This window comes from Propionivibrio sp. (genome assembly GCF_047602565.1).
Lineage (GTDB): Bacteria > Pseudomonadota > Gammaproteobacteria > Burkholderiales > Rhodocyclaceae > Propionivibrio.
Map to the genome: position 1 here is coordinate 3,248,968 of NZ_JASGGX010000001.1, position 912,448 is coordinate 4,161,415.

Consider the following 912,448-nt stretch of genomic DNA (forward strand, 5'->3'; position numbering starts at 1 on the left):
GCGCGGCATGAAGCCGTCGGCCGCGCCGGAAGCCGAGAAATGCGCCGCGACGACCGGAGGCAGGGCTTGCGAGGAGCGCCAGACGAAGCCCGCCAGGGCGGCGAGCAGCAGGAACAGCGCGACGTCGCCCAAACGAAGTCTCATGGGGCGCCTCGGCGTGGCGGGAAAGGCGTGTTCATGGACGCATCGTGCCGTGAACCGGACGGAACATCAATTCCCGGTGAAGCCAGGCCTGTCGGCGAATTGCCGGGGCGTTTCATTGCCGCACGTCGTCTGCATGTCCGGTTTCCGGCGGAGGAGACTATGGTTCTGGTAACGTTTCCGGACGGATCGTTGGCCGAATGTGGGCTGGCGAAGCAAGCGGCTTCTGTCCAAAGAGAAAAGAGCTGCTGAAAATAGAAATTAACCTATTGATTTATATGTATTAAAAGTAATTCCGCAGAATATTTTCGAGGTGAATGAAGATTGTGTTGACAATCTGCTTCGCCTGAACTAAAGATTGAATCTGGAAACGTTACCGGAAAGGTTGCTCAAAAATGAATGGCACTATGGGTTCCGTGCAGTCTGCTTCCGCGGTTCGCGGTTTCAAGGGATTGACCATTTCCGATATCCAGGTGACCGCCATCCGCGCTCCCCTCGCCAGGGAATTCCGCGGCAGCTATTACCGGATGACGCATCGGGTCACCTTGCTCACCCGCATCCATACCACCGAGGGGATCGTCGGCGAGGCGTACGTGGGGGACGAGGACGCCGGGCTGCTGGAAATCGCCGGCATCGTGACGAAGGAAATCCGCCCGAAGCTGCTCGGCGAAGACGCCTTCGGCGTCGAGCGGTGCTGGCAATTGGCCTATCCGGCCACGTTCGACATTCTGCGCGACCGGCGCCTGGGGCTGGTCGCGCTGGCCGGCGTGGATTCGGCCATATGGGACGCGATCGGCAAGGCGCTGAACGTGCCGTTGTGGCGTTTGTGGGGCGGGTTCAGGCGCGAGATTCCGCTGGTCGCGATCGGCGGCTACTACGGCGAGCCGCTCGGCCCGATCGCCGACGAAATTGCTTTCTACAAGGAAGCCGGGCTGGCCGGCATGAAGTTCAAGATCGGCGGCGCGCGTCCGGAGGTGGATGTCGAGCGGGTCGCCGCGGCGCGGGAAGCGGCCGGCGACGATTTCATCATCACCGTGGATGCGAACCAGGGATATACGGTGCCGGACGCGCTGGAATTCGCCTGGCGGGCGGAAGGGCTCGATATCCGCTGGTTCGAGGAGCCGGTGCGCTGGCACAACGATCGGCGCGCCCTGCGCGACGTGCGCCAGCGCAGCCGCATCCCGGTGTGCGCGGGGCAGAGCGAATTCAGCGCGAGCGGATGCCGGGACCTGATGGAGGCGGCCGCGATCGACGTCTGCAATTTCGACGCTTCCTGGTCGGGCGGGCCGACGGCATGGCGCCGCGCCGCCGCCACGGCGATGACCTACGACGTGGAGATGGGGCACCACGAGGAGCCGCAGGTGTCCTCGCATCTGCTGGCCAGCCAGCCGCACGGCACGTACGCGGAGTGCTTCCATCCGGACCGCGATCCGTTCTGGTGGAACCTGATTTCGAATCCGCCGCCGCTGGTCAACGGCAAGCTGCAGCTGTCCGATGCGCCGGGCCTGGGCTGGGTGCTCGACGAAGACTACATCGCGCGCCATACCGTCGATTTGAACGATTGACCGGATGCCGATCGTGAGCGACAAGACTTCCACGCTGGCACCCGCCGAATCTCCCGCCCCGGCGCAGACGGACGATCTCCCGCGCCGCGTCGGCATCCGCGAGGTGGCCGATCACGCGGGGGTGGCCATCGCCTCCGTGTCGCGGGTTCTTTCGAATCATCCGGACGTCAGCGGCAAGATGCGCGACCGGGTTCTCGCCGCCATTTCGGAACTGGGTTATCAGCCGGATTTCCTGGCCAAGAGCCTGCGCACCGGCTCGACCATGATGGTCGGCATCGTGGTCACCGATATCTGCAATCCGATGATGGCGCAGATCGTCCACGCCGCCGAGGTCCGGCTGCGGCAGGGCGGATACACGTCCCTCGTGGTCAGCTCGCTGAACGATCCCGAGCTGGAGGTCGAACACCTCGAGATGCTGCGGCAGCGCCGCGTCAACGGCATCATGATTTCGGTTTCCAACGAGGAAAGCGCGGAATCGGCCCGGCGGCTGGGCATGTTCTCGGCGCCGGTCGTGCTGCTGGACCGGGACGTGCCCGGCATGGAAAAGGGCTGGGCGGTCAAGTTCGATCACGTCAGCGGATTGCTGCACGGCGTCGACTACCTGCTCGGCCTGGGGCACCGGAACATCGCGCTGATCAACGGCAATCCGCGGATTCGCCCGGCGCGGGAAAGGGTCATCGCCCTGTCCCGCGCGTGCGCCAAACGGCCCGACGTGAACGTCGAGGTCAGGGCCGGCGAATTCGCCACGGAGCACGGCTATCACACCACGATCGAACTGATGTCGGGGCTCAACCCGCCGACGGCGCTGATTTCCGGAAACAACCAGATTCTGGTCGGCGTCATGGAGGCGCTCCGGAAACTGCGGATTTCGGTGCCCGACGACGTCAGCCTGATCACCTGTGACGACGTGCCGATGGCCGCCTTCCTCAAGCCGAGGCTGGCGACCATCCGCCGCGACGTCGAGGAAATGGGCCGGCTGTCGGCGGACTTCATGCTGCGGGCCATGGCGAAGCAGAGCCCGCAGACCATCACGCTGTCCACGGTTTTCGACCCGGCGGAGAGCTGCGGCGTGCCGCGCGGCGGAAACCGATGAAATCGCCGTGACGCGGATTTGCCGGGGAAGCCTGGATGGACGGCTTGGCAAAGCGGAATCGAGGCCTTTCAACATCCCGAGAAAGAGAAATGACATGACACACACGAAATCGTTTATTGATGGGAAATCGGTCAACACGGAAAAAGCGTACGAGAACATCGACCCGTCGACCGGCCAGGCGATCGGCACGGTGGCGCGCGGTGGGGAAAAGGAAGTCGACCTCGCCGTGCAGGCCGCGGAACGCGCCCAGTCCGCGTGGGCGAACACGTTGCCGGCGAAGCGCGCGGAATTGTTGACCGGATATGCGTCGACCATCCTGGCGCATCGCGAGGAACTGGCGCGCATGGAGAGCGAGGACACCGGCAAGCCGCTCGGACAGGCGCGCGCGGACGTCGACGTCTGCGCCAGATACTTCCAGTTCTACGGCCACGCCATCGATACCTACTATGGCCAATCGATCCCGTTCAACCCCGGCTTCCAGGCCTTCACGACGCGCGAGCCGTTCGGCGTGACCGGCCACGTGGTCGCCTGGAACTACCCGATGCAGTTGCTGGCGCGGGGCGTCGCGCCGGCTATCGCCTCGGGCAACTGCTCGGTCGTCAAGCCGTCGAGCGAAACGCCGCGCACAGCGGTGCGGTTGGCGGAATTGTCGGTGGAAGCCGGCATTCCGGGCGGCGTTTTCAACGTCGTCACCGGCTATGGCTCCGAAGCGGGAAACGCGCTCAGCGCCCATCCCGGCATCCGGCAGATAGGCTTCGTCGGTTCGACGGAAGTCGGCTCGACCATCGCCATCGCCGCTGGCAAACGGGTCGTCCCGGTGACGCTCGAACTGGGCGGCAAGTCGGCGCACGTGGTCTTCCCGGACGCCGACCTGGACAGCGCGGCCTTGTACATCACCAAGGGCATTCTGCAAAACGCGGGACAGACGTGTTCGGCCGGCTCGCGCCTGGTGGTCCATCGCGACGTTCACGACGCCCTGCTCGACCGCCTGATGCAGAAGTTCGCGGCCACCTCCATCGGCCCGGGAAAGGCGGACAAGGATCTGGGGCCGCTGGTGTCCGTCAAGCAGCAGCAGCGCGTCGCCGATTTCGTCGCCGGCATAAAGCAGGGCAAGGTCGTGTTCGGCGGTGCGATTCCCGACAGCCGGGAATTGGCCGGCGGCTCCTATTACCTGCCAACCATCGTCGACGGCGTGGACCCGCATGCCCCGATCGCCCAACAGGAGATTTTCGGCCCGGTGCTGGCGGTGATTCCCTTCGAAAAGGAAGAGGACGCCGTGCGCATCGCCAACTGCACGGAATTCGCGCTGATGGGCGCCGTGTGGACCAGCGATCTGTCGCGCGCGCTGCGCGTGTCGCGGGCGGTCGTCGCGGGACAGGTGTACGTCAACGCCTTCGGGGCGGGCGGCGGCGTCGAACTGCCTTTCGGCGGCTTCCGCCAGTCCGGATACGGGCGGGAGAAGGGCATCGACGGACTCAATGCCTATACCCAGAGCAAGACCGTGATCATCAAGATCTGACCCCGGAAACGACCTGAAGGGAATTCATCATGACCGAGCAGACCTTGTCCCGGGATGTAGTGGCCGGTTCCCGGAACATGAGCAAAGAACGGGCACGCAGGTTGTCGGACGAGCAATTGCGGGACCTCGCCCGCGAGGCGCGATTCCTCGTATTGTCGACGGCCCACAACGCCAAGTCCGGACACATCGGCGGTTCGCTTTCCGCGATGGACATGCTGATCGCGCTGTTCTTCGATCGGCTGCGCATCGATCCGGAACGTCCGGACTGGCCGGAGCGCGATCGCTTCATCCTGTCGAAGGGGCACTGCGCGCTGGCCTTGTACACCGTCATGGCGATGCGCGGCTACTTCCCGCGCGAAGAGCTGAAGACGTTCGACAAGGGCGGCTCGCGGCTGCAGATGCATCCGGACATGCTCCTGCTGCCCGGCCTCGACATGTCCACCGGCTCGCTCGGGCAGGGGCTGTCGGCCGCCGTGGGCATGGCGCTGGGCGGCCGGCTGAAGGACTCGCCGACCCACGTCTGGGCGATGCTCGGCGACGGCGAATTGCAGGAGGGAATGGCCTGGGAATCGTTGCACGTCGCGCCGCGCTATCCCCTCGGCAATCTCTCCGTCATCATCGACCACAACGGCCTCCAGCAATACGGCTGGCCGGCGCGGGCCGAGGATCGCGGCGACCGCCGCGATCCCTGGGCGGGCGCCGATTTGCCGCAGGTCTTGTGCGGCTTCGGCTGGCGGGTCGTCGAGATCGACGGCCACGATATCGCGCAGATCCGCTCGGCCATGGACCTGGCGGTCGCCGACGAAAGCTCCGGCCACCCCACGGCGATTGTCGCGCGCACCATCAAGGGCAAGGGCGTTTCGTACACCGAGTCCACGATCAAATGGCATACGCGGCCGCCGACCGACGAGGAACTCGAAATCGCCCGGAGTGAACTGGGCATGGCGGGAGCACTGCAATGACGACGATGCGTGAAGCGTGGGCCAACACGCTGGTGAAATTGGCGGCAGACGATCAGCGGACCGTGGTTCTCGACGCCGATCTCGCCACCTCGACGCGGGCCGACCTGTTCGCCGTGGCGTACCCGGAAAGATTCTTCCAGATGGGAATCGCCGAACAGAACATGGTCGGCGCGGCGGCGGGCATTTCCACGATGGGTTTCGTCCCCTGGATCTCCAGTTTCGGCGTGTTTCTCTCCAACCGGGCGCTCGACGCCATCCGGATGCTGGTCGCCCAATGCAAGGCCAACGTGAAGATGGTCGGCTCCTATACGGGCGTCTGCTTCGGCATGGCGGGCAAGACGCACCACGATCACGCCGACCTGACGATCCTGCGCGCGATGCCGAACCTGGTGCTGCTGACCCCCGGCGACAACGCCGAATGCGTCGCCATGACCCGCTGGGCCAACGCCTACCAGGGGCCGGTCTACATGCGGATGATCCGCGAACAGCCCGCCGATCTTCCCGGCGAACCGATGGCGGAATTCTTCCCCGGACTGCCGCGTGTGCTGAGAGAAGGTGCCGACGTCACGCTGATTTCCACCGCCTCGCAAACCGCGCGGGTTCTCGACGCCGCTGAACGGCTCGCCGCCGGCGGCATCGCGGCGAAGGTGATCCACATCCCCTGCATCAAGCCGCTGGATACGGCCAAACTGCTGGCGGCGTGCGAGGGGGCGCCGCTGGTGATCACCGTCGAGGACCAATCCATCTACGGCGGCCTCGGCGGCATGGTCGCCGAAATACTCGCCGAGTCCGACAACACCGTTCGCGTCAAGCGCATCGGGCTGCAGGACACCTGGGTTGGTTGTGGTTCGAACGACTACCTGCTGGATCATTACGGATTGTCTCCCGATGCCGTCGCGGAGAAGGTCCGTCAATGGGTCCGCGGCCTGCCTGCTCGCTGAAGCGGTTCTCCGGCTGAGGGCGGACGATCATGATCCACGGCACCCCATTTTCGCTGAGCGGCAGGACGGCGCTGATCACCGGCGCCGGCAGCGGGCTGGGGCTGGCCATGGCCGAATGCATGATCGCCAGCGGCGCGCGCGTCATCGTCGCCGATCTCGACGAGGGCCGGGCGAAAGGCGCCGCCGAGGCGCTGGGCGAACGGGCGTCCTGGTCGAGGTTCGACGTGCGCCGCACGGACGAAACCGGCCGGTGGGCGGCGGACATGATCGACCGGCATCAGCGGATCGACATCCTGGTCAACAACGCCGGGAATCACTGCAAGAAGCCCGTCGAGGAAATGACCCTGTCCGATTTCCAGGCGGTCATGGAAGTGCACGTGACCGGCGCCTTCGCGCTCACGCAGGCGCTGGTTCCACACATGAAGCAGCGGGGCGGCGGCTCCGTGTTGTTCACCGCGTCGATGGCTTCATTCATGGGGATTCCCGGCGTGTCGGCGTATTCGGCCGCCAAATCCGCCCTCGTCGGGCTGGTGCGCAGCCTGGCCGTGGAACTCGGTCCTTTCGGCATCCGCGCCAACGGCATCGCGCCCGGCTGGATCGATACGCCGATGGTGCGCAAAGCGATGGAGGGGGATGACGAACGCAAGAACAGGATACTCGGCAGAACGCCGATGAAATCCTTCGGTACGCCGGCAGACGTCGGCTGGGCGGCAGTGTTCCTGTCCAGCGATGCGGCGCGCTTTGTCAATGGACACATTCTCGTGGTGGATGGTGGCGTATTGATCGGTTTCTGAAATTCAGCTTTCACTTGCAACCAACAACTGTGGCGGCCTGCCCGGCCAGTCCCGCAGGATTCGATAAGGAGAGTCACGATGAAAAAAGGGTTCGCTTTTCTCGCTTTGGTGGCTGCAACTGGAGTGGCTTTCAGCCAGGCCAAGGACCCTGCGGGGGGTGTGGTGAAAATCGGCGTCAGCGCCGCGCTGTCGGGCGATGCCGCCGTCTATAGCAAGCCCTTCGTCAACACGGTCGTGTATATGGCCGACCGGTTCAACAAGGAAGGCGGGATTCTCGGCAAGAAGGTCGAAGTGGTCTACTACGACGACAAGGGGTCGCCGTCGACCGCGCTGGACGTCGTCAAGAAGCTCGTATACGACGACAAGGTTTCGATCATCCAGCCGGGGTCCACCAGCGGCGCGATCCTCACGGCGATGCCGGTCGGCAAGAAGGAACGCCTGATCCAGTTCGGCTACGGCCTGTCGGACGACTACATCAAGCAGGGCGAAGGCATGATCTTCCGCGCGGCGCCGACCAATCAGGTCCTGCTGGGCGGCCTGGCGCGCTATGCGGCTGAGGAGCTGAATTTGAAGACGATCGGCATCATCCATCTCGATTCCAGCTTCGGCGAGAACCAGCGCGACGTCTTCACCTCGATCTTCCAGCAGTACGGCGGAAAAATCCTGCTCTCCAAGGCCTACCAGGAAGGCGAGCGCGACTTCAACGCCATCGGCTCCGAAGTCGTTGCCGCCAAGCCCGACGGCATCGTGATCTTCGCGCAGGCCGGCTCCGCCGCCGCCGGCGTCAAGCAGCTGGCGAGCATCATGCCCAAGACCATGAAACTCCTGGGCCACAACGAATGGGCCAATCCGACGACGCGCAAACTGGCCGGAGAGGCCGCTGCGCGCCTGGATGCCTACTGCAGCCCGGTCGCCGTCGCCATCAATCCCGATCCAAAGGTCCAGGAATGGGTCAAGCGCATCGAAACCGACATGAAGACGCCGGTCGTCGAGGAAATGATGCGCGGCATCGTCGGCATGCAGATCATCAAGATCGCCGTCGAGAAGGCTGGATCGTTCGACGGCTTGAAAGTGATGCGCGAGATTCACAAGCTCAAGGACGTCGACACGGTCATGGGGAACTTCTCCTACGACATTCGCGACGGCGAGGCGATCAAGGACGCCTTGATCGTCAAGCCGAACAATGCCGACCCGAGGGGTGACACGGTGATCAAGCGCGTCCGTTCCGACGTCGCCCTCTATCCGACGCCCCCGAATTACGCCACCTATTTCGGAGCCAATTACTACCAGGAAATGTCCGCGAAGTAGCGCCCGCAAGCCTGTCCAGAGTCCTCGAGGCGGGGCCCGCCTGCGGCCCCGCCCGATTCCGATCGTCACGGGAAGATCATCATGAATTTCGAACTGCTGCTTAATCAGGTCATCTGGGGGATTCTGGTCGGCGTCAGCTATTCGCTGCTGGCAATCGGCTTCAGCGTCATCTACTCGACCAGCGACGCGGTCAATTTCGCCCAGGGCGAATACGCCATGCTGGGGGCGTATTTCTGCTTCACCTTCATGAATTCATTCAACTTCATGTTTCTCCTGGCCGCGGCGGCGTCGCTGGTCTGCATCTTCGTCTTCGGGCGGGTCATCGAGCGGATCGTCTTCCGCCGGCTCTACAAGCTGGACCCGCTGTTCATCGTCATTTGCACGATCGGCCTGTCCACGATGCTCAAGAACCTGGTGCTGATCTTCTGGGGGCCGGAATCGCAGACCCTGCCCTTCGAAATCGAGATCGAGCCGTTTACCTTGCTCGGCGCCACGATGCATCCGAAGAACCTGATCCTGCTGGCCATCGGGATTCTCGTGATGGTCGTTTTCCACGTATTCATGACCCGCACGAAGATGGGCATGTCGATGCGTGCCGTGGCGCAGAACAAGGGCGTCGCCAGCCTGATGGGCATCAACGTGACGAAATCGATCAACCTGACGTGGGGACTGGGGGCGCTCATCGCCGGCGTGGGCGGCATCCTGATCGGCCTCGCCTACGACATCTCCATCGAGATGGGCGGCCTGGTGAGCATGAAAGGGTTCGCCGCCGCGATCATCGGCGGGTTCGGCAACGTGATCGGCGCCATGTTCGGCGGCGTCATCCTCGGCGTCGTCGAAAGCATCGGCGGCTTCGTCGTTTCGTCGTACTACAAGGACGTCATCACGTTCGCGATCATCATTCTGATTCTGCTGATCAAGCCGTCAGGACTGCTGATCAGGAAAAACACGATCCGGAGGGTCTGAAAATGACTGGCCTCAACACTGAGAGAAACGCGGCGATCTGCCGAAAACTCGCCCAGGACAGCGTGCCAGGCAACGGACCCTACTACGTGCTTTTCCTGATCGTGGCCGCCTTGCCGGCCGTGTTCAGCTCGCAGATCTTCGTCCTGCACCTGATCAATATGATGCTGCACAACGTCATCGTGCTGATCGGCTTCATCATCATCCTCGGCTTCTCCAAGCAGTTCTCGCTCGGGCAGGTCGCCTTCTACGGCATAGGCGCCTACGCCCTGGCGTATTTCACCAAGACGCTCGGCATGTCCTTCCTGCCCGCCCTTGTGCTTTCCAGCGGTTTCGCGGCGCTGCTGAGCCTCCTGGTGGCGATCCCGGGCACCCGCTTCTCCGGCCCGTGGCTGGCGCTGGTGACCTATGCGTTCGCCGAAATCGCCCGGATTCTCTTCAGCCGCCTCAAGCCGATCACCGGAGGGTTTGCCGGTTTCAGTGATATCCCCAAGCCGCAGCTGTTCGGCATCGTCTTCGACAACGAATTCGCCTATTTCTATCTTTTTCTCGCGGTGACGGTCATCGCGGTGATATTCGCCCGGCGGCTGCGGATCATTTCCATAGGCAAACGCTGGATTGCCATCGGCGACAACGAGAATCTGGCGAAGAGCATCGGCATCAATCCCTTCACCCAGAAGATCTTCGCCTTCATGGCCGGTTCCTTCTTCGCCGGGATTTCCGGCGCGCTCTACGCGGGCTACGTGGGCTACATCAGCCCCGAGATGTTCACCATCAACTACACGTTGTTCTTCCTGACCATCCTGGTCGTCGGTGGGCTGGAAAGCATCGAGGGCGGCATCATCGCCACGCTCATTTTCACGTTTTCACAGAACTACCTGCGCAGCCTTTATCCCTGGGACATGGTTTTCTATGGCCTGATCATCGTCGTGTTCATCAATTTCATCCCGCAAGGCATCGGCGAAGTCCTGAAATCCGGCGTGATGAGGCTGCTGAAAAGCAGAAGGGAAAATCCGGAAAACCCATCGGTAGCGAGGACGGCGCAATGATACTTTCAGTCGAAGGCGTATCGATCAGCTTCGGAGGCGTCCAGGCCCTGAGCGGCGTCTCCATGGAAATAGAGCAGGGGATGGTGCGCGGCCTGATCGGCCCCAATGGGTCAGGAAAAACGTCGCTCTTCAACGTGATCTCCGGTTTTTATACTCCGTCATCCGGCAGCGTGCTGTTCAACGAAAAGAACATCACGCCCGACAGCCCCAGCTCGCGTGCCCGCAAGGGCATGTCGCGCACCTTCCAGGGCACCATCCTCTTCGAAGAGCGCACGGTCTTCGAAAACATCCTGATCGCCACCTACGCCCGGCAAAAATGGAGCTGGGCGAACTGCTTTCTGCCGCGTAACGTGATCGTCCGGCACGAAACGAGAAACGTGGAAAAGGCGTACGAAGTGCTTGAGCTGATCAAGCTCGAAAAATACCGCGACGAGAAAGTGAAGAACGTGCCGTTCGGCATTCGCCACTTTCTCGAAATCGGCCGCTGCCTGGCGATGGAACCGTCGCTGCTCCTGCTCGACGAGCCGACCACCGGACTCAATCCCGCGGAGCAGTCCGAAATCATAGAACTCATCGGCAAACTCAAGGCGCGCGGGATGAGCGTGCTCATCGTCGAACACAACATGAAGGTAGTGATGAATGCGTGCGATCGGATCACCGTGATCGACATGGGCAAGTTCCTGGCCGAAGGAACGGTCCAGGAGATACGGAATGACCCCAACGTGATCAAGTCCTACCTCGGAAAAAGGGGACACGCATGCTGACGCTGCAGAACGTCAAAACCTACTACGGCCAGGTGAAGGCGCTTGAAATCGAAGAGATGCACGTCGATGTGGGCGAGATCGTGGCGCTGATCGGCGCGAATGGCGCCGGCAAAAGCACCTTGCTGAAAACCGTGTCGGCGCAGGTCGCGGCCCGGGAAGGCGAGATCAGATTCAAGGGCGAACGCATCGACAGGTTGCCGCCCGAAAAGATCGTGGCCAAGGGGATAGTGCAAGTGCCCGAAGGCCGCCAGGTTTTTCCGGCGATGACGATCCACGAAAACCTGCTGATGGGGGCATTCCTTTGCGAGGACAAGCAGCTCATCGAGCAGAACATGGAAAAGGTCTTCGGTATTTTCCCGATCCTGAAGAAGCGGTTCAAGAACTACGCGCAGACCATGAGCGGCGGCGAGCAGCAGATGCTGGCGTTGGGGCGTGCGCTGATGGCCAATCCGGCCGTGCTGATGCTCGATGAACCTTCGCTGGGGATCGCGCCGATAATCGTCGAAGAAATCTTCGAGATCATCAAGGAACTCAACAAGACCGGACTTTCGATCCTGCTGGTCGAACAGAACGTACCCCTCTCGCTGGAAATCGCCGATCGGGGCTACGTCATGGAGCGGGGAAAAATAGTGCTCGAAGACACCAGTGCGAATCTTCTGAGCAACAAGGAGATCGAAAAGGCCTACTTGGGTATTTGAAGTGATCGGAAAGCGCGCTTGAACGGCGAGGCTATTTCAGAACTGCGCCTATGTACTCGTTCAAGGCCACGGCATTGTTCTTTTCCGGCTCTTTTGACGAGTAAAGAAACGTCACCTTTCCTTTTTTGACGTACCCGGCAAGCTCGTTCACCGCATCCTGGCTGGCAGCGAGTTCGGCAAAATACCGTTTCTTGAACTCGGCCCATTTTTCGGGATCGTGATGGTACCAGTTGCGGAGCTCATTGGACGGAGCGATCGTTTTCAACCAGACGTTAACCCCGGCTTCTTCCTTTGATAATCCCCTGGGCCAAAGCCGGTCGACCAATATCCTCGTTCCATCGTCCGGACCCGGCTTCTCATACACTCGCTTGACTGAAATTTTCATGGGCGGGCTCTCCAATACCGGTCATCGCCATGCGATGCCTCGCCTGGCAGGCAAAACACGACTTGCTTCGGCTTATACAACGCGAAGGGTATTTGGTTCGAATCGCCGCGGATCGCTTCTCATGCGAGCGCCGGTGGTACCCGAGGGCCGTCCGTGCGCCCAAGAGGAAAGCCGCATTGGGGAAAAGCGCAGGCGGCGGCGCCCCTATCGACCATCCGCCGCCCGGTCCGCCTCGATCTATTTGAGCAGCTGGCCTTCCTTCGCGCCCAGCTTATAGTGCAGCTGCGACGGCACGAACACGCCCTTGTTGTCGTCGCGCCCCTGCAGCAGGAACTTGGCGTCGGGTCGCCGGTAGGTTTCCGTGGCGATCCTGGAGAATTTCCCGATATCGGTTTTTCCGTCGCGCAGCCGGTTGATGATCAGCACCAGCTTCGTGTCCGCGAAATCCTTCATCATGTTCTGATCGCCTTCGCTGTCGCCGGCAATGAAGATCGGTCCATAGCCATAGCGCGAGACCAGGAATCGCTTGATCGTTTCGGTTTTCCCGGCGCCCTGCGTCTGCGCATAGCCCGCGCGGAATCGGTTCTGTATCACGCCGTTGGCGTCGCGCTCGAGTTCCATGGCGTAAGCGCGTTCGGCCGGATTGTTGTAACCGAAGGCCGGGTTGGACGAGACTTCCCTGATCACGTCGATGTACGAGGCGGAGCAGACGTAGACGTCGAAACCGGCGTTGCGCAGCTTGGCGTACAGATCCTGCATTTCAGGCACGACGCGCAAGCCGTTCTTCCAGGAGATCGATACCACGCCCGCTTCGCCCGGCAGTTCGGCCGGGCTTTGCCATTTCACCGATTCGACCGGCTGGCCGTGCTGCCACAGCATGGTTTCGGCGGCCAGCGCCCGGACCTGCGGCTCCGTCATGCCGGTGAACAGATAGGTGACCCAGGGATAGGACGTGGCATGGTCGAAAGTATCGCCGATGGCCTCGTAGAGAAAGCGGACCTTGGCGATGAAATCTTTGTACTGGGGCGTCTGCCTGATTGCCTGCAACGGCCTGTCGCCCTTCATTCCGACATAGTTCTGGTAGAGCCACGTATAGCTGCGGGTGATGTCGTTGGCGATCCTGTCGATGTTTATCGCTTGTCCCGCGGCGTTGCGGAAATTCTGCGTGAAATCCTTGGCCGGGATATTGGTGCGGATGGCCTTGTCGAGTTGTTCCGGCGTGGCGCCGAAACGCAGGTTTTCCAGTTGATAGATCAGCGCCGCTTCCTCGATGTCCAGGAAGATCGTCGTGTTGTCCCAGTCGAAGACGACATAGGGCGGTCTGGCCGGATTGTAGTTCGGCCCGAATTTGCCGTACGTGGCAATCATCCTGTCGAGCTGCTCGCGGTTGAATGCATCCCAGTTTCCTTCCGCCAGCCTGACTTGCGACAGCCGCGTGGTCTCCGCGGCGGCCTGGGTTGCGACGGATGTCGGCGCGGTGGTGCATGCGCCGATGGAGAATGCCGCGGCGATGACGGTGGCGAGAACGGACAAGCGAACGCGAGTTGTCTTCATGAGAACCTCCCTGAAAGAAACCGATTTCGACTAAAGGAGCGCTTCCACCAGCTGCCGGTGAGGTCTGGGAATTATCGTGTGCTGCACCAGCAATCCCTTATCGCCGGCCACGCCCGCACCGGTATTGACTGCCGTGTTCACGTCGTTAACGTCGCCCGTCAGCACGTAGTAACACTTGCCGCCGATGCCGAAGGCAAGGTGCGTGCGAATGGGAACGACATTGGCGGCCTTGACCGCAGCATCCGCCGATTCGATGCAGGCGCCGACGCTGTAGGTTTCCACGACGCCGACGGCGCGCATTTCGTCGATGGGCGTGACGCCGCTGATCGACGGCAGGATGGACGCATGGATGTTAGCGATGACGAATTGGTCGACCAGAACGTGTTCGGCCAGACCCGCTCCCGCGGCGACGGACCGCTGCACCGCCGCGACGTCGCCGCCGACCATCACGATGTATTTCCCGGGACAGATGGTTTTGGCGACCAGCAGCGTGACTTCGGCCGTTTTCAGCATGGCGTCACCCGCCTCGATGCCCTTGGCGATGCTGTTCAATTCGATCAGGCCGATAGCATGGTGCACGATTCACCTCTCGATCACGATCGCGTCGCCGGTCACGCTGGTCACCGTGCCGTCGATGCTGGCATGCACCGGCGCACCCAATGCGTCGGCCGGAGGCGTGCCGATGCACTGGCCGCACTGGACGGTGTCGCCCGTTGCTACGCTGGCTGCGGCGGGAGCGCCGATATGTTGACGTAACTTGATGGCGACCCGTTTCGGCACGTAATGGTGCGGCGCCAGAGGCGCCTTGTGGTTGTACTGGGCGACGCCGATGCGGGCCAGCAGGCGCGAAATGGGGATCAGGCGGCCTTCGATCATCGGGTCGGCCGAGCGGAGCGCTCCCTGATAACGCGCGCCTTCGGCCCTGAATTTGGCCTTGAGCTCCTGATTGATGCGCATCGGAGAGATTTCCACCGGACAGGCGTAGGCCTCGCAGATGGCGCATTCCGAACAGGTCAGCGCGGACAGCAGAACGGAAGGCTGCGCGACATGGTTGTAGTTGACCGAACGGACGATCAGATGCGGCGGCAGTTCATGGCCGATCAGGTGCCGCGGGCAGAGTTCGGTGCAGAGCAGGCATTGCTCGCATACCGTCCGCGCCATGTTGAGGATGGAGCGCATGTCGCTGCGGCGGCGCCGGATCAGCAGATGATCCGCGGGCAGCGCGATGATGCCGCCGGTGGTCTTGGTAATGGGAATGTCCAGCGATTCAAGCAGCCTGCCCATCATCGGGCCGCCGTCGATGTAGGCTGTCTGGCTCTCTTCGATGCTCGGCCCGCCCGCCAGGGCCACGGCCTCGCGCATCGAGGTACCGATCGGCAGGGTGACCGTCACCGGCTGCCTGACTGCTCCTGCGACGGTCAGCGTGCGATGCGTCACGGGGATTTCGCCATCAACGGCGCGCGCCACATTGATCAACGTCTGGACGTTGCTGACGACGACGCCGATATCGAGCGGAATGCCTCCCGGCGGGACCCGTCTGCCCGTGGTCATCCAGATGGTTATGACTTCGTCCCCAGAAGGGTAGACGTCCTGGAGAATGCCGATACGCATGTTCGGATGCAGCAGCGGTTCCAGGGCGGCGATGGCTTCGGCATATTTGGCCTTGAGTGCGATGATGCCTTCCCGCGCCCCGGTGGTCTGCATGCCGAGTGCCAGCCCACGGACCAGCAGGGCGGCTTCCTGCACGGCCAGTTGCTGGTCCACCTTCAACAGCGGCTCGCATTCGGCGCCGTTGACCAGATAGATTTCAGCCTTGGCGCGAAACTTGACGTGCGTGGGGAAACCCGCGCCACCGGCGCCCACGACGCCGGCCTGGAAAACCCGGTGAACGATGTCGTCCCGTGCGCTCGCGGTCATTTCCTTATCCTCTGCGGCGCTCTATTTCAGCGGCTTGAGGTAGCGATTGCCTGCCTTGCGCAGCCTTCCTTGCCTGACCATCTCCTCCAGAATGTGCTTGTCGCCGGCATGCTCAGGAAAGCGCCGGATGATTTCCATCCAGTTCCTTCCTTTTGCGCTGGACGTGATGTAAGCGAGCATGGCCTTGCGCGGGATGTCGGGATCGGCCGTATCGCTTTGCTCCGACAGTGGCTCGTCGGCCACGGCAGGCGTCGCCGCAGCATCTGGCTGGGGCGCGGGAGCGTGCGCCGGAGAAGCCGTCTCGCCGCGCGAGGCCGCGCCGTCGCGGTCGGAACGGGAAATCAGCGACAGGACCATCCGTTCGGTGTCGTCGTCCGGCCGCCCGATCTCAAGACGGCTGACGACTTCGCCGAGCCGGGCGGCCGCCGCGGCCCCCGCGTCGACCGCCGCGCGGCATGCGGCGAGGTCGCCTTCGACGATCAGGGTGATCAACCCTGGATTGGTCTGCTGCTGCCGGATCAGTCTCACGTTGGCCGATTTCAGCATGGCATCGGCGGCCTCGACAGCCGTGACCAATCCGCGCACTTCGATCAGTCCGAACGCATTAATTTTCATTGGACCCACCACGACTCCAATGTCCTCCGGCAGACAGCCGTTTCACCGACATCATCCGCGCCGGATGGGGTTGCGTCCGATTTCCAGCACCGCCTCCGTGAATGCATTGCAGGCAGCCTTGCAAGCGGCCTGCGTGCCGGTCAGGAAGGCGCCGGAATAGTTCGTCTCCGAGGGCGGCGGCACGTACATGGCCAGCGTGACGTCCGCCGCCTTGATCGCCGCGTCCAGACCGTAGGTGGCTTCCAGCGGCGGGGCGATCAGATACGCGATGGGGTTGCCCGCCGGAATGCTGGCGAGCCCCGACAGGTAGGTGCCGGTGCGCGAAACCAGATGAGCCAGGAAGGCGGTGGTCTGCGCCTCATCGGCCCAGCGGAAGGCCGGTCCGTCCTCGATGGTGGCGATCATGGCGTCCAGGCCGGCCTGAACTTCCGCCGGCGACGGGCCGCCAAGCATGATGATGACTTCGCCCGCGGTGGGCGAGGAACTGTGCGCGGCGCCGGCATAGAGCGAACGGCCATAGACGACGTCCACTTGCGCCTGCTTCGTGGCTTCGTCGGCGGCAATGTAGGTGACGTCGTCGGAATCCGCCGTCAGCAGGCCCACGCTGTTCATGTGCGCGGGCAGCTTGAGCTGCTGCTTCATGTCCGGAGCGATCGAGGCGATCAATCGTACCGCTTTCACGCTGGGTTTGATGATGTCGAGGACAGCCATGAGATTATCTCCAGTAAGCCAATACGATCATTTATTCAGGGCGATGCCGGAAGCCTTCTGCTCCAGCATGCGCTTGGCCAGATCCACGATGACGGCGGCGGCCTCCACCGGCGGGGTGCCGCCGTGGTGGATGTTGGATATGCAGGTACGGTCGGCCTCGACCGTCTCGGCTGTCGGGCTGTAAACCATGTAGCACGACAGGCTCTCTGATTGCCCCAGGCCAGGGCGTTCGCCGATCAACAGAATGACGACCTTGGCGCCGATCAATTCCCCGATCTGGTCCTCCAGCTTGACGCGCCCGTAGCGGACGAAGAACGGGGTGCCGACGTCGAGGCGCGCGCTTTCCAGACCTTTGAGCAGCGGCGGAAGAATCTCGTCATAGTTGGCGGTGATCGCATCCGTGGACAAACCATCGGAAACGACGACCTGGACCTGCGGATTCCTTTTGCACTGCGCGTTGATCGTGTCGATGGCGGCCTTGGACAGGCGGCGGCCGCGATCCGGCCGGGTCAGATACTCGTCCTTGTCCGTGATCTCGCTATGCACTTCGAGCAGCCCGGTTTTCTGCAGCCATTCTCCGGGAACGTCCTGCAGCACCGTATCCTTGGAGCGCGAGTGATCCGCCAGAAAACGCAGGAGAGACGTCGTGCGCGGACGGGCTCCGATACGGCCGCTGCACACCCGGGATGCCGTGCTTTTTCTCAGCTCCTGCAGGACTTCCTCATGCTTCGGTTTTTGCACGCCGATCCAGTTTTTCACGCTGTCGCTCCCCAGGTCGGGAAGCGCCCCGCCGTCTTCCGACGAGGCGGGCACGCCGCCCGGGGCTTTCGCCTGTCCGGAAGCGCCACCGCCGCCGATCTTTTCCATGACAGTGCGCACAATGTCTTCGATTTGCCGTTGATCCATGATTAATCGCTCCCCCGCTCAGAAGAAGAAAGAGGCGTCGCCCGCAGCGGCGGTCAGTTTTCCGTTTTCCATCAAACCCTGTTTTTCCAGCCAGCGCTCGAATTCCGGCGCCGGGCGGTAATTGAACAACTGCCGCAGGGTCGCCGTGTCGTGGAACGCGCTGGTCTGGTAGTTGAGCATGATGTCATCGCCGAGCGGCATGCCCATGATGTAGTTGCAGCCCGCGGCGGCGAGCAAGACCATCAGGTTCTCATTGGAGTTCTGATCGGCTTCCGCGTGGTTGGTGTAGCACGTGTCGCAGCCCATAGAGATGCCGGATAATTTACCCATGAAATGGTCTTCCAGTCCGGCACGGATGATCTGGCGGTCGTTGTAGAGATATTCGGGACCGATGAAGCCGACCACGGTATTGACCAGCATCGGATCGTAATGGCGGGCCAGGCCGTAATTCCTGGCTTCCATGGTGACCTGATCGGTCCCGTGATGCGCCCCGGCGGACAGGGCGGAGCCTTGCCCCGTTTCGAAATACATGCAGTTCGGCCCGGCGAGCCGGTTGCGCGTGCGGCCGATCTCGACGGCCTCGTCGAGCATGTCGAGCGTGACGCCGAATTCCTTCAGACCTTTCTCGCTGCCGCAGATGCTCTGGAAAATGAGCCCGCCCGGCGCGCCCTGCTTGATGGCCGCGATCTGCGTCGTCACATGGGCCAGCACGCACCCTTGGGAGGGAATGTTGTATTTGTCGATGATCTCGTAAATGGTGTCGAGCAGGCGGCGAACATTCTCGACATTGTCGGTCACCGGGTTGATGCCGATGACCGCGTCGCCGACGCCGTACGACAAACCTTCAAAAATCTGCGCGCGGATGCTCTCGATGTTGTCGCGCGTATCGTTTGGCTGCAGGCGGGCCGAGATGCGCCCCGGCAGACCGATGGTGGTGTTGGCCTTCTTGACGATCGGCATTTTCTTGGCGCCGTAGATCAGATCGGCATTGGAGCAGATCTTGGCGACGGCGGCGACCATCTCGGAGGTCAGTCCCTTGCGCAGGAAAGCGATATTGGCGTCGCTGGTGGCGTCGCAGAGAATGTGTTCGCGCAGTTCGCTGACCGACCAGTTCTTGATCCGGTCGTAGGCCGTTTCGTTGATGTCGTCCTGAATGATGCGCGTGACGCAATCCTCTTCGTAAGGGACGGCGGGGTTGTTGCGCAGATCGGCCAGCGTCAGCTCGGAGAGCACGTATTTGGCCGCCACGCGCTCGCGGGCGCTTTGCGGGGCGACGCCCGCCAACACGTCCCCGGAACGCGGCTCGTTCGCCTTGGCGAGAACCTCCTTGACGTCCTTGAAGGAATAAACCTGTCCAAACAACTGAGCCTTGAGTTTCATAGGTGAGTTACCTCAAGAAAATACGTCGCTGGCAACGCCGCAAGATGCCGGCGGCTTCGCCGTCGCCATTACGGAATGAAGAGGAACGGATGTCGGGGAAAGCGCATCATTACAGGCTGGTCTTTTAAGAATGGCTGCAACAACAAGACGCATTTCGACACTGCGATGAATAAGCATCGAAGAGTCGCCGTAAAAATGGTACGCCGCACTTTTTCAGCGGCGATAACAAAAATCGGCAAGTTTGCGGTTTCTTCGGGCCGATCTATTCTTTTTTAAAAAATATTGGGCTACTGTTAAAAAAGGGAAGAGCCTGGTATTGCGTCAACGCACCTCCAACTTATACATCAAGAATTTTATTTATGCTCGAAAGTCATATGCATATGACACAATGTCTGGCCTGATCCGTTCTTGTGAGGAGGGTTTTATGCATAACTCTTCATATTCTCCGGTAGTCCGGAGTGCGACGGCTGCGCATGAGGCTCCGATGGGCGGGGCCATACCGAGCAGCGAGAGCGATTCAAAGAACATACTGCTGGGCGATTCGCCTGGTCAGCTGCGTGTTCGCGAAGTCTGCGATGCGGACGAGCAGGCGGCGAATATCACGGCGTGGTACCAGGAATACGATCAGATCAGCGCTGGGCAGTTTTATGGCGCGACCAGCGAAATCTGGCTGGGGCGGACGCAATTCTTTCTCGAGAGCACCAACCGGGCGCTTCGGCAGACGTGCATTGTCTGGCCCGAGGCCTTCTGGTTCGGATTGCCTCGTTACGATAGTGCGGACGCGTATATCGACATTTATCCATTGCGCAGCGATGCGATCTCCGTGCGGCCGGGAAGCGTGGATTTCGAGTTGTTGACGCCGAATGACTACGACATTTTGGGTATCGTGGTCGACGAATCCGTTCTCAACCGGTACGCGATGATTTCCGATCATCCCGATCTGATGGAAGTTCTGCGAAAAGGGGAGGTGTTCCCCATTTCACGCGAGCGCAAAATGGATTTCTGGCGCTATCTGGTGCGCACGCTCGAGGAACTGCGGCAGTTCAGCGGTACCGGCGGCATCTCGCCCACCGCCTGCTGCCTGATGGAGGAAGAAGTCGTTTCAAGATTGCTTGATCTGCTCGCCGATTCCGCGCAGGCGGACATGCCGCGCCGCAGCCGCCAGAACTACCGGAAGGTCGTTTCACGTGCGCGAGAGTATGTGCTGTCGCATCCCAATCAGGTGATTTCCATCGTCGATCTTTGCGAAAAGCTCCATGTCAGCCGTCGCACGCTGCAGAACTGCTTCCACGAGGTTCTTGGCATCTGCCCGGTGACTTATCTCAAGGCGCTGCGGTTGAACGTCGTCCGGCGAGTGTTGAAGGGCGGCGCCTCGCATGCGCAAACCGTGCAGGACGTGGCGGCCACGTGGGGGTTCTGGCACATGAGCCAGTTCGCGGCGGACTATCGCAATCTGTTTCATGAATTGCCTTCGGAAACCTTGCGCCACAGCAGGCGTTAGGTTCCTTCCAGCGGAAAAACTCCAATTCATTCTCCGGCGGACAGCGGCCTAGCCGCCTGTCCGAGGCTTCCATTTTCCTGCTCGGCCGGTCGCTGCCGCCGGAATCTGAAACTTGCCGATTTTTGTTAGCGGCACAAAAAAACGCGGCGCTACTATACCGGCAGACGGCGGGCATGCCTGTCGGAAATCGGGCGTCGGAGTGGCGATCTCTCCGGTGAAGCGGTGGTAGTTCTGGGGCCCTGCGTCGTGCGGGCAGTGCCGGTGATACGGATATGCTGGATTTTCACGATGACATGAAGCCTGCGGGCAAGGAACGCATCATTCAGGAGTTCGTTCCTGGCAAGCAGGTGACTCTGGCGCATCTGATCGCCCACCCGTCCGAAGATCTGGCGAAAAAGATCGGCGTGCCGGGAACCGAGGCCATCGGCATATTGACCCTGACGCCAGGGGAGACGGCCATCATCGCCGGCGACGTGGCGACCAAGGCGGCCTCGATCCATATCGGATTCCTGGACCGGTTTTCCGGGGCGCTCGTGATCTGTGGTTCGGTAGGTGCGGTCGAAGAGTCCCTGGTTCAGACGTTGAAGGTGCTGCAAAGCTTGCTGGATTACGCGGTTTGTCCTTTGACGAAAACATGATTGATGGATACAAGCCATCGCTTTGTATTGCTGGGTGCCGTTGAGGCGGGAAAAACGACGTTGTTCAATGCGTTGACGGGGAGTCGGGAGACTGTCTTGAAGACTCAGGCCATGAACTATGAGGGCGGTATGGTGGACACGCCGGGCGAATTTTTCAGCCACCCGCGCCTGTATCACGCCCTGATCACTACCGCCGCCGAGGCGGATACGCTGGTCTATGTGCACGCCTGCAACGATCCGGAATTCCGCCTGCCGCCGGGATTGCTTGAAATCAATGCCGGGAAGCGGGTGGTGGGGGTGATTACGAAGATCGATTTGCCGGATGCCGATCCCGATGGGGCGGAAGCCTTGCTGCGTCGACATGGGTTCCATGAACGGATTTTCAGGGTTTCCACCTATATGCCCGAGACCTTGGCGGCTTTCAGGAATTATTTGTACGGATTGGAAGAACAGGGGAAATCATGAAACGACTCGTCACCGCAGGCGTGGTCCGCGCGGAACACGCGGCAGGGAAAAAGCGCATTTCCGTGACGCGCAGCGAATGCATCGTCACGCCGGAGGCACGCTCGGTCGCCGAGCAGTTGGGCGTCGCCATTGCCGAGGATGCCTCGTGCGCTTTGGATGCGTCTGATTGCTGCGGCGGCGCGGCGTCGCAGCAAGAGACTGGAGTAAACGGTGACCTGGCCCGGATTCGCGCAGCCGTGCTGGCCCAATTGCCGCAAGGGACGGTAAGCGCGGATGCGGTGGATCAACTGGTCCAGAAAGTGGTTGCGGAGCAGAACGGAAAGAAACCCGGGTCGGGGCAGGAGCGGGACGATCGCACGCCAAATTCTCCAACGTACGACGCGGACCGGATCGCTGGCGGCATCAAACGGATCAGCGGGGCCTCCGTCCGCCTGGGCAGGTTCGAAGGCGCCGGCGAGGACAAGCAGGTCGGCATCGCCGACGTGGTGACCGCGGAAGACGGCAGCGCCATCGCGGCGGGTTTCATGAAGTGGGAGAAGTGTTTCTTCCCGTGGACGCTCAATTACGACGAGGTCGACTACGTGATCGACGGCGAGTTGCACATCCGCAGCGAAGGGCAATGCGTGGTCGGAAAACCGGGGGATGTGATTTTCATCCCCAAGGGATCGCGCATCGAGTTCGGCACGCCGAGCCGGGTGCACTTTCTGTACGTCGCCTATCCGGCGAACTGGTCGGAGTGCTGAAGTCCCGCACATAGGGCGATGGCATGAAAAACTACATCACCGAAACCTGGCTGCGCGAGCACGGCGCCATGACCGAAGGGGTGGAACTCTGTCTGCCCGCGGGGTCCTGCCTGACGCCCGCCGCCCGTTCGCTGATTTCGGACCGTCGCCTGCAGATCAAGTACGCCGGTGAGAAACAATCCTCCTCACCCGATGGCGCGGCGGTCGATCTTTCTGTTCGTCCTGCCATCCATCCGCTGACCGGACGCAACCGGGGCGAAGGGCGCCATGCGATGCAATGCGCGCTGTGCCACCAGAACGTGGAAAGAAAGCCCGACGTTCTGACGCACCTGGATGCCAATACGCTGGTGGCAAAGAATGATTTGCGCATCAAATTCCGCGGCCACCTGGATTCTGCGATAGCGTGGGCCGTATTGACGCAGGCCGAATGGGCGAAACAGGCCGTAGCGGATGCGTTAGGTATTTCCGGACACCTCGAACACGGGCTGGCGGACGTGCGTTCCTGCCTTGGCAACGTGCTGCGCGCGGAAGTGACCGGTGACCCGCTGGCTCCGATCCACATGGGGCCGCACGACGCGGAGGCGATCCATCGGCTTTCGCATGATCCATGGAAGCATCTGGGCCATGATCACCTCGTTCCCGAGGTCGCGCACGGATTACCGGCCGCGCAGTTGAATCTGCTGCGTGCGGCGATCCGGGAGGCGGAAGTGATGGCCGCCGAAATCTATATCGACCGCGACTTCGCCGTGTCGCGGCCCGACATCATGCAGGGGCTCAACCGGCTGAGCAGCGCCGTCTATGTGCTGATGATCATGGCGGCCATGCGGGAGCTGGGCGTGGCGCTCAAGGAGGGGGCATGGAACTGATGCGCCTCTGCAAGGAGCGGGCCCGGCGGAATCCCCGCCGCGTGGTGTTCCCTGATTCCCTGGACGAGCGGGCGATCCTGGCGGTGCGGGAATTGTCCACGCAGGGGTATGCCAGACCGGTTTTGCTGGCCAATCCGTTCGAGATGCGCGCTTTCTGCTGGCAGAAGCAGCTGGGGATGGCCGGAGTGCCGGTTATCGATCCCATGCGTTCAGTGAACCGCTGGCGCTATGCCGAGCATCTCCGGCAACGCATGCCGAAGGCTTCCGCCGAGGAGATCGACGCGCGCCTTTCCGAGCCGCTGTGGTTCGCCGCCGCCATGCTGGCCTGCGGCGACGTCGATCTGTGTATCGGCGGCAATCTGTCTTCGACGGCCAACGTGCTGCGTGCCGCGATTCACGCGGTCGGCCTGGCCGAAGGCAATAAAACGGTTTCGTCGATTTTCTTCATGCTGCCGCCGGAAAGCCCATGCGGCCAGGCGCGGCAGCAGATGCTGATCTTTACCGATTGCGGCGTCGTGCCGCAGCCGACCCCGGAGCAATTGGCGGACATCGCGATCGGCGCGGCGGCCAACTACCGGCGCGTGACAGGGCGCGAGGCGCGGGTGGCATTCCTGTCGTTCTCCAGCCATGGCAGCGCTCACCATCCCGCCGTCAACGCCGTCCGTCAGGCAGTGGATATCGTCCGTTCCCGAGCTCCGCAGTTGACCGTGGATGGAGATCTGCAACTGGATGCGGCGATCGTGCCGCAGATCGCGGCGCAGAAAGCGCCGGGCAGCCCCGTCGGCGGGAATGCGAACGTGCTGGTTTTCCCCTCGCTGGAGGCCGGGAACATCGGTTACAAGATCGCCCAGCGGCTGGGCGGCTATACGGCGCTGGGACCCATGATCCAGGGACTGGCTCGACCGATGCACGATTTGTCCCGCGGCTGCAGCACGGAGGAGATGGTCGAAGTGACGTTGCTGGCCATGCTGATGGCCGACGGGGCTCCGCTGGAAGCCGGCGAGGCGGAGGGAGTTTCTGGCCGCGTGGATGACACGATGTTGCGTACAGCCTAGCGGTGTTTTGAGCAGGACCGTGTGGATGGGCCATTCAGTCGTTTGATCGTTTTCCCCCCAAGGGGCTTTAGTCGAGGAGAGGTATAAATGGAAGCATTAGGCATGATTGAAACCAAGGGACTGGTTGCTTTGATCGAAGCCTCCGATGCCATGGTCAAGGCGGCCCGCGTCAAGCTGGTCGGCGTCAAGCAGATCGGCGGCGGGCTGGTGACGGCGATGGTGCGCGGCGACGTGGCCGCCTGCAAGGCCGCGACGGATGCCGGCGCGGCGGCGGCGCAGCGTGTCGGCGAGCTGGTTTCCGTGCACGTGATTCCGCGTCCGCATGGCGATCTGGAGGAGGTTTTCCCCATCAAGATGGAGAAGAGCCTCGATTGATCGATTGTTGCGCGGACCGGTTGGGCGAAGGGTTCAACCGGCTCCGGCAATGATCGCCGCAGGGCAGCGCTTCTGTGGCGCGGCGTTTTCGCTGCATGGATATCTCGGCTTCGCTTCCTCGAAGCGGGGAGCGGCGCGTCCACATGGCGATGAGCAATGACGGAGAGGCAGGCTACGCGCCCTTTCCCGTCGAGCCGATGCGTTGCCGCCGCGCCTCGAATTGGGGAGCGCCGTCATATGGAAAAAACCGGACGAGGCTGAACATGAGACTGGCAATCGTTTTGGGGCAGGTGGTCTCGACCGTCAAGCATCCTGGATTCGAGCAGAGCCGCCTGCTGCTGGTCAACTTCATCGATCCCGAGGGTAAGGCGGCGGGTCAGCCGTATGTCGCCGCCGACAGCATCGGCGCGGGAGACGGTGAATGGGTGCTGGTCGTGCAGGGAAGTTCGGCGCGCCAGACGATCGCCAACGACGTGCCGATCGACATGAGCGTCATCGGCATCGTCGATGAAGTCGTCACGGGCGGAAAGGTGACTTTTCACAAATGAAAACGCCACCGCCGCCCATCGGTTGCAGGCCGGACAGGGTTTTCGAGTCACAAAAGGAGTGAGTCATGGCCGCAAATACTCAGGATATTGAACAGATCGTACGGGTCGTGCTCGCCTCCATGTCGGCGCAAGCCGACCAGACCTGTTCCGCCGGGCGCATCGCGCCGGGAGTTTTTGCCGAGCTGGACGATGCGGTGGCTGAGGCCACCAAGGCGCAAAAGGCCTTGCGCACCGTTTCCATGCGCTCGCGCGTGGTGCAGGCAATCCGCGCCATTGCCGTGGAGCATGCACGGGAGCTGGCGGAGCTCGCCGTGGCCGAAACCGGCATGGGGCGCGTCGAGGACAAGATCACCAAGAACATCTCCCAGGCGCAATTGACGCCGGGTCCGGAATGCCTCTCGCCCGTGGCGCTGACCGGCGATCAGGGGCTGACGCTGATCGAAAACGCGGCCTGGGGAGTCATCGCCTCGGTAACGCCATCGACCAATCCCGTGGCGACCATCATCAACAATTCGATCAGCATGATATCGGCGGGGAACTCCGTGGTGTTCGCGCCGCATCCGGCGGCCAAGCGCGTTTCGCAGCGCATGGTGTCGCTGATCAACGAGGCGTCCGTGACGGCGGGCGGCCCCGACAACGTCGTGGTGACGGTGGCGAATCCCGATATCGAGACCGCGCAGCGGCTGTTCAGCTATCCCGGCATCCACCTGCTGGTGGTCACCGGCGGCGAGGCCGTGGTGCATGCGGCGCGCAAGAGCACCGACAAGCGGTTGATCGCCGCCGGCGCCGGGAATCCGCCGGTGGTGGTGGACGAGACGGCCGACATCGCCAAGGCGGCGAAGAGCATCGTCTGGGGCGCTTCGTTCGACAACAACATCATTTGCGTCGACGAAAAGGAAGTCGTGGTGGTCGACCGCGTGTGCGACAGCCTGAAAGCAGAGATGGCACGCCATAAGGCGGTGGAATTGTCACCCGCGCAGGCGCGGCAACTGCAGGATGTGCTGCTGACCCAGGTCGGCGCCGACAACCGTGGCACCGTCAGCCGCGACTGGGTGGGGCGCGACTCGGCAAAGATCGCCGCGGCCATCGGCCTGAAAGTCCCGGAGGACACGCGCCTGCTGTACGCCGAGACGGACGCGGATCATCCGTTCGCGCTGACCGAGCTGATGATGCCCGTCATCCCGGTGATCCGTGTTCCGGACGTGGATCGCGCGATCGACCTGGCCATCCGGCTGGAAGGCAACTGCCGGCATACGGCGGCCATGCATTCGCGCAATCTGGAGGCGCTGCATCGCATGGCGAACGAGATCAACACCAGCATCTTCGTCAAGAACGGCCCGTGTCTGGCCGGACTGGGGTTCGGCGGCGAAGGCTGGACGACGATGACCATTTCGACGCCGACCGGCGAAGGAGTGACCAGCGCGCGCACGTTCGTCCGCCTGCGTCGCTGCGTCCTGGTCGACTATTTCCGGATCGTGTAGGCGTTTGTCCATGACCGCCCACGGCCTCACGGACTGGCTCGAACCGCGCCTGGCGTCGGCGGCGGCGCTTGCCCGCCGGAAGCAGGCCGCCGCTCCCGGCGTCGTGGACCGGATGGCGCTGGGGATCGATCTGGGAACCAGCGACGTGGTTTCGATGCTGGTGGACGCCGAGGCGCGTCCGCTGGCCGTCCGTCTCGACTGGGCGGACGTCGTGCGCGACGGCATCGTGTGGGACTTTTTCGGCGCGGTACGGATCGTCCGGCAGCAACTGGATGCGCTGAAGGCCTGGGCCGGCGGTGAACTGCCCAAGGCTGCCGTGACCTCGTTTCCCCCCGGCACCGACCCGCGGATTTCGATCAACGTCGTCGAGGCCGCCGGCCTGGACGTCGCCGGGGTGATCGACGAGCCCTCGGCCGTCGCCGCCATGCTGCGCCTGGACCGGGCGGCCGTGGTGGATATCGGCGGCGGAACGACCGGCATCGCCGTCGTGGACGGCGGCAAAGTCGTGTACTCGGGGGACGAGCCCACGGGCGGCCATCACGTCTCGCTGGCGCTGGCCGGCCACCACCGTATCCCGCTCGAAGAGGCCGAGGCGCTCAAGCGGGACGAGCGCGTCCGGCGGGATACCGAGGTCTGGCCGGTCGTGCGGCCGGTGTTCGAGAAAATGGCGGCGATCGTGCAGGAGCATCTGCGCGGGCCGGCGCGCGGCCATCCCGTCGATACGCTGTACCTGGCCGGCGGTTCCTGCGCGCTGCCGGGCGTCGAATCGCTGTTCGCGCAAATGTTTCGCGACATGCGGGTCGTCCTGCCCCGGCATCCGCTGTTCCTGACGCCGCTGGCCATCGCCGCGCACGGCATCTCGCAAGGGGGAACGGCATGAACGAGCAGGATGTCAGCGGAATCGTCCATCAGACCGTCGACCTCATGAATTCGCGGGCGGTGCGGTCGTTCTCCGTGCCGCCGGACACGCTCATCGGGCCCGGTGCGATCGCGCGCATCGGCGAGTCCATCGCGGCACGCCGGATCGCCCGCGTCTTCGTGGTGATCGACGCGATGCTCGATCAGGCCGGGCTGGCCGAAGGGATGTACCGCTCGCTGCGGCGGCATGGAATCGACTGCGTCGTATTCCGGCAGGAACCGGGCGAGCCCGAAACGACGACGGTCGAAATGATCGCAAGCAGCCTGGCGGAAGCGCGGTGCGATGGTGCCGTGGCATTCGGCGGCGGTTCCACGCTCGATGCCGCGAAGGCCGCCATCGTGCTGGCCGCCAACCCGGAGCTTCGGATCGGCGAGATGGCCGCCTTTCTCGCGCGTTCGTTGACCGATCCGTCTCTCGTCGTCCGGCGCAGGATGCCGTTCATCGCGGTGCCGACGACGGCGGGCACCGGCTCCGAGGCGACCAATGTCACGGTGATTACCGATCCGGCCGATCACGTCAAGCACCTGATCGCCCATCCGGACATGATTCCCGATCTGGCCGTCATCGACGCCTGCCTCACGTTGGGGGTGCCGCCCCATTTCACGGCGGCGACCGGAGTTGAACGCGCTGACCCACGCCATCGAAGCCTACGTGGCGACCCGCGCCACGCCGCTGACGAAGGCGCTGGCCTATCGCGCCATCACCCTGATCGGCGAAGCCCTGCCGGTCGCGGTGGGGCAGGGGAGCGACGTGCAGGCGCGCGAATCGATGATGCTGGCCTCCTACATGGCGGGCATCGCGTTCTCCAACGCCGGCTTGGGCCTGTCGCACGCCATGGCCCATCGGATTGGTCCGGCCTACGGCATCCCGCACGGCGTGGCCAACGCGATCATGCTGCCGTCGGTCATGCACTTCAACCGCCTGGTCTGCAAGCGCGCCTTTGCCGAAATCGGCCACGCGCTGAGCGGCAGCCTGCTGGACCCGCAGCAGGCGATCGAGCACGTGCAGCGGCTCATCGTCGAAATCGGGCTGCCGGCAAATTTGCGCGAGATGGGAGGCAAAGCCAACGATTTCTCGGATTTCGCCCATGCCGCGCTGGAGGACCCCAGTCTGGAGACCAATCCGCGCACCGCGTCCCAGGCACAGATCATGGAGGTGTTCCGGCACGCCTATGAAAGATGAGCGGACGACGGAGCGTCGGCTTGGCGGGAAAGGGCTGGATCGAGCGTTCTGTTGTTGCAGGTGGTGCGATGGCGCAGAGAGAAAGCCGGGGAGCGCCTGTCGTTGTTCGGGTTTTGGAAAACTAGCGATATAAGGAGGAAACATGGACAATATCAACGTCATCATCATGTGGATCATGATGATATTCATGGGGCTCGCGGCGCTGGATCGCGTCTTCGATCAATTCGGCGGCACCGAGGAAGTCCTGGGCAAGGTCGGCCTGGGCTTCATCGGCCGCGCCATCGGCGGTTCCGGCAAGCAGTTCGAGGAAGGCTTCATGGCGATGGGAGCCCTGGGCCTCGCGATGGTCGGCGTGATCGCCCTGGCGCCCGTTCTCGCCAACATCCTGCGGCCGGTCGTCGTGCCGATCTACACGGCGCTCGGCGCCAGTCCCGCGATGTTCGCCACCACGCTGCTGGCCAACGACATGGGCGGCTATTTCCTCGCCAAGGAACTGGCCGGCGGTGACGTCGCCGCCTGGCTCTACGCCGGCCTCATCCTGGGCGCGATGATGGGCCCGACCATCGTCTTCTCCATCCCGGTGGGGCTCGGCATCATCGACAAGGAGGATCGCCGCTTCCTGGCCATGGGGATTCTCGCCGGCATCGTCACCATTCCGCTGGGGTGCATCGCGGGCGGACTGGTGGCCATGGCGTCGAACATCGTGGTTGACGGTCAGCCGGTCGCCTTTTCGCTCGACATGATCCTGATGAACCTGATTCCGGTCATCGTGATCTCGGTGCTGATCGCCATCGGCTTGAAGCTCGTTCCCGAAAAAATGATTTCGGGGTTCCAGATCTTCGCCAAGTTCCTGGTGGCGTTGATCACCGTCGGACTGGCCTGCGCCGTCTTCCAGACCACGCTCGGCGTGACCGTCATTCCGGGGATGGACCCGATCTTCATGACGGGCGACGACAAGCCCGGCGCCATCCTGCGGGCCATCGAGACGATCGGCTATATCGCCTGCGTCCTGCTCGGCGCCTACCCGATGGTGTTCCTCATCACGCGCTGGTTCGGCGATCAACTGATGAAAGTCGGCTCGGTACTGAAGATGAACGACGCCGCAGCCGCCGGCATGGTCGCCACGCTGGCGAACAACATCCCGATGTTCGGCATGATGAACAAAATGGACGACCGCGGCAAAGTCATCAACGTGGCGTTCTGCGTGTCGGCGGCGTTCACCTTTGGCGATCATCTGGGCTTCACCGCCGCGAACATGCCGCCGATGATCTTCCCCGTGATCGTCGGCAAACTCGTCGGCGGCGTGACGGCCGTTTTCGTGGCGATGATGGTCGCGCCCAAGCCGACCGTCGGCACGGTTGGAGAAAAGCAGCTCCGGGCCGCCTGATCCGCATCGGCCTGCGCGCATTGAAGAACGATGAGCGGTCCGCCGCCAACCACGGCGGATCGCCCCTTGAATGACCCGATGGCGACTTCCTGGCAAATCCATAGCGTCGGTATCGATATCGGCACGACGACGTCGCAGGTGATCTTTTCATGCCTGAACGTCGTGAACCGCGCGTCGGTATCGCAAGTCCCGCTCTATGAGTTTTCCCGGCGCGAGATCCTCTATGTCAGCCCGACGATCCGGACGCCTCTGGACGACGCCGGACACGTCCGGGAAAACGAACTGCGCGAGTTCATTCTCCAGCAATACGCGGCAGCGGGATTCAGCACCGGGCAGATCACCTCGGGCGCCATCATCATCACCGGCGAAACGTCGAAGGCGCGCAACGCGCGGACCGCGGTCATGGGACTGGCCGAGCAGCTCGGCGACTTCATCGTCGCGACCGCCGGGCCGCACCTGGAATCGGTCATCGCCGGCAGGGGCTCGGGCGCCGCGGAAATGTCGCGCCAGGCCAACAGCCGCGTGCTGAACGTCGACATCGGCGGCGGCACGTCGAACTACGCGGTATTCGAAGCCGGGCGCGTCGTCGATACCGCCTGCCTGAACGTGGGCGGACATCTGATCGAACTGGAGAGCGACGGCCGGGTGCGCCGCGTACACGCGCCGGCAGCCATCGTCTGCGACGAACTGTTCGGCACGGGCTTTCCGGAGCGTGCCTTCGACATGCAAAAAATCGAGCGCGTGGCGCAGCGCATGGCCGAGCTGATTCACGAAACATGCATCGGCCAGCCGTCCGAACTGGCCCGGAAACTGCTCATGACGCCCTGCCTGCGCCAGGGACACCGGTACGACGCCGTTTATATCTCGGGCGGCGTCGGCGCGTGCTATTACCATCCGGAAGAAGTGTCCCCGCTCCTCGTCTTCGGAGATATCGGTCCGATCCTGGCGAGAGCGCTGCGGCGGCATGCCGGCATGCAGGCGCTGCCGTTGGCCGAGCCAAAACACACCCTGCGGGCCACGGTAATCGGCGCGGGCGCCTACAGCCTGTCCCTGTCCGGCAGCACCATCTGGCTGGATAGCGGCAAATTGCCGATACGCAACGTGCCGATCGCGCATCCTGCGTGTTCATGGCGCGAGTGTACGTCCGCCAACGGCGAGGCGATACTGGCGGACGCCTGGGCCCTGGCGCTGCAGAGAATGGACATCTCGTCCGATTCCGATCTTTACGCCTTGGCGCTGCCGGCGGACATGCCGGTCTCGTATCGGGACATCGATCGCTGCGTGGAGGCGCTGGCGCGGTTCGCAGGCAACCATTCCGGTGCGTCGTATCCGCTCATCATCGTGTCGCGCCAGGATGTCGGCAAGGTGCTCGGCATGCTGCTGCAGCCGCGTCTGCCCGGACGTGAAATCGCGGCGATCGACGAAGTGCAGACGAGCGAAGGCGATTACATCGATATCGGCAAACCGTTCCTCGGCGGCGATATCGTGCCGTTGACGATCAAGTCGCTGGCCTTCCCGTCATAAGAATCCTGACAGGATGGCGCGATCAATCCACGCCACTTACTTAGCTGGATTCCCTTCCGGAAGTCTCTCCAAGCTTCAACGTTCGACATGAGGCCGGCCGAAACTGCGAAGCAGTGGAAGGGAGCGAAAAGCACAGCTCTGGGGTCGTCCTCGACGATGGAGTCATTTATCGATCATTGTGCGCACAGTGGACATATTCCCCGATAGCATAAAAAAACGGCTCGCAGCCCGTCTTTCGGAATCGTCCTAACGACAATACCGGTGTTCGAAGCAACAATACCGCCTACGCTTTCCCGGTTCATTGATCGCCCTTGATTCCCCGGCAGTCGTTGCACCGAAGTAAGTCGAACTTCCCCTGCTGGTTTCGTTCCGCGCCTCAACTGATGGGCGGCGGTAAAGAATTGACCTTTGAGTATGCTTAAACCTATGACAGAACTCTCCAGGGCTCAGGGCTCAGGGCTCAGGGCTCAGGGCTCAGGGCTCAGGGCTCAGGGCTCAGGGCTTCACGCTTATTGAGGTACTGATCACCCTTGCGGTGGCGGCCATCCTGCTCGCGGTGGCCGTGCCGTCCATGGCCGCGTTCATCAAGAACAACCGGCTGACCGTGGCCACCAACGACTTCGTGTCCGATCTGATCTATGCGCGTGCCGAGGCCGTGCGGAGAGGGCAGCGCGTCGTCCTCTGCGCCAGCAACGCCGGCGGGAATGCATGCGCTCCTTCCGGCGGCAACTGGGGCAGCGGACGGATCGTCTTCCCTGCGGAGGCGGAGGGTTCCATCGGCACGGATTCGACTCTCATCCTGCGTGCCAGCCTGCTGGACGTGAATGGCAACATTGCCATCGCTCCTTCCGGCTTTCAGCAAAGCCTCCGCATACCGTTCAGACCGGACGGCACGCCGGTGCTGGCGGGGTCGACCGCTTCATTCACCGTCTGCGACGATCGCGACGGCGCCTTCGGCCGGAAAATCGAAATACTCAGAACCGGCCGGGTCCTGGTGACCTCCGGAACGCAGAACTGCTCATCATGACTCCCCGCCAGAGAAATTTCGGTAAATCCCGGCAGCGAGGATTTTCGCTGATCGAAGTCCTGGTCTCCATGGTCATCGCCTCCGTCGGTCTGATGGGAATGCTTTCGCTGATGCTCAAGGGCTTGCAGGCCAACGCCAGTTCCGGGTGGCGCACCATTGCCGTCCAGTCCGCCTACGACATGGCCGACCGCATGCGCGCCGACAAGGCGAACGTGGGCGCGAACAAATACAAGAACATCGTTACGCCGGGCTCCGCTTCGAGTTGCGCCAACGACGGTTCGGTAAACACTGCGCATGTAAAACCGCCGGCCACTTCGACGACATGTGGAGGCACCACATCCAGCGCGTGCGACTGGTTCAGTACCACGGCGAAGCTGCTGCCCAAAGGGGCCAGCGCCGTCTGCGAAAAAGACGGCGTCTATGCCGTCCACGTTTCCTGGGACGACGGCAAGGCCGGGACGACCGACAAGACATTCTCGCTGAGATTCGTACCTTGAAGCTCCGTTTCTCCCCGGCCGCAAACCGGCAGGCCGGGCTTTCCATGATCGAATTGATGGTCGCGCTGGCCATCGGCCTGTTCATGACCGCCGCCATCGGCGGGCTGTACGTCACCATGCGCGGAGGGTATCGCTACCAGGACGACTACGCGCGCCTGCAGGAAGCGGGGCGCTTCGCGATCGGCATGATCGGGAACGACATCCGCCTGGCCGGTTTCCGGGGCAGCGACGGCGACGAAGCGGCGAGTTTCATCAACGCGATCAGCGGTACGGACGTGCGCCGCGATTTCGCCAATCCGCTTCGCGGCTACAACGATGGCGGACTCGACGGCGGCTTGAAGACCGCCATCCAGAGCGCGGGCGGACCCGCCGCCGCCAATATCTCGTCCAGCTCGGACGCGCTCCTCCTGCTCGGCGTCGATCCCCTGGGCGAACTCATCGTCAAGGAGCACGACGCCGGCACCAAGACGTTCAAGGTGGCGACCGCGCCCTCCGCGCTGCGGGCGGGAGACTACCTGCTCGCCACCACCTATGCCCGCGCCGTCGCGTTCGAGGCGGCGAGCGTCGACTCCACCGGCAAACAGATAACGTACCCGGTGGATTTGGTCGGGACGTCATACCCTTCCGGCGCATCGCTGCATCGCCTCTTCTCTAGGCTCTACTTCATCGCGCCTTCGCCGGCGGGGACCGGGGTGAACTCGCTGTGGTCCATGGAACGCTCCGGCAACGCCTTCTCGGTCGCGGAGGTCGTGCATGGCGTCGATCAGATGCAACTCACCTACGGCATCGACAACAACGGCGACCAGTCGGTCAACGAATTCACCGCTACGCCGTCCGATTGGTCGCAGGTCATCGCGGTGAAGATCGCCATCCTGGCCGTGACGCCGAACGACAACATCAGCGCCGCCCCACAGACCTACGAGTTCAACGGCACCTCGATCACCGCCACGGATCGCCGTGTGCGCAAGGTCTTTACCGAACTCGTCACCCTGCGCAACCGGGCTCTCTGATCATGACGACGAGCCGCCTTCCCCGACCCGCGCCGCGCGCAGAACGCGGTTTCGTCCTCGTCACCGCCATGCTGTTCCTCATCGTGCTGACCATGCTGGTGTTCGCGCTCATGCGGACCAGCATCCTCGAAGAAAAAATGGTCGGCGCTTCACGCGACTGGAACATCGCTTTCCAGGCCGCCGAGGCGGCGTTGCGCGGCGCGGAAAAAGAGCTCGACGACGGAAAGATCATGGGCAAGACCGGTTTTGTCGAGGGGTGCAGCACAGGCAGCAAGGCCGGCCTGTGTCTGCCCAACGAGTGCAAGAAAAGCGACGAGACCGATTGCACGCCGGTCTGGATCGTGCTGGAACAGGATGCGGAGCAGAAAAAATGCTGGGTCAAGGGCAATTGCAGCGGCGCGGGCCAGAAAAGCGCCGCCTATGGCACGCCCCTGCCGGGCGTGGCCGCCCAGCCCCGCTACATCATCGAGGCGCTGAACCTGCCCGGTGTTCAGCTCTATTACCGGATAACCGCCGTCGGCTTCGGCGCCACGGCCGCAACGCGCGTCCGGCTGCAATCGACGTTCGTTCTGAAAGAAGACGAGAAGTAATCCGGCCGTTCGCCCCGTTTTTTTGGAGAAGCCCATGAACGCACGCCCCTCTTTCGCATGGACCAAAAGGCTGACGCTGGTCGGCGCGGGCATCCTGGGGTGCGCCAGCGCCATCATGCCGGCCAACGCGCTCAACCTGGCCCAGTCGCCGTTGTCGATCAAGGCCGCGCCGCCGCCGTTGATCATGCTCACCCTGGGGCGGGACCACAAGCTTTACCACGAAGCCTACGACGACTACAGCGACCTGGACGGGGACGGCAAGATCGACACGGGGTATATAGCGAATTCCCAGTTCAAGTATGCCGGCTACTTCGATTCCGAGAAATGCTACGACTACGCGAACGGCGTGTTCACCCCGGTCAGGATGGCCACGGACAAGAAATGCCAGGGCACGGGCGCGGGCCAATGGAGCGGGGACTTCCTCAACTACGTCACCACCTCCCGCCTGGATGCCATCCGCAAGGTGCTCTATGGTGGCAAGCGCAGCACCGATACCGCCGGCAAAACCATCCTCGAACGCGCCCACATTCCCCAGGACGCGCACACCTGGGGCAAGGAGTACAACCCCAACCGCGACAGCTACGACATCACGGACTACACCCCGCTGGATAAGCCGAAACTGGGCACCCGGCATTTGTTCGCCAACGTATCGTTGATCACCGACAACGGCACGCCGCTGATGCGCGTGCTGCCCGACAGCCAGTACCGCATCTGGGATTGGGTCACCATCCAGGCCCCGGTGGCAGGCGACCGCTGCCTCGGCGGCAAGAACCCGGGTAATGGCCAGAATAAAGGGCCTCTCTGCACCAGCAGAGACAAACAGAGCTGGGCCATCGTCCCGTCGAGCCGCACCCATGGACTGAGCGATCTGAAGATGACCACGTACAGAGTGGCTCCCTGGGAGGACGTTGTACCAACCTACTTTGCCGGCATCGTCACAGGCAACAACAGTGTCAACAAGATTCCGACTAGTAATGCCGAATTCGATGTAGAGGAAAACGAAACCATAAAGTGGGGATCACTATGCGGCAAGGTATCGGCTCCCAACATCGACGGCAAAGGAAACCCCATGGCGTGGCCTGTGGGTGGTCCCGGTCTTGGTTCCAAGTTCAACGACACCACCGTATACAAGGAGCCCGAATACTGGAACATTCCATCGCATTGCACGCAGGAAAATTTCTTCGCCATTTTCGAAGGAAAAATCAACGTCGAGGAAGCTGGAACCTACCGCTTCGGCCTGGAAGCCGACGATGCGGCGGAACTCATCATCGGCGGCAAGTCGGTTGCCGTGATAGCGGGGGAGGTCTGCGGTTTGTTCTCGTGTTGGCTGGAAGGCGGGCGCGAGGAAAAAACGCTGCTGCAGCATTTCCAGAAGGATTCGGAGCCCGCGAGCGGAACAATCACGCTGGCGAAAGGCCAGCACACGATCAAGTACAGATACCGCAACGGCCTTGGGGATCAAGCCTATCGCCTCTACTGGAAGCTCGAAAACCTCTCGCAGACGGCGATCAAGGACTACGCCGTGCGCGTCGAGGTCTGCAAGGCGGTGGACGCCAATGCGGAGTACCAGGGCAGGGAAAGCAATTGCCGGGATTACGGCACGGAGCCCGCCGTCGTTTACAAGCCGACCGGGCTGCTGCATCAGTACGGGCAGGCCAACGGCATGCTTTTCGGGCTGATCACCGGCTCGTACGACCAGAACTTAGACGGCGGCGTCCTGCGCAAGGCGTTCGGCTCGATCACGGACGAGATCGAGACCGCCACCGGCATCTTCAAGGACTCGGGTACGACTTGCGGCGATGCGGGAAATGCTCCGTGCACGAAGGGCATCATCGGCAGCATCGACCGCCTGAGAACCCGGATGGAGGCGTTCAAGGCAAACTACGACCTCCTCAATTACGACAATGCCGACAATGGCAGCAAGTCGTGCGATTTCCTGACCAAGCCGGAGAACTTGCAAAACGGGCAGTGCGAAATGTGGGGCAATCCGCTCGCCGAAATGATGTACGAAGGATTGCGCTACTTCGCCGGCGAAACGCAGCCAACGCCGGCGTTCGTCACGTCAAGGAAGAAGGATGACGCGATCGGCCTTCCCCGCGCCGCGTGGAGCAATCCCTACGCCCAATTTCCCCGCTGCTCGCAGCCGTACTTCATGCTGATGAGCGATGTCTATCCTTCGTTCGATGCGGACAGGCTGCCCGGCAGCGCGTTCGGTTCCACGCCCGCGCAGTCGATCAACGGCTACCCGCTCGATTTCGAAACGTTGGGCGGAGCACTCTGGAACACCGAATTCAAAGGCACGAGGTCCGTTTTCATCGGGCAGGTCAAAGGCGTGGTTACCGACAGCGCCGACAAGGCGCCGACGGTCAAACCGGGGGTGATGGACTTTTCCGTCATTCGCGGCCTCGTCCCGAGCGATCCGAGCCGGCAGGGGAGCTACTATTCCAGCCTCCTGGCCTATTTCGCGCACAGCTACGACATCAATTCCGCGAAAGACAGGCAATCGGTGACCACATACGCCATTGCGCTGTCCGCGCCGATTCCCCGGATCGTGATTCCGGTGGGAACGAACAAGAAGATGACCTTCGTGCCGTTCGCGAAATCGGTCGGATATAACAGCGGCAACTACACGACGATCGGCACCGGCCCCGGCCAGTGGACCCCTTCGGCCCAGATCGTCGATTTCTACGTCGAAACCATCAGGAACGCCAACGGGACCGACGATCCCGCGACCAACGGCGGCCGGCCGTACTACAAGTTCCGCGTCAACTTCGAAGACGCGGAGCAAGGCGGTGACTATGACATGGACGTCATGGCCGTCTACGAAATCTGGGTCGACGAGAAGGGCGACGTGCTCGTCGCTGTGAGTTCCGAACAGGCCGAGGGGGGCATCATCCAGCACATCGGATACGTCGTCTCGGGCACGAAGGACAAGGACGGCGCCCGCCTCGTCGTGCGCGACCGGGATACGTCGAGAGAAGAGGACGACGTGATCTCGTATCCCCTCGACAAACGGGGCCTAAGCACCAAGGGTCTGCCGATTTACGACGTCCAGCGGTTCGAGTTAAAAGAGAAGAGCTGGGTGCAGCAGCTCACCGACGACGTGTTGCTGGAGAATCCGCTGTGGTACGCGGCCAAGTTCGGCGCCTTCAAGGACAGCAACGGCAACAAACTGCCCGACCTGCCCAGCGAGTGGGATGCGGACGGCGACGGCGTTCCCGACACCTATTTCCCGGTGACCAGCCCGCACAGGCTGTACAGCCAGATCGACAAGGCGCTCGCCAGCATCGCCCGCAACGCCGCCGGGTCCGTGGCCCAGGCCGCGGCCAGTTCGACGTCGCTCCAGACCGACGCGCACGTCTTCATCGCCGGCCTCAACAGCGACGGCTGGAAAGGAGAACTCAACGCCTACAAGGTGACCGAGTCCGGGCTCTCCGGCCCCACGTGGCGGGCGCATGAAAAGCTCGCCGACCTTAGCGGCGAGAACCGGACGATCCTGACCTTCGATCCTCAAAAGTCCAGCGGCACCGGCATTCCCTTCCGCTGGTCCGCGATGACGGCCGGCGGGGTCTTGCAGAGCACGCTCAACAAGCAGGCCAACGGCACCACGGACTCGCTCGGCGAGAGGCGGCTCAAGAATCTGCGCGGCCTGAACGTCACCAACATGCGCATCACCGCCGACAACAAGCTGGGCGACATCGTCAATTCGGCGCCGATGTACGTGGGGCCGCCCAAGCTGGGACACCAGGATGCCTCGTACAAGAGTTTCGCCGAAGACAAGGCCGGCCGCACGCCCATGGTGTACGTCGGCGCCAACGACGGCATGCTGCACGGCTTCCGGGCGGACACCGGGGAGGAGAAACTGGCCTACGTGCCCAGCGAACTGTACCGCGCGCGTCGCGGCGAGCAGCCGTTGAGCAAACTGACCCAGCCGGGCTACGGTTCGTCCGGGAATCAGCACCAGTACTACGTTGAACGGCTCGCCGGTCATGGGCGACATCTGCACGGGGAGCTGCACGGCGAAGACGGACTGGAAAACCATCCTCGTCGGCGGACTCAATGCCGGCGGTCAGGGCGTCTACGCGCTCGACATCACCGATCCCGGCGCCTTCGGCGAGAGCAAGCCCGGCACCGTGAAGTGGGAATTCCTCGACGACGATTTCAGCGGCAACACCAGTTCGCCGAGCGGCGACGCGGATCTCGGCTACACCTTCGGCCGGCCCGCCATCGTCCGGCTATGCACGGCGGCACGCGCCTCGGTCTCCGTCCCCTGTACGCAGAGCAAGTGGTACGTCGTCTTCGGCAACGGCTACGACAGCACCGAGGCCGACGGCCACGGCGGCACCGGACATGCGGCCCTGTTCGTACTGGACGCCGACACCGGCCGGCGAGTCGGCAAGATCACGTTGCCCGACGGCGCCGGCGTGGGCGACCCGAACGGTCTGTCCGAAGTGACGCCGAGAGACATCGACGGCGACGGGGTGGTGGACTACGTCTACGCCGGCGACCTGAAAGGCAACGTGTGGCGCATCGATTTCGCCACCAAGGACGGGCAGCTCGTCCTGAACGGCGGGACCGGCCTGCTTTATACGGCCAAGAACGTCGCAGGCAATGTCCAACCGATCACCACGGCGCCCGAAGTCGTCGTCCATCCGCATGGCGGCATGCTGGTCATCTTCGGCACCGGCCGGTACATCTACGACGGCGATCAATCCTTGACCCAGACGCAGACGCTCTACGGTATCTGGGACAAACAGGACGGCAGTACCCCCGCCGCCACCAGCGGCCGCGGCAAGCTGCTGGAGCAGACGGTGGGGAACGCGGTCACCGAGGCCGGCCAGACGTACTTCGAGTCGTCCAGCAAAACGGTCGATTGGTCGACGCAGATCGGCTGGTACATCGATCTGGCCCAGAGCGAGCGCATCATCTATAACCCGCGGGCGGTCAGACGCCGGCTGCTCCAGGTCGTCGGCACGAGTCCGTCGTCGTCCAGCGACCCGTGTGAACTGAGCGGCGGCACGACGCGCTTCTTCTACCTCAACCCGGTGACGGGCGCCCGGCCGGAGTGGAACGTCTTCGACGCCATGTCGGAGAGCAGCGACAAGTTCGTCAACATTCTCCAGGTCGCGGGCATCGCCGCGCCGGGAACGCTCATCACTATCAGACCCGGAAAGGCCATTTCAATATCCGGCGCCCCGATCAACAACAGCACGGGCCCCGTGCTTCCACTGACCAATACGGGCAGCTCCAAGGGCCGCCGGATTTCCTGGAAACAACTCCTCGATGACTGACGAAGCGATGAACGGCAAGGCCCCGCGCGGTTTCACCCTGATCGAGCTGATGATCACCGTGGCGATCGTCGCCATCCTCGCGGCGGTCGCCTATCCCAGCTACACGGAGTACGTGCGCAAGGCCCGCCGCGCCGACGCGCGGGCGGCCCTGCTCGCGACGGCGCAAGCGATGGAGCGTTTCTACACCGAGAACATGACCTATAAAGGCCCGGCGCTGAGCGCCACCTCCACGATCGGAAAAGGCACATCGCCAGACGGGTTTTACACCATCGCCTTCGATTCCGCGCCGACCGGCAGCAGCGTATGCGCCGGGATGGCCGCAAGCAATGAAGCCACGGCCGCCTACCGTCTCTGCGCCAAACCTACAGGAAATCAAGCCAGCGACAAATGCGGCGTGCTCTCCCTGAATCAGCAAGGCATCAGGAAGCCGGACACCGGCGGGTGCTGGTAGTAAGTCCGAGCGGTCTGGCTGTCTGCTGGTTGGGGGCTTGCCAACTCGCGGGACCACGGCCAGGGATAATCTGCTCCAAGTGAGCTCAACGGGACTTGCTGTCGATCCAAATGCGGAAGCAGGTTTCCGTGCCAAGGGGCCTGTCGTTTGAATTCACCCGACCTGAGCGGTTTCTCGCGTCACGGATTTCCTTTCAGATATTCTTCCGTGGTATGCGGAAGCCAACGCCAAAGTAGAAGTCGGCTTCCGGAGGTGGCGGGAACGTCGCCGGTTGGATGCTGGCCTCAAGGCAAGAAGCGAACGGAGTCTGCTCCTTCCAATAGATTGGGCCGACCTTTCCCGAAGTGGTTACTACGAACACGAGATCAACCCGAGCCGGGCGTTCGAGAGAGGGTTGATTAAGACATTGCCCCATTGCTTGCCCCACGACTCCGCGAAAGGCAGGTTGCATCCTGGTTTGATACCACTCGATCAACGCGGGATTTGACGATGCGGCCTCTGATTTTCTTTCTGCCTCCACGTAGTTCTCGGCAAAACAAACCGATGACGTAAAGACGGCTGCGACAAACAAGATTTTATGAAACCGGGTCAACATGGGATTGAGCTCTGGACAAATGTTTTAACCGAGGGGCCGCCGGAGCGGCGAAGTCGCGGGGGGAACCCGACAGCCGAGCGAAGCGCCGCTGTCGGACTGTCCGGTCGTCGGAGGGGTCAGACGGCTGCTTCATCTTCGGCGCTCTTGTCTTGGAAAACTCTTTCCATGACCTCCAGGGCAAACCGGACATGGGCCGTGGCCGGGCCGCCGCCCATTTCAATGCCTACTTCAAGCGCTTCGAGGATTTCTTTTTTCGTTGCGCCGGTTTGCGCAGCCTGACTGATGTGCCATTCCATGCACGATTCGCAATTGATGACAACGGAGATTCCAACCGCTACGAGTTCCTTGTGTTTCTTGGACAACACGCCGTCGGAGTAGGCAGCCTGCTCCATTTTCAGAAAGGCCGCGTACACCGGCGACTTCAGGTCTTGGAGTCGCTTGTGCGCCTTCTTTCTCTTTCTTCTCAGATCATCGATTTTGTCCATTCTGCAGTCTCCGGCAGGGATGCATGAAAGGCTGTCTGGCGGCGGCAGTAAGGCCGCCGGCCCGTCCGGGCTGGCCGCGTCTTGACCGGCCCGGGCGGGTATTGTTTATTTTGCTTCCTCAATGCGCTTGCATTCGTTAACGCCGGCTTGTCCCACAGGCTCATCGACCAACTGCAGAGCGGAGCGAGGGGAGAACATTCCCATTTTTATTTCTTGCCACACAAAGTAATTTTTCCCAGGCACGGTTGTCAGCGGCAGCACGGAATCACTCTCGCTCTTGGAGACGAGGGTATGGTTTCCGGGAGCGACTTCCAACATCAGGTAGGTCTTGGCAGCCGTATCTCCAACCGCCTTCCCGTCTAGAACGATCGGCAATTTGACGGCGGCGCCCAACGACTCGTTTCGATAGACATAAATATTCGACTTGTCAGGTTTCGCAGTAAAGGACTTTGCAGCCGTGTCTCGTTCCGTGCTTGCCATAGGCACAGACGCACATCCGCCTAAGGACAAGGTAGCCACGATGAAAGCTACACCCAAGAGTTTCTTCGACATTTTTTTATCTCCCTGGATATTGGAATAGAACAACAGGAAACACCACTTGCCATGAACACCTAATGCCCGAATTTAGCGGCGCACGTAGCGCGTCCGCTGAAATGAGTTGTCAGACCGCTTTACGGTCCGCTGGGTGGTTGACCCCGTCACTGGTCGGAACCTCCGGAATGTCGAAAGGATTGACACCCTCAAGGCAGCCGACGTTGTAGCCGTACTGCTCGGGGTCGGAACGCCGCTGATGATGCGTATGAATGCCGCAGACGGAGCAAAAATAATGCTTGGCTGTGTGCGTATTGAATTCGTAAACCTTGAGTTGTTCGGCGCCCTTGATGATGTGAAGCCCGCTTATCGGCACGAAAGCCACGATGGTGCCTCTGCGTCGGCAATATGAACAGTTGCAACGCCGCGGGTTGACCACTCCATCCGGTAGATCCAGAAGCAATTCCACCGCGCCACAGTGGCAGGTGGCTCGATGCTTGGCACGTATGACCGTGCCACCAATTGTTTTGAGGCCCATTTTGCGGCTCCTTACGTTTGAGTTCTGCGGAAGGCGGAAGCGCAGCTTTTGGTGGTTCAGTTGACATATTTGTCATGCATGGTACGACTGTGCCAATGCAATGGCGGCCTGGATTGCTGCACGAGCTTGCGGACTGTTCTTCCAGCAATTGGAGCCGACGATAGCCGAGGCTTGGGAGACGATATCCAGTGCATTGGCTTTGCTCAGATGAGACAGTGATTCAAACCCCATTTGTTCAAGGCGAGCCACCACCGTAGGGCCAACTCCCTTCACACTTAGCAAGGCTTTACGCTCTTCCAGGGGGAATGGCATGGATATCCTCCATTAATGCATAACGCTCGACGTAAGGGGCGTCCGCAAGCGGGCGAAGCCCGCTTGCGGACGCCCCCTTGACGGAGGGATTAGGCGCTATCGCTTGCATCAGAGCAGTTCCTTGATGGTGATGGCAAGAAGTAGCAAGGCAAGAACTGGAAGTACAAACCAGCTTTGCCGTACTAGCCAGGCACTTCGGAAGAGTGACGATAGTCCTCGACCATTGGAATCAGGAGCACGCCGACCTGAGATCAGGTCTTGCCAAGCCACTACTGCACCCCATGCGAAGAACAAGGCGAACAGGAGATAGATGGCCAGATGCGACGAGTAGCAGAGAGTGTTGATATCCAACCGACAGACTGCAGCCTTGGAGTGGACGACTTCACTCGACACAGCGGCGAGCGACAATTTGAGCATTGCCCATACACCGACGTGATATACAACGCAACCGGCAAGCGTGTACAGCAAGTACCTAAGTTCCGCGCTAAGCATTCTGTAGCGCCTAACGTTTGAATTCACCGGACTAGCGCGGCTTACCGCGACAGGCCCAGTGGGATGATGGGTTGGACGACTTATTGAAGTTGAGCATTATTGGTGTGGTTCTCACGACTGATATTCCAAGAAGTGAATAGCTAGGCCTTTGGCTTCGGCAGACGCGAGGTAGTGCATAGAGGCTGCACGCATTGCATTAAGAAGTTGCAAGCGCTCCCCATCAGTCTTTGCTCCGTTGATCATTGCGTTAAGCATCCCAATAGAGTGGCCCGTCGGTTTCCTCAAAAGAGACTCAAAAAGTAATTTCTTATAACTTCCATAGGGAAGGCTTTCGGCAAAGTGAACAAGAGGCCCAGGATTTCCAATGTCCGTAGTTTCGTGGCCCTCTAAGAACAGAAATATTCCTTCTACAATATTGGTCTTCTCAAATTGCGCGAACTCCCACCGTTCTATCGCCTCATAGGCAAAGCTAACGAAGTGAGGTGAAGCAGTGAGTCCGGCTAATTCTTCGGCAAACCGGGACGGATTGATGCTCACGACGATCTCCTAAATCGCCCAACGTTTGAGGTAAGGGGCGCGCCGCTTGTGGCGTGTCCCAGTGATCGAAGGGAGCGCCTTGACCGGGATGTTAGGCATTGTGCATCACATACTCATCAAGTGTGGTGAACATGTAGTTACCGACTGGCGTGAAAGTGAGGGGCGCCGCGCGGGACAGTGAGCTTGGAGAGTCGCCGCTTGACCGACGCCCCTCTCGACTGCCGGGTTAATCCTGTTTGGTGAGTGCAAGGCGAACTCCAAGGTAGATAAAGACTGCGCCAACGCTCCTCCCAAGCCAAGTAGCTGCATGCAATGATGGGTTAACCCTTGAACTCGCCGAAAAATGTTTCGTCGATTTCATATGTGGTTACTGGCTTGAGGCCGAGTTCCAGATGCTCAAGCATGTCAACAAGCTTTTCTCCGTCGATGAGTTCAATCGGTGGAACTCCGTCTCGGGATGCCTCGCGGCGTGCTTCGGTGGTGAAGGTTCCAGTTGTGATGATGATGCCCTTGTCGGCACGGCCGGCCATTGCGCCACGGAAGTCTCGGACATGCGATGGGGAGACGGACTTCGTGTATCGCTTGCATTGGAACAGAACCTTGAAGGAAACCAGCGGATTGATTTGCAGCGTGCCATAGCCATCTATGCCGCCATCACCGCTGCTGCCGGTGACGACAACCTGGGTAAAGCCTGCCTCACGTAGCAGGCGCTGAGACAAGCGCTCGAAACCTGAGGGCGGCAACCTCAGCAGCAGATCTATGACTTCACCTCGATAGTCATTCGGTGTTGCGCCGGTTCCTTCCGCGACTTGCTCTGCCACAGGCTCGGGCGTTTGCGCTTTCGTTTTCCGTTGTTCTTGGAAGATACGAACCCACTTGAGAAAGACTTCACGGGCTTGTTCGGGAGAAAGGTTGGTTCCTCGCCCACGTTCGGTAAGGCTCCAGACCCCGCGTTTCGATGAATCTAGGAGACCTTCGCGGACGAGATAGAAACGAGCCCACGCGACTTGGTTTCGATACCGAGCTTCGCCGGACGGCAGAAGTTCGTTTTGTATTTCATCGGAGAGGCCGAGGTCATGAGCAATGCGCTCGACAACTTCATCCGGAGTACCAGAGCCACCGAGGCCACGCAGTGCATCGAGGAGCGGACCGAAGTAGCGAACGAACTGGGAACCTTCCTCTTTCTTCTTTCGCGTCATAGCGATTGGCTCAAGTGTGGTACTGGAAAAGATTAACGTTGAAAGCGAGCGATGCGGCGCAGGCGGGCAAAAATCCCTTGCGGAGCGTCCCTCTCGACTGTGATGTTAGGCGACAGATGCATGGCTAATGCAAGGCCCTGAACTTCAAAAAACCAAAGAGTACGAATGCAGTGCCAACGCTTGAATAGAGAACTATGTCTCCGCTGGAGCCAAACATACCGAAGAATATTGCATGCAACCATCCCCAGCGTCCGGTGTGCCTGGGCTGTGACGGCCACAAGAAGTCGGATAAGGCTAAAAGATAGAAGCAGGTGCCAATGCCGAGCCATACGCGTACTTGCTCGTTGTCAGAGGGCTTCCAATTCCAATTGTCGGGTTGGCCACGCCAGAGTTTCATGTGTTCTCCTCCCGTCTGAATTCACCGGCCCGCGCGGTTTTTCGCACAGGTCCGGTGGAATGACGGGTTGGGCGGCTCATCAGTGAGAGACGGCCTTGGAGAACAGATTGAGAACGACGACGCCAGTCACGATGAGCAGCATGCCTATGATTGCAGGAAGGTCGAGGGCTTGCCCATAGAGAACCCATGCAATCAATGCAATTAGAACGATGCCGATGCCGGACCAGATTGCGTAAGCCACCCCGACCGGGATCGTTTTGAGTGTGAGGGAGAGGAAGTAAAAGGCCGACGCGTAGCCAATGATGACGATAACCGAAGGCCATAGACGCGAGAAACCTTCGGATGCCTTCAGGGCCGATGTGCCGATGACCTCGCTGACAATTGCTACGGCTAGAAATATCCAGTGCATTTGCGGTGGTCCTCGCTGCCGAGACGCCCAACTATCGAGTAAGTCCCCAAAACGGAGGGATAAAAGACGTTTTGTCGTTAAAAGATCATTGAAAACATTTGGATAGGCTAAAATTGGGTCCTTCCAACCGCCGCCGAATGCATCAATGGCTTTGCAGTTCCGCAACGTCTCGGCCGTCTCTGCCAGCGCATCCCTTACGAGCGCTACAGTTTAGGGACCGGAAAGTCCTATGTCCAGCGGATAGGGCGGTTCGTCCGTTTCCTTGGAAAACGTCGTCCTTCGGGGATGAGGGGCGTTGGAAGTCGAGGCATTTCTGGCGTCGTTGGCGTCCAGGGAGAATGTGGCGGCGTCTGCGCGGTGAAGGAGCCGCCCGGCCATGAAAACGTCCGGACGACGATGATTTACACCCATGTTTGAACAGGGGCGGGCGCGGAGTTGCGAGCCCGTTCGATCAGTGATTGATGAGCGATATTTCTTCTCGAACCGAAAAAGCCGAACCACGTACAGCAAGCAAGAAAGGCGGGCAGGAGCGCCGGCCGGTGGCTGACGACGTGCTCGCCGTCGATTCGCGCCGTCTCGCTTCGATGAAGCGCGACCTGCGCCATCTCTATGGCAAGAAACAGGAGGCGCTGCAGGCCGAATACGACAGGCTGCTCGAAAAATCCCGGGCGATCGTCGCCGCGCGCCGGGAGAACCTGCCGCAGCCGAAATTCCCGGCCGAACTGCCGGTCAACGAGCGCCGCGCCGAGATCGCCGAACTGATTGCCAGGCACCAGGTGGTCATCGTCTGCGGCGAAACCGGTTCGGGCAAGACGACGCAGTTGCCGAAGATCTGCCTCGAACTCGGGCGCGGCACGACGGGGCTGATCGGCCACACGCAGCCGCGCCGCATCGCCGCGCGCGCGACGGCGACGCGCATCGCACAGGAGTTGGAGAGCGAGCTCGGCCGGCATGTCGGCTACAAGATCCGCTTCACCGACCGCACGTCGCCGCAGTCCTACGTCAAGCTGATGACCGACGGCATCCTGCTGGCCGAGACGCAGGGCGATCCCTGGCTCGCGCAGTACGACACGCTGATCATCGACGAGGCGCACGAGCGCAGCCTGAACATCGATTTCCTACTCGGCTACCTGAAGCAGCTGCTGCCGAAGCGCCCGGACCTGAAAGTCCTCATCACCTCGGCGACGATCGACGCCCAGCGGTTTTCGGAGCACTTCGCGGCCAACGGCAAGGCCGCGCCGGTGATCGAGGTCTCCGGCCGCCTGTACCCGGTCGAGGTCCGCTATCGCCCCGTGCAGACGGAAGAGGCGGCGGCGGACGACGAGCGCGACCTCTACGACGCGATCGTCGACGCCTGCGACGAGCTCAACCGCATCGGTCCCGGCGACATCCTCGTCTTCCTGCCCGGCGAACGGGAAATCCGCGAGGCCGCCGAAGCCTTGCGCAAGCACACCTTCGGGCGCGGTGGCGCGGCCACCGAAATCCTGCCGCTCTTCGCCCGCCTCTCGGCCGAGGAGCAGTCGCGCATTTTCAGGCCGCACCAGGGGCGGCGCATCGTGCTGGCGACCAACGTCGCCGAGACCTCGCTGACCGTGCCGGGCATCCGCTACGTCGTCGATACGGGCCTCGCGCGCGTCAAGCGTTATTCGTACCGCAACAAGGTCGAGCAGCTGCAGGTCGAGAAGATCGCGCAGGCCTCGGCCAATCAGCGCGCCGGGCGCTGCGGCCGGGTGTCGGCCGGCGTGTGCGTCCGCCTGTACGACGAGGAGGATTTCGCCCGGCGGCCGGCGTATTCCGACCCGGAAATCCTGCGTTCGTCGCTGGCCGGCGTGATCCTGCGCATGAAGTCGCTGCGCCTGGGCGACGTCGAATCCTTCCCGTTCCTCGAAGCGCCGCCGCCCAAGGCGATCAACGACGGCTATCAGCTGCTCCACGAACTGGGCGCGGTCACGGAAGAGCGGGCGCTCACCCCGGTCGGGCAGGAACTGGCCAAGCTGCCGCTCGACCCGCGCGTCGCGCGCATGATCGTCGCGGCGCGCGACGAGGGCTGTCTCAAGGAAATGCTGGTCATCGCCGCCGCGCTGACCGTGCAGGACCCGCGCGAGCGTCCGCAGGAAAAGCAGGGCACGGCCGACGCGGCGCACCGGAAGTTCGCCGACGAGAAATCGGAATTCCTGTCCTGGCTCAAGCTCTGGCAGTGGTACGAGGGCGAGCTGGAACACAAGAAGTCGAACCGCAAGCTGGTGCAGGCCTGCCACGACAATTTCCTGTCGGCGCTGCGCATGCGCGAGTGGCACGACGTGCACAATCAGCTTCATGCGCTGGCGACGGAGCACGGGTGGGTCAAGGGCAGGAGCGGCGATCCTCGCTCCCTCCCCTTCAAGGGGAGGGATGGGGATGGGATGGGGTCGGACCTGGCGGCGGATGACCCCATCCCCCTCCTGGCCTCCCCCTTGAAGGGGGAGGGACGGGGTGCGGGCGGTGGCGGGATGAATCAGGTGCCGGCCGGTTATGACGCGATCCATCGCGCGCTGCTTTCCGGCCTGCTCGGCAACGTCGGCTGCAAGTCGGAGGAGTCCGGGTATTACCTCGGCGCGCGCGGCATCAAGTTCCTGATCCATCCGGGGTCGCCGCTGAACAAGAAGGCCGGCAAGTGGATCGCCGCGGCCGAGATCACCGAGACGACCAGGCTCTTCGCGCGCTGCGTCGCCCGCATCGAGCCGGAGTGGCTGGAGCAAGCGGGTGCTCACCTGATCAAGCGCAGCACCTTCGATCCGCATTGGGAAAAGAAGGCCATGCAGGCGATCGCCTTCGAGCGTTCGACGCTCTACGGCATCGTCGTCAATCCGCGGAAGCGCGTGAACTACGGCCCGCTGAATCCGGCCGAGGCGCGCGAGCTGTTCATCCGCCAAGGCCTGGTTGGCGGCGAGATCGCCGAGGAGTACGCGCGGCGCTGGGCGTTCTACAAGCACAACCACCAGCTGATGCTCGACATCGAGACGCTCGAACACAAGTCGCGGCGGCCCGACGTGCTGGTCGACGACGAACTGATCGTCGCCTTCTACGACCGGCTGCTTCCGGAGAACGTCGCCAACGGCGCCGATTTCGACAAATGGCGCAAGGAGGCCGAGCGCGAAGACCCGAAGCTCCTGCACTTGAAGCGCGAAGACCTGATGCGCCACGAGGCGGCCGGCGTGACCACGGAGGCCTTCCCGCCCCGGATCAGGCTCGGCGGCGTCGACTTCGAGCTGGCCTACCACTTCGAACCCGGCTCGCCGAAGGACGGCGTGACGGTCACCGTGCCGCTCGCGCAGCTGAACCAAATTCCGGCGGGGCGCTGCGAATGGCTGGTGCCGGGGCTGCTCAGGGAAAAGGTCGTGCAGCTCGTCAAGACGCTGCCGCAGAAGATCCGCGCCAAGCTGGTGCCGGTGCCGGAGTTCGCCGCCGGGTTCGTCGAGGCGGTGCCGCCTGCCGACAAGGGGCTGATTCCGGCGCTGATCCACTACATCCTGCAGACGCGCGGCCTCAACGCGCGCGGCTGGGAGATCACGCCGGACGCCTTCCGCCCCGACGCCATTCCGGCGCACTTCTCGTTCAACTTCCGGCTGATCGACGAGCACGGCCGGCAGCTCGGCATGAGCCGCAACCTCGCCGAACTGCGCGCCGAGTGGGGCGGCCAGGCGCGGCAGGAATTCTCCGAGGCGCACGAAACGCCCGCCGAGTACGCCGGCATGACCGACTGGAGCTTCGGCGAACTGCCCGAGCTCATGGAGGTCGACGTCGGCGGCCAGCGCGTGCTCGGCTATCCGGGCCTGCATGACGACGGCGATTCGGTGTCGCTGTGCGTCTTCGACACGCAGGAGGAGGCACAAGCCGCGCATGCCGGCGGGCTGCTGCGGCTGTTCCGCCTGCAGTTCAGGGAGCAGCTCAAGTACTTCGAGAAGAATCTGCCCGGCTTCACCCAGATGGCCATGCAATACATGGCGCTCGGCTCGCAGGACGAACTGCGCAACCAGCTGCTCGACGTGACGCTGCGCCGCGCCTGCCTCGCCGAGCCGTGGCCGGCCGACGCGGAGGCTTTCCGCCGGCGCTGCGCCGAGGCCAAGCCGCGCCTGGGCCTGCTGGCGCAGGAAATCTGCCGGTTGGTCGGCACGGTGCTGGCCGAATGGCAGGCCGTGCAGAAGAAGCTGCCGGCGTTCAAGGCGCACGCGGCGGCGGTGCAGGACATCGAGAAGCAGCTCGGCCGGCTGGTCGGCAAGCGCTTCGTCGCCGACACGCCGTTCGAGCGGCTGCAGCACTTCCCGCGCTACCTGAAAGCCGTCGCCATGCGCCTCGACAAGCTCAAGGCCAACCCGTCGCGCGACGCGCAGCTGATGGCCGAGTACGCGCCGTTGTGGACCAACTACGAGCGCCGCGCCGTCCTGCTCGCCCGGCAGGGCGTCGAGAATCCCCAGGTCGAGCAGTTCCGCTGGCTGCTCGAAGAACTGCGCGTGCAGCTCTTCGCCCAGGAGCTGCGCACGCCCGCGCCGGTGTCGGTGAAGCGGCTGCAGAAGATGTGGGAAAGCCTCTGATCCGTGCCGCGTCGCGGGAACCAAGCGCCTTGCCGACGTGTCCGTCATCCGCGACAATTCGCATGGTCTTTGTGTTTTGATCCGTTTATCGTTTGCGTGGGCCTTACATGGTAAATACTCAGATGATGATGAAAGCGATTTTCTGCGCCACGGCGCTTCTCGCCTCCTCGATCGGCATCGCGGCGGATGCCGGCAATGCAATCTTCGTTCAGGTGGGACATACCCAGGACCCGCAGCCCGGCAAGTCGATCAACCAGTTTGCCGCCGGCGCCGGTTTCGGCCTGCCCTGGTCCTTCAGCGAAGGCCGCGTTTCGTCCCGGCTCGACGCTTCGCTGGGCTACGTCGATACGAAGAAGGGCGGAGTGGCGCAAACGACGGTCATGCCGGTGCTGCGCTATCAGCCCGACGCGGTCGGTTATTTCCTCGAAGCCGGCCTGGGGCTGGGTTACGTCTCGCGGCAGCGCTGGTCGAACAGCCACGATCTGGGCGGCAATCTGCATTTCGCCAGCCGCCTCGGCGGCGGCTACGATTTCGGCAAGTATGCGCTGGGCCTGAATCTCACGCATATATCGAACGCCGGCCTCTACGACGACAACGACGGCGCCAACCTGATCGATATCCGGGTGTCCTGGAAATTCTGACGCGGAACTGCGTCCGGCCCGGACCGGCCGGACGCTTCCGTCCGGAGACGAAGCGGGACAACTCCTGATCCGCGTCCCGCGCGCCTGCGCGGCTATGCGGACGAAGCGGCATCCGGCCGTGGCGGCGCGGGGACTTCGGTATGCGGCCGCAGCAACTCCACAATCCAGTCCTGGAAGGCCCGCACGCGGCGGGGCAGGTGCCGGCGGTGCGGGTAGGCGAGGTGCACCGGCATCGGCGCGGCGCGGGCCTGCGGCAGCACCTCCACGAGCTCGCCGGCCCGCAGGTGGTGCAGCACGTCGTAGCGCGGAATCTGGATGAGGCCCAGCCCGGCCAGCGCGCAGGCGATGTAGGTCTCGGCATTGTCGGTGCTCACCCGGCAGTCCGGGCGCAGGCTGCGCGGCACCCCGTCCTCCAGCCATTCCCATGCCGCCGCGTGGCCGCCGGCGCGCGGCACGTAGCCGACGATGCGGTGCCGCGGCAGATCGTCCGGCCGCAGCGGCGTGCCGTGGCGCGCGAGGTAGGCGGGGCTGGCGCAGTTGATCAGGGGAAAGGCGCCGAGCGGCCGCGCCACCAGGCTGCCGGGCAGCGAACCGCCCACACGCAGCGCGCAATCGACGCCTTCCTGGACGAGGTCGATCGAACGGTCGCTCGACCCGAGTTCAAGTTCGATGCCGGGGTGGCGGTCGAGGAAGTCCGGCAGCGCCGGGGCGATGATCCGCCGCGCGATGCGGCTCGGCACGTCGACGCGCAGCCGGCCGGCGATCGCGCCCGCGGCCGGACGGAAGCGCTGCTCCAGATCCTCCATGTCGGCGACCAGCGCGCGTGCTCCTTCGCGCAGGGCCTCGCCGTCCGCCGTCAGGCCGACGCGGCGCGTGGTGCGGTGCAGCAGGCGCACCCCCAGCGCCGCTTCGAGCTGGCGGACGGCCATGGAAACCGTGGCGCGCGGCAGCTGCAGCTGCTCGGCGGCGTGCGTGAAGCTGCCGCTGTCGGCGACGCGCAGGAAGACGCGGAATAGCTCGATGCGGTCCATTGTTCGCGATTCCTGGATGGATAAAACAAATTCTACGGCTTTATCCGGGATTCGCGATCAATAAGATGGGAGCTTTCCCCCACGAAGGAGCGCAACGATGTCCGACAAACACAGCATTTGCGACAAGGTCGTCCTCATCGCCGGCGGCGCCAAGAATCTCGGCGGCCTGCTCGCCCGCGACCTGGCCGGGCACGGCGCCCGCGCCGTGGCGATCCATTACAACAGCGCCGCCACGCGCGACGCCGCCGAGGCCACGGCCGCCGCGGTGCGGGCGCTCGGCGCGCGGGCCGTCACCCTGCAGGGCGACCTCACCCGCGCGGCGGCGGTGGCAAAGCTCTTCGCCGAGGCCGTGGCGGCGGTCGGCCGCCCGGACATCGCCATCAACACCGTCGGCAAGGTGCTGAAAAAGCCGATCGCCGAGATCAGCGAGGCGGAGTACGACGAGATGAGCGCGGTCAACGCCAAGTCGGCCTTCTTCTTCCTCAAGGAAGCCGGCTGCGCCGTCAATGACCACGGCAAGATCGTCACGCTGGTCTCCTCGCTGCTCGGCGCCTTCACGCCGTTCTACGCCGCCTACGCCGGGACCAAGGCGCCGGTCGAGCATTTCACGCGGGCGGCGGCCAAGGAGTTCGGCGCGCGCGGCATCTCGGTGACGGCAGTCGGGCCGGGGCCGATGGACACGCCTTTCTTCTACGGCCAGGAGGGCGCCGACGCGGTGGCGTACCACAAGACGGCGGCGGCGCTCTCGGCCCATTCGAAGACCGGACTGACCGACATCGAGGACGTGGTGCCCTTCATCCGCCACTTGGTGAGCGACGGCTGGTGGATCACCGGCCAGACGATCCTGATCAACGGCGGCTACACGACGAAGTGATCGCACCGGGCCAGCGTCTCTCATGCACTGGAAGGAGGTGGCAATGCACGTAATCCTGGTTGTCGGCGGCGGCGCTGGCCTGCTGCGGTAGTTTCCCGGCCCGCGGCATGATCCGGGAACCAACCGTTTCCCGTCTCAGTCTCTCGCAGACCACAAACCCAACCGGGTAAAACAAGCGGAGGCGGTCATGAGCGAATTGTCAGGCGAAGTCTTCTATCCCGATCCCGAGGCCGCGGCGGCGGCGCACGTTCCCGACGACGCGGCGCTGCGCGCGGCCGCCGCGGCCGATCCGCTGGGCTTCTGGGCCGAGCGGGCGGCCGAGCTGGAGTGGTACAAGCCCTGGGACAAGGTGCTCGACGACGCCAATCCGCCGTTCTACAAGTGGTTCACCGGGGCGCGCACGAACATCGTGCACAACTGCATCGACCGCCACCTCTCCGGGCCGTACAAGAACAAGCTGGCGCTGATCTGGGTCGGCGAGAACGGCACCGACCACCAGACCTACTCGTACTTCAGCCTCAACCGCGAAGTCACCAAGATGGCCAACGTGATCAAGGCCATGGGCGTCGGCAAGGGCGACAAGGTGACGATCTATCTGCCGCGCATTCCCGAGGTCATTTTCGCCATGCTGGCCTGCGCCAAGCTCGGGGCGATCCATTCGGTGATCTTCGCCGGCTTCTCGTCCGACGCGCTGCAGGACCGCATCGGCGATTCCGAATCCAAGCTGGTGATCACCGCCGATGGCTCGTGGGTCAACGGCGGCATCTTCAAATTGAAGGAGATCGTCGACGAGGCGCTGCGCTTCAGCCCGACCGTGGAAAACGTCATCGTCGTCCGGCGCACCGGGCAGGAGGTGGCGATGGACCCGCTGCGCGACCACTGGTACCACGACCTCACCGCGTTGCCGATCGCCAAGGGGCCGTGCGCCACCGAGCCGATGGACGCGGAGGACACGCTGTTCATCCTGTACACCTCGGGCTCGACGGGCAAGCCGAAGGCGATCCTGCACACGCACGGCGGCTACATGGTCGGCACCTACGCGACGCTGAAATACGTGTTCGACATCCGCGACGAGGACCGCTGGTGGTGCACCGCCGATCCGGGCTGGGTCACCGGGCATTCGTACGTCGTCTACGGCCCGCTGCTGACCGGCGCCACGGTCTTCATGTTCGAGGGCGGGCCGACCTACCCGTATCCGAACCGCTGGTGGCAGCTCATCGAGTACTACGGCGTCACCACCTTCTACACCGCGCCGACGGCGATCCGCTCGCTGATGCGCTTCGGCGAGGCCTGGCCGAACCGGCACGACCTGTCCAGCCTGCGCCTGCTCGGTTCGGTCGGCGAACCGATCAACCCGGAGGCGTGGCACTGGTTCCACCGGGTCATCGGCAAGGGCAGGTGCCCGATCATGGACACCTGGTGGCAGACCGAGACCGGCATCTTCCAGATCTGCCCGACGCCGTCGATGCCGCTCAAGCCGGGCTCGGGCGGCAAGCCCTTCTTCGGGCAGGAGGCGGAAATCCTCGACGAGGCGGGCCGGCCGGTGCCGGACGGCGAGGAGGGCTTCCTGGTGCTCAAGAACCCGTGGCCGGCCATGCTGCGCACGCTGTACAAGGACGACGAGCGCTACGTGCAGACCTACTGGAGCAAGTATCCCGGCAAGTACCTCGCCGGCGATTCCGCGCGGCGCGACAAGGACGGCTATTTCTGGATCATCGGCCGCACCGACGACGTGATCAAGGTTTCCGGCCACCGCCTGGGCACGGCCGAGGTCGAATCGGCGCTGGTCTCGCACCCGGCGGTCGCCGAGGCGGCGGCGGTCGGCCTGCCGCACGAGGTCAAGGGGCAGGCCATCCACGCCTTCGTCGTCCTGCGCCTCGGCCACGAGCCCAGTCCGGCGCTGGCCGAGGAGCTGCGCCGGCACGTGTCGCAGCACCTCAGCCCGATCGCCAAGCCGGACTGGATCGACTTCCCCGAAAAGCTGCCCAAGACCCGCTCGGGCAAGATCATGCGCCGCGTGCTGCGGGCGCGGGCGCTCGGGCAGGACGAAGGCGACGTGACCACGCTGGAGGAGTGAGCGGGCCGGCGGCGGATCAGGCGGCCGCGATCGCCGCCTCCCGGCGGCGGACCACGGCGGCGATGGCGCAGTCGACGTCCGCTGCGCAGGTCCGGTGGTTGGTGATGGCGGCGCGGATGACCGTTCGCCCGCCGATCCTGGTGGTCGAGAAGACCACCTCGCCGGCCAGCTGCAGCGCGTGCGTGATGCCCGTGTTCAGCGCGTCCTGCGCCGCGCCGTCCCAGTCCTCGGGCGCGGCGGAGAAGCAGCAGACGTTGAGCCGCACCGGCTGCGCCAGCCGCAGGCCGGGCGTGGCCTCGACGAGACGCCCCATGCGCGCCGCCAGTTCGCAGTTGCGCGTGATCGCGCGCCCGAGCGCGTCGCGGCCGTAGGCGCGCAGTGCGGACCACACCTTCAGCGCCCGGAAGCCGCGCGAGAGGTCGGTGCCGTAGTCGCAATACCACGGCTCGCCGCCGCCAATTCCCTGGTCCTGCTTGGCGAGATAGGCCGGCCGCGCGGCGAAGGCGGCGCGGTGGATATCCTCGTCGCGAATGAGCACCGCGCCGCAGTCGTACTGCACGTACATCCACTTGTGGAAGTCGAAGGCCAGCGAATCGGCGCGCTCGATGCCGCGCGCGAGATCCCGCCACGGCGCGTCGGCCAGCCGCGCCCAGGCCCCGAAGGCGCCGTCGACGTGCAGCCAGAGCTGCTCGCGGGCGCAGAAGTCGGCCAGCGCGTCGAGGTCGTCGAACAGCCCGAGATCGACCGAGCCGGCGGTGCCGACCACGCAGAACGGCTGCCGGCCGGCCGCCCGGTCGGCGGCCACGGCCTCGGCGAGCCGCGCCATGTCCATGCGTCCGTCCGCGCCGGCGGCGATCGTGCGCAGCGCCGACGCGCCCAGGCCGAGCAGTTCGAGCGCCTTGACCGTGGCGTTGTGCACGCCCTTCACCGCGTAGGCGGTCAGTTTCGGCAGGCCCTGGATGCCGTCCTGCCGGGACGCCTTGCCGAGCGCCCGCGTGCGTGCGGCGGTGAAGGCCACCACCGTGGCCTGCGAGGTGCCGGAAACGAGCAGGCCGCTGGCGCTTTCCGGAAAGCCGAAGCAGCGCCGGCACCAGTCGATCACTTCGCGTTCGACGTACACCGCGCCGTGGTCGCGGCCGCCGCAGTTGCTGTTCATCGTCGCGGCGACTATTTCCGAGAGCAGGCCGCTGGCCAGGCCCGTGCCGTGTACCCAGCCGAAAAAGCGCGGATGGATGTTGCCGGTGGCGAACGGCAGCACCTTGCGCGCGAGCTCGTCGGCCAGCGCTGCGGTGCCGAGGCCCGCGTCCGCGTCGCCCAGGGCCAGGGCGGCGCGGTCCGCTTCGCCGAGCGGCCGCCACGGATGTGCGCGGGCCGTGGCCAGATGGTCGATGCAGGCGTCGAGCAGGCGGTGCGCCTCGGCGCGGAAGGCCGGCCAGTCGGCGGGGTCGAGCGGCGAGGGCGTGAAATCGGGGGGTGAATCCTGTGGCGTGGTCATGACGGAACTTTGTGGAATGAATAAAGAAGCAGGCGCGTTCAGCTGAACATGAAGCCGCCGGAAACCAGCAGCACGCCGTAGACGAGTTGCGAGAAATACTTGTCCTGGATGTGCCGGTGCGCCCAGTTGCCGGCCAGCGCGCCGCCGAGCAGGAAGGGCAGGCAGACGGCGATGATTTCCCAGATCTGCGCGGTCATGCGGCCGGAGACGACGTTCTGGGCCAGCATCACGGAGTTGAGCGACAGCCAGAGCATGCTGATGGTCGCGCGGAAGCTGCTCTTGTCCAGCAGCACCTTTTTGGCGTAGATCACCACCAGCGGGCCGCCGGAGGAGAACACGCCGTGGATGAATCCGCCGGCGACGAGCAGCCCGTTCAGCACCCAGCCGGGCAGGCGGTTCTCGTTGAGCCTGACGACGTAGCTTAGCAGGCCGCGCGCGGCGACGGCGATCATGAACACGCCGAGGATGTATTTCAGCGCGGTCTCGTTCAGGTGCCCGAAGGCGAAGATGCCGACGGGCAGGCCCAGCCCGACGAAGCACACGATCTTGAGGAACTCCTTCCAGACGATCCGCTTCCAGTCGATTGCCACGATGTAGGCCGCCAGCAGCAGGGCGAGGAACAGCAGCACGGGCACCGCCTGCTTGGTGCCGACCAGCAGGATGGCGAACGGCAGCGCCAGCACGGTGCAGCCGAAGCCGGTGATGCCTTCGAGGAAATGGGTGATCAGCACGACCCAGCCCAGCAGAAAGTACGAACTCATTACATGCTTCTTTCGGAAATGTCGGAGGCGGGGAGCGGCCTACATGGCGGCCACCCGCCGGGCGAACGCCTCGACCCGCGTCCAGTCGGTGAACTCGACGACCGCGGCCGGGTCCGTCGGCCCGCCGGTCAGCCACATGATGCAGCGGATGACCAGCCGGTCGAGCGGCCGGCAGCGCGGGTAGTCGAGCCGCCCGGCGAAGACGTCGAGCAGCTGCGGCCGCCAGCGCGTCCGGCGCAGGAAGGCGCGCAGGTAGGGATTGGTCTCCGGGCGGTTCTTCTCCGGCTTCCGGGCGACGATGTTGACGGTGAAAAAGGCGTTCGGCCGGCGTTCGAGCACGGACCGGTTGGCCTCGACGAACTCGAACACCGACGGGCGGTGCCGGCCGCAGCGGACGCTCGCGCCGATGACGATCCGGTCGTACGCCGTCAGATCGATGCCGCCGGCGTCCTCGATCCGCGCCAGGGTGACGTCGTGGCCCGCCGCTGCGAGCGTCCGCCCGATCCGCTCGCAGATCGTCCGCGTGTGGCCGTCGACGGTGGAGTAGAGGATGAGGATGGCGGACATGGCCGGGCGGTGAGGCGAAGACGAAGCGTGCGGAGGGACGGGCGCGGGAGACCCGCAATTCTACGGCAAACGCGCGCCACCGTTCGCCGCTTCAGGGCGATCGCAGGAATGCGGAACGCATCGACTCCTCCCCCTTCAAGGGGGAGGCCGGGAGGGGGATGGGGTATTGGGTGCGGAACCCCGGTGGTTCGCCGGCGCGTTTTGCGCTATAACCGTCTTCGCCTGGAACATCGGGAGCGTTCATGATCGAAATGGTGACGGCGCTGCGGCGCAGCGTGTCCTCGCTCGGACAGGGCAAGGTGTGGCTCTACATCCTCGGGCCGGGGCTGGCGGCCGTGCTGTTCATGGTGGGCGTGTCGATCACCTTTCTCGACTACCTGATCACCAGCTTCGTCGAGCAGCCGCCGATGAGCTGGATCGCCGAATGGGGCGCGGCGTGGCTGGCCAAGGCCCTGGCCGCGCTGGGCGGCTGGCTGGTGATCCTGTCGGCCAGCTACCTGGTGGCGATGCTGCTCACCGCCGTGCTGGTGCTGCCGCTGCTGCTCGGCCGCGTGGCCGGGACCGACTATCCGGACCTGGCGAAGCTGGGCAAGGACAGCGTCGTGGCCTCGACCTGGAACAGCCTGTGGGCCGCCGTGCTGTTCGTCCTCGGCTGGCTGGTCACGCTGCCCCTGTGGCTGATTCCCGGCCTGGGGATCTTCCTGCCGCTGTTCTGGATGGGCTGGCTCAACCGGCGTACCTTCGCCTACGACGTGCTGTCGGTGCATGCCACCGCCGGCGAGTGGCGCGAGCTGCGCGAGCGGCAGGCCGCGCCGCTGCTCGGCCTCGGCCTGCTCATGGCGGCGCTGACGCACGTGCCTTTCGTCGGCCTGCTCGCGCCGTCGCTGTCGGCGCTGGCGTACGTCCATTTCTGCCTGGAGGCGCTGCGCCGCCTGCGCCAGGGCGCGGTGGTGAGCGTGCAATCGATCACGGAGAAAAAAGCATGAACTTTGGCGCATTGATCATCGGCGACGAAATCCTCTCGGGCAAGCGCACCGACCAGCATTTCGCCAGACTGGCCGGCCTGCTCGGGGCGCGCGGGCTGCGCCTGGCGTGGGTCGAATACCTGGGCGACGAGCGCGCGCGCATCGCCGCGACCTTGCGGCGCACCTTCGCCTCGGGCGACGCGGTGTTCTGCTTCGGCGGCATCGGCAACACGCCGGACGACCACACGCGCCAGGCGGCGGCCGAGGCGCTGAACGTCGAGCTGGTGCTGCATCCGGACGCCGAGCGCGAGATCCGCGCCCGCTTCGGCGACGACGTCACCCCGCAGCGCCTGCTGCTCGGCACCTTCCCGCGCGGCGTGGCGATCGTGCCCAACCCGTTCAACCGCATCGCCGGGTTCCACGTGCGCGACCATTATTTCCTGCCCGGTTTTCCGCAGATGGCGCATCCGATGGCCGAGTGGGCGCTGGACACCTTCTACCCGCATCTGTTCAACCGCCGGCCGCCGGTGGACAAGGCTTTCCTGCTGACCGGCCCGAACGCCTATGAGAGCGCGCTGCTCGGGCTGATGGAGCGCATCGTCGCCGACTACCCGGACCTGCGCCTGTTCAGCCTGCCCTCGATCGGGCCGGACGGGCAGCGCCGGCACCTGGAGCTGGGCGTGGAAGGCGACGCGGCGCGCGTCGACCGGGCGCTCGACGAAATCCGGCAGGAAATCGAGCGGCGCGGGATCGCGTGGACGTGGCGGGAGTGAGCGCGGTCAGCGCGGCGTGACCGCGGGCGCCGGCTTGAGCGCCGGCGCATCGGTCTTGTCCTCGGCGGGCGCCGCCTTGTTCTTGGGCTGGATGATCGCGCGCACCCGGGCCTGCGGCTCGCCGGTGGCCGACTTGGTGCCGCCGTTCGTGTTGGTGACCAGATATTTCTCGGTCGGCGCCTCGTACGAGATGTAGGCGCCCTTGACCTCGTCCTGCCCGCTCTTGACCCAGGCGCGGACGAAGAACTCGGTCTTCTCGCTGCGCGCGTCGTGCACGATCCTTTCCGCCTCGCCCTCGATGTACTCGTCCTTGCCGTCGCGCTTCTGCCGGAAATAGGCCAGCCCGTTCTGGCCACCGGTGGCCACGCCCTTCTGGAAGCCGTCGGCGTCCTGGGTCACCACCAGCTTGCTGGTGCGCAGCACGATGGTGCCCTGGGTCATCACCACGTTGCCTTCGAAGACCTGGACCTTGTTGATGTCGTCCATGCTGACCCGGTCGGCTTCCAGGTTGATCGGCTTTTCCCGGTCGCCCTTTTCGGCGAACGCCGGGAACGACAGCAGGACGGCCAGGGCGGCGACGGCGGCGGCAGGACGGATCGGCCTCATGAGTTCTTTTTCCTTGTGTGCTTGCTTTCCATGAATCCGACGGCCTGGGATTCGATGACGTAGGTCTGCGCCCGGTTGTTGACCTGCATGCCGACGCCCTTCACCCAGGACTTGCCCTGCGTGATCAGCACCGGGCTCTTGGTGAAGGCGGTTTCGTCGTCGGGGAAGGCGGTCAGCTCGTTCATGGTGGCGGTGAGCTCCTCGTCCTTGCCGAACGGCGGCCGGTAGATCCGCACGTTGCCGGCCAGGTCGACCCGGTCGTTGTCGTTGCTGAGCCGGCCGTGATCGGCGCTGATCGTGACCGGCGGCTTGCCGTCCTTGCGGTTCTGGTGCACCAGGTTGGGGCTGACGAGGTCGGTCGTGTCGTCGTCCGGGTAGTGGCGGACGTCAACGGCGCGCAGCGTGTATTTGAGCTGGCCGTTCTCGTCGAGCTTGCGCAGGACGATGTCGGACAGGATGTAGTCCGGGTCGTGCCGGTTCTTGCCGTCGCGGTTCGGCTCGCCCAGCTCGGTGGCGTAGCGCAGCCAGAAGGTCAGGAGCGTGAGCACCAGCAGGAGGCTCAAGGGAAAAAGCGCGCTGCCCCAGTGCTTCATTTGGCGTCCGTTAACGGCGAGGGCAGGTAGCGGGCGAGCACGGCGTCGAGCTTGCCCTGGGCCGCCAGGATGAAGTCGCAGACCTCGCGCACGGCGCCGCGCCCGCCCGCATGGCCGGCGAGGTAGTCGGCGTGCTGCCGGTTCAGCTCATGGCAGTCGGCCGGGGCGGCCGAGAAGCCGCAGGCCGCCATGACCTGCAGGTCGATCACGTCGTCGCCCATGAAGCCCGCTTCGTGGGCCTGCACGCCGACCTTGGCGAGCAGGCTGTGGAAGGTCGTCAGCTTGTGCCCGATACCCTGGTAGACGTGCTCGATGCCGAGGTTCTTCATGCGCCAGGTGACGCAGGCGGCGTCCCGGCCGGTGATGATCGCCAGCGTCACGCCCGCGTTCTGCAGCATGCGCATGCCCTGGCCGTCGCGCGTGTTGAAGGCCTTGATCTCGGTGCCGGCGTCGGTGAAGTACAGCGAACCGTCGGTGAGCACGCCGTCGACGTCGAAGACCATCAGCTTGAGGCGGGCGGCGCGCGCCCGGCATTCTTCGAGCGGTCTCATCAGATGGCCTTGGCCTGGAACAGGTCGTGCATGTTGAGGGCGCCGATCAGGCAACCTTCGCCGTCAACCACCGGGATCTGGTTGATCTTGTGCTTTTCCATCATTTCGACGGCCTCGGCGGCCAGCTTGTCCGGCCCGGTCACGCGCGGGCCGCGCGTCATCACGTCGCCGACGGTGATGTCCCGCAGGCTGGGGTGCCTGAGCACGGCGCGGCGCAGGTCGCCGTCGGTGAAGATGCCCAGCACCTTGCGCTCCGGCGAGACCACGACGGTCATGCCGATGCCGCCGCGGGTGATCTCCCGGATCGCCTCGGCGATGCCGGCTGCCGGCGTCACGACGGGAATCGCCTCGCCGGTGCGCATCACGTCGCGCATGCGCGTCAGCAGGCGGCGGCCGAGCGCGCCGCCGGGGTGCGAGCGGGCGAAATCCTCGGCGCCGAAGCCGCGCGCGTCGAGCAGGGCCACGGCCAGCGCGTCGCCGAGCGCCAGCGCGGCGGTGGTGCTGGCCGTCGGCGCGAGGTTGAGCGGACAGGCTTCCTGGGCCACGCCGGCGTCGAGGTGCGCGTCGGCGTCGCGCGAGAGCGTCGAATTCTCGTTGCCGGTCATGGCGATCAGCCGCGCGCCCTGGCGCTTGATCGACGGCACGATGTTCAGCAGTTCGGCGCTCTCACCTGAGTTGGAGATGCCGATCACCACGTCCTCGGCGGTGATCATGCCCAGGTCGCCGTGGCTGGCCTCGGCGGGGTGCACGAAGAAGGCCGGCGTCCCGGTGCTGGCCAGCGTCGCCGCGATCTTGCGCCCGATGTGCCCCGACTTGCCGATGCCGCTGACGATGACCCGGCCCCGGCAGTTGAGGATCAGCGCCAGGGCCTGCAGGAAGGCGCCGTTGATGCGCGCGGCGAGCGCCAGGACGGCCTCGCCCTCGATGCGCAGCACCTGGCGGGCCAGGTCGAGCGCCTGCGGCGACGGCTGGATGGACGGGATTTGGCTCATGGAGGCATAGCGGTTATGATTGCGCGAGTATAGCAGAAGCCCGGTCGGTCCTGGCTTTGCGCCCGTTCCGTATCCACCCCCGACGCAGAAAAACATGCATACCCTCCCGCTCATCCTGATGCTGCTCGGTGCCTGCGTGGTGTCCGTCATCATTTTCCGCCGCCTCGCCCTCCCACCCATCCTCGGCTATCTGCTGGTCGGCACGCTGGTCGGGCCGCACGCGCTCAACGTCGTGCCCGACGTGGCCGACGTCGGCCACCTGGCCGAATTCGGCATCGTCTTCATGATGTTCTCCATCGGGCTCGAATTCTCGCTGCCCAAGCTGTTCGCCATGAAGCGCATCGTCTTCGGCCTGGGCGCGGCGCAGGTGCTGGGGACGCTGCTGGCGGTGGCCGGCATCGCCATGCTGGCGGGGCTCTCCTGGCAGGCCGGCGTGTCCGTCGGCGGGGCGCTGGCCATGTCGTCCACGGCGCTGCTGGTCAAACTGCTTGGCGAGCGGCTGGAGCTCGATTCGCCGCACGGCCGCGAGGTGATCGGCGTGCTGCTCTTCCAGGATCTGGCCGTGGTGCCGCTGCTCATCCTGATCCCGTCCTTTTCGCAGGCGCCCGAGACCATGGCCTGGCTGATGGGCGTCGCCGTGCTCAAGGCGGCGGTCGTGCTGATGGTGGTGCTGCACTTCGGCAAGCGGGGATTGAGCCGCTGGTTCGTCGTCGTGGCGCGCGGCAAGTCGGCCGAGCTGTTCATGCTCAACGTGCTGCTGGTCACGCTCGGCCTCGCCTACCTGACCGAGATGGCCGGGCTGTCGATGGCCCTCGGCGCGTTCATCGCCGGCATGCTGATCTCGGAAACCGAGTTCCGGCACGAGGTGGCGGAGGACATCAAGCCCTTTCGCGACGTGCTGATGGGCCTGTTCTTCGTCACGGTCGGCATGATGCTCGACCTGCCGCTGGTGCTCGAGCATCTGGCCGTGGTGCTGGCGATCCTGGTCGGGCTGCTGGTGGTCAAGTTCGCGGTGGTGCTGGCCGCCTCGCGGCTGTTCGGCGCCTCGCCGGGCGGCGCCATGCGCAGCGGGCTGTGGCTGTGCGCCGGCGGCGAGTTCGGCCTGGTGCTGCTGTCGCTGATCCGCCAGACCGGCGTGGCGCCGCCGGCGGTGGTGCAGGCGGTGCTCGCGGCGCTGGTCGTTTCGCTGCTGTGCGCGCCGTTCATCGTCCATTACAGCGAGCGCCTGGTGATGCGCTTCGTCTCCAGCGAATGGATGCTGCGCTCGATGCAGCTGACCCGGCTGGCGGCCAAGGCCATGCGCACCGAAAAGCACGCGGTGATCTGCGGCTTCGGGCGCAACGGCCAGCAGCTGGCGCGCTTCATGGCGCACGAAGGGGTTTCCTATCTGGCGCTGGACCTCGATCCGGACCGGGTCGCCGACGCGGCGGCGGCGGGCGAGAACGTCGTGTACGGCGACGCCACCCGGCGCGAGACGCTGGCCGCGGCCGGCGTCGGCCGCGCCAGCGTGCTGGTCATCTCCTTCGCCGACACCCGGGCGGCCGAGCGCGTCATGCATCACGCCCGCGAACTCGCGCCGGGACTGCCGATCGTGGTGCGCACCACCGACGAGAAGGATTTCGACGCCCTGCAGCGCGCCGGCGCCGCCGAGATCGTGCCGGAGACGCTGGAGCTGGCGATGATGCTGGCGTCGCATGCGCTGATCCAGTCCGGAGTGCCGATCGGCCGGGTGCTGAAGCGCATCCGCCAGACCCGCGCGGCGCGCTACCGTTCGCTGCGCGGTTTCTTCCACGGCGGCCACGACCTCGGCGAGGACGACCGCGACCACGAGGAAACCCGCCTCGGCTCGGTGTCCCTCGAAGAAGGCGCCTTCGCCGTCGGCAAGACCGTCGACGAGCTGGCTCTCGACCGGACCGGCGCCGAAGTGACGGCGGTCCGCCGGCGCGACATCAGGACGCAGGAACCGTCCGCCGACATGCGCCTCGAAGCCGGCGACGTCGTCGTGCTGCTCGGCGTGCCGGAGGCGCTGGCGCTGGCCGAGGAACGCCTGCTCAAGGGGTGAGCCCGGCCGGCCGCCGCGTGGGCGCGCCACCGGAGTAAACTTGTCCGTCACGTTTCTTTCAGGAGAACGACCATGTCTCATGCCATCCGTTTCCATCAGACCGGCGGTCCCGAAGTGCTGCGCTGGGAAGAGGTCGCCGTCGGCGATCCCGCGCCGGGCGAAGTCCGCGTGCGCCACCGGGCCGTCGGCGTCAATTTCATCGATACCTATCACCGCGGCGGGCTGTATCCGCTGCCGCTGCCGTCCGGCCTGGGGCGCGAGGGCGCGGGCGTGGTCGAGGCGGTCGGCGCGGGCGTCGCCGATTTCCGGCCGGGCGACCGCGTCGCCTACGGCAGCAGCCCGGTCGGCGCCTACAGCGAGGTGCGCTGCCTGCCGGCGGACCGCCTGCTCAAGCTGCCGGACGCGCTGGGCTTCGAGACCGGCGCGGCGATGATGCTCAAGGGGCTGACCGCGGCCTACCTGCTGCTGCACACCTACCCGGTGCGGCCGGGCGACGCCGTGCTGATCCACGCCGCCGCCGGCGGGGTCGGGCTGATCGCCTGCCAGTGGGCCAAGGCGCTCGGCGCCACGGTGATCGGCACGGTGTCCACCGAGGCCAAGGCCGAACTGGCCAAAAAACACGGCTGCGACCACGTCATCCTCTACACGCGCGAGGACGTGGCGCAGCGCGTGCGCGAGATCACCGGCGAAGGCGTCGCCGCGGTGTACGACGGCGTCGGCAAGGACACCTTCATGGCCTCGCTCGACAGCCTGCGCCCGCGCGGCGTGCTGGCCACCTTCGGCAACGCCTCCGGCGCCGTGCCGCCGTTCGATCCGCTGCTGCTGTCGCGCAAAGGATCGCTCTTCGTTACCCGGCCGGTGCTCGACCACTACACCCGGACGCGCGAGGAAACCGAGGCGCTGGGCGCCGCGCTGTTCGACGTGGTGCTCTCCGGCAAGGTGAAGATCGAGATCGAGCAGACCTACGCCCTGGCCGACGCCGCGCAGGCGCACCGCGACCTGGAAACGCGCAGGACCACGGGTTCGACGGTCCTCCTGCCCTGACGGGACGCGCGATGGCCGTCAAGTCGTTCCTGATCGCCAACCCCAAGGGCGGCGCGGGCAAATCGACGCTGGCCACCAACCTGGCCGGCTATTTCGCGCAATCCGGCCGTCAGGTCATGCTCGGCGACACCGACCGCCAGCAGTCGGCGCGCGAGTGGCTGAAGATCCGCCCCGCCGTCCTGCCGCCGATCAGCGGCTGGAGCGTCGAGAAGGACCAGCCGCTCCGCCCGCCGAGAAACGCCACGCACGTGGTGCTGGACACGCCGGCGGGCCTGCACGGCAAGGCGCTGGAAAAGGTGCTGCGGCAGGTCGGGCGGGTGATCGTGCCGGTCCAGCCGTCGCTGTTCGACATCCTGGCGACGCGCGACTTCCTCGATGCGCTGCTCGCCGAGAAGGCCGTGCGCAAGGAGCGCGCCTTCGTCGCCGTGGTCGGCATGCGCGTCGATCCGCGCACGCGCGCGGCGCACGAGCTGGAGCGCTTCCTGGCCTCCTGCGGGCTGCCGGTGCTCAGCCACCTGCGCGACAGCCAGCTGTACGTCCAACTGGCCGCCAACGGCATGACGGTGTTCGACCTGCCGCCCGAGCGCGTCGAGCGCGACCTGGAGCAATGGCAGCCGATCCTGGACTGGGCGGAATCCTGACCCCGGCTGCCGCTATCCGGCTCGTCTTACGCGTGGACTCCTAGCGCCAGCGCCCGTCCGGACGATGGCGATGATCGTACCGCCAGTGCGGCGGAGGCGGCGGCACGCGGACGACGGCCCGAGGCGCGGGGTAGTATGCCGGCGCGGGCACGTAGACCGGCGGCGGGGCATACACGGGCACCGGGGCGTAAACCGGCGCCGGCGCATAGACAGGCGCGGGTGCGTAGACCCGCACCGGAGGCGGCGGCGCATAGTAGTACGCGCCGCGGCGATGCCGGTGGCCGTCGTCGGTGGCGATGATCGCGCCGGTGGCGGCGCCGACGGCGCCGCCGACCACCGCGCCGTCGCGGCCGCCGACCTGATTGCCGACGACCGCGCCCAGCCCGCCTCCGACGATGGCGCCGAGCACCGCGTCGCCGGCGTGGGCGGCACCGGCGGAAAGCAGACCCAGGGAAAGAAGGACGATGCCAAAACGGGTTTTCATGATGCGCTCCTTGTGCGTGACGCGAGCAGAATATCGTTTCCCTCCCCGGGGTGTATGGCCCGGCGGTAAGGATGTGTAAAGGATTGTTTCCCGGCCGCCGGGGCGCGGGTCTCCATCCGCGCCGCGCCGGCGGAGCCAGGGGGTAAAATAGCGGGATGCCCGACCCGCGCTTCGTCCATCTCCGCCTGCACAGCGAATACTCCGTCACCGACGGCATCGTGCGCATCGACGCCGCCGTGGCGCGCGCGGCGGCGTACGGGATGCCGGCGCTGGGGCTCACCGATCTGGCCAACCTGTTCGGCCTCGTCAAGTTCTATCTGGCCGCGCGCGGCAAGGGGATCAAGCCGATCCTCGGCTGCGACATCCACCTGGCCAACGAGACCGATCCCGACCGGCCGTACCGGATGCTGCTGCTGTGCCGTTCGCGGCAGGGCTACCTGCAGCTGTGCGAGCTGCTGACGCGCGCCTACCTGCAGCCGCGCGTGCGCGGCCGCGCCGAGATCACGCGGGCGATGCTGGAGGAGGTCGGCGTCAACGGGCTGATCGCCCTCTCCGGGGCGGCGCAGGGCGACGTCGGCGAGGCCCTGCTGCAGGGCAATCCGGAGCAGGCGAACGCGCGCGCGGCGTACTGGGCCGGGCTGTTTCCGCAGGCCTTCTACCTCGAAGTGCAGCGCCCGCATCCGCGCGGGCAGGCGCAGCAGGAAACGCTGGTGGCCGCCACCGCGCAGCTGGCGGCCGGGATGGGGCTGCCGCTGGTCGCCACGCATCCGGTCCAGTTCCTGGAGCGCGGCGACTTCCTGGCGCACGAGGCGCGCGTGTGCATCGCCGAGGGCTACATGCTCGGCGACACCCGGCGGCCCCGGTTGTATACCGAGGAGCAGTATTTCAAGTCGCCCGAGGAAATGGCGGCGCTGTTCCAGGACCTGCCCGAGGCGCTGGAAAACTCGGTCGAGATCGCCAAGCGCTGTAACCTGCAGATCGGCCTGTACAAGAACTATCTGCCGAATTTCCCGACGCCGGACGGCGTTTCGCTCGACGAGTTCCTGGCCGCCGAGGCCGAGCGCGGCCTGGAGCGCCGCCTGCAGCAGCTGTATCCGGACGAGGCCGAGCGCGAGAAGCAGCGCCCGAGGTACGCGGAGCGCCTGAAGACCGAGACCCGCACCATCATCCAGATGGGCTTCCCCGGCTACTTCCTGATCGTGGCCGACTTCATCAACTGGGCCAAGCGCAACGGCGTGCCGGTCGGGCCGGGGCGCGGCTCGGGCGCCGGGTCGCTGGTCGCCTTCTCGCTCGGCATCACCGACCTCGATCCGCTGGAATACGCCCTGCTGTTCGAGCGCTTCCTCAACCCGGAACGGGTGTCGATGCCCGACTTCGACATCGACTTCTGCCAGGACAACCGCTGGCGGGTGATCGAGTACGTGCGCGACAAGTACGGGCACGACGCGGTGTCGCAGATCGCCACCTTCGGCACCATGTCGTCGAAGGCGGTCATCCGCGACGTCGGGCGTGTGCTCGACATGCCGTACACCTTCTGCGACCAGCTCTCCAAGCTGATTCCGCTCGAACAGAACAAGCCGCTGTCGCTGGACCGGGCGATCGAGGCCGAGCCGCAGCTGAAGCAGCGCATCGGCGAGGAAGAGGAGGTCAAGGAGCTGTTCGACCTGGCCGGCCGGCTGGAGGACCTGACGCGCAACGTCGGCATGCATGCCGGCGGCGTGCTGATCGCGCCGGGCAAGCTCACCGATTTCTGCCCGCTGTACTCCGCCGACGCCGGCGCCTCGGTCGTTTCCCAGTACGACAAGGACGACGTCGAGAAAGTGGGCCTGGTGAAGTTCGACTTCCTCGGCCTGCGCAACCTGACCATCATCCGGCTGGCGGTCGATTACGTCGAGCAGCTGACCGGCTCCCGGCCGGACCTCGACGCGCTGACCTTCGACGATCCACGGGCCTACCAGGTGCTCAAGGACGCCAACACCACGGCGATCTTCCAGGTGGAATCGGAGGGCATGAAGAAGCTGCTCAAGAAGCTGCAGCCGGACCGCTTCGAAGACATCATCGCCGTGCTCGCCCTCTACCGTCCCGGCCCGCTCGGCTCGGGCATGGTGGACGACTTCATCCTGCGCAAGAAGGGCCAGCAGAAGATCGACTATTTCCACGACGATCTGAAGGCCTGCCTGGAACCGACCTACGGGGTCATCGTGTACCAGGAACAGGTGATGCAGATCTCGCAGATCATCGGCGGCTACACGCTCGGCGGCGCCGACATGCTGCGCCGGGCGATGGGCAAGAAGAAGCCCGAGGAGATGGCCAAGCACCGCGAGACGATCGCCGCGGGCGCGCAGCAGAAGGGCTACGATCCGGAGCTGGCCGGGCAGCTGTTCGACCTGATGACCAAGTTCGCCGAGTACGGCTTCAACAAGTCGCACACGGCGGCCTACGCGGTGGTCACCTACCAGACGGCGTGGCTGAAGGCGCACCATTGCGCGGCGTTCATGGCGGCGACGCTGTCGTCGGACATGGACAACACCGACACGGTGAAGATCTTCTACGACGACTGCCTGCTCAACAAGCTGACCGTGCTCGGGCCGGACGTGAACGCCTCCGAGTACCGCTTCGTGCCGGTCGACCGCCAGACCATCCGCTACGGCCTGGGCGCGGTGAAGGGCACCGGCGAACAGGCGGTCAACGTGATCCTCAAGGCGCGCGAGTCGGGCGGGCCGTTCAAGGACCTGTTCGACTTCTGCGAGCGCGTTGACAAGCGCATGGTCAACCGCCGCACCATCGAGGCGCTGATCCGCGCCGGCGCCTTCGACTCGATCGACGACCACCGCGCGCGGCTGATGGCCTCGGTCGGCGTGGCCATCGAGGCGGCCGAGCAGGCCGAGCGCAACGCCATGCAGGTCAGCCTGTTCGACGTCTTCGACGGCGCCGCGGCGGAGGAGCACAAGCCGCAGTACTGCGAGTCGGCGCGCTGGGTGGAGCGGCAGAAGCTGGCCGAGGAGAAGCTGGCGCTCGGCTTCTTCTTCTCCGGGCATCCGTTCAACGAGGTGCGGCAGGAAGTGTCGCGCTTCGCGCGCCGGCCGCTGTCGTCGCTGGAGCCGAGGAAGGAACCGCAGCTGCTCGCCGGCCTGGTGACCGGCGTGCGCACCAAGATCACCTCGCGCGGCAAGATGGCCTTCGTGCAGCTCGACGACGGCACCACGTCGCTGGAAATCTCGGTGTTCAACGAAACCTTCGAGACCGAGCGCGGCAAGATCCGCGAGGACGAGGTGCTGATCGTCGAAGGCAAGGTGCAGCGCGACGATTTCGCCGGCGAGGGCCGGGTGCGGGTCGTCGCCGAACGCCTGCTGACGCTGGCCGAGGCGCGCGGGCGCTTCGCCCGCTACCTGCGCCTGTCGCTCAACGGCCAGGCCAGCGGCGCCGGCGCGGCGGACGCGGCGCGGCGCCTGCAGGCCATGCTGACGCCTTACACGCCGGGCAATTGCCCGGTGCGGCTGGCCTACCGCAACGCCCAGGCGGCGTGCGAGCTGGCCCTCGGCGAGAGCTGCCGCGTGCGGCTGGAAGACGAACTGCTCACGGCGCTCGGCGACTGGCTGCGCAGCGAGAACGTGCGGATCGAGTACGGCTGATGCCGCTTCGCCCGCCCGGCGGTTCAGTTCTTCGCCGGCGGATCGAGGACCAGCTTGCCGTCCTTGACCGGGATCTGCTGGCCCGGATCGAAGGCCATGCGCACCACGTCCTGCCTGCCGTCGAGGCGGTAGGTCACGTCGTAGCCGAGATGCTTGACCGAGGTGTCGTACACGGTCTTGCAGCGCCGTTCGGTGGTGGTCTGCACGTCCTTTTCCTGCAGGTTCTTCTGCACCCGGTTGCCCGCGTAGCCGCCGGCCGCCGCGCCGGCCACCGTGGCCACCTTCTTGCCCGTACCGCCGCCGATGGCGCTGCCGAGCAGGCCGCCGGCGACCGCGCCGACGACCGTGCCGGCGATGCGGTGCTCGTCCTTGACCGGCGCCTGGTGCTGGACGGCCACGTCCTCGCATTCCTCGCGCGGCGTCTTGACCGTTTCCTTGACTTCCTTGGCGGCCACGACTTCGGCGAACACCGGCTTGGTCATCACCTTGTAGCCCACCCCGCCGGCGGCCAGCGCGGTGACCGCGACGGCGCCGACGACGATTCCCTTGACCATCGATTTGTCCATGAGAGGCTCCTTATCCCGGAAACACATCCGGATCTTTTTGAAAAACGGCCGTTCCCCGCGATGGTTGACGGGCGGTCGGCACTCTTTTTGACCGGCCTGACGTCCGCCACGTTCAGTCGCCCGGCGGCGTGTCGATGAGCATTCGGCGCGCTTCCCTCTCGGAGAGCCGCTGGTGGTTGGCGCAGTAGACACCGCTGGCGATGAGGATGCCGATGCCGATCAGCGACCAGCGGTCGGGGAACTGGCCGAAGACCAGCAGCCCGGACAGCGTGACCCAGATCAGCTGGGAGTAGCTGAACGGGGCGAGGCGCGAGGCGGGGGCGAGTTCGAACGCCTTGATCAGGATCAGGTGGCTGACCACGCCCAGGATGCCGGCCACGCCGAGGAGCGCCAGGTGCTGGAGACTGGCGGGCGGCGCCCAGGCGTACGGCAGGGTGAAGGAGTACAGGATCAGGCCGACCAGCCCGGGATAGAAGATCATCGCATACGGGCTTTCCAGCCCGGACAAGCGGCGCGTCAGAACCTGGTAGCCGGCGAAGAACGCGGCGTTGATCAGCGGCAGCAGCGCGGCCCAGGTGAACACGTCGCTGCCGGGGCGGATGATCACCAGCACGCCGCCGAAGGCGCAGGCGATCGCCACCCAGCGGCCGGTTTCCACCTTTTCCTTGAGGCAGAAGACGGCCAGCACGGTGACCAGGATGGGGGCCACGAAGGCGATGGCCGTGGCCTCCGCCAGCGGCATGTGGGCGATCGCCGTGACGAAGCAGAAGGCCGCGGCGGACAGCAGGACGCCGCGCAGCACCTGCAGCGCCGGCCGCTGCGTGCCGATGCCGGAGAGTCCGCGGCGCGGCAGGACGAGGGCGAGCAGGAGGGCGACGTGCACCAGGTAGCGCGCCCACAGGACCATGTTCACCGGGTAATAGCGCGTCAGGTGCTTGGTGAGGGTGTCCATGGCGGTGAACAGCATCACCGCCGACAGCATCAGCAGCATGCCCCGGCGGGGGCGGGAAGGGGAAGCGGAATCCTGGTCCACGATAGGTGCTCGAAGGGCGGGCGGCGGGCCGCCGGCGCCGCGGAAGTGAGTTCTAGAGGGTCGGCCGTCGCTTGAATCCGTCGGCGGCGTCGCCCGGACCGCCGGGTTCGTCCTGCCAGGTGACGCGGTCGACCCGCGCCTGCGGCGGTCCGCGATGGGCCCAGCCGGTCAGGGCGTCGATGGCTTCGGCCGGGCCGCTGATCAGGGCTTCGACGCTGCCGTCGCTGCGGTTGCGCACCCAGCCGTCGAGGCCGAGTTCGCGCGCCTGCTCCATGAACGACCAGCGGAAGCCGACGCCCTGGACGCGGCCTTCGATGAGCAGGCGGCGGGTGACGGCGGTCATGCTTCGTCTTTCCCCGCCGTCTCCGGGGCGATGGCCGCCAGGATGCCCTGCATCAGCTGCAGCGGCGTGGGCGGGCAGCCGGGCACGCTGACGTTGACCGGGATGACGTTGGCCACGCGCCCGCAACTGGCGTAGCTCTCGCCGAAGATGCCGCCCGTGCATCCGCAATCGCCGACGGCGACGACCAGCTTGGGCTCGGGCGTGGCGTCGTAGGCGCGCTTCAGGGCGACTTCCATGTTCCTGGCCACCGGGCCGGTGACCAGTAGCAGGTCGGCGTGGCGCGGGCTGGCGGCGAACCTGATGCCGAGCGCCTCCAGGTTGTAGTACGGATTGCCGAGCGCGTGGATTTCCAGTTCGCAGCCGTTGCACGAGCCGGCGTCCACGTGGCGGATGACCAGCGCGCGCCCGAGCCGCCGCAGCATGGCCTCGGACAGGCGCTGCGCGGTGCCGCGCAGCGCGTCGTCGGCCTCCGGGGCGGGCTCGCTGACGATGCCGGTGCGGAGGATCTGGCGGAGCATCGGGAACATGGGCGGCGTCCTAAAGGTCCGGTCCGGCGTAGGACAGGTTGAACGATTTGTTGATCAGCGGGAAGTCGGGGACGATGTTGTCGATCACCGCGTGTTCGAGCGCCGGCCAGTTCTGCCAGGACGGGTCGTGGCAGTGGCAGCGGCGAATCTTGCCGTCGCCGCCGGTTGCGAGCGCGACCAGCACGTCGCCGCGCCAGCCCTCGATCCAGCCGAAGCCGCGCCGGTCCGGCGCGCTGCGCACGTCGCGGCGGATCTCGCCGGCCGGCAGGTCGCGCAGGATGCGGCGCAGCAGGTGGAGCGACTCGCGGATTTCGCCGAAGCGCACCAGCGCCCGGGCGGCCACGTCGCCGTTGCGTTCCACGCACAGGCGCGGCTCCAGCCGGTCGTACGGCGCGCAGGGGTGGTTGCAGCGCAGGTCCCAAAGTTGTCCGCTGGCGCGTCCGGCCAGGCCGATGACGCCCAGCGTCGCAGCCAGCTGCGGGGTGATCCGGCCGGTGGTCAGGAAGCGGTCCTGCAGGCCGGCGTGCTCGTCGTAGATGCCCTTCAGCGTGCGCAGCTCGCCTTCGAGCGCGTCGCACTGCGCGGCGATGGCGCGGCTGCCGTCGTCGTCGAGGTCCACGGCCACGCCGCCGGGAACGATGCGGTCCATCAGCAAGCGGTGGCCGAACAGGCGGGCGTTGAGCCGCACCCAGTCTTCCTTGAGGCGCATGAACTGCATCAGTCCGAAGGGCAGGGCCACGTCGTTGCCGAGGTAGCCGAGGTCGCCGAGATGATTGACGATGCGCTCGCGTTCGAGCAGCAGCGCGCGCAGCCACAGCGCGCGCTGCGGCGGTTCGGCCGCGCCGATGGCTTCCGCGGCCTGGCAGTAGGCCCAGGCGTAGGCCACCGTCGAATCGCCGGAAACCCGCCCGGCCAGCCGCGCGCCGTCGGAGAGGCCCATGCCGGCGAAGCGCCGCTCGATGCCCTTGTGCTTCCAGCCGAATCGCTGTTCGAGGCGCAGCACGCTCTCGCCGGTCACCGAGAAGCGGAAATGGCCCGGTTCGATGATCCCCGCGTGAATCGGGCCGACGGCGATCTCGTGCACGCCGTCGCCCTCGACGCGCACGAAGGGGTAGTCCTCGTTCTGCGTTTCAAATTGCACATCCCCGGCGTCGCCGCGCAGCGGCAGATAGTCGGCCGGCCAGTTGGCGTGGCGTAGCCAGGGGCGCCGGTCGGCGTCGCCTTCCGGCACGGCGCCGATCATGTCCATCACCGCGCGCTGCATGCGGTTGGCGGCGGGGAAGATGGGCGCGATATCGGGAAACGCGGGGTTCTCGGCCGCCAGCGGCAGGGTCAGGCAGGCCAGCCCGTCGGGCAGATCGAATGCCGCGTGCAGGGCGAAGCCGCCGCCACTTTTCTGGCGGTCGCGCTCGTCGCTGCCCCACAGCGCCACCAGCCGCCGCTCCGCCTTGCGCGCGGCGGCGCAGAAGGCCAGCCATTCGCCCGCGCCGGCGCGCGCCGCCCAGGTCGCCACGGGATGGCCGTCCAGCGGCTCGAAATCGATGGCTTGATCGAAGAACTGCATGCGCGCTCCGTTTCCCCTGGCGTGATTCATCCGACCATGCGCGCCGCCTGGCGGAACCACTCGCTCAGGTAGGGCGGAATCCACAGGCCGAGCATCAGCACCAGGCCGAGGTGCAGGAAGACCGGCAGCAGCGCCGGGTTGTGCGCCAGCGGCTTGACCGTCGGCTCGCCGAAGGCCATGGCCTGGACCTTGGCGAACATCGAGGCGAAAGCCACGCCGAGCGCCACGAGCAGGATCGGCGTGGCCCACGGATGGTGCTTGATGGCCGTGGTGAGGATCATGAATTCGCTGGTGAACACGCCGAACGGCGGCATCCCGAGGATGGCCAGCGAACCGAGCATCAGCCCCCAGCCGATGGTCGGCGAGCGCTTGATCAGGCCCTTGATGTCGTCGATGACCTGGGTGCCGGCCATCTGCGCGGCGTGGCCGACGGCGAAGAAGATCGCCGACTTGGTCAGCGAATGCACGGTCATGTGCAGCAGCCCGGCGAAGGCGGCGACGCCGCCGCCCATGCCGAAGGCGAAGGTGATCAGCCCCATGTGCTCGATCGAGGAGAAGCCGAACAGCCGTTTCACGTCCTTCTGGCGCGACAGGTAGAAGGCCGGCACGACCACGGTGAGCAGGCCGAAGCCCATCATCAGGTGGCCGGCGAACGGCGTGCCCAGCGCGCCGTTGACCAGCGCCTTGCAGCGGATGATGGCGTACAGCGCGACGTTGAGCAGCAGCCCGGAAAGCACCGCCGAGACCGGCGTCGGGCCTTCGGCGTGCGCGTCCGGCAGCCAGTTGTGCAGCGGCACCAGGCCGGTCTTGGTGCCGTAGCCGACGATCATGAAGACGAAGGCCAGCGACAGCACGGTCGGCTCCAGCTCGGTGCGGTAGGCGTAGAGGTGTGTCCACAGCATCGCCCCCGGCGCGTGGCCGAAGACCTGTTCCGCCGCGAAGTAGATCAGGATGGTGCCGAACAGCGCCTGGGCGATGCCGACGCCGCACAGGATGAAGTACTTCCAGGCCGCCTCCAGGCTTTCCGGCGTGCGGTAAAGGGCGACCAGGAGGACGGTGGTCAGCGTGGCCGCCTCCATGGCCACCCACAGGATGCCGATGTTGTTGGTCGACAGCGCCACCAGCATGGTGCACATGAACATCTGGAACATGCTGTGGTACAGCCGCAGCCGGCCGGCCGAGAGCCGGCCGTGGTCGTGCTCGACGCGCATGTACGGACGCGAGAAGACCGAGGTGGTGAAGCCGACCAGCGCGGTCAGCGCGATCAGGAAGACGTTGAGCGGATCGACGAAGAACTGTTCGTCGAGCAGGGTCAGCGGCCCGTCGCGGATCACCCGCACGGTCAGCGCGGCGGCCGCGAGCAGGGTGAGCAGGCTGCCGGCGATGTTGATCTCGGCGGCGCGGGGCCGGTGCCCGACCACGGCGAGCAGCGCCGAAGTGGCGAGCGGCACGGCCAGCACGAGGACGAGTTCGTTCATTCCTCCTTCACCCTTTCCATGTGCCGGATGTCCAGGCTGTCGAACTGCTGCCGGATCTGGAAGAAGAACACGCCGAAGATGACCATGCCGACCATCACGTCGAGCGCGATGCCCAGCTCGACGACCATCGGCATGCCGTAGGTGGCGCTGGTGGCGGCGAAGAACAGGCCGTTCTCCATGGCCAGGAAGGCGATCACCTGCGGCACCGCCTTGCTGCGCGTGATCATCATCAGGAAGGACAGCAGCACGCAGGCCAGGGCGATGCCGATGGTGGCGCGCATGATCGTGCCCGACAGCGCCGAGATCGGCTGCGCCACGTTGAAGGCGATGACCACCAGCGCGATGCCGCAGAGCATGGTGGTCGGGATGTTGATGATCGTCTCCACGTCCCACTTGACCGACAGCTTGCGGATCAGCCGGTGCAGAATCCACGGCAGGGCGACGACCTTGAGTATCAGGGTCAGCGCGGCGGACCAGTACAGGTGGCTCTGGCGGGTGCCGTAGGCGACGATCAGCGTGGACGCGACGAGCACCATCCCCTGCAACATGAACAGGTTGATCAGCGACAGGATGCGCCGCTGCGCCAGCATGGCGAAGCCGAGCAGCAGCATGATCGCGGCGCAGAGGTTGACGAACTGGCCGATCAGCGAGGCGGAAAGGTCGAGCGGGAAATTCACTTGCCCACCTCCAGCAGCAGATGCACCAGCATGGCCAGCACCGCCAGCAGGAAGGCCGTGCCGAGGAATTCGGGGGCGCGGAAGATGCGCATCTTGGCGTTCAGCGTCTCGATCAGCGCCAGGGCGAAGCCGCCGATCGCCAGCTTGAGCAGCATGAAGCCCGCCGCGACCAGCAGCGGCGCCGGCCCGGCCGTCGCCGAGATGCCGAAGGGGACGAACAGGGCGATGCCCAGGCAGGAATAGGCGAACAGCTTGAGCGCCGAGGCCCATTCGATGAGCGCCAGGTGCCGGCCGGAGTATTCGAGGATCATCGCCTCGTGGATCATGGTCAGTTCCAGGTGCGTGGTCGGGTTGTCCACCGGCACGCGCGCGTTCTCGGCCAGCGAGACCATGACGAAGGCCGTACCGGCGAAGGCCAGACTCGGGTAGATGACGAATTCGGTGCCGGCCAGCGTCTCGACGATCGACGACAGCGAGGTCGAATGCGAGATCAGCGAGGCGGTGAAGAAGATCATCAGCAGCGCCGGCTCGGCGAGGAAGCCGATCAGCATTTCCCGGCGCGAGCCGAGCGAGCCGAAGGCGGTGCCCACATCCATGGCGGCCAGCGCGATGAACACGCGGGCCAGCGCGAACAGGCCGACGAAGGCGATGGCGTCGGCCGCCGGCGCCAGGATCAGCGTGGTGGACAGCGTCGGCACGATGGCCGAGGCCAGCGCCATGCAGGCGAAGATCGCGTAGGGCGCGGCGCGGAACAGCGGCGAGGCGTTGTGCGCCAGCAGCACGTCCTTGTGGAACAGCTTGTGCAGCGTGTAGTAGGTCTGCAAGAGCGGCGGCGCCGAGCGGTTCTGCAGCCAGGCGCGGCACTGGTTCACCCAGCCGACCAGCAGCGGCGCGAGCAGCAGCGCCGTGACCAGCTCGATCAGTTGGGCGAGGAAGGCGTAGAGGTTCATCCGCGGGTCAGCACCAGGAGGATGATCAGCGTGGCGAAGCTGTACAGCAGGTACACCGCGATGCGCCCGCGCTGCAGGAAGTTGACCACCCGCGTACAGCGTTCGACGATCCAGGCCACCGGCAGGTAGAGCCAGTACCACAGCGGGTCCTCGACGATCGAGAGGTAGCGCGGCCGGGCGTCGAACGGCGACGGATGCTGGCGCGTGCGTTTGAAGATCGGCGAGAAGATGCGCCGGATCGGCTGGCTGTAGCCTTCCGAGGTGTCCTGCATGCGCCCGGTCTGCAGCGGGAAGCCGCAATCCCACGGCGGCACGCGCGCGGCGCGGCCGTGGTAGCGGCGGCGCACGATGAGCCAGGCGGCGAGCGTCAGCACGGCGATGCCGCCGAAGAAGATCAGCGGGCTGTAGCTGGCGCGCTCGGCCGAGAACGGCGCCAGGAACAGCCAGTTCACGGCGCCCGCCTCCGGCAGGGCGGCGCCGATCAGCAAGCGCACCACGGGTTCGATGAGCGCGATGACCGCGTTGGGCACCAGGCCGAGCAGCACGCAGCCGGCGGCCAGCCAGAGCAGGCCGAGGCGCGACAGGCGCGAGGCGTCGTGCGCCTGGGCCAGCTTTTCCTCGCGCGGCTGGCCGAGAAAGATGATGCCGAAGAACTTGACCATGGTGAATCCGGCCAGCGCGGCGACCAGCGCGATGGCCCCGGCGAACACCGGCAGCAGCATGTTCAGGTAGCCGTGCGGCACCTCGGGCGTGAACAGGAAGCTCTGCAGCAGCAGCCATTCCGAGACGAAGCCGTTGAGCGGCGGCAGGCCGGCCGAGGCCAGCACGCCGATCAGCGCCAGCCACGCCACCCACGGCATCTGGTGGATCAGGCCGCCGAGCTTGCCCAGGTTGCGCTCGCCGGTGGCGTGCAGCACCGAGCCGGTGGCCAGGAACAGCAGGCTCTTGAAGAAGGCGTGGTTGAGACAGTGGTAGAGCAGCGCGGTGAGCGCCAGCGCCGCGAAGCCGCCCATGCCGAAGGCACTGAAGATCAGCGCCAGCCCCATGGCCAGCACGATCAGGCCGACGTTCTCGATCGACGAATAGGCGAGCAGGCGCTTCATGTCGGTCTGCACCGCCGAGAAGGCCACGCCGAACAGCGCCGAGGCCAGCCCGACCAGGAGCAGCAGCAGGCCCCACCACCAGGCGTGCGCCTGCAGCAGGTCGAAGCCGACGCGCAGCAGGCCGTAGATCGCCGTCTTCAGCATCACCCCGCTCATCATCGCCGAGACGGGCGAGGGCGCCGCCGGGTGCGCCTCCGGCAGCCAGGCGTGCAGCGGCAGCAGGCCGGCCTTGGCGCCGAAGCCGACCAGGGCGAGCAGGAAGGCGGCGGTCTCCCAGAACTCGCCGCCGTCGAAGCCGCGCATGGCGTCGAAGGTGTAGTCGCCGGCGCTGCCGGCCATCACCCCGAAGGAGAGCAGGATGGCGACCGCGCCGATGTGCGCGAGCAGCAGGTAGAGGTAGCCGGCGCGCCGGATCTCGGCGTGGCGGTGCTCGGAGGTGACCAGGAAGAACGAGGACAGCGCCATCGTCTCCCAGGCCACCATGAAGGCGTAGCCGTCGTTGGCCAGCATGACCAGGACCATGCTGGCCAGGAAGACGTGGTAGAGCAGGCACTGCAGCCCGAGCGCGCTGCCCTCGGCCTTGCGGAAATAGCCGGCGGCGTAGATCGAGATGCCGGCCGAGGCGGCGCCGAGCAGGAACAGGAAGAAGGACGACAGCGCGTCGAGGCGCAGGTGGAAGGGCAGGCCCGGCAGGCCGATCGGCAGGATCAGCTCCTGCGTGCCGGAGCCGAGCGCGGCCAGCGCCAGGAGCGCCATGGCCAGGCCGTTGAGCGCGCCGAGCGGAAACAGCCGGCGGCTGACCAGCACGAAGTGCTGCGCGAGGAAGATGCCGACGACGCCGATGACCAACCAGACCAGGGCGGAGATCACCACCCCATCGATCAGCGCCGGAGCGTCCATTATCTTCCGGGCCTCCCGTCCTTGCCGCCGGGGCGGCTGAGGAACAGGACGCGCAGGATGCGCGCCGCCGACCAGATCATCAGCAGGAGTCCGCCCACGAGGGCGACGCCGGCTTCGAACACGCTGGTCGGGTAGCTGGAAATGAACAGCGTCCTGCCCTGCGCGAACCACAGGACGCCGGAGGCGAACAGCACCATGCCGACGAGATCGAGCGCCAGGTACAGCAGGACGGCGGGTTTCAGGCGCGGGCGAGGGGGGCGCGGGTTCATGACGCTTTATTTTACGCGCATGCCGGGGCAGGCTCCAGCATCCGGGGCGAGCAGGAAGATGCCGGGCGTCTTGCCGTCCGCGTCCGAGGCGGCGAGGATCATGCCTTCGGAGAGGCCGAACTTCATCTTGCGCGGCGCCAGATTGGCGACCATCACCGTCAGGCGGCCGATCAGCTGCGCCGGATCGTAGGCCGACTTGATGCCGGCGAAGACCTGGCGCGGCTTCTCTTCGCCGATGTCGAGCGACAGGCGGATCAGCTTCTCGGCGCCTTCGACGTGGCCGGCGTTGACGATCCTCGCCACCTTCAATTCGATCTTCATGAAGTCATCGATCGAGATGTGCGGACCGGCGACGCCGCCGACTTCGGCCGCGGCCTTGGCGACTTCCGCGGCCTTCTCCTGCTTCTCGGCGTGCTTTTGCGGCGCGGCTTCGGGGACGGGCGCCAGGGACACCTTGTTGGCCTCGACCAGCGCGGCGACGAGCTTGGGATCGATGCGGGTCATCAGGTGGCTGTAGGCGTTGATCGCGTGTCCGGCCGGCAGCGGCGTCGCCGCGTCGTTCCAGGCGAGCGGGGCGATGCCGAGGAAGGCTTCCACCGCTTCGGCGACCTTCGGCAGCACCGGCTTGAGGTACAGCGTGAGCAGGCGGAACGCTTCGATGGCTTGCGAACAGGCGGCATGCAGTTCGGCTTCCCGGCCTTCCTGCTTGGCCAGTTCCCACGGTTTTTTGTCATTGACGAAGACGTTGGCCGCATCCGCCAGCGCCATGATCTCGCGCAGGGCGCGGCCGAACTCGCGCTCCTCGTAGGCCTGGGCGATGCCGGCGGCGGCGTCGCGCAGAGGCTTCTGCCAGTCGGCCTCCGTCGCCGCGAGCCTGCCGCCGAAACGCTTGCCGATGAAGCCGGCGCAGCGGCTGGCGATGTTGACGTACTTGCCGACCAGGTCGGAATTGACGCGGGCGACGAAGTCCTCCAGGTTGAGGTCGATGTCCTCCATCGTGCTGTTCAACTTGGCGGCGTAGTAGTAGCGCAGCCATTCGGGATTGAGCCCGGTCTGCAGGTAGCTCTCGGCGGTGATGAAGGTGCCGCGCGACTTGCTCATCTTGGCGCCGTTGACGGTCAGGAAGCCGTGCGCGAAGATGCCGCTCGGCGTGCGGTAGCCGGCATGCTCCAGCTCGGCCGGCCAGAACAGCGCGTGGAAGTAGAGGATGTCCTTGCCGATGAAGTGGTACAGCTCGGCCGCCGTGTCGGGCGTGAAGTAGGCGTCGAAATCGATGCCCCGCCGGTCGCACAGGTTCTTGAACGAGCCCATGTAACCGATCGGCGCGTCGAGCCAGACGTAGAAGTACTTGCCCGGCGCGTCGGGAATCTCGAAGCCGAAGTACGGCGCGTCGCGCGAGATGTCCCAGTCGGTCAGCTTGTTCTCGCCCTCGGCGCCGAGCCATTCCTGCATCTTGTTGGCCGCTTCCGGCTGCAGCCGGCCGGGCTCGCGCGTCCAGCGGCGCAGGAAGCTCTGGCAGCGTTCGTCCGAGAGCTTGAAGAAGTAATGGTCGGAATGGCGCAGTTCGGGTTTGGCGCCGGAGATCGCCGAGTAGGGGTTCTTCAGGTCGTTCGGCGTGTAGGCCGCGCCGCAGGATTCGCAGTTGTCGCCGTACTGGTCGTGCGCGCCGCATTTCGGGCATTCACCCTTGATGAAGCGGTCGGGCAGGAACATCTGCTTGGCCGGGTCGTAGTACTGCTCGATGGTGCGCCGCTCGATCAGCCCGGCCTGCTGCAGGCGGGCGTAGATGACGTTGGCGCATTCCTGCGTTTCCGGCGAGTGCGTGCTGTAGAAGTTGTCGAAAGCAACGTGGAAGCCGGCGAAGTCCCGGGCATGCTCGCCGTGCACCCGCTCGATCAGCGCCTCGGGCGTGATGCCGTCCTTCTCGGCGCGCAGCATGATCGGCGTGCCGTGCGTGTCGTCGGCGCAGACGTACCAGCATTCGGCCACCTTGTCCTGCGGCTGCATCTTCTGGAAGCGGACCCAGATGTCGGTCTGGATGTATTCGACGAGGTGGCCGAGGTGGATGGCGCCGTTGGCGTAGGGCAGGGCGGAGGTGACGAGGATTTTGCGGGACATGGAGGGCGATCCTAGGTTTTGTTCGTTCTGGGGCGCGGCAAAACGGGCATTCTAGCAAAGCGGACGCTGCCTTTGCAGCGCGCGCGGCGCTGTGCCGTTATCGCCGGGGCGGCGGTGCGGCCGGTGCGTTTTTAATGCCGATTCGTCGGGCGAAAGAGCCGATCGATACGTTAAACTCGGATTTATGGAGCTTTTCCTGATCGTCCTGTTGCCTTTCCTGGGCAGCCTCTGCGCGGCATTTCTGCGCTCGAACGCGCGCAATGCGGAAGCATGGCTGGCGGGGCTGGTCGCGCTCGCCGTCTCGGTGCTGGTCGCCTGCCTGTATCCGCAGGTGGCCGCCGAGGGCGTGGTGCGCGCCAGCGTGCCCTGGGCGCCGGTGCTCGGGTTGGATTTCCAGCTGCGCATGGACGGCTTCGCCTGGCTGTTCGCCATGCTGGTCGCCGGCATGGGCACGCTGGTCGTGCTGTACGCCCGCTACTACATGTCGCCGGACGATCCGGTGCCGCGCTTCTTCTCGTTCTTCCTCGCCTTCATGGGCGCCATGCTCGGCATCGTGCTCTCGGGCAACCTGATCCAGCTGGCGATGTTCTGGGAACTCACCAGCCTGTCCTCGTTCATGCTGATCGCCTACTGGCACCACCGTGGCGAGGCCCGGCGCGGCGCGCGCATGGCCTTCATCATCACCGGCGCGGGCGGGCTGGCGCTGTTCGGCGGCGTGCTGCTGCTCGGCCAGATGGCCGGCGGCTACGACCTGGACACCGTGCTGGCCGCGGGCGGTTCGCTGGTCGATCACCCGGGCTACCCGGCGGCGCTGGCGCTGATCGCCCTCGGCGCGCTGACCAAGAGCGCCCAGTTCCCTTTCCATTTCTGGCTGCCGCACGCGATGGCCGCGCCGACGCCCGTGTCGGCCTACCTGCATTCGGCGACCATGGTCAAGGCGGGGGTGTTCCTGCTGGCCCGGCTGTGGCCCGTGCTGGCCGGCAGCGAGGCGTGGTTCTGGATCGTCGGCGGGGCGGGGTTGTGCTCGCTGCTGCTCGGCGGCTACCTGGCGATCTTCCAGCAGGACATGAAGGGCGTGCTGGCGTATTCGACGATCAGCCACCTCGGGCTGATCACCCTGCTGCTCGGCATGAACAGTCCGCTGGCGCTGGTCGCGGCGGTGTTCCACATCGTCAACCACGCGACCTTCAAGGCCACCCTGTTCATGGCCGCCGGCATCGTTGACCACGAGACCGGCACGCGCAACCTGCAGCGCCTGTCCGGCATCTACCGGGCCATGCCGATCACCGCCACGCTGGCCATGGTGGCGGCCGCGGCGATGGCCGGCGTGCCCTTGCTCAACGGCTTCCTGTCGAAGGAGATGTTCTTCGCCGAGACCGTCTTCCTCGACCGCCCGGACTGGCAGCGGATCGCCCTGCCGCTGGCGGCGACGGTCGCCGGCATGTTCAGCGTGGCGTATTCGCTGCGCTTCATCCACCAGGTCTTCTTCGGCCCGCCGACGCAGGATCTGCCGCGCGCGCCGCACGAGCCGACGCGCTGGATGCTGCTGCCGAGCGCCCTGCTGGTGCTGGCGTGCGTGTTGGTCGGCATCTTCCCGGCGTTGACCGTCGGCCCCTTTCTCGGCCTGGCGGCGCACGCCATCCTGGGCGCCGCGCTGCCGGCCTACGACCTGGCCGTCTGGCACGGCTTCAATCTGCCGCTGTACATGAGCCTGCTGGCGCTCGGCGGCGGCACGCTGCTGTACCGCGCATTCCTCTGGCGCACCGGCGACACGGTGCCGCTGCTCGAACGCATCGACGGCAAGCGCCTGTTCGAGTCCTTCCTGCTGCTGCTCAGCCGGGGCGCCGACGCGGTGCTGCGGCGCATCTCATCCCGGCGCCTGCAGATGCAGCTGCTGGTCGTCTTCGGGGTGGCCCTGGGCGCGGCATTGTTCACGGCGCTGGCCGGGACCACGGCGTGGGGCGGCCGCGCGCTCCTGCCCGTCGACCCGGCGTTCGCGCTGCTGTGGACGGTCGGCGCCGCCTGCGCGCTGGCCGTCGCCTGGCAGGCCAAGTTCCACCGCTTCGCGGCGCTGATCCTGTCCGGCGGCGCCGGGCTGGCGACCTGCCTGACCTTCGTCTGGTTTGCCGCCCCCGACCTGGCCTTGACCCAGTTGACCGTCGAGGTGGTGACGGTGGTGCTCATCCTGCTCGGCCTGCGCTGGCTGCCGCGCCGCGACGAGCATTACGGCAAGGGGCGCGGGCCGGCGCCGACGACGCGCCTGCGCCGGCTGCGCGACGCGCTGCTGGCCGCGGCCTGCGGCACCGGCCTGGCGGCCCTGGCCTACGCCGTGCTGAGCCGCCCGGACGTGGACGGCATCTCGCCGTTCTTCATCGAGCAGGCGCTGCCGCTGGGCGAAGGGCTCAACGTGGTCAACGTCATCCTGGTCGATTTCCGGGGCTTCGACACCTTCGGCGAAATCACCGTGCTGGGCATCGTCGCGCTGAGCGTGTTCGCGCTGCTGCGCCGCTTCCGCCCGGCGCCGGAGAGCGTGCCGCTGCCGCGCCAGCAAAGCGAACAGGACGAGCCGGCCGGGCCGGAGGCGTTCGACCCGACGGCCGAACTGCCCGACGGCTACCTGATGCTGCCGGCCGTGCTGGTCCGCCTGCTGCTGCCGGTGGCGATGCTGGCGTCGCTGTTCTTTTTCCTGCGCGGCCACAACGCCCCCGGCGGCGGCTTCGTCGGCGGGCTGATGCTGGCCGCGGCGATCATCCTGCAGTACCTGGTGGGCGGCACCTTGTGGGTCGAGTGGCATCTGCGCATCCATCCGGTCGTCTGCATCGCCCTCGGGCTGCTCTGCGCGGCCGCGGCGGGAGTCCTGGCCTGGAGCGCCGGCGCCACGTTCCTGACCAGCCAGTCCTGGCACGGCGTGCTGCCGCTGCTCGGCGAGGTGCACCTGTCGAGCGTGCTGCTCTTCGATTTCGGGGTCTACCTGCTGGTGCTCGGCGCGACGGTGCTCATGCTGGTGGCCATCGCCCACCAATCCCTGCGCGGCGTGCCGCGCAAGACGAACGGAGCGCCCTGATGGAAATCGTACTGGCCGCGGCCATCGGCATCCTCGGCGGATCGGGCGTGTACCTGTTGCTGCGGCCGCGCACCTTCCAGGTCATCATGGGGCTGTCGCTGCTGTCCTATGCGGTCAACCTGTTCATCTTCGCCATGGGGCGCCTGCGCCTCGACGCCATGCCGCTGATCGATCCGCGGCAAGGCGCCGATCCGGCCCTGTACACCGACCCGGTGCCGCAGGCGCTGGTGCTCACCGCCATCGTCATCGGCTTCGCCACCACGGCGCTGTTTCTCGTCGTATTGCTGGCCTCGCGCGGCCTGAACGGCACCGACCACGTGGACGGGCGGGAACCCGAGGAGGATTGATGACGCGCCGCTCCGCAATGATCGCCCCGCGCATCGGCTCCTCCCTCTTCAAGGGGAGGGCGCCATGAGCGGCTGGCAGCTCCATTGGCCGATCCTGCCGGTGCTGATCCCCCTGTGCGCGGGCGCGGTGCTGCTGCCGTTCCGCGACAGCCGGCCGGGAGTGCGCGCCACCCTGGCGGTCGGCGCGACGCTGGCCCAGCTGCTCGTCGCCTGCGTCCTGCTGGCCATGACCGACGGCCGCATGGCGGCGCCGTGGCCGGGCGACGCCGGCGTCTATGCGCTCGGCGGCTGGGCGGCGCCGTTCGGCATCGTGCTGGTGGTGGACCGGCTGGCGGCCGTCATGCTGGCGCTGACCGCCTTTCTCGGCCTGGCCGCGCTGGTCTATTCCTTCGCCCGCTGGGAACGCGCGGGCAGCCACTACCTGTCGCTGTTCCAGTTCCTGCTGATGGGATTGAACGGCGCCTTCCTGACCGGCGACCTGTTCAACCTGTTCGTCTTCTTCGAGGTGCTGCTGGCCGCGTCCTACGGCCTCGCGCTGCACGGCTCGGGGCCGCTGCGGGTCAAGTCCGCCATGCATTACATCGTGGTCAACCTGGTCGCCTCGTCGCTGTTCCTGGTGGCCGCCGCGCTGATCTACGGGGTGGCCGGCACGCTCAACATGGCCGAACTGGCGCAGCGCGCGGCGCGCCTCGACGCGGCCGACCGCAGCCTGTTCGACCTGGGCGCGGCGCTGCTGGGCATCGTCTTCCTGGTCAAGGCCGGCGCCTGGCCGCTGAATTTCTGGCTGCCGGCCGCCTACGGCTCGGCGACGCCGCCGGTGGCCGGCGTGTTCGCCGTGCTCACCAAGGTCGGCGTTTACGCGCTGCTGCGCTTTTCCGTCCTGTTGCAGGAAGTCGGCGCCCCGGCGCCTTTCGAGGGCGACTGGCTGTTCTACTGCGGGCTGGCGACCATGGCCGCCGGGTCGTGCGGCGTGCTCGCCGCCCAGAAGCTCGACCGGCTGGCCGGCTACCTGGTGATCGTCTCCTCGGGCACCCTGCTGGCCGCCTTCGGCTTCGTCGGCACCACGCTGACCGGGCCGGCGCTGTATTACCTGGTCAGCTCGGTGCTCGGCAGCGGCGCCTTCTTCCTGCTGGCCGAACTGGCCGAACGCAACCGTTCCGCCGCCGCGGACCTGCTCGCCATCAGCTTCGAGGCCTTCGGCCTGCAGGATCGGTACGACGCGGAGAACACCTACGAAATGGCCGGCGTGGCCGTGCCGGCGGCGATGGCGTTTCTCGGGCTGGCGTTCTTCTCCTGCGCGCTGCTGCTCACCGGCCTGCCGCCGCTGTCCGGGTTCGTCGGCAAGTTCGCGCTGATTTCGGCGGCCATCGCCGCGCAGCCGTACGCGCCGGTCTGGCACGTCGTGCTGTTCGTGGCGGCGCTGCTGCTGTCCGGGCTGGCGGGGCTGATCGCCCTGTCGCGCCTGGGCATCCGCATGTTCTGGGAGGGCGAGCGGCCGACGCCGCGCCTGCAGCTGATCGAGGCCGCGCCGGTCGGCGCGCTGATCCTGCTGTGCGCCGTGCTGACCTTCGCGGCGGGGCCGGCCATGACCTTCTTCAACGTCACCGCGCAATCGCTGCACGACGCGCCGGCCTACGCGCGCTCGGTGCTGCCGGCCGCGACGGAGACCGCGGGGAGGATGCCGCGATGAAGCGCCGCCCGGTCGTGCCGCTGCTGCCGCTGTCCCTGCTGCTGACGTGGCTGCTGCTCACCGGGGAGCTGTCCTTCGGCAACGTCCTGCTCGGGCTGTTCTTCGCCGTGCTGATCACCGCCGCCGTGGCCTCGCTGCGCCCGCTGCGCGCCCGGCCGCATCGCCTGCTCACGGCGCTTGCGCTGTGCTGGCACGTCTTCGTGGACATCGTGCATTCCAACCTGGCGGTCGCGCGGATCATCCTGAGCGGGGTGCGGCAGCCGCCGCGCATCGGTTTCGTGAAGATTCCGCTCGACCTGCGCGACCCGCACGGGCTGGCGATGCTGAGCATCATCATCACCGGCACGCCCGGCACCGTGTGGGCGGGGCACGACGCCCGCAGCAACGAGCTGACCCTGCACGTGCTCGACCTGCAGGACGAAGCGGCCTGGGTGCGCACGGTCAAGCAACGCTATGAACGTCCCCTGATGGAGATCTTCGAATGAACGCCGTCCTGCCGTGGGCCGTGCATTTCGCACTGGCGTGCTTCGCCCTCGCCATGTTCCTCGCCTTCCTGCGCCTGCTGCGCGGCCCGGCCGCCGAGGACCGCATCCTGGCACTCGACGCGCTGTACATCAACGGCATGCTGATCATGCTGGTGCTGGGCATCGGCTTCGGTTCCTCAGCGTATTTCGACATCGCCCTGGTGATCGCCCTGTTCGGCTTCGTCGGTTCCGCGGCGATGGCCAAGTTCCTGCTGCGCGGCGAGGTGATCGAGCCATGAGCGCCGCGGGAGTGCCTCTCTGGGCGGCGCTGCCGGCGGCGCTGCTCATCGTCGGCGGCGGCCTGCTCTCGCTGATCGGCGCGTTCGGGCTGTTCCGGCTGGAGCCGTTCTACGCGCGCATCCACGCCCCCACGCTGTGCGCCTCCATGGGGACGTTCTGCGTCCTGCTGGCGTCGATGCTCGTCGCGTCGGCCCTGGCGGAGCGCCCGGTCGTCCATGAAGTGCTGATCGTCGTGTTCATCCTCATGACCTCGCCGGTGACCACGATGCTGCTGATGCGCGCGGCGATCTTCCGCAGCCGCGGCTGACGCCCGCTGTTCCGATACACTCGAACCATGCCTACAATATTGAAAATTCCGGGCTTCCGGTTTTTCTTCTTCAGCGGAGAAGGCGCGGAACCTCCCCGCATTCATGTGGAGCATGGCGACTAGGTGGCAAAGTACTGGCTGAACCCCGTCAACCTCGCCATGTCTGAGGGATTCAGAAGCTATGAACTGACGAAGGTCCGGGCCCTGGTGATCGAGCACCGCGCCTTGTTCGTGGAGAAATGGAATGAGCACTTTGGCGGTTAAACTGGATGCGCACGCCGTCGATGTTGCGGTCGACGATGCCGCGCTGCGCTTCGTCCTCGCCGACGGCCGGGAGATTTCCGCCCCCTTGGAATGGTTTCCGCGCCTGCGCGATGCGTCGGCGTCGCAGCGGAAGAACTGGAGATTGATCGGCCAGGGCATCGGCGTGCACTGGCCCGAGATCGACGAAGACATCGCCGTCAGCACGCTCATGACGAACCGGTAGGCGCATGGGCGGTTTCGCAAAAGCCCGGTTGTCCGGGCTTTTGCATTTCAGAATCAGTCGGGTATTTCAACAAGGAGTTCGACCCATGGCAGTCACACAGGAAGCCGTCCAGGCGGCGCTCAGGAATTTCATCGATCCGAACACGCAGAAGGACTACGTTTCGACCCGCGCGCTGAAGAACCTCAAGATCGAGGGCGGCCAGGTGTCCTTCGACGTCGAACTGGGCTATCCCGCCAAGACGCAGCTGGAAACGATCCGCGCGGCGCTGGTCGACGCCGTGCGGGCCGTCCCCGGCGTGGCCGGCGTCACGGCCAACATGGCGGTGAAGATCGTGGCGCACGCCGTGCAGCGCAACCTGAAGCCGCTGCCGGGGGTGAAGAACATCATCGCCGTGGCGTCCGGCAAGGGCGGCGTCGGCAAGAGCACGACGGCGGTCAATCTGGCGCTGGCGCTGTCGGCCGAGGGCGCCAGCGTCGGCCTGCTCGACGCGGACATCTACGGTCCGTCGGTGCCGCAGATGCTGGGCCTGACCGGCCAGCAGCCGGAATCGGAGGACGGCAAGACGATGGAGCCCCTGCGCGCCTTCGGCCTGCAGGCCATGTCGATCGGCTTCATGGTCGACATCGATTCGCCGATGGTCTGGCGCGGCCCGATGGTGACGCAGGCGCTGGAGCAGCTGCTCAACCAGACGCGCTGGCAGGACCTCGACTACCTCGTCGTCGACATGCCGCCCGGCACCGGCGACACGCAGCTCACGCTGGCGCAGAAGGTGCCGGTGACCGGCGCGGTGATCGTCACCACGCCGCAGGACATCGCGCTGATCGACGCGCGCAAGGGACTGAAGATGTTCGAGAAGGTCGGCATCCCGATCCTCGGCCTGGTCGAGAACATGAGCATCCACATCTGCTCGAAGTGCGGCCACGAGGAGCACATCTTCGGCACCGGCGGAGCAGAGCGCATGGCGCAGGACTATGGCGCCGAACTGCTCGGCGCCCTGCCGCTGGAACTGGAAATCCGCGAACTGACCGACGCCGGCAAGCCGACCGTGGTCGGCGCGCCCTTCTCGCGCGCGGCCGACATCTACCGGGCGATCGCCCGCCGCGTCGGCGTGAAGATCGCCGAGCGGGCCAAGGACATGAGCGGCAAGTTCCCGAACATCGTGGTGCAGAACACCTGACCCTCGGCCCGTTTAGGGTGTGAAGCAATATAGGCTACAATCGGAGCATTTAAGACTACATTGGCCTTTTCGTGCTTCTCGATCTTCTTTTCGGAACCTACCGGCAGCGGGTGCTGGCGCAGCTGCTCTTGCATCCCGAGAGCAGCTACCACGTCCGTGAACTGGCGCGGCTGACCGGCACCACGCCCGGCACTCTGCACAAGGAGCTGTCCCGGCTGGCCGCGGTCGGCCTCCTGCGGCGGGAAAAGCAGGGGAACCAGGTACGTTACCAGGCCAACCGGGAATGCCCGGTATTCGCCGAACTGGCCGGCCTGTTCCGCAAGACCAGCGGCCTTGTCGACGTGCTGGCCGAAGCGCTGCGCCAGCTGCGCCCCGCGCCCGAACTGGCGCTGGTCTTCGGTTCGCTCGCCCGCGGCGAGGAAAACGCCCGCAGCGACGTCAACCTGCTGCTGATCGCCGACTGCGGTTTCGGCGAGGCCATCAAGGCGCTGCATCCGGCCCAGGCCGTCCTGCAACGCGAAATCAACCCGGTGCTCTACACCGCCGCCGAGTTCGCGCGGCGCATCGAAGCCGGCGATGGTTTCGCCCTGAACATTCTCGCCAACCCCAAGCTTTTCGTGATCGGAACGGCCGATGACCTTGGAAAATTTGCTGGCGATCCATCGCCTGCAGGCGTTTGAAGCGACATCGGGCGGCGTGCTGCGCCTGCTGGCCGCGGCCGAGCGCAACCTGGCCGACGCCCGTCTGAACGGACTGAGCAACGACAACCGCTTCGACGCCGCCTACAAAGCCATCATGCAGTGCGCCATGATCGGACTGTGGGCGCACGGCTATCGTCCCGTCACCAGCCAGCCCGGCCACCATCAGACCGCGCTGCAGACCCTGCCCAAGACGTTGGGGCTCGCCGCGGACGACGTCATCGTCCTCGACGCACTGCGGCGGCAGCGCAATCTCAACGACTACGAAGGCGATCCCGTCACCGACGCCGCCGTCCGCGAATGCCGGACCCAGGCCGAAGCGCTGCTCGTCCATACCCGCCAATGGCTGGAAAGCCATCGTCCCGGCCTGCTTGCGGAGAATTCCTGACGGCGCGGCGCTTCCCCCGGCATGCCTACAGCTCGTCGTCCTCCCGTATCTTGTGCGTTTCGAGCGGCGTGCCACGCGGCGCGTCGCGTTGCAGCTGGAGGAAAATGCCGGTGGCGAAGGCCGCCATCAGGCCGACGCACAGGTAGGTCTTGCGGAAGGCCGCGAGGATCGCAACCGGGTCCGGCAGGTGGCGCAGATCGATGAACGCGCCGAGCACGGCGGCGGCGGAGGCCACGCCCAGGCTGATCGACAGCTGCATGACCACCGACAGCAGGCCGTTGCCGCCGGCCGCCGTGTCGTTGTCCAGGTCGATCAGCGTCAGCGCGTTCATGGTGGTGAACTGCAGCGAGTTGATGCCGCCGAACAGCGCCAGATAGGCGTAGAGCAGCGGGCGCGGCGTGGCGTGCGAGATCAGGGCGAAGCCCGCGATCATCACGCCGAGCAGCAGCGTGTTGGACACCAGCACCCGGCGGAAGCCGAAACGGTCGATCAGGCGGGTGGCGGCGGGCTTGGCCGCGATGCTGGCGAGCGCCAGCGGAATCATCGACATGCCGGCCTCGGCCGGCGAATAGCCGAGCGCCACCTGCAGCAGCAGCGGCGTCAGGAACGGCATGGCGCCCATGCCCAGGCGGGCGAACAGGTTGCCGGCGATGCCGACGGCGAACGTGTGGATGGCGAACAGCCGCGGGCTGAACAGCGGCGCGGCGTGGCGCCGGGCGTGCAGGTAATAGGCGGTCAGGCTGGCCAGTCCGCCGGCCAGCAGGAGCAGGACGCCGGGCGCCGAGAGGCCGAGTTCGCCCATGCCTTCGAAGGCCATCGAGACGAGCGCCGTGGCCGCGGCGAACAGGATGAAGCCCATCCAGTCGAACGCCTCGTCGCGCGGCCCGCGCAGGTCGGGCATGAAGCGCAGCGAGGCCAGGCAGCCGACCAGCCCGACCGGAACGTTGATCAGGAAGATCCAGTGCCAGGAGGCGTACTGCACCAGCCAGCCGCTCAGCGTCGGCCCGAGCAGCGGGCCGAGCAGGCCGGGGATGGTGACGAAGCTGAGCACGCGCACCAGCTCCGAGCGCGGGAAGCTGCGCAGCACGGTGAGCCGCCCGACCGGCATCATCAGCGCGCCGCCGACGCCCTGCACGACGCGCGCGGCGACCAGCCAGCCGAGCGTGGTGGACAGGGCGCAGCACAGCGAGCCGAGCGCGAACAGCACGATGGCCGCGACGAACACCCGCCGCGAGCCGAGGCGGTCGGACAGCCAGCCCGAGGCGGGGATGAGCAGGGCCATGGTCAGCAGGTAGGCGATGATGGTCGACTGCATGCGCAGCGGACTTTCGTGCAGCGACTGCGCCATGGCCGGCAGCGCGGTGTTCAGGATGCTGCCGTCGAGCGTCTGCATGAACAGCGCGGCGGCGACGATCCAGGGGATGAAGCGGGTGTCGCCGGGGGCGGTCGCGGGTGAGCGTTCCATGGTGAGTGCGGTGGCGCGCGGGTCGGGGAGCGGGGTGCGAAAGCAGGATTTTAAAGAGAAAAAGCGGGAAAAAACGCGGCGCAAGGTATTTCCCCACGCGGCGCCGGAAACCGTAAAATACCCGCCTTCTTTCAATGCATTCCAGAGTGTTCGCGATGTCCATCAAGTCCGACAAGTGGATCCGCCGCATGGCGTGGGAGCACGGCATGATCGAGCCGTTCGAGCCCGGGCTGGTGCGCGAGGCCGACGGCCACAAGATCGTCTCCTACGGCACGTCGAGCTACGGCTACGATATCCGCTGCGCGGACGAATTCCGGGTGTTCACCAACATCAATTCGACGATCGTCGATCCGAAGGCCTTCGATCCGCAGTCCTTCGTCGAGGTCTCGGGCAAGGGGCATTGCGTGATTCCGCCGAATTCCTTCGCCCTGGCGCGCACCGTCGAGTATTTCCGCATCCCGCGCAGCGTGCTCACCGTGTGCCTGGGCAAGAGCACCTATGCGCGCTGCGGGATCATCGTCAACGTCACGCCGTTCGAACCCGAGTGGGAAGGCTTCGTGACGCTGGAATTTTCCAACACCACGCCGCTGCCGGCGAAGATCTACGCGGGCGAGGGCTGCGCGCAGGTGCTGTTCTTCGAGTCCGACGAAATCTGCGAGACCTCGTACAAGGACCGCGGCGGCAAGTACCAGGGCCAGGTCGGCGTGACGCTGCCGAAGATCTGATCTCGTCAATCCGGCCGCGCGGCGGCGGGACCCGGAGGCGCAGGCAGGCGAGGAAATCCCGCATGGATTTCCCGCCAGGCCCGGACGCCGCCCGGCATCCGTCCCGTCGAAAGCGGCCCCTTCATCTTTTCCAGAGGGTTCCATGCGTTTCAACTTCCCGGTCATCATCATCGACGAGGACTTCCGCTCGGAGAACGCCAGCGGCCTCGGCATCCGCGCCCTGGCCGCCGCCATCGAGAAGGAAGGGATGGAGGTGCTCGGCGTCACCAGCTACGGCGACCTGACCTCCTTCGCCCAGCAGCAGTCGCGGGCCTCCGCCTTCATCCTGTCGATCGACGACGAGGAGCTGGCGCTGGAGCCGGAGGAGACGCTGGCCGAGCTGCGCGCCTTCGTCGCCGAGATCCGCCACCGCAACCGCGATATCCCGATCTTCCTGCACGGCGAGACGCGCACCTCGCGGCACATCCCGAACGACGTGCTGCGCGAGCTGCACGGCTTCATCCACATGTACGAGGACACGCCCGAGTTCATCGCCCGCAACATCAAGCGCGAGGCCAAGGCCTACCTCGATTCGCTGCCGCCGCCGTTCTTCCGCGCGCTGACGCACTACGCGGCGGACGGCTCGTATTCCTGGCACTGCCCCGGCCACTCCGGCGGCGTGGCTTTCCTGAAATCGCCGGTCGGCCAGATGTTCCACCAGTTCTTCGGCGAGAACATGCTGCGCGCCGACGTGTGCAACGCCGTCGAGGAACTCGGCCAGCTGCTCGACCACACCGGCCCGGTGGCCGCCTCCGAGCGCAACGCCGCGCGCATCTTCAACTGCGACCACCTGTACTTCGTGACCAACGGCACGTTGACCTCGAACAAGATCGTCTGGCACTCGACCGTCGCGCCGGGCGACATCGTCGTCGTCGACCGCAACTGCCACAAGTCGGTGCTGCACTCGATCATCATGACCGGCGCCGTGCCGGTGTTCCTGATGCCGACGCGCAACAACTACGGCATCATCGGCCCGATCCCGAAGTCCGAGTTCGCCTGGGAGAACATCCAGAAGAAGATCGCCGCCAACCCTTTCGCCAAGGACAAGGACGCCCGGCCGCGCGTGCTGACCATCACCCAGTTCGACCTACGACGGCATCCTCTACAACGTCGAGGACATCAAGGAGGAGCTGGACGGCAAGATCGACACGCTGCACTTCGACGAAGCCTGGCTGCCGCACGCCGCCTTCCACGACTTCTACGGCGACTACCACGCCATCGGCGCCGACCGCCCGCGTTGCAAGGAGTCGATGGTCTTCGCCACGCAGTTGACGCACAAGCTGCTGGCCGGCCTCTCGCAGGCCTCGCAGATCCTGGTGCAGAACTCGGAGGAGCGCGAACTCGACCGCAGCGTGTTCAACGAGGCCTACCTGATGCACACCTCGACCTCGCCGCAGTACGCCATCATCGCCTCGTGCGACGTGGCGGCGGCGATGATGGAGGAGCCTTCCGGCACGGCGCTGGTCGAGGAGTCGATCGCCGAGGCGCTCGATTTCCGCCGCGCCATGCGCAAGATCGACGAAGAGTGGGGCGCCGACTGGTGGTTCAAGGTGTGGGGGCCGGACGACCTGTCCGAGGAAGGCATCGAGGAGCGCGAGGCGTGGATGTTGAAGCCCGGCGAACGCTGGCACGGCTTCCAGCAGCTCTCGGACGGCTTCAACATGCTCGACCCGATCAAGGCCACGGTGATCACCCCGGGGCTGGACGTTGACGGCGCCTTCTCCGAGCGCGGCATCCCGGCGGCGATCGTCACCAAGTACCTCGCCGAGCACGGCGTCATCGTCGAGAAATGCGGGCTGTACAGCTTCTTCATCATGTTCACCATCGGCATCACCAAGGGCCGCTGGAACACCATGGTCACCGAGCTGCAGCAGTTCAAGGACGACTTCGACAAGAACCAGCCGCTGTGGAAGGTGCTGCCCGAATTCGTGCAGAAGCATCCGTGCTACGAGCGCATCGGCCTGAAGGATTTGTGCCACCTGATCCACGGCGTGTACGCGATCAACGACGTGGCGCGCCTGACCACCGAGATGTACCTCTCCGACATGGTGCCGGCGATGAAGCCGACCGAAGCCTTCGCCAAGATGGCGCACCGCGAGATCGACCGCGTGCCGATCGACGAGCTGGAAGGGCGCGTCACCAGCATGCTGCTGACGCCGTATCCGCCCGGCATTCCGCTGCTGATTCCGGGCGAGCGCTTCAACGCCACGATCGTCCGCTACCTGAAGTTCGCCCGCCACTTCAACGAGCAGTTCCCCGGCTTCGAGACGGACATCCACGGCCTCGTCAAGGAGGTCGTGAACGGCAAGGCCCAGTACTACGTGGATTGCGTGCGCTGATAGACGGCGAAGGCGTAGGCCAGCCCATTTTCCTCGACGGGCCGGCTGCGCGAGACTTGCGGCCATTCATCCGGATCGATTTCGGGAAAGCGGGCGTCGCCGTTGAAATCGGCGGCGATCTCCGTGAGATACAGCCGCCCGGCGAGCGGCAGCGCCTGGCGGTACAGATCGGCGCCGCCGATGACGAAGATTTCACCCTCGTTACCGGCCTTGCCGAGGGCGTCGGCCAGCGATCCGGCCAGCACGGCGCCGGGCGCCGCATAGTCCGGATTCCGGCTGACCACCACGTTCAGCCGCCCCGGCAGCGGCCGGAACTTCTCCGGCAGCGACTCCCACGTCCGGCGGCCCATGATCACCGGCCGGCCGCGCGTCGTCTCGCGGAAATGGCGCATGTCGCCCGGCAGGTGCCAGGGCATCTGGTTGTCCTGGCCGATGACCCCGTTGCGGGCGACGGCGGCGATCAGCGACAGCATCGGCATGCCTAGACCGCCACCGGCGCCGCGATGTGCGGGTGCGGGTCGTAGCCTTCCAGCGTGAAGTCCTCGAAGCGGAAGGCGAAGATGTCCTTGACTTCGGGATTGATGCGCACCGTCGGCAGCGGGCGGGGTTCGCGCGCGAGCTGCAGCTTTGCCTGCTCGAAATGGTTGCTGTACAGGTGCGCGTCGCCGAAGGTGTGCACGAAGTCGCCGGGCCGGTAGCCGCAGACCTGCGCCAGCATCATCGTGAGCAGGGCGTAGGAGGCGATGTTGAACGGCACACCGAGGAAGATGTCGGCGCTGCGCTGATACAACTGGCACGAGAGCCGGCCGTCGGCGACGTAGAACTGGAACAGCGCGTGGCACGGCGGCAGCGCCATGCGGTCCACGTCGGCCGGGTTCCAGGCGGTGACGAGGTGGCGGCGGGAATCGGGATTCCTTTTCAGGCCCTCGACGAGCTGCGCGATCTGGTCGATCTCGCGCCCGTCCGGCGTCTGCCAGTGCCGCCACTGGTGGCCGTAGACCGGGCCGAGGTCGCCGTTTTCGTCGGCCCATTCGTCCCAGATGCGCACGCCGTTTTCCTTGAGATAGCGGATGTTGGTGTCGCCCTGCAGGAACCACAGCAGTTCGTGCACGATCGAGCGCAGGTGCAGCTTCTTGGTGGTGAGCAGCGGAAAGCCGGCGCCGAGGTCGAAGCGCATCTGCCAGCCGAACACCGAACGGGTGCCGGTGCCGGTGCGGTCGGACTTGGGCGTGCCATGTTCGAGGACATGGCGCATCAGGTCGAGGTAGGGTTTCATGGGCGCGCCAAGGGAAGAAGCCGAGCGCGCATTGTAATGGATTCGCGCCGCCCCCGGACCCGTGCGCCGGGATTGCGCCAGGGCGATCCCATGTTCTTGCCAATCGTCTTAACCACGGCGACACGGCGGGCACGGCGAAAAGCGATTCAACTCCTCCCCCTTTCAAGGGGGAGGCCGGGTGGGGGATGGGGTAGTTCATGCGGCGGGGCGGGTCGAGCGTGACGCGGCGACGATCCGGCACAGGCGCTCCGCGCCGGCCTCGATTACCGCTGTCCTGCCGTCGCCGAGGACTCCCACGGGGTGCACAGCCTTTCGCCGAGCGGCCCGGTGCCCCACGCCGCGCGAATCTCCCCGCCGGCCGCGGCGACCATCGACGCGACGGTCCTTTCGCCACCGTCGGCGATCGGAATTTTGCGCACGGCGGCCTGGGGAAAGACGCCGAGAATGCCGCGTTCCAGCGTCTCGGCGACGCCGGTGGCCGGGACGCTGCCCTTGCACGAATCGGGTGCGCCGACGATATGCATGATGGTTTCCCTGTGTTTAGGGCATTATAATGACATTGAATCCATATGGCATTGTTTGATTGCACAAAAAAGACTTTTTAAAACAGTTGGCATTGTGCATTTTTACCATTTTCTTTCCGGAGGGGTGATGATCAGTCTCGAACCGTCGCTGGCACAGGAGATCGTCGAACGGACGATGCAGGTCATCCCGTTCAACGTCAATGTAATGGACGCGCACGGGATCATCCTCGGCAGCGGGGACCCGGAACGCCTCGGCGAACAGCACACCGGCGCGCGCCTGGCGCTGGCCGAAGGCAAGGCCGTCGAATTCGACGCGGCCACGGCGCGGACCCTGCGCGGCGTGAAGCCGGGCGTCAATCTGCCGCTCAACGTGCGCGGGAAGGTCCGCGGCGTGATCGGCATCACCGGCGACCCGGAGAAGGTGCGGCGCTTCGGGGAACTGGTGCGCGTGATGGCGGAGATGATCCTGGAGCAGGCGCGCCTGGTCAGCGAGCTGCAGCACGAGAAACGCTACCGGGAAGAGTTCGTCGATCAGCTCATCCGGCGCGGCGGCACCCCGCGCGACGACCTGGAACTCTGGGGCAACCGGCTGGGCGTGGATTTCCGCATGCCGCACTCGGCGCTGGTCCTGGAACTGATCGAGGAGGGCGTTGCACCGGATCGCGCGCTGGTGGAGTTGCAGGCCTGCCAGCAGCGGCTGGCGCGGCACGACGCCAGATTGCTGATGGCGGTGATCTCGCCGCGGGAGCTGGTGATCCTCAAGGCGCTCGATGTGGCCGGCAAGGAAACGGACCTGTCCGAGCTGGCCCGCGAGCAGCTGACCACGCTTTACGAGGTGGCCGCGCAGGGCGCGGCGGTGCCGTCGGCGATGGCCCTGGGCGTGGCGCTGGCCTGCATCGAAGGCGCCCACCTGTCCTACCTGTGCGCCAGGCGCACGCTGGCGGTGGGGCGGCGGCGCGATCCTTCGGAACGGCTGTTCTCGTTCTACGACCTGAGCTTTCCGGTGCTCCTCTCCGAACTCGGGTCGGGCTGGCAGGCGCAGCATCTCGCCCGTCCGCTCCGGCTGCTGGCGCAGCGCGACCGGAGCCGCCTGCTGCGCAAGAGCCTCAAGGCCTGGTTCGACGAGGACTGCCTGGTGGACCGGGCCGCGCGCCGGCTGGCGGTCCACCGCAATACGCTCGATTACCGCCTGCGCAAGGTGAACCAGATCACCCGCCTGGATCTGGCGCGCATCGACGACCGCCTGATGCTCTACGCGGCCCTGCAGATGGAGGAGTGAGGCCGGCGCTGCCTACGAGGCGCCGAACACCTCGTTCAGCTGCTGCGTGACGCGCACGAAGGTGGTGCGCTTGGAAAGCTCCTTCAGCCGCCGCGCGCCGACGTAGGTGCACGCCGAGCGCACGCCGCCGAGGATGTCCTGCAGCGTGTTCTCGACCGGGCCGCGGTAGTCGAGCAGCACTTCCTTGCCCTCCGAGGCGCGGTAGCCGGCGACCCCGCCGGAATACTTGTTCATCGCCTCGCGCGAGCTCATGCCGTAGAAGCGCATCTTGCGCTCGCCGTCGACCTCGACCACATCCGAGCCGCACTCGTCGTGGCCGGCGAGCATGCCGCCGAGCATCACGAAGTCGGCGCCGGCGCCGAAGGCCTTGGCCAGGTCGCCCGGCGAGGTGCAGCCGCCGTCGGCGCAGATCAGCCCGCGCAGGCCGTGCGCGGCGTCGGCGCATTCGATGATCGCCGAGAGCTGCGGATAGCCGACGCCGGCCATCTTGCGCGTGGTGCACACCGAGCCGGGGCCGATGCCGACCTTGACGATGTCCACCCCGTCGAGGATCAGCTCCTCGGTCATCTCGCCGGTGACCACGTTGCCGGCCATGATGGTGACCGCCGGGAACTCCCGGCGCAGCTTGTGGATGAAGCTGATGAAGGCCTTGGTGTAGCCGTTGGCGACGTCGACGCAGACATACTCGATGGTGCCGTTGGCCTTGTCCATGACGCGGCGGAATTTCTCGAAGTCCGGCGTGGTGATGCCCATCGAGTAGAAGGCCGCGCCGCCGGCGGGCTGCGCGGCGAAGAAGGCGAGCAGCTCGTCCTCGCCGTAATGCTTGTGCAGGGCGGCGCCCAGCTTGTGCCGCGCCAGCGCGCGCGCCATCTCGAAGGTGCCGGTGGCGTCCATGTTGGCGGCGATGATCGGGATGCCGTGATAGGACTTCTGCGAGTGCAGGAAGACGAAGTCACGGGAAATGTCGACTTCCGAGCGCGAGGTCAGGGTCGAACGCTTGGGGCGGATGAGCACGTCCTTGAAGTCGAGCTTGATGTCTTGTTCGATGCGCATGGGTGTTCCTTTCGAAAATCCTGGCCGGAGAAGGTCAGGCGAGGGTGGGCAGCGAGCCGGAGAGTCTTTTCAGCGCGTCGCGCGCGTCGCGGTGCTCGGGAAAGTACCGTTCGACGATCGCCCAGAAGCGCGCGCCGTGGTTCATTTCCGTCAGATGCGCCAGTTCGTGCACGATCACGTAGTCGATCAGGCGCGGTTCGCCGTGGATCAGGCGCCAGTTCAGGCGGATGCCGGATTTCAGGCTGCAGCTGCCCCAGCGCGTGCGCGCCGACGAGAGCGCCAGCCGGGGCGCGACGATGCCGAAGCGCGCGGCCTGCGCCGCCAGGCGTTCGCCGAACACGGCCAGCGCCCGGCGGCGCAGCACCTTGCCGAGCACGGCGCCGGCGTCGTCCGGCGAGCGCGGCAGCAGGGTCAGCACGCCGTCCGCCGCCCAGCAGGCCTGGCCGCTGCCCTGTCCGAGGCGGATTTCCAGCCAGCCGCCGAGGTAGGGCAGGCGCGCCCCGTCGGCCAGCGGCTGCGGCGCGGGGCGCCGCCGGGCCCGCCATTCGTCGAGCTTCTGCGCCACCCAGTCCGCATGCTTGCGGATCATGTTCTCGATCTCGGCGAGCGAGGTCCGGTACGGCGCGCCGACGCGCAGGCCGCGGTGGTCGATGGTCAGCCCCAGGGTGCGGCGGCGGGCGCGGCGCAGGGTGTAGGGCACGATGCGGTCGGCGAGCGCGATGGTCCGCGACGTCTCTCCTGCCGCGGGCCGGTCCAGCGCGAACGGAAGTTCAGCCTGCAACGGCATGGGCTTCCGCCGGGTAGCGATGCGGCGAGATTTTCCGCATTTCCGCGTCGATCCATTGCTCGGCCAGGGCATTCACCTCCTCGGCCGTCTTGCCCCGGGGATCGATCGCCGGGCCGATGCTGACGGTGATCAGCCCCGGCTGCTTGACGAAGGCGTTCCTCGCCCAGAATTCGCCGGCGTTGTGCGCCACCGGCACGGCGGGCACGCCGGCCGAGACCGCCAGCAGCGCGCCGCCGGTCTTGAAGCGCCGGCGTTCGCCCGGCGCGGTGCGCGTGCCCTCGGGAAAGACGATCACCCAATAGCCGGCGCGCAGGCGCTCGATCCCTTGCTTTTCCACCTGCTTCAGCGCGTTCTTGCCGGCCTTGCGGTCGATCGAGATCATCTTGACGGCAGCGAAGGCCCAGCCCAGGAACGGGATCAGCAGCAGCGAGCGCTTCAGCACGAACACCTGCGGCGGAAAGATGTCCTGCAGGCCGACCGTCTCCCACGCCGACTGGTGCTTGGACAGCACGACCGAGGGCACGGCGGGGATGTGCTCGCGGCCGATCACCCGGTAGCGCAGTCCCAGCACGCGCGCGCACAGCCCCATGAACAGCACGCGCCACGCCGCGATGATGCGGAAGCGCCAGCGCATCGGCAGCACCACGGCGAGCGTGACGAGCAGTCCCGTGGGCGCGGTGATCAGGACGGCAAGAAGCAGGAACAGGGCGGACCGGAACAGCGCGATCATGACTTCAGGATGTGCTCGACGGTCGCCGCGAGGTCGTCGAAGACCAGCGTTCCCTCGGGAATCTCGTTGTCCTTCTGCGTGTTCCTGCCCTTGCCCGAGAGGACCAGCACCGGCCGCGCGCCGGCCGCGACGGCCGCCTGCAGGTCGCGCAGCGAGTCGCCGACGGCGTAGGTGCCGGCGAGGCCGGTGTTGAAGCAGCCGGCGATCCGCTCGAACATGCCGGGCTTGGGCTTGCGGCAGTTGCAGTTGGAGTCGGCGGAGTGGGGGCAGTAGAAGATCGCGTCGATGCGTCCTCCGGCGGCGCGGACGGCGCGGTGCATCTTGTCGTGGATGGTGTTCAGCGTGTCCATGTCGAAGAGGCCGCGGTCGATCCCCGACTGGTTCGAGGCGACCACCACCCGGTAGCCCGCCTGGGTCAGGCGGGCGATCGCTTCCAGGCTGCCGGGAATGGGTTTCCATTCCGCCGGCGACTTGATGAAGTGGTCCGAGTCGAAGTTGATGACGCCGTCGCGGTCGAGGATGACGAGTTTCATACGCCCAGTTTCGAAATGTCGGCGACCGCGTTGAGCTGGCCGAACAGGGTCTTGAGCAGCCCCAGCCGGTTGGCGCGGAGCATCGGCTCCTCGACGTTGACCATCACTTCGTCGAAGAAGAGGTCGACCGCGCTGCGCACCGAGGCGAGCACCTTCAGCGCGTCGGCGTAGTCCTCGTTGGCGACGTGCGACTTGATCAGCGGGGCGAGCAGCACGACGCGCTCGAACAGCGCCTTCTCGGCCGGCTCGCGCAGCAGCGCGACGTCGGGTTCGGGCAGCTCGCCTTCGGCCTTCTTGAGGATGTTGCCGATGCGCTTGTTGGCCGCGGCCAGCGCCAGGGCTTCCGGCAGGCGCAGGAAATCGCGCACGGCGGCGAGCCGGGACGGGACCAGGTCGATGCGCGTCGGCCGCTGGGCCAGCACCGCCTCGACGATGTCCTGGGCGTGGCCGGCGTCCCTGAGCAGGCCGCGCAGGCGTTCGAGCATGAAGTCGAGCAGCGGTCCGGCGACCGGCTGGCCGAGCACGCCTTCGGCGAAGCTGGCCTGCGCTTCGGCGATCAGTTCGGCCAGATCGAGCGGCAGCGGCTTTTCCATCAGGATGCGCAGCACGCCGAGCGCGGCGCGGCGCAGGCCGAAGGGGTCCTTGTCGCCGGTCGGGATCTGGCCGATGCCAAAGAAGCCGACCAGCGCGTCGATCTTGTCGGCGAGCGCCACCGCGCACGCGACGTTGCCCTCCGGCAGCACGTCGCCGGCGAAGCGCGGGCGATAGTGCTGCTCCATGGCGTTGCACATTTCGGGCCCGGCGCCTTCGTGCTGCATGTAGTAGCGCCCCATGGTGCCCTGCAGCTCGGGGAACTCGCCGACCATGTCGGTGAGCAGGTCGACCTTGCACAGCAGGCCGGCGTTGCGGGCCAGCAGGCTTTCGGCGCCGAGCTTGTCGGCGACGAAGGCGGCGATGGCGCTGAGGCGGTTGGCGCGGTCGCCGAGCGAGCCGAGCTTGTTGTGGTAGACCACCGAGGCGAGCTTCATGGCGCGCGCGACGAAGCCGTTCTTCAGGTCCTGGTTGTAGAAGAAGCGGGCGTCGGCGAGGCGCGGCCGCACCACGCGGGCGTTGCCGCCGACGATGTGCTGCGGGTCGTCGACCTCCATGTTGGAGACGATCAGGAACTTGTTGAGCAGCTTCTTCGACCCGTCGAGCAGCGGGAAATACTTCTGGTTCTGCTGCATGGTCAGGATCAGGCATTCCTGCGGCACTTCGAGGTATTCGGACTCGAATTCACCGACGTACACCGCCGGCCATTCGACCAGCGCGGTGACTTCGTCGAGCAGGCCGTCGGCGGGGTTGATCGTGGCGTTCAGCTCCCTGGCCCTGGCGTCGAGCTGCGTGGCGATGGCGGCGCGGCGCTCGGCGAAGCCGGCGATGACCTTGCCCTGCGCGCGCAGCGCGTCGGCGTAGGCGTCGGCGTGTTCAAGCACGATGTCGCCGCCGGACAGGAAGCGGTGGCCGCGCGTGACCCTGCCGCTGGCCAGCCCGAGCACCTCGCCGGGCACCACGCGGTCGCCGTGCAGCATCACCAGGCCGTGGACCGGGCGCACGAACTGGTGGTCGGAGTCGCCCCAGCGCATCACCTTCGGGATCGGCAGCTTCTTCAGCGCGTCGGCGACCACGCCGGCGAGCACGTCGTCGAGCCGCGCGCCCTTGACGGCGGCCTTGTAGAAGAAGGTCTCGGACTTGCCGTCCAGGCGCCGTTCGAACTGCGCGACGGCGTCGAGCGGGATGCCCTTGGCCTCCAGCTTCTTCTTCAGCGCGGGCGTCGGCTGGCCGGCGGCGTCGAGGGCCACGGCGACCGGCATGATCTTCTCGAAGGCGGTGGCGTCCGGCGCCACGGCGAGCACGCCCGGCACCCGCACGGCCAGGCGGCGCGGCGTGGCGAACCATGCGCAGGCGCCGTCCGCCGGGACGAGGGCGTGGCCGGACAGGCCGGCGTGGACTTGTTGGGCGAAGGTCTCGCCGAGGCGGGAGAGCGCCTTCGGCGGCAGTTCCTCGGTCAGCAGTTCGATGAGCAGGGTGGCGTTCATGTCAGTTCGCTCCCGCCGTGTCGCGCTTGCACATCGGGAAGCCGAGCGCCTCGCGGGAGTTGTAGTAGGACTGCGCCACTTCGCGCGCCAGCACGCGCACGCGGCCGATGTAGGCGGCGCGCTCGGTGACCGAGATGGCGCCGTGCGCGTCGAGGAGGTTGAAGCAGTGCGAGCACTTCATCACCTGTTCGAAGGCCGGCAGCGCGAGGTTCAGGCCCATCAGGCGCTTGGCTTCCGATTCGTGGTCCGCGAAGTGGCGGAAGAGGATTTCGACGTTCGAGTGCTCGAAGTTGTACTTCGACTGCTCGACTTCGTTCTGGTGATAGACGTCGCCGTAGGTCAGGCGTCGGCCGTTGGCTTCGGTCCACACCAGGTCGAAGACGTTCTCCACGCCCTGCAGGTACATCGCCAGCCGTTCGAGGCCGTAGGTGATCTCGCCGAGCACCGGCTTGCAGGTCAGCGAGCCGACTTCCTGGAAGTAGGTGAACTGGGTGACTTCCATGCCGTCGAGCCACACTTCCCAGCCGAGGCCCCAGGCACCGAGCGTCGGCGATTCCCAGTCGTCCTCGACGAAGCGGACGTCGTGTTCCTTGAGATTGATGCCGAGCGCCTCCAGCGACTGCAGGTAGAGCTCCTGGATATTGTCGGGCGAGGGCTTGAGCACCACCTGGTACTGGTAGTAGTGCTGCAGGCGGTTCGGGTTCTCGCCGTAGCGGCCGTCCTTGGGGCGGCGCGAGGGCTGCACGTAGGCGGCGCTCCACGGCTCCGGGCCGATGGCGCGCAGGAACGTGGCGGTGTGGAAGGTGCCGGCGCCGACTTCGATGTCGTACGGCTGCAGCAGCGCGCACCCTTGTTTGTCCCAGAAACTCTGGAGACGCAGAATGACTTCCTGAAATGTGGGCATGTGAGGCTTGGGAAAGACGTGGAAAAGACGTGGCAACGGGGCATTTTACTTGCTTTTGCGGCCGACAAGAAGGCGCCGGCCGTCCCGCGGCGCGGGCGGGAAGGGTTTGTTTTATTTAACAGTTCGACGACCGGCTCCGCGCCGGCGCCGTGCGCCATAATCGTTTTCCCTCCTGAACCCAACGCGAAAGGGGCTTCTCATGGACATGCAGTCGCTGCAACTCTTCCTGAGCGCGACGCTCGGCGAACTGGCGATCAAGGTCGCGGCCGCGCTCGCCTTCTGGATCGTCGGCCGCTGGCTGATCGGCAAGGTGATCTCGCTGATCCAGGGGGCGATGAACCGCAACCACGTCGATCCCACGCTGACCAAGTACCTCGGCTCGGTGGTGGCCATCGCGCTGAACATCGCCCTGGTCCTCGGCATCCTCGGCTACTTCGGCATCCAGACGACCTCGTTCGCGGCGCTGCTGGCCGGCGCGGGCGTGGCCATCGGCGCGGCCTGGAGCGGGCTGCTGGGCAACTTCGCGGCCGGCGCCTTCATCCTGATTCTGCGGCCGTTCAAGGTCGGCGATTTCGTCAACATCGGCGGCGTGACCGGCACGGTGCGCGAGCTGGGGCTGTTCGGCACGTCGATCGTGACGCCGGACAACGTGCTGACCATCGTCGGCAACGGCAAGGTCTTCGGCGAGAGCATCCAGAATTATTCGAGCCTGCCGCTGCGCCGCGTCGAGCGCACGGCGCAGCTGGCGGTGGGCGTCGATCCGCTGGAGGCGATCGAGCGCTTCAAGGCGGCGGTCGCGGCGATCCCCAACGTAGCGGAGGAGATGCCGCCGGAGATCAACCTGCTCGACATCCGGCTGGAAGGGCCGGTGATCGCCGTGCGCCCCTATACCCACACGGACAATTACTGGCAGGTCTACTTCGACACCAATGAGGCCATCGTGCGCGTGTGCAAGGACGCCGGCTGGCCGGCGCCCTCGGCCCTGCACCAGTTCAAGCAGGTGGCCTGAGCGGGCGGGCCGGCGTCAGCCGGCGATGCGCATCCAGGCGCGGTAGCTGCCGCCGGGCGGCAGGCTGACGGCGTGGTCCGCCACGTCGCCGCGCTCGACGCACAGGTAGCCGACGTGGTTGCCTTCGCCGAGGTCGGGAATGTTCCGGTCGTTGTGCCAGGCGTTCCAGACCACGGCGCAGCGGGCTTCCGATTCGATGTCGATGCGGCCGGCGCCGGCGGCGATGGTCTGGCGCCGCGGGACGTCGAGATAGACGCGGTCGGTCGGGCCGGCGATGGTCACTTCGCCGGCCTGCGTCTTGCGCGCGAAGTTGTCGGTCTTGTCGATGTAGACCGTGCCGTCGAGGCCGGAGACGCGCGCCGTGGCGACGTCCGGGACGGCGAAATAGGTGTGGAAGGCGAAGGCCAGCGGCGCGGCCTCGGCGCCGGGGTTGCGCGCGTCGAGGGTCATCTTCAGCGTCGTGCCGACTTCGATTTCCAGGCGGAAGGCGAAGGCGTGCGGCCACAGCGCGCTGGTCGCCGCGTCGCCTGCCAGTTCCAGGACCAGGCGCGTGCCGCCGTCGGCCAGGCGCTCGGCCGCGGCCACCGTCCACGGCTTGACCCGGGCGAAGCCGTGCATGGCCTTGCCGTCCGGCCCCGGGCCGAACCAGGGCAGGCACAGCGGGATGCCGCCGCGGATCGGCACGCCGTCCTGCAGCGCGGTCAGCGGCGAAACCCACAGCAGTTCGTCCTTGCCGGCCGGCTGGAAGGCCATGATGTGCGCGCCCTGCAGGGCGACGACGGCGCGCCCGAGCGGGTTTTCCACGAGCAGCATCGGCAGCCCGGCATCGTCCGGCCGGTGCTGCGCCGGATAGAGTTGTCTGGAATCGACCGTGCGGATGCCGGCGGCGAGAAGTTGTTGTTCGGTCATGGCGATACCCGTCGTTGGTGGAAAAGCGGATCAGGATAGCGTGTTGCGCCGCCGGGCGAAAGCCAGCAGCAGGCACGCGGCGATCACCGCCGGAACGTTGCCCCAGCGCACGAACGGCGTGCTGCCGGCATAGGCCTGCACGTCGCCGGTCAGCGCGGCGCGGGTGAACGGGGGCAGCGCCGCCTGCACTACGCCGTCCGGGCCGATGATCGCGGTCATGCCGGTGTTGGTGGCGCGCAGCATGGTGCGGCCGGTCTCCAGCGCGCGCATGCGGGCGATCTGCAGATGCTGCGCCGGGGCCAGCGAATCGCCGAACCAGGCGACATTGGAAATGTTGAGCAGCAGCGTGGCGGCCGGCAGCGCGCGGATGATCTCCTCGCCGAAGGCGTCCTCGTAGCAGATGTTCGACGGCGATCTGCTGCGCGCCGAGGCGCAGCGGCGGCTGCGCGTCCCCGCCCGGCGTGAAGGCAGACATCGGCATGTCGGCCATGGCCATGAACCAGGCGAAGCCCGGCGGGATGAATTCGCCAAAGGGCACCAGGTGCGCCTTGTCGTAGCGCTGCCGGCCCGAGGCGCCGAGGCTGACGGCGCTGTTGGCGTACCGCGCGAGGTCGCCGGTGACGATGCCGAACAGCAGGTCGCCGTCGCTGCGCGCGGCGAGCTGCTTCATCGCGTCGAGGTAGTCTTCCGGCACTTCGCCGTAGAACACCGGCAGCGCGGTTTCGGGCAGCACCGTGAGCCGCGCCGGGTGGTCGCGCATCAGCTCGTAGTAGGTGCGCAGCGATTCCTCGAATTTTTCCGGCCGCCATTTGACGTCCTGGGCGATGTTGCCCTGCAGCAGCGCGACGCGCAGCGGTTCGCCCTGGGGCACCGTCCACGCGCGGCCGGACAGCGCCGCGCCCGCCAGCAGGACGGCGGCGAGGGCGGCGCCGGCGGCGATGCGCGCGCGCTGCCGGCCTCTGGCGATTTCCACCAGCGAGGCCCCGGCGAACGCGGTGAGCAGGGACACCCCATAGACGCCGACGATCGGGGCGAAGCCGGCCAGCGGGCTGGGCGGCGTCTGCGAATAGCCGGCGGCGAGCCACGGAAAACCGGTGAGCACCCAGCCGCGCAGCCATTCGGCGAGCGTCCATAGCGCGGCGAAGCACAGCGCGCGCCGCAGGCCGGCCGGCGGCGCCAGGCGCACGAACAGCGCGCCGACCAGCGCCGGGTAGAGCGCCATGGCCGCGCAGAAGAGCAGCGTGGCGAGCGCCGCGACCGCCGCCGGCATGCCGCCGAAGGTACCCAGGCTGACGTAGATCCAGGACACGCCGGCGAGAAAAACGCCCAGTCCGAACAGCCAGCCGAGGCGGGCGCCCGCGCGGGCGGGGCGGCATTCGTCCGCCAGCGGCCCGAGCAGCGCGTACAGGCCGCCGAGCGTCAGCCAGGCGAGGGGAAACCAGCCGAGCGGGGCGAAGGCGGCCACGCCCGCCGCGCCGAGCAGCGGAACGGCGACGAGGTACCGCCGTGCAGCGGATTCAGCCGGCCGCATGCGGCGTCGGCGCGCGGGTGACGAGCAGGGTGTACAGGCGCCGCCGGTCGGCGCGCAGGACCACGAAATGCAGGCCGTCGATGTCGAGCTCCTCCTTGCGCTGCGGCACCCGGCCGAGGCGGTTGAGGAGCAGGCCGCCGACGGTGTCGCAGTCGTCGTCGCTGAAGCGGGTGCCGAACTGGGCGTTGAAGTCCTCGATCGCCGTCTGCGCCTTGACGCGGTAGCGGCCGAACTGGTCCTGGCGGATGTTGTCCTCGGCCTCGTCGAAATCGTATTCGTCCTCGATGTCGCCGACGATCTGTTCGAGCACGTCCTCGATGGTCACCAGCCCGCTCACGCCGGCGTACTCGTCGATGACGATGGCCATGTGGTTGTGCGAGACGCGGAATTCGCGCAGCAGCACGTTCAGCCGCTTCGATTCGGGGATGAAGACCGCCGGGCGCAGCCAGTCGCGCAGCCTGACCGGCCGGTCGTGGCGGATGCGCAGCAGGTCCTTGGCCAGCAGGATGCCGATCACGTTGTCGCGGTTTTCCTCGATGACCGGGAAGCGCGAGTGGGCGGTGCGGTTGACCTGCTCGATGATCGATTCCAGCGAATCCTCGATGTCGACGACTTCCATTTTGGCCCGCGGCACCATCACGTCGCGCACCACGATTTCCGAGGCGGCCAGCGCGCCCTCGGTGATCGACAGGGCGTCGGCGTCGAGCAGGTCGCGCTCGTGGGCGGAATGCAGTAGCTGGATCAGTTGCTCGCGGTCTTCCGGCTCGCGCAGGAGCAGCGAGGAGAGGCGTTCGAAGAATGTCGGCGGTTCGGGTTCCATGTTCTTGTGGGACGGGCGGCGCTATTTGCCGTCGTCGCGGTATGGATCGGCGAAGCCCAATGATGCCAGGATCGCGCGTTCCTTGTCTTCCATCGTTCGCGCGTCGTCCTCGCCGGTCTCGTGGTCGTAGCCCTGCAGGTGCAGCACGCCGTGCACGACGAGGTGGGCGTAATGCGCGGCCAGCGCCTTGCCCTGCTCGCCGGCCTCGCGGGCGACCACCGGGGCGCAGATGACGAGGTCGCCCTGTACCCGAGGTTCGGTTTCGTAGACGAAAGAAAGCACGTTGGTCGGATAGTCCTTGCCGCGATAGTCGCGGTTGAGCGTCCGGCCCTCGTCGGCGTCGACGAAGCGCAGGGTGATCTGGCCGCCGCGCCGGCCGTCGGCGTCCAGCGCCGCGCGGGCCCAGGCGCGCAGCGGCGCGCGTTCGGGCAGCCCGTCGGCCGCGCAGGCGTACTGGACGCTGAGGTTCAGGCGCCTACTTGTCGCCGCGTTCATTCTTCTCTTCCTGCGCGGCGTGCGCCTCGTAGGCCGAAACGATGCGCGCCACCAGCGGATGGCGCACCACGTCTTCCTTCTGGAACTCGGTGAAGGCGATGCCGCGCACGTCCTTCAGGATCTTGCGCGCCTCGATCAGGCCGCTCTTCTGGCCGCGCTGCAGGTCGATCTGGGTGACGTCGCCGGTGACCACGGCCTTGGCGCCGATGCCGATGCGGGTGAGGAACATCTTCATCTGCTCGGGCGTGGTGTTCTGCGCCTCGTCGAGGATGATGAAGGCGTGGTTGAGCGTGCGCCCGCGCATGTAGGCCAGCGGGGCGATCTCGATGGCGCCGCGCTCGAACAGGCGGCCGACCTTGTCGAAGCCCATCAGGTCGTACAGCGCGTCGTAGAGCGGGCGCAGGTAGGGATCGACCTTCTGCGCCAGGTCGCCGGGCAGGAAGCCGAGCCGCTCGCCGGCTTCCACCGCCGGGCGGGTGAGCACGATGCGCTGCACCAGCTCGCGCTCGAACGCATCGACGGCCGAGGCGACGGCGAGGTAGGTCTTGCCGGTGCCGGCCGGGCCGGTGCCGAAGGTGATGTCGTGCTCCTGGATATGCCGGAGATACTCGACCTGGCGCGGCGTGCGGCCATGCAGCTCGGTCTTGCGCGTCATCAGCGCCGGCGTGTCGTCGCCCGGCTGGCGCGCCTCGCGGCGCGCCGGACGGTTGGTGATCTCGATCAGGCCGAGCTGGATCTCGTCGACCGAAAGCGCGTTCTTCGCGCGGGCGTAGAACATCTGCAAGGCTTCCGACGCCCTGGCGATCTGTTCCCGCTCGCCGCGCAGCGTGAAGCGTTCGCCGCGCCGGGCGATGGACACGTCGAAGGCCGTTTCGATCTGGCGCAGGTTCTCGTCGAGCGCGCCGCAGAGGTTGGCCAGCTGGCTGTTGTTGACCGGCGCGAGCAGCAGCTCGACGGCGCGCGGCTTGGCTTTGGCGGACGATGCCGCGGCGGCTTTCGGGGGCATGGCTACGACTCCCGGGTCAGGATCTCGCCGCGCAGCGAATGCGGCATGGCCGCCGTGATGCGCACGTTGACGAAGCGGTTCGACCAGGCGGGCATGGCCCTCGAAATTGACGATGCGGTTGTTGTCGGTGCGTCCGGCGAGCTCGTTCTCGTCCTTCTTCGAGCGGCCCTCGACGAGCACGCGCTGCACCGTGCCGACCATCGACTGCGAGACGGTCTGCGCCAACTCCTCGATGCGCTGCTGCAGGCGCATCAGGCGTTCGAGGTGCACCTCGCGCGGCGTGTCGTCGGTGAGCTCGGCGGCCGGCGTGCCGGGGCGGGGGCTGTACAGGAAGGAGAACGAGGCGTCGAAGCCGACGTCGTCGATCAGTTTCATCGTCTTCTCGAAATCCTCGGCCGTCTCGCCGGGGAAGCCGACGATGAAGTCGGAGGACAGCGAAATGTCGGGCCGGGCGGCGCGCAGCTTGCGCACCAGGCTCTTGTATTCGAGCGCCGTGTAGCCGCGCTTCATCGCCGCCAGCACGCGGTCCGAACCCGACTGCACCGGCAGGTGCAGGTGCGAGACCAGCTTCGGCACGCGGGCGTAGACGTCGATCAGGCGCTGCGTCACCTCGCGCGGATGCGAGGTGGTGTAGCGGATGCGCTCGATGCCCGGAATCTCGGCGATGTACTCGATGAGCAGCGCGAGATCGGCCTTCTCGTCGCTATCGGCCATCGCGCCGCGGTAGGCGTTCACGTTCTGGCCGAGCAGCGTGACCTCGCCGACGCCCTGGGCGGCGAGGCCGGCCACTTCGGTCAGCACGTCGTCGAACGGGCGCGAGACTTCCTCGCCGCGCGTGTAGGGCACGATGCAGTAGGTGCAGAACTTGCTGCAGCCTTCCATGATCGAGACGAAGGCGGCGGCGCCCTCGACCTTGGCCGGCGGCAGGTTGTCGAACTTCTCGATCTCCGGGAAGGAGATGTCGACCTGCGACCTGCCGGAGCGCCGGCGGTCGGCGATCAGCTGCGGCAGGCGGTGCAGCGTCTGCGGCCCGAACACCACGTCCACGTACGGCGCGCGGGCGACGATGGCGTCGCCCTCCTGGCTGGCGACGCAGCCGCCGACGCCGATGATCAGGTCCGGCCGGTCCTTTTTCAGCAGGCGCACGCGGCCGAGATCGTGGAACACGCGCTCCTGCGCCTTCTCGCGCACCGAGCAGGTGTTGAAGAGGATGATGTCGGCGTCCTCGGGACGGTCGGTCTTGACGACGTCTTCAGAAGCGGCGAGCACGTCGGCCATCTTGTCCGAATCGTACTCGTTCATCTGGCACCCGAAGGTGCGGATGAACAGTCTTTTCACCATTGGAACCCGGTCAATTCTTTTTGATGGAGTCAGCCTCGGCCTGGCTGATCAGCCAGATGCGATATACCGAGCCGAAGGTATCGTTGAGGTAGATCACGTTGGAAACCTGCTGCACCGCCATGGGCATCACGATCAGGTTCTGCCGGTTGCGGAACTGCGCGACCGGCGACAGCGTCAGCGCGTGGCCGTCGATGACGATGGACCCGTCGCCGGCGGGCGGCTGCATGAGCCCGACCTTCGCCTCGGGCGGCAGGACGCGCTGCGCGACGTACGTCTCGTACTGCGCGGTCGAGATGGTCGAGGATTGCGAGAGCGTCTCGATGACGGTGCTGACGATCGACGCGATGAGAGGAGCTGGTAACGGCATCGGCGCATTATAAACAAGCTTTTATCGCTTGTGGTGCCATGCAGTTGACCGTCGGACGGCCACAACTTTATAATTCCGCGCCCTGCATGGTGATGTAGCTCAGACGGTTAGAGCGATGGATTCATAACCCATAGGTCGGCAGTTCGATTCTGCCCATCACCACCAATGAATTCAAAGAGATAGGCCAATCCTTCGGGATTGGCCTTTTTCTTGGGGTGGCGCCGGAAGCACGTTGCCCGCCATTTGCTCGCGCCTTTGAACGCCAGGCGTTGAACACCGGCTCAAGGAAAACGGCTCTCGGAGACGGCGGTTTCCTGGAGAATCCAGTTCTCGAACGCCAGCACGCGCTCTTCCGTCTGCCGCTCGGGGTGCGCGGCGAGGTAGTAGGCGCGCGGCGTGCGCACGTTGATGCCGAGCGGCGCGACGAGGCGGCCCGTGCGCAGGTCGTCTTCGACGAAGGCATATTGGGCGATCATTACGCCGAGTTCGTCGATCGCCGCCTGGTAGGCGAGCGCCGCATTCTCGAATTTCAGCCCGCTGTTGCCGTTGACGTCGAGCCCCGGCGTCGCGGCAAGCCAGCTCGGCCAGTCGAGCGGCCGGTTGAGCGAGCAGAGCAGCACGTGCCGCGCGAGGTCCGTGGGCAGCGCGAGCGGCGGGCCGTTCTCCAGCAGGCCGGGCGCGCAGACTGGCAGCAACACCTCGCCGAACAGACGGCGATAGTTCGGCCCGACCGGCGGTTCGCTCCAGGAGTAAATGCTGATGTCGACGTCTTCGCGATCGAAGTCGGCCGGTTCGTGCGAAGTCGTGATCTGCACGTCGATTTTCGGTTCTTCGGCATGGAAGCGGGCGAGGCGCGGCACCAGCCACCGCATCGCGAACGTCGGTGGCAGCTTCAGGCGCAGGCGCCGCTCGTCGGGACTCTGCTTGAGCTGCCGCGCGCCGGCCTCGATCTGGTCGAGCGCGCTCTTGACCTGGCGAAAGTAGGTACTGCCCTGCGCGGTCAGCTCGATGCCGCGGTGCACGCGGCGGAAGAGTTTGACGTTGAGCCATTCCTCCAGACATGCGACATGGCGGCTGACCGCGCCTTGGGAGACGCACAGTTCCTGCGCCGCACTCGTAAAGCTCGCATTGCGCGCCGAGGCTTCGAAGGCGCGCACGGCATTCAAGGGAGGGAGTCGTCTGGCCATGGCTTCTGCCATCTAATTTACTCATGGCAAGCATGACCTAATTGTCCTTGCGGAGCAAGCACGGCTATCGCATTCTCTCCCCCACTTAACCACGGAGGACAACACAATGGATAAGACCCAGGGGCTCAAACGCTTTTGTCTGACGGTTGCCCTGCTCGCCTGCGCCGGCGTCGCCCAGGCGCAGAACTACCCGAACAAGCCGATCCGCATGATCGTGCCCTGGCCGGCCGGCGGCGGCGTCGATACGGCGGCGCGCATCATCTCGCAACCCCTGTCGGAGCGCCTCGGCCAGCCGATCGTCATCGAGAACCGTCCGGGCGCCGGCGGCAACATCGGCACCGCGCTCGTCACGCAGGAGAAGCCCGACGGCTACACCCTGCTGATGGGCTCCCTGTCGCCGAACGCGGTCAATCCCCACCTGTACGCCAAGCTCGGCTTCGATCCGATCAAGGACTTCGCGCCGGTCGCCCTCGTTTATACGGTGCCGAGCTTCCTCGTCGTGCCCGCCTCGTCGCCGGCCAACTCGGCGAAGGAACTGGTGGCGCTGGCCAAGGCCAACCCGGGCAAGTTCAATTTCGGTTCCGGCGGCGTCGGCTCGTCGCAGCACCTCTTCGGCGTCATGTTCAAGGCGTCAACCGACATCGACATCGTGCACGTCGCCTACAAGGGCACGAGCCCGGCCGAAACCGCCCTGATCGCCGGACAGGTCGACCTGCTGCTCGATCCGCCGACCTGCCTGCCCTTCGTCGCCGCCGGCAAGCTGAAGGCGCTCGCCGTCGCTTCGCCGGAGCGCAACCCGGCGATGCCCGATCTGCCGACGCTCGATGAAGTCGGCATCCCGAACGTGCACACGCTGACCTTCTACGGCGTCATGGCTCCGGCCAACACGCCGAAGGAAATCGTCAATCGCCTGAACGCCGAAATCAACGCGATCCTCGCTACCCCAGAAATGCGGGAACGCCTGACCAAGCTCGCCGCCCAGCCGGGCAACGGCAGTCCGGAGGACTTCGCGCGCTTCGTCCAGGGCGAGCTCAAGCGCTATGGCGAAATCGTCCGGCTCTCCGGCGCCAAGCAGATCGACTGAGCGCAACGTTCCCGACTCTCGTGCAGGCGCGGCTGGCCGCGCCTGCAACGGAGACATCCCATTCCGCAGACTTCGACCGGATTCCGGCTTTCACGCCGGAACGGGGACGGCCGACCTTATCAAACGTTGCACAACACCGACATAGGGCGCGAACCAGCGCATGAAGAGGTAGAAAAAAATGGAAAGCAGTAAGGCAGCGCAGACGATGTTCGAAAAAATCTGGGCGCGGCATCGCGTGATCACCCGCGCCGACGGCCAGGATCTGATGTATGTCGACTTGCACCTGCTCCAGGACGTTTCGGCGCCGGCCTTCACGATGCTGCGCGAGCGCGGCCTCACGCCGCGGGTCGCCGGGCGCGCCGTCGCGACGCAGGACCACTATATTCCGACCGACAGCCGCGACCTGGCGCGCGTCGCCGACGCCGAAAAGCGCGAGATGGCGAACGCGCTGCAACGCGACGCCGCCGCGGCCGGCATCCGCTTTTTCGGGCTCGACGACCCCCGCCAGGGAATCGTGCACGTCGTCGGCCCCGAGCAGGGGCTGAGCCAGCCGGGAATGCTGATCGTCTGCGGCGACAGCCATACGTGAACGCACGGTGCGCTGGGCGCCCTGGCCTTCGGCATCGGCGCTTCCGAAGTCGCGCACGTGCTGGCGACCCAGACCATCTGGCAGCGCCGGCCGGCGACGCTGCGCATCCGCGTCGACGGCCCGCTCGCGGCGGGCGTCGCGGCGAAGGACATCATCCTGGCGATCATCGCGCGCATCGGCGCCGCCGGGGCGATCGGCCACGCCATCGAATACGCCGGATCGACGATCGGCAGCCTGTCGATGGAAGGCCGGCTGACCGTCTGCAACATGTCGATCGAAGCCGGCGCGCGCGCCGGCATGATCGCCCCCGACGACACCACGTTCAACTGGCTCGCCGGCCGCCCGTGCGCGCCGCGGGGCGAGCGCTGGGACGCCGCGCTGGCGCGCTGGCGGGCGCTGCCGAGCGACGGCGGCGCGGCCTTCGACCGCGAGATTGGCATCGACGGCAGCGCCCTGGCGCCGATGGTGACCTGGGGCAACAGCCCCGAGGACGCGCTGCCGATCGGCGGCCGCGTCCCCGACCCGGCGCAGGTGGCCGACCGGGAGCGCCGCGCGGCCATGGAGAAAACGCTGGCCTATATGGGGCTCTCGTCCGGCATGGTGCTCACCGATATCGTCATCGACCACGTCTTCATCGGCTCGTGCACGAACGGGCGCATCGAGGATCTGCGCGCCGCCGCCGCCATCGTCGAGGGTGGCCACGTCGCCCAGGGCGTGCAGGCCTGGGCCGTGCCGGGGTCGACGCAGGTCAAGCTGCAAGCCGAAGCCGAGGGCCTCGACCGCGTTTTCACGAGCGCTGGCTTCGAGTGGCGCCACGCCGGCTGCTCGATGTGCCTGAGCACCAACGGCGACCGGGTCGCGCCCGGCAAACGGTGCGCGTCGACGTCGAACCGCAACTTCGTCGGCCGCCAGGGGCCGGGCTCGCGCACCCATCTGATGAGCCCGCAAATGGCCGCGGCGGCGGCGCTGACCGGCCGCCTGACCGACGTTCGCCAACTGCTTGCCCGGAGATGATGATGGAAGCGTATGAAAAGTTCGAAGCCGTGGCGCTGCCGCTGGAGCAGGCCAACGTCGACACCGACCAGATCCTGCCGGCGCGCTATCTGCAAAAGCCGCGCTCGGCGCCGTTCGGCGAATTCCTGTTCCGCGACCTGCGCTTTCTGAAGGACGGCGGCGAGAACCCGCACTTCGTGCTGAACCAGGACGCCTACCGCGGCGCGCGCGTCATCGTCGCCGGCAGCAACTTCGCCTGCGGCTCGTCGCGCGAGCATGCGGTGTGGGCGCTCTACGACTACGGTTTCCGCGCCGCGATCGCTCCGAGCTTCGGCGACATTTTCTTTTCGAACGCGCTGAAGAACGGCTTCCTGCCCATCGTGCTGCCGGCCGAAGTCGTCGCCGGGCTGATCCGGCAGGCGCAGGACCGGCCCGGCGCAACGCTCGGCATCGATCTGGAAGCGCAGACGGTCAGCGCGCCCGGCGGCGGCGTCCATCGCTTCGCCGTCGATCCCTTCGCCAAGCACTGCCTGCTCAACGGCCTCGACGAGATCGACTACACCCTGAGCCAGATCGACCACATCACCGCGTTCGAGCGCGCGCTCGGCGCGCCGTGAGCGCGCCCTTGCATCCTTTCATCCACCATCCACCGAAGGACGATTCATGAAAATAGCAATCCTGCCCGGCGACGGGGTCGGCAAAGAAGTCACGGCGCAAGCCGTCAAGGTGCTCAAGGCCGTGATGGGCAAGCACGCGGCGATGGAACTCGCCGAGGCGCCGATCGGCGGCGCCGGCGTCGAGGCGGCGGGCGACCCGCTGCCGGCGGCGACGCTCGACGTCGCGCGCCGGGCCGAAGCGATCCTGTTCGGCGCCGCCGGCGTGCCCGGCGACGAGAACATTCCCTACGCGATGCGTCCGGGCGCGAGCCTCCTGCGCCTGCGCAAGGATCTCGGCCTGTTCGCCAACTTCCGCCCGGTCTTCATGTTCCCCGAACTGATCGGCGCCTCGACCCTGAAGCCCGAAATCGTCGAGGGCCTGGATATCGTGATCCTGCGCGAGCTGACCGGCGACGTCTATTTCGGCGAGCCGCGCGGCCATCGCGCCACGGCGAGCGGCGAGCGCGAAGGCTACAACACGATGCGCTACAGCGAAAGCGAAGTCGAGCGCATCGCCCACGTCGCCTTCCAGACGGCGCGCGGGCGCCGCGGCAAGGTCTGTTCGGTCGACAAGGCCAACGTGCTGGAAACGAGCCAGCTCTGGCGCGACGTGATGACGCGCGTCGGCAAGGAATACCCCGATGTCGAGCTGAGCCACGTCTTCGTGGACGCCGCGGCGATGATGCTGATGCGCGCGCCGAAGCAGTTCGACGTGATGGTGACCGGCAATATCTTCGGCGACATCCTCTCCGACTGCGCGGCGATGCTGACCGGCTCGATCGGCATGCTGCCGTCGGCGTCGCTGGCGCTCGACAAGAAGGGGCTGTACGAACCCGTGCATGGCTCGGCGCCCGACATCGCGGGCAGGAACATCGCCAATCCGATGGCGGCGATCCTGTCGATGGCGATGATGCTACGCTACTCGTTCGACCTGGCCGACAAGGCCGATCGCGTGCAGCGCGCGGTGGCCGGCGTGCTGGCCGAGGGGTATCGCACGCCGGATATCTTCCAGCCCGGCATGAAGCGTGTCGGAACGAGCGAAATGGGCGACGCGATCGTCGCCGCGCTGGCCCGCATGCCGGCCTGAAACCCGTGTCACCCGGCCGGCGGGCGTGAAGGGCGGTGCGCTCTTCGCGCCCGCCGCCGGCAGGTTCAGTTGTCGTTCATAAGAGGCGCGGACAACCGCGCCCGTACAAGGAGGCGCCATGCAACTGATTCGTAACCCCAAGGACTTTTACGCCGGGCTGTTGTTCATCGCCTTCGGCGTCGCCGCGCTGATCCTCTCCCGCGACTATGCCGTCGGCAGCGCGGCGCGCATGGGGGCCGGCTATTTCCCGCGCGCGCTCGGCATCCTGCTCGTCGCGCTCGGCGCCCTGCTCAGCTTCGGCGGTTTCCGCGCGAGCGAGGAAGCGCAGCCGGTCTGGCACTGGCGGCCGCTCTTCATCGTGCTTTTCTCGATCGGCGTTTTCGTTTTCGCCGCCCAATGGCTCGGACTAGTCCTCGCCGGACTGATCCTGGTCTTCATGTCTTCGACCGCGAGCGGGGAGTTCAACTGGAAAGAGGCGCTCGTCAGCGGCGTCATCCAGGGCATCGTCGCGGTCGCGATCTTCGTCTATGGCCTGGCCATGCCCCTGCCGGTGTGGCCCCTCTTCATCAGCGGAGCTCAATAAATGGACCTTTTAAGCAACCTGGCGCTCGGCTTCGGCGTCGCCGTCACGCCGGCCAATATGCTCTATGCGTTCATCGGCACGCTGATCGGCACGCTGATCGGCGTCCTGCCCGGCATCGGCCCCGTGGCGACCATCGCGATGCTGCTGCCGGTGACCTACGGCCTGCCGCCGGTCACCGCGCTGATCATGCTCGCGGGCATCTACTACGGCGCTTCCTACGGCGGTTCGACGACCGCCATCCTGGTCAACCTGCCCGGCGAGATGTCATCGGTCGTCACCGTCCTGGACGGCTACCAGATGGCCAAGCAGGGCCGCGCCGGCGCCGCGCTCTGCATCGCCGCGCTCGGCTCCCTGTTCGCCGGCTGCGTCGCGACGCTGGTGATCGCCGCCTTCGCGCCGCCGCTGGCCGAGCTCGCGCTCCAGTTCGACGCCGCCGAATATTTCTCGCTGATGGTCATGGGCCTCGTCTCGGCGATCGCGCTGGCGCACGGCTCGGTGCTCAAGGCCGTGCTGATGACGATCCTCGGCCTGCTCCTCGGTAGCATCGGCACCGACGTCAATACCGGCACGGCGCGCTTCTCGTTCGAAATTCCCGAACTGATCGACGGCATCGGCTTCGTCGCCATGACCATGGGCCTCTTCGCCTTCGCCGAAATCGCCGGCAACCTCGAACGCAGCGAGACCCGCAGCGTGGTGACCGAGCGCATCAGCAGCCTGTGGATCAAATGGGCCGAGTTCAAGCAGGCCTTCCCGGCGGTGCTGCGCGGCACGGCGATCGGCTCGCTGCTCGGCATCCTGCCCGGCGGCGGCGCCACGCTCTCGTCCTTCGCCTCCTACACGGTCGAAAAACGCATGGCCGACGATCCCTCGCGCTTCGGCAAGGGGGCGATCGAAGGCGTCGCCGGCCCCGAGTCGGCGAACAACGCCGGCGCGCAGACTTCGTTCATCCCGATGCTGACGCTCGGCATTCCGTCGAACGCGGTGATGGCGCTGATGGTGGGCGCACTGATCATCCACGACATCCAGCCCGGCCCGGAGGTCATGAGCAACAATCCCGAGCTGTTCTGGGGGCTGGTCGTCAGCATGTGGGTCGGCAACGTGATGCTGGTCGTGCTCAACCTGCCGCTGATCGGCGTCTGGATCAAGCTGCTGCGCGTCCCGTACCGCCTGCTTTACCCGATGATCCTGCTGGTCTGCACGATCGGCGCGTTCAGCACCAACAACAACATGTTCGACGTCTGGGTGGCGATGGCCTTCGGCCTGCTCGGCTACGTCTTCGCCAAGCTCGGCTGCGAGCCGGCGCCGCTGCTGCTCGGCTACATCCTGGGACCGATGCTGGAGGAAAACCTGCGCCGCGCGCTGGTGCTCTCGCGGGGCGATTTCTCGGTCTTCGTGACGCGGCCGATCTCGCTCGCCATGCTGGCGGTCGCCGCCGTGCTCCTCGCCGCCATCCTGGCGCCCGCGGTGCGCAGGAAACGCGACATCGTCTTTACCGAGGAAGCCTGACCCAACGCATCCAGCACCTATCGAGGAGAACGGATTTGGCAAGCAGACAGGTAGTGATGGTCGCCGATTGCGATCATGGGGCGATCGACATCGAACGGGAGGTATTGCGGGACGTGTGCCCGGACATCGCCTGGTTCCAATGCCGGCGCGAGGACGAAGTCGTCGCGCGGTGCGCGGGCGCCGACGGGCTCCTGATCATGTACGCGCCGCTGACGCGGCGCGTGCTCGAACAGCTGCCGCGCTGCAGGGTCATCGTGCGCTACGGCGTCGGCGTGGACACGATCGACCTCGCGGCGGCGGCCGAACTCGGCATCATCGTCAGCAACGTGCCCGACTACGGCACGTTCGAGGTCGCCGACCACGCGCTGGCGCTGCTGCTCGCGCTGACGCGCAAGGTCGGGGCGGCAAGCGGTCTCGTCAAAAGCGGCCAGTGGGACTTCCGCCTGTCGCGGCCGATCCACCGCCACCAGGGACAGACCGCCGGCCTCATCGGCCTGGGCCGCATCGGCCGCGCGATGGCCGAGCGGACGCGCGCGCTCGGCATGCAGGTCGTCGCCCACGACACGCGACTCGCGCGCGAACGATTCCCCGACTTCGTGACGCCGGTCGGGCTCGAAGAACTGCTCGCGCAGTCCGACGTCGTTTCGGTGCATTGCCCCTTGAACGAATCGACGCGCATGCTGCTTGACCACTACCGGCTAAGCCTGATGAAGCCGACCGCGTATCTCATCAATACGGCACGCGGCCGGATCGTCGACGAGACGGCGCTCGCGGCGATGCTCGGCGAAGGACGGCTGGCCGGCGCGGCGATGGACGTTTTCGCGTCCGAACCGGCGGCGCCCGACCATCCCCTGTTCAGGTACGAGAACTTCCTCGCCTCGCCCCATATGGCCTGGTATTCGGAAGAATCGGCGCAGGAACTCAAGCGCAAGGCGGCCGAGGAAGTCCGGCGCGTGCTGCGCGGCGAGGCGCCGCTGTACCAGGTCAACAACTTTTGAGGTGACCCCGCCGCGCGCCCGCGCCCCGGCCTCGCCGCGCGTCAGCCCCGGCGGGCGCGGCGCCGAACCCAGGCCGAAAGCCGATGCCCCGACTTTTCTTGCGAAACGCCTCGCGCTGGCTGCTCCTCGTCGCGGCCTCGCTGCCGCTCGCCTGGCTGCTGCGGAGGCAGGGGCTGCCGGCCGCGTTTCTGCTCGGGCCGATGCTCTGCGGCATCGCCGCGAGCCTGCTCGGCGCCCGATTGGCGCTGCCGCGCAAGGGATTCCTCGCCGCGCAGGCGCTGATCGGCTGCGCGGTCGCCGAGAGCATCAGCGCGTCGATCGTCGTCATGATCGTGCGCGACTGGCCGGTCATGTGCCTGGTCGTCGCCAGCACCATCGCCGCCGGCGCGGTCGTGGGCTGGACGCTGGTCAAGTTCCGCACGCTGCCCGGCACGACGGCGGCCTGGGGCCTGATCCCGGGCGGCGCCTCGGCGATGGTCGCGATGGCCGAGGAATACGGCGCCGATGCGCGCCTCGTCGCCCTGATGCAATACCTGCGCATGCTGATCGTCGTGCTGACCGCATCGACGGTCGCCCACCTGCTGTTGGGCAGCGGCGCCGCGGCGGCACCGGCGGCCACGGTGCCGGCCTTCGCCTTCGGCAGCTGGCCGGCCGTCTTCGCCACGCTTGCCGTCGCGCTCGCGGGCGCGCTGCTGGCGCACGTGCTGCGTATCCCGGCCGGCACGATCCTCGTCCCCATCGTGCTCGGCGGCATCCTGCATGCAACCGGCGTGCTCAGCGTCAGACAGCCGTTCTGGATGCAGGCCGGCGCCTCGGCGCTGCTCGGCTGGTACGTCGGCCTGAACTTCAACCGCGGCATCCTGATGCACGCCTTGCGGCTGTTGCCGCGCCTCGTTTTCTCGGCGCTTTTCCTGATCGCGCTGTGCGCCCTGTCGGCCTGGCTGCTCGTCGCGCTGCTCGGCATCGACCCGCTCACCGCCTATCTGTCCACCAGTCCGGGCGGGCTCGATTCGATGATCCTGATCGCGATGGGCAGCCGGTCCGACGTGCCTTTCGTCGTCGCCGTGCAAACGCTGCGCCTTTTCGTCGTCATTCTGGTCGGCCCAACGATCGCCCGCTGGATTTGTCAAAACGCCTGAAACCCGCCAGGGTTCCGTCCTGAACCTCAATCAAGGAGAAACGAAATGCGCTATCGATTGCTCGGCCGCACCGGCCTTTATGTCTCCGAGCTCTGCCTCGGCACGATGACTTTCGGTCACGGCGAAGGCTTCTGGAAACCGATCAGCGGCGTCGGACAGGAGGGCGCGACCGCGCTCCTCAAGCAGGCCGTCGACGCCGGCGTCAATTTCATCGATACGGCCAACGTCTATTCGCTCGGCCAGGCCGAGACCATGACCGGCAATGCCATCAGAAGCCTGGGCCTGACGCGTGACGAACTGGTCGTCGCGACCAAGGCGACCGGCGTCATGGACGAGGCGCAGATCAATGCGCGCGGGCAATCGCGCTACCACCTGATGGCCCAGGTTGACGCCAGCCTCAAGCGCCTGCAGCTCGATCACATCGACCTCTACCAGCTGCACGGTTTCGATCCGCTGACGCCGCTCGACGAAGCGCTGTCGACCCTGAACGACCTCGTGCGCTCGGGCAAGGTCCGCTACATCGGCCTGTGCAACATGGCCGCCTGGCAGATCATGAAAGGGCTCGCGATCTCCGAGCAACACGGCTGGAGCCGCTTCGAGAGCGTGCAGGCCTACTACACGATCGCCGGCCGCGATCTTGAGCGCGAAGTGGTGCCGCTGCTCGCCGACCAGCAGCTCGGCCTGATGGTCTGGAGTCCGCTCGCCGGCGGCCTGCTTTCCGGAAAAGTGGGTTCCGACGGCCGGAGTCCGGCCGGAACGCGGCGCGCGAGCTTCGATTTTCCGATCGTCGACATGGAGCGCGCCTTCGCCTGCATCGAGGCGATGCGGCCGATCGCCGAGCGCCACGCGGTTTCCGTCGCGCGCGTCGCGCTGGCCTGGCTATTGAGCCGGCCGCAGGTGACGAGCGTCATCGTCGGCGCCAAGACGCCCGAGCAGCTCGCCGACAATCTCGGCGCCAGCGGCTGCACGCTGGCCGCCGAGGAGCTCGCCGCGCTCGAAGCGGCAAGCGCGCTGCCGCCGGAATACCCGGGCTGGATGATCGCCCGGCAAGGCCAGAATCGCGCCAGGCCGCTCGACAAGGGCTAGCGCGGGCCGGGCAACGGCCGGGTTCACGCCCCGCGATGGAAGCCGAAGCGTCTGGCGATGCCGCGCAGCCGCGTCGCCAGCGAGCGCGCCAGCGAAGACTCCGCTTCGCCGGAGGTTGCCACGCGCTGGCGCAGGGACAGGACCGGGTCGGTCCGGTAGCGGCGGTGATGCATCATCGCCGCCCTGATGGCGAGGTCGATGGCGCCGCGCTTGACCGGCTTGAAGGAGAGCCGGCAGACCTGCGCCTGATTGATCAGTTTCATGACCGCGTCGGCATCGGCGTAGGCGGTGAGCATCACCGTCATCACCTGCGGGTACTGCTGCTTGAGTATCCGCAGGAACTCGAAGGTGTTTTCGCCACCCACCTTGGTATCCGTGACCACGACGCCCACGTCGTTCTGCTCCAATACGTGCAGCGCCTCGTCGATGCTGTGGGCGGTGAAGGCGTGGTAGTCGGCCCGGAAATGCTCCTTGAACCAGTCGTTGTTGGCGACGTCCCGATCCAGGATCAGGATTCCGGCGCCGGTGCCGACGGATTCGTCAAGCGCGTCGGGCGCCGCGAGCACGGTCGAATTGGCGGTCGAGACCGCCGCTTCGGCGGCCTCGCGGATGATCGACCGGATTTCATCGTTGTTCCACGGCTTGTTGATGAAGCGGTAGATCTCGCCCTCGTTGATCGAACCGACCATCGCGGCCAGGTCCGAATAGCCGGTCAGCAGAATGCGCATGGTGCGCGGAGACCGCGCCTTGACCTTGCCGAGCAGCTCCGTGCCGAGCATGCCGGGCATGCGCTGGTCGCTGACGATCACGTCGATCTGCCGCGCCTGGACGATCTCCAGGGCCGCGTCTCCCGAGGTGGCGGTGAACACTTCGTAGTCGTTGCGGAACATGATCTTGAGCAGATTGACGATGTGTACTTCGTCGTCCACGAAAAGAACGCTTGCTTTGTGGCTCATGTGTGTTTCTTTCTGTTATTGGGGCGAGGCCGGTCAGACCGCCAGCAGGGCGGCTTCCTCTTCGAAGCCGCTGTCGGAAGCCTGCTCCGGCGGAGCGACCGGCAGTTCGATCGAAAAGACGGTGCCGACCTCTTGTTCGGTATCCACGCTGATGGTGCCGCCATGTTCGGCGATGATCTTGTAGGAGATCGACAGGCCCATGCCCGTGCCTTTGCCGATCTCCTTGGTGGTGAAGAAGGGATCGAAGATCTTGGGCAGGACCTCCGCCGGAATGCCCGTGCCGTTGTCCTGGATCTCGATGCACACGAAATCGTCGCCCTTGGGGAAGGTGCGCAGCGTCAGCACCCCCTGGCGGCCTTCCGGAATGGCCTGGGCCGCGTTGGAAATGAGGTTGAGGAAAACCTGGTTGATCTGCGAAGGGGAGCAGGTGATGTGCGGGATCTCCTCGAATTCCTTTTCGATCTTCACCTTGTTCTTCAGCACGTTGTGCGCGATCAGCAAGGTGCTGTCGAGTCCCTCCTGGACGTTGAATTCGCTGACCTTGGCCCGGTCCAGGCGGCTGAAGTTCTTCAGCGTGAGAATGATCTCCCCGATGCGCCCGACGCCCTGCGAACTGTCCTGCAGCAGCGCGCTCATGGAGTCCATCACGCCGCGCTCGGCGGTTTGCCGGGCCATCTGCTCCAACTGGACGAACTGTTGCCGGATGGCCGTCTTGTCGCGCTGCTCGCGCATCACCTGGCTGAACCGGTCGGCGACGTTGACCAGCTGCGCCAGGTGGGCGATTTCTTCGAGCAGCAGATCGACGGTGCCTTTCACGTAGGCCAGCGGCGTGTTGATTTCGTGCGCGATGCCCGCCACCATCTGCCCGAGGGCGGACATCTTTTCCGCCTGGATCATGTAGGACTGCGACTCCTTCAGGTCGTCGTGCGCCTTCCTGAGATCGGCGTTGCGCCGGCGCAGCATCCGGTAGCTCTTGACCAGGCGGGTCGCCAGCCAGGCCAGGACGCCGAGCAGGAGCACCGAGTAGGCGATCAGGATCTGTCCGTAGTGCTGCCGGGTAAGCAGGCGGTGATCGTGCCAGCGGTTGAGCGCATCGGTCAGCCAGTCGATCTTCTGCGCCGTGGGCAGGGCGGTCAATTGGCGCAGCAGCTCCTCGCCGGCGTCCTGCTGGCGGACCACCGTTGCCACGTGCGTGCCGAACATTTCGACCTGTTCCTGCAGCGTCGCGGGAAATTTTTCGGCGAGCTGGCGCAGCGCGGCCTGTTTTTCCGCGATGCTTCCGCCTAGGGCCGCGTCCGAGGTCAGGATATAGGTCGTCAACTGCGTCGCCAGCTCGTTGACCAGGGTTTCGGCCAGCGTCCGCGTCGCGCCGTCCCGGATGTTTTCGTGCAGCTCCGCCGACAGGTCGTGCGCGGCCAGCGGCAGGTAGCGCGACGAGTTCCGCAGGATTGCGTTCTGCGATTTGAAGCGCTCGATCAGCGTGATTTTCTGCCCCATGACCGCCTTGTAATCGGCCAGCGCGGCCGAGAACTTCTGGAAATCCTCGCCGTCGGCGTCGCTCAGCCCGGCCGTCTGCGCCTGTACCGACGCTTCGAGCCTGGCGATCAGGGGCAGCGGATCGGCCACGGGGTCGTAGCTGCTGTTGAAGCCCGTCTTCGAGCGCAGGACGTCGGTGTTCCAGTTGGCATCGACCTGCTTCAGGTCGCGCAATTCGCCGATGATCGTGTTGTACGCCTCCAGATCGACGCTGCGCATCATGATGACCAGGAAAGCCAGCACGCCGATGAGGACCGCGGCACCGGCAACGATGTAGATACGGGTACGGTTCATGATGGACGTTCCAGTCAGCGTGCCGCGGCGAGAGGCTTGCCGTTGTGTTCGCCGTTCAGCGAACGCAGAAACTTGACGATCAGCTCCTTGTCCCCGGCCGGCGCGGTGCGGCCGAGCTGGTAGCGGAACATCACGTCGACCGCGTCCTCCAGTCTGGCGGCGGAGCCGTCATGGAAATACGGCGCCGTCAGGGCGACGTTGCGCAGGCTGGGGACCTTGAACACGTGCCTGTCCGCCTCGGCCTTGGTGACGTTGTAGCGCCCGAGGTCAGCCGTGGTGACGCCGCCCCGTTTCTTGAAGTAGTCTCCGATGACGCCGAAGACCTGGAACATGTTGCCGCCCACGTTCACGCCCTGATGGCAGGCGACGCAGCCGTAGCTCTTGAAGAGCTGGTATCCCTGCAGTTCGTCGGCGGTGATCGCCGTCTTGTCGCCGCGCAGATAAGCGTCGAAGCGCGAAGGCGTCACCAGCGAGCGTTCGTAGGTGGCGATGGCGTCCTGGATGTTCTTCGGCTGCAGTCCGTCGGCGTAGGCGGCCTTCATTTCGGCGGCCAGCGCCTGATCCCGGCCGAGTTTTCCCAGCACTTCCGGCCAGGTGGTCCCCATTTCCTTGGGGTCGTGGATCGGGCCGGCCGCCTGTTCTTCGAGCGAGGCGGCGCGGCCGTCCCAGAACTGGCGGAAATTGAAGCCGCTGTTGAACACCGTCGGCGCGTTGATCGCCCCCTTGGCGCCGCCGATGCCGGTCGACACCCGTTCGCGGTCGACGCCGCCCGTGCCGAGGTCGTGGCAGCTGACGCAGGCCAGCGTGTCGTCCCTGGAAAGCCGCTTGTCGTTGAACAGTTTTTCGCCGAGCGCGACGCGCTTCGCGTCCAGCTTGACGGCGAGCGGCAGCGGCTGGATGGGCTCGTTGGTCTGGGCCAGCGCCGGAATGGCGCCGGCCAGCGCGATCGGCAGCGAGATTCGCGCGACCATGGCGGCGAACCGGACCATGGCCTGCTTTTCATTCATGACGAGGTGAGCGAGGTGAGTTCTGGATGGCATGTTCAGAGCATTTTTCTGTTGTCGTTGTTGTGGCTGTTTATGATCTTTTGCTATTTTGGTCCGGGTGTCTGCAAGCGAAGTGCCAACTAATTCACGCTAAATTGTTAGGAATTGAAAACTCTCGGCCGGGGGCGGATACGTCCTTCGCATGGCGGCGATGGCCGGCCGCCGAGGCCTCTGCGTCATCATTGGTTTTGCCGGGAGCGCCGTCGTCGGCGGCAAGTCAAGCCAGGCCGCATGAACCGCCTGACCCACCCGTTCCGTTGCCGTTGCCGGACTCGGCAGCCGGTGCTTCGTTCCGGCCGGTGAGGTTTTTAATGCTCCGTGATTATATCGAAATAACATTAAGTTGCAAATCGCATTGTCCTTGATGCAGCCGGAGAGGTCGCTGCGAGCGCTGTGGCCGGCGTCCGGGCCGTGCGCATGCCGAGGTTCGGGTCCGTTGCCGCTTTTGCGTGTTGGGCCGCGATCTGGATAATTGTGGTTTCGTCCGTTTGCCCGGTCGTGCTTCGGCCGTCGCCGTTCGTTTGCAGGGAGAAAAATGTTCACTTTTCACCGTGTCGCCGGAATTGCCTCCGCAGCCGTGTTTTGCGCTGCGCTGAGCGCGCCCGCCAGGGCGGCGGACCTGAGCCAGTGCGCCGCCATCGACCAGGATATGGAGCGGCTGGCCTGCTACGACCGCGCCAGCGGCCGCCCGCTGCCGGAGGCCGGCGCCGGCGCGCCGGCCGAGCCGATGGTCCGGCCGGCTCCGGAGCCGGGCGGCGGCGGGCTGGCGCTGACCCCGATGCAGAAGGCCTGGGATCTCGGCGATACCCCGTCCCCGAACTTCGAGGTGCGGCCGCACCACGCCGTCTACCTGCTGCCGGTGTTCGCCACGTCCAGCGTCAACTCGTCGCCCGCCACGCCGACGCACCAGTCGGTGGGGTTCGACGGCATCCGCGCCACGGAGGCCAAGTTCCAGATCAGCTTCAAGACCAAGGTGGCGACGCAATTGTTCGGCGACAACGGCGATCTCTGGCTCGGCTATACCCAGTCGTCGCGTTGGCAAATGTATTCGGACGACGTTTCGCGCCCGTTCCGCGAGACGAATTACGAGCCGGAGGCGATCTTCACCTGGAAGACCAAGCTCAATCTGGCCGGCATCGACCTGCGCTACGTCGGCCTCGGCTTCAACCATCAGTCGAACGGCCGGGGCTCCGATCTTTCGCGGAGCTGGAACCGGGTGATCGCGCAGGCGGGCTTCGAATGGGGCGATTGGGCCGCGACGGTGCGCGGCTGGCACCGGGTCAGGGAAGGCGGTTCGGACGACGACAATCCGGACATCACAAAATACCTGGGCCGGGGCGAGCTCGAACTGGCCCGCAAGATGGGCGATCATCTGCTGGTGGCGCAGGCGCGCTATCCGGCGATCGGATCGAGCGACGGCAAGGGCTCGCTGCGGCTGGACTGGGCGTTTCCGATTTCCCGGAACCTGCGCGGGCATCTGCAGTGGTTCTCCGGGTATGGCGAGAGCCTGATCGACTACAACCACAAGGCCAACTACATCGGCCTGGGCGTCTCGCTGGTGGAACCGTTCTGAACTTCTGGAGGAAGGCATGAACTCTCGTCGATCGGTCTGGCGCCCGGCCTTGCCGGCGGCGCTCTTCCTGGCGCTGGCCGCCGTTTTTGCCGCTGACGTCCGCGCGGCGTCGATGCCGGCCGTCGAGGCGAAAAACGGCATGGTGGTGACGTCGCAGCGCCTGGCGTCGAAGGTGGGCGTGGACATCCTCAGGATGGGCGGCAACGCGGTCGATGCGGCGGTGGCCGTGGGTTACGCGCAGGCGGTGGTCAATCCCTGCTGCGGCAACATCGGCGGGGGCGGCTTCATGACCATCCACCTCGCCGACGGGCGCGACGTGTTCCTCGATTTTCGCGAGAAGGCGCCGGCCGCGGCGACCGCCGACATGTACCTCGACGCCTCCGGCAACGTGGTCAAGGACGCCAGCCTGTACGGCTACCTCGCCGCCGGCGTGCCGGGCACGGTGCTCGGGCTCGACACCGCGCTGCGCAAGTACGGCCGGCTGAGCCGTGCGCAGGTGATGCAGCCGGCGATCCGGCTGGCGCGCGAAGGCTTCGTCCTCGAGCGCGCCGACACCGACATCCTCGACACCACCGTCGAGCGCTTCAGGAACGATGCGGAGGCCGCGCGCCTCTTCCTGCGCCGGGACGGCACGCCGCTGCGGCCGGGCGACCGGCTGGTGCAGAAGGATCTGGCGCGCACGCTGGAGGCGATCGCCAAACGCGGCCCCGACGCCTTCTACAAGGGCCGGATCGCGCAGGCCGTCGAGGCGGCGGCCAAGATGGGCGGCGGCGTGCTGACCGCCGCCGACTTCGCCGATTACGCGGTCGGCGAAAGCAGTCCGGTGCGCTGCGCGTACCGCGGCTACGTCTTCCTCTCCGCGCCGCCGCCCAGTTCCGGCGGCACGACGATGTGCCAGATCCTCAACATCCTCGAAGGCTACGACCTGCAGGCCATGGGCTTCAACTCGGCGGCCACGGTGCACGTGATGGCCGAGGCCATGCGCCACGCCTACATGGACCGCAACACCTTCCTCGGCGACCCGGCGTTCGTCGCCAATCCGCTCGACCGCCTGCTCGCCAAGGACTACGCGGCGGCCATCCGCGACAAGATCGGCGAGCGCGCGACGCCGTCATCCGAAGTGCAGCCCGGCGCGGCGCCGCACGAGAAGACCGAGACCACGCACTACTCGATCGTCGACCGGGACGGCAACGCGGTGTCCACCACCTATACGGTCAACGGCCGCTTCGGCGCCGTGGTCATCGCGCCGGGCACCGGCTTCTTCCTGAACGACGAGATGGACGATTTCACCGTCAAGCCGGGCGTGAAGAATCTCTACGGCCTGGTGCAGGGCGCAACCAACGCCATCGCGCCGGGGAAGCGGCCGCTGTCCTCCATGTCGCCGACGCTGGTCACCCGGGACGGCAAGACCTTCATGGTGCTCGGCTCGCCGGGCGGCTCGCGCATCATCAGCATCACGCTGCAGACCGCGCTCAACGTCATCGACCACGGCATGGCGCCGCAGGAGGCGGTCGACGCGCCGCGCATCCACCACCAGTGGCTGCCGGACGAGGTGTATTACGAAACGCGGGGCCTTTCGGCGGACACGCTGAAGATCCTCGCCGAAAAGGGCCACAAGATGGTCGAGCAGGCGCCGTGGGGCGCCGCCGAGGTGATCCTCTACGGTCTGCCCGGCGCCGCCGGCACGGCGGCCGCGAGCTCGGGCAACGACGCCGCGGTGTCCGGCCGGGTGCGGCCGGGCTTCATCTACGGCGCCAACGATCCGCGCCGGCCGGCGGGCGCGGCGCTGGGGTACTGAGCCGCGCGCCGTCCGCGGGCGTACCGGCACGCCTCCGGAGCGGCGCCCTGTGTACCGGCCGCCACGGTCGGGGCCGCCAATAACCCTTTTTTTAGCATGGATCAAAGTTTCGGCCTGGCATGACGGGTAGATTGCATGTTTGTCGTCTGCCTCCCAAAGTCATGGACCCGTCCCGTCGCCGTCTTTTCGGCCGTTCGCCGTGCAGCGCGCCTTTCCGTCCGCCGTGGAGCGTGCCGGAATCGATGTTCGCCGACGCCTGCACGCGCTGCGGCGACTGCGTGAAGGCGTGTCCGACCGGACTGCTCCGGCCGGGCGACGGAGGCTTTCCGGCGGCGGACTTCTCGGCGGCGGCCTGCACCTTCTGCGGCGAGTGCGCGAACGCCTGCGGCAGCGGCGCGATCGCGCGCGACCGGCCCGGCGCGCCCTGGTCGTACACCGTCGCCATCGGCGACGCCTGTCTGGCGCGCCGGCGCGTCGAATGCCGCGTCTGCGGCGAAGCCTGCCAGGCGCACGATGCTTGCGCCCTTCGCTTCCGGCCGGCCGTCGGCGGCGTGTACCTGCCCGAAGTCGACGAGGCCGCCTGCACCGGCTGCGGCGCCTGCCTCGCCTTGTGCCCAACCGGCGCCATCATGCGCGTGGCCCGCGTCGCGCGCGCGCCTCTTGCCCTTTGCGGGGAGTCTTCATGAACATCGCCAGTCTGGTGCTGCGCATCCATCCGTCCACGCGCGCCGAGGCCGAGGCTGCCTTGCAGGCGCTGCCCGGCGTCGAATGCCACCACATGTCGGACGACGGGCGCCTGATCGTCACCGTCGAGGACGCGCCCGGCGCGGCCATGTCCGACACCCTGATCGCCATCCATCGCGTACCGCAGGTGCTGGCCGCCACGCTCGCCTACGAGCATGCCGAGCCCGACCCCGCTCCGTCCCTTTCCCTTTCGCCGAGTTCCCCCTGCCAGGAGGTTCAGCCATGACCATGAATCGCCGTGATTTCATCAAGACCCAGGCCATCGCCGCCGCCGCGGCCAGCGCCGGCATCGCGCTGCCGGCGGCCGCCGCGCCGAAGGATGCCGGTGCCAGCGCCGCGGTGCGCTGGGACAAGAGCGTTTGCCGCTTCTGCGGCACCGGCTGCGCGGTGCTGGTCGGCGTGCAGAACGGGCGCGTGGTGGCCACGCAGGGCGATCCGGATTCGGAAGTGAACCGCGGCCTCAACTGCATCAAGGGCTACTTCCTGTCGAAGATCATGTACGGCGAGGACCGCCTGACCCAGCCGCTGCTGCGCATGAAGGACGGCAAGTACGACAAGAACGGCGAGTTCACCCCGATCAGCTGGGACCAGGCGTTCGACGTGATGGCCCAGAAGTGGAAGGAGGCGCTGAAGTCCGACGGCCCGGCCGGCGTCGGCATGTTCGGCTCCGGGCAATGGACGATCTGGGAGGGCTACGCCGCGGCCAAGCTGTTCAAGGCCGGCTTCCGCTCCAACAACATCGACCCCAACGCGCGCCACTGCATGGCCTCGGCCGTGACCGGCTTCATGCGCACCTTCGGCATCGACGAGCCGATGGGCTGCTACGACGACATCGAGCAGGCCGAGGCCTTCGTGCTGTGGGGCTCGAACATGGCCGAGATGCACCCGATCCTGTGGACGCGCATCACCGACCGCCGCCTGACCAAGACCGACGTGCAGGTGCACGTGCTGTCGACCTTCGAGCACCGCAGCTTCGAACTGGCCGACAACGGCATGATCTTCGTGCCGCAGACCGACCTGGCGATCCTCAACTACATCTGCAACCACATCATCCAGAGCGGCAAGGTCAACCAGGAGTTCGTCAAGCGCAACGTGAACTTCAAGATCGGCGAGACCGATATCGGTTTCGGCCTGCGGCCGGGGCACGCGCTGGAGAAGGACGCCAAGTTCAACGGCTATCCCGGCGCCGACGGCAAACCGAAGAACAACCCCAACGATGCGCGGCCGGGCAGCTTCGAGGAATTCAAGAAGTTCGTCAGCGAGTACACGCTGGAAAAGGTGTCGAAGCTCTCCGGCGTGCCGCAGGAAAAGCTTAAGCGCCTGGCCGAGCTGTACGCCGACCCGAAGAAGAAGGTCGTCAGCTACTGGACCATGGGCTTCAACCAGCACACGCGCGGGACGTGGGTCAACAACATGATCTACAACGTGCACCTGCTGGTCGGCAAGATTTCCGAGCCGGGCAACGGGCCGTTCTCGCTGACCGGCCAGCCGTCGGCCTGCGGTACCGCGCGCGAGGTCGGCACCTTCGCCCACCGCCTGCCGGCCGACATGGTGGTGACCAACCCCGAGCACCGCAAGCACGCGGAAGAGCTCTGGCAGCTGCCGGAAGGCACGATCAGCGACAAGATCGGCCTGCACGCCGTGGCGCAGAGCCGCGCGCTCAAGGACGGCAAGCTCAAGTGCTACTGGACGAGCACCACCAACAACATGCAGGCCGGGCCGAACGTCAATGGCGAGATCTACCCCGGCTGGCGCAACCCGGCGGCCTTCGTCGTCGTCTCCGACGCCTATCCGACCGTCTCCGCGCTGGCCGCCGACCTCGTGCTGCCGACGGCCATGTGGACGGAAAAGGAAGGCGCCTACGGCAACGCCGAGCGGCGCACCCAGTTCTGGCGCCAGCAGGTCAAGGCGCCGGGCGAGTCGCGCTCCGACCTGTGGCAGTACATCGAGTTCTCCAAGCGCTTCAAGGTCGAGGAGGTATGGCCGGCCGAACTGCTGGCCAAGAAGCCGGAGTACAAGGGCAAGACCCTGTACGACGTGCTGTACGCCAACAAGGTGGTGAACAAGTTCCCCAAGAGCGAGGCGGCCAAGGTCAACGAGCACGCCATCAAGGGCTACACCAACGACGAGACCGAGGACTTCGGCTTCTACGTGCAGAAGGGGCTGTTCGAGGAATACGCCCAGTTCGGCCGCGGCCACGCGCACGACCTGGCGCCGTTCGACCTGTACCACAAGGCGCGCGGCCTGCGCTGGCCGGTGGTCGACGGCAAGGAGACGCTGTGGCGCTTCCGCGAGGGCTACGACCCGTACGTCAAGGCCGGCGAGGGCGTCAGGTTCTACGGCAACAAGGACGGCAAGGCCAACATCTACGCGCTGCCGTACCAGGACCCGCCGGAGATGCCGGACAAGGAGTACGACCTGTGGCTGTGCACCGGCCGCGTGCTGGAGCACTGGCACACCGGCTCGATGACGCGGCGCGTGCCGGAACTGCACAAGGCGGTGCCCGAGGCGCAGGTGTTCATGCATCCGGATGACGCCAAGAAGCGCGGGCTGCTGCGCGGCATGCTGGTCAAGGTCGCCTCGCGGCGCGGCGAGATGGTCGGGCGCATCGAGACCAAGGGCCGCAACAAGCCGCCGGTCGGCCTCATCTTCGTGCCGTTCTTCGACGAGTCGCGCCTGGTGAACAAGCTGACGCTGGACGCCACCTGTCCGATCTCGAAAGAAACCGACTTCAAGAAATGCGCAGTGAAGGTGGTGCGCGCCTGAGGCCGCCAGCCGGGAAGACGACACCGTGGTCCAGGGAGATAAAAGCGTCGGGCGCACCAGCGCCGCCGCATCGCCGGCGTCGCAGGCGCGGCGCAGGTTCCTCAACGGCGTGGCCGCCGCCGCGGGCGGCGGCTGCCTGCTGGCGCTCGGCGCGGGGCTCTACGCGCGGCAGGCGTCCGCCCTGCCGGCGCAGGCCATCCGGCCGCCCGGCGCGCTGGCCGAGGCGGACTTCCTGGCGGCCTGCGTGCGTTGCGGCCTGTGCGTGCGCGACTGCCCGTACGACACGCTGAAGCTGGCCGATCTCGGCGAGCCGGTGGCGACCGGCACGCCGTACTTCACCGCGCGCGCCATTCCCTGCGAGATGTGCGAGGACATTCCCTGCGTCAAGGCCTGCCCGACCGGCGCGCTGGACCGCGAACTGACCGACATCACGCAGGCGCGCATGGGGCTCGCGGCGCTGGTCGACCAGGAAAACTGCCTCAATTTCCTCGGCCTGCGCTGCGACGTCTGCTACCGCGTCTGCCCGGTGATCGACCAGGCGATCACCCTGGAGACGCGGCACAACCCGCGCTCGGACCGGCACGCGCTACTGCTGCCGACGGTGCACTCGGACGCCTGCACCGGCTGCGGCAAGTGCGAGAAATCCTGCGTGCTGCCCGAACCGGCGATCAAGGTTTTCCCGCGCAAGCTGGCGCAGGGCGCGCTGCCGGCGCACTACCGCAAGGGCTGGGAGGAGAAGGCGCGCCAGGGCGAATCGCTGATCGGCGAGCAGATCAAGCTGCCGGTGCGCGGCTTCGAAGGCTCGACGGCCGGGCGTTCGGCGACCGAGACGGTGGTCGCCCCGGCCACGCCAGCCGCGCCGATCACGCCGCCCACCGCCGCGCCGGTTCCGGCGCCCGGCAAGGCCGGCGGCCTCGATTCAAGGTGGAAGCCATGAACGCGCGCCGCGCCGATCGCGCCGCGCCGTCCCGCCCGTGGCTCGTCCGCCAGCGCTGGCTGCTGCTGCGCCGCGCCAGCCAGCTGGCGATCCTGGCGCTGTTCGTCGCCGGGCCGTGGCTGGGCGTGTGGGTGCTGAAGGGCAACCTGTCCGCGTCGCTGATCTTCGACACGGTGCCGCTGACCGATCCGCTGCTCGCCCTGCAATCCATGCTCGCCGGGCATTGGCCCTACGTCACCGCGCTGACCGGCGCGGCGATCGTCCTCGTCTTCTACCTGCTGGTTGGCGGCCGCGTCTTCTGCAGCTGGGTCTGCCCGGTGAACCTGGTCGCCGACGCCGCCGCGTGGCTGCGCCGCCGGCTGGGCATCAAGACCGGCCGCGCGCCCGACGCCGACACCCGCCTCTGGCTGCTCGCCGGCGTGCTCGCGGCGGCCGCCGTCTCCGGCACGCTGGTCTGGGAGTGGGTGAATCCCGTCTCGCTGCTGCACCGCGCGCTGATTTTCGGCTTGTGGGGCTCGCTGCTGCCGATCGCCGGCATCTTCCTGTACGACCTGCTGATCGCCAACCACGGCTGGTGCGGCCACGTCTGCCCGGTCGGCGCCTTCTACGGCCTGCTCGGGCGCCTGGCGCTGATCCGCGTCTCCGCCGCCCGGCGCGACGCCTGCGACGACTGCATGGATTGCTTCGTCGTCTGCCCGGAACCGCAGGTGATCCGGCCGGCGCTCAAGCAGGCGGGCCAGTCCCACCCGCTGATTCTTGCCGGAGACTGCACCAATTGCGGCCGTTGCATCGACGTGTGCGACCGCCAGGTATTCAAGATGACTCACCGATTCGACCAGAGGAGCGCGTGATGAAACAGCCCGTCCTTCGTTTTGCCCGCACCGTCGCCCTGCTCGGGGCCGTTGCCGCAAGCCTGTGCCTGGCGTCGCCCGGCGCCGTGGCGGCGGAGAAATTCCAGCCGGTCCGGCTGCAGACCTTGCGCGGCGTGGAGATCAACGCCAGCGACCCGGCCGGCGAGGGGGCGCGCTTCGGGCCGGACAGCGCGCCGCTGCCGCGCGATTTCGTGCAGCAGCCGCCGCTGATCCCGCACACCACCGAAAGCTACCTGGTGAGCAAGGAATTCAACAAGTGCATGGATTGCCACGCCTGGTCGCGCGCCCGCGAGGCCAACGCGACCAAGATCTCGATCACCCACTTCAAGTCGCGCGAGGGGGCGGAGATGTCCAGCGTGTCGCCGAACCGCTACTTCTGCAACCAGTGCCACGTGCCGCAGACCGACGCCAAGCCGCTGGTGGGCAACGTCTTCAAACCGGGCGCCGGGTTGCGCTGAGCCGGCGAAAACGGAGGGAGGACAATGAACATCGATAAGCTCAAGGGCCTGGCCGCCGGGGCGCTGCGGCGCATCCACGCCACCGGCTGGATCGGCGTGGCGGTGCTGTTCGTCGCCGGCATTTTTTCCTGGATAGGCTTCAACTACGCGCTGGAGACAACCAACACCGAGGAATTCTGCATCTCCTGCCACGAGATGAAGGACAACTCGTACGCGGAGTATCGCCTGACCACGCACGCATCGAGCCGCTCCGGCGTGCGCGCCAGCTGCCCGGACTGCCACGTGCCCAAGTCCTTCGGGCCGAAGATGGTGGCCAAGATGCGTGCCTCCAAGGACGTCTATCACAACATCCTCGGCACCATCGACACGCCGGAGAAGTTCAACGCCCGGCGCCTGCACATGGCCGAGGCGGTATGGGAGCGGATGAAAGCCACCGACTCGCGCGAGTGCCGCGGTTGCCACGACGACCGCAGCTTCGATTACGTCAAGCAGAGCCGCCGCTCGGCGCAGATGCACCAGGAGGGCCTGAACGCCGGGCAGACCTGCATCGACTGCCACAAGGGCGTCGCCCACCGCCTGCCCAACGTCGAGCAGGCCATCGGCGCGGAGAAGGGCGGGGCGCCGCAGGAGATCTTCCACCCCGCGCCGCCGTCGGGCGGAGCGGCGGGCACGTAGGGAACCGGAGGCGCCGCGGCCGGTCGATGCTATCGTACGCGGCGCTTCCCCCTGCCGAATCGTCTCCTGGAGCATCTTGTGACCGAAGCGCATCCCGCGACGCCCTCCGCGCCGCCATCCCTCGTCGACGCCCTGCAGCGCCCCTTGCGCGACCTGCGCATTTCGGTGACCGACCGCTGCAACCTGCGCTGTACCTACTGCATGCCGCGCGAGGTGTTCGGCAAGTCGTTCGTCTTCCTGCAGCGGGCGGAGTTGCTGAGCTTCGAGGAAATCACGCGGGTGGCGCGCCTGTTCGTCGACCTGGGCGTGCGCAAGATCCGGCTCTCGGGCGGCGAGCCGCTGCTGCGGCACGGCGTCGAGCGGCTGGTCGAACAGCTGGCCGGCGTGCGGGACGCCGACGGCCGGCCGGTCGAACTGGCGATGACCACCAACGGCACGCTGCTCGCGGCCAGGGCGCGGTCCTTGAAGGACGCCGGCCTGACGCGCCTGACGGTCAGCCTCGACGCCCTGGACGACGGCGTCTTCCGCAGCATCAGCGATTCCGGCGCGGCGGTCGGCAAGGTGCTCGAAGGCATCGCGGCGGCGCAGGCGGCGGGCCTGGCGCCGCTCAAGGTCAACACGGTGGTCAAGCGCGGCGTCAACGAGGGCGAGATCCTGCCGCTGGTGCGCCATTTCAGGCATACCGGCATCGTCCTGCGCTTCATCGAGTTCATGGACGTCGGCAGCACCAACGGCTGGCGCCTCGACGACGTGGTCAGCGCGCAGGGAATCCTGGAGCGCATCGACCGCGAATACCCGCTGCGTCCGCTCGAACCCAACTACCCCGGCGAGGTGGCGCGGCGCTGGGAATTCGCCGACGGCGGCGGCGAGATCGGCGTGATCGCCTCGGTGACGCAGGCCTTCTGCCACGAATGCAGCCGCCTGCGCCTGTCGACCGACGGCAAGCTCTACACCTGCCTGTTCGCCGCCGAGGGGACCGACCTGCGCGCCCCGTTGCGCGCCGGGGAGGACGACGCGCAACTGCGGCGGCGCATCGCCGATCTCTGGGCCGGGCGGACCGACCGCTACTCGCAACTGCGCCGCGCCGCCACCGAGCTGCCGGTCAGGAAGATCGAGATGTCGTATATTGGCGGCTGATTTTCGCCAGACAGAGGCCTGCTTGAACGAACCGAATGAGTTGACGCATTTCTCCGCCGAAGGGCGGGCGCGCATGGTCGATGTGTCGGAGAAGGCCGATACGCGCCGGGAGGCGGTGGCCAGCGGCGTGATCCGCATGCGTCCGGCGACGCTGGAGCGCATCCGCGCCGGCGCCGTCGCCAAGGGCAACGTCCTGGCGGTCGCCGACGTCGCCGCGGTGATGGCCGCCAAGCGCACGCCCGAGACGATTCCGATGTGCCACGCGCTGGCGCTGTCCGGCGTCGAGACGGCCTTTGCCGAGATCACGGAACCCGACGGCGAGGGCTGCGTCGGCATCGCGGCGACGGTGACCGCCCGGTGCGTCGGGCCGACCGGCGTGGAAATGGAAGCCCTGTGCGCGGTGAGCGCCGCGCTGCTGACCATCTACGACATGTGCAAGGCGATCGACCGCGGCATGCGCATCGAGGCCGTCCAACTGGACGAGAAGCGGGGCGGCAAGAGCGGCGCATGGCGGCGCGGGGGAGGGCAATGATCAAGGTGCTGTTCTTCGGCCCGGTGGCCGACCGCGTGGGCGCGCGGCAGATCGACGTGCCGTTCCGCGCCGGCCTGCGCTGGCAGGACGTGCGCGACGAGCTGCGGCCGCGCTATCCGGAGGCGTTCGCGCTGGTCTCCATCGTCGCCGTCAACGGCGAGCGCGTGCGGGAGGCGGACGGGCAGGCGCTGCCGGACGGCGCGGAGATCGTCTTCATGTCGCGCTTCTCGGGAGGCTGAGGTGAGCGAACCGGTCCGGCTGCAACTGGAGGACTTCTCGCAGGACGAGGAAGTCGGCGCGCTGCGCGCCGTCTCGCGGCGCATCGGCGGGATCGCCACCTTTCTCGGCTGCGCGCGCGATTTCTCGGAGGGGCGCGAGGTCGGCGAGATCGGTTTCGACGCCTACGCGCCGATGGCGCTGGCCGAACTGCGGCGGCTGCGCGCCGAGGCGATCGAGCGCTTCGGCCTGATCGACGCGCGCATCGTGCACCGCCTCGGCACGGTCCGCGCCGGTGACAACATCGTCTTCATCGCCGCCGGCGCCGAGCACCGCACTCCGGCGCTGGAGGCCTGCCGCTGGCTGATCGACGAACTCAAGGAGCGCGTGCCGATCTGGAAGAAGGAAATCACCCCGACCGGCGATTCGTGGGTGACGCCGCATCCATGAACCGCATCTCAAGTTAAAAAAAAGTCTTTGCCTTTTCGCCGTGTCCGCCGTGTCGCCGTGGTTATCTTTCTTTCATTCCAGACTTTCTAAATGACCCCTCCCGTCTTCATCTTCGTCGGCCATTCCAACGCGGGCAAGACGACTTTCGTCGAGAAGCTGATCCCGGAACTCACCCGGCGCGGCCGGCGCGTGGCGACGATCAAGCATGCGCATCACAAGGTCGAGCTCGATACCGAGGGCAAGGACAGCTGGCGCTACAAGCGGGCCGGCGCGGCGATGAGCATGCTGGTGACCACCTCGGCGCTGCAGCTGGTGGCCGACGCGGCCGAGCGCCGCGAGCCGTCGCAGCTGGCCGGGCGTTTCCTGGGCGAGGCGGACGTGGTGCTGGCCGAGGGCTTCTCGCATGCCGAAGGCCCCAAGATCGAGGTGCTGCGCCGCGCCAGCGGCAAGCCGCCGCGCTGCGCGGTCGGGGACGGCCTGATCGCCATCGTCACCGACTGCGACGAGGTCTATCCCGAACTGCCGCATTTCGCGCTGGACGACGCGGCGGGCGTCGCCGACTTCCTGCTGCGCCGGACGCCATGATCGAGGACTGCACCGGCCTGATCCTGGCCGGCGGCGACTCGCGCCGCATGGGACGCGACAAGACGCTGCTCGAAATCGACGGCAAGACGCTGCTGCAGCGGGCCGTCGATGCGCTGCGCAAGGTCTTCCCGCAGGTGCTGGTCAGCGTGCGCCGGCGGCGCGGCGACGTCAACGCGCCGCAGGTCCTCGACGAAATCCCCGACGCCGGGCCGCTGGCCGGGGTGTGCGCCGGCCTGGCGCGGGCCGGCACGCCCTGGGTGTTCGCGGCGGCGGCCGACATGCCTTTCCTCGACGCCGCGCCGATCCGGGCGCTGGCCGCCCGGCGGGGCGACTTCGAGGCCGTGGTGCCGGTCGTCCAGGGCCATCCGCAGCCGCTGGCCGCCTTCTACGCGGCGCGCGCCCTGCCGGCGCTGCGCGACGTCCTGGCCCAACCCGGCCGGCGCGGCCTGCGGGCGGCCCTGGAACGACTGGACGTTTGCCTGGTCCATGAGGATGACATCCGGCCGGCCGATCCCTCGCTGCGCGGCTTCATCGACCTGGATACGCCGGGCGACGTGGCCGCGGCGCTGGGGGATGCGGCGCGGACGAATCCGTAGGCCGGGCCGCACAGCGCCGCCCCGGCCGCCATTGAAAACCATCTGAAAGGTGAGGCAGTGAGCAAGAACAGCAATTTGTCCGTGGGGGACGCCCAGGCCTGCGTGCTGCGGTACGCGGCCCCCGGCGCCGTCGAGGAAGTGCCGATCGAGCGCGCGCTCGGGCGGGTGCTGGCGGAGGACGTGCACGCCAACCGCGACCAGCCGCCCTGCGACGTGTCGGCGATGGACGGCTTCGCCGTGCGCGCCGCCGATCTGGCGGCCGGCGGCGCGGTGTTGACCATCGTCGAGGACATCAAGGCCGGCGATCGTCCGCGCCATGCCGTCGCCAGCGGCGAGTGCGCGCGCATCATGACCGGCGCGCCGGTGCCCGCCGGCGCTGACGCGGTGATCCGGGTCGAGGATACCGCGCAGCTGACCGACGACACCGTCGAGATCGCGCTGCCGGTGAAGCCGGGCAACGACATCCGCGTGCGCGGCGAGAGCATGCGCCACGGCGAGGTGGTGCTGACGCGCGGCACGGAAATCACGCCGGGCGTGATCGGCGTGCTGGCCACCGCCAAGCGTGCCCGCCTGCCGGTGTATGGCCGTCCGCGCGTGGCCATCCTGTCGAACGGGCGACGAACTGGAAGCCATGGAAGATCCCTTCGACGCCGAGCGGATTCCCGAGTCGAACAGCTACGCGCTGATGGCGCAGATTCAGGCGCTCGGCATCGAGCCGGTGCGCCTGGGCATCGCCCGCGACGACCCGGATGAACTGGCCCGTTGCCTGCGGCAGGGACTGGAATATGACGTGCTGCTGGTGTCCGGCGGCTCGTCGGTCGGCGTACACGACCACGTGCGGCCGACGCTGGCAGCGCTCGACGTGGAGATGCATTTCTGGCGCGTCGAGATGAAACCGGGGCACCCGCTGGCCTTCGGCACGCGCGGCGGGCGGCTGGTCTTCGGCCTGCCGGGCAATCCGGTATCGAGCATGGTCTGCTTCGAGCAGTTCGTGCTGCCGGCGCTGCGCCGGCGCATGGGCCACGCGAAGCTGTTCCGGCGCGCCGTCGTGGCGACGCTGGCGCAGCCCGTCAGGCATCAGCCGGGGCGGGCCGAGTTCGTGCGCGTCACGCTGTCGGCGGACGCCGCGGGCCGCCTCCACGCGCGCGCCACCGGCCCGCAGAGTAGCGGCAACCTGGTGTCGATGGCGCGCGCCGACGGCCTGCTGGTCGTGCCGCAGGACAGCGAGGGGCTGGCGGCGGGCGCGGCGGTGCAGGTCCAGCTGTTCGACGCGAGCATGTTCCAGGAGGTGTCGGGCTTCATGGAGGTGGCGTCATGAGCGGCGGTGGCGCGCGGCCAGTCGTGCGCGTCGGTATCGTCACGGTTTCCGACCGGGCGAGCCAGGGCGTTTACGAGGACAAGGGTGGGCCGGCGATCCGCGATTGGCTGGCGCGCGCGCTGGTCGGCCCGTGGGAGACCGTGGCGCGGGTCATCCCCGACGAGCAGGCGCGGATCGAGGCGACCCTGATCGAGCTGGCCGATGCCGAGGGCTGCAGCCTGGTGGTGACCACCGGCGGCACCGGGCCGGCGTTGCGCGACGTGACGCCGGAGGCGACCGAGGCGGTGTGCACCAAGATGCTGCCGGGTTTCGGCGAGCTGATGCGCATGGCATCGCTGAAGTTCGTGCCGACGGCGATCCTCTCGCGGCAGACGGCCGGCATCCGCGGCAGCTGCCTGATCGTCAACCTGCCCGGCAAGCCGTCGGCCATCGACGATTGCCTGCAGGCGGTCTTTCCCGCCATCCCGTACTGCGTCGATCTGATCGAGGGCGCGTACATCGAGACCGACGCCGCGTTCTGCAAGGCGTTCCGTCCGGCGCACGCGGCCAGGAAATAGCGGCGCGGAGGCGGCATGCGGCTCTTCTTCGCCCTGTGGCCGCCGGAATCCGTGGCCGAAACGCTGGCCGCCGAGGCGCACGCCCTGGCGCATCGTTTCGGCGGCAAGGCGACGCGGCGGGAAACCATCCACCTGACCCTGGCCTTTCTCGGCGAGGTGGACGACGCGCGGCTGCCGCAGGTGATCGAAGCGGCGCGCGGGGTCCGGGCCAGGCCGTTCGAACTGCGCATCGACCGCCTGGGCTACTGGCGCCACAACCGGCTGATCTGGGCGGGATGCTCGGCGGAGGCGCCGCCGTTGCGGGAACTGGCCGACGCGCTGCGCGAACGGCTGCGCGCGGCGGGGACGCCCGGCGACGAAGCGCAGGGCTTCGTGCCGCATCTGACGCTGGTGCGCAATGCGCGCGTCGCGGCGCCGGCGGAGCTACCGGCCCTGGCACCGCTGGTGTGGCGCTGCGAGGGGTTCGTGCTGGTCCGCTCGCGGCGGACGGAGGCAGGGTCTGGCTACCTCGCCGTCGCTGAATTTCCCCGCGGCGACGGGTAGGCGGAAAGCGGGCGCCTCAGCGGCGCCGCGGCGTGCGGGCCGCCACCGGCGGCCGGCCTTCGATGTGCCGGAAGGTGATGCGGCCCTTGCTCATGTCGTAGGGCGAGATTTCCAGCGACACCTTGTCGCCCGCCAGAATACGGATGTGATGCTTGCGCATCTTGCCCGCCGTGTAGGCGACCAGGCTGTGCCCATTGTCCAGCAGGACGAGGTAGCGGGCGTCGGGCAGGTTTTCCACGACGACGCCTTGCATTTCGAGCAGTTCTTCTTTGGCCATGAACGCGCCTCCTTGAAAAGTGAAAACCCGGCGCGGAGCCGGGTTCCATCAGGGCGCAGAGAGGCGGGCGGCGTCCGCCCGCCAAAATGAGCCGCAATGCGGTTCAGTCTGCGGTTCAGTCGGCGACGCGGATGTTCGAGGCCTGCTTGCCCTTGGGGCCCTGGGTGATGTCGAAGGTCACGCGCTGGCCTTCGGCCAGGCTCTTGAAACCGTTCGATTGAATGGCGGAAAAGTGCGCGAACACGTCTTCGCCGCCGTTGTCCTGCGAGATGAAGCCGAAGCCCTTGGAGTCGTTAAACCACTTGACGGTACCTGTTGCCATAATCTGAATATCCAAAAAAATTTGAAAAGGGGACCGGCCCCTTGCTTGAGGGCGAGGATCAAGAAAGCGAGATGACCAACGGGGAAGTGGTCTGCGGAACGCAGAGGAGCTAACCAGGGAACAGCTGCACGGACTTGAAGATCGCTGCCCGACACTATGCGCCAAATTGCGGAAAAATACAACAACTTTTTGATTTTTATTGAAAAAAATCAATTCGCATCGGCTTGCGCGACGGCGCCGGTCCCCCGGCGGCTCAGCGCAGCCGGCGCATCAGCGTCTCGAACTCGTCGATCGGCAGCGGGCGGCTGGCCAGGTAGCCCTGGTAGATGTCGCAGCCCTTCTTCCTGAGGAAGGCCAGCTGTTCGGCCGTCTCGACGCCTTCGGCCACCACGCGGAAACCCAGCGTGTGCCCCATCTGGATGATCGCCGTGACGATCTCGCGGTCGTCCTTGCGCTGCGCGAGGTGCAGGACGAAGCTGCTGTCGATCTTGAGCACGTCCAGCGGAAAGCGCTTCAGGTAGGCGAGCGAGGAGTAGCCGGTGCCGAAGTCGTCGACCGCGATGCGAATGTCGTTGGCGCGCAGTTTCTGCAGCTGCGGCACGACCTGTTCCGGACTGGACATCAGCGACGACTCGGTGATCTCGATCTCCAGCAGCGCGGGCGGAAAGCCGGTTTCGGCCAGGGTGGCGAGGACTTCGTCGGCGAAGCCGGGGGCGTGCAGCTGCTTGGCCGAGACGTTGACCGCGAGCATCAGCGGCGGATGCCCGGCGTCGATCCAGCCGCGCCCGATGCGGCAGGTCTCGCGCAGCACCCGGCGCCCGAGCGAGAAGATCAGGCCGGTATCCTCGGCCAGCGGGATGAAGCGGTTCGAGGTGATCGTGCCGGATTCCTGCGAATCCCAGCTGACCAGCGCCTCGGCGCCGACGATCAGGCCGCTGCCGATGTCGATCTGCGGCTGGAAGCGCATCTGCAGTTCGCCTTCGTCGATGGCGTGGCGCAGCCGGCTTTCCATGGCGATGCGCTGGCGCGCGTCGTCGGTGAGGTTCTCGGAGAAGAACCGGTAGCTCGAACGCCCCTCCTTCTTGGCGCTGTACATCGCCGCGTCGGCCTGCTGCAGCAGTTCCTCCGGCGTGGTCGCCGGCCCCGGGTAGAGGGCGATGCCGATGCTGGCCGCGACGCGCACCTCGGCGTCGTTGGGCAGGTACCACGGCGCTTCGAGCAGGGCCAGGATGTCGCCGGCGATCTGGCCGGCATCCTCGGGGCGCGCGATGCGGTCGAGCCAGACCGCGAATTCGTCGCCGCCCAGCCGCGCCAGCATCTCGTTGTCGCGGCGGCGCGTCTTCAGCCGCTGGGCGACCTGCACCAGCAGGTTGTCGCCGATCAGGTGGCCGAAGCTGTCGTTGATGTCCTTGAAGCGGTCGAGGTCGATCAGCAGCAGGGCGCACAGCCCTTTCTCCCGCCGCGTCTTGGTCATGGCGTGTTCGAGGCGCGAGAACAGCATCGGGCGGTTGGGTAGGTGCGTCAGCGGATCGTGCTGGGTGAGGAATTCCAGCCGCTCCTGCGAGGCGCGGATCGAGGAGACGTCGGTGAACACGGCGACGTAGTGGGCGACTTCGCCGTTGTCGTCCTTGACCGCGTTGATCGTGGTCAGCTGCGGGTAGGCCTCGCCGTTCTTGCGCCGGCTCCACAGCTCGCCCTGCCAGTAGCCGCTGGCGCGCAGCCGGGCGCGGATGTCGCTGAAGAAGCTGGTGCGCTGCCGCCCCGGCAGCATCAGCGTCGGCACCTTGCCGCGGACTTCGTCCGGGGTGTAGCCGGAAATCAGCGTGAAGGCGCGGTTGACCGACAGGATGCGCGCCTCGGCGTCGGTGATCACCACGCCTTCCCGGGTGTTCTCGAAGACGATCGCCGCTTGGTGCAGCACCCGCTCGGTCTCCTTGCGCGCCATGATGTCGGTGAACGTTCCGGACATCATGGCGGGCCGGCCGTCGGCCTCGCGCTCGACGATGCGCCCGCGGGTCAGCATCCAGCGCCACTCGCCGGCTTTCGTCCGAAAGCGCACTTCGACCTCATGCACGGGCGACTGCCCGGCGAAGTGCTGGTCGATCGACGCCTTGGCCTTGATCAGGTCGTCCGGGTGGATGTATTCGCCCCATTTTTCCACGGCGGCGTCCATCTCGCCCTGCGCGTAGCCCAGCATCGCCTCGAAGCCGGGGCTGACGGCGAAGGTGCCGGTGCGCAGGTCCCAGTCCCAGAAGCCCTGCTCCGAGCCTTCGATGACGCGGTTTAGGCGCCGTTCGCGCTCGATCAGCGCGGCCTCGGTCCGCTTGCGTTCGGTGATGTCGTCGAGGGTGGCGAGGAAATCCCCGGCGCGCGGGCAATAGACCGAGATCGAAAACCAGGTGCGCCGCGCGGCGAGGTGGTACTCGAAACGCTCGGGCCCGCCGCCGCCGGCGACGCGGCCGCAGATCCGCAGCAGTTTCCCGTCGTTTTCGCGCAATCCCGGGATGATCTCCGACGCCGCCCGTCCGGCCGCGTCGGCGAGTCCGGTCTGCTTGGCGAACGCCGGGTTGACGCCGAGAATGCGGAAGTCAACAGGCGCGCCGTCTTCCAGGATCATCCGGCAGTACGCCACGCCGCTGAGCGAGTCCTCGAACAGGGCGCGACAGGCGGTTCTGTCCATTTTCCAGTCGTTCATCGGGGGTCGGGTCATGCGCGGCGTGTGTGTCCGGAGTTGCCTGTCCGAGGCGGGTGGATGTCGATAGTAGCAATCCGGCGCCGTGTTGTGTCGTTCCGCGTCGATCGGATGAACCGGACGAAACGCCGCGCTGTCAATACGGGTGCGCGTCCCGTCCGGGCGTCGCCGGCCGTATCCATGCATGCCAAACCGGGAGGAAGTCCTTTGATTACGTTTTCCGAAGATGCCCTGGCCCTCGTCGGGGAAAAACAATCGCCTGTGTTCATCGACGTTCCTTACACGCTGCGCGGTTGCTGTTTCGATATGACCGAATGTCCGGCGGTGCGTTTCGGCGAACCGGTGAATTCCTCCGGCTACGTCCGCCAGGACGCCCAGGGCGTGACGCTCTACGTGCCCAGCTGCCTGTCCGGCAACGACTCGCTGACCATCCGCATGCGCAGCCTGCTCGGCTTCCGCAGCCTGGTCATCGACGGCTGGAAATTGACCTGACCGCGCGGCCGGTTCCGGCGTTGCCGCGGGTTGCGCCGGACCGCGAAATTCCGGCGGCACGCGGCGGGCCGCGCATGGCGCGGCGTCCTCGCCGGATGCCGCGGGCAAAAAGGCGGTAAAGTACGCCTTGCCGCCCGCTTCGCGCCGTCCCCGCTTTCCGGCCTGCCGGGAAAAGCCGGCGCGGCCGCGGCAAGTCGTTGCGCATTTTCCCTTTTCGTTTCGAGCGTCGGCCGCACGTTACCGGGTATCTTTTTCGTCGTGAATATCAAGCATCTTTCCGGTTTCCTCCTGTTTCCCTTTGCCCTGCTGATTTTTGCGGTATCCGACGCGACGGCGAAATACATGTCGGTCTATTTCGCGGTGCCCCTGCTGGCGTGGGCGCGCTACATCACGCACCTCGCCTTCATGCTGGTGACCGTGGCGCCCAGGATGGGGCGCGACCTGGTGGCCACCTCGCGGCCCTGGCTGATGATGTTCCGCGGGTTCACGCAGGTCGCCAGCACCCTGTTCGTCCTGATGGCCTTCCGCACCCTGCCGCTGGCCGAGACCACCGCGCTGGTGTTCGTCACGCCGGTGCTGGTAGCGCTGCTGGCCGGCCCGATGCTCGGCGAGAAAATCCGCCTGCGCAGCTGGCTGGCGACGGTCGCCGGGTTCTGCGGCGTGCTGCTGATCGCCCGGCCGGGCGGCTACATGGACGGCGCGGGCGTAGCCTACGCGCTGGCCTCGGCGCTGTGCTACTCGCTGTACCAGATCCTCACGCGCAAGCTGGCCGCCAGCGAGCCGCCGGTCCGCCAGCTGTTCTACATCGCGCTGGTCGGCTCGCTGGTCATGTCGCCCTTCCTGCCCGCCTTCTGGAGCGATACGCTGCCGACGCCCGGCCAGGCGGCGCTGATCCTTTCGCTGGGGCTGTACGGCGGCGTGGGGCATTTCCTGCTCATCCGCGCCTTCCACGAATCCCCCGCCTCGCGCCTGGCGCCGCTGCTGTACATCCAGATCGTCTGGGCGACGCTGCTCGGCTGGCTGGTCTTCGGGCATTTCCCCGACCGCCTCGCGACCCTCGGCATGCTCGTCATCGGCGCCGCCGGGCTGACCCTCGTCCTCGGCAACCGCGCCTCGCGCTGAGGCGCGGGGCTCAAGCCGATTCCTTCTTTCCCAAGTCGCGGGACGTCCCGTCCCCGTCCTTCCCGCGGCCGCCGTGCGCCCATGTCCCGGGGATTTTCCGGCCATTGCCCCAATCTGGAAAATATTTCCTGGTTAACTTGGAAAACCTTTCTCGTTTGAATTAAACTCGCGCCAGCATCGTTTTCCGACTGCCGGAAAAATAAAGAATGAGAATCCGGAGTGCCATCCGGGTGGGTCCGCGAGGGAAGCCTCGCATTGGCGGCGAGAGGGTATGGCTAACATCAGTGTTTCGTCCGTAGAGCGCGGCCTGGCGATACTGGAGCTGCTGGTCGAACGCAGCGAAGGTCTGCAGATCAGCGAGATCGCCCGCCATCTGTCCCTGCCTTTGAGCGCCGCGCACCGGCTGCTGCAGGCTTTGGTCGGCGCCCATTACGTCAAGCAGGAGGCGCTGAGCGATCGCTACGTGTTGACGCTGAAGCTCGGCGCGATCGGCCTGCGCCACCTGTCCGGCATGAACCTGACCGAAGCCGCCCAGCCCATCCTGGACGATCTGGCGAAAAAAACCGGCGAACTGGTGCGTCTGGCGGTGGTGGAAGACGACGAGATGATCTGGGTGGCCAAGGCCCAGGGCGCGACCGGCGCCATCCGCTGCGATCCGATCAGCGGCCGCCACGTGCCCTTGCACACGACGGGCATGGGCAAGGCGTGGCTGGCCAGCATGCCCGAGAAGGAAGCCATCGAGAAGGTCGTGGCGCGCGGCTTCGACGCCGAGCTGCTGGGTCCGAACGCCATCCGCACCGTGGCCGAACTGCGCCGCGAAATCCGCAAGACGCGCGCCATGGGCTTCGCGTTCAACGACCAGGAATCGGAGCTCGGACTTTCGGCGATCGCCATGCTGGTCACGGACAGGAGCAAGGCGAACCGCGTCGTCGGCGCGGTTTCCATCGGCGGGCCGACGTTCCGTCTCGGCCGGGAGAAACTGGCGTCCTTCGCCGAACCGCTGCACCAGGCGATCAGCCAGCTCGAGCAGATATGGCCGGCGCGCGCTCATGCGAACGCCAGGGGGTCTTGAGCCACGGCATGAATTCCGCGCGGCCGCCGCGCGTCCCAAGGAGAAATGATGCAGGTCGAGAAGCAAAAGATGCGGGAGATCCTGGCATGCGTGCCAGTGATGCCGGTACTGACGGTTCATGACGCGGGCGTGGCGGCGGATCTGGCGCGCGCGCTGGTGGAGGGAGGCATCTCCGTCTTCGAAGTGCTGATGCGGACGCCCGCGGCGGCGGAGGCCATCCGCGCCATGGTCCGCGCGGCGCCGGAGGCGCGGATCGGCGCGGGAACCCTGCTGCGCCCCGACGACGTGGCGCGCGCCGTCGACGCCGGCGCGGCGTTCGGCGTGGCGCCCGGGCTGACCGAGACGCTGGCGCGCGCGGTCAACGCCGCCGGGCTGCCGTTCCTGCCCGGCGTGTCTACCGCCAGCGAAGTCATAGCCGCGATGGAGCAGGGCTTTTTCGAGCAGAAGCTGTTTCCCGCGCACGGCGGTGCCGGCATCACGTGGCTGCAGAGCATGGCCGGCGTTTTCCCGGCGGTGACCTTCTGCCCCACCGGCGGCATCAAGGTGGCGGACGTGCCGGGCTATCTCGCCCTGCCCAACTGCGGGACCATTGGCTGTTCCTGGGTGGCGCCCGCCGACCTCGTGCAGGCGCGCGACTGGCCGGCGATCGCCGGGCTGGCGCGCCAGGCGGCGGCCATGACGGGGGCGCGCGCGTGAGCATGGCGGCCGCGCGCCGGCGGATGTTCGCCGCCGGCGCGATCTGCAATTCGAGCATCTACCGGGTCGACGAGGTGCCGCCGCTGCCGTCCAAGGTGCTGGCGTCCGAGATGTGCCAGGTGGTCGACGGCATGGCGCTGTCGGCGGCCTACGCCTTCGTCCGGCTGGGCGGCAGCGCCCAGATCTGCGCGCGCGTCGGCGACGACGACCTCGGCGTCTCGATGCGGCGCACCCTGGCCGCGGAGGGGCTCGATACGTCCGGTCTGCACAGCGTGCCGGGCACCGTGACCTCGCAGGCCACGGTGATCGTCGACCGGCGCGGCGACCGGCTGGTGGTGCCCTACCACGATCATCGCGTGGACAAGTCGCCGGACTGGCTGCCGCTGCACGATATCGCGCGGGCCGACATCGTGCATTGCGATGCGCGCTGGGTCGAGGGCGCCGAGGCGGTCCTGCGCGCGGCCCGCGCGATGCGGGTCCCGAGCATGATCGACGGCGACGTCGCGCCGCGAGACGTGCTGGAACGCCTCGTGCCGCTGGCGACGTATGCGGTGTTCTCCGATGCCGGGCTGCTCATCTACGCGGGCTGCGACGACGTCGAAGCGGCCCTGATGAAAGTGGGCGCCGCGCATCGGGGACACGTGGGCGCCAGTTGCGGCGGCGACGGCTATTACTGGTACGAGGACGGCCGCATCCGCCACGTGGGCGCGCCGCGCATCGAGGTGGTGGACACCCTGTCCGCCGGCGACATCTTCCACGGCGCGCTGGCCTTGGCGCTCATGGAAGGGCGGGCGATCGCCGATGCCGCGCGTTTCGCCTGCGCCGCGGCGTCGCTGAAATGCACGCGCTTTGGCGGGCGGCTCGGGTGCCCGACGCGCGGCGAGGTCGAACGCGGCCGTGGCAGCCACCTACGGGCAGGATATGCCGGTGAATTGAACGAAGTCAGGGAGCACGCAAAAGAGGACGATGCAATGCAAACAGAAACGAAAGAAACCGGCGGCAAGACGTTTTCCGGCTGGGTGAAGCGGCAGAACGCCGGATTCTGGTTCGGGCTCTGCTTCCTGGCGTTTTCCATCCTGTTCTTCCGGATGTCCTTCGACCTGCCGTACCAGTCGAAACTGGGCGCCGGGCCGGGCATGTATCCGCGCTGGCTCTCCGGACTCTCGATCGGCGTGGCGCTGCTCTACATCTGGCAGTCCTGCACCGTGCAGGTGTTCCGGGTTGGCGACTGCTTCCCCGGACGGCGGGCGCTGAGCAACGTGGCCGAGGTGTTCATCTCGTGCGTCGTCTTCCTGCTGCTGCTCAACACCGTCGGCTTCATCGTCGCCGGCTCGCTGCTGCTGTTCATCATGTTCGTGCGCCATTACCGGCTGGTGCACGCCGTGGCTTTGTCGATCGGCATCACCCTGATCTGCTACCTGATCTTCAAGGTCTGTTTTTCCGTGCCGCTGCCATGAGCGCCGGCGCCCAGTTCGCTGCAGGAGTGAGCCGATGGATTCGTTGATGGGGTTGTTGTCCGGTTTCGCGGTCGCCATGACCTGGCAGAACCTGCTGTATTGCCTGATCGGCGTGACCGTCGGCCAGCTGGTCGGCGTGCTGCCGGGCATCGGGCCGACCACTGCGACGGCGCTGCTGATTCCGCTGACCTACGGCATGTCGCCCGTGTCGGCCATCATCATGCTCTCGGGCATCTACTACGGCGGCATGTACGGCGGGACGATCACCTCGGTGCTGATCAACACGCCCGGCGAGGCGGCCTCGGTGATCACCTGCCTGGACGGCCATGAGATGGCCAAGCAGGGGCGGGCCGGCGTGGCGCTCGGGGTGGCCGCCATCGGCTCGTTCATCGGCGGCATCGCGTCGATCGTCGGCCTGGTGCTGATCGGGCCGCCGCTGGCGGATTTCGCCCTGCGCTTCGGGCCGACCGAGATGTTCTCGCTGATGCTGTTCGGCCTGACCATGGTCGTCGGCCTGATGGGCGCGTCGATCGTGCGCGGGCTGGTGGCCATGTTCCTCGGCCTGTCCCTGTCGATCATCGGCATGGACCCGATTTCCGGCGTGCTGCGCTACACCTTCAACCAGCCGTTCCTGATCAACGGCCTGGATCTCGTCACCATTGCCATGGGATTGTTCGGGCTCTCCGAAATCTTCCTCGGCATGGAAAACCTGTCGGCGGTCGGCAAGCCGGAAAAGCTGACCAGCCTTTTCCCCCGGAAGGACGAGCTCAAATCGACGAGCGGCGCCATCCTGCGCGGCACCGGCCTGGGCTTCCTGATCGGCCTGATTCCCGGCACCAATTCGGCCATCCCGGCGCTGCTCTCCTATTCGATGGAGAAAAAGCTGTCGAAGACGCCTGGCAAGTTCGGCAAGGGGGCGATCGAAGGCGTGGCCGGGCCGGAAACCGCGAACAATTCGTACTGCGGCGGCGCCATGATCCCGCTGCTCACCCTGGGCATCCCGAGTTCGCCGACCATCGCCATCCTGCTCGGGGCCTTCATCATGCACGGCCTGACGCCGGGGCCGATCCTGTTCGCGCAGAACCCGACCTTCGTCTGGGGCGTCATCGCCAGCATGTTCATCGGCAACGCCATGCTGCTGGTCATGAACCTGCCGCTGGCCGGCTGGTGGGCGAGGATCGCCCTGATTCCGGCCAAGCTCTTGTATCCGATCGTCCTGATCATCTCCATCGTCGGCGCCTACACGGTGTCGAACGACCTGTGGGACGTCGGCGTGATGCTGGTGTTCGGCGTGATCGGCTACGTGATGAAGAAGATCGACATCCCGATGGCGCCGATCGTCCTGACCTACGTGCTCGGCACCATGATGGAGAAGGCGCTGCTGCAGTCCGTGAAGATGAACAACGGCAGCCTGATCGGCCTGGTGCAGAGCCCGATCTCGCTGGCCATGCTGATTCTCGCGGCGGTCGTGCTGAGCGGCAGCGTGTATGCGGAAATCAAGAACAAGAAGTCGGTCATCGCCGGGGAAGTGGATTGAGCCGCCGGCATGGAGAGGATGATCGTTTGAGCGCGCGGCGCGCGTTCCTCGCGCGGCGGCGGTTTCGTGGAGTGAAGGAAGCAGTCATCAACCAAGGAGGGAAGAGATGAAAAAGCTAAGCATGTTGTCCGCGGCGGTCTCGGCGTTTGCCCTGTTGGCGGGAGGCGCCACGCCGGCGCTGGCGCAGGGAAGTTTCCCGCAGCGCGAAGTCACCATCGTCGTGCCGTTCAACCCGGGCGGCGCGTCGGACATGACCGCGCGCATCATCGCCAAGGGCATGGAACCGGAGCTCGGCAAACCGGTCGTGGTGGTGAACAAGGCGGGCGGTTCCGGCGGCGTCGGCATGTCGCAGGTCGCGCGCAGCGCGCCGGACGGCTACACCCTGAGTTACATCCCCGTCGAGCTGGTCATGCACAAGGCGCTCAAGCTGTCCGACCTCGAACCGAGTTCCTTCGAGTTCATCGGCCAGACGACGATGGTGCCGTCGGCGGTGACCGTGCCGGCCGATGCGCCGTACAACACCATCGAGGATTTCATCAAGTACGCCAAGGCCAATCCGGGCAAGGTGCGCGTCGGCAATTCGGGCGCGGGGTCGATCTGGCACATCGCCGCGTCGGCGCTGGAAGGCAACCAGAAAGTGACCTTCAACCACATCCCGTTCGAAGGCGCCGCGCCGGCCGTGACGGCGTTGATGGGCAAGCACATCGAGGCGGTGACGGTCAACGCCGGCGAGGTCAAGGCGGGTGTGGATGCCGGCAAGCTGAAGATCCTGGCGATCATGACGCCGGAACGCGATCCGGCCTTCCCGAAGGTGCCGACGCTGATCGAAAGCGGGATCAATCTGGAGTTCGTCGGCTGGGGCGGTTTCGCCGTGCCGAAGGGAACGCCGAAGCCCGTGGTGGACAAGCTCGCCGCGGCCCTGCAGAAGGCGGCCAGCACCGAGGAGTTCAAGAACTTCATCACCTCCCGGGGCATGATCGTCAAGTACAGGAATCCCGAGGATTGCCGCAAGTTCGTTGATAGCCAGTACGTGTTCTTCAACGATCTGCTGTCGAAGATGGAACTCGGCAAGTGATGTCGCGCCGCCGCCGGGTTCCGGCCGGGCGGCGGCATCGGCGCATGCTGCGATGCGCGGTTTTTTTCAAGCAGACGTCGTTGAAACGGTAAAGCACATGACTTCCAAGATTACACTGAAAGAGCGTTTCGCTGCGGCGGTCGCCGCGCTGCCCCTGGTGGCGGTTCTGCGGGGAATCCGTCCGGAGGAAAGCGAAGGGATCGGCCGTATTCTTTATGACGCGGGCTTTCGCCTGATCGAAGTGCCGCTCAATTCGCCCGAGCCGTTCGCCAGCATCGCCCGGTTCCGCAAGGCGCTGCCGGACGATGCCCTGGTCGGCGCCGGGACCGTGACGAGCACCGGGCAGGTCCCCCAGCTGCGGGAATGCGGCGGCGAGATGGTGTTCATGCCGCACGCCGACCTGGACGTCGTGCGGGCGGCCAAATCCCTCGGCCTGCTGTGCGTTCCGGGCGTGGCGACGCCGACCGAAGCGTTCGCCGCATTGGCCGCCGGAGCCGATGCGCTGAAGCTGTTCCCGGGGGAGATGATCACGCCCAAGGTGGTCAAGGCGATCCGCGCCGTGCTGCCGAAAGAAACCCTGCTCCTGCCGTTCGGCGGCATCACGCCGGAATCGATGCGCTCCTACATGGAGGCGGGCGCCGGCGCGTTCGGGCTGGGTTCGGGGCTCTACAAGCCGGGCATGCGCGGGGACGAGGTGGCGGCGCGGGCGCATGCCTTCGTCGAGGCGTGGAACGGCCTGACGGCGAACGCCGCATGAGCCGGCCAGCGCGCGGATTTTTCCGCCGGACGGCGAGGGGCGCGGCGTGAGCGGTCCGGCCAGCGTGCCGCCCGGCAAGCGTAAGCGGATGATCGCCGTCGGCGCGGTCTGCTCGGCCACCATCTTCCGCGTCGACCACGTGCCTCCGCTGCCGGCCAAGGTCCTGCCGAGCGAGCGATTCCAACTGGTCGACGGAATGGCCGTATCCGCCGCGTTCGCCTTCGCGCGGCTCGGCGGCAGCGCGCAGGTCTGGTCGCGCATCGGCGACGACTGGCTCGGCCGCATGGCGCGCCAGAGCCTGATCGACGAAGGCTTCGACGTCACCGGCGTGCATGTCGTGCCGGGCGCGGCGACGGCGCAGGTGGCGGTGATCGTGGATCGGCGGGGCGACCGGCTGGTCGTTCCCTTCCACGATGCCAACGCCGACCCGACCCCCGACTGGCTGCCGCTCGGCGAACTCGACGCCGCCGACTTCCTGCATTGCGAGGCGCGCTGGGTCGAGGGTGCTGAAGCAGCGCTCAGGGCCGCGCGGGCGAAAGGAGTGCCGTGCATGGTCGACGGCGAAGTGGCGCCGGCGGAAACGCTGCGCCGGCTGATCCCGCTCGCCGACTACGCCGTCTTTTCCGACGCCGGGCTGCTGGTTTACGCCGGCGGCGGGGACGTCGAACAGGCCCTGCTGCAGGTCGGCGCCGCGCACCACGGCCACGTCGGCGCGAGCTGCGGCGCCGACGGCTACGCCTGGTACGAGAACGGACGCATCCGGCGCGTGCGCGCGCCGCGGATCGAGGTGGTCGATACGCTCGCCGCCGGCGACGTCTTCCATGGCGCGTTTGCCCTGGCGCTGCTCGAAGGCCGGGGCATCGAAGGCGCGGCGCGCTTCGCCTGCGCCGCCGCCTCGCTCAAATGCACGCGCTTCGGCGGCCGCCTGGGGTGCCCGTCGCGCGCTGAAGTCGATGCCTTCCTGGCATCTTCAACCGACGCCGGTACGGCGGCCTGAGCCACCCGCCGGGAGCGGCGCCGTGTTTCCATAACAGTCACAGGTCATCAAATTCAGGGAGTGCGGTCATGTTGATTTCCTATGCGTTACCCGTTTCCGCCCGGGACGGCTTGAACAAACCCTTTCTCTCCGGCCGCAAGGCCATCGTCACCGGATCGACGGCCGGGGTCGGCCTGGCCATCGCGCGGGCGCTCGTCCGCGCCGGCGCCGAGGTGGTGGTGAACGGGCGCAAGGCGGAGGCCGTCGAGCGCGCCGTCGCCGGCCTGTCCACCGAGCCCGGCGCGGCGGCGGTGCATGGCGTCGCCTGCGACGTCGGCACGGCGGCGGGCTGCGCCGCGCTGGTCGACGCGCATCCGGCGGCCGACATCCTGGTCAACAACGTCGGGGTTTACGGCGTCCGGGATTTCTTCGAGATCGACGACGCCGAATGGGAACGGTACATGAACGTCAACGTCATGTCGGGCGTGCGGCTCTCGCGCGCCTACATCCCGGGCATGCTCGAACGCTACTGGGGGCGCGTGGTGTTCATGTCGTCCGAATGGTGCCTCGACGTGCCGTCGGAGATGATCCACTACGGCCTGACCAAGGCGGCGGTCCTGTCGGTGACGCATGGCCTCGCCAAGCGCGTGGTGTGCTCCGGCGTGACCGTCAATGCCATCGTGCCGGGACCGATCCTGCCCGATCCCGTCTCGGCGGAGAGCGGCGGGGCCGACGTCTGCCTGACGATGGAGGAACGGCTGTTCGTCCTCCAGGAGAAGCAGCGGCCGGCGTCGATCGTGCAGCGCGCCACGTCGGTCGACGAAATCGCCCGGCTCGTGCTGTACCTCGCCTCGCCCGAGGGCGCGGGCACCAACGGCGCCAGCCTGCGGGTGGATGCCGGGGAACTGGAAGCCGTCGCCGGATAGTCCGCGCGGCGCCGGGAACTGGCAAAGCGAAACGGGCGCCCGCGGGCGCCCGTTTCATGACCGTGCCGGGTCGGGGTCAACGCTGCCGGTTATCGTTCGCGTCGTCCTGCGCCTCCAGCCACATGGCGTTGACGATGGCCAGCAGGACGGCGAAGCCGAGGCCGAGAATCCAGGTGAAGTACCACATGCGAGTTTTCCTTTCGAATGATCAGTAGGCGGTCTTGTCGTTCTTGACGATGAAGTCGCGCGTGACCTTGCCGGACATCACGCGGTAGGCCCAGCCGGTGTAGGCGACGACGAGGGGGGTGAAGATCAGCGCCACCCACAGCATCACGTTCAGCGTGAAATGGCTCGACGTCGCGTCCCAGGCGGTCAGGCTGGCCTTCGGCATTTCCGACGACGGCAGGATGAAGGGAAACAGCGCGACGCCGCCGGTGAGGATCACCGAGACGCAGGCCAGCGACGAGCCGACGAAGGCCAGCAGCGTCCGGCCAGCGCGCAGGGCGAGCAGCACGACGAGGCCGCCGAGGTAGGCCAGCGCGGGAATGAGCCACAGCGCCGGATGGTTCGCGTAGTTGGCGAACCACGCGCCGGGGACGCGGGCGACTTCCTTCATCAGCGGGTTGATCGGCGCGCCGACGTCGGCGATCGACTGGATGACGTAGCCGTCGATGCGCGCGACCCACCAGCCGGCCAGCGAAAAGGCCGCGAGCAGGACCACGACGCCGATGACGGCCGCCTTCCTGGCGCGCGCCTGCACGTCGCCGTCGGTGCGGTGCGACAGGAAGGTCGCGCCCTGCAGCATGAGCAGCGACAGGCTGACCACGCCGAAGAGCAGGGCGAACGGGTTGAGCAGCGCCCAGAACGAGCCCGAGTAGAACGAACGCATGGTGTCGTCGAGCCGGAACGGCACGCCGAGGAACAGGTTGCCGAAGGCCACGCCGAAGACCAGCGCCGGGATCGCGCTGCCGGCGAACAGGCCCCAGTCCCAGGCCTTGCGCCACGTGGGGTCGGGCAGCTTGGAGCGGTATTCGAAGCCGACCGGGCGGAAGAACAGGGCGAACAGCACCAGCAGCAGCGCCCAGTACAGGCCGGAGAAGGCGGTGGCGTAGACGAACGGCCAGGCGGCGAAGACGGCGCCGCCGGCGGTGATGAACCACACCTGGTTGCCATCCCAGTGCGGGGCGATGGTGTTGATCATCACGCGGCGTTCGGTGTCGTCCTGGCCGACGACCGGCAGCAGCATGCCGACGCCCATGTCGTGGCCGTCCATGATGGCGAAGCCGATCAGCAGCACGCCGACGAGCAGCCACCAGATCAGTTTCAGGGTCGCGTAGTCGAGCATTTGGCGTTCTCCTCAGGCGTGGTCCGGTTGCAGGGCGGCGGGGCCGAGACGGGCGTACTTGAACATCAGGTACATCTCGACGATCAGCAGCAGCGTGTAGAAGCCGACGAAGCCGGCGATCGACCCCCACAGGTTGGCAGCGGACAGGCTCGACGCCGACAGGTGGGTCGGCAGCATGCCGAACACCGTCCACGGCTGGCGGCCGTACTCGGCGACGAACCAGCCGCACAGGCAGGCGATCCACGGCGCCGGCAGGCTCCACAGGAAAGCCTTCATCAGCAGCGGGTGTTTGTGGTGCGTGTTGTGGATCGACAGCCAGATGGCCGCGACGAACAGCCCGAGCATCAGGAAGCCGAGGCCGACCATGATGCGGAAGCTCCAGAACAGCGGCGTGACCTTGGGCACGGAATCCATCGCCGCCTGCTCGATGACTTCCGGCGTGGCCTGGCGCACGTCCTCGACGTGGCGCCGGACCAGCAGGCCGTAGCCCATGTCGGCCGCATGCTGCTCGAATCTTTCCCGCGCCGCCCGGTCGTCCGGGTTCTTGCGCATGTCCTCGAGCGCGGCGACGGCCTGCACGCCGGAGGCGATGCGCTCCTTGTTCTTCTCGCGGATCTCGCGGATGCCCGGCAGCACCTTGTCGGTGGAACGGGTGGCGATCAGGCCGAGCATGTAGGGCACGCGGATCGCCCAGTCGTTGGCCTGCTGCTCCTCGTTGACCCAGGCGACGAGGTTGAAGCCGGCCGGCGCCGGTTCGGTCTCCCACATGGCCTCGATGGCCGCCAGCTTGGACTTCTGCGATTCGGAGACGGAGTAGCCGGATTCGTCGCCGAGCACGATCACCGACAGCGTGCCGGCCAGGCCGAACGCCGCCGCGATGCGGAACGAGCGGCGCGCGAATTCGACGTGCATGCCCTTGAGCAGGTACCACGCCGAGATGCTGAGCACGAACAGCGAACCGGTCACGTAGCCGGCGGCCACGGTGTGCACGAACTTGGCCTGGGCCACGGGGTTGAACACCAGCGCCGCGAAATCGGTCAGCTCCATGCGCATGGTCACCGGGTTGAAGGCCGAGCCGACCGGGTCCTGCATCCAGGCGTTGGCGATCAGGATCAGCACCGCCGACAGGTTGGAGCCCAACGCCAGCAGCGCGGTGACGGCCAGGTGGCCGCGCTTCGACAGGCGGTTCCAGCCGAAGAAGAACAGGCCGAACATGGTCGATTCGAGGAAGAAGGCCATCAGCCCCTCGATGGCCAGCGGCGCGCCGAAGATGTCGCCGACGTAGTGCGAGTAGTAGGCCCAGTTGGTCCCGAACTGGAATTCCAGGGTGATGCCGGTGGTGACGCCGAGCGCGAAGTTGATGCCGAACAGTTTGCCCCAGAACTGGGTCATCTCCTTGTAGATCGGCTTTCCGGTCATCACGTACACCGACTCCATGATCACCAGAATCCACGACAGGCCGAGCGTCAGGGGTACGAAGATGAAGTGGTACATCGCCGTCGCCGCGAATTGCAGGCGCGACAGGTCAACGACCGTCGAGTCGATCATTTGCTATCTCCTGGGGAGGTTGGAATGGAAGAGGTGATGGATGGCCTGCCGGCGGCGATGCGGTCGCCCATGGCGTCCTCGTCGACCTTGACCTTGTACGGCTTGATGAAGACGTGCCAGAGCAGCGTGAGCAGGATGATCTTGACGACCAGCACGACGGCCAGATGCAGGACCAGCCGCGAGCGATGCGGGCGGGATGGAGGCGGGCTGGGGTCGGTGGCGGGTTTCATGGCGATGGCGTGGTCGATAGGCGGCCGCGGGCGCTTGAGTGCCCTCGCGGCGATGGTTCGGACTCCCTTTGGCGCGGGCTTGATGCGGCCGTCGAAATCAGGCCGGCAGTCCCGTCATGCGCCCCGACGGAATGATTTGCTTGCAGGCTAGACGCTGGTCCGGGAGCCGTCAACTCGCGGCCGGCCGGGAGCGGGCCATGACGCCGCCGATGCGAGGCGATTACCCGGCGGCGTGTCGTTCGATCTGAATCGTATTTGATATGGATCAATTAATCAAGCCGGGCGGCTGCTGCTGAGTTCCTGTAAATGACATTAAGATCAGGTTAGTCAATGGGTTGTGTCGATGCGGCGGAAAACGCCGTTCGTGTCGTGACGAATGGATTTGAGATGAATCAATCCTGACCCGGCGCCGGAACGCGCCTCCGTCGCCTCTTCTGTCGGCGATGCGCGCGGGCGCCGAAAATAGGCGCAGCGCTCTTTCGGGCCGCGCGGGCCGGTGGTATGTTTCCTTCTCCGCACACGAACGGTGCCAACCGGGCCGGTCGCCGACCCGGAAGGGTGCGGAAAGGCCGCGCGCCGCCTCGAACGGTTCGTCCAACCGGCTGTTTTTACTGGGCTTTCAATGGCTGGCGCGTGAAATGCTTGCGGGTCCCGGCGAGCTTCCCACACACCACGTGCGAGGAGCCCCTGCTTCGTGGCCGGGCGGCACGCGGGATTCTCCGGATGATTCGGACAACACTTACAAAGGAGTTCCATCGATGAAGAAAATCCTCCTCGCCGGCTGCGGGCTGCTGGCCGTGCTGGGCACGGCGGCGCACGCCGACCACCTCGTCGCCATCGCCGGTCCGATGACCGGACAATACGCCTCGGCGGGCGACCAGATCCGCAAGGGCGCCGAAATGGCCATCGCCGACATCAATGCCAAGGGCGGCGTGCTCGGCCAGAAGCTCAAGCTCGAAGTCGGCGACGACGCCTGCGATCCGAAGCAGGCCGTCTCGGTCGCCAATACCATGGTCAACCGCAAGATCGTGTTCATGCACGGCCACTGGTGCTCCAGCTCGACCATCCCGGCGTCCGACGTGTATAACGAATCGCAGATTCCGATGGCCACCGTGTCAACCAATCCGCAGGTCACCGAGCGCGGCCTGAAGAACATCTTCCGCATCATGGGCCGCGACGACCAGCAGGGGCTGGTGGCCGGCGGCTACCTGGCCGACAACTTCAAGGGCAAGAAGATCGCCGTGGTCAACGACAAGAGCGCCTACGGCAAGGGCCTCGCCGACGAGATCGCCAAGGCCATGCAGGCCAAGGGCGCCAAGCCCGCGCTGCGCGAATCGATCACCGCCGGCGAGAAGGACTACTCGGGCCTGATCAGCAAGCTGAAGTCGGCCGGCGTCGAGGTGATGGCCTACGGCGGCTATCACACCGAAGTCGCGCTGATCCTGCGCCAGGCGCAGCAGGCCGGCCTCAAGCTGACGGTAATGGGCGGCGACACGATGACCAACACCGAACTGGTGACCGCCGCCGGCCCGGCCGCCGACAACGTGCTGTTCACCTTCTCGCCCGACCCGCGCAAGAATCCCGGCGCGGCGGACGTGGTCAAGAGGTTCCGCGACGCCAAGGTCGAGCCGGAGGGCTACGTGATGTACGCCTACGCGGCGATGCAGCTCTTCGCCCAGGCCGCCGAGCAGGCCAAGAGCGTGAAGTACGCCGACCTCGAAAAGACCCTGCGCGGCGGCAGCTTCGACACGGTGATCGGCAAGCTGTCCTTCGACGCCAAGGGCGACAACAAGCTGCCCGGCTTCATGGTCTATCAGTGGAAGGGCGGCAAGTACGACTACGTGGGCAAGTGATCGCCTGAGGGACCCCGTTCCTCCCCCTTCAAGGGGGAGGTCAGGAGGGGGATGGGGTTCCGGATTTACGGCCAGACCCCATCCCCACCCCAACCCTCCCCTTGAAGGGGAGGGAGCAAGAAGTCAAGCCGCCTCTTTAGGACACGGCCATGAGCCAGACATATGGCGACACGCTGCGCGATGCGCTGCGGGCGGCGCATCGCGCCGATGAAATGGAAATCGTCAACGCGCTGATCGAACGGGCGCGGTTCACGCCGGAGGAACGGCAGCGCATCTTCGCGCGCGCCAGGCCGCTGGTCGAGGCGGTGCGCGGCAAGCGCCTGAAGAGCACCGGCATCGATGCCTTCCTCAACACCTATGACCTGTCCTCGCGCGAGGGCGTGGTGCTGATGTGCCTGGCCGAGGCGCTGCTGCGCATCCCGGACACCGCGACGGTCAACCGGCTGATCCGCGACAAGATCGGCAACACCGAATGGGCCAACCGGCTCGGCGCGTCGCACAGCACCTTCGTCAACGCCGGCACCTGGGCGTTGATGCTGACCGGGCGCATCGTCCACCTCGACGGCGCCGAGAAGAACCTCGGCGGCACGCTGAAACGCCTGATCTCGCGGGTCGGCGAGCCGGTCATCCGGCAGGCGGTGAGCACGGCGATGCGCATCCTCGGCCGGCAGTTCGTCATGGGGCGCACCATCGAGGAGGCGCTCGAACGCGCCGCCGGCGCCGGGAAGCACGGCTACCGCCACACCTTCGACATGCTCGGCGAGGCGGCGCGCACCGCCGCCGACGCGGCCCGCTACGCCGGGCTGTACGGCCGGGCCATCGACGCCATCGGCGCCGCCGGGGGCGGCCGGCCGGCGCTGGAAGCGCCGTCGGTGTCGATCAAGCTTTCCGCGCTGCATCCGCGCTACGAGGTCGCCAACGAGGAGGGCGTGCGCCGGGAGCTCTGGCCGGTGGTCAAGGCGCTGGCGCTCAAGGCCAAGGAGCACGGCGTCGGCTTCACCATCGACGCCGAGGAGGCGGACCGCCTGGAGCTTTCGCTCGACCTGATCGAGTGCCTCGCGCTCGACCCGGACCTGGCCGGCTGGGACGGGCTGGGCATGGCGGTGCAGGCGTACCAGAAGCGCGCCTACGGCGTCGTCGAATGGCTGGCCGAACTGGCGCGCCGCTCCGGCCACCGCTTCGGCCTGCGCCTGGTCAAGGGCGCCTACTGGGACGCCGAGATCAAGGCCACGCAGGAGCGCGGGCTGTCCGGCTACCCGGTGTTCACCCGCAAGGTGAACACGGACGTCGCGTACCTGGCCTGCGCGCGGCGGATGTTCGCCGACCCGGCGGCCTTCTACCCGGCCTTCGCCACGCACAACGCGCACACCCTGGCGGCCGTCGCCGAGCTCGCGGGAAGCCGTACCGACTGGGAATACCAGCGCCTGCACGGCATGGGCGAGGAGCTCTATGACGAAGTGGTCGGCCCGGACAAATGGGGGGCCGCCTGCCGCATCTACGCGCCGGTCGGCAGCCACGAGGAACTGCTGGCCTACCTGGTGCGCCGCCTGCTGGAAAACGGCGCCAACTCCTCCTTCGTCAACCGCATCGCCGACGCGCGCCTGCCGGTCGGGCAACTGGTCGCCGATCCGGTGGAACAGGCGGCCACGCTCGCCGCCAAGCCGCATCCCGGAATTCCCCCGCCGCGCCGCCTGTTCGGCGCCGCGCGCGCCAACAGCGAAGGAGTGGACATGCACGACAAAGCCGCGCTCGCCGATCTGCGCCGGGCCATCGAGCGCAGCGCCGCGGAACGCCACGAAGCGGCGCCGCTGATCGGCGGCCGGCCGGTAGCGGGCAAGCGCAGCAAGGTCTGCGCGCCGGCCGATCGGCGCGAGGTCGTCGGCCACGTCACCGAAGCGACGGGCGAGGACGCGGCGGCGGCCATGGCCCGCGCGGCGGCGGCCTTCCCGGCGTGGTCCGGCACCGGCGCCGTCGAACGCGCGGCGGTCCTCGACCGCGCGGCCGAGATGATGCAGCGGCGCCTGCCGGAACTGGCCGCGCTGATCGTGCGCGAAGGCGGGCGGACGCAGGGCGACGCCGTCGCGGAGGTGCGCGAGGCGATCGACTTCTGCCGCTACTACGCCGCGCAGGCGCGCGAGAAGTTCGCCGAGCCGATCGTCCTGCCGGGGCCGACCGGCGAGAGCAACACGCTGTCGCTGCACGGGCGCGGCGTGTTCGTGTGCATCAGCCCCTGGAATTTCCCGCTGGCCATCTTCACCGGCCAGGTCGCCGCCGCGCTGGCCGCCGGCAACACCGTCGCCGCCAAGCCGGCCGAGCAGACGCCGCTGGTCGCCGCGCAGGCCGTGCGCCTGCTGCACGAGGCGGGCGTGCCGGCCGACGCGCTGGCCTTCCTGCCGGGCGGCGGCCGCATCGGCGCGGCGCTGGTGGCCGATCCGCGCTGCGCCGGCGTGGCCTTCACCGGCTCGACCGAGGTGGCGCGCGCGATCGCCCAGGCGCTGGCCGCCCGGCCCGGCCCGCTGGTGCCGCTGATCGCCGAGACCGGCGGGCAGAACGCGATGATCGTCAACTCGTCGGCGCTGGCCGAGCAGGTGGTGCGCGACGTCATCGCCTCGGCCTTCGATTCCGCCGGCCAGCGCTGCTCGGCGCTGCGCGTGCTGTTCCTGCAGGAGGACATCGCCGACAAGGTGACGGCGATGCTGCGCGGCGCCATGCAGACGCTGCGCATCGGCGATCCGGCCGACATCCGCACCGACGTCGGCCCGGTCATCGACGACGACGCGCGCTACATGCTCGAACGCCACAGCCGCAAGCTGGACGGCTTCGCCACGCCGATCCACGTCTGCGAGCTCGACGCCGAGGCGACCGCGCACGGCAGCTTCTTCGCCCCGCGCGCCTACGAGATCGACGACCTCGCGCGGCTGGAGCACGAAGTGTTCGGGCCGATCCTGCACGTCGTGCGCTGGCGCGCGGAGGATCTGGACGCGGTCTGCGATGCGATCGCCGCCACCGGCTTCGGCCTCACGCTCGGCATCCACAGCCGCATCGACGAGACCGTCGGGCGCATCGTCCGGCGCCTGGGCGTCGGCAACACCTACGTCAACCGCAACATCATCGGCGCGGTGGTCGGCGTGCAGCCGTTCGGCGGCGAGGGGCTCTCCGGCACCGGGCCGAAGGCCGGCGGGCCGCACTACCTGTACCGCTTCGCCTGCGAGCGGACGCTCTCGGTCGATACCACGGCGTCGGGCGGGAACGCCGTGCTGATGTCGCTGGACGAGGGGGAGGGGTGATCGCCGATCCACGGTGCGATTGCACTACGTCACCCTCCCCTTCAAGGGGAGGGCCGGGGTGGGGATGGGGTAACAGCCTCGCCCTGCCGTATGAATTACCCCATCCCCCACCCGGCCCCCCCCTTGAAGGGGGAGGAGAGGGGCTGAAACGCCCGTGCCATGGCCCCACCCGTTCGGGTAAACTGCGGGCCTCGTCAAAACCGGCGGCCCCCACGCTTTAGGAACCATTATTTATGGCGCTTGCCTTGCAGCAACTCATCAACGGGCTGACGCTCGGCGCCGTGTACGGGCTGATCGCCATCGGCTACACGATGGTGTACGGCATCATCGGCATGATCAACTTCGCGCACGGCGACATCTACATGGTCAGCGCCTTCATCGCGATCACCGGCTTCACGCTGCTGACGGCCTTCGGCGTGGAGTCGGTGGCCTTCGCGCTGCTGGTGGTGCTGGCGGTGGCGGTGCTGTTCACCTCGGTGTACGGCTGGGCGGTCGAGCGGCTGGCCTACCGGCCGCTGCGCGGGGCGACCCGGCTGGCGCCGCTGATCTCGGCGATCGGCATGTCGATCTTCCTGCAGAACATGGTGCAGCTCACGCAGGGCGCGCGGGTCAAGCCGATCCCGCCGATGATCACCGGCGGCGTGGATCTGCTGACCGTCGACGGCTTCACCGCGCGGCTCTCCTATTCGCAGGTGCTCATCGTGCTGGTCACGGTGGCGCTGCTCGCCGGCTTCACCTGGCTGATCACGCGCACCTCGTTCGGACGCCAGCAGCGCGCCTGCGAGCAGGACCGCACGATGACCGCGCTGCTCGGCATCGACGTCGACCGCACCATCTCGCTGACCTTCATGCTCGGCGCGGCGCTGGCCGCCGTGGCCGGCGTCATGGTCACCATGTACTACGGCGTGGTCAACTTCTACATCGGCTTCGTCGCCGGCATCAAGGCGTTCACCGCGGCGGTGCTCGGCGGCATCGGCTCGCTGCCGGGCGCCATGCTCGGCGGGCTGCTCATCGGCCTGATCGAGGCCTTCTGGTCCAACTACCTGTCGGCCGAATACAAGGACGTGGCGACCTTCAGCATCCTGATCCTGGTCCTGCTGTTCCGTCCGTCCGGCCTGCTGGGCCGGCCCGAAGTGGAGAAGGTCTGATGCCGCCCTTCGTTTCCGCCAGCGACGCGCCGACCCTGGCCGAACGCGGCAAGGACGCGGCGGGCATCGCCCTGATCGCCCTGCTGCTCGGCATCCCGATGATCGGCCTGACCACCGCCGACCAGGGCGGCGCCCTGCAGGTGCTGACGCGCTGGCCGCTGCTCGGCGCCTTCGTCGCCGCCGCGTTCTGCGGCCGCCTGGTCCTGCGCTACGCGCTCGACGCGCTGAAGGCGCGCCGCCAGGCGCACGGCCGGCGGGCCGTGGCCGGGGACGCGCGGCGCGGGGGGCGCGTGCTGCAGGCGATCGGCTGGCTCGCCTTCGGCTGCGCCCTGGCGCTGCCCGCCGCCTTCTCCGACAACCGCTACGTCGTCAACACGGCGACCACGGTGCTGATCTACGTGATGCTCGGCTGGGGGCTGAACGTGGTGGTCGGGCTGGCCGGCCTGCTCGACCTCGGCCACGCCGCGTTCTACGCGGTCGGGGCCTACGCCTACGCGCTGTTGTCGAACGCAGTTCGGCTGGGGCTTCTGGGTGGCGCTGCCGGTCGCCGGGCTGATCGCCACCGTGTTCGGGCTGGCGCTCGGCTGGCCGAGCCTGCGCCTGCGCGGCGACTACCTGGCGATCGTCACGCTCGGCTTCGGCGAGATCATCCGCGTGGTGCTGATCAACTGGGCCGAGCTGTCGGGCGGGCCGAACGGCATTTCCTCGATCCCGCGCCCGTCCTTCTTCGGCCTGCCTTTCCTGCCGCCGGGCGAGACGCCGACCTTCGCCGCGTTCTTCGGGCTGGAGTTCTCGCCGATGCACCGCATCATCTTCCTCTACTACGTGATCCTGGCGCTCTCGCTGCTCACCAACGTGCTGGTCAAGCGCCTGCGCCGGCTGCCGATCGGCCGCGCCTGGGAGGCCATGCGCGAGGACGAGATCGCCTGCAAGGCGCTGGGCATCGACGTGACCAACGTCAAGCTCTCGGCCTTCGCGCTCGGCGCCATGCTCGGCGGCGTCGCCGGTGTGTTCTTCGCCGCGCGGCAGGGCTTCATCTCGCCCGAATCCTTCACCTTCAACGAATCGGCGATCATCCTGGCGATCGTCGTGCTCGGCGGCATGGGCAGCCAGCTCGGCGTGGTGCTGGCCTCGCTGGTGCTGGTGCTGATCCCGGAGGTCGGGCGCGACTTCGCCGAGTACCGCATGCTGCTGTTCGGCGCGGCGATGATCCTGATCATGGTCTGGCGGCCCGGCGGCATCCTCTCGCACCGCGAGCCGACGCTGCGCCATGCTCCCACGGGAGGCGGCCATGCCTGAGATGGGGACGCCGCTCCTGTCCGTCGAACGCCTGACCATGCGCTTCGGCGGCCTGGCCGCCATCGATGACCTGTCGCTGGACGTGCCGGCCGGCCGGATCACCGGCGTGATCGGCCCGAACGGCGCGGGCAAGACCACCTTCTTCAACTGCCTGACCGGCTTCTACAAGCCGACCGCCGGCAGCGTCCGCCTCCACCACCCGGTGCGCGGCGCGCTGCGCCTGGAGTCGCTGCCCAGCCATCAGGTGGCGCACGTGGCGCAGGTGGTGCGCACCTTCCAGAACATCCGCCTGTTCCCGAAGATGACCGTGCTGGAAAACCTCATCGTCGCGCAGCACAACGCCTTGCAGCGGGCCTCGCGCTTCTCGCTGGCCGGCATCTTCGGCCTGCCGGCGTACCGCCGCGCCGAGGAACGGGCGCTGGACAAGGCGGTGGACTGGCTCCGGCGCCTCGACCTGCTCGACAAGGCCGACCTGCCGGCCGGCGGCCTGCCCTACGGCACGCAGCGGCGGGTGGAGATCGCCCGCGCCCTGTGCGTCGATCCGCTGCTACTGTGCCTCGACGAGCCGGCGGCGGGGCTCAACCCGCGCGAATCGGGCGAACTCAACGAACTGCTGCTGCGCCTGGTCGCCGAGGAGCGGCTGACCCTGCTGCTCATCGAGCACGACATGAGCGTGGTGATGAATGTGTGCGACCACATCTGCGTGCTCAACTACGGGCGCAAGATCGCCGAGGGCACGCCGGCGGAAATCCAGAACGACCCGCAGGTGATCAAGGCCTATCTCGGCGAGGAGGACGGCGGCGACGCCCGCGCCGAAACGCCGGCAAAGGCGGAGGAGGCGCGCGCATGATGCTGCAATTGACCGGCGTGCACGCCCATTACGGCCACATCCATGCGCTGCGCGGCATCGACCTGTCGGTGCAGGTCGGCGAGGTGGTCACCCTGATCGGCGCCAACGGCGCGGGCAAGTCGACGCTGCTGATGTCGCTGTTCGGCCAGCCGCGCGCCTCGGCCGGGCGCATCGTCTTCGACGGCGAGGACATCACCCGCCTGCCGACGCACGTCATCGCCCGGCGCGACATTTCGCTGGTGCCCGAGGGGCGGCGCATCTTCCCGCGCATGACGGTCATGGAGAACCTGCTGATGGGCGCGGTGATGGCCGACCCGCGCAACCTGGAGGTCAACCTGAAGCGCATGTACGCGCTGTTCCCGATCCTGGAGGAACGCCTGGAGCAGCGCGCCGGCACGCTGTCCGGCGGCGAGCAGCAGATGCTGGCCATCGCCCGCGCGCTGATGGCCCGGCCCAAGCTGCTGCTGCTCGACGAACCTTCGCTCGGCCTGGCGCCGCTGTACATCAAGAAGATCTTCCAGACCCTGCGCGAGCTCAACCAGGACCATGGCGTGACCATCCTGCTGATCGAGCAGAACGCCCACCACGCCCTGCGCGTGGCGCACCGCGGCTACGTCCTGCAGCACGGCCAGATCGTCATGACCGGCTCGGGCCGTGACCTGCTGGCCAGCGCCGAGGTGCGCGCGGCCTACCTGGAAGGCGGCGGCGGGGCGGCGGCGTAGAATTCCGTTTATCGACCGCGGAGAAAATCCGAAATTTTCAACCACGGCGACACGGTGGGCACGGCGGAAAAGCAAAAACGCGACTTTTCGCCGTGTCGCCGTGGTTAACTCTTCTTCCTACCCGGAACCGCCCCATGCCTGACCACCACCCGCCCCGCTGGATGCCGTTCGTCGTGCTCGGCATCGGCCTGCTGGCGATCTCCTTCGGCGCGATTTTCGCGCGCTTCGCGCAGGGCTACGGCCTGCCTTCGCTGGCGGTCGCGGCGCTGCGCCTGGGGCTGGCGGCGCTGATCGTGACGCCGCTCGCCTGGTGGCAGTCGCGGCGCGCGCTGCGCGCGCTGGACCGGCGCCAGTTGATGCTGGCGGCCGGCGCGGGCTTTTTCCTGGCGCTGCATTTCGCCACCTGGATCAGTTCGCTCGAATACACCTCGGTCGCCAGCAGCACGGCGCTGGTGACGACCAACCCGGTGTGGATCAGCCTGGCCTCGCTCGCCCTGTTCGGCGAAAAGCCGAGCCGCATGACCCTGGCCGGCATCGCCGTGTCGCTCTCAGGCAGCCTGCTGATCTTCTGGAGCGACAGCCGCGGCGGCGGAGGCGGCAGCGACGCGCTGCTCGGCAACGGGCTGGCGCTGGCCGGCAGCTGGTGCTTCTCGGCCTACCTGCTGGTCGGCCGCCGCCTGCGCGCGGGCATGCCGCTGCCGGCCTACATCTGGCTGGCCTACGGTGCCGCCGCGCTGTTCCTGCTGCTGGCGTGCCGCGCGGGCGGCGTGCCGGTGGCGGGCTACGCGGTGCCGGCGTACGTCGCGGCGCTGGCGCTGGCCCTGGTGCCGCAACTGCTCGGCCACACCGCCTACAACTGGTCGCTGCGCTACGTATCGCCCACCTTCGTCGCCGTGGTCACGCTCGGCGAACCGGTGGGCAGCGCGCTCCTGGCCTGGCTGTTCTTCGGCGAGTCGTTCGCGCCGGTGCAGGCCGCCGGCTTCCTGCTGCTGCTGGGGGGCATCTATCTGGCGGCGGTGGGGGAGACGCGCCGTTGAACGGCGTTCTTTTACCACGGCGACACGGCGGACACGGCGAAAAGACAAAACCTTGTTTTGCGTTGTGCCCGTTGTGTCGTTGTGGTTAAAAAGCCCTTGCCTTCGCCGTGCCCGCCGTGTCGCCGTGTTTAAATGGTTTTTTCTCCGAGCCCTCCGTGGCTGACGAGGTTTTCAAATGAAGCATCGGTTGTTTTTCCTGTTCGCCTGCCTGTTTTTCGCCGCTTCCCGGGCCTTTGCGCTCGAAGTCGTCTCGGCGGAGTTCGGCGTGTTCGACGCCAGCGATCCGCAGCGGATCGTGTTCGTCCCGGCGGACGTGGTGCCGCGCCGCGCGGGACAGCGCTACGGCTGGATGATCGAACTGCGCGGCGCCGGGCGCTCGGTCAGCGTGCGCGAGGAATACCTGCTGCCGAGCCGGGCGGTCGAGGGGCGCACGGAATCGGCCGAGGGGACGAAGCTGGTGATCCCGCTGGAGCGGCGCAGCCAGGTCAGCCAGCGGCAGCTCGTGCCGGTCGACGGGCGCATCTACGGGGAATGGTCGGTCGGGCCGCAGGAGCCGGCCGGGCCGCGCCGGCTGGAGGTCGTCGTCGAAGGGCAGGTGGCGGCCAGCTTCGCGTTCGAGGTGAAGTAGGGCGGCGCTGCGAAGAACGGCCGATCGCCGCTAGAATCGATGCTGCGCGGGCTCGTCGCAGGAACTGGCGTCCGCCAGGAAGGCAGGGCGACCGCCGCCAAACCGGAGTGAATGCCGCATGAAAACCGTTGCGCTCAATTTCGAATACCCCCGCGTATTGTCCATCGCCGGTTCCGACAGCGGCGGCGGCGCGGGCATCCAGGCCGACCTGAAGGCCATCGCCGCGCTGGGCTGCTACGGCATGACCGCGATCACCGCGCTGACCGCGCAGAATACGCGCGGCGTGCGCTCCATCCACGGCGTGCCGCCGCCGATGCTGCGCGACCAGATCGACGCCGTGATCGAGGACATCGGCGCGCACGCCGTCAAAATCGGCATGCTGCACGCGCCCGAGATCGTCGAGGTGGTGGCCGCGGCGATCGATCGGCACGCCCTGCGCAACGTGGTGCTTGATCCGGTGATGGTGGCCACCAGCGGCGCCACGCTGATCGAGACGCCGGCCATCGCCGCGCTGGTGCGCGAGCTCTTTCCGCGCGTCGAGCTCGTCACGCCCAATCTCGACGAGGCATCGCTGCTGGTCGGCCGCTCCTTGCGCACGTCGGAGGACATGGAGGCCGCCGCCCTGGCCCTGCTCGGCCACGGCGCGCGCGCCGTGCTGCTCAAGGGCGGGCACCTGCCGGGCGAGGTGGTGATTGATCTGCTGGTCACCGCGGCCGGCGAGAAATACCGGATGGAGGCGCCGCGCATCGATAGCGCCAATACGCACGGCACGGGCTGCACGCTGTCCAGCGCCATCGCGGCGCATCTGGCCCTCGGCGCGCCGCTGCCGGAGGCGGTGCTGCGCGCCCGGGCCTACGTGCGGCAGGCCTTGCGCGCCGGTGCGCCGGTGCGCACCGGCGCGGGCGGCGGGCCGCTCGACCACGCGCATTCGCCGGCCAGCATGCGCCTACTGCCGCTGGCGGACGGCTGAGCGGGCCGCCGCCCGCGCCGTTTCCGGTGCCGGGAACGCTTGTCGCGGCCGGGCGGTCAAGATAGACTCCAGCACAATCCATTGATCGCTTCCCGTCCATTGTCCGCTTCGATCCTCCGTTTCCGCTGGCTGGCCGCCTTGCTGGTGGCCCTCTCGCTGATCATGCCGCACCTCTCGGGCGGAGCCTCGCTGCCGTCCCTGCCGGTCGCCGGCGTGGAAGTCGGCCTGGCGGACGACGCGCGCGCCATCCCTGACGGCGACGTCGAGAACGACGCCGAAAACGGCAGCGAAAGCGATCCGTATGCGCGCGACTACCCCTACGAGATCGACAAGATCCTCGCGCTGTCCTCCCTGCCCTGGGGCGCGGTGACGGTTGCATGGGGCGGCGGCTACCTCGCCGGCCCGGCGCCCGATCCGGTGTTCTCCTTCGAACGGCCTCCCAAGCCGCGGATCGCCTGATCCGGCGCGGCGGACGGCGAATCCCGGAAACGCGGTTTCCGGTGCGCATCGTCCGCCGGCGTCTCCCCCTCATCCAGCAAGTTTGCTTTGCCCGCCTTGGGGTCCATCCCACAGGCGGATTTCGCGCAACGGAGTGAAAATGAAAAAGATTCTGATGGCTTTGTTTCTATCGTTCGTGGCCCTCGGCCTGAGCGTCGGCGATGCCGAGGCCAGGCGACTGGGCGGCGGCAAGTCGGTGGGCATGCAGCGGCAGGCGGTGACGCCGCCGCCGGCCCGGCCCGCGCAGCAGCAGGCGGCGCCGGGCGCTCCCGCCGGGGCGCCGGCCGCGGCGGCCGCCCCGCGGAACAGCTGGCTCGGCCCGATCGCCGGGCTGGCCGCCGGCATCGGGCTGGCGGCCCTGTTCTCGCATCTCGGCCTGGGCGAAGGCCTGGCCAACGTGGTGATGATCGCGCTCCTGGCCATGGCGGCGCTGGTCGTCTTCCGCCTGCTGTTCCGCCGCCACGCGCCGGCCGCGCAGCCGATGCAGTACGCCGGCGGGCCGGCGCAGGGCGGCGTCATGACGCCGGTACCGGAGGCGGCCGGTTCGGCGGCGGGTTCCGTGCCGGCGGACTTCGACGTGCCGGCCTTCCTGCGCGTCGCCAAGCTCAATTTCGTCCGCCTGCAGGCGTCGAACGACGCGCGGAATCTCGACGACATCCGGGAGTTCACGACGCCCGAGATGTTCGCCGAGATCAAGCTGCAGATGGACGAGCGCGGCGCGGCGGCGCAGCAGACCGACGTGGTGCAGCTCGACGCCGAGCTGATCGAGGCGGTCACCGAAGGCCGGCAGCACGTGGCCAGCGTGCGCTTCAGCGGCCTCATCCGCGAGGAGGCCGGTGCCGCCGCGGCGCCGTTCGACGAGGTCTGGGTGCTCACCAAGCCCGCTGCCGGCGACGGCGGCTGGGTCATCGCCGGCATCCAGCAGGTCGGCTGAACCGGCCGGACGGGCGAGGGGGTTGCCGCCGGGCGGCAGCCCCTTTTTTGCGTGCCGGGCGGGCGGGAAACGGATTGCCGTTGAGGTAAGCTACGCCTTCCAGCGATACGGAAGAAAAGGCAAGTCTGTTGGCGTACCTGATGGCACGTGCACGCCGCGTGGCGAGAGACGGAGCGCGAGAATGAGCGAGAATGGCGCGCGCCTTTCGCTGTCCGGAGTGCTCCGCGTGCTGGCCAACGACGCGAGCCGCGAGCGGATTTCCATCCGCGACCTCGTCGAGGCGCTGGGGGATCGCGCGCTGGCCGCGCTGATGCTGGTCTTCGCGCTGCCCAACGTGATTCCCACGCCGCCCGGCACCTCGTCCGTGCTGGGCGCGCCCCTGATCTTCCTCACCGCGCAGCTCGCCCTCGGCCGCAAGCCCTGGCTGCCCGATTTCATCTGCGACCGGTCGCTGTCGTTCCACGACTTCCGTGTCCTGGTCCGCCGCATCGCGCCGTGGCTGGAGCGGGCGGAAAGGTTGCTGCGTCCCCGCGCGACCCGGCTCGCCGCGCCGCCGATGGAGTACTTCGTGGGACTGGTCTGCTTCGTCCTGTCGGTGATCCTGGCGCTGCCGATCCCGCTCGGCAACATCCCGCCGGCCCTGGCCATCTGCCTCATGGCGCTGGGCATCCTGGAGCGGGACGGCGGCTGGATCGTGGCGGGACTGATCGCCGCCGCGATCAGCGTTGCCATCGTCTTCGGCGTGCTCTTCGCGATGTTCGAGACGGCGCTGTTCGTCGGGCATCGCGTCTTCTGAGTCCCGGCCGGCGCGAGGCCGGCATACGCGCGGATATCCCGCCGTCCCGCGCCGCATGGCGCCCGCCTGTTCCCCTGGCCGGAGTAGCCGACGTTCGCCGCCCCGCTTTCCGCCGGAGGCGCATTGATCCCCTCGTGCCCCCGGCAGCTATCCAATACCGGGCTCTCGTTAGCCAACGATCTTGTGTAGTAGTATTACTATGACGTTGTACGAAACGGTCGCGCTACGGCTTTGTGCGTCTCCGGATTTCGGGCCGTGACCGGCTTAGGGTAAAGGGGCTGGCCTGCGTATCTCTAGTGTTTGTCGTGGTTCCCCTGGGTTTTGGATTCCTTGGGAGCAAGAGCAAGAAAACTGTTTACATGTTTTAAATTTGTAGTAGTATTACAAAAAAGCGATGGCCACATATCGCGGATGTCAGGGTTTCCAGTTACAAACCAGAAAAATCGGGGGCGGCATTGAAAGCTGAAAGCAAAGGAATTTTCCGCGCCTTCGACTACGTATTGGTCTTGGGTTTGGCCTCTATGGTAGCGATGGTGTTCGGGAATGTTGTGTTGCGGTACGTCTTCAATTCCGGGCTTGAATTCTCGGAAGAAGTCTCTCGTTTCGTCTTCGTCTGGCTGACCTTCATCGGGAGCGTCGTCGCCCTGCGGGAAGGGCTGCATCTCGGCATGGACACCGTGGTCAAGCGTTTTTCGCGCCAGGGGAAGCTGGCCTGCTACTGCGTCAGCCACCTGCTGATGTTGTGGTGCTGCGTGCTGCTCTTCAAAGGCAGCCTGGAGCAGGCCAGAGTGAATCTGAACAACTTCGCGCCGGTATCGAAGCTGCCGATCGCGGTGGTGTACAGCGTGGGGTTGTTCGCCGCGACGTTCATGGGCGGGATTCTCCTGCATGGCCTCTGGCGGGCGGTCAGGGGACGGCTCAGCGACGAGGAACTCGTTGAGGTGAAGGAGAGCGAGGACTCTTCCGCCGAGATCGGCACGGAGAAATGAAATGACAATACTTGTCTTCATCGGGTCCCTGATCGGCGCCATGGCCCTGGGCATGCCCATAGCGTACGCGCTGCTGTCGTGCGGGATCGCCCTGATGTACCACCTCGGCGCGACCGACGCGCAGATACTGGCGCAAAAGCTGATCGACGGGACGGACAACTATCCGCTGATGGCCGTCCCGTTCTTCCTGCTGGCCGGCGAATTCATGAACGTCGGCGGGCTCTCGAAGCGCATCGTCAACGTGGCCATGGCCTTGCTCGGCCACATTCGCGGGGGCCTGGGCTATGTCGTCATCGCCTCGGCGATGCTGCTGGCGAGCCTGTCGGGGTCGGCCATCGCCGATACCGCGGCGCTCTCCGTCCTGCTGCTGCCGCTGATGCGCCAGGGCGGATACGACCTCAAGCGTTCCGTCGGCCTGATCGCCACGGCGGGGATCATCGCGCCGGTCATTCCGCCGTCCATCGGCCTGGTCGTGTTCGGCGTGACCGCTGGCGTGTCGATCACGAAACTGTTCTTCGCCGGCATTGCCCCGGGCTTCATGATGGCGGCGGCGCTCGTCGCGACGTGGTGGTGGCTCGCGCGGCGGGAGGCGTTCGAACTGCCCGAAAAGAAGAGCATGGCGGAGATCGTCAGAGCGATCGTCGATGCGATCTGGGCGTTCTTCTTGCCGGTGATCATTTTCGTCGGTCTGAAAATGGGCGTGTTCACCCCCACCGAAGCCGGCGTCATCGCTGCGGTGTACGCGCTGGTCGTCAGCCTGTGCGTCTATCGGGAAATCTCCGTCGGGCAGGTGTTCGAGGCCTTCCTCGCGGCGGCCAAGACGTCCGCCGTCATCATGATCATCGTGGCGGCGTCGCTGGTCACCGCCTGGCTGATCACCATCGCCAATATCCCGGATCAGATCATCGACATTCTCGAACCGTTCATGGGGAACAAGTTTGCCCTCATGTGCATGGTCATGATCCTGGTATTCGCCGTCGGCACCGCGCTCGACTTCACTCCGACGATCCTGATCCTGACGCCGGTGCTGATGCCGGTGCTCAAGAACGCCGGGATCGACCCTGTGTACTTCGGCATCCTGTTCATCATGAACAACGCCATCGGGCTGATCACGCCGCCCGTGGGGACGGTGCTCAACGTGGTGTGCGGCATCGGCCGGGTGAACATGGACGACGCGATCAAGGGCGTCATGCCGTTCATGCTGGTCGAGCTCCTCGTGATGTTCCTGCTGGTTGCTTTCCCGTCGCTGGTGACGGTTCCCGCTTCATTCTTCCGATAATCGACTTCTTGGAGATGAATATGAAATTGCTCAAGCCGCTGCTCGTTCTCACGGGATTCCTGTTCTGCGCGGCCCACGCCGGCGCCGAAGAACTGAAGGTCAAGTTCGGCTATGGTTCGACGGAGCAGCACCCGCAAGGCGTGGCGGCGAAATTGTTCGCCGACTTGGTCAAGACCAAGTCGAAAGGGCAGATCGTCGTAAACACCTATTCGAGCGGCAAGCTCGGTTCGGACCCGCAGATGCAGTCCTCATTGCAGGGCGGCACGCTGGAAATGATGGTGGGGCCGACCTCGAATCTCGTGGGGCTCGTCCAGGAACTGGGGCTGTTCGATCTGCCTTTCCTGTTTTCCAGCAACAAGGAAGCCGACGCGGTCATGGACGGGGCCACCGGCAAGGCGCTCGCCGAGAAACTCGAACCCCATGGATTGATCGGCCTGGCGTACTGGGAAAACGGCTTCCGCCATGTCACGAACTCGAAACGCCACATCAAACGCCCGGAAGACATTCACGGCCTGAAGATCAGGGTGATGCAGAACCCCGTCTTCAACGACACGTTCAAGGCGCTCGGAGCCAACACGGTGCCGCTCGCCTTCACCGAACTGTATACGGCGCTCGACATGAAGGCGGTGGACGCCCAGGAAAATCCGCTGGGGCTGTTCGAGTCGACCAAATTCTACGAGGTCCAGAAATACATCACGCTGAGCGCGCACGTGTATGCGCCGTTCATCGTCCTGGCGAGCAAGAAATGGTGGGACACGCTGAGCGATGCCAACAGGAAGATCATTCGTGAAGCCGCGCTGGAGTCCGCCGTTGCCCAGCGGAAGCTGGCGCGCGACATGGCGGAGCAGACGGAGAAACGCCTCAAGGAGCTGGGCATGGAAGTGACGGTGATGTCGCCGGAGGAACGCAATCGCATGCGCGAAGCGGTCAAGCCCGTGTTCCAGAAATACGCCCAGACGATCGGCGAAGACCTCGTCAACCAGGCGCTGGCCGACATCAGGAAAGCCAACCCGTAGGAACGAAGAAGTCCGATCGAATTCAGCGCGCTGCAAAGCGATGACACCTGACCACCAGATAGGGAATCACCGGGTAGTTGGCGATGAGTGAAAAATCCAGTCGAGTCCTTGCCGTAGACATCGGCACCTCCTCCGTCCGCGCGATGGTCTACGACGCGGCCGGGACCATCCACGCCCGCGCGCAGATCGCCTATGCGACGGTGCGTCCGGCGCCGTACTTCGAAGAGCAGGACCCGGACCTGGTGCGCGGCGAGGTCTACCGCGCCATCGCGCTCTGCCTAGCGCAGCCGGGCGCCGAGCCGGCGCGGATCGCGGCGATCGGCTTTTCCTCGCAGATGTACGGGGTGATCGCGCTGGATGCGGCGGACCGGCCATTGACGCGCAACATCCTGTGGTCCGACGGACGCGCCGAGGCGCAGGCCGAGGCGGCCAGGCAGGAATTCGGCGCCCGCTGGCTCTATCCGGAAACGGGCTGCCCGATGAATTCGATCTTCCCCTTCGCCAAGCTTGCCTGGCTGCGCGACGAGGCGCCGGAGATCTTTGCCGCGGCCGGGCGTTTCGTGTCGATCAAGGAATACGTAACCTATCCGCTGATCGGAGAATGGGCGGTCGACTACTCGATGGCCTCCGCGACGGGGATGCTGGACATCCGGGAACACCGCTGGAGCGAGAAGGCGACCGGCCATCTCGGCGTCGGCCCGGAACGGCTGTCGGCGCCCGTCTCGGGAATCCATCCTTTCGCCTTGCGGCCCGACTCGCCGCTGGCCGGGCTGGGCCTGCCCGAAAACGTCGCTGTCTTCCTCGGCGGCGGCGACGGCCCGCTCGCCAACCTCGGCGCGGGCGCCGCGGCGCCGGGAACGATCAACATCGACCTCGGCACCTCGGGCGCCGCCCGCTGCCTGATGCCGGCGCCCACCGTCGACGACGGCGCCAGCCTGTGGTGCTTCTGCCTGACGGACGCGCTGTGGGCGTCGGGCGGCATCGTCACCAACGTCGGCAATGCCTACCAATGGTTCGCAGCGAAAGTGCTCGGCGCGGCGGGGCTTGCGGAGAGCGACGCCTACGGAGTGATGGACCGAGCCGCCGCGGCGGTCGGGCCGGGTTCTGACGGCCTGTATTTCCTGCCCTACCTGCGCAAGGCGCGGTCCCCGTACTGGGACGGCCGGCTGAAGGGCACGATGTACGGGCTGACCGCCGGGCACACCGCCGGCCACATGGCGCGCGCTCTGCTGGAGGCGATCGCCTTCGACCTGCGCACGATCGCCGGCATCCTGCAACGGAACGTGGCGCTGGCCTCGCACGTCGTGCTGACCGGCGGGCTGGCGCGCTCGCCGATCGTGCCGCAGCTCCTGGCGGACGTGCTGGACCGGGAAGTGCGCGTCCCCGCCGACGGCGAGGGCTCGATCGCCGGCGCGGCGATCCTCGCGCTGCGCGGACTCGGCGCCATCGACGAACTGGCCTTTGCCGGCGGCCCCCGCGCCAGCGCGTCCTTCGCGCCGGACCCCGAAAACTCAAGACGCTATGCGCGGATTCACCAGGGCTACGCCCGGCTGGTCGAGGCACTGCGCGAAATCGACCTGCAGGAAAGGAACCCGTCGTGAGAGTCCTCGTCACCTCCAAGTCGTTCGGGCACGCAGCCCCGGAGGCGCTGGACCTGCTGGCGGCCAACGGCATCGAAGTCGTGCGCGGTTCCCGGCCGTCGCTGAGCGCCGCCGAGATCGCCGCCGAAATCCCCGGCTTCGACGCGCTCGTCGTCGGCAACGATCCGGTGGACGCCGGCGTGCTGGCGGCCGGCGACCGCCTGCGCCTGGTGCACATGCACGGCACCGGGCTCGACGCGATCGACATTCCCGCGGCCACGGCGCGCGGCGTGCTGGTGGCCAACGCGCCGGGCGCCAACCGCAACGCGGTCGCCGAACTGACCGTGGCGCTGATGCTGGTGGCGGCGCGCTCGATCGACCGGCACATCGACATCCTCAGGTCCGGCCGCTGGGAGCGGACGCCAGGCCATGAAATCTCGGGAAAAACCGTCGGCATCCTCGGACTCGGCCAGATCGGCCGGCGCATCGTCGAACTGCTGTCCGGCTTCGGCGTGCGCACCGTGGCGTTCGACGTCGCGCCGGACCGCGACTGGGCGGCGCGCAATGGAGTGACGCTGGCCGCCGGCGCCGACGAGGTCTGCGCGGAAGCCGATTTCGTGGTCCTCGCGCTGTCGCTCAACGCCCAGACCCGCAGCTTCATCGGCGCGCGCCGGCTGGGCCTGATGAAGCGCGGCAGCTATCTCATCAACACGGCGCGCGGCGGCCTGGTGGACGAGGCGGCGCTGTGCGCCGCGCTGCGCGACAAGGCCATCGCCGGAGCGGCCATCGACGTGTTCGATCCCGAACCGCTGCCGCCGGATTCTCCGCTCCGGCATTCGGGCGCGACGCTGACGCCGCATCTCGCGGCCACTTCGGTCGAATCCGCCGGCAACGTCTCCAGGATCGTGGCCCGCAACGTCGTCGACGTGCTCCTGCACGGCCGCGCGGCATGCGCCGTGAATCCGCAGGCCCTGGCGCGGCGCCTGGAAGAAACATGATCTAGCCAGATCACCCCTCCCCACAACTCAACTTCTGAAAGGATGAATCATGACGATCCGGGGTTCGCTCGTCCCTAACATCACCATTTTCGACGCCTCCGGGCGGATCGATGCCGCGAAGACGCGCTGGCACATGGACTGGATCTTCGCCAAGGGCGTCGACGGCCTGTTCCTCACCGGCTCCTACGGCGCCGGGCCGCTGATGACCACCGCGGAGCGCATCGCCGTCTTCGAACTGGCGCGCCAATCGGCTGACGGCTTCCAGGGCAAGGTGCTGCTGCCGCACGTCGGCTGCATCGACACCGCCAACGCGGTCGAGCTGGCCAGGGCCGCCGAACGGATCGGCGTCGACGCGGTCGGCGCCGTGCCGCCGTTCTACTACAAGCACACCGACGAAGCGGTGGTCGAGTACTACAAGGCGATCATCGACGCGGTGAAGCTGCCGGTCTACGCCTACAACAACCCCGAGACCTCGCGCTACACCTTCAACCTCAAGACCATCAGGACGCTGCAGGACCACGGCCTGGCGGGCATGAAGGACAGCCCGCTGGCCATCGGCCTGATCTCGCAGGTGGCCTACGGCGCGCAGCAGGCGGGCAAGGACTTCCAGCTGATCATCGGTACCTCGACCGGCTGGCTGCCGCTGGTGCACATGGGCGTGCAGGCCGCCATCGCCGGCATCAACAACTGGGCGCCGGAAATCATGACCGAGCTGGTGCGCGCCACCTTCGCCGGCGAGTGGGAGCGCGCGCGCCAGGCCTACCTGGTGATGATGGACCTCTCCGCCAAGCTGCACTTCACCGATTCGACGATCGCCTCGCACATGGCCCTCTACGCCCGCGGCTTCGATGCCGGCTTCCCGCGCCAGCCGATGATCCTGCCCGGCTTCGACCACCCGAAGTACCGCGAGCTGCGCGGCATCCTGGAGAAGGACTTCGCCGAGCTGGGCCTGCCGTTCGAGACCGGCTCCTTCAAGCTGCCGGGCCAGTGATCCGCCGCCGGCGCGGAGCCCGGCTGGTGGCTCCGCGCCGGATCGGGGATAATGGCGGCCATGGTCGATGAAGTGAATTTCATATCGCAGAAGTACCCGGACCTTCGCAAGTCGGAGATGAAGGTCGCCGACTACGTCCTCAAGAAGGCCGAGGACGTCATCCACTTCTCGGTGAGCCAGCTGGCCGAACAGGCGCGCGTCAGCGATCCGACCGTGATCCGCTTCTGCCGCGCGCTGGGCTTCAAGGGCTTCCAGGACTTCAAGATCCATCTGGCGCGCAACGTCATCCCGCCCGTGCGCACCATCCATGAGTCGATGAACGAGCGGGAGGAAGCCCCGGAGCTGGTGCGCAAGGTCTTCGCCGCCAACCAGGAGGCGATCCAGAGCACGCTGGGGACCCTCGATTTCGCGGTCGTCCAGAACGCCATCGAGGACCTGCGCCGCGCCGAGAAGATCATTTTCCACGGGCTGGCCGGCTCGGCCGCGGTGGCCATGGACGCGCACCACAAGTTCTTCCGCATCGGCATCCCGTGCGAGTGGTACAGCGATCCGCACATGGCCATCATGGCCGCGGCGATGATGAAGCCGGGCCAGGTCTTCGTGGCCATTTCGCATTCCGGCTCGACCCACGACGTCATCGAATCGGTCCAGGCGGCCAAGGGCGCCGGGGCGACGACGATCGGCATCGTCAGCTACGGGAAATCGCCGCTGTCCAAGGTGGTCAAGCACACCCTGCTGGTCGGCTCGTCGGAGACCGGCTTCCGCTTCGAGCCGATGGCCTCGCGCATCGCCCAGCTGTGCGTGATCGACGTGCTTTCCGTCGGCGTCTCCCTGCTGCGCAGCGACGAGGTGCTGTCGAACCTGACCAAATCCCGCGACGCGATCGCCAACAAGCGCTACTAGGCGCCGCGGCTCCCCCGTTTTCTCCTGAATTCCCCATGCACAAAGATATCCGAGCCGTGATTTTCGACAGCGACGGCACGCTGGTCGACAGCGAAGTGCCCGCCATGGACGTGCTGTACGAAATGGCCCGCGCCGCCGGCGTCGACATGACCCGCGCCGAAGCGCACGCGCGCTTCCGCGGCGCCCGCATGTCCGAGATCGCCGCGTGGATCGGCGCGCGGGTCGCGGACAAGCCGGCGGATTTCGAAACCGAATTCACCCGCCGCTACCGCGCCACCTGCACGCGGCACTTCCGCGAAAACCTGCGCGAGATTCCCGGCGCGTTCGGCTTGCTCAGCCGGCTGCACATCCCGTTCGCGGTGGCCACCAACGGGCCGCGCGAGAAGGTGCTGCTCACCCTGGAGGTGACCGGCCTGCTGCCGCTGGTCGGCGACCGCATCTTCAGCGCCTACGACGACGGCCTGTTCAAGCCCGACCCCGGCCTGTTCCTGACCGCGGCCAGGGCCCTGGGCTGCGAGCCGCGCCATTGCGCGGTGGTGGAGGACAGCCTGCCGGGGCTCACCGCCGGCGTCGCCGCCGGCATGCACGTGTTCTCGCTGCATGCGCTGGACGGGCTGCCCGAGCACATCGCCGAGCGGGTGTGCTTCATCGCCTCGCTGGCGGACCTCGAAGCCCACCTTTGACGCCGCCGCCGGCAACGCCCGGCTAGCGCATCTCGAACAGTTCGCGGTGGAAATTCGCCGCCGGGAAGCGATGCGCGAGGAAATCCTCGCGCAGTGAGCGGGCGAAGCCCGCCGGGCCGCAGAACCAGATGCTCGCCGCCGCCCAGTCGGGAACCAGGTAGCGGATGCGCTTGCCTTCCAGGCGGCCGTCCTTGCGGCTGTCGATCAGGTGCAGGCGGATACCGGCGGCCCGCGCATCCGTTTGCAGGCGTTCGATGGCGGCCGGGTCCAGCGTGGCGGTCGAATGGAACAGATCGACGGGCCGCCCGTCCGGCGCGGCGGCGAGCTGTTGCATGCGGGCGATGAACGGCGTGATGCCGATGCCCGCGCCGATCCAGATCTGCCGCGGCTGCCGGTCGGCGAAATCGAAGCAGCCGTAGGGGCCTTCCACAGTTACCGGCATCCCGGGTTCGAGTTCCGCCGCCAGGCGCCCGGTGTGGTCGCCGAGGGCCTTGGTGACGAAGGCGATGCGCCGCTCGCCGGGGTTCCAGGCCGAGGCGATGGTGTAGGGATGCGCCTCGGCCGCGTGGGCGAAGGTGACGAAGGCGAACTGCCCGGCGGCGTGGCCGGGCCAGCCGTCCGCCAGGACGACGGCGGTTTCCAGCGCCCGCGCGTCCGGGTAGGCGCGCAGCGCCTCGACCGTGCCGCGCACCTTGCGGCGGGCGCCGATCTTCCCGAGCAGCGTCAGCACGGCGGCATAGCTGCCGCCGGCGAGCAGCAGCGCCACGGCCCAGCCCACCGGCTGGCGCCAGTAGTCGAACTTGACCAGCACGAGGGCGTGATAGACCAGCGCCAGGTAGGCGGCGGCCAGCCATTTGTGCGTCTTCTGGAAGAGGCGGTAGGGGAAGCGCTTGACCAGGGCCAGCACCATCAGCAGCAGCGCGAGGTAGAACGCCCATTCGCCGACGGCTTCGGCGAAGCCGCGCTGGCCGCGCAGCCAGCCTTCGAGCGGCCCGAGGTCGGCGAGGTCGGGCCGCGGCCCGCGCGGGGAGCGGGTCAGCCAGCCCCATTGCGTCATCCACTTGGTGCCCTGGCCCCACCACCAGTGCAGCAGCGAGACGGCGAGCGCGCCGACGCCCAGCCATTTGTGCAGGCGGTAGGCCTTGTCCAGCCCGCCCAGGTGCGGCTCCAGCCACTTCGGGCGCAAGGCCAGCATCATCGCGGCGCTCATCAGCCCGATGCCGATGATGCCGCTGTACTGCATGAAAACCGTGCGGAAGGCGCGGTAGGTGAACGGTTCGGGCAGGAACGTGTCGGCCAGCAGCCACAATGCGGTCAAGGCGGCCAGGAAGAGCGCGAGCGAGAGTTTTATGCGTTTCATGGGCTATTCGCCTCCCAGGGTCTTGAACAGGGTCATGCGATTGCTCTGCTCGGTGAGCTGCAGGGCGATCAGGCTTTTCTGCGCCGAGTACAGCGAGCGCTGCGAGTCGAGCACGCTCAGGTAGCTGTCGGCGCCGGAGCGGTAGCGCTCGGTGGACAGGCGCAGGCTCGTCGCGTAGGCGTCGACCTCGGCCTGCTGCGCGTCCATGCGCTCCTTCAGCGTGCGGCGCTCGGCGAGCGCGTCGGCGACCTCGCTGAAGGCGGTCTGCACCGTCTTCTCGTAGGTGGCGAGCTGGATGTCGCGGGACGTCTCGGCGACCGACAGCGAGGCGCTTAGCCTGCCGGCGTCGAAGATCGGCAGGCTAAGCGCGGGGGCGAAGGCCCACGCCCGGGTCGCAGCGTCGAACAGGCCGCTCAGGCTGGAACTGGCCGTGCCGAGGCTGCCGGTCAGGGTGATCGTCGGGAAGAAGGCGGCGCGCGCGGCGCCGATGTCGGCATAGGCGCCGATCAGCGCGTGCTCCGCCGAGACGATGTCGGGGCGGCGCAGCAGCACGGTGGAGGAGAGCCCGGCGGGAACCTCCACCAGCGCCAGCGCGCCCGCGCCGAGGCCGTTCCGCGGCGCGGGCAGGCAATCGTCCGGCACGGCCGCGCCGGCCAGCAGGTTCAGGGCGTTGCGCGACTGGTCGACCAGGCTCAGGTAGTTCGCCACGTCGCCGCGCGCCGCTTCGGTGGACGACCGCGCCTGCGCCACGGACAGCTGCGAGGTACCGCCGAGCGCCTGCTGCCGGCGCGTCAGTTCCAGCGTGGTGGTCCGGCTGGCGAGCGTTTCCCGCGCGAGCTTGAGCAGATCCTGGTTGGCGGCCAGCGTCAGCCAGGCGTTCGCCACTTCGGCGATGAGGCTGGCGCGCACGCTGCGCTGCGTGGCCGCAGTGGACAGGTAGCTTTGCAGCGCGGCTTCCCTGAGGTTGGCGATCCGGCCAAAGAGATCGAGTTCGTAGGCCGTGACGCCGACGCCGACGCTGTACTTGCGGGTGACCGTCCCCTCGCTGCGAGACGAATTGCCGTCGGCCGTGGCGTCGACGGCCGGGAAGCGCGCGGCGCTCTCGATCCGGTACTGCGCGCGCGCCTTCTCGATGTTCAGCACGGCGATGCGCAGGTCGCGGTTGTTGGCCAGCGCCAGTTCCACCGTGTTTTTCAGGCGCTCGTCGGTGATCACCTGCCGCCATTCGAGGTCGCCGAGCGTTGGCGCGGCCGCCGCGCCGGCGCCGTTGACGGTCGCCGGGACGGGGAGTTGCGGCCGGGCGTAGTCGGGGGCAAGGTTCGCGCAGCCGGCGAGCAGGGCCGCGCAGAATAGGGAAGAAAAGAAGGACGCGGCGCGCATCAGGCTTCTCCCCGGACGTCGGCGGCGGGCGTCGCGCCCGCTCCGGCAGCGCGGCGGCGCTCGAAGAAGCGGCAGATCAGGACGAAGAACAGCGGCACGAAGACCAGTTCCAGCACCGTCGCGCTGGCCATGCCGCCGAGCACGCCGGTGCCGATGGCGCGCCGGCTGGCCGAGCCGGCGCCGCTGCTGAAGGCCAGCGGCAGCACGCCGAACATGAAGGCCAGCGAGGTCATCAGGATCGGGCGCAGGCGCAGGTGCGCCGCTTCGAGCGTCGCCTCGACGAGCGTCCTGCCCTGTTCCCGCAGCGCCTTGGCGAACTCGACGATGAGGATCGCGTTCTTCGCCGACAGGCCGACGGTGGTGAGCAGGCCGATCTGGAAGTACACGTCGTTCTCCAGCCCGGCCAGCCCGGTCGCCAGCACCGCGCCGACGACGCCGAGCGGCACCACGAGCAGCACCGAGAAGGGAATCGTCCAGCTTTCGTACAGCGCCGCCAGGCACAGGAAGACGAAAAGGATCGACAGCGCATAGAGCGCCGGCGCCTGCGAGCCCGCCAGGCGCTCCTGGTACGACTGCCCGGCCCATTCGTAGCCGATCCCCGCGGGCAGCTGCGCGATGATCTCCTCGACGGCCGCCATCGCGTCGCCCGAACTGACGCCTTCGGCCGGCGAGCCGACGATCTCGTACGAGGACATGCCGCTGTAGCGTTCGAGCCGCGGCGAGCCGAAGGTCCAGTCCGTCCTGGCGAAGGTGGCGAGGGACACCATCTCGCCGTCGCCGTTGCGCACGTACCAGCGCCCGATGTCCTCGGGCTTCATGCGGAAGTCGGTGTCGCCCTGCACATACACCTTCTTGACCCGCGACTTGTCGATGAAGTCGTTGACGTAGGTTCCGCCCAGCGCCGTCGACAGCGTGCTGTTGATGTCGCTGGTCGACAACTGCATCGCCGAGGCCTTGCGGTCGTCGATCTTGACCGAGAACTCGGCCACGTCGTCCAGGCCGCTGGCGCGTACCTGGGAAAGCCGCTTGTCCTGGCGCGCCAGCCGCAGGAATTCGTCGCGCGCCTTGACCAGCGCCGCGTGGCCGTTGCCCGCGAAATCCTGCAGCTCGACCGTGAAGCCGGCGCTCGAACCGAGCCCGCGGATGGCCGTGGGCAGATACACGAAGATGCGCGCGTCGCGGATGCTGCCCAGGTCGGCGGTCATCCGCCGGGCCAGCGACGCCGCGTCCTGCCCCTTGCCCTTGCGCTCGCTCCAGTCCTTGAGATTGATGAACGAGCTGGCCGACGCCTGGTCGCCGCTGATGCCGATGATCGCCGTGTGGTTGGCGACGTCCGGGTGTTTCGCCAGGTAGGCCTCGAACTCGCGCAGCACGGCGTCGGTGCGGGCGTAGGAGGCGCCCGGCGGCATCTGGATCAGCGCCATCAGGCGCCCCTGGTCCTCGTCGGGCAGGAAGGAGGTCGGCAGCCGCGCGAACGACACCCCGAGCACGCCGAGGATCAGCGCGTAGATGAGCATGAACCGCCTGCCGCGCCGCAGGACGCCGCCGACGCCGTCCCGGTAGCGCACGCTGCCGCTGGCGAAGGCGCGGTTGAAGGCGGCGAAGAAGCGGCCCAGCGGGCCGCGCGGCGCGCCGTCCTGGTGATGATCGACGTCGGCGAGGCGGAGCAGGGACGCGCAGAGCGCCGGGCTGAGCGTCATCGCCACGAGCACCGAGAGGAGCATCGAGGAGACGACGGTGATCGAGAACTGCCGGTAGATGACGCCCGTCGAGCCGCCGAAGAAGGCCATCGGGATGAACACCGCCGACAGCACCAGCGCGATGCCGACCAGCGCGCCGGTGATCTCCCGCATCGATTCGCGCGTCGCCTCGCGCGCCGGCAGGCCGCGTTCGGTCATCAGCCGCTCGACGTTCTCGACGACCACGATGGCGTCGTCGACCAGCAGGCCGATGGCCAGCACCATGCCGAACATGGTCAGCGTGTTGATCGAATAGCCGAACGCCGCCAGCACGCCGAAGGTGCCGAGCAGCACCACCGGCACGGTGATCGCGGGAATCAGCGTGGCGCGCAGGTTCTGCATGAACAGGTACATGATGCCGACGACCAGCGCCACCGCTTCGAGCAGGGTGATGACCACTTCCTCGATCGAGATCTTGACGAACGGGGTCGTGTCGTACGCGATCTCCGCGCGCATCTGGTCGGGGAAGTAGGGCGCCAGCGCGGCGATCCTGGCCCGCACCTTCTCGGCCACTTCGAGTGCGTTGGCGCCCGGCGCGAGCTTGACGCCCATGCCGGTCATCGGCTTGCCGTCGAAGCGGCCCTGGATCGTGTAGCTGTCGCTGCCGAGCTCGACGCGCGCGACGTCGGCCAGGCGCACCACGGTGCCGTCGCTGGCCGACTTGACTACCACGTCGTTGAACTCCGCCACCGTCTGCAGGCGGCTGCGCGCGGAGATCGTCGCGTTGATCAGCTGCCCCGGCGCGGCGGGCAGCGCGCCGAGCTGGCCGGCGGAGACCTGCGTGTTCTGCGCCGTCAGCGCGGCGGTGATGTCGGAAGGCATCAGCGCATACTTTTCCAGCTTGCCCGGGTCGAGCCAGATGCGCATCGCGTAGCCGGCGCCGAGCGTCTGCACCTCGCCGACGCCATCGATGCGGCTGATCACGTTGACCAAGTTCGACACCACGTAGTCGCCGATGTTGACGGCCGTGACCGACGGGTTGTCCGACACCAGGGTGACGATCAGCAGGAAGTCGGTGCCCGACTTGGTCACCGTCACCCCCTGGTTCTGCACCGACTGCGGCAGCCGGGACATGGCCTGCTGCACCTTGTTCTGCACCTGCATCAGCGCCACGTCCGAATTGGCGCCGGCGGTGAACGCCAGCGTCACGCGCGCAGTGCCGTTCGAGGCGCTGGTCGAGGACATCGACTGCAGGCGGTCGAGCCCCTTCATGTTCTGCTCGATGACCTGCGTCACCGAATCCTCGACGGTCTTGGCCGAGGCGCCGGTATAGGTGGCGGAGACGGAAATCTGGGGCGGCGCGATGTCGGGGTACTGCTCCAGCGCCAGCCGGTGGATCGACAGCGCGCCGCCGAGCATGATCACGATGGCGATGACCCAGGCGAAGATCGGTCGGTCGATGAAGAAACGGGCCACGGCGCTCTCCTCAGTCCGCCGCCGCGGCGTTTTTCGCCGGCGTGCCGCGCGTGGCCTGACCGGCGGCGGCCCGCGGATCGACGGCCACCGCCTGCACGGTCTGGCCCGGCGTGACCTTGGTCGACCCTTCGACGATCACCTTCTCGCCGGCGGCGAGCCCGCCCGTCACGCGCCAGTTCTGCCCGACGACTTCGGCGACCGTCACGTTCCGTTTTTCCACCTTGCCGTCGGCCAGGACCACCAGCGCCGTCGGGCGGCCCGCGTTGTCGCGCCCGATGCCCTGCTGCGGGACGAGCAGCGCGGCGGGATCGGTGCCCTTCTCCAGCCGCGCGCGCACGTACATGCCCGGCAGCAGGAGCCGCTCGGGGTTGGGCACCAGCGCGCGCAGCGTCACCGCGCCGGTGCCCGTGTTGACCGTGACGCCGCTGAACTGCAGCTTGCCCTCGTGCGGGTAGACGCTGTCGTCCTCGAGGATGAGCCGGATGCGCGCGGCATTGTCCGCGTCGCTCTGCAGCGTGCCTGCGGCCAGCGCCTTGCGCAGCTGCAGCACCTCGGCGCTCGACTGCGGGATGTCGACGTAGATCGGATCGAGCTGCTGCACGGTGGTCAGCGCGGTTTCCTGGTTGGCGGTGACGAGCGCCCCCGGCGTGACCGAGGACGCCTCGATGCGCCCGCCGATCGGCGAGGTGATGCGCGTGCGCTCCAGGTCGATGCTCGCCGTCGCCAGCGCCGCCCTGGCCGACGCGAGGTCGGCTTCGGCCTGCTGCAGGCTGGCCTGGGCGTCTTCCTCGTCCTGCTTGCTGATCGCCTCGATCGCCAGCAGTTCGGCCTGGCGCCGCGCCTTCAGCCGCGCGGCGTTCAGCGTGGCCTCGGCGCGCGCCACGCTGGCCTTGGCGCTGGCGTGGGCGGCCCGGTAGCTCGCCGGATCGATCTGGTAGAGGAGCTCGCCGGCCTTGACCAGGGCGCCTTCGGTAAAGGCGCGCTGCTGGATGATGCCGCCGACCTGCGGCCGGATCTGCGCCACCATGTACGCGCTGGTGCGTCCGGAGAGTTCGGTGCTGAGGGCCAGGGGCTGCGTCGCCAGCGTGACCACGCCGACCTCGGGGGGCTTGGCCGCGTCGTTGACCGCCGAGCGGCTTTCGTCGCATCCGGCAAGGACGCTGGCGCCGAGGGCGAGGCTCAGCGTGGCGATCCGCGCGAGGGGGAGAATGCTGAGTGATGATGTTCCGACGGCAGGCGTCAACGTGCGCTCCTTGCTGGGGTGAGCCGGGAGAGGACGGGCCGCAGGGAACGAAAACGTTCAAACCGCATGCGGCGCGTGAACCCCTCACGGCGCTCGATCTTCGAATCGGCGGAAAGCCGGGGCATTCCACGGAATGGCAGCCGCCATGCGCTGCGCTGGCGTCCGGTGGGGGTATTGTCCGCAGAAGATGATGCAGAGAGATTTCACGCGGGGCGGAACCGATTACAAACCATTTCAAGCCGGCCGCCGGAGCGCGCAAAAAAAACGGGGCCCGAAGGCCCCGTTGGAGAGGGGAAAGGTGAAACGAATCAGTACACTGGTGCGCCCTTGATGAGTGTGGGAATCCAGAGGGAGAACCAGGGGACGTAGGTGACGACGGCCATGACGGCGAAGAGGGCGCCGTAGAAGGGGAGGATGCTCTTCATGACCTGCTCGACGGAGACTTCGCCGATGGCGCACCCCACGAACTGGGTGGTGCCGACCGGCGGGGTGTTGAGGCCCAGGGCGCAGTTGAGCAGCATGACCATGCCGAACTGCACCGGCCCCATGCCCATCTGCAGGGCGAGCGGCAGGAACAGCGGGGTGCAGATCAGGATGGTCGAGGCCATGTCCATGAAGGTGCCGAGCAGGAACAGGATCATGTTGATCAGGAAGAACATCACGTACGGATTGGTGGTCGCCGAGAGCAGCGCGTTGGCGGTCTTGTCCGGGATCTCCAGGATGGCCATGATGTACTGGAACATGGTCGACACGCCGATCAGCAGGAGCACCACGCCGGTGGTCTTGGCCGCCTTGGCGGCGGCCTTCATCAGCTTGGCCCAGTTCATGGTGCGGTAGCCGACGAAGGTGAGAAACAGCGAATAGGTGACGGCGATGCCGGCGGCCTCGGTGGCGGTGGTCACCCCCATGATGATGCAGGTCAGGATGATGATGACCACGAACATGCCGGGGATGGCGGCGATGAAGGAGGTGAGCACGGCGTGCCAGCCGGCGAACGGATCGAGCCGGTCGGAGCCGTCGGGACGGCGCGGATAGCCTTCCTTCTTGGCCACCCAGTAGGCGGCGATCAGCATGCAGACCATCAGCACGACGACCGGCAGCAGGCCGGCGAACATCAGCTCGCCGATCGAGGCGCCCTTGACCATCACGTTCGGGCCGGCCAGCATGCCGGCCGTGCTCGACGCGGCGAAGGCGTAGATGATCATGTTGTGCGAGGTCGGCATCAGCGCGCCGCAGAGCGCGGCGTGGGTGGTGACGTTGACCGCGTAGTCGGCGCTGTAGCCCTCCTTCTTCATCATCGGGATCATCACCCCGCCCATGGCCGAGACGTCGGCCACCGGGGAGCCGGAGACGCCGCCGAACAGGGTGCAGGCGACCACGTTGGCCATGCCCAGGCCGCCGCGCCAGTGGCCGACCACGTTGCGGGCGAAATTGACGATCTTGTCGGCGATGCCGCCGTGCAGCATCAGTTCGCCGGAAAAGACGAAGAAGGGAATGGCCAGGAAGGAGAAGACGTTCATCCCGGAGATCATGTTCTGGAAGGCCAGTTCCAGGGGGAAGCCCTCGACCCAGTAGGTGGCCAGACAGCTCAGGGCGATCGAGAAGGCGACCGGCACTCCGAGCAGGAGGAAAATCGTGAAGCTGATGCAGAGTACGGTCAGTGCCATGATGGGACCACTTCCTTGTCAGAGAACATAGCGATCATGTGCTCGACGGAGAACATGATGATCAGGACGCCCGAGACGACGCAGGGGATGTAGCGCCAGGCCTCGGAGATGCCGAGGGTGGGGATGGCGTTGGACCACACCGAGTGGGCCATCATGGAGCAGCCCCAGACCAGGGCGACGCCGAAGGTGATCGAGAAGAGGCCGACGACGTTGCCGATCCAGAACTGGAAGTTCTTGGGCAGCAGGCCGACCAGGGACTCCATGCCGATGTGGCCTTCGTCGCGCACACCGGCGGCGGCGCCGAACATGGCGACGTTGATCACCAGCAGCAGCGCCACCTGCTCCGACCAGGCCGGCGCGTCGTTCAGAATGTACCGCCAGATCACCGACCCGACGACCACCGCCACGATCCCGAGCAGGCCCGCAACGGCAATGTACAGCGCCCAGCGCGACAGCCGGGCATTGAGGTTCGTGAACCAATCCATTGCTTTTTTCCAGAAAAACGGCCCGAAGGCGCTGAAAGATCTTGAGCGGCTTCGGGCCTGAGGTGAAGTGCGCCGAACGGGCGTACTACTTGGTGTTGACGATGTCCTGCACCAGCTTCTTCAGTTCGGGCGTGGTGGCGAACTTGTCCCAGACCGGCTTGACCGCGGTGACGAACTCGGCGCGGTTGACGTTCGTGATGTACTTCGCGCCAGCCTTGATCGTCAGGTCCTTGGACGCCTGTTCCTTCTTGGCCCACAGGTCGACGTAGTACGGGATGGCTTCCTTGACCGAGTCACGGATGATCTTCTGCTCTTCCTTGGTCAGCGTGTCCCAGGTCTTCTTCGAGAAGACCAGCACCTCGGGCAGCATCACGTGCTCGGTTTCGCTGAAGATCGGCGCCGCTTCGTAGTGCTTGGAGGTTTCATACGACGGATAGTTGTTTTCCGCCGCGTTGACCAGGCCGGTCTTCAGCGCGGTGTAGACCTCGGCGTAGGGAATCGGCGTCGGGTTGGCGCCGATGGCCTGCACCAGGCTGATCATCAGGTCGGACGGCTGCACGCGGATCTTCATGCCCTTGACGTCGGCCAGGGTGCGGATTTCCTTCTTCGAGTAGATCGACCGCGAACCGGATTCCAGCAGGGCCAGGCCGATGAAGCCTTCCTTCTCGAAGGCGGCCAGGATCTGGTCGCCTTGCGGGCCGTACATGGTCTTACGGAAATGCTCGAGGTTGCGGAAGATGAACGGGAAGGCCGGCACCAGCGATTCGGGGATGACGCCGTGGAAGGTCGCGGTGCTCACGCGCACCATGTCGATGGCGCCGATCTTGACCTGCTGCATGGTGTCCGTCTCGGAACCGAGCGAGCTGTTGCCGAAGACCTTGATGTTGTATTTGCCGCTGGTCTTCTGATTGACGATGTCGCCGACCTTCTTGACGAACATCACCGTCGGGTAGTCGAGCGGGTGCACGTCGGCCGAACGGAAATCGCGCGCCTGGGCGCCGCCGGTGACGAAAACGGAAGCGAGTACTGCGCCGAGAATGGTCTTCAACTTGATCTGCATGGTTTCCTCCTTGAAAAACACGTTAAAGATATTTTTATTACTCTTACCGGGCGAAGGGTAGGCCCACGCCAAGCTAACTGCAATATACGACAACAATAATGCCTGTTCAAGATTTTTTGGAACGTCATTCCATTTTTGTCTTTCCGGATGGACAGATGTTCGTTCCGCACACCTGCTCCATCCCCGTCCGCGCCGCCAACGCGCCGGATCAGCCGTGCAGCGCCCCCCGGATGCGATCGAGAACGCGCATGTTGCGCAAGGACTCGTCGAGCGTGAGACGCGGTGTGCGTTTTTCCTGTATGGCCGTGCTGAAATCGCGGATTTCCTCGCCGTAGCGGTCGGATTTCGGCACCGCGATCTGCCGGGTTTCGGTGCCGGTGAGCAGGGTGAGCTGGCCGGCGTCGTCGAGGAAGGTGTCGGGCACGAGCAGCGCGCCGTCCGTGCCGACGATTTCGCTGTAGTTGCGGCCGAAGGCGTCGAACCCGCAGTGCAGGGTGGCGACCAGCCCGTCCGCGTAGCGCAGGACGGCGGAGAGGTTGACGTTGACGCCGTGGCGGCGGGTGCATTCGACGGCGACGGCTTCCGGCTCGGCGCCCGCCACCAGTCCGATCAGGTTGAGCGGATAGCAGCCCACGTCGTACAGGGCGCCGCCGCCGAGTCCGGGCTGTTCCTTGATGGTGTTCACGCGGTCGAGGAAGAAGCGGAACGTCGAGTTGACGCTGCGGATCGGGCCGAGCACGCCGCTGGCCAGGATTTCCTCGACCTTGGCCAGGCGCTCGGTGTAGCGGTACATGAACGCTTCCATGAGCAGCACGCCGCATTCGCGCGCCGTGCGAATCATTTCCTCGGCCTCGCCGGCGTCGAGCGCCAGGGGTTTTTCGCAGAGCACGTGCTTGCCCGCGCGCATTGCGCGGATGGCCCAGGCGCAGTGCAGGGAATTGGGTAGCGGCAGGTAGACGGCGTCGATCGAGGGATCGTCGAGCAGGGCCTCGTAGCTGGCATGCCCGGTGAACTCGCCGAACAGCGAGCGGAACTCGGCCAGCCGGGCGGGATCGCGCGAAGCCACGGCGCCGAGCCGGGCCCGGTCGCAGCGCAGAATGGCCGGGACGACCTGCAGGCGTGCGATGCGGGCGCAACCCAGAATCCCCCAACGTACTTCGTGGCTCACTTCATATCCCTTCCCGGTGGGTCGCCTCGCGCGGCAACCGTTCTTTCAAGCGTTGCGGATTATGTGGAATAAGCCATGCCGCTTCAAATGCTATTTCCGAATGAGGGCCATACATTCTCGGTATGAGCGCGGCGCGAGCATCGCCATCAAGGCATCGGCGCCGCGCGGGGAGTCACGCCTCGCCGCCGTCGATCCCCTGGTGGGTGTACGCGCGCACGCATTCGAGCAGTTCGTCGAGCAGCGGCGATTCCTCGTCCTTGCGATAGGCGAAATGCAGGTCGATCAGGCATTCGACCTCGGCGGCCAGCGGCCGGTAGACGACGTTGGGCAACCGCAGGTTGAGGATCGATTCGGGCAGCAGGGTGGTGCCGAAGCCGCCGGAGACCATGATCGTGGCGGCAATGAGGTCGGCCGCCTTCTGCGTGACCTGGAGTTCGAAATCGTGGCGTTTGAACAGCTCGCGGCAGGCGATGGAGATGCTCGGGTCCTGTTCGTCGATCATCGGCTCGTGGCGCAGATCCTCCAGGCTGATGCGCTCCAGGTCGGCGAGCGGGTTGCTGCAATGCACGGCGACCCAGATCGATTCCCGGCAGACGAGTTCGGAGCGGATGTTCGGGAACTCGGGCAGGTAGCGGTCGAAGGAGGCGAGGATGCGCCCTTGATGCAGGGCGTTGATCTGCCGTTCCTTGGGCATGTTGTGCAGCACGATCTTCACCTCCGGGTGGGTGGAGGAGAAGGCGCGCAGCAGGCGCGGAATGATGTTGATCATCGCCGAGCCGAACACGCCGATGTCGATCCGCCCCGCCTGGCCGGCGGCGACGCGGCGGATCTGCTCGGTGGCCAGTTCGATGTGCGCGCTGATGTTGTGCGCGTGCTTGAGCAGCGCCGTGCCCGCCTGGGTCAGTTCGACGCCCCAGCTGGTGCGGTTGAACAGCAGCACGCCGAGTTCCTCTTCCAGCGACTGGATGTGCCGGGTCAGCGGGGGCTGCGTGATGTGCAGCCGTTCGGCGGCGCGGCTGATACTGCGCTCCTCGGCGGTCACGATGAAATACTTCAGGCGGCGTACGTCCATGATTTCCCCCGGCAGTGCAACACGCGCTTCAATATACCAATATACCAAGGGAAGTTTCGCACATATACCGTTTTTGTATGGGGGTACTGCCTTTATAGCATTGGCCCGGAATCTTCTTCTTCCGCATAATCGTCGAAAAAAATGGCTGGCCGTACGCGCGGGCCGCGAGTCGGGAAGGCAGCGAAGCATCGAAAGCCCCTGGGCAACAGCGCGCATCTATTCTGTTCAAACACGGAGAATGCAAATGAAACCTTTCATGAACGCCGATTTCCTGCTGCCGGACGCGTGTTCGCAACGGCTGTTCCACGACTACGCGGCGCAGATGCCGATCATCGACTACCACTGCCACCTGCCGCCGGCGGACATCGCCGGCAATGCGTGCTTCCGCGACCTGGCGCACGCCTGGCTCGGCGGCGACCATTACAAGTGGCGGGCGATGCGCGCCAACGGCGTGGCGGAGGAGGACATCACCGGGCATCCGGCTGACTACCGCACCTTCCTGGCGTGGGCGCGGACCGTGCCGAAGCTGGTCGGCAACCCGCTCTACCACTGGACGCACCTCGAACTGCAGCGCTACTTCGGCATCGACGCGCCGCTGTCCGAAAAGACCGCGCCGATGGTCTGGGAAGCGTGCAACGCGCTGCTGGTCAAGCCCGAATTCGGCGCCCGCTCGCTGCTGCAGAAGATGAAGGTCAAGGCCGTCGGCACCACCGACGATCCGGCCGACACGCTCGAACACCACATCGCCTACGCCAAGGCGCGCCAGCCCGGCGAGCCGGTGATGGTGCCCAGCTACCGGCCGGACAAGGCGCTGGCCGTCGAGGACCCGGTGGCCTGGAAAGCCTATCTCGGCAAGCTCGGCGCCGCCGCCGGCATGGACATCGGCTCGTACCAGGAGCTGGTCGCCGCGCTGAAGAAGCGCCACGACGCCTTCCATGAGCTCGGCTGCCGCGCCTCCGACCATGCGCTGATCGCGCCGATCGCGGCCTTCGTTTCCGGGCAGGCGCTGGAAGCGCTGTTTGCCAAGTTCATCGCCGGCACCGTGCCTTCCCTGGAAGAGGCCGAGGCGTTCAAGACCGGCCTGCTGCTCGAAGTCGGGCGGATGAACGCGCGCCGCGGCTGGGCCATGCAGCTGCACCTGGCGGCGATCCGCAACCTCAACACCAGCATGTTCGGCAAGCTCGGCCCCGACACCGGCTACGATGCCGCCGCCGACCGGCCGATCGCCGAGAAGCTGGCGCTGTTCCTCAACGCGCTGCAGGTCGACAACCTGCTGCCGAAGACCATCCTCTACTCGCTCAACCCGAACGACCTGGAAGTGCTGGCGACGGTCATGGGCTGCTTCCAGGACGGCTCGGTGCCCGGCAAGCTGCAGAGCGGTTCGGCCTGGTGGTTCAACGACCACATCGAGGGCATGCGCCGGCAGATGGTCAGCCTGGCCAACATCGGCCTGCTCTCGCGCTTCGTCGGCATGCTCACCGACTCGCGCAGCTTCCTGTCCTTCCCGCGCCACGAATACTTCCGCCGCATCCTGTGCGCGCTGGTCGGCGGCTGGATGGAGTCCGGCGAGATCCCGGCCGACTTCGACACCTTCGGCGCCATGGTGCAGGACATCTGCTACAACAACGCGAAGAACTATTTCGCGATCCCCGGAGTGGAGGACTGAGTACAACGCAGGGCTGACCCGGCCGTCCGCCGGCGCGGTTCTCCCCGCGCCGCGGCGGCCGGAAAACAAATCGATCCGCTAGCGAAAGGACAAGCGATGGACCCTCGAGCAGACATAGCCCTGATCGGCCTGGCCGTGATGGGGCAGAACCTGATTCTGAACATGGACGATCACGGTTTCACGGTGGTCGCGTACAACCGCTCGACCGACAAGGTGGACCAGTTTCTGGCCAACGAAGCCAAGGGGACCAAGGTGCTCGGCGCGCACTCCATCGCCGAGATGGTGGCGCAGCTCAAGAAGCCGCGGCGGGTGATGATGCTGGTCAAGGCCGGTAAGCCGGTGGACGACTTCATCGAACAGCTCATTCCGCACCTGGAAGCGGGGGACATCATCATCGACGGCGGCAACTCGCTGTTCGACGACACCAACCGCCGGCAGAAGTACGTCGAAAGCAAGGGCCTGCTGTACATCGGCACCGGCGTCAGTGGCGGCGAGGAAGGCGCCCGCCACGGCCCGAGCATCATGCCCGGCGGCTCGCCGGCGGCGTGGCCGTTCGTGAAAGACATCTTCCAGGCCGTCTCGGCCAAGGTCGAAGGCAACGTGCCGTGCTGCGAATGGGTCGGCGAAATGGGCGCCGGGCACTACGTCAAGATGGTGCACAACGGTATCGAATACGGCGACATGCAGCTCATCTGCGAAGCCTACAACATCATGAAGACCGGGCTCGGCCTGAGCGCCGGCGAGATGCATGAAGTGTTCAAGGACTGGAACGCCGGCGAGCTCGACAGCTACCTCATCGAAATCACCCGCGACATCCTGGCCAAGCAGGATGAGGACGGCCAGCCGCTGGTGGACAAGATCCTCGACACCGCCGGCCAGAAAGGCACCGGCAAATGGACGGTGATCAACTCCCAGGAGCTCGGCATCCCGATCACCCTGATGGCCGAAGCCGTCTATGCGCGCTGCGTCTCGGCGCTCAAAGAGGAGCGCGTGCAGGCCGCCGCCAGGCTCACCGGCCCGGCGCCGGCCTTGAGCGAGATCGCCGCCGACCCGGCGAAAAAGCAGGCCTTCATCGCCGCCATCAAGAGCGCGCTGTACGCCTCCAAGATCGTCAGCTACGCGCAGGGCTACATGCTGATGCGGGCGGCGGCCAAGGAATACGGCTGGCACCTCAACTACGGCGGGATTGCGCTGATGTGGCGGGGCGGGTGCATCATCCGCTCGCGTTTCCTGGGCCAGATCAAGGCCGCGTTCGACCGGAATGCGGAGCTGTCCAACCTGCTGCTCGACGACTACTTCCTGGGCGAGATCGACAAGGCGCAGGCGGGGTGGCGGGAAGTGGTGGCGACGGCGGCGCTGAAGGGCATCCCGGTGCCGGCGTTCAGCACGGCGCTGGCGTTCTTCGACCAGTACCGCAGCGCGGTGCTGCCGGCGAACCTGCTGCAGGCGCAACGGGACTACTTCGGGGCGCACACCTACGAACGGATCGACCGGCCGCGCGGCGAGTTCTTCCACACCAACTGGACCGGCAAGGGCGGCACCACCGCCTCCGGCACGTATAACGTGTAGGCGCGATCAGGGCAGCCAATGAAAATCGGGGCGCGGATTTCCGCGCCCCGATCGTTTTTTGCCCGGCTGCGCCGCTACGCCCTGAATTTCGCGATCCGGGACGTCGCCAGCTCGATCCGCTCGTTGGCGATGACTCCGGGGAAGCCGTTCTCGACGAACACCCGGCACATGTCGTCCACCATGGTCTGGCCCATGCCGCGCAGCGACACCACCGAATAGCCGCCGAGGTGCGGGGTGACGATGACGTTGCGCGTGCGCAGCAGGACGTGATCCGCGCCGATCGGCTCGCCCTCGACGACGTCGGTGGCATAGCCGCCGATCTTGCCGGATTCGAGCGCGGCGATGAGATCGGCCTGGTTGAAGATCTCGCCGCGGCAGGTGTTGACCAGGATGGTGCCGTCGTTCATGGCCGCCAGCTGCTTGGCGCTGAACATGCGCGAGGTCTCGCCGGTCAGCGGGCAGTGCAGGGAAATGATCGCGCTTTGCGCCAGCAGCTCGTCGAACCCGACCTTGGTGGCGTGGCGGGCGGCGATCTCCTCGGCGCTGACGTAGGGGTCGTAGGCGATCACCTTGGCCTGGAAGCCCACGGTCAGGATTCTCGCCACCGTCTTGCCGATGGCGCCGATGCCCACCAGCCCGATGGTGGCGCCCTTGAAGTTAACGCCGAGCGCCAGCTTGGCGCGCCTGCTCCATTCCCCGGCCTGCACGATCGCGGCGCCTTCGACGATGCGCCGCGCCGAGGCGTTCATCAGGCCGATGGCCATCTGCGCCACGGATTCCCGCTCGACTTCCGGCCCGACCTTGGACACCGCGATGCCCAGTTCCACGCAGGTATCCAGATCGACGTTGTCGCAGCCGACGCCGTGGCGGGCCAGCAGCCGGAGCTTCGGCAGCCCGAGCAGGACTTCGCGGGTGTATACGGGCGTCACGCTGGCAATGATTCCGTCGGCATCGCGCAGTTTGTCGTGGAAGACGGAGGCGGGCGCATCGTTGGGGATGTCCACCCGGATCAACTCGGCAAACTCCTCCAGCTTGCGCAGGTGCTCGGGATAGGAAATGCCGAACGAACTCGAATTGACGATTGCAATGACCAGTTTCTTGTTTGCCATGAGCTTGCCTCGAATGATCAGGGTCGGTTGATGAGTGTGGGTGAGGTGTTTTCCGCGTCCGCCTACCAGCCTTCGCGCACGAGCGGCAGGGGCTTGACCACCGGCTTGGCCTTCTGGCGCCGGGCCGGCCCCAGCCCGCGGCGGGCCAGCAGCGGTTCGCGCAGGGAGTCGCGCACGCTGAAGTAGCGGTCGGCGATTTCCTCGTAGATGTGCACGTTCTTTTCGATGGGTTCGATGACGCGGGCCTCCTTCATGATCATACGCGAACACGCCAGCAGGTCCTCGCCTTCGCCGTGGCGGGCCAGGCATGCCGCGCCGATGATGCCCATTTCCGGATTCTGCGTCAGCACGATGGGCAGGTTCAGCGCGTCGGCCATGATCTGCATCCACGGCAGGTTGGCCGTGCCGCCGCCGCCGAGGCGGAATTCCTTGATCCGGTCGTCCGGGTCGAGCCGGTTCTTGACCAGGAGGTAGGAAAACGCCACGCCCTCCAGGAAGGAGCGCGCGAGGTCGTCGCGCGTGCTGGCCACGCCGAGGCCGAAGACCATGCCGGTGCCGATGTTGCCGATGACCTTGTCGCGTTCCCCGGTGAAATAGGGGAAGGTCATGATGCCGTGCGACCCCGGGTCGGACAGTTCCCGGCCCCGCAGATAGTCGAGGTCCAGGCCCAGGATGTTCAGCAGCATGTTGGTGGCGATGGTGCAGTTGTTGATCCCCGAGCCGGTGAAGAAGCGGCCGGGGCGCAGCAGGCAGCTCTGGATCAGCCCGCCTTCGAGGTCTTCGACGGGCGCCGGCGTCGGCACGCGGAACATGCCGGAGGTACCGAAATTGCCGACCCCGATGCCGTCCGCGAAGCCGGTCATCGACGCCGCCAGCGCGGCGCCGTCGTAGAGGCCGGCGGAGATCGGCGTGCCTTCCCTGACGCCGATTTCACGGCAGACGGACGGCGCCAGCCGGACCTTGTCCCTGAATCCGTCGAGCACGCGCGGGAAGTGCTCGACGGCGAAGCCGGACGCCTTGATGATCGCCTCGTCCCACCGGCCGTCGATGTCGAGGCAGCCGAGCGAGTTGGCCGTGCTGTAGTCGGTGAAATACTCGCCGGTCAGCAGGTGCATCAGAAAGGCTTTCGAGTCGAGGACGTGCGCCGTCCGGCCGGCGATCTCCGGCTGCGTCGCGGCGATGTGGTGCAGGCGATTGACCGGATACTGGAAGATCGGCGGGCAGCCGGTGCGCAGGTACATCCGGTCGACGTCGCCGATGGCCCGCAGAAAGTGCGGATGGTGCGACTGCGCGGTGGTGTCGACGAAGGTCGATATCTTGGTCAGCGGGACGCCGTCCTTGTCCAGCAGGACCAGGCCGAACTGATAGGAAGTCAGGGAAAGCAGTTCGACGTCCGCGCCCCAGTCGCCGACGGCGAGCCTGCATACGTCGAGCAGCGCGGCGTGCAGCTTCTGCGGGTCGTGCTCGGCCCGCCCGGTGGCGTCGCCTTCTATCTTCGTGCCGATGTTCGTGGCTTCGCCGCACAGGCGCCCGTCCTCGTCGACGAGCGCCGCCTTGATGTTCGTAGTCCCGACATCGATAGAAAGTATCAAGCCCATGGCATTGCTCCATCAGTACGGCAAGCGAGAAATGAGTCACCCGAACGGCTTCACTGCTGGCGCCTGTCTCTGTCCGGTTTTTACCGATTCTTTTCTGTTTTCAGGCGATGGCCGATTATGGTGTTGTTTTGGCGACCGGGACAGCCCCCGTTCGCCAGTGCCATGGGCGTAATTTAATACCGGAAACGGCGCGGATGTATGCGAATTAAGCATGCCGCCATGCCGCGCGGAACGGCCGGCCGTGCCGCCGCGGGTCATGGCGGCCGCGGCGTTTTCTTCCCGTTCGGTTCGCTCGCCGGAGCGCGGGCGCGTCCGCACCCGGCCCGGACGGCGCGTGGCCATCCGGCCGGGGCGGGCTTCATGCCTGCGCGTCGCTGGACGCGGTGGAAGCTTTGTCCAGCACGGCCACGTCGTCCACGGTCAGCCGCAGCGCCAGGGCTCTGGCGAAGCTTTCCACCTGGGCGCGGCTGGTGGCGCTGGCGATCGGCGCGGTCACGCCGGGACGGACCAGCAGCCAGGCCAGCGCCGTTTCGGCCGGCGCGGCGCCGTGCCGGCCGGCCACGGCGTGCAGCGCGTCCAGGACGCGCAGGCCGCGCGCGTCGAGGTACTTGGCGATGCCGGCGCCGCGCTTGCTCTGGCCCAGGTCGTCCCGGCTGCGGTACTTCCCGGAGAGGAAGCCCGACGCCAGGCTGTAGTAGGTCACCACGCCGATGCCCCGCTGGATGCACAGCTCCTGCAGCGCGCCCTCGAAGCCGTTGCGGTCGTACAGGTTGTAGCAGGGCTGCAGCACCTGGTAGGCCGGCAGATGGCCTTGCCCGGCGGCGGCCAGCGCGTCGCCCAGCTGCCGGGCGTCGAGGTTGGAGGCGCCGATGGAGCGGATCTTGCCGGCCCGCAGGAGCTTGTCGTAGGCCCCGAGCGTTTCGGCGTAGGGTGTGTCGTCCGGCCAGTGCGAGAAATACAGGTCGATGCGGTCGGTTCCCAGGCGCGCGAGCGAGTCCTCCACGGCCTGCAGAATCCATTTTTCCGACAGCCCCTTGTGGCCGGGAACGCCCATGTCCGAGCCGACCTTGGTGAAGATATTGACCTTGTCGCGCATGCCGGGCCGCGCCTTGAGCCAGCGGCCGATGATGGTTTCCGATTCGCCGCCCTGGTTGCCGGGCGCCCAGCGGGAATAGGCGTCGGCGGTGTCGATGGCGTCGAAGCCGTGGTCGACGAAGGCGTCGAGCACGTCGAAGCTGGTCTTCTCGTCGATGGTCCAGCCGAAGACGTTGCCGCCGAAGACGAGGGGAGTGATGTGCAGGCCGGTACGGCCGAGCGGTCGTTTGTACATTGCGGGTGCTCCTTGATGAGAAAAAAATCGAGATTCAGACGATGTCGTCGACCACGCCGCCGTCCACGCGCAGGGCCGCGCCGGAGGTGGCGGACGCCTGCGGCGAGCAGACGTAGACCACCATGTTCGCCACCTCGTCCACGCTGGCCGCGCGCCGGATCACCGAGCTGGGCCGCTGGGCCATGACGAACTCGCCGGCCAGCCGCTCCAGCGTCTTGCCGGTGCGCGCCGCCTCGTCCTTGAGCATTTCGGCGAAGCCGTCGGAGAGCGTCGGCCCCGGCAGCACGCAGTTCGACGGTGACGCCGCTGCCGGCCACGCGCTTGGCCAGCCCGCGCGACAGCGCCAGCTGCGCGGTCTTGGTGACGCCGTAGTGGATCATGTCGGCCGGGATGTTGCGCGCCGACTCGGACGAGATGAACACCACCCGGCCCCAGCCCCGGTCGATCATGGCCGGCAGCAGCGCCCGCGCCAGGCGCATGCCGGACATCACGTTGGTCTGCCAGTAGGCGTCCCAGGTCGCGTCGTCGGTCGCGAAGAAGTCGCGCGGGCCGTAGATGCCGACGTTGTTGACCAGCACGTTGACGGGCGGCAGCGCGGCCAGCAGCGCGTCCGCGCCGGCGGCGTCGCCCAGGTCGGCGGCCACGCCCTGCGCGCGCGCCTGGGGCAGGGCGGTCCGCAGCCGCTGCAGGGCGCGGGTCACCGAGGCCTCGCCGCGGCCGTTGAGGACGACGGCGGCGCCGCTTCTCGCCAGGCCCTCGGCGATGGCGTAGCCGATGCCGCCGGTGGAGGCGGTGACCAGGGCGGTCTTGCCGGAAAGATCGATGTTCATGAGGCGTTTCTCCTGCGATGAATGAAATGGAGGCGGGCCGGGAATTGGCCGCCGCAACGGCTCATGCCGGCGCCGCGAAGCGGTCCGTGCCCCGGTCCTTCGCGTCCTGTGCTTCCCTCTCGCGCCGGCGCTGCGCGCGGCCCAGCCCCAGGCCGATCGCCGCCCACGCCACGGCCAGCGCGGCGCCGATGAACAGCGCCAGCGACGGCTGTTCGGCCAGCAGATCGAGGCCGCGCTTGACCCAGCCGCTGACCGCGTCGCCGCCGCGGTAGACCACGGTGTCGATGAAGCTCTTGGCCTTGTACTTCTGTTCGGCGGGCATGACGGTGTACAGCATCTCCCGGCCCGGCCGCACCAGCGCGTATTCGCCGGCGCGGCGCGCCACCATGACCACCACGAAGACGGCGAACACCGGCGCCAGCGCCAGCCACAGGAAGCCGGCGGCCACCACCAGCGGCACCGCCACCAGCAGCACGCCCACGCCCAGCTTCTGGGTGATGCGGCCGGTCAGGAACACCTGGGTCAGGATGGCCAGCGTCTGCACCACGGTGTCGATCAGGCCGAACACCTGCGTCTGCCGCACGCGGTCGGGGAAATGCTCGGCGACCATCCGCGCCTGCTCGAAGTACAGGAAGGTGTTGGTGCTGGCCAGCAGGATGACGAACAGCGCGATGCCCGTCAGGTACGGCGAGCGCAGCACGGCAGTGGCGCCGGCGAAGGGGCTGCCGCCGAGGGCCTGGCGCCGCGCGCCGCCGGTTTCGGCCGGCGCCGGGTGGCGCTCGCCCCAGCGCTGCAGCCACGTCGCGGCCGCCGCGCTGCCCACCAGCAGCGCCGCCGAGAGCGCCAGCAGGCCCGCGTGTCCGAGCGGCGCCACCAGCAGCGTGCCCAGCACCGGCCCGGCCAGGCCGCCCAGGCTGGCGCCGCCGGCCATCAGGGCGAACAGCCGCTTCGCCTGGTCGCTGGCGAAGACGTCGGCCAGCGTGCTCCAGGCCAGCGAAATGCTGAACATGTTGAACACCGACAGCCACACGTAGAACACGCGCCCCACCCACGCATCGTCCGGGCGGCTCAGCAGGCCGGCGGCGAAAGCCAGCAGGTTGAGCGCGAAGAATCCGTAGGTCCACGGCAGGATGCGCCGCCGCTGCACCCTGGACGCCAGCCAGCCGAACAGCGGCAGGCCCGCCAGCGTGGCGACGAAGGTGGCGGTGAACAGCCATTGCAGCTTGTCCACGCCGCCCGCCACGCCCATGGTCTCGCGCACCGGGCGCAGCATGAAATAGCCGGTGAACAGCAGGAAGAAGAGCAGCAGTCCGGCCGTCACAGCCGGGGCTTCCCCCGGCCGCACGTTGAACAGTCCGGCCAGCCGGGCGCGGAGCGAAGGTTCCGCCATGGCGCGCAAGCGGCCTCAGCCGACCGTCTCGATCAGCGACTGGCGCTGCTGCGCGGTCAGCATCGGTCCCTGGCCCGCCTTGAGGTTGTCGCTTTGCCGGTCCGGCTTGCCGGTGGCCGGGATGACCACGGTCACCGCCGGGTGGCTGAGCGCGAAGCGCAGGAAGGCCTGTGCCCACGAGCCGATGCCGGCCTCCGCGGCCCACGGCGGCAGCGGCTTGTCCTTGACCCGGGCGAACAGCCGGCCGTCGTCGAAGGCGCGGTTCACCAGCACCGCCACGCCCAGCTCCCGCGCCAGCGGAAACACCGCCGATTCGGCGCCGCGCGAGATCACCGAGTAATTCACCTGCAGGAAGTCGGGGCGGGCGGCGCGCACCACCCGCGCCAGTTCGTCGTGGCCGCTTTCCGTATAGTGCGTCACGCCGCTGTAGCGGGTCTTGCCCTGCGCCTTGAGTTCGTTGATCAGCGCCAGCTGCGTCTGCCAGTCCACCAGGTTGTGCACCTGCAGCAGCTCCACCTTGTCGGTGCGCAGCAGGCGCAGCGAGCGTTGGAACTGCTCCAGGCCGGCCGCGCGGCCGCTGGCGCCGATCTTGGTGGCGATGAAGGCGCGCGGGCGCAGGTTCAGTTCGGCCAGCAGGTCGCCGATCACCGCCTCGGCGCGGCCGTAGCTCGGCGCGGTGTCGATCAGCGCGGCGCCGCCCGCGAAGAAGCGGCGCATCACCTCGCGCAGCGGCTCGCGGTCCTCGGGGCCGTCGCCCACGTTGAAACTGTCCGCGGTGCCCATGCCGATCACCGGCAGGCGCTCGCCGCTGGCGGGCACCGGCCGGGTCTGCATTTCGTCGGCGGCGAACGCGGCGCGGGAAGGAGCGAGGGCCAGGCCGGCAAGAGACCAGGCCAAGCTGGAAATCACATGGCGACGAGTCGGCATGAGCGTTCTCCTGTGCGGGTCGGGGAACGCCGGCGAGTCCTGCATGGCGTTCCGGTCATTGCCGGGCAGCGGCGGAAACCTGTGGTCCGAACCCCGCCGTCCCGGCGTCGGGGACGGGCGCCGGAGGCCCGTCCCGCTGCGCGGGGTTCGTGCCGGTCAGAGCGTTTTCTTCTCGATCAGTTCAATCTTGTAGCCGTCGGGGTCTTCGACGAAGGCGATGACCGTCGTGCCGTGCTTCATCGGGCCGGCCTCGCGCGTGACCTTGCCGCCTTTCGCCTTGACCTGGGCGCAGGCGGCGTAGGCGTCGTTGACCGCCAGCGCGACGTGCCCGAAGCCGTTGCCGAGCTCGTAGGACGCGGTGTCCCAGTTGTGCGTCAGCTCGATCGCCGCGCCCTCGCTTTCGTCGCAGTAACCGACGAAGGCCAGCGTGAAGCGGCCTTCCGGGTAGTCCTGTTTGCGCAGCAGGCGCATGCCGAGCACTTCGGTATAGAAGGCCAGCGACCGTTCGAGGTTGCCGACGCGGATCATGGTGTGCAGGATTCTCATGGGGACTCCTTGTGTTCGATGAGGGAGGGCGAGCGAAGTATCGAACGGTTATTTTATAGCGCGCCGTCGGCGATACGGGCAGCCGCCGGTTTCCTGCCTGATCTGGCAAGGCGGATCGCATTGTTCCGATCGCGTGCTTTTACGGCGATTTCCGGTGGATAAAATTTTTTTGGAAAACGCTTGCGTGGCGCGGATAAAAGATTTATGATCGCCGCAAATCTGTAGAGGTTAGACAACATAATATCTACCGGCGGCGCCGGGCTTGCACACCTTATGCTGATAAACAAGACGAACGCATGCGATCAGATTGTCGAGCGGATCAAGCAATCGATCATCAGCGGAGAGTTCAAGATCGGGGAGCGGCTGCCCACGGAACTGCAACTCACCGAAATGTTCGGCGTCAGCCGGGTGCCCGTGCGCGAGGCCCTGCGCACGCTCCGGCAGGCGGGTTTCCTGGTGACGAAGCACGGCGTGGGGACGTTCGTGAATATCGTCAGTCCCGACATCATGGGCAATGAGTTCGGTGCGTTCATGTTTCTCCAGGACAAGTCAATCATCGAGATGCTGCAGTTGCGCCGGCTCCTCGAGGTGGAATCGGCCCGGCTGGCGGCCATGAACGCCACGGCGATGGACGTAAAGAAAATAAAGGAATTCGAGGCGCTGGCGAGGGAGGAGATACTCAAGCTCCGCGCGGGCAAGGACAATTCGTTCTATGCGGCCGACCTGGGGTTCCATGTGGCCATCGCCGAGGCTTCGCACAACGGGATTTACGTGCGTTTCATCAACTCGATCCACGAAACGCTGCATTTCCATCAGTTCCTGAGCCTCAGGGAAACCACGGACCATGACGAGGTGATTCAGTATCACCAGGGCGTTTGCGCGGCGATCGTGGAACGCAACCCGGAAAAGGCGTCGTCGATGATGGACGGACATATCAAGCGGGTGGAAAAGCTGATTTCGGTTGCCGTGCAGAAGGCGAAGGTCGGCCAGGGGAAAAACAAGCAGTAGATCGTCTCGCTTGCGCGATCGGGCGGCGAGGCAAAGGGCAACAGCGTCTGAAAATAGCGACAGTCATTAGACATCCTGTTGTCTCTTCTTCGGAAAGTTCGCAGGAGTTTTGCCGGCAAAGCAATCGAAGTTGTTAGACATCTTGATGTCATCTCTAGTGTGAGATCGAAAGGACGCAAAGCAATGAAGGCAATGATCGAACGCGCGAAGCTGGATTTCATCGCGGCCGCCGGCCGGGCGTACACGTCGGGCATGCAATCGGGAAATGGCGGGAACATCAGCGTGCGCGTGGGGGATTCGCCGTTGATGGCGATCAAGGCGAGCGGCGTCGGTTTCGGCGAATCGTCGATCGATTCCATCGTCGTGACGGATCTCGATGGAAAACTGGTCGAGGGCGATCGCAAGCCGACACGCGAGATCGTCCTGCACGGGGCGTTGTACCGCCGCTTTCCCGAGATCGGCGCGGTGGTGCACACCCACACGCCTTATTCGATCGCGTGGTCGTTCACCGGCCGGGACATCCCGCTGATCACCTGGCATGCGCGCTTGAAGATGCCTGGTCCCATTCCGGTCCTGGCGATCGACAGCCCCGAGGTCACCGCCGGGCATATTCCGCTGGTTTATTCGCTGCTTGAAGGGCAGCGCGCGCTGCGGGCCTTCGTGCTGCAAGGGCACGGCATCGTCGCGTTCGAGAAAAGCGCCGTCCTGGCCGAGCAGGTGGCGGAACTGGTCGAGGAGACGGCGAAAATCGCCTGGCTGCATGCCGTCGGCCAGCGCAACGGCATCATCAATTCGTGAGTCTCGCTTCGTTCAACAAACTGTTTTTTCAAGGAAAAAAGATGAGCTTTTATACGATCAGGCCGATTGTCACCGGGTATACGCACACGCACAAGGGGACCTACATCTACCATCACAGCACGCACGGCTTCTATGACGCCGAAGGCTATGCCGAGCTGCCGGTGACGGTCTTCCTGGTGGAAGGCAACGGGAGAAAGATTCTCGTCGATACGGGCATGAGCTGCACGGAAATCGCGCACAAGTACCACCATCCCGGTTCCTATCAGCCGGCAGGCCACGCGATCCACGAGCAGCTGGAAAAACTCGGCGTCAGCCCCGAGGAAATCGACATCGTGGTGCTGACGCATCTGCACTGGGACCATGTCTATCACCTCGGCAAGTTCACCAACGCCAGGTTTTACGTTCAGCGGACCGAGCATGCGTTCGCGGTCGATCCGATCCCGCTGTATTACAAGTCCTACGAGTTCCCGGCGCTCGGGCTCGAACCGCAGTTCAAGGGCATCGACTTCGAATTGCTCGACGGCGAGGCGACGATCGTCGACGGCATCCGCGTGTACCCGACGCCCGGCCATTCGGTCGGACACCAGACCGTCGTCGTGGACACGGAGATCGGCGAATTCCATTGCTGCGGGGATGCGCTGTTCACGTACGACAACCTCAAGGAAATTCCGAAGATCCACTACACGATCACGCCGCCGGCGCGATTCGAAAACATCACCGCATCCTGGAAGAGCATCGAGGAAATAAAGCGCCGGGCCAAGGACACGTCATTCATCCTGCCGACGCACGAGCCGTCGATGGCCGATCTGTGCAGGAACAATGTCGTGCTCGGCAAGAAGAGCAGCTAGCCCGGCCGGCGCCATGAAGAGAATCGCCATCATCGCCACCCTGGACACCAAGAGCGTCGAGGTGGCCTTCGCCAGATCGCTCATCGAGAAGGGCGGGCATCGTGCCGTGCTCATCGACATCGGCGTCTTCGGCGAACCCGGCATCGCTCCCGACGTGACCCGGGAGGAAATCCTCCGCGGCCACGGCGTGGCCTGGTCCGAGGTCGCCCGGTGCGGCAAGGGCCGGCGCATCGAGCTGATGGCGCAGGCGGTCGCTCCCTTCGTGGCGAGGCTGTACGCGCAGGGGCGGTTCGACGCCGTCTTCGCCATGGGTGGCATCCAGAACACCCTGATGGCGGCGAACGCCATGCGCGCGCTGCCGGTCGGGGTTCCCAAGCTGATCCTGTCGACCATGGCCAGCGGCATGCGCCTGTTCGGGCCCTTCGTCGGCACGAAGGACATCGCGGTCATGCATTCCGTGGCCGATATCTCGGGCATCAACATGGTCACCGGGAACGTCATGGCGACCGCCGTGGCGGCCATCGTCGGCATGGCCGAGAACGGTCCGGGGCCGCTCGGCGCGCCGGCCGGCACGATCGTCGGGGTGACCATGCTCGGCGTGACCGGCGGCGGGGCGACCGCGGCCGCGCGGACGGTGCGGGACGCCGGTTTCGAGACGATTTCGTTCCACGCGACCGGCGTCGGCGGCGCCGCCATGGAGAAGTTCATCGCCCAGGGAACGATCGGCGCGGCGCTGGACATGACCTTGCACGAAATCACCGGGGAAGTGTTCGGCGGCTATTGCTCCGGCGCGGTCGGACGGTTGTCGGCGGCGGCCGCCGCCGGCATTCCCCAGGTGGTCGTTCCGGGGGCGGTCGACATGCTCAGTTGCTGCGCCGATTTCGGTACGGAGGGCTTTCCCGCCGACTGGCAGACGCGGAAAAAAATCCAGCACAACGCGAATCTCTTCCACGTCAAGCTGAACCGCGAGGAAATCGAACGGGTCGCCGCGCTGATCGCCACGCGCCTGAACGCGGCCGCCGGGCCGGTGACGGTGCTCATTCCGGCGCGCGGTTTCTGCGAGGCCGGGGCGCCGGGCGGCGACCTGCATGATCCGGAGATCGACCGCTCGTTCGTCGCCCGGCTGCGGCAGGAACTCAAGCCGCGCATCAAGTTCGCCGAGGTGGAGCTGAACATCTGCCAGCCCGAATTCGGCGAGTTGGCGGCGCGGGAACTGTTGAAGTACTTCGCGTGATTTTTCCGGGAGGTTTGCCAGGTACGAGCAGTCGCAGTCGATTCAAATCAATGGGAAGCGTCATACATCAGTCATAAATTCATCGGGGGGTCGATCATGGTAAAAATGAAATGGGTTCTGTTCCTCGCTTCACTGTTCGCCGCGTCAAACGTTCCCGCGCAATCGCAGCCGGAGTACCGGATCGGTTACATACCGACCTCGATCGGCCAGGCGCTCACCCAGGCCTGGAAGGCGGGCGCCGAGAAGTCGATCAAGGAATTTCCGAACGCGAGCCTGCTGGCCTACGATGCGCAGATGAAGGCCGAGATCCAGGTCACGCTGATGGACGACCTGATCAACCAGGGCTACCACGCCATCCTGCTGCAGCCGGCCGACGCCGCCGCGCTGACCGCCAGCGTCAAGAAAGCCGAGAGCAAGGGCATCCCGGTCATCACGCTCAACACCGACACCAAGATGCCGCATGCCGCCAACGTATCGATGGACGACTACGGGGCGGGTTACCTGATCGGCGAGAAGATCGGCGAATCCTTGAACGGCAAGGGCAACGTGGCGATTCTGCAATCGCCGCCGGGCGCGCAGGCCGGGGTCGAGCGCGAGAAGGGCTTCCGCGCCGCGCTCGCCAAGTCGTATCCGGGCATCAGGATCGTCGGCGCGCAGAACGCGCAGTGGATGAAGGACAAGGGCATCGAGGTGATGAACAGCTTCCTGCAGATCCACAAGGACCTGGACGCGGTCTTCGCGGTGAACGACAACATGGCCGAGGGCGCCATGATCGCCGCCGAATCGGCGGGCCGGCTCGACAAGATCCGCATCTGGGGTTTCAACGGCCAGAAGAGCACGCTGGCGCTGATCGAGCAGGGCAAGATCACCGGCACCGCGTACACCAACGCCTTCCAGCAAGGCGCGATGGCGGGCAAGTACGCGCTCGACCTGCTCTCCGGCGTGAAGAAGAAAGGCGACAAGACCGACCTCATCAAGGTGCCGCCGCTGGCCGCCACGAAAGACACGGTTTCCCAGATCAAGCCGGAAGACCGCTGGTAAGGACACCGCCGGACCCGGCCGGGCCGGCCGGGTCCCTTGATCGCCCGTCGCTCACGCAACCCTTAGCGGAGGTTCAACCGTGTCCATCAGCGCACTTCGCCGGATCATCCTGATCGGACTGATGCTGGCCGTTGCCGTTGCTCTGTCAATGGTCAACCCGACGTTTCTGACGGTGGACAATCTGATGACGCTGCTGCAGGAGGCGTCGTTGACGGGGATCATAGCGATCGGCTTTACGCTGGTGCTGATCACGGCGGGGATCGACATGTCGATCGGGGCGGTGGTGGCGATCACGGCGATGATCTGCGTGAATTTCATCTCGCACACGTCGCTGCCGGCGTATATCTACATTCCCATCGCCCTGGCGGCCGGCTGCGCGGTGGGCTGGGTCAACGGCCTCTTCATCACCCGCTTCAAGCTGCCCGAATTCATCGTCACCCTGGCCACCCGGGGCATCCTGGCCGGGCTGGCGCTGATCATCGCGGTCAAGGACGACCAGGGCTTCGTCAAGAACGTGTTCATCGAGGACAGCCTGTTCCTGGCGCTCGGCGAGACCGTCGGGCCGGTCTATCTCGTCACCATCGTCTTCTTCCTGCTCGCCGTGCTCACCCAGTTCTTCCTCAAGCGCACGCGCGCCGGCACCAACGTCTATGCCAGCGGCGCCAACCCCACCGCGGCGCGCCTGTCCGGCATCAACACCGACCGCACGCTGATCGGCGTGTACATGTTCTCCGGCTTCTGCGCCGCGCTCTCCTCGATCTTCCTGTCGGCGCGCATGATGACCGCCATGCCCGAATTCGGCATCGGCTCGGAGATGGACGTGATCGCCTCGGTGGTGATCGGCGGCACCCCCTTCACCGGCGGCGTCGGCGACATCTGGGGCACGGTCATCGGCACCCTGTTCCTGGCGCTGATCAAGAACGGCATCCTCAAGCTCGGGCTCTCGCCCTACATCCAGCCGATCGTCATCGGCGGCATCATCGTCGTGGTGGTCGTGGTCAACGTCTGGTACAAGGCCTTCGCCGAGAAGAAGGCCACCCGGGCCGCGCGCCGCAAGGCCCTGGCCGGCCAGGAGGCAAACGCATGAGTCTTCGAGACACCCCCGCCCGCGGCGGCGCCGGCGGCGACCTGCTGCTCGACTGCCGCGGCATCGACAAGAACTACAACGGCCCGCAGGTGCTGAGCCAGGTCGACTTCTCCCTGCGCCGCGGCGAGATCCACGCCCTGGTCGGCGAAAACGGCGCCGGCAAGTCGACGCTGATCAAGATCCTCACCGGCATCACCCCGCGCAACGCCGGCCGCATCGTCTTCAACGGGCAGGAGGTGCCGGTCGAGCACAGCAAGACCGCCTCGGAAAAGCTCGGCATCGCGGTCATCTACCAGGAACTGAGCCTGATCCACGGCATGACCGTGGCGCAGAACATCTTCCTGACCAAGGAACCCCTGCTGCCCGGCCTGCCCGTCATCGACGTGCGCAAGATGAACGCCCTGGCCCAGGCGATGATCGGGAAATACGGCTTCGACCTCAAGGCCACCGACGTCATCGACACCCTGCCGATCGCCCAGCGGCAGACCGTGGAAATCCTGAAAGCCCTGTCGAACCAAGCTGCGCTGATGATCATGGACGAGCCGACCAGCTCGCTGACCGCGACCGAGAGCGAACGGCTGTTCAAGATCATCCGCCTGCTCAAGAGCGAAGGCATCACCGTGGTGTACATCTCGCACCGCATGGAAGAGGTGTACGACCTCTCCGACCGGGTCACCGTGCTGCGCGACGGCAAACTGGTGGCGGTGCTCGAAGGCGAGGCCATCAGCCCGGCCGGGATCATCCGCCTGATGATCGGCCGCGAGCTCACCGCCGACGAATCGCACCATCAAATGGTGAACAAGAAGGACCGCGAGGTGGTCCTCGACGTCGCCGACCTGCGTTCCGCCGGCAAGCTCGACGGCATCTCCTTCACCCTGCACCGGGGCGAGGTGCTCGGCTTCGGCGGCCTGGTCGGCTCGGGCCGCACCGAACTGATGCGCGCCATCTACGGCATCGACCCGTTCGACAGCGGCCGCATCCGCTACCTCGGGCAGCCGTACGCGCCCACGGTGGAAAAGTCGATCGCCGGCGGCTTCGGCTTCGTGCCCGAGGAGCGGCGCCTGCAGGGCATCATGGGCGCCATCTCGATCACCGGTAACATCGGCGTGCCCAACCTCGACGCGATGGCCGGCGCGCTCGGCGTGGTCGACGGCGCCAAGGAGCTCGAACTCGCGCAGCGGGCCATCACCCTGCTCAACGTCCGGCCGGCCGACCCGGACGCGCCGGTCGGCACGCTCTCCGGCGGCAACCAGCAGAAGGTGGTGGTCGGCAAGTGGCTGATCCGCGACTTGAAGCTGCTGATCGTCGACGAGCCCACCGTGGGCATCGACATCGGCGCCAAGGAGGAGATGTACCAGACCATCGAGCGCCTCTCCCAGCAGGGCGTGGCGGTCATCGTGATCTCCTCCGACCTGCCCGAGCTGACCCGCCTGTCGGACCGCATCATCGTCCTGCGCAAGGGCCGCATCATCAAGGAATTCACGCACGGCGTGGTCACCGAGGAGGAGGTGCTGCGCGCCGCCTCGGGCCTCGTCGACGGGAGCGTTCAATGACCCCGACGTCCAGACTGAAGAACCTCGCCGGCGAGCTGCGCCTGTTCGGCGTGCTGCTGCTGCTCATGCTCATCCTGTCGCTGATCTCCGACCGCTTCCTGACGGTGGACAACCTGACCAACGTGCTGTGGTCGGTATGCCTGATCGGCATCATGTCCACCGGCGCGATCTACGCCCCGGTCACCGGCGGCATCGACCTGTCGGTCGGCTCGATGGCGGCGCTCGCCGGGATCATCGCCAACGTGCTGATGAACGGCTTCGGCCTGCACTGGGTGCTGGCGCTCGTGGTCACGCTGGGCTTCGGCGTGCTGATCGGCTGGGTCAACGGCATCGTCACCACCCGCTTCCTGGTGCCGGCCTTCATCGTCACCATGGCCGCCAAGACCTACCTGTTCGGCCTGGCCATGCTCATCTCCAACGGCGACCAGATCACCATCATGCAGCCGCAGCCCTTCCTGGCCATCGGCGTCGGCAAGCTGTTCGGCATCCCCATCCCGATCTACCTGATGGCCGCCCTGGCCATCCTCAGCCACGTCCTCCTGAAGCACACCGTGTTCGGCCGCCAGGCCATCGCCGTGGGCGCCAACGAGGTCGCCGCCCGGCTCTCCGGGGTCAATCCGGACCGCACCCGCATCTACGTCTATATCCTCTCCGCGCTCACCGCCACCGTCGCCGGCATCGTCATGGCCTCGCTCACCCAGCAGGCCTACGCCATGAACGCCTCCGGCTACGAGCTCGACGTGATCACCGCCATCGTCGTCGGCGGCACCAGCCTGATGGGCGGCAACGGCTCCGTCCTCGGCGCCCTCATCGGCGCCATCATGGTCGGCTTCATCAACAACGGCCTCAACCTCCTCGACATGCCCTCCGCCTTCCACCCCATCGCCACCGGCTGCGTCATCCTCCTCGCCCTCATCCTCAACCACGGCGTCTCCCTCCCCAAACTCTTCAGAAAGTGGGCGGCGCGTCCGCAGCCGGCCGAGGTTTCGCTTGGCGGCGATCGGTCCGGTTAACGCCCCGCAAAGGTAGATTTCATGAACGACGACAGAAACGCTTTCTTCGCCAGCGTCGAGACGCTGGACATGAGCGAATACGTGCTTCTCGACTACTTCTTCGAATCCTCGATCGATCCGGTGGATGCCGCGGCCCACCTCTGCCAGGAGCAATCGACGGCGCAGTGGTGCCGCGTGGGCGTCGACGAGGACCTGCGGCCGCTCCATGCGGCGAAGGTCGTCGACCTGGTCGTCGAGCGCAATCCCGAGCGGCCCTGCCTGCCTTTCCAGATCGACCATTGGGAGAAGCTCTGGGACTGCCGGGTCAAGATCGCCTATCCGATCCGGAATATCGGCGCGTCGATTCCGAATCTGCTGACCGCGGCCTGCGGCGAAGGGGCCTTTTACAGCCCCGGCATCCATGCGATCAAGCTGCACGACATCGGTTTTCCGGCCGGCTACCTCGAACAGTTCGCCGGGCCGAAATTCGGCATCACGGGAATCCGCGAGTGGACGGGCATCTACAACCGGCCGCTGTTCTTCGGGGTCATCAAGCCGAACATCGGCCTGCCTCCCGAGCCGTTCCGGGATCTGGCCTACGAGAGCTGGCTGGGCGGCCTCGACGTCGCCAAGGACGACGAGCTGATTTTCGACACCGAATGGTCGCCTTTCGCAAAACGCACGCGGCTGCTCGGCAACGCGCGCGCCGACGCGGAGCAGAAAACGGGCAAGAAATGCTGTTATCTGGCGAACATCACCGACGAAGTCGACCGCTTGATCGAGTTGCATGACATCGGCGTCAGGAACGGCGCGAACATGCTGATGATCAACGCCATGGCGACCGGCCTGAGCGCCGCCCGGATGGTCTCCAGGCACACGGAGGTGCCGCTCGTGGCGCATTTCGATTGCGTCGCTCCGCTGACCAAGACGCCGTACTACGGATTGCACTCGCGGGTGGTGACCAAGCTCCAGCGGCTCGCCGGTTTCGACGCCATCATCTTCGCCGGCATGGGGTCGCGGATGAAGACCTATCGCAGCGCCGTGCTGGACGACGTGCACGCCTGCCTCGGCTCGCCTTCGCTCGATCCCGGCGCCTCCCCCGGCGCCGGGGCCGGGCCCGCCATCAAACCGGCGCTGCCGATTCCCGGCGGGTCGCAATGGGCGGGGTCCCTGCAGCCGCTGTTCCAGGATATCGGCTCGACGGATTTCGCCATCGTGCCGGGGCGCGCGGTCTTCGGCCATCCCGACGGGCCGCGGGCGGGCGCCATGAGCCTGCACCAGGGGTGGGACGCGGTGCGCGCGGGGGTGCCGCTGCGGGAGTACGCCCGCCACCATCGGGAGCTGGAAGTCTCGATCAGGCAGAACGCGGGATAGCGCGCCGCCGCAGCGAAATCACCGGAGGAACGACACATGTCCACACTGCGCCGTGAATTGATCGAAGCCGCCCGCAAAACGGTGACGATGGGCCTGAACAACGGGATCGCCGGGAATGTCAGCGTGCGCGCCCGCGAGAACGGCGAAGCCGGCTTCCTGATCACGCCGACCGGCATCGCGTATGCGGCGCTGGCACCGGAAGACATCGTATTCATGCGCCTCGACGGTTCTTCCGTGGGCTGCCGCGCTCCTTCGTCCGAATGGCGGATACACCGCGACGTCTACGCCGCGCGCGCCGAAGCGCAGGCCGTCCTGCACGCGCATTCGCCTTGCGCCACCAGCCTGGCCTGCCTGCGGCGGGACATTCCGGCCTTCCATTACATGATCGCGCGCTTCGGCGGCGATACCGTGCGCTGCGCGGCCTATGCCACGTTCGGCACGCAGGAGCTTTCCGACGCCGCGCTGGCGGCCATGGCGCAGCGCAACGCCTGCCTGCTGGCCAATCACGGGATGCTCGTCTGCGGCCGCGATCCGGCCCACGCGCTCGATCTCGCCGTCGAACTCGAAACGCTTTGCGCGCAGTACGGCCGCGCCTGCCAGATCGGCCAGCCGGTCCTGCTCGGCGAACGCGAAATGGCCGTCGTGCTGGAAAAGTTTTCGTCGTACGGGCAGCAGGCCGCGCGGGCCTAGATTCCACCTCATCCGCCAAGGAGATACCGATGTTGAGCCTGTATTACTGGACCACGCCGAACGGCCACAAGATCACGATCTTTCTGGAGGAGGCCCAGCTGCCCTACGAAATCATCCCGGTCAACATCTCCAAGGGCGAGCAGTTCGATCCGGGATTCCTGCGGATTTCGCCGAACAACCGGATTCCCGCGCTGGTGGATCATGCTCCGGCCGACGGCGGCGCGCCCGTTCCGGTGTTCGAGTCGGGCGCGATCCTGCTCTACCTGGCGGAAAAAACGGGGCGGTTCATCCCGTCCGACGCGCGGGGAAGAACGGACGTCATGCAATGGCTGTTCTGGCAGATGGCGGGGCTCGGCCCGATGGCCGGGCAGAATCATCACTTCGCGCACTATGCGCCCGAGAAGATTCCGTACGCCATCGACCGCTACCTGAAAGAGACGAACAGGCTGTACGGCGTGCTGGACAAGCGGCTCGCCGGCCGCGAGTACATCGCCGGAGAGTATTCGATCGCGGACATGGCGTCCTATCCCTGGATCGTCCTGTGGCAGCGGCAGCAGCAGAATCTCGACGATTTTCCCAACCTGAAGCGCTGGTTCGAGCGCATCCAGTCCCGGCCGGCCGTCGTCAAGGCCTATGCCCTGGCCGCACGGATCAATACCGTCCCGACGGTGACCGAGGCGTCGAAGGCGCTGCTCTTCGGGCAGACCGCGGCGACGCAGTCGGTGGAATCCGCCAACCGCCGGGAGCGCTGACGTGCGCGTGCTGATACCATTCGCTTCCCATGCGAATCGATCAACTGCGCCGGCGCCTGCGCGAACTGGGCGCCAAGCCGTGCCACGAACGGCGGGTGCTGCGCGCCTGGCTGGGCGGGCAGCCGCTGGACGCCGGCGCGCGCCGCCAGCGGGCGGCGGATTTCCTGCCGCAGTCGCTGCGCGACGCCTTGCCGCAGCTGGCGGACGAGCTCGGCGGGCTGGCCCGGCTGCATGCCAGCCATCCTGACCGCCACGGCGCGGCGCGCCTGCTCGTCACCCTCAACGACGGCCAGACCGTGGAAAGCGTCCTGCTGCCGCGCGACGGCGTGTGCGTGTCGACGCAGCTCGGCTGCGCCGTCGGCTGCCTGTTCTGCATGACCGGGCAGGGCGGATTGCTGCGCCAGCTCGGCGGCGCCGAGATCGTCGCGCAGGTGGTATTGGCGCGCCGGCTGCGTCCGGTGAAGAAAGTCGTGTTCATGGGCATGGGCGAACCGGCGCACAACCTCGACAACGTGCTCGACGCCATCGAACTGCTCGGCGATGAGGGCCGCGTCGCGCACAAGAACCTGGTGTTCTCCACCGTGGGCGACCGCCGCGTCTTCGAGCGCCTGCCGCACGGGCGCGTCAAGCCGGCCCTGGCGCTGTCGCTGCACACCACCGACCCGGAGTTGCGCGCCCGCCTGCTGCCCAAGGCGCCGCGCATCCCGCCGGACGAACTGGTCGCGCTGGGCGAGCGCTACGCGCGCGCCACCGGCTACCCGATCCAGTACCAATGGACCCTGCTCGACGGAGTCAACGATTCGGATACGGAGATGGACCGCCTGGTCGAATTGCTGGCGGGCAAGTACGCGATGATGAATTTCATCCCCTTCAACGCCGTCGAGGGTGCCGGCTTCCGGCGCCCCGCCGCGCAACGGGCGCAGACGCTGATCGAGCGGCTGCGCCGGCACGGCATCGTCGCCTGCCTGCGTGACTCGGCCGGGCAGGAGGTTGACGGCGGCTGCGGGCAGCTGCGGGCGCGCAGCCTTGCCGTGGAGACGGCGCGCCCGGGATGAGGCGGAGCTCTTCCCGCCTTACCAAAACCACTTCATTGGCACGGTGACGAGCTGGGGGAAGAGGACGAGGAGGAACATGAGGGCGGTTTCGGCGAGGAGGAAGGGCCAGACGCCGATGATGACCTTGTCGAGGGATTCCTTGGAGACGCCGGCGACGACGTTGAGGACGGTGCCGACGGGCGGGGTGAGCAGCCCGAGGGCGTTGTTCATGATGAAGAGCACGCCGAAGTAGTAGGGATCGATGCCGGCCTGCTTGACCACGGGGACCAGGATCGGGCCGAGGATCAGCACGGTGGGCATCAGGTCGAGGGCGGTGCCGACGATGACCACCAGCACCATGATCACGAACATCAAGAGGATCGGGCTGTCCATGAACGGCTGCAGCATGGCGATGGCCTGGGCCGGGATGTTGGCGATGGTGATCAGCCAGGCCGAGACCATGGCGCAGGCGACCAGGAACATGATCGTGCTGGACGTTTTGAGGGCGGCGAGCATCAGGCTGGGGATCTTGCGATAGTCCAGCTCGCGGTAGATGAACAGGCCGGCGAAGGTGGAATAGAAGACCGCGACCACGGCCGCCTCGGTGGGGGTGAACACCCCGGCGCGCATGCCGCCGATGATCACGAAGGGCAGCACCAGCGCCCAGATGCCCTGGCGCAGGGACGCGAGCAGGCGGCCCAGGTCGAAGCGGTGATGGCTGGCGCCGCCCGGCTCCTTCTTGGACACGAACCACCAGGTGAGCGCCAGGGTCAGGGCGAACAGGACGCCCGGGAAGATGCCGGCCATGAACAGCTTGGTCACCGAGAGCTGGGTGGTCACCCCGAACACCACCAGGGGAATCGACGGCGGGATCACCGGGGCGATGCAGCCGGCGGTGGCGATGAGGCCGGCCGAGCGCGGCACGTCGTAGCCGCCGTTGCGCATCATCGGGATGAGCAGGGCGGCGACCGCGGCGGTGTCGGCGACCGCCGAGCCGGAGATGCTGGCCACCACCGCGGCGGTGATGATCGCCACGTAGCCGAGCCCGCCGCGCACGTGCCCGGCCAGGGCGTCGGCCACGGCGACGATGCGCTTGGAGAGCCCGCCGGCGTTCATCAGCTCGCCGGTGAGCATGAAGAAGGGCACGGCCATGAGCGGATAGTTGTTGGCGCCTTCGAGCAGATTCTGGGCGATGATCTGGGTGTCGAAGTTGTCCATCTGGATCATCAGGGCGACGCCGCAGATGAGCAGGGCGAAGGCGATCGGGGCGCCAAGCGCCATGGCGCCGAGCAGCGAGAAGAGGAAGGTGGCGATGGTCATGAAGGTCTCCTGGCTTACTCGCCGACGCTGCCGCTGTAGGGCACCAGTTCGTCCTTGCCCATCCGGCCGGTGAGCTGGCGCCACAGGCCGTAAGCGAGCACCAGGGCCATGCCGACGCTGGAGATCAGGAGGGACGTCTGGATGATGCCCATGGGGATGCCGGTGACCGGGGCGTGGTCGTCCATGCCGATGATCACCTGCTTCCAGGTGCCGTGGGCGAGCAGCAGGCAGCAGACCAGGGTCAGGAGGTCGGCGGTGAAGCGGCAGACGCGCTGGCCGCGTTCGCCGAGGCGGTCGACCACGCTGCTCATGCCCAAATGCCCGTGGTCCTTCATCACGATCAGCGCCCCGATCAGCGTCAGCCACATGAACATGAAGCGCGACGCCTCCTCCGAGAACACGATCCCCGAATTGAACCCGTACCGCAGCACCACGTTCCCGAACACCAGTACCGCCATGATCCCGAACATCACGATCAGCACCACTTCCACACCCTTGATTATCTTGCCAAGAAAATTCATGGCACCCCCCACGTCAAAACCCGAATTGTTATTTGCGGACGGGCCGGAACGCCGTGCGGCGCCCGGCCCGAACCGGGAAAGAAGACAGCCTGTTTCTGGAGATCAGCCGCCGCGCGCCGCCGCGATTTCCTTCTGCGCCTGCTCGACGATGTCCGCGCCGATTTCGTGCGTATAGCGCTCGACGATCGGCTTGAGCTTTTCCCTCATCTTGTTGGTTTCGGCCGGAGAAATGGCGGTCACGGTCATGCCGCCCTTCTTGAGCGTTTCGATCAGCTCGGCGGTCATCTTGCGATTCAGGTTGCGCTGGTAGGTGCGTCCTTCATAGCAACCCTCGCGCAGCTGGTCGCGTTCCTTGCCGTCGAGCTTGTCCCAGAACGCCTTGCTGACCAGGACGATATAGGGCGCATAGGCGTGGTTGGTCAGGCTGAGGTACTTTTGCACCTCGAAGAACTTGCTGGCGTAGATGATCGGCACGGGGTTCTCTTCCGCGTCGATGGCCTTGGTTTCCATGGCCGAATAAAGCTCGGTGAAAGGCATCGGGATGGCATTGGCTCCCAGCGCCTTGAACGAGTCGATATAGACCGGATTCTGCATGACGCGCAGCTTGAGCCCCGCCATTTCCTCCAGCGTGCCGACCGGCCGCTTGCTGTTGGTCACCTGGCGGAAGCCGTTCTCCCAGTAGCACAGCCCGATCATGTTCTTCGGCGTGGCCAGGTCGAGCAGCCGCTGCCCGAGCTTGCCGTCGAGCACCGCGTTGACTTCCTTCTCATTCTGGAAAAGGAAGGGGAGGTCGAACAATTGGAATTCCTTGATGATGGTGGCCACCGGTGCCGAGGCGACGATGGCGATTTCCTGCACGCCGCCGCGCACGGCGGCGATCATCTGCGTCTCCGAGCCGAGCTGGGTGGCCGGATAGACCTTGATCTTGATCTTGCCGCCGCTCAGGCGATCCATGATTTCCGCATACTTCACGGCGGCCACGCCCAGCGGATGCTCCGCCGCGATGCCATGCCCCAGGCGCACGTTGCGCTCCGGCGCGTTCTGCGCGTGCGAGACAGGACCATAGCTCGCCAGAACCGCCGTCGCCAGAGCCATGAATTTGATTGCATATGACATGTCGAACCCCCTTATGGATTATCAACCGCTGTTGTGCTACGAAAAATGGGAGGCGCCGGAAACGCCTCCTGTCCCTTCGCCTCCCGCGGACCGGAAACGCTCAGCGCGGCAGGATGGTGCGCAGGTAATCGCGGTTCATGGCGCAGACGGAGAGGCCGTCGCCGCCGTAGTGTTCGCAGAGGAAGGCGCTCTGGAAGCCGCAGGCGAGGACCTTCTGGATGGCCAGGCGGTAATTGATGACGCCCAGGGCCAGCGAGGTCGGATACGCGCAGATCAGCTTCTGCACCGGGTCCTCGATGCGCATGTAGTTCTTGACGTGCCAGTACTTGGCGTAGGGCGCGATCTTGTCGATCATCGCGGCCCAGTGCTCGACCGGCCGGTGCAGGCGCACCAGGTTGCCGATGTCGGCATTGATGCCGACCGCCGGCACATCGACGTCGTTGACGAATTTCACCGCGCCGTCGGCCGTGCCGATGTAGGTATCCTCGTACATCTCCAGCGAGACTTCGAGGCCCACTTCCGCGGCGTGCCGGCCGAGTTCGCGGATGCGGGTCACGGCCTTCTGGTAGATCGCCGGGTCGTCCGGGTTCTTGACGCCGTCGGCGGTCCAGAACCAGAGGTGCTTCTTCTGCTCCTCGGACAGCTCGCCGAACAGGCCGAAGGAAACGGCCTGGGCGCCGATCTCGGCGGCGGCGTCGATGACGCGGTGGTTGTAGGCGAGATACTCGTCGGCATGGACGGGGTCGATGACGCTGCTCGTGCGCGTCGTGGAAATGGCCGGAATGGTCAGCCCCAGGGTCTTGACGAGGTACATGAACTCGCGCCGGCGGCTCGGCGAGAGGTCCGCCACGCGCAGCCAGCTGTCGCTGGGGTCGAATTCGGTGAAGCCGGCGTCGACCACCTGCTGCAGGGTCGCCGCCCATTGATCGACCGACTGGTCCTGCACCCGGCTGCCGTCCGGCAGCACGCCCGGAAAGCCGTTCATCGCCGCCGCGATCGGCCAGGTGTCACGATTGAAACGCACGTTATTGCTCATCTTTTCTCCGATCCTTCTCGTTGCGAAATCTTTGCCGCCGGCTAGAGGCGGATCGCCTGATCGGCGATGTAGTCGCGGATGATCGATTCGATCCCGGCATCCGCCACGAAGCCCAGGCTCTCGGCGCGCTCGGTGCGGAAGCGCACCGGCAGGCTGTCGATGAACGCCTGGATGTCCGCGTCCGGCTGCCACTCGACCAGACCGGCCACGGCCGGCCCGGCGATCCTGGCGAGCGCATCCACGGCCTCGCCGGCGGTCACCGTCGTGCCGGGCAGGTTGAGCACGCGGTTGACGCCCCAGGCCGCGGCGGGAAGCTCGCAGGCATGGATCAGCGCGTCGACGACCTTGCCCGGCGAAAGAATCCAGATCCCCGTATCGCGGCTGACCGGGCAGCGCGCCGCCACGCCGTTGAGCGGTTCGCGGATGATGCCGCTGGCGTAGGATGATTTCGCCAGGTTGGGCTTGCCGGGACGCACCACGATGGTCGGCAGGCGCAGCGCCCGCCCGTCGAGAAAGCCGCGCCGGCTGTAGTCGTTGATCAGGTATTCGCAGCACACCTTCTGCGCGCCGTAGGAGTTCAGCGGCAGCGCGACCACGCGATCGTCGACGACCGGCGGGAAGCCGTGGCCGAAGGCGGCGACCGAACTCGAAAAGACGAAGCGGGGCGTCCGCGCTCGCTTCCGGCAGGCGTCCATCAGCGCGCGCGTGCCGTCCAGGTTGACGCGCATGCCCAGTTCGAAATCGGCCTCGGCGCCGCCGCTGACGACCGATGCCAGATGGAATACGGCCGCCGTCTCTTCCCCGACGATCTCCTCAAGCAAGCGGGCGTCGGTCAGGTCGCCCTGCACGTAGGTCAGGGCCTGCTCTTTACGCTCGGGAAAGTTGATGTCGAGCAGGGTGATCCGCGAGATCTCTACCGTCTTGCCCGCCGCATCCGTCAGGCAGCCTCTCCTGAGCAGTTCGCGCGCCAGCCGGCCGCCCAGGAATCCTCCACCTCCCGTCACAAGAACTTGCATGTCATTCCCCCTATCGGTTCAGGCTCCGTGCCGGACCACTTCCGGCCACGGTTAACACTGTTTCCACCCTGCAGCATGAAGGCGTCCCGCGAGGCCCGGGTGCGCAGGCGCACGCCTCGTGAATTTCGGAAAAATCCTACGCCCCGATATTTGTGATGTATATTTAAACTATTTAATATATCGATAAGCGGAAGTGAACGATAAATGCCATCCCGGCCCCCCGGTTCCACGACCCAGCTGTTGAACCGCCTGCGCATGCGGCAGGTGGCCCTGATCCTGGCGATCGATGAAGCGCGGACGCTGCGCGGGGCGGCCGAGTCGCTGGGCATGACGCAATCGGCGGCCAGCCAGATGCTGCACGAACTGGAGGAGACGCTGGGCGAGCCGCTGTTCGACCGCGTCGGGCGCGGACTGCAGCTGAACCCCGCCGGCCAGGTGGTGCTGCACAGTTTTCGCAACCTGCGCAACAACATGGCGGCCCTGACGCATGAATTGCACGAGTTGCAGCTGGGCGGTTCGGGCAAGCTGCTGGTGGGATGCATCATGGTGGCGGTGCCCACCCATCTGTGCACGGCCATCGTCAATCTGAAGAAAGCCTATCCGCTACTGTCGATCGAAATCGTCGTCGATACCAGCGACCGGCTGGTCAGGATGCTGCGCGACGGGACGCTCGACGTGGTCATCGGCAGGATGCCGGTAGCCAACGGTTCGCTGGAACAGGACTGCCTCTTCCACTCCATCGGCGGCGAGGTGATTGTCATGGTCGCCGCGGCCGACCATCCGCTGCTGCGCCCGGCGAAGAAGCAGATAAGCTTCAAGGCCCTGCTGTCGTACCCGTGGATATTGCAGCCGCGCGGCAGCCCGTCGCGCGAAGTGATCGAGCAGGAACTGCTCGCCCACCATGCCGCGCCGCCGCTCGGCCTGGTCGAAACGACCTCGATCCTGGTCGCCGCCAACCTGCTGGCGTTCGAAAACATGATCGCCGCCATTCCCCTGTCGATCGCCCGGCCGTACGAACAGCACGGCATCCTGAAAATTCTCCCGTATGCCTTCAAGCACACGCTGACCGACTGGGGATGCATCGTCCACCGCGATCGGACCGTCGGCCCGACCACGCAGGAGTTTCTCCGGCTGATGAGTTCCCGCTGCTGAAACGCGCGGCAACCGGCGGACGCGCCGGCGGGGAGGGCGCGGCGGCGGCTCCTGGCCGGGACCTCCCCGCTCAGCCCACCCCGGAAATCTCCGCTCCGACCAGCTCCCGCGAGACCAGCCAGCCGTTGCGATAGTGGGCGCGCAGCATTTCGCGCAGCAGCGGCCCGTTGCGTTCCTTGAGGAAGCGCAGGATCAGCTCGTGTTCGGCGACAGCGCTGTCCCAGCGTTCGCGCCGCAGGTTGCCGGCGAACCGGTAGCGCCGGATGCGCGCGCACTCGGCGGCGTAGATCCGCGACAGCGCCCGGTTGCGCGCCGCGTTGACGATGCGCTGGTGAATGGCCTGGTTGAGTTCGAAATAGTCCATGAGCTGCCCGGCCTCGTAGGCCTCCAGCATGCGGCGGTGCAAGGCGTCGATCTCGTCGATCTCCGGCGGCGTGATGTGCCGGCAGGCGGACTCCGCCGCCAGCCCTTCCAGCCCGACGAGCACCTCGATGGTCCCCTCGACGTCGTCCATCGACATCGCGGTCACGATTGCGCCCCGGTTGGGCACGATGGTCACCAGCCCCTCTCCGGCCAGGATCTTGAACGCCTCGCGCAGCGGCGTGCGCGACAGTCCGGGAATCTGCTCGCCGATCTCCCGTTCGGAAATCCGCTGGCCGGGCATCAGTTCGCCGGCGACGATCATCTGCCGCATCCGGTCGGCGGCCTCCTGCGTGCGCTTGCCGTGGCTGCCACTCATCGTTCGTTCCATTCGCTCGACTCTATCCAATACGGTCATGGATCAACATTAAATACAATAATCTACAAAAGACGGAAAAATAGGCGTATAAACACGCCAATATAAAGTAAATTACATACAATAATAAAAACCAGCCGTGGCCGGCATCGCCGTGCCAACGACTGCGGGCAGCCCCTGTTTCAACCCGCAGCACGATACATGACGTGACATCCGTTGCCAAACCAGCCCTTTCAAGGAGGCCATCATGCAAGGAATTCATCGCCCGCTGCTTCTCGCCACGCTCTGTGCGACGCTCCTGCCCGGAGCGGCCGTCGCCGAATGGAAACCGACCCGGCCCGTCGAATTCGTCGTTTCCGCCGGGCCGGGCGGAGGGACCGACCAGTTCGCCCGGGTCGTGCAGCTGGCCATCCAGAAGCACCATCTGATGCCGGTGTCGGTCATCGTCTCGAACAAAAGCGGCGGCGCCGGCTCCGAAGCCTTCGTCCACGTCAAGACCAACGCGGGCGACCCGCACAAGGTACTGTTCTCCACCAATCTCGCCTACCTGACGCCGATGATCGTGAAGGCCGGCTACAAGGCCGAGGACATTCGTCCGGTGGCCATCATGGCGGCCGACGAATTCTTGCTGTGGACGCACGCCAACGCGCCCTACAAGACGGCCAGGGACCTCATCGCGGCGGCGCGTGCCAAGGAGGGCGCGCTGCGCATGGGCGGCGGGCATTCGAAGGACACCGACCACATCCTGACCCGGCAGATCGAAAAGGCCACCGGGGTCAAGCTGACCTACATTCCGTTCAAATCCGGGAACGAAGCGGCCATCCAGCTGGCGGGCGCGCACATCGATGCCAACACCAACAACCCGAACGAGAACATTTCCCAGTGGAAAGCCGGCAACCTGCGGCCGCTCTGCGTATTCGCGCCGCAGCGGCTGAGCGCCTACACCGACAAGGTCACGGCGAACGCTTCCTTTGGCGACGTGCCCCTGTGCAAGGACGAAGGCATTCCGATCGAGCAGTTCAACATGCCGCGCACCGTATGGCTGCCCAGCGGGACGAGCGACGAGCAGGCCCAATACTATATCGGCGTGCTCGCCAAGGTGCGCGAAACCCCCGAATGGAAGGAGTGGCTGCGCACCGGCATGCAGTCCGATTTCTTCCTGACCGGCAAGAAGCTCGACGCCTACGTGGAGGCCGACATGGCGAAGCACCGCAAGCAGTTCGCCGAGGACGGCTGGCTGATCGCCGAGTGAGCGGGGCCGGCGCGGCGCCGGGGGCGGGAGCGGCCGTGGCGCCGCGCTCCCGCAACGCGGGCGGGCGGCGTAGAATCCAAGGCTTTTTGAGCGCCCACCCATGCAGTTCTCCATCCGCCCGGTCGGCCATGAGCTCGACGCCGCGCTGCAACACAAGATCGACAACAAGACCAAGCCGCTCGGCTCGCTTGGCCAACTGGAAAGGATCGCGCTCAAGGTCGGGCGCATCCAGAACACGCTCTCGCCGCGATTCACCCAACCGCACATGCTGATCTTCGCCGGCGACCACGGCGCGGCGAAGGCGGGCATCTCGGCCTACCCGCAGGACGTGAGCTGGCAGATGGTGGAGAACTACCTGCGCGGCGGCGCGGGCGCCAACGTGTTCTCCCGCCTGAACGGCATGGCCATGGTGGTGATCGACGCCGGCGTCGCGCACGACTTCGGCGAGCGCGACGGCCTGATCGATGCCAAGATCGCGCCGCGCGGCACGCGCAACTACCTCGTCGAACCCGCGATGACGCGCGAGCAGTGCGCCACCGCGCTGGCCCGCGGCGCCGGTTTCGCGCGCGAAGCGATCGCCCGAGGCTGCAACGTCATGGGGCTGGGCGAAAAGGGGATCGGCAACACCGGTTCGGCGTCGCTGATCACGCACCTGCTGACCGAGACGCCGCTCGCCGAATGTGTCGGCCGCGGCACCGGACTTGACGACGCCGGCCTCGCGCACAAGCGCGCGCTGATGCAGCAGGCGATCGATCGCGCGCAGCTCCCGCCCGACGCCGACGTGATGGCCATCCTGACCGAATTCGGCGGCTTCGAGATCGTGATGATGGTCGGCGCCTACCTCGCCGCGGCGGAGGCCGGCATCACCCTGCTCGGCGACGGCGTCATCGCCACCTCGGCGCTGCTTGCCGCCGCGCGCATCGAACCGCGCGTGCTCGACTACGTGGTCTTCTGCCACAAGTCTGCCGAGGCGGGCCACGCCGTGCAGTTGCGCGCGCTCGACGCCGACCCGCTGCTCGACCTCGGCATGCGTCTCGGCGAGGGCACCGGCGCGATGGTGGCCTATCCGATCCTGTGCGCCGCGCTGGCCTTCATGAACGAGATGGCCAGCTTCGAATCGGCGGGCGTGAGCAAGAGCGTCCGCTAGCCGAAGCGCAACGGCCGGGCTGAATCCGAAGCCGGGCGGCAGGCCCGGGCTGCGCTTGCCGGACCGGCGGCCGCGCCTGCCGGGCCTTTGATAAAAACCCTAGGCCGCCGGCGGGCGCACGGCCCCGGCGGCATTCACGAAGATGGCGTACAGGGAGGTCGTTCCGCAGATGAACAGGCGGTTGCGCCGCACGCCGCCGAAACAGACGTTGGCCACCACCTCCGGAACGCGGATTTTTCCGATCAGGCTGCCGTCCGGCGCGATGCAATGCACGCCGTCGCCGGCGCCGACCCAGAGATTGCCCTCGCTGTCGACCCGGAAACCGTCGTACAGGTCCTCGGTGCATTCGGCGAATATCTCGCCTCCCGCGAGCGAGGCGCCGTCCTTCCCCACCGCGAAGCGGCGGATGTGCCGCCTGCCGTCCGGCGAATGGGTACGGCCGGTATCGGCGACGTACAGCAATTTCTCGTCGGGCGAAAAAGCCAGCCCGTTCGGCATCTGGAAGTCGGTCGCCACCGCCTTCAGCGCGCCGGACGCCGGATCGAACCGCCACACGTGGCAGCCGTCGACCTCGTGCGGCGCCGGATAGCCCTCGTACGCCGTATCGATCCCGTAGCTGGGGTCGGAGAACCAGACGCTGCCGTCCGACTTGACCACCACGTCGTTCGGCGAGTTGAACCGCCAGCCCGGACCGCCGCCGCACAGCACGGTGCGCGAGCCGTCATGCTCATAGCGCGAGACGCAGCGCCCGCTGTGTTCGCACGCGATCAACCGCCCCTCGCGGTCAACGGTATGGCCGTTGGCATGGAACGAAGGCGACTGGAACACGGACACCGACCCGTCCGTCTCGTCCCAGCGCATCACGCGATTGTTCGGGATGTCGGACCACACCAGGTAACGCCCGGCGGCGAGATACGCCGGCCCCTCGCACCAGCGGCAGCCCGAGTGGAGCTTTTCGAGATGCACGTTGCCCAGCGCGAGCCGGCGGAAACGCTCATCGATGATTTCGATGCAGTCGGTGAACATGGAAAACTCCTTTCAATGGGAATGCTCAGCGTGTCGTCCGGCGGGCCATCAGGCGCTCGATGAGGACCGCGCCGATGATGATGCTGCCGATGGCCGCGCCCTGCCAGAACGGTGAAATCCCCAGCAGATTCATGCCGTTGCGGATCATGACCATGATGAATACGCCCATCAGCGTGCCGAGCACCGAGCCGCGCCCGCCGAACAGGCTGGCCCCGCCGATGACCACGGCGGCAATGGCGTCCAGTTCCATGCCGTTCCCGGCCAGCGGGTCGATCGAGAGCAACTGCCCCGCGATCAGCGCGACCGAAAGCGTTGAACAAGGCGCCGCAGACGACATAGACGAGAATCCTGTAGCGCGTCGCCGCCAGGCCGGCGATGCGCGCCGCTTCGAGGTTCGAGCCGATCGCATAGATGGTCCGCCCGCCCTTTGCCCAGGTCAGGTACGCCCAGGCCACGGCATAGCAGGACAGCAGGATGACCACGTTCATCGGCACGCCCAGCGTGCTGCTGTCGACCAGCCGGCCGAGCGATTCGGGCACGTCGGAGATCGACTGCTGCCCGGAAACGACGTACGCCAGGCTGCGGCAGATGGCCATCATGCCCAGCGTCACCACGAACGGGGCCAGCCCGAAGACGGCGACCAGGACGCCGGAAAGCAGGCCGATCGCCGCGCCGCAGGCGATCGCCAGGAACAGCGCGGCGGGAATCGGCATCTCGCGCATGGCGAGGCCGAGAATGATGCCGGTAAGTCCGGCGACCGAGCCGACCGACAGATCGATGCCTCCGGTCAGGATGACGAAGGTCATGCCGATCGCCACCACGCCGATCACGACCGACTGGTCGAGCAGGTTGAGCAGATTGTTGGCGGTCAGGAAATGTTCCGAAGACAGCGCCAGGATCAGCCCCAGGACGAGCGCGAGGCCCAGCATGCGGACTTCGATGGTGCGTGCCAGGCGGGCGGCCGGGGAAAGCGGGGTCGGAGTTGGCATGGGCGGCGAGCGATACTCAAAGGGTCAGAAGAATGCTTTCGTTGTCCTGTCCGGCGACGGCTTCGGCGATCTCGGCGCGCAAGGCGGCCAGCCGCGCGGGGGAAACGCCGGCGGCCAGGGACAGGCCGATCACGCCGAGATCGTGCCCCCGCGCGTTGCGCACGCCGAGCAGGCAGGTCGCCGTGCCGTCCGCCTCGACGATCGTGCCGCGCGCATCGGCCCGGCCGAGCGCGCGCGGTACCCGGCTCTGCGCGATCGGGCAGACCGCTCCGGAAGAAAAGCCCAGCGCGTCCTGGGCATTCGGCGACGCGGCAAGGCAGATCAGCACATCGCGCTCGACGATGGCCCAGAAGCCCGCGGCGCCGTGTTCGGCCGCCATGCGGTCGATCCAGGCGCGCTGCGCCGCCATCGAACTGCGCGGCGCCGCCAGCATCAGCAGCTTCTCCTCGTCGAGCAGTTCCGCCGGCACCGACCCGATCGAACGGCCGTCGCTGACCGGCACGATCCGGTTGCAGAGGTCGATGAGTTCCTGGAAATCCGACGAGACGACGAGCACCGCCACGCCCTCGGCGGCGACGGCGCGCAGCAGCGCGTAGATGGCCGCGCGGGCGCCGACGTCGATGCCCTTGGTCGGCTCGTCGAGCAGCAGGATGGCGGGCTCCAGCAGCAGCCAGCGCATCAGCAGGATCTTCTGCTGCATGCCGCCGGAGAAACTGGACATGCTGTCGTCGTCGAGCCGGTGCGGCGGCAGGTCGAGCCTGGCGGCCAGCTCCGCCGCGCGCCGCCGGAAACGCTGGTAGCGGATCAGCGGCGAGCGCTGCGCCGAAAGCGCCGCCACCAGCAGGTTCTCGCGCACCGAAAGGTCCGGCAGGATGCTTTGCGCGCGGCGGTCCTCGGCCAGATAGCCGAACCCGGCGCGGATGGCGTCCAGCGGCCGCCTGGGGCGGAACGGCTCGCCGCGCAGGCGGATGCTGCCGTCCTGCAGGGCGCGCAGTCCGAAAATCGCCTCGAGCGTCTCCGAGCGCCCGGCGCCGACGAGTCCGCCCAGGCCGAGGATTTCCCCGCGCCGCAAGGTGAAACTCATGTCGCGCAACAAGGGACCGGCGCGCAGGCGCTCCACCTGCAGCAGCGGCGGGCCGGACGGGGCGATTTCCCGCGACGGATCGCGCCGCACGGGTTCGAGGTCGCGCCCGATCATCAGGCGGATCAGTTCGCCCTGCGTCAGGTCCGCGGTGGGAATCCCGCGCGCGGCGACCTTGCCGTCGCGCAGCACGGTCACCCGGTCGGTGATGGCGAACAATTCCTCCAGCCTGTGCGAGACGAAAACCATCGCGCATCCTTCGGCCCGCAGGCGATCCATGACGGCGAACAGCCTGGCGGTTTCCGCAGGGCTGAGCGAGGTGGTCGGCTCGTCGAAAATGATGACGCGGGCGTTCAACGCCAGCGCCCGCGCGATCTCGACGAGCTGCCGGTGGGCGGCGGCAAGGTCGCCGGTGCGCGCCTGCGGATCGATCTCCGCCGCGACGCCCAGTTGTTCGAGCAGTTCGACGGTCCGGCGGCGCATGTCGGCGAAACGGCAGCGGCCCGCGCCGCCGTAACGCGGCAGGAAGACGTTTTCGAACACCGGCAGATCCGGCGCCAGGCTGGTTTCCTGCATCACCATCGCGATGCCGGCTTCGAGCGCCTCGCGCGGAGAGCGGAAGCGGCAGGGGTCGCCGGCCAGCAGCATCCGCCCCGCATTGGGCTGCAGATGGCCGGCGATCAGCCGGGACAGCGTCGACTTGCCCGCGCCGTTGGCGCCGAACAGCGCGTGCACCTCGCCGGCGGACAATTCGAAATCGATCGCCTCGAGCACCGTCACGGCGCCGAAGCGCTTGGTCAGGCCCTGCGTCGTCAGCATGGGGGCGAGGCCGCCATGCCGGCCGGCGATCGCCGCCGGCATGCGGATTTCCGGCATTACGGGTTGTTGGCGAAAACGTTGAGCCGGATCTGGTCGGCCTTCGACTCGGCCGTTTCCCTGGTCACCGTCATGATCTCGACCATTTCCTCCTTGGGCGGCGTGTCGCCGGACAGCTTCGCGGTCAGCAGCTTGGCCGCGGTGGCTCCCATCAGGTACGGCTGCTGCATGCCGGAGCCGACGATGGCGCCGTCCTTGATCGCCTGCAGCAGTTCCGGCGTGCCGTCGAACGCCGCCACCAGGACCTGTCCTTCGCGCCGCGCCGCCTTGACCGCCCTCGCCACGCCGATCGCCTGCTGGTCGGACTGGACGAAGATGAGGCGCAGGCCGGGATTGGCCGTCAGCATGTCCTGGGCGAAACGGAAGGACTCGTCCGCGGTGAAGGTCTTCATTTGCTGCATCGGCACTTCCTTGACGATGCCGGCCGCCTTCATCGCCTCGCGAAAGCCCTGGGTGCGCAACTGCCCGTTCTTCCGGGTCTGCGGGATGGCGATGATGCCGTACGCGCCGTTGGTCCAGCCCTTGGCCTTGAGCGCCGCGGCGGCCGCGTCGCCGATGCCGCGCGCGCCGGCCAGGTTGTCCGAGGCGACGAAGCTGACGTAGTTGCCGCGCGAGGTGCCGATGTCGCAGATCACCACCGGCACCCCCGCCTTCTCGGCGAGATCGAGCACGCTGGGCGCCGTCGAACTGTCCGTCGGCGAAATGACGATGCCGGCGGCCCCCTTGGCCAGCGCGTCCTGCGCGTTCTTCAACTGCGTGCCGCCGTCGTTGTTCGAGTCCAGCGTCGTCAGCGTGTAGCCGGCCACCTTGGCGTTCGCCTCGACGCCGGCGGCGACGTAGCGCCAGAAGGAAACGTTCAGGGACGGCGTGATATAGACCAGATTCCTGCTCTGCGCCATGGCCGGCCCCGCCGCCAGCCCCATGGCGACGATCGCCCAGCCCGCCAGGACCCTCAACGGGGTATGAAACAGCGTCTTCCTCATAGTTGCCTCCATGAATTAACCCATCGATTCATCACCGGACAGCCGTTTCTTCCGGACACGCACGCCAACGCCTGCCCATCCCATGCCGGCGCATTTCCGCGACGTTCGTTCCCCCGCCACCGTTTCTTTTTCTTGTCGCCCGACAGGCGAACTATCACACGGCCGGCGGCGTGCGCTTAAGCGTCATGCGCGAAAAAATTTTGCGGGTTCCCGCAAGAAAATCCCGGCTTCCCTGCTGGCGCATGGCACACTGCTCGCCGATAGTGCACGAAAACCTGCGCTGCCATGCCAAACGCCGTCACCGCCATCGACCTCGGGAAAATCCTGTCCATCCAGCGAGCCATCGCCGGCCAGCTCGATTTTCGCGCGGTGATTCGCGCGGTATCCAACGAAATCAGCGGGCTCCTGCCGCACGATCACCTCGATGTCGCCGTGCTCAGCGGCGACAATGCGCAGGTCGCCGCCTACGAGACGGGCCTGCACACCGAGTGGGACGCGGAGACGAGCGCCTTCAAGCCGGTCGCCGAAAGCCCGATCCGCGACCTGCTGCGGGGCCGCGTGGGCCACATCGTGACCGACGACGCGCAGACGGACCCGCGCTTCCATTTCGCCGGCGCGTTCTCGCAACCGATCTTCGCGGCGGGATTGCACAGCCGCCTGCACGTTCCGCTCAAGGTCGAGGGGCGGGTCATCGGATCGCTTTCGTTCTCCACCCAGGAAATCGGCACCTACGGCGACGACGAGGTCGAAGCGGCAAAGGTCGTCGCCGACGTTCTTTCCTCGTACTTTTATTCGCTGCGGCAAAGCGAGCTGGCCCGCCAGCACGAACTGCAGCAGATGGAAGCGGAGGCCCGCGCCGAAGGGCTGCGCATCGGCGCATTGCACCTGACCGAGGAACTGGAAAACGCCCGCCAGGCGATCGGCATGGATCTGCACGACCAGACCCTGGCGGACCTGACCCGTATTTCGCGGAGCCTCAAGCGGCTGCTGGCGCGGGACGCCCTGCGTCCCGGAGATCTGCAGCCGCTGCTCGAGGAGGTCGAGCATTGCGTGCGGGAATTGCGGGTGATCATCGACAACGCGAAACCCTCGGTGCTGCAGTTCTTTGGCTTCGGCCAGGCCGTGGAGGCGCTGCTCGAACGCAGCGTGCGCGCCGATTCGTCGCTGCTCGACTACCGCCTCGTCGATGACGGCGATTCCGGCATCGAGGATTTGCCGGGCAACACGCTCGTCGCGCTTTACCGCATCGTGCAGGAGGCCATCAACAACACCATCCGTCATGCCAACGCCTCGCGCATCGACGTCGAAATCGGGCGGCGGGACGGATGCGTCCGCATCGTGGTGGCCGACGACGGCAGCGGGCTCTCCAGGACCTCCGGCCGGCGTTACGGAGGGCTGAGCAACATGCAGACGCGCGCCTCGCTGATCCAGGCGGCCTTGTCGGTCACGCCGCATCCGGACGGACGCGGGACCCGGCTGGAAATCGTCCTGCCGGACCCGCCGGCCGGCGGAACCCCGACCGCACCTGACAACCGCAAATGAACACCTACCTGATCGTCGAGGACGACACCCTGCATCGCAATTTCCTGCGCGAGGTGATGATCAATTCCGATCTCGAATGCACGCAGCTGGTCGAGGCGGCCGACGGCGACGAGGCGATCCGACTGGTTCAGGAGTACGGCCCGAAAGGGATCGTCATGGACTTGCAGATGCCGAAGAAAACGGGCGTGCAGGCGGCCAAGGCGATCTGGGCCGCGCAGCCGGACATGCCGATCGTTTTCTGGTCGAACTACGACGACGAAGCCTATGTGCGCGGCATCACGAAGATCGTGCCCGCCTGCGCGACCTACGGGTACATCCTGAAAACCTCGTCGAAGGAGCGGCTGCGCCGTTCCATCCGCTGCGTATTCCTCGAAGGGCAGAACGTCATCGACCGCGAGATCCGCGGGGTCCAGCAGCGCAGCCAGGGGCGCGCCGACGGGCTTACCGAGTCGGAATACGAGGTGCTGCTCGACATCACCATCGGCCTGACGGACCAGGCCATCGCCGAGCGGCGCAAGCTTTCCCTGCGCAGCGTCCAGGGACGCCTGCAGCAGCTATATGGAAAGCTCGGCGTCATCGAAATGCCCGCCCTGCGCAGCGGCGCCGCGCAATTCAACAGCCGCACGCGCGCGGTCGCGGTCGCCCTGATGTCGCGCCTCATCAACCAGAAATCGATCGAAATCGCCGAGCTCGATTTCCGGCGCACCCTCGGCCAGGACGAGTAATCCTTCGGCCCCATATTAGAATCCGGTTTGCCCGGGCGGATCGGCGTGAAATTCGATTTCGATCGAACGGCCTCGACAGGCATGCCGTCAAGCGGCTTGCATCGCTCCGTCGACCGGGCAATCTCCTTTTTCGATCCTGCGCTAGCCGCGACCCTGGAGCCGCACCATGCATGAGTTCATGAAAATCCTCTTCGCCTCCGGACAGAAGGGCTTCGAGCTGGCGTTCTTCGTCCTGATGCCGATCATGGTGTTCATGATGGCGGTGATGCGGGTGCTCGACCAGAAGGGCGTGCTGCGCCGCGTCGCCATCCTCGCCGCGCCGGTGCTGCTGATTTTCGGCATTCCGGGGCTTGGCGCCTTTGCCATCGTGCAGATCCTCTTCGTCAGCTTCGCCGCGCCGACGGCGACCTTCCGCATCATGGACCAGGACGCGGCGATCTCCGACCGCAAGATCGCCGCCGGATTCGCCGCCGTTCTCTGCATGTCGCAGGCCAACGCCACGTTTCCCTTGTCGGCCTTCGGCCTCAACCTGCCGGTGGTGATGGCCACCTCCGTGCTCGGCGGGCTGGTCTCCGCCTGGCTGACCTACCGGATTTTCGCCAAGCACCTGGCGGACGGCGCGGAACTCCCGGCCGCCGAGGAAATCCGCCCCGTCCGCGAGAAGCAGCGCCTGGTGCAGATGATCCTGGGCGGCGGCGAGGAAGGCTTCCAGCTGGCGCTCAAAGCCGTGCCGGTGCTGGTGCTGGCCGTGCTGCTGGTCAACGTGCTCAAGGCGGTCGGCGCGATCGGGCTGCTGGAAACGATCTGCGGGCCGGCCTTCGCCCTGGTCGGCGTCGCCCCCGCCGCGGTGCTGCCGATCGTCACCAAGTACATCGCCGGCGGGACGGCGATGATGGGCACCACGCTGCCGATGCTGCAGGATCAGACGATGACCGTGCTCGACCTGAACCGCATCGCCGGCTTCACCATCAACACGCTGGACCCGGTGGGCTTCGCCGTGCTGATGACCGCCGGCCCCCGTTTCGCCCGCTTCGCCATGCCCGCGGCCAAGGGCGCTTTGTTCGGCATCCTGGTGCGCGGGATCGCGCACCTCGTGATCTTCTAGTAAATCTCCGCGGCCACCGCGCGGATGTGCCGCAGCAGCAGGTTCGCGCCTTCGGACAGCACCTGATCGCGCGAGGTGATGATGCCGAAGCGCTCCATCCGGCACGGGATGTCGATCGGCAGGATCGCCAGTTCGCCGGTGGCGACGTAATAGCGCGCCACCTCGACCGGCATCACGTGCAGGAAGTCGGTCTGCTGCAGGAGGCTCATGGTCACCGACATGGCCGTCGTCTCGACGACGTTGGCCGGCATGTCCAGGTCGGCCCGGCGGAACATCATGTCGAAGCGGTTGCGCAGGATGCTGCCGCGCGCTGAGAGAATCCACTTGGCCTGCGCCAGCTCCTTCAGCGTCAGCTTCGGGTGCGCGACCAGCGGATGCGCCCGGCGCCCCACCACGCACACCACTTCCTCGGTCATGTCCTCGTAGAGCAGGCTCGGCTCGTCCTCCCGTTCCAGGATGCGGGCGATCAGGAAATCGAGGTGCTCCTGCTTGAGCTTGACGACCAGATCATTGCTGGTGCTGACCTCGACGCCGATGCACAGGTTGGGCGCCTCCTCCTTGGCGCGGGCGATCGCGCGCGGAATCAGGGTCAGCGCCGGCGCCACGATCACGCCGATGTTGACGTGCCCGGACAGGCCGGCGCGCAGCGTGGCGATCGACTGCTGCCCGTGCGCCAGGTGCGCCAGCGCCATGCGCACGTGGCGGATCATCGTCTCGCCGTAAACCGTCGGGCGCACGCCGCGCGGCAGCCGTTCGAACAGCGGCACGCCCAGGATGTCCTCGATGTCCTTGAGCATCTTCGAAACGCCGGGCTGCGTCATGTTCGCCGCCTCGGCCGCCTGATGCAGGTTGCGCGTTTCGTCGAGCGTGACCAGCAGGAGCATGTGCCGGGTCTTCAGGCGCGTGCGCATGCGGCCGGCGACGTCGTTCTCGTTCATGGTTTCCCCCGTCTTTGTTCTCGGTTCAACCCCGAACCGATACGAATAATGGTATCGCAAACTACAAATAATTCATTTGTTCTGCATTTTTTTAGTCATTAATCTTCGCCCACAAAAACAAAGACGCAACACCCGGTTTCATTTATCCGCGCAGTTTTCTTTCCGCGCGCACGATCGACGCAAAGCCCAAAAATCAAACACCTTCGGGAGGACTACATGACGTACGCTTTGAACTTTTCCACGCTCCTGGCCGCCGCCTTCGCCGCCGCCTGCATCCCCGCCTCCGCCGCGCAGGCGCAGGAACGCAACGTCCGCCTCGGCATCTGCATCGCCGAGGACCATCCCCTGGGACAGGGGTCCAACAAGTTCGCCCAGATCATGGAACAGCTCAGCGGCGGCAAGACGAAGGTCAAGACGTATCCGGCCTGCCAGTTGGGTTCCGAGACCCAGCAGATCGCCGCGGTGCGCGGCGGCGTGCAGGAGATGACGGTCGTTTCCTCCGCGCCGGTGGCCACGATCATCAAGGAGTTCATGCTCTTCGACCTGCCTTTCCTGTTCCAGAGCGACAGCGAGGCGGACACGGTGCTCGACGGCAAACTGGGCCAGCAGCTGCTCGACCTGGCCACGCCGAAGAACATGATCGGCCTGTGCTACTGGGAGAACGGTTTCCGCCAACTCTCCAACAGCAAGCGCCCGGTCGCCACCATGGACGACATCAGCGGGCTGAAGGTCCGCGTCATGCAGAACCCGGTGTACCTCGAATCCTTCAAGTCGATGGGCGCCAACGCGATCCCGATGCCGATGACCGAGCTGTACACGGCGCTGGAGACCAAGGCGGTTGACGCCCAGGAAAACCCGATCGCCAACATGCACGCGAGCAAGATGTATGAGGTGCAGAAGTACGTCAGCCTGACCAACCACGCCTACGCGCCGTACGTCGTCCTGGTCAGCAAGGCCTTCTGGGACAAGCTCGACAAGAAGGAGCGGGACGACATGTACAAGGCCTGCCACCAGACGCGCGACTACGAGCGGTCGCTGATCCGTAACCTGTCCGCCGGGCTGCTCGAGGACATGAGGAAGCGCGGCATGACCGTGACCAACGTCTCCGACGCCGAGATCGCCAAGATGCGCGAGCGCACCAAGCCGGTCGTCGAGCGCTTCACCGCGGAAATCGGCGCCCCCATCGTCACCCAGGCGCAGCAGGAAATCGCCGCGGTGCGCAAGAACGGTAAGTAAAACCCGAGGGGCGGCGGGCGTGCCGCCCCGTCTCTTCATGAATCACACAAGGAGAAGCGAGTGAAAGCGTTGTATTACGTCGGCGACAAGGCCATGGAGTTGCGCGACGTTCCGATGCCGCAGCCGGCGCCCGGCACGTATCTGGTCAAGGTCCGGTCCAACGGCATCTGCGGTTCCGACTTCGAGGGCTACCTGGGCAAGACCGGCCGGCGCCTGCCGCCGATGATCATGGGCCACGAGGTGTCCGGCGTGGTCGAAACGGCGCCCGAGGGCGGCAAGCTGCGCCAGGGCGACCGGGTGGTGATCTTCCCGAAGCCGTTCTGCGGCGAATGCGAGTTCTGCCGGAAGGGCATGGTCAACGTCTGCCCGTCCGGCATCTGCATGGGCGTCATGGACCACGACGGCAGCATGGCGGAGTACGTGGCGGTCGAGGAAAAGTACCTGATCCCCTTCGGCCCGTCGCTCTCCTTCAACGAGGCGGCGATGACCGAACCGCTGGCCGTGGCCTACCGCTCGGTGCAGAAGATCTCCGACCGGGAAATCGCCGAAGCGTCTTCCTGCATGGTCCTCGGCGCCGGCACCATCGGCCTGCTGGCGGTCGCCCTGCTCAAGCTGCGCGGTGCGAAGAACATCATCGTCTCGGACGCCACCGACTTCCGCCTCGGCGTCGCCCGGCAAATGGGCGCGGAGCACACGATCAATCCGCGCACGACGGACTTTCTCGCGGCGGTCGAGTCGATCACCGGCGGCCGGATGTGCGACTTCTCCATCGAGGCCGTGGGCATCGCGCCGACCGCCGCCAATTCGCTCGACTGCCTGCGCATCGGCGGCACCGCGGTGTGGATCGGCAACGCGCAGAAGATGGTCGAGGTGAACATGCAGAAGATCGTCACCACCGAACTGACGATCCGGGGCAATTACGTCTACGACTTCCAGGGCTTCGTCGACAGCCTGAGGCTGCTCGAAGAGAAGAAGATCGACATCGCGCCGCTGATGACCGACGCCTACCCGCTGAGCGACGGCGTGCGCGCCTTCAGGGACCAGGAAAACAACCAGGAAGGGAAGATGCTCAAGGTCTTCCTGGAAAGCTGAACCCTCCGAAGGAAACGCCATGAAAAAGATCGTCATCCTGCAGACCAGCATGGTCTCGTTCGACACCTTCAACCCGCTGTTCCGGGAAATCATCCCCGAGGCGCAGATTTCCAATCTGGTCGACGAGGATCTGCTGGACACCCTGAACCGCAACCGGGGTATCACCCCCTCGATCATCCAGCGCCTCGCCCAGTACTGCGTGGCGGCGGAGGCGGCCGGCGCCGACCTGATCTTCAGCCAGTGCTCTTCCACCCGCGAAGGCATCGAATGCGCGCGGAAGATGACCCGGATTCCGCTGGTGATGGTCGACGACGGCATGACCGAAAAGGCCGTCGCCCTGGGCACGCGCATCGGCGTCGCCGCCACCGCGGCCGCCACGCTCAAGCCGACCGCCGCGGCGCTCGCGCAGGTCGCCGCGCGGGCAGGCAAGACCGTCGAAATCAAGACCTATCTGGCCGACGGCGCCCTCGACGTGCTGATGAAGGAAAAGAACCGCGAGAAGCACGACCGGCTGGTGCTCGACCTGCTCAAGCAGGCAGAACGCGAGAACGACGTCATCGTACTGGCCCAGGGCAGCATGGTCACCCTCGAACCGTACCTGCCGGAGATCGCCATTCCCGTGCTGACCAGCCCGCGCCTCGGCGTCGAAAAGGCGCGCCGGGTGCTTTTCGAACGGGCCGCGGCCTGAATGCGCAACAAGGAGAACCACGCAATGAACGAAGCGAAACGCCGGGAGCTGCAAGCCGTCGCGCACCAGTTGCGCTGCAACGTCCTGGAAATGATCGGCATCGGCAAGGCCGGGCACTGGGGCGGATCGAGCTCGCTGGCCGAGACCCTGGCGGTGCTCTACTTCCACGCCATGCGCGTCGACCGCGCCGATCCGAAGAATCCGGAGCGCGACCGCCTGCTGCTATCCAAAGGCCACGCGGCGCTGATCCAGTACGCCGCGCTGTGCGAGCTCGGCTACTTCCCGCGCGAGGAGCTCAAGCGCGTCAAGAGCCTGGACGGCCTGCTGCAGGGCCACCCGGACCTGACCGTTCCCGGCATCGAGGCGGTCACCGGCTCGCTCGGCCAGGGCCTCTCCCTCGGCGTCGGCATGGCGCTGGCCCTGCGCCTGGACAAGAACCCGGCGCGCGTGTTCGTGATCATGGGCGACGGCGAGCAGTCGGAAGGCCAGCTCTGGGAAGCGGCGATGGCCGCCAGCAACTTCAAGCTGGACAACCTCACCGCCTTCCTCGACTGGAACAAGATCCAGGCCACCGGCCGCACCGAGGACATCTTCAGCATTCCCGCCCTCGACGCGAAATGGCGCGCCTTCGGCTGGGATGTGCTGACCGTTGACGGCCACGACGTCGCCGCCATTGCCGGCGGCATCGAGCAGGCCCGCGCGGTCAGGGGCCGGCCGGCGCTGGTCATCCTCGACACCGTCAAGGGCAAGGGCGTGTCCTTCGCCGAGGACGTCGCCACCTACCACAACGGCATCTTCGACGAAACCCGGTTCACTCAGGCCATGCAGGAGCTGGCCGCGCGGAAGGAGGCAGTCTGATCATGGAAAGGAAAAGTTTGCGCATGGCCTACGGCGAGGCGCTCGTCGAGGAAGGCAAGACCCATCCGGAGATCGTCGTGCTCGAAGCCGACCTCGGCAAATCGACCATGTCCTGCCTGTTCAAGGAGGCCTATCCCGAACGCTATTTCGAGATGGGCATCGCCGAGCAGAACATGGCCACCACCGCCGCCGGCCTGGCGCTCGCCGGCAAGGTCCCGTTCTACAGCACCTTCGCCGTGTTCGCCGTCGGCCGGGCCTACGACCAGATCCGCTGCGGCATCGCCATCCCCGGCGCCAACGTGCGCATCTGCGGTTCGAGCTGCGGCCTCTCCGACTTCGGCGACGGCAAGACGCACCAGTCGATCGAGGACGCCAACATCATGTGCACCATCCCCAACATGACCGTACTCAACCCCTGCGACGCGGTGGAAACGCGCAAGATGGTCAAGGCCATGCTGACGCACCGGGGGCCGGTGTACATCCGCATCAACCGCAACGAACTGCCGGTGTACACCCCGCCCGACACCGCCTACGAGATCGGCCGGATGTACCGCATCCGCGCCGGCAGCGACGTGGTGATCTTCGCCACCGGCGCGATGGTCTGGAAATCGATGCTCGCGGCGGACCTCCTGCAAGATGCCGGCATCTCCGCCGAAGTGGTCAACGTCAGCTCGCTCAAGCCGCTGCGCAAGGAGGAAATCCTCAAGTACGCGGCCGGCAAGAAGGCCATCGTCACGGCCGACGAAGCCACGCGCATCGGCGGCCTGGGCAGCGCCATCGCCGCGCTGATCATCGGCGAAGTCAACCTGCCTTTCGCACAGATCGCCATCGACGACCAGTTCGGCACCTCGGCCTACACCTACGAGGAACTGCTGGAACGCTACGGCTTGACCGAAAGGCACATCGCCGCCGCCGCCCGCAGGGCGCTCGGCCAATAGGAGACGGACATGAAGATCGGATTCATCGGCCTTGGCATCATGGGCCGCCCCATGGCGAAGAACCTCATCGCGGCGGGCTATGCGCTCAGCGTGTACGACAAATTCGCCCCGAGCGACGACCTGGCGGCGCTCGGCGCCACCGTTGCCGCCTCGAACAAGGACGTCGCGGCGCAAAGCGACGTGATCATCACCATGCTGCCCAACTCGCCGCACGTGCGCGCGGCGGTGCTCGGCGAAAACGGCGTGCTGGCAGGCGCCCGGCCGGGGACGATCCTGGTGGACATCGAGCTCGATCGCGCCGGCCGCGTCGCAGGAAATCTGCGCTGCGGCCAGGGAAAAAGGCGTGGTCATGCTCGACGCGCCCGTGTCCGGCGGCGAGCCCAAGGCCATCGACGGCACGCTGGCGATCATGGTCGGCGGCGACGCGGCGGCGTTCGAGACCGTCAAGCCGATCCTCGCCAAAATGGGTTCGTCGGTGGTGCGCGTCGGCGACATCGGCGCCGGCAACGTCACCAAGCTCGCCAACCAGATCGTCGTGGCGCTGAACATCGCGGCGGTGTCCGAGGCCTTCGTGCTGGCGACCAAGGCCGGCGTCGCCCCGCAGGCGGTGTTCGACGCCATCAAGGGCGGGCTGGCCGGCTCGACCGTGATGAACGCCAAGGTGCCGATGATCCTCGACGGCAACTTCAAGCCCGGCTTCCGCATCGAGCTGCACATCAAGGACCTGCAGAACGCGCTCGACACCGCGCACGGCCTGCACGTCCCGCTGCCGCTGACGGCCGGCGTCATGGAAATCATGCAGGCGCTGCAGGCCGACGAGCTGGCCGCCTGCGACCACAGCGCCATCGTCCGGCATTACGAAAAGCTGGCGAAGGTCGAAGTGCGCAAGTAACCTCCTGGACCCGGTCGGGTCCGCTTCGGCCCGGCTCGGCCGGGCCTCTTCTTGCACGAATAACAATCACCTGTCGATGGGAAAAACATGGGAGCAATGAACGGGCTGGTCAAATGCGTCGAAATGATCCTGATCGTGATGTTCGGGATCATGGCGGTGCTGGTGTTCGGGAACGTGGTGCTGAGGTACGGGTTCAATTCGGGGATCGTGTTCTCGGAAGAGGCGTCGCGCTTCATGTTCATGTGGCTGACGCTGATCGGGGCGCTGATCGTGATGAAGGACCACGGGCACCTCGGCATGAGCAGCGTGGTCGACCGCCTCGGCGAACGCGGCCAGCGCGTCTGCCGCTTCACCGCCGACCTCCTGACCCTGGTCTGCTGCCTGCTGCTCGCCCACGGCACCTGGAAGCAGGTGATCATCGGCATGGACGACCACGCCCCGGTCACCGGCATCCCCATGGGCATCATCCAGACGTCCCTCCTGATCTCCAGCGTCGGCATGGCCCTGGTGCTGGCCTACGGCCTGTGGCGCCAGCTCACCGGCCGGATGAGCAAGGACGAACTGGTGCCCTACAGCGGCAGCGTCGGCGAGTAAGCCAGGAGACCTTCATGACCATCGCCACCTTCCTCTTCTCGCTGCTCGGCGCCATGGCCCTCGGCGCCCCGATCGCCTTCGCCCTGCTCATCTGCGGCGTCGCCCTGATGATCCAGATGGACAACTTCGACACCCAGATCATCGCCCAGAATCTGCTCGAAGGCGCCAACAACTATCCGCTCATGGCCGTGCCCTTCTTCATGCTCACCGGCGAGCTGATGAACGCCGGCGGGCTCTCCAAGCGCATCGTCGCCGTGGCCGACGCCCTGGCCGGGCACGTGCGCGGCGGGCTCGGCTACGTGGCGATCATCACCGCCGCGGTGGTGGCCAGCATCTCCGGCTCGGCGGTCGCCGACACCGCCGCGGTCGCCGCCCTGCTCATCCCGATGATGCGCAACGGCGGCTACGACGTGCCGCGCTCGGCCGGCCTCATCGCCACCGCCGGCTGCATCGCCCCGGTGATCCCGCCGTCGATCCCGCTGGTGGTGTTCGGGGTGACCACCCAGCTCTCGGTGACCAAGCTGTTCATGGCCGGCATCTTCCCGGGCGTCTTGTTCGCCCTGACCCTGGCGCTCACCTGGTGGTTCGTGTCCAAGAAGGAGCCGGGCGGCGCCAGCCATCACCGCTTCGACCTGGGCCGCCTGCTCGCGTCCCTGCGCCAGGGCATCTGGGCGCTGGTGCTGCCCTTCGTGATCATCGGCGGCATGCGCGCCGGGGTGTTCACCCCGACCGAGGCGGCGGTGGTCGCCGTCTTCTACTCCCTGGTCGCCGGCCTGTTCATCTACCGCGAGCTCGACTACCGCACCATCCCGGCCCTGATGCTCGCCGCCCTGAAGACCTCCAGCACGATCATGTTCCTGGTCGCCTGCGCCATGGTCTCGGCCTGGCTGATCACCATCGCCAACATCCCGGCCCAGGCCATCGCCATGCTGCAGCCGTTCATGGACAGCCCGATCCTCCTGATGTTCGTGATCATGGTGCTGGTGGTCATCGTCGGCACCGCCCTCGACCTGATGCCCACCGTGCTGATCCTCGGCCCGATCCTGGTCCCCGTGGTCAAGCAGGCCGGCATCGATCCCTACTACTTCGGCGTGCTCTTCATCATGAACAACGCCCTCGGGCTGCTCACCCCGCCCGTCGGCACCGTCCTCAACGTCGTCGCCGGCGTCTCCAAGGAATCCCTCGACAAGGTCATCATCGGCGTCTGGCCCTTCCTCCTCGCCGAAACCGTACTCATGTTCCTGCTCGTCTTCTTCCCCAAACTCGTTACCGTCCCCATGACCTGGTTCATGTAAGGGCATGCGGCGTCGAACGGGGCAGGGCCGCGAGGCCCTGCCTTTTTTCTTCGTGCCCGACGGGAACTGCCGTTACCGCTTCATCCGGCGCGGCCGGCTCACGCGCTTTCCCAGTCGAGGATGACCTTGCCGCTTTGTCCCGAGATCATCATGGCGAAGCCCTCCGCGAAGTCGGCGACCGGGTAGCGGTGGGTGATCACCGGCGCGATGTCCAGGCCGGACTGGAGCAGGGCGACCATCTTGTACCACGTCTCGAACATCTCCCGGCCGTAGATGCCCTTGATCTCCAGTCCCTTGAAGATCACCTGGTTCCAGTCGATCGCCGTGTCGGCCGGCGGAATGCCGAGCAGCGCGACCTTGCCGCCGTGCTGCATGACCTGCAGCATCGTCCGGAAGGCCTGCGGGTTGCCGGACATCTCCAGCCCGACGTCGAAGCCCTCGGTCATGCCGAGTTCCTTCATCACCTGCCGCACGTCCTCCCGCGCCACGTTCACCGCCCGCGTGGCGCCCATCGTGCGGGCCAGGCCGAGGCGATAGTCATTCACGTCGGTGATCACCACGTGCCGCGCGCCGACGTGCCGGGCCACGGCGACGGCCATGATGCCGATCGGCCCCGCGCCGGTGACGAGCACGTCCTCGCCGACCATGTTGAACGACAGCGCCGTGTGCACGGCGTTGCCGAAGGGGTCGAAGATCGCCGCCAGATCGTCGGAAATCCCGTCCGGAATCGGAAAGGCGTTGAAGGCCGGCAGGGCGAGGTATTCGGCGAACGCGCCCGGCCGATTGACGCCGACGCCGACCGTGTTGCGGCAGAGATGGCGCCGCCCGGCCCGGCAGTTGCGGCAATGGCCGCAGGTGATGTGCCCCTCGCCCGAAACCCGGTCGCCGACCTTGAAGCCCCGCACCTCGGAACCCAGCTCGACGACCGTACCGACGTATTCGTGGCCGACGTGCATGGGCACGGGGATCGTCTTCTGCGCCCATTCGTCCCATTTCCAGATATGGACGTCGGTGCCGCAGATGGCGGTTTTCCTGATCTTGATCAGGACGTCGTTGGGGCCGGTCACCGGCCGGTCGACCTCACACAGGGCGAGGCCGGGGGCAGCCTCGAGTTTTGCCAGTGCCTTCATGTGCTTTCCTTCGCGCGAGTTGGGTGGGAGGCGCCGCAGGCGACCGCAACCTCCCTCCGATGGGCGCTACTTTAGCTGATCCGGAACGCGCAGGCGCGGCATCGGTGTTTCCTTTCGGCGGGAACGGAAACATGCCGTCGATCACTGTCCGGTTTTCAGGAAGCGGCATGAACAGGGCGAGCTTTTTTGCATCGCCGTCATGATGAATGGCAAAAAAGTATCGGAATGACAAAGCTTTATTGGTTGATCATCACTTGCGCCGATACTACAGTGGCATCCCATGTAGGAGCCGATGACCACGCGCCAGATTGGAGCGCCGGGGTCGAGCGGCAAAAAGGGACCTGTCACTGCTTTCATCGTCGGGGGACACATGAAGCCGGATCTCGAAGTCGTCGATGTGCTTCAGCATGAATCGTTCAAGGTCTGGGGGCACGGCTACCCATTCCGCACGGTACGCTGGCATTTCCATCCGGAATACGAGATCCAGCTGATCACGGAAACCTCGGGACAGTATTTCGTCGGCGATTTCGTCGGCCGCTTCGCGCCGGGCAACCTCGTCTTCATGGCGCCCAACCTGCCGCACAACTGGGTCAGCGAACTGCCCGAGGGGCGCACCGTCGAGCGGCGCAACCTGATCCTGCAGTTCTCCACCGAGTTCTTCTGCCAGCGCATCCTCACCTTTCCGGAAATGCGTTATCTCGACGGCCTGGTCGCGGAGGCGCGGCGCGGCGTGGTCTTTGCCGACGCCACCGGCGCTGCCGCGCGGCCGCTCATGGAAGAGCTGCTGACGGCGTCCAACGGCCGCCGGCTGTCGCTGTTCCTGTCGCTGCTCGACCTGCTGGCCCTGGACGGCGGGCGCCGGCAGCTGGCCAGCCGCCGCTTCTCGCCGGACCCGTCGAGCTACATGTCCTCGACGATCAACCAGGTGCTTTCGTACATCGACCAGAATCTCGCCAGCGACCTGCGCGAGTCCGACGTCGCCGACCTCGCCGGCCAGAGCGTCACCACCTTCTCGCGCTATTTCCGCAAGCACACCGGCATGTCGTTCGTGCAGCACGTCAACACCCTGCGCATCCATCGCGCCTGCGAGCTGCTGGTCGACAGCGGGCTGTCGGTGGCCGACATCTGCTTCCGCGTCGGCTACAACAACGTGTCGAACTTCAACCGCCATTTCCTGGCGCAGAAGGGCGTGCCGCCCAGCCGCTTCCGGGCGCTGTACCAGATGAACGTCGTCTCCGCCGCCTGAGTTCCCGCGATGATCGACGCCACCTACCTCGGGATCGACCTCGGCATCGGCCGGGTCCGCGCCGTCCTGTGCGACGGCGCGGAGCGGACGCTGGCCGACGCCTCGGTGCGGCTGGCGTGTTCGGCGCCGCAGCCGGGCTGGCGCGAGCAGAGCCCGGAGGAGTGGTGGCACGCCACGCTGGAAGCCGTCGCCCGGGTGCGCGCCGACGCGCCGGCCGGGTTCGCCCGCCTCTCCGGCATCGGCGTCGCGGGGCAGACGCAGGGCATGACGCTGCTCGACAAGCACGACCGGCTGCTGCGCCCCGCGATGCTGGGGACCGACGCCCGCGCCCGGGCCGAGTGCGTCGAGCTGGAGGCGATGGTTACCGAGGCGCGCCCGCTCACCGGCAACCTGGCGCTGCCGGGCTGTTCCGCGCCCAAGCTGCTGTGGCTGCAGAAATACGAACGCTCGGTTTTCGACAACATCGCCAAGGTGCTGATGCCGAAGGATTTCATCGTCTTCCGCCTGACCGGCGAATTCGTCACGGACATGTCGGACGCCTCGGCGACGCTCTGTTTCGACGTCGCCCGCCGCGCCTGGTCGGCGCGCATGATCCATGCCGTCGGGCTGACGCCGGATCGTTTCCCGCGCCTGGCCGAAGGCTGCGCGCAGGCCGGCGAGCTGCGCGCGCCCCTGGCGGAGGCCTGGGGCGTCAAGGCGCGCGTCCCGGTCGCCGCCGGTGCCGCGCGGCCGGCCGCCGCGGCGCTCGGCCTCGGCGCGGTCGGCGAGGGCGCCGCCTACGTCAGTCTCGGCCCGAGCGGCTTGTCCTGCGTCACCGTGCGCGGCGCGCGGCCCTGCCCGGAACGGGCGGTGCGCAACTTCGCGCATGGCCTGCCCGGCCTGTGGCACCAGCTGGGCGTCACGCCCGCGTGCGCCGCCGGCGTCGAATGGTGGGCCAACATCGCCGGCCTGCCCGGCCGCGGGGTGGTCCACGCGCAGGCGGAAGCCGCCGCGCGCGAGGCGATGGACGATGCGCCGGTGTTCCTGCCCTATCTGGACGGCGCCGGCACGCCGCACGACGACGCGCGCGCCGCGGGCGTCTTCTTCGGCCTGACCGCGCGGACCACGCCCGCCGCGTTCGCCTACGCGCTGCTCGAAGGCGTGGCCTTCAGCATCGCCGACGGGCTGGCCGCGATCCGGGCAACGGGAACGCGCTTCGGCCGCGCCTCGCTGATCGGCGAGGGCGGCGAGAGCCGCTTCTGGTGCGAGCTGCTGGCGACGGCCAGCGGCCTGCCGCTCGACCGGCACGCGCCGGAGTTCGCGGCGGCCGGCGCCGGCGCGGTCCGCCTGGCGCGGCTGGCGGCCGGGGAGGGCGAGGCCGACGCGCTGTGCGCCGCGCCTCCGGTCGTGGAGACCGTCCTCCCGCGCGACGACTGGCGCGAGGACCTGGATATCCGCCATGCGCGCTTTCGCCGCCTGTACCGGGCGCTCAAGGCGGAATTCGCCTTCCGCGAGCCGGAGCCGTGAGCCGGCGCTTCCCGGCACGATGAAACAGGACACGAGGCGCGGCCGGGGCCTCGTGTCCGTCAAAAACAACCGGCATCGCAACGCCCCGGGTTTCGGCCCGCTGCAGCCGCCGGCGATTCCATCGTCCCGGCGGCCCGCGGCGGCAGGACGATCGCCGTCCCCGGCATCCGGGCGTCATTCCACCAACCGTTAGTCGAGGGACAAATGATGAAAACCATGAAAAAGGCTCTTCCGTTGCTCGCGGGCGCCGCGCTCGCCGTGGCCGCCGCGCCGTCGTCCGCCGCCGGACTGAAGATCGGCATGTCGTTCCAGGAGCTCAACAACCCCTACTTCGTGACCATGAAACAGGCGCTGGAAGAGGCGGCCGCGTCGGTGGGGGCGACGGTGGTGATCACCGACGCGCGCCATGACATCGCCAAGCAGATCAGCGACGTCGAGGACATGCTGCAGAAGAAGATCGATATCCTGCTGCTCAACCCGACCGACTCCACCGGCGTGGAAGGCGCGGTGAAGTCGGCCAAGGCCGCCGGTATCGTGGTCGCGGCGGTCGACGCCAACGCCAAGGGGCCGGTCGACACCTTCGTCGGCTCGAAAAACTACGACGCCGGAGTGATGGCCTGCGACTACATGGGCAAGGCGCTCGGCGGCAAGGGCGACGTGGCCATCCTGGACGGCATTCCCGTGGTGCCGATCCTGGAGCGCGTGCGCGGCTGCAAGGACGCGCTCAAGAAGTACCCGGACATCAAGATCGTGGCCACCCAGAACGGCAAGCAGCAGCGCGACCAGGCGCTGACCGTGACCGAGAACATGATCCAGGCGAACCCCGGCCTGAAGGGCATCTTCAGCGTCAACGACGGCGGCGCGATGGGTTCACTGGCGGCCATCGAGGCCTCCGGCAAGGACATCAAGCTGGTCAGCGTCAACGGCGCGCCGGAGGCGATCAAGGCCATGCAGAAGGCCAATTCGAAGTTCATCGCCACGTCCGCGCAGTTCCCGCGCGACCAGATCCGCATCGCCATCGGCATGGCCCTGGCGAAGAAGTGGGGCGCCAGCGTACCGGAGCACATTCCGGTGGACGTCAAGCTGATCGACAAGGACGGCGCCAGGACCTTCGCCTGGTGAGGCACGCGGGCGTTCCGCGCGCCGGACGCGGGATGCCCGCCGGGCGAGGTTGCACCACGTTTATCGAACGGGATCGGGCATGGACACGGTTTTGCGGCTGGAGCGGATATCGAAGCGCTTCCCCGGCGTCAACGCGCTGACGGACATCGACCTGGCGGTCGGCCAGGGCGAGATCCACGCGCTGCTGGGCGAGAACGGCGCCGGCAAGTTGACCCTGATGAAGATTCTCAGCGGCATCTATTCGCCGGACGCCGGGCGCATCCTGCTCGACGGGCGGGAGCGGCGCTTCGCCGGCTACGACGAGGCCGTCGCCGCCGGTGTTTCGATCATCTTCCAGGAATTCAGCCTGATCCCCGATCTCGACGCGGTGGAGAACATCTACCTCGGGCGCGAGTACACCAACCGCTTCGGCGTGCTGGCGCGCGCCAGGATGCGCGAGGAAGCGGCGGCCCTGTTTGCCCGGCTGGGCATCGGCATCGACCTCGACGCGCCGGTCCGCCGGCTCAGCGTGGCGCAGCAGCAGTTCGTCGAGATCGCCAAGGCGCTGTCGCTCGACGCGCGCCTCCTGATCCTCGACGAGCCGACGGCGACGCTGACGCCGTCCGAGGCCGCGCACCTGTTCGGCATCATGCGCGACCTCAAGGCGCACGGCGTGACGATGATCTTCATCTCGCACCACCTGGAGGAAATCTTCGAGATCTGCGACCGGATCACCGTGCTGCGCGACGGCCACCACGTCGGCACCACCGCCGTCGCGGACACCGACGTCGACCGGCTGGTCGAATGGATGGTCGGCCGCCGCCTCGAACAGGCCTTTCCGCCGAAGCCGGCGCTCGACGCGCGGGCGCCGGTGGTCCTGGAGGCGCGCGACGTGCAGCTCACGGCAGGGGCGCCGGGCAACGGCTTCTTCCTGCGCGAAGGCGAAATCCTCGGCTTCGCCGGCCTGGTCGGCTCGGGCCGCTCCGAACTGGCGCGCGCGGTGATCGGTGCCGATCCGGCGTTCAGGAAGAACGTCCGCCTGCGCGGCCGGGAAGTCGCGCTGACGGACACCGCCGAGGCGCTGGAGAACGGCCTCGGCCTGCTGCCGGAGAACCGCAAGAGCGAAGGGCTGATCGTCGATTTTTCCATCCGCGACAACATTTCGCTCAACAACCTGAAGAAGTACCTGGGCCGCGGCCCGTTCATCGACCGCCGCGCGGAATACGCGGACGCCGCGGACGTGATGCGGCGCGTCGGCGTCAAGGCGCCGGGGCCGCTCAGCGTGGTCGGCCAGCTGTCCGGCGGCAACCAGCAGAAGGTGGTGATCGCCCGCCGGCTCAACCACCGCTGCCGGGTGCTGATCTTCGACGAGCCGACGCGCGGCATCGACGTCGGCGCCAAGGCCGAAATCTACCTGCTGATGCGCCGGCTGACCGGCGAGGGCTACTCGATCATCTTCATTTCGTCCGAACTGCCGGAGATCGTCGGCCTGTGCGACCGCGTGGCGGTCTTCCGGCAGGGGGCCATCGTCGCCACGCTTGAGGGCGAGGCCATCAACTCCAACGAGGTAATGCGCTATGCAACGACAGGCAACTGAATTGAACGCGGACGGCGCCCCGGCCATCGCCGCGGCGCCCGCCCGGCCCGGCGCGCTGGCCCGCCTGCGGCGTGCGCCGTACTTCTTCCCGCTCGCCGGGCTGGTCGCCGTGTGCCTGGTGATGGTCGCCGCGACCGACAACTTCCTGTCCGGCGACAACTTCCTGAACATCGCGCGGCAGGTGTCGATCAACGCCATCATCGCCGTCGGCATGACCTGCGCCATCCTCACCGGCGGCATCGACCTGTGCGTCGGCGCCGTGATGGCGCTCTCCGGCACGCTGATGGCCGGGCTGATGGTGGCCGGCGCGCCGCCCTGGGCGGCGATCGCGCTGGGGCTCGGCGTGGGCCTCGCGTTCGGGCTGTGCAACGGCTTCTTCGTGGCCTACGCCGGCATGCCGCCGATCATCGTCACGCTGGCCACCATGGGCATCGCGCGCGGGCTGGCGCTGATCTACACCGGCGGCTACCCGATCGACGGCCTGCCCGAGGCCTTCGCCTTCTTCGGCCGCGGCACGGTGTTCGGCATCCAGACGCCGGTGGCGGTGATGCTGCTCGTCTTCGCGCTGGCCTACCTGCTGCTCGACCACACGCCGGTCGGCCGCTACATCTACGCCATCGGCGGCAACGAGGAGGCCGCGCGCCTGTCCGGCGTGCGCGTCGCCCGCTACAAGCTGCTGGTCTATGCGCTGAGCGGCTTCACCTGCGCCGTGGCCGGGCTGGTCCTCGGCTCGCGCCTGATGAGCGGCCAGCCGAACGCCGGCGTGGCCTTCGAGATGGACGCCATCGCCGCCGTGGTGATGGGCGGCACCTCGATCTCGGGCGGCCGCGGCTCGATCGTCGGCACGCTGGTCGGCGCGCTGATGCTCGGCGTGCTCAACAACGGCCTGAACATGATGGGCGTCTCGCCCTACGTGCAGAACATCATCAAGGGACTGATCATCCTGTTCGCCATCTACATCAGCCGCGAACGCAGGAAGCGCCGCTGATCCGCCTTGCCGGAACATCCACCGATCTTTCACAGGAGACTCGCCATGCACGCATCCGCCGCAGACATGCTCGCCCTGGTCGCCCACGGCCCCGGGGACTACCGCCTCGAACGCATCGCCCGCCCGAAGCCGAAAGCCAACGAACTGCTCATCGCCATCGGCGCCTGCGGCATCTGCGCCGGCGACGACAAATGCCACGCCGGCGCGGCGATGTTCTGGGGCGGCGCGGACGGCGGCGAGCCGTGGGTCAAGACGCCGGTCGTCCCCGGCCACGAATTCTTCGGCACGGTGGTCGAAGCCGGCGAGGGCGCCGAGGAGCATTTCGGCGTGCGCGTCGGCGAGCGGGTGGTCGCCGAGCAGATCGTGCCGTGCGACAAATGCCGCTTTTGCCGCAGCGGCGCGTACTGGATGTGCGAAGTGCACCACATCTTCGGCTTCCAGAAGGGCGTCGCCGACGGCGGCATGGCCGAATACATGCTGTTCCCGTCCACCGCGCGGGTGCACAAGGTGCCGGACAGCCTGAGCTTCGAGGACGCGGCGATCATCGAGCCGCTGGCCTGCGCCATCCATACGGTCAATCGCGGCGACATCGGCCTGGACGACGTGGTGGTCATCGCCGGCGCCGGTCCGCTCGGCCTGTTCATGGCGCAGGTGGCCTACCTCAAGACGCCGAAGAAGCTGATCGTCATCGATCCGGTCGACGAACGCCTGTCCCTGGCCCTGAGCTACGGCGCGGACCTGACCATCAACCCGGCGAAGGAGGATGCCGAGGCCGTGGTCCGCGCGCTGACCCAGGGCTACGGCTGCGACGTGTACATCGAGGCCACCGGCAGCCCGGCCGGCGTCACGCAGGGCCTGGCCATGATCCGCAAGCTCGGCCGCTTCGTCGAGTTCAGCGTGTTCGGCAAGGAGACGACGACCGACTGGTCGGTGATCGGCGACCGCAAGGAGCTCGACGTGCGCGGCGCGCACCTGAGCCCGTACACTTACCCGGTCGCCATCGACCTGCTCGAACGCGGCTTCGTCACCTCCAAGGGCATCGTCACGCACCGCTTCGGCCTCGCCGACTGGCGAGCCGCCTTCGACTGCGCCCATGCGGTGGATTCGATCAAGGTGCTGCTCGTGCCGGAAGCGGTCTGACGCGGGCGGCTTTTCGCCCGGCGGCGCGGTTTTCGCGGAAAATGTCGCGGATTGCGCAGCGGCTTTCCGCGGAAAGGCAGGACAAACGAAAATGGCATACTTCCTCGGCATCGACATCGGCGGCACCGTCATCAAGAGCGGCCTTTACGACGAGCGCGGCAGCGAAAAGGCGGTGGCCGCGCTCAACGACCCGGCGGTCGCCGGGCCGGTCGGCTGGAGCGAGCGCGACATGTACGCCATGTGGCGCACCGTCTGCGCCAGCGTGCGCCGCGTGCTGGCCGAGGGCGGCGTGCCTCCGTCCGAAATCAAGGGCGTCGGCTTCTCGGCGCACGGCAAGGGGCTCTACGCGGTCGACCGCGACGGCGAGCCGGTGCGCAACGGCATCATCTCCTCGGACAACCGCGCGCTGCCGCAGGTCCGCGCCTGGAAGGCCGCCGGGGTCGACCGCGCCGCCTATCCCTACGCCTGCCAGCAGGTCTGGGCCGGCCATCCGGTATCGCTGCTGGCCTGGCTCAAGGCCAACGAGGCGGCTGCCTACCGGCGCATCCACCGCATCCTGATGGCGCACGACTGGATTCGCTACCGGCTCACCGGCGAGTTCGCGGCCGAGATCACCAACATCTCCGGCAGCAACCTGTTCAACGTCAACACCGGCGCCTACGAGCCGGAACTGCTGCGCCTGTTCGGCATCGAGGAAATGCGCGACTGCACGGCGCCGGTCGTCGGCTCGGCGGAGTGCCTGGCCGGCGTTTCGGCGCGCGCCGCCGAGGAGACCGGACTGGCGGCCGGCACGCCGGTCTACGGCGGCTTTTTCGACGTGGTTTCCACTGCCGTGTGCGCCGGCCTCGCCGACCAACGCTTCATCAACGTGGTGATGGGCACGTGGACCATCGCCACCTGGATCGCCGACAGCATCCCGGCCGCCGAGTATCCCTACACCTGGGGCCGCTACTGCATTCCCGGCAGGTACTTCGTGCACGAGGGCAGCCCGACCTCGGCGTCGAACCTCGAATGGTTCGTGCGCAACTTCATGCCGGCCGCCGAGCAACCGTACCGGCGCTGCGACGAGATGGTCGCCGCGCTGCCGAAGGGCGCGACGGGCGTACAGTTTCTGCCCTATCTGTTCTCCTCCAACCTCGGCGACAACCTGTCGGGCGGCTTCTACGGCCTGGCCAACGCGCACGGCCTGCCGCAGCTGGTGCAGGCGGTCTATGAGGGCATCTGCTTTGCCCAGCACGCGCACCTCGAACGCATCCTCGCCCTCTCCGGCCGCGACCGCCTGCTCCGCCTGACCGGCGGCCCGGCCCGCTCGCGCGTCTGGATGCAGATGGTCGCCGACGTCGCCCAACTGCCGGTCGAGGTCATGCACGTCAAGGAATCGGGCTGCCTCGGCGCGGCGATCGCCGCCGCCGTCGGCGCGGGCGCTTATGGTTCTTTCTCGGAGGCCATGGCGGCGATGTGCCCGGTCGGCACGCGCCTGGAGCCGGATGCGTCGGCCGCCGCCCGCTACCGCGAGAAGTACGCCTACTTCCGCGAGCTGGCGGCCCGGCTCGACATGCTGCCGCCGGCCGTCTGATCGCCGTGGTCAGCCGCCGGCCGGACTCAGTCCTGCCCGCAGGCGATCCGCCACAGCTTTTCTTCCATCGAGCCGGCGGACACCGAGTCCCACGTGTCGGCCTCGTCCTCGTCGGCGGCGACCGTGGCGCCGCTGCCCATGGCGCCGGCATAGGACGTCGAGGCCAGATATTTCTGCCGCCGGTCGGCGCAGTCGTAGGCGGTGCGCACCACCGTCGACAGGTAGGGCGGCTGGCCGGGGTCGACCTGCGGCTCGCCCCAGCGCACCAGATGCCGCAGGTGCGCGAGCGGGCCGTCGCGGCGCAGGCTCGCGCGGTCCACGTAAATGCGGGTGTTGTCCTCGAAGCGCTCGATCTCCCGCCAGTCCGCGCGCGCGGCGGAACACAGGAGCAGCAGCAGCGGAACGGCCAGTCGTCGCAGCCTCGTTTTCATGGGGCGCGATTCTACCGTATGCCGATTTCGGAACACGGTTTCATTTGACCGCGACGGCGCGAGTCGGGGATACTTTGGGCTGACCGCAACCGCATTTTCTTGGATCGAATCATGGATATCACCGTGCTCGGCGAGGCCCGCTACCCATCGCCGCTCAATTACCACGTCAGCGACAAGGCCAGAGTGCCGTTCACCGTCATCGTCGATCCCGACGCGCCGCCCGCCGAGGAACTGTTCTTCGAGGTGGCCGGGCCGCGCGAACGGCTGTTCTTCGATCCCGCCAAGACGCGCGCCGGCATCGTCACCTGCGGCGGCCTGTGCCCCGGCCTCAACAACGTGATCCGCTCGCTGGTCCTGCAACTGCACCACGGCTACGGGGTGCGCGAAATTCTCGGCTTCACCAACGGCTACCAGGGGCTCGATCCGTGGCGCGGCTCCGAGCCGGTGCCGCTGACGCCCGAGTTCGTCGAGGACATCCACAAGGAGGGCGGCACCGTGCTCAACACCTCGCGCGGGCCGGTCGACGTCAGCGTGGCGGTCGACAACCTGATCCGGCGCAAGGTCGACATCCTGTTCGTGGTCGGCGGCGACGGCACGCAGCGCGGCGGCGCCGAACTGTGCAAGGAAGCCCGCACGCGCGGCCACGCGCTGGCCGTGGTCGGCATCCCCAAGACCATCGACAACGACGTGGCCTTCGTCACCCGCACCTTCGGCTACGTCACGGCGGTGGACGAGGCGGCCAAGGCCATCGCCTGCGCGCACACCGAGGCGCACAGCGTGCTCAACGGGATTTCGCTGGTCAAGATCATGGGGCGCAACGCCGGCTTCATCGCGGCCGGCGCGACGGTGGCCAGCCAGGACGTCAATTTCACGCTGGTGCCCGAGGTGCCCTTCGTCCTCGACGGCGAGAACGGCTTCCTCGACGCGCTCAAGAAACGCATCCTGAAACGCGCCCATGCCGTGATCCTGGTCGCCGAAGGCGCCGGGCAGCACCTGCTGGCCGGCGGCGAGGAGCAGCACGACGCCTCCGGCAACGTCAAGCTCAAGGACATCGGCATCTTCCTGCGCGACCGCATCGAGGCCTACTTCAAGGCCGAGAAGATTCCGTTCGCGCTGCGCTATTTCGATCCGAGCTACATGATCCGCAGCGTGCCGGCGTGCGCCGAGGACGCCGTGCTCTGCGATTTCTACGCGCGCAACGCCGTGCACGCCGCCATGGCGGGCAAGACCGGGCTGGTGATCGGCCAGCACCACGGCGTATTCACCCACGTCCCGATCGATCTGCTGGCCAAGCGGAAGAAGCAGCTCGATCTCAACAGCCCGGCCTGGCAGGGCGCGCTGGCCTCGACGGGGCAGAATTTCGCGCAGTTCCCGGCCTGAGCGCGGCCGTTCCGCGCCGCGGGCGACGGTAGCGCGGAGACGGAATCTTTCCCGCCGGCGGCGATCAGACGGAAACGGTTCGGCCTGGAGAGGAGTCAGTCATGGAGAGGATCGGCGATTTCGGCGAAACGTTCGTCGACAGGAAATCGGAGCGCGAAATCTGCGCGTTCGGCGAGGACTGCACGGGGACGGTGCCGGAGATACATCTGCGCATCTGCGCCTTCGGCGAGGACTGCGGGGAGGCCGCGCCAACGAACGACGGCGTCGGCCCGTTCGGCGAGCATTTCGAGGACCGCCCGTCCGCGGCGGACATCTGCGCGTTCGGCGAGCCCTGCGCGGAAGGCACCCCGGAACCCGCGCAGCGCATCTGCGCGTTCGGGGAGGAATGCCCGCCGAATTAGCCAGTGCGGAGCCTCCGCCGACGGAGGCCCCGGCGCGCCGGCCGCTTACTTGAAGATGCCGAACGGCTTGCCGACGGGCAGGAAGACCCGGCCGAAGAAGGTGTTCAGCACCACGGCGCCGCAGGCGTAGAAGGACAGCAGGGCGGTGATCAGCTCGGCGACCGCGCCGATGGTGTGCGTGAGATGCGGCGCCACGCCGAAGGCGTTGAGCGCCAGCGCGGCGAGCAGAATGTCGATGACCACCATGATGGTGAAGATCAGCTTGCTGACCTCCATGGCGCCGAGGGTCATCAGCACCGAGAAGATCAGGTAGCCCAGGAAGGCGAAGCCCAACTGCTTCACGTCGCACGCGGCGGCGAGTTCGGGGCCGAAGACGCCCATTTTCATCATCCAGGCCGTGGCCACGGCGTACCAGAAGAAGGCGTAGGCGCCGAACACCGTGCCGCCCCAGACGTTCTCGTAGATGAAGTCGAGGATGCAGGCGATCAGCTGGGCCGTCGCGCCGAGGAAAATGGCATAGACGATCACGAAGGACAGCCCGGTGGTGAGGCCGAGCTTCTGCGAGGCGGCGACCAGCGTGACGATGGCCAGCCCGAACAGGCCCAGGGCCGTCGGGTTGGCAATGGCAATCTTGACTCTCTGCGTCTCGGCGGTACTCATCGAACAATCTCCTGAAAGGATTAAGGAAGGGAAAAAAAGGAGGCGCGGATGCATCGGGCGGGAATCCTCGCGGCCGGGCGCCGTCGTGGCGCGGCCGCAAGGGCATCGGGCGGAAAAAGGGGCGGCGGGGCGATTCTTGCTTTTATCCCTCCCCCGCCGGGCCGCGCATTATAGTCGGCGCGATACCGGCGGGCAAATACGCCCCCGGACGCGGCTCCATGCCGATTCCCGGGGGTTCCCCGCGCCGCGGTTCCCGGACCCGCCCGCGGGCCGGCGAACCACGGCAGGATGGTAGTGCAACGCGGATTTAATCCCATTGCGGTTTTCCACAGTCCGAGGCGTCCGGCGCGCCCGCCGGTGCAGGGTACGAAGGCGATGTCCGCCGCCGCAGCGGAGCAGGCGAATGAGGTAGAATCAATCGATTTTGCCGCAGAGCAGCGCCAGCGCAAGGCCCGTCGCGGATTCTTGCCGGTTCTTCGTGCGCGGTCGGCGGCCTCCCGTTTTTCTTACCCGAGGAATCACGCATGAGCACGCTGTCAGATCAGCTGTTGAAGATGGAAAGGCACAACTCGATTTTCGAATCGGCCGTCCGGGCGCTGCCGCTCCCCGTATGCGCCGCGTTCGGCGACGCCGTCCGCCCGCAACCCGTCGCCTTCGCGGCGAGCGGCCGCGTCCTCGGCACCCGGGACGGCGAGCAGGTGGCCGCGAGCTTTCCCCATTCGGTGCAGGCCTCCGGCAACGCCGTCCTGGCGGCCGCCGGCGTCAACCGCGCCGCCCCGCGCGGCAAGCGCGTCGCCGTCCTGTTCTCGGGCGGCCCGGCGGCCGGCGGGCACAACGTCGTGTGCGGCCTGAAGCGCGTGCTCGGGCCGGACAACACCCTGTTCGGCGTGCGTCCCGGCCCGAAGGGGCTGATCAAGGGCCAGCTGTTCGAAATCACCGAGGCCGACATCGACCGCGTCATCAACACCGGCGGCTTCGACTTTCTCGGCACCGACCGCACCAAGATCAAGACCGACGCCCAGTTCGCCTACGTCAAGGAAACCTGCCTCAAGAACAGCATCGACGCCATCGTGGTCATCGGCGGCGACGACTCGAACACCAACGCCGCGGTGCTCGCCGAGTTCCTGTTCAAGGGCGTCAAGGCCGACGGCTCGGGCGTGCAGGTGATCGGCGTGCCGAAGACCATCGACGGCGACCTGCAGATCGGCGACCTGCTGCCGATCTCGTTCGGCTTCGACACGGCGACCAAGATCTACGGCGAAATGGTCGGCAACATCCTGCAGGACACCCGCTCCTCGCTCAAATACTGGCACTTCATCAAGCTGATGGGCCGTTCCGCATCGCACGTGACCATGGAAGTGGCGCTGCAGACCAAGCCGGCGATCACCCTCGTCTCCGAGGAAATCGCCGAGAAGAAGCAGTCGCTGGCCGCCATCGTCGAGGAGATCGCCCAGGCCGTGGCGGTGCGCGTCGGCAAGGGCATCAACCACGGTGTGGTGCTGATTCCCGAAGGCGTGATCGAGTTCATCCCCGAAATGAACGCGCTCATCGCCGAGCTCAACGACGTGCTCGCGCACCATGCCGCCGAATTCGCCGCGGCGGCCGACAAGGCCGCGTTCGTGGCCGGCCGGCTGACGCGGGGCAACGCCCGGCTGCTCGCCTCGCTGCCCGCCTACGTGGTGCGCATGCTGCTCGCCGACCGCGACTCGCACGGCAACCTGCAGGTGTCGCTGATTCCGACCGAGCAGCTGCTGGTCGACATGGTCAAGGCGCGCCTCCAGGAGATCGACGCCGACATCCCGTTCGCCGCGCACTGCCACTTCCTCGGCTACGAGGGCCGCTGCGGCGCGCCGACGCTGTTCGACGCCGCCTACACCTACAACCTGGGGCTGACGGCCGGTTCGCTGATCCTCGACGGCCGCACGGGCTACATGGCCACGGTGACCGACCTCGACCGAGGCGGCGAGCCGCGCGCCATCCCGCTGACCGGGCTGCTGAACATCGAGCGCCGGCACGGCAAGGACGAGTTCGTGATCGAGAAGGCGCTGGTCAAGATGGATTCGCCGGCCATGCAGTACCTGCTCTCGCGCCGCGCCGCCTGGGCGGCCGAGGACCTGTTCTGCTCGCCCGGCCCGCGCCAGCTGTGGGGCCCGGCCGCCCGCCAGATGCCGATCAGCGTCGCGCTCAATTCCGGGGCGCAATCGCTGGAGTTCAGGATCGGCTGAGCGGCGGACGCCGCCATCGAAAAGCCCGGGTCGGCGTTGTGCGCGCCGGCCCGGGCTTTTTCTTTTCTATGTGTTGCCGATCACTCCACCGGCACGTTGACCGACTTCGGCGGCGCCGGCTCCGCCTTGGGCAGCTCGACGCGCAGGACGCCGTTCCTGTACGTGGCGCTGGCCTGGTCGGCGAGCACTTCCACGCTGAGCGGCACGCTGCGGCGGAAGCTGCCGTAGGCGCACTGCATGATCCGCCAGCGCCCTTCGGTGTTTTCCCGCGCGAAGCGCTTTTCGCCGGAGATGACCAGCGCGCCGTCGCGCACTTCGATGGCGAGGTCCTGCTTTTCCATCCCCGGAATTTCCAGACGCACGACGAGGCGTTTTTCGTCCTCGAAGACGTCGCCGCCGAGCATCGACCAGCTGCGGCTGGGCATGTAGAACGCATCGTCGACTTCGCTCCCGGCCGGCAAGTCGGTCTTTTCGCCCGGCTTGAAGCGCGTCAGCGCCCCGGACGCCGATTCGGTCAGATGCTTCCAGCCTTCGGCGAGGTTGTCCCACAGCGAACCGACGCTTTCCTTGAACGAATCCAGATTCATCTTGCTCTCCTTGCGCGCATGTGGCAGGCGGAGGGGAACGCGGTGCGTCCCCCTCCGGCCGTTCAGCTCAGCCGGACTTCGATGCGCCGGGGCTGCGCGTGTTCGGCCTTGGGAATGCGCAGCTTGAGCACGCCGTGGTTGAACTCGGCGCTGACCTTGCCCGCATCGAGCTCGCGGGACAGGGTGAACGCCCGGCGGTAGTGCGGCAGGCTGACTTCCGCATGGCTCGATTCCATGCCTTCCGGCAGTTCGAGGGCCACCGTCCCTTCGATGGTCAGCGTGTCGCCTTCCACCTGCAGGCTGAGCTTGTCCTTCGGTACGCCCGGCAGGTCGGCGTACAGCGTGATGCCTTCGGCATCCTCGATCACGTCGGTCGGCGGCAGCAGCGCGGCCTCGTTGCGGGCGTTTTCCGCGGATTTGGCAACAGCGGTGTTTTCGCTCATGGTGTCGTCCTCCTTACTGAATGGTGATGCGCCGCGGCTGGGCTTCCTGCTTGCGCTGGATGCGCACGTGCAGCACGCCGTCGCGGTACTGGGCCTCGATGGCGGACGGATCGACGTCGTCGGGCAGCGAGACGACGCGCCGGAAGCGTCCGGCGAAGCGTTCATCGATGTGCCGCGTGGCTTTTTCCGGAACCGCTTCGGCCTTCCGTTCGCCGGCGATGGTGAGCATGCCCTTGACCAACTGCACGTCGAGCGTCGCCGGGTCGATGCCGGGCGCGAACGCATAGATGTCCACCGCCTTCGGCGTGCCGCCGACGTTGAGCGCGGGGAAGCCGCGCGTCAGGCCGCGGATGCTCTGATTCGGGTCGAATGTTTGCTGGAGTTCACGTTGCAGCCGGTCGAACTCCGCGAACAGGTCGCGAGGGAACAGGGAACGGTAATACATGAAGATCTCCTTTCCTGGGTTGCGGGTGCTGGCGCGAGCCACCCGGATACCCCTTAATTAGGGAAATCCGCTGTATTTTCAAGACCTTGATTTTGTGGTTTCCGTCCCCATCTAATTAGCTTTTGGCGTCGGCCGCCCGCTCATTCGTCGTCCTTTTCCTCCCGGGTTTCGCGTTCCAGGCGCTTGATCAGCTTCTCGTGCGCCTTGGCGTGCGTCTGCCGGATTTCCTCGAACAGGTCGCCGGTGCTGCGCGGCTCGGCGAGCCGGCGGTCGGCGATCAACCGGTAGAAGAGCGGCACGAAGAACACGGCGAGGAAGGTCGCCGCCAGCATGCCGCCCATCACGCCGGTGCCGACCGCCCGCCGCGCGCCGGCGCCGGCGCCGTGCGAGATGGCCAGCGGCAGCACGCCGAGGATGAAGGCCAGCGAGGTCATCAGGATCGGCCGGAAGCGCAGCCGCGCGGCTTCGATGGCCGCCGCCGCCGCGGTCATGCCCTCGCCGTGCTTGTACACCGCGTATTCGACGATCAGGATGGCGTTCTTGGCGGCCAGGCCGAGCAGGGTGACCAGGCCGATCTGGAAATACACGTCGTTGTTCATGTCGCGCAGCCAGACCGCGGCCAGCGCGCCGAAGGTGCCGAAGGGCAGGGCCAGGAGCACCGCCAGCGGCAGCGACCAGCGCTCGTACTGGGCGGCGAGGATCAGGAAGACCATGATCGCGCCGAGGATCAGCGCGTAGCTGGACGAGCCGCTCGATTTCTTCTCCTGGTACGAGGCGCCGCCCCAGTCGAAACCGAAGTCGGAAGGCAGGGTTTCGCGGGCGATGCGCTCGACCTCGGCGATGGCCTGGCCGGACGAGATGCCCGGCGCGCCGTTGCCGATGATCTTGACCGACGGCAGGTTGTTGAAGCGCTCCAGCGTCTCCGGCCCGGTCGTCTGGCGGATCTGCGCCAGCGCCGACAGCGGCACCATTTCGCCGCGCTCCGAACGCACGTAGATGCCGCCGATCTCGCCGGGGCTGCTGCGGAACGCCGGCTCGGCCGACATCAGCACCTGCCAGGTGCGGCCGAACTTGTTGAAGTCGTTGACGTAGTAGGTGCCGAGCGTCGCCGCCAGCGTGTCGAACAGGCCGTCGATCGGCACGCCGAGCGTCTTGGCCTTCTCCCGGTCGACGTCCACGTCGAGCTGCGGCACGTTGGCCCGCCACAGCGAGGAGACCATGGCGAAGTTCTTGTCCGCCTGCAGCTTGCCGATGAACTGCTGGCTGACTTCGCCGAGCTTCTTGGCGCCGCCCTCGCCGCGGTTCTGCAGGTAGAACTCGAAGCCGCCGGAATTGCCCATGCCGAAGATCGCCGGCGGGCCGAAGGCGAGCACCAGCGCTTCCTTGATGTGCGCCGTCTTGGCGAACAGCTCGCCGATCAGTGCGTCGGCCGGCACCGGGCGTTCGTCCCAGTGCTTGAGCGTGACGAAGAAGGTCGCCGCGTTGTTCTTGAAGCTGCCGCCGATGAAGTCGAAGCCGGTGAACACGATGGTGTGCGCGACGTTCGGGTTGCCGCGGATGATGCCGTCGACCTCCTTGACGATGCGGTCGGTGCGCTCCAGCGACGCGCCGTCGGGCAGGTAGACCGCGCTGATGTAGTAGCCCTGGTCCTCGTCCGGCACCAGGCTGCCCGGCGTGAATTTCCAGAAGCCCGCGGTGATCACGACCATGCCGCCGAACAGCAGGGCGCCGAGCGCGCCGCGCCGGATCAGCCAGGCCACGCCGCGCGTGTAGCGGCCGGTGACGCGGGTGAACCAGCGGTTGAAGGCGTCGAAGAAGCGGTTGCTGGCCTTGTGCTCCTGCCGGAGGATGAGCACGCACAGCGACGGCGTCAGCGTCAGCGCGACGATGCCGGAAATGACCACGGCGATGGCGATGGTCACCGCGAACTGCCGGTACAGCTCGCCGGTCAGCCCGCCGAGGAAGGCGATCGGCACGAACACCGCGCACAGCACCAGCACGATGGCGATCACCGGCCCGGTCACCTCGTGCATGGCCTGGATGGCCGCCGCCTTGGCCGGCACCTGCTCCTCGTGCATGATGCGCTCGACGTTCTCCAGCACCACGATGGCGTCGTCGACCACGATGCCGATGGCCAGCACCATGCCGAACAGCGTCAGCGTGTTGATCGAGTAGCCGAGCAGCAGCATGCCGGCGAAGGTGCCGATCAGCGACACCGGCACCGCCAGCGTCGGGATCAGCGTCGCCCGCCAGTTCTGCAGGAACAGGTACACCACCAGGAAGACCAGGACCATCGCCTCGCCGAGCGTCTTGAGCACCTCGCGGATCGAGACCTGCACGAAATCCGTGGTGTCGAAGGGGATCGCGTAGGTCAGGCCGTCGGGAAAGCGCGTGGATAGCTCGGTAAGCGTCTTCTTCACCGCCGTGGCGGTGTCCAGCGCGTTGGCGCCGGGCTTGAGGAAGATGCCCATCAGCGTCGCCGGCTGGCCGTTGTGGCGGCCGATGAAGTCGTAGTCGCGCGAACCGAGCTCGACGCGCGCCACGTCCTTCAGGCGCAGGATCGAACCGTCGGCGCCGGCGCGCACGATGATCTTCTCGAACTCGGCGACGTCCGCCAGGCGCCCCCGCGTGTTGATGGTCAGCGACATTTCCTGGCCGGACGGGGTCGGCGGCTGGCCGATCCGCCCGACCGCGTACTGCGCGTTCTGCTCGTTGATCGCGCGCACCACGTCCGAGGCGGCGAGCTTGAGCTGCGCCAGGCGGTCCGGCTTGAGCCAGATGCGCATCGAGTAGTCCTTGGCGCCGAAGATCTGCACGTTGGTCGTGCCGGGCACGCGCTTCAGTACGTCGAGCACGTTCAGCGTCACGTAGTTGCTGGTGTACAGGTCGTCGTAGCGCCCGTCGGGCGAGGAGAAGGCCAGCACCTGCAGGAAGGAACTGGAGTTCTTCTCGACCTGGATGCCCTGCCGGCGCACCTCCTGCGGCAGGCGCGCCTCGGCCTGCTTGACGCGGTTGTTGACGTTGATCACCGCCTGGTCGATGTCGGTGCCGATGTCGAAGGTGACGTTGATCTCGACCCGGCCGTTGGAGGCCGAGGTGGAGTTCATGTAGATCATGCCCTCGACGCCGTTGATCTGCGTCTCCAGCGGCGCGGCGACAGTCTTTTCCAGCACGTCGGCCGAGGCGCCGGGGTAGGTGGCGGCGACCAGCACCTGCGGCGGCGCGATCTCCGGGTATTGCGCGATCGGCAGATTGCGCATCGAGGCCAGGCCGGCGATGACGATGAAGATCGAGATCACCATGGCGAAGATCGGCCGGTCGATGAAGAAGCGGGAGAACATCGCTCGGCCTCCTTACTTGCCGCCGGCCTGCGGCGCGGGCGCCGATCCGGGCGCGGCGGGCGCGGCTCCCGGCGCGGCCGCGGGCGGCGTGACCTGCACCGGCGCGCCCGGCCCGAGCTTGACCACGCCGTCGACGATGACCTGGTCGCCGGACGCGAGGCCCTTCTGCACCACCACGTCGCCGCCGTGCCAGTCGCCGGTTTCCACCGGCCGCATCTCGGCCTTGTTCTCCGCGCCGACGACGAACACGTATTTGCCCTGCGGCCCTTCCTGCACCGCGCGCTGCGGCACCCGGAAGACACCCACGCGCGCGGCGCCCGCGAGCACCACCCGCACGAACTGGCCGGGCAGCAGCAGGCCGTCCGGGTTGGGCAGCTCGGCGCGCCCCTCGCTGGTGCCGGTCTCGCGCGAGACGCGCACGTCGGAAAAGTCGGTGAAGCCGCTCTTGCCGTAGGTGCTGCCATCGGCCAGCTTGACGCTGACCTCGAAGCGCCCGTCGCGGGGCCAGCGCAGGCGCCCGGCGTCGGCGTCCTGGCGCAGCTTCAGGCGCTCGTTGTCTGGGACGCCGAAGATCACCTGGATCGGATCGGTCTGCGTCACCGTGGTCAGCAGCACGTCCGGTCCGGAGACCAGCGAGCCTTCCGATTTCAGCGCGCGGCTGGACACGCCCGTCAGCGGCGACTCGACGCGCGTCCACCCCAGGTTCAGCCTGGCCTCGCGCAGGCGCGCGCGGGCGGCCATCAGGTCGGCGCGGCTGATCGCCTGCGCGGACACGGCGTCGTCGTAGTCCTTCTGGCTGATCGCCTTGGGTTCGAGCAGCGGCGCCAGGCGGGCGGCGTCCTTCGCCGCCTGCTCGCTACGCGCCTCGGCGGCGGCGACGTCGGCCTCGGCGCGTGCGACGGCCGCCTCGAACGGCGCCGGGTCGATGGTGAACAGCGACTGGCCGGCCTTGACCCTGGCGCCCTCGACGTAGTTGCGCTTCTGCAGGATGCCGGTTACCCGCGCGCGCACTTCCACCTCGCGCGAGCCGAGCGTCTGCGCGGCGTATTCGAGCGTCACCGGCAGGGTTTCCTCCTGCACGGTGACCGTGGACACCGGCACCGGGCCGCCGGCCATGCCGCCGTGCCCGTTCTCGGGCGCCTTGCCGCAGGCGGCGGCGAGCAGGCACAGCAGGGCGGCCGAGAAATACCTGGTGCACGGGCAAAAAAAGGTCTGGCGGCGCGGCATGGAGTTTCTCCGGGACGATCCGCCCTCGGCGAGGGCGTCGGATGGTTGACGAAAAAGCTCGGGAATTTTACCTGCTTGCGGGAAATTCAGGCGTTCCGGTGCAATCATGAGTGCGTCGGAGCCGGACGGAAGTTCCCGCCGGAGAAAAGCGCGGCGAGAGGTATACTCCGCCCAACCCAAACCAGGAGAAAAACATGGCGGCATCACCCGAATCGGTCAGCATCGCGATGTTCTGCGATTTCGAGAACGTCGCGCTCGGCGTGCGCGACGCCAAGTTCGACAAGTTCGACATCAAGCCGGTGCTCGAACGCCTGCTGCTCAAGGGCAGCATCGTGGTGAAGAAGGCGTATTGCGACTGGGAGCGCTACAAGGGCTTCAAGGCGGCGATGCACGAGGCCAACTTCGAACTGATCGAGATCCCCCACGTGCGCCAGTCGGGCAAGAATTCGGCCGACATCCGCATGGTCGTCGACGCGCTCGACCTGTGCTACACCAAATCGCACGTCGATACCTTCGTCATCGTCAGCGGCGATTCGGATTTCTCGCCGCTGGTGTCCAAGCTGCGCGAGAACGCCAAGCACGTGATCGGCGTCGGCATCAAGCAGTCCACCTCGGACCTGCTGATCGCCAATTGCGACGAATTCATCTTCTACGACGATCTCGTGCGCGAGAGCCAGCGCGCCGTGGTGCGGCGCGACCCGAAGGCCGCGCAGAGCGTGCCCCGCCTGTCGCCCGAGGAACATGAGGCGCGCAAGGCCGAGGCGATCGAACTGGCGGTAGCGACCTTCGAGGCGCTGGTCGTCGAGCGCGGCGAGAGCGGCAAGATCTGGTCGTCGATGCTCAAGGAGGCGATGAAGCGGCGCAAGCCGGACTTCAACGAAAGCCATTTCGGCTTCCGCAGCTTCGGCAACCTGCTCGAAGAGGCGCAGGCGCGGGGCCTGCTGGAAATCGGCCGGGACGAGAAGTCGGGCGCGTTCGTCTCGCGCAGCGGCGCGGTCCAGCCGATCGTCGCCGAGTCCGCCGCCATGGTGGAGGAGCCGGCCGCCCGGCCGGAGCCGAAGGCGGCCGAGGAGGGCGCCACGGCGGCCGCGGGACGGCGGGGCCGGAACCGGGGCAAGCGGAACGGCCAGGAGGCCCGGAAGACGGACGCCGAGGTCCTCACGCCCGCCGAACCGGCCGCTGCTGCGGCGCCCGCGCCGGAGGCGCCGGATGCTCCTGAAGCGCCCGCCGCCATGCCGGCGGCGAAGCCCCGCCCGGAACGCGGGCCGGGCGGCAGGGCCCGGACGCCGGCGAAGGACCGTTCCGCACCGGCGGCGGCACAGCCCGAGGCACCCGCCGCCGAACGCGCGGCCGAAGCCGGGCATCCGCCCGAACCGTTGCCGACGCCGGTGGCGGAGGATGCGCCCGCGCCCAAGCCGGCCGCATCGCGCGGACGCCGGCCGCGCAAGCCGAAGGCCGCGCCGGCCGCCGAATCCGCCGCCGGGGCGGACAAGAGCTAGCGCGCTCCGCAAAGCCGCCGTTGCGGCGCGGGCGGGTTCCTGCGCCGGATCGGAAGCGCGGGGGCACGCCGGCTTACGGCCGCGCCCGCGAGGCCGGTCCGGCGGCTTCCTCCAAGGCTTCCTCCGGCTTTCCCTTACGTCGTGATGCCGGCGATCCGGCGGCGTCCATGCGCGCTTACCGCGCCGCGATGGTTCGTAATATCCGATGTAAAGCTCAAATATATTCGACTTGTTGGGTGTTTTTTGGCGACTTAGGATTTCAAGCCAGTTGTCGCGTAACGGGCTGAAGTCCAGCCGGCACGGCCATTTCACGGAATGTGGTCTGTTTCGGGCGAGCAAGGATCGCTTCGCCCGGGAGAGTCGACGCGCAGGCGGAATCGGCGTTCCTTTCGTGCGGACATGGCGCGACCAGAAAGAAGAAACAGAAATATCGCGTGATACCGGTTCTCGAAACCATCGCCAATCGACCACAAGGGGGATGTTCCATGCAAGATCAGAATGCGCACGGCAAACCGATCGAAGACGTCGCGCGTGAGCTGCAGACGCATCTGGAAGAGGGCCTGACGCCGCAGGAGGCGCAGGCGCGCCTGGACCGGTTCGGGGCCAACGAACTGACCGAGAAGCCGCGTCCGGGCTTCATGGCGATGCTCTGGGACCAGCTCAACAACTACCTGGTGATCATCCTCATCGTGGCGGCGGTCATTTCGCTGGCCCTCGGCGAGGTGGTGGATTCGGTGGCCATCCTGTTCATCGTGGTGCTCAACTCGGTGGTCGGCGTGGTGCAGGAATCCAAGGCCGAGCAGGCGCTCGCCGCGCTCAAGAAGATGTCGGCGCCGAACGCGCAGGTCCTGCGCGGCGGGCACATCGTGACGATTCCCGGCCGCGAGATCGTCGTCGGCGACATCGTGCTGCTGGAAGCCGGCAACTACGTGCCGGCCGACCTGCGCCTGGTCGAGACGGCCAACCTGAAGATCGAGGAAGCGTCGCTGACCGGCGAATCCGTGCCGGTCGAAAAGGATGCGACGCCGGTGCTCGACGGCGAGATTCCGCTCGGCGACCGCAGGAACACGGCGTTCATGGGCACCATGATCACCTACGGCCGCGGCCGCGGCGTCGTCACCGGCACCGGCATGAACACGCAGATCGGCATGATCGCGGAGATGATCCAGTCCTTCGAGATGGAGAGCACGCCGCTGCAGAAGAAGCTCGAACACCTGGGCAAGCTGCTCGGCACCTCGTGCCTGGTGATCTGCGCGCTGGTGTTCATCTACGGCCTGTTCCGCGACACGCATCTGGCCAGCGCCTTCACCGACGGCTTCATGCACTACCTGGAGACGGAGAAGAAGGACATCGTGACCCTGTTCATGACGGCGGTGAGTCTGGCCATCGCCGCCGTGCCGGAAGGTTTGCCGGCGATCGTCACGATCTGTCTGGCGCTGGGCATGCAGCGCATGATCCGGCACAACGCCCTGATCCGCAAACTGCCGGCCGTCGAGACGCTCGGCTGCGCCACGGTGGTGTGCTCGGACAAGACGGGCACGCTGACGCAGAACCAGATGACCGTGGTGCAGGCCTGGGCGGGCGGCAGGCGCTTCCGCGTCACCGGCGAGGGCTACAACCCGGTGGGACAGTTTTTCGTCGGCGACGCGGCCTTCGATCCCCGCGGCGACGCGGACGCCGCGCTGCTGCTGCAGGGCGCGCTGGTGTGCAACGACGCGCGGCTGGACCGCAACGGCGAGGACAGCGACAGCGGCAAGGAAGGCTGGCGCATCATCGGCGACCCGACCGAGGGCGCGCTGGTGGTGGCCGGCGCCAAGGCCGGCTACCTGGGCGCGGAGCTGCAGAAGACGCTGCCGCGCGTGCAGGAAATCCCCTTCGATTCCGAACGCAAGCGGATGAGCACGCTGCACGCCACCGCGCAGTGGGCGGCGCGCGGGGCGGTCGGCCTGCCGGAGTCGGCTTCGGTCATCGCCTTCGTCAAGGGCGCGCCGGACGTGGTGCTCGACCTGTGCACCCACTACGCGGCGGCGGGGCAGGCCGTCGAGCTGGACGCGGACATGCGCCGGGCGATTCTCGAACAGAACCAGGGCATGGCCGCCAGCGCGCTGCGCGTGCTGGCCGTGGCCTACCGTCCGCTGGCGGAGATTCCGGGGCAGATGACGCCGGAAACCGTCGAGCGGGAGCTGGTGTTCATCGGCCTGCTCGGCATGATCGACCCGCCGCGCCCGGAAGTGATCGAGGCGCTGAAGGTGGCGCGCGGCGCGGGCCTGAAGAGCATCATGGTGACCGGCGACTACAAGGACACGGCGCAGGCCATCGCCCGCGACATCGGCCTGCTGACGCCGGGCGGGCGCGTGCTCACCGGGCCGGAAATCGAGCAGATGAGCGACGCGCAGCTGGCCGAGGTGGCGCCGCAGCTCGACGTGTGCTGCCGGGTGTCGCCGCAGCACAAGACGCGGATCGTCGAGGCGCTGAAGTCGCGCGAACACATCGTGGCCATGACCGGCGACGGCGTCAACGACGCGCCGGCCCTGAAGCGCGCCAACATCGGCGTGGCCATGGGCATCACCGGCACCGACGTGGCCAAGCAGACCGCCGACATGATCCTCACCGACGACAACTTCGCCAGCATCGTCTCGGCGATCGAGCAGGGCCGCATCATCTATTCGAACATCCGCAAGTTCGTGTACTTCCTGCTGGCCTGCAACATCGGCGAGATCCTCATCGTCTTCGGCGCCATGCTCGCCGGCATGCCCATCCCGCTGCTGCCGGTGCAGCTCCTGTGGCTCAACCTGGTCAGCGACGGCGCGCCGGCGCTGGCGCTGGGCCTGGAGAAGGGCGATTCGGACATCATGCAGCAGCCGCCGCGCTCGCCCAGGGAGCACGTCATCAACCGCAGCATGGCGATCGGCATCGCGGTCGTCGGCATCGTTGACGCGCTGGCCATCCTGTGGGTCTTCCACCTGGCGCTGCTGCGCTATCCGGACCACGTGATGACGGCGCAGACCATCGCCTTCGTCACGCTGTGCGGCTCCGAACTCCTGCGGGCCTTCACCGCGCGCTCCGAGCACCACAGCGTCTTCGCCATCGGGGTGTTCTCCAACCGCTGGATGGTGTGGGCGGTGCTGGCGTCCTTCCTGGCGGTGCTGCTGGTGGTGTACGTGCCCTTCCTCAACCCGTTCTTCGACACGGTGCCGCTGTCCGCCGACGACTGGCTGATGATGCTGCCGTTCTTCTTCGCCTCGCCGGTGGCCATGGAACTGCTCAAGCTGTTCTTCCGCTCCCGCGCGGCGGAGGTGCCGGCCGCCGCCTGAAGCACACCGCCGCGCCCGGCGCTGCCGGGCACGCACACGCTACGCCCGTCGCCCGCCTTGCGCGGACGGCGGGCGTTTCATTTCATCCCGGCTCGAACGCGGCGCCAACGAAGGGGTTCGCCGTGACCGCCGTGTTCGCCGTGGTTGAATCGGGACTTTCTTCAGGACTATTGGAACGCCCCCGGCGCCACGGAACTGCCGGGGCGGATCGGACGCCGGCCGGCGGGGAGCGTGAATTCGGCGTCCGGCATCAGCTCCTCGCCGCGCGCCGCGCCGGGAATGCGCACGCCGCCGCGCAGGGGATCGCCCGGTTTCAGGCGCGCCGGCACGCCGCCGTACTCGATCAGGGCGCTTTCGGGCGCCGACCGGTTGCCCTCGAAGCGGCCGTGCGGCGGCTGGTACAGGTCGCCGTTGCCGACGGTCAGGTTGTTGAGAATCCAGGCTTCGGCGCCGGGGAGTTTGTCCGACCACAGCCTGAGGAAGGCGCCGCCTTCGCGCCGGCCGTTGACCAGCGTGTTGTGCGCGAAGTACAGCGCGTTGTCCGGCCAGCGCGGACCTTCGGCGCCGTAGGCGACGATGACCGAATTCTCGGTCGCCGCGCTCTGCGCGATCACGTTGCCGACGACGTAGGCCAGGCCGCCGTTCGGGAATTCCAGTTCGTACGAGGCCTTGCCGTCCGGGCCGTCGGCGATCAGGTTGTAGCGCACGTGGTTCTCGCGCGCCCGCGACTTGACGAGGTGCCCGCGGTAGCCGTTCGAGAAGCGGCTGCCGGTGAGCGTGAAGCGGCCGATGGCGCCGACGTAGAGCAGGTGGTGCAGCGGGCCGTCGTGGCGCGGCGCATCGGCGAATTCGCTGTCGCTGATGTCCAGCGCGAGGTCGGGCTTGTTGTCGGTGAGGATGCCCATCTCGTTGTCGATGAAGGCGCAGCGGTGGATGGTCAGATGCCCGCGCTCGAAGCGGATGCCGGCGCCGTTGCCGTCGCGAACGCGCGCGCCGCGGAATTCGAGGTTCTCGACGCGGATCGCGCCGCCGCGCACCACCCACAGCGCCTTGTCTTCCGCGCTCCTGCCATCGGCGAACAGCACCGGCCGCTCGCCGACGCCGCGGATGGTCAGCCGGTCCTGCGTCCATACCGCGGTCTGGCCGCGATACTCGCCGGGCAGGATTTCGACGACGTCGCCGTTGCGCGCCAGCCGGGCGGCTTCGCTGATCGTGCGTACGCGCTCCTGCGGCCCGACCTTCAGCGTGGCCGGCCGCGCGGCGTCGGCGGCGTCGACGGGAACCCGCTCGGGCGCGACGACGGTCAGGCGGCCGTCCGGCCCGCGCCGGATGTCTCCCTTGTATTCGGAGGTTTCGGGCAGGCCCGTCTGCGCCGGACCGGCGGACGGGATCAGGACGAGCAGTGCGGCGAGGAGGGCGCTGTTGCGGACCATGTTGTCCTCCATGCGGCGGGAACGCCGGAAAAGGGATGGAGTGGCGGCGGGGACATCGCACGGGGCATTGTAGTCCTCCGGAAAAGGATGAGGTCGGGGCGGTCCCCAAAGAAAAACCCCCGGCGGAGCTCTCCGCCGGGGGCTTGCCTGCGTGAATCCCGTCTCAGCCCGGCAGGTAGCGCACGCGCAGCACGCCCTGGATGGCCGCCAACTGGTCGATCACCGGCCGCGGAATCTCGGTCTCCACGTCCACCAGCGTGAACGCCAGTTCGCCGCGCGACTTGTTCATCATGTTGTTGATGTTCAGGCCGGCGCAGGCCAGTGCGGTTGAAATCTGCCCGAGCATGTTCGGCACGTTGGCGTTGGCGATCGCCAGCCGGTAGCGCGAGCCGCGCGGCATGGCGATGTTCGGGAAATTGACCGAGTTGAGGATGTTACCGTTCTGCAGGTAGTCGGCCAGTTGCTCCGCGACCATGATCGCGCAGTTTTCTTCCGCCTCCTCGGTCGAGGCGCCGAGGTGCGGGATGGCCACCGCGCGCGGATGCTGGCGCAGCAGGTTGGTCGGAAAGTCGCAGAGGTAGGACTGCAGGCGGCCGGCGTTGAGGCCGTCGATCACCGCCTGCGTATCGACGATGCCCTCGCGCGCGAAGTTGAGCAGCACGCTGCCCTTCTTCATGATCTTCACGCGTTCGGCGTTGATCAGGTTCTTGGTCGTCGGCAGCAGCGGGATGTGCAGGCTGACGAAGTCCGCATGCTTGAGCAGTTCCTCGACGCTGGCCGCCTTCCTGACCTGCGACGGCAGCCGCCAGGCGGCCTCGACGGTGATTTCGGGGTCGATGCCGATGACCTTCATGCCGAGCGCCAGCGCGGCTTCGGCCAGGATCGAGCCGATCGCGCCGAGGCCGACGATGCCCAGCGTGCTGCCGCGCAGCTCGCGGCCGACGAACTGCTTCTTCTCGGCCTCGACCTGCTTGTGCAGGTACTCGTCGTCGCCCTGCAGGCCGGCGGCGAAGTTGAGCGCCGGGACGACGTTGCGCACGCCCATCAGCATGCCCGCGATGACCAGCTCCTTGACCGCGTTGGCGTTGGCTCCCGGCGTGTTGAACACGACGATGCCCTTCTCGCTCATGGCCTTGATCGGGATGTTGTTGGTGCCCGCGCCGGCGCGCCCGACGGCCAGCAGGCTGGCCGGAATCTCCAGCTTGTGCATGTCGGTGGAGCGCACCAGGATGGCGTCGGGCTCGGTCACGTCGTTGCCGACCACGTAGGTGTCCGGCAGGCGCGATAGGCCCTGCTTCGAGATGGCGTTGAGCGTCTTGATTCTGCGCGTCATGGTTCCCCCTATCGCGTGCGGACGCTCAGGCCTTGGTCTTCTCGAATTCCTTCATGTAGTCGGCCAGCGCCTGCACGCCCTCGACCGGCATGGCGTTGTAGATCGAGGCGCGCATGCCGCCCACGGAACGGTGGCCCTTCAACTGGATCATGCCGCGCGCCTTGGCGCCCTTGAGGAATTCCTCGTCGAGCTCCGCGTTCTTCAGGGTGAACGGAATGTTCATCAGCGAACGGTTTTCCCTGGCCACCGGCGAAGCGAAGAAGCTGGAGGCGTCGAGCACGTCGTAGAGGATCTGCGCCTTGGCGCGGTTGAGCTTCTCCATCGCCGCCAGGCCGCCCTTGGCCTTGAGCATCTTGAACACCAGCCCGGCGATGTAGATCGCGTAGGTCGGCGGCGTGTTGTACATCGAGTCGTTCTCGGCCTGGATGGCGTAGTCCATCATCGTCGGCGTGCCGGCCACGGTCTGGCCGAGCAGGTCCTCGCGCACGATGACGATGGTCAGCCCGGCCGGGCCGATGTTCTTCTGCGCGCCGGCGTAGATCAGGCCGAACTTCGACACGTCGATCGGCCGCGACAGGATGGTGGACGACATGTCCGAGACCAGCGGCACGCTGCCGGTTTCCGGCGTCCAGAAGATCTCCACGCCGCCGATCGTCTCGTTCTGCGTGATGTGCACGTAGGCCGCGTTCGGATCGAGTTTCCACTGCGACTGCGCCGGGGCGTAGGAGAAGTTCTTGTCCTCCGACGAGGCGACGACGTTGACCGCGCCGTACTTCTTGGCCTCCTTGATCGCCTTCTTCGACCATTCGCCGGTGTTCAGGTAATCGGCGGAGGCTTTGCCGCGCAGCAGGTTCATCGGCACCATGGCGAACTGCAGCGAGGCGCCGCCCTGCAGGAACAGCACCTTGTAGCTGGCCGGGATGCCCATCAGTTCGCGCAGGTCCGCCTCGGCCTCGGCCTGGATGCCTATGTATTCCTTGCCGCGGTGCGACATTTCCATGACCGACATGCCGCTGCCATGCCAGTTCACCAGTTCGGCCTGGGCCTGTTGCAGGACTTCCAGTGGCAGCGCGGCGGGGCCGGCGCTGAAATTGAACACTCGATCCATGGTGTGATCCTTTCGTAGGGAAAAAGAAAGACGAAGCCGGTTGGATGAAAACGTGCTGCTGCGGATTTAAAAAAGCATTCTAGCGAAAGACTCCGCGCAGCGGGAAAGCTTTGGGGAACGGTAGGCGCTCAGGCCGGGCGGCGCTGCTCCGGCGCGGCGTCCCGGCCGTTGCCGCGCGCGTCCTTGACCTGCGCGGCCAGCCAGCGGCAAAACTCCTTCGCCGCCTCCGGCGCCGCCGAGCGCGGGTTGATGCAGGCCTGGTAGCGGGCGTCGCCGCGCAGCGAGGGGCGGTCGGTTTCCGCCAGCCGGCCCTCGGCCAGCGCCCCGGCGACCAGCAGGCGCGGCGCGACGAGGAAGCCCATGCCGGCCACGGCCGCGGGAATCGCCAGGAAATAATGCTCGAACGCGGCCGCGATGCGGATGCGGTGCGGGTCGATGGCCTGCCGGTTGGTCCAGGCCGCCAGCGTGTCCGGCCGCGACTTGGCGATGATGAACGGCCACTCGTCAACCGGCTTTCCCGTGTTGTCGCGGAGGACCTGCGGCGTCGCCACGCAGGTCAGTTCCTCGGCGGCCAGAATCCAGTGCGCGCCGTCGTCGCCGACCGCCAGGTCGCGGGAAATCAGCACGTCGTAAACGTCCTCGGCGGCGGGCGGCGACAGCGAGGTGACGACTTCCACCGCGAGCGCGCGTCCGTGCGTGAAGTGCGGCAGCGCCGGAATCAGCACGGCCATGGCGAAGGTCGGCAGCGAGGTGCGCACGACCAGGCCGCCGCCCGGCGGCGCGGGGGCGAGCTGGCTGGTGGCCAGCTCGATGGTGGCGACGGCTTCGCCGACGGTGTCGAAGTACAGGCGGCCGGCGTCGGTCAGCGCCAGCGCGGCGCCGCGGCGCGCGAACAGGCGATGGCCCAGGTGGCGTTCCAGCCCCGCGACGTGATGGCTGACCCCGCTTTGCGTCATGCCCAACTCGCGCGCCGCCCGGCTGAAGCTCAGGCAGCGCGCCGCCGCGACGAAGACGCGGACTGCGTTGAGCGGCGGGGCGCCCTTTTTCGTATCCGTTTTACTCATGATCGGCCCCAGTTTAGCTCATGTAGGCGCCGGCGCGCCCCGGCGAATCGGGCGATCATTGCGCATGCCGTTTCACCCTTCGAAAGCAGACCGGGCAATGCGCCGGATGAACTACCGAATGACAACACACAGAATCCTGCCGCCGCCTTCCTTCCCGCCGGAGCGCGCGCGATGAGCGGCACCGCCCTGGCGCTGGTCCTCGCGGGCGCGTTCTGCCATGCCGTGTGGAACATCGTCGCCAAGAAGGCCGGCGGCGGCGCGGCGTTCGTCTTCCTGTTCGGCGTGGTCAGCGTCGTCGCGGCGGCCCCGGTCGCGGCGTGGACCTGGACGCGGCTGCCGCAGCACTTCGACGCCACGATGTGGTGCGCGGCGGCGGGCAGCGGCCTGATCCACGTGCTGTATTCGCTGGCGCTGCAGAAAGCCTATCGGGAGGCCGATTTCGCGGTGGTCTACCCGGTGGCGCGCGGCACCGGGCCGATGCTCTCGGTGGTGGTCGCCATCCTCCTGCTCGGGGAAGCGCCGAGCCTGGTCGGCGGCGTGTCCGTCGGCGCCATCCTGGCCGGCGTGTTCGTCTCGGCGGGGGGGGCCGGCCTGTGGCGCGGCGGTGCGCAGAAGCGCCACCTCGGCGCGCTGTGGGGCGCCGCCACCGGCGCGTTCATCGCCGCCTACACGGTCCTGGACGGCTGGGCGATCAAGACGCTGGGCATGGTGCCCATCCTCTTCTACGCGGTCGGTCTGGCCGTGCGCACGCTGCTGCTCGCGCCGTTCGCCCTGCGCCGGATCGACGACCTGCGCCGCGAGTGGCGAACCCGCCGCGCCGCGATCCTCGCCGTCGGCCTGCTGTCGCCGACGGCCTACAGTCTGGTGCTGTTCGCCGTGCAGCGCGCGCCGGTCAGCTACGTCGCGCCGGTGCGCGAAATCTCGATGCTGGTCGGCACCTTCATCGGCGCCAGCCTGCTGCGCGAGGAGATGAAACCGTCGCAGATCGCCGGCGCGGCGATCATGCTGGCCGGGGTGGTGGGGCTGGCGTGGGCGTGAGGCGGGGAGACGGCAGAGAAGCGCAGCGGCCTCAGATCTCCACGTTGTCGATCAGCCGTGGCTGCCCCAGCCGGCTGGCGCCCAGCACCACCAGGGCCTCGTCGCCGCCCGACGGCGCCTGCAGGTCGGCCTGCCGGCGCACGGCGACGTAGTCGGTCTTCCAGCCATTCCGGTCGAGTTCGTCCGCCGCGTCGCGCTCCAGGCGGGCGAATTCCCGGTCGCCGCCGCGTATCGCGTCGCGGATGCCTTCCAGCACGCGGTGCAGGCGCGGGGCTTCGGCGCGCTCCGCCGGCGTCAGGTAGGCGTTGCGCGAGGAGAGCGCCAGGCCGTCGTCGGCGCGCACCGTCTCGCCGCCGACGATCTCGACCGGCAGCGCCAATTGCCGCGTCATGTTGCGCAGGATCATCAGCTGCTGGTAGTCCTTCTTGCCCAGGATGGCGACCTGCGGCTGGACGATGTTAAACAGCTTGAGCACGACGGTGGCGACGCCGCGGAAATGCCCCGGCCGGAACTCGCCTTCGAGCAGGTTCTGGATGTCCGGCGGGTCGACCAGGTACTGCTGCGGCTCCGGGTACAGGTCGGCCTCGGTCGGCGCGAACAGGTGGGCGACACCGGCCGCGCGCAGTTTGTCGCAGTCGGCCGCGAAGGTGCGCGGGTACTTGTCGAAATCCTCGTGCGGGCCGAACTGCAGGCGGTTGACGAAGATGCTGGCGACCACCGTGTCGCCGTGCGCGTGCGCCTGCCGCATCAGCGAAATGTGGCCGTCGTGCAGGTTGCCCATGGTCGGGACGAAGACGATGCGGCCGCTGTTGCGCAGCGCGGCGCGGGTGTCGGGGATGGAAGCGTGTATCTGCATGGTTTTCAGTAGCAATGTTCGGGCGCCGGGAAGCTGCCGTCCTTGACCGCGGCGACGTAGGCGGCGAAGGCGCCGGTGATGGAATCCTGGCCGGCCATGAAGTTGCGCACGAAGCGCGGCTTGCGGCCGGGCGCGACGTCGAGTGCGTCGTGCATCACCAGCACCTGGCCGGCGCACTCCTTGCCCGCGCCGATGCCGATGGTCGGGATGGCCAGCCCGTCCGTGACCTCGGCGGCCAGCAGCGCGGGAATGGCCTCCAGCACGATCAGCGTGGCGCCGGCTTCCTGCTGGGCCAGCGCGTCGGCCAGCAACCGGGTGGCGCCCGCTTCGTCGCGGCCCTGCACGCGGAAGCCGCCCAGCTGGTGCACCGACTGCGGCGTCAGGCCGATGTGGGCGCACACGGGAATGCCGCGCGCGGTCAGGAAGCGCGTGGTCTCGGCCAGATCCAGGCCGCCTTCGAGCTTGACCATCTGGGCGCCGGCGGCCATCAGCGCGACGGCGTTGCGGTAGGCCATCTGCGGACTTTCCTGGAAGCTGCCGAAGGGCAGGTCGGCGATGATCAGCGGCCGGCGGCAGCCGCGCACGACGCAGGCGGTGTGGTAGGCGATGTGCTCGACGGTGACGGGCAGCGTGGTTTCATGCCCCTGCACGACGTTGCCGAGCGAGTCGCCGACCAGGATCGAATCGACGCCGGCGGCGTCGCAGGCCCGCGCGAAACTCGCGTCGTAGCAGGTGAGCATGGCGATCTTCTCGCCGGCGGCCTTCATGCCGGCGAGATCGAAATGGGTGAGCCGTCGGGTGACGGTATGTGCGGACATCGTTCAGTTTCCTCTGTTGAAGTATTCGCGGGGTCCGCGCATGGTTTCGATGCGCTGGACGAGAAGCAGGAAGTCGTCGGAGTCGTCGACGAAATTGAGGCGTTCGGAGTTGACCACCATCACCGGCGCGGCCGCGTAGTCGTGGAAGAAGCGGGTGTAGCTTTCGCCGAGCAGGATCAGGTAGTCGTCGCTGATCTTGCGTTCCATTTCGACGCCGCGCCGGCGCACGCGCGAGATCAGCGTCTCCGGGCTGGCCTGCAGGTAGATCACCAGGTCGGGCGCGGGGCCGGCCTGCGGCGAGACGCGGTCGTAGATCTGCCGGTAGAGGCCGTATTCGTCGTCGCCGAGCGTCAGGCCGGCGAACAGCAGTTCCTTTTCCATCAGGTAGTCGCCGATCACCGTGCGCGTGAACAGCTCGGGCTGGGCCAGTTCGCGCATCTGGTCGAGGCGCTGGAAGAGGAAGCACAGCTGCGTCTGCAGGGCGTAGCGCTGCGGGTTCTGGTAGAAGCGGGCGAGGAAGGGGTTCGCCTCGGGCTGTTCGAGCAGCAGGTCGGCGTCCAGGTGTTCGGCCAGGCGCCGGGCCAGGCTGGTCTTGCCGACGCCGATCGGGCCTTCGACGACGATGTGGCGGGCGGATTCGAGCGGACTCTTTTTCATGGGCGGATGACGGGACGAACCGCGCCTAGGATACACAGGGCGGCGCGGAAATGGTCAAGCTCCGGAGCGAATCCCCCGAGTTCCGGCAGGTGGCGAAAGGGCGCGCATGGTCAATCGGCGAGTTTCTCGATGCGCTGCATGCGCACGGCCGGCAGCCACGCGGCGGCGCTGCCGCGCCCCGGGATGCGGCAGTCCGGGGCGATTTCGACGAGCGGCGCCAGGACGAAGGCGCGCAGATGCATGCGCGGGTGCGGCAGGCGCAGTTCCGGCGTGTCGAGCGTGGCGTCGTCGTAGAGCAGCAGATCGAGGTCGAGCGTGCGCGGGGCGTGGCGGAAGTCGCGGCGGCGGCCGAATTGCGCCTCGATGCCGAACAGGGCGGCGAGCAGCGCGTGCGGCGTGAGCTCCGTGTCCAGCGCCGCCACCGCGTTCGACGAAGTCCGGCTGGTTGCGGATGCCCACCGGCGCGGTGCGGTAGAGCGAGGAAGCGCGCAGCAGGCGCGAGCCGGGCAGGCGGGAAAGCGCGTCGAGCGCCGCGCGGACCTGGACGGCCGGCTCGGCGAGGTTGGCGCCGAGGGCGACGAAGGCTAGCGGCATGCGGCGGTCCGGCTCATGCGGCCGGTTCGGGAGAGGGCGCGGGTGCCGCCGGCTCGTCGGCCGCGGCGTCCGCCGCCGGCTTGCGCTTGCGGCGCCGGCGCTTCTTCGGCGCGTCGGGCGCCGGCGGCAGCAGCATGGCGGCGCGCGTGGCGCCGTCGGCGTCGAGGAAGTCCGACCACCATTTGCCCAGTTCGGCGTCCACCTCGCCCGATTCGGCGCGCATCAGCAGGAAATCGAGGCCGGCCTTGAAGCGCGGCTGTTCCAGCAGGCCGTAGGGGCGCTTGCCGGAGCGCTGCTCGAAGCGCGGCTGGATCGACCAGATGTCCTTGATGTCGCCGGCGACGCGCCGGGTGATCGCCAGTTTTTCCGCCTGCACGTCGAGCACGTCGTCCATGGCCCGGAACAGCGCCGGGATCGGGCGTTCGCCGTCCGCCTTGAGCGCATCCCACCGGGCCAGGACTTCGTTCCACAACAGCGTGGCGAACAGGAAGCCCGGCGAGATCGGCCGGCCTTCGCGCACGCGCCGGTCGGTATTCTCCAGCGCCAGCGTCACGAAACGCTTGCCCTGCGGCTGTTCGAGGATCACGTCGAGCAGCGGCAGCAGGCCGTGGTGCAGCCCCTCGGCGCGCAGGCGCTGCAGGCATCTGACCGAGTGGCCGGAGGTGAGCAGCTTGAGCATCTCGTCGAACAGGCGCGACGGCGGCACGTTCTCGATCAGGTCGGCGAGCTCGCCGATCGGCCGGCGGGTCTCGTCGTCGATGGCAAAATCCAGCTTGGCCGCCAGGCGCACGGCGCGCAGCATGCGCACCGGGTCCTCGCGGTAGCGCGTGACCGGGTTGCCGATCATGCGCAGCGTCTTGTGCTCAAGATCGTCCATGCCATGGTGGTAATCGATCACCGTTTCCGCCACCGGGTCGTAGTACAGGGCGTTGATGGTGAAGTCGCGCCGCGCGGCGTCCTCCTTCTGCGAGCCGAAGACGTTGTCGCGCAGCACGCGGCCCTGCTCGTCGGTCTGCGCGCGGGGACCGTCCTGCTGGCCGTGGTGGCCGCGGAAGGTGGTCACCTCGATGGTCTCCTGGCCCATCATCACGTGCACGATCTGGAAGCGCCGGCCGATCACGCGCGAGCGCCGGAAGCACTGGCGCACCTGCTCGGGCGTGGCGTCGGTGGCGACGTCGAAGTCCTTGGGCTTGATGCCGGCCAGCAGGTCGCGCACGGCACCGCCGACGACGAAGGCCTTGTAGCCATTCTCCTGCAGGGTTTCGACGGTGCGCCGGCTGCCGCTGCTGATGGCTTCGCGGCGGATGCCGTGCGTGTTGTGGGGAATCACGGCGGGTTCCCCGGCGCGTCCTGGCGACTTGCGGCCGAAGACGCGGGAAATGAGTTTGCGGATCATCGCTGGATCGTTCTTGCTTTTGGAAGGCGGACGAGGGGTTGGCGCGGCAAGGCGCGGGACGGAAGGAAGCGCGGCATCGTCATCCGTGCAGGTTGAGCACCGTCCAGCCGGCCTGCCGCGCGTGGGCGAGCAGGGTGGCGTCCGGATCGACGGCGACCGGGTCGCTGACGCGCGACAGGAGCGGCAGGTCGTTCAGCGAATCGCTGTAGAACCACGTCCGTGCGAAGCTGCTCCACCAGAAGCCCAGCGCTTCGAGCCAGGCTTCGACGCGCGCGATCTTGCCCTCGCGGAAGGACGGCGCGCCGCGCACCTGCCCGGTGAATTGGCCGTCCTCCTGCGCCGGGACGGTGGCGATCAGGTTGGCGATGCCGAACTCCAGGCAGATCGGGCCGGTGACGAAACTGTTGGTGGCGGTGACCAGCGCGCACAGGTCGCCGCCGTCGAGATGCCGCCGGACCAGCGCGCGGGCCCCGTCGCCGATCGCCGGCAGGATGCGCGTGGCCATGAACTCCCGGTGCCATGCGTCGAGCTGCGCGCGCGGATGACGGGACAGCGGATGCAGCTGGAAATCCAGGAACTCATGGATGTCCAGCGTGCCGGCGCGGTATTGGGCATAGAAATGGTCGTTCTTCGCGGCATGGACTTCCGGATCGAGCACGCCTTTCTCGATCAGGAATTGCGCCCATTCGAAATCGCTGTCGCAGGGCAGCAGCGTGTTGTCGAGGTCAAACAAGGCAAGATTCATGGCAGGGGGGTCACCGAAGGGAGTGGGGCGGGGCATGCTGCAGCACCTCGCGCAGCAGCGGCAGCGTGATCGGCCGCTTGTGTTCCAGGGAATACCGGTCGAGCGCGACGAGGATGGCCATCAGGTGGCGCATGTCGCGCGTCGCGCGGGCCAGCAGGTAATCCAGCGCGCCGGCCGGCAGCGGCAGCGCGCGCGCCGCGGCCTGCGCCGCCAGGGCGGCCTGCTTCTCCTCGTCGGCCAGCGGCAGCAGGCGGTAGACCAGGCCCGAGCCGAGCCGGGTGCGCAGGTCCTCGCGCAGCGGCAGGCGCTGCGGCGGCTGGCCGGCCGCGGTGAGCAGGCGTCCGCCGGCGGCGCGCAGCCGGTTGAACAGGTTGAACAGGGCGATCTGCCCGGCTCCGGAAAGCGCCTCGACGTTGTCGACGGCGACGCGCGCCGGCGCATCGCCCGATGCCGCCGCCTCCAGGTCGGGCGCGGCGGCCGCGTCGTGGTAGACGTCGGCGCCGGCGCGCAGCAGATGCGTCTTGCCCGAGCCGGATTCGCCGTAGAGCAGCAGCGACGTTTCGCGGCTTTCCGGCGCCGCCCAGGCGGCGAGCGCGGCCACCGCCTCGGCGTTGCCGCCGGGAACGAAGTTGTCGAGGCTGGGCGGATTTTCCGGCAGCAGATCGAGGATCAGTTGGCGCATCGGAAGGTCGGAAAGGCCGGCGGGCCGGCGCACGCGGGACCGGGATTTCAGATAAAATTCAACATTTTCGCAACAGGACACGGATTCTACCACCGCCGTGCGTACAAGCCTCGTTCGGGACTCCAAGATGACTCAGCCACCTGCGCAGCCTTCCCTTTCCTACCGTGACGCCGGCGTCGACATCGACGCCGGCGACGCCCTCGTCGAACGCATCAAGCCGTTCGCCAAGAAAACCCTGCGCGAGGGCGTGCTCGGCGGTCTCGGCGGCTTCGGGGCGCTGTTCGAGGTGCCCAAGCGTTATCGCGAGCCGGTGCTGGTGTCGGGAACCGACGGCGTCGGCACCAAGCTGAAGCTGGCGTTCGAGCTCAAGCGCCACGACACGGTCGGCATCGACCTCGTGGCGATGAGCGTCAACGACGTGCTGGTGCAGGGCGCCGAACCGCTGTTCTTCCTCGACTACTTCGCCTGCGGCCGGCTCGACGTGGACATCGCGGCGAGCGTCATCCAGGGCATCGCCAAGGGCTGCGAACAGGGCGGCTGCGCGCTGATCGGCGGCGAGACGGCGGAAATGCCGGGCATGTATCCGGCAGGCGAATACGACCTGGCCGGCTTCGCCGTCGGCGTGGTGGAGAAGTCGCAGATCATCACCGGCCAGGACATCGTGCCGGGCGACGCGGTGCTCGGCCTGCCTTCGTCGGGCGCGCATTCGAACGGCTACTCGCTGGTGCGCAAGATCCTCGCCGTCGCCAAGCCCGACCTTGCTGCGCCGTTCGACGGCGGGCGCACGCTGGCCGATGCGATCATGGAGCCGACGCGCATCTACGTGAAGCCAATGCAGGCGCTGATGGCCGAACTGCCGGTCAAGGGCATGGCGCACATCACCGGTGGCGGCCTGACCGAGAATGTGCCGCGCGTGCTGCCGGAGAACGTCAAGGCGGTGATCGAGTCCTCGGCGTGGCGGCGGCCGGCGCTGTTTCAATGGCTGCAGAGCGCCGGCAACGTGGCCGAGAGCGAGATGCACCGCGTCTTCAACTGCGGCATCGGCATGTGCGTGGTGGTGGCGAAAGAGAACGTCCAGCAGGCGCTGGCGCTGCTGCGCGCCGCCGGCGAGCCGGCGCTCGAGATCGGCCGCATCGAAACGCGCCGGGACGGCGAGGCGCGCACCGTCGTCGCCTGACCGGCGGGGCGCGGACGGATGCTGCTGGCGCCTGAGCAGTTTCTCGGCTTCCTCGCGGCGGCGGTGCTGATCACCGTCTCGCCGGGGCCGGACAACCTGATGGTGCTGGGCTTCGGCATGTCGCGCGGGCGCGCCCAGGGCATCGTCTTCGGCCTGGGCTGCGGCTTCGGCTGCCTGAGCCACACGGCGCTGGCGGCGCTCGGCGTCAGCGCGCTGATCGCCGCGTCGCCGATGGCGTTCATGGCGCTCAGGATCGGCGGCGGGCTGTACCTCGTCTGGCTCGGCATCCGCGCGCTGCGCAGCAGCGGCCAGGTGCGGGTGGCGGCCATGCGCGGCGCGGACGAGCCGCTTTCCCGCCTGTTCGCCCGGGGCCTGCTGGCCAACGCCATCAATCCCAAGGTGGTGCTTTTTTTCCTGTCCTTCCTGCCACAGTTCATCGTCGCCGGGCGCGGCCACGTCGGCTGGCAGACCGCGCAGCTGGGCCTCGTGTTCACCGTCCAGGCGGCGCTGCTGTTCGCCCTGCTCGGCTATTTTTCTGGCAGCGTCGGGCAATGGCTGCAGCGGCATGCGCGTGCGGGCGCGTGGCTCGACCGGCTGGCGGGAACGATCTTCGTGGCGCTCGGCGTGCGGATGATCGTGGCGCGCTGATTACACCCGCTGCTCACACTTTCACGTCGATGGATGCGCGCTGCCGCCGGCTGGGCGTGACGCGCGTGTCGAGCACGACGTCGACCTGGCGCTGGCGGCGGTCGTGCTTGCGGCGCTCCTCGCCCGCGGGCGGCACGGCCTGGCCGGACGCCCGTTGCCGGGACGCCTCTTCGGGCAGCGCCCGCGCCGCCGCGTCGCGGTCGCCGACGATCGTGTGCACGGGCTCGGTTCCCGTGTCCTCGCCGCGTGACGACAGCGACGCCGGCAGCCCGGAGGCGAAAAACCGGCGCGGAGTGTCTTTCGTGATCTTCACGGACGTTCCTCGGTTCGTCGATCTACCGGAAATAACGGATCGAAACGGCGCCTCTTGAGGTCTGCGGGAAATTTTCCGGCGGGCTGGTTTTTCGGATCGGCCGGGGGTATATTGAAACCGTGTCGTGATCTGCGGCAAGTCCGGCATGAAGTGGCAGTGTCCGCCGTGTTCGCTGGAGACTTGACGGGAAATCATTGCAGGCCAAACCTAAAGATGATTATGTAGCACCCAGACGGCGTCACGCCGAATACTCCGGCCGGGTGTGCCGGGGATGAAGTCCCAGAAAGCCCATGCATCAACAGCATGGGCTTTTTTCATTGCATCACGACGTTGGCCAGTCTGACTTAAGGCCGGGCAATCCGGAACGCCGCGTTTGCTCCCCAGGTGGCTACCGTCAAACTGCCATCGGGGGCGAGCACCAAGCCAACCGGACTGCTCAGACCGTCGGCGATCACCGTGCGCTGGCCGCGGCGATCGATCCGGCTGACCGTCGTACCGCCGTAGTCCACGACGTACGCCGCGTCGGCACCTGCCCGCACGATGCCCGGGCCGGGGCTTCCCAGGTCGGAGTTGATGGTGCGGGCCCGAACACCGCCCGCAACCAGGGAAATGCCTCCGGCAATGTTGCTCACCAGTAGATCTCCGTTGGCAAGCTCGACGGCGCCGACCGGTGTCTGCAGCCCTTCGGCCGCAACCGTGATCTTCCCATCTGGATGCGCGGCCAGGATTTGGTTGGTCCGCCTATTGGCGATCAGCAAGCGCCCTCGTGAATCGAACGACAGGCCTGCGGGAGTCGCCAGCCCCCGGACGAAAACGGCTCGCTCTCCGTCGGGAGTGAAGCGCCAGACCAGATCCTCGCTGTAGGAGGCGACGTAGATGTCGCCTGCCGGCGAGATGGCCAGGCCCGACGGGCCCCGCAGGTCCCTGGCGAAGACGCTGCGCCGGCCGTCCGGCCCGAAGCGCAGGACCGTGTCGGCCGACCAGTTGGCGACATACAGGTTGCCGCCGGCGTCATAGGCCATTCCGACGGGAGAACTCAAACCGTCATGAATGGGAGTGTGCTGCAGCGGCGATAGGGTCGGGGCCATTCCGGAAGGCGCATCAGTTTGCGCCGTGGCCGGGTGAGGGACAGCACTCGCCACGCACGCTGCAAGGCTGGCGCAGAAGACGATCCGCTTCATCGATTGCCCCCTTGTGCAAAGACTTCCTTGGCCGCCGCCAGTCCGTTCAGAGCGGCCGGGAATCCCGCGTAAACAGCCATCTGCATGATGGTCTCGACGACCTCCGTGCGGGTTGCACCCACATTGAGCGCTCCCTGGATATGTACCTTGAGCTGTGGTGCCGCGTTGCCCAGCGCGGTCAGCGCTGCGACGACCGCGATCTCGCGGCTTTTCAGGTCGAGACCCGGCCGGGAGTAGATGTCCCCGAAGGGAAATTCGATCAGATAGCGGGCAAAGTCCGGGGCGATGCCATCCAGGCTTTGCAGTACGCGCTCCCCGGCTTCACCGTCGATTTCCCGCAGTTTCGCGAGACCGTGTTCGTAGCGGTTTGGGGTGTTCATCAGCATGTCCTTCATCAGAAAGTGGTTCCGACGCCAGGGACTGCTCAAACGAGCGGTAATACGCGATCTTGGCCTGCAAGGCTCCGCGCATTGGCGCATCGCTTCGATTTTCGCGAGAACATCCGTCAGGTGCGCTTCCAGCATCCGGCGGCGATCCGGTACCGTCGAGTCCCCGGCGCCACGTAGTTTGGCGAACGCCTGCATCTTGCCAATGGGCATGCGCGTCGTCCGCAAACGCAGCAGGAATTCGATCCAGGCCATGTCCGATGCCGCATAGCGCCGCTGGCCTCCGGCCGCACGACCGACCGGGGCGATCAAGCCGATGCGCTCGTAGTAGCGGAGGGTGTAGGCCGTCAAGCCTGTGCGTTTGGCGACCTCGTCGATGCTCAGATGGGATTCCATGGGACGATCCTAGAAGTTGGAGCGCACTCCAAGTCAAGCACTTTATCGGCCGTATTCCGGCCGTCAGCCGTTTTTCATGCCGCCGATAGCATTGCCTCGACCCGCCTGCCGATCCGCTCGCACACGTCGCCGGCCAGGCAGTCGAAGGTTTCCGGCCGGAGCGTGTTGGTCATCCAGGTGATCTGGCGCTTGGCCAGCTGGCGCGTGGCGTAGATGCCGCGGTCGCGCATCTCGCCGCGCGGGATGAGGCCGTCCTGCGCCTCCCAGACCTGCCGGTAGCCGACGCAGCGCATCGACGGGAGTTCCGGCGAGAGTACGTACTTGCCGCGCAGGCGCGCCACTTCGTCTTCCAGCCCGGCCAAGAGCATGGCGTCGAAGCGCCGCGCGATGCGTGCGTGCAGCGCGGCGCGGTCGGCGGGCAGCAGGCCCAGCGAAAGGAAGTCGTAGGGCGGCCGGTGCCGCCGCCCCGCGGCGAGCAGTTCCGACATCGGGCGGCCCGCTATCCGGAAGATTTCCAGCGCGCGCTGGAGGCGCTGGGCGTCGGTGGCGTGCAGGCGGGCGGCGGTGGCCGGGTCGACGCGGGCCAGTTCGGCGTGTACGGCCGGCCAGCCGCGCGCGGCGGCCTGTGCGTCGATCGCGGCGCGCACGGCAGGGTCGGCCTGCGGCAGTTCGGCGAGACCGTCGAGCAGCGCCTTGTAGTAGAGCATGGTGCCGCCGACCAGCAGGGGAATCCGGCCGCGCGCGGCGATCTCCCGCAGCGCGGCCAGCGCGTCGGCGCGGAAGCGGGCGGCGGAATAGGCTTCCTCGGGGCTGATCAGGTCGATCAGGCGATGCGGGAAGCGCGCCAGCGTTGCGGCGTCGGGCTTGGCCGTACCGACGTCCATGTCGCGGAAAACCTGCGCCGAGTCGACGCTGACCAGTTCGACCGGGAAGCGCTCGGCCAGCCACAAGGCGACCGCCGTCTTGCCCGACGCGGTCGGGCCCATCAGCAGGATGGCGGGCGGATGCGCCGTCATCGACCGCGCAGGAACAGAGCGTCGAGCTCCTGCAGCGAGAGCCGGGTCCAGGTCGGCCGGCCGTGGTTGCATTGGTCGGCGCGCTCGGTTTCTTCCATCTGGCGCAGCAGGGCGTTCATTTCCGGAATGGAGAGCTGGCGCCGGGCGCGCACGGCGCCGTGGCAGGCCATGGTGGCGAGGAGTTCGTTGCGCCGCGCCGTGAGCAGCTGGCTGACGCCGTGCTCGCGCAGCTCGGCGAGCAGGCTGCGCGCCAGGACCGCCGGGTCGGCGGCCTGCAGCAGCGCGGGCACGCCGCGCACGGCGAGCTGCGCCGGACCCATCGGCGCGACGTCGAAACCGAGCTCGCGCAGCGCCTGGGCGTGCTCCTCGGCGGCGGCGACGTCCAGGGGATCGGCCGCGAAGACGGCGGGAATGAGCAGCGCCTGCGTGGCGATCCGCTGGTCGTCGAGCGCGTTCTTGAGCTTTTCGTAGAGGATGCGCTCGTGCGCGGCGTGCATGTCGACGAGCACCAGCCCCTGCGCGTTCTGGGCCAGGATGTAGATGCCGTGCAGCTGCGCCACGGCGTAGCCGAGCGGCGGCGCGCCGTCGGCGGCGGGCGCCTCCTCGGACGCTGCCATCGCGGACTGCGGGGCGGGCGCGGCGAAGGCCGCGCGGTTGAAGGCGTAGTAGGCCGCGGTGGCCGGTTCCGCGACGCGCAGCGAGGCCTGGCGCGGCGGCGTCCAGGCCGGCGCTTGGCCGGCCGCCGAGCGGGCGGGCGCGGCGTCCGCGGCGGCAGTGGTCGGCCGGGCCGCGGCCGCGGCGGATTCCCATGGCGGCGGGGCGGCTGCCGCCAGCGGACTGGACAGCGCCTTCTGCACGGCGTGGAAGACGAACTGGTGCACGGCGCGGCCGTCGCGGAAGCGGACTTCGGTCTTGGCCGGGTGGACGTTGACGTCGACCAGGGCGGGATCGATTTCGAGGAACAGGCAGTAGGCCGGATGGCGGCTGCCGTGCAGCATGTCCTGGTAGGCTTCGCGCAGGGCGTGGGCGAGCAGCTTGTCGCGCACGAAACGGCCGTTGACGTAGCAGTACTGGGCGTCGCTGCGCGGCCGCGAATGGGCGGGCGCGGCGCAGTGGCCGACCAGGCGCAGCGGGCCGGGGCCGGTGTCGACGGCGCGCGATTCGGCCAGGAAGTCCTCGCCGAGGATGGCGCCGGCGCGGCCGGCGGCGTCGCTGCGGGCGAGATGCAGGCCGACGCGGCCGTTGTGCGCGAGCGTGAAGGCCACGGCCGGGTTGGCCAGGGCGATGCGTTTGACGGCTTCGGCGCAGTGGGCGAATTCGGTGGCTTCGGACTTGAGGAATTTGCGCCGCGCCGGCGTGTTGTAGTAGAGGTCGCGCATTTCGACGACCGTGCCGCCGAGCAGGGCGGCCGGCTCAGGCGTCGCGCCGGATTCGGCCGCGAGGCGCCAGGCGTGGGCCGAGCCGGCCTGGCGGCTGGTCAGCGCGAGGCGGGCGACCGCGGCGACCGAGGCCAGCGCCTCGCCGCGGAAACCGAGCGTGGCGACGCGTTCGAGATCGGCCAGCGAGGCGATCTTGGAGGTGGCGTGGCGGGTCAGCGCCAGCGCCAGTTCGTCGCGCGCGATACCGCAGCCGTCGTCGGTGACGCGGATCAGCTTGACGCCGCCTTCCTCCAGCTGGATCTGGATGGCCGTGCCGCCGGCGTCGAGCGCGTTTTCGAGCAGTTCCTTGAGCACCGAGGACGGGCGCTCGACCACCTCGCCGGCGGCGATCTGGCTGATCAGCAGGTCCGGCAGCAGCTGGATCGGGGCGCGGTTCTCGGGGGGGCGGGGCGTCTGCGGCATCCGGCGATTATACCGGCCGGACCGGCGGCCGGGCGGCGTCGGCGGGGCTACATCTTGTCCGGGTCGAAGCCGGTCTCCCGGTAGATCGCGTCGATGATCTCCCGGCCGATGCGCGGCGCCATTTCCTGGTGCGTCTTGAGCAGGGCCTTCTTGAACGCCGCACGCTCGGCGGGCGTCGGCGTGTAGACCTGCGTCTTGCCCGTCTGCCGGATCTTCGCCAGGGCGTTGTCGTTCTCCTCCTGGGCGATCCGGTTGGCGTAGACGGTGGCGTCCTTCATGGCCTGTTCGAGCTGGTTGCGGATGCCGGAGGGCAGGCCGTCCCAGAAGCGCTTGTTGGTGATCACCACGTAGCCGAGGTAGCCGTGCTCGGTCAGCGTCATATGCTTCTGGACTTCGTACATCCGCTGTGTGTAGAAGTTGGAGTGCGGGTTCTCGGTCCCGTCCACGATGCCCGTCTGCAGCGCCTGGTAGACGTCGGAGAACGCCGTGATCTGGGGAAACGCGCCCAGGGCGCGGGTCTGCGATTCGAGCACCTTGGACGACTGGATGCGCAGTTTCAGGTCGCGGAAGTCGGCCGGGGTGCGCAGCGGCCGGTTGGCCGAGAACGATTTCAGGCCGTTGTCCCAGAAGGCCAGCCCCTTGATGCCCTTGGGTTCGAGCTTGGCCAGCAGCGAGGCACCGATCGGCCCCTGGGTGACCTTGTGCAGCAGCGCGGTGGTGTCGAAGATGTAGGGCAGGTCGAACACCTCGAATTCCTTCAGCCCGAGCGGCGCCAGCTTGGCCACCGAGGGGGCCAGCATCTGCACGGCGCCGAGCTGCAGCGCCTCCATTTCCTCCTTGTCCTTGTACAGCGTCGAGTTGGCGTAGACCTCGACCTTGACCGCGCCGCGGGTCAATGCGGCCACGCGCTGGGCGAAGAATTCGGCGGCCTTGCCCTTGGGCGCGTCCGGCGCCACCACGTGGCTGAATTTGATCAGGACCGGTTGCTGGGCAAAGACGGGCAGCGCGGCCGAAAAGAGGGCGGCGATCAGCAGTTTCGAGATATTCATTTTGGTTGGCTGCCGCGATCCTGCGACGGCGCGGGCCGGGGCATTTGCATGGAGGGGAAAAATACGGCGAATTTTTTCTCGTTTCATTACGGATTTCCACAATTGCTAGCTGGCGCCAAGGCGACGACAGTGCGCCCTGTGTTGGACTCGAACGAGAACCGAGGTTCATTTTATCGCTGCAGTCGACAACACGATAAGGAATTCACGAGGAGGAAACAAAATGGGGGGTGAAATCTTTGGGATGCCGATTGCTGCGTTCGCCTCGCTGATCGGCGTGGCGATCGTCGTCGGAATATCCATGTACAACGAGGAGTTGAATGTCGGCATCGTCGGCATCGCGTTTGCCGTGATTATCGGCGCCATCTTTGCCAACATGTCCGCAGCCAAGATCATGCAGGCCTGGCCGCTGGATCTGTTCATGATCCTGACCGGCGTGACGTTCCTGTTCGGCGTCGCGACCACCAACGGAACGATGCAGAAACTGACCAGCAACGCGATCCGGTTGGCCGGGGGAAACACCGCGCTGATTCCGCTGATCCTGTTCCTGCTGATCACCATCATCACCACCATCGGGCCGGGCAACATCGCCACGTTCACGCTGATGGCGCCGATGGCGATGGCCATCGCCGAACGCATCGGCATGAAAGCCTTCCTGATGTCGCTGCTGATCGTCGGCGCGGCCGAAGGGGCGGCGTTCTCGCCGATCGCGCCGACCGGGATCATTTCGACCCACTTCGTCACCCAGATGACCCCGAAACTCGCGGCGCTGGGGCAAACACTCGGTGACGCCAATGCGCTGGGCTGGAAAATCTACTTCAATTCCATGTTCGCCCAGTTGATTGCCAACGTCGGTGGTTTCTTCCTGTTCGGCGGCTGGCTGTGGGTACGCCAGCAGCGCAATTCCACGCTGAGCATCGACGAGATCGCGCCGAAACCCGAACCCCTGGACAAGATGCAGTGGATGACGGTCGCCTGCATCGCGGTACTGGTCCTGTTGGTCATCCTGCCGGGCATATCCGTCACCAAGGGTTTGTTCTCGACGACGATGCTGAACATCATCGGCAACGGCAAGGTTCCCAACGTCGGCGCCGTCGCGTTCATCCTTGCCAGTCTCCTGCTGCTGATCAATGCCGGCGACAGCAAGGCGGCGATCAAATCGATGCCCTGGTCGGTGATCATCATGGTCGGCGGCATGGGCATCCTGGTCGACGTGATGGACAAGGCCGGCGGTCTCAAGGCCCTGGTCAACATCATCGCCTCGGTCTCCAACCCGACCACGGTGAACGGCATGCTCGCCTTCGTCACCGGCGTCATCTCCAGCTATTCGAGCTCGTCCGGCGTGGTCATGCCGATGTTCCTGCCGCTGGTGCCCGGCCTGGTCGAGACGCTCGGCGGCGGCAGCGCGGTGGCCATGGTCTCGTCGATCAACGTCGGCTCGCACCTGGTCAACATGGCGCCGCTGTCGCTGTTCGGCGCCGTGTGCGTCGCCTGCGCGGGCGACTCGGAGGACAAGGGCAAGCTGTTCCGTCAGCTGCTGATCTGGGGACTGTCGATGTCGGTGGTCGGTGCCGTCATCTGCTATGTCATGTTCGGCCTGCTCAATCTGTAGTTTCGAGCGAAAGTGAAAAACCGGACGGCAACGTCCGGTTTTTCACTCAGCGGATTTTTCGCATTTGTTCATAACAGGGCCGTTCATCGAGGACGGCACTTTTTCTGGGAGTGGAAATGACGACGGAAGGGAATACGCAGAAGCGTCTGGAAGGTTTGCGTGAGCTGCGTTCGCGCGCGGTACTGGGTGGAGGGCAGAAGCGGATTGACCAGCAGCACGAGCGCGGGAAGCTGACGGCGCGGGAGCGGCTGGGGCTGCTGCTGGACGACGGGTCGTTCCAGGAGTTCGGGGCGTTGGCGACGCACGAATTCAGCACCTTCGGGCTGGACAAGCAGCGCTTCCCGGGGGACGGCGTGGTCACCGGGTTCGGCAAGATCAACGGCCGGCGGGTGGCGGTGTTCTCGCAGGACTTCACGGTGATGGGCGGCTCGTTCTCGCACGTGCAGTCGCAGAAGATCTGCCGCATCCAGGACATGGCGCTCGAAGCCGGCATCCCGGTGATCGGCCTTGGCGACTCGGGCGGCGCGCGCATCCAGGAAGGCGTACGGAGCCTCGCCGCCTACGGCGAAGTGTTCGTGCGCAACGTGCTCGCCTCCGGCGTGGTGCCGCAGATCTCCCTGATCCTCGGCCCCTGCGCGGGCGGTGCCGTGTACTCCCCGGCGCTCACCGACTTCATCATCATGGCTGGACAGGGCTACATGTTCCTCACCGGCCCCGAAGTGATCAAGGCGGTGACCGGCGAACAGGTCACCGTCGAAGAACTCGGCGGCGCCGAAGTGCACACCGGCAAGAGCGGCGTCGCCCACCTCGACGCCGACACCGAGGAAGACGGCATCGCGCTGGTCAAGGCGCTGCTCGCCTACCTGCCGCAGAACAACAACGAAGAACCGCCGCAGCTCATCTCCGAAGACCCGGTCGGGCGCATGGACGAGACGCTCAACGGCCTGATCCCGGACGGCGACAACACCCCGTACGACATCCGCGACGCGATCAACGCCATCTTCGACGTCGAAAGCTTCCTCGAAATCCAGCCCAACTACGCCGCCAACGCCGTCATCGGCTTCGCGCGCATGGACGGCTACTCGGTCGGCATCGTCGCCAACCAGCCCTGCTACATGTCCGGCGCGCTCAACATCGACGCCTCCGACAAGATCGCCCGCTTCATTAGGCTGTGCGACGCCTTCAACGTGCCCATCGTCACCTTCATCGACTGCCCGGGCTTTTTGCCCGGCACCGGCCAGGAATACGGCGGGGTCATCCGGCACGGCGCCAAGATCATCTACGCCTACTGCGAAGCCACCGTGCCGAAGGTCTCCCTCGTCACGCGGAAAGCCATGGGCGGCGCCTACGTCGCCATGAGCTCGCGGCAGATGCGCACCGACGTCACCTTCGCCTGGCCGACCGGCCAGATCGCCGTGATGGGCGCCGAAGGCGCGGTGAACATCCTGTTCCGCGACGAGATCAAGAAAGCGGCGGACCCCAAGGCGCGCGAACAGGAACTGCTCGCCGAATACCGCGAACGCTTCTTCAACCCCTACCGGGCGGCCGACGTCGGCCAGATCGACGAAGTCATCGAACCGCGCGAAACGCGGCCGCGGCTCGCGCGTGCGCTGGAAATCCTGCGCACCAAGGTGCAGCAGAACCCGTCCAAGAAACACGGCCTGTCGCCGGTCTGAGTAGAAAGGGACCGGACATGATTGATCAACCCAAAACGACAGAGACGAGGTTGCCATGGAACACCTAGGATGGGGCTTGGAAATGACGGTGCTCGGCATGGGGCTGGTGTTTGCCCTGCTGGCCCTGCTCTGGCTGCTGCTGACGATCGTCTTGAAGCTGGACAAGGAAGACGAGCCGGAAGAAGAGATCAGCCCGCAGGAAGCCACGGTCGAAGCCGAACGCATCGCCGCGATCGCCGACGACGCCGTGGGGGCGCAGACGCCCGAACGGCCGACGGTGAACGGTATGCCGGCCGACCTGGTGGCGGCGATCCTGGTGGCCACCCACACCCACCGCAAGAGCATGCGGCGCCAGGCGGCGCCGCTGGTGCGCACCGTCTGGCCGGGGAGCCAGATCTTCGCCAGCCGCTGGCTGGCCACGGGCCGTGCGCGGCAAACCAACAACTGGCAGCCAAGAGGAAGATAATGCGACGCTATACCTTGAACATCAGTGACCGTGAATTCGTCGTCGACGTGCAGGAAATCGACGCCGACAACTTCGAAGTCGTGGTCGGGGACGACACCTACCAGGTCAGCCTGACCGGCGACGAAAGCCTCAACGGCGCCGTCATCGCGCCGGGGCTGACGCCCAATGCCGCGCCGGCGGCGGCGCCGCGCAAGGCTGCCGCGCCGCGGCCGGCGGCCGCCCCGGCGGCGGCCAGCGCCCCGGCAGCGGCGTCCGCCGCCCCGGCCCCGGCCCGCAAGCCGGCGGGCGGCGGCGGCAAGGGCACCCAGACCGCGCCGATGCCCGGCGTGATCCTCGAAGTCAACGTCAAGGCCGGCGACGTGGTCACCCGCGGCCAGCAGGTGGCCATTCTCGACGCGATGAAGATGCACAACATGATCGGCGCCGCGCAGGCCGGCACCATTGCCGACGTCTATGTGGCCGCCGGACAGTCCGTGGACCATGGCACGCCGCTCCTCAAGTTCAAGGAGGAGTGAGCCATGATCGATCAAGAAACGATCGGCCTGTTGATGAAGGGGATCAACGGCGTCACCTGGCAGTCGGTGGTGATGATCCTGGTTTCCTTCGTGCTGTTCTACCTCGCCATCGTCAAGGACTACGAGCCGCTCCTGCTGCTGCCGATCGGCGCCGGCTGCCTGTTGGCCAACCTGCCGCTGTCGCCGCTGATGGACGAGCACGGGATGCTCAAGATCCTGTACGAAGTGGGGGTCGAGAACGAGCTGTACCCGCTGCTCATCTTCGTCGGCATCGGCGCCTTGACCGACTTCGGGCCGCTCCTGGAGAACCCCAAGTTCGTGCTGCTCGGCGCGGCGGGGCAGTTCGGCATCTTCATGACGCTGATCCTGGCGCTCCTGCTCGGCTTCACGCAGAACGAAGCGGCCTCGATCGGGATCATCGGCGCGATCGACGGGCCGACCTCGATCTACGTGTCGGGGATTCTCGCCCCGCACATGCTCGGGCCCATCACGGTGGCGGCGTACAGCTACATGTCGCTGGTGCCGATCATCATGCCGCCGGTGATCTTCGCGCTGACGTCCAAGGAAGAACGGGCGATCCGCATGCCGTACAGCTCGCGCAAGATCAGCCAGCGCACGCGCATCATGTTCCCGATCATCGTCACGGTGATGGTCGGCACGCTGGTGCCGTTCGCCACGCCCTTGATCGGCATGCTGATGCTGGGCAACCTGATGAAGGAATCCGGCGCGGTCGAACGGCTGACCAAGGCCTCCTCGAACGAGATCGCCAACATGGTGACGCTGTTCCTGGGGCTGGCGATCGGCTCGACGATGGTCGGCACGGACTTCCTGAAGACCCAGACGCTGTTCATCCTGATCCTCGGCCTCCTGGCCTTCGGGGTGGACTGCGCGGCCGGGGTGCTGTTCGCCAAGGCGCTCAACGTGGTCACCGGCGGCAAGGTGAATCCGATCATCGGGGCGGCCGGCATCAGCGCCTTCCCGATGGCCGCCCGCGTCTGCCAGCGCGTCGCCCAGCAGGAAAACTTCGATAACTTCCTGCTCATGCACGCCATGGGCGCCAACGCCGCCGGACAAGTCGCCTCCGTCGTCGCCGGCGGCGTCGTCCTCGCCCTCATGGGCGCCGGGGGCTGATCGGCAGCGCCGATCCGGGCCACGGAGCATGGTCGAAGGGGAGCGTTGCCGCTCCCCTTTTTTTTCTTGGGGCAAACCGTCAGGGAGGCGCCGAACTGTTCCCCGTTCGTCATTCCGGCGCAAGCCGGAATCCAGGAGAACCCACGAAACGGACTCCGGCCCGCGCCGGGGTGACGAATGAATCAGTGTTCCTTTAGAATCATCCGGTTCGAACGTGGAGCGCCGGCGCCGTCCGCGCCGAGGGGGCGGCGCAGCGTTCATTCCAGATCGTTTACCTTCCGCCGGCCGCCGGGACCCGTGAGATGACGCCGAGCATCAAGCAGATCAGAAACGCTTTGGCCGTTCTGTGCATCCTGTGCGGCAGCGGCTATCTTTCGTACATCTACAGCCAGCACGTCGGCATTCTCTCCCGGCAGGCGGTGGCCGCGAGGCGGCTCGAAGATTTCAGCGCGGCGCTCTTTTCGCCGATGGACAAGTACGACTACCTGCCCGAGATCACCTCGAACCATCCGCTGGTCGTCAACACGCTGAAGCATCCCGAGGACCCGGACCGCATCACGCGGCTTTGCGCCTACCTCGAAGGCCTCAACCGGACGGCGAAATCGGAGGCGATCTACGTGCTCGACAGCGAAGGCCTGACGCTGGCGGCCAGCAACTGGCGGGAGCCGCTCACCTTCGTCGGCAACAACTATTATTTCCGCCCGTACTATCACGACGCGATCGAGCGCGGCAAAGGGCGTTTCTTCGGCGTCGGGACGGTCAGCCAGAAGCCCGGCTACTACCTGTCGCACCGTGTCGAGTCGGGACGGGAGGTGATCGGCGTGGTGGTCGTCAAGGTCGATCTCGGCGACCTGGACGCGCGCTGGGAGGACAACCAGGACACCATGGTGGTGACCGACGAGAACGGCATCGCCTTCCTGAGTTCGCGCAAGGAATGGAAGTACCGCGCGCTGCGGGCGCTCGACGCGGCCACCATCGAGGAGCTGGGGCGCACGCAGCAGTACGGCGACCGGCTGCAGGCGCCGGTGCGCATGGCGTGGGGGCAGCGCCTGGACAACGGCGACCGCATCGTCCGGATAACGGAGGCGGATGCGGGCGAGGGCGGCCAGCGCTACATCGCCCGCTCGTCGCTGCTGCAAGGCGCCAAGTGGGAGGTCGGCATTTTCACCTCGCTCGCCGAGACGGAGGTGCGGGCGCGCCAGACGGCGGCGGCGGTGGTGGCGGCGGCCACCATCATGATCCTGCTGTTCATGTATCTGCAGCAGATCGGCAAGCGCCGGAAGGAGAAGGAGGAGTCGCAACACGCGCTGCAGATGGCCCACCAGGCGCTGGAGGCCAAGCACGAGGAGCTGGGCGTGCTCAACACGCATCTGCTGGAGCAGCGCGGGCAGCTGGAGCACACCGTCGGCGAGCTCGAACGCGCGAAGGCCGATGCCGACTCGGCGAATCAGGCCAAATCGGAGTTCCTGGCCAACATGAGCCACGAGATCCGCACCCCGATGAACGCCATCCTCGGGCTGACCCATCTGACGCTGAAGACCGAACTCACGCCGAAGCAGCGCAACTACCTGACGAACGTCGATTCCGCGGCGACCACCCTGCTCGGCGTGCTCAACAACATCCTCGATTTTTCCAAGATCGAGGCGGGCAAGCTGCAGATCGAGCGCATCGCCTTCGACGTCTGCGACCTGTTCAGCAACGTCGCGTCGATCCTCGCCCTGAGCGCCGAGGGCAAGGGCCTCGAAATGGTCTTTCGCGTCGCCCCGGACGTTCCCGTGCGGCTGTGCGGCGATCCGCTGCGGCTCGGCCAGATCCTGCTCAACCTGGTCAATAACGCGATCAAGTTCACGGAGCGGGGCGAGATCCTGATTTCCGTCGAAGCGGTGGGCCGGCGGCCGCCGGCGGTCGAACTGCGCTTCGCCGTCCGCGACAGCGGCGTCGGCATTTCGCCGGAACAGCGAGGCTGCCTGTTCCGCTCGTTCAGCCAGGCCGACCAGTCCACCACCCGGCGCTATGGCGGCACCGGGCTCGGGCTGGCCATCAGCAAACGGCTGGCGGAAGCCATGGGCGGCGGCATTTCGGTGGCCAGCGAGCCGGGCGAGGGGAGCACCTTCGCCTTCAGCGCGCTGCTCGAAGACGCGGGCGATGGCGTCGATATCCGGGAGATCGGCGCCGAGCTGCGCGGCAGGAAGGTGCTCGTCGCTGACGACAATCCGACGGTACGCGGCGTGCTCGCGGAACTGCTGCAATCCTGGTCGGCCGAGGCCGTCGCGGTCGGGTCCGGCGCGGCGGCGCTGGCGCGGCTGATGCACGCGGCGGCGTGCGGCGAACCGCCTTTCGAGCTGGTTCTGCTCGACGGCCGGATGCCGGACGTGGGCGGCGCCGACGCGGCGCGCCGGATGCGCGAGGAACTCGCGCTTCCCGCCATGCCGGGCGTGGTGGTGATGACCGGCCCGGGCAGCAGCGACGCAACGCTCCAGGCGGGCGGCGCCGATGCCGTCCTGGCGAAACCCGTGGAGCCGTGCGCCCTGCGCGCGGCGATGCTGGCCGCCCTGCAGCGGAATGCCCAGGAAAGCGCCGGCGCCGCGCCCGCCGCCGCGTCCGGCGAGACGCCCGATCTACGCGGCCTGCACGTGCTGGTGGCGGAGGACAACGAGAGCAACCGGCATCTGGTCCGCGAGATACTCGATTCCGCCGGCATCACCTGCGACATCGTCGGCGACGGCAACGCCGCCGTGCGCTTCGCCCTGGAGCGCGCAGGGAGCCACGACCTGATGCTGATGGACCTCGAAATGCCCGGCATGGACGGACTCGACGCGGTCGGGGAGATCCGCCGGCACGAGCGCCGGCCCATGCCGATCATCGCGCTGACCGCGCATGCGATGGAGCAGGACCGGCGGCGCTGCCTCGAAGCCGGTTTCAACCAGCACCTGACCAAGCCCGTCAACCCCGCCCGGCTACTCGCGGACATCGCGCGCTGGGCCGGCCGGACGGCGCCGCGCGAGGCGTCCAGGCAGGAGGCGGAGCCGGGCGGGACGGCGGCAAGTCCCCGGCTGCCGGCGGTCGAACGCGAGCGGGTGAACCGTCTGCTGGCCGAGGTCGACGCGCTGCTCGCCGGCAACAACATCGCTGCCGAAGAGCGCACGCTGCGGCTGCGCGAAATGCTCGCCGGGCAGGAGGTGGATGCGCGGCTCGACGAACTCGAACTGGCCGTCGACCGGCTGGATTATCCGGCCGCGCGCTTGCTCCTCGCGGCGCTGGCCGGCGAACTGGCCGCGCGCGGACCGGCGCCCGCGCCGGCGCCGTCATTGCCCTGAGCCGACGATCATGCCGCAACAGCGCAAATACAAGGTGCTCCTCGTCGATGACGAGCTGATCAACATCAAGATCCTTTCCGACGTGCTCAAGGACGAATACGAAGTGGTGTTCGCCACGCGCGGCGATGAGGGCATCCAGCGGGCCATCGACGCCAGTCCCGACGTCATCCTGCTCGACGTGATGATGCCGGAGATGGACGGCTACGAGGTCTGCCTGCGGCTGCGGGGCGACGCGCGCACGTCGGCGATCCCGGTCATCTTCGTCACGGCGCTCGGCTCGGCGGCCAGCGAGGTGAAGGGGCTGGACACCGGCGCCATCGACTATGTCACCAAGCCCATCCACGGCGACGTCGTCAAGGCGCGCATCCGCAACCATCTGAAGTACAGGAACGCGCTGCTCACGGCCTCGGCGGTGGCGGAGTTCGCCGATTGGGAAAGCGTGGAGATGACCGAGCGGCAGAAGGAGATCTTCGGCTGGGTGAAGAAAGGCAAGACCAACTGGGAGATCGCCCGGATCATCGGCTGCTCGGAGGAGAACGTCAAATACCACATGAAGAACATCCTGCGCATCATGGGTTCCTACAACCGCACGCAGGCGGTCGCCGGCCTGCAGCCGAGAAGGAAAGGCGGCGAGTAGGCGCGCGCAAGCCGTCCGACCTCCGCGAGCGCCGCGTCCGGGCGGCTCAGCTCGGCGCGCGCGACGGCGCGGGCGCCGCCGTTTCGCCCGGTCCCTCCTCGAATCCAGCCTCCCCGTCGAGCGCCGCGGCGAGGCGCCGCGTGTCGAGGGCATGGCACCACTTGGCGACGACCAGGGTGGCCACGCTGTTGCCGATGAAGTTGGTCAGCGAGCGCGCCTCGGACATGAAGCGGTCGATGCCCAGGATCAACGCCAGTCCGGCGACCGGGATCGCGCCGCCCGAGGACAGCGTGGCGGCCAGCACGATGAAGCCGCCGCCCGCTACCGCCGCCGCTCCCTTGGAGGTCAGCAGCAGGACCACGAGCAGGGTGATCTGCTGGCGCAGGTCGAGCGGCGTGTTGGTGGCCTGGGCGATGAAGATCGCCGCCATGGTCAGGTAGATCGAGGTGCCGTCGAGGTTGAAGGAATAGCCGGTCGGCACCACCATGCCCACCACCGATTTCTCGGCGCCGGCGTTCTCCATCTTGGCCATCAGGCGCGGCAGCGCCGATTCCGACGACGACGTGCCGAGCACGATGAACAGTTCCTCCTTGATGTAGCGCAGCAGCTTCCACAGGCTGAAGCCGTGGAAGGCGGCGATGCCGCCCAGCACGCCGAAGATGAACAGCGCGCAGGTCAGGTAGAACGAGCCCATCAGATGCGCCAGTTGCGCCAGCGTGCCGAGGCCGTGCTTGCCGATGGTGTAGGCGATCGCCCCGAAGGCGCCGATCGGCGCCACCTTCATGACGGTCCCGATGATGCGGAACAGGATGTGCGAGAGCTTCTCGATCAGCTCGAACACCGGCCGGCCGCGCTCGCCCAGGGCGTGCAGCGCGTAGCCGAACAGGACCGAGAAGAACAGCACCTGCAGCATGTCGCCCTTGGCGAAGGCGTCCACCACGCTGGTCGGGATGATGTTCATCAGGAAGTCGGTCGTCAACTGCATCTTGCCCGGCGCCGCGTACATCGCCACGCTCTTGGCGTCGAGCGTGGCCACGTCGACGTTCATGCCGGCGCCGGGTTTCCAGACGTTCACCACGGTGAGGCCGATGATCAGCGCCACGGTGCTGACGATCTCGAAATAGAGCAGGGCGTAGCCGCCGGTCTTGCCGACCTTCTTCATGTCCTTCATGCCGGCGATGCCGACCACGATGGTGCAGAAGATGATCGGGGCGATGACCATCTTGATCAGCTTGATGAAGCCGTCGCCCAGCGGCTTCATCGCCGCGCCCGTTTCCGGCTGGAAGTGCCCGAGCGCCACGCCGATGCCGATGGCGATCAACACCTGGAAGTACAGACTGCGCAAAAGCGATTTCCTGAACATGGTCAACCTCGCTGCGATCGGTTGGCGGCATCGCCCGTCCGGATGCGACGGCAAATGAAGTTTTCCGCGGCGCCCGCCGCGTCAGAACAGCAGCTTGACGAGCAGCCAGCCGACCAGGCAGCCGGTGCCGACGCCGATCAGGCCGGGCACGATGAAGCTGTGATTGATCACGAACCGGCCGATGCGCGTGGTGCCGGAGCGGTCGAAGCCGATGCAGGCCAGGTCGCTGGCATACGTCGGCAGGATGAAGTAGCCGTAGCAGGCCGGCAGGAAGGCGATCATCACCTTCGGATCGACGCCGAGGCTGACGCCCAGCGGGGCGATGGCGGCGATCGCCGCGGCCTGGCTGTTGACCAGCTTGGAGACGATGAACAGGACGATCGCGTAGGTCCACGGCTTGGCGGCGACGACCCCGGCCAGCGATTCCTTGAGCAGCGTGAAGTGCGCCTCGAACACGGTATCGGCCATCCAGGCCACGCCGAAGATCGAGATCACCGCGACCATGCCCGCCTTGAACACCGTCCCGTTGGGCACGTCCTGCGGCTTGACCTTGCACAGCATGAGGATGAAGGCGCCGGCGCTGAGCATCATGATCTGGATCGCCAGGTTCATCGACAGCGCCTTGGCCTTGGCGCCCTCGCCGACCAGCGGGCGCAGTTCGGGAAAGGCGCCGAGCAGCACCACGACGCCGATGGCCGCGAAGAAGATCCACGTCGCCCAGTAGGCTTCCCGCGGGAAGACCTTGTCCAGCAGCGTGGCCGACTCGCCGTAGATGTACTGCTTCTGCTCGGGGTCCCTGATCCTCGCCTGGAATTCCGGGTCCTTATCCAGGTCCTTGCCGCGGCGCATGCTCCACAGCGCGGCGGCGATGGTTCCGCACAGCGTGGCCGGCGCGCCGATGGACAGCAGTTCGATCAGGCTGATCGGGTGGTCGAGGCCCTTGGCCTTGGCCATGATCGCCACCATCGAGACGACGGCGACCGAGACCGGCGAGGCGCAGATGCCGATCTGCGAGGCGATGGAGGCCACGGCCATCGGACGTTCGGGGCGGATGCCCTTCTTGATGGCGATGTCGTAGATGATCGGGAACATGGTATAGACCACGTGGCCGGTGCCGCACATCACCGTCAGCGACCAGGTGGTCAACGGCGCCAGCAGCGTGATGTGGTTCGGGTGCCGGCGCAGCAGCTTTTCGGCGAAGCGCATCATCACGTTGAGCCCGCCGGCCGTCTGCAGCACCGAGGCACAGCCGAGCACGGCCATGATGGTGAGCAGGACGTCAACCGGCGGCTTGCCCGGCTGCAGGTGGAAGATGGACACGAAGATCAGCAGGCCGACGCCGCTGATCAGGCCGAGCCCGTAGCCGCCATAGCGCGCGCCCGCCAGCAGGCAGCACAGGATGACCGCGAACTCCATGATGATGTTTGCATCCATTGGCACGTCCCCCCTTGTCGAATTTCCCCGAACCCTGAGCCGGCATGGAAATGTTCCGGACGGGTCTGTTGTTGATGCATGCAGTCTTATTCAAACCGCCTGAATAAGCGACTACTCGACCGGGTAGGCGGCCGGCCTGCCGGAGCCGCGCCGGAAAGGCGCGCCGGGTGCCGCCGATGGCCCGCCGGATTGGTGTGCAGGCTTTGTAAAACAAGGCCTCGCCTGCATACGGAAGGCTGGCGCTCTGGTATCCTTCGTCATTGAAAAATTGCTGGAAAGTCGCGCATTGCCGGCGCGCGATTCGTTTCCGTGGGGGACACGGTGGACGCGAACAGATGCGGTAAAAGCGGAGGCGGATGACATGCCGTTCGACGACAAACTGATGTCGGGCAGCGTGCGTCCGCTGGTCGCGCTCAAATGGTCGAACTGGTACCTGATCGCCCTCAAGCTGGCGATCGGACTGCTGCTCGTCCTGCTGATGGTCCTGTTCTGGGTGCTGCGCCAGAACGAGATGGAGGAACAGCGCTCGACGCTCATCGCCGACGTACTGTGGCTGGAGCAGAGCATCAATTTCCATCTGGAGGGCAGCTCCGAGAATTTCGAGCAGCTGGCGCTCGACCTGCCCAAGGAGCGGGACAAACACGTCCTGTTCCGCCTGCGCGCCGAATACATGCTGAAGAACAACCCCGACATCGTGCAGATCCTGTGGATCAGCGCGGCGGGCACGGTCCGGGAGGCCGTGCCGGCGCGGGCGCCCTCGCTCCTCGGGACGGACGAGGCGACGTTCCAGCAGAACGTAGAGATGGCGCGCAAGCTGGGGAAAACCGTCTATTCGGACGACTACTCCACGCCGGACGGGGGGCAGTTCGAACTGTATTCGCCGATTTTCGACGACGGGCATTACCAGGGCGTGCTGATCGGCGTGTTCTCCTTCAACAACCTGTTGAAGAACATCGTGCCGTGGTGGTTCGCCGAGAAATACCAGGTGCGCATCCTCGACGGCGGCGGCAACGTGCTGGCCAGCAAGTCGAAGGTCAGCAACGCCGAGACCACGATCAACTACGCCATTCCCCTCGACCCGCCCGGGTTCGGCATGGTGCTCCGGGTCGACGCCTACCGCAGCAGCGGCAATTTCGCGCAGAACCTGCTGACGGCCCTGGTCATCGCGCTGGCCGCCGCCGTGCTGTTCAGCCTGTGGGTGATGCGCGGCCACATCCGCCGCCGCATCGCCGCCGAACAGGCGCAGCGGTCGGAGCATGCGTTCCGCAAGGCCATGGAGGATTCGCTGACCGTCGGCATGCGCGCCCGCGACCTCACGGGGAAGGTGACCTACGTCAACCCCGCGTTCTGCCAGATGGTCGGTTTCAGCGAGAGCGAACTGCTCGACGTCGGCCCGCCGATGCCTTACTGGGCGCCCGAAGAGATGGAGCGGGCGCAGGCCATCAACGACGCGGTGATCGGCGGCAGGGCGTCGCGGGAGGGTTTCGAGATTCGCCTGATGCGCAAGGACGGCACCCGGCTGGACGCCCTGATCTACGAAGCGCCGCTGATCGGTCCCGAGGGCAAGCAGACCGGCTGGATGGCCTCGTTCGTTGACGTGACCGCACGCAAGCGGGTGGAGGAACTGGCCCGCCAGCAGCAGGAAAAACTGCAGGCCACCTCGCGCCTGGTGACCATGGGCGAGCTCGCCTCGACCCTGGCGCACGAACTCAACCAGCCGCTGGCGGCCATCACCAGCTATACGACGGGCTGCCTGAACAAGCTGGAATCGGGAATCTTTTCCCCGGACGAGCTCCACGCGGCGCTGACCAAGCTCGGCGTGCAGGCGCAGCGGGCCGGGCGCATCATCCGGCGCGTCCACGACTTCGTGCGCAAGAGCGAACCGAAAGTGGCGCCGTACGACCTGATCGAAGTGATCGACGACAGCATCGGCCTGATCGAGCCGGGCGCCAAGCTGGCCCACGTGCGCATCGAACGCGAGATTCTCGCCGCGCCCCCGCAGCTGATGGGGGACCGGGTGATGATCGAACAGGTCTTGCTGAATCTCATGCGCAACGCGATCGAGGCCATGAGCGCGCCGTCGCTGCCGTCGGCGCGGCGGTGCCTGACGGTCAGGCTCTGCCGGGTCGAGGACCAGGCGGAGATCCACGTCATCGACCGCGGGCCGGGCATTCCCCAGGATGTCCTGGAGAAGCTGTTTACTCCGTTCTTTTCGACCAAGGCCGACGGCATGGGCATGGGGCTCAACATCTGCCGGTCGATCATCGAATTCCATCGCGGCCGCCTGTGGGTTGAAGAAAACCCCGAAGGTGGTACCGTTCTAGTCATCTCTCTTCCGGTGATACAGCCATGACTCAGTTCGCCTATATCGTCGACGACGACGAGGCCATCCGCGACTCGCTCAGCTGGTTGATGCAGTCGCGGGGAATCTCCTGCAAGACCTTCCCGTCCGCGGAATCGTTTCTGGAGGCGTGGGGCGCGACCTTCGCCGGCTGCATCCTGCTGGACATCCGGATGGGGGAAATGAGCGGTAACGAACTGTTCGACCGGCTCGTCGAGCGCGGCTGCCAGTTGCCGGTGATCTTCCTGACCGGCCACGGCGACGTGCCGCTGGCGGTGTCCACGCTGAAGAACGGCGCCTTCGACTTCGTCGAGAAGCCGTTCAACGACAACCTGCTGGTCGATCGCGTTCTGGAGGCGCTCAAGCTCGACGAGGAGCGCCGCCGGGCGGCGGCCTCGGCGGATTCGGTCAACCGGCGGCTGGCGCAGCTCACGCCGCGCGAGCGGCAGGTCATGGAACGGATTCTCGCCGGCAAGCTGAACAAGGTGATCGCCGACGAACTGAAGGTGTGCATGCGCACCGTCGAAGTGCACCGGGCCAGCCTGTTCGAGAAAATGGGCGTGAAAACGGCCGTCGAACTGGCCCAGGTGGTGGCCTCGGCGCCCGGCCGGCCGGCCCCCTGAACGACGCCCCGGCGAGGCGTTCCGGACGCGGGTAAAAAAATCCCGAGCCGGTGTGGCTCGGGATGAAATCCCATCGTTGCGATGGGTCAGGGAGGGTCAAACATTGCCAGCGGGGGACGCTGAAGCAACGAATGCAGTCTACGTTTTTGCCGCGCCCTTCGTCTGTGGCGCTTGTGGGGCGGTTGTGTAACAGTCTGTACGCTCAGCGCGGCAGGGCCTCCACCTCCTTGGTCCAGCGCTCCAGCAAGCGCCGGCGCTCGGCGGCCTTGCCGTATTTCTCGAAGTCGTACTTGATCAGGCGCACGTCGTCCATCGACGGGATGCGTGGGTCCGGCTTGAAGGTCTTGTTGGCCGGCACCTGCAGGCTGCCGACCGTGGCGCCGGTGGACTGTCCGGCGGGGCTCATCAGCCAGTCGTAGTATTTCTTCGCCGCCTCCCTGTTGCGCAGCCCCTTGACCAGCGCGATGCCGCCGACCTCGTAGGACGTCCCCTCGCACGGGGCGATCGTCTTGACCGGGTATTTGTTGAGCTTCCAGGGTTCGAAGAGGAACATGAAGGTGATGCCCACCGACACCTCGCCCTTGGCCACGTTGGGCGCCTGCGCCTGGCCGCTGCGCGTGTAGTTGCTGACGTTCTTGTGCAGCTTCTTCATGTAGTCGAAGGCCGCTTCCTCGCCCATCATCTGCACCAGCCCGGCGAGCACCGTGTAGGCCGTGCCGCTGGAGGCCGGGTGCGAGATCTCGATCTCGCCCTTGTATTCGGGCTTGATCGCGTCCGCCCAGCACTTGGGCTCGGGGAGCTTCTTCTTCCTGAGCAGGTCGGTGTTCATGCCGAAGCCGATCGCCGAGGTGTAGAAGCCGCCGACCATGAACTGGGAAATGCCGTACTGGCGCACGCTCCATTGATGCAGGTCGTTGAGGTAGTCCGGCTTGTACGGTTCGAGCAGGCCCAGGTCGGCCGCCTGCAGGAAGGGATCGCCCGTGCCGCCCCACCAGATGTCCGTCTTCGGGTTGCTGGCCTCGGCGCGCAGCTGCGCCAGCGCCTCGCCCGTCGGCTTCTTGGTCTGCATGACCTTGATGCCGGTGGCCTTCTGGAACTCGGCGGCGGCGAGATCGCACCACGGCTGGTCGGTGCTGCATATCGCGTTGACCGTGTTCTGCGCCAGCGCGGCGGAGGTTTGCAGCAGGCCCGCAAGCAGCAGCACGAGGGGCGTCTTGGCGGGGAACATGTTCTTCTTCATTGTCGACCTCTTCCTTGTCTTATGGGTTGTCGAAATCCGGAACGGGCAGGCCGCCCGTCCGGGCGTCGGGCTTCAAGTATAGCCCGCCCGCCGCGAACTGCCTCGCCCGCGCCGGCCCGGCCGGCGCCGCGATGTCCGTTACAATGCAGGATTCGTTCATCGGGAATCCCGCTTCATGGAAATGCTCGCTGTCTTCGTGGATTTCGTGCTGCATCTGGACAAGCATCTCGCGCTCCTCGTCCAAGAGTATGGAACATGGATCTATGCGATCCTGTTCGTCATCGTTTTCAGCGAGACGGGATTCGTCGTCACGCCGTTCCTGCCGGGGGATTCGCTGCTGTTCGTGGCCGGCGGGCTGGCGGCCGTGGGCGGCATGGACCTCTACCTGCTGATGGCCACGCTGGTGGCCGCGGCGGCGCTCGGCAACATGCTCAATTACCAGATCGGGCGGTACATCGGGCCGAAGGTCTTCCAGTGGCAGAATTCGCGCTTCTTCAACAAGGGCGCGCTGCTCAAGACGCAGCTCTTCTACGAGCGGCACGGCGGCAAGACGCTGGTGATCTCCCGTTTCCTGCCCCTGCTGCGCACCTTCGCGCCGTTCGTCGCCGGCGTCGGGGCGATGAACTACGGGCGCTTCCTGTTCTTCAATCTGCTGGGGGCCCTCGCCTGGGTGGTTTCGCTGACGCTGGCCGGCTATTTCTTCGCCAACCTGCCGTGGGTGCAGAGGAACCTGAGCCTGGTGATCGTCGGCATCATCCTGGTCTCGCTGATTCCGGTGGCGGTCGGCTGGTGGCACGAGCGCAGGGCGCGCGCTCCGTCTTGAATCAGCGCGCCCGGCGTTTCCGGTCCATCAGCTGCATGATCATCGGGGTGAAGATGATCTGCATGGCCAGGCCCATCTTGCCGCCGGGGCAGACGATGATGTTCGGCCGGGACATGAACGAGTCGTGCAGCATGCTCAGCAGGTAGGGGAAGTCGATGCCGCGCGGGTTGTCGAAGCGGATCACCAGGAAGCTTTCGTCGAGCGTCGGTATGTCGTTGGCGACCAGCGGGTTGGAGGTGTCCACGGTCGGCACGCGCTGGAAATTGACGTGCGTGCGGGAGAACTGCGGGCAGATGTAGTGGATGTAGTCCGGCATGCGGCGCAGGATGGTTTCCATCACCGCCTCGGTGGAGTAGCCGCGCAGGGCCTTGTCGCGGTGGATCTTCTGAATCCATTCGAGGTTGATGATCGGCACCACCCCGACGCGCAGGTCGACGTGCTGGGCGATGTCTACCGCGCCGTTCTGCAGCGCCCCGTGCAGTCCTTCGTAGAACAGCAGGTCGGTGTGTTCGGGCAGCGGCTCCCAGTCGGTGAACGTGCCGGGCGGCGTGCCGAAGTGGACCGCTTCCGCCTCGTCGTGCACGTAATGGCGGCGCATCCCGCGGCCGCTCTCGCCGTATTCGCGGAACAGGCTCTCCAGTTCGCCGAGCAGGTTGGCCTCCGGGCCGAAATGGCTGAAGTGCTTGTTTCCCCTGGCTTCCTCCTCGGCCATCTTGGCGGTCATGGCGGCGCGGTCGTAGCGGTGGAAGCTGTCGCCGCCGATGATTTCGGCATTCAGCTTTTCGCGCCGGAAGATGTGCTGGAAGGCGTGCGTGACCGACGTGGTGCCCGCCCCCGAAGATCCCGTTATGGCGATGATGGGATGTTTGATCGACATTCAGCTGGCTCCATTCAATGCTTTTCCCGTCGGCGCGGCCGCCTCATTCGATCCGGAACAGGGAGCGCGTGCCGAACAGCGGCGAGCTGAACGGCTTGTCCTCGCCGTTGAGGTATTCCGCGTGGTAGCGTTCGATGCGCTCGATCTCGGCGCGCGAGCCGAGGATCACCGGGGTGCGCTGATGGAGGCCGGTCGGGACGATGTCGGTGATGCGCCCGTATCCCGTGGAGGCCATGCCGCCGGCCTGTTCGATGAGCATGGCCATCGGGTTGGCCTTGTGCAGCAGGTCGGTCCGTCCGGGAAACTCCGGATCGCGGCCGTCGCGGGGATAGAGGAAGACGCCGCCGCGCATCAGGATGCGGTGCACGTCGGCGACCATCGCGGCGGCCCAGCGCATGTTGAAATCCTTGCCGCGGACTCCCGTCTGTCCGGCCAGGCACTCCTCGACGTAGCGGCGGACCGGCGGTTCCCAGAAGCGCTCCTTCGAGGTGTTGATGGCGAAATTCTGCGTTTCGGGCGGGATGTCCAGATGCGGATGGGTGAGCAGGAACTCGCCGATCTCGCGGTCGAGGGTGAAGCCGTGCGTGCCGTTGCCGATGGTCAGGACCATGATCGTCGACGAACCGTACAGCGTGTAGCCGGCGGCGATCTGCGCGGTGCCCGGCTGCAGGAAATCCTCGATCGACGCCTCGTCGCCGCAGTCGGGGCAGTGCAGCACGGAGAATATGCTGCCGACGGTGAGGTTGATGTCGATGTTCGAGGAGCCGTCGAGCGCGTCGAACAGCAGCAGGTAGTTGCCCCGCCGTTCTCCCGAGGGCGGCGTGTAGAGCGTGTCCATCTCCGCCGAGGAGATCGCGGCCAGATGCCCGCCCCATTCGCAGTGGTGCAGGAAAATCTGGTTGGCCATGTTCTTCAGGTCGGTCTGCGGGCCGTTGTGCCGGCCCAGCGTGGTGACGTCGCCTTCCCGCAGGATCAGCTTGCCCAGCGAGACGCTCTGCGAGATCGCCTTGCAGGAACGCACCACGTCGCTGATCAGCATGGAAAATTCGCCGGTGATCTCCGGATTGCGGCGCTGTTCCCCGACCAGATATTTATTTACGTTGGTGCGCCCGAATCGCATGCCGATGCTCCTGAAAATCCCCGGATCACAAAATCAAGTTGAAGCGATTGAATTCGTGTGATAGAAAAACGTTAGTTAAATATTTCCCGACTTTAATTTAGCGATCGTTTGTTAATGAAGAATATTACCATCCGCCAATTGCAGATCTTTTCGGCGGCGGCGACGCATCTCTCGTTCGCCCGCGCCGCGGAGGAACTGCATCTTACACATGCTGCCATTTCCCTGCAGATCAAACAACTGGAAGAAGTCTCCAATTCGGTGCTTTTCGACCGCATCGGCAAGCGCGTCTACCTGACCGACGCGGGCGAGGTGCTGCTCGACCACGCCCGGCAGATCCTGCGCCTGCTCAAGGACGCCGACGAATCGCTGATGGCGCTCAAGGGGCTAAAGGGCGGGCGCGTGTCGATCGCCGTCACCAGCACGGCCGAGTACTTCGCGCCCGGCCTGCTGGCCGAGTTCCGCAAGACGCATCCCGATGTGCGGGTCCGCCTGCTGGTCGACAACCGCGAGGAGGTGACCCGGCTGCTGGAGGCCAACGAGGTGGACATGGCGATCATGGGGCGTCCGCCGGCGGACATGGACGCCGAGGCGGTGAACTTTGCGCCGCACCCGTTCGTCATCGTTTGCTGCGCGGATCACCCGCTCGCCGGGCGCAGCGGGCTGACCATCAGCGACATCATCGACGAGCCGATGATCGTGCGCGAGGCCGGCTCCGGCACGCGCTCGGCGATGGAGGAGTTCTTCCGGCTGCGCGCCATCGAGCCGAACATCGTCATGGAGATGGGCAGCAATGAGGCCATCAAGCAGGCCGTGGTGGCCGGGCTGGGGATCAGCTTCCTGTCGCAGCACACGCTCGGGCTGGAACTGAGCATCGGCCACCTGGCCGTGCTGCAGGTCGAGGGCGCCTCGGTGATGCGCCGCTGGTTCATGGTGCGGCACAAGGGCAAGCGCCTGACGCCGGCGCTGGCCGCGTTCTGGGATTTCGTCCTCGAATTCGCGCCCGATTACCTCGAAAAACTGGCGCATCCGGAGCCCATGAAGGCGGAAAAAGCGTCCTCCGCCGGCAATCGGTAAAGGGCCACGGATTTATTCGTCGCCCCGGCGCAGGCCGCGCTAGGCGGTGACGCCTAGCCTTCTACGCCAGCCGGGATAGAGCGCGTCGGCGTCGGCCGGGAAGGAGACGAAGGCGCGGGCGAATTCGCGGTGTTCGAGCGCCCATTCGAGCGGGTCGGCGCCGGCCTTCCAGCATTCGTACGCCTGGCGCAGCGAACGGGCGCCCGCGGCCGGCGAGTCGACGTGGCCGTAGGCGCCGCCGCCGGCGGTGTTGATGATGTTGCCGTGGCCGAGGTTGGTGAAGAATCCCGGCAGGCGCAAGGCGTTCATGCCGCCGGAGATGATCGGCGCGGTCGGCTTCATGCCGTGCCAGCGCTGGTAGTACACCGGCCCCTCGCATGCGTCGCGCTCGATCATGTAGGCGATCCGCTTGTCCTCGCCTTCGCCTTCCATCTTGCCGTGCCCCATGGTCCCCACGTGGATGCCGGAGGCGCCCTGCAGGCGGCTCATCTTGGCCAGCACGAAGGCGGTGTAGCCGCGCTTCGAACTCGGCGAGGTGACCGCGCCGTGCCCGGCCCGGTGGTAGTGCAGGAACTGGCCCGGATACTGGCGCCGGGCCGTGGTGACCATGCCCGGCCCGCCGACGTAGCCGTCGACCAGAAAGGCCAGCTTGTCCGCGTCCGGGCCGAAGGTCTCCAGCGCGAAATCGGCGCGCGCGCACATTTCGTAGTGGTCGTCGGCGGTGATGTTCATGGAGAAGAGCTTGGCCTCGCCGGTCTCGTCCTGCGCGCGCTTCAGCGCGTCGTACACCAGCGGCAGGGTCTTGCGGATCGGCGCGAAGACCTGGTTGCCCTGCGGCTCGTCGTTCTTGATGAAGTCGCCGCCGAGCCAGAACTGATAGGCCGCTTCGGCGAACGGCTCGGGGCGCAGCCCGAGCTTGGGCTTGATGATCGTGCCGGCGATGTAGCCGCCCGCGTCGACCGGCCGCCCGAGGATGCGCCACAGGTCGGCGATGCCCCGGGCCGGGCCGTCGAACATCTGGATGACGCGCGGCGGCACGTAGAAGTCGATCATCTTGGCGTGCTCGACGTCGGCCATGCCCTGGTTGTTGCCGATGGCCAGCGTCAGGAAGGAGACCAGCATGAAGCGGCCGTCGGTGATGTTGCGGTCGAACAGGTCGATCGGATAGGCGATGCGCAGGTCCTCGCGCGCCTCGTCGATGTGGTAGACCAGCGCATCGAGTCCGCGGGTGAAATCATCGGTCGTCGACACCTCGACGTTGGTGCCGGTGGACGATTCGGCGGCGAAGTGCGCCGCGGTGCACAGGTAGTTCGCTCCGGCCTTTGGTTTCATCCTGTAGGCGACCAGGATGTGCCTGCCGTCCCGGATCAGGTCGTCTTCCTGCAGATCGAGGGCGGCATAGCGTTTGGATTGGTCCATGGAGGTCTCCGTGATCGATGGCGGCGCGGGAGCCGGCGGACGGCGTTCTTCTGTGCGTTTTGTACGGCTCCCCGCGTACGAAAGAGTAGCCTATTCCGCAATTGTTCCTGGATGAGTGTAGGCAGGTTCATCGATTATTAAAAGTTAAACTCCTTATATGTAACGATTATTCATGTTTAATCGATGGCGAAAAATTGTTGCGCATCCTGCCGCGCTCCCGCGGAGTAGAATCATTTTGTTCAGTGTCGGAGGTTCCACCATGGCGCGTTCCGGTCTTTCCCTCTTGCGCCGCCTGATCCTGGCCGGGTCGGCCCTGGCGCTCTCGGCGTGCGCCGGTTTCGGCGGCACCGATCTCAAGCCCGGCGAATCGAGGCGCGCGGACGTCATCGCCTCGATGGGGACGCCGGCCATGCGCTGGCAAGACCCCGACGGGCGCGAGCAGCTGGCGTATCCGCGCGGTCCGGCGGGGACGCAGACGTTCATGGCGTTCATCGCGCCGGATGGCCGCCTGGAGCGGATCGAGAAGGCGCTCGACATCGAGCATTTCGCGCGCATCCAGGCCGGCAAGACCGACATGGCCACGGTCCTGCGGCTGCTCGGGCCGGTGCCGCCGCAGAACGTGACTTATTTCAAGGCGCGCGACGAACTGGTGTGGTCGTGGCTGTTCTGCGACAGCTTTTATCTGCAGGCCTACTTCGACGTGCTGTTCGACGGTACGACGGGCATCGTGCGCACCACCCAGCAGCGTCCGAATTTCGGCGGCTGGGACGGCGCCGTGCCGGCCTGCGGGCGCTGATCCCGCGCCGGCCGCGGGGGCCGCTCAGAGCGCCGCCAGCCGCGCGTTGGCCAGCGACAGCCGGTTGGCCAGGACTTCCAGGAAGGCCTGGTAGAAATGCATGCGGCACGTCTCGCTGGCGTGGCGCAGGGCGTCGCCCTTGACGGTGATGATCTTGGCCTCGGTCAGCGCGGCGATGTCGGCGCCGCGCGTCTGCATGCTCTTGCTGATCACCGCCATCTCGCCGAAACAGTCGCCGACGGTCAGCAGGTTGAGCATGCGTCCGTTCTTGGTGACCTTGAGCTCGCCGTCGATCAGGAAGCAGAAGAAGTCGCCCGCGTCGCCGTCGCGCATGACCGTCTGTTCGGGCTGGATCGTGCTCCACGCCGCGAAGTGCAGCACTTCCCAGAGCTCGACGTCGGAGAAGTCGGCGAAGAACGACAGGTTGCGCAGGGTATCGAATTTTTCCGATTCGGACAGGCTGCGCTTGACCGTCCGGGCCTGCTTTTCGCGGAAGGCCTGCGCCAGGTCCTGGGCGAATTCTTCCCAGGTGGCGTAGCGTTGCTCCGCGTCCTTGTGCATGGCTTGCGCGATGATCGCGTCGAGCGTTTCCGGAATCCCCTTGCGCAGCCGCGACGGCGGGGTCGGCTCGGTGTTGATGATCTGGTAGACGATGTTGTAGTTGCTGCTGGCCTGGAAGGGCAGCTGGCCGGTGAGCAGCTGGTACATCACCACGCCGAGCGAATAGATGTCGGTGCGGTGGTCGAGCGGCAGTTCGCGGACCTGCTCGGGCGACATGTAGGCCGGCGAGCCGATGCCCGAGACCAGCGTGCGCTCCGGATGGTCGACGATGGCGGCGCCGAAGTCGGAAATCTTGATCTCGCCGCCCGGCGCGTCGCCGATGTAGAGGATGTTGGCCGGCTTGATGTCGCGGTGGGTGACGCCGATGCGGTGCGCGAAATCGAGCGCGCGCGTGCATTTGAAGATAATCTCCACGACGCGCTCGACCGGCAGCAGCTGCTTGGCGTCGCAGCATTCCTCGAGCGTGCCGCCCTGCACGTACTCCATGACGATGTAGCACAGCTCCTTGGCGACGACGGCGTCGTAGATCTGCACGATGTGCGGGTGGGCCAGCTTGCCGACCAGCGAGGCCTCGTTCATGAACAGGTGCGTGTACAGCTTGCCCCGTTCCGGGTGCTTGAGGATTTCGGGAAAGGCGATCTTGATCGCCACGTCGCGCTGCGCGAACGGGTCGTGGCCCAGATACACCGTCGACGTCGCGCCGCTGCCGAGGATGCGGACCAGATCGTATTTCCCGATTTTCTTCATGATCCGGACGCCGTCAGGGACGCTACGCGCGCTGTCGCGCGCGGGCCACGGCGGCGCGGACCTGTTCCGGCGCGGTGCCGCCCACGTGATTACGCGCGGCCAGCGACCCGGCGACGGTGAGCACCGAGAAGACGTCCTCGTCGATCATCGGCGAAAAGGCGCGCAGTTCGGCGAGCGGCAGCTGCGGCAGGTCGACGCCGAGCTCCTCGGCGCGCCGCACGGCCAGGCCGACGGTTTCGTGCGCGTCGCGGAAGGGCAGGCCCTTGCGCACCAGGTAGTCGGCCAGGTCGGTGGCCGTGGCGAAGCCCTGGCGAAGCGCGTCGGCCATGGCCTCCGGGCGCGTGGCGACGCCGGGGATCATGGCGGCGAAGATGCGCAGCGTGTCGGTGACCGTATCCACGGCGTCGAACAGCGGCTCCTTGTCCTCCTGGTTGTCCTTGTTGTAGGCCAGCGGCTGGCCTTTCATCAGGGTCAGCAGCGCGGTCAGGTGGCCGTAGACGCGGCCGGTCTTGCCGCGCGCCAGCTCGGGCACGTCCGGGTTCTTCTTCTGCGGCATGATCGAGCTGCCGGTGCAGAAGCGGTCGGCGATCTTGACGAAGCCGAAGCGCGGATTCATCCACAGCACCAATTCCTCGGACATGCGCGAGACGTGCATCATCAGCAGCGCGGCGGCGGCGCAGAATTCGATGGCGAAGTCGCGGTCGGAAACGGCGTCGAGCGAGTTCTCGCAGACGCCGTCGAAGCCGAGCTCGGCGGCCACGAACTCGCGGTCGATCGGATAGGTCGTGCCGGCCAGCGCGGCGGCGCCGAGCGGCAGGCGGTTGGTGCGTTTCCTGACGTCGGCGAAGCGCTCGGCGTCGCGCCGGGTCATTTCGTACCAGGCCAGCACGTGGTGGCCGAAGGTGATCGGCTGCGCCACCTGCAGGTGCGTGAAGCCGGGCGTCGGCGTCTCCGCCTCGCGCTCGGCGAGGTCGAGCAGGGCGGTCTGGAACTGCCCGAGCAGGAGCTGGATGTCGTCGATCGCGTCGCGCAGGTACAGGCGGATGTCGGTCGCCACCTGATCGTTGCGTGAACGCCCGGTGTGCAGGCGCTTGCCCGCGTCGCCGACCAGGGTGGTCAGGCGCTTCTCGATGTTGAGGTGCACGTCTTCGAGGTCCAGCGACCATTCGAAGGCGCCCGATTCGATTTCGCCGACGATCTGCGCCATGCCGCGCTGGATGTCGCCCAGGTCCTGCTCCGAGATGATGCTTTGGCGAGCCAGCATCCTGGCGTGCGCCAGCGAACCGCGGATGTCCTGCCGCCACATGCGCCGGTCGAAATCGACCGAGGCCGTGTAGCGCTTGACCAGATCGGACATCGGCTCGGAGAAGCGGCCGGCCCAGGTGTATTGCGAAGGCGAGGGGGAATTGTCGGAATTCATGATGGAGGCAAGTACTTGAGCTAGAATCAATGACTTATTAGTTAGTCAGGGCTGACTGATCTTGGTGGCAAGTATAAAGCATTACGCAACCGGCCATCCGCTACCGGATTTTCGCAATTTCGGCGTCATGCTGCGCATCCTGCTGGGCGTCAATCTGACGGCGCTGGCCGCGGCGCTGGTGCAAAGCCGCGGCATCGGCGAATGGATGGACCGCTACATCGAAATGGCCGCCTGGGTGCAGCCGCTGCTGCTGATCAACCTCGCGCTGCTCGGCCTGTTCGCGCGGGCCGTACGGCTGCTGCCGGCGCGCTGGGGGCAAAGCGCCGTGGTCCTGCTGGCCGTCCTTTCCGCGCTGCTGCAGTTCGACTTCTGGCGCTTCATGGGGCTGGAGGACGGCGGCTGGCAGAGCTGTGCGCGCGCCGCCATGCTGGCCGCGCTGGCTGCGGGCGGCATGCTGTCCTATTTCGAGATGCGCGCCAGGATGTTCTCGCCGGCGCTGGCCGAGGCCCGCGTGCAGGCGCTGACGGCGCGCATCCGGCCGCATTTCCTGTTCAACAGCCTGAACGCCGTGCTCTCCCTGATCCGTTCGGAACCCGGCCGCGCCGAGGCGGCGCTGGAGGAACTGGCCGATCTTTTCCGCGCGCTGATGCGCGACCACCGCGACCTGCTGCCGCTGGCCGACGAGATCGCGCTGTGCCGGCAGTACCTCGACCTGGAAAAGCTGCGCCTGGGCGACCGGCTCAACGTGGAGTGGGAGGTCGAGGCGGTGCCGGCCGACGTGGTGGTGCCGCCGCTGATGCTGCAGCCCTTGCTGGAAAACGCGGTGTACCACGGCATCGAGCCGTCCGGCGAGCCGGGCACGATCCGTATCGGCTTCGCGCGCAAGGGCGGCGAGCTGCACGTGTGGCTGGTCAACCCCTGCGCCGGCGGCGCGGAAACTGCCAAGGGGAACCGCATGGCCTTGTCCAACATCCGCGAACGCCTGGCGCTGTACTACGATCTGGAAGCGCGCCTGGAAACCCGGGAGGAAACGCTGCCCGACGGATCGCGTGCCTACCGCGTGTTCATTGTCCTGCCCTGCCGGGGGTCGCCGCCATGAGTGCCGTTCCAACATTGTCCGTGATGATCGTCAACGACGAGGCCCCGGCGCGCGCGCGCCTGCGCGACCTGCTGGCCGACATCGCCGCCGAGGTGCCCAACGCCCTGGTCGCCGAGGTGGCCAACGGCCAGCTCGCGGTCGAGGCGATGAAGGAGCGCGTGCCGGACGTGATGCTGGTGGACATCCGCATGCCGAAAATGGACGGCATCGAGCTGGCACGCCACGTCGCCAGGCTCGACCGGCCGCCGTCCGTGATCTTCGTCACCGCGTACGACAGCTACGCGGTACAGGCCTTCGAGCTCAACGCCATCGATTACCTGGTCAAGCCCGTGCGCGCGCCGCGCCTGGCGGCCGCCCTGCAGAAGACCCGGCAGGGCCGCCCCGTGGCGCCGCAGGTGCTGGCGGAACTGCAGAAAGGCGCGCGCACCCACCTTTCCTGCCACGAGCGCGGGCGCCTGCTGCTGATTCCGGCGATGGACATCCTCTACCTGAAGGCCGACCTGAAATACGTGACGGCGCGCACGGCGGCGCGGGAGTACCTGCTCGACGAGTCGCTGACGCACCTCGAACAGGAGTTCTCCGAGCGTTTCATCCGCCTGCACCGCAGCGTGCTGGTGGCCCGCGACGCCATCGCCGGTTTCGAGAAATGCGCCGCGGAGGACGCCGAGACCCAGTGGCAGGCGCTGCTGCGCGGCGTGCCGGACAAGCTGCCGGTCAGCCGCCGGCAATGGCCGCTGGTCAAGTCGTATGCCAGGCAGCTGAGCTCGTAGCGCGGGGCCGGGGCGCCGTCCGCAAGAGCGTGCATGCTAGAATCGGCAAGTCTTCCGCTTGCCGAACCCGCCTTCAGGAAACCATCGTGTCCGCCACGCATCCCGTCCCGTCCCGCATCGTCATCGCCACCCGCGAATCCCGGCTGGCCCTGTGGCAGGCGCAGCACGTCCAGGCGCGGCTGCGGGCGCTTTATCCCGGCGCGTCGGTCGAACTGCTCGGCATGACCACCAAGGGCGACCGCATCCTGGACCGGCCGCTGTCCCAGATCGGCGGCAAGGGGCTGTTCATCAAGGAACTGGAAACGGCCTTGCAGGAAAAGCGGGCCGACCTCGCCGTGCATTCGCTCAAGGACGTGCCGATGGACATGCCGCGCGGCTTCGCCCTGGCGGCGATCACGGCGCGCGAGAATCCGTGCGACGCCTTCGTCTCGGGCCACTTCGCCGGGCTCGACGCCCTGCCGCCCGGCGCGGTCGTCGGGACCTCCAGCCTGCGCCGCGAAGCGATCCTGCGCGCCGCCTTCCCGCAGCTGCGGATCGAGCCGCTGCGCGGCAACCTCGACACCCGCCTGCGCAAGCTCGACGAAGGCATGTACGACGCGATCATCCTGGCCGCCGCCGGCCTGATCCGGCTCGGGCTGGAAGGGCGCATCCGCGCCGTGCTGCCGCCCGAACGGTCGCTGCCGGCGCCGGGGCAGGGTGCGCTCGGCATCGAAATCCTGGCGGCGCGCACCGACGTCGCCGCCTGGCTCGCGCCGCTGCACGACGCGGCGACGGCGCATTGCGTCCGCGCGGAGCGCGCCTTCTCGCGGGCCCTGGGCGGCAGCTGCCGGATTCCGCTGGGCGGCTACGCGGTGCCCGACAGCGATGGCTTGTGGCTGCGCGGCTTCGTCGCCTCGGCGGACGGGCGGCGGGTGGTCGCGGGCGAGGCGCGCGGCGCGCCGGAGGACGACGAGGCGCTCGGCCGGCAGCTGGCCGGGCAGCTGCGCGACCGCGGCGCCGACGCGCTGCTGGCCGGATTCGACGAACCATGAACGGGCCGCTGCAGGGCAAGCGCATCCTGGTCACCCGGCCGGCCGGCCAGGCCGCCGGCCTGGCGTCGCTGATCGCGGCGCGCGGCGGCGAGGCGGCCTGCTTCCCGCTGATCGACATCGCCCCGCCGGCCAGCTGGCAGGCCGTGGACGACCTCGCCGCGCGGCTGGAGGCGTTCAGTTTGGCCATCTTCATCAGCCCGAACGCGGTGTCCTTCGGGCTCGGCCGGCTGCTCGCCCGGCGCGCGTGGCCGGCGGGCCTGGCGGCCGGCGCCGTCGGTCCGGGCACCGCCGCGCTGCTGGCGGAGGCCGGCATCCGTGAAGTGATCGTCCCGCAAGGCCGGTACGATTCGGAAGCCCTGCTGGCGCTCGACCCCCTGCAGGCGGAGCGGGTCGCCGGGCGCGCGGTGCTGATCCTGCGCGGCGACGGCGGCCGCGAACTCCTGGCCGACACCCTGCGCGCGCGCGGCGCGGCCGTCGAGTGCGTGGCCTGCTATCGGCGCATGGCGCCGCGCGACGGGGCATTCGTCGCCTCGCTCCTGCGCGGCGGCGCGCTGGACGCCGTCACCCTGTCCTCCAGCGAGGGTCTGCGCAATTTCATGCAGCTGCTCGATACGGGCAGCCGCGAAAAACTGCTCGCCCTGCCGGTCTTCGTGCCGCACCAGCGCATCGCCGAGGAGGCGGCGCGGCTCGGCCTGCGCCGCGTGGTGCTGACCGGGCCGGCGGACGGCGGGCTGGTCGCCGGCATGTGCACTTTCCGTTGGTCCGATCATGAATGACGAAATGACCTCGCAGCCCCTGCCGCCGCCTTCCGGCGCGGCCGTTCCTCCCGCGGCGGAAGCGCCGCCGGCGGTGGCTCCGGCCGCCCCGGCCCGGAGCTGGTTCAGCCCGTGGCTGGTCGTCGCCGTGCTGGCGCTCGGCCTGGCCGGCTGGCAGTGGATGGAGACGCGCCTCAGACTGGCCGAGACGCAGCAGGAGATGGCCAGGCGCCTGGCCGAGAGCGACGCCGTGGCCGGCGAAAGCCGGACGCTGTCCAAGCAGGCGCAGGAACAGCTGGCCGCGTTGCAGGGCAAGCTGGGCGAACTGGAAGGGCGGCTGGCCGAATCGAAGAGCCAGCAGGAAGTCCTGGAGAACCTGTACCAGAACCTCGCGCGCAGCCATGACGAATCGATACTGGCCGAGATCGAGCAGAGCGTGACGCTGGCCTCGCAGCAACTGCAGCTGGCGGGCAACGTGCAGAGCGCGGTACTCGCGCTGCAGGCCGCCGACGGGCGCCTGGCCGGCAGCAACCGGCCGCAGTTCATCAACCTGCGCAAGGTCCTGGCGCGCGACCTGGACCGGCTGCAGGCGCTGCCGCAGCCGGACCTGCCGGGCATGTACCTGCGCCTGGAAAACGTGATCGACGCCATCGACACGCTGCCGCTCGCGGTCACCGGCCGCCCGCGCGAGGAAAGCCAGCCCGAGGCGCCCGCCGAACCGCCGCCGCCGGCGCTGTTCTCCCCGGCCTACTGGCGCGCGCTGGCCGCCGGCGTGTGGCGCGAAATGCGCGGCCTCGTCCGCATCCAGCGCATCGACCGCGTCGAGACGGTGCTGCTGCCGCCGGCGCAGGAATTCTTCCTGCGCGAAAACCTCAAGCTGCGCCTGCTCAATGCGCGGCTGGCGCTGTTCTCGCGCGACCAGTGGACGTACCGCAACGAGCTGCATGAGTCCAGCGCCTGGATCGAGCGTTATTTCGACGTGCGCGAGCGGGCGGTTCAGACCAGCCTGCAGACGCTCAAGCAGCTCGCCGCCACGGAAATCACCATCGAGCTGCCCAACCTGAACGAAAGCCTGTCGGCGATCAAGCGCTTCCGCGCCGAGAAGGAGCAGCGATGAAAGGCCTGCTCTGGGTGCTCGCGCTGTTCGCGCTGGCCGTCGGCATTTCCCTGGTCATGCACGTGAACGAAGGCTACGTGCTGCTCGTCCTGCCGCCGTATCGCGCCGAAATTTCCCTCAACCTCGCCGTGCTGGTGGCCGTGCTCGGCTTCGCGGCGTTGCACATCCTCCTGCGCGCCGCCGCGCTGGCCCTGTCGCTGCCCCGCCGGGTCCGCGAATCCCGCGCCCGGCGCGAACGCGAGAAGTCTGCCGAGGCCTTCGGCGAAGGCGTGCGCCAGTACCTCGCCGGCGAACCGCGCCGGGCCATCGACACGCTGGCCGACGTGCGCGGCGACGAGCCCTGGCCGGCGCTGGCGGCGTCGCTGAGCGCGCGCATCGCCGGCGAACTCGACGCGGCCGAGCGGCCGACGGCGTTGGTCGCCGACCAGGGAGAAAAACCAGTCTGACCACGGCGACACGGCGGGCACGGCGAAAAAGCGAGGAATTGCCTTTTCACCGTGCCCGCCGTGTCGCCGTGGTTGGTTTTTCTGCCTTGCTTTTCCAGCACGCGCTACATGAACCAGCGCATCGGCACCAGCACCAGTGACGGGAAGGCGACGAGGAGGCCGAGGACGGTCAGTTCGGCGACCATGAACGGCAGCACGCCGATGATCACGTCGTCCATCTTCACCTTGCCCACTCCGCAGATGACGTTCAGGGTCGTTCCGACGGGAGGCGTGATGAGCCCGATGGCATTGTTCATGATGAACAGGACGCCGAAATAGATCGGGTCGATGCCCGCCATCTTGATGACCGGCATGAGCACCGGAGTCATGATGAGGACCGTCGGCGTCAGGTCCATGGCCGTGCCGATGGCCACGACGAGCAGCATGATGATGAGCAGCAGCAGCTTCTGATTGTCCATGAAGGGTTCGAGCATCGCCGCCAGCTGGCTCGGCAGATCCGCCACCGTGATCAGCCAGGACGAAACCATGGCGGCGCCGACCAGCAGCATGACGACGGCGGTGATCTTCCCGGCGTTGAGGAACAGTCCGTAGAGCGCCGACAGCTTCAGTTCCCTGTAGACGAACATCCCGACGACGAGCGCATAAACGGTGGCGACGACCCCGGCCTCGGTGGGCGTGAAGACGCCGGACTTCAGCCCGCCGAGAATGATGATCGGCAGCAGCAGGGCCCAGATGCCGTCCGTCACGGCGTGCTTCAGCTCGGCCAGCGTCGCGCGCGGGCTGGGCTGCAGCTTGTCGTGGCGGATCACCCAAAGCCAGGCGAGGCCGATGCTGAGCGCCATCAGCATCCCGGGGAAGATGCCGGCCATGAACAGCTTCGTGATCGACAGTTGCGCGATGACGCCGAACATGACGAAGGGAATGCTGGGGGGCAGCATGGGGGCGATGATGCCGCTGGCGGCGATGAGGCCGGCCGAGCGCGGAACGTTGTAGCCGGCCTCCCGCATCATCGGAATCAGCAGCACGCCGACCGCCGCGGTGTCGGCCGCCGCCGAGCCCGACAGGCTGGCCATCACGATCGCGCCGACGATGGCCACGTAGCCCAGGCCGCCGCGCACGTGGCCGACGAGGACGGTCGCCAGTCTGACGATCCGTCGCGAAAGGCCGCCGGCGGTCATCAATTCGCCGGCCAGCATGAAGAACGGTATGGCCATCAGGACGAAATTGTCGGCGCCGTCGATCGTGTTCATCGCGATCAACTGGGCGTCGAAGGTGTTCATGTAGGTCATCAGCGCGATGCCGCAGACCATCAGCGCAAAGGCGATGGGCATGCCGAGGGCCATGGCGCCCAGCAGGGAGCCCAGGAATACGGTCACTACCATTTGTTTTCTCCGAATGACGGGTTATCTGTGGTTTTCAGCGACGGGAGGCGCTGCGTCGTCCACCGGGGACCTCTCGCGCTCGGCGTCTTCGGAGTCCCGGACCTGGACGAGTTCCTCGTCCCGGGCCCGGCCGGTCAGCACGCGCCAGGTGTTGACCAGGACGCAGACGGCCACACCGACGCTCATCACCAGCCCGGTCGCGTAGTGGTAGGCCATCGAGATGCCCGAGGCGGGCATGTCGGTCCCCAGCCCGACCACGGTCTGGCGCCAGCTGCCGACGAAGAACAGCCAGCATACCCATAGCATGAGGACGTTGCCGGCCAGGACGCAGAACACTTTCCCGGCGCGCGGGAGCTTCGCGACCAGGGAGTCGACGCCCAGGTGCGAGCCTTCCTTCATGGCCACCACGGAACCGACGAAGATCAGCCACAGGAACATCAAGCGCGATAGTTCCTCGGTCAAGGTGAAGCCGGAGTTGAACGCGAAACGCAGCACCACGTTGCAGAAGACCATGCCCACCATCAGCGCCAGCGATGTCACGATCACCGCGTTCATCGCCCGCTGCAAGAATTTTTCGATACTTTTCATACGTCCGCTCTGTCTGTATTGGGCACGGCCGATCGCCGGCCGCGGGGCCGGACCGGCATCCGGTCCGCGGCGCGCGCCCGTCGATGGCTTTGGGAGAAATGGCTTGGCGGGGGCGGCGCACGGTTCCGGCGCCCCCGGATCGATCTACTTCAGGTGCTTGACGCGGTCGAGTTCCGCCTGGAATTCCTGGATCAACTGCGGGTCGAGCTGAGCCGCGTACTTGTCGATCACCGGTTTGACCTTTTCGCGGATGCGCTCGATTTCCTGGGGAGGCAGCTCGTTGTAGGCCATGCCGTGGTCGATCAGCACCTTCCTCGACTTCGCCGTCATTTCGCGGCCGAATTTCCGCTGTGGCGCGCGCGCCTCGTCCATCGCCTCCTGGATGATCTTCTGCTCGTCGGCGGACAGCGAGTCCCACGTCTTCTTGCTGGCGAACATCAGTTGGGGGTTGTAGATATGACGTGTCGCGCTGAAGTACTTCTGGACCTCGTACAGCTTGCTGGAGTCCGCCGTCGTTTCCGGATTCTCCTGCCCGTCGATGGTTTTCGTTTCCAGCGCCGAATACAGTTCGGGGAAGGGCATCGGCACCGCGTTGGCGCCCAGCGCATTGATCATGTCGATGTACAGCGGATTCAGGATCGTACGGATCTTGAGTCCCTTGATGTCCTCGATCCTGGCGATCGGGCGCTTGCTGTTCGTGATGCTGCGGAATCCCTGCTCCTGGAAGCCCAGGCCCACCCAGCCCTTGGCCGGCAGGTAGCTCATCAGCTTCTTGCCGAAGGGGCCGTCCAGGACGGCGTCGGCCTGCGCCTCGTTGGCGAAGACGAACGGGAAGTCGAGCACGACGAATTCCTTGATGGTGCCCACGATCTGGGCCGGGGCCATGCTGGCGAAATCGACGATGCCCCCCTGCATCGCCGCGGCGACCTGCTGGTCGCCGCCCAGCGAACCGCTGGCGAAGACCTTGATCTTGATCTTGCCGCCGCTCTTCTTTTCGACGTTCTCGGCGAAGCGCAAGCAGCCGAAGCCTTGCGGATGGTCGATCGGGTTCACCATGGCCATGCGGAAATTCCGCTCCTTGATTTCCGCCGCGTATCCGCCCTGGGCGGCGCACAGCATGGCCGAGAGAATGACGACCGGCGCGAACAGCCGTTTTGCCTGATTCATTTTCATAGCGACTTCCTTCCCTTTTCGTTGGTTGGCGTGTTATCTGAGGGGTCGACCGCGCGGGCCGCCCGGCGGCCGGGCTGTCTTCCCCATTGCATGATCGCGGTCAGCGATCGATCGTTTCCCGCCGATGATCGGGCCGCCGGACGTCGGCCTGCGCCGGATTCATCTCCGGCCGCGGATCAAGGCGGGTATCGGCACCGCCGCCGCGCGGCTCGCGTGCGGCGGCGTCGAAAAAGCAGGCGAACTGCCTGTAGCGTTCGAACCCGCGCGCGTACAGATCGCGTCTGGCCGGGTCGGGCGCGTTGATCTTTCCGGGAACGACGCAGGCCGCGGCCGCGGCTTCGAGCGTGCCGAACATGCCGGCGGCGGTGGCCGCCAGCAGGCAGGCGCCGCGCGCCGAATCACCGTCGCGCACGGTGTGCGTCTCGATGCCCAGCACGTCGGTGACGATCTGCGTCCACACCGGGCTTTTGACGACGCCGCCGGACATGACGGCGCGCGTCACCGTGATCGCCTCGCGCCGGAACATGTCCAGGCAGTCGCGCAGCGAATAGGCGACGCCTTCCATCACCGCGCGAACGAAGTGCGGCCAGGCGTGGTTGTGGTCGATGCCGCTGAAATTGCCGCGCAAGTCCGGGTTCCAGTAGGGCGCGCGCTCCCCGTGCAGATAGGGATGGAAGATCAGCCCGTCGGCTCCGGGCCGGGCCGTGAGCGCCAGTTCGTCGAGAGCCTCGTAGCTCGGCCTGGCCGCGCCGCCGGCCGCGGCGTCGGAACACAGCCGGCGAATCCATTTCAGCGAGGTCGCGCAGGCATTCGTTCCCGCCTGCTTGTAGAAGACGCCCTCGGCGATATGGGGATAGGTGATGATTCTGGCATTGAACGACGGACCGTCCGTCGTCGCCATGATCCCGCCGGCGCTGCCCACTCTGACCATGCCGAGCCCGCCGGCTTCGAGAATGCCGCAGCCGACCAGTTCCGCTGCGGAGTCGAGCGTGCCGGCGATGACCGGAATCCCGGCCGGCAGGCCGTAGGCCGCGCCGGCGGCGGGCGTCACCGTGCCGACCACGGCGAGCGGTGAAGCCAGGCGGGGAAAGGCCGCGGCGGAGAGTCCGCTGAGCTCCGTCAATGGCTTCGCCCAGCGCCTCGTTCCGGCATCCAGCATCAGCGTCGCCGCCGCGCTGCCGAAATCCATGCACGCCTCGCCGGTGAGGTTGAAAATCAGATAGTCCTTCGAGCTCAGGAAACGCCGTACGCGGGCCATGGCCTCGGGTTCGTGCTTCGCCAGCCAGAGCAGTTGCGGCAGGGTCCACGTGCAGCTTGCCTCGTTCAAGGTCGTCAACTCCAGCAGCGGACCGTATTCGGCGCGCAAGGCCGCGACCTCCTCGCCGCTGCGCTGGTCGCTCCAGAGGATCGCCGGGCGGATGACGCGGTCGGCGCCGTCGAGCAGAACCGGTATGTGGGCGGCTGAACAGATTCCCAGCGCCGCGATGCGGCCGAACAGTCCCGGCCTGCCGGCCGCTATGTCGTCCAATGCCAGGCGCATTGCCGCGAGCCAGTCCCGCGGATGCTGCTCCGCCCAGCCCGGCAAGCGGCTCTGGGTCGGATAGGCGCGTTCCGCCGTCGCCAGCACCCGCCCGTCGACGTCCATCACCACGCACTTGAGGCTGCCGGTGCCCAGGTCCATGCCCAGGACGCAATCGGCGGCGCAAGTCATGCCGCGCCCTCCGGCGTCGCGTTGCGCGCGGCCTTGCCGCGCAGGGGATCGGCGATCGACGCCAGGCCGCTGAGCAAGGCGTTGACGTCCGTGTTGCAGGACACCAGGCCGACGCCCGCGGCGACGAGTTCGGCGGCGGCGTCCGGGTCGTAGGTCTGGATGCCGACGCCGACGCCGAAGTGCCGCGCGCGGGCGATGACGCGATCGATCGCCGCGCGCATCTCCGGCGCGCGCAGGGAACTGCTTATCCCACAGGACAGGGAAAGGTCGGAGGGGCCGATGAAAACCATGTCGATGCCGGGGGTGCCGAGGATTTCGTCGAGGTTCTCCAGGGCGCGCTTGGTTTCGATCTGGGCGATGACCAGGATCTCGGCGTTCGCCCTGGCGATGTACTCGCGCTGCTCGACCCGCCGGAAGCCGGTGTGCGCGCGGCACAGGCTGAGGCCGCGGTCGCCGGCGGGAGCGTAGCGCGCGTAACGGACGATTTCCTCGGCCTGGGCGCGGCTTTCGACGCGCGGCACGACTATGCCGGACGCCCCCAGTTCGAGCGCGGTCAGGATGTACTCCCGCCGGGTTTCGGCGATGCGGACGAACGGCCGGCACACGCCGCCCCGGAAGCCGGCGATGAGCGCGGCCAGCGACTCCGGACCGAAGGCGCCGTGCTCCTGATCGATGATGGCGAAATGCATGCCGGCCGCGTCGAGCAGCGCGCCCAGCATCGGCGTCCTGATTTCGCTCACCATGATGCCCAGGACGGCCTCGCCGCGGGCGAGCGACGCCTTCAGCCAGTGCGCAATGCCGGGTGCCGGGCTCGTGGCGGGCCAGACGTCGTTCCTTGTTTGGGTCGTTGGATCGTTTTTCATGGATATCGGGGGCGTGCCGCCCGTCGTGTTGGTCGTACGGAATGGAGTGCGTTGCGTTTTGATGCGGCGGATTCTTTCATCGCGCTATCCATTAATCAAACGATTTATTACACTGGCTGCGATAAGAAAATTTAATAGGAGGAAGCCGTGGAATTCCGCCAGGTCGAAGCCTTTATCGTGGTTTCGGAGCAGGAAAGCTTCACCCGCGCCGCCGAGTCGCTGCACCTGACGCAGTCGGCAGTCAGCCAGTTGATCCGCCGCCTGGAGGAAGAAATCGGCGAGCCGCTGTTCGTGCGCAATGGGCGCTCCGTGCGCCCGACGCGCACCGGAATCGAGCTACTGCCGGCGGCGATGGAAATTGTCCGGTGGAAACGGGTGTTCGCGGATCGCTCGGTGGCCGACCCGGCGAGAATTTCCGGCGTGCTACGGGTCGGAACGAGTTCCGCGGGCACCGCCTTTCTTTGGGCCTGGACCTTTCAGGCCTTCGCGCAGACCTATCCCTTGGTCGAACTGGACGTCCGTTCGACGCAGCAGACGATCAACACCATGGAGGATTTGCTCGGCGGCGACCTCGATGTCGGCATCATGCCCTTCCCCGTGCCCCACCCGCGCTTGACCGGCGTGGTGCTCGGTCACCACGAAGCCTTGCTGGTCGCGTCGCCCGAGCATCCGTTGGCGGCCAGGAAGCGCCTGCGCGTCGCCGATCTGGAGACGGCCCGCTTCATCTCCTACGAACACCGGATGAATATCCGCGGCCTGTCCGACCAGTACTTCTCCAGCCTGGGGATTTCCCCGAACATGGTTTTGCAGTCGAACGACACCTACCTCATCCGGGCCATGACGGAAGTCGGGTTCGGCATCGCCTTCCTGCCTGACTGGGCGGTCCAGCGCGAACTGGAAGAGGGCAGGCTGGTCGTGCTGGACAAGCCCGGCCTCCGCCTGTTCGAAAACTTCGGCGCGATGCACCTTGCCCGGGGAATCGGTCCGGCGGCGCAGGAGTTCATCCGGTTCTGCCTGCAGCACGTCGAGCTGCTGCCTCCCGTGGCGCGCGGTCCGCTGCAGCGCTGAAGGCGGGCGCCTGCATGGTGCGCCGGCATTGATCGCCAACCATGGAGGGCACGGAGAAAAAACGGTTTAACCACGGCGACACGGCAGGCACGGCGAAAAGGCAATTCCTCGTTTTTCCGCCGTGCCCGCCGTGTCGCCGTGGTCAATTATTTTTTGCTTCTCTCCAACGCTAGCGCGACGTCGCCCGGTGGCCGATGTCGCGGCGGAACTGCATGCCGTCGAAGTAGATGCCGGTGATCGCGTCGTAGGCCAGCTTCTGCGCCTGCTTGACGTTGTCGCCGAGCGCGGTGACGCAGAGCACGCGGCCGCCGGCGGTGACGATCTTGCCGTCCTGCTCGGCAGTGCCGGCGTGGAAGACGCAGACGTTTTCGCTTTCCTTGGGTAGCCCGGAGATCACGTCGCCCTTTTTCGGCGTATCCGGGTAGTTGGCGGCGGCGAGCACGACGCCGAGCGCGACGCGCCGGTCCCACTCGGCTTCGATCTGGTCGAGCTTGCCGGCGACGGCGTGCTCGGCCAGGGTCAGCAGGTCGGACTTCATGCGCATCATGATCGGCTGCGTCTCCGGGTCGCCCAGTCGGCAGTTGAATTCGACCACCTTGACCGAACCGTCCTTGCCGATCATCAGCCCGGCGTAGAGGAAGCCGGTGTAGGGAATGCCGTCGTTGGCCATGCCGCGCACCGTCGGCAGAATGATCTCGCGCATGGCCTTGGCATGCACCGCCGGGGTGACCACGAGAGCGGGCGAATAGGCGCCCATGCCGCCGGTGTTGGGGCCGGCGTCGCCGTCGAAGATGCGCTTGTGGTCCTGGCTGGAGGCCAGCGGCAGGACGTTCTTGCCGTCGACCATGACGATGAAGCTGGCTTCCTCGCCGTCCAGGTAGTCCTCGATCACCACCCGCGCACCGGCGCCGCCGAGGACGTTGCCGGAGAGCATGTCGTCGATGGCGCGGTGCGCCTCGGCCAGCGTCATGGCCACCACGACGCCCTTGCCGGCGGCGAGTCCGTCGGCCTTGATGACGATCGGCGCGCCCTTGCGGTCGACGTAGGCGCGGGCCGCGGCGGCGTCGCTGAAGGTCTCGAAGGCCGCCGTCGGGATGTTGTGCCGGACCATGAAGCGCTTGGCGAAATCCTTCGAACTTTCCAGCTGCGCGGCTTCACGGGTCGGGCCGAAAATTTTCAGGCCGCGCGCGCGGAAGACGTTGACCACGCCGGCGGCGAGCGGCGCCTCCGGGCCGACGATGGTCAGGTGGATCTTGTTCTTTTCGGCGAAATCGGCCAGCGCGGCGGGATCGGTGATGGGCACGTTCTCCATCTCGACCTGGTGCGCCGTCCCGGCGTTGCCGGGGGCGACGTAGACCTTCTGCAGGCCGGGCGATTTGGAAAGGCGCCAGGCGAGCGCATGCTCGCGTCCGCCGGAACCGATGACGAGTAGTTTCATGGTGGCTGTGGGTGTGGGGAATGGAGGGGTCGATGCCGAACCGTGATTCTACTCCTGTGCCGGCGGCGCTCAGTGACGGAAGTGGCGCGCTCCGGTGAACACCATGGCGATGCCGTGCTCGTCGGCCGCCGCGATGACCTCCTCGTCGCGCACCGAGCCGCCGGGCTGGATGACCGCCTTGGCGCCGGCCTCGGCCAGCACGTTGACGCCGTCGCGGAAGGGGAAGAAGGCGTCCGAGGCGACGCAGGAACCGGCGAGCGGCAGGCCGGCGTTCTGCGCCTTCATGACGGCGATGCGGGTCGAGTCCACGCGGCTCATCTGGCCGGCGCCGACGGCGAGGGTCATGCCGCCGCCGCAGAAGACGATGGCGTTGGACTTGACGAACTTGGCGACGCGGTTGGCGAACACCAGGTCGTCCAGCTGCTGCGCGGTGGGCGCGAGTCTGGTGACCACCTTCAGCCCGTCGCGCCGGACGTTGAAGTCGTCGGCCGTCTGCACCAGCAGGCCGCCGCCGACGCGCTTGAATTCGAGCGCGTTGAGCTGCCTGTCCAGCGGCACGGCCAGCACGCGCAGATTCTGCTTCGAAGCGAGCGCGGCCTTGGCCTCGTCGGTGAAGGCCGGGGCGATCAGCACTTCGACGAAGTGCTTGCGCTCGCTCAGGGCGTTGACCACATCGAGGCCGACCGTGCCGTTGAAGGCGATGATGCCGCCGAAGGCCGACGTGGAGTCGGTCTTGAAGGCCTTTTCATAGGCGCCGAGCAGGCCGGCGTCGACCGCCACGCCGCAGGGGTTGGCGTGCTTGATGATGACGCACGCCGGGGCGTCGAAGGTCTTGACGCATTCCCAGGCCGCGTCGGCGTCGGCGATGTTGTTGTACGAGAGTTCCTTGCCCTGCAGCTGGACGTAGCCGGCGATGCCGCCGGGGACCGGCGCGACGTCGCGGTAGAAGGCGGCCCGCTGGTGGGAGTTCTCGCCGTAGCGCAGCGTCTCGACGCGGTCGAAGGCGAGCTGCAGCCGTTCCGGGAAGACCGCCGGTGCCGGCGCGGCCTCGGCCGCCCTGGTTTCGGCGCCGTCGCCGAGGCCGGTCAGCCAGTTGGCGATCATGCCGTCGTAGCGGGCGGTGTGGGTGAACGCCTTCCTGGCCAGCGCGAAGCGGGTGGCCAGCGACAGCGCGCCGCCGTTGGCGCGCATCTCGTCGAGCAACGCCGGGTAGTCGTCCGGGTCGGTGACCACGGCGACGCCGGCGTAGTTCTTGGCCGACGAACGGACCATCGCCGGGCCGCCGATATCGATGTTCTCGATCGCCTCTTCCAGCGTCACGCCCGGCCTGGCGACGGTGGCGGCGAACGGGTACAGGTTGACGCAGACGAGATCGATGGCCGGGATGCCGTGCGCCTCGATCGTCGCCAGGTGCTCCGGCAGGTCGCGGCGGGCCAGGATACCGCCGTGCACTTTCGGGTGCAGCGTCTTGACGCGGCCGTCGAGCATTTCCGGGAAGCCGGTGTAGTCGCCGATCTCGGTCACGGCGAGGCCCGCCTCGCGCAGCAGTTTGGCGGTGCCGCCGGTGGACAGGAGGTTGATCCCCTGCTCGGCGAGGCCGCGCGCGAATTCCAGCGCGCCGCGTTTGTCGGACAGACTGATCAGGGCTTGGCGAATTTTCATGACGCTAACTTTCTCGAATGGGAAATCGGGTGGCGCAGCTCACCGGCGGCAGGGCCGTCCAAATCCTCGCGGCTCGCCGGTGCGTCGCCCCTGCATGCGGGGCGGCTCAGAGCAGCTGGTGCTCGTTGATCTTCTTGCGCAGGGTGTTGCGGTTGATGCCGAGCATCTCGGCGGCCAGGCTCTGGTTGCCGCCGGCCTGCTGCAGCGTGACTTCGAGCATCGGCCGCTCGACGCTCTTCAGCACCATCTCGTAGATGCCGCTCGGCGTCTCGCCGTCGAGATCGCGAAAATAGGTTTCCAGCGCGCCGCGGATGCAGGCGGCGATGTCGTTGTTTTTTTTCATGCGGCGAGTCCCTCGCTGTCGTTGTCGCTGTTGTCGTCGTCTGCCGGCGCGTAACTCAGGCGTTCGTCCCGTTCGGCCAGGCCGAAGAAGAAATCGTTGACCGCCTGCCGCTGTCCGGCCACGTCGGGCAGCTGGTTCATGCGGTGGCGGAAGGCCGCCGAACCGGCCAGCCCGCGGGTGTACCAGGAGATGTGCTTGCGCGCCACGCGCACGCCCGTGTTGACGCCGTAGAAGGCGTACAGCTCCTCCAGGTGGCCCAGGAGGACGTCGTGGATTTCCTCGACGCGGGGCGGCGGCAGATGCGCGCCGGTGTTCAGGTAATGCTCGATTTCGCGGAACAGCCAGGGCCGGCCCTGCGCGGCGCGGCCGATCATCAGGGCGTCGGCGCCGGTGGCATCGAGCACCTGCCGGGCCTTTTCCGGCGAGACGATGTCGCCGTTGGCGACGACCGGGATGCGCGCGGCGGCCTTGACCGCGGCGATCGTCTCGTATTCGGCGTGGCCGGTGTAGGCGCAGGCGCGCGTGCGGCCGTGCACGGCCAGCGCCCGGATGCCCGACTGCTCGGCGATGCTCAGGATCGCCAGGGCGTTGCGGCTGGCCTTGTCCCAGCCGGTGCGGATCTTCAGCGTGACCGGCGTGTGCGGCACGGCCTCGACCACGGCGGCGAGGATGCGGCCGACCAGCGGCTCGTCCTTGAGCAGCGCCGAGCCGGCCATCACGTTGCAGATCTTCTTGGCCGGGCAACCCATGTTGATGTCGATGATCTGCGCGCCGCGGTCGACGTTGTGGCGCGCCGCCTCGGCCATCATCGCCGGGTCCGCGCCGGCGATCTGCACCGCGATCGGGGCCACTTCCCCGTCGTGGTTGGCGCGCCGCTGCGTCTTGGCGCTGCCGTACAGCAGCGAGTTCGAGGTGACCATCTCGGACACGGCCAGGCCGGCGCCCATTTGCTTGCACAGCTGGCGGAACGGGCGGTCCGTCACGCCGGCCATGGGCGCGACGAACAGATTGTTCCGGAGCGGAAAGCCGAGATAGTGCATGGGTGGTGGCGGGGGCGTTGAACGAAGGTGCGGATTTTACTCTCGTTGCTGCCTAAAAAATAGACAGTTTCGACAAGGCAAAAGGTAAATAAGGGCGCATCGTTCGTCCAGGCAAAAGGCCGGCGATCCCTTGGAAAATGGGGTTTTCCGGCAAAACAAGGGTTTATGCCCGACAAGTTCAGGCAATGGTTTAGCTTCAAACCGGGTCTCGCCCCGGCGCGGTGGAAATCGCCCGGCGCCGCGCCGGCGCCGGGACCCGGCGATCAGGTCCGGGGCGGGGTCTCGCCGGCCGGTTCCGGCAGGACGATGTTGACTTCCAGGACTTCGTAGTTGCCCTGTTTTTCGAGCGAGACCTTGATGTCCTCCGGATTGATCGACACGTACTTGGAGATCACGGCGATCAGTTCCTTCTGCATTTCGGGCAGGAACTCCTTCTTGCCCGACAGGCCGTTGCGCTCGTGGGCGATGATCAGTTGCAGGCGTTCCTTGGCCAGCGCGGCGGATTTGGGCTTGTTGCCGAACAGGAGTGAGAGCAGGGACATTTATTTCCCCCCGAAGAGCCGCCGGAGCAGGCCGGGCTTTTCGTAATCGACGAAGCGCAGCGGCTTGGTCTCGCCGAGGAAGCGGTCGACCACGTCGGCATAGGCGTGCGCCACGTCGCTGTCCTTCAGGTGGATGACCGGCGTGCCCTGGTTCGACGACTGCAGCACGGTTTCCGATTCGGGGATCACGCCGATGATCGGCACGCGCAGGATTTCCTGCACGTCCTTGTACGAGAGCATCTCGCCCTCGTCGACGCGCTTGGGCGAATAGCGGGTGATCAGCAGGTGTTCCTTGACCGGCTCGCCGCCGGCGATGGCGCGCCGCGACTTGGCCTGGATGATGCCGAGGATGCGGTCGGAATCGCGCACCGAGGAGACTTCCGGGTTGGTCACGATCAGCGCCTCGTCGGCGAAGGTCAGCGCCATCACCGCGCCGCGCTCGATGCCCGCCGGGGAATCGCAGACGACGTATTCGAAGCCCATGTGTTCGAGATCCTTGAGCACCTTCTCGACGCCTTCCTCGGTCAGCGCGTCCTTGTCGCGTGTCTGCGAGGCGGGCAGGACGAACAGGTTGTCGTTGCCGCAGTGCTTGTCCTTGATCAGCGCCTGGGTCAGCGTGGCCTCGCCGTGCAGCACGTTGACCAGGTCATAGACGACGCGGCGCTCGCAGCCCATGATCAGGTCCAGGTTGCGCAGGCCGACGTCGAAGTCGATGACGGCCGTCTTGAAGCCGCGCAGGGCCAGGCCGGAAGAGAAGCTGGCGCTGGTGGTGGTCTTGCCGACGCCACCCTTGCCTGAAGTCACGACGATGATTCTTGTCACGGCGGTCTTTCGTCAAAAAAACGCAATTTTACCTGCTGCGGAAAGGACTTTGCCCGATGCCCGCGTCAGTCCGTGCGCAGGGCCAGGATGTCCAGCCGGCTTTCCTCGCCCTGGCCGGTGAGCCGGACCTGCGCCGGGCGGGCGGCCAGGCGGTCCGGAATGCCCGCCTCGAAGGTGCGATAGACGCCGGCGATCGAAACCAGTTCCGCCTCGAAGCAGGTGGTGAAGATGCGCGCGCCGGTGTCGCCGCCGGCGCCGGCCAGCGCGCGTCCGCGCAGCGGCGCGTAGATGTGGATGCTGCCGTCGGCGATGACCTCGGCGCCGGCGTTGACCGCGGCCAGCACGACGAGATCGCCGCCGCGCGCGTAGGCCTGCTGGCCGGAACGCATGGGGCGGTCGATGATCAGCGTCGGCACGGCGGCCGGCGCGGGGACCGCAACCGGCGCGGCGGGCGCCGGAGCGGGGGACTCTTCGGGCGGCGGCGCGGGTTCCTCGGGCACCGCGGCCGCGGCGTTCCTGCCGTGCGCCGCGCGCCGGGGCGCGGCGATGCCCGGCAGGCCGGCCGCCGCGGCGGAGGCGGCCAGCATTTCGTCGCCGCCGCGCACGCCGATCAGCCGCAGGCCGTAGCGCAGGAACAGGGCGCGGATGCCGGGCCAGTCGGGCGCGCTGCCCTCCGGCGCCGCGACCCCGTCCAGTTCGAGCAGTCCCGCGTCGCCGTCGAAGAACGCCTCGTCGCCGAACAGCTCGGCGGCCGACCTGGCCAGTTGATCCGCCTGCAGCGAGCGGAGCGTGACACTGACGACCGGGATCGTCATCCCCTTGAATTCGAGCGTCTGGATTTTCTTGTTTGCGCGTGCCATGGGACGGAGCCGAAAAGACGAAAGTCTAGTCGACCGCGTGCAAAGGCGAAAGCGCGGCCGCCGGTTCCGGTTCCGCCGGGCGGGCGTCTCCCTGCTCCGGCGCCGGGCCGTTCCGGCTGCGGATGAACTCCAGGCAGGCGTCCGGCGGCAGCGGCCGGCTGAACAGGTATCCCTGGAACTCGGTGCAGCCGAGCCCGTGCAGCACGCGCAGCTGCTCCTCGGTTTCGACGAACTCGGCGACGATGCGGATGCCCTTGCTGCGGCACAGCGTGGCGATCGTCTCGACGATCTCGCGGCAGCTCGGATTGGTCAGGATCTCGCGCGTCAGCGAGCCGTCCAGCTTGATCGCGTGGATGTCGAAGCGGCGCATGTACAGGAGCGAACTGTAGCCCATGCCGAAGTCGTCGATGGCCAGCCGGATGCCGCGCCGGGCCAGCTGGTCCAGCGTATGCGCCGTGCGTTCGCTGTGCGCGACGGCCCGGCTTTCCGTGATCTCGAATTCGATGTCCTCGGCGGACAGGCCGTGGGTGCGCAGAATGTCTTGGATTCTGCCGGCGAAGCCGGCATGGTTGAGCTGCGTCGGCGACAGGTTGATCGACATGGTGACGCCCGGCACGCAGTCCGCGTCGCGCCATCGCCGCATGCGGGCGCAGGCGGCGCGGATGACCCAGTCGCCCAGTTCCCCGACCAGCCCGGCCTCCTCGGCGAGGGCCACGACGACGTTCGGCGCGACCGGGCCGAACGGCGCGTAGTCCCAGCGCAGCAAGGCTTCCACGCCGACCACCCGGCCCGCGGCGTTGACCTGCGGCTGGTAGGCCAGATGCAGCTGCCCCGTGGCGATGGCGTCTTTCAGCGCCCGGGCCAGCTGCCGGGCCTGGGCGCCGACCACGTCCCGGCGCTCCAGGACGCCGGCGCGCTGGTTCAGGCTGGCTTCCTCGATGGCCTTGATCAGCGCGCCGAAATGGCGCCGGCTGGCGTCGGCCGCCTGCCGCCGGGCGGCGCGCACAAAAGGCAGGTAGATCAGCACGGTGAGCAGCAGGTTGGCGGCCTGCAGCGCGACGCCGTGCCACGAATGCGCGGCGAGGTAGCCGCCGAGCAGGACGGGCGTCGTCCAGTGCAGCGGCTCCTGCACCGGCGGCACCCAGCCGGCGACGCAGGCCGCGTAGCTGGTGACCACCAGCACCAGCGGCGCCAGGACGAACGGCACGAGGAAGGCGGGGTTGAGCACGATGGGCAGGCCGAACACCACCAGTTCGCTGACGTTGAACAGCGCCGGGAACAGCCCGGCCACGGCCAGCCGGCGCTGATTGCCGCCGCGCCAGCCGAGCAGCAGCGCGATCAGCAGGCCGAGCGAGACGCCCGAGCCGCCCATGTACACGTAGAACGTCCAGGAAGGTCTTGGTCAGGACCCGCGCCGGATGGACCGGGCCGCCGGCCCCGGCGGCGTCGACCAGCGGCGCGACGTCCAGATAGCTGTGCTCGATCGCCGCCAGGACGTTGTTGCCGTGCGCGCCGAAGAACCACAGCAGGTGGTTGAGCAGGTTGAACAGCAGGGCCCGCGCCAGTTCCGAATCGAGCAGTCCGAAGGCGCCGATCAGCGCCGTGTCGATCACCGCCGCCGGGGTCTGGCCGGCGAACCCCAGCGCCTGGCGCACGCCGAGAAAGCAGGCCACCGTCAGGAAGGCCGGCGGCAGGGCGCGCAGCACGGCCGGCAGGGCCGGATCGGCGTCGCCGCCGAGCACGCCGCGCCGCGTCCGCGAGCGATCGAGCAGCTTCATGAAGATGCCGGTGGCCAGGATCGCCACGATCAGCGCGGGGAACACGGAGCGCGTGCCGTACGGCCCGATGCCGCCGGACCCGTCGAACGGGGCGACCGTCATCACGAAGGAGAGCAGGGAGACGCTGGCGGGAACCAGCGGCGGCATGTCGTTGAAGGCGTCCGCCTGGCGGCTGGCGGCCAGCGAATAGCTGACGGAGAGCGTCAGGCACAGCGAGATCACTCCGAAAACGGCCTCGCCGGCCTGCAGGAACATGCGCTGGAAGCCCGCCGCCGCGGGCCACGGCAGGGCGACGTTGCCGAGCGTCAGGGACAGTGCCCCGAGCATGACCAGGGGCAGCAACAGCAGAAATCCCCGCCGGACAGCCATGAGCTGCCGGGATTCGGACAAACGGCCGATCAACCCTGCCTGGGACGGAGACAAACCCTGCTCCTGTCGTGATCGCTGCGGAAATTCGAATTATTCAGATTATTCCGTCCGGCATCATACGCGAGACGCCGGACGGTGGGATTGCCGGCGCCGGCGGTCGGGGCCTAGAGCCAGGCGCGCGCGCCCCAGATCATGCGGCGGGCGACGAAGCGGCGCAGCGGCGGGGCGGCGTCCAGCGCCAGCAGGCCGAGCCCGCGCAGCGCCCGCAGCGGCGGCAGGTCGTTGGAGAAGGCGCGTACCACGCCGTCGGTGAACAGCGCGCTGCCCCAGCGGTCGGTCTGGCGGCCGCGCGCGTAGGCGGCGAGCGGGCCTGCCCGGCCGGGATCGTCCGGGTTGTCGAGCAGCGTCTCGGCCAGTTCCCAGGCGTCGCGCAGGCCCAGGTTGAAGCCCTGGCCGGAGACCGGGTGCAGCGTCTGCGCGGTGTTGCCCAGCCAGACCTGGCGCTCGCGCGCAAGCTGCCGGCGCAGGCGCAGGGAGAGCGGGAAGCTGGCGCGCGGCCCGGCGGCGACCAGCCGCGCGCGGCCGCCGAACTGCGCGTTGAGCGCGGCCAGGAAGCCGGCGTCGTCGAGCGCCAGCAGCGCCGCCGCCTTGTCCGGCGGCACGGTGAACACCACGGCGTAGTCGCCGCCGACCGGCAGCAGGGCCAGCGGCCCGTCCGGGGTGAAACGTTCCCAGGCGCGGTTGTCATGCGGTTCCGCGGGCGTGACTTCGCAGACCACGGCATGCTGGCCGTAATCGCGCACGGTCAGGCCCGGGCCGTCCTGCGGCGTGCCTTCGGCGTGCACGATCAGGCGGGCGGCGACGCGCCGGGTTTCGCCCTGGTGGTCGAGTGTGGCCGTGGCGTGCGCCGGCGCGGGCTCGACCGCCTTGAGCGCGCAGGGCGCGAGCAGCCGTTCCTCTGCGAGCCGCGCGTGCAGGGCCGCCAGCAGGTCGCGGTAGCGCATCACGTAGCCCAGCGCCGGCAGGCCGTGCTCGTCGGCGTCGATGCGGGTGCGGCCGAAACCGCCGCGCTGCGAGACGTGGATGCCGCGGATCGGCGTGGCCGCGGCGGCGTTCCAGGCGCCCAGGCGTTCGAGCAGCTGCCGGGTGCCGTGCGACAGGGCCAGCGCGCGCGGGTCGCGGCGCCAGGCGCCGGCGGGCTGCCGGTCGAGCAGCTGCACGCGCAGCGGACCGTCGGCCAGGGCCAGGGCCAGCGTGGTCCCGACCGGCCCGGCGCCGACGATCAGCACGTCGGCGTCGAGGGCCGGCGCGGCCTCAGTCATGGCGCATGGCCTCCTCGATGGCGGCGATCGTCTTCGGCGCATTGGTATAGACCTCGGCGCCGTGGGCGGTGACCAGCACGTCGTCCTCGATGCGGATGCCGATGCCGCGCAGGTGCGCGGGCACGTTGGCGTCCGGCGGGACGTACAGCCCCGGCTCGACGGTCAGCGTCATGCCGGCGGCGAGCGGCGTCCAGGCGTCGCCGGTCTTGTAGTCGCCGGCGTCATGCACGTCGAGGCCCAGCCAGTGCCCGGTGCGGTGCATGTAGAACGGCTTGTAGGCCTCGCCGTCGATCAGCCCGTCAACGTCGCCCGCCAGCAGGCCGAGGTCGACCATGCCCCGCACCAGCACCCGCAGGGCGGCCTCGTGGTAGGCGATGAACGGCGCGCCGGGCGCGACGGCGGCGATGGCCGCGGCCTGCGCGGCGAGGACGATCTCATACACGTCGCGCTGCACGCCGCTGAAGCGGCCGTTGACCGGGAAGGTGCGGGTGATGTCGGCGGCGTAGCCGTCGAACTCGCAGCCGGCGTCGATCAGCACCAACGCGCCGTCGGCGAGTTCCTTGTCGTTGTTCACGTAGTGCAGCACGCAGGCGCCGGCGCCGCCCGCGACGATCGGCGGGAAGGAGTGCCCGGCCGCGCCGCTGCGGCGGAACTCGTAGATCAATTCGGCCTCCAGCGCGTATTCGCCGAGGCCGGGGCGGCAGGCGCGCATGGCGCGGGCATGCCCCGCCGAGGCGATGGCCGCGGCGCGGCGCATGCGCTCGATCTCGTGCGCGTCCTTGACGAGGCGCATGCGGTCGAGCGGCTCGCGCGGGTCGCGGATCAGCGCCGGCGCGTGCTTGCCGGCGCGCGCCTGGGCGCGCACGGCGTTGAGCGCGGCGACGATCTTCGCGTCCCATTCGGCGTCGTGTCCGAGCATGTGCCACAGCACGTCGCGGCCGGCGATCAGCTCGGGCAGCCGGCGTTCGAGTTCGCCGATCGGATGCGCCTCGTCGAAGCCGAACGCCTCGCGCGCGGCGTCCGGCCCGTAGCGGAAGCCGTCCCAGGTTTCCCGCTCGGGATTCTTCTCGCGGCAGAACAGCAGCGCGCGCGGCGCGCTGCCGCCGACCAGGACCAGCGCCGCGCCGGGTTCCGGGAAGCCGGTGAGATACCAGAAATAGCTATCGTAGCGGTAGGGATGGTGCGAATCGCGGTTGCGGAAGCGTTCAGGCGCCGTGGGGATGATGGCGACGCCGTCGCCGAGCGTTTCCAGCAGAGCCCGCCGGCGGGCGTAAAAAGGGGCGTAGTTCATGATGGGTCGATTTCCTCCTTCTTGTTTTGACCGGCGGAGCCGGGCGATGGACTTTAGTTTTGTCGGGGAGTCAGCTCGCTGGTGCGGCGGAGTTCGGCGTCCAGCTCCGCCAGCCGTGCCGGCGTCCCCACGTCGACCCAGCGGCCGGTGTAATGTTCCCCGGTCAGCTCGCGGCGGGCGATGGCGGCGTCGAGCAGCGGGCGCAGCTTCATGACCGCGCCGTCCGGCACGCCGGCGAAGAAGCGCGGGGCGAAGACGCCGGTGCCGGCGTAGGTGTAGGTCGGTCCGTGGCGCTCGGCGGCGTAGCGCACCACCTCGCCGTCCAGGCAGAAGTCGCCGCTCGCGTGCTGCGGTGGGTTGTCGACGAAGACCAGGTGGGCCAGGCGGTCGGCGAGGGCATATGCCCGCCGGAAATCCCAGTCGCACCAGACGTCGCCGTTGACCACCAGGAACGGCGCCTCGCCGAGCAGCGGCAGGGCGTGCGCGATGCCGCCGGCGGTTTCCAGCGCGCCGGGCGGTTCCGGCGAGTAACGGATGGACAGGCCGAACGCGCGCCCGTCGCCGAGCGCGGCCTCGATCTGCGCGCCGAGGTGCGCGTGGTTGATCACCACCTCGCGGAAGCCGCTGGCGGCCAGGCGCTCCAGGTGCCAGACGATCAGCGGCTTGCCGCCGGCGGCGAGCAGCGGCTTGGGCGTGGCGTCGGTGAGCGGGCGCATGCGTTCGCCGCGTCCGGCGGCGAGGATCATCGCCTTCATCAGAAGGTCAGCCCGGTCGCCGCCTGCCGGTTCTCCAGCCGGTCGAGCAGGCGCGCGAGCGGCGCCAGCGCGGCGTAGCGGCCGCAGGTGCGGCGCAGGTAGGCCAGCACGCGCGGCATGTCCTTCAGGTAGCCGTCCTTGCCGTCGCGGTGGCAGAGGCGGGCGAAGATGCCGAGCACCTTGAGCTGGCGCTGCGCGCCCATCCATTCGTAGTCGCGGTAGAACGTGTCGAAGTCGGCATCGACCGGCAGGCCGGCCCGGCGGGCGGCTTCCCAGTAGCGGATCACGAAATCGAGCTCCCGTTCCTCCTCCCAGGCGACGTAGGCGTCGCGGTAGAGCGAGACGAGGTCGTAGGTGATCGGGCCGTAGACGGCGTCCTGGAAGTCGATGATGCCGGGGTTCGCCGGATAGGCGCCGGCGATGGCCATCAGGTTGCGCGAATGGTAGTCGCGATGGACGAAGACGCGCGGCTGCGCCAGGTTGTTGGCGAGCAGCGTCTCGAACACGCCGCGCAGCGCGGCCGCCTGGTCCGGCTCCAGGGCGGCGCCCAGATGCTTGGCCACGTACCAGTCGGGGAACAGGTTGAGTTCGCGTTCGAGCAGCGCGCGGTCGTAGTCGGGCAGCACGCCGGGGCGGCTGGCGCGCTGGATGTCGATCAGCGCGGCGTTGGCGTCGCCGTAGAGCGCCGGCGCCGTCGCCGCGTCGAGCACGTCCAGGTAGGTGGTGCCGCCCAGGTCGGAAAGCAGCAGGAAACCCTGTGCGAGGTCCTGCGCATATACCTCGGGGACGTGCACGCCGGCCTCGCGGAACAGGGCGGCGACCCGCAGGAACGGCCGGCAGTCCTCGTGCGCGGGCGGCGCGTCCATGACGATGCGCGTGCCGCCGTCGTCGAGCATGACGCGGAAGTAGCGGCGGAAGCTGGCGTCCGCCGACGCCGGCTCGATCCGGAGGTCCCGGTCGCTGCGCTGGCCCGGCAACTGGCGGCTCAGCCACGCGCGCAGCAGGATGGTACGCGGCATGCCGCTTCTCCTTTGGCTTAGATGCTAGAATGCTGCGATTTTACCATTCGCCCCATTGGCTCATCGCACGCCGCGCCGCGGATGCCGCGCGTGCCCCTGACTACCTCTGAAACGTTCGGATGAATCGGACTGACCGACGCCAACAACTTGCGCTTCTGCTCTGCTGCGGCCTGGCCGGCGTGCTCGCCGGCGGGTATCCCGGCGAGGCCGCGGCGCAGGCGCCGGCCCCGCTGCAGGTCGACCCGGCGCTGCTGGGCCTGCCGCCCGCCGCGCCCGAGCCGCAGCCCCCCGCCGCGCCCCGCGAGGAGCGGAAAGGTTCCGTGGAAGACCAGCCGGTCGTCCGGCCGGTCGAGCCGGCGGCCGTCGAAGTCCGGCCGGTGACGCCCGCGACGCCGCCGGAACCGGCGGCGGAGGTACAGCAAAAGCAGCCGGAGCAGGCCCCGACGCCGCCCGCGCGGCCGGCAGCGCCCAGTCCGGCCCGGCCCGCACCCGAGCGCGGCGCCGAGATTCCGGCGCCTCCTGCCAGGGAGGATGCCGCCCCGGACGCCGCCCGTCCGGCGCCGGCTCCCGCACAGGCTCCCGCACAGGCTCCCGCACAGGCTCCCGCACAGGCTCCCGCACAGGCTCCCGCACAGGCTCCCGCACAGGCTCCCGCACAGGCTCCCGCACAGGCTCCCGCACAGGCCCGGAGCGCCGCTCCGCAGGCCGTCCGGGAAGCGGCCCCGGGCACCACGCTTCCTGCCGCCGCTGCCGCCCCCAAGGCCACGGCGCTGGAGCCGCTGCGCGTCGATCCGGCGCTGCTCGGCCTGCCGCCGTCCGCGCCGGCGGCGCAGCTCGCCGGACGTCCCGCCCCGGCCGCCGCGCCGTCCCCGGCGGCGGCGCCGCGCGTGCCGCCGGCGGGAACGGGCGAGGCGCCACGCGACGTGGCGCGCGGCCAGGAGGAGTCTGCGGATCGCGGACCGGCGCTGGCCCTGCGCGCCGCCTCGAAGATGGTGCCGCCGCCCAAGGACAGCGCGGTGCCGCGGCCGGTGTTCCTGAGCGCGCTGCGCATGCAGGGCGAGATCAATCGGGAATTCGTCGCGGAAGGCGAGGCCGAACTGCGCAAGCCCGGTTCCGTGATCAACGCGGACCTGATGACCTACTGGCCGCTGGAGGACGAGGTCGAGGCCGAGGGCAGCGTGCGCCTGCAGCAGGAGGAGGACGTCGTCACCGGGCCGAAGATGCGGCTGCGGCTGGAGGACCAGATCGGGTACTTCGAGCAGCCGTCCTACTTCCTCAAGCATTCGTCGCTGCTCGGCGGCAAGACGGCCGCGGACCGCGAGGAATCGGACCGCCAGCTCGGAAAGCTGGCCGACGCCTCCATGTGGAATTCCGGCTTCGCCTCGCCGCAGACGATGAAATTCGTGCCCGGCCAGACCAGCTTCAGCGAGAAGATCAAGCTCAGCACGACCACGGAGTCGCGCGGCGAGGCGGAGCGCATCGACTTCGAGGGGGAAAACCAGTACCGCCTGCTGAAGAACACCTTCACCACCTGCCCGGTGGGCAACGATGACTGGTACGTGCGCACCGACGAGATGAAGCTGGACTACGACCGCGAGGTCGGCGAAGGCAAGGCCGCGACCATCTACTTCAAGGACGTGCCGATCCTCTACTCCCCGTGGCTGTCCTTTTCGCTGAACAACGAGCGCAAGTCGGGCTTCCTGGCGCCGTCCTTCGGCACCAGCAGCGACAACGGCTTCGAGTACGAGCAGCCGTACTACTGGAACATCGCGCCGAACATGGACGCGACCATCTCGCCGCGCCTGATGACCAAGCGCGGCCTCCAGATCGGCAACGAATTCCGCTACCTCAACACCGCGTTCGGCGGCGCCTACAACGGCAAGCTGAACGCCGAGTTCCTGCCCGGCGACCGCCTGCGCGACGGGGACAACCGCTACGGCATCGCCCTGGTGCACAACCAGACCACCTCCAGCGGCTTCGGCGGGGTGATCAACTACAACAAGGTGTCCGACGACGACTATTACACCGACCTGTCCTCGGACATCACCAGCACGTCGAAGACACAACTGCTGCAGCAGGGGATGCTGACCTACGGCGCCGCGTGGTGGAGCACGTCGGTCAACTTCCAGCAGTATCAGACCCTGCAGTCCGACAAGAACAATCCGGTGCTGGAACAGTACCGCATGCTGCCGCAGGTCACCTTCAACGCGCGCAAGCCGGATTTCCACGGCACGGACCTCAATTTCCTCGGGCAATACACGCACTTCACCATCTCGGAGCGCGAGCAGTACGGCACGATCTACCCGGACGGCAACCGCACCGTCCTCTATCCGCAGATCTCGGTGCCCTACGTGACGCCGGGCTGGTACGTGACGCCCAAGGTCGGGGTGAACTACCGCAGCTATTCGCTGACCGGCCAGGCCGCCGGCGCGCCCGGCTCGATGTCGGTCTCGCTGCCGATTTTCAGCGTCGACTCGGGGATGACCTTCGAGCGTTCGAGCAACTGGTTCGGGCGCGACTACACCCAGACCCTCGAACCGCGGCTCTACTACCTGAACATCCCGTACAAGGACCAGAGCGACATTCCGCTGTTCGACACGGGGCTGGCGGACTTCAATTTCGCCCAGATCTTTTCCGAGAACCAGTTCTCCGGGTGGGACCGCATCAACAACGCCAACCAGCTGACCGCGGCGCTGACCAGCCGCCTGATCGAGCCCGAGACCGGCAACGAGATCATGCGCGCGATGGTCGGCCAGCGTTACTACTTCACCCGCAGCAAGGTGGCGCTGAGCGGCGCCGCCGTTGCCAGCGACGGCGACAAGTGGGACCGTTCCGACTTCCTGGCCGGCTTCAGCGGGCAGATCCTGCCGAAGGTTTACGCCGACACGGCCTGGCAGTTCGATCTGAACGACAAGCGCACCGAACGCTATTCGGTGGGGATGCGCTACCAGCCCGAGCCGGGCAAGGTGCTGAACGCCTCCTATCGCTACAACAGCGAGACGAGCTCGCCGGTCAACCAGGTGGACGTCTCCGGGCAGTGGCCGCTCGGCGGCCGCTGGCACGGCGTCGGCCGCCTGAACTATTCGTTCAAGGACGACGGCACGGTGCTGTCCACCGGCGGCCAGGGCGGGCGCGTCATCGAGTCGATCGCCGGGCTCGAGTACAACGGCGGCTGCTGGATTCTGCGCGGCGTCATCCGGCGCCAGGCCCTGACGTCGGCGGACGCCTCGACCTCCTTCTTCGTGCAGATCGAACTGAGCGGCCTCGGGCGCATCGGCTCGAATCCGCTGAATCTGCTCAAGCGGAACATCCAGGGCTACAGCCTGATCGGCGACAACGATTCCGCATCCGTCTTCGGTGACTGAGGTTTGCATATGATGTCTTTGCTGCGTATCGCACTGTTGTTCGTTTTCATGACCGGCATCGCGTCGGCGCAGGCGCCGACGCGCGCCAGCGCCGAACCGCTGCCGGCGGACCGCATCGTGGCGGTGGTCAACGACGAGGTGATCACCCTGTACGAGCTGCGCAATCGCGTCGAGGCCGCGGTCAGCCAGCTGCGCCGGCAGGGCACGCCGCTGCCGCCGCGCGACGTGCTCGAACAGCAGATGCTCGAACGCATGGTGATGGACAAGGTGCAGCTCCAGCACGCCCGCGACATCGGCGTGCGCGTCGACGACGCGCAGCTCGACCAGGCGATCCAGCGCATCGCCGCCAGCAACAACCTGTCGATGGGGCAGTTCCGCCAGGCGCTGGAGCGGGACGGCATGCAGTTCGCCAAGTTCCGCGAGGACATCCGCAACGAGATGATCATCGTCCGGGTGCGCGAGCGCGAGGTGGACAGCAAGATCGTCATCTCGGAAGGCGAGATCGACAACTATCTGCAGAGCGAGGCGGGCAAGGGCGGCACGGCGGAGCAGTTCGAAGTGGCGCATATCCTGCTGCGCTCCCCCGAATCGGCCAGCCCCGAGCAGATCGGCACGCTCAGGGCCAAGGCCGACCAGATTCTCGAACGCGCGGCCAAGGGCGAGAATTTTTCGCAGCTCGCCGCCGCCTATTCGGACGCGCCGGACGGTCTGCAGGGCGGCAGCCTGGGCATGCGCCCGCTGGACCGCCTGCCCGGCATCTTCGCCGACGCCGTGGTCAGGCTGAAGGTCGGCGAAGTGGCGCCGCTGCTGCGCAGCCCCAACGGCTTCCACATCGTCAAGCTGGTGAACAAGCGCGGCGGCGCCGGCGTGGAGGCGGTGCAGCAGACGCACGCCCGGCACATCCTGATCAAGGTGAACGAACTGGTGTCGGACGCCGAGGCGCTGCACAAGCTGGAAGGGCTCTACGACCGCATCGTGCATGGCGAGAGCTTCGCCGAACTGGCGCGCCTGCATTCGCAGGACGGTTCGGCCACCAAGGGCGGCGACCTGGGGTGGATCTACCCCGGCGACACCGTGCCCGAGTTCGAGCGGGCGATGGATGCGCTCAAGCCCGGCGAGGTCAGCCGTCCCGTCAAGTCGCCGTTCGGCTACCACCTGATCGAAGTGCTGGAGCGCCGCGTGCAGGAAGCCTCCTCCGACCGCCAGCGCAACGCCGCGCGCCAGGCGCTGCGCGAGCGCAAGCTGGACGAGTCCTATCAGGACTGGCTGCGGCAGGCGCGCGACCGCGCCTACGTCGAACTGAAACTGGAGGATCGCTGATTCCATGCGCGCCGCACCCGTGATCGCCGTCACTTCCGGCGAACCGGCCGGCATCGGGCCGGAGCTCTGCCTGCGGTTGGCCGAACCGGCCGCGCAGGCGCGCTTTGCCGCCCGGCTCGTGGTGCTGGGCGACCGGGACCTGCTCGCCGCGCGCGCCCGCCTGCTCGGCGCGCCGGTCGCGGTGCGCGACTGGCAGGCCGGGGCGCCGGCGCAACCGGGCACGCTCGACGTGCTGCACCTCGCGGCCGACGCGGCGTCGCTCCCAGGCCGGCTCGATCCGGCCAATTCCCGCTACGTGCTGCGCCTGCTCGACCGGGCGCTGGACGGATGCCTGGTGGGCGAATTCGCGGCGATGGTGACGGCGCCGGTGCACAAGGGCGTGATCAACGACGCCGGCATCCCGTTTACCGGCCACACGGAATATCTCGCCGAGCGCACGCATACCGGGCGGGTGGTGATGATGCTCGCGGGCGGCGACCTGCGCGTGGCGCTGGCCACTACCCATCTGCCGCTGCGCGACGTCCCCGCCGCGATCACCCGCGAGTCGCTGGAGCGCACGCTGCGCATCCTGCACGCCGACCTGCGCCGCCGCTACGGGATCGCGCAGCCGCGCATCCTGGTGGCCGGGCTCAATCCGCACGCGGGCGAGGGCGGCTACCTCGGCGACGAGGAAATCACGGTGATCTCTCCCGTGCTGGACCAGCTGCGCGCCGAGGGCATGCGGCTGACCGGCCCGCTGCCGGCGGACACGCTGTTCACGCCGCCCATCCTGGCCCAGGGCGACTGCGTGCTGGCGATGTACCACGACCAGGGCCTGACGGCGCTCAAGTACGCCACCTTCGGCAACGGGATCAACGTCACGCTCGGCCTGCCGGTGATCCGCACCTCGGTCGACCACGGCACCGCGCTCGAACTGGCCGGAACGGGGCGCGCCGATCCCGGCAGCCTGTTCACCGCCGTCGAGCAGGCCGTGGCCATGGCGGCGCTGGCGCGGCGGGACGGATCGCCCGCGTGAGCGCGGTGCGGAGCCGCCGGGCATGAGCCGGCACGTCGCGCGCAAGCGTTCTGGCTCCGGCGCAAGCTGCTGGCGCAGGTTAGCCGACACTGAAACGTTCGAGTCGAGGTTCGGCGGATGAGCAAGCACATTGCGCGCAAACGTTTCGGGCAGAATTTCCTGATCGACGCGCAAGTGATCGGCGGCATCGTCGCCGCCGTCGCGCCGCAACGCGACGACCTCGTCGTCGAGATCGGCCCCGGCCTCGGCGCCTTGACCGAACCGCTGCTGCAGCGGCTCGACCATCTGCACGTCGTCGAGATCGACCGCGACATCGTCGCCCGCCTGCGGCAGCGTTTCCCTGCCGACCGGCTGAGCATCCATGCGGGCGACGCGCTGGCCTTCGATTTCGGCAGTCTGGCCGCCGCCGGCCGCAAGCTGCGCGTGGTCGGCAACCTGCCGTACAACATCTCGACGCCCCTGCTGTTCCACCTGGCGCAGTTCGTCGACCGCGTGTACGACATGCATTTCATGCTGCAGAAGGAAGTCGTCGAACGCATGGTGGCCGAACCGGGCAGCGCCGACTACGGGCGGCTGTCGGTCATGCTGCAGTACCGCTTCGTCATGGACTGGCTGCTCGACGTGCCGCCGGAATCCTTCGACCCGGCGCCGAAGGTCGATTCGGCGGTGGTCCGGCTGATTCCGCGCGCTCCCGGCGAACTGGCGGCGCGCGACGCGGCGCGCTTCGCCGCGCTGGTCGCCGCGGCCTTCTCGCAGCGGCGCAAGATGCTGCGCAACACCCTGAAGGGCAGCGTCGACGAAGCCCTGTTCGCCCGGCTCGGCATCGCCCCCACCGCCCGGGCCGAAACGCTGTCCGTCGCCGATTACGTTCGCCTCGCCAACGCAGTAGAATAAAACGCTGTTCCAAAAACAGCGAAAGGACTCGAGATGGCGAATGGCGATAGCGGGACCGGCGCGGGCCGGGTGTGGTTCATCACCGGCTGCTCCACGGGGTTCGGCCGGGATCTGGCGCGGCACGTCCTGGCATGCGGCGACCGGGCGGTGGTCACGGCGCGCCGGCCGGAGGATCTGCAGGAGTTCGCCGCCTCCCCGCAGGCGCAGGTGCTGCGGCTGGACGTGACCGATCCGGCTCAGGTCGACGCGGCGGTCAAGGCCGCCCTGGCGCGCTTCGGGCGCATCGACGTGCTGGTCAACAACGCCGGCATCGGCTACTTCGGCGCCGTCGAGGAAAGCGAGGACGCCGAGGTGCGCCGCATGTTCGAGGTCAACGTGTTCGGCCTCGGGCGCATGACGCAGGCCGTGCTGCCGGCGATGCGCGCGCAACGCAGCGGCTTCGTCATCAACATCTCCTCGCTGGCGGGCATCAAACCCTTCGCGGCGCTCGGCTACTACTGCGCGACCAAGTTCGCGGTCGAGGGCCTGTCCGGCGCGCTGGCGCAGGAAGTCGAGCCGCTGGGCATCAAGGTCATCGTCGTCGAGCCGAGCGGTTTCCGCACCGACTGGGCCGGGCGCTCGGCCAACGAGAGCCCGGTGCGCATCGACGACTACGCGGCGACGGCGGGCGTCAAGCGCGAGCAGCTGCGCGCCCATTCCGGGAAGCAGCCCGGCGATCCGCTGCGCGCGGTGCGCGCCATCGTCGACGCGGTCCGCTCGCCGAACCCGCCGCGCCACCTGCCGCTGGGCAACGCCGCGTACGACGTCGGCACGGCGCGCCTGCAGGCCCTGCTCGACGAATTCCGCGCCGGCGAGGCGGTGGCCCGCGCCGCGGATTCGCCGCAGAACTAGCGCCCGAAACCGGAACCGGCCGGGATCAGTCGTCGATCTCGGCCGTCACCGGTGCGTGGTCCGACGGGCGTTCCCGCTTGCGCATCTCGCGGTCGACGCCGGCCGCGCGGCAGCGTCCGGCCAGCGGCGCCGAGAGCAGGATGTGGTCGATGCGCAGGCCGTTGTTCTTCTGGAAGCCGAGCATCCGGTAGTCCCACCAGGAATAGGTCTTCTCCGGCTGCTCGAACAGCCGGAAGCTGTCCTGCAGCCCGAGCGCCTGCAGCTGCCGGAAGGCGGCGCGTTCCGGCTCCGAACACAGCACCTGGCCGGCCCAGGCGACCGGGTCGTAGACGTCGCGGTCTTCCGGCGCGATGTTGAAATCCCCGGCCACGGCCAGTTGCGGGTGTCCGGCCATTTCCTCCCCGAGCCAGTCGGCCAGGGCGCGCAGCCAGTCGAGCTTGTAGGCGTACTTGTCGCTGCCGACCGCCTGGCCGTTGGGCACGTAGGCGCAGATGACGCGGGTATCCCCGGCCGTCGCCGCGATCAGGCGCTTCTGTGCGTCGGGGAAGCGCGGGTTGCCGCAGACCACGTCGTCCAGCGGCATCCGCGAGAGCAGCGCCACGCCGTTGTAGGTCTTCTGCCCCGAGAAACGGGTCTCGTAGCCCGCGGCCTCGATCTCCGCGCGCGGGAAATTGTGGTCCTCCAGCTTGGTCTCCTGCAGGCACACCACGTCGGGCCGGCGCGCCTCCAGCCATTCGAGCAGCTGCGGCAGGCGGATCTTGAGCGAATTGACGTTCCAGCTGGCGATCTTCATGGGCTGTCTTCCTGTCCGTTCCGTTGGTTCACCGCGCGTCCGGCGGCGCGATATCGTCGCCCGGTCCCGGAGTATAGCGTTTTAACCCGGACAGCCGGATGAGGACGGCGCGCCCGGTCAGGCGGGCCAGAGCTGCTGGCCGCCATCCACCCGGAGAATCTGGCCGCTGACGTAGGAGGCCGCGTCCGACACCAGGAACTCCACCGCGCGCGCGATTTCCCGCGGCCAGCCGTAGCGTTCGAGCGAGCCTCCGGCGACGGCCTTGTCCTGGTCGATCGTGCGGCTGGCCTTGAAGCGCTCGGTCAGCGTATTGCCCGGCGCGACGGCGTTCGCGTAGACGCCGTGGGGCCGCAGCATGGCCGCCAGACAGCGCGTGTATTCGTGCACCGCGGCCTTCGCCGTGGCATAGATCGCGGACTCCGCGGTTCCCACCAGCCCGGCGATGCTGCCGACGTTCACGACCCATCCCCGCCGGCGCGCGATCATTTCCGGAACGACTGCGCGGCACGCGAAAATGCATGTCATCAGGTTCCGGTCCAGGACCGCCCGCAAGTCCTCGTCGGCGATGAAAAGCGCATCGTTGCCTTCCGGCTTGCCCGCTTTCGGCGCGGCGACTCCGCCGGCTCCGATGTCGCCGCCGGCATTGTTCACCAGGATGTCGATCCGGCCGAACCGCTCGCGGATCTGTTCCGCCAGCGCCTGCGCCACGGCCGGCCGGGACAGGTCGCCGTGGACGTGCATGGCGTCGACTCCGTGCGCGGCCCGCAGCCTGTCGGCGGCCGCCGGCAGCGGTTCCCCGGCGCCCGCCGGCTGCGGCGAGGCGGCCGACGATCCGTGCAGGACGACCTGCGCCCCGCAAGCGGCCAGCCGCGCCGCGATCTCCAGCCCGATCCCGCGGCTGGAGCCGGTCACCCAGGCGACCTTTCCTTCGAGATGTGCATCGGTCATTCAGAGCGTCCCCATGACGTTTGCCCGCATCGGGCGGATCGCGCCGGCCTCAGGATTCGACGATCTCGACCCGTTTCCTGAGCACGGCCGGCGACAGCATGACCAGCAGGATCACCGCCACGGTACCGAGCAGGATGGCGCTGATCGGCCGCGTGACGAACACGCTGAAGTCGCCGCCGGAAAGCAGCATGGCGCGGCGCAGATTCTCCTCGAGTTGCGGCCCCAGCACCAGCCCCAGCAGCAGCGGCGCGGTCTCGACCCCGACCTTGTTGAAGAAGTAGCCGACGATCGAGCATCCGAGCATCAGCCAGACGTCGACCACGCTGTTGTTCACCCCGTAGGCGCCGATGCAGCAGAACAGCAGGATGGCCGGGAAGAGCAGGCGGTACGGCACCTTGAGCAGCGACACCCACATGCCGATCAGCGGCAGGTTGATGACCAGCAGCATCAGGTTGCCGGTCCACATGCTGGCGATGACGCCCCACACCAGCTCCTTCTGCTCGACCATGATCTGCGGGCCGGGCTGGATGCCGTGGATCATCAGCGCGCCGATCATCAGCGCCATCAGCGCGTTCGACGGGATGCCGAGGGTCAGCAGCGGGATGAAGCTGGTCTGCGCGCCGGCGTTGTTCGCCGCCTCCGGCGAGGCCACGCCTTCGATCGCGCCGTGGCCGAAGCGCGACGGATCGCGCGCCAGCTTCTTCTCGACCGCGTAGGCGGTGAACGGCGGCAGCGCCGCCCCGCCGCCCGGCAGCACGCCGAGGATGGAACCGATCGCGGTCCCCCGCAGCGTGGCCGGGAACGCCGCCTTCAGGTCGGCCAGCGACGGGAACAGGTCCTTCATTTTCTGCTTGACGATGATCCGCTGCGACGGCTTTTCGAGGTTGCTGATGATTTCCGCCAGGCCGAAAAAGCCCATCGCCACCGAAACGAAGCCCAGCCCGTCGGCGAATTCCGGGATGTTGAAGGTCATGCGCTCGGCGCCGGAATTGACGTCGATGCCGACGATCCCGAGCAGCAGCCCGAGCCCGACCATGGCCAGCGATTTGACCACCGAGCCGTGTGCCAGGATCACCGCCGCCACCAGGCCCAGGACCATCAGGCTGAAGAACTCCACGGCAGTGAAGCTCAGCGCCAGCCTGGACAAGGGGCCGCTCAGCACGGCGATGACCACGGTCGCCACCGTGCCGGCGAAGAACGACGACAGCGCGGCGATGGCCAGCGCGGTGCCGGCGCGGCCGTGGCGGGCCATCTGGTGGCCGTCCAGGCAGGTGACCACCGAGGAGGTCTCGCCGGGAATGTTGACCAGGATGGCGGTGGTCGAACCCCCGTACTGCGCGCCGTAGAAGATGCCGGCCAGCATGATGAAGCCGGAGGCCGGCGCCATGCCGAAGGTGAACGGCAGCAGCAGCGCCACGGTCGGCACCGGGCCGATGCCCGGCAGCACGCCGATCATGGTGCCGATCAGCGCGCCGATCAGGCAGTACAGCAGGTTGTTCCACTGCAGCGCGGTGGCAAAGCCGATCATCAGGTTGTCGAAGAGTTCCATGCGCCTCTACCAGGGAAGGATCGGCACCGGCAGCGCCAGCGCCCGGACGAAGATGAGCACCGAGGCGAGCGAGACGACGGCGCTGAAGACGACGATCTCGACGGGCCGGGTTTCCGCGCTGGCGGCGCTGGCGACGAGCATGGCCAGGAAGCTGGCGATCGCCAGCCCGGCCTTCATCACCAGCAACGCGAAGACCGCCACCGCGAGCGGGATCAGGATCAGCGCCCGCCAGTGCGGCGGCAGGATGCGCTCGCCGGGCGTCACGCAGGATCTGCCGATGAAGAACACGCCGAACGCGGTCATGCCCCAGGCGATCGCCAGGGGCACGTAGCCCGGCCCCATGTCGGCCGCCGTGCCGACCGCGAGCCGGCGCGTGCTGGCGAAGACGACGAGCGAGAGCGCCACCAGGAAGACCCCGAACAGCAGGTCATCGAGCGCCGGGCGGCGTTTCTCCGGGCCGGAGTCGGGCGGCATCATTCGCCCTTGATGCCGGCCGCGCGGATTTCCGCGCCGTAGGTCTTGATGCTCTCATGCAGCCACTTCTTCATGTCCTCGGGCTTGCCGCTCTGCACTTCGCCGCCCTGTTCGGCGATCTTCTGCTGAATCTCCGGCATCGCCAGGATCTTGCGCAGCTCGTCGTTCAGCCGCTGGATCACCGCGGGCGGCGTCCCGGCCGTGGTGAAGATACCCTGGAAGGTGCCGTAGTCCTCGGCCGGCAGGCCGATTTCCTTGAATGTCGGCAGGTCGGGGACGTTTTTCAGCCGCGCCTTGCCGGTCACCGCCAGCCCGACGAGCTGCCCGCTGGTGACGAACGGCAGCGTGGCGGTGGCGCCGTTGATGATCGTGTTCGATTCGCCGGAGACCACGGCGCGCGAGGCGGCGGCGCCGCCCTTGTACGGCACGTACTTCCAGGTGACGTTCTTTTCCTTGCCGATGATCAGCGCGGCGATGTGGTTGATGCCGCCGATCCCCGAATTGGCCATGGCCAGCTTGCCGGGATTGTCCTGGCCGTACTTGATCAGCTCCGGCGCCGTCTTTACCGGCACCGACGGATGCACGGCCAGCACGTACGGCGCGAACATGATCATGCCGACCGGCGCCAGATCCTTCTCGGCGTCGTAGGTCAGGTTGCTGAACAGGCTGGGCGAGGTCGCCACCGAGCCCACGTCGCACAGCAGCAGGGTATGGCCGTCCTTGGGCGACTTGGCGACGGCGTCCGCGCCCACGTTGCCGGCGGCGCCCGTCTTGTTCTCGACGATGACCGTCTGGCCGATCGCCGCCGACAGCTTCGGCGCGATGATCCGCGCCAGGATGTCGGAAGTCCCGCCCGGCGCGAAGGGCACGATGATGCGCACCATGTGGTTGAATTCGTCGGCCGCGAAGGCCGGCGTGGACGCCAGCGGCGACGCCGCGATCGCCGCGGCCGCGCACAGGCGGGCGGCGGTGGAAAGAATCGATGAGCGCTGCATGTGACCCTCCGTGAATGAATGGATTTCCGGTGCGTTCCCTGTCGGGCTTCGGCCCGTCGTTTTTATGACATCGATCAGCAGTCAACGTGATTGAATCCTATAAAATATCCATGTCCAATCCATGCATAATCAGAATCGATCGATTCGATATTGGGAATGATCCACGACCTCACCCAACTGGCCTGTTTCGTCGCGGTGGCCGAAGAGCTGCATTTCGGCCGTGCCGCCGAACGGCTGTGCATGACCCAGCCGCCCTTGAGCCGGCAGATCCAGCTCCTGGAACATGCGCTGGGGGTCAAGCTGTTCGAGCGCACCAGCCGCTCCGTGCGCCTGACCGCGGCCGGCCGCGTCTTCCTGACCGACGCGACGCGCCTGCTGAATCTCGCCAAGCAGGCCGCGACGACCGCGCAGCGTACCAGCACGGGCCAGAGCGGGCGCGTGGTCGTCGGGTTCACCACGGTGATGGGCTTCGACCTGATGCCCAGGCTGATCGCCTCGGCGCAGAGGGAGCTGCCGGACATCGACGTGGTGCTGCGGGAAATGGTGACCATGGACCAGCTCAAGGCGCTCGAGAGCAGCACCATCGACGTCGGCTTCCTGTGGCCGCTGGCGTGCCGTTTACCCCTGAAGCACCAGACCGTCTACCGCGATCCCCTGCGGGTGGTCCTGCCATCCGGGCATCCGCTGGCCGCCGGCGGCGCCGTCGCCCCGGAGGATCTGAACGGCGTGCCCTTCATCATGTATTCGCCGGCACAGGGACGGTATTTCTACAGCCTCGTAAACGGCTTGCTCGTCTCGGCGGGCGTCGTGCCTAAATTCATCCAGCATCTCGATCAGGTGCTCACCGTCGTCGGCCTGGTGCGCACCGGAATGGGCGTCTCGATCGTGCCCGCCTCGGTGTCGAAGTTCTACTTCGATGACGTCGTTTTCAGGCCGATCGGCCGGCAGGACGTCATCGCCGAAGGCAGAATGGCCTGGCGGGAAGATCACCAGAATCCGGCGCTCGCAACGTTTCTCCGCTTCGCGTCCGAATTCTTCGCCGGGAATTGATCCGCCGGATCGGGGGCCGGCCGTCTCCGGCTGGCGCCCGACTCGCAGGAAGGCGGGAAGGTCAGGCGGCCGTCGGCAGGGCGGCCGGCTCGGGAGCGGCGGCCGGAGCGACGGATTCCGTTTTCGGGAGAGCCGTTTTCTGGACCGGTTTGCGTTTCGCGGCGCTTTTCGGCTTGGCAGTCGTTTTCGCCGCGCCCGGTTTCTTCGCGGCCGCCGGCTTCGCCTTCGCCTGCACCTTTGCCTTCGGTTTCTGCGCCTTGCCCGCCAACCCGGCCGGCGCGTCTATGAGATAGGCATCCTTGTCGCCGACCAGCCAGGTCGGCCGCTTGCCGCGTCCGCTCCATGTCTTTCCCGTGGCCGGATCGCGGTACTTGGGCGGAGCGGTCTTCTTGGCCGGAGCGGGCACCGCCCTGCCGGCGGCGGCCGGCGCGTTCGAAAACAGCTCGGAGGCTTTGACGTCATACAGCTCGATCAGCTTGCGCATCTCGGCGACGGCGCGTTTTTTTTCGGACTCTCGCAGTTCGGAGGCTTTTTTGTGAAGTACGGAAATTTTGGCCAGTATCGACTGGTACGATTCCATGAACGTTCCTTCCTGTAGGTTCGATGGGTTGGGAAAGAAAGATAAAAAAAAGAAAAACTTCCTGCGCCGTTTTTTCGGCGAGTCTGACTATAGACGCGATCGATGATGCTGGCAAATGAAACGGATGCGCGCCGGCCATGCGCCGGCGGGGGTTCTGGTAAATTTCTGTCAATCCGCCGTCGGCGAGGGGACGTCCGGCGCGCCGTCCGCTTCCCGCCGTCATGCTCCGGACGGGAGCCTCACTGCGGGAACGCGCCCGAGGATTTGCTGCCGTAGGGCGCGGTTTTCGGATAGCCGGCCAGATCGAGCAGATTGTTCCACGAGCCGGCCTCGAACCCGGGGAAATTCTGCGATCCGACCTTCAAGCCGGGGATGAACGACTCGTTGCCCATCTGCTTGCCGATCTCGGCGGCTTCCTCGGGGTTGTTGATCATTTTTTCCGCGAACGGGACGCCGCGGCCGTTGAGCAGCGCCCGGGCGCTGGCGCAGGCGTCGGTGCAGTTGGCCGCGGTGTAGAGGGTGACGGGATATTTCTCCGCCGCCTGGCGGGTGGCGTAGGGCAGCGGCCGTTCGTTGTCGCGGCCTCGCCCTTCCTTGGTTTCGACGGCCCGCGCTTCGGCCGGGGGCGGCTGGTCCGAATAAACGGTCTGGCCGCTCTTGTCGATCCAGCGGTAGGTGGTCTGCGCGCCGCACGGCGCGGCGAGGGCGACGGCGGCGCAAAACAGGGCGAGGCGGAACGCGGGCATGAAATGATCCTCCGGAAATGCCTTGGTGCTAGCCGGTGATCATACCACTGTGCCGCAGCAAGGCATCAACCTCGGGATCGCGGCCGCGGAAGGCGCGGAAGTTTTCCAACGCCGGGCGGGCGCCGCCGGCGGCGATGATTTCGTCGAGGAAGCGCCGGCCGACCTCGGGATCGAACGGATCGCCCGCCTCCTCGAAGGCGGCGTAGCTGTCGGCGGAAAGGACTTCGGCCCACTTGTAGCTGTAATACCCCGCCGCGTAGCCGCCCGCGAAGATGTGCGAGAAGCTGTTCGGGAAGCGGTTCCACTCGGGCGGGAAGGTGACGGCGACTTCCCGGCGCACCGCGTCGAGCAGGTCGAGCACGCCGCGCTCGCCGCGCGGGTCGAAGTCGCCGTGCAGCAGCATGTCGAACAGAGAGAATTCGATCTGGCGCACGGTCTGCATGCCGCTCTGGAAGTTGCGCGCGGCGAGCATCTTGTCGAACAGTTCGCGCGGCAGCGGTGCGCCGGTGTCGACGTGGCCCGACATGCCGCGCAGCACGTCCCATTCCCAGCAGTAGTTCTCCATGAACTGCGACGGCAGTTCGACGGCGTCCCATTCGACGCCGTGGATGCCGGAGACGCCGAGTTCCTCGACGCGCGTGAGCAGGTGGTGCAGGCCGTGGCCGGTCTCGTGGAACAGGGTCTCGACGTCGCTGTGCGAGAAGGTGGCGGGTTTACCGCCGACCGGGCGCGGGAAGTTGCAGGCCAGGTAGGCGACCGGCTTCTGCACGCCGGCCGCCAGCCGGCGGCGCGAGATGGCTTCATCCATCCAGGCGCCGCCGCGCTTGGTTTCGCGGGCGTAGGGGTCGAGGTAGAACTGGCCGACCAGTTCGCCGCGCGCGTCCTCGATGCGGAAGAAGCGCACGTCCTCGTGCCATACCGGCGCGCTGTCCGGCTTGATGTGCACGCCGTAGAGCGATTCGACGACGCGGAACAGGCCGGCCAGCACCTTGGGCTCGGTGAAGTACGGCTTGACGTCCTGCTCGGAGAAGGCGTAGCGCGCCTGGCGCAGCTTTTCCGAGGCGTAGCCCATGTCCCACGGTTCGAGGACGTCCAGGCCCAGTTCGCGGCGCGCGAAGTCGCGCAGCTCGGCCACGTCCTTCTCCGCGAAGGGCTTGGCCTTCCTGGCCAGGTCGCGCAGGAAGCCGAGCACCTGGTCGACCGATTCGGCCATCTTGGGCACCAGCGAGACTTCCGCGAAATTGCGGTAGCCGAGCATCCGCGCCTCTTCCTGGCGCAGTTCGAGGATGCGCCGGATCAGCGGCGTGTTGTCGAGTTCGGCCGGGCCGAATTCCGAGGCGCGCGTGGCGGAGGCGCGGTAGAGGGCCGCGCGCAGGCGGCGGCTGTCGGCGAACTGCAGCACCGGCCAGTAGGAGGGCATGTGCAGGGTGAATTTCCAGCCGGCCCGGCCGTCCTTTTCGGCGGCTTCGCGCGCGGCCTGGACCACGTCGGCCGGCAGCCCGGCGAGCTCGGCCTCGTCGGTGACGAATTCGGCGAAGGCGTTGGTCGCATCGAGCACGTTTTCGGAGAACTTGGCGGCCAGCGACGCGAGCTCCTCCTGGATGGCCTGGAAGCGGGGCTTCTGGTCCTCCGGCAGCTCGGCGCCCGACAGGCGGAAATCGCGCACCTCGTTGTCGATGATCCGGCGCCGGGCCGGCGACAGCGTCGGATATTCGGCGCCTTCGAGGATGGCCTTGTATTTGGCGTACAGCTTGAGGTTCTGCCCCAGCTCGGCGTAGAAGCGGCTGACGTCCGGCAGCATCCGGTTGTAGGCCTCGCGCCAGTCCGGCACGTCGTTGACGCCGTGCAGGTGGCCGACGATGCCCCAGGCGCGCGAGAGGCGCTCGATGCCGTCGGCGAGCGGCGCGGCGAAGCCGTCCCACGAGGCGGGTTGCGGGTCGTCGGCCAGGCGTTCGACCAGCGCCCGGTTGTCGGCGAGCAGGTGGACGATGGCCGGCTCGACGTGCGCCGGGGTGATGGCGTCGAAGCGGGGCAGGCCGGAAAAGTCGAGCAGCGGATTGGAGTCGGTCATGTTTTCGGGTTCCGGAAAAGAAGCGGGCGGCCGCGTGGCCGCCCGTGCAGACGCAGGTCGGCGGCTATGCGATCAATCGACCAGCTTCCGGCCGGTAAGTTGCTCGTAGGCTTCGATGTACTTGGCGCTGGTGCGCGCCACCACTTCGGCCGGCAGCGACGGGGCCGGCGCCTTCTTGTTCCAGTCGAGCGTTTCCAGGTGGTCGCGCACGTACTGCTTGTCGTACGACGGCGGGTTGCTGCCCAGCTGGTAGGAATCGGCCGGCCAGAAGCGCGAGGAATCCGGCGTCAGCGCCTCGTCGATCAGGTGCAGCGTGCCGGCGGCGTCGATGCCGAACTCGAACTTGGTGTCGGCGATGATGATGCCGCGCGTCAGCGCGTAGTCGGCCGCCGCGGTGTACAGGGCGATGGCCGCGTCGCGCGCCTCGGCGGCGATCGCTCCGCCGTCCTTGCCGGTCCCCTTGAGCGTCTCGGCCAGCGCCGCCCGGCAGTTCGACCTGCGCCTGCTCGAAGGAAATGTTCTCGTCGTGCTCGCCCTGCTCGGCCTTGGTCGCCGGGGTGAAGATCGGCGCGGGCAGCTTGGCCGCCAGCTGCAGCCCGGCCGGCAGCGCGATGCCGCAGACGGCGCCGGTCTGCTGGTAGTCCTTCCAGCCGGAGCCGATCAGGTAGCCGCGCACCACGGCCTCGATGGGCAGCGGCTTCAGGCGCTTGACCACCAGGCCGCGGCCGCGCACCTGTTCGCGCTCGTCGGCGGCGACCACGCTCTCCGGGTCGATGCCGGTGAGCTGGTTGGGCAGGATGCGCGCCAGCCGGTCGAACCAGAAGTTGGCGAGCTGGGTGAGCACCTTGCCCTTGGCCGGGATCGGGTTCGGCAGGATCACGTCGAAGGCGGACAGGCGGTCGCTGGTCACGATCAGCAGCTTGTCGTCGCCGACGGCGTAGATGTCGCGCACCTTGCCGCGGCCGAGCAGCGGCAGGCTCTTGATGGACGATTCGTAGAGGGCTTGGGTCATGGCATCGCTTCCCGGAGAGGTTTGCAAAGACCGTGGATTATAAGGCAGTTCCGCCGGGCGGCCGGAGGGCCGAAGGAAAAACCGCGCCGCCGGAGCGTCCCGGCGGCGCGGCGTTTTCGTTCGCCGCGGTGGCTCAGAGGATGCGCTGATCCAGCTCGCCCTGCTTGTAGCGTTCGGCCATTTTTTCCAGCGGGATCGCCTTGATCTTGCCGGCCTGCCCGGCGGCGCCGAAGGCCTCCAGGCGGGCGACGACGATCTTGCGCGCCGCCTGCCGCGCCGGCTTCAAGTAGTCGCGCGGGTCGAACTTGCCCGGGTTCTCGACGAAGTAGCGGCGGATCGCACCGGTCATCGCCAGGCGGATGTCGGTGTCGATGTTGACCTTGCGCACGCCATGCTTGATGCCGGTGACGATCTCCTCGACCGGGACGCCGTAGGTCTCTTTCATGTCGCCGCCGAATTCGCGGATCTCGGCGAGCAGTTCCTGCGGCACCGACGACGAGCCGTGCATGACCAGGTGGCAGTTCGGAATCCGGGCGTGGATTTCCTTGATGCGGTCGATCGCCAGGATGTCGCCGGTCGGCTTCTTGGAGAACTTGTAGGCGCCGTGCGAGGTGCCGATGGCGATGGCCAGCGCGTCGCAGTTCGTCTGCTTCACGAAGTCGGCGGCCTGCTCGACGTCGGTGAGCAGTTGCTCGCGGGTCATCGTGCCCTCGGCGCCGTGGCCGTCCTCCTTGTCGCCCTTCATCGTCTCCAGCGAGCCGAGCACGCCGAGCTCGGCCTCGACCGAGACGCCGATGGCGTGCGAGAACTCGACGACCTTCTGCGTCGTCGCGACGTTGTACTCGTAGCTGGCGACGCTCTTGCCGTCGGCCTGCAGCGAGCCGTCCATCATCACCGAGGTGAAGCCGGAGCGGATGGCGGCCATGCACACCGCGGGCGACTGGCCGTGGTCCTGGTGCATGACGATGGGCACGTCCGGATAGGCTTCGAGCGCGGCCAGGATCTGGTGGCGCAGGAAGGGCTCGCCGGCGTATTTGCGGGCGCCGGCCGAGGCCTGCATGATGACCGGGGCGTCGAGCTCGGCGGCCGCGTCGACGATCGCCCAGACCTGTTCCATGTTGTTGACGTTGAACGCCGGCAGGCCGTAACCGTGTTCGGCCGCGTGATCGAGCAGTTGTCTCAGGGATACCAGGGGCATCATTTTCTCCTTCGGGTGGTTGAACACGGAGGCGGCGGCACGTCGGTCCGCCGCCCGATCGGGGCCGGCGCGTCCGGGGCTAGCGTTTCGCCGGCAACGGCTCGCCGACCCGGACGATGCTGAGCGTGTTGGTGCCGCCGCTCTGCCCCATCTTGTCGCCGTAGGACAGGACGATCAGGTCGCCCTTGGCGACCACGCCGGCTTCGAGCAGGCGCTCCTCGGCCTTGCGGCGCAGCAGGTCGCGGTCGTTGCCCATTTCCGGGAGCAGCAGCGGGAACACCTCGCGGAACAGCGTCATGCGCGACAGCGCCGCCGGTTCCTCGGTCAGGCCGAAAATGGGCAGGCCGCAGTTGAGCCGGCTCATCCACAGCGCGGTCGAGCCGGTGGTGGTCAGCGCGGCCACGGCCTTGACGTTGAGGTGGTAGGCGGCGAACAGCGCGGCCATGGCGACCGACTGGTCGATGCGGGTGAAGGTCCGGTCGAGGAAGCCGCGGTCGAGGGTGACCGGCAGCGAGCGCTGCGCCTCGCGGCAAATGCGCACCATGGCGTCGACGGTTTCCACCGGAAATTCGCCGGCCGCCGTTTCGCCGGAGAGCATCACCGCGTCGGTGCCGTCCAGCACGGCGTTGGCCACGTCGGACACTTCGGCGCGCGTCGGCGTCGGCGAATGGGTCATCGATTCCATCATCTGGGTGGCGGTGATCGCCAGCTTGTTCTTCTCGCGCGCCAGCCGGATCATGCGCTTCTGCAGCGCCGGGACGGCGGCGTCGCCGACTTCGACGGCCAGATCGCCGCGGGCGACCATCAGCCCGTCCGAGGCGTCGAGGATTTCCTCCAGCGCCGCGACGGCCTCGACGCGCTCGATCTTGGCGATGGTCAGCGCGCGGCCGCCGGCGGCGAGCATCAGCTGGCGCGCCATGTACATGTCCGACGCGCTCTTGGGGAAGGAGACCGCCAGGAAGTCGGCGCCGATCATGGCGGCCGTCTTGATGTCGTCCATGTCCTTGGCGGTCAGCGCCGGCGCGGACAGGCCGCCGCCCTTGCGGTTGATGCCCTTGTTGTTGGACAGGACCCCGCCGTGGCGGACCACGGTGAAGATCTCCGGTCCCTGGACGTTTTCGACTTCCAGCTCGATGCGCCCGTCGTCGAGCAGCAGGATGTTGCCCGGGCTGACGTCGCGGGGCAGATCCTTGTAGTCGAGCCCGACGCGCTCCTGGTTGCCGAGCTCGCATTTCGCGTCGAGGATCAGGCGCTGCCCGACGTCCAGATGGATCTTGCCTTCCTCGAACTTGCCGATGCGAATCTTCGGCCCCTGCAGGTCGGCCAGGATGCCGATCGGACGGCCGACGCTGGCCGCGATCCGCCGCACTTCCGCGGCGGTCTGCACGTGGTCGTCCGCCTTGCCGTGCGAGAAGTTGAGCCGGACGACGTTGACGCCGGTGCGAATCAGGGTTTCGAGAATCTGCGGGTCTCTCGAGGCGGGCCCGAGCGTGGCGACGATTTTGGTGAGGCGGGGCATGATGCTCCTTTGGTTCGAATGGCAGGTTGGTTGACGGCGTGGAGGCGACTCACCGGGTCATGCGGCGATGGGAACGTCTCACGCGGCCGATATTATCCCCGAAGTCGGCGCCTCGGGTCCGAGGGCGCCGTACAGGAAAGGCGGGGCGGAAAAGCGCGCGGCACCGGTATCGTGTCGATAGCGGTGCCGCGAGGCCGGCCGGGCCTGCGCCCGACCGGAAAGGCGATGCGTCAGTCCCCGGCGCGCGACTCGAGGATGTCCACGGCCGGCAGGCGCTTGCCTTCCAGGAACTCCAGGAAGGCGCCGCCGGCGGTCGAGATGTAGCCGACCTTGTCCTCGATCTTGAAGACGTTGATCGCCGAGACGGTGTCGCCGCCGCCGGCCAGGGTGAAGGCCTTCGATTCCGCGATGGCCTTGGCCAGTTCCTTGGTGCCGTTGGCGAACGCATCCATCTCGAACACGCCGACCGGGCCGTTCCACACGACCGTGCCGGCCTTGGCGATGATGTCGGCAAGCGCCTTGGCCGATTGCGGGCCGATGTCGAGGATCATGTCGTCGTCGGCGACGTCGTCGACGCTCTTGACGGTGGCTTGCGCGGTGGCCGAGAACTCCTTGGCGCAGACCACGTCGGTCGGCAGCGGCACCTTGACCTTGGCCATCACCGCCTTGGCCTGGTCGACCAGATCCCGCTCGGCCAGCGACTTGCCGATCTTCTTGCCGGCAGCGAGCAGGAAGGTGTTGGCGATGCCGCCACCGACGACCAGCTGGTCGACCTTGGCCGACAGGCTTTCGAGGACGGTCAGCTTGGTCGACACCTTGGAGCCGCCGACGATGGCCACCAGCGGCCGGGCCGGGTGGGCCAAGGCCTTGGTCAGGGCTTCGAGTTCCGACGCCACGCAGGGACCGGCGCAGGCGATCTTGGCGTACTTGCCCATGCCGTAGGTGGTGGCTTCGGCGCGGTGCGCGGTGCCGAAGGCGTCCATCACCCACACGTCGCACAGGGCGGCCATCTTCTGCGACAGCTCGTCGCTGCACTTCTTCTCGCCCTTGTTGCAGCGGCTGTTTTCCAGCATCACCACTTCGCCGGGTTTCACTTCGAAGCCGCCGTTGACCCAGTTCTGGACCAGGCGCACGTCCTTGCCGAGCAGTTCGGACATGCGCTTGGCGACCGGGGCGAGCGAGTCCTCGGGCTTGAATTCGCCCTCGGTCGGACGGCCGAGGTGGGAGGTGACCATCACCGCGGCGCCCTTGGACAGGGCGTACTTGATGCCGGGCAGGGCGGCCCGGATGCGGGTGTCGTCGGTGATCGCCAGGTTGTCGTCCTGGGGCACGTTGAGGTCGGCGCGGATGAACACGCGCTTGCCGGCCACGTCGAGATCGGTGAGACGTTTGAAAGTCATGGCAAAACTCTCTTTTCCGGAAATTGAAGACAAAAAAAGGGCACCTTGCAGTGCCCTTTGGTGCGGACCTTACTTGGCGGCCATCACGCGGACCATTTCCAGGACCTTGTTGGAGTAGCCCCACTCGTTGTCGTACCAGGAGACCAGCTTGACGAAGGTCGGATCGAGCGCGATGCCGGCGTCGGCGTCGAACACCGAAGTGCAGGCCTCGCCGCGGAAGTCGGTCGACACCACTTTTTCCTCGGTGTAGCTGAGCACGCCCTTCATCGAGCCCTCGGCAGCCGCCTTGATCGCGGCGCAGATTTCCTCGTAGGTGGCCGCCTTGTTCAGTTCGACGGTCAGGTTGACCACCGAGACGTCGGAGGTCGGCACGCGGAAGGCCATGCCGGTCAGCTTCTTGTTCAGTTCGGGGATGACCTTGCCGACGGCCTTGGCGGCGCCGGTCGAGGACGGGATGATGTTTTCCAGGATGCCGCGGCCGCCGCGCCAGTCCTTGTTCGACGGGGCGTCGACGGTCTTCTGGGTGTTGGTGGCGGCGTGCACCGTGGTCATCAGGCCGCGCTTGATGCCGAACGTGTCGTTGATGACCTTGGCCAGCGGGGCCAGGCAGTTGGTCGTGCAGGAGGCGTTCGAGATGATCGTTTCGCCGGCGTAGGCGGCGTGGTTGACGCCATAGACGAACATCGGGGTGTCGTCCTTCGACGGGGCGCTCTGGATGACCTTCTTGGCGCCGGCGGCGATGTGCTTCTCGCAGGTTTCCTTGGTCAGGAACAGGCCGGTCGATTCGACGACGATTTCGGCGCCCACTTCGTTCCACTTGAGTTCGGCCGGGTCCTTGATCGCGGTCAGGCGGATCTTCTTGCCGTTGACCACCAGCGTGTTGCCTTCGACGGAAACCTGTCCCTTGAAGCGGCCGTGCACGGAATCGAACTTGAGCATGTAGGCGACATAATCGGGCTCAAGCAGGTCGTTGATGCCGACGATCTCGATGTCGCTGAAGTTTTGCACCGCCGCACGGAAGACCATGCGTCCGATGCGGCCGAAACCATTGATACCAACCTTGATAGTCATGATTCACCTTCCTCGTTAAAAAAACCGGACACCGAAACCGGTGACGATGCGTGTGGGACCTTTCATGGCACCCCGCGATTCCCGGATGCAAAAAGGAAGAAAGTAACACGCGGTTTGATTCTGGCCGCGGGAATGCCACGGAAACCTTCTCACCGGGGCGGGAGGTGCGCTTCCAATCACCAACGCGGGGGCACCATTATCCGACAACTCGATACAAATTTCCAGTCGGATAGCCTTTTGTCTCAGAGGCCGTCGAGACCCGGTTTCGCACCTGTCTGCCAAGGGTCCGGGCCGTTCGATCAGGAGGATTCTGACCTAAATTTTTTTGTGCTTCAAGTATCGCGGAACGGCAAACATTAGGCATAGAATAGGTCCAGGTTCGGGTCCAGGTTCTTTGCCTGTCGGGGTTTTCAGCCGATAAGGGGAGCCGCAGCGAATAAATCACCGGAGATTGCCAGCATGACAATTACGGCCTCGCACTCGTGGGCTACCTTGGCCGCCCACCACCAGGAGCTCGGAAAGAAACACCTCCGGGAACTGTTCGCCGACGATCCGGACCGCGCTGCCGCGCTGAGCCTGTCGTTCGAGGACATCCTGTTCGATTTCTCCAAGCAGCGCCTGACCCGCGAAACGCTCGGCCTGCTGGTCCAGCTGGCCGAGGCGTCGTTCCTGCCGGAGTGGATTCAGCGCATGTTCGACGGCGAACGCATCAACGTCACCGAGGATCGTTCCGTCCTGCACGTGGCCCTGCGGCGCTCCGCGGCGCCGTTTCCGAGCGCGCGCCTGGACGTGATGCCGGAGGTGCTGACCACCCGCGCCCGGATGGCCGAATTCGCCGAACTGCTGCGCGCGGGCAAGGCGCAGGGACATCACGGCACGGCCATCCGCGACGTGGTGAATATCGGCATCGGCGGTTCCGACCTGGGGCCGAAGATGGTGAACCAGGCGCTGCGTTCGCTCGCCCATCCGGCGCTCGGCGTGCATTACGTGTCGAACCTCGACGGCGCCCAGATGGCGCCGCTGCTGCAGACGCTCGATCCGCGCTCGACGCTGTTCATCGTCGTCAGCAAGACGTTCACCACGCAGGAAACCATGCTCAACGCCGAAACGGCGCGCAGCTGGCTGAAGGCCAACCTGGGCGACGACGTTGACCTGTCCAATCATTTCGCCGCAGTGTCCAGCAGGCCCGAGCGCGCCGTCGCGTTCGGCGTCGGACCGGACCGCGTGTTTCCGATCTGGGACTGGGTCGGCGGGCGCTATTCGCTGTGGTCGGCCGTCGGGCTGGCGCTGATGATCGCCATCGGGCCGCACGCCTTCGACGAACTGCTGGCCGGCGCCGAGCGCATGGACGAGCACTTCCGGACGACGCCGTTCGCGCGCAACCTGCCGGTGGTGATGGGCCTGATTGGCATCTGGAACACCAATTTCCTGGGTGCGGCGACCAACGCCGTCCTGCCCTACAACGAATCGCTCAAGTACCTCCCGTCGTTCCTGCAGCAGCTCGAGATGGAGAGCAATGGCAAGTCGGTCGGCATCGCCGGCGATCCGGTGCAGCACGAGACCTGCCCGATCGTCTGGGGCGAACTCGGCAACAACGGCCAGCACGCCTTCTTCCAGCTCCTGCATCAGGGCGGACGGCTGGTGCCCTGCGATTTCATCGCCTCGGTGCGCTCCGACTACCCGTTGCCGGGTCACCAGGAAGCCTTGCTGTCGAACTGCTTCGCGCAGAGTTCGGCGCTGGCGTTCGGCAAGACGGAAGACGAGGTACGGGCCAGCATGGAAAAAGAGGGCGTGGTTGCGGAGCAGATCGCCGATCTGCTGCCGCATCGCGTTTTCGCGGGCAACCAGCCGTCGTCGACCCTGCTGCTGAAGAGCCTGACGCCCGCCGCGCTGGGAGCGCTGGTGGCGCTCTACGAGCACAAGGTGTTCGTGCAGGGCGCGATCTGGGGGATCAATTCGTTCGACCAGTGGGGCGTGGAGCTCGGCAAGGCCGTGGCCAGCCGGATACTCCCCGCCTTTGCCGATCCTGCGCTGGCGTCGGCTTTCGATGCTTCCACGCGGGCGCTGCTGGCGTATTGCGGCAAGCACGCCTGAGCACCGCCGCCTGCCGGGGGACCGCATGAACACGATTTCGAGGGGAGTCAAATGAACGTCGTAACCGTTTCCACCACGCCTTTCACCGGACAGAAACCGGGAACGTCCGGCCTGCGCAAGAAGGTCAAGGTCTTCGCCCAGCCGGGCTACCTGGAGAATTTCGTCCAGTCGATCTTCGACAACCTGTCCGGCCAGGCGGGCAAAACCCTGGTGCTCGGCGGCGACGGCCGCTATTTCAACGACGTGGCGATCCAGACCATCCTGCGCATGGCCGCCGCCGCCGGCTTCGGCCGGGTGATGGTCGGGCAGGGCGGCATTCTCTCCACTCCGGCGGCGAGCGCGGTGATCCGCAAGCACGGGGCGTTCGGCGGCATCATCCTGTCTGCGAGCCACAACTCCGGCGGTCCCGACGGCGACTTCGGCATCAAGTACAACCTCGCCAACGGCGGGCCGGCCAACGAAACGTTTACCGAGGCGGTGTATGCGCGCACCCAGTCGATCGGTGCCTACCACTACGTTGACGCACCGGACGTCGATCTCGGCGCGCTCGGCGAGACGGCGTTGGGCGGGATGACGGTCCAGGTCGTCGATCCGGTCGCCGATTACGCCGAGCTGCTGGAAACGCTGTTCGATTTCGAGCGGATCGCGGAGCTGCTCGCGCGGCCCGAATTCCGCATGCGTTTCGACGCGATGCACGCGGTGACCGGGCCGTATGCCAAGGCGATCCTTGAAAGGCGCCTCGGCGCGCCGGCCGGGACGGTGGCCAACGGCACGCCCCTGCCCGATTTCGGCGGCGGCCATCCCGATCCGAACCCGGTGTACGCCGCCGACCTGGTGGCGGCGCTGGCCGATCCGCGCTCCGGGCTGTCCTTCGGCGCGGCGTCGGACGGCGACGGCGACCGCAACATGATCGTCGGGCGCGATTTCGTCGTCAGCCCGAGCGACAGCCTGGCCGTCCTGGCGGCCAATCACGCCTGCGTGCCGGCATATGCCGGCGGCCTGGCGGGCGTGGCGCGTTCGATGCCGACCAGCTGCGCGGTCGACCGCGTGGCCCAATCCCTCGGCATTCCCTGTTTCGAGACCCCGACGGGGTGGAAATTCTTCGGGAATCTGCTGGATGCGGGCAAGGTCACCTTGTGCGGCGAAGAGAGCGCCGGCACGGGCTCCAACCACGTGCGGGAAAAGGACGGCCTGTGGGCCGTGCTGTTCTGGCTGAACATCCTGGCCGCACGCAACGAGCCGGTGGCGCGCATCGTGCGCGGGCACTGGCAGGCGTTCGGCCGCAACGTCTATTCCCGGCACGACTACGAAGGCATCGAAACGGCCAGGGCGGACAGGCTGTTCGCCGAGCTGCGCGGCAAGCTGGCGGCGCTGCCCGGCACCGAGGTCGCGGGCCAGCGCATCGAGACGGCCGACGATTTCGCCTATACCGACCCCGTCGACGGCTCGCGCAGCGAGAAGCAGGGGGTCCGCATTCTGCTGGAGGGCGGCTCGCGCGTGGTTTTCCGCCTGTCGGGAACGGGCACCGAAGGCGCGACCCTGCGCGTCTATCTCGAACGCTACGTGGCGGATGCGGCGCTGCATGAGGTGCCGACGCAGACCGCGCTGGCTCCGCTGGTGGCGCTCGCGGAGAAGATCGCCGATATCGCGGCGATCACGGGCCGGCATGAGCCCGATGTGATCAGTTGACTGGAAAGGTTTCGTTCAGAAGGTTTTGGTCGTAGGGTCTGCAATCATAGGAGCGTGGCGAAATGATAGAGAGAAGAACCTTTTTTCAGTTGCCCGGCAGAACGGTCGCACTGGTTCTGGCGGGAGGGCGCGGCAGCCGGTTGTACGAATTGACCGATCGCCGCGCGAAGCCGGCCGTCTATTTCGGCGGGAAGTACCGGATCGTCAACTTCGCCATGTCCAACTGCGTCAATTCAGGCATCCGGCGCATCGGGGTCGTCACGCAGTACAAGTCCCACAGCCTGTTGCGCCACATCCAGCGCGGCTGGGGCTTCCTGCGCGGCGAAAACAACGAGTTCGTCGACCTGTTGCCGGCCCAGCAGCGCGTGGACGAGGAGTCGTGGTACCGCGGTACGGCCGACGCCGTGTATCAGAACATCGACATCCTCGAGACGTACCATCCGACGCCGCAGTACGTGCTGATCCTGGCCGGCGACCACGTGTACAAGATGAACTATGCCGCCATGCTGGTCGATCATGCCGAGAGCGGCGCGGAATGCTCGGTCGCCTGCATCGAGGTGCCGCGGCAGGATGCCAAGGGCTTCGGCGTCATGGCGGTCGACAGCGGCAACCGGGTCACCGATTTCGTGGAGAAACCCGCCGATCCGCCGCCCATGCCCGGCAAGCCCGACAGTTCGCTGTGCAGCATGGGCATCTACATCTTCAACGCGAAGTACCTTTACAACGAACTGATGCGCGACATCGCCGATCCGACGTCGAGCCATGACTTCGGCAAGGACATCATTCCGCGCGCGGTGCGCAATGGCGTCGCTTACGCCCATCCGTTCGACCGCAGCTGCGTGCATGCCCCGGAAGAAGGTCCGAACAAGGAAAACTACTGGCGCGATGCCGGCACGGTCGACGCGTATTGGGAAGCCAACATCGACCTGACCGCCACCGACCCGGCGCTGAACCTGTACGACCGCAGCTGGCCGGTGTGGACCTACCAGCAGCAACTGCCGCCGGCGAAGTTCGTGCACAACCAGATCGACCGCCACGGCGTGGCCATCGAATCGACGGTATCGGGCGGGTGCATCATCTCCGGCGAGCTGAACCGTTCGCTGCTCTTCTCCTCGTGCCGGGTGCACTCCTACTCCAAGATCAACTGGTCGGTCCTGCTGCCCGACGTCGAGGTCGGCCGCGGCGCGCGCCTGAACCGGTGCATCATCGACCACGGCGTCAGCATTCCGCCGGGCATGGTCATCGGCGAGGATGCCGGCGACGATGCGCGCCGCTTCCGCCGGACCGACAACGGCGTGACCCTGGTGACGCGGCAGATGCTGGAGCGGCTACGCTGATTCCAAAACCAACACTATCCAGACCCATGCGTATACTTCACGTCGCTTCCGAAATCTTTCCCCTGGTCAAAACCGGCGGCCTGGCCGACGTGCTCGGCTCGCTGCCGCCGGCCCTGGCCAGGCGCGGCCTCGACGTCCGCGTGCTGCTGCCAGGCCTGCCGGGCGTGCTCGATGGGATCACCGAACTGCGGCCCGTCATGCGCATCGGCCCGGTTTTCGGGGCGGCGGCCGTAACGCTCTGCCTCGGCCGATTGCCGGACAGCAAGCTGCCGGCGTACGTCCTCGACGCACCGTTCCTGTTCCGCCGGGACGGCAATCCCTACACCGGTCCCGACGGGCACGACTGGAGCGACAACCACCGCCGCTTCGGGCTGCTCGGCTGGGCGGCGGCGCATCTGGCCGCGGGCGAGCTCGACCCGGACTGGGCGCCGGACGTGGTACATGCGCACGACTGGCATGCCGGCCTGGCGCCCGCCTACATCGTGCAGAACCCGGGCCTGAAGGTGACCACCGTTTTCACCATCCACAATCTCGCCTTCCGCGGCATCTTCCCGATGGAATGCCATTACGACCTGGGTCTGCCGATGCGCAAGCTGACGCCGCACGGGATCGAATTCCACGGCAAGATTTCCTTCATGAAGGCGGGGCTGGTGTATTCGGACAAGATCACCACGGTCAGCCCGAACTATGCGCGGGAAATCTGCACGCCCGAATTCGGCTGCGGACTCGACGGGGTGATGCGGGATCGCGGCGCGGATCTGTCAGGGATTCTCAATGGCGTCGATTATGCGGTGTGGAACCCCGGCGACGCGAAGATCGCCAAGCCGTACTCGATCGACAACCTGGCGGGGAAGAAGGCGTGCAAACGCGCCTTGCAGCTCGAATTCGGCTTGTCGACCGAAGCGCGCGGGCCGCTGTTCGCCGTGGTCAGCCGCCTGACCTCGCAGAAGGGCATGGACATTCTCCTAGCGGCCCTGCCGGAGCTGCTGCGGGAGGGGGCGCAATTGATCGTGCTGGGCTCTGGCGACGGCGACCTCGAAGCGGGCTTCCGCTATGCGGCGTCGGTCAATCCCGACAACGTGGCGGTGTATATCGGCTATGACGAGTCGATGTCGCACCGCTTCATGGCGGGGGCCGACATCCTGCTCGTTCCGTCGCGTTTCGAGCCGTGCGGCCTGACGCAGCTGTATGCCTTGCGCTACGGCACCTTGCCGCTGGTCCGCCGGGTCGGCGGGCTGGCCGACACGGTGGTCGACGTGAACGACGAGAACCTGGCCGCGGACCGGGCCACGGGCTTCGTGTTCGAAGACGCGGCGCGCCATGCGCTCGGCGCCCGCATCCACGACGCCTGCGAGTTCTATCGCTACGGCGGTGCGGCCTGGACGAAAGTCCAGCAAAGGGCGATGCGGCAGGATTTCTCGTGGGACGATTCGGCGGCCCACTACGAGCAGCTTTACCGGAGTTTGTAGTACAACGCATCGATTCAACGCGAGCGGGAATGGCGGCAGCGATACTGCCAAATACCAAGGAGGTGCACGGATTGCCAAGTAGTTTCGACCCGTACCCTCCGTACCGTAATGCCGCGTCCCGCCTGGAGGCGCCTCCATCACCTGCTCGGCGGGGCCATTGAATCGAGCGCGATACTTTCTCTATGCGTCCTTGCCCAGGGCAAGGTCGGCATCATCGACGACTCGCCGTCCCAAAGCCAGGCCTATCAGCGTAAAAATCTGTGCTCCCGCTACCCAGGCGGCGATCAGCCAGTCGTTGTGCATGCTCTTGTCGAAAAGGGCGAACATGGTCGGCGCAAGCCCTCCGGCCAGAACGCCGGCAAAGGTGTAGGCGAGCGAGCTGCCGGTATAACGCAGACGGGCATGGAACTGTTCGGCAATGTGGGCTGCCTGCGGTGCATACATGAAGCAATGGATGATCAGGCCGATAATGACGCAGGTGAGAGCCAGGACGAAACTGCGGCTTTGCAGCATCGAGATGAAGACGAATATCCAGATGCCGGCGCAAACCGATGCGATTGCGTAGAGTTTTTTCCGCTCAATGCGGTCGGACAGCCACCCCGCAAACGGCATGATGAAGATCTGGAGGAAAGCGCCGGACATCGTGCAGGTGATCGCTTCGGCATAGGAGAGTTTGTTCGCGCCCGACTGCAGCCAGGTAATGACGTAAACGGCGAAGAACGCGTAGAGCACGTCGGGGCCGAAACGAACCAGGATCGCGCCGAGAAGAGCGCGGCCTTGTGTGCGAAAAACCTCGGTGACGGGGGCCTTGGGCGCTTCGCCCTGTTCCATGATGCGCTGGAAGACCGGGGTCTCCTCAAGCCTGTGTCTGATCCAGAGCCCGAAGGCGACGAGGATCAGCGAGAGGCCGAAGGCGAGCCGCCATCCCCACGAAATGAAGACTTCCTGGCTCATCACCGCAGTCATGATCAGTACCAGCGTATTGGCGAGGAAGCTGCCCAGCGGTACGCCGGTCTGCGCGGCTGAAGCCCACAACCCACGCGTCCCCGGCCGGGCGAATTCGCTCGAAAGCAGCACCGCTCCGCCCCATTCGCCGCCGACCCCGACTCCCTGGAGGAAGCGCATGAATACTAGCAGGATCGGTGCCCAGACGCCTGCGCTGGCATAGGTCGGCAAGATGCCGATCGCGGTGGTGGCGAGGCCGATCAACAGAAGGGTCCAGACCAGGACTTTCTTGCGCCCGATAACGTCGCCGAGGCGGCCGAAAAAAACGCCGCCGATCGGGCGCGCGATGTACCCCGCGCCATAGACCATGAATGCCTTGATCATGTCCATGGCGGGGTCGGAGCCCTCGAAGAATAGTTTGTTGAACACCGTGCCGGTCACCGCGCCGAACAGGGCGAAGTCGTACCATTCAAGCGATGTTCCCGATAGGCTGGCAATGAAAGCCTTGCGCAGGTTACGGCGTTCCGCGTCGGTTTGGGGCCGTGCCGCGACGGCGGACGTATTTTTACTCGTCATGGAACCTCCCTCTCTATTAAAATGGTATTCCAGATCCAAAATACCATCATCCTACGTCTTTAAGCAAGTAATTTTTCCAGAGGAAGAAGAGGCTGAGAGTTTTATGGTACCTCATAGAACGGTATATTTTCTTTAATTACTTTGTTTTTAATGGTTTTTATCGATAATTTCCCTTTGGGTTGCTCGTTGTCGTCCGCTGTCTTTGGGTGAATTGACATCATTTGGTCGATAATTGATACTATCTTGGTGTGTGGTATTTCAAATACAAAAGAGAAATTTTCGAGTGGAGCCATATAAGGAGCGGGGCATGAAAAAACGCATTTCTCTCATCCAACTTTCCTCGGTTCTCGCCGAACCGGACAAAAACTACGCTCGCGCCTGCGCTCTAATGGAGAGGGCGCTGGCGGACGAGCCCGATATTCTCGTGTTGCCCGAGACGCTCAATACCGGCTTTTTCCCCAAGGAACGACTCGCCGAACTCGCCGACAAGGATGGCGTCCGTACGCGGGAAATCTTTGGCGCTTTCGCCAGAACTCATGGGGTCAACGTAGTCGCCGGGTCCGTGGCCAACCTCCGGGACGGCAAGATTTTCAATACCGCGCACGTTTTCGATCGCCAGGGTAATTTGGTATGTGTTTACGACAAGATTCATGGCTTTTCCCCGTCGGGCGAACACGAGTTTTTCGCTGCGGGCAACGAGGTCAGAAATTTCAGTCTCGACGGGATTGCCTGCGCCATGGTGATCTGCTACGACATCCGCTTCCCGGAGATCGTACGCACCGCGACGTTGCGCGGGGTCGATCTGTTTTTCGTTCCGGCGCAGTGGCCGCTGGCACGCAAACATCACTGGGTGACCCTGAACACGGCGCGCGCCATCGAGAATCAGATGTATCTCTGTGCCGTCAACGGTACCGGCATGGCAGGCGAGACAAAGTACGGCGGTAATTCTGTCCTGATCAGCCCCTGGGGCGATGAGATCGTCCACCTCGGTTCCGAGGAGGAAATCGGTTGTGGCGACATCGATCTCGACGTCATCGCCGGCATCCGCTCGAGCATCAACGTCTTCCGCGACCGCCAACCCGATCGCTACAAACTGTGAGTCCAAAAGGAGTATCAGCCATGGAATGGGATATCGTTTCCAGAGAAGGGCGCAAGAGCCTGTCTTTCAACCCCAAGCGCCTGATCATCGTCGGCTTTGCCGGCCGCGACGTCGAAAAGACGCTGGAGCACATCCGCGAACTCGAGGCCGAAGGGATCAAGTGCCCGCAAGAGGTGCCCGTCGTCTACGAATGTTCTCCGGCACTGCTCACCCGGGCTGCCTCAATCGATGTCGTTGCCGGCGCGTCCAGCGGTGAAGTCGAGTACGTGGTGGTGAAACATGCCGGCAAGACCTATGTCGGTTTGGGCAGCGACCATACCGATCGGGCGCTGGAGGCAGTCAGCATCCACAAATCCAAGCAGCTTTGCGCCAAGCCCGTGGCACGCGAAGTCTGGGACTATGATGAAATCGTGGACCATTTCGCCTCCGTCCGCCTATTTTCCAGGCAGGCGCTGAATGGCGAGGAGATCGACTACCAGGCCGGCTCGACGGCCGATCTGCTGCCGCTGGAAACCATCCTCGCCAAGGTGCAGCGCGAGGTTCCCGACTTGGAAGATTGCGTCGTCTATACAGGCACCGTACCGCTCAAACAAGGCTTCAAATTTGGCGAACGCTTCAGTTGCTCGCTCGTCGATGATCTCTTGGGCCGTCGTATCGACCTCGCTTACGAGATACGAACGATCGAAGAACACTAAAAGATCATTCTTCGCCTTGCCCGGCGCCCTGTCTGCGCCGGGATGCGGCGCTCCTCGCCAAATTGACGGAAGAGGGGTGCCAATCCTACAATGCCGGCCACCAAATTTATCAGTCGGTGGGATGTGCGGTTGTGAAGAAATTAGAAAAGCCAGCTTCGCTGAAGCAGCGAATATATGACATTGTTAAAGATGACATCATCTCCGGTGGCTATGATCACGGCCACGTGCTCAATGAGCGCAGCCTGTCCGACGCGCTGGGCGTAAGCCGGACTCCTATTCGCGAAGCCCTCAAGCTGCTGGAGACCGAGGGCTGGATCGAATACGTTCCCTATAAAGGAGCCATCGTCCGGCGAATGTCGCCGGAAACCTTGAAGGAGATTTTCGAGATTCGCAACGCGCTGGAGGTTCTTTCCGTGGGCTTGGCCGTCCAGCGCATGACGCCGGAAGCCATTGCCGGGCTGAAGGATTTCCTTGCCCAGCAGCGGCAACTGGTGGAAGCGGAACAGCCTCCCATTGCCCAGTTCATAAACCTCGACCAGGATTTCCATCTCACGATCGCCCGGCTTTCCGGCAATGCCCTGCTGGTCGAGTTGATCGAGAAACTCCGCGACAAGGCCCGTGCCATCGGCACGCACGCCCTCTATGCGGGCAATCGCCGCTTTCTGGATACGCTGGCCGAACACGAGGAGATCATCCTCGCCCTCTTGTCCGGTTGACCGAAAGCAGCCCGCGACGCCATGGCGCGGCACATCCAAAATACTTACCAAAACGCGGTCAAGAGCATTCAGGGAAAGACCACGGGCACGTGAAGGTCCGCCGCCGGACGGTTCCCATTTTCACCGGCGATCGCTTATTTCCAGAAGCTTGGCGTGAAGACGGGCGTGACGGAGTTGTCACATTGCCCGTGACATTCTTGACGATGGGTTGATGTTTCCCTTACATTGTGGTGTGTGGAATACCAGTCGCTTCGTTTCCATGTGCTGGACATCAACCCATGCACGAAGATATGGGGCGGGGCGTGTGACAAAACCTGATGGAGGTGACGAATGAAACGGATGTGGTTCGACGTGATCGAGAAAGACGGTTCCAGTCTGCCGACGGGTTTCGCAATTCGGCACGCCTGCTTGTACGGCTGGGCGGGGCGCAATCAGGAGGAGGTAAAGAAGCATGCCGCCGAACTCGCGGCCCATGGTATCCGTGGCCCGAAGAACATGCCCGAGTACTTCATCATCTCTCCCTGCATGATGACCCAGGGGAGTGAAATCACCTGCGTGGGAGAAGGCACCTGCGGTGAAATCGAGTTCTTCTTCTTCGTCAAGAACGGCGAGGTCTATGTCGGCACCGGCAGCGAGCACACGGACCGTGACCTCGAAGCCGTGGACATGATCAAGTCGAAGGCGATCTGCGAGAAAGTCATGAGCAGGCAGCTATGGCGCTATCGCGACGTGCGGGAGCACTGGGATCAGCTTCAGCTTACGGCCTGGCAGACCCATGATGGCGTGGAGATGCTTTACCAGGACAGTCCGCTGGAAGCGCTCCTGCCACTTGACAATATCATGGGATTGGCACAAAAAATGTACGGCTCGCTGGAAGACGTCATCGTCTGGTCCGGTACCATTCCCACCCTCGGCGGCCTGGTCTACGGCAACCGTTTCCGCGGACGTTTGCACGATCCCGTCTTGAATCGGGAGCTGGCTTTCGACTACGCCGTTCGAGTCGTTCCCGCCGACAAATGAAAGAGCCCGCCCGGTGACGCCCGATTAGCGTCGCCGAGCGGCCGGCATCCGCCGTCCGGTACAGCAAAGGAAACCGGGGGCTCGATGCATTCCCACATACCCACCGCCATGCCGGTGGGTATGTGGCGCGCTTGGAATGAAACCTGCACTCAAGCTCTGGCTGTCAATGCCCGCAGCCGAGCCTTCCTAGTTCATCACGGCATCCACCGCCTGTCCCATTCTGTCCGCTTGCATGGCACCAATGGAGATCAACCCACGGCGATGGACGAGGGAAGAACTGACGATTCTATTCAGCGCGCCCAGGCATTCACTGGTCTTCGCTGAGCAGAATGGCGATGTCCCGCTCGGCCTCGATCCAGTCGCGGATGGGATCGCTCTGGAACTGGCGGCTCTCGGCGCGGAAATAGGCGGCTTCGGCGATCATCCGGTAGCGTTGCTCGTCGCTGACGAGTTTTTTCCCGGCCGATGCCTTGGTCGCCGCGGGTTTGCGCGGCGCCGGCGTTTTCTTCACGGCGGCGGGCTTGGCGGCTTTGCCGTTGCCGGCGGCCGGAGCGACTTTCTTCGTCGCCGCCTTCTTCGGTTCGGCCTTGGCATCGACGGCGCCGGCTTTCGTCGATCTGGCGGTTGCCTTCTTCGGCGCGGGAGCTTTGGAGGTTGTTTCTGCCATGGTCTTTCCTTTCGAGGGGTGGATAAGGCATCCGAATTACGGCCTGCGTATGAATCCTACTACATATCATAGCCATTGATGCCATTCATGCCAGGCGGCTTGGGCGTCGTCGTATGACTCAGGGCGACGCCGGCGTGGCCTTGTCCGTCTTGCGGCGCGGCAGCCTGCCGTGCAGGCGCGCCAGCTCGGCCAGGCGTTCCGCGTGCCAGGGGGCGACCTGGTGCCAGGCGAAGCGCCACTCCCAGTAGCCTTCGGTGACGCCGGGGCGGTTCATGCGCGCCGAGGCGTCCAGGCCCAGTACGTCCTGCATCGGGACGATCGATACGGCCGCCACCGAGGCCGATGCGGCATGGATCATGGCCCAGTGGATGGAGACGCCGTCGATGCCGAGATAGCGCCGCACGTAATCGCGCTCGTTTTCCTGCAGCGACGCCCACCAGCCGCACGTGGTGTCGTTGTCGTGCGTGCCCGTGTAGACGAGGGTCTGCGCTTCGTAATTGTGCGGCAGGTAGGGGTTGGTGCTCAGCCCGTCGAAGGCGAATTGCAGGATGCGCATGCCGGGAAAGCCGACCGCCTGGCGCAGGGCAGTGACGTGGGGGGTGATGATGCCGAGGTCCTCGGCGATGATCTGGAAGCCGTCCGGCCCCTTGCCGTGCTTCAGGTCCAGCGCCTTGTGCATGGCGGCGAACAGCGCCTGCCCCGGTCCTTTCAGCCATTGGCCCTCGATGGCGGTAGGCGAGCTGGCCGGGATTTCCCAATAGGATTCGAAGCCGCGGAAATGGTCGATGCGCACGATGTCGCACAGCTTGAGCATGCGCCGCATGCGTTCCGTCCACCAGAGGTAGCCGTCGCGTTCGTGCTCCGGCCACTTGTAGAGGGGATTTCCCCAGCGCTGGCCGGTGGCGCTGAAGTAGTCCGGCGGCACGCCGGCCACGACGCGCGGGTAGCCGCGGGCGTCGAGGTCGAACAGCCGCTGGTGCGCCCAGACGTCGGCGCTGTGCGCCGAGACGAAAATGGGGATGTCGCCGACGATGCGCACGCCGTGTTCGTTGGCGTATTTCTTGAGGACGGCCCATTGCCGGTCGAAGCGCCATTGGCAGAATTTCCAGAAGCCGCATTCCTCGGCCAGCGAGCGGGCGGCTTCGCTCAGCGCGCGGGTCTTGCGCTGGACGAGTTCGGCGGGCAGGTCCTGCCAGACTTTTCCGTACGCTTCGAGCCGGCTTTCGAGCGCCATGAACAAGGCATAGTCTTCGAGCCAGTCGCATTCCTCGCGGCAGAAGGCCAGGAAATCGCGCTGGGCGTCCTTGCGCGTGTCCGCGAAGAAACGCTCGGCGGCGAGGCGCAGGCGCGACATGCGGAAGGGCCGGACGGCGCCGTAGTCCACCCGTTCGTCGCGGAACGCCGCGTCGGGGGCGATGTCCGCGTCGGTCAGCCAGCCGGCGTCACGCAGCTGCGCCAGGTCGATCAGCAGTTCGTTGCCCGCGAAGGCCGAGGGGCTCATGTACGGGGAATTGCCCGGCCCGATGCCGCCGAGCGGCAGGATCTGCCAGAGCGTCTGTCCGCCCGCTGCCAGCCAGTCGACGAAGTGAAAGGCGGCGGGGCCGAGATCGCCCGAGCCGTGCGGGCCGGGCAGCGAGGTGAGATGCAGCAGGATGCCGCTGCGGCGAAGAGGGGTCATGATTTCAGGCGGGTTTCTGGTCTTGGGCGAGCAGCAGGACGGAGCGTCCTGCCAGGGAACAGGCGGAATCATGGGTGCGGGCGGCGAATGGCGCGTCGTCGCCGCTGTCGCAGAGCTGCCGCCACGCGCCGGGCGGCAGGCGGAACGCGGCCGGGTTGGCGTGCCGGTTGAAGAGGGCGAGCAGCGCCGGTTCGTCCGGCGCCGCGGGCGCCAGGAGCATGCCGAGCGTTCCTCCCGGCGCGGCGTGCCAGTCCTCACCCTGCATTTCGCGTCCGTCGGGGTGCCACCAGACCACGTCGCGCCGGCCGTTCGCGTCCGCGTTGCCGGTCAGCCACGCCGTGCGGCGGAACTGCCCGAGCTGCCGCCGCAGGCTGATCAGGCCGGCGGTGAAGCCGGCCAGCTGCCCGTCGGCGTTCGTCCAGTCCAGCCAGGTCAGCGCGTTGTCCTGGCAGTAGGCGTTGTTGTTGCCCGCCTGCGTGCGCCCCAGTTCGTCGCCGCCCTGCAGCATCGGCACGCCCTGCGCGACGAACAGCGTGGCCAGCAGCGCGCGCTGCAGGCGGCGCCGGCATTCGATGACGCCGTGGTCGCTGCTGTCGCCTTCGGCGCCGCAGTTGCAGGACAGGTTGTGCCCGTGGCCGTCGTGGTTCTGCTCGCCGTTCGCCTCGTTGTGCTTGTCGCGGTAGCTGACGAGGTCGCGCAGGGTGAAGCCGTCGTGCGCGGTGATGAAGTTGACGCCGGCGGACGGGGCGCGCCCGGCGTGGCGGAATATCTCGCTCGATCCGGCCAGGCGCTGCGCCAGCGCGCCGGTGCCGGCCTCGCCGGTCAGCCAGAAGGCGCGGACGTCGTCCCGGAAGCGGTCGTTCCATTCGCGCCAGCCGGGCGGGAAGCGGCCGAGGCGGTAGCCGTCGGGGCCGAGGTCCCAGGGTTCGGCGATCAGCTTGACGCGGGACAGCAGCGGGTCCTGCGCAATCGCCGCCAGGAAGGCGCTGCCGCGGGTGAGCGACGCGGCGAGGTCGAAGCGGAAGCCGTCAACGTGCATCTCGCCGGCCCAGTAGCGCAGGGAGTCCATGACCAGCTGCAGCACGCGCGGGTGCGCGAGGTTGAAGGTGTTGCCGCAGCCGCTGTAGTTCTCGTAGCGATCCGGATCGTCCCGGCTCATCAGGTAGTACGCGGCGTTGTCGATGCCGCGGAAGGAAACCGTCGGGCCGGAGGCATTGGTCTCCGCCGTGTGGTTGTACACCACGTCGAGGATGACTTCGATTCCGGCGGCATGCAGCGTGCGCACCATCGCACGGAATTCGTCCAGCGGCGATTGCCAGCCGGCCCGCGCGGCGTAGAGCGGCTCCAGGGCGAAGAACGACAGCGTGTTGTAGCCCCAGTAGTTGCGCAATCCGTGCCGCAGCAGGCGCTGCTCGTCGAGGAAGGCATGCACCGGCAGCAGCTTGACGGCGGTGATGCCGAGGCGCCGGAAATGATCGAGCATGGCCGGCGCGGCCAAGCCGGCGTAGGTGCCGCGCAGCGCTTCGGGCACTTCGGGATGGCGTTGCGTCGCGCCCTTCACGTGGACTTCGTAGAAGACCGACTCCTCCCAGGGCGTGTCGGGCGGCGCGTCGCCGCCCCAGTCGAAGGCCGGATCGACGACGCGGGCGCGCAATCCCCGCTCGGGAGGAACGTCCCGGTCATAGGAAAAGACGCCGGCCAGTTCCCTGGCGTACGGATCGACGAGCAGGCGCTGCGGATCGAAGCGGTGTCCCGGCCCGGCCGGGCCGTGCACGCGGTAGGCGTAGCACAGGCCGGGCGCGGCGCCGGGCAGGTAGCCGTGCCAGACCTGGTCCGTGCAGCGCGGCAGCGGCAGCGAACGCAGCCGGTCGCCGTCCCAGAGGCAGAGCTCGACGCGCTCGGCGTGCGCCGAGAACAGCGCGAAGTTCACGCCCGCGCCGTCCCAGTGCGCTCCCAGCGGCCGCGGGCGCCCGGCCAGCAGGGATGTCGTCATGCCGGGTTTTCCCATTCCAGGAAGAGCGTGGCGAGCGGCGGCAGGGTCATGGAAATCGACCACGGCCGGCCGTGCGCAGGGATCTCGTCCGCGTCGACCGCGCCGAATGCGTTGCCCACGTCGCTGCCGCCGTAATGGCGCGAATCGGTGTTCAGGCGCTCGCGGTAAGTGCCCGGGCCGGGCACGCCGATGCGGTAGCCGTGGCGCACCACCGGCGTGAAGTTGCAGACGCAGAGCATCGGCCGCGCGGCGTCCCGGCCGCGGCGCAGGAAGGCGATGACCGAGTTGTCCGTGTCGTTGGCCGAGATCCATTCGAAGCCGCCGGGCTCGAAGTCGATCTCGTACAGCGCCGGCGTCGCGCGGTAGAGCCGGTTCAGGTCGCGGATCAGCGCCTGCATGCCGGCATGCGGCGGAAAGTCGAGCAGGTTCCAGTCGAGCGCGGCGGCGTCGTTCCACTCGTTCCACTGGGCGAACTCGCCGCCCATGAACAGCAGCTTCTTGCCCGGATGCGCCCACATGAAGCCGTACAGCGCGCGCAGGTTGGCGAATTTCTGCCAGTAGTCGCCCGGCATCTTGTTGATCAGCGAGCCCTTGCCATGCACGACCTCGTCATGCGACAGCGGCAGCACGAAGTTTTCGCTGAAAGCGTAGAGCAGGCCGAAGGTCAGCTGGTGGTGGTGAAAGCGGCGGTGGATCGGGTCGTGCTGCATGTATTCGAGCACGTCGTGCATCCAGCCCATGTTCCACTTGAAATGGAAGCCCAGGCCGCCCATCGTCGGCGGCCGGGTGACCGCGGGCCACGCCGTGGATTCCTCGGCGTAGGTGGCGGCGCCGGGGCATTCCTGGCCGAGGATTTCGTTGACGCGGCGCAGGAAATGCACGGCTTCGAGGTTCTCGCGGCCGCCGAAGACGTTGGGAATCCATTCCCCCTGCTTGCGGCTGTAGTCGCGGTAGAGCATCGAGGCCACGGCGTCGACGCGCAGGCCGTTGACGCCGTAGCGTTCGATCCAGAACAGGGCGTTGCCGACAAGGTAGTTGAACACCTCGCGCCGGCCGAAGTTGTAGATCAGCGTGCCCCAGTCCTGGTGCTTGCCCTCGCGCGGGTCGGCGTGCTCGTACAGGCAATCGCCGTCGAAGCGGCCGAGGCCGTGTTCGTCGGTCGGGAAATGCGCGGGCACCCAGGTCGACGATGATTTCGAGTCCGGCGCGGTGGCAGGCCGCGACGAAATCGCGGAAGCCTTCGGGCGGGCCGAAGCGCGCGGTCGGCGCGTACAGGCCGAGCGGCTGGTAGCCCCAGGAGCCGTCGAACGGATGCTCCGAGACCGGCAGCAGTTCCAGGTGCGTGAAGCCGAGGTCGGCGGCGTAGGGAATCAGGGTTTCGGCGAGGCGCCCCCAGTCGAGGAAACCGCCGTCCTCGCCGCGCCGCCAGGAACCGAGATGGACTTCGTAGATGGCGATCGGCGCATCCAGCCGGCTGCCCGCGCCGATGGCCTGGCGTTTTCCGGTTGATGGCAGGGCGTGGACGACCGAGGCGGTCAACGGGCGCAGTTCGGCGGCGAAGCCGTAGGGGTCGGCCTTGAGCGGCAGCACCCGGCCGTCCCGGGCGCGGATTTCGTACTTGTAGCAGGCGCCGTTGGCGACGCCGGGGATGAACAGCTCCCAGATGCCGCATTCGCGGCGCAGGCGCATCGGGTGGCGGCGGCCGTCCCAGTCGTTGAAGTCGCCGACCACGCTGACGCGCTGCGCGTCCGGCGCCCAGACGGCGAAGGTCGCGCCCGGCACGCCGTCGATCTCGCACGGATGCGCGCCCAGGCGCTCGAACGGCCGCAGGTGCGAGCCCTCGGCCAGCAGCCAGGCGTCGAGGTCGCCGAGGATCGCCGGGAAGGCGTAGGGATCGGCCACTTCCTGCGTGCCGCCGGGCCAGACGACTTTCAGCCGGTACTTGAACGGCCGGGCGCCCGCCGGCAGCGCGGTTTCGAAGAAGCCGGACGGTCCCCCGAGCGCGTCGATCTGGCGCTGGGGCAGCTCCATCACCTCGGCGCCGCTCGCCGCGTCGAGCGCGAACACGGCGTTGGCGCCCGGCTGCAGGGTGCGCAGCCACAGGCGCCCCTTGGCGTCCTCGCGCATGCCGAGCACCGCGAACGGATCGCCGTGCTCGGCCCGGCACAAGGCCAGGACTTCCGCTTTTTTCAGCATGTCAGACCCGCTTCAGCGAAGCACCGAGGTTCCAGGTGTCGATGGCATATTCCCGGATGGTCCGGTCGGACGAGAACGGCCCCATGCCCGCCACGTTGAGGATGGCCTTGCGCTGCCATTCGGACGGCGTCCTGAACAGGGCATCGACGCGCCCCTGCGCCTCGATGTAGTCGGCGTAGTCGGCCAGCAGCAGGTAATGGTCGCCGTAGTTGACCAGGCTGTTGAACAGGTCGTGGTAGCGCCGGCGGTCCTGCGGGGAGAAGAAGCCGCCGTCGATCTTGTTCAGCGTTTCGTTGAGCAGCGGGGTGTTCTGGTAGATCGCGCGCGGGTCGTAGCCGGAGCGCCGCAGGGCCTCGACCTGCTGCGCGCTGTTGCCGAAGATGAAGATGTTCTCGGCGCCGACGTTGTCGCGGATTTCGATGTTGGCGCCGTCCTCGGTGCCGATGGTCAGCGCGCCGTTGAGCGCGAACTTCATGTTGCCGGTGCCCGAGGCTTCGGTGCCGGCGGTGGAAATCTGCTCGGAGAGGTCGGCCGCGGGCATGATCAGTTCGGCGATCGACACCCCGTAGTTGGGCACGAACACCACCTTCAGCCGGTCCTGCACGCGCGGATCGCTGTTGATCACGCTGGCCACGTCGTTGATCAGGTGGATGATCTGCTTGGCCATGTGGTACGACGAGGCGGCCTTGCCGGCGAAGATCACGCAGCGCGGCGCGGCGTCGTTGGCCAGCCCGTGCAGGATGGCGTTGTAGCGGGTGACCACGTGCAGGACGTTGAGCAGCTGCCGCTTGTACTCGTGGATGCGCTTGACCTGCACGTCGAACAGGCTGTCCGGGTTGAGCACGATGCCGGTTTCCCGGCGGATGTAGTCGGCCAGCCGGATCTTGTTGCTGCGCTTGGCCGCGGCGAAATCCGCGCGGAAGCCTTCATCGCCGGCCAGCGGGCGCAGCTCCTGCAGGCGTCCGAGATCGAGGCGCCAGTCCTTGCCGATGCTTCTGTCGAGCAGCGCGGCCAGGCCCGGATTGGCCTGCGCCAGCCAGCGGCGCGGCGTGACGCCGTTGGTCTTGTTGTGGAAGCGCTGCGGGTAGAGCTTGGCGAAGCCGGCGAAGATCGTCTTGACCATCAGGTCGGAGTGCAACTGCGAGACGCCGTTGACGCGATGGCTGCCGACGATGGACAGGTGCGCCATGCGCACCCGCTTGTTTTCCTCGCTGCCGTCGCCCTCGTCGATCAGCGAGACGCTGCGGATCAGGTCGATGTCGCCGGGGAAGCGCCGCTCCACCTCGGCCAGGAAGTCCTGGTTGATGCGGTAGATGATGCGCATGTGGCGCGGCAGGAGCGACTGGATCAGGCTGACCGGCCAGGTTTCCAATGCTTCCGGCATCAGCGTGTGGTTGGTGTACGAGAAGATGCGCTGGCATTGCTGCCAGGCCGCCGTCCAGAGCATGCCGTACTCGTCGCAGAGCAGGCGCATCAGCTCGGCCACGGCGATGGCCGGGTGCGTGTCGTTGAGGTGGATGGCGATCTGGTCGGCCAGGTTGTTGAGGTGGCTGTGCTCCTCCAGGTGGTGGAAGATGATGTCCTGCAGCGACGCGGAGACGAAGAAATACTCCTGCCGCAGGCGCAGTTCGCGGCCGGCCGGCGTGCTGTCGTTCGGGTACAGCACCCAGGAGATGTTCTCGAACCGGTTCTTGAATTCGGCCGCCCGCGCGTAGTCGCCGGAATTGAAGGCGTTGAGGTCGATCTGCGCCGGCGCGCCCGCCTTCCACAGGCGCAGCGTGCTCACCCGCCCGGTGCCGTGGCCGGGAATCACGTAGTCGAAGGCGCGCGCCTCGACGGCCTCGGCGGCGTTCCATTCGGCCCATTCGCCGTGGTGCTCGGCGGTGCCGCCGAAGCGCACCGGGAACACCGTGCCCGGCCGCGGGAATTCCCACGGCGTGCCGTTGACCAGCCAGGAATCCGGGTGCTCGACCTGCCCGCCGTTGACGATCGACTGCGCGAACATGCCGTACTCATAGCGCATGCCGTAGCCCCAGGACGGCAGTTCCAGCGTCGCCATCGAATCCAGGAAACAGGCGGCCAGGCGGCCCAGGCCGCCGTTGCCGAGGGCGGCGTCCGGTTCGCATTCGATGACCTCGGTCAGGCTCGGACCGCCGGCGTCGGCGAACGCGGCGGCGGCCTTCTCGTGCAGTCCGAGCGCGGACAGGGCGTTGTCCAGCGTGCGCCCGATCAGGAATTCCATGGACATGTAATAGATGCGGCGCGTCTTTTTCCGGCGGTCCTCCACCTGCGTGTTCACCCAGCGGCTCGCCAGCTGTTCGCGCGCGGCGATGGCCAGCGCCTTGTAGATTTCCTTGGTGTTCGCGGTGGCCGGTTCGGCGGCGACGGCGTGCAGCAGTCGCTCGTCGACCTCGGCGCGGAACTCGGCGCCGGCAACTTCGTTCTTTGAGTCAGCCATGGGTTTCTTCTCCTGTCGTGTAACGGTTATGGCTTGGGCAGGTCGTGCCCGGATGTCGTGGTATGGCACCGGGCACGGATGAAGGACTGTACGGTTACCTGTAAAGTTCGGCGGATTCGGGCGCCGCGGGAACCTCGGCGAAGGCCTCCGGTCGCGGCGGAGAAATGCGCCAATCATTCCGAGAGGCCGATTATAAGCGGCTTTGCACGGCGGGGCGTTAAGCTTATGCTGGCCGAACGGTAAAGTTTCGGAGACTGTTGTACGGGAGGATCATGCGTCAGTTTTCTGGGACCTGGATGCACCATTCCAGTGATTTCTGGGGCGGCCTGGCGGCGATGATGGTGGCTTTGCCCGCGGCGATCGCCTTCGGGGTCACCGTCTTTTCCGCCATCGAGCCGCAGTACGCGGCGTTCGGCGCGTTGAGCGGCGTGCTGGGCGCGATGGCGCTGGGGCTGGTGGCGCCGATGTTCGGCGGTACGGACCGGCTGATCAGCGCGCCGTGCGCCCCGGCGGCGGCCGTGCTCTCGGCCTTCGCGATCGAGATGACGCAGCAGGGCGTCGACCCCGACGGCATCGTGCTGATGATGACGGTATTGGGCCTGCTGACCGGCCTGCTGCAGATCATGATCGGCTTTCTCGGCTTCGGCCGGCTGATCAAGTACGTGCCGTATCCGGTGGTCTGCGGCTACCTGAGCGGGGTGGGGCTGATCATCGTCGGCAGCCAGCTGCCCCGCTTCGCCGGCGCGCCGGCCGGCACCGCCTGGCTGGAGGTGCTGACCCGGCCGCAGCAGTGGGACTGGCGGGGTCTGGTGATCGGCGCCGTGACGGTGCTGGTGATGCTCGTCTCCCGGCGCTTCGTCAAGGCGGTGCCGGCCACGATCACCGGCATCGCCGCGGGCCTGCTGGCCTTCGCCGCGATCGCGGCCGGCGAGCCGGCGCTGTTCGCGCTGGAGGACAACCCGCTGGTGATCGGCCGGCTGCACGCGCCCGGAACGGGCTACATCGGCCTGCTCGCCGATCACTGGAACCAGATCGGCATGCTCCAGCTGGCGCAGGTCGGCGGGCTGGTCGGCAACGCGCTGACCCTGGCCGCGCTGCTGTCGATCGACACCCTGAAGACCTGCGTGGTGCTCGACCAGATGACCCGCACCCGCCACGATTCGGACCGCGAGCTGGTGGCCCAAGGGCTGGCCAACGTGGTCTCGTCGGGCATCGGCGGCATGCCCGGCGCCGGCACGGTGGGCGCCAGCCTGGTCAACCTGGAGAGCGGCGCCCGCACCCGGGTTTCGGGCATCGTCGAGGGCCTCCTGACGGTGGCCGCGGCGCTGGCGTTCGGCGCCTTCATCGCCTGGCTGCCGGTGGCCGCCCTGAGCGGCGTGCTGATCGTCGTCGGCCTGCGCATGATCGACACGGATTCCCTGCGCTTCCTTGAATCGACGTCGACACTGATCGATTTCCTGGTGGTGCTGGCGGTCGTCGGCGTGGCACTGACGGTGGGGCTGATCGCCGCCGCCGCGGTCGGCGTGGTGCTGTCGGTGATGCTCTTCCTGCGCGAACAGGTCGGCGGCGTGGTGCTGCGGCGCAAGAGCTTCGTCGGCGAACGGTCGTCGACCTGGTACCGGCCCGAGCACGAGATGCGCATCCTCGAAGCGCGCGGGCGGTCGGCGGTGATCTTCGAGCTGCAGGGCAGCCTGTTCTTCGGTACCGCGCAGCAGCTGTACCGCACGCTGGAGCCGGAGCTGGCGGCGACCGCCTACATGATCCTGGACCTGCAGCGGGTGCAGTCGGTCAACGTGACCGCGGCGCACACCCTGAAGCTGGCGCGCGCCGCGCTGGCCGAGCGCGGGGTGCCGCTGATCCTGTGCTCGGTGCGCGAACGCCTACCGAACGGGCGCAACCTGCGCGAATTCCTGGAGCTCTCCGGGCTCGACGCGGACGGCGAGACGGTCATCTACCTGCCCACCCTGCAGGCGGCGATCGAATGGGTCGAGGCGAAAATCCTGGCGCAGGGCGCGGTGGCCGAGCGCGAGGACCGGCCGCCGCTGGAACTGCACGAGATCGAACTGTTCCGGGGCAGCAAGCCCGAGACGCTGACCGATCTCGAAGCCTGCCTGGAGAAGCGCTCCTGGAAGGCCGGCGAGACGATCTTCGCGCGCGGCGAGCCGGGGGACGAGCTGTTCCTCCTGCGCCAGGGGCAGGTCAAGGTGATGGGCTACATCGGGCGGGGCCTGGCGCTCAAGCACATCGCCACCTACGGCCGCGGCGACTTCGTGGGCGGACTGTCCTTCCTCGACCGGCGCCCGCGCAGCAACGACGCCATCGCCATCACCGACTGCGAGATGTACGTGCTGTCGAAGGAGAAGTTCGATTACCTCGCCGAGGAGCACAAGCGCATCGCCTTCGTCCTGATCTCCAAGCTGGCGCGCATGCTGGCCATCCGCCTGCGCCACACCAACGAAGAGCTGGCGATCCTGCAGGACAACTGAGCGCCAGCCGGGGAAACACCGATGGCCGGGGTCCGGTTCGTCGGTTTTCCTGGATTCCGGCTTGCGCCGGAATGACGAATGCGGGCTATTCGGCGCCTAAACCCGCCACTTGATCGAGCAGCCGATGCTCGCCACCTGCTCGCGCGGGCCCTCGCCCGTGGCGGCGATCAGGCGCATGGCCTCGACCAGCTCGCGCCGCGTGGCCGGCGTGGCGGGGTTGCGGCCGCTGGAATCGAGGCGGCCGCGATACTGCAGTTCCAGGCCGCGGTTGAAGCCGAAGAAGTCGGGCGTGCAGGCGGCGCCGTAGGCGCGGGCGACGTCCTGCGTCGCGTCGAACAGGTAGGGGAAGGTGAAGCCGTGCTGCCGGGCGAGGCGCCGCATGTTCTCGTATGAATCGTCCGGGTAGGCGAGGGTGTCGTTGCTCATGATCGCGGCCGCGCCGAAGCCGAGTTGTTGCACTTCCGCAACGTCGCGGCAGAGGCGGTCGATCACCGACATGACGTAGGGACAGTGGTTGCAGATGAACATCAGCAGCACGCCGGACGGACCCTGCAGGGAGGCGGGCGTCCAGGGCTTGCCGTCGGTGTCGGGCAGCTGGAAAGCGGGGGCTTTCCAGCCGAAGTCGCATACGGGGGGACTGGCCGCCATGGCACTCTCTTTCTTCGCGCTGCGTTCCGGGTGAAGCCGGGCCGAATCGCGCGTCGTTCGCCCCGGTCGTTGCTTCTATAATATCAGCCATGAATTCCCCCCGTTTCCACAGTCCCTTCCCCCTTGCCGCGGGCGCGCGCGTCGAGCTGGCGGAGAGCGCCGCCCGGCATGCCGTGCGGGTCCTGCGGCTGAACGCCGGCGACGCCCTCACCCTGTTCGACGGCCGGGGTGGCGAATATGCGTGCCGTATGCATTCATGCGGCCGCGATACGGCCGTCGCCGAGGTGCTGGAGTGGCGCGACGTCGAGCGGGAGTCGCCGCTGGCGCTGACGCTGGTGCAGGCGCTGCAGGCCGGCGAAAAGATGGATCTGACCGTGCAGAAGGCGGTCGAGCTCGGTGCCGCGCGCATCGCGCCGGTCGTCTCGCGGCGCAGCGTCGTCCGCCTGGAAGGCGAACGGGCGCGCAAGCGGGTGGCCCACTGGCGCGCCGTGGCGGTGTCGGCCTGCGAGCAGTGCGGCCGCAACCGCGTGCCGGAGGTCGACGAACTGGCGGACCTGCGGCACTGGCTGGCGCGGCCGCCGGCCGGCGCCGGGGCGCTGCGCCTGATCTTCGATCCCGACGCCACCTTTACGCTCGACGCGCTGCCCCGACCGGGGGCGGCGGCCGGCGTCGAACTGCTGATCGGCGCCGAGGGCGGGCTGGCGCCGGAGGAGACCGAACTCGCGCTGCTCGCCGGTTTCGTCGCCGTGCGGCTGGGGCCGCGCGTGCTGCGCACCGAGACGGCGGGGATGGCCGCGCTGGCGGCGATCCAGAGCCTGTGGGGAGATTTCGGGGGAGGTCCCGGAGGAGGGACGGAGCATGTTTGAATCGGCGGAGCTGGGGCACCGGATCGACAAGGAGACCTTCCGCGGCGAAGTGCCGAAGCTGCGCGAGGCCCTGCTCGACGCGCAGTTCGACCTGCGCGAGAAGGGCGCCTTCCCGGTGGTCATCCTGATCAGCGGGGTTGACGGCGCGGGCAAGAGCGAGACGATCAACGTGCTCTACGAGTGGATGGACCCGCGCTTCCTGTCCACGCTGGCGTTTTCCACGCCGTCCGACGAGGAGCGCGAGCGGCCGTACATGTGGCGCTTCTGGCGCGCGCTGCCGCCGAAAGGGCGGATCGGCATTTTCTCCGGCTCCTGGTATTCCAGCCCGATCGCCGAGCGGATCGCCGGCGATCTGGCGAAAGGCGATCTCGACCAGCGCATGGACGAGATCAACCGCTTCGAGGCGATGCTGGTGAACGAAGGCGCGCTGGTGCTCAAATTCTGGTTCCACCTGTCGCGCGAAGGGCAGAAGCAGCGGCTCAAGGCGCTGGAGAAGGACCCGCGCAACGCCTGGCGGGTGACCAGGGAAAGCTGGGCGCGCCTGAAAACCTACGGCAAGCTGCAGGAGGTGGCGAGCCACGTGCTGCGCGTGACCAACACGCCGTGGGCGCCGTGGATCGTGGTCGAGGGGACCGACGACCGCTACCGCTCGCTGACCGTCGGCAAGGTGATTCTCGACGCGCTGCAGAGCCGGCTGGCCGACGCGCGCGACCAGAACTACCCGGTGGCGCCGCCGATCGCGCCCAAGATCGACCGCCTCGACGTACTCACGGCGCTCGACCTTTCGCTCAGGCTGGAGAAGAAGGCGTACGAGGCGCAGCTCGCCAAGTGGCAGGGGCGCCTGTCCGAACTGGTGCGCCATCCGGGATTCGGGAAGCGTTCGCTGATCCTGGCCTTTGAAGGTTCCGACGCGGCGGGCAAGGGTGGCGGCATCCGGCGCGTCACCGCGGCGCTCGACGCCCGGCAGTACCAGATCGTGCCGGTGGCCGCGCCGACCGAGGAGGAGCGGGCGCAGCCCTACCTGTGGCGCTTCTGGCGGCACGTGCCGCGCAACGGCCGGGTGGCCATCTTCGACCGCACGTGGTACGGCCGCGTGCTGGTCGAGCGCGTCGAGGGCTTCTGCGCCGAGGCGGACTGGCTGCGCGCCTATGCCGAAATCAACGACTTCGAGCACGAGCTGGTGGCGAACGGGGCGATCCTGGTCAAGTTCTGGCTGCACATCAGCGACAAGGAGCAGCTGAAGCGCTTCAAGGAGCGCGAGAAGATCGCCTTCAAGCGCTTCAAGATCACCGACGAGGACTGGCGCAACCGGGAAAAGCGCGGCGCCTACCATGCCGCCGTCTGCGACATGGTCGACCGGACGAGCACGGGGAAGGCGCCGTGGACCCTGGTCGAGGCCGACGACAAAGCCTACGCGCGGGTGAAGATTCTGCGCACGATCTGCGAACGCCTGGAACGGGCGCTCGAATCCGACAACCCCAAGAAAAGAAGGACTGAATAAACCATGTTCGATGCCTTGAGCGCCTCGCAATTCGTGTCGCTGTTCCGGTCGGTCGCTCCGTACATCAATCTTTTCCGCGGCAAGACCTTCGTCATCGCCTTCGGCGGCAAGGCCATCGCCGGACCCTTCGCGCGCACGCTGGCCTACGACGTCAACCTGCTCGCGGCGCTCGGCGTGCGGCTGGTGCTGGTGCACGGCGCGCGCCCGCAGATCGAGGAGGAACTGCGCGAGAAGGGGCTGGAATCCAGGGTGCACGCCGGCTACCGCATCACCGACGCGGCCACGCTCGATTGCGTGATCGACGCCGTGGGCAGCGTCAACCTGGAGATCGAGGCGCTACTCTCGCAGGGGCTCGCCGACACGCCGATGGCCAACAGCAAGATCCGCGTGGTAGCCGGCAACTTCATCACCGCCAAGCCGGTCGGCGTGATCGACGGCGTGGACATGCACTACGCCGGCACGGTGCGCAAGATCGATGCCGAGGGCATCCGCGCGCAGCTCGGCATCGGCAACATCGTCATCCTCTCCTGCCTCGGCTCCAGCCCGACCGGCGAAATCTTCAACCTGGCGATGGAGGAGGTCGCCGAGGCGACGGCCACCGCCATCGGGGCCGACAAGCTGATCTTCCTGACCGACAGCCAGGGCGTCACCGACAGCAGCGGCAAGCTGCTCGACGAACTCACCGCGGACGCGGCCGAGCGCCTGATGCAGGAAAGCGACTGGCTGTCGCCCGACCTGCGGCGCTACCTGCCGTGCGCCGTGCGCGCCAGCCGCTCGAGCGTCGGGCGGGTGCACCTGATCGGCTTCAACGAGGACGGCACCCTGCTGCTCGAACTCTTCTCGCGCGACGGCGTCGGCACGATCATCACCCGCGAGTCGCTGGAAATCCTGCGCGACGCGCGGCCGGACGACATCAGCGGCCTGGTCGCGCTGATCCAGCCGCTGGAGGAAAGCGGCGCGCTGGTGCGCCGCTCGCGCGAACTGCTCGAACGCGAAATCACGCGCTTCTCGGTGGTCGAGCACGACGGGCTGATCGTCGGCTGCGCCGCCCTGTATCCCTACGGCAACGACCAGGCGGAACTGGCGTGCGTGGCGGTGCACCCGCAGTACCGGCGCTGGGGCTACGGCGAGCAGCTGCTCAAGCGCATCGAAACGCGCGCCCGCGCGGTCGGCATCAAGCAGTTGTTCGTGCTCACCACGATGACCGCGCACTGGTTCCGCGAGCGCGGATTCGTCGAAAAGACGCTGGCCGACCTGCCCGAGGAAAAACGGCTGGTCTACAACCTGCAGCGCCGCTCCAAGATATTCGCCAAGACGCTGTAGTCTACGGGGCGGCGGACGGTCCGGTCCGGCCCGATTCAATCAAAATTTTCTGGAGTCGATTCCCATGGCAAGAATGGTCAAATGCATCAAGCTCGGTCGCGAAGCGGAGGGCCTGGATTTCCCGCCGTACCCGGGCGAACTGGGCCGGCGGATCTACGCCAGCGTTTCCAAGGAAGCGTGGCAGCAGTGGATTCGCATGCAGACGATGATCATCAACGAAAACCGCCTGAATCTGGCGGATGCCGAGCATCGCAAGTATCTTGCCGAGCAGGTCGAGAAGCACTTCTTCGGCGAAGGGGCCGACCAGGTCGAGGGCTACGTGCCGCCGGGCGGCTGAGGCTAGCCTCCCCCTCCCCTTCAAGGGGAGGGTTGGGGTGAGGATGGGGTGAAAATGTGGCCTTTGTCGTGCCTGTACGAACTACCCATCCCCCTCCCGGCCTCCCCCTTGAAGGGGGAGGAGTCCAGAGTACGACGCTTTTATGGCCTGCTTAGAGCGGGTCTTCCTTCAACTGCGCCTCGACCTCATCGGCCGTGGCGTGGCGCACGTTCAGTCCCTTGACCATGTAGACGACGTACTCGGCGATGTTGGTGGCGTGGTCGCCGATGCGTTCGATGGCCTTGGCGATGGTCAGGATGTCCAGCGAGCGGGTGATCGTGCGCGGGTCTTCCATCATGTAGGTGATCAACTGGCGGGCCACGCCGCGGTATTCGGCGTTGACCTGCTCGTCGAGGCGCACGGCTTCGGTGACCAGCGCGAGGTCGAGGCGGGCGAAGCCGTCGAGCGACAGGCGCAGCATGCGCAGCGCCGTGTCGGTCATGTGGTTGAGTTCGACGTTGAGCGGTCCGCCGGCCGACTGGCTGGCGATCGAGATGCCGAGGCGGGCGATCTTGCGCGCCTTGTCGCCGACGCGCTCGATGTCGGCGATGGCCTTGAGCACCGAGACGATCATGCGCAGGTCGATGGCCGTCGGCTGGCGCCTGGCGATCACCTGGTTGCACAGCGCGTCGATCTCGATCTCCATCTGGTTGACCCGTTCGTCGTCGCGGATGACGGCTTCGAGCAGTTCCGTGTCGCCGCTGTAGAGACCGTCGATCGCCCGGTGCACCTGCTGTTCGGCCATGCCGCCCATCTGCAGGACGCGGGTGCGCAGGCTTTCCAGTTCGAGGTCGAAGTTTTTCGAGGTGTGGTTGTCGCTCATGACGCCGCTTCCAGGGTGAATGAATCGTCCCGATACTGTAACGCGGGCGCGTTACGGTTTTGTTTCAGCCGGCCGTCATCGTCCTGACGCCCTCCGGCGTGCCGATCAGGCACACGTCGGCGGGGCGCTGGGCGAACAGGCCGTTGGTGACCACGCCGGCGATCTGGTTGAGCCGCGTTTCGAGGTTGACCGGGTCGAGAATCCGCAGCCCCCTGACGTCGAGGATCAGGTTGCCGTTGTCGGTGACGAAGCCTTCGCGCACCACGGGCGTGCCGCCGAGCTTGGCGAGCTCGCGCGCGACGTAGGCGCGGGCCATCGGGATGACTTCCACGGGCAGCGGGAAGCGGCCGAGGTAGTCGACGACCTTGGTGCCGTCGACGATGCAGACGAAGGTGCCGGCAACGGCGGAGACGATCTTCTCGCGCGTGAGCGCGCCGCCGCCGCCCTTGATCATGTGCATTTCCGGGGTGATCTCGTCGGCGCCGTCGATATAGACGGGCAGGTCGGTGACTTCGTTGAGTTCGAAGACCTTGATGCCGTGGCCTTCGAGGCGCCGCCTGGTGTCTTCGGAACTGGCGACGGCGCCGGCGATGCGGTCCTTCATGCCGGCCAGTTCCTCGATGAACAGCCGGGCCGTCGAGCCGGTGCCGACGCCGACGAGGCGTCCTTCGACGACGTGTGCGAGCGCGGCGCGGGCCACCGCCTGTTTCATTTCGTCCTGTGTCATGGGTCTGTTGGCATTCGTGGGGTTGGCAAAGCGTCCATTCTATCCAATCGCCGATGCCGGCCGGGAAAAACGAGATGTAACCGGAACGACATCGGACCGTAATGCGGCGCGGGCACCATCGCCGCATGGTCAAGGTCCGCTCGATTTTTCTTTCCGACGTGCATCTGGGAACGCGCGCCTGCCAGGCCGAGCGCCTGCTCGATTTCATGCGCGCCTACAGCGCGGAGAACGTGTTCCTGATCGGCGACATCGTCAACTTCTGGGCGATGCGTCGCGCCATCGCCTGGACGCCGGCGCAGAACACCGTGGTGCAGAAGCTCCTGCGGCGCGCGCGGCACGGCGAGCGGGTGGTCTTCATCCCGGGCAACCACGACGAGGCCCTGCGCGACTACCTCGACATCTCCTTCGGCGACATCGAGATCTGCGGCGAGCACGTGCATGCGCTGGCCGACGGCCGCCGCATGCTGCTGCTGCACGGCGACGAGTTCGACCAGATCACGCGCCATCACCGCTGGATCGCGGTGCTCGGCGACGTGGCGTACAACCTGCTGGTCCGGCTCAACACGCTGCTCTCGTTCGTCCGCCGGCGCTTCGGGGTGTACTGCTACTGGTCGCTGGCCGGCTACGCCAAGCGGCGCGTCAAGAAGGCGCTGCAGTTCGTCTTCGACTTCGAGGAGGCGGCGCTGCGCGCGGCCCGCCTGCGCGGGCTGGACGGCATCATCTGCGGGCACATTCACTCCGCCGTGATCCGCGAGGCGAAGGACGGCCTGGTTTACGCGAACTGCGGCGACTGGGTCGACAGCTGCACGGCCATCGTCGAGCATTTCGACGGCACGCTGGAGCTCGTCACGTGGGGCGGCATGCAGCCGCCGGAAGCGCTGCCGGCGCGGCCCGCCGCCCTCGACGAAAGGATGGCGGCATGCGCGTGGTGATGGTCTCCGACGTCTTCTTCCCACGCATCAACGGGGTATCGACGGCCATCCAGACCTACCGCGAATCGCTGCTGCCGCACGGCATCGAGATCGAGCTGGTCGCGCCCGACTATGGCGGCGGGCACGGCGAAGGCTGGGTGCGCCGCGTGCCGGCCCGTCCCGTTCCGGGCGACCCGGAGGATCGCCTGGTGCGCTGGCGGGCCATGCACGAGGCGGTGCGCCGGGCCGTCGCGGCCGGCTGCGACCTGGTGCACGTGCAGACGCCCTTCGTCGCGCACTACGCCGGGGTGCGCGCGGCGCGCCGCCACGGCGTGCCGGTCCTGGCCACCTATCACACGCTGTTCGAGGAGTATCTCGGGCACTACGTGCCGCTGGTCCCGGCCGGCTGGCTCAAGGGGCTGGCGCGCCGCTTCTCGCGCCGCCAGTGCAACGCGCTGGACGCGGTGATCGTCCCCTCGTCGGCGATCCGCCGGCGGCTGGAGGAATACGGCGTGCATACCGCGCGGCATGTCCTGCCCACCGGCATCAGCCTCAAGGCGCCGCCGCCCGGCGCGCGCGAGGCGTTCCGCGCCTGCCACGGCATCCCGGCGCACGGCCCGGTGGCCCTGTACGTCGGCCGCGTGGCCCACGAGAAGAACATCGGCTTCCTGCTGGACGTGGCCGAGCGGACGCGCGCGGCGGTGCCGGACATGCTGCTGGTGATCGCGGGCGACGGGCCGGCCCTGCCCGGCCTGCGGCGAGCGGTCGCCGAGCGGCGGCTGACCGGGCGGGTGCGCTTCATCGGCTATCTCGAACGCGCGGCCGGGCTGCCGGCCTGCTACGCGGCGGCCGACGCCTTCGTCTTCGCCTCGCGCACCGAAACGCAGGGCCTCGTGCTGCTCGAAGCGATGGCCGCCGGGCTGCCGGTGGTCGCGCTGGCCGCGATGGGCACGGTCGACATCCTGGCCGCCGGCCGCGGCGCGCTGGTGCCGGCGGACGACCCCGATGCGTTCGCCGGGGCGCTCGCCCGCCTGCTCGGCGACCGCGCGCTGCGGGAACGCCTCGCCGCCGAGGCCAGGGCCTACGCGGCGCAGTGGTCGAGTACCGCGCTGGCCGGCAGGATGGCGGACGTGTATCGGCAGGTGGTGCGGGAACACGGACTGCGGGCCGCGTGAGCATGCGGGCGCGCGGGCTGGCCATCCGAGGCAGGCGCACGAGCGCATCGCTACCGTCTCCTCCCTCTTCAAGGGGGAGGTCGGGTGGGGGATGGGGTGGCCCATACGCCGGTGGCGCGGAGTCGAGCGGCGGCAAAGCCGCGCTTTTACCCCATCCCCACCCCGGCCCTCCCCTTGAAGGGGAGGGGGAGGAGGGGCCGTACGGGCATGGGCGCGCTCGCCCCGGCCGGCAATGGTCGCTTCCCCTTTTTCCGTCTTACCTCCTATACTTTGCGCCCTCGATGGTTTCCGGCAGGGAGAACTCGTGTCTGAAGAAAGCCCGTTCAAGGGTAAGACCGGCCTGCGGCGCGTGTACAACGCGCTGCAATACTCGCTGGCCGGCCTGCGCGCCGCCTATACCTGCGAGGACGCTTTCCGGCAGGAGACGCTGTTCGCCGCGGTACTGATCCCGTTGTCCTTCTTCCTGCCGGTGGCCTGGACCGGCCGGGCGCTGATGATCGCCAGCGTGCTGCTGGTGCTGATCGTCGAATTGATCAACTCGGCGATCGAGGCGGCCGTGGACCGCGTCTCGCTCGACCGCCACCACCTGTCCAAGCGGGCCAAGGACGTCGGCAGCGCGGCGGTGCTGCTGGCGCTGCTCAACGTGCTGGCGGTGTGGGTCTGCGTGCTGCTGGATTGACGCCAGCCGCGCGCAGCGCCGCCTCGATCGCGGCGACCGCGCCGCGCAGGGTGGCCGCGTCGACCGCGCCGATGCAGCCGATGCGGAAGGTTTCGACCTCGGTCAGTTTGCCCGGATACAGAATGAAGCCCTGTTCGCGCACGCGCCGGTAGAGTTCGTCGAAACGGTAGGCCGGGTCGTCCGGCGCGTGGACGGTGACGATGATCGGCGCCTGCACCGCGTCGTCGAGGAAGGTGCGCAGGCCGAGCGCGCGCAGGCCCTCGGTCAGCGCCGCGCAATTTTCCCGGTAGCGCCGCAGGCGGGCGGGCTGCCCGCCCTCGGCCTGGTACTGGTCGAGGGCCTGGCGCAGCGCGGCGACCACGTGCGTCGGCGGGGTGAAGCGCCATTGCCCGGTCTTCTGCAGGTAGGCCCATTGATCGTGCAGGTCCAGCGCCAGCGAGTGGCTGTTGGCGCGGCATTCCGCCAGCGCCGCCCGGCGGGCGATCACGAAGCCCATGCCGGGCACGCCTTCCAGGCATTTCCCCGAGGCGGCGACGAGTGCGTCGAACGGCATGCGGCCGGCGTCGATCGGCATGGCGCCGAACGAGCTCATCGCGTCGACGATCAGCCCGCGCCCCTGGCGGGCCACCGCGGCGGCGATCTCGGGCAGCGGGTTGAGGATGCCGGTACCGGTCTCGCAATGCACCTGCGCCACGTGCGTGATTTCCGGATCGGCCGCCAGCGCCGCCTCGATGCGCGCCGGGTCGGTGGCCTCGTCCTCGCGCAGCGGGAGGACCACGACTTCGCGTCCGAGGTAGCCGAGGATGCGCACGATGCGCCGGCAGTAGGCGCCGTTGTCCGGCACCAGCACCTTGCCGTGGCGGGGCACCAGGGTGCCGAGCGCGGCTTCGACGGCGAAGGTGCCGCTGCCCTGCAGGGGGATGCAGACGTGCGTCTCCGCGCCCCGCGCGATGTCGAGCAGGTCGGCGCAGACGCCGGCGGTCAGGGCGTTGAACGCGGCGTCCCACGAGCCCCAGTCGCGTTGCATGGCGGCCTTGGTGGCGGCGGACGTGGTCAGCGGTCCGGGGGTGAGCAGGATGGGGTCGGACATGTCTTTTCTCCGGCAGACGGTGCGGTTCAGGGGACGATGGCCGCGCGCAGCACGCGGTGCGCCGCCGCGTCGGCCATGGCCCGCCCGACGTCGGCCAGCGGGTAGCGGCCGTCGACGAGTTCGCGGAACGGAAAGCGCCGATGGTTGGCGGCGACGAATTCCAGCGCCTGCAGCAGGTGGCGTGGATGGTAGTTGTGCACGCCCTGCAGCGTCAGGTGCTTTTTCAGGATCAGGTTGACGTCCAGCATGGCCATCGCCAGCGGGTTCACCACGCCGGCCAGCACGTAGCGCCCGCCGGGCCGCAGCATGGCCATGCCTTCGGGGATGGCCGCGGGCACGCCGCACACTTCGATCGCCACGTCGACGCTGCCCGAGGCGCACAGCGGCGGCAGCGCCGCCCGGTCCGCCGGATCGGCGACCTGATCGGCACCGAAGCGCCGGGCCAGGTCGCGCCGCGCCGGCACGCCGTCGAAGCCGATCACGCGGCTGGCGCCGCGCGCCCGCGCCATGGCCGCGCCGTACAGGCCGAGCAGGCCGAGCCCCTGGATCGCCACGACGTCGCCGAAGCGGATGTCGGCGGCCTCGATCGCCGCGCACATGGTCGCCACGCCGCAGTTGATCGGCGCCGCCTCCTCGTCGGAAAGCTCGTCGGGCAGGCGCAGAATCCACGAATCGGGCAGGATGTAGCAGTACTCGGCGAAACCGCCGTGGTGGTGCGGCGGTTCGTCGGCGGACATGTGGCCGTACTTGTTGACGCCGGGCGACTTCTGCGGCAGGTCGTGGACGTCGCGCATGAGGTTGCGTCCGGGCACGAAATACTCGCTCCAGGTGATGCGGTCGCCGACGGCCAGCGGATGGTCACGCAGGTCGCGCGTCACGCCGTCGCCGAGCGCGGCGAGGGTACCGACGATCTCGTGGCCGAGCAGCCCGGGCAGCGGGCTCGGGCGGCGCCCCTGCCAGGAGTGGATGTCGGAGCGGCAGATGGTGGACATGCGCACGCGCGCCAGCGCCTCGCCCGGCTGCGGCGGGCGCAGCGGATAGTCGGCCAGGCGGAAGTCGCCATTGGGCGCGTCGTACACCGCCACGCGCGCTTTCTTCGGCAGGGTGCCGCCGGGATGGAACGCTTCAGGCATGGCCGGCGCACCCGTTGATGGCGAATTCGAAGATCTGGTAGCTCTTCAGCCCGGCCGCCGCGCGCGCCGCGTAGCGCGGGTCCGGCGGCGCGTTGAGGATGAACGGCACGCGCGCTTCCGTCGGCCCGCCGTGGCTGCGCAGGCGCGCGTCGCGCAGCGCGGAGAGGTCGTGCTCGACCGCGCCCGCGCCGATCACCGCGTTCGCCTCGGCCAGCACCACCACGTCGCCTTCGCGGTCGGGCGGCAGGTCGAAGCGCGCGCAGGCGGCGGCCCGGTCGAGCGCCTCGGCGACGCCGGGCACGCCGCGCGCGCAGTCGATCACCGCCGCCGGGGCGACGCCGGGGTCGAGGCACCACACGCGCACCAGGCCGCCGAGCGCGCCGTGGTGGCGGACGAAGGCGTCGGTGATCGGACAGATGACCCGCGTCGCGCCGGCGCCGAAGCGGGCGTCGAGAATGTCCTGCAGGAAGACGACGTTCGGTTCGCCGTCCGGGCGCGACTTGTCGCTCATGCCGTGGTCGGCGGTCAGCGCGACCACCGCGCCGAGCGCGTCGAGCCGGCCGAAACAGTCGTCGAGGCGGCGGTAGAAGGCGTCCGCCGCCGGCTCGCCCGGCGCGTGCTTGTGCTGCACGAAGTCGGTCAGCGACAGGTACATGAGGTGCGGCCGCTCGCTCTGCAGCAGGCGGATGCCGGCTTCGAGCACGAACAGCGAGAGCTCCATCGAATACATGCCGGGCAGCGGCATGCCGAAGCGTTCGAGTACGCGCTCGATGCCGTGCTCGGCCAGCGTGCAGCAATCGGCCTTTTCCGAGGAGAAGCAGATGTTGCCGCGCGCCACGTCGAGCTCCTTGCCCAACTGGCGGCGCAGCTTGTCCTTGGCGGTGATCGCCGCCACCCGCGCGCCGGCGTCGGCGAACTCGGCGAGGATCGTGCGGCTGCGCAGCAGCTCCGGGCCGGTCATGACCACCGCCCGGCGCTCGGCGTCGAGGTAGTAGTTGCCGGAGATGCCGTGGATCGCGGGCGGCGCGCCGGTGATCAGCGAGATGTTGTTGGGGCAGGTGAAGCTCGGCACGACGCCGTCGGCGACCGCCGCGAACCCTTCGCGCATGAAGCGCGCGACGTTCGGCAGGATGCCGTCGCGCAGGCCGCGCTCGATGTAGGCCGGATCGCCGCCGTCGATGCACACGACCACGACCGGGCGTTGCGGCCAGCGATAGTCGATGCCGTTGAGATGGATGGTGTCTTTCATGGAGTGTCGGATCGGGAGGGTGGGAAAGGAGGAAGGGTTCGCCGGGTCTTTCAGATCGCCCACTGGCGCACGCGCGAGGACGCGATGTCGATCGCCGTCACGCAGACGATGATGATCAGCAGCACGGCCGCGGTCTCCGCGTAGTCGAAGCCGCGGATCACCTCGTGCAGGATCACGCCGATGCCGCCGGCGCCGACCATGCCGACCACCGACGCCGAGCGCACGTTGGACTCGAAGCGGTAGAGCGAGAACGATATCCACAGCGGCAGGACCTGCGGGATGACGCCGTAGACGATCTCGTCGAGCGCGCCGGCGCCGGTGGCGCGCACGCCTTCGACCGGACGCGGATCGCTGGCCTCGACGGCCTCGGCGAACAGCTTGGCCAGCACGCCGGTGGTGTGCACCCACAGCGCCAGCACGCCGGCGAACGGCCCCAAGCCGACGGCGACGATGAACAGCATGGCGAAGACCATTTCGTTGATCGCGCGGCAGGCGTCCATCAGCCGGCGCATCGGCTGCACGGCCCAGGCCGGCGCGACGTTCTCCGCCGAGAGCAGGCCGCAGGGCACGGCGCAGACCACGGCTAGCAGGGTGCCCCAGACGGCGATGTGCAGGGTCACCGCCATTTCGCTGAGGTAGATCCGCCAGTCGTGGAAGTTCGGCGGGAAGAATTCGCGGGCGAACACGGCCATGTTGGCCGAATCGCGCCACAGGTCGAGCGGCCGCATGTCGGCGCCGGACCACGACCAGGCCAGGACCAGGCACAACGCGGCCCAGGCCAGGTGGGTCGGCAGGCCGGGACGGGGCGGCGCCAGCGGCACGTCCTTGATGCGGGGGATGGTTGTCATCGGATCACCGGGAAAAGGCGTGGGCCGTCCCGGCCGTGGCATCCGGCCGGGGCGGAAAGGGACTCAGCGCTTGGCCTGCTTCGCAAGATCGGCCAGCTTCTCGTCGATTTCGGCCAGCTTGGCGCGCTTGTCCGCCGCCGCCATGTTCTCGTCGTTCTCGTACTTCCTGCGCTCCTTGGCCAGTTCGAGCTGGCGGATCGGCAGCAACTGCGCGTCGGTCGACGCCTTGAAGCCGGCCAGGCGGTACATGTTCTTGAGGATTTCCTTCTCCCGGTCGTCCTTGCCGTAGCCGGTCACGAAATCCTGGATCTTCTTCTTCAGGTCGGCGGGCAGGTCCTTGCGCCAGACCAGCGGATCGCGCGGGATCAGCGGCGAGGTCCACAGGATGCGGATCTGCGCCAGCTTCTCCGGCGCGGTCTCCTTCATCTTCTGGGTGATTTCGCTGTTGCTGGTGGCCACGTCCACCTGCCGGTTGAGCACGGCCAGGAAATTGCCCTCGTGGTTGGACGAGCGCATGACCTTGAAATGCGTCTTCGGCTCGATGTTGTTCATGGTGAACACGTAGTAGGTCGGCACCAGCGTACCCGACGTCGAGGTCGGATCGCCGATGCCGAAGCTGTAGTCCTTGCCGTGCTTGAGCACCTGCTCCAGCGTGGCGATGCCGGAATCCTTGTGCGTGATCAGGTACGAGTAATAGCCGGGCGTGCCGTCCAGATCGACGAACTGGGCGAACACCTCGCCGCCGGCCCGGTCGACCGCGTCGATCGCCGCCTTGTTGCCGTACCACGCGATCTGCACCTTGCTGAAGCGCTGGGCCTCGATGATGCCGGCGTAGTCGGTGGCGTAGAAGCCGTTGACCTTCACGCCGACCGCCTTGGTCATGTCTTCGAGGAAGGGCTCCCACATCTGCTTGAGGGCTCCCGCCTTCTCGGTGGCGATGATGCCGAAGTTGAGTTCCTTGACGTCGGCGGCGGCCGACGCACCGGCGATGAGCAGGGCCATTCCGGCCATCAGCAATTTCACTGGACGCAACATGGTGTTTCCTTTCGTGGGTGACTCGGGTTGGGGAATGCGGGGGCGGGCGCTCAGGTGGCGATCAGGCTGCGCGGCAGGCCCGGCGCGTTGGCCGCGGGGGCCTCGCCGAAGAGTCCCGGCTCGAACAGCTCGCGGGCGCCGGAGCCGTAGAGCTCGCCGAGCAGGGACGGCGTCAGCGCCGACGACGGGCCGTCGTAGACGACGCGCCCCCGGTTGAGGGCGATGGTGCGCGGGCAATAGCGGATGGCGAACTCGACCTGGTGCAGCGAAACGAGCACGGTGCAGCCGTGCCGGCGGTTCATGTCGGCCAGCAGCGCCATGACCTTGCGCGAGGATTCTGGATCGAGCGAGGCGATCGGCTCGTCGGCGAGGACGATGCGCGCGCCCTGGACCAGGCAGCGCGCCAGCGCGGCGCGCTGCTGCTGCCCGCCGGACAGGGTGGCCGCGCGCTGCCAGGCCGTCTGCTCGATGCCGACGGCGGCCAGCGCCTCGACCGCCTGCTGCCGCTCGGCCAGCGAGAAGCGCATGGTCAGGCGGCGCCACCACGGCAGCCGGTGCAGCAGGCCGACCAGCACGTTGGTGATCACCGGCAGGCGGTTGACCAGGTTGAACTGCTGGAAGACGAAGCCCAGCTCGCGGCGCACGCGGCGGATGTCGGCGGCGATGCGACCGCCGGACTGCACGGTGCGGCCGAACACCCGGATCTCGCCGCCGTCCGCCGCCAGGAAGCCGGGCAGATGGCGCAGCAGCGTCGATTTGCCCGAGCCGGAGGCGCCGAGCAGGGCCACCATTTCGCCGTGGCCGATGCGCAGCGAAACGTCGTCGAGCGCGCGGCAGGTGGGGAAGGTCTTGCTCAGGTTGTCGATTTCGACGGCACAGGACATGGCGTGTTCTCTCTGTCATCAAGCTGCAATACCGCGATCCTAGGATGGCTACATTGCATTTTGTTGACAATCTGCAAACCGATGAGCCACCGTATCGACATCATTCACAACCAACGTGACGCGGCGATGACACTCCCCAACGCACTCGACGTCCTCAAGACGCAATCCTTGGCCATGCTGGTGCAGGAAGAACTCGAACGCATGATCCTCGACGGCCGCCTGCTGCCCGGCGAACAGATGCGCGAGGTGGCGCTGGCCGCACTGCTCGGCGTGTCGCGCGGGCCGATCCGCGAGGCGTTCCGCGCGCTGGAAGGGAAAGGGCTGGTGAGCGTGGTCAAGAACTGCGGCGTGTTCGTGCGCACCCTCGACCTCGAAGAGGCCGACCAGATCTACGAGGTGCGCATCGTGCTCGAAGGGCTGATCGGCGAGACCGTCGCGCGGCGCATCGACGACGCCGGCGTCGAGGAACTGCGGCGCGCCGTCGCCGGCATGCGCGAGGCCGCGCCCGCCGGGGACATCACGCGCTACAGCGGGCTCAACATCGCCTTCCACGACGCGCTGGCGCGCCTGACCGGCAACCGCAAGCTGCATGAGACCTACGTGCGGCTGGTCGGCGAACTGTCGCTGTTCCGCCGCCAGGCCTACGTCCAGGACGAACGCTCGCTGGCCGCCTCGCTGGGCGAGCATCTGGCCATCTTCGAGGCCGTCGCCGCGCGCCGTCCGGATGAGGCGGCCGAACTGCTCCGGCGGCACGCCGCGGACAGCCGGGAGCGCCTGCATCGGGCGCTGGGGGCTTGACCGTTGTTTTTACGCTTTTCGTGATCCTTTTGCCTGGAACCCCGTATGAATACCTCCGCTCTCCCATTCCTCCGCGAATCGATGCGCATCGACGGCCGGCGCCATGACGGCGACGGCCGCGTCATCGAAGTCTTCAACCCGTATTCCGGCGAGTGCGTCGGCACCGTGCCCAAAGCTTCGGTTAAGGACGTGCGGCGTGCGCTGGCCGTCGCGCAGGCCTACAGACCGACCCTGTCGCGCGCCGATCGTGCCGGCATCCTTGAACGCGCGGCGGCGATCGTCGACGCGCGCCGCCGTGAGATCAGCGAACTGATCACCCTGGAATCCGGCCTGTGCCGGAAGGACAGCCTCTACGAGGCGGGGCGCGTGCGCGACGTGCTGCGCTTCGCCGCGCAGGGCGCGTTGCAGGACGATGGCCAGATCTTTTCCTGCGACGTGACGCCGCACGGGCGCCAGCGCCGCGTCTATACCCAGCGCTCGCCGCTGCTCGGCGTGATCGCCGCGATCACGCCGTTCAACCACCCGATGAACCAGGTCGCGCACAAGGTCGCGCCGGCCGTCGCCACCAACAACCGCATGGTGCTGAAGCCGTCGGAAAAGGTGCCGCTGTCGGCGCTGCGGCTGGCCGACATCCTTTACGAGGCCGGCCTGCCGCCGCCGATGTTCCAGGTGGTCACCGGCGACCCGGCGGAGATCGCCGACGAACTGCTCACGCATCCCGGCGTCGACCTCGTCACCTTCACCGGCGGCGTGCCGATCGGCAAGCACATCGCCGGCCGGATCGGCTACCGCCGCGCCGTCCTCGAACTGGGCGGCAACGATCCGCTGATCGTCATGGACGACGCCGACCTCGACGAAGCCGCCCGGCTGGCCGCCGCCGGCTCGTACAAGAACTCGGGCCAGCGCTGCACCGCGGTCAAGCGCATTTTTGCGCACAACCGGGTGGCCGACGCCTTCGTCGAACGCCTGGTCGCCGAGACGCGGAACTGGCGCTTCGGCGATCCGGCGGACGCGGCGACGGACATGGGCACGGTCATCGACGAAGCCGCCGCGCGCCTGATCCAGGGCCGCGTCGACGAGGCCGTGGCGCAGGGCGCCCGCCTGCTCTGCGGCCATGTCCGGGAGGGCGCGCTCTACGCGCCGACGGTGCTCGACCGGGTCCGCCCGGAAATGACCGTGGTGCGCGAGGAGACCTTCGGCCCGGTCGCGCCGGTCCTGCGCTTCGACACGCTCGAAGAGGCCATCGCCATGGTCAACGGCACGCCCTACGGCCTTTCGTCCGGCGTGTGCACCAACCGCCTCGACGTCATCACCCGGCTGGTCGACGAATTGCAGGTCGGCTCGCTCAACGTGCGCGAAGTGCCCGGCTATCGCCTGGAACTGACGCCGTTCGGCGGCATCAAGGATTCCGGGCTCGGCTACAAGGAAGGCGTGCAGGAGGCGATGAAGAGCTTCACCAACCTGAAGACCTACTCGCTGCCGTGGCCGGCGTGATCTCGACGCCGGTCGTCCTGGCCGTGCTCGGCTCGGCGCTGATGCACGCGGGCTGGAATTTCCTGGTCAAGGCCGGCGCGGACCGCCTGCTCGACACGGCGGCCATCGCCATCGGCGGCAGCGCGCTCGCCGCCGCCGCGCTGCCCTTCGTCCCGCTGCCGCTGGCCGCCAGCTGGCCGTGGCTGCTCGTGTCGGCCACCTCGCACGCCGCCTATTTCCTGGCCCTCGCGGCGAGCTACGAGCGCGCCGACCTGTCCGTCGCCTACCCGATGATGCGCGGCCTCGCGCCGGTCATCGTCGCGGCGGCCGCGCCGCTGTTCGGCGAGCCGTACCGGCCCGGCACGCTGCTCGGCGCCGGCCTGATCGGCTGCGGCATCGTGATCCCGGCCGCGCTGGCCCTGCGCCGCGGCGTCGCCGCCGGCCCGGGCATGCTCTGCGCGCTCGCCAATTCGGCGATCATCGCCGGCTACACCTTGGTGGACGGCGTCGGCGTCCGCCTGTCGGGCGACGCCGTTTCCTACACGCTGTGGCTGTTCTTCTTCGATGCCTGGGGCATCGCGGCGATCGTTCTGCGCCGGCGCGGCCGCGCCGTGTTCGCGCACCTGCGCCACCGCTGGCGTTACGCCCTCGGCGGCGCCGGCCTGAGCATCGGCGCCTATGGCATCGTGCTGTGGGCGATGACCGTCGCGCCGATCGCCGCCGTGGCCGCGCTGCGCGAAACGTCGGTGATCTTCGCGGCGCTGCTCGGCATCGGGCTGCTGCGCGAGAGGATGGGGCCTGCGCGCGCCGGCGGAGCCCTGGCGGTGGCCGCCGGCGCGGTGATCATCCGCCTGGGCTGAGCGCCGCTCCCCGCCGCCGGACGGGCATGAGAAAAAGCCATTCGCGCAGGGCGGCGAATGGCTTTTCGGGGCCGGCTTTTACGCCGGCATCGGTTTGCCGGAAAGTCGTCCGGGGCTACTTCCTCCTCGGCGGCGGCAGGTCGGTGCAGCTGCCGTGCGCGACTTCCGCCGCCATGCCGATGCTCTCGCCGAGCGTCGGGTGCGGGTGGATGGTGCGGCCGATGTCCACCGCGTCGCAGCCCATCTCGATGGCCAGCGCCACTTCGCCGATCATGTCGCCGGCCGCCGGGCCGACGATGGCGCCGCCGATCACGCGGTGCGTCTCGGGGTCGAAGATCAGCTTGGTGAAGCCGTAGTCCGCGCCGTTGGCGATGGCGCGGCCGGAGGCGGCCCAGGGGAACTTGGCGGATTCGACGGCGCGTCCCTCCTTCTTCGCCTGGTCCTCGGTGACGCCGACCCAGGCGACTTCCGGATGCGTGTAGGCGACGCTGGGAATGACCGTGGCGTCGAAGGCGGTCTTGTGCCCGGCGGCCACTTCGGCGGCGACGTGCCCTTCATGCACGCCCTTGTGCGCCAGCATCGGGTTGCCGACGATGTCGCCGATGGCGAAGATGTGCGGCACGCTGGTGCGCATCTGGGCGTCGACCGGGATGAAGCCGCGGTCGGTGACGGCGATGCCGGCCTTGTCCGCGCCGATCTTCTTGCCGTTGGGCGAACGGCCGGCGGACTGCAGGATCATGTCGTAGCGCACCGCCTCGGCCGGCGCCTCGATGCCCGCCTCGGCGCCCTCGAATTTCACGTAGAGGCCGTCGTCCTTCGCCTCGACCGCCACCGTCTTGGTCTTCAGCATGACCTTGTCGAAGCGGTGCAGGTTCTGCTTTTCCCAGACCTTGACGGCGTCGCGGTCCGGTCCCTGCATCAGGCCGTCGAGCATTTCCACCACGTTGACGCGGGCGCCGAGCAGCGAATAGACCGTGGCCATTTCCAGGCCGATGATGCCGCCGCCGATGACCAGCAGCTTTTCGGGCACCGAACTCTTGCCGAAGGTCGGCAGTTCGAGCGCGCCGGTCGAGTCGACCACGCGCGGGTCCGCCGGGATGAACGGCAGATGCACCGGCGAGCTGCCGGCGGCGATGATGCACTGCTGGAAGCGGATGACCTGCTTCTGGCCGGTCTTCTCCTGGCCCGGCCCCTGCGTCAGCTCGACCTCGACGTGGTTGGCGTCGAGGAAGGCGCCGATCCCGCGCACGACCTCGACCTTGCGCGCCTTGGCCATGCCGGCCAGGCCGGTGGTCAGCTTGCCGACGACCTTGGCCTTGTGCGCGCGCAGCTTGTCGATGTCGATCTGCGGCGCGGCGAAGCTGACGCCGCTGGCGGCCAGTTCCGTCGCTTCCTCCATGACGTTGGCCACGTGCAGCAGGGCCTTGGAGGGAATGCAGCCGACGTTCAGGCAGACGCCGCCGAGCGTGCCGTAGCGTTCGAGGATGACCGTCTTCAGTCCGAGATCGGCGGCGCGGAAGGCCGCCGAATAGCCGGCCGGGCCGGCGCCGAAGACGAGCATCTCGCACTCGACGTCGGCCTTGCCCGCGTACTGGCCCGCCTGCGGCGCGGGCGCGGCCGGAGCGGGCGCCGCTGCGGGCGCGGTGGCCTGGGCGGGCGCCGGCGCGGCAGCCTGCGGTGCGGGCTGGGGCGCCGCCGGGCTTGGCGCGGCTTCGCCGGCGGCGGCTTCCTCCGCGGCTTCGATGCGGGCGATCAGGCTGCCCGCCGACACCTTGTCGCCGACCTTGACGGTGATCTCCTTGATCACGCCGCCGGCCGGGCTCGGCACGTCGATGGTGGCCTTGTCCGATTCCAGCGTCAGCAGCGCGTCCTCCGCGGCGACCGTGTCGCCGGCCTTGACGGCGATGTCGATGATCGGCACGTCCTTGAAATCGCCGATGTCGGGAACCTTGACTTCAATGATCTGGCTCATGTGCTTTTCTCCGGGTCAGACCAGCGCGCGGCGCATGTCGGCCAGCAACTGCGCCAGATGGACATTGAAGCGGGTGGCCAGCGCGCCGTCGATGACGCGATGGTCGGCCGAGAGCGACAGCGGCAGGATCAGGCGCGGCACGAATTCCTTGCCGTTCCACACCGGCTTCATCACCGACTTGCTGACGCCGAGGATGGCCACTTCCGGCGCGTTGACGATCGGCGAGAAGGCCGTGCCGCCGATGCCGCCGACGCTGGAGATGGTGAAGCAGGCGCCGGTCATGTCGGCCGGGCCGAGCTTGCCGTCGCGCGCCTTCTTCGCCAGCTCGCCGCACTCGGCCGCGATCTGGCTCACCGACTTCTGGTCGACGTTCTTGACCACCGGCACGACCAGGCCGTTCGGCGTGTCGGCGGCGAAGGCGATGTTGAAGTACTTCTTCAGCACCAGGTTTTCGCCGTCGAGCGAGCTGTTGAAGTCGGGGAATTTCTTCAGCGCCAGCTCGCAGGCCTTGATCAGGAAGGCGAGCATGGTGATCTTCGTGCCGCCGGACTTCTCGTTCTCCTTGTTCAGCGCCAGGCGGAAGGCTTCCAGCTCGGTGATGTCGGCGTCCTCGTGGTAGGTGACGGCGGGGATCATCACCCAGTTGCGCGCCAGATTCTGGCCGGAAATCTTCTTGATGCGCGAGAGCGGCTGCGTTTCGATCGGGCCGAATTTCGCGAAGTCGACTTTCGGCCACGGCAGCAGGTCGAGGCCGCCGCCGAGACTTGGCGCCGCGGCGGCCGGGCCGGCCTGCATCACGCCCTTGACGAAGGCGGTGACGTCCTCCTTGAGGATGCGGCCCTTGGGACCGCTCGGCGTCACCCTGGTCAGGTTGACGCCGAGTTCGCGGGCGAACTGGCGCACCGACGGGCTGGCGTGCGCCTTGCTGTCGAACTGGCGCTCGACGGATTGGGAGGTGCGCGGCGCCGGCACCGGCGCGGGCCGGGGCGCCGGCGCCTGCGGGGTGGGCGCTGGCGGCGCCGTGGGGGCCTTGGGCGCCGCCGCCGGGGCTTCGGCGGCCGGCGCTTCCGCGGCGGTGGTTTCGAGCAGCGCGATGACCGTGCCTTCCGAGACGCGGTCGCCGAGGCCGACGCGCAGTTCCTTGACGATCCCGGCCTGCGGGGCCGGCACGTCCATCGTGGCCTTTTCCGATTCGAGGGTGACCAGCGGGGCGTCCGCCTCGACGGTGTCGCCGACCTTGACGCACAGTTCGATGACCGGGATGAGGGAGAAATCGCCGATGTCCGGGACTTTGACTTCGATTGTCTGGCTCATGAGATCGCTCCTTTAGACCGTCACCGGGTTCGGCTTGTTGATGTCGATGCCGTACTTGACGATGGCTTCGGCGACCTTGCTGCGGTCGATGGTCCCGTCGTCGGCCAGCGCCTTGAGCGCGGCCAGCACGACCCAGTGCCGGTCGACCTCGAAGAAGTGGCGCAGCGCGGCGCGCGTGTCGGAGCGGCCGAAGCCGTCGGTGCCCAGGGTGACGTAGCGCCGGTCGATGAACGGCCGGATCTGCTCGGCGTACAGGCGCACGTAGTCGCTGGCGGCGACGACCGGACCGCGTGTTTCCGCCAGGCAGCGCTCGACGTGGTTCTGCTTCGGCTTTTCCGACGGATGCAGCATGTTCCAGCGGGCCGCGTCCTGGCCTTCGCGGGCCAGCTCGTTGAAGCTCGGGCAGCCCCACAGGTCGGCCTCGACGCCCCAGTCGTTGCGGAGCAGGTCGGCGGCGGCGATCACCTCGCGGAAGATGGTGCCCGAACCGAGCAGCTGTACGCGCGGCGCCTTTTGCCCGCCGTCCCCGCCCTTGCGGAAGAGGTACATGCCCTTGATGATGTCCTGCTCGGCGCCCGCCGGCATTTCGGGGTGCTCGTAGTTCTCGTTCATCACCGTCAGGTAGTAATAGACGTCGTCCTGTTCGACGAACATGCGGCGCATGCCTTCGTGCATGATGACGGCGACCTCGTAGGCGAAGGTCGGGTCGTAGCTGATGCAGTTGGGGATCAGGCCGGAGAGGATCAGCGAATGGCCGTCCTCGTGCTGCAGCCCTTCGCCGTTCAGCGTGGTGCGGCCGGCGGTGCCGCCGATCAGGAAGCCGCGCGCGCGCTGGTCGGCCGCCGCCCAGCACAGGTCCATGGTGCGCTGGAAGCCGAACATCGAGTAGAAGATGTAGAAGGGAATCATCTGCACGCCATGCACCGAATACGAGGTGGCGGCGGCGATCCAGTCGCACACTCCGCCAGCCTCGTTGATGCCTTCCTGCAGCACCTGGCCGGTCTTCGATTCCTTGTAGAACATCAGCTGGTCATGGTCTTCCGGCACGTATTTCTGGCCTTCCTGGCTCCAGATGCCGATCTGGCGGAAGAGGCCCTCCATGCCGAAGGTGCGCGACTCGTCCGGCACGATCGGCACCACGTGGCGGCCGACGTTCTTGTCCTTGAGCATGATGTTGAGCACGCGCACGATGGACATCGTGGTCGACACCTCGCGCCCCTCGCCGGACGCCTTGAGCAGCGGCTCGAAGGCCGACAGCGGCGGAATCTCCAGCGGTTCGTCGGCGCGGCAGCGGCGCTGCGGCAGGTTGCCGCCCAGCGCGGCGCGGCGCTCGCGCATGTACTCGAGCTCTTCCGAGCCCTCGGCAAACTTGAGGTAGGGCAGCGACTCGATGTCCTCGTCGGCGATCGGCAGCTTGAAGCGGTCGCGGAAGCCGATCAGGGCGGCGCGATCGAGCTTCTTCTGCTGGTGCGAGATGTTCATCGCCTCGCCGGCCTCGCCCATGCCGTAGCCCTTGACCGTCTTGGCCAGGATCAGCGTCGGCTGGTCCTTGTGCTCGACGGCTTCCTTGAAGGCGCTGTAGATCTTGAAGATGTCGTGGCCGCCGCGGTTGAGCATCCAGACGTCGGCGTCGGTCCAGTCGGCGACCAGCTCGCGAAGTTCCGGCGTGTTGAAGAACTTCTCGCGCACGTAGGCGCCGTTCTTGGACTTGAGCGTCTGATAGTCGCCGTCGACCAGTTCCATCATGCGCTTCTTCAGCAGGCCCTTTTTGTCGCGCTCGAACAGCATGTCCCAGTGCCGGCCCCAGATCAGCTTGATGACGTTCCAGCCGGCGCCGCGGAAGGTGCTTTCCAGCTCCTGGATGATCTTGCCGTTGCCGCGCACCGGGCCGTCCAGGCGCTGCAGGTTGCAGTTGATGACGAAGATCAGGTTGTCCAGCTTCTCGCGCGCGGCCATGCCGATGGCGCCGAGCGATTCGACCTCGTCGGTCTCGCCGTCGCCGAGGAAGGCCCACACCTTGCGGTCCTGCGCCTCGATGGCACCGCGGCTTTCCATGTAGCGCATGAAGCGGGCCTGGTAGATCGCCTGGATCGGACCGAGGCCCATGGACACCGTCGGGAACTGCCAGAAGTCCGGCATCAGCCACGGGTGCGGGTAGGACGACAGTCCCTTGCCGCTGACTTCCTGGCGGAAATTGTTCAACTGCTCCTCGGTCAGCTGGCCGAGCTGGAAGGCGCGGGAATAGACGCCCGGAATCGAGTGGCCCTGGAAGAAGACCAGATCGCCGCCGTGCTTTTCCGACGGCGCGCGCCAGAACCAGTTGAAGCCGACCTCATAGAGCGCCGCCTGCGACGCGAACGAGGCGATGTGGCCGCCGACGTTGGTGTGCTTGTTGGCGCGCACGACCATGGCCATGGCGTTCCAGCGGATGAAGTTGCGGATGCGGATTTCCAGGGTGGCGTCGCCGGGATAGATCGGCTGGCGTTCGACGGGGATGGTGTTGACGTATTCGGTGGTTGCGCTGTACGGGATGTCGATGCCTTCCTCGCGCGCCTCGGCGATCAGCTTTTCGATCAGGAAGTGGGCACGCTCGGCGCCTTCGTTTTCGATGACGCCGGCCAGCGCTCCCAGCCATTCCAGAGTTTCCTGCGGGTCCGAATCGTCTTGCGCAAGGGGGGAGTACTGATCTTGAAGTGGTGCCATGACTTGCCTCCTGGTCTGCTGATGAATGACTTGCGGAGCATTTATTGTAGATGAACGCCGCAAGAGTGAAACGCGCCGGGGTATTCCCCGCAAATGTTCTTATTTTACCGCTATATGAAATCTTGTTTCGCTAAATGAAAAATTCAAACCAAAACTCCGACTCGCGAATAGGGGTAAAAGTTCAATCGGCCGCAGCCCTGCCTTCTTGATGAGAAGGGGAGCGCGAAAGGCGGCAATTCCGGGAGGCGATCGTGGCCATCGGCCGGTCGTGCCGATGGTTCGCGTTTCTTGGAACTGCGCGGCCGACCGGCGTCGCCGCCGGCCGGTTTGCGGAGTTTAGCGTTCGGCCTCGGGCGCCGCCGTCAAGGAGGCCACGGCGGCCATGGGGCGCCGTTCCGTTTCTTTCCGGCCGGCCTGTTCCGCGCGCAGGAAATCGGCCACCGAGGAGACCAGGCAGCCTTTGTCGAGCTTGTCCAGCACGTGCGCGCGTTCGAGCTTCCGGCGCACGTCCTTGCGCATGCCGCAGATCACCAGGCGGGTCTTGAAGCGGCGGCAGTCATCGATGATCTCGCTCAGCGCCTGGATGCCGGTGGCGTCGACGAAGGGCACGTGGCGCATGCGCAGGATCAGCGTGTCGGCGTGCGCCTGGATGTCCTCCAGCACACGTTCGAGCTTCTCCGCGGCGGCGAAGAAGAACGGCCCTTCGATGTTGAAGACGACGGTGCCGGGCGGCAGGTCGAGTTCCTCGTTCTCGGCCACGGCGCGCAGGGATTCGCTGTCTTCCTGGATCTGCACCGCGCGCGCCATGCGCTGCATGAACAGCAGCGAGGCCAGCATCACGCCGACGTTGACCGCGACGACGAGGTCGGCGAACACGGTCAGGCAGAACGTCACCACCAGGATGCCGACGTCGGCCTTGGGCGAGGTGCGCAGCAGGTGGATGAAGTGGCGCACCTCGCTCATGTTGTAGGCCACCACGAACAGGATCGCGGCCAGCGTGCACAAGGGGATGTAGGCGGCCAGCGGGGCCAGCGCCAGGATGATGGCGAGCAGCGTCAGGGCGTGGACGATGCCGGCCAGCGGACTGTTGCCGCCGTTGCGGATGTTGGCCGCGGTGCGGGCGATGGCGCCGGTGGCGGCGAAGCCGCCGAACAGCGGGGCGAGGATGTTGGCGATGCCCTGGCCGATCAGTTCCTGGTTCGAATCGTGGCGCGTGCCGGCCATGCCGTCGGCGACGACGGCGGAAAGCAGCGATTCGATGGCGCCGAGCAGCGCGATGGTGAACGCCGGCCCGATCAGCTGCAAGGCGCTCGAAACGCTGAGCGCCGGCATCTCGAAGGCCGGCAGCGTCTGCGGGATGCCGCCGAAGGCGCTGCCGATGGTCGCCACGCCGTCGAAATCGAACAGGGTTTGCGCGAGCGTGGCGACGACCATCGCCACCAGCGGCGCGGGCACCTTCTTGACGAAGCGCGGCATGACGATGAGGATCGCCAGGCTGAGCAGGGCCAGCGCTGTGGTGGCGGGGTGCAGGTCCGGCAGGGCGGCCAGCAGGCCCCACAGCTTTTCGTGGAAATGCTCGCCGCCCGCCGGCGCGAGGCCGAAGAAGTCCTTCCACTGCCCGACCCAGATGATCACGCCGATGCCGGTGGTGAAGCCGATGATCACCGGGTCGGGAATGTACTTGATCACGCTCCCCATCCGGGCCAGTCCCATGGCCACCAGGATGGCGCCGGCCATCAGCGTGGCGATCTGCAGCCCGACGATGCCGTGCCGGGCGGTGATGCCGGACAGGATGACGATGAAGGCGCCGGTGGGGCCGGAAATCTGCAGGCGGCTGCCACCGAAGAGCGAGGTCGCCAGGCCCGCCACGATGGCCGTGTAAAGACCCTGTTCCGGCTTGGCGCCCGAGGCGATGGCGAAGGCCATGGCCAGCGGCAGGGCGATGATGCCGACGACGACGCCGGCGACGATGTTGCGGGGAAGGTTGGTCCTGGCGAACAGCCCGGCGCGGGCTGATTCAATCACGGCGATCATCGAAGCTGTCTTTCTGCGTGCTGTACCCGGAACTCGCCCGGGCAGCCGGAGACCGCGTGGGTGATGCGCTTCGGGATGTTAAATTGATGAGTGTTTGATGTGCATATGATTATAATGGACCGGCATCCAATAAAAAAGGGGACGCCCGATGGAAAACCGCACCGCCCGGCTCACGATCCTGATCGATCCGAGAAAGAAGAAGCTGTTCGAGGAAATCTGCGCGCGCCACGACCTCAATTCCTCGCAGGTCGTGCGCAAGCTGATCCGGCAGTTCCTGCTCGACAATCTGGCCGAGGACGAGGTGCCGGACTGGCTCTCGCCGCGTGCCACGGGCTCCCGGCCGGGCGAGTGAGTGCATCAAGGCGGGCGGGCGTCCGGCGCCGGCCGTGATCGGGGGCGCCAACTGTTAAAATGGCCACGATGTTTTCCGCGAATTGAAGGAGCCGCAGCGTGATCGTCGAACTGGCATTGAACTCCGAGCGCAGGGCCGCGCGGGCGTTGATCGAGGCGAGCGGCCTGGCCTTCGAGGACAACGTGGACGTCATGTACGGCATGTACGAGAACGGCGAGCTGGTGGCCACCGGCGCGCGCGCCGGCAACATCCTGAAGATGCTGGCCCTGGCGCCGGACCATCAGGGCGGCTCGGTGCTCGGCGAGCTGGTCACCGAACTGGTGGCGAGCGGCCAGCGGGCCGGGCACGAATCGCTGTTCGTCTATACCAAGCCGGAGTTCGTCGTCTCGTTCCAGGCGCTCAATTTCTCCCTGCTGGCCCGGCAGGACAAGGTCGCGCTGCTCGAATACGGCAAGGGGCTCGCCCGGTGGCTGGAGTCGAAGCGGGGCCTCGTCCGCCCCGGCCTGAACGGCGCGGTGGTGGTCAACTGCAATCCCTTCACCAACGGCCACCTCTATCTCATCGAGAACGCCGCCCGGCGGGTGGACAACCTCTACGTCTTCGTGGTCCGGGAAGACCGCTCGGTGTTCCCCTTCGACGTGCGCTACCGGCTCGTCGAGCAGGGCGTGCGCCACATCCCCAACGCGATCCAGCTCGACACCTCGCGCTACATCGTCAGCGGCGCGACCTTCCCGACCTATTTCCTGAAGAAGGACGATCCGGTGGCGCGCATCCAGATGGAGCTCGACGTCACCCTGTTCGCCGCGAAGATCGCCCCGTTCTTCGGCATCACCCGGCGCTTCGTCGGCACCGAGCCGAACTGTCCGCTGACCGGCGGCTACAACCTCGCCATGCAGCGCCTCCTGCCGACGCACGGCATCGAGCTGGAGATCATCGAGCGCAAGCAGGCCGCGACCGGCGTGATCAGCGCCTCGCGGGTGCGCGAGCTGATCGGCCGGGGCGATCTCGCCGCGCTGGCCGAGTACGTGCCGCCGACCACCCTGGCCTACCTCGAAAGCGACGCGGCCGGGCCGATCCGCGCGCGTTTGCAGGACGACTTCCGGAACAGCTCGCCGCGCGGGTGCTGACGCGGCATGCTTGTTTACGCTAGGCGTTTTTTCCCGGTCGCCGCCTTCTTCGGCGGCTTCGTCACGGACGCGCTGACCATCGGCCGGCGCGTCACCGAGATGGATTTCCTGCGCTTCGGCGGCTATCTCGCCGGCGCCGCGGTGTTCGCGCTCTGGCTGGCGTGGCGCGAGCGCTGCGAGAAAACGCCGCCGCCGCCCGCCGACACCTGGCGCGGGCAACTCGCCCGGCTGATCTGGCAGGCGCCGTACCTGCTCATGCAGTTCTTCTACGGCGGCATCTTCTCGGCGCTGTTCATCCTCTACTTCAAGAGCTCCGGGCATCTCGGCGCGTGGCTGACCGCGGCCGTGCTCGGCGCGCTGCTGGTGGGCAACGAGTTCGCCGGCGACCGCTACGGCCGACGGTTCACGCTGACCTGGTCGCTGTTCGCGCTCAACGCCATCCTGCTCTTCAACTTCGTGCTGCCGCATCTGGCCGGCAGCCTGCACCCGATGTGGTTCTACGCCTCGACCCTGGCCGGCGTGGTGCTGGCGCACGTCCTGCGCGCGCTCGCGCCGGGGCGGCCGGGCCGCATCGCGCCGGCCTGGGCGATCGCGCTCACCCTGCTGGCGGCGTGGAACCTGGGGATGATCGCGCCGGTGCCGCTGGTCAACCGCGAGATGGCGGTCGGCCAGGATTTCGTCCACGCCGACGGCCGGTTCGCGCTGGCCGTCGAGGAAGCGCCCTGGTGGCAGATCTGGTATGCCCAGTCGACCACCGTGCACATCCCGCCGGGCGAGCGCCTCTACGGCGTTTCCGCCGTCTTCGCGCCGCTCGGCGTGGCGGCCGATCTCGAACACCGCTGGGAGGTGAAGGAGAACGGCGTGTGGCGCACCTTCTACAGCAATCGCTTCCACAGCAGCGGCGGCCGCGAGCGCGGCTTCCGCGGCTACTCGTGGGTGCTCGATCCGAAGCCGGGGCCGTGGCGCTTCGTCGTCGCCACCCAGGACGGGCGGACCATCGGCGTGCTCAACGTACAGGTCGAGCGGGGTGATCCCCGGATGCAGGCGCGCGTGGAACGCGAGTTCTGAAGCTTACGCCGGCGCGTCTCGCCGGCCGGGAGAGGTGCCTACACCAGCACGATCTCGTCTGCCCGCGCATCGACGCGGCGGTTCGCCCCGTAGCAGATCAGGCGGCGCATCCGCCGGTCAACCGCGGCCACCAGGAAATGATTCTCCAGGTGCCCGGCACGGGGGTTCCGGTTCGCGGCGATACGCTGAAAGGCTTGCTGTTCGAGCCGGACGTAACGTCCAAGGTACTTTTCGAGATTACGCATGTTCCGCCATCCTCGATCTGAAGGGTAGTCCATTCTGGAGTGCGGGCATTGCATTCCGATGACCGGCCGAAGGCCGCCGTCCGCGACGCCGGCCAAGGCGCGCCGCCGAAAAAAGTCGGCGCGGACGGCTGTTCAGCCGTCCGTCTTCCGGTGCGAACCGGTGCGTCGGAAAGGAATGCGTCCCCGCGCGTCCCGCTCAGTGCTGCGGCTGGGTGAACTGGTTCTGAAGGAAATGGACGATGGCCTTCGATACGCCCGAACGCTTCATCCAGCGATACGTGGCTTCGACGGCATACGGCGCCGCGGCAGAAAGGGCTAGCAGTGCGTTGAGTTCGTCCAGTTCCATGATGCTCTCCGATCACAGTCTTCATCTGTGGGAACGGCGCGGTTCACCTTTCTGTGCAAATAGGGCGCGCCGTTCGTATGTACAGACAGCGAGGGAGGGCGTTTGTTCCGCGCGCGGCGGAGCGGCCGGTCAGATCTCGAAATGCTCTCCGCGCTGGGGCAGGTGGAGGTCGTGCCAGCCCAGCCGTTCTTTGATCGCGAGGGCGAACGTGCTCATCGTGCCGGCTTCGCCATGCACCAGGAAGACCTTGCCGGGCGGGCGGCGGAAGCCGCCGAGCCAGTTGAGCAGCGCGCCCTGGTCGGCGTGCGCCGAGAGGCCGCCGACCGTGTAGATGCGCGCCCGGACGGCCACCGGCTGGCCGAAGATGGTGACCGTGCGCGCGCCCTCGACCAGGCGGCGGCCGAGCGTCCCGGACGCCTGGAAACCGGCGATGAGCACGCTGCATTCGCTGCGCGGCAGGTTCTCGCGCAGGTGGTACTTGATGCGGCCGGCTTCGCACATGCCGCTGGCGGAGATGATCACCGCGCCTTCGCGGATCGTATTGAGCGCCTTGGAGCGTTCGGCGTCGGCGACGAATTCCACCTTCATCATGCCCGGATGGGCTTCCATCCAGGCCATCAGCGCGTGCGTCTGCTCGTCGAGCAGTTCGGGATGGGCCAGGGTGATGCGCGTGGCCTGGTTGGCCATCGGCGAGTTGACGTACACCTGGAGCGGCGCGATGCGCCCGCGCCGGATCAGGTCGCCGAGCAGGCAGAGGATTTCCTGCGTGCGGCCGACGGCGAAGGCGGGGATGACCATGTTGCCGCGGCTGGTGCGCATCCGCTCGAAGGCGGTGACGATTTCGTCCTCCGTTTCCTGCATCGGGCGGTGCAGGCGGTCGCCGTAGGTCGATTCGATGAGCAGCGCGTCGGCCTCGGGCACCGGCTTTTCCGGATCGCGCAGCACCAGGCGGTCGCGCATGCCGAGGTCGCCCGAAAAGACCAGGGTCCGCCGCCCCTCCCGGCCGTGCGCCACGATCTCCAGCCAGGCCGAGCCGAGGATGTGCCCGGCGTCGTGGAAGCGGACCTCGATGCCTTCCGCCGGGCGCAGCGTTTCGCCGTAGGACACCGGCCGCAGCTGTCTGAGCACGGCCTGGGCCGCGGTCACCGTGTACAGCGGCGCCTGCGGGCCGCGGTCCGCCCGGCGGCCGCTGCGGTGCTGGTGCCGCAGCTGCCATTCGGCTTCCTTTTCCTGGATGTGGGCGCTGTCCGGCAGGAGCACGGCGAGCAGGTCGATGCTGGCCGGCGTGGCGTAGATCGGCCCGCGGTAGCCGAGCACGGCGAGGCGGGGCAGCAGCCCGGAATGGTCGATGTGCGCGTGGGTGAGCAGCACGAAATCGAGGTCGCGCACGTCGCCGTCGAAGTCGAGCGCCCGCAGGTTCTTGGCGCGCGCCTCGGAGCCGCCCTGGAACATGCCGCAATCGACCAGGAAGCGCGTGCCGCCCGTCTCGACCAGCGTGCAGGAACCGGTCACTTCGCCGGCGGCGCCGAAAAAGCTCAGTCGCGTCATCGTGTTCTCCCTCTTTTCGTTGGTGGTCGGCTGGCGTGGGTCAGATCTTGTGGGACGCCGCCCATTCCTGCCAGCGCCAGGAATCGCGGCACATCGCGTCGAGCCCGCGCTCGGCGCGCCAGCCGAGCAGGTATTCGGCCAGCGAGGCGTCGGCGTAGCACTGGGCGACGTCGCCGGCGCGGCGCGCCACGACGCGGTAGGGCACGGGGCGCCCGCTGGCCTGTTCGAAGGCGCGGACCATGTCGAGCACGCTGTAGCCCTTGCCGGTGCCGAGGTTGACCGTCATCACGCCGGGCTGGCCGTCGAGCGCCTTCAACGCCGCCAGATGCCCGCGCGCCAGGTCGACCACGTGGATGTAGTCGCGCACGCCGGTGCCGTCGGGCGTCGGGTAGTCGTCGCCGAACACCGAGAGCTGCGGCAGCCTGCCGATGGCGACCTGGGTGATGTAGGGCATCAGGTTGTTCGGGATGCCGTTCGGGTCTTCGCCGATGGTCCCCGATTCGTGCGCCCCGACCGGGTTGAAGTAGCGCAGCAGGGCGATGCGCCAGCTCTCGTCGGCGCGGAACACGTCGCGCAGCATTTCCTCCAGCATCAGCTTGGAGCGGCCGTAGGGGTTGGTCGCCGAGAGGGGGAAGTCCTCGCGGATCGGCACGCTGTGCGGATCGCCGTAAACGGTGGCGGACGAGGAGAAGACCAGCGTCTTCACTCCCGATTCGGCCATCACCTCGAACAGCGCGATGCTGCCGGAAATGTTGTTGTCGTAGTAGCGCAGCGGCTGCGCGACCGACTCGCCGACCGCCTTGAGCCCGGCGAAATGGATCACCGCATCGATGTCGTGCGCGCGGAACACGTCGCGCAGCGCGCCGCGGTCGCGGATGTTGACCTCCATGAAGGTCAGCGGGCGCCCGCTGATCTGTTCCACCCGGCCGAACACCGCCGGCTTGCTGTTCGAGAAGTTGTCGATGACGACGAGCTTGTAGCCGGCGCCGAGCAGTTCGACGCAGGTGTGGGAGCCGATGTAGCCGGCGCCGCCGGTGATGAGGATGGTCTGCATGGTCGCGTGCGTGGGGTCAGTGTCGTGGTTTCAAGGGCGGGCATCCCGGGATTCGGCTTCTTCGCCGGCGTTGATCCAGCGCAGCGAGTCTATCAGGCAGGCGTTCAGCGCGTTCCGGTCGAGGCCGGTGCCGGCGAAGCCGGCCAGGATCTGGTCGCAGCCGTCGGCGTCCTCGGCGTCGAAGCATTCGAGCAGCGCCAGCATCTTGCCGAGCGGCCCCTGGTAGGACTGCAGCGCGGCGACGATCTCCTGTTCGAGCGCGATCTGCTCGAAGATCTCGTTCATCGGCAGCCCCAGCGCCGCCGGCATCATCGACATCAGCCCGGTGATGAAGGCCTGGCCGGCCAGCGCCGCGTCGCCGGGCCGCAGGCGGCCGACCAAGAGCTCCAGCATGCGCCCGCGCAGCGCGGCCACCTGCAGCAGCGGCGTGCGGGCGGCGTCCGGCGCCTTGCCGGCCGGGGTCATCAGCAGCAGGTGCAGCCAGCGCTGCAGCTGGCGCCGGCCGAGCACGGTGATCGCGTGGCGCAGCGAGCTGATGCGCTGCGGAAAGCCGTAGGCGACCGAATTGACGATGCTCAGCAGGTTCACCGCGAGGGCCGGGTCGTGCTTGATGCCTTCCTCGATGCGGGCGGTGTCCGCGTCGCGCATGGCCAGGTTGATGAGCCGGATGAGGGTGGCCTGCGAGGCGGTCAGGCGGCGGCCGCTGACGATCTCCGGACGCGCGAAGAAGTAGCCCTGGAAGAGCCGGAAGCCGCTGTCGCGGCCGTGCGCGAAATCGTCCGGCGTTTCCACGCCCTGCGCCAGCAGCCCGATCGGCAGCCGCGCCAGCGGGCCGGCCAGCGAAAGCAGCTGCCGCGGGTTCTTGCCGCGCACGTCGATCTTGATGAAGTCGACCATCGTCAGCAGCGGCGAGCTGCGCGCGTCGAGGCCTTCGTAGCCGGCCAGCGCCAGCGAATAGCGCCGCTCGCGCAGCATGCGGCAGCGTTCGAGCGTCTGCGCGTCGGGCGGCCGGTCCGGCGTCAGCTGGAGCACCACGCCGTCGGCCGGCAGAGCCTCGATGGCGTCGTCGTGCAGGAACTCGGCATCGATGCGCAGGAACGCCTTGTGCCGGCCGAGCGCGCTGCGCACGCCCAGTTCGGCGTAGGCGGCGCAGACCAGCATCGCGGCGTTTTCCGGCGCATGTCCGGCCGTTCCGCCGCCGGCCGGCAGCAGTTCGTAGCCGACCATCTCCTGCCGCAGATCCAGGATCGGCTGGCGGCTCAGGTAGGTTTCGCCGAGGGCTCTGTCGCTCATGATCGGCAAGGCCTAGGCGTCCTCGACCTTTTCCCGGCCGAGGTTGTTCGCCCAGTAGAACGCCTGGTGCAGGCAGTTCTCCAGGAATTCGACGGAGATTCCGGGCACGCGCCGGAGCGCGTCGGCGAGCACTTCCGGGTCGGTCTGTTCGGTGGCCAGCGCGAGCTGCAGCATCTGGCCGAGCAGTCCGCCCTGGTCGACCAGCGCCTGCCTGACCCGCTGGGCCACCGGCAGGTGCTTGAGGATTTCCTCCATGGGCACGTCGAGCAGCGCCGGCATCAGCGACATGATGCCGACCATGAAGCCCTGGTCGGCGAATTCGCGGCTGTGCGGCTGCAGGCGTTCGGCCAGCAGCTCCAGCAGCCGGCCGCGCGTGGCGGCGAGCGGCAGCAGCGGATTGTCGATCTTGCCGCCGCTCTTGGGATTGGTGTAGATCAAGAGCTGCAGCCAGCGCTGCAGCTGCCGGCGGCCCAGCAGCGTGATGGCGTGGCGCAGCGAGGTGATGCGCGTGGTCAGCCCGTTGCCGACCGAGTTGGTCAGGCGCAGCATGTTGACCGTCAGGCCCGGCTCGACCTTGAAGGCGTTTTCGATCTCGCTGGTCTCGGCGTCCTGCAGCACCAGCCCGAGCAGGCGCAGCAGGGAAATCTGCGAGGGTTCGAGCTTCTTGCCGACGATGATCGCCGGCTTGGCGAAGTAGTAGCCCTGGAACAGCTCGAAGCCGAGGCGCCGGCACTGCTCGACCTGCTCGGCTGATTCGACCTTCTCGGCCAGCAGCTTCTTGCCGAACGGCCGGAGCTGCCCGACCAGCGCGGCCAGCCGGCCGGCGTCGACGCCGAGCACGTCCACCTTGATGATCTCGGCCAGTTCGAACAGCGGCCGGTAGGCCTCCTCGACCTCGACCACGTCGTCGATGGCCAGCGAAAACCCCTGCGCGCGCAAGTCCCGGCAGCGGGCGACGACCTCCGGCGTGGGCCGCACGCTTTCCAGTATCTCGAGCACCACCAGCGCGGGCGGCAGCGCCTCGATCAGGTCGCTGAACAGGAACTGCTCGTCGACGTTGATGTAGCCGCGATACGGGCCGAGCGTCTGGTCCGCGCTCAGGCCGGTGAAGGTGTTGGCGATGACCGTCGCCGTGGCCTGCACCGGATCGGCGATACAGGTCTGCTCGCCGGTGACCACCGGGCCGCCCCGGAAAAGCAGTTCGTAGGCCAGCAGCTGTTGCTCGCGCCCGAGAATCGGTTGGCGTCCCAAGAGAATCTGCGAGCTGTGCGTTTCGGACATGTCGTGTGGGGCGCCTTCGGTCGGAGGATCGATGGCGCCCAATTGTATAGGGTTTTCCCCGGCCGCTGCGGCCGGGGCGCCGTCAGGAAGCGCCTGGAGCGATCAGCGCGCCAGGTTGTTGGCCCAGCCCAGGGCCCGCGTCAGGCACTGGTTGGCGCAGGCGGCGTCGATGTCGGGCAGGCGCTGCAGCACCGCGGCGGCCCGCTCCCGCGCCTCGTCCTCCAGCGCCTCGACCAGTGCCAGCAGGTCGCCCAGCACGCCCCGGCGCTCGCCGAGCGCGTCGTGCACCGGCACGGCCAGCGGCAGCTGGGCCAGCACCGCGCCGGCGCCGGTGCCGAGCAGCGCCGGCATCAGCGACAGGATGCCGACCATGAACGCCTGATCGACGAGGTCGCGGCCACATTGCCGGACTTCGGGCGTGCGGTCGACCAGCAGTTCCATCAGGCGGCCGCGCGTCGCCGCCAGCTGCAGCAGCGGACTGACCGCCGGAGCCGAACTCGACGCGCCGCTGTAGAGCAGCAGCTGCAGCCAGCGCAGCAGCTGGCGGCGGCCGAGCAGGGTGATGGCGTGGCGCAGCGAGGTGATGCGCGTCGCCAGGCCACTGCCGGCGGAATTGGTCAGGCGCAGCAGGTTGATGGTCAGCACCGGCTCCTGCTTGAACACCGCCTCGATCGCGGCGGTGTCCGCGTCCTGGCTGATCAGCCCGAGCAGGCGCAGCAGCGCGGTCTCCGAACTCTGCAGCCGCTTGCCTTCGATCACCGTCGGCCGGGCGAAGTAGTAGCCCTCGAAGAGATCGAAACCGAGTTCGTGGCACAGCCGCATCTGCGCGTTGCTTTCGACCTTCTCGGCCAGCAGGGTCTTGCGCAGGGGCTTGAGCGCCGGCGCGAGCTGCCGCAGGCGCTCGGGCTCGACGCGGCTGACGTCCACCTTGATGATCTGCGCGATCCTGAGCAGCGGCTTGCCGTCAACGTCCAGCGATTCCGGCCGCACGTGCGTCGCCAGGACGTAGCCGGCCTGCCGCAGCTGCTCGCAGCGGGCGATCATTTCCGCCGTCTGGGCCACCGTGGGCAGGATTTCCAGCACCACCGTGTGCGGCGGCAGCGCGTTGATCAGGTCGCTGAACAGCAGGCCCTGGTCCACCTTGATGAAGCCCTGGTACGGACCCAGCGCGTCGGCCAGCGAAAGCTCGGAGAAGGTGTTGACGATGACCGTCGCCGTGGCCTGGTTGCCGTCGATGAAACTGGCGAAATTCCCCTGGTCGGCGCCGGCGCTGCGGAAGAGCAGTTCGTAGGCGAACAGCTGCTGATTGCGATCGAGAATGGGCTGGCGGCCGAGGAAGACGTTCTGCGGATCGATGTCGGGCATGATGGCTCCTTTCGCGCGGTTGGTCGGTGCCGATCACGGGCATTCCTGCACTTCATCTTAGCATTCCACGCGGAAAACGCCCGGATGCTCCGGCCGCCGCCGGCGGGGAATCGCGGGCCCGCCCGCCGCCGCGGGGCGGGCGGGGCGCCGAGCCGTCCCGCGCGGATCAGCGGCGCGCTTCGACCGCGGCGATCAGGTTGCGCATCAGCTCGCCGATCTGGCCGGTCAGCTTTTCGTCGATCAGGTTGCCGTCGGCGTCGAAGCCTCCGGCAAAGGCGTTGGCGAACACTTCCGGCTTGTTCAGCAGGCGCAGGTCGAAGAACACGCAGGTCTGCCGCAGGTGGTATTGCGCGCGCGAGGTGCCCATGCCGCCGCCGGAGCCCATGATGGCCGCCGGCTTGCCGGTCAGCGGGATGTTCGGCTCGCGCGAGGCCCAGTCGAGGATGTTCTTGAGCGCCGGGGCGACCGAGTAGTTGTACTCGGTGCAGGCCAGCACCAGCGCGTCGGCGGCCTCCATCTGCGCCAGCACCCGCTTGACCGACGCCGGTTTTTCCGTGATGTCCTGGTTGTAGAAGGGGACGTCGGTGAGGTCGGCGATTTCCAGAACGACGTCGTCCGGAAGACTGGCCTGCGCCGCGCGCAGCAGTCCGCGGTTGGTCGACGCCTTGCGCAGGCTGCCCGCGATGCCGAGTAACTTGATTGAAGCCATGGAACCTCCTGGTCGATGGGGTTGAGGAAAGGGCGGTGCGGCGAAGGGGCCGTGCGGCCGCGGCCGTTTCTCCGCTCTCTGAAAAAGATAGGACATTTTGTCGCACATTGCGCGCATCCCGGCGTTTTGCCGGGAACGCGAGCTTTCTGGCAACGCAACGGCGAATAGGTTCGCCCGGCAGCCGGGGCGTCAGAAACAGGGCAGCCGGGGCGCCAAAAACAAAAAAGCCGCTGATTTCACGAAGAAGTCAGCGGCTTTTGCATCTCGCCAAACAAAATGAAATTCGTTGGGGAGTGCCAAGGTCACTTTCTCAGAAAAAAGTCTGCCCAAACAGGCAGGCTCGGCGCTCTATTTTGAGCGGACCGATGCCGATTCGACTGTCTGGTCGAACACATGGATATCGGTCAGTACGCAGGGATCAAGCGTTTTTTTCGCATCGTCAGCGCTCAAGAGTCCTTTCTCTACCACGATTTGCTCGATGGTTTTGCCGGCATCCCAAGCTTGGTGGGCAATCGTGCAAGCAGTCGGATAGTCCTGCAACGTGGCGACGACCGTCGACAACGCCAGCGAAGCTTTTGCGTCGTTCAGACACTTATCCACGTTGACCCGCACGCCGGAAAGACAGAGCTTGTTGAACAGTGGGATTCCGTTTACGAGGAGGCGGACCGATTCGTCGACCGCATGCAGGATAACGCCTTCCCAGACGTTCAACTCCAATTCGCCTCTATCCGCTCCAAGGGAAACCGTCGCATCGTTGCCAAACACCCTGAATGCGATTTGCATCATCATTTCAGGCATCACCGGGTTGATCTTGCCTGGCATGATCGACGATCCGGGCTGCAATGCGGGCAAGGTGATTTCGTTCAGGCCGGCACGCGGCCCCGAGCCCATCAGACGCAGATCCGTGGATATCTTGTTGTATGCGGAAGCAATGGACTTGAGAACGCCAGAAACGCGCATCCAGACGTCAGCATTCTGCAGTCCATCAAACAGATTCTCGGCTTGACAATAGGATTCTCCGGTTATCGTATTGAGGTGCTGGTACAACTTCGCGGAAAATCCCGGTCGGGCGCCGAAACACGTGCCGACTGCGGTGCCGGGCAAGGGCAGCGTCAGCAAATGAAGTCGAACCTCCTCGAGTTCCGAGATCTGCCGCTCGATAAGCGAGCGATATCCGCTGAACACCTGCCCAAACGTCACTGGAAGGGCATCCTGAAGGCAGGTTCTTCCGAGCTTGACGGTGCGGGAATACTCGATTTCCTTGTTTCTGATTTCTTCGACCGTTTCCCGCAAGACCGCCAAGAGGGGCGCCGTATCCTTGAACACGGCCATTTTCATCGCGGCCGGGATGACGTCATTGGTGGACTGGCCCATGTTGACATGGGTATTCGGATGTACCGGATCGTAGCCCTTCCTGCCGGTCAGCAACTCGGTAGCACGATTGGCGATGACCTCATTGACGTTCATGTTGGAGGACGTGCCACCGCCACCCTGAAAAATGTCGACGGGAAACTGATCAGCATACAGCCCGCACATCACTTCGTCAGCGGCCTTGGCGATTGCTTCGCTGGCTGCCGGCGGCAAGCGTCCCAGTTCGGCGTTCGCTTGGGCGGCGGCTTTCTTGATCGACGCAATGGCTGAAATGAACGAAGAGTAGTAACCGATGCGGTCACGCGAAATTGTGAAATTGTCTAACGCCCGCTTGGTTTGAATTCCGTAATACACATCTTCGGGAAGTTCCATTGATCCTAAAGAATCGTGTTCAAGACGCATGGTTTTGCTCCTTATCATTGCCTCATACCTGAAGCGTTGCGATGTCTTATCCCTAGGTATGTCAAATACAACCAACGCGCCTATTTTCGTGCAGGCGAATGTAGTCAACTAGGTTGGGTCATTCAGTATAAGCAACACTTATAGCCCCCTCTTCGATTCACTAAGATGCCGAGGGCTTTGATGTTTCCGCGCCACTACTCTTGTTCCGATTCGTCCCCGATGGTCACGAGCGGCATCAATCCCTCGTGAAGTACCTGTACCTTCGGAAGAAAGTGGTTTTCAAGAACCTGTTGCGCAGCCGCGAATGCCGCCTCGAAGAAGACGCCGAACTCATCGTGTCTGGCAATCAAAAACAAGGACCTTCCGATGCCTAGCTTGAACGCATCGTGGATTCTCACGCCCTTGGCATTCGCTCCCGCTTGCACCAGGCACATCGGAGTGGTGATGCCCCATCCGGTTCCGTCGGCGATCAGCGCAGTCAGTACGTCGGCGGAATCGACTTCGAGCCAGTTCGGCTGCCTGACTTCGAGTGCTCTCAGGTAGCGGTTGACTTGGATGCCCGTTTGCGAATCCCGGCTGTAGCGAACCATCGGATAACGTTTCGCGAGGTTTCTGACATCGTCGATCGAGTCGATACGGAGTTTCAGGCGTGCAGGGGTGATGACGACGAATTTCTCCGAATAAAGGCGCCGTCTCATGACGTCTTCGACGTCGATCATCGAATCGCTGGAAACGACGAGGTCGATCTCCCTGCGCATCAATCGTTCTCCGTGGTGGGGAGAAAGGCCCGTGCGCACGGTCAGGCGCGTCGTCTTGTTGACCAATGCCTTGATGAACTCGGTGCCGCAGGTCGAAGAAAAGGAATCAACCAGCCCGACCCGCAGTTCCGGCTGTATGCCTTGACCCGCATCGAGTACTTGCGCCTTCAGGTTCGAGAATCGATCGAGCAAGTCAATTGCGCGATTTCGTAAGGCCAGGCCAAAAGGCGTCATTGTCAGGGGGCGCGTTTCCCGGTTGAACAGAACGATGCCCAAGTCGTCTTCCAACTGCCGTATCGTTTGCGACACGGCTGCCTGCGATACCCCCACCGTGTGCGCAGCCGCTTGCATGCTGCCCCTTTCGGCTACGGACAAGAAGACTTTCAGATTGTAGGAATTGCCGAGACGAGAAGATTTCATTGAACTCTCCTGAAAGCGGCGCCCGGATTCGCTTCAACCATTGTGTGAACGCGCCGGCGACGCTGAAGCACCGAGCGCAAACGTCGCATGACACGGCCTTGGCAATGACCAGAATCAACGGAAGTGACGCCGAGTATAAGTTATTTTTATAGAGGGTTTCTGCCGATAGTCACTCGAAATTGTTTTATCCATACTCGACGCCGTCAATCAATAAAAGCAGTTGACTTCGATCAACCAGCAGACGGAGTGTCGAACATGAACAATACAGTCAGCATCGCGGAAACACCCTTCGAAAATGTACCGGTACGTCCATTCCACCTCCACGTCGGCTTCAGTGCGTGCGGCGGTCAGTTTGCCGATGGATTCGAACTGGGCATCATCGGCATCGCGATCGCCCTGGCGGCTGTCCCCTTGCAGCTAAATGCCGTGTGGATGGGATTGCTTGGGGGAGGAGCGCTGGCCGGGTTGTTTTTTGGCAGTTTGATCTCCGGCATCATTGCCGACCGTTGCGGTCGCCGTACGATCTTTGCGTACGATATGTTGTTTGCAGCGGTGATCTCGGGGTCGCAGTTCTTCGCGACCGAGGCGTGGCATCTGCTGGTCCTTCGATTCATGCTCGGGATGGTGCTCGGTTTCGATTACGTGGTCAGTAAAGCACTCCTCACCGAATTGTCGCCCATTCGCTTTCGCGGCAGACTGCTCAGCATCATGGCAATCGCGTGGGTTGCCGGATATGCCTTTTCTTATGTGGCGGGGTTCGTCCTCAAAGATATGGGGCCTGACTCCTGGCGATATATGCTGATTGTCAGCGCGATACCGGCGACTGCCATCTTCCTGTTCCGCCTGGGCGTTCCGGAATCGCCGCTCTGGCTGCTCAAGAAGGGGCGGGCCGAAGAAGCCAGGCGCGTGGTTTTGACCAAGCTCGGCGAGGGAATCGCGCTTCCGGAAGTTATCGCGGTGGCGCAGAAGACCGGCAACGAATGGGCGGAGCTCTTCTCTCCCAAGTGGCGGAAGAATACTGCGATCGGCGGAATCTTTTACGCATGCCAGGTCGTCCCGTATTTCGCACTCGGCACTTTCTTGCCCAAGGTTTTCGAGTCTCTTCATGTCACCGACAAATATGTCGGCGGGCTGGTTTACAACATTTTCCTGCTGATCGGCGCCGTGATCGGAGCGGCTGTCATCGACAAGATGCCGCGCCGGACCTTCCTGATCGGGACTTTCTATTTGGCGACGGCGGTTCTGGCATTGCTTGCAGCGAACATCCTCGGTTCGACTGGCGTCGTGATTACCTTCGGATTATTCGCGCTCGTCTTGTCGGCAGCGGCCAACCTCGAGTTTATCTATCCGCCCGAACTGTTCCCGACGCATCTCAGGGCCACTGGCGTCGGCCTGGCGGTCGCGGCCAGTCGTTTCGGGTCGGCGATCAGCACCTTCCTGCTCCCGGTAATCGTTCAGAAATTTGGCATTCAGGCGGCGTTGGGAGCCTGTGTGGCAGTTCTGCTGTTTGGAACGGTTGCCTGCCAGCTCTGGGCGCCGGAAACGGGCAATAAGAAACTGGCGGATATGTAGGGGCGTATTCGTGCAAGGCCAAGACTTCGCTCGGTTTTACGGAGTCTTGGTCAGCTAACGGAAAATGAATCGCCGAGAAACCCGTAGGCACCGGATGCTTGGAGCGCAGCTCATCGGCGTAGGCGCGCAAGTCGCGGCCGGCGGCGGACAAGCCATCGGGGTGCCACTCATCTCAGCACCTGCCGCTGCCACAGTTTCCAGGTATATACGCACACGGCGCCCAGCAGGCCGAGGCTGAAGACGATGCCCACCAGGCCGCCGCCCAGCATGGCGGCCACTCCTTTCGTGGCGAGGTGCCAGGCGGTGAGCAGCGCATTGACGCAGAAGGCGCAGCAGAACAGGTATACGGCTTCCTTGCGGAGCACGATCAGGAAGGCGGAGGCGAGCAGGTTCGAACCGGCGATCAGGATGCTGGCGCCATGCTCGACGACGCCGAGGCTGTCGAAGTACGCGCGCTGGCTTTCGCTGAGCGGCACGGCGCCGGAGCGGACGGCGAAGAACGAGACCAGCGTGAACACGGCGCCTATGGAAAACCAGATGGCGATCAGCCAGATCCAGACGGTGCGTTTCCGGGGAGGAAGGGAATTCATCGGGTCTCCATGAGAAGGTCGGCAGGGGCTGCCGCGGGCAGGTGGGAGTCTAGCAATCCGGCGGCGCCTCGCGCCAGCGCGGCAGGCCCGCGCATCACGGACGGCAACCGTCCCGCCAGGGCGCGTTGCCGGCGAAGAAATCCAGCAGGCGCCGCGGCAGCCAGTCGATGCGGCCGGGGAAGGGGCCGGTGGGGAAGCCGACGTGGCCGCCCTCATCGGTGTAGGCCAGCTCGACGAGCGGCGAAACCTCGCGCCTTGCCGGCAGCACGCCCGCCGGCAGGAAGGGATCGTTGCGCGCGTTGATCAGCAGCGTCGGCACGCGGATGCCGCCGAGCCAGGGCTTGCTCGAGGCGCGCCGCCAGTAGTCGGCGGCGGAGGCGAAGCCGTGCAGCGGGGCGGTGACGGCGTCGTCGAACTCATAGAGGCTTTTGGCGCCGCGCATCCGCGCCGCGTCGAACAGGCCGGGATGGCAGCGCAGCTTCTCGCCGGCGAAACGCTTGAGCGTGCGCAGGAAATACTGCGTGTAGAGGCGGTTGGCGCCGCGCGCCAGATGGTGGCCGCAGGCGGTCATGTCGAACGGGCAGGAGACCGCCGCGGCCGCCTGCACGATGCCGGCCGCCGCGTCTTCCCGCTCGCCGAGCCACTTGAGCAGGGCGTTGCCGCCGAGGGAGACGCCGACGGCATGGAGCGGCCGGGCGGGGCAGGCCTGCCTGAAGCGGCGCAGGACCCAGTCGATCTCGTCGCTGTCGCCGCCGTGGTAGGCGCGCGGCAGGCGGTTCTGCTCGCCCGAGCAGCCGCGGAAGTGCACGACCGCGCCCGGCCGGCCGGCGTCGCGCAGGGCGCGCATCAGCGCCTGCGCGTAGTGGCTGTGCGAACCGCCTTCGAGCCCGTGGAAGAGGACGACCAGCGGGACGACCAGCGCCTGTCCGTCGTCCGCCGGCGCGGGGCCGTTCCAGTCGACGTCGATGAAATCGCCGTCGGGCGTCTCCCAGCGTTCGCGCCGGTAGGGCAGCGGAGCGAGCGGCAGGAAGCGCGGATAGAGGGTCTGCGCGTGGCCGCCGGGCAGCCAGGCCGGGGCGCGGTAGTCCGGCACGCGCGCCGCGTCAGTGCAGCGTATGCTGGGTGCCGCCGTAGGCGTCGTCATCCCCGTTTTCGGGCTCTTCCGCCGCCGCCGAGGTGTGGCGCGAGAGCAGGCGCCAGCCGTTGGTGCCGCGGCTGAAGACGTTGGTGGTCAGCATCGGGCCGTGCGCCGTCTGGTCCTTTTCCAGATGCAGCGTTTCGACGACGCTGTGCACCGAGATCAGCACGCTTTCCCAGCGCACCTTGCTGCGGATGTGCACGGAGAAGCGCGGATTGCTTTCGAAGATCGAGCGCCAGCTCTCGCGGATCGCCGCGTGGCCGTCCATGCGCTGGCCGGTGGGGTGGATGCAGACGATGTCCTCGTCCTCGGACCAGACGGCCATCAGCGCGTCCAGGTCGGCCCGCGCGATTGCTTCGTAGAAGGCTTCCTCGGCGTCTTCGGCCGTGGCGTAGAAAGGGGTCATGGCGCATCTCCGTCCGCGCGGGCGGCCAGGCAGGCCGCCAGCACGCGCTGCGGTTCGAGTTGGTTCAGGCAGTTAAGGTGCCCGAGCGGGCATTCCCGCTGGAAGCAGGGGCTGCAATCGAGGTTGAGGCTGAGGATGGTCGCGCGGTCGGACAGCGGCGGCGTGAAGCCGGGCGACGACGAGCCGTACACCGCCACCAGCGGCCGGTCCAGCGCGGCGGCGACGTGCATCAGCCCGGAGTCGTTGCAGACCACGAAATCGGCGACGGCGATGAGGTCGATGGCCTGCGCGAGGGCGGTGGCGCCGCAGAAATTGCGCGGTTGCGCCCGCGCCGCCAGGCGCACGATCTCGTCGCCGATCGGCCGGTCCTTGGGCGAACCGAGCAGCCAGACGGCGTAGCCGCGTGCCGCCAGCGCGTCGGCCAGCGCGGCGAAGTGGCGCGCCGGCCAGCGTTTGGCCGGGCCGTACTCGGCGCCCGGGCAGAACGCCGCGACGCGCTTCGGGCGTTCGATCCCGAGCGCGCCGAGGGTGGCCGCCCGCTGTTCTTCGGTCGAGGTCAGGCGCGGGTTCTCGACCGGCCGTGCGAGCGGCGTGCCCGGCGCCTGCGCCAGCTGGGCGAAGCGTTCGACCATGCGCGGCAGGGCGTCCTCGTCGAGCGTGTGGCGCCGGTTGAGCAGGCCGTAGCGCGCCTCCCCGGTGAAACCGACACGTTCGGGAATGCCGGCGAAGAAGGGCAGCAGCGCCGACTTCGCCGAATTGGGCAGGACGTAGGCCTGCCGGTAGTGCCGCCGCGCCAGCTGCCGGCCGAGACGGAAGCGGGCGCCGAGGGAGAGTTCGCCGTGGGCGAACGGATTGTCGACGATCTCGGCGATTTCCGGCATGCGGCGCAGCACGGGCGCCACCCACGGCGGCGCCAGCGCGTCGAGCTGGAGGCCGGGATAGGCGCGGTGCAGGCGCATGAACAAGGGCTGCGCCATGACCGTGTCGCCGATCCACGCGGGAGCGACGATCAGCGCGCGAAATCCTCCCATGGAGCGGGCCGCCGTGCGGTGCCGCGCGTGCCGGCTCAGTGTCCCTTGGGCGCTTCGCCCTTGAAGACGTAGTGCGCGCTGCAGTACGGGCAGACCACCTCGCCGGTGTGCAGCACGTCGAGGAAGACGCGCGGATGCTGGTTCCAGGCGATGGCGCCGGCGGGCGGGCAATGCAGGGGAAGGTCGCGTGCGGCGACTTCGACGGTCTTGTTGTCGGCCATGATGGTTTCCGGAAGGATGGTTCGTCGAACGAAGGAACGGCGTGCCGTCGATGCCTCGCCGGGAGGCGGCGGAAGCGTCTTCCGGCTGGCGTCCGGGCACTGGAATAATGCGGGATTCTAGCCGATTTCACTTGCCGGATGGCGGTAAAATGGGCGTTTTGCGGAACCCGTGGTACCCATCATGGTTTGGAAGCCCCATGTCACCGTCGCCGCCGTCATCGAGCGCGACGGCAAGTTTTTGCTGGTCGAGGAGGAAACCGACGAAGGCATCCGCTTCAATCAGCCGGCCGGCCACCTGGAGTGCGGCGAGGCGCTGACCGAAGCGGTCGTGCGCGAGGCGCTGGAGGAAACCGGCTATGCGTTCGTGCCGCGTTTCCTGGTCGGCATCTATCACTGGCGCCACCCGCGCAAGGACATCACCTACCTGCGCTTCGCCTTCGGCGGCGAGATCGCCGGGCACGACGCGGACCGCGCGCTCGACACCGGCATCCTGGAGGCGCGCTGGCTCTCGCTCGACGAGATCCGCGCCAGCGCCGACCGCCACCGCAGCCCGATGATCCTGCGCTGCATCGAGGACTGGCAGGCGGGCCGGCGCTATCCGCTGGAACTGGTCACGCACTACGCATGAGCGCCTCCGCCCGGCCGCCCGAAGGAGGCGCTCTTCCTCCCTCGGGGAGGATGTCACGCAGTGACAGGAGGGTAGTTCAGTGAGCATGCGGTCCGCGTGCCTGGCGCTGGCCGCCGCGCTGTCCGTCCTGGCCGCCTGCGGCGCGTCGGCGGAGGAACGCATTTCGGTGTGCTTCAACTACGGCTGCGTGGCCCAGGCCGAGGTGGTTTTCAGCGACGCGCAGCTGGCCGAACTGGCGCAGCTGCTGGGCGACGCGCGGACGCCAGGCGAGGAGCGCGAGGCCGTCGGCGCAGCGGTCGGCCGCCTGCTCGGCTGGGCCGGCCGGCAGTCGCCGATCGGCGCGGACCGGGGCGGCAACTACGCGGACGACGCCGTCTATGGCCGCATGGACTGCATCGACCACGCGACGACCACCACGCGCCTGCTGCACCTGCTGGAACGGCGCGGCCTGCTGCGCTTCCACCGCGTGCTGGAGCCGGCCCTGCGCCTGCGCCTGCTGGTGTTCCAGCATTATTCGGCGGTGATCGAGGAAGTGCGCGACGGCGGCGCGGACGACCACGACGGAGCGCCCGCACGCTTCGTCGTCGACAGCTGGTTTTTCGACAACGGGCACGCGGCGGCGGTGATGCCGCTGGATGCCTGGCTGCAGGGAGAGGGTCCGGATGACTACGAATGAAGGCAAGGGGAAAACGGTGGTCGTCGGCCTGTCCGGCGGCGTCAACTCGTCGGTCGCCGCGCTGCTGCTCAAGCAACAGGGCTGGAACGTCACCGGCCTGTTCATGAAGAACTGGGAGGACGATGACGACGACGAATACTGCTCGTCGCGCCAGGACCTGATCGACGTGATGAGCGTGGCCGACACGATCGGCATCGACGTCGAGGTGGTGAACTTCGCCAAGGAATACCGCGAGCGCGTGTTCTCCATTTTCCTGGAGGAGTACCGGGCCGGCCGCACGCCCAACCCGGACGTGCTGTGCAATTCCGAGATCAAGTTCAAGGCCTTCCTCGACCACGCCCTGCGCATGGGCGCCGACCGGATCGCCACCGGCCACTACGCCGGCGTGCGCGAGTCGAACGCCGGCGACGGCCGCTTCCAGCTGCTCAAGGCCGAGGACGGTACCAAGGACCAGAGCTATTTCCTGCATCGCCTTGATCAGCGGCAGCTGTCGAAGACGCTGTTCCCGCTGGCCGACCTGTACAAGCGCGACGTGCGCCGGATGGCCGAGGAGGCCGGCCTGCACGTGGCGGTCAAGAAGGATTCCACCGGCATCTGCTTCATCGGCGAGCGGCCGTTCAAGGAATTCCTGATGCGCTATCTGCCGCCGAAGAAGGGCGAGATCCGCTGCCTGGACGACGGCCGCCTGCTCGGCGAGCACGACGGCCTGACCTACCACACGCTGGGCCAGCGCAAGGGCCTGCAGATCGGCGGCGTGAAGGGCGGCAAGGGCAGCGCGACGGGCGAGCACGAGGCCTGGTTCGTGGCCGGCAAGGACATGGCGCGCAACATCCTCTACGTGGTGCAGGGCCACGACCATCCGGCGCTGCTCGCCGACGAGCTGACGGCGGATCAGCTCTCCTGGATTTCCGGCGAGCCGCCGCACACGCACTGGGTCTACGGCGCCAAGACGCGCTACCGCCAGGCCGACGCGCCGTGCGAGATCGAGAGCGTTGACGCCGGCGGCTGCCGCATCCGTTTCGCCGAGCCGCAATGGGCGGTGACGCCGGGGCAGTCGGTGGTGGTGTATGAAAGCCGGGTATGCCTCGGCGGCGGCGTGATCCGGTGATCCGCGCGCGCGGGCCGGCGATCGGCCCGTAAGGCGCGCGCCGGCGCGCCCTCCCTTTCCTGTCAATACGATTTCGCGCGATTCTTCGTTATTTGCGTTGTTATAACGCAAATAAGTACATGCTTCTGCCGATCGAGTATCAAAAAGCGATGGGTAAAGTATCTATATTGCGCGTGTCGATGCATTGATGACGTCGGCTAAAACATAAAACTATTCAAGGAGGCAGGTCATGAAACGTAAAACTTTGCTGGCGCTCGCCTGCGGCGTGCTGACGGGTACGGCGTTCGCCGCCACCGAGCTGGTGGTGGCCACCGTGAACAACGGTCACATGATCGAGATGCAGAAGCTGACCAGGCACTTCGAGTCGGCGAATCCGGACATCAAGGTGAAGTGGGTGACGCTTGAGGAAGGCGTGCTGCGCCAGCGCGTGACCACCGACATCGCCACCAAGGGCGGGCAGTTCGACGTGATGACGATCGGCATGTACGAGACGCCGATCTGGGGGAAGAAGGGCTGGCTGGCCGAGCTGAAGACGCCGGCCGACTACGAGGTTGACGACCTCCTGCCGGCCATGCGCGACGGCCTGTTCAACGGACGGCAAGCTCTACGCCGCGCCGTTCTACGGCGAAAGCTCGATGCTCATGTACCGCAAGGATCTGGCCGACAAGGCCGGCGTCACGGTCAAGGAGCGCCCGACCTGGGACGAGGTGAAGGATCTGGCCGCGAAGATCCACGATCCGAAGAACGGCGTGTACGGCATCTGCCTGCGCGGCAAGCCGGGCTGGGGCGACAACATGGCCTTCCTGAGCACGCTGGTGAACACCTTCGGCGGGCAGTGGTTCGACATGAGCTGGAAGCCGCAGCTCGATTCGAAACCGTGGAAGGACGCCATCACCTTCTACGTCGATCTGCTCAAGAAATACGGCCCGCCGGGCTCGTCGGCCAACAGCTTCAATGAAATCCTGGCGCTCTACAACGAGGGCAAGTGCGGCATGTGGATCGACGCGACCATCGCCGCCTCGTTCATCAGCGATCCCAAGCAGTCCAAGGTGGCCGACAAGGTGGCCTTCGCGCAGGCGCCGACCATGGTCACGCCGAAGGGCGCCAACTGGCTGTGGGCCTGGGCGCTGGCGATCCCGGCCGGCTCGCAGAAGGTGGAGGCGGCGACCAGGTTCATCACCTGGGCCACGAGCAAGGAATACATCAACCTCGTCGGCAGGGAAGTGGGCTGGGGCAACGTGCCGACCGGCACGCGCAAGAGCACCTACGCCAATCCCGAGTTCCTGAAGGTCGCCAAGTTCGCCGAGGCCGAGAAGCTGGCCATCGAGACGGCGAATCCGTCCGACCAGACGCTGCCGAAGAGCCCGTACGTCGGCGTCCAGTTCGCCGCCATTCCGGAATTCCAGTCGATCGGCACCACTGTCGGGCAGCAGATGAGCGCGGCGCTGGCCGGCAAGGCGACGATCGACGCGGCGTTGAAGGCCTCGCAGGTCGCGGCCGACCGCGAGATGAAGAAGGCCGGCTACTACAAGTAGCGCGGCGCGGCAGCACGCGACGCAAGTGTCCGTCCGCGGCGGGGAGGTTCACCGCCCGCCGCGGCGTCATCTTCGCACCGAGGTCCACGCCCATGAAACGTCTGCTCCCGCGCGCCCTGATGGCGCCCGCCGTACTCACGCTGTTTCTCTGGATGATCGTCCCGCTGGGGATGACGATCTATTTCTCGGTCATCCGCTACAACCTGCTGCAGCCGGACCAGACGGGCTTCATCGGCCTGGAGAACTTCGAGTACTTCGTCACCGACCCGTCGTTCAGCACGGCGATCATCAATACCCTGCTGCTGCTCGGCTGGGTGATCGTGATCACCGTCGTCGCCGGCATCGCCATCGCGCTGCTCACGGACGAGCCTTTCCCCGGCCGCAACGTCGTGCGCGTGCTGCTGATCTCGCCGTTCTTCATCATGCCCACGGTGAACGCCCTGCTGTGGAAGCACATGATGATGAATCCGATCTACGGCGTGCTGGCGCAGGTCTGGTCGTTCTTCGGCGCCGCGCCGGTCGACTGGCTGACCGACTGGCCGCTGTTCAGCGTGATCGTCATCGTCTCCTGGCAGTGGCTGCCGTTCGCCACGCTGATCTTCGTCACCGCGCTACAGTCGATGAACCGCGAGCAGCTCGAGGCGTCGCGCATGGACGGGGCGAACTATCTGCAGCAGCTGCGCTACCTGTACATCCCGCATCTCGGCCGCTCGGTCGCCGTGGTGGTGATGATCGAGATGATCTTCCTGCTCAGCGTCTTCGCCGAGATCTACACGACCACCGGCGGCGGGCCGGGCGACGCCAGCACCAACGTGGCCTTCCTGATCTTCAAGCAGGCGCTGCTCGGCTTCGACGCCGGCGTGGCGTCGGCCGGCGCGCTGTTCGCCGTGGTGCTGGCCAACGTCGCCGCGGTGTTCCTGATCCGCATGGTCGGCAAGAACCTGGACAAGTGAGGCGCTCATGACGCAAAAGCAGATCAACGCGGCCCTCCACGTACTGCGCGCGGCGCTGTCGTGGGCCACGGCGCTGTTCCTCTTCTTCCCGCTCGGCTGGATGGTGCTCACCGCCTTCAAGACCGAACTGCAGGCCATCTCGGTGCCGCCGCTGGTGTTCTTCACCCCGACGCTGGAGAACTTCACCATCGTCCAGGAGCGCAGCGACTACCTGCTGTATGCCAAGAACTCGCTGGTCACCAGCGTGGCGTTGACGCTGCTCGGGCTGGCGCTGGCCCTGCCGGCGGCGTACTCGATGGCCTTCTTCAAGAGCCGGCGCACCAAGGACATCCTCATGTGGATGCTGTCCACCAAGATGATGCCGGCCGTCGGCGCGCTGGTCCCGGTGTACGTGATGGCGCAGTCGTCGGGGCTGCTGGATACGCGCATCGGGCTGATCGTGGTGTTCACCCTCTCGAACCTGCCGATCATGGTGTGGATGCTGTACTCGTGCCTCAAGGAAATCCCCGGCGAGATCCTCGAAGCCGCGCGCATGGACGGCGCCTCGCTGTGGCAGGAATTCCGCCGGGTGCTGCTGCCGCTGACCATGGGCGGGCTGGCGTCCACCGGCCTGCTGTGCCTGGTGCTGGCCTGGAACGAAGCCTTCTGGTCGCTCAACCTGAGCGCCGCCAAGGCCGGCACGCTGGCCACGCTGATCGCCTCGTACTCCAGCCCCGAGGGGCTCTTCTGGGCCAAATTGTCGGCCGCCTCGTTCATGGCCGTCGCGCCGATCGTGGTGTTCGGCTGGTTCAGCCAGAAACAACTGGTGCAAGGCCTGACCTTCGGCGCCGTCAAGTAAGCAAAAGGGGAAAACATGGACTACCTGCAACTCAACGGCATCGAGAAATCCTTCGGCGCGCAGCGGGTCATCAAGGGGGTCGATCTGGCGATCCGCAAGGGCGAGTTCGTCGTCTTCGTCGGTCCGTCCGGCTGCGGCAAGTTGACGCTGCTGCGCCTGATCGCCGGGCTGGAGAACGTTGACCGCGGCTCGATCCGGCTCGACGGGCGCGACATCACCGACCTGCCGTCGAGCAGGCGCGACCTGGCCATGGTCTTCCAGAGCTACGCGCTGTATCCGCACATGAGCGTCTACGAAAACATGAGCTTCGCGCTGGAGCTGGCCAAGGCCGACCCGGCGTCGATCAAGGACAAGGTCGAGCGCGCGGCGAAGATCCTCAACCTGAGCGAGTACCTGCGGCGCACGCCCAAGGAGCTGTCGGGCGGCCAGCGCCAGCGCGTGGCGATCGGCCGCGCCATCGTGCGCGCGCCCAAGGTCTTCCTGTTCGACGAGCCGCTGTCCAACCTCGACGCCGCGCTGCGCGGCCAGACGCGGATCGAGATCGCCAAGCTGCACCGCGACCTGGACGCCACCACCATCTACGTGACCCACGACCAGGTCGAGGCGATGACCCTGGCCGACCGCGTGGTGGTGCTGCGCGAGGGCGTGATCGAGCAGGTCGGCTCGCCGCTCGAACTCTACGACCGTCCGGCCAACCAGTTCGTCGCCCAGTTCATCGGCACGCCGCAGATGAACGTGGTGAATGCTGCCCGGCTGCCGGCGCTCGATGCGCTGGCGGCGCTGCAGGTGCCGGACGGCGGCTACGTCGGCCTGCGCCCCGAAGGCGTGCGGCTCGTGGCGGAAGGCGACGGGAAGTTCCGCGCCCGGGTCGATCTGGTCGAGGCGCTGGGCGCCGAGACGCTGATCTACGTCACCACCGAGCAGGGCGCGCAGCTCGTGGCGCGGCAGACGCAGCGCTGCCAGCTCGCGCCCGGCAGCCGGGTCGGGATCGAGGCCGATCTCACCGCCGCGCACGTCTTCGACGCGCAGGGGCGGGTTGTCGCGCGGGCCGAATGAATTCGTCATTACGCAATCGTTAGGGAGAAAAACATGAGTTCCATCGCGTCGCCGCTGGTGATGCTTCATCTGGGGCTGGGGTCGTTCCACCGCGCCCACCAGGCCGTCTACCTGCACGAGCTGATCGCCTCCGGCGACGCCCGCTGGTGCCTCGCCGGGGGCAACATCCGCCCGGACAACGTGGAGACGATCGCGGCGCTGGCCGCGCAGGGCGGCGCCTACACGCTCGAAACCATCACCCCGCAGGGCGTGCACAGCTACACGTGGATCACCTCGATCCGGGAAGTGTTCCCCTACGCGCCGGAGCTGGCCGGGCTGATCGCCCGCGCCGCCGACCCGGCCACGCGCATCATCTCGTTCACGGTGACCGAGGCCGGCTACTACCTGGACACGCGCAACGCGCTCGACGCCTCGGCCGGCGACATCGTCGCGGACCTGGCCGCGGTGCGCGCGGGCTGGCCCGGAACCACCATCTACGGCGCGCTGGCCGCCATGCTGCGCCGGCGCATGCGGGCCGGCGCCGGCCCGGTGACGCTGCTCAACTGCGACAACCTGCGCCACAACGGCGAGCGCTTCCGCGGCGGCCTGCTGCAGTTCATCGGACTGCTCGGCGACCGCGAACTGCTCGCCTGGGTGGAGGCCAACACCAGCAGCCCGAACGCGATGGTCGACCGCATCACGCCGCGGCCGTCGCCCGACGTGGCGGAGCGCGTGCTGGCGGCCACCGGCCGGGCCGACGCCGCGCCGGTGATGGGCGAGAGCTTCATCCAGTGGGTGATCGAGGACGACTTCCGCGCCGGCCGTCCGGAGTGGGAGACAGTCGGCGTGCAGATGGTGGCGTCGGTGGCGCCGTACGAGGAGGCCAAGATCCGCCTGCTCAACGCCACGCACAGTTGCATCGCCTGGGCCGGGACGCTGGTCGGCTACCGGTACATCCACGAGGGCACGCGCGACGCGGCGATCCGCCAGTTCGCCCACGACTACGTCACCGACGACGTGATTCCCGTCCTGTCGCCGAGTCCCATCGATCTGGCGGCCTACCGCGACGTCGTGCTCGACCGCTTCGGCAACCCGGCGATCCGCGACACCAACCAGCGCGTGGCGATGGACGGCTATTCGAAGATTCCCGGCTTCATCGTGCCGACCTTCCGCGACCGCCTGGCGCGCGGCGAGCCGATCGCCAGCGTGGCGATGCTGCCGGCGCTCTTCCTGGCCTACCTGGAACGCTGGCACCGCGGGGAAATTCCGTACGAATACCAGGACCAGGCGATGAATCCCGAAGCGGCGCACGCCGTCTGCGCCGCCGCCGACCCGCTGGCTGCCTTCTGCGCCGATCCGGTCCTGTGGGGCGAACTGGCCGGCGATGCGGCGGTGCTCGGCGCGGTGCGCGCCGCTTATGCGCGCGTCCGCCGCTTCGTGGAGGAACGTTCGCAATGATGGAATCGGTGGGAACATGCCGTATCGACCCTGAATGACTGGAGCGAGCCATGGCCTTTTCTTCGATCTCTGCCGGCAAGCGGGCGCGCCAGCCCGAACTGGAGGCCGACTACAACCGCAGTCCGGCGCTGGGCTACGAGCCGTCGGCCGAAGTCGGCTTCATCCGCTGCCTGGACCACGGCTTCCCGACGCCGCTGGCGCGCTGGCACTGCCATGACGAATACGAGCTGCACATGATCGTCGCCACCTCGGGCAAGGCCTTCGTGGGCGACTGGATCGGCCCGTTCGAGCCGGGCCACGTGGTGCTGTGCGGGCCGCGGCTACCGCACAACTGGATCTCGACGGACGTGCCGGAGGAGGGGATCGAGAAGCGCGATCTGGTCATCCAGTTCCTGCACGCGCCGATCGAGAACGCGAGCCGCCTGATCCCCGAGCTGGGCGAGCTGATGCCCCTGCTTGAACGGGCGCGCCACGGCGTCGAGTTCTTCGGTTTCGCCGAGGCCGGCGAACGGCACTGGCACCGGGTCAAGGCAGCCAAGGGAATGCGCCGGCTCACCGCGTTCATCGACCTGATGGCCGATCTGGCGCGATGGAACGACTACCGCCTGCTGTCGAGCGTGCAGATGCAGGGCGCCGACAACGACGCCGAGCTGGACCAGATCAATGCCATCGTCAGCCGCATCACCGAGAACGTGGCGCAGTCGATGACGGCCGGCGATTTCGCGGCCGAACTGGGCATGAGCGAAAGCCGCTTCTCGCGTTTCTTCCGGCGCGCGACCGGCAACACCTACACCGATTTCGTCAACCAGGTGCGCATCAACCGCGCCTGCCAGTTGCTGATGGGCACGGACCGCTACGTGACCAACATCTGCTACGACGTGGGATTCAACAACGTGGCCAACTTCAACCGCCGTTTCCGCGAGCTCAAGGGCCTCACGCCCACCGAGTTCCGCAGGCAGGCGGAAAGCCGCTTCGGAGGTTCGGCGGCGGAGGCGGCAAAGGGGCGGTAAAGGCGGGGATTCAACTCCTCCCCCTTCAAGGGGGAGGCCGGGTGGGGGATGGGGTAGTGGCGAGGCTAGGCGCTTACCCCATCCCCACCCCAGCCCTCCCCTTGAAGGGGAGGGAGAGCGCCCGCGATGGACGTGGGCCAACCGGACTATTTGCATGGAGAACGCATCGTGAGACAAGCCGTCATGGAAGCGCCGGGAAAAATCCGATTCGAGGAAGTCGCCGCCACGCCGCCGGGTCCCGGCGAGGTCCGCATCCGCGTCCGCCGGATCGGCATCTGCGGCTCGGACATCCACGTCTGGCACGGCACCCACCCGTTCACGCCGTATCCCGTCATCCAGGGGCACGAGTTCATGGGCGTCGTGGAGGCGATCGGTCCCGGCGTCACCGGCGCGCCGCCGCTCGGCGCCCAGGTCACGGCGCTGCCGCAGATCGTCTGCGGGAAATGCAACCCCTGCCGGAAGGGCCGCTTCAACATCTGCGAGAACCTGAAGGTGCGGGGATTCCAGGCCGACGGCTGCGGGCGCGAGCTGTACAACGTTCCGGCGGAGCGTCTCGTCGTCCTGCCCGACGGCTTCACCGCCGATCAGGGGGCGTTCGTCGAACCGGTATCGGTCGCGGTCCACGCCTGCCGGCGCGCGGGAGACCTGGCCGGGCGCAACGTCGTCGTGCTCGGCGCGGGCACGATCGGCAACCTGATCGCGCAGGTCGCCAGGGCGAGCGGCGCGGCGCGGGTGCTGATCGCCGATGTCGCCGACCATCGGCTCGACGTGGCGAAGCGGTGCGGCGTCGATCACGCCGTCAATACCGCGCGCCAGCCGCTCGACGAGGCGGCGGCCATCGCCTTCGGCGCGGAGGGCTTCGATCTCGCCTTCGAGGCGGCGGGAGCCGAGGGCTCGCTCGCCGCCGCGGTCTCGACCATCGAGAAGGGCGGGCAGGTGCTCATCGTCGGCGTCTACGGCAGGCCACCGGTCGTCGACATGAGCGTTGTCGGCGAGCACGAGATCGTCCTGGCCGGCAGCATGATGTACTGGCGCGAGGACTGGGAGGCGGCGGTGCAGCTGCTGTCGTCGTCGGTGACGATCGCGCCGCTGGTGTCGCGGCACGTCCCCTTCGCCGAATGGCCGGAGGCCTACCGCTTCATCGACGCCAACGGGCCGGCCACCATGAAGGTGATGGTCGACCTGTGACCCGCTGCCTGCGGCCGCGAAGACCGGTATCCTTGCCGTTCTCGCGGCGTACTTCAACCTCCGGAACACCATGACCCTTTCTCCTCTCCCCGACTTCCGTTCCCCTTTCTTCCAGGAGGCGGCGTGATGGATGCTTTCCCCCTGTTCGTCTCCTTCGGCGAGGCGCTGACCGACCTGATCCGGCGGGAGGCGGACACCTGGGTGAGCGTGCCCGGCGGCGCGCCGTGGAACGTGGCGCGGGTGATGGCCTGCTTCGGGGTGCCGAGCGCGTTCGGCGGCGCGATCAGCCGCGACTGCTTCGGCGACGTGCTGTGGCAGGCCAGCGAGCGGGCCGGCCTCGACCTGCGCTTCCTGCAGCGTCCCGCCAAGTCGCCGCTGCTGGCCATCGTGCATGAGACGCACCCGCCGCAATACTTCTTCATCGGCGACGACAGCGCCGACCTGCACTTCGATGTGGCCGCCCTGCCGGCGGGTTGGGCGGCGGCCGCGCGCTGGGCGCATTTCGGCTGCATCAGCCTGGTGCGGCAGCCGCTGGCCGGGCGCCTCGTCGACCTCGCCGAGCGGCTCCATGCGCAAGGCGTCCGGATCAGCTACGACCCCAATTACCGGGCCGTGATGGACGCCAGCTACGATCCCGTCCTGGCGCGCATGATGGCCATCGCCGATCTCGTCAAGGTGTCGGAGGAAGACCTGCGCGGCCTCTTCCGCACGCCGGACGAGGAGGGCGCCTTCGCGCACCTGCGCGCCATGAACCCGGCGGTGCCGGTCCTCTATACGCGGGGCGGCGAAGGGGCCACGCTGCATGCCGACGGCAAGGTCTGGCGCGCCGTGCCGCCGGCGGTCCGGGTGGTCGACAGCGTCGGCGCCGGCGACTGCAGCCTGGCCGGCCTGCTGAGCAGCGTGCTGCGGCGCCCCGAGCGAGGCTGGGGCGAGCACCTGCGCGCCTCGGTGGCGGCGGGAACAGGCGCCTGCCTGGCGGCCGGCGCGACGCCGCCGTCGGACGAACTGGTGGAACGCCTCGCCGGCGAGGTGCGGGTCAGCGGCGGTTAGCTGTTCCTAAACCCGTTAACCACGGCGACACGGCGGGCACGGCGAGAGGCAAAATCTTTCTAACCACAACGAGCACGACGGGCACAACGAAAAACAAGAAACAAGATTCTGCTTCTCGCCGTGCCCGCCGTGTCGCCGTGGTTAATCAAAGATCTTGTCTTTCGTCGTGTCCGTCGTGCTCGTTGTGGTTAATAACGCCCTTCCTCAGCACTAGTACAAGACCCACTTGACCTCCGACCGCGCCGATTCGACCGTCCGTTCGATGAAGCGCACGCCGCGCGCGCCGTCGGCGAGGCGCGGGAAATCGCCTTCGAGCGGCGCCAGGGGGCGTCCCTCCCGGCGCGCGCGGATGGCTTCGGCGACGCCGGCGTAGAGGTTGGCGAAGGCCTCCAGGAACGCTTCCGGGTGGCCTGCCGGCAGGCGCGCCGCTTTCAGCGCCGCCGGGCACAGGCTGGGGCCGTTGCGCGTCAGGATGCGCTGCGGCGCGTCGAGCGGCGCATGCAGCAGGCGGTTGGGGTCCTCCTGGCGCCAGCTCAGCGAGCCCTGGCTGCCGAAGACGCGGATGCGCAGGTCGTTCTCGCAGCCGGCCGCGATCTGCGAGGCCAGCAGGACGCCGCGCGCGCCGTTGCGGTAGCGCAGCAGCACGCTGCCGTCGTCGTCGAGCCGGCGGCCGGGGACGAAGGTGGCGAGGTCGGCGCACAGCGCTTCGATCTCCAGGCCGGTGATCGTCGCCGCGAGATTTTCGGCGTGCGAGCCGATGTCGCCGATGCTGCCGGCGATGCCGCTCCTCGCCGGATCGGTGCGCCAGTCGGCCTGCGGGTTGCCGGTGCCTTCGAGCAGCGTCGACAGCCAGCCCTGGTGGTACTCGACGACCACCTTGCGGATCTCGCCGAGCTGGCCGCTGGCGACCATGTGCCGCGCCTGCCGCACCAGCGGGTAGCCGGTGTAGTTGTAGGTGACGGCGAAGACGACGCCGGTCTTCCCGGCGGCGGCGATCAGGTCCCGCGCCTGCTCCGACGTGTGCACCAGCGGCTTGTCGCAGACGACGTCGATGCCGGCCGCGGCGAACGCCCTGGCCACCGGGTAGTGCAGGTGGTTGGGCGTGACGATGCTGACGAAGTCGATGCGCTCGGCCGCCGGGCGGCGCAGCTCGTCGTCCAGCAGCGCCTGCCAGGACGGATGGTTGCGGTCGTCGGCGAGACCCAGTTCGCGGCCCGAGGCGAGCGCCTTGTCCGGATTCGACGAGAGCGCGCCGGCCACCAGTTGCATCTGCCCGTCGAGCGCCATGGCCTGGCGATGCACGCCGCCGATGAAGGCGCCCCGGCCGCCGCCGACCATCGCGTAACGCAGTTTTTCCACGATTTCTCTCCTTCCCGCCGGGGTGGCGGGTTATTTTTCGAAGGCCGCGTCGAAGGCCACGCCCGAGGGCTTGAAGTCGAGCCGCCGGCAGAACGCGGCACTCTCGGTGGCGCCGTGCACGCGGTCCATGCGGCTGTCTTCCCATTCGACCGAGAGCGGCCCGCGGTAGCCGATGTCGTTCAAGGCGACGATGATGCTTTCGAAGTCGATCATGCCGCGCCCGACGCTACGGAAATCCCAGTAGCGGCGCGCGTCGCCGAAGCCGACGTGGCCGCCGAAGACGCCGACCGAGCCGTCGCCCTTGCCCCACCAGGCGTCCTTCATGTGCACGTTGCGCACGCGGTCGCCGAGCGCGCGCAGCAGCCTGACGTAGTCAACGCCCTGGTAGCCGAGGTGGCTGGGATCGAAGTTGACGCCGAAGCGCGGGTGCTGCCCGACGGCGTCCAGCGCGCGCTGCATCGAGGCGAGATCGAAGGCGATCTCGGTCGGGTGGATTTCCAGCGCGAAGTCGACGCCGGCGGCGTCGAAGGCGTCGAGGATCGGCGTCCAGCGCGCGGCGAAGTCGGCGTAGCCGCGCTCCCAATAGGCCTGCGAGGTCGGCGGGAAGGCGTAGATGGCGTGCCAGATGGCCGAGCCGGTGAAGCCGGTGACGGTCTTGACGCCGAACCGTGCGGCGGCGCGCGCGCAGTCCTGCATTTCGGCGGCGGCGCGGCGGCGCACGCCTTCCGGGTCGCCGTCGCCCCACACGTGCGGCGGCAGGATGGCCTGGTGGCGCTCGTCGATGCGGTCGCAGACGGCCTGGCCGACCAGATGGCAGCCGAGCGCGAAGCACTGCAGCCCGTGCTGTGCGAGCAGCGCGCGTTTCTCGCGCACGTAGGCGTCGGAGGCCAGCGCCTCCTGCACGTTGAAATGGTCGCCCCAGCAGGCGAGTTCGAGTCCGTCGTAGCCCATCGACTTGGCCAGCGGGGCGAGTTCGGCCAGCGGCAGGTCGCCCCACTGGCCGGTGAACAGGGTGATCGGTCGGGTCATGGTGTCCTCGTGCTGTGAAACTGAACGGGCGGACCGCCGCGGTCCGGCCTTGCCCGATGGCCGGGCCGGTGCCGCCTATTCGTCACCCCGGCGAACGCCGGGGTCCAGTGCGTCGGTCTTCCTGGATTCCGGCGTTCGCCGGAATGACGAATGTGGAATGTTTCAGCGCCTCCCTAGAACGGCGAATCCGGGAAGTAGAACTTGGCCGCGTTTTCCCTGGTGATCAGTTCCGACGGAATGATGTAGGTCGGCGGCAGTTTTTCGCCCTTCAGGCGCGCCTCGGCGGTGAGCTTGATCGCGTCGTACATGAACTTCGGCGAGTAGGAGACGTTGGCCTGGATGCGCGGGTCCTTGCCGTCCATCAGCGTCTTGATCATGCCCTTGGCGCCGGCGCCGCCGAAGACGATCTTGATGTCGCTGCGCTTGGCCTGGTCGATCGCCTTGAGCACGCCGACCGCCATGTCGTCGTCGGCCGCCCACACGGCGTCGATCTGCTTGAAGCGCGTCAGGTAGTCCTGCATCACCTTGAACGCATCGTCGCGGTTCCAGTTGGCGTATCTGGCGTCGAGGATCTTGATCTCGGGATGGTTCTTCATGACGCCGGTGAAGGCGTCCCAGCGCTCGTTGTCGAGCGTCGTGGCGATGCCGCGCAGGGCGACCAGGTTGCCCTTGCCGTTCATCGCCTTGGCGAGGTACTCGGCCGGAATCTTGCCGAAGGCGGTGTTGTCGCCGGAAACGTAGGCGTCCTGCGCGCTGGTGTCGGTCAGGCCGCGGTCGACCACGGTGACGTAGACGCCCTTGTCGTGCACCGCGGCGACCGGCTTGGTCAGCGCCGCCGACTCGAACGGGAAGACGACCAGCGTGTTGATCTTGCTGACCGCCATCAGGTCCTGCAACTGGTTGGCCTGTTCGGCGGCGTTGGCGGCGGTCTTGACGATCACTTTGAGGTCCGGGTGGGCCTTTTCCAGTTCCTTCTTGGCCTGGTTGGCCCAGAACACGATGCCGCCGGTGAAGCCGTGCGTGGCGGCTGGGATGGCGACGCCGAGCACGACTTTCTCCGCGGCGGCGGCCGGGGTGGCGGCGAAGACGGCCAGCGTGGCGGCGGCGACGGTGGCGAACGTGAAGCTGCGGATCATCGATTTCATGGTGCAGGTCTCCTTGTCTTGCGGATCGATCGGAACAACGTTGGCTTGCCGGGTTGCGGGTTGCTGCTTCAGCGCCGGCCGCGCTGCAGGAAGGCGACGATGATGATGACGACGCCCTGCACCGCCGCGTTGAGATAGACGCTGATGATGCTGGTCAGGTTGAGGATGTTGCTGATCACCGAGAGCAGGATGGCGCCGACGACGGTGCCGGCGATCCGGCCTTCGCCGCCCTTCAGCGCGGTGCCGCCGACGATCACCGAGGCGATCGCCTCCAGTTCCCAGAGCAGGCCGGTGGTCGGCGACGCCGAGCCGAGGCGCGGCACGTAGAGCACCGTGGCGACGCCGACGCACAGGCCGAGCACGGCATAGGTGAGCATCTTGACGCGGTCGACCTCGACCGCGGCGTAGCGCGCCACCTGCTCGTTGGAGCCGATCGCCTGCACGTAGCGGCCGTAGCGCGTGCGGTTGAGCACCAGCGCGCCGAGCAACGCGGTGAACAGGAAGACCCAGATCGGGATCGGCAGGCCGAGCACGCTGCCGTAGTAGGCCGGGCTGTAGACGTCGGAGACGGCGTTGTCGAGGGTGATCGCGCCGCCGTCGGCGAGATAGGTGAGGTAGGCGCGGAAGATGCCGAGCGTGCCGAGCGTGACGATGAACGGCTCGATGCGCCCCTTGGTGATCAGCAGGCCGTGCGCCAGCCCGAACAGCGCGCCGAGCAGCAGCGCGAAGACGATGCCGAGGGTGACGACCAGGTAGGGCGATGCGACCGACGCGCCGAGCGCGTTCATCAGCAGGATCATGCTGCCGGCGATCAGCGCGGCCATCGAGCCGACCGAGAGGTCGATGCCGCCGGAGATGATGACGAAGGTCATGCCGACGGCGATGATGCCGATGAAGGCGGTGCGCGTCAGCACGTTGAGCACGTTGTCGACGGTGGCGAAGTCCGGATTCAGCGCGGTGCCGGCCGCGCACAGCAGGATCAGGCCGAGCAGCGGGCCGAGATCCTGCAGGCGCCGCGCCAGGAGGCCGGCCCGGCCGGCGGGCGCTTCAGTGGGTACCGGTGGCATGAGCGATCAACTCCTCTTCCGTCAGTTGGCCGGCGTCGAGCGTGGCCTGCACCCGGCCGGCGCGCATGACCACGACGCGGTGGCAGAGGCCGATGAGTTCCACGAGCTCGGACGAAATGACGATGACCCCGTGCCCCTCGCGGGCCAGGCGCTGGATCAGGAAATAGATGTCGCGCTTGGCGCCGACGTTGACGCCGCGCGTCGGCTCGTCGAGCACGATGATCTTCGGGTCGGCGTGCAGGAACTTGGCCAGCGCCAGTTTTTGCTGATTGCCGCCGGAGAGCGAGGCGGCACGGTTGCCGAGGTCGCCGGTGCGGATGCCGAACTCCCCGACCTTCTCGCGCAGTGCCGCGCGCTCGGCGCCCGGATCGAGCAGCGGGCGCGCGTAGCGTTCGAGCGTCAGCAGCGTCAGGTTCTCGCGCAGGCCGAAGCGCACGTGCAGCCCCTTGCCCTTGCGGTCTTCCGAGAGGTAGGCGAGGCCGTGGCGCACGCCCTGGCGCGGACTGCGCAGGTTGACCGCCCGGCCGTCGATCTCGACGCAGCCGGCGCTGCGCGGACGCAGGCCGAGCAGTCCCTCGAACAGTTCGGTGCGGCCGGCGCCGACCAGGCCGGCGAAGCCGAGGATCTCGCCCGGCCGCACCTCGAAATCGACGTTCTCCGCCCAGCCCGGCACGCTCAGCCCGGCCACCCGCAGCAGCGGCGGCGCCGGCGGCGGCGGTTCCTTGGGCGGGTACATGTCCGACACGTCGCGCCCGACCATCAGGTTGGCCATCTGCTGGCGCGTCGTCCCGGCGGTCGGTGCGCGCGCGACGAAGCGGCCGTCGCGCATGACGACGATCTCGTCGGTGACGCGCTCGACCTCGTCGAGCTTATGCGAGATGTAGATGATGCTGACGCCCTCGCCCTTGAGTTGCGCGATCAGCGCGAACAGGCGTTCGGTCTCGGTCGGCGTCAGCGTCGCCGTCGGCTCGTCCATGACCAGCAGGCGGGCGTTGCGCGAGACTGCCTTGGCGATCTCGACGAGTTGCTTCTCGGCGACGATCAGCCGGCGCACCCGCGTCTCCGGGTCGGCATCGAGGCCGACGCGCTGCAGCGCGGCGCGCGCCGCGGCGTTCATGCCGCGCTCGTCGAGCAGCCAGCCCTTTTGCCGTTCGTGGCCGAGGAAGATGTTCTGCGCGATGGTCAGGTCCTCGGCCAGGTTGAACTCCTGGTGGATGAGCACGATGCCGGCCGCCTCGGCCGCGCGCGAGTCGGCGAAGCGGTGCGCGACGCCGTCGAGCGTGAAGTCGCCCTCGCTGGCCTGCTCGTAGCCGGCCAGGATCTTCACCAGCGTCGACTTGCCGGCGCCGTTCTCACCGAGCAGGCCGACGACGCGACCGGCCGGCAGCGCGAAGCTGACGCCGTGCAGTACCTCGACCGGACCGAAGCGCTTGCTGACGGCGCGGAACTCGACGGCGAGGCTCACGGCCGCGCTCCATTCAGCACGCCGCGCACGCGCAGCGTTTCCTGGAAGGCCATCGCCGCGCAGCCGATGACGCCGGCGCGGTTGCCGAGCGGCGCGTAGAGGATTTCGAGATGGCGCGTTCAACAGCGGCAGCGAGCGCTGGTAGATGCTCTGCCGGATCGCGGCCAGGAACATCGGCCCGATACGCGAGATGCGGCCGGCGATGAAGACGTGCGAGGGGTTGAAGAAATTGACCACGGAGGCGAGCATCTGGCCGATCAGCTTGCCCGACAGCTTGATGATGGCGTTGGCCGCGACGTCGCCGCCACGGCTCGCCTGGCCGACGTCCTCCGGCGTGATGACGCCGTTGGCGGCGAGCACCTGCGCCAGTTGCGGGCTCTTGCCGGCGTTCGCCGCCTCCGTGCCCTGGCGCGCGATCGCCGGGCCGGCGGCCATGATCTCGACGCAGCCCTGGTTGCCGCAGTGGCAGCGCTCGCCGGCCGGGTCGACGCAGATGTGGCCGACGTCGCCGGCCGAGCCGTTGGTGCCGCGGTAGATCATGCCGTTGCAGACGATGCCGCAGCCAATGCCGGTGCCGACCTTGACGACGATGAAGTTGGGCAGCTTGCGCTGCAGGCGCCACAGCTCGCCCATCGCCATCACGTTCACGTCGTTGTCGATGAATGCCGGCGCCGCGTAGTCCTCGCGCAGGTAGTCGCGGATCGAGAAGCCTTCCCAGCCCGGCATGATCGGCGGCGCGACGAGCAGGCCGCTGTCGAATTCGACCGGTCCCGGCACGCCGACGCCGATGCCGATCACCTGCTCGCTGCGCACGTTGCAGCGCTGGCGCAGCTCGCGCAGCAGTTCACGCACGCGGGAGAGGACGATGCCGGGGCCGTCGGCGATCTCGATTGCCTCGGCATGGTGCGCGAGGACCGTCATGTCGGGCGCCACCAGCGCCACGTTGACGCTCGACGCGCCGAGATCGATCGCCGCCAGGACGCCCATGCCGGCCGAGAGCAGCAGCGTTTCCGGGCGCCGCCCGCCGGACGACGCCTGCGGGCCGGTTTCGTCGATCATGCCGCGCTCGATCAGCGCGGCGGCCGCGGTGTTGGCCTTGCTGCGCGAGAAGCCGGACAGTTCGGCCAGTTCCGCCCGCGAAATGCCGGACGACCAGAAGACCGTCTCCAGAACCGTGATTTCCGCGGGCGAAAGATCGTCCCAACGTACCATCGCCATCCCTCCGTCGGCAGCCCCGGCTGGCGCTGCCTTGCTTGCCGCTGCCCTGTCTTCTTGTTTCCGGCGCCCGCCTCCTGTCCGGTGAATGCCGGCTTCGGACGCGCCGTGGCGTCGTTCGGCCGGAAACTCAGTCAACTTCCGCCGGCAGGCACCCGAGTTCGTTGCATTCTAGGTACATGAACTTTGGATAGGCAAGGCTAAACTTCGGCCAAATAAAGTTCAAAGATCGGTGGCCAAAGATCGAAGATCGGGACGAAAAAAAGCCGCCCGATGCGGCGGCTCGTTTTTCTACGCAGACGGCGGCGGGAACTCAGCCCTTCGGCGCCGTCTCCGCGAATGCCGGGCGCTGCATCAGCTTGTCGTACAGGCGGGCGAGGTTGGGGTGCCTGGCGCGCCAGTCGATCTCGGGGAAGCGGAACGACAGGTAGCCCAGCGCGCAGCCGACGCAGATGTCGGCCAGCGTGAAATGCGTGCCCATGCACCACGGGCTTTCGCCGAGCTGGTCGGCCATGCATTCCACGCCGCGCAAGATCTTGTCTTCCTGGCGGGCGATCCAGTCGGCGCTCTGCTGCGCCTCGGGGCGCTTCCGTTCGAGGAAGACCAGCCCGGCCGCCTCGTTGACGCCGTCGGCCAGCGCCTCCCAGCGCTTGACTTCCGTGCGTTCGCGGTTCGGCGTCGGCATCAGCTTGTTGTTCGGCGCCACGTTGTCCAGGTATTCGCTGATCACGCGCGAATCGAAGAGCACCGTATCGTCGTCGAGCGCGAGAACCGGAATCTTGCCCAGCGGATTGATGTTGGGAACGTTCGTTTCCGGCGTCCACGGCGAATCGATCTCGAATCCGCATTCGATCTTCTTTTCCGCCAGAACGACCCGCACCTTGCGCACGAACGGGCTGGTCAATGATCCGATGAGCTTCATGGCTTCCTGGGAGTGGGAGGGCAAGTGATTTGACGGGCCGGATTATATACCATTCGCCGATACCTGAATTTGCGGGAGATTTTAGCGAGAGAGGTAGAATATCGACCTCTCCGCACGTATCAAGTTCAAAGGTTACGCCATGTCTTTCAGCCCCCTTACCGCGCTGTCTCCCCTGGACGGCCGCTATGCCGCCAAGGTCGACGCCCTGCGCGACCAGTTTTCCGAATACGGCCTGATCCGCCGCCGTCTCCAGGTGGAGATCGAATGGCTCAAGGCGCTGGCCGCCGAGCCGCATTTCGCCGAGATTCCCGCCTTCTCCCCGGCGACCGTGGCCGAGCTGGACCGCCTCGTCGCCGGCTTCGGCCCCGCGCAGGCGGCCGAGGTCAAGGAAATCGAGGCGGTGACCAACCACGACGTCAAGGCGCTCGAATACTGGATCAAGAAGCGGCTGGCGGACAACCCGGAAGTGATGCGCGTCTCCGAGTTCATCCACTTCGCCTGCACCTCGGAGGACATCAACAACCTGTCGCACGCGCTGATGCTCAAGGCGGCGCGCGACGCGGCGATGCTGCCGGCGCTGGACAAGGCGATCGCCCGCCTGCGCGACCTGGCGCACGAGCACGCGGCGCTGCCGATGATGTCGCGCACGCACGGCCAGCCGGCGACGCCGACCACCCTGGGCAAGGAGATGGCCAACGCGGTGTACCGCCTGGAGCGCGGACGCAAACGCATCGCCGAGGCCGGCCTGCTCGGCAAGATCAACGGCGCGGTCGGCAACTACAACGCCCATCTGGCGGCGTATCCGGGGTACGACTGGGAAGGGTTCGCCCGCCGCTTCGTCGAAGCGCTGGGCCTGGAATTCAATCCCTACACCATTCAGATCGAGCCGCACGACGCGATGGCCGAACTGTTCGACGCCTTCGCGCGCGTCAACACCATCCTGATCGACCTCGACCGCGACGTGTGGGGCTACATCTCGCTCGGCTTCTTCAAGCAGAAGCTGAAGGCCGGCGAAGTCGGCTCATCGACCATGCCGCACAAGGTCAACCCGATCGACTTCGAGAATTCCGAAGGCAACCTGGGACTGGCCAACGCGCTCCTGCGCCACCTCTCGGAAAAGCTGCCGATCTCGCGCTGGCAGCGCGACCTGACCGATTCCACCGTGCTGCGCAACATGGGCGTGGCGCTCGGCTACACGCTGCTGGCCTACGATTCGCTGCTGCGCGGCCTGAACAAGCTGGAAGCCAACGCCGACTGCCTGTGCACCGACCTCGATGCCAACTGGGAGCTGTTGGCCGAGCCGATCCAGACCGTGATGCGCCGCTACGGCGTGGCCAATCCTTATGAAAAGCTCAAGGAGCTGACGCGCGGCAACCGCGTCTCGCGCGAGGGCATGCAGGAATTCGTCAAGACGCTGGACATCCCGGAGGCGGCCAGGCAGGAACTGCTCGCGCTGACGCCGTGGGACTACACCGGCAAGGCCGCCGAACTCGCGCGCCGGATCTGAGGGGAACCGAGCCATGCCGTTCGCCGAGAACCTGAAGAAACTCCCCGGCATTTCGCATCTGGCGGCGATCAACCTGCTCGACGCCGAGGGCAACGTGGTCGCCGTCATCGAGAACAAGGCCGGCAGCCAGGGCTCGCTGGCCGTATACAATCACCTGGCCCAGACCTACGGCGCGATCACGCCGGACGCCGCGCGCAAGGGGCTGGAGCTCTATGCCGAGCACACCGAGGATGCGCGGCAGCATCCGGGCAAGCATCCGAACGTCGACCGGCTGACGGCCTTGATCGAGGAAAGGAAGACCCTGCGCATCAAGCACGTGTTCGCCGTCTGACCGTTGGTCGGACCGGCCGGCGGCGAGGCCCGGTTTCCGCGTCCGGGGGAAGCGAAACTTCCGTCACGCGGCGATGACTAACCCGCGCATGCATGATTCCGGCCGGGGCTCGTCGCCCCGGTTTTTTTAAGTGCTTTTCGTCCACGATGGAGAAAATGTCATGAAAAAAACAGTCGCCGCGCTCGTTCTCGCAAGTCTGGCTGGCGCCGTCCTGGCCCAGCAGCTCAAACCGGAGGAAATGATCAAGACCCGCAAGGCGAACTTCACGGTCATGGCCTGGAACATGGGCAAGATCAAGGCCAACCTGGACGGGAATTTCGACAAGGATCAGGTCGAGGCGGCGGCCAACACGGTGGCCGCGGTCGCCGGTTCCGGATGGAGCGTGCTGTTCGCGCCGGGCACGGACAAGGACATCGGCGGCGAGAGGACGCGGGTCAAGCCCGAGTTCTTCCAGCAGCCGGACAAGGTGCGCGAGCTGGGGCTGAACTTCCGCAAGGAAGCCAGCGAACTGGCCAGGGTCGCGGCCACCGGCGACAAGGCCGCCGTCCAGGCGCAGTTCGGCAAGACCGGCGCCGCCTGCAAGGCCTGCCACGACGACTTCCGGAAATAAGCGCGCCGCCGCACGGACGGCGACGCAAAAAATGCGGCCACGCTTCAGCGTGGCCGCGTTTTTTTTACGGATTCGCGGACGCGATCTACCAGGCGGGAGCCTGCTGCGCGGGCGGCGGTTCGGGCTCGGGCATCCACGCCCCCGAGGCGGCGAATACGGAGGTGGCGGCCAGCAGCAGCGCCACGGTCAGCGCCGCGGGGCCGCCGCCGCGGATCGCATGGACGTCGTGGAGGTCGGCGTCGGCCTCTTTCCAGCCGTCGATCATCGGCCGGACCAGCCTGTCCTTCTTGACGTGCGCGTAGAAGGCGATGGCGGCGAGGTGCAGGGCGATCAGGGCGAAGACGACGTTGACGTTCCAGTGATGCACGCCGGTCAGCCGGTCGCTCAGATCTTTGCCGGCCAGCTCGAAGAGCGGGCCGCGGAAGGCGATGTCGTCGTTGGCGAACAGGCCGGTGCCCGCCTGGAAGGCGATCACCGCGAGCAGGCCGAACACCGACAGGGCGCCGAGCGGATTGTGGCCGAGGCCGCGCCATTGCCCGCGCAGGTAGGCGGCGACCGACCCCGGCGTGGGGAAAAAGCTCGAAAAGCGGGCATAGGTCGAGCCGACCAGTCCCCAGACGAGGCGGAAGACGACGAGCCCGACGATGAACAGGCCGATGCGGCCGTGCCAGACCATGGCGTTGCCGCCGACCTTGGCGGTGACCACGGCGGCGACGACGGACACGGCCAGCAGCCAGTGGAACAGGCGGGTCGGCAGATCCCATAACTTGATGCGCTGCGTGGACATTCGATTCTCCCGTAGCGCCGCCGCCGGCGGCGCATCGAGGGCGCTCGCGGCGCGCGGCAGTGATTACGACAAACGTCCGGCCGGATTCGTTCAGGCGAATTCCGGATTCATGCCGGGACTGCGGAAGGCATGCTCCGGGGAAGGGCCGGCAAGCGGGGCCGCCAGCAGTAGTTCGGCGATCTGCGCGGCTTCCATCGGATGGTAGTAATAGTAGCCCTGAAACATCTCGCATCCAATCGAGCGCAGGAAGGCCTCCTGGTTTTCGCGTTCGACGCCCTCGGCGATGGTGATGCAGGACATCATGTCGGCCAGCGAGACGATGGCCTTGATGATCAGTTCGCTCTTCCGGCACGAGCCGATCCGGGCGACGAACGACTGGTCGATCTTGATGCCGTGGACCGGGAAGCTGCTCAATTTGGACAGCGACGAGTACCCGGTGCCGAAATCGTCGATGGAGATGCTGTTGCCGCGCTTCTCCAGTTCCCGCAGGTGGCGGATGGCCAGCGCCTCGTTGCCGATGAGCCCGGTTTCGGTGATCTCGAATTCGAGCAGACCGGGCGGGACGCGGTGCCGCGCGGTGGATTCGTCGATGTGCTCCAGCAGATCGTGCCTGACGATGTCGATCGCCGAAAGATTGAGCGCGACCGGCGGACAGGGGCTGCCCCGGTCGATCGTCCGGCGGATGAAGGCGCAGACTTCGTCGATCACCCGCCGGGTGATGTCGTGGATCAGGCCGCAGCTCTCCGCGATGGGGATGAACTCGTCCGGCGGCACGATGCCGAGGCCGGACGAGTTCCAGCGGATGAGCGCCTCCAGTCCGGTGATCCGGCCGTCGGCGTTCACCTTGGGCTGGTAGACCAGCCGGAACTCCGCGTTCTTCAATGCCGCGACCATGCCCAGTTCGATCTCGATGTTGCGCCGGATGCGGGCGGCGTCGGCCTCGTCGAACAGGGTCGCCGAATCGTCGCTGGAGCGCCGGGCGCTGTCGAGCGCGACCTCGCTGCGCCGGATCAGTTCTTCCGGCGGAATGTCGCGCGTCCGGGCCAGGGCGATGCCTGTCGACACCTGGACGAAGACGTTCTTGCCGTCGAGGTCGATGTCCTCGGGCAGCATGCTGCGCAGGCGTTCGACCTGATGGACCACCTCCGCCGGCGTGGTGGCCGGCGCCAGGACGACGGAGAAGACGATGCTGCGCAGGCGCGCGCAGAAGGTGTCCCCGGGCAGGGCGTCGCGGAGTTCGCTGCCGAAACGGCGGATGAGAAGGTCGCCGGTGGCGGCGCCATACTTCTCGTTGGCATGGCGGACGCTGTTCAGCCGGAACGAGACCAGCGCGATGATCCGGTCGGCATCCAGGCGGGAGAGGGTGTCCGCGAGATGGCGCCGGAGCATCTCCTTGTTGGGCAGCTGGGTCAGGGTGTCGTAATTGCTGAGATATTGCTCGCGCTCCTTGCTGCGCCGCAGCGCTTCCTTGATCCTGAGCAGCGACGAAGCGTCGTTGAGCACGACGATGGAATGCCCCTGCGTCGTCCGGGAGACATATTGGATGGATATCCTTTGCCCCTTTTTCCCAGCGAACTCCTGCCCTTCGGCGATCGGCAGGCCTTGCTCCGCCGGCGCTCCGCCGCCGGACTCGAACAGGGCGGGCAGCGGCGTGCCGACGAGGGTCGGCGCGGTGCCGCCGAGGAGTTCGACCGCCATCCGGTTCGCCTGGAGCACGGTGCCGTCCGCCGCGCAGAGCACGATCGGGCCGCCGGAGTGTTCGAAGAATTCGCGGTACTGCTCGTGGCTCGTGGCCAGCGCCGCGCTGGCCTCGCGGTAGCGGATCGCCGACGCATCCAGCGCGTGCAGGACGCGGAAGACGGCCAGGGGAATGCAGATGTTGAAAAACAGGAAAAGCAGGGACTGGATGTAGGTGTGGCTCGCCGCCAGGGTGATGTCCATGGTGTGGAAGTGCACCAGCGGTTTGCCCTGGAGCAGGTAGAAGAACGGCAGGAAGTTGAACAGCATCAGCCCGATGGCGAGGCGTCCGCCGAAGAAGAGCCGGGCGATGATCGGCGTCGTGTAAACGAAAATGATGCCGAGCTTGGCCACTTCGTCGAGGTTCACGAAAAGCGTGATCGCCGCCCCGGCGCAATACACCGTCGCGATCAGCAGGCCGGCGCCGCACTCCGGCCGGCGCGCGGAGTAGTAGAGCCCCGCGCTCAGCAGGGCGTAGAACACGGCGACGATCACGATGACGTGGTAGGCGCCGATCGCCAGCGCATCGAGCGAGCTGTGAATGGCGACGGTGGCTTCGAGGATGATGCCCGAGAACAGGATGATCCTGAGCGCGCTGACCCGCCAGCGGGTCAACTCGCTCTGGGAAATGCCGCTTTCATCGAGAAATAACCAGTGGAACATCTTTCCCTTGCCGTTCTGTGGGGCCTGCCTGCTTGTTTCGCAAAGACACGGCCGGGCGGCGTGCGCCGGGAGACGGCAGGGGGATGGTCACCGATTCGCTTGGGGGGCGAGAGTCCGATTGGCAATCCCGCTGCCATAGGCACGCACCCTTAGGCCGGTAACTTTGCGAACCCGCCTTTCGCGCGGGGTTGCTTTTTTCAATCAGCGCATCGTACACGCTGTGTCGGATGTGTCAAGCCGGCGCCTTGTAGGCGGAATATCGAAAATGCATCCGGGCCTGGCGCGGCGCGCCGGCGGGCGACCGCCGGAAGCGCCGCGGCGGAAACGGCACGGGCGCCTTGCGGCGCCCGTGTGCATCCTGCGGAGAGAACGTTCGCGTCAGACGACGGCGCCGTCCTCGTTGGCCCCGTCGACCTGCTTCTTCGGCTTGACGAAGTGCTCGCGCGACGCGCCGAGCCACATCACCAGCGGGCTGGCGACCAGCACCGACGAGTAGATGCCGAAGCAGATGCCGATGGTCAGGGCGATGGCGAAGTAGTGCAGCGTTTCGCCGCCGAACAGCAGCATGGACACCACCATCAGCTGCGTGCTGCCGTGCGTGATGATGGTGCGCGAGATGGTGCTGGTGATGGCGTGGTCGAGCACCTGCGGCGTGGTCAGGCCGCGCACCTTCCTGAACGTCTCGCGCACCCGGTCGAAGACCACCACCGACTCGTTCACCGAATAGCCCAGCACGGCCAGCACCGCGGCCAGCACGGAGAGCGAGAACTCCCACTGGAAGAAGGCGAAGAAGCCGAGGATGATGATGACGTCGTGCAGGTTGGCGATGATCGCCGAGACGGAGAAGCGCCATTCGAAGCGGAAGGCGAGATACACCACGATGCCGACGATCACCAGCAGCAGCGCCATCGCCCCGTTCTCGGCCAGCTCCTTGCCGACCTGCGGGCCGACGAATTCCACGCGGCGCAGGCTGGCGCCCGGCGCCTCGGCGTCGAGCACCTGCATGACCGCCTCGCCGATCTTGGCCGAGTTCTGCTCCTCCTTGAGCGGCAGGCGGATCATCACGTCGCGGCTGGAACCGAAGTTCTGTACGGCGATGTCCGCGTAGCCGGACTTGGCCAGGCCTTCGCGGATCTTCTCCAGGTCGGCGGCCTGAGCGTAGTTCGACCTCGATCAGCGTGCCGCCGGTGAATTCGACGGACAGATGCAGGCCGCGATGGGCCAGGAAGAAAACCGCCAGCAGGAAGGTGACCAACGAAATGACGTTGAACACCAGCGCGTGGCGCATGAAGGGAATGTCTTTCTTGATGCGGAAAAATTCCATCGTCGTGCTTCCTTATTTGTTCGTGGCCGTGCCGGTACCCGGCTTCCAGATCTGGCCGATCGACAGCGACTCGATCTTGCGGCGGCGGCCGTAGATCAGGTTGACCAGCGAACGCGAGACGACCACGGCGGAGAACAGCGAGGTCAGGATGCCCAGGCAATGGACCACCGCGAAGCCGCGCACCGGGCCGGAGCCGAAGACGAGCAGCGCGACGCCGGCGATCAGCGTGGTGACGTTGGAGTCGACGATGGTGCCGAAGGCGTGCTCGTAGCCGCCGTGGATGGCCGCCTGCGGCGACGCGCCGTTGCGCAGCTCCTCGCGGATGCGTTCGTTGATCAGCACGTTGGCGTCGATGGCCATGCCCAGCGTCAGCGCGATGGCGGCGATGCCCGGCAGCGTCAGCGTGGCCTGCAGCAGCGAGAGCAGCGCCACCAGGAAGAGCAGGTTGGCGGCCAGGGCGACGACCGAGATGAAGCCGAACATCACGTAGTAGAACATCATGAACGCGGCGATGCCGGCGAAGCCCCACATCGTCGAGTGGAAGCCCTTCTTGATGTTGTCGGCGCCGAGGCTCGGGCCGATGGTGCGTTCCTCGATGATGTCCATCGGCGCGGCCAGCGAGCCGGCGCGCAGCAGGAGCGCCGTGTCGTTGGCCTCCACCGTGCTCATGCGGCCGGAAATCTGCACGCGCCCGCCGCCGATCTCGGTGCGGATCACCGGCGCGGTGACCACCTCGCCCTTGCCCTTCTCGATCAGCAGGATGGCCATGCGCTTGCCGACGTTCTCGCGGGTGATGTCGCGGAAGATGCGCGCGCCGGTGGAGTCCAGCGTGAGGTGCACCGCCGGTTCGTGCGTCTGGTTGTCGAAGCCGGGCTGCGCGTCGGTCAGGCGGTCGCCGGTCAGCACCACCTGCTTCTTGACCAGCAGCGGCTGGCCGCCGCGCTCGACGTACAGTTCGGTGCCGAACGGCACTTGGCCGGCGATGGCCGCGTCGAGCGCGCCGGGGGTGTCGTCGACCATGCGGATTTCCAGCGTCGCGGTGCGCCCGAGGATGTCCTTGGCCTTGGCCGTGTCCTGCACGCCGGGCAGCTGGACGACGATGCGGTCGGCGCCCTGCTGGGCGATCACCGGCTCGGCCACGCCGAGTTCGTTGATCCGGTTGTGCAGCGTGCCCATATTCTGCTTGATGGCGAATTCCTGGATCTTCTTGAGCGCGGTGGGCTTCAGCGTGGCGACCAGGCGCAGGTCGCCGCCGTCGCCCTGGTCGACCAGCGCCAGGTCGGGCTGGCTGTCCTCCATGACGTTGCGCGCCTTGGCGCGGGTGTCCTCGTCGCGGAAGCGGACCACCACGCGCTCGCCTTCGCGGCTGACGCCGCCGTGGCGGATGTTCTTGTCGCGCAGCAGGCTGCGCAGGTCGGCGCCGATGGCGTCGAGGCGCTTGGTCAGCGCGCCCTTCATGTCCACCTGCAGCAGGAAATGCACGCCGCCGCGCAGGTCGAGGCCGAGGTACATCGGCAGGGCGCCCAGGCCGGTCAGCCAGCGCGGCGAACTCGACAGCAGGTTGAGGGCCACCACGTACTGCGGATCGGCGGGGTCGGGGTTGAACTGCTTTTCCAGCAGATCCTTGGCCTTGAGCTGGGTGTCGGTGTCTTCCAGGCGGACCTTGACGCCGTTGGCGTCGAGGAAGATGCCGCTGGTCGGGACGCCGGCCGTCTTGAGCGTGCCTTCGACGCGATCGAGCGTCCCGGTGTCGACCTTGAGCGTGGCCTTGGCACTGGAAACCTGCACGGCGGGCGACTCGCCGAAGAAGTTCGGCAAGGTGTAGATGAAACCGATCAATAGCGCGACGACGACGGTGATGTATTTCCAGAGCGGATAACGGTTCATGTTCGGGCGGGAAGTGAGAAGTGAGGCGGGCGGGGCGGGGATGGACGGGGGGAACGGTTTCCCCCCTCTGGCGCCGGGCGCGTCACATATTCTTCAGCGTGCCTTTCGGCAGGACGACGGCGATGGCCGGCTTCTGCATCTGGACTTCGACGTTGGCGGCGATCTCGATGGTCACGAAGTCGTCGCCGACCTTGGTCACGCGTCCCGCCATGCCGCTGGTCGTGACGACCTCGTCGCCCTTGGACAGTGCTTCGAGCAGCGCCTTGTGTTCCTTGGCCTTCTTCTGCTGCGGACGGATCATCAGGAAGTAGAGCACGACGAACATCAGAATGATCGGCAGGAACTGCATGGCGCCATCCAGCGGTCCGGCGGCGGCAGTTTGGGCATACGCATTGCTGATCAGCACATTGGTCTCCTGGGATAGTGGAATTTGACGAAGGTGGGACTACGGAAAAATCAACGGGCTATTGTATCACCGCACCCTGCGCGGCCACCGCGGAAAGACCGCCTAGCGCGTTTCGCCGCCGCGCGCGGCGTGGAAGGCGGCGGCCATTGCCGCCAGGCGGCCGGCGGCGATGGCCTCGCGCAGCTCGCGCATCAGCGTCTGGTAGTAGCGCAGGTTGTGGATGGTGTTGAGCTGCGCGCCGAGGATTTCGCCGACGCGGAACAGGTGGTGCAGGTAGGCGCGGCTGAAATTGCGGCAGGTGTAGCAGTCGCAGGACTCGTCGAGCGGGCGCGGGTCATCCTTGTACTGCGCGTTCTTGATGCGCACGTCGCCGTGGCGGGTGAACAGGTGGCCGTTGCGCGCGTTGCGCGTGGGCATCACGCAGTCGAACATGTCGATGCCGGCCTGCACGCCGTGCACCAGGTCCTCGGGCGTGCCGACGCCCATCAGGTAGCGTGGCTTGGCGGCCGGCAGCCGGGGCGTGGTGTGAGCCAGGATGCGCGCCATGTCCTCCTTGGGCTCGCCGACCGACAGGCCGCCGATGGCGAAGCCGTCGAAGCCGATGTCGCGGAGGCCGGCCAGCGACTCGTCGCGCAGCGCCTCGTGCATGCCGCCCTGGACGATGCCGAACAGCGCGTTGGGATTCTCCAGCCGGTCGAATTCGTCGCGCGAGCGCCGCGCCCAGCGCAGCGACAGGCGCATCGACGCGGCCGCCGCGTCGAAGGAAGCGGGGTAGGGCGTGCACTCGTCGAAGATCATCACCACGTCCGAATTCAGCACGCGCTGGATGCGCATCGACTCCTCCGGCGTCAGGAACAGCTTGTCGCCGTTGATCGGCGAGGAGAAGCGCACGCCGTCCTCGCCGATCTTGCGCAGCGCGCCGAGCGAGAACACCTGGAAGCCGCCTGAGTCGGTCAGGATCGGCCCGTCCCAGCCCATGAAGCGGTGCAGGCCGCCGTGCGCGGCGATCACCGGGAGGCCGGGCCGCAGCCACAGGTGGAAGGTGTTGCCCAGGCAGATCTGCGCGCCGATCTCGCGCAGGTCGCGCGGCAGCATCGCCTTGACCGTGCCGTAGGTGCCGACCGGCATGAACACCGGCGTCTCGACGACGCCATGGTTGAGGGTCAGGCGGCCGCGGCGGGCACCGCCGTCGGTGGCGAGGAGTTCAAAGTGCATGGTCGTCGTGTCTTTCCAGGAGCATCGCGTCGCCGTAGCTGAAGAAGCGGTAGCGCGCCGCGACTGCGTGGCCGTAGGCGGCGCGTATGGTAGCGCATCCGGCGAAGGCGGAAACGAGCATCAGCAGCGTCGATCTGGGCAGGTGGAAATTGGTGATCAGGCGGTCGACCACGCGGAAGCGGTAGCCCGGCGTGATGAAGATGTCGGTTTCGGCCGGGCCGGCGCGCAGTTCGCCGGCCTGCGCGGCGGCCTCCAGCGCGCGCAGGCTGGTGGTGCCGACGGCGATGACGCGGCCGCCGCGCGCGCGGGCGCGGGCGATCGCGTCGACCGTGGCCGGCGGCAGCTCGAAGCGTTCGCGGTGCATGCGGTGCTCGGCGATGTTGTGTACGCGCACCGGCTGGAAGGTGCCGGCGCCGACGTGCAGGGTCAGCCAGGCGAGCTCGGCGCCGCGCCCGCACAGCGCGGCGAGCAGCGCGTCGTCGAAATGCAGCCCGGCGGTCGGCGCGGCCACGGCGCCGGTGTGGCGCGCGTACACCGTCTGGTAGCGCGCCTCGTCTTCGACTGCGGCGGCATGTTCGATGTAGGGCGGCAAGGGCAGGCGGCCGTGCGCTTCGGTGAGCGCGTACAGGTCGCCGTCGCCGACAAGTTCCAGGGCGAAGAATTCGTCCGACGCGCCGGTGCGGCCGGCGACGGCCACCGTGAAGGCCTCCTCCAGCACGATCCGGCCGCCGGCCTTGGGCGACTTGCTGGCGCGGATCTGCGCCACGGCATGGCGGGCATCGACGATGCGCTCGATCATCACCTCGACCCGCCCGCCGCTCTCCTTGCGCCCGAACAGGCGCGCCTTGATCACCCGCGTGTCGTTGAAGACCAGCAGGTCGCCCGGCGCGATCAAGTCCGGCAGGTCGGCGAAGCGGCGGTCGCGCAGCGCGCCGCCGTCCACGTGCAGCAGCCGGCTGGCCGTGCGCTCGGGCGCCGGGTGCTGGGCGATCAGTTCGGGCGGCAGGTCGAAATCGAAATCGTCGAGGGTGAGCATGCGGCAAAAGTCCGGCGGGCAGTCTTGTTAGTCATAAGTGAATCGGGGATAATCCGGCCTCCTTCGGTTCGTTCTCCACGAACCACCAGCCCCGATGGCGGAATCGGTAAACGCAGCGGATTCAAAATCCGCCGCCGCAAGGCGTGCCAGTTCGACTCTGGCTCGGGGCACCAGCCGTATTCCACGCTTGCCGCAAAAAGGCGCGGCCTCCGGGGCGATTCCGGAGCGATTTCCAGCCTGATCCGCATCTGTACTTCCAGGACGACCGCCCGGCACGGGCGAAAAAGCGCAATTCTATCCTCCCGGCCTGTCATTCGCCGTCCGAATCCGTGAAGTAATGCACAGTCAGCGCAATGTAAAAAATTGTATAAATGCCTATTTCCAGTTTATGGATCGTGTCGGCCGCCCGCTGCCGTTTGGCGAGGAGGCGCGGCGCCGTCCGGGGGCGCGGGCATGCAGTGGCGGGATACGTATTCGCTGGGAATCCGGGAGATCGACGAGCAGCACAGGGCGCTGATCGGCAATTTCACGACCATCGAGGAGGCCATCCGGCAGGGCGAGAACTGGTCGACGGTCTATTTCCACGTCGCCGACCTGAAGGAGTCCGCGCGCTTCCACTTCACCTGCGAGGAGGCGCTGATGCGCCTGTTCGGCTACCCGGACATCCGGCTGCACACGGCCGAACACGCGCATTTCTTCAAGGTGCTCTCCGAGATCGAACTGCATTCGATCAACCGCTCGATCGAAAAGGAGCGGGTCAAATTCCTGCGCGTGTGGATGACCAAGCACATCGCCGGCTCGGACCGGGAACTCGCCCGGCACATCCTGGCGGGCGCCCCGGTGGTGAAGGCCTGAGCGCGCGCGTCGCGGGCGGCGCGACGCGCGGCGAGGTCTGGATTACACTCTTTCGCTCCAACCGCGTTGCGAGGAGTGAGCCATGGAATTCGTCACCTGTGTCGTCGCCGCCGACGAGGATGAGCTGGCCGAGGTCGCCCAGTCCGCCGCGCCGCTGGACGGCTGGAGCGGCATCGAAACGCCCGGCCTGGATACCGTCAAGCTGGCCACGCTGCACGCGCTGCTGACCGGCGATCCGCTGCAGGTAGCGCTCGATCTCTACGAGCCGGCGCTGGTGGCGGGCGGCGACGAGGAAACCCTGGTGCTGCGCGTCGCCGGCGAGATGCTGGAGGAACTGGCGCTGCTCGACGAGGAATCCCTGGAGACCGTGGCCGGCGAACTGGCCGCCACGGAAATCTACGAGGAAGAGGACGCCGATCCCGACGAACTGCTGTCCCTGCTGACGCCGCTCGCCGAACTCGCGCAGCTCGCCGAGTCGCAGGGGCAGGTGCTGTTCGTGCGCATCGAGCTGATCCAGGACTAGCTAGGCTCCAGCGTCAGCCGATGTGGAAGGCGATGCGGATGCCCTTGATCAGCATCTGCACCGCGATGGCCGTCAGGATCAGGCCCATCAGCCTTTCCAGCGCTTCCATGCCGGACTTGCCGAACAGCCGCGCGAACCAGCCGGAAGCGAGCAGCAGGCAGGCGTTGACCGCGCAGGCCAGGATCACCGCGGCGACCCACAGCACGGCGTGATCCTGGGCGTCGCGCGAGGCGAGCAGCACCGTGGCCAGGGCCGACGGGCCGGCGATCATCGGGATCGCCAGCGGCACGATCAGCGGTTCGTCGGCCACGCCGTGCTCCAGCGAGTCCTGCGTTGCCGGCGGAAAGGTCATGCGCAGGGCGATCAGGAAGAGGATCACCCCGCCGGCGATTTCCAGCGCCGGATCGCTCAGCTGCATGGCCGCCAGCAGCCAGTCGCCGACGAACAGGAAGCCGACCAGCACGCAGGTGGCGATCGCGCACTCGCGCAGGATGATGCGCGGCCGCCGCGCCTCGGGCACGCGGCGCAGCAGCGACAGCACGAACGGCATGTTGCCGAGCGGGTCGAGAACCAGCAGCAGCAGGAAAACCGAGGAAAAGAAGGTGCCGTCCATGTCGTCCCTGTTCGTTCTTTGTTTTTGCGGTGTGCGTCCGGCACGCCGCGTGTCAGACCGGGGATTCTAACGCGGCGCGGTGCGCCGCCCAAGGCGAGTGGGTAATCGCACGCATGCGGAATACTCAACTCCTCCCCTTCAAGGGGGTGAGGACGGGGTTTCGCGGAGCACCGCTCCGCGCCGTCCGAACGGGCTGGCTGTGCGAAGCCAGCCCCGGAATGGCCGGGAGGGGGATGGGGTGGTGGCGAGGCCAGGCGCTTACCCCATCCCCACCCCAACCCTCCCCTTGAAGGGGAGGGAGCGCACGTTCAGCGCCGTGGCGGCCGGGCGTCTTCCTCGTCGCGCGCGGCCAAGCGGGTCAGCGCATCGGCCTCCGCCGCGGTCAGCGATCTTCCCGGCCAGGGCAGCAGGCCCGGCACGCGCTGCATGTAGCGGCGGTAGGCGTCGCCGTGGCGGGCGAGCAGCTTCCTTTCTTCCAGGCGCGCGCCGACGACGAGGTAGGCGGTGATCAGGAGCGCCGAGACGAGCATCGCGGCGTTCATGTCGCGCGTCCATAGCACGACCAGGCCGCAGGCGTACCAGGGGTGGCGCACGTGGCGGTGGAACGGGGAAATGCGCAGCTCCTCCCGGTCGTCCGCGCTGCGGACGCGCCCGCGCCACTGGCGCCAGCCGAGGAATTCGCCGCCGTCGTAATGGCGCAGCGTGCCCACGAACCCGAGCACGGCGGCCAGCGTCAGGCCGTTCGCCAGCCACGCCCACGGACCGCTCCAGGCCCACAGCGGCGGGCCGGGATGGCGGTGAAGCTGCCACAGCACGGGCAGCAGCGCGAGTACCGCGACGAGGTTGAACATCAGGCGATAGCCGGCCATCCAGCGCGGCCGGAGGCGGGCCATCCAGTCCTTCGGCGCGCGCGCGGCGAGCGCCGAATGCAGGACGAAGTACGCCAGCCACAGCGCCGCCAGCGGCGCCTGTCCGGAAAAATCGCCCGGCGTCATCGGCCGGACGCCGGGCGCGCGCCACGGTATGGATGGATCATGATGGAAGCAATCCCGCACTTGTTGCGCATCGGCCCGTTGCCGACGTTCGGCTGGTAGACTACGCAGTTTTCATCGAAGGGACATCCGTGACCCGCATTCAGGCCAATCTGCTGCTCCTGCTCGTCGCGCTGGTGTGGGGCTCGGCGTTCGTCGCGCAGGCGCATGCCAAGGAGGGCGTCGAGCCGTTCACCTTCACCGGCATCCGCTTCCTGCTCGGCGTCTGCATCATCGCGCCGCTGGCCTGGCGCGACTACCGGGCGCTGGCCCGGCGCGGCGTCCGGCCGGCGCGGCGCGACGCGCTGGGCGTGGCGGTGCTGGGCGTGCTGCTGACCCTCGGCGCGGTGTTCCAGCAGATCGGCATCACCGGCACCACGGTGACCAACGCGGGCTTCCTGACCGCGCTCTACGTGCCGCTGGTGCCGCTGCTCGCCTGGATGGCGCTGCGCGAATATCCGCACTGGTCGGTGTGGCCGGCCTCGGCCGGCTGCCTGTTCGGCACCTGGCTGCTGTCCGGCGCGGAATGGGCGGCGATCGGCACCGGCGATCTGTGGGTGATCGCCAGCAGCGTGTTCTGGGCGCTGCACGTGCTGCTGGTCGGGCGCGTCGCCGATCGCCTGGCCGCGCCGTTCCTGGTGGCGGCGGGGCAGTTCCTGGTCTGCGGCGTGGCCTCGCTGGCCTGGGGGGCGTTCACCGAGACGATCACCCTGGCGGGCATCCGCCAGGCCACCTGGCCGATCCTCTACACCGGCATCCTGTCGGTCGGCTTCGCCTACACCGGGCAGGTGGTCGGGCAGCGCTACGCCGAGGCGGCGGACGCGGCGATCATCCTGTCGGCCGAGACCGTGTTCGCCGCGCTGTTCGGCTTCCTGCTGATGGGCGACCGCCTCGCCCCGGCCGGCATCGCCGGCTGCGCGCTGATCTTCGTCTGCATCCTGTCGGTGCAGATGCTGCCGATGTTCGAAGTGCGCCGCGCCGCCCGGCGGGCGTAAAAAAAACGGCGCCGGAAACCGGCGCCGCTGCGGCTGGTTGGCCGGGCCGCTCAGTTGAGGTTGTAGCGCGCCAGGAAGTTGATGCGCGACATGTCGCCCTTCTCGCCGAGCAGCGTCTCGCGCTTGCCCCAGATGTATTCGAGGCCGACGTCGACCGGCTTGATCGGGTTCCAGATGCCGCCGATGTGCGCCTGCGTCACGCGCTTGTTGACGCCGTACTGGCCGCCGCCGAAGCCATTGGCGATGGCGAAGTCGGTGTAGTCGTTGGTGTACGTCTTCTGCGTGCCGACGACGTAGTTCATGCGGAAGGTGTCGCTGACCTTCTGCTGGTAGCCGAGCACCACGCCCAGCGCCTTCTCGCGCAGGATCTTGCCGGTGGCCGGATCGTAGGCGGCGCCCTCGATGTAGTTGAAGTAGCGGCCGATGCCGGTGCCGCCGGTGACGATCCAGCTGACGAAGTCGTCGCCGAAGGTCTTGATCTGGCCGCTGGCCGACAGGCCCCAGCCGCGCTTGCGCTCGTCGATGCCCGCGCCGTCGTCGATGCGCAGCTCGTGCGAGACCGCGCGCAGGCTCACGGAGCCCCAGTCGTAGGCCTTGTCCCAGCGCGCGACGAGGTCGGGGACCTTGGCGAAGCCCGCCGAGGTGGCGGCGCCCGTGCTGTCCAGCACGTAGCTCGCCGAGTTCTCGATGGCGCCGATGAACTTGCCGTACTGCGGCGTCGAGTAGGTGTAGCGGATCTGCGGCTGGCGCACGAAGGTCGAGCCGATCGGGCCGTTGAAGTCCACCGTCTCCGGCGTGTTGTCAACGTCCATGAAGGTCGACCAGGTCTGGCCGACCAGCCAGGAGCCGAGCTGGAAGTAGGCGTGGCGCAGGCGGAAGTCGTAGCTGTTGGTGGCCTGCTGCGTGTAGATGTTGGCCAGGCTGCCGTAGACCGCCGAGTTGCCGGTGCGCGGGTCGTTGTTGAAGTCGCCCTCGACCTTGGCCATCAGCAGGCCGTATTCCGTGGGCGTGGCGGCCTCGATGCCGATGCGCGAGGTGCGCGCGTGCAGGTAGGTCTCGCCGTTGCGCTTGGCTTCGGCCGAGCCGCGCAGCGGCATGTAGGGCATGAAGGTGGCGTAGTCGTTCTTGCCGCCGTCGCCCTTCATTTCGTGCACCATGTTCAGCTCGCCGACGCCGTACAGGCGCACCGAGGTCTCGCTGCCGGGCACGCGGAACGAGCCGGGGATGTCGCCGGCGACGACCGCTTCCTTGCCCTGCGCGCTCACCTGGTCCTTGAGGTCGGCGACCTCCTGGTTGGCGCTGGTGGTCGAGGCCTTGAGCGCGGCCAGCTGCTCCATCAGCGCCTTCATCTGCGCTTCGAGCTGGGCGATGCGTTCGGCGTCGGTGGCGGCCCCCGCGTTGCCGCCCAGGCCGATGCCCAGCGCGAGCAGGGCGAGGGTGATCTTGTTCAGTTTCATGTTGCCTCCGTGATTGTTGTGGATTGTCGATTGTTCTTGCGTCGTTGGAATTTTCAGAAGCCGTGCCGCACCTGGGCCAGGAACGCCTGCGCGCGTTCATGGTCGGGGTTGGTGAAGAAGGCCTGCGGCGTGGTGTCCTCGAGGATCGCGCCCTCGTCGAAGAAGAGCACGCGGTCGGCCACTTCCCGGGCGAAGCCCATTTCATGCGTGACCACCAGCATGGTGATGCCGGTGTGCGCGAGCTCGCGCATGACGGTGAGGACTTCGTTGACCATCTCCGGGTCGAGCGCCGAGGTCGGCTCGTCGAACAGCAGCACCTTCGGGTCCATGGCCAGCGCCCGGGCGATGGCGACGCGCTGCTGCTGGCCGCCGGAAAGCTGCACCGGGTACTTGTGCGCCTGGTTCTTCAGGCCGACCCGTTCGAGCAGCGCCAGCGCCTTGGCCTCGGCCTCGGCGCGCGCCGTCTTGCGCACGCGCATCGGCGCGAGGGTGATGTTGCGCAGGATGGTCAGGTGCGAGAACAGGTTGAAGCTCTGGAAGACCATGCCCACTTCGCGCCGGATGGCGTTCAGGCTCTTCGGGTCGTCGCTGATCTCGATGCCGTCGATGACGATCTGGCCGCCGTCGTGTTTTTCCAGGCGGTTGAGCGTGCGCAGGAAAGTCGATTTGCCCGACCCGGACGGGCCGACGATGGCTGTGACCTGCCCCTCGGCGAAGGCCGCCGAGACGTCGCGCAGCGCCTGGAAAGAGCCGAAATGCTTGTCGACGTTGCGGGCGATGATGATGGGTTTTGGCGTGGTCGTGTTCATGGCGTGGCGTTCAGCGCTTCTGGCCGACCTCCAGCTTGGCCTCCAGCGCCGAGGTCAGCGTGGTGAAGGCCGTGGTCAGGATCAGGTAGATCGTGGCGATGGTGAGGAACACCGGGATCGGCTGGTAGCTTTCCGCCTGCACCCGGTAGCCGACCATGGTCAGCTCGACCACGCTGATGGCGTAGGCCAGCGAGGAGTCCTTGACCAGCGACGCCAGGTTGTTGGCCAGCGCCGGCAGGGCCACGCGCATGCTCTGCGGCAGGACGATGTCCACGAACGTTTCGAACTGGGTCAGCCCCAGCGCCCGCGCCGCCTCGACCTGCCCGTGCGGCACGGCGAGGATGCCGGCGCGCACGCACTCGGTGTTGTAGGCGCCGATGTTGAGCGACAGGGCGATCGCGGCGCAGGCGAAGTCCGACAGGTCGACGCCGGCTGGCATGACGCTGGGCACCACCAGCCAGACGAAGAGGATCTGCAAGAGCAGCGGCGTGCCGCGGATCAGCCAGACGTAGAAATCGCACAGCCAGCGCAGCGGCGGAAAGCCGGACAGCTTGCCGATCCCGGCCAGCACGCCGAGCACCACTCCGACCGAACCGGCAATCAGCGTCAGCCACACCGTGATGCGCGCGCCTTCCGAGAACTGCTGCGCGGCCGGCCCGACCGGCGCCGGCGCGGCGGACAGCGGAATGGCCATGCCCCAGAGGAAGACGAGCAGGCCGACCATGGCGCCGAACATCGTCCAGCCGGGGTGTTGCTTGGTCCAGTTCATTTTTTCGTGCTACGGCGCGGTCAGTGGCAGGTGATGTCCGTCTTGAAGTATTTCTGGCCGAGCGCCGCCAGCGTGCCGTCCTTGGTCAGGTCGGCCAGCGCCGCGTTGTACTTGTCGATGAACTCCTTGTTGTTCTTGCGCAGGATCGCCGAGACGCGCTCGACGAAGATCTGTTCGCCGGGAACGATGTTCGCGTCGGCGTTCTTTTCGATCGTCGCCCGGATCAGCCACTTGTCGGAAATCCATGCGTCGATCTTGCCGGCTTTCAGCGCCGAGAACGCTTCCGGGTCGGCCTTGTAGGTCTTCAGCTCCTTGAGTCCGGGGATCTTCTTGGCGTTGTCGTAGTAGCTGGTGGCGAGCTGCACGCCGACCGTCTTGCCGTTCAGCGCGGCCGCGGTCAGGGCGCCGTTCTTCGGCGCGGCGATCTGGCCGCCGGTGCAGTAGTGCGGGCTGGCGAAATCGACCGCCTTGGCGCGCTCCTCGGTGTAGCCGTGCGAGGCGATGGCGAAGTCGAAGCGGTCCTGGCGGATCGACGCCAGCTGCGCGTCGAAGGAGACCACGCGCCATTCGATCTTGAGCCCCAGCTTCTTGGCCACGGCTTCGGCGACGTCGACCTCGTAGCCGGTCAGCTTCGAGCCTTCGAAATAGTTGAAAGGATAAAAGGCGCCTTCGGTGGCGGCGATGATCGTGCCGGAATCCTTGATGGCGTTCCAGTCACGCGCCTGGACCGGCGCGGAAAGCATGAGCGACAAGGGTAGGACGACACCCAGTAGTTTCGTTGGAAATCGCATGACTGCTCCTGAATGGATGTGATTGGCTGGCAATGCGCAATGACGCGGTGTGAGCGGAAACAAAACCCGGCGTGGCATCGGAGCCGGGCGTAAGGCATCCCGGACGTCGGTCGATTGGGGGCCTGCTGTACCCGGCACGACACGTCCTCCGATCCAGTAGTGGGTACATCAAAAAACGGTGAATTCTCTTTCCGTGCGGAAAACGTTTTTCTGTGTAAAGGCACGAAAAGGGCGACAGAATACAGCAAACCAAAGTGGTGTACATAGGTTTGTTCGCACAGTCGGAAGGCGCCGGCGCGGGCGTCTCCCGCAGGGCGGAAAAGCGCCGACCGCTGCTGCCATGAAGGCCGAATTTTCGGCCGCGTGCGCCGCTCCGGACGCGGAGCGGTAAACTCGGGCGTCGCGTGTTTCTTTTCCAATCCCGATCGCCTGACAGGAACTCCCCATGACGCTTTCCTCCGCCTTCGCCGGGCTGCAGCCCGCCGCCGTCTGGTCGCATTTCGCCACGCTCTGCGCGATCCCGCGCCCCTCCAAGGGGGAGGCGCGGCTGCGCGAACATCTGCTCGGCTGGGCCAACGCGCGCGGCCTCGCGACGAGCGTCGACGCCGCCGGCAACCTGATCGTGCGCAAGCGCGCGAGCGCCGGCCGTGAATCGGCGCCGGGCGTGGTGCTGCAGGCGCACCTGGACATGGTGTGCCAGGCCAACGCCGGCACGCCGCACGACTTCACGCGCGATCCGATCGAACCCGTCCTGCGCGACGGCTGGGTGCTGGCCGAACACACCACGCTCGGCGCGGACAACGGCATCGGCGCGGCGCTGATGCTGGCCGTGCTGGAGGACGAGTCGCTGGCGCACGGCCCGCTCGAAGCACTGTTCACCGTTGATGAGGAATCCGGCATGGGCGGCGCGCGCGGGCTCGATCCGGACGCGCTGGCCGGCCGCCTGCTGCTCAATCTCGACACCGAGGAGTGGGGGCAGTTCTATCTCGGCTGCGCCGGCGGCATCAACGTGCAGGTGCGGCGCGCGGGCCGGCCGGAGGCGCCGCCCGACGGCCATGTGGCGCTGCGCATCGACGTGCGCGGCCTGCGCGGCGGCCATTCGGGGGTGAACATCCACGAGGGGCGCGGCAACGCGATCAAGCTGCTGGTGCGGGCGCTGCGCGACGTCGAGCGCCGCTGGCCGCTGCGTCTCGCCGCGCTGCGCGGCGGCACCGCGCGCAACGCGCTGCCGCGCGAGGCGTCCGCCGTGGTCGCCGTGCCGCGCGCGGCGGCGACGGAAGTGGCCGCACTGCTCGCCGGCCTGCAGGCCGTCTGCCGTGACGAACTGGCCGGGATCGACGGCGAGGTCGCCCTGAGCTGCGAACCCGGCGCGCCCGACGAGATCGCGCGCGTGCTGGACGCCGCCGGGCAGGCGGCGTGGCTGGCCTCGCTGCACGCGGCGCCGCAGGGCGTCCGGCGCATGAGCCTGAAGGTGCCGGGCGTGGTCGAGACCTCGGACAATCTCGGCGTCGTCGAGTTGACGCCGGACGGCGGCGAATGCTGCTTCATGGTGCGCTCGCTGGTCGACAGCGCCGGCGCGGAACTCGCCGAGGAGATCGTCAGCCTGTTCGCGCTGTCCGGCGGCGGCGCCGAGGCGTCGGGACACTATCCCGGCTGGGCGCCGGACCCGGCTTCGCCGCTGCTGGCCGTGTGCCGCGAGGTTTACCGCGCGAACTTCGGCAGCGTGCCGGCGATCGAGGTGATCCACGCCGGACTGGAGTGCGGCCTCATCGGCGGCACGTATCCGGGGATGGACATGGTCTCCTTCGGTCCGACGATCCGCGGCGCGCACGCGCCCGGCGAGACGGTCGAGGTCGGTTCGGTCGAGCGCTGCTGGTGGCTGCTGCGCGAAATCCTCGCCGCGCTGGCGCAGCCCGGAGCCCTTACAGCGCGTCCTCCGGAATCGGCTCGCCGGTGAGGTAGCCCTGGATCAGCTGCACGCCCATGGCGATGCAGGCTTTCGCTTCCTCCTCGCTCTCGACGCCCTCGGCCAGCGGGATCGAGCCGGCGGAGAGCACCATCTGCACCAGGTCCCGGACCACCTGCTGCTTGCGCGGCCCGGCCTTGTGCAGGCCGTGGATCAGCGACATGTCGAATTTGACGAAGTGCGCGGGCACGTCGGCGAGTTCGAGCAGGCGCGCCTGCCCGGCGCCGAAATCGTCGTAGGCGAAACGGATGTCCAGGCCGGCCAGCCGGTCGGCGAAGCCGCGCAGCTGGTCGATGTTGGTCACCGCCGACTCGTGGATTTCCACCACGATCTCCAGGTCCGGCATCGAGTGGCGCAAACGTTCGAGGGAGACGAGAAAGACCTCGCCGAACATCTCCTTCGGATGCGCGTTGATGAACAGCTTGCTGCCCTGCAGGCGCTTGGCGAACCGGCTGATGCCGTACTCGCGGAAGGCCAGGCTGAGGTCCACCTCGCGGTTCATGCTGCCCGCCAGGTTGAACAGCTCGATCGGCGTCTTCGGCAGGCGCGGGTGATTGGCGCGCCCGAGCAGTTCGTAGCCGATGACCCGGCGCGTCTTGGCGTTGACGATCGGCTGGATCGCGCCCGACAGGCCGTGGCCCATGATCAGCTCGTCGAACTCGGCCTCGTTCGAGGCGAAGTGCTCGGACAGCAGCCGATCCTCCGGCATGACCATGGTATGCATCTGGTCGAAGGGCAGGACGCTGGGCTGTTCGACCTGGATCAGGCGCAGCCTGAACTCGGCGCTGGCGAAGTGGATGACGTCGCCTTCCTTGAGCAGGCAGTAGCCTTCGACCCGGTGGCGGTTGACGAAGGTGCCGTTGGTGCTGTTCTCGTCGATGAGGCGCATCTGGCCGGTGATGTCGCGGGTCAGCGAGGCATGGATGCGGCTCAGCCCCAGGTTGGCGATCACCAGGTCATTTTCCTTGCTGCGGCCGATCTGGCAAGGAAGCCGGGTGATCAGGAATTGTGTGCAACTCCCGTCGGAACCGGCCGATTCGAGCGCCCATTGATTATCCAAGAAACTGCCCCGCCTCCGGAGATGCCGAAAATGTCTGCAGATTAGCAGAAAAACGCGCCGGCAATCGTAAGACACTGTCAGCCGGCGTGCCCCGGGACGCCGCCGGCCGGCCGCCGTTGCCGGGGCGGACCGGCGGCGCGGCCGGAATCATGCGTCATGGCCGGCGGCCGCGCGGGGCCGCCGGTCAGACCTTGAACTGGCCGACGATCCCGTCGAGTTCCCTGGCCTGCTCGGACAAGCCGTCGGCGGCCTTGGTCGTCTCGCGCGCGCCGGAGGAGGAGCGGGCCACGACCTCGGTGATCTGGTGCATGTTGTTGCTGATTTCGGTGGTCACCGCGGTCTGTTCCTCGGCGGCCCGGGCGACCTGGTTGATCTGCTCGGTCACGTGGTTGATCTGCTCCAGGATGCGGGCCAGGGCGTTGCCGGATTCGGCCGCCTTGGCGCTGCCCCGGGTGACTTCGTTGACGCCCGTCTCCATGGCGGCGACGGCCTCCTTGGTCTCGCTCTGGATGCTGCGGATCATCTCGCTGATCTCGGCCGTGGCCTTGCGCGTGCGCTCGGCCAGCTTGCGCACCTCGTCGGCGACCACGGCGAAGCCGCGGCCCTGTTCGCCGGCGCGGGCCGCCTCGATGGCGGCGTTGAGCGCCAGCAGGTTGGTCTGGTCGGCGATCTCCTGGATGGTGCCGGCGATCGCGCCGATCTGCTCGGAGCGGCCGCCCAGGTTTTCCACCGTGCCCGCCGTTTCCTTGACCCGCCCGGCGATGCTGTTCATCACGGCGATGGTTTCGTTGACCACCCGCGCGCCCGACAGGGCGGCGTCGCCGGCCAGCCGCGAGCTTTCCACGGCCATGCCGCAGCTGCGCGCGATGTCGCCGGAGGAGGCCGACATCTCTTCGCCCGCCGTCGCCACCTTTTCGGCCTGTTCCGACACCTCGGCGGCGTCGGCGGCGATCTGCGCGGCCGTGGCGTGGAGCTGCTCGGCCGCCGCGGCGATCTGGTGCGTGCTCTTGCCGATCTGGGTGATGTCCTCCTGGATGTTGTCCATGAACATGTCGAACCACTTCGAGAGCTCGCCGAGTTCGTCCTTGCTGTCCAGGTAGATGTTCTTGGTCAGGTCGCCTTCGCCCTCGGCGATGTCGCGCATGATGCCGGTCATGAGGCGCAGCGGGGCGATGATGCTGCGGCTGATCAGCACGGCCAGCACGATCGCCGCCAGCGCCGCCAGCGTGCAGCCGGCGGCCAGGCTGGCGACGGCCGAGCGGTAGGCGGCCAGCGCCTTGCCGTGGCTGGCTTCGGCCTGGTTCTTCAGTTCGGCGGGAACGTCCTTGCCTTCGCCGGCGAGCAGGGCGAAGGCCTTGGCGTTCACCGCCGCCATCTGGTCCGCCTGCCCCTCGATCGTCCGCAACTCCAGATAGGAAAAGATGGAAATGCCGATGATCAGCACGACCATGAACAGAAAGCCCGTCAACAGCCGGGTGCCTATTTTCAGGTTCTTCATTACCCCTCCAAGCATGCGATGCTCCCTTGAGATCCGGTTTTTTTGTCGGCGCCCGCCAAGGCCGCCTGCCCGCGCGCGGCGGGTACCGTTCGCGCTCCGTCTTTGCCTCGACGGTTCGCGCGTGGAGTCATAGCGTCTGGATATGGCTCCGTTGCGGATGCCTTGCCGCCTGCCGTGCCGCGCCCGGGCCTTCTATTGGCGCGTCGCTTTTCTGTCGCCCGTCGCAGCGCGGTTGCCGATTGTACGCGCTTTGCCGCCGGAAATGCGCTGGAAAAGCGGGCGGCGGACGCACGCGCCGGCGGGCCGGCGCGGAGGGTTACGGCGCCTGCAGCGGCTGGCCTTCGAACACGCCGCGCGCGCGGTTCTTGCTCACGGCGTGCCAGGGGAAGCAGCGGCCGTTCATGGCGATGTAGACGCCCGGCGGGACGAGCTGCGCCGCCGCGATCGCGCTGCCGAGGTTGAACAGCGCGTCGCTGCCGGACACCGAGTAGGGCACCATGGCGCCGGTCAGCACCAGGCGCTTGCCGGCCAGTGCGGCGTCGCCCGACGCGGCGGCGCGCCCGAGCACGCCGGCCGTCTCGGCCATGGTGTCGGTGCCGTGGGTGATGACGATGAACGGCTCGGCGGCGCGGCGGCAGGCGTCGAGCACCCGCTGGCGGTTCTCGTCCTGCATGTCCAGGCTGTCGATCAGCTGGTTCAGTTCCAGCTCGATCGGCAGGCTGCAGCGCACCTGGGCGAGGATGTCCGGCAGGTGCGTGTCGGCGAAGGTCAGCTGGCCGCGGATGGCGTCGTAGCGCTTGTCGAAGGTGCCGCCGGTGATGATGATGCGCAGGCTCATGGTCGTCTCGGATGGATGCAGAGGGTTCAGTTCGCTGCCGGTCCCGGCGTCGCCGTTTCCGGGCCGCCGATCACCGGGTTGTTCACCAGCCCGACCGCCGCGCCGCGCCGCGCGCGCTGGCCGAGATGCTTGTCTTCGGAAAGCAGTTCCTTCGGCCGGTTGCGGAAGGAGCCGGCAATGCGCACGGTCGGGCCCTGGAGGGCGATCACCGACTTCAGCGTCTCCTTGCCCTTGAGGCCGATGATCTGCACGCCCTTGCCGCCGGAGAGCCGCTTCATCTGGTCGAGCGGGAAGACCAGCAGGCGACCGTCGCCGGAGAGCGCCGCGACGTGATCCATGCCGCGCGCGACGGGCGCGGGCGGCAGGATGGCGGCGCCGTCCTCCAGGGTCAGGAAGGCCTTGCCGGCCCGCTGGCGCGAGAGCAGATCGCCGTAGGCACAGATGAAGCCGGTGCCGGAGGTCTTGGCGATCAGGAATTCGTCTTCCTGCTTGCCGGTAAGTACATGCGCGATGCGGCTGTTCCCCATGTTGACGAACGAGGGCAGCGGCGCGCCCATGCCGCGCCCGTCGGGCAGCGCGGCGATCGGCACGGTGAACGCCCGGCCCTCATTGGAGAGGATGACGAGCGAATCGACCGAGCGGCATTCGTAGGCGACGCCCGGCCCGTCGCCGTCCTTGTAGGCGACGCCGGAGAGGTCGAGGTTGTGGCCCTGGCGCACGCGCGCCCAGCCCTTCTCGGAGACGATCAGCGTCACCGGTTCGTCGGCGACGGCGGCGACTTCCGAGCGCGAGGCCATGGCCGAGGCTTCGATCAGCGTGCGCCGCGTGTCGCCGTGTTTGGCGGCGTCGGCCCTGATTTCCTTGACCACCAGCCGGCGCAGCAGCGTGTCGCTGGCCAGCAGTTTTTCCAGTTCTTCCTTCTCGGCGCGCAGCTTTTCGAGCTCCTGCTCGATCCTGATGCCTTCGAGCCGCGCCAGCTGGCGCAGGCGGATTTCCAGGATGTCGTCGGCCTGCCGGTCGGAGAGGTCGAAGCGCGCGATCAGCGCCGGTTTCGGCTCGTCGGACTCGCGGATCAGGCGGATCACCTCGTCGATGTTGAGGAAGACGATGTGCCGGCCTTCGAGGATGTGGATGCGGTCGTTGGCCTTGTTCAAGCGGAATTCGCTGCGCCGGCGCACGGTGGTGAGGCGGAAGCGGCACCATTCGCCGATCAGCTCGGCGAGCGTCTTCTGGCACGGCCGGCCGTCGAGCCCGACGGCGACGAGGTTGATCGGCGCCGTGGTCTCCAGGCTGGTGTGCGCGAGCAGCAGGGCGACGAATTCCTCGCGGTTCTGGCGCGAGCTGACCGGCTCGAAGACCAGGCGGATGTCGTCGTCCTTGCCCGACTCGTCGCGCGCGCGCTCCAGCTGCGAGGCGAACAGCGCTTTCAGCTGCGCCGCCGACTGCTCGACGGATTTCTTGCCCGGCTTGGGCTGCGGGTTCATCAGCGCGCCGATTTCGGACAGCACCTTGGCGCTGGAGACGCCGGGCGGCAGTTCCTTGATCACCAGCTGCCAGGCGCCGCGCGCCAGTTCCTCGAACTCGTAGCGGGCGCGCACGCGCAGGCTGCCGCGGCCGCTGGCGTAGGCCGCCTCGATCTCGGCGGCGGGCGAGATGATCTGGCCGCCGCCGGGGTAGTCCGGGCCGGGGATGTACTGCATGAGCTCCGTGAGGCCGGCCTGGGGATTCTGGATCAGGCACACCGCCGCGTCGGCGATCTCGCGCAGGTTGTGCGGCGGGATCTCGGTGGCCATGCCGACGGCGATGCCGGAGGCGCCGTTGAGCAGCGAGAACGGCAGGCGGGCGGGCAGGAACGCCGGTTCGTCGAAGGCGCCGTCGTAGTTGGGCTGGAAGTCGGCGGTCCCTTCGTCGAGCTCGCCAAGCAGCAGTTCGGCGATCGGCGTCAGGCGCGCTTCCGTGTAGCGCATGGCCGCCGCGTTGTCGCCGTCGCGCGAGCCGAAATTGCCCTGGCCGTCGACCAGCGGGTAGCGCAGCGAGAACGGCTGCGCCACGCGCACCATCGCGTCGTAGGCCGAGGTGTCGCCGTGCGGGTGGTACTTGCCGATCACGTCGCCGACCACGCGCGCCGACTTCACCGGCTTGGCGCCGGCGGCGAGGCCGAGCTCGTGCATGGCGAAGAGCACGCGCCGCTGCACCGGCTTCTGGCCGTCCTTGACGTCCGGCAGCGCGCGGCCCTTGACCACGGCGACGGCGTATTCGAGGTAGTCGCGCGCGGCGGTCTCGTGCAGCAGGATGCTGTCGCCGTCGTCCTCGGCGGTGAGCACCGGCGCGGGAGGCGCGGGCGGGGCCGGCGGCTGGGCGAGCGTCCGGTCGTTGAACAGATCGGGTGTTTGGGTATCGTGCATGAGCGTTCATCCAGAAACGGCAAAGGCCAGACGCATCTGACCTTTGGTTCGAGAGCGGGCAGTCTACTACCGAACGCCGATGCGGGCTAGGCGGACTGCGTGGACCATCAGCTTTCTGGCAGGGTGGCGAGCAGGGTGCGCACGCGCCCCGAAACTTCGTTCGTCACGCGCAGCAGGGCGGCCAGCAAGGCCTCGTCCACGTCGATGTCGCCTTCGTATTCGGCGAGGTTGCGCTTGCGGTGCGCGTCGTCGAGCACCCGCCACTGCGCGGCCGGCAGGTTCAGGGTATGCGTCAGCGACTGGAAAACCAGATAGCGGTTTTCCGAGCGGTAGCCGTGCCAGCGCAAGGCCGCCAGCGAAAAGGCGTGCGCCGCGTTGTACGCCAGGTCGAACCGGCTTTCCACGCTCAGCGCCGCGCGTTCCGCGTCGGCCAGCCGCACGCCGCCCGAACGGAGCAGACCGGCCAGTTCGCTCGGCGCGGGTGGTTCCGTCTTCAACTTGCCGATGCGGACCAGGTTGTCGAGTTCAGGCAAGGGCATGGACGTCGCCCAGCAGCGGGATCAGGGGGCCGGCCAGGACCTTGGTCAGGAAGGCGTTGCCGTCGGCCTGGCGGCGTTGAAACTCGGCCGGCGTGTAGAGCGTGACGCTGATCTTGCGGGCCAGCCGCCGCTCGGCCGATGCGAGCGCCGCGTAGGCCTCTTCCAGCGTCAACCCCTCGGCGACCAGCAGCACGTCGATGTCGCTGGCCGCCGTGTCCGTACCGGTCGCCACCGAACCGTACACGCAGGCGGCGAGCAGCCGGCCGGCGAGCGGCGAGAGCGCCGAGCGCAGCGGCTCGGCGAGGCCGCTGGTCTTGATCACGATGTCGTGCAAGGCGGCGAACAGCGGTGATGCCGGGTTGGCCTGGTAGTGGCGCTGGTTGCCGAGGCGCATGCTCGTGACCAGGCCGCAGGCGGTGAGCCGCTTGAGTTCGCGCTGCACCGCGCCGGAGCCGGAACCGGCCAGGCCGATGATTTCCGTGGCGAAGAAACTGCGCCCCGGCTGGCCGAACAGCAAGCCCAGCACCCGCTGTTGTGTACCGGAAAACAGCGCGTCGGCCAGCCCCATGGGCTGGGCCGGCGCACGTGAAGGATTGGACTTTGTACCCATGTTGGGCATGTTAATGCCCTTTTTGGGCATATGCAATTCGCTCGAACGTCCGGCGGCTAGAGCTCCGCCCCGATCAGCGCCCCGTTGGCTTCCATCCACGCGCGCCGGCCGGCGGATTCGTTGCGGGCCATCAGCATGTTCATCACCGGGCGGGCTTCGGTGTCCTGCGGCAGGCGCACGCGCACCAGACGGCGGGTGTCAGGCGACATGGTGGTTTCCCAGAGCTGCTCCGGGTTCATCTCGCCGAGGCCCTTGAAACGCGAGATGTCCACCGCTTCGGGCTTGATGCCGTCCAGCTTCACGCGGTCGAGCAGGGCCTCGCGCTCGGCGTCGTCGAGCGCGTAGAGCTTGCGCGGCGGACGCTTCTTGCCCTGCGCCGGGACGTCGAGGCGGTATAGCGGCGGCTGTGCGAAATACAGGTGGCCGTGCTCGATCAGCTTCGGGAAATGGCGGTAGAACAGCGTGCACAGCAGGACGCGGATGTGGCTGCCGTTGACGTCGGCGTCGGTCATGATCACCACCTTGCCGTAGCGCAGGTTGTCGAGCACCGCGTCGGGCGCGTCGGGCAGGTGCGGGTCGATGCCGAGCGCCACGGCGATGTCGTGCACCTCGCGGTTGGCGAACAGGCTGCCGGGCTCGACTTCCCAGGTGTTGAGCACCTTGCCGCGCAAGGGAAGAATCGCTTGCACCTCCTTGTCGCGGCCGGACTTGGCCGAGCCGCCGGCCGAGTCGCCCTCGACGAGGAACAGTTCGTTGCGCGCCAGATCCTCGCTCTGGCAGTCCGAGAGCTTGCCGGGCAGGATGGCGACGCCGGACTGCTTCCGCTTCTCGACCTTCTGCCCGGCGCGCGAGCGGGCCTGCGCGGCCTTGATCGCCAGTTCGGCGATCTTCCTGGCGTCGTCCGGATGTTCGTTGAGCCACAGTTCGAGCGGATCGCGCAGCATGCGGGCGACCAGCGCGACGGCGTCGCGCGAGTTCAGCCGCTCCTTGGTCTGCCCCTGGAACGAGGGGTCGAGCACGCGCGCGGCGAGGACGAAGGAGAGGCGCGAGAACACGTCCTCGGCGGCGAGCTTGACGCCCTTGGGCAGCAGCGCGTGGTGCTCGGCGAAGCCCTTGACCGCGTCGAAGGCGGCCTGCCGTAGCCCGGTCTCGTGCGTGCCGCCGGCCGGCGTCGGGATCAGGTTGACGTAGGATTCGCGCGCGAGATTGCCTTCGCCGCTCCAGCATAGCGCCCAGGCGGCGCCGGCGCCGGCCGGGAAGTTCTCGTCGCCGGCGGCGGCGTACTTTTCGGCGGCGAAGATCGGCCCGGCGGGCTCGCCCTCGACCTGCTCGGCGAGGTATTGCTGCATGCCGCTCTCGAAGCGCCAGGTCTTCGTTTCCCCGCCGTTGACCGCCAGGGATATTTCGAGGCCGGGCAGCAGCACGGCCTTGCTGCGCAGCAGGCGTTCGAGCTCGGGCAGCGGCAGCTGCGGGGAATCGAAGAACTGCGCGTCCGGCCAGATGCGCACCTTGGTGCCGCTGGCGCGTTTGCCGGTATCGCCGACACGCGCCAGCGGTTCGACGACGGCGCCGCCGGAGAAGACGATGCGATGGCGGCCGCCGTCGCGCACCACCTCGACCTCCAGCCGGGTGGACAGGGCGTTGGTCACCGACACGCCGACGCCGTGCAGGCCGCCCGAGAAGCGGTAGGCGGAACTGCCGTCGTTCTTGTTGAACTTGCCGCCGGCGTGCAGCTGGGTGAACACCACCTCGACCGTCGGCACGCCCTCGACCGGGTGGATTTCCACCGGGATGCCGCGCCCATCGTCCTGCACGGTGACCGAGCCGTCGGCGTGCAGGACGACGGTGATACGCTTGCAGTAGCCGCCGAGCGCCTCGTCGGCGGCGTTGTCGATGGCTTCCTGGACGATGTGCAGCGGGTGGTCCGTGCGCGTGTACATGCCGGGGCGATGGCGCACGGGCTCCAGCCCTTTGAGCACGGAAATGGATTCGGCGGTGTAGCTCATGACTCGGTGGACTCCGACCGGCCCGTCCGGCCGAAACGACAAAAGGCCGGAACGTTTCGTCCGGCCTTGCCGACGGGCGCTGTCAAACGCGGGTGAAAAGTGACGGGATTATACGGCGTTCGGCGGAGCACTTCACCGGCCGGAGGGAACGCGCGTGCGGGCGATGGCCCTGCGTGTTTTGCGGAAGAACGTATTAACCACAACGAACACGGCGGGCACGGCGAAAAGCAAAATCTTGCCTTTCGCCGTGCCCGCCGTGTCGCCGTGGTAATCCGGTTTCTGCCTTTCTCCCGGTCAGCGCGCGGCTTCGGCGACGAAGATCTCGACGCGCCGGTTCATCGCCCGGCCGGCCGCCGTGGCGTTGTCGGCCACCGGTTCGCGCGAGCTGCGCCCGTCGATGGCGATGCGGTTCGTCGCCACGCCGCGGGCGACGAGGTAGTCGCGCGTGGCGGCGGCGCGATTGACCGACAGCGGCTGGTTGATCGCGTCGGTGCCGGTGTTGTCGGTGTGGCCGACGATGGTCACGTGGGTGACCGGATTCTGGTTCAGCGTGGTGGCGAAGCGGTCGAGTACGGGCCGCAGCTGCGGCTTGATGTCGTAGCGCCCGGTGTCGAACGAGACGTCGCTCGGAATCTCCAGCTTGAGCCGGTTGTCCGCCGTCTGGGTGACGTTCACGCCGGTGCCCTGGGTGGCCTGTTCCATGGTCGCCTTCTGTTCCTGCATGTGCCGTGACCAGAGATAGCCGCCACCCGCGCCGATCGCCGCGCCGATCGCCGCCCCGGTGGCCGCGCTGCGGCCGGTGTGCCCGCCCGCCGTGGCCGCGCCGAGCAGCCCGCCCGCGACGGCACCGATCGCCGCGCCGGTGCCGGTCGTGCGTTCGGTCTCGCCCATGTTGGCGCAGCCGGCCAGGCTGCCGGCGGCGAAGGCGATGACGGTGAGTGCGATGGTGAATCTCTTCATGATCTGGTCTCCACGGATGGTTGCGGTGTACGGTTGATTGTAGCAACGGCGGGAGCCTTTGCCGGCAAACGGCCGGCACGCGGCCGGGCGTTCGTTCCGCCCCGGTGCCGGGATGCGCCGCCGGCGCTAGGCGGGCAACGGCGGCGGTTCGTCCAGCGGGGCGCTCAGCCGACCGTCGAGGTAGCGTTTCGACACTTCGACGGCCGCCGAAGGAAGATCAGGGCCGAGAACGATGCGGGCCGCCACCTGCAGATCGTAATACACCCAGCGCAGCCCTTCCTCGACATGCTCCATCTCCAGACTGCCGAGCCGGCCGTGGCGATCGAACACGCGGGCGTTGTCGCTGTAGGTCAGCAACGTCTCGTCATCCTCGTCGCGCAGTTCGACCTGATCGTGATAGCTGCTCATGACGTGCCTGAAACACCTGTCTCCGACATAGAAGACCTTGATGGTGGCTGACATGTTCGTTCCTTTCATCAAAGACCGAGAGGCATGCATGCCAAAACGCGCCATTGCGCGAGTGGTACGACAAGCAATTGCAACGCTTTGTTCGAAAATGTAGCAAGAATGGCGCCGGATTTTATGAAATCCTTTGGAAACAAGAGGCTGTCAGCCGTTCCTCGAAAGGATGTGCGGTGTGTGTCAGCTTTTCCGACAGGGTCGCGGACGATTTTACCGATCCGCTCGCGACTTTCCGGCAAGTACGGCCACTCAGACTTCGCCGAGGTAGGCCTTGCGCACGCGGTCGTCGACCAGCAGGTCCTTGCCGTTGCCGGAGAAGGTGATGGCGCCGGTTTCCATGACGTAGCCGGTGTCGGCCACTTCGAGCGCGGCCTTGGCGTTCTGCTCGACGAGCAGCACGGTGACGCCGGCGGCGTTGATCTGCCGGATGATGTCGAAGATCATGCCGACGAACAGCGGCGCCAGGCCGAGCGACGGTTCGTCCATCATCATCACCGTCGGCTTGGACATCAGCGCGCGGCCGACGGCCAGCATCTGCTGCTCACCGCCCGAGAAGGTGCCGGCCTTCTGCTTGTGGCGTTCCTTCAGGCGCGGAAAGAGCTTGAAGACGCGCTCGCGGTCGGCTTCCACCTCGTCCTTGTTCGAGCGCGCGTAGGCGCCGAGGCTGAGGTTCTCGTCGACGGTCAGGTTGGGGAAGACGCGCCGGCCTTCCGGCACCAGCACGATGCCCGATTCGACGATGGCCTTGGTCGGCGTGCCGAGGATTTCCCTGCCGTTCCAGCTGACCGAGCCGCGGCCGGCCCGGACCAGGCCCATGATCGAGTTGAGCGTGGTGCTCTTGCCAGCGCCGTTGGCGCCGATCAGGGTGACGATCTTGCCGGCCGGGACGTCGAGGCTGATGCCGCGCAGGGCGTGGATGCCACCGTAGTGGACCGAGAGGTTCTTGATCGACAGCATGCTTACTCCACTCCCAGATAGGCCTCGATGACCTTGGGATCGTTCTGGATTTCCTCGGGCGTGCCGTGCGCGATGGTGACGCCGTAGTCGAGGACGTACATGCGCTTGCACACGCCCATGACCACCTGCATGTGGTGTTCGATGAGCACGATGGTGAGCTGGAACTGGTCGCGGATCTTGCGGATGAATTCCATCAGCTCGACCGATTCCTGCGGGTTCATGCCGGCGGCCGGCTCGTCGAGGAACAGCAGCTTCGGTTCCGTCGCCAGCGCACGGGCGATCTCCAGCCGGCGCTGCTGGCCGTAGGGCAGGCTGGTGGCCTTGGCCCGTTCGTGGCGGATCAGGCCGACTTCGTCGAGCAGCGCGCGGGCGCGTTCGTGGATGTGCCGCTCCTTTTTCATGTACGAGGGCAGGCGCAGCGTGGCTTCGAACACGTTGGTGCCCATGCGCATGTGCTGCGCCACGAGCACGTTCTCGAGCACGCTCATGTCCTTGAACAGGCGGATGTTCTGGAAGGTCCGCGCCACCCCGAGGCGGGTGATGGCGTGCGGCTTCATGCCGGTGATGTCGCGGCCGTCGAAGAAAACCTGGCCGCTGGTCGGCTTGTACACCCCGGTGATCAGGTTGAACGAGGTGGTCTTGCCGGCGCCGTTCGGGCCGATCAGGCCGATGATCTCGCCGGCCTCGACGGTCATGTTGAGCGCGGTGACCGCGGACAGGCCGCCGAACTGCTTGATGACGTCGCGGGTTTGCAGCAGGGCGCCCATCATTCGATTCCTTTCCCGGCCTTGGCGCCGCGCTTGGGCAGCAGGCCGATGCGGGACAGGGCGTCCCAGCTGAATTCCGAGGTGCCCATCAGCCCCTGCTGGCGGAAGATGACCACGATCATCAGCAGCGCCGAGAAGAACACCATGCGCAGGCCGGGGATGCCGTTGGTGACCATGAAGCCGAAGTTGAGCGGGCCGTCGAGGAAGCGCAGCGCCTCCATGGCGATGGTCACCACGACGGCCGCGATGACCGAGCCGGTGATCGAGCCGACGCCGCCGAGCACCACGATCAGCAGGATGTCGAAGGTCTTCAGGAAGATGAACTGCTTGGGGTCGATGGTCGTCAGGTGGTGCGCCAGCAGGCCGCCGGCGATGCCCGCGAGGAAGCTGGAGATGGTGAAGGACAGCACCTTCATGCCGAAGACGTTGACGCCCATCGCCTCGGAGGCGATCTCGTTGTCGCGGATCGACTTGAACGCCCGGCCGTAGCTCGACTTGATCAGCAGCACCAGGAACAGGGTGGTGGCGATCGCCGCGCCCCAGGCCCACCACATGGTGGTGTAGCGCGGCAGGCCCTTCAGGCCGAGCGAACCGTTGGTGATCGATTGCGCGTTGGTCAGCACGACGCGGATGATCTCCGAGAAGCCCAGCGTGGCGATGGCCAGGTAGTCGTCGCGCAGGCGCAGCGCGACGACGCCGAGGAACCAGCCGATGAAGCCGGCGACCAGGCCGCTGACCAGCAGCGCGGGCAGGAAGGGCAGGTGCAGGTCGAGCAGCCAGGGCGCGATCGGCTGCAGGACGAAGTTGGTCGTCTTCTGGTCGGCGGTCATCGCCAGCAGCGAGCAGGTGTAGGCGCCGACCGCCATGAAGCCGGCGTGCCCCAGGCTGAACAGCCCGGTGAAGCCGTTGATCAGGTTGAGCGACAGCGCCAGGATGATGTTGATCGCGCAGAGCTTGAAGATCTGCATGGTGAAGCGGTCGAAGTTCGCCTCGAAGACGAACAGCAGGGCGATGCCGGCCAGCGCGGCGACGAGGGTCAGCACCGTGTCCCGGCTCATGGGTTTCTTGCGCAGCGTATCCATCAGACTTTTTCCCCCTGGTTCTTGCCCAGCAGACCGGTTGGCTTGACCAGCAGGACCACGATCAACAGGATGAAGGCGAAGGCGTCCTTGTAGCCGGTGAGTTCGGGCAGGAAGGCGATGGTCATCAGCTCGATCACCCCGAGCAGCAGGCCGCCGAGCACCGCGCCGGCAATGCTGCCGATGCCGCCGACGACCGCGGCGATGAAGCATTTGAGGCCCGGCATGATGCCCATCAGCGGTTCCAGGCGCGGGTATTTCAACGCCCACATGATGCCGCCGATCGCCGCCAGCGCGCTGCCGATGGCGAAGGTGACGGAAACGATGCGGTCAACGTCGATGGCCATCAGGCGCGCCGCCTCGATGTCGGTGGACACGGCGCGCATGGCCATGCCCGTCTTGGTGCGGTGCACGATCCACAGCAGGATCGCCAGCAGAGCGGCGGTCACCACCGGGATGATCAGGCTGACGGCGGCGACGTGCACGCCGCCGATGACGTGGTTGGCGGCGAACAGGGCGGGGACCGGGAACGCCTTCGGGCGCGCATCGAAGAGCACGATGGCCAGGTTCTCGATGAGGAACGAGGCGCCGATAGCGCTGATCATGATCGAGATGCGCGGCGAGTCGCGCAGCGGGCGGTAGGCGGCGCGCTCCAGCCCCACGCCGAAGACGGTGGTGAGCACGATGGCCAGACAGACCGCCAGCCACCAGGGCATGAAAAACGTGCTGGCGCCGTAGAAAGCCAGGTAGCCGCCGATCATGAACACGTCGCCGTGCGCGAAGTTGATCAGGCGCAGGATGCCGTACACCATCGTGTAGCCGATGGCGATCAACGCATACAGGCTGCCCAGCGACAGCGCGTTGACGAACTGCTGAAGAAAGGTTTGAAGATCCATGAGGTTCCTTCTGGTACTGCGCCGACGGAACCGGGGCGGGCCGGAGGAGGCCCGGAGAACGGGGCCGTCCGGTCATACGAAAATCCGAATGTGGGGTAGCGAAGGCTACGGCACATCCGGATTCTCGGTCACTGCCGGTGGGTTGTACGGCGCGGGGCGATCGCCCCGCCTGGGTTCAGCCTGTTATTGTTGCGGTTTGACGGTGGTCAGGAACACGAACTTGCCGTCCTTCACCGTCTTGAACACGGCCGCCTTGTCGGCGTTGCGTTCGGCGTTGATGGTGATGGAGCCGGCGGAGCCTTCGAAGTCCTTGGTCTGGGTCAGGGCGTCGCGGATCTTCTGCGGCTCGGCGGAGTTCGCGCGCTTGATCGCGTCGAGGATGACGAGATAGGCGTCATAGCCGAGCGCGGCGACGGCCGACGGTTCCTTCTTGTATTCGTCGCGGAAGGACTTCAGGAAGGCTTCGGAGGTCTTGTTGATCGGCACGTCGTTGGCGAAGAAGGTGGACACCACCGCGCCTTCGACCGCCGGGCCGCCGACTTCGAGGAAGGCCGCCATGTCCCACGTGTCGCCGCCGATGAACTGGGCGTTGATGCCGAGCGCGCGGGCCTGCTTGATGATCAGCGCGGATTCGGTGTAGTTGCCGGGAGCGAAGATGGCGTCCGGCTCGAACTTCTTGATGTTGGTCAGCTGCGCGGTGAAGTCCTGGTCGCCGGTGTTGTAGTCGGAGGTGGCGACGATCGAGTTCGGGTCGCCGGTCAGCTTGACGAACTCATCGACGAAGAACTTGGCCAGGCCGACCGAGTAGTCGTTGGACACTTCGCGGATGATGGCCACTTTCTTGGCCTTCAGGGTCTCGAATGCGTAGGTCGCGCCGACCACGCCCTGGAACGGATCGAGGAAGCAGACGCGGAAGTAGTAGTCGTTGCCCTTGGTCACGGCCGGGTTGGTGGCGGACACGGCGACGGCGGGAATCTTGGCTTCGGCGAAGATCGGGCCGCCGGCCATCGATAGCGAGCTGCCCCAGGAGCCGATCACGGCGTTGACCTTTTCCTTCTGCGTGAGGACCGTCGCCGCGTTGGCGGCTTCGACCTTGTCGGACTTGTTGTCGACGGCGACCAGTTGGACCTTCTTGCCGAGCACTTCCGGGAAAAGTTTGTTGGCCAGCTTGATGCCGTCGTACTCGTCGGCACCGCCCGCGCCGTTGGCGCCGGTCAGCGGTTCGAAGACGCCGATCTTGATGACTTCGGCCTTCGGCTCCTCCTTCGAGCAGGATATGAGGGACAGGCTGGCGACCGCGACCGCGGCCAGCGTCAGCATCGAAGCGATTTTTTTCACGGAATTCTCCTTAATTGTGACGGCCAGGGCCGATCGCGGGGATGCTACAGTCGGCCATCCCGGCCGTCAACAAATTGGAACGGAAAAAGAAATCAGCTGTTTCTGAATGTGATTTTTCTGGCTTTCGTCACCCGCCGGCGCCGGCGGGGAACGTTTCAGGCCGCCTCGAAAACGATGTCGCTGGTGAACGCGGCGCAGGTGCGCGGCACTCAGGCGGCCTGCGTGCATTGCCTGACCGTCTTGCCGATGTGCAGCAGCATGTCGTCGGCCATCGGCTGCAATCCGATGGCCGGCGTCCAGCCCCAGTCGGCGCGCGCGTACGTGTCGTCGAGGCTGCGCGGCCAGCTGTCGGCGATGGACTGGCGCTGGTCCGGGCGGTAGTCGACGCGGAAGTCGGGCTTGCGCCGCCGGATCGCGTCAGCCAGCTGCCGGGGGTTGAAGCTGACGCCGGCGACATTGTAGGACGAGCGCACGCGGATCTGCGCGGCCGGCGCCTGCATCAGCTCGATCGTGGCGCGGATGGCGTCGGGCATGTAGATCATCGGCAGGGTGCTCTCCGGCCCCAGGTAGCAGTGGTAGATCTCGCCGCGGCAGGCGGCGTGGAAGATGGCGATGGCGTAGTCGGTGGTACCGCCGCCGGGCGGCGACTTGTAGCTGATGATGCCCGGGTAGCGGACGCTGCGCACGTCGACGCCGTATTTGGCGAAGTAATACTCGCACAGGCGTTCGCCGGCCAGCTTGCTGATGCCGTAGATGGTGGTCGGGTCCATCACCGTCAACTGCGGCGTGTCAACCGCCGGCGTGTGCGGCCCGAAGGCGGCGATCGAGGAGGGCCAGAACACGCGCAGCGGCTGTCCGGCCGCGGTGCGCTCGCGAGCGATTTCGAGGATGTTCAGCAGGCCGTTCATGTTCAGCATCCAGGCGCGCAGCGGCGCCTGCTCGCCGGTGACCGAAAGCAGCGCGGCGAGGTGGAAGACCTGGGTGATGCCGTGGCCGTCGATGCATTGCCGGAGGCGGGCGTTGTCCAGCACGTCCAGCGTTTCGTAGCGTTCCGCGCCGGCCAGGCTGCGCGGGCCGATGTCGGCGGCGATGACGTTTTCCGCGCCGTGGATGTCCGCCAGCGCCTCGGTGAGTTCGCTGCCGATCTGGCCGTTGGCGCCGATGACGAGTATCCGTTCCATGTTCGTTTTCCTTTTTATTTGTTCAGCAGGCCGAGCTCGCGCCCGGCCTGGGCGAAGGCGGCCAGCGCCGCGTCGAGCTGTTCACGGGTGTGCGCGGCGGAAATCTGCACGCGCACGCGGGCCTGCCCCATCGGCACCACCGGGTAGAAGAAGCCGGTGACCAGCACGCCGAGTTCATAGAGCCGGCGGGCGAAGGCCTGCGCCAGCGGTGCGTCGAACAGCATCACCGGCACCACCGGATGCGTGCCCGGCTTGATGGTGAAGCCGAGTTCCTCGATGCTGCGCCGGAAATGGGCGGTGTTGGCGTGCAGCCGGTCGCGCAGTTCGGTGGAGGACGAAAGGCGCCGCAGCACCTCCAGCGAGGTGCCGGCGATGGCCGGCGCCAGGCTGTTGGAAAAGAGATAGGGGCGCGACTTCTGGCGCAGCATGTCGACGACTTCCCGGCGCGCCGCGGTGAAGCCGCCCATCGCGCCGCCGAGCGCCTTGCCCAGCGTGCCGGTGATGATGTTGACGCGGCCCATCACGCCGTGGTGCTCGTGCGTGCCGCGCCCGGTCGCGCCCATGAAGCCGGTGGCGTGCGAGTCGTCGACCATCACCAGCGCGCCGTAACGGTCGGCCAGATCGCAGATCTTGTCCAATTGGGCGATCGTGCCGTCCATCGAGAACACGCCGTCGGTGACGATCAGCTTGTGCCGCTGGCCGGCGGCGTCCTGCAGCTGCGCTTCGAGGTCGGCCATGTCGTTGTGCGCGTAGCGGTAGCGCTCGGCCTTGCACAGGCGGATGCCGTCGATGATCGAGGCGTGGTTCAGCGCGTCCGAGATGATCGCGTCGCGCTCGTCGAGCAGCGGCTCGAACACGCCGCCGTTGGCGTCGAAGGCCGCCGCGTAGAGGATGGCGTCCTCCATGCCGAGGAACTCGGCGAGCGCCTTTTCCAGCTGCTTGTGCACCGTCTGCGTGCCACAGATGAAGCGCACCGACGACAGGCCGTAGCCGTACTGCGCGACGGCCTCCCGCGCCGCCTCGACCAGCGATTCGTCGCCGGACAGGCCGAGGTAGTTGTTGGCGCACATGTTGATCAGCTGTCGCCCGTCGTCGCAGGTGACCGTGCTGCCCTGGCGCGAGGCCAGCACGCGCTCCTGCTTGTACAGGCCCTGCGCGCTCAGTTCGTCGAGGTTTTGCCGCAGGCCGGCGTAAAAGGTGTCTTGCGTCATGGCGTATCCCGTCGTCTGGCTGTGGCCGCCGATGTTTGTTAACATGGCGGTTCAGTGGGTTTTTAAAAATTCAATATAAAGAAAAATAATTCAATATATCGGATACTAGTGGGCATCATTGAACTTTGCAAGCCTTGCCAAATGAAAACTTCAGGTCCTCCGCAAACTCCCCCGGAAGTCGGCGCGACGCTGCAGAAAATGCGGCTGGAGCGGAATCTGACGCTGGAAGACCTGTCGCGCGCCGCGGGCGTGTCGAAGTCGATGCTCTCGCAGATCGAACGCGAGAAGGCCAATCCGACCATCGCCGTGGCCTGGCGGCTGGCCAACGCGCTCGGCGTCAGCATCGGCGAGCTGCTGACGCCGGAGACGCGCCCGGCCGAGTCGATCCGGCTGCTCGAAGCGCACGAACTGCCGACCTTGTCCAGCGACCATGCGGGCTACGTGCTGCGCATCCTCGGCCCGATGGAGCTCGCCGGCAAGTTCGAATGGTACGAGCTCACGCTGGCGCCCGACGGCGTGCTGGCCTCGACCCCGCACGACCCCGGCGCGACCGAGCACCTGACCGTGCTGCAGGGCGCGGTGGAACTCGAAGCCGGCGGCGAGAAGAAGCGGATCAGGGCCGGCGCCACGGCGCGTTACGCGGTCGACTGCAACCACGCCATCCGCAATTCCGGCAAAGTGGAGGCGAAAGCCCTGCTGGTGGTGATTCATCGCTGAAGCGCGGCCCATGTCCTCTCCGGAAAACAGACGCCAACGCCAGAGCTGGCTGCGTTCCGCGGCCTGGCTGGCGCTCGTCGCCGGTTTCGCCGTGGCGGCCTGGATCTTCCTGGCGGCGGAGGACGGCACCAGCGACGTCATCGGCTACGTCGTCGCCGATGGCCGGGCGTATCCGGTGACCACGCGCGATTCGAAGCAGTACCGCCACAACCTCGAACGTTTCGGCGGCAAGATGGCGGTGTTCGCGGACGACCTCAACCGCTGGCTCAGGAGCCTGGCGGAAGGGCGCAGGCTGGCCGTGGTGATCGCCCTGTCGTCCGCCGGCGTGGCGGCGCTCTGTTTCCGCGCGGCGCGCAACGGCTAGATCTTGCCGATGGAAACGCCGGAAAGGGCGTGATACGCGGCACCGCGCCGGCTATCCCGGCAGATTCGCCCGCCTGTGCGCGCGGCCCAGCGCGATCCGTTCGTCGAAATCGAGCTCCTCCACCTCGAATCCGCGGCGTTCCGCATGGATTCTCCGCTCCGCCTGCCCGGGCGGCGGGCCTTCGTCCATGACTCTGCGGTCCGGAAAGCGACGGCGGTCATGCGGTGTTGACTGCAGGTGCATAGCCAAGCCCTTGTTTGACGATACGTTTCACGGTCTTACATTAGAACATCGCCCACCATTGCACAATATAGTGGCGCCGGGAACCTGCGGCATGGCTATACTGAGCCCCAGTTTTCCTCGGGCGCATCGAAAACAAAAGGGGACGTCATGGCAGTGTCGCGCGAGCGCAGATCGGGCAAGGACCGGCGGCAGGAAGACGTCGGCCCACCGGGCAGGATCGAGCAGCGGCGGCGCGTCGAGGCGCGCAAGCCGGAAATCGAGGAAGTCGTGTTGTCGGACGCCGAGTGGGAAGCGAATTTCGGCGGCCGGCAGGGCGCCGCCGGGGAAGCCGGGTTGACGGCCGCGCAGATCCAGGAAGCCGCCCAGGTCTTCAGCCGTATCAGGGATTGAGCGGCGCTACTCGCCGGAGCAGGGATTCATCGACGGCAGGCCGGCGAAACGGGCGATCACGTTGTATTCCAGCCGGGAGAAGCGGCGTCCCGCGTCGGCGGCGCGGGCGTATTCGTCGGCGATCAGGTCGCCCGCCGGCGGCGCCGTTTCGCCCGGGCCCACGCTGTCGGCAGGCTGGTGAATGACGCCGTCGCGGATGAACACCGGTTCGCCGTCGGGCGATGCGGGGTGCCGGGTCGTCAGGATGCCGTTGGCGATCTCGATCTGCATGTTCAGCCCCGTTCGGTCATGCGGCTGCGGCGCTTTCCCGGTTTGCGATGGCCCGCCCGGAGAGATTCGAACTCCCTACCCCTTGGTTCGAAGCCAAGTGCTCTATCCGATTGAGCTACGGGCGGCGTGAGCGGCCGCGGTCCGGGCCTGCGTGCAGCGCAGAAAGCAAAAAGCCAGTCGGGTCGACTGGCCTGCTGGATATGTCTGGTGGAGACGGGCGGGATCGAACCGCCGACCTGTTGATTGCGAACCAACCGCTCTCCCAACTGAGCTACGCCCCCATCGAAGCCGCGCATTCTACGCGGGCCGCATCGGTGAGTCAATCTTGCCGGCGGCAAAAGAACGACGAAAAAAATCAATGAAAAAGGCTTGCGCGCAGCAAGCCTTTTTCGGATTCAGGAGATATTACTTTTTCTTCTTGGTCTTGGCGGCGGCGACGGTGGCCTTGAAGGTGGCGCCGGCGGCGAACTTGGGAACGGTGGTCGCCGGGATCTTGATCTTTTCGCCCGTCTTCGGATTCTTGCCTTCGCGGGCGGCGCGCGCGGCGGACTTGAAGGAGCCGAAACCGACGAGGCTCACGCCGTCGCCCTTGGCCACAGCCTGAACGATGGTCTCGATCACGGCATCGAGCGCCTTACCGGAGGCGACTTTGGACAGTTCGGCTTTTGCTGCGATTGCGTCGATCAATTCAGACTTGTTCATAGTATCTCCTGTTGTTGATTGTTGAGAGTCGTGGTGGAAACTCCGCAGCGATTCTTGCACTTCATGGGCTTGAAGGGAAGGGGGGTGCGCCAGGAAAATGCCGGGGAACGGCAAAAAAGTGTTGTTTTTTTCTTGCGAAGCGCATTTCCGCCCGGCCGCGCCTCACTTTCTCTTGGCCAGCAAGGGTTTCAGGAAGCGTCCGGTGTGGCTGGCCTTGTTGCCGGCGATGGCTTTTGGCATACCCGCCGCCAGTATCCGCCCGCCGCCGTCGCCGCCTTCCGGTCCGAGATCGACGATCCAGTCGGCGGTCTTGATGACGTCGAGGTTGTGCTCGATGACCACCACGGTGTTGCCGTGGTCGGCCAGCCGGTGCAGCACGCCGAGCAGCATCTCGATATCCTGGAAGTGCAGGCCGGTGGTCGGTTCGTCGAGGATGTACAGGGTGCGGCCGGTGTCGCGCTTGGACAGTTCGAGCGCGAGCTTGACGCGCTGCGCCTCGCCGCCGGAGAGGGTGGTGGCCGACTGGCCGAGGGTGATGTAGGACAGGCCGACGTTGACCAGCGTCTGCAGCTTGCGCGCGACGACCGGAACGGCGTCGAAGAACTCGCGCGCCTGCTCGACGGTCATCTGCAGGATGTCGTGGATGTTCTTGCCCTTGTACTGGATTTCCAGCGTCTCGCGGTTGTAGCGCTTGCCGTGGCAGACGTCGCAGTGCACGTAGATGTCGGGCAGGAAGTGCATTTCGACCTTGATCACGCCGTCGCCCTGGCAGGCTTCGCAGCGTCCGCCCTTGACGTTGAAGGAGAAGCGGCCGGGACTGTAGCCGCGCGCGCGCGATTCGGGCACGCCGGCGAACAGTTCGCGGATCGGGGTGAGCAGGCCGGTGTAGGTGGCCGGGTTGGAGCGCGGCGTGCGGCCGATCGGCGCCTGGTCGACGTTGATCACCTTGTCGAAGTGGTCGAGGCCGACGATCGCGTCGTGCTCGGCCGGCTCGGCGATCGAGCCGTAGAGGTGCTTGGCGGCGGCGGCGTAGAGCGTGTCGTTGATCAGCGTCGATTTGCCCGAGCCGGAGACGCCGGTGATGCAGATGAACAGGCCGACCGGCAGTTCGAGGGTGACGTCCTTCAGGTTGTTGCCGCGCGCGCCGACGATCTTCAGCATGCGCTCCGGATCGGCGCGGCGGGGCGTGCCCGGCGCCTCGATGCGGCGCCGGCCGGCGAGGTAGTCGCCGGTCATCGAGGCGGGATTGGCCATGATCCGCGCGGGCGTGCCTTCGGCGACGACGGCGCCGCCGTGGATGCCGGCGCCGGGGCCGATGTCGACGACGTAGTCGGCGCTGCGGATGGCGTCCTCGTCGTGCTCGACGACGATCACCGTGTTGCCGATGTCGCGCAGGTGGTGCAGCGTCTCCAGCAGGCGGTGGTTGTCGCGCTGGTGCAGGCCGATCGACGGTTCGTCGAGCACGTACATCACGCCGGTGAGTCCCGAGCCGATCTGTGAGGCCAGCCGGATGCGCTGCGCTTCGCCGCCCGAGAGCGTTTCCGCCGAGCGGTCGAGCGACAGGTAGTCGAGGCCGACGTTGATCAGGAATTGCAGGCGGCTGACGATTTCCTTGAGCACCTTCTCGGCGATCTGCGCCTTGTTGCCGGCGAGCTTCAGGTCGCGGAAGTAGTCGCGCGTCTGGCCGAGCGGCAGGCGGCTGATCTGGTGCAGGGTCAGCGCCTGCGTGCCGCTGCCGACGTGTACGTGGCGCGCTTCGCGGCGCAGGCGGGCGCCGTCGCACTCCGGACAGGTGCGGCTGCTGATCAGCTTGGACAGTTCCTCGCGCACCGCCACCGAGTCGGTTTCCTTGTAGCGGCGTTCGAAGTTGGTGACGATTCCTTCGAAAGTGTGGCTGCGGTCGAAGCGCGTGCCCTTTTCATTGAGATAGCGGAAGCGGATCACTTCGCGGCCCGAGCCGTAGAGCAGTATCTGGCGGATGTTCTCCGGCAGCCGCGCGAACGGCGTGTCGACGTCGAAGCCGTAGTGCTCGGCCAGCGAGGCCAGCAGCTGGAAGTAGAACTGGTTGCGCCGGTCCCAGCCGCGGATGGCGCCGGCGGCGAGCGAGAGTTCGGGCTGCGTGACGATGCGCTTGGGGTCGAAGAACTGGATCACGCCGAGGCCGTCGCACTTCGGGCAGGCACCCATCGGGTTGTTGAACGAGAACAGGCGCGGTTCGAGTTCCTGCAGCGAGTACGAGCACACCGGGCAGGCGAAGCGGGCCGAGAACAGGTGCTCCTTGCCGGAATCCATCTCCAGCGCGATGGCGCGGCCGTCGGCGTGGCGCAGCGCGGTCTCGAACGATTCGGCGAGGCGCTGGCGGATGTCGTCGCGCACCTTGAGCCGGTCGACCACCACGTCGATGGTGTGCTTCTGCGTCTTGGCCAGCTTGGGCAGCGCGTCGATCTCGTGGATCTTGCCGTCGATGCGCAGGCGGGCGAAGCCCTGCGCGCGCAGTTCGGCGAACAGGTCGAGCTGCTCGCCCTTGCGGTTGGCGACGACCGGCGCGAGGATCATCAGCTTGGTGTCCGCCGGCAGCGCCAGCACGTGGTCGACCATCTGCGAGACGGTCTGCGCTTCCAGCGGCAGGTCGTGCTCCGGGCAGTACGGCGTGCCGGCGCGGGCGAACAGCAGGCGCAGATAGTCGTGGATCTCGGTAACCGTGCCGACCGTCGAACGCGGGTTGTGGCTGGTCGCCTTCTGCTCGATGGAGATGGCCGGCGACAGGCCCTCGATGAGGTCCACGTCGGGCTTGTCCATCATCTGCAGGAACTGGCGGGCGTAGGCCGAGAGCGACTCGACGTAGCGGCGCTGGCCCTCGGCGTAGAGCGTGTCGAAGGCCAGCGAGGATTTGCCCGAGCCGGACAGCCCGGTGATGACGATCATCCGGTTGCGCGGCAGGTCGAGATTGATGTCCTTGAGATTGTGCGTGCGTGCGCCGCGGATGCGGATTTCCTTGAATTCTTCCATGGGGAGGCGGTGCCGGGAGGGGAAGGCAAACCTGATAATATACGCAAGAAATTTCGCCGATACGACCGCCTGAACCAGTCCGTTGTTCCATTGTCCTTTTTTTGCCGTGGCGTTCAGGAAAATCCGTCCGATGCTTGCTCCCACCCATGAGTCGATGAGCTCCGGGGAGCGCCGTTCCGGCGCCGCCCTGGCCTTCGTCTTCGCCTTGCGCATGCTCGGGCTGTTCCTGATCCTGCCGGTCTTCGCCGTGCACGCGCGCGGCCTGCCCTCGGGCGGCGACGTGGCGCTCGTCGGCATGGCGCTCGGCGCCTACGGCCTGACGCAGGCGCTGCTGCAGATCGCCTACGGCGTGGCCTCCGACCGCTTCGGGCGCAAGCCGGTGATCTTCTTCGGCCTGGCGGTGTTCGCCGCCGGCAGCTTCGTCGCGGCGCTGTCGGCCGACATTCCCGGCGTCATCTTGGGGCGCGCGCTGCAGGGCGCCGGGGCCATCTCGGCGGCGGTGACGGCGCTGGCCGCCGATCTCACGCGCGAGCAGCATCTGACCAAGGTGATGGCCATGATCGGTTCGTCGATCGGCCTGGCCTTCGCCGTGTCGATGGTCGCCGCGCCGCTGCTGTACGCGGCGATCGGCATGGGCGGCATCTTCGCGTTGACCGGCGCGCTGGCGCTGCTGGCCGTGCCGGTCGTCTGGAAGCTGGTGCCCGCGGCGCCGCCGGTGCCGCGCCAGCCGGGCTGGTCGGGGTTCGCCGAGGTACTGCGTTCCGGGCCGCTGCGGCGGCTCAATTTCGGCGTGTTCGCGCTGCATTTCATGCAGACGGCGATGTGGGTCCTGCTGCCGTCGGCGCTGACCGGGCGCGGCGGCCTGCCGGTCGGCCAGCACTGGAAAGTGTATCTGCCGGCCGTCCTCCTCTCGTTCGTGGTCATGGTGCCGGCGATCATCGCCGCGGAGAAGCGCGGCCGCATGCGCCAGGTGTTCAACGCCAGCATCGCTCTGCTGATCGCCGTCCAGGCGGGATTCGGCTGGCTGGGCCAGAGCCTGCCGGCGCTGTGCCTCTGGCTGCTGCTGTTCTTCGTCGCCTTCAACGTCCTGGAAGCGGTGCAGCCCTCGCTGATCTCGCGTCTCGCTCCGCCCTACGCCAAGGGCGCCGCGCTCGGCATCTACAACACCACCCAGTCGCTCGGCCTGTTCCTGGGCGGCTTCGCCGGCGGCTGGCTGGCCCGGACGGGCGGCGAGACCGCCGTCTGGTCGGCGTGCATCGTCCTGCTGCTGGCCTGGCTGGCGCTCGGCGCCTCCATGCAATTTCCGCTGCTGCGCAACCCGCGGCAGTCCGGGCAAACTCTTTTATAATCCCGCTTCAGACATCCATTCACCTGGGAGGCAGCATGGCTTCGGTGAACAAAGTGATTCTCGTCGGCAATCTCGGCGCCGATCCGGAAACCCGTTACATGCCCAACGGCGACGCCGTGGCGAACATCCGGCTGGCCACCACGGAATCGTGGAAGGACAAGGCGACCGGCGAGAAGCGCGAGATGACCGAATGGCATCGCGTCGTCTTCTACCGGAAACTGGCCGAGATCGTCGGGCAGTACCTGAAGAAGGGCTCGTCGGTCTATGTCGAGGGCCGCATCCGCACGCGCAAGTGGCAGGACAAGGAAGGCCAGGAGCGCTACACCACGGAAATCGAGGCCAACGAAATGCAGATGCTCGGCGGCCGCCAGAGCGCGTCCTCGTCCGGCGGCGAAGCCGAATACGGCGGCAGCATGCCGTCGTCCGCTCCTCCCTCGGGCCCTTCCTCGGGCGGCGGCCGCGCGGCGCCGGCCAAGAAGGCGCCGAGCTTCGAGGACATGGACGACGACATTCCGTTCTAGGATTGACCCAAGATAGAAACGTGATGTTTTTATGGAAAAGCCCCGCACGGCGGGGCTTTTCGCTTTCTGGCGGGTCGCCAGCGTTCTCTCCTTGCCGGGAAGAGCCGCGTCGTCCGGCTAGGGATTGACCACGTTTTGCGCCGCGCCCTTGAGGAAGGCGGACAGGTTGTCCGTGGCGATGTTCATGAGGCGGGTCCGGGCTTCCCTGGTCGCCCAGGCAATGTGCGGCGTGACGATGCAGTTGGGCGCCGACAGCAGCGGGTTCGACGGCGATGGCGGTTCCGACGACAGCACGTCCAATGCCGCGCCGGCGACGTGTCCCGCCTGCAGCGCTTCGGCCAGATCGGCTTCGTTGATCAGCGGGCCGCGCGAAGTGTTGAGGATCAGCACGCCCGGCTTCATCTTGCCGATGGCGGTCTTGTCGATCATGCCCCTGTTGTCGTCGAACAACGGGCAGTGCAGGCTGATGACGTCGGCGTTCGCGTAAAGGTCGTCCAGCGTCGTGTAGCGGAGCGTATCGGATTCCAGCCGCTTGTCGGGATAATCGTCCACGGCAAGGATCTTCATTCCCAGCGACTGCGCGATACGCCCGAACGCCTGGCCGATGCGGCCGAAGCCGACGATGCCCAGCGTCTTGCCGTCGAGTTCAATCAGCGGGTTCAGCCAGTAGCAGAAATCGTTGCCGCGCGACCAGTCGCCGGCCTTGACGCTGTCCGCGTGGCGGCCGACGCGGTGGCAGAGTTCAAGCATCAGCGCCGTGGCGAATTGCGCGACGGCCATGGTGCCGTAGGTCGGGATGTTGCAGACCGGAATCCCGCGCTCGCGCGCCGCCGCGACGTCCACGACGTTGTAGCCGGTGGCCAGCACGCCGACGAAGCGGATTCGCGGGTTGGCGGCGAAGTGCTCGCGGGTCAGCGGCGTCTTGTTGGTGAAAACGATCTCGGCGCCGGCCAGCCGGCCGCGGACTTCCTCGGGCGCGGTCCGGTCGTAAACGGTGACTTCGCCGAATTTCTCGATACCGGCCCAGGTCAGATCTCCGGGGTTGAGGGTGTATCCGTCCAGTACGACGATTTTCATTGCGTGTGCTCCTGGGGATGAGGCGGCATCTTAGTCCGCGTAAGGCCTTACCGTGTATCCGGCGGCGACGACGGAATCCTTGATGGTCGTCGCCAGTTCAACGGCTCCGGCGGTATCGCTGTGGATCAGGATGGACTCGGCCGGCATCGGAATCACGGTGCCATCGATGGCATCGACCACGCCGTCCCGCAGCATGCGGGTGACCCGTTCGGCCACCGCCTGATGGTCCTTGATGACCGATCCGGGTTGATTGCGCGAGACCAGGATTCCCTGCGCCGTGTAGGCCCGGTCCGCCAGGAAGGAGCGAACCACGGCGACTCCGAGATCTTCCGCGGCTTTCGTCGCCTCGGTGTGGGGCAGGCCCACGAACTTCAGCTTGGGATCGAAGGCCTTGACCGCGTTGATCAAGGTGCGGGCGACGTCACGATCGACGAAAGACAGGTTGCCGAGCGCTCCATGAAAATTCGCGTGGCTCAGGTGCGTGCCGGCATGTGCTGCCACGGCCGCCAGTGCGCCCAACTGGGTGATGGTCAGGTACTCAAGTTCCTTCAGCGACAGCGACATCGCGCGGCGGCCAAAGCCCTCGCGGTCGGTGTAGCCGATGTGCGCGCCCACGCGGACGCCGCGCTTCAACGCCCCGCGAACCGTGGCGTCCATGACCACAGGATCGCCGGCATGGGCGCCGCACGCGATGTTCGCCGACGATACTATGTCCAGGATCGCTTCGTCGTCAGCGATGCGATATGGGCCAAATCCTTCGCCCAGGTCCGAGTTGAGGTCGATTGACGGCATGAATTACTCCTTGTGTTCATTCTTGATGACGTAAGCGCTTCCACGAGATCGACGGCCTGGCCGTCTTCAGGGAGAGCATCCGGAACCGGAAGTTTCACCGTTGCCCAGGGCCAGCGCGGCCAGGCCGCGCACCGCCGCAAGCAACGCCCTTTCCTCATGCATCGCCTGGATCGCCTGCCCCGGCGTGACACGATGGAAGCGGACGGCCTTGCCGAGTTGCGCCTGGCCGAGTTTCCACAAGTCGGACTGAATGACCACGCCGAGCTTGGGGTATCCGCCGCAGGTGTTGGCGTCGGACATCTGCACGACCGGCTGTCCGGAAGGCGGCAATTGGATCGTGCCGGGCAGGATGCCGTGCGACAGCAGTTCCCTTGGCGTACCGTGAGCCAGCGACGGGCCGATCAGGCGATATCCGACGCGATTGCTGATCTGGTCGATTATCCAGTTGGTGCCCAGGAACTGTTCCCGGGCTTCCGGAGAACAGTCTTCCCACTCCGCCGCCGGGATCATGCGGACTTCGGTCACGTCCTCCGCGAGCCTCATCCCGGCATCGCGTATGGACAGTCCGAATTCCCGCACCCGATGGCGGGGAAAAGCGGCCGGCAACAGGTCCAGCCGGTCGCCTTGGCGCAAGGGCCTGCCCGAATGGCCGCCGAAACCGCCCTTGAGATCCGTCGATCTCGAACCCATGACCGCGGGAACGTCGATGCCGCCGGCGAAGGAAACATAGCTGCGCATGCCGATGCTGGGCGACATGATCTCCAAGACCTGACCTGCCCGCGCCAGTACGACACTCCCGCCCGGCACCGGTTTTTCGTCCAGGTACAGTTCGGAAACGGCGCCGGTGACGGCGAACGGACAATCGACGTCGAAGCGGCAGATAAGCCCGCCCAGGGTCGTTTCGATGCCCGCCGCATCTTCGGGATTTCCGAGCAGGGTATTGCCGATACGCAGCGCCAGCCTGTCCATGGCACCGGAAACGCCGACGCCGAGACTGCGGAAACCTTCGCGCCCCAGGTCCTGAATCGTCGCCAGAATGCCGGGGTGAATGATCTCGATCACAGGATTAGGTCCTTTACGATAAACCTCAGGCGGGAGCCGGGCGAGACGAGCGCCGGCGCCGGCTTGCTGGCGTCGAAGAAGTCCACGTCGGTTTTCCCGATCATGTGCCAGCCCGAAGGACTGGTTTTCGATTGCACCGCCGTCTGCGCTCCCCCGATGATGACGGTGCCGGCGTCTACACGCTGTCGCGGCACGCTGCGCCGCGGCGTCGCCAGGCGGGGATCGAGCCCTCCCAGATAGGCGAATCCCGGCTGGCTGCCGAGGGCGTAGACGATGTATTCCCCGCGCGCATGGAGCGAGACGAATTCCTCGGGAGTAAGGCCGGCCCGGGCGGAAATTTCGTGCAGGTCTTCTCCTTCCCGGCCGCCGTAGACCACGGGAATTTCGATGGTCGATCCCGTGCAGTCCTTGATGCGTTTCTCGGCCCACATGGCCGCCAGGATCTCCGCCATCGCTTCGTTCGCAACGGAGAGCGCATCGAAGACGACGACCACGTTGTTCATTCCCGGGATCACTTCCTTGACGGCCGGAAGCGCCGACGCCGAATCGGCCATGGCCCAGATTCTGCGTTGACGTTCCAGATCCAGGGCCCCCTCGGGGAACTGGCAAAGGATCGCCGACTCTCCCAGATTGCTCAGGAGCAGGTCTTCAGTCTTGAGATTCATCGTTCAACCATCCCGTTGTCTTGCATGCGCGATCGACCGGATTCCTGCCTATTCGACGATTTCACAGCCTTTTTCCTTGAGCATTTTCGAGACCCACGACACGTCCCAGGCGTTGTCCCTGATGGCGGACCGGATGCCGATCTCCTTGTCGACCGTCGCCCGCGCCTTGTCCAGGACCTCTCTCGCCTCGCCGGGATCAATGACGATGATCCCGTCGGCGTCGCCGACGATGATGTCCCCGGGTTTCACGACCAGTCCTCCGCACGATATCGGCACATTGACTTCACCGGGCCCGTTCTTGAAAGGACCGTTCGGGGTCACGCCGGCCGCGTAGACCGGCATGGACATTTCCCCGAGCGCCTCCGCGTCCCGGACGGCTCCATCCACGATGACGCCGGCCAGACCCTTCGCTTGGGCCCAGCTCATCATCAATTCGCCGGTGATGGCATTCGAAAGTTCGGCCTGGGCATCCAGGACGATCACGTCGCCAGGCAGGGCCATTTCGATTGCGGCATAAAGCATCAGATTGTCGCCCGGACTGGTTTTGACCGTGATCGCGGTTCCCAGCAAAGGCGAGCTGTTCATCGGGCGGATGCGCGCGTGCATGCATGCCCGGCGATTCATGTTGTCTCCGATGTTTGCGGCCGGAATCCCTTTGAAACCCTGGACGAGTTCAAGGGCGGGCCGGTTAACTTTGGTAAAAATCCTGAATCCCGAATTCATTGTGATCACCGATAGCGTAAAAGTGGATGAAGCGGATGGCTGCGCGTCAAGCTCAAACGAAAACTCTTTTCAGTCGCCTGATGGCTTCCTCGATGTTTTCGATCGACGTGGCAAACGAGATGCGCAAGGTCTTGTCCGTCCCTTGTCCATAGGCGCTGCCCGGGGTCACCAGGACTTGCGCCTTCTCAAGGATGAATTCGGTCAGCTCGTCCGCGCTCATGCCCTTGTACTCCACCCTGGGAAACGCATAGAACGTTCCTTGCGGCATGCGGCAGGAGAATCCCGGAATCGTGTTTAATTCGCGGACCAGATAGTCGCGCCGGCGCGTGTACTCGTCGAGCATTGCCGCGACGTCGGATGCGCATTCGAACGCGGTGATCGCCGCCGCCTGAACGAACGACGCCGTGCAGGTGACCACCTGCATCTGCACCTTGAGCATTTCCTCGACCAGCCGCTTTTCGGCGGCCAGATAGCCGATGCGCCAGCCGGTCATCGCATGGCTCTTGGAGAAGCCATTGACGGTGATCACGTTGTTCCGGATTTCCTTGAAGCTTGCCAGCGCGGTGTGCTTATGGCCGTCGAAGACGATCGTTTCGTATATTTCATCCGAAACGGCAAGGAGGTCGTGCTTTTTGACGAAATCCACCAGGACCCTGTTTTCCGCATCGCTGAATACCCGTCCGGTCGGATTGTTCGGCGTATTCAGGATGATCATGCGGGTCCTAGCGGTCACATGTCTGTTCAGAATCTCCTCGGTGACCGTGTAGTTCGAGTCATAGTCGAGCGGAACGCTGATCGGAGTGGCGCCGGCAAGCTGGACGAGCGCCTTGTAGGAGACCCAGGAAGGGTCCAGGACCATGACCTCGTCTCCGTCGTTGAGGAACGACGTCAGCGCCAGGTAGATGGCGAATTTCGCGCTCGGCGTGACCAGGATTTCATCCGGATCGTACTCGACGTCATTCTCGCGTTGGAGCTTGTCCGCGATTTTCCTGCGCAGCGCCGGCAGGCCCATCGACGATACATAATGCGTGAAGCCGGCATTCATGCTTCGCGTCGCGGCGTCGATGATCTTCTGCGGCGTGGAAAAATCCGGTTCGCCGATGACCATCGCCACGATGTCCCTGCCTTCGCTCTTGAGTTTTTCCGCAATCGCATTCAATGCGATGGTCTGCGGCTGTTCGATGATCTGTACCTTGCGATTGACTTCAAAGCTCATTGTTTCCTCTTCTCTGACGGTAATTCGCCGCTTGCGCCTGGGCTCCGGGCGGGATGTGCGGCAAATTTTCCATCAGCGGCATACATAAAAAAAGCGAATAATTTTCTCCTTATAAGCATCGCTTAAAGTGATATGAACGGCGCGGTGCCGGAAAGACAGGGAACTGGACACCGGCTTGCGCCGGCCGACGGGTCAATCGGCGCTTTCCTGGCCGTCGAATTGCAGGGCGATGTAAAGCAGCAGGCGGTCATCGGTCCTGTCGAGATCGAGGCCGGTCGCCTTGCCGATCTGGCGCAGGCGATAGTCCAGGGTATTGCGGTGAATCCCCAGGGCCTTGGCGGTGGAGAGGGACCGGCCGTCGTGGGCGAACCAGGCGTCCAGCGTATGGCGCAAGGTGCGCTGGCGTTTGTCGATGCGCATCAATCGGTCGAGCGGCCGGCGCAACTGTTCCGCCTGCCAGCTGGCATCGAGGCTGGACAGCAGGACCGGCAGGCTGAGTTCGTAGAACGAGAAAGCGGCGGCCTCGGGACGGCGTTGCCGGCCGACGTGCCGCGTGCGGCATGCGCTCTGGTACGACAAGGCGACGCTTTCGACGTCCGGCAACGCGACGCCGAGGGAGAGCACGAACGGCAGCGTGGTCTCCGCGCGCAGGATTGTCTCGAAATACTGCAGCCGCAGCCGCGCATGGCTGGCTTCGCTGGTTTGCGGGGCGCGTCCGCCGAACGACTCGAGCATGACGAACTCGCGCGGTGAAAGAACGGCCGTGGGCAGATCGGGCAGCTGCACCGCCAGGCGCGCCTGGAAACGCTGCAGTTCGACGAGCGAGCGGTCGGCGCGCCGGTCTGCGTCCTCCAGCGTCACGACGATGGCGGCGTGGGGGCTGCGAAACTCGATGCCGAGCCGGAGCGCCCAGGCGTTCAGGTCGACCGGCGAGCTGCGTTCACGGGAAACGAGATGGGAGACGAATTCCTCGCGGTAGCGTTTCTCGCGCTGCAATTCGCCGAGCAGTTGGGTCTGTTCCAGCAGCATCTCGACCGTGGTCCGGAGCAGCTCGCCGAAAGGCTGGACGGTTTCGGGCTCGCCGGTCAGGCCGACCACTCCGCAGATCCGGCCGCGTACCGTCAGGGGCAGATTGACGCCGGACTCGACCGTGGGCAGGGTCCGCGCCAGGGCTTCGTCGATGACCACCGTGCGCGCCTGGGCGAGCGCCAGCTGGGCGCCGGCATGAAGTTCGCCGATGCGCGCCGGCTTGCCGCTGCCGACGATGATGCCGCGCCGGTCCATCACATTGACGTTGAACGGGATGATTTTCGCCGCGCGTTCGACGATTTCCTGCGCCAGTTTCGGCTCAATGCTGATCATGTCTGCCTCGTTGCCTGGAAGCGGTTCGGTTTTGGGCACATGCCTAAGAACGGCGCCAATCATAAGCCCTATATCTGTGCATCGGTCCAGTGCTTCTCCGGCTCGCGAAGTTTAGGCTGGTCGCCCATTCGTTCAATCGCCAAGGAGATCGTCATGCGTATCGTCGTCGCACCGGATTCATACAAGGGGAGCGTTTCCGCGCTCGAAGTGGCCAATGCCATGGCACGGGGCATCCGCAAGGTCATCCCGGACGCCGAGGTATGCAAGGTGCCGATCGCCGACGGCGGCGAAGGGACCGTCGAGGCGCTGGTCGCGGCAACCGGCGGCCGGCTGGAAACCAGCGAGGTGACCGGGCCGCTCGGTGAGCGGGTCAGGGCGCAGTGGGGCATCCTCGGAGATGGCCGGACCGCGGTGATCGAAATGGCGGCGGCTTCGGGCCTGCCGCTGGTGCCGCCGGACCGGCGCGACCCGCGCCTGGCCACGACCCTGGGCACGGGAGAACTGATCCGCGCCGCCCTCGACGCCGGGCTGCGGCGGATCATCATCGGCATCGGCGGCAGCGCCACCAACGACGGCGGCGTCGGCATGGCGCGGGCGCTGGGGGCGCATTTCCTGGATGCCCGGGGCGACGAACTGGCCGAGGGCGGGGCGGCGCTGGCCCGTCTGGCGAAGATCGATCTGAGCGGACTCGACCGGCGTTTGCAGGAGGCTGAACTGATCGTCGCGTGCGACGTTGACAACCCGCTGTGCGGGCCGCGCGGCGCCTCGGCCGTCTTCGGGCCGCAGAAGGGCGCGACGCCGGCGCTCGTCGCGCAACTGGATGCGGCGCTGGCGCGCTTCGCCGAATGCGCGCGGCAGGCGACCGGGCGGGACGTGGCCGACGCGGCCGGCGCGGGGGCAGCGGGCGGCCTGGGGGCCGGCCTGATGTTTTTCACGCCGGCGCAGTTGCGGCCGGGGGTCGAAATCGTGCTCGGGGCCGTCGGGTTCGCGGAGCTCGCGCGGGGCGCCGATTTCGTGATCACGGGCGAAGGTCGGACCGATTTCCAGACCGCCTACGGCAAGGCGCCGGTCGGCGTGGCCAAGGCGGCGAAGCAATTCGGCGTGCCGGTTTTTTGTCTCTCGGGCGGGCTGGGGGACGGCGCGGACGATGTGCTGGCCCAGGGCATCGATGCCGTGATGAGCATCTGCTCCCGGCCCATGAGCCTGGAAGAATGCATGCAAGAGGGACCGGCCCTGATCGAAGCCGCTGCCGCGCGTTTGTGCCGGATTGCCCGCGCATTCATCGGCGCCGCGCGGGCGTGAGCGTCCTCGGCCCCCTGGGAAGCGAGTCGGGAAGCGCCTGGGGGGCGGGGGTGGAAACATCGTTTTTTCTCATGCGTTAACAAGAAAATATATCGCTATTAATTTCATATTCGGGAAGTCAGAATCAATCACGGCAGCGCATTTGACGTGGTTCTCGGCATAGGCCCGGTTGCCGGGCTGCTCGAAGATGAGTCAGGACGCCGCTAACAAAAAAAGTGTGGGCGGATTCGGTAAGTACGCTACGGCACACATTTTTAGATTTGCATCCAAACATACAAGGAGCGAGATCGATGCAAAGTGCGGTCAACGGCAAGATCGGGGCGCGAATGGATCGACTGCCCATTTCCAAATGGCACTACAACGTGCTGTTCCTGATGGGCCTGGGTCTGTTTGTCGACAGCTTCGACAATTACATGGGCGGGGTGATCCTGGCCGACCTGGTCAGGACCGGATGGTCCAACAACTACCTCAACGCCACCTTTGCTTCCGCCACCATGGCCGGCCTCTTCGTCGGCTCGCTGTTCGCCGGATTCGCCGGCGATCACCTGGGCCGGAAGTTCGCCTATCAGATAAATCTGCTCATTTTCGGCGCCGCGTCCATTGCCGCCTTTTTCGCCACGGACATGACCATGCTCATCGTGCTGCGGGGAATCATGGGAATAGGCCTGGGCGCCGAACTGGTGGTCGGTTTCGGGACTTTTCCGGAATTCGTTCCCGCCAATGTGCGGGGGAAGTGGGTCTCGTATCTGTCGCTGATCGCCAACGCGGCGCCGCCCATCGCCATCGCCACGGCATATTTCGTCATCCCGATCTTCGGCTGGCGGGCCATGTTCTTGATCGGAGGCGTGGCGGCGGTGATCGTCTGGGCGCTCCGGCATGGACTTCCGGAGTCCCCGCGCTGGCATGAATCCCGCGGCGATATCGCAAAGGCCGACGAGATCCTGACGCAGGTCGAGAAGCAGATCGAGGCTGAAAAGGGAATCAAGCTGCCGGCGGTGCCGGATCAGGGCCTCGACGAGCCGGGCCGGGGAGACGAAGTGGCCAGGATTTCCTTCTGGAGCCTGTTCAAGGGCAGCCTGTTGAGGAGAACCATCGTTGCGTCCGCGATGTTGGTCGGCATGAATACGATCGTTTATACGATCATCAACTGGGTGCCGACGATCTTCATCCAGCAAGGCATCAGCATCACGAAGTCTACCGGGATGATGACGCTGATCATGTTCGGCGCACCTCTGGGCGTGTTCATCTCGTCGCAGGTCGTCAACAAATTTCCCCGCAAGGTCATGGGCATAGCGCTTCTCCTGATCATCGGTCTGCTCGGATACTTCTATTCGCTGCAGCGCACCGAAACCGTGATCGTGATGGTCGGATTCGTTCTTACCGTCATCAACTATGTCTTCGTCTGTTTCGTCTGTTCCGTGTATGTCCCCGAGCTCTGGCCGACGGAAGCGCGTCTCCGGGGAATGGGCTTCGCCAATGCGGTGGGCCGGGTGTCGGCGGTCTTCTCGCCCTACGGCGTCGCGTGGCTGCTGTCGAATTTCGGGGCGACCGCCGTGTTTATCGCTCTCGGCGCGATTCTGTTGGTAATCGCGATCATCGTCGCGACATTCGGTGTCGAGACAAGGCAAAAATCCCTTGAGGAAATCCGTGCCGAGATGGCGGCGCACGAAGCGGTATCGGGGCGGGCCAACTGATCGGCCGAATCTTCGGCCGTCCTACGAGCAGTTCCAAGAGCGGTTCCATCGGGTCACAGATCGCCGTCGCCGGCGGTCTGTGACCCTGGCAGTTCCGATGCAATGAATGCCGCTCCTGGCGTGGATTCGGCGGAGCCGGACAAGGGCGGCGGAAGCCGCGTAGCGGCTCGGGTTGAGCGGCGTCCTCGGGGCCAATACACTATCGCCTTTGCAGAGGCCGCCCCCCATGTTCACCTTCAAGCAACTTGAAGCCATTTACTGGATCGTCGAGACCGGCGGATTCGCTCCCGCGGCAAAAAAGCTGCATACGACTCAGTCGGCGATCTCCAAGCGGATTCACGATCTGGAGGATCTTTTCGACTTTCAGCTATTCGACCGAAGCCAGCGAACGGCCCATCTCACCGAGAAGGGCGAAATCATGTTCGTCCTGGCCAAGCGGCTCCTGGACCAGCGTGAGATTGCCGTCGATCAGATCGGGCGTCCGGAGAGTTTTGTCCGCAGACTGCGCCTGGGCATCACGGAGTTGACCGCCATTACGTGGCTTCCGCAATTTTGCGGACAGATCCAGGTGCTTTTTCCCAACGTCATCATCGAGCCGGTCGTGGAATCGAGCGTGTATCTGAGGGATAGCCTGCTGAACGACAAGCTTGACCTGGTCATCGCACCGGACGCGGTGGCCGACGCCCGATTTTCGTCAACCCCGGTAGGGGTGAATGTGAATAGCTGGATGTGCAAGCCCGGATACTTCAAGAAGAAAGGAAAGAAGGTCGCCGTGGCGGAAATTGTCTCCCATCAACTTCTGGCGCAAGGCGACAAATCGGGAACCGGGCTGCTCTATGCGGAATGGTTCAAGAAGATCGGTCTCGCGCCGAAGTCGAGCATCACCTGCAACAACATGCTCGCGATGATCGGAATGACGGTCGCCGGCCTGGGGATCAGCTATCTCCCCAAGGACTGCCTGCAGGGGATGATCGAATCGGGCCTGCTGGAGGAGATCGAGTCTCGGCCTCCCTTGCCCGAGGTGACGTATGTGGCGCTGTACCCCTGGGAAAAGACGAACACCTTGCTCCCCTCGGTCGCCATGATTGCCCGCGAGTGCTGCGATTTTTCGCATCTGTTCGGCAATATTTCCCTCTAGACCGGTCGGACCGGGCTGCGTCCGTCAGCCCCGGCGCGGTCTGCGCCGATGCTTGCTCTTATAATGGTCGGCCGCCTTTGTCCCGAACGCAGAATCCGATGATCCGAATTTGTCATGGCCAATAACAACAAACGAGTCTCCTTGAAGGACGTCGCACGCAGCGCAAATGTCTCGACGGGAACCGTTTCGATGGTTCTCAACAACAATCCGTCCGTTGCCCAGGCGACGAAGGAACACGTTCAGCAGATCATCAAGGAGCTGGGGTACATCTACAACCGCAGCGCCGGCCAGCTACGCAACAGGCGCACCGGGATCGTCGGCGTCTCCATCTGCAATCTCGCGAATCCGTATTTCGCGGAAAACACGATCGGCATCGAAACCTCGCTGCGCGATCTCGGGCTTTCCCTTATTTTGGGGAATTCCGAGGAGTCGGTCGTCAAGCAGGAGAAATTTCTGGATACCGCACGCCAGCACAACGTCGAGGGGCTGATCCTCATGCCCGCGATCGGCACGACCAGAAAGATGATCGACGCCTTCGCCGACTGGGGGATACCCCTCGTGATGGTGTCGCGGTATGTCCAAAGCGGCAAGGCCGACTACGCGGGATGCGACAATATTCTGGCGGCCACGCTGGCGACGAACCACCTCATTGAACTGGGGCACCGGCGGATCGCTTTCGTCGGGGCGACGACGCGATCTTCAACGAGCCGGGATCGGCTGCGGGGCTTCAAACTGGCGATGAAAAACGCCGGTCTCGATCTCGCCCCCGAATGGATATGTTCATGCGAGGCGTCGCGGGAAAAGGGGTTCGACGCGGTCAAGGACTTGTTCAAGTCGAAGCAGCCTCCGACCGGCATCGTCTGTTTCAACGACCTGCTGGCATTCGGGGTCATGCTTGGCTTGAGAAGCATCGGCCTGGAACCGGGCATGGACTGCTCGGTGGTCGGTATCGACAACGTCCTGGAAGCGGACCTGTGGCAGCCGGGATTGACCACCGTGGCGATCGATTCCAGGCGGATCGGGCAGTACGCGGGGCAGCTGCTGCGCAGAAGGATGGAGAATCCGGCCTTGCCCGCCAAGAACCTGCTGCTGACGCCGGAACTGATCGTGCGCGGTTCGAGCGGGCGCGTGGCCGCGCATTGACCCGTTCCGGCGCGAAGCATGTTCCGGCATGTCCTCAACGGGCCACGGGGTCGTCGCGGTAAATCCGGCCCGTCAGAAACGGTGCCCAGTTTTTCTCGAAGTAGAAAGCGCCCGGGTCCTCCATGCTCCTTAAAGGCTTTTCCGCGACCTCGATCCGCCCGTCACGCTGGCGAACATGAATCTGCCGCTCGCGGTCGGCTTCACGTTCGGTAATGAAGCGATAGTCCTCCAGGATTCCCAGGCGCGTATCCGGAACTTCGGTTCCGGACTTTGAGCAGATCAGCCGGGCTCCCCGGCTGCCTCCGCCGTTCCTTACGTAGTGCTCCAGGGCGGCGAGCACGGCTTCCGAGGTCAGGGCCATCTGTCGCCAGAGCATCGCGCTTGCTATCTGGGCGGCATTTTCGATTCTCAACCCCCACGTGCGAATGGATTCGTTGAGTTTTCGCGCCTCCGCCAAGGCCGGACCCAGTTCGTCGTCCATGCAGATGAATCCGGCTTGGTCGCTCATCCTGGCTTGAATTTCCTTCCGCACGCTAGGAATCGGCAAACCGTCCGGGTTGCGCAGATCGCGGCGAATCGACGCGATGCAGTCGGCTAGCGCCGCCGCCACATGGCGGCTCGACGGCTGGTTGCTGCGGTCGTCCCGGCGGGCATGGATGTGCTTCGCGCACCGCATCCCGAAAACCTGGCCCGCATTGAGCGCCGCGCCGCCCGGCCGCGTGACGCCGTGGGTGCCGGCAACCTCGCCGATGGCGTAGCAGCCGTCGAGCGTCGACTGTGCCCAGATGTCCACCGCCACGCCGCCGTTCATGTGCTGGTTGTTGATGTCGAACGGCAGGGCTGCGCGTTCCAGGTCGATCTTGTTATGCCTGTAGAGTTCGATGGCGAGAGGGTTCATTCGCCTCAACCGCTCGATGGGCGAATCCAGCAGCGCGTCGTTGTTCGCCAGATACGCATGGACGTCCGCATCCAGCCTCGCCAGCGAAAACGGCGCGTCTCCCGGTACCGGCTGCGGGTTGCGTTGAAAGTCCATGTAAACCGTTCGCCCGGAGCGGGCTTCGTTGTACACGGCGAGGTTTACCAGGCTGGACCGGTAGTCGAGCGTCCTGGTCGAATGGAAAGGCCACTGGTAGCCTTTGCGGAAGATGTTGGATGCCAGTTCTTGGGTCGTGCGGTAGTAGTCCGCCAGAAAATTGTGCTCCCGCCCGCCGGCATCCACCGAGTAGATATAGGGCATGGCCTGCACATACGTTCCCGAGAGGTTCCAGGGGAACTCGTCCCGCCGCGTGCCGATGCCGAACTGGCTTTCCGTCAGGTTCACCAGGTCGATCCCGGCTTCCAGGGCCATCCCCAGGGAGCCGAAACAGTGGACGGGATAGACGCTGTCGCGATAAAGCTCGCCGGGGCCTCCCGTCGCCAGCACGATCGCCGGGCTTTGAAAGACCACCAGCCCGAATGGGTTCGTTTCGCTGCGGCCGTCGGCCTTGATCGCCAGCAAGCCGGTCGCCGCCGGTCTGCCGTTCACCTCTTCCTGCAGCAGCCTTATCCCCGAGCAGCGGTTTACGAAAGGCACGCCCAGGCGCAGAGCCTCCGCGGCCAGCACCTTGACCATCAGCCTCGATGTCCGCGGTCCGCAACTCGTCGCGCGGCCGGCTTCGTCGTGATCGGTTTTGTAGCGCAGGACGCCGCCGAAGCGATCCTCGGGAAGCGGCAGGCCGATGTGCTTGAGGCCGATGAATGCTTCGGACGAACCGACCGCCTCGACGTAAGCGGTATCGGCGTCCATGGCGCCGCTCGCCGCCAAGGCCCTGGCCAGTTCGATGAAGTTGTCGCCCTTATTGCTGGTAGCCGCGGTGTGCAGCGTTTGCTTGTCGGAACCGGAGCAGGCCGACGTACCCCAGAACAGCGTTTGCGTGGCGACGAGCACGTTGACGTTGCGCCGCTTGAGTTCGACGGCGGCACGCAGGCCGGCGGCACCGCTCCCCAGCACCAGTGCCTGGCAGCGATAGATGGGAATCCGCATGTCGCCGACGGACAGCCGGCCGTCGGGAACGCGGGTGGGCATGCGCCGCTGCATCGCCACGTCGGTGAGTTCATCCAGAATGGATTGCGGAATCGTCTGCGCCATGGTGCGGGACCTCGTCGGCTATGCGAAAGCTTCAGCGGGCATGGGCTTGACCTCCCCAATTTTGGGGACGAAGGACATGTACGGAAGAATGTCTTTCTCGATGTCGATGCCCGGCGCCACTTCCATGAGCGTCACGCCTTCCGGGCCGAGTTTGAAAACCGCCCGTTCCGTGATGTACAGGACTTCCTGGTCCTGCCGCCTGGCGAACTCGCCGCTGAACGTGATGCGTTCAACCTCGCGGACGAATTTCCTGACCTTGCCGGGACGGTTCACCGTCAGCCGGCCATCACGGAAATCCATCTGCGATCCGCCGGCGTCAAAGGTTCCGCAGAAGACGACCTTCTTGGCATTCTGGGCGATTTCGATGAATCCGCCGGGGCCGATGAGGTTGCCGCCCAGATGCGAGACGTTCACATTGCCCTGCTCGTCGGCTTCGCCCATGCCGAGGAAGGCGATGTCGATGCCGCCGCCGCTGTAATAATCGAACTGCTCGATCGACGGCATGATCGCGTCGGTGTTTCTTGCCGCGCCGAACAGCGCATCGTCGAGCATCCGCCCGTTGTGCACGCCTTGTTCGACGCTCATCCACAGCTGATCCCCGATCCCTTTTTCGGCGATCACCCCAAAAATTCCTCCGGGGATGCCGAAGCCGAAATTCAGGGACAATCCGGGCCTCAGTTCCAGCGCGGCCCGTCTCGCGATGATCCGGCGTTCGAGCTTCGCCGGAATGTCGGCCCGCGCGTCTTCGAGATGGGCCCTTCTTCCTCCGCTGACGGTGACGTCATAGGGCAGGCCGTAGAACTGCTGCTGCTCCGGGCTTTGCACGATCGCGTCGACCATGATGCCGGGGATGCGCACGCTCCGCGCATGCAGGCTGCCCGCCTCGACGACCTGGCGGACCTGCGCCAGGACGATGCCCCCGCTGTTGTGCGCGGCGAGGGCGATCGAGTGAATGTCCATGTCGATGGCTTCCTCTTCCGGGCTGATGTTGCCGCGAGCATCCGCATACGTCCCGCGGACGATGGCCACGTCGACCTTGAAGGGCTTGTAATGCAGGACCTCCTTGCCGTTGACCTCCAGCAGTTCGACCATCGTCTCCTTGCTGACGGCATTGCAGCGGCCGCCGTCGTGCCTCGGATCGACGAATGTGCCGAGACCCGAATGCGTGAACAACCCGGGCCGGCCGGCGCCGATCTCGCGCAGCAGATGCTGTATCACGCCGCCCGGAAAACAGTAAGCCTCCACTTTCTCCTCCCGGATCAGCTGCTGCATGCGCGGCGACCAGGTGAAGTGCGCGGCGATCAGCCTCTTCACCAATCCTTGGTGGGCGAATCTGTTCGTGCCGAGTTCTCCGCGATCGCCGAGACCCAGGGAGTGCACCAGCGTCAGGCCGTGCGGGTGTCCCGTTTCGAGAAAACGCTTTTCGATGGCGGCGAAGATTTCCTCCGCCGAGATCATGCCCGCGCCGTTGCCGCTGATGGCGACCGTGTCGCCGTCCTTGATCATTGCCGCCGCCTCGGCGGCGGATACGAATTTCCCTTTGTTCATTGCCGTTTCATCTCAAATGTTTAGGTGGCCCAGCCAAGCGGCGGGCCTTCACCGGTTCCTGTAAATGGGCTGCCGCTTCTCGACGAACGCCTTCACCCCCTCCCGACAATCCTCCGTCCCCGCCGCCTGCGCCACGGCGGCGGCGTGGTGGGCGCGCAGATCGCGGTGAACCTGCGCCAGCAGCCCCTTGATCAGCGCCATGGCCGACGGGCCGTTGGCCAGGAGCGCGTCCAGCCAGAGCGACACCTGGGCGTCGAGCCCTTCCTCGTTTTCCACGAGCGCGGTGATCAGGCCCCAGTCGTACGCCTGCTGCGCGACGATCGGAGCGGCGGTCAGCAGCATGTGCCGGGCCCTGGACGGGCCGATCATTTCGGCCAGCCGGGTCGTGCCCATCCAGCCGGGGATCATTCCCAGCCGGGCTTCGGGATTCCCGAATTTGGCGTGCCGGATCGCCACTCTCAGGTCGGCGGCCAAGGCCAGTTCGAGGCCGCCGCCCAGCGTGTGGCCGTTGATCGCCGCGATCACCGGTTGAGGCAGGTGGGCGATCTGCTCGAAAACTTCGATCCCGCGCAGAATCCAGTCGCGTCCCATGTCGTGCGGGGTCAGGCTTCCCCAGGCTTCGATGTCGCCGCCCGTGCAGAAGAAGCGGCCTTTGGCCCGCACCACGACGGCCCGTACCGCCCGGTCGCGCTCCAGGTCGCGGGCGATGCCCGACAGTTCGTCGAGCATCGCCATGTTTATGGCATTGCCCTTGTCCGGGCGATTGAGGGTTATTTCGACCCATTGAACGCCCGCCTTGTCGTGCCGGGCCGTCAGTATCTGCTTTTCCATTTCTCTACCACCCGAGATCGAAGCCGAAGAACTCGGCGCAGGCGACCGCCTGGCCGCGGTGCATGTGCCTGCCGCTCTGTATGCGATGGCCCGTTTCCTGTGCCCGCGACAGCAGCGGCGTGATTTCCGGCTTGGTGATCACGTCGACCACCAGCGTCGATTCGGGCAGTCCGGAAGGGTCGAACGGCAAGGGGTCCTCGGGACGCATTCCCAAAGGAGTCGCGTTGATCGCCAGGTCGAATTCCTCCTGGCCGATCTGTCCTGCTGCGATCGACAGCCGCGGGTATTCGCGCCGGACGTTCGCCATGACCTGACCCAGCCGTTCGGCATTGACGTCCGTGATGACCAGGCGGCGGACTCCCGCCTGCGCCATGGCGCTCGCGATCGCGGCACCGGCGCCGCCCGTGCCCATCAGGAAGACGCTCTTTCCGGCGACGGAGTGGCCTTGCTTCTGCAAGCCGTTGACGCAACCCAGCCCGTCGAACATGTCGCCTTCCCAGGTGTCGTCGCTCGTGCGCCTTGCCGCGTTGATGGCCCCGACGACCTTGCCGTTCTGGCCGAGCGAGTCGACCAGGCCGCACATCCGGCTCTTGTGGGGCATCGTGATGACCACCCCGTGCAGATTCCGGATCGCCTTCAACCCGGCCCACACGGATTCGAGGTGTGCCGCCGCCACGTGCAGCGGCACCAGCACGGCGTTCGTGTCCTGCCGGACGAACATTTCATTGAACACGCCCGGCGTGCGAACGGCGGAAACGGGGTCGCCGATGATCACGTAGAGCTTTGTTCCACCATCGATATCTTCGAGTTTCATTGACATTCCTTTCAGGGATTGAACGGCGGCGGCCGGCTGAGTACACTGGTGCGCCCTTGATGAGTGTGGGAATCCAGAGGGAGAACCAGGGGACGTAGGTGACGACGGCCATGACGGCGAAGAGGGCGCCGTAGAAGGGGAGGATGCTCTTCATGACCTGCTCGACGGAGACTTCGCCGATGGCGCACCCCACGAACTGGGTGGTGCCGACCGGCGGGGTGTTGAGGCCCAGGGCGCAGTTGAGCAGCATGACCATGCCGAACTGCACCGGCCCCATGCCCATCTGCAGGGCGAGCGGCAGGAACAGCGGGGTGCAGATCAGGATGGTCGAGGCCATGTCCATGAAGGTGCCGAGCAGGAACAGGATCATGTTGATCAGGAAGAACATCACGTACGGATTGGTGGTCGCCGAGAGCAGCGCGTTGGCGGTCTTGTCCGGGATCTCCAGGATGGCCATGATGTACTGGAACATGGTCGACACGCCGATCAGCAGGAGCACCACGCCGGTGGTCTTGGCCGCCTTGGCGGCGGCCTTCATCAGCTTGGCCCAGTTCATGGTGCGGTAGCCGACGAAGGTGAGAAACAGCGAATAGGTGACGGCGATGCCGGCGGCCTCGGTGGCGGTGGTCACCCCCATGATGATGCAGGTCAGGATGATGATGACCACGAACATGCCGGGGATGGCGGCGATGAAGGAGGTGAGCACGGCGTGCCAGCCGGCGAACGGATCGAGCCGGTCGGAGCCGTCGGGACGGCGCGGATAGCCTTCCTTCTTGGCCACCCAGTAGGCGGCGATCAGCATGCAGACCATCAGCACGACGACCGGCAGCAGGCCGGCGAACATCAGCTCGCCGATCGAGGCGCCCTTGACCATCACGTTCGGGCCGGCCAGCATGCCGGCCGTGCTCGACGCGGCGAAGGCGTAGATGATCATGTTGTGCGAGGTCGGCATCAGCGCGCCGCAGAGCGCGGCGTGGGTGGTGACGTTGACCGCGTAGTCGGCGCTGTAGCCCTCCTTCTTCATCATCGGGATCATCACCCCGCCCATGGCCGAGACGTCGGCCACCGGGGAGCCGGAGACGCCGCCGAACAGGGTGCAGGCGACCACGTTGGCCATGCCCAGGCCGCCGCGCCAGTGGCCGACCACGTTGCGGGCGAAATTGACGATCTTGTCGGCGATGCCGCCGTGCAGCATCAGTTCGCCGGAAAAGACGAAGAAGGGAATGGCCAGGAAGGAGAAGACGTTCATCCCGGAGATCATGTTCTGGAAGGCCAGTTCCAGGGGGAAGCCCTCGACCCAGTAGGTGGCCAGACAGCTCAGGGCGATCGAGAAGGCGACCGGCACTCCGAGCAGGAGGAAAATCGTGAAGCTGATGCAGAGTACGGTCAGTGCCATGATGGGACCACTTCCTTGTCAGAGAACATAGCGATCATGTGCTCGACGGAGAACATGATGATCAGGACGCCCGAGACGACGCAGGGGATGTAGCGCCAGGCCTCGGAGATGCCGAGGGTGGGGATGGCGTTGGACCACACCGAGTGGGCCATCATGGAGCAGCCCCAGACCAGGGCGACGCCGAAGGTGATCGAGAAGAGGCCGACGACGTTGCCGATCCAGAACTGGAAGTTCTTGGGCAGCAGGCCGACCAGGGACTCCATGCCGATGTGGCCTTCGTCGCGCACACCGGCGGCGGCGCCGAACATGGCGACGTTGATCACCAGCAGCAGCGCCACCTGCTCCGACCAGGCCGGCGCGTCGTTCAGAATGTACCGCCAGATCACCGACCCGACGACCACCGCCACGATCCCGAGCAGGCCCGCAACGGCAATGTACAGCGCCCAGCGCGACAGCCGGGCATTGATGGTTGTAAAGAGATTCATGGGTTCATCCGGAAAAGGAAGGCCCGAATACGTCCGTATTGCATTCGGGCCATTTCCATTCATCGATGGAAAATCGTTCCGCTTACTTCGCGTCGATGATTTTCCGGAGCAGTGATTTCTGTTCCGCCGTGGTGGCGAACTTGTCCCAGACCGGCTTGACCGCATCGACGAACGACTTCTTGTCAACGTCCTTGGCCTCGACGATCGTCGAGCCCGCCGCGATCACCGCTTTCCGGGCCGTCTGTTCCCGCTCGATCCAGGCCTTGGTGAAGAAGGGGACGGAGTCCTTGGCGGCCTTCCTGATGATGGCCTGTTCGTCTTTGCCCAAGGTGTCCCAGATCTTCTTGGAGAAGACGACGACGTCCGGCGCCATCACGTGCTCGGTTTCGCTGTAAACGGGCGCTGCCTCGAAATGCTTCATGGCGTCATAAGACGGAAAACTGTTTTCCGCCGCGTTGACGAGTCCCGTTTTCAGCGCCGTATAGACTTCGGCAAAGGGAATCGGCGTCGGCGTCGCGCCCATCGCGGCCGCCACCGCGATCCACAGGTCGGACGGCTGGACGCGGAGCTTCATGCCCTTCATGTCGGCGATCGATTTGATCGGCTTCCTGCCGTAGACCGAGCGGGTGCCGCCTTCGTACATGCAGAGTCCGATGTAGCCGTATTTCTCGAAGGCCGCAAGAATCTCGTCTCCGATGGGGCCGTACATGGTGCTCCGAAAATGATCGGCGTCGCGGAACAGAAAAGGAAAGGAAGGCACCAGCGTCTCAGGAATGATCCCGTGGAACTCCGAGGTCGAAACGCGCGCCATTTCGATGGCGCCGATCTTCACCTGCTCGGCCGTGTCCTTGCCCGAACCGAGCGTGCTGTTGGCGAAGACCTTGATGTTGTATTTGTTGTTGGTCGCCTTGGCGATCTGCTCGCCCATGAACTTCATCGCCATGCTGGTCGGATAGTCGGCCGGCTGGTTGTCCGCCGCCTTGAAATCCTTGGCGCTGGCCATTGATCCGAAGGCGACCAGGGTGCCGATGAATGCGCTGCTGACAAGATTCTTGATCTTCATGACCACTCCTTGTTGTTACGGGTTGAAAAAACGATCGTCTGAATGAAATGCGGGTGGGGATTGCTACATCGTTACCGGCGCGCGGGCGCTTGCCGACCGGTACATGGCACGTACCAGTTCGACGGTCTTCCTGGCTTCCCGGCCGTCGATCTCGAGCGGCCTGCCCGTGGTCAGCGCGGTCACCATGTCCTCGATGTGCCTGACGTGCCCGGCGATCGAGATCTGACCGGGCGACGCCGCGCCGGAGAGCGAGCCGCCTGCCGCGAGCGCCTCCCTCAGTTCTTCGTCTTCATCGCCCGCTTCACGGAAGTCCCAACGGACTATCCGGTCGTCCTCGATCACGGCCGAGCCCTGCGACCCGCATATTTCCAGGCGTCTTTCCCAGCCGGGGAACGCGGCCGTGGTGGCTTCCAGGACGCCAAAAGAACCGTCCCGATAACGGAGGAGCGCGCTGGCCGTGTCTTCCGCTTCGATGGATTCGTGCACCCGCCGGGTCGTCTGCGCGTAGAACTTCGCGCGGCATTCCGGCAAACCACTGCAACAGATCGACGGCATGGATCGCCTGGTTCATGACGGCGCCGCCGCCGTCCAGGCCGAGCGTGCCTTTCCAGCTTCCCCGGTAATACTCGGCCGATCGATGCCATTTCACGTAGGCGCTGCACGAGACGAGCCGGCCGAATCGGCCCGCGTCGATGGCCTTCTTCACGGCCCGGGCGCCCTTCGAAAACCGGGCCTGAAAAATCGCGCCGACCTTCACCCCCGCCTGGTCGGCCGCATCCAGCATGCGGTCGACTCGGTCCTCGGTGATTTCCAGCGGTTTCTCGACGATCAGATGCTTGCCGGCGGCGATCGCCCGCAGCGCGGGTTCCAGATGCGCGCCGCTGGGCGTGGCGATGCAGACCACCTGCATGCCGCCGTCCGCGAAGAACTCGTCCGGATTCGCCGTGCAGGAAGGAATGCCATGTTTCTCCGCGAATGCCCGGCCGCTTTCCTCGCCGCGGCTGAGGACGCCGCGCAGCCGCACGTTCAAGGTCCTGCCGGCCTCCTGAATGGCCAGCGCGTGGTAATTGGCGATCATGCCCGTGCCGACGATGCCGAAGCCGATCGTTCTGTCTTGTAGATTCATTTGCTGACCCAAAAAGTGTTTGAAATTGTTTTCGAGGCGAATTAGAATTGAACCGGTTCAAATATTGAACCGGTTCAATTCTCAAGTCAATAGATTTTTTCTCCTGCCTGGAGCAAGCCGTTTCGGGCGGGGTCATCGCAGACAACTTTTGGAGATAGAGGATGGTCACCAAATCAAACAGACCCGTCGCGATTGTGACTGGCGCGGCACGCGGTATCGGCAAGGGATGCGCAATCGCTCTCGCCAGGTCGGGGTTCAACCTGGTGTTGAACGACAGGGAGGGCGGCGCCGAAGTGGAACTGCTGCAGGAATTGTCGGCGGAGCTGGACGCCTGCGGCGCGGAAACCCTGATCGTTCCCGGAGATATCGCGGAGCTGGCGCGGCACCAGCCGCTGCTGGATCGCACGCTGGACAAATGGGGCCGGGTCGATTGCCTGCTGAACAATGCCGGCGTGACGGTGAAGGTGCGGGGAGACCTGCTCGAAGCCACTCCCGAGAGCTTCGACCGCTGCATCGACGTGAACACCAAGGCGGTGTTCTTCCTCAGCCAGCTCGTGTCGAAGCAGATGCTGGCGCAAGGCGAGATCGACGGCCAGCATCGCAGCATCATCAACGTCACTTCGTGCAATGCGACGGCCCTGGCGGTCAGCCGCGCCGAATACTGCATTTCCAAGGCCGCCTCCGCCATGACCACCAAACTGTTCGGCCTGCGCCTGGCCAACGAGGGCATCGGCGTTTACGAGATCCGTCCGGGCATCATCGAGACCGAGATGACCCGTCCCGTCAAGGCGAAGTATGATGGGTTCATCGCTGGCGGCGGCGTGCCGAATCAGCGCTGGGGCTACCCGGAGGACATCGCCTCCACCGTCGTCTGCATGGCCGAAGGCCGCCTGCGCTTTACCGTCGGGCAATCGATCGATATCGACGGCGGCTTGACCATCAGGCATTTTTGACGATCGGAGCCGCCCGTGAGAAAACTATCGGATCACTTTCAGGACTTGAGCATCAACACCGCCACCTTCGGACACCGACGCCCCATCGAGGAAATCATCGATCTATGCGCGTCCCGCGGCGTAGGGGCGATCGCCCCCTGGCGGCGGGATCTCGAAGGCAGGAACATCCAGGACATCCATCAACGCATTCGCCGGGCCGGCCTCAAGGTGAGCGGACTTTGCCGGTCGAGTTATTTCCCGCAACCGACGGCGGACGCGCGCCAGGCGGCGATCGAGGATAACGTGCGGGCGCTCGAAGTCGCGGCGGAACTGGAAGCGGCCTGCTACGTCCTGGTCGTGGGAGGGTTGCCTGGCCAAAGCAAGGATATGGAGGACGCCCGCGCGCAGGTGAAAGATGGCGTAGGCGAACTTTTGCGTCACGCCAGGCGACTGGGCGTGCCCCTGGCGTTCGAGCCCCTGCATCCGATGACGGCGGCTGACCGCTCCTGCCTGAATACCCTTGCGCAGGCCCTGGATTGGTGCGAAGAGCTCGACCCCCGCAATGAAGGCCATTTGGGGGTGGCGATCGACGTGTACCACGTCTGGTGGGACCCGCAACTGCAAGCGCAAATCCATCGCGCATGCACCACCGGCCGAGCGTTGGGGTTTCACGTCTGCGATTGGCTGAATCCGACCACCGACCTGGTGCTCGATCGGGGCATGATGGGCGATGGCGTCATCGACCTGAAAAAAATCAGGAGCTGGATGGAGGATGGCGGTTACGGCGGAAGCGTCGAGGTCGAGATTTTCTCCGCGCGAAACTGGTGGCAGCGCCCGGAGGAAGAAATCATCGACGTCTGCATCGAGCGGCTCGTCTCGGTCTGCTAGCCGGGCCGCGAATGGCCTGATCGGTGGCGCCGCAGGGATCGGGCCGGGGGAATGCCGTTTTCATTTGCATGGCAGGGCGGGGAACTGCCCGGCCGGCTGCCGTTCCGGTTCGTCGGCGAGGTTTTTCCGCTGGCTGAAGTTGTGTTTATAATCGCCGGGCCAACAGACTCTTTTCAGGGGGAGCCGAATACCGGTCGCCGCACCGGGGAGGCGAGCGACGATGATCTTCCGTCCCAGGGTCCAGTGTCCTGCATGCCAGGGATTCCGCTGCCGGGAATCACGCTGGCACTCGCCCGAAGAGAAGCGGCATCACCTCGGCTGCCTGCCCTATCGCTGCCTCGATTGCTCGCATCGCTTCCTGAAATCGGAGCGCGGCGGTCTGTCCTCCGCGCAGTGGGTCGTGGCCGGGATGGCGGCGCTGTTCGTCGCGATCGCCGTCGCCGCCGTCTTCGTGCTGCTGACCGGCGCCGAGACCTACTCGGTCGCCGGCCCGGCGAGCAACGTCCTCGACGATCCGGCGATCCGGCAGGCGGCGGAGAACGGCGATCCGACGGCGCAGTTCCAGCTCGGCGAGGCGCTTTTCCTGGACCCGGCGCGCACCGACAGGACTTCGGCCGAGGCGGTGCGCTGGATGGAGTCCGCGGCCGCCGGCGGCAACGTGGATGCCATGATCTATCTCGGGCGCCTGTCGCGCACCGGCGTGGGCATCCTGCAGAACTTCGCCCAGGCCTCCACGTGGATTCATACCGCGGCCATGCGCGGCAGTTCCGAGGGGATGCTGGAAATGGGCCGCCTGTACCGCGACGGCGTGGGCGTCGAAAAGGACCTGATCAAGGCCTACGTGTGGTTCAACCGCGCGGCGGCGGCGCGCAACCTCGACGCGGTGCGCGAGCGCGAAACCATCGCGCGCATCCTGACGCCCGAGGAGTTGAAGGAAGCGCAGCGGCAGTCGTCGCTGCGCCATCGCGAGGGCGAGGCGACCCACGTGAGGAGTGCGCGCAACTGAGCGCGCGGTCCGCTCCGGCCGGAACAAGAGAGTTGACCACGACGACACGGTGGCCACGGCGAAAAGGCCAATCCGTGTTTTCCGCCGTGGCCACCGTGTCGCCGTGGTAAAGAATTTCCGGCCTTAAACCTCCACGCGCCGCAGAAAGCGCCCGTTGCGCGGATAGTCCGCCGGCATGGCGGCGTCTTCCTCGTAGCTCAGCGCGCCGTTGACGAACACGTGGCGCACGCCCTCGCTGATCTGTTCCGGCTCGGCGAAGGTGGCGCGGTCGCGGATGCGCTGCGCATCGAAGACGGTGACGTCGGCGGGATGCCCGGCCGCGAGCGTGCCGCGCTGGCCCAGGCGGAATTGGGCGGCGGGCAGGCCGGTCATCTTGAACACCGCGCTTTCCAGCCTGAGCAGGCCGAGGTCGCGGCTGTAGTGGCCGAGCACGCGGGGGAAGGTGCCCCACAGGCGCGGGTGCGGGTGGACGTCGTGCGGCAGGCCGTCGGAGCCGATCATCGAACGCGGGTGCGCCAGCACGCGCTGCATGTCCTCCTCGCTCATCTGGAAGTAGCAGGCGCCGCCGGGCAGCAGGCGGCGGCAGGCTTCCTGCTGGCTGACGCCCCACTGCGCGGCGATGTCGGAGAGGCGCTTGCCGATCATTTCCGGGTGCGGCTCCGAACCGGTGATGATGATGTCGATGATGCCGTCGACCAGGTCCTCGCGCAGGACGGTCGACCCCGCGGTATAGGGATACACGTCGAGGCCGATCGGCTGGCGGGTGGCCAGGCGGTCCATCCGCGCCAGTGTTTCGCCGGTGCGTCCCCAGTTGGCCGGGCCGGCGCACTTGTGGTGCGAGAGGATCAGCGGCAGGCCGCCGTGCCGGGCGGTGCGCGCGGCTTCTTCCATGGCCTCCAGGATGCCGTCAAACTCGGTGCGGATGTGCGTGGCATAGACGCCGCCGGCCTGCGCGGCGGCTGCGGCGACCTCGATCAACTCGCGCTCGTCGGCCGCGAAGGCGTTGGCGTAGAAGACGCCCGACGACAGGCCGACGGCGCCGTCGTCCATGGCCAGGCGCAGTTGCTGCGCCATGCGCGCGCGTTCGTCCGCCGTGGCCGCGTGCTCGAAGCTCGGCATGACCGCGGCGCGCAGGCTGGTGTGGCCGATCAGCGCGGCGACGTTGATCGCCGGCTGCGCGGCGTCGACGGCCGCGGCGTATTCCGCCAGCCGCGCGAAGCAGAAGCGCTGCGTGCCGAGCAGGCCGAGCGGCTCGATCGGCGTCCGGGTGACCACCGGCGCCAGCGAGATGCCGCAGTTGCCGACGATGACGGTGGTGATCCCCTGCGAGATCTTGGGGCGCATGGCCGGCGCGTCGAGCACGATGGCGTCGTCGTGGGTGTGCACGTCGATGAAGCCGGGCGCGACGACGAGTCCGGCGCAGTCGATGATCCGTTCGGCGGCCGCCGGATCGACGGCGCCGATTTGGGCGATGGTCTCGCCTTCGATCAGCACGTCGGCGCGATAGCCGGCCTTGCCGGTCCCGTTGACGACGAGGCCGTTTTGCAGCAGGGTGGTTTCAGACATTGGGCAATCCTGGGAAAAGAGGCATTCGTGATTCATTCCTGTTCGCGTTCGGCGCGCGACCAGGACAAAGTCATGGTCGCGTGCGATTCGCTGTCGATGCCGTGCTCGGCGAGCACGTTGCGGAACTGGCGCAGGCGGTCGGCCGCCTTGGGGCCGAGGCGCTGGCCGACCAGCACGGTGAGGATCTCGATGACCAGCAGGTGGGCGATGTAGGCCTCGGTGCCGACGCGCATCACGGCGTCCTCGGGGACCGAGGTGCCGAGCACGATGTCGGCCTCCTGGGCCAGCGGCGTGCCGGGCTGCGTCAGGGCGATCGTCGTGGCGCCCTGCGAGCGCGCGAAGCGCGCGGCTTCGAGCAGGGTCGGCATGCGCCCGATGTGCGAGACGGCGATGGCCACGTCGCCCGCCTGCAGCGTGCACGCGGAAATCAGCTGCTGGTGGGCGTCGAAGTAGGCGTTGGAATGCAGGCCCAGCCGGAACAGCCGGGCCTGCAGGTCTTCGGCGATGAAGCTGGAGGTGGCGCCGGTCGAGTAGCAGTCCACCCGCTCGGCGCCGGCGATGGCGCCGGTGGCGCGTTCGAGCGCGGCGATGTCGAGCTGGTTCTCCAGGGCGGACATCGAGGCCGCGGCCGAGCGCACGATCTTGCTGGCGATTTCGCCGGGCGTGTCCTCCGGCTGCACGCTGCGGTGCAGGTAGCGGTGCTGGTGCGATTCGCCGAAGGCGATGTCCTGCGCCAGGGCCACCATGAATTCGCGCACGCTGTCGTAGCCGAACGAGCGGCAGGTGCGCACGATGGTCGGCATCGACACGCCGGCGTGCCGGGCCAGTTGCTCGACGGTGGCGCCGACCGCGCCTTGCGGGTCGCGCACGATCAGGTTGACGGTGCGCCGCTGCGCGTCGGGCAGTTCGGCGTACTGTTCCTGCAAGCGTTGCAGCAGCCGCGGGGGAAGAGTGTTCATGGGGTCAGAAGCGCGTGGTGACGGCGTTGACGACGTCGTAGCGATCGTCGACCACGGGCAGCCAGCGCCACTTGTCGAAGGTGGTGCACGGGTGGGAGATGCCGAGCCCGATCAGGTCGCCGACCGCCGGTCCGGGATCGGCTTCCGGGAAATGCAGGTAGGCGTGCTGGTCGTTCAGCGCCGTCAGCCGCCAGCCCTCGGGAATGCTTCGGGGCGCGGCCTGTCCCCGCGCGCAGTGGAACAGCGCGATCGGCAGTTCGAGGTCGTAGGAAATGTCGCGCTTGCCGCAGGTCAGGATGGCGAGGCCCGGCTCGGGGCGCGACTGCACCATCGCCCACACCTCGATCGCCGGCAGCAGGCTGGAGGACAGGTGCTGGCGTTCCTCGACCTTGCGCAGCAGGTTCATGTACGAGCCGTGGTCGTGCGCGACGTAGCAGCCGGAGCGCAGGATGCCGCGCACCGGCTTGGCGAGCCGGGGCTTCAGCCCGTCGGTGACGAGGTCGAAGAGCGCCGAGCCGCCGGCGGTCATCAGCACTTCGTCGTTTGCGAAGAAACCGGCGCGGTCGCAGCCGAGCGCGGCGTTGACCACGCGCCGCATCAGCGCGTTGACCTCGCGGCGGTCGTGCTCGGAATCGCCCTGCGCGACGCTGCCCTCGTAGCACTCGATGCCGCCGAGGCGCAGCGCCGGGCTGGCGTGGATCGCCGCCGCCACGGCCAGGGCCTCGTCCGTCGTGCGGCAGCCGGTGCGCTTGCCGGGAATGCCGATCTCCAGCAGGCAGTCGAAGACCGCCGGGTCCTGCCGCTGCGCCCGCCAGGCTTCGATCAGCCGGACCTGCGCGACGGAGTTGACCAGGAACCACGCGCGCAGCGCCGGGTACTCGCGCAGCAGCGCGGAGAGGCCGTCGAGATCGGCGTCGCAGACGACCTGATTGGCGATCAACGACCGGGTGACGCCGGCCTCGGCGCCGACCGCCAGCTGATAGACGGTGGCGAAGGAAATGCCCCAGGCGCCCGCGTCGAGCTGGCGGCGGTAGAGCTCCGGCGACATCGTCGTCTTGCCGTGCGGGGCGATGTCGATACCGCGCGCGCGCGCGAATTCCTGCATCCAGGCGACGTTGTGGCGCAACGCCGAATCGCGCAGCAGGGCGATCGGAAAGGGCAGGTCGCCGGCCAGGACGTTCCACTGCCGCGCGCCGATCTCGTCGAGGCGGCACGGCACGGCGGCGGGCGGAAAGCCCTTGTGGCGGCGGTCGAGGAGGGTGAAGGGGATGAAGCTCATGATGGGTTTCCTCGTGCAAGCGTGGTGGGAAGATCGTCGCGCAGGCAGGCCTTCCAGTGTCCCGGCGCGACTTCGGCCAGCGGCGGCACGGTCTCGGCGCAGGCCGGCAGCGTATACGGGCAGCGGGTGCGGAAGACGCAGCCGGACGGCGGGTTGGCCGGGCTGGGGATGTCGCCGGCGAGCAGCGGACGATCCGCGCGGCGCTGCGCCGGATCGGCCACCGGCGAGGCGGCGAGCAGCGCCTGCGTGTAGGGATGCCGCGGATGCCGGTACAGCGTTTCGGTCGGCGCGATTTCCATGATTTTACCGAGATACAGCACGATCACGCGGTCGCACAGGAATTCGACCACGTCGAGATCGTGCGAGATGAACAGCATGGTCAGGCCGAAGCGGTCCTTCAGGTCGCACAGCAGGTTGACCACCTGCGCCTGGATCGACACGTCCAGCGCCGAGAGCGGCTCATCGGCGACGATGAAGCTGGGTTCGACGGCCAGCGCGCGGGCCACGCCGATGCGCTGGCGCTGTCCGCCGGAGAACTCGTGCGGGTAGCGGTCGGCGTACTCGGGGCGCAGGCCGACGAGGTCGAGCAGTTCGGCGATGCGCGCCTGGCGCTCGCCTTTGCCCCGCGCCAGCCCGTGCGTGTCGAGCGCCTCGCCGAGGATCTGGCGGATGCGCATGCGCGGGTTGAGGCTGGCGTAGGGGTCCTGGAAGATGATCTGCATGCGAGAGCGCAGCGGGCGCATCTGGCGTTGCGAGATGCGCGCGATGTCCCGGCCCTCCAGGCGGATTTCGCCGTCGGTCGGGTCGAGCAGGCGGATCAGCATGCGCCCGATGGTGCTCTTGCCCGAACCCGACTCGCCGACGAGGCCGAGCGTCTCGCCCTCGCGGATGGCGAAGCTGACGCCGTTGACGGCGCGCACCGGCTGCGGGCCGGAACCGAAATACTTGCGCAGGCCGCGCACTTCGATCAGGGGATTGGTGTGGTCGTTCATGCTGAAAACCCAGGTTCAAACCACAACGACACAACGGGCACAACGAAAAGCCAGGCGTGTAGCCCCTCTCATATCGCCACGCAATGGCTGAATCACGGACAAAGCAAAACGCCTTGTTTTTTCGTTGTGTTCGTTGTGCACGTTGTGGTTAATCGCTTTTTCCGAAGTCATGCCAAGCACTCCTCTTTGACGCGGATGCAGCGCGCCTGCCGGCCTTCGCCGAGCGCCGCCAGCGGCGGCATGGCGGCGTCACACTCGGCCGCGTGTTTCGGGCAGCGCGGCGCGAAGGCGCAGCCGGGCGGCGGTTCGAACGGGCTGCACACCTGGCCGCGGATCGCCGTCAGGCGCGGCCGCGTGCCGCCCGCCAGCGCGCCGCGCGCGGCCATGCCGGGCAGGCAGGCGAGCAGTCCCCGGGTGTAGGGATGCTGCGGCGCGGCGAACAGCGGACCGACCGTGGCGGTCTCGACGATGCGGCCGGCGTACATGACGGTCACCTCGTCGGCATACTGCGCCACGACGCCGAGGTTGTGCGTGATGAACAGCACGCTCATGCCGGTCTCCTTCTGCAGGCGCTGGATCAGCGCCAGGATCTGCGCCTGGATGGTCACGTCGAGCGCGGTGGTCGGTTCGTCGGCGATCAGCAGCGTCGGGTTGCAGGCCATGGCCAGGGCGATCATCACGCGCTGGCGCATGCCGCCCGAAAGCTGGTGCGGGTACTCGCGCACGCGGCGCTCGGCGGCGGGAATCTCGACCAGGTCGAGCATCTTTTTCGCGTGCTGCAGCGCCTGCCGATGGTCCATGCCGAGGTGCAGCCGCACCGACTCGGCAATCTGCTCGCCCACCGTGAGCACGGGGTTGAGGCTGGTCATGGGCTCCTGGAAGATCATCGCCAGCTCGTTGCCGCGCAACCGCCGGTGTTCCGCCTCGGGCAGGGAGAGCAGGTCGACGCGCCGGCCGTCGCGGCGGACGAACCAGGCCTCGCCGCCGACGATGGCCTGCGAGCCCTTGGCGTGCAGGCCCATCAGGCCGAGGCTGGTGACCGACTTGCCCGAACCCGATTCGCCGACCAGCGCCAGCGTGCCGCCGGACGGGATGTCGAAGGACACGTCGGCGACGCTGGTCACGCGGCCGCGGTCGGTCATGAACGAGGTCGACAGGCCGCGTACCGCAAGCCGGGGAGTGGAGAGGGCGCTCATGCGGATTTCCTCAGCTTCGGGTCGAGCAGGTCGCGCACGCCGTCGCCGACGATCTGCAGCGACAACGCGGTCAGGATGATGGCGATGCCGGGGAAGACGATGGTCCAGAAGGCGCGGTCGGCGTATTGCAGGCTGGAGGCGATCATCGTGCCCCAGGTCGGGATTTCCGGCGGCACGCCGACGCCGAGGAAGGACAGCCCGGCTTCGGCGAGGATGGCGTAGGCGAAGATGAAGGTGAGCTGCACCAGCACCGGCGAGAGCAGGTTCGGCAGGATGTGCGCGTAGAGGATGCGCGGCGTGGACACGCCGAGCGCGCGGGCCGCGTCGACGAACAGCAGTTCGCGGATGACCAGCGTCGAGGCGCGCACCACGCGGGCGACGCGCGGCGTGTACACGATGGCCAGCGCCAGCACCACGTTCCACAGCGAGGCGCCGAGGATCGACACCAGCGAGATGCCGAGCAGGATGTCGGGGAAGGACATCATGGCGTCGATGACGCGCATGATCGGCGCGTCGAGCTTCTTGAAGAAGCCCGCCAGCAGCCCCAGCGCGGTGCCGGCGACGACGCTGAAGAAGGCGGTGGCGATGCCGATCATGATCGAGTAGCGGCCGCCCCAGACGATGCGCATGGCCAGGTCGCGCCCGAGCTCGTCGGTGCCGGCCCAGTGTTCGGCGGACGGCGCCTTCAGGCGCTCCATCACCGAGATGGCGTTGGGATCGACGCCGGAGAGCATCGGGAAGAAGACCGCCAGCGCGGCGACGGCCAGCAGCGTCAGCGCGGCGAGCAGCACCACGCGCCGCGCGAACAGGCGCTTCAAGACGTAGGTCAACTGGTCCATGGCGTCACACCCGGATGCGCGGATCGACCAGCATGTAGATCAGGTCGATGGCGAGGTTGATCAGCACGTAGATGGCGGCGATCACCAGCAGCGTGCCCTGGATGACCGGGTAGTCGCGGCGCAGCACCGCGCGCACCACGAGATTGCCGACGCCGGGCAGGTTGAACACCGTCTCGGTGACCACCGCGCCGCCGATCATCAGCGCCAGCGTCAGGCCGACCACGGTGACGATCGGCACCAGCGCGTTGCGCAGCACGTGCTTGAGGATGACCACGCGCTCGCTGAGCCCCTTGGAGCGCGCCGTGCGCACGTAGTCCTCGTTGAGGATGTCGAGCACCGAGGCGCGCGTGAAGCGGATGATCAGCGCCGAGTTGAGCACGCCGAGCACGGTGGCCGGCAGCACCAGGTGGTGCAGGCGTTCCAGGAAGGGCACGCCGGGGTCGCCGTAGCCCGAGGCCGGGAACCAGCCGAGCCACACCGCGAAGATCTGGATCAGGATCAGCCCCATCCAGAAGCTCGGCACGCTGGCGCCGAGCATGGCCACGGCGCTGAACACCTGGTCGACCACGCGGCCGCGCCAGACCGCCGCGATCAGGCCGCAGGGAATGCCGATCAGCGCGGCGATGGCCACGGCGAAGGTGGCCAGGAAGAAGGTCGGCTCGGCGCGTTCGGCCAGCGCCTGGGTCACCGGCCGCTGCAGGAAGATCGATTGGCCGAGGTTGCCCTGCGCGACCTCCTTGATCCAGTAGCCGAACTGGGTCGGCAGCGGCTTATCGAGGCCGTACTGCACGCGCGCCTGGGCGATGTCCTCGGCGGTGGCCTGGTCGCCGAGCAGCAGCGCGATCGGGTCGCCGGAGGCCAGCCGGGTCAGGGCGAAGACCATCACCGCGACCAGGGCCAGGACGGCCACCGTCCCGCCCAGGCGGGCAAGAATGAATCGGAGCATCGAAGTGTCCTCGTCGTTACGCGGGCGCGCCCCGCTCCTCCCCCTTCAAGGGGGAGGCCGGGAGGGGGATGGGGTCGGAAAGAGCTTCCCTTCGTTGCCCCATCCCCACCCCGTCCCTCCCCTTGAAGGGGAGGGGGAGGTAAGGCACGTTATGCGGGTTACTTCCCGGCGATCGTGGCGTTCCAGAAGAATGGCCAGGCGGACGGCACGTAGCCCTGCAGGCGCTGGGCGCGGGCCGACAGGCTGTTGAACTTGCCGACGTTGATGTACGGCACCTCGTCGTAGATGACCTGTTGCACCTTGCCCCACAGCGCGCCGCGCTTGGCCGGGTCCATTTCCTGGTTGAACGCCGACAGCGCCGCCTGCTTGGCCGGGCTGCTCCACCAGCCGGGCGCGCCGTCGCCGAGTTGCGGCGGCGAGAGCATCGGCTCGGGGAACTGGCCGGAGTGGGTGACGTAGATGTCCCACAGCTTCGGATCGTTGCGCCGCTGCACCAGCGTCGCCCAGTCGACCACCTGCAGTTCGGGCTTGATGCCGGCGCGCTTCAACTGCTCGGCCATGACCAGCGCCATGTTGTAGTGGAACTCGTACTGGCGGCTGGCCAGGATGCGCACGGGCTGGCCGTTGTAGCCGGCCTTGGCGGCCATCTCCTTGGCGGCGGCGGGGTTGCGCTGGTTGTACTTGTCGGCGCCGGCCAACGAATAGAACGGCGTGCCCTGCGGGAAGTGGTTGGCCTCGACGGCGAAGAAGCGCGTGTCGCCGAACGCGGCGGCCATCATCTCGCCCGGCCCGAGCGCGGCCTGCACCGCCTGGCGCAGCGGCTGCGAGGCGAGCACGCCTTCCTTGGTGTTGAACACCAGGTAGGGGAAGCCGAACGACGGAGTCATGATCGGCACGACGGCGGCGCCGGCCTTTTCCAGGCGGCCGATCGATTCGACCGGCAGCAGGTCGGCGTAGTCGAACTGGCCGGACAGCGTGCCCTCGACGCGCGTGTTGGCGCTCGGCACGGGCACGAAGCGCAACTCCTCGATCAGCGCCTCGCGCTTGCCGGCGTAGCCGGAGGCCGGCTCCTTGCGGGCGGTGTAGCCTTCGAAGCGGGTCAGCAGCGTGTACTGGTCGGGCTTGCGTTCCTTCAGCTTGTAGGGGCCGGTGCCGATGAAGTCCTTGATCTGCGGCGCGATGCTTTCCTTGGCCATGACGGCAGCCATGGTGGTCGGCAGGGCGAGCTGCGCGAGCAGCGGCGCATACGGCGTCTTCAGCGCCAGTTCGACGGTGTAGGCGTCTTTCGCGGTGAGCGAGGCGACTTCCTTGCCGATCACCTTGCCGCGCGGGGAGACTTCCATCCAGCGCTGCAGCGAGGCCACCACGTCGTCGGCGACCATCTCGCGGCCGTTGTGGAATTTGACGCCCTTGCGCAGGGCGATGGTGTGCGTCAGCCCGTCCTTGGACACCTTGGGCATCCCGTCGGCCAGCATCGGCACCACGTTCCACTTGGCGTCGAAGGTGTAGAGCGTTTCGTAGACATGCTGCATGATGGTGCCCACCAGATCGCTCGACGTGCTCATCGTGTCCAGCGTCTGCGGTTCGGCGATCATCGCCAGGTTGGCGGCGGAGGGGGCGGCGACAGCGGGTGCGGCGGCGAACAGCGGCCCGAGGGCCAGGGCGGTCAGCGATAGTGCGCGGCGGACCGTCTTGCGGAGAAACAGGGATGACATGTTTGAGCTCCTTTGTAATAATATTACAGTGATGCATCCTAGACACGCCGAATTTGCGAGTCAACACATTTTTTTAGCGGTTTTGGTGAAAAATTCTTACACAGGAGACGAATCATGCCCGTCGAAATGCTCGGTCAATCCCCCCTCGCTTCGGACCGCCAGGTCCGCCCGTTTTCGCCCGCCACCCGTGCCGGCGATTTCGTCTTCGTTTCGGGCCAGGTGCCGGTCGACGATGACGGCCAGGTCGTGGTCGGCGGCATCGAGGCGCAGACCCGGCAGGTGTTCCGCAACATCGAGAAGGTGCTGGCGCTGGCCGGGTGCACGCTGGAGGACGTCTGCAAGGTCGGCGTCTGGCTCGACGACGCGCGCGACTTCGGCAGCTTCAACCGCGTGTACATGGAATGCTTTGGCAGCCACCGCCCGGCGCGTTCGACCGTGGAATCGCGGCTGATGATCGACGTCAAGGTGGAAATGGACGTGGTCGCCTACAAGCCGCAGGCGTAAAGCTGGCGCGGGTCGGCGCCCGGCGTCAGCCCGCCAGGTTGCCGTAGAGCCCGTGGTTCCGCCCGCCGGGCGTCCTGACCTTGCGGCCGGCGGGCCGCTTCACCGAGTTGCCGATGCACAGCCGGCCGCCGAGCAGCAGGTGGCGGAAGAGCGCGCCGGGCGAGGCGATGCGCTGCTGCAGCAGGCGCAGGGCTTCCGCGCCGAGCTCGTCGCGCGGGACGTGCACGGCGGTCAGCGGGATGTCGTGGATTTCGGCCAGGTTGAAGCCGTCCATGCTCATCACCGAGACGTCGCCGGGAATCGCCAGCCCCGCGCCGAGCAGCGCGGCGATGGCGCCGGAGGCCATGAAGTCGCCGCCCGCCAGGATGGCGGTCGGATAGTGGCCGCGGTCCAGGCCCGCCAGGTGCGCGGCGAGGGCCTCGCGCGCCTCTTCGGCGGCGAAGCCGGTGGTGGTGATCAGGTGGCGGTTGTCGTCGAAGGCGATGTTGTGCGCGGCGAAGGCTTCGTGGATGCCGTTTAGCCGCCGTTCCATGGTGGCGCGGCGCAGGCACATCAGGGTCAGGATGTCGCGGTGCCCGTGTTCGATCAGATAGGTCGCCGAAAAGCGGCCGATCATCCGGTGGTCGGGCGAGACGGCGTCGAGGCGCATGCCGTCGTCGTCGCAGTTGACCAGCACGCAGGGCTTGCCGAGATCGGCGGCCAGCGCATGCACGCGCGGATCGTCGATGCCGATGATGATCGCCGCGTCGCACGAGGAAGCGCCCAGCTTTTTCAGGAACAGCGGGACGTCCGCGTCGTTCTCTTCGATGGCGCAGTAGGCCACGTGCACCTCGTTGCGCGCGACCGCGTCGCGGATGCCCTGGATGACTTTGTAATAGAAGATGTCGGCGCGCAGGTCGAAGGCGCGCCGCGGGGCGAAGACGGTCACGTTGTGGAACAGGAAGCTGTCCGCCGGGACGTTCTCCAGCACGCCGCTCGAGCGCGCGCATTCCAGCACCCGCTGCCGGCTCCAGGCGCTGGTGTTCGCCTTGCCGGCCAGCACGCGCGACACGGTGCTGATCGAGACCCCCGCCTTGAGCGCGATTTCCTTGATTTTCAGTTTGCCGCCCATCGTTCGATCGTCATTTCATGAAAAAATTTGCATGTCTTGTAAGTATTTAAATTATATGGACATATGCCTTAATTATGGTGAAAAACCGGTAAAAAAAGAAAATATTTTCCAAGTATTTCGTTGATTTGCAGTCCTGCCGACGGTTTACTGCCCGGAATCAGGCCGGCCAAACGCGGGGATGGCGGCGCCTGTGACGATTTCAACAGTCAATGACATACAGGAGGACGAACATGAAGTTGAAGCATCTCGGCATGATAATCGCCCTGGGCGTGCTGGCCCAGACCGCCAACGCCGTCGAAAAAATGCGCCTCGGGCACGGCCTGCCGGAAGATCACGCAGTGCATAAGGCCGTCATGAGATTCGCCGAACTCGTCAAGGAACGCTCGAACGGCGAGATCGAGATCAAGGTGTTCGCCAACGGCGTCCTGGGCGGCGAGCGCGAGATGCTCGAACAGGTGCAGAACGGCGTGCTCGAGATGACCAAGGCCAGCGCCTCGCCGCTGGAAACCTTCTCGGCCGACTACAAGGTGTTCAACCTGCCGTTCGTCTTCCGCGACCGCGACCACTTCTTCCGGGTGCTGACCAGCCCGGTCGGCGAGTCGATCCTCGCCTCGTCGAAGAAGCGGGGCTTCATCGGCCTGGCCTACTACGATTCGGGCGCCCGCAGCTTCTACGCCAAGAAGCCGATCAACACGCCGGACGACCTGAAAGGCCTGAAGATCCGCGTGCAGCAGAGCCCGACGACGATCAAGATGATCCAGGCGCTGGGCGCCACGCCGACGCCGATGGCCTGGGGCGAAGTCTATTCGGCGCTGCAGACGGGCGTGGTGGACGGCGCCGAGAACAACGTCACGGCGCTGACCAACGGCCGCCACGGCGAGGTCTGCAAGTTCTACGCGGAAACCGAGCACCAGATCGTTCCCGACGTGCTGGTCATGTCCTCCGTGCGCTGGGATTCCCTGAAGAAGCAGCACCAGGAGATCATCAAGAAGGCCGCAGTCGACTCCTACGAGTACCAGAAGTCCCTGTGGGGCGCGTTCGAGAAGGTCGAGCGCGAGAAGTCTCTGACGCTGGGCGTGAAGTTCAATACGCCGAACAAGCCGGCCTTCGTCGCCAAGGTCAAGCCGATGATGGACGAGGAACGCAAGAACGCGGCCATCGCCAAGCTGCTCGACGAGATCGCCGCCGTCAAGTAATCCCGCGGGCCGGAAGCCGTGGCCTTGCCGCGGCCGGACCGGTCCTGCCCGGGTAGTACCCTTTCCTCCAGCCTGATACGGGCGGTCGCGCCGGCTCGCGCGGCCGTCCGGGGGACGTCCATGAATATCCTGTTTCGCCTGAAGCGGCCGGTTGACCGGCTGCTCGAGACCGCTCTGGTCCTGCTGTTCTTCGTGCTCTTCGCCTGCGTGATCATCCAGGTGTTCACGCGTTACGTGCTCAACGACCCGGCCATCTTCACCGAGGAAGCCTCGCGCTTCGCCATCATCTGGCTGAGCCTGCTCGGCACCGCCTACGCCTGCGGCCGGCTGGAGCACATGGCCTACACCATGTTCCCCGAGAAGCTCAAGGGCGCCAGGCTGCTCGCGCACATGCGCTCGGTGGCGGCCATGGTGCTGCTGTTCGGCCTGACGGTCATGCTCTACGGCGGCGGCATGCTGGTGATGCGCGCCTTCGATTTCGAGCAGCTCTCGGCTACGCTGGCCTTGCCGATGGGCTACATCTACCTGTGCATCCCGATTTCCGGGCTGCTGATCGTCTATTACGAAAGCCTGATCCTGCTCGCGCCGGCGCAGTTCAAGACGGCCGACGAGGTCGAGGTGGCCCTCGAACACATCGCCGAGGAGGAGAAGAAGCTCGCCGCGGAAGGCATCGTCCTGGACGCGGACGATACATCGAAAGGGAGAAAAGCATGATCGAACTGACCATCCTCGGCGTGGTGTTCTCGCTGCTGCTGTTCTACGGCGTGCCGGTCAGCTTCTGCATCGGCATCGCCACCCTGCTGGCGCTGTTCAACGTCACGCCGGACATTTCCACGTCGTTCATCGTCTCGGCGCAGCGCATGACGTCCAGCCTGGACAGCTTCACGCTGGTCGCCATTCCGCTGTTCATCCTGGCGGGCAGCATGATGAACACCGGCGGCATCGCCCTGCGCCTGATCGATTTCGCCAAGGTCCTGGTCGGCCGCCTGCCGGGGTCGCTGGCGCACATCACCTGCCTGTCGAACGCCCTGTTCGGCGCGGTTTCCGGATCGGCCGTGGCCGCCGCCGCCGCGGTCGGTGCGACGCTCTCGCCGCTGCAGCGCAAGGAGGGCTACGACATGCCGTTCTGCGCCGCGACCAACGTGGCCTCGTCGCCGTGCGGCCTGCTGATCCCGCCGTCCGGCGCGCTGATCGTCTACTCGCTGATCTCGGGCGGCACGCCGGTCGACGTGCTGTTCGTCGCCGGCTACATTCCCGGCATCATGATGGCCCTCTCGGTCATGCTCTGGGTCGGGTGGAAGGCGTACAAGGGCGAGATGCCGCCGGTAGTGCATCGCTACTCCGCCGCCGAGGCCGCCAGGATCACCCTGCGCGCGATTCCCTCACTGCTGCTGATCGTGATCATCATGGGCGGCATCGTCGCCGGCATCTTCACCGCCACCGAGGCGGCCGGCGTGGCGGCGCTGTACACCTTCATCCTCGGGCGTTTCTTCTACAAGAGCCTGAGCTGGTCGGCGCTGGTCAAGAGCACCCTGGACGCGGCGGTCGGCACGGCGGTGGTGATGCTGATGGTCGGCGTGTCGATGACCATGTCGTGGCTGCTGGCGAGCACCGGCTCGGCCAAGATGCTGGCCGACGCGATCATCGGCGTCTCCGACAATCCCTACGTGCTGATGTGCCTGTTCAACGTTTTGCTGCTGCTGCTCGGCACCTTCCTGGACATCACGCCGGGCCTCCTGATCTTCACGCCGATCTTCCTGCCGGTGGCCATGAAGCTCGGCATCTCGCCGGTGCATTTCGGCATCATCATCACCTTCAACCTGTGCATCGGCATCGCCACACCGCCGGTCGGCAGCACCCTGTTCGTCGCCGCGCGCGTCGCCAAGGTGCCGCTCGGGCTGCTCACCCGGCCGCTGCTGCCGATGTTCGCGCTGGAGATCATCGCCCTGTTCCTGGTGACCTACTTCCCGGCGCTGTCTCTGTGGCTGCCGGAACTGGTCCTCGGCAAGGCCGGCTGACCAGGCGGGTTCGCCTTTCGCTTCGCCTTCCATTTCAACCCTTTTCCCGCGGGGGCATCGCCTGCCCCTCGGGATGCGCTACGGAAAAATCATGTCGATATCCAGAAATCCGTTCTTTTCGCTGATTTCGCGGCAGGACAACCGCCTGGTGTTCATCGGCGACGCGGTGCACGTCGTCCACGTCTTCGTGCTGGAGGCGGACCTGATCCGCGTCCTGCTGATGCCCGGCGGCGGGGAACTGCGCTTCCCGCGCACCTGGGCGATTGCCCCGGGCATGGCGGACGTTCCGCTCGCAGGGCGCGACCGCTTCGACACCTCGGGCTTCGCGCTGCCGGCGTACGACTTCGCCGAAACCGACGAGAGCTTCGTCGTCGCCACCGAGCGCGTCCGCCTGACGATCCGGCGCGCGGGGTTCTTCTGCCGCTGGGAGATGCGCGCCGCCGACGGCTGGGTCGAGGTGGCATCCGACCGGGCCACGCAGAGCTACAACTTCGGCTGGTGGGACGACAAGGTCTACCACTACCTCAAGCGCGAGCCGGACGAGATGTATTTCGGCCTCGGCGAGCGCGCCGGCGACGCCAACCGCACGGGACAGAGCTACCGCATGTGCAACGTCGACGCGATGGGCTACAGCGCCCGCACCACGGACCCGCTGTACAAGCACATCCCGTTCTACCTGACCTGGAGGAAGAACAGCGCGCTGGCGTTCGGCCTGTTCTACGACACGCTGTCCGACTGCACCTTCGACATGGGCCGGGAGCTGGACAACTATCACGGCTACTACCGCTATTTCAAGGCTGACCACGGCGATCTCGACTACTACTTCATCGGTGGCGGCACGCCGGCCGAGGTCACGCGGCGCTTCACCTGGCTGACCGGCCGGCCGGCGTTCACGCCGCGCTGGGGGCTCGGCTACTCGGGCTCGACGATGTCCTACACCGACGCGCCCGACGCGCAGCGGCGCATGGCCGAATTCCTCGACGGCTGCCGCCGGCACGACATCCTGTGCGATTCGTTCCACCTCTCCTCCGGCTACACCTCGATCGGCTCCCGCCGCTACGTGTTCAACTGGAACCGCGAGAAGTTTCCCGACCCGGCCGCGTTCGTGCGCAGCTACCTGGACAACGGCGTGAAGCTGTGCCCCAACATCAAGCCCTGCCTGCTGCACGACCATCCGCGCTTCGCCGAGGCTGAGGCCGCCGGCCTGTTCATCAAGGACGCCGACGGCTCGCCGGCGCAGGTGCAGTTCTGGGACGAGACCGGGGCGTACCTCGACTTCACCAACCCGGCCGCCTACGCCTGGTGGAAGGCGAGGGTGACCGACGCGCTGCTCGACTACGGCATCGCCTCGACCTGGAACGACAACAACGAGTTCGAGGTGTGGAACGACCGGCAGCTGATCGACGGCTTCGGCCATCCGCGGCCGGCGTGCGAAGCCAAGCCCCTGCACACCCTGCTGATGATCCGCGCCTCGCGCGAGGCGCAGGCCGAGTACGCGCCGCACAAGCGCCCGTTCCTGATCTCGCGTTCCGGCGCCGCCGGCATGCAGCGCTACGTGCAGACCTGGTCGGGCGACAACTACACCTCCTGGGAAACGCTGCGCTACAACATCCGCATGGGACTGGGGCTGGCCCTGTGCGGCGTCTCCAACTCGGGCCACGACATCGGCGGCTTCGCCGGCCCGGCGCCGGAGCCGGAGCTGTTCCTGCGCTGGGTCCAGCAGGGCATCTTCCTGCCGCGTTTTTCCATCCACTCGTGGAACGACGACGGCACGGCCAACGAACCCTGGATGTATCCGGAGATCACGCCCTTCGTGCGCGACCTGATCAAGTTCCGCTATCGCCTGATCCCCTACCTGTACGACCTGCTGTGGCGCTACCACGACCGCCTCGAACCGATGATGCGCCCGACCTTCCACGACTTCCCGGACGACCCGCGCTGCTTCGAGGAAAACGACGACTTCCTGCTCGGCGGCAAGCTGCTCGTCGCCCCGGTCGTCGAGCCGGGCCAGCGCACCCGCGCGGTCTATCTGCCGCGAGGAGCGGCGTGGTACGACTTCTGGAGCGGCGAGCGCTTCGCGGGTGGCGCGACGGTGACGCTGCCGGCGCCGTGGGACCGGCCGCCGCTGCTGGCGCGCGAGGGCTCGGTCCTCCCGCTCAACCTCGCCGAGCAGCACTTCGCCCGGCCGGCCGACACGCGCGGCTTCGCCGTCTTCCCGCCGGCCGGGGAGGGCGCCATCGACGACACCTTCTTCGAGGACGACGGCGAAAGCACCGCCTATCTCGACGGCCGGCGCGGCGAATGGCGCGTGCGGGTGGACGCCGACGCGCGCGCGCTGCGCCTCTCGGTCACGGCGTCGGGCACGGCCCGCCTGCCGGACGAGGGCCTGACCGTGCTGCTGCCGCGCCAGGAAGCCCGCGAAATCCGGCTGGCCTCGGGCCGGCTGGCGGCTGACGTGCCGGGCGGCGACTGGCGGACGCTGCGCATCGCGCCGTAGGCGTTTCGTTCATGCCGCGCAAGCCTGCTGACACAGGGCTGTCAGCAGGCCGCCGGCATCATGGCGGCTCCTCAACCCAAACTGCAAGGAGCCCTGCATGAACGCCATCAACTGGTTCGAGATTCCCGTCGCCGATTTTGCACGCGCGATCGCCTTTTACGAGCGCGTGCTGGCGGCCAAGCTGCACGTCGACGACAGCTTTCCCGGCATGCGCCTGGCCGTTTTCCCTTACACCGAGCCCGGCGTCGGCGGCGCGCTGTTCGAGCATCCCGAAGCGCGCCCGCACGCTGACGGCGTGCGCGTCTACCTGAACGGCGGCGACGACCTCAGCCCGCTGCTCGCACGCGCCGTCGAAGCCGGCGGGCAGGTGGTCATGCCGAAGACGCGCCTGCGCGACGATATCGGCTATATCGGCCTGTTCCGCGACAGCGAGGGCAATGTCATCGGCCTGCATTCGATGCATTGACCGGGGTACGGCGAGACGCGGCGCGCTGCCGCGCGTGGCACAATCGTCCGCGTCGCCTTCCTTCATCCCATCATGCGCCGCGCCGACCGCCTTTTCCGCCTCGTGGAACTCCTGCGCAGCCGGCGCCTGGCGACCGGCGCGTGGCTCGCCGACGAGTTGCGCGTCTCGCTGCGCACCCTGTACCGCGACATCCGCGATCTCGGCCTGTCCGGCGTGCCGATCGAAGGCGAGGCCGGCGTCGGCTATCGCCTGCGCTACCGGCTCGACGTGCCGCCGCTGCTCTTCGACGCCGCCGAACTGGAGGCGCTGCTCGCCGGCTCGCGCATGGTGCAGGTCTGGGGCGACGCCGACCTCGCGCAGGCCGCCACGGCGGCGCTGGCCAAGATCCACAACGCCCTTCCGGAGACGCTCCGGCGCGAGGCGCAGCAGGCGCGCCTGTTCGTGCCCCGCAACCAGGGCGACCGCCCGCCGTTTCTCACCGAGCTACGCCGCGCCGTGCGCCAGAAACAGGTCGTGCGCATCGTCTACGCGCGCGAGGACGGCACGCCGTCCAACCGCTCCCTGTGGCCGCTGGGGCTGTTCTTCTGGGGCCGGCACTGGACGCTGGTGGGCTGGTGCCTGCTGCGCGGCGAATTCCGCCATTTCCGCGTTGACCGCATCGGCGAACTCGACGTGTTGCCCGAACGCTACGCGGATGTGCCCGGCCGCCGTCTCGGCGATTTCTTCGATCAGCTCGAAGCGCGCGAGGGCATCCGCGTCCGGCAGCGTTAGCGGGCTGTTGAAATTTGCTGACCAACGATGGCACGCAGACGATCGATGAGGGGGCTGGATGCAATCTGACGAGGCGACCCAACGCTTCATTGATCAGTTCATCATGTACGCGATATACAGAACGCCTACCACACAAGCCCCGCTGATACGGGAGAAAATTTCAACAGCCTGCTAAAGATCAGGTAGGGGCATATCCAACTTGCTGGGATATTTTCCTGGCGGTGGCACAGACTTGTTCGGCCAGTGAGGGGAGGCGTTCCTGTGTGATGTCGAGAATGGTCCCTACTGCGCTGACTGCCGCAATGGCATGCCCTTGAACATCAAAAATCGGTGCGGCGACACAACGGATATTTACTGCGTCTTCCTCATCGTCGAAGGCCCAGCCACGTTCATGGACTTCCAGCAAATGCTTTTTGAAGATTTCCGGGTCAGTGATCGTTTTCGATGTTTTCTGTTCCCAGGTGGCATTGGCAAGCACATCATTGAGCGCAACTTCCGGCAGGCCGGCAAGCAATGCTTTGCATAATGAAGATGTGTGTAGTGAAAGGCGTTTACCGACCCAGGTGTTTACCCGGATGTCGCTTCTGCTCTCAGCTTTCAAAAGATAAACAGCTTCAGCACCTTCCATGACACCTAAATGGCAGGTCAACTGAACCTCTTGCGCCAATTCGTTGAGCATGGGCAGGGCAAGAGAATGCAAATGGCGCTGATTGGCTGCATTGGCACCCAGTTCGAACAAGCGTAAGCCTAATACGTACCCTCGGTCCGGGCTTTGCTGCAGAACACCCAATTGACATAGTGTCGTGACCAGATGGTGGCAGCTACTGTTGGGTAGCCCCAGATGATCGCGAATTTCCGTGAAGCCAAGACCCGGTTCACGAGAAATCAAGTCGAGGATGACAAATCCCCGAGTCAATGCTGGAGCCACCGATTTCTGCTCAAGAGTTTGTACTTTCGTCATTTGATGCACCTTGTCAATAAATAAATACCTTGATATTATTTTCCCACATAAAGAAATTTATTTCCATGTATGGAATTTATCAAGGAGGGTAATATGGATCAATACTTGGATCAACCACTTAAAGTTGATAGTAACTCTGACGCCATGGTGTCGGAGGAACAACTAAAGCGGGCAATACTGACCGGGGCAGTTGGAAGCGCACTGGAATATTACGATTTTGCTATTTATGGTTTGGCTTCCGCGCTGGTATTCGGAAAATTCTTTTTCCCCGCATTGGGAACGGAAGCTGCTCTACTGGCGAGCTTCGCGACTTATGGAGCCGGATTTTTCGCCCGCCCATTCGGCGGTTTGTTCTTTGGTTCGATTGGCGACCGGAAAGGACGCAAATTCGTGCTGCAGGCAACAATCGCCATCATGGGACTATCCACTACGCTGATCGGCATGTTACCGGCTGGTACGTGGGGAGCTATTGCATTGGTGGTGTTGCGCCTGGTCCAAGGGTTTGGCGCCGGAGCGGAGCAGGCAGGTGCCTCGACTTTGATGGCTGAAGTGGCGCCCATCCGTCGCCGCGGTTTCTATGCTGCACTGCCTTTCGTTGGCATCTTTACCGGCTTAATGCTGGCAACACTCACATTCAAAATAATGCACGACATCCTTGGCGAAGAAGCCATGCAGTCCTGGGGATGGCGATTGCCGTTCCTCTCCAGCATCATTCTGATCGGTGTTGCCCTCTGGATCCGTTTGCGTTTGCGTGAAAGTCCCACATTCACGAAGTTGGCGGCTTCGCGTGAGGTGATTCATTCGCCAATGCGTACGGTCATCCAGAACGCTCGCCGGCCATTGCTGGCCGCGACATTGATGCGATTTGCTGAACAGGGCGGATCGACAATTTACAACACGATCGTGATCGCTTTTCTCGGCGGTTTCGTAGCGAAAAAAATCAATGTGCCATCAGGCGATCTGGCGGCAATCGGTACGACTGGCGCGGTGATCGCCAGTCTGGTCAGTATTTTCTCAACCCCTTGGTTTGGCTCATTGTCGGATCGCATCGGTCGCGTGGCTGTCTATCGCGGCGGCGCAATCTTCATGCTGCTCTGGTCCTTCCCCTCCTGGTGGATGGTCAGCACGGGCAATCCGATGCTGGTCAGTCTGGCGATGATAGGTGGTTTGGCCCTTGGCTCCAACAGCATGCTGGGAGCGCAGTGCGCACACTTCTCGGAAATGTTCGGTAACCGCTATCGTTATTCCGGTGTGGCGCTGGCTCGCGAACTCGGCGCCGTCTTGTCGGGCGGCATTGCGCCGCTACTCGGAATCTATCTGGTTAAGCTGGCGGATGGCGGCTACTGGGTCATGGGAGCTTATACCGCCGTGCTGTCGGTACTCACGATTATTGGCACCTATTTGTCGACCGAAACCCGTGGACGGGATCTGACGCTGCTGGAGGATGCCGTACGTTGAGCGAACAGATTCCGGGGACGACGATAGATACATAAGCTAATCCGGCCAGCAGGGTGTGACTTTTGCTATGAATCAGATAAGCGCACTGTCTGCTGGCCGCTCAAATCCGCATGGGTAAAACTTGTCCGATGGCCGGAGGGGCTGCATCGAAGTGCATTTCTGCGTTTGATCCGAAAACCTGGAATTTTGTCGAAGGAAATCATGGAGAAACTGTAGTGCAAAAAGAAGAATTGTTGTTGGTCACTCGCTATTCCGATACGGAAATGGCAATGCTGGAACAGTACAGGCTTCATATCCTTTCAGAGTCAGCGGCTCCCGACGATTTATTGCGGAGAATCAGTCCTCGAATCCGCGCACTGGCCACCAACGGCGAAGCCGGGGCCAGTGCCATGCTCATGGATTCCTTGCCCAAGCTGGAAATCGTCGTGTGCTATGGCGTGGGCGTCGATGCCATTGATTTGGCCTATGCGGCCAGACGAGGCATCCGTGTGACCAATACCCCCGATGTGTTGACCGACGATGTCGCCGACATGGGTATCGGGCTGTTGGTTGCAACATCAAGACAGATTCCCCGTGGAGATGCTTACATCCGTGCGGGTTTATGGGGGGAGGCAGATATTCCCTTGGGCACACGGATATTCGGAAAAAAACTCGGCATTGTTGGTCTGGGCCGGGTTGGAAGAGCTTTTGCGCGGCGTGCAGCGGTCTTCGGTCTGGATATCTCTTATCATGACTGCTTCCGCTTTTCTGATGTTGACTACACTTATTTCGGCAGCGCGACTGAACTCGCGCAGCATGTCAACTTTCTGGTGATTTGCGCCGCTGCCGATAACACGAATCGTGCCATGATCGGCCGCGAGATCCTGGATGCGCTGGGGGTTTATGGGATTCTCATCAATATCGCCCGGGGCAGTATCGTTGATGAGCCGGTCCTGCTTGACTATCTACAAGAAAAACGGATATTGGGGGCCGGTTTGGACGTGTTCTGGAACGAGCCAAATATAGATCCGCGTTTCCTGCAGCTTGACAATGTTGTTTTACAGCCGCATCGCTCCAGCGCCACCATCGAGACAAGGGCAGCAATGATGCAATTGGTCTGCGACAATCTGCGGGCTTTCTTTTCCGGGGGAAATTTACCGACGGAATATAAGGTGCGGTGACATAATCATATAGGGTATTTGCATAGATTGGCGCAGTTTGGCCCTCTCCAGGTATTTTGAGTTGGCAGGCTATTGAAATTTCCCTCTGCGTTAACGGGGTTTGTGGGGTAGGCGTTCTGTATGTCGTGTCCGGAAGAGCCACCACACGGCTTCGATCCTTTCCTGCCAGGGACAGGTTGCAAGGGCAAAACATCGCCAAATTCAGCGTCAGATTGCATCCAGTCCCCTCGTCGATCGTTTGCATGCCATCGTTGGTCAGCGAATTCCAACAGCCTGTTTAGAGGAACAGTGGCTGCCAAAAAAAACCGGGCAAGCGCCCGGCCGATGGGAAAGAGAGGAGGGGCGGTGGCGCTTCATTCGCCCAGGACGCCGGCCTGGACGAGGATGTCGAGCAGCTTGCCGCGCGTCGCGTCGTCCGGCGCCGAGGCAGGTGCAAGCGCGGTAGTCGGAATGTCCAGCCCGCATAACCGGATCGCCTCCTTGATCACGCCGGTGAACGGCACGTCGATCGCATACATGCGCGAGAGGATGGCGAGGCGCGTGAGCAGGCGCTGCGCGGCACCGAAATCCTGCTCGCGGAAGGCGCGGTAGATGCCGCAGGTGATCTCGGGAGCGAAGTTCGAGGTGGCCGGGATGACGCCGTCGCCGCCGATCATCAGCGTGTCGAGCATGTACTCGTCGAAGCCGCTGAAGACCATGAAGTCGGGGCGCACGCCCTTCACTTCGAAGACGAGGCGGCGGATGTGGCTCATGCAGTCGACCGTGTCCTTGATGCCGACGACGTTCGGGCAGTCCGCGGCCAGCCGGCCGACCAGCTCGACCGACAGGTCCTGCCCGGTGAGCAGCGGGAAGTTGTAGAGCAGCACGGGCAGCGGCGAGTTCTCGGCGATCTGCCGGTAGTGGCGATACAGGCGTTCCTCGCTCAGCTTGGCGTAGTAGGGGTTGACCACCATCACCGCGTCCGCGCCGATGCGTCCGGCGTGCTGGCTCAGTTCGATGACTTCGCGCGTCGCGCACGAGGCCGCGCCGACGATCACCGGCTTTTTCCCGGCGACCCGCCCGACGCAGAATTCGGCAATGGCCTCGCGGCGCTCGCGCGGCAGCGTGGCGAACTCGCCGGCGCTGCCCAGGAACAGGAAGCCGTCGACCTCGGAGGCGAGCAGCCGGTCGATCAGCCGGCCCATGCCCTGCGGATCGAATCGTTCCTGCGCGTCGAAGATCGTCGGCACCGGGGGGATCACGCCTTTGAGTTGAAGCGCCATGGCACACCTTTCTCCAAAAAATGCCATACATGGAAATAAAATACCGAATATGAAATCAGTGTAATGGGGTGTTCGTACACTGGCAAGCTTGGGTGGGAATGTGCGCGACTGCGCGCGAGGTGTCGCAGCATCTCGGCCATGCCGAGCCGTGAGCGCCGGCGTCAATTGTCCTGCAGCAGCGTCAGCTCCTCGTTGGTGTGGCGCAGGCGGATCGACAGCAGCCGGGCGAGCTTGGTCATCAGCACCAGCGCGATGCGCTTGTGCTCGTCGGCCAGATAGTTGAACTTCTCCAGCGACAGCACGTACATGTCGCAGTCGCGCGTGGCGATGGCGTCGTTGCCGCGCGGGCGGTTGTCGAGGAAGGCCTGGCCGCCGAGGAAGTCGCCGCGCCCGTAGGTGGCGATGTGCTTGATCGCGCCGCCGCGTCCGACCGAGCCGACCACCTTGACCTCGCCCTTGCGGATCAGGAACAGGTCGTTGCCGGGATCGCCGCAGGAGAAGATCGTCTCGCCGGCCTTCCATGAACGCTTTTCGAGGCAGGCTTCCAGGTCCACCAGGGTGTCCGGCTTGCTGCCCTTGAACAGCTCGATTTCGTGCAGTTCGAGCGGCGGCGGGTCGTCGGCCTCGGCGCTCGGGCGGTCGCCGAGCAGGCGGGCCTCGACCCATTCGATGGCCGCCTCCAGCGTCGGCAGGTAGAACGCCGTGCGCTCGCCGGAGCGCAGGCCGGCCAGCTCCAGGAATTCGCGCAGGTTGCGCCCGTTGGGCAGGCGCTCGCGCACGTTCGAGAGCAGCAGCGGCACGTTGCGCTCGGCCAGCGCGTCGCGCACCTGGTTGAGCATGTGCGCGGCGGTGACGTCGACCGACTGCACGCGCTGCAGGTCGAGGATCATGTAGTCGGTGGCCGCCAGCTCCGGTTCGAGCGTGCGATAGAGCTGCTGCGCGGTGCCGAAGAACAGGCTGCCCTGCAGTTCGAAAATGACGGCCGAATGGCCTTTCTTCTCCAGGATGCGCATTTCGTGCTCGGGGCGGTACCAGGCCGAGGAACGCTCGCCGACGAAGCTCTTGCGCCGTACCACGGTGCCGCCGACCTGTTCGCGCAGGAAGAGCATGATCGACAGGATCACGCCGACCGCCGAGGCGGCGATCAGCCCGATGGTCAGGGCGCAGGCGACGACGGCGAGCACCACGCAGAAGTCGATGACCGTCGATTTCGATTCGAGGAAGCGCAGCGGATCGGTGTCGATCATGCGCAGGCCGACGACGATCAGCACGCCGCTCAGGGTGGCCACCGGCAGCCAGGCGACGAAGGCGCCGAGCGCCAGGGCGGCGATGACGGTGGTCAGTCCTTCCACCACGCCCGAGATGCGCGTTTTCGAGCCGCTCGAATAGTTGACCATGGTGGCGCCCATGGTGCCGGCGCCGGGCATGCCGCCGATCGCGGAGGCGGCGATGTTGGCCAGGCCCTGGGCGGCCAGTTCGCGGTCCGAATCGTGGCGCGAGCGGGTCAGCCGGTCGAGCACCACGCAGGTCTTCAGCGTGTCGATCGAGAGCAGCACGGCGAGGGTCAGGGCGCTGCTCAGCAGGCCCGCGACCTGCGCCAGCCGGAGCCCGCCGATCTGGTTCCAGCGGTCGGTGATGAGGCCGATGTAGCCTTCGCCGGTGGCGCCGAGCGAGCCGATCACCAGCGGGTTGTCCTCCAGGCGCAGCAGCGAGGGATCGACCACGGCGATCGCCGCGTAGGCCAGCGCGCCGCAGGCGATGCCGACGATGGTGGCCGGAATCTTGCGGGTCGCGCGCGCCGCGAGCAGCATCGCCACGATGGTCACGCCGCCGATCGCCAGCCCGCGCCAGTCCCAGCGTTCCGGCGAGAACAGCACCTGGTGCCAGCGGTCGTCCCCCTCGGCGCCGGCCAGCTTGGGCAGCTGGCCGCCGATGATGATCAGGCCGACGCCGGAAAGGTAGCCGCTGACCACGGGGTAGGGGATGAAGCGGATCAGCCGGCCGACGCCGAGAAAGCCGATCAGGATCTGGATGATGCCGGTGAGGATGCCGAGCACGGTGAGCATCAGCACGATGCTGGCCGGGCTGACGCCCTGGTGCACGAGGTCGATGGCGAAGGCCGAGAGCACGGCGGCGGCGGGCGCGCAGGGCGCGCTGATCAGGCGGTCGGTGCCGCCGAAGGTCGGGGCGATCAGGCCGAGCGCCATGGCGCCGAGCACGCCGGCCAGCGCGCCGAACGCGGCGTAGTGGGGGTCGATCGCGGCATACACGGTGACGCCGAAGGCTACCGAGGCCGGCAGCGCCACCAGCATGGCGGCGAAACCGCCCCAGAAATCCCCCGAATGGCGCATCCAGGCGCCGGACAGTTCGCGCATGGGTTTTCTCCCCGTTTCTGCCTTGTCCCTGCGTGTTTTTTTGGGCTTCTTTTCCCGGCGCGGCTACTCCGGATGGCTGATCAGCTGTTCGGCGGCCTCGTCGCCCGAATCTTCGCTCGCCGGCAGCACGTCGTAGCCGATGCTCGCCACCTGGGTGTTGATCCAGCGCAGGTCGGAAATCAGGTCCAGGTGCGCCGAACTGCTTTCCAGCGCGTTCGACACCCCCTGGCTCAGCCGGTCGATGTGCTGGCGCGAACTCTCCTGGCACATCGCCTTGAAATCGCGCTTGCGCTGCACCAGCACGCCCGCGGTGTCCGGATGCCAGGCCATGATCACTTCCGCCGCCAGCTGGGTGTTGCCGATCAGGAAGCGGAACAGCCTGTCCAGCTCCTCCTTGCCGGCTTCCGAGAAGCGCTTGCCGTCCTTTTTCATGTCGTCGGGAATGCCGAGCATCGTCTTGCATACCACGTCGCCGGCGTTCTCCAGGCTGGCGGTGTAGCGCAGCAGGGCGGTGACGCGCCGCAGGTCCGGGTCGTTGACGCCCTTGCGCGTGAGGTCGACCGCATAGGCGCGCACGGCCTTGAACAGGACGTTGACCTTCTCTTCCAGGCGCACGATTTCCTGGGCCTTCTCGCAGTTGCCGGAAAGCAGCATGTCCAGGGTGATTTCGAGCATGGACTGCACCGTGCCGAGGATGCGCAGCACTTCGCGCGACAGCGCGGTGACCGGCAGGATGTCGATTTTCCCGATCGTCTCCGCGTTGCCGGGGATGTACTTCGGGCCGATGTCGTCGACCGCCTTGGACGGTTCGACGAACAGGCGTTCGAGGAAGCGGGCCGTCGGCTCGGCCAGCCCGGTGAACACGACGATCAGCACGCAGTTGAACAGGATGTGCAGGATCACCACGCGGAAGCCGGGGACGCCGGGGATCAGCTCGTACAGCCCGTCGATCAGCCGCAGCGCGATGAAGCCGGCGATCACGCCGAGCAGCTTGAACGCGCCGTGGCCGACGACGATGCGCCGGGCCGGCGCCGCTTGGTTCCAGGTCATGATGACCGGCGGCACGGCGTTGCCGAAGTTGATGCCGAGCACGGCGGCCAGGATCAGCGCCGGATCGGTGGTGATCCCGGCCTGCACCAGCGAGGCCCAGAACAGCAGGATGGCGATCGACGAATGCGCGAGCCAGGTCAGGATGGCGAACAGCAGCGCGGCGAGCAGCAGTTCGCCGCCGAGCGAGGAGATGATGATGCGGATCAGCTCGCTGCCGGCCAGCGCGGCCGACACCTGGCTCATGAAGGTGAGCGCGATGAGGATCATGGCGATGCCGAGGCAGATCCGGCCGAGCTGCTTGAGCGGCGAATCGGTGTCGCTGTAGATCGAATGCATCAGGTAGCCGACGAACATCAGGATCGGCCACAGCGCCTTGAGGTTCAGCGTGAGCAGGGCGGCGACCACGGCGCTGCCGGCGTCGGCGCCGAGCAGCAGGAGCAAGCCGTCGGCCACCGGAATGGCGCCGACGGCGGCCAGGCCGGAGGTGAATACGGCCACGGCGATCGAGCTCTGCAGCACGGTGGCGGCGCCCACGCCGGTGAGCAGCGCGACGATGCGGTTGTCCAGCGCGCGCGGCAGGAGGCGGCGGATCTGCGCGCCGTACATGCGCATCACCCCGGTGCGCGCCATGCGCACGCCCCACAGCAGCAGCGCCGCCGCGCCGAGGATCATGGTCAGTTCGTAGGTGCCGGAGCCTTGCATGGGGGGGCCTATAGCGTGCCGAGGTCGTCGAGCACGAGGGTGGGCTGGCGTGCCAGCGCGGGCAGGTCCTCCCGCCGCGCTTCGCCGCTCAGCACCAGGATGAAATCGATGCCGGCGTTCTCGGCCAGCACCTTGTCGGTGGTCAGGCGGTCGCCGACCATCACCATTTCCTCGCGCCGGAAGCGCTTGAGCAGCGGCGAGAGGACCAGCGTGTTGGGCTTGCCGAAGACCACTTCGGGCAGCCTGCCGGTGGCGCCTTCGTACAGCCGGACGAAGCTGCCGGTGTCCGGCAGCGGCCCTTGCGCCGAGGGGCAGACCATGTCCGGATGCGTTGACAGGAAGCGCACGTCCGGCCGCTGCAGGAGCAGGCAGGACTCGGCCAGCTTGCGGTAGGTCAGCTCGGTGTCGTAGGCGAGCACGACCGCCTGGCAGTCGTCGCCGGCGGTGAAGACCACCTCCGGCAGGCGTTCCCGGAGATACGCCTGGAAGCTGGCGTTGCCGACCGGGTAGAGGCGGCGAATACCGTGCTCCCGCAGGTGATCCGCCAGCGGCAGCAGGGGCGAGAGAATCCTTTCCAGACCGACCTGAATCCCGAAGCCGGCGAGCTTGCGGACGTAGTCGTCGAGGTTCTTCGAGGTGTTGTTGGTCAGGAAAAAAATCTCCCGGCGCGGGAGATTGCGCCGGATGAAGTCGATCGTCCCCGGAATGGGGCGGTCACCGAGGTAGACCGTCCCATCCAGGTCGAAGACGAAACAATTTTTTGTGCTGATATCCACTTACATCAACCACTTCAAGGGAACGAGGGAGAGTTTCGGGAAGAATAACAGCAGGAACAGCACGGCGCATTCCATCAGCAGGAAAGGCATCATCTTCCTGACCAGGTAGCCCATCGATATGCCCGCCGAACCGCACACCACGAACAGCACCGTGCCCACCGGCGGCGTGATGACGCCGATGCCGACGTTGAGGACGAACAGCAACCCGAAGAAGTACGGGTCGATGCCGGCCGCGTTGGTCAGCGGGTAGAACACCGGCGCGAACAGCAGGATGTTCGGCGTGAGGTCCATGACCATGCCGGCGGCGAACAGGAAGAGCATGATCGCGATCAGCAGCAGCGTCGGGGTCGGGACCAGCGGCTCGAAGAAGGCCTTCATCTGGTCGGGAATCTGCGCCGCGGTGATGAACCAGCCGACCGCCGTCGCCGCGCCGACGATGAGCATCACGACGGCGGTGCTGCGCGCCGCGGTCGCGCTCACGCGCAGCAGGTTGCGCAGCGTCAGTTCGCGGTAGTAGAACACCGTCACCACGATCGCATAGACCGCGGCGAACGCGCCGCCTTCCGTCGGGGTGAACACGCCGAAGCGGATACCGCCGAGCAGCAGCACCGGCAGCATGAAGGCCGGACTCGCTTCCTTGAGGATGGTCATGGCCTCCTGGCGGGTGAAGGTGATGGTCTCCGTATAGCCGTCGTGCCGAACGACGAAGAACCACATCACCAGCAGGAAGAAGCCGATGATCAGGCCAGGCACCAGGCCGATCATGAACAGCTTGGTGATGGAGAGTTCCATCGTCGCGCCGAGCAGGATGAAATTGGCCGACGGCGGGATGATCGGGCCGAGGATGGCGCCCGAGGCAATGATCCCGCCCGCGCGGCCGGAGTCGTAGCCCGCGTCCTTCATCATCGGATAGAGGATGCCCATCAGCGCGGCGGCTTCGCCGACCGAACTTCCCATCAGGCCCGCGAAGATCACCGCGGCGATGATCGTGGCGTACCCGAGGCCGCCCTTGACACGCCCGATCATCAGCTGGGCGAGCAGGATGACGCGCTTGGACAGGCCGCCCTTGGCCATGATCTCGCCGGCGAAGACGAAGAACGGGATGGCCATCAGCGGATAGTTATTGACGCCGTTGACCATCGCCTGCGGGATGATCATCACGTCGCCGTCGCCCGAATAGAGCATCAGGACGATGGCCGAAAGCACCATCACCAAAGCGATCGGAATCTCGAGGATCAGGAAGAAGAAAAGGCTGCCGAGGAAAATCATCAGTTCCATGATCAGAACTCCTTCGGCTTGGCCAGGAAGGCCGAGGCCGGCCTTCTGATGGTATGCAGCAGCGTACGCACCCTCATGATGATGACCGCTATCGCCATCACCGGAAGCGTCCCGTTGACGAACGCCATGTTCAGGCCCGTGGCGACGGTCGCCGTATCGATGGTCTGCTGCACCAGCGAGATTCCGCCCAGCGCCAGGAGGACGAGGGCCGCGAGCGCAAAAATCTGCGCCATGATATCGACGGCCTTCTTCGTGGTGCCGGACAGCAGGCTGGTCACCATGTTGACGGCGATGTGCCGGCCGCGATAGAAGCCTTCGATCGAGCCGAAGAAGGTGATGTACATGAAGAGAATGCGCGACCACTCTTCGCTCGGAGCGAAGCTCGCCTTGAAGACGTAGCGCAGCATCGCATTGCAGAAAACCATTCCGATCATGGACAGGAAAACCACCGCGCAGAAGATCTGGAAAGCCAGTTCCCCCTTGCTTTCGTTCTCCTGTTCTTTTTCAGGCATGAGTTCGCTCATCTCGCCCCCTTTGACGTTTTACCCATTTGAATATCCTCGTTGACGACTCGATCCAGTCGCTATTTTTTGTGTACGAAAAACAGCACGCCCACCGGCCGTTGGGGCAAGACGCCTGAAGCGCCTCCCCGCGGGCAGTCTTCGCCGCCGGTTTCAAGGGGGCCCCGCGTCGCCGCCGGGGCAGCCTCGAATGCCGGATTCGCCGTTTATCCGGCGGTTACTTGTATTGCTTCACGCTTTCAAGGATTTCCTTGGCGTTCGGCACCGTGTCGTAGAACAGTTTCCACGTGCCTTCGCCGGCTTTTTTCAACACCGCCTTGAATTCGTCGTTCGGCGTGACAATCTTGCCGCCGCCCTTGGTGATTTCCTCGACGGCCTTCTTCTCGACTTCCGCCGCCATCTTCCAGACGTCTTCCGCCGAACGCTTGGCGGCGTCGTCGAAGACCTTCCTGTCTTCGGGCGGCAGCTTGTTGTAGAAGTCGTTGTTGATGTACAGCGAATGGAGCACGAGGATGTGGCCCGACAGCGTGATGTTCGGCGCGATCTCGTACATCTTCAGCGCGACGATGTCCGAGAAGGGGCTGTCGCCGCCGTCGATGGTGCCCTGGTCCAGCGAGGAAGGCACTTCGGCGAACGGCATTGGCTGGCCGCTCTGGCCGAGCTGCTTGGCGAATTCGAGATAGAGCGGGATGTTCGGCACGCGCATGCGCAGGCCCTTGAGGTCGTTGACGGTGTTGACCGGCTTCTTGGTGTAGAAGTGACGGAAGCCGAGCGGGAAGGCGTTGAGCGTGGTCAGGCCGGATTTCTCGGAGAAGCCCTTGGTGATCAGCTTGAACGTTTCGCCGTTCATGGCCTTGTGCGCCTGTTCCAGGCTGTCATAGAGCATCGGCGTTTCGAGCATGGCCATGGCCGGATGCAGGGAGCTGGTCTGCGTGCCGGTGGCGCACATCTGGATGATGCCCTTGCGCGTCTGCGCGATGTAGGCATCCTCCTTGCCGAGCTGGCTGTTCGGGAAGACGCGCACGTCGTACTTGCCGTTGGTGCCTTCCATCACGTATTTGGCGAACAGCTTCATGCCGACGGTTTCCGGCTCGCCGTCCGGCTTCATGCCGGCGATCTTGACGATGATCTTGTCGGCGGCGTAGGTGGGCAGCGTCGCGGCACCCAGCACGGTTAAAGCGGAAAGAAGAAGAATTCTGCGTTTCATGGTGACCTCCCTTTATTGGAATGAAAACGATTGACTGCGGCTCCTGCGGGTGAAAACTTTTCCTGTGCGCCGATGGCCCGGCGGCATTAGAGCGAAATGCGCAACCTTTCCATGGCCAGCTCCGTCTCCTGCCGGCGGCGTTCACCGTCCCAGCCGAGTTCGCCGGCCATCAGCTCGACGACGCGCGGCACGGCGGCCCGCGCCGCCGCGTTGTCCAGAATGGCCAGCGGAATCCGGCGCGTGAGCACATCCGAGGCGCGTTCGGCCAGTTCGTGGCGCGCGGCATGGACGACTTCCGCCTCGATGTAGGGATGGCCGGGATGCAGGCGGGCCCCGAGGCCGCTTTCGGCCAGGCGCGCCACGCGCATGGCCTGGTCGCCGAAGGCGTGCTGGAGATGATGGGCGACGTCCGCCTCGATGCCGTAATCCTTGGTCAGCACCAGGAAAATCTCGGGCGCGAAATGCTCGGCGCCGAGCAGGCGCAGGTCGAGCGTCCGGCAGGGGCCAGCCGGCTGCAGCCCGGCGCTGGCGACGGCCCGGTCGACGGCTTCCTTGGCCATCCTGCGGTACGACGTCCACTTGCCGCCGGCCATGGATACGAGCCCGGACGGGCTGACCATCAGCAGATGCTCGCGCACCAGTTGCGCCGTGCTGGCGGTCTCGTCGAACTGCACCAGCGGGCGCAGCCCCGACCACGCCGACAGGACGTCGCTGCGCTGCACGGACAGGTCGAAATAGCGGTTGACGTGGCGCAGCAGATAGTCGATCTCCTCCTCGCGGGCCTGCGGATGGTCGACGATCTCGGCCGGGTTGTCGGTGGTACCGATCAGCGCGTGCCCTTGCCAGGGGAGGACGAACAGGACCCGGCCGTCCTCGGTTTTCGGAATCAGCAGCCCGGTGTCCGGCGGCACGAAGCGGCTGGACAGAACGACGTGGATGCCCGAGGCGGCTTTCAGGACCGGCCTGGCGGCGGGGTCGTCCATCTGCCGGACACGGTCGACGAACGGCCCGGCCGCATTGACGATGCAGCGGGCGCGAATGCTCCATTCCTCGCCGCCGAGCGCATCGCGCACGCGCGCGCCGCACAGCGTTCCATTTTCCTTTTCGAGCGCGACGGCCTCCACGTGGTTCGCTATCGCGGCTCCGTGCTGCTGCGCGGTCAGCGCCAGCGTGACGGCCATGCGCGCATCGTTGAACTGGCCGTCGTAGTAGATGACTCCGGCTTTCAGGTTCTCGCCGCGCAGCATCGGGAAACGCTTCAGCGCCTCCGCCCGGCCGACGAGACGGCTTTTGCCCAGCCCCATCCTGCCCGCCAGCGCGTCGTACAGCAGCAGGCCGGCAAACACGTACGGCACCTCGCACCACGAATAGAGCGGGGTGACGAGCGGCAGCGCGTTGGCCAGATGCGGCGCGTTGCGCAGGAAGATGCCGCGCTCGAACAGGGCTTCCTTGACCAGGTGGTACTGCGCCCGGTCGAACTTCTTGACCGCCGCTTCCAGGTAGCGCACGCCGCCGTGCACCAGCTTCGTGCTCTTGCTGCTGGTGCCTTCGGCGATGTCGTTCTTTTCCACCAGGGCGACCTTCAGCCCGCGCGTCGCCGCGTCGACGGCGATGCCGCAGCCGGTCGCCCCGCCGCCGATGATCAGGAGGTCGAATGGACCCTGTGTTTTCAGGCATTCGAGAAGCGCATGCCGTTTCATTTTCCCCACCCTGTTTTTTCGTATACGAACTGCTTTTTTCTTAAAGGAACGTTACGGTTTTGTTTCAATGATGTCAACCGAGAAAACCGGGGAAGCCACGTGCGTTTTCGAGCGATCGTGCGGCGGGGCTTGATCGAAGGTTTTGAAACGTGATACATATTACCTATGGAAACGACGACTTCGCCGCGCGCGACCTTCCAGCAACAGGTGCTCGACCGGCTCGGGCTGGACATCTGCGCCGGGCGCTACGCGCCGGGGCAGACGCTGCCGCGGGAGAACGAGCTGTGCGAGCGCTTCGCGCTGAGCCGCATCGTCATCCGCGAGGCGGTCAAATCGCTGGCCGCCAAGGGGATGCTCGAAGTACGGCGCAAGGTCGGCACGCTGGTGCTGGCGCCGTCGTCGTGGAATCTCTTCGATCCGGACATCATTGCCTGGCGCACGCAGGCGGCGGGCGACGATCTGGAAATGTCGCGCGATCTGCTCGACCTGCGCCGGATCGTCGAGCCGGCGGCGGCGCGCCTGGCCGCCGCGCGGGCGGGCGACGCCGATCTGGCGGCGGTGCGCGGAGCGTTCGAGCGGATGCGGCGCGCAGTGGCCGGCGACGGCGATTACGTGGCGGCCGATCTGGCCTTCCACTCGGCGATCTTCACGGCGAGCGGCAATCAGTTCGTCAGCCAGATCCTCGTCGCGCTGACGGGCCTGCTGCGCCAGGGCTTCGCGATCGTCTCGCGCAAGCCGGGCGGGCCGCTCGCCTCGCTGCCGCTGCATGAAGACCTGTGCCGGGCCGTCGAGGCGCGCGATCCGGCGGCCGCGGAGCGGGCGGCGCTGGCGCTGATCGACCGCGCGGCGCTGGACCTGCGCGAGTGCCTGCCGGCCGAGCCCCGCCAAACGGGCGCCGCGCCGGATATTTCAATCACCAGGAAGGAGTGACATGTCATCGCTTTTCGATCTCGCGGGCCACACGGCGCTGATCACCGGTTCGGTGCGCGGCATCGGCTTCTCGCTGGCCGAGGGACTGGCCGAGGCCGGCGCCTCGGTGATCATCAACGGACGCCGCCAGGAGGCGGTGGACGCCGCCGTGGCCAAGCTGCGGGAAAAGGGCTACCAGGCGCGCGGCGCCGTGTTCGACGTGGCCGACGAGGCGGCCGTGGCGGCGGCGTTCGCCGCGTTCGACCGGGACGGCGTCGAGATCGACGTCCTGGTGAACAACGCCGGCATCCAGTTCCGCAAGCCGATGGTCGAACTCGAACTCCAGGACTGGCAGCGCGTGCTCGACACCAACCTGACCGCGGCCTTCATCGTCGGCCGCGAAACGGCCAAGCGCATGATCGCGCGCGGCCGCGGCGGCAAGATCATCAACATTGCCTCGCTGGTCAGCGAAGCCGCGCGCGCGACGGTGGCGCCGTACACGGCGGCCAAGGGCGGCATCAAGATGCTGACCCGCTCGATGGCGGCCGAGTGGGCCCAGTTCGACATCCAGGCCAACGCCATCGGCCCCGGCTACATCCTCACCGAGATGAACACCGCGCTGATCGAGAACCCCGCGTTCGACGCCTGGGTCAGGAGCAGCAACCCGGCCGGGCGCTGGGGCAAGCCGGAGGAACTCGTCGGCACGGCCGTCTACCTGGCGTCGGCCGCGTCGAACTACGTCAATGGCCAGATCATCTACGTCGACGGCGGCTGGCTGTCGGTGCTCTGATTCGGGAGAAAAGCATGGAAGCGAAAGCCTGCGTACTGCATTCGGAAAAGGATCTGCGGATCGAGAACGTGCCGGTCGCCGAGATGGGCGACGATCAGGTGCTGGTGAAGATCGGCGCCGGCGGCATCTGCGGCTCGGACCTGCACTACTACCTCGACGGCGGTTTCGGCGTGGTGCGCGTCAAGGAACCGATCGTGCTCGGGCACGAGGTCGCCGGCACGGTCGAGGCGGTCGGTGCCAAAGTCACCAGGGTCAGGCCCGGCGACCGCATCGCGTTGAATCCCAGCCGGCCGTGCGGCAAGTGCAAGTTCTGCCAGGCCGGCGAGCAGCAGCATTGCGTCGACATGTGGTTCTACGGCAGCGCCATGCGCCTCCCGCACAGCCAGGGCGCCTTCCGCGAGCGCATCGTGGTCGGCGAATTCCAGTGCGAGCCGGTCGGCGACACCGTGTCGATCGGCGAGGCCGCCTGCTGCGAACCGCTGTCCGTGGCGCTGCACGCGGTGCGGCAGGCCGGACCGCTGGCCGGCAAGCGCGTGCTGGTCACCGGTTCGGGCCCGATCGGCGCGCTGGTCGTCGCCGCCGCCCGTTACGCCGGCGCGCTGGACGTGGTGGCCACCGACCTGCACGACGCGGCGCTGAAAAAGGCTACCGAAATGGGCGCCACGCGCACCGTCAACGTGGCGCAGGCGCCCGGCCTCGCCACCGAGGAATTCACCGCCGACAAGGGCTGGTTCGATGTGGCCATCGAGTGCACCGGCGCCGGCGCGGTGATCAAGGACGTGCTGCCCGTGCTGCGTCCACGCGGCACGCTGGTCCAGGTCGGCGTCACCGGCGAGGTGCCGATTCCGATCAACGCCCTGGTCGGCAAGGAGATCAGCCTGGTCGGCGCCTTCCGCTTCCACCAGGAATACGCGCTGGCCGCGCGCCTGATCAAGGAAGGCCGCATCAACGTCAAGCCGATCATCACCGCCACGCTGCCGTTCGAGCGCGCCGTCGAGGCCTTCCAGATGGCCTCCGACCGCAAGGCGCACATGAAGGTGCAGCTGGCGTTCTGAGCGGCCGGACGACACGACTTTAAGGGGAATTCGTGGCAACACTGATCGAAAACGTCAGGGTCATCCTGACCGCGCCGGAAGGCATCAACCTCGTCGTCGTGCGGGTCGACACCAACCAGCCGGGGCTCTACGGGCTGGGCTGCGCGACCTTCGCCTATCGGCATCTCGCCGTCAAATGCCTGGTCGAGGAGTACCTCAAGCCGCTGCTGGTCGGCCGCGACGCCGAGGCGATCGAGGAACTGTGGCAGCTGATGCGCCAGAACGCCTACTGGCGCAACGGGCCGATCGAGAACAACGCCATCTCCGGCGTCGACATGGCGCTGTGGGACATCAAGGGCAAGCTGGCGAACATGCCGCTGTACCAGCTGTTCGGCGGCAAGGTGCGCGCGGGCGTGCCGATCTACCGGCACGCCGACGGCCGCGATCTGGCCGAGCTGTGCGACAACATCGAGAAGTACCGCGCCCAGGGCATCACGCACATCCGCTGCCAGAGCGGCGGCTACGGCGGCGGTCGCTTCGGCGCGGCGCCGGCCACGGCGCCGTCCGGCGCGCTCGACGGCATCTACCTCGACAGCCGCAAGTACATGCGCGATACCGTCGCGCTGTTCGATGGCATCCGCGGCCGGATCGGCTGGGACGTGCAGTTGTGCCACGACGTGCACGAGCGCCTGAAGCCGATCGAGGCCATCAAGTTCGCCTGCGAGATGGAACGCTTCGACCTGTTCTTCCTGGAGGACGCGATTCCGCTCGAAGACGGCGACTGGCTGCGCCAGCTGCGCGCGAAAACGAACATTCCGCTGGCGCAGGGCGAGCTGTTCAACCATCCCTTCGAATGGAAGACGCTGATCGCCGAGCGCCTGATCGACTTCATCCGCGTGCATCTGAGCCAGGTCGGCGGCATCACGCCGGCCCGCAAGCTGCAGATCTTCGCCGAGCAGTTCGGCGTGCGCACCGCCTGGCACGGCCCCGGCGACATGTCGCCGATGGCGCACGCGGCGAACATCCACATCGACCTGGCGGCGCCGAATTTCGGCGTGCAGGAGTGGTCCGGCACCGAGCCGCCCAACTTCGTGATCCAGGAGCTCAAAGGCCCGCGCGAGGCCCTGCTCGACGTCTTCCCCGGCCTGCCGGAGTTCCGCGACGGCTACGTGTACGCCAACGACAAGCCCGGCCTCGGCGTCGACCTCGACGAGCGGGAAGCGGCGAAGTACCCGTGCGAGAACACCGTGACCACGTGGACGCAGACGCGCCGCGCGGACGGCACCTTGCAGACCCCGTGAAGCCGTCCGCCTGAACGCTTTCCCGCGGGGGCGGGGAAGCGGGACGTTTTAGTAGTGCCCGTTGTTCAATCCCTTGACTTGGAGGTTTTTCCATGAAAGCCATTCCCTTCGCTTCGTTCAAAACCACCCTGGCCGCGCTCCTGGGCGCCGCCGGCCTGCTGCTCGCCGGCCAGTCCGCCGCCGCCGAGGTCCGCCTGGGCCATGGCTTCACGGAGAACCATCCGCGCGGGCAGGCGATGCTGAAATTCGCCGCCGAAGTCGAGAAGGCGACCAACGGACAGATCAAGGTCAAGGTCTACCCCAACTCGTCGCTCGGTTCCGAGGAGAAGATGCTGCAGGCCGTGCAGGGCGGCGTGCAGGAGTTCTACATGGGCTCGCTGGTGCCGTTCTCGGTGCGCAAGAAGGAACTGCAGATTTTCGACTTCCCCTTCCTGTTCTCCGACTCGCGCGAGGTGGCCATGGTGCTCGACGGCCCGATCGGCAAGAAGATGCTGGACGACCTGTCGGATACCGGAGTGACCGGCCTGGTGTGGTCCGGCGGCGCCTTCCGCAACATCGCCAACAGCCGGCGGACGCTGAGCAAGTACGAAGACCTCAAGGGCCTGAAAATCCGCGTGATGCAGAGCCCGGTCTGGCTGGAGACCTTCAAGGCGATGGGCATCAACGCCACCCCGATGGCCTACGCCGAGGTCTACACCGCCCTGGAGATCAAGGCGCTCGACGGCCTGGAGCATCCGCCGGTGGACATGTACCAGAACAAGATCTACGAGGTGCAGAAATACCTGGCGCTGACGCACCACGGCTATACGCCGGTGGCGCTGGTGGTGTCCAGCAAGTGGTTCAACACCCTGCCGGCCGACCAGCAGGCCGCCATCCGCAAGGCCGCCGAAACCGCGCGCGACTTCCAGCGCATCGAGGAGACCAAGCAGGAGAACGTGGCGGTGAACCTGCTGCGCTCCAACGGCATGACCGTGACCGAGTTCTCGCCGCAGGACATCGACAAGATGCGCGCCGCCGTCAAGCCGGCGATCGACAAGTTCTCGGCCAACATCGGGCCCGAGTTCGTCAAGAGCTTCTATGCGGAGATCGACAAGGCGCGCAAGTCGCTGAAGTAAGGAACCGTACTGCCCGGCGGCGGCGTATCGAACGCCGCCGGGGGAGTCAGGCGGCCGCAGGCAGGCGCCGGGCGTAGCGTTCGGCGAGGATCGAGCAGACGAACAGCTGCAGCTGGTGGTAGAACATGATCGGCAGGACGATCAGGCCGAGCGAGGGATGCGCGCCGAACAGCAGCGCGGCCATCGGCACGCCGGAGGCCAGCGTCTTTTTCGAGCCGCAGAAGACGATGGTGATCTCGTCCTCCTTGTTGAAGCCGAGCCGGCGGGCGAGGGCGGTCGACAGCGCGAGCACCACGGCGAGCAGCACCGCCGCGCCGGCCAGCGTGGCGGCGATGAGGCCCGCGCCGTGGTCGCGCCAGAGCCCGGCGGCCACCGAGTCGCAGAAGGCGGCGAACACCAGCATCAGGATCACCAGCTTGTCGAGCTTGCCGGTGATCGCCTTGTAGCGGTTGAACCAGCGGAAGAGCAGGGGCCGCAGCAGCTGGCCGGCGATCAGCGGCAGCAGCAGCATGCGCGCGATGCCGAGCACGGTGTCGAGCAGCGCCAGTCCGCCGCTGCCCTGCGCGCCGGCCATCAGGCTGACCAGCAGCGGGGTCATGACGATGCCGATCAGGCTGGACAGGGTGGCGTTGAAGATGGCGGCGGGCACGTTGCCGCGCGCCATGCCGGTCATCGCCACCGACGAGGTGATCGTCGAGGGCAGCACGCACAGGTATAGAAAGCCCAGCATCAGCGCCGGCGGGATGAACTCGCCGAACAGCGCGCGGAACGGATAGAACAGCACCGGAAACAGCAGGAAGGTGAGCGCCTGCACCACGATATGCACAGGCCAGCGCAGCAGCCCGGCCTTGAGGCTCTCGAACGAGATCGTCAGGCCGTGCAGGAAGAACACGATGGCGACGCCGACGTTGACCGCCTTTTCCATGTGCAGCCAGCCGCCGGCGCGTCCGGCGTCGGGAAAGAACGTGGCCAGTACGACGGCGAGCAGCATGCCGATCAGGAACCAGTCGCGGGAAAGGCGTCGCAGGTGCTTAGACAGCGGGAAGGACATGGGGCGCTCCGAAAGGGAAGGGGCCGCGCAAGGCGGCATCGACGCGCTACTATAAAAGGCGGTTGAACTTCCGTCTGCCGTTAATCCGCCATCAAATGTCGCCAGCCTGCCATGCCTGAACCGTTGCGCGCCGAACGTCCGCTGCCGGCCTTGGACAGCCTGCCGCGCCCGTTCTTTCCCCGCGCCGAATCCTTGTCCGCGGGCACCTTCAGCGCCGTGCACCGCCATCCGTGGGGCCAGCTTTCGTATGCCATCGAAGGCGTGCTCGACATCCGCACGCCGGCCGGCAACTACGTGGCCTTGCCGCAGTGCGCGGTGTGGATTCCCGCCGGACTGGAACATCAGGTGATCAATCTCGGCCGGGTGGAAATGCGCAGCTTCTATTGCGATCCGGCGCTGTTCCCCTGGGACGACGGGCGCTGCCGCGTCTTGCGCGTGACGCTGCTGGTGCGCGAGCTGATCCGGGCCGCCAGCGCGCTGCCGCCGGATTATCCGCCCGACGGCCCCGAGGCGCGGCTGGTGCGGGTGCTGGCCGACCAGTTGGCGGCGCTGCCGGAGGCGGCCTTCGCCCTGGCCATGCCGCGCGACAGGCGCTTGCAGGCCATCGCCCAGGCGCTGCTCGACGCGCCCGGCGAGCGCAGGACGCTGGCGCAATGGGCGGCGCAGTCGGGCTCCTCGGAACGCCATCTGGCGCGCCTGTTCCAGCGGGAGACGGGCCTGCCGTTCCGCCTGTGGCGGCAGCGGCTGCGCCTGATGCTCTCGCTCGGCGGGCTGGAATCCGGCCATCCGGTGACGCGCGTCGCGCTGGACTATGGCTACGACTCGCCGTCGTCGTACATCGCCGCGTTCAAGGCGCTGTTCGGCCGCACGCCGGGCGGGCTGGAGGGGCGCTGAGCCGGTCGTGAGTCCTTGAGGGCGCGGATTCGGGCAGATGGGCACGAGTCGGTTTAGTGCTTTACATGCGAATCACTCTCATTTACAGTTCGCAAATCACCCATCGCGCCTCCTCCCTTGAGTACCATCCAAGCCGCTTTTTTCGGGCCGGCATGCCCGGCTTGGCGGGGGCGTTCGGGTGGGAAGCCGTGCTTGATCGGGATTTGTCCGTGCTGGAACGCTATCACCGCGAACTGCTGAACTTTCTGAGCCGCCAGGTCAGCGACCGCGATACCGCGGCCGACCTGGCGCAGGAGTGCTTCGTCCGCGTGCTGGGCGTCCAGTCCTCCGGCCAGGCCGTGCTGGACACGCGCGCGCTGCTCTACCGCACTGCGCGCAATCTGGTCGTCGACCAGTACCGCCGGGCCGAGGTGCGCCGGCACGACGACATCGACGCCATTCCGGAAGATCAGGCCCCGCCCGCGCCGCAGCACCTGCAGCCCGAGGAGGCGCTGGCGTCCGGGCAGGCGGTCAGCGCCTACGTGGCCGCCATCGAGGCCTTGCCGCCCCGTTGCCGGGAGGCCTTCGTGCTGCACGTCTTCGACGAACTGAGCCACGCCCAGGTCGCCCGACGCATGGGTATCTCGGTCAGCATGGTCGAAAAGCACGTCGTGCGCGGCATGGTGGCGTGCAAGCTCTGCGAGCGCCGGTTGCGCGGCGAAGGCGGCGTTGCCCCGCGAACCGGGGCGGAGGCGCAGACATAGCCAGAGAATTTCCGCCGGGCGGACCGAGATGAGGAATGGCCCACCCTCGTGCGTCTACACTGACAAGAGCAAGCCATTGCCTCCAGCCATGCCCTACGCCTCATCCTCTTCCGATCGACGCTCCGACCCCGCATCCGGCCCGGATGCCGACGAGCGCGAGTTCGACGCCTTCACCCGGACGCAAGACCCGTTGGACGTCGTGGCGGCCACCTGGGTCGTGCGCAGGCGCAACGGGCTGGGCGCCCGGGGTGAAGCCGAACTGCGGGCGTGGCTCGCCGCCGGTCCGCGCCATCGCCAAGCGTTCGAGGACATGGACGCCACCTTTGGCAACGTGCGGCAACTGCCCGACGACGACGTGGCCCGGCTGAAGGCCGGCCTGCCGGACGGACAGCGAACGGCCGATCCGCGCCCGGCCGCGACGGCCGGGCGTCCGCCACGACACTGGAGCAGCCTCTTCCCCCGGCCGGCGGGCTTATTGGCGGGCCTGATGAATGGCCTGTGCCCGCTCGTGCCCAGGGCCGCCGCCGCGACCGCCGCCCTTTCCATCTTGGGCGCGGGCTGGATGGGTTGGGAGCACTGGCGCCAGCAGCCGGTCTTCGAGCAGGGATACGCCACCGGGCGCGGGCAGCGGCTCACCGCCAACCTGCCGGACGCCGCTGATCCGGCGGACCCCAAGGGCAGCACCCTGCAATTCGATACCGCCACCCGCGCCCAGGTGCGCCTGTACCGCGACCGCCGCGAGGTGCGCCTGGAGGACGGGCAGGCCATTTTCGCCGTTCGCTCCGACGCGCGACGGCCGTTCCATGTTTACGCCGGCGCCTTGCGCATCACCGTGACCGGCACGCGGTTCTCGGTGCGGCATACCGATACCGGGCTGGATGCGGGCCGGACCGTCGTCTCGGTGGAAGAAGGCCGCGTGCGCGTGGCCCGTGCGGAGCCTGGGAAGAGGGCGGACACCGCCAGCCCGGCCGGCGTCGCGCTGGAACTGACCGCCGGCCAGAGGGTGGCGGCCGACGCGCGGGGCGAGCTCGGCGCGGTGGCGAGCCTGCCGCCCGGCGCCATCGCGCCCTGGCGCGACGGGCGCCTGAACTTCGACCACACGCCGCTGGCCCAGGCCCTCGCCGAGTTCGAACGCTACGGCGACACGGGGCTGGTGGTGCGCGACCCGGCGGTGGCCGCGCTGCCGGTGGGCGGCAGTTATTCCCCGGGCCAGCATCAGCAGTTCGCCAGGGCCTTGCCGCAGTTCCTGCCGGTGCGCCTGGTGCGGCGCGGCGGGGTCACGGAAGTGGTGGCGCTGCCGCGATAAAAAAGTTTGAATAATTCTCATTTGCGACGTGAGGGTTCGCGGGGGGAACTGCGTCTTCATCGGTAGGAGGATCTCGGGCGGCGTCCGGGGTCCGGAAATCAACCACCGATCCAGGAGTTTTCACCCATGCGCGCAGCGCAGCAGACGAAGCGTTTCACCCCGGCTCGCCGGGTTTCGGCCACCGCCCTCGCCGTGGCCCTGGCGGCCGTCCTGGCCGCGCCGGTCCACGCCCAGAGCGGCGCCGCGCCGGCCCCCGTGTCGATCGACATTCCGGCGCAGAGCCTGGGCCGGGCGCTCAACGAGCTGGCACGGCAGGCCAATCTGCAACTGAGCTTCCCGGCCGAGCTGGTGGCCGGCAAGACGGCGCCGGCCGTCTCGGGGCAGCTCACCACGCGCCAGGCCCTCGATCGCCTGCTCGCCGGCAGCGAGCTGGAGGCCAGCGTGAACGGCGATGCGGTGCTGGTGAGGAAGGCCGCGCCGGCGCAGCGTTCGTCGGCCGAAGAGAAGGAACTGGCGGCCGTGGTGGTGACCAATCTGCGCGAGAACCGCATCTCCAAGGGGGCGACCGGCCTGCCGATGGATATCAAGGAAACGCCGCAGAGTATCACCACCTTCACCTCCGAGGAGATGCGGGATTACGGCGTCAATGAAAGCAACAGGGCGCTGGAGATGGTCACCGGCATCAACGTCGAGCAGTACGAGACCAACCGGGCCACCTTCAATTCGCGCGGTTTCGAGATCCAGCTCACCCAGATCGACGGCCTGGGCATGACCAACAGCTGGGGCACGGTGGTCGGCCAGCAGGACACCTTCCTGTTCGACAAGATCGAGGTGATCCGCGGCGCCAACGCCTTGCTGACCGGGGTCGGCAATTCCTCGGGCACCATCAACTACGTACGCAAGCGTCCCACCAACAAGGACGAGGGCGAGATCGAGGTGAAGGCGGGCGCCCACGACATGAAGCGCGTGGCGCTGGACTACAACAAGGTGCTCACCGAAGACCGCACCGTCGCCGGCCGGATCGTGCTGATCCACCAGGACACGGATTCCCACATCCGCGACCTGAACGATCGCAACACCACGCTGTACGGCGTGATCGACAGCCAGATCGGCAGCAGCGGCGTGCTGACCTTCGGCCTCACGCACCAGGACGCGCGCCAGAAGTCGCCGATGTGGGGCTCGCTGACGCTGAACTACCTGGACGGCGGTCTGGCGAAGTTCCGCACATCCTCCTCGACCTCGCAGGACTGGGCCTACTGGAACACCAAGTCCACCAGCGCCTTCCTCGAATACACCCACTACCTGAACGACAACTGGGAAGGCAAGCTCACCTACAACCGGCGCCATGCCGAGGAGCAGACCCGCCTGCTCTACGCCTATTCTCCGGCCGGCGGCCTGAACGCCGACAATACCGGGCTGATCGGCTGGCCCTACGGCAGCTACACGACCACCGACAGCGACCTGATCGACGCCAACCTCAGCGGCAAATTCGACCTGTTCGGCCGCCAGCACGAACTGATCGTGGGCCTGAGCCATTCGGTCGAGGAGACCGACACCGACATCTATCCCTTCGATGCGTCCTACATGCTCCTGCCGCTGCCGGCCTTCCCGTACGGCGGCGACGCCTATCCGGAGCCGAACTGGGGGAAGCGCACGTCCGACTCCGGCGGCAAGCAGGGCCTGACCCGGCTCTACGTCGCCTCCCGCCTGGCCCTGACCGACCGGCTGCGCGTGCTTCTGGGCCTGAACTCGGTCAAGCTCTCGCGTGAAGGCAACGCGCGCTACGGCTCGGTCACCACCAAGACCGAATACCCGGACACCCGCAAGTCCAGCCCCTACCTCGGCTTCACCTACGATCTGACGTCCAACCTGCTGGGCTATGCCTCCTACTCGGAGATTTTCCAGAACCAGGATCAGAAGGACTTCAACGGCGTCTACCTGGACCCCATGAAGGGCGTCAATCATGAAGTGGGCCTCAAGGCGGACTGGCTGGACAAGCGCCTGCTGACCACCTTCGCCCTGTTCCGGGCCAAGCAGGAGGGCCTCGCCACCTATGCCGGCATGAACGGGAGCGACTACTACTACGTGCCGCAGGACGTGAAATCCAAGGGCTTCGAGTTCGAGGCCAGCGGCCGGATCGGCCGCGATTCCCGCCTCGCCTTCGGCTTCACCCGCCTCAAGCTGACCGGTCCGGACGGCGAAGACATCTACGAATGGGTGCCGCGCACCACCGCCAAGCTGCGCTTCGACACCAGCGTGCCGGGACTGCCGGACCTGCGCCTGGGCCTGGCCACGCGCTGGCAGTCCGACGTGCACAAGGAGGGCGGCGCCCGCCAGGACTCGTACTTCGTGTCCGACGCGTTCGCCACCTACCAGCTCAGCAAGGACTTCTCCGCGCGGCTCAACGTGCACAACCTGTTCAACAAGAAGTATGTGATCGGCATTGCGTACGGCGCGCTGTACGGCGAACCGCGCGGTGCTTACATCTCGCTTGACTACAAGCTTTGAGGGCGAGCCCGGAGCGGCCCGTTCCACCGGGCCGTTCCGGCGCCTGTTTCATCGCATGCAACGGACGTAGCGACGCGACATGACGAGCCTGCTTTCCCGGACCTCCGGCCGGAGATTGTCCATCGCCCTGCGCATCCTCGCCGCCATCCTCGGCGGCTGGGCCTTCGCCTGGGGGTTCGTGGCCTGCGGCACCGCCGCCCTGGTCGGCCTGGGCGTGGAGTTCCACGATGCCGAGATGGCCCTCCTGATGCTCGGCCTGCTGGTCTTTCTCGGCGTCTTCCTGTGGTCCTTCGCCGCGCGCAGCGTGCCGCGCGTGTACGGCGTGCTGGCGGGCGGGGCGGTGCTGCTGCACGCCGCCGCCCTGCTGCTGCAGCGAGCGATCCTGTCCTGAGAGGCCCGCGCATGTCCACGAGTTTCCGCCACGCCATGACCTGGCTGCACACCTGGTTCGGCCTCGCGCTGGGCTACGTGCTGATGAGCTGCTTCTTCTTCGGCGCGCTGTCGGTGTTCGACCGCGAGATCGACCGCTGGGCGCTGCCCGAAACGCGCTTCGCGCCGCAGCCCATGCCGTCCTTCGCCGCCGTGCTGCTGCCCGCTTTCGCCAAGCTTGAGCCGAATCCCGCGGACTATGCCGTCAACATGCCGGCGATGCACGATCCGGCCCGGGGCCCGCAGACTCCGCGCCTGGAGCTGCCGGCCGACGAATACTGGGCCTACACCACCCACCGCGACCCGGTGCTGGCCATCGGCGCCGGTTTCCGCGTGCCGCTGCCCAAGGACGCCGAGGCGCACAACCACATCCACGGCGACGCCACGATCGACCCGCGCAGCGGCGCCTTCGTGCGCTCCGACCAGCTCAGGATCGGCAGCCAGTGGTTCTACCCGATGCACTACAGCCTGAACTGGAGCTGGCACAACCTCGGCATCTTCACCGTCGGCCTGGCCGGGCTGGTGATGCTCGCCGCGCTGGTCAGCGGCGTGATCATGCACCGCAAGTTCTTCCGCGAGTTCTTCACCTTCCGCCCCGCGAAACGGATCAGGCGCAGCCTGCTCGATCTGCACAACCTGACCGGCGTGGTGGCGCTGCCCTTCCATTTCTTCTTCGCCTTCACCGGGCTGCTGATCTTCGCGGGGTACTACTATTTCCCGGTCGCGCAGTTCCAGCTCAAGCCGCTGCACGACCGGCACGAGGTCGCCGAGGCGCGCGCAACCGGGCTGCCGCACCAGCGGGCCGGCAGGCCGGCGCCGCTCGCCCCGGTCGAACGCGATGATGGCCGAGGCCAGGCGCCGCTGGGCGGCGCGCGACATGGCCGGCGAGATCGGCCTCCTGCAACTGCATCACTTCGGCGACGCCAACGGCTACGTGAGCGTCTACCGCGCCGGCGGCGACCGCGTGGCGCTGGTCGGCGAGGGCATCCACTTCAAGGCCAGCACCGGCGAGGTGCTGCGCGAGGACCCGCCGCGCACGGCGGTCGCCGAGACCAACGAATTCCTCACCGGCCTGCATCTGCAGCACTTCAAGCATTGGCCGCTGCGCTGGCTGTACGTGCTGGGCGGCCTGCTGGGCTGCGCGTGCATCGCCACCGGCTTCATCTTCTTCGTCGAAAAGCGCAAGCAGCGGCACGCCGAGGCCGGCGGCCAGGGCAGCCGGGTGGTGGACGCGCTGGCCGTGACCGCCGTCACCGGCATGGCGCTCGCCGCCGTCGGCATGCTGGTGGCCAATCGGCTGCTGCCGGCCGATCTGGCGGGCAAGGGCAACGCGGAAAAGCTGGCCTTCTGGGGCCTCTGGGGGCTGGCGATGCTGCATGCCGTCGCGCGCGGCGCGCCGGTGGCGCAGGCGCGCATGAACCCGGCCTGGCGCGAGCAGTGCTGGGCGCTGGCCGGCCTCGCGCTGGCGGCCGTGGCACTCAACGCGATCACCACGGGCGATCACCTGATCAAGACCGTGTTCACCGACACTTACTGGCCCGTGGCCGGCGTCGACCTGAGCCTGTTGGCCGTTGCCGGCACGGCGGCGTGGGCCGCGCGCACGCTGGCGCGGCGCGAGCGCGGCGGTGTCGCCTCGGCGGCCGCACGGCCGGCGGCGGAGGAGGCGCATGTCTGAAGCGACATGGCTGGCAGCCGCCGCCGTCCTCGGCCTGGCGGGCATGGCCGGGCTGGCGCTGGCGATGGACGCGCACTGGAGCCAGGTGATGCGCCGGCCGGCCGGCGAGGCATTGCACACGCGGCGCATGCTGCGCGCGCTGGGCGCCGCGGCCTTGCTGCTGTCGCTGGCGGCCTGCCTGATGGCCGATCGTCCCTCGATGGCGGTGCTGGTATGGGTGATGCTGCTGGCGGGCAGCGCCTTGGCGGTGGCGATGGCCCTGGCGTGGCTCCCCACGGCGACGAGGCCGCCGCGCGCGCAGGAGTCAAATGACGAACGTCGTCACGGACAGACTTCGCGCCGCTAAGCCGTAGCCTCTTTGAGCAGCCAGTCCCGGAAGGCAACCAGCCCCGGCTTGCCGGAACATTCGGCACGATAAACGACGTAATAGGCGAGCGGCGAAGGGAAGGCTATCGTCGGGAACAGCCGGACCAGCAGTCCGTTGGCAAGATCGCCCCACGCCATCACGCTGCGGGCAAGCGCCACCCCTTGCCCCTCGATCGCGGCTTGCAGGACGGCCGCCGAGTTGTTGATCATCATGCCGCGCGTGGCGGCGACATCCGTCATGCCCGCTTTCCGCAGCCACGCCTCCCACGTGGGAAAAGCGGCATGGCTGTCCATCGACAGGTCGTGGATCAGGGTCTCGCGCGCCAGATCGGCCGGCTTCCGCAAGCGCTCCGGCTCTTTGAGCAATTTGGGCGAGCACACCGGATAGACCTCCTCGTCCATCAGCCTGTCCGCGGTCAATCCCGGCCAGCTGCCCATGCCGTAGCGCACGCCGATATCGATCCGCTGGGCAACGAAATCCACCGCCTTGAGGCTGGTGTCCAGGCGGACGTCAGTGTCGGGCCAGGCGGCCTGGAATCTGTCGAAGCGCGGCAGCAGCCACTTGGCGGCAAAGGCCGGGCTGACCGTCACGGTGAGCACGCTGCCGGCCGACTCCTCCTTGAGCCGTTCCAGGCCCAGCGCGAGCCTGTAGAAACCGGCGCGGATGTCGGGCAATGCACGATCGGCCGCCTCGGTGGTGACGAGTCGCGTCCTTCCACGGGCGTTGCGAAGGAACAGCGGCGTACCCAGCCATCCCTCCAGCGCACGCACGAGCTGGCCGACCGCGGCGGGAGTGACGTGGAGTTCGGCCGCCGCCGCGGTGAAGCTCTGATGCCGGGCGCTCGCCTCGAATGCGCGCAAGGCGTTCAGGTGCACGGGTAATTTCATATGGATAAAGTTTTTCTTTCAGAGTCGGACACTTTATCTCATTTGTCCGGCGCCCGGAATCGGAGAAAAATCTCGCTCAGGTAGTAGGGAATTACAAAATGAACCGTGATCGCACCGGCGACCGCCGATGTCGAGCGGAACGAATAGTTTTTCTATTTCACCAAAGCCCTGCCGACGGGCAGGCACGGAGAGAGGTTTACAGCATGAGCGATCAATTCAAGGGCAAGAAGCTGCTGGTGGTCGGCGGCACCAGCGGAATGGGCTTGCAGACGGCCCGCATGGTTCTCGCCGAAGGCGGCAGCGCGGTAATCGTCGGCAGCCGCCCGGACAAGACGGAAGACGCGCGCAAGGAACTGGCCGCGCCGGGCCGGGTGTGGGCACTAACGGCGGACATATCCGGCAGTCAGGGGCTGGCCGTCCTCCTCAAGGCCATCGACGAGCAACACCCGGACATCGACCTGCTGATCAACGCGGCCGGCGTGTTCTTCCCCAAGCCCTTCCTGGAACACCAGGACGCGGACTACGACCGGTACATGCAACTGAACAAGGCGTTTTTCTTCGTCACGCAGAAGGTTGCCGCCAACCTGATCGCCCGGGATCGTCCGGGCGCGATCGTCAACATCGGCTCGATGTGGGCCAGGCAGGCCATCGCGGCCACTCCGTCGTCGGCCTACTCGATGGCCAAGGCCGGCCTGCATGCGCTGACGCAGCACCTAGCGATGGAACTGGCGCCGAAGCACATCCGCGTCAATGCGGTGTCGCCGGCGGTGGTACAGACCCCGATCTACGAGGGTTTCATCCCGAAGGCCGAAGTGCCGAGCGTCCTGCAGGGCTTCAACGGCTTCCACCCGATCGGCCGTGTCGGCACCCCGCAGGATGTCGCCGAAGTCATCACCTTCCTACTCTCGGACAGGGCGAGCTGGGTCACCGGCGCGATCTGGGACGTGGACGGGGGCGTGATGGCTGGCCGCAACTGAAGCACAGCGGGCAAGTGCTTCAGGCCGTCCGTACCGACTCTCAATCGAACGACTCATCCAACCAGGAGAAACGCAAATGGTCTATCTGCAGATCACCCTCAAGATCGCCAACGTCAACCGGGCTGCCGCCGCCGATATCTACCGGAAGTACAAAGCGCCCTTCCTCACCACCATCGCTGGCGCGAAATCGAAGGAGCTGCTGGTGCGCGATGAAGACGTGCAAGTGCTGCACGGCTTCGACAGCAAGGAAAACGCGAACGCTTACCTGCAGAGCGAGCTGTTCACCGCCGACGTGGTCGCCGGTCTCGAGCCGCTCCTCGATGCCGCGCCTGAAGTGCGCATCTATCAGGTCGCGTAGTCCCTCCGCGCCGGGCTCCCGCACGGCAAATCGACGGCGCCGCGCAGGCCGGCCGGGAATTAAACTTCCGGGAACGGGTCACTCGGCCGAGGTAGGATGTCGCGCTGCGCCCTCACGTTCCGAGTTCAAATGTCACACATCGACGTAAGCCCGCTGGCCGGGCAACATTCAGCGGCCCTCTTCTCCCACGCCCGGAGCAACCTCGCGCGGCTGACGATCGCGCAGGCGCTTTCGGGCGCGAACGCGGTGGTCGTCTATGCCACCGGCGCCATCGTCGGCAACGCGCTCGCGCCGAGTCCCGCGCTGGCGACGCTGCCAATCTCGATCTTCGTGGTGGGGATGGCGGTGTGCTCGCTGCCCGCCGGGGCCATCGCCCGGCGCCACGGCCGCCGCGCCGCCTTCCTGATCGGGACGGGGTGCGGCGTGCTGGTCGGCCTGCTCGCGGCTTTGGCGGTGGTGCTGGGCCTCTTCTGGCTGTTCTGCGCGGCGACCTTCTTCGGCGGCGCCTATGCCGCCGTGGTCCTCTCCTTCCGCTTCGCGGCGGCGGATTGCGTGCCGCCGGACCGGCGTCCGCGCGCGCTGTCGCTGGTCATGGCGGGCGGGGTGCTAGCCGGGGTGATCGGGCCGCAGCTCGTCACCTACACCATGAATCTGTGGATGCCTTACCTGTTCGCCGGAACCTTCCTGGCGCAGGCGGCCGTTGCCGTCGCGTCCGCGCTCGTCCTGCTGGGCGTCCGCCTGCCCAGGCCGACGGCGGCGGAGGCGGCCGGCGGCCGTCCGCTCGCCGTCATCGCCCGCCAGGCGAAGTTCATCACCGCCGTGACCTGCGGGGTCGTCTCCTATCTGCTGATGAACTTCCTGATGACCGCCGCGCCGCTGGCCATGCGCATGTGCGGCCTGTCGCAGGAGACGTCCAACCTCGGCCTGCAGTGGCACGTCGTCGCCATGTATGCCCCGAGCTTCTTCACCGGGCGGCTGATCACGCGCTTCGGCGCGCGTCGGGTGGTCGCGGCGGGCCTCGCGCTGACCGCCGTCTCGGCCGCCGTCGGCCTGTCGGGTATCGACGTCGCCCATTTCTGGCTTACCCTCATCCTGCTCGGCGTAGGCTGGAATTTCGGCTTCGTGGGCGCGTCGGCGCTGGTGCTGGAGTGCCATCGGCCGGAGGAAAAGGCGCGCGTCCAGTCGTTCAACGACTTCATCGTCTTCGGGACGGTGGCCTGCGGCTCGCTCCTGTCCGGCAGCGTGCTGACGGCCTACGGATGGAACACCGTGCTGTGGCTGTCGTTCGTTCCGCTCGCGCTGGCGGTTGTCGTGCTGGTATGGCCGGCGGCGAGCCGTCGTATCGGTACCCCAAGGTGATTTGAACCACTCCCAGAACGTCAAGGTTCTCAGCCGCACCCGTTCTTTCCCCGGGGCCGAATCCTTGTCTACGGGCACCTTCAGCGCCTTGCATCACCATCCGTGGGGTCTGGCCAACTTACGGTACAGATGGGATGTCAGTTTAATTTTTGGTGGTAATGAATGGGGCTGGTTGTTGGCCTGAGCCGCCGTTGGCATAGCATATTTGAATGGCTGATGTCGGGCCGACTGCCGACACTGGCGCGGATCTTGGCCTGAACGGCAATCATCCGTAAGTTACCAGTTTGCAAGGAATCCCGCTCGGCTAAGGATCGGCCGCTGTACGTCCATGTTCCCACGCCTTCTAGGAGAAACGGGCCATTGAGTCGGAAGGGAGTCAGCTTACCAAGAGCGGAGGCGCGTAGTTACGCCAGATTGCGTAGAACTCGCTTCCATTGACACGATTGCTGCTGACCAAGACGTAGCGCTTCATCGAGTTTTCGCGCGAGCGGCTGGCTCGGATTGAATGACGATCTTTCGGGAGGGTTCCGGCGGAATTTCGCCACCGTGGCACACGGCAATCCGACGGAGACCTTCGACTGGCGTGCGATAATTCCTTTCTTTCATTTTTGCCCTCAAAGGCAATCGATGATTCGCATTGCGATCTGCGACGACGTATCACATGAACTGCGGGATCTCGTCGCACTGACCGAGCAGTACCTGTCCATCAACGGTGTCAGTGCCGAAATAACCGGATTCATCCACCCAGATGCGCTGCTGACAGCCATCGAGGCGATGAATTTTCACCTTTACGTGCTGGACATCGCCATGCCGATGGTCAGCGGTCTGGAATTGGGCAGGGAAATCCGGCGCCTCGACTGCGAGGCACAGATTATCTATGCCACCACCGAGCCGCAGTTTGCCTTGCAGGCATACGCAGCAAATCCCGCCGGCTATCTCGTCAAACCGATCGACAGGCTGCAATTGTTCGACGTTCTGGCGTTCGCCATCGCCAGAGCCGATAGCAACGACGAGAGGACCTTCACCGTAAAAACGGCCGACAGCCTACGGGTCATCAACGTGTCGAACATCGTCTGCTGCGAATATCGCAATCACGCGGCAGTCTTCAGCGTCGCCAACGGCGAAAAGCTGGTCAGCCGGACCTTCCGGGAGAGTTTTCCGGAATACTGCGCACGGCTCTTGAACGATACGCACTTTGTGCAATGCCACGCCGCGTTCCTGATCAACATGCGTCGAGTGGAGTCTTTCACCAGGGACAGTTTCACGCTTCACGGCGGCAAACTCGTGCCCATCGCGTCCAAGCGATACCCCGCCGTACGGGATGCGTACATGGATTATCTGACGGCAAACGGGAAGAACCGATGAGCCAGCACTTTCCCGATCTGCTGAGAGCGGCAATCACCGACGTCATGGTCATTCTCCTGATGTGCACCATGGCGACGCCAAAATACAAAAACAGAGGCGTATACGCCCTTGCAATACTCGTCATATTGACCACGAATCTGAGCGTCAACTATTACTTTTATCGCACCGGAAACTACACCGCCGTATTTCACGTCGATCTGGCGATGCTGCTGATCATCGGGATCGCGCTGAAACCTCTTTTTTCCGACCGGATTATGCAGTGGTGCTTCAGCTACATCACCATGATCAACATCGATGCCGCGGTGGTGTTTCTAAGCTATTTCTTCAGGGAGCTTTTCCCAGACCCGCTCTATGGCAACTCCTGGATACGCCTCATTCTGTTTTCAGTCATCATTTTCGCGTTCCACAAATGGGTGTCCGGCCCGTATCGCAAGGTGCTCGATTATTGGCACATCCATCTGTTGCCAATCGTCGCGCTGTTGGCCTGTTTTCTCGGATATTTTTTCGGCGGCGACATCCGCGAAATGCTGACCAAAAATTACCTGCCCCTGTTCTTTCTCATCCTGCTGGGTTTTTCGGTATATGTGAGTATCATATATTCGCTCAAGATCATAGCGAAGCAGTATGCGATGCGCGAAGAGACCCTGGCCATCCAGGCGGAACGGGAATATCTTCAACTGGCGGCGAACGGCATGTCGGAAAGGTTCAAGCTGATGGAAGAGGCGGCGCTGCAAAACAGCCACGCCGCCCATGATCGCCGCCATTTCAACAGCGTGCTTCTGGGGCTGCTGGAGCAAGGGCAAGCAGGAGAGGCCGCAGCCTTGCTGCAGAGCCAGAACTATACGACACCGAGAATCGGCAAGGTCTATTGCGAGAACCCCGCCGTCAATGCTGCAGTCTGCCACTACGCAGACATCGCGGAGCAGGCCGGCATACGGACGGAAATCTCCCTGGATATCCCCGCCCGCCTGAGCGTGGATACGCTGGAGCTTTCCATGGTGATTTCGAACCTGATGGAAAACGCCATTCATTCCTGTAAGCGGCTGCCGGCGGGGAGGCCGCTTTATCTCCGTTTCATTTGCCGGAACGTCGGGCGGCTATTGCTCGAAATGGAAAATCCCTGCCCCGACGAAGCTGCGCTCGACGGAAACGGTCATCCGGTCGTCCGCGTGGACGGTCACGGCATCGGCGGCAAGAGCGTCGCCGCCTTTGCCAAGAAATATGCGGCTGAACTGTTATACCAAATCGAAAACTCGGTCTTTCGGGTACGTCTCTTGGTGTAGCAACTCCGGAAGAATGCGCGAATGTTGACCGACGGGAACCCTGCCGGCGGCAATTGAGTGCTCATCCAAGGCGGCAAGTGCAACCCCTGGGAAAGAGCCCCCGGGCGCCCATTCCGCCTCCGGATCGGCTACTGCCGGCCGATCCAAACGATCTCCGGCATCCTCCCGCGCTTGACGATGCATGAGCGCTTGCAGCCGCACGCGGGCTCGCCCGTAGCGTGCTCGACGTCGGCCACAAAGTCTGGCTCTCGACGGCGTAGGTGGAGTAGAGGCTGGTCCGGGCGGAGGCGCGCAGGTTATCCGGCAGGGCGTCGAGGAAATCCTGCGCAGAGGTGAAATGCGCCCGCGCCCGGCGGGTGACCAGCGACGCCGCGTCCTTCAGCGACGGGCCGGGCGTCACCGCCATCAGGAAACTCATTCGTCATTAGACTAGCTGCTGACGGTTGCCGTGACATCGACGACGTTGCCCGCATCCACGAACTGGTACAGCGCGGTCACATCCTTGCCGGACGACCCGGTCGTTACGACGGCAAAGGTACGGGAACCCACTGTGGAGTTGGCGTTGTGGTCAATCCAAGTACCGGAGTTCAAATAGCATTTCCCGCTGTCGGTATCGCGACGCGCGGGCACATGGGTATGCCCGAACACGACCACTTCCACGTTCGCTTCGGCCGGATTCTCCAGATAGTTCGCTTTGGCCCACGTGAAATAGGACTCCGGGAACGCGGGAGCAACAACAGCTCCGGTAACCGACGATGCAAAAGTGTTCTCGGGAACCTTGACCTTGTTGGCCGTCTGACGGGCAGCCCAAGTGGTTTGAATATTCTTGAACAGCTTGGGCGCCGAAATGAATCTTTTGCCGTCACCATCCGTCTGTATATCCGGATAGAAATCCTTGTAACTGTAATCGTCGTTGAATCCGGAGATGCGCATCTGGAATATCTTCACTTCCGCATCGAAGTACCTGCTCTCGTAAGGAGTCATTCGATTGGAGATGGAGCGGAGTATCTTGTGATACGTGTATGCGCCCGACTGATCGGCAATGTTGGATTCAGTCTGTATTGCCGAGAAATCCGCATCCGTGATCTCGGGCAAACTCTGGGGCACGCTGGGCTGCCCCTCCAATACCCAAGTAGCGGCATAGCGTGCATAAAAATAGCCAGCCGGCAGGATGGTGGTACCAGGATTTCCGCACAATGCTTCATTGCTGATGGTGTCCGGCGCGGAAAATACGTCGTAACGATGACCATGTTCGATGACGATCTCGTTCCGGTCGCCGGTGTAATAGGCACCGAGCCCTTGGGGATCCCCATTGCTGTTTTCGCTGCTGGCTTGAAACAGGCCCGGGATCGCTGCCTGCAGGACGCTCGCCCTCAGCGTCAGATCATGGTTTCCGGGAACATAAACCAGCTTTATGCCACTTGTGATCACTTTGTTCAATTCGTCGAACACACTCTGATTGTTCGCAATGACGTTCCTGTAAAACTGATCCTGATCCGTGTAGAGCGGGTAATAGTAGACTGGCAAATACCACTCATCCAGAAAATCGCCGGCAATCACCAACTCCCGCACATCCTTCGTATTTTGCAGGCTCTGTAGAAACTTGATAAGCAACGGGCGATTCTGCAGGGTTTCGGTGTAGTTGTCGTCGACGCCCAAATGGAGATCGCTGATGATGATGATCTTGTTCCTGGCATCGCCGGTGTCCCATAAAGGGTTGGCGCCAGAATCCGAATCGGAATCTGAACCACCCGAGCATCCTGAAACGTTCAGGGCCACAAACGTGCCTGCGCCCACGCCGAGACTTCTAATAAAATCCCTTCGAGAAAAATTCATGTTGGAACTCCGACAATCCGACATCGTTTTGTAAGTTTGGAATTTTGACGATATCCCGACATATCGAGAAAACGAGCCATTGCACTTGGTTGTGCCGTTTTTGCACTTAGAACCTATTTCAGTAGGTGAGAGTTTTTCCGATAACGCTCCCATCACAAAGTGACAGGAGAAAGCAATGGGATTGGTGACGAAAGGTGACAACTGGCGTCTGGACGATAAGCTATGGAAGCGAATGGATCGGGTTGATCGTTTCTTGGTTCAAAAAAGCTCGCCAAAGGTGGACATGAAGGAGTGCGTTGATTCGGCCCGGCTTCCGTGCTGAATGTTTTGCGTTAGGCGAAACTAGACAGTCTGCTTATGGCCGAATGTACGCATTGGACCGATCGCGTAAAACATCCATGGAGACAGGAAAAACTCCCGCGTGAGCAAAAACTGGGCAAAATTCCGTTTTCTTTCCAACCAGTAGGCCATCCAGAGAATCGTGGGTTGGGTGGGCGGTGGGAAGGCTATGGCGGACAGTTCTAACGAAGCGATTTCGATTTTGAAAAGTCCGGTTAGCATACCGGAATAAATTGGGAAGTCGATGAGTGATGCTAGAATAAAAAAACAACAGTAACTTATTGAAAATAATAAATTTCAATAATGGCGCTGGCGAAACTCCATGAACCAATCGAGTTTGGTGCTAGAGATCTGCCGGAGACTCGGCTGGAAGTAGTTTCGGCTGGGTATGTTGAGGGGTGCTGCGGACGGGCTTTCGGAAGGAAGCCCGTTTTTCCTTGGGGAAAGCGGGTTTGGTGCGGCAAGTTTGCCCGGCAAGCGAAGGTGGCTTAATTAGGGGCTCTGTGCCTACCCAGCGCAATTAGAGCAGCATAGCCAACTCGTGCAACGCAGCCGAAGCAGGCATTCGCAAACCATCGATGCCAATGAATGCTCGGCGTCCGGTTTGGAAAGATGGTTGCATCTAAAAATGGCCCCGAGCCAAACACAAAAGCTAATGGACGCCGTTAACATCTAGAGTTCGGAATCAAGCCAAGGCGGTTCTCAGAAATGTTGGTGCTGCCTAGGTCGTAAAGCGTTTTCTAGCGTGATGTCCGCAAAAGGCACGATCTGGACCTAGCTAGATAGTGTAAGCAGACGTTCAACCCATCAAATTGCCAATGGCCGGTCTGTTTTCAGAATCGGTCATTTTTCATTGAGCAGGCCACTGACCGCTAAGGCCGAAAAACGGATATCGAGGTCATAACTGCTCACACGGTCAGGCGGGAGATGCCGTTGCCCGGATCGAGCTTCGAAAATCTCCTTATGGAGCCTCGACAAGCCCGATCCCAAGCGTGTCTTCCTGGTCGCCCTCACACCACCATCGGCGTGACCGCCCCGTCCATCGAAACGATGGCGCCGGAGATGTAGCTGGCCCTCGCCGAACACAGGAACAGCACGGCGTCGGCAATCTCCTCCGGCTCGGCGACGCGCCCCAGCGGCAGGTCGGCGCTGGTTTTGGCGAGGGCTTCCTCGATGCTGACGCCATGCGCGCGCGCCTCGACCGCTAGGCCGGCCTGCATGCGTTCGGTCCGGGTGGTGCCGGGGTTGACCGCGTTGACCCGGATGCCGCGCGGGCCGTAGGCCGCGGCCAGGCCGGCGCTGACCAGCATCAGCGAGGCGTTGGCGGCGCCGCCCGGCAGATGCAGCGGCTTGCCGATCTTGCCGCCGGAACCGACCACGTTGAGGATCACGCCGCTGCCCCGCGCGGCCATCCGCTTGATTATCGGGTCGATCAGGTGGATGTAGGTGAAGTACTTGGCCTCCATGGCCTCGTGCCAGTGCTGCGGCGTCAGCTCGTCGGGCGGCGTCCGCTTGGCGGCGCCGGCGCAGTTGACCAGGATGTCGATCGGTCCCCGCTGCCGCTCGGCCTCGTCCACGACGGCGGCGGCCGCGGCCGCGTCGCGGAGGTTGGCCGGGAACACGGCGATGCGTTCTTCCGCGCCGGGATGGCGTTCGAGCAGGGTCCGGCGGGCGGCTTCGAGGTGGGCGGCGTCGCGCGACACGAGGCTGACCCGCGCCCCTTCGCCGAGAAAGCCGGCGGCGCAGGCCAGGCCGATGCCCTTGCTGCCGCCGCCGATCAGCACATGCTTGTCTTGAAGCTGGAGATCCATGGTTTTTCCTGGGTTGAAAGCGGGTTGAAAAAAAACAGGCCGCGAGCCGTGGCTCACGGGACGTTGTGTTCCTTGATCGAACCTTCGCGGTAGGCGTGCAGCAGGGCGTCGAGGTCGTCGATCTGCTTCTGGATTTCCTTGCCGCGGTCGGTGTCGCCGACGCGCAGCCGGTGCGGGTGAGTGTGGATGATCTCGGTCTCGCTGTCGATGTCGAGTTCCTCGGAAACCGCCTTCTGCGTCGATTCGAACGGCTGGTGCGCGGAGAGCAGCAGGCCGCGCGAGTTGGAGATCAGCGTGTAGCCGGCGATGCCCGTTTCCTTCTGGTAGGCGCGCGAGAAGCCGCCGTCGATGACGATCAGCTTGCCGTTGGCCTTGATCGGCCGCTCGCCCTTGGTCACCTTGACCGGCACGTGGCCGTTGATGATGCAGCCCGTCTCGGGGTCGAGGCCGAATTCGGCGAGGATCTTGCGGGCATTCTGCTCGGTGTCGCGCAGGGTGTAGTAGGGGTTGCGCTTCTCCGCGTGAGTGGCCTTGTCGGCCAGGAAATAGCGCTCGAAGGTGGCCATCTTCTCCTTGCCGAACAGCGGCGACTGCGGCGCGCACCACAGGAACCACATGGCGTCCATGCCGTACTGCTTGACCGTCGGATTGTCCGTGGCGAAGTAGCCCTGGCGCGCCAGGCGGTCGACGCGGTCGAGGAAGGGCTTGCCGGCGAACGACTTGCCGTCAACGTTGAAGGCGCGGAACTCGCCGTCGTCGTTCATGGCGATGCAGCCGTGGTAGAGCAGGTTGCCGTCGTGGGCGAGATAGATGCTGCCGTTGGAGAAGAGGAAGCGCACGTGCTGCTGCAGCTTCTTGCTGTTGACGAAGGAGAGCTTGAGCTTGTCCACCACCATCCGTTCTTCGTCGGTAAGGACGTCGGGGCGCTGCGGGTCGATCGTCGGGAAGCGCGTGTCGAGCAGCGGATAGTCCGTGCCGCCGATGCTGACCACGCCGCGCGCGTAGTCGATCTTGTCGAGCAGCAGGCGGTCGTCCATGCCGTAGTGCGGGCGGCGCTTGATGATCTGGCTCTCCAGCTTGAACTGGATGACGGCCATGGCCTTCTGCATCTGCGCCATCAGCCGGATTTCCTGCTCGGTGAAGTTGTCCTCGGGCGAGACCTTGGGCTGGAACAGCCTGCACGGATCGTCCTTGTAGGTTTCCAGGGCGAACGAGGCGAGCGGGATCAGGCTGATGCCGTAGCCGTTCTCCATCGTCTCCAGGTTGCCGTAGCGCAGGCTGGTGCGGATCACGTTGGCCATGCAGGCCTCGCTGCCGGCGGCGGCGCCCATCCACAGGATGTCGTGGTTGCCCCACTGGATGTCCACGTCGTGGTGCTCCATCAGGAGGTCCAGGATGATGTGCGCGCCGGGGCCGCGGTCGTAGATGTCGCCGATGACGTGCAGCCGCTCGACGGCCAGCCGCCGGATCAGCTCGGCCAGCGTGGTGAGGAACACCGTGGCACTGCCGGTGGACACGATGGTGTCGATCTGGCTCTGGTAGTACGCCGCCTTGAACTCGACGCCCTCCTGGTCGTAGAGCAGCTCCTCGATCGGTTCCGCCAGGTGGTCGGGCAGGAAGCTGCGCACCGTCGAGCGCCGGTACTTGGCCGTCAGGCTGCGGCAGAACTTGACCAGGCGGACCAGCTTGAGGCGGCACCACTCGTCCTTGTCCTCGACCGCGGCCAGCATCTGCGGAATCTTCAGCTCGGGGTAGTAGATCAGCGTCGCCAGGTTCCGCCGCTCGGACTTCGACAGGCTGTTGCCGAACATTTCCTCGATCTGCCGCCAGATCGCCCCGGCGCCGTTGCGGATCACGTGGTTGAACGCCTCGTGCTCGCCATGCACGTCGGAAAGGAAGTGCTCCGTGCCCTTGGGCAGCTGCAGGAACGCCGAGAGATTGATGATCGCCGTCGAGGCCGCCTGGATCGTCGGATATTTTTCCGAGAGGAGCTGCAGGTATTTGAGCGAGGTTTTTGCCATGATCGGACTCTTCTTGGAAATTGTGAGGGGCAGACAGGCGCCGGATGGTTTTGTTCCGGATGGAATGCGGGATGGCCCAAGTATCTCCGCACGGCCGACGGGGGTCAATCGAGCCGTTTGGCGTTCTTCCCGTCGCGGCGCAGGCAGCGGTCGGCGGCTGCGGTGATTGCCCGGGTTAACGAATCCAGCAGCGTCGATTCGAGGTTCCAGCAATGCCAGTAGAGTTCGACGGGCAAGGCCGAGCCGGGCGCCAGGTCGATCAGGTCGCCGGAATCGAGCAGCGGACGCACCAGAAGTTCCGGCACCACGCTGGCCCCCCAGCCGGCCACGGCCGCCTTGACCTGGCCTTCCGAACTGGGGACAAAACACTGATTCAGGTTGACTTGCTTCATGCGGAATTCGCGGCTGATGAATTCGGCCTGCAAGTCGTCCTTGCGGTTGAACGCGATGAAAGGCATCTTGCGAAAGCTGTGCGGAGATAGTCCGTCCGGGCAGAATCGTTCAATCGCGGCTTTACTGGCCACTGCCACGTACGCCATGGCGCCGAGTGAAACGATTTTGCATCCACGCAATACCTGCTGGAGCGTGGTCACGCAGCCGAGCACCTGGCCTTCGCGCAGCCAGTCCTGCGTGAAATCCTGGTCGTCAGTGATGATCTCCAGGGGGAGCCCTTGCTGCATCAGCGCGTCGAGGGCGGGCAGCGCCCAGGTCGCGATGCTGTCCGCGTTGACCGCGATGGAAACCCGGTCCTCCTCACGCGCGCCGTTGCTCGTGCCGGGACTGAGCTTGCGCAGATCGTGCTCGAGATCGGAATGGAGGAGTCGCAACTGCATCGTGTGTTTGAGCAGCAGGCGTCCGGCCGGAGTGGGTTTGAGCGGGTGTCTGCGGACGATGAGTACTGTCCCGGCGTGGGTCTCAAGGGCGCGGAGCCGTTGCGAGACGGCCGACTGAGTGATGGAAAGCCGTTTCGCGGCCCGTTCGAAGCCGCCCTCCTCGACGATGGCGGCCAGGCATTCGAGGAGTTCGGGGGCAAAACGGTTCATGGAGAGCCTCTCGATACAGTGGATCTTCCGCTACAAAACAAGGTCTTGTGACCACAGGAAAGGCGCCGGGAAGCAAATCCCCGTGAGACGACGAGTACGGAAAACGTGTTTCGGCAGACAGCCAAGGACGACTCAGTTGTTCCCTGAGGTATTTGTGTCGAAAGAACGCGATCGGCTAACGTTCACTCGATTGTTCTGTATTAGCAATCTTTATGAAACGAAAGAATAATAAGCGTATTAGTAGGCCGCGCCGCTAACGCTAAGGCCAAGCTTTGATGAACCCCGGCAAAGCCGGGGTTCATCACAAATCCGCGACGGGAAAGACAAGGGCTGCATGGTCATAACCCGGTAGTTTCCGCCGAACCGTTCTCCAGGTGACCTTGCCGGAGCGTGAATTCGGCATTCGATTTTTCCACGAGCAAGGTGTTGTGCCGGCTGTAGGTGAAATAGACGGCCATTCCTATTGCATACCAGCAGCCGAAGAACAGGAAGGTGTTCGTCGGTAATTGGGAGATCAGAAAGCCGCAGAAGAGCACAGCCAGCGGCGCCACGATCGAAACGGCAGGGCAACGGAACGGACGCAGGGCATCCGGTTCCGTTTTGCGCAAGACCATGACGCCGATGGAGACGACGCAAAACGCAAATAATGTGCCCATGTTGCACAGTTCGGCAATGATGTTTATCGGCAGCAATCCGCTGAGTATGCATACGACGATACCGGTCGCGATGGTGATCTTGTCGGGCGTGCCATATTTGGGGTGAATCTTCACCAGGCTTTGCGGAATCATTCCGTCACGACTCATGGCCAGGGCGACTCGCGTCTGGCCGTACATCATCACCAGCAGCACGGTGGTGATGCCGCAGATCGCGCCGACGGCCACCAGGGCGCTGCCGAAATTCATGCCCAGGGTGCGAAGCGCGTAGGCGACCGGCTCGCTGTTGTTCAGCGAGGCGTAAGGAACAACGCCGGTAAGAACGGCGGCCACCGCAATATAGAGGATCGTGCAGGCAACCAACGAACCGATGATTCCGATGGGAATGTCCCGGTTCGGATTCTTGCATTCTTCGGCCGCGGTTGAGACGGCGTCGAAACCGATGTAGGCAAAAAACACGATGGCTGCACCGGTCGCCACGCCGCCAAGGCCGAAAGGCAGAAAAGGCTGCCAGTTCATCGGTTCTACATGGGGACTTGCCAAAAGCAGGAACAGGGCGACGCAGGCAAGTTTTATGAATACCAGTATCTTGTTGAATTTCGCGCTCTCTTTTGAGCCGAGCACCAACAGGTAAGTCAGGAAGGCGACGATCAAGACCGCCGGAGCATTGACGATGCCGCCATCGGCGGGAACGGCTGTCCATGCCTTGGGCAAATCGATTCCTGCCGTCTTGAACAGGCCGACGGCGTAGCCTGACCATCCGGCAGCCACGGCCGCCGCGCCGACGGTGTATTCGCAGATGAGCGCCCAACCGACGATGAAAGCCCCCAATTTGCCGATCGAAGCGTAGGCGAAGGTATAGGCGCTGCCCGCGGCGGGAATCATGGCCGCGAGCTCGGCATACGCCATGGCGGCGAAGCCGCAGGCCAGGGCGGACAGGATAAAGGACAACATGATGCCCGGACCCGCATATTTGGCGGCGGCCACGCCGGTAAGAACGAAGATTCCCGTGCCGATGATGCAACCGATTCCGAGCAGGACCAGATCCAGCGAGCCGAGTGTCTTCTTCAGCGCATGTCTTTCGGTGCCCTTGATGATCTCGGCGATGCTTTTCGTATGAAATATGCCCATTTTGACTGCCCCCTCTTGTTGTACGTTGATGACGCCATGCCAGAACAGTTGCCCAGGCCTTGTCTGCGCGCCGGGGGCGCCTTGAGGCACCCCGGCTGCTGCTTCAGGTTCAGCGCAACAGCTTGTCAGCGCTCACGAACTCGTAGCCCAGGTCGTTCGCGACGGCTTCGTAGGTGACTTTGCCCCCGGCGACGTTGAGGCCGTTGCGCAGGTGCGCGTCGTCCGCCAGCGCCCGCTGCCAGCCCTTGTCGGCCAGTGCGATGGCGTGGCCGATGGTGGCGTGGTTCAGGGCGAAGGTCGAAGTGCGGGCGACCGCGCCGGGCATGTTGGCGACGCAGTAATGCACGACGCCATCGACGACGAAAGTCGGTTCCGCATGGGTTGTCGCATGCGAAGTCTCGAAGCAGCCGCCCTGATCGATCGCCACATCGACCATGACGGCGCCCTTCTTCATGCGTGTCACCATGTCGGCGGTCACCAGCTTGGGGGCCGCGGCGCCCGGAATCAGCACGCCGCCGATCACCAGGTCGGCGTCGAGCACCGCCTCCTCGATGCTGTGCGCGTTGGAGAACACGGTATTCACCCGGTTGCCGAAAATCAGGTCGAGATGGCGCAGCCGGTCGACGTTCTTGTCGATCACCGTGACGCGCGCGCCGAGCCCCACCGCCATCTGCAAGGCGTTCGTCCCGACCGTGCCGGCGCCGATGATCACCACGTGGCTGGCCGCCACGCCGGGGACGCCGCCGAGCAGGATGCCCATGCCGCCCTTCGATTTCTCGAGATGCGCGGCGCCGGCCTGCACCGCCATGCGTCCGGCCACCTCGCTCATCGGCGCCAACAGGGGAAGGCCGCCGCCCGGTCCGGTGATCGTCTCGTAGGCGATGCAGACGGCGCGCGACTTGACCAGCGCCGCCGTCTGTTCGGGATCCGGCGCCAGGTGCAGGTAGGTGTAGAGAATCTGCCCCGGACGCAGCATCGCGCATTCCTGCGCCTGCGGCTCCTTGACCTTGACGATCATCTCGGACTGGGCAAAAACCGTCGCGGCATCGGCCGCCAGCGCCGCGCCGGCAGCGGTGTATTGCGCGTCGGTCAGGCCGATGGCCGCCCCCGCGCCGTTCTGGACCAGGACCATGTGCCCGCGTTCCGTCAGTTCGCGCACGCTGGCCGGTGTCAGCCCGACGCGGTATTCATGGTTTTTGATTTCCTTTGGTACCCCGATTTTCATGAGACCTCCTGTTGAGTTATTGAAGCGGAATTACGCCGCGCCCAGTCTCATTGAAATCGTTTCGGATTGACAGGTGAATTAAAAACTCTTTCTGGGTATAAGCACTCCTAATGTATTGATCCGGTTCGCATAGGAGGCGGCATGAAAGCCGTTGCCAGTCAATGACGCGGCTGATGTGATCGGGAGGTTTCGGGAAGCTGCGTCGCTTGTTTATTAAAACTACTTATTAAGCGGGAATGTTTTTGATATTGGTGTCAATTCGAAACGATTCCAATGAGACTGGGTGCGGCGTAGATCCGCCTCAATAACCCAACAGGCAGGAGGTTCCATGAAAATCGGGGCGCCGAAAGAGAAGAATCATGAATGTCGCGCCGGACTGCCCCCGCCAGCGTGCACGAGCCGACCTCGCGTGGAGGCGCTGTTGGGATAGCGCCGGCCATCCGCTTCGATCAGGCGGCGCGGACGGCCAAATCCGGGTTTCGCCATCCGCACCGTTGCGCATGGTGAAAGACTGTCTTATGGAAAGAGAACATCAGCGTATTGCGGTATAGAATGGCCGAATTGCAAAGCGAGGAATCCGCCGTAGGGCTTGCCCGGACAAAAAGAGCAGGCGGCAGGGGCGGAGGCTTCGCGGAAACCGGTTTTTTCACTACTCAGGAAGCTAGCATGAATACTCAGAAGCAACTGGAGCATCTCCTGAAGCTGCAGGCGGAGGCCCGTCTGGGAGGCGGGCAGGAGCGGATCGACAAGCAGCACGCACAGGGCCGCCTGACGGCGCGCGAACGGATCGACATGCTGCTCGATCCGGGTTCGTTCGAAGAGTTCGACATGTTCAAGACGCACCGCTGCCGCAACTTCGGCATGGAGCAGACGGTGTATCCGGGCGACGGCATCGTCACCGGCCACGGCACGGTCAATGGGCGGATCGTCTATGTCTACGCCCAGGATTTCACCGTGCTCGGCGGCTCGCTGTCCGAGACCATGGCCGAGAAGATCTGCAAGCTCCTCGACCTGGCGATGAAGAACGGCGCGCCGGTGATCGGCCTCAACGACTCGGGCGGCGCGCGCATCCAGGAAGGCATCGAAAGCCTGGCCGGCTTCTCGGACATCTTCCTGCGCAACGTGATGGCCTCCGGCGTGGTGCCGCAGATTTCGGCGATCATGGGCCCCTGCGCGGGCGGCGCGGTGTACTCGCCGGCGCTGACCGACTTCGTGATCATGGAGCGGCTCAACTCCTACATGTTCCTGACCGGTCCGAAGGTGGTCAAATCGGTGTGCCACGAGGACGTGACGGTCGAGGAGCTCGGCGGCGCCGACATGCATTCGTCGGTCAGCGGCGTGTCCGACTACGCGGCGGAATCGACCGCCGACGCGATCACCTACATCAAGCGCCTGCTCTCCTTCATCCCGCAGAACAATCTCGAATCGGCGCCCACGCTGCCCTGCGCCGACCCGGTCAACCGGCCGTCCGACGTGCTGCGCACGATCGTCCCCGACAGCGCCAACATGGCCTACGACATGAAACAGGTCATCCTGGAGACGGTCGACGACGGCGATTTCTTCGAGATCAAGGCAAAGTTCGCGCCCAACCTGATCGTCGGCTTCGCCCGCTACAACGGCGTCAGCGTCGGCATCGTCGCCAACCAGCCGGGCCACCTCTCCGGCGTGCTGGACATCGACTCGTCGGTCAAGGGCGCGCGCTTCGTGCGCTTCTGCGACTGTTTCAACATTCCGCTGGTCACCTTCGTGGACGTCCCCGGCTTCCTGCCCGGCACCGCGCAGGAGTACGGCGGCGCCATCCGCAACGGCGCCAAGATCCTCTACGCCTACGCCGAGGCGACGGTGCCCAAGATCACGGTGATCACCCGCAAGGCCTACGGCGGCGCGTACTGCGTGATGTCCTCCAAGCACCTGCGCGGCGACATCAACTACGCCTGGCCGAGCGCCGAAGTGGCGGTGATGGGCTCGCGCGGCGCCGTCGAGGTCCTGTACGGCCGGCAGGCCAAGGAATCCGGCAATCCGAAGGCCTACCTCGCGGAGAAGGAAGAGGAATACCACGAAACGGTGTCCAATCCCTACGTCGCGGCCGAGCGCGGCTACGTCAACGACATCATCGTCCCGTCAACCACCCGCGCGCGCATCATCAAGGCGCTGGCGCTCACGCAGAACAAGCGCGACGTCAATCCGATGAAGAAGCACGGCAACATTCCGTTGTGACGCGGGAGAGAACGATGAAGATCAGGCAGAAGCAGGTGGCGGCGGCGCTGGCGGCCGTCGAGCAGTACCTGCAGGAAGAGCAGGCGGCGGCGCTGGCGGCTCAGGCCGTGGCGGCCGCCGCGGAACGTCCCGCCGCCGAGCCGGGGTTCTGGGCGCAGGCCGGACGCATGGAGGCGATGGGCATGCGCCGCATGATGCAGATGCGCGCCATCGCCCGCATCCGGTAAGTTCAGCGTACTTATAGTTTGTAACCATTGTGGAGCCAAAAAATGACTGACTGTGTGGTAATGACCCCGATGAACTACAGCGCCGACCGTCCCAAGGCGGCCAATCCCGTGAAGATCATGGACCTGTCGCTGCGCGACGGGCACCAGTCGCTGTTCGCCACGCGCGGGCGCACCGAGGACATGATTCCCGTCGCGGAGATGATGGACGAAATCGGCTTCTGGGCGCTGGAAACCTGGGGCGGCGCGACCTTCGACACGATGCACCGCTTCCTCAACGAAGACCCGTGGGAGCGCCTGCGTACCCTCAAGCGCTATGCGAAGAAGACGCCGTTCAGCATGCTGCTGCGCGCCCAGAACCTGGTCGGCTACCGCAACTACGCCGACGACGTGGCCACCGCCTTCGTCGAGCGCGCCGCCGAGAACGGCATGGACATTTTCCGCACCTTCGATGCGCTCAACGATTACCGCAATTTCGAGACGGTCGTCCGGCAGATCAAGAAGAGCGGGAAACATTTCCAGGGCTGCATGTGCTACACGATGACCGAGCCGCGCATGGGCGGTGACGTTTACAGCCTCGAGTACTACGTCGGCAAGGCCAGGGAACTGGTCAACATGGGCGCCGACTCCATCTGTATCAAGGACATGGCCGGGATGATCGCCCCGTACGACGCCTACGAGCTGGTCAAGGCGCTGAAGGCGGCGGTGACGATACCGATCCATCTGCACAGCCACTTCACCTCGGGGATGGCGTCGATGGCCCAGCTCAAGGCGATCGAGGCCGGGGTCGACATCCTCGACACCTGCATGACGCCGTATGCCTATCGCACCTCGCATCCGGCCGTCGAGCCGCTGGTGATGACCCTGCTCGGCACCAACCGCGATACCGGATTCGATATCCGCAAGCTGGCCGAAATCAACGAAGTGCTCGAGAAGCAGGTCATGCCGAAGTACAAGCACCTGCTCGACGACTCGAAGGTTTCGATCATCGACATCAACGTGCTGCTGCACCAGACGCCGGGCGGCATGCTCTCCAACCTGGTCAACCAGTTGCGCGAGATGGATGCGCTGGACAAGATCGACGAGGTTTACAAGGAATTGCCGCGCGTGCGCAAGGAACTCGGCCAGATTCCGCTGGTCACGCCGACCAGCCAGATCGTCGGCGTGCAGACGGTGAACAACGTGCTGCACGACACGCCGGACGAGCGCTACAAGATGATCACCGGGCAGGTCAAGGACCTGTGCTACGGCCTGTACGGCAAGACCGCCGTGCCGATCGATCCGGCGGTGCAGAAGAAGGCGCTCAAGGGCTATCCGCGCGGCGAGGAGCCGATCACCTGCCGTCCGGCCGAAGTGCTCGAGCCGGAACTGGAGAAAGCCAAGAAGGAAATCGGCGATCTGGCCGCGGATATGGACGATCTCCTGATCTACGCCCAGTTCCCGGTGACCGGCAAGAAGTTCCTCGAGTGGAAGTACGGCCGCGCCGAAGTACCGGCCAGCGTCAAGCCGATCACCATGGAGCAGGTCAAGAAGCAGGATGAACTGATCAAGAAGGCCAAGGCCGGCGAACTGGTCGAGCGCAAGGCAGCCGCACCGGCCAAGTCCGAGCGCGTGCGTACCTTCAACGTGTTCGTCGACAACGAGTACTTCACCGTCAACGTCGACCCGACCGGCGACGCGCCGGCAGTGGTGGCCGCGCCGCCGCGCGTAGCCGTCGCGGCGGCTCCGGCCCCCGCAGCCGCCGCCCCCAAGGCGGCTCCAGCCCCCGCCGCGGCACCCGCGCCTGCGCCGGCCGCCGACGTCGGCGGCACCAAGCTCGCCGCGCCGATGCCCGGACTGATCATCCGTTACCTCAAGAACGTCGGCGACAAGGTCGCCAAGGGCGAGGCCGTGGTGGTGCTCGAAGCGATGAAGATGGAGAACGCCCTGGCCGCCCCGTGCGACGGCGTGATCAAGGCCATCGGCTTCAAGAGCGGCGATACCGTGACCAAGGGAGCCGCGCTGTGCGTCATTGAGTGATCGGCCGAGCCGTCCTCGGTTGCCTGGAGGGACGCGGAGCGGTATGCTCCGCGTCCCTTTTCGTCGACCGTCGTTCGGGAGCGTCCGGGCAATCGCGCGAGTGCAATGGACTCCTCCCCCTTCAAGGGGGAGGCCGGGTGGGGGATGGGTTGGTGGCGGCGCGAGTCGATGACCCCATCCCCACCCCGGCCCTCCCCTTGAAGGGGAGGGTGAGGTGGCCGTGCGGTTGTCCCGGGAAGTCCCGGCAGCGTGGCGATACCGGGGAAATTGAACTACGCTGAGCCAACGCCGGCCCGGTCCGAGCACATTTGAAGAATAAAGGTTTGCAGATGCAGCATGGAACGACACGCACGCCGTCGCAGCAGGCGGCCCTGGCCCTGGCTGCGCTCGGGGTGGTTTTCGGCGACATCGGCACCAGTCCGCTGTATACGATGAAGGAAGTGTTCGCCGGCGTGCACCCGATCCCGCTCACGCCGGCCAACGTCCTCGGCATCCTGTCGCTGATCCTGTGGGTGCTGATCGTCATCGTCTCGATCAAGTACGTGGTGTTCATCATGCGCGCCGACAACCGCGGCGAGGGTGGCATCATGGCTATGATCGCGCTGGCGTTGCATTCGGCGCGCGGCAATCCGCGGCGGGAGAAGGCCATCCTGATGGCCGGCCTGCTCGGCGCCGGCATGTTCTACGGCGACGGCATGATCACTCCGGCGATCTCGGTGCTCTCCGCGCTGGAAGGCATGGAAGTGGCCACGCCGCTGCTCACGCCCTACGTGCTGCCGGTGACCCTGGTCGTGCTGTTCGTCCTGTTCTTCTTCCAGCGCCACGGCACCGGCTCGGTCGGCAAGCTGTTCGGCCCGGTGATGATCCTCTGGTTCGCCTCGCTGGGCGTGCTCGGCCTCCTCAACATCGCGGTCAACCCCCACGTCCTGGGGGCGGTCAATCCGCTGCACGGCCTGCGCTTCCTGTTCGAGAACCGCGGCCTGGCGCTGGTCGCCATGGGCGCCGTGGTCCTGTCGGTCACCGGGGCGGAGGCGCTTTACGCCGACATGGGGCACTTCGGCGCCACGCCGATCCGGCAGGCCTGGTTCTTCTTCGTCCTGCCGTCGCTGATGCTCAATTACTTCGGCCAGGGCGCGCTGATCCTGGCCAAGCCCGACGCCGTCGCCAATCCGTTCTATCACCTGGCGCCCGAATGGATGCTCTATCCGCTGGTGGCGCTCGCCACGATGGCCACCGTGATCGCCTCGCAGGCCGTCATCTCGGGCGCTTTCTCGGTCTCCCGGCAGGCCATGCAGCTCGGCTTCCTGCCGCGCTTCGAAGTCCGGCACACCTCGGACAAGCAGCAGGGGCAGGTCTACCTGCCGGGCGTCAACTGGGGCCTCTTCTGCGCCGTGACCGTGCTGGTGCTCGGCTTCCGCTCCAGCTCCAACATCGCTGCGGCCTACGGCATCGCCGTCACCGGCGACATGGTGATCACCTCCTGCCTGGCCACCTTCGTCGCGGCGAAGGCCTGGGGCTGGGGCTGGTCCAAGGCGGCCGCCCTGTTCGCGCTGTTCCTGCTCGTCGAGGTGACCTTCCTGTCGGCCAACGTCCTGAAAATTCCGGACGGCGGCTGGTTCCCGCTGGCCGTGGGCTCGCTCGTCTTCCTGGTCATGAGCACCTGGAAGCGCGGCGCGCAGCTGCTGACCGAGCGCACCAGCGGCGAAGCCATCGAGCTGGACGCCTTCATCGACGCCCTGCTCATCTCCGAACCCGTGCGCGTCGCCGGCACGGCGGTGTTCATGACCTCGAACAACGACCGCGTGCCCAACGCCATGCTGCACAACCTGATGCACAACAAGGTGCTGCACGAGCGGGTGCTGGTGCTGTCGATGCAGGTGTTCGACGTGCCCTACGTGCCGGAGATCGACCGCGTCGAGATCAAGGCGCTGAAAGGCGGCTTCTACCGGGTGACCGTGCAGTACGGCTTCAAGGATGAGCCGGACATCCCCGCCGCGCTGGCGCTGTGCGCGGCACAGGACATGGAGATCGACATGATGGAGACCTCGTTCTTCCTCGGCCGCGCCACGCTGATCCCCAAGGTCGGCTCGGAGATGATGTACTGGCGGGAGAAGCTGTTCGTCTTCATGTACAAGAACGCCAGCAGCGCGATGAGCTTCTACAAGATTCCGACCAACCGCGTCGTGGAGCTCGGGGCGCAGGTCGTCCTGTAATCAGTACAGCAGATAGTCGCGGCGTGCTTCCGACCACGCGGCTTCGTCGCGCGCGGCCAGGCGGTCGAGGTCGGCCGGCGTCGCGGCCGGGTCGTCGACCCAGCCGCGCAGGAGTTCGCTGCCGTTGATCAGGTCGATGGCCAGGCGGTCGTGCTCGTATTCGTAGGTGAAGTCGCGCCATAGCGGGTAGTCGGGGTGGAGCCGCCGGATCGCCTTGAAGGCCAGCGCTTGCAGGCGCCAGGGGCGGAATTCGCCGTGCCGGTAGGCGGCGTCCTCGACGTGGATGTGCACGCCGTTGCACAGTTTCCCCGCGTGCTTGTGGAAGGTCGGCTCGAACCAGCAGTCGCGCAGGCGGCAGCCGGCCAGCCAGCCGGGCGCCAGCGCGCGCATTTCGGCGAGCACGGCGCGCGCGTCGAGGTCGGGCGCGCCGAAGAGTTCCAGCGGCCGCGTCGTGCCGCGCCCTTCGGAGAGCGTGGTGCCTTCGAGCATCACCGTGCCGGCGTAGCAGCGCGCCATGGACAGGTTCGGCGCGTTCGGGCTGGGATTGATCCAGGTGCGCTCGCCGAGCGGCCAGCCGAAGCCGGGCGCGGCGTCCGGCTGCCAGCCCTGCAGCGGGATCACTTGGCAATCGACGTCCAGGCGGAATTCGGCGACGAACCAGCGCGCCAGCTCGCCCAGCGTCAGGCCGTGGCGCATCGGCAGCGGCCCGGCGCCGACGAAGCTCTCCCAGCCGGAGCGCAGGGTCAGCCCCTCGACCGGCCGGCCGGCCGGGTTGGGGCGGTCGAGCACCCAGACCGCCTTGCCGTGGCGGGCGGCGGCTTCGAGCATGTAGAGCAGCGTGGTGATGAAGGTGTAGATGCGGCAGCCGAGGTCCTGCAGGTCGACCAGTAGTACGTCGAAGGTGTCGAGCATCGCCGCCGTCGGCCGCCGCACTTCGCCGTAGAGGCTGAAGACCGGGATGCCGTGCCGGGGATCGAGGAAATCCGGCGACTCGACCATGTTGTCCTGCTTGTCGCCGCGCAGGCCGTGCTGCGGCCCGAAGGCCGCCGTCAGGTTGAGGTCGGGCAGCGCTGCCAGCGCGTCGAGGGCGTGCGTCAGGTCGGCGGCGACCGAGGCGGGATGCGCGAGCAGGGCGATGCGCCGGCCGGCGAGCGGGCGGCGCAGCGCGGGGTCGGCGAGCAGGCGGTCGAGTCCGAAAAGAATCATGGCGGGCGGTTCGCAAGGCGGAGGCGTCGAAGTCTACCGCGAAGTCGGCGCGCTGTCCGGCTGCCGGTTCGCCGGCGCAACGGCCATGCAACATTCGCCGGGTAGATTGCTCCCGTGCCGTCTGACTGGAGCGAAGGCCATGGGTTTCGGATGGATCGTGGAGACGCTGGAGAGCGCCGTGGAGCGGCTCTGCCGCCGGTATTTCCAGGGCGAATGGCTGCTTCCCTGGCTGCCGGACGACCTCTGATCCGGCCCGGCGGCGCGTCAGCGCGGGATGCGCCGCAGCGCCTCCAGCAGCTGCCCGGTCGCCGCTTCCCATGAAAATTCCTCGGCCCGGCGGCGGGCCTGTTCCCTGGGAATGTCCAGCGCGCGCAGGCAGGCTTCGCGCAGGTCGGCGTGCATCACCCCGGCGCCCGACCGGCCGATCACGTCGAGCGGGCCGGCCACCGGGAAGGCGGCCACCGGCGTGCCGCAGGCCATCGCCTCGATCATGACCAGCCCGAAGGTGTCGGTCACGCTGGGGAAGACCAGCACGTCCGCCGCGCGGTAAAGGCGGGCCAGCGCGGGCCCGTCGAGCAGGCCCAGCCAGCGCGCCCGCGGATGTGCCGCCTGCAGCCGCCGCCGCTCGGGGCCTTCGCCGGCGATCCAGCGCTCGCCGGGCAGATCGAGCCGCAGGAAGGCGTCAACCTGCTTTTCGACGGCGATGCGCCCGACGTACAGGAACACCGGCGCGTCCGTGGCGCGCGGCGGGCGCTCGCCCCGGTCGCTGAAGACTTCGAGGTCGACGCCGCGCGACCACAGCCGGGCGCCGTGGAAGCCGCGCGTCCGGAGGTCGTGCACGATGGCCGGGGTCGGCGCCAGCGTGGCGCACGCCGCGTTGTGGAAGCGGCGTAGCGCGGCGTAGGTCCAGCGCGGGGGAATGCGGAAGCGCGCGTGCACGTATTCCGGAAAGCGGCTGTGATAGGCGGTGGTGAACGGCCAGCGGCGGCGCAGGGCGATCCGCCGTGCCAGCCAGCCCAGCGGGCCTTCGGTGGCGATGTGCAGGCAGTCGGGCGCGAAGCGGTCGATGCGGCGGGCGAGTTCCGCCGCGTGCGTGACGGCCAGGCTGATTTCCGGGTAGGTCGGGCAGGGGAACGAGCGGAATTCGAGCGGCGAGACGATCCCCACGCGATGGCCCCGGCGTTCGAGTTCGCGGCGCGTCATCTTGAGCGTGCGCACGACGCCGTTGACCTGCGGCTCCCAGGCGTCGGTGACGATCAGTATGCGCAGCGCGCCGGCGTTTTCCCGGTCCGCTCCCGTCATGTCCTGCCCCGCGTATCGGCGCAGGGCCGGGGCAAGGCTCCCGCCGCCGGCCCGGGCGGCGCCTCGGGGAGGCCGCGCTTCCCGCCGTATCCGCCGGCGTCTGCCGCCGCCGGGGTCTCGGCAGCCATGCCGAGCGCGTAGGCGATGGCGCTGCGCGCCGAGGCGGCCAGGGCGCGGCGGTCCGCGCCGGCGGCAACGCCGGGCGGCGCCAGCGGCGGCGTCGGGCGCAGGCGCACGCTCAGGGAACGGCAGGCCAGGATCGCGGCCAGGCAGGCACCGAAGCTGGTGTCGCCCGCATAGGCCGGCGCCGCGCTGCGGCGGCCGTCGGCGGCGAAATAGGCGAGCGCCACCGGCCGGATCGGATGGCGGCCGTCGATCGCCGGCTGCAGCAGCGCCCCGTGGAAGGGCAGCACGACCGAGCCGTCCGTCGTCGTCCCCTCCGGGAAGATCGCCACGTCCTTGCCGGCGGCGAGCAGTTCGGCGATGCGCCGGTTGATCGCGTGCGTCTGGCCGCGCTGTCCGCGCCGCAGGAAAAGCGTGTCGGTGTTGGCGGCGAGCCAGCCGGCGAGCGGCCAGCCGCGTACCTCGGACTTGGCGACGAAGGCCATCGGGCGGACGGCGTTGAGCGCGAAGATGTCCAGCCAGGAAACGTGGTTGGCGACGAACAGGCTGCCCGGCGCCAGGGCTTCCTCCCTGCCGCGCGCCATGCCCCGCGGGTGTCCCGCCAGGCGGATGCCGAGGATGTCCAGCAGCTGGCGCGACCAGCGCCGTTTCAGCCAGAGCCGGACCGCGTCGTTCAGAAAGGGATAGGCGCAGGCGACGGTGGTCATGCCCCACAGCAGATGCAGGCCGAGGCGGGCGCAGCGCACCCAGCGCAGCGGCGGCGGGGCGGGCGGCAAGGCGCCGCTCAATCCGGTCTGCCCATGAAGTGCCTGGCGTAGCGCAGGTCCATGCGCGATATGGGCATCAGGATCGGCAGGTCGGCGGTGTTGAAATCCGGGTCCCAGGCCGGTTCGCCGCAGATGTACGCGCCGGCGCGCAGGTAGCCCTTGATCAGCGGCGGCAGTTCGGCCTGCGCGTCGCGGCGCAGGGCGTCGAGCGGCAGCGGGCAGCGCGGGAACACCCGGTATTCCAGCGGGCTCATGTATTCGCCGAGGCGGCCGAACAGGCTGGCGGCGGCATGCCCGCCGTCGGCCATGCCGATGCTGGCGCAGCCGATCAGATAATCGTGGCTGTGTTCCAGCATGTACTGCGCGAGCCCGCTCCACAGCAGGGCGATGGTCGCGCCGCTGCGGTAGTCCGGATGCACGCAGGAGCGGCCGATCTCGACCAGGCGCGGGCGCAGCAGCTGCAGGCGGGTCAGGTCGAATTCGTTTTCCGAGTAATAGTTGCCGATGCGGCGCGCGTTTTCCGGCGACAGGATGCGGTAGGTCCCGACCACGCAGCCTTCCGCGTCGTCGCGCACCACCAGGTGCTGGCAGAACGGGTCGTAGATGTCCTGGTCGATCCCCGGTACGGCGGTCGGCAGCCGGGCGCCCAGTTCCTCGGCGAAAACTCGGTAGCGCAGGCGCTGCGCCTCGATCACGTCCCACTCGGAGCGGGCGAGTCCGACGGAAAGCTTGCGTCTGGCCGGCCGGCGCTGCGGGTCGGCCTGGATGGGGGTGGTCGTCATGGTCTGGTCTCCGCAAAGAATCGTGGCGGAGGGCAGTCTGGGCGGTCGAGGTTACGGCGGTGTTGCATGCAGATGATCGTTTCCCTGCGGGACCTTTTTCCGGGCGATCCGCGCCCTTGAAAAATGGCCGATTGCGTCCATCCGGGCCGCTGCTTTTCCGGGAAATTTGGCAGAAATCCTTACGTAACAAATCCTTAACAACCCTTTTCCGGGATGTATAATCCGCGCCGTTCCCAACTGACGAAAAAACAAGATGCTCTCGCGATTCATGCCCCGTGACGGGAAGTTCTTCGATCTGTTCAACGCCCACGCGGAGCAGGTGGTTCTGGGAAGCAAGGCGCTGGTGGGCCTGCTGACGGTGTTCAACGGTTCCGACGAAGAAGCGGAAAAGCAGTGCCATCTGGTCGATGTGGCCGAGAAGACGGCCGACAACATCACCCACGAGACCATGCGCCAGCTGCACAAGTCGTTCATCACCCCGCTCGACCGCGAGGAAATCCACCAGCTGATCACCAACCTCGACAACATCCTCGACCTGACCCAGGATGCCGCGCACACGGTGACGCTGTACAACATCCGCCACATCACGCCGGAAGCCATCAAGCTGAGCGAGATCGGCCTGCAATGCGCCGAGCGCGTGCGCACCGCGGTCAGCCTGCTCACTTCCATGGACAACGGCGGCCAGATCCTCAAGCTGTGCCGCGAGATCGACGAGCTCGAATCCGCCGCCGACCGGGAGATGCGCGGCGCCATGTCGCGCCTGTTCCGCGAGGAGCCCGACGTCCGCGAACTGATCAAGTACCGCGCCATCTACGAACTGCTCGAAACGGTGACCGATCGCTGCGAGGATGTGGCGAACATCCTCGAAGGCATCGTCATCGAAAACTCCTGAGCGGTCGTCCCATGGATACCGCAAACATCGGCATGGGCGTCATCGTGCTGCTCGTCGCCATGGCCCTGGCGTTCGACTTCATGAACGGCTTCCACGACGCCGCCAACGCGATCGCCACGGTCGTCTCCACGCGCGTCATGAAACCGCACACCGCGGTGGCCATGGCCGCCGTCTGCAACGTGGCGGCGATCTTCATCTTCGAGCTGAAGGTGGCGGCGACGGTGGGCAAGGGCACCATCGAACCCTTCGCCATCGACTACTACGTGATCTTCGGCGCGCTGGCCGGCGCCATCGCCTGGAACGTCATCACCTGGTACTACGGCATCCCCTCGTCCTCGTCGCACGCGCTGATCGGCGGGCTGATCGGGCCGGCGCTGGTGCATGCCGGGCCGGAGGCGCTGATCACCTCCGGGGTCATCAAGGTGGTCGCCTTCATCCTGGTTTCCCCGCTGCTGGGCATGGTGCTCGGCTCGCTGATGATGATCCTGGTGTCCTGGCTGTTCCGCAACACCACCCCGCGGCGCGTCGACAAATGGTCGCGCCTGCTGCAGCTGTTCTCCGCCTCGGCCTACGCCCTCGGGCACGGCGGCAACGACGCGCAGAAGACCATCGGGATCATCTGGATGCTGCTGCTCTCCAGCGGCATGATGCAGCCCGGCGACCACGTGCCCTACTGGGTCGTCGCGTGCTGCTACGCGGCGATCGGCCTGGGCACCGTCTTCGGCGGCTGGCGGATCATCAAGCTGATGGGGCAGAAAATCACCAAGCTCAAGCCGGTCGGCGGGTTCTGCGCGCAGACCGGCGGCGCGGCCACGCTGTTCTTCGCCACCGCGCTCGGCATTCCGGTATCAACCACGCATACCATCACCGGCGCCATTGTCGGCGTCGGCGCGACGAAGCGGCTCTCCGCGGTACGCTGGGGGATCGCCGGCTCGATCGTCTGGGCGTGGGTGTTGACCATCCCGTGCAGCGCGCTGATCGGCGCCCTGTTCTGGGGAATCGGCAGGTTGTTCCTCTGACCGGCCCTGCCGGCCGTGTCGTTTACGCCGGAATGTCCGGCACCAGCATCTTTTCGAGCTGGTAGATTTTGTCCTTGAGCGCGAGCTTGCGCTTCTTCAGCCGCTGGATCAGCAACTGATCCTGATCGGGCAGCGGGGTGGCCGCGAGGTGCTCGACGATCAGGTTGAGGTCGCGGTGCTCCACCTGAAGCTCGTTCAGGGTGGCGCGGGCATCGGCTATTTCCTTTTCGGTCAGCATCGTTTTTTCCATTCGGCAGTAATCGGCCAACTCATGATCGGCTGCCATCCGTATTCCTGCCGTACGGTCGTCCCCCGGATCGCAGCCCTTGTCTTTCCACGTGTCCTGCCGCATGCCGGCAAGCGCGATGGCGGAGACAATGGTAGGCGCTCCGGAGCGAAAAAACAACGGCGGAACGGGGCGGCCCGCAGCGTGATCGAAGCCTCGGGGAGCGCGGCGCCGGGCCATGTTTTCGCCGCGCGCGTTGTGGTTAAATCATCCGTTCCAGTACTTTCGCGTTTTCCCGGAGCACATGAACAAGGCCTTCACCCGCGAGACCGACGACGAGGATGACGACGACGGCGTCGACACCTCGCCGAGCCTGCCGCAGGGCGCCCGCAACTACATCACGCCGGGCGGCTACGCGCGCATCAGGGACGAGCTCGATCAGCTGCTGCGCGTCGAGCGGCCGCACGTGGTCGAGGTCGTGCAATGGGCGGCGTCGAACGGCGACCGCTCGGAGAACGGCGACTACCTCTACGGCAAGAAGCGCCTGCGCGAGATCGACCGGCGCATCCGTTTCCTGACCCGGCGGCTGGATCTGGCCGAGGTCGTCGACCCGGCGGCGCGCGGCGAGAACCGCGACCAGGTGTTCTTCGGCGCGACGGTGACGCTGTGCGACGAACAGGGCGAGGAGCAGACCTACCAGATCGTCGGCATCGACGAGACCGATTTCGCGCGCGGGCGGATCAGCTGGGTGTCGCCGCTGGCCCGCGCGCTGATCCGCGCGCGCGAGGGCGACCAGGTGCGCTTCCACAGTCCGGCCGGCTGGCGGGAGGTGGAGGTCGTCGAGGTCGTGTACCGGACGATCGAACCCTGAGCGCCCGCGCGCGCCGGCCTCATTCTTTCCCTTTTCTGGCGCGGCCGCGGATGCTTGGCGTATAATGCGCGCCGTCATCGGGGAGTAGCCGCCCTTCCAGCGAAGGAGCCTGCGTCAACACACTTGCCTGAAAAGGCGTGGCGCAGGCAGCCGTTCGGCCAGGCAAGACCTTTGACCATGCGCTTCCTCGGGCCGGAGAAGCCGCATGGTCGATCGTCGAATCCGGCCGGGGACATAAAAAAATGGAAGCCTTCCTCATTTCGACCGGCGTCGTCGCCCTGGCCGAAATCGGAGACAAGACTCAGCTGCTCGCCTTCATCCTGGCCGCGAAATTCCGCAAGCCGGCGCCGATCAACCTGGGCATCCTGCTGGCCACGCTGGTCAATCATGCGTTCGCCGGCGCCATCGGCACCTGGCTGACCTCGCAGGTGGCCCCGGAAACGATGCGCTGGATTCTCGGCGTGTCCTTCATCGGCATGGCCTTGTGGACCCTGATCCCGGACAAGTTCGAGGAGGACGACGCCCGGCTGACGCGCTTCGGCGTGCTGGGCACCACGCTGATCGCCTTCTTCCTCGCCGAAATGGGCGACAAGACGCAGATCGCCACGGTGGCCCTGTCGGCCCGCTTCCACGCCTACTACGCGGTCGTCGCCGGGACGACCTGCGGCATGATGATCGCCAACGTGCCGGCGGTCCTGCTCGGCGACCGCATCGCCGAGCGCATCCCGGTGCGCGTGGTGCATGGCATCGCCGCGGCGATCTTCGGCGTGCTCGGCGTCGCCACGCTCTGCGGCGCGGGGCAGGGTCTGGGCTTCTGAGCCGGGGCGGCAGGCGCCGTCAGGCGCCGGCCGCGATCGCCTCGGCGATGGCCTTGCCGACGTCCGCCGTCGACGCGCTGCCGCCCATGTCCGGCGTCCTCGGGCCTCCGGCGAGCACGGCCTCGATGGCGCGCAGCATGGCGGCCGCCGCGTCCGGGTGGCCGAGGTGTTCGAGCATCATGGCGCCGGCCCAGATCTGCCCGACCGGGTTGGCGATGCCCCGCCCGTAGATGTCCGGCGCGGAGCCGTGCACGGGCTCGAACAGCGAGGGGAAGCGGCGTTCCGGGTTGAGGTTGGCCGACGGCGCGATGGCGATGGTGCCGGTGCACGCCGGTCCCAGGTCGGAGAGGATGTCGCCGAACAGGTTGGAGGCGACGACCACGTCGAACCAGTCCGGATGGCGCACGAAGTTGGCGGTCAGGATGTCGATGTGGAACTTGTCGGTGCGCACCTCCGGGTAGTCCCTGCCGATCGCCGCGAAACGCTCGTCCCAGTAGGGCATGGCGATGGAGATGCCGTTCGACTTGGTCGCCGAGGTGAGGTGCTTCTTGGAGCGCTTCGCCGCCAGCTCGAAGGCGAAGCGGATGACGCGGTCCACGCCGATGCGCGTGAAGACGCTCTCCTGCACCACGAATTCGCGTTCGGTGCCTTCGAACATGCGCCCGCCGACGCTCGAATACTCGCCCTCGGTGTTCTCGCGCACGATCAGGAAGTCGATGTCGCCGGGCCGGCGGCCGGCCAGCGGCGACGGGACGCCGGGCATCAGCCGGGCGGGGCGCAGGTTGACGTACTGGTCGAATTCGCGCCGGAACTTGAGCAGCGAACCCCACAGCGACACGTGGTCGGGCACCTTTTCCGGCCAGCCGACAGCGCCGAAGAAGATGGCGTCGTGCCCGCCGATCAGCGCCTTCCAGTTCTCCGGCATCATCGCGCCGTGCGCGAGGTAGTAGTCGCAGCTCCAGTCGAACTCGTCCCAGCGCAGGCCGACGGCGTACTTGCGCGCGGCCGCTTCGAGGCAGCGCAGGCCTTCGGGGACGACTTCCTTGCCGATTCCGTCGCCCGGAATCACGGCGATCCTGTGGGTTTGCATCGTTCCGCCTTTCCGAAAATTCGAGGTGCGGGGCCGGTTGCGCCCGCCGGCGACGATTATCCGCGCATTCCCCGCGCGCGGCGACGCGGCCGCATCGCTACGGCCGGCGCGGCGCCGGATCGATGCGCCGGCTCTCGCCGTGCTTGAGCAGCCAGAAGCGTTCCCGCGCGATGCCGGCGTCGTCGAGCGCCCTGGCGAGGTCTTTCGGCGGCTGGTCGAACGGCTCGCGGGTCAGCTCGAAGGTGCCCCAATGCACGCCGAGCGCCTGCCGCGCGTCGAGGTCGCGCAGGATCTGCACCGCGTCCGCCGGGTTGACGTGCTGCGGCCGCATGAAGTCGCGCGGCAGGTAGGCGCCGACCGGCACCGCCAGGAAATCGACCGGGCCGAGGCGGCGGCGGATTTCCTTGAACAGCGGCGCGTACCCGGTGTCGCCGGTGTACAGGAAGCGCCAGGGGGTTTCCGACCCCGGCGCGCGCCATTCGACGGCGAAACCGCCCCACAGCGAGGCGTTGGTGTCGGACAGTCCGCGCCGGCTCCAGTGCTGCGCCGGCACGAGGCTGATCGTCAGCCCGCCGTCCTCGCGTGCGTCCCACCAGTCGAGCTCGTCCACGTCGGCGATGCCTTCGCCGGCGAACCAGTCCTTGAGCCCGAGCGGCACGAGCCAGCGCGGCTTGAAGCGCTCGGCCAGGGCGCGCGCCGTGGCGCGGTCGAGGTGGTCGTAGTGGTTGTGCGAAATCAGCACCAGGTCGATCGGCGGCAGCTCGGCGACCGACAGCGGCGCCGGCACGCGCCGCGCCGACGACAGCCACGCGAACGGCCCCGCGTAGTCGCCCAGGTGCGGGTCGAGCAGGACGTTCCGGCCGCCGACCTGCAGCAGCATGCCGGCATGGCCGAGCCAGGTGATCACCGGCGCCTGGTGGCGTTCGGCGAGCAGCGCGCGGTCGACCTCGCCGCGCCATCTGGCGGCGAAGGCGGCGTAGCCGCCCTCCGGTTCCGCCTCCGGGCGGAAATCCCCGCGCCAGCGGCGCTGGAGCACCTCGTACCAGGGCGTCCGCTCCGCCGTCAGCGACGTTTCCGGGTTGACGAAGCCGTGCGGCCGATGGTGCGGCTTCTGCGGATCGTAGTAGGCGTTCTGGCCGGCGCAGCCGCCCGCCGCGATCAGCGCGCAGAGCGCCAGGACGCGGCTGAAAAAGGCTTGGATCGCGGGCATCGTTTCTCCGAGGCAAGGGGCCGGGACGGCGCCAGGGTACTGACCGGGACGGCGCGCGCCGGGTTCCGCGGCGCCCGTCCGCCCGGACGGCGCCGCGCGCTCAGTTCCCCGGCGCGGGCGCGAAGCCGAACAGGGCGGCGGGGTTCTCCCACAGGATGCGGCGGCGCACCGCGTCCTCCGGGAACAGGCGGGCGAACAGCGTCAGCAGCGGGCCGTAGTCGATCCGTTCCGGCGCGCGCAGGAAGGGCCAGTCGCTGCCCCACAGGCAGCGGTCCGCGCCGAAGGCGTCGACCAGGGCGCGGATGAACGGCCAGGTGTCGGCGTAGGGATAGCTCTGGCGCGAGAATTTGACGTAGCCCGACAGCTTGACCCAGGCGTTGCCCCGGCGGCCGAGTTCGAGCAGGGCGGCGAAGCCCGGCTGGCCGAGCCCGGCGGCCACCTCCGGGCGCCCGCAATGGTCGAACAGCAGGCGCGCGCCGCAGCCTTCCAGCAGCGGCTGCATGGCCGGCAGCTGGTCGCCCTGCACCTGGATCTGGGCGAACATGCCGAGCTCGCCGAGCCATTCCAGCAGGCGGCCGGCGCCGGCGTAGTAATCCACGCCGAACAGCGCCGGGTTGAAGGCGATGCCGACGATGCCCTGCGCCCGCAGTTCCTCCAGCTGCCCGCGCGAGCCGCCGGCCGGCATGACGGCGATCCCCTTCAGGCGGCCTTGGCCGCGCGCCAGCGTGTCGAGCAGGCAGCGGTTGTCGCTGTCGTAGCCCGAGTTCGGCTCGACCATGAGCGCGTGCTTGACGCCGTAGGCGTCGAGCACGTTCAGGAACTGCGCCGGCGTGCCCAGCTCCTGGCCGGCGGGGAGGTAGAAATTGCCTTCCTGGTACGGAAAGCGGGCGGGGTCGAAGACGTGGTTGTGGCAGTCGATCTTGGGCTCGTCGAAAATGCTCATGCGGGATTCTCCTGGCGCGGCGGTCACGATCCGCACGCCGACGAGGCGTCGCGCGGGTAGAAGTCGCCCGTCGCCAGCACCACCTGGGGCGCGCGGCGGGCGGGCAGGGTGCGCGCGTAGCTTTCGGCCCAGGAGCGCGTGGTGAAGTAGCCGTGCGTGGCGAAGATCAGCGGGCCGTTCCCGTCGTCCTCGTCACGGCAGATCACGAAATAGCGTTCGTTCATGTGTTTTTCCTTTTTCCGGTATGGCGGCATGCGCGTCGGGCGCCGGCGCCGGCGCCGGCGCAAGACCGCCATGGTACGCCCCTCGCCGCCTCTTTTCGCCGCCCGAATCGGGCAAACGATTAGAATGCACGGATTCCTTCGTCCGTCCGTCCGGCCGTTTCCGGGCCTTTTCAGTTAAACGTTTACCGTTCACATCGCCGCCATGACTACCTCCGACCGTCCCCACATCCTGCAGATCGGCAGCCTGCTGCCGGCCCTCGAAACCTGGCTGCGCGAGCGCTACGCGGTCGGCGTGCTCGACGAGGCGCCCGACCCGGCGGCCTTCCTGGCCGAGCAGGGCGCGCGCTTCACCGGCGTCGCCACCTCGGCGCTCTACGGCATCTCGGCCGAACAGATCGCGGCCCTGCCCAAGCTGCGGGTCATCTCGTGCTTCGGCGTCGGCGTCGACAAGATCGCCATGGACGCGGCGCGCTCGCGCGGCATCGCGGTGGGCTACACGCCGGACATCCTCAACGACTGCGTCGCCGACACGGCGTTCGCGCTGCTGCTCGACGTGGCGCGCGCCACGCCGGAGGCCGACCGCTACGTGCGTTCCGGCCTGTGGGCGCAGCGCGGGCCGAACAGCTTCCACCTCGGCCGCAAGGTCAGCGGCGCGCGCCTGGGTATCGTCGGCCTGGGGCGCATCGGCAAGACCATCGCCCGCCGCGCGCTGGGCTTCGAGATGGATATCCGCTACCACGCACGGCATGCGGTGGCCGACGCGCCCTGGACGCACGAGCCGTCGCTGATCGAGCTGGCGCGCTGGGCGGATTTCCTGGTGGTCATCACCGCCGGCGGGCCGGGCACGCGCCACCTGATCGACGCGCCGGTGCTGGAGGCGCTCGGTCCGCGCGGCTTCCTGATCAACGTGTCGCGCGGCTCGGTGGTCGACGAGCAGGCGCTGGTGCGCGCCCTTGTCGAAAAGAAGATCGCCGGCGCGGGGCTCGACGTCTTCGAGAACGAGCCGCACGTGCCGGCCGAACTGCTGGCCATGGACAGCGTGGTGCTGCTGCCGCACATCGCCAGCGCCACCGAGGAAACACGGCTGGCCATGGCGCAGCGGGTGATCGACAACCTGGATCTGTTCTTCGCCGAAGGGCGGCTGGTCTCGGAGGCGCCGTAATGCCGCATTTGCCGCCTCCTCCCGCACGGCGGCGCGGGGGGAGGCGGCAGATGCGCTCCGGCGGCGGCGCGCGCCGTCCCGGACGCGGGGCGGAGGCCGGCCGATGACTGGCGGGGTCAAGCTCAATCGCACGCTGGCCTGCCTGATCGGCGTGCAGATCTGCCTCAACGGCTGCATGGCCGGCGTGCGCATGGCGGCGCCGCTGCTGTCCCTGCGCCAGGGCTACGGCGCGGCGGCGGTGGGCGTGCTGCTGGCGCTGTTCGCCTTCGTCCAGCTGTTCCTGGCCATTCCCGCCGGCCGCTACGCGGACCGCCACAACCTGAAGCATCCGGTGACGATCTGCATGGGTCTGGCGGTGTTCGGGGCGGGGCTGGCGGCGCTGTGGCCGGTCTTTCCGGCGCTGTGCGCGGCGGCGCTGCTGACCGGGGCGGCGACCGGCGCGGCGGTGATCACGCTGCAGCGGCACGCCGGCCGCCTGGCCGACGATCCGGTGCAGTTGAAGCAGGTGTTCAGCTGGATGGCGCTGGCGCCGGCGATCGCCAATTTCGTCGGGCCGTTCCTGGCCGGGCTGGTGATCGACCATGCCGGCTTCCGCGCCTGCTTCGCGGCGATGGCGGTGCTGGCGCTGGGGTCGTGGCTGCTGGTGCGCAACGCGCAGGACACGCCGCGCTACGCGGGGGACGAGGCGGCGGCGCCGCGCGACAGTTCGTGGGACCTGCTCGTCGAACCGCGCATGCGCCTGCTGCTGCTGGTCAACTGGCTGCTCTCCTCGTGCTGGGACGTGCATACCTTCGTGCTGCCGGTGCTCGGCCACGAGCGGGGCATCAGCGCGTCGATGATCGGCGTCATCCTCGGCGTTTTCGCCGTCGCCGCGACGACGGTGCGCCTGTTCCTGCCGCACATCGTGGCGCACCTGCGGGAGTGGGCGGTGATCGTCGGGGCGATGGTGGCCACCGCGCTGCTGTACGGCGTCTATCCGCTGATGCAGTCGGCGCTGGGCATGGGCGTGTGTTCGGCGCTGCTCGGCTTCTCGCTCGGCTCGGTGCAGCCGATGGTGATGAGCGCGTTGCACCACATCACGCCCGTGCATCGCCAGGGCGAGGCGCTCGGCCTGCGCCTGATCTCGATCAACGTTTCCAGCATCCTGACCCCGCTGGTCTTCGGCTCGGTCGGCGCCGCCATCGGCGTGGCCAGCGTCTTCTGGGCGGTCGGCGCGGCCGTGGCCTGCGGCACGCGCGCCGCGTGGAAGCTTAAGTACTGGGATATGCCCGAGGCGAAGAAGGCGTGAGTTCAACGTGCGGGCGGTCTGCGCGGCAGTTCCACCGTCGCTTGCAGGCCGCCGCCGGCGCGGTTGGCGAGGACGATCTCGCCGCCGTGGGCGCGCACGATGTTGCGGGCGATGCTCAGGCCCAGGCCGCTGCCGCCGGTGTCGCGGTTGCGTGAGAGTTCGGCGCGGAAGAAGGGGTCGAGCACCTTCTGCAGCAGGGCTTCGTCGAGGCCGGGACCGTCGTCGAGCACGCGGATGATCAGGCGGTCGGCGCTGTCCTCGATGCGGATTTCCGCCTCGCTGCCGAACTTGAGCGCGTTCTCGATCAGGTTCTGCATGGCCCGCGTGAGGGCGCGCAGCGCGCCGCTGAACGGCGCCGCGGCCTGGCCGGCGAGGCGGCAGGTGGCGCCGGCGTCCTGCGCGTCGTCGACCATGCCTTCGAGCCACTGGTTGACTTCGATGACGCTCGGCTTCTCTGTGAGGTGGGCGCTGCGCGCGTAGTCGAGGCCTTCGGTGACCAGCTCCGCCATGTACTCGACGTCGCGGATGATGTGCTCGCGCGGCGCGCCGCCGTCCAGGGCTTCGGCGCGCAGGCGCAGGCGGGTCAGCGGGGTCTGCAGGTCGTGCGCGATGGCGGCGAGGATCTGCGTGCGTTCCTCGATGTGGCGCAGGATGCGCTCGCGCATGGCGTTGACCGCGCGGGCGGCCTGGCGCAGTTCCTGCGGCCCGGATTCGGAGACCGGCGGCGAATTGGGGTTGCGGCCGAATTGCTCGACGGCGCCGAGCATCCGGTCGATCGGCCGGGTCGCCAGGCGCACGGCCCACCAGACGAAGGGCGTGACGGCCAGCAGCACCACGCCCAGGTAGCCGAGCAGCGCGCCTTCGGACGGCAGGCTGAAGGGGTCGAACAGGTGCAGCACCAGCCGTTCGTCGTCGTCGATCGAGAGCACGGTCTGGATGGCCTTGTCGCGCACCGAGGCGGGCACGCCGGGCGGCAGGCGGAAGGTCAGCTGCGCCTCGGGCGGCAGGTCGGCCTTGAGGATCGCCGAGAGGCGGGCGAGGCGCTCGTCGTCGGGCATGACGTTCTCGATCGTGCCGGTCGCCGGTTCGAGCGAGAAGCGGTAGTGGAAGCCCTGGTTGAGCCGCGCCAGCCATTCCGGACGCTGCTCGCGCGGCAGGCTGCGCATGAAGTCGTAGGCGAACGAGATGTCGGCGCCGAGGAAGCGCGTGATCTGTTCCTTGATCTCCTCGCCGCGGAAGACGATGAAGCCGAAGAAGCTGACGATCTGGATGGCGCCCAGGCCGACGGTGAGGATGGCGAACAGGCGCGCCGAGAGCGAGCGGAACACCGTCAGGCCTCGTAGCTGACCGGCTGCGCGAACACATAGCCTTCGTTGCGCACTGTGCGGATGTAGCGCGGGTCGCGGGCGTGGTCGCCGAGGCGCCGGCGCAGGCGGCTGACGCGCAGGTCGATCGAGCGGTCCTCGATCTCGAATTCGCGGCGCGCGAGCTGGGCGAGCAGTTGGTCGCGGCTGAAGATGTGCTGCGGGTGGTCGAGGAACAGGCGCAGCAGGCCGTATTCGGCGCCGCCGAGCGGGGTGACCACGCCGCCGCGGTCGATCAGGTTGCGCTGCAGGAGGTCGAGCCGCCAGTCGCCGAAGCGGATGGTGCGCACGGCCGATTCGGCCAGCGCCGACGGCGGCAGCATGCGCACCCGGCGCAGGACCGCGCGGATGCGCGCCACCAGTTCGCGTGGGACAAAGGGCTTGGCCAGGTAGTCGTCGGCGCCGAGTTCGAGGCCGATGATGCGGTCAACGTCGTCCGAGCGCGCCGTGAGCATCAGCACGGGAACCGGCGAACGGCTCTCCGCGCGCAGCCGCCGGAAGATCGACAGCCCGTCCTCGCCGGGCAGCATCAGGTCGAGGACGATCAGGTCGACCGGCGCCCGGGTCGCCAGGACGGCGTTCATCTGCCTGCCGTCGCCGGCGTGCGAGACGCGGAAGCCGTTGCGTTCGAGGTAGTCGCCGACCAGTTCGCGGATTTCCCGGTCGTCGTCGACGACGAGGATGTGGGCGGGCCGTTGTTCGTCCATGGGGGTGATTTAACTTCCTCCTGCCGGGTTTTGCCAGTTCCGCGCGCCGCCGGTTTGTATCGGCATGTGTCGTTCGCCTTCCTGACAAAGACGGATACAAGCCGGGCCGCTGCCGACAAACTGGCGATACAAGACGTTGCTTAAATGGGCTTGACCGGCTGCGGGGGGAGGCTGTTTGTCCGTGGCGCGGGGATGGATTGTACCTGCGGCGGCGCATCGGCTCCTCCCCCTTCAAGGGGGAGGTCGGGTGGGGGATGGGGTGCTGCACTGGTGTGTGACCCGACGCAGGGCACCTACCCCATCCCCACCCCGGCCCTCCCCTTGAAGGGGAGGGAGAGGAGGCCGGAGCTTTTTTCGTTCATCTGATTTCATGGGAGCGGTCAACGTGATATTTCTCAACAAACTCGTCACCTGCGTCGAGTGGGTCCTGGTCGCCGTGCTGGGCGTCATGGTGACGCTGGTGTTCGGCAACGTGGTGCTGCGCTACGGGTTCAACACGGGCATCGTCTTCTCGGAGGAGATGTCGCGCTTCCTGTTCATCTGGATCACGCTGATCGGCGCGCTGATCGTCATGAAGGAGAACGCGCACCTCGGGATGAGCAGCGTGATCAGCCTGTTCGGCGAACGCGGGCGGCGCGTCTGCCGCTTTGCCGCCGACCTGCTCACGCTGATCTGCTGCGTGCTGCTGGTGCACGGCTCGTGGCGGCAGGTGGTGCTGGGCATGGAGGACATGGCGCCGGTGACCGGCATTCCCATGGGCATCATCCAGGCCGCGCTGCTGGTGGCCAGCATCGGCATGTCGCTGGTGCTCGCGCATTCGCTGTGGCGCCAGGCCACGGGCCGCATGCCGAGCGAGGAACTGGTGCCGACCCACGCGCGTTCGGTCGAGTGAGGGGGCGACGATGACCATCGCCACGTTCGTGCTGGCCCTGCTCGGCGCCATGGCGCTCGGCGCGCCGATCGCCTTCGCCCTGCTCATCTGCGGCGTGGCGATGATGATCCAGATGGGCAACTTCGACACCCAGATCGTCGCCCAGAACCTGCTGGAGGGCGCCAACAACTACCCGCTGATGGCCGTGCCCTTCTTCATGCTCACCGGCGAGCTGATGAACGCCGGTGGCCTCTCGCAACGCATCGTCGACGTGGCCGACGCGCTGGTCGGGCACGTGCGCGGCGGCCTGGGCTACGTGGCGATCATCGCCGCGGCCATCGTGGCCAGCATTTCCGGCTCGGCCGTCGCGGATACCGCGGCGGTGGCCGCGCTGCTGATTCCGATGATGCGCAACGGCGGCTACAAGGTGCCGCGCGCGGCGGGCCTGATCGCCTCGGCCGGCTGCATCGCGCCGGTGGTGCCGCCGTCGATTCCCATCGTGATCTTCGGGGTCACGGCGCAGCTGTCGATCACCAAGCTCTTCCTGGCGGGGATTTTTCCCGGTCTGATGATGGCCTTCACCCTGGCGTTCACGTGGTGGCTGGTGGCGCGCAAGGATTTCCGCAAGAGCGGCGGCAGGCTCGATCCCAAGCGTCTCGGCAAGGCGCTGCGCGAAGGCGTCTGGGCGCTGGTGCTGCCCTTCGTGATCATCGGCGGCATGAAGGCCGGCGTGTTCACGCCGACCGAGGCGGCGGCCGTGGCCGTGTTCTATTCGCTGTTCGCCGGGCTCTTCATCTACCGGGAACTCGACATCAGGCGCGTGCCCCACGTGGCGCTGGCCGCGCTGAAGACCTCGGCGACGATCATGTTCCTGGTCGCCAGCGCGATGGTCTCGGCGTGGCTGATCACCGTGGCCGACATCCCGGCGCAGGTGGTGGCGATGCTCGAACCGTTCATGGACAGCCCGATCCTGCTGATGCTGGTGATCACCGTGCTGGTGATCGTCATCGGCACCGCGCTCGACCTGATGCCGACGGTGCTGATCCTCGGGCCGATCCTGGTGCCGGTGGTCAGGCAGGCGGGCATCGATCCGATCTATTTCGGCGTGCTGTTCATCATGAACAACGCCATCGGGCTGCTCACGCCGCCGGTCGGCAACGTGCTCAACGTGGTCGCCGGCGTGTCGAAGGAAAAACTCGACGACGTGATCAAGGGGGTCTGGCCGTTCCTCTTGGCGGAAACGGCCCTGATGTTCCTGCTGGTGCTGTTCCCCTCGCTGGTGCTGGTGCCGATGCGCTGGCTTTCGTAACTCTCGGACGGTAGATAAAACGGAGGATATTGTCATGAAAAACAGATTTGCCGGTATGTTGCTCTGCGCGGCCGCAAGCGCGCTGATCCTGCCGGGAACGTCGGCCGGCGCCGACGACATCCAGCAGCGGACCATCCGCTTCGGCCACCTCAACAACCTCGACCATCCGGTGAGCGCGGGCGTGAAGAAGTTCGCCGAGATCGTCGCGGCGAAGAGCGGCGGCAAGATCCAGGTCAAGGAGTATCCGTCCAACCAGCTCGGCACCGAGCAGCAGCAGACCCAGGCCCTGCGCGGCGGCACGCAGGAGATGCAGTCGCCGGCCACCACCTCGATCGTCGGGCTGGTCAAGGATCTCGGCGTCATCGATTTCCCGTTCGCGGTGAGCACCTACCCGCAGGGCTTCGCGCTGGTCGACGGGCCGCTGGGCGACGCGCTGGTCAAGAAGCTGCCGGAAAAGGGCCTGATCGCGCTGGCCTTCTGGGACCTCGGCTTCCGCAACACCACCAACAGCAAGCACCCGATCGCCAAACTGGAGGATTTCGCGGGGCTGAAGCTGCGCGTGATTCCCAACCCGGTGTTCCTGGAAAGCTTCCAGGCGCTCAAGGCCTCGCCCATGCCGCTGAGCTTCAGCGAGCTGTACACGGCGCTGGAGACCAAGGCGGTCGACGGCCAGGAAAACCCGTTCAACGTGATCCGCTCGAACAAGTTCTACGAAGTCCAGAAGTACGTCAGCGCGACCAACCACGTCTATGCGGCGAACATCATCCTGGTCAGCAAGATCTTCTGGGACAAGCTGTCGGCCACCGAGCAGAAGATTCTGCGCGACGCCGCGCTCGAAGCGCGCGACTACCAGCGCAAGGTCAGCCTGGCCGCGGCCGAGGAATCGGTGAATGAACTGAAGAAGGCCGGCATGCAGTACAACGACGTGCCGCCCGCCGAACTGGCGCGCATGCGCCAGGCGGTGCAGCCGGTCATCGACAAGTTCATGAACAGCTACGATCCGGAGATCCAGAAGCTGTACAAGTCGGAAATCGAGCGGGTGCTGAAGATCAAGTAGGCAGGGGAGGTGCCGGGCCGGCGGCAGCGCCGGCCGGCCGTCAGTGCTTCACGCCGCGGCGCGCGCTCATGGCGACGCTCAGCGCGCGTACGTCGTCCGCCGCCAGCAGCCGGCGCGCCAGCGGCAGCAGTTCGCCGTTCTCCCGCGCGATGTGGCCGCGGTACAGCGAGGCGAGCCGCCGCACGGCCGCCTCGTCCAGTTGCGCGGCCTCGCCCGCGGCGATCGGCGCCAGCTGGCCGCGCATCACGGCGAGCGCGGCGGCCATCCGGGCGTGGTCGTCGAGCAGGTCGCGGATCAGGGCCTGCACGCTTGCCGCCTCGGCCGGCGCGGCACGGGCGGCGAGCACGGGAAACAGGTCGCGCTCCTCGTCCTCGTGGTGGTTCGGGCCGGCCAGTTCGAAGTAGCGCAGCACGGCCTGCGCCGCCCCGCGCGCCTGCGCGTCCGCGCCGTGCGCCGGCAGGTAGTCGAGCAGCCGCTCCAGCGTGCGCAGCTGGGCCTCGATGCGGTCATGGCAGGCCCCGAGCATTTCCAGCGGCTCGTCGAGGGCGGGCGCCGTGGGCAGGAGCGAATCGGCCATCGTGCGGGTCTCCTTCATGTCATGCGTGGCAAATGAAAAGCGCGCCACGGAAGGTACGGAGAAAAAGCGATTTGACCACGGCGGCACGGCGAGAAACAAAATCTGCTTTTCGCCGCGCCGCCGTGGTCAATCGTTTTTTATTTTGCCCCGCACCCCGTAGCTGATTGCCGGCATCAGACGATGTGTCCGGCGTTGATGAACAGTATGTTGTTTTCCAGGTGGATGTGCTGCATCAGGTCCTCGCGCAGCTTCGCCAGGCCGGCATACAGCGCACGCCAGGTGTTGCAGGCGTCTGCCGGCGCGGTGATGTCGTCGGTCAGCGCCTCCAGGCGGGCGAGCGCCTCGCCGTGCTGGTCGTGCTCGTAGCGCATCATCGAGATCGGCGACTGCGCCTCGGCCTCGCGCCCGGCGAGCAGCATCGGGAAGAGCACCTGCTCCTCCTTCATCATGTGGCTGAGCAGTTCCTGGAACATGGCGTCGAGATGGTCCGCGAGGCCGGCCGGGCAATCCGGGCGCGTCGCATGCACGTGCTCGACGCGCCGCGCCAGGCGGATCAGCTCGGGAATCTCCTCGCGGTGCCGTTCGTGGTAGCGGCGCAGGATGTAGTCGATCAGCTCGGCGGCCGGCGCGCTGCGCCAGTCGCGAATCTGCGTTTCGCCGCCTTGCAGCGGTTCGAGCTGCTTCAACAGCGCGGCGAGGTCGACGCCGCGCTTGGCCGCCGCCTCGCGCAGGCTGACGTGGCCGCCGCAGCAGAAATCGAGCTTGTGCTGGTGGAAAATACGGGTCGCGCCGGGCAGGGCGCAGGCGAGTTGTCCAATGGGTTGTTCGTGCAGGTTCATGGTGTGCTCCTTGAGTGACGCCATGCTTAAAGCAGGCTGCGTGCCAGGATATAATTGGCTGATTTATAAAGAATCCTTGTGGAAAAGGTGATTTTTACCTTATCATTTCAGGGTTCATTGCACCGTCAAAGGTTTTATTTACCATGATCACTTCGCTGCTGCTCGCCGACCTGGTGACCGAACTGCCGCATCCGGTGCGCCTGCAGCGCCTGGTCAACGCCATCCGCACGCACTTCAGCTGCGGCGCCGTCGGCCTGCTCAAGATCGAGGGCGACGGGCTGCGGCCGCTGGCCGTCGACGGGCTGGTCCGGGAAACGCTCGGCCGGCGTTTCGTGGTGGCGCAGCATCCGCGCCTGTCGGCGATCCTCGCCAGCCGCGCGCCGGTGCGCTTCCCGCCCGGCAGTCCGTTGCCCGATCCGTACGACGGCCTGCTCGAAAATCATCGCGACGAACCGCTGCCGGTACACGACTGCATGGGCGTCAGCCTGCACCTCGACGGCCAGCCGTGGGGCGTGCTGACGCTCGACGCGCCGGACAGCGATGAAGGCGGCGGCGAGGTGTTTGACACGCCGGCCCGCGACGCGCTGGCCGAGCTGGCGCTGCTGGTCGAGGCTTCGGTGCGCATGACCCGGATCGAGGAGGAGAACCGCGCCCTGCGCGCCGGCCGGAGCGCCGAGACGGGCCGCTCGCCGGCCGACGGGGCGGCCGGCGAGCCGGAAATCGTCGGGCAGAGCGGGGCGCTGCTCAGCCTGCTCAAGGAGCTCGACGTGGTCGCCGATTCGGAGCTGCCGGTGCTGCTGCTGGGCGAGACCGGCGTCGGCAAGGAACTGTTCGCGCACCGCCTGCACCGCATGTCGCGCCGCGCCGCCGGGCCGCTGATCCACGTCGAACTGCGCGGCGCTGCCCGAATCGCTGTCCGAGAGCGAGCTGTTCGGCCACGTGCGGGGCGCCTTTTCCGGCGCGCTCGCCGACCGCGCCGGACGGATCGAGGCGGCGCAGGGCGGCACGCTGTTCCTCGACGAAGTCGGCGAACTGCCGCTGGCCGTCCAGGCCAAGCTGCTGCGCACGCTGCAGAACGGCGAAATCCAGCGCCTCGGCGCCGACCAGGTGCTCAAGGTCGACGTGCGCATCGTCGCGGCCACCAACCGCCAGCTGCCCGAGCGCGTGCGCGAAGGCCACTTCCGCGCCGACCTGTACCACCGGCTTTCGGTCTATCCGGTGCGCATTCCGCCGCTGCGCGAACGCGGCAACGACGTGCTGCTGCTCGCCGGCCGCTTCCTGGAGATCAACCGCACCCGGCTCGGCCTGCGCGGCCTGCGCCTGTCGCCGCGCGCCGAGACGGCGCTGTGCGCCTACGCCTGGCCGGGCAACGTGCGCGAACTCGAACACGTGATCGGCCGCGCCGCCCTGCGCGCGATCAGCCACGGCGCCGGGCGCGGCGAGATCGTCACCCTGGAGCCCGCGCACCTCGACCTCGACCTGTCGCCGGACGGGCACGTTCCGCCGGCAGACTTCGCCGCCGCCGGCGATCGCGCGGAAGATCAGGCCGGCGAAGCCGCCGACCTGCCGCTCAAGCCCGCGCTCGAAGCCTACCAGCGCCAGCTCATCCGCCAGGCCCTCGCCCGCTGCGGCGACAACTGGGCCAGCGCCGCGCGCGTGCTCGGCCTGGATGCGAGCAATCTGCACAAGCTGGCGCGGCGGCTGGGAATAAAGGCGTGAGGCCCATGTCAAAACGGGCGGGCGCGGCCTTGATCGAGAGGCGGGGTCGTTGCACATTAGTATCCAATTGGATACAATAACTCGATGAACACCTTTCTGCGGTCGATTGAATTCGACGCTTGGCTCTCCGCGTTGAAGGACAAGGTCGGTCGAGCGCGCATCGCGTATCGCATCCGCGCCGCCGAGCACGGCAATTTCGGCGACTGCGAGCCGGTCGGCGAGGGCGTTTCGGAGATGCGCGTGCATGTGGGCCCCGGCTATCGTATCTATTACACGCGCCGGGGAAAGGTGGTCTACCTGCTTCTGCTGGGCGGCGACAAGTCTTCCCAGCAGCGCGACATCAAACGCGCCGTCGAGATGGCGCGCGCCTTGGACAAGGAGTGAACCATGACCAAATTTACCCCCTTCGATGCCGCCGACTACCTTGACGACGAAGAAACCATTGCGGAGTTCCTGACTGCGGCGTTGGAAGACCCGAACCCCGACGTATTCCTGACCGCCGTTCGGGATGTCGCCCGCGCGCGCGGCATGACCCAACTCGCCAAGGATGCCGGGCTCGGCCGCGAAAGCCTCTACAAGGCGCTGACTCCAGGTGCCAAGCCACGCTATGACACGGTGCTCAAACTGCTGCATGCTCTGGGGGTGAAGCTTTCGGCGACGCCGGTGCATTCTTGAGGCCACCGCCGGTCCATGCGGCAGACGTCCGGCATCGAAGCCGGCAACCCGGCTCGCCGGCAAGCACATCCACTGAATCTTCAAGGAGACCGTAATGGGGGAACTCAACGTCGTACGCTGCGATTTCGAGCGGCATGCGGACGCGATCCTGGCTATTTTCAACGAAGCGATTGTGAATTCGACGGCGCTGTACGATTACCGACCGCGTACGCCGCAGAGCATGGTTCCGTGGTTCGACGCCAAGCGCGCCGGGAATTTTCCCGTGATCGGGGTGGAGGATGCAGACGGCGGCTTGCTGGCTTTCGCCAGCTACGGCACGTTCCGGGGCTGGCCGGCGTACAAGTACACCGTCGAGCATTCGGTGTATGTGCATAAGGACCATCGCGGGCAGGGACTGGGCCGCAGGGTGCTGCGGGAATTGATCGCGGCCGCGCGACGGAACGACGTGCACGCCATGATCGGCGGCATCGATGCGACGAACGCCGGCAGCATCGCGCTGCACGAGCGGCTTGGTTTCAAGCACGCCGGCACGCTGCCGCAGGTCGGCTTCAAGTTCGGCCGCTGGCTCGATCTGGCCTTCTACCAACTGCTGCTGGACACGCCCGCCCATCCGTGCGACGGCTAGGCCATCGTTGCGTGCAGCCCTAGGCAGGCAGGAAGAAGAAGGCGAGCCCGAGGATCAGATAGACGGCGAGCAGCATCACGCCCTCCATCCAGTTGGATTCGCCGTCCGAGGTGATCAGCACGACGATCCAGGCGGAGGTGGCGATGGCCAGCACTTCGAAGGTGGTGAACAGCAGATTCATCGGCTGGCCGAACAGATAGCCGCAGAACACCAGCAACGGCGCGACGAACAGCGCGATCTGGATGCTTGAGCCGATGGCGATGTTGATCGCCAGGTCCATCTGATTCTTCAGCGCCATCATGACCGCCGTGCTGTGTTCGGCCGCGTTGCCGACGATGGCCACCAGGATGACGCCGATGAACACGTCGCTCATGCCCCATGCCTTGGCCGTATGTTCGACGGCGCCGACCAGAAACTCGCTCATCACCGCGGTGAGGACCGAGGCGATGAACAGCACGATGATGGATTTCGTCTTGCTCCAGGTGTCGACGCCGAGGGCTTCTTCGAGCGCGTCCTCGCTTTCCTCCGTGGCTTCTCCGACGTAGAGGTGGGCGTGGGTGCGCAGGCTGAAGATCAGGCTGAGGATGTAGCAGATGAACAGCACGATGGCGATTTCCAGGCTCAATTCCTGTTCGTGCGGTTCCGGCAGGCCGGCGACGAGCATGTGGAAGATCGCGGGAATGATCAGGCCGATGGTCGACAGCGCCAGCAGGGTGGTGCCGACCGACGCCGCGGTGCGGTTGAAGCATTGCGTCTCGAACTTCAGGCCGCCGAACAGCACGCTGGCGCCGAGCACCAGCAGGATGTTGCCGATGATCGAGCCGGTGATCGACGCCTTGACCACGTCGAGCAGCCCCGCGTGGAGCGCAACCAGGCCGATGATGAGTTCGGCGGCATTGCCGAAGGTGGCGTTGAGCAGGCCGCCGATGCCCGCGCCGTAATGCTCGGCCAGATGTTCGGTGGCGGTGCCCATGAGCCCGGCCAGCGGAATGATCCCCAGGCCGGCGGTGACGAATATCCAGGCCGGATCGGCATGCGCCAGTTCCAGGCCGGTACATATCGGAATGAAGACCAGCATCGCCGACAACGGCGTGATTTCGATGGACCCGATGCGCATGATGCCCCCCATGAGTGTGTCGCTCGCCGTCTTTTTGTTCGCGGAAAACGCAAGCCGCCGTTTTCCCGACCCTCGACCCGCTCTTTCTTTTTAGTAGATAAAACGGGCCCGTGTCCGGAAAAAACGCCATGCCCGGATCGAATCGTTGCGCGGCCTATCGGCAACTTGCCGTGCGGGTCTAGCGAGACTTTTCGAGTTTTATCTGCCTGGCGATCTCGATCACCCGATCCGCCGCCAGATCTATCCCGGCATCGACGCTTGCGAGCTGCTCCGGCGAGAACGGGGTCAGTACGAAGTCGACGATCGACTGTCCGTCGAAAGGTTTGCCGATGCCGACCTTCACGCGGCGGAACCTGTCGTCCTGAAAATGCTGCAGGATCGAGCGCACGCCGCCATGTCCTCCGTCCCCGCCGCGATTTCTGGCCCGTACCGCTCCCAAGGGCAGGTCCAAATCATCGTGTACGAGAATGCATTGGCAAACCTTGATATCCAGTTTCCTGGCAGCCTTTTGTACCGCGCCGCCGATGTCGTTCATTGGGGCAAGCGGCTTGACGAGGCAAAGAGACATTCCGTTCAGCTCTGCCCGGCACACGGTGGCGAAATCATCGTCCGCAATCCAGCCTTCCGCCTGACGGCCCGCCAGCGCGTCAAGTACGCGAAAGCCCACGTTGTGCCTGGTGTCCGAGCGATAGGCCTCCGGATTTCCGAGTCCTATGACGACCACCCCAGTATCGCGGGAGCCGGATTTCCGCGCGCCGGGAGTCGCCGAAACCCCCGCCGCATACGACGTGGCTCGTCCGATCGCCCCCGTCGGCTCCGAGGGTACGTGCAAGAAGCGGCATGCGCTGGGACGGTAATCCCTCCGCGCGATTCCGGCGGGATCGACCTTTTTGAGCCATTCGGGTTCGTCGCAATAGAACATTCGGCCGCAGCCGGAGCGCCAGCACTCCACTTTGCCGCTTCGGGCGAGGATGAGCCGTTCGAGGTGGTCTGCGCGGGTGGAGCCTTTCAAGAGAACGAGATCGCCCGACTGGAGATACGAGGACAAAAACGCTGACGCATCCCGGAGCGAAGGAAATGCGAACAACTGATCTTGATCGTTTCGTTTGGCGCGTAGGGATGCGGAAGAGCGCGGGCCGACAAACAGCACGCAGTCAGCCGAATCCAAGGCCTTTCTCGCCACTTCCGAATAACGCTTGCTGGAGTCCCCCGTGTAGTCGGAAAGCGTTCCCACGACGACTATCTTTCGTTTGGCGCGGGCGTGGCGCATGAATGCGAGAGTCGGTTCAACGGTCCAGAAGGGCGCTTTCCAATCATCACGGATGAATGTCACACCGTCCTCCAGTTCCACGGGGGACATGCGGCCTTCAAACGGCTTGACCGTGGCCAATGCCTCGGCGGCGGCCGGCAACGGAACGCCAAGTGCAACGGCCGTGGCAATGGCGGCCAGCACGACGGGCGCCCAGTGGACGCCGCAGAGTTGCGTTTCCACACGGACGGACTGGCCGAGCCAGGTGACGGTCAATGAAAGCCGGTCAGGCCATGATGATTCGACCTCGGTTCCCCGCAGCATCGCCTGATCGCCCATGCCGTAGGTGACGGTGCGGCCGGAAAAAAGCGCTTGCATCGCGATGACGCGCGAATCGTCCGCGTTGAGAATCGCGATTCCATTGGGCGGCAAGGCCCGGATCAATTTGCTCTTCTCTTCGGCAACGCCGTCGATGCCGCCGTATGCCGACAGATGATCGCCGCCGATGTTCGTCACGACGCCCACGGTCGGCTGATAAATCGCCAGTTGCCGGCCCATGCTGTCGTCGTTGATCAGGGCGATCTCGGTGAGGCAGTATCGGTCCGTGGGGCGCGTGCCCAGTACGAAGCGGGCCACGTGTTCCGGGCCGTTCATGGTTCCCGCTCCCTTTCTTCCTCCCGGGAGATGGCGTTCCAGAATGGCGCCCAGCAGATCCTTCGTCGTCGTCTTGCCAGCGCTCCCCGTTATCCCGATGAATTCGGTCCGGCCGAGCGAGCGGCGCTTCATGGCCGCCAATCGATAAAGTGAGCCGAGATATACGGTCGAGATCAGCCGGTCCCGGCGCCATTCGACGCCTTTCCAGATACGTTCATGGACGTACCGGCGAATCCCCTGGAACTGGTGGAGCCTCCAGTCGATCCACCTGCGGATGTTTACGGCGACATTCGGTTCGGCTTTTTGCTGCATTTTGTTTTTCCCCGTCGTCAGATAAACGGAACCGGCAAAATGCACGCTAAGTCGCGGCATCAATGATGTCTGTGAAATAATTAACAGTTCGCCACGATTTCCGGATAAAAAGCGGAAACGTTGCTGTAAAGCACCATATCCATGCGTTTCAGCCTTTCGATCACCGCCTTTATCGTCCGGCGACATGCGCGACCTCGATGATCTGTTCGCCGCATTGACGAAGTCCGGCTTCCGCCGCGGCTTCTCGCTGCGGCCGCGCGAGCGTGCCTACCTCGCGGCGAACGGGCGCGAAACGGTCGCGGAGCATGCGCGGGCTTTCGTGGCGCAGCGGCTGGCGCCGGCCGAGCCGGCCAACGACGGCCGGCAGACGCCGTTCCGCGGACATCCGGTGTTCGTCGCGCAGCATGCCACGGCGACGTGCTGCCGAAGCTGCCTGGCGAAATGGCATCGCATCGCGGCGGGACACCCGCTGACGGCGGAAGAGCAGGCGCACGCCGTGGCCGCGATCATGCGCTGGCTGGACGCGCAGGAGGGGCAGGACGCGCCGCCGCAGCCGAACGCCGCATCGCGGCGCGGCCAGGGCTCGCTTTTCTGAGCGCCGCCGGGCATCGGCCCGGTCGTCCGGCGATGCGCGAAGATGGCGCGAGGCCGCACGGAGTACCATCTGGCGTGGCCGCTTCCCGGCCTTTTTCCTGGAGTCCGACATGGCGTTTCCCGAGCTTGCAGGCGCAGCCGCCCTCGATCCCGATCCCGCCGGGCCGCGCCACGTCATCCTGCCGGGCGTCGACGGCGCCAGCTACCGGTCGCTGCGCAGCCGGCCGATGCCGCGTGCCGAACGCTTCGCGCTCGGGCGCAGCCTGCGCCAGAAAGTGCCGCGCGGCGCGCTGGGCGAGTGGACGCCGGCGGCGGACCGGGTCGATCCGGTCGAGCAGATCATCCGTGCGCACGAGGGGCGGCTGGAATGGCTGATCCCGGTGCGCGTCGGCCGCATGATGGCCTCGCCGTACAGCTTCCTGCGCGGCACCGCCGGGGTGATGATCGAGGACCTCGCCCGGCTGCCGGTGACCGGCATCACGCCGGTGGTCTGCGGCGACGCGCACATGGGCAATTTCGGCTTCTACGCCTCGCCCGAGCGCGATCTGGTGATCGACCTCAACGACTTCGACGAGGCGCATCCCGGCGCGTGGGAGTGGGACCTGTGGCGGCTCGTCGCCAGCGTCTGCGTGGCCGGGCGGCAGAACGGCGCGAGCGAGGCCGCATGCCGCGACGCGGTGCTGGCCTGCGGCCGCGCGTATCGCCGCGAGGTGGCTTACCTCGCCGAGGAGCCGCTGCTGTCGCGCTCCTTCGAGCGGCTCGACGTCGCGCGCCTGCACGAGACGGTCACCGAGAAGTCGCTGCGCGGCGAGATCGCCCGCGCCGCCGCGCGCGCCCGGCGCTCGAACAGCGACCGCGTGCTGCCGCGCCTCACGGCCGAACGCGACGGCGTGCGGCGCATCGTTGACGAGCCGCCGCTGCTCCGGCGCGTGCCGGAGGAGGTCGCCGAGCGGGTGGCGCACGGCCTGGACGCCTACCTCGCCACGCTGGCGCCGCACTGGCGGCGGGTGCTGGGCGGGTACACGCTGATCGACGTGGCGCACAAGGTGGTCGGCGTCGGCAGCGTCGGCCTGCGCGCTTTCGTCGCGCTGCTCGAAGGCAGCAGTCCGGACGACATGCTGTTCCTGCAGGTCAAGCAGGCGCGGCGTTCGGTCCTGGCCCGCCACGTCCACGGCGAAGCGGCGTGGCACGCGCACCAGGGGCAGCGGGTGGTCGAATACCAGCAGGCGCTGCAGACCGTCAGCGATCCGCTGCTCGGCTGGACGACGATCGACGGCCGGCAGTACTACGTGCGCCAGTTCCGCGACATGAAGGGCGGCGTCGATCTCGACGCGATCAGCGCCCGCGCGCTGGGCGACTACGCCGGCATCCTCGGCCACCTGCTCGGCAAGTGCCACGCGCGCACCAGCGGCGCGTCGATGATTGCCGGCTACGTCGGCGCCTCCGACAAGCTCGACCGCGCCCTGTGGCGCTTCGCCCGGACGTACGCCGACCAGACCGAGGCGGACCATCAGGCGCTGGTCCGGGCGGTCGCACGCGGCGTTCTGGCGGCGGAGAGACTGTGAAAAGCGGTTGATCGCTTTTCAATGCTTGGCGCTCACCCCCAGGCTGACGCCGAGGTAGACCTCGCGCAGGAAGAGGCCGAGCGAGACGATCATCGCGCTCATCGCCAGGATGAAGCAGACGGCCACGGCGCGGGCCACGTCGATCGACGCCAGCGCGCCGAGGAAGGCGCCGGCCACCACCAGGCAGATCAGCAGGGCGGCGAAAATGGCCGCCAGGATGGCCAGGTAGATCAGGCGGATGCGCCGGACCAGCAGATGCAGGTCGCCGCGCAGGGCGTCCGGGCAGCGTTCCCCGGCGTCCTTGACGCGGTCCTGCAGCAGGCGGCGGCGGTCGACCACGCGGATCAGGCGGGTGTTCATCACGTTGACCAGCGTGGCGATGGCCGTGAGCAGGAACACCGGCGCGACGGCCAGGCGGATGACTTCCGCGATGGCGGAAATGTGTTCATGCGCGTTGGGCAACAGGCCGGCATCCATGCAAGATCTCCTGCTCGCGCGGGCAGCGGGGCGTGCTGGCGCTCGCCTCGCTCCCGCCCGACGTGTGTGGCGGAAGTACGCAATGATAGCGGCCGCGGCGCGGAGGCGGGAAGCCGGCCCGCCTGCGCGGCGCGGTTCAGCGGGCGACGATCACGCCGCAGGCGACGCGCGCGCCGGAGTTGCCGGCGGGCTGGGATTTGTAATCGTCGGGATCGGCATGCACGACGATGCTGCGTCCGACGACCCCGGTCGGCCCCGACAGGCCGACGCCGGCGAGGGTGAAGTCGAAGGCGGCCTCGCCGCGGGCGTTGGCCATCAGGTTCGGCATGTCGCCGCCGTGGTGCTCCGCTTCGGCGTAATGCCCGTGCGGCTTGCCGGCGGGATTGAAGTGGCCCTTGGCGCTGGCGGCGTCCGGCGCCGAGCAGTCGCCCGCCTCGTGGATGTGGAAGCCGTGCGCGCCGGGCGCCAGGCCGGCGACCTCGGCCTGGATTCTCAAGCCGCCGGGCGTTTCGGCAAAGCTGACGTTCCCCGAGACGTTGCTGCCGGACCGCGCCGAGAGCGCCGCCGTCGCCGCCGGCCGTTCGGGAATGCCGGCGCAGGCGGCCAGCAGGGCGGTGGACATGATGCCGATGATGCCTGAAATTCTCATGACGACCCTCCATGGAAGAAGAACAAGGCACCGGAAGCGAGGGCTCCCGATGGCGCCGTCATCGCTGCTCCGATTCGCGCCCTGTCGAGACAGCGGGCGGGATCATTCGTTCAACATGCTCACCCCGCCGCCGCCGCGAAAGTCACCCGTGCGTCGAGCCCGGCGGCGCCGGTTTCGCGGGTGGCGTTGGCGAGGGCGATGCGGCCGTCGAGGGAGAGCGCGATTTCCTTTGCAATGGCGAGGCCGAGGCCGCTGCCCGAGGCGGAGAAGCTGCTCGAAAACGGCTCGAACAGCTGGTTCATCTGCTCGTCCGGGATGCCGCCGCCGGAATCCCAGACCAGCAGTTCGACCGCGCCGCCGGCCGAGCGCACGCGGATGCCCAGCTTCTGGCCGGGCGGGGTGTGGCGGATGGCGTTGTTCAGGAGGTTGCGGATCAGTTCGCCGACCAGCCAGGCGTCGCCCCGGATCAGGCCGTGGCCGTCCGCGTCGTCGAGCTCGAAGTCGAGGTCCTTTTCCGCGATCAGCGGCGAGAGCTCGACCGCCGCCTCGCGCGCCAGGTTGCCGAGGTGGCACAGGTCGCTCAGCCCCTGGCTGCGGCGCTGCTCGATCTTGGCCAGCAGCAGCATCTGGTTGGCCAGCGTGATGGTGCGCTCGACCGTGCCGGAGATTTCGCGCAGCACCACCTCGCCCGGCGCGTCGCCGCGCAGGCCCGACTGCAGCTGCGTCTTGAGCACGGCCAGCGGCGTGCGCAGCTGGTGCGAGGCGTTGGCGATGAAGCGTTTCTGGTGGTTGACCAGCCGGGCCAGCCGCTCCATCAGCTGGTTCATGGCCTGCGTCACCGTGTCGAGTTCGAGCAGACCGGTGCGCAGGGCCAGTGCCGACAGGTCGTCGGCGGAACGGCGGCCGAGCTCGTCGCGCAGGCGGTTCAGCGGCCTGAGCGCCCGGGTGACCGAGACGTACACGGCGAGGCACACGGCGGCGACGAGCAGGCCCTGCCGCAGCAGCGTGTTGCGCAGGATGTCGCGCGCCGACTCCTCGCGGATCTTCATCGGTTCGGCGACCTGGATGACCACCGTGCCGGCCTCGTCGTTGGAGAACACCGGCTGGAGCAGCGCGGCGACGCGGATCGGCTCGCCGTGGAAGCTGTCCTCGTAGAACTGGACGACCGCCGGATAGGCCGTGTTCTTCGGCAGGGTGCCGCGATACGGCTGCAGGTCCTCGTCGCCCGACAGCAGGCCGCCGCCGGAATCGCTGACGCGGTAGTAGTAGCGGCCCGACTGCTCGGTCTCGTAGATCTCGAACAGCGCCAGCGGCAGCGACAGCCGGTAGCGGCCGTTCTCGAAACGCACGGAATCGCCGACGGCATGCGTGGTGGCGAGCAGCGTGCGGTCGTAGGCCACGTTCACCGAGTGCAGCGCGCTGCGGTACAGGAACCAGGTGTCGATCGCCAGGATGGCGCACAGCGGCAGGGTGATCCAGGCCAGCACGTAGCTGCGCACGGAAAACCGGCGCGCGGGCACGCTCACTTTTCCTTTCCGGACGCGGCCGCCGCCGTCTCCTCGCGCAGCAGGTAGCCGAGGCCGCGCAGGGTCATCAGCGCGGTGCCGGTGCCGGCGAGCTTCTTGCGCAGGCGGTGCGCGACCACTTCGATGGCCTCGAAATGCACCTGCTCCTCGTCGGAGAACACCACCCGGAACAGGCGTTCCTTGGTTACCGCGTGGCCGTGCCGGGCGATCAGCGCCTGCAGCATGGCCTGCTCGCGCGGCGTGAGCACCAGCGGCTCGCCGCCGATGTAGAAGGCGCCGGAGTCGCGCTCGAAGCGCAGGCTGCCGCAGGTGATGCGCTCTTCCTCGTGGCCGCGGATGCGCCGCGCCAGGGCGTTGATGCGCGCCTCCAGCTCGTCGAGGTCGAAAGGCTTGGACAGGTAGTCGTCGGCGCCGGCGTTCAGCCCGGCGATGCGGTCGCCGATCGACGAGCGCGCGGTGAGGATCAGCACCGGCGTGCCGATGCCGGCGTTGCGCATGCGCTGCAGCAAATGCAGGCCGTCCTCGCCGGGGATGTTCAGGTCGAGCAGGATGATGTCGTGCGCGTCCTGGCGGATCGTCTGGAAGGCCTTCAGGCCGTCGAAGCAGGGCGTGACCGCGAAGCCCCGTTTTTCCAGCGCGCGCACCAGCGCCTTCGACAGATCGGGGTCGTCCTCGACAACCAGGATTCTCATGGGTGACCGGGTCCAGGGAAAACGGGAGCGGTCGAGCTTATCTCGTTCGGTGCGGGATGGAAAGGCGGGCGGCAATACGGCTCCTCCCCCTTGAAGGGGGAGGTTGGGTGGGGGATGGGGTTGTGCGAGGTTAGGCGCTCACCCCATCCCCACCCCAACCCTCCCCTTGAAGGGGAGGGAGAGGAAGCGCCGTCTGAAAGCTGTTTGAAAGCCGGGAGAAAGGCGATCGCAAGTCTGGCGGCCTCTGCCGGGGAAGGCGTCGTTCGGCGCGGGCTAGAATCGGCGCGAACGGGCAACGACCCGGGGCGTGTCATCCGGGGCGCGGACCGCCGCGCCGTACAGACGGACCGATAAATCACAGGAGCGAGGTCAAGCATGCAGCAGATCGTTTTCAATGGAGGGAACCGGCGTGGGCGCCGCCTGGCGGGCGGCGTGCTGGCGGCGCTGGCGCTGTCGGCGGCGGGAGTCGCGCAGGCGCAGGACGCCTGTCCCAACCGGGGCCTGCTGGACCCGGCGTATTGCGACGCGAACAAGGACCTGGTGGCCGATCCGCCGGCCGACGCGAAGAAATTCCGCAATCCCGGCACGCTGGTCTTCTCCTTCACGCCGCTCGAAGACCCGTCGGTCTACGAGAAGATCTTCGATCCCTTCGTCAAATACCTGTCGCAGTGCGTGGGCAAGAAGACGGTGTTCTTCTCGGTGCAGTCCAATTCGGCGCAGATCGAGGCGATGCGCTCGGGGCGCCTGCACCTCGCCTTCTTCTCGACCGGGACGACCAACTTCGCGGTCAACGTGGCCGGCGCCGTGCCGTTCGCCATCCGCGCCGACGACAAGGGCGCGCACGGCTTCAACCTGATCGTGATCGTGCGCAAGGACAGCCCGATCCAGAAGATCGCCGACCTGAAGGGCAAGAAGGTGGCGCACACCTCGCCGTCCTCGACCTCGGGCAATTCGGCGCCGCGCGCGCTGTTCCCGGCCATGGGCGTGACGCCGGAGAAGGACTACCAGGTGCTCTATTCGGGCAAGCACGACCAGTCGATCATGGGCGTGCTCTCGGGCGACTACGACGCGGCGCCGGTGGCTTCCGACATCTACCAGCAGATGATCAGGCGCGGCGTGGTCAAGGAGGGGGATTTCCGCATCATCTACACCAGCGAGAAATTCCCGGTCAATTCGCTGGCCTATGCGCACGACCTGGAGCCCGGACTGCGCGACCGGATGGTCAAGTGCGTGCTCGACTACAAGTTCGACGCCGAGCTCTCCAAGGGCATGGAAGGCGCCACGCATTTCACGCCGATCACCTACCAGAAGGAATGGGCGGTGGTGCGGCAGGTCGGGGAGTCGGCGGGCGAGAACTACGGCAGCGCCGGATTCGAGAAGGAGCGGGCCAAGGAAGAAGCCGCCCGCGCCAAGAAACAATAAGGACGGCCGCCGGCCGGCGGCGAAAAAACAACCCTTCGTTACTTCAGGAGCCGAAAATGACCAAGACATCAAACGCGATCACCAAGAGCCTGCTGGCGCTGGCGCTGGCGCTGCTCGGCGCCGCCGCCGGCGCGTGGGCGCAGGACAACTGCCCGAACCGCGGCGACCTCGACGTGATGTACTGCGACGCCAACCACGACCTCGTCGCCGATCCGCCCACCGACCCGAAGAAGTTCCGCGATCCCAACACGCTGGTGTTCGCGTTCACGCCGGTGGAGGACCCGTCGATCTACGAGAAGCTGTTCCAGCCGTTCATGGGCCATCTCTCGCAGTGCGTGGGCAAGAAGACGGTGTTCTTCGCGGTGCAGTCCAACTCGGCGGAAATCGAGGCCATGCGCTCGGGCCGCCTGCACATCGCGGCGTTCTCGACCGGGCCGACCAACTTCGCGGTGAACATCGCCGGCGCCGTGCCCTTCGCCATCCGCGGCACGGCCGGCGTGCCCGAGGGCGTCTCGATCCAGCTGATCGTGCGCAAGGACAGCCCGTACAAGAAGATCACCGACCTGAAGGGCAAGAAGGTGGCGCACACCTCGCCGTCGTCCAACTCCGGCAACCTGGCGCCGCGCGCGCTGTTCCCGGCGCTCGGCCTGACGCCGGACAAGGACTATCAGGTGGTCTTCTCGGGCAAGCACGACCAGTCGGTCCTCGGCGTCAAGTCGGGCGACTACGACGCGGCGCCGGTGGCCAGCGACGTGCTGCAGCACATGATCGAGCGCGGCGTGGTCAAGGCCGACGACTTCAACACGCTGTACGTCAGCGAGAAGTTCCCGACCGACTCCTACGCCTACGCGCACGACCTCGATCCGAAACTGGTGGAGAAGATCAAGAGCTGCTTCTTCGACTACCGGATTCCGCCCGAGATGGCCAAGGGCCTGGGCGGCGACCGCTTCCTGCCGGCCGATTACAAGAAGGACTGGGAAATCGTGCGCAAGGTCTCCATCGCCGCCGGCCAGAACCTCGGCCGCAGCGGCTACGAGGCCGAGCAGAACAAGGGCAAGAAGTAGCCGGTCGCCGGCGTATCGGCGCAGTCCGCCGCGTCGCGCGACGCGGCGGCAATGAATTTCGGGAGGACGGGCGGCATGGCGGTGGTATTGAGCATCAAGGGGCTGGTCAAGGCGTACAAGCCGGGCGTGCCGGTGCTGAAAGGCATCGACCTCGACTTCGAGGAGCGCGGGATGACGGCGGTCATCGGTTCGTCCGGCACCGGCAAGTTGACGCTGATCCGGATCATCAACCGCCTGGTCGATCCCACCGAGGGCTCGGTCCGCTTCAAGGGGCTGGAGCTGTCGCACATCGCGGGCCGGGAACTGCGCGAGGCGCGGCGGCGCATCGGCATGGTCTTCCAGGAATACAACCTGGTCGAACGGCTGTCGGTGATGGAGAACCTGCTCACCGGCCGGCTGGGCTACGTCGGCGCGCTCGACGCCTGGCGGCGCAAGTTTCCGGCCGAGGACGTGGCGCACGCCTTCGAGCTGCTGAACGTGATCGGGCTGGCCAGTTTCGCGCACCAGCGCGCCGACAGCCTGTCCGGCGGCCAGCGCCAGCGCGTCGGCATCGCCCGCGCGCTGATGCAGCGGCCGGAAATCCTGCTGGCCGACGAACCCACCTCGTCGCTGGACCCGAAGACCTCGGTGGAGATCATGGAACTGCTCAAGTCGCAGGGCGTGGACAACGGCATCCCGGTGGTGGTCAACATCCATGACGTCGATCTGGCCCGGCGCTTCGCCGACCGCATCGTCGGCATGACCGGCGGCAAGGTCGTCTTCGACGGCGCGCCGGAGCAGCTGACCGACGACCACCTGAAACTGATCTACGGCGGGGAAGGGTGGCTGCAATGAGCCAGCCGGGCGTGCAACCCTTCCCGCGCCTGCCGTCCGGCGACGCGCGGCCGTTCCGTGCGTCCTGGCAGGCCCGGCTGCTCGCCCTGCTGGTCGCGGCGTACGCCTTCTACGCGCTGGGCCAGCTCGATTTCTCGCACGAGCGTTTCATCCGCGGGCTGGACAACGGCGCGCGCTTCCTGGCGCGCATGTTCCCGCCGAGCTACAAGAACTGGGACCAGCTGCTCACCGGCTTCGTCGAGAGCATGGAGATCGCCGTCCTGGCCACTTTCTTCGGCGTCCTGCTGTCGCTGCCGATCGCCGTGCTCGGCGCGCGCAACCTGATGCCGGGCTGGGCGACCTGGCCGGCGCGGCTGATCGTCACGCTGTGCCGCGCCTTCAACCCGGTGATCGTCGCCATCGTCTTCATCAAGGCGGTCGGCTTCGGCGCGCTGGCCGGCGTGCTGGCGCTGATCGTCGCCTCGGTCGGCTTCGTCGGCAAGCTGTTCATGGAGGCCATCGAGGAAATCTCGATGAAGCAGATCGAGGCCGTGCGCGCCACCGGCGCGCCGTTCATGAGCGTGGTGGCCTACGGCGTGCTGCCGCAGGTGATCGCGCGCCTGGTCGGCTTCTGCACCTACCAGCTCGACGCCAACCTGCGCAATTCGACGATGGTCGGCATCGTCGGCGCGGGCGGCATCGGCGGCGTGCTGTTCGCGGCCTTCCAGCGCTTCGAGTACGACTTCGTGCTGGCCATCCTGATCACCATCATCGCCGTCGTGCTGCTCGGCGAACTGGCTTCGAACTATGTCAAGCGTATCTTCCATGTCTGAGAGCGCCCGCGCGGCGTCCGCCTTCCCGGTCTGGGAGCGCCACACCCTGCGGCAGAAACTGGCGCGCACCGCGCTGTGGCTGGTGATCGCCGTCGCCGTGGCGCTGTCGTTGAACAGCATCGACGTGATCTGGGAATTCCTCTGGGACGCGCCCGAGCAGATGCTGGACATGGGCCGGCGCATGTGGCCGCCGGACCTGGGCTACTACCCGCAGGCGGTGCACTCGGCGCTGATGGAAACGTTCCACATCGCCACGCTGGGCACGCTGTTCTCGATGGTCTTCGCGCTGCCGCTGTCGATCCTGGCCGCGCACAACATCACGCCGAACCGGGGGCTGAACCTGTTCGCCAAGACCATGCTGGTGGCCAGCCGCTCGGTCAACTCGCTGGTCTGGGCGCTGCTCTTCGTCGCCGTGTTCGGTCCGGGGCCGCTGGCCGGGACGGTGGCGATTGCCTTCCGCTCCGTCGGCTTCGTCGGCAAGCTGCTCGGCGAGGCGCTGGAGGAGGTGCATTTCGGCGCCATCGAGGCCCTGAAGGCGGCGGGCGCCACGCAGACCAGCCAGATACTGTACGGCTACTGGCCGGCGGTGAAGCCCGCCTTCTGGTCGATCATGCTGCTGCGCTGGGACATCAACATCCGCGAATCGTCGGTGCTCGGCCTGGTCGGCGCCGGCGGGCTGGGCATGATCATGAACGCGGCGATCGACACCTTCCAGTGGGACCGCGTGGCGGTGATCCTGCTGACCATCTTCGCCGTGGTGGTGATCGGCGAGGTGGTGGTGACCTTCTTCCGCCGCCGGCTGATCTGAGCGGAGCAGTCCTCAGCAGGCCCGCGCCGCCAGGAACAGCGCCTCCCAGGGGCTGCCCCGCCGGTAGAACACCGGCGGCTCTCCGAGCGGCGCGTCGACTTCCACCGTCTGCCCGCCGGCGCAGGCCCGCCCGCTCCACAGGTGCACCCACTCTTCGCCCGCCGGCAGGCAGGCGCGCCACGCGGCGACCGCCGCGGCATGCACCGGCGCCACCAGCAGGTCCGGGCCGTACAGGTACTGGTCGTGGACGGTCCACGTCGCGCGGTCGTGCTCGAAATGCAGCGCCAGCGGCCGCTGGATCGGCAGGCCCGTGGCGGCGGCCTCGGCCGAAAGGGATTGCAGGTAGGGGGCGAGCGTCCGGTAGATGCGCGTCATGCGGGCGAAGTGCGCCAGCGCGCGGGCGGACTGGTGGAACTGGAACGACTCGTCGGGCCGGTTGCCCTCGTGCGTGCGCATGACCGGGGTGAAGGCGGCCATTTCGGCCCAGCGCATGAACACTTCCTCGGTGCGCGCGTTGCCGTGGAGCGTGGTGTAGCCGCCGATGTCGCTGTGGCAGGCGGTGTTGCCGAGCAGGCCGGCGGACAGCGCGGCGCAGATGGCGGTTTCCAGTCCGTCGTGCCGGGAAAAGTTGACGGACTGGTCGCCGGACCACAGCAGCCCGCCGTGGCGCTGCGCCCCGGTGTAACCGGCGCGCATGAAGAACAGGACGTCGCCGGCGCGGCCGGCCTCGGCGATGGCTTCGGCATTGACGCGCGCCCACAGCTCCGGCCAGCGGTTGTGCGTTCTCCAGCCGTCCTCGCCGGCGGCGGTGCGCATCTCCGTCGGCTGGTATTCGCCGAAATCGGCCATCCAGCCCGCGACGCCGAGCGCCAGCATGTTCTGCTTGATGACGCGCTCCTTGTACCAGCGCCGGCCGGCCTCCCCGGTGAAGTTGACGAAGCCGGCGTCGAATTCGCCGAAATCGACCGTGCACGGGGCACCGTCCGGGTTCCTGGCGAGCAGCCCGAGGTCGGCGGCTTCCTTGAACAGCGGGCCGTCGGTGCACAGGTAGGGGTTGGCGTACACCAGGAAGCGGATGCCCCGTTCCCCGAGCCGCCGGATCATCTCCGGCAGGCCGGGGTAGCGCCGGGCGTCCCATTGCCAGTCCCAGAACAGCCGCGCGCCGAAGGCGGTGTGGCGGAGGCCGCACCAGTCCTCGCACCACAGGCCCGACACCTGCACGCCGGCCCGCAGCGCCTGTTCCAGGATTGCGAGGTTGCGCTCGGCGCCGCGCTTCAGGCCGAGGATGGCGCCGTTGTAAACCCATGCGGGCAGGCGGCCGCCGTACCCGAAGCGCCGGGCGAGCCGCCGCACCAGGTCCGGCAGGCCGGCGCCGGCGAACAGCTCGAAGCCGAAATCGTCGTCCCAGACCTCGATCTCGTGGAACATCGGCGCGGTGAAATCGAGCACCGCGTAGGCCGGCGAATCGACGTGCAGCGCGTAATGCCGGCTGGAAAGGAAGGTCGGCTGCGGGAAGTAGGTCGCCGCCTCGTGCGCGCCGGCCTGGCCTTCGATTTCGGCGATCAGCGCGCTGCGCGCGGTCATGTCGCGTCCGACGCCGGCTTCCTGGACCCACATCGGAAAGCGCCGGCCGTTCAGGCAGAAATGCGAGAACTGCTCGCCGCCGCCCCAGACGTGCTCGCCGGGCGCGTTGCACAGGCGCAGCCAGAAGCGGTTGAGGCCGCCGCGCAGGCGCACCCGGAGCTGGCGGTTCTTGGCGTCGAGCGTGAGGATGGCCGCCGCCTCGCCGGCGTCCGCGTGCCCGAGCGTCAGGACGGCGCCGTCCGGCGTGGCGTCGATGGACGCGAGCGTCAGCGGCGCGCGCGTGACCTGCCGGTCCAACACCTTGAAATTGCCGCGGTGGAAGTGGCTCTCGCCCTGGCCGACGCCGGCGAAGAAGGCCGGCGCGCCGGGCGCGTGGCGGATCAGCGCGCTGCCCGCCAGCGAAATGCTGCAGCCCTCGCGGTTTCCTTCGAGACGCATGGTTGCCCTCCGCCGGCCGGCGTCGCGGGGTGCGCGCGATGCCCCGGTTTACGCTCCCAAGCCCGTAGACTAGGCTAAAAACCTAGTAAAAAAGTAGTAGAGTGCAGTGAAGAAAGTGGAGGAATGAAACCCCGCACGATGGCGCAGGACGGTATTTCCGGATGATCGGGAGCAAACTCGTTCCGGCCGGACAGGCCGGATTGGTTCAATGTGATTTTGGGGGATGTTCATGAAAAGGCAACAACGCAAAATCATCGCGGCGGCATCCGCCGGTTTCCTGCTCGGCATGGCCGGCGCCGTCGCGGCGCAGGAAGTGCGCGTGCAGTGCTATTCGGACAGCAACGAGTGCGAGGTGACGGGCGAGATCGCCAGGCGTTTCGAGGCGGCGAACTCCGGCATCAGGATCGTCATCGACAAGGTGCCGTTCAAGGCCGTCGTCGAACAGTTGCCGGTGCAGCTCGCCGCCGGCGAGGGGCCGGACATCGCGCGGGTCACCGAACTCGGCGGGCTCAACAAGTACTACCTCGACCTGACGCCCTACCTCTCCGCGGCGCGCGTGAAGTACTGGCAGGACAACCTGGCCACCACGCTCGACTGGTTCCGCTCGCCCGAGGAAAAGGCCAGCGGCAAGGGCATCTACGGACTCATGTCGCAGCTGACGGTGACGGGCGCCTTCGTCAACAAGACCCTGTTCGAGCAGGCCAACGTGCCGCTGCCGCCGGCCACCGCCACTTGGGACGACTGGATGGCCGCGGCCAAGAAGGTCGCCGACGCCACCAAGACGCCGTTCGCCATGGCCATGGATCGCAGCGGCCACCGTTTCGCGCCGCTGGCCGTGGCCTACGGGGCGAAGATCTTCGACGACAAGGGCAACCCGGTGATCGATGACGGCTACAAGACGGCGGCGAGGAAATTCGTCGAATGGCACAAGGCCGGCCTGATGCCCAAGGAAGTCTGGGGCGGCATCGGCGGTTCGCAGTACCGCGACGCCTTCGACGAGTTCGTCAACGGCCGCCTGGTGGTGTACTACTCGGGTTCCTGGCAGATCCGGCGCATGAGCCAGCAGGCCAGCAAGGCCTTCGACTGGGTCGTCGCCCCGGCGTTCTGCGGTCCGGCCACGTGCACGGCGATGCCGGGCGGGGCGGGTTTCGTGGCCTTCAAGCGCACCAAGAATCCGGCCGCCGTCGCCAAGTTCCTGGACTTCCTGGCGAGCGACGCCAACTACGCCGAGCTGATGGCCAAGACCGAAAACATCCCGGCGCACCTGGGCGTGGCCAAGGCCGGCGTGAACTACCAGGTTTCGCCGGCGGCCAAGGCGGCGCTGAACGTCTTCGTGGCCGACGTGCCGAAGATCGCCAAGGCCAATTTCGACCTGCAGGGCTACGGCCTGAACCGCGCCATGTTCCTGCCCACGGCGCAGCGGCTGGGGCAGGCGGTGGCCGGCGAGCTGTCGGTCGACGAGGCGATCAAGCGCCTGGCGGCGGACATGGACGAGCAGGTGAAGAGCTCCGCCAAGTAAAAAGACCGGCGCGGCGCCGGACGGACCGCGCTGCCGCGGAAGCGGCGCGCGGCCGCTCCGCCCGGCGCTCCGGCGGCGGGCCCGGGCCGCCCGCGGCAAGGGGAACGACGATGCAAGCCAAGGCCAACGAGGAGGAGGGGCGATGAACGCATCCGCGCGCACCCCGTGGTATTTCCTGACGCCCAACCTGGTGATCTTCGGCGTGTTCACCTTCCTGCCGATCGTGGTGAATTTCTTCTATGCCTTCACCGGCGGCGTGCAGCTCTATCCGCAGGACCGCCCCTACGTCGGCTGGGAGAACATGGCGACGCTGCTCGATTGCCGGAATTATTGGGAGCCCGCCAGCTGCAACAAGGATCTCTTCTGGCGCGCGGTGTGGAACACGGCCCGCTTCTCGGTGCTGCAGGTGGCGCTGATGATCGTCTTCAGCCTGATCACCGCGCTGGTGCTCAACCGCAAGATCATCGGGCGCGGCTTCTGGCGCGGCGTGTTCTTCTACCCGGTGCTGCTGTCGCCGGTGGTGGTGTCGCTGATCTGGAAATGGATTCTGCAGCGCGACGGCCTGCTCAACGCCGTCGTGGTGGCCATCGGCGGCAAGCCGGTGCTCTGGCTCGGCGAGCCGGAGTGGGCGTTCTTCTGGGTCTCCTTCGTCAGCATCTGGTCGCAGATGGGCTTCTACACGCTGATCCTGCTGTCCGGCCTGCAGGCCATTCCGGCCGACCTGTACGAGGCCGCGCAGATGGACCGCGCCTCGCCGTGGCGGACGCTGTGGCGCGTGACGCTGCCGCTGCTCATGCCGAACATGATCGTGGTCGGCGTGCTCGGCGCCATCCGCGCGGTGCAGACCTTCGACAACGTCTTCGTCCTGACCGGCGGCGGGCCGGGCTCGGCGACGATGTTCGTCGTCCAGTTCATCTACCAGACCGCCTTCCAGGAGCCGATCCGGCTCTACGGCATCGCGGCGGCCGGTTCGCTGCTGCTGGCGCTGGCGCTGATCGCGCTGACGCTGATCCAGCTCAAGACCACCAGGGCCGGTTCGGCCGGGGAGCGCGCCAAATGAAACTCGTCCCCTTCCTGACCGCCACGCACGGCCGCCAGCGGCTCGACTGGACCGACTGGCTGACCTACGCCTACCTCGCCTTCGGCCTGTTCCTGATGTTCGGGCCGGTGCTCTGGCTGCTCGCCTCGTCGTTCAAGACCGAGGCGGCGCTGAGCGAATTCCCGCCGACGCTGCTGCCGTACGGGCAGAAAACGGTGGCGGTGCCCGGCGAGGACAAGCCCAAGCCGGTGTTCCGCGTCAGGCTGCCCGACGGGACGACCCGCGAACTGCCCGAAATACGGCGCATCGGCCTGACCGCGACCTACGTCGACCCGGCCCGCCCGGACGAGCCGATCCGCGTCAACGTCAAGGATCGCGAGCCGGTGCGCGAATTCCACCTGGCCACCGAGAACTACACGGACCTGGTCGACAAGCTCGATTTCGGCCGCTACCTGTGGAATTCGGTGTTCATCACCGTGGTGGCCACGGTGATCACGCTGTTCTTCAATTCGATGGCGGCGTTCGCCCTGTCCAAGTACCAGTTCCGCGGGCGCACGGGTGTCTTCCTGTTCATCATCGCCACGCTGATGGTGCCGCCGGCCATCGTGCTGGTGCCCAACTTCCTCATCGTCACCGAGCTCGGCCTGCTCAACAGCCTGTGGGCGGTGATCTGGCCGGCGGTGGCCACGCCGACCGGCGTCTTCATGCTGCGGCAATACATGCTGACGATTCCCGACGAACTGCTCGAAGCGGCGCGCATGGACCACGCCAGCGAGTGGCAGATCTACTGGCGCATCATGCTGCCGCTGTCGGCGCCGGCGCTGGCGGTGCTGGCCATCTTCTCGATCATGTGGCGCTGGAACGACTTCCTGTGGCCGCTGATCGTGCTGTCCAAGGCCGAGAAGTTCACCCTGCAGCTGGCGCTCAACGCCTTCCAGGGCGACCTCGTCACGCAGTGGAACTACCTGCTGGCGATGACCGTGATCACCCTGCTGCCGGTCACGCTGGTCTTCGCCTTCCTGCAGAAATACATCACCCAGGGCATCGCCTCCGCGGGAGTCAAATAAAAATGGCCTCACTGGCACTGAAGAACGTGGTCAAGGACTTCGGCAAGACGCGCGTCATCCACGGCGTTGACCTGCAGGTGGACGACGGCGAGTTCGTCGTCTTCGTCGGCCCGTCCGGCTGCGGCAAGTCGACGCTGCTGCGCCTGATCTGCGGGCTGGAACAGGCGTCGGGCGGGGACATCTGCCTGGATGGCGAGCGGGTGAACGACATCCGCGCCGCCGATCGCGGGCTGGCCATGGTCTTCCAGTCGTACGCGCTCTATCCGCACATGACCGTTTACCAGAACATGGCCTTCGGACTGGAGAACATCGGCCTGCCCAAGGACGCGATCCGGGCCAAGGTGGAGAATGCGGCCCGGCTGCTGCGCCTGGACGACTTCCTCGCGCGCAAGCCGACGCAGCTCTCCGGCGGGCAGCGCCAGCGCGTGGCCATCGGCCGGGCGATCGTGCGCGAGCCGAAGATCTTCCTTTTCGACGAACCGCTGTCCAACCTCGACGCCGAACTGCGCGTGTCGATGCGCAGCGAGATCACCGGCCTGCACCGCCGCCTCGGCTCGACGATGATCTACGTGACGCACGACCAGGTCGAGGCGATGACCATGGCCGACAAGATCGTGGTGCTGCGCCTCGGGCGGATCGAGCAGATCGGTTCGCCGCTGGAGCTGTACAACCGGCCCGGCAACCGCTTCGTGGCCGGCTTCATCGGCTCGCCGCAGATGAACTTCCTGCCTGCCGCGATCGGCGCCGACGGCAGGGTGGCGACGGCGTACGGCGCGGCCGTCGAGCTGCCCGCCGAACGCCGCCTGGCCGCCGGCGAAGCCTGCACCCTCGGCGTGCGGCCGGAACACCTGTCGCTGGCCGAGACGCCCGGCGCGCTGCCGCTGCCGCTCACGATCGCCGGGGTGGAGCAGCTGGGCGGGCACTGCCTGCTCTACGGCGTGCTGCCCGACGGCGCCACGCGCATCACCGTGCACTGCGCGGGGCAGCGCTCGATGCGCATCGGCGACGCCGTCACGGTGTACGCGCCGCCCGCCAGCTGCCATCTGTTCGACAAAAGCCAAGAGGAAAGGACGGTGCGCTGATGACTCCCTTGCGTAGTGCACATCTCCTGTCGTCGGATGCCGGCGGCATCGTGCTGGCGCTCGGCCAGGGCTGGACCTGCCGGGTGGCGATGGTCGCCGAAGGCATCGGGCGCGTGCTGTTCGTGCCGCCGGGCGGCCTGCGCGAAACGCGCACATGGACGCTCCGCCAGGACGCGCAGGACTCGCCGTGGTCCGGTGCCGACCGCCTGACGCTGTTCCCGGACGCCGGCGGCAGCGTGTCGGGCGACCCCGGCGCGCCGGTGCTGACCGGCGAACTGCTGCGCGTGCGGGTCACGCTCGCGCCCTTCGGCCTCGCCTGGGAGCAATGGGACGGCGCCGCCTGGCGCGCCTGCTGCGCCGACCGCCCCAGCTACGCCTACGCCGCCGCCGAGCGCAGCGGCGCGCTCAGCCACTGGCAGGCGCGCGACGAACACGACCAGTATTTCGGCCTCGGCGACAAGACCGGCCGGCTGGACAAGGCGGGGCGCCGCCTGCGCACGCGCCAGCTCGACGCGCTCGGCTACGACGCCGAGACGAGCGACCCGCTCTACAAGCACTGGCCGTTTTTCCTCGGCCGGCGCGCCGACACGGGCAGCGCCTACGGCATCTACTACGACACCCTGGCCGAATGCACCTTCGATTTCGGCCAGGAATTCGACAACTACCACGGCTTCTTCCGCTCCACCGAAATCGCCGACGGCGACCTCGACTACTACGTCATCGCCGGTCCCGACGTGCCGCGTGCGCTGGCCCGCTATACGCGCTTCATCGGCGGCACGGCGATGCCGCCGCGCTGGTCGCTGGGCTACGCCAACACCACCATGGCGCTGACCGACTTCCCCGACGCGCAGGCGAGGATCGGCGCCTTCCTGGCGCGCGCCGAGGCGGAAAACTTCCCGCTGTCCAGCTACCACTTCGGCTCGGGCTATTCGAGCCGCGGCAAACGGCGCTACGTGTTCACCTGGAACAACGACAAGTTTCCCGATCCGCAGGCGCTGCTGCGCGCCTTCCGCGCGGCCGACGTGAGGACGGTGGCCAACCTCAAGCCCTGCCTGCTCGACGATCATCCGGCCTACGCCGGGCTGGCCGCGCAGGGCGGCTTCGTGCGCGACGCCGCCAGCGGCGCGCCGTGCCTCGACCAGTTCTGGGACGGCTGGGGCGCGCACCTCGACTTCACCCGGGCAAGCGATCGCCTGTGGTGGCAGGACGGCCTGCAGCGCCAGATCCTCGAATACGGCTTCGACGCCGGCTGGAACGACAACAACGAGTACGAGATCTGGAGCGAAACCGGCGTTTCCTACGGCGGCGGGCAGGCTATCCCGATCCACCGCTCGCGCGCCCTGCACGCCCTGCTGATGACCCGGGCGACGGCGCTCCGGCAGACCGAGCTCATGCCCGGCGAGCGGACGTTCACCGTCACCCGCGGCGGTCCGCCGGGCATCCAGCGCTTCGCCCAGTCGTGGACCGGCGACAACGTCACCAGCTGGCACACCATGCGCTGGAACCAGCGCATGGCGCTGAACATGGGCCTGTCCGGCCTGTTCAACGTCGGGCACGACATCGGCGGCTTCGCCGGCCCGGTGCCCGACGCGGAAATGCTGATCCGCTGGACGCAGGCGTGCTGCCTGGTGCCGCGCATGATCATGAATTCCTGGAAGGCCGACGGCAGCGTCAACTCGCCGTGGCTGCACGCCGAAGCGACCGCGCCGATCCGCGCGGCGATCGATCTGCGCCTGCACCTGCTGCCCTACCTCTACACCCTGATGTGGCAGGCCGGCGCGCGGCACGCGCCGGTGTTGCGCCCGACCTTCTTCCATTTCGCCGACGACGCCGAATGCTGGCGCGACAACGACGAGATGATGATCGGCGGCGACCTGCTGGCCGCCCCCGTCTTCGGACCGGGCGAACGGCGGCGGACGCTGTATCTGCCGCGCGGCGCGCAGGCGGCCGGCTGGTACGATTTCTGGTCCGGCGAATACCACGCCGGCGGCCGCACGATCACCGTTGACGCGCCGCTCGACCGGCTGCCGCTGTTCGTGCGCGCCGGCGCCGTGCTGCCGGCGACCGACACCTGGGACGACGCGGCGAAGACCGAGGAAGCCTCGCGCCGCCTGTACTTCTTCCCGGCCCGGCCGGAAGCCGGCGGCGCGGTCGCCACGCGCGCGGAACTGTTCGAGGACGACGGCCGGCAGGCTTCCTTCGCCGACGACGCCTGCGCGGTGCTGGCGTTCGACGCGCTTTCCGACGGCGAGGCGCTTGAGCTGAAGGCGGCGCGGCAGGGAACCTGGACCTTGCCCTACGCCCAGATCCGCGTCGTGCTGCCCGCCGGCGAGACGCGCGGCCTGCGCCTGCATGGCGACGGCGTGCATCTGATCGCCTGACGCCCGCCCGCCGGGGTGTCTTTCGCCGCCGGCGGGCCGGGCATGATCATGAACGTGGCGATCGGCACCTGCCGAGGGGTCGCGTGGCGGTGATCCTGCTGGCGATCCTCGCCGTGGCGGCGACCTTCTTCCGGCGCCGGCTGATCTGACTTCGTCCGCACAGGCCTTCGGGATCATGCCGTTTTGGCGATCCTTATGTTGAGTCGCTTCAACTTCCGATAAAGCGTGGGGCGCGAGACGCCGAGCGCCGCCGCCGTGTCCTTGATGTTGTAGCCGTGGGTCCGGAGGGCCGACAGGACCCGCGCATCCTCGTCGGGGAGCGCCGGGGAGAGGGCGGGGGCGGGCATCGCCCGCGGCGATTGGTCGTATTCCCGGTCTTCGATGGAGCGCCGGATGGCTTCCCCGTTGATCGACGTCTCGCTGGCGGTGACGACCAGGCGTTCGATGAAATGCGACAGCTCGCGCACGTTGCCCGGCCAGGGGTGGCGCGCGAGTTCGGCGTAGGCGTCCGCGGTCAGCTCGATCCGCTTGTCGTACGTTCGCTTGTGGCGTTGCAGGAACTCCTCCGCGAGATGCTCGATGTCTCCCGTTCTCTGGCGGAGCGGCGGCAGATTGAGCACCAGCACCTTGAGCCGGTAATAGAGATCCTGCCGGAACGTCCCGGATTCGACGAGGCTCATCAGGTTCCGGTTGGATGCCGCGATGACCCTCACGTTGACGGGAATGTACTTGTCGCCGCCCAGGCGCATGATCTGCCTTTCCTGCAAGGCGCGCAGCAGGCGGCTCTGCCCGTACCTGTCCATTTCGGAGATTTCGTCCAGGAACAGGGTGCCGTGGTGCGCCATTTCGAACAGGCCGGGCTTGCCTTTCTTGATGGCCCCGGTGAACGCTCCCTCGACGTAGCCGAACAGTTCGCTTTCGAGCAGGTTGGGCGGCAGCGCGGCGCAGTTGATGGCGACGAAGGGGCCGTTCTTTCTCGGGCTCAGGGCGTGGATGCCCTGCGCGAACAGCTCCTTCCCCGTCCCGGATTCGCCCTGGACCAGAATCGTCGCGTCGGTCGACGCGATCGCGCCGGCGATTCGCCTGGCCTCGGCGATCTGCGGGGATTGGCCGACGATGTCCGACAGCGCGTACTTGGCGGCGAACTTCCTGACCAGGAGCTCGGTGCGGATCGTCGCCTCGGCTTCCTGGATGCGGCTGGCCTCCTGGAAGGTCAGGAAGGCCCCGATCGTTTCGCGCTCGACGACGATGGGGCCGACGTTGAGGCAGATCCAGGCGTTCTCCCGCTGCATCACCTTGCCCCGGATTTCCTGCCCGGTCTGCAGGCATTCGTCGATTTCCGGGAGGTCGATCAGGACGTGCAGCGCCTGCCCCAGGCATTCCCTGGGCGAGCGGTTCAGCAACTGCGCGGCGACCGGGTTGATCGTCAGGATTCTTTTTTCCTTGTCGATGCTGATGATTCCCTCGAACGAGTAATCCACGAGCGCCTTGAATTTCCCGGCGTTCTCCTTTTCTATCTGCCGTCCCTGCGCGACCTTCCTGGCTTCCAGCAGCGCGCTGCGGATCGACAGGCTGCCGGATTCCAGCAGGATGGACTTCATGCCGCGTTCGCTCGCGACCTTCACCGTTCGCGTGCCGCCGAAAACCACGTCGTAGTTGAGCTTGGCGACTTCGTCGATCATCGGCGGAATCTCTTCGTCCTTCTGCAACCGGTGAATCGTGATGTTGACTTTGGCCAGCTCGGCGATGACGCCGACGTCGGTAACCATGTTGTCGAAGGCGACGAAGGCCGCCCGCGGGCGTTCCAGTCCGGTCAGCGCCTTGGCCTTGATGCAGATTCTCGCCAGGTCCTGGCCGGTGATGACCACCTCGACCACCGGAATCTTGATGCGGGCCTCCTGGATCAGCATGGCCAGCCCGCCGCGGGCGACGATCACGTTGACGTCCTCGTGCTGCAAGCTCCTCGCCAGTTCGGGAGCCTGGTCCAGGCGCGTGAAGTACAGGTCGACCTCGTCCTGCAGGCCGAGGTCCCGGCACAGGATTCCGGACTGTTCGAAAAGATCCTGGTCGGACGTGATCAGGGCGATTCTGGACATGCTCCGCTGCTCTCCGTGGCGTTGCGTCGTTGAATGGACAGCGCCGATCGTAACAGATGATTCACGATGTTTTTACATGTGTAACGAACAGTTGTATCGGTTTTGCGTGGTCTGCGAAAAAATATCAATGAAATCAATCCTGGAGTTGCTGGCACGCAACGTGCTGAATGCTCGCAGCGATGCACGGCGCGGCGCCGAACGAAGGAAAAAGAACACAGAAGAAAGGATCAAGAGCATGCGAGTCTTACTGAAAGAAAATATCGACAAGGACTGTCTTCCGGGCCGGGTCATCCAGCGGGCCGTCGGCAAGGACTCGGCGTCCGAGAGCCTGAAGATGACGGTTTCGTTCGCCCGGTATTCGGCGGCGAGCGGCCCGATGGAACCGCATCGGCACGCCGAGGAGGTGGTGTACATCATCGATGCGAAGGATGGCTGGGTGCGCAAGGGGCCGGGCAAGGACCTCCTCAACGAAAAAGTCATGCTCGGCAAGGACACCGTGCTGCATTTCGAAGAGCTCGAATGGCATGTCTTCGAATACGGCCCCGGCGGATACATCGACGCGCTCTGCATTTACGGGCAGGTGGACAACATCCGCCCGGAAGACATCCTGAAAAACTCCTCCTGCTAACTCTTCGACGAAAGAAACGAAACATGGCCAAGAAATACATCGGCGTAATCCCACCCGTGGTGACCCCCGTAGACGCGCAGGAAAACGTTGACGAAGCGGGCTTCAGAAAGCTGATCAGTCACTGCATCGAGAACGGGATTCACGGCATTTTCGTCGCCGGATCGAACGGCGAGTGCCTGGCGCTGACCCAGGAGGAGCGCGATCGGGCGATCCGGATCGCCATCGACGAGGCAGCGGGCCGGGTTCCCGTGATGGCGGGCGTGATGGACAGCAGCACGCGGCGCGTGATCGAAAACGTCAAGCGCCTCGAACAGATGGGCGACGCGGCCGCCGTCATTACGCCGGTGTTCTATGCGCGCCACGCCACGCAGGATGAAACGGTCCGGCATTTCGAGGCAATTTCCCGGCATACCAGCGCCGATCTGCTGATCTACAACATCCCGCCGTTTACCGGCCAGAACCTCAAGGCCGAAACGATTTTCAAGATCGCCAGGATCGACAAGGTGGTCGGCTACAAGGACACCTCCGGTTCGTTCCCGGATTTCCAGAAATGCCTCGCCCATTTCAAGGGAACCGATTTCGTGCTGCACCAGGGCGCCACCAACCTGGCGGCGGCGAGCATGCTGCTGGGCGCCGACGGGTACATCCCGTCGATGGCGCCGTTGTTCCCCGAGCCGCATATCCGGATGTACGACTACGGCCGGCAGGGCGACATCGCCAATACGATGGCCTGCAACGACGTCATCGCGGAGATTTCCGCGATCTGGCCGATGACCAAGAGCCAGACCGCCTCGACGAAATATGCGCTGAGCCGTCTCGGCTTCTTCGACAAGCGCGTCATCCAGCCCACCGAACCGATTCTCCCGGAAGAAGAAAAACGGATCGACGCCAAGATCGAGGAAATCAGAAAGATCATCGCCGATTTCCAGGAGGCGAAAGCGTGAGCGTCGTACTACTGTCGCACCGTCTCTACGAAGACGGAATGCAGGTTCTGGAGCTGGAAGCGGCGACCGTCGTCGCCAACTCGTCCGATCTGAGGAACAACCTCGACCAGGCCAGGGACGCCGACGGCATCGTCTTGCGGGTCGGCCGGATCGGGCGCGAACTCATGGAATCCTGCCCGAAGCTGCGGGTGATTTCGCGGCCGGGCGTGGGCGTCGATACCGTCGATGTGGCGGCGGCGACCGCGCTGGGGATTCCCGTCGTCGTCGCGCCCGGGACGAATCAGCGCTCCGTCGCCGAGCATGCGGTCGCCCTGATCTACACCATCACCAAGAACGTTCTCGAAAGCCACCTCAAGACGGCGGCCGGCGACTTCGGCATCCGGAACAAATATGCCGCCGTCGAACTGGCGGGAAAACGCCTCGGCATCGTCGGCTTCGGCCACATCGGCAAGGAGACGGCGCGCATCTGCAAGAACAACGACATGGAGGTGTCGGTATTCGATCCCTTCGTGCCCGCGCCGGTCGCGGAGCAGCTCGGCTACACACACGAAGCCGATCTGGCCAGACTCCTGGCGACGTGCGACATTCTGTCCCTGCACATGCCGGCGACGAACGAAACCCGGAACATGTTCGGCGCGGCGCAGTTTGCCGCGATGAAGCCGGGGGCGTTCCTGGTCAATTGCGCGCGCGGCGAAATCGTCGACGAGGAGGCCTTGCATGCCGCCCTGAGCAGCGGCCATCTCGCCGGCGCGGCGGTGGATGTCATGGCGGACGAGCCGATGCAGCCGGACAACCCGCTTTTCTCGCTGCCCAACTTCATCGCCACGCCGCACATGGCCGCACTGACCCGGGAATCGGCGTCGCGGACTTCCAGGCTGACGGCGGAAGGCACCCTGGCCGTGCTGCGCGGGGAACGCTGGCCGCACGTGGCCAATCCGGCGGCGTACGAGCATGCGCGGTGGAAGAAATAACCGAATCAGGCGCGTTTAGCCGCCCCGCGTTCGCCGGGGCATTTCAATAACAAAGATGTTTTGCGAGGGAAAACATGAGACTCAAATTGGCAGGTTCGTTGTTCGCGGCGTGTTCCATCCTGTTCTCCGGCGTGGGGGTCGCCCAGGACGCCAACAAGTACCCGTCGGACTCCGTCAGGATCGTCGTGCCGTTCGCGGCGGGCGGGGTGGCCGATATCTTCGCGCGCGTGGTCGGAGATCATCTGCAGCGGGCTTTCGGCAAGCCGTTCGTGGTGGAGAACGTGCCCGGCGGCGGCAGCATCATCGGCATCTCGCAGGTCGTCCGGTCGAAGCCCGACGGGTTGACCCTGGCGGTCTCCGGCCCCGGTGCCATCGTGATCAATCCGCTGCTGCGTCCGGATCAGGTTCCGTACAAGCCGCTGGTTGACATCGTGCCCGTGGCCATGTTCGATACGGTGCCGAACGTCCTGGTGATCAATAAGAGCAAGGTCAACGTCAACTCCGTGCCCGAGCTGATCGAGTACCTGAAAAAGAATCCCGGCAAGGTGGCCTACGGCTCCGCCGGCGTCGGCACCACGCAGCACCTTGCCGCCGAGTGGTTCCAGCAGATGACCGGAACGAAGATGACGCACGTGCCGTATCCGGGTTCGTCGCGGATGATCACGGACCTGATCGGCGGCCAGATCGGCCTGGTGTTCGATAACGTCCCGCTCATCCTGCCGCATGCCCAGGCCGGGAAACTGACGATCCTGGCCACGGCCTCGGCGAAGCGGGCCGCGTTCGATCCCAACCTCCCGGCCGTCTCGGAATTCCTGCCCGGCTTCGAATCCGGTTCGTGGCACGGCTTCCTGGTCCCCGCGGGCACGCCGCCGGAAATCATCCAGAAGATTTCCGATGAGGTCCAGGTCTGCATGAAGAAGCCCGAGACGATCAGGAAATTCGCCGAAATGGGCGCGGAAGCCGTGCATAAATCGCCCAAGGAGTTCCGCGACCATATCGCCTCCGAACTCCAGGTCTGGAAAGGCGTGATCGAGAAAGCCAACATCCAGGTCAAGTAGCCGCCTTCATGCCTCCGGGCGGGCAAAGCGCCGTGGTGGAGGGGGGAGCGCCTCCGTTCCCCCGTCCGGCAACCGGCGACAGGTGACTGCGCGGTTCGCGAAGTCAATTCAGCAACCTTGGATCGATGCTGGGAAAGAAACGTGGAAATCAGGAACAAGCAGAATTTTGGGGCGGGGGTATTTTTCGCGGCGTTCGGGGGATTCGCGGCGGTGGTGGCGCGGGGCTACACGCTGGGCACGGCGGAGGATATCGGGCCGGGCTACTTCCCTTTCTGGCTGAGCGTGCTGCTCGGCGTGCTGGGCGCGGTGCTGGCGGTCTCGTCGCTCGCGCCGCGGGCGCAGCGCACGGAAGTCGGCCGCCTGGACTGGAAATCGATGCTGTGGATCGTCGGCGCGGTGCTGCTGTTCGCCGTCCTGCTCGCCCCGCTCGGCGTGATCCTGGCGATGGTCGCGCTGGTCCTGGTGGCCGCGCGCGGCAGCCATGAATTCACCTGGACCGGCGCCGTCGGCTCGGCGCTGGTGCTGGGCGTGCTGGTCTATCTCGTCTTCGTCCAGGGATTGCACCTGCAATTCCCGACCTGGCCGACGATCTTTGCCTGAGCGCGCGCCATGGACCTGATCGCCAACCTCTCGCTCGGCTTCGCCACCGCGCTGACCCTGCAGAACCTGCTCTACGCCTTCATCGGCTGCGTGCTCGGCACGCTCATCGGCGTACTCCCCGGCCTCGGCCCGGTGGCCACCATCGCCATGCTGCTGCCGGTCACCTACGGCCTCGATCCGACCACCGCCCTGATCATGCTCGCCGGCATCTTCTACGGCGCCCAGTACGGCGGCTCGACCACCGCCATCCTGGTCAACCTGCCCGGCGAATCGTCCTCGGTGGTCACCGCCATCGACGGCTACCAGATGGCGCGCCAGGGCAAAGCCGGCACCGCCCTGTTCACCGCCGGCTTCGGCTCCTTCTTCGCCGGCTGCGTGGCCACCCTGGTGCTCGCCGCCTTCGCCCCGCAGCTCGCCGAACTGGCCTTCAACTTCGGCCCGGCCGACTACTTCTCGCTGATGGTGCTCGGGCTGGTCGGGGCGATCATCCTGTCCTCCGGCTCGATCCTCAAGGCCATCTGCATGATCCTGCTCGGCCTGATCCTGGGGCTGGTCGGCACCGACGTGAATTCGGGAGTGATGCGCTACACCTTCGCCCTGCCGGCCCTCTTCGACGGCATCGACTTCGTCTGCGTGGCGATGGGCCTGTTCGGCTTCGCCGAGGTGATCGCCAACCTGTCGCTGAAGGAGCACCGCGAGACCTTCACCAGGAGCGTGTCCGGCCTGTGGCCGACCCTGGCGGACTTCAAGCGCATGCTGCCGGCGATTTTCCGCGGCACCACGCTCGGCTCGATCCTCGGCATCCTGCCCGGCGGCGGCGCGGTGCTCTCGTCGTTCGCCTCCTACACCTTCGAGAAGAAGGTCTCGAAGTACGCGCACGAGTTCGGCCACGGCGCCATCGAGGGCGTCGCCGGCCCCGAGTCGGCCAACAACGCGGCGGCGCAGACTTCCTTCATCCCGCTCCTCACCCTCGGCATCCCGTCCAACGCGGTGATGGCGCTGATGGTCGGGGCGATGACCATCCACAACGTGCAGCCCGGCCCGCAGGTGATGCAGAACAACCCGGAGCTGTTCTGGGGCCTGATCGCCTCGATGTGGGTCGGCAACCTGATGCTGGTGATCCTCAACCTGCCGCTGCTCGGGGTGTGGGTCAAGCTGCTGACCATCCCGTACCGCTTCCTCTACCCGGCGATCCTGGTGTTCTGCTGCATCGGCGTGTATTCGCTGAACAGCAGCGTGGCCAACGTCTACATCACCGCCGTCTTCGCGGTGGTCGGCTACCTGCTCGCCAAGCTCGGCTGCGAGGCGGCGCCGATGCTCCTCGGCTTCGTCCTCGGGCCGATGATGGAGGAGTACTTCCGGCGCGCGCTGATCCTCTCCCAGGGCGACTACGCGGTCTTCGCCACCAGCCCCATCTCCGCCGCCCTGCTCCTGCTCACCGCCGCCCTCGTCGCCGTCATGGCCTTCCCCGCCGTCAAGCAGAAACGCCAGGAGGCCTTCCAGGAGTGAAGGCGCGGGTTAGCGCAGGGAACCGGCGGAATCATCGCTTCCGCCGGCCGACGACCGCTCAGCCGTCGGCATCCTCCCACGCCCGCGCGCGCTCGACGGCCCGCGTCCAACCTTTGTATTTCGCCTCGCGCGTTTCCTGCGGCATGGCCGGCTGGAAGGCGCGATCCACCTTCCAGATGGTGGCGATTTCCGCCTTGTCCTGCCAGAAGCCGACCGCCAGGCCGGCGAGGAAGGCGGCGCCGAGCGCGGTGGTCTCGGTGACTTGCGGGCGGTCGACCGGCACGCCGAGGATGTCGGACTGGAACTGCATCAGGAAGTCGTTGGCCACCGCGCCGCCGTCGACCTTGAGCGCCTTGAGCGTGATGCCCGAGTCGTCCTGCATGGCCTGCAGCACGTCGCGGGTCTGGTAGGCGATCGCTTCGAGCGTGGCGCGCACGACGTGGTTGCGGTTGGCGCCGCGCGTCAGGCCGACGATGGTGCCGCGCGCGTACATGTCCCAGTACGGCGCGCCCAGGCCGACGAAGGCGGGCACCACGTACACGCCGTTGCTGTCGGGGACGGCGCTGGCCAGCTCCTGCGACTGCGCGGCGTCGTCGATCAGCTTCATCTCGTCGCGCAGCCATTGCACGGCGGCGCCGGCGACGAAGATGGCGCCTTCCAGCGCGTAGTCGACCTTGCCGTCGACGCCCCAGGCGATGGTGGTGAGCAGGCCGTTGCGCGAGGGCACCGGCGTCCCGCCCGTGTTCATCAGCATGAAGCAGCCGGTGCCGTAGGTGTTCTTGGCCATGCCGTCGGCGAAGCAGGCCTGGCCGAACAGCGCCGCCTGCTGGTCGCCGGCGTCGCCGGCGATCGGGATTTCGGCGCCGCCGAAGGTGTGCGCGTCGGTATGGCCGTAGACGCCGCTCGACGGCTTCACCTCGGGCAGCATGCCCGCCGGGATGCCCAGCTCGGCGAGGATCTTTTCATCCCATTGCAGCGTGCGGATGTTGAACAGCATGGTGCGCGAGGCGTTCGAGTAATCGGTGACGTGCGCCCGGCCGCGCGTGAGGTTCCAGATCAGCCAGGTGTTGACGTTGCCGAACAGCAGTTCGCCACGCTCGGCGCGCTCGCGGGCGCCCGCCACGTGGTCCAGGATCCACTTGACCTTGGTGCCGGAGAAGTAGGCGTCGATCACCAGGCCGGTGTTCTCGCGGACGTACGGCTCCAGGCCGCGGGCCTTCAATTCGTCGCAGATGCCGGCGGTGCGGCGGCACTGCCAGACGATCGCGTTGCACACCGGCCTGCCGGTGGCCTTTTCCCAGACGATGGTCGTCTCGCGCTGGTTGGTGATGCCGATGGCGGCGACTTCCTCGGGGCGGATGCCGGTCTTTTCCAGCACTTCGCGCGCGACGCCGCTCTGCGTGCCCCAGATTTCCATCGCGTCGTGCTCGACCCAGCCGGGTTTCGGATAGATCTGCGTGAATTCCTTCTGCGCCACGCCCACGCTCCCGCCGGAGCGGTCGAACAGGATCGCGCGCGAACTGGTGGTGCCCTGGTCGAGCGCGAGAATGTATTTCTTTGGCATTGCTGGTCCTCCGGTGTCCGTTTGCTGCGTGTTGAAAAATCATCGTACCGGCCGTGGCCGGGCGGCAGATCGAAGTAGGCACCGGGTGGCATGCTGTCGTCAAGAGCCGGGCGGGGGCGCCGGCGCGACTCCGTAGTTTCCGCAATTTTCTGCACACATTACGGATGCACAGGCGCGGCGAACTTTGGGAGCATGGCACGGCGTCAGTGCGCGGGCGCGTGCTTCTCGCATGCCGCCCGCGGAGCAATTGTGCAACAGGAAGACCCAATCGAGTGAAGGCTCTGCGATGAGTTTGTCGGACGGGCACGACGGAAGCAAAGGTGCCGGCCGGATGCCGGCGATTCGTGGCGTGCGCGGGGCCGAGGCGCTCGCCCGCTTTGCCGGCGACCAACGGCGCTACCGGCACTGGCTCGGCGAATTCGTCGGCCACGGGCCGCAGGCCCTGGCGCTGATCCACGCGGCCATCGCCGGCGGCGCCATGCCGGAGGCCATCGAGCACGTGCATGCGCTGAAGGTGCGCACCGGCCTGCTGGGCATGGCCGAAATCCATTCGATCGCCTCGTCGCTGGAGATGGCGCTGCGCAACGGCGAACCGACGGGGCTCTGGCTGGAAGAGCTCGACCGCTCGATCTCGGACATGGTGCAGGACATCGCCGCCGCCCTGCCGCCGGGCGGTCCGTGAGTGTGCCGGTGGACTACACCGCTTTGTCCGCCAGGGAGCTCGAACGCCATGCGCGCAACATCCAGCCCGGCGGCTGGGCGGTCGAGAGCCGGCTGCCGCTGTCGACGCTGCTGGGCTCCTGCGTGGCCGTCTGCCTGTTCGACCCGCACTTGCGGATCGGCGGCATCAACCATTTCATGCTGCCCGATATGGGGCGCAGCCGCCACGGCGACATCGATTCGCTGCTCTCCGGCAACTTCGCCATGGAGGCGCTGCTCAACGCCCTGCTCGGCCAGGGCGCCCGCAAGCCGCGCCTGCAGGCCAAGGCGTTCGGCGGCGGCACCATCATCGACACCGAGGCGGGCGCGTCCAGCATCGGCCTGCGCAACGCCGGCTTCGCCAAGGAATGGCTGCAGCGCGAAGGCATTCCGCTGGTCTCGGCGGACCTGCTCGGCCCGTGGTCGCGCAAGGTACTGTTCCTGCCGTGCAACGGCCAGGCGTTCTGCAAGCGCATGGTGACCAGCATGGCCACCGCCGACGTCATCGCCCGCGAGGAGCGGGCCTACGCCGAATCGCTCAGGCGCGCGCCGGCGTCCGATGACAAGAAGATCGAGCTCTTCTGATGACCGGCGGCGAGATCACCGAGCGGGAATTCGCGCTGTTCCGGCGCCTGATCCACGAGATCGCCGGCATCAGCCTGAGCGACGCGAAGAAAGTCCTGCTCGCCGGGCGCCTGGGGAAGCGCCTGCGCCACTACGGGCTGGGCACCTTTTCCGAGTACTACCGGCTGCTCTCCTCCGGCGACCATCCGGAAGAATTGCAGACCATGGTGGACCTGCTGACCACCAACGAGACCTATTTCTTCCGCGAGCCGCACCACTTCGACTTTCTGCGCCGGGAGATCCTGGCCGGGCGCCGCGACGCCGCCGCCTTCCGCCTGTGGAGCGCGGCCAGCTCCAGCGGCGAGGAGGCCTATTCGGTCGCCATGGTGCTGGCCGAGGCGCTGCCCGACGCGCCCTGGGAAATCGTCGGTTCGGACATCTGCACGCGGGTGCTGGCCAGGGCGGCGGCCGGCCACTACCCGCTGGCGCGCACCGAGGGCATTCCACCCGGCTACCTGCGCAGATACTGCCTCAAGGGCGTGCGCGCGCACGCCGGCACCCTGCTGATCGCGCCCGAACTGCGGCGGCGCGTCCGCTTCCTGCAGATCAACCTGATGCAGCCGGTCGATGCCGGCATCGGCGAGTTCGACGTCGTTTTCCTGCGCAACGTGATGATCTATTTCGACCAGGCGACCAAGACGAGGGTGGTGCATAACCTGCTGCCCCGGCTGCGGCCGGGCGGCCACCTGATCATCGGCCACTCCGAGACCCTGGCCGGCGTCACCGATCGCGTCGTCGCCGTGCGGCCGACCATCTACCGCAAGCCATGAGCGCCTCGCATTCGCCCGATGCCGTCAACACGGTCGTGCTCAAGGCCGGCGAGTTCCATTTCGGCGGCGGCCGCACGCGCATCTCGACGCTGCTCGGCTCCTGCGTGTCGATCACCCTGTGGCACCCGCGCCAGCGCATCGGCGGCATGTGCCACTACATGCTGACGCGGCGCCACCGGCCGGACGGCGCTGCCCTGGACGGGCGCTTCGCCGGCGAAGCCTTCGAACTTTTCCTGCGGCACGTGGAGCGGCACGGCACCCGGCCGGCCGAATACCAGGCCAAGCTGTTCGGCGGCGCCAACATGTTCGGCGCCGGCCGGCTCGACATCGGCGCCCGCAACATCGACTACGGACTGGACTTGCTCGCCGCCCACCACATCCCGCTGATTTCCCGGCACGTCGGCGGCAGCGGCCGGCGCAAGCTGCACTTCGACCTGTGGAACGGCAACGTCTGGCTGGCCTTTCCCGCAGGGGAAGGCGCCGAAATACGGAGCGTGCGCCCATGATCGGCGGGCGCGGGGCGAGATTCCCCGGCGATCCGGCCGCGCTGCGCCGGATCGTCGCCATCGGCGCCTCGACCGGCGGCGCGCGGGCGCTGGAGACGATCCTCACGCGGCTGCCGGCCGACAGCCCGGCCATTGTCATCGTCCAGCACATGCCGGCCGTGTTCACCGCGCTGTTCGCCGAGCGCCTGGACGGCCTGTGCCGGATCGAGGTGCGCGAGGCGCGGCACGGCGACCGCGTGCTGCCCGGCCGCGTGCTGGTCGCGCCGGGCGGCCGGCACATGAGCGTCCGGCGCGGCGCGGGGTACGCCGTCGAGGTCCGCGACGGGCCGGCGGTGAATCGCCACGCGCCGTCGGTCGACGTGCTGTTCCGCTCCGTCGCCGTCGCCGCCGGCGGCCACGCGCTCGGCATCCTGCTCACCGGCATGGGCGACGACGGCGCGCGCGGCCTGCGGGCCATGCACGACGCCGGCGCGGCCACCATCGCCCAGGACGAAGCCAGCTGCGTCGTCTTCGGCATGCCCGGGGCCGCCATCGCACTCGGCGCCGTCGATCACACGCTGCCGCTGGCGCGGATGCCGACGGCCATCGCGGCGTTCGGCGGCGGCCGCTGACCGGAAACCCGAAAGGAATCGCCATGGACGTCCGACCCCTCCTGCAAACCCTGGCCGACGACGCCCTGCGCGGCGATCTCGCGTTTTCCACCCACACGCGGATCGCCCGGCGCGTGCAGCGCCTGCTCGACGATCCCGACTGCGCGACGGCCGACCTGGTGAAGCTGATCTCAGCCGAACCGCTACTCTCGGCACGCATCGTCGGCGTCGCCAATTCGCTGGCCTACAACCCGCGCGGACAGGCGATCTCCGACCTGCACGGCGCGATCGCCCGCATCGGCTTCGCCACCCTGCGCGGCCTCGCCACGTCGCTGGTCATCCGCCAGCTCAACGATTCCGCCCGGCAGGGCGGATACGCCGTGCTGGCCGCCCGCCTGTGGGAACACACGGCCCACGTCGCCGCGCTGGCGCGCGTGCTGGCCCGGCGCGTGACGCGCGAGAATCCGGACGCCGCCTTCTTCGCCGGCATCGCCCACGAGGTCGGCGGCTTCTACCTGCTCGCCCGCGCCCGCGAGTTTCCGGGGCTGCTCGACGGCGATTTCGAACCCTGGCACGAGGACGGCGAAGCGCGGGTCGGGCGGGCCGTGTTGCGCGCGCTCGACGCGCCGGCCGGGATCGGCGCGGCGATGGAAACGCTGTGGTCGGGCTACCTCGCCCTGCCGCCGGCCTCGCTGGGCGACACCCTGCTGCTGGCCGACCGGCTGGCGCCGGTCGAATCCCCGCTCGGCGCGCTGGCCGGCATGAGCCGCAGGGGCATGGACGCCGAGCTGGAGATGCTGGTCGACGACGCGACGCTGAGCCTGATCCTGGCCGAATCGGCCGCGGAAGTCGCCTCGCTGCGGGCGGCGCTGCAGGCCTGAGCGGCCGCTCCGCCGCCTCCGTAGTTTCCGCAAAATCCTGCGGTTTCCACGGATGCACACGGCAAATTTTTTCTGAGAGCATGAAGTTCTGTCTGGGAGCACGCGCTATGAGCACAGTCATGCTGGTGGACGATTCGGCCACGATCCTTCTGAGTATTTCGAGCATTCTCGGCAAAGCCGGCTACGCCGTGGAAAAGGCGTCGAACGCCGAGGCCGCGCTGCATAAATTCAAGGCCGGGACCCGCATCGACCTGCTGCTCACCGACCTCAACATGCCCGGCATGAACGGCATCGAACTGATCAGGGAAGTCCGGAAGATGCCGGCCTACAAGTTCATGCCGATCCTCTTCCTGACCACCGAATCGCAGCAGGCGAGGAAGATGGAAGCCAAGGCCGCCGGCGCTTCCGGCTGGATCGTCAAGCCGGCCACCGCCGACGAACTGCTGAACACCATCAAGCTGGTCATCCGGTAGGACGCGGACCATGGACCCCGCGAGAAGCGCGGAAGACCGGCTCTTCGCCCGGCGCGCGCTGCAGGTCAACCTCGCCGCGCTGGCGCTGGCCACGCTGCTCGCCTTCCTGCTGCACGAGGTGTTCGGCGCCGGGCTGGCCGCGCTCGGCCTCGGCGGGCGCTTCGCCGCGGCGCTGGCCGCCCTCGGCCTGCTGTTCGCCTTCATCGGCGCGGTGCGCTGCATCTCGGTGCTGCGCTTCAACGACGCCTATTTCGGCCTGCGCGCGAAGATCGCCGACCCGCGCCCCTTCTGCCCGGCCAACCGGCTGTGCAAGCGCATCGCCACGCCGCAGCTGAAGGCGGTGCCGCCGTTCAACGCGATGATCGCCGGGCAGTTGCGCAGCGTCGTCGCGCACACCGAGGAAGCCGCCGTCGGCTTCGCGGAACGGCTGCAGACGATCGACGAGGTGGTCACCGACCTGCGCCGGCGCATCGCCTCGGCCAGCGCGGCGTCGGACGAGAATGCCGCGCAGTCGCGGGCCGAGGTGGCCGAAAGCCGCGCCCTGATCGGGCAGCTGGAGAGCTTCATCAGGAAGCGCGTCAGCGACACCGAGGAGGACCTGCGCAGCGATGGCGAGGCGGTGGAGAAGACGCAGTCCCTGAAGTCGCTGCTCGACCTCATCCGGCACCTGGCCGGACAGACCAACCTGCTGGCGCTCAACGCGGCCATCGAGGCGGCGCGCGCCGGCGAGGCCGGACGCGGCTTCTCCGTGGTCGCCGACGAGGTGCGCAAGCTGTCGAACGAGACCGAGGCCGCGGTCAGGAAGATCGACGAGGGCATCCTCGCCGTGGCCGGCATCATCGAGGCGCGGGCGCGCGACCGGCAGGCCGATTCGCGCATCGACGAGGAAAAGCAGACGCTCGGAGCGTTCTCCGGCCAGCTGGCCGACCTGAGCGCCCGCCTCGAACTGTCGGTCGGCCGCGAGCACGAGATGCTGTCCAGCATCAACGCCAGCGGCGACCGGCTGGCCGAGATGTTCATGGAAGCGCTGGCCAGCGTGCAGTTCCAGGACATCACCCGGCAGCAGCTGGAACAGGTGATCGACGCCATCCGGCGCATCGAGGCGCACACCCAGAAAGTCGCCGACGTCCTGCAGCACGGCGAGGACTACGCGGCCGCGGACCCGGAAATCACGCCGCTGCAGGACGAATTCGACGCCCTGTATTCGGCCTACGTCATGGACCAGCAGCGCGAGGTCCATGAGCACGCGCTGTCCGCCGGCGGCGGCCGGCCCTCCGCGGCGGTGCGGCCCGGCGCGGCCAGATCCAGCAACGTCGAACTGTTCTAGCCCGCCCCGGAGCCGCCTCGTGACCTCGCCCCGACGCCTCGTCCTGAACGACGACCTGACCATCTACCACACGCTCGAACAGAAGCACCGCCTGCTCGACGCGCTGGCCGGCACGGACGACCTGGAGCTCGACCTGCTGCGGGTGGCGGAGATCGACACCGCCGGCCTGCAGCTGCTGCTCCTGCTCCAGCGGGAAGCGCGGCGCGCCGGCAAGCGCGTGGCCATCGCGGCCGCCAGCCCGGCGGTGCGCGCGCTCATCGGCTTCTGCAACCTGGCGGCGGAACTCGGCGAGCCGCCGGGCGCGGCGGCATGAAGAGTGAATACGGAAAAAACATGGATGAACTGACCAGCGTCTACATTCAGGAAAGCCGCGAGCAGCTGGCCGGCATGGAGGCCGATCTGCTGCGCCTCGAACAGAACCCGGACGACCGGGACGACATCGACGCCATCTTCCGCGCCGCGCACACCATCAAGGGCGGTTCCGGCGTCATCGAATGCCGCTTCATCGAGCAGTTCACGCATCTCGTGGAAAACGTCCTCGACGCGCTGCGCAACGGCGAGCTCGCGGTGTCCGGGCCGCTCGCCACGCTGCTGCTCGAATGCTGCGACCACATGGGCAGCCTGATCGACGTGCTGGCCGCGCAGGAAGCCGCGCCGGACGCCGCCCTGGTGGCGCGCGGCGACGGCCTGAGCGAACGCCTGCGCGGCTTCCGGCCGGCGCCGGAGGAGGGCGGCGCGGCCGCGGCGGAAAGCCCGGCGGGCGGCGTCAACCTGGACAGCTGGCACATTTCGGTGCGCTTCGGCCGGGACGTGCTGCGCGGCGGCACCGACCCGCTGTCGTTCATCCGCTACCTCGCCGGCCTCGGCGAGATCATCGGCCTCGAAACCATCGCCGACGCCCTTCCCGCCGCCGCGGAAATGGACGCCGAATCGTGCTACCTGGGCTTCGAGCTCCGCCTGCAGACGCGCGCGTCGAAGGCCGAGATCGAGCGCGTCTTCGACTTCGTGCGCGAGGAATGCGAGCTGCGCATCCTCCCCCCGCGCAGCAACATCGCCGACTACATCCGGCTGATCACCGAGTTGCCGGAGGACACCCTGCGCCTCGGCGAGATGCTGGTACGCTGCGGCGCGCTGACCCAGGCCGAAGTTGACGCGGGGCTGCGCGCGCAGGACGCCGGCGCGGACGCGGCCGACCGGCCGGCGCCGCTGGGCGAAATCCTGGTGGACAGCAAGGTGGTGCACAAGGAGGTCGTCGACGCCGCCGTCACCCGGCAAGGCCAGGTCGTCGAGAAGAAGGCGCGCGAATCGCAGCTGGTGCGCGTGCATGCCGACAAGCTCGACCAGCTCATCGACCTGATCGGCGAACTGGTCATCGCCGGCGCCGCGGCCAACCTGCTGGCCCTGAAGAGCCGCCAGAGCGGGCTGCTCGAAGCCACCTCGGTGCTGTCCCGGCTGGTCGAGAGCATCCGCGATTCGGCGCTGCAGCTGCGCATGGTGCAGATCGGCGACACCTTCACGCGCTTCAACCGCGTGGTGCGCGACGTGTCGAAGGAGCTCGGCAAGGAGATCGAGCTGGCGATCAGCGGCGCCGAAACCGAGCTGGACAAGACCGTCGTCGAAAAGATCGGCGACCCGCTGATGCACCTGGTGCGCAACGCGCTCGACCACGGCATCGAGCCCGCCGCCGTGCGCCTGGCGCGCGGCAAGCCGGCCTGCGGGCGCGTCGCGCTCAACGCCTACCACGATTCCGGCAGCATCGTCATCGAGGTCTCGGACGACGGCGGCGGACTCGACCGCGAGAAGATCCGCGCCAAGGCCGTCGAGCGCGGGCTGATCCCGCCGGAAGGCAACCCGACCGACAACGAACTCGTCAACCTGATCTTCGAACCCGGCTTCTCGACCGTCGACGCCGTCTCCACGCTCTCGGGGCGCGGCGTCGGCATGGACGTCGTGCGGCGCAACATCGCCGCGCTGCGCGGCACCGTCGAGGTCGCCTCGGCGGCCGGGCGCGGCTCGACCTTCACCATCCGTCTGCCGCTGACGCTGGCGATCATCGACGGCTTCCTGGTCGGCGTCGAAAAAGCGTCGTATGTCATCCCGCTCGATGCGGTGGTCGAGTGCATCGAATGCAGGAACCTCGCCGGCGACCGCGATTTCCTCAACCTGCGCGGCGAGGCGCTGCCCTTCATCCGCCTGCGCCAGCTGTTCGAGATCGACGGCCAGGCGCCGCCGCGCGAGAGCATCGTCGTCGTGCAGTCCGGCGGCCTGCGCGCCGGCATCGTCGTCGACCAGCTGATGGGCGAGTTCCAGACCGTCATCAAGCCGCTCGGCCGGCTGTTCGCCAACCTGCGCGGCATCGGCGGCTCGACCATCCTCGGCAGCGGCGACGTGGCGCTGATCCTCGACGTCGCGGCGCTGGCGCGGGCGGCCGGCGAGGCCGAGGAACGGCGCCTGTCGCCGGCCGACACCCATTGAGCGCCGAGCCAAGCCGTCACCCATTCACCCCGGAGGAAATCATGTTCAAAGACCTGAAGCTTCGTACCGCGCTGCTCGGCGGTTTCATCGTCGTCGCCCTGCTGTCGCTGATCGTCGGCGGCGTCGGCATCCGCAACATGGGCACCATCAACGAAATGCTCGACCGCATGTACGACCGCGAACTGCTGGCCGTCTCCTACGCCAAGGAGGCCAACATCAACCTGGTCTACATGGGGCGCGACTGGCGCAACGTGCTGCTCGCCACCACGGCGGACGAGCGCGGCAAAGCGGCCCGGGCGTTCGCCGAGCACACCCGGGCGGTCAGGGACTACGTCAACAAGGCCCGGCCGATGTTCATCACCGAGGGGGGCAAGGCCGGGCTCAAGAAGATCGACGAGGCGTTCCCGGTCTATGTCCAGAACATCGAACGGATGATCGCGCTGGCCGAGAATCTCGACTTCTCCAAGCGCACCGAGGAAATGTCGCGCCTCAATACCGACATGGTCGCCTCGGGCAACGTCGCCGACGACCTGTTCACCGATCTGAGCAAGGCCAAGGAGGATCTGGCCAAGAAGGTGGCGGAAGAGAGCACGGAAATCTATTACGGCAGCCGCACGCTGATGATCGCCCTGTCGCTGGGCAGCCTGCTGCTCGGCATCGCCATCGGCTTCCTGATGACGCGGCGCGTCGAGAAGCAGCTCGGCGGGGAACCGGCCTACGTCACCGGAATCGTCCGGCAGGTGGCCGACGGCGATCTGGCGGTGAGGATCGACGTCAAGGCCAACGACAGCGGCAGCATGCTGTCGGCGATCAAGGCGATGGTCGACAAGCTCACCCAGATCATCGGCGAGGTGCGCAACGCCGCCGACAACCTGAGCAACGCGGCGGGCCAGGTGTCGGCCACCGCCCAGTCGCTGTCGCAGTCGTCGTCCGAGCAGGCGGCCTCGGTCGAGGAGACCACCTCGTCGATGGAGCAGATGACCGCCTCGATCTCGCAGAACACGGACAACGCCAAGGTCACCGACGGCATGGCCTCGAAGGCCGCGCGCGAGGCGGCCGAGGGCGGCGAGGCGGTGTCGCGCACGGTCGAGGACATGAAGAGCATCGCCGGCAAGATCGGCATCATCGACGACATCGCCTACCAGACCAATCTGCTGGCGTTGAACGCGGCCATCGAGGCGGCGCGCGCCGGCGATCACGGCAAGGGCTTCGCGGTGGTCGCCGCCGAGGTCCGCAAGCTGGCCGAGCGCTCGCAGGTCGCCGCGCAGGAGATCGGCAACCTGGCCGGTTCGTCGGTCAAGCAGGCCGAGCGCGCCGGCACGCTGCTCACCGAGATCGTGCCGTCGATCCGCAAGACCTCCGACCTGGTGCAGGAGATCGCCTCGGCGAGCCAGGAACAGTCGTCCGGCGTCGCCCAGATCAACGGCGCCATGGGGCAGCTCAATCAGGCCACGCAGCAGAACGCATCCGCTTCGGAAGAGCTCGCCGCCACCGCCGAGGAGCTCGGCTCGCAGGCCGAACAGCTGCAGCAGACGATGACCTTCTTCCGCCTCGACGAGGGGCAGCGCCAGACGGCGCGCGGTTTCGCGCCGCCGGCCCGCGCCGGCAGGCCGGCCGTCCGCTCCGGCGCCGCGCCGCGGCTGGCCGCCGTGCAGATCAACGAAGGCGACTTCGAGCGCTACTAGGGAGCCATCATGGGACAAGCCGCAGCAGCACGCGACGCCGCCGCCGAGGCCGGCGAAGCGCCGTCGCAGTACCTGACCTTCTCGCTCGGCGGCGAGATGTTCGCCGTGGGCATCCTCAACGTCAAGGAGATCATCGAATACGGCCACCTGACCGGGATACCGATGATGCCGGAGTTCATCCGCGGGGTGATCAACCTGCGCGGCAGCGTGGTTCCCGTCGTCAACCTGTCGGCGCGCTTCGGCGGCAGGACCACGGAAGTCTGCCGGCGGACCTGCATCGTGATCGTCGAGGTGGCCGACGGAGAGGCCCGCCACGACGTGGGGATCATGGTCAACGCGGTATCCGAGGTGCTCGACATCCCCGGCGGCGAGATCGAGCCGCCGCCGTCGTTCGGTGCCAAAATCCGCGCCGATTTCATCTCCGGCATGGGCAAGGTCAACGGCAGGTTCGTGATCCTCCTGAACATCGACAAGGTGCTGTCGGTCGAAGAAATCGCCCAATTGACCGGCGTCGATACGCCGGCCGCCGCGGGCGCCGAGCAGTAGGCAGCCGACGCCGCGCGGCGGGGCGGCACATTCCAGACAGGGTCAGGGCAGCGCGGCGGGCGGGATCGTCCCGTCCGGGCGTCCCGGTTCAGGGAGGTTGGAGAAACTGATGGGGAACATCTCTGCGGCAGCGCTTGCCCGGCAAGACCTGCCCCGGGAGGCGTCGACGGCCGCCGCCGCGCCCGGCGAAGTCATCCTGATCGTCGACGATGCGCCGGACAACCTGAGCGCGCTCGGCGCGCTGCTGCGCGGCGCCGGCTACCGGGTGAAGGTGGCCAATTCCGGCGTCGGTGCGCTGCAGCTGGCGGCGCGGCACCCGCAGCCCGCGCTGATCCTGCTCGACATCGTGATGCCGGCGATGAACGGCCACGAGGTCCTGCACTGCCTGCGCGCCAACCCCGCGACGCAGGACATCCCGGTGATCTTCCTGACCGTGCGCGACACCGTCGAGGACGAGGAGCGCGCCTTCGACGCCGGCATCGCCGACTACATCGTCAAGCCGTTCAAGCCGTCGATCGTGCTGGCGCGGGTGCGCAGCCAGCTGCTGGCGCGGCAGGCCCGGCACGGCCTGCGGGACCGCAACCTGGCGCTGGCCGCCGAAGTGGCCCGCCACCTGCGCGAGAACGAGCTGATCCAGGCGGTCAGCATCCGCGTGCTGGCGCACCTGGCCGAGACGCGCGACAACGAAACCGGCAACCACATCCAGCGCACCCAGGGCTACGTGCGGGCGCTGGCCATGCACCTCGCGCATCATCCCCGCTTCGCCGCCACGCTCACCGCCAAGTACATCGAGACGCTGGCCTACTCCGCGACGCTGCACGACATCGGCAAGGTCGGCATCCCCGACCGCATCCTGCTCAAGCCAGGAAAACTGACGCCGGAGGAGCGGGACACCATGAAGACCCACACCGTCCTGGGCAGCGAGGCCATCGAACATGCCGAACGGGACATCGAGACCTCCGTCGGCTTCCTGACCCTGGCCAAGGAAATCGTGCGCTGGCACCACGAGCACTGGGACGGCACCGGCTACCCCGACGGTCTGGCCGGCGAGGCGATCCCGCTGCCGGCGCGGCTGATGGCGCTGGCCGACGTCTTCGACGCGCTGATCTCGAAACGGGTTTACAAGGAGCCCGTCCCGTTTTCCGAAGTGCGCCGGATCATCGCCGCCGAACGCGGCAAGCAGTTCGATCCGGAAATCACCGACGTATTCATGGCGCATTTCAGCGAATTCGAGTCGATCGCCCTCTATTATGGAATCGAGGACTGAGCCCGGCGCGGCAATCCGCCCCGGGCCGGCCGTCTCCATCGGGAATCAGGCACCATGTTCGCAGCCCTTTTGAACTGGACTGTGCGCACGATTCGCGCCATGCGCGGGGACGACCGGCCGCGCGGGACCGGAAAGGGATTCGGGGAATCCTGCAGCCAGTACGCCGATCTCTACGAGTTCGCCCCGGTCGCCTACCTGACGCTCTCGCCGCAGGGCATCATCCGCCGGATCAACCGGAAAGGCGCGGCGCTGCTCGGCCTGCCGGCCGGGCGGCTGGTGGGCGAGGATTTCGCCGGCCGCGTCGCCCCGGAAGACGCCGCGCGCTGGGCGGAATTCCTCGCCCGCACGCTCGCCGGCGCGGAACGGCAGGCGGCGGAGCTGGCGCTGCTGGCGGCCGACGGGTCGCCGGTCTGCGTCAACGCCGAGAGCGTCCGGCAGGCCGGCGGCGGCACGCCCGCCATCCTGCTGGCGCTGACCGACATCACGCAGTGGAAGCGGGCCGAGCGCGACCTGCGCGCCAGCATCGAGCATTACGAAGCCGTCGCGCGGGCTTCCAACGACGCGATCGTTACCACCGACAGCCGGGGCGTCATCGTCGCCTGGAATCCGAGCGCGGAAAAGATCTTCGGCCATGCCGCCGCCGAGGCCGTCGGCCGGCCGCTCGAAATCCTCGTGCCGCACCGCTACCGCCGCCGGCACGCCGGGTACATGCGGCGCGTGCTGGCCGGCGGCGCCCCGTTCGTCATCGGCCGCGCCATCGAGCTGACGACGCTGCACAAGGACGGCCGCGAATTCGACGTGGAACTGTCGCTGACCCGCTGGGAGGTCCGCGACGGCACCTTCTTCACCGCCTTCATCCGCGACGTCACCCAGCGCAAGAGGACCGAGCAGCGCCTGCGCGTGCTGTCGGAGGCCGTGGCCCAGAGTCCGGAAGCCATCGTCATCACCGACACCAACGCCCGCATCGAGTACGTCAACGAAGCTTTCGTCGCGCACACCGGCTACCGGGCGGAGGAGGTGATCGGCCACAATCCGCGCCTGCTCAATTCCGGCAAGACGCCGCCGCAGACCTACGTGCGCATGTGGCAGGCCCTGACGCGCGGCGAGGCGTGGAAAGGCGAATTCTTCAACCGCAAGAAGGACGGCTCGCTGTTCATCGAATTCGCCATCATCGCGCCGATCCGCCATCCGGACGGCAGCATCACGCATTACGTGGCGGTCAAGGAGGACATCACCGAGAAGAAGCGACTCGGCAAGGAGCTCGACCGCTACCGCTACCGCCTGGAGGAGGAGGTCGAGCAGCGCACGGCCCAGCTGGCCGAGGCCAGGGTCCAGGCCGAGGCGGCGAACGTGGCCAAGAGTTCCTTCCTGGCCAACATCAGCCACGAGATCCGCACGCCGATGAACGCCATCGTCGGGCTCACGCACCTGATGCGCTGCAGCGATCCGACGCCGCGCCAGCTGGAGCGGCTGGACAAGATCGACGTCGCCGCGCACCATCTGATGGCCCTGATCAACAACATCCTCGACCTGACCAAGATCGAGTCGGGCAAGATGGAACTCGAAGAAACCGACTTCGACCTGACGACGATCGTCGAGAACGTGCGCTCGATCCTGCTCGGCCAGGCGCGCGAAAAGCATCTGCCCATCGTGGCGCACCTCGACGACGTGCCGCACTGGCTGCACGGCGACCCGACCCGTCTGTGCCAGGCGCTGCTCAATTACGTGTCGAACGCCGTCAAGTTCACCGAGCGCGGGCAGATCGACATCCGCGGCCGCGTGCTCGCCCGGGACGCGCGCGGACTGCTGCTGCGCTTCGAGGTGCGGGACACCGGCATCGGCATCCCGGCGGAGAAGCTCGCCGGGCTGTTCACCGCCTTCGAGCAGGTGGACACCTCGATCACCCGCAAGTACGGCGGCACCGGCCTGGGCCTGGCCATCACCCAGCGCCTGGCCCGGCTGATGGGCGGCGAGGCCGGCGTGGACAGCGAATTCGGCCGGGGCAGTACCTTCTGGTTCAGCGCCCGCGTCAAGCCGGGGCGCGGCATCATGCCCAGCTCGGTCGAGACCCCCACCGACAATCTCGGCAACGAGCTGCGCCGCTCCTTCGCCGGCGCCCGCATCCTGCTGGTCGACGACGTTGACGTCAATCTGGAGGTGACCCAGCTGCTGCTGCACGACGTGGGCCTGCGCGTCGATTCGGCGCGCAACGGCCAGGAGGCGTTCGACCAGGCCTGCGCCACCCTCTACGACCTGATCCTGATGGACGTCCAGATGCCGGTGATGAACGGCTTCCAGGCCACCGGCGCGATCCGCGGACTGCCCGGCCGGCAGGACACCCCGATCCTGGCCATGACCGCCAGCGCCTACGAGGAAAACCGCCGCGGCTGCCTGGAAGCCGGCATGAACGACTTCATCGCCAAGCCGATCGATCCCGAAAGGCTCTACGCCGCCCTGCTCAAGTGGCTGCCGCGCAAGGCGCGCGGCGAATCGTCCGGCGGCGCGGGCGAACCGGCCGCCTCGGCGCCGCCGGCGGGCGCGGGCCTGCTGCGGCGGCTGGCCGCGATTCCCGGTTTCGCCGGCGAGAGCGGGCTGGCGCGCGTGCGCGGCAACGCAGCGAAGTTTCGCCAAGTCCTCGCGCTCTTTCTCACCCGGCATGGCGGCGACCTCGAAGCCCTCCGCCAGTGCGTTGACGCCGGCGACACGGCGCGGGCGGAACAGCTGGCGCACTCGCTGAAAGGTTCCGCCGGCCTGATCGGCGCCACCGACGTGGCCCGCCTGGCGGCCGCATTGATCGACGCGGTCCGCACCGGCGCCGGGGCGGCGCGGATCGACCGGCAGTTCGCCGCCCTGGCGCCGGCGCTGCGCGCGCTGATCGAGGGACTGGAACAGGCGGTGGCCGGCGAGGACGCGGAAGCGGGACGCCCGGCGCCGGCGGCCGGCGAACATCGCCTGAAACAGGTGCTGGCGCAGCTGGACGACCTGCTGCGCCACGGCTTCATCGACGCCAGCGAATTCGCCGAGCAGGAAAAACCGGTGCTGCAGGCCGTGCTGGGCGAACGCAGCGCACCGCTGCTGGCGGCCATCCGGACGTTCGACTATCCGCGCGCCCTGGACGAGCTGGAGAAAATCCGCGTCGAGCGCCAGGCCTGACGGCAGCGGGGCCGGGCGCGCGCCCGCACCGTCACCGCGCCGGGCGCTTCCGGCGCGGCGGACGCGATTGGGCGACCGGCATCACGTCGATGACCGTGCGCACCAGTTCGGCCACCGACCCGGCTTCCAGCTTCTGCATGATCAGCTGGCGGTAGGTCTCGGTGGTCCGGACGCCGATCCCCAGCTCGTCGGCGATCACCTTGGTGATCTTGCCTTCGAAGATGCCTTGCAGGACGTCCTTCTCGCGCGGCGTCAACTGGGCGATGCGCTCGCCTATCTCGCGGTTCCGGCGCAGCAGCTCCGCGCGCTGCCGGTCGATGCGCAGCCCGTCCTGGATGCGGTCCACCAGTTCCTGCGAGGAAAAGGGCTTCTGGAAGAAATCCAGCGCGCCGCCGCGCATGGCGCGCACCACCGACTGCACCTCGGCGAACGCCGAAATGAAAATGATCGGCAGGTTGACGCCGCGCCGCTGCAGCTGCTCCTGCAGATCCAGCCCGCTCATGCCGGGCATGCGCAGATCGCTGACGATGCATCCCTGCAGGCCGTCGAGGTCCTGGTCGAGAAACGTGACGGCGCTGGCGAAGACGACGTGGGGCAGATTCACCGATTCGACGAGATCGACGAGCAGCATCGTCGCCACGGGATCGTCGTCGATCAGGTAGACTTTTGGAGCCGTTCGCTCGGATCGATTAGCAGTCATGGGGTAGGAAAAACGGGCCAGTTGATCGAATCGGAGCCGGTCCGATGGATGGCGATTCCGCTCATGTGGCTCCCACCGCGATACCGATGGAAAAGCGCAATGGGCGGCGGGCAAGGCGCCCTTGCCGGGCGTCATCTTACACCACGCGGGAATAACGGCATGCCCCGGAGGCAGCGGCGCCGAGGGCGAGCAGGGCGTCCGCCGGCCTATGCGCCGGCGGCGTGCGGTGCCGTTGCCGGCGTGGCGGCTTGCCGCGCGCCGAAGTACTCGTCCACCCTGGCCTGCGCCTCTTCACCGAAGAGGATCGCGCACGCCTCCATCAATCCTGCGGCCCGGCGGATCTCCTCCCGCCGCATGACCAGGGCCAGCTTCGAGCGCCGGCGCAGGAAGTCCTCCAGCGTGGCGACCATTTCCCGGTCGCGGATCAGGGCGAATTCGCCGCGGAGGTAGTCGGTTCCCTCGATCAGCACCTCCGCCTGGCGCGGGTCGGCCTCGATCGCGTCGAGCAGCGCGAAGGCCTCCCGGCCGTAGCGCCGCCACAGCGTCTGGCCGACCGGCTCGCCGAAGTCGGGCGTGGGCAGGCCGTCGAGCTTCAATTGCCCGGCGCGCCGCAGGAATTCGTCGCGCACCGAGGCATCCGGTTCGCCGTACCACTTGCGCTCCGGGTGCGGCAGCGCGACGCCCATCGCCGCCACGTAGCCTGCGACTTCGTTGCCGACGTTGACGCAGTCGGTCAGCTTGCCGCCGAAAATGCTGATGTGCGCCGTCTCGCGGCTGACGTTGACGGCGTGCTTGCGCGACATCTGCAGCCAGTCGCGCTCACCGCCGTTGCCGTTGGCCGCGCTGACCACCAGCGGCCGCACGCCGCAGCGCTCGGCGATGACGTCTGCGCGCGTCAGCGGCTTGTCCAGTTGCAGGCGCTTGTTGATGTTGTCCAGCACAAAGCGGCGGTCGTCCTCGGTCACCTCGCTGAACGGCGATTCGGAACGGGTGTCAGTGGTCCCCACGCAGGTCCGCCGGCCCATCGGGATGACGAAGAACAGCCGGCCGTCGTCGGCGAAGAACGTGAGCACGCGCTGGCTCGGGGTGACCTGCGGCACGATCAGGTGGATGCCCTTGGAGAAGACGTGCCGGTGCTCGGTCGTCTCGCCGGTTTTGCGGTTGTGCTCGTCCACGAACGGCCCCGCCGCGTTGATCAGCACCCTGGCGCGGATCTCGAATTCGCGTCCGCTCATGCCGTCGCGCGCGCGGGTGATCCAGACGCCGTCCGCGCGCCGGGCGCCGAGCGATTCGACGTAGTTGGCCGCGACGCCGCCGTGGTCCATCGCCGCGCGGATGAACTGGAAGACGAAGCGCGCGTCGTTGTCGTACAGGTAGGCGTCGGAGTACTCGAAGCCGCCGTAGTAGCCGTCCGTGCGGATGACCGGCTCCTCGCGGTTGACCGTGCCGCGCGACAGCCAGCGCGGGGTGCGCGTGTGGCCCCGCCCGAACAGCCAGTACAGCCAGGTGCCCAGCCAGACGAAGCGCGGATGGTGGCGGAAGCCCTGCTCGATCGTCGAGTAGAAGCGGATTTCCCGGACGCTGGACGGGAAGCTGTCGATCAGATGGTTGCGGCTCTTGCACAGGCCCCAGACCAGGCCGAAGTCGTTGCTTTCGAGGTACTTGATGCCGCCCCAGGCGAGGTTGCTCGACTGCTGGCTGGTGAAGCCGGCGAAGTCGCCCCGGTCGATCAGGGCGACGCGCGCGCCCCGGCCGGCGAGCGCCGCGGCGGCGACGGCGCCGTTGATGCCGCCGCCGATGACCAGCGCGTCGTAAACGCCCTGGCCGAGTTGTTCGATGTGACTGTCGCGAAGTTTCATGCGGTGGTTGGCAGGGGATGAGGTGAGAGGCGGGCCAGAAATTCCATTTGGCGCATCGGAAAGTTCGTTTATTTTCGAAATGTTCTAAAAAGAACATTATTGCCTGTGGCCCGCTTTGTCAAGAAGCGGCCGGCCGCGCCTCAGGATTTTCGATCGCGCTCGCCCGACTGCGCTAGAATGCGCGGCAAACCGGGGCATGGGAGGTGAAGCTCGAATGAAGGGCCGGATTTCGCAGGCGAATCTCAATCCACGCCATCTCGAAATTCTCGAAATGGCCAAGCACAACGGCTTCCTGGCGACCGAGGAACTGAGCCGGCTGCTGAAGGTGACCGTGCAGACCGTCCGGCGCGACATCAACGAGCTGTGCGAGAAGGGCCTGCTGCGGCGCTACCACGGCGGGGCGGGGCTGGCGTCGAGCACGGAGAACGTGGACTACTCGACGCGGCAGGTGCTCAACCACGAGGCGAAGATCCGCATCGCGCAGATGGCGGCGGATTTCATCCCGGACAACGCCTCGCTGTTCATCAACATTGGCACGACCACCGAGGAAGTCGCCAAGGCCCTGCGCAGCCACAAGAAGCTGCGCGTCATCACCAACAACCTGAACGTGGCGGCGCTGCTGTGCGGCAATCCGGAGTTCGAGGTGATCGTCGCCGGCGGCGTGGTGCGCGGCGACCGGGGCGTGATCGGCGAATCGACGATCGACTTCGTCCGGCAGTTCAAGGTCGACTACGGCGTGATCGGCATCTCGGGGATCGACGAGGACGGCACGCTGCTCGACTTCGACTACCGGGAAGTGCGCGTGGCGCAGGCGATCATCGAGAACGCCCGGCACGTGCTGCTGGTCGCCGACCACACCAAGTTCGGCTGCAATCCGATGGTCCGCCTCGGGCACCTGTCCGAGATCGACGCGCTGTTCACCGACCGACAGCCGCCCGAGAGCATCCAGGAAGTCCTCGACAAGGCCGGCGTGACGCTCCATGTTTCCGGTGCCGAAGCCGGGGACGAGTAGCGCGGCAGGCGCCTGCCGGTTTCCGTCCCGCGCCGCCGGGCGCGGCCGTCACGCCGCCGGCTGCCGGTCCTCGGGGTAGATCGTGCCGGTCAGGTAGGCGCCCCAGTTCTTCTCGAAGTAGATCCTGCCGGTGTCCTCGATGCCGCGCAGCGGCCGCTTGAACACCTGCATGCCGGCGCCCGGCCGGTAGCGCAGCAGGATTTTCTCCTGCTTGTGGGCGGGGTTCTCGGGCAGGAAGCGGAAACCGTCGAGCGTGCCGAGGCGCGACGACGGCGCCTGTTCGCCGCCGCCCGAGCAGAGCATGCGCGCGCCCCGGCTGCCGCCGCCGTCGCGGATGTAATGGTCCAGCGCATGCAGCACGGCTTCCGAGAGCAGGGCGGTCTGCGTGCGCAGGATGCCTTCGTAGAGGTGCTTGTGGTCGGTTACCCGCACGCCGCGTTCGGCGATCTGGCGGTTGAGTTCGCGTGCGGCCTCCAGCGCGGCGGGCACGGCGTCCACGTGGCAGATGAAGCCGGCATGGTCGCTCATGCGCGCCTGGATTTCCCGCGCCACGTCGTCGAGGGACAGGCCGTCCTCGTTGCCGACGTTGCGGGCGAACCAGGCCAGCGCGCGGCGCAGCTCGCCGTCCAACGCTTCCGGCGTGGCGCGCGCGTCCGGCTGGCGCTGCAGGCGCGCGCGGATGTGCGCGGCGCAGCGCCGGCCGAACACCTGTCCCGCGTTCAACGCCGCGCCGCCGGGGCGCGTGACGCCGTGCGTGCCGGCGATCTCGCCGACTGCGTAGCAGCCGTCGAGGCTGCTGCGCGCGTGCGTGTTGACCTCGACGCCGCCGTTCATGTGCTGGTGGTTGACGTTGAACGGGATCGGCTCGCGCGCAATGTCCATCTTGTACTGGCGGTACAGCTCGATGGCCAGCGGGTTCATGCGGCGCAGGCGGTCGATCGGCGTTTCCTGCAAGGCCTGGTTGTTCTCCAGGTAGGCGCGCACGTCCGGGTCGAGCCGGTCGAGGTCGAAGGGCAGGTCGCCGGGCACCGGCTGCGGGTTGCGGTTGAAGTCGAGCCAGACGGTGCGGCCCTGGCGCGTCTCGCGGTAGATCGCCAGATCGACCAGGCTGGAGCCGAAATCGAGCGTGCGCGAGGCGTGGAAGGGCCACTGGTAGCCCTTGCGGAAGACGTTGGACACCAGTTCCTGCGTGGTCCGGTAGTAGTCGGCGAGGAAGTTGTATTCGCGCCCCTCGGCGTCGGTCGAGTAGACGTAGGGCATGACCTGCACGTAGGTGCCGGACAGGTTCCACGGAAACTCGCTGCGCCGGGTGCCGATGCCGAACTGGTGCTCGGTCAGATTGGTGAGCACCAGCCCCGCTTCCAGCGCCATGCCGAGCGAGCCGAAGCAGTTCTTCGGATAGACGCTGTCGCGGTAGAGCTCGCCGGGACCGCCGCTGGCGAGCACCACGTTCGGGCTGAGCACGGCGCACAGGCCGTAGGGATTCTCGTGGTGCGTGCGGGTGTGCAGGATGAGGCCGGCGGCCTGTTCCGCCTCGCCTTCGCCGCTCTTGAGCAGCGCCATGCCGGTCGAATGGTCGAGGAAGGGGATGCCGAGGCGGATCGCCTCCTCGGCCAGCACCTTGACCATCAGGCGCGAGGTGCGCGGACCGCAACTGGTGGCGCGGCCGTACTCGTCGTGGTCGGTCTGGTAGCGCAGCACGGCGCCGTAGGCGTCCTCCGGCAGCGGCAGGCCGAGGTACTTGAGGCCCGCCAGCGCGTCGATCGAGCCGACGGCCTCGACGTAGGCCACGTCGGCGTCCATCGCGCCGCCGGCGCCGAGCGCCTGCGCCATCTTGGTGAAATCGTCGCCGCGATGCTTGGTGCAGGCGGTGTGCAGCGTCTGCTTGTCCGAGCCGGAAAAGGCCGAGGTGCCCCAGAACATCTTGCGCGTGACGATCAGCACGTCGACGCCGCGCCGCTTGAGCTCGACCGCCGCGCGCAGCCCGGCCGCGCCGCTGCCGAGCACTACCGCCGGCGCGCGGTAGACCGGGATGCGCACGCCGTCGATCTCGCGGATTTCGCTGACGGCCGGCTGCGCGACGTCGCGCGGGAGATGGACGTCGGTCATCGCGTCGAGGATGTGCTGGGGAATGGCGTTGTCGGTCATGGCGGGCCTCGCGAGGGTCAGAGCCGGCGGATGTGGAAACCGCCGTTGACGTTGATCACTTCACCGGTCGAAAAGTCGAGCAGGCCGGAGCAGACCGCGCGCACGGCGTTGGCCACGTCCTGCGGCTGGCCCCAGCGTTTGATCGGGGTCAGGCCGTCGGCGATCATGCGGTCGTACTTGTCCTTGACCACCGCGGTCATGTCGGTGGCGATGATGCCGGGCCGGATTTCATAGACGTTGATGCCTTCCTCGGCCAGCCGGTCGGCGAAGAGCAGCGTGACCATGCTGATCGCCGCCTTGGAGATGCAGTATTCGCCGCGCATCGTCGAGGAGGTGTAGGCCGAGATCGACGAGATGTTCACGATCTTCGGCGAGAAGCCGGGAATCTCCGGACGCAGGCGACGCATCGCGTTGGCCGCGGCCTGCGAGAGGAAGAAGGCCGACTTGAGGTTGACGCCGAGCACGCGGTCCAGGCTTTCCTCGGTGGTGTCGAGCAGGTCCATGCGCACCTTGGGCGCCACGCCGGCGTTGTTGACCAGCACGTCGATGCGCCCGAAGCGTTCCAGCGCGCCGGCGACGATGCGCTCGCGGCCGGCTGGCGTGGACACGTCGGCCTGCAGGTAGGTCCACGGCCGCGCGTGCCGGGCGATCTGTTCCAGGTTCGCGGCCACGGCTTCCTGGGCCGACGAGCCGGCGGCGACGACGGCGTAGCCGTCGGCGGCCAGCGCGGCGGCGATGGCATTGCCGATACCGCGCGAGGCGCCGGTGACGATGGCGACGGGTTGGTCGATCATGGGCATGGGGTCTCCTCTTGTATTTTGCGCCGATTCAGCAGCACGCCGCATGGCGCTGCTTGCAGGTTGCCAATACTTCGTCGGGCGGGCGCTTCCACCAGTTGCCGGCCGAGAAGATCTCGACCTCGTGGAAGCCGGCGTAGCCTTCCGTCTCGACGGCCTGGCGCACGCCGGCGATGTCGATCACGCCGTCGCCCATCATGCCGCGATCGAGCAGTAGGTCGGCGGTCGGCACCAGCCAGTCGCAGATGTGGAAGGCCAGCAGGCGTTTCCTGCCGGCGCGCTTGATCTGCCCGAACAGCTCCGGGTCCCACCACACGTGGTAGAGGTCGAGCGCGATACCGAGGCCGTCGTCGCCGAGTTCGTCGCACAGGTCGTTGGCCTGCGCCAGCGTGTTTACGCAGGCGCGGTCGGCGGCGTACATCGGGTGCAGCGGCTCGATGGCCAGCGGCATGCCCAGCGGCTGCGCGTAGTCGAGCAGCGCGGCGATGCCGTCGCGCACCTGCCGGCGGGCGCCGGCGATGTCCTTCGAGCCCGGCGGCAGGCCGCCGACGACGAGCACCAGGCAGGGCGCGCCGATCTCCAGCGCCTCGTCGACCGCGCGCCGGTTGTCGTCGCGCGCCGCCTGCCGGCCAGCCGCGTCGGCGGCGGGGAACATGCCGCCCCGGCAGTAGCCGGTGACGGTCAGCCCGTGCGCGCGGATCAGTTGCGCGGCGCGCGCGAGGCCGATGGCGGCGACCTGGTCGCGCCACGGCGAGATGCCGCGGATGCCGTGCCGGGCGCAGCCTTCGATGATCTCGTCGAGCCGCCATTGCGCCTTGACGGTGGCGGTGTTGAGCGAGAGCTTTTCCGGCGGCGGGGCGATGCGGGGAGCGTTCATGGCGGCCAAGTCCTCATCCTCAGGCGGCGAGCGGCGGCACGTCGAGCCAGCGCCGCTCGGCCCAGCTTTGCAGGCCGAGCTCGACGAGCTGCACGCCCTTGGCGCCTTCGAGCAGGTTCCAGCGGAACTCGCCTTCGCCCCAGACGTGCCTGAGGAACAGCTCCCACTGGATCTTGAAGGCGTTGTCGTAGGTCGTGGTGTCCGGCACCGGCACCCAGTCGTCGTTGAAGTCGTGCGTCTGCCGCACGTCCGGGTTCCACACCGGGCGCGGCGTGTTGACGCGGGCCTGCGTCCAGCAGTCGGTCAGCCCGGCGACCGCCGAGCCGTGCGTGCCGTCGACCTGGAAGGTGACCAGATCGTCGCGCTTGACGCGCACGCACCACGAACTGTTGATCTGCACGATGACGCCGTTCTCCAGCTCGAAGGTGGCGTAGGCCGCGTCGTCGGCGGTGGCGGCGTAGGGCTGGCCCTGCTCGTCCCAGCGCTGCGGAATGTGCGTCGCGCCCAGGCAGGAGACGCTCTTGATCGGGCCGAAGACGTTGTCGACCACGTAGCGCCAGTGGCACAGCATGTCGAGGATGATGCCGCCGCCGTCCTCCTGCCGGTAGTTCCAGGACGGGCGCTGGATCGGCTGCAGGTCGCCCTCGAACACCCAGTAGCCGAACTCGCCGCGCACCGAGAGCATGCGGCCGAAGAAGCCGGCCTGGTTGAGCATCTGCAGCTTGCGCAGGCCGGGCAGCCAGAGCTTGTCCTGCACCACGCCATGCTTGATCCCGGCGGCCTTGGCCGTGCGGTAGAGGTCCATGGCCTCGGCGAGGTTGGTGGCGACCGGCTTTTCGCAATAGACGTGCTTGCCGGCGGCGATGGCGCGCTTGAGCAGCGCCGGGCGGGCCTGCGTGGTGGCGGCGTCGAAGAAGACCGTGTCGTCCGGGTTCCTCAACGCGGCATCGAGGTCGGTGGTGCAGCGTTCGATGCCGTACTGGGCGGTGAGCGCGCGGATCTTCTCGGCGTTGCGGCCGACCAGGATCGGATCGGGCAGCAGGCGGTCGCCGTTGCCCAGCGCCACGCCGCCCTGCTTGCGGATTTCGACGATCGAGCGGATCAGGTGCTGGTTCATGCCCATCCGCCCGGTGACGCCGTTCATGATGAGGCCGATTCGGTGTTGCGCCATTGCAGTGTCCTTTCCTGGAAAAGATCCTTCGGTTTGCCGGCCGTGCGTGGCGGCGCCGGAGCGCCGTCGGCGCCCGGCGGATCGTCACGCTTCTTCGGGTTGAAGCCGCCTCCTCCTGCTCGGCGATGGGAGAAGCGGCGCCGTTCATGCCTACGCCATTTTGTTACCGAACAGTTAATTATTTTTAAATCTATCGAAATCGTTTTTGCGTGTCAATGTGTTTTCCTATGCCTGGGCGAACGCCGGGACGCACGCGCCGGCAGGCCCGGAAAGCCGCAGAGGGAATCGGTGAAAACCCGCTTGTTTCCGGCCTGTCCGCAAGATTTTCCGCTCTTTTCCGGGAGTGTGGCGATTCCGTTTGCGCGCGTCCAGCGAAGTCGAAAAAAGCCGCGATATGCTATTGCCTGTTACCGAGCAGTTAATTAGAATCGGCGCCATCGGTCGGCGAACAGCTTGCCGGACAAGCCCGGGAAACACCGGGCGCGCCGGGGTTTCCGCCGTCCGGAAAGAGGATCAGAACGACGCGGGCGTAAAAAATCTTGGGGGATGCCGAAGGTCGCCGTGAGCGCTTTTCCGCCGCGGCCGGCCGGTCCGATGGCCGGCCAGACCCGCATCCGGAAGCTGCACAACGTTTCAGAGCGTTATCGGAGGGTAGTCATGCGGATTCGGGGAAAACTCATTGCTTCGTGCTTCGCCCTGTCCCTGGCCTGGTCGGGCCTGGCCTCGGCGGGCGAAATCGTCCTGGGCAACCTGCAGGACCTGAGCGGGCCGACGTCGGTGCTGGGCAACGCGGTGACGCGCGGCGCCGAGCTGGCGGTCGAGCGGATCAACGCCGCCGGCGGCTTCAAGGGCGACAAGATCAGGCTGGTGACGGTCGACACCAAGGGCAACGTGCAGGAGGCGATCAAGGCCTTCACGCGCCTGGTCGACCATGAGAAGGCGGTATCGGTGCTCGGGCCGCCCGTGTCGAACATCGGCCTCGCCATCGCGCCGATCGCCAACGAGAAGAAGGTGTCCGTCGTCGGCAGCTTCATCGATCCGCGCGTGACGGTGCAGGAGAACGGCGAGCCGCAGCCGTCGATGTTCCTGATCCAGCCGACCAGCGTGCAGTACGCGGAAATCATCGCCAGCTACGCCAACGAGAAGCTGGGCTTCAAGAAGTTCGCGGTGCTCTACGATCAGTCGAACGCCTTCGCCGTGTCGATGTTGAAGCCGTTCAAGGCCTACATCGAGAAGAAGGGCGGCACGATCGTCGCCGAGGAAACCTACACCAAGAGCGACAAGGACTATCGCGCCCAGCTCAACAAGATCAAGGCCGCCGGCGCCGACGTGCTGTACGTGCCGAACTACACGCAAGACCTGGTGATCACCGTCAAGCAGGCCAAGCAGATCGGCCTCGGACTGCCGATGGTCAGCGGCCTCGACGCGGCGCCGCCGTTCGCCTCGCTGGTCGGCGACCCCGACGCGGCGAACAACATCTACTTCGCCAACAACTTCTCGGACAGCGAGCCGCAGTTGACCGAGGTGCGCAACGCCTACCGCGCCAAGTTCAACGAGGACCCGATCAACAAGGCCTATCTCGGCTACGACAAGGTCACCACGATCCTCAAGGCGATCGAACTCGGCGGCGGCGCGACCGGGCCGCAGATCATCGCCGGGCTGGCGAAGGTCAAGGACGTGCAGGGCACGACCGGCGTCATCACCCTGTCGCCGAAGACGCACCAGCCGGTCGGCCTGTCGATGGTCATGTACAAGATCGAGAACGGCAAGTACAAGGAGATTGGCCGCTACGTGCCGGAATCGCACAAGTAAGAGAGCCGAAGTCTTCCGGAAAGAATGGGCGCGGCAGGGGTTGGACACCGCGCCCATTTCATGACCAACTGGGGCACGCCATGCTGCAGAACATTTTTTTCGGATTGTCGCTGGGCGCGGTGTATTCGCTGATCGCGGTCGGCTTCGCCCTGGTCTTCAACATCCTCAAGTTCTCCAACTTTTCCCACGGCGGCGTGATGTCCTTCACCGCCTACGCGGGGTATCTCGCCTTCATCCTGCTGTTCGACGGACACATCAGCGGGCCGTCGATGTTCCTGGCCATCGTGTTCACCGCCGCGATCGTCGGCGCGCTGACGGCGGTGGGCATCGAGCGCGTCGGCTTCCGCCGGCTGCGCCGGAACCAGGCGCCGGTGATCTACTACTTCATCTCGTCGATCACGCTCGGCATCCTGCTGGAGAACGTGATCACCATCTTCGCCTCCAGCAACTTCTACTCGTACCCGGTGTTCTTCAACACCGCCAACATCGACGTGGCCGGCCTGTCGTTCTCCGTGGTCGATTTCGTGACGCTGTTCTTCTCGTGCTCGGCGCTCGGGCTGTTGCTGCTGGTGCTCTACCGCAGCAAGCTCGGGCTGGCCGTGCGCACGGTGTCGTTCGACGTGAACACGGCCAGCCTGATGGGCATCGACCCGGACCGCGTGGTGCTGGCCACTTTCGCCATGTCCGGCGCGCTCGGCGGCATCAGCGGCGTGTTCCTGGGCATGAACTATTCGCTCTATCCGCAGCTCGGCCAGCTCGTGGTCAAGGGCTTCATCGCCTCGGTGATCGGCGGGCTGGGCAGCATCACCGGCGCGGTGGCCGGCGCCTTCCTGCTGGGCATCGTCGAGGTGGCGCTGATCGGGCTGGTCGGGTCGGGGTGGACGCCGGCCTGCGTCTTCGTGGTCATGCTGGTGTTCCTGCTGCTGCGGCCGCGCGGCATCTCCGGCGTGATCGTGCAGGAAAAGGCTTAACCGGGGAAGGCGGAACCGCTCCATGGACTACATCTACTCGATCCTGACCCTGACCGGCATCACCATGATCGGGGTCATGGGCACCTACATGGTGACCGGGCTGACCGGCCAGTTCTCCTTCGGCCAGGCGGCGTTCATGGCCGTCGGCGGCTACGTCTCGGCGATGCTCGCGCTGACCTTCAAGCTGCCGTTCCCGGTCGCGGCGCTGGCCGGCGCGCTGGCGGCGATGGCGGCCGGGTTGCTGGTCGGCGTGCCGACGGTGCGCCTGCGCCGCGACTATATCTCGCTGGTCACCTTCGGCTTCGGCGAGGCGATCATCTCGGTGCTCAACAACTCGGCGCAGCTCACCGGCGGCGCCGAGGGACTGGTGAACATCCCCAAGCGCGTCGACCTGCCGCTGGTGGCGGTCAGCGTGCTGGTCTGCCTGTTCTGCGTGGCCTGCTACAAGAACTCGAAGTTCGGGCGGCAGTGCCTCGCGCTGCGCACCGACGAGCTGGCGGCGCGCTCGATGGGCATCGACGTGCATCGCCTGAAGCTGGTGACCTTCCTCTTCGCCAGCGCCATCACCGGCTATGCCGGCGTGCTCTACGCCTTCTATTCGCAATACCTCGAACCGGGCTTCTTCAACTGGACCGTGTCGGCCGAGTGGCTGATCATCGTCTTCGTCGGCGGCATCAACAGCCTGACCGGCGCGATGGTCTCGGCGGTCGTCCTGTCCAGCCTGCCCGAGGCGCTGCGCTTCGCCTCGGCGTGGCGCATCGTCATCTACTGCGTGATCGTGCTGATCATCATCAACTACCGGCCCAACGGCGTCTTCGGCGACTGGGAGATCAGCCGCCTGTGGAAGAGGAAATCGACGCGCGTCGAGGGAGACCGGGCATGAGCGATACATCGACGCGCGGCCGCCTCACCGTCACCGGGCTGTCCAAGGCCTTCGGCGGCGTGCAGGCGGTCAACGACTTTTCCTTCGCCGCCGAGCCCGGCGAGATCGTCGGCATCATCGGCCCCAACGGCGCCGGCAAGACGACGGTCTTCAATCTGGTGACCGGCGTCTACACGCCCGATCGCGGCGAAGTGCTGCTCGACGGCGTCAATCTCGCCGGCCTGCGCCAGGACCAGATCGCGCGCCAGGGCGTCGGCCGCACCTTCCAGAACATCCGCCTGTTCAAGGGCCTGAGCGTGCTGGAAAACGTGATGACCGCCTCCGACCCGTACGCGCCTTACAACTTCTTCTCCGCCATCTTCGCCTCGCCCGGCAAGCGCGCCTCGGACCGCAAGGCGGCGGCAACGGCGCGCGAGTATCTCGATCTGGTCGGCCTCGCCGGCCTGGAGGACGCGCGGCCCGAGTCGCTGCCGTACGGCCTGCAGCGCAAGCTGGAGATCGCCCGCGCGCTGGCCATCCGGCCGAAGGTGATCCTGCTCGACGAGCCGGCGGCCGGTCTCAATCCGAGCGAAGTGCGCGAGTTCATCGACCTCGTGCTGAACCTGCACGAACGCTTCGCGTTCACCGTTATATTCATCGAGCACCGCATGGAGGTGGTGATGAACCTGAGCCACAAGCTCTACGTGCTCAACTTCGGCAAGCTCCTGGCCAGCGGCGAGCCGGCCGACGTGCGCCGCAACCGCGAGGTGATCGAAGCCTACATCGGCGAGGAGGAACCGGCGTGACCACGCTGACGGTGCGGGACCTCCACGTTTCCTACGGGCCGGTGCAGGCCCTGCGCGGCGTCAACCTCAAGGTGGACGAGGGCGCCATCGTGTCCATCATCGGCGCCAACGGCGCGGGCAAGACGACGCTGCTGAACACGCTTTCCGGCATCGTCAAGCCACGCTCCGGCAGCATCCTGCTGCACGGCCGGCCGCTGCCGGGGCGCGCCTGCAACATCCTGCGCGAAGGCATGGCGCACGTGCCGGAGGGGCGCAAGATCTTCGCCGGCTTCACCATCGAGGAGAACCTCAAGGCGGGCGCCTACATCGTGCATGACAAGCAGCTCGTCGAAACGCGGCGCGACGCCATGTACGCGCGCTTTCCGATTCTCGCCCAGCGTTCGCAGCAGCAGGCCGGGACGCTGTCGGGCGGCGAGCAGCAGATGCTGGCCATCGCCCGCGGGCTGATGTCCGATCCGGAGCTGATCCTGCTCGACGAGCCGTCGCTGGGGCTGGCGCCGCTGGTCGTCAAATCGGTCTTCGAACTGATCCGCGAGATCCGCGACCGGCACGGCAAGACCATCCTGCTGGTCGAGCAGAACGCGCAGAAGGCACTGGCGCTGTGCGACTACGCCTACGTGCTGGAAAACGGCCGGATCGTGCTCGAAGGGCCGGGCCGGGAACTGCTCAACGATCCGGCGATACGCAAGGCGTACCTGGGCGGCGCTTAGGAAAACACCGATTTATTCGTCACCCCGGCGAAAGCCGGGGCCCAGTGCGTTGGTTTTCCTGGATTCCGGCGTTCGCCGGAATGACGAATATGTGGAATTTTTCACCGCGCCGGACGGTATTTTCGCCCGCCGCGCTCGGCGGCGGCCAATTCCTTTTCGCTCAGGACGAACTCGGCGCTGTCGAGCAGCCGTTCCAGCGCCAGGTCGATGAAGGCCCTGGCCCGCGCCGGCTGGTCGGCGCGGCTGCCGTAGTAGAGGAAGAAACCGAGGTGTTCGGCCACGTGCGCGGTGAGCAGCGGCACCAGCCGGCCGGCGCGCAGGTGGGCCGCGGCGGCGATGCCGGTCATCTGCCCGATCACCGCTCCGGCCAGCACGGCCTGGAGCTCCAGCGCCTCGTCGTCGGCGCAGAAGGCGGGCGCGACGTGATGCTCGACGACGTTGCCGCCGACATTGACGTACCAGGGCGTGACGCGGCCGCTGGCCGGGTGCCGGAAGACGCTGCAGCGGTGCTCGCCGAGGGCGGCGAGGTTGTCCGGGGCGCCGTGGCGCCGCAGGTAGTCGGGCGCGGCGCAGATGATCAGTTGCAGCGCGAACAGGCGGCGCGCGATGACGCCTTCGTGCGGCGAGACGCCGATGCGGAAGCCGACGTCAACGCGGTCCTCGACCCAGTTGCCGACGCGGTCGTCGAGCCGCACGTCCGGCTGCACCTCCGGGTACAGGCGGCAGAACTCCGTGAGGATCGGCCCGGCCACCGGCAGGAACATCGAGTGCGGACCGACGATGCGCAGCGGTCCGGCCATCTCGTCCTTGGCGATCCTCGCCGTCTGCAGCGCACGCTGCAGGCCGAGCAGCGCCGGCTGCGCCGTTTCCATGAAGCGCTGACCCTCCTCGGTCAGCGACATGCTGCGCGTGGTGCGATGGAACAGCCGCACGCCGAGGTGCCGTTCGAGCTGGGCCAGCGCCTGGCTCGCCGCCTGCGGCGTCATGCCCTGCGCCGCGGCCGCCTTGCGCAGGCTGCCGAGCTCGGCGGTGCGGACGAAGGTGGCGATCGAGCGCAGTTCGTTGATCGGCATGGGTCCTCTCTTATTGGCAAGCCGTACTTTCCAATTTATCAACGGATTGTAGTCTAGTTCGATTCCTTCGAAATCCTTAAAGTGCTGCTGTTCCGGCGTTCCCGGATTTTTTGGCAAAGGATAGAGAACATGCAAAAGCGCAAACTCGGCAATAGCGGTCTGGAAGTCTCGGCGATTGGCCTCGGCTGCATGGGCATGAGTTTTTCCTACGGGCCGCCGAAGGACAAGCAGGAAATGATCGCCCTGCTGCGGGACGCCGTGGAGCGCGGCGTCACCTTTTTCGACACCGCCGAAGTCTACGGTCCGTTCACCAACGAGGAACTGGTCGGCGAAGCGCTCGCGCCGCTGCGCGACCGGGTGGTGATCGCCACCAAGTTCGGTTTCGCCACTGGTCCCGGCAGCGATCCGCGCGGCATGGGGAAGGGCATGCCCGGCCTCGACAGCCGGCCGGAGCACATCAAGGCGGTGGCCGAGGCCTCGCTCAAGCGGCTCAGGACCGAGGTCATCGACCTTTTCTACCAGCACCGCGTCGATCCGGACGTGCCGATCGAGGACGTGGCCGGCGCGGTCAGGGAGCTGATCCAGGCCGGCAAGGTCCGCCACTTCGGGCTGTCCGAGGCCGGCGTGCAGACCATCCGCCGCGCGCATGCCGTGCAGCCCGTCGCCGCGCTGCAGAGCGAGTATTCGCTGTGGTGGCGGCGTCCGGAAGAGGCGGTGCTGCCCACGCTGGAAGAACTGGGCATCGGCCTCGTGCCGTACAGTCCGCTCGGCAAGGGTTTCCTGACCGGCAAGATCGACGCGGCGACGACCTTCGCCAGCGACGACTTCCGCACCGCGCTGCCGCGTTTCACGCCCGAGGCGCGCCGGGCCAACCAGGCGCTGGTCGACCTGATCGGCCGGATCGCCGCGCGCAAGCAGGCCACGCCGGCGCAGATCGCGCTGGCCTGGCTGCTCGCGCAAAAGCCGTGGATCGTGCCGATTCCGGGAACGACCCGGCTGTCCCGGCTGGAAGAGAACCTCGGCGCGGCGGCGGTGGAGCTGACCGCCGACGACCTGCGCGAAATCGACGCGGCCGCCGCGCAGATCGCCGTGCAAGGAGCGCGCTATCCCGAAACGCTCGAACGACTGACCGGCCGCTGAAGCCGGCGCGGAACCAATCAGGGCCGGCAGACTCTGCCGGTATGCGGCCGCCGCCATGCATCCGGCGGCGTGGCATTAGAATCGCTCCCGGCGCGGGGATCACGGAGGAAAACCGGCATCACGGTTTTCCTCGCTTTTTTCCGCGTCCCCCGCAAGAGCGGGAGTTCGACCGAATTCAAACCCCAGCCGGCTGAAAAGCCCGGCCGACCCCAGAGGTAAATCGACGATGTTTCATGTGATCACCGGCGCCATCGGCCTCTACGTCGCCGGCCGCCTGTTCCCCGCGCTGCCCTGGCCTGCCTGGGGCAAGTGGCTGGCCGCCCTGCTGGTGCTGCTGGTCGCCCTGCATCACCTGATCACCCGAACGTTCTTCGGCAGCATGGCGTCGCCCGAAATACCAGCCGCCGCGCTGGCCTTCCTCGGCTGGCTGTTCGGGGCGTTGCTCCTGCTGGCGGTCTTCCTGGCGCTGAAGGACGTCGGCGCCGTGCTGTTCTTCCTGCTTGGCAAGGCGGGCTGGCGCCCCGATCTGCCGTTCACCGCCGCCGCCTGGAACGGCGCGCTGGCCGCGACTGCCCTGGTCCTGGCCGGGATCGGCGTGTGGCAGGCCGTGCGCGTGCCGGACGTGCGCACGGTGGAGATCACGCTGGACCGCCTGCCGCCCGAACTGGACGGCCTGCGCCTGGTGCAGCTCAGCGACCTGCATGCCAGCCGGCTGCTCCAGGCGCCATGGATGCGCGCCGTCGTGGACCGGACCAATGCCCTGCATCCCGATCTGATCCTGCTTACCGGCGATCAGGTCGACGGTTCGACGGCGGCCCGTGCCGCCGACGTCGCGCCCCTGCGCGATCTCAAGGCGCGGCTCGGCGTCTTCGCCATCCCCGGAAATCACGAGTACTACTCGAACTACGCGGCCTGGATGGCGGCGTTCGGGAAACTGGGCCTGCGCATGCTGCCGAACGCGCACGCGGTAATCGAGGAAAAGGGCCATGCCCTGGTGGTCGCCGGCACCACGGACCACAGCGCGGCGCGCTTCGGCCTGCCGCAGCCGGACGTCGCGGCGGCGCTCGCCGGCGCGCCGCGCGACGCCGTCACCGTGCTGATGGCCCACCAGCCCAGGGATGCGGGACGGAATGCCGGCGCCGGCATCGACCTGCAGCTCTCGGGCCACACGCACGGCGGGCAGATTGTCGGCCTGCATCTGGTCACGCGGGCGGCCAACGAGGGCTTCGTCTCCGGGCTGTACCGGGTCGGCGCGATGGCGCTTTACGTGAGCAACGGCGCCGGGCTGTGGAACGGCCTGCCGATCCGCATCGGCAGGCCGTCGGAGATTGCGCTGATCGTGCTGCGTGCCGCCGCCGGCGGCATCCGGCCGGACGGTGCTGCGCCGGCGCCGGCCTGAGTCCCTGCCTCTCGCCCGGCTCAGGACGACAGCATCAGATAGCCGAGCACCAGGTCGATCATGTGCTGCAGGCGCTCGACCTTGGCCTTGGGGTTGTTCAGGTCGCGCATGAAGACGGTGCTCAGCGTGTCGTTGTTCGACAGATAGAAGTAGCTCAGCGCGGCGATCGAAATGTAGAGCTGGAGCGGGTCGACGCCGCCGCGGAACAGCTTTTCGCGCTGGCCGTGGATCAGGATCTCGTGGAGCGTGCCGATCAGCTTCGAGTTGTAGAAGCCGATGTTCTTCGATTGCTTGATGTGCGCGGCGTGGTACAGGTTTTCCGTGTTCAGCAGCTTGAGGAATTCCGGATGCTTGATGTAGTAGTCCCAGGTGAAGGTGATCAGGCGGCGGATGGCTTCGATCGGCGGCAGGTCGAGCAGGCGCAGTTCGGATTCGGCGTCGCGGATCGTCTTGTAAGTGTCCTCCATCACCGCCAGGAACAGGTCTTCCTTGTTGTTGAAGTAGTAGTAGAGCATCCGCTTGTTCGAGCCGGAACGCGCGGCGATCTGCTCGATGCGCGCGCCGGCGAAGCCCTTGTCCGCGAATTCCTCGGTGGCCGCCGCGAGGATGAGCGCGCGCGTGCGCTCCTTGTTGCGCGTGGGGACGTCCTTCCGTTCCGGATCTGCCATGGAGTGCCGCCCTCCGCCTGACGATGAAAGGCGAATTATAGGTGGCAATTAACCGGACTGTGAATTGCGCCGGCGTCCGGCGGGGCTTGAAAACGGCGCGAGCGGCCCCACGTTTGAGCGCATCGCTCCGCGCCGGCGTGTCCGGCATCGGCGAATCCGCGCATTCAATCCAACACAATCAACGTCTTACGGAGTTTTTCGATGGGCGCCAACAAGGAAACCCTGGGCTTTCAGGCCGAAGTCAAGCAGCTGCTCAACCTGATGATCCACTCGCTGTACAGCAACAAGGAAATCTTCCTGCGCGAGCTGATCTCCAACGCCTCCGACGCCTGCGACAAGCTGCGTTTCGAGGCGCTGAACAATCCGTCGCTCTACGGCGACGACGGGGAACTGAAGATCCGCCTCTCCTTCGACAAGGAGGCGCGCACGCTGACCGTCTCCGACAACGGCATCGGCCTGACCCGCGACGAGGCCATCGAACACCTCGGCACCATCGCCAAGTCCGGCACGCGCGAGTTCTTCTCGGCGCTGACCGGCGACCAGGCCAAGGACGCGCACCTGATCGGCCAGTTCGGCGTCGGCTTCTACTCCTCGTACATCGTCGCCGACAAGGTGACGGTGATCTCGCGCCGCGCCGGCGTCGAGGCCGGGCAGGCGGTTCGCTGGGAATCGGCCGGCGAGGGCGAGTTCACGGTCGAGATGGTCGACAAGGCCGGACGCGGCACCGACGTCGTCCTGCACCTGCGCGAGGGCGAGGACGAGCTCCTGTCCGGCTGGAAGCTGCGGCAGATCGTGCGCAAGTATTCCGACCACATCACCCTGCCGATCCTGATGAAGCAGGAGAAGTGGGACGAGGAAAAGAAGGCGCAGGTCGCAACCGACGAGGACGAGACGGTCAACCAGGCCTCGGCCCTGTGGGCGCGGCCCAAGTCGGAGATCAGCGACGAGCAGTACAAGGAGTTCTACAAGCACGTCGCGCACGATTTCGAGGACCCGCTGGCCTACGTGCACGCCAAGGTCGAGGGCAAGCAGGAATACACGCAGCTCCTGTACGTCCCGCAGCGCGCGCCGTTCGACCTGTGGGACCGCAACGCCCGCCACGGCGTCAAGCTCTACGTGCGCCGGGTGTTCATCATGGACGACGCCGAGCAGTTGATGCCGCTCTACCTGCGCTTCGTGCGCGGGGTGGTCGATTCGAACGACCTGCCGCTCAACGTCTCGCGCGAGATCCTGCAGGAATCGAAGGACATCGAGACCATCCGCGGCGGCTGCGTGAAGAAGGTGCTGTCGCTGCTCGAAGGGCTGGCCGACAGCGAGGACGCGGCCGAGAAGGAAAAGTACGCCACGTTCTGGAAGGAGTTCGGCCGCGTGCTCAAGGAAGGCGTCGGCGAGGACTTCGCCAACAAGGAGCGCATCGCCAAGCTGCTGCGCTTCGCCTCGACGCACACCGACACGCCGGACGAGACCGTCGCGCTGGCCGACTACGTGGCGCGCATGAAGGAAGGCCAGGAGAAGATCTACTTCGTCACCGCCGAGACCTTCACCGCCGCGCGCAACAGCCCGCACCTCGAAATCTTCCGCAAGAAGGGCATCGAAGTGCTGCTGCTCTCCGACCGCGTCGACGAGTGGGTGACCGGCTACCTGACCGAGTTCGACGGCAAGCCGCTGCAATCCGTGGCCAAGGGCGGCCTCGATCTCGGCCAGCTGGAGGACGAGGCCGAGAAGAAGGAAGCCGAGCAGGCCGCCGACGAGTACAAGGAACTGCTCGAGAAGGTCAAGGCGTCGCTCGGCGAGAAGGTCAAGGACGTGCGCGTCACGCACCGCCTGACCGATTCGCCGTCGTGCATCGTCGCCGACGAGCACGACATGGGCGGCAACCTGGCGCGCATCCTCAAGGCCGCCGGCCAGAAGGCGCCGGAGATGAAGCCGATCCTGGAGATCAACCCCAAGCACCCGGCCGTGCAGCGCCTGAAGTACGAGGAAGCGCGTTTCGACGACTGGGCCAACCTGCTGCTCGAACAGGCCACGCTGGCCGAAGGCGGCACGCTCGACGACCCGGCCGGCTTCGTCAAGCGCATCAACGAGCTGATGCTGGCCTTGTCGGGCAAGTGAAGCCGTCCGCGCCGGCGCGGAGAGCAGCGATCCCCGCTCTCCGCGCGCCGCGGGTTTGAAGCGGCCCGTTTCCGCCAGCCTTTCCTGCCATGACCGATTCCGGACTGCTCGTCGGCCTCCCGCCCATTCTCGACGCCGGGATCGGGACGCTGATCCTCGGCAGCTTCCCGTCGCCCGCCTCGCTCGCCGCGCAACACTACTACGCGCACAGGCAGAACCAGTTCTGGCGGGTGATGGCCGAGGTGCTCGGCGAGCCGCTGCCGGAATTCGATTACGCCGGCAAGCAGCGCTGCCTGCTGCGGCACGGCGTGGGCGTGTGGGACGTGTACCGCGCCTGCCGGCGCGAAGGCGCGCTCGATGCGGCGATCGAGGCGGCGGAACGCAACGATTTCGCACTGCTCGGAGAGAAGGCGCCGCGCCTGCGGCGCATCTGCTTCAACGGCCAGACCTCGGGCCGCTGCGCGCGCTGGTTCGCCGGGCAGGGCTACGAGACGCACATCCTGCCCTCGACCAGCCCCGCCTACACGCTGGCGTTCGCGCGCAAGGTCGCCGCCTGGCGCGCGGCCTGGGGTCAGCCGCCGCTCTGACGCGCTCCCGCGCCGCTCATTTCCGCCGGCGATTCACGTAGTCGTTGACGCAGCGCCGATACGCTTCTCCCGCCTGCTTCTTGCAGACCGCATGCGCCTTGCGCCGGAGCTCCTGGCGCGCCACGCAGCGTTCGACGTTCTTGGCGTTGGCGCAGGCCGCGGGGACCTTGGGCGGCGGGGTTCCATGCCTGCCTTCCGGGGGCGGCGGCGCGGCGGGCTGGGTCGACTCCGGGGGCGGCGGCGCCAGCCCGGGCGCGCCGGGAACGCCGGCCGGGCCCAGCTGCGCGAAGGCCGGCAGGGCGATGGCGGCGGCTAACGAGACAAGGAAAAGCGCGGTTCTCATCGGTACTCCTGAGCGTGATATTGGCGAGCGGGATGCCGACGTGGGATTGTAATCGTTCTCCGCCTCCGGCGTCACGCGGTCGATATCCATATCGAATTTCTTTACGCTTTTTCGCATTGAGCCGAGGGGGGCTGCTCGGGTATAGTCTGCGGATTGCCTTTCCGGACCGAATGCCATGGCCGACCATTCCCACAAAGCAGCGCCCGACCGCCGTCTGACCGTCAAGGAGGTGCTCGGCATGCTGGTGGGCGACGGCATGGTCGACAAGGCCGAGGCGGAGGCCCTGATCGCCGAAACCCGCCTGAAACGCCTGACCTCGCATCCGCTGGCGATCGTCGCCGAACAGAAGTGGAAATCGCTGCTGGCGCCGCATCGGCCGCTGACGCTGGAGGAACTGGGCGAGTGGCTCGCCGCCAGGGTGGGCCTGGACTACTTCCACATCGATCCGCTCAAGGTCGACTTCACCTCGGTGACCGACGTCGTATCCAGCGCCTATGCCGCGCGCTTCGGTATCCTGGCGGTGCAGGTGACCGCCAGCGAGATCGTCTTCGCCACCACCGAGCCCTTCCTGCGCGAGTGGGAACGGGAGATCGAGGGCATCGCCCGCAAGCGCATCCGGCGCGTGATCGCCAACCCGCTCGATGTCGCGCGCTATCTGGTCGAGTTCTACAACCTCGCGCGCTCGGTCAAGAAAGCGGCGCAGCAGGGCAACCAGAGCGCCGGGCTGTCGTCGTTCGAGCAGCTCGTCGAGCTCGGACGCTCCAACCGCCAGTTCGACGCCAACGACCAGCACATCGTCAACATCGTCAACTGGCTGTGGCAGTACGCCTTCGAGCAGCGCGCCAGCGACATCCACATCGAGCCGCGCCGCGAGCTGGGGATCGTGCGCTTCCGCATCGACGGCGTGCTGCATCAGGTGTACCAGATTCCGATGAGCGTGATGGCGGCGATGGTCAGCCGCATCAAGATTCTCGGGCGCATGGACCTGGTCGAGAAGCGGCGTCCGCAGGACGGCCGCATCAAGACGCGCACCGCCGACGGACTGGAGGCCGAGCTGCGCCTGTCCACGCTGCCCACGGCCTTCGGCGAGAAGCTGGTGATGCGCATCTTCGACCCGGAAGTGCTGGTGCGCAATTTCTCCGAACTCGGCTTTTCGGACGAGGATCGCAAGCGCTGGGAAACGATGGCCGGCAGCCCGAACGGGATCATCCTGGTCACCGGGCCGACCGGCTCGGGCAAGACCACGACGCTGTACTCGACCTTGAAGCAGCTGGCGACGCCGGCGGTCAACGTGTGCACCATCGAGGACCCGATCGAAATGGTCGAGCCGGCCTTCAACCAGATGCAGGTACAGACGGTCATCGACCTGTCCTTCGCCGAAGGCGTGCGCGCGTTGATGCGGCAGGACCCGGACATCATCATGGTCGGCGAAATCCGCGACCTGGAAACCGGCGAGGTGGGCATCCAGGCGGCGCTGACCGGGCACCTCGTGCTGTCGACGCTGCACACCAACGACGCGCCGTCGGCGGTCACCCGCCTGCTCGACCTGGGCCTGCCGTCGTACCTGATCAGCGCGACCCTGCTGGGCGTGATGGCGCAGCGCCTGGTGCGCGTGCTCTGCCCGGCGTGCAAGGAGGCGCGGCCGGCCACGGCCGAGGACAACGCCATGTGGGACCGCCTGGTGGCGCCGTGGAAGGCCAATCGCCCCAGCCATTTCCATCACGCGGTCGGCTGCCTGGATTGCCGCATGACCGGCTACCGCGGGCGCATCGGCCTGTACGAAATCCTCATGCTGTCGCCGGACATGAAGCAGCTGATCAGCGACCATGGGGACATCGCCAGGATTCGCGACCTCGCCTACCGCGAGGGCATGAAGCCGCTGCGCATCTCCGGCGCGATGAAGGTGGCGAGCGGGCTGACCACGCTGGCCGAGGTGTTCAAGGTCGCGCCGCCGTCGGAGCGCGCTTGAAATTTCCCGTCAATTGAAACTTCTGAAAGGTTCGCCATGAACGCATCGTTCCAGGCCAACCGCCGCCTGCGCCTGGGATTCGTCGGTGGCGGCCCGGATTCCGGCATCGGCCCGATGCACCGGCATGCGGCGCTGCTCGACGGCCAGTTCGACCTCGTGGCCGGCGCCTTTTCCACGCACGGCGGCCGCAACGAGGCCGCCGGCCGCGCCTACGGCGTCGGCGGCGAGCGCGTCTACGCCTCCTTCGCCGAAATGGCCGAGCGGGAGGCGCGGCGCCCCGACGGCATCGAGGTGGTCGCCGTGATGGCGCCGAATTGCCTGCACGTGCCGGCCAGCCGGGTGTTCCTGGAACACGGCATCGACGTCATCTGCGACAAGCCGCTGGCCAGGGATTTCCGGGAAGCGTGCGAATTCGCCCGCTTCGTCGCGGCGCAGCCGTGCGTGTTCGTGCTGACCCACAACTACAGCGGCTTCCCGATGGTGCGTGAGGCGCGGGAGCGCGTGCGCGCCGGCGAGCTGGGCGAGATCCGCCTGGTGCAGGCCGAATACGGCTGCGCCTACGGCGTCGGCCTGCCCGAACGCGAGGGCGTCGGCCGCATGGTATGGCGGACGGACGCCGCGGTGGTCGGCGAATCGGCCGTGCTGGCCGATCTCGGCGTGCACGCGCATCATCTGCTGCGCTTTGTGACCGGGCTGGAGGTCGCCGGCGTGGCCGCCGATCTGGCGACGCTGACGCCGGGCCGGCAGGCCGACGACAACGCGCACGTCATGCTGCGCCTCGGCGATGGCGTGCGCGGCATGTTCTGGGTCAGTTCGGTGGCGGCCGGGCAGCGCCAGGGGCTGCAACTGCGCGTTCTACGGATCGAAGGGCTCGCTGCTCTGGCACCAGGAAGACCCCGACCGCCTGGTGATGCGTCCGCAGGATGCGCCGCATTACGTGCTGCGGCGCGGCGAGCATTGGCTGGGCGCGCTGGCGGCCGCGTTGACGCGCCAGAAGGCGGGACAGGTCGAAGGCGCGATCGAGGCGTTCGCCAACATCTACGCCGGCGCCGCCGAACTGGTCCGCGCCCGGCGCGAGGGCCGCGCGCCGGCGGCGGTCGCCGGCCTGTGTCCGGGCGTCGGCGACGGGCTGGCCGGGATGGCCTTCATCGAGGCCTGCGTGCGCTCCAGCCGCGACGACGGCGCGTGGGTCGCACCGGAGGCCGTAGCCTAATCGAGCTCAGTGTACTTGCGGCTCGACCCGAGGCACTTTTCCACCGGATACTTCAGCGCGTTCTTTTCCAGCTTCGCCGCTGCGGCGCGCAGCAGGTCGAAGCCGCCGCGTTCGGCGATCTGCAACAGGTAGAGCAGGACGTCGGCGCATTCGTCGCGCAGCGCCTCCATGCCGGCGGCGTCCTCCGGCAGGGCGGCCATCTCGGCGTCGCTTTTCCACTGCGTGAGTTCCAGCAGTTCGGCCGCTTCGAGATTGAGCGAGACGATCAGGTTGCGCAGGGTGTGGAACTGCGCCCAGTCCCGCTCGTCGCGGAAGCGCACCAGCGCGTGTGTCAGCGCGTCGATGTCCATGGCCGGGTCAGAAGAATCGCCGCAGCGCTGCCGGCGGCAGCGTCATGCCCGTGGCGTGCGCGCGCGCCAGCAGTTCCCAGTAGTAGCGGTACGACGCCCGGTCGTGCAGCAGGCCCTCGTGGGCGATCGGCGCCCAGTCCTTGTCCTGCGCGGCGGTGACGATGGCCACGGCCTTCTCGACCTCGGAAAAGTCGGGGCGCATGGCCTCGACGATCGGCACGATCTGGTTGGGGTGGATGCTCCACATGCGCAGGAAGCCGAACTCGTCGCGGGCGCGCCGCGCGTCGTTGCGGATCACCTCGAGATCCTTCAGTTCGGTGGTCACGTTGTGCGTCGGCACCACGCCGTTGCCGAGGGCCGCCGTGGTGATCTCGCACTTGGCGCGGGCGACCAGCGGGTGGTCGAACTGGCCGGGGCTCCGCATCGCCGAGCCGGGAATCGCGCCGTGATGGCCGGAGACGAAATCCATCAAGCCGAAATCGAGCGATTCGACGCCCGGCAGGGCGGCGATCTCCCACACTTCGTGCAGCGCGCCCAGGGTCTCGATCAGCACGTGCACGGGAATCTCGCGCCGCAGCCCGAGCCGGGATTCGACGCCGCGCAGGTAGTCGATCTGGGCGCGCACGTCGTCGGCGCCGCGCGGCTTGGGCAGGGTGATGAACGGCAGGCGTTCGCCGGCGATCGAGACGATGACGTCGAGATCCTGTTGCCAGTGCGCGTGGGTGAAGTCGTGTACCCGCGCGGCGACGCGGCCGTGCCGGTTGTCGGCGCTCATGATGATGCCGGCCGCCATCTCGGCATGCTCCCGCTCGGCGCCGGCGTGGGCGCCGTCCTCGCAGTCGCAGGTGATGTCGAAGATCGGCCCCAGCTCGTTCTGCAGCTGGAGCGCCTTCTTCATCAGCTTTTCGGAACCCGCGTAATGGTCGACCGCGGGCAGGATGGGGAAGGGCTTCTCGCCGGGAAAGAGAACGTCGCTGGGATGTCGCATGGCTGGTTTCCGAAGCAGAAAAGCAAAATTCTACCGCGCGCCATGTTTCCTCTGGCCGAAAAAAAGCCGCAGGCGCGCTGCGGCTTTCCGAAACACTGAGAGGCTTTTTACAGCATGCCCTTGACGGCGTCGGCCTCGTCGGTCAGCTCCTTGAGCGTCTTGTTCAGCCGTTCCTGGGCGAAGGCGTCGATGGCGATGCCCTGGATGATCTTGTACGAGCCGTTCTTGCACTCGCACGGGAAGCCGAAGATGATGCCTTCCGGAATGCCGTAGGAACCGTCGCTGGGCACGCCCATGGTGACCCAGTCCTCGGAGCCGAGCACCCAGTCGCGCACGTGGTCGATCGCCGCGTTGGCGGCCGAGGCGGCCGAGGAGGAGCCGCGCGCCTCGATGATCGCCGCGCCGCGCTTGCCGACCGTGGGCAGGAACACGTCGGCGTTCCAGGCCTCGTCGTTGATCAGCTGCTTGACGTTGTCGCTGCCCGACACGCAGTGGCGGTAGTCGGCGTACATCGTCGGCGAGTGGTTGCCCCAGACGGCCAGCTTCTTCAGGCTGTCGACCGGGCGGCCGCTCTTGGCGGCCAGCTGCGACTTGGCGCGGTTGTAGTCCAGGCGCAGCATGGCGTGGTAGTTGGCCGGGTTGGTGCGTCCGACCTTCCTGGCCGCCGCGCGGGCGATGTAGGCGTTGGTGTTGGCCGGGTTGCCGACGACGAGCACCTTGACGTTTTCCTTGGCGTTCTCGGCGATCGACTTGCCCTGCACGGTGAAGATGGCGCCGTTGGCCGACAGCAGGTCGGCGCGCTCCATGCCGGGGCCGCGCGGACGGGCGCCGACGAGCAGGCAGATGTCGGCATCCTTGAAGGCGACGTCGGGCTGGTCGGTGGCGAAAACGCCGGCCAGCAGCGGGAACGCGCAGTCGTCGAGTTCCATGATCACGCCCTGGCAGGCCTTCTGGGCTTGCGGCAGGTCGAGCAGTTGCAGGATGATCGGCTGGTCCTTGCCCAGCATGTCGCCGGAGGCGATGCGGAAGAGCAGGCTGTAGCCGATCTGGCCGGCAGCGCCGGTGACGGCGACGCGGATGGGGGCTTTTGACATTACGGGACTCCTATGGATGGCAAATCCGAAAAAGACGGCTTTGGCCAGATGGCTTTGCCAAAAACCGGCCGATTCGGAGCATGGAAAAACAGCTTTCGATCATAAGTGCGAAGCTCCGGCGGTGTCAATGAATCATTGGTTGTCTTGTGTCTTATATAAGTCATAAGATACGAACTGGACGTCCGGAGTACACTCCGGCCAGGATCAGGAATCCGAGGCATGAAACCATGAGTGCTTTGCCCGAAAGCCCGTCGTTGACCTTCAGTCCGCTGTACAAGCAGGTCGTCGGTCTGCTCGTGCGGGGCCTGGAGTCGGGCGAGTGGAAGCCGGGCGTCGCGCTGCCCAGCGAGGCCGATCTGGCGCTGCGTTTCGGCGTCAGCCAGGGAACGGTGCGCAAGGCGCTCGATGAACTGGTCGGCGGGAACCTGCTGATCCGCCGGCAGGGGAAGGGCACCTTCGTCGCGACGCACGGCGACCCGGAGGCCTTTTCGCGTTTTCTGTGCCTCGCGCCCGACGAGGGCGAACTGCCGCCGTTCCAGAACGTGCCGCTGGCGTGCTGGCGGGCCAAGGCCGGCCCGGAGGTGGCGCGGCAACTGTCCGTCGGACCCGGGGCGCCGGTGATCATCGTGCGCCGCCTACTCCGCTTCGGCGACGATCCGGTCGTGTTCGACGAAATCTATCTGCCCGGAGAGTTGTTCACTGGCCTGACCATGGACGTTCTGCGCTCCGCCGAATCGTCGCTCTACAGCCTGTTCGAAAGCCGCTACGGCGTGCGCGCGATCCGCGCCAACGAGCGGCTGCGCGCCGTCTCGGCGGACAAGGCGAGCGCCGACGTGCTGCTGGTCCCGGAAGGTTCGCCGCTGCTCCTGGCCGAGCGCGTCACGTACACCTTCGGCGACCGGCCGGTGGAGTGGCGGCGCGGTTTCTATGCGACCCGGAACTACCATTATCACAACGAGCTGGGGTGAGAATTCCCCGATTTTTCCCGGTTTGAACGAAGGAGACGATCCGATGTTGAGCGAAGCCGAAATGAAACGTCTGCGCTGGCGATGCACGCATCGCGCGCAGCTGGAGATGGACCTGTTGCTGGGGAACTTTCTCGATAAGCACTTCTCGAACCTGAGCCCTGAACAGGAGGCGGCATTCGTGATCCTCGCCGAGATGGAGGACGTCGAACTCTGGCCGCTGGTGATGGGCAGGCGTGAATGCCGGGACCCCGTCCAGGCGCAAGTCCTGTCCATGCTGCGCAGCGTTGGCACCGCTTGATTCCGTTTGATTGCTTATGATCCTTTGACCCGACAAACACCCGACTGGGAGACACCAGATGACGTCAGCACGCAAGGCCATACTGATTATCGATGGACAGGAACCGATCGAGTTTCCGATCATGGAGCCGGTCCACGGCAACGACTGTATCGACATCCGCACGCTGGGCGGCAAGACGGGATTGTTCACCTACGACTCCGGGTTCCTGTCCACGGCGTCGTGCAGTTCGAACATCACCTTCATCGACGGGGACAAGGGCGAACTGCTCTATCGCGGATATCCCATCGAGCAGCTGGCGGAGAAGTGCGAGTTCCTGGACGTGGCGTATCTGTTGAAGCACGGCGAGCTGCCCAACGCCGAGCAGAAGACGGAGTTCGTGAACATCATCAAGACGCACACCATGATCCACGAACAGATGGCCCGCTTCTACCAGGGCTTCCGGCGCGACGCGCACCCGATGGCGGTGATGCTCGGCGTGGTCGGCGCCCTGTCGGCGTTCTATCACGAGGCCGGGGACTTTTCCGACGAGGTGCATCGCAGCATCAGCTTCAACCGCATCGTGGCCAAGCTGCCGACCATCGTCGCCATGGCCTACAAGTATTCGATGGGCGAGCCGTTCATGTACCCGCGCAACGACCTGCCCTACACGGCGAACTTCATGCACATGATGTTCGGCACGCCGTGCGAACGCTATGAGCCGAACCCGGTGCTGGTGCACGCGCTCGACACCATCTTCACCCTGCACGCCGACCACGAGCAGAACGCCTCGACGTCGACGGTGCGCCTGGCCGGCTCGTCGGGCGCCAATCCGTACGCCTGCATCTCGGCCGGCATCGGCTGCCTGTGGGGGCCGGCGCACGGCGGCGCCAACGAGGCGTGCCTGAAGATGCTGGAAGAGATCGGCGACGTGTCGCGCGTGCCCGAGTACATCAAGCGCGCCAAGGACAAGAACGACCCCTTCCGCCTGATGGGCTTCGGCCACCGGGTGTACAAGAACTTCGATCCGCGCGCCAAGCTGATGCAGAAGATCTGCGCCGACGTGCTGCAGGAGCTCGGCCTGGAAAACGACCGCCTGTTCAAGCTGGCGCGGGAGCTCGAACGGATCGCGCTGGAAGACGAGTATTTCGTCGACCGGAAGCTCTACCCGAACGTGGACTACTATTCCGGCATCGTGCAGAAGGCCATCGGCATCCCGAACACCATGTTCACCTGCATCTTCGCCCTGGCCAGGACCGTCGGCTGGATGGCCCAGTGGGAGGAGATGGTCATGGACCCCGAACACAAGATCGGGCGACCGCGCCAGTTGTACGTGGGAACGCCGCGCCGCGACGTTCCCCCGGTCGAGGCCCGCTGAGGCCGCGGCATTCGAGCGACGGTTCCTGCCGTCGCTTTTCTTTTGGGGTGGCGCGGCGCGACCGGGCTTTCGCCGGCCACCCATGATTTTCGGGGCGGGGCGCAGTCATGATGAAGCAATCGTTTGGAACCACCGTGCTGTTCGGCGGCAACGCGCCGTTCGTCGAAGAGCTCTACGAGAAGTACCTGGACAACCCGGCCGCGGTGCCGGGCGAGTGGCGCGACTACTTCGACAAGCTGGCGCTGCTGCCGGGCCCGGTCGCACGCGACGTGCCGCATCTGCCGGTGGTGAACGCCTTCGCCGAGCAGGCCCGGCGCGGCGGCTACTGCGCCGTCGCCACGCAGCCGCCGGCCGACGACCGCAAGCAGGTGGCGATCCTCCAGCTGATCCGCGCCTACCGCACACGCGGCGCGCTGTGGGCCGACCTCGATCCGCTCAAGCACCAGTCCCGGCCGGAGGTCAGCGATCTGGAACCGTCGTTCTACGGCCTCTCCGACGCCGACATCAACACCCGCTTCAACGCCGGTTCGTTCAAGGGGGTGCCGCAGCACGCCACCTACGGGCAGATCTACGCGGCGCTCAAGGAGACGTATTGCGGTTCGGTCGGCGTCGAGTACATGTACATCAACAGCTTCACCGAGCGCCGCTGGGTGCAGGCCCGGCTGGAGCCGATCCACGCGCGGGGCACGTATACCTCCGCCCAGAAGCTGCGCTTCCTCGAACGCCTGACCGCCGCCGAGACGCTGGAGCGCTACCTGCACACCCGGTACGTCGGGCAGAAGCGCTTTTCCCTGGAAGGCGGCGAATCGCTGATCGTCGCGCTCGATGAACTGATCCGCGTCGCTGGCGGCAGCGGCGTGGACGACATCGTGATCGGCATGGCGCACCGCGGCCGCCTCAACGTGCTGGTCAATACGCTGGGCAAGGCGCCGTCGATGCTGTTCGAGGAATTCGAGGGCAAGAAGCCGCAGGACCTGTCCTCGGGCGACGTCAAGTACCACCTCGGCTATTCCTCGTCGGTGAGTACGCCCGGCGGGCCCTGCCAACTGACGCTGGCGTTCAATCCCTCGCACCTGGAGATCGTCAACCCGGTGGTCGCCGGCTCGGTCTATTCGCGCCAGCACCGGCGCGGCGAAGGCGCCCAGGACAAGGTCCTGCCGGTGCTGATCCACGGCGACGCGGCGGTGGCCGGGCAGGGCGTCAACCAGGAAATGCTCAATTTCGGCCAGACGCGCGGCTTCGGCACCGGCGGCACGGTGCACATCGTGGTGAACAACCAGATCGGCTTCACCACTTCCGATCCGCGCGACCTGCGCTCGACGATCTACTGCACCGACATCTTCAAGATGGTCGATGCGCCGATCTTCCACGTGAACGGCGACGACCCCGAAGCCGTGGCGCTGGTCACGCGGCTGGCGCTGGAATACCGTATGGAGTTCAAGAAGGACGTGGTGGTCGACCTCGTCTGCTTCCGCAAGCTCGGCCACAACGAGCAGGACGAGCCGATGGTTACCCAGCCGCTGATGTACAAGCGGGTGGCGCAGCATCCGGGCACGCGCCGGCGCTACGCGGATAAACTGGTGGCCGAAGGCATCCTCACCGCCGACGGTCCGGACGACATGATCCGCGACTACCGCGAGCATCTCGACCGCGGCGAGCTGTTGTACAACCCGGTCATCGCCGGCTACACCAACCCGCTGCTGATCGACTGGACGCCATTCCTGCCGCCCCGGTACATCGACAACTGCGACACCACCGTGCCGGTGCGCGAACTCAAGCGCCTGTGCGAACGGCTGACGGCGATCCCGGACAACATCGCCCTGCATTCGCGGGTGAAAAAGATCATCGACGACCGGCGCCAGATGGGGCAGGGCAGCCTGCCGTTCGACTGGGGCATGGCCGAGAACCTGGCCTACGCCACGCTGCTGGTCTCCGGCCACGGCGTGCGCCTGACCGGCGAGGACGTCTGTCGCGGCACCTTCTTCCACCGCCATGCCGTGATCCACGATCAGAACCGCGAAGTGCGCGGCGCGGGCAGCTACTGCCCGCTGGAGAACCTGCAGCAGAAGCAGGCCGAGTTCCAGTGCTACGACTCGGTGCTCTCCGAAGAGGCGGTGCTGGCCTTCGAATACGGCTACGCCACGTCGAATCCGTTCGACCTGGTGATCTGGGAAGCGCAGTTCGGCGACTTCGCCAATTGCGCGCAGGTGGTCATCGACCAGTTCATCGCCTCGGGCGAGGCCAAGTGGGGCAAGGCCTGCGGCCTCACGCTGTTCCTGCCGCACGGCTACGAAGGCCAGGGGCCGGAGCATTCCTCGGCGCGCATCGAGCGCTTCATGCAGCTGTGCGCCGAGGCCAACATGGAGGTCTGCCAGCCGACGACGCCCGCGCAGGTCTTCCACATGCTGCGCCGGCAGGCCATCCGCAAGCAGCGCAAGCCGCTCATCGTGTTCACGCCGAAATCCATGCTGCGCCACAAGGAGGCCGTCTCCTCGCTGGACGAACTGGCCAAGGGCAGCTTCCAGCACGTGATCGGCGAGGTCGATCCGCTCGATCCGCAGAAGGTCACCCGCGTGCTGCTGTGCTCGGGCAAGGTCTATTACGAACTCGTCGCGGAGCGCCGCAAGCGCAACATCCCGCACATCGCCATCGTCCGCCTGGAACAGCTTTATCCGTTCCCGCAGGAAGCGTTCGAGGCCGAACTGGCGCGCTATCCGCACGCCGCCGAGATCGTCTGGTGCCAGGAAGGCCCGCGCAACCAGGGCGCCTGGTACTGGATCGCCTCGCGCCAGCACCTGTCCCGCTCGCTGGGCAAGACCCAGCAGCTGCTGCTCGTCTCGCGGCCCGCGTCGGCCTCGCCGGCCGTCGGCTACCTCAGCAAGCACAACGCCCAACAAAAGGCCCTGATCGACTCCGCGCTCGGTGAGATCGGACCGTACAAACCCGCCTGATTGGAGTCGCCCATGCTCATTGACGTCAAAGTCCCGCAGTTGTCCGAGTCCGTCGCCGAGGCGACGCTGGTGACCTGGCACAGGAAAGTCGGCGAAGCGGTCGTGAAGGACGAGAACCTGATCGACATCGAGACCGACAAGGTCGTGCTCGAACGGCCCGCGCCGGCCGACGGCGTGCTCGTCGAGATACTCCGGCAGAACGGCGAGACGGTGCTGGCCGGCGACCTGATCGCGCGCATCGACACCGAAGCGCAGGCCAGCGCGTCCCCCACGCCGAAGAAGAAGGCGGCACCGGCCGCTCCGCCCGCGCCGGCCGCATCGCCTGCTGCGCCAGCGCCCGCCGCGCCGCCGCCCGCGCCGGAAGCGGCCGGCGTCGCCATGCCGTCGGCGCGCAAGATCCTGGAGGAAAAGGGCGTCGCCGCGGCCGCCGTCGAGGGCACCGGCCGCGGCGGGCGGGTGACCAAGGCCGACGCCCTCGCGGCGTCTGCCCCCGCGCCGGCCGCTCCGGCGGCCGCCGCGCCGCCTCCGGCGACTCCGACTCCGCCCGCCGCCTACGCCCTGGCGCCCGCGCCGGCGGTCGAAGTCCCGCTCGCCGACCGCCCCGAGCAGCGCGTGCCGATGTCGCGCCTGCGCGCGCGGATCGCCGAGCGCCTGATCCAGTCGCAGTCGACCAACGCCATCCTGACCACCTTCAACGAAGTCGAACATGGCGCCGGTCATCGCGCTGCGCAAACAGTACGGCGAGAAATTCGAAAAGACGCACGGCGTGCGCCTCGGCTTCATGGCCTTCTTCGTCAAGGCCGCCGTCGCGGCGCTGCAGAAGTATCCGATCCTCAACGCCTCGGTCAACGGCAACGACATCGTCTATCACGGCTACATCGACGTCGGCGTGGCCGTCGGCAGCCCGCGCGGCCTGGTCGTGCCGATCCTGCGCAACGCCGACCAGCTGAGCCTGGCCGACATCGAGAAGAAGATCGCCGAATTCGGCGAGAAGGCCAGGGACGGCAAGCTGGCGATGGAAGACCTGGCCGGCGGCACCTTCTCGATCTCCAACGGCGGCGTGTTCGGCTCGATGCTGTCAACGCCGATCATCAATCCGCCACAATCGGCGATCCTCGGCATCCACGCCACCAAGGAGCGGCCGGTCGTCGAGAACGGCCAGATCGTCATCCGCCCGATCAACTACCTGGCGCTCTCCTACGACCACCGCATCATCGACGGCCGCGAGGCGGTGCTCGGACTGGTGGCCATGAAGGAGGCGCTGGAGGACCCGGCGCGCCTGCTGCTGGGAGTCTGAGACATGGCGCAACGTTTCGATGTCCTGGTGATCGGCGGCGGCCCCGGCGGCTACGTGGCGGCGATCCGCGCGGCGCAGCTCGGCTTGACGGTGGCCTGCTGCGAATCCAATCCCTACGCCGACCCGAAGGGCGAGCCGCGCCTCGGCGGCACCTGCCTCAACGTCGGCTGCATTCCGTCCAAGGCGCTGCTGCACACCTCGCACCTCTTCGCCGAGGCGGCGCACGGCTTTGCCGCGCAGGGCATCTCGGTCGGCGCGCCGGCGATCGACGTGCCGACCATGATCGGGCGCAAGAACGCCATCGTCGACCAGCTCACCTCCGGGATTCGCGGCCTGTTCAAGAAGAACAAGGTGACGCTGCTGAAAGGCCACGGCGCGTTCGCCGGCGGCGGCGAGGGCGCCTGGCAGGTGCGGGTCGGCGAGGAGACCGTGGCAGCCGGGCAGGTGATCGTCGCCACCGGTTCGCGCGCGCGGCATCTGCCCGGCGTGCCGGTCGACCACAAGCTCGTCTGCGACAACGCCGGCGCGCTCGACATCGACGCCGTGCCGAAACGGTTGGCGATCGTCGGCGCCGGGGTGATCGGCCTGGAAATGGGCAGCGTCTGGCGCCGCCTCGGCGCCGAGGTGACGATCCTCGAAGCCTTGCCGGATTTCCTTGCCGTGGCGGATGCCGACGTCGCCAAGGAGGCGGCCAAACTGTTCCGCAAGCAAGGGCTCGACATCCGGCTCGGGGTGACGATCGGCGAGGTCAAGACGTCGAAGAAAGGCGTCTCGGTGGCCTACGCGGACAAGACCGGCGCCGCGCAGCATCTGGAAGCCGACCGGTTGATCGTGTCGATCGGGCGCGTGCCGAACACCGACGGGCTCGCCGCCGAAGTGGTCGGCCTCAAGCTCGACGAGCGCGGCCGCGTCGAAGTCGACGCGCATTGCCGCACCAACCTGCCCGGCGTATGGGCCGTCGGCGACGTGGTGCGCGGCCCGATGCTGGCACACAAGGCGATGGAGGAGGCGGTGATGGTCGCCGAACGGATCGCCGGCCAGGCCGGGCACTGCAATCTGGACACGATCCCGTGGGTGCTGTACACCAGCCCGGAAATCGCCTGGGTCGGCCGCACCGAGCAGCAGCTCAAGGCCGACGGCGTCACCTATAAGGCCGGCAGGATTCCTTTCGCCGCCAACGGCCGCGCGCTCGGCATGGGCGAGACCGCCGGCTTCGTCAAGATGCTGGCCGACGCGCGGACCGACCGCATCCTCGGCGTGCATGTCATCGGCGCCAACGCCTCGGAGCTCATCGCCGAAGCCGTGGTGGCCATGGAATTCGGCGCCGCCAGCGAAGATCTCGCGCGCATCTGCCACGCCCATCCGACGCTCTCGGAAGTCATGCACGAAGCGGCGCTGGCCTGCGACGGGCGGCCGCTGCATTTCTGAGCGGCGCCGATTCCGCCGGCGCGGCGGATGGACGGGTTCCGGCCGATAGTCCGGAGCTGCACCGCCGCCCGGCTGCCCGCTACTGAATTCCCGGCCCGTCCTGGGCATCTGTCTCCTGCCTGCCTGTAAAAGCACCGGGTGTCCGCCATGCGGTGGCGGAACTCCGCGGCCATGTTTCGCATGGGTCACAGTCACCTGCTATCCATGCTCCTTGAAGCGAAAGATTGCTTGATACGGAAAATAACCATGACTAGAATGCGGTTATAAAAACAATAAGCCTTAGACTGGTTATAAATACATTCGACAATCAAATCCCTTTAGAGGAGAAGCAGATGAAGAATCAAGTGGTGCGTTCCATCTCCATCGCGGCTTTGTCCCTGGCGGCGCCATGCCTGTTCGCCGCGCCCGCCCAGGAGCCGATCCAGCCGATTCCCGCCGCGAAAGTCACGTCGCCGGCGCTGGTCGAGCTGGGCCGCAAGCTGTATTTCGATCCGCGTCTGTCCAAGTCGGGTTTCATCTCGTGCAATTCGTGCCACAACCTGTCGATGGGCGGTTCCGACAACCTGAAGACCTCGATCGGCCACAACTGGCAGGAAGGCCCGATCAATTCGCCGACCGTGCTGAATTCCAGCATGAACCTCGCCCAATTCTGGGACGGCCGGGCGAAGGACCTGAAGGAGCAGGCCGGCGGCCCGATCGCCAATCCCGGCGAAATGGCGTTCACGCATGAGCTGGCCGTCGATCTGCTGCAGTCGATTCCGGGCTATGTGAGCGAGTTCAAGAAGGTGTTCAAGACCGAGAAGATCGACATCGGCGAAGTGACCGCGGCCATCGCGGCCTTCGAGGAAACCCTGGTGACGCCCAATTCGCGCTTCGACAAGTGGCTCAAGGGGGACAAGAAGGCGCTGACCGCCGTCGAGGTCGAGGGCTACAACCTGTTCAAGGAAAGCGGCTGCGTGGCCTGCCACAACGGACCGGCCGCCGGCGGCAATTCCTTCCAGAAGATGGGCCTGGTGGAACCGTACAACGCCAGCGTGCCGGCGGAAGGCCGTTCGGCGGTGACCGGCAAGGACGCCGACCGCTTCAACTTCAAGGTGCCGACGCTGCGCAACGTCGAACTGACGTATCCGTACTTCCATGACGGCGCCGCCGACACGCTGAAGGAAGCCGTGAATACCATGGGCCGCATTCAGCTCGGGCGCAAGTACTCGGACAGCGAGAACGCGAAGATCGTCGCCTTCCTGAAGACCTTGACGGGCGACCAGCCGAACTTCAAGCTGCCCTTCCTGCCGCCTTCCTCGGACGTGACCAAGAGACCGCAGCCGTTTGCGAAATGATTGACCGGCTGCCGCGGGAGGCGGATAGTCCGCCTCTCGCGGCACTTACCTTTATGGACTGATGCCATTGAAAACGTCGATACCCGAGATCACCCAGAAGCTGACCCGGGCGGGGGTCCAGGCGACGCTCCAGCGCGTGGCGATCGCGCAGGTCCTGTTTTCCGAACCCGTCCATTTGCGCGCCGACGAGGTTTACGAGCGCGCGCAAAAAATCTTCCCCGACCTGTCCCGAGCGACGGTTTACAACACGCTCCGGCTCTTTCGCGATTCCGGCCTGATCCGGGAACTGGTGGTCGACGCCAAATGCGTGATCTACGATTCCACGGTCAGCCAGCATTTCCACGTCTTCGACGTCGACACCGGGATGATCGCCGACATTCCGGCGGACGGATTCAGCCTGGTCGGCACGCCCAGGCTTCCGCCGGAATGGGTGACGGAGCAGATCGACGTGATCGTGCGCGTCCGCAGCCGTTCCCGGCAACCCTGAAAAAAATCCCCCGCGGCCTTCGCCGCCGGGGGATCGCCGAGCGCCTCCGGGCGGAGGCTCACGCGGGCGTCACATGAACGCCTCGGCCCGCTTGATCAGTTCGTCGAGTCCGGCTTCGCCCGCGTTGCGCGGCTTGCCGGGGTGGATGACGGCGACCTGGCAATTCTCCGCGGCTTCGACCAGCTGCGCATAGGTGCCGGCGTTGATGTCCTTGATGTAGGCCTGCTTGTTGCCGTCGTAGGCGAACATCTTGTCGTTGATCTGGATGCACTCGTTGCACGAGGCGCAGCGCGGCGTTTCGATGTAGGCCTCGTCCGAGGATTTTTCCGCTTCCTTTTCCTCGGGCGCGGCCGGAGCGGCGGCAGCTTCCGCAACGGGCGGGGCCGCCGGAGCCGGCGCGGCGGCCGCGGCGATGGCCTTGCCGCTTTCCTCCCAGGCCGCCTTTTCCCGGGCCAGCAGCTTCTCGGCGTGCGAGTTGTGGATGCCGCCGAGTTCCTGCAGGCTGTGCCACATCGACAGGCAGCGGCGTGCTTCGCGGACGATCTTCTCGGTGACGATGATCTTCTGCAGCTTATCGTCCGGCGCAACCATCAGCAGGGACGGCACGGTGTCGATCCGGTCGATCTCGCCCCGCCGTTCGCGCGCGATGGCCTCGCCGGCGTCGGACAGCCAGTCCTGCCAGTGCGCTTTCGGCACGGCGGCGAAGAACTTGCTGTAGCGGGCGTCGCAGGCGACGAAGTCGATCAGCGTGAAGGGACGTTCCTCGGCGACGGTCTGGCTGTCCGCGTCCTGGTAGACGATGCGGTGGATCGGCCAGTCGAGCTCGGCCTGCGGGTTGGCCCCCAGCGAGAAGCGCGAGGCCCAGTCGCCGCCGGCCGCCGGGTCCATGGTGAACGCCGGGAACACGCGCGATTCGAGCGCCGCCGCGCTGACCAGATAGGGCGGCAGCTGGCCGTGGCCTTTGGCCATGCCGGAGAAGATGCTGAACAGCGCCGGTCCCGAGCCGCCGAGGCCGCGCGCGATCTTCTCGCGCAGCTGGAACAGCGCGGAGGCGGGCGCCTGGACGACGAACACGCCGGCCATGCCCAGCGCCATGCGGGCGAGCTGGCGGCTGCGCAGGGCGAACGCCAGGTGGCCGTTGCCGATCGGCGATTCCTCGATGACGTCGTCGGTCTGCACCAGCACCTTGATCGGCAGGTTGAGCGACATGATCTCGGTGAGCGTGCCGAGTTCGCCGCCGGGCAGGCTTTCCGCGTCGATCTGCACCAGGTAGTCGGGGAACAGCGCCATGTCGCGCGGGTCGAGGCCGTTTTCGCCGAAGGATTCGAACAGGCGGTCGTGCTTGGCCTCGCTGTATTCGCCGCGCACTTCGAGCTCGGCGACGGCCACGGCCTTGGCCAGTTCGATGGCCTTGGGCAGGCGCTCGCGGTAGGTGCGGATGGCGTCGCTGCAGGTGTCGAAGGCGAAGGTGTACGGCGTGCTGGTGGCGTGCGGCGCGGGGAAGAAGCGCTGCGCGCGCAGCGTCGCCAGCAGCTTCTCGATCCGCTTCCTGCGGTTCTTGCTCAGGTTTTCCTTCGGCGCGGACTTGCACAGGAGCCGGGACATGGCGTCGAAGTCGAACTGGTCCATCGGCCCGGAGCCGAACGTGCGCTTGAGGTTGGCGGCGCTGCGGCCGGCGTTCGAGTTGGCGAAATCGGCCTGCAGGATCTCCGACAGCTTGATGACCAGGCGGTCGACCACTTCGCCGAAACGCTGGGCGCGCTGGGTCTGGGTCAGCGCCCAGATGTGCCCGATCAGCCGGCGCGGCAGGGCGCCGCCGCAGTCGATGACGTCGCCGTCCACCTTGAGGTTGGCGCGCGCGCGGGCCAGGCTGTCGGCGACCTGGGGGTCGTTCTTGCCGAGTTCCCTGGCGGCCTTGTCCCACAAGGCCGAGAGCTTGCCTTCCTTGCCGGCGGCGGCCTGGGCGCGGATGTGCCGTTCGAGGCGCAGGACGTGCCGGCGCAGCCGTTCGGCGTCGCCGCCGCGGGCGATCTTGTCGAGGATGCCGTCGATCAGGCCGGAGAGCGATTCGACGCAGGCGCCGCCCGCCAGGTTCTGGACCAGGATCAGCGGAAAGTCGTAGCGCAGCCTGGTCAGGTCGCGGTAGCCGGCGAGGAGGGCGGGGCGCAGGTTGAGTTGGTCGATCGCTTCCAGGTTCGGCGTGTTCGCCCTGCCGGAAAGGAAGAATGCGACGTGGGCTTGCAGATCAGCTTCCATGTGTGGTTGCCCTCAGACTGAGTACTTATCGAGTTCGGCGTTGAAGTTCTTCTTGATCGCCTCGGCCGTGCGCAGCGCGCCGCTGTGCCGCGTGTCCTCGTAGCACGGCACCTCCGGGTTCCGGTAGAGGATGCCGACCGGGATGATGTCCGTGTTGGAGGCGATCTCGCGCGCCCGGTGGATGTCCAGCGGATCGTGTTCGAGCTGGTTCTTGTAGACGCGCGCCAGCCCCGGACTGACCTGGATGCCGTCGGCGTGGTGCACCAGCTGCACGCGCTCCGGGTCCTGCAGCCACGGGTCGAGGGACTTGGGCAGCCATTCCGGGCAGCGCTGGATGATGCGCACGAAGGAGAAGCCCTGGTGATGGTAGGCGGCCTTGACGATGTCGAACAGCGTTTCCGGAATCCAGTCCACCGCCTGCGCGATGAACGAGACGTTCGACACGCCGAGCGACACGGTCAGCGGGTTCAGCGCGTCGAGGTAGCTGCCGCGCGGCGTGGTGTTGCTCCGGGTGCCGATCGGCGAGGTCGGCGACGCCTGCTTCTTGGTCAGGCCGTAGATCTGGTTGTCGTGCAGGAACACGGTCATGTTCATGTTGTAGCGCAGCGCGTGGATCCAGTGCGCCGCGCCGATGCTGCAGCAGTCGCCGTCGCCGGTGTTGACGAACACGGTGAGGTCCGGACGCGCCATCTTGACGCCCTCGGCGACCGGGAAGGCGCGGCCGTGGATGCCGTGGAAGCCGTAGGTCTTCATGTAGTGCGGGAAGCGGCTGGAGCAGCCGATGCCCGAGACGAACACGGTCTTTTCCGGACGCAGGCCCTCGTCGCGGCACAGGCGCTGGACGGCGGTGAGAATGGCGTTGTCGCCGCAGCCGGTGCACCAGCGGGGAACGCCGCTCTGATAGTCTTCCAGCGCCGACTGCTCCTTGTACAGATCGAGCAGCTGCTTGGTGGCGGATAGTGTCATGTGCGTTTCCCCTATTGTCCGAGTTTGGCCAGCAGAACCTGGCGGATGGTGCGCGGCTTGACCGGCTGGCCGCGCACTTCCGTCCAGCAGTCGACGTCGACCAGGTAGCGCGCGCGCAGCAGCGTGGCGAGCGAGGAGTAGCGGCGGCTGTCTTCGTCGATCAGCTCGTCGTCGGGCCGGTCGCTCCAGTTGGTCTCGATGGTCATCACTTTCCTGAAGCGCTTCATGATATCCTTGATGCCCGGCTGCATCGGCTGCAGGAAGCGCAGGTGGACCGAGGACACCTTCTTGCCCTCGGCGCGCAGGCCGGTCACGGCCTCCTCGATGGCGCCCTTGGTGCTGCCCCAGCCGATGACCAGCAGGTCGCCCTTCTCGGCGCCGAAGACGTCCGGCGGCAGCAGCGTCTTCTGCAGCGCGGCCAGTTTCAGGCTGCGCATGCGCAGGCCTTCCTGGTTGATGTCCGGGTCGTAGGCCACGTGGCTGTCGCGGTCGTGCGCCAGGCCGGTGACGGTGTGCATGCCGCCCGGCTGGCCGGGAATGAAGCGGCGGGCGATGCCGGTGACCGGGTCCCAATCGTAGGGCTTGGCGCCCTCGGGCACCGGGCTCTGGTCGACCGGCGGCGCGAGCCAGGATTCCTGGAACTGCGGCCGGTCGAACGGCTGCTGCGACGAGGACAGGCTGGCGTCGCTGAGGATGACCACCACGGTGTTGAAGGTCTCGGCGATGCGGCGGGCGGTGATCACCGAATAGAAGCAGTCCTCGATGGTCGCCGGCGCCATCACCACCTTCGGCGCGTCGCCGTGGCTGCCGAAGATGGTGGTCAGCAGGTCGCCCTGCTCGACCTTGGTCGGCTGGCCGGTGCTCGGGCCGCCGCGCTGGACGTTGACCACCACCAGCGGAATCTCGGCCATCACCGCCAGGCCGATCGCTTCCTGCTTCAGCGAGTAGCCGGGGCCGGAGGTGATGGTCACCGTGCACTTGCCGGCGTAGGACGCGCCGATGGCGAAGGCGCAGGCGGCGATTTCGTCCTCGGCCTGGTGCACGATGCCGCCGACCTTCTCGAACGCTTCCGACAGGTAGTGCGAGGCGGAGGTCGCCGGGGTGATCGGGTACATCGCGCAGATGTCCATGCCCGAGGCCATCACGCCGAGGGCCAGCGAGGTGTTGCCGTTGATCGAGATCTGCGGCTTGTCCGCGGGCGTGGCCGGGATGTGGAAACTGAAGTCGATGTTGGCCTGCGCCCATTTATGCCCGGCTTCGAGCAGCATCACGTTGGCGTCGATGACGCTCTTTTCCTTCTTGCCGAAGGTCAGCGCGATCTGCTCGCGTCCGGCCTGCAGGTCGAAGCTGTAGATGTGGCAGAGGATGCCCAGCGCGAACATGTTCTTGCCGCGCCGCGCGTTGGCGGTGAGCTTGAGGCATTCCTCCTCCATCGGAATCTCGTAGACCTTGTAGCCGGCCTTGACCAGCCGGTCGTAGGCCGAGGTGTAGGACTTGACGATGTTCGGATCGGAATGGGTCCGCCACATGTTTTCCAGCAGGATGATGCAGCCCGGCTTGAGTTCGCGGGCGTTGACCCGGCCGAGCAGCACCTGCTCGTTGAAGGCCACCACCAGGTCGGTCTCGTCGCCGCCGTTGGTGACGTAGCCGGAGCCGATGCGGATACGGTTGCCGCTGGCGCCGGCCACGCTGCGGGCCGGCGGACGGATTTCCGCGGGGATGATCTCGGTCGTCCAGATGCCGTTGCCCATGCGGGCGGCGATCGAGCCGAGCGACTGGCCGCAGCGCTGCGCGCCTTCGCCGGAATCGCTGATGATCTCGACGATGTGCTCCTTGAGCGTGACGCACGTCTTCGTACGGGCCTTGGCGCCGGCGCTTTTGCCGGCGCTCGCGCCGGCCTTCCTCGTTGCTGTCGTTGTCGTCATGAGTGGCTGTTCCAAAATCGCGGTTGAGCTTGAATGGGTCGGAAAGCGGCCGGGCGGGCGGTCACGCCCGGATGCGGGCGAAGTTGCGTTCGCCCGCGTCGATGCCGAACAGCGTTTCCCCGGCGGTGCGGTAGGGACGGCCGCCCTCGCGGATGCCGAGATAGGCCTTCATGCCGGCGGCCGCGCGGCGTCCCGCGCCCATGGCCTCGATCACCGTGGCGGCGCCGGTGACGATGTCGCCGCCGGCGAAGATGCCGGCCATCGAGGTCGCCAGGCTGGCGTCGGTGTCGATGTAGCCCCACTTGTTCAGGCGCAGCTTCGAGGTCTGGCCCATGATCGGGTTGGCGTTGGTGCCGATGGCGTACACCACCAGGTCGCACTCGAAGTCGAACTCGCTGCCGGGAACCGGCACCGGGCGGCGCCGGCCCGAACTGTCGGGCTCGCCGAGCTCCATGCGCACGCAGCGCATGCCCTTGACGTTGCCGCTGCCGTCGTCGAGGATCGCCACCGGGTGGGTCAGCCAATGGAACTCGACGCCTTCCTCCTCGGCGTGGTGGATTTCCTCGGCGCGCGCCGGGGCTTCCTTGTGCGAGCGGCGGTAGATGCAGTAGAACCTTCTCCGCGCCGAGGCGCAGCGACACGCGCATGGCGTCCATCGCCGTATTGCCGGCGCCGACCACTGCCACGCGCCGGCCGATCGGCTGCGGCGTGTCGAAGTTCGGGAATTCCTTGGCGCGCATCAGGTTGCAGCGCGTGAGCAGCTCGTTGGCGGAAAGCACGCCGTTGAGCGAGTCGCCGGGGATGCCGAGCATGGTCGGGTAGCCGGCGCCGACGCCGACGAATACCGCGTCGTAGCCCATCTCGGTGATCATCTGCTCCAGCGTGAACAGCCGGCCGACCAGCGTGTTGCACTCGAACTTGACGCCGAGTTTCCTGAGGTTGTTGATCTCGGCGTCGATCACCGCGTTGGGCAGGCGGAAGTCGGGGATGCCGTACTTCAACACGCCGCCGGCCTGGTGGAAGGCCTCATACACCGTGACCTCGCAGCCGGCCTTGGCCATGTCGGCGGCGCAGGCCATGCCGGCCGGCCCGGAACCGACGATGCCGACCTTGAAGCCGTTCGGCTCGATGTAGGGAATGTTGGCCCAACCTTCCCGGATCGCCGCGTCACCGACGTAGCGTTCGAGCCGGCCGATGGCCACCGGCTCCAGCGTCTGGCCGACGGTGCATACGCCTTCGCACTGGTTCTCCTGCGGGCACACGCGGCCGCAGATGGCCGGCAGCAGGCTGGTCTCGGTCAGGATGTCGTAGGCGCCGCGCAGATCCTTCTCGTTGATCTTGCGGATGAACCCCGGGATGTCGATGCCGACCGGGCAGCCCGACACGCAGGGCTGGTCCGGGCAGAACAGGCAGCGCTCGGATTCGCGCATTGCATCGTCCGGATGGTAGCCGCAGGCCACTTCCTCGAAATTCCGCGCACGCGCCGCCGGGTCCTGCTCGCGCATCGGCGTCCGCTCCTGCGGGATGCTTCGTATCGTCCTTTTCTTCGCCATGAGTAATTACCGTGTCCTGGTTCGTTGAGAAAGATCTATTTGCCGGCCGCGGCAGTGACCGCCTTGTCAACCGACCGCTGCATCCGGCAGCCCTTTTCCCAGTGTTCGAGCGCCATGCGCTCCTCCTTGGTGTAGCGGCGCAGGCGCATCATCAGGTCGTCGAAATCGACCAGGTGGCCGTCGAAATCCGGGCCGTCGACGCAGGCGAACTTCACCTTGTCGCCGACCTTCACCCGGCAACCGCCGCACATCCCGGTGCCGTCGACCATGATCGGGTTCAGGCTGACCATGGTCTTGATCTTGTACGGGCGGGTCGTCTCGGCACAGCTCTTCATCATGATCGGCGGGCCGATGGCGATGACTTCATCGACGTCGGGATGCTTCTTGAGCGCCTGCTCGATGCCCGCCGTCACGCGGCCGTGCAGCCCGACCGTGCCGTCGTCGCTGCAGATGATCAGCTCGTCGCAGATGGCGCCGAACTTCTCTTCCCAGAACACCAGATCCTTGGTGCGGAAGCCGATCACGCCGATCACGTACGCGCCGCCTTCCTTGAGCGCGCGGGCCTGCGGATAGACCGGCGCGACGCCCAGGCCGCCGCCGACGCAGATGACTTTCCTGGCGTGCGAGTCGGGCGTGGGAATGCCCATCGGCCCGACTAGCCCGTACAGCGAGCCGCCGACCTTGCATTCCTGCTGCATCTGCCGGGTCGTCTTGCCGACGGCCTGGATGACCAGGGTGACGGTGCCCTTCTCCCGGTCGAAATCGGCGATGGTCAGCGGCACCCGCTCGCCGTGCTCGCTGAGCATCACGATCACGAACTGCCCCGGTTTGGCCGCCCTGGCCATCATCGGATGGCGGACTTCCAGCAGATAGGTGACGTCGGAAAAATCCTCGCGCTTTACGATTTCATAATTTGACATAGGCCGTGCTTTCAAACCCTGTGAAAACTGCCGGGTGGAAGAGTGGGGAGAGAGGAAAAACGGGCGGCAACGGGGGCGTCCCCGGCGGGGGTGTCTTGCTGCACGCGAAGATCGTTGCTGGCGACACGACTCGTACTTGCCCTTGCTGTTGACCCGTTGACGAAACGCATGGCAACGCTGCTGCGGGCCGGCGCATCGGAAGCTTGGTCGTGAGTTACAGGAATCAACCTTGGCTTGCGTTTTATTTATGGAAGGCTGTTTCGATTCCCGGCCCGACCGCTCTTTTTTTCTTTATGTCCGGCAGTTTGCCATGCGATACGAGCCTATTTTTAAGGCAATGAATGGACCGGGGCAAATGAAAGATAGTCACAACATCTTTCGTTTTTCGCATCAACTACCTCGTGCAAGGGCGAAAAAAGCGGCCAGGAATCCCCGTGTTTCTACATAAGTTTATATTTAACAAATGGTTATTGGATTACTTACTTCATAGAGGTGAGAATCGTTCTATTTGTCTGATGCGCGACAAACGCCCAGCCGTCTCGTCGACGGTGGCGTTCATGGACGGAAAGCTGCCGTTTTCGGCTTTTGGAGCCGGCGGGCCGGCAGCGGGCCGGTGCTCAGCCTTGGATCTTGACGCCGCCGCCGATGACGAACAGGTCGACGGCCAGCCGGTCGCCGCGCTCGATGGCGGCCGAAAACTGTTCCTGGCTGAAATACTGCAGGCCCATCGACGTGAGCTGGCGGCGTGCTTCGAGCGCCGTCATGCCGACCAGGGCCGAGTTCGGCAGCTTTTCGCTGGCGGTCCCCGCTTCACGCGAGGCCGCCGACGGCGACGGGGCGGCCCCGGACGGCGGGCGTCCCGGCGCCGCCGCCGCGTCGAGCTTCGGCAGTTTCTCCGCGGCGACCAGCGTTTCCACGCGGGCGAACACCTCGCTGCGGGAAAACGGCTTTTTCATGAAATCGTCGGCGCCGATGCGCTGCGCGTAGAACTGCTCGGTCGCCTGTTCGTTGCCGCTGATGATGATGACCGGGATGCGGCGCGTGCGCGGGTCGCGGCGGATCTGGCGGAGCGCGGCGAAGCCGTTCATTCCCGGCAGCACGATGTCGAGGAAGATGAGATCGGGCTGTTCGCCGCGCGCGATTTCCAGGCCCGCCTCGGCGTCGCCCGCTTCCCGCACCACGCAGCCCGCCGAGCGGAGGACTTTGCCGAGCGAGGCGACGACCGTCGCCGAATCGTCGACGACCAGCACTTTTCTGCCCTTGTGGCTGAACCGGCTTTTTCGGCGCCTGTCGATCGGGTGGGCGGGAGGATGCTCTTGCTGAACAGGATGTTCGCCGTTTTTGTGCAGAATGGATTTGATCTGTCCGAAGAGGCTCATGCTTCGATTCCCGGTTGCCAGGCGTCAGAAATGCCGTTTTGGTTTTCTGGCGCATAGTATATCCACGCGCCTCATCGGAGAGAACGAGTCGTCGTGCGGGCCGTTCCCGGACAGGAGAACGGGGCGGGAAAACAAGAACGGCCGCGCTTCCCGCGAAGCACGGCCGTCTGGAGAGTACCTGCGTATTGTCGTCTGTCGCCGGGCGGCGAGGTCGCGCTAGGCGGCGTCGGCTACGAAAACGGTCATGCCGACGACGCGGATGCCGGCGTATTTGGACTCGTTTCTGGCAATCCAGGTATCGACCGCGTCCAGCGTCAGGTTGGCGGCGAGGACTTGTCCGGTACGTTTGTTCACGACGGAATACATAGTTCGATCCTTTCTATCTGATTTGACCAGTCTTGCACATGAAGCAGCAGTGTTTCCCGCCGTCGGCGCCGAACCCGCCCGGTGTCGCCAAAAAAAAATCCCACACCGGTTCGGCATGGGATTCAAAATCCCATCGTTGCGATGGGTCAGGGAGGGTCAAACATTGTCAGCGGGGGACGCTGAAGCAACGTCATGCATCATAGAAATGTCCGCGGCGGGTGTCTGTTTGACATGTATGGTGTTTCCGTAACGAAATGTAATCAGCGTCCCCGCGCGGCCCGCGCCCGCCGCCGGCGCGCCGCCTGTTTTTTGAGCGCGTCATGCAAACCGCAGCCGGTTCAATGGGTTGCGGCGCGCATCCATGGCCGATCCACAGGATTATCCACAGATTCTCTGGACAAAACGGGCGGGCCGGTCAGGGGCGCACTCCCGCCTTGTCGCAGAGCGCGACGTAGCACGGGCCGTCGAGGTCGCTGCCCGGCGGTAGGCCGGCCTGCAGGCGGAAACCGTTCAGCGCGTTGCGCGTGCGCTGGCCGATCACGCCGTCGATCTTGCCCGGCGCGAAGCCCAGGTAGAGCAGGGCGATCTGCGCCGCGCGCAATTGCAGGTTGGGCAGCGATCCCGACGCCAGGCGCACGTAGGACTGTTCGAGCTTGATGTCGTACTGGTTCTGCGCGTACGCCGGGCCGTTGTAGCCGCGCGCGAACGCGGCCCAGTCCCGCCGCCGCAATGGGGCGTGCAGGTTGCGCGAGCGCAGGAAGCGGGCCATCGCCAGGATTTGCGCGTCCTCGCCGTCGCGCATGGCGTCGACCAGCGCCGCGGCGCTGGCGAATCCCGCCAGTTCAGCGTTGAAACCCATGATCTGGCCGAGCCCCCACGAGGCCGACCGCAACGCAGGTTCGGGGCCGAGTCCTTCGGCGTCGCACAGGGCGAGCGCCTCTTCGAGCTTGGCGTACTGGCTGCCCAGGCCGCCGTAGCCGCCCTGCGGACCCGAAAGGTGGGGCGCGCGCCGGTCGAAGCGTCGCTGCGTCTCGCGCCGGAAGATGTGGCGCTCGAACAGGATCTGCGGCCGGCCGTCGAGGCGGAAGCCGCAGCCCTGCGTGACGCCCGAGGTTTCGACTTCGACCACGGCCCAGATGACGGCGGCTTCCGCCGCCTGCAGGCCGAGGTGTTCGAGCGCGTCGCCGAGCCCGGCGGCGGTCAGTGGCTGGCGTTTGCCGATGAATTCCATGATCCGTCTCCTCAGTTCCAGGGCCGCGCCTCGACGTGCAGCCGGCCGGCGACGCCGGGGCGCGTGCGCTGCGCCACCTCGATGTCGAAGGCTAGGCCGGCGCCGCCGGCGAGCGCGTAGGTCGGCGCGTCCTTGCCCGGTCTGCCGGGATTGTCTTCCTGGTAGCCGTACTTGATCCGCCAGCCCGTCGGGGCGCCGTCGTCGGGGAAGGCTTCGACCAGGATCTGCTGGCGCAGGATGTAGCCGCCTTCGTAATGACGCTTCATGAACAGCACGCCGTCGACCTCGTAATCGGGGACCAGGATCTTCAGGTCGAAGGCGAAGCTGACCGAGCCCGAGGCCTTGACGCTCTTGCTCGGGTCGAGGAAGACGGAGAACAGGTGGGGGCTGCGGCTCCGGTCGGGCGGGCGCGTCGTCCCCGGCTGGCCGGGAAAGAGTTCGTCGTAGGAGCGGAAGATCGCCGAATTCTCGCGCGCCTCGCGCCGGGTGATCTGCCACTGGCAGCCGCGGATGCCGACCGCGACCTCGAATTGATAGGAGGCGCGCACCGCCTTGCCGGCCTGCAGCGCCTTGGCGACCTCGACGGGCAGCGAAATGTCGTCGATGTCCAGGATGCCGTCGACGCGCAGGGCGCCGAACAGGAAGCGGGTGAGGTTCTGGTAGCCCTCCTCGGAGTTGACGATGCCGTAATGCCCGGAGTGGCTGCGGTGCACGAAGGCGCGCGGCGAGGTGACGTCGTTCCCGTCCGGCCCCGGCCCGTGCGTCGCGGCGTTCTCGATGCACACCAGTCCATCGCTGGCCTCGCCGGCCGCCCAGGCGGACAGGCCGCCGGCGACGGTGTAGTCGCGCGCGTCGGTGCCGATCAGGTTGAAGATGCGCTCCGGGGGAAAGCCGCGCACCACCGAAACGTCGTCCGCGGCGGGCAGCGCCAGGTAGCCGGCCATGCGTTCGCGGTTGAAGTTGTTGACGTCGCCGAACGTCATCCAGCCCGGAATGTTGCGCACGATGCGCATGTCGATGCCGTTGTGCGGCGTGGCGTAGGTGAACACCTTGTCGACCGCGCCGCGCGCTTCCGCGGAACCGAGCGCCGGATTCTGCAGGAAGGCGCGGCAGACGAGTCCGCCCATCGAGTGCGCCACCAGGTAGACGCGGAAATCGGCCGGCGCGACGCCGTTCTTCGGATTGGCGCAGACCTTGTCGCGCAGGCGCAGGATCAACCGGCCGAGCCCGCGCGCGAAATGCTCGATTGGCGGCGTGTCGCCGCTGCCGAAATCCTTGCTGGCCTCGTCGTAGTAGCGGTAGATGACGACGCTGCGGTAGGGCACGGGGCGGCCGGGCCGGTCGCTGTCCACCAGGTCCTCGCCGTCCTCGAAGACGTCCGAATAGCCGTGGTCGTTCATCAGGCGGACGAGCGGCGATTCGAAGAAGAAGCGCTTGATCTCGCCGGTCCACACCATGCGCGCCTTGGTCGAGCCAATGTTGAAGCCCATGTAGGGATCGGCGACGGTTTCTTCGATCTCGCCCTGGGTCGCGGCGAAGCCGCGCACGTAGATGATCGGGTGGAACGGATGCTGCGGGTTCGCGGGCATGGCCAATCTCCTGTGCCGGGCTGGAAGACAGAGGCCGGACCCCGCGCTGGAACCGCTTGCCGCGGGGCGTTCCGGCCGTTCGACGACATGATCATCATAGGCCAATGCCATGCTCCGTCAACGTCGCGCCGGCCGGCCGCCCGACCCGTTTCCGCTTATCCGGTACAATGTCGGGCCGTCGTTTTTTTCCGTTGCCGCATGAGTTCCCACGTTCCGAAACTGCGCACTCCGCTCGATCGGCTGCGCCAGGTCCTGATGTTCGAGGTCGGCGGACTGCTGCTGATCACGCCGCCGTTCGTCTGGCTTTCCGGCGTGCCGCTGCTCGACTCGCTCGGCCTGCTGGCGGTGATCGCCCTGATCGCGGCGGTCTGGAACGCGCTCTACAACACGGCCTTCGACTGGGTCGAGGGGCGCCTGACCGGACGCACCGCCGACCGGCGGCCGGCGCCGCTGCGCGTGGCGCACGCCGCCGGGTTCGAGGGCGGCCTGCTGCTGGTCAGCCTGCCGGTGGTGATGGCCTGGACGGGCATGGGCTGGCTGCAGGCGCTGCTCGCCGACGTCGGTCTGGCGGCGGCCTACGTCGCCTATGCCTACGTGTTCAATCTCGGCTACGACCGCGTTTTCCCGATCGCGCAGAACGCCTGACGCCTGCCTGCGGCCGGCCGCTCATTTGCCGAAGGTGTCGCGGAAGAAATTCCAGATCCGGTCCACCATCGGATTGGCGTTCTCCAGGGAGCGGTAGAGCCGGACTTCCAGCGCGCAGCTCCACTGGCTGCCGCCGGCGATCACCAGGCGCTTTTCTCCGAGTTCCTTGCCGACGCAGCTTTCGGGTAGCCAGCCGAGCCCGTGCCCTTCGACGACCATCGCCTTCAGCGCTTCCGACATGTGCGTGTCGAACGAGCGCTCGAAGTGGCAGCGTTCGTTGGCGTTGAGCAGGATCATTTCGACGGTGTGGGCGAGGTAGGTGCCGGACGAGTAGGCGAGCAGGGCGAGCGGCGCGTTGACGCGCCCCGGCAGCCGGTGGCGCGGCCTGCCGTCGCGGTCCGGCGCCGAGCAGGGCAGCATCCGGTCGGTGGCCAGCACGAGGTGCTGGAAACGCTCGGGCGCGAGCAGCGCGGGCAGCTGCGGGTGGTGGTAGTTGAGCAGCAGGTCGGCGCCGCCCTCGGTCAGCGCGCTGGCGCCTTCCGCGACGTTGACCGCGCTGACGCGGACGACGAGGTTGCCGAGCGCCTTCTTCAGCGTGCTCAGCCAGTGCGGAAAGTAGGTCAGCGACAAGGTGTGCGCCACCGCGAAGCGCACCGTCTCGGCGACTCCCGGCGACTGTCCGCGCAGCACGTTGCGCATGTCGTAGGTGCGGCGCAGCAGGTCGGCGGCGAAACCCCGGAAGATGCGCCCGGCGGAGGTGAGATGGACGCCCTGCATGCGCCGGTCGATCAGTTCGACGCCGAGCCAGTCCTCCAGCGCCTGGATGTGCCGGCTGAACGTCGGTTGCGAGACGTTGCGGCGTTCCGCCGCGCGCGAAAAGGCGTGCGCGTCGGTCAGGGTGAGAAAGTCCTCGATCCACTTGATCTGCATGCGCCCTCCCGGCATCGGCCGTCAAACTATGCGTTTTTTTATCGACGTTATGCGATATATGCATCGATTATCACCGGTTTTCCGGGCGGCGCGTAGGATTTTCCGCACCAAAATTCACTCGAGGAGAGGACCATGTCGCACCCCGATCAACCCGCTTTCCGCATCGAGAAGGACTTTCTCGGCGAGAAGCAGATTCCCGCGTCCGCCTACTATGGCGTGCAGACCCAGCGCGGCAAGGACAATTTCCACATCACCGGCACGTCGATGTCGTCCGAGCCGTATTTCGTCAAGGCGTTCGGCTACGTCAAGAAGGCCGCGGCGATGGCCAACCGCGATCTCGGCTGCCTCGACGGGGTGATCGCCGACGCCATCATCCGCGCCTGCGACCGGCTGGTCGCCGGCGAGCTGCGCGAGCAGTTCGTCACCGATTTCATCCAGGGCGGCGCCGGCACCTCGGTCAACATGAACGCCAACGAGGTGATCGCCAACGTCGCGCTCGAATCCCTGGGGCACAACCGGGGCGACTACCACATCATCAATCCGAACGATCACGTCAACTTCGGGCAGTTGACCAACGACGTCTATCCGACGGCCTTCCGCCTGGCGCTGATCCTGCGCCTGGCCAGCTACATGGAGGCGCTGCGCAAGCTGCAGGGCTCGTTCTTCGCCAAGGCCAAGGAATTCGAGAAAGTGCTCAAGATGGGCCGCACCCATCTGCAGGACGCCGTGCCGATGTCGCTCGGCCAGGAATTCCACGGCTGGGGCACCACCATCGGCGAGGAGGTCGAACGCATCTCCGAAGTCCGCCGCCTGCTGCACGAGATCAACCTCGGCGCGACCGCCATCGGCACCACGGTCACCGCCGCGCCGGGCTATCCCGAACTGGCGACCCGCTACCTGTCCGAGCTGACCGACTGCCAATTCATCCTGGGCGGCGACCTGGTCGAGGCGACCTCCGACACCGGCGCCTACGTGCAGCTCTCGGGTGTGCTCAAGCGCACCTCGACCAAGCTGACCAAGATCTGCAACGACATCCGCATGCTGGCTTCGGGGCCGCGCTGCGGCTTCAACGAGATCAACCTGCCGCAGATGCAGCCGGGCAGCTCGATCATGCCGGGCAAGGTCAATCCGGTGATCCCGGAAGTGGTGAACCAGACGGGCTTCCTGGTCATCGGCCTCGACCTGACGGTCACCCTCGCCGCCTCGGCCGGGCAGTTGCAGCTCAACGTGATGGAGCCGGTGATCACCTACGCGCTGTTCAAGTCGATCTTCACGATGGAGAACGCGGTCAACAGCCTGCGCGAGAACTGCATCGACGGCATCACCGCCAACGCGGAACACACGCGCAACATGGTGCTCAATTCGCTGGGCATCATCACCGTCCTCAAGCCTTCGCTCGGCTACAAGCAGTGCGCCGAGATCGCGCGCGAGTGCCACCGGACGGGCAAGTCGCTGCACGACGTGGTGGTCAAGGAACGCAAGCTGCTGACGCAGGAGCATTGGGACACCATCTTTTCGTTCGAGAACCTGATCAGTCCCAAGTTCGAGAAGTAGCCGCGGGTCGCCGGGCGCCGGCAGCGGCGCCCGCACCGACAGTCGTTCCCCGGCCGGCCACGGAAGAGTCTTCCGCAGCCGGCCTTTTTGCGCGCGCAGGAGTACGATGCATCCCTTCTCCCGCAGGGCTCGTCGCCGAGCCCGGATACCCTTGGAGCGAGTTTTTCATGGAACCCCTTGAACTGGAGCAGAACGTGAACGGCAAGCCGGAAAACCGGCGTTATGGTCTTGTCGATAGTCCTGGAGCGGACGCATTCCTCGCGCGCTTCACTGCGGCGCTGGTGTCGCGGTTCGGCGACAAGTCCCCGCAGGTCGTGTTCCCGCGGCTTGACGGCGGCGGCACGGCGGCGTGCGCGCCGGGAGTCGATCCGCTGGCCGCCTTGAAAATCAGGACCTTCGACGCGGTGCGCCGCTTCGAGGAGGACAAGCTCGACGCCGTGCTCCTGCCGTGTTTCCAGAGCCAGGCGTTCATCGAGGAAATCGAGGCCGAAACCGTCGTACCCATCGTCAGCCTGATGGACGCCGTGCGGGCCGAGGTGGCGCGCCGGCATCCGGCGGGCGGCCGGATCGGCATCCTCTGCGCGGACCGCGTGCGCGCAAGCCGGCTCTTCGAGCGCTATTTCCCGCAGGAGATCTGGACGCTGCTCTATCCGGCGGGCGACCTCCAGCGCGACTGCGTGACGGCGGCGATCGACGGCGCGGACGCGGCTGCGGTCGAGCGGCTGGCCGATGCCTGCCGGGATCTCGTGCGGCAAGGCGCGGCGTCGATCATCGTCGGTGACGCGGCACTTGCCGCTGCGGCGCAGGCCCTGCAGGCGCACGGTTTCCCGCTCGTCGATGCGCTGCAGGCCTATGCCGACCACGCGGCGGCGACTCCGCCGGCTGCTAGAGCCAAGCCGTTCAAGATCGGCGTCGCCGGCGGCGTCGGCCCCGCCGCGACGGTCGATTTCCTCGACAAGATCGTGCGCAACACGCCGGCCCGCTGCGACCAGGAACACCTCAAGGTGGTCGTCGAACAGAATCCGCAGATTCCCGACCGGACCGCGCATCTGCTCGGCCAGGGCGCCGATCCGACGATCGCCCTCTACGCCACCTGCAAGCGGCTCGAAGCCGCCGGCGCCGACATCATCGCCATTCCGTGCAACACGGCGCACGCCTTCGTCGGGCGCATCCAGCCCTTCCTGTCGATCCCGATCGTGAACATGCTGCGCGAGACGGCCGAACGCATCCGGCGGCGCCATGGCGGATGTTCGAAGGTCGGCTTGCTGGCGACCAGCGGAACGATCGCCAGCCGCGTTTACCACGAAGTCATCGCCGAAGCCGGCTTCGAACTCCTCGTCCCCGACGCCGAAAACCAGGATCGGGTGATGAACGCGATCTATGGGCCGCGGGGCGTCAAGGCCGGGTTCACGGCAGGCGAGTGCGTGGACGATCTGCTGCGCGCGCTGGCCTCGCTGGCGCGGCGCGGCGCGGACGTGATCATCCTCGGCTGCACGGAACTGCCGCTGCTGCTGGCGCAGAGCGACGCCTTCCCGGTAGCCGGCAGGACCGTGGCCGTGCTCGACCCGACCAGCATTCTGGCCGCCAAGTGCGTCAGCCTGGGCCGGCAGGCCGCGGGCGAATGAATCAACCAGATGGCGCCGTGGGCGTCGCGGCGCTCGTCCCCGAATGCGAGGAGGCCGCGCGGGAGTGGGCGCGGCGCCTCGGCTTGCCGTTCGGAGCGCCGTGTGGCCATCAGCTGCAACTCGGGCCGGACGGCCTGCAACTGGCCTGCCTCGGCCCCGATGCGCCCGGGCCGGTGCGCGTCGATTTCGTGAGCGGCGCGCTGGCCCACCGCCGCCAGTTCGGCGGCGGCAGCGGGCAGATGATCGCCCGGGCGGTCGGCCTCCAGCCGGGCGTGCGGCCGGTCGTCCTGGACGCCACCGCCGGGCTCGGGCGCGACGCCTTCGTGCTGGCCGGCCTGGGCTGCGAGGTGACGCTGATCGAACGGCAGCCGCTGATCGCCGCCCTGCTCGAGGACGGCTTGCGGCGGGCGCGGGACGACGCCGGCACGGCGCCGATCGCGGCGCGCATGCATCTGCGCGAAGGCGATGCGATGGCATTGATGCAGGCCTGGCACGGCGCAGCGCCGCAGGTCGTGTACCTCGACCCGATGTTTCCCCACCGCGACAAAAGCGCGCTGGTGAAGAAGGAAATGCGCATGTTCCGTCCGCTCGTCGGCGACGACGACGATGCGCCCGCGCTGCTCGCCGCGGCGCTGGTGCTGGCCTCGCACCGCGTCGTCGTGAAGCGGCCGCGCAAGGCGCCCGCGCTCGGCGGCGTCGCGCCCGGCTACGCGCTGGAAGGAAGGTCGAGCCGTTTCGACGTCTATCCGAAACGGGCGCTCAGGGAAAAGGCGTAGCTTGTTGAAAAAACCCCGAAAAAAGGCCCTCAACTCGTTTAGATTCACTCTAAGAAATTGACCTCATATAACCGTGACTCTAAAATGGTCTTTTTCAAGAGGGTTCGTCTTCCTTGTCCGGGAAGGCCGCCCGCCTCGGCAGAAATCGATTTTCCAGGCTTTGTAAAGTTTTCAACAGGATTGGAAAGGCGATTGACAGATAAAAAAACCCGCAACGACAATGTGGGCAAATCAAAAATACAGTAGGGAATCATGGCTATCTTTCGGCAATTCTGGAATTCCGTAGGACTGCAACAAAAGCTTCAGATTCTTATCCAGGGTTTTTTGATTCTGCTGCTGCTCCTGGCGCAGCGCTGGCTGGATCACCAGTTCGAGGCGGCCGCCTTCTCCGCCGCGGACAATCGCGCCGAGGTCACCGCGGACGGCGTGATCAACGGCCTCAACCTGATGATGCTCAACGGCAGCATTTCCGATCAGGCGACCCGCAAACTGTTCGTCGAGAAAATGGGCGCCTCCGAAGGCATCCGCGAGCTGCGCCTGATCCGGGGCGAGGCCGTCGAAAAGCAGTTCGGCCCCGGCATGCCGGAAGAAATGGGGCGGGACGAGATGGACCGGGCCGTGCTCGCCACCGGCAAATCCGCCGCCCGGTTCATCCAGGACAAGGACGGGCAATCCGCCTTGCGCGTCGTCGTACCGTTCATCGCGCAAAAGGAATTCCGCGGGACCAATTGCCTGATGTGCCACACTGTGCCCGAAGGCACGGTCACCGGCGCCGCCAGCATCGTCATCGATCTGAAGAAGGACCTCGACCAGATCCAGCGCATCGACACGTGGATGTGGATGGGGCAGGCCGTTCTGCAGATCATCCTGTTCGTCGTCATCGGCCTGCTGGTCAAGACGCTGCTCAAACCGGCGCACGAGATGCGGGCCGCCATGGCGACGATGCAGCGCGACGGCGACCTGACGCAGCGCCTGACGATCGCCAGCCAGGACGAAATCGGCCAGACCGCGAAAGCGTTCAACCTGCTCGTGGACAGCCTGCAGGCGAGCATCCGGCACGTGAAATCGAGCTCGTCGAAAGTCTCCTCGGCCGCCGTCGAGCTGGCCAACTCCGCCGCCAGCATCACCCGCGGTTCGAACCAGCAAAGCGCCTCGGCGCTCTCCGCCGCCGGTGCGATCGGGGACGTCACGGTCAACATCGACGCGATCGCCGCCTCAGCCTCCGACGTGTATCGGATTTCCGCCGCCAGCCTGGAGCGCACCAACAAGGGCAGCCAGGATCTGGCCGGCCTGACCTCGGAGATGCAACAGCTCGAAAACTCGATGGCCTCGATCGAAAGCACGGTCGCCGAATTCATGAACGACACGCGGGCCATCACGCAAATGACCATGCAGGTGCGCGAGATCGCCGAACAGACCAATCTGCTCGCGCTCAACGCCGCCATCGAAGCCGCGCGCGCGGGCGAATACGGCCGCGGCTTCGCCGTCGTCGCCGACGAAGTACGCAAGCTCGCGGAAAAATCGTCGCGCGCCTCTTCGGAGATCGATGCCGTGACGCGGGTGCTCGAAACCCAGTCGGGGCGGGTCACCAGCGCCATCACGAACAGCGTCGGATCGCTGCGCAGCAGCCAGGAACTGGTGCGGGGCGTGGCGACGGTGCTGACCGAGGCGGGCGACGCGGTCGCGCAGACAAATCGCGGCGTCGACGACATCACCGCGTCCACGCGCGAGCAGCAGACGGCGGGCCAGGGCGTCGCCGACAACGTCGCGGAAATCGCCCGCTTGTCCGAACAGAACCACCTGGCCATCCAGGACGTGTCGAGCGCGGCGCAACGCCTGAAATCGCTGGCCGACGAGCTTGAGGATTCGGTCGGCACGTTCCAGGTCTGAGCGGGGAAGGGCAGGCCGGCCGTCGCTTGCAGGCGGCGGTGTCCTCTGTGAATCGCCGGAACTCCCGTCTTCGGCGCGTGTCACATGTGCCAACGGACGAAAGCGGCAAGGCTCGTCAAGCGAGAAATCTTGCGCATTGTTTGGTGCCCGGGCGATCGAGCTTATACTGGCGAGCGGCGGACCGGCGTGCCGGTCGGGTTCAAGAGTCGTTACATGAGTGTTTGGAAGGAAAATTAATGAATACCGCAACCGCAATAGACATGCCGATGCCCTTCGTGTTCACGGACAGCGCGGCCAGCAAGGTCAAGGAGTTGATCGAGGAAGAAGGCAACCCCGACCTGAAGTTGAGGGTGTTCGTCACTGGCGGCGGATGTTCCGGTTTCCAGTACGGCTTCACCTTCGATGAAGAAGCGAACGACGACGATACGTCGATGGAAAAGAACGGCGTCACCCTGCTGGTTGACCCGATGAGCTATCAATACCTCGTCGGCGCCGAAATCGACTACACGGAAGGACTTGAAGGTTCCCAGTTCGTGATCAAGAATCCCAACGCGACCTCGACCTGCGGCTGCGGGTCATCCTTCTCCGCCTGATCGGCGGTTCCGCGGGTTGAAAAAAAGGCGACGGAGCGTCGCCTTTTTTTCTGGGAGAGTCGCCGCCCTTACTCGGCCGAAGCCAGCCGGACCTGCTTGGCCAAGTCGAGGTGGGAACGCAGCGGCGCGGTCGCCGTCCTGAAACGGGAGAGCTGGGCGGCGTCCAGGGGAATGGCGGTCGGCAGCACGGCGGCCAGGGGATTGATCTGCTCTCCATTGACGCGGAATTCGTAATGGAGATGCGGGCCGGTCGCCAGTCCGGTCTGTCCCACGAAACCGATCATATCGCTCTGGCTGACCTTCGCGCCTTTGCGGATTCCGGGGGCGAAGCCGTTCAGGTGTCCGTACGCCGTCGAGTATTTGCCCTGGTGCTTGAGCACGATCAGGTTCCCGTAGCCGCCCTGGCGGCCGGCGAATTCGACGACGCCGTCGGCGACGGCGCGGACGCGGGTGCCGACCGGAGCGCCGTAATCGATCCCCTTGTGCGCGCGGATAACCTGCAGCACGGGATGCGCCCGGGCGTTCGAGAACCCCGAGGTGACCCGTGAAAACTCCAGCGGCGACCTGAGAAACGCCTTGCGCAGGCTCTTGCCGTCGCCGCCGTAATATCCGCCCCTGCCGTCCTCCGCCTCGAACCAGTAGGCCTGGTACGTCTTGTCGTCGTTGGTGAATTCGGCGGCGAGAATGCGGCCGCTACGAACGTACTGGCCGTTGTGGGTGAACGACTCGAAGACGACGGAGAACTTGTCCCCTTTACGCAGATCCCGGTAGAAATCGATGTCGCTGCCGAAAATCTCCGCGATCTGGGTGGCGACGGCGTCCGGAATCCCGGCGGCGTCCGTCGCGCCGAAGAGCGAAGAGACGATTTCGCCCGACTTGACGTGAACCTGCGCGGACAACTGCATCGTCCGTTCGCCGGCGGTGAATCCGCCGTCCTTCCGCTCGACGACCAGCATGGAATCCTTGCCGTTGATGGGGAAGTAGAGGGCGGCGAGCAGCCCGTCGGGGCTGGTCCGCGCGGTCACCGTTTTGCCGGGGCGCAATTGGCGTGCGATGGTCCTCGCATCCGGGTCGTGGACGGTGAAAGCCAGTGCTTCCGGGTCATTGATCCCCAGGCGGGAAAACAGGCTCGCCAGGGTGTCCGAGCGTTGAATGCGCTCTTCGCGCACGAACTCGGCCGGCCCGGAATCGACCGGGACGGCGGCAGGCGGAGCAAGCTGCTCAAGGATCGTCCGGGCGGGCTCGGGCGGGATGTCGGTGTGCGATACGATGGCTGAGGCGGTCACCATCCCAAGCAGGGTCACGCTTCCCAGGCCGCCGAGAACCCACGGATGGCGCAGGAGGTTCTTGAATGCGGAACGGGGAGGCGCAGACGTGTGTCCAAATTGTCTGTGCACGGGGGTATGTCCGGAAAAAAACTCCCGAGAGTCTAGCAAAAAACGCGATCGGATCGTCAACCGATTGTCCGTGGCGAGCACCAAGCGACCGCTTGTCCGGGTTAACTCGCCGCCTGTCGGGCCTTGTGAGGTGGTACTGTTGCGTACTTCGTCGAACGGTTGCCGCCATGAAAATCTGGGTCGATGCCGACGCGTGTCCCGTGGCCGTCAAGGAAATCCTCTACCGGGCCGCCAATCGCGCCCAGGTGCCGCTGACGCTGATCGCCAACCGGATGCTTCGGGTGCCGCCCTCTCCGTGGATCAGGGCGCTCCAAGTCCCTGGGGGATTCGATGTGGCGGACCAGCGGATCGCCGAGGAGGCTCAGGCGGGCGATCTGATCATTACCGCCGACGTTCCGCTGGCCGCCCAAGTCATTGCCAAAGGGGCGGTCGTCATCGACCCGAGAGGCGAACTGTTGAACGCCAGCAATATTCAGGAGCGCCTGACCATGCGCAACTTTTTGGACAGTCTCCGCAGCAGCGGGGTCGAGACCGGGGGGCCTCCGGCGCTCTCCAGTGCCGACCGGCAATCCTTCGCCAATCAGCTGGACCGGCTGCTGGCCAAGCGGTAATAAAGACAACGAATCTTCATTGCGGGGAATGTTCGGAAGCGGGAGCCACCCACCAGACATAGTCAGTGGCGCGGCCAACCTGGCCATACGATTGACGCCAAACGCAAGGCAGGCATCCGGCAGTCAAAAGACATCAAGGCCGATCTGGCAACGAAAGCCAGTTTTGCTGCTTTATGGGATTGTGCCGTGTAGTCCTGTCTTTTGGGGCTATTCATTCGCACCGAGGCTTTGCAGCTTTCGCCACAAGGTCGCCCGACTGATGCCAAGGCGCGAACAAACGGCGTTGGTGGGCATCTTGCCCATCAGGTTCCGGATGATCTCCGACTCCAATCGCTTGAGCGTTCCCTTGTCCGGAATGATGAGGAAGCCGTCGTCGGCAACGGCCTGTACCTGATCATCCATGGCTTCGGCAATGTCGTGGGCGTCGATGATGTCGGTTTCGCTGTAGGCGACGACTTCGGCGAGGTTTCTCAACTGCCGGATATTTCCCGGCCAGCTGCAAGACGTGATCAATCGCTCGGCGGCAGGTGTCAGCCGGTGCGCTTGCCCCGATTGAGCCGAGAACCGCTGCAGGTAATGCGCGAAGATCAGCGGAATATCCTGTGCCCGGGTGCGCAGCGGCGGAATCTTGAGGCTGACGACGTGGAGCCGGTAGTAGAGATCCTGGCGGAACGAGCCGGAAACCGTCTGCGCGAAAAGGTCTCGATTGGTTGCCGAGATGATGCGCACGTTGACCGGGATGATCTTGTCGTCGCCGATGCGCATGATCTCCCGCTCCTGAAGGACACGCAGAAAACGGCTTTGCATCTCGGGCGCCAGTTCCCCGATTTCGTCGAGGAACAGCGTTCCCCCGTGCGCCAGTTCGAACAGGCCGGGTTTGCCGCCTTTGCGCGCCCCCGTGAAGGCGCCGTCCACGTAGCCGAAAAGTTCGCTTTCCAGGAGGCTTGGCGCAATCGAGGCGATGTTTACCGACACGAAAGGGGCATTTTTTCGTCGGCTGTCGTTGTGGATGCTTTGCGCAAAGACCTCTTTGCCAGTACCCGTTTCGCCGTGGATCAGCAGATTTGAATCGTGTCTTGCATAAACTCTGGCGCGAGCGATGAGCTGCTGCATGCTTTTGGAGCTTCCGACCAGATCGCTGAAGTGATAGCGCGCGACGTGTCCTTTCTGCAGGAACGTCAGACGGATTTTCGATTCGGACGCCTGGATGCGGGCCACCTCCTGCAGTGTCAGCACCTTGCCGTGGACGCTGTTGTCGAATTCGAGCGGGATGCTGCGAGCAACCACGCTGTTTCCGTTGATCGTCGTGACCTGTTCCTTGTCCCGTGAATTGACTACGTCGAGCGCGCGGGAGAAATCGGGAGCGCTGGAGGGGCTTGCCGAAAAAATACGTTTCGCATGCCGGTTGTAGAAACTGACGTTATGTGTCGGGGTAATGGCGATCACCGCCTCGTCGATGTTGTCGATGATCGCGGTGAGCTGGGCCGATTGCAGCTTTTCCAGCTTCTTCGCTTCCAGGATGCGCAGGGCTTCGCGCAGTGCGGACCATATCGGAACCCGTCCGCTCTCCAGGACGACGGCCTCGATGCCCAGACTGCGTGCCGTGTGGTAGGCGGTGCGGCAGCCGATGATGGCCTCGAATCCTTCCAGAACGAGTTGCTGGACTCCCGCCTGAATGGCGCTTTCACTGACTTCGGGCTGAATGCGGACTTGAGCTCCCAATATCTGGAAATCGCCGACGGCGCCGCTGAACAGGTTGGCACGGCTCACCATTCCGATGCGTTTGAATCCTCGTTGCGTCAATGTGCTGAGCTGGCTGAGCAACTCGTTGAGCGACATGGCGATCTCGACGACGGCAACGCCGGGGACTTGCCGCGCAAGGTCGGCGAGGCCGCCCCGGGTCACGACGACTTCGACTTCCGGGTGACGTTGAATTGCCTGGATGGCTTGTGCGTCGTCCGTGGTTTCGATGGCGATGTCGATGCCTAATTCGTCGGCGACTTCGGGGGCGATGTCCGACATGCTCTGCATCGGGCTGAGCAAGAGAATTGGAGTCATATACGCATCGTGTCCGGTTTGGGGCGAGCTTTGTGATGTATCACGCCATGCAGTCGCGCCCGTTGCCGGAGGCGACGCGCTATGCCGACGGGTACTTTGAAAACGCTCTCAAGATTATGAGTGCGCGGCACAGTATAGCAGTGAGTCTCATATTTGGAGTCTCGTATCTTTCAAATATGAGACTATATAAATTTACAATCCTATTGAAATCAATGCGTTACGTTTGGCACGAACCCTGCTAATCATCACTCAAGGAATCGAGGTAGCCGTTGTCCGAGATGTGGCCGACAACAGCAAGATCGGATTCCTTTGTTCGTCAAATCAATCAAGGAGAGGGGAATAGTGATGATTTCAGGGTGTGCCAAGACATTGATGGCGGGGATCGCCGGTCTGGTTTTGTGCCTGGGCCACAACGTCGCGCAGGCGGCAGACGTGATCAAGATCAAGATCGCCTACGGCAACAACATCGGCGAACCGAACGACAAGGCGGTGCGCGAATGGGGCCGGCTGATGAAGGAGCGCAGCAAGGGGCAGGTCGAGTTCCAATACTTCCCGAGCTCGCAACTCGGTTCGCAGAAGGACGTGACCGAGCAGCTGACCATCGGCTCGAACGTGATCACGATCTCCGACGGCGGCTTCCTGATGGATTACGTGCCGGAGTTCGGCATTACCTTCCTGCCGTACATCTTCGACACGAAAGAGGAACTGTTCAAGCTGGCGGATAGCGACCTGTTCAAGGAAATGTCGAAGAAGCTTGAAACCAAGGGCCTGTACATCGTACATAGCAAGTGGATCTACGGCGTGCGCAACATGCTGGCGACCAAGGCGGCGACCAAGCCCGAGGATCTCAAGGGCCTGAAGATCCGCGTGCCGAACATCCGCCTGTCCAACGAGATGATGAACGCCATGGGCGCGACGGCGACGCCGATGCCGCTGGCCGAGGCCTATCCGGCGCTGATGCAGGGCGTGATCAACGGCGCCGAGAACCCGATCCCGGTGCTCTACGGCGGCAAGATGTTCGAAGGCGCCAAGTTCCTGCTCATGACCCGCCACCAACTCAACATGTCGTCCTGGATCGCCGGCACCGACTTCATCAAAAAACTGCCGCCCGAGATCGTGCAGATGCTCAAGGAAACGGGCGAAGAAGCCGGCAAGTTCCTCGACAAGGAGAACGAGATTGCCGACAGGGACGCCGTCAAGAAGATGGAAGCGGCCGGCGTCAAGGTCGTCGAAGTGGACCGCGCCGCGTTCAAGACCGCGATGAAGGATTTCCCGAACCGTTTCAGCAAGGAATTCCCGCCTGAAGTGATGAATCGCCTGTACACCATCATCGGGCACAAATAACCTGTCTCGTACCGCCCCTCGCGATTCTCCTCGGACGAGGGGCGGCGAATAAACACCTTGCTCTTGCCGGACGGCGGATGCGAGTCCCGTCGGGGGCGTTTGTCGCCGGCAAGCGGGAAAGTTTCATGGAAATATTGAGAAGCATCTATAACCTGATACGGAAGTTCGACAGCTTCCTTGGCATGGCGGCGATGGCGTTCATCATTCTGCTGGCGTGCGCCAACGTGTTCATGCGCTACGTGGTGGGGCAGCCGTGGGGGTGGGTGGAGGAGGTGACGGTGTTCACCTTCGTCTGGCTGACCATGCTCGGCGCCTCGGCGGTGGTGCACGTCGAGGGGCATTGCTCGATCGACGTGCTGGTACGGCGCTGTTCGCCGCAGTGGCAACGCATCACCGGCCTCGTCGCCGACGTGGTGGTGCTGGTCACGCTGGTCCTGCTCATCTACTACGGCATCCAGCTGACCATCAAGGGCCAGACCAAGCTCACCCCGATCCTCGGCATTCCCTACAGCTACGTCGACGCCTCGATCCCGGTCAGCTGCGCGTTCATGTTGATGTATTACGGGCGGATGTTCTGGAACAGCCTGCGCGGCAAACAGAACACCCCCGCGCTCGATGCAGACGCCCCGGAGGTCGCATCATGAGCGTGCTGATCGCCTTTCTGCTGATGCTGGCGCTGTTCGCCATCAACGTGCCGGTGGCCTTCGCCGTCTGCGCGGCGACCTTCGCCTACTTCTTCATCGCCCAGGACATGTCGGCGGTGATGGTCGTGCAGCGCATGATCGGCGGCGCCGACAACCTGCCGCTGCTGGCCATTCCCTTCTTCATGATGCTCGGCTCGATCCTCAACTACACCGGCATCACCAACCGGCTGCTGATCCTCTCCGACGCCCTGTCGGGGCACATGCGCGGCGGCCTGGCGCAGACCAACGTGGTGCTCGGCGCGCTGATCGGCGGGCCGTCCGGCGCGGGCCTGGCGGACGCGGCGATGATCTGCAAGGTGCTGGTGCCGGAGATGTGCAAGAACGGCTACAGCCGTCCGTTCGCCGCCGCGCTGACCTCGGCCTCGGCGCTGCTCGGGCCGATCCTGCCGCCGGGCATCGGCCTGATCATCTACGGCTTCGTCTCCGACACCTCGATCGGCAAGCTGTTCATGGGCGGCATGGGGCCGGGCATCCTGTGCACGATCCTGCTGATGGTGGCGGTCGACTACGTGGCGCGTAAGCGCGGCTACAAGCCGACGCGGCCGAAGATGGCCGGGCTGAAGGAAATCGGCAAGGCCTCGCTCGACGCCTTCTGGGGGCTGATGCTGATGGTGCTGATCCTGGGCGGCATCCGCTACGGCATCTTCACGCCGACCGAGGCGGGCGCGGTGACCTGCATCTACGCGCTGATCGTCGGCTTCGCCTACAAGGAGACGAGCTGGGCCGACGTCAAGACGGCGCTGGCCGAATCGGCGCGGGCCAACGGCTCGATCATGCTGATCCTGATGGCCTCGGCCGGCTTCGCCTGGATACTCACCTGGGAAGGCGTGGCGGCGCAGACGACGGAACTGCTGATGGGCCTCTCCGACAGTCCGACGGTGTTCCTGCTGATCATCAACGCGCTGCTGATCCTGGTCGGCATGTTCCTCGACGGCAACGCGGCGATCATCGTGCTCACCCCGCTGTTCATGCCGACGGTGCACGCCTTGGGCATCGACCCGGTGCACTTCGGGATCATGATGATCTTCAACCTGTCGATCGGTGCCATCACGCCGCCGTTCGGCACGACGATGTTCCTGACCTGCAACCTCACCGGGGTCAAGCTGGACGAGTACATGAAGGAAATTCTGCCTTTCTACGTCGCCCTCGGCGTGACCCTGGCCGTCACCACCTTCTACCCGCCGCTCTCCCTGGTGCTGGCCAACTGGGTGCCGATGTAGCCAGCGAACGTCATATATCGAAAATCTGGAGAAACCATGAAATCAAATTCGGAACGATGCAGGAGGCCGCTGTGAAACGCTTTCGCCTTCACGGGTCCCGCTCACTGAAGCTCGACGACCTGCCGGAACCGCAAATTGGCCCGCACGACGTATTGGTCGCGGTCAGCCACGTCGGCATCTGCGGATCGGACAAACATTATTACGCCCATGGCCGTTGCGGCACATTCGTTCCCAAGGCGCCGTTTGCATTGGGCCACGAGTTCTCCGGAATGGTCGCCGCGGTCGGGAGCCAGGTCGGAACGGTCGCGGCCGGCGATCGCGTCGCGGTCGACCCGCTTCTGGCATGCGGCCGATGCCCCATGTGCCGGGGCGGGCACGCCAATCTCTGCCCGGAAAAACGTTACATGGGGTCGGCGGCAGCATGGCCTCATGTCGATGGCGCGTTGGGCGAGAAGGTCTGCGTTCCGGCGGACAACGTGCATCGCTTGCCGGATTCGATCGGTCCGGAGACGGCGGCGTTGATCGAACCGGCTGCGGTTGCATTCCATGCCGTTCGACGTGCCGGCAACGTTGCCGGCGCCGATGTGCTCATCGTGGGCGGGGGCGCGATCGGCCAGTTGATCCTGCGCATCGCACGGGCTCTCGGGGCAGTACGCGCTGTCCTGGCCGATCCGCTCGAATACAACCGGGTCGTGGCGACGAGAGGCGGGGCCGACCAGGTGGTCAATCCTCTGGCCAACGATGCCGTAGGGCAGTTGACGGCGCCCGCGCCCGGCGGATTCGACGTCGTCTGGGAAGCCGCTGGTGCGGAAAGCGCCCTCGGCATGGCGATCGAACGGGTGCGCAAAGGCGGGGTAGTGGTTCAGGTCGGCACCTTGCCGGATTCGGTAAGCATTCCGGCGAATCTGATCATGGCCAAGGAAGTCGACCTGCGCGGTTCGATCCAGTACCACAAGGCGTTTCCGGAAGTCATGGCGCTGCTGGCTTCGGGGAAACTGAAGATAAATGACCTCGTCACACATCGCTTCCCGTTTGCGGAAGCCCCTGCCGCCCTCGAGTTCGCGCTGACGAGCCGGGATTCGATCAAGATTCTCGTGGCTATGCCGCGAGACAACACGGAGACAGCAAAATCATGAAGAACCAGCATCAAATCAGGGACATTCGATTCTTTCGCGCGAAATCGCCGGTTTCGCAGCCGATCGCTGATGCGACCCACAGCATTTCCGATATCGACTTCTTTGTCACCGAGATCGAGACGGCCGCCGGCGTGATCGGTCAAGGGTATCTGCTGTCGTTCCACTATTTTCCGCGCGCCGTGACGGGCGCCCTGTTCGACGTGGCCGACTTCGCCAGGCAGTACTCAGTGTTCGAGACGGTGAGGATGGCCAAGGACTTCGCGGTCGAAAGCGAGTATTTCGGCAACAACGGTCTGCTCAAGTGGATTCAGGCATCGATCAACATCGCCATGTGGGACGCCTGGAGCAAAAGCATCGGCCAGCCGATATGGAAAGTGCTGGGCAGCGGCGTCCGCGCCGTGCATGTGTATGGCTCCGGCGGATGGCTGTCCTACAGCGACCAGGAACTGGTCGACGAGGTTGTCCGCTACCAGAAGCGCGGGTTGCAAGCGGTGAAGATCAAGGTCGGCGCCAAGGAACCGGGACGCGACATCCAGCGTTTGCGCAAGGTACGCGAGGCTGTCGGGAAGGAAATGAAGATCATGATGGACGCCAACCAGGGCATGGACGTTCCTTCCGCCATCGCGTTGGCGCGCGAAGCATACGACATCGGAATCACGTGGTTCGAGGAGCCGGTGGTGCACACCGATTTCGCCGGATACGAGATGATCCGGGCGAAGACCGGCATTTCGCTGGCGATGGGGGAACGCGAGTTCGATCTGGAAGCGCTCAAGGCGCTGATTGCGCGGAATGCGCTCGATCTCTGGCAACCCGACCTGTTGCGCATTGGAGGCGTAGAGCAATGGAGGGACTCGGCGGCGTTGGCGGCGGCGCATCACATTCCCGTTCTGCCGCATTACTACAAGGACTACGACGTGCCTCTGCTGTGCACGATCCCTAACGGTTACGGCGCCGAATCGTTCGACTGGATCGACGGGCTGATCGACAACCCGATGCCTATCGTCAACGGTATGGCGCATCCGCGCCTGGGCAACGGCTGGGGCTTCTCGTTCCTGCATGACAAGATGACGGAGATCAAGTGATGCGGCCGGAAACGCAGGAAGCCCTTTCCCGCTTCAGCCTGGAGGGCAAGCGGGGGATTGTCACCGGAGGGTCCTCCGGGCTGGGGCTGGCGATCAGTCGGTTGCTGGCCAGGGCCGGCGCGGATGTCTTCGTCGTCAGCCGCAGCGGGCGCGTCAAGACAGAAGGCTGCGGGCCCGATCCGCAAGGCATTCACCATATGGCGGTCGACGTCGGCGACAGTGCTGCCATGGCGGACGCCATCGTGGAGATCGGACAGGGAGGACTGGATTTCCTCGTCAACAACGCCGGGATTACGCTGAAAAAGCCGGCGGAAGAGGTTACGGCGGCCGAGTTTCGCTCAGTTCACATGGTGAATGTCGATGCCCTGTTCAACCTGTGCACGCTCGCATTCCCATTTCTGCGGCAGTCGGCCGGGGTCGGGCGAATCATCAATATTTCGTCGATGGCCGCCCACCTGGGGTTCTGTGAAGTCGTTCCGTATTGCAGTTCCAAAGCGGCCGTCGTCGGCCTGACGCGAGGGCTTGCGGTCGAATGGGCCGAACGGAACGTCCATGTGAATTCGGTGGCGCCCGGGTGGTTCCCGTCCGAAATGAACAAGCAGGTGCTCGACCCGGAACGGCAACGGAAGATCCTTGGACGGATGGCGCTCCACCGCTATGGGGAACCGGACGAATTGGCGAACATGATCCTGTTTCTCGTGTCCCCCGCGGCAAGCTACATAACCGGGGCTGATTTCGCCGTTGATGGAGGTGCTCTTGCCTACGGATACTGAGCATGCCGATAGCTGATTGCGTTAGCCATCAAGGAAAGTCATGGTATTTCCACTTCTCAGGATGATTTGAAATGACTCAAAAATTTTCGGTTTCCGAGGTCGTCAGTTTCGTCAGTTCAATTCTTGCCAGAAAAGGACTTAGAACCGATTTAGCCAAGTGTATGGCTGAAGTACTGGTTGAAAGTGATCTGCTTGGGCATCGTACTCATGGCCTGGCCCTCCTCAAGACATATATCGAAAAGATTGATGACGGCTCCATGAGCACTGACGGAGAAATTAGTATCCTTTCGGATTTTGGATCAGCATTTTCCTGGGATGGAAACAAACTCCCCGGAGCATTCGTTCTCAAGAGAGCAATGGAAGAAGCGATTGCTCGCACCAATGAGCATCCTGTCGTCACGGCAACGATATCGGAGTGTTTTCATATTGGATGCCTGCAAGCCTACTTATTTCAGGCTATTGAAAACGGGATGATGGTCATCATCACGGCAACCGATCCGGAATCACGTTCAGTGGCCCCTTATGGTGGAACAAAGGGGGTTTTGACAACGAACCCGATTGCCTTTGGCATCCCGACAATGGGAGATCCAATCCTTGTCGATATCTGCACTTCACTTGTCAGCAACGCTGCTGTCAGGCAGCATCAGGCAAACGGAACGAGGTTTTCTTCAAATTGTCTGCTCAGCTCCGAAGGCGTTCCAACGAACGATCCCAACGTGCTCAATACCACTCCTCCCGGGACAATACTTCCGATTGGTGGGGCTGAGTATGGATATAAAGGGTTCGCCCTTGGACTTTTTGTTGAAGCAACTGCATTGGCGCTCAGTGGATATAACCGAACAGTAAAGCATGAGCTATTTCGCGAAGGGGTATTTCTGCAGTTGATTAACCCTGAGAAATTTGCTGGAGGTGGTTCATTTCAACAGGCGATGACAGCGCTGTCGGATGAATGCAGAGCATCGGGAGTAGCGGTTGCCGGTTCGCCTCCTGTCCGCATGCCAGGTGAGCGTGCTTTAGAACTTAGAAAAGAACAACTCGTGAATGGACTCGATTTGCCGCCCAATGTTGTTGATGAGTTGTCTCGATGTGGCAATGCCTTGGGTATCGAATTGCCTAGGCCTTCGTTTATCTGATACGGCTGCAATCCTGTGATGCCCGCGGCTGACGTTAGACAGGGAATCGTCCCACAGAATACCGGGACAAGCCTGTGGATAAGGACTGGAAAACGTGCCCAGCCCATTCAAGGAAAAGAGAATTTCAGAAGTGCTCTGAAAATAGGCAGTTGCCACTGCAATACGCTCCATTGATTAGGTATCTTGGACGCTGGCAATAACCAAGGCGATGCCTCTGCGGCGTACACCTTGGTTATATTCGATGCGCCGCCAGCGGCTTTCTAGAAAGGCTGTTCAATGTCCCGCAATGGATGTATCTATTACTGCCCCCGGTCTTCCTACATCAACCACTTCGCCGGGACGGTAACGAGCTTCGGGAAGAAGACGAGGAGGAACATGAGCGCAGTCTCGGCCACGAGGAAAGGCCAGACACCCTTGATGACATCATCGAGCTTTTCCTTGGACACCCCCGCGACGACATTAAGGACAGTTCCGACGGGAGGAGTGAGCAGGCCGATGGCATTGTTCATGATGAAGAGCACACCAAAATAATACGGATCAATACCCGCCAGCTTCACTACCGGTACGAGGATCGGGCCCAGGATCAGCACTGTCGGCATCAAGTCCAGCGCCGTCCCGACGATAATCACCAGAACCGTAATCACAAACATCAGCAGGATCGGGCTGTCCATGAACGGCTGCAACAAGGCCACCGTCTGTGCCGGAATATCCGCCACCGTGATCAACCAGGCCGAGACCATTGCGCAAGCTACCAAGAACATGATCGTACTCGACGTTTTCAAGGCCGCCAGCATCAACTCCGGCACCTTGCGGTAATCGAGTTCGCGATAGACGAACAGGCCCGTAAAGAGCGAGTAGAAAACGGCGACGACGGCGGCCTCCGTCGGTGTAAATACCCCGGCCTTCATACCGCCGATGATCACGAACGGCAGAACCAACGCCCATACGCCGTTGCGTAACGCAGTCAGAAAACGGCCAAGTGCGAAGGCATGCTGGCTGCCGCCCGGCTCTTTCTTGGCGACGATCCACCATGTCGTGGCCAAAGTCAGTGCCATCAAAAAGCCAGGGAAAATCCCGGTCATGAACAGCTTGGTGATCGACAGCTGGGTCGTTACGCCAAAGACTACGAGCGGAATCGATGGCGGAACGACGGGCGCGATGCAGCCCGCCGAGGCGATCAGTCCGGCTGAACGTGGCACGTTGTAGCCGGCGTTACGCATCATCGGGATCAGCAACGCTGCCACGGCAGCGGTATCGGCAACCGCCGAGCCGGAGATGCTGGCGACCACGGCGGCGGTGATGATGGCCACGTAGCCGAGCCCGCCGCGTACATGTCCGACGAGCGCATCGGCGACCTCGACAATGCGTTGGGACAGACCGCCGGCGTTCATCAACTCGCCGGTAAGCATGAAGAACGGCACCGCCATCAACGGATAGTTGTTGGCGCCTTCGAGCAGATTCTGAGCGACGATCTGTGTATCGAAGTTGTCCATCTGGAGCATGAGCGCCACGCCGCAGATGAGCAGGGAAAACGCGATCGGCGCGCCCAGAGCCATGGCTCCGAGCAGGGAGAAGAGGAAAGTTGCGATAGTCATGTCGTCATCCTCACGCCGCTCATTCGCCGACGCTGCCGCTAAACGGCACCAGTTCGTGCGATTTCATGCGTCCGCTGACCAGCCGCCACAGCCCGTAAGCCAGCACCAGAGACATGCCGACGCTGGCAATGAGCAACGCGGACTGGACAATGCCCATGGGGATGCCGGTGACCGGGGCGTGGTCATCCATGCCGATGACCATCTGTTTCCACGTGCCGTTGGCGAGCAGCAGGCAGCACAGGAGGGTGAGGGCGTCCGCCAGGAAGCGACAGACACGCTGGCCTCGCTCGCCGAACTTGTTGACGACACTGCTCATGCCGAGGTGACCATGATCCTTCATGACGATGAGCGCCCCGATCAGGGTCAGCCACATGAACATGAAGCGCGAGATTTCCTCCGAGAACACGATCCCGGAATTGAATCCGTAGCGCAATACCACGTTGCCGAACACCAGCACGGCCATGATGCCGAACATCCCCACCAGTATCCATTCGACGATTTTTGTCAGTTTCTCAAGAAAACGCATTTCCTCTCCTGTTGCATATATCGGTCCGTACGATCGAAATCGGCAGTCCTTCAAGAACCACAACACGCGTCAACACAGCTTGATGACAGTGATATGGAAAACAGAGCAAAACCATCGATTCAGCGCCGATGGTTTTGCCTGATGACGGTGACTCTCAACGTCCGCGCACAGCAGCGATTTCCCGCTGGGCCTGTTCGACCACGGCCGGCCCGATCTCCTGCTTGTAACGCTCGATGATCGGTTTGGTGCGTTCGCGCATTTTCTCGATTTCCGCCGGCGAGACGTTCGTAATAGTCATCCCCTTGCTTTTGAGATCTTCGAGTAGCGTGTTGGCAAGTTTGCGGTTGAAGTTACGTTGATAGTCCCTCGCCTCGTAGCATCCCTTGCGCAACTGCTCGCGTTCATTGCCATCCAGCTTGTCCCAGAGCGACTTGCTCACCAGGACCACGAGCGGCGCATAAGCGTGGTTGGTCACGCTGAGATATTTCTGCACCTCGAAGAATTTCGAGGAATGTGTGTTCGCCAGCGGATTTTCCTGTGCATCAATGGCTTTTGTTTCCATGGCTGAATAGAGTTCAGTAAATGGCATGGGAATGGCATTGGCGCCAAGTGCTTTGAACGAATCAATGTAAACGGGGTTTTGCATTACCCGAACCTTCAGTCCGGACAAATCATCCACCGTCGATACGACGCGTTTGCTGTTTGTGACTTGCCGGAATCCGTTTTCCCAATAACAAAGCCCGATCATGTTCTTTGACTGAGTCAAATCGAGGAGGCTTTGTCCGAGCTTGCCGTCGAGAACAGTGTCAACTTCCTTTTCGTTCTGGAAGAGGAAAGGCAGGTCGAACAGTTGAAATTCCTTGATGATCGTCGCTACGGGAGCGCTCGAAACGATCGTCATCTCCTGGACCCCGCCACGCACCGCTGCAATCATCTGGGTGTCTGAACCAAGCTGGCAGGCGTGGAAGATTTTGGGCTTGATCTTTGCTCCGCTGATTCGAGTCATGACCTCGGCAAACTTGATTGCCCCTTGCCCAATGGGATGATCCTCCGGGACACACGTTCCCAGTCTGATATTACGTTCGGGTGCGGGTTGCGCTGCGGCGGTCGAGCAATAACTTGCGGCGAAGACAGCGATTACTGCCAATGCGGAATTACGGATGCAATGTGCCATGAGAGTCCCCTTGTTGAGTACGACGGATAGGTCTTGGTTAATCTGCTGCTAGTCAATCGTTCATGCTGGTGAAAGGATCGCGTGGCCCGGTTCCAGGGCCATCTCGATACGAGATATTCAGTGGCCCGACGGGCCTCTTTCGTATCGGGCGATAACCTCTCGATTGATTTCGATGCCGAGTCCTGGCCCCGATGGAATTTCCACTTTTCCATCACGCATATTGATCGCACCAAAAATCAGATCCTGCCTAAAGGGATGCGATGACTGGTCGTATTCGAGCATAGGCTCGATCGGCTTGAGCGCCAGGGGAGCCGGTGGAATCGTCGCAATGAATTGAAGTGCTGCCGCAAGCCCAATGCCCGACCCCCAGACATGGGGGATCAAGGAGAGATGCCAGGCTTGTGCCAATGCGCTGATTTTCCGGCATTCGGTAAAACCACCCGCGGAACACAAGTCGGGCTGGAGAATATCGACCGCGCGGGTTGATACCCATTCACGAAAGCCTATCTTGGAGAATTCGCTTTCCCCAGCCGCCAGATAGATGTTTGTCAGGGTTTTGAGCTCCCTGTAACCCTCGACGTCTTCAGGGGAAATGGGCTCCTCGAACCAATGGATATTGGCCGGTTCTATGGCCTTGAGAATTCTTCGGGCTGCACCGACGTTATAGGCTTGATTGGCATCGATCATCAGTTTTGGCGCACTTCCGATACCTTCGCGTACAGCATGAATGTATTCAATATCTTCCTCGACGCCGAAACCGGTTTTCAGTTTCATTGCCTTGAAGCCTTTCGCCAAATGGCTTTGCGCTTCTTCGATGGCGGCCGCCGGATAATGCTTTCCCCGAACGCGATAGAATCCCGTCGCGTACGGCTCGATCTCGGTCCGATAGACGCCGCCAAGCAATTTGCAGATCGGCTTGCCAAGCGCTCGGCCCAGGCAGTCCCAAATTGCTATGTCTACCGCGGCGATCGCATTGAGCGCCGCGCCCTTTTGACCGAAGGGGCGCGTGAGGTTGTACATCTCCTCCCATAACACATCAACGTCGAATGGATCACGTCCCAGAACGATCGGCTTTAGAGCCGCCAATACGACAGCTTCCGCAATCTCGGGAGGTTGCAGTCCGTGGCAAAGCGATTCCCCCCATCCGGTGATGCCTTCGTCAGTGACGATTTCGACTATCATGGTGCTTCTTTTTGTTACCCATCCCATTGAAAATGCGAATGGTTCTTCCAGCGGTACAGATAAAACGTGAGTCTTTACATCCATGATCTTCATGAACATTTCCTTGCGTGGCGGAGACTGGGTGTGCGTAAAGTGATATAATATTACTTTTCGAATTTCAAGTAAGATAATATGACTATTTATGGCTAAGTCAACACTTTTTTCGTCCGCTTTTTCGTCCGCTCGAACGACCTCCAAAAACGCTCAGGTCGCCAGCGATATCGGGCAACGGATCATTCTTGGGCAGTACCCGGTGGAAACGACACTCCCCCGAGAAGCGGATTTTTTAGCGGAATTTGGAGTAAGCCGGCCGGTGCTTCGGGAAGCGATCAAGACGCTCGAATCAAAAGGGATGGTTGAATCACGCCAGCAACGAGGCATCACGGTATTGCCTCGCGACAGATGGAATTTTCTGGATGTAGACATCCTTGGCTGGATCATGCGCACGCATGCCGACCCGCAAATGTTGGTTCGCCTGACCGAGGTTCGGATGATTATCGAGCCCGGTGCATGCATGCTTGCCGCCAACTGTGCGACGCCGTCGGGGTTGAGCCGAATCGAAGACGCATGGCACCGCATGAATGCTTATGTCAATGATGACAAGCTCTACGTCGAAGCCGACCGCGACTTTCATATTGCGATTTTGATGGCCTCTGGAAACGAATACCTTGCCGCCTTCGGAACTGTAATCTCCGCTGCTCTGATGAGCAGTTTGCAGCGTACCAATCCGATCGAGAATAATCAGAGTTCACTGCCGTGGCATTACAGCATTCTCGAGGCATTACGAAGCCGGAACGGCGTCTTGGCAGCCCGTGCGAGCCGGAAACAGATCAAGGCAGCCTTGTCTCTGTTGCAAACTGAACAAGATTGATCCGCAGCCCGGGCCTGAATGAGCACATCACGTATTCAGGAGTCACCAGGGCAACCCGCGAATGACTGGGATAACGCGGAGCAAGACGAGTAGCCGTTGAGGCTCCATTCTTGTGGCGGCGAAGCGTGCCAGCTGTGCCACGAAGCCTGGAAATAAAAAAGCCGCTCGGTGGCGGCTTCTTGTAATTCGCTGATTTTCCTGGTTTTTTGGTGCCGCTGGGCGGAATCGAACTGCCGACCTTCGCATTACGAATGCGCTGCTCTACCGACTGAGCTACAGCGGCATCAAGCAAAACCAGACAACTGCGAGCCGCGCATTATATCAACGCGGGCGGGTGATGCAAAGCTCTTTTGACCATGGAATTCATGATCAAAGGCGTTTCGCAGAATATCCCCGATTAGTCGACCGATAACATATCTTTACAGCTCTTTCCTGGCAGGATTAGAATCCCTTACTGTTGCCATGGTTTCTTGTCACGGCAACCGAATCATAAGCAATAGGTGCCGTGCCGCCGCGAAATTTCGGTGGCAGGGCTAAACGGGAACAGGGTGCGCGTGTGACACATGTCCGCGCAAGGCCCTGACTGCCCCCGCAACGGTAAGCAAGCGTAGGCGCGCTAGGGCCGTTCCTTTGGAACGGCCAGTCACTGGATCATGCGAGGTACAACGCCCCGGCGTCGTGCCGGTGATCCGGGAAGGCAGCGCGCTCCGGCATTTCAGCCGGCTTGCGAGTCCGGAGACCGGCCTGTTGTTCGACTGCCCGCGCGGCCCGATTTCCAGCCGCTCGGGTCATTGCAACAGACTGTCTGCGGGGAAGCGGGCGTCGGCAATCGTCATCGCGGCTTTTTCCGCGATTCAGATGGCTGTCGTTCACATGCGGGCGGTCTTGACCGGAGCCTGTCATGCGACACAAAGCGTCTCACCGCAACACCCCGAAATCCCTGAAACTGATTCCTGCCGCCTTGCTGTTCGACGGGCGGGGTCGGCCCGCTGTGGGCGCAGACCGCGGCCGATCCGGCGTCCGAGACCCTGGGCGAAGTGGTCGTAACGGCGTCGCGCTTCGAGCAGAACTCGCTCGAAGCCCCGGCGAACGTTTCCGTCGTCAACGCGGAAACCCTGGAAAAAACCGGTGCGGCGCGCCCGACGGACGCCTTGACCGCGAGGGTTCCGGGATTCTATTTCCGCGGCCCGACGGGCAGCGCGGACCGCATCGTTACCGGCTCGAACCATTCGCTGCGCGGCCAAGCCCTGAGCCGGGTGAAATTCATGCTGGACGGGATCAGCCTCGCCGACGGGAATTCAGGCCAGAATCGCAGCCTCGTCGGCATCGACATGGACGACATCCAGCGGATCGAAGTCGTCCCCGGCGCTTCTTCGGCGCTCTACGGCAGCGACGCGATCGGCGGCGTGGTCAACGTCATCACCAAGATTCCGACGAAGCGGGAAGTCAACGCCAAATACGTCCACGGTTTCGACGAAGTCAAACGCGACGTTTATTCCGCTTCCTACCGTGACCGGGCGGATAACGGGCTGGCCATATCGTTATCCGCCGGTTACGAGGAAAGGGATGGTTCCGCGCAGCAAAACCAGGTGTGGAGCACGACGGCTTCCTACAAGGCAAGACATCCCAAAGAGGTATCGACGAATACGACGGGAGCGCCCTACTACCTGATCGGCGACGCCGGCGCCATTCCCACGCGCCTCTCCCGCGCGAGCGGCAAGCTCTTTTACGAACTCGACGCGAAGTCGAGGTTTTTCGCCGGCTTCGGCTATTACGAGGTCGAGCAGGGATACAGCCAGTTTCACCAATACGTCAGCGGCGCGCCGGTTACCGGCTCCACGCTGTGGAATACCAGCAGTCCGATCCAGACCAAGGAATCCCGTTATTTCGGAGGCTATGACGGCAAGCTCGGGCAGGACATAGACTTGAAGGTCAATTTGAGCTACGCGGACCAGGATTACTACTACGTCAGCGCGGGAAGCAGCGCCCAGATTTCCTCGGGGGCGACGACGTTCAAGGGCGGCCTCGGCAGCCAGACCCTCACGCCGTCGACCAACCTCGAAGGCTCGGTGCAGCTCGGCTTCGGCCTCGGCCAAAGCCAATACCTGATTCTCGGACTTTCTTCCACGAGCAACGAACTGGACCGCAAAGCCTATAGCGTCGGCAACTGGCGCCATCCGGAAGACAGCCATCTCAGCCTGATGGACAAGACGGACGCCACCAACCGGATCGACGCCTTTTTCCTCCAGGATCAGATTTTCCTGACCGACGCGCTGACGGTCTATGCCGGCGGGCGTTACGATCGCTGGACGACCGACGGCACCGTCTGGAACAGCCTCGGCACCGTCAAGACGGACGCTTCCAGCTCGGCGTTTTCGCCCAAACTGGCCGCTGTCTATCGGCTGTCGGAGACCTTGAGCCTGCGTTCCTCGATCGGCCAGGCGTTTCGCGCGCCGACCAACAACGACCTGTACGCGGTCAGCATCAGCACCAATCGCCTGCTGGTTCCCGACCCGCACGTGAAGCCGGAAAAAGCCACGTCGATCGATTTGGGCGTCGAAAAGGCGCTGCCCGGAAACGGCTTCGTCAAGGCGGCGATATACCGCACCGAGCTGAAAGACATGCTCTACCGCAAGTTGACGCCGTATGACGGCGCGTACGATTACCTGGGCGGGGCGGTCGCCAACGGCACGGTCAAGTACTACTCGACGATGGCGAACGCCGGCGAATCGGTGACGAAGGGCCTCGAATTGTCGGGAGAAATGCCGGTTGTCTCGTGGCTGCGCGCGTTCGCAAGCTACACCTACACCGACGCGAAAATCACCAAGGACGATACGGGCATTACCTCGCTCAAGGGAAAAACCGTGCGCTACGTGCCGAAGAACATGGCCGCGATCGGGCTCGACGCCAAATTGAACGACTGGTCGGCGAATCTGATGACGACGTATATCGGCAAGCAGTACGCGAACGAGGACAACAGCGACCACGTGAAAGACGTTTACGGCGGCACGTCCAAATACTGGCGCTCCGATCTGAGGATCGGCTACCAGCTCGATAGAAACTTCAAGGCGACGCTGGCGATCAACAATCTGTTCGACAAGAAGTATTACGAGTACTACCTGATGCCGGAGAGAAACGTCTCGCTGGAGCTGCGTGGAAACTTCTGAGGAATGATGGGGAGGCCTGCTGAAGGGCTGGCCGCTCCGCCTATGCCGCCGAAAGACGGAACACGAATACCAGGTACATGGCAATCCCGACGAGGGCGTTGATGACGAAGGCGTTGCTCGCGATTTCCATGTCTTCCTTGCTCCCGTATTCGCCCACGAAAGCGGTAAGCACCACCGACCCGTGCTGGGAGAGCATGGTGAAGAAGGCATAGTCGAAATACACGTCGCCGCCGGCGAAGCGATCCATGATCAGGAATTTGAACAGGTAGCCTATGCTGAACGTCAGGCCGTAGCGGACCCCCACCAGCGTGAAGCTTTCCCGTATCTGCGCTCTGTCCGTCAGCCGGATGCGATACCCGACGATAAGCATGGTCAACACCGAGGTTACGGAACCGAGTTTCGCAATGGCGTCGATGCAGCCACGGCTGACGACATTGGCGAGCAGAACGTCCTTCATGTCCAGGAATTTGATCGCCAGTGCCAGAAAAATCATGACGAATAACGGAGAAACCAGCGTGCGGCCGACATTCGCAAGCGAGGTTTTTTCGTTTTTCAGATAGAACTTCGCGGTGGTCAGGAAGATCAGCCCCACGAAGACCTCCTGCCCCAAGCCGATGGCCACCAGACTATCCATGTTCTCCTCGCCGAACACCGTGGAGAACAGGGGAATCGCCATGAAACCGAAGGCGAAGGCGCAGTGGAAAAACGGGAAGAACCGCCGTTTCAGATGGAAGGCCTTGTAGATGATCCATCCCGCGGCCAGCAGGACGCACTGCATGGTCGCAAAGCTCAGGGCCAGCCAGAAGTGGCTCGGCCGGATATTCAGGTTCAGGAAGGTGGTGAAAATGACGCATGGCACTAAAAGATTCGCCACCATGTTCGTCACTCGCTGAATGGCCACCTCCTCGAAATACTGTACGCGCCGCAGGACGGAGCCCAAACCGATCAGAAAGAGTATGGGCATGATGTTGCCGACAAGGGAATGCACCGGAGTTCTCCCGAAAGGCTGGGGCAATCCGCATGCGATTGACGCCGTTCCCCGCCCAAGCTTGTAAGGTGGCCATTTTATTGATTCGAGGCCGGTGGCTTCAAGGGCGATTCCTGCCCATCGTGCGGCACGCCCCCGGAGAAATCGTGGCACTGCCTCACGGCCCGGCGGTCTAACCGCGCGTGACGGCGCATGCCTACTCCGGCTTGGAGGTCGAAAATGGTCAGCAAGAACACGATTTGTCTCTGGTACGACGGCACCGCCCTGGAGGCTGCGCAGTTCTACGCCGGGACGTTCCCGGACAGCGCGGTGCGCGCGGTCCATCGCGCGCCCGGCGACTACCCGGCCGGCAAGGAGGGCGACGTCCTCACCGTGGAGTTCACCGTGATGGGCATTCCCTGCCTCGGCTTGAACGGCGGGCCGGGAGTCGAGCACAACGAAGCGTTCTCGTTCCAGGTGGCGACCGACGACCAGGCCGAAACCGACCGTCTGTGGAACGCGATCATCGGCCACGGCGGTCAGGCCAGCGTCTGCGGCTGGTGCAAGGACAAGTGGGGCATTTCGTGGCAGATCACGCCGCGCGTCCTCACGGCCGCGGTCACCGACCCCGACCGCGCGGCGGCCAAACGCGCCTTCGAAGCGATGATGCAGATGGACAAGATCGACATCGCCGCGATCGAAGCGGCCCGGCGCGGCTGAGGCTCACGGCGCGTCGGCCGGCGCCGCGCCGATCAACGATTTCAACAGCGGCCGTTGCGGCCGGATGCGCGCCTGATGCCGATGACGGCCCGGCGTCCCCGCCAGGGTCGCTCCGGCATCGGTGCCATGCCCTGACAGCCATTCATCGCCCTCTCGAAGGAGAAGCACCATGTCCAAACCCTATACCCGTCTCGACAAGAACGCCGCCGCCGTGCTGCTGGTGGACCACCAGACCGGCCTGCTGTCCCTGGTCCGCGACATCGATCCGGACAAGTTCAAGAACAACGTGCTGGCGCTGGCCGACATCGCCGCCTACTTCAAGCTGCCGACCATCCTGACCACCAGCTTCGAGGACGGCCCGAACGGGCCGCTGGTACCGGAATTGCAGGAGCAGTTCCCGGATGCCCCCTACATCGCCCGGCCCGGCCAGATCAACGCCTGGGACAACGAGGATTTCGTCAAGGCCGTCAAGGCGACCGGCAGGAAGCAGTTGCTGATCGCCGGCGTCGTCACCGAGGTCTGCGTGGCGTTTCCCGCGCTGTCCGCCATCGCGGAAGGCTTCGAGGTCTTCGTCGTCACCGACGCCTCGGGCACCTTCAACGCACTGACGCGCGATGCGGCCTGGCAGCGCATGGCCGCGGCCGGAGTCCAGCTGATGACCTGGTTCGCCGTGGCCTCGGAACTGCATCGCGACTGGCGCAATGACGTGGCAGGTCTGGGCGCACTGTTCTCGGCCCATATCCCGGACTACCGGAACCTGATCACCAGCCACACGCAGCTGACGCAGTCCAAATAATTGCCGCCCTGCGGGAGGCGCGGCGCAACCCGGTCGGCGTGCGCTTCCAGCGCGGAGTGCATCCCGACGGTCGGGCCGCGGCCCTGCGGAACGCCGCCGATCGGGTGCCGCGGCATCCTCGCGTCTCGGAAAGGCTGAACGGAATCCCCGGAATCTGCAAGAATACGGCCTTTGCCTGACCGAATGAACCACGGAATGTTTACCGCGCCGGAATCCGGCCTCCCGGAAAATCCGTCGAGAAATGGCCGCGACGCGGCCGATCTGCTGAACCGCGGCTGTTTCTGCCGCACGGTCGACCACGCGGCGCTGCGGCGCGGGCTGGAGAGCGGATCGGGCACCTCGTACGCCGAAATCATGGCCACCCGCCCGAATCTGTTCTCGGATACGCGGGTGTTCGTCCTGCAGGCGCATCTCGATTTCATGGCCGAGCTGATCCGCGCCGTGGAACGGATCGTCGCCTTGCCGGCCTGGCGCGAGCGCGTGCTTGCCTATGCGCCGGCGACCGCCCGGCATGAGCCGCAGGCCGCCGGCGTCTTTCTCGGCTACGACTTCCATCTCGACGCCGCGGGTCCGCGCCTGATCGAGATCAATACCAACGCCGGCGGCGGGCTGCTCAATACCCGGCTGCTCGACGCGCAGCTGGCGTGCTGTCCGGAGGCGGTCGGGCGGGGCGCCGACCGGCATCGCGTGGAGCAGGACTTCGTCGCCATGTTCCGCCGCGAATGGCGGTCGGCGCGCGGCGATGCGCCGCTGCGGCGCATCGCCATCGTCGACGAAACGCCGGCCGAGCAGTTCCTCGCTCCCGAATTCGAGCTGTTCCGGCAGCTGTTCGAGGCGCACGGCATTGCCGCGACGGTCGCCGCGCCGGAGGAACTGGCGTTCGACGGCGGACGCCTGCTGTGCAACGGGCAGGTCGTCAACCTCGTGTACAACCGGCTGACCGATTTCGCCCTAGAAAGCGGGAGCAACGCGGCGCTGCGCGCGGCCTATCTGGCCGACGCCGCCGTGGTGACCCCGCATCCGCGCGCGCATGCGCTGTACGCCGACAAGCGCAACCTGACGGCGTTGTCCGATACGGCGTGGCTGCAGTCGATCGGCGTGGCCGAGGCCGACCGCCGGCTGCTGCTGGCCGGCGTGCCGGAAACCCGCGAGGTGACGCCGGACAACGCCGCCGCGTTCTGGACCACGCGCAAGCGCTGGTTCTTCAAGCCGGAGGCCGGGTTCGGCAGCAAGGCGACGTATCGCGGCGAAAAGCTGACCAGGCGCGTGTTCGAGGAGATCGCCCAGGGCGGCTTCATCGCCCAGGCGCTGGTGCCGCCCTCGGAACGCCGGCTGCTGGTCGACGGCGTCGAGCACCGGCTCAAGCTCGACCTGCGCAATTTCGTCTATCGCGACGAAGTGCAACTCGTCTCGGCACGCCTCTACCAGGGCCAGACGACCAATTTCCGGACGCGCGGCGGCGGTTTCGCGGCGGTGTTCGCGGTGGGCGAGGCGGGCTGCCCGTCCTGCCTGTGAGTCCGGCGGGGCCGGCACGTCAGGACTTGCGCAGCCGGACCCGCAGCCAGGCGACGCCGCCCTGGATCGCCAGCGCGACGGCGACGGCCAGCAGCAGGGTCGGCCAGATGCCGGCTTTTTCGATGAGCCGGGCGGTGATCAGGAAGAACACGGCAAACGAAAACAGCCCTTGCAGCATCCCCTTGAGCACGCGGATCGCGGCGGACGCGCCTTCGAAATAGTGGGCGAAGACGGCGAGGATCAGCGCGTAGAGCGGAAAGGGTGCGAGCAGGCCGGTCATGTGCGGGCCGAGCTGTTGCGACGCCTCGGTCAATCCGACCACGAACAGCGTGGCGACGATCATCCGCGCCGGGATGTCCCAGACCGGCAGCGGCTTGATCCGGGGAACGCCCGCCGGGGCGGCCGGCATGGCGTAGTAGATGGCGGCGAGGCCGGCGATGGTCAGCGGAAAGAGCCACTCCACGGGCGGGCGGAAAACGTTGAAGAAGGCGGTCGCCAGGGCGAAGACGCCGAGGCTCCACGCCAGCGTCGCGGGCCAGCGGCGGCGCCGGCACAGCCAGCCGTACCCCAGGCAGACCAGCGCCTGCGACAGCGCGCCGGACATGATGCCGAGCGAGGCTTTGGCGGCGAACGCCGGGCCGTCGTCCACCGCCAAGAACATGACGATGGGACCCGAGGTGAGCGGCAGGCCGACCAGCCAGCCGCTGATGAAGGCGCCCCAGCGGCGTCCCGCCAGGCTGACCATGCCGATCAGCGCAGGTGTGAGGACGAGCTTGAGGGTGAAAATGTCCATGCCGGATCGTTATTGTGCGCGGTCTGCCCGGTCGATCTGGAAGAAGGGGGCAGACACGCCGAAGCGCGTTATTTTACCGTGCCCGCCGCGTTCGCAGTAGGCTGGGCAGCGGCTTGCTCTCCCTCCCCTTCAAGGGGAGGGCTGGGGTGGGGATGGGGTCATAGCCTCGCGCCGCCACAACCCCATCCCCCACCCAGCCTCCCCCTTGAAGGGGGAGGAGTTAACGTATCCCTTTCAGTTCAGCGCCGCAGCCATCGCCGACAGGCAGTTGAGCATGCGCACGGCGTGTTCGACCGAGGCGGCGGAAAACTCCAGCGTGACGCCGTCGACGCGCTCCAGCGCCGGCCACTGGCAGAACAGGTCGGCGTGGGCCGGTGTCTGCGCCTGCAGCCGCGCGCACACCGGAAGTTCGAGGCGCAGCGGCGCGGCCGCGCCGAGGACGGCCATGGCCTGCCGGGCGCCGGCCCGGATCGCCTCGCACGTCGCCTGCGGCGAGAGCGAGACGGCGCTGTGCCGGCCGGCGGCCTGCTTGGTCACGGCGAAGACGCAGTGCGGGAACAGCGGCCGGGTTTCCTCGGCGAACACGTCGTCGCCGCTGGCGAAGACGACCGGCACGCCCATTTCGCCGGCCAGCGCGCCGTACAGTCCGGCTTCGCCGAACTCCTGTCCGTTGAGCCAGACGCGGGCGAAGGCCGAGCTGTTGATCGTGTGCGCCAGCACGCCGCGCGCCTGCGCCCGGGCGTGGAAGCCCACCAGCATCACGCCGGCGCAGTCCGCCTCCAGCCCGCCCATCATGCCCAGCGTGCGCGGCTTGCCGTTGACCAGCCGGGCGCGCGGGTCGAGTTCGTCGGCCAGCAGGTTGCGGTAGGTGCCGTGCGAGTCGTTGACCCGGACCTCGGTGGCGCCACCGTCGAAGGCGCCGCAGATCGCCGCGTTGGCCTCGCGGGTCATCCAGCGCCGGGCGCGCTCGTATTCGGCGTTGCCGGCCCGCGTCTGCTCGGGATGCACGACGCCGGCGACGCCTTCGATGTCGGTGGAGATCAGGATGCGCATGGGTTGTCCTCGTCGGGAAGCCGCCGCAGGATTTCCCGCAGCGTATGGCGTTTATGCCCGTCGCGGCCGCGCACCGGCTCGGCGTGCCACAGGGCATGCACGATGGCCTGTTCGGTGGCGTCCGCCGCGGCCTGGAACAGCGGGTCGAGCCGGGTTTCGTGCAGCATGGCCGGCGCCGGCATGGGCCGGGTCGGGAGATGGGGGAGGGTGTAGGCGGTGGAGAAGGCCAGGGCGATGTCGCCGCTGCCGTGGCCGAACACCGAACCGGTGCGCGCGAGGCCTGCCCCGGCGCGCAGGGCCAGGCGGCGCAGCTGGCGCGCGTCGAGCGGCGCGTCGGTGGCCAGCAGCATGATGATCGAGCCCTGTTCGGGCGCGTCGTCGTCGCGCCGCGTCCGTTCGGTCAGTTTGCGGCCGAGCGGATGGCCGGCCAGCGTCAGCGTCTCCAGCCGGCCGAAATTGGCCAGCACCAGCGCGCCGACCGTGTGTCCGCCGGCGCGGCGCGAGGCGGTGCCGATGCCGCCCTTGAGCTCAAACGCGCTCATCCCGCGCCCGGCGCCGACGCTGCCCTGGACGAACTCGGCGGAGGCGCATTCCAGCGCGGTGCGGTAATGCGCCTCGGTGACGGCCAGCGCGCGGATGTCGTTGAGATAGCCGTCGTTGCATTCGCAGACCAGCGGGTTGAGCGTCGCCCATTCGCGCCCGAGCCTGGGATGCGCCGCCATCGCCTCGCGGATCTGCGCCTGCATCACCGCGCTGACGCCGAAGGTGTTGGTCAGCGCGATCGGCGTTTCGAGCACGCCGAGTTCGTCGACCTGGATCAACCCCACGCTCTTGCCGAAGCCGTTGATCACCGCCGAGGCGGCCGGCACCTTGTCGAGGAACGGGTCGCCGGCGTGCGGCACGACGACCGTCACGCCGGTCTGCACGGCGCCGCGGTCGAGCGTGACGTGGCCGACGCGGATTTCGCCGACGTCGCTGATCGCGTCGCGCGGGCCGGAGGGCAGGATGCCGATGCGGGGCGGGTTCATTTGCGGTCGATCTTCGGGTCGAGGGCGTCGCGCAGGCCGTCGCCGAGGAGGTTGAAGGCCAGCACCGTCAGGAAGATGGCGATGCTTGGGAAGATGGCGATGTGCGGCGCATTGACCATGTCGGCGCGCGCGGCGTTGAGCATGGCGCCCCATTCCGGCGTCGGCGGCTGCGCGCCGAGGCCGAGGAAGGACAGGCTGGCGGCGGTGATGATCGAGGTGCCGATGCGCATCGAAAAATAGACGACGATCGACGAGATCGTCCCCGGCAGGATGTGGCGCACCAGGATCGTCCAGTCGGACGCGCCGATGCTGCGCACCGCCTCGATGTAGGTCAGGTGTTTCAGCGCCAGCGTGTTGCCGCGCACCAGCCGGGCGAAAGCCGGGATGCTGAAGATCGACACGGCGACGATGACGTTGCCGATGCCGTTGCCGAGGATGGCGACGACGCCGATCGCCAGCAGGATGCCGGGGAAGGCGAACAGCACGTCGCAGATGCGCATGGTGACGCGGTCCCACCAGCCTTCGTAATACCCGGCCAGCAGGCCGAGGCTGGTGCCGACCAGCGCGCCGAGCGCCACCGAGACGATGCCGGAGGCGAGCGAGATGCGCGCGCCCATCAGGATGCGGCTGAAGATGTCGCGGCCGAGCGAGTCGACGCCGAACCAGTGCTTGAGCGACGGCGGCGCGTTGAGCGCGTCGTAGTCGAAGAAGTTCTCCGCGTCGAAGGGCACCAGCCACGGCGCCAGCAGGGCGACGACGATCAGGAAGATCACGAAGTACCCGGCGATCACCGCCAGGTGCTGCTTCCTGAACTTGCGCACGAATTCGGTCCAGGGCGTGCGCACGTCCTGGGCAATGGGGGCGGCGGCAGTCGTCGTGTTCATCGCGCGCTCATTTGTAGTGGATGGTCGGGTTGATCACGGCGTACAGAATGTCCACCACCAGGTTGATCAGGATGAATTCGAGCGAGAAGAGCAGCACCTCGGTCTGGATGACCGGGTAGTCGCGCATGTCGACGGCGTCGACCAGCAGGCGGCCCATGCCCGGCCAGTTGAAGACGACCTCGACGACGATCGAGCCGCCGAGCAGGAAGCCGAACTGCAGGCCCATCATCGTCACCACCGGGATCATCGCGTTGCGCAGGCAGTGCTTCAACACCACCACCGGCTCGCCGACGCCCTTGGCGCGCGCGGTGCGCACGAAGTCCTCCTGCAGGATCTCGACGAACGAGGCGCGGGTGAAGCGCGCCATCACGGCGGCCACCGCCGCGCCGAGGGTCAGCGACGGCAGGATGTAGTGCCTCCACGAATCCGCGCCCATCGACGGCAGCCAGCCGAGCTGGACCGAGAACACCTGCATCAGCAGCATGCCCAGCGCGAACGCCGGGAAGGAGATGCCGGAGACGGCGAGCGTCATGCCCAGCCGGTCCGGCCAGCGGTTGCGCCAGACCGCGGAAACGATGCCGATGCCCATGCCGAAGACCACCGACCAGCCCATGCTGGCCAGCGTCAGCCACAGCGTGGGCAGGAAGCGCTCGGCGATTTCCTGGCTGACCGGGCGCTTGCTGCGCAGCGACCTGCCGAATTCGCCGCGCAGCGCGTTGCCGAAGAAGGTGACGAACTGCACGTGCAGCGGCTTGTCCAGGCCGAGGTCCTGGCGCACCAGCTGCACCGTGGCCTCGTCGGCCTCCGGCCCGGCGGCCAGCCGCGCCGGGTCGCCGGGCAGCAGGTGGACGAACAGGAAGACCAGCACCGCCACGATGAGCAGCGTCGGGATCAGTCCCAGCAGGCGTTTGAGGACGTAGTTCAGCATCTTGGTCCGAGATGAAAATTCGACTGCGACAGGCGTCAATCGGTGTTGCTCCTCCCCCTTCAAGGGGGAGGTTGGGAAGGGGATGGGGTTGCGTCGTCTCAGGCAACGACCCCATCCCCACCCTGGCCCTCCCCTTGAAGGGGAGGGAAGGGACTGCTTACTTCACGTCGATGTCGCCGTAGTCGAACGAACCGTCGGGCATGACGTAGATGCCGCTCAGGTTCTTGGCGCGGGCGTAGAGCACCTTCTCGGTCACCAGGAAGGCCCACGGCGCGTCGTCCCAGATCTGCTTCTGGGCGGCCTTGTACAGCTTTTCCTTCTCGGCCGCGTCGGTCGTGTTCAGCGCCTTGGCGATGTTCGCGTCGACCAGGTCGTTCTTGTAGTACGCCGTGTTCAGCAGCTTCGGCGGGAAGGCCTCGGAGGCGAGCAGCGGACGCAGCGCCCAGTCGGCCTCGCCGGTCGAGGACGACCAGCCGATGTAGTACATGCGCACCGGCGCGGCGTCCGGGTTCGGCTGGCTTTCCACGCGCTCGACGCGCTGGCCGGCTTCCAGCGCCTGGATCTGCACCTTGATGCCGACCTGCGCCAGCTGCTGCTGCGCGAACTGGATGACCTTCTGCGACGTCGAGTTGTTATAGGCCGACCACAGGATCGACTCGAAGCCGTTCGGGTAGCCGGCCTCGGCCAGCAGCTGCTTGGCCTTGGCCGGATCGTACGGCCACGCGCCGAACTTCTCGGCGTATTCCACGCCCTGCGGCACCACGCCTTCGGCCGGCACGGCGTAGCCGGAGAAGGCCACCTTGACCAGCGCCTCCTTGTTGATCGCGTAGTTGACCGCCTGGCGCACCTTGGCGTTGTCGAACGGCTTCTGCCGGGTGTTCATCGACAGGTAGCGCTGGATGATCGACGGCCCGGCGACCACGTCGATCTTCGGGTTCTGCTTCAACTGCTCGGCCTGCTCGTAGGGCAGCGTGAAGGCGAAGCTCACCTCGCCGGTCTGCAGCACCGTGGCGCGGGTGTTGTTGTCGACCACCGGCTTCCAGGTCAGCGAGTCGACCTTCGGCAGGCCCTTCTTCCAGTAGCCGTCGAATTTCTTCACCTTCAGGTAGTCGGTCTGCTTCCATTCGTCGAAGACGAAGGGGCCGGTGCCGACCGGGTGGAAGGCGATGTCCTTGCCGTACTTCTGCAGCGCGGCCGGCGAGATGATCACGCCCGACGGGTGCGCCAGCACGTTGATGAACGGCGAGAACGGCTCCTTGAGCGTGAATTTCACGGTCTGCGCGTTGACCGCCTCGGTCTTGGCGATGCGGTTGAACAGCGTGTAGCGCTTCAGCTTGTTGTCGGGGTTGGTGACGCGGTCGAAGTTGGCCTTGACCGCGGCGGCGTCGAAGGCCGTGCCGTCGTGGAACTTGATGCCCGGGCGCAGCTTGATGGTGTAGGTCAGGCCGTCCTTGCTCACCTGGTAGCTCTCGGCCAGCACGTTGATCAGCTTCATGTCCTTGTCGAAGCCGAACAGGCCCTGGTAGAACGATTTCGCGGCGGCCATCGACAGGGTGTCGTTGGCGTCGTACGGGTCGAGCGTGGTGAAGGTGGAGTTGACCGCGAGCACCACGTCCTTGGCGGCGAAGGCCGGGGCGCTCAGGGTGGCGGCCGCCAGCGAACCCGCGATCAGCAGGTGCCGGAAGCCCGGCAAACGGGGAAGTGAATTCATCGATTCGTCCTTTATCAAAAGCCCGCGGGAGCGGTGTACTCAAAAAGCGCCGGAGACGGCATGGCGCGCCACAAAATGCCCGGGTCCGACTTCCTGCAACGGAGCGAGCACGGGTTCGTCGCCCAGCGCCCGCACGGGGCTGGGAATCTCGTCGGAGAGCAGCGGCCGGTGGCGTTTGCGGCGGCCGGGATCGGCCACCGGCACGGCGTCCATCAGCTTCTTCGTGTAGGGGTGCTGCGGATTTTCGAAGATCGCCCGGCGCGGCCCGATCTCGACGATCTGGCCGAGGTACATCACCGCCACGCGATGGCTGACGCGCTCGACCACCGCCATGTCGTGCGAGATGAACAGGAAGGCCAGGCCGAACTCCTTCTGCAGGTCGAGCAGCAGGTTGACGATCTGCGCCTGGATCGACACGTCCAGCGCCGAGACCGATTCGTCGGCGATCACCACCTTGGGGCCGGAAGCCAGCGCGCGGGCGATGGCGATGCGCTGGCGCTGCCCGCCGGAAAACTCGTGCGGGTAGCGCTGGGCGAAGTCCGCCGGCAGGCCGACCTTCTCCAGCAGCCAGTCGACGCGCGCCTGCGCCTCCTTGCCGGACGCCATCTTGTGCACCAGCAGCGGCTCCATGATCGAGAAGCCGACGGTGACGCGCGGGTCGAGCGAGGCGAACGGGTCCTGGAAGATGAACTGGATGTCGCGGCGCAGGCGCTGCAGCGCCGGCCCGGCGAGCGTATCGATGCGCTGCCCGGCGAACTCGATGGTGCCGCTCTGGCTGTCCACCAGGCGCAGCAGCGAGCGGCCGGTGGTGGACTTGCCGCAGCCGGATTCGCCGACCAGCGCCAGCGTCTCGCCCGGATACAGGTCGAAGCTGACCTGCTCGACCGCGTGCACCTGCCTGGCGACGCGCCCGAACAGGCCGCTGCGCACCGGAAAGCGGGTAACCAGCTCATGCACGCGCAGCACCGGGCCGGCGTCGGTGCGCACCGTCGCCTGCGGCTCCGGCGGCGCGCCGCGGGTATCGGCATCCATGCGCAGCAGCGGGAACTTGGCCGGGAAGTCCTCGCCCCGCATGGCGCCGAGCTTCGGCACGGCGGAGAGCAGCGCCTGGGTGTAGCGGTGCCGCGGCGCGGCGAAGATGGCGCCGGTCTCGCCTTCCTCGACCTTCTCGCCGCGATACATCACCAGCACGCGGTCGGCGACCTCGGCGACGACGCCCATGTCATGCGTGATGAACATCACGCCCATGCGCATCTCCTCCTGCAGCGTGCGGATCAGCTGCAGGATCTGCGCCTGGATGGTCACGTCGAGCGCGGTGGTCGGCTCGTCGGCGATCAGCAGGGCGGGGCGGCAGGACAGCGCCATGGCGATCATCACGCGCTGGCGCATGCCGCCGGAAAGCTGGTGCGGATAACGCTGCAGCGTCTGGCGCGCTTCCGGGATGCGCACCAGCTCCAGCATGCGCAGCGCCTCGGCCTGGGCGGCGGCGTGGTCCTTGCCCTGGTGCAGGCGGATCGATTCCGAAATCTGCTCGCCGGCGGTAAACACCGGGTTGAGCGAGGTCATCGGCTCCTGGAAAATCATCGCGATGTCGCTGCCGCGCACGCCGCGCAGCGTGGCGCCGTCGGCGCGGGCGAGGTCGATGATCCGCCCGCCGTTGCGGCGCAGCAGCAGGCGGCCCTGGGTGATGCGGCCGCCGCCGTGCTCGACCAGGCGCATCAGCGACAGCGAGGTGACTGACTTGCCCGAGCCCGATTCGCCGACGATGGCCAGCGTCTCGCCGCGATCGACGTGGAACGACAGATTGTTCACCGCCACCACGGTCCGCTCGCTGGTGGCGAACGACACGGTGAGGCCGTTGACGGCGACGACGCGGTTCTCGGGCAGGCTTGGATCGGTTGCGGCGGGGGCGTGCAAGCGGGTCTCCGTGCTTCAGCGGTAGATGGCGGTCAGGCGCGGACCGCCGGTGCGGGCCTCGCCCCGGTACATGCCTTCGGTGTTGAACGGCATGCACACGTTGCCCTGCGCATCGACGGCGATCAGGCCGCCGCGGCCGTCGATGGCCGGCAGCTTCTCCATCACCACCACCGCGCATGCGTGGGCGAGCGACAGCGCGCGGTATTCCATCAGCGCGCTCACGTCGTAGGCGGCCAGCATGCGGATGAACATCTCGCCCGAGCCGGTGCAGGACACCGCCGCCGTGCGGTTGTTGGCGTAGCAGCCGGCGCCGATCAGCGGGCTGTCGCCGACGCGGCCGACGCGCTTGTCGGTGACGCCGCCGGTCGAGGTCGCCGCCGCCAGGTTGCCGCGCGCGTCGAGCGCGACGGCGCCGACGGTGCCCATCTTGGTGTCGGCGTCGAGCGGCTCCGCGGCCAGCGTCTGCGCGTCGTGGTCGAGCAGGCCGGAGCGGCCCTCGGCCAGCGCCCGCTGCCACTGGGCGTAGCGCGCCTCGGTGAAATAGTAGTCGGGCGGGACGGTGTCCAGCCCGGCGGCGCGGGCGAACGCCTCGGCGCCCTCGCCGACCAGCAGCACGTGCCGGCCGTCCTCCATCACCCGGCGCGCGGCCAGGATCGGATTGCGCAGCGATTTCACGCAAGCCACCGCGCCGGCCGCCAGCGTGCTCCCGTCCATGATCGAGGCGTCGAGTTCGTGCGTGCCGGCGTGGGTGAACACGGAACCCTTGCCGGCGTTGAACAGCGGGCATTCCTCCAGGCGGAAGACGGCCTCGGTCACCGCGTCGAGCGCACTGCCGCCGTGCTCCAGGATGCGCTGGCCGCCCTGCAGCACGTAATCGAGGGCTTCGTGGTAGCCGCGTTCCTGTTCGGGGCTGAGGGCGGCGCGCGTGATGGTGCCGGCGCCGCCGTGGATGGCGAGTACTGGGGTCATTCGGATTTTCCTTGCTGATGCAGCCAGGGCAGGACGAACTCGGTCATGGCCGCGGCGGATTTGACGGAATTCTTGGCATGGTGCGCGACCGCGGCGCAGAGCGCCTCGATCACCGCGTGGATGGTCGAATCGGAGGTGGCGTTGAAGCGGCTGGCGGCCTGCACGTACAGCGTCAGGTCACCGAGCGCGGCGAGCGGCGAGGTCGGCGAATCGGTCAGCGCGACGATGCGCGCGCCGCGCTCCCTGGCCTTGCGCGCGATGATGATGCTGTCCTTGACGTAGCGCGGGAACGAGATCACCACGACCGCGTCCTGCGGCTGCAGCCTGAACAGCGTGCGCGCCCCGTGCGCCGGGCCGCCGACGCCGGCCAGCGACTGCACGTGACTGCAATGCAGCTCCAGCCCGTGCGCCAGCATGCCCGCCAGGTAGCCGCTGGTGCCGAAGCCGGCGACCAGCACCCGCCGCGCGCCGAGGATGGCGGTGACGATCTGCTCGCACACGTCGGCCGGCAGGCTTTGCCGGATCGTTTCGATGTTCGCCTGGTTGTCCGCCAGCGACGCGGCCATCACCTCGGCGCAGGTCGCCCGGCGGGTGAGTTCGTCGCGCATGCGCTCGACCGGCGCCAGCGCGCTTTCGAAGCCGCGCACCAGTTCCGCGCGGAAGGCCGGGAAGCCGGAAAAGCCGAGCGTATGCGCGAAGCGGTTGGCCGTCGCCACCGAGACGCCGGTGGCCTCGGCCAGCTCGTCGATGGTCATCGTCGCCGTGCGGAACGAATGCGCCAGCACGTAATCCGCCATCTGCCGATACGACGGCGTGAGGTCCGGCATGGCCTTGGCGATGCGGTCCTTGATCGTGCTGGTGGCGCGATGGTGCAGGGATTTGCGGGGCATGGAGGACGCTGGATGAACGACAGGGTGAAATAATAGTTACAAGAAACGTTTTAGTAAAGAAAAAATTTTACATTTTTCCAATTGTTGTTTTTCAACATAATATATTGAAAATAAAAGAAAAATAATTTTGTTCGGCGAATCTTACAGGTTCGTTTCTGGTGCATCTCGTCATATTTCGGCACGTATTTGGTGCGGGCTGGAAGGCGGTGCCGCACGCGCCGAATCCGGGCGCCGGGAGCGACGGTGAAACGGGATGAAAAACCGGTCGATCCACTCTACACTCCATGACGTAGGCCCTGGCAAGCACCCCCTCAACCCAATCAAGTCGAAAAACGGAGGTGTCAATGAAAAAGATCATGGTGGTTTGCGGCGCGATGGCCTGCCTGGCCGTCGCCGGCTGCGCGACGACGGGCGGCGCGTCGTCCGGCGCGCATCATTCCGGATTCCTCACGAGCTACGAAAGACTGCAGCCGTTCGAGGGCAGGGAAGGCGTGCTGCGCTACATCGACCGTTCGGCGAACTGGCGTCCCTATGACAAGCTGTTCATCGAGCCGGTGCAGATCGTCATCAACCAGGACGGCCCCTACAAGGGCGTGCAACCGGACGCGATGAAGCGCATCACCGATTCCTTCCACAAGGCGTTCGTCGATGCGGTGACGCCGGCCTACCGGATCGTCCAGGCGCCCGGCCCGGACGTGCTGCGCGTGCGGCTCGCGATCGCCGGCGTGCAGCCGGTGAGTCCGCCGCTCGGCGTCACCGACTTCATCCCGATCAAGGCGGTGTTCAACGTCGGCCGCGCCATGGCCGGCGAGGCGCCGCGCGTGGCCGAGCTGACCGCCGAGATCGAAGTGCTCGACAGCGGCAACCGCCAGGTCGCCGCCGCCGTGGCGACCCGCAAGTCGGACCAGACGCTGGCGCAGGGCGACCGCATCACGTGGAGCGATCTGTCGTCGATCGTCAACTCGTGGGCCCGCCAGTTCCGGCTCGGCCTCGACGACCTGCGCGGCGTCCCGGCGGCACGCTGAAGCCGGGCGCGGAAAAAGCCCGGCGTGATCCGGCACGGGCGGCGGTCCGCCGCCCGCCGGGCTCCGTTTTTCGGCTAGTATCCCGCTGCGCCGTCATCCACCACCGCCATCGGGGTTTTGCCATGATCGAGACATTGCCGGATACCGACACCTATTACATGGGAATCGCCTTCGCCGTGCGGGAGAAGGCGAATTGCACCGGCAACCGGGTCGGGGCGGTGATCGTCCGCGACAACCGGGTCATCTCCACCGGCTACAACGGCGTCCCGGAAGGGATGCCCAACTGCCTCGACGGCGGCTGCCTGCGCTGTAAGAACCCGAACGGCCGCTACCCGAGCGGCACCGGCTACGATCTGTGCATCTGCGTGCATGCCGAACAGAACGCCATTCTGTCGGCGGCCCGCTTCGGCATCGCGGTGATGAACTCGACGCTGTACACGACGATGCAGCCGTGTTTCGGCTGCGCCAAGGAAATCGCCCAGGCCAAGATCAGCGAAGTGGTTTTCCTGCATCCGTGGGTGCCGACCGACGCCGATCCCGACCTGGACCGGGACAAGAAGGCGGAATACGAAAAGATCATGGCGCGCATCAAGGTCAGGCAGCTCGACATTCCCGACCCGCGCGCGGCGTGGGCCGTCCGGAATCTGCGCGCCAAGGCTTGAACCGCCGGCGATGCCTGCCGATCCATGGCTTGAACGCTGGCTGCCGCTGATCGCGGCGCGCGCCGGAGCGGACCCGGTATTCGAGATCGGCTGCGGGTACGGCGACGACACCGCCGTCCTGGCCGGCGCCGGCTTGCGCGTCGCGGCGTTCGACCTGTCGCGCGTCGCCGTTGCCGCCGCGCGGCTACGCGCCCCCTCGGCGACGATCGCGTGCCGGGACGTGCGCGACCCGTTCCCCGAGTCGATCCGGGAGATTGGCGTGGCGGTGGCCAGCCTGTCGCTGCATTACTTCCCCTGGGCCGAAACGCGGGCGCTGGTCCGGCGCATCCACGCGGTGCTGCGCCCCGGCGGACTGCTGCTGTGCCGCCTGAACTCGACCGAGGACCGCAATTTCGGGGCGCACGGGCATCCGCAGATCGAACCGGACTATTTCCTGGTCGATGGCCAGCCGAAGCGCTTTTTCGACCGGGACGCCGTATGTTCGCTCTTTGCCGACGGCTGGGCGCTGTTGTCGCTGGAGCATTGCGTGACGCGCAAGTACGTCGCCGCAAAAGCCCTGTGGGAAGCGGTGCTGGAGCGGCGCGAGGCCTGACCGGCACGGCCGGCCGGCGGCAGGCCGCGTCAGCGGGCCAGTGCCGGGAAGAGCTTGATCAGGCCGTCGGACATGACTTCGACGGCGATCGCCGCCAGGATCAGGCCCATCAGGCGGGTCATCACGTTGATGCCGGTCTGCCCCATGAAGCGGCCGATGCGGCCCGCGGCGGAGAGGGACAGCCAGGTGGCGATGCCGATGAACAGCCCGTAGCCGACGAGCACGCCCAGTTCCCAGAAGTACCGCGTTTTTTCCGCGTAGATGACCACCGTGGAGATCGACGCCGGCCCGGTCAGCAGCGGAATGGTCAGCGGCACGACCGCGATGCTGGCCCCCGAGTCGGCGCGGCTGGCGCCGTCGTCCACGTCGTGCGCGCTCGATTCCGCCGGTTGCGCGTTGAGCATCTGGAGCGAGCTCATGAGCAGCAGCAGTCCGCCGCCGACCTGGAAGGAGGCCAGCGAAATGCCGAAGAACTGGAGAATCCGCAAGCCGAAGAGGGCGCTGACGGCGATCACGAGAAAGGCGGTCAGCGCCGCGATGCTCACCGTCTTGCGCCGCTGCGCCGAGGTGAAATTGCGCGTGAAGTGGATGAAGAACGGAATGACGCCGATCGGATTGACGATGGCTAGCAGGGTGATCAGCGGTTTTATCGGGAAGTCCATGGCGGGCGCCGTATGTTTTTTATATGGATAGGTAGTCTACACCGCGTTCGTGCCGCGCCGGGCGCAGCGGATCGCGTGTTAGGCTTTCGTCCCCGCTCTCACACAGGAAAGGAACGATGGAAATCCGCGAATTTCGCATGGCCGATTACGCCGAGGTGGTCGCGCTCTGGGCGCGGGCGGGCCTGTTGGCCGGCCGCTCCGACGAACCGGGCGAAATCGAAAAAAAGCTGGCGCGGGACCCCGACCTGTTCCTGGTCGGCGTCGAGGCGGGCGCGATCGCCGCCGCCGTGATCGGCGGGTACGACGGACGCCGGGGCTGGGTCTACCACCTCGCGGTCGAGCCGGAACTGCACGCCAGGGGGCTGGGTTCCGTGCTGCTCGAAGAACTGGAGTCCCGCCTGCGGCAAAAGGGGTGCATCAAGATCAATCTGCTGATCGATCCGGGAAATGCGGGCGTCAAAGGATTTTACCAGCGCTACGGCTACGCCGTCGATGAACTCATCTTCATGGAGAAGTGGCTGGCGTAGCTCTGGAGCCGGCCTGCGGCAACTGTTCTTTCAGGAATGGGCCGGGCCGTTGCTGCGTTTTTCAGTGCGCCATGTGCGAGGCCGGCGCATGGAACCGACCGGGAAGCGGAATCGCGGCATGCCGGGGCGAAGTGCCCGGGTGTCGTATGCCGCGTTGCACACGTGGTGCCTTCCCGGCCGGGGTCTGGCCTTTCATGCCGCAGCGCTCAGTGAGCGTTGGCGACATTGGGGCGGGCGACGTGCAGGCGCTTGGCCGGAGCCTTCTCGACGCCTGCCGCGCGGGTCTTGCGATCCAGCAGGTAGACGTAGAGGATGGGCGAGCCGTAGGCAACGACGCCGGCGGCGAGCAGCAGGAAGACCGACGTCGTGGCGATGCCGGCCGCCAGCAGGGCCAGGGCGATGACCGACGCCAGCAGGTGGTTGTCGAAGAGGAACCCGAAGGCGCCCGAAGTGACGTTTTTGCTCATGATGTTTCCTTTCCTTAGTAGTTGCGAATGGATCGAATGTCGCGTGGTGAAAACGATTACCACTTGACGAAGCCATGGTATCGATAAGCAGGACGCAGGTATGTGGCGTTTGTTTTGGCCTTTTGCGGCGCTTCTGTAGCAGTGCGTATCCGCGGGGAACTTTCATGTCATAATGCGGACGCTTCGCGATCCCGAGAACTTTCTCCTGGCCTCGCGCCGATCCCGCCCGCTCATGTTCCTGCCCCGCCGCTCCCGTTTCCGCCGCTATCTCGTTCCCGCCGTGCTCCTGGCCGGCCTGCTCGGTTTCGCCGGCTGGTACTCGGGCTGGCTGGAAATCGCCGCCTATCGCCTGCTGATCGAAGTGTCCGGCGAATCGCGGGGGCGTCCGGCGCTGGAGGACTATCGCGTCGGCATCGATGCCGCGCGCATGGAAGGGGTGGGGGCCAATGCGTCCGGGCTGACCTACCATCCCGGCCGGAACAGCCTGTTCTCAGTGATCAACCGCCCGCCGCAGATCGTCGAACTGACCCTCTCCGGCAAGCTCAAGCGGACCATTCCCGTGCGGGGCGTCAACGATCTGGAAGGCATCACGCACGTGCGCGGGAACGAGTTCTTCATCGCCGACGAACGGGCGCAGCAGTTGATCCACGTGGAAATCGGCGACGACCAGGCTGCGGTCGACGTGCAGGGGCGGCCGCGCCTCGGCCTCGCGTTCGATCTGGCGAACAATCGCGGCTTCGAGGGCGTGTCCTGGGATCACACGCAGGACCGCCTGTTCGTGGTCAAGGAAAAACAGCCGCTGCGCCTGTTCGAACTGTCCGGCTTGTCAACCGCGCTCGACGGCCGGCGCCTGGACCTGCAGATCAGCGAATGGCTGCCGAGCGGCTCCGTCGCGCTGCTGCTGCGCGATCTTTCGTCGCTGACCTATCACGAGGAGTCGGCGAGCATGCTGCTGTTGAGCCACGAGTCGCGCCTGATCGTCGAATTCGGCCCGCAGCGCAAGCCGTCCGGCCTGCTGGTCCTGCGCCGGGGCTGGCACGGGCTGAAGGCCGACGTGCCGCAGGCCGAGGGCGTGGCGATCGGGCCGCGCGGCGAGATCTACGTGATCTCCGAGCCCGACCTGTTCTACCGCTTCGATCCACCGCCCGGCTGAGTCAGACGAGCGGCACCGCGACCATCCGCCGCCGTTCGAAACGGACCAGATTCTTCACGCCGATTTTCTTTAGTCCCTCCAGCGCCTGCTCGAAGTGCCGGCCGACCTGGTGCGGGGCGTGCGCGTCCGAGCCGAGGGTGAGCGGCACGCCGCTGGCGGCCAGCGCTGCGACGACGTCCCAGCCGGGCATGAAGGCCTGCGCCGGGTTGTCGAGGCCCGAGGTGTTGATCTCCACCGCGACGTCGTTGGCCAGCAGGTCGGGGATCAGCGGCTCGACGTAGCGCAGCATGCCGCCGTCCGGCAGGCGGCCCATCTTCTTGGGCAGGTCGAGGTGGCCGACGACGTCGCAGAAGCGTTCGCGGACCATCATGCCGACGAAATGGAAGTAGATCTCGCAGACGTCCTCGATGCGCCAGGCATCGTACATTTCCGGCTCCTGCAGCTTTTCGAAGCCGATGTTGTGCACCGAGCCGATCAGGTAGTCCCACGCATAGCGCCGCGCCGTGTCGCGCGCCACGTCGAGCCGGCTAGGGATGAAATCCATCTCCATGCCCAGGCGGATGCGGAACGGCGCCTCGCCGTCCCGGTTGTAGCGTTCCTGCAGCCGGTGCACGTCGGCGACGTAATCGTCCTGTTCCTCGGCGAGCATGGCGTAGCGCTGCCCCCGGGCGTGCAGCATCCAGTGGCTGTGGTCGGAAAAACCGAATTCACCGATGCCTCTCGCCAGCGCCTGCTCGACGTAGTCCTCCATGCTGCCGGTGGCGTGGCAGCAGCGGGTGGTATGGCTGTGAAAATCGATCAATGTCTGCATGGGTGTTCCGTCGCCGGCGCCGCTAGCCGGCCTTGACGACCGATACGCCGTGATCCGCGAGTGAAAGTCCGACGTCGGTACCGATGTCCAGCACGTGGGTGAGGTCGGGCGAGACGACGAAGATGTTGCCGAGCGCCGTATCGAAAGTGTACTCGAAGAAACTGCCCAGGTACGATCGCTTGATCAAGCGGCCGTTGACGCCTCCGCCGCCGCGGTTGATCTGCCACGCCTCGGGACGCACCGCCACCTTGACCGCGCCTGCTGCGACCTTCTGTTTCGGCGCGATGCGCAGCGGCCCGAGCCGGACGCCGCCGTCCGCGTCCGCCTCGCCGGGGAACAGCATGGCCTCGCCCATGAAGCCGGCGACGAACTCGCTGCCCGGGAATTCGTACATCTCCTGCGGCGTGCCGCTCTGCGCGATCAGACCGTCGTCCATGACGATGATCTTGTCGCTGACGGCCAGCGCCTCGCTCTGGTCGTGCGTGACGTAGGCGACGGTCAGCCTGAGGCGCTGCTGGATGCCGCGGATTTCCTCGCGCATGTCGCGGCGCAGGCGCGCGTCGAGGTTGGAGAGCGGCTCGTCGAAGAGCAGGATCTCCGGTTCGAGGATCAGCGCGCGGGCCAGCGCCACGCGCTGCTGCTGGCCGCCGGACAGCTCGCTCGGCATGCGTGCGTCGTAGCCGACCAGGCCGACGTTCCTCAGCGTCTCGACGGCGCGGGTGCGCGCGGCGTCCTTGGGCACGCCGGACATGCGCAGGCCGTACATGACGTTCTCCACCACGTTCATGTGCGGGAACAGCGCGTAGCTCTGGAACATCATGCTGACGTTGCGCTCGGCCGGGCCGAGCGTCGTCACGTCCCGGCCGTCGATGAAGATCTGCCCCGAGGTCGGCGACTCCAGGCCGGCGATCATGCGCAGCACGGTGGTCTTGCCGCAGCCCGAGGGGCCGAGGATGGTCACCAGCGCGCCTTTTTCGATGCCGAAGCTGACGCCCCGGACGGCCAGCGGCGCCGCCGGATCGGTGCCGTAGCGCTTGGTGATGTTCCTGAATTCAACGCCGAAAGTCATGCTTTCATTCCTGTTCTTGAAGTCGAGAGAACGAATTCACCACAACGACACAACGGGCACAACGAAAACCATAAATAGAATTGCTTGCGTTGTGCCCGTTGTGCTCGTTGTGGTTAAAAAAACCATCACTCATGCCGGCGTCGCCACGGCCGGGGCCGCGCCGGATTTTCTCCGGCCGAGCTTGCGCTCGCCGACGGTCCACTGGATCAGCGCGATGATCAGCGACATCACCAGGATCAGCACCGTGCAGTACGCCAGCGCCACGCCGTAGTCGCCGTTGCCCACGCGGCCGATGATGTAGGTGGTGGCCAGTTCGTTTTCCGCGGTGACCAGGAAGATCACCGCGCTGACCGTGGTCATCGCCCGCGCGAAGCTGTACACCAGCGCGGCGACCAGCGCCGGCTTCAACAGCGGCAGGATCACCGTGAACAGCGTCTGCGCGGTGCTCGCGCGCAGCATCAGCGACGCCTCGTCGAGCGCCTTGTCGAGCTGCTTGAACGCCGCCGTGCCGGCCTGGACGCCGACCGGCAGGTTGCGGAACAGGAAGCACAGCACGATGAGCAGGCCGGTCCCGGTCAGTTCCACGGGCGGCACGTTGAACGCCAGGATGTAGCTCACGCCGAGCACCGTGCCGGGAATCGCGAAGGCCAGCAGGGCGACGAACTCGAAACCGTTGCGGCCGCGGAAATCGGTGCGCGCGAGCAGGTAGGCGATGAGCAGGCCGATCGCCGCGGTCAGCGGCGCCGAGATGCCCGACAGCTTGAGCGTGGTGAACATGGAGTTCCACGCCGCGCCGGCCCAGACCAGGCCGAACTGGCCCCACTCGATGCCGAAGGCGGTCTGGAAATGCTTGAGCGTGAAGGTGTAGTCGCGTCCCCAGGTCTGCACGAAGCCGCCGGCGAAGGCGAAGAGATAGACCACCAGCGTGAAGGCCAGCCACGGGTAGACCACGGCGTTGAGCGTGCGCCGCAGCCCGTCGGGCAGCGGCATCGGAATGCCCGAATCGCCCTTGCCGCTGACCGTGGTGTAGTTCTGCCGGCCGAGCAGGCCGCGCTGCAGGGCGAACACGGCCAGGGCGAACACGGTCAGGATCCACGCCAGCGCGGCGGCGCGGCCCTGGTCGAACTGGGCGCCGACGATGGCGAAGAAGATGTCGGTCGACAGCACCGAGAACTGTCCGCCGACCACGATCGGGTTGCCGAAGTCGGCGATGCTTTCGATGAAGCCGACGAGGAAGGCGTTGGCCAGCCCGGGCTTCAACAGCGGCAGGGTGACGGTGAAGAAGGTCTTGCGGCGGTCGGCGTGCAGGATCTGCGCCGCTTCCTCCAGGCTCGGCGCCAGGCCCTGCACGACGCCGCGCATGATCATGAAGGCGATCGGCGTGAAGGCGAACAGTTGCGCCACGAGGATGCCGAGGACGCCGTAGAACCAGCGCGTCGGCGTAACGTCGAAGGCGTACTCCAGGAACTGGTTGACGATGCCGGCGCGCCCGAACAGCAGGATCAGGCCGAGGCCGACGACGAACGGCGGGGTGATGATCGGCAGCAGCGCGATGACGCGCAGCGGCGCCTGCACGCGCGGCCCGGCGCAGCGTTCGGCGAGCAGTGCCATCATGGTGCCGAGCAGCGTCGTGCCGAAGGCGGCGGCCAGCGCCAGGAACAGCGTGTTCCAGGCCACGCCGCACTGCACGCCGCCGCCGCGCAGGCAGTTCAGGTTCCAGATGCGCTCGTCGGCGACGCGCTCGAAGAGCGCCGACAGCGCCCATTGGCCTTCTTCGGTGAGGAAGGCGCCGGACAGCGCCTTGGCGACGGGAAAGGCGATGAACAGGGCGAGCAGCGACGCGCAGCAGACCACCGCCGCGGCGACGAACAGGTCGCCCTTGAAATAGCCGAGGCGCGCCAGCCCGAAGGCGGCGATCACCACCAGGCTGAGCAGGACGATGAAGGCGCCCATGCCCATGCCGAACTGGTTCACGGCCAGTTCGCCGAAACGCTCGTTGAGCCAGGCGAACGACCAGCCGCGCGCGCCGATCAGGAAGCCGCTGCCGCCCAGGCCGAGCAGCCCGGCGAGGCCGCCGGCGAGCAGCCAGCGTCCCTGCCGGCGGCCGGCGGGCAGCAGCAGCCCGGCCGCGGCGACGGCCAGCCCGAGGAGGCCAAGCAGCAGCCAGACGCGGCCGTTGACCAGCGCCTGCACCAGGCCGTTGGCCGTTTCGGCGCCGCCCAGGATGTCCGGCAGGACGTAGTACCACGCCGTGTCCTGGATGGCGTACCAGGGCACGAGCAGGTAGCCGGCGAGGCCGGCCGCCAGCCAGAGCGCGGCGGCCCGGTTGGGATGCTTGCTCATCGTCTCAGCGCGGCAGGGAGTTCACTTCCTTCTCCCAGCGCGCGATCAGGCGCTTGCGCTCGTTGCTGGCGCCGTATTTCGCGTAGTCGTAGTTGATGAACCTGATCGACTTGAAGTCGGGCACGTTCGGATCGACCTTGGCGTTCTTGTTCGACGGCAGCTGGAACTGCTTGGCGGCGGCGGCCATTTCCTGCGCGGCCGGGGTCAGCGCCCACTCGTAGAACTTCTTGGCGGCTTCGAGGTTGCGCGCGCCCTTGATGATGCTCATCGAGCCGATCTCGGCGCCGGTGCCTTCGCTCGGCGTCACCGTCTCGACCGGGAAGCCGGCCATGCGCTCCTGCGGCGCGTCGTGCACGAAGCTGATCGACACCGCCGTCTCGCCGCGCGCCACGGCCTTGATCGGGCCGGTGCCGGTGCGCGTGTACTGGCCGACATTGCGGTGCAGCACCTTCAGGTACTCGAACGCCTTGTCCTCGCCCATCAGCTGCACCAGCGTGGCGATCATGGTGTAGGCCGTGCCGCTGGACGCCGGGTTGGCGACCTGGATGTCGCCCTTGTATTCGGGCTTGAGCAGGTCGGCCCAGGATTTGGGCACCGGCAGCTTCTTCTTCGCCAGCAGCTCGGGGTTGTAGCCGAAGCCGAGCGGGCCGGAGTAGATGCCCACCGTGCGGTATTTGGCCTGCTCCGCCTGCTGCTGCGCCCACGGATACAGCTGCGCCAGGCTCGGCGACTTGTATTCGAGCGTCAGCCCCTGCTCGGCCGCCTGCAGGTGCGGATCGCCGGTGCCGCCGAACCAGATGTCGGTCTTCGGGTTGTCCTTCTCGGCGATGAGCTGGGCGAGCGATTCGCCGGAACCCTTCATGGTTATGTTGATCCGGGTGCCGGTGGTGCGGGCGTAGACCGAACCGATCATGTTGCACCACTCGGCCTGCACCGAGCAGATGATGTTGACCTGGTCGGCCGCCTGGGCGCCGCCGGCGCACAAGCCGGCAACCAGCGTGGCAACGAGAGTGCGAAGCGCGCTTTTCATGTCTGACCCCTTGTCGTTGTTGGTTTCCGAAATCCGCCGGCACCCGTCGGGCCCGTGCGAAGACGGTTGATTCCGGCGGGCAGTATGCATGACCCCCGTTCGCGGGGGCAAATCAGTATTCGTTATGGGGGGCATAAGGGCCGGCGCCCGCGGCCTTGAAAACGGCGAACCTCCCCCCACCTCGGAAACATTCGGATGAACGGGAAGGACGCTCGCCATGCGACAAGACAAACTGACCACCAAGTTCCAGCAGGCGCTCGCGGATGCGCAGAGCCTGGCCGTCGGCCACGACAACCAGATGATCGCGCCGGCGCACCTGCTGCTGGCCCTGCTGCAGCAGGAGGACGGCTCGACGTCGTCGCTGCTGGCGCAGGCCGGCGTGAACGTGCAGGCCCTGAAGACCGCGCTCGATCAGGCGGTCGATCGCCTGCCCAAGGTCGAAGGGCACGGCGGCGAGGTGCAGGTCGGCCGCGATCTGCTCAACCTGCTCAACCTGACCGACCGCGAGGCGCAGAAGCGCGGCGACCAGTTCATCGCCAGCGAGATGTTCCTGCTCGCCGTGTGCGACGACAAGGGCGAAACCGGGCGCCTGGCCAAGCAGCATGGCCTCAACCGCAAGGCGCTGGAACAGGCCATCGACGCCGTGCGCGGCGGCCAGGGCGTCGATTCGCAGGAGGCCGAAGGCCAGCGCGAGGCGCTCAAGAAATACTGTATCGACCTCACCGAGCGCGCCCGCCAGGGCAAGCTCGACCCGGTGATCGGCCGCGACGACGAGATCCGCCGGGCGATCCAGATTCTGCAGCGGCGCACCAAGAACAACCCGGTGCTGATCGGCGAGCCGGGCGTCGGCAAGACGGCGATCGTCGAAGGCCTGGCGCAGCGCATCGTCAATGACGAGGTGCCGGAGACCCTGAAGGGCAAGAAGGTCCTCAGCCTGGACATGGCCGCGCTGCTGGCCGGCGCCAAGTACCGCGGCGAGTTCGAGGAACGCCTGAAGGCCGTGCTCAAGGAGATCGCGCAGGAAGAGGGCAAGATCATCGTCTTCATCGACGAACTGCACACCATGGTCGGCGCCGGCAAGGCCGAGGGCGCCATCGACGCCGGCAACATGCTGAAACCCGCGCTGGCGCGCGGCGAGCTGCACTGCGTCGGCGCCACGACGCTCGACGAGTACCGCAAGTACGTGGAGAAGGACGCCGCGCTGGAGCGCCGCTTCCAGAAGGTGCTGGTCGACGAGCCCTCCGTAGAGGCCACCATCGCCATCCTGCGCGGCCTGCAGGAGAAGTATGAACTGCACCACGGAGTGGACATCACCGACCCGGCGATCGTCGCCGCGGCCGAGCTCTCGCACCGCTACATCACCGACCGCTTCCTGCCCGACAAGGCGATCGACCTGATCGACGAGGCGGCGGCGCGCATCAAGATGGAGATCGACTCCAAGCCGGAAGTCATGGACCGGCTCGACCGGCGCATGATCCAGCTCAAGATTGAGCGCGAGGCGGTGAAGAAGGAAAAGGACGAGGCGTCGCTGAAGCGCCTGCAGCTGATCGAGGACGAACTCGCCAAGCTGGAGCGCGAGTACAACGACCTGGAGGAGATCTGGAAGGCCGAGAAGGCGCAGGTGCAAGGCAGCGCCTCGATCAAGGAGGAGATCGACAAGCTCAAGGCGCAGATGGCCGAATTCCAGCGCAAGGGCCAGTACGACAAGCTCGCCGAGCTGCAGTACGGCAAGCTGCCGCAGCTCGAAGCGCAGTTGAAGGCGGCCGAGAAATCGGCCGGCGCCGACAAGAAGCACAGCCTGGTGCGCACCGAAGTCGGCGTCGAGGAGATCGCCGAGGTCGTCTCGCGCGCCACCGGTATCCCGGTCAGCAAGATGATGCAGGGCGAGCGCGAGAAGCTGCTGGCGATGGAGGAGCGGCTGCACCAGCGCGTGGTCGGGCAGGACGAGGCGGTGCGCCTGGTCTCCGACGCCATCCGCCGCTCGCGCGCGGGCCTCGCCGATCCGAACCGGCCGTACGGCTCCTTCCTGTTCCTCGGCCCGACCGGCGTCGGCAAGACCGAGCTGTGCAAGGCGCTGGCCGCCTTTCTGTTCGATTCCGAGGAGCATCTGATCCGCATCGACATGAGCGAATTCATGGAGAAGCACTCGGTCGCCCGCCTGATCGGCGCGCCGCCGGGCTACGTCGGCTACGAGGAGGGCGGCTACCTGACCGAGGCGGTGCGCCGCAAGCCCTACAGCGTGATCCTGCTCGACGAAGTCGAGAAGGCGCATCCGGACGTGTTCAACGTGCTGCTGCAGGTGCTCGACGACGGCCGCATGACCGACGGGCAGGGGCGCACCGTGGACTTCAAGAACACCGTGGTGGTGATGACCTCCAACCTCGGCAGCCAGATGATCCAGCAGATGGCCGGCGACGACTACCAGCTGATCAAGCTGGCGGTGATGGGCGAGGTGAAGAGCTACTTCCGGCCGGAGTTCATCAACCGCATCGACGAAGTGGTGGTCTTCCACGCGCTCGACGAGAAGCACATCAAGTCGATCGCCAGAATCCAGCTCGGCTACCTCGAACGGCGCCTGGCGCAGCTCGAAATGCGCCTGGAGGTGGACGACAGCGCCCTGTCCGAAGTCGCCGCCGCCGGCTTCGACCCGGTGTTCGGCGCGCGGCCGCTGAAGCGCGCGATCCAGGCGCAGATCGAGAATCCGCTGGCCAAGGCCATCCTCGAAGGCCGCTTCGCCGCCAAGGACACCATCCGCGTGTCCTGCCTGGGCGGCGTGATGCGCTTCGACAAGGGCTGAGTGCCCGGGCGTGAGCCCGGCTGCCGTGCGGCGGTTATTTTGAGAAAGGACGTTATTAACCACAACGAACACAACGGGCACGACGAAAGACAAAATCTTTAATTAACCACGGCGACACGGCGGGCACGGCGAAAAGCAAAGATCTTGGTTCTCGTTTTTCGTTGTGCCCGTTGTGCTCGTTGTGGCTAAAACGCTCTTGCCCCTCGCCGTGCCCGCCGTGTCGCCGTGGTCAAAAAGTCCTTGCCTTTCACCGTATACTCGGCCCGATGAAATCGCCCACAGCCGCCACTCCCGCACCCGCCGTCCTCGATGCGCCACCGCACGGCGCGAGGCGTGAAAACGGCGCCGCGCCGCGCTGGATCAGGCTCGGCAGCGCCGAATACCGCAACGCCGGCTGGGCGCTGTTCCTCGCCGGCTTCGCCAGTTTTTCGCTCATCTACTGCGTGCAGCCGCTGCTGCCGGCATTCGCCGAGACCTTCGGCGTCAGCCCCGCGCAAAGCTCGCTGGCCCTGTCGCTGACCACCGGCCTGCTGTCGTTCTCCATCGTCATGGCCGGCGCGTTCTCGCAGGCGCTCGGCCGGCGGGGGCTGATGTTCTGCTCGATGCTGCTGGCGGCCGTCTGCGACCTCGTGGCGGCGCTCACGCCGAGCTGGCACGGGCTGCTCGCGGCGCGGGCCATCGAGGGCTTCGTCATCGGCGGCGTGCCGGCGGTGGCCATCGCCTACCTCTCCGAGGAAATCGAGCCGGCCAGCCTGGGCAAAGCGATGGGGCTGTACGTCGCCGGCACCGCCTTCGGCGGCATGATGGGCCGCGTCGGCATGGGCCTGCTCACCGAATTCACCTCCTGGCGCATGGCGCTCGGCATCATCGGCGTACTGGGCCTGGCGGCGGCGACGGGCTTTCTGCTGCTGCTCCCCCGTTCGCGGAATTTCGTGCCGCGGCCGGGATTCGACCTGGCGTTCCACCTGCGCGCCTGGCAGGGGCACCTGCGCCACCGCGGCCTGCTCCGCCTCTACGCCTGTGGCTTCCTGCTGACCAGCGTGTTCGTGGCCCTGTTCAACTACGCCACCTTCCGCCTGTCGGAGGCGCCGTACTTCATGAGCCCGACGCAGATCAGCCTGGTCTTCCTGGCCTACGGCTTCGGCATGGTCTCCTCGTCAGTCGCCGGCGCGCTGGCCGACCGGTTCGGGCGCCGCCCGCTGCTCACGGCCGGATTCCTGACCATGCTGCTCGGCATCGCGGCGACGCTGTCGGCTTCGCTGGCGCTGCTCATCGGCGGCATCGTGCTGGTGACGACCGGCTTCTTCATCGCGCATTCGGTGGCCAGCGGCTCGATCGGCCCGCTGGCCGGCGCGGCCAAGGGGCACGCGGCGTCGCTCTACCTGCTGTTCTACTACATGGGATCGAGCATCGTCGGTTCGCTGGGCGGCTGGTTCTGGCAGCACGGCGGCTGGCCGGCCGTGGCCGGGCTCACCGCCGCCCTGGCGTGCGCCGGCCTGATCCTGGCGGTGGGCGGGCGGCGCCGGCCGTCATGACCGCGTTCGACCATACGGGGAACCGCGCATGTGCCTGATCGTGGTCGCCTGGCGGGTGCATCCCGAGTACCCGCTGGTCGTCGCCGCCAACCGCGACGAGTTCCGCGCCCGGCCGACCGCCGCGGCCATGCGCTGGCCCGACGCGCCGCAGGTCGCCGCGGGACGCGATCTGGAGGCGGGCGGCACCTGGCTCGGCGCCACCGACGCCGGACGCTTCGCCGCCGTGACCAACGTGCGCGAGCCGGGCCGGCCGCCCGGAGCACGGTCGCGCGGGCATCTGACGCGGGATTTCCTGACCGGGACGGTGCCGCCCGGCGATTTTGCCGCCGGCCTTCCCGGCGAGGCGTATTCGGGGTTCAACCTGCTGTTGTCCGATGGCCGCACGCTCTGGTACCGCAGCAACCGCGACGGCGCGGCGCGCCCGCTGCCGGCGGGTATCCACGGCGTCTCCAACCATCTGCTCGATACGCCGTGGCCCAAGCTGACCACGGCCAAGGCGCGCTTCGCCGAGGCGCTGGCACGCCTGCCGGACGAATCGCCGTTCTTCGACCTCCTGGCCGACGACGAGATCGTGCCGGACGAGGCCCTGCCCGCGACGGGCGTGCCGCTCGAATGGGAGCGCCGCCTCTCGGCGGTGTTCGTCCGCTCGCCCGACTACGGCACGCGCGCCTCGACGCTGCTGGTGCGCCGCGCCGACGGCGGCGGTTTCCTCCTGGAACGCAGCTTCGATGCGGCCGGGCTGACCGGCGAGGTAAGGCTGGCGTTCGCTCCGGCCTGAGGAAAACGGCGGCGAACTCACCTCGCGCCGGGTGGTCTGACTTCACAGGATGCGTGCGCTTCGACTTGAAAAGGAAGGGAACGGACCCATTTCCTCCCCGTAGGAAAGGACTACCCGGCAGGAGTCGCCACCGGACAATCGGTCTTTTGCAGCGCAACGGAGAAAGGAGTCATGATGAACCTGGTCTATAACAGCGAGCATTACGCCATTCTGGCCTACCCCGTGCGGGAAGGCTTCGAACTGGTGGACAAGCTGGGAAGGCGCAGCCTGTTCGTCCAGGGCTCGGTGGCCGTGGGACTGCGCGAAGCGATCGACCGCATTCCGGACGAGGAGCGCGACATGGATTCGATCGATTCGCTGCTCGACGACTATTGCGCCGGCGCCGCCAAGCCGATCGTCTTTCACTGATCAACCTGCCGCACGTCACGCATGGAGGATTACCGATGGCCGCCTACAAGTCGGAGTACGAGAAATTCCTCGAAGAGGCGCTGGCCCGGCATCCCGACTGGGAAAGCGGCCAGCGCGAGGGCCTGAACCTGCTGTGGAACAAGAAGGTGAATTTCGCGGAATTGGCGGCGTATCGTCAGTCGAATGAACAGCAGAAGCCGTATCCGTACGACGTGAATTTCTACTTCTAGAGCTGCGACTCGATCGGCAGCCATTCGACGAGCTTGGCCGCCAGCCGAATCCAGAGCGAGGCGGCGGGTTCGCGGGCCCAGATGCGGGCTGGAGCGACCGAGCGGTCCTCCCAGCGCAGTTCGTCGTTTTCCAGGAACAGGCGGTAGCTGTAGGGGCCGGAGGTCTTCTGCCCGAAGCTTTGCGCCAGGCCGGCGGTGATGTCGGGCTGACGAAAGACGATGCCCATTTCGGTGTTCAGGTTGACCGACCTGGGATCGAAGTTGAACGAGCCGACGAACCCCACGTCGCCGTCGGCGATGAAGGCCTTGGTGTGCAGGCTGGTGCTGCTGGAACCGAGCAGGCTGCGGTCCGGCTTGCCCTCGGCCATGAGTTCGTGCAGGGCGACGCCGTCCTTGAGCATCGGCTTCCGGTACGGCGCGTAACCGCCGTGTACCGGAATGACGTCGGTCGCCGCCAGCGAATTGGTCAGGACGCCGATGTTGACGCCGCGGGCGCGCAGCTTCCGCAGCCGCGCGATCCCCGCCTCGCCCGGCACGAAATACGGTGAAATGATCCGCAGTTGCCGCGTGACGCCGTTCAGGATCGGCGCCAGCCGGTTGACCAGCCAGTCCGTCCGCTCTGTACTGGCGCCTTTTTCGGGCGGGTCGGAATAGACGTGCGCCTCGCCGGTCCAGTAGACCGGCCGGGTCTGGTGGAACAGCGCGTTGACGCCGGGGGATTCCTTCAGGCGTTGCAGGTAGGGGCCGACGCCGCGCAGCAGCGTCCGTCCGTTATCGGAGGCCCGGCGCAGTTCGTCGAGGCTGTCGGGCAAGGTGTCGATCAGCTCGCGCAGGGGAATGACCGCGCGGCTGTTCCAGAAAGCGTCGAAGATCGCCGACACCTCGGCGACGGCCGGGCCGCACAGCGCCAGGTCCACGTCGAAAAAGCTGGTATGCGGCGAGGCGTCGAAATATTCGTCGCCGATGTTGCGTCCGCCCACCACGGCCAGGCGTCCGTTGACGATCCAGGCCTTGTTGTGCATGCGGCGGTTGAGCATGAAGCCCCGCGTCAGCATTTCGAATCCGCGCAGCAGGCCGGCCTGGCGGCCGCGCGAGGGGTTGAACAGGCGGATTTCTATGTTCGGATGCAGATCCAGCGCGGCGAGCAGCGAATCCTTGTCGTGCGCGTTGAGGTCGTCGAGCAGCAGGCGCACGCGCACGCCGCGGTCGGCGGCGAGCAGCAGTTCGTAGCCGAGCAGCTTGCCGGTCTGGTCGCCGTGCCAGATGTAGTACTGCAGGTCGAGGCTGCGGCCGGCGCTGCGGGCGCTGATGCCGCGCAGGGCGAATGCGTCGAGGTTGTCGTCGAGCAGCTGCATGCCGGTCTGGCCGGGATGCGCGTCGGTCAGCGGCGCGATCGCCCGGTCGATCGGCGTTTCCATCCTCTCCGCCGGCAGCGCGCTGGTCGGCGCGCCCTGCGCCCGCCGCGCGAAGTGTCCATAGCTGTATATCGACAGCAACGACGCGCCGATCAGCGCCATCACGAAAAAGAACAATAGGCGCCATCCTCTGCCCCGCGACACGCTGCGTCCGGAGGGCTTGCCCACGGCGCCTACCGCTGCTTGAGCAAAGGTTCGAGCCCGCGCCACACGTTGTCGAGCAGGCGCGGCTGGGCGGCGGCCGTGGGATGCAGGTTGTCGGCCTGGAATAGTTCCTGGGTCAGCGCCACGCCGTCGAGCAGGAAGTTGACGTAGGCCGTTTTTTTCGCCTTGGCCACCTCGCCGAACGCGGCGTGGAACTGGACGGCGTACGGGCCGTAGTTCGGCGGCAGGCGCTGGCCGACGATCAGCACGCGGGCCTTCTTCTTCTGGGCGCTGTCGGTCATGGCCAGCAGGTTGTCGCGCATCGCCGCCACCGGCAGGCCACGCAGTCCGTCGTTGGAACCGAGCGCGATGATCACGATGTCGGGCGCCTGCTTGTCCAGGATGTCGCCGAGGCGCGCCCTGCCGCCGCTGGTGGTCTCGCCCGAAATGCTGGCATTGGCGACGCTATAATCGAACTTGTTCTCGCGCAGGCGTTTTTCCAGCAGGCTGGGCCACGCGGCGTCCTGGCGGATGCCGTAGCCGGCCGACAGCGAGTCGCCGAACACGAGGATGGTGCGCGCCAGCGCGGCGGGCGCGGCGAACGACAGCCCGCCGGACAGAAGACAGACGAGGAGCGAAAGTCGGAGCATGGATGCGCGGGTAGCGAAAGTGGTGGAAGTGAGCCGGTTCACCAAGAGCGTGGATAACGGCGGCGAGGCGCTGGTTATTCTGCACGAGAATTCGTTTTCCGTGGAACTCGGGGAAACCGTGGCCATCGTCGGCGCGTCCGGCTCCGGCAAATCGACGCTGCTCGGTCTGCTGGCCGGGCTCGATCTGCCGACCGCAGGGTCGGTGGCGCTGGCCGGCGAGCCGCTCGCCGAGCTCGACGAGGATGCGCGCGCGGTGCTGCGCGGACGCCTGCTCGGCTTCGTCTTCCAGTCGTTCCAGCTGCTGCCGTCGCTCGACGCGCTGGAGAACGTGATGCTGCCGCTGGAGCTGGCCGGCGCGCCGAACGCCAGGGCCGAGGCGGAATTCTGGCTCGCTCGCGTCGGCCTGGCGCAGCGCCTGCACCATTATCCGAAGCACCTGTCGGGCGGGGAGCAGCAGCGCGTGGCGCTGGCCCGCGCTTTCGCCCCGAAACCGACGCTGATCCTGGCCGACGAGCCGACCGGCAATCTCGACGCGGCGACGGGCCACCAGATCATCGAACTGATGTTCGCCATCAACGCCGAACGCGGCACGACGCTGATCCTCGTCACCCACGACGAGGAGATCGCCGCCCGCTGCGGCCGCCGGCTGCGCATGCACGCGGGCCGGATCGAAGAAGTAGCCTGATCTCGTCATTCAACGGAGCCGAATCATGAAATTCACCTATTCCAATCCCACAGTCATCCACTTCGGCCAGGGCAAGATCGCAGCCGTTGCCAAGGCCATCGATCCGGCGCGCAAGGTGCTGGTGATCTACGGCGGCGGCTCGATCAAGACTAACGGCGTTTACGACCAGGTCGCGGCGGCGCTGGCAGGCAGGCAGTGGCGGGAGTTTGGCGGCGTCGAGCCCAACCCGACCGTCGAAACGCTCGACCAGGCCGTGGCGCTGATCCGCCAGGAAGGGCTGGACTACATCCTGGCCGTCGGCGGCGGCTCGGTCATCGACGGCAGCAAGTACGTGGCCGCGGCGGCCCGCTACGACGGCGACGGCTGGGACATCCCGACCCGCAAACACAAGGTCGTGGACGCGCTGCCGCTGGGTGCCGTGCTGACGCTGCCGGCGACCGGCTCGGAATCGAACAACGGCGCGGTGATCACCCGCCGGGCGACGCACGACAAGCTGGCCTTCTCGTCCGACGCGGTGTTCCCGCGTTTCGCCGTGCTCGATCCGGACGTGATCAAGTCGCTGCCCGAGCGGCAGATCGCCAACGGGCTGGTCGACGCCTTCGTGCACGTCTGCGAGCAGTACATCACCTACCCGGCGCAGGCCTGGGTGCAGGACGGCTACGCCGAGACGCTGCTGCGCAACCTGGTCAACCTCGCGCTGCAGTTCAAGGAACGCGACAACGACGCCTGGCGCGCCAATTTCATGTGGACCGCCAACCAGGCGCTCAACGGCCTGATCGGCGCCGGCGCGCCGCAGGACTGGGCGACGCACATGATCGGCCACGAACTCACCGCCGCCTACGGCATCGACCATGCGCGCACGCTGGCCATCGTCCAGCCCGCGCTGCTGCGCGACCGGCTCGACGACAAGAAGGTGAAGCTGGCGCAGATGGGGCGCGCCGTGTTCGGCCTGGCGCCGGACGTCGATCTCGCCCAGCGCGCCATCGCCGCGATCGAGCAGCTGTTCCGCGGCCTCGGCGTGCCGGTGCGCCTCTCCGAAGCCGGCGTGACCGACGCCTCCGCGCCCGAGCGGGTCGCCGCCAGCATCGAAAAGCATGGCCTCACCAAGCTCGGGGAGAAAGGCGCGATCACGCCGGAGGTGGTGAAGCGGATCGTGGCCGCAGCGGCTTGACACCGGCTGCGGGTTTGACTGCGGAACACGAAAAACCAGTTTGACCACGGCGACACGGCGGGCACGGCGAAAAGCAATTCTTGTTTTCTCGCCGTGCCCGCCGTGTCACCGTGGTTAATTATTTTTGGTTTTTAATTCAAGACGCCCAGAATTCCCCGCGCGGCGGCCACGCCGCTGCGCACGGCGCCTTCGAGCGTCGCCGGGTAGTCGGCGCAGACGTAGTCGCCCGCCAGCCACAGGCCGGGCAGGGCGGTCTTCGCCGGAGGGCGGAGGAGGCCCGGGCGGCAGGAGAAGGTGGCGCGGCGCTCGCGGATGACGCGGTGCCAGTCCGGGGCGGGCAGGGCGCGGCCGAGCGTTTCCTGCAGTTCGGCGTGCAGCGCCGCGGCGAGCGAGGCGTTGTCGCGTTCGTCCCACGCGCCCCGGGCGCTGAGCACGCATCCGGCGATGCCGCTGGCGCCGTCGAGCTGACCGCGGTCGAACACCCATTGCCCGAGCGGGCCGGACATGCCGAGCATGGGCAGCGGCGCGCGGAGCGGCTCCGGGTAGGCCAGGTAGAACCGTGCCGATGGGCTCGTGGCAATAGGCGTCCAGCAGGGCGGCGATGCCGCCGGTTTCCGCATGGTCGCGCAGCAGATCGGCGGCGTGCCGCGGCGCGGCGGCGAGCACCACATGGTCGAAGCGTTCGCCGTGCACGGCGAGCGGCCGTTCGATGCATTCGACGCGGGCGGACAGCCGGATTTCGCCGCCGTGAGCCGCCACGAAGCGGGCCGCGGCGTCGGGAAAGACGCGGTTCAGATCGGCCCGCGGCAGCAGCAAGTCGCTGTTCTCCCGCGCGCCGTCGAGACCGTCGCGCAGCACGTTGGCGAAAATCTGCGCCGAGGCGTGTTGCGGCGCGGTGTTGAGCGCGGCCAGACACAGCGGCTCCCACAGGAAGCGGCGGAGGCTGCCCCGCTGCCGGTGCCGGTCGAGCAGTTCGGCGACGGAGACGTCCTGCGCGAGGCGGTAGCCCGTCGCCTGCAAGGCGCGCATGAAGCGGGCGGCGGCCAGTTTCTCGCCCGGCGCGCAGCCCCTGGCCGCCAGCAGTCCGGCGGCCAGATGGAACGGCGCGGGCAGGCGCGGCAGCCGCAGGCGGAAGCCGGCCCGGGGATAGCTGAGTTCCAGCGGCAGGCGCCGCAGCAGGCGCTCGGGATCGGCGCCGGCGAGGCGCATGACGCGCAGGGTTTCGCGGTAGGCGCCGATCAGGATGTGCTGGCCGTTGTCGAGCGCGTGGCCTTCGACGTCCACGCGGCGCGCGCGCCCGCCGGGCTGTTTCGCCGCCTCGAACACGCGGACCGGCACGCCCGCCGCAGCCAGTTCGACGGCGCAGGCGAGGCCCGCCCAGCCGCCGCCGACGACGGCGACGCGCGCCGGGCGCGCGTTCAGCCCCTGATCCACGTCCGCCAGGCGATCCACAGCTTGCGCAGCGGCGTCAGCGAGGTACGCTGGTTGAGCACCTGGCAGCCGTCGCGCTTGATCTCGTCGAGCAGCGTGCGGTAGATCGCCGCCATCACCAGACCCGGCCGCTGCGCCTTGCGGTCGGCCTCCGGCAGCTGGCTCATGGCCTGCGCGTAATAGCCCTCGGCGCGTTCGATCTGGAACTCCATGAGGCGGCGGAAGTTTTCCGAATGGCGGGCGTTCAGGATGTCGGCGACCGGCACCTCGAAGCGCTTGAGTTCGTCGAGCGGCAGGTAGACGCGGCCGCGCCGCGCATCCTCGCCGACGTCGCGGATGATGTTGGTGAGCTGGAAGGCCATGCCCAGGTCGTGGGCGTATTTCAGCGTCCGCCGGTCGGTATGGCCGAAGATTTCGGCGGCCAGCAGCCCGACCACGCTGGCCACGCGGTAGCAGTACAGCGACAGCGCCTTGAAGTCGAGATAGCGCGTCTGCTGCAGGTCCATCTCCATGCCGTCGATGATTTCCAGCAACTGCTCCTGCGGCAGGGCGAACTGCGGCAGCACGGCCTGCAGCGCTTTCGTCACCGGGTGCTGCGGCCGTCCGGCGTAGAGCGCGTCGAGCTCGGCGCGCCACCAGGCCAGCTTGCCGGCGGCCACCTGCGCGTCGCTGCACTCGTCGACCACGTCGTCGACCTCGCGGCAGAAGGCGTACAGCGCGGTAATCGCCCGCCGCCGTTCGGGCGGCAGGAACAGGAAGCTGTAGTAGAAGCTCGAACCGCTCGCGGCGGCCTTTTGCTGGCAGTAGTCTTCGGGCGTCATGGAAGGTGTCGTGGTTGAGTGCGCCGCGATTTTTACATAAACAGCGCGCGTCCCGCCATGCGCAGCCAGTCCGCCGGGCCGAGCACGGGACGGACGCGGAAAACGTCGCCGCGCGCCTGCCGGATGCGCGCGAGGATGCGCAGGCCGCCCTGCACGGTAAGGCGGATTTCCCAGCCGAAGCGTCCAGGCAGTTCATGCACCAGCGGCGAGCCGGCCAGCATCATCTGCCGCGCGCGCTCGACCTGGAAGTCGAGCAGCGCGAGCCATTCCGGCGTGCAGCGTCCTGCGGCGATCGTCTGTTCGTCGACGCCGAAACGCGCGAGATCCTCCTGCGGCAGATAGACGCGCCCCTTGGCCCAGTCGACCGCGACGTCCTGCCAGAAGTTGATCAGCTGCAGCGCCGAGCAGATGGCGTCGGAGCGGCGCAGGTTGTCCTCGCCGGCGCGGTCGAAGAGGTGCAGCAGCAGGCGCCCGACCGGGTTGGCCGAGTGGCGGCAGTAGTCGAGCAGTTCCGGGAAGTCGGCGTAGCGCTTCTGCACCACGTCCTGGGCGAAGGCGTCGAGCAGGTCGCGGAAGAGCTGCAGCGGCAGCTGCCAAGCGGCGATGACGGCCGCGAGCTCGGCGAACGCGGCGGACTCGGGCGCCTCTCCGCGTTCGATGCGATCGAGCTCGGCGCCGTAGGCGGCCAGCCCTCGCAGGCGTTCCGCGTCGCTCGCGTCGCCTTCGTCGGCGATGTCGTCGGCGCCGCGCGCGAAGCGGTAGATGGCCTCGATCGGGCGGCGCATCCGCCGGGGCAGGAGCAGCGAGGCGACCGGGAAATTTTCGTAGTGTTCGACGGGCATTGCGGCGGGAAAGGCGCGTCCGGCGCGGATTTCAGGCGGCTGACAGTATAGGACGTTCTCGGTTAAAATGATCGATTAGCGCGAGAGTGGCGGAATTGGTAGACGCACTGGATTTAGGTTCCAGCGCCGCAAGGCGTGGGGGTTCGAGTCCCTTCTCTCGCACCACGCAGCAGCGATGCCCCGAGCCGACTTTTATGCTTTTTTCAGCCTGATTTTCAGAGACTTCAAGGAATCTTAATGGAAACCAACGCCACGACCCCCGCTGCCGAAGCCACGCCCCAACCCAGCGTCCTCGAACGCAGCCTGGATCTGTCGGTAGTCATCGCCGACCTCGACAAGGAAATCGACCAGCGCCTGAAGCGGATGGGCAAGAACCTCAAGATGCCGGGCTTCCGGCCGGGCAAGGTGCCGTTCCACATCGTCAAGCAGCAGTACGGGCACGACGCCTATGTCGACGCGCTGAACGAGGCGCTGGAAAAGTCCTTCACCGAGGCCGTCAAGGCGCAGCAGCTGCGTGTCGCGGGGAGCCCGAAGATCGAGCCGAAGAAGACCGAGAGCGAAACGCATATCGAGTTCTCGGCGGTGTTCGAGGTGTATCCGGAAGTCAAGGTCGCCGACCTGAAGGACGTCGAGATCGAGCGCCCGACGCTGGAAATCGGCGCGGCCGAGCTGGAAAACACCCTGAACGTGCTGCGCAAGCAGCGCGTCCGCTATGAGCCGGTGGACCGCGCGGCGGCCCAGGGCGACCGCGTGACCATCGATTTCCTCGGCAAGAAGGGCGGCGAGCCGTTCCAGGGCGGCGAGGCCAAGGATTATCCGTTCGTGCTCGGCGAGGGCGCCATGCTGGCGGACTTCGAGAACGCGGTGACGGGCCTCAAGGCGGGCGAGGCGAAGACCTTCGAGATGACCTTCCCGGCCGACTACCACGCCAAGGACCTGGCCGGACAGGCGGCCACCTTCGACGTCACGGTCAAGCAGGTGAGCGAGGCGGTGCTGCCGGAGATCGATACCGACTTCGCCAAGTCGCTGGGCATCGCCGACGGCGACGTCGAGAAGATGCGCGCCGAGATCGAAACCAACCTCAAGCGCGAAGTGAAAAGCCGTCTGAAGAGCCGCGTCAAGAACCAAGTCATGGAAGCGCTGCTCAAAACCAATCCGATCGAGGTGCCCAAGGCGCTCGTCGAAATCGAAATCGACCAGTTGATCCACAACGCCCGCCAGGACATGGAGCAGCGCAGCGGCAAGAAGATGAAGGATTTCCCGATGCAGCGCGAGTGGTTCGCCGACCAGGCCAAGCGCCGCGTCAGCCTCGGGCTGGTGCTTTCCGAGATCGTCAAGGTCAACGAACTGCACGCCAAGCCCGAGCAGATCAAGTCGGTCGTCGAGGAAGCCGCGCAAAGCTACGAGCATCCGGAGGAGGTCGTCCGCTGGTACTACGCCCAGCCGCAGCGCCTGGCCGAGATCGAGGGCGTGGTGATCGAGGATAACGTCGTCGAATGGGCGCTGGCGAGCGCCAGGGTGCTCGACAAGGCCATCGCCTTCGACGAGTTGATGGGCCAAGGTCAGCGCGGCTGAACGGGCCGCCACGAGAAGGAGCGCAGCAATGAGTGTTGATCGCATGGCGATGGAAGATCGCTGGGAACCGCAGGGTCTGGGCATGGTGCCGATGGTCATCGAGCAGAGCGGCCGGGGCGAACGCGCGTACGACATCTATTCCCGGCTGTTGAAGGAGCGGGTGATCTTCCTCGTCGGGCCGGTCAACGACGCGACGGCCAACCTGGTCGTCGCGCAGCTGCTGTTCCTCGAGGCCGAGAACCCCGACAAGGACATCCACTTCTACATCAATTCGCCGGGCGGATCGGTGTCGGCCGGGCTGTCGATCTACGACACCATGCAGTTCATCAAGCCCGACGTGTCGACCCTGTGCCTCGGGCAGGCCGCCTCGATGGGCGCGTTCCTGCTCTGCGCCGGCGCCAAGGGCAAGCGTTTCGCGCTGCCCAACTCGCGCATGATGATCCACCAGCCGATGGGCGGCTTCCAGGGGCAGGCCTCCGACATCGCCATCCACGCCAAGGAAATCCTCTCCCTGCGCGCCAAGCTCAACGAGATCATGGCGCAGCATACCGGCCAGCCGGTCGAGCGCATCGAGCGCGACACCGACCGCGACAACTTCCTGTCGGCGGAGGAGGCGGTGGACTACGGGCTGATCGACAAGGTCCTGCAGAGCCGCGGCGTCGTCTGATCGCTCGCCTGGCAACAACCATCAGACTGAACCAAGCTACGAGGTAAGCCGAGATGGCGGAAAAGAAAGGTGGCAGCGAAAAGCTGCTGTACTGTTCGTTTTGCGGTAAGAGCCAGCACGAGGTCAAGAAGCTGATCGCCGGGCCGTCGGTGTTCATCTGCGACGAGTGCATCGACCTGTGCAACGACATCGTCCGCGACGAGCTGTCCGCGGAACAGGACGGCAAGACCGCCCGCAACGACCTGCCCACGCCCCGCGAGATCGCGGGACTGCTCGACCAGTACGTGATCGGGCAGGATCAGGCCAAGCGCATCCTGGCGGTGGCCGTGTACAACCACTACAAGCGCCTGCGCCACGGCGCCCGGACCAGCGACGACGTCGAACTGGCCAAGAGCAACATCCTGCTGATCGGGCCGACCGGCTCGGGCAAGACGCTGCTCGCCCAGACGCTGGCGCGCATGCTCAACGTGCCCTTCGTGATGGCCGATGCGACCACGCTGACCGAGGCCGGCTACGTCGGCGAGGACGTCGAGAACATCATCCAGAAGCTGCTGCAGAAGTGCGACTACGACATCGAGAAGGCGCAGCAGGGCATCGTCTACATCGACGAGATCGACAAGATTTCGCGCAAGTCGGACAACCCGTCGATCACCCGCGACGTCTCGGGCGAAGGCGTGCAGCAGGCGCTGCTCAAGCTGATCGAGGGCACCGTGGCGAGCGTGCCGCCGCAGGGCGGGCGCAAGCATCCGAACCAGGACTTCGTGCAGGTGGACACCACCAACATCCTGTTCATCTGCGGCGGCGCCTTCGACGGGCTGGAGAAGGTCATCCGCAACCGCTCGGAAAAGGGCGGCATGGGCTTCGGCGCCGAGGTGAAGAGCAAGGACGACAAGAGGGCCATCGGCGAGGTGCTGCGCACCGTGGAGCCGGAGGACCTGATCAAGTTCGGCCTGATTCCCGAGCTGATCGGCCGCCTGCCGGTCATCGCCACGCTGGAGGAACTGTCCGTCGAGGCGCTGGTGCAGATCCTGGTCGAGCCGAAGAACGCGCTGGTCAAGCAGTACCAGAAGCTGTTCTCCATGGAGAGCGTCGAGCTCGAAATCCGGCCCGCGGCAATGACCGCCATCGCCCGCCGCGCGCTGGAGCGCAAGACCGGCGCGCGCGGCCTGCGCTCGATCCTGGAGTCGGTGCTGCTGGACACCATGTACGAACTTCCGGGGATGGAGAATGTCAGTAAGGTGGTCATCGACGAGAACATGATCACCAGCGACGCCAAGCCGCTCCTGATTTACGCCGATCAGCCGAAGGTTTCCGGCTCCAACTGATCTCCCTTGCCGTGGCCTGCGGCTTGAAAACCGTTTTTGCGTCCCCATGTGATGGGGGCGTTCCTATTTGAAGAGCCCAAGCAATGACCACGATTCCCACCCTCACCGACGAACCCGTCGAGCTGCCGCTGCTGCCCCTGCGCGACGTGGTGGTTTTCCCGCACATGGTGATCCCCCTGTTCGTCGGGCGGCCCAAGTCGATCAAGGCGCTCGAAGTCGCCATGGAAGCCGGCAAGGGCATCCTCCTGGTGGCGCAGAAATCGGCCGTCAAGGACGAACCCGAGGCCGACGACCTGTACGGAATCGCCTGCGTCGCCAACATCCTGCAGATGCTCAAGCTGCCCGACGGCACCGTCAAGGTGCTGGTCGAAGGCTCGCGCCGCGCGCGCATCGACGCCATCGAGACGCGCGACGGCATGTTCGTCGCCCGCGCCACGCCGGCGGCCGGCGACGACGGTGTCGACCACGAGGTCGAGGCGCTGCGCCGGGCGGTGATCGCCCAGTTCGACCAGTACGTCAAGCTGAACAAGAAGATCCCGCCGGAAATCCTGACTTCGATCGCCGGCATCGAGGAAGCCGGCCGGCTGGCCGACACCATCGCCGCGCACCTGCCGCTCAAGCTCGAACAGAAGCAGGAAGTGCTGGAGATGTTCGACGTGCGTTCGCGCATCGAGCGCCTGCTGTCGCAGCTGGAAACCGAGATCGACATCCTGCAGGTCGAGAAGCGCATCCGCGGCCGCGTCAAGCGCCAGATGGAAAAGAGCCAGCGCGAGTACTACCTGAACGAACAGGTCAAGGCGATCCAGAAGGAGCTGGGCGAAGGCGAGGACGGCGCCGACTTCGAGGAGTTGGAGAAGAAGGCCAAGGAAGCCGGCATGAGCAAGGAGGGCATGGCCAAGGTCCAGTCCGAACTGAAGAAGCTCAAGCTGATGTCGCCGATGTCCGCCGAGGCCACGGTCGTGCGCAACTTCATCGAAACGCTGATCGGCCTGCCGTGGCGCAAGAAGACGCGCATCAGCCGCGATCTGGCCGCCGCCGAGAAGGTGCTCAACAAGGACCACTGGGGGCTGGAAAAGGTCAAGGAGCGGATCATCGAATACCTGGCCGTGCAGCAGCGCGTCGACCGCCTGAAGGCGCCGATCCTGTGCCTGGTCGGGCCGCCCGGCGTGGGCAAGACCTCGCTCGGCCAGTCGATCGCCACGGCCACCGGCCGCAAGTTCGTGCGCATGAGCCTGGGCGGCGTGCGCGACGAAGCCGAGATCCGCGGCCACCGCCGCACCTACATCGGTTCGATGCCGGGCAAGATCCTGCAGAACATGACCAAGGTGGGCGTGAAGAATCCGCTGTTCCTGCTCGACGAAGTTGACAAGATGGGCCAGGACTTCCGCGGCGACCCGAGTTCGGCGCTGCTCGAAGTGCTCGATCCGGAGCAGAACTCGACCTTCGTCGACCACTACGTCGAGGTCGAATACGACCTGTCCGAGGTGATGTTCGTGGCCACCGCCAACACCATGAACATCCCGGCGCCGCTGCTCGACCGCATGGAAGTGATCCGCCTGTCCGGCTACACCGAGGACGAGAAGATCAACATCGCCCACCGCTACCTGCTGCCCAAGCAGATGAAGGCGAACGGCCTCAAGAAGACCGAGCTGACGGTCGCCGAGAGCGCCCTGCGCGACATCGTCCGCTACTACACGCGGGAAGCCGGCGTGCGCGGCCTGGAGCGCGAGATTTCCAAGATCTGCCGCAAGGTGGTCAAGACGCTGCTGCTCAAGAAGAGCCAGACGCGCATCGCCGTGTCCTCGCGCAACCTCGACAAGTTCCTCGGCGTGCGCCGCTACAGCTTCGGCGTGGCCGAACGCGAGAACCAGGTCGGGCAGGTCACCGGCCTGGCCTGGACCGAGGTGGGCGGCGAGCTGCTGACCATCGAATCCGTCGTCCTGCCCGGCAAGGGCAAGACCATCACCACCGGCAAGCTCGGCGAGGTGATGCAGGAATCGGTGCAGGCCGCGCTGTCGGTGGTGCGCAAGCGCTCCCGCTCGCTGGGGATCGCCGACGACTTCTACCAGAAGAACGACATCCACATCCACCTGCCGGAGGGCGCGATCCCGAAGGACGGACCTTCGGCCGGTATCGGCCTGTGCACGGCGCTGGTGTCGGTGCTGACCGGCATCCCGGTGCGCTGCGACGTGGCGATGACCGGCGAGATCACCCTGCGCGGCGAAGTGCTGCCGATCGGCGGCCTGAAGGAAAAGCTGCTGGCGGCGGTGCGCGGCGGCCTGCAGCGCGTGCTGATCCCCGAGGAGAACGTGCGCGACCTGGCCGAAATCCCCGACAACATCAAGAACAAGCTGGAGATCATCCCGGTGAAGTGGATCGACAAGGTGCTCGAACTGGCGCTCGAACGCCTGCCGGAACCGCTGTCGGAAGAAAGCGCGGCATCGGCGGGGAATCCTCCGAGCGAGAATTCGTCTGCACAATCCATCGTTACCCATTGATTCCCTGACCGAAGCATGCCGGAAGCCGCCTTCCGGCATGCCGAGGTTTTCCTCCATCCATCGTCCGCCACCCCAAACGCCGCTTGACACGAGGATTCGTGCCTTGTAATAAGGCAGGCGAGCAGGGCTTCCGTAGTTCAACCCGACAGAAGGGAGGATGTGTGAACAAGTCCGAATTGATCGATCAAATCGCCGATTCCGCCGATATCTCCAAGGCCGCCGCCACCCGCGCGCTGGAAGCCATGGTCGAGGCGGTGAAGACGACACTGCAGGATGGCGGCGAAGTTTCACTCGTCGGCTTCGGCACGTTCTACGTCGGCAAGCGCGCGGCGCGCACCGGGCGCAACCCGCAGACCGGAGCCTCGGTCAAGATCGCCGCGGCCCAGGTGCCTAAGTTCCGGGCTGGCAAAGGCCTCAAGGATGCTGTAAACTGACGCGCTTTGTGCTTAGGCACATTGCGGGTGCTTAGCTCAGTTGGTAGAGCGCTAGCCTTACAAGCTGGATGTCGGCGGTTCGAACCCGTCAGCACCCACCAGCAAGACGAGATCAGCAGAATTCGTGCGTACGCTTCGTACGTGCCGTGCAATTGGAGTGGTAGTTCAGTTGGTTAGAATACCGGCCTGTCACGCCGGGGGTCGCGGGTTCGAGTCCCGTCCACTCCGCCAGTTACCGGAAGGCGAACGCGAGTTCGCCTTTTTTGTTATAGCCGCGACTCCTAACGAACCAGTGGGCAATCATCATGTTTGACGCCGTCCGCAACAACAAGCGAATCGTCCAGATTTTCCTCGGCCTGATCACCTTGCCCTTCGCCTTCTGGGGCATCGATTCCTACATCCGCAACACCGGCGCCGGCGGCGATCTCGCCAGCGTCGGGGACAGCAAGATCAGCCTGCCGCAGTTCGAGCAGGCGCTGCGCGAGCGGCAGGATCAGCTGCGGCAGTCGATGGGCGCGTCGTTCAAGCAGGAGATGATGAATTCGCCGGAAGTCCGGCTGGGCATTCTCAACGGGCTGATCAATCAGCGCCTGCTGCTGCTCGAAGCGGCGAACAAGCACCTGGCGACCAGCGACCAGGCGTTGCAGGAGTTCATCGCCAACGTGCCGGCGCTGCAGGAGAACGGCCAGTTCTCGAAGTCGCGCTACGAGGCCGTGCTGCGCGCGCAGGGCATGTCGCCGCCGCAGTTCGAGGCGCGCGTGCGCCAGGATCTGACGCTGCAGCAGCTGGTCGGGACGATCGGCGCGTCGGCTTTCGTGTCCTCGGCGCAGGCCGAGACGATGCTGCGCATCCAGGCCGAGGAGCGCCAGTTCAGCGAGTTCCGCATCGCCGCGGCTCCGTTCGCGGAGAAGGTGAAGATCGAGCCGGAGGCCGTGCAGAAGTTCTACGACGAGAACAAGAGCCGCTTCGAGGTGCCGGAACAGGTCAAGGCCGAGTACGTCGTCCTGTCGCTCGACGCCCTGCTGGCGCAGGTGACGGTGAGCGACGCCGAGATCAAGTCGTGGTACGACAGCCATCGCGACCGCTACCAGCAGCCCGAGGAGCGCCGCGCCAGCCACATCCTGATCACCTTCGACGGCGATGCCGGCAAGGAAAAAGCCAAGGCGCAGGCCGAGGAGGTGTTGAAGGAAGTGCAGAAGAATCCGTCCCGCTTCGCCGACTTGGCCAAACAGTACTCGAAGGACCCCGGCTCGGCGCAGAAGGGCGGCGACCTCGGTTTCTTCGGCCGCGGCATGATGGTCAAGACCTTCGACGACGCGGTGTTCGGCCAGAAGGAAGGCGAGATTTCCGGGCTGGTCGAATCGGAATTCGGCTACCACATCATCAAGGTCACCGGCATTCACGCGGCGAAGGAACGGCCGCTGCAGGAGGTGCGCGCCGAGATCGAGGGCGAGTTGAAGCGGCAGGCGGCGACCCGCCAGTTCGCCGAGGCGGCGGAGAATTTCAACAATCTGGTTTACGAGCAGTCGGACAGCCTGCAGCCGGCGTCGGACAAGTTCAAGCTGAAGATCCAGCAGACCGGCTGGCTGCCGAAAAATGCCGATCCGCAGGTGCTGGCGTCGCTGGGCCCGCTGGCCAACGACAAGGTGCTGGCCGGGCTGTTCTCCGAGGATGCCATCAAGAACAAGCGCAATACCGAGGCGGTGGAAGTGGCGCCGAACACCCTGCTGGCGGCGCGCGTGGTCGAGCATGTCGCGGCGGCGACCCGTCCGTTCGACACGGTCAAGGGCGACATCGAGAAGCACCTGAAGGCCGAAGAGGCGATGAAGCAGGCCCGGAGCACCGGCGAAGCGCGTCTGGCGGAACTCCAGAAAGGCGAGGACAAGGTCGCGTGGTCGGCATCGCGCGGCGTGTCGCGCCTGCAGGCCCGGCAGGCGCAGCTGCCGGTGGCGGTGCTGCAGGCCATTTTCAAGGCCGACGTGCAAAAGCTGCCGGCCTACGTCGGCGTCGGCATCGGCGACGGCTATTCGCTGTTCAAGATCACCAAGGTCGCGCAGACGGAGAAGATCGACGAGAACCAGCTCAAGGCGCTCCGCAACGAGTATGCGAACCTGGTGGCGCAGGAGGATCTCTCTACCTACCTCTCTAGCCTGCGTGCGCGCTACAAGATCGACGTCAACAAGTCCCTGCTGGAGGGCCGGGAACGCCAGTAAGCATCGGCGCCCAAGAAAAACGCCGGCGAGCGCGAGCTCGGCCGGCGTTGTTTTTTGGGTTGCCGGTTTATTGCGGCAGCGGGTCCGTGTTGCCCAGCGCGGTGGTGTTCAGGCCGCCGTCGACGTACATGATCTCGCCGGTGATGCCGCTCGCCAGGTCGGAGAGCAGGAAGGCGGCGGCGTTGCCGACTTCCTCGATGGTGACGTTGCGGCGCAGCGGGGCGTGGTGCGCGTTGTAGGCGAGCAGCTTGCCGAAGTCGCCGATGCCCGAGGCGGCCAGCGTCTTGATCGGGCCGGCGGAGATGGCGTTGGCGCGGATGCCCTGCGGGCCGAGGCAGAAGGCCAGGTAGCGCGTGGCGGCCTCCAGGCTGGCCTTGGCCAGACCCATGGTGTTGTAGTTGGGCATGGTGCGGTCGGCGCCGAGATAGGTCAGCGCCAGCAGGGCCGCGTTGTTGCCCTTGAGCAGCATGGGCCGCGCGGCCTTGGCCAGGGCGGGGTAGCTGTAGGACGAGATGTCGTGGGCGATGCGGAACGATTCACGCGAGATGCCTTCGAGAAAATCGCCTTCGATCGCCACGGTGGGGGCGAAGGCGACGGAGTGCACCAGGCCGTCGAGCCCTTCCCAGTGTGTCGCCAGCTCGGCGAACAGCTGTTCGATCTGGGCATCCTCGGCCACATCGCAGGGAAAGACGAGCGAGCTGTCGAACTCGGCGGCGAACTTGGCGACGCGCTCCTGGAAACGCTCGTTCTGGAAAGTGAATGCCAGTCTGGCGCCTTCCCGGTGGCAAGCCTTGGCGATGCCGTAAGCGATCGAGTGCTTCGACAGCAGGCCGGTGATCAGGATGCGCTTGTCGGCAAGGAATCCCATGAATTCTCCCGTAACTGTGGCTGAGTGGGTGTGCTGAGGTATGCGGCCGAAAAACGGCGCGACGGCAATTATAGGGGAAAAATCCCTCGTTTCGTTCGTGGCTATCGTGGCCGGGCGATCCTCCGGCCGCGCGTCGGCGCGCGTCGTATGAAGCGGAAGGCTTGGGTTACACTTGGCTCCATGCCCGGTTTCCGCGTCTTTATCCTGCTGTCCTGCCTGCTGCTCGCCGCCTGCGGCAGCGAGCAGAACGATCCGTATCCGCGCGGCGAAAGGGGGCGGAACATCCTCTACTCGGCGTTTACCGACCGGCCCAAGCACCTCGATCCGGCGCGCTCCTACACCGAGGACGAGAGCGTGTTCACCGCGCAGATCTACGAGCCGCCGCTGCAGTATCACTACCTGAAGCGCCCGTACACGCTGGTGCCGGGCACGGCGGCAGCGGTGCCGGAACCGGCATATTTCGATGCCGCCGGCAAGCGCCTGCCGGCCGACGCGCCGCCGGAAGCGATCGCCCGCAGCGTGTATGAAATCCGCATCCGGCCGGGCATCCTCTACCAGCCGCACCCGGCGTTCGCCACGGAGTCCGACGGGCGGCCCGTCTATGCCGATCTCGACGCGGCCAAGCTCGCCGGCATCGACACGCTGGCCGATTTCCCGCGCACGGGCACGCGCGAGCTGACCGCCGACGATTACATCTACCAGATCAAGCGCCTGGCGCATCCGCGCGTGTATTCGCCGATCTTCGGGATGATGGCCGCGCACATCGTCGGCCTGAAGGAGCTGGGCCAGGCCCTGCAGGAGGCGGCGAAGGATCTGCCGGAGGACGCCTGGATCGACCTCGACCGCTTTCCGCTGGCGGGCGTGGAGCGGGTCGACCGGCATGCCTACCGCATCACGCTGGCCGGCAAGTACCCGCAGTTCCGCTACTGGCTGGCGATGCCGTTCTTCGCGCCGGTGCCGCGCGAGGCCGACCGCTTCTACAGCCAGCCGGGAATGGCCGCGAAGAATCTGACGCTCGACTGGTATCCGGTCGGCACCGGGCCGTACATGCTGGCCGAGAACAATCCGAACAGCCGCATGGTGCTCGCGCGCAATCCGAATTTCCACGGCGAGGCCTATCCGTGCGAAGGCGAGGCGGGCGACCGCGAGGCCGGCCTGCTGGCCGACTGCGGCAAGCCGCTGCCGCTGATCGACACCGTCGTCCTCACCCGGGAAAAGGAAAGCATCCCGTACTGGAACAAGTTCCTGCAGGGGTACTACGATGCGTCCGGCATCGCCTCCGACAGCTTCGACCAGGCCGTGCGCCTGGACCTCGACGGCGGCGTGCAGCTTTCCGGCGAGATGCAGGCGCGGGGAATCCGGCTGCTCACCCGGCTGCGCGCGTCGATCTTCTACCAGGGCTTCAACTTCCTCGACCCGGTGGTCGGCGGCCAGGACGGCGTCGGCGAGGAGCGGGCGCGCAAGCTGCGCCAGGCGCTATCGATCGCCATCGACCAGGAGGAGTTCATCTCGATCTTCCTCAACGGGCGCGGGGTCGCGGCCATGAGCCCGCTGCCGCCGGGGATTTTCGGCCATGGCGAAGGGGAGGCCGGGATCAACCCCGTCGTATACGAGTGGCGCGACGGCGAGGCCCGGCGCAAGCCGATCGAGGCGGCGAAAAAGCTGCTGGCCGAGGCCGGCTGGCCGAACGGGCGCGACGCCAGGACCGGCGAGCCGCTGGTGCTCTACCTCGACACCACCGGCGGCGGCGTGGACGACAAGCCGCGCAACGACTGGCTGATGCGCCAGTTCGCCAAGCTCGACATCCAGCTGGTCATCCGCCCGTCCGACTTCAACCGCTTCCAGGAAAAGCTGCGCAAGGGCGCGATGCAGATCTATTTCCTCGGCTGGAACGCCGATTACCCCGATCCGGAGAACTTCTTCTTCCTGCTCGCCGGCAGCGAGGCCAAGGTCGCCACCGGCGGCGAGAACGCCGCGAACTACGTCAACCCCGAATTCGACCGCCTGTTCGCCGCCATGAAGGACATGGACGACACGCCGCGGCGGGCGGAGATCATCCGCCGCATGCAGCGCATCCTGCAGGAGGACGCGCCGTGGATCTTCGGCTTCCACCCGAAGAGCTACACGCTCGCCCACGCCTGGCTGTACAACCGCAAGCCGCACGACGTGGCGAACAACACGCTCAAGTACCAGCGCATCGACGTGGCCGAGCGCGCCCGGCTACGGCACGAATGGAACGCGCCGGTGCTCTGGCCGCTGGCGGCGGGCGGCGCCGCGCTGGCCGCGCTCGCCGTGCCGGCGGTGCTGGCCTATCGGCGCCGTGAACGCGGGACGGCGCGGAATGCGTGAATGCCGGTATGCCTCTCGACTACGCCACCCTCGACGCCAATCATGACTGACACCACGCCCATCATGCTCACCGAGCCGCCGCCGGGTTACGCCGACTGGCTGGCGGAGCTGAAGAATCGCATCCACTCGGCGCAGCAGCGGGCGGCGCTGGCGGTCAACCGCGAGCTGGTGCTGCTATGCTGGCAGATCGGCCGGGACATTCTGGCGCGGCAGGCGGAGCAGGGCTGGGGCGCCAAGGTGATCGAACGGCTGGCGCGCGATCTGCGCAATGCGTTCCCGCAGATGAAGGGGTTTTCGCCGCGCAACCTCAAGTACATGCGGGCGTTCGCCGAGGCGTGGCCGGATTCGGAATTTGTGCAGCAGGCTGCTGCACAATTGCCGTGGTTCCATTTGTGTACGCTGATCGACAAACTGAAGACCCGCGAAGAACGTGACTGGTATCTGGCCAAGGCCGCCGAAAACAACTGGTCGCGCAATATTCTGGTCATGCAGATCGAGACGAATGCGCGCGGCCGCACCGGCAAGGCCGTGGCCAATTTCGACATGCATTTGCCCAAGCCGCATTCCGACCTTGCGCGGGAATCGCTGAAGGACCCGTACCGCTTCGATTTCCTCGGCCTGACCGACGAGGCGCAGGAACGCGAAATCGAATCCGCGCTGGTGACGCACATTTCCCGCTTTCTGCTCGAACTCGGTGCGGGGTTCGCCTACGTCGGGCGGCAGGTGCACATCGAGGTGGGGGGCGACGATTTCTTCATCGATCTGCTCTTCTATCACCTGAAGCTGCACTGCTACGTCGTCGTCGAGCTGAAGGCCGGGGCGTTCAAGCCGGAATACGCCGGCAAGCTGAGCTTTTACCTCAGCGCCGTCGATGCGCAGGTCAAGAGCGAGCAGGATGCGCCGACCATCGGCCTGCTGCTGTGCAAGACGCAGAACCGGGTGGTCGCCGAATACGCCCTGCGCGACGTCAACAAGCCGATCGGCGTGGCGGAATACCAGCTCATCGAAGCGCTGCCGGCGGAGCTGCAGACCAGCCTGCCAAGCATCGAGCAGATCGAGCGCGAACTGGCAGGACTGTGACGCCATGCTCGCCTACCTCCTGCGCCGCCTGCTCTACGCGATCCCGATCCTGATCGGGGTAAATCTCCTCACCTTCGCGCTGTTCTTTGTCGTCAACACGCCGGACGACATGGCGCGCATGCAGCTCGGGGTGAAGCGCGTGACGCCCGAGGCAATCGAGAAATGGAAGGCCGAGCGCGGCTACGACCGGCCCCTGTTCGTCAATCCCCGCGCCACGGGGACCGGCGTGCTGACCGAGACGATCTTCTTCGCCAAGTCGGCGCGCATGTTCGCCGGCAACTTCGGGCGCGCCGAGGACGGGCGCGACATCACGCGCGAGATCCGCATGCGCATGGGGCCGTCGCTGGCCATCGCGCTGCCGACCTTCGTGCTCGGGCTGTTCGCGGCGATCAGCAGCGCGCTGCTGCTGGCCCTTTTCCGCGCCACCCGGCTCGACTTCTGGGGCGTCGTGCTGTGCGTGGCGATGATGTCGGTCTCCGGGCTGTTCTACATCATCGGCGGCCAGTACCTGGTCAGCAAGGTCTGGCGGCTGGTGCCGATCTCCGGTTTCAGCGACGGGCTCGACGCCTGGAAATTCCTGGTCCTGCCCGTGGCGATCGGCGTAGTGTCCGGCATCGGCGCGTCGACGCGCTGGTACCGCACGATCTTCCTGGAGGAGATCGGTAAGGACTACGTGCGCACGGCGCGCGCCAAGGGGCTCTCCGAACTCGCCGTGCTGTTCCGCCACGTGCTCAAGAACGCCCTGATCCCGATCCTGACCGGCGTGGTGGCGGTCATTCCGCTGCTGTTCATGGGCTCGCTGCTGACCGAATCGTTCTTCGGCATCCCCGGCCTCGGCAGCTACACGATCGATGCCATCCAGGCGCAGGATTTCGCCGTCGTGCGCTCGATGGTCTTCATCGGCTCGGTGCTGTACATCGCCGGGCTGATCCTGACGGACGTCTCCTACACCCTGGTGGACCCGCGCATAAGGCTCGACCGATGACCTTCATGCCCGTCCTGCTCTGGTCCGACGCGCTGATCTGGCTGCTGGCGCTGGCCGCCGTCGCGCTCGGCGCGCTGTCGTGGCGCAACCCGCCGTCGCGGGCGGCCTGGCGGCGGGTCGGCGCGAACCGGCCGGGAATGGCGGCGGCGACGGTCCTGGCCGCGTTCGTGCTGGTCGGCCTGCTCGATTCGCTGCACTACCGGCCGCGCCTGGAAACCCCGGAGGCCGACCGGCCGGCGGCCTACGCCGTGGACGTGCTCTCGGCGCTCGACGCCATCGCCGCGCCGCTGCGCCTGCGCAGTGAGAAGACCTATTCCGCGCCGCTCGCCACGCGCGCCTACGCCAAGGAAACGATGGATATCCGCGCCGCCGACGGCAGCCTGCACACGCTGCGCGACTTCCCGCGCCTCAGATACGGCGGCGCGCACCTGGGCGACGACGAGGCCGCGCGCGACGGCGACGTGCTGCGCCGGGCGCTGGCCGCTGTGGCGCTTGCCGTTGGTGTGTTCATCGCGCTGGCCGCGGCCACCGCGCAGACACTGGCCCGCCGGTCCGGCGGCGGCTTCCGCCCGGCGTGGCGCGGACTGTGGCGGGGCGAGACCGGCTTCGCCTGGAACGCGGTGCTGATCGCCGCCGGCGCGCTGCTGCTGGTGGCGCTGCCGATCCTCGCGCTGTGCGGCGACTACCACGTCTTCGGCACCGACAAGGTCGGCCAGGACGTGCTCTACCAGATCCTCAAGAGCGTGCGCACGGCGCTGGTGATCGGGCTGGTGACCACGCTGGTGACGCTGCCGGTGGCGATCGGCCTGGGCATCCTGGCCGGCTACTTCCGCGGCTGGGTGGACGACGCGATCCAATACCTCTACACCACGCTCTCCTCGATTCCCGGCGTGCTGCTGATCGCCGCCGCGGTGCTGATGATGCAGGTGGTCATCGATACCCATCCGCAATGGTTTTCCACCGCCGCCGAGCGCGCCGACCTGCGCCTGCTGGCGCTGTGCTTCATCCTCGGGCTGACCAGCTGGACCTCCCTGTGCCGCCTGCTGCGCGGCGAGACGCTGAAGCTGCGCGAGCTCGAATACATCCAGGCGGCGCAGGCCTTCGGCGTCGCCGACCTGGCCATCCTGCGGCGCCACGTCCTGCCCAACCTGATGCACATCGTGATCATCACGCTGGTCATGGATTTCTCCGGCCTGGTGCTGGCCGAGGCGGTGCTGTCCTACGTCGGCATCGGCGTCGACCCGACGATGACCAGCTTCGGCACGATGATCAACAACGCGCGCATGGAGCTCTCGCGCGAGCCGGCGGTGTGGTGGTCGCTGGCCTCGGCGTTCACCTTCATGTTCGCGCTGGTGCTCGCCGCCAACCTGCTGGCCGATGCCGTGCGCGACGCGTTTGATCCGAGGATGGGGTGAGGGGCGGCAAACCATGAACGACGACACCTTGCTCTCAGTGCGCGGCCTGCGCGCCGGTTTCGCGGTCGGGCGGCGCGTGCTGGCGGCGGTCGACGGCATCGATTTCGACGTGGCCGCCGGCGAGACGCTGGCCCTGCTCGGCGAGTCGGGCTGCGGCAAGTCGGCCGCCGCGCTGTCGCTGCTGCGCCTGCTGCCGGCGGCGGGGCGCATCCTCGGCGGCGAGGTGCGCTTCGCCGGCACCGACCTCATGCAGCTGCCGGAGGCCGAGATGCGCGCGGTGCGCGGCGGCGGCATGGCGATGATCTTCCAGGAGCCGGCGACCAGCCTCAACCCGGTGCTCACCGTCGGCCGCCAGATCGGCGAGGTGCTCGAAAGGCACGGAAACCTGCCGGCCGGCGCCGACGCCGGGCGGGCGGCGGAACTGCTCAGGGCGGTGGGCATCGCCGACCCTACCCGGCGCCTGGCCGACTACCCGTTCCAGCTTTCCGGCGGCATGAAGCAGCGGGTGATGATCGCCATCGCGCTGGCCGGCGATCCGCGCCTGCTGATCGCCGACGAGCCGACCACCGCGCTCGACGTGACCATCCAGGCGCAGATCCTCGAACTCCTGCAACGGCTGCAGGCCGAGCGCGGCATGGGCATGCTGCTGATCACCCACGACCTGGGCGTGGTGGCGCGCATGGCGCACCGCGTCGGCGTGATGTACGCCGGGGAAATCGTCGAGGAGGCGCCGCGCGCGGCCTTCTTCGGCGCGCCGCGCCATCCGTACACGCAGAAGCTGTTCGCCGCGCTGCCCGACATGGCGGGGCGGGGCGCGCGGCTGGAAACCATCGCCGGGCAGGTGCCCGCGCTGGACGCCATGCCGGCGGGCTGCCGCTTCGCCGCCCGCTGTCCGTTCGCCTGGGAACGCTGCCGCGCCGAATCGCCGGCATGGACGGAGTGCGGCGGCGCCCATCGTGTGCGCTGCCATTGGGTCGAGGAAGGCCGCGACGGCGCGGGCCGCGCGGAGGCCGTGGCGGTCCGGCCGCCGCCGCCCGGCCGCGAGCCGGCACCGGCGGCGCCCGGCAAGCTGCTCGAAGTCGACGACCTGCGCGTGCATTTCCCGATCCGGCGCGGCGTCCTGCAGCGCGTGGTCGGCCACGTCAAGGCCGTCGACGGCGTCTCGCTCGCACTGGCGCGCGGGCGCACGCTGGCGCTGGTCGGCGAATCGGGCTGCGGCAAGACCACGGTGGGCAAGGCCATCCTGCAGCTGATCCGGCCGAGCGGCGGCCGGGTGCGGCTCGACGGCGGCCAACTGACCGGCCTGTCGCGCGCCGCGCTGCGGCCGTTGCGGCGGCGCATGCAGATGATCTTCCAGGACCCGTTCGCCTCGCTCAACCCGCGCCTGTCGATCGGCGAGATCATCGCCGAGGGCATGGACGCGCTCGGCGCCTTCGGTGCCTCCGGCGCCACGGCCGACCGCACGGCGGCCGTGGCCGCGCTGCTGCGGCAGGTCGGCCTCGACGCGCAGGCGGCGCAGCGCTGGCCGCACGAATTCTCCGGCGGCCAGCGGCAGCGCATCGCCATCGCCCGGGCGCTGGCGGTGCAGCCGGAACTGGTGGTCTGCGACGAGCCGACCTCGGCGCTCGACGTGTCGGTGCAGGCGCAGATTCTCAACCTGCTGAAATCGCTGCAGGACGAGCTCGGGCTGGCCTACTTGTTCATCACCCACAATTTCGCGGTGGTCGAGTACCTGGCGCACGAGGTGGCGGTGATGTATCTGGGGCGCATCGTCGAACGCGGTCCGGTCGACGCGGTGCTGCGCTCGCCGCAGCATCCGTACACCGAGGCGCTGCTCTCGGCCGTCCCTAGCCCGCGCCCGGAGGCAGGCCGCGCGGTCATCCGCCTGGCCGGGGAAGCGCCGTCGCCGGCCGCGCCGCCTGCGGGCTGCCATTTCCATCCGCGTTGTCCGCACGCGATGGCGCAGTGCCGCGTCGATTATCCGGAAGAGCGCCTCGTGGCGCCGGCGCACGTGGTGTCCTGCCACCTGCATCCGCCAGCCGGCGGGCAGGCGTAGGCCGATCGGTCAGGAATTCTCGGCGAGCTCGATGGTCAGCGTGGTGCCGGGCTTGAGGCTGTCCGGGCTGACGCGGTTCCTGCGCATCAGGTCGTCCGCGGCCACCTTGAACTGGCGGGCGATCGAGTAGATGGTGTCGCCGCGGCGCACGGTGTAGCGGGTGGTTTTCGGCGCGGCCTTGGCGGCGACCTTGGTGATCTTCGCCAGGGCGCTCTTCTCCGCCGGCTTCTGCGCGGCGGCGGTTTTGACCGGCGCGCCGGCCTTGTCGGCTGCCGGCTTGCGGCGTTCATCCGCGCCGGCTTTCGCTTCCGGCGCGGCGGCGGCCAGCTGCAGGCGCATCCCGGCGGTCACGCGGTCGCCCTTCAGGTTGTTGATTTTCTTGAGCTCGGCGGCGGCCAGGTCATAGCGCCGGGCCACGGCGGCCAGGGTTTCCCCCTTGCGCACGGTGTGCACGCGGGGTTTCGCCTCCGGGCGCGGCTCGGCGTCGGGCTGGCGCGGCTGCTCGGGCAGCGCGGCCATCTCGCCGGGACCTTTCGACCCGGACACCAGCAGGGTCAGTCCGGGCGAGAGCGGGATCTTGCCCTGGATGCCGTTGACCGCCTTGAGCTTGGCGACGGTCATGCCGAAACGCGGCGCGATCTTCTCCAGCCTGTCGCCGGGGCGCAGCGTATAGGTCTGCCAGGCGGACAGCGGCTTGTTCTCGTCGCTGTGCGCCTCCAGGTTGCTGACGAAGGTCTCCAGCTTCTCGGCCGGGATCACCAGCGGCGTGTCGGGCTTGATCACCGCGCGGTTGTGCGCCGGGTTGAGCGCCACGAATTCCTGCACCGGCATCTCGGCCAGCTTGGCCGCCACCTTGACGTCGATGTGCGAGTCGGTGGTGACCGTGGCGAAGAACGGCCGGTTGGGCACGCGCGGCAGCGCGAGTTCGGCCATCAGCGCGGGATTGCGGAAGATGTTCTTCAGCGCCTGCAGCTTCGGCACGTAGTTGCGCGTCTCGCTGGGCATCGTCAGGCTCAGATAGTCGGTCGGCAGGCCCTGCGCGCGGTTCTTGCCGATGGCCCGCCCGACGGCGCCTTCGCCCCAGTTGTAGGACGCCAGCGCCAGGTGCCAGTCGCCGTGCATCTCGTAGATCGACTGCAGGTAGTCGAGCGCGGCCGAGGTCGAGGCGACGATGTCGCGCCGGTCGTCCTTCCACCAGTCCTGGTCGAGGTTGTAGCGCTTGCCGGTGGCGGGAATGAACTGCCACAGCCCGGACGCCTTGGAGCGCGAGTACGCCATCGGGTTGTAGGCGCTTTCGACCATCGGCAGCAGCGCCAGCTCCATCGGCATGCCGCGCTTGTCCAGTTCCTCGACGATGTAGTGCAGGTAGCGGCTGCTGCGGTTGACCATGCGCCGCAGGTAGTCCGGGCGGTTCAGGTACCACTGCTGGTGGTACAGCACGAGATCGTCGTTCAGCTCGGGCATGGCGAAACCGTGGCGGATGCGCTGGAACAAGTCGTCCGGCGCGTCGGTCAAATCAATGGCCTGCGGGTGCGGCTGTTCCGCCAGTTCGACCTTGACCAGCACGCCGTCGGGGGCCGGCAGCCACTTGGCGCGGGCGCCGGCGTCGGACGTTCTGGCCTGGGTGGACGAGACGTTGCCCGCCGACGCGGACGGACCCTGCCCGGACGGCGGCGCGACGCTGGCACAGCCCGCCAGGAGCAGGGCGGAGCAGCAGACGGCGCGGGCCAGAGCGGTGAGCGGGGGATCAGGTCGTTTGGTCATCCATCGTCCCGACCGGGGTCGCCCGCCGGAGGCGGGATGCCCGGTCGATCGTTCCGAGTGCAATCGGCAGATTATATAGCAGGCTTTCCGCTCGGCGGCGAACGGCGGGATGCGCTCCGGCGCGCGGTAGAATCGCTTTCCCGCATCCCGTTCCGAGCAACGACCATGTCCGACCTGCACGAATTCATCCGCCGCCTGCCCAAGGCGGAACTGCACCTGCACATCGAAGGCTCGCTGGAACCGGAGATGATGTTCGATCTGGCCCGGCGCAACGGCGTCGCGCTGCCCTACGCTTCGGTGGACGAGGTGCGCGCCGCCTACGACTTCACCGACCTGCAGTCCTTCCTCGACCTCTACTACGCCGGCGCCGCCGTGCTGCGCACCGAGCGCGACTTCCACGACCTGACGGCGGCCTACGTGCGGCGCGCGCGCGCCGACAACGTGCGGCACGCCGAGCTGTTCTTCGATCCGCAGACGCACACGGCGCGCGGCGTGCCGGTGGCGACGGTGTTCGCCGGCATCGCCGGCGCCTTGCGCGCGGCGCGCGCCGAGCACGGTTTTTCCAGCCGCATGATCCTCTGTTTCCTGCGCCATCTGTCCGAGGCGGACGCCTTCGCCGCGCTCGATGCCGCGCTGCCGCTGCGCGCCGAGTACGCCGACCTGTGGGTCGGCGTCGGGCTGGATTCGGGCGAGGTCGGCAACCCGCCGGAGAAGTTCGCCGGCGTGTTCGCCCGGGCGCGCGAGCTCGGTTTCCGCGTCGTGGCGCACGCCGGCGAGGAGGGCCCGGCCGCCTACGTGCGCGGCGCGCTCGATGTGCTGCAGGCGGAGCGCATCGACCACGGCGTGCGTGCCGAGGAGGACCCGGCCCTGCTGCGGCGGTTGGCGGCGGCGCGGACGCCGCTCACCATGTGCCCGCTGTCCAACCTCAAGCTGCGCGTGGTCGACAACCTGCGCGAGCACAATCTGGCGCGGCTGCTGCGCGCCGGGCTGCGCGTGACGCTCAATTCCGACGATCCGGCCTACTTCGGCGGCTACATGAACGCCAATTTCATCGCCGCCGCCGACGCGCTGGGACTGTCCCGCGACGAACTCGCCGCGCTGGCGCGCAACGGCTTCCTGGCCGCCTTCGTCACCGAGGACGAGCGGCGCCCCTGGCTGGACGAAGTGCAGGCCCTCGCGGCGGCGCAATGAGTCCGTCCGGCGACTACCGCCGCTGCGCCGAGCTGATCGGGCAGGTCGACGGGCTGCTGATCACCGCCGGTGCGGGCCTGGGCGTCGATTCCGGGCTGCCCGATTTCCGCGGGCCGCAGGGCTTCTGGCGCGCCTATCCCGCGCTCGGGCGGGCGCGCATCCCGTTCGAGCGCATCGCCAATCCGGCGGCGTTCAGGAGCGATCCGGCGCTGGCCTGGGGCTTCTACGGGCACCGGCTGGCGCTGTACCGCCGCACGCCGCCGCACGCGGGCTTCGCCATCCTGCGCCGGATCGGCGAAAGCCTGCCGGCAGGGTGTTTCGTGTTCACCAGCAACGTTGACGGACAGTTCGTCCGGGCCGGCTTCGACGCGCGGCGCATCGCCGAATGCCATGGCTCGATCCATCACCTGCAATGCCTGGACGGATGCGCCGACGAAGTGTGGCCGGCGGAGGAATTCGATCCCCGGGTCGACGCGGAGAACTGCCGGCTGACGTCCGAAATTCCGCGCTGCCCGCGCTGCGGCGCCGTGGCCCGGCCGAACATCCTGATGTTCGACGACTGGGACTGGCTGGAACGGCGCAGCCTGGAGCAGCACGCGCGCCTGCGCGCCTGGTTGGGCCGCGTCGGGCGCCTGCTGGTGATCGAGATCGGCGCCGGCACCGCCATCCCGACCGTGCGCCTGATGAGCGAGTCGGCCGGCGGCCGGCTGATCCGCATCAACCCGGACGCGCCGCAGCTCGGTGGCGCCGAGGGCGTCTCCCTGCCGTGCGGCGGCCTGGAAGCCCTGGCCGCGATCGAGGCCGCCTGGCGCGCGGTGCGCGCGCACTGAGCGCCGGCCACGGAAGGACCTCCATGCACGTTGCGCTTCCTCTTTCCCATTTCCTCCTCGCGCTGGCCGTGGTCAGCATCTGGGGGACCAATTTCGTGGTCATCAAGTACGCGCTCGGCGACCTGCCGCCGCTGCTGTTCGCCGCGCTGCGCTTTTCCATGGCGCTGGTCCCGGCGCTGTTCTTCCTGCGGCGTCCGGCGGTGGGCCTGGGCAACCTGGCGCTCTACGGGCTGCTGATCGGCGTCGGCCAGTTCGGGCTGCTGTACATCGCCATGAACGGCCATATTTCGCCGGGCATCGCCTCGCTGGTCGTGCAGACGCAGGTGTTCTTCACCATCGGCCTGTCGATGCGGCTCAACGGCGAGCGCGTGCGCCCCTTCCAGTGGCTGGCCCTGCTGCTGGCCACGGCCGGAGTGCTCAACATCCTGCAGCACACCGACGGCACCACCACCGCGCTCGGGCTGGCGCTGGTGCTGCTGGCCGCCTTCTCGTGGGCGGGCGGCAACATGGCCGCCAAGCAGGGCAATCCGGCAAGCATGCTGGCCTACGTGGTGTGGTCCAGCGCCTTCGCCATTCCGCCGCTGTTCGCCCTGGCCTTCGCCTTCGAGGGCGCCGATGCCATCGCGGCCGGCCTGCGCCGCGCCGACCTCGCCACCTGGGCCGCCGTGGCGTGGCAGGCCTGGGGCAATACCCTGTTCGGCTACGTCGCCTGGGGCTGGCTGCTGGCCCGCCATCCCGCCGCGACGATCACCCCGATGGCCCTGCTGGTGCCGGTGTTCGGGATGGGCGCCTCGGCGCTGCTCCTGGGCGAGGCGCTGCCGGCCTGGAAGCTGGTTTCCGCCGCGCTGGTGATGACGGGGCTGGCGCTGAATCTGCTCTGGCCGCGCCTGCGCGCCAGGTTTGCGTGAGGGAGATGCGATGGAAAAGACATATGGCGAAATCGCCGGGCTGCTGGGCAAGGCGCGCCGGGTGCTGTTCATCACCGGCGCCGGCGTCTCGGCCGATTCGGGCCTGCCGACCTATCGCGGCGTCGGCGGCCTGTACAACGACGAGGCGACCGAGGACGGCCTGGCCATCGAGGACGCGCTGTCCGGCGACTGCATGGCGGTGCGGCCGGACATCACCTGGAAATACCTGGCGCAGATCGAGCGCAACTGCCACGGCGTCGGGCCGAACGCGGCGCACCGCGCGATCGCCGCGCTGGAGCGGCGCTGCGAGGTGGTGGTGCTGACCCAGAACATCGACGGCCTGCACCTCAAGGCGGGCAGCTCCGCGGTGATCGAAATCCACGGCACGCTGGAGGAACGTTATTGCGCGCACTGCGGCGCGGAGGCCGACGCCGGCGACCATGCCGTGCCGCCGCGCTGCGGGCATTGCGGCGAGATCGTGCGGCCGCGCGTGGTGCTGTTCGGGGAAATGCTGCCCGGCGCCGCGCTCGACCGGCTGTACCGCGAACTGGAGCGGGGCTTCGACATGGTCTTCGTCGTCGGCACGACCGCCGTGTTCCCGTACATCGCGGAACCGGTGATGCGCGCCGTGCACGCCGGCGTGCCGACGGTCGAGATCAATCCGGCGCGGACGCACTTGAGCGACCGGGTACGCTATTACGTGCCGGCACGCGCGGCGGCAGCCCTGCCGGAAATCGTGGAACTGGCGGACAAACCGGAAGCGGGGCGCGGGGCCTGACGCTCGCGCCGGAATTTGATCCCGATCATTTTCACGGCGTAATTGTTGAGCGAAACTGTCGGGTATGCGCGCGGTCGAATGTTTCGCGGCCGCCCATTTCAATCATGGCAAAGAAATTTCCCTTGCATCCGACGCACCCCGAGCGCATCTGCTGGGGCTGCGACAAGTATTGCCCGGCGGATTCGCTGGGCTGCGGCAACGGCTCGGGCCGGACCCAGCATCCGATCGAACTGCTCGGCGACGACTGGTACGAGTGGGGCGACTGGGGGATCGTGGCTTCCCCCGGCGGAGAAGCGCCGCGAAGCACGGCGGAAGCCGGTCCGGCCGCCAAAGAGAAGGCGTAAACGAAAAACGATCCGGATTCGCATCCGGATCGTTCGATGAAGCATCCACCGGGCCGGGCGGCCCGGAGTTCAGCCTTCCAGTTCCCGGGTGTTGAGATAGAGCTCGACCAGCCGCGGCGCGAGAACCAGAACGACGAGGGCGACGACGCTTACGACGTCGAGAAGAGTGGCATGCATGACATTTTCCTTTCAAGCCGGATAATTTAAGGTGAGGGCAGTTTAGCGGCCCGGCTCTTCGGCGTATGTCGCGTTCTTGAAGCGGTTTCGTGCCCGTGTGTAACGTAGGCGGAAAGCGGCGCGGCCAGGAGCGTTCAGCCCTTCCGGCTTGCGCCGGAAGGGCGGTCCACGGCCCGCCCGGCGGGGCCGTTACAGCGGCATCCCGGATGCTTCGGGCTGGAAGGGAATGTCGGCGACCACCCAGCCGGCGCACGGCAGGTCCTCCCGCTTGATGGCGACGGCGTCGTACCGGCGCAGGCCGAACAGCTCGCAACCTACCGGGCTAAGGATCGACCAGCTGTTCCGTTCCGGATCGTGGTCCTCGGGGTATACCAGGGCCACTTCCCATTCCTCGCAGAGGATGGGGTCGATCAGGCGGATGGTGCAGTTCATGGTGATCAGGTCGCGCGGCACGTCGTCCAGCACCACCACGAAATCCGCGGCCCGCAGGCGCTGCAGCACCCGGTTCGCCGGCGGGCTCAGCGGGCGGTCGCAGAAGCGGTTGGCGATCATTTGCTCCAGACGGCTCTTGTCGAAGGTGGAGACGCAGGAGACGTTCTTTCCGGGATACAGTCGTCGCATGATGGCCTCCTTTCGCCGATGTCGATCTCGTTCAACCCGCAGCCTCGTCGCTGCCCGATGCACGGCCATGGTAGCCGGTTCCCCGGCAGCGCATAAGTCCTTGTCTTGGAACCAAATTATGTCCCCTCGGGCAACAATGGCGGGCGGCGGCCCGGTCAGTACAGGACGACGGTGCGGATGATCCGGGCATGCCTCGCGCTGCGCAGGCGCAAGGGCTCGCCGGACGGGACGGCCGCAGGCGTTTCGTGAAGCAGCAGGAGGTCCTTTTCGGCCAGGAAATGGCTTTGCCCGTCCAGGTGCACTTCGGTGCCGCCGGCACAGACGTAGAGGGCGACGGTCCTGCGCCGGCCGCGTTCCGGCGCACCGGCCGCCGGCACGACGGCTTCCCGGTCCGGCGCGAGCGTCAGGGCGGCGACGTCGCCCTCGACGCCTTGCGCCATCATCAGATTGAAGTCGACGGCCCGGCCGAAGCTGGTGGTGTTCCATGCCCCGTCGAAACGGTCCTGCTCGAATGCGCGCAGGCGCTGCTCATGATGTCCTTCGTGGCGCAGGAGCATTTCGCCGGACAGCAGCATGAGAATCCGCCGGAAGCCCGGCAGCGGGGTGAAGCTTGATTCGGGCAGGTCGACGCTGGCCGTGCTCAGCCGCCAGGCGAAGGCGCGTTCGGCGTAGCTGGCGCCCGGCGGGTGGATGGCCAGCTGGGTGGTCGTGCCGCCCGCCCATTCCGTGGTGGTCTGATCGGCGTGCCTGATGAGTTCGATGGTGGTCATGGTCTGCCTTTCCGTGGCCCGGTTTTTGCGATATAAGCGCACAAGCAATAATCGCTCCGGATAAAGACGAGGAAATGGCGGGCGTGACTACCTTTCGGCTGTGGGCGGCGGCGCGGGCGTTTCTGGCCGCGCTGGCGGCGGCCTGCGCCTGTTCGCCGGCCGGCGCCTTCGACGGGAAAACCCTGCTGGTGGCCGGCGACGAGAATTTTCCGCCGTATGAATTCGTCGACGTCATCGACGGCGAAAGCGTTTACCGGGGGTTCAACGTCGATCTGCTGAAGGCCGTGGCGTTGACCACGGGCTATGAAATCCGCTTCGTCCCGCTGCCGTGGAGCGACGCGCTGCGGGCGCTGGAGCGCGGGGAGGTGGATGCGATCGGCGGCATGAAGTACGACCGCGAGCGGGAGAAAATCTACGATTTCTCCGAGCCCTACATGCAGAATTCGCTGGCGATCTTCGTCCGCACGGGGATGCAGGCGATCAATTCGCTGGACGACCTTGGCGGCCGCAGGGTCGCGGTCCAGCAGAACGACGCGGCCCACGACCGCCTGAAGAACCGCCAGGTGCATCTGCTCCCGACCCTCGACCAGAAGGCGGCGCTGGAACTGCTGCTGAAAGGCGAGGCGGAGGCCGTGCTCGGCAACCGCCTGACCGGGGAATACCTGCTGCAGCGCCTGGGGCGGCAGGAGGAAGTCAAGATCGTCGGCGGGCAGATCGACACCGAACGCTACGGCGTGGCCGTGCGCAAGGGCGATCGGCGGCTGGCGACGTTCAACCAGGGGCTGGGCCAGATCCGCGCCAACGGCACCTACGCCAAGGTGTACGAAAAGTGGTTCGGCGAAATGATGGGCCGGCCCGCGCAGTACTACAAAAGGAACCTGGGCATCGCCCTCGGCGCGGCGGGCGTGCTGCTCGTGGCGGCGGCGGTGGTCGTCGCGTTCAACGTCTCGCTGAAGCGGGAGGTGCGCAAGCAGGTCCGCGAAATCAGGGAATACAGCGCGTACATCGAGGGGGTCCGCCACTATCAGAGCGGGCTGCTCAACAGCGGCTACGGCGGCATCGTCACCCTCGGCGGCGACGGGACGATCAAGTTCGCCAACCGCTACGCCGAGCGGTATCTGGGAGCGGCGGAGGGCGCGCTGGCCGGCAGGCCGTACGGGAAGACGCCGCTGGCCGGCATGCTCGGCGCCCCGGAGCGGGCCGCCGGCCGGCCGGGCGCCCGGGAATGCACGCTGGACGGCGCGCGCGTCGAATATGTCGTCGATGAGCTCGACGTCGCGGACGGCAAGGACACGGTCGTGCATTTCCGCGACGTCACCGAGGAGAAGAAGCTGCGCCAGGAGCTGGCGAGAAAGGACAAGCTGGAGGCGCTCGGCAAGCTGCTCGCTTCGATCGCCCACGAGATCCGCAATCCGCTGACCTCGATCAAGACCTTCGTCGAGCTGCTGCCGGCCAAGTACGACAACCCCGATTTCCGGCAGAAGATCAGCCGGCTCGTGCCCGAGGAAGTCGAACGGCTGGACGCCATCGTGGGCGACCTCCTGGCCTACGCGCACACCCGTCCGGCGGCGCCGGAGAACATCCGCCTGCGCGCGCTGCTGAACGACACGCTGGTTTTCTTCGCGCACACCATCGGCCAGGAGAACGTCAGGCTGAGCGTCGCCGTCGACGACGCCTGCGTGGTCAGGGCGGACCCACACCAGCTCCGGCAGGTGCTGATCAACGTGATCCTCAATGCCCTGCAGGCCGTGCAGGGGCGGGAGGCGCCGGAGCTGGCGCTGGTCTCGGCACGGCATGCGGAGGGCATCGCGCTGTCCATCCGCGACAACGGGCCGGGGATCGGCAAGGAGCACCTGGAGCATGTTTTCGAACCGTTCTTTTCCACCAAGACCGGCGGCACCGGGCTGGGGCTGTTCATCAGCCACGAGCTGGCGGCGCTCAACCGGATTCGCCTGGAGGTGTTCAGCGAGGAACGCCGGGGAACGGAAATCCGCCTGACTTTCCCGGAGGAGCCCGACCGTGTCTAACGCCATCCTGATCGTCGACGACGAAAAGGCCATCTGCGCCTCGCTGGCCTTCGCGCTCGAAGACCGGTTCCGCGTGTTCACCGCCGGTTCGGGCGACGCGGCGCTTGCCTGCCTCAAGGAGCACGACGTGGACATCGTGCTCCTGGACGTCGTGCTCGGCGACGAGAACGGGCTGCGCGTGCTCGAACGGATCAGGGCGAGCAACGCGGAGGCCGTGGTGATCATGATGACCGCCTTCGGCAGCATCCGATCGTCCGTCGATGCGATCAAGAACGGGGCTTTCCACTACCTGACCAAGCCGATCGACATGGGCGAGCTGAACGCCATCCTGTCCAACGCGCTGGAACTCCTCGACATGCGGGCGCGGGTGCGCTATCTGAACCAGAAGCTGCAGGCGCACGAATTCTCCGGGATGATCGGGCAGTCGGCGCGGATGGCGCAGGTGACGAAGGACATCGAGCGCGTCGGCGGCGTGGAATCGAGCGTGCTGATCGTGGGCGAGAGCGGCACCGGCAAGGAGCTGGTGGCGCGCGCCATCCACCGCGCCAGCCCGCGGCGCAACGAGGCCTTCGAGGCGCTCAACTGCGCGGCCATTCCGTCCGAGCTGCTGGAAAGCGAGCTGTTCGGCCACGAGAAGGGCGCCTTCACCGGCGCGGTCCAGCGCAAGAAGGGGATTTTCGAGCTGGCGCATCGCGGCACGCTGTTCCTCGACGAAGTCGCCGAGATCGACATCAAGCTCCAGGCCAAGCTCCTGCGCGCGGTGCAGGAAAAGGAGATCATGCCGCTCGGGCTCGGCCAGCGGCGCAAGGTGGACGTGCGCATCGTCTCGGCGACCAACCGCGACCTGAAGAAGATGCTGGCCGCCGGGACGTTCCGGGAGGACCTCTATTTCCGCCTCAACGTCGTCTCGATCGCGATTCCGCCCTTGCGCGAGCGGCGGGAGGACATTCCGCTGCTGGTCGCGCATTTCCTGGAGAAGTACAACCGCAAGATGGGCCGGCAGATCCGCGCCGTCGCGCCCGAGGCGCTGGACGTGCTGATGCGCTATGACTTCCGGGGCAACGTGCGGGAGCTGGAAAACATCATCGAACGCGCCATCGTGTTCAGTGACGGCAACATCCTGTTGAGCGACAGCTTGCCGGCCGAGGTGTTCGTCCGCCAGGGCGGGGAGGCGCCGCCGGAAGCCGGCGGTATCGTCCCGATCCGGATCGGGGAAGACCTCGCGGGCGTGGAAAGGAAACTGATCAGTGCCGCCCTGCGCCATTTCAACGGCGACAAGGCGGCGACGGCGCGCGCGCTCGGCATCAGCGAGAGGAAGCTCTGGTACAAGCTCAAGGAATACCAGCAGTCGCCGGAGCCTCCTGCAAATATTGCATGAAAAATCTGCAGTCGAGGCGCGGGTCGGGGCGGTCGCGTGGATAACCGATCGCCGGTTTCTTCCCTGACTCCTCCCCCTTCAAGGGGGAGGTTGGGTGGGGGATGGGGTGGCGGCGGGCACGGACGTTTACGCCGGGCACTGACCCCATCCCCACCCCGGCCCTCCCCTTGAAGGGGAGGGAGATGAAGCGCGGCCCCCTGCGGCTTTCGACTGAACATCCGCGCTTGGCATGATCCCTGCGGTAGCCCCTCCGCTCGTTGTTTTTTCAATAACAGGGATGAGGGGAAAACTTCATGGGAATCGAATTTGCCGACAACGTATGGCTTCTGAAACTCGATCTGGTCGCCACGGTGGCCCTGGCCGCCTTGCTGCTGATGTTCGGCGGCTGGCTGCGCAAGGTCTTTCCGGCGCTGGTCCGCTTCTGCATTCCTTCGGCGGTGCTGGGCGGCTTCGCGTTTTCGCTGCTGGCCTGGCTGCTCAAGGAAACCGGCCTGCTCACCTTCAAGCTGGACACGACGCTGCAGATGCCGTTCATGATCGCCTTCTTCACCACCGTCGGGCTGGGCGGCAGCTTCGGCCTGATCAAGAAGGGCGGCCGGGAATTGATCATCTACCTGGTTGGCTGCTGGGTCCTGGCCGTCGCCCAGAACGCCGTCGGCGTCGCCGCGGCCTACCTGACGGGCATTCACCCCGTGCTCGGCGTCATGGCCGGCGCCGTTTCGCTGGAGGGCGGCATGGGCGCGGCCTCGGCCTTCGGTCCCACCGCCGAGCAGATGGGCGTGAACGGGGCGTTCGTGGTGGCCGTCGCCGCGGCGACCTATGGTCTGGTTTCCGGCGGGCTGATGGGCGGGCCGCTGGCCAAGTGGCTGGTCGAGAAGAACGATCTGCCGATCGTCACCCAGGGCGATCATCTCGAAGGCCTGTCCGAGATCGGCCGGACCGAGGGGGACGCCGCCAGCAGCGACAAGCTCATCGCCATGATGACCGTGGTGCTGGTGGCGATGGTGCTCGGCGCCGTCTTCTCGGCCCGCATCAAGGAGATGACCGCGTTCGTGCTGCCCGGCTACGTGGGCGCCATGTTCATGGCCGTGCTGTTCCGCAACCTCAACGACGCGGTGCCGCTGGTCAAGCTGCACGACAAGTCCATCGACCTGATCGCCGACATCAGCCTCGGCATCTTCCTGACCATGGCCATGATGTCGCTCAAGTTCTGGGAGCTCTACAACCTGGCGCTGCCGCTGGTGGTCATCCTCATCGTGCAGACCGTGTTCATCCTGGGCTTCTGCATCTACCTGCTGTTCCCGCTCCTCGGGCGGAACTACGACGCCGCCGTGATGTGCGCCGGCATGATCGGGCACGGGCTGGGCGCGACGCCGAACGCGGTGGCCAACATGGGCGCCGTGGCCGAACGCTTCGGCGTGGTGTCGCGCAAGGCCTTCCTGATCGTGCCGCTGTGCGGCGCGGTGCTGATCGACATCGTCGGCATTCCGAACATCGTGTGGTTCATGAACTACTTCGGCAAATGATCCGTGAAAGGAATCTGTCCATGCAATCGTCACTGAAACACGATTTCGTCTGGTCGGGACGCGAGGATACCGAGGAGCTCGGGTTCAGCCAGCGCTGGCACCAGAAAATCGCGCGGCTCGCCGCGCCGGAGGAGGCTTCCCCGGGAGGCGTGACCCTGGTCGGCTTCCCGGTGGACGAGGGCGTGCGCCGCAACAAGGGGCGGCCCGGCGCGGCGGCCGGGCCCGGCGCCCTGCGCGCCGCGCTGGCCAGCCTGCCGGTGCTGGAGGAGCCGCCCCTGTTCGACGCCGGCGACGTGGCGTGCGAGGACGGCAGGCTGGAGGAGGCGCAGGACCGGCTGGCCGGCGCGGTCGCCGGCATCGTCCGCAAGCGCAGCCGCGCGCTGGTCCTCGGCGGCGGGCACGAAGTCGCCTGGGGCACCTTCCAGGGAATCGTCCGCGCGGGCATTGATCCGAGCCGCCTGCTGGTGGTCAATTTCGACGCGCATTTCGATCTGCGCGTGTCCGCCGCCGCCAATTCCGGGACGCCCTTCCGGCAGATGCAGGAACTCTGCGCGGCGGACGGGGCGCCGTTCAACTACCGGATTTTCGGGATCAGCCGCTTCGCCAACACGCGGGCCCTGTTCGAGCGGGCCGACCGGATCGGCGCGCGCTACTGGCTGGACGAGGACCTGCAGTCGCCGCAGGGGCTGGAGACGGCGCAACAGGCGCTGGCCGACGATCTGGCGAAATGCGCGGCCGTCTACGTCACCGTCTGCCTCGACGTCCTGCCCGGCGCCTGCGCGCCGGGCGTGTCGGCCCCGGCGGCCCTCGGCGTGCCGCTGGCGCACGTCGAGGCGCTGATCGGCCGGATTCTGGCTTCGGGCCGCCTGGTGGCGGCCGACATCGCCGAGCTGAATCCGGAGCTGGACCGCGACGGGCTGACGGCCAAGGTCGCCGCGCGGCTGGTGGCGCGAATGGCGCGGGGATAGGGCGGCAGGAAGGGGCCCGCGCCTACAGGCCCTTGCGCCGGTCCACCGTCTTCTCGCCCACCTGGGTGACCGTGCCGTTAACGTCCTGCCGTTCGAGGCGGACGGTGAAGCCCCACAGGCCGGCCACCTGGGCGAGCACGGCGTCGCAGCTTTCGTGCAGGGCGCGGTGCTGGTGCACGAAGTGGCGCAGGGTCAGCGAGCGGTCGCCGCGCAGGTCGACGTTCCACACCTGGATGTCCGGCTCGCGGCTGCCGAGGTCGTACTGGTGCGCCAGGTGGCGGCGCAGGGTCTGGTAGCCGGAGGCGTCGTGGATGGCGTCGATGCGCAGCTTGTCGCGCGTGTCGTCGTCGACCACCGAGAAGAAGCGGAAGTCGCGCATCAGCCGGGGCGACAGGTATTGGGCGACGAAGCTCTCGTCCTTGAAGTTCTGCATGGCGAATTCGAAGGTTTCCCGCCAGTCGGAGCCGGCGATGCCCGGGAACCATTCGCGGTCCTCCGCGGTGGGCGCCTCGCAGATGCGCCGGATGTCCTGCCACAGGGCGTAGCCGAGGGCGTAGGGGTTGATGCCGGAATAGTACGGGCTGTTGTACGGCGGCTGATACACCACGTTGGTGTGCGATTGCAGGAATTCGAGCATGAAGCCGTCCGACAGGGCGCCGCGGTCGTACAGCGTGTTGAGCAGCGTGTAGTGCCAGAAGCAGGCCCAGCCCTCGTTCATCACCTGCGTCTGCCGCTGCGGGTAGAAGTACTGGCCGATCTTGCGCACGATCCGCACGATTTCGCGCTGCCAGGGTTCGAGCAGCGGCGCGTTCTTCTCGATGAAGTACAGCAGGTTTTCCTCGGGTTCCTGCGGGAAACGCTCCTCGGCCAGGATTTCCTCGGCTTCGTGGCGCTGCGGCAGCGTGCGCCAGAGGTCGTTGACCTGCGCCTGCATGTATTCCTCGCGTTCCTTCAGGCGCAGCTTTTCCTTTTCCAGCGACTGCTTGGGCGCGCGCTTGTAGCGGTTGACGCCGACGTTGAGCAGGGCGTGGCAGGCGTCGAGCAGCCGCTCGACGGCGTTGACGCCGTGCCGTTCTTCGCACTGGCCGATGTAGTTGCGGGCGAAGACCAGGTAGTCGATGATCGCGTCCGCGCTGGTCCACTGCTTGAACAGGTGGTTGCCCTTGAAGAACGAGTTGTGCCCGTAGGCGGCGTGGGCGATGACCAGCGCCTGCATCGGCAGGGTGTTCTCGTCCATCAGGTAGGCGATGCACGGGGCGGAGTTGATCACGATCTCGTAGGCCAGGCCCATCTGGCCGCGCTTGTAGCGGTTGGCGGTGGCCAGGAAGTGCTTGCCGAACGACCAGTGGTGGTAATAGACGGGCATGCCGATCGAGGCGTAGGCGTCCATCATCTGCTCGGCGCTGATGATCTCCAGCACATGCGGGTAGCAGTCGAGCGCGTAGTCCCGCGCCGTGCGGCCGATCGCCTCGTCGTAGGCGTCGATGGCCGGGAAGGTCCATTCGGAGCCGGCGGGCAGGGGGGCCAGGGCGGTGTCGTCGGTTTTCGTGAGGGCATTCATGGCCGGTTCGTCTCGGGGGCGTCGTCGGGAATGGTCAGGCCTTGCGCCGGAAGAGCTCGCGGAACACCGGGTAGATGTCGCCGGCGTCGGTGATGCGCTGCATGGCGAAGAAGTCGGGGTGCGCGGCCTGCAGCTGCTCGTATTCCTGCCACAGGTTCTGCGGTGGACCGTCGGTGATCTCGATGTAGGCGAAGTACTGGCACAGCCGGAGCAGCGAGTTTTCGAGGATTTCGCGGCAGATCGGCGAATCGTTGTGCCAGTTGTCGCCGTCCGAAGCCTGCGCGCCGTAGATGTTCCAGGCCCCCGTGGCATAGCGGCTCCGGACGATCTCCAGCATCAGCGTCAGCGCGCTGGAGACGACGGTGCCGCCGGTCTCGCGCGAGGTGAAGAAGTCGTCTTCCTCGACTTCGGTGGCGACGGTGTGGTGGCGGATGAAGACCACGTCGATGTGCTCGTAATTGCGCGTCAGGAACAGGTACAGCAGCATGAAGAAGCGCTTGGCGATGTACTTGCGGTTCTCGTCCATCGAGCCGGAGACGTCGAGCAGGCAGAACATCACCGCCTGCGTGGTCGGCTGCGGGATGCGGATGCGGTTGCTGTAGCGCAGGTCGAAGGGGTCGATGAACGGCAGGTTCTCGATGCGCGCGCGCAGGCAGGCGACCTCGCGGCGCAGGCGTTCGATTTCATCCGCGCCGCCGCTGGCCGGCGGCGCGTCGAGCAGGGCCTTCAGCTCGGCTTCGAGCGCGCGCAGCCGCCGGGCGGACGGGCCGCCGATGGCGATGCGCCGCCCGGCCGCGCCGCGCATGGTGCGCGGCAGGTTGATGTTGGTCGGCACGCCCGACATCGAGTACCCGGCGCGCACGCTGCGGTATTGCTCGATGCGCGCGAGCTGTTTCTTGACCAGGTTGGGCAGCGCCAGTTCGTCGAAGAAGATGTCGAGGAATTCGTCGCGCGAGAGGGTGAACACGAAGTCGTCCAGGCCTTCGCCGTCCTGGCTGGCCTGGCCTTGCCCGGCCCCGCCGCCGCCGCTTTCGTCCGGGCGGTCGAGCTCCTCGCCGGCGTTGAAGCGGTCGTTGCCCGGATGCACGGCCTCGCGCCGGCCGCCGCGGCCGAAGGTGAACTGGGGTTCGGCGATGTCGCCGGCCGGGATGCTGATCTTTTCGCCGTTCTCCAGGTCGCGCACACGCCGGCGGTTGATCGAATCGGCCACCGCTTTCCTGATCTGCCCCTTGAAGCGGCGGAGGAAGCGGCTGCGGTTGACCGAGCTCTTCTTCTTGCTGTCGAACCGGCGATCGACGATGCGCACGGTCATGTCGTTCTCCCTGCGGTGTTTGCCTCTCCCGGCGCAACGCGCGCGCAAGCGCGGCGGGCGCGGCAGGAAACCGGAAAAATGTGGAGCCCGTTCCGTTTTCCCGTCGCCTCCGCGTGCCGTGCGCCCAGAGAGGTGCTCGCGATCACGACGACTTCCGCACGCGCAGATACCACTCGCACAGCAGCCGCACCTGCTTTTCGGTGTAGCCCTTGGCGGTCATGCGATCGACGAAATCCTGGTGCTTCTTCTGCTCCTCGCTGCTCGACTTGGTGTTGAACGAGATGACCGGCAGCAGCTCCTCGGTGTTGGAGAACATCTTCTTCTCGATCACCGCGCGCAGCTTCTCGTAGGAGGTCCACACCGGGTTCTTGCCGCCGTTCTTGGCGCGGGCGCGCAGCACGAAGTTGACCACCTCGTTGCGGAAGTCCTTCGGGTTGGAGATCCCGGCCGGTTTCTCGATCTTCTCCAGTTCGTCGTTGAGCGCCATCCGGTCGAGCATCTCGCCGGTGTTCGGGTCGCGGAATTCCTGGTCCTGAATCCAGAAGTCGGCGTACAGCACGTAGCGGTCGAAGATGTTCTGGCCGTACTCGGAATAGCTCTCCAGGTAGGCGGTCTGGATCTCCTTGCCGATGAACTCGGCGTAGCGCGGCGAGAGGTACTCCTTGATGTAGCGCAGGTACTGCTCCTCGATCTCGGGCGGGAACTGCTCCTGCTCGATCTGCTGTTCGAGCACGTACATCAGGTGCACCGGGTTGGCCGCGACCTCGCGGTGGTCGAAGTTGAACACGCGCGACAGGATCTTGAAGGCGAAACGGGTTGACAGCCCGGTCATGCCCTCGTTGACGCCGGCGAAATCGCGGTATTCCTGGTAGCTCTTGGCCTTCGGGTCGGTGTCCTTGAGGTTTTCGCCGTCGTAGATGCGCATCTTCGAGTAGATGCTCGAATTTTCCGGCTCCTTCAGGCGCGAGAGCACCGAGAACTGGGCCAGCATGCGCAGCGTGTCCGGCGCGCACGGCGCCTGGTCGAGCGACGAATTGACCAGCAGCTTCTCGTAGATGCGGATTTCGTCGGAAACGCGCAGCGAATACGGCACCTTGACGATGTAGATGCGGTCGAGGAAGGCCTCGTTGTTGCGGTTGTTCTTGAAGGACAGCCATTCGGCCTCGTTCGAGTGCGCCAGGATCAGGCCGTCGAACGGAATCGCGCCGAAGCCCTCGGTGCCCTTGTAGTTGCCTTCCTGGGTGGCGGTGAGCAGCGGGTGCAGGACCTTGATCGGCGCCTTGAACATCTCGACGAACTCCAGCACGCCCCGGTTGGCCAGGCACAGGCCGCCGGAGTAGGAATAGGCGTCCGGGTCGTCCTGCGAGTAGGTCTCCAGCTTGCGGATGTCGATCTTGCCGACCAGCGACGAGATGTCCTGGTTGTTCTCGTCGCCCGGCTCGGTCTTCGACACGGCGATCTGCGACAGTACCGAGGGGCGCAGCCGGACCACGCGGAACTTGGTCACGTCGCCGCCGTACTCGTGCAGCCGCTTGACCGCCCACGGGCTCATGATGGTGTTGATGTAGCGGCTGGGGATGCCGTAATCCTCCTCCAGCAGGCGCCCGTCCTCGTCCGGATCGAACAGGCCGAGCGGCGACTCGTGCACCGGCGAGCCCTTCAGCGCGTAGAACGGCACCCTCTCGATCAGGTGCTTGAGCGTTTCGGCCAGCGTCGACTTGCCGCCGCCGACCGGGCCGAGGAGGTAGAGGATCTGCTTCTTTTCCTCCAGTCCCTGCGCCGCGTGGCGGAAGTAGGAGACGATGTGCTCGATCACCTCCTCCATGCCGTACAGGTCGCGGAAGGCCGGATAGCGGCGCAGCATCTTGTTGGCGAAAATGCGCGACAGGCGCGCATCGCTGCGCGTATCGACGAGTTCGGGCTCGCCGATGGCCTGCAGCATCCGTTCGGCGACGCTGGCGTAGGCGGAAGGATCGCGCCGGCACAGGTCCAGGTACTCCTGGACCGACATTTCCTCTTCCTGCGCCGCCTCGAAACGGCTCTGGTAGCGGGCGAAGATGGACATGATCTACCTCCTTGCAAGAAATCGCTCTGTCCGATTTTTAGAACAGCGCACCCCGAAAAGGTTTTGCGGGCACGTTGCTCCATCCGTGGACGATGATTCGCAAAAGGAGGAATTGGTTCAATGGCTCCGATTGATTTCGACGGTGACGTGGGCCAGTTCGCCGTGCATGCCCAGGCGCCGCCGCACGTCTTCGGGCTGCGTCTCCCCGGCGGTGGTGAGCGACAGGATGCAGGCATATTTTTCCCGGCCCACGCGCCACACGTGCAGATCGGTCATCCGGGCCGGCGCGGGCAGCCCGGCGACGGCCTCGCGCACCTCGGCGACCACCGGCGCGTCCATCTCGGCGTCGAGCAGCACGCGGCCGCTGTCGCGCAGCAGTCCCCAGGCCCAGCTCGCGACGAGCGCCGCGCCGGCGATCCCCATGGCCGGGTCGAGCCAGGCGGCGTGCCAGAACTTGCCGCCGAAGAGCGCGGCGATGGCCAGCACCGAGGTCGCCGCGTCGGCGATCACGTGGACGTAGGCCGCACGCCGGTTGAGGTCGTGATGGCGTTCCTCATGGTCGCCATGCCCGCCGTGGCCGTGCGCATGCCCGTGCGCGTCCCGCAGCAGCCAGGCGCAGGCCAGGTTGACCGCCAGGCCGAGAAAGGCGATGGCGATGGCTTCGTCATAGCGGATTTCCGCGGGAAAGAGCAGGCGCGCGATCGACTGGAACAGCATCGCGCCGGCCACGCCGACGAGAACGACGGCGCTGGTGTAGCCGCCGAGAATCTCGATCTTCCAGGTGCCGAAGGCGAAGCGACCGTCACGCGCGAAGCGGCGCGCCGCCGCGTAGGCGAACGCGGAGAGTCCGAGCGCCAGGGCGTGCGAGCTCATGTGCCAGCCGTCGGCGAGCAGGGCCATGGAGTTGAACGTCCAGCCGCCGGCGATCTCGGCGATCATCGTCGCGGCGGTCAGGACGACGGCCCAGCGCGTGTTGCGCTCGGCGAAGGGATTGCCGGCGTCGAAGGTTTCGACGTGGCACAGCCTGCCGGCGGAGGAGGCTTTCATGGCGAAGGTCCGGGTTGGGTGTATTTATACTATACCCCAGTATGTGTTTTAGCAACGAGAGCGGTTCGCAATTACAATTCCCCGGCACGTCGCTCGCCCGGCGCGCCGCGTTTGTGTTCTACTCCGTCCCATTCACGGCCGGACTCGACAGGAGGACTCATGCCACACACCGTCAAGGGAAAGACCCAGCTGCTGGTCCGCGTGCGCCGCATCAAGGGGCAGACCGAGGCGCTGGAAAAGAGCCTCGACCAGGGCAGCGAATGCTCGGCCGTGCTGCAGCAGATCGCCGCCATCCGCGGCGCGGTGAACGGCCTGATGCTGGAAGTGCTCGAAGGCCACCTGCGCGACCACCTGGCCGAGCCGGCCCTGCCCGACGCGCAGCGCCAGGAGGATCTGGAGCAGGTGGTGTCGGTCCTGCGCAGTTATTTGAAATGATTGGGAATTGGCTACGGAAGCGATAAAAATGACCACGGCGGCGCGGCGAAAAGAAAAGTCCTCGTTTTTCCGCAGCGCCCGCCGTGTCGCCGTGGTCAACCGCCTTTCCCGCCTCGTCGAATCATCCTCCCCGCGCGAACTCGGCGCTGCGAGGACCGTCTGAACCCGCACGGATCGCGGATCGGAGAACCGCCGATGTTTGCATTGCCCCCCGTCACCCAGGCGCTGATCGTGGCCAACTGCGCCATCTTTTTCCTCGACTCAATGAGCCGGGGCTCGCTCGGCATGGCCTTCGCCCTGTGGCCGGTCGGTCCGCAGTTCATGCCGTGGCAGCTGCTGACCTACGCTTTCCTGCACGGCGGGCTGTCGCACCTGGCGTTCAACATGTTCGGGCTGTACATGTTCGGCGGCGACGTCGAGCGGGTCTGGGGAGCGCGCCGCTATTTGGCCTTCTACCTGTTCTGCGCCGTCTCCGCGGGGGTCATGCAGCTCATCGTCACCGCCCTGGTGGGCGGCTACTATCCGACGGTCGGCGCCTCCGGCGCGCTGTTCGGCCTGCTGCTGGCCTTCGCGCGCTGTTTCCCCTATCGCGTGGTCATGCCGATCTTCCCGCCGATCCCGATGCGCGCGCCGGTGTTCGTCACCGTTTTCGGCATCGTCGAACTGGTGCTCGGCATCACCGGCACGCAGGCCGGCGTCGCCCATTTCGCGCACCTGGGCGGGCTGGCGGGCGGCTACCTGTTCATGCGCTTCTGGCGCTGGCGCTAGCCGGCACGGCCGCGGAACGCCGTCCCCGGTTCAGGGCGCAACCCGGGGCTCGTCCGCGGGCCGGCCCGCGCGCTGCAGCACCCAATCCTTGTTCTGGATCTTTTTGATCGTTTCTTCGATGTGCGCTTCCATCACCGATTCGCACAGGGCCTTGTCCCCGGTCTTCAGCGCGTCGATCAGCTGGCGGTGGTAGCGCAGGCCCATCTCGGTGCCGAGCAGGCGCACGATCTCGACCATGGCGGCGGCGAGAATGACGTTGATGATCTCGTAGACCTTGATGATGATCGGATTGTTGGAGATCTGCGCCAACTGGTAATGGAACAGGTGGTCGGCTTCGGCCTGCTGCTGGGCCTGGTCGGTATCGGACAGCGAGATCATCAGGTGGTAGGTGTCTTCGAGCTTGGCGATGTCGGCCGCGGTGATCTTGGGCGCAATCAGGCCGATCGTTCCCTTTTCGATGATCTTCCGATATTCGAGGATGGTGATGATGTCCTGGTTCTCGTTGATCTGGATCAGCGGATGCAGCGCGTTCATCGCGTTGGCCGAGGAGAATTCCTTGACGAAGTTGCCGCCGCCGTGCCGGGTTTCCACCAGGCCGAGGATTTCCAGCTGCTGGATGGCCGCCCGCACGGTCACCCGGCTGACGCCGAGCGAAGCGCACAGTTCGTTTTCGGACGGCAGCTTTTCTCCCGCTTTCCACACGCCTTCCATCAGCTGGTTCTTCAGCTGCATGTAAACCTGGGAACGCAGCGATTCCATTTTTATCTTTTGAAGCTTGGCCACAATCGGACTCCTTATCACTCGTGCTACATGATACTTGCGTCCGGATCGGTTGGCATGCGCCAAACGCGCGAAAGCGGCGGTCGCCGGTCCGTTTTCGGAGGGGCCGCCGCCGGATTCGGTACTCTTTCAGACACGGCGGTCGAGGGCAGGGCGCCAGGCCGGGAACGCCGCGGACAACGCCGCGCTCCCGGCGTGCCGGTCATTTCGTCACGAAATACAGCGCGGCCTCGTTGGTTTCCCGGTTGGCGGCGACGAGGATGTCGCGCCCTTGTTCGTGCAGGACGTAGGCGTTGCTCGGCCCGACGCCTTCCTCGATCAGCACCGCTTCGAGCTCCAGCGGCGCCTTCTGCCTGGCCCGCACGTAGAACAGCTGCTGCTTGCCCCGCCGGCAGCCGCCGATGAACACCGGCTCGCCGGCCAGCGTCGTGCCCACCACCACGTGGTAGAACTCGGTCACCTCCGGGTGCTCGAACACCTTTACGAAACGCCCGTCGATCTTCTTGTAGATGCGGAAATACTGGCCGTGGAATTCTTCGATCGTAGCGAATTCGAGCTCGCCGTCGCCGTCGATGTCGAGCGCCGCGATGTCGCTGATCGGCCAGTCCATGAACTGCCGGACCGTCCATTGCCCGTCCGCCGTCTGCGGCGGCGTGACTTCGAACGCCCCTTCGCGCCCGGTCACCAGCCCGCGCATCACGCCGTCCCGCACCAGCCGGCTGTAGCCGTGGTTCTGGGTGATGCCGTCCTGGAGCACGGTGACCGTTAGCGGGCCGGGGCCGGTGTATTCGCCAACCCAGATCTTGCCCGGACTCGACCAGTCCTCCTTGGTGGCCTTCTTGGTCGCCAGGGTGCCGGCGATGAAGTAGTGCCGGTCGCCCACGGTGAGCAGGTCGAAGCGGTGGATATAGGGCAGGTGCAGGATGTCGGTGACGGCGTACTTGTTTCCGGGCAGCGGGCGCACGTGCACCACCTTGGCCTCTTCCCAGTCGAACATGCGGAAGAACTTCTGCACCGCCAGAAATTCGCCGTTGGTGCCCGGAATCGGCACGATCGACATGGTGCCGCCGGGGCCGTCCCAGACCGTGTGGCTCTCGGTGTAGTCCGGCCCGGTCCAGGCCAGGCAGCGGTCTTCGGCCTCGGAAGCGAGCAGGATGCGCGTCTGCCCGTCCACCTCGATGCTGTTGCAGGAATAGACGCTGTTCAAGGCGGCCAGTGTGCGTTTCTCGATCTTCATTGCTTCCCCTTTGAAAAAAGAATGTGGCGATTGGAAAGGGCTTCAGGCTTGGGAACGGCTTAATTGTAATACATGTTACGTATCATTAGTTAGTCGAATTCTCTCCTCCAAAGATATAGACCGGCTTCCGTTCTAGACGATCCGGAACGGTGTTTTCGGCTGGACGCGGCATGGTTGCTAGGCTTCTGGCGCTCGATGAACCGTTGTGTCGACAAGGTGTTGACAATTTCTATTTACACGTGAGTTAATAGTTGTATCACAAGTTATGTGCTACGTAGGTCGTGTGTTCTATGTGCGGACGACCTCGGCGCGATCGATTTTGAGAAACGGCCATCGCGGCCTTTGACAGGGAGCAGACATGAAGATCGGTTTCATCGGCCTGGGCATCATGGGCCGGGCGATGGCGAGGAACGTCATCAAGGGTGGATATCCGCTGGCGGTGTACGACAAGTTCGCGTCCTGCGACGATCTGGCCGGATTGGGGGCGACGGTCGTCTCGTCGAGCCGGGAGGTGGCCGCGCTCAGCGACGTGGTGATCACCATGCTGCCCAATTCGCCCCACGTGCGGGAAGCCGTCCTCGGGCCGAACGGCGTGCTGGAAGGCGCGAAGCCGGGGACGATTATCGTCGACATGAGTTCCGTGGCGCCCGCGGTGTCGCAGGAAATCAGCGCGCTGGCCGCGGAAAAGGGCGTGCAAATGCTCGACGCGCCGGTGTCGGGCGGCGAGCCGAAGGCCATCGACGGCACGCTGGCGATCATGGCCGGCGGCGACGCGGAGGTTTTCGCGCGCGTCAGGCCGGTCCTGGAAAAAATGGGCTCGTCGGTGGTGCACGTCGGCGGCATCGGCGCCGGCAACGTCACCAAGCTGGCCAACCAGATCATCGTGGCGCTGAACATCGCGGCGGTCTCCGAGGCGTTCGTGCTGGCGGCGAAGGCCGGGGTCGCGCCCGACGCGGTTTTCGCGGCCATCCGGGGCGGGCTGGCCGGCTCGACCGTGATGGACGCCAAGGTGCCGATGATCCTGGACGGCAACTTCAAGCCCGGCGGCCGCCTGGAACTGCACACCAAGGACCTGCAGAACGTCCTGGAGACCTCGCACCGGCTCAACGTGGCGCTGCCCCTGACGGCGGCGGTCATGGAAATCATCCAGTCGCTCATCGGCGAGGGCATGAGCGGCGCGGACCACTGCGCCATCGTCCGCTACTACGAAAAGCTCGCCAACGTCCAGGTCAGAAGGCCGGCTTGAGCGGAAGGCGCGGAAAAGCGCGAACGAACGAAAAAGGAGAGGGCATGTTTTCGAGGCTGCTGGTCAAGGGAATGGAATGGCTGTTGATCTGCATTTTCGGATCGATGGTGGTGCTGGTGTTCGGGAACGTGGTGCTGAGATACGGCTTCAACTACGGCATCATTTTTTCCGAGGAAGTGTCGCGCTTCCTGTTCGTCTGGATGGTGTTCCTCGGCTCGGTGCTGATGCTGCGCGACAACGGGCACCTCGGCGTGCATACGCTGACCAAGCTGCTGCCGCTGGCCGGCAAGAAGGTGTGCAAGTTCATCGGCGACGCCACCACCCTGGCGTGCTGCCTGCTGATGACCTACGGCGGCTGGAAGATCGTCCGGCTCAACATGAGCAACATCGCGCCCGTTTCCGAGATTCCGCTCGGCGTGGTCTACGTCGCCCTGCTGGTGTGCAGCGTCGGCATGGGCGTGCTGCTGGTGTCCTCCCTGTACCGGCTGGTGACCGGGCAGATGGACGAGCAGGAAATGTGTCCCGATTTCGATGACGCGCTCTGATCGCCTTCCCGGCTTCCACCGACTTTGCCCACGCCGCTTTCCCGCGTCGCCGCGATCAGTGAACTGAACGGCCTGGGCGTACCGATCCTCCCCGGAGAAAAAATTCGATGACTGTCACCATCTTCCTGGCGTCCCTGTGCATCGCCATGTTCATCGGCATGCCGGTGGCGTTCGCCCTGCTCGTCTGCGGCGTGTCGCTGATGATCCACCTCAACTCGTTCGACGTGCAGATCCTGGCCCAGAACCTCGTGTCCGGCGCCGACAACTTCCCGCTGATGGCCATCCCGTTCTTCATGCTGGCCGGCGAGATCATGAACAAGGGCGGCATCTCGCAGCAGATCGTCAAGGTCGCCAACGCGCTCCTCGGGCACATCGAGGGCGGCCTGGGCTACGTCGCGATCATCGCCGCGCTGATCCTGGCCAGCATTTCCGGCTCGGCCGCCGCCGACAGCGCGGCGCTGGCCGCCGTGGTCATTCCGATGATGCGCAAGGCCAACTACAACGTCGGCCGCTCGGCCGGCCTGATCGCCGGCGCCGCCTGCATCGCGCCGATCCTGCCGCCGGCCATGCCGCTGGTGCTGTTCGGCGTCGCCGCCCAGCTCTCCATCACCAAGCTCTTCTTCACCGGCATCGTGCCCGGCCTGATCATGGCGCTGTCGCTGGTCATCACCTGGAAGCTGGTGGCGCGCAAGGACTTCGCCAACTCGCCCCGCACCAAGTTCGACCTGCCCGTCCTGCTCGCCGCCCTGCGCGAATCGGTGTGGGCGCTGACGCTGCCGTTCGTCATCATCGGCGGCATGAAGACCGGCATGTTCACCCCGACCGAAGCGGCGGTGGTGGCGTCCGTGGTGGCGCTGTTCGTCAGCGTCTTCATCTACCGCGGCATGAAGTTCAGCGATCTGCCGAAGATCCTGCTCGCCTCGGCCAAGACCGCCAGTTCGATCATGTTGATCGTCGCCGCGTCGATGGTTTCCGCCTGGCTGATCACCATCGCCGACATTCCGTCGCAGGTGACCGAGATGATGGCGCCGTTCATGGACAACCGGCTGCTGCTGATGGTCATCCTGATGATCCTCGTCTTCGCCGTCGGCACGGCGCTCGACCTGGCGCCGACCGTGCTGATCCTGACCCCGGTGCTGATGCCGCTGGTCAAGCAGGCCGGCATCGACCCGTACTACTTCGGCATCATGTTCATGATGAACAACGCCATCGGCCTGATCACCCCGCCGGTCGGCACGGTGCTCAACGTCGTCTCCAGCGTCGCGCGGGTCAATCTCGACACGGTGATCAAGGGCATGTTCCCGTTCCTGGTCGCCGAAACCGTGGTCATGTTCCTGCTGGTCGTCTTCCCGCAGTTCGTCACCGTTCCAGCACGCTGGTTCTACTGAAATCCCGTCGTCTCGGGTGTATTCCCAAAAAAGCAAGAAGCTCTTCCGTTTTCCGGATCAACGCCGCCCCATCTCATAAAGGAGAAGTCAAATGAAAATGCAGTTGAAAAGTGCCCTCGTCTCATCGCTGGTCGCGGCCGGCCTGACCCTGGCCTGCGCGCCGCTGCAGGCGCAGACCGTCCTGCGCTTCGCCTCGGAAGCCGCCCGCAGCGATCCCCAGACCGCCGGCGGCGAAAAGATGAACGAACTGCTCAAGGCCAAGACCGGCGGCGCGCTCGAAGTGAAAGTCTTCGCGGACAGCACGCTCGGCAACGCCCAGGCCGCGATCTCCAGCGCCAGGGGCGGCACCATCGACATCGTCATCTCGGGCTCCTCGAACTACACCGGCATCGTGCCCCTGCTCGGCGTGTTCGATATCCCGTTCATCTTCAAGGACACGCCGCACGCTTATCGCGTCCTCGACGGCCAGGTCGGCAAGGAGATCATGGACAAGCTCGAGGAATTCGGCCTCAAGGGCCTCGCCTACTGGGACACCGGCTGGCGCGAACTGACCAACTCCAAGCATCCGGTCAAGGTGCCCGCGGACGTCAAGGGGCTCAAGGTGCGTACCAACGGCAGCCCGGCGCACAACGAAACCTGGAAACTGCTCGGCGCCAATCCGGTGCCGATGCCGATCGGCGAGCTCTACACCGCGCTGGAAATGAAGACCGTGGACGCGCAGGAACAGTCGCTGGGGCTGCTCTACTCCGGCAAGTTCTATGAGGTCCAGAAGCACCTGAGCCTGACCAACCACGCCTACAGCGCGCTGCTGGTGGCGATGAACAAGGCCAAGTTCGACGCGCTGCCGCCGGCCCAGCAGAAGGCGGTCGTCGAGGCCGCCCGGGAGGCCGGCGCCTACCAGCGCCAGCTGAACAACGACAACATGGCCAAGATCATCGCCGACGTGAAGAAGGCCGGCCTGCAGGTCGTGGAGAACGTCGATCCGGCCCCGTTCCTGGAGATCACCAAGCCGGTCCGGCTGATGTTCACCTCGAAGTACGGCGGCGAAAACTTCATCAAGGCGATCGACGCCGAACGGGACGCCAAGTAAGCCGCCGTTTTCCGCCCACGCCGAAAGGCGTGGCGCTGCCCGGACATCCCTCGCCGCTGACGCGGCGGGGGATGTTTTCATGGAAGGCCGGAAACGCCGTGGAAAGGAGGCGTCAGGTCGAGAGCTTGCGCCCCAGCAGGTTTTCGACGGCCTCGATCTTGGAGCGCATGCGGCTGTTGTCGCCCTGCCGGTAATCGATCTTGATCTGCGCGCTGATGCGCGGACAGTCGGCTTCCAGCGCCGTGAAACAGTCCGTGACCACGGCCATCACCTCGGCCCATTCGCCCTCGATGATCGTGCCCATGGGCGTCAACTGGTAGGGCAGGCCGCTGCGGTCGATGATGTCCAGGATGCGCGCCACGTGGCGGCTCTTGCTTTCCCCCTGGGTCGACGGGGTCATGGAGAATTCGAGCAGGACCATGGTTCAGCCTCGATCGTTCGTTGCATGTCCGGCGGCCAGCGCGCGCGCCTGCGCCTCCAGGCCGACGGCGGCGGCCTGGGCGAGGAAGGCCTGCGCCTGGACCGGGTTGGCGGCATTGAACGCCTTGAAAGCGCGCCCCTCGTCGCCGAGCTTCAAGAGCGATGCCTTGAATTTCTCGCCGGGCATCCAGTCGCGCGACCACGTCAGCGCGTGCGCGCCGATGCTGCCGGCGCGCTTGCTGGTGCCGATGAGTTCGAAACCGGCGAAGAATTCGAGGTCTTCGCCGCTGACGCGGCATTCCTCCTCGGCCTGGGCGATCACCTCAGCCTCCGTCATCAGGGCCACGCGCCAGGCGACGGGTTCAGCGGCTTCGCTGCTGCTGCCGATCAGAATGTAATAGCTTGAATGGCTTGCGTTCATGTCGGTTTTCCTCCAACGGCGATGATACGAAACTTGTCGATTATCGTCCCGGCAGCGGGCTCAGTCGATTCGTGCGGCGGCTTCGGGGTAAAGGTCGGGCAGCAGGAATTGCAGCGCGTCGAGCGGAAAGGCGAAACGTACCGGGGCGACGTGTCCGGCGCTGGTGACGAGGCCGGTTTCAAGCAGACGGGAGAGCAGGCTGCGGGCGGTGCGCTCGCCCAGGCCGGTCATCTGCTGGAATTCGCCGCGCGGAGTGGGGCCGGCCAGGAAGAGGTGGTGCAGCGGCAGCACCGCCTCGGGGCGGATTTGCCTGTCTTGCGAGGCGCGGAAAGCGATCAGCGCCTGGATTCGGGTTTTCATTTCGTCCAGGTTGAACATGCGCGTCATGAAACCGACCTGGTCCTCGCAGACGCCGATGAACCATTCGCACCAGCGGCGCAATGCCTTTTCGCTGAGGTTGCCGCGTCCGTCCAGATCGCCTTGTCTCGGCGCATCGGCGGCGTCGAGGCGCTCGTAATACTCGTCCCGTTGGCGGGCTAGCCCGCGGCTGACCGACCAGAGACCGCGACTCAGCGACCATAGCGCGCAATGCGTCTGCAGGCGTGTGGCGCGGCCGTTACCGTCGACGAAGGGATGTATCCAGGCCATGCGCTGATGCGCCGAAGCGGCGATCAGCAGCGTGTCTTCGAGCTGTCCTGGCCGCGTGTAAACCTCGTCGAAGCGTTTGAGGAAAGCGCCCAGCGCTTCCGGAGGCGGCGGCTCGTGGCGGCCGACCGCGACCTGGACCGCCCTGAAGCGGCCCGGCTCGATGGCCTGGTTTTCCGCCGTCAGCCGGTCCGCGGCTTCGAGCCGGCCGTAAAGGGCGGCGTGCGCCTTCTGCACGAAAGCGGAGGAAAGCGGCGAGGTGCCTGGCGTGCCGTCTTCGCCGAGGAGTCCGGCCTCCAGTTCCTTTTCGGCCTCGATGTGCGCCAGTGCCACACGCTGAAGCCGGGCGACGTCGGGCCGGTCGGAAAAATCCCGATGCAGCGCGCGGCTGATGTTGCGCGGGTGGGTGCTTTGCCCCTCGATCCGGTTGGAGTAATAGGAATTCATCTCGCGGACCAGTTCGCACAGGCTGGCGATGGTGTCCGGGTGCACCGAGGCGGTCAGTTTGAGCGATTGCTCGATCACGGCGCGGGAACGCGCACGCAGCGGTTCGAGATTGAACTGCGGCAGCAGAGGCTCGAACTGGTGCGCTTGCGTGTACTGCGACAGCGGCGTCCGTTGCATGATTTTTGCCGGTTGTTTTTCCGGTTCACATGAAGATGTGACTAATCATACTCCATTGAATAAAAAAAATTTATAGATAAATATCGGCAGGGTTATCCAGAAAACTACGGTGATATTTGCCGGTTATTTTTCCGGTGCTCTCGGACGATCAACGTTTCAACTTGGCGAACGCCGCCGCCATCGCGCCGGTCGGTTCCGGCTGGCGCGCCTGCTGCTGGCGGGCCTTGCTGCTGACCGGCGCGCCGCCCTTCTTCATGCCGGCGGGCGCGGCGTCGTCGGTCAGGCGCATGGTCAGGGCGATGCGGCTGCGCGGCAGGTCGACCTCCAGCACCTTGACCCGGACCACGTCGCCGGCCTTGACCACTTCGCGCGGGTCCTTGACGAACTTGTTGGAGAGCGCCGAGATGTGCACCAGGCCGTCCTGGTGTACGCCGATGTCGACGAAGGCGCCGAAGTTGGCGACGTTGGTGACCACGCCTTCGAGGAGCATGCCCGGCTGCAGGTCCTTCATGTCCTCGACGCCGTCCTTGAACACCGCGGTCTTGAACTCAGGACGCGGGTCGCGGCCGGGTTTTTCGAGTTCCTTGAGGATGTCCTGCACGGTCGGCAGGCCGAACTTCTCGTCGGTGTATTTCGACGGCTGCAGCGATCTGACGAGACGCGCGTCGCCGATCACGTCCTTGATGCCCTTCCTGATGTCGGCCAGGATGCGCTCGACCAGCGGATAGGCTTCCGGGTGCACGGCCGAGGCGTCGAGCGGGTTGTCGCCGTCGTTGATGCGCAGGAAGCCGGCGGCCTGCTCGAAGGTCTTTTCGCCGAGGCGCGGCACGTCGAGCAGCGCCTTGCGGTCGCGGAAGGCGCCGTGCTTGTCGCGGTGGCTCACGATGTTGGCGGCGAGCGTGCCGTTCAGGCCGGAAACGCGGGTGAGCAGCGGCGCCGAGGCGGTGTTGACGTCCACGCCGACGGCGTTCACGCAGTCCTCGACCACGGCGTCGAGCGCGCGCGCCAGCCGGGTCTGGCTGACGTCGTGCTGGTACTGGCCGACGCCGATCGATTTCGGCTCGATCTTCACCAGTTCGGCGAGCGGGTCCTGCAAGCGGCGGGCGATCGAGACGGCGCCGCGCAGGCTGACGTCGAGCTCCGGGAATTCGCGCGCGGCGTATTCCGAGGCCGAATAGACCGAGGCGCCGGCTTCCGAGACGACGATCTTGGTCAGCCGCAGCTCCGGCACCATTTTTATGAGATCGGCCGCCAGCTTGTCGGTCTCGCGCGAGGCGGTGCCGTTGCCGATGCTGACCAGATCGACGTTGTGCTTCTTCGCCAGCACCGCAAGGGTATGCAGCGCGCCGTCCCAGTCGCGGCGCGGCTCGTGCGGGTAAATGGTGGCGGTGTCGAGCAGCTTGCCGGTGGCGTCGACGACGGCGACCTTGCAGCCGGTGCGGATGCCGGGGTCGATGCCCATCGTCGCGCGCGGGCCGGCCGGCGCGGCGAGCAGCAGGTCGTGCAGGTTGGTGCCGAAGACGCGGATCGCTTCCTCCTCGGCGCGTTCGCGCAGGGCGTTCATCAGGTCCAGTTCGAGGTGCATGAACACCTTGATGCGCCACGTCCAGCGCACGGTGTCGGCCAGCCACTTGTCGGCCGGGCGGCCCTGGTCGGCGATGCCGAAATGCCTGGCGATGCGCGCTTCGCACGGGTTGTGGCCGGCCGGCCTGTTCGCTTCGTCGAGCTCCGAATCGAGCACCAGCGCGACTTGCAGCGCGCCTTCGTTGCGCCCGCGGAAGAGGGCGAGCGCGCGGTGCGACGGGATGGCGCCGAGCGGCTCGGAGTAGTCGAAATAGTCGCGGAACTTGGCGCCCTCGGTTTCCTTGCCTGCGACCACGGTCGATTTGACGACGCCGTGCTCGTCGAGGTATTCGCGCAGCTTGCCGAGCAGCGCGGCGTCTTCCGAGAACTGCTCCATCAGGATCTGCCGCGCGCCGTCGAGCACGGCCTTCACATCGCCGAAGCCGGCATCGGCGTTGAGATACTTCTCCGCTTCGTCTTCCGGTTTCAGCATCGGATCGGCGAGCAGCGCCTCGGCGAGCGGCGCGAGGCCGGCCTCGCGGGCGATCTGCGCCTTGGTGCGGCGCTTGGGCTTGTACGGCAGGTAGAGGTCTTCCAGGCCCTGCTTGGTCTCGGCGGCGTCGATCTGGGCGGCGAGCTCCGGCGTCAGCTTCCCTTGCTCCCCGATCGAGGCGAGGATCGCAGCGCGCCGCTCCTCCAGTTCGCGCAGGTAGGTCAGGCGCTCGTCGAGCGTGCGCAGCTGCGTGTCGTCGAGCCCGCCGGTGGCTTCCTTGCGGTAGCGGGCGACGAAGGGCACCGTGGCGCCCTCGTCGAGCAGGCCGACGGCGGCGGCGACCTGGGGCAGGGCGCAGCCGATTTCCTCGGCGATTTTCCGGGTGATGCGAAGTTCAGCGGCGGATGCCATCGGCGTTTATTTTCCTGCGAAAAAGGGCGAACAGTACAAAATCGGGTGCGAAAACTCAAGTCTCGACGCGCGTGTTGCGGGGCCGGGGGGATTCGGGTTAAATGCCCGGATCGCCTTATCGGCACGCCTTGACCCGGGGGAAAACATGAAAATCGACATCGACCGCTTCGGCCTGAAAAACGTCCAGGTGGATCCCGACACGCTGTTCACCTTTCCCGAGGGCCTGGCGGGATTCGAGCGCTGCAAGCGTTTCAAGCTGTTCCACGAGGAAGGCGGTGGCACGGTGTTCTGGCTGCAGGCGGTCGACGACGCCGAGGTGATGTTCCCCATCGTCGCGCCCGAGGCGCTCGACATCGCGTATGAGATCGAGCTGTCCGACGAGGATTGCGCGCTGGTCGGGATGGCGGACGCGCAGGATGTGGCGGTCGTCGTCATCGTCTACCGCGATGCGGCGGAGGGTGGCCGCATCGCCGCCAACACGCGCTCCCCGGTGATCCTCAACCTCAAGACGCGCCTGGGCATGCAGAAGATCCTGCGGGAAATCCATCCGAGCCTGTTGTACCGGGCGCGTTAGGCTTCGGCGCGCGGGGCCGGCTCGGCGCCGTAGCCGCGCGCGTAGGCCACCGCCTCCTGGATCGCCTGCTTGAGGACGGGGTTGGCGGGGTAGTTCCAGTAGCTGGCATGCAAGGGCAGCGGCGCGAGCGTCAACGTCGTCGCCAGGACGCGGATGCGGTTGATCGGTTCGAGCCGTTCGGCCACGCTCCGCGGCAGCGTGGCGACGCCGAAGCCGCTGCCGGCGAGCAGGGCGAGCGCGGAGATCGACGACACGGCGTGCACGTGCTTGTCGTAGACGCCCGCCGCGTGCAGCGCGTTGATCAGGCTGAGGTGCGGATGCGAGCCGCGCTGGAAGGTCATGATCTCCTGGCGCAGCAAGGCGTCGAGTTCGAGCGGGGCCGGTCCCGCCAGCGTTTCCGCGCCGACGAAGACCATCTCGAACGGTTCCAGCGTTTCGTTGATGAGGCCTTCCTCCTGGGCCGGCAGCGCCGAGAAGACGAGATCGAGCGAGCCGCGCCGGACCTGTTCGACGAGGTTCGGGCTGGTTTCGACCGTGAGCTCGAAATTGATCGGCGGAAAGGATCGCTTGAGGGCGTCAACCATCGGGATCAGCCACGTGTGCAGGACGCTCTCGATGGCGCCGACGCGCAGCGAGAACGGCTGCTGATCCGGCGTGCCGAGTTCGTTGCGCATCTCGCGCTGGATGGTGAGGAATCGTTCGGCATAGTCCATGAAGCGCTCGCCGGCGTCGCTCAGGCGGAAGTGCGGGTTGCGCCGGTTGATCAGCTCGACGCCGAGTTCGCTTTCCAGCGCGGCGATCCGGTTCGATACCGCGGACTGCGTCAGGCACAGTTTCTCGGCGGCGCGGGTGACGCTTTTGAGCCGGACGACCCAGATGAAAGCTTCGACGAATTTCAGGTTCATGCGCGCGTCCTCCCCAGATTCGGAACAGTGCCGCCATCGAAAAAACCGATGGCGGCACAACGAAATATAGCGTTTGTCTCACCCCGCGTCGCGCTCCATTATGACGGCAGTTTGGTTTCCGCCAGGGAGATTTCCGATGAGTTCCTCTTGCCGCCCGGTTCCGGACGTCCCGGACCAGCCCGCCTTTGCCAGCGCCTACGAGGCGCGCCAGGCCATTCGCCGCGGCGAATGGGTCCGTCATACCAGCGGCCTCGCGCCGCGCAACGCGCAGGGCAACCTGGTGATCCTGCCGGAAAAGCTGGCCACCGACTTTCTCCGCTTCTGCCAGCGCAATCCGAAGCCCTGTCCCCTGCTGGCGGTGTCCGAGCCGGGCGACCCGTTCCTGCCGACGCTCGGCCGGGACGTCAACATCCGCCACGACGTGCCGCTCTATCGCGTCTGGCGGGACGGCCGTATGGTCGAGGAGGTGACGGATATCGCCTCCTTGTGGCGCCCCGACCTCGTGAGTTTCTTGCTCGGCTGTTCGTTCTCGTTCGAGCACGCCCTAATCGATGCGGGCATCGAGCTGCGCCACGTCACGCAGGGGAGGAACGTGGCCATGTACCGGACCAGCATCCAGACGGTTCCGGCGGGGCCGTTCCACGGTCCGATGGTGGTGTCGATGCGGCCGATGACGGCCGCCAACGCGATCCGCGCCGTGCAGATCACCGCCCGCGTGCCGGCCGTGCACGGCGCGCCGGTGCACCTGGGCGATCCCGCGCTGATCGGCATCGCGGATATCGGCAAGCCCGATTTCGGCGACCCGGTCGACATTCTTCCCGGCGAGCTGCCGGTCTTCTGGGCCTGCGGCGTGACGCCGCAGGCGGTGGTGATGGCGGCCGCGCCGGAGTTCTGCATCACGCACGCGCCCGGCTACATGCTGATCACCGATCTGCTCAACAGCGATCTGGCGCTCGCGTAGCTCGCTGGCATCGGCGCGCGCCGATGCATGCATCCTGAACACCTAGATTCGACGACGAACTACCCGCTGTCGGTACGTTCGAGCGCTTCACCGCCCGGCTGGGCGAAGGGGACGGCGCACGCCGCCTTGCCGCCGTGTTCGCCGTGCTTGTCCGTTTTTTCCAGGTCCATTCATAAAAAAGGGGGGTGCAACGTGTGGCTCAGAGAGACTAACAGTGACGAAAGAAAGACCTTGTTCGCGGCGTTCATGGGGTATGCCGTCGATGCGTTCGACTACATGGTCTATACCTTCCTCATTCCGACCCTGCTCGTGCTGTGGGGCATGACCAAGGTGCAGGCCGGCTACATCGCCACCGGCGCGCTGATCACCTCGGCGATCGGCGGCTGGGCCGGCGGCATCCTGGCGGACAAGTACGGGCGCGTCCGGGTGCTGCAGCTGACCGTGCTCTGGTTTTCGATCTTCACGTTCTTCAGCGGCTTCACCCATTCCTTCGAGCAGCTCTTCTTCACGCGCGCCATGCAGGGACTGGGATTCGGCGCCGAATGGTCGGTCGGCTCGGTGCTGGTCGCCGAAATGATCCAGGCGCGCCATCGCGGCAAGGCCGTCGGCCTGGTGCAGAGCAGCTGGGCGATCGGCTGGGGCGTCTCGGCCATCGCCTTCTGGGCGGTCTACGCGCTGTTCGATCAGGAAATCGCCTGGCGCGTGCTGTTCTGGCTGGGCATCCTGCCCGCCCTGCTGATTCTCTACATCCGCCGCAACATCAAGGACCCGGAGGTCTATCACAGCACGCGCGCACGCATGAAGGAAGAGGGGGACGCGGGCAGCTTCCTCGAAATCTTCTCGCCGAAAATGCTCGGCGTGACGGTGCGCGCCAGCCTGCTGGCGACGGGAATGCAGGGTGCCTACTATTCCGTGACCACCTGGCTGCCGACCTTCCTCAAGACCGAACGCGGTCTTTCCGTGCTGGGGACGAGCGGTTATCTGCTGGTGCTGATCACCGGTTCCTTCGTCGGCTACCTGACCAGCGCGTATCTGTCGGATCATCTCGGGCGCCGCAAGTGCTTCATTCTCTTCGCGGCGTGCGCCGGCCTGCTGGTCGTCGCGTACACGCACATCCCGGTCACCGACCAGATGATGCTGGCGCTCGGCTTTCCGCTCGGTTTTTTCCTGTCCGGCATTTTCTCGGGGATGGGCGCCTTCCTGAGCGAACTGTATCCAAGCCGCATGCGTGGTTCCGGGCAGGGGTTCAGCTACAATTTCGGCCGTGCGGTGGGCTCGATCTTCCCCGCGATCGTCGGCTACCTGGGGAGCACCATGAGCCTGGGACTGGCCATCGGCTACATGGCGGGCGGTGCCTACCTGCTGGTCATCGTGAGCGCGCTCTCGCTGCCTGAAACGCGGGGGCGCGAGCTGAGCCACGATTGAGGTGGCAGCCCGCTTCCGGCAAACTTGAGATTCATGAAAACGACGACTCCCCCCAATGCGCCACGGCTGCTGCCGCTCGGCGATACCGCCTGGACGGTCGAATTCGGCGACCGCATCGATCCGGAAACCAACGGCCGGGTGCTCGGCCTGCTCGATGCGGTCGAGCGGGCGAGGGACGAGGAGGCGTTCGCCGGCATCGTCAACGTGGTCCCGACCTTCCGCTCGCTGACCGTGCACTACGACCCGTTCGTCTGCGACGGCGAGCGCCTGGGCCGGGCTTTGTTCGCCCTCGCGGAGGCGTCCGGCGCGGCCAGCCGGGAGGGGCGGCGCTGGCGCCTCCCGGTCTGCTTCGACGGCGATCTCGCGCCGGACCTGGACGACCTGGCGCAGGCCAAGGGACTGACGCGCGATGGGGTGATCGAATTGCTGACGGATGCGACCTTCCGGGTGTACATGATCGGCTTCATGCCCGGCTTTCCGTACATGGGCGGCTTGCCCGCGGCGCTGGAGATGCCGCGCCTGTCCTCGCCGAGGAAGGCCGTGCCGGCGCGTTCGCTGGCGGTCGCCGGGGCGATGTGCGCGGTCTATCCGTGGGAAAGCCCCGGCGGCTGGCGGCTGCTCGGGCGCACGCCGATCCCGATGTTCTCGCTGCGCGACGCGGTTTCGCCGTCGCTGCTGGCGCCCGGCGACCGGGTGAACTGGCGCGCCGTCGAGCGGGCGGAGTTCGTCGAGATGGAAGCCGCGGCGCTCGCCGATGGGATTCCACGCGATAGCCTACTTTGCCAGGACGAACGATCATGAACGGGCTCATCGAAGTGGTCGACGCGGGCGTCGCCAACAGCATCCAGGATCTCGGCCGGGTCGGCTACCGGCACATGGGCATCGCCGTTTCGGGATGCCTGGACCCGCTTCTCGCGCGCTGCGCCAACGCGCTGGTCGGCAATCCGCCCGATTGCGCCTGCATCGAAGCGCGCGCCGCCGGGCCGGCGCTGGCCGTCCGGCAGGGCCGGGTGCGCGTGGCGCTGGCCGGCGCGATGAGCGCCACGCTGGTCCGCGCCGACGGCAGCGAATGCGAGGTCCGGCCGTGGCGCAGCTTCTCGCTCGATCCGGGAGAAGAACTGCGCTGCGGCTTCGTGAGCGGCGGGACGGCCTGCGTGGCGGTTTCGGGTGGATTTGCCATCCCGCCGCAGCTGGGCAGCCGCTCGACCTATCAGCGCGCCGGAATCGGCAGTCCGCTCGCTTTCGGCCTGCAAATCCCCTGCGCCGGCCTGAAGCTCCGGGGCTGCCATGAATTCTTCGCCGAGCCGTGGACGCATGACGAAGGCCCTATCCGCGTCCGGCTCGGGCCGCAGGACGATCACTTCAAGCCCGAGGCGCTCGCCGCTTTCCTGGACGGCGAGTACGCGGTGACGGCCGAGAGCGACCGCATGGGCATGCGCCTCGCCGGCGCGCCGCTCGCGCATCGCGCGCCGGCGGCGGCCGACATCGTTTCGGACGGCGTGACGCCCGGCGCGATCCAGGTGCCGGGTAACGGGCAGCCGATCGTCCTCTTGGCCGACTGCCAGACGGTGGGCGGCTATCCGAAGATCGCCACGGTGATCTCCGCCGACCTGCCGCGCCTCGCGCAGATGCGGCCGGGGCAGGCGATCCGTTTCCGGGCGGTCGACGCGGGCGCGGCGCGGCAGGTCTTGCAGGCGCTGGAAACGCGCTGGAAGTGGTGGGCGTACGGCATCGTCTACGGCGTGCCGGGCGCGGCGGTCAACACGGATTGGCGGGCCGGCTGGCCGCTGTATCAGGATGGTTGGTGCCAGGATGAATGAGGAGAGAGCGATGGCGAAACGATTGAATCTCAACGCGGACCTCGGCGAGAGCTTCGGGCCGTGGAAAATGGGCAGCGATGCGGCGATGCTGCGCATCGTCAATTCGGCCAACGTGGCGTGCGGCTATCACGCCGGCGATCCGCCGGTGATGCTGAAGACCGTGGCCCTGGCCCGCGACAACGGCGTCAGCGTCGGCGCGCATCCGGGCTTCCCTGACCTGCAGGGTTTCGGCCGGCGGCGCATGGACATCCCGGCGGACGAGCTGGAGGCCATGCTGATCTGCCAGATCGGCGCGCTCGACGCCTGCGCCCGGGCGCAGGGGCTGCGCGTCACGCACGTCAAGCCGCACGGCGCGCTGTCCAACATCGCCTGCGCCGAGCGCAAGGTGGCGGATGTGGTGGCGCGGGCCGTGCAGCGGCTCGATCCCACGCTGATCCTGCTGGCCCCGGCCGCGTCGCAGATGGTGCTGGCCGGGCGCGAGCGCGGCCTGCCGGTGGTCGAGGAAATCTTCGCCGACCGCGCCTACCTGGACGACGGCAACCTGGTGCCGCGCAGCCAGCCGGGCGCGATGGTCCACGGCGCCGAGGCCAGCCTCGCGCACGTCATGCGCATGGTCGAGGAGCAGGCGCTGGTGTCGATCAACGGCAAGCGCATCCCGGTCGAGCCGCAGAGCATCTGCGTGCACGGCGACAACGCCGAGGCGGTGGCGACGGCGCAGGCGCTGCGCGACGGATTGACCCGGGCCGGCTACCTGCTGGCCACGATCCCGGACTTGAGCGATCCAGTCGTGGACTAGGCACCAAAAAACCCCACGCGCGCGCGGCGCCTCACAGACTTGGTGCGGCCGGCGCAGGGCATCACCAAAAAACAGCCTTGATTTCGTGGGGGAGGCGGACGTTCGTTCCGCGTTTTACATTTATACGTCATTTCAGCGTTGGCACGATGCTTGCTCGACTCCTGGCGCAGGTCGGGTGGGTCGGCATCGATGGCTCGCTTCCCGGCCGCGCGGCAGGGCGGATGATTCCGCCCACGCGATTCCCGTTCATTTTGAGGAGGTCGGTGGAAATGAGGATGCGAAAGATTGGAGCGGCCGTGTCGACGGTCCTGGTGTTGACGTGCGGACTGTGGAAGTCCGCCTGGGCGCAAGAGGAAATCAAGATCGGCGCGATCTATCCGCTGACCGGCGCGGCCGCTTCGACCGGGCTGGAGATGAAGAACGCGCTCGAACTGGCGGCCGACATGATCAACAACGGCGCCAAGGGTATCAACATCCCGCTGGCGGCCGGCGGCGGCCTGCCGAACCTGAAGAACGCCAAGATCAAGCTGATCTTCGCCGACCACCAGGGCAATCCGCAGGTCGGCGCGACCGAGGCCGAGCGCCTGATCACCCAGGAAAAGGTGGTGGCCGTGATCGGCGCCTACTTCAGCAACGTCACCGCGACGGCCAGCCAGGTCGCCGAACGCTACGGTGTTCCCTTCCTCAATCCCGAATCCTCGTCCGCGATGCTCACGCAGAGGAACTTCAAATGGTTCTTCCGCACCACACCGCACGATGACCTGTTCGTGCAAAACTTCTTCGAGTTCCTGAAGGACGTCGAGGCCAAGAAGGGGATCAAGCCCAAGCGCATCGCGCTGATGAACGAGAACACGCTGTGGGGCGTGGAGACCACCAAGCTTGAGGACAAGCTGGCCAAGGAGAAGGGTTACAACATCGTCGAGAAGATTTCCTACCCGGCCAAGAGCACGCAGCTGACCTCCGAGGTGCAGCGCCTGAAGGCGTCCAACGCCGACCTAGTGATGCAGTCCTCGTATCTCGGCGACGCCATCCTGTCGATGAAGACCTACAAGGAGCAGGGCTTCATGCCGGAGGCCATCCTGGCCAACAACGCGGGATTCAACGATTCGGAGTTTCTCAAGACGCTGGGCAAGGACGGCAACTTCATCCTCTCGCGCGAGGTATGGGCGCTCGACCTGACCAGCCGCAATCCGCTGATCAAGCAGGTCAACGACCTGTATTCGCAGAAGTACAAGGTGAACTTCAACGGCAACTCGGCGCGCTCGTTCACCGGCTTGTTCACCCTGGCCGACGCGATCAACCGCGCCAAGGCCACGGAGCCAGAGGCGGTGCGCAAGGCGCTGAGCGAGACCGACATCCCGGGTAGCCAACTGATCATGCCCTGGAGTGGCGTCAAGTTCGACGCGACCGGCCAGAACACGCTGGGCTCGGGAATCATCGTGCAGGTCCAGGATGGCAAGTACGTGACCGTATGGCCGCTGTCGATCGCCAGCAAGGAAATCATCTGGCCGATGCCCGCCTGGGATAAACGGTGAAACGCGGCGCCAACCGGCGTTGACCCTGGCCCGGCGGGCAGCAGTGCGCCCGCGGCCCGGCCTTCCAACTTTCGACGGTGACGACGATGAGCGGAGAAATTCTTCTGCAAACAGTATTGTCCGGGGTACTGATCGGCTTGATCTACGCCCTGGTCGCGGTCGGACTGACGATGATCTACGGCGTCATGGACATCGTCAATTTCGCCCACGGCGAATTCCTGATGTTCGGCATGTATTCGAGTTTCTGGCTGTTCGCGCTGTACGCGCTCGACCCGCTGGCGACGCTTCCCCTGACCATCCTGCTGCTGTTCGCCCTGGGCATCGGCGTGTATCAGACGGTCATCCGGCGCATCGTCAATGCGCCGATGCTGTCCCAGATCTTCTCGACCTTCGGCTTGATGATCCTCTTCCGCGGCATCGCTCAGTTCTTGTGGAAGCCGGACTTCCGCACAGTCGAAAACTCGCTGGTCTCGGGCAAGATAGTGCTTTTCGGGCTGCACTTCGGCGTGCCGCAGGTGGCCGCCGGCGCCGGTGCGATCCTGGCGACCGGCGCCGTGTGGTGGTTCATCAACCGCACCCGCCTGGGCGCCGCGCTGGAGGCGACGGCGCAGGACAAGGAAGCGGCCCAGCTGATGGGCATCCCTTCGCACCGGATGTTCGCGCTGGCCTGGGGCATCGGCGCGGCGTGCGCCGGCGTCGCCGGCGTACTGCTGTCGACCTTCTTCCCGATCTTTCCCGAAGTCGGCGCGACCTTCATCCTGATCGCTTTCGTGGTCGTCGCGCTCGGCGGCTTCGGCAGCGTCACCGGGGCCTTCTCGGCGGGCATCATCGTCGGCGTGGTGGAGGTGCTGGGCGGTTTCCTGATCGGCCCGGAATACAAGTTGGCGATCGTCCTGGGACTCTTCCTGCTGGTGCTGCTGCTGCGTCCGCAGGGTCTGATGGGGAGAGCATGATGATCAATCGCCACTCAGCGGGAATCGCCGCCGCCTTGGCTCTGGCCTGCCTCCTGCCGTTCCTCGTCACCAGCCCGGCGCACCAAAACTTTCTGATCCTGATCATGATGTTCGCGCAGATCGGCGTGGCCTGGAACATCCTCGGCGGCTACGCCGGCCAGGTGTCTCTCGGCCATGCCGCCTTCTTCGGCATCGGCGCGTACACCTCGACGATGCTGCTTATCCATACCGGCCTGAGTCCGTGGCTCGGCATGCTGATCGGCGGAGCGCTGGCATCGGCGTTCTCCGTGCTGATCGGCTGGCCGTGCTTCCGCCTCAAGGGACACTATTTCTCGATGGCGACCATCGCCGTGGCCGAGATTCTGCAGGTGCTGTTCACCAACTGGGAGAGCGTCGGCGGCGCCGTCGGGCTCTACGTGCCGCTGCAGCGACAAGGCTGGTGGGCGATGGTGTTCAATACCTCCAAGCTGCCCTACTACTACATCGCGCTGGGCCTGCTGGCGGTGACGCTGCTGGCCTGCTGGGCAATCGAGCGGAGCTTTCTCGGCTACTACTTCCGGGCCATCAAGGATGAGCCCGAGGCGGCGCGCAGCCTGGGTATCGGACTGACGCGCTACAAGCTGGTGGCGATCGCCATCTCCAGTTTCTTCACCGCGCTCGGCGGTTCGCTCTACGCGCAGAAGGAACTGTTCATCGATCCAGGCTCGGTGCTGACCACCTCGCTTTCCATCAAGATGGCGCTGGTGACCATTCTCGGCGGCGTCGGCAGCCTGCTCGGCCCGGCGGTCGGCTCCGCGGTGCTCACCGGCATCGAGGAGACCACACGGCAGGTCTTCGGCGGCAGCGGCCAGGGCACCGATCTGATCCTCTATGCCTTGATCATCATAGGCGTCGCCGTCTATTACCCCGCCGGCATCATGGGCTGGGTCGGCCGGTCCAGGCGCCGGAGGGCGAAAGTGGAAAATACCGGGGTACAGCCATGAGCGGCCGCCTGCTGGTAGTCAGACAATCTGGGCAAGCGCTTCGGCGGCCTGGCGGCCAACGAGGGCATTTCGTTCGAACTCGACGCGGGCCAGATCGTCGGCCTGATCGGACCGAACGGCGCCGGCAAGACGACGCTGTTCAACTGTATCGCCGGCTTCTTTCCGCCTTCCGAGGGTAGCATCCGCTTCCTCGGCCGCGACGTCACCGGAGCCACCGCCGAGGAGATGGCCCGCCTCGGCGTGGCGCGGACCTTCCAGATCGTGCGCAGCTTCGGCTCGATGACGGTGACCGAGAACATCATGGTCGGCGCGATGCTGCGCACCAAGCACGTCGCCGCGGCCAGGGCGCGCGCGCGCGAAATGCTGGCGTTCTGCGGGCTCGGGTCGCGCGCCGAAGTCGCCGCGTCCAGCCTGACCGTCGCCGAGCAGCGGCGGCTGGAGGTGGCACGCGCGCTGGCCAGTGAACCCCGGCTGCTGCTGCTCGACGAAACCATGGCCGGACTGACCCCGTCCGAAGTGCAGGAAGCGGTCCGCCTGGTCAGGGAAATCCAGTCCCGCGGCGTCGCCTGCCTGGTCGTCGAACACGTCATGGAAGGCATCATGCCGATCGCCGACCACATGGTCGTCCTTGATTACGGGCGCAAGATCGCCGAGGGGACGCCGGTGGAAATCAGCCGTAATCCCGCCGTTTTGGCGGCCTACCTTGGGGAATGAGATGTTGTCGCTGCAGAGCATCGCCATACGCTACAACAACGTGCCGGCCGTGCACGACGTCAGCCTGGAGGTCAACGCCGGGGAGATCGTCGCGCTGGTCGGCGGCAACGGCAACGGCAAGTCCTCGACGCTGCGCGCGATCGCCGGGCTGAGCCCGCTGGCCGCCGGCCGGATCGTGTTTGACGGGGAAGACGTGTCGGCCGTACCGGCCCACCGCCGGACGCGGATCGGGCTATCGCTGGTGCCCGAGGGCCGACGCCTGTTCCCCCGGCTCAGCGTCGAAAAAAACCTGCGGCTCGGTGCGTTTACGCGCACCGATCCGGTCGAGGTCGAGCAGTCGCTGGACTACGCGTTCGAGCTTTTTCCCATCCTCAAGGAGCGCCGCCAGCAGATCGCTGGCACCCTGAGCGGCGGCCAGCAGCAGATGTTGGCGATCGGGCGCGGGTTGATGGGCAAGCCCCGCCTGCTGATGCTCGACGAACCGTCGTGGGGCATCGCGCCGAAGCTGGTGACCAAGATTCTGGACACCATCCAGCAGGTCAACGCCAATGGATTGACCATCCTGCTGGTCGAACAGAACGTCAAGCGCGCGCTCGAAATCGCCAGCCGCGGCTACGTCCTGCAGACCGGGCGCATCGCGCTGGCCGGAAGCGGCGAGGAACTGCTCGGCAACCCGGATATCCAGAAGGCCTACCTCGGAATCTGAGGCGGCTTCCGCTTCTTCCTCCCGGAACCTCGGCCCGCCATCGCCGGTCCGATGGACTCGGGGCCGAGAATGGCGGCAGGATGAACGCATGCGCCGGAACAGGCTGCCGTCTCGCCGCTCCGTCCGACGTGTTTGCATCAGAGGCTTTCAGATGATCCGGACGATACGCATTCTCCTGTTCACGGCGCTGCTCTGTCTCGGCCCGCCGTTCGCCGCGCGGGCGCAGGATGCCGCGCCGTTCCGCGTGGTGACCGTCGCGGACGGGCTTGAGCATCCGTGGAGCCTGGCCTTCCTGCCGGACGGCCGGATGCTGGTCACCGAGCGCCCCGGCCGCCTGCGCCTGGTCTCGGCCGACGGCCGCCTCGATCCGCGGCCGCTGGCCGGGGTGCCCAAGGTGGCCGCCGTGGGGCAGGGCGGCCTGCTCGACGTGGCGCTGCACCCGCAGTTCGCCAGGAACGGCTGGATCTACCTGTCCTACGCGGCGCAGGGGGAAGGCGGCTACGGCACCGAGGTGCTGCGCGCCCGCCTCGACGGGCACGCCCTGCGCGACGCCAGGGTGATCTTCTCGATGCGGCCGAAGACGACCACCAGCCATCACTTCGGCTCACGGCTGGTGTTCGACAGGCAGGGATACCTGTACATCACGCTCGGCGACCGGGGCGAGATGGCGCGCGCGCAGCGCCTCGACGACCATGCCGGATCGGTGATCCGCCTGCACGACGACGGCCGGGTGCCGGCGGACAATCCCTTCGTCGCGGTGCCCGGCGCGCTGCCGGAAAAGTTCACGCTCGGCAACCGCAACGTGCAGGGCGCCGCGCTGCATCCGCGCACCGGCGAGGTGTGGATTCACGAGCACGGCCCGCAGGGCGGCGACGAAATCAACATCGTCCGCGCCGGCACCAACTACGGCTGGCCGGTGATCACCTACGGCCGCAACTACGTCACCGGCACGCGCATCGGCGAGGGCACGGAGAAGCCCGGCATGGCGCAGCCGCTGTGGCACTGGACGCCGTCGATCGCGCCGTCGGGCATGGCCTTCTACGAGGGCGACAAGTTCCCGGCGTGGCGCGGCAACCTGTTCGTCGGCGCCCTGCGCGACGAACTGCTGGTCCGCCTGGAGCTCGACGGCGACCGCGTCGTGCGCGAGGAGCGCCTGCTGGAGAAGCAGATCGGCCGCATCCGCGACGTGCGCGCCGGGCCGGACGGCTTCCTCTACCTGCTCACCGACGAGGCGCGCGGACGCCTGGCGCGCCTCGAACCGGAGGCAGGCGCGGCGCGTTGAGGCGGCGCCACGCCTGCCTCCGCCGGCGCGCAACCGCTATCATGCGCTGCGGGTACACGTTTTTCAGGGAGCGGATCACGGCATGATCAGGAACAATCTGAACGACCTGCTGGCGCGCATCCAGGCGCTGCAGGAAGACATCGAGGAGGAATACCGCCGGGCGCGCGAGGAGCTGCAGGAGCGGCAGGCCCGGCTGGCCGAGGAGTTCCTGCGCCAGCAGAAGCGCTACCGCGTCGGGCTGCTGCGTTTCCTGGCGCGCAGCAGCCTGCCCGCCATCCTGACGGCGCCGGTCATCTACGCGGGCTGGATTCCCTTCCTGCTGATGGACTTGTTCGTCACGGTCTACCAGGCCGTCTGCTTCCCGGTCTACCGCATCCCGAAGGTGAAGCGTTCCGACTACCTCGTCTTCGACCGGGAAGACCTGCCCTACCTCAACGCCATCGAGAAGTTCAACTGCTTCTATTGCTCCTACGGCAACGGCGTCGCCGCCTACACCCGCGAGGTGGCGGCGCGCACCGAGCAGTACTGGTGTCCGATCAAGCACGCGCGGCGGATCAAGGCCGCGCACGACCGCTATCCGCTCTTTTTCGACCACGGCGACGCGGAGGCCTTCCGGCAGGGGCTGAACCGGCTGCGGCGGCAGTACGACGACACGGACCAGGGTGCGGAAGGACGGCGATGAGCCGCATCCAGCGCTATCGCGACAACCTGCAGGACGAAATCGACGGCGCGGCGCTCTACGCGGCGCTGTCCGACTTCGAGCGCGATCCGGCGCGGCGCGGCCTTTACCGGCAGCTCGCGCAGGCGGAGAGCGAGCATGCCGGCCTGTGGCGCGACAAGCTGGCGGCCGCGGGGATCGGCGACTTTCCCAAGGAGCCGTCGACGAAGACGCGCCTCCTGATCTGGCTGGCGCGCCACCTGGGGCCGGGCTTCGTCCTGCCCGCCGTGGCCGCGGCCGAGTACGCGGACCGCGACAAGTACGCCGCGCAGCCCGACGCCGCCGCGCTGTCCGCCGACGAACGCAGCCACGCCGCGGTGATCCGCGCCGCCGCCGGTCGCGGCGGGCCGGCCGGCGGCGCCATCGCACGCGCCGAGCGCTGGCACCGCGGGGCCTCGGGCAACGAACTGCGCGCCGCCGTGCTGGGGGTGAACGACGGCCTGGTTTCCAACTTCTGCCTGGTCATGGGCGTCGCCGGCGCGGGCGCGGCGGCGGGCACGGTGCTGCTCACCGGGCTGGCCGGACTGGTCGCCGGGGCGCTGTCGATGGCGCTCGGCGAATGGCTGTCGGTGACCAACGCCCGCGAGCTGGCGCGCACCCAGATCGACCGGGAGGCGGAGGAGATCGAGCAGACGCCGGAGGCGGAAAGGAAGGAACTGGCGCTGATCTACCAGGCCAAGGGCATCGAGCGCGAACAGGCCTGGCTGATCGCCTCGAAGGTCATGGAAAACCGCGGCAGCGCGCTGGAAACCCTGGCGCGCGAGGAACTCGGCATCGATCCGGCGGAACTCGGCGGCAATCCCTGGAGCGCCGCCGGCGTGTCGCTGCTGCTCTTCGCCCTCGGCGCGATCCTGCCGGTGCTGCCCTTCCTGTGGCTGGACGCGGCGGCCGTCGCCGCCAGCGCGGCGCTCGGCCTGCTCGGGCTGGCCGCCGTGGGCATGGTCACCTCGCTGTTCAACGGGCGCGGACCTGTTTACTCGGCGATCCGCCAGATGGCCTTCGGCGGCGCGGCGGCGGCGATCACCTTCGGCGTCGGCGCCCTGTTCGGGACGACGGTTTCCTGAGGCGGCCGCGCCCTCGAAAAAAAACCGCCGGGCACGGTTTCCCATGCCCGGCGGCCTCGGAGCGGTGCGCCGGCTATTCGGCGGCCTGGGCGTCCTCGATGGTCTTCATCTTCTGCGCCAGCTTCTTGTTCTGGTACAGCGAATAGACCAGCGACAGCGCGGCCAGCGCGAAGAAGAGCAGGGCGATCGGCTTGTCCAGGAAGACCGTCAGGCTGCCCGACTTGGCGACCATCGCCTGGCGGAAATAGGTCTCCATGTTGTCGCCGAGGATCAGCGCCAGCACCATCGGCGGGATCGGAATGTCCAGCTTCTGCATGCAGAAGCCGAGGATGCCGAACATGATCAGCAGGAAGAAGTCGAAGGCGCTGTAGTTCATCATGTAGGTGCCCATGAAGGCCAGGCTGATGATGATCGGGATCAGCAGCTTCTGCGGCAGCGCCAGCAGCTTGGCGATGTACGGCACCATCGGCATGTTCATGAAGACCAGCACGATGTTGCCGATGAACATCGAGGCGATGACGCCCCAGGCGATCTCCGGCCGCATTTCGAAGAGCATCGGGCCGGGCTGCACGCCGAGCATCATCAGCGCGCCGAGCATCACCGCGGTGGTGCCGGAGCTGGGGATGCCGATGGCCAGCAGCGGAATGATCGACGCCGTCGAGGAAGCGTTGTTCGCCGCTTCCGGCGCCGCCACGCCGACGATGTCGCCCCGGCCGAAATTCTCCGGGTTCTTGGCCAGCTGCCGCTCGGTGGTGTAGGCGATCAGCGAGGTCATCGAGCCGCCGACGCCCGGCAGGCAGCCGAGGAAGAAGGCTACCGGCGTGCTGCGCACGATCGGCAGCCAGATCTTCTTCCAGTCCTCCTTGGTGATCATCACCCGGCCGATCTTCTTGGCGTCGATCTCATAGACCGTGTTCAGGTCGAAGTAGCCGTTGAACACCTCGGAGATGGCGTAGGCGCCGATGATGCACACCAGGAAATCGACGCCGTCCTGCAGCACTTCCAGCCCCATGGTGTAGCGGAAGACGCCGGTCTGGCTGTCGATGCCGATGGTGGCGATGATCAGGCCGATGAGCAGCGACACGGCGCCGCGCAGCAGCTTGCCCTCGGCCAGCGTGACCGCGGCGGTCATGGCGAAGAGGATCAGCGCGAACATCTCGGCCGGGCCGAACTTGAGCGCCAGGCTGGCCGCCGCCTGCGCCAGCAGGACGACCATCACGCAGGCGATCATGCCGCCGATGAACGAGGCGATCGCCGAGGTGGCCAGCGCCGCCCCCGCCCGGCCCTGCTGCGCCATGCGGAAGCCGTCCCAGCAGGTGACGATCGACGAGGCGTCGCCCGGCGTGTTGATCATGATCGAGGCGATCGAGCCGCCGAACATGGCGCCGTAGTAGATCGCGCACATGGTGATCAGCGCGGTGGTCGGGTCCATGCCGTAGGAAACGGGGATCAGGATGGCGATGCCGGTGGCCGGGCCGACGCCCGGCAGCATGCCGACCAGGGTGCCGAGAAAGCTGCCGATGGTGACCCACAGCAGGTTGTCCAGGGTCATCGCGTTCTGGAAGCCCAGAAGCAGGTTCGAAAGTATGCCTTCCACGCCAGATCCTCCTAGAACGCCAGAATGCCGCGCGGCAGGCTGACTTCGAGCAGTTCGAAAAACGCCACGTAGGTGGTGATGGCGAACACCAGCCCGATCACCACGTTGAAAATGGCCCGGCCCTTGCCGTAGGTGATGAACATCATGGCGGTCATGAACAGGGCGGTCGAGATCAGGTAGCCGACCGGTTCCAGGATCACGCCGAAGATGAGCCCGGCGACGCAGGTGTAGGCGATCTTGAGGATCGTCTCCTTGTCGGTGGCCCAGACGAAGACGACCGCGCGGTTCTTCTCGGTCAACTGCTCCTTCTTGAACACCAGCAGCAGGCCAACGAGGATCAGGCAGACGCCGATGATGTACGGAAAGGCGCGCGGTCCGACCGGGTCGGTCTGCGCCAGGTCCGCCGGCAGGCTCATCGTGGAGAAGAAATAAATCACGCCGACGATCAGGGCCACCAGTCCGGTCACTTTGTTTTTGGTCAGTGCCACGGAAAATCCTCCCTCTCAGGATTTTGATGCGATACGGGTACGGCCGGGGCCGCGGTCCGGCGACGGCGGCCCGCGAACCGGGCCCCGCGCCGTTGCCGCGCGGCGGCGGACGCGCCGGTCCGCCGCCACGATGGCGCCTGCTGCGATGCCTACTTCTTCTTCAGGCCGAGTTCTTCGATCAGCGGCGCGAGCGCGGCCGTCTGTTCCTCGAGGAACTTGGTGAATTCGGCGGAGTTCTTGTAATAGACCTGGCCGTTCAGGCTTTCGATCGTCTTCTTGAAGCCGGCCGACTTGGTGACTTCGGACATGACCTTGTCCCAGTAGGCGATCTGCTCCGGCGTCATTCCCGGCGGCAGCATGATGCCGCGCCAGTGCGGGAAGACGATGTCGATGCCCTGTTCCTTCCAGGTCGGCACGTCGGGCGCCACCTCGACGCGCTTGTCGGCGGTGAGGCCGAGGATGCGGATCTTGCCGGCCTTGTGCTGCGGCAGCATTTCCGCGACGCCGCAGGTGGTCAGGCCGATGTGCCCGCCGAGCAGGTTCATCAGGATGTCGCCGCCCGCGCCCTCATACACCACCCACTTCAGCTTGCTGGTGTCGACGCCGGCCTTGCGCGCGATCTGGATGAAGGAGAGGTGGTCGTTGTTGCCGAGCGACGGGCCGACGCCGATGGTCATCGAGCCGGGGTCCTTCTTCAGGGCTTCGAGCAGTTCCTTGCCGGTCTTGTACGGCGAGTCGGCCTTGACCGCGACGCCGATCCATTCGGTCATCAGCATGGCCAGCGGGGTGAAGTCCTTGTAGGTCAGCGGGCTGCTGCCCAGCAGGTTGTTGAGCAGGACCAGCGAGGAGTTGGCCGCCATGAAGTTGCCGTTGCCCGCCTTGCCCTTCAGGTAGGTCCAGCCCGTGGCGCCGCCGCCGCCCGGCTTGTTCGAGACGATCACGTTCTTCTTGACCAGCTTGCCTTCGGTCATCGCGCGCTGCACCGCGCGCGAGGTCAGATCCCAGCCGCCGCCCGGTCCCGCCGGAGCGACGATCTCGATCGTCGAATCGGGCGCCCAGCCTTGCTGCGCATACGCTCCGGTCGAAAACGCCGCCGTCAACAACAGGGCGATCCCCGCTAGCTTGATTCTGTTCATTCGTTCCTCCGTTGTTCTCCAAAAGGCCGCCGATGGCGCGGCCGGACCCTCGTGGCCGGACCGCCGAACGGCGGCGGATTCCCGGCGCGGACCCGGCCGTGAGGCGCCGGGTCAGGCTATTAGATAGAAGGAAGCTTTCACCAAGCTTTCAATCCGACGTGCGATTGGCGCGCCGCGTGTATTCCAGCCACAGATCCTCGATCGGCAGGATGATTTCGACGCTGAGCCCGCGGCCGCCGGGGCCGTCGCCGAGGTGCACGGTGCCGCCGTGGGTCTTGCCGATCTCCTGCACGATGCACAGGCCGAGGCCGCTGCCTTCGGAGTCGCCGCTGCCGAGGATGCGGTAGAAGCGCTGGAACACCTTGTCGCGCTCGGCGACCGGGATGCCCGGCCCGTCGTCGGTGACGCGCAGCACCGCGCGGGTACGCAGGCGGGTCGCGGACAGCGTCACGTGGCCGCCGGCCGGCGTGTAGCGCAGGGCGTTGTCGACCACGTTGGAGATCATCTCCCGCAGCATCGTCGCGTTGCCGTTCAGGCGCAGCGGCGCGCCGGGCGCCTCGAAGGCGAGCTCGATGCGCTTCTCCAGCGCCAGCGCCGCGAAGTCGCCGGCCACGTCGCGGGCGAGTTCGGCGATGTCCAGCGCGGCGCGCTCCTGGAGCGGGTCGCTGGCCTGCTCGGCGCGGGCCAGGATGAGCATCTGGTTGGCCATGTGCCGCGTGCCGCGGATGCTGTCGAGCATGCTCGCGAAGGTGCGCCGCATCTCCTCCGGATCGCTCTGGCGGCCGCCGTATTCCGCCTGCGTGCCGAGCACCGCCAGCGGCGTGCGTATCTGGTGCGCCGCGTCGGCCAGGAATCGCCGCCGGGTCTGCAGCATCTGGGCCAGCCGCGACATGTGGCTGTTGATCGCGTCGATCAGCGGCCGGACCTCGGTCGGCACCTCGTTGACCGGCACCGGCGTGAGGTCCTCGGTGCCCCGCTGGCGGATCGATTCGCGCAGCGCGAGCAGCGGGTGGAAGGTGCGGGAGAGCGCGAAGACCAGGATGACCACGACCACCGCGACCAGCAGGATCTGCCACATCAGGCTGTCCAGGAACAGGCGCAGCGCCAGCTGGGTGCGGGCTTCGGTGGTTTCGGCGAAGAGGATGGTCACCGTGTCGCCGCCGGGCAGCTCCGGCGCGTACAGCCGCTTCTCCAGGATGCCCATGCGCACGTCGTGTTCGCGGAAATGCGCGTCGACCATCAGCGGGACGCCGCGCTCCGGGTCGAGCCCCTCCGGCAGCATGAGGTCCTCGTAGCCGGTCAGCGTGACGCCGTCCGGGCCGAGGATGGCGTAGTAGATGCGCTCCTGGACACCCTCGTCGATGAGGTCCATCGCCGAGTAGGGGATGTCGGCCAGGATGCGGCCGTCCGAGACGTGGATGTTCTCGGCGATGGCCCGGATGGCCGTGGTCAGCGAGCGGTCGTAGGCATGGTTGGCCGCGCCCATGGCGTTGCGGTACGACCACACGGCGGTCATCAGCAGGATCAGCGCGAGCGACGGGAGCATCCACCCGACCAGGCGCCGGTGGAGGCTGACGGACGCGGCCGGCGGCCTACCCCACACCGCCGGATTGTGCGGACAGGACGTACCCCAGCCCGCGCATGGTGGTGATCGCCGCGCCCGAACCCTCCAGCTTGCGGCGCAGGCGGTGCACGTAGAGCTCGATCGCCTCCGGGTTCACGTCGTCGTCGATGCCGAACACCTTGGCGAACAACGCCTCGCGCGAGACGGGCTTGCCCTGGCGGCTCAGCAGCGCTTCCAGCACGGCCAGCTCGCGCTGCGTCAGCGACAGCGGCCGGTCGTGCACCGCGGCGACCCGGTTGGTGATGTCGAAGGCCAGCCCGCCGACCTGGACCACCGGCGCCAGCTTGTTGCTGCGGCGCAGCAGGGCCTTGATGCGCGCTTCGAGTTCCGCCACCTCGAAGGGTTTCGGCAGGTAGTCGTCGGCGCCGAGGTTGAGCCCCTTCACCCGGTCCTCGGGCGCGCCGCGGGCGGTCAGGATCAGCACCGGCAGATGCACCGTGCGTTCCTGGCTGCGCACGCGGCGCAGGATTTCCAGCCCGTCCATGCCCGGCAGCGACAGGTCGAGGATCACCAGATCGTAGGTCTGCGTGCACAGCGCCGTGGCGGCGTGGTCGCCGCGCGCGATCACGTCGACGACGAAGCCCGAGTGCCGCAGGGTCTTGGCGACCCAGACGGCCAGGTCGGCGTGGTCTTCGATCAGCAGGAGGCGCATGGGCGTGGTTTCCGGCCGGCGCCGTCGGCGCCGGCCGCGCAATCGGATGAGTGGAAGAATAGCAAATCGGGATGCCGTGTAGAGATGTCCGGCGACGAATGCGGAAAGCGCATGCGCGGCATCGGCTCCGGACCGGGAAGTTTCGTCCGGATGACAGGCGGTCCGTCGTCGCTCAGGCCGCCAGCTTCTTCAGCGTTTCGAGCACGGCGGGGCCGTTGAACGGTTTGACGATCCAGCCCTTGATGCCGGCGGCCTTGCCGCGCTCCTTCATGCTCGGGCTGCTTTCCGTGGTCAGCATGATGATGTTGACCGTCGTGTTGCCGAGTTCGCTGCGGATTTTCTCGACCATGGTCAGGCCGTCCATGTTCGGCATGTTGACGTCGCTCAGGATGAGGCGGATGCCGGGGTTGCCCTGCAGCTTGGCCAAGCCGTCCCGGCCGTCGACCGCCGTGGCGACGTCGAGTCCCCGGCCGTTCAGGAAGCCGGCGACTTCGTCGCGGACGGTGCTCGAATCATCGACTACCAGTATTTTTGCCATCCGGTTTTCCTCGCTTGATCAGGTTAAAAAAGCTCCAGTTCGCCGCCGCGCTCCTCGGCCGCCGCGGCATCGACCTGGAAATCAACGTCGCCCCAGGCGCAGAGGCACAGGGTCGCGTGCATCATCACCGTGCCGTTGATTTCGACGCGGTGCTGCGCCAGGTGGCCCGGTTTCAGTTCGGCGAGGAAGGGCAGGCAGCCGCTGGCGAGCACGTACGGGGTGGACATCCCGGTGTGCGGGAAATGCCGGCCGAGTTCGCGGTTCATCGCGCCGCAGCACATGTTGCCGATCTCGCCGAAGACGTCGGCGAACGGGCGCCCGCTTTCCGGGCGATCGAAATAGGCCGCCGCCGGGCCCTTGGGGGCGACATGGAAGATCGTCAGCAGGCGGAACAGGTACGACGCGACCGTCAGCAGGACCAGCGCTTCTTCCGGCGGCTCGATCAGGCGCGAATCCGGCAGCGCCACGATCTCGACGGCATCGTCCGGCGTCATGGCCAGATTGGTCCGCGCGGCATTGACGAACAGCTGGCTGACGCTGCGCCGGGCGCGTTCGCTGATCACGCCGGTTCCTCCGCGATCCGGCCCCGTAGCTGGCCGATCAGCGAATCGATGCCGCTGATGGCGGAGATGATCATTTTCCCGTCGGTCTGGATTTCCTGGAAGGTGGCCGTCGTCGTCAGGTCGTTCTTGTGCAGGCTCTTGCTGAAATCCTTGGACAGCGCCTCGGAGCGCGCCGCGAGATTCCTGACCTCGTCGGCCACCACGCCGAACCCGCGGCCGGACTCGCCGGCCCGCGCGGCCTCGATCGCCGCGTTCAGCGACAGGATGACGATGTTCTTGACGATCGCGGAGAACTCGGCATTCTCCCGGTGCATCTCGCGGTTCTGCTCCATCAGCGAGTTCATCTCGCCGTGCCAGTGCTCGAAGGTCAGCGCCAGATGGCGCAGCTGGTTGATCTCCCCGGCAAGCCGTTCGACCGGCCCCAGCAGCGCCGCTTTCAGCGCCGCGCGTCCGGCCTGGACGAATGCCAGTTCGGCCCGCGCCGCGTCGAGTTCTCCGGCCAGATCCGCCTGCCGGGCGGCGCTTGCCGCGAGCACGTGTTCGTGCTCCTCCTGCAACGCGCGCAGCGTGTCGGTCCCGTCAGCCAGCTCCCGGCGCAGCGCGGCGAGGTCGCGTTCCAGGCCGAGAGCACGCGCGTCGGCCTCTTTCACGCGCTCCCCGTGATCCGTTGCCAGCCGCGCCTTCTTCCTGCCGGCGATGCGGGCGGCCCAGCGGAAGCCGGCGAGGCAGGTGGCGAGCCAGAGGACGGTCGCGGCGACCAGCAATTCGATGGTCATGGTCATGAGGCATGCGCCAGTTTCCCGCCCAGGGACAGGAGCGAATCGACGATGCCCGGCGATTCGCCTGCCGCGCCGGCGCCGGAATTCGCGGGTGGTTGGCCGGCGGCCGGCACGGCGGGGCGCGTCGCCAGCCTGGCCGGCAGGGTGATTATCGTTTCGAAGGCGCGGTAGTCGGCGCCGGCCCGGTCATCGGTGAAGCGCAGCCGGATGTCGCCGCCTTCGCGGACGACGAAGTCGCGCACGGCGTCCATCCCGACGCCGCGCCCGGAGACCTCGGTCACCGCCTTGGCCGTCGAGAAGCCGGCGGCGAAGATCAGCTTCGCCGCGTCTTCGTCCGAACCGGCGGAAGCCTCGGCGAGCAAGCCCTTGGCCGCCGCCTGGCGCCGGATATGGCCCAGCGCCAGGCCTTTTCCGTCGTCCCTCAGGCGCAGCACGAGGCGCTCGCCCGCCAGGGCGGCATCCAGCCGGATTTCGCCGGCGGGCGGCTTGCCCGCGCCCACGCGCTCCGCCGCCGTTTCGATGCCGTGATCCATCGAGTTGCGGTAGAGATGCATGAACACGTTGCGCAGCAGATCGGTCGCGGGCGTGCGGATATGCACGCCGCCGTCGTCGACCGCCAGCCGCGGCGCTTCCTTGCCCAGTTCCCTGGCCAGCGAGGGGAGCGAGGAGAACACCCCGGCGAGGATGTCGCGCAGCGTTTCGGTGCCGATCAGGTGCAGGCGGGCGCGCGCGCGGCCCAGCGCGGCCGCCAGCGCGTCGCGCTGCGCCGCGCGCGGATCGACGGCGTCGAGCTCGGCCCGGAGCTGTTCGATCTCGGCGCGCGGCACCATGTAGTACTTCTCGGCGCTGGCCCGCCGGCCCGGTCCCTTGCGCCCGAGCTTCTCCTCGTTGAGCGCGGCGTAGTGCCCGAGGCTGTCCGTCACCGCCTGCAGCTGTCCGAGCAGCCGCTCCCGGTCGAAGGACTGGCCGCCGTTCCGGCGCAGCTCGTCGTACGCCTGCTCGGCCTCGTGCGCCACGTTGGTCAGGTGCAGCAGCCCGTAGGTCCGGGCGTTGCCCTTGATCGTGTGCATGTTGCGGAACAACTGCGCCACCCGTTCGGGAGGCGCGTCGCCGGCCTCGCGCAGCAGCTTTTCGTTCTCCATGGCGAACCGGCGCGAATTCTCGATGAAGTCGTTGAACTTCTCCTGCTGGACGCCGAGGATCTGGCCGATCATCTCCAGCTCGCGCCGCTGCTGCCGCGCCTCGGCTTCGAGCTGGCGCAGTTCGGTCACGTCGCGCACGCAAACCATGATCTTCTCGACCACGCCGTGCTCGTCGCAGATCGGCGACCAGCCGAATTCGAGGATCTTCACGCGCCCGTCGGCCATCGCGCCGGCGACTTCGTTGACCAGCAGATGGGCGTTGCAATCGAAGTTCAGGCGGTCCTCGCCGAGGCAGGCGGACAGCGTGGCCTCGATCCGGGCGCGGCCGTCGGCCCCGATGCGGCTCCGGCCGAACAGGAAGTCCAGCGCACACCTGCCGGCCACCTCGTCCGTTTCGAAGATGTTTTCGAGGTGGGCGGAATACTCCGGATGGATCACGCCGCCCTCGACGATGGTCAGCACGCCTTGCGGCATGTGCAGCAGCAGCGTGTGGATGTCGTTGCTCTTCTCGCGCAGCTGCGCCGTCCGTTCGGCGAGGCTGCGGGCCATCTCGTTGAACTGCAGGCCGACGTCACCGAGTTCGTCGCGCGTGGTGACGTCGACCCGCGCGTCCAGGTCGCCGGAGGCCATCGTGTTGACGGCGTCGGAGAGGCCGTTGACCGCGCGCATGATGGAGATGTAGGCGGCGACGAAACCGGTCACGACCAGCGCCAGCACGACCAGTATCGCCAGGATCACGACATTGCGCTCCATGCTCAGCGTGGCGAGCCGGTCGTCCAGCAGGACCCCGGTGGCCCGGGCGATGGCGTCGCCGATCGCCACGGTCTCGGCGAATGCCGTCTGGGTCAGCGCCAGGAAGGCGGCCGGCTCCATGTCGAAGTCGGAGGTGTCCAGCATCTTGGTGGTCAGCGCTTCCTGGATCGCCAGATAGGCGGTGTTCAGCCGGCCGCCGGCGTCCTCCAGCCCGGCGGCCAGCCGCGGCTTCTCCTGGGCGACTTTCTGCAGCGCCTCCATGCTCCACTGCACGAGGGCGTTGAAATTGCCGCGCTGCATCGTCAGTTCGCTGCGGCGGCTGCCGCGCAGGCTGTGCTTGGCCAGGGTGACGCTGCCCAGCGTCGCCGCCGTCCCGGTGGTGCGCACCAGCGCGGCGTAATGCCCGGTCATCACGTCGAGCAGCCGGCTGGTCGACGCATCGCCGTCGATCAGCAGGCCGGTTTCCTCGTTCAGCCGGTCGAGATCGCTACGCAGTCCGGCAATGGTTTCACCGAGGTCGCCCTCGCCGACGCGCTTTGCGAGCGCGTCCCATTGCCCGAGCAGCGGCTCGGTGCCGGGGCGGTTCGCCATGCGGATGCCGCGTTCGGCGAATTCCGCGCGCAGCGTCCGCATCGCGGCGCGGGCCGCCGCGAGTCTGGCGGCGGCGAATTCGTCCAGCCCGGCCGCGCCTTCCTGCATGGCCTGCCGGGCCGCCTGCAACTGATGGAGCTCGGCGGCGAGGGCATTCACCGGCACCTGTACGGCCAGGGCGGTCCGCTCCTCGCGGAGCGCCGAGACGCGGGCATTGAGTTCGGCGAGCAGCACCCCGGCGGCCACCAGCAGGGGCAGCCCGAAGACCAGGGCGGTGATGCGCAGCTTGGCGCGAAAGGACAGGCGTCCGACGACGTCGACGAGGGGTTCGAGAATACCCATGCAGAGCGATCCGGCAGGAAGGAACCCGCATGCTAAATACCCCTGGTTACATGCGTGTTACCCGGCTGTCCCCGGTCAGTAGACGCCGGGCACGTACATGTCGGGCGGCACCGGGTGGCGCAGGTAGTCGGGGTTGTGCACGCGGTCCGGCAGGGCGACCGGTTCGCGCTCGTATTCCGCGTAGGGCACCTGGCCGAGCAGGTGGTGGATGCAGTTCAGGCGCGCGCGTTTCTTGTCGTTGGCCTCGACGATCCACCACGGCGCTTCGGGAACGTGCGTGCGCTCCAGCATCGTTTCCTTGGCCTTGGTGTATTGCTCCCAGCGCCGGCGCGACTCCATGTCCATCGGGCTCAGCTTCCACTGCTTGAGCGGGTCGTGGATGCGCATGGTGAAGCGGAGGTGCTGCTCGTTGTCGGAGATCGAGAACCAGTACTTGATGAGGATGATTCCGGAGCGGATCAGCATCTTTTCGAATTCCGGCACGGTGCGGAAAAACTCTTCGTATTCCTCGTCGGTGCAGAACCCCATCACCTTCTCGACGCCGGCCCGGTTGTACCAGCTGCGGTCGAACAGGACCATTTCCCCGCCGGCGGGCAGGTGGGCGACGTAGCGCTGGAAATACCACTGCGTCCGCTCCCGCTCGTTCGGCGCGGTGAGCGCGGCCACGCGGCAGACCCGGGGATTGAGGCGCTGGGTGATGCGCTTGATGACGCCCCCTTTCCCGGCGGCGTCGCGCCCCTCGAAGAGCACGACGACCTTCAGTTTCTTGTGGACGACCCAGTCCTGCAGCTTCACCAGTTCGCCCTGCAGGCGGAACAGTTCCCTGAAGTAGAGCCCGCGCTTCAGTTCAGTGCGTATCTTGTCGGATTCGGACGATTCGCCGATTTCGGCGATGAGCGTGCTCAGGCGCTCGTCGTCGAATTCCATTTCCAGCTCTTCATCGAACGAATCGAGAAGTTCCCTGTACATCCGTTCGCGGTGTCTGGTGCCGGATGGGTTTCCGGCATTCGTTCGCTCGTCTTGGTCGCTCATGCCTGCTTCCGGATCTGAAAAATTGGGGCGCTGAAGGCGGCACACCCGGCATCACGCCGCGAGGCAACGCCTTTGCGGCTCCATGGTACGTGCCGATTGTTGGCTTTACGTTACGAGGAAGTGACAGAATGCCTCGTGCGCGCCGGGGCGAGCCTGCGGTTGCTGTTCAGCGTGGCGAACCGGCAGGAACAGGGGTCTAATCTCCAGCGCGCGGTAAAACCAACATACGGAGGAGCGCTCTTGAGCTATTTGCGCCTGCTGCCGGGCCTCGCCGGCCTGCTCGTCGCGGCGGCCGTCCACGCCGGCTCGGTCGTGCTCTACGCGGCGACCGACCGGCAGGTGGTCGGGCCGCTGATCAAGGATTTCGAAAGCCTGCATCCGTCGATCAAGGTCGTCTATCACGACCTGGGTTCGAGCGAGATGCACCAGCGCTTCCTCGACGAATACGGCAGCAACATCCAGGCCGACGTGCTGTGGAGCTCGGCGATGAACCTGCAGTTCAAGCTGGTGAACGACGGCTACGCCGCGCCGTACAAGCCGGCCGAGGCGGACGCGCTGCCGGCGTGGGCGATCTGGAAGGGCGAGGCCTTCGGCACCACCTTCGAGCCGATCGTCATCGCCTACAACAAGCGGCTGATCCGCGCCGCGGACGTGCCGCGCACGCACGCCGAGCTGATCCGCTTCGTCAAGGCGCATCCGTCCGGGCCGCGCCGCCTGGTGGCCACCTACGACCCGCGCGAATCCGGCCTGGGCTACCTGCTGCATACGCAGGACATGGAGGCGAACCCGATGGCCTTCTGGGACTTCATCCGTTCGTCCGCCCGCGCGGGCATGCTGCTCGAACCGACCACGGCGGAAATCCTCGACCACATCGCCCGGGGCGAGGCCACCATCGGCTACAACGTGCTCGGCTCGTACGCGCTGGTGCGGGCCACGGAAAATCCGAACATCGGCATCGTCCTGCCCGGCGACTACACGCTGATCCTCAGCCGCATCGCCTTCATCAACCGGCAGGCGCCGCACCCGGAAGAGGCCCGCATCTGGATGGATTACCTGCTGTCGCGGCGCGGCCAGTCGGTGCTCAACGACACCGGCCTGTTCTCGGTGCGCGACGACGTGTTGACCAGCAGCCGGTCGGCCTCGGAACTGCGCCGGCAGCTCGGCGACGCCTTCCGCCCGATCGTCATCAGCACTGGCCTGTTGACCTACCTCGACCGGATGAAGCGCGAGCTGTTCCTGGAGAACTGGGACGGCGCCGTGCCCGCGCCGGCCGGGCCGCCGCAGCCGCCGAAGCCTTGAATTCCGGCCGGGCCGGTGCCATTTTGAAATGGACGCGGCGGTACCAGGGGCCGCGGGAATGGAGCCTGCATGGAATTCAAGGATTATTACCAGACGCTCGGCGTGGCGCGCGAGGCGACGGCCGACGAGATCAAGAAAGCCTTCCGCAAGCTGGCGCGCAAATATCACCCGGACGTTTCCAAGGAAGCGGACGCCGAGCGGCGCATGAAGGAAATCAACGAGGCCCACGCGGTGCTCTCGGACCCCGAGCGGCGCGCGGCCTACGACCAGCTCGGCAGCGGCCACCGGCCGGGCGAGGATTTCCGGCCGCCGCCCGACTGGGACGCCGGTTTCGAGTTCTCCACGCGCGGCGGCTTTTCGCCGGGCGACGCGGCCGACTTCAGCGATTTCTTCGCCGAACTGTTCGGCCGCATGGGCGCGCCCGGCGCGGGCGGGGGCTTCCGCGCCCACCGCCCGGCGGGCGGGTTCCACGCGCGCGGCGAGGACCATCACGCCAAGGTACTGCTGGAGGTCGAGGACGCCTTCCATGGCGCCACCCGCCAGCTTTCCCTGCGCGTGCCGAAAGTCGACGCCGAAGGCCGGGTGAGCACCGAGACGCGCACGCTCAACGTCAGGATTCCGGTCGGCGTGCGCGAGGGGCAGGTTATCCGCCTGGCCGGGCAGGGCGCGCCGGGCTACGGCGACGGCCCCGCCGGCGACCTGATGCTGGAAGTGCATTTCCAGCCGCACGCGCACTTCCGCGTCGACGGGCGCGACCTGCGCGTCGACCTGCCGGTGGCGCCTTGGGAAGCGGCGCTGGGCGCCGTGGTCCCGGTGGAACTGCCCGGCGGCGCGCTCAAGGTGCGCGTGCCGGCCGGCGCGCAGAGCGGCGGCACGCTGCGCCTGCGCGGCAAGGGCATTCCCGGCAGTCCGCCCGGCGACGCGATCCTGGTCCTGCAGATCGTGCTGCCGCCGGCGGATACCGAGAAGGCGCGCGAACTCTACGCCACCATGGCGCGGGAACTGGCTTTCGATCCGCGCCGTTCGTCACGGAGCTGAACCATGCGCGACGACGATGTCCTGATCGGTACCCTGATGGAAGAGAGCTGGCTGACACTCGAACAGATGGCGTCGGCCTGCCGGGTCGAACCCGAATGGCTGGTGAGCCATCTCGACGAAGGCCTGTTCCCGCAGGCCGAAAGCGTGGCCGGGATCTGGCGCTTTTCCGAAACCTGCCTGCGGCGCGCCCGGCGCATGCACGACCTCGAACGCGATTTCGACGCCGTGCCGGAACTGGCGGCGCTGGTCGCCGACCTGCTTGAGGAAATGGATACGCTGCGCCGCATCGCGGGCGCCCGCTGATTCCGGCGGACTCGGAGGAGAAACGGGCCGGCGGCCGCGGCGGGCCGCCGGCGGAGGCGCGGCTTATTGCGGGGCGCGCACGGCCTGGCGGGCCAGCAGCTTCCACTGGCCGCCCACCTTCTTCCAGACCTGCAGGATCTTCAGGTTGACCTTGCCGGGGTCCTTGCCCTTGTCGTGCGTGTCGCCGGTCAGCGTGTGGCGGATCAGGGCGGTGTCGCCGACCACGACGACGCTCTGGTCGGCGATGTCGATCGACAGGAAGTCGGAGACGCCGGTCAGCAGATCGTCGATGAAGCTCGCCTTGGTGTCGATCTTGCCGCCCGAATGCCCGTAGCTCAGCTCCTTGGCGACCAGCGCCTCCAGCTTGGCCTTGTCGGGCTCGACCATCAGCACCCGCAGTTGCTCCGCCGCCTTGGCCACGGCGGCGCCTTCGTCCTTGGCGAACGCGGCGGGCGCGAGGCCGAGCAGGGAACAGAGCGTTACGGCGAAAAAGAATCTCTTCAACATGTGGGATGCCTCCTTTGTCTATGAATTATGGTGATTGGAACGATCCGCGCCGGATGGCCGGATCGGCGCTCTTTGCGCCAATACGGTCAAGTGGCCTGACCATTGTAACCGTCACCTCGCGTGCCGTGCAAGCGCGTTCGGCATGGCCGGCCGTCAGGCGTCGGGCTGCAGCGTGATTTTCAGATCGAGCTGCCGTTCCCCGCGCCGGACCGTCAGGGTGACGGTGTCGCCGACCTCGTAATCGTCGAGGCGCGCCAGATAGCGCCCCACGCTCTCGACCGGCTTGCCGTCGACCGCCGTGATGACGTCGCCGGGCAGCACGCGGCCGTCGCGGGTGAGCTGCGCCCCCTGCAGGCCGGCGGAGGCGGCCGGCGAACCCGGACTGACCTTGAGGACGTAGACGCCCGGCGTGCCGAACGCGCGCACCAGGCGTTCGTTCAGCTCCGCGTTGACCTGGACGCCGAGCGCCGGCCGCACGTACTTGCCCTGGGCGATCAGCTTCGGCACGACCCGCGCCACCGTGTCCACCGGCACGGCGAAGCCGATGCCGGCGGACGCGCCGCTCGGGCTGAAGATGGCGGTGTTGATGCCGATCAGGCGGCCGGCCGAATCGAGCAGCGGGCCGCCGGAATTGCCGGGGTTGATGGCCGCGTCGGTCTGGATCAGGTGCTCGACGCTGCGCCCGCCTTCGCCGCCGAGCGAGCGGTCGAGCGCCGAGACGATGCCGCTGGTCAGCGTCCAGTCCAGGCCGAACGGGTTGCCGATGGCGAACACCTTCTGCCCGACGCGCAGGTCGTGGCTGGTGCCCAGCGGCACCGGCGGCGGCCGCTTGAAGCCGACGCCGATGCGCAGCACCGCGATGTCGTGCGTCGGGCTGGCGCCGACCAGGGCGGCCCGGTAGTCGCGTCCGTCGGCCAGGCGCACGACGGCTTCGCTGGCGTCCTCGATGACGTGGAAGTTGGTGATGACGTGGCCGGCGTCGTCCCAGATGAATCCCGAGCCGGTGCCGCGCGGCACGGTGAACACGTTGCGCGTCCAGAAATCGCGCACCTGCGCCCGGGTGGTGATGAACACCACGGAGTCCCTGGCCTTTTCGAACAGTTCGATGGTTGCCTTTTCGTCCGCCGCCAGGTCGCCGCGCGCCGTGACCGTGCGCGGCGCCGCGTTGACCGGCGCGAACCAGGCCTCGATGCGCGGCAGGAAGTGATTGAGCAGGAGCAGCAGCGCCCCGCCCAGGATCAACCAGGAGAGGAACGACCGGGCGCGTGGCGGCTGGCTGGAATGCATCGGTTTCATGGCGTGGCGGGCGGAACGGAGCCGGAGCGGCGGAAACGCCATGATAGACCGGCGGCGGCCGGGGACATTGCCCGCGTCCGATTGCGCGGCGCGGACTCCGTCCGCCGTTTTTCTCCGCGCCCGTGGTGTACTCCGTGGTTAATTAGCCTATCTGTGGTATTTTTTTGAAACGCCGGTTCGGAATCGCGGTGCGCGGTTCCGCCGTCCCGTCGATGGACCGTTTCAGGCGCGCGCCGCCGAAACCTGGAGTGCCCGAGATGCCCGACACCGTATCAGCCGAAATGCTTCACGACTACGAGCGGATTCGCCGTCTGGCGATGCCGTCGCTGTTCGAGAGCCTGGAAACCCTCTGCGAAGGCACGGTGATCGTCGACCGCAGCGCGCGCATCGTGTGGATCAACGAACGCTACGCAACCACCCTGGGGGCGAAGTCGGCGGCCGACGCCATCGGCCGGGAGATCGAGGAGGTCATCCCGAGCAGCCTGATGCGCAAGGTGGTGACCACCGGGCAGCCGATCTTGCTCGACATCATGGAGACCAACGGCAAGACCTTCGTGGTCACGCGCGTGCCGCTCAAGGACGAGCACGGCACGATCATCGGCGCGGTCGGCTTCGCGCTGTTCGACCAGGTGCAATCGCTCAAGCCGCTGTTCGCCCGGCTGGAGGCCATCCAGCAGGAACTGGCGGTGACCAAGAAGCGCCTGGCGGAAGAACGGCGCGCCAAATACACCTTCTCCAACTTCATCGGTTCCAGCCCGGTGTGCATGGAAGTGAAGCGCCAGGCGCGCCGCGCGGCGCAGCTCGACGCCACGGTCCTGCTGCTGGGCGAAACCGGGACGGGCAAGGAACTGCTGGCGCACGCCATCCATGCCTCCTCGGCGCGCGCGGAAAAGCCGTTCGTCGGGGTCAACGTCGCGGCCATTCCGGAGGCGCTGCTGGAGACCGAGTTCTTCGGCGCCGTGGCCGGCGCCTACACGGGCGCCGACAAGCGCGGCCGCAAGGGCAAGTTCGAGGTGGCCGACGGCGGCACGCTGTTCCTCGACGAGATCGGCGACATGCCGCTGCAGCTCCAGTCCAAGCTGCTGCGCGTGCTGCAGGAGCAGGAGTTCGAGCCGGTCGGCTCGGACCAGGTGAAGAGCGTGGACGTGCGGGTGATCGCCGCGACCAGCGTCGACCTGTTCAAGAAGGTGGAGCAGGGGCTGTTCCGCGCCGACCTGTATTACCGCCTCAACGTGCTGGCCCTGCACGTGCCGCCCCTGCGCGAGCGCACCGCCGACATGGGCGCGCTGTGCGAGAACATCCTGGAGCAGATCGAGCAGCGCACCGGGATGGCGCACCTGGAGCTGGCGCCCGACGCGATCGAACGCCTGTGCCAGTGCCGCTGGCCGGGCAACATCCGGGAGCTGCGCAACGTGCTGGAGAAGGCGGCGATGCTCTCGGACAAGAGCTGGCTGTCGGCCGAGGACCTGGAAGGCATCCTGCCCAAGGAGGCGGGCGGCGCCAGGCCGGGCCTCGCGGCGGCGACGGCGGGCAGCGTGCGTTCCTACGCGCAGGCGGTCGAGGAGTTCGAGCGCGAGTTCCTCTCCAACGCGCTGTCCGTGGCGCACGGCAAGGTCGACGAGGCGGCCAACATCCTCGGCCTGGCGCGCGCCACGCTCTATCGCAAGCTGAAGGCGCACGGCCTGCTGTCTCAGGAACGAGACGTGTCTCAGTTCTGAGATTGTCCGGCGAATCAACCGCTTAACGATTTCTTTAGTTTTCCTTTGTCTCATTGTTGATACGGCGCCGGGCCGCCGGCTGCCGACTTTTCCTTTCCCTTAACAAAAACGTAAATGAATTCAATCGGTTGAAAACCATGGCACGCCTCGTGCTGTAGCACCGCAAAACCCCGCCGGGCCAGGACCCGGCAGGCGGATTTCAGCTACAACGACAGGAGGGAAGCATGGTTTCAGAACAGGGACGGGAGCATCGCAGCAAGGTCGTCAGCGCGGCACAGGCCGTCCGGCACATCCGCAACGGCGACACGGTCGCCACCTGCGGCTTCGTCGGCATCGGCTTTCCGGAAAACCTCGCCGTCGCCGTCGAACGGCGCTTTCTCGGCGAAGACCCCGAGGCCCCGGCGGAGACCCCGCGCGGGCTGACGCTGGTGTACGCCGCGGGGCAGGGCGACGGCAAGGAGCGCGGCCTCAACCACTTCGGCCACGACGGGCTGGTCAAGCGCGTGGTCGGCGGCCACTGGGGGCTGGTGCCCAAGCTGCAGAAGCTGGCCGTGAGCGACCGCATCGAGGGCTACAACCTGCCGCAGGGCGTCATCGCCCACCTGTTCCGCGCCATCGCGGCGCACCAGCCCGGCGTCATCACGCGCGTCGGGCTCGGCACCTTCGTCGACCCGCGTTTCGGCGGCGGCAAGATCAACGGCATCACCCAGGACGATCTGGTCCGCCTGATGGAGATCGACGGGCAGGAATACCTGTTCTACAAGTCCTTCCCGATCAACGTCGCCCTGGTGCGCGGCACCACCGCCGATCCGGACGGCAACGTGACCATGGAGAAGGAGGCGCTGACGCTCGAAGGGCTGTCGGTGGCGACGGCGGCGCGCAATTCGGGCGGCATCGTCATCGCGCAGGTCGAGCGCGTCGCCGAGCGCGGCTCGCTCAATCCGCGCGAGGTCAAGATTCCCGGCATCCTGGTCGACTTCGTGGTGGTCGCCGAAAAGCCCGAATACCACATGCAGACCTTCGCCGAGCAGTACAACCCGGCCTATGCCGGCAAGATCCGCGTGCCGATGTCGTCGATTCCCCGCATGGAGCTCTCCGAGCGCAAGATCATCGCCCGGCGCGCGGCTATGGAATTGAAGCCGGACAGCATCGTCAACCTGGGCATCGGCATGCCGGAAGGCATTTCCGCGGTGGCCGCCGAGGAAGGCGTCATCGACCTGATGACGCTGACCGCCGAGCCCGGCGTGGTCGGCGGCGTGCCGGCCGGCGGCCTGAGCTTCGGCGCCTCGTCCAACGCCCAGGCCATCGTCGACCAGCCGTACCAGTTCGACTTCTACGACGGCGGCGGCCTCGACGCCACCTTCCTCGGACTGGCGCAGGCCGACCGCTATGGCAACCTCAACGTCAGCAAGTTCGGGCCGCGCCTGGCCGGCGCCGGCGGCTTCATCAACATCAGCCAGACGGCCAAGAAAGTGGTCTTCGTCGGCACCTTCACCGCCGGCAAGCTCGACGTGGCCGTGCAGGACGGCGCCCTGAAGATTCTCAACGAAGGGGAGACGGTCAAGTTCGTCAATGAGGTCGAGCACCGCACGTTCAGCGGCGAGGTCGCCGCCCGCAGCGGGCAGACCGTGCTGTACATCACCGAACGCTGCGTGTTCCGGCTGATCGAGGGCGGGCTCGAACTGATCGAGATCGCGCCGGGAGTCGATCTGCAGAAAGACGTGCTGTCGCTGATGGAGTTCTGCCCGGCGATCAGTCCCGACCTCAAGCTCATGGACGCGCGGATCTTCCGCGGCGAACCCATGAACCTGCGGCCGGACATCACCGCGCACCAGGCGTGAGGGGCGCGCCCGCCGGCCCCGGCCGGCGGACGGCTCTTCCGGAATCCGGGCGCCCGGCGCGCCGCCGCCCGGAAATTAGAAAAACAGCATCATCCACGGAGGTCAATCCATGAGTTTCCTGATCGTTCTAGCGTCGTTGTGTTTCCTGATGTTCGTCGCCTACCGAGGCTACAGCGTCATCCTGTTCGCCCCGATCGCCGCGCTCGGCGCGGTGCTGCTGACCGACCCCACGCTGGTCGCGCCGATGTTCACCGGGCTGTTCATGGACAAGATGGTCGGCTTCGTCAAGGCCTACTTCCCGATCTTCCTGCTCGGCGCCATCTTCGGCAAGGTGATCGAGCTGTCGGGCTTCTCCAAGGCGATCGTCGCCTCGGTGATCAAGTTCATCGGCTCCTCGCGGGCGATCATCTCGATCGTCATCGTCTGCGGCATCCTGACCTACGGCGGCGTCTCGCTGTTCGTCGTGGTGTTCGCGGTCTACCCGTTCGCCGCGGAACTGTTCAAGCAGGGCGGCATTCCCAAGCGCCTGATCCCGGGCACCATCGCGCTCGGCGCCTTCACCTTCACCATGGACTCGCTGCCGGGCACGCCGCAGATCCAGAACATCATCCCCACCACCTTCTTCAAGACCAACATCTACGCTGCGCCGATCCTCGGCACGCTGGGCGCCATCTTCATCTTCGTGGTCGGCATCGCCTACCTCGAATGGTGCCGGCGCCGGGCCATGGCGGCCGGCGAGGGCTATGGCACCAGCCTGGTCAACGAGCCGGCGCCCTTCGAGCATGAGAAGCTGGCGCATCCGTTCATCGCCATCCTGCCGCTGATCCTGGTCGGCGTGATGAACTACGTGTTCACCAAGACCATCCCGCTGATCTACGGGGAAAGCCATTCCTTCGTGCCGGCGGTGATCGGCAAGGCGGCGCCGGTGGTGCAGCAGATCAAGTCGGTCTATTCGCTGTGGGCGGTCGAAGGGGCGCTGCTGATCGGCATCGCCGCGGTCTTCATCTTCGCCGGCCGTACGGTGATCAAGACCTTCGCCGAAGGCTCCAAGTCGGCCGTCGCCGGCGCCCTGCTGGCGACCATGAACACCGCCTCGGAATACGGCTTCGGCGCCATCATCGCCGCCCTGCCGGGCTTCCTGGTGGTGGCGCAGGCGCTGTCCTCGATCCCCAATCCGCTGATCAACGAAGCCATCACGGTCACCGCGCTGGCCGGCATCACCGGCTCGGCCTCCGGCGGCATGGGCATCGCCCTGGCGGCGATGGCCGAGACCTTCGTGCAGAACGCGCAGGCGGCGGGCATTCCGCTGGAAGTCTTCCACCGCGTCGCGGCGATGGCCTCCGGCGGCATGGATACCCTGCCGCACAACGGCGCGGTGATCACGCTGCTGGCCGTGACGGGCCTGACGCACCGCCAGTCCTACAAGGACATCTTCGCCATCACCTGCATCAAGACCACGGCGGTCTTCTTCGTGATCGCCGTCTACTACCTCACCGGGCTGGTGTAAGCCGGCAGGGAAGGTGCCCGTGGCGGACCCCGCCGGGAAGCGCGCTTCGCGGCAGGGTCCGGGGGACGGACGACGCGCTCCGTCCCGCAGTGCCGGCGGCGGCAGGGGGAGGTTTTTGCCGCGCGCCGCGTCCGCCAGGGTCAATGAGTTTTCAACCGAGAGTTCTACGAGGTAAACCATCATGTCCAAAGCAAGCATCATCGGCGCCTACAACACGGAGTTCGGCGCCTTCGTCAAGAAGGACAAGGCCAGCGGCCTGATCACCGACACCCGCACCTACTACGACCTGCTGATCGAGGCCGGGCGCGGCGCCATCCGCGACGCCGGGCTGGACGCGGCCGACATCGACGCGATCTACGTCGGGTCGTGCTCGCCGGCGTCGTTCATCAACCAGGAACACGTCGCGCCGCTCGCCGCCGAGATCGACCCGGCCCTGCGCTTCAAGCCGATGACGCGCTGCGAATGCGCCTGCGCGTCGTCGTCGGTGGCCTTCTACGACGGCGTCTATGCGATCGAGTCCGGCCGTTTCCGCAACGTGCTGGTGATCGGCGTGGAAAAGATGAACCTGCTGCCCACGCCGCAGGTGACGCACGTGCTGGCCTGCTGCTCGCACTGGCCGAGCGAGGGATCGAAGGGCTGGTCCTTCCCGATGCTCTTCGCCGCCTACGCCAAGGGCTACCAGAAGCACTACGGCATTGCCGACGCGGAGCTCGAACGCATGCTGTGGACCAGCGCCGCGCTGTGCTACCGCAACGGCGCCGAGAACCCGCTGGCGCACGTGAAGAACGGCCCGGCCACGGTCGAGGAGATCATGAAGCTCAACGAGCCGGACGCCAAGGGCAAGTGCAAGAACATGATGATCGCGCCGCCGCTGCGCCTGCACGACTGCTCGCTGGTCACCGACGGCGCCGCCGCGCTGGTGCTCGCCCCGACGGAGCGGGTGGCCGGCGCCAAGCGCGCCGTGCAGGTGGCCGGCATCGGCCATTCGATCGAGCGCCTGCCGGAGAATGCGCGCCCGAACATGCACGAGCTGATGGCCGGCAAGGACGCCGCGGCCAAGGCCTACAAGGAAGCCGGCATCAGCGCCGCGGACATCGATTTCGCCGAGGTGCACGACTGCTTCACCATCAACATGATCCTGTCCACCGAGGCGCTCGGCCTGTCGCGCGACGGGCGCGCCGGCTACGACTACGTGGACGGCCGCTTCACCCGCGACGACCGCGTGGCGGTCAACCTGTCCGGCGGGCTCAAGTCCAAGGGGCACCCGGTCGGCGCCACCGGCGCATCGATGCACGCGCTGGCCTACAAGCAGCTGATCGGCGAGCCGATCGGCGTGGCGGCCAAGAAGGCCGACGTCGGCGTGGTGTTCAACGTCGGCGGCTCGGCGGTGACCAACTGCGTGACCGTGCTCAAGGCGCCCAAATGAGCGCGGCGAAGGAGCGACCATGATTTGCTTTACCTACAACGACATGGAGTTCCTGGCCGAAGAGGCGCAGGGACGCTGGGTCATCGCCTACCGGAATGCCGACGGCAAGGGCGGCATCGTCGGCGCCGGGCTGTTCGCCGGCGTGCCGGCCAGCGACATCGAGGCGTGCGCGCGCCGGCTAGTGCAGGCCATCTTCCCGGTCGGCATCCGCTGCGTCGGGCCCGACGTGGCGCATCCGCTGACGGTCGGCGACCTGAAGATCGTGCCGCCGGACGTGGCGCATCCCAACTTCATTTACTGGAACAAGAACAGCGCCTCGTTCCCGAACGATCGCTAGCAACCAACGAGAGGAGTCGAAAAGCATGGAAATCAAGGGCAGCGTAGCCGTCATCACCGGCGGCGGCAACGGCATCGGCGAAGCCGTCGCCAAATACTTCGCGCGGAACGGCGCCAAGCTCGTCATCGTCGACATGGTGCAGAAGAACATCGACCGCGTGGTCAAGGACATCCAGGAGGCGGGCGGCGAGGTCATCGGCGTGCAGGCCAACGTGACCAGCGAGGCGGACACCGCCAGGTTCATCAAGGCGGCCGTCGAGGCCTTCGGCCAGATCAACATCGCCGTGTCGTGCGCCGGCATCATCCGCGACGGCACCATGCTGGCGCTGGACAAGGAGACCGGCAAGGTCAACCGCAAGATGGGGCTGGACAAGTGGCAGCCGGTCATCGACACCAACCTGACCGGCACCTTCCTGACCGTGCGCGACGCCGCCGAGGCGATGGTCAACGGCGGCTGGCCGGGCCTGCTGGTGACCATCTCGTCGGTCAACAAGGTCGGCCAGGTCGGGCAGCTCAACTACTCGTCGGCCAAGGTCGCCGATGCGCTGCTGCCGAAGATCGTGGTCGGCGAGTTCCTCATGCGCGGCATCCGCAACGTCCGCTGCGTCGGCATCGCGCCGGGCTACACCGCCACGCCGATGCTCACCGGCATGAACCAGGACGCGCTGAAGGCCATCCTCGCCGACGTGCACCTCGGCCGCCTCGTCGATCCCAACGAGATCGCGCGCCTGATCGGCCACTGCGTCGAGAACGAGGCGATCAACGCGACGACGCTGGAGATCACCGGCGGGCTGTGCTATCCGGGCGGCATCGCCAAGTAAGTCCGGCTGGCCGGGGCGGCGCCCCGGCCAGCGTTTCAGCGCGGGCGAGAAAGGTTTCCCGCCTCCTCCGCCGGATCAATACGCGGCGGTAATGATCTCCCGCGGGTGGGCGCCGCTTTCCAGTTCGGTCACGAAGGCGTCGGCGTAGTCGGCGTACGAGATGGCGCTGCGGCCCGAGGCGTCGGCGAGCAGCGTCCGGCGGCCGACGCGGTAGCTGCCGGTCTTTTCGCCCGGACCGATCATCGCGGCCGGGGCGAAGAAGGTCCATTGCAGGTCGTCCGCCTGCCGCAGCCTGTCGAAGGCTTCCCGGTGCGCCAGCGCGACGTCCCGGTAGGCCGCGGGAAAATCCGGGCTGTCGACCAACTGTTTGCCGGGCGCGATCTCCAGGCTGCCCGCGCCGCCGACCATCACCAGACGCTTGATTCCCGCAGCGCGGGCCGCCGCCATCAGGGCCTCGGTCGCTTGCGGCACGCTCTGCGGAGCCGAGTTCGCGCCCGGCCCGAAGGCGCTGGCGATGACGTCGCTGCCGGCGACGGCGGCGCGTAGGGCGTCCGCGTCGAAAAGGTCGGCCGTCTTGACGGCGATCCCCGGCATCCCGGCGGCCAGATTGCCCGGCGCGCGGACGACGGCCGTCACGGCGTGGCCGCGACGCACTGCCTCGCGGGCGATTTCCCGGCCGATGTTGCCGGTGGCGCCGATCAATGCGATTTTCATGATGCCTCCTTGCGGTGGTGAAAAACGCAGTCTATGCGCTATATATGCTTTGAAAAATAGCGAATAATGCAATGAATTGTTTCCATAAATAGAGCAAATGATGGATCGGATCACCGCCATGCGCGTCTTCGTCGAAGCCGTCGACAAGGGCAGCCTGACCGCCGCCGCCGAGGCGCTGGACCTGTCGCGCGCGGTGGCGACGCGCCATCTCGCCGAACTGGAGGACTGGCTGGGCGCGCGTCTCCTGCACCGGACGACCCGGCGCCTCAGCCTGACCGACGCGGGGACGTCCTGCCTGGCGTATTGCCGCCGGGTGCTCGGCGAGGTGGATGAACTGCGCGACGGGCTCGACGAGCGCGGCGGCCGGCCGCGGGGCACGGTGCGGGTGACGGCGACGCCCTCGTTCGGGCGGCATCTGGCGCCGGCGCTCGCCGAGTACGTGCGTCGCCATCCCGCCGCGCACGTCGATCTGCTGCTGCTCGACCGGCAGGTGGATCTCGTCGAGGAGCGCATCGACCTCGCCCTCCGCATCGGCGACGACCTCGACCCGGCGCTGGTGGCGCGCAGGCTGTCGGTCTGCCGTTCGGTGGTCTGCGCCGCGCCGGCCTACCTGGCGCGGTGCGGAACGCCGCGGACGATCGAGGACCTGTCCCGGCACAACTGCCTGACCTACGCCTATTTCGGGCGGAGCGAATGGCGCTTCGAGCGCGACGGGCGCGAGGTGGCGGTGCCGGTGGCGGGAAATCTCAGCGCCAACGAAGTGTCGGTCCTCGCCGAGGCCGCGCTGGCCGGCGCCGGGATTTCCATGCAGCCGACCTACCAGGTCGCGCCGCACCTGCGTTCCGGCGCGCTGGTGCCGCTGCTGGACGACTGGCGGGTGCCCGAGAAAGGCATCTACGGCGTTTATGCGTCGCGCCGCTTTCTCCCGGCGATCCTGCGCACCCTGATCGACTTCCTGGCCGAGCGCTTCGGCGAACGGCCGGCGTGGGACGAGCCCGGCGGCTGAAACGGCGGAACCGGTGCGCCCGGGCCATGGTCTGTGACGTGTCATCCCCCGATCGATTCCGTCCGTAGAGGAGGCCAGCATGAACGACACGTCCGCCGCCGCACGCGCCGCGCAGCGGGGCATCACGCAGCAGGAGATCGACCAGCGCGTCTTCGATCTCTACGACGAGTACTGCCACGGGCGCATCGACCGGCGGGAGTTCCTCGCCCGCGCCGCCGCCATCGCCGTGGCGGGCGGCTCGGGACTGGCGATGGCCCAGGCGCTGCTGCCAAGCTATGCCAGGGCGCAGACGATTTCCTTCACCGATGCCCGGCTCAAGGGCTCCTACGTGACCTATCCGTCGCCCGGCGGCAACTCCGGGACGATGCGCGGCTACCTGGTGCAGCCGGCCGGCAGCGGCCCGTTTCCCGCCGTGCTGGTGGTGCACGAGAACCGTGGCCTCAACCCTTACATCGAGGACGTGGCGCGCCGGCTCGCCGTCGAGGGCTTCCTGGCCCTGGCGCCCGACGGGCTGTATCCGCTCGGCGGCTATCCGGGCAACGACGACGACGGGCGCGAACTGCAGGCGAAGCTCGATCAGGCCAAGCTGCGCGCCGACCTGCTCAACGGCGCGCGTTTCCTCAAGGCGCACGCGCTGTCGACCAAGAAGCTCGGGGTGACCGGATTCTGCTACGGCGGCGGGATCGTCAACTACCTCGCCGCGACGCTCGGCGGCGAGCTGCAGGCCGGCGTGCCCTATTACGGCGTGGCGGCGGACACGGCCAGCGCGGCCAACATCCGGGCACCGCTGCTATGCCATCTGGCCGAGCACGACGAGCGCATCAACGCCACCTATCCGGCCTTCGAGGCGGCGTTGAAGGCGGCCGGCGTTTCTTACCAGATACACGTCTATCCGGGCACGCAGCACGGCTTCCACAACGACTCGACGCCGCGCTACGACGAGGCGGCGGCCAAGCTGTCCTGGCAGCGGACGCTGAGCCATTTCAAAACCCACCTGGCCTGATCCGCGGCGCGCGGGAGCCGGGCCTCCCGGTTCGTGGACGAACAAAACGGGAGCCGCGCCGGCTCCCGTCCTTTTTCGCGCGCGGGCGATGCTCAGTCGATCTGGTCTTCCAGCCGTTCCGCCGCGTGCTCGTCGGCGCGCAGCACGGCCTCGGGCGTGCGTCCGCGCGCGGTGTTGTACCACCAGCCGTAGGCGATCACGCCGGCCACCAGCAGGATGCCGAGATACGGCGTGTCATGGAAGACGTGCGGCAGGTAGGGCTGCACCGCCGCGTCCGAATCGATCATCTCGCCCGCCGTATAGGCGATCAGCCCGGCGCCGATATAGACGATGATCGGAAAGCGCTCGATCATCTTCATGATGATCGTGCTGCCGAAGACGATCAGCGGAATGGACAGCACCAGGCCGGTGATCAGCAGGGGCCAGTCGCCCTTGGCCACACCGGCGATGGCCAGGGTGTTGTCCAGACTCATCACCACGTCGGCGACGAGGATGGTCTTGACCGCGCCGAGCAGGTTGTCGTGCGCGTGGTGCTGGCCTTCGCTCTCGTCCTCCTCGATGAGCAGCTTGACCGCGATCCAGATCAGCAGCAGCGCGCCGGCGAACTGCAGGAAGGGAATCTTGAGCAGCGCCACGGCGGCGATGGTCAGGATGATGCGCAGGACGATGGCGCCGCCGCTGCCCCACAGGATGGCCTGCTTCTGCTGCCGGGCCGGCAGATTGCGGGCGGCCAGCGCGATCACCACCGCGTTGTCGCCGGACAGCACGATGTTGACCATCATGATTTGCATCAGCGCAACCAAGAACTCCATTTCCATCATCTCTTCCTTTGTGCAATCCAAAAAAGACCGGATCGAAAACTGCCGGAACGACCGACCGACTGCTCCGAAACGGAGAAGAATTATTTTTTTGTTATGAAAACCGAGGCTCGCTTTTCCCGCCGCGTCCGCAACGAGCAGGGGCGCGGCAAAAAAAGGTACAAGATGCTAGTCGATACAGGGCATATTAGTAATCAGAAATTACTTAGTTGACCCTTCGAATTTTTCGATTTGTTAACGGGTCGGCGCAAATCGGCAGGCCGGCAACCGCCGATCCCCTACAATTCTTCGCGTCACTGATCCGGATCGGCTCGACATGCAGAAGACACGATGGACTCTCGGCGCCAAGCTCGCCATGGTGGGAATCCCCTTCCTGCTGCTCGTGCTGTGCTCGACGGTGGTGATGCTGTGGATGTCCCGCCAGCTCGACGGCGGCGCCGCCGCGGTGAACGAGGCAGGGCGGATGCGCATGCAGGCCTACCGTCTGGCGCTGTCGGTCGACGAGGGCCGGCGGGACGACCTGCCGCGCCAGATCGAGGCGTTCGAGCGCAGCCTGTCGGTGCTGCTCCACGGCGACCCGGAGCGGCCCCTGGCCGTGCCCTGGGACGACCGCGTCCGAGCCGCGTTTCCGGCGGTCGAGCGCGACTGGGCGGCCTTCCGGACGCGCTGGCTCGACGGGCCGCCCGCCGCCGGGCGCGACCTGCGCCGGGATACGGACGAATTCGTGGCGCGCATCGACGCGCTGGTCATCGGCATCGAGTCGCACCTCGCCCGCCAGACCGCCCTGCTGCACCTGCTGCAGCTGTCGGCGCTGGTCCTGGCCGTGGTCGTCACCGCCGCGCTGGTCCTGGCCGGGCTGGTCTTCGTGCTGCGGCCGGTGCGCAAGCTCGCGCAGGCGATCGGCAGCATCCAGGCGGGGAATTTCGACGCCCGCGTCGAGCATGCCAGTTCGGACGAGTTCGGCACGCTGTCCCGGGGGTTCAACGGCATGGCCGAGAACCTGCAGTCGCTGTACCGCCACCTCGAACACAAGGTCGCCGAGAAGACCTCCGAGCTGGAGGAAAAGCGCGAGCGCCTCGAAGGGCTCTACGAGGTGACCAACCTGGTCGCCAACACCACCGCGCTGGCCGACCTGGCGCAGGGCTTCGTCGAGATCGTGGCGCGCATCGCCCGCGCGGACGGCGTCGCGCTGCGCTGGTCCGACCGGGGCAACCAGCGTTTTTTGATGCTGGCCTCGCAGGGGCTGCCGCAGGCGCTGCTCGACGCGGAACAGTGCCTGGAGCGCGGTACCTGCCACTGCAGCACGGTCGCCGAGAACCCCGGCGTGCGCGTCATTCCCATCCAGGACGAATCCGGGCCGGACAGCCTGGCCTGCGCCCAGGCCGGCTTCAAGACCGTGATCAACGTCCCGGTCTGCCTGCACGAGCGGACCATGGGCGAGGTCGACCTGTTCTTCTGCGCCAGGGTCAGGCCCGCGCCGGCGCTGCGCTCCTTGCTCGAAGCTCTCGGCAGCCACCTGGCCAGCGCCATGGAGAACCTGCGCCTCGCGGCGCTGGAGAAGGAAGCCGCCATCGCCCAGGAACGGCTCCACCTGGCCCGCGAGCTGCACGATTCCATCGCCCAGTCGCTGGCCTTCCTGAAGATCCAGGTGCAGTTGCTGCGCGACGCGCTGCAGTTGGGCGACGCGGGGCAGCGCGCAGCCGCGCTCGACGAGATCGACGCCGGCGTGCGCGAGAGCTACGGCGACGTGCGCGAGCTGCTGACGCACTTCCGCACCCGCGCCAATGCCGAGGACATCGAAGCCGCGCTGGCCTCGACGCTGCGCAAGTTCGAACACCAGAGCGGCGTGAAGACCGTGCTCTCCATCCAGGGCCACGGCATTCCGCTGGCGCCGGACCGGCAGATCCAGGTGCTGCACATCGTCCAGGAAGCCCTGTCCAACGTGCGCAAGCACGCGCGCGCCTCCCGCGTCGCCCTCGACGTGCGCCAGCATCCGGCCTGGCGCCTGGAGGTGCGGGATGACGGCATCGGCTTCGACGCCGGCGGCGATCGGGGCGACGAAACTCATGTAGGCTTGCGCATCATGAAGGAACGAGCGCAGCGCATCGACGCGGAACTGGAAATCGTCTCGGCGCCCGGACAGGGCAGCTCGGTCGTGCTCACGCTGCCGCCGCAGGGGCCGAGCGGCGGGGGGCAGGCATGAGCGCCGCCCGGCGGTCCGAGAGGGGCGCTCACAGCGCCGATTTGCCGTGGCTGGCCTATTCGGGAAGCGTGCCGCGGCCATCGGCTCCTTCCCCTTCAAGGGGGAGGCCGGGAGGGGGATGGGGTTCGTGCGGCGCGGGCTTGGGAGCGAAGCTTTTACCCCATCCCCACCCCAACCCTCCCCTTGAAGGGGAGGGCGAGGCGGCTGTGCCGCGGCGGGGAGCGGGCGGCGGCGGAGGCCGGGCATGAGCGCGCCCATCCCGCCGGTCCGCATCCTGGTGATCGACGACCACACGCTGTTCCGGCGCGGGCTGACCGCGCTGCTCGCGCGCGATTCCCGCCTGCGGGTGGTCGGCGACGCGCCGGATGCGGGCGTGGGCCTGCGGCGCGCGCAGGAACTGCGGCCCGACGTCATCCTGCTCGACAACCACCTGCCCGGCGTGGCCGGCGTCGACGCGCTGCCGGCCCTGCGCGAAGCGGCGCCGGAGGCGCGCATCCTGATGCTCACGGTCAGCGAGGACGAGCGCGACCTGGGCGCCGCCCTGCGCGGCGGCGCCGTCGGCTACCTGCTGAAGACCGCCGAAGGCGAGGCGCTGGTCGCGGCGATCCTCGGCGCGATGGAGGGCGAGAGCGCGATCGCGCCGGAAATGATGAGCAAGCTCGTCGCCGCCTACCGCGAGGCCGCCGTCGCCGACGCGCCGAATCCGGCGGCCCCCGCCGTCGGCGCCGTACGGGCCGGCGAGGCGATCGCCGGCCTGTCGCCGCGCGAGATCGACGTGCTGCGCGGCATCGCGCGCGGCGCCAGCAACAAGGAGATCGCGCGCGAGCACGGCATCGCCGAGGCCACGGTCAAGATCCACGTGCAGCACATCCTGCGCAAGCTCGGCGTCTCCACGCGCGTGCAGGCCGCCGTCATCGCCTCGGAAAACGGCCTGACCTGACTCCCAAGCCGCGCTCGCAGTGAGCTGGGAATAGTTCCTTCGAACTATGCGCCGGCCGCCCGGTGTAGTTCTTCCGGCCAGCCGCCATGCCTCTTCGGAGGGATACCGCGTTCGGCCGCCGCCCCCTACATTGCCGGCATGCGAAAAAAAGGGGGGAAACCAGCATGACTACCCGTACGGCCGGTGCGGGCGCGACCTCGCGTCCGGGGTCCGTGCTCCGCGTATGGACGCCGGAGGACAAAGCCTTCTGGGAGCGCGAGGGCCAGGCCATCGCCAAGATCAACCTGTGGATTTCGGTGCCGTCGCTGTTCCTGGCGTTCGCCATCTGGCAGATGTGGAGCGTGGTGGCGGTCAGCCTGCCGCAGCTGGGCTTCAAATACACCACCGACCAGCTGTTCTGGCTGGCCGCCTCGCCCGCGCTGTCGGGGGCGACGCTGCGCATCTTCTATTCGTTCATGGTGCCGCTGGTCGGCGGGCGGCGCTGGACGGCGATTTCCACCGCCTCGCTGCTGGTGCCGGCCGTCGGCATCGGCTACGCGGTGCAGGACCCGGCGACGAGCTATTCGACCATGCTGGTCCTGGCGCTGCTGTGCGGCCTGGGCGGCGGCAACTTCAGCTCCAGCATGGCCAACATCAGCTTCTTCTTCCCCAAGGAGCGCAAGGGCTCGGCGCTGGGGCTCAACGCCGGGCTGGGCAACCTGGGCGTCTCCGTGGTGCAGTTCCTGACGCCGCTGGTGGTCGGCGTGGGCGTGTTCGGCGTCTTCGCCGGCGCGCCGCAGATCGTGCTCGACCAGGATGGCGACCTCGCGCACGTCTGGATGCAGAACGCCGCCTTCGTCTGGGTGCCCTGGATCGTCCTGGCCGCGGTGCTGGCCTGGCTGTTCATGAACGACATCGCCGACGCCAAGGCGTCGTTCTCGGCGCAGGCGGCGATCTTCCGGCGCAGGCACACCTGGCTGATGTGCTTCCTCTATCTCGGCACCTTCGGCTCGTTCATCGGCTTCGCGGCGGGCTTTCCGCTGCTCATCAAGAGCCAGTTCCCACAGGTTAACCCGCTCGCCTTCGCCTGGCTCGGCCCGCTGGTCGGCGCGCTGACCCGGCCGGTCGGCGGCTGGATGGCGGACAGCCTCGGCGGCGCGCGGGTTACCCAGTGGAACTTCGCCGTCATGGCCGTGGCAGTGCTCGGCGTGCTGTGCTTCCTGCCCAAGGGCGGCGGCGGGCTGGCCCTGCCGTTCGGCCCGGCCGAGGGCAGCTTCGCCGGCTTCTTCCTGATGTTCCTGGTGCTCTTCCTGACCACCGGCATCGGCAACGGCTCGACCTTCCGCATGATCCCGGTGATCTTCATGAACCTGAAGCTGAGCGAATTCAAGGACGGCAAGGAGGCCGACCGGGCGCGGGCGGTCCGCGAGGGCAACACCGAGGCCGCCGCCGCGCTGGGCTTCGCCGGCGCGCTGGGCGCCTACGGCGGCTTCTTCATCCCGAAGAGCTACGGCAGTTCGATCGCGGCCACGGGCGGGCCGGAACTGGCGCTATGGATCTTCGCCGTCTTCTATCTCGTATGCATCGCCGTCACGTGGTGGCACTACGCCCGCAAGGGCGCGGCCATGCCCTGCTGAAGCGGCCGGCAACCAGGAGCTTTCCATGAGCCATTTTCTCGATCGGATGACCTATTTCCTCCAGCCCAGGGAGACGTTCGCCGGCGGCCACGGCGTGACCAGCGGCGAGGACCGCACCTGGGAGGACGCCTACCGGGCGCGCTGGGCGCATGACAAAGTCGTGCGCTCCACGCACGGCGTGAACTGCACCGGCTCCTGTTCCTGGAAGATCTACGTCAAGGGCGGCATCGTCACCTGGGAGACGCAGCAGACCGACTACCCGCGCACGCGCTGGGACATGCCCAACCACGAGCCGCGCGGCTGCTCGCGCGGCGCGAGCTACAGCTGGTACCTGTACAGCGCCAACCGGGTCAAGTACCCGCTGGTGCGCGGCCGCCTGCTCAAGCTGTGGCGCGAGGCCCGGCTGGCCCACGACCCCGTCGAGGCCTGGGCGGCGATCGTGGGAGACGCGGGCAAGCGCCGCGACTACCAGCGCGTGCGCGGGCTCGGCGGCTTCGTGCGCGCGAGCTGGGAGGAGGTCAACGAGATCGTCGCCGCGGCGAACGTGCATACGATCAAGCAGCACGGTCCGGACCGCATCATCGGCTTCTCGCCGATTCCCGCCATGTCGATGATCTCCTACGCGGCCGGCAGCCGCTACCTCTCCCTGATCGGCGGCGTATGCATGAGCTTCTACGACTGGTACTGCGACCTGCCGCCCTCCAGCCCGCAGGTCTGGGGCGAGCAGACCGACGTGCCGGAATCGGCCGACTGGTACAACTCCGGCTTCATCATCGCCTGGGGCTCGAACGTGCCGCAGACGCGCACGCCGGACGCGCATTTCTTCACCGAGGTGCGCTACAAGGGCACCAAGACCGTGGCGGTGACGCCCGACTATTCCGAGGTCGCCAAGCTGGCCGACATCTGGATGAAGCCCAAGCAGGGTACCGACGCCGCGCTGGGCATGGCCATGGGGCACGTCATCCTCAAGGAGTTCTACTTCCCGGACGGCGGCCGGGCGCGCAGCGCCTACTTCGACGACTACGTGCGCCGCTACACCGACATGCCGATGCTGGTGATGCTGAAGGAACACGTGCTGCCCGACGGCGAGACGGTGATGGTGCCGGACCGCTACGTCCGCGCCGCGGACTTCGACGGTGCGCTGGGCGCGGCCAACAATCCCGAATGGAAGACGGTGGCCTTCGACGAGGCCGGCGGCATCGTCCTGCCGAACGGCTCGATCGGCTTCCGCTGGGGGCCGGACGGCCGCCCCGACGCGGGCCGGTGGAACCTCGAAGCCAAGGACGCGCGCGGCGGCGGGGAAGTCAGGCTCGGCCTGTCGCTGCTCGAAGGGAGCAACCCGAGCGGCGAGACCGCGCGGGTCGGCTTCCCCTATTTCGGCGGCATCGAGCGCGAGCATTTCTCGCACAACGCCGCCGCCGGCAACGTCCTCGTGCGCACCGTGCCGGTCCGGCGGCTTACCCTGGGCGTGGCCGGGAATACCGCCCTCGTCGCCACCGTGTTCGACCTGCTGGCGGCCAACTACGGGATCGCGCGCGGCCTGCCGGGCGAACTGGCCGCCCGTGATTTCGACCACGACACGCCCTACACGCCGGCCTGGCAGGAGCGCATCACCGGCACGCCGCGCGAGCAGGTGATCGCCGTGGCGCGCCAGTTCGCCGAGAACGCCGACAAGACGCACGGACGCTCGATGGTGATCATCGGCGCCGGGATGAACCACTGGTACCACTCGGACATGAACTACCGCGGCGTCATCAACATGCTGATGCTGTGCGGCTGCATCGGCCAGAGCGGCGGCGGCTGGTCGCACTACGTCGGGCAGGAGAAGCTCCGCCCGCAGACGGGCTGGACGGTGCTGGCCTTCGCGCTCGACTGGATCCGCCCGCCGCGCCAGATGAACTCGACCAGCTTCTTCTACGCGCACACCGACCAGTGGCGCTACGAGAAGCTCGGCGTCGAGGAAATCCTCTCGCCGCTCGCCGACGCGGCCGCTCACGGCGGCAGCATGATCGACTACAACGTGCGCGCCGAGCGCATGGGCTGGCTGCCGTCAGCGCCGCAGTTGCAGACCAACCCGCTGCGCATCGTGCGCGACGCGCTCGCCGCCAACGCCGATCCGAAGGACTACACGGTGAAGGGCCTCAAGGACGGCTCGCTCCGGATGAGCTGCGAGGACCCGGACCACCCGGACAACTGGCCGCGCAACATGTTCGTCTGGCGCTCGAACATCCTCGGCTCCAGCGGCAAGGGGCACGAGTATTTCCTCAAGCACCTGCTTGGCGCGACGCACGGCGTGCAGGGCAAGGACCTCGGCCGCGACGACGCCAGGCCGCGCGAAGTCGCCTGGCACGACGAGGCGCCCGAAGGCAAGCTCGACCTCTTGGTGACGCTGGACTTCCGCATGAGCACCACCTGCCTGTACTCGGACATCGTCCTGCCGACCGCCACCTGGTACGAGAAGAACGACCTCAACACCAGCGACATGCATCCCTTCATCCATCCGCTGTCGACGGCGGTCGATCCGGCCTGGCAGTCGCGCAGCGACTGGGAAATCTACAAGGGCTTCGCGAAGAAATTCAGCGAGGTCTGCGTCGGCCACCTCGGCGTCGAGCGCGAGGTGGTGCTCACGCCGCTGATGCACGACACGCCGGCGGAACTGGCGCAGCCCTTCGGCGTGCAGGACTGGAAGCGCGGCGAGATCGAGCTGATCCCCGGCAAGACCGCGCCCAACATCGCCGTGGTCGAGCGCGACTATCCCAACGTGTTCAAGCGCTTCACCGCGCTCGGCCCGCTGATGAGCACGCTCGGCAACGGCGGCAAGGGCATCGCCTGGAACACCCAGACCGAGGTGAAGCAGCTCGGCGAGCTGAACGGACTGGTCACCGCCGAGGGCGCGACCTGCGGCATGCCGAGCATCGACAGCGACATCGACGCCTGCGAAGTGGTCCTGCAACTCGCGCCGGAGACCAACGGGCACGTCGCGGTCAAGGCCTGGGAGGCGCTGGGCAGGCAGACCGGCCGCGAGCACGCGCACCTCGCGCTGTACCGCGAGGACGAGAAGATCCGCTTCCGCGACATCCAGGCGCAGCCGCGCAAGATCATCAGTTCGCCGACGTGGAGCGGCATCGAGTCGGAAACGGTCTCCTACAACGCCGGCTACACCAACGTGCACGAGCTGATCCCCTGGCGCACGCTGACCGGCCGCCAGCAGTTCTACCTCGACCATCCCTGGATGGCCGCCTTCGGCGAGGGCTTCCCCAGCTACCGCCCGCCGGTGGACCTGAAGACCACGGCCGACCTGCACAACATCCGGCCCAACGGCCATCCCGAGATCGCCCTCAACTTCATCACCCCGCACCAGAAATGGGGCATCCACTCGACCTACACCGACAACCTGCTGATGCTCACGTTGAACCGGGGCGGCCCGGTGATCTGGCTCGCCGAGGACGACGCGCGCCGCGCCGGCATCGTCGATAACGACTGGGTCGAGCTGTTCAACGTCAACGGCGCCATCGCCGCGCGCGCGGTGGTCAGCCAGCGCGTCCAGCCGGGCATGGTGCTGATGTACCACGCGCAGGAAAAGACCATCAACACGCCGGGCTCGGAGATCACCGGCATGCGCGGCGGCATCCACAACTCGGTGACGCGCATCGTGCTGAAGCCGACGCACATGATCGGCGGCTACGCCCAGTTCAGCTACGGCTTCAACTACTACGGCACGATCGGCACCAACCGCGATGAGTTCGTCGTCGTGCGCAAGATGGACAAGGTCGACTGGCTGGACGACGAGCCCGCCGTGGCGGCCGCGCAGGCGTAAGCAGGAGACACGACATGAAAATCCGCGCCCAGATCGGCATGGTGCTGAACCTCGACAAGTGCATCGGCTGCCATACCTGCTCGGTGACCTGCAAGAACGTGTGGACCAGCCGCCCCGGCATGGAATACGCATGGTTCAACAACGTCGAGACCAAGCCCGGCATCGGCTATCCCAAGGAGTGGGAAAACCAGGACAAGTGGAACGGCGGCTGGGTGCGCAAGGCCGACGGCTCGATCGAGCCGCGCCAGGGCGGCAAGTGGAAGCTCTTGATGCGCATCTTCGCCAACCCCAACCTGCCCGAGATCGACGACTACTACGAGCCGTTCACCTTCGACTACGACCACCTGCAATCCGCGCCGGAGTCGAAGGCCACCCCGACCGCGCGCCCGCGCAGCCTGATCACCGGCAAGCGCATGGAAAAGATCGTGTGGGGCCCGAACTGGGAGGAAATCCTCGGCGGCGAGTTCGAGAAGCGCGGCAAGGACCGCAACTTCGACGACATCCAGAAGGACATCTACGGCCAGTTCGAGCACACCTTCATGATGTACCTGCCGCGCCTGTGCGAGCACTGCCTCAACCCGACCTGCGTGGCGAGCTGCCCGTCCGGCTCGATCTACAAGCGCGAGGAGGACGGCATCGTGCTGATCGACCAGGACAAGTGCCGGGGCTGGCGCATGTGCGTTTCCGGCTGTCCGTACAAGAAGATCTATTACAACTGGAAGTCCGGCAAGGCCGAGAAGTGCATCTTCTGCTACCCGCGCATCGAGGCCGGGCAGCCGACGGTCTGTTCGGAAACCTGCGTCGGCCGCATCCGCTACCTCGGCGTGCTGCTCTACGACGCCGACCGCATCGAGGAAGCCGCCAGCGTCGAGCACGACCGCGACCTGTACCGGGCGCAGCTCAGCCTGTTCCTCGACCCGCACGATCCGAAGGTCATCGCCCAGGCGCGCCTCGACGGCATCCCGGACGCCTGGATGGAGGCGGCGCGCCACAGCCCGGTGTACAAGATGGCCGTCGAATGGCAGGTGGCGCTGCCGCTGCACCCGGAATACCGCACGCTGCCGATGGTCTGGTACGTGCCGCCGCTCTCGCCGATCAGCGCCGCGGCCAACGCCGGGCACATCGGCGTGAACGGCGAGATTCCCGACGTCAGGCAACTGCGCATCCCGCTCAAGTACCTCGCCAACCTGCTCACCGCGGGCGAGGTCGCGCCGGTCGAGCGGGCGCTCGAACGCATGCTCGCCATGCGCGCCTTCCAGCGGGCCAAGCACGTGGACGGGCGCATCGACACCGCCGTCCTGCAACAGACCGGCCTGAGCGTGGCCGAGGTCGAGGAGATGTACCGGATCATGGCCATCGCCAATTACGAGGACCGCTTCGTCATCCCCAGCGTGCACCGCGAATACGCCGAGAACGCCTTCGACCTGCGCGGCGGCTGCGGCTTCTCGTTCGGCAACGGCTGTTCCGACGGCAGCAGCGAGGCGAGCCTGTTCGGCGGCGCCAAGCGGCGCACCATCCCGATCAAGGTGGAGGCCCGGCCATGACCCCGCGCGATCCCGCGCTCGGCCTGCGCATCCTGGCCCGTCTGCTGGCCTATCCCGACGCCGGCCTGCGCGGCGACCTCGCCGACCTGCGCGCCGCGCTGGCCGCCGACGAGGCCATTCCAGCCGCGCGCCGGGCCGAGCTCGAAGCCCTCGTCGCCACCCTCGCAAACGGCGACCCGCTCGACAGCGAGGCCGAATACGTGCGCACCTTCGACCAGGGCCGCGCCACGTCGCTGCACCTGTTCGAGCACGTGCACGGCGATTCGCGCGAGCGCGGCCCGGCGATGATCGACCTCGCCCGCACCTACGAGCAGGCCGGCCTGCGGCTCGCGCCCGGCGAGCTGCCGGATTACCTGCCGGCGGTGCTGGAATTCGCCTCGACCCAGCCGCCCCGCGAAGCGCGCGCCTTCCTCGGCGAAATCGCCCACCTCCTCAACGCCCTGTTCAGCGCCCTGCTGCAGCGCGGCAGCGCGTATGCCTGCGTGCTCGGCGCGCTGCTGGAACTGGCCGGCGAGACCGCCCAGGCGGCGCCGGTCGCGCCCGACGAGCCGGTGGAACGCGAGCTGGGAGGAACCGCCGGCCTTCGGCGGCTGTTCCTCCAAAGGTCAGGCGCCGGCGGGCGCGGCGCAGCCGGTTCACTTCGTCGGCATCGACGTTTCCGGCCGGGGAAAACCTGGTCCGGCTTCAGCGGGAGTCACTCCATGAACGCACTCGACACCTTCCTGTTCGGCCTCTATCCCTACATCTGCCTGAGCGTCTTCCTGCTCGGCAGCCTGATCCGCTTCGACCGCGACCAGTACACCTGGAAGAGTGATTCGTCGCAGCTGCTGCGCGCCGGCCAGTTGAAGCTCGGCAGCAACCTGTTCCACGTCGGCGTGCTGTTCCTGTTCGGCGGCCACTTCGCCGGCATGCTGACGCCGCACTCCCTCTACTCGCCGTTCATCGACGCCGGCACCAAGCAGGTGCTGGCCATGGCCGCCGGCGGCATCGCCGGGCTGCTGGCCTTCGTCGGGGTGACCATCCTGCTGTTCCGGCGCCTCGGCGACCCGCGCATCCGCGCCAACTCCAAGACCGGCGACATCGCCGTGCTCGTCCTGTTCTGGCTCCAGCTCGTGCTCGGGCTGGCCAGCATCCCGGCGTCCGCGCAGCACCTCGACGGCGGCACGATGCTGGTCCTGGCCGAATGGGCGCAGCGCATCGTCACCTTCCGCGGCGGCGCGGCCGAGCTGGTCGCCGGCGTGGGCTGGATCTTCAAGGCGCACCTCGTGCTCGGCATGAGCATCTTCCTGATCTTCCCGTTCACCCGGCTGGCGCACGTGTGGAGCGGCTTCGGCACGGTGGCCTACCTCGTCCGCCCCTACCAGGTTGTCCGCTCCCGCCGCCTGAACGTTCCCGCGGGCGGCCCTGGCCGTCCGGGCGCCAGTGTCTGAGGGCGAGGCCATGGATCGCCATGTCGAACCGAACGGCGCCGTCGCCCGCGTCAACGGCGTCGCGCTCAACCGCCCCGGCGAAGCCCTGAGCGCCGGGGAACTGCGCCAGCGCGCCTGTTCCGAACTGCTGCGCCAGGCCGCCGTCGCCCAGGGACTGCTTGCCGCCGCCGACGCGCCGACCGCCGACGGCGTGCTCAGCGAGGACGCGGCGCGGGCCATCGAGGTGCTGCTGGGCGAGCACGTGGCCGTCCCGGAACCGTCGGAGCCGGAATGCCGCCGCCATTACGCCGCGTTGCCCGCGCGCTACGCCACGGGCGAGCGCGCCGAGGTCCGCCACATCCTCTTCGCCGTCACGCAGGGCGTCGACGTCGCCGCGCTGCGCCAGCGCGCCGAGGCGGCGCTGCTCGACGTGCGCTGCGCCGACCGCAGCGCGCTCGAAGACCGCTTCGCCCAGGCTGCCCGGTCGCTGTCCAACTGCCCGAGCGGCGCCGAAGGCGGCGCCCTGGGCTGGCTGAGCGTGGCCGACTGCGCGCCGGAGTTCGCCAGGGAAGTGTTCGGGCATGCCGAAGTCGGCGTGCTGCCGCGCCTGGTACACAGTCGCTTCGGCCTGCACGTCGTCGAGGTCCTGCGGCGCGACGCGGGCACGCTGCGGCCGTTCGAGGAAGTGCGCGGCGCCGTCGCGGCCGACATGCAACAGAAAGCCTACGTCACCGCCTTGCGCCACTACCTGCGCCGGCTGGCCGGGCAGGCCGCGCTGGAAGGCGTCGACCTGGAAGCGGACGCGACGCCGCTGGTGCAATAGCACTCCCTCCCCTTCAAGGGGAGGGCTGGGGTGGGGATGGGGTAAAAGCCGTGCTTCGCGCCGCCACCCCATCCCCCTCCCAACCTCCCCCTTGGAGGGGGAGGAGCCGACCCGGCAATAGCGACGGCGCCCGGCCGGCGCACACACGAAAGGAAAAAACGATGGAAAACCACACGCAAAGACCCCGCCCCACGCTGCATTCCGCCCTGCAGGCCGGCTGCGTCCGCTGGACGCCGATTCTCGGCTCACCCGCCGTGCCCGCGCAGAAGCCGGACGGCGCCGGCAAGGCCGCGCGCGACCCCGTCGCGGCGGAGCCGCGCCATGTCGTCGAAATGCAGGAGGAGTAGCGGGCGGTGGTGCAACGGTGTTTCAGGCCGCGCGGCCGCCCACCGCGCTCGCGCGGTCAGATTTCCTTCATCTCGCGCCGGTAGCGCTGCCAGTTTTCCACGTAGTGCTGGTTGCCGCGCGCGATCCGGGCCAGTTCCTCGTCGGTCAGCTGGCGCACGATGCGCCCCGGCGCGCCGACGACGAGGGAGCGGTCGGGGATGACCTTGCCCTCGGGAATCAGCGCGTTGGCGCCGATCAGGCACTGCTTGCCGATCACCGAGCGGTTGAGCAGCGTCGCGCCCATGCCGATCAGGCAGCCGTCGCCGACGGTGCAGCCGTGCAGGATGACGCGGTGCCCGATCGTCACGTCGCGCCCGATGATCAGCTTCAGCCCCGGATCGGTGTGCAGCACCGAACCGTCCTGGATGTTGGTGTTCTCGCCCACGCTGAGCAGGTCGGTATCTCCGCGCAGGGTGCAGTTCCACCAGATGGAGACGTTCTTTTCCAGCTGGACCTGGCCGATGACGGCGGCGTTGGGGGCGATCCAGCTCTGCGGGTGGACGATGGGCGAGAGATCGCCGAGGGCGTAGACGGGCATGGCGTTCCTGGTTCCGGACGTGCGGAAAAACGAAAAACCGCAATTAAACCACTTCCGGCGCCGCCCGTGCAGCGCGGAAAACCGCAATTTTTCCGGCGTTTGAGGGGGAGGTGGGTAGGTGGCCACGGCGACGCGGCGGGCACGGCGAAAGGCAAGAACTTTTAATCACAACGAACACAACGGGCACAACGAAAGACAAATCTTGTTTTTCGCTGTGCCCGCCGCGTCGCCATGGTTAATACGCTTTCTCAGAACCTGTACTGCACCTGCACCGAGGCCCCGCCGCCGTCGCGCTTGCCGGCGTAGCCGGTGGCGGCGAAGTCCAGGGTCAGGTTGCGGCTGGCGGTCGGCCGGACGCTGGCGCCCAGGGACAACAGGCCGGTGCCACCCTTCACGCTCGGCGCCTCGATCCTGTAGCTCCCGTACGTGGTGGCCTTGGCCTCGCCGTCGAACTCCCGCTCGTAGCCCAGCCCCGCCTTGAGCGTCACCGCCGGGGAATAGCGGTGCGCCAGTTCCGCGTTCAGGCGCAGGCGCTGCGAATCGACCCGTTCGAAGTGGAGCGGGTCGCCGGCCACGGTGACGTGCTTGCCGCCGACGCGGCTGCCCAGGTACTTGGCCGAGAGGTCCAGCGTCTGGTCGGCGGTCAGCGGCAGTGCATAGCCCACGCCCAGGTGCGCGCTCACGTAGCGGGAATGGAGGCGGTAGCGCGCGAACTCGCCGCTCGCTAGGTTCTGCAGGTCGCCGGTGTCGAAACTCAGGCGGGTCCTGCCGGCGCGGAGAGAAGCCTCGGTGTAGAAGCCGCCGGCGAAGGCATAGCGCCCGAGCAGGCCGGCGCCGTAATAGCGGGCGTTGCCGTCACCGTCGACCGAAGCGGCGTTGTAGAAACTGTTGTGGCTGTCGTAGTTCCCCCAGCCGCCCTCGATGAAGGCACCAGCGGTAAATGCCTCCTGCCGGACCCCGAAGCCGGCGGCGAGGAACTGGTCGTTCGAAGTCACGTGCGAACCGCTGTCGTAACGGGAACGGCTGGCCGAGGCCAGGGCGAAGGACGACGCGCCGGAGCCGGACGCCTGGGCGGCGATGGCGTCGAAGGCGCCGTCGGCGATGCGGTCGGCGCCGCGGGTGACGAGCATCGCCCCGCCCAGGTAGCCTTCGGACAGGGCCTTGAGCTGCGGATTCACGCGCGCTGCCGGGCGGCCGCCCGAACCACCACCGGAGTCGCCACCGGAATCACCTCCCGAACCGTCACCCGAACCACTGCTCGGACACGTCTCGCCCGCGCTGGCCTGGCAGGCGAGGATCGTGGCGGTCACTTCCTTGCCGGCGAGGTCGACGCGGGTCTGCACGTCGTATAGCAGCGAGATGCCCTGCTGGAGCATGCCGGTCGAGGTGAGGCCGATGCCGCTGCCGGACAGGCTGCTGGCCGCGCGCATCAGGACGAACTGGTCGCCGGCGTTCAGAGCGTTGCCGGAATGGATGCCGACGACCCTGATCTCGGAAGCCTTGGCCGCCTGCGCACTGTCCAGGTTGTCGGCGTTGCTGCCGAGGACGATCTGCTGCGCGCTGATCAGCGCGGTCGGCTGGTTCGCCAGGGACGGTTGGAGGGTGAAGTTGTATTTCTCGAAGTTGGCGACGGTATGCACGCTGACCGGCTGCGCCGAGAAATTCAGGGTGTTGCCGGTGAACACGTCGTAGCGTTCCGGTGCGTAGCCCTCGGCCGTGTTGTAGTCGAGGAAGCCGCCGTAGAGCGAGACGTTACCGGACAGCGTGGCGTGATCGCCGATCGTTATGGTGTTGTTGGTCGCCGTGGCCTGGGAAAGAGTCAATCTGACCGTCGTGTTTTCCTCCCCGCCGCTCGCGGACGCATCGGCGGTTCCTTTCACGGCCAGGAAGCGGACGTATCCGCCGTAGAGCGAACCGTTCTGCAATCGGCCGTCCAGGGTCACGGTGTTGCCGCTGGCGCTGACTTGGCTACCTTCGAGATTCACGAGGGTGGAGGCTTTGGCGATGGCGGAACCGGACCCGCTGGCCGTCGACCAACCGCTGGTGGCGTCGCCGGCGCGCGCTTCTAGTTCGGCATGGCCGCCGTACAGGCTTCCCGTCACGGAGGCATGTTCCATGACGGCGACCCGGTTGTCGTCGGCCCGCACCTCGGCATTGTGGGCGTCGATGTAGGCGCTGGCGTAGGTGTCGGCCTTGCCGTTGTTGGAGTGGGCTGTCCCGCCTTGGGATGTTCCCGCGTGCAGGATGATTGCCGCCCGACCGCCACGGAGGTCTCCCGTCACGGAAGCGTTCTCCGTCACGATGACCGTGTTGTCGTCGGCGCTTACCTTGGAAAAGTAGGCGTTGGCATTGGCGTTGGCGTGAGCCTTTGCCTCGTCGTTGTTGGCGTTGGCCGTCCCGCCTTGGGCCGTGCCCGCGTGCATGATGATCGATGCCTGACCGCCATCGAGGACTCCCGTCACGGAAGCGTTCTCCGTCACGATGACTGTGTTGCCATCGGCCCTCACCTCGGAAGAGTAGGCGTTGGCGGAGGCGTTGGCAAAGGCTTGGGCCTCGGTGAAAGTGGTGCTCGCCGTCCCGCCTTTGGCGTTCCCCGCTTGCCCGATGAGTGCCGCATAGCCGCCGTAGAGGTTCCCGGCCACCGTCGCGTTCCCCTTGACGGCCACCGTATTGTCGCGGGCACGCGCGACGTGGTTATACAAGTTTGCATTGGCGTAGGCAACGGCGCTGCTGCCGATAACGGCGCTCTGGTCGTCATCGGATGCAGTCACCGTGTAAAGCGACAGCCCGCCATACACGTTGCCCTGGATGTTGCCTTGCTTGATCGTGACGGTGTTTCCGGAGACATCGCCTCCCATGGGCGAGCCGCCGCCGAGGACGTATTGCGGGTCCGGGGCCAATCCGGGCGCATAGTCGATGATCAGGTCGGCTCCGCTGGCGACGGGAAAATAGCTGGAATCATAGTAAGCGGCACCCGTCTTGGGGCTGTTCCAATCCAGAATCTGCATGCTCATGAGCTGCACCGTGCCGGGGCCGGCCGTGCCGTCGTAGGTGAGCGGCGGGAGTTGGGCGAATGCGCCGGCGGGCAGCGCGAGGGCCAGGGCGGCGCTGATTTTCCTAAGCAAGAGCGGACGGTTCCTGCCCCGGCTCATAGCGTGTTCCATCGGCTGAGGGCTGAGGGCTGAGGGCTGAGGGCTGAGGGCTGAGGGCTGAGGGCTGAGGGCTGAGGGCTGAGGGCTGAGGGCTGAGGGCTGAGGGCTGAGGGCTGAGGGCTGAGGGCTGAGGGCTGAGGGCTGAGGGCTGAGGGCTGAGGGCTGAGGGCTGAGGGCTGAGGGCTGAGGGCTGAGGGCTGAGGGCTGAGGGCTGAGGGCTGAGGGCTGAGGGCTGAGGGCTGAGGGCTGAGGGCTGAGGCATGGTTCGGAGGTTCCTTGTTCGAATTATGAGGAATACGCTCCGCCGGGCCGGGTGCGCGAGGGTCACCTGGCCGCGAGGACGAAACGCGGGGGGATTCGTCCGGCATTGGCCTGCGATGTCCGGACGCAAAAGCTCGCGTAGACTCGCCCAAAACGCATAAATGTCAAATAGGAATCGTCGGAAAAATCGGGGCGGTGGAAAGGGTAATGACCCTCTCCACCGCCCCGTCGTTTCCCTCGCCGAAGGGAAAAGGGCCGCGTCTTACCGCGGAGGTTCCTGGCCCGGCGGACGGTCGGGCAGGAAAACGAGCTGGCAGGTGCCGCGCACGGTGCGGCCGTCCGGCGCGGTGATCTCCACGGCTGTTCCAGCGGCCTTGTCGTTGCACAGAGCCGGATCGAAGGGCGGCGGCCCCTTCATTTCGCCGCGCGGCGGCGGTGGGGGCGGGCCGCAGTCGCCGGCGGAGGCGGGCGACGAAGCGGCGAGGGCAAGGACCAGCAGGACCGGGGCAAGGGCTGTGAAGGGTTTGCAGGCGTTCATGAGATTCTCCCGTGGAAAAAATCGTCAGGCATTGAGCCATGTCGATGCCATGGAAGAATTCTGCGCCGGCGCGATGTTAAGGGCGTTGAACGCCGTCCGGAATTACCGGGATTTACGCCGTGCGGCCCGCTACTGGTAGCGCAGCGCCTCGATCGGATCGAGCGCCGCGGCCTTGCGCGCCGGGTAGAAGCCGAAGAAGACGCCGACCCCGGCGGCGACCGCGAAGGCGACCAGCACCGAGCCGCCGGAAATGACGATGACCATGTCGGTCAGCGCGTTGACCAGCAGCGCGCCGCCGATGCCGAGCACCAGGCCGATCAGGCAGCCGGTGATCGAGATCATGATCGCTTCGAGCAGGAACTGGGCGAGGATGTCCTTCTGCCGCGCGCCGATGGCCATGCGGATGCCGATCTCGCGGGTGCGCTCGGTGACCGAGACGAGCATGATGTTCATGATGCCGATGCCGCCGACCAGCAGCGACACCGAGGCGATGGCGCCGAGCAGCAGCGACATCACGCGCGTGGTTTCGGCGGCGGTGTCGGCGGCGGCGGCCAGGTTGCGGATGTAGAAGTCGTCGTCCTGGTCCTCGCGCAGGCGGTGGCGCTGGCGGAGCAGGGCGGTGACCGATTTTTCGACCAGCGGCATGGCTTCCGGCGAGGCGGCCTTGACCATGATCGAGCGCACCGAGCCGGCGAAGGGCACGCCGAAGACCTTGCGCTGCGCGGTGCTGAGCGGAATGATGATGGTGTCGTCCTGGTCGCGCCCGTCGAGGTTCTGGCCCTTGGGTGCCAGCGTGCCGATCACCTCGAAAGGCGTGTTGCGCACGCGGATGGTCTTGCCGACCGGGTCCTCGCCCGGATCGAACAGGTTCTCGATCACCGTCTTGCCGAGCAGCGCCACGCGCGTGGCCGAACGCACGTCCTCCTCGGCGAAGCTGGAGCCGCTGGCGATGGCCCAGGAGCGCGCGTCGAGATAGGACGGCGTGGTGCCGACGATCGAGGCGTTCCAGTTCCTCGACCCGTAAACCAGCTGCTGCGCGCCCTGGTGCACCGGCGCCACGGTGACTACGTCGTCGAGTTCGGCGATCGCGTCGGCGTCGCCGACGCGCAGCGTGAAGCCGTAGCCGCCGCCGGTGCGCACGCCCGAGACCTGCGTCCAGCCGGCGATGATCACGTACAGGTTGCTGCCCATGGTGCTGATGGTCTGCGCCACGGCGTACTGCGCGCCCTGGCCGATGGCCATCATCAGCACCACCGAGCCGACGCCGATGACCATGCCGAGCATGGTCAGCGCCGTGCGCATGCGGTTCGAGCCCATGGCGTGCCAGGCTTCGCCGAGCATGGGCCTCAGCATGGCGCCGCCTCCCGCCTTGGCGTCGGCTCGTCGCGCACGATCAGGCCGTCGAGGAAGCGCACCTGCCGCTTGGCGTGGTCGGCGATGTCGTGTTCGTGGGTGACCAGCACGACGGTGATGCCTTCGTCGTTCAGCTCCCGGAACAGCGCCATGATCTCTTCGCTGGTATGGCTGTCGAGGTTGCCGGTCGGTTCGTCGGCGAGGATCAGGCTGGGCGAGTTGATCAGCGCGCGGGCGATGGCCACGCGCTGCTGCTGGCCGCCGGAGATGCGCGCCGGCAGCGACAGGGCGTAGCCTTCCAGCCCGACCTTGGACAGCATCGCGCGCGCCCGCTCGCGGCGCGGTTCGCGTTCGACGTGCGCGTAGACCAGCGGCAGGGCGACGTTGTCCTCCAGCGACATGCGCGGCAGCAGGTTGAAGCCCTGGAAGACGAAGCCGATGGTGCGGTTGCGCAGGCGCGCCAGTTCGTCGGCCGGCAGGTGCGCGACGTTGCGCCCGACCAGGAAGTAGTCGCCCATGGTCGGCGTGTCCAGGCAGCCGAGCAGGTTCATGAAGGTCGACTTGCCGGAGCCGGAGGGGCCCATCACCGCCACGTATTCGCCCCGGCGGATGGTCAGGTCCACGCCCTTCAGCGCCGGAAACGGCCCCGCCGCCGTGACGTATGACTTGCCCAGCCCGGCGACGCGGATGACTTCGTCGGTGGCGCCGTCGGCCATCAGAACAGCCTCATGCCGACGCTGCTCGGCTTGGTCGCCGCGGTCGGCGCCTCGCTGACCACGATGGTGTCGCCTTCCTTCAGATCGCCGCCGACGATTTCGGTATTGCGGTTGTCGGTGATGCCGAGCTGCACCTGCACCGGCCGGATGGTCCGGCCTTCGACGACGTAGATCCGGCCGCTGCTGCCCTCGCGCTTCTTGCCGCGTCCCTTGGCTTCGCCGTTGCGCGCGCCCTGGCCGCCGGAGGCGCCGCTCTGCGTGCCGTTGCCGGAGGCCGGTTCGTCCGCCTCGGCGGGCTTGAAGCGCAGGGCGGCGTTGGGCACCAGCAGGACGTCCCGGCTCTCCGCTACGCCGATGTTGACGTAGGCGGTCATGCCGGGCAGCAGGATGTGGTCGGGGTTGGCCAGCGACACACGCACGTTGTAGGTGACGACGTTCTGGGTGGTCGTCGGGTTCATGCGGATCTGCTGCACCTCCCCGGTGAAGCTGCGGTCGGGAAAGGCGTCGACAGTGAAGCGCACCTTCTGGCCTTCCTTGATCTTGCCGATGTCGGCTTCCGCGAAGCTCGAATCGATGCGCATCTCGGACAGGTCCTGGGCGATCTTGATCAGCGTCGGCGTCTGGTACGAGGCGGCGACGGTCTGGCCGAGGTCGACCACGCGGTCGACGACGATGCCCGAGACCGGCGAGCGGATCACCGTGTAGCCGAGGTTGACCCGGTCCTTCTCCGCCGCCGCGCGGGCCTGCGCCAGCTGCGCCTCGGCCGACTTGCGCGCCTGCACGGCCTGGTCGAGCTCCTGGCGGGAAACGTATTCCTGCGCGAACAGCGCCTGCATGCGCGCCTCGTTGGCGCGCGCCAGGTCGAGCGTGGCCGAGACGTTGCCGACGTTGGCCTCCGACTGCCGGGCCTGGGCGGCGAGCAGCGACTGGTCGAGTTCGAGCAGCGGCTGGTTCTTTTCCACCTTGTCGTTGAAGTCGACGTAGAGCCGGGTCACGGTGCCGGACACCTGGGTGCCGACGTTGACCAGCACGATCGGGTTGAGCGTGCCGTTGGCCGAGACGGTCTGCGTGATGTCGCCGCGCCCGACGGTCTGCAGCCGGTAGCGGTTCTCAGGCGCCTGCGCCTCGTGCCGGCGCCAGTAGGCGTAGCCGCCGGCGCCCGCGGCCAGGGCCAGCACGAGCAGGGAGACGAGGGAGATTTTCAGCAAGGGTTTCATGGAATCGGGAATTCCGCGGCGGGGTTCAGCAGTCGGTTGTCGAGGGTGCCCACGGCCCGGGCCAGCGCGGCGCGCGAGATGAACCAGTCGAGCGCGGCCTGGATGCGCTGGACGCGGGCCGAGGCCAGCGCGCTCTGCGCGTTGAGCACGTCGAGGATGGTGCCCACGCCGGCCTTGTAGCGGCCGAGCGCGACGCGCTCCGACTGCTCGGCGCTGGCCATCAGGTCGGCGGCGGTGCGGATCGAATGCGTGGCGGTGAACAGGTCCTGGTAGTTGGTCCATACCTCCAGCGCGACCTGCTGGCTGAGCGTTTCACGCTGGGCGCCGGCCACGTCGGCGCGGGCCTCGGCGGCGCGCACGCGGTAGGTCGTGTCGAAGCCGGAGAACAGGGGCAGCGTCAGGGTCAGGCCGATCGACTGGCCGTGCGTGCTGATCGATCCCGTGTCCTGCCAGGCCGGGCCGGCGCTCAGCGACAGCGTCGGCCGGCCGGCGGCGCGCGTCTGGTCGATGTTGGCCCGGGCGGCGCGCACCTGGGCCTCGGCCGCCTGCAGGTCGGGGCGGCGGCGGCGCGCCTCGGCGATCAGCGCTTCGACGTCGCGCTCGAAGGTGGTGTCGGGCATGGCGTCCGGGATGGCGTCGAGGACGAGCGGCGCGCCGGCGTCGAAGCCCATGACGTTGGCCAGGGTGCCGAGCGTGGTCCGCACCGTGCCCTCGGCCCGGATGCGGTTGAGCACGGCCTGCGACCACGCCGTCTGCGCCTGCAGCCGGTCGGCCGGCGTGGCGGTGCCGATGCGGTAGCGCGTCTCGGCCGCGGTCAGGCTTTCGCGGCTGGCCTTTTCGGATTCCTGCGCGGCGCCCAGCGCGGCGCGCGCGGCCTGGGCGTTGTAATAGGCCTGCAGCGCCGAGAGAAAGACCGTCTGCACGGTCGCGTCGAGCGTGCCCGCCGCGGCGCTCAGCAGCTGGCGGGCGTATTCGAGGTTGGCGTCGCGCGCGCCCGAGTCGTACAGCAGCCAGGCCAGCGTCAGCGAGGCGCTGCGCGGGTTCGCGCTGGCGCCGTCCGCGCGCTGGTGGGACACCGTTGCGCTGCCGTTCAGCTCGGGCAGGTAGGCGGCGCGCGCCACGCCGACCTCGGCCGCCTCGACACGGGCGCTGGCCCAGGCTTCGTGCGTCCTGGGGTTGCGGCAAAGCGCCTGGTCGACCACTTCCAGGACGCCGTACACCGTCTCCGCCGGCAGCGGCCGGCACGGCACGAAGCCGCTGCCGGCGGGCGGCGCGAGCAGGGGACGGGGCGGGACGATGGCCTCGGTGTCGAACGGGTCGGCCGTGCCGAAGGCGCCGGCCCGGGACGCCGGCAGCGCGGCGAGGGCGGCAAAAAACAGCAGCGGACGAAACGAACGGTGTAGTCGGCGTGGGCTCATCGACCGGGACGGGGAAAAAATTTCCGCTAGTATAGCGGCCTTCAATTCCCGGCACGCCCCGACGCGCGGCGCCTTCTGTTATCAAATGTTTCCGGCAGTCCGGCGCGGGGGAGCGCCGATTCATGGCACGCAAGGCAACCATCTTCAAGGCCGAGCTTTCGCTCGCCGACCTCGACCGCAATCTGTACGAGGACTTTTCGCTGACCGTGGCGCAGCATCCGTCGGAAAACGACGCGCGGATGATGGTGCGCCTGCTGGCGTTCATGCTCTTTGCCGACGCGCGCCTCGAATTCGGCCGGGGCGTGTCGACCGACGACGAGCCGGATCTGTGGCGGAAGGACCTGACCGGCGCCATCGAACTGTGGATCAGCGTCGGCCAGCTCGACGAGCGCTGGCTGCGCAAGGCCGCCGGCCGCGCCCGGCGGGTCGTGCTGGTGACCTACGGCGACCGCGCGGCCGACGTCTGGTGGGAGCAGAGCCGGGGCGCGCTGGAACGGCTGGACAACCTGACGGTGCTGCGCCTGTCCGGCGACGAGGTGCAGGCGCTGGCGGGCCTGGCGCGGCGCTCGATGCGCCTGCAATGCACGATCCAGGACGGCGAGGCGCTGGTCTCGGGCGAGGACGGCGCGGTGCGGGTGGCGCCGGCGGCGCTGCACCGGCCGGAAGCCGGCTGACAGAGCCCGAAGCGGGCTCAGCGGGCCGGGCCGTTCAGCGCCTGCAGCTGCGCGAGCAGGAGGTCGCACAGCTCGCGCAGTTCGCCGAGACCCAGTTGCGCGTCATCCGCGCCGCTGGCGTCGGCCCTGCGGCGGCACAGGTCCTCGGCGATGCGGTGGATCTGCCGGTGCAGGGCCTCGGTGTGCAGGAAACGCTCGTTCGTCCCGTAGCGGTGCTTGCCGTCGCTGGAGAACCACTGGCCGAAACGGCACTGGTTGAAATCCAGCCGGGGCGGCTCGGCGATCTCGCCGGCCAGATAGTGTTCGACGGAGTCCAGCCAGACGCGGTGTGCGATGCCTGCGGCGAGCAGCGCGAAATCCGCGTTGTCGATCGGCTCGACGCCGCGCCACGCGCGGTCCGGACGCCAGGTCGCGGCCCAGGCCGGCAGGTCGGCGGCGGCCATCGGCCGGGCGATCCCGTAGCCCTGGGCGATGCTGCACCCCAGTTGCAGCAATAGCCGGCCGTGCTCGATCGTTTCCACGCCCTCGGCGACGATGTCGCGGTGGAACGCGGCGGCGAGGCTGACCACGCCTTCCAGGATGGCCAGGTCGTCCGGATCGTCGAGCATGCCGCGCACGAAGCTCTGGTCGATCTTCAGCGTGGTCACCGGCAGGCGCTTCAGGTAGGTCAGCGAGGAGTAGCCGGTGCCGAAATCGTCGAGCGAGAAGCGCACGCCGAGGTCGAGACATTGGCGGATGACGCGCGAAATGCCGGGCAGGTCCTCCAGCGCGCTGGTTTCCAGGATTTCCAGCTCCAGGTCGCCGCGCCGGAACGCGCTGTGGCGCGCGAGCAGGTCGCGCAGGCGGTCGACGAAATCCTGCTGCTGCAACTGGCGGGCGCCGATGTTGACGCTGACCGGAATGTGCAGCCCGCGCTCGCGCCAGCTTTCCTGCGTGGAGAGCGCCGCGTCGATGACCCATTCGCCGATGTCCACCGAGATGCGGTGATTCTCGACCAGCGGCAGGAACGCCGACGGCGGCAGCAGGCCCTTTTCGGGATGCCGCCAGCGGATCAGCGCCTCGGCGCCGATCACCGTGCCGGTGCCCATGTTCACCTTGGGCTGGAAGAACAGCACGAACTCCCGCGCGGCGAGCGCGTCCTGGATGCGCAGCAGGCTTTCGTGGTGCCCGCGCACGATGCGGTCCTGGTCGGCGTCGAAGATGTGGTAGCGGTTCTTGCCGGCCAGCTTGGCCTGGTACATGGCCTGGTCGGCCTGGCGCAGCAGCTGGTCGGCGTCGACGCCCTCGCCCTGCGGATAGAAGGTGACGCCGATGCTGCCGGACACCTGCAGGACCTGGCTGCCGATGGTCGCCGGATGGCTGGCCGCGGCGAGCACGCGGTCGAGCATCGAAATGCTGGCCGAGGTGTCGGGCAGGTCCTGCAGCACGGCGACGAATTCGTCGCCGCCGAGCCGGGCCAGCGTGTCGCCTTCCCGCAGCGACGTTTTCATGCGCTGCGCCAGGGTGACCAGGAGCTGGTCGCCGATCTCGTGGCCGCAGGAGTCGTTGATCGTCTTGAAGCCGTCCAGGTCGAGGTAGGCCACCGCCAGCAGATGGCCGTGGCGCTGGGCCTGGGCCATGGCCAGGTGCATGCGGTCGGCCAGCAGGACCCGGTTGGGCAGGCCGGTGAGCACGTCGTAGTGTGCCATCTGTTCGAGCTGCGTTTCGACCCGCTTGCGCACGTCGATGTCGGCGATCACGCCGACCAGGCCCAGTTTCTTGCCGGCGGCATCGTAGAGGCAGCGGCCGGTGAGGTGCCCCCAGAATTCGGTGCGGTCGGCGCGCCAGTACAGCCGGTCGACGTCCACCGCGTCGAGCTCGCTGGCGAGCAGCGCCTGCATCTTCCGGTCGCCGGTCTCGCGCTCGGAGGGGTGGATCAGGGCGGCGTATGGGTTGCCGACCAGGGACTCCAGCGGGCAGGCGAACATCTCGGTCATGCGCCGGTTGGCCTGGCTGATGCGGCCTTCGGTGTCGACCAGGAAGATGGCCACGCTGGACGTGTCGAGGATGTTCTTGAGCAGGGCCTCGCGCTGCTCCAGCGTGTTCAGCAGGCGGTTGAAGCCGGCGATCAGGCGGCCGATCTCGTCCTTGCGCACGATCGGCAGCGGGCGCAGCGGCTGGCGCTCGTCGGCCATGCCGGCCAGCCGGCTGGCCGTTTCGAGCAGGGGCGAGATCTGGTGGCGCAGGATGCGCCAGGTCAGCGCGCCGGCCAGCAGGCTGAGCAGCAGCGTCGCGGCCAGCATCCGGTGCTGCATGTCGCGGATCGGCGCGAACGCCTCCTCGGTCGGCAGCGAGGCCACCGCGTACCAGCCGGCGATGGGAATCTGCTTGACCGAGGCGAGCACTTCCACCTTCTCCGGGTTGGTGAACACGAGAGTTCCCTCGAAGCCCGCGTTGAACCGGTCGATCGCCGGGTTCTGCCCGGGCTCGGGCATCGGCTTCATGATCAGTTCTTTCTTCGTGGCCGTGACCACCTGCCCGTGCTGCGGCGCGGCGATCACGTAGCCGCCGCTGGTGCCGTACCGGTTGCTGGTGACCTGGTCGAAAAAATTGGGAAGATCCAGCTGGATCACGCTGTTCAGCGCGCCGATGATCTTTTTATCCTCGCCGAAGATCGGCACGGTCATCCCGATGATCGGCTTGGCCAGCTTGCGGCCGATGACGGGCTGGCTGATCGATGCCTTGCCTTCCCTGAGCGTGGTGGCGATGAATTTGTTGTCGCCGTAGTCGATGCCCAGCCGCTCCGCCGACAGGGGAAAATCGGCGATCGCCACGCCGTTCTCGTCGAGGATGAAGAAGCCGCCGTTGAACAGGACTTTCATCGCGGCGCGCTGGTTCAGGAAGGTCTGCAGGGTCTCCGGCGCTTCGCGCATGACCAGGGAGGCCGCCTCGGCGGTGGCCTGCGCCGACAGCAGGCGCGTTTCGATCTCGTTGCCGACCTGCGCGGCCACCATCGAGACGGTGGCATATTCCTGTTCGCCCTGCTGGCGCTGCATGTCTTCGCGCAGCATCCGGGTGGCATAGAGCGACAGGGACCAGATGCCGGCCAGGAAAATGCCCAGCGTGGCCAGCGATACCTTGGTTTTCAGCGAGCGCCACTGGAAAAAGCCGCGTTTCATGAAGAATCCTGCCCCCGGGGAATGTCAGCGCCGAAAGAGGTTCGTGTCGTTCTGAGCGGCACAGCTTACCGTTTTTTTCGCCGCGTGCCGATCATCGTGCGTATACTTGCCGCCTGTCCACGTCCTGATTTCAGCCCATGTTCGCAACGTTCCGCCAGGAAACCGCCGCCGGCGAACTGGCGCGCCTGCGCGCCGCCGGCCCGCTGGTGCACCTGCTGACCAACGAGGTCGTGCAGGAGATCACCGCCAACGTGCTGCTCGCCGTCGGCGCCTCGCCGGCGATGATCGTCGCCGAGGAGGAGGTGGAGGCGTTCGCGGCCCTGTCCGGCGCGCTGCTGGTGAACGTCGGCACGCTCTATCCGGCGCGCCTGGCGGCGATGCGGCGGGCCGTCGCCGCGGCCAACCGCGCCGGCGTGCCGTGGACGCTCGATCCGGTGGCGGCGGGCGTGCTCGACTACCGCACGCAGGCCTGCCGCGAGTTCCTGCATTGCGGGCCGGCGGCGATCCGCGGCAACGCCTCGGAAATCCTGGCGCTGGCCGGCAACGCCGGCGGCGGGCGCGGCGTCGATTCGACCGCCGGCTCCACGGCGGCCGTGGAAGCCGCCGAGCGGCTGGCGCGGGCGACCGGCGCCGTCGTGGCGGTGACCGGCGAAACCGATTTCATCACCGACGGCCGGACGACCTGGGCGACGCCGTGGGGCGATCCGCTGATGACCCGCGTGGTCGGCACGGGCTGCGCGCTGTCGGCGCTGGTCGCGGCCTTCACCGCCGGCGCGCCGGACCGGCTCGGCGCGGTGGCCGCCGCCTGTGCCGTAGCCGGACTGTGCGGGGCGAGGGCGGCGGCGGCCTGCCGCGGCCCCGGTTCGTTCAAGGCGGCGTTCCTCGACGCGCTGTATGCGCTCTCCCCGGAAGAGTTGCGCGGGGAATCGGTGTGAGCGCCCAGCCGTCCGAAGGGGTGCCGGTCCTTCCTTGGGGAGGATGTCGCACGGCGACGAGGACCGCCCGATGAGCCCTAATCCGATCGATCTCTCGCTCTACCTCGTGCTCGACCCGGACCTGTGCGGCGGGCCGGAGGGAATGGTGCGCACCGCCCGGCTGGCGGCGGCGAACGGGGCGACGGTGGTGCAGCTGCGGGCGCCGGACTGGAAGAAGCGCCAATGGCTGGAGACGGCCGTCGCGCTGAAGGCGGCGCTGGCGCCGTTCGGTGTGCCGCTGATCATCAACGACCAGGTCGACGTCGCGCTGGCGGTCGACGCCGACGGCGTGCACGTCGGCCAGGACGACCTGCCGCCCGCCGAGGCGCGCCGCCTGATCGGGCCGCGCCGGATTCTCGGCCTGTCGGTGTCGAGCGCGGCCGAGCTGGCCGGCGTGCCCGACGGCGTCGATTACCTCGGCGCCGGGCCGGTCTATCCCACCGGCACCAAGCCGGACGCGGCGCCGGCCAGCGGCGTGGACTCGTTCGCCGGACTGGTCGCCGCGACGGCGCTGCCGGTGGTGGCGATCGGCGGCATCCACGCCGGCAACTGCGCGCCGCTGTTCGCGGCCGGCGCGCGCGGCGTGGCGGTCGTCTCGGCGATCTGCGGGCAGCCCGACCCGGCGCGCGCGACGCTGGCGCTGCGCAGGAAGATCGAGGAATTTCCGCCAAGCTGCTAAAGTACGGCGTTTTCGTTTTTTGCCTTTTCCACCGTTCCCCAAGGAGAAAATCAACATGCTTTCACGCCTCAAGATGCTGACGACGGCCGCGGTACTGGCAGTGTCCTGCCTGTCCGCCGCCCATGCCGCCGACCCGCTGAAGGCGGGCTTCGTCTATATCGGCCCGACCGGCGACCACGGCTGGACCTACTCCCACGACCAGGGCCGCAAGCTGCTCGAAGAACAGTCGGGCGGCAAGGTGAAGACGACCTTCGTCGAGAACGTGCCGGAAACCGCCGACGCCGAGCGCGTCTTCCGCGATCTGGCGCAGAAGGGCCACAAGGTCGTCTTCGGCACCTCCTTCGGCTACATGAACCAGATGGTCAAGGTGGCCAAGGCCTTCCCGAACACGGTGTTCATGCACGCCACCGGCTACAAGACGGCCGCCAACCTCGGCGTCTATGACGTGCGCACCTACGAGGGCTCGTACATGCTCGGCGTGGTGGCCGGCAAGATGAGCAAGAACAACAAGATCGGCTACGTGGCGTCGATCCCCATTCCCGAGGTCATCCGCAACATCAACGCCTTCACCATCGGCGCGCGCAGCGTGAACCCGAACATCACCACCAAGGTAATCTGGGTCAACGCCTGGTTCGATCCGGGCAAGGAGCGCGAGGCGGCGCTCGCCCACATCTCGCAGGGCTGCGACGTGCTGATGCAGAACACCGACTCCCCGGCGGTGGTGCAGACGGCGCAGGAAAAGGGCGTGCTGGCCTTCGGCTGGGATTCGGACATGACCAAGTTCGGCGGCAAGGCGCAGCTGGCGGCGTCGATCCTCAACTGGGGCGTCATCTACGAGAAGGTGGTCGCGGACGTCGAGGCCGGCAAGTGGAAGGCCGGCGACATCTGGTGGGGCGTCAAGGAAGGCGCGGTCAACATCGACTACTTCGGCCCGGCGGTGCCCGCCGACGTGAAGAAGCTGGCCGAGGAGCGCCGCGACGCCATCAAGGCCGGCAAGCTGCACCCCTTCACCGGCCCGCTCAAGGACCAGTCCGGCAAGGAAGTGCTGGCCGCCGGCAAGTCCTATACCGACCCCGAGCTGCGCAAGATCAACTTCTACGTCGAAGGCGTCGAAGGCAGCATTCCGAAGTGATCCTGGTGCCGGATGATCGGACGACGCGGCCTGCGGGCCGCGTTTTCGCATCCGCACAGTGTTTCCGCCGACTATAATTCGCCCCTTCAATCGTTATCGAGGAACCGTCGTGGAGTCTTCCTTCATCAGCCCGTACCGGGACGACATCGTGATCTCGTGGCCCGAACTGCACCGCGACACCCGCGTGCTGTGCCACGCATTGATGGAAAAGGGGCCGTTCAAGGGCATCATCGCCATCGCCCGCGGCGGCATGATCCCGGCGGCGCTGGTGGCGCGCGAGCTGGAAATCCGCCTGCTCGACACGATCTGCGCGTCGAGCTACGAGGAGGCCGCGGAGGGCGGCGGCGGGGCGCAGATCATGCGCACCGAGGTGAAGATCCTCAAGGGCGTCGATCACGACGGCGAGGGCTTCCTGCTGATCGACGACCTGGTCGACACCGGCAACACCGCGCGGCTGATCCGCAAGATGCTGCCCAAGGCGTATTTCGCCACGCTCTACGCCAAGCCGATGGGGCGCGAGGTCGTCAACCTGTGCGTCAAGGAGTTTCGCCAGGACAAGTGGGTGTACTTCCCCTGGGACATCGACTACACCTTCGTCCCGCCGTTGAAGAAGAACCGCTGAGCGGCGCGGTGCGGGCGGCGGGGGCATTGCGGAAAAACACTTTCTGGGAAGCGTCATGAACACAGCCAGCGTCAAGCAGATACTCGGGGGGCAGGCGCCCGCCGACCAACCGGTGACCGTCAAGGGATGGGTGCGCACGCGGCGCGATTCCAAGGCCGGGATTTCCTTCGTCAACGTCTCCGACGGGTCGTGCTTCCATCCCGTACAGGTGGTCGCGCCGAGCACGCTGCCGAACTACGTGGACGAGATCGCCCACCTGACCGCCGGCTGCGCGGTCGAGGCCACCGGCACGATCGTGCCGTCGCCGGCCAAGGGGCAGCCGTTCGAGATGCAGGCCAGCGCGGTCAGGGTGGTCGGCTGGGTGGACGATCCGGACACCTATCCGATCCAGCCCAAGCCGCATTCGATGGAATACCTGCGCGAGGTCGCGCACCTGCGTTCGCGCACCAACGTGATCGCGGCGGTGACGCGCGTCCGCCACACCATCGCCCAGGCGATCCACCGCTTCTTCCACGAACAGGGCTTCTTCTGGGTCAACACGCCGATCATCACCGCCTCCGACTGCGAAGGCGCCGGCGAGCTGTTCCGCGTGTCCACGCTGGACATGGCGAACCTGCCGCGCACCGAACAGGGCAAGGTCGACTATTCCAAGGACTTTTTCGGGCGCGAGGCCTTCCTCACCGTTTCCGGCCAGTTGAACGTCGAGACCTACTGCATGGCGCTGTCCAAGGTGTACACCTTCGGCCCGACCTTTCGCGCCGAAAACTCGAACACCAGCCGCCACCTCGCCGAATTCTGGATGATCGAGCCGGAGATCGCCTTCGCCGACCTCGCTGACGACGCCACGCTGGCCGAAGCCCTGCTCAAATACGTCTTCCAGGCCGTGCTCGACGAGCGCGCCGACGACATGGAGTTCTTCGAGGAGCGCATCGAGAAAGGCGTGATCGCCAAGCTGCGCGGCATGATCGACAGCCGCTTCGTGCGCATGGACTACACGGAGGCCATCCGCATCCTCGAAGCCTCGAAGGAAAAGTTCGACTACCCGGTGCAATGGGGCACCGACCTGCAGAGCGAGCACGAACGCTATCTCGCCGAGAAGCACGTCAAGGGGCCGCTGGTGCTGATGAACTACCCGAAGGAAATCAAGGCCTTCTACATGCGCCTCAACGACGACGGCAAGACCGTCGCGGCGATGGACGTGCTGGCGCCCGGTATCGGCGAGATCATCGGCGGCTCGCAGCGCGAGGAGCGCCTCGACGTGCTCGACGCGCGCATGCTGGAGGTGGGCCTCGATCCGGCGCACTACGGCTGGTACCGCGACCTGCGCCGCTACGGCACCGTGCCGCACGCCGGCTTCGGGCTGGGCTTCGAGCGGACGATTTCCTACATCACGGGGCTGGCCAACGTGCGCGACGTGATTCCCTTCCCGCGGACGCCGGGGAACGCGAGGTACTGATCGCTGGAGAGCCTCCAGCGATCAGTGGAATGCCACTGCAACGCAAAGCGCCATTAACCTTTTATGTTGATGGGCCAAGAATTCATGGCAGTGGTGGCAACCCCAGTTCCTTGAGGAATTCGTTGTGCTTGTCCCTCGCCGCCGTAATGTCTTCTTCGATATCGACCAGTTGCCGGTGCACCGCCGACAAATCGACCTTCTCTTCCGCTTTGGCGGTGCTGACATAGCGGGAGATATTGAGGTTGAAGCCTTCCTTCTCGATGCGTTCCATCGTCACCCGCAGCGAATAGCGTTCTTCTTCCTTGCGGTACTGGTAGGTCTCGACGATCTTCTTGATGTGTTCCGGCAGCAGACGGTTCTGGCGCTTGCCCTTCTCGAAGTGTTCGGCGGCGTTGATGAACAGCACGTCGTCCGGCTTCTTGCACTTCTTCAACACCAGGATGCACACCGGGATGCCGGTGGAGAAAAACAGGTTGGCCGGCAGGCCGATCACCGTGTCGATATGGCCGTCCTTGAGCAGCTTGGTGCGGATGCGCTCTTCGGCACCGCCCCGGAACAGCACGCCATGCGGCAGAATGATGGCCATCGTGCCTTCCGGGGCAAGGAAGTGAAAGCCGTGTAGCAGGAAGGCGAAATCGGCCGCCGACTTGGGCGCCAGCCCGCCATAGCCCTTGAAGCGGAAATCGTCGGCCATCGCCTCGCTGGGTTCCCAGCGCAGACTGAACGGCGGATTGGCTACGACGGCGTCGAACTGTAGTTTCTTGGCCGGGTTGGCTTCGCGCAGCTCGTCCCACTCGTTGAACAAGGTGTCGCCGTGGAAAATCTCGAATTCCGTGTCCTTCACCCCGTGCAGCAGCATGTTCATGCGCGCTAGGTTGTAGGTGGTGATGTTCTTTTCCTGGCCGTAGATCTTGCCGATGCCGTGCGCCCCCATGCGCTTGCGCACGTTCAGGAGCAGCGAGCCGGAGCCACAGGCGAAATCCAGCACCTTGTCCAGCCGGTGCTTGTGCCCCCTGGTTGGCTCTTGCCCGTCCAGCGTCACGATCTCGGAGAGGATTTGTGAAATCGGCTGCGGCGTGTAGAACTCGCCCGCCTTCTTGCCCGAACCGGCGGCGAACTGGCCGATCAGGTATTCGTAGGCATCGCCCAGCACGTCGCTGTTGGTCGAGAACTTGGCCAGGCCATCGGCGATTTTCTTGATGATGACGCACAGCTTGGCGTTTCGGTCCGTTGCGGTCTTGCCCAGTTTTTCCGAGTTGAGATTGATCTCCGAAAACAGACCGGCAAAGGTGCTCTGGAAGGACTCGTTCTCGATGTACTTGAAGGCATCCACCAGCGTACCGAGCAGTTCCTTGTGTTGGATACGCGCCATTTCGGCAATGCTGCGCCACAGGTAGAAGGGCGCAATCACGTAGTGCGCCTTGCGCCGCATCTGCGCCTCGAAAACTTCCACATCGTCCACATTCTGCGCGTACCAGACCGCCAGCGGCGTGCGTGAATCCCCTTCGGGCAGTTTCGGGTAGTCGCCGCCAAGTTCCCTCTGCGCCGCCGCCTCGTAGTTGTCCGAGAGATAGCGCAGGAACAGGAAGGACAGCATATAATCGCGGAAATCGTCCGCATTCATGGCCCCACGCAAATCGTCAGCGATTCCCCACAGGGTGTCGCCCAGTTTTTTCTGGTCTTGCTCGGTCATTCCTTGTTTTCCTTGCTTTTCTTTTCTTCGGCCTGCTCTTCCAGAGCCTGCCGGTCGCGCTCCAGTTCCTCGCGCAGTTCGTCCTCGCTGGGCAGCACCAAGCGGTATTTGCTGGCGAACAGTTGTTCGCTCTCGTGCAATACCGAATAGCGCACCACCGATTGATCCTTGTTGCCGCACAGCAGGATGCCCACTGTCGGGTTATCGCTTTCGCCCCGGCGCAGGTCGTCGTACATGCGCACATACATATCCATCTGCCCGACGTCCTGATGCGTCAGCTCACCGGTTTTCAGATCGATCAACACAAAGCACTTGAGCAGGTAGTTGTAGAACACCAGATCGATATAAAAATCCTTGCTCTCGGTGCTGATGCGCTGCTGGCGCGCCACAAAGGCAAAGCCCTTGCCCAGTTCCAGCAAAAAATCCTGCAATTTGTCCATCAAGGCCTGTTCGAGACTGGATTCCAGCAGCTTGCCGGCATTCGGCAGACCGAGAAACTCCAGCATCACCGGATCGCGGACAAAGGCACGGGGCGAGCGCTTCAGCGGCGCCAGATTCTCCCTGGCTTCGGCCTCCACGGCTACTTTATCCTGGCTCAACAGCAAGCGTTCGTAATACAGCGTGCCGATCTGCCTTTCCAAAGCCCGCGAACTCCAGTTCTGCGTAGCCGCTTCCCGCATGTACCACAGGCGCGCTTCCTCGCTCTCCACGCGGGTCAATACGCGGTAGTGGGTCCAGCTCAATTCGGAACGCAGTGCGTTCCAAATCGGGAAGCTCTGAAAAAATGCCCGCATGTGGCGCAGATTGCGCTCGTCGAATCCCTTGCCAAATTCCTGGGCCAAGGCCAGCCCCAATTGCGGCAGAAGCCGCTTGCCGTAGGCCGCGCGGGCCTGTCCACCCTGCTCGAACTCGACGATATGCCGGCCGATTTGCCAACAGGTTTGCACCTGCACCTGGTCCACATGGCGCAGAACCTGCTGGCGGGCTTGGGCGATCAAGCCGCGCAGAGCATCCAGTAGAGGCGGTAACGCAGAGTCGTTCGGGGCGTGAACATCAAGACCAGTCATGGCAATTTCCTCCCTTGCCGCGAACCAACAAGTAATCCTTGTGCCGTTGCTTGGGACAAATCCAGATAGGGGATTAAACTCGGGAGGCTACCGCCCAAATCTCTACATGCTCTGTAGAGAATCGCTCGTTCGGTCATGGCGCGACCTCCACAGCAACGGGTTGAACCTGGGCGACGGCCGGAGCAAACTCGGGCAAGGCAAAGGCATAGCGTGCCAGAAAGCCATCGAGGATTTCCCTGAACAGCGTCTTGTTGTCGTCCAGCATCTCGCGCGGTTCGTAAAGCGAATACTTGCCGTGGCTCAACAGGTTCAAGGCACGGGCGTGCAGCCCTTCGTCGCCCGAGGAACCCAGGCATTGCGAGAAATCATCGTGCCCGAAGAAGTTCGCCGTCTTCTCCAGGATGCTGCGCAATGTGTTGAAGTGGTGGGTGTACAGCGCACCGCTCAGGCTGGCAGTTTGCAACTCGCCCAGCATGGCGACATGATGGAAGAAAGGCGTGTCGGTGGTGGCGCGCAGCGTGTGGCCTTCGCCGTCCCTGGCTTTATAGAGGAAATAGCTCTTGGTCTGCTGCTTCTTCAGTTCATTGAACATCACGTTGAAGAACAAACCGTGATGCGACGAAATCACCGTCTTCACCTTGTCCTTGCCGCGCCGCAGCAGCTTGGCCAGATCGGTGGCCACGGCAATGGCGTTGTTGTCGTCCAGCGAAGAAATCGGGTCGTCGATGTAGAGGAATTTCACCCAATCGTAGGCTTGGCCCGGTTGGGCATCGATGGCCAGTTCGACCAGGGCGAGGAACACGCACCAGATGAAAATGTTTTCCTCGCCGCGCGACACCTTGATGTGCTCGACCTCACCCCGCGAGAAGCTGACCGTCCACGCTTCGTAATCGATACGGAAATCGAAATCGGAGTAGCGCTCAAGATAGGGGAAGATTTTCTCTTCCAGCGCCAGTTCCCGAAAGCCATCGAAGAAGTGTGAATCCTTGTTGATGCGCAGCACGCGCTGGCTATCGTTTTTCAGATCGTTGTCCCAGTGGAACAGGTCTTCGGTGTAGGCGTTGAAGTAGAGGGTATCCCGGACGGTTTCAGTGATCGTCAAAGGCTGGCCGACATGATCGCCAACGCGAAAGGGGCGCTTTCGGGTTTGCTTTCCCGCATCCTTGAACGCCATCGAGAGACGGGTCTTGCCGGTGCCGTTGTAGGCGAACAAAAGGACGAAGTCATTTCCGCCACTCTTGAAATCGTCGCGCAACCGGGCGACCAAGCGAGGCAAGGTCTTATAGTGAAGCGCCTTGGTCTGCTTGCTCATGCCTCAGTCTCGTTGATAGAAGGAAACAGGCCTTGCATCAGGCCTTTCTTGTGAGTGGTGAGAATGTCGAGTTTCTGCGTATGGGCGAAGATAAGGGTATCGAGAGAGGAAAGGCAATCGGCGATCAGCACCTGTTCGTCTAAGTCCACAGGAACATGGAATTCCAAACTCTCAAATTCCTTTTGCCCTAGCGTTCTATTTCTTCCTGCTCCTCCTGGTGAAGCCAAGCCTAGTAAGAATTTTCCCTTATTCGTTAAGAAGAAATGCTTAAAGAATTCAACGCTTGTTTTGCTTTTTCCTTTGAACATCGGGAACCGATGCGAGGCAATCATTCCACTCTCGTCTTTAGATACCGTTGCCACCGCCTGTTCCCAGGCAAATACGATATTCAAAACCAGGGTATTTTTTTCGACCCAGAAAACCCGCTTATCTCCGAGTTGCGTTCCACTTACCATCTCTTTATGGAAAATGCCTTTTCCGTGAGAGCGAATTCCAATCTCACGGTAAGACTCGCTTGACTGAACGTTAACCGGATTCGATACCCTCTCCAAGATATTCTTTATTTTCTTGAGTTTCCATTCACCAGCATTCCGGAATCTGGGAAACCGCAAACGCGGCACGGTTTCGCCTTCGGCGGGAAAAAGCTGCTGCATCAGGCCTTTCTTGTGCGCCTTGAGGGCTTCGATTTTCCTGGCTTGGTCGGTGATGAGGTCGTCGAGGGAGGAAAGACAGGCGGAGATTTTTTCCTGTTCTCCCTTAAGTACGGGGAACGGTATTTTAATGTTTGCGAGTCGTCCAGCTGAAATGCTTAATACCTTTGTTCCTTGAGATTCCTTCTGAATCTGTTTCCGCACTCTCTTGGACTTAAAAAGGTACCCACCGAAACCAGTTACGAGACGAGGTTCAACTTGGCGTGCAAGAATTGTGTGCAAGCCAGAAACGACACGCTCAGAGTTTAAGTTTGACAATCTCGATACTTTTCCCAACATCTTCTAAATCTTCGGAGGCGTCCGCAAAAACCATGTCAGCTTCAACGCAACAACTCCCCACCTTTAATCCATCCAACAACTCAGAAGTATTAATGTATGGAACGATCTCTTTCGTAATATCAAAAAGAGTTTTGTACTTGGTGTGAATATCGCCGTAGTGAATGTTTTTTACAGAACCTTGCACGTAATTAAGCTTTTCTCGCGAGAGCGAGTTGTTGCCCCTAAACTCGTATATTTCGCGCATCAGCTTAGTGGCCCACCCATCGGTATCCCGAAACTCCGGAAACCGCAAGTCTGGCACTAGCCGTTTATCCGTTTTACTGCTCATACGCCTGCAACCCCGAAATCTCCCGCCCTTGCGCCAGTTTGTGCAGCAGCGGCAGCAAGTCCTGCATCAGGGCGAGTTCCTTCTTGCTGCGCTCTTTCCAGCCCAGACCGAGCGCGGCGAGCAGGTCGCCCAGTTGTTCGCCGTCGAAGATCATGCGGGCCAGGGTGTAGTCGACGAAGGCTTGCAGTGCCTCGACCGCCAGCCCGTGGGCATTGGCGATGGCGCGTAGTTGGCGGGTTTTCTGTTCGGCCTTGAAGGCCAGGTAACCGTCGCGGATGCGTTGTTCGCTCCAGCCCTGGCCGGCTTGCAGGGTGTAGATGTAGGCCTTGAAGTCGTCGATGTCGTCGATGAATTTGGCGTCAGCGGCGATCAGGCCAATCAGTTCGTCGCGGCTCATCTTCTGTTGTTCGGGTGCACCCTGGTAGTTGGTGATGAGCGCCATGATGTAGTCGTAGTCGATCACTGCGGAGGCGAAGAGCACGAATTCAAAGTCGAGTTGTTGCACGAGGCTGTTGTCGTCCTGCGTGCCGCTGTCTTGCTCATTCTTGAGTTGGCGGGCGGTTTCCAGGTAAGCGCCACGGAAGGCCTTGAGCTGGTCTTCGGGCATCACGGCGGCGATATTGGCGCGGTCGTCGTCGGTCAGGTCGGTGTATTGCTCGAGCTTGGTCTTGAGGCGCTGGACGGTCTTGAACAAGTCAATGAACTCGGCGCGTGCCGCATCTCCTTTAAGGTTGTCTACCTGGTCCGGAGTGTTGGCGAGGCCTTGCGAGGCCATGAACTGGTCGAGTCGGGTGACGGCTTCGTCGAATTGCTTGATGACTTGCGGCGCGGCGTCCACCAGCCAGATTTCGCGGGCGCGTTCGCCTTGTTCACCGGAAAACAGTTTGATGGCTTCTTTAACGGCTTCGTCTTGCTGGCGAAAATCCAGTATGTTGCCGTAGGGCTTACTGTCGTTGAGGATGCGGTTGGTGCGCGAGAAGGCCTGGATCAGGCCGTGGTATTTCAGGTTCTTGTCAACGTACAGGGTGTTGAGGTACTTGGAATCAAAGCCGGTGAGCAGCATGTCGACGACGATGACGAGGTCCACCTTCTGCGCGTGCGGCAAGTCCTGATTGGGATATTGCTGGTCCTTGATGCGCTTTTGCACATCCTGGTAGTAGAGGTCGAACTCGCCGATGCTGTGGTTGGTGCCGTAGCGGGCGTTGTAGTCGGCGATGATGGCTTTCAGCGCGGCCTTTTTCTTGTCCGGCTCAACCTGGTTGTCGGCTCGCTCCTGCGCCAGGTCTTCCTGGATTTGCTGCACGTCTTGATTGCCTTCGGCGGGCGGCGAGAAGACGCAGGCGATGTTGAGCGGGCGGAATTCCGGGTTTTCCGCCAGACGCCGGGCCTGGGTTTCCTTGAACAGCTCGTGGTAATCAATGGCGTGGTTGATGCTGGCGCAGGCCAATATTGCGTTGAACTTGCGCCCTGCCGTGGCGGTGTCATGCTTGTCGAGGATGGCGTCGACCACGGCTTGCTGTTTCATCTCGCCGGTGGCTTTGTCCTTATCCTTGCCATCGGCCTTGAAGTAGTCGACGTGGAATTGCAGGACGTTCCTGTCGTTGATGGCGTGGGTAATGGTATAGGCGTGCAATTGCTTCTGGAAAACGTCTTCCGTAGTGATATCGGAAGCCGTCTGCTCTTCGACTTTCACCTTGCTGGCGTTCTGGCCGAAGATCGGCGTGCCGGTAAAGCCGAACAGTTGCGCGTTGGAGAAGAAGTCCTTGATCGCCTGGTGATTGTCGCCAAACTGCGAGCGGTGGCATTCGTCGAAGATGAAGACGACACGTTTGTCGCGCAACGGCTCCAGGCGCTCCTTGTATTTGCGCTTGTGGGTGCCGTCGAGCGCGATGCCGAGTTTCTGGATGGTGGTGACGATGACCTTGTCGGCGTAGTCGGTGGATAGCAGCCGGCGGACCAGGGTTTCGGTATTGGTGTTTTCCTCGACGCACTTTTCCTGGAATTTGTTGAATTCCTCGCGGGTCTGGCGGTCGAGGTCCTTGCGGTCGACCACGAACAGGCATTTCTCGATATCCGGGTTGTCCTTGAGCAGGGTCGAGGTCTTGAACGAGGTGAGCGTCTTGCCGCTGCCGGTGGTGTGCCAGATATAGCCGTTGCCCCGGTTCTGGTGGATACAGTCGACGATGGCGCGTACCGCATAAATCTGGTACGGGCGCATGATCATCAGCTTCTGCTCGCTGGCAACCAGCACCATGTAGCGGCTGATCATCTGCCCCAGCGTACATTTGGCCAGGAACCTCTCGGCGAAGGGCACGAGGTGGTTGATCTTGTCGTTGCGCTCGTCGGCGAACTGGTAGATCGGCAGAAAACGTTCGTCCGCATTGAAACTGAAATGGCGGGTGTTGTTGTTGGCGAAGTACCAGGTCTGCTTTTGGTTGCTGACGATGAAGATCTGCATGAAGCACATCAGCGTGCGGGTGTAGCCGTTACCGGGATCGTTCTTGTATTCGACCACTTGCTGCATCGCCCGGCGCGGGTTGACGCCCAGGGTCTTGAGTTCGACCTGGACGACCGGCACGCCGTTGATCAGCAGCACCACGTCGTAACGATGATGGCTGTTGTCGGTATTGATACGAAGCTGGTTCACCACTTCGTAGGTGTTCTTGCACCAGTCCTTGATATTGACCAGGGTATAGAACAGCGGCGTGCCGTCGTCGCGCTCGAAGCTGTTGATTTCGCGTAGGCGTTTCGATGCGGCAAAGACATCGGCGGTGACCAGTTCGTCTTTCAGGCGCTCGAATTCGCTATCGGAGAGGTTAACGCGGTTCAGTTCCTGGAAATGTTCGCGGAAATTCGCTTCCAGCGATGCCTTGTCGCAAATATCCGGTCGATAGGCATACTTGAGCGTTTCGAGTTTGGCGACGAAATCCTGCTCGATCTGACTTTCTCTTGTTGTCATTGGGATTCGCTAGCCTAGGAAAACGTCGATTTTATCGCTGTTAGTAGCTGGGTACCTATCGGGTTGCCGTTGCTTTGGTGTTCTAATGTGCCCGTTCGATAGGGAGTGCGGGATAGCTTGTTTTTTGGTGCCGGATCAATGATAGAACCCGTAAGCGATGAGAATCGCCCCCGCCAGCCCGGCGGCATCCGCGATCAGGCCGCAGGCCAGCGCGTAGCGCGTCCTGGTGATGTTGACGCTGCCGAAGTACACGGCCAGCACGTAGAACGTCGTCTCGGTCGAGCCCTGGATGATCGCGGCGAGCCGGCCCTGGAAGGAGTCGACGCCGTAGGCGGTCATCACGTCGATCATCAGGCCGCGCGCGCCGCTGCCGGAGAGCGTCTTCATCAGGCCGACGGGCAGCGCCGGGACGAAATCGGCGTTCAGCCCCAGCGCCGCGACGAGGGCGCCGATGCCGCCGATCAGGTAGTCCATGCCGCCGGTGGTGCGGAAGACCGAGATCGCCGCGAGCATGGCGATCAGGTAGGGGATGATCTGCACGGCGACGCCGAATCCTTCCTTGGCGCCCTCGACGAAGGCCTCGTAGGCGTTGACCCGCCGCCAGGCGGCGACGGCGATGAACAGCGCGATGATGGTCACGATCAGTCCGCTGCCGAGCAGCCCGGTCATCTGCGCCATGCGCTCGGCGGGCATCCGGCCGAGCCAGGCGTAGAGGCCGCCGGCCACACCCAGGAAGGCGGCGAAGGAGAGCAGCACCGCGCGGTTGAGGAGGTTGATGCGCTGCCACAGCGCGACCGCGATCAGGCCGGCCGTGAACGAGACGAAGGTGGCGAGCAGCGTCGGCAGGAAGATGTCCGCCGCGTTGAAGCCGGCCAGCCCCTGCCTGATCGCCAGCGTCTGGCGGATGGCGATCACCGAGGTGGGGATGAGCGTGATGCCGGCGGTGTTGAGCACCAGGAACATGATCATCGCATTGCTGGCCGTGTCCTTCTGCGGGTTGATCTCCTGCAGTTCGCGCATGGCCTTCAGGCCGAGCGGTGTGGCCGCGTTGTCCAGGCCGAGCAGGTTGGCGGAAAAGTTCATCACGATGCTGCCGCCCGCCGGGTGTCCGGCCGGGATGTCCGGGAAAATGCGCCGGAAGAAGGGCGCCAGCGCGCGCCCCAGCAGCTGGATCAGTCCGCCGCGCTCGCCGATCTTCATGATGCCGAGCCACAGGCTCATCACGCCGGTCAGCCCGAGCGCGACCTCGAAGCCGGTGCGCGCGGTGTCGAACAGTCCGGCCAGCACCCGCGTGAAGACGTCCAGGTCGCCTTGCAGCGCCTGGGCCAGCGCGGCCAGGAATCCGACGAGGAAGAAGGCGATCCAGATGAGATTGAGCACGGTGGTTTGTACGGCCCCGCGCGGAGCGCGAAGCGGACCGGTGGCGGGCACGATGGTTTGGGAACGGCGCCAGTCTAGCGGCGCGGGGGGCGCTTGTCACCGCATGATGCGCGTGTCGGCGCAGGTGGCGGGCCGCGGCCGATGCTGGCGAATGCGCCGGAGACGATAACGGTTTTCCGGCGGTCCGGCGGTTGGCGGAACGGTCATGCTCCGGCGTTCCGCCGCTTCCCGCCGCCGGGCAAATCACCTATATTTGCTCCCCGTCGTTCATTTCCCATTCCGCCATCGTGTCCGGACCGCTTACCTTGCACATCGCCGACAGGATCGTCGAGCATGCCCGCGCCAATCGCCTGCCGGCGGGGACGCACCTGGGGGCGCAGGCGCTGGCCGATCTGTTCGACGTGTCGCGGATTCCCGTCCGGGCGGCGCTGCTGCTGCTGAACAAGGAGGGCATCGTCCGCGCGGAAAGGAATCGCGGCTTCTTCCTGGCCGTCGAGGGTAGCGAACTGCCCGAACGGGAAGGCGTGAACCGGGAGCCGGCGACGCCCTGGGATGATCCGCTGTATTACCGCCTGGCCGAGGACTGGCTGGGCGGCAGGATCGAGGAGCGCGTCAGCGAGAACGAACTGATGCGCCATTATTCGGTGACGCGCAATCGGCTGCTCAAGGTGCTGCAGCGGGCCACCGAGGATTTGTGGGTGGAGCGCCTGCCGGGCCGCGGCTGGCGCTTCCTGGCGGTGATGGTCTCGGCACAGGCGTACGAGGACGGCTACCGCTTTCGCATGGTCCTCGAACCGGCGGCCCTGCTCGAACCCACTTTCCAGGTCGACCGCGCGGCCTTGCAGGCGCTGGCGGATCAGCAGATCGCGCTGTTGAAGGGCGGTTTCCGCAAGCTGTCGCCGACCGAACTCTTTTCGCTCAATTCGCAGTTCCACGAAGTGCTGATCGGCTTCTCCAACAACCCGTTCTTCGTCGACGCCATCAAGAAGCTCGACCGGGTGCGCCGCCTGCTGGATTTCCGCAGCACCTACGCCACCAACCGCGACCGGCTGCTCAAGCAATGCAGCGAGCATCTGGAGATCATCGACCTGCTGGAAAAGGGCGACAACGCCACGGCGGCCCGATTTCTGCACGACCACATCAAGGGCGCGCTGGAATCCAAGCGCGGCCTGATCGCCAGCGCGCCGGAGTGAAGCCTTCGCCTTTGGAGGCGGGCTCATGCGTACCTGCTCCTCCCCCTTCAAGGGGGAAGGTTGGGAGGGGGATGGGGTGGCGTCGTCTCGGGCGATAAACCCCATCCCCACCCTGGCCCTCCCCTTGAAGGGGAGGGAATTGTTGACGCGGATGCTTCCGGGAAGTCTTATTCCGCTCCTCCGGCCGGCTTGAAAACGACGCACACCGGGCTGCCCGTCTTCGCCGCCGTGCCGCGCGGTGCGAGTTTTCCCGTCTGCGTGTCGATCGCGAAAGCGAGGATTTCGTCGCTGTCCTCGTTGGCCACGAACAGGGTGTCGCCGCGCGGGCCGAGGGTGATGAAGCGGGGCGTCCTGCCGTCGATCTCGCGGCATTCGATGAAGGACAGGCGGCCGCCGGCCGGGTCAACGGCGTAGGCCGTCACGCTGTCGTAGCCGCGGTTGGAGGCGTACACGAAACGCCCGTCCGGGGTGATGGCGATTTCGGACGCACGGCTGTCGCGCACGCAGGTGTCGGGCAGCGAGGGCAGCACCTGGAAGGGCGCCAGCGTGCCCGTCGCCGGATCGAAGCGGCAGGACGTGACCGTCGAGTTCAGCTCGTTGATGACGTAGGCAAAGGCGTTCGACGGGTGGAAGACGAGGTGGCGGGGACCGGCGTTCTCCTGCGCGGGCGCCGTCGCCGCTTCGAGCGCGACGAGCCGGCCGGCGTCGAGGCGAAAGACGAAGGTCTTGTCGAGTCCCTTGTCCGGCACCGCGATGAACCTGTCCGCGTGGTCGAACAGCACCTGGTGGGGCTTCGGGAACGGCTGCTCGACGCGGTGCGGGCCGAGCTTGCCGCTCAGCGTGACGAGGTCGCACAAGGGTTCGATGCCGCCGTCCTCCCGGATCGGCAGCACCGCCAGCGAAGACGTGACGTGGTTGGCGACGACGATGAAGCGGTTGTCCGCATCGACGCACAGGTGCACCGGATTCTTGCCGCCGGTCGATTCCCGGTTGACGAAGGAGAGCGTGCCGCCGCGCGGGTCGATGCGGAAGGCGCTGATCTCGCTGCGGTCGCCGTGCACCGCGTAGAGCATTTCCCCGCGCCGGTCGAAGGCCAGGAACGAGGGGTTGACCAGATCGCCGAGCACCTGCACGGGCTGCCATTCGACCCGCCCAGGGGCGACCGCATACACGCTCAGGCCCGAGCCGCGCGCGTTCCGTTCGCGGGTCGTCCGGCTGCCCACGTAGGCGAAGTACTTTCCGTTCGTCGCTGGCATTGCTGATTCCTCCCCGGTTGGTTTGAACGTCTCACGATAATTATTGCATCTTGAAATTATATTATGCAATACTATCCGCACAGATTATTTTGGCCGGGTTCTTTATGGAAAGGGTGGGAGCGATGCGTAAGGTCTTGTTCATCAACGGACAGTCGCAAGAAGTAGCGAATATCGTCGGAAAATCAGTGCCGGATGGGTTTTGTCTGGAAACCTGCCCGAGCGCGGCCGGCGAGGCGGAGAAACTGGCGCGGGTACGCGAGGCGGAGTTCCTGATCCTGCATCCGGCCAAAATTGATCGAAATGTTTTCCAAAATGCAAAAAAACTCCACCACGTCCAGTTGCTCACCGCCGGCTACGACCAGGTCGATCTGGCCGCCGCAGCCGAGGCCGGCGTGTCGGTGGCGACCAACGGCGGCGCCAACGCCTGGGCGGTGGCGGAGCAGGCGATCGCCCTGCTGCTGTGCCTGTACAAACGCCTGATCGAGTGCGACCGGTCGGTCCGCGCCGGCACGTGGCGCCAGCCGATCACCGGCATGAACACCTTCGAGCTGGCCGGCAAGACGGTCGGCCTGCTCGGCGTCGGCAACATCGGCGGCAAGGTGGCGCGGCGCCTGCAGGCGTTCGAGACGCGGATCATCTACCACGACCGCTTCCGTCAGGCCGACGACTCCGGATGGGAGAGCGTGGAGCTGGAAACGCTGCTGCGCGAGGCGGACGTGCTGTCGGTGCACGTGCCGCTGACCGCCGAGACGCGCGGGCTGCTCGGCGCCGCCCAGTTCGCCCTGATGAAGCCGACCGCCGTGGTGATCAACACCAGCCGCGCCGAGGTGTTCGACGAGGCCGCGCTGGAAGACGCGCTGCGCACGCGGCGCATCGCCGGCGCGGGGCTGGACGTCTTCCACCGGGAGCCGGTGTCCCCAGCGAGCGGCCTGCTGGCGCTCGACAACGTGGTGCTCTCGCCGCATTCGGCCGGGCATTCCTACGAGGCGTGGTTCCGCCGCGCGCGCTTCGCCTGGGAGAACATCGCGCGCGTCGCGGCCGGCGAAGCCCCGCTGTCCCTTGCCCGCTGAGGAGCCCGCGATGAGCCGCACGATGGATTTTTCAAGTTCCGGGCAGTGCTACCGCTGCATCGACCTGCCCGCCGAGGCCGGCGACCGGCTGGAGCGGATGCCGTGGATTCTGCGCATCCTGTTCGAGAACGTCCTGCGCAAGGGCGGCGACGAGGCGGCCGCGGCGTTCCGCGCCGCGCTCGACGGCTGGCTGGAGCACGGCACCAGCGAAGCGGAGATCGAGTTCTACCCGGCGCGCGTGCTGATGCACGACACCACCTGCGGCCCGGCGCTGGCGGACGTCGCGGCGATGCGCAGTGTGCTGGCGGAGGAGGGGTTCGATCCGGCGCTGCTGAACCCGGTGCTGCCGGTCAACGTGTCCACCGACCATTCGCTGCCCGTCAACTTCTTCGCCGCGCCGGATGCCATGCGCCGGAACATGGACGCGGAGATGCGCCGCAACGCCGAACGCTACCGGCTGGCCAAGTGGGCGTCGACCACGCTGCGCGGCCTGCGCGTGCATCCGCCGGGCACCGGCATCATGCACACCATCAACCTGGAACGCCTGGCCACGGTGGTCGCCGGGCAGGAGATCGACGGGCAGCGCTGGGCGTTCCCGGACACGCTGATCGGCACCGACAGCCACACGCCGATGATCAACGGCATCGGCGTGCTGGCCTGGGGCGTCGGCGGGCTGGAGGCGGAGAGCGTGATCTTCGACATGCCGGTGATGCTGCGCATCCCGGAAGTCGTCGGCGTCCGGCTGAGCGGCCGCCTGCCCGAAGGCGTGGTGGCGACGGACCTCGCGCTGCGCGTGACCGAGCGCCTGCGCCAGCTCGACCTGTCCGGCAAGTTCGTCGAGTTCTTCGGGCCGGGCGTCGCCACGCTGAGCGCGGGTGCGCGCGCCTGCGTCGCCAACATGGCGCCGGAATACGGCGCGTCGAGCGGCTACTTCCCGATCGACGGCCGCACGCTCGACTACCTGCGCGTCACCGGCCGTTCCGAAGAGCGCATCGCCCTGGTCGAGGACTACGCCCGGCGCCAGCGGCTGTGGTTCGACCCGGACGCCGCGCCGCGCTACAGCGAAGTCGTCGAGATCGATCTGGCGGCGGTGGTTTCCGGCATCGCCGGGCCGCGCCGGCCGCAGGACCGCCTCGCCTTCGCCGACACCGCGCCGGCGCTGCTGGCCGCGAGCAAGCGCCAGAGCCTGCGCCGCTTCGGCGACGGCACGCCGCCCGACGGCGCGGTGGCCATCGCCGCCATCACCAGCTGCACCAACACCACCGACCCGGAACTCCTGATCGCCGCCGGCCTGCTGGCGAGAAAGGCGCGCGCGGCGGGCCTCACGCCGCCGCACTGGGTGAAGACCTCGCTGGCGCCGGGATCGCCGTCGGCGCAGCGGTATCTCGCACGCAGCGGCCTGCTGCCGGACCTGGAAGCGGTGGGTTTCCACATCGTCGGCTTCGGCTGCACCACCTGCATCGGCAACTCCGGCGCGCTGACCCGGCCGGTGATCGAGGCGATGCGTGCGCACGATATCCTGCCGGTCGTGGTGCTCTCGGGCAACCGCAACTTCCCCGGCCGCGTGCATCCGGAGCTCGACGCCGGCTTCATCACCTCGCCGCCGATGGTGATCGCCTACGCGCTGGCCGGCGACGTCAACCGCGACATCCGCGCGGAGCCGCTGGGCACCGGCCGCGACGGCCGGCCGGTCTACCTGCGCGACCTGTGGCCGTCCTCGGCCGAGATCGCCGAGGCGC

808 protein-coding genes, 9 tRNA genes, 27 pseudogenes and 3 riboswitches (2 of these 847 running past the window's edge) are annotated in these 912,448 nt (G+C 66.6%); of the genes and pseudogenes, 444 read left to right on the forward strand and 400 right to left on the reverse strand.

Translation table 11 applies throughout. The features are described from left to right. Positions 1-144, reverse strand: partial view of a DUF1648 domain-containing protein gene (locus QM701_RS15380; protein ID WP_415167902.1) — the 5' portion only. Its footprint begins 354 nt before the window's first position; the window shows 144 of its 498 coding nt (coding positions 1-144); the start codon lies at positions 142-144; its stop codon lies off the left edge, out of view. Positions 145-593: 449 nt separating this feature from the next. On the opposite strand from QM701_RS15380, the gene QM701_RS15385 reads away from it, so the two are divergent. The 11 genes from QM701_RS15385 to QM701_RS15435 all read left to right on the forward strand — a co-directional run bounded on the left by QM701_RS15385 (position 594) and on the right by QM701_RS15435 (position 11,797). Continuing rightward, positions 594-1,706, forward strand: a complete 1,113-nt coding sequence (locus QM701_RS15385) for a mandelate racemase/muconate lactonizing enzyme family protein (protein ID WP_415167903.1) — start codon at positions 594-596, stop codon at positions 1,704-1,706. A gap of 13 nt (positions 1,707-1,719) precedes the next feature. Continuing rightward, positions 1,720-2,799 (forward strand): LacI family DNA-binding transcriptional regulator, encoded by a 1,080-nt coding sequence (locus tag QM701_RS15390; RefSeq protein ID WP_415167904.1) that lies wholly within the window; start codon positions 1,720-1,722, stop codon positions 2,797-2,799. A 94-nt stretch (positions 2,800-2,893) separates the two neighbouring features. After that, entirely contained in the window at positions 2,894-4,318 is a 1,425-nt protein-coding gene (locus QM701_RS15395) for an aldehyde dehydrogenase family protein (RefSeq protein ID WP_415167905.1), read from the forward strand. A gap of 77 nt (positions 4,319-4,395) precedes the next feature. After that, on the forward strand, positions 4,396-5,280 hold the full coding sequence (locus QM701_RS15400) for a transketolase (protein ID WP_415167906.1): 885 nt from the start codon (positions 4,396-4,398) through the stop codon (positions 5,278-5,280). Continuing rightward, complete coding sequence (locus QM701_RS15405; protein ID WP_415167907.1) at positions 5,277-6,221, forward strand: transketolase family protein; 945 nt, start codon at positions 5,277-5,279, stop codon at positions 6,219-6,221. The genes QM701_RS15400 and QM701_RS15405 overlap by 4 nt, the downstream gene beginning before the upstream one ends. A 29-nt stretch (positions 6,222-6,250) precedes the next feature. Continuing rightward, complete coding sequence (locus QM701_RS15410) at positions 6,251-7,015, forward strand: SDR family NAD(P)-dependent oxidoreductase (protein WP_415167908.1); 765 nt, start codon at positions 6,251-6,253, stop codon at positions 7,013-7,015. 78 nt (positions 7,016-7,093) lie between these two features. After that, on the forward strand, positions 7,094-8,323 hold the full coding sequence (locus tag QM701_RS15415) for an ABC transporter substrate-binding protein (protein WP_415167909.1): 1,230 nt from the start codon (positions 7,094-7,096) through the stop codon (positions 8,321-8,323). 81 nt (positions 8,324-8,404) lie between these two features. Next, the gene (locus tag QM701_RS15420) at positions 8,405-9,289 is read left to right on the forward strand and encodes a branched-chain amino acid ABC transporter permease (RefSeq protein WP_415167910.1); all 885 of its coding nucleotides are present in this window, start codon (positions 8,405-8,407) and stop codon (positions 9,287-9,289) included. Between the two features lie 2 nt (positions 9,290-9,291). Then, positions 9,292-10,335, forward strand: a complete 1,044-nt coding sequence (locus tag QM701_RS15425; protein WP_415167911.1) for a branched-chain amino acid ABC transporter permease — start codon at positions 9,292-9,294, stop codon at positions 10,333-10,335. Beyond that, entirely contained in the window at positions 10,332-11,099 is a 768-nt protein-coding gene (locus QM701_RS15430; RefSeq protein ID WP_415167912.1) for an ABC transporter ATP-binding protein, read from the forward strand. Before QM701_RS15425 ends, QM701_RS15430 begins: the two co-directional genes overlap by 4 nt. Then, the gene (locus tag QM701_RS15435) at positions 11,093-11,797 is read left to right on the forward strand and encodes an ABC transporter ATP-binding protein (protein WP_415167913.1); all 705 of its coding nucleotides are present in this window, start codon (positions 11,093-11,095) and stop codon (positions 11,795-11,797) included. The genes QM701_RS15430 and QM701_RS15435 overlap by 7 nt, the downstream gene beginning before the upstream one ends. Positions 11,798-11,828: 31 nt before the next feature. Here QM701_RS15435 and QM701_RS15440 read toward each other — a convergent pair whose 3' ends face one another. The 8 genes and pseudogenes from QM701_RS15440 to QM701_RS15475 form a co-directional block, all read right to left on the reverse strand. Continuing rightward, on the reverse strand, positions 11,829-12,182 hold the full coding sequence (locus QM701_RS15440; RefSeq protein WP_415167914.1) for a DUF488 domain-containing protein: 354 nt from the start codon (positions 12,180-12,182) through the stop codon (positions 11,829-11,831). Positions 12,183-12,419: 237 nt separating this feature from the next. After that, positions 12,420-13,736, reverse strand: coding sequence for a haloacid dehalogenase-like hydrolase (locus QM701_RS15445; RefSeq protein WP_415167915.1), 1,317 nt, complete (start codon positions 13,734-13,736; stop codon positions 12,420-12,422). Between the two features lie 30 nt (positions 13,737-13,766). After that, a complete protein-coding gene (locus QM701_RS15450; protein ID WP_415167916.1) occupies positions 13,767-14,315 on the reverse strand; it encodes a BMC domain-containing protein in 549 nt (182 codons plus the stop codon). 3 nt (positions 14,316-14,318) lie between these two features. Next, the gene (locus QM701_RS15455) at positions 14,319-15,653 is read right to left on the reverse strand and encodes a 4Fe-4S dicluster domain-containing protein (RefSeq protein WP_415167917.1); all 1,335 of its coding nucleotides are present in this window, start codon (positions 15,651-15,653) and stop codon (positions 14,319-14,321) included. Positions 15,654-16,001: 348 nt separating this feature from the next. Then, a pseudogene (locus QM701_RS15460) lies at positions 16,002-16,268 on the reverse strand (BMC domain-containing protein); the annotation flags it as partial. Between the two features lie 51 nt (positions 16,269-16,319). After that, positions 16,320-16,979, reverse strand: coding sequence for an ethanolamine utilization microcompartment protein EutL (eutL, locus tag QM701_RS15465; RefSeq protein WP_415167918.1), 660 nt, complete (start codon positions 16,977-16,979; stop codon positions 16,320-16,322). Between the two features lie 27 nt (positions 16,980-17,006). Further along, a complete protein-coding gene (gene eutC, locus QM701_RS15470; protein ID WP_415167919.1) occupies positions 17,007-17,885 on the reverse strand; it encodes an ethanolamine ammonia-lyase subunit EutC in 879 nt (292 codons plus the stop codon). An 18-nt stretch (positions 17,886-17,903) separates the two neighbouring features. Then, positions 17,904-19,265 (reverse strand): ethanolamine ammonia-lyase subunit EutB, encoded by a 1,362-nt coding sequence (locus tag QM701_RS15475; protein ID WP_415167920.1) that lies wholly within the window; start codon positions 19,263-19,265, stop codon positions 17,904-17,906. 484 nt (positions 19,266-19,749) lie between these two features. On the opposite strand from QM701_RS15475, the gene QM701_RS15480 reads away from it, so the two are divergent. From QM701_RS15480 to QM701_RS15590, 23 genes and pseudogenes are all read left to right on the forward strand, one after another. Further along, positions 19,750-20,766: a helix-turn-helix domain-containing protein gene (locus QM701_RS15480; protein WP_415167921.1), complete on the forward strand. Its 1,017-nt coding sequence runs from the start codon at positions 19,750-19,752 to the stop codon at positions 20,764-20,766. Positions 20,767-21,059: 293 nt separating this feature from the next. Next, positions 21,060-21,404 carry an ethanolamine utilization microcompartment protein EutS gene (eutS, locus tag QM701_RS15485; protein WP_415169409.1) on the forward strand — a complete coding sequence of 115 codons (345 nt, stop codon included), beginning with the start codon at positions 21,060-21,062 and terminating at the stop codon, positions 21,402-21,404. A 3-nt stretch (positions 21,405-21,407) separates the two neighbouring features. Then, positions 21,408-21,869 (forward strand): EutP/PduV family microcompartment system protein, encoded by a 462-nt coding sequence (locus QM701_RS15490; RefSeq protein ID WP_415167922.1) that lies wholly within the window; start codon positions 21,408-21,410, stop codon positions 21,867-21,869. Next, complete coding sequence (gene eutQ, locus QM701_RS15495) at positions 21,866-22,612, forward strand: ethanolamine utilization acetate kinase EutQ (protein ID WP_415167923.1); 747 nt, start codon at positions 21,866-21,868, stop codon at positions 22,610-22,612. Before QM701_RS15490 ends, eutQ begins: the two co-directional genes overlap by 4 nt. A 23-nt stretch (positions 22,613-22,635) precedes the next feature. After that, positions 22,636-23,478: an ethanolamine utilization cob(I)yrinic acid a,c-diamide adenosyltransferase EutT gene (gene eutT, locus QM701_RS15500; protein ID WP_415167924.1), complete on the forward strand. Its 843-nt coding sequence runs from the start codon at positions 22,636-22,638 to the stop codon at positions 23,476-23,478. Beyond that, entirely contained in the window at positions 23,469-24,533 is a 1,065-nt protein-coding gene (locus QM701_RS15505; RefSeq protein ID WP_415167925.1) for a phosphotransacetylase, read from the forward strand. Before eutT ends, QM701_RS15505 begins: the two co-directional genes overlap by 10 nt. Before the next feature lie 87 nt (positions 24,534-24,620). Continuing rightward, on the forward strand, positions 24,621-24,908 hold the full coding sequence (eutM, locus tag QM701_RS15510) for an ethanolamine utilization microcompartment protein EutM (protein ID WP_415167926.1): 288 nt from the start codon (positions 24,621-24,623) through the stop codon (positions 24,906-24,908). A 263-nt stretch (positions 24,909-25,171) separates the two neighbouring features. Next, complete coding sequence (locus QM701_RS15515; protein ID WP_415167927.1) at positions 25,172-25,456, forward strand: EutN/CcmL family microcompartment protein; 285 nt, start codon at positions 25,172-25,174, stop codon at positions 25,454-25,456. A gap of 65 nt (positions 25,457-25,521) precedes the next feature. Then, on the forward strand, positions 25,522-26,937 hold the full coding sequence (locus QM701_RS15520) for an aldehyde dehydrogenase family protein (RefSeq protein WP_415167928.1): 1,416 nt from the start codon (positions 25,522-25,524) through the stop codon (positions 26,935-26,937). Between the two features lie 10 nt (positions 26,938-26,947). Then, on the forward strand, positions 26,948-27,817 hold the full coding sequence (gene eutJ / locus QM701_RS15525; protein ID WP_415167929.1) for an ethanolamine utilization protein EutJ: 870 nt from the start codon (positions 26,948-26,950) through the stop codon (positions 27,815-27,817). A gap of 128 nt (positions 27,818-27,945) precedes the next feature. Beyond that, a pseudogene (locus QM701_RS15530) lies at positions 27,946-28,413 on the forward strand (iron-containing alcohol dehydrogenase); the annotation flags it as partial. Between the two features lie 61 nt (positions 28,414-28,474). Beyond that, a complete protein-coding gene (locus QM701_RS15535; protein ID WP_415167930.1) occupies positions 28,475-29,038 on the forward strand; it encodes an iron-containing alcohol dehydrogenase in 564 nt (187 codons plus the stop codon). 142 nt (positions 29,039-29,180) lie between these two features. Continuing rightward, positions 29,181-30,425 (forward strand): ethanolamine utilization protein EutH, encoded by a 1,245-nt coding sequence (gene eutH / locus QM701_RS15540; RefSeq protein WP_415167931.1) that lies wholly within the window; start codon positions 29,181-29,183, stop codon positions 30,423-30,425. Positions 30,426-30,491: 66 nt separating this feature from the next. Beyond that, positions 30,492-31,949 (forward strand): ethanolamine ammonia-lyase reactivating factor EutA, encoded by a 1,458-nt coding sequence (locus QM701_RS15545; protein ID WP_415167932.1) that lies wholly within the window; start codon positions 30,492-30,494, stop codon positions 31,947-31,949. Positions 31,950-32,448: 499 nt separating this feature from the next. Further along, a pseudogene (locus QM701_RS15550) lies at positions 32,449-32,508 on the forward strand (prepilin-type N-terminal cleavage/methylation domain-containing protein); the annotation flags it as partial. Between the two features lie 12 nt (positions 32,509-32,520). Continuing rightward, positions 32,521-32,976: a GspH/FimT family protein gene (locus QM701_RS15555; protein WP_415169410.1), complete on the forward strand. Its 456-nt coding sequence runs from the start codon at positions 32,521-32,523 to the stop codon at positions 32,974-32,976. Next, positions 32,973-33,473 carry a type IV pilus modification protein PilV gene (gene pilV / locus QM701_RS15560; RefSeq protein ID WP_415167933.1) on the forward strand — a complete coding sequence of 167 codons (501 nt, stop codon included), beginning with the start codon at positions 32,973-32,975 and terminating at the stop codon, positions 33,471-33,473. The genes QM701_RS15555 and pilV overlap by 4 nt, the downstream gene beginning before the upstream one ends. Further along, positions 33,470-34,483 carry a PilW family protein gene (locus tag QM701_RS15565; protein ID WP_415167934.1) on the forward strand — a complete coding sequence of 338 codons (1,014 nt, stop codon included), beginning with the start codon at positions 33,470-33,472 and terminating at the stop codon, positions 34,481-34,483. Before pilV ends, QM701_RS15565 begins: the two co-directional genes overlap by 4 nt. A gap of 2 nt (positions 34,484-34,485) precedes the next feature. Continuing rightward, positions 34,486-35,073 (forward strand): PilX N-terminal domain-containing pilus assembly protein, encoded by a 588-nt coding sequence (locus QM701_RS15570; RefSeq protein WP_415167935.1) that lies wholly within the window; start codon positions 34,486-34,488, stop codon positions 35,071-35,073. 1,069 nt (positions 35,074-36,142) lie between these two features. Then, a pseudogene (locus QM701_RS15575) lies at positions 36,143-39,028 on the forward strand (PilC/PilY family type IV pilus protein); the annotation flags it as partial. A gap of 34 nt (positions 39,029-39,062) precedes the next feature. After that, a pseudogene (locus QM701_RS15580) lies at positions 39,063-39,833 on the forward strand (pilus assembly protein); the annotation flags it as partial. Between the two features lie 51 nt (positions 39,834-39,884). Continuing rightward, a complete protein-coding gene (locus QM701_RS15585; protein WP_415169454.1) occupies positions 39,885-40,364 on the forward strand; it encodes a hypothetical protein in 480 nt (159 codons plus the stop codon). After that, positions 40,357-40,815 (forward strand): type IV pilin protein, encoded by a 459-nt coding sequence (locus QM701_RS15590; RefSeq protein WP_415167936.1) that lies wholly within the window; start codon positions 40,357-40,359, stop codon positions 40,813-40,815. Before QM701_RS15585 ends, QM701_RS15590 begins: the two co-directional genes overlap by 8 nt. 711 nt (positions 40,816-41,526) lie before the next feature. Here the strand turns inward: QM701_RS15590 and QM701_RS15595 are convergent. The 8 genes from QM701_RS15595 to QM701_RS15630 form a co-directional block, all read right to left on the reverse strand. Then, positions 41,527-41,895 carry a carboxymuconolactone decarboxylase family protein gene (locus QM701_RS15595; protein ID WP_415167937.1) on the reverse strand — a complete coding sequence of 123 codons (369 nt, stop codon included), beginning with the start codon at positions 41,893-41,895 and terminating at the stop codon, positions 41,527-41,529. A 105-nt stretch (positions 41,896-42,000) separates the two neighbouring features. Beyond that, a complete protein-coding gene (locus tag QM701_RS15600) occupies positions 42,001-42,447 on the reverse strand; it encodes a DUF2846 domain-containing protein (protein ID WP_415167938.1) in 447 nt (148 codons plus the stop codon). A gap of 109 nt (positions 42,448-42,556) precedes the next feature. Further along, positions 42,557-42,964, reverse strand: a complete 408-nt coding sequence (locus tag QM701_RS15605; RefSeq protein WP_415167939.1) for a GFA family protein — start codon at positions 42,962-42,964, stop codon at positions 42,557-42,559. A 72-nt stretch (positions 42,965-43,036) separates the two neighbouring features. Beyond that, complete coding sequence (locus QM701_RS15610; RefSeq protein WP_415167940.1) at positions 43,037-43,276, reverse strand: hypothetical protein; 240 nt, start codon at positions 43,274-43,276, stop codon at positions 43,037-43,039. A gap of 108 nt (positions 43,277-43,384) precedes the next feature. Continuing rightward, on the reverse strand, positions 43,385-43,744 hold the full coding sequence (locus QM701_RS15615) for a hypothetical protein (protein WP_415167941.1): 360 nt from the start codon (positions 43,742-43,744) through the stop codon (positions 43,385-43,387). Between the two features lie 135 nt (positions 43,745-43,879). Next, complete coding sequence (locus tag QM701_RS15620; RefSeq protein WP_415167942.1) at positions 43,880-44,305, reverse strand: hypothetical protein; 426 nt, start codon at positions 44,303-44,305, stop codon at positions 43,880-43,882. Positions 44,306-44,625: 320 nt separating this feature from the next. Next, positions 44,626-45,504, reverse strand: a complete 879-nt coding sequence (locus QM701_RS15625) for a restriction endonuclease (protein ID WP_415167943.1) — start codon at positions 45,502-45,504, stop codon at positions 44,626-44,628. Between the two features lie 476 nt (positions 45,505-45,980). Beyond that, positions 45,981-46,310, reverse strand: a complete 330-nt coding sequence (locus tag QM701_RS15630) for an SMR family transporter (protein ID WP_415167944.1) — start codon at positions 46,308-46,310, stop codon at positions 45,981-45,983. Positions 46,311-46,894: 584 nt separating this feature from the next. Here QM701_RS15630 and hrpA point away from each other — a divergent pair. Both hrpA and QM701_RS15640 read left to right on the forward strand, forming a co-directional pair. Continuing rightward, positions 46,895-50,881 (forward strand): ATP-dependent RNA helicase HrpA, encoded by a 3,987-nt coding sequence (gene hrpA / locus QM701_RS15635; RefSeq protein WP_415169411.1) that lies wholly within the window; start codon positions 46,895-46,897, stop codon positions 50,879-50,881. Positions 50,882-51,003: 122 nt separating this feature from the next. Further along, positions 51,004-51,522 (forward strand): acyloxyacyl hydrolase, encoded by a 519-nt coding sequence (locus tag QM701_RS15640; RefSeq protein WP_415167945.1) that lies wholly within the window; start codon positions 51,004-51,006, stop codon positions 51,520-51,522. Positions 51,523-51,614: 92 nt separating this feature from the next. Here QM701_RS15640 and QM701_RS15645 read toward each other — a convergent pair whose 3' ends face one another. Beyond that, positions 51,615-52,553: a LysR substrate-binding domain-containing protein gene (locus QM701_RS15645; protein ID WP_415167946.1), complete on the reverse strand. Its 939-nt coding sequence runs from the start codon at positions 52,551-52,553 to the stop codon at positions 51,615-51,617. A 97-nt stretch (positions 52,554-52,650) separates the two neighbouring features. Between QM701_RS15645 and QM701_RS15650 the strand changes: the two genes are divergently transcribed. Next, on the forward strand, positions 52,651-53,427 hold the full coding sequence (locus tag QM701_RS15650; RefSeq protein WP_415167947.1) for an SDR family oxidoreductase: 777 nt from the start codon (positions 52,651-52,653) through the stop codon (positions 53,425-53,427). 187 nt (positions 53,428-53,614) lie between these two features. Next, positions 53,615-55,504, forward strand: a complete 1,890-nt coding sequence (acs, locus tag QM701_RS15655) for an acetate--CoA ligase (protein WP_415167948.1) — start codon at positions 53,615-53,617, stop codon at positions 55,502-55,504. Between the two features lie 16 nt (positions 55,505-55,520). Here acs and QM701_RS15660 read toward each other — a convergent pair whose 3' ends face one another. From QM701_RS15660 to hemG, 3 genes are read right to left on the reverse strand one after another with little or no spacing between them, the layout of a single operon-like run. Next, the gene (locus QM701_RS15660; protein ID WP_415167949.1) at positions 55,521-56,999 is read right to left on the reverse strand and encodes a pyridoxal phosphate-dependent decarboxylase family protein; all 1,479 of its coding nucleotides are present in this window, start codon (positions 56,997-56,999) and stop codon (positions 55,521-55,523) included. A 38-nt stretch (positions 57,000-57,037) separates the two neighbouring features. Then, positions 57,038-57,760, reverse strand: a complete 723-nt coding sequence (locus QM701_RS15665) for a sulfite exporter TauE/SafE family protein (RefSeq protein ID WP_415167950.1) — start codon at positions 57,758-57,760, stop codon at positions 57,038-57,040. 39 nt (positions 57,761-57,799) lie between these two features. Further along, complete coding sequence (gene hemG / locus QM701_RS15670; protein WP_415167951.1) at positions 57,800-58,327, reverse strand: menaquinone-dependent protoporphyrinogen IX dehydrogenase; 528 nt, start codon at positions 58,325-58,327, stop codon at positions 57,800-57,802. Between the two features lie 242 nt (positions 58,328-58,569). Here hemG and QM701_RS15675 point away from each other — a divergent pair, with 242 nt between their 5' ends. Beyond that, on the forward strand, positions 58,570-59,313 hold the full coding sequence (locus tag QM701_RS15675; RefSeq protein ID WP_415167952.1) for an EI24 domain-containing protein: 744 nt from the start codon (positions 58,570-58,572) through the stop codon (positions 59,311-59,313). Beyond that, positions 59,310-60,065 (forward strand): competence/damage-inducible protein A, encoded by a 756-nt coding sequence (locus QM701_RS15680; RefSeq protein ID WP_415167953.1) that lies wholly within the window; start codon positions 59,310-59,312, stop codon positions 60,063-60,065. Before QM701_RS15675 ends, QM701_RS15680 begins: the two co-directional genes overlap by 4 nt. Before the next feature lie 6 nt (positions 60,066-60,071). On the opposite strand, the gene lptA is transcribed toward QM701_RS15680, so the two are convergent. From lptA to QM701_RS15700, 4 genes are read right to left on the reverse strand one after another with little or no spacing between them, the layout of a single operon-like run. Next, entirely contained in the window at positions 60,072-60,671 is a 600-nt protein-coding gene (gene lptA / locus QM701_RS15685; protein WP_415167954.1) for a lipopolysaccharide transport periplasmic protein LptA, read from the reverse strand. Beyond that, positions 60,668-61,264, reverse strand: coding sequence for an LPS export ABC transporter periplasmic protein LptC (gene lptC / locus QM701_RS15690; protein ID WP_415167955.1), 597 nt, complete (start codon positions 61,262-61,264; stop codon positions 60,668-60,670). The genes lptA and lptC overlap by 4 nt, the downstream gene beginning before the upstream one ends. After that, the gene (locus QM701_RS15695) at positions 61,261-61,815 is read right to left on the reverse strand and encodes a KdsC family phosphatase (protein ID WP_415167956.1); all 555 of its coding nucleotides are present in this window, start codon (positions 61,813-61,815) and stop codon (positions 61,261-61,263) included. The genes lptC and QM701_RS15695 overlap by 4 nt, the downstream gene beginning before the upstream one ends. Continuing rightward, complete coding sequence (locus QM701_RS15700; protein ID WP_415167957.1) at positions 61,815-62,807, reverse strand: KpsF/GutQ family sugar-phosphate isomerase; 993 nt, start codon at positions 62,805-62,807, stop codon at positions 61,815-61,817. Before QM701_RS15700 ends, QM701_RS15695 begins: the two co-directional genes overlap by 1 nt. Positions 62,808-62,901: 94 nt before the next feature. Between QM701_RS15700 and QM701_RS15705 the strand changes: the two genes are divergently transcribed. The 3 genes from QM701_RS15705 (at position 62,902) to QM701_RS15715 (ending at position 66,554) form a co-directional block, all read left to right on the forward strand. Further along, the gene (locus QM701_RS15705) at positions 62,902-64,869 is read left to right on the forward strand and encodes a cation:proton antiporter (protein ID WP_415167958.1); all 1,968 of its coding nucleotides are present in this window, start codon (positions 62,902-62,904) and stop codon (positions 64,867-64,869) included. A gap of 72 nt (positions 64,870-64,941) precedes the next feature. Continuing rightward, a complete protein-coding gene (locus QM701_RS15710) occupies positions 64,942-65,913 on the forward strand; it encodes a quinone oxidoreductase family protein (RefSeq protein WP_415167959.1) in 972 nt (323 codons plus the stop codon). Positions 65,914-65,924: 11 nt separating this feature from the next. Continuing rightward, a complete protein-coding gene (locus tag QM701_RS15715) occupies positions 65,925-66,554 on the forward strand; it encodes an AAA family ATPase (protein ID WP_415167960.1) in 630 nt (209 codons plus the stop codon). A 40-nt stretch (positions 66,555-66,594) separates the two neighbouring features. Here the strand turns inward: QM701_RS15715 and QM701_RS15720 are convergent, their stop codons facing one another. Continuing rightward, the gene (locus tag QM701_RS15720) at positions 66,595-67,038 is read right to left on the reverse strand and encodes a YMGG-like glycine zipper-containing protein (protein WP_415167961.1); all 444 of its coding nucleotides are present in this window, start codon (positions 67,036-67,038) and stop codon (positions 66,595-66,597) included. 155 nt (positions 67,039-67,193) lie between these two features. On the opposite strand from QM701_RS15720, the gene dnaE reads away from it, so the two are divergent. Continuing rightward, complete coding sequence (gene dnaE, locus QM701_RS15725) at positions 67,194-70,670, forward strand: DNA polymerase III subunit alpha (protein WP_415167962.1); 3,477 nt, start codon at positions 67,194-67,196, stop codon at positions 70,668-70,670. A gap of 23 nt (positions 70,671-70,693) precedes the next feature. Here dnaE and QM701_RS15730 read toward each other — a convergent pair whose 3' ends face one another. From QM701_RS15730 to metG, 11 genes are all read right to left on the reverse strand, one after another. Beyond that, positions 70,694-71,224 carry a glycine zipper 2TM domain-containing protein gene (locus QM701_RS15730; protein WP_415169412.1) on the reverse strand — a complete coding sequence of 177 codons (531 nt, stop codon included), beginning with the start codon at positions 71,222-71,224 and terminating at the stop codon, positions 70,694-70,696. 124 nt (positions 71,225-71,348) lie between these two features. Continuing rightward, on the reverse strand, positions 71,349-72,269 hold the full coding sequence (locus QM701_RS15735) for a DMT family transporter (protein WP_415167963.1): 921 nt from the start codon (positions 72,267-72,269) through the stop codon (positions 71,349-71,351). Positions 72,270-72,321: 52 nt separating this feature from the next. Continuing rightward, a complete protein-coding gene (locus tag QM701_RS15740) occupies positions 72,322-72,612 on the reverse strand; it encodes an acylphosphatase (RefSeq protein WP_415167964.1) in 291 nt (96 codons plus the stop codon). Continuing rightward, on the reverse strand, positions 72,609-73,139 hold the full coding sequence (locus tag QM701_RS15745) for an NADH-quinone oxidoreductase subunit B family protein (protein WP_415167965.1): 531 nt from the start codon (positions 73,137-73,139) through the stop codon (positions 72,609-72,611). Before QM701_RS15745 ends, QM701_RS15740 begins: the two co-directional genes overlap by 4 nt. Positions 73,140-73,149: 10 nt before the next feature. After that, positions 73,150-74,703: an NADH-quinone oxidoreductase subunit C gene (locus QM701_RS15750; RefSeq protein WP_415167966.1), complete on the reverse strand. Its 1,554-nt coding sequence runs from the start codon at positions 74,701-74,703 to the stop codon at positions 73,150-73,152. 26 nt (positions 74,704-74,729) lie between these two features. Further along, on the reverse strand, positions 74,730-76,181 hold the full coding sequence (locus QM701_RS15755; protein WP_415167967.1) for a hydrogenase 4 subunit F: 1,452 nt from the start codon (positions 76,179-76,181) through the stop codon (positions 74,730-74,732). Beyond that, positions 76,178-76,858, reverse strand: coding sequence for a formate hydrogenlyase (locus tag QM701_RS15760; RefSeq protein ID WP_415167968.1), 681 nt, complete (start codon positions 76,856-76,858; stop codon positions 76,178-76,180). Before QM701_RS15760 ends, QM701_RS15755 begins: the two co-directional genes overlap by 4 nt. Next, on the reverse strand, positions 76,855-77,808 hold the full coding sequence (locus tag QM701_RS15765) for a respiratory chain complex I subunit 1 family protein (protein WP_415167969.1): 954 nt from the start codon (positions 77,806-77,808) through the stop codon (positions 76,855-76,857). Before QM701_RS15765 ends, QM701_RS15760 begins: the two co-directional genes overlap by 4 nt. Beyond that, positions 77,805-79,811 carry a hydrogenase 4 subunit B gene (gene hyfB, locus QM701_RS15770; protein WP_415167970.1) on the reverse strand — a complete coding sequence of 669 codons (2,007 nt, stop codon included), beginning with the start codon at positions 79,809-79,811 and terminating at the stop codon, positions 77,805-77,807. The genes QM701_RS15765 and hyfB overlap by 4 nt, the downstream gene beginning before the upstream one ends. Further along, positions 79,811-80,080, reverse strand: coding sequence for a hypothetical protein (locus QM701_RS15775; protein ID WP_415167971.1), 270 nt, complete (start codon positions 80,078-80,080; stop codon positions 79,811-79,813). The genes hyfB and QM701_RS15775 overlap by 1 nt, the downstream gene beginning before the upstream one ends. Positions 80,081-80,086: 6 nt before the next feature. Further along, positions 80,087-82,198, reverse strand: coding sequence for a methionine--tRNA ligase (gene metG / locus QM701_RS15780; protein ID WP_415167972.1), 2,112 nt, complete (start codon positions 82,196-82,198; stop codon positions 80,087-80,089). Between the two features lie 184 nt (positions 82,199-82,382). Between metG and QM701_RS15785 the strand changes: the two genes are divergently transcribed. From QM701_RS15785 to QM701_RS15835, 11 genes are all read left to right on the forward strand, one after another. Continuing rightward, entirely contained in the window at positions 82,383-85,262 is a 2,880-nt protein-coding gene (locus QM701_RS15785; protein WP_415167973.1) for a monovalent cation/H+ antiporter subunit A, read from the forward strand. After that, complete coding sequence (locus QM701_RS15790; protein ID WP_415167974.1) at positions 85,262-85,609, forward strand: Na+/H+ antiporter subunit C; 348 nt, start codon at positions 85,262-85,264, stop codon at positions 85,607-85,609. The genes QM701_RS15785 and QM701_RS15790 overlap by 1 nt, the downstream gene beginning before the upstream one ends. 64 nt (positions 85,610-85,673) lie before the next feature. Then, positions 85,674-87,299, forward strand: coding sequence for a monovalent cation/H+ antiporter subunit D (locus tag QM701_RS15795; RefSeq protein WP_415167975.1), 1,626 nt, complete (start codon positions 85,674-85,676; stop codon positions 87,297-87,299). Continuing rightward, entirely contained in the window at positions 87,296-87,784 is a 489-nt protein-coding gene (locus tag QM701_RS15800; protein WP_415167976.1) for a Na+/H+ antiporter subunit E, read from the forward strand. Before QM701_RS15795 ends, QM701_RS15800 begins: the two co-directional genes overlap by 4 nt. Further along, positions 87,781-88,062, forward strand: a complete 282-nt coding sequence (locus tag QM701_RS15805) for a K+/H+ antiporter subunit F (protein ID WP_415167977.1) — start codon at positions 87,781-87,783, stop codon at positions 88,060-88,062. Before QM701_RS15800 ends, QM701_RS15805 begins: the two co-directional genes overlap by 4 nt. After that, positions 88,059-88,370: a monovalent cation/H(+) antiporter subunit G gene (gene mnhG, locus QM701_RS15810; RefSeq protein ID WP_415167978.1), complete on the forward strand. Its 312-nt coding sequence runs from the start codon at positions 88,059-88,061 to the stop codon at positions 88,368-88,370. The genes QM701_RS15805 and mnhG overlap by 4 nt, the downstream gene beginning before the upstream one ends. A gap of 159 nt (positions 88,371-88,529) precedes the next feature. Then, complete coding sequence (locus QM701_RS15815; protein WP_415169413.1) at positions 88,530-88,634, forward strand: hypothetical protein; 105 nt, start codon at positions 88,530-88,532, stop codon at positions 88,632-88,634. Further along, positions 88,615-88,857: a DUF2442 domain-containing protein gene (locus QM701_RS15820; protein ID WP_415167979.1), complete on the forward strand. Its 243-nt coding sequence runs from the start codon at positions 88,615-88,617 to the stop codon at positions 88,855-88,857. The genes QM701_RS15815 and QM701_RS15820 overlap by 20 nt, the downstream gene beginning before the upstream one ends. Positions 88,858-88,942: 85 nt before the next feature. Continuing rightward, on the forward strand, positions 88,943-90,034 hold the full coding sequence (apbC, locus tag QM701_RS15825) for an iron-sulfur cluster carrier protein ApbC (RefSeq protein ID WP_415167980.1): 1,092 nt from the start codon (positions 88,943-88,945) through the stop codon (positions 90,032-90,034). 71 nt (positions 90,035-90,105) lie between these two features. Continuing rightward, positions 90,106-90,714 (forward strand): nucleotidyltransferase domain-containing protein, encoded by a 609-nt coding sequence (locus QM701_RS15830; RefSeq protein ID WP_415167981.1) that lies wholly within the window; start codon positions 90,106-90,108, stop codon positions 90,712-90,714. Then, on the forward strand, positions 90,668-91,120 hold the full coding sequence (locus QM701_RS15835; RefSeq protein WP_415167982.1) for a hypothetical protein: 453 nt from the start codon (positions 90,668-90,670) through the stop codon (positions 91,118-91,120). The genes QM701_RS15830 and QM701_RS15835 overlap by 47 nt, the downstream gene beginning before the upstream one ends. A gap of 25 nt (positions 91,121-91,145) precedes the next feature. Here the strand turns inward: QM701_RS15835 and mdtD are convergent, their stop codons facing one another. After that, positions 91,146-92,585: a multidrug transporter subunit MdtD gene (mdtD, locus tag QM701_RS15840; protein WP_415167983.1), complete on the reverse strand. Its 1,440-nt coding sequence runs from the start codon at positions 92,583-92,585 to the stop codon at positions 91,146-91,148. Positions 92,586-92,740: 155 nt separating this feature from the next. On the opposite strand from mdtD, the gene dcd reads away from it, so the two are divergent. Further along, the gene (gene dcd, locus QM701_RS15845; protein WP_415167984.1) at positions 92,741-93,310 is read left to right on the forward strand and encodes a dCTP deaminase; all 570 of its coding nucleotides are present in this window, start codon (positions 92,741-92,743) and stop codon (positions 93,308-93,310) included. 142 nt (positions 93,311-93,452) lie between these two features. After that, a pseudogene (locus QM701_RS15850) lies at positions 93,453-95,688 on the forward strand (Orn/Lys/Arg decarboxylase N-terminal domain-containing protein). Here QM701_RS15850 and QM701_RS15855 read toward each other — a convergent pair. The 3 genes from QM701_RS15855 to QM701_RS15865 all read right to left on the reverse strand — a co-directional run bounded on the left by QM701_RS15855 (position 95,667) and on the right by QM701_RS15865 (position 97,488). Then, entirely contained in the window at positions 95,667-96,167 is a 501-nt protein-coding gene (locus QM701_RS15855) for a dihydrofolate reductase (RefSeq protein ID WP_415167985.1), read from the reverse strand. The pseudogene QM701_RS15850 and the gene QM701_RS15855 sit on opposite strands and share 22 nt — an antisense overlap. Positions 96,168-96,169: 2 nt before the next feature. Beyond that, positions 96,170-96,964 (reverse strand): thymidylate synthase, encoded by a 795-nt coding sequence (locus QM701_RS15860; protein WP_415167986.1) that lies wholly within the window; start codon positions 96,962-96,964, stop codon positions 96,170-96,172. 263 nt (positions 96,965-97,227) lie between these two features. After that, positions 97,228-97,488 carry a glycerate kinase gene (locus tag QM701_RS15865; RefSeq protein WP_415167987.1) on the reverse strand — a complete coding sequence of 87 codons (261 nt, stop codon included), beginning with the start codon at positions 97,486-97,488 and terminating at the stop codon, positions 97,228-97,230. A 127-nt stretch (positions 97,489-97,615) separates the two neighbouring features. On the opposite strand from QM701_RS15865, the gene QM701_RS15870 reads away from it, so the two are divergent. Beyond that, positions 97,616-98,767, forward strand: coding sequence for a sugar diacid recognition domain-containing protein (locus QM701_RS15870; protein ID WP_415167988.1), 1,152 nt, complete (start codon positions 97,616-97,618; stop codon positions 98,765-98,767). A 12-nt stretch (positions 98,768-98,779) separates the two neighbouring features. On the opposite strand, the gene QM701_RS15875 is transcribed toward QM701_RS15870, so the two are convergent. From QM701_RS15875 to glyQ, 6 genes are read right to left on the reverse strand one after another with little or no spacing between them, the layout of a single operon-like run. Then, complete coding sequence (locus QM701_RS15875) at positions 98,780-99,820, reverse strand: GMP reductase (protein WP_415167989.1); 1,041 nt, start codon at positions 99,818-99,820, stop codon at positions 98,780-98,782. 34 nt (positions 99,821-99,854) lie between these two features. Continuing rightward, entirely contained in the window at positions 99,855-100,607 is a 753-nt protein-coding gene (locus QM701_RS15880) for a M48 family metallopeptidase (RefSeq protein ID WP_415167990.1), read from the reverse strand. Beyond that, the gene (locus QM701_RS15885; protein ID WP_415169414.1) at positions 100,591-101,334 is read right to left on the reverse strand and encodes a lysophospholipid acyltransferase family protein; all 744 of its coding nucleotides are present in this window, start codon (positions 101,332-101,334) and stop codon (positions 100,591-100,593) included. The genes QM701_RS15880 and QM701_RS15885 overlap by 17 nt, the downstream gene beginning before the upstream one ends. Next, positions 101,334-101,870 (reverse strand): D-glycero-beta-D-manno-heptose 1,7-bisphosphate 7-phosphatase, encoded by a 537-nt coding sequence (gmhB, locus tag QM701_RS15890; RefSeq protein ID WP_415167991.1) that lies wholly within the window; start codon positions 101,868-101,870, stop codon positions 101,334-101,336. Before gmhB ends, QM701_RS15885 begins: the two co-directional genes overlap by 1 nt. Then, positions 101,867-103,948, reverse strand: coding sequence for a glycine--tRNA ligase subunit beta (gene glyS, locus QM701_RS15895; protein WP_415167992.1), 2,082 nt, complete (start codon positions 103,946-103,948; stop codon positions 101,867-101,869). Before glyS ends, gmhB begins: the two co-directional genes overlap by 4 nt. A gap of 1 nt (position 103,949) precedes the next feature. Next, on the reverse strand, positions 103,950-104,852 hold the full coding sequence (glyQ, locus tag QM701_RS15900) for a glycine--tRNA ligase subunit alpha (RefSeq protein ID WP_415167993.1): 903 nt from the start codon (positions 104,850-104,852) through the stop codon (positions 103,950-103,952). A gap of 199 nt (positions 104,853-105,051) precedes the next feature. Here glyQ and QM701_RS15905 point away from each other — a divergent pair, with 199 nt between their 5' ends. Next, a complete protein-coding gene (locus QM701_RS15905; protein ID WP_415167994.1) occupies positions 105,052-105,861 on the forward strand; it encodes a mechanosensitive ion channel family protein in 810 nt (269 codons plus the stop codon). 15 nt (positions 105,862-105,876) lie between these two features. Here QM701_RS15905 and QM701_RS15910 read toward each other — a convergent pair whose 3' ends face one another. From QM701_RS15910 to QM701_RS15945, 8 genes and pseudogenes are all read right to left on the reverse strand, one after another. After that, entirely contained in the window at positions 105,877-106,770 is an 894-nt protein-coding gene (locus QM701_RS15910; RefSeq protein ID WP_415167995.1) for a D-hexose-6-phosphate mutarotase, read from the reverse strand. A 30-nt stretch (positions 106,771-106,800) separates the two neighbouring features. Further along, positions 106,801-107,301: an apolipoprotein N-acyltransferase gene (locus QM701_RS15915; protein WP_415167996.1), complete on the reverse strand. Its 501-nt coding sequence runs from the start codon at positions 107,299-107,301 to the stop codon at positions 106,801-106,803. Continuing rightward, positions 107,267-108,301, reverse strand: a pseudogene (gene lnt, locus QM701_RS15920) (apolipoprotein N-acyltransferase); the annotation flags it as partial. The pseudogene lnt and the gene QM701_RS15915, both read right to left, overlap by 35 nt. Continuing rightward, the gene (locus tag QM701_RS15925) at positions 108,288-109,121 is read right to left on the reverse strand and encodes an HlyC/CorC family transporter (protein ID WP_415167997.1); all 834 of its coding nucleotides are present in this window, start codon (positions 109,119-109,121) and stop codon (positions 108,288-108,290) included. The pseudogene lnt and the gene QM701_RS15925, both read right to left, overlap by 14 nt. A 21-nt stretch (positions 109,122-109,142) precedes the next feature. Next, complete coding sequence (gene ybeY, locus QM701_RS15930) at positions 109,143-109,616, reverse strand: rRNA maturation RNase YbeY (RefSeq protein WP_415167998.1); 474 nt, start codon at positions 109,614-109,616, stop codon at positions 109,143-109,145. Beyond that, on the reverse strand, positions 109,597-110,622 hold the full coding sequence (locus QM701_RS15935) for a PhoH family protein (protein WP_415167999.1): 1,026 nt from the start codon (positions 110,620-110,622) through the stop codon (positions 109,597-109,599). The genes ybeY and QM701_RS15935 overlap by 20 nt, the downstream gene beginning before the upstream one ends. A gap of 2 nt (positions 110,623-110,624) precedes the next feature. Continuing rightward, a pseudogene (gene miaB / locus QM701_RS15940) lies at positions 110,625-111,960 on the reverse strand (tRNA (N6-isopentenyl adenosine(37)-C2)-methylthiotransferase MiaB). A 13-nt stretch (positions 111,961-111,973) separates the two neighbouring features. Next, the gene (locus tag QM701_RS15945; protein ID WP_415168000.1) at positions 111,974-112,330 is read right to left on the reverse strand and encodes a hypothetical protein; all 357 of its coding nucleotides are present in this window, start codon (positions 112,328-112,330) and stop codon (positions 111,974-111,976) included. Positions 112,331-112,418: 88 nt separating this feature from the next. On the opposite strand from QM701_RS15945, the gene QM701_RS15950 reads away from it, so the two are divergent. Then, a tRNA-Met gene (locus tag QM701_RS15950) sits at positions 112,419-112,495 on the forward strand. A 116-nt stretch (positions 112,496-112,611) separates the two neighbouring features. On the opposite strand, the gene gcvA (QM701_RS15955) is transcribed toward QM701_RS15950, so the two are convergent. Then, on the reverse strand, positions 112,612-113,517 hold the full coding sequence (gene gcvA, locus QM701_RS15955) for a transcriptional regulator GcvA (protein ID WP_415168001.1): 906 nt from the start codon (positions 113,515-113,517) through the stop codon (positions 112,612-112,614). A 106-nt stretch (positions 113,518-113,623) separates the two neighbouring features. On the opposite strand from gcvA (QM701_RS15955), the gene QM701_RS15960 reads away from it, so the two are divergent. From QM701_RS15960 to QM701_RS16000, 9 genes and pseudogenes are all read left to right on the forward strand, one after another. Next, positions 113,624-114,601, forward strand: coding sequence for a Bug family tripartite tricarboxylate transporter substrate binding protein (locus tag QM701_RS15960; RefSeq protein ID WP_415168002.1), 978 nt, complete (start codon positions 113,624-113,626; stop codon positions 114,599-114,601). 178 nt (positions 114,602-114,779) lie between these two features. Then, positions 114,780-116,204, forward strand: a pseudogene (gene leuC / locus QM701_RS15965) (3-isopropylmalate dehydratase large subunit). Between the two features lie 2 nt (positions 116,205-116,206). Then, positions 116,207-116,800, forward strand: coding sequence for a 3-isopropylmalate dehydratase small subunit (gene leuD / locus QM701_RS15970; protein ID WP_415168003.1), 594 nt, complete (start codon positions 116,207-116,209; stop codon positions 116,798-116,800). A gap of 46 nt (positions 116,801-116,846) precedes the next feature. Continuing rightward, positions 116,847-117,926, forward strand: a complete 1,080-nt coding sequence (leuB, locus tag QM701_RS15975) for a 3-isopropylmalate dehydrogenase (RefSeq protein WP_415168004.1) — start codon at positions 116,847-116,849, stop codon at positions 117,924-117,926. Between the two features lie 118 nt (positions 117,927-118,044). Continuing rightward, complete coding sequence (locus QM701_RS15980; RefSeq protein WP_415168005.1) at positions 118,045-118,509, forward strand: tripartite tricarboxylate transporter TctB family protein; 465 nt, start codon at positions 118,045-118,047, stop codon at positions 118,507-118,509. Next, positions 118,510-120,015: a tripartite tricarboxylate transporter permease gene (locus QM701_RS15985; RefSeq protein ID WP_415168006.1), complete on the forward strand. Its 1,506-nt coding sequence runs from the start codon at positions 118,510-118,512 to the stop codon at positions 120,013-120,015. Between the two features lie 35 nt (positions 120,016-120,050). Further along, positions 120,051-121,013, forward strand: coding sequence for a C-terminal binding protein (locus QM701_RS15990; protein WP_415168007.1), 963 nt, complete (start codon positions 120,051-120,053; stop codon positions 121,011-121,013). An 83-nt stretch (positions 121,014-121,096) separates the two neighbouring features. Further along, positions 121,097-122,152 (forward strand): AbrB family transcriptional regulator, encoded by a 1,056-nt coding sequence (locus QM701_RS15995; RefSeq protein ID WP_415168008.1) that lies wholly within the window; start codon positions 121,097-121,099, stop codon positions 122,150-122,152. Positions 122,153-122,197: 45 nt separating this feature from the next. Beyond that, positions 122,198-123,238, forward strand: coding sequence for an aldo/keto reductase (locus QM701_RS16000; protein WP_415168009.1), 1,041 nt, complete (start codon positions 122,198-122,200; stop codon positions 123,236-123,238). A gap of 23 nt (positions 123,239-123,261) precedes the next feature. Here the strand turns inward: QM701_RS16000 and QM701_RS16005 are convergent, their stop codons facing one another. The 3 genes from QM701_RS16005 to QM701_RS16015 are packed head-to-tail and all read right to left on the reverse strand — an operon-like array spanning position 123,262 to position 127,064. Next, a complete protein-coding gene (locus QM701_RS16005; protein ID WP_415168010.1) occupies positions 123,262-124,194 on the reverse strand; it encodes a response regulator in 933 nt (310 codons plus the stop codon). Between the two features lie 33 nt (positions 124,195-124,227). Further along, the gene (locus QM701_RS16010) at positions 124,228-126,024 is read right to left on the reverse strand and encodes a DAHL domain-containing protein (RefSeq protein WP_415168011.1); all 1,797 of its coding nucleotides are present in this window, start codon (positions 126,022-126,024) and stop codon (positions 124,228-124,230) included. 14 nt (positions 126,025-126,038) lie between these two features. Further along, positions 126,039-127,064, reverse strand: a complete 1,026-nt coding sequence (locus QM701_RS16015; RefSeq protein WP_415168012.1) for a cytochrome-c peroxidase — start codon at positions 127,062-127,064, stop codon at positions 126,039-126,041. Between the two features lie 583 nt (positions 127,065-127,647). Here QM701_RS16015 and QM701_RS16020 point away from each other — a divergent pair. The 19 genes from QM701_RS16020 to thpR all read left to right on the forward strand — a co-directional run bounded on the left by QM701_RS16020 (position 127,648) and on the right by thpR (position 142,827). Next, a complete protein-coding gene (locus QM701_RS16020; protein WP_415168013.1) occupies positions 127,648-128,643 on the forward strand; it encodes a phospholipase A in 996 nt (331 codons plus the stop codon). Between the two features lie 16 nt (positions 128,644-128,659). Continuing rightward, entirely contained in the window at positions 128,660-130,441 is a 1,782-nt protein-coding gene (gene ggt, locus QM701_RS16025; RefSeq protein ID WP_415168014.1) for a gamma-glutamyltransferase, read from the forward strand. A 161-nt stretch (positions 130,442-130,602) separates the two neighbouring features. Further along, entirely contained in the window at positions 130,603-131,127 is a 525-nt protein-coding gene (gene napF / locus QM701_RS16030; protein ID WP_415168015.1) for a ferredoxin-type protein NapF, read from the forward strand. Then, entirely contained in the window at positions 131,124-131,411 is a 288-nt protein-coding gene (locus QM701_RS16035) for a chaperone NapD (protein WP_415168016.1), read from the forward strand. Before napF ends, QM701_RS16035 begins: the two co-directional genes overlap by 4 nt. Then, complete coding sequence (napA, locus tag QM701_RS16040) at positions 131,408-133,951, forward strand: nitrate reductase catalytic subunit NapA (protein ID WP_415168017.1); 2,544 nt, start codon at positions 131,408-131,410, stop codon at positions 133,949-133,951. Before QM701_RS16035 ends, napA begins: the two co-directional genes overlap by 4 nt. Positions 133,952-133,976: 25 nt before the next feature. After that, positions 133,977-134,888: a ferredoxin-type protein NapG gene (napG, locus tag QM701_RS16045; protein ID WP_415168018.1), complete on the forward strand. Its 912-nt coding sequence runs from the start codon at positions 133,977-133,979 to the stop codon at positions 134,886-134,888. Continuing rightward, positions 134,885-135,739: a quinol dehydrogenase ferredoxin subunit NapH gene (napH, locus tag QM701_RS16050; protein WP_415168019.1), complete on the forward strand. Its 855-nt coding sequence runs from the start codon at positions 134,885-134,887 to the stop codon at positions 135,737-135,739. Before napG ends, napH begins: the two co-directional genes overlap by 4 nt. Continuing rightward, complete coding sequence (locus tag QM701_RS16055) at positions 135,739-136,218, forward strand: nitrate reductase cytochrome c-type subunit (RefSeq protein ID WP_415168020.1); 480 nt, start codon at positions 135,739-135,741, stop codon at positions 136,216-136,218. Before napH ends, QM701_RS16055 begins: the two co-directional genes overlap by 1 nt. 24 nt (positions 136,219-136,242) lie before the next feature. Continuing rightward, positions 136,243-136,893 (forward strand): NapC/NirT family cytochrome c, encoded by a 651-nt coding sequence (locus QM701_RS16060; protein WP_415168021.1) that lies wholly within the window; start codon positions 136,243-136,245, stop codon positions 136,891-136,893. 78 nt (positions 136,894-136,971) lie between these two features. Then, positions 136,972-138,030, forward strand: coding sequence for a GTP 3',8-cyclase MoaA (moaA, locus tag QM701_RS16065; protein ID WP_415168022.1), 1,059 nt, complete (start codon positions 136,972-136,974; stop codon positions 138,028-138,030). 22 nt (positions 138,031-138,052) lie between these two features. Continuing rightward, a complete protein-coding gene (moaC, locus tag QM701_RS16070; protein WP_415168023.1) occupies positions 138,053-138,562 on the forward strand; it encodes a cyclic pyranopterin monophosphate synthase MoaC in 510 nt (169 codons plus the stop codon). Continuing rightward, complete coding sequence (locus QM701_RS16075; protein ID WP_415168024.1) at positions 138,559-138,801, forward strand: MoaD/ThiS family protein; 243 nt, start codon at positions 138,559-138,561, stop codon at positions 138,799-138,801. The genes moaC and QM701_RS16075 overlap by 4 nt, the downstream gene beginning before the upstream one ends. Before the next feature lies 1 nt (position 138,802). Further along, entirely contained in the window at positions 138,803-139,228 is a 426-nt protein-coding gene (locus tag QM701_RS16080) for a molybdenum cofactor biosynthesis protein MoaE (protein ID WP_415168025.1), read from the forward strand. Positions 139,229-139,318: 90 nt separating this feature from the next. Then, complete coding sequence (mobB, locus tag QM701_RS16085) at positions 139,319-139,813, forward strand: molybdopterin-guanine dinucleotide biosynthesis protein B (protein WP_415168026.1); 495 nt, start codon at positions 139,319-139,321, stop codon at positions 139,811-139,813. Then, the gene (locus tag QM701_RS16090) at positions 139,810-140,409 is read left to right on the forward strand and encodes a molybdenum cofactor guanylyltransferase (RefSeq protein WP_415168027.1); all 600 of its coding nucleotides are present in this window, start codon (positions 139,810-139,812) and stop codon (positions 140,407-140,409) included. The genes mobB and QM701_RS16090 overlap by 4 nt, the downstream gene beginning before the upstream one ends. 57 nt (positions 140,410-140,466) lie before the next feature. Beyond that, on the forward strand, positions 140,467-141,162 hold the full coding sequence (locus QM701_RS16095; protein ID WP_415168028.1) for a molybdopterin molybdotransferase MoeA: 696 nt from the start codon (positions 140,467-140,469) through the stop codon (positions 141,160-141,162). After that, entirely contained in the window at positions 141,068-141,727 is a 660-nt protein-coding gene (locus QM701_RS16100; protein WP_415169415.1) for a molybdopterin molybdotransferase MoeA, read from the forward strand. The genes QM701_RS16095 and QM701_RS16100 overlap by 95 nt, the downstream gene beginning before the upstream one ends. Next, positions 141,724-142,284, forward strand: coding sequence for a molybdopterin adenylyltransferase (gene mog, locus QM701_RS16105; RefSeq protein WP_415168029.1), 561 nt, complete (start codon positions 141,724-141,726; stop codon positions 142,282-142,284). The genes QM701_RS16100 and mog overlap by 4 nt, the downstream gene beginning before the upstream one ends. Positions 142,285-142,299: 15 nt before the next feature. After that, positions 142,300-142,827, forward strand: coding sequence for an RNA 2',3'-cyclic phosphodiesterase (thpR, locus tag QM701_RS16110; protein WP_415168030.1), 528 nt, complete (start codon positions 142,300-142,302; stop codon positions 142,825-142,827). Between the two features lie 16 nt (positions 142,828-142,843). On the opposite strand, the gene infA is transcribed toward thpR, so the two are convergent. The 3 genes from infA to QM701_RS16125 form a co-directional block, all read right to left on the reverse strand. Continuing rightward, positions 142,844-143,104 (reverse strand): translation initiation factor IF-1, encoded by a 261-nt coding sequence (gene infA / locus QM701_RS16115; RefSeq protein ID WP_415168031.1) that lies wholly within the window; start codon positions 143,102-143,104, stop codon positions 142,844-142,846. 115 nt (positions 143,105-143,219) lie between these two features. Further along, positions 143,220-143,426 (reverse strand): cold-shock protein, encoded by a 207-nt coding sequence (locus QM701_RS16120; protein ID WP_415168032.1) that lies wholly within the window; start codon positions 143,424-143,426, stop codon positions 143,220-143,222. Between the two features lie 253 nt (positions 143,427-143,679). Next, on the reverse strand, positions 143,680-146,136 hold the full coding sequence (locus QM701_RS16125; RefSeq protein ID WP_415168033.1) for an EAL and GGDEF domain-containing protein: 2,457 nt from the start codon (positions 146,134-146,136) through the stop codon (positions 143,680-143,682). Positions 146,137-146,325: 189 nt separating this feature from the next. Between QM701_RS16125 and QM701_RS16130 the strand changes: the two genes are divergently transcribed. The 10 genes from QM701_RS16130 to QM701_RS16175 all read left to right on the forward strand — a co-directional run bounded on the left by QM701_RS16130 (position 146,326) and on the right by QM701_RS16175 (position 156,228). After that, on the forward strand, positions 146,326-146,610 hold the full coding sequence (locus tag QM701_RS16130) for a CC/Se motif family (seleno)protein (protein WP_415168034.1): 285 nt from the start codon (positions 146,326-146,328) through the stop codon (positions 146,608-146,610). Between the two features lie 258 nt (positions 146,611-146,868). Continuing rightward, entirely contained in the window at positions 146,869-147,732 is an 864-nt protein-coding gene (locus tag QM701_RS16135; protein WP_415168035.1) for a DMT family transporter, read from the forward strand. Positions 147,733-148,003: 271 nt separating this feature from the next. After that, positions 148,004-148,804: an IclR family transcriptional regulator gene (locus QM701_RS16140; protein ID WP_415168036.1), complete on the forward strand. Its 801-nt coding sequence runs from the start codon at positions 148,004-148,006 to the stop codon at positions 148,802-148,804. 45 nt (positions 148,805-148,849) lie between these two features. Then, the gene (gene eda / locus QM701_RS16145) at positions 148,850-149,500 is read left to right on the forward strand and encodes a bifunctional 4-hydroxy-2-oxoglutarate aldolase/2-dehydro-3-deoxy-phosphogluconate aldolase (RefSeq protein WP_415168037.1); all 651 of its coding nucleotides are present in this window, start codon (positions 148,850-148,852) and stop codon (positions 149,498-149,500) included. Between the two features lie 2 nt (positions 149,501-149,502). After that, the gene (locus QM701_RS16150; RefSeq protein ID WP_415169416.1) at positions 149,503-150,957 is read left to right on the forward strand and encodes a PfkB family carbohydrate kinase; all 1,455 of its coding nucleotides are present in this window, start codon (positions 149,503-149,505) and stop codon (positions 150,955-150,957) included. Positions 150,958-150,991: 34 nt separating this feature from the next. Next, complete coding sequence (locus QM701_RS16155; RefSeq protein WP_415168038.1) at positions 150,992-152,494, forward strand: tripartite tricarboxylate transporter permease; 1,503 nt, start codon at positions 150,992-150,994, stop codon at positions 152,492-152,494. Positions 152,495-152,600: 106 nt separating this feature from the next. Continuing rightward, positions 152,601-153,569, forward strand: a complete 969-nt coding sequence (locus tag QM701_RS16160; protein ID WP_415168039.1) for a Bug family tripartite tricarboxylate transporter substrate binding protein — start codon at positions 152,601-152,603, stop codon at positions 153,567-153,569. 97 nt (positions 153,570-153,666) lie between these two features. Further along, complete coding sequence (locus QM701_RS16165; RefSeq protein ID WP_415168040.1) at positions 153,667-154,326, forward strand: 2-dehydro-3-deoxy-6-phosphogalactonate aldolase; 660 nt, start codon at positions 153,667-153,669, stop codon at positions 154,324-154,326. Between the two features lie 46 nt (positions 154,327-154,372). After that, the gene (locus tag QM701_RS16170; protein WP_415168041.1) at positions 154,373-155,323 is read left to right on the forward strand and encodes a PfkB family carbohydrate kinase; all 951 of its coding nucleotides are present in this window, start codon (positions 154,373-154,375) and stop codon (positions 155,321-155,323) included. 110 nt (positions 155,324-155,433) lie between these two features. Continuing rightward, positions 155,434-156,228, forward strand: a complete 795-nt coding sequence (locus tag QM701_RS16175) for an SDR family NAD(P)-dependent oxidoreductase (protein ID WP_415168042.1) — start codon at positions 155,434-155,436, stop codon at positions 156,226-156,228. A 76-nt stretch (positions 156,229-156,304) separates the two neighbouring features. Here QM701_RS16175 and cydX read toward each other — a convergent pair whose 3' ends face one another. The 4 genes from cydX to cydP are packed head-to-tail and all read right to left on the reverse strand — an operon-like array spanning position 156,305 to position 159,351. After that, positions 156,305-156,415, reverse strand: a complete 111-nt coding sequence (gene cydX / locus QM701_RS16180) for a cytochrome bd-I oxidase subunit CydX (protein ID WP_415168043.1) — start codon at positions 156,413-156,415, stop codon at positions 156,305-156,307. A 21-nt stretch (positions 156,416-156,436) separates the two neighbouring features. Beyond that, the gene (gene cydB, locus QM701_RS16185) at positions 156,437-157,573 is read right to left on the reverse strand and encodes a cytochrome d ubiquinol oxidase subunit II (RefSeq protein ID WP_415168044.1); all 1,137 of its coding nucleotides are present in this window, start codon (positions 157,571-157,573) and stop codon (positions 156,437-156,439) included. A 12-nt stretch (positions 157,574-157,585) separates the two neighbouring features. After that, positions 157,586-159,121, reverse strand: a complete 1,536-nt coding sequence (locus QM701_RS16190) for a cytochrome ubiquinol oxidase subunit I (RefSeq protein ID WP_415168045.1) — start codon at positions 159,119-159,121, stop codon at positions 157,586-157,588. Further along, positions 159,118-159,351 carry a cytochrome oxidase putative small subunit CydP gene (gene cydP, locus QM701_RS16195; RefSeq protein WP_415168046.1) on the reverse strand — a complete coding sequence of 78 codons (234 nt, stop codon included), beginning with the start codon at positions 159,349-159,351 and terminating at the stop codon, positions 159,118-159,120. The genes QM701_RS16190 and cydP overlap by 4 nt, the downstream gene beginning before the upstream one ends. Positions 159,352-160,109: 758 nt before the next feature. Here cydP and QM701_RS16200 point away from each other — a divergent pair. The 20 genes and pseudogenes from QM701_RS16200 (at position 160,110) to QM701_RS16295 (ending at position 181,812) form a co-directional block, all read left to right on the forward strand. Then, entirely contained in the window at positions 160,110-161,204 is a 1,095-nt protein-coding gene (locus tag QM701_RS16200; protein ID WP_415168047.1) for a branched-chain amino acid ABC transporter substrate-binding protein, read from the forward strand. 149 nt (positions 161,205-161,353) lie between these two features. Continuing rightward, a complete protein-coding gene (gene putA / locus QM701_RS16205; protein ID WP_415168048.1) occupies positions 161,354-164,491 on the forward strand; it encodes a bifunctional proline dehydrogenase/L-glutamate gamma-semialdehyde dehydrogenase PutA in 3,138 nt (1,045 codons plus the stop codon). Positions 164,492-164,724: 233 nt separating this feature from the next. Then, positions 164,725-165,639, forward strand: a complete 915-nt coding sequence (locus QM701_RS16210) for an ABC transporter permease subunit (protein ID WP_415168049.1) — start codon at positions 164,725-164,727, stop codon at positions 165,637-165,639. Further along, positions 165,639-166,938, forward strand: a pseudogene (livM, locus tag QM701_RS16215) (high-affinity branched-chain amino acid ABC transporter permease LivM). Before QM701_RS16210 ends, livM begins: the two are co-directional and overlap by 1 nt. A 1-nt stretch (position 166,939) precedes the next feature. After that, the gene (locus QM701_RS16220) at positions 166,940-167,788 is read left to right on the forward strand and encodes an ABC transporter ATP-binding protein (protein WP_415169417.1); all 849 of its coding nucleotides are present in this window, start codon (positions 166,940-166,942) and stop codon (positions 167,786-167,788) included. Next, entirely contained in the window at positions 167,788-168,510 is a 723-nt protein-coding gene (locus QM701_RS16225; RefSeq protein ID WP_415169418.1) for an ABC transporter ATP-binding protein, read from the forward strand. Before QM701_RS16220 ends, QM701_RS16225 begins: the two co-directional genes overlap by 1 nt. A 134-nt stretch (positions 168,511-168,644) precedes the next feature. After that, on the forward strand, positions 168,645-169,547 hold the full coding sequence (locus QM701_RS16230; protein ID WP_415168050.1) for a DMT family transporter: 903 nt from the start codon (positions 168,645-168,647) through the stop codon (positions 169,545-169,547). A gap of 175 nt (positions 169,548-169,722) precedes the next feature. Continuing rightward, positions 169,723-170,175 carry a hypothetical protein gene (locus QM701_RS16235; RefSeq protein ID WP_415168051.1) on the forward strand — a complete coding sequence of 151 codons (453 nt, stop codon included), beginning with the start codon at positions 169,723-169,725 and terminating at the stop codon, positions 170,173-170,175. Positions 170,176-170,293: 118 nt separating this feature from the next. Further along, a complete protein-coding gene (gene thiD, locus QM701_RS16240; protein ID WP_415168052.1) occupies positions 170,294-171,145 on the forward strand; it encodes a bifunctional hydroxymethylpyrimidine kinase/phosphomethylpyrimidine kinase in 852 nt (283 codons plus the stop codon). A 99-nt stretch (positions 171,146-171,244) separates the two neighbouring features. Next, on the forward strand, positions 171,245-171,604 hold the full coding sequence (locus QM701_RS16245) for a hypothetical protein (protein ID WP_415168053.1): 360 nt from the start codon (positions 171,245-171,247) through the stop codon (positions 171,602-171,604). 139 nt (positions 171,605-171,743) lie between these two features. Then, the gene (locus tag QM701_RS16250; protein ID WP_415168054.1) at positions 171,744-172,577 is read left to right on the forward strand and encodes a Tim44 domain-containing protein; all 834 of its coding nucleotides are present in this window, start codon (positions 171,744-171,746) and stop codon (positions 172,575-172,577) included. A 181-nt stretch (positions 172,578-172,758) separates the two neighbouring features. Further along, on the forward strand, positions 172,759-173,373 hold the full coding sequence (locus tag QM701_RS16255; protein WP_415168055.1) for an exopolysaccharide biosynthesis protein: 615 nt from the start codon (positions 172,759-172,761) through the stop codon (positions 173,371-173,373). Positions 173,374-173,903: 530 nt separating this feature from the next. Next, positions 173,904-174,362, forward strand: a complete 459-nt coding sequence (locus QM701_RS16260; protein WP_415169419.1) for a TRAP transporter small permease — start codon at positions 173,904-173,906, stop codon at positions 174,360-174,362. A 1-nt stretch (position 174,363) separates the two neighbouring features. Further along, complete coding sequence (locus tag QM701_RS16265) at positions 174,364-175,641, forward strand: TRAP transporter large permease subunit (protein ID WP_415168056.1); 1,278 nt, start codon at positions 174,364-174,366, stop codon at positions 175,639-175,641. A gap of 20 nt (positions 175,642-175,661) precedes the next feature. Continuing rightward, on the forward strand, positions 175,662-176,657 hold the full coding sequence (locus QM701_RS16270) for a TRAP transporter substrate-binding protein (protein ID WP_415168057.1): 996 nt from the start codon (positions 175,662-175,664) through the stop codon (positions 176,655-176,657). An 83-nt stretch (positions 176,658-176,740) separates the two neighbouring features. Continuing rightward, complete coding sequence (locus QM701_RS16275) at positions 176,741-178,258, forward strand: gluconokinase (protein ID WP_415168058.1); 1,518 nt, start codon at positions 176,741-176,743, stop codon at positions 178,256-178,258. After that, positions 178,255-179,235 (forward strand): phosphoglycerate dehydrogenase, encoded by a 981-nt coding sequence (locus tag QM701_RS16280; protein ID WP_415168059.1) that lies wholly within the window; start codon positions 178,255-178,257, stop codon positions 179,233-179,235. The genes QM701_RS16275 and QM701_RS16280 overlap by 4 nt, the downstream gene beginning before the upstream one ends. 49 nt (positions 179,236-179,284) lie before the next feature. Beyond that, complete coding sequence (locus QM701_RS16285) at positions 179,285-180,226, forward strand: dihydrodipicolinate synthase family protein (protein ID WP_415168060.1); 942 nt, start codon at positions 179,285-179,287, stop codon at positions 180,224-180,226. A 51-nt stretch (positions 180,227-180,277) separates the two neighbouring features. Beyond that, a complete protein-coding gene (locus QM701_RS16290; protein WP_415168061.1) occupies positions 180,278-181,129 on the forward strand; it encodes a MurR/RpiR family transcriptional regulator in 852 nt (283 codons plus the stop codon). 56 nt (positions 181,130-181,185) lie between these two features. Further along, positions 181,186-181,812 (forward strand): HAD family hydrolase, encoded by a 627-nt coding sequence (locus tag QM701_RS16295; RefSeq protein ID WP_415168062.1) that lies wholly within the window; start codon positions 181,186-181,188, stop codon positions 181,810-181,812. 22 nt (positions 181,813-181,834) lie between these two features. Here the strand turns inward: QM701_RS16295 and QM701_RS16300 are convergent, their stop codons facing one another. From QM701_RS16300 to QM701_RS16340, 9 genes are all read right to left on the reverse strand, one after another. Further along, positions 181,835-183,172 (reverse strand): ferric reductase-like transmembrane domain-containing protein, encoded by a 1,338-nt coding sequence (locus QM701_RS16300; RefSeq protein ID WP_415168063.1) that lies wholly within the window; start codon positions 183,170-183,172, stop codon positions 181,835-181,837. Positions 183,173-183,175: 3 nt separating this feature from the next. After that, complete coding sequence (locus QM701_RS16305) at positions 183,176-184,552, reverse strand: efflux transporter outer membrane subunit (protein WP_415168064.1); 1,377 nt, start codon at positions 184,550-184,552, stop codon at positions 183,176-183,178. Then, positions 184,552-187,707 carry an efflux RND transporter permease subunit gene (locus tag QM701_RS16310; RefSeq protein WP_415168065.1) on the reverse strand — a complete coding sequence of 1,052 codons (3,156 nt, stop codon included), beginning with the start codon at positions 187,705-187,707 and terminating at the stop codon, positions 184,552-184,554. Before QM701_RS16310 ends, QM701_RS16305 begins: the two co-directional genes overlap by 1 nt. Before the next feature lie 10 nt (positions 187,708-187,717). Then, on the reverse strand, positions 187,718-188,950 hold the full coding sequence (locus tag QM701_RS16315) for an efflux RND transporter periplasmic adaptor subunit (protein ID WP_415168066.1): 1,233 nt from the start codon (positions 188,948-188,950) through the stop codon (positions 187,718-187,720). Between the two features lie 308 nt (positions 188,951-189,258). Next, positions 189,259-190,617: a TRAP transporter large permease gene (locus QM701_RS16320; protein ID WP_415168067.1), complete on the reverse strand. Its 1,359-nt coding sequence runs from the start codon at positions 190,615-190,617 to the stop codon at positions 189,259-189,261. Further along, the gene (locus tag QM701_RS16325) at positions 190,608-191,102 is read right to left on the reverse strand and encodes a TRAP transporter small permease (RefSeq protein ID WP_415168068.1); all 495 of its coding nucleotides are present in this window, start codon (positions 191,100-191,102) and stop codon (positions 190,608-190,610) included. Before QM701_RS16325 ends, QM701_RS16320 begins: the two co-directional genes overlap by 10 nt. An 85-nt stretch (positions 191,103-191,187) precedes the next feature. Continuing rightward, on the reverse strand, positions 191,188-192,162 hold the full coding sequence (locus QM701_RS16330; RefSeq protein ID WP_415168069.1) for a TRAP transporter substrate-binding protein: 975 nt from the start codon (positions 192,160-192,162) through the stop codon (positions 191,188-191,190). 208 nt (positions 192,163-192,370) lie between these two features. Continuing rightward, positions 192,371-193,330, reverse strand: coding sequence for a Gfo/Idh/MocA family protein (locus QM701_RS16335; RefSeq protein WP_415168070.1), 960 nt, complete (start codon positions 193,328-193,330; stop codon positions 192,371-192,373). Positions 193,331-193,502: 172 nt separating this feature from the next. Further along, positions 193,503-194,402: a LysR family transcriptional regulator gene (locus tag QM701_RS16340; protein WP_415168071.1), complete on the reverse strand. Its 900-nt coding sequence runs from the start codon at positions 194,400-194,402 to the stop codon at positions 193,503-193,505. A gap of 244 nt (positions 194,403-194,646) precedes the next feature. Between QM701_RS16340 and uxaC the strand changes: the two genes are divergently transcribed. Together uxaC and gnd are read left to right on the forward strand one after the other, a co-directional pair. Continuing rightward, entirely contained in the window at positions 194,647-196,068 is a 1,422-nt protein-coding gene (gene uxaC / locus QM701_RS16345) for a glucuronate isomerase (protein ID WP_415168072.1), read from the forward strand. A 96-nt stretch (positions 196,069-196,164) separates the two neighbouring features. Further along, positions 196,165-197,637: a decarboxylating NADP(+)-dependent phosphogluconate dehydrogenase gene (gene gnd / locus QM701_RS16350; RefSeq protein WP_415168073.1), complete on the forward strand. Its 1,473-nt coding sequence runs from the start codon at positions 196,165-196,167 to the stop codon at positions 197,635-197,637. 74 nt (positions 197,638-197,711) lie between these two features. Here the strand turns inward: gnd and QM701_RS16355 are convergent, their stop codons facing one another. The 8 genes and pseudogenes from QM701_RS16355 to gloA all read right to left on the reverse strand — a co-directional run bounded on the left by QM701_RS16355 (position 197,712) and on the right by gloA (position 205,367). Beyond that, positions 197,712-198,746 (reverse strand): NAD(P)-dependent oxidoreductase, encoded by a 1,035-nt coding sequence (locus QM701_RS16355; protein ID WP_415168074.1) that lies wholly within the window; start codon positions 198,744-198,746, stop codon positions 197,712-197,714. Between the two features lie 62 nt (positions 198,747-198,808). Next, on the reverse strand, positions 198,809-200,344 hold the full coding sequence (locus QM701_RS16360) for a gluconokinase (protein WP_415168075.1): 1,536 nt from the start codon (positions 200,342-200,344) through the stop codon (positions 198,809-198,811). A gap of 358 nt (positions 200,345-200,702) precedes the next feature. Further along, entirely contained in the window at positions 200,703-201,674 is a 972-nt protein-coding gene (locus tag QM701_RS16365; RefSeq protein WP_415168076.1) for an aldo/keto reductase, read from the reverse strand. Between the two features lie 34 nt (positions 201,675-201,708). Next, positions 201,709-201,960: an SDR family oxidoreductase gene (locus QM701_RS16370; protein WP_415168077.1), complete on the reverse strand. Its 252-nt coding sequence runs from the start codon at positions 201,958-201,960 to the stop codon at positions 201,709-201,711. Between the two features lie 52 nt (positions 201,961-202,012). Then, positions 202,013-202,504: pseudogene (locus tag QM701_RS16375) on the reverse strand (SDR family NAD(P)-dependent oxidoreductase); the annotation flags it as partial. A gap of 61 nt (positions 202,505-202,565) precedes the next feature. Then, complete coding sequence (locus QM701_RS16380; protein WP_415168078.1) at positions 202,566-203,894, reverse strand: NTP/NDP exchange transporter; 1,329 nt, start codon at positions 203,892-203,894, stop codon at positions 202,566-202,568. A gap of 15 nt (positions 203,895-203,909) precedes the next feature. After that, complete coding sequence (locus QM701_RS16385; RefSeq protein WP_415168079.1) at positions 203,910-204,821, reverse strand: aldo/keto reductase; 912 nt, start codon at positions 204,819-204,821, stop codon at positions 203,910-203,912. 156 nt (positions 204,822-204,977) lie between these two features. Continuing rightward, on the reverse strand, positions 204,978-205,367 hold the full coding sequence (gene gloA / locus QM701_RS16390) for a lactoylglutathione lyase (protein WP_415168080.1): 390 nt from the start codon (positions 205,365-205,367) through the stop codon (positions 204,978-204,980). 273 nt (positions 205,368-205,640) lie between these two features. Here gloA and QM701_RS16395 point away from each other — a divergent pair, with 273 nt between their 5' ends. From QM701_RS16395 to QM701_RS16450, 12 genes are all read left to right on the forward strand, one after another. Continuing rightward, positions 205,641-206,375 carry a FadR/GntR family transcriptional regulator gene (locus tag QM701_RS16395; protein WP_415168081.1) on the forward strand — a complete coding sequence of 245 codons (735 nt, stop codon included), beginning with the start codon at positions 205,641-205,643 and terminating at the stop codon, positions 206,373-206,375. Positions 206,376-206,558: 183 nt separating this feature from the next. Continuing rightward, complete coding sequence (locus tag QM701_RS16400; RefSeq protein ID WP_415168082.1) at positions 206,559-207,173, forward strand: class II aldolase/adducin family protein; 615 nt, start codon at positions 206,559-206,561, stop codon at positions 207,171-207,173. A gap of 41 nt (positions 207,174-207,214) precedes the next feature. After that, on the forward strand, positions 207,215-208,021 hold the full coding sequence (locus QM701_RS16405; protein WP_415168083.1) for an N-acyl homoserine lactonase family protein: 807 nt from the start codon (positions 207,215-207,217) through the stop codon (positions 208,019-208,021). 13 nt (positions 208,022-208,034) lie between these two features. Further along, positions 208,035-209,255 (forward strand): Tm-1-like ATP-binding domain-containing protein, encoded by a 1,221-nt coding sequence (locus QM701_RS16410; RefSeq protein WP_415168084.1) that lies wholly within the window; start codon positions 208,035-208,037, stop codon positions 209,253-209,255. Positions 209,256-209,360: 105 nt separating this feature from the next. Next, entirely contained in the window at positions 209,361-210,296 is a 936-nt protein-coding gene (locus tag QM701_RS16415; RefSeq protein WP_415168085.1) for a sugar ABC transporter substrate-binding protein, read from the forward strand. 79 nt (positions 210,297-210,375) lie between these two features. Continuing rightward, positions 210,376-211,383, forward strand: a complete 1,008-nt coding sequence (locus tag QM701_RS16420) for an ABC transporter permease (protein WP_415168086.1) — start codon at positions 210,376-210,378, stop codon at positions 211,381-211,383. After that, positions 211,380-212,936: a sugar ABC transporter ATP-binding protein gene (locus QM701_RS16425; protein WP_415168087.1), complete on the forward strand. Its 1,557-nt coding sequence runs from the start codon at positions 211,380-211,382 to the stop codon at positions 212,934-212,936. Before QM701_RS16420 ends, QM701_RS16425 begins: the two co-directional genes overlap by 4 nt. Continuing rightward, positions 212,933-213,949 carry an ABC transporter permease gene (locus QM701_RS16430; RefSeq protein ID WP_415168088.1) on the forward strand — a complete coding sequence of 339 codons (1,017 nt, stop codon included), beginning with the start codon at positions 212,933-212,935 and terminating at the stop codon, positions 213,947-213,949. Before QM701_RS16425 ends, QM701_RS16430 begins: the two co-directional genes overlap by 4 nt. 21 nt (positions 213,950-213,970) lie before the next feature. Then, positions 213,971-215,302 (forward strand): RuBisCO large subunit C-terminal-like domain-containing protein, encoded by a 1,332-nt coding sequence (locus tag QM701_RS16435; protein WP_415168089.1) that lies wholly within the window; start codon positions 213,971-213,973, stop codon positions 215,300-215,302. Positions 215,303-215,338: 36 nt separating this feature from the next. Continuing rightward, positions 215,339-215,992, forward strand: a complete 654-nt coding sequence (locus tag QM701_RS16440) for a class II aldolase/adducin family protein (RefSeq protein WP_415168090.1) — start codon at positions 215,339-215,341, stop codon at positions 215,990-215,992. A gap of 29 nt (positions 215,993-216,021) precedes the next feature. After that, positions 216,022-216,744, forward strand: coding sequence for a glutathione binding-like protein (locus QM701_RS16445; RefSeq protein ID WP_415168091.1), 723 nt, complete (start codon positions 216,022-216,024; stop codon positions 216,742-216,744). A 29-nt stretch (positions 216,745-216,773) separates the two neighbouring features. Continuing rightward, on the forward strand, positions 216,774-217,799 hold the full coding sequence (locus tag QM701_RS16450; protein ID WP_415168092.1) for an RNA methyltransferase: 1,026 nt from the start codon (positions 216,774-216,776) through the stop codon (positions 217,797-217,799). A gap of 18 nt (positions 217,800-217,817) precedes the next feature. Here QM701_RS16450 and QM701_RS16455 read toward each other — a convergent pair whose 3' ends face one another. The 5 genes from QM701_RS16455 to denD all read right to left on the reverse strand — a co-directional run bounded on the left by QM701_RS16455 (position 217,818) and on the right by denD (position 222,787). After that, the gene (locus QM701_RS16455) at positions 217,818-219,098 is read right to left on the reverse strand and encodes a TRAP transporter large permease (protein WP_415167420.1); all 1,281 of its coding nucleotides are present in this window, start codon (positions 219,096-219,098) and stop codon (positions 217,818-217,820) included. A 14-nt stretch (positions 219,099-219,112) separates the two neighbouring features. Beyond that, entirely contained in the window at positions 219,113-219,619 is a 507-nt protein-coding gene (locus QM701_RS16460; RefSeq protein WP_415168093.1) for a TRAP transporter small permease, read from the reverse strand. Between the two features lie 102 nt (positions 219,620-219,721). Then, a complete protein-coding gene (locus tag QM701_RS16465) occupies positions 219,722-220,735 on the reverse strand; it encodes a TRAP transporter substrate-binding protein (RefSeq protein WP_415168094.1) in 1,014 nt (337 codons plus the stop codon). A gap of 100 nt (positions 220,736-220,835) precedes the next feature. Further along, positions 220,836-221,771 carry a sugar phosphate isomerase/epimerase family protein gene (locus tag QM701_RS16470; RefSeq protein WP_415168095.1) on the reverse strand — a complete coding sequence of 312 codons (936 nt, stop codon included), beginning with the start codon at positions 221,769-221,771 and terminating at the stop codon, positions 220,836-220,838. 41 nt (positions 221,772-221,812) lie between these two features. Next, on the reverse strand, positions 221,813-222,787 hold the full coding sequence (gene denD / locus QM701_RS16475; protein ID WP_415168096.1) for a D-erythronate dehydrogenase: 975 nt from the start codon (positions 222,785-222,787) through the stop codon (positions 221,813-221,815). 204 nt (positions 222,788-222,991) lie between these two features. Between denD and QM701_RS16480 the strand changes: the two genes are divergently transcribed. Next, positions 222,992-223,939, forward strand: a complete 948-nt coding sequence (locus QM701_RS16480; protein ID WP_415168097.1) for a LysR family transcriptional regulator — start codon at positions 222,992-222,994, stop codon at positions 223,937-223,939. Positions 223,940-224,009: 70 nt separating this feature from the next. Here the strand turns inward: QM701_RS16480 and QM701_RS16485 are convergent, their stop codons facing one another. Continuing rightward, complete coding sequence (locus QM701_RS16485) at positions 224,010-224,678, reverse strand: GntR family transcriptional regulator (RefSeq protein WP_415168098.1); 669 nt, start codon at positions 224,676-224,678, stop codon at positions 224,010-224,012. Positions 224,679-224,922: 244 nt separating this feature from the next. On the opposite strand from QM701_RS16485, the gene QM701_RS16490 reads away from it, so the two are divergent. Next, the gene (locus QM701_RS16490) at positions 224,923-225,927 is read left to right on the forward strand and encodes a Bug family tripartite tricarboxylate transporter substrate binding protein (RefSeq protein ID WP_415168099.1); all 1,005 of its coding nucleotides are present in this window, start codon (positions 224,923-224,925) and stop codon (positions 225,925-225,927) included. Positions 225,928-226,027: 100 nt separating this feature from the next. Beyond that, entirely contained in the window at positions 226,028-227,074 is a 1,047-nt protein-coding gene (cobT, locus tag QM701_RS16495) for a nicotinate-nucleotide--dimethylbenzimidazole phosphoribosyltransferase (protein ID WP_415168100.1), read from the forward strand. Between the two features lie 99 nt (positions 227,075-227,173). On the opposite strand, the gene QM701_RS16500 is transcribed toward cobT, so the two are convergent. From QM701_RS16500 to QM701_RS16520, 5 genes and pseudogenes are all read right to left on the reverse strand, one after another. Further along, on the reverse strand, positions 227,174-228,100 hold the full coding sequence (locus tag QM701_RS16500; RefSeq protein WP_415168101.1) for an SMP-30/gluconolactonase/LRE family protein: 927 nt from the start codon (positions 228,098-228,100) through the stop codon (positions 227,174-227,176). Between the two features lie 25 nt (positions 228,101-228,125). Next, a complete protein-coding gene (locus QM701_RS16505) occupies positions 228,126-228,509 on the reverse strand; it encodes an ABC transporter permease (protein WP_415169420.1) in 384 nt (127 codons plus the stop codon). Then, positions 228,430-229,089, reverse strand: a pseudogene (locus QM701_RS16510) (ABC transporter permease); the annotation flags it as partial. The pseudogene QM701_RS16510 and the gene QM701_RS16505, both read right to left, overlap by 80 nt. A gap of 16 nt (positions 229,090-229,105) precedes the next feature. Then, positions 229,106-231,031, reverse strand: a complete 1,926-nt coding sequence (locus QM701_RS16515; protein ID WP_415168102.1) for a sugar ABC transporter ATP-binding protein — start codon at positions 231,029-231,031, stop codon at positions 229,106-229,108. Between the two features lie 14 nt (positions 231,032-231,045). Continuing rightward, positions 231,046-232,029 (reverse strand): substrate-binding domain-containing protein, encoded by a 984-nt coding sequence (locus tag QM701_RS16520; protein WP_415168103.1) that lies wholly within the window; start codon positions 232,027-232,029, stop codon positions 231,046-231,048. A gap of 285 nt (positions 232,030-232,314) precedes the next feature. On the opposite strand from QM701_RS16520, the gene QM701_RS16525 reads away from it, so the two are divergent. From QM701_RS16525 to QM701_RS16535, 3 genes are all read left to right on the forward strand, one after another. Then, a complete protein-coding gene (locus QM701_RS16525; RefSeq protein WP_415168104.1) occupies positions 232,315-233,571 on the forward strand; it encodes an ATP-binding protein in 1,257 nt (418 codons plus the stop codon). Continuing rightward, on the forward strand, positions 233,568-234,296 hold the full coding sequence (locus QM701_RS16530) for a response regulator (protein ID WP_415168105.1): 729 nt from the start codon (positions 233,568-233,570) through the stop codon (positions 234,294-234,296). The genes QM701_RS16525 and QM701_RS16530 overlap by 4 nt, the downstream gene beginning before the upstream one ends. 166 nt (positions 234,297-234,462) lie before the next feature. After that, positions 234,463-235,401: a nucleoside recognition family protein gene (locus QM701_RS16535; protein WP_415168106.1), complete on the forward strand. Its 939-nt coding sequence runs from the start codon at positions 234,463-234,465 to the stop codon at positions 235,399-235,401. Here QM701_RS16535 and QM701_RS16540 read toward each other — a convergent pair. Then, positions 235,398-236,339: a LysR family transcriptional regulator gene (locus QM701_RS16540; protein ID WP_415168107.1), complete on the reverse strand. Its 942-nt coding sequence runs from the start codon at positions 236,337-236,339 to the stop codon at positions 235,398-235,400. The two genes, QM701_RS16535 and QM701_RS16540, sit on opposite strands and share 4 nt — an antisense overlap. Before the next feature lie 216 nt (positions 236,340-236,555). On the opposite strand from QM701_RS16540, the gene QM701_RS16545 reads away from it, so the two are divergent. The 9 genes and pseudogenes from QM701_RS16545 to QM701_RS16585 all read left to right on the forward strand — a co-directional run bounded on the left by QM701_RS16545 (position 236,556) and on the right by QM701_RS16585 (position 243,932). Beyond that, positions 236,556-237,575, forward strand: a complete 1,020-nt coding sequence (locus QM701_RS16545) for a TRAP transporter substrate-binding protein (protein ID WP_415168108.1) — start codon at positions 236,556-236,558, stop codon at positions 237,573-237,575. Between the two features lie 60 nt (positions 237,576-237,635). Further along, a complete protein-coding gene (locus QM701_RS16550; RefSeq protein ID WP_415168109.1) occupies positions 237,636-238,667 on the forward strand; it encodes a zinc-dependent alcohol dehydrogenase in 1,032 nt (343 codons plus the stop codon). 19 nt (positions 238,668-238,686) lie between these two features. Continuing rightward, complete coding sequence (locus tag QM701_RS16555; RefSeq protein ID WP_415168110.1) at positions 238,687-239,355, forward strand: aspartate/glutamate racemase family protein; 669 nt, start codon at positions 238,687-238,689, stop codon at positions 239,353-239,355. 24 nt (positions 239,356-239,379) lie between these two features. After that, complete coding sequence (locus QM701_RS16560) at positions 239,380-240,213, forward strand: transketolase (RefSeq protein WP_415168111.1); 834 nt, start codon at positions 239,380-239,382, stop codon at positions 240,211-240,213. Positions 240,214-240,215: 2 nt separating this feature from the next. After that, positions 240,216-241,151, forward strand: coding sequence for a transketolase family protein (locus QM701_RS16565; RefSeq protein ID WP_415168112.1), 936 nt, complete (start codon positions 240,216-240,218; stop codon positions 241,149-241,151). A gap of 51 nt (positions 241,152-241,202) precedes the next feature. Then, a pseudogene (locus QM701_RS16570) lies at positions 241,203-241,376 on the forward strand (NAD(P)-binding domain-containing protein); the annotation flags it as partial. 91 nt (positions 241,377-241,467) lie between these two features. Continuing rightward, on the forward strand, positions 241,468-242,043 hold the full coding sequence (locus QM701_RS16575) for an NAD-binding protein (RefSeq protein WP_415169421.1): 576 nt from the start codon (positions 241,468-241,470) through the stop codon (positions 242,041-242,043). Between the two features lie 87 nt (positions 242,044-242,130). Further along, positions 242,131-242,637 (forward strand): TRAP transporter small permease, encoded by a 507-nt coding sequence (locus QM701_RS16580; RefSeq protein WP_415168113.1) that lies wholly within the window; start codon positions 242,131-242,133, stop codon positions 242,635-242,637. A gap of 14 nt (positions 242,638-242,651) precedes the next feature. Then, the gene (locus QM701_RS16585) at positions 242,652-243,932 is read left to right on the forward strand and encodes a TRAP transporter large permease (RefSeq protein WP_415169422.1); all 1,281 of its coding nucleotides are present in this window, start codon (positions 242,652-242,654) and stop codon (positions 243,930-243,932) included. Positions 243,933-244,030: 98 nt separating this feature from the next. Here the strand turns inward: QM701_RS16585 and tdh are convergent, their stop codons facing one another. Then, complete coding sequence (gene tdh, locus QM701_RS16590; RefSeq protein ID WP_415168114.1) at positions 244,031-245,062, reverse strand: L-threonine 3-dehydrogenase; 1,032 nt, start codon at positions 245,060-245,062, stop codon at positions 244,031-244,033. Between the two features lie 370 nt (positions 245,063-245,432). On the opposite strand from tdh, the gene QM701_RS16595 reads away from it, so the two are divergent. From QM701_RS16595 to QM701_RS16625, 7 genes are all read left to right on the forward strand, one after another. After that, complete coding sequence (locus QM701_RS16595; RefSeq protein WP_415168115.1) at positions 245,433-246,308, forward strand: helix-turn-helix domain-containing protein; 876 nt, start codon at positions 245,433-245,435, stop codon at positions 246,306-246,308. 9 nt (positions 246,309-246,317) lie between these two features. Continuing rightward, complete coding sequence (gene xylB, locus QM701_RS16600) at positions 246,318-247,814, forward strand: xylulokinase (protein ID WP_415168116.1); 1,497 nt, start codon at positions 246,318-246,320, stop codon at positions 247,812-247,814. A gap of 216 nt (positions 247,815-248,030) precedes the next feature. Beyond that, complete coding sequence (locus tag QM701_RS16605) at positions 248,031-248,936, forward strand: ABC transporter substrate-binding protein (RefSeq protein ID WP_415168117.1); 906 nt, start codon at positions 248,031-248,033, stop codon at positions 248,934-248,936. A gap of 79 nt (positions 248,937-249,015) precedes the next feature. After that, positions 249,016-250,512 carry a sugar ABC transporter ATP-binding protein gene (locus QM701_RS16610; RefSeq protein WP_415168118.1) on the forward strand — a complete coding sequence of 499 codons (1,497 nt, stop codon included), beginning with the start codon at positions 249,016-249,018 and terminating at the stop codon, positions 250,510-250,512. 1 nt (position 250,513) lies between these two features. Continuing rightward, the gene (locus tag QM701_RS16615) at positions 250,514-251,500 is read left to right on the forward strand and encodes an ABC transporter permease (RefSeq protein ID WP_415168119.1); all 987 of its coding nucleotides are present in this window, start codon (positions 250,514-250,516) and stop codon (positions 251,498-251,500) included. A 45-nt stretch (positions 251,501-251,545) separates the two neighbouring features. Further along, positions 251,546-252,640, forward strand: coding sequence for an alcohol dehydrogenase catalytic domain-containing protein (locus QM701_RS16620; RefSeq protein WP_415168120.1), 1,095 nt, complete (start codon positions 251,546-251,548; stop codon positions 252,638-252,640). Between the two features lie 91 nt (positions 252,641-252,731). Next, a complete protein-coding gene (locus tag QM701_RS16625) occupies positions 252,732-254,216 on the forward strand; it encodes an FGGY-family carbohydrate kinase (RefSeq protein ID WP_415168121.1) in 1,485 nt (494 codons plus the stop codon). A gap of 26 nt (positions 254,217-254,242) precedes the next feature. On the opposite strand, the gene QM701_RS16630 is transcribed toward QM701_RS16625, so the two are convergent. Further along, positions 254,243-254,647 carry a surface-adhesin E family protein gene (locus QM701_RS16630; protein WP_415168122.1) on the reverse strand — a complete coding sequence of 135 codons (405 nt, stop codon included), beginning with the start codon at positions 254,645-254,647 and terminating at the stop codon, positions 254,243-254,245. 111 nt (positions 254,648-254,758) lie between these two features. Between QM701_RS16630 and QM701_RS16635 the strand changes: the two genes are divergently transcribed. Both QM701_RS16635 and QM701_RS16640 read left to right on the forward strand, forming a co-directional pair. After that, a complete protein-coding gene (locus QM701_RS16635; RefSeq protein ID WP_415168123.1) occupies positions 254,759-256,027 on the forward strand; it encodes an ATP-dependent 6-phosphofructokinase in 1,269 nt (422 codons plus the stop codon). A gap of 101 nt (positions 256,028-256,128) precedes the next feature. Next, entirely contained in the window at positions 256,129-256,428 is a 300-nt protein-coding gene (locus tag QM701_RS16640) for a hypothetical protein (RefSeq protein WP_415168124.1), read from the forward strand. Between the two features lie 45 nt (positions 256,429-256,473). Here the strand turns inward: QM701_RS16640 and QM701_RS16645 are convergent, their stop codons facing one another. Continuing rightward, positions 256,474-257,088 (reverse strand): acetate uptake transporter, encoded by a 615-nt coding sequence (locus tag QM701_RS16645; RefSeq protein ID WP_415168125.1) that lies wholly within the window; start codon positions 257,086-257,088, stop codon positions 256,474-256,476. Positions 257,089-257,612: 524 nt separating this feature from the next. On the opposite strand from QM701_RS16645, the gene QM701_RS16650 reads away from it, so the two are divergent. Next, complete coding sequence (locus tag QM701_RS16650; RefSeq protein ID WP_415168126.1) at positions 257,613-259,313, forward strand: diphosphate--fructose-6-phosphate 1-phosphotransferase; 1,701 nt, start codon at positions 257,613-257,615, stop codon at positions 259,311-259,313. A gap of 80 nt (positions 259,314-259,393) precedes the next feature. Here QM701_RS16650 and QM701_RS16655 read toward each other — a convergent pair whose 3' ends face one another. The 5 genes from QM701_RS16655 to QM701_RS16675 form a co-directional block, all read right to left on the reverse strand. After that, positions 259,394-259,900 (reverse strand): Hsp20/alpha crystallin family protein, encoded by a 507-nt coding sequence (locus tag QM701_RS16655; RefSeq protein ID WP_415168127.1) that lies wholly within the window; start codon positions 259,898-259,900, stop codon positions 259,394-259,396. 62 nt (positions 259,901-259,962) lie between these two features. Then, complete coding sequence (locus tag QM701_RS16660) at positions 259,963-260,343, reverse strand: Hsp20/alpha crystallin family protein (protein WP_415168128.1); 381 nt, start codon at positions 260,341-260,343, stop codon at positions 259,963-259,965. 13 nt (positions 260,344-260,356) lie between these two features. Continuing rightward, positions 260,357-260,788, reverse strand: coding sequence for an Hsp20/alpha crystallin family protein (locus QM701_RS16665; protein ID WP_415168129.1), 432 nt, complete (start codon positions 260,786-260,788; stop codon positions 260,357-260,359). Between the two features lie 140 nt (positions 260,789-260,928). Continuing rightward, complete coding sequence (locus QM701_RS16670; protein WP_415168130.1) at positions 260,929-264,129, reverse strand: efflux RND transporter permease subunit; 3,201 nt, start codon at positions 264,127-264,129, stop codon at positions 260,929-260,931. Between the two features lie 12 nt (positions 264,130-264,141). Next, positions 264,142-265,356 carry an efflux RND transporter periplasmic adaptor subunit gene (locus QM701_RS16675; RefSeq protein ID WP_415168131.1) on the reverse strand — a complete coding sequence of 405 codons (1,215 nt, stop codon included), beginning with the start codon at positions 265,354-265,356 and terminating at the stop codon, positions 264,142-264,144. Between the two features lie 194 nt (positions 265,357-265,550). Here QM701_RS16675 and QM701_RS16680 point away from each other — a divergent pair, with 194 nt between their 5' ends. Both QM701_RS16680 and QM701_RS16685 read left to right on the forward strand, forming a co-directional pair. Then, a complete protein-coding gene (locus QM701_RS16680; RefSeq protein ID WP_415168132.1) occupies positions 265,551-266,855 on the forward strand; it encodes an NYN domain-containing protein in 1,305 nt (434 codons plus the stop codon). Positions 266,856-267,340: 485 nt separating this feature from the next. Further along, entirely contained in the window at positions 267,341-270,169 is a 2,829-nt protein-coding gene (locus tag QM701_RS16685; protein WP_415168133.1) for a calcium-translocating P-type ATPase, SERCA-type, read from the forward strand. 167 nt (positions 270,170-270,336) lie between these two features. Here the strand turns inward: QM701_RS16685 and QM701_RS16690 are convergent, their stop codons facing one another. The 4 genes from QM701_RS16690 to QM701_RS16705 form a co-directional block, all read right to left on the reverse strand. Next, the gene (locus QM701_RS16690; RefSeq protein ID WP_415168134.1) at positions 270,337-271,602 is read right to left on the reverse strand and encodes a hypothetical protein; all 1,266 of its coding nucleotides are present in this window, start codon (positions 271,600-271,602) and stop codon (positions 270,337-270,339) included. Between the two features lie 163 nt (positions 271,603-271,765). After that, positions 271,766-272,935, reverse strand: a complete 1,170-nt coding sequence (locus QM701_RS16695; protein ID WP_415168135.1) for a phosphoglycerate dehydrogenase — start codon at positions 272,933-272,935, stop codon at positions 271,766-271,768. Positions 272,936-272,960: 25 nt separating this feature from the next. Then, positions 272,961-274,043 (reverse strand): 3-phosphoserine/phosphohydroxythreonine transaminase, encoded by a 1,083-nt coding sequence (serC, locus tag QM701_RS16700; protein ID WP_415168136.1) that lies wholly within the window; start codon positions 274,041-274,043, stop codon positions 272,961-272,963. Between the two features lie 128 nt (positions 274,044-274,171). Then, positions 274,172-275,107, reverse strand: coding sequence for a LysR family transcriptional regulator (locus tag QM701_RS16705; RefSeq protein ID WP_415168137.1), 936 nt, complete (start codon positions 275,105-275,107; stop codon positions 274,172-274,174). Between the two features lie 171 nt (positions 275,108-275,278). Here QM701_RS16705 and QM701_RS16710 point away from each other — a divergent pair, with 171 nt between their 5' ends. After that, positions 275,279-276,145: an EamA family transporter gene (locus QM701_RS16710; RefSeq protein ID WP_415168138.1), complete on the forward strand. Its 867-nt coding sequence runs from the start codon at positions 275,279-275,281 to the stop codon at positions 276,143-276,145. Between the two features lie 31 nt (positions 276,146-276,176). Here QM701_RS16710 and panC read toward each other — a convergent pair whose 3' ends face one another. From panC to hda, 8 genes and pseudogenes are all read right to left on the reverse strand, one after another. Continuing rightward, complete coding sequence (gene panC, locus QM701_RS16715; protein ID WP_415168139.1) at positions 276,177-277,001, reverse strand: pantoate--beta-alanine ligase; 825 nt, start codon at positions 276,999-277,001, stop codon at positions 276,177-276,179. Positions 277,002-277,006: 5 nt separating this feature from the next. Further along, complete coding sequence (gene panB / locus QM701_RS16720) at positions 277,007-277,819, reverse strand: 3-methyl-2-oxobutanoate hydroxymethyltransferase (protein ID WP_415168140.1); 813 nt, start codon at positions 277,817-277,819, stop codon at positions 277,007-277,009. A gap of 3 nt (positions 277,820-277,822) precedes the next feature. Continuing rightward, positions 277,823-278,476, reverse strand: coding sequence for a deoxynucleoside kinase (locus QM701_RS16725; protein WP_415168141.1), 654 nt, complete (start codon positions 278,474-278,476; stop codon positions 277,823-277,825). A gap of 110 nt (positions 278,477-278,586) precedes the next feature. Next, complete coding sequence (gene folK / locus QM701_RS16730) at positions 278,587-278,898, reverse strand: 2-amino-4-hydroxy-6-hydroxymethyldihydropteridine diphosphokinase (protein WP_415168142.1); 312 nt, start codon at positions 278,896-278,898, stop codon at positions 278,587-278,589. A 67-nt stretch (positions 278,899-278,965) separates the two neighbouring features. Then, a pseudogene (locus QM701_RS16735) lies at positions 278,966-279,070 on the reverse strand (2-amino-4-hydroxy-6-hydroxymethyldihydropteridine diphosphokinase); the annotation flags it as partial. Between the two features lie 13 nt (positions 279,071-279,083). Then, positions 279,084-280,466 carry a polynucleotide adenylyltransferase PcnB gene (gene pcnB, locus QM701_RS16740; protein WP_415168143.1) on the reverse strand — a complete coding sequence of 461 codons (1,383 nt, stop codon included), beginning with the start codon at positions 280,464-280,466 and terminating at the stop codon, positions 279,084-279,086. A 79-nt stretch (positions 280,467-280,545) separates the two neighbouring features. Beyond that, a complete protein-coding gene (locus tag QM701_RS16745; RefSeq protein ID WP_415168144.1) occupies positions 280,546-281,211 on the reverse strand; it encodes an HAD family hydrolase in 666 nt (221 codons plus the stop codon). Positions 281,212-281,221: 10 nt separating this feature from the next. Beyond that, positions 281,222-281,893 (reverse strand): DnaA regulatory inactivator Hda, encoded by a 672-nt coding sequence (hda, locus tag QM701_RS16750; RefSeq protein WP_415168145.1) that lies wholly within the window; start codon positions 281,891-281,893, stop codon positions 281,222-281,224. 127 nt (positions 281,894-282,020) lie between these two features. Between hda and purM the strand changes: the two genes are divergently transcribed. Further along, positions 282,021-283,070, forward strand: a complete 1,050-nt coding sequence (purM, locus tag QM701_RS16755; protein ID WP_415168146.1) for a phosphoribosylformylglycinamidine cyclo-ligase — start codon at positions 282,021-282,023, stop codon at positions 283,068-283,070. Positions 283,071-283,088: 18 nt separating this feature from the next. Further along, positions 283,089-283,718: a LysE family translocator gene (locus QM701_RS16760; protein ID WP_415168147.1), complete on the forward strand. Its 630-nt coding sequence runs from the start codon at positions 283,089-283,091 to the stop codon at positions 283,716-283,718. Positions 283,719-283,731: 13 nt separating this feature from the next. Here QM701_RS16760 and QM701_RS16765 read toward each other — a convergent pair whose 3' ends face one another. The 6 genes from QM701_RS16765 to QM701_RS16790 form a co-directional block, all read right to left on the reverse strand. Further along, positions 283,732-284,031, reverse strand: coding sequence for a hypothetical protein (locus QM701_RS16765; protein ID WP_415168148.1), 300 nt, complete (start codon positions 284,029-284,031; stop codon positions 283,732-283,734). Between the two features lie 344 nt (positions 284,032-284,375). After that, positions 284,376-285,212 carry an NHL repeat-containing protein gene (locus tag QM701_RS16770; protein WP_415168149.1) on the reverse strand — a complete coding sequence of 279 codons (837 nt, stop codon included), beginning with the start codon at positions 285,210-285,212 and terminating at the stop codon, positions 284,376-284,378. Continuing rightward, positions 285,209-285,994: a carboxymuconolactone decarboxylase family protein gene (locus QM701_RS16775; RefSeq protein WP_415168150.1), complete on the reverse strand. Its 786-nt coding sequence runs from the start codon at positions 285,992-285,994 to the stop codon at positions 285,209-285,211. The genes QM701_RS16770 and QM701_RS16775 overlap by 4 nt, the downstream gene beginning before the upstream one ends. A gap of 74 nt (positions 285,995-286,068) precedes the next feature. Continuing rightward, a complete protein-coding gene (gene miaA, locus QM701_RS16780; protein WP_415168151.1) occupies positions 286,069-287,010 on the reverse strand; it encodes a tRNA (adenosine(37)-N6)-dimethylallyltransferase MiaA in 942 nt (313 codons plus the stop codon). Continuing rightward, entirely contained in the window at positions 287,007-288,851 is a 1,845-nt protein-coding gene (gene mutL / locus QM701_RS16785; RefSeq protein WP_415168152.1) for a DNA mismatch repair endonuclease MutL, read from the reverse strand. The genes miaA and mutL overlap by 4 nt, the downstream gene beginning before the upstream one ends. Positions 288,852-288,898: 47 nt before the next feature. Beyond that, on the reverse strand, positions 288,899-289,900 hold the full coding sequence (locus tag QM701_RS16790) for a TRAP transporter substrate-binding protein (protein WP_415168153.1): 1,002 nt from the start codon (positions 289,898-289,900) through the stop codon (positions 288,899-288,901). A 241-nt stretch (positions 289,901-290,141) separates the two neighbouring features. Between QM701_RS16790 and QM701_RS16795 the strand changes: the two genes are divergently transcribed. The 7 genes from QM701_RS16795 to QM701_RS16825 all read left to right on the forward strand — a co-directional run bounded on the left by QM701_RS16795 (position 290,142) and on the right by QM701_RS16825 (position 299,251). Beyond that, positions 290,142-291,509, forward strand: coding sequence for an SLC13 family permease (locus QM701_RS16795; RefSeq protein ID WP_415168154.1), 1,368 nt, complete (start codon positions 290,142-290,144; stop codon positions 291,507-291,509). Between the two features lie 116 nt (positions 291,510-291,625). After that, positions 291,626-293,185: an acyl-CoA carboxylase subunit beta gene (locus QM701_RS16800; protein WP_415168155.1), complete on the forward strand. Its 1,560-nt coding sequence runs from the start codon at positions 291,626-291,628 to the stop codon at positions 293,183-293,185. A gap of 55 nt (positions 293,186-293,240) precedes the next feature. Next, the gene (locus QM701_RS16805; RefSeq protein ID WP_415168156.1) at positions 293,241-293,651 is read left to right on the forward strand and encodes an OadG family transporter subunit; all 411 of its coding nucleotides are present in this window, start codon (positions 293,241-293,243) and stop codon (positions 293,649-293,651) included. Positions 293,652-293,665: 14 nt separating this feature from the next. Continuing rightward, a complete protein-coding gene (locus QM701_RS16810; protein WP_415168157.1) occupies positions 293,666-294,166 on the forward strand; it encodes a biotin/lipoyl-containing protein in 501 nt (166 codons plus the stop codon). A 3-nt stretch (positions 294,167-294,169) separates the two neighbouring features. Beyond that, complete coding sequence (locus QM701_RS16815) at positions 294,170-295,297, forward strand: sodium ion-translocating decarboxylase subunit beta (RefSeq protein ID WP_415168158.1); 1,128 nt, start codon at positions 294,170-294,172, stop codon at positions 295,295-295,297. Between the two features lie 302 nt (positions 295,298-295,599). Beyond that, entirely contained in the window at positions 295,600-298,614 is a 3,015-nt protein-coding gene (locus QM701_RS16820; RefSeq protein ID WP_415168159.1) for a response regulator, read from the forward strand. Positions 298,615-298,624: 10 nt separating this feature from the next. Next, entirely contained in the window at positions 298,625-299,251 is a 627-nt protein-coding gene (locus tag QM701_RS16825) for a response regulator (RefSeq protein WP_415168160.1), read from the forward strand. Positions 299,252-299,297: 46 nt separating this feature from the next. Here the strand turns inward: QM701_RS16825 and QM701_RS16830 are convergent, their stop codons facing one another. Beyond that, positions 299,298-300,614, reverse strand: a complete 1,317-nt coding sequence (locus QM701_RS16830; protein ID WP_415168161.1) for a dicarboxylate/amino acid:cation symporter — start codon at positions 300,612-300,614, stop codon at positions 299,298-299,300. Between the two features lie 81 nt (positions 300,615-300,695). Continuing rightward, positions 300,696-302,048 (reverse strand): anaerobic C4-dicarboxylate transporter, encoded by a 1,353-nt coding sequence (locus QM701_RS16835; protein ID WP_415168162.1) that lies wholly within the window; start codon positions 302,046-302,048, stop codon positions 300,696-300,698. Positions 302,049-302,409: 361 nt separating this feature from the next. Between QM701_RS16835 and QM701_RS16840 the strand changes: the two genes are divergently transcribed. Both QM701_RS16840 and QM701_RS16845 read left to right on the forward strand, forming a co-directional pair. Next, the gene (locus tag QM701_RS16840; protein WP_415168163.1) at positions 302,410-304,401 is read left to right on the forward strand and encodes a sensor histidine kinase; all 1,992 of its coding nucleotides are present in this window, start codon (positions 302,410-302,412) and stop codon (positions 304,399-304,401) included. Beyond that, positions 304,398-305,012 (forward strand): response regulator transcription factor, encoded by a 615-nt coding sequence (locus tag QM701_RS16845; RefSeq protein WP_415168164.1) that lies wholly within the window; start codon positions 304,398-304,400, stop codon positions 305,010-305,012. The genes QM701_RS16840 and QM701_RS16845 overlap by 4 nt, the downstream gene beginning before the upstream one ends. Before the next feature lie 202 nt (positions 305,013-305,214). Here the strand turns inward: QM701_RS16845 and QM701_RS16850 are convergent, their stop codons facing one another. Further along, on the reverse strand, positions 305,215-306,252 hold the full coding sequence (locus QM701_RS16850; RefSeq protein WP_415168165.1) for an ABC transporter substrate-binding protein: 1,038 nt from the start codon (positions 306,250-306,252) through the stop codon (positions 305,215-305,217). Positions 306,253-306,427: 175 nt separating this feature from the next. Here QM701_RS16850 and QM701_RS16855 point away from each other — a divergent pair, with 175 nt between their 5' ends. After that, on the forward strand, positions 306,428-307,075 hold the full coding sequence (locus QM701_RS16855; RefSeq protein WP_415168166.1) for a DedA family protein: 648 nt from the start codon (positions 306,428-306,430) through the stop codon (positions 307,073-307,075). A gap of 1 nt (position 307,076) precedes the next feature. Here the strand turns inward: QM701_RS16855 and QM701_RS16860 are convergent, their stop codons facing one another. Continuing rightward, the gene (locus tag QM701_RS16860; protein ID WP_415168167.1) at positions 307,077-307,952 is read right to left on the reverse strand and encodes a phosphoribulokinase; all 876 of its coding nucleotides are present in this window, start codon (positions 307,950-307,952) and stop codon (positions 307,077-307,079) included. A 43-nt stretch (positions 307,953-307,995) separates the two neighbouring features. After that, positions 307,996-309,072 (reverse strand): class 1 fructose-bisphosphatase, encoded by a 1,077-nt coding sequence (locus tag QM701_RS16865; protein ID WP_415168168.1) that lies wholly within the window; start codon positions 309,070-309,072, stop codon positions 307,996-307,998. Positions 309,073-309,186: 114 nt separating this feature from the next. On the opposite strand from QM701_RS16865, the gene QM701_RS16870 reads away from it, so the two are divergent. Next, complete coding sequence (locus QM701_RS16870) at positions 309,187-310,146, forward strand: LysR substrate-binding domain-containing protein (RefSeq protein ID WP_415168169.1); 960 nt, start codon at positions 309,187-309,189, stop codon at positions 310,144-310,146. 39 nt (positions 310,147-310,185) lie between these two features. Here the strand turns inward: QM701_RS16870 and QM701_RS16875 are convergent, their stop codons facing one another. Beyond that, positions 310,186-311,565, reverse strand: a complete 1,380-nt coding sequence (locus QM701_RS16875; RefSeq protein WP_415168170.1) for a ribulose-bisphosphate carboxylase — start codon at positions 311,563-311,565, stop codon at positions 310,186-310,188. A gap of 259 nt (positions 311,566-311,824) precedes the next feature. Here QM701_RS16875 and QM701_RS16880 point away from each other — a divergent pair, with 259 nt between their 5' ends. Beyond that, positions 311,825-312,361 carry a hypothetical protein gene (locus QM701_RS16880; RefSeq protein WP_415168171.1) on the forward strand — a complete coding sequence of 179 codons (537 nt, stop codon included), beginning with the start codon at positions 311,825-311,827 and terminating at the stop codon, positions 312,359-312,361. Positions 312,362-312,385: 24 nt separating this feature from the next. On the opposite strand, the gene QM701_RS16885 is transcribed toward QM701_RS16880, so the two are convergent. Together QM701_RS16885 and argH are read right to left on the reverse strand one after the other, a co-directional pair. Then, positions 312,386-313,669, reverse strand: coding sequence for a protein kinase domain-containing protein (locus QM701_RS16885; protein ID WP_415168172.1), 1,284 nt, complete (start codon positions 313,667-313,669; stop codon positions 312,386-312,388). Between the two features lie 22 nt (positions 313,670-313,691). Next, positions 313,692-315,089 carry an argininosuccinate lyase gene (gene argH / locus QM701_RS16890; protein ID WP_415168173.1) on the reverse strand — a complete coding sequence of 466 codons (1,398 nt, stop codon included), beginning with the start codon at positions 315,087-315,089 and terminating at the stop codon, positions 313,692-313,694. A 127-nt stretch (positions 315,090-315,216) separates the two neighbouring features. On the opposite strand from argH, the gene QM701_RS16895 reads away from it, so the two are divergent. From QM701_RS16895 to QM701_RS16920, 6 genes are all read left to right on the forward strand, one after another. Continuing rightward, entirely contained in the window at positions 315,217-316,188 is a 972-nt protein-coding gene (locus QM701_RS16895; protein ID WP_415168174.1) for a sensor histidine kinase, read from the forward strand. Beyond that, complete coding sequence (locus QM701_RS16900) at positions 316,185-316,958, forward strand: LytR/AlgR family response regulator transcription factor (protein ID WP_415168175.1); 774 nt, start codon at positions 316,185-316,187, stop codon at positions 316,956-316,958. Before QM701_RS16895 ends, QM701_RS16900 begins: the two co-directional genes overlap by 4 nt. An 86-nt stretch (positions 316,959-317,044) precedes the next feature. Further along, positions 317,045-317,989: a hydroxymethylbilane synthase gene (gene hemC / locus QM701_RS16905; protein ID WP_415168176.1), complete on the forward strand. Its 945-nt coding sequence runs from the start codon at positions 317,045-317,047 to the stop codon at positions 317,987-317,989. Beyond that, the gene (locus tag QM701_RS16910; RefSeq protein WP_415168177.1) at positions 317,986-318,765 is read left to right on the forward strand and encodes a uroporphyrinogen-III synthase; all 780 of its coding nucleotides are present in this window, start codon (positions 317,986-317,988) and stop codon (positions 318,763-318,765) included. The genes hemC and QM701_RS16910 overlap by 4 nt, the downstream gene beginning before the upstream one ends. A 4-nt stretch (positions 318,766-318,769) precedes the next feature. After that, positions 318,770-319,861, forward strand: a complete 1,092-nt coding sequence (locus tag QM701_RS16915; protein WP_415168178.1) for a uroporphyrinogen-III C-methyltransferase — start codon at positions 318,770-318,772, stop codon at positions 319,859-319,861. Further along, on the forward strand, positions 319,858-320,307 hold the full coding sequence (locus QM701_RS16920; RefSeq protein ID WP_415168179.1) for a heme biosynthesis HemY N-terminal domain-containing protein: 450 nt from the start codon (positions 319,858-319,860) through the stop codon (positions 320,305-320,307). The genes QM701_RS16915 and QM701_RS16920 overlap by 4 nt, the downstream gene beginning before the upstream one ends. 104 nt (positions 320,308-320,411) lie before the next feature. Here QM701_RS16920 and QM701_RS16925 read toward each other — a convergent pair whose 3' ends face one another. The 5 genes from QM701_RS16925 to QM701_RS16945 all read right to left on the reverse strand — a co-directional run bounded on the left by QM701_RS16925 (position 320,412) and on the right by QM701_RS16945 (position 326,024). Beyond that, a complete protein-coding gene (locus QM701_RS16925; RefSeq protein WP_415168180.1) occupies positions 320,412-321,689 on the reverse strand; it encodes a TRAP transporter large permease subunit in 1,278 nt (425 codons plus the stop codon). A gap of 21 nt (positions 321,690-321,710) precedes the next feature. Then, a complete protein-coding gene (locus tag QM701_RS16930; RefSeq protein WP_415168181.1) occupies positions 321,711-322,277 on the reverse strand; it encodes a TRAP transporter small permease in 567 nt (188 codons plus the stop codon). Positions 322,278-322,421: 144 nt separating this feature from the next. Further along, positions 322,422-323,450, reverse strand: coding sequence for a DctP family TRAP transporter solute-binding subunit (locus QM701_RS16935; RefSeq protein ID WP_415168182.1), 1,029 nt, complete (start codon positions 323,448-323,450; stop codon positions 322,422-322,424). Between the two features lie 100 nt (positions 323,451-323,550). Next, a complete protein-coding gene (locus QM701_RS16940) occupies positions 323,551-325,161 on the reverse strand; it encodes a xylulokinase (protein ID WP_415168183.1) in 1,611 nt (536 codons plus the stop codon). After that, positions 325,158-326,024: an HpcH/HpaI aldolase family protein gene (locus tag QM701_RS16945; RefSeq protein ID WP_415168184.1), complete on the reverse strand. Its 867-nt coding sequence runs from the start codon at positions 326,022-326,024 to the stop codon at positions 325,158-325,160. Before QM701_RS16945 ends, QM701_RS16940 begins: the two co-directional genes overlap by 4 nt. A gap of 147 nt (positions 326,025-326,171) precedes the next feature. Between QM701_RS16945 and QM701_RS16950 the strand changes: the two genes are divergently transcribed. Continuing rightward, on the forward strand, positions 326,172-327,092 hold the full coding sequence (locus tag QM701_RS16950; RefSeq protein WP_415168185.1) for a LysR family transcriptional regulator: 921 nt from the start codon (positions 326,172-326,174) through the stop codon (positions 327,090-327,092). Positions 327,093-327,261: 169 nt separating this feature from the next. Here the strand turns inward: QM701_RS16950 and purD are convergent, their stop codons facing one another. From purD to QM701_RS16990, 8 genes are all read right to left on the reverse strand, one after another. Beyond that, entirely contained in the window at positions 327,262-328,530 is a 1,269-nt protein-coding gene (gene purD, locus QM701_RS16955) for a phosphoribosylamine--glycine ligase (protein ID WP_415168186.1), read from the reverse strand. 69 nt (positions 328,531-328,599) lie between these two features. Then, positions 328,600-330,192 carry a bifunctional phosphoribosylaminoimidazolecarboxamide formyltransferase/IMP cyclohydrolase gene (gene purH / locus QM701_RS16960; RefSeq protein WP_415168187.1) on the reverse strand — a complete coding sequence of 531 codons (1,593 nt, stop codon included), beginning with the start codon at positions 330,190-330,192 and terminating at the stop codon, positions 328,600-328,602. A 106-nt stretch (positions 330,193-330,298) separates the two neighbouring features. Continuing rightward, on the reverse strand, positions 330,299-330,535 hold the full coding sequence (locus QM701_RS16965) for a Fis family transcriptional regulator (RefSeq protein ID WP_415168188.1): 237 nt from the start codon (positions 330,533-330,535) through the stop codon (positions 330,299-330,301). Further along, entirely contained in the window at positions 330,532-331,575 is a 1,044-nt protein-coding gene (dusB, locus tag QM701_RS16970; RefSeq protein ID WP_415168189.1) for a tRNA dihydrouridine synthase DusB, read from the reverse strand. The genes QM701_RS16965 and dusB overlap by 4 nt, the downstream gene beginning before the upstream one ends. A 263-nt stretch (positions 331,576-331,838) precedes the next feature. Then, the gene (minE, locus tag QM701_RS16975) at positions 331,839-332,117 is read right to left on the reverse strand and encodes a cell division topological specificity factor MinE (protein WP_415168190.1); all 279 of its coding nucleotides are present in this window, start codon (positions 332,115-332,117) and stop codon (positions 331,839-331,841) included. Then, complete coding sequence (gene minD, locus QM701_RS16980) at positions 332,118-332,939, reverse strand: septum site-determining protein MinD (protein ID WP_415168191.1); 822 nt, start codon at positions 332,937-332,939, stop codon at positions 332,118-332,120. 65 nt (positions 332,940-333,004) lie between these two features. Beyond that, positions 333,005-333,799: a septum site-determining protein MinC gene (minC, locus tag QM701_RS16985; protein WP_415168192.1), complete on the reverse strand. Its 795-nt coding sequence runs from the start codon at positions 333,797-333,799 to the stop codon at positions 333,005-333,007. A 25-nt stretch (positions 333,800-333,824) separates the two neighbouring features. Continuing rightward, complete coding sequence (locus QM701_RS16990) at positions 333,825-335,171, reverse strand: EAL domain-containing protein (protein ID WP_415169423.1); 1,347 nt, start codon at positions 335,169-335,171, stop codon at positions 333,825-333,827. 46 nt (positions 335,172-335,217) lie between these two features. Here QM701_RS16990 and QM701_RS16995 point away from each other — a divergent pair, with 46 nt between their 5' ends. Then, entirely contained in the window at positions 335,218-336,018 is an 801-nt protein-coding gene (locus QM701_RS16995) for a hypothetical protein (RefSeq protein WP_415168193.1), read from the forward strand. A gap of 92 nt (positions 336,019-336,110) precedes the next feature. Here the strand turns inward: QM701_RS16995 and QM701_RS17000 are convergent, their stop codons facing one another. From QM701_RS17000 to QM701_RS17015, 4 genes are read right to left on the reverse strand one after another with little or no spacing between them, the layout of a single operon-like run. Next, positions 336,111-337,268 carry an FAD-dependent monooxygenase gene (locus QM701_RS17000; RefSeq protein WP_415168194.1) on the reverse strand — a complete coding sequence of 386 codons (1,158 nt, stop codon included), beginning with the start codon at positions 337,266-337,268 and terminating at the stop codon, positions 336,111-336,113. Beyond that, positions 337,261-338,559 carry an aminopeptidase P N-terminal domain-containing protein gene (locus QM701_RS17005; protein ID WP_415168195.1) on the reverse strand — a complete coding sequence of 433 codons (1,299 nt, stop codon included), beginning with the start codon at positions 338,557-338,559 and terminating at the stop codon, positions 337,261-337,263. The genes QM701_RS17000 and QM701_RS17005 overlap by 8 nt, the downstream gene beginning before the upstream one ends. A 53-nt stretch (positions 338,560-338,612) precedes the next feature. Beyond that, entirely contained in the window at positions 338,613-339,314 is a 702-nt protein-coding gene (gene murU, locus QM701_RS17010) for an N-acetylmuramate alpha-1-phosphate uridylyltransferase MurU (RefSeq protein ID WP_415168196.1), read from the reverse strand. Beyond that, positions 339,314-340,333, reverse strand: coding sequence for an aminoglycoside phosphotransferase family protein (locus QM701_RS17015; protein WP_415168197.1), 1,020 nt, complete (start codon positions 340,331-340,333; stop codon positions 339,314-339,316). Before QM701_RS17015 ends, murU begins: the two co-directional genes overlap by 1 nt. Before the next feature lie 119 nt (positions 340,334-340,452). Between QM701_RS17015 and QM701_RS17020 the strand changes: the two genes are divergently transcribed. The 5 genes from QM701_RS17020 to QM701_RS17040 all read left to right on the forward strand — a co-directional run bounded on the left by QM701_RS17020 (position 340,453) and on the right by QM701_RS17040 (position 347,818). Next, positions 340,453-343,698, forward strand: a complete 3,246-nt coding sequence (locus tag QM701_RS17020) for an LPS-assembly protein LptD (protein WP_415168198.1) — start codon at positions 340,453-340,455, stop codon at positions 343,696-343,698. Positions 343,699-343,707: 9 nt separating this feature from the next. Continuing rightward, positions 343,708-345,018, forward strand: coding sequence for a peptidylprolyl isomerase (locus QM701_RS17025; RefSeq protein ID WP_415168199.1), 1,311 nt, complete (start codon positions 343,708-343,710; stop codon positions 345,016-345,018). A 4-nt stretch (positions 345,019-345,022) separates the two neighbouring features. Next, positions 345,023-346,033 (forward strand): 4-hydroxythreonine-4-phosphate dehydrogenase PdxA, encoded by a 1,011-nt coding sequence (gene pdxA, locus QM701_RS17030; protein ID WP_415168200.1) that lies wholly within the window; start codon positions 345,023-345,025, stop codon positions 346,031-346,033. A gap of 117 nt (positions 346,034-346,150) precedes the next feature. Next, entirely contained in the window at positions 346,151-346,927 is a 777-nt protein-coding gene (gene rsmA, locus QM701_RS17035; RefSeq protein WP_415168201.1) for a 16S rRNA (adenine(1518)-N(6)/adenine(1519)-N(6))-dimethyltransferase RsmA, read from the forward strand. 33 nt (positions 346,928-346,960) lie between these two features. Next, positions 346,961-347,818, forward strand: coding sequence for an oxidoreductase (locus QM701_RS17040; protein WP_415168202.1), 858 nt, complete (start codon positions 346,961-346,963; stop codon positions 347,816-347,818). 25 nt (positions 347,819-347,843) lie between these two features. On the opposite strand, the gene xth is transcribed toward QM701_RS17040, so the two are convergent. From xth to QM701_RS17065, 5 genes are all read right to left on the reverse strand, one after another. Further along, positions 347,844-348,611, reverse strand: coding sequence for an exodeoxyribonuclease III (gene xth / locus QM701_RS17045; protein ID WP_415168203.1), 768 nt, complete (start codon positions 348,609-348,611; stop codon positions 347,844-347,846). Between the two features lie 117 nt (positions 348,612-348,728). Further along, a complete protein-coding gene (locus QM701_RS17050; protein WP_415168204.1) occupies positions 348,729-349,559 on the reverse strand; it encodes an SDR family NAD(P)-dependent oxidoreductase in 831 nt (276 codons plus the stop codon). Positions 349,560-349,608: 49 nt separating this feature from the next. Then, the gene (locus QM701_RS17055) at positions 349,609-351,108 is read right to left on the reverse strand and encodes a tripartite tricarboxylate transporter permease (protein WP_415168205.1); all 1,500 of its coding nucleotides are present in this window, start codon (positions 351,106-351,108) and stop codon (positions 349,609-349,611) included. 6 nt (positions 351,109-351,114) lie between these two features. After that, positions 351,115-351,585, reverse strand: a complete 471-nt coding sequence (locus QM701_RS17060; protein ID WP_415168206.1) for a tripartite tricarboxylate transporter TctB family protein — start codon at positions 351,583-351,585, stop codon at positions 351,115-351,117. Continuing rightward, positions 351,582-352,577 (reverse strand): Bug family tripartite tricarboxylate transporter substrate binding protein, encoded by a 996-nt coding sequence (locus QM701_RS17065; RefSeq protein WP_415168207.1) that lies wholly within the window; start codon positions 352,575-352,577, stop codon positions 351,582-351,584. The genes QM701_RS17060 and QM701_RS17065 overlap by 4 nt, the downstream gene beginning before the upstream one ends. Before the next feature lie 156 nt (positions 352,578-352,733). Between QM701_RS17065 and QM701_RS17070 the strand changes: the two genes are divergently transcribed. Continuing rightward, the gene (locus QM701_RS17070; RefSeq protein WP_415168208.1) at positions 352,734-353,627 is read left to right on the forward strand and encodes a LysR family transcriptional regulator; all 894 of its coding nucleotides are present in this window, start codon (positions 352,734-352,736) and stop codon (positions 353,625-353,627) included. A 61-nt stretch (positions 353,628-353,688) separates the two neighbouring features. On the opposite strand, the gene QM701_RS17075 is transcribed toward QM701_RS17070, so the two are convergent. The 8 genes and pseudogenes from QM701_RS17075 to gap form a co-directional block, all read right to left on the reverse strand. Continuing rightward, on the reverse strand, positions 353,689-354,207 hold the full coding sequence (locus tag QM701_RS17075) for an H-NS histone family protein (RefSeq protein ID WP_415168209.1): 519 nt from the start codon (positions 354,205-354,207) through the stop codon (positions 353,689-353,691). Positions 354,208-354,446: 239 nt separating this feature from the next. Next, positions 354,447-354,953, reverse strand: coding sequence for a glutaredoxin family protein (locus QM701_RS17080; RefSeq protein WP_415168210.1), 507 nt, complete (start codon positions 354,951-354,953; stop codon positions 354,447-354,449). Positions 354,954-354,981: 28 nt separating this feature from the next. Next, positions 354,982-357,024: a M3 family metallopeptidase gene (locus QM701_RS17085; protein ID WP_415168211.1), complete on the reverse strand. Its 2,043-nt coding sequence runs from the start codon at positions 357,022-357,024 to the stop codon at positions 354,982-354,984. Between the two features lie 72 nt (positions 357,025-357,096). Continuing rightward, positions 357,097-358,036 (reverse strand): annotated as a pseudogene (locus QM701_RS17090) (phosphoribosylaminoimidazolesuccinocarboxamide synthase). A 133-nt stretch (positions 358,037-358,169) separates the two neighbouring features. Beyond that, positions 358,170-359,234: a class II fructose-bisphosphate aldolase gene (gene fba, locus QM701_RS17095; RefSeq protein WP_415168212.1), complete on the reverse strand. Its 1,065-nt coding sequence runs from the start codon at positions 359,232-359,234 to the stop codon at positions 358,170-358,172. Positions 359,235-359,313: 79 nt separating this feature from the next. Further along, positions 359,314-360,753 (reverse strand): pyruvate kinase, encoded by a 1,440-nt coding sequence (gene pyk, locus QM701_RS17100; RefSeq protein WP_415168213.1) that lies wholly within the window; start codon positions 360,751-360,753, stop codon positions 359,314-359,316. A gap of 230 nt (positions 360,754-360,983) precedes the next feature. Continuing rightward, positions 360,984-362,153, reverse strand: coding sequence for a phosphoglycerate kinase (locus QM701_RS17105; RefSeq protein WP_415168214.1), 1,170 nt, complete (start codon positions 362,151-362,153; stop codon positions 360,984-360,986). Between the two features lie 69 nt (positions 362,154-362,222). Then, positions 362,223-363,224 (reverse strand): type I glyceraldehyde-3-phosphate dehydrogenase, encoded by a 1,002-nt coding sequence (gene gap / locus QM701_RS17110; RefSeq protein ID WP_415168215.1) that lies wholly within the window; start codon positions 363,222-363,224, stop codon positions 362,223-362,225. A 459-nt stretch (positions 363,225-363,683) separates the two neighbouring features. Here gap and pgi point away from each other — a divergent pair, with 459 nt between their 5' ends. The 4 genes from pgi (at position 363,684) to glgA (ending at position 369,813) form a co-directional block, all read left to right on the forward strand. Further along, complete coding sequence (pgi, locus tag QM701_RS17115) at positions 363,684-365,318, forward strand: glucose-6-phosphate isomerase (protein ID WP_415168216.1); 1,635 nt, start codon at positions 363,684-363,686, stop codon at positions 365,316-365,318. A gap of 51 nt (positions 365,319-365,369) precedes the next feature. Further along, entirely contained in the window at positions 365,370-367,007 is a 1,638-nt protein-coding gene (locus tag QM701_RS17120; protein WP_415168217.1) for an alpha-D-glucose phosphate-specific phosphoglucomutase, read from the forward strand. 62 nt (positions 367,008-367,069) lie between these two features. After that, positions 367,070-368,344, forward strand: a complete 1,275-nt coding sequence (gene glgC, locus QM701_RS17125; RefSeq protein ID WP_415168218.1) for a glucose-1-phosphate adenylyltransferase — start codon at positions 367,070-367,072, stop codon at positions 368,342-368,344. Between the two features lie 26 nt (positions 368,345-368,370). Next, on the forward strand, positions 368,371-369,813 hold the full coding sequence (gene glgA, locus QM701_RS17130; RefSeq protein ID WP_415168219.1) for a glycogen synthase GlgA: 1,443 nt from the start codon (positions 368,371-368,373) through the stop codon (positions 369,811-369,813). 180 nt (positions 369,814-369,993) lie between these two features. On the opposite strand, the gene QM701_RS17135 is transcribed toward glgA, so the two are convergent. Next, the gene (locus QM701_RS17135) at positions 369,994-371,334 is read right to left on the reverse strand and encodes an MFS transporter (RefSeq protein ID WP_415168220.1); all 1,341 of its coding nucleotides are present in this window, start codon (positions 371,332-371,334) and stop codon (positions 369,994-369,996) included. A gap of 307 nt (positions 371,335-371,641) precedes the next feature. Here QM701_RS17135 and QM701_RS17140 point away from each other — a divergent pair, with 307 nt between their 5' ends. From QM701_RS17140 to QM701_RS17155, 4 genes are all read left to right on the forward strand, one after another. Next, positions 371,642-372,433: a carbon-nitrogen family hydrolase gene (locus QM701_RS17140; RefSeq protein ID WP_415168221.1), complete on the forward strand. Its 792-nt coding sequence runs from the start codon at positions 371,642-371,644 to the stop codon at positions 372,431-372,433. 20 nt (positions 372,434-372,453) lie between these two features. Beyond that, positions 372,454-373,128 carry a DUF2848 family protein gene (locus QM701_RS17145; protein ID WP_415168222.1) on the forward strand — a complete coding sequence of 225 codons (675 nt, stop codon included), beginning with the start codon at positions 372,454-372,456 and terminating at the stop codon, positions 373,126-373,128. A 131-nt stretch (positions 373,129-373,259) separates the two neighbouring features. After that, positions 373,260-373,844 (forward strand): GntR family transcriptional regulator, encoded by a 585-nt coding sequence (locus QM701_RS17150; protein WP_415168223.1) that lies wholly within the window; start codon positions 373,260-373,262, stop codon positions 373,842-373,844. Between the two features lie 330 nt (positions 373,845-374,174). Beyond that, positions 374,175-374,864, forward strand: a complete 690-nt coding sequence (locus QM701_RS17155) for a DUF2848 family protein (RefSeq protein WP_415168224.1) — start codon at positions 374,175-374,177, stop codon at positions 374,862-374,864. A gap of 307 nt (positions 374,865-375,171) precedes the next feature. On the opposite strand, the gene QM701_RS17160 is transcribed toward QM701_RS17155, so the two are convergent. From QM701_RS17160 to glgB, 4 genes are all read right to left on the reverse strand, one after another. After that, entirely contained in the window at positions 375,172-375,531 is a 360-nt protein-coding gene (locus QM701_RS17160; RefSeq protein ID WP_415168225.1) for a DUF2934 domain-containing protein, read from the reverse strand. A 118-nt stretch (positions 375,532-375,649) separates the two neighbouring features. Beyond that, entirely contained in the window at positions 375,650-377,209 is a 1,560-nt protein-coding gene (gene malQ / locus QM701_RS17165) for a 4-alpha-glucanotransferase (protein WP_415168226.1), read from the reverse strand. A 4-nt stretch (positions 377,210-377,213) separates the two neighbouring features. Next, positions 377,214-379,202 carry a glycogen debranching protein GlgX gene (gene glgX / locus QM701_RS17170; RefSeq protein WP_415168227.1) on the reverse strand — a complete coding sequence of 663 codons (1,989 nt, stop codon included), beginning with the start codon at positions 379,200-379,202 and terminating at the stop codon, positions 377,214-377,216. Then, complete coding sequence (glgB, locus tag QM701_RS17175) at positions 379,199-380,380, reverse strand: 1,4-alpha-glucan branching enzyme (protein ID WP_415168228.1); 1,182 nt, start codon at positions 380,378-380,380, stop codon at positions 379,199-379,201. Before glgB ends, glgX begins: the two co-directional genes overlap by 4 nt. A gap of 31 nt (positions 380,381-380,411) precedes the next feature. Between glgB and QM701_RS17180 the strand changes: the two genes are divergently transcribed. Beyond that, positions 380,412-380,711, forward strand: a complete 300-nt coding sequence (locus QM701_RS17180; RefSeq protein ID WP_415168229.1) for a hypothetical protein — start codon at positions 380,412-380,414, stop codon at positions 380,709-380,711. A gap of 111 nt (positions 380,712-380,822) precedes the next feature. On the opposite strand, the pseudogene QM701_RS17185 reads toward QM701_RS17180, so the two are convergent. Both QM701_RS17185 and QM701_RS17190 read right to left on the reverse strand, forming a co-directional pair. Continuing rightward, positions 380,823-381,398 (reverse strand): annotated as a pseudogene (locus QM701_RS17185) (GlgB N-terminal domain-containing protein); the annotation flags it as partial. Between the two features lies 1 nt (position 381,399). Further along, a complete protein-coding gene (locus QM701_RS17190; RefSeq protein ID WP_415168230.1) occupies positions 381,400-383,856 on the reverse strand; it encodes a glycogen/starch/alpha-glucan phosphorylase in 2,457 nt (818 codons plus the stop codon). 296 nt (positions 383,857-384,152) lie between these two features. Between QM701_RS17190 and QM701_RS17195 the strand changes: the two genes are divergently transcribed. Further along, positions 384,153-386,342, forward strand: a complete 2,190-nt coding sequence (locus tag QM701_RS17195) for a SulP family inorganic anion transporter (RefSeq protein WP_415168231.1) — start codon at positions 384,153-384,155, stop codon at positions 386,340-386,342. 96 nt (positions 386,343-386,438) lie between these two features. Here the strand turns inward: QM701_RS17195 and QM701_RS17200 are convergent, their stop codons facing one another. Next, positions 386,439-386,990, reverse strand: coding sequence for a thioredoxin family protein (locus tag QM701_RS17200; protein WP_415168232.1), 552 nt, complete (start codon positions 386,988-386,990; stop codon positions 386,439-386,441). A gap of 89 nt (positions 386,991-387,079) precedes the next feature. Between QM701_RS17200 and QM701_RS17205 the strand changes: the two genes are divergently transcribed. The 4 genes from QM701_RS17205 (at position 387,080) to QM701_RS17220 (ending at position 391,017) form a co-directional block, all read left to right on the forward strand. Further along, positions 387,080-387,856, forward strand: a complete 777-nt coding sequence (locus tag QM701_RS17205) for a 16S rRNA (uracil(1498)-N(3))-methyltransferase (protein ID WP_415168233.1) — start codon at positions 387,080-387,082, stop codon at positions 387,854-387,856. Further along, positions 387,849-389,357: a polyphosphate:AMP phosphotransferase gene (pap, locus tag QM701_RS17210; RefSeq protein WP_415168234.1), complete on the forward strand. Its 1,509-nt coding sequence runs from the start codon at positions 387,849-387,851 to the stop codon at positions 389,355-389,357. Before QM701_RS17205 ends, pap begins: the two co-directional genes overlap by 8 nt. A 3-nt stretch (positions 389,358-389,360) precedes the next feature. Continuing rightward, positions 389,361-390,680, forward strand: coding sequence for an amino-acid N-acetyltransferase (argA, locus tag QM701_RS17215; protein ID WP_415168235.1), 1,320 nt, complete (start codon positions 389,361-389,363; stop codon positions 390,678-390,680). A gap of 64 nt (positions 390,681-390,744) precedes the next feature. Then, entirely contained in the window at positions 390,745-391,017 is a 273-nt protein-coding gene (locus tag QM701_RS17220; RefSeq protein WP_415168236.1) for an oxidative damage protection protein, read from the forward strand. Positions 391,018-391,168: 151 nt separating this feature from the next. Here the strand turns inward: QM701_RS17220 and phoU are convergent, their stop codons facing one another. Together phoU and rpiA are read right to left on the reverse strand one after the other, a co-directional pair. After that, positions 391,169-391,879 carry a phosphate signaling complex protein PhoU gene (gene phoU / locus QM701_RS17225; RefSeq protein ID WP_415168237.1) on the reverse strand — a complete coding sequence of 237 codons (711 nt, stop codon included), beginning with the start codon at positions 391,877-391,879 and terminating at the stop codon, positions 391,169-391,171. 64 nt (positions 391,880-391,943) lie between these two features. Then, positions 391,944-392,606 (reverse strand): ribose-5-phosphate isomerase RpiA, encoded by a 663-nt coding sequence (rpiA, locus tag QM701_RS17230; protein WP_415168238.1) that lies wholly within the window; start codon positions 392,604-392,606, stop codon positions 391,944-391,946. Positions 392,607-392,731: 125 nt separating this feature from the next. Here rpiA and QM701_RS17235 point away from each other — a divergent pair, with 125 nt between their 5' ends. The 3 genes from QM701_RS17235 to QM701_RS17245 all read left to right on the forward strand — a co-directional run bounded on the left by QM701_RS17235 (position 392,732) and on the right by QM701_RS17245 (position 395,371). Beyond that, entirely contained in the window at positions 392,732-393,538 is an 807-nt protein-coding gene (locus QM701_RS17235) for a UDP-2,3-diacylglucosamine diphosphatase (RefSeq protein WP_415169424.1), read from the forward strand. Then, on the forward strand, positions 393,526-394,692 hold the full coding sequence (locus QM701_RS17240) for a glycosyltransferase (RefSeq protein WP_415168239.1): 1,167 nt from the start codon (positions 393,526-393,528) through the stop codon (positions 394,690-394,692). The genes QM701_RS17235 and QM701_RS17240 overlap by 13 nt, the downstream gene beginning before the upstream one ends. A 304-nt stretch (positions 394,693-394,996) precedes the next feature. Continuing rightward, the gene (locus tag QM701_RS17245; RefSeq protein ID WP_415168240.1) at positions 394,997-395,371 is read left to right on the forward strand and encodes a diacylglycerol kinase; all 375 of its coding nucleotides are present in this window, start codon (positions 394,997-394,999) and stop codon (positions 395,369-395,371) included. Here QM701_RS17245 and QM701_RS17250 read toward each other — a convergent pair. The 6 genes from QM701_RS17250 to phnC (QM701_RS17275) form a co-directional block, all read right to left on the reverse strand. Next, positions 395,331-396,461, reverse strand: coding sequence for a 2-aminoethylphosphonate--pyruvate transaminase (locus QM701_RS17250; RefSeq protein ID WP_415168241.1), 1,131 nt, complete (start codon positions 396,459-396,461; stop codon positions 395,331-395,333). The genes QM701_RS17245 and QM701_RS17250 overlap by 41 nt on opposite strands. A gap of 26 nt (positions 396,462-396,487) precedes the next feature. Then, positions 396,488-397,594, reverse strand: coding sequence for a zinc-binding dehydrogenase (locus QM701_RS17255; RefSeq protein WP_415168242.1), 1,107 nt, complete (start codon positions 397,592-397,594; stop codon positions 396,488-396,490). Further along, positions 397,587-398,843, reverse strand: coding sequence for a phosphonoacetate hydrolase (gene phnA / locus QM701_RS17260; protein WP_415168243.1), 1,257 nt, complete (start codon positions 398,841-398,843; stop codon positions 397,587-397,589). Before phnA ends, QM701_RS17255 begins: the two co-directional genes overlap by 8 nt. 50 nt (positions 398,844-398,893) lie before the next feature. Then, entirely contained in the window at positions 398,894-399,691 is a 798-nt protein-coding gene (gene phnE / locus QM701_RS17265; protein WP_415168244.1) for a phosphonate ABC transporter, permease protein PhnE, read from the reverse strand. A 63-nt stretch (positions 399,692-399,754) separates the two neighbouring features. Next, positions 399,755-400,726, reverse strand: coding sequence for a phosphonate ABC transporter substrate-binding protein (gene phnD, locus QM701_RS17270; RefSeq protein ID WP_415168245.1), 972 nt, complete (start codon positions 400,724-400,726; stop codon positions 399,755-399,757). Positions 400,727-400,776: 50 nt separating this feature from the next. Then, positions 400,777-401,610, reverse strand: coding sequence for a phosphonate ABC transporter ATP-binding protein (gene phnC / locus QM701_RS17275; protein WP_415168246.1), 834 nt, complete (start codon positions 401,608-401,610; stop codon positions 400,777-400,779). Between the two features lie 126 nt (positions 401,611-401,736). Here phnC (QM701_RS17275) and QM701_RS17280 point away from each other — a divergent pair, with 126 nt between their 5' ends. Genes QM701_RS17280 through QM701_RS17290 form a run of 3 tightly spaced genes read left to right on the forward strand, consistent with a single transcriptional unit; the run spans position 401,737 to position 404,741 of the window. Continuing rightward, positions 401,737-402,408, forward strand: coding sequence for a GntR family transcriptional regulator (locus QM701_RS17280; protein ID WP_415168247.1), 672 nt, complete (start codon positions 401,737-401,739; stop codon positions 402,406-402,408). A gap of 45 nt (positions 402,409-402,453) precedes the next feature. Beyond that, a complete protein-coding gene (phnY, locus tag QM701_RS17285; RefSeq protein ID WP_415168248.1) occupies positions 402,454-403,902 on the forward strand; it encodes a phosphonoacetaldehyde dehydrogenase in 1,449 nt (482 codons plus the stop codon). Next, a complete protein-coding gene (locus QM701_RS17290) occupies positions 403,890-404,741 on the forward strand; it encodes an EamA family transporter (RefSeq protein WP_415168249.1) in 852 nt (283 codons plus the stop codon). The genes phnY and QM701_RS17290 overlap by 13 nt, the downstream gene beginning before the upstream one ends. A 115-nt stretch (positions 404,742-404,856) precedes the next feature. On the opposite strand, the gene lpdA (QM701_RS17295) is transcribed toward QM701_RS17290, so the two are convergent. From lpdA (QM701_RS17295) to QM701_RS17310, 4 genes are all read right to left on the reverse strand, one after another. After that, positions 404,857-406,713 carry a dihydrolipoyl dehydrogenase gene (gene lpdA, locus QM701_RS17295; protein ID WP_415168250.1) on the reverse strand — a complete coding sequence of 619 codons (1,857 nt, stop codon included), beginning with the start codon at positions 406,711-406,713 and terminating at the stop codon, positions 404,857-404,859. Between the two features lie 15 nt (positions 406,714-406,728). After that, a complete protein-coding gene (aceF, locus tag QM701_RS17300) occupies positions 406,729-408,027 on the reverse strand; it encodes a dihydrolipoyllysine-residue acetyltransferase (RefSeq protein WP_415168251.1) in 1,299 nt (432 codons plus the stop codon). Between the two features lie 12 nt (positions 408,028-408,039). After that, positions 408,040-410,730 carry a pyruvate dehydrogenase (acetyl-transferring), homodimeric type gene (gene aceE, locus QM701_RS17305; protein ID WP_415168252.1) on the reverse strand — a complete coding sequence of 897 codons (2,691 nt, stop codon included), beginning with the start codon at positions 410,728-410,730 and terminating at the stop codon, positions 408,040-408,042. 336 nt (positions 410,731-411,066) lie between these two features. Beyond that, positions 411,067-412,755 carry a SulP family inorganic anion transporter gene (locus tag QM701_RS17310; protein ID WP_415168253.1) on the reverse strand — a complete coding sequence of 563 codons (1,689 nt, stop codon included), beginning with the start codon at positions 412,753-412,755 and terminating at the stop codon, positions 411,067-411,069. A gap of 157 nt (positions 412,756-412,912) precedes the next feature. Between QM701_RS17310 and QM701_RS17315 the strand changes: the two genes are divergently transcribed. The 3 genes from QM701_RS17315 to QM701_RS17325 all read left to right on the forward strand — a co-directional run bounded on the left by QM701_RS17315 (position 412,913) and on the right by QM701_RS17325 (position 415,311). Further along, positions 412,913-413,116, forward strand: coding sequence for a CopG family transcriptional regulator (locus QM701_RS17315; RefSeq protein WP_415168254.1), 204 nt, complete (start codon positions 412,913-412,915; stop codon positions 413,114-413,116). A gap of 98 nt (positions 413,117-413,214) precedes the next feature. After that, positions 413,215-414,243 carry a [citrate (pro-3S)-lyase] ligase gene (gene citC / locus QM701_RS17320; RefSeq protein WP_415168255.1) on the forward strand — a complete coding sequence of 343 codons (1,029 nt, stop codon included), beginning with the start codon at positions 413,215-413,217 and terminating at the stop codon, positions 414,241-414,243. A 6-nt stretch (positions 414,244-414,249) separates the two neighbouring features. Then, on the forward strand, positions 414,250-415,311 hold the full coding sequence (locus QM701_RS17325; protein ID WP_415168256.1) for a hypothetical protein: 1,062 nt from the start codon (positions 414,250-414,252) through the stop codon (positions 415,309-415,311). 38 nt (positions 415,312-415,349) lie between these two features. On the opposite strand, the gene QM701_RS17330 is transcribed toward QM701_RS17325, so the two are convergent. The 10 genes from QM701_RS17330 to QM701_RS17375 all read right to left on the reverse strand — a co-directional run bounded on the left by QM701_RS17330 (position 415,350) and on the right by QM701_RS17375 (position 426,103). Beyond that, positions 415,350-415,556: a hypothetical protein gene (locus QM701_RS17330; RefSeq protein ID WP_415168257.1), complete on the reverse strand. Its 207-nt coding sequence runs from the start codon at positions 415,554-415,556 to the stop codon at positions 415,350-415,352. A 196-nt stretch (positions 415,557-415,752) separates the two neighbouring features. Then, positions 415,753-415,902: a hypothetical protein gene (locus QM701_RS17335; protein WP_415168258.1), complete on the reverse strand. Its 150-nt coding sequence runs from the start codon at positions 415,900-415,902 to the stop codon at positions 415,753-415,755. A 129-nt stretch (positions 415,903-416,031) separates the two neighbouring features. Then, positions 416,032-417,450, reverse strand: coding sequence for an MBL fold metallo-hydrolase RNA specificity domain-containing protein (locus QM701_RS17340; RefSeq protein ID WP_415168259.1), 1,419 nt, complete (start codon positions 417,448-417,450; stop codon positions 416,032-416,034). 40 nt (positions 417,451-417,490) lie between these two features. Next, positions 417,491-418,504: a UDP-glucose 4-epimerase GalE gene (gene galE / locus QM701_RS17345; protein WP_415168260.1), complete on the reverse strand. Its 1,014-nt coding sequence runs from the start codon at positions 418,502-418,504 to the stop codon at positions 417,491-417,493. Positions 418,505-418,534: 30 nt separating this feature from the next. Further along, positions 418,535-419,797 (reverse strand): EAL and HDOD domain-containing protein, encoded by a 1,263-nt coding sequence (locus QM701_RS17350; protein ID WP_415168261.1) that lies wholly within the window; start codon positions 419,795-419,797, stop codon positions 418,535-418,537. A gap of 12 nt (positions 419,798-419,809) precedes the next feature. Continuing rightward, the gene (locus QM701_RS17355) at positions 419,810-421,078 is read right to left on the reverse strand and encodes an EAL and HDOD domain-containing protein (RefSeq protein WP_415168262.1); all 1,269 of its coding nucleotides are present in this window, start codon (positions 421,076-421,078) and stop codon (positions 419,810-419,812) included. Positions 421,079-421,180: 102 nt separating this feature from the next. Next, entirely contained in the window at positions 421,181-422,443 is a 1,263-nt protein-coding gene (locus QM701_RS17360) for an EAL and HDOD domain-containing protein (RefSeq protein WP_415168263.1), read from the reverse strand. Positions 422,444-422,609: 166 nt separating this feature from the next. Next, positions 422,610-423,152, reverse strand: coding sequence for an NADPH-dependent FMN reductase (locus QM701_RS17365; RefSeq protein ID WP_415168264.1), 543 nt, complete (start codon positions 423,150-423,152; stop codon positions 422,610-422,612). 348 nt (positions 423,153-423,500) lie between these two features. Beyond that, positions 423,501-424,925, reverse strand: a complete 1,425-nt coding sequence (locus QM701_RS17370) for an aspartate ammonia-lyase (RefSeq protein WP_415168265.1) — start codon at positions 424,923-424,925, stop codon at positions 423,501-423,503. 194 nt (positions 424,926-425,119) lie between these two features. After that, the gene (locus QM701_RS17375) at positions 425,120-426,103 is read right to left on the reverse strand and encodes a LysR family transcriptional regulator (protein WP_415168266.1); all 984 of its coding nucleotides are present in this window, start codon (positions 426,101-426,103) and stop codon (positions 425,120-425,122) included. Between the two features lie 255 nt (positions 426,104-426,358). On the opposite strand from QM701_RS17375, the gene QM701_RS17380 reads away from it, so the two are divergent. Continuing rightward, positions 426,359-427,675, forward strand: a complete 1,317-nt coding sequence (locus QM701_RS17380) for an MFS transporter (RefSeq protein WP_415168267.1) — start codon at positions 426,359-426,361, stop codon at positions 427,673-427,675. Between the two features lie 167 nt (positions 427,676-427,842). Here the strand turns inward: QM701_RS17380 and QM701_RS17385 are convergent, their stop codons facing one another. The 5 genes from QM701_RS17385 to QM701_RS17405 all read right to left on the reverse strand — a co-directional run bounded on the left by QM701_RS17385 (position 427,843) and on the right by QM701_RS17405 (position 431,061). After that, positions 427,843-428,265, reverse strand: a complete 423-nt coding sequence (locus QM701_RS17385; RefSeq protein WP_415168268.1) for a hypothetical protein — start codon at positions 428,263-428,265, stop codon at positions 427,843-427,845. Between the two features lie 94 nt (positions 428,266-428,359). Then, entirely contained in the window at positions 428,360-429,409 is a 1,050-nt protein-coding gene (locus tag QM701_RS17390) for a hydrolase (protein ID WP_415168269.1), read from the reverse strand. Further along, positions 429,369-429,809: a YybH family protein gene (locus QM701_RS17395; RefSeq protein ID WP_415168270.1), complete on the reverse strand. Its 441-nt coding sequence runs from the start codon at positions 429,807-429,809 to the stop codon at positions 429,369-429,371. Before QM701_RS17395 ends, QM701_RS17390 begins: the two co-directional genes overlap by 41 nt. Then, positions 429,806-430,840, reverse strand: a complete 1,035-nt coding sequence (gene waaF / locus QM701_RS17400; protein ID WP_415168271.1) for a lipopolysaccharide heptosyltransferase II — start codon at positions 430,838-430,840, stop codon at positions 429,806-429,808. The genes QM701_RS17395 and waaF overlap by 4 nt, the downstream gene beginning before the upstream one ends. 35 nt (positions 430,841-430,875) lie before the next feature. Beyond that, positions 430,876-431,061 (reverse strand): zinc-finger domain-containing protein, encoded by a 186-nt coding sequence (locus tag QM701_RS17405; RefSeq protein WP_415168272.1) that lies wholly within the window; start codon positions 431,059-431,061, stop codon positions 430,876-430,878. A gap of 181 nt (positions 431,062-431,242) precedes the next feature. Here QM701_RS17405 and QM701_RS17410 point away from each other — a divergent pair, with 181 nt between their 5' ends. The 12 genes and pseudogenes from QM701_RS17410 to QM701_RS17465 all read left to right on the forward strand — a co-directional run bounded on the left by QM701_RS17410 (position 431,243) and on the right by QM701_RS17465 (position 442,540). Next, positions 431,243-431,689, forward strand: coding sequence for an NUDIX hydrolase (locus QM701_RS17410; RefSeq protein WP_415168273.1), 447 nt, complete (start codon positions 431,243-431,245; stop codon positions 431,687-431,689). A gap of 85 nt (positions 431,690-431,774) precedes the next feature. Beyond that, entirely contained in the window at positions 431,775-432,365 is a 591-nt protein-coding gene (locus tag QM701_RS17415) for a hypothetical protein (protein ID WP_415169425.1), read from the forward strand. After that, on the forward strand, positions 432,352-433,473 hold the full coding sequence (mnmA, locus tag QM701_RS17420; protein ID WP_415168274.1) for a tRNA 2-thiouridine(34) synthase MnmA: 1,122 nt from the start codon (positions 432,352-432,354) through the stop codon (positions 433,471-433,473). Before QM701_RS17415 ends, mnmA begins: the two co-directional genes overlap by 14 nt. Before the next feature lie 337 nt (positions 433,474-433,810). After that, a pseudogene (locus tag QM701_RS17425) lies at positions 433,811-433,957 on the forward strand (extracellular solute-binding protein); the annotation flags it as partial. Positions 433,958-434,024: 67 nt separating this feature from the next. Continuing rightward, positions 434,025-435,008, forward strand: coding sequence for an ABC transporter substrate-binding protein (locus tag QM701_RS17430; protein WP_415168275.1), 984 nt, complete (start codon positions 434,025-434,027; stop codon positions 435,006-435,008). Positions 435,009-435,100: 92 nt separating this feature from the next. After that, positions 435,101-435,961, forward strand: coding sequence for a carbohydrate ABC transporter permease (locus tag QM701_RS17435; RefSeq protein WP_415168276.1), 861 nt, complete (start codon positions 435,101-435,103; stop codon positions 435,959-435,961). Positions 435,962-435,968: 7 nt separating this feature from the next. Beyond that, entirely contained in the window at positions 435,969-436,799 is an 831-nt protein-coding gene (locus QM701_RS17440) for a carbohydrate ABC transporter permease (protein WP_415168277.1), read from the forward strand. Positions 436,800-436,814: 15 nt separating this feature from the next. Continuing rightward, the gene (locus QM701_RS17445; RefSeq protein ID WP_415168278.1) at positions 436,815-437,855 is read left to right on the forward strand and encodes an ABC transporter ATP-binding protein; all 1,041 of its coding nucleotides are present in this window, start codon (positions 436,815-436,817) and stop codon (positions 437,853-437,855) included. A gap of 33 nt (positions 437,856-437,888) precedes the next feature. Beyond that, the gene (gene dalD / locus QM701_RS17450) at positions 437,889-439,292 is read left to right on the forward strand and encodes a D-arabinitol 4-dehydrogenase (RefSeq protein WP_415168279.1); all 1,404 of its coding nucleotides are present in this window, start codon (positions 437,889-437,891) and stop codon (positions 439,290-439,292) included. A gap of 50 nt (positions 439,293-439,342) precedes the next feature. Continuing rightward, positions 439,343-440,302 (forward strand): AraC family transcriptional regulator, encoded by a 960-nt coding sequence (locus QM701_RS17455; RefSeq protein WP_415168280.1) that lies wholly within the window; start codon positions 439,343-439,345, stop codon positions 440,300-440,302. Positions 440,303-440,470: 168 nt separating this feature from the next. After that, on the forward strand, positions 440,471-441,490 hold the full coding sequence (locus QM701_RS17460; protein ID WP_415168281.1) for a zinc-dependent alcohol dehydrogenase: 1,020 nt from the start codon (positions 440,471-440,473) through the stop codon (positions 441,488-441,490). Between the two features lie 126 nt (positions 441,491-441,616). Then, on the forward strand, positions 441,617-442,540 hold the full coding sequence (locus tag QM701_RS17465) for a carbohydrate kinase family protein (protein WP_415168282.1): 924 nt from the start codon (positions 441,617-441,619) through the stop codon (positions 442,538-442,540). 210 nt (positions 442,541-442,750) lie between these two features. On the opposite strand, the gene QM701_RS17470 is transcribed toward QM701_RS17465, so the two are convergent. The 6 genes from QM701_RS17470 to QM701_RS17495 all read right to left on the reverse strand — a co-directional run bounded on the left by QM701_RS17470 (position 442,751) and on the right by QM701_RS17495 (position 450,742). Beyond that, positions 442,751-443,899 (reverse strand): Gfo/Idh/MocA family protein, encoded by a 1,149-nt coding sequence (locus QM701_RS17470; protein ID WP_415168283.1) that lies wholly within the window; start codon positions 443,897-443,899, stop codon positions 442,751-442,753. 30 nt (positions 443,900-443,929) lie between these two features. Next, on the reverse strand, positions 443,930-444,928 hold the full coding sequence (locus tag QM701_RS17475) for a sugar phosphate isomerase/epimerase family protein (protein WP_415168284.1): 999 nt from the start codon (positions 444,926-444,928) through the stop codon (positions 443,930-443,932). A gap of 173 nt (positions 444,929-445,101) precedes the next feature. Then, positions 445,102-446,073, reverse strand: coding sequence for a substrate-binding domain-containing protein (locus QM701_RS17480; protein ID WP_415168285.1), 972 nt, complete (start codon positions 446,071-446,073; stop codon positions 445,102-445,104). 68 nt (positions 446,074-446,141) lie between these two features. After that, complete coding sequence (locus QM701_RS17485) at positions 446,142-447,140, reverse strand: ABC transporter permease (protein WP_415168286.1); 999 nt, start codon at positions 447,138-447,140, stop codon at positions 446,142-446,144. Continuing rightward, positions 447,121-449,823, reverse strand: a complete 2,703-nt coding sequence (locus QM701_RS17490) for an ROK family protein (RefSeq protein ID WP_415168287.1) — start codon at positions 449,821-449,823, stop codon at positions 447,121-447,123. The genes QM701_RS17485 and QM701_RS17490 overlap by 20 nt, the downstream gene beginning before the upstream one ends. Before the next feature lie 310 nt (positions 449,824-450,133). Next, entirely contained in the window at positions 450,134-450,742 is a 609-nt protein-coding gene (locus QM701_RS17495; RefSeq protein ID WP_415168288.1) for a glutathione S-transferase, read from the reverse strand. Positions 450,743-450,881: 139 nt separating this feature from the next. On the opposite strand from QM701_RS17495, the gene purB reads away from it, so the two are divergent. The 3 genes from purB (at position 450,882) to QM701_RS17510 (ending at position 453,190) form a co-directional block, all read left to right on the forward strand. Continuing rightward, positions 450,882-452,249: an adenylosuccinate lyase gene (gene purB, locus QM701_RS17500; RefSeq protein WP_415168289.1), complete on the forward strand. Its 1,368-nt coding sequence runs from the start codon at positions 450,882-450,884 to the stop codon at positions 452,247-452,249. A gap of 13 nt (positions 452,250-452,262) precedes the next feature. Further along, entirely contained in the window at positions 452,263-452,580 is a 318-nt protein-coding gene (locus QM701_RS17505) for a DUF2322 family protein (RefSeq protein WP_415168290.1), read from the forward strand. Positions 452,581-452,740: 160 nt separating this feature from the next. Beyond that, positions 452,741-453,190, forward strand: a complete 450-nt coding sequence (locus QM701_RS17510) for a c-type cytochrome (RefSeq protein ID WP_415168291.1) — start codon at positions 452,741-452,743, stop codon at positions 453,188-453,190. Positions 453,191-453,275: 85 nt separating this feature from the next. Here QM701_RS17510 and QM701_RS17515 read toward each other — a convergent pair whose 3' ends face one another. The 7 genes and pseudogenes from QM701_RS17515 to queA all read right to left on the reverse strand — a co-directional run bounded on the left by QM701_RS17515 (position 453,276) and on the right by queA (position 462,245). Continuing rightward, positions 453,276-453,977 carry a cytochrome b/b6 domain-containing protein gene (locus QM701_RS17515; RefSeq protein ID WP_415168292.1) on the reverse strand — a complete coding sequence of 234 codons (702 nt, stop codon included), beginning with the start codon at positions 453,975-453,977 and terminating at the stop codon, positions 453,276-453,278. A 90-nt stretch (positions 453,978-454,067) separates the two neighbouring features. Continuing rightward, the gene (locus QM701_RS17520; protein ID WP_415168293.1) at positions 454,068-456,377 is read right to left on the reverse strand and encodes a putative bifunctional diguanylate cyclase/phosphodiesterase; all 2,310 of its coding nucleotides are present in this window, start codon (positions 456,375-456,377) and stop codon (positions 454,068-454,070) included. A gap of 117 nt (positions 456,378-456,494) precedes the next feature. After that, positions 456,495-456,580: riboswitch (cyclic di-GMP riboswitch) on the reverse strand. A 175-nt stretch (positions 456,581-456,755) separates the two neighbouring features. Continuing rightward, positions 456,756-457,701 (reverse strand): annotated as a pseudogene (secF, locus tag QM701_RS17525) (protein translocase subunit SecF). Between the two features lie 12 nt (positions 457,702-457,713). Further along, positions 457,714-459,588, reverse strand: coding sequence for a protein translocase subunit SecD (secD, locus tag QM701_RS17530; protein ID WP_415168294.1), 1,875 nt, complete (start codon positions 459,586-459,588; stop codon positions 457,714-457,716). Between the two features lie 82 nt (positions 459,589-459,670). Next, the gene (gene yajC, locus QM701_RS17535) at positions 459,671-459,937 is read right to left on the reverse strand and encodes a preprotein translocase subunit YajC (RefSeq protein WP_415169426.1); all 267 of its coding nucleotides are present in this window, start codon (positions 459,935-459,937) and stop codon (positions 459,671-459,673) included. Positions 459,938-460,096: 159 nt separating this feature from the next. Then, positions 460,097-461,209, reverse strand: coding sequence for a tRNA guanosine(34) transglycosylase Tgt (gene tgt, locus QM701_RS17540; RefSeq protein WP_415168295.1), 1,113 nt, complete (start codon positions 461,207-461,209; stop codon positions 460,097-460,099). Continuing rightward, complete coding sequence (gene queA, locus QM701_RS17545) at positions 461,199-462,245, reverse strand: tRNA preQ1(34) S-adenosylmethionine ribosyltransferase-isomerase QueA (RefSeq protein ID WP_415168296.1); 1,047 nt, start codon at positions 462,243-462,245, stop codon at positions 461,199-461,201. The genes tgt and queA overlap by 11 nt, the downstream gene beginning before the upstream one ends. Positions 462,246-462,333: 88 nt before the next feature. On the opposite strand from queA, the gene QM701_RS17550 reads away from it, so the two are divergent. From QM701_RS17550 to QM701_RS17560, 3 genes are all read left to right on the forward strand, one after another. Further along, a tRNA-Leu gene (locus QM701_RS17550) sits at positions 462,334-462,418 on the forward strand. Positions 462,419-462,698: 280 nt separating this feature from the next. Further along, positions 462,699-463,100 carry a bacteriohemerythrin gene (locus QM701_RS17555; protein WP_415168297.1) on the forward strand — a complete coding sequence of 134 codons (402 nt, stop codon included), beginning with the start codon at positions 462,699-462,701 and terminating at the stop codon, positions 463,098-463,100. A gap of 82 nt (positions 463,101-463,182) precedes the next feature. Beyond that, positions 463,183-463,623: a hypothetical protein gene (locus QM701_RS17560; protein WP_415168298.1), complete on the forward strand. Its 441-nt coding sequence runs from the start codon at positions 463,183-463,185 to the stop codon at positions 463,621-463,623. Positions 463,624-463,636: 13 nt separating this feature from the next. Here the strand turns inward: QM701_RS17560 and QM701_RS17565 are convergent, their stop codons facing one another. Together QM701_RS17565 and QM701_RS17570 are read right to left on the reverse strand one after the other, a co-directional pair. Then, on the reverse strand, positions 463,637-464,236 hold the full coding sequence (locus QM701_RS17565; protein WP_415168299.1) for a MarC family protein: 600 nt from the start codon (positions 464,234-464,236) through the stop codon (positions 463,637-463,639). Between the two features lie 308 nt (positions 464,237-464,544). Next, entirely contained in the window at positions 464,545-465,231 is a 687-nt protein-coding gene (locus QM701_RS17570; RefSeq protein WP_415168300.1) for a methyltransferase family protein, read from the reverse strand. Positions 465,232-465,359: 128 nt separating this feature from the next. On the opposite strand from QM701_RS17570, the gene QM701_RS17575 reads away from it, so the two are divergent. Then, positions 465,360-466,262: a DMT family transporter gene (locus QM701_RS17575; RefSeq protein WP_415168301.1), complete on the forward strand. Its 903-nt coding sequence runs from the start codon at positions 465,360-465,362 to the stop codon at positions 466,260-466,262. A gap of 50 nt (positions 466,263-466,312) precedes the next feature. On the opposite strand, the gene QM701_RS17580 is transcribed toward QM701_RS17575, so the two are convergent. From QM701_RS17580 to QM701_RS17595, 4 genes are read right to left on the reverse strand one after another with little or no spacing between them, the layout of a single operon-like run. Continuing rightward, complete coding sequence (locus QM701_RS17580; protein ID WP_415168302.1) at positions 466,313-467,719, reverse strand: DcaP family trimeric outer membrane transporter; 1,407 nt, start codon at positions 467,717-467,719, stop codon at positions 466,313-466,315. Between the two features lie 53 nt (positions 467,720-467,772). Continuing rightward, on the reverse strand, positions 467,773-468,504 hold the full coding sequence (locus tag QM701_RS17585; protein WP_415169427.1) for an amino acid ABC transporter ATP-binding protein: 732 nt from the start codon (positions 468,502-468,504) through the stop codon (positions 467,773-467,775). 34 nt (positions 468,505-468,538) lie between these two features. After that, on the reverse strand, positions 468,539-469,297 hold the full coding sequence (locus QM701_RS17590) for an amino acid ABC transporter permease (RefSeq protein WP_415168303.1): 759 nt from the start codon (positions 469,295-469,297) through the stop codon (positions 468,539-468,541). A 20-nt stretch (positions 469,298-469,317) separates the two neighbouring features. Next, a complete protein-coding gene (locus QM701_RS17595; RefSeq protein ID WP_415168304.1) occupies positions 469,318-470,088 on the reverse strand; it encodes an ABC transporter substrate-binding protein in 771 nt (256 codons plus the stop codon). 445 nt (positions 470,089-470,533) lie between these two features. Here QM701_RS17595 and QM701_RS17600 point away from each other — a divergent pair, with 445 nt between their 5' ends. Further along, the gene (locus QM701_RS17600) at positions 470,534-472,045 is read left to right on the forward strand and encodes an aminoacyl-histidine dipeptidase (RefSeq protein WP_415168305.1); all 1,512 of its coding nucleotides are present in this window, start codon (positions 470,534-470,536) and stop codon (positions 472,043-472,045) included. Here QM701_RS17600 and QM701_RS17605 read toward each other — a convergent pair. From QM701_RS17605 to kbl, 16 genes are all read right to left on the reverse strand, one after another. Then, complete coding sequence (locus QM701_RS17605) at positions 472,011-473,114, reverse strand: EAL domain-containing protein (protein WP_415168306.1); 1,104 nt, start codon at positions 473,112-473,114, stop codon at positions 472,011-472,013. The two genes, QM701_RS17600 and QM701_RS17605, sit on opposite strands and share 35 nt — an antisense overlap. A 184-nt stretch (positions 473,115-473,298) precedes the next feature. Next, entirely contained in the window at positions 473,299-474,612 is a 1,314-nt protein-coding gene (locus tag QM701_RS17610; RefSeq protein ID WP_415168307.1) for a methyl-accepting chemotaxis protein, read from the reverse strand. Between the two features lie 316 nt (positions 474,613-474,928). Continuing rightward, complete coding sequence (locus tag QM701_RS17615; protein WP_415168308.1) at positions 474,929-475,450, reverse strand: asparaginase domain-containing protein; 522 nt, start codon at positions 475,448-475,450, stop codon at positions 474,929-474,931. A gap of 26 nt (positions 475,451-475,476) precedes the next feature. After that, the gene (gene parC, locus QM701_RS17620; protein WP_415168309.1) at positions 475,477-477,855 is read right to left on the reverse strand and encodes a DNA topoisomerase IV subunit A; all 2,379 of its coding nucleotides are present in this window, start codon (positions 477,853-477,855) and stop codon (positions 475,477-475,479) included. A 107-nt stretch (positions 477,856-477,962) separates the two neighbouring features. Further along, positions 477,963-478,394 (reverse strand): hypothetical protein, encoded by a 432-nt coding sequence (locus QM701_RS17625; protein ID WP_415168310.1) that lies wholly within the window; start codon positions 478,392-478,394, stop codon positions 477,963-477,965. Continuing rightward, positions 478,381-479,004, reverse strand: a complete 624-nt coding sequence (locus QM701_RS17630) for a nucleotidyltransferase domain-containing protein (protein ID WP_415168311.1) — start codon at positions 479,002-479,004, stop codon at positions 478,381-478,383. Before QM701_RS17630 ends, QM701_RS17625 begins: the two co-directional genes overlap by 14 nt. A gap of 56 nt (positions 479,005-479,060) precedes the next feature. Beyond that, positions 479,061-481,010: a DNA topoisomerase IV subunit B gene (gene parE, locus QM701_RS17635; protein WP_415168312.1), complete on the reverse strand. Its 1,950-nt coding sequence runs from the start codon at positions 481,008-481,010 to the stop codon at positions 479,061-479,063. A gap of 294 nt (positions 481,011-481,304) precedes the next feature. Further along, complete coding sequence (locus QM701_RS17640; RefSeq protein ID WP_415168313.1) at positions 481,305-481,970, reverse strand: OmpA family protein; 666 nt, start codon at positions 481,968-481,970, stop codon at positions 481,305-481,307. 126 nt (positions 481,971-482,096) lie between these two features. Then, the gene (locus QM701_RS17645) at positions 482,097-482,432 is read right to left on the reverse strand and encodes a hypothetical protein (RefSeq protein ID WP_415168314.1); all 336 of its coding nucleotides are present in this window, start codon (positions 482,430-482,432) and stop codon (positions 482,097-482,099) included. A gap of 249 nt (positions 482,433-482,681) precedes the next feature. Beyond that, the gene (locus tag QM701_RS17650) at positions 482,682-483,389 is read right to left on the reverse strand and encodes an ABC transporter ATP-binding protein (protein ID WP_415168315.1); all 708 of its coding nucleotides are present in this window, start codon (positions 483,387-483,389) and stop codon (positions 482,682-482,684) included. Positions 483,390-483,391: 2 nt separating this feature from the next. After that, positions 483,392-484,156 carry an ABC transporter ATP-binding protein gene (locus QM701_RS17655; protein ID WP_415169428.1) on the reverse strand — a complete coding sequence of 255 codons (765 nt, stop codon included), beginning with the start codon at positions 484,154-484,156 and terminating at the stop codon, positions 483,392-483,394. Beyond that, on the reverse strand, positions 484,156-485,238 hold the full coding sequence (locus QM701_RS17660; RefSeq protein ID WP_415168316.1) for a branched-chain amino acid ABC transporter permease: 1,083 nt from the start codon (positions 485,236-485,238) through the stop codon (positions 484,156-484,158). The genes QM701_RS17655 and QM701_RS17660 overlap by 1 nt, the downstream gene beginning before the upstream one ends. Then, entirely contained in the window at positions 485,238-486,131 is an 894-nt protein-coding gene (locus QM701_RS17665) for a branched-chain amino acid ABC transporter permease (protein WP_415168317.1), read from the reverse strand. The genes QM701_RS17660 and QM701_RS17665 overlap by 1 nt, the downstream gene beginning before the upstream one ends. A gap of 183 nt (positions 486,132-486,314) precedes the next feature. Further along, positions 486,315-487,469: an ABC transporter substrate-binding protein gene (locus QM701_RS17670; protein ID WP_415168318.1), complete on the reverse strand. Its 1,155-nt coding sequence runs from the start codon at positions 487,467-487,469 to the stop codon at positions 486,315-486,317. A 209-nt stretch (positions 487,470-487,678) separates the two neighbouring features. Next, the gene (locus QM701_RS17675; protein WP_415168319.1) at positions 487,679-488,650 is read right to left on the reverse strand and encodes an NAD-dependent epimerase/dehydratase family protein; all 972 of its coding nucleotides are present in this window, start codon (positions 488,648-488,650) and stop codon (positions 487,679-487,681) included. 14 nt (positions 488,651-488,664) lie between these two features. Then, on the reverse strand, positions 488,665-489,861 hold the full coding sequence (gene kbl, locus QM701_RS17680; protein ID WP_415168320.1) for a glycine C-acetyltransferase: 1,197 nt from the start codon (positions 489,859-489,861) through the stop codon (positions 488,665-488,667). Between the two features lie 141 nt (positions 489,862-490,002). Between kbl and QM701_RS17685 the strand changes: the two genes are divergently transcribed. Both QM701_RS17685 and QM701_RS17690 read left to right on the forward strand, forming a co-directional pair. Then, complete coding sequence (locus QM701_RS17685) at positions 490,003-490,578, forward strand: helix-turn-helix domain-containing protein (protein ID WP_415168321.1); 576 nt, start codon at positions 490,003-490,005, stop codon at positions 490,576-490,578. 10 nt (positions 490,579-490,588) lie between these two features. Then, positions 490,589-490,942, forward strand: a complete 354-nt coding sequence (locus QM701_RS17690) for a hypothetical protein (RefSeq protein ID WP_415168322.1) — start codon at positions 490,589-490,591, stop codon at positions 490,940-490,942. 51 nt (positions 490,943-490,993) lie between these two features. Here QM701_RS17690 and QM701_RS17695 read toward each other — a convergent pair whose 3' ends face one another. Beyond that, positions 490,994-491,131 (reverse strand): hypothetical protein, encoded by a 138-nt coding sequence (locus tag QM701_RS17695; protein ID WP_415168323.1) that lies wholly within the window; start codon positions 491,129-491,131, stop codon positions 490,994-490,996. 201 nt (positions 491,132-491,332) lie between these two features. On the opposite strand from QM701_RS17695, the gene QM701_RS17700 reads away from it, so the two are divergent. Further along, entirely contained in the window at positions 491,333-491,575 is a 243-nt protein-coding gene (locus QM701_RS17700) for a hypothetical protein (RefSeq protein WP_415168324.1), read from the forward strand. A gap of 6 nt (positions 491,576-491,581) precedes the next feature. Here the strand turns inward: QM701_RS17700 and QM701_RS17705 are convergent, their stop codons facing one another. The 5 genes from QM701_RS17705 to uvrA all read right to left on the reverse strand — a co-directional run bounded on the left by QM701_RS17705 (position 491,582) and on the right by uvrA (position 495,556). Continuing rightward, entirely contained in the window at positions 491,582-491,845 is a 264-nt protein-coding gene (locus QM701_RS17705; RefSeq protein WP_415168325.1) for a hypothetical protein, read from the reverse strand. A gap of 48 nt (positions 491,846-491,893) precedes the next feature. Continuing rightward, positions 491,894-491,970 (reverse strand) — tRNA-Arg (locus QM701_RS17710). 80 nt (positions 491,971-492,050) lie between these two features. Then, positions 492,051-492,126: transfer RNA gene (locus QM701_RS17715), tRNA-Ala, on the reverse strand. 124 nt (positions 492,127-492,250) lie between these two features. Beyond that, entirely contained in the window at positions 492,251-492,607 is a 357-nt protein-coding gene (locus QM701_RS17720) for an HU family DNA-binding protein (RefSeq protein ID WP_415168326.1), read from the reverse strand. Between the two features lie 102 nt (positions 492,608-492,709). Next, positions 492,710-495,556, reverse strand: a complete 2,847-nt coding sequence (uvrA, locus tag QM701_RS17725) for an excinuclease ABC subunit UvrA (RefSeq protein WP_415168327.1) — start codon at positions 495,554-495,556, stop codon at positions 492,710-492,712. A 130-nt stretch (positions 495,557-495,686) separates the two neighbouring features. Between uvrA and QM701_RS17730 the strand changes: the two genes are divergently transcribed. After that, positions 495,687-496,904 carry an MFS transporter gene (locus tag QM701_RS17730; RefSeq protein WP_415168328.1) on the forward strand — a complete coding sequence of 406 codons (1,218 nt, stop codon included), beginning with the start codon at positions 495,687-495,689 and terminating at the stop codon, positions 496,902-496,904. A gap of 35 nt (positions 496,905-496,939) precedes the next feature. After that, on the forward strand, positions 496,940-497,425 hold the full coding sequence (ssb, locus tag QM701_RS17735; protein WP_415168329.1) for a single-stranded DNA-binding protein: 486 nt from the start codon (positions 496,940-496,942) through the stop codon (positions 497,423-497,425). A gap of 117 nt (positions 497,426-497,542) precedes the next feature. Here the strand turns inward: ssb and QM701_RS17740 are convergent, their stop codons facing one another. From QM701_RS17740 to QM701_RS17770, 7 genes are all read right to left on the reverse strand, one after another. Continuing rightward, a complete protein-coding gene (locus QM701_RS17740; protein WP_415168330.1) occupies positions 497,543-498,502 on the reverse strand; it encodes a D-2-hydroxyacid dehydrogenase in 960 nt (319 codons plus the stop codon). 30 nt (positions 498,503-498,532) lie between these two features. Then, on the reverse strand, positions 498,533-499,294 hold the full coding sequence (locus QM701_RS17745) for a LamB/YcsF family protein (RefSeq protein ID WP_415168331.1): 762 nt from the start codon (positions 499,292-499,294) through the stop codon (positions 498,533-498,535). Between the two features lie 66 nt (positions 499,295-499,360). Then, on the reverse strand, positions 499,361-500,356 hold the full coding sequence (locus QM701_RS17750) for a biotin-dependent carboxyltransferase family protein (RefSeq protein WP_415168332.1): 996 nt from the start codon (positions 500,354-500,356) through the stop codon (positions 499,361-499,363). Next, complete coding sequence (pxpB, locus tag QM701_RS17755; RefSeq protein ID WP_415168333.1) at positions 500,353-501,021, reverse strand: 5-oxoprolinase subunit PxpB; 669 nt, start codon at positions 501,019-501,021, stop codon at positions 500,353-500,355. The genes QM701_RS17750 and pxpB (QM701_RS17755) overlap by 4 nt, the downstream gene beginning before the upstream one ends. Before the next feature lie 48 nt (positions 501,022-501,069). Continuing rightward, complete coding sequence (locus QM701_RS17760; RefSeq protein ID WP_415168334.1) at positions 501,070-501,744, reverse strand: RraA family protein; 675 nt, start codon at positions 501,742-501,744, stop codon at positions 501,070-501,072. A 52-nt stretch (positions 501,745-501,796) separates the two neighbouring features. Continuing rightward, a complete protein-coding gene (locus tag QM701_RS17765) occupies positions 501,797-502,960 on the reverse strand; it encodes a pyridoxal phosphate-dependent aminotransferase (RefSeq protein WP_415168335.1) in 1,164 nt (387 codons plus the stop codon). A 192-nt stretch (positions 502,961-503,152) separates the two neighbouring features. After that, on the reverse strand, positions 503,153-504,322 hold the full coding sequence (locus tag QM701_RS17770; protein WP_415168336.1) for a sugar diacid recognition domain-containing protein: 1,170 nt from the start codon (positions 504,320-504,322) through the stop codon (positions 503,153-503,155). A 153-nt stretch (positions 504,323-504,475) separates the two neighbouring features. Here QM701_RS17770 and QM701_RS17775 point away from each other — a divergent pair, with 153 nt between their 5' ends. The 4 genes from QM701_RS17775 to QM701_RS17790 all read left to right on the forward strand — a co-directional run bounded on the left by QM701_RS17775 (position 504,476) and on the right by QM701_RS17790 (position 509,599). Beyond that, positions 504,476-505,624: a glycerate kinase gene (locus QM701_RS17775; protein ID WP_415168337.1), complete on the forward strand. Its 1,149-nt coding sequence runs from the start codon at positions 504,476-504,478 to the stop codon at positions 505,622-505,624. A 290-nt stretch (positions 505,625-505,914) separates the two neighbouring features. Next, positions 505,915-507,318 (forward strand): MFS transporter, encoded by a 1,404-nt coding sequence (locus QM701_RS17780; protein ID WP_415168338.1) that lies wholly within the window; start codon positions 505,915-505,917, stop codon positions 507,316-507,318. Between the two features lie 226 nt (positions 507,319-507,544). Next, positions 507,545-508,456, forward strand: a complete 912-nt coding sequence (locus tag QM701_RS17785) for a LysR family transcriptional regulator (protein WP_415168339.1) — start codon at positions 507,545-507,547, stop codon at positions 508,454-508,456. 114 nt (positions 508,457-508,570) lie between these two features. Next, on the forward strand, positions 508,571-509,599 hold the full coding sequence (locus QM701_RS17790; RefSeq protein WP_415168340.1) for a LacI family DNA-binding transcriptional regulator: 1,029 nt from the start codon (positions 508,571-508,573) through the stop codon (positions 509,597-509,599). A 34-nt stretch (positions 509,600-509,633) separates the two neighbouring features. On the opposite strand, the gene QM701_RS17795 is transcribed toward QM701_RS17790, so the two are convergent. The 8 genes and pseudogenes from QM701_RS17795 to QM701_RS17830 all read right to left on the reverse strand — a co-directional run bounded on the left by QM701_RS17795 (position 509,634) and on the right by QM701_RS17830 (position 518,990). Continuing rightward, positions 509,634-511,727, reverse strand: a complete 2,094-nt coding sequence (locus QM701_RS17795; RefSeq protein WP_415168341.1) for an FAD-binding protein — start codon at positions 511,725-511,727, stop codon at positions 509,634-509,636. 18 nt (positions 511,728-511,745) lie between these two features. Continuing rightward, on the reverse strand, positions 511,746-513,275 hold the full coding sequence (locus QM701_RS17800; protein WP_415168342.1) for an acyl CoA:acetate/3-ketoacid CoA transferase: 1,530 nt from the start codon (positions 513,273-513,275) through the stop codon (positions 511,746-511,748). A gap of 48 nt (positions 513,276-513,323) precedes the next feature. Continuing rightward, positions 513,324-514,106 (reverse strand): enoyl-CoA hydratase/isomerase family protein, encoded by a 783-nt coding sequence (locus tag QM701_RS17805; RefSeq protein WP_415168343.1) that lies wholly within the window; start codon positions 514,104-514,106, stop codon positions 513,324-513,326. Positions 514,107-514,110: 4 nt separating this feature from the next. Next, positions 514,111-514,920, reverse strand: coding sequence for a shikimate dehydrogenase family protein (locus tag QM701_RS17810; RefSeq protein ID WP_415168344.1), 810 nt, complete (start codon positions 514,918-514,920; stop codon positions 514,111-514,113). Then, positions 514,829-516,316 (reverse strand): TRAP transporter large permease, encoded by a 1,488-nt coding sequence (locus QM701_RS17815; RefSeq protein ID WP_415168345.1) that lies wholly within the window; start codon positions 516,314-516,316, stop codon positions 514,829-514,831. The genes QM701_RS17810 and QM701_RS17815 overlap by 92 nt, the downstream gene beginning before the upstream one ends. Then, entirely contained in the window at positions 516,307-516,801 is a 495-nt protein-coding gene (locus QM701_RS17820) for a TRAP transporter small permease (protein WP_415168346.1), read from the reverse strand. The genes QM701_RS17815 and QM701_RS17820 overlap by 10 nt, the downstream gene beginning before the upstream one ends. Before the next feature lie 82 nt (positions 516,802-516,883). Then, positions 516,884-517,864: a TRAP transporter substrate-binding protein gene (locus QM701_RS17825; protein ID WP_415168347.1), complete on the reverse strand. Its 981-nt coding sequence runs from the start codon at positions 517,862-517,864 to the stop codon at positions 516,884-516,886. A 63-nt stretch (positions 517,865-517,927) separates the two neighbouring features. Further along, positions 517,928-518,990, reverse strand: a pseudogene (locus QM701_RS17830) (Gfo/Idh/MocA family protein). A 161-nt stretch (positions 518,991-519,151) separates the two neighbouring features. Between QM701_RS17830 and QM701_RS17835 the strand changes: the two are divergent. From QM701_RS17835 to QM701_RS17845, 3 genes are all read left to right on the forward strand, one after another. Further along, a complete protein-coding gene (locus QM701_RS17835) occupies positions 519,152-519,943 on the forward strand; it encodes a 3-ketoacyl-ACP reductase (RefSeq protein ID WP_415168348.1) in 792 nt (263 codons plus the stop codon). Positions 519,944-519,988: 45 nt separating this feature from the next. Beyond that, positions 519,989-520,810 carry a sugar phosphate isomerase/epimerase family protein gene (locus tag QM701_RS17840; RefSeq protein WP_415168349.1) on the forward strand — a complete coding sequence of 274 codons (822 nt, stop codon included), beginning with the start codon at positions 519,989-519,991 and terminating at the stop codon, positions 520,808-520,810. A 220-nt stretch (positions 520,811-521,030) separates the two neighbouring features. Beyond that, on the forward strand, positions 521,031-521,816 hold the full coding sequence (locus QM701_RS17845; protein ID WP_415168350.1) for a tetratricopeptide repeat protein: 786 nt from the start codon (positions 521,031-521,033) through the stop codon (positions 521,814-521,816). Positions 521,817-521,939: 123 nt separating this feature from the next. Here QM701_RS17845 and QM701_RS17850 read toward each other — a convergent pair whose 3' ends face one another. From QM701_RS17850 to QM701_RS17885, 8 genes are all read right to left on the reverse strand, one after another. Further along, the gene (locus tag QM701_RS17850) at positions 521,940-523,382 is read right to left on the reverse strand and encodes an N-acyl-D-amino-acid deacylase family protein (protein ID WP_415168351.1); all 1,443 of its coding nucleotides are present in this window, start codon (positions 523,380-523,382) and stop codon (positions 521,940-521,942) included. 32 nt (positions 523,383-523,414) lie between these two features. Then, on the reverse strand, positions 523,415-524,341 hold the full coding sequence (locus QM701_RS17855; RefSeq protein ID WP_415168352.1) for a MurR/RpiR family transcriptional regulator: 927 nt from the start codon (positions 524,339-524,341) through the stop codon (positions 523,415-523,417). Positions 524,342-524,345: 4 nt separating this feature from the next. Then, positions 524,346-525,620 (reverse strand): amino acid deaminase, encoded by a 1,275-nt coding sequence (locus QM701_RS17860; protein WP_415168353.1) that lies wholly within the window; start codon positions 525,618-525,620, stop codon positions 524,346-524,348. Further along, on the reverse strand, positions 525,617-526,612 hold the full coding sequence (locus tag QM701_RS17865) for an ABC transporter ATP-binding protein (RefSeq protein ID WP_415168354.1): 996 nt from the start codon (positions 526,610-526,612) through the stop codon (positions 525,617-525,619). Before QM701_RS17865 ends, QM701_RS17860 begins: the two co-directional genes overlap by 4 nt. A 167-nt stretch (positions 526,613-526,779) precedes the next feature. Continuing rightward, positions 526,780-527,808 (reverse strand): ABC transporter ATP-binding protein, encoded by a 1,029-nt coding sequence (locus tag QM701_RS17870; protein WP_415168355.1) that lies wholly within the window; start codon positions 527,806-527,808, stop codon positions 526,780-526,782. Next, on the reverse strand, positions 527,805-528,647 hold the full coding sequence (locus tag QM701_RS17875; protein WP_415168356.1) for an ABC transporter permease: 843 nt from the start codon (positions 528,645-528,647) through the stop codon (positions 527,805-527,807). The genes QM701_RS17870 and QM701_RS17875 overlap by 4 nt, the downstream gene beginning before the upstream one ends. A 4-nt stretch (positions 528,648-528,651) precedes the next feature. Next, positions 528,652-529,593 (reverse strand): ABC transporter permease, encoded by a 942-nt coding sequence (locus tag QM701_RS17880; RefSeq protein WP_415168357.1) that lies wholly within the window; start codon positions 529,591-529,593, stop codon positions 528,652-528,654. A gap of 158 nt (positions 529,594-529,751) precedes the next feature. After that, positions 529,752-531,308 (reverse strand): ABC transporter substrate-binding protein, encoded by a 1,557-nt coding sequence (locus tag QM701_RS17885; protein ID WP_415168358.1) that lies wholly within the window; start codon positions 531,306-531,308, stop codon positions 529,752-529,754. 114 nt (positions 531,309-531,422) lie between these two features. On the opposite strand from QM701_RS17885, the gene QM701_RS17890 reads away from it, so the two are divergent. Then, complete coding sequence (locus QM701_RS17890) at positions 531,423-531,812, forward strand: RidA family protein (RefSeq protein WP_415168359.1); 390 nt, start codon at positions 531,423-531,425, stop codon at positions 531,810-531,812. A 25-nt stretch (positions 531,813-531,837) separates the two neighbouring features. Here the strand turns inward: QM701_RS17890 and QM701_RS17895 are convergent, their stop codons facing one another. After that, positions 531,838-532,923: a LacI family DNA-binding transcriptional regulator gene (locus QM701_RS17895; protein ID WP_415168360.1), complete on the reverse strand. Its 1,086-nt coding sequence runs from the start codon at positions 532,921-532,923 to the stop codon at positions 531,838-531,840. A gap of 230 nt (positions 532,924-533,153) precedes the next feature. On the opposite strand from QM701_RS17895, the gene QM701_RS17900 reads away from it, so the two are divergent. The 6 genes from QM701_RS17900 (at position 533,154) to QM701_RS17925 (ending at position 539,871) form a co-directional block, all read left to right on the forward strand. Then, entirely contained in the window at positions 533,154-534,119 is a 966-nt protein-coding gene (locus tag QM701_RS17900; protein WP_415168361.1) for a TRAP transporter substrate-binding protein, read from the forward strand. Between the two features lie 120 nt (positions 534,120-534,239). Then, positions 534,240-534,833, forward strand: coding sequence for a TRAP transporter small permease (locus QM701_RS17905; RefSeq protein ID WP_415168362.1), 594 nt, complete (start codon positions 534,240-534,242; stop codon positions 534,831-534,833). Beyond that, on the forward strand, positions 534,830-536,137 hold the full coding sequence (locus tag QM701_RS17910; protein ID WP_415168363.1) for a TRAP transporter large permease: 1,308 nt from the start codon (positions 534,830-534,832) through the stop codon (positions 536,135-536,137). Before QM701_RS17905 ends, QM701_RS17910 begins: the two co-directional genes overlap by 4 nt. 91 nt (positions 536,138-536,228) lie before the next feature. Next, positions 536,229-538,634: a TIM-barrel domain-containing protein gene (locus QM701_RS17915; protein ID WP_415168364.1), complete on the forward strand. Its 2,406-nt coding sequence runs from the start codon at positions 536,229-536,231 to the stop codon at positions 538,632-538,634. A 97-nt stretch (positions 538,635-538,731) separates the two neighbouring features. Further along, on the forward strand, positions 538,732-539,100 hold the full coding sequence (locus QM701_RS17920; RefSeq protein ID WP_415168365.1) for a VOC family protein: 369 nt from the start codon (positions 538,732-538,734) through the stop codon (positions 539,098-539,100). A gap of 72 nt (positions 539,101-539,172) precedes the next feature. After that, the gene (locus tag QM701_RS17925; RefSeq protein WP_415168366.1) at positions 539,173-539,871 is read left to right on the forward strand and encodes a helix-turn-helix transcriptional regulator; all 699 of its coding nucleotides are present in this window, start codon (positions 539,173-539,175) and stop codon (positions 539,869-539,871) included. 178 nt (positions 539,872-540,049) lie between these two features. Here the strand turns inward: QM701_RS17925 and QM701_RS17930 are convergent, their stop codons facing one another. Next, positions 540,050-540,832, reverse strand: a complete 783-nt coding sequence (locus QM701_RS17930; RefSeq protein WP_415168367.1) for an IclR family transcriptional regulator — start codon at positions 540,830-540,832, stop codon at positions 540,050-540,052. Positions 540,833-540,925: 93 nt separating this feature from the next. On the opposite strand from QM701_RS17930, the gene QM701_RS17935 reads away from it, so the two are divergent. Continuing rightward, entirely contained in the window at positions 540,926-542,290 is a 1,365-nt protein-coding gene (locus tag QM701_RS17935; RefSeq protein ID WP_415168368.1) for an MFS transporter, read from the forward strand. Between the two features lie 215 nt (positions 542,291-542,505). Next, positions 542,506-543,450, forward strand: a complete 945-nt coding sequence (locus QM701_RS17940; RefSeq protein ID WP_415168369.1) for a 2-hydroxyacid dehydrogenase — start codon at positions 542,506-542,508, stop codon at positions 543,448-543,450. Positions 543,451-543,803: 353 nt separating this feature from the next. Here the strand turns inward: QM701_RS17940 and QM701_RS17945 are convergent, their stop codons facing one another. The 8 genes from QM701_RS17945 to QM701_RS17980 form a co-directional block, all read right to left on the reverse strand. After that, positions 543,804-544,712, reverse strand: coding sequence for a dihydrodipicolinate synthase family protein (locus tag QM701_RS17945; RefSeq protein ID WP_415168370.1), 909 nt, complete (start codon positions 544,710-544,712; stop codon positions 543,804-543,806). A gap of 161 nt (positions 544,713-544,873) precedes the next feature. Next, positions 544,874-547,087, reverse strand: coding sequence for a SulP family inorganic anion transporter (locus QM701_RS17950; RefSeq protein WP_415168371.1), 2,214 nt, complete (start codon positions 547,085-547,087; stop codon positions 544,874-544,876). Positions 547,088-547,150: 63 nt separating this feature from the next. Then, positions 547,151-548,839 carry a Na/Pi cotransporter family protein gene (locus QM701_RS17955; protein ID WP_415168372.1) on the reverse strand — a complete coding sequence of 563 codons (1,689 nt, stop codon included), beginning with the start codon at positions 548,837-548,839 and terminating at the stop codon, positions 547,151-547,153. 8 nt (positions 548,840-548,847) lie between these two features. After that, positions 548,848-549,615, reverse strand: coding sequence for an HAD-IIA family hydrolase (locus QM701_RS17960; protein WP_415168373.1), 768 nt, complete (start codon positions 549,613-549,615; stop codon positions 548,848-548,850). Then, positions 549,616-550,893, reverse strand: a complete 1,278-nt coding sequence (locus QM701_RS17965; protein WP_415168374.1) for a TRAP transporter large permease — start codon at positions 550,891-550,893, stop codon at positions 549,616-549,618. It lies immediately after the preceding gene. Positions 550,894-550,895: 2 nt separating this feature from the next. Then, the gene (locus QM701_RS17970; RefSeq protein ID WP_415168375.1) at positions 550,896-551,405 is read right to left on the reverse strand and encodes a TRAP transporter small permease; all 510 of its coding nucleotides are present in this window, start codon (positions 551,403-551,405) and stop codon (positions 550,896-550,898) included. 226 nt (positions 551,406-551,631) lie between these two features. Continuing rightward, on the reverse strand, positions 551,632-552,621 hold the full coding sequence (locus QM701_RS17975; protein WP_415168376.1) for a TRAP transporter substrate-binding protein: 990 nt from the start codon (positions 552,619-552,621) through the stop codon (positions 551,632-551,634). Positions 552,622-552,707: 86 nt separating this feature from the next. After that, complete coding sequence (locus QM701_RS17980; protein WP_415168377.1) at positions 552,708-554,321, reverse strand: FAD-dependent oxidoreductase; 1,614 nt, start codon at positions 554,319-554,321, stop codon at positions 552,708-552,710. A 165-nt stretch (positions 554,322-554,486) separates the two neighbouring features. Here QM701_RS17980 and QM701_RS17985 point away from each other — a divergent pair, with 165 nt between their 5' ends. From QM701_RS17985 to QM701_RS18005, 5 genes are all read left to right on the forward strand, one after another. Further along, positions 554,487-555,251 carry a FadR/GntR family transcriptional regulator gene (locus tag QM701_RS17985; protein ID WP_415168378.1) on the forward strand — a complete coding sequence of 255 codons (765 nt, stop codon included), beginning with the start codon at positions 554,487-554,489 and terminating at the stop codon, positions 555,249-555,251. 1 nt (position 555,252) lies between these two features. After that, a complete protein-coding gene (locus tag QM701_RS17990; RefSeq protein ID WP_415168379.1) occupies positions 555,253-556,020 on the forward strand; it encodes an SDR family oxidoreductase in 768 nt (255 codons plus the stop codon). A 14-nt stretch (positions 556,021-556,034) separates the two neighbouring features. Continuing rightward, positions 556,035-557,075 carry an L-idonate 5-dehydrogenase gene (locus QM701_RS17995; protein WP_415168380.1) on the forward strand — a complete coding sequence of 347 codons (1,041 nt, stop codon included), beginning with the start codon at positions 556,035-556,037 and terminating at the stop codon, positions 557,073-557,075. 32 nt (positions 557,076-557,107) lie between these two features. Beyond that, positions 557,108-558,355 (forward strand): enolase C-terminal domain-like protein, encoded by a 1,248-nt coding sequence (locus QM701_RS18000; protein WP_415168381.1) that lies wholly within the window; start codon positions 557,108-557,110, stop codon positions 558,353-558,355. Between the two features lie 92 nt (positions 558,356-558,447). Then, on the forward strand, positions 558,448-559,470 hold the full coding sequence (locus QM701_RS18005; RefSeq protein ID WP_415168382.1) for a TRAP transporter substrate-binding protein: 1,023 nt from the start codon (positions 558,448-558,450) through the stop codon (positions 559,468-559,470). Positions 559,471-559,516: 46 nt separating this feature from the next. Here QM701_RS18005 and QM701_RS18010 read toward each other — a convergent pair whose 3' ends face one another. Further along, positions 559,517-560,521, reverse strand: a complete 1,005-nt coding sequence (locus QM701_RS18010; protein WP_415168383.1) for a bile acid:sodium symporter family protein — start codon at positions 560,519-560,521, stop codon at positions 559,517-559,519. A gap of 111 nt (positions 560,522-560,632) precedes the next feature. Between QM701_RS18010 and QM701_RS18015 the strand changes: the two genes are divergently transcribed. The 7 genes and pseudogenes from QM701_RS18015 to QM701_RS18045 all read left to right on the forward strand — a co-directional run bounded on the left by QM701_RS18015 (position 560,633) and on the right by QM701_RS18045 (position 568,422). Beyond that, positions 560,633-561,415 (forward strand): AraC family transcriptional regulator, encoded by a 783-nt coding sequence (locus QM701_RS18015; protein ID WP_415168384.1) that lies wholly within the window; start codon positions 560,633-560,635, stop codon positions 561,413-561,415. A gap of 188 nt (positions 561,416-561,603) precedes the next feature. After that, positions 561,604-562,158, forward strand: a complete 555-nt coding sequence (locus tag QM701_RS18020; protein WP_415168385.1) for a sigma-70 family RNA polymerase sigma factor — start codon at positions 561,604-561,606, stop codon at positions 562,156-562,158. Positions 562,159-562,246: 88 nt separating this feature from the next. Continuing rightward, positions 562,247-563,464 (forward strand): FecR family protein, encoded by a 1,218-nt coding sequence (locus QM701_RS18025; RefSeq protein WP_415168386.1) that lies wholly within the window; start codon positions 562,247-562,249, stop codon positions 563,462-563,464. Between the two features lie 126 nt (positions 563,465-563,590). Continuing rightward, positions 563,591-565,972 (forward strand): TonB-dependent siderophore receptor, encoded by a 2,382-nt coding sequence (locus QM701_RS18030; RefSeq protein ID WP_415168387.1) that lies wholly within the window; start codon positions 563,591-563,593, stop codon positions 565,970-565,972. A gap of 79 nt (positions 565,973-566,051) precedes the next feature. Continuing rightward, positions 566,052-566,363, forward strand: coding sequence for a hypothetical protein (locus QM701_RS18035; protein ID WP_415168388.1), 312 nt, complete (start codon positions 566,052-566,054; stop codon positions 566,361-566,363). A gap of 83 nt (positions 566,364-566,446) precedes the next feature. Further along, positions 566,447-568,076: pseudogene (locus QM701_RS18040) on the forward strand (PepSY-associated TM helix domain-containing protein). Next, entirely contained in the window at positions 568,069-568,422 is a 354-nt protein-coding gene (locus QM701_RS18045) for a DUF3325 family protein (protein ID WP_415168389.1), read from the forward strand. Before QM701_RS18040 ends, QM701_RS18045 begins: the two are co-directional and overlap by 8 nt. Here QM701_RS18045 and gcvA (QM701_RS18050) read toward each other — a convergent pair. Then, positions 568,419-569,330, reverse strand: a complete 912-nt coding sequence (gcvA, locus tag QM701_RS18050) for a transcriptional regulator GcvA (RefSeq protein ID WP_415168390.1) — start codon at positions 569,328-569,330, stop codon at positions 568,419-568,421. The two genes, QM701_RS18045 and gcvA (QM701_RS18050), sit on opposite strands and share 4 nt — an antisense overlap. Before the next feature lie 203 nt (positions 569,331-569,533). Between gcvA (QM701_RS18050) and QM701_RS18055 the strand changes: the two genes are divergently transcribed. The 5 genes from QM701_RS18055 (at position 569,534) to QM701_RS18075 (ending at position 574,672) form a co-directional block, all read left to right on the forward strand. After that, positions 569,534-570,307 carry an SDR family NAD(P)-dependent oxidoreductase gene (locus QM701_RS18055; protein ID WP_415168391.1) on the forward strand — a complete coding sequence of 258 codons (774 nt, stop codon included), beginning with the start codon at positions 569,534-569,536 and terminating at the stop codon, positions 570,305-570,307. A 76-nt stretch (positions 570,308-570,383) separates the two neighbouring features. Beyond that, complete coding sequence (locus QM701_RS18060; RefSeq protein ID WP_415168392.1) at positions 570,384-570,665, forward strand: hypothetical protein; 282 nt, start codon at positions 570,384-570,386, stop codon at positions 570,663-570,665. A gap of 129 nt (positions 570,666-570,794) precedes the next feature. Beyond that, positions 570,795-572,024 carry an MFS transporter gene (locus QM701_RS18065; protein ID WP_415168393.1) on the forward strand — a complete coding sequence of 410 codons (1,230 nt, stop codon included), beginning with the start codon at positions 570,795-570,797 and terminating at the stop codon, positions 572,022-572,024. A 501-nt stretch (positions 572,025-572,525) separates the two neighbouring features. Next, the gene (locus tag QM701_RS18070; protein ID WP_415168394.1) at positions 572,526-573,389 is read left to right on the forward strand and encodes a LytR/AlgR family response regulator transcription factor; all 864 of its coding nucleotides are present in this window, start codon (positions 572,526-572,528) and stop codon (positions 573,387-573,389) included. Then, positions 573,386-574,672, forward strand: coding sequence for a GHKL domain-containing protein (locus QM701_RS18075; protein ID WP_415168395.1), 1,287 nt, complete (start codon positions 573,386-573,388; stop codon positions 574,670-574,672). The genes QM701_RS18070 and QM701_RS18075 overlap by 4 nt, the downstream gene beginning before the upstream one ends. A 61-nt stretch (positions 574,673-574,733) precedes the next feature. On the opposite strand, the gene QM701_RS18080 is transcribed toward QM701_RS18075, so the two are convergent. From QM701_RS18080 to ald, 7 genes are all read right to left on the reverse strand, one after another. Continuing rightward, positions 574,734-575,090 carry a type II secretion system protein GspK gene (locus tag QM701_RS18080; protein ID WP_415168396.1) on the reverse strand — a complete coding sequence of 119 codons (357 nt, stop codon included), beginning with the start codon at positions 575,088-575,090 and terminating at the stop codon, positions 574,734-574,736. An 11-nt stretch (positions 575,091-575,101) separates the two neighbouring features. Then, complete coding sequence (locus tag QM701_RS18085) at positions 575,102-576,508, reverse strand: metallophosphoesterase (protein WP_415168397.1); 1,407 nt, start codon at positions 576,506-576,508, stop codon at positions 575,102-575,104. A gap of 1,349 nt (positions 576,509-577,857) precedes the next feature. After that, positions 577,858-578,658, reverse strand: coding sequence for an SDR family oxidoreductase (locus QM701_RS18090; RefSeq protein WP_415168398.1), 801 nt, complete (start codon positions 578,656-578,658; stop codon positions 577,858-577,860). Between the two features lie 53 nt (positions 578,659-578,711). Beyond that, positions 578,712-580,679 (reverse strand): fructose-1,6-bisphosphatase, encoded by a 1,968-nt coding sequence (locus QM701_RS18095; RefSeq protein ID WP_415168399.1) that lies wholly within the window; start codon positions 580,677-580,679, stop codon positions 578,712-578,714. A 104-nt stretch (positions 580,680-580,783) separates the two neighbouring features. Beyond that, complete coding sequence (locus QM701_RS18100; protein WP_415168400.1) at positions 580,784-581,722, reverse strand: LysR family transcriptional regulator ArgP; 939 nt, start codon at positions 581,720-581,722, stop codon at positions 580,784-580,786. A gap of 338 nt (positions 581,723-582,060) precedes the next feature. Next, positions 582,061-583,596 carry an amino acid permease gene (locus QM701_RS18105; protein ID WP_415168401.1) on the reverse strand — a complete coding sequence of 512 codons (1,536 nt, stop codon included), beginning with the start codon at positions 583,594-583,596 and terminating at the stop codon, positions 582,061-582,063. 19 nt (positions 583,597-583,615) lie between these two features. Further along, the gene (gene ald, locus QM701_RS18110) at positions 583,616-584,731 is read right to left on the reverse strand and encodes an alanine dehydrogenase (RefSeq protein WP_415168402.1); all 1,116 of its coding nucleotides are present in this window, start codon (positions 584,729-584,731) and stop codon (positions 583,616-583,618) included. A 666-nt stretch (positions 584,732-585,397) separates the two neighbouring features. Here ald and QM701_RS18115 point away from each other — a divergent pair. The 4 genes from QM701_RS18115 to QM701_RS18130 all read left to right on the forward strand — a co-directional run bounded on the left by QM701_RS18115 (position 585,398) and on the right by QM701_RS18130 (position 591,404). Further along, entirely contained in the window at positions 585,398-586,948 is a 1,551-nt protein-coding gene (locus tag QM701_RS18115; protein WP_415168403.1) for an acyl-CoA carboxylase subunit beta, read from the forward strand. Between the two features lie 14 nt (positions 586,949-586,962). Then, on the forward strand, positions 586,963-587,175 hold the full coding sequence (locus tag QM701_RS18120; protein ID WP_415168404.1) for a hypothetical protein: 213 nt from the start codon (positions 586,963-586,965) through the stop codon (positions 587,173-587,175). 42 nt (positions 587,176-587,217) lie between these two features. Further along, positions 587,218-589,191, forward strand: coding sequence for a pyruvate carboxylase subunit B (locus QM701_RS18125; RefSeq protein WP_415168405.1), 1,974 nt, complete (start codon positions 587,218-587,220; stop codon positions 589,189-589,191). Between the two features lie 329 nt (positions 589,192-589,520). Continuing rightward, positions 589,521-591,404, forward strand: a complete 1,884-nt coding sequence (locus QM701_RS18130; protein ID WP_415169429.1) for a potassium transporter Kup — start codon at positions 589,521-589,523, stop codon at positions 591,402-591,404. Here the strand turns inward: QM701_RS18130 and QM701_RS18135 are convergent, their stop codons facing one another. The 4 genes from QM701_RS18135 to QM701_RS18150 form a co-directional block, all read right to left on the reverse strand. Beyond that, positions 591,405-592,610, reverse strand: coding sequence for an exo-beta-N-acetylmuramidase NamZ domain-containing protein (locus QM701_RS18135; RefSeq protein WP_415168406.1), 1,206 nt, complete (start codon positions 592,608-592,610; stop codon positions 591,405-591,407). Between the two features lie 264 nt (positions 592,611-592,874). Further along, positions 592,875-593,912, reverse strand: coding sequence for a glycosyltransferase family 4 protein (locus QM701_RS18140; RefSeq protein ID WP_415168407.1), 1,038 nt, complete (start codon positions 593,910-593,912; stop codon positions 592,875-592,877). After that, positions 593,909-594,823, reverse strand: a complete 915-nt coding sequence (locus tag QM701_RS18145) for a lysophospholipid acyltransferase family protein (protein ID WP_415168408.1) — start codon at positions 594,821-594,823, stop codon at positions 593,909-593,911. Before QM701_RS18145 ends, QM701_RS18140 begins: the two co-directional genes overlap by 4 nt. After that, complete coding sequence (locus QM701_RS18150; RefSeq protein ID WP_415168409.1) at positions 594,820-595,584, reverse strand: GNAT family N-acetyltransferase; 765 nt, start codon at positions 595,582-595,584, stop codon at positions 594,820-594,822. Before QM701_RS18150 ends, QM701_RS18145 begins: the two co-directional genes overlap by 4 nt. Positions 595,585-595,837: 253 nt before the next feature. Here QM701_RS18150 and QM701_RS18155 point away from each other — a divergent pair, with 253 nt between their 5' ends. Continuing rightward, positions 595,838-596,476: a DUF47 domain-containing protein gene (locus tag QM701_RS18155; protein ID WP_415168410.1), complete on the forward strand. Its 639-nt coding sequence runs from the start codon at positions 595,838-595,840 to the stop codon at positions 596,474-596,476. 11 nt (positions 596,477-596,487) lie between these two features. Beyond that, on the forward strand, positions 596,488-597,495 hold the full coding sequence (locus tag QM701_RS18160; RefSeq protein WP_415168411.1) for an inorganic phosphate transporter: 1,008 nt from the start codon (positions 596,488-596,490) through the stop codon (positions 597,493-597,495). 22 nt (positions 597,496-597,517) lie between these two features. On the opposite strand, the gene QM701_RS18165 is transcribed toward QM701_RS18160, so the two are convergent. After that, complete coding sequence (locus QM701_RS18165) at positions 597,518-597,961, reverse strand: YdcH family protein (protein WP_415168412.1); 444 nt, start codon at positions 597,959-597,961, stop codon at positions 597,518-597,520. A gap of 64 nt (positions 597,962-598,025) precedes the next feature. Between QM701_RS18165 and greB the strand changes: the two genes are divergently transcribed. Then, positions 598,026-598,592, forward strand: coding sequence for a transcription elongation factor GreB (gene greB / locus QM701_RS18170; protein WP_415168413.1), 567 nt, complete (start codon positions 598,026-598,028; stop codon positions 598,590-598,592). 67 nt (positions 598,593-598,659) lie between these two features. After that, a riboswitch (yybP-ykoY riboswitch) is annotated at positions 598,660-598,825 on the forward strand. A gap of 9 nt (positions 598,826-598,834) precedes the next feature. Next, positions 598,835-599,410, forward strand: coding sequence for a TMEM165/GDT1 family protein (locus tag QM701_RS18175; protein WP_415168414.1), 576 nt, complete (start codon positions 598,835-598,837; stop codon positions 599,408-599,410). 19 nt (positions 599,411-599,429) lie between these two features. Here the strand turns inward: QM701_RS18175 and QM701_RS18180 are convergent, their stop codons facing one another. The 4 genes from QM701_RS18180 to QM701_RS18195 form a co-directional block, all read right to left on the reverse strand. Next, positions 599,430-600,500 carry a tartrate dehydrogenase gene (locus QM701_RS18180; protein ID WP_415168415.1) on the reverse strand — a complete coding sequence of 357 codons (1,071 nt, stop codon included), beginning with the start codon at positions 600,498-600,500 and terminating at the stop codon, positions 599,430-599,432. 97 nt (positions 600,501-600,597) lie between these two features. Beyond that, entirely contained in the window at positions 600,598-601,710 is a 1,113-nt protein-coding gene (locus QM701_RS18185) for an MBL fold metallo-hydrolase (RefSeq protein WP_415168416.1), read from the reverse strand. 100 nt (positions 601,711-601,810) lie between these two features. Beyond that, the gene (locus tag QM701_RS18190; protein WP_415168417.1) at positions 601,811-602,653 is read right to left on the reverse strand and encodes an amidohydrolase family protein; all 843 of its coding nucleotides are present in this window, start codon (positions 602,651-602,653) and stop codon (positions 601,811-601,813) included. 23 nt (positions 602,654-602,676) lie between these two features. Then, the gene (locus tag QM701_RS18195) at positions 602,677-602,877 is read right to left on the reverse strand and encodes a hypothetical protein (RefSeq protein ID WP_415168418.1); all 201 of its coding nucleotides are present in this window, start codon (positions 602,875-602,877) and stop codon (positions 602,677-602,679) included. Between the two features lie 202 nt (positions 602,878-603,079). Between QM701_RS18195 and QM701_RS18200 the strand changes: the two genes are divergently transcribed. After that, positions 603,080-604,039, forward strand: a complete 960-nt coding sequence (locus QM701_RS18200; RefSeq protein WP_415168419.1) for a 2-hydroxyacid dehydrogenase — start codon at positions 603,080-603,082, stop codon at positions 604,037-604,039. Between the two features lie 103 nt (positions 604,040-604,142). Beyond that, complete coding sequence (locus QM701_RS18205) at positions 604,143-605,327, forward strand: MFS transporter (protein ID WP_415168420.1); 1,185 nt, start codon at positions 604,143-604,145, stop codon at positions 605,325-605,327. 2 nt (positions 605,328-605,329) lie between these two features. On the opposite strand, the gene QM701_RS18210 is transcribed toward QM701_RS18205, so the two are convergent. Beyond that, positions 605,330-606,655: a sensor histidine kinase gene (locus QM701_RS18210; protein ID WP_415168421.1), complete on the reverse strand. Its 1,326-nt coding sequence runs from the start codon at positions 606,653-606,655 to the stop codon at positions 605,330-605,332. A gap of 2 nt (positions 606,656-606,657) precedes the next feature. Next, complete coding sequence (locus QM701_RS18215; protein WP_415168422.1) at positions 606,658-607,398, reverse strand: response regulator; 741 nt, start codon at positions 607,396-607,398, stop codon at positions 606,658-606,660. A gap of 385 nt (positions 607,399-607,783) precedes the next feature. On the opposite strand from QM701_RS18215, the gene QM701_RS18220 reads away from it, so the two are divergent. Genes QM701_RS18220 through QM701_RS18230 form a run of 3 tightly spaced genes read left to right on the forward strand, consistent with a single transcriptional unit; the run spans position 607,784 to position 610,635 of the window. Continuing rightward, entirely contained in the window at positions 607,784-608,290 is a 507-nt protein-coding gene (locus QM701_RS18220; RefSeq protein WP_415168423.1) for a TRAP transporter small permease, read from the forward strand. A gap of 10 nt (positions 608,291-608,300) precedes the next feature. Then, on the forward strand, positions 608,301-609,578 hold the full coding sequence (locus tag QM701_RS18225) for a TRAP transporter large permease subunit (protein ID WP_415168424.1): 1,278 nt from the start codon (positions 608,301-608,303) through the stop codon (positions 609,576-609,578). 34 nt (positions 609,579-609,612) lie between these two features. Beyond that, positions 609,613-610,635: a TRAP transporter substrate-binding protein gene (locus QM701_RS18230; protein ID WP_415168425.1), complete on the forward strand. Its 1,023-nt coding sequence runs from the start codon at positions 609,613-609,615 to the stop codon at positions 610,633-610,635. Between the two features lie 40 nt (positions 610,636-610,675). Here QM701_RS18230 and QM701_RS18235 read toward each other — a convergent pair whose 3' ends face one another. Both QM701_RS18235 and ytfE read right to left on the reverse strand, forming a co-directional pair. Next, positions 610,676-611,212 carry a hemerythrin domain-containing protein gene (locus QM701_RS18235; protein ID WP_415168426.1) on the reverse strand — a complete coding sequence of 179 codons (537 nt, stop codon included), beginning with the start codon at positions 611,210-611,212 and terminating at the stop codon, positions 610,676-610,678. Between the two features lie 173 nt (positions 611,213-611,385). Continuing rightward, complete coding sequence (gene ytfE, locus QM701_RS18240) at positions 611,386-612,051, reverse strand: iron-sulfur cluster repair protein YtfE (protein ID WP_415168427.1); 666 nt, start codon at positions 612,049-612,051, stop codon at positions 611,386-611,388. Between the two features lie 143 nt (positions 612,052-612,194). Between ytfE and QM701_RS18245 the strand changes: the two are divergent. The 5 genes and pseudogenes from QM701_RS18245 to QM701_RS18265 form a co-directional block, all read left to right on the forward strand. Continuing rightward, positions 612,195-612,875, forward strand: a pseudogene (locus tag QM701_RS18245) (GAF domain-containing protein); the annotation flags it as partial. 73 nt (positions 612,876-612,948) lie between these two features. Continuing rightward, positions 612,949-613,770, forward strand: a pseudogene (locus tag QM701_RS18250) (sigma 54-interacting transcriptional regulator); the annotation flags it as partial. Between the two features lie 84 nt (positions 613,771-613,854). Continuing rightward, positions 613,855-614,154 carry a type II toxin-antitoxin system RelE/ParE family toxin gene (locus QM701_RS18255; RefSeq protein ID WP_415168428.1) on the forward strand — a complete coding sequence of 100 codons (300 nt, stop codon included), beginning with the start codon at positions 613,855-613,857 and terminating at the stop codon, positions 614,152-614,154. A 3-nt stretch (positions 614,155-614,157) separates the two neighbouring features. Then, on the forward strand, positions 614,158-614,445 hold the full coding sequence (locus tag QM701_RS18260) for an addiction module antidote protein (RefSeq protein WP_415168429.1): 288 nt from the start codon (positions 614,158-614,160) through the stop codon (positions 614,443-614,445). Positions 614,446-614,539: 94 nt separating this feature from the next. Further along, entirely contained in the window at positions 614,540-615,070 is a 531-nt protein-coding gene (locus QM701_RS18265; RefSeq protein ID WP_415168430.1) for a GNAT family N-acetyltransferase, read from the forward strand. Positions 615,071-615,089: 19 nt separating this feature from the next. Here the strand turns inward: QM701_RS18265 and cax are convergent, their stop codons facing one another. Together cax and pth are read right to left on the reverse strand one after the other, a co-directional pair. Beyond that, the gene (cax, locus tag QM701_RS18270; RefSeq protein ID WP_415168431.1) at positions 615,090-616,187 is read right to left on the reverse strand and encodes a calcium/proton exchanger; all 1,098 of its coding nucleotides are present in this window, start codon (positions 616,185-616,187) and stop codon (positions 615,090-615,092) included. Between the two features lie 178 nt (positions 616,188-616,365). Next, positions 616,366-618,588, reverse strand: coding sequence for an aminoacyl-tRNA hydrolase (gene pth, locus QM701_RS18275; protein ID WP_415168432.1), 2,223 nt, complete (start codon positions 618,586-618,588; stop codon positions 616,366-616,368). Here pth and QM701_RS18280 point away from each other — a divergent pair. Further along, positions 618,587-618,997: a DUF4186 domain-containing protein gene (locus QM701_RS18280; RefSeq protein WP_415168433.1), complete on the forward strand. Its 411-nt coding sequence runs from the start codon at positions 618,587-618,589 to the stop codon at positions 618,995-618,997. The genes pth and QM701_RS18280 overlap by 2 nt on opposite strands. 109 nt (positions 618,998-619,106) lie before the next feature. Further along, complete coding sequence (locus QM701_RS18285) at positions 619,107-620,561, forward strand: DUF2252 domain-containing protein (RefSeq protein ID WP_415168434.1); 1,455 nt, start codon at positions 619,107-619,109, stop codon at positions 620,559-620,561. 18 nt (positions 620,562-620,579) lie between these two features. Here the strand turns inward: QM701_RS18285 and QM701_RS18290 are convergent, their stop codons facing one another. The 4 genes from QM701_RS18290 to QM701_RS18305 form a co-directional block, all read right to left on the reverse strand. After that, positions 620,580-621,038: a DUF2721 domain-containing protein gene (locus QM701_RS18290; RefSeq protein ID WP_415168435.1), complete on the reverse strand. Its 459-nt coding sequence runs from the start codon at positions 621,036-621,038 to the stop codon at positions 620,580-620,582. Positions 621,039-621,174: 136 nt separating this feature from the next. Next, on the reverse strand, positions 621,175-621,687 hold the full coding sequence (locus QM701_RS18295; RefSeq protein WP_415168436.1) for a superoxide dismutase family protein: 513 nt from the start codon (positions 621,685-621,687) through the stop codon (positions 621,175-621,177). A 119-nt stretch (positions 621,688-621,806) separates the two neighbouring features. Next, positions 621,807-623,213, reverse strand: coding sequence for a sensor histidine kinase (locus tag QM701_RS18300; RefSeq protein ID WP_415168437.1), 1,407 nt, complete (start codon positions 623,211-623,213; stop codon positions 621,807-621,809). Continuing rightward, on the reverse strand, positions 623,210-623,905 hold the full coding sequence (locus QM701_RS18305; protein WP_415168438.1) for a response regulator: 696 nt from the start codon (positions 623,903-623,905) through the stop codon (positions 623,210-623,212). The genes QM701_RS18300 and QM701_RS18305 overlap by 4 nt, the downstream gene beginning before the upstream one ends. Positions 623,906-624,280: 375 nt before the next feature. Between QM701_RS18305 and phnD (QM701_RS18310) the strand changes: the two genes are divergently transcribed. The 5 genes from phnD (QM701_RS18310) to phnE (QM701_RS18330) all read left to right on the forward strand — a co-directional run bounded on the left by phnD (QM701_RS18310) (position 624,281) and on the right by phnE (QM701_RS18330) (position 628,845). Continuing rightward, positions 624,281-625,327 (forward strand): phosphate/phosphite/phosphonate ABC transporter substrate-binding protein, encoded by a 1,047-nt coding sequence (gene phnD / locus QM701_RS18310; protein ID WP_415168439.1) that lies wholly within the window; start codon positions 624,281-624,283, stop codon positions 625,325-625,327. Between the two features lie 56 nt (positions 625,328-625,383). After that, on the forward strand, positions 625,384-626,391 hold the full coding sequence (gene phnD, locus QM701_RS18315) for a phosphate/phosphite/phosphonate ABC transporter substrate-binding protein (protein ID WP_415168440.1): 1,008 nt from the start codon (positions 625,384-625,386) through the stop codon (positions 626,389-626,391). Positions 626,392-626,466: 75 nt separating this feature from the next. Next, entirely contained in the window at positions 626,467-627,225 is a 759-nt protein-coding gene (gene phnC / locus QM701_RS18320; protein ID WP_415168441.1) for a phosphonate ABC transporter ATP-binding protein, read from the forward strand. Then, entirely contained in the window at positions 627,222-628,037 is an 816-nt protein-coding gene (phnE, locus tag QM701_RS18325) for a phosphonate ABC transporter, permease protein PhnE (RefSeq protein ID WP_415168442.1), read from the forward strand. The genes phnC (QM701_RS18320) and phnE (QM701_RS18325) overlap by 4 nt, the downstream gene beginning before the upstream one ends. Further along, a complete protein-coding gene (gene phnE, locus QM701_RS18330; RefSeq protein ID WP_415168443.1) occupies positions 628,030-628,845 on the forward strand; it encodes a phosphonate ABC transporter, permease protein PhnE in 816 nt (271 codons plus the stop codon). Before phnE (QM701_RS18325) ends, phnE (QM701_RS18330) begins: the two co-directional genes overlap by 8 nt. A gap of 12 nt (positions 628,846-628,857) precedes the next feature. Here the strand turns inward: phnE (QM701_RS18330) and QM701_RS18335 are convergent, their stop codons facing one another. Further along, a complete protein-coding gene (locus tag QM701_RS18335) occupies positions 628,858-630,867 on the reverse strand; it encodes an alpha-glucosidase (protein ID WP_415168444.1) in 2,010 nt (669 codons plus the stop codon). Between the two features lie 229 nt (positions 630,868-631,096). Here QM701_RS18335 and QM701_RS18340 point away from each other — a divergent pair, with 229 nt between their 5' ends. The 5 genes from QM701_RS18340 to QM701_RS18360 all read left to right on the forward strand — a co-directional run bounded on the left by QM701_RS18340 (position 631,097) and on the right by QM701_RS18360 (position 637,955). Further along, entirely contained in the window at positions 631,097-632,386 is a 1,290-nt protein-coding gene (locus QM701_RS18340; RefSeq protein ID WP_415168445.1) for an ABC transporter substrate-binding protein, read from the forward strand. A 142-nt stretch (positions 632,387-632,528) separates the two neighbouring features. Then, entirely contained in the window at positions 632,529-633,446 is a 918-nt protein-coding gene (locus tag QM701_RS18345; protein WP_415168446.1) for a carbohydrate ABC transporter permease, read from the forward strand. Then, positions 633,443-634,492, forward strand: a complete 1,050-nt coding sequence (locus QM701_RS18350) for a carbohydrate ABC transporter permease (protein ID WP_415168447.1) — start codon at positions 633,443-633,445, stop codon at positions 634,490-634,492. The genes QM701_RS18345 and QM701_RS18350 overlap by 4 nt, the downstream gene beginning before the upstream one ends. Before the next feature lie 2 nt (positions 634,493-634,494). Continuing rightward, positions 634,495-635,574, forward strand: a complete 1,080-nt coding sequence (locus QM701_RS18355; protein WP_415168448.1) for an ABC transporter ATP-binding protein — start codon at positions 634,495-634,497, stop codon at positions 635,572-635,574. Then, positions 635,574-637,955: a TIM-barrel domain-containing protein gene (locus QM701_RS18360; RefSeq protein WP_415168449.1), complete on the forward strand. Its 2,382-nt coding sequence runs from the start codon at positions 635,574-635,576 to the stop codon at positions 637,953-637,955. Before QM701_RS18355 ends, QM701_RS18360 begins: the two co-directional genes overlap by 1 nt. Positions 637,956-638,128: 173 nt before the next feature. Here the strand turns inward: QM701_RS18360 and QM701_RS18365 are convergent, their stop codons facing one another. Next, positions 638,129-640,051 (reverse strand): sigma 54-interacting transcriptional regulator, encoded by a 1,923-nt coding sequence (locus tag QM701_RS18365; protein ID WP_415168450.1) that lies wholly within the window; start codon positions 640,049-640,051, stop codon positions 638,129-638,131. Positions 640,052-640,178: 127 nt separating this feature from the next. Between QM701_RS18365 and QM701_RS18370 the strand changes: the two genes are divergently transcribed. From QM701_RS18370 to QM701_RS18395, 6 genes are all read left to right on the forward strand, one after another. Then, the gene (locus QM701_RS18370) at positions 640,179-640,679 is read left to right on the forward strand and encodes a hypothetical protein (protein WP_415168451.1); all 501 of its coding nucleotides are present in this window, start codon (positions 640,179-640,181) and stop codon (positions 640,677-640,679) included. Between the two features lie 23 nt (positions 640,680-640,702). Then, positions 640,703-641,623, forward strand: coding sequence for a dihydrodipicolinate synthase family protein (locus QM701_RS18375; protein WP_415168452.1), 921 nt, complete (start codon positions 640,703-640,705; stop codon positions 641,621-641,623). Next, complete coding sequence (locus tag QM701_RS18380; protein ID WP_415168453.1) at positions 641,620-642,594, forward strand: hydroxyacid dehydrogenase; 975 nt, start codon at positions 641,620-641,622, stop codon at positions 642,592-642,594. The genes QM701_RS18375 and QM701_RS18380 overlap by 4 nt, the downstream gene beginning before the upstream one ends. A gap of 74 nt (positions 642,595-642,668) precedes the next feature. Next, positions 642,669-643,652: a Bug family tripartite tricarboxylate transporter substrate binding protein gene (locus QM701_RS18385; protein ID WP_415168454.1), complete on the forward strand. Its 984-nt coding sequence runs from the start codon at positions 642,669-642,671 to the stop codon at positions 643,650-643,652. 141 nt (positions 643,653-643,793) lie between these two features. Next, a complete protein-coding gene (locus QM701_RS18390) occupies positions 643,794-644,252 on the forward strand; it encodes a tripartite tricarboxylate transporter TctB family protein (RefSeq protein ID WP_415165571.1) in 459 nt (152 codons plus the stop codon). 9 nt (positions 644,253-644,261) lie between these two features. Further along, positions 644,262-645,761 carry a tripartite tricarboxylate transporter permease gene (locus QM701_RS18395; protein ID WP_415168455.1) on the forward strand — a complete coding sequence of 500 codons (1,500 nt, stop codon included), beginning with the start codon at positions 644,262-644,264 and terminating at the stop codon, positions 645,759-645,761. A gap of 58 nt (positions 645,762-645,819) precedes the next feature. Here QM701_RS18395 and glpK read toward each other — a convergent pair whose 3' ends face one another. Continuing rightward, a complete protein-coding gene (gene glpK / locus QM701_RS18400; RefSeq protein WP_415168456.1) occupies positions 645,820-647,325 on the reverse strand; it encodes a glycerol kinase GlpK in 1,506 nt (501 codons plus the stop codon). A 331-nt stretch (positions 647,326-647,656) separates the two neighbouring features. On the opposite strand from glpK, the gene QM701_RS18405 reads away from it, so the two are divergent. The 14 genes from QM701_RS18405 (at position 647,657) to QM701_RS18470 (ending at position 662,321) form a co-directional block, all read left to right on the forward strand. Further along, positions 647,657-648,007, forward strand: coding sequence for an Hpt domain-containing protein (locus tag QM701_RS18405; RefSeq protein ID WP_415168457.1), 351 nt, complete (start codon positions 647,657-647,659; stop codon positions 648,005-648,007). Positions 648,008-648,015: 8 nt separating this feature from the next. Beyond that, complete coding sequence (locus tag QM701_RS18410; RefSeq protein ID WP_415168458.1) at positions 648,016-648,609, forward strand: chemotaxis protein CheD; 594 nt, start codon at positions 648,016-648,018, stop codon at positions 648,607-648,609. Beyond that, complete coding sequence (locus tag QM701_RS18415) at positions 648,609-649,418, forward strand: CheR family methyltransferase (RefSeq protein WP_415168459.1); 810 nt, start codon at positions 648,609-648,611, stop codon at positions 649,416-649,418. Before QM701_RS18410 ends, QM701_RS18415 begins: the two co-directional genes overlap by 1 nt. Next, the gene (locus QM701_RS18420) at positions 649,415-649,924 is read left to right on the forward strand and encodes a chemotaxis protein CheD (protein ID WP_415168460.1); all 510 of its coding nucleotides are present in this window, start codon (positions 649,415-649,417) and stop codon (positions 649,922-649,924) included. Before QM701_RS18415 ends, QM701_RS18420 begins: the two co-directional genes overlap by 4 nt. Then, positions 649,921-650,535 (forward strand): chemotaxis protein CheB, encoded by a 615-nt coding sequence (locus QM701_RS18425; RefSeq protein WP_415168461.1) that lies wholly within the window; start codon positions 649,921-649,923, stop codon positions 650,533-650,535. The genes QM701_RS18420 and QM701_RS18425 overlap by 4 nt, the downstream gene beginning before the upstream one ends. Positions 650,536-650,558: 23 nt before the next feature. Next, positions 650,559-651,395 carry an HDOD domain-containing protein gene (locus tag QM701_RS18430; protein ID WP_415168462.1) on the forward strand — a complete coding sequence of 279 codons (837 nt, stop codon included), beginning with the start codon at positions 650,559-650,561 and terminating at the stop codon, positions 651,393-651,395. 107 nt (positions 651,396-651,502) lie between these two features. Beyond that, a complete protein-coding gene (locus QM701_RS18435) occupies positions 651,503-651,868 on the forward strand; it encodes a response regulator (RefSeq protein ID WP_415168463.1) in 366 nt (121 codons plus the stop codon). A 10-nt stretch (positions 651,869-651,878) separates the two neighbouring features. Then, a complete protein-coding gene (locus QM701_RS18440; RefSeq protein ID WP_415168464.1) occupies positions 651,879-653,195 on the forward strand; it encodes a methyl-accepting chemotaxis protein in 1,317 nt (438 codons plus the stop codon). Positions 653,196-653,214: 19 nt separating this feature from the next. Further along, on the forward strand, positions 653,215-653,508 hold the full coding sequence (locus QM701_RS18445) for an STAS domain-containing protein (protein WP_415168465.1): 294 nt from the start codon (positions 653,215-653,217) through the stop codon (positions 653,506-653,508). 20 nt (positions 653,509-653,528) lie between these two features. Further along, positions 653,529-655,670 carry a chemotaxis protein CheA gene (locus QM701_RS18450; RefSeq protein WP_415168466.1) on the forward strand — a complete coding sequence of 714 codons (2,142 nt, stop codon included), beginning with the start codon at positions 653,529-653,531 and terminating at the stop codon, positions 655,668-655,670. Between the two features lie 41 nt (positions 655,671-655,711). After that, positions 655,712-657,355: a methyl-accepting chemotaxis protein gene (locus QM701_RS18455; protein WP_415168467.1), complete on the forward strand. Its 1,644-nt coding sequence runs from the start codon at positions 655,712-655,714 to the stop codon at positions 657,353-657,355. 9 nt (positions 657,356-657,364) lie between these two features. After that, on the forward strand, positions 657,365-657,901 hold the full coding sequence (locus QM701_RS18460) for a chemotaxis protein CheW (protein ID WP_415168468.1): 537 nt from the start codon (positions 657,365-657,367) through the stop codon (positions 657,899-657,901). A 109-nt stretch (positions 657,902-658,010) separates the two neighbouring features. Continuing rightward, positions 658,011-659,168 (forward strand): HD-GYP domain-containing protein, encoded by a 1,158-nt coding sequence (locus QM701_RS18465; RefSeq protein ID WP_415168469.1) that lies wholly within the window; start codon positions 658,011-658,013, stop codon positions 659,166-659,168. A gap of 54 nt (positions 659,169-659,222) precedes the next feature. Continuing rightward, positions 659,223-662,321, forward strand: a complete 3,099-nt coding sequence (locus QM701_RS18470) for a PAS domain S-box protein (RefSeq protein ID WP_415168470.1) — start codon at positions 659,223-659,225, stop codon at positions 662,319-662,321. A 31-nt stretch (positions 662,322-662,352) separates the two neighbouring features. On the opposite strand, the gene QM701_RS18475 is transcribed toward QM701_RS18470, so the two are convergent. Together QM701_RS18475 and QM701_RS18480 are read right to left on the reverse strand one after the other, a co-directional pair. Continuing rightward, the gene (locus QM701_RS18475; protein WP_415168471.1) at positions 662,353-663,021 is read right to left on the reverse strand and encodes a response regulator transcription factor; all 669 of its coding nucleotides are present in this window, start codon (positions 663,019-663,021) and stop codon (positions 662,353-662,355) included. Between the two features lie 206 nt (positions 663,022-663,227). Then, on the reverse strand, positions 663,228-664,880 hold the full coding sequence (locus QM701_RS18480) for a glycerol-3-phosphate dehydrogenase/oxidase (protein WP_415168472.1): 1,653 nt from the start codon (positions 664,878-664,880) through the stop codon (positions 663,228-663,230). A 214-nt stretch (positions 664,881-665,094) separates the two neighbouring features. On the opposite strand from QM701_RS18480, the gene QM701_RS18485 reads away from it, so the two are divergent. Beyond that, a complete protein-coding gene (locus tag QM701_RS18485; protein WP_415168473.1) occupies positions 665,095-665,892 on the forward strand; it encodes a DeoR/GlpR family DNA-binding transcription regulator in 798 nt (265 codons plus the stop codon). A gap of 48 nt (positions 665,893-665,940) precedes the next feature. Here QM701_RS18485 and QM701_RS18490 read toward each other — a convergent pair whose 3' ends face one another. From QM701_RS18490 to QM701_RS18505, 4 genes are read right to left on the reverse strand one after another with little or no spacing between them, the layout of a single operon-like run. Then, the gene (locus QM701_RS18490; RefSeq protein WP_415168474.1) at positions 665,941-668,040 is read right to left on the reverse strand and encodes an FAD-binding protein; all 2,100 of its coding nucleotides are present in this window, start codon (positions 668,038-668,040) and stop codon (positions 665,941-665,943) included. A 17-nt stretch (positions 668,041-668,057) separates the two neighbouring features. Then, positions 668,058-668,840: a 3-ketoacyl-ACP reductase gene (locus QM701_RS18495; RefSeq protein ID WP_415168475.1), complete on the reverse strand. Its 783-nt coding sequence runs from the start codon at positions 668,838-668,840 to the stop codon at positions 668,058-668,060. Positions 668,841-668,868: 28 nt separating this feature from the next. Continuing rightward, positions 668,869-669,714, reverse strand: coding sequence for a sugar phosphate isomerase/epimerase family protein (locus QM701_RS18500; protein WP_415168476.1), 846 nt, complete (start codon positions 669,712-669,714; stop codon positions 668,869-668,871). 19 nt (positions 669,715-669,733) lie between these two features. Continuing rightward, positions 669,734-670,885 carry a Gfo/Idh/MocA family protein gene (locus QM701_RS18505; protein WP_415168477.1) on the reverse strand — a complete coding sequence of 384 codons (1,152 nt, stop codon included), beginning with the start codon at positions 670,883-670,885 and terminating at the stop codon, positions 669,734-669,736. A 657-nt stretch (positions 670,886-671,542) separates the two neighbouring features. Here QM701_RS18505 and QM701_RS18510 point away from each other — a divergent pair. The 5 genes from QM701_RS18510 to QM701_RS18530 all read left to right on the forward strand — a co-directional run bounded on the left by QM701_RS18510 (position 671,543) and on the right by QM701_RS18530 (position 676,046). Further along, positions 671,543-672,697, forward strand: a complete 1,155-nt coding sequence (locus QM701_RS18510) for an ABC transporter substrate-binding protein (RefSeq protein ID WP_415168478.1) — start codon at positions 671,543-671,545, stop codon at positions 672,695-672,697. A gap of 80 nt (positions 672,698-672,777) precedes the next feature. Then, complete coding sequence (locus QM701_RS18515) at positions 672,778-673,668, forward strand: branched-chain amino acid ABC transporter permease (protein WP_415168479.1); 891 nt, start codon at positions 672,778-672,780, stop codon at positions 673,666-673,668. A 22-nt stretch (positions 673,669-673,690) separates the two neighbouring features. Next, positions 673,691-674,551 (forward strand): branched-chain amino acid ABC transporter permease, encoded by an 861-nt coding sequence (locus QM701_RS18520; RefSeq protein ID WP_415168480.1) that lies wholly within the window; start codon positions 673,691-673,693, stop codon positions 674,549-674,551. Further along, a complete protein-coding gene (locus tag QM701_RS18525; protein ID WP_415168481.1) occupies positions 674,548-675,336 on the forward strand; it encodes an ABC transporter ATP-binding protein in 789 nt (262 codons plus the stop codon). The genes QM701_RS18520 and QM701_RS18525 overlap by 4 nt, the downstream gene beginning before the upstream one ends. After that, a complete protein-coding gene (locus tag QM701_RS18530; protein WP_415168482.1) occupies positions 675,333-676,046 on the forward strand; it encodes an ABC transporter ATP-binding protein in 714 nt (237 codons plus the stop codon). The genes QM701_RS18525 and QM701_RS18530 overlap by 4 nt, the downstream gene beginning before the upstream one ends. Positions 676,047-676,147: 101 nt before the next feature. Here the strand turns inward: QM701_RS18530 and QM701_RS18535 are convergent, their stop codons facing one another. Continuing rightward, on the reverse strand, positions 676,148-677,119 hold the full coding sequence (locus QM701_RS18535; protein WP_415168483.1) for a LysR substrate-binding domain-containing protein: 972 nt from the start codon (positions 677,117-677,119) through the stop codon (positions 676,148-676,150). A gap of 129 nt (positions 677,120-677,248) precedes the next feature. Here QM701_RS18535 and QM701_RS18540 point away from each other — a divergent pair, with 129 nt between their 5' ends. Both QM701_RS18540 and QM701_RS18545 read left to right on the forward strand, forming a co-directional pair. Beyond that, positions 677,249-678,259, forward strand: coding sequence for an aldo/keto reductase (locus QM701_RS18540; RefSeq protein WP_415168484.1), 1,011 nt, complete (start codon positions 677,249-677,251; stop codon positions 678,257-678,259). A 226-nt stretch (positions 678,260-678,485) separates the two neighbouring features. Next, entirely contained in the window at positions 678,486-679,658 is a 1,173-nt protein-coding gene (locus tag QM701_RS18545; protein ID WP_415168485.1) for a metallophosphoesterase, read from the forward strand. 20 nt (positions 679,659-679,678) lie between these two features. Here the strand turns inward: QM701_RS18545 and QM701_RS18550 are convergent, their stop codons facing one another. After that, positions 679,679-680,326 (reverse strand): TetR family transcriptional regulator, encoded by a 648-nt coding sequence (locus QM701_RS18550; RefSeq protein ID WP_415168486.1) that lies wholly within the window; start codon positions 680,324-680,326, stop codon positions 679,679-679,681. 201 nt (positions 680,327-680,527) lie between these two features. Between QM701_RS18550 and htpG the strand changes: the two genes are divergently transcribed. Together htpG and QM701_RS18560 are read left to right on the forward strand one after the other, a co-directional pair. Then, positions 680,528-682,438 carry a molecular chaperone HtpG gene (htpG, locus tag QM701_RS18555; protein WP_415168487.1) on the forward strand — a complete coding sequence of 637 codons (1,911 nt, stop codon included), beginning with the start codon at positions 680,528-680,530 and terminating at the stop codon, positions 682,436-682,438. Positions 682,439-682,527: 89 nt separating this feature from the next. Further along, a complete protein-coding gene (locus QM701_RS18560; RefSeq protein ID WP_415168488.1) occupies positions 682,528-683,025 on the forward strand; it encodes a DNA-deoxyinosine glycosylase in 498 nt (165 codons plus the stop codon). 16 nt (positions 683,026-683,041) lie between these two features. Here QM701_RS18560 and QM701_RS18565 read toward each other — a convergent pair whose 3' ends face one another. Continuing rightward, positions 683,042-683,368: a hypothetical protein gene (locus QM701_RS18565; protein WP_415168489.1), complete on the reverse strand. Its 327-nt coding sequence runs from the start codon at positions 683,366-683,368 to the stop codon at positions 683,042-683,044. Between the two features lie 175 nt (positions 683,369-683,543). Here QM701_RS18565 and QM701_RS18570 point away from each other — a divergent pair, with 175 nt between their 5' ends. The 3 genes and pseudogenes from QM701_RS18570 to QM701_RS18580 all read left to right on the forward strand — a co-directional run bounded on the left by QM701_RS18570 (position 683,544) and on the right by QM701_RS18580 (position 686,550). After that, positions 683,544-685,337, forward strand: a complete 1,794-nt coding sequence (locus tag QM701_RS18570; RefSeq protein WP_415168490.1) for a GspE/PulE family protein — start codon at positions 683,544-683,546, stop codon at positions 685,335-685,337. A 114-nt stretch (positions 685,338-685,451) separates the two neighbouring features. After that, positions 685,452-686,126 (forward strand): annotated as a pseudogene (locus QM701_RS18575) (Gfo/Idh/MocA family protein); the annotation flags it as partial. 118 nt (positions 686,127-686,244) lie between these two features. Beyond that, a complete protein-coding gene (locus tag QM701_RS18580; RefSeq protein ID WP_415168491.1) occupies positions 686,245-686,550 on the forward strand; it encodes a hypothetical protein in 306 nt (101 codons plus the stop codon). Here the strand turns inward: QM701_RS18580 and QM701_RS18585 are convergent. The 3 genes from QM701_RS18585 to QM701_RS18595 form a co-directional block, all read right to left on the reverse strand. Continuing rightward, positions 686,547-686,900 (reverse strand): nucleotide pyrophosphohydrolase, encoded by a 354-nt coding sequence (locus QM701_RS18585; protein WP_415168492.1) that lies wholly within the window; start codon positions 686,898-686,900, stop codon positions 686,547-686,549. The genes QM701_RS18580 and QM701_RS18585 overlap by 4 nt on opposite strands. Positions 686,901-686,907: 7 nt before the next feature. After that, positions 686,908-687,888 (reverse strand): HpcH/HpaI aldolase/citrate lyase family protein, encoded by a 981-nt coding sequence (locus QM701_RS18590; protein ID WP_415168493.1) that lies wholly within the window; start codon positions 687,886-687,888, stop codon positions 686,908-686,910. A gap of 107 nt (positions 687,889-687,995) precedes the next feature. Next, complete coding sequence (locus QM701_RS18595) at positions 687,996-688,982, reverse strand: malate dehydrogenase (RefSeq protein ID WP_415168494.1); 987 nt, start codon at positions 688,980-688,982, stop codon at positions 687,996-687,998. Between the two features lie 227 nt (positions 688,983-689,209). On the opposite strand from QM701_RS18595, the gene QM701_RS18600 reads away from it, so the two are divergent. The 8 genes and pseudogenes from QM701_RS18600 to QM701_RS18635 all read left to right on the forward strand — a co-directional run bounded on the left by QM701_RS18600 (position 689,210) and on the right by QM701_RS18635 (position 699,102). Beyond that, complete coding sequence (locus QM701_RS18600) at positions 689,210-689,950, forward strand: GntR family transcriptional regulator (protein ID WP_415168495.1); 741 nt, start codon at positions 689,210-689,212, stop codon at positions 689,948-689,950. A 43-nt stretch (positions 689,951-689,993) separates the two neighbouring features. After that, positions 689,994-690,248 carry a succinate dehydrogenase assembly factor 2 gene (locus tag QM701_RS18605; protein WP_415168496.1) on the forward strand — a complete coding sequence of 85 codons (255 nt, stop codon included), beginning with the start codon at positions 689,994-689,996 and terminating at the stop codon, positions 690,246-690,248. A gap of 58 nt (positions 690,249-690,306) precedes the next feature. Beyond that, positions 690,307-691,602 (forward strand): citrate synthase, encoded by a 1,296-nt coding sequence (gltA, locus tag QM701_RS18610; RefSeq protein ID WP_415168497.1) that lies wholly within the window; start codon positions 690,307-690,309, stop codon positions 691,600-691,602. 107 nt (positions 691,603-691,709) lie between these two features. Continuing rightward, on the forward strand, positions 691,710-694,553 hold the full coding sequence (locus QM701_RS18615) for a 2-oxoglutarate dehydrogenase E1 component (protein ID WP_415168498.1): 2,844 nt from the start codon (positions 691,710-691,712) through the stop codon (positions 694,551-694,553). A gap of 12 nt (positions 694,554-694,565) precedes the next feature. Continuing rightward, a pseudogene (odhB, locus tag QM701_RS18620) lies at positions 694,566-695,850 on the forward strand (2-oxoglutarate dehydrogenase complex dihydrolipoyllysine-residue succinyltransferase). A 3-nt stretch (positions 695,851-695,853) separates the two neighbouring features. Then, positions 695,854-697,278 (forward strand): dihydrolipoyl dehydrogenase, encoded by a 1,425-nt coding sequence (gene lpdA, locus QM701_RS18625; protein WP_415168499.1) that lies wholly within the window; start codon positions 695,854-695,856, stop codon positions 697,276-697,278. Between the two features lie 332 nt (positions 697,279-697,610). After that, a complete protein-coding gene (locus tag QM701_RS18630) occupies positions 697,611-698,615 on the forward strand; it encodes a cytochrome-c peroxidase (RefSeq protein WP_415168500.1) in 1,005 nt (334 codons plus the stop codon). A 67-nt stretch (positions 698,616-698,682) separates the two neighbouring features. Continuing rightward, the gene (locus QM701_RS18635) at positions 698,683-699,102 is read left to right on the forward strand and encodes a Fur family transcriptional regulator (RefSeq protein WP_415168501.1); all 420 of its coding nucleotides are present in this window, start codon (positions 698,683-698,685) and stop codon (positions 699,100-699,102) included. A 69-nt stretch (positions 699,103-699,171) separates the two neighbouring features. Here QM701_RS18635 and QM701_RS18640 read toward each other — a convergent pair whose 3' ends face one another. The 10 genes and pseudogenes from QM701_RS18640 to QM701_RS18685 form a co-directional block, all read right to left on the reverse strand. After that, entirely contained in the window at positions 699,172-701,358 is a 2,187-nt protein-coding gene (locus tag QM701_RS18640; protein ID WP_415168502.1) for a ferredoxin, read from the reverse strand. 12 nt (positions 701,359-701,370) lie between these two features. Then, positions 701,371-702,324, reverse strand: coding sequence for a thiamine pyrophosphate-dependent enzyme (locus QM701_RS18645; RefSeq protein ID WP_415168503.1), 954 nt, complete (start codon positions 702,322-702,324; stop codon positions 701,371-701,373). An 11-nt stretch (positions 702,325-702,335) separates the two neighbouring features. Continuing rightward, positions 702,336-704,249, reverse strand: a complete 1,914-nt coding sequence (locus QM701_RS18650) for a 2-oxoacid:acceptor oxidoreductase subunit alpha (protein WP_415168504.1) — start codon at positions 704,247-704,249, stop codon at positions 702,336-702,338. Between the two features lie 61 nt (positions 704,250-704,310). Further along, positions 704,311-704,913: an FAD-dependent oxidoreductase gene (locus QM701_RS18655; protein WP_415169430.1), complete on the reverse strand. Its 603-nt coding sequence runs from the start codon at positions 704,911-704,913 to the stop codon at positions 704,311-704,313. Continuing rightward, positions 704,912-705,802, reverse strand: a pseudogene (locus QM701_RS18660) (FAD-dependent oxidoreductase); the annotation flags it as partial. The gene QM701_RS18655 and the pseudogene QM701_RS18660, both read right to left, overlap by 2 nt. Before the next feature lie 35 nt (positions 705,803-705,837). Beyond that, a complete protein-coding gene (locus QM701_RS18665; protein ID WP_415168505.1) occupies positions 705,838-706,722 on the reverse strand; it encodes a sulfide/dihydroorotate dehydrogenase-like FAD/NAD-binding protein in 885 nt (294 codons plus the stop codon). Positions 706,723-707,339: 617 nt separating this feature from the next. Continuing rightward, entirely contained in the window at positions 707,340-708,101 is a 762-nt protein-coding gene (locus QM701_RS18670; protein ID WP_415168506.1) for a response regulator, read from the reverse strand. A gap of 216 nt (positions 708,102-708,317) precedes the next feature. After that, positions 708,318-708,467 (reverse strand): hypothetical protein, encoded by a 150-nt coding sequence (locus tag QM701_RS18675; protein ID WP_415168507.1) that lies wholly within the window; start codon positions 708,465-708,467, stop codon positions 708,318-708,320. Between the two features lie 415 nt (positions 708,468-708,882). Further along, complete coding sequence (locus tag QM701_RS18680) at positions 708,883-709,698, reverse strand: N-acetylmuramidase domain-containing protein (RefSeq protein WP_415168508.1); 816 nt, start codon at positions 709,696-709,698, stop codon at positions 708,883-708,885. Positions 709,699-709,709: 11 nt separating this feature from the next. Further along, positions 709,710-711,287, reverse strand: coding sequence for an esterase/lipase family protein (locus QM701_RS18685; protein ID WP_415168509.1), 1,578 nt, complete (start codon positions 711,285-711,287; stop codon positions 709,710-709,712). Positions 711,288-711,485: 198 nt separating this feature from the next. Here QM701_RS18685 and QM701_RS18690 point away from each other — a divergent pair, with 198 nt between their 5' ends. Beyond that, positions 711,486-711,932, forward strand: a complete 447-nt coding sequence (locus tag QM701_RS18690; protein ID WP_415168510.1) for a PACE efflux transporter — start codon at positions 711,486-711,488, stop codon at positions 711,930-711,932. Between the two features lie 21 nt (positions 711,933-711,953). On the opposite strand, the gene QM701_RS18695 is transcribed toward QM701_RS18690, so the two are convergent. Next, positions 711,954-712,862: a LysR substrate-binding domain-containing protein gene (locus tag QM701_RS18695; RefSeq protein ID WP_415168511.1), complete on the reverse strand. Its 909-nt coding sequence runs from the start codon at positions 712,860-712,862 to the stop codon at positions 711,954-711,956. A gap of 132 nt (positions 712,863-712,994) precedes the next feature. Between QM701_RS18695 and QM701_RS18700 the strand changes: the two genes are divergently transcribed. The 3 genes from QM701_RS18700 (at position 712,995) to QM701_RS18710 (ending at position 716,817) form a co-directional block, all read left to right on the forward strand. Further along, entirely contained in the window at positions 712,995-714,416 is a 1,422-nt protein-coding gene (locus QM701_RS18700) for an aspartate ammonia-lyase (RefSeq protein WP_415168512.1), read from the forward strand. Positions 714,417-714,583: 167 nt separating this feature from the next. Continuing rightward, on the forward strand, positions 714,584-716,041 hold the full coding sequence (locus QM701_RS18705; RefSeq protein ID WP_415168513.1) for an amino acid racemase: 1,458 nt from the start codon (positions 714,584-714,586) through the stop codon (positions 716,039-716,041). Beyond that, positions 716,038-716,817, forward strand: coding sequence for a class I SAM-dependent methyltransferase (locus QM701_RS18710; RefSeq protein ID WP_415168514.1), 780 nt, complete (start codon positions 716,038-716,040; stop codon positions 716,815-716,817). Before QM701_RS18705 ends, QM701_RS18710 begins: the two co-directional genes overlap by 4 nt. A gap of 44 nt (positions 716,818-716,861) precedes the next feature. On the opposite strand, the gene QM701_RS18715 is transcribed toward QM701_RS18710, so the two are convergent. Continuing rightward, on the reverse strand, positions 716,862-717,071 hold the full coding sequence (locus QM701_RS18715) for a hypothetical protein (RefSeq protein ID WP_415168515.1): 210 nt from the start codon (positions 717,069-717,071) through the stop codon (positions 716,862-716,864). 70 nt (positions 717,072-717,141) lie between these two features. Between QM701_RS18715 and QM701_RS18720 the strand changes: the two genes are divergently transcribed. Next, a complete protein-coding gene (locus tag QM701_RS18720; protein WP_415168516.1) occupies positions 717,142-718,707 on the forward strand; it encodes a methyl-accepting chemotaxis protein in 1,566 nt (521 codons plus the stop codon). A gap of 260 nt (positions 718,708-718,967) precedes the next feature. Continuing rightward, the gene (gene erpA / locus QM701_RS18725) at positions 718,968-719,300 is read left to right on the forward strand and encodes an iron-sulfur cluster insertion protein ErpA (protein WP_415169431.1); all 333 of its coding nucleotides are present in this window, start codon (positions 718,968-718,970) and stop codon (positions 719,298-719,300) included. Between the two features lie 68 nt (positions 719,301-719,368). Here erpA and QM701_RS18730 read toward each other — a convergent pair whose 3' ends face one another. Next, complete coding sequence (locus tag QM701_RS18730) at positions 719,369-720,778, reverse strand: peptidoglycan DD-metalloendopeptidase family protein (RefSeq protein ID WP_415169432.1); 1,410 nt, start codon at positions 720,776-720,778, stop codon at positions 719,369-719,371. 86 nt (positions 720,779-720,864) lie between these two features. Between QM701_RS18730 and QM701_RS18735 the strand changes: the two genes are divergently transcribed. Continuing rightward, the gene (locus QM701_RS18735; RefSeq protein ID WP_415168517.1) at positions 720,865-721,308 is read left to right on the forward strand and encodes a YaiI/YqxD family protein; all 444 of its coding nucleotides are present in this window, start codon (positions 720,865-720,867) and stop codon (positions 721,306-721,308) included. A 207-nt stretch (positions 721,309-721,515) separates the two neighbouring features. Here the strand turns inward: QM701_RS18735 and QM701_RS18740 are convergent, their stop codons facing one another. Then, positions 721,516-723,330: a sigma 54-interacting transcriptional regulator gene (locus tag QM701_RS18740; protein ID WP_415168518.1), complete on the reverse strand. Its 1,815-nt coding sequence runs from the start codon at positions 723,328-723,330 to the stop codon at positions 721,516-721,518. Between the two features lie 381 nt (positions 723,331-723,711). On the opposite strand from QM701_RS18740, the gene QM701_RS18745 reads away from it, so the two are divergent. The 7 genes from QM701_RS18745 to QM701_RS18775 all read left to right on the forward strand — a co-directional run bounded on the left by QM701_RS18745 (position 723,712) and on the right by QM701_RS18775 (position 730,758). After that, positions 723,712-724,710, forward strand: coding sequence for a C4-dicarboxylate TRAP transporter substrate-binding protein (locus tag QM701_RS18745; RefSeq protein ID WP_415168519.1), 999 nt, complete (start codon positions 723,712-723,714; stop codon positions 724,708-724,710). A gap of 125 nt (positions 724,711-724,835) precedes the next feature. Beyond that, positions 724,836-725,354 carry a TRAP transporter small permease gene (locus tag QM701_RS18750; protein ID WP_415168520.1) on the forward strand — a complete coding sequence of 173 codons (519 nt, stop codon included), beginning with the start codon at positions 724,836-724,838 and terminating at the stop codon, positions 725,352-725,354. After that, positions 725,351-726,634: a TRAP transporter large permease gene (locus QM701_RS18755; protein ID WP_415166448.1), complete on the forward strand. Its 1,284-nt coding sequence runs from the start codon at positions 725,351-725,353 to the stop codon at positions 726,632-726,634. Before QM701_RS18750 ends, QM701_RS18755 begins: the two co-directional genes overlap by 4 nt. A 71-nt stretch (positions 726,635-726,705) precedes the next feature. Beyond that, positions 726,706-727,770, forward strand: a complete 1,065-nt coding sequence (locus tag QM701_RS18760) for a zinc-dependent alcohol dehydrogenase (RefSeq protein WP_415168521.1) — start codon at positions 726,706-726,708, stop codon at positions 727,768-727,770. After that, a complete protein-coding gene (locus tag QM701_RS18765; protein ID WP_415168522.1) occupies positions 727,767-728,852 on the forward strand; it encodes a mandelate racemase/muconate lactonizing enzyme family protein in 1,086 nt (361 codons plus the stop codon). The genes QM701_RS18760 and QM701_RS18765 overlap by 4 nt, the downstream gene beginning before the upstream one ends. Next, complete coding sequence (locus QM701_RS18770) at positions 728,852-729,625, forward strand: SDR family NAD(P)-dependent oxidoreductase (RefSeq protein ID WP_415168523.1); 774 nt, start codon at positions 728,852-728,854, stop codon at positions 729,623-729,625. The genes QM701_RS18765 and QM701_RS18770 overlap by 1 nt, the downstream gene beginning before the upstream one ends. 71 nt (positions 729,626-729,696) lie before the next feature. Continuing rightward, entirely contained in the window at positions 729,697-730,758 is a 1,062-nt protein-coding gene (locus tag QM701_RS18775) for an Ldh family oxidoreductase (protein ID WP_415168524.1), read from the forward strand. A 317-nt stretch (positions 730,759-731,075) separates the two neighbouring features. Here QM701_RS18775 and QM701_RS18780 read toward each other — a convergent pair whose 3' ends face one another. The 4 genes from QM701_RS18780 to QM701_RS18795 all read right to left on the reverse strand — a co-directional run bounded on the left by QM701_RS18780 (position 731,076) and on the right by QM701_RS18795 (position 735,328). After that, on the reverse strand, positions 731,076-732,353 hold the full coding sequence (locus QM701_RS18780; RefSeq protein WP_415168525.1) for a TRAP transporter large permease subunit: 1,278 nt from the start codon (positions 732,351-732,353) through the stop codon (positions 731,076-731,078). Positions 732,354-732,372: 19 nt separating this feature from the next. After that, the gene (locus QM701_RS18785; RefSeq protein WP_415168526.1) at positions 732,373-732,879 is read right to left on the reverse strand and encodes a TRAP transporter small permease; all 507 of its coding nucleotides are present in this window, start codon (positions 732,877-732,879) and stop codon (positions 732,373-732,375) included. Between the two features lie 154 nt (positions 732,880-733,033). Next, positions 733,034-734,053: a TRAP transporter substrate-binding protein gene (locus QM701_RS18790; RefSeq protein WP_415168527.1), complete on the reverse strand. Its 1,020-nt coding sequence runs from the start codon at positions 734,051-734,053 to the stop codon at positions 733,034-733,036. Between the two features lie 117 nt (positions 734,054-734,170). After that, on the reverse strand, positions 734,171-735,328 hold the full coding sequence (locus QM701_RS18795) for a mandelate racemase/muconate lactonizing enzyme family protein (RefSeq protein ID WP_415168528.1): 1,158 nt from the start codon (positions 735,326-735,328) through the stop codon (positions 734,171-734,173). Between the two features lie 88 nt (positions 735,329-735,416). Here QM701_RS18795 and QM701_RS18800 point away from each other — a divergent pair, with 88 nt between their 5' ends. Next, positions 735,417-736,145, forward strand: a complete 729-nt coding sequence (locus QM701_RS18800) for a FadR/GntR family transcriptional regulator (RefSeq protein ID WP_415168529.1) — start codon at positions 735,417-735,419, stop codon at positions 736,143-736,145. Between the two features lie 207 nt (positions 736,146-736,352). On the opposite strand, the gene QM701_RS18805 is transcribed toward QM701_RS18800, so the two are convergent. Further along, positions 736,353-736,428: transfer RNA gene (locus QM701_RS18805), tRNA-Thr, on the reverse strand. A 198-nt stretch (positions 736,429-736,626) separates the two neighbouring features. Further along, a riboswitch (cobalamin riboswitch) is annotated at positions 736,627-736,908 on the forward strand. 274 nt (positions 736,909-737,182) lie between these two features. On the opposite strand from QM701_RS18805, the gene QM701_RS18810 reads away from it, so the two are divergent. After that, positions 737,183-739,312, forward strand: coding sequence for a TonB-dependent receptor (locus tag QM701_RS18810; protein ID WP_415168530.1), 2,130 nt, complete (start codon positions 737,183-737,185; stop codon positions 739,310-739,312). 40 nt (positions 739,313-739,352) lie between these two features. On the opposite strand, the gene QM701_RS18815 is transcribed toward QM701_RS18810, so the two are convergent. Continuing rightward, positions 739,353-740,300, reverse strand: coding sequence for an AEC family transporter (locus QM701_RS18815; protein WP_415168531.1), 948 nt, complete (start codon positions 740,298-740,300; stop codon positions 739,353-739,355). A gap of 219 nt (positions 740,301-740,519) precedes the next feature. Between QM701_RS18815 and QM701_RS18820 the strand changes: the two genes are divergently transcribed. Further along, complete coding sequence (locus QM701_RS18820; RefSeq protein ID WP_415168532.1) at positions 740,520-740,999, forward strand: VOC family protein; 480 nt, start codon at positions 740,520-740,522, stop codon at positions 740,997-740,999. A 3-nt stretch (positions 741,000-741,002) separates the two neighbouring features. Here QM701_RS18820 and QM701_RS18825 read toward each other — a convergent pair whose 3' ends face one another. Next, positions 741,003-741,170, reverse strand: a complete 168-nt coding sequence (locus QM701_RS18825) for a hypothetical protein (RefSeq protein ID WP_415168533.1) — start codon at positions 741,168-741,170, stop codon at positions 741,003-741,005. Here QM701_RS18825 and ycaC point away from each other — a divergent pair. Further along, the gene (gene ycaC / locus QM701_RS18830; protein ID WP_415168534.1) at positions 741,169-741,795 is read left to right on the forward strand and encodes an isochorismate family cysteine hydrolase YcaC; all 627 of its coding nucleotides are present in this window, start codon (positions 741,169-741,171) and stop codon (positions 741,793-741,795) included. The two genes, QM701_RS18825 and ycaC, sit on opposite strands and share 2 nt — an antisense overlap. Before the next feature lie 195 nt (positions 741,796-741,990). Beyond that, positions 741,991-743,310, forward strand: a complete 1,320-nt coding sequence (locus QM701_RS18835) for a hypothetical protein (protein WP_415168535.1) — start codon at positions 741,991-741,993, stop codon at positions 743,308-743,310. 19 nt (positions 743,311-743,329) lie between these two features. Here the strand turns inward: QM701_RS18835 and QM701_RS18840 are convergent, their stop codons facing one another. From QM701_RS18840 to QM701_RS18880, 9 genes are all read right to left on the reverse strand, one after another. Then, on the reverse strand, positions 743,330-744,103 hold the full coding sequence (locus tag QM701_RS18840; protein ID WP_415168536.1) for a hypothetical protein: 774 nt from the start codon (positions 744,101-744,103) through the stop codon (positions 743,330-743,332). A gap of 234 nt (positions 744,104-744,337) precedes the next feature. Continuing rightward, a complete protein-coding gene (locus QM701_RS18845) occupies positions 744,338-745,156 on the reverse strand; it encodes a M55 family metallopeptidase (protein ID WP_415168537.1) in 819 nt (272 codons plus the stop codon). After that, on the reverse strand, positions 745,144-746,184 hold the full coding sequence (locus QM701_RS18850; protein ID WP_415168538.1) for a P1 family peptidase: 1,041 nt from the start codon (positions 746,182-746,184) through the stop codon (positions 745,144-745,146). Before QM701_RS18850 ends, QM701_RS18845 begins: the two co-directional genes overlap by 13 nt. Then, positions 746,181-747,068: a glutathione ABC transporter permease GsiD gene (gsiD, locus tag QM701_RS18855; RefSeq protein WP_415168539.1), complete on the reverse strand. Its 888-nt coding sequence runs from the start codon at positions 747,066-747,068 to the stop codon at positions 746,181-746,183. Before gsiD ends, QM701_RS18850 begins: the two co-directional genes overlap by 4 nt. Positions 747,069-747,075: 7 nt before the next feature. Next, positions 747,076-747,996 carry a glutathione ABC transporter permease GsiC gene (gsiC, locus tag QM701_RS18860; RefSeq protein ID WP_415168540.1) on the reverse strand — a complete coding sequence of 307 codons (921 nt, stop codon included), beginning with the start codon at positions 747,994-747,996 and terminating at the stop codon, positions 747,076-747,078. Between the two features lie 157 nt (positions 747,997-748,153). After that, positions 748,154-749,707: a glutathione ABC transporter substrate-binding protein GsiB gene (gene gsiB, locus QM701_RS18865; protein WP_415168541.1), complete on the reverse strand. Its 1,554-nt coding sequence runs from the start codon at positions 749,705-749,707 to the stop codon at positions 748,154-748,156. Positions 749,708-749,746: 39 nt separating this feature from the next. Then, positions 749,747-751,624, reverse strand: a complete 1,878-nt coding sequence (locus QM701_RS18870; protein ID WP_415168542.1) for a dipeptide ABC transporter ATP-binding protein — start codon at positions 751,622-751,624, stop codon at positions 749,747-749,749. Between the two features lie 15 nt (positions 751,625-751,639). Further along, positions 751,640-752,593, reverse strand: coding sequence for an isoaspartyl peptidase/L-asparaginase family protein (locus QM701_RS18875; protein ID WP_415168543.1), 954 nt, complete (start codon positions 752,591-752,593; stop codon positions 751,640-751,642). After that, on the reverse strand, positions 752,590-753,483 hold the full coding sequence (locus tag QM701_RS18880; protein WP_415168544.1) for a MurR/RpiR family transcriptional regulator: 894 nt from the start codon (positions 753,481-753,483) through the stop codon (positions 752,590-752,592). Before QM701_RS18880 ends, QM701_RS18875 begins: the two co-directional genes overlap by 4 nt. A 344-nt stretch (positions 753,484-753,827) precedes the next feature. Between QM701_RS18880 and QM701_RS18885 the strand changes: the two genes are divergently transcribed. From QM701_RS18885 to QM701_RS18895, 3 genes are all read left to right on the forward strand, one after another. Next, positions 753,828-754,508 (forward strand): DUF3313 domain-containing protein, encoded by a 681-nt coding sequence (locus QM701_RS18885; RefSeq protein ID WP_415168545.1) that lies wholly within the window; start codon positions 753,828-753,830, stop codon positions 754,506-754,508. Positions 754,509-754,630: 122 nt separating this feature from the next. Further along, positions 754,631-755,170 (forward strand): deoxycytidylate deaminase, encoded by a 540-nt coding sequence (locus QM701_RS18890; RefSeq protein ID WP_415168546.1) that lies wholly within the window; start codon positions 754,631-754,633, stop codon positions 755,168-755,170. Between the two features lie 10 nt (positions 755,171-755,180). Next, positions 755,181-755,762, forward strand: coding sequence for a class I SAM-dependent methyltransferase (locus QM701_RS18895; RefSeq protein WP_415168547.1), 582 nt, complete (start codon positions 755,181-755,183; stop codon positions 755,760-755,762). Between the two features lie 29 nt (positions 755,763-755,791). Here QM701_RS18895 and QM701_RS18900 read toward each other — a convergent pair whose 3' ends face one another. Next, positions 755,792-756,424, reverse strand: a complete 633-nt coding sequence (locus QM701_RS18900; RefSeq protein ID WP_415168548.1) for a MarC family protein — start codon at positions 756,422-756,424, stop codon at positions 755,792-755,794. Between the two features lie 116 nt (positions 756,425-756,540). On the opposite strand from QM701_RS18900, the gene QM701_RS18905 reads away from it, so the two are divergent. Continuing rightward, entirely contained in the window at positions 756,541-756,951 is a 411-nt protein-coding gene (locus tag QM701_RS18905) for a GNAT family acetyltransferase (protein WP_415168549.1), read from the forward strand. Between the two features lie 206 nt (positions 756,952-757,157). Here the strand turns inward: QM701_RS18905 and QM701_RS18910 are convergent, their stop codons facing one another. After that, the gene (locus tag QM701_RS18910; protein ID WP_415168550.1) at positions 757,158-757,418 is read right to left on the reverse strand and encodes a hypothetical protein; all 261 of its coding nucleotides are present in this window, start codon (positions 757,416-757,418) and stop codon (positions 757,158-757,160) included. Positions 757,419-757,650: 232 nt separating this feature from the next. Here QM701_RS18910 and QM701_RS18915 point away from each other — a divergent pair, with 232 nt between their 5' ends. Beyond that, complete coding sequence (locus QM701_RS18915) at positions 757,651-758,571, forward strand: SdiA-regulated domain-containing protein (RefSeq protein ID WP_415168551.1); 921 nt, start codon at positions 757,651-757,653, stop codon at positions 758,569-758,571. A 1-nt stretch (position 758,572) separates the two neighbouring features. Here QM701_RS18915 and QM701_RS18920 read toward each other — a convergent pair whose 3' ends face one another. From QM701_RS18920 to QM701_RS18935, 4 genes are all read right to left on the reverse strand, one after another. Then, positions 758,573-759,382, reverse strand: a complete 810-nt coding sequence (locus QM701_RS18920) for a histidinol-phosphatase HisJ family protein (RefSeq protein WP_415168552.1) — start codon at positions 759,380-759,382, stop codon at positions 758,573-758,575. 22 nt (positions 759,383-759,404) lie between these two features. Then, the gene (locus QM701_RS18925) at positions 759,405-760,451 is read right to left on the reverse strand and encodes an ABC transporter ATP-binding protein (protein WP_415168553.1); all 1,047 of its coding nucleotides are present in this window, start codon (positions 760,449-760,451) and stop codon (positions 759,405-759,407) included. Positions 760,452-760,580: 129 nt separating this feature from the next. Beyond that, complete coding sequence (locus QM701_RS18930) at positions 760,581-762,794, reverse strand: ABC transporter permease (protein ID WP_415168554.1); 2,214 nt, start codon at positions 762,792-762,794, stop codon at positions 760,581-760,583. Between the two features lie 4 nt (positions 762,795-762,798). Then, positions 762,799-763,824, reverse strand: coding sequence for an ABC transporter substrate-binding protein (locus QM701_RS18935; RefSeq protein WP_415168555.1), 1,026 nt, complete (start codon positions 763,822-763,824; stop codon positions 762,799-762,801). A 217-nt stretch (positions 763,825-764,041) separates the two neighbouring features. On the opposite strand from QM701_RS18935, the gene clpB reads away from it, so the two are divergent. Continuing rightward, positions 764,042-766,621, forward strand: a complete 2,580-nt coding sequence (clpB, locus tag QM701_RS18940; RefSeq protein WP_415168556.1) for an ATP-dependent chaperone ClpB — start codon at positions 764,042-764,044, stop codon at positions 766,619-766,621. A gap of 436 nt (positions 766,622-767,057) precedes the next feature. Here the strand turns inward: clpB and QM701_RS18945 are convergent, their stop codons facing one another. Then, complete coding sequence (locus QM701_RS18945) at positions 767,058-767,315, reverse strand: hypothetical protein (RefSeq protein WP_415168557.1); 258 nt, start codon at positions 767,313-767,315, stop codon at positions 767,058-767,060. Here QM701_RS18945 and QM701_RS18950 point away from each other — a divergent pair. After that, positions 767,212-767,493, forward strand: a pseudogene (locus QM701_RS18950) (MFS transporter); the annotation flags it as partial. The gene QM701_RS18945 and the pseudogene QM701_RS18950 overlap by 104 nt on opposite strands. A 61-nt stretch (positions 767,494-767,554) precedes the next feature. Here the strand turns inward: QM701_RS18950 and QM701_RS18955 are convergent. Continuing rightward, positions 767,555-767,622, reverse strand: a tRNA-Ala gene (locus QM701_RS18955). A 39-nt stretch (positions 767,623-767,661) separates the two neighbouring features. Here QM701_RS18955 and QM701_RS18960 point away from each other — a divergent pair. The 4 genes from QM701_RS18960 to QM701_RS18975 all read left to right on the forward strand — a co-directional run bounded on the left by QM701_RS18960 (position 767,662) and on the right by QM701_RS18975 (position 769,572). Continuing rightward, on the forward strand, positions 767,662-768,156 hold the full coding sequence (locus QM701_RS18960; RefSeq protein ID WP_415169433.1) for an MFS transporter: 495 nt from the start codon (positions 767,662-767,664) through the stop codon (positions 768,154-768,156). A 28-nt stretch (positions 768,157-768,184) separates the two neighbouring features. Continuing rightward, positions 768,185-768,934, forward strand: a complete 750-nt coding sequence (locus tag QM701_RS18965) for an NRDE family protein (RefSeq protein WP_415168558.1) — start codon at positions 768,185-768,187, stop codon at positions 768,932-768,934. A 171-nt stretch (positions 768,935-769,105) separates the two neighbouring features. Beyond that, complete coding sequence (locus tag QM701_RS18970; protein ID WP_415168559.1) at positions 769,106-769,342, forward strand: DUF3567 family protein; 237 nt, start codon at positions 769,106-769,108, stop codon at positions 769,340-769,342. Positions 769,343-769,377: 35 nt separating this feature from the next. Next, entirely contained in the window at positions 769,378-769,572 is a 195-nt protein-coding gene (locus QM701_RS18975) for a DUF3460 family protein (protein WP_415168560.1), read from the forward strand. On the opposite strand, the gene QM701_RS18980 is transcribed toward QM701_RS18975, so the two are convergent. Together QM701_RS18980 and QM701_RS18985 are read right to left on the reverse strand one after the other, a co-directional pair. Further along, positions 769,569-771,104, reverse strand: coding sequence for a phospholipase D family protein (locus QM701_RS18980; protein WP_415168561.1), 1,536 nt, complete (start codon positions 771,102-771,104; stop codon positions 769,569-769,571). The two genes, QM701_RS18975 and QM701_RS18980, sit on opposite strands and share 4 nt — an antisense overlap. Before the next feature lie 56 nt (positions 771,105-771,160). Beyond that, a complete protein-coding gene (locus QM701_RS18985) occupies positions 771,161-771,781 on the reverse strand; it encodes an arylesterase (protein WP_415168562.1) in 621 nt (206 codons plus the stop codon). Here QM701_RS18985 and QM701_RS18990 point away from each other — a divergent pair. Both QM701_RS18990 and QM701_RS18995 read left to right on the forward strand, forming a co-directional pair. Further along, positions 771,780-772,466, forward strand: a complete 687-nt coding sequence (locus tag QM701_RS18990) for an ABC transporter ATP-binding protein (RefSeq protein WP_415168563.1) — start codon at positions 771,780-771,782, stop codon at positions 772,464-772,466. The two genes, QM701_RS18985 and QM701_RS18990, sit on opposite strands and share 2 nt — an antisense overlap. A gap of 25 nt (positions 772,467-772,491) precedes the next feature. Beyond that, entirely contained in the window at positions 772,492-773,637 is a 1,146-nt protein-coding gene (locus tag QM701_RS18995; protein WP_415168564.1) for an iron-containing alcohol dehydrogenase, read from the forward strand. 131 nt (positions 773,638-773,768) lie between these two features. Here QM701_RS18995 and QM701_RS19000 read toward each other — a convergent pair whose 3' ends face one another. From QM701_RS19000 to hpnC, 4 genes and pseudogenes are all read right to left on the reverse strand, one after another. After that, complete coding sequence (locus tag QM701_RS19000; protein ID WP_415168565.1) at positions 773,769-774,152, reverse strand: FAD-dependent oxidoreductase; 384 nt, start codon at positions 774,150-774,152, stop codon at positions 773,769-773,771. A gap of 172 nt (positions 774,153-774,324) precedes the next feature. Beyond that, positions 774,325-775,089 (reverse strand): annotated as a pseudogene (locus tag QM701_RS19005) (FAD-dependent oxidoreductase); the annotation flags it as partial. Then, positions 775,056-775,889 carry a presqualene diphosphate synthase HpnD gene (gene hpnD, locus QM701_RS19010; RefSeq protein WP_415168566.1) on the reverse strand — a complete coding sequence of 278 codons (834 nt, stop codon included), beginning with the start codon at positions 775,887-775,889 and terminating at the stop codon, positions 775,056-775,058. The gene hpnD and the pseudogene QM701_RS19005, both read right to left, overlap by 34 nt. Before the next feature lie 32 nt (positions 775,890-775,921). Then, complete coding sequence (gene hpnC, locus QM701_RS19015) at positions 775,922-776,731, reverse strand: squalene synthase HpnC (RefSeq protein WP_415168567.1); 810 nt, start codon at positions 776,729-776,731, stop codon at positions 775,922-775,924. Positions 776,732-776,811: 80 nt separating this feature from the next. Here hpnC and QM701_RS19020 point away from each other — a divergent pair. The 9 genes from QM701_RS19020 (at position 776,812) to QM701_RS19060 (ending at position 785,443) form a co-directional block, all read left to right on the forward strand. After that, positions 776,812-776,896, forward strand: a tRNA-Leu gene (locus QM701_RS19020). Positions 776,897-776,968: 72 nt separating this feature from the next. Next, positions 776,969-778,306, forward strand: a complete 1,338-nt coding sequence (tig, locus tag QM701_RS19025) for a trigger factor (RefSeq protein WP_415168568.1) — start codon at positions 776,969-776,971, stop codon at positions 778,304-778,306. A 28-nt stretch (positions 778,307-778,334) separates the two neighbouring features. Beyond that, positions 778,335-778,973 carry an ATP-dependent Clp endopeptidase proteolytic subunit ClpP gene (gene clpP, locus QM701_RS19030; protein WP_415168569.1) on the forward strand — a complete coding sequence of 213 codons (639 nt, stop codon included), beginning with the start codon at positions 778,335-778,337 and terminating at the stop codon, positions 778,971-778,973. A 53-nt stretch (positions 778,974-779,026) separates the two neighbouring features. Then, positions 779,027-780,298 (forward strand): ATP-dependent Clp protease ATP-binding subunit ClpX, encoded by a 1,272-nt coding sequence (clpX, locus tag QM701_RS19035; protein WP_415168570.1) that lies wholly within the window; start codon positions 779,027-779,029, stop codon positions 780,296-780,298. Positions 780,299-780,381: 83 nt separating this feature from the next. Next, positions 780,382-782,796 carry an endopeptidase La gene (gene lon, locus QM701_RS19040; protein ID WP_415168571.1) on the forward strand — a complete coding sequence of 805 codons (2,415 nt, stop codon included), beginning with the start codon at positions 780,382-780,384 and terminating at the stop codon, positions 782,794-782,796. Positions 782,797-782,957: 161 nt separating this feature from the next. Then, complete coding sequence (locus QM701_RS19045; RefSeq protein WP_415168572.1) at positions 782,958-783,230, forward strand: HU family DNA-binding protein; 273 nt, start codon at positions 782,958-782,960, stop codon at positions 783,228-783,230. A 25-nt stretch (positions 783,231-783,255) separates the two neighbouring features. Further along, positions 783,256-783,331 (forward strand) — tRNA-Val (locus QM701_RS19050). Between the two features lie 53 nt (positions 783,332-783,384). Then, positions 783,385-783,461: transfer RNA gene (locus QM701_RS19055), tRNA-Asp, on the forward strand. A gap of 74 nt (positions 783,462-783,535) precedes the next feature. Continuing rightward, complete coding sequence (locus tag QM701_RS19060) at positions 783,536-785,443, forward strand: SurA N-terminal domain-containing protein (protein ID WP_415168573.1); 1,908 nt, start codon at positions 783,536-783,538, stop codon at positions 785,441-785,443. Between the two features lie 67 nt (positions 785,444-785,510). Here QM701_RS19060 and fabI read toward each other — a convergent pair whose 3' ends face one another. Beyond that, the gene (fabI, locus tag QM701_RS19065; protein ID WP_415168574.1) at positions 785,511-786,311 is read right to left on the reverse strand and encodes an enoyl-ACP reductase FabI; all 801 of its coding nucleotides are present in this window, start codon (positions 786,309-786,311) and stop codon (positions 785,511-785,513) included. Positions 786,312-786,491: 180 nt separating this feature from the next. Between fabI and QM701_RS19070 the strand changes: the two genes are divergently transcribed. Genes QM701_RS19070 through QM701_RS19090 form a run of 5 tightly spaced genes read left to right on the forward strand, consistent with a single transcriptional unit; the run spans position 786,492 to position 794,196 of the window. Beyond that, complete coding sequence (locus QM701_RS19070) at positions 786,492-788,660, forward strand: ABC transporter substrate-binding protein (RefSeq protein WP_415168575.1); 2,169 nt, start codon at positions 786,492-786,494, stop codon at positions 788,658-788,660. 42 nt (positions 788,661-788,702) lie between these two features. Next, on the forward strand, positions 788,703-789,740 hold the full coding sequence (locus QM701_RS19075; RefSeq protein WP_415168576.1) for a PDDEXK nuclease domain-containing protein: 1,038 nt from the start codon (positions 788,703-788,705) through the stop codon (positions 789,738-789,740). 4 nt (positions 789,741-789,744) lie between these two features. Continuing rightward, positions 789,745-790,725: an ABC transporter permease gene (locus QM701_RS19080; protein WP_415168577.1), complete on the forward strand. Its 981-nt coding sequence runs from the start codon at positions 789,745-789,747 to the stop codon at positions 790,723-790,725. Next, on the forward strand, positions 790,722-792,140 hold the full coding sequence (locus QM701_RS19085) for an ABC transporter permease (RefSeq protein WP_415168578.1): 1,419 nt from the start codon (positions 790,722-790,724) through the stop codon (positions 792,138-792,140). Before QM701_RS19080 ends, QM701_RS19085 begins: the two co-directional genes overlap by 4 nt. A gap of 13 nt (positions 792,141-792,153) precedes the next feature. Beyond that, positions 792,154-794,196 carry a dipeptide ABC transporter ATP-binding protein gene (locus QM701_RS19090; RefSeq protein WP_415168579.1) on the forward strand — a complete coding sequence of 681 codons (2,043 nt, stop codon included), beginning with the start codon at positions 792,154-792,156 and terminating at the stop codon, positions 794,194-794,196. Between the two features lie 9 nt (positions 794,197-794,205). On the opposite strand, the gene QM701_RS19095 is transcribed toward QM701_RS19090, so the two are convergent. Then, on the reverse strand, positions 794,206-795,960 hold the full coding sequence (locus tag QM701_RS19095; protein WP_415168580.1) for a LysM peptidoglycan-binding domain-containing protein: 1,755 nt from the start codon (positions 795,958-795,960) through the stop codon (positions 794,206-794,208). Positions 795,961-796,125: 165 nt separating this feature from the next. On the opposite strand from QM701_RS19095, the gene QM701_RS19100 reads away from it, so the two are divergent. The 5 genes from QM701_RS19100 (at position 796,126) to QM701_RS19120 (ending at position 800,011) form a co-directional block, all read left to right on the forward strand. Further along, complete coding sequence (locus tag QM701_RS19100; RefSeq protein WP_415168581.1) at positions 796,126-797,151, forward strand: adenosine deaminase; 1,026 nt, start codon at positions 796,126-796,128, stop codon at positions 797,149-797,151. After that, on the forward strand, positions 797,148-797,981 hold the full coding sequence (locus QM701_RS19105; RefSeq protein WP_415168582.1) for an SIR2 family NAD-dependent protein deacylase: 834 nt from the start codon (positions 797,148-797,150) through the stop codon (positions 797,979-797,981). The genes QM701_RS19100 and QM701_RS19105 overlap by 4 nt, the downstream gene beginning before the upstream one ends. A gap of 23 nt (positions 797,982-798,004) precedes the next feature. Continuing rightward, the gene (locus QM701_RS19110) at positions 798,005-798,889 is read left to right on the forward strand and encodes an EamA family transporter (RefSeq protein ID WP_415168583.1); all 885 of its coding nucleotides are present in this window, start codon (positions 798,005-798,007) and stop codon (positions 798,887-798,889) included. Positions 798,890-798,899: 10 nt separating this feature from the next. Next, the gene (locus tag QM701_RS19115; RefSeq protein WP_415168584.1) at positions 798,900-799,667 is read left to right on the forward strand and encodes an NAD-dependent protein deacylase; all 768 of its coding nucleotides are present in this window, start codon (positions 798,900-798,902) and stop codon (positions 799,665-799,667) included. 104 nt (positions 799,668-799,771) lie between these two features. Next, positions 799,772-800,011, forward strand: a complete 240-nt coding sequence (locus tag QM701_RS19120; RefSeq protein WP_415168585.1) for a DUF3079 domain-containing protein — start codon at positions 799,772-799,774, stop codon at positions 800,009-800,011. Positions 800,012-800,377: 366 nt separating this feature from the next. On the opposite strand, the gene QM701_RS19125 is transcribed toward QM701_RS19120, so the two are convergent. Both QM701_RS19125 and QM701_RS19130 read right to left on the reverse strand, forming a co-directional pair. Continuing rightward, entirely contained in the window at positions 800,378-800,809 is a 432-nt protein-coding gene (locus tag QM701_RS19125) for a GreA/GreB family elongation factor (protein WP_415168586.1), read from the reverse strand. 155 nt (positions 800,810-800,964) lie between these two features. Continuing rightward, on the reverse strand, positions 800,965-801,579 hold the full coding sequence (locus tag QM701_RS19130) for a HutD family protein (protein ID WP_415168587.1): 615 nt from the start codon (positions 801,577-801,579) through the stop codon (positions 800,965-800,967). Between the two features lie 83 nt (positions 801,580-801,662). On the opposite strand from QM701_RS19130, the gene QM701_RS19135 reads away from it, so the two are divergent. From QM701_RS19135 to hutG, 4 genes are all read left to right on the forward strand, one after another. Next, positions 801,663-803,606, forward strand: coding sequence for a transporter substrate-binding domain-containing protein (locus QM701_RS19135; RefSeq protein ID WP_415168588.1), 1,944 nt, complete (start codon positions 801,663-801,665; stop codon positions 803,604-803,606). Further along, positions 803,599-804,984, forward strand: a complete 1,386-nt coding sequence (locus QM701_RS19140) for a sigma-54-dependent transcriptional regulator (RefSeq protein WP_415168589.1) — start codon at positions 803,599-803,601, stop codon at positions 804,982-804,984. Before QM701_RS19135 ends, QM701_RS19140 begins: the two co-directional genes overlap by 8 nt. Before the next feature lie 293 nt (positions 804,985-805,277). Beyond that, the gene (gltS, locus tag QM701_RS19145; RefSeq protein ID WP_415168590.1) at positions 805,278-806,510 is read left to right on the forward strand and encodes a sodium/glutamate symporter; all 1,233 of its coding nucleotides are present in this window, start codon (positions 805,278-805,280) and stop codon (positions 806,508-806,510) included. Between the two features lie 20 nt (positions 806,511-806,530). Next, on the forward strand, positions 806,531-807,478 hold the full coding sequence (gene hutG / locus QM701_RS19150) for a formimidoylglutamase (RefSeq protein ID WP_415168591.1): 948 nt from the start codon (positions 806,531-806,533) through the stop codon (positions 807,476-807,478). A 22-nt stretch (positions 807,479-807,500) separates the two neighbouring features. Here hutG and QM701_RS19155 read toward each other — a convergent pair whose 3' ends face one another. From QM701_RS19155 to dmeF, 4 genes are all read right to left on the reverse strand, one after another. After that, positions 807,501-809,039: a SpoVR family protein gene (locus tag QM701_RS19155; RefSeq protein WP_415168592.1), complete on the reverse strand. Its 1,539-nt coding sequence runs from the start codon at positions 809,037-809,039 to the stop codon at positions 807,501-807,503. Between the two features lie 34 nt (positions 809,040-809,073). Further along, positions 809,074-810,351 (reverse strand): YeaH/YhbH family protein, encoded by a 1,278-nt coding sequence (locus QM701_RS19160; RefSeq protein ID WP_415168593.1) that lies wholly within the window; start codon positions 810,349-810,351, stop codon positions 809,074-809,076. A 142-nt stretch (positions 810,352-810,493) separates the two neighbouring features. Next, positions 810,494-812,416: a PrkA family serine protein kinase gene (locus QM701_RS19165; RefSeq protein WP_415168594.1), complete on the reverse strand. Its 1,923-nt coding sequence runs from the start codon at positions 812,414-812,416 to the stop codon at positions 810,494-810,496. A 117-nt stretch (positions 812,417-812,533) separates the two neighbouring features. Then, a complete protein-coding gene (gene dmeF, locus QM701_RS19170; protein WP_415168595.1) occupies positions 812,534-813,463 on the reverse strand; it encodes a CDF family Co(II)/Ni(II) efflux transporter DmeF in 930 nt (309 codons plus the stop codon). Positions 813,464-813,622: 159 nt separating this feature from the next. Between dmeF and QM701_RS19175 the strand changes: the two genes are divergently transcribed. Next, positions 813,623-813,898, forward strand: a complete 276-nt coding sequence (locus QM701_RS19175; protein WP_415168596.1) for a metal/formaldehyde-sensitive transcriptional repressor — start codon at positions 813,623-813,625, stop codon at positions 813,896-813,898. A 195-nt stretch (positions 813,899-814,093) separates the two neighbouring features. After that, positions 814,094-814,666: a rhomboid family intramembrane serine protease gene (locus tag QM701_RS19180; protein WP_415168597.1), complete on the forward strand. Its 573-nt coding sequence runs from the start codon at positions 814,094-814,096 to the stop codon at positions 814,664-814,666. Between the two features lie 30 nt (positions 814,667-814,696). On the opposite strand, the gene QM701_RS19185 is transcribed toward QM701_RS19180, so the two are convergent. Both QM701_RS19185 and QM701_RS19190 read right to left on the reverse strand, forming a co-directional pair. Then, positions 814,697-815,449, reverse strand: a complete 753-nt coding sequence (locus tag QM701_RS19185; protein ID WP_415168598.1) for a FadR/GntR family transcriptional regulator — start codon at positions 815,447-815,449, stop codon at positions 814,697-814,699. Between the two features lie 199 nt (positions 815,450-815,648). Then, positions 815,649-816,683, reverse strand: coding sequence for a hypothetical protein (locus QM701_RS19190; protein WP_415168599.1), 1,035 nt, complete (start codon positions 816,681-816,683; stop codon positions 815,649-815,651). A 358-nt stretch (positions 816,684-817,041) separates the two neighbouring features. On the opposite strand from QM701_RS19190, the gene garR reads away from it, so the two are divergent. The 4 genes from garR (at position 817,042) to QM701_RS19210 (ending at position 820,952) form a co-directional block, all read left to right on the forward strand. Next, the gene (gene garR, locus QM701_RS19195; RefSeq protein WP_415168600.1) at positions 817,042-817,929 is read left to right on the forward strand and encodes a 2-hydroxy-3-oxopropionate reductase; all 888 of its coding nucleotides are present in this window, start codon (positions 817,042-817,044) and stop codon (positions 817,927-817,929) included. A 44-nt stretch (positions 817,930-817,973) separates the two neighbouring features. Beyond that, positions 817,974-818,474: a TRAP transporter small permease gene (locus tag QM701_RS19200; RefSeq protein WP_415168601.1), complete on the forward strand. Its 501-nt coding sequence runs from the start codon at positions 817,974-817,976 to the stop codon at positions 818,472-818,474. A gap of 107 nt (positions 818,475-818,581) precedes the next feature. Then, positions 818,582-819,862 (forward strand): TRAP transporter large permease subunit, encoded by a 1,281-nt coding sequence (locus QM701_RS19205; RefSeq protein ID WP_415168602.1) that lies wholly within the window; start codon positions 818,582-818,584, stop codon positions 819,860-819,862. Between the two features lie 91 nt (positions 819,863-819,953). Next, positions 819,954-820,952, forward strand: a complete 999-nt coding sequence (locus tag QM701_RS19210; RefSeq protein WP_415168603.1) for a TRAP transporter substrate-binding protein — start codon at positions 819,954-819,956, stop codon at positions 820,950-820,952. Between the two features lie 112 nt (positions 820,953-821,064). On the opposite strand, the gene QM701_RS19215 is transcribed toward QM701_RS19210, so the two are convergent. The 4 genes from QM701_RS19215 to QM701_RS19230 form a co-directional block, all read right to left on the reverse strand. Beyond that, positions 821,065-821,373 (reverse strand): MTH1187 family thiamine-binding protein, encoded by a 309-nt coding sequence (locus QM701_RS19215; protein WP_415168604.1) that lies wholly within the window; start codon positions 821,371-821,373, stop codon positions 821,065-821,067. Positions 821,374-821,376: 3 nt separating this feature from the next. Next, complete coding sequence (locus tag QM701_RS19220) at positions 821,377-821,793, reverse strand: hypothetical protein (RefSeq protein WP_415168605.1); 417 nt, start codon at positions 821,791-821,793, stop codon at positions 821,377-821,379. A gap of 60 nt (positions 821,794-821,853) precedes the next feature. Beyond that, entirely contained in the window at positions 821,854-823,062 is a 1,209-nt protein-coding gene (locus tag QM701_RS19225; protein WP_415168606.1) for a Fic family protein, read from the reverse strand. Between the two features lie 148 nt (positions 823,063-823,210). Beyond that, a complete protein-coding gene (locus tag QM701_RS19230) occupies positions 823,211-825,529 on the reverse strand; it encodes a Tex family protein (RefSeq protein WP_415168607.1) in 2,319 nt (772 codons plus the stop codon). Between the two features lie 145 nt (positions 825,530-825,674). Here QM701_RS19230 and fliW point away from each other — a divergent pair, with 145 nt between their 5' ends. Continuing rightward, on the forward strand, positions 825,675-826,103 hold the full coding sequence (gene fliW, locus QM701_RS19235) for a flagellar assembly protein FliW (protein ID WP_415168608.1): 429 nt from the start codon (positions 825,675-825,677) through the stop codon (positions 826,101-826,103). Here the strand turns inward: fliW and QM701_RS19240 are convergent. Continuing rightward, positions 826,100-827,008 carry a LysR family transcriptional regulator gene (locus tag QM701_RS19240; protein WP_415168609.1) on the reverse strand — a complete coding sequence of 303 codons (909 nt, stop codon included), beginning with the start codon at positions 827,006-827,008 and terminating at the stop codon, positions 826,100-826,102. The two genes, fliW and QM701_RS19240, sit on opposite strands and share 4 nt — an antisense overlap. Positions 827,009-827,144: 136 nt before the next feature. On the opposite strand from QM701_RS19240, the gene QM701_RS19245 reads away from it, so the two are divergent. The 13 genes from QM701_RS19245 to QM701_RS19305 all read left to right on the forward strand — a co-directional run bounded on the left by QM701_RS19245 (position 827,145) and on the right by QM701_RS19305 (position 839,965). Continuing rightward, positions 827,145-827,969 (forward strand): putative hydro-lyase, encoded by an 825-nt coding sequence (locus tag QM701_RS19245; RefSeq protein ID WP_415168610.1) that lies wholly within the window; start codon positions 827,145-827,147, stop codon positions 827,967-827,969. 231 nt (positions 827,970-828,200) lie between these two features. Next, positions 828,201-829,394 (forward strand): MFS transporter, encoded by a 1,194-nt coding sequence (locus tag QM701_RS19250; RefSeq protein WP_415168611.1) that lies wholly within the window; start codon positions 828,201-828,203, stop codon positions 829,392-829,394. Positions 829,395-829,427: 33 nt separating this feature from the next. Further along, positions 829,428-830,195 carry a 5-oxoprolinase subunit PxpB gene (pxpB, locus tag QM701_RS19255; RefSeq protein WP_415168612.1) on the forward strand — a complete coding sequence of 256 codons (768 nt, stop codon included), beginning with the start codon at positions 829,428-829,430 and terminating at the stop codon, positions 830,193-830,195. Continuing rightward, the gene (locus tag QM701_RS19260; protein ID WP_415168613.1) at positions 830,192-831,214 is read left to right on the forward strand and encodes a biotin-dependent carboxyltransferase family protein; all 1,023 of its coding nucleotides are present in this window, start codon (positions 830,192-830,194) and stop codon (positions 831,212-831,214) included. Before pxpB (QM701_RS19255) ends, QM701_RS19260 begins: the two co-directional genes overlap by 4 nt. 10 nt (positions 831,215-831,224) lie before the next feature. After that, positions 831,225-832,010, forward strand: coding sequence for a LamB/YcsF family protein (locus tag QM701_RS19265; RefSeq protein WP_415168614.1), 786 nt, complete (start codon positions 831,225-831,227; stop codon positions 832,008-832,010). Positions 832,011-832,285: 275 nt separating this feature from the next. Continuing rightward, positions 832,286-833,545 carry an ABC transporter substrate-binding protein gene (locus tag QM701_RS19270; RefSeq protein ID WP_415168615.1) on the forward strand — a complete coding sequence of 420 codons (1,260 nt, stop codon included), beginning with the start codon at positions 832,286-832,288 and terminating at the stop codon, positions 833,543-833,545. Between the two features lie 86 nt (positions 833,546-833,631). Beyond that, a complete protein-coding gene (locus QM701_RS19275; protein WP_415168616.1) occupies positions 833,632-834,498 on the forward strand; it encodes a branched-chain amino acid ABC transporter permease in 867 nt (288 codons plus the stop codon). After that, the gene (locus QM701_RS19280; protein ID WP_415168617.1) at positions 834,495-835,481 is read left to right on the forward strand and encodes a branched-chain amino acid ABC transporter permease; all 987 of its coding nucleotides are present in this window, start codon (positions 834,495-834,497) and stop codon (positions 835,479-835,481) included. The genes QM701_RS19275 and QM701_RS19280 overlap by 4 nt, the downstream gene beginning before the upstream one ends. Positions 835,482-835,547: 66 nt before the next feature. Then, on the forward strand, positions 835,548-836,195 hold the full coding sequence (locus tag QM701_RS19285) for an ABC transporter ATP-binding protein (protein WP_415169434.1): 648 nt from the start codon (positions 835,548-835,550) through the stop codon (positions 836,193-836,195). A gap of 1 nt (position 836,196) precedes the next feature. Then, positions 836,197-836,901: an ABC transporter ATP-binding protein gene (locus QM701_RS19290; RefSeq protein WP_415168618.1), complete on the forward strand. Its 705-nt coding sequence runs from the start codon at positions 836,197-836,199 to the stop codon at positions 836,899-836,901. A gap of 151 nt (positions 836,902-837,052) precedes the next feature. Then, on the forward strand, positions 837,053-838,183 hold the full coding sequence (locus tag QM701_RS19295; RefSeq protein WP_415168619.1) for a PQQ-dependent sugar dehydrogenase: 1,131 nt from the start codon (positions 837,053-837,055) through the stop codon (positions 838,181-838,183). Positions 838,184-838,265: 82 nt separating this feature from the next. Next, positions 838,266-838,865, forward strand: a complete 600-nt coding sequence (locus tag QM701_RS19300; protein WP_415168620.1) for a hypothetical protein — start codon at positions 838,266-838,268, stop codon at positions 838,863-838,865. Continuing rightward, the gene (locus QM701_RS19305; protein WP_415168621.1) at positions 838,862-839,965 is read left to right on the forward strand and encodes a VIT1/CCC1 transporter family protein; all 1,104 of its coding nucleotides are present in this window, start codon (positions 838,862-838,864) and stop codon (positions 839,963-839,965) included. The genes QM701_RS19300 and QM701_RS19305 overlap by 4 nt, the downstream gene beginning before the upstream one ends. A gap of 73 nt (positions 839,966-840,038) precedes the next feature. On the opposite strand, the gene QM701_RS19310 is transcribed toward QM701_RS19305, so the two are convergent. The 10 genes from QM701_RS19310 to ppk2 all read right to left on the reverse strand — a co-directional run bounded on the left by QM701_RS19310 (position 840,039) and on the right by ppk2 (position 851,139). Further along, complete coding sequence (locus QM701_RS19310) at positions 840,039-841,562, reverse strand: tripartite tricarboxylate transporter permease (RefSeq protein ID WP_415168622.1); 1,524 nt, start codon at positions 841,560-841,562, stop codon at positions 840,039-840,041. Between the two features lie 11 nt (positions 841,563-841,573). Then, positions 841,574-842,050 (reverse strand): tripartite tricarboxylate transporter TctB family protein, encoded by a 477-nt coding sequence (locus tag QM701_RS19315; protein WP_415168623.1) that lies wholly within the window; start codon positions 842,048-842,050, stop codon positions 841,574-841,576. Between the two features lie 149 nt (positions 842,051-842,199). Continuing rightward, positions 842,200-843,186 carry a Bug family tripartite tricarboxylate transporter substrate binding protein gene (locus tag QM701_RS19320; RefSeq protein WP_415168624.1) on the reverse strand — a complete coding sequence of 329 codons (987 nt, stop codon included), beginning with the start codon at positions 843,184-843,186 and terminating at the stop codon, positions 842,200-842,202. A gap of 148 nt (positions 843,187-843,334) precedes the next feature. Next, complete coding sequence (locus tag QM701_RS19325; RefSeq protein ID WP_415168625.1) at positions 843,335-844,732, reverse strand: sensor histidine kinase; 1,398 nt, start codon at positions 844,730-844,732, stop codon at positions 843,335-843,337. A gap of 46 nt (positions 844,733-844,778) precedes the next feature. After that, positions 844,779-845,462, reverse strand: a complete 684-nt coding sequence (locus QM701_RS19330) for a response regulator (protein WP_415168626.1) — start codon at positions 845,460-845,462, stop codon at positions 844,779-844,781. Between the two features lie 172 nt (positions 845,463-845,634). Continuing rightward, entirely contained in the window at positions 845,635-846,000 is a 366-nt protein-coding gene (locus QM701_RS19335) for a response regulator (protein ID WP_415168627.1), read from the reverse strand. A gap of 23 nt (positions 846,001-846,023) precedes the next feature. Then, entirely contained in the window at positions 846,024-846,563 is a 540-nt protein-coding gene (locus tag QM701_RS19340) for a hypothetical protein (RefSeq protein WP_415168628.1), read from the reverse strand. Continuing rightward, on the reverse strand, positions 846,560-847,345 hold the full coding sequence (locus QM701_RS19345; RefSeq protein ID WP_415168629.1) for a methyl-accepting chemotaxis protein: 786 nt from the start codon (positions 847,343-847,345) through the stop codon (positions 846,560-846,562). The genes QM701_RS19340 and QM701_RS19345 overlap by 4 nt, the downstream gene beginning before the upstream one ends. Beyond that, the gene (locus tag QM701_RS19350) at positions 847,342-850,170 is read right to left on the reverse strand and encodes a HAMP domain-containing protein (protein ID WP_415168630.1); all 2,829 of its coding nucleotides are present in this window, start codon (positions 850,168-850,170) and stop codon (positions 847,342-847,344) included. Before QM701_RS19350 ends, QM701_RS19345 begins: the two co-directional genes overlap by 4 nt. A 75-nt stretch (positions 850,171-850,245) precedes the next feature. Continuing rightward, positions 850,246-851,139: a polyphosphate kinase 2 gene (gene ppk2 / locus QM701_RS19355; RefSeq protein ID WP_415168631.1), complete on the reverse strand. Its 894-nt coding sequence runs from the start codon at positions 851,137-851,139 to the stop codon at positions 850,246-850,248. Positions 851,140-851,442: 303 nt separating this feature from the next. Here ppk2 and QM701_RS19360 point away from each other — a divergent pair, with 303 nt between their 5' ends. From QM701_RS19360 to QM701_RS19370, 3 genes are all read left to right on the forward strand, one after another. Next, positions 851,443-852,501: an ABC transporter substrate-binding protein gene (locus QM701_RS19360; RefSeq protein WP_415168632.1), complete on the forward strand. Its 1,059-nt coding sequence runs from the start codon at positions 851,443-851,445 to the stop codon at positions 852,499-852,501. 69 nt (positions 852,502-852,570) lie between these two features. Next, the gene (locus tag QM701_RS19365) at positions 852,571-853,539 is read left to right on the forward strand and encodes a DnaJ C-terminal domain-containing protein (RefSeq protein ID WP_415168633.1); all 969 of its coding nucleotides are present in this window, start codon (positions 852,571-852,573) and stop codon (positions 853,537-853,539) included. A 3-nt stretch (positions 853,540-853,542) separates the two neighbouring features. Continuing rightward, positions 853,543-853,842 (forward strand): chaperone modulator CbpM, encoded by a 300-nt coding sequence (locus tag QM701_RS19370; RefSeq protein WP_415168634.1) that lies wholly within the window; start codon positions 853,543-853,545, stop codon positions 853,840-853,842. 63 nt (positions 853,843-853,905) lie between these two features. Here QM701_RS19370 and QM701_RS19375 read toward each other — a convergent pair whose 3' ends face one another. Both QM701_RS19375 and QM701_RS19380 read right to left on the reverse strand, forming a co-directional pair. Further along, positions 853,906-854,349: a nuclear transport factor 2 family protein gene (locus QM701_RS19375; RefSeq protein WP_415168635.1), complete on the reverse strand. Its 444-nt coding sequence runs from the start codon at positions 854,347-854,349 to the stop codon at positions 853,906-853,908. A gap of 153 nt (positions 854,350-854,502) precedes the next feature. After that, positions 854,503-855,645 (reverse strand): S1C family serine protease, encoded by a 1,143-nt coding sequence (locus tag QM701_RS19380; RefSeq protein WP_415168636.1) that lies wholly within the window; start codon positions 855,643-855,645, stop codon positions 854,503-854,505. Positions 855,646-855,902: 257 nt separating this feature from the next. Here QM701_RS19380 and QM701_RS19385 point away from each other — a divergent pair, with 257 nt between their 5' ends. The 6 genes from QM701_RS19385 to QM701_RS19410 all read left to right on the forward strand — a co-directional run bounded on the left by QM701_RS19385 (position 855,903) and on the right by QM701_RS19410 (position 863,294). Beyond that, positions 855,903-857,363 carry a sigma-54 interaction domain-containing protein gene (locus QM701_RS19385; protein WP_415168637.1) on the forward strand — a complete coding sequence of 487 codons (1,461 nt, stop codon included), beginning with the start codon at positions 855,903-855,905 and terminating at the stop codon, positions 857,361-857,363. 224 nt (positions 857,364-857,587) lie between these two features. Then, a complete protein-coding gene (locus QM701_RS19390) occupies positions 857,588-859,204 on the forward strand; it encodes an acyl CoA:acetate/3-ketoacid CoA transferase (RefSeq protein WP_415168638.1) in 1,617 nt (538 codons plus the stop codon). Positions 859,205-859,313: 109 nt separating this feature from the next. Then, positions 859,314-860,711 carry a GntP family permease gene (locus QM701_RS19395; RefSeq protein WP_415168639.1) on the forward strand — a complete coding sequence of 466 codons (1,398 nt, stop codon included), beginning with the start codon at positions 859,314-859,316 and terminating at the stop codon, positions 860,709-860,711. 181 nt (positions 860,712-860,892) lie between these two features. Continuing rightward, complete coding sequence (locus QM701_RS19400) at positions 860,893-862,137, forward strand: thiolase C-terminal domain-containing protein (protein WP_415168640.1); 1,245 nt, start codon at positions 860,893-860,895, stop codon at positions 862,135-862,137. Positions 862,138-862,156: 19 nt separating this feature from the next. Beyond that, positions 862,157-862,474 (forward strand): hypothetical protein, encoded by a 318-nt coding sequence (locus tag QM701_RS19405; protein WP_415168641.1) that lies wholly within the window; start codon positions 862,157-862,159, stop codon positions 862,472-862,474. 25 nt (positions 862,475-862,499) lie between these two features. Beyond that, the gene (locus QM701_RS19410) at positions 862,500-863,294 is read left to right on the forward strand and encodes an SDR family NAD(P)-dependent oxidoreductase (RefSeq protein WP_415168642.1); all 795 of its coding nucleotides are present in this window, start codon (positions 862,500-862,502) and stop codon (positions 863,292-863,294) included. A 75-nt stretch (positions 863,295-863,369) separates the two neighbouring features. Here the strand turns inward: QM701_RS19410 and QM701_RS19415 are convergent, their stop codons facing one another. Beyond that, positions 863,370-864,008 carry an NAD(P)-dependent oxidoreductase gene (locus QM701_RS19415; RefSeq protein WP_415168643.1) on the reverse strand — a complete coding sequence of 213 codons (639 nt, stop codon included), beginning with the start codon at positions 864,006-864,008 and terminating at the stop codon, positions 863,370-863,372. Between the two features lie 100 nt (positions 864,009-864,108). Here QM701_RS19415 and QM701_RS19420 point away from each other — a divergent pair, with 100 nt between their 5' ends. Beyond that, positions 864,109-865,014, forward strand: a complete 906-nt coding sequence (locus tag QM701_RS19420) for a LysR family transcriptional regulator (protein ID WP_415168644.1) — start codon at positions 864,109-864,111, stop codon at positions 865,012-865,014. A 79-nt stretch (positions 865,015-865,093) separates the two neighbouring features. Then, a complete protein-coding gene (locus tag QM701_RS19425; protein ID WP_415168645.1) occupies positions 865,094-866,017 on the forward strand; it encodes a dienelactone hydrolase family protein in 924 nt (307 codons plus the stop codon). Positions 866,018-866,109: 92 nt separating this feature from the next. Here the strand turns inward: QM701_RS19425 and QM701_RS19430 are convergent, their stop codons facing one another. Further along, positions 866,110-866,829, reverse strand: a complete 720-nt coding sequence (locus QM701_RS19430; RefSeq protein WP_415168646.1) for a TerC family protein — start codon at positions 866,827-866,829, stop codon at positions 866,110-866,112. 322 nt (positions 866,830-867,151) lie between these two features. On the opposite strand from QM701_RS19430, the gene QM701_RS19435 reads away from it, so the two are divergent. The 8 genes from QM701_RS19435 (at position 867,152) to QM701_RS19470 (ending at position 879,534) form a co-directional block, all read left to right on the forward strand. Next, complete coding sequence (locus QM701_RS19435) at positions 867,152-869,038, forward strand: type IV pili methyl-accepting chemotaxis transducer N-terminal domain-containing protein (RefSeq protein ID WP_415168647.1); 1,887 nt, start codon at positions 867,152-867,154, stop codon at positions 869,036-869,038. Between the two features lie 244 nt (positions 869,039-869,282). Beyond that, entirely contained in the window at positions 869,283-869,978 is a 696-nt protein-coding gene (locus QM701_RS19440) for a response regulator (protein WP_415168648.1), read from the forward strand. Between the two features lie 164 nt (positions 869,979-870,142). Beyond that, positions 870,143-871,594 (forward strand): NarK family nitrate/nitrite MFS transporter, encoded by a 1,452-nt coding sequence (locus tag QM701_RS19445; protein ID WP_415168649.1) that lies wholly within the window; start codon positions 870,143-870,145, stop codon positions 871,592-871,594. Positions 871,595-871,619: 25 nt separating this feature from the next. Further along, the gene (locus tag QM701_RS19450; RefSeq protein ID WP_415168650.1) at positions 871,620-875,411 is read left to right on the forward strand and encodes a nitrate reductase subunit alpha; all 3,792 of its coding nucleotides are present in this window, start codon (positions 871,620-871,622) and stop codon (positions 875,409-875,411) included. Positions 875,412-875,425: 14 nt separating this feature from the next. Next, a complete protein-coding gene (gene narH, locus QM701_RS19455; protein ID WP_415168651.1) occupies positions 875,426-876,955 on the forward strand; it encodes a nitrate reductase subunit beta in 1,530 nt (509 codons plus the stop codon). Then, positions 876,952-878,385: a respiratory nitrate reductase subunit gamma gene (narI, locus tag QM701_RS19460; protein WP_415168652.1), complete on the forward strand. Its 1,434-nt coding sequence runs from the start codon at positions 876,952-876,954 to the stop codon at positions 878,383-878,385. The genes narH and narI overlap by 4 nt, the downstream gene beginning before the upstream one ends. Before the next feature lie 10 nt (positions 878,386-878,395). Then, positions 878,396-879,187, forward strand: a complete 792-nt coding sequence (locus tag QM701_RS19465) for a peptidylprolyl isomerase (RefSeq protein WP_415168653.1) — start codon at positions 878,396-878,398, stop codon at positions 879,185-879,187. A gap of 161 nt (positions 879,188-879,348) precedes the next feature. Continuing rightward, entirely contained in the window at positions 879,349-879,534 is a 186-nt protein-coding gene (locus QM701_RS19470; RefSeq protein ID WP_415168654.1) for a hypothetical protein, read from the forward strand. 56 nt (positions 879,535-879,590) lie between these two features. Here the strand turns inward: QM701_RS19470 and QM701_RS19475 are convergent, their stop codons facing one another. From QM701_RS19475 to QM701_RS19505, 7 genes are all read right to left on the reverse strand, one after another. Then, entirely contained in the window at positions 879,591-880,112 is a 522-nt protein-coding gene (locus tag QM701_RS19475; protein WP_415168655.1) for a gamma carbonic anhydrase family protein, read from the reverse strand. A 248-nt stretch (positions 880,113-880,360) separates the two neighbouring features. Then, complete coding sequence (locus tag QM701_RS19480) at positions 880,361-883,237, reverse strand: hypothetical protein (RefSeq protein ID WP_415168656.1); 2,877 nt, start codon at positions 883,235-883,237, stop codon at positions 880,361-880,363. A gap of 550 nt (positions 883,238-883,787) precedes the next feature. Then, positions 883,788-884,063, reverse strand: coding sequence for a hypothetical protein (locus tag QM701_RS19485; protein ID WP_415168657.1), 276 nt, complete (start codon positions 884,061-884,063; stop codon positions 883,788-883,790). A gap of 129 nt (positions 884,064-884,192) precedes the next feature. Then, positions 884,193-885,416, reverse strand: coding sequence for an ABC transporter permease (locus tag QM701_RS19490; RefSeq protein ID WP_415168658.1), 1,224 nt, complete (start codon positions 885,414-885,416; stop codon positions 884,193-884,195). Continuing rightward, a complete protein-coding gene (locus tag QM701_RS19495; RefSeq protein WP_415168659.1) occupies positions 885,410-886,132 on the reverse strand; it encodes an ABC transporter ATP-binding protein in 723 nt (240 codons plus the stop codon). The genes QM701_RS19490 and QM701_RS19495 overlap by 7 nt, the downstream gene beginning before the upstream one ends. Beyond that, the gene (locus tag QM701_RS19500; RefSeq protein WP_415168660.1) at positions 886,132-887,349 is read right to left on the reverse strand and encodes an efflux RND transporter periplasmic adaptor subunit; all 1,218 of its coding nucleotides are present in this window, start codon (positions 887,347-887,349) and stop codon (positions 886,132-886,134) included. The genes QM701_RS19495 and QM701_RS19500 overlap by 1 nt, the downstream gene beginning before the upstream one ends. After that, positions 887,346-888,767 (reverse strand): TolC family protein, encoded by a 1,422-nt coding sequence (locus QM701_RS19505; RefSeq protein WP_415168661.1) that lies wholly within the window; start codon positions 888,765-888,767, stop codon positions 887,346-887,348. The genes QM701_RS19500 and QM701_RS19505 overlap by 4 nt, the downstream gene beginning before the upstream one ends. Before the next feature lie 122 nt (positions 888,768-888,889). On the opposite strand from QM701_RS19505, the gene QM701_RS19510 reads away from it, so the two are divergent. After that, on the forward strand, positions 888,890-889,441 hold the full coding sequence (locus QM701_RS19510) for a YaeQ family protein (RefSeq protein WP_415168662.1): 552 nt from the start codon (positions 888,890-888,892) through the stop codon (positions 889,439-889,441). A gap of 17 nt (positions 889,442-889,458) precedes the next feature. Here the strand turns inward: QM701_RS19510 and QM701_RS19515 are convergent, their stop codons facing one another. Further along, on the reverse strand, positions 889,459-892,599 hold the full coding sequence (locus QM701_RS19515; protein WP_415168663.1) for an EAL domain-containing protein: 3,141 nt from the start codon (positions 892,597-892,599) through the stop codon (positions 889,459-889,461). Positions 892,600-892,736: 137 nt separating this feature from the next. Here QM701_RS19515 and thiM point away from each other — a divergent pair, with 137 nt between their 5' ends. From thiM to asnS, 5 genes are all read left to right on the forward strand, one after another. Continuing rightward, a complete protein-coding gene (gene thiM, locus QM701_RS19520; protein ID WP_415168664.1) occupies positions 892,737-893,534 on the forward strand; it encodes a hydroxyethylthiazole kinase in 798 nt (265 codons plus the stop codon). 70 nt (positions 893,535-893,604) lie between these two features. Then, on the forward strand, positions 893,605-894,252 hold the full coding sequence (thiE, locus tag QM701_RS19525) for a thiamine phosphate synthase (protein WP_415168665.1): 648 nt from the start codon (positions 893,605-893,607) through the stop codon (positions 894,250-894,252). Between the two features lie 55 nt (positions 894,253-894,307). Beyond that, positions 894,308-895,384, forward strand: coding sequence for a BMP family ABC transporter substrate-binding protein (locus QM701_RS19530; protein ID WP_415168666.1), 1,077 nt, complete (start codon positions 894,308-894,310; stop codon positions 895,382-895,384). A 109-nt stretch (positions 895,385-895,493) separates the two neighbouring features. Next, positions 895,494-896,006, forward strand: a complete 513-nt coding sequence (gene gpt, locus QM701_RS19535; protein WP_415168667.1) for a xanthine phosphoribosyltransferase — start codon at positions 895,494-895,496, stop codon at positions 896,004-896,006. Between the two features lie 55 nt (positions 896,007-896,061). Beyond that, entirely contained in the window at positions 896,062-897,462 is a 1,401-nt protein-coding gene (gene asnS, locus QM701_RS19540) for an asparagine--tRNA ligase (RefSeq protein ID WP_415168668.1), read from the forward strand. Between the two features lie 82 nt (positions 897,463-897,544). Here asnS and QM701_RS19545 read toward each other — a convergent pair whose 3' ends face one another. From QM701_RS19545 to QM701_RS19575, 7 genes are all read right to left on the reverse strand, one after another. Next, positions 897,545-899,155, reverse strand: coding sequence for a type I restriction-modification system subunit M (locus QM701_RS19545; protein ID WP_415168669.1), 1,611 nt, complete (start codon positions 899,153-899,155; stop codon positions 897,545-897,547). After that, positions 899,152-900,222, reverse strand: a complete 1,071-nt coding sequence (locus QM701_RS19550; RefSeq protein WP_415168670.1) for a PDDEXK nuclease domain-containing protein — start codon at positions 900,220-900,222, stop codon at positions 899,152-899,154. Before QM701_RS19550 ends, QM701_RS19545 begins: the two co-directional genes overlap by 4 nt. Before the next feature lie 133 nt (positions 900,223-900,355). After that, positions 900,356-901,534 carry an AAA family ATPase gene (locus QM701_RS19555; protein ID WP_415168671.1) on the reverse strand — a complete coding sequence of 393 codons (1,179 nt, stop codon included), beginning with the start codon at positions 901,532-901,534 and terminating at the stop codon, positions 900,356-900,358. Beyond that, the gene (locus QM701_RS19560) at positions 901,531-902,388 is read right to left on the reverse strand and encodes a restriction endonuclease subunit S (protein WP_415168672.1); all 858 of its coding nucleotides are present in this window, start codon (positions 902,386-902,388) and stop codon (positions 901,531-901,533) included. Before QM701_RS19560 ends, QM701_RS19555 begins: the two co-directional genes overlap by 4 nt. Positions 902,389-902,482: 94 nt before the next feature. Beyond that, positions 902,483-902,851, reverse strand: coding sequence for a hypothetical protein (locus tag QM701_RS19565; RefSeq protein ID WP_415168673.1), 369 nt, complete (start codon positions 902,849-902,851; stop codon positions 902,483-902,485). Continuing rightward, positions 902,841-905,810 (reverse strand): type I restriction endonuclease subunit R, encoded by a 2,970-nt coding sequence (locus QM701_RS19570; protein ID WP_415168674.1) that lies wholly within the window; start codon positions 905,808-905,810, stop codon positions 902,841-902,843. The genes QM701_RS19565 and QM701_RS19570 overlap by 11 nt, the downstream gene beginning before the upstream one ends. A gap of 135 nt (positions 905,811-905,945) precedes the next feature. Then, positions 905,946-907,190 (reverse strand): nucleoside recognition domain-containing protein, encoded by a 1,245-nt coding sequence (locus tag QM701_RS19575; RefSeq protein ID WP_415168675.1) that lies wholly within the window; start codon positions 907,188-907,190, stop codon positions 905,946-905,948. A 305-nt stretch (positions 907,191-907,495) separates the two neighbouring features. Between QM701_RS19575 and QM701_RS19580 the strand changes: the two genes are divergently transcribed. Further along, a complete protein-coding gene (locus QM701_RS19580) occupies positions 907,496-908,383 on the forward strand; it encodes a GntR family transcriptional regulator (RefSeq protein WP_415168676.1) in 888 nt (295 codons plus the stop codon). Positions 908,384-908,550: 167 nt separating this feature from the next. Here the strand turns inward: QM701_RS19580 and QM701_RS19585 are convergent, their stop codons facing one another. Next, complete coding sequence (locus QM701_RS19585) at positions 908,551-909,639, reverse strand: lactonase family protein (RefSeq protein WP_415168677.1); 1,089 nt, start codon at positions 909,637-909,639, stop codon at positions 908,551-908,553. 185 nt (positions 909,640-909,824) lie between these two features. On the opposite strand from QM701_RS19585, the gene QM701_RS19590 reads away from it, so the two are divergent. Together QM701_RS19590 and acnA are read left to right on the forward strand one after the other, a co-directional pair. Further along, positions 909,825-910,709, forward strand: a complete 885-nt coding sequence (locus tag QM701_RS19590) for a 2-hydroxyacid dehydrogenase (protein ID WP_415168678.1) — start codon at positions 909,825-909,827, stop codon at positions 910,707-910,709. Between the two features lie 10 nt (positions 910,710-910,719). After that, on the forward strand, positions 910,720-912,448 hold the 5' portion of the coding sequence (acnA, locus tag QM701_RS19595) for an aconitate hydratase AcnA (protein WP_415168679.1). The gene runs 881 nt beyond the window's last position; 1,729 of the gene's 2,610 nt are visible here — the first part of the coding sequence; it begins with the start codon at positions 910,720-910,722; its stop codon lies off the right edge, out of view.

Coding starts and splice junctions, on each gene's coding strand:
- QM701_RS19450 (WP_415168650.1), top strand. CDS start 871,620: ATGAGCCATTTTCTCGATCGGATGACCTATTTCCTCCAGCCCAGGGAG.
- dusB (WP_415168189.1), bottom strand. CDS start 331,575: ATGCACTATCTCGGCTTTCCGCTCCGGAACAATCTGTTCGTCGCGCCC.
- QM701_RS16580 (WP_415168113.1), top strand. CDS start 242,131: ATGGGAGCAATGAACGGGCTGGTCAAATGCGTCGAAATGATCCTGATC.
- QM701_RS17570 (WP_415168300.1), bottom strand. CDS start 465,231: ATGACGCCGGGCGATTTTTCCGGACAGGCGCCGCTGGCGGCGCTGTGG.
- QM701_RS16190 (WP_415168045.1), bottom strand. CDS start 159,121: ATGATCGACTCGACGGTCGTTGACCTGTCGCGCCTGCAATTCGCGGCG.
- QM701_RS16830 (WP_415168161.1), bottom strand. CDS start 300,614: ATGTTCAGGAAATCGCTTTTGCGCAGTCTGTACTTCCAGGTGTTGATC.
- QM701_RS18670 (WP_415168506.1), bottom strand. CDS start 708,101: ATGAGCCTCTTCGGACAGATCAAATCCATTCTGCACAAAAACGGCGAA.
- QM701_RS19220 (WP_415168605.1), bottom strand. CDS start 821,793: ATGAACGCAAGCCATTCAAGCTATTACATTCTGATCGGCAGCAGCAGC.
- QM701_RS17810 (WP_415168344.1), bottom strand. CDS start 514,920: ATGAAACTCGAAGATATCGATGGTGGAACAAAGCTCTACGTGATCATC.
- QM701_RS18155 (WP_415168410.1), top strand. CDS start 595,838: ATGCTCTCGCGATTCATGCCCCGTGACGGGAAGTTCTTCGATCTGTTC.
- QM701_RS16430 (WP_415168088.1), top strand. CDS start 212,933: ATGACCCCGACGTCCAGACTGAAGAACCTCGCCGGCGAGCTGCGCCTG.
- QM701_RS16360 (WP_415168075.1), bottom strand. CDS start 200,344: ATGGGCTTGATACTTTCTATCGATGTCGGGACTACGAACATCAAGGCG.
- QM701_RS16665 (WP_415168129.1), bottom strand. CDS start 260,788: ATGTATTACCGTTCCCTGTTCCCTCGCGACCTGTTCGCGGAGTTCGAC.
- QM701_RS16325 (WP_415168068.1), bottom strand. CDS start 191,102: ATGGATTGGTTCACGAACCTCAATGCCCGGCTGTCGCGCTGGGCGCTG.
- pdxA (WP_415168200.1), top strand. CDS start 345,023: ATGCGCGCCGCACCCGTGATCGCCGTCACTTCCGGCGAACCGGCCGGC.
- tig (WP_415168568.1), top strand. CDS start 776,969: ATGGAAACCAACGCCACGACCCCCGCTGCCGAAGCCACGCCCCAACCC.
- QM701_RS16645 (WP_415168125.1), bottom strand. CDS start 257,088: ATGAGTACCGCCGAGACGCAGAGAGTCAAGATTGCCATTGCCAACCCG.
- QM701_RS15805 (WP_415167977.1), top strand. CDS start 87,781: ATGAACGCCGTCCTGCCGTGGGCCGTGCATTTCGCACTGGCGTGCTTC.
- dnaE (WP_415167962.1), top strand. CDS start 67,194: ATGCCCGACCCGCGCTTCGTCCATCTCCGCCTGCACAGCGAATACTCC.
- QM701_RS18285 (WP_415168434.1), top strand. CDS start 619,107: ATGGCGTTTCCCGAGCTTGCAGGCGCAGCCGCCCTCGATCCCGATCCC.
- QM701_RS17415 (WP_415169425.1), top strand. CDS start 431,775: ATGCGGTCCGCGTGCCTGGCGCTGGCCGCCGCGCTGTCCGTCCTGGCC.
- QM701_RS17825 (WP_415168347.1), bottom strand. CDS start 517,864: ATGAAGATCAAGAATCTTGTCAGCAGCGCATTCATCGGCACCCTGGTC.
- QM701_RS19165 (WP_415168594.1), bottom strand. CDS start 812,416: ATGTCCATCTTCGCCCGCTACCAGAGCCGTTTCGAGGCGGCGCAGGAA.
- QM701_RS17395 (WP_415168270.1), bottom strand. CDS start 429,809: ATGACCCCTTTCTACGCCACGGCCGAAGACGCCGAGGAAGCCTTCTAC.
- QM701_RS16825 (WP_415168160.1), top strand. CDS start 298,625: ATGCCGCAACAGCGCAAATACAAGGTGCTCCTCGTCGATGACGAGCTG.
- QM701_RS15675 (WP_415167952.1), top strand. CDS start 58,570: ATGATCGAAATGGTGACGGCGCTGCGGCGCAGCGTGTCCTCGCTCGGA.
- QM701_RS15515 (WP_415167927.1), top strand. CDS start 25,172: ATGAGACTGGCAATCGTTTTGGGGCAGGTGGTCTCGACCGTCAAGCAT.
- purB (WP_415168289.1), top strand. CDS start 450,882: ATGTCTTTCAGCCCCCTTACCGCGCTGTCTCCCCTGGACGGCCGCTAT.
- QM701_RS18825 (WP_415168533.1), bottom strand. CDS start 741,170: ATGGTGCTTCTCCTTCGAGAGGGCGATGAATGGCTGTCAGGGCATGGC.
- QM701_RS16200 (WP_415168047.1), top strand. CDS start 160,110: ATGAAGAAAATCCTCCTCGCCGGCTGCGGGCTGCTGGCCGTGCTGGGC.
- QM701_RS16655 (WP_415168127.1), bottom strand. CDS start 259,900: ATGAATCTGGATTCGTTCAAGGAAAGCGTCGGTTCGCTGTGGGACAAC.
- QM701_RS16440 (WP_415168090.1), top strand. CDS start 215,339: ATGTCCACACTGCGCCGTGAATTGATCGAAGCCGCCCGCAAAACGGTG.
- QM701_RS17965 (WP_415168374.1), bottom strand. CDS start 550,893: ATGGAACTGATGATTTTCCTCGGCAGCCTTTTCTTCTTCCTGATCCTC.
- QM701_RS18215 (WP_415168422.1), bottom strand. CDS start 607,398: ATGGACGAACAACGGCCCGCCCACATCCTCGTCGTCGACGACGACCGG.
- minC (WP_415168192.1), bottom strand. CDS start 333,799: ATGGCACGCGCAAACAAGAAAATCCAGACGCTCGAATTCAAGGGGATG.
- glgC (WP_415168218.1), top strand. CDS start 367,070: ATGATAGAGAGAAGAACCTTTTTTCAGTTGCCCGGCAGAACGGTCGCA.
- QM701_RS17860 (WP_415168353.1), bottom strand. CDS start 525,620: ATGAGCTTCATCCCCTTCACCCTCCTCGACCGCCGCCACAAGGGCTTT.
- QM701_RS17565 (WP_415168299.1), bottom strand. CDS start 464,236: ATGGACGGCACCTTCTTTTCCTCGGTTTTCCTGCTGCTGCTGGTTCTC.
- fabI (WP_415168574.1), bottom strand. CDS start 786,311: ATGGGATTCCTTGCCGACAAGCGCATCCTGATCACCGGCCTGCTGTCG.
- QM701_RS15910 (WP_415167995.1), bottom strand. CDS start 106,770: ATGACCGAACAACAACTTCTCGCCGCCGGCATCCGCACGGTCGATTCC.
- QM701_RS17920 (WP_415168365.1), top strand. CDS start 538,732: ATGAACGCCATCAACTGGTTCGAGATTCCCGTCGCCGATTTTGCACGC.
- QM701_RS18465 (WP_415168469.1), top strand. CDS start 658,011: ATGGGGAACATCTCTGCGGCAGCGCTTGCCCGGCAAGACCTGCCCCGG.
- QM701_RS18375 (WP_415168452.1), top strand. CDS start 640,703: ATGGCCAAGAAATACATCGGCGTAATCCCACCCGTGGTGACCCCCGTA.
- glpK (WP_415168456.1), bottom strand. CDS start 647,325: ATGCCAAAGAAATACATTCTCGCGCTCGACCAGGGCACCACCAGTTCG.
- QM701_RS15395 (WP_415167905.1), top strand. CDS start 2,894: ATGACACACACGAAATCGTTTATTGATGGGAAATCGGTCAACACGGAA.
- QM701_RS16465 (WP_415168094.1), bottom strand. CDS start 220,735: ATGTCATATGCAATCAAATTCATGGCTCTGGCGACGGCGGTTCTGGCG.
- QM701_RS16385 (WP_415168079.1), bottom strand. CDS start 204,821: ATGCCGACTCGTCGCCATGTGATTTCCAGCTTGGCCTGGTCTCTTGCC.
- hemG (WP_415167951.1), bottom strand. CDS start 58,327: ATGTCCGCCATCCTCATCCTCTACTCCACCGTCGACGGCCACACGCGG.
- QM701_RS16610 (WP_415168118.1), top strand. CDS start 249,016: ATGGACACGGTTTTGCGGCTGGAGCGGATATCGAAGCGCTTCCCCGGC.
- QM701_RS16725 (WP_415168141.1), bottom strand. CDS start 278,476: ATGAAAAAGAGTCCGCTCGAATCCGCCCGCCACATCGTCGTCGAAGGC.
- QM701_RS17235 (WP_415169424.1), top strand. CDS start 392,732: ATGGTCAAGGTCCGCTCGATTTTTCTTTCCGACGTGCATCTGGGAACG.
- asnS (WP_415168668.1), top strand. CDS start 896,062: ATGAACACAGCCAGCGTCAAGCAGATACTCGGGGGGCAGGCGCCCGCC.
- QM701_RS18765 (WP_415168522.1), top strand. CDS start 727,767: ATGAAGAACCAGCATCAAATCAGGGACATTCGATTCTTTCGCGCGAAA.
- QM701_RS19510 (WP_415168662.1), top strand. CDS start 888,890: ATGGCACGCAAGGCAACCATCTTCAAGGCCGAGCTTTCGCTCGCCGAC.
- QM701_RS16330 (WP_415168069.1), bottom strand. CDS start 192,162: ATGCAGATCAAGTTGAAGACCATTCTCGGCGCAGTACTCGCTTCCGTT.
- QM701_RS17475 (WP_415168284.1), bottom strand. CDS start 444,928: ATGACCCGACCGATCACCCTGTTCACCGGCCAGTGGGGCGACCTGCCG.
- hpnC (WP_415168567.1), bottom strand. CDS start 776,731: ATGCCCGTCGAACACTACGAAAATTTCCCGGTCGCCTCGCTGCTCCTG.
- QM701_RS15700 (WP_415167957.1), bottom strand. CDS start 62,807: ATGAGCCAAATCCCGTCCATCCAGCCGTCGCCGCAGGCGCTCGACCTG.
- QM701_RS16400 (WP_415168082.1), top strand. CDS start 206,559: ATGAAGGCAATGATCGAACGCGCGAAGCTGGATTTCATCGCGGCCGCC.
- lpdA (WP_415168499.1), top strand. CDS start 695,854: ATGGCGCAACGTTTCGATGTCCTGGTGATCGGCGGCGGCCCCGGCGGC.
- QM701_RS15745 (WP_415167965.1), bottom strand. CDS start 73,139: ATGTTCCCGATGCTCCGCCAGATCCTCCGCACCGGCATCGTCAGCGAG.
- QM701_RS16340 (WP_415168071.1), bottom strand. CDS start 194,402: ATGGACGTACGCCGCCTGAAGTATTTCATCGTGACCGCCGAGGAGCGC.
- QM701_RS17040 (WP_415168202.1), top strand. CDS start 346,961: ATGGCGAATGGCGATAGCGGGACCGGCGCGGGCCGGGTGTGGTTCATC.
- denD (WP_415168096.1), bottom strand. CDS start 222,787: ATGCAAGTTCTTGTGACGGGAGGTGGAGGATTCCTGGGCGGCCGGCTG.
- QM701_RS18295 (WP_415168436.1), bottom strand. CDS start 621,687: ATGAGAATTTCAGGCATCATCGGCATCATGTCCACCGCCCTGCTGGCC.
- putA (WP_415168048.1), top strand. CDS start 161,354: ATGAGCCAGACATATGGCGACACGCTGCGCGATGCGCTGCGGGCGGCG.
- panC (WP_415168139.1), bottom strand. CDS start 277,001: ATGCAGATACACGCTTCCATCCCCGACACCCGCGCCGCGCTGCGCAAC.
- narI (WP_415168652.1), top strand. CDS start 876,952: ATGACCCCGCGCGATCCCGCGCTCGGCCTGCGCATCCTGGCCCGTCTG.
- QM701_RS17145 (WP_415168222.1), top strand. CDS start 372,454: ATGGAATGGGATATCGTTTCCAGAGAAGGGCGCAAGAGCCTGTCTTTC.
- phnD (WP_415168439.1), top strand. CDS start 624,281: ATGCAGCAGATCGTTTTCAATGGAGGGAACCGGCGTGGGCGCCGCCTG.
- QM701_RS17955 (WP_415168372.1), bottom strand. CDS start 548,839: ATGCAAGGCTCCGGCACCTACGAACTGACCATGATCCTCGGCGCGGCG.
- QM701_RS18535 (WP_415168483.1), bottom strand. CDS start 677,119: ATGCCGATCAACGAACTGCGCTCGATCGCCACCTTCGTCCGCACCGCC.
- QM701_RS18515 (WP_415168479.1), top strand. CDS start 672,778: ATGCTGCAGAACATTTTTTTCGGATTGTCGCTGGGCGCGGTGTATTCG.
- QM701_RS15430 (WP_415167912.1), top strand. CDS start 10,332: ATGATACTTTCAGTCGAAGGCGTATCGATCAGCTTCGGAGGCGTCCAG.
- QM701_RS19440 (WP_415168648.1), top strand. CDS start 869,283: ATGAGCGCGCCCATCCCGCCGGTCCGCATCCTGGTGATCGACGACCAC.
- QM701_RS17480 (WP_415168285.1), bottom strand. CDS start 446,073: ATGAAATCGATGATCCGCAGCTTCACGTTCGCCACCGTCGCCGCCGCC.
- QM701_RS16520 (WP_415168103.1), bottom strand. CDS start 232,029: ATGAGGAAGACGCTGTTTCATACCCCGTTGAGGGTCCTGGCGGGCTGG.
- QM701_RS19570 (WP_415168674.1), bottom strand. CDS start 905,810: ATGACAACAAGAGAAAGTCAGATCGAGCAGGATTTCGTCGCCAAACTC.
- QM701_RS19395 (WP_415168639.1), top strand. CDS start 859,314: ATGAGTTTCCTGATCGTTCTAGCGTCGTTGTGTTTCCTGATGTTCGTC.
- QM701_RS16790 (WP_415168153.1), bottom strand. CDS start 289,900: ATGAATATCTCGAAACTGCTGATCGCCGCCCTCTTTTCGGCCGCGCTG.
- thiE (WP_415168665.1), top strand. CDS start 893,605: ATGAGCCCTAATCCGATCGATCTCTCGCTCTACCTCGTGCTCGACCCG.
- yajC (WP_415169426.1), bottom strand. CDS start 459,937: ATGCAGTTCCTGCCGATCATTCTGATGTTCGTCGTGCTCTACTTCCTG.
- QM701_RS17625 (WP_415168310.1), bottom strand. CDS start 478,394: ATGCCCTTGCCTGAACTCGACAACCTGGTCCGCATCGGCAAGTTGAAG.
- apbC (WP_415167980.1), top strand. CDS start 88,943: ATGGCAGTCACACAGGAAGCCGTCCAGGCGGCGCTCAGGAATTTCATC.
- QM701_RS19305 (WP_415168621.1), top strand. CDS start 838,862: ATGAGCCGCATCCAGCGCTATCGCGACAACCTGCAGGACGAAATCGAC.
- QM701_RS16285 (WP_415168060.1), top strand. CDS start 179,285: ATGACGATCCGGGGTTCGCTCGTCCCTAACATCACCATTTTCGACGCC.
- QM701_RS18120 (WP_415168404.1), top strand. CDS start 586,963: ATGAAGATCAGGCAGAAGCAGGTGGCGGCGGCGCTGGCGGCCGTCGAG.
- QM701_RS17805 (WP_415168343.1), bottom strand. CDS start 514,106: ATGGAAAAGCAGATACTGACGGCCCGGCACGACAAGGCGGGCGTTCAA.
- QM701_RS17985 (WP_415168378.1), top strand. CDS start 554,487: ATGGAAACGACGACTTCGCCGCGCGCGACCTTCCAGCAACAGGTGCTC.
- QM701_RS17060 (WP_415168206.1), bottom strand. CDS start 351,585: ATGATGCCGCCCGACTCCGGCCCGGAGAAACGCCGCCCGGCGCTCGAT.
- QM701_RS18930 (WP_415168554.1), bottom strand. CDS start 762,794: ATGAGCAAGCATCCCAACCGGGCCGCCGCGCTCTGGCTGGCGGCCGGC.
- QM701_RS15945 (WP_415168000.1), bottom strand. CDS start 112,330: ATGCCGTTACCAGCTCCTCTCATCGCGTCGATCGTCAGCACCGTCATC.
- pth (WP_415168432.1), bottom strand. CDS start 618,588: ATGTCGCCGGACGATAAAGGCGGTGATCGAAAGGCTGAAACGCATGGA.
- QM701_RS16630 (WP_415168122.1), bottom strand. CDS start 254,647: ATGAAAACGAGGCTGCGACGACTGGCCGTTCCGCTGCTGCTGCTCCTG.
- QM701_RS18290 (WP_415168435.1), bottom strand. CDS start 621,038: ATGGATGCCGGCCTGTTGCCCAACGCGCATGAACACATTTCCGCCATC.
- QM701_RS16820 (WP_415168159.1), top strand. CDS start 295,600: ATGACGCCGAGCATCAAGCAGATCAGAAACGCTTTGGCCGTTCTGTGC.
- QM701_RS18175 (WP_415168414.1), top strand. CDS start 598,835: ATGGAAGCCTTCCTCATTTCGACCGGCGTCGTCGCCCTGGCCGAAATC.
- QM701_RS17640 (WP_415168313.1), bottom strand. CDS start 481,970: ATGAAGAGATTCACCATCGCACTCACCGTCATCGCCTTCGCCGCCGGC.
- QM701_RS17355 (WP_415168262.1), bottom strand. CDS start 421,078: ATGTCCGAAACGCACAGCTCGCAGATTCTCTTGGGACGCCAACCGATT.
- QM701_RS17760 (WP_415168334.1), bottom strand. CDS start 501,744: ATGAATTCGGGATTCAGGATTTTTACCAAAGTTAACCGGCCCGCCCTT.
- QM701_RS15600 (WP_415167938.1), bottom strand. CDS start 42,447: ATGTCGAAGAAACTCTTGGGTGTAGCTTTCATCGTGGCTACCTTGTCC.
- QM701_RS19335 (WP_415168627.1), bottom strand. CDS start 846,000: ATGGCAAAAATACTGGTAGTCGATGATTCGAGCACCGTCCGCGACGAA.
- QM701_RS15605 (WP_415167939.1), bottom strand. CDS start 42,964: ATGGGCCTCAAAACAATTGGTGGCACGGTCATACGTGCCAAGCATCGA.
- galE (WP_415168260.1), bottom strand. CDS start 418,504: ATGCAGACCATCCTCATCACCGGCGGCGCCGGCTACATCGGCTCCCAC.
- QM701_RS16770 (WP_415168149.1), bottom strand. CDS start 285,212: ATGAAGCGGATCGTCTTCTGCGCCAGCCTTGCAGCGTGCGTGGCGAGT.
- eutT (WP_415167924.1), top strand. CDS start 22,636: ATGAAAAACTACATCACCGAAACCTGGCTGCGCGAGCACGGCGCCATG.
- QM701_RS17075 (WP_415168209.1), bottom strand. CDS start 354,207: ATGGAATCGTACCAGTCGATACTGGCCAAAATTTCCGTACTTCACAAA.
- QM701_RS19325 (WP_415168625.1), bottom strand. CDS start 844,732: ATGCTCCCGTCGCTCGCGCTGATCCTGCTGATGACCGCCGTGTGGTCG.
- hda (WP_415168145.1), bottom strand. CDS start 281,893: ATGCGCCAACTGATCCTCGATCTGCTGCCGGAAAATCCGCCCAGCCTC.
- QM701_RS17980 (WP_415168377.1), bottom strand. CDS start 554,321: ATGAAACGGCATGCGCTTCTCGAATGCCTGAAAACACAGGGTCCATTC.
- ycaC (WP_415168534.1), top strand. CDS start 741,169: ATGTCCAAACCCTATACCCGTCTCGACAAGAACGCCGCCGCCGTGCTG.
- QM701_RS16500 (WP_415168101.1), bottom strand. CDS start 228,100: ATGTTCACCGACTGCATCGAAATCATCGATGAGCGTTTCCGCCGGCTC.
- QM701_RS19060 (WP_415168573.1), top strand. CDS start 783,536: ATGTTTGACGCCGTCCGCAACAACAAGCGAATCGTCCAGATTTTCCTC.
- QM701_RS15730 (WP_415169412.1), bottom strand. CDS start 71,224: ATGGTCAAGGGAATCGTCGTCGGCGCCGTCGCGGTCACCGCGCTGGCC.
- QM701_RS16415 (WP_415168085.1), top strand. CDS start 209,361: ATGAAATGGGTTCTGTTCCTCGCTTCACTGTTCGCCGCGTCAAACGTT.
- QM701_RS18750 (WP_415168520.1), top strand. CDS start 724,836: ATGGAAATATTGAGAAGCATCTATAACCTGATACGGAAGTTCGACAGC.
- gcvA (WP_415168001.1), bottom strand. CDS start 113,517: ATGGCCAGACGACTCCCTCCCTTGAATGCCGTGCGCGCCTTCGAAGCC.
- QM701_RS19290 (WP_415168618.1), top strand. CDS start 836,197: ATGTTGTCGCTGCAGAGCATCGCCATACGCTACAACAACGTGCCGGCC.
- QM701_RS18560 (WP_415168488.1), top strand. CDS start 682,528: ATGACCGATTCCGGACTGCTCGTCGGCCTCCCGCCCATTCTCGACGCC.
- QM701_RS18880 (WP_415168544.1), bottom strand. CDS start 753,483: ATGCCCCGCAAATCCCTGCACCATCGCGCCACCAGCACGATCAAGGAC.
- QM701_RS18595 (WP_415168494.1), bottom strand. CDS start 688,982: ATGTCAAAAGCCCCCATCCGCGTCGCCGTCACCGGCGCTGCCGGCCAG.
- clpX (WP_415168570.1), top strand. CDS start 779,027: ATGGCGGAAAAGAAAGGTGGCAGCGAAAAGCTGCTGTACTGTTCGTTT.
- parE (WP_415168312.1), bottom strand. CDS start 481,010: ATGAGCTACACCGCCGAATCCATTTCCGTGCTCAAAGGGCTGGAGCCC.
- QM701_RS17615 (WP_415168308.1), bottom strand. CDS start 475,450: ATGAGCCTGCGCATCATCATCACCGGCGGCACCTTCGACAAGCGCTAC.
- QM701_RS15875 (WP_415167989.1), bottom strand. CDS start 99,820: ATGCGCATCGAACAAGACATCAAGCTCGACTTCAAGGACGTGCTCATC.
- QM701_RS16275 (WP_415168058.1), top strand. CDS start 176,741: ATGAGTGAAAAATCCAGTCGAGTCCTTGCCGTAGACATCGGCACCTCC.
- QM701_RS16090 (WP_415168027.1), top strand. CDS start 139,810: ATGATCGAGGACTGCACCGGCCTGATCCTGGCCGGCGGCGACTCGCGC.
- QM701_RS15815 (WP_415169413.1), top strand. CDS start 88,530: ATGTCTGAGGGATTCAGAAGCTATGAACTGACGAAGGTCCGGGCCCTG.
- QM701_RS16920 (WP_415168179.1), top strand. CDS start 319,858: ATGAAAGGCCTGCTCTGGGTGCTCGCGCTGTTCGCGCTGGCCGTCGGC.
- QM701_RS16845 (WP_415168164.1), top strand. CDS start 304,398: ATGACTCAGTTCGCCTATATCGTCGACGACGACGAGGCCATCCGCGAC.
- QM701_RS15715 (WP_415167960.1), top strand. CDS start 65,925: ATGGCCGTCAAGTCGTTCCTGATCGCCAACCCCAAGGGCGGCGCGGGC.
- QM701_RS18495 (WP_415168475.1), bottom strand. CDS start 668,840: ATGCCCATGATCGACCAACCCGTCGCCATCGTCACCGGCGCCTCGCGC.
- QM701_RS16485 (WP_415168098.1), bottom strand. CDS start 224,678: ATGAGTGGCAGCCACGGCAAGCGCACGCAGGAGGCCGCCGACCGGATG.
- QM701_RS15785 (WP_415167973.1), top strand. CDS start 82,383: ATGGAGCTTTTCCTGATCGTCCTGTTGCCTTTCCTGGGCAGCCTCTGC.
- QM701_RS18735 (WP_415168517.1), top strand. CDS start 720,865: ATGAAAATCTGGGTCGATGCCGACGCGTGTCCCGTGGCCGTCAAGGAA.
- QM701_RS18165 (WP_415168412.1), bottom strand. CDS start 597,961: ATGGCCCGGCGCCGCGCTCCCCGAGGCTTCGATCACGCTGCGGGCCGC.
- QM701_RS19000 (WP_415168565.1), bottom strand. CDS start 774,152: ATGCTCGGCATGTCCGGCCCGCTCGGGCAATGGGTGTTCGACCGCGGT.
- QM701_RS16290 (WP_415168061.1), top strand. CDS start 180,278: ATGGCGGCCATGGTCGATGAAGTGAATTTCATATCGCAGAAGTACCCG.
- minE (WP_415168190.1), bottom strand. CDS start 332,117: ATGTCCCTGCTCTCACTCCTGTTCGGCAACAAGCCCAAATCCGCCGCG.
- QM701_RS18035 (WP_415168388.1), top strand. CDS start 566,052: ATGACGAGCCTGCTTTCCCGGACCTCCGGCCGGAGATTGTCCATCGCC.
- QM701_RS19240 (WP_415168609.1), bottom strand. CDS start 827,008: ATGAACCTGAAATTCGTCGAAGCTTTCATCTGGGTCGTCCGGCTCAAA.
- QM701_RS17770 (WP_415168336.1), bottom strand. CDS start 504,322: ATGATCAGCATTGAGCCGAAACTGGCGCAGGAAATCGTCGAACGCGCG.
- QM701_RS16320 (WP_415168067.1), bottom strand. CDS start 190,617: ATGGCACTGACCGTACTCTGCATCAGCTTCACGATTTTCCTCCTGCTC.
- QM701_RS18335 (WP_415168444.1), bottom strand. CDS start 630,867: ATGCGTCTCGAAGGAAACCGCGAGGGCTGCAGCATTTCGCTGGCGGGC.
- QM701_RS18435 (WP_415168463.1), top strand. CDS start 651,503: ATGAGCACAGTCATGCTGGTGGACGATTCGGCCACGATCCTTCTGAGT.
- QM701_RS17865 (WP_415168354.1), bottom strand. CDS start 526,612: ATGAACGACCACACCAATCCCCTGATCGAAGTGCGCGGCCTGCGCAAG.
- QM701_RS17730 (WP_415168328.1), top strand. CDS start 495,687: ATGCTTGCTCCCACCCATGAGTCGATGAGCTCCGGGGAGCGCCGTTCC.
- QM701_RS18455 (WP_415168467.1), top strand. CDS start 655,712: ATGTTCAAAGACCTGAAGCTTCGTACCGCGCTGCTCGGCGGTTTCATC.
- mutL (WP_415168152.1), bottom strand. CDS start 288,851: ATGCCGCAGACGCCCCGCCCCCCCGAGAACCGCGCCCCGATCCAGCTG.
- QM701_RS15835 (WP_415167982.1), top strand. CDS start 90,668: ATGACCTTGGAAAATTTGCTGGCGATCCATCGCCTGCAGGCGTTTGAA.
- QM701_RS16305 (WP_415168064.1), bottom strand. CDS start 184,552: ATGCGCGCCGCGTCCTTCTTTTCTTCCCTATTCTGCGCGGCCCTGCTC.
- QM701_RS15795 (WP_415167975.1), top strand. CDS start 85,674: ATGAGCGGCTGGCAGCTCCATTGGCCGATCCTGCCGGTGCTGATCCCC.
- mnmA (WP_415168274.1), top strand. CDS start 432,352: ATGACTACGAATGAAGGCAAGGGGAAAACGGTGGTCGTCGGCCTGTCC.
- QM701_RS19385 (WP_415168637.1), top strand. CDS start 855,903: ATGCCCGACACCGTATCAGCCGAAATGCTTCACGACTACGAGCGGATT.
- QM701_RS17925 (WP_415168366.1), top strand. CDS start 539,173: ATGCGCCGCGCCGACCGCCTTTTCCGCCTCGTGGAACTCCTGCGCAGC.
- QM701_RS19530 (WP_415168666.1), top strand. CDS start 894,308: ATGCTTTCACGCCTCAAGATGCTGACGACGGCCGCGGTACTGGCAGTG.
- dmeF (WP_415168595.1), bottom strand. CDS start 813,463: ATGAAAGCCTCCTCCGCCGGCAGGCTGTGCCACGTCGAAACCTTCGAC.
- QM701_RS17025 (WP_415168199.1), top strand. CDS start 343,708: ATGATGTCTTTGCTGCGTATCGCACTGTTGTTCGTTTTCATGACCGGC.
- ggt (WP_415168014.1), top strand. CDS start 128,660: ATGAACTCTCGTCGATCGGTCTGGCGCCCGGCCTTGCCGGCGGCGCTC.
- QM701_RS15750 (WP_415167966.1), bottom strand. CDS start 74,703: ATGCAGTTCTTCGATCAAGCCATCGATTTCGAGCCGCTGGACGGCCAT.
- QM701_RS18460 (WP_415168468.1), top strand. CDS start 657,365: ATGGGACAAGCCGCAGCAGCACGCGACGCCGCCGCCGAGGCCGGCGAA.
- QM701_RS16140 (WP_415168036.1), top strand. CDS start 148,004: ATGGCTAACATCAGTGTTTCGTCCGTAGAGCGCGGCCTGGCGATACTG.
- QM701_RS18935 (WP_415168555.1), bottom strand. CDS start 763,824: ATGAAAAGCGCGCTTCGCACTCTCGTTGCCACGCTGGTTGCCGGCTTG.
- QM701_RS18550 (WP_415168486.1), bottom strand. CDS start 680,326: ATGGCAGATCCGGAACGGAAGGACGTCCCCACGCGCAACAAGGAGCGC.
- QM701_RS19300 (WP_415168620.1), top strand. CDS start 838,266: ATGATCAGGAACAATCTGAACGACCTGCTGGCGCGCATCCAGGCGCTG.
- ssb (WP_415168329.1), top strand. CDS start 496,940: ATGGCTTCGGTGAACAAAGTGATTCTCGTCGGCAATCTCGGCGCCGAT.
- QM701_RS19585 (WP_415168677.1), bottom strand. CDS start 909,639: ATGCCAGCGACGAACGGAAAGTACTTCGCCTACGTGGGCAGCCGGACG.
- hrpA (WP_415169411.1), top strand. CDS start 46,895: ATGAAGCGCGACCTGCGCCATCTCTATGGCAAGAAACAGGAGGCGCTG.
- QM701_RS18675 (WP_415168507.1), bottom strand. CDS start 708,467: ATGTATTCCGTCGTGAACAAACGTACCGGACAAGTCCTCGCCGCCAAC.
- QM701_RS16885 (WP_415168172.1), bottom strand. CDS start 313,669: ATGAAGAAAATCGGGAAATACGATCTGGTCCGCATCCTCGGCAGCGGC.
- QM701_RS18005 (WP_415168382.1), top strand. CDS start 558,448: ATGAAAGCCATTCCCTTCGCTTCGTTCAAAACCACCCTGGCCGCGCTC.
- QM701_RS19085 (WP_415168578.1), top strand. CDS start 790,722: ATGACCTTCATGCCCGTCCTGCTCTGGTCCGACGCGCTGATCTGGCTG.
- QM701_RS17895 (WP_415168360.1), bottom strand. CDS start 532,923: ATGGGCGGCAAACTGAAAATCAAGGAAATCGCGCTCAAGGCGGGGGTC.
- QM701_RS17845 (WP_415168350.1), top strand. CDS start 521,031: ATGATCTTCCGTCCCAGGGTCCAGTGTCCTGCATGCCAGGGATTCCGC.
- QM701_RS17785 (WP_415168339.1), top strand. CDS start 507,545: ATGTTCACCTTCAAGCAACTTGAAGCCATTTACTGGATCGTCGAGACC.
- QM701_RS16635 (WP_415168123.1), top strand. CDS start 254,759: ATGGATATCACCGTGCTCGGCGAGGCCCGCTACCCATCGCCGCTCAAT.
- QM701_RS18480 (WP_415168472.1), bottom strand. CDS start 664,880: ATGAAACTTCGCGACAGTCACATCGAACAACTCGGCCAGGGCGTTTAC.
- QM701_RS16880 (WP_415168171.1), top strand. CDS start 311,825: ATGGCGCGTTCCGGTCTTTCCCTCTTGCGCCGCCTGATCCTGGCCGGG.
- argA (WP_415168235.1), top strand. CDS start 389,361: ATGTTCGATGCCTTGAGCGCCTCGCAATTCGTGTCGCTGTTCCGGTCG.
- pgi (WP_415168216.1), top strand. CDS start 363,684: ATGACAATTACGGCCTCGCACTCGTGGGCTACCTTGGCCGCCCACCAC.
- uxaC (WP_415168072.1), top strand. CDS start 194,647: ATGAAACCTTTCATGAACGCCGATTTCCTGCTGCCGGACGCGTGTTCG.
- QM701_RS18995 (WP_415168564.1), top strand. CDS start 772,492: ATGAAATTCACCTATTCCAATCCCACAGTCATCCACTTCGGCCAGGGC.
- QM701_RS18255 (WP_415168428.1), top strand. CDS start 613,855: ATGAACACCTTTCTGCGGTCGATTGAATTCGACGCTTGGCTCTCCGCG.
- QM701_RS18345 (WP_415168446.1), top strand. CDS start 632,529: ATGAACGCATCCGCGCGCACCCCGTGGTATTTCCTGACGCCCAACCTG.
- QM701_RS16300 (WP_415168063.1), bottom strand. CDS start 183,172: ATGAAACGCATAAAACTCTCGCTCGCGCTCTTCCTGGCCGCCTTGACC.
- QM701_RS19075 (WP_415168576.1), top strand. CDS start 788,703: ATGACTGACACCACGCCCATCATGCTCACCGAGCCGCCGCCGGGTTAC.
- QM701_RS15755 (WP_415167967.1), bottom strand. CDS start 76,181: ATGAACGAACTCGTCCTCGTGCTGGCCGTGCCGCTCGCCACTTCGGCG.
- QM701_RS17910 (WP_415168363.1), top strand. CDS start 534,830: ATGATCGAACTGACCATCCTCGGCGTGGTGTTCTCGCTGCTGCTGTTC.
- QM701_RS18605 (WP_415168496.1), top strand. CDS start 689,994: ATGTTGAGCGAAGCCGAAATGAAACGTCTGCGCTGGCGATGCACGCAT.
- QM701_RS19245 (WP_415168610.1), top strand. CDS start 827,145: ATGAGTTCCTCTTGCCGCCCGGTTCCGGACGTCCCGGACCAGCCCGCC.
- QM701_RS16535 (WP_415168106.1), top strand. CDS start 234,463: ATGCATGAGTTCATGAAAATCCTCTTCGCCTCCGGACAGAAGGGCTTC.
- QM701_RS18280 (WP_415168433.1), top strand. CDS start 618,587: ATGCGCGACCTCGATGATCTGTTCGCCGCATTGACGAAGTCCGGCTTC.
- QM701_RS16555 (WP_415168110.1), top strand. CDS start 238,687: ATGAAAAAGATCGTCATCCTGCAGACCAGCATGGTCTCGTTCGACACC.
- QM701_RS16270 (WP_415168057.1), top strand. CDS start 175,662: ATGAAATTGCTCAAGCCGCTGCTCGTTCTCACGGGATTCCTGTTCTGC.
- QM701_RS18875 (WP_415168543.1), bottom strand. CDS start 752,593: ATGACCCCAGTACTCGCCATCCACGGCGGCGCCGGCACCATCACGCGC.
- QM701_RS15480 (WP_415167921.1), top strand. CDS start 19,750: ATGGGCGGGGCCATACCGAGCAGCGAGAGCGATTCAAAGAACATACTG.
- gcvA (WP_415168390.1), bottom strand. CDS start 569,330: ATGAAATTACCCGTGCACCTGAACGCCTTGCGCGCATTCGAGGCGAGC.
- QM701_RS16925 (WP_415168180.1), bottom strand. CDS start 321,689: ATGGTAGTGACCGTATTCCTGGGCTCCCTGCTGGGCGCCATGGCCCTC.
- QM701_RS19280 (WP_415168617.1), top strand. CDS start 834,495: ATGATGATCAATCGCCACTCAGCGGGAATCGCCGCCGCCTTGGCTCTG.
- QM701_RS16965 (WP_415168188.1), bottom strand. CDS start 330,535: ATGAAAAAAAACAACGACATCGCCGCCTGCATCCGCGGCGCGCTGGAA.
- QM701_RS19415 (WP_415168643.1), bottom strand. CDS start 864,008: ATGAAAATCGCATTGATCGGCGCCACCGGCAACATCGGCCGGGAAATC.
- QM701_RS18235 (WP_415168426.1), bottom strand. CDS start 611,212: ATGGCCGATTCGCTCCTGCCCACGGCGCCCGCCCTCGACGAGCCGCTG.
- QM701_RS18365 (WP_415168450.1), bottom strand. CDS start 640,051: ATGTCCAGAATCGCCCTGATCACGTCCGACCAGGATCTTTTCGAACAG.
- QM701_RS15820 (WP_415167979.1), top strand. CDS start 88,615: ATGAGCACTTTGGCGGTTAAACTGGATGCGCACGCCGTCGATGTTGCG.
- QM701_RS19555 (WP_415168671.1), bottom strand. CDS start 901,534: ATGAGCAAGCAGACCAAGGCGCTTCACTATAAGACCTTGCCTCGCTTG.
- QM701_RS17675 (WP_415168319.1), bottom strand. CDS start 488,650: ATGGAACGGATACTCGTCATCGGCGCCAACGGCCAGATCGGCAGCGAA.
- cax (WP_415168431.1), bottom strand. CDS start 616,187: ATGCGCATCGGGTCCATCGAAATCACGCCGTTGTCGGCGATGCTGGTC.
- hpnD (WP_415168566.1), bottom strand. CDS start 775,889: ATGACGCCCGAAGACTACTGCCAGCAAAAGGCCGCCGCGAGCGGTTCG.
- QM701_RS18845 (WP_415168537.1), bottom strand. CDS start 745,156: ATGCGCATCCTGATCTCCACCGACATCGAAGGCGTCGCCGGCGTCGTG.
- QM701_RS17970 (WP_415168375.1), bottom strand. CDS start 551,405: ATGCCTGAAAAAGAACAGGAGAACGAAAGCAAGGGGGAACTGGCTTTC.
- QM701_RS18925 (WP_415168553.1), bottom strand. CDS start 760,451: ATGACTTTCGGCGTTGAATTCAGGAACATCACCAAGCGCTACGGCACC.
- QM701_RS17765 (WP_415168335.1), bottom strand. CDS start 502,960: ATGAGCTTTGAAGTCAATCGCAAGGTACAGATCATCGAACAGCCGCAG.
- QM701_RS16870 (WP_415168169.1), top strand. CDS start 309,187: ATGAAGAATATTACCATCCGCCAATTGCAGATCTTTTCGGCGGCGGCG.
- QM701_RS16690 (WP_415168134.1), bottom strand. CDS start 271,602: ATGGTCCGCAACAGCGCCCTCCTCGCCGCACTGCTCGTCCTGATCCCG.
- QM701_RS16875 (WP_415168170.1), bottom strand. CDS start 311,565: ATGGACCAATCCAAACGCTATGCCGCCCTCGATCTGCAGGAAGACGAC.
- QM701_RS17140 (WP_415168221.1), top strand. CDS start 371,642: ATGAAAAAACGCATTTCTCTCATCCAACTTTCCTCGGTTCTCGCCGAA.
- QM701_RS18665 (WP_415168505.1), bottom strand. CDS start 706,722: ATGTCAAATTATGAAATCGTAAAGCGCGAGGATTTTTCCGACGTCACC.
- QM701_RS19225 (WP_415168606.1), bottom strand. CDS start 823,062: ATGCAACGGACGCCGCTGTCGCAGTACACGCAAGCGCACCAGTTCGAG.
- gsiD (WP_415168539.1), bottom strand. CDS start 747,068: ATGAACACGACGACTGCCGCCGCCCCCATTGCCCAGGACGTGCGCACG.
- QM701_RS17630 (WP_415168311.1), bottom strand. CDS start 479,004: ATGGGTACAAAGTCCAATCCTTCACGTGCGCCGGCCCAGCCCATGGGG.
- QM701_RS19550 (WP_415168670.1), bottom strand. CDS start 900,222: ATGACTGGTCTTGATGTTCACGCCCCGAACGACTCTGCGTTACCGCCT.
- QM701_RS16995 (WP_415168193.1), top strand. CDS start 335,218: ATGGACCGGGCCGCCGGCCCCGGCGGCGTCGACCAGCGGCGCGACGTC.
- QM701_RS18265 (WP_415168430.1), top strand. CDS start 614,540: ATGGGGGAACTCAACGTCGTACGCTGCGATTTCGAGCGGCATGCGGAC.
- QM701_RS19375 (WP_415168635.1), bottom strand. CDS start 854,349: ATGTTGAAGAGATTCTTTTTCGCCGTAACGCTCTGTTCCCTGCTCGGC.
- gap (WP_415168215.1), bottom strand. CDS start 363,224: ATGACTATCAAGGTTGGTATCAATGGTTTCGGCCGCATCGGACGCATG.
- QM701_RS17610 (WP_415168307.1), bottom strand. CDS start 474,612: ATGAAGAACCTGAAAATAGGCACCCGGCTGTTGACGGGCTTTCTGTTC.
- QM701_RS17905 (WP_415168362.1), top strand. CDS start 534,240: ATGAATATCCTGTTTCGCCTGAAGCGGCCGGTTGACCGGCTGCTCGAG.
- QM701_RS18715 (WP_415168515.1), bottom strand. CDS start 717,071: ATGATTCCCTACTGTATTTTTGATTTGCCCACATTGTCGTTGCGGGTT.
- QM701_RS17205 (WP_415168233.1), top strand. CDS start 387,080: ATGAATTCCCCCCGTTTCCACAGTCCCTTCCCCCTTGCCGCGGGCGCG.
- QM701_RS19470 (WP_415168654.1), top strand. CDS start 879,349: ATGGAAAACCACACGCAAAGACCCCGCCCCACGCTGCATTCCGCCCTG.
- QM701_RS16775 (WP_415168150.1), bottom strand. CDS start 285,994: ATGGAATCCCATCTGAGCATCGACGAGGTCGCCAAACGCACAGGCTTG.
- QM701_RS17405 (WP_415168272.1), bottom strand. CDS start 431,061: ATGGCCGACAACAAGACCGTCGAAGTCGCCGCACGCGACCTTCCCCTG.
- mdtD (WP_415167983.1), bottom strand. CDS start 92,585: ATGGAACGCTCACCCGCGACCGCCCCCGGCGACACCCGCTTCATCCCC.
- QM701_RS18800 (WP_415168529.1), top strand. CDS start 735,417: ATGGCTAAGTCAACACTTTTTTCGTCCGCTTTTTCGTCCGCTCGAACG.
- QM701_RS16815 (WP_415168158.1), top strand. CDS start 294,170: ATGATCGATCAAGAAACGATCGGCCTGTTGATGAAGGGGATCAACGGC.
- QM701_RS19500 (WP_415168660.1), bottom strand. CDS start 887,349: ATGAAACCCTTGCTGAAAATCTCCCTCGTCTCCCTGCTCGTGCTGGCC.
- QM701_RS16910 (WP_415168177.1), top strand. CDS start 317,986: ATGAACGGGCCGCTGCAGGGCAAGCGCATCCTGGTCACCCGGCCGGCC.
- infA (WP_415168031.1), bottom strand. CDS start 143,104: ATGGCCAAAGAAGAACTGCTCGAAATGCAAGGCGTCGTCGTGGAAAAC.
- rsmA (WP_415168201.1), top strand. CDS start 346,151: ATGAGCAAGCACATTGCGCGCAAACGTTTCGGGCAGAATTTCCTGATC.
- gltS (WP_415168590.1), top strand. CDS start 805,278: ATGGGAATCGAATTTGCCGACAACGTATGGCTTCTGAAACTCGATCTG.
- QM701_RS16605 (WP_415168117.1), top strand. CDS start 248,031: ATGAAAAAGGCTCTTCCGTTGCTCGCGGGCGCCGCGCTCGCCGTGGCC.
- phnC (WP_415168441.1), top strand. CDS start 626,467: ATGGCGGTGGTATTGAGCATCAAGGGGCTGGTCAAGGCGTACAAGCCG.
- QM701_RS17880 (WP_415168357.1), bottom strand. CDS start 529,593: ATGCTCCGATTCATTCTTGCCCGCCTGGGCGGGACGGTGGCCGTCCTG.
- QM701_RS18945 (WP_415168557.1), bottom strand. CDS start 767,315: ATGACGAAGCCCTCGATGGCCCGCGCCGCGAGCAGCCCGTGCCAGCTC.
- QM701_RS18075 (WP_415168395.1), top strand. CDS start 573,386: ATGAGCCAGCACTTTCCCGATCTGCTGAGAGCGGCAATCACCGACGTC.
- glyS (WP_415167992.1), bottom strand. CDS start 103,948: ATGAACGCCACCCTGCTCATCGAACTGCTGACCGAGGAACTGCCGCCG.
- QM701_RS16060 (WP_415168021.1), top strand. CDS start 136,243: ATGAACATCGATAAGCTCAAGGGCCTGGCCGCCGGGGCGCTGCGGCGC.
- erpA (WP_415169431.1), top strand. CDS start 718,968: ATGCCGATGCCCTTCGTGTTCACGGACAGCGCGGCCAGCAAGGTCAAG.
- QM701_RS16565 (WP_415168112.1), top strand. CDS start 240,216: ATGGAAAGGAAAAGTTTGCGCATGGCCTACGGCGAGGCGCTCGTCGAG.
- QM701_RS15490 (WP_415167922.1), top strand. CDS start 21,408: ATGGATACAAGCCATCGCTTTGTATTGCTGGGTGCCGTTGAGGCGGGA.
- hyfB (WP_415167970.1), bottom strand. CDS start 79,811: ATGGACGCTCCGGCGCTGATCGATGGGGTGGTGATCTCCGCCCTGGTC.
- QM701_RS17560 (WP_415168298.1), top strand. CDS start 463,183: ATGGAATTCGTCACCTGTGTCGTCGCCGCCGACGAGGATGAGCTGGCC.
- QM701_RS17465 (WP_415168282.1), top strand. CDS start 441,617: ATGGATGCTTTCCCCCTGTTCGTCTCCTTCGGCGAGGCGCTGACCGAC.
- htpG (WP_415168487.1), top strand. CDS start 680,528: ATGGGCGCCAACAAGGAAACCCTGGGCTTTCAGGCCGAAGTCAAGCAG.
- QM701_RS18085 (WP_415168397.1), bottom strand. CDS start 576,508: ATGAATTTTTCTCGAAGGGATTTTATTAGAAGTCTCGGCGTGGGCGCA.
- QM701_RS15640 (WP_415167945.1), top strand. CDS start 51,004: ATGATGATGAAAGCGATTTTCTGCGCCACGGCGCTTCTCGCCTCCTCG.
- QM701_RS19155 (WP_415168592.1), bottom strand. CDS start 809,039: ATGAATGCCCTCACGAAAACCGACGACACCGCCCTGGCCCCCCTGCCC.
- QM701_RS19515 (WP_415168663.1), bottom strand. CDS start 892,599: ATGAAACGCGGCTTTTTCCAGTGGCGCTCGCTGAAAACCAAGGTATCG.
- eutQ (WP_415167923.1), top strand. CDS start 21,866: ATGAAACGACTCGTCACCGCAGGCGTGGTCCGCGCGGAACACGCGGCA.
- QM701_RS16225 (WP_415169418.1), top strand. CDS start 167,788: ATGCTGCAATTGACCGGCGTGCACGCCCATTACGGCCACATCCATGCG.
- gnd (WP_415168073.1), top strand. CDS start 196,165: ATGGACCCTCGAGCAGACATAGCCCTGATCGGCCTGGCCGTGATGGGG.
- QM701_RS18650 (WP_415168504.1), bottom strand. CDS start 704,249: ATGACGACAACGACAGCAACGAGGAAGGCCGGCGCGAGCGCCGGCAAA.
- QM701_RS16660 (WP_415168128.1), bottom strand. CDS start 260,343: ATGAGCGAAAACACCGCTGTTGCCAAATCCGCGGAAAACGCCCGCAAC.
- QM701_RS15705 (WP_415167958.1), top strand. CDS start 62,902: ATGCATACCCTCCCGCTCATCCTGATGCTGCTCGGTGCCTGCGTGGTG.
- pcnB (WP_415168143.1), bottom strand. CDS start 280,466: ATGATCCGCAAACTCATTTCCCGCGTCTTCGGCCGCAAGTCGCCAGGA.
- QM701_RS19390 (WP_415168638.1), top strand. CDS start 857,588: ATGGTTTCAGAACAGGGACGGGAGCATCGCAGCAAGGTCGTCAGCGCG.
- QM701_RS16685 (WP_415168133.1), top strand. CDS start 267,341: ATGCAAGATCAGAATGCGCACGGCAAACCGATCGAAGACGTCGCGCGT.
- QM701_RS17515 (WP_415168292.1), bottom strand. CDS start 453,977: ATGTCCACGCAGCGCATCAAGTTATGGGATCTGCCGACCCGCCTGTTC.
- QM701_RS16855 (WP_415168166.1), top strand. CDS start 306,428: ATGGAAATGCTCGCTGTCTTCGTGGATTTCGTGCTGCATCTGGACAAG.
- QM701_RS15880 (WP_415167990.1), bottom strand. CDS start 100,607: ATGCCGTTGCAGGCTGAACTTCCGTTCGCGCTGGACCGGCCCGCGGCA.
- QM701_RS18185 (WP_415168416.1), bottom strand. CDS start 601,710: ATGCCCGCGATCCAAGCCTTTTTCAGCCGCGTCCTGGCGCTCTGCGCG.
- QM701_RS19430 (WP_415168646.1), bottom strand. CDS start 866,829: ATGGAGTTCTTGGTTGCGCTGATGCAAATCATGATGGTCAACATCGTG.
- QM701_RS17370 (WP_415168265.1), bottom strand. CDS start 424,925: ATGCGTCTTGAACACGATTCTTTAGGATCAATGGAACTTCCCGAAGAT.
- QM701_RS17700 (WP_415168324.1), top strand. CDS start 491,333: ATGGCAGTGTCGCGCGAGCGCAGATCGGGCAAGGACCGGCGGCAGGAA.
- QM701_RS17190 (WP_415168230.1), bottom strand. CDS start 383,856: ATGGCTGACTCAAAGAACGAAGTTGCCGGCGCCGAGTTCCGCGCCGAG.
- QM701_RS17930 (WP_415168367.1), bottom strand. CDS start 540,832: ATGACGAAAGTACAAACTCTTGAGCAGAAATCGGTGGCTCCAGCATTG.
- QM701_RS16915 (WP_415168178.1), top strand. CDS start 318,770: ATGACCTCGCAGCCCCTGCCGCCGCCTTCCGGCGCGGCCGTTCCTCCC.
- QM701_RS17435 (WP_415168276.1), top strand. CDS start 435,101: ATGAAACGTCTGCTCCCGCGCGCCCTGATGGCGCCCGCCGTACTCACG.
- QM701_RS17900 (WP_415168361.1), top strand. CDS start 533,154: ATGAAGTTGAAGCATCTCGGCATGATAATCGCCCTGGGCGTGCTGGCC.
- QM701_RS17590 (WP_415168303.1), bottom strand. CDS start 469,297: ATGAACTGGACCAAGCAACACCCCGGCTGGACGATGTTCGGCGCCATG.
- QM701_RS17660 (WP_415168316.1), bottom strand. CDS start 485,238: ATGGATACGCTGCGCAAGAAACCCATGAGCCGGGACACGGTGCTGACC.
- thiM (WP_415168664.1), top strand. CDS start 892,737: ATGTTCGCAACGTTCCGCCAGGAAACCGCCGCCGGCGAACTGGCGCGC.
- QM701_RS15870 (WP_415167988.1), top strand. CDS start 97,616: ATGATCAGTCTCGAACCGTCGCTGGCACAGGAGATCGTCGAACGGACG.
- QM701_RS18645 (WP_415168503.1), bottom strand. CDS start 702,324: ATGACACTATCCGCCACCAAGCAGCTGCTCGATCTGTACAAGGAGCAG.
- QM701_RS19210 (WP_415168603.1), top strand. CDS start 819,954: ATGAAAATGCAGTTGAAAAGTGCCCTCGTCTCATCGCTGGTCGCGGCC.
- QM701_RS16220 (WP_415169417.1), top strand. CDS start 166,940: ATGGGGACGCCGCTCCTGTCCGTCGAACGCCTGACCATGCGCTTCGGC.
- QM701_RS19275 (WP_415168616.1), top strand. CDS start 833,632: ATGAGCGGAGAAATTCTTCTGCAAACAGTATTGTCCGGGGTACTGATC.
- QM701_RS16410 (WP_415168084.1), top strand. CDS start 208,035: ATGAAGAGAATCGCCATCATCGCCACCCTGGACACCAAGAGCGTCGAG.
- QM701_RS18095 (WP_415168399.1), bottom strand. CDS start 580,679: ATGGCAAAAACCTCGCTCAAATACCTGCAGCTCCTCTCGGAAAAATAT.
- napH (WP_415168019.1), top strand. CDS start 134,885: ATGAACGCGCGCCGCGCCGATCGCGCCGCGCCGTCCCGCCCGTGGCTC.
- QM701_RS15775 (WP_415167971.1), bottom strand. CDS start 80,080: ATGAACCCGCGCCCCCCTCGCCCGCGCCTGAAACCCGCCGTCCTGCTG.
- QM701_RS19230 (WP_415168607.1), bottom strand. CDS start 825,529: ATGGCATCCGCCGCTGAACTTCGCATCACCCGGAAAATCGCCGAGGAA.
- lon (WP_415168571.1), top strand. CDS start 780,382: ATGACCACGATTCCCACCCTCACCGACGAACCCGTCGAGCTGCCGCTG.
- QM701_RS18370 (WP_415168451.1), top strand. CDS start 640,179: ATGAAATCAATCCTGGAGTTGCTGGCACGCAACGTGCTGAATGCTCGC.
- QM701_RS16250 (WP_415168054.1), top strand. CDS start 171,744: ATGAAAAAGATTCTGATGGCTTTGTTTCTATCGTTCGTGGCCCTCGGC.
- QM701_RS19070 (WP_415168575.1), top strand. CDS start 786,492: ATGCCCGGTTTCCGCGTCTTTATCCTGCTGTCCTGCCTGCTGCTCGCC.
- QM701_RS19090 (WP_415168579.1), top strand. CDS start 792,154: ATGAACGACGACACCTTGCTCTCAGTGCGCGGCCTGCGCGCCGGTTTC.
- QM701_RS17070 (WP_415168208.1), top strand. CDS start 352,734: ATGATCCACGACCTCACCCAACTGGCCTGTTTCGTCGCGGTGGCCGAA.
- QM701_RS19370 (WP_415168634.1), top strand. CDS start 853,543: ATGCGCGACGACGATGTCCTGATCGGTACCCTGATGGAAGAGAGCTGG.
- QM701_RS16625 (WP_415168121.1), top strand. CDS start 252,732: ATGGCATACTTCCTCGGCATCGACATCGGCGGCACCGTCATCAAGAGC.
- QM701_RS16015 (WP_415168012.1), bottom strand. CDS start 127,064: ATGCCATCCAGAACTCACCTCGCTCACCTCGTCATGAATGAAAAGCAG.
- QM701_RS19175 (WP_415168596.1), top strand. CDS start 813,623: ATGCCACACACCGTCAAGGGAAAGACCCAGCTGCTGGTCCGCGTGCGC.
- QM701_RS18915 (WP_415168551.1), top strand. CDS start 757,651: ATGTTCCTGCCCCGCCGCTCCCGTTTCCGCCGCTATCTCGTTCCCGCC.
- QM701_RS15415 (WP_415167909.1), top strand. CDS start 7,094: ATGAAAAAAGGGTTCGCTTTTCTCGCTTTGGTGGCTGCAACTGGAGTG.
- garR (WP_415168600.1), top strand. CDS start 817,042: ATGAAGATCGGTTTCATCGGCCTGGGCATCATGGGCCGGGCGATGGCG.
- QM701_RS17665 (WP_415168317.1), bottom strand. CDS start 486,131: ATGGATCTTCAAACCTTTCTTCAGCAGTTCGTCAACGCGCTGTCGCTG.
- phnC (WP_415168246.1), bottom strand. CDS start 401,610: ATGTCCTGTGCCGTCGAAATCGACAACCTGAGCAAGACCTTCCCCACC.
- fba (WP_415168212.1), bottom strand. CDS start 359,234: ATGCCCCTGGTATCCCTGAGACAACTGCTCGATCACGCGGCCGAACAC.
- QM701_RS17695 (WP_415168323.1), bottom strand. CDS start 491,131: ATGGACGAAGGCCCGCCGCCCGGGCAGGCGGAGCGGAGAATCCATGCG.
- QM701_RS17240 (WP_415168239.1), top strand. CDS start 393,526: ATGCGCGTGGTGATGGTCTCCGACGTCTTCTTCCCACGCATCAACGGG.
- serC (WP_415168136.1), bottom strand. CDS start 274,043: ATGGATCGAGTGTTCAATTTCAGCGCCGGCCCCGCCGCGCTGCCACTG.
- QM701_RS16710 (WP_415168138.1), top strand. CDS start 275,279: ATGAGCGGCACCGCCCTGGCGCTGGTCCTCGCGGGCGCGTTCTGCCAT.
- QM701_RS15520 (WP_415167928.1), top strand. CDS start 25,522: ATGGCCGCAAATACTCAGGATATTGAACAGATCGTACGGGTCGTGCTC.
- QM701_RS19400 (WP_415168640.1), top strand. CDS start 860,893: ATGTCCAAAGCAAGCATCATCGGCGCCTACAACACGGAGTTCGGCGCC.
- QM701_RS18100 (WP_415168400.1), bottom strand. CDS start 581,722: ATGAACCGTTTTGCCCCCGAACTCCTCGAATGCCTGGCCGCCATCGTC.
- QM701_RS16355 (WP_415168074.1), bottom strand. CDS start 198,746: ATGGCAAACAAGAAACTGGTCATTGCAATCGTCAATTCGAGTTCGTTC.
- QM701_RS19380 (WP_415168636.1), bottom strand. CDS start 855,645: ATGAAACCGATGCATTCCAGCCAGCCGCCACGCGCCCGGTCGTTCCTC.
- QM701_RS17380 (WP_415168267.1), top strand. CDS start 426,359: ATGAACAATACAGTCAGCATCGCGGAAACACCCTTCGAAAATGTACCG.
- QM701_RS15985 (WP_415168006.1), top strand. CDS start 118,510: ATGGACCTTTTAAGCAACCTGGCGCTCGGCTTCGGCGTCGCCGTCACG.
- eutM (WP_415167926.1), top strand. CDS start 24,621: ATGGAAGCATTAGGCATGATTGAAACCAAGGGACTGGTTGCTTTGATC.
- phnD (WP_415168440.1), top strand. CDS start 625,384: ATGACCAAGACATCAAACGCGATCACCAAGAGCCTGCTGGCGCTGGCG.
- QM701_RS17365 (WP_415168264.1), bottom strand. CDS start 423,152: ATGGCTTCAATCAAGTTACTCGGCATCGCGGGCAGCCTGCGCAAGGCG.
- QM701_RS16515 (WP_415168102.1), bottom strand. CDS start 231,031: ATGCCGGCGGCGATCGCCGGCCGGCATGGCGGCCTCGCCCCCATGCTG.
- QM701_RS18125 (WP_415168405.1), top strand. CDS start 587,218: ATGACTGACTGTGTGGTAATGACCCCGATGAACTACAGCGCCGACCGT.
- QM701_RS18565 (WP_415168489.1), bottom strand. CDS start 683,368: ATGAGAACCGCGCTTTTCCTTGTCTCGTTAGCCGCCGCCATCGCCCTG.
- QM701_RS16705 (WP_415168137.1), bottom strand. CDS start 275,107: ATGAGTAAAACGGATACGAAAAAGGGCGCCCCGCCGCTCAACGCAGTC.
- QM701_RS17650 (WP_415168315.1), bottom strand. CDS start 483,389: ATGCTGTCGATCAAGAACCTCTCGGTCCACTACGGTGGCATCCACGCC.
- QM701_RS18180 (WP_415168415.1), bottom strand. CDS start 600,500: ATGCAAACCCACAGGATCGCCGTGATTCCGGGCGACGGAATCGGCAAG.
- QM701_RS18160 (WP_415168411.1), top strand. CDS start 596,488: ATGGATACCGCAAACATCGGCATGGGCGTCATCGTGCTGCTCGTCGCC.
- QM701_RS16005 (WP_415168010.1), bottom strand. CDS start 124,194: ATGAGCCACAAAGCAAGCGTTCTTTTCGTGGACGACGAAGTACACATC.
- QM701_RS15400 (WP_415167906.1), top strand. CDS start 4,396: ATGAGCAAAGAACGGGCACGCAGGTTGTCGGACGAGCAATTGCGGGAC.
- QM701_RS17015 (WP_415168197.1), bottom strand. CDS start 340,333: ATGCCGCGTACCATCCTGCTGCGCGCGTGGCTGAGCCGCCAGTTGCCG.
- QM701_RS16805 (WP_415168156.1), top strand. CDS start 293,241: ATGGAACACCTAGGATGGGGCTTGGAAATGACGGTGCTCGGCATGGGG.
- phnE (WP_415168244.1), bottom strand. CDS start 399,691: ATGACAACCATCCCCCGCATCAAGGACGTGCCGCTGGCGCCGCCCCGT.
- QM701_RS18755 (WP_415166448.1), top strand. CDS start 725,351: ATGAGCGTGCTGATCGCCTTTCTGCTGATGCTGGCGCTGTTCGCCATC.
- panB (WP_415168140.1), bottom strand. CDS start 277,819: ATGTCCGCACATACCGTCACCCGACGGCTCACCCATTTCGATCTCGCC.
- QM701_RS15765 (WP_415167969.1), bottom strand. CDS start 77,808: ATGAACCTCTACGCCTTCCTCGCCCAACTGATCGAGCTGGTCACGGCG.
- QM701_RS16075 (WP_415168024.1), top strand. CDS start 138,559: ATGATCAAGGTGCTGTTCTTCGGCCCGGTGGCCGACCGCGTGGGCGCG.
- QM701_RS15860 (WP_415167986.1), bottom strand. CDS start 96,964: ATGAAACCCTACCTCGACCTGATGCGCCATGTCCTCGAACATGGCACG.
- eutH (WP_415167931.1), top strand. CDS start 29,181: ATGGACAATATCAACGTCATCATCATGTGGATCATGATGATATTCATG.
- QM701_RS17485 (WP_415168286.1), bottom strand. CDS start 447,140: ATGCCACCGGTACCCACTGAAGCGCCCGCCGGCCGGGCCGGCCTCCTG.
- hutG (WP_415168591.1), top strand. CDS start 806,531: ATGCAATCGTCACTGAAACACGATTTCGTCTGGTCGGGACGCGAGGAT.
- QM701_RS18140 (WP_415168407.1), bottom strand. CDS start 593,912: ATGACGGGAGCGGACCGGGAAAACGCCGGCGCGCTGCGCATACTGATC.
- QM701_RS17835 (WP_415168348.1), top strand. CDS start 519,152: ATGGTCACCAAATCAAACAGACCCGTCGCGATTGTGACTGGCGCGGCA.
- QM701_RS19445 (WP_415168649.1), top strand. CDS start 870,143: ATGACTACCCGTACGGCCGGTGCGGGCGCGACCTCGCGTCCGGGGTCC.
- QM701_RS16935 (WP_415168182.1), bottom strand. CDS start 323,450: ATGAAAATGAATCAGGCAAAACGGCTGTTCGCGCCGGTCGTCATTCTC.
- QM701_RS16505 (WP_415169420.1), bottom strand. CDS start 228,509: ATGCGATCGGCTCGAACCTCGAAGCGGCGCGCATCGCCGGCCTGGCGG.
- QM701_RS18680 (WP_415168508.1), bottom strand. CDS start 709,698: ATGGAATTCATCGGCAAACGCCAGCCACTGACCGCCGCCGGGCTCGGC.
- miaA (WP_415168151.1), bottom strand. CDS start 287,010: ATGACGGCGCATCCGCCCGCCATCCTGCTGATGGGCCCGACCGCGTCG.
- cydP (WP_415168046.1), bottom strand. CDS start 159,351: ATGAAACCCGCCACCGACCCCAGCCCGCCTCCATCCCGCCCGCATCGC.
- QM701_RS17065 (WP_415168207.1), bottom strand. CDS start 352,577: ATGCAGCGCTCATCGATTCTTTCCACCGCCGCCCGCCTGTGCGCGGCC.
- QM701_RS18065 (WP_415168393.1), top strand. CDS start 570,795: ATGTCACACATCGACGTAAGCCCGCTGGCCGGGCAACATTCAGCGGCC.
- QM701_RS16640 (WP_415168124.1), top strand. CDS start 256,129: ATGGAGAGGATCGGCGATTTCGGCGAAACGTTCGTCGACAGGAAATCG.
- QM701_RS19365 (WP_415168633.1), top strand. CDS start 852,571: ATGGAATTCAAGGATTATTACCAGACGCTCGGCGTGGCGCGCGAGGCG.
- QM701_RS18010 (WP_415168383.1), bottom strand. CDS start 560,521: ATGTCCTTCCCGCTGTCTAAGCACCTGCGACGCCTTTCCCGCGACTGG.
- glgA (WP_415168219.1), top strand. CDS start 368,371: ATGCGTATACTTCACGTCGCTTCCGAAATCTTTCCCCTGGTCAAAACC.
- QM701_RS15420 (WP_415167910.1), top strand. CDS start 8,405: ATGAATTTCGAACTGCTGCTTAATCAGGTCATCTGGGGGATTCTGGTC.
- QM701_RS17105 (WP_415168214.1), bottom strand. CDS start 362,153: ATGACTTTCAAACGTCTCACCGATCTCGACGTGGCCGGCAAGCGCGTG.
- QM701_RS15960 (WP_415168002.1), top strand. CDS start 113,624: ATGGATAAGACCCAGGGGCTCAAACGCTTTTGTCTGACGGTTGCCCTG.
- QM701_RS18545 (WP_415168485.1), top strand. CDS start 678,486: ATGTTTCATGTGATCACCGGCGCCATCGGCCTCTACGTCGCCGGCCGC.
- aceE (WP_415168252.1), bottom strand. CDS start 410,730: ATGGCACCACTTCAAGATCAGTACTCCCCCCTTGCGCAAGACGATTCG.
- pilV (WP_415167933.1), top strand. CDS start 32,973: ATGACTCCCCGCCAGAGAAATTTCGGTAAATCCCGGCAGCGAGGATTT.
- QM701_RS18080 (WP_415168396.1), bottom strand. CDS start 575,090: ATGAGTTTCCTGATGGCGGTGACGCCCGGCCCGTCGCTGAAGGACGCG.
- QM701_RS15610 (WP_415167940.1), bottom strand. CDS start 43,276: ATGCCATTCCCCCTGGAAGAGCGTAAAGCCTTGCTAAGTGTGAAGGGA.
- QM701_RS18640 (WP_415168502.1), bottom strand. CDS start 701,358: ATGGAAGCTGATCTGCAAGCCCACGTCGCATTCTTCCTTTCCGGCAGG.
- QM701_RS17705 (WP_415168325.1), bottom strand. CDS start 491,845: ATGCAGATCGAGATCGCCAACGGCATCCTGACGACCCGGCACCCCGCA.
- QM701_RS18745 (WP_415168519.1), top strand. CDS start 723,712: ATGATTTCAGGGTGTGCCAAGACATTGATGGCGGGGATCGCCGGTCTG.
- QM701_RS18205 (WP_415168420.1), top strand. CDS start 604,143: ATGACTGGCGGGGTCAAGCTCAATCGCACGCTGGCCTGCCTGATCGGC.
- QM701_RS15595 (WP_415167937.1), bottom strand. CDS start 41,895: ATGGACAAAATCGATGATCTGAGAAGAAAGAGAAAGAAGGCGCACAAG.
- QM701_RS16435 (WP_415168089.1), top strand. CDS start 213,971: ATGAACGACGACAGAAACGCTTTCTTCGCCAGCGTCGAGACGCTGGAC.
- QM701_RS19425 (WP_415168645.1), top strand. CDS start 865,094: ATGAACGACACGTCCGCCGCCGCACGCGCCGCGCAGCGGGGCATCACG.
- QM701_RS16230 (WP_415168050.1), top strand. CDS start 168,645: ATGCCTGACCACCACCCGCCCCGCTGGATGCCGTTCGTCGTGCTCGGC.
- QM701_RS16560 (WP_415168111.1), top strand. CDS start 239,380: ATGAACGAAGCGAAACGCCGGGAGCTGCAAGCCGTCGCGCACCAGTTG.
- QM701_RS18260 (WP_415168429.1), top strand. CDS start 614,158: ATGACCAAATTTACCCCCTTCGATGCCGCCGACTACCTTGACGACGAA.
- QM701_RS18525 (WP_415168481.1), top strand. CDS start 674,548: ATGAGCGATACATCGACGCGCGGCCGCCTCACCGTCACCGGGCTGTCC.
- phnA (WP_415168243.1), bottom strand. CDS start 398,843: ATGAAAGACACCATCCATCTCAACGGCATCGACTATCGCTGGCCGCAA.
- QM701_RS17120 (WP_415168217.1), top strand. CDS start 365,370: ATGAACGTCGTAACCGTTTCCACCACGCCTTTCACCGGACAGAAACCG.
- QM701_RS18395 (WP_415168455.1), top strand. CDS start 644,262: ATGGACCTGATCGCCAACCTCTCGCTCGGCTTCGCCACCGCGCTGACC.
- QM701_RS16460 (WP_415168093.1), bottom strand. CDS start 219,619: ATGAATTTTCTTGGCAAGATAATCAAGGGTGTGGAAGTGGTGCTGATC.
- leuD (WP_415168003.1), top strand. CDS start 116,207: ATGGAAGCGTATGAAAAGTTCGAAGCCGTGGCGCTGCCGCTGGAGCAG.
- QM701_RS19420 (WP_415168644.1), top strand. CDS start 864,109: ATGGATCGGATCACCGCCATGCGCGTCTTCGTCGAAGCCGTCGACAAG.
- QM701_RS18405 (WP_415168457.1), top strand. CDS start 647,657: ATGCCGGCGATTCGTGGCGTGCGCGGGGCCGAGGCGCTCGCCCGCTTT.
- QM701_RS17745 (WP_415168331.1), bottom strand. CDS start 499,294: ATGCCGTCAATCGACCTCAACTCGGACCTGGGCGAAGGATTTGGCCCA.
- QM701_RS18430 (WP_415168462.1), top strand. CDS start 650,559: ATGGACGTCCGACCCCTCCTGCAAACCCTGGCCGACGACGCCCTGCGC.
- gltA (WP_415168497.1), top strand. CDS start 690,307: ATGACGTCAGCACGCAAGGCCATACTGATTATCGATGGACAGGAACCG.
- gloA (WP_415168080.1), bottom strand. CDS start 205,367: ATGAGAATCCTGCACACCATGATCCGCGTCGGCAACCTCGAACGGTCG.
- mog (WP_415168029.1), top strand. CDS start 141,724: ATGAGCGGCGGTGGCGCGCGGCCAGTCGTGCGCGTCGGTATCGTCACG.
- QM701_RS15800 (WP_415167976.1), top strand. CDS start 87,296: ATGAAGCGCCGCCCGGTCGTGCCGCTGCTGCCGCTGTCCCTGCTGCTG.
- QM701_RS18770 (WP_415168523.1), top strand. CDS start 728,852: ATGCGGCCGGAAACGCAGGAAGCCCTTTCCCGCTTCAGCCTGGAGGGC.
- QM701_RS19465 (WP_415168653.1), top strand. CDS start 878,396: ATGGATCGCCATGTCGAACCGAACGGCGCCGTCGCCCGCGTCAACGGC.
- QM701_RS16800 (WP_415168155.1), top strand. CDS start 291,626: ATGACGACGGAAGGGAATACGCAGAAGCGTCTGGAAGGTTTGCGTGAG.
- QM701_RS19405 (WP_415168641.1), top strand. CDS start 862,157: ATGATTTGCTTTACCTACAACGACATGGAGTTCCTGGCCGAAGAGGCG.
- QM701_RS18225 (WP_415168424.1), top strand. CDS start 608,301: ATGACCATCGCCACGTTCGTGCTGGCCCTGCTCGGCGCCATGGCGCTC.
- malQ (WP_415168226.1), bottom strand. CDS start 377,209: ATGACCCCTCTTCGCCGCAGCGGCATCCTGCTGCATCTCACCTCGCTG.
- QM701_RS16210 (WP_415168049.1), top strand. CDS start 164,725: ATGGCGCTTGCCTTGCAGCAACTCATCAACGGGCTGACGCTCGGCGCC.
- QM701_RS19110 (WP_415168583.1), top strand. CDS start 798,005: ATGCACGTTGCGCTTCCTCTTTCCCATTTCCTCCTCGCGCTGGCCGTG.
- QM701_RS19350 (WP_415168630.1), bottom strand. CDS start 850,170: ATGGGTATTCTCGAACCCCTCGTCGACGTCGTCGGACGCCTGTCCTTT.
- QM701_RS18025 (WP_415168386.1), top strand. CDS start 562,247: ATGCCCTACGCCTCATCCTCTTCCGATCGACGCTCCGACCCCGCATCC.
- QM701_RS16990 (WP_415169423.1), bottom strand. CDS start 335,171: ATGGGCGGCTCGGGCGTCTCGCTCGGCCTGCTGATCGCGCTGCTGCTC.
- QM701_RS17875 (WP_415168356.1), bottom strand. CDS start 528,647: ATGGACCAGTTGACCTACGTCTTGAAGCGCCTGTTCGCGCGGCGCGTG.
- QM701_RS16760 (WP_415168147.1), top strand. CDS start 283,089: ATGCTGCTGGCGCCTGAGCAGTTTCTCGGCTTCCTCGCGGCGGCGGTG.
- QM701_RS17445 (WP_415168278.1), top strand. CDS start 436,815: ATGGACTACCTGCAACTCAACGGCATCGAGAAATCCTTCGGCGCGCAG.
- QM701_RS19105 (WP_415168582.1), top strand. CDS start 797,148: ATGAGTCCGTCCGGCGACTACCGCCGCTGCGCCGAGCTGATCGGGCAG.
- QM701_RS18505 (WP_415168477.1), bottom strand. CDS start 670,885: ATGGCGCAACACCGAATCGGCCTCATCATGAACGGCGTCACCGGGCGG.
- QM701_RS19490 (WP_415168658.1), bottom strand. CDS start 885,416: ATGCTGAGGCCCATGCTCGGCGAAGCCTGGCACGCCATGGGCTCGAAC.
- QM701_RS16425 (WP_415168087.1), top strand. CDS start 211,380: ATGAGTCTTCGAGACACCCCCGCCCGCGGCGGCGCCGGCGGCGACCTG.
- gsiB (WP_415168541.1), bottom strand. CDS start 749,707: ATGAATTCACTTCCCCGTTTGCCGGGCTTCCGGCACCTGCTGATCGCG.
- QM701_RS18415 (WP_415168459.1), top strand. CDS start 648,609: ATGACCGGCGGCGAGATCACCGAGCGGGAATTCGCGCTGTTCCGGCGC.
- acs (WP_415167948.1), top strand. CDS start 53,615: ATGAGCGAATTGTCAGGCGAAGTCTTCTATCCCGATCCCGAGGCCGCG.
- QM701_RS18970 (WP_415168559.1), top strand. CDS start 769,106: ATGATGAACCTGGTCTATAACAGCGAGCATTACGCCATTCTGGCCTAC.
- ybeY (WP_415167998.1), bottom strand. CDS start 109,616: ATGAACGCGGCGACAAGTAGGCGCCTGAACCTCAGCGTCCAGTACGCC.
- QM701_RS18420 (WP_415168460.1), top strand. CDS start 649,415: ATGAGCGCCTCGCATTCGCCCGATGCCGTCAACACGGTCGTGCTCAAG.
- aceF (WP_415168251.1), bottom strand. CDS start 408,027: ATGAGCCAGACAATCGAAGTCAAAGTCCCGGACATCGGCGATTTCTCC.
- QM701_RS17655 (WP_415169428.1), bottom strand. CDS start 484,156: ATGGGCGCCCTGCTGCAAACCCGCGACGTCATCAAGCAGTTCGGCGGC.
- QM701_RS18630 (WP_415168500.1), top strand. CDS start 697,611: ATGAAGAATCAAGTGGTGCGTTCCATCTCCATCGCGGCTTTGTCCCTG.
- napA (WP_415168017.1), top strand. CDS start 131,408: ATGACCATGAATCGCCGTGATTTCATCAAGACCCAGGCCATCGCCGCC.
- QM701_RS15710 (WP_415167959.1), top strand. CDS start 64,942: ATGTCTCATGCCATCCGTTTCCATCAGACCGGCGGTCCCGAAGTGCTG.
- QM701_RS18230 (WP_415168425.1), top strand. CDS start 609,613: ATGAAAAACAGATTTGCCGGTATGTTGCTCTGCGCGGCCGCAAGCGCG.
- pxpB (WP_415168612.1), top strand. CDS start 829,428: ATGAAAACGACGACTCCCCCCAATGCGCCACGGCTGCTGCCGCTCGGC.
- QM701_RS16150 (WP_415169416.1), top strand. CDS start 149,503: ATGGCGGCCGCGCGCCGGCGGATGTTCGCCGCCGGCGCGATCTGCAAT.
- phnY (WP_415168248.1), top strand. CDS start 402,454: ATGAATACCTCCGCTCTCCCATTCCTCCGCGAATCGATGCGCATCGAC.
- QM701_RS15650 (WP_415167947.1), top strand. CDS start 52,651: ATGTCCGACAAACACAGCATTTGCGACAAGGTCGTCCTCATCGCCGGC.
- gmhB (WP_415167991.1), bottom strand. CDS start 101,870: ATGAAACTCGTCATCCTCGACCGCGACGGCGTCATCAACTTCGACTCG.
- QM701_RS15590 (WP_415167936.1), top strand. CDS start 40,357: ATGACTGACGAAGCGATGAACGGCAAGGCCCCGCGCGGTTTCACCCTG.
- lptC (WP_415167955.1), bottom strand. CDS start 61,264: ATGAAGCACTGGGGCAGCGCGCTTTTTCCCTTGAGCCTCCTGCTGGTG.
- QM701_RS18700 (WP_415168512.1), top strand. CDS start 712,995: ATGTCGCACCCCGATCAACCCGCTTTCCGCATCGAGAAGGACTTTCTC.
- QM701_RS18895 (WP_415168547.1), top strand. CDS start 755,181: ATGCCTGCCGATCCATGGCTTGAACGCTGGCTGCCGCTGATCGCGGCG.
- QM701_RS17950 (WP_415168371.1), bottom strand. CDS start 547,087: ATGCGCGAACTGTCCGGCGCCTGGATGCGCCATTCGGGGGATTTCTGG.
- QM701_RS17520 (WP_415168293.1), bottom strand. CDS start 456,377: ATGTTCCACTGGTTATTTCTCGATGAAAGCGGCATTTCCCAGAGCGAG.
- QM701_RS17385 (WP_415168268.1), bottom strand. CDS start 428,265: ATGAATTCCCTTCCTCCCCGGAAACGCACCGTCTGGATCTGGCTGATC.
- QM701_RS17005 (WP_415168195.1), bottom strand. CDS start 338,559: ATGAACTACGCCCCTTTTTACGCCCGCCGGCGGGCTCTGCTGGAAACG.
- pap (WP_415168234.1), top strand. CDS start 387,849: ATGTTTGAATCGGCGGAGCTGGGGCACCGGATCGACAAGGAGACCTTC.
- QM701_RS17495 (WP_415168288.1), bottom strand. CDS start 450,742: ATGAAGCTCATCGGATCATTGACCAGCCCGTTCGTGCGCAAGGTGCGG.
- QM701_RS16405 (WP_415168083.1), top strand. CDS start 207,215: ATGAGCTTTTATACGATCAGGCCGATTGTCACCGGGTATACGCACACG.
- QM701_RS17410 (WP_415168273.1), top strand. CDS start 431,243: ATGGTTTGGAAGCCCCATGTCACCGTCGCCGCCGTCATCGAGCGCGAC.
- QM701_RS17200 (WP_415168232.1), bottom strand. CDS start 386,990: ATGGCGGCCAGTCCCCCCGTATGCGACTTCGGCTGGAAAGCCCCCGCT.
- lptA (WP_415167954.1), bottom strand. CDS start 60,671: ATGAGGCCGATCCGTCCTGCCGCCGCCGTCGCCGCCCTGGCCGTCCTG.
- QM701_RS17780 (WP_415168338.1), top strand. CDS start 505,915: ATGCAAAGTGCGGTCAACGGCAAGATCGGGGCGCGAATGGATCGACTG.
- QM701_RS16470 (WP_415168095.1), bottom strand. CDS start 221,771: ATGAGCAATAACGTGCGTTTCAATCGTGACACCTGGCCGATCGCGGCG.
- QM701_RS18705 (WP_415168513.1), top strand. CDS start 714,584: ATGGAACCCCTTGAACTGGAGCAGAACGTGAACGGCAAGCCGGAAAAC.
- QM701_RS18890 (WP_415168546.1), top strand. CDS start 754,631: ATGATCGAGACATTGCCGGATACCGACACCTATTACATGGGAATCGCC.
- lpdA (WP_415168250.1), bottom strand. CDS start 406,713: ATGAGCCAGATCATTGAAGTCAAGGTTCCCGACATCGGCGATTTCAAG.
- mobB (WP_415168026.1), top strand. CDS start 139,319: ATGACCCCTCCCGTCTTCATCTTCGTCGGCCATTCCAACGCGGGCAAG.
- QM701_RS17050 (WP_415168204.1), bottom strand. CDS start 349,559: ATGACCGATGCACATCTCGAAGGAAAGGTCGCCTGGGTGACCGGCTCC.
- QM701_RS19270 (WP_415168615.1), top strand. CDS start 832,286: ATGCGAAAGATTGGAGCGGCCGTGTCGACGGTCCTGGTGTTGACGTGC.
- narH (WP_415168651.1), top strand. CDS start 875,426: ATGAAAATCCGCGCCCAGATCGGCATGGTGCTGAACCTCGACAAGTGC.
- QM701_RS16895 (WP_415168174.1), top strand. CDS start 315,217: ATGCTGCGCATCCTGCTGGGCGTCAATCTGACGGCGCTGGCCGCGGCG.
- QM701_RS19345 (WP_415168629.1), bottom strand. CDS start 847,345: ATGACCATGACCATCGAATTGCTGGTCGCCGCGACCGTCCTCTGGCTC.
- QM701_RS19190 (WP_415168599.1), bottom strand. CDS start 816,683: ATGAAGATCGAGAAACGCACACTGGCCGCCTTGAACAGCGTCTATTCC.
- tgt (WP_415168295.1), bottom strand. CDS start 461,209: ATGCACTTTGAACTCCTCGCCACCGACGGCGGTGCCCGCCGCGGCCGC.
- QM701_RS16940 (WP_415168183.1), bottom strand. CDS start 325,161: ATGACTTGCGCCGCCGATTGCGTCCTGGGCATGGACCTGGGCACCGGC.
- QM701_RS18795 (WP_415168528.1), bottom strand. CDS start 735,328: ATGAAGATCATGGATGTAAAGACTCACGTTTTATCTGTACCGCTGGAA.
- QM701_RS15555 (WP_415169410.1), top strand. CDS start 32,521: ATGGCCGCGTTCATCAAGAACAACCGGCTGACCGTGGCCACCAACGAC.
- QM701_RS19410 (WP_415168642.1), top strand. CDS start 862,500: ATGGAAATCAAGGGCAGCGTAGCCGTCATCACCGGCGGCGGCAACGGC.
- QM701_RS17350 (WP_415168261.1), bottom strand. CDS start 419,797: ATGAGCGACAGAGCCCTCGGCGAAACCTACCTGAGCCGCCAGCCGATC.
- QM701_RS15440 (WP_415167914.1), bottom strand. CDS start 12,182: ATGAAAATTTCAGTCAAGCGAGTGTATGAGAAGCCGGGTCCGGACGAT.
- QM701_RS16650 (WP_415168126.1), top strand. CDS start 257,613: ATGAGCACGCTGTCAGATCAGCTGTTGAAGATGGAAAGGCACAACTCG.
- QM701_RS17160 (WP_415168225.1), bottom strand. CDS start 375,531: ATGGCAGAAACAACCTCCAAAGCTCCCGCGCCGAAGAAGGCAACCGCC.
- QM701_RS18905 (WP_415168549.1), top strand. CDS start 756,541: ATGGAAATCCGCGAATTTCGCATGGCCGATTACGCCGAGGTGGTCGCG.
- QM701_RS18775 (WP_415168524.1), top strand. CDS start 729,697: ATGACTCAAAAATTTTCGGTTTCCGAGGTCGTCAGTTTCGTCAGTTCA.
- xylB (WP_415168116.1), top strand. CDS start 246,318: ATGATCGACGCCACCTACCTCGGGATCGACCTCGGCATCGGCCGGGTC.
- QM701_RS19265 (WP_415168614.1), top strand. CDS start 831,225: ATGGCGAAACGATTGAATCTCAACGCGGACCTCGGCGAGAGCTTCGGG.
- waaF (WP_415168271.1), bottom strand. CDS start 430,840: ATGGGAGGATTTCGCGCGCTGATCGTCGCTCCCGCGTGGATCGGCGAC.
- QM701_RS18780 (WP_415168525.1), bottom strand. CDS start 732,353: ATGACTATCGCAACTTTCCTCTTCTCCCTGCTCGGAGCCATGGCTCTG.
- QM701_RS15720 (WP_415167961.1), bottom strand. CDS start 67,038: ATGAAAACCCGTTTTGGCATCGTCCTTCTTTCCCTGGGTCTGCTTTCC.
- ytfE (WP_415168427.1), bottom strand. CDS start 612,051: ATGAACCTGCACGAACAACCCATTGGACAACTCGCCTGCGCCCTGCCC.
- QM701_RS15740 (WP_415167964.1), bottom strand. CDS start 72,612: ATGACCGCCGTCACCCGCCGCCTGCTCATCGAAGGCCGCGTCCAGGGC.
- cydX (WP_415168043.1), bottom strand. CDS start 156,415: ATGTGGTACTTCACCTGGATTCTCGGCCTCGGCTTCGCCGTCCTGCTG.
- QM701_RS16680 (WP_415168132.1), top strand. CDS start 265,551: ATGGCGGCATCACCCGAATCGGTCAGCATCGCGATGTTCTGCGATTTC.
- QM701_RS15405 (WP_415167907.1), top strand. CDS start 5,277: ATGACGACGATGCGTGAAGCGTGGGCCAACACGCTGGTGAAATTGGCG.
- QM701_RS17490 (WP_415168287.1), bottom strand. CDS start 449,823: ATGGCGATGGTACGTTGGGACGATCTTTCGCCCGCGGAAATCACGGTT.
- QM701_RS16395 (WP_415168081.1), top strand. CDS start 205,641: ATGCTGATAAACAAGACGAACGCATGCGATCAGATTGTCGAGCGGATC.
- QM701_RS19215 (WP_415168604.1), bottom strand. CDS start 821,373: ATGGTCCTGCTCGAATTCTCCATGACCCCGTCGACCCAGGGGGAAAGC.
- QM701_RS18450 (WP_415168466.1), top strand. CDS start 653,529: ATGGATGAACTGACCAGCGTCTACATTCAGGAAAGCCGCGAGCAGCTG.
- QM701_RS18910 (WP_415168550.1), bottom strand. CDS start 757,418: ATGAGCAAAAACGTCACTTCGGGCGCCTTCGGGTTCCTCTTCGACAAC.
- QM701_RS16540 (WP_415168107.1), bottom strand. CDS start 236,339: ATGAACGAGAACGACGTCGCCGGCCGCATGCGCACGCGCCTGAAGACC.
- QM701_RS18115 (WP_415168403.1), top strand. CDS start 585,398: ATGAATACTCAGAAGCAACTGGAGCATCTCCTGAAGCTGCAGGCGGAG.
- purM (WP_415168146.1), top strand. CDS start 282,021: ATGACTCAGCCACCTGCGCAGCCTTCCCTTTCCTACCGTGACGCCGGC.
- QM701_RS18190 (WP_415168417.1), bottom strand. CDS start 602,653: ATGAGCATTTTCGACGAGCCCAAGATCGACTGCCACAACCACGTCTTC.
- QM701_RS18425 (WP_415168461.1), top strand. CDS start 649,921: ATGATCGGCGGGCGCGGGGCGAGATTCCCCGGCGATCCGGCCGCGCTG.
- QM701_RS17155 (WP_415168224.1), top strand. CDS start 374,175: ATGAAACGGATGTGGTTCGACGTGATCGAGAAAGACGGTTCCAGTCTG.
- QM701_RS19205 (WP_415168602.1), top strand. CDS start 818,582: ATGACTGTCACCATCTTCCTGGCGTCCCTGTGCATCGCCATGTTCATC.
- QM701_RS15925 (WP_415167997.1), bottom strand. CDS start 109,121: ATGGAACCCGAACCGCCGACATTCTTCGAACGCCTCTCCTCGCTGCTC.
- QM701_RS15445 (WP_415167915.1), bottom strand. CDS start 13,736: ATGAAGACAACTCGCGTTCGCTTGTCCGTTCTCGCCACCGTCATCGCC.
- QM701_RS15475 (WP_415167920.1), bottom strand. CDS start 19,265: ATGAAACTCAAGGCTCAGTTGTTTGGACAGGTTTATTCCTTCAAGGAC.
- xth (WP_415168203.1), bottom strand. CDS start 348,611: ATGAAGATCGCCAGCTGGAACGTCAATTCGCTCAAGATCCGCCTGCCG.
- QM701_RS17375 (WP_415168266.1), bottom strand. CDS start 426,103: ATGAAATCTTCTCGTCTCGGCAATTCCTACAATCTGAAAGTCTTCTTG.
- QM701_RS18990 (WP_415168563.1), top strand. CDS start 771,780: ATGGATGCGCGGGTAGCGAAAGTGGTGGAAGTGAGCCGGTTCACCAAG.
- QM701_RS17740 (WP_415168330.1), bottom strand. CDS start 498,502: ATGAAAATCGTCGTACTGGACGGATACACCCTCAACCCCGGAGATCTG.
- QM701_RS18540 (WP_415168484.1), top strand. CDS start 677,249: ATGCAAAAGCGCAAACTCGGCAATAGCGGTCTGGAAGTCTCGGCGATT.
- QM701_RS18015 (WP_415168384.1), top strand. CDS start 560,633: ATGCCTGAACCGTTGCGCGCCGAACGTCCGCTGCCGGCCTTGGACAGC.
- QM701_RS15425 (WP_415167911.1), top strand. CDS start 9,292: ATGACTGGCCTCAACACTGAGAGAAACGCGGCGATCTGCCGAAAACTC.
- eutS (WP_415169409.1), top strand. CDS start 21,060: ATGAAGCCTGCGGGCAAGGAACGCATCATTCAGGAGTTCGTTCCTGGC.
- QM701_RS16445 (WP_415168091.1), top strand. CDS start 216,022: ATGTTGAGCCTGTATTACTGGACCACGCCGAACGGCCACAAGATCACG.
- dcd (WP_415167984.1), top strand. CDS start 92,741: ATGTCCATCAAGTCCGACAAGTGGATCCGCCGCATGGCGTGGGAGCAC.
- QM701_RS18585 (WP_415168492.1), bottom strand. CDS start 686,900: ATGGACATCGACGCGCTGACACACGCGCTGGTGCGCTTCCGCGACGAG.
- QM701_RS17335 (WP_415168258.1), bottom strand. CDS start 415,902: ATGGAACTGGACGAACTCAACGCACTGCTAGCCCTTTCTGCCGCGGCG.
- QM701_RS18590 (WP_415168493.1), bottom strand. CDS start 687,888: ATGCGACATCCCAGCGACGTTCTCTTTCCCGGCGAGAAGCCCTTCCCC.
- QM701_RS17000 (WP_415168194.1), bottom strand. CDS start 337,268: ATGACTGAGGCCGCGCCGGCCCTCGACGCCGACGTGCTGATCGTCGGC.
- QM701_RS16670 (WP_415168130.1), bottom strand. CDS start 264,129: ATGTTCTCCCGCTTCTTCATCGACCGGCCGATCTTCGCCATGGTGATC.
- QM701_RS17340 (WP_415168259.1), bottom strand. CDS start 417,450: ATGACGCGACTGAGCTTTTTCGGCGCCGCCGGCGAAGTGACCGGTTCC.
- argH (WP_415168173.1), bottom strand. CDS start 315,089: ATGAATTCCGACAATTCCCCCTCGCCTTCGCAATACACCTGGGCCGGC.
- QM701_RS16120 (WP_415168032.1), bottom strand. CDS start 143,426: ATGGCAACAGGTACCGTCAAGTGGTTTAACGACTCCAAGGGCTTCGGC.
- QM701_RS17975 (WP_415168376.1), bottom strand. CDS start 552,621: ATGAAACGCAGAATTCTTCTTCTTTCCGCTTTAACCGTGCTGGGTGCC.
- QM701_RS17390 (WP_415168269.1), bottom strand. CDS start 429,409: ATGACGACGCCTACGGCGGCACCCAGCATACGCTGCACTGACGCGGCG.
- QM701_RS17800 (WP_415168342.1), bottom strand. CDS start 513,275: ATGAACAAAGGGAAATTCGTATCCGCCGCCGAGGCGGCGGCAATGATC.
- QM701_RS16155 (WP_415168038.1), top strand. CDS start 150,992: ATGGATTCGTTGATGGGGTTGTTGTCCGGTTTCGCGGTCGCCATGACC.
- QM701_RS19100 (WP_415168581.1), top strand. CDS start 796,126: ATGTCCGACCTGCACGAATTCATCCGCCGCCTGCCCAAGGCGGAACTG.
- QM701_RS18985 (WP_415168562.1), bottom strand. CDS start 771,781: ATGCTCCGACTTTCGCTCCTCGTCTGTCTTCTGTCCGGCGGGCTGTCG.
- QM701_RS15410 (WP_415167908.1), top strand. CDS start 6,251: ATGATCCACGGCACCCCATTTTCGCTGAGCGGCAGGACGGCGCTGATC.
- QM701_RS17080 (WP_415168210.1), bottom strand. CDS start 354,953: ATGCCCGCGTTCCGCCTCGCCCTGTTTTGCGCCGCCGTCGCCCTCGCC.
- QM701_RS16900 (WP_415168175.1), top strand. CDS start 316,185: ATGAGTGCCGTTCCAACATTGTCCGTGATGATCGTCAACGACGAGGCC.
- QM701_RS15790 (WP_415167974.1), top strand. CDS start 85,262: ATGGAAATCGTACTGGCCGCGGCCATCGGCATCCTCGGCGGATCGGGC.
- QM701_RS17855 (WP_415168352.1), bottom strand. CDS start 524,341: ATGAACACTCTTCCCCCGCGGCTGCTGCAACGCTTGCAGGAACAGTAC.
- QM701_RS15630 (WP_415167944.1), bottom strand. CDS start 46,310: ATGCACTGGATATTTCTAGCCGTAGCAATTGTCAGCGAGGTCATCGGC.
- QM701_RS19200 (WP_415168601.1), top strand. CDS start 817,974: ATGTTTTCGAGGCTGCTGGTCAAGGGAATGGAATGGCTGTTGATCTGC.
- QM701_RS17815 (WP_415168345.1), bottom strand. CDS start 516,316: ATGGCACTGACCGTACTCTGCATCAGCTTCACGATTTTCCTCCTGCTC.
- QM701_RS18355 (WP_415168448.1), top strand. CDS start 634,495: ATGGCCTCACTGGCACTGAAGAACGTGGTCAAGGACTTCGGCAAGACG.
- QM701_RS15455 (WP_415167917.1), bottom strand. CDS start 15,653: ATGACCGCGAGCGCACGGGACGACATCGTTCACCGGGTTTTCCAGGCC.
- QM701_RS16795 (WP_415168154.1), top strand. CDS start 290,142: ATGCCGATTGCTGCGTTCGCCTCGCTGATCGGCGTGGCGATCGTCGTC.
- QM701_RS15995 (WP_415168008.1), top strand. CDS start 121,097: ATGCCCCGACTTTTCTTGCGAAACGCCTCGCGCTGGCTGCTCCTCGTC.
- QM701_RS18475 (WP_415168471.1), bottom strand. CDS start 663,021: ATGACTGCTAATCGATCCGAGCGAACGGCTCCAAAAGTCTACCTGATC.
- QM701_RS17595 (WP_415168304.1), bottom strand. CDS start 470,088: ATGCGATTTCCAACGAAACTACTGGGTGTCGTCCTACCCTTGTCGCTC.
- QM701_RS19320 (WP_415168624.1), bottom strand. CDS start 843,186: ATGAACAGAATCAAGCTAGCGGGGATCGCCCTGTTGTTGACGGCGGCG.
- QM701_RS18600 (WP_415168495.1), top strand. CDS start 689,210: ATGAGTGCTTTGCCCGAAAGCCCGTCGTTGACCTTCAGTCCGCTGTAC.
- metG (WP_415167972.1), bottom strand. CDS start 82,198: ATGTCCCGCAAAATCCTCGTCACCTCCGCCCTGCCCTACGCCAACGGC.
- QM701_RS18360 (WP_415168449.1), top strand. CDS start 635,574: ATGACTCCCTTGCGTAGTGCACATCTCCTGTCGTCGGATGCCGGCGGC.
- QM701_RS16165 (WP_415168040.1), top strand. CDS start 153,667: ATGACTTCCAAGATTACACTGAAAGAGCGTTTCGCTGCGGCGGTCGCC.
- QM701_RS15905 (WP_415167994.1), top strand. CDS start 105,052: ATGGACATGCAGTCGCTGCAACTCTTCCTGAGCGCGACGCTCGGCGAA.
- QM701_RS15505 (WP_415167925.1), top strand. CDS start 23,469: ATGGAACTGATGCGCCTCTGCAAGGAGCGGGCCCGGCGGAATCCCCGC.
- cobT (WP_415168100.1), top strand. CDS start 226,028: ATGCAGTTCTCCATCCGCCCGGTCGGCCATGAGCTCGACGCCGCGCTG.
- QM701_RS15980 (WP_415168005.1), top strand. CDS start 118,045: ATGCAACTGATTCGTAACCCCAAGGACTTTTACGCCGGGCTGTTGTTC.
- napF (WP_415168015.1), top strand. CDS start 130,603: ATGGACCCGTCCCGTCGCCGTCTTTTCGGCCGTTCGCCGTGCAGCGCG.
- QM701_RS18045 (WP_415168389.1), top strand. CDS start 568,069: ATGTCTGAAGCGACATGGCTGGCAGCCGCCGCCGTCCTCGGCCTGGCG.
- QM701_RS17220 (WP_415168236.1), top strand. CDS start 390,745: ATGGCAAGAATGGTCAAATGCATCAAGCTCGGTCGCGAAGCGGAGGGC.
- QM701_RS16450 (WP_415168092.1), top strand. CDS start 216,774: ATGCGAATCGATCAACTGCGCCGGCGCCTGCGCGAACTGGGCGCCAAG.
- QM701_RS17325 (WP_415168256.1), top strand. CDS start 414,250: ATGCTTGTTTACGCTAGGCGTTTTTTCCCGGTCGCCGCCTTCTTCGGC.
- QM701_RS16380 (WP_415168078.1), bottom strand. CDS start 203,894: ATGGCGGAACCTTCGCTCCGCGCCCGGCTGGCCGGACTGTTCAACGTG.
- phnD (WP_415168245.1), bottom strand. CDS start 400,726: ATGTTGCGTCCAGTGAAATTGCTGATGGCCGGAATGGCCCTGCTCATC.
- glyQ (WP_415167993.1), bottom strand. CDS start 104,852: ATGCCCACATTTCAGGAAGTCATTCTGCGTCTCCAGAGTTTCTGGGAC.
- QM701_RS15935 (WP_415167999.1), bottom strand. CDS start 110,622: ATGCCCCCGAAAGCCGCCGCGGCATCGTCCGCCAAAGCCAAGCCGCGC.
- secD (WP_415168294.1), bottom strand. CDS start 459,588: ATGAACCGTTATCCGCTCTGGAAATACATCACCGTCGTCGTCGCGCTA.
- QM701_RS16695 (WP_415168135.1), bottom strand. CDS start 272,935: ATGACGCGCAGAATCAAGACGCTCAACGCCATCTCGAAGCAGGGCCTA.
- QM701_RS15855 (WP_415167985.1), bottom strand. CDS start 96,167: ATGCCGATGCTGTCGCTGATCGCCGCCGTCGCCCGCAACGGGGTCATC.
- phnE (WP_415168442.1), top strand. CDS start 627,222: ATGAGCCAGCCGGGCGTGCAACCCTTCCCGCGCCTGCCGTCCGGCGAC.
- QM701_RS17580 (WP_415168302.1), bottom strand. CDS start 467,719: ATGAAACTGAACAAGATCACCCTCGCCCTGCTCGCGCTGGGCATCGGC.
- eda (WP_415168037.1), top strand. CDS start 148,850: ATGATGCAGGTCGAGAAGCAAAAGATGCGGGAGATCCTGGCATGCGTG.
- QM701_RS18920 (WP_415168552.1), bottom strand. CDS start 759,382: ATGCAGACATTGATCGATTTTCACAGCCATACCACCCGCTGCTGCCAC.
- ald (WP_415168402.1), bottom strand. CDS start 584,731: ATGAAAATCGGGGTACCAAAGGAAATCAAAAACCATGAATACCGCGTC.
- QM701_RS18340 (WP_415168445.1), top strand. CDS start 631,097: ATGAAAAGGCAACAACGCAAAATCATCGCGGCGGCATCCGCCGGTTTC.
- QM701_RS18510 (WP_415168478.1), top strand. CDS start 671,543: ATGCGGATTCGGGGAAAACTCATTGCTTCGTGCTTCGCCCTGTCCCTG.
- mnhG (WP_415167978.1), top strand. CDS start 88,059: ATGAGCGCCGCGGGAGTGCCTCTCTGGGCGGCGCTGCCGGCGGCGCTG.
- QM701_RS17775 (WP_415168337.1), top strand. CDS start 504,476: ATGCGTATCGTCGTCGCACCGGATTCATACAAGGGGAGCGTTTCCGCG.
- QM701_RS18690 (WP_415168510.1), top strand. CDS start 711,486: ATGAGTTCCCACGTTCCGAAACTGCGCACTCCGCTCGATCGGCTGCGC.
- QM701_RS17315 (WP_415168254.1), top strand. CDS start 412,913: ATGGAAAACCGCACCGCCCGGCTCACGATCCTGATCGATCCGAGAAAG.
- QM701_RS17850 (WP_415168351.1), bottom strand. CDS start 523,382: ATGTCTGAAACCACCCTGCTGCAAAACGGCCTCGTCGTCAACGGGACC.
- QM701_RS16620 (WP_415168120.1), top strand. CDS start 251,546: ATGCACGCATCCGCCGCAGACATGCTCGCCCTGGTCGCCCACGGCCCC.
- QM701_RS16055 (WP_415168020.1), top strand. CDS start 135,739: ATGAAACAGCCCGTCCTTCGTTTTGCCCGCACCGTCGCCCTGCTCGGG.
- QM701_RS16000 (WP_415168009.1), top strand. CDS start 122,198: ATGCGCTATCGATTGCTCGGCCGCACCGGCCTTTATGTCTCCGAGCTC.
- QM701_RS18490 (WP_415168474.1), bottom strand. CDS start 668,040: ATGACCGACAACGCCATTCCCCAGCACATCCTCGACGCGATGACCGAC.
- QM701_RS18850 (WP_415168538.1), bottom strand. CDS start 746,184: ATGAACCCGCCCCGCATCGGCATCCTGCCCTCCGGCCCGCGCGACGCG.
- QM701_RS18695 (WP_415168511.1), bottom strand. CDS start 712,862: ATGCAGATCAAGTGGATCGAGGACTTTCTCACCCTGACCGACGCGCAC.
- QM701_RS18060 (WP_415168392.1), top strand. CDS start 570,384: ATGGTCTATCTGCAGATCACCCTCAAGATCGCCAACGTCAACCGGGCT.
- QM701_RS17790 (WP_415168340.1), top strand. CDS start 508,571: ATGGCCAATAACAACAAACGAGTCTCCTTGAAGGACGTCGCACGCAGC.
- QM701_RS16835 (WP_415168162.1), bottom strand. CDS start 302,048: ATGGATGCAAACATCATCATGGAGTTCGCGGTCATCCTGTGCTGCCTG.
- QM701_RS19180 (WP_415168597.1), top strand. CDS start 814,094: ATGTTTGCATTGCCCCCCGTCACCCAGGCGCTGATCGTGGCCAACTGC.
- QM701_RS17995 (WP_415168380.1), top strand. CDS start 556,035: ATGGAAGCGAAAGCCTGCGTACTGCATTCGGAAAAGGATCTGCGGATC.
- QM701_RS16480 (WP_415168097.1), top strand. CDS start 222,992: ATGCCATCCCGGCCCCCCGGTTCCACGACCCAGCTGTTGAACCGCCTG.
- QM701_RS16840 (WP_415168163.1), top strand. CDS start 302,410: ATGCCGTTCGACGACAAACTGATGTCGGGCAGCGTGCGTCCGCTGGTC.
- tdh (WP_415168114.1), bottom strand. CDS start 245,062: ATGAAGGCACTGGCAAAACTCGAGGCTGCCCCCGGCCTCGCCCTGTGT.
- QM701_RS19260 (WP_415168613.1), top strand. CDS start 830,192: ATGAACGGGCTCATCGAAGTGGTCGACGCGGGCGTCGCCAACAGCATC.
- fliW (WP_415168608.1), top strand. CDS start 825,675: ATGAAAATCGACATCGACCGCTTCGGCCTGAAAAACGTCCAGGTGGAT.
- QM701_RS17020 (WP_415168198.1), top strand. CDS start 340,453: ATGAATCGGACTGACCGACGCCAACAACTTGCGCTTCTGCTCTGCTGC.
- QM701_RS17795 (WP_415168341.1), bottom strand. CDS start 511,727: ATGGCGCAGACGATTCCGCAATCCATTCTGGATGAACTCACCGACGTG.
- cydB (WP_415168044.1), bottom strand. CDS start 157,573: ATGCTCGACTACGCGACCCTGAAACTGATCTGGTGGCTGCTCGTCGGC.
- QM701_RS16455 (WP_415167420.1), bottom strand. CDS start 219,098: ATGACCATCGCCACCTTCCTCTTCTCGCTGCTCGGCGCCATGGCGCTT.
- QM701_RS16125 (WP_415168033.1), bottom strand. CDS start 146,136: ATGACCCGACCCCCGATGAACGACTGGAAAATGGACAGAACCGCCTGT.
- QM701_RS18615 (WP_415168498.1), top strand. CDS start 691,710: ATGATGAAGCAATCGTTTGGAACCACCGTGCTGTTCGGCGGCAACGCG.
- QM701_RS16365 (WP_415168076.1), bottom strand. CDS start 201,674: ATGTACAAACGACCGCTCGGCCGTACCGGCCTGCACATCACTCCCCTC.
- QM701_RS16945 (WP_415168184.1), bottom strand. CDS start 326,024: ATGAAAAACGATCCAACGACCCAAACAAGGAACGACGTCTGGCCCGCC.
- gsiC (WP_415168540.1), bottom strand. CDS start 747,996: ATGCTGAACTACGTCCTCAAACGCCTGCTGGGACTGATCCCGACGCTG.
- QM701_RS18485 (WP_415168473.1), top strand. CDS start 665,095: ATGAAGGGCCGGATTTCGCAGGCGAATCTCAATCCACGCCATCTCGAA.
- QM701_RS16160 (WP_415168039.1), top strand. CDS start 152,601: ATGAAAAAGCTAAGCATGTTGTCCGCGGCGGTCTCGGCGTTTGCCCTG.
- QM701_RS15865 (WP_415167987.1), bottom strand. CDS start 97,488: ATGCATATCGTCGGCGCACCCGATTCGTGCAAGGGCAGCGTCCCGGCC.
- QM701_RS16930 (WP_415168181.1), bottom strand. CDS start 322,277: ATGAAAAGTATCGAAAAATTCTTGCAGCGGGCGATGAACGCGGTGATC.
- pxpB (WP_415168333.1), bottom strand. CDS start 501,021: ATGAATCTCAAGACTGAAGACCTGCTCCTGAGCAATCTGGGAGAGTCG.
- QM701_RS18055 (WP_415168391.1), top strand. CDS start 569,534: ATGAGCGATCAATTCAAGGGCAAGAAGCTGCTGGTGGTCGGCGGCACC.
- eutL (WP_415167918.1), bottom strand. CDS start 16,979: ATGGCTGTCCTCGACATCATCAAACCCAGCGTGAAAGCGGTACGATTG.
- eutC (WP_415167919.1), bottom strand. CDS start 17,885: ATGGATCAACGGCAAATCGAAGACATTGTGCGCACTGTCATGGAAAAG.
- QM701_RS18350 (WP_415168447.1), top strand. CDS start 633,443: ATGAAACTCGTCCCCTTCCTGACCGCCACGCACGGCCGCCAGCGGCTC.
- QM701_RS18130 (WP_415169429.1), top strand. CDS start 589,521: ATGCAGCATGGAACGACACGCACGCCGTCGCAGCAGGCGGCCCTGGCC.
- QM701_RS19565 (WP_415168673.1), bottom strand. CDS start 902,851: ATGAGCAGTAAAACGGATAAACGGCTAGTGCCAGACTTGCGGTTTCCG.
- QM701_RS17645 (WP_415168314.1), bottom strand. CDS start 482,432: ATGTCAGCCACCATCAAGGTCTTCTATGTCGGAGACAGGTGTTTCAGG.
- kbl (WP_415168320.1), bottom strand. CDS start 489,861: ATGACGCAAGACACCTTTTACGCCGGCCTGCGGCAAAACCTCGACGAA.
- purD (WP_415168186.1), bottom strand. CDS start 328,530: ATGAAACTACTCGTCATCGGTTCCGGCGGACGCGAGCATGCGCTCGCC.
- QM701_RS18835 (WP_415168535.1), top strand. CDS start 741,991: ATGTTTACCGCGCCGGAATCCGGCCTCCCGGAAAATCCGTCGAGAAAT.
- QM701_RS17890 (WP_415168359.1), top strand. CDS start 531,423: ATGCCCGTCGAAATGCTCGGTCAATCCCCCCTCGCTTCGGACCGCCAG.
- QM701_RS16010 (WP_415168011.1), bottom strand. CDS start 126,024: ATGAACCGTACCCGTATCTACATCGTTGCCGGTGCCGCGGTCCTCATC.
- QM701_RS18440 (WP_415168464.1), top strand. CDS start 651,879: ATGGACCCCGCGAGAAGCGCGGAAGACCGGCTCTTCGCCCGGCGCGCG.
- QM701_RS16525 (WP_415168104.1), top strand. CDS start 232,315: ATGCCAAACGCCGTCACCGCCATCGACCTCGGGAAAATCCTGTCCATC.
- eutJ (WP_415167929.1), top strand. CDS start 26,948: ATGACCGCCCACGGCCTCACGGACTGGCTCGAACCGCGCCTGGCGTCG.
- QM701_RS16260 (WP_415169419.1), top strand. CDS start 173,904: ATGGTGTTCGGGAATGTTGTGTTGCGGTACGTCTTCAATTCCGGGCTT.
- QM701_RS18840 (WP_415168536.1), bottom strand. CDS start 744,103: ATGGACATTTTCACCCTCAAGCTCGTCCTCACACCTGCGCTGATCGGC.
- QM701_RS17600 (WP_415168305.1), top strand. CDS start 470,534: ATGACGCTTTCCTCCGCCTTCGCCGGGCTGCAGCCCGCCGCCGTCTGG.
- QM701_RS17935 (WP_415168368.1), top strand. CDS start 540,926: ATGGATCAATACTTGGATCAACCACTTAAAGTTGATAGTAACTCTGAC.
- pyk (WP_415168213.1), bottom strand. CDS start 360,753: ATGCCCCGCCTCACCAAAATCGTCGCCACGCTCGGGCCCGCCTCGAGA.
- QM701_RS19495 (WP_415168659.1), bottom strand. CDS start 886,132: ATGGCCGACGGCGCCACCGACGAAGTCATCCGCGTCGCCGGGCTGGGC.
- QM701_RS19130 (WP_415168587.1), bottom strand. CDS start 801,579: ATGACCACCATCGAACTCATCAGGCACGCCGATCAGACCACCACGGAA.
- QM701_RS17555 (WP_415168297.1), top strand. CDS start 462,699: ATGCAGTGGCGGGATACGTATTCGCTGGGAATCCGGGAGATCGACGAG.
- uvrA (WP_415168327.1), bottom strand. CDS start 495,556: ATGGAAGAATTCAAGGAAATCCGCATCCGCGGCGCACGCACGCACAAT.
- QM701_RS15435 (WP_415167913.1), top strand. CDS start 11,093: ATGCTGACGCTGCAGAACGTCAAAACCTACTACGGCCAGGTGAAGGCG.
- QM701_RS15570 (WP_415167935.1), top strand. CDS start 34,486: ATGACGACGAGCCGCCTTCCCCGACCCGCGCCGCGCGCAGAACGCGGT.
- QM701_RS17990 (WP_415168379.1), top strand. CDS start 555,253: ATGTCATCGCTTTTCGATCTCGCGGGCCACACGGCGCTGATCACCGGT.
- rpiA (WP_415168238.1), bottom strand. CDS start 392,606: ATGACACAGGACGAAATGAAACAGGCGGTGGCCCGCGCCGCGCTCGCA.
- QM701_RS19160 (WP_415168593.1), bottom strand. CDS start 810,351: ATGACCGTGCGCATCGTCGATCGCCGGTTCGACAGCAAGAAGAAGAGC.
- QM701_RS18900 (WP_415168548.1), bottom strand. CDS start 756,424: ATGGACTTCCCGATAAAACCGCTGATCACCCTGCTAGCCATCGTCAAT.
- QM701_RS19125 (WP_415168586.1), bottom strand. CDS start 800,809: ATGCGACGACTGTATCCCGGAAAGAACGTCTCCTGCGTCTCCACCTTC.
- QM701_RS15665 (WP_415167950.1), bottom strand. CDS start 57,760: ATGAGTTCGTACTTTCTGCTGGGCTGGGTCGTGCTGATCACCCATTTC.
- phnE (WP_415168443.1), top strand. CDS start 628,030: ATGTCTGAGAGCGCCCGCGCGGCGTCCGCCTTCCCGGTCTGGGAGCGC.
- QM701_RS17360 (WP_415168263.1), bottom strand. CDS start 422,443: ATGCCCGACATCGATCCGCAGAACGTCTTCCTCGGCCGCCAGCCCATT.
- QM701_RS16490 (WP_415168099.1), top strand. CDS start 224,923: ATGCAAGGAATTCATCGCCCGCTGCTTCTCGCCACGCTCTGTGCGACG.
- dalD (WP_415168279.1), top strand. CDS start 437,889: ATGAGTTCCATCGCGTCGCCGCTGGTGATGCTTCATCTGGGGCTGGGG.
- QM701_RS16585 (WP_415169422.1), top strand. CDS start 242,652: ATGACCATCGCCACCTTCCTCTTCTCGCTGCTCGGCGCCATGGCCCTC.
- QM701_RS19095 (WP_415168580.1), bottom strand. CDS start 795,960: ATGACCAAACGACCTGATCCCCCGCTCACCGCTCTGGCCCGCGCCGTC.
- QM701_RS16865 (WP_415168168.1), bottom strand. CDS start 309,072: ATGCGATTCGGGCGCACCAACGTAAATAAATATCTGGTCGGGGAACAG.
- QM701_RS17945 (WP_415168370.1), bottom strand. CDS start 544,712: ATGGCGCTTCAACTCAAAGGCGTGATCCCCCCGGTGCCGACGATCTTC.
- QM701_RS18785 (WP_415168526.1), bottom strand. CDS start 732,879: ATGCGTTTTCTTGAGAAACTGACAAAAATCGTCGAATGGATACTGGTG.
- QM701_RS17690 (WP_415168322.1), top strand. CDS start 490,589: ATGTCCTCTCCGGAAAACAGACGCCAACGCCAGAGCTGGCTGCGTTCC.
- queA (WP_415168296.1), bottom strand. CDS start 462,245: ATGCTCACCCTCGACGATTTCGATTTCGACCTGCCGCCCGAACTGATC.
- purH (WP_415168187.1), bottom strand. CDS start 330,192: ATGAAAATTCGCCAAGCCCTGATCAGTCTGTCCGACAAACGCGGCGCG.
- QM701_RS18685 (WP_415168509.1), bottom strand. CDS start 711,287: ATGCCCGCGAACCCGCAGCATCCGTTCCACCCGATCATCTACGTGCGC.
- QM701_RS17885 (WP_415168358.1), bottom strand. CDS start 531,308: ATGTCATCCCTGTTTCTCCGCAAGACGGTCCGCCGCGCACTATCGCTG.
- QM701_RS19115 (WP_415168584.1), top strand. CDS start 798,900: ATGGAAAAGACATATGGCGAAATCGCCGGGCTGCTGGGCAAGGCGCGC.
- thpR (WP_415168030.1), top strand. CDS start 142,300: ATGCGGCTCTTCTTCGCCCTGTGGCCGCCGGAATCCGTGGCCGAAACG.
- QM701_RS18305 (WP_415168438.1), bottom strand. CDS start 623,905: ATGAGAATCCTGGTTGTCGAGGACGACCCCGATCTGTCGAAGGCGCTG.
- QM701_RS18135 (WP_415168406.1), bottom strand. CDS start 592,610: ATGATTCTTTTCGGACTCGACCGCCTGCTCGCCGACCCCGCGCTGCGC.
- glgX (WP_415168227.1), bottom strand. CDS start 379,202: ATGACGACATCCCTGCTGGCCGGGCGCCCGCGGCCGCTGGGAGCGCAC.
- QM701_RS18740 (WP_415168518.1), bottom strand. CDS start 723,330: ATGTCGGACATCGCCCCCGAAGTCGCCGACGAATTAGGCATCGACATC.
- QM701_RS18195 (WP_415168418.1), bottom strand. CDS start 602,877: ATGAACGAACGCTATTTCGTGATCTGCCGTGACGAGGACGACGGGAAC.
- leuB (WP_415168004.1), top strand. CDS start 116,847: ATGAAAATAGCAATCCTGCCCGGCGACGGGGTCGGCAAAGAAGTCACG.
- murU (WP_415168196.1), bottom strand. CDS start 339,314: ATGAAGGCGATGATCCTCGCCGCCGGACGCGGCGAACGCATGCGCCCG.
- QM701_RS17505 (WP_415168290.1), top strand. CDS start 452,263: ATGCCGTTCGCCGAGAACCTGAAGAAACTCCCCGGCATTTCGCATCTG.
- QM701_RS19435 (WP_415168647.1), top strand. CDS start 867,152: ATGCAGAAGACACGATGGACTCTCGGCGCCAAGCTCGCCATGGTGGGA.
- QM701_RS18200 (WP_415168419.1), top strand. CDS start 603,080: ATGACTACCTCCGACCGTCCCCACATCCTGCAGATCGGCAGCCTGCTG.
- QM701_RS17280 (WP_415168247.1), top strand. CDS start 401,737: ATGACACTCCCCAACGCACTCGACGTCCTCAAGACGCAATCCTTGGCC.
- QM701_RS17455 (WP_415168280.1), top strand. CDS start 439,343: ATGGCCTTTTCTTCGATCTCTGCCGGCAAGCGGGCGCGCCAGCCCGAA.
- QM701_RS17915 (WP_415168364.1), top strand. CDS start 536,229: ATGTCGATATCCAGAAATCCGTTCTTTTCGCTGATTTCGCGGCAGGAC.
- QM701_RS18820 (WP_415168532.1), top strand. CDS start 740,520: ATGGTCAGCAAGAACACGATTTGTCTCTGGTACGACGGCACCGCCCTG.
- QM701_RS17135 (WP_415168220.1), bottom strand. CDS start 371,334: ATGACGAGTAAAAATACGTCCGCCGTCGCGGCACGGCCCCAAACCGAC.
- QM701_RS18975 (WP_415168560.1), top strand. CDS start 769,378: ATGGCCGCCTACAAGTCGGAGTACGAGAAATTCCTCGAAGAGGCGCTG.
- QM701_RS16675 (WP_415168131.1), bottom strand. CDS start 265,356: ATGCCGCGCCGCCAGACCTTTTTTTGCCCGTGCACCAGGTATTTCTCG.
- QM701_RS17440 (WP_415168277.1), top strand. CDS start 435,969: ATGACGCAAAAGCAGATCAACGCGGCCCTCCACGTACTGCGCGCGGCG.
- QM701_RS18385 (WP_415168454.1), top strand. CDS start 642,669: ATGAGACTCAAATTGGCAGGTTCGTTGTTCGCGGCGTGTTCCATCCTG.
- QM701_RS19475 (WP_415168655.1), bottom strand. CDS start 880,112: ATGCCCGTCTACGCCCTCGGCGATCTCTCGCCCATCGTCCACCCGCAG.
- clpB (WP_415168556.1), top strand. CDS start 764,042: ATGCGACAAGACAAACTGACCACCAAGTTCCAGCAGGCGCTCGCGGAT.
- QM701_RS18090 (WP_415168398.1), bottom strand. CDS start 578,658: ATGGATCTCCAGCTTCAAGACAAGCATGTGCTGATCGGCGGCGGCAGC.
- thiD (WP_415168052.1), top strand. CDS start 170,294: ATGAAAACCGTTGCGCTCAATTTCGAATACCCCCGCGTATTGTCCATC.
- QM701_RS16745 (WP_415168144.1), bottom strand. CDS start 281,211: ATGAATCTTGCCTTGTTTGACCTCGACAACACGCTGCTGCCCTGCGAC.
- greB (WP_415168413.1), top strand. CDS start 598,026: ATGAACAAGGCCTTCACCCGCGAGACCGACGACGAGGATGACGACGAC.
- QM701_RS18030 (WP_415168387.1), top strand. CDS start 563,591: ATGCGCGCAGCGCAGCAGACGAAGCGTTTCACCCCGGCTCGCCGGGTT.
- phoU (WP_415168237.1), bottom strand. CDS start 391,879: ATGAGCGACAACCACACCTCGAAAAACTTCGACCTCGAACTGGAAAGC.
- QM701_RS17250 (WP_415168241.1), bottom strand. CDS start 396,461: ATGTCCGACCCCATCCTGCTCACCCCCGGACCGCTGACCACGTCCGCC.
- QM701_RS16035 (WP_415168016.1), top strand. CDS start 131,124: ATGAACATCGCCAGTCTGGTGCTGCGCATCCATCCGTCCACGCGCGCC.
- QM701_RS19330 (WP_415168626.1), bottom strand. CDS start 845,462: ATGCGCCTCCTGCTGATCGAAGACCACGCCGACCTGGCCGTCTGGGTC.
- QM701_RS19485 (WP_415168657.1), bottom strand. CDS start 884,063: ATGAACGCCTGCAAACCCTTCACAGCCCTTGCCCCGGTCCTGCTGGTC.
- QM701_RS16545 (WP_415168108.1), top strand. CDS start 236,556: ATGACGTACGCTTTGAACTTTTCCACGCTCCTGGCCGCCGCCTTCGCC.
- QM701_RS16595 (WP_415168115.1), top strand. CDS start 245,433: ATGAAGCCGGATCTCGAAGTCGTCGATGTGCTTCAGCATGAATCGTTC.
- QM701_RS16265 (WP_415168056.1), top strand. CDS start 174,364: ATGACAATACTTGTCTTCATCGGGTCCCTGATCGGCGCCATGGCCCTG.
- QM701_RS19505 (WP_415168661.1), bottom strand. CDS start 888,767: ATGAGCCCACGCCGACTACACCGTTCGTTTCGTCCGCTGCTGTTTTTT.
- QM701_RS15625 (WP_415167943.1), bottom strand. CDS start 45,504: ATGACGCGAAAGAAGAAAGAGGAAGGTTCCCAGTTCGTTCGCTACTTC.
- QM701_RS19545 (WP_415168669.1), bottom strand. CDS start 899,155: ATGACCGAGCAAGACCAGAAAAAACTGGGCGACACCCTGTGGGGAATC.
- QM701_RS17510 (WP_415168291.1), top strand. CDS start 452,741: ATGAAAAAAACAGTCGCCGCGCTCGTTCTCGCAAGTCTGGCTGGCGCC.
- QM701_RS17255 (WP_415168242.1), bottom strand. CDS start 397,594: ATGCCTGAAGCGTTCCATCCCGGCGGCACCCTGCCGAAGAAAGCGCGC.
- QM701_RS15680 (WP_415167953.1), top strand. CDS start 59,310: ATGAACTTTGGCGCATTGATCATCGGCGACGAAATCCTCTCGGGCAAG.
- QM701_RS16860 (WP_415168167.1), bottom strand. CDS start 307,952: ATGTCGATCAAACATCCCATCATCGCCATAACGGGATCTTCGGGGGCG.
- QM701_RS19295 (WP_415168619.1), top strand. CDS start 837,053: ATGATCCGGACGATACGCATTCTCCTGTTCACGGCGCTGCTCTGTCTC.
- QM701_RS17685 (WP_415168321.1), top strand. CDS start 490,003: ATGAAAACTTCAGGTCCTCCGCAAACTCCCCCGGAAGTCGGCGCGACG.
- QM701_RS15695 (WP_415167956.1), bottom strand. CDS start 61,815: ATGAGACCGCTCGAAGAATGCCGGGCGCGCGCCGCCCGCCTCAAGCTG.
- QM701_RS19120 (WP_415168585.1), top strand. CDS start 799,772: ATGGCAAAGAAATTTCCCTTGCATCCGACGCACCCCGAGCGCATCTGC.
- QM701_RS18150 (WP_415168409.1), bottom strand. CDS start 595,584: ATGACGACCACCCCCATCCAGGCCGACCCGCAGCGCCGGCCGGCCAGA.
- QM701_RS18520 (WP_415168480.1), top strand. CDS start 673,691: ATGGACTACATCTACTCGATCCTGACCCTGACCGGCATCACCATGATC.
- QM701_RS17085 (WP_415168211.1), bottom strand. CDS start 357,024: ATGACCGACTCCAATCCGCTGCTCGACTTTTCCGGCCTGCCCCGCTTC.
- parC (WP_415168309.1), bottom strand. CDS start 477,855: ATGCACGATACCCAAACACCCGATCTGTTCAACGACCGGACGCTCGCC.
- QM701_RS19080 (WP_415168577.1), top strand. CDS start 789,745: ATGCTCGCCTACCTCCTGCGCCGCCTGCTCTACGCGATCCCGATCCTG.
- QM701_RS16850 (WP_415168165.1), bottom strand. CDS start 306,252: ATGAAGAAGAACATGTTCCCCGCCAAGACGCCCCTCGTGCTGCTGCTT.
- QM701_RS15645 (WP_415167946.1), bottom strand. CDS start 52,553: ATGGACCGCATCGAGCTATTCCGCGTCTTCCTGCGCGTCGCCGACAGC.
- QM701_RS18790 (WP_415168527.1), bottom strand. CDS start 734,053: ATGGCACATTGCATCCGTAATTCCGCATTGGCAGTAATCGCTGTCTTC.
- QM701_RS18570 (WP_415168490.1), top strand. CDS start 683,544: ATGGCCGACCATTCCCACAAAGCAGCGCCCGACCGCCGTCTGACCGTC.
- QM701_RS17820 (WP_415168346.1), bottom strand. CDS start 516,801: ATGAATCTCTTTACAACCATCAATGCCCGGCTGTCGCGCTGGGCGCTG.
- QM701_RS17195 (WP_415168231.1), top strand. CDS start 384,153: ATGCACCATTCCAGTGATTTCTGGGGCGGCCTGGCGGCGATGATGGTG.
- QM701_RS17330 (WP_415168257.1), bottom strand. CDS start 415,556: ATGCGTAATCTCGAAAAGTACCTTGGACGTTACGTCCGGCTCGAACAG.
- QM701_RS16255 (WP_415168055.1), top strand. CDS start 172,759: ATGAGCGAGAATGGCGCGCGCCTTTCGCTGTCCGGAGTGCTCCGCGTG.
- QM701_RS18500 (WP_415168476.1), bottom strand. CDS start 669,714: ATGAACGCTCCCCGCATCGCCCCGCCGCCGGAAAAGCTCTCGCTCAAC.
- QM701_RS17055 (WP_415168205.1), bottom strand. CDS start 351,108: ATGGAACTCTTCGACAACCTGATGATCGGCTTTGCCACCGCGCTGCAG.
- QM701_RS18710 (WP_415168514.1), top strand. CDS start 716,038: ATGAATCAACCAGATGGCGCCGTGGGCGTCGCGGCGCTCGTCCCCGAA.
- clpP (WP_415168569.1), top strand. CDS start 778,335: ATGAGTGTTGATCGCATGGCGATGGAAGATCGCTGGGAACCGCAGGGT.
- QM701_RS15660 (WP_415167949.1), bottom strand. CDS start 56,999: ATGACCACGCCACAGGATTCACCCCCCGATTTCACGCCCTCGCCGCTC.
- QM701_RS18965 (WP_415168558.1), top strand. CDS start 768,185: ATGTGCCTGATCGTGGTCGCCTGGCGGGTGCATCCCGAGTACCCGCTG.
- QM701_RS16530 (WP_415168105.1), top strand. CDS start 233,568: ATGAACACCTACCTGATCGTCGAGGACGACACCCTGCATCGCAATTTC.
- QM701_RS18885 (WP_415168545.1), top strand. CDS start 753,828: ATGAAAAAGATCATGGTGGTTTGCGGCGCGATGGCCTGCCTGGCCGTC.
- QM701_RS18470 (WP_415168470.1), top strand. CDS start 659,223: ATGTTCGCAGCCCTTTTGAACTGGACTGTGCGCACGATTCGCGCCATG.
- QM701_RS17870 (WP_415168355.1), bottom strand. CDS start 527,808: ATGAGCGCCCTCTCCACTCCCCGGCTTGCGGTACGCGGCCTGTCGACC.
- ppk2 (WP_415168631.1), bottom strand. CDS start 851,139: ATGTACAGGGAACTTCTCGATTCGTTCGATGAAGAGCTGGAAATGGAA.
- QM701_RS16235 (WP_415168051.1), top strand. CDS start 169,723: ATGAAGCATCGGTTGTTTTTCCTGTTCGCCTGCCTGTTTTTCGCCGCT.